At 71.6% G+C, this 920376-nt stretch carries 781 protein-coding genes, 22 tRNA genes, 3 rRNA genes, 1 other RNA gene, 22 pseudogenes and 2 riboswitches (1 of these 831 only partly in view); of the genes and pseudogenes, 421 read left to right on the top strand and 408 right to left on the bottom strand.

Going from position 1 to position 920376, the window contains the following annotated elements; genetic code table 11:
- Nucleotides 1–98: 98 nt before the first annotated feature.
- Entirely contained in the window at nt 99–1829 is a 1731-nt protein-coding gene (locus tag GSY65_RS19310; RefSeq protein WP_159770376.1) for a lysyl oxidase family protein, read from the bottom strand.
- A gap of 455 nt (nt 1830–2284) precedes the next feature.
- On the opposite strand from GSY65_RS19310, the gene GSY65_RS19305 reads away from it, so the two are divergent.
- Nucleotides 2285–3337 carry an SCO2400 family protein gene (locus GSY65_RS19305; protein WP_159770374.1) on the top strand — a complete coding sequence of 351 codons (1053 nt, stop codon included), beginning with the start codon at nt 2285–2287 and terminating at the stop codon, nt 3335–3337.
- A 36-nt stretch (nt 3338–3373) separates the two neighbouring features.
- On the opposite strand, the gene GSY65_RS19300 is transcribed toward GSY65_RS19305, so the two are convergent.
- The gene (locus GSY65_RS19300; protein WP_159770372.1) at nt 3374–3850 is read right to left on the bottom strand and encodes a MarR family winged helix-turn-helix transcriptional regulator; all 477 of its coding nucleotides are present in this window, start codon (nt 3848–3850) and stop codon (nt 3374–3376) included.
- Nucleotides 3851–4151: 301 nt separating this feature from the next.
- Between GSY65_RS19300 and GSY65_RS19295 the strand changes: the two genes are divergently transcribed.
- From GSY65_RS19295 to GSY65_RS19285, 3 genes and pseudogenes are all read left to right on the top strand, one after another.
- Nucleotides 4152–5351 carry a cytochrome P450 gene (locus tag GSY65_RS19295; protein ID WP_236580227.1) on the top strand — a complete coding sequence of 400 codons (1200 nt, stop codon included), beginning with the start codon at nt 4152–4154 and terminating at the stop codon, nt 5349–5351.
- Nucleotides 5352–5380: 29 nt separating this feature from the next.
- A pseudogene (locus tag GSY65_RS19290) lies at nt 5381–5572 on the top strand (ferredoxin); the annotation flags it as partial.
- Between the two features lie 252 nt (nt 5573–5824).
- Nucleotides 5825–6220 (top strand): hypothetical protein, encoded by a 396-nt coding sequence (locus GSY65_RS19285; protein ID WP_236579897.1) that lies wholly within the window; start codon nt 5825–5827, stop codon nt 6218–6220.
- Between the two features lie 59 nt (nt 6221–6279).
- On the opposite strand, the gene GSY65_RS19280 is transcribed toward GSY65_RS19285, so the two are convergent.
- Nucleotides 6280–6879, bottom strand: a complete 600-nt coding sequence (locus GSY65_RS19280) for a hypothetical protein (RefSeq protein WP_159770366.1) — start codon at nt 6877–6879, stop codon at nt 6280–6282.
- 101 nt (nt 6880–6980) lie between these two features.
- On the opposite strand from GSY65_RS19280, the gene GSY65_RS19275 reads away from it, so the two are divergent.
- Complete coding sequence (locus tag GSY65_RS19275) at nt 6981–7172, top strand: hypothetical protein (protein WP_159770364.1); 192 nt, start codon at nt 6981–6983, stop codon at nt 7170–7172.
- A 131-nt stretch (nt 7173–7303) separates the two neighbouring features.
- Here the strand turns inward: GSY65_RS19275 and GSY65_RS19270 are convergent, their stop codons facing one another.
- Together GSY65_RS19270 and GSY65_RS19265 are read right to left on the bottom strand one after the other, a co-directional pair.
- Nucleotides 7304–7630 carry a hypothetical protein gene (locus tag GSY65_RS19270; protein WP_159770362.1) on the bottom strand — a complete coding sequence of 109 codons (327 nt, stop codon included), beginning with the start codon at nt 7628–7630 and terminating at the stop codon, nt 7304–7306.
- 197 nt (nt 7631–7827) lie between these two features.
- Complete coding sequence (locus tag GSY65_RS19265; RefSeq protein WP_159770360.1) at nt 7828–9393, bottom strand: carbohydrate-binding protein; 1566 nt, start codon at nt 9391–9393, stop codon at nt 7828–7830.
- Nucleotides 9394–9874: 481 nt separating this feature from the next.
- Between GSY65_RS19265 and GSY65_RS19260 the strand changes: the two genes are divergently transcribed.
- Entirely contained in the window at nt 9875–10357 is a 483-nt protein-coding gene (locus GSY65_RS19260) for an HIT family protein (protein ID WP_159770358.1), read from the top strand.
- A gap of 53 nt (nt 10358–10410) precedes the next feature.
- Here the strand turns inward: GSY65_RS19260 and GSY65_RS19255 are convergent, their stop codons facing one another.
- The 4 genes from GSY65_RS19255 to GSY65_RS19240 form a co-directional block, all read right to left on the bottom strand.
- Nucleotides 10411–10758, bottom strand: coding sequence for a DUF1330 domain-containing protein (locus GSY65_RS19255; protein ID WP_159770355.1), 348 nt, complete (start codon nt 10756–10758; stop codon nt 10411–10413).
- Between the two features lie 250 nt (nt 10759–11008).
- Complete coding sequence (locus GSY65_RS19250; RefSeq protein ID WP_159770352.1) at nt 11009–11605, bottom strand: 3'-5' exonuclease; 597 nt, start codon at nt 11603–11605, stop codon at nt 11009–11011.
- 54 nt (nt 11606–11659) lie between these two features.
- On the bottom strand, nt 11660–13057 hold the full coding sequence (locus GSY65_RS19245; protein WP_159770349.1) for a serine hydrolase domain-containing protein: 1398 nt from the start codon (nt 13055–13057) through the stop codon (nt 11660–11662).
- Between the two features lie 198 nt (nt 13058–13255).
- Nucleotides 13256–14176: a hypothetical protein gene (locus tag GSY65_RS19240; protein WP_159770346.1), complete on the bottom strand. Its 921-nt coding sequence runs from the start codon at nt 14174–14176 to the stop codon at nt 13256–13258.
- Nucleotides 14177–14439: 263 nt separating this feature from the next.
- Between GSY65_RS19240 and GSY65_RS19235 the strand changes: the two genes are divergently transcribed.
- On the top strand, nt 14440–18399 hold the full coding sequence (locus GSY65_RS19235) for a glycoside hydrolase family 2 TIM barrel-domain containing protein (protein ID WP_159770343.1): 3960 nt from the start codon (nt 14440–14442) through the stop codon (nt 18397–18399).
- Nucleotides 18400–18615: 216 nt separating this feature from the next.
- Here the strand turns inward: GSY65_RS19235 and GSY65_RS19230 are convergent, their stop codons facing one another.
- On the bottom strand, nt 18616–19212 hold the full coding sequence (locus GSY65_RS19230) for a hypothetical protein (protein ID WP_159770340.1): 597 nt from the start codon (nt 19210–19212) through the stop codon (nt 18616–18618).
- 154 nt (nt 19213–19366) lie between these two features.
- A complete protein-coding gene (locus GSY65_RS19225; RefSeq protein WP_201452812.1) occupies nt 19367–20713 on the bottom strand; it encodes a glycoside hydrolase family 43 protein in 1347 nt (448 codons plus the stop codon).
- Between the two features lie 311 nt (nt 20714–21024).
- Between GSY65_RS19225 and GSY65_RS19220 the strand changes: the two genes are divergently transcribed.
- Nucleotides 21025–21501, top strand: a complete 477-nt coding sequence (locus GSY65_RS19220; RefSeq protein WP_159770334.1) for a DUF6174 domain-containing protein — start codon at nt 21025–21027, stop codon at nt 21499–21501.
- Nucleotides 21502–21507: 6 nt separating this feature from the next.
- Here GSY65_RS19220 and GSY65_RS19215 read toward each other — a convergent pair whose 3' ends face one another.
- Together GSY65_RS19215 and GSY65_RS19210 are read right to left on the bottom strand one after the other, a co-directional pair.
- Complete coding sequence (locus GSY65_RS19215; RefSeq protein ID WP_159770331.1) at nt 21508–21963, bottom strand: hypothetical protein; 456 nt, start codon at nt 21961–21963, stop codon at nt 21508–21510.
- Between the two features lie 251 nt (nt 21964–22214).
- Nucleotides 22215–23168, bottom strand: a complete 954-nt coding sequence (locus GSY65_RS19210; RefSeq protein ID WP_159770328.1) for a hypothetical protein — start codon at nt 23166–23168, stop codon at nt 22215–22217.
- Between the two features lie 474 nt (nt 23169–23642).
- Between GSY65_RS19210 and GSY65_RS19205 the strand changes: the two genes are divergently transcribed.
- From GSY65_RS19205 to GSY65_RS19185, 5 genes and pseudogenes are all read left to right on the top strand, one after another.
- A complete protein-coding gene (locus GSY65_RS19205; RefSeq protein WP_159770325.1) occupies nt 23643–24608 on the top strand; it encodes an ATP-binding protein in 966 nt (321 codons plus the stop codon).
- A gap of 67 nt (nt 24609–24675) precedes the next feature.
- Nucleotides 24676–25068 carry an SCO5389 family protein gene (locus tag GSY65_RS19200; protein ID WP_159770322.1) on the top strand — a complete coding sequence of 131 codons (393 nt, stop codon included), beginning with the start codon at nt 24676–24678 and terminating at the stop codon, nt 25066–25068.
- Between the two features lie 328 nt (nt 25069–25396).
- Nucleotides 25397–25678, top strand: a pseudogene (locus tag GSY65_RS19195) (PAS domain S-box protein); the annotation flags it as partial.
- Between the two features lie 1539 nt (nt 25679–27217).
- Nucleotides 27218–29320, top strand: a pseudogene (locus tag GSY65_RS19190) (SpoIIE family protein phosphatase); the annotation flags it as partial.
- Nucleotides 29321–29623: 303 nt separating this feature from the next.
- Entirely contained in the window at nt 29624–30895 is a 1272-nt protein-coding gene (locus tag GSY65_RS19185) for an SdrD B-like domain-containing protein (RefSeq protein WP_236579895.1), read from the top strand.
- Nucleotides 30896–30991: 96 nt separating this feature from the next.
- On the opposite strand, the gene GSY65_RS19180 is transcribed toward GSY65_RS19185, so the two are convergent.
- Entirely contained in the window at nt 30992–31720 is a 729-nt protein-coding gene (locus GSY65_RS19180) for a hypothetical protein (RefSeq protein ID WP_159770316.1), read from the bottom strand.
- A 239-nt stretch (nt 31721–31959) separates the two neighbouring features.
- Between GSY65_RS19180 and GSY65_RS19175 the strand changes: the two genes are divergently transcribed.
- Nucleotides 31960–32310, top strand: a complete 351-nt coding sequence (locus tag GSY65_RS19175) for a LuxR C-terminal-related transcriptional regulator (RefSeq protein ID WP_159770313.1) — start codon at nt 31960–31962, stop codon at nt 32308–32310.
- Between the two features lie 264 nt (nt 32311–32574).
- Here GSY65_RS19175 and GSY65_RS19170 read toward each other — a convergent pair whose 3' ends face one another.
- A complete protein-coding gene (locus GSY65_RS19170; protein WP_159770310.1) occupies nt 32575–33015 on the bottom strand; it encodes a hypothetical protein in 441 nt (146 codons plus the stop codon).
- A 240-nt stretch (nt 33016–33255) separates the two neighbouring features.
- Nucleotides 33256–33807, bottom strand: a complete 552-nt coding sequence (locus GSY65_RS19165; protein ID WP_236579893.1) for an RICIN domain-containing protein — start codon at nt 33805–33807, stop codon at nt 33256–33258.
- A 158-nt stretch (nt 33808–33965) separates the two neighbouring features.
- Here GSY65_RS19165 and GSY65_RS19160 point away from each other — a divergent pair, with 158 nt between their 5' ends.
- Both GSY65_RS19160 and GSY65_RS19155 read left to right on the top strand, forming a co-directional pair.
- Entirely contained in the window at nt 33966–34457 is a 492-nt protein-coding gene (locus GSY65_RS19160; RefSeq protein WP_159770307.1) for a DUF3515 family protein, read from the top strand.
- Nucleotides 34458–34615: 158 nt separating this feature from the next.
- The gene (locus GSY65_RS19155) at nt 34616–35209 is read left to right on the top strand and encodes a TlpA family protein disulfide reductase (RefSeq protein WP_159770304.1); all 594 of its coding nucleotides are present in this window, start codon (nt 34616–34618) and stop codon (nt 35207–35209) included.
- Here the strand turns inward: GSY65_RS19155 and GSY65_RS19150 are convergent.
- Nucleotides 35184–36311: a hypothetical protein gene (locus GSY65_RS19150; protein WP_201452595.1), complete on the bottom strand. Its 1128-nt coding sequence runs from the start codon at nt 36309–36311 to the stop codon at nt 35184–35186. The two genes, GSY65_RS19155 and GSY65_RS19150, sit on opposite strands and share 26 nt — an antisense overlap.
- A 285-nt stretch (nt 36312–36596) precedes the next feature.
- On the opposite strand from GSY65_RS19150, the gene GSY65_RS19145 reads away from it, so the two are divergent.
- Complete coding sequence (locus GSY65_RS19145; RefSeq protein WP_159770301.1) at nt 36597–37784, top strand: hypothetical protein; 1188 nt, start codon at nt 36597–36599, stop codon at nt 37782–37784.
- A gap of 117 nt (nt 37785–37901) precedes the next feature.
- On the opposite strand, the gene GSY65_RS19140 is transcribed toward GSY65_RS19145, so the two are convergent.
- A complete protein-coding gene (locus tag GSY65_RS19140; protein ID WP_159770298.1) occupies nt 37902–38639 on the bottom strand; it encodes a murein L,D-transpeptidase in 738 nt (245 codons plus the stop codon).
- Nucleotides 38629–39132, bottom strand: a complete 504-nt coding sequence (locus GSY65_RS19135) for a SigE family RNA polymerase sigma factor (protein ID WP_159770295.1) — start codon at nt 39130–39132, stop codon at nt 38629–38631. The genes GSY65_RS19140 and GSY65_RS19135 overlap by 11 nt, the downstream gene beginning before the upstream one ends.
- A 131-nt stretch (nt 39133–39263) precedes the next feature.
- Between GSY65_RS19135 and GSY65_RS19130 the strand changes: the two genes are divergently transcribed.
- Complete coding sequence (locus tag GSY65_RS19130) at nt 39264–39428, top strand: hypothetical protein (protein WP_159770292.1); 165 nt, start codon at nt 39264–39266, stop codon at nt 39426–39428.
- Between the two features lie 468 nt (nt 39429–39896).
- Here the strand turns inward: GSY65_RS19130 and GSY65_RS19125 are convergent, their stop codons facing one another.
- A complete protein-coding gene (locus GSY65_RS19125) occupies nt 39897–41249 on the bottom strand; it encodes a helix-turn-helix transcriptional regulator (RefSeq protein ID WP_159770289.1) in 1353 nt (450 codons plus the stop codon).
- A 935-nt stretch (nt 41250–42184) separates the two neighbouring features.
- On the opposite strand from GSY65_RS19125, the gene GSY65_RS19120 reads away from it, so the two are divergent.
- A complete protein-coding gene (locus GSY65_RS19120) occupies nt 42185–42532 on the top strand; it encodes a helix-turn-helix domain-containing protein (RefSeq protein WP_159770286.1) in 348 nt (115 codons plus the stop codon).
- Nucleotides 42533–42763: 231 nt separating this feature from the next.
- On the opposite strand, the gene GSY65_RS19115 is transcribed toward GSY65_RS19120, so the two are convergent.
- The 3 genes and pseudogenes from GSY65_RS19115 to GSY65_RS33830 form a co-directional block, all read right to left on the bottom strand.
- The gene (locus tag GSY65_RS19115; protein ID WP_443043239.1) at nt 42764–42961 is read right to left on the bottom strand and encodes a DUF397 domain-containing protein; all 198 of its coding nucleotides are present in this window, start codon (nt 42959–42961) and stop codon (nt 42764–42766) included.
- A 14-nt stretch (nt 42962–42975) separates the two neighbouring features.
- Nucleotides 42976–43041 (bottom strand): annotated as a pseudogene (locus tag GSY65_RS34730) (DUF397 domain-containing protein); the annotation flags it as partial.
- 50 nt (nt 43042–43091) lie between these two features.
- Nucleotides 43092–43211 (bottom strand): annotated as a pseudogene (locus tag GSY65_RS33830) (XRE family transcriptional regulator); the annotation flags it as partial.
- A gap of 191 nt (nt 43212–43402) precedes the next feature.
- Between GSY65_RS33830 and GSY65_RS19110 the strand changes: the two are divergent.
- From GSY65_RS19110 to GSY65_RS33825, 4 genes are all read left to right on the top strand, one after another.
- Complete coding sequence (locus GSY65_RS19110) at nt 43403–45376, top strand: Ig-like domain repeat protein (RefSeq protein WP_201452594.1); 1974 nt, start codon at nt 43403–43405, stop codon at nt 45374–45376.
- 592 nt (nt 45377–45968) lie between these two features.
- The gene (locus tag GSY65_RS19105) at nt 45969–47963 is read left to right on the top strand and encodes a YncE family protein (protein ID WP_159770280.1); all 1995 of its coding nucleotides are present in this window, start codon (nt 45969–45971) and stop codon (nt 47961–47963) included.
- Nucleotides 47964–48199: 236 nt separating this feature from the next.
- Nucleotides 48200–48916 (top strand): response regulator transcription factor, encoded by a 717-nt coding sequence (locus GSY65_RS19100; protein WP_236579891.1) that lies wholly within the window; start codon nt 48200–48202, stop codon nt 48914–48916.
- A gap of 85 nt (nt 48917–49001) precedes the next feature.
- On the top strand, nt 49002–50756 hold the full coding sequence (locus GSY65_RS33825; protein ID WP_236579889.1) for a sensor histidine kinase: 1755 nt from the start codon (nt 49002–49004) through the stop codon (nt 50754–50756).
- 247 nt (nt 50757–51003) lie between these two features.
- Here GSY65_RS33825 and GSY65_RS19090 read toward each other — a convergent pair whose 3' ends face one another.
- Both GSY65_RS19090 and GSY65_RS19085 read right to left on the bottom strand, forming a co-directional pair.
- On the bottom strand, nt 51004–52254 hold the full coding sequence (locus GSY65_RS19090; protein WP_159770277.1) for a hypothetical protein: 1251 nt from the start codon (nt 52252–52254) through the stop codon (nt 51004–51006).
- A gap of 104 nt (nt 52255–52358) precedes the next feature.
- A complete protein-coding gene (locus tag GSY65_RS19085) occupies nt 52359–53624 on the bottom strand; it encodes a PP2C family protein-serine/threonine phosphatase (protein ID WP_159770274.1) in 1266 nt (421 codons plus the stop codon).
- Between the two features lie 224 nt (nt 53625–53848).
- On the opposite strand from GSY65_RS19085, the gene GSY65_RS19080 reads away from it, so the two are divergent.
- Together GSY65_RS19080 and GSY65_RS19075 are read left to right on the top strand one after the other, a co-directional pair.
- Entirely contained in the window at nt 53849–54316 is a 468-nt protein-coding gene (locus GSY65_RS19080; RefSeq protein ID WP_201452593.1) for a hypothetical protein, read from the top strand.
- 267 nt (nt 54317–54583) lie between these two features.
- On the top strand, nt 54584–55513 hold the full coding sequence (locus GSY65_RS19075) for a hypothetical protein (RefSeq protein ID WP_201452592.1): 930 nt from the start codon (nt 54584–54586) through the stop codon (nt 55511–55513).
- On the opposite strand, the gene GSY65_RS19070 is transcribed toward GSY65_RS19075, so the two are convergent.
- Nucleotides 55419–56888, bottom strand: a complete 1470-nt coding sequence (locus GSY65_RS19070; protein ID WP_159776154.1) for an aminotransferase-like domain-containing protein — start codon at nt 56886–56888, stop codon at nt 55419–55421. The two genes, GSY65_RS19075 and GSY65_RS19070, sit on opposite strands and share 95 nt — an antisense overlap.
- Before the next feature lie 99 nt (nt 56889–56987).
- Between GSY65_RS19070 and GSY65_RS19065 the strand changes: the two genes are divergently transcribed.
- From GSY65_RS19065 to GSY65_RS19045, 5 genes are all read left to right on the top strand, one after another.
- A complete protein-coding gene (locus GSY65_RS19065) occupies nt 56988–57767 on the top strand; it encodes an alpha/beta fold hydrolase (RefSeq protein ID WP_159770268.1) in 780 nt (259 codons plus the stop codon).
- 99 nt (nt 57768–57866) lie between these two features.
- Nucleotides 57867–58337, top strand: coding sequence for a DUF7144 family membrane protein (locus tag GSY65_RS19060; RefSeq protein WP_159770265.1), 471 nt, complete (start codon nt 57867–57869; stop codon nt 58335–58337).
- Nucleotides 58338–58532: 195 nt separating this feature from the next.
- Nucleotides 58533–59546 carry an endonuclease/exonuclease/phosphatase family protein gene (locus GSY65_RS19055; RefSeq protein ID WP_236579887.1) on the top strand — a complete coding sequence of 338 codons (1014 nt, stop codon included), beginning with the start codon at nt 58533–58535 and terminating at the stop codon, nt 59544–59546.
- An 81-nt stretch (nt 59547–59627) separates the two neighbouring features.
- The gene (locus tag GSY65_RS19050; protein ID WP_159770259.1) at nt 59628–61598 is read left to right on the top strand and encodes an FUSC family protein; all 1971 of its coding nucleotides are present in this window, start codon (nt 59628–59630) and stop codon (nt 61596–61598) included.
- Between the two features lie 169 nt (nt 61599–61767).
- Complete coding sequence (locus GSY65_RS19045) at nt 61768–61983, top strand: hypothetical protein (protein WP_159770256.1); 216 nt, start codon at nt 61768–61770, stop codon at nt 61981–61983.
- Nucleotides 61984–62120: 137 nt separating this feature from the next.
- On the opposite strand, the gene GSY65_RS19040 is transcribed toward GSY65_RS19045, so the two are convergent.
- Nucleotides 62121–64196 (bottom strand): PhoX family protein, encoded by a 2076-nt coding sequence (locus GSY65_RS19040; RefSeq protein WP_159770253.1) that lies wholly within the window; start codon nt 64194–64196, stop codon nt 62121–62123.
- A gap of 244 nt (nt 64197–64440) precedes the next feature.
- Between GSY65_RS19040 and GSY65_RS19035 the strand changes: the two genes are divergently transcribed.
- The 4 genes from GSY65_RS19035 to GSY65_RS19020 all read left to right on the top strand — a co-directional run bounded on the left by GSY65_RS19035 (nt 64441) and on the right by GSY65_RS19020 (nt 69417).
- Nucleotides 64441–66666, top strand: a complete 2226-nt coding sequence (locus GSY65_RS19035; RefSeq protein ID WP_159770250.1) for a VWA domain-containing protein — start codon at nt 64441–64443, stop codon at nt 66664–66666.
- 141 nt (nt 66667–66807) lie between these two features.
- A complete protein-coding gene (gene metG, locus GSY65_RS19030) occupies nt 66808–68523 on the top strand; it encodes a methionine--tRNA ligase (protein WP_159770247.1) in 1716 nt (571 codons plus the stop codon).
- A 53-nt stretch (nt 68524–68576) separates the two neighbouring features.
- The gene (locus GSY65_RS19025; RefSeq protein ID WP_159770244.1) at nt 68577–68942 is read left to right on the top strand and encodes a PH domain-containing protein; all 366 of its coding nucleotides are present in this window, start codon (nt 68577–68579) and stop codon (nt 68940–68942) included.
- A 97-nt stretch (nt 68943–69039) separates the two neighbouring features.
- Nucleotides 69040–69417: a nuclear transport factor 2 family protein gene (locus GSY65_RS19020; protein WP_159770241.1), complete on the top strand. Its 378-nt coding sequence runs from the start codon at nt 69040–69042 to the stop codon at nt 69415–69417.
- 146 nt (nt 69418–69563) lie between these two features.
- Here GSY65_RS19020 and GSY65_RS19015 read toward each other — a convergent pair whose 3' ends face one another.
- Nucleotides 69564–70916 carry a pectate lyase family protein gene (locus GSY65_RS19015; RefSeq protein WP_236579885.1) on the bottom strand — a complete coding sequence of 451 codons (1353 nt, stop codon included), beginning with the start codon at nt 70914–70916 and terminating at the stop codon, nt 69564–69566.
- 383 nt (nt 70917–71299) lie between these two features.
- Between GSY65_RS19015 and GSY65_RS33340 the strand changes: the two genes are divergently transcribed.
- The 3 genes from GSY65_RS33340 (at nt 71300) to GSY65_RS19000 (ending at nt 72823) form a co-directional block, all read left to right on the top strand.
- The gene (locus GSY65_RS33340; RefSeq protein WP_201452871.1) at nt 71300–71497 is read left to right on the top strand and encodes a hypothetical protein; all 198 of its coding nucleotides are present in this window, start codon (nt 71300–71302) and stop codon (nt 71495–71497) included.
- A gap of 433 nt (nt 71498–71930) precedes the next feature.
- A complete protein-coding gene (locus GSY65_RS19005) occupies nt 71931–72638 on the top strand; it encodes a nucleotidyl transferase AbiEii/AbiGii toxin family protein (RefSeq protein ID WP_159776152.1) in 708 nt (235 codons plus the stop codon).
- Nucleotides 72635–72823 (top strand): hypothetical protein, encoded by a 189-nt coding sequence (locus tag GSY65_RS19000; RefSeq protein ID WP_159770235.1) that lies wholly within the window; start codon nt 72635–72637, stop codon nt 72821–72823. Before GSY65_RS19005 ends, GSY65_RS19000 begins: the two co-directional genes overlap by 4 nt.
- Nucleotides 72824–73003: 180 nt before the next feature.
- Here the strand turns inward: GSY65_RS19000 and GSY65_RS18995 are convergent, their stop codons facing one another.
- The 3 genes from GSY65_RS18995 to GSY65_RS18985 are packed head-to-tail and all read right to left on the bottom strand — an operon-like array spanning nt 73004 to nt 75481.
- Nucleotides 73004–73792 (bottom strand): ABC transporter permease, encoded by a 789-nt coding sequence (locus tag GSY65_RS18995; protein ID WP_159770232.1) that lies wholly within the window; start codon nt 73790–73792, stop codon nt 73004–73006.
- Entirely contained in the window at nt 73789–74781 is a 993-nt protein-coding gene (locus GSY65_RS18990) for an ATP-binding cassette domain-containing protein (protein ID WP_159770229.1), read from the bottom strand. Before GSY65_RS18990 ends, GSY65_RS18995 begins: the two co-directional genes overlap by 4 nt.
- Nucleotides 74782–74812: 31 nt before the next feature.
- Nucleotides 74813–75481, bottom strand: coding sequence for a DUF4097 family beta strand repeat-containing protein (locus tag GSY65_RS18985; RefSeq protein ID WP_159770226.1), 669 nt, complete (start codon nt 75479–75481; stop codon nt 74813–74815).
- Between the two features lie 222 nt (nt 75482–75703).
- On the opposite strand from GSY65_RS18985, the gene GSY65_RS18980 reads away from it, so the two are divergent.
- The gene (locus tag GSY65_RS18980) at nt 75704–76480 is read left to right on the top strand and encodes a GbsR/MarR family transcriptional regulator (protein WP_159770223.1); all 777 of its coding nucleotides are present in this window, start codon (nt 75704–75706) and stop codon (nt 76478–76480) included.
- Nucleotides 76481–76592: 112 nt separating this feature from the next.
- On the opposite strand, the gene GSY65_RS18975 is transcribed toward GSY65_RS18980, so the two are convergent.
- The 5 genes from GSY65_RS18975 to aspS form a co-directional block, all read right to left on the bottom strand.
- Entirely contained in the window at nt 76593–77216 is a 624-nt protein-coding gene (locus GSY65_RS18975; RefSeq protein ID WP_236579883.1) for a GOLPH3/VPS74 family protein, read from the bottom strand.
- A gap of 2 nt (nt 77217–77218) precedes the next feature.
- Nucleotides 77219–77740, bottom strand: a complete 522-nt coding sequence (locus GSY65_RS18970; RefSeq protein ID WP_201452591.1) for a hypothetical protein — start codon at nt 77738–77740, stop codon at nt 77219–77221.
- 442 nt (nt 77741–78182) lie between these two features.
- Nucleotides 78183–79142, bottom strand: coding sequence for an intradiol ring-cleavage dioxygenase (locus tag GSY65_RS18965; RefSeq protein ID WP_159770217.1), 960 nt, complete (start codon nt 79140–79142; stop codon nt 78183–78185).
- Nucleotides 79143–79251: 109 nt separating this feature from the next.
- Nucleotides 79252–80157, bottom strand: coding sequence for an intradiol ring-cleavage dioxygenase (locus GSY65_RS18960; protein ID WP_159770214.1), 906 nt, complete (start codon nt 80155–80157; stop codon nt 79252–79254).
- Between the two features lie 146 nt (nt 80158–80303).
- A complete protein-coding gene (aspS, locus tag GSY65_RS18955; protein WP_159770211.1) occupies nt 80304–82067 on the bottom strand; it encodes an aspartate--tRNA ligase in 1764 nt (587 codons plus the stop codon).
- Between the two features lie 362 nt (nt 82068–82429).
- Here aspS and GSY65_RS18950 point away from each other — a divergent pair, with 362 nt between their 5' ends.
- Nucleotides 82430–84925: a SpoIIE family protein phosphatase gene (locus GSY65_RS18950; protein WP_236579879.1), complete on the top strand. Its 2496-nt coding sequence runs from the start codon at nt 82430–82432 to the stop codon at nt 84923–84925.
- Nucleotides 84926–85010: 85 nt separating this feature from the next.
- Here the strand turns inward: GSY65_RS18950 and GSY65_RS18945 are convergent, their stop codons facing one another.
- From GSY65_RS18945 to GSY65_RS18935, 3 genes are all read right to left on the bottom strand, one after another.
- Entirely contained in the window at nt 85011–86066 is a 1056-nt protein-coding gene (locus GSY65_RS18945; RefSeq protein ID WP_159770208.1) for an AI-2E family transporter, read from the bottom strand.
- A gap of 219 nt (nt 86067–86285) precedes the next feature.
- Entirely contained in the window at nt 86286–87257 is a 972-nt protein-coding gene (locus GSY65_RS18940; RefSeq protein WP_159770205.1) for a pirin family protein, read from the bottom strand.
- Nucleotides 87258–87444: 187 nt separating this feature from the next.
- The gene (locus GSY65_RS18935; RefSeq protein WP_159770202.1) at nt 87445–87954 is read right to left on the bottom strand and encodes an SseB family protein; all 510 of its coding nucleotides are present in this window, start codon (nt 87952–87954) and stop codon (nt 87445–87447) included.
- A gap of 150 nt (nt 87955–88104) precedes the next feature.
- Between GSY65_RS18935 and GSY65_RS18930 the strand changes: the two genes are divergently transcribed.
- The 3 genes from GSY65_RS18930 to GSY65_RS18920 all read left to right on the top strand — a co-directional run bounded on the left by GSY65_RS18930 (nt 88105) and on the right by GSY65_RS18920 (nt 91775).
- The gene (locus tag GSY65_RS18930) at nt 88105–89931 is read left to right on the top strand and encodes an acyl-CoA dehydrogenase (RefSeq protein WP_159770199.1); all 1827 of its coding nucleotides are present in this window, start codon (nt 88105–88107) and stop codon (nt 89929–89931) included.
- A gap of 177 nt (nt 89932–90108) precedes the next feature.
- Nucleotides 90109–91407 (top strand): M18 family aminopeptidase, encoded by a 1299-nt coding sequence (locus GSY65_RS18925; protein WP_159770196.1) that lies wholly within the window; start codon nt 90109–90111, stop codon nt 91405–91407.
- Between the two features lie 131 nt (nt 91408–91538).
- On the top strand, nt 91539–91775 hold the full coding sequence (locus tag GSY65_RS18920) for a DUF6458 family protein (RefSeq protein ID WP_159770193.1): 237 nt from the start codon (nt 91539–91541) through the stop codon (nt 91773–91775).
- Between the two features lie 27 nt (nt 91776–91802).
- On the opposite strand, the gene GSY65_RS18915 is transcribed toward GSY65_RS18920, so the two are convergent.
- The 3 genes from GSY65_RS18915 to GSY65_RS34720 all read right to left on the bottom strand — a co-directional run bounded on the left by GSY65_RS18915 (nt 91803) and on the right by GSY65_RS34720 (nt 94913).
- A complete protein-coding gene (locus tag GSY65_RS18915) occupies nt 91803–93626 on the bottom strand; it encodes an NHL domain-containing thioredoxin family protein (RefSeq protein ID WP_159770190.1) in 1824 nt (607 codons plus the stop codon).
- A 165-nt stretch (nt 93627–93791) separates the two neighbouring features.
- Entirely contained in the window at nt 93792–94370 is a 579-nt protein-coding gene (locus GSY65_RS34725) for a recombinase family protein (RefSeq protein ID WP_159770187.1), read from the bottom strand.
- A 30-nt stretch (nt 94371–94400) separates the two neighbouring features.
- On the bottom strand, nt 94401–94913 hold the full coding sequence (locus tag GSY65_RS34720; protein WP_443043238.1) for a recombinase family protein: 513 nt from the start codon (nt 94911–94913) through the stop codon (nt 94401–94403).
- Between the two features lie 337 nt (nt 94914–95250).
- On the opposite strand from GSY65_RS34720, the gene GSY65_RS18900 reads away from it, so the two are divergent.
- From GSY65_RS18900 to GSY65_RS18880, 5 genes and pseudogenes are all read left to right on the top strand, one after another.
- A complete protein-coding gene (locus tag GSY65_RS18900) occupies nt 95251–97254 on the top strand; it encodes an APC family permease (protein ID WP_159770181.1) in 2004 nt (667 codons plus the stop codon).
- A 152-nt stretch (nt 97255–97406) separates the two neighbouring features.
- Nucleotides 97407–97553: a hypothetical protein gene (locus GSY65_RS18895; protein ID WP_159770178.1), complete on the top strand. Its 147-nt coding sequence runs from the start codon at nt 97407–97409 to the stop codon at nt 97551–97553.
- A gap of 199 nt (nt 97554–97752) precedes the next feature.
- Nucleotides 97753–97947 (top strand): hypothetical protein, encoded by a 195-nt coding sequence (locus GSY65_RS18890; RefSeq protein ID WP_159770175.1) that lies wholly within the window; start codon nt 97753–97755, stop codon nt 97945–97947.
- Nucleotides 97948–98019: 72 nt separating this feature from the next.
- Nucleotides 98020–98148 (top strand): annotated as a pseudogene (locus GSY65_RS18885) (transposase); the annotation flags it as partial.
- Between the two features lie 165 nt (nt 98149–98313).
- Nucleotides 98314–98808, top strand: a complete 495-nt coding sequence (locus GSY65_RS18880; protein ID WP_159770172.1) for an LURP-one-related/scramblase family protein — start codon at nt 98314–98316, stop codon at nt 98806–98808.
- 43 nt (nt 98809–98851) lie between these two features.
- On the opposite strand, the gene GSY65_RS18875 is transcribed toward GSY65_RS18880, so the two are convergent.
- Nucleotides 98852–99670 (bottom strand): carbon-nitrogen family hydrolase, encoded by an 819-nt coding sequence (locus GSY65_RS18875; protein ID WP_159770169.1) that lies wholly within the window; start codon nt 99668–99670, stop codon nt 98852–98854.
- A gap of 234 nt (nt 99671–99904) precedes the next feature.
- Between GSY65_RS18875 and GSY65_RS18870 the strand changes: the two genes are divergently transcribed.
- Nucleotides 99905–100729 carry a maleylpyruvate isomerase family mycothiol-dependent enzyme gene (locus GSY65_RS18870; RefSeq protein WP_159770166.1) on the top strand — a complete coding sequence of 275 codons (825 nt, stop codon included), beginning with the start codon at nt 99905–99907 and terminating at the stop codon, nt 100727–100729.
- Nucleotides 100730–100795: 66 nt separating this feature from the next.
- On the opposite strand, the gene GSY65_RS18865 is transcribed toward GSY65_RS18870, so the two are convergent.
- Together GSY65_RS18865 and GSY65_RS18860 are read right to left on the bottom strand one after the other, a co-directional pair.
- Nucleotides 100796–102109, bottom strand: coding sequence for an MFS transporter (locus GSY65_RS18865; RefSeq protein ID WP_159770163.1), 1314 nt, complete (start codon nt 102107–102109; stop codon nt 100796–100798).
- Nucleotides 102106–102792, bottom strand: a complete 687-nt coding sequence (locus tag GSY65_RS18860; protein WP_159770160.1) for a GntR family transcriptional regulator — start codon at nt 102790–102792, stop codon at nt 102106–102108. Before GSY65_RS18860 ends, GSY65_RS18865 begins: the two co-directional genes overlap by 4 nt.
- A 406-nt stretch (nt 102793–103198) precedes the next feature.
- On the opposite strand from GSY65_RS18860, the gene GSY65_RS18855 reads away from it, so the two are divergent.
- The gene (locus GSY65_RS18855) at nt 103199–104050 is read left to right on the top strand and encodes a D-alanyl-D-alanine carboxypeptidase family protein (protein WP_159770157.1); all 852 of its coding nucleotides are present in this window, start codon (nt 103199–103201) and stop codon (nt 104048–104050) included.
- A 175-nt stretch (nt 104051–104225) separates the two neighbouring features.
- Nucleotides 104226–105299, top strand: coding sequence for a BRO-N domain-containing protein (locus GSY65_RS18850; protein WP_159770154.1), 1074 nt, complete (start codon nt 104226–104228; stop codon nt 105297–105299).
- A gap of 115 nt (nt 105300–105414) precedes the next feature.
- Here GSY65_RS18850 and GSY65_RS18845 read toward each other — a convergent pair whose 3' ends face one another.
- The 4 genes from GSY65_RS18845 to GSY65_RS18830 all read right to left on the bottom strand — a co-directional run bounded on the left by GSY65_RS18845 (nt 105415) and on the right by GSY65_RS18830 (nt 111128).
- Nucleotides 105415–106866 carry a dihydrolipoamide acetyltransferase family protein gene (locus tag GSY65_RS18845; protein WP_159770151.1) on the bottom strand — a complete coding sequence of 484 codons (1452 nt, stop codon included), beginning with the start codon at nt 106864–106866 and terminating at the stop codon, nt 105415–105417.
- A gap of 11 nt (nt 106867–106877) precedes the next feature.
- Complete coding sequence (locus GSY65_RS18840; RefSeq protein ID WP_443043237.1) at nt 106878–107891, bottom strand: alpha-ketoacid dehydrogenase subunit beta; 1014 nt, start codon at nt 107889–107891, stop codon at nt 106878–106880.
- Nucleotides 107888–109117, bottom strand: a complete 1230-nt coding sequence (pdhA, locus tag GSY65_RS18835) for a pyruvate dehydrogenase (acetyl-transferring) E1 component subunit alpha (RefSeq protein WP_159770148.1) — start codon at nt 109115–109117, stop codon at nt 107888–107890. Before pdhA (GSY65_RS18835) ends, GSY65_RS18840 begins: the two co-directional genes overlap by 4 nt.
- A gap of 439 nt (nt 109118–109556) precedes the next feature.
- A complete protein-coding gene (locus tag GSY65_RS18830; protein WP_159770145.1) occupies nt 109557–111128 on the bottom strand; it encodes a protein kinase domain-containing protein in 1572 nt (523 codons plus the stop codon).
- Between the two features lie 391 nt (nt 111129–111519).
- Here GSY65_RS18830 and GSY65_RS18825 point away from each other — a divergent pair, with 391 nt between their 5' ends.
- Nucleotides 111520–113166, top strand: coding sequence for a protein kinase domain-containing protein (locus GSY65_RS18825; RefSeq protein WP_159770142.1), 1647 nt, complete (start codon nt 111520–111522; stop codon nt 113164–113166).
- A gap of 118 nt (nt 113167–113284) precedes the next feature.
- On the opposite strand, the gene GSY65_RS18820 is transcribed toward GSY65_RS18825, so the two are convergent.
- Nucleotides 113285–113827, bottom strand: coding sequence for a bacterial proteasome activator family protein (locus tag GSY65_RS18820; protein ID WP_159776144.1), 543 nt, complete (start codon nt 113825–113827; stop codon nt 113285–113287).
- Between the two features lie 184 nt (nt 113828–114011).
- Between GSY65_RS18820 and GSY65_RS18815 the strand changes: the two genes are divergently transcribed.
- Nucleotides 114012–114422: a hypothetical protein gene (locus tag GSY65_RS18815; RefSeq protein WP_236579878.1), complete on the top strand. Its 411-nt coding sequence runs from the start codon at nt 114012–114014 to the stop codon at nt 114420–114422.
- Nucleotides 114423–114604: 182 nt separating this feature from the next.
- On the opposite strand, the gene GSY65_RS18810 is transcribed toward GSY65_RS18815, so the two are convergent.
- A complete protein-coding gene (locus GSY65_RS18810; protein ID WP_159770136.1) occupies nt 114605–115585 on the bottom strand; it encodes an NAD(P)H-quinone oxidoreductase in 981 nt (326 codons plus the stop codon).
- A gap of 293 nt (nt 115586–115878) precedes the next feature.
- Here GSY65_RS18810 and GSY65_RS18805 point away from each other — a divergent pair, with 293 nt between their 5' ends.
- Nucleotides 115879–116901, top strand: a complete 1023-nt coding sequence (locus GSY65_RS18805; RefSeq protein WP_159770133.1) for an ATP-binding cassette domain-containing protein — start codon at nt 115879–115881, stop codon at nt 116899–116901.
- On the top strand, nt 116898–117746 hold the full coding sequence (locus tag GSY65_RS18800; RefSeq protein WP_159770130.1) for an ABC transporter permease: 849 nt from the start codon (nt 116898–116900) through the stop codon (nt 117744–117746). The genes GSY65_RS18805 and GSY65_RS18800 overlap by 4 nt, the downstream gene beginning before the upstream one ends.
- A 60-nt stretch (nt 117747–117806) precedes the next feature.
- Here the strand turns inward: GSY65_RS18800 and GSY65_RS18795 are convergent, their stop codons facing one another.
- The 6 genes from GSY65_RS18795 to pdhA (GSY65_RS18770) form a co-directional block, all read right to left on the bottom strand.
- A complete protein-coding gene (locus GSY65_RS18795) occupies nt 117807–118898 on the bottom strand; it encodes a potassium channel family protein (RefSeq protein WP_159770127.1) in 1092 nt (363 codons plus the stop codon).
- 111 nt (nt 118899–119009) lie between these two features.
- On the bottom strand, nt 119010–120371 hold the full coding sequence (locus tag GSY65_RS18790) for a molybdopterin molybdotransferase MoeA (RefSeq protein WP_159770124.1): 1362 nt from the start codon (nt 120369–120371) through the stop codon (nt 119010–119012).
- On the bottom strand, nt 120368–121393 hold the full coding sequence (locus GSY65_RS18785; RefSeq protein WP_159770121.1) for a DUF6457 domain-containing protein: 1026 nt from the start codon (nt 121391–121393) through the stop codon (nt 120368–120370). The genes GSY65_RS18790 and GSY65_RS18785 overlap by 4 nt, the downstream gene beginning before the upstream one ends.
- 237 nt (nt 121394–121630) lie before the next feature.
- The gene (locus tag GSY65_RS18780) at nt 121631–123109 is read right to left on the bottom strand and encodes a dihydrolipoamide acetyltransferase family protein (RefSeq protein ID WP_159770118.1); all 1479 of its coding nucleotides are present in this window, start codon (nt 123107–123109) and stop codon (nt 121631–121633) included.
- Nucleotides 123109–124113, bottom strand: a complete 1005-nt coding sequence (locus tag GSY65_RS18775) for an alpha-ketoacid dehydrogenase subunit beta (RefSeq protein ID WP_159770115.1) — start codon at nt 124111–124113, stop codon at nt 123109–123111. The genes GSY65_RS18780 and GSY65_RS18775 overlap by 1 nt, the downstream gene beginning before the upstream one ends.
- Entirely contained in the window at nt 124113–125246 is a 1134-nt protein-coding gene (gene pdhA, locus GSY65_RS18770) for a pyruvate dehydrogenase (acetyl-transferring) E1 component subunit alpha (protein ID WP_159770112.1), read from the bottom strand. The genes GSY65_RS18775 and pdhA (GSY65_RS18770) overlap by 1 nt, the downstream gene beginning before the upstream one ends.
- Nucleotides 125247–125435: 189 nt before the next feature.
- Between pdhA (GSY65_RS18770) and GSY65_RS18765 the strand changes: the two genes are divergently transcribed.
- Nucleotides 125436–125921 (top strand): Lrp/AsnC family transcriptional regulator, encoded by a 486-nt coding sequence (locus tag GSY65_RS18765; protein ID WP_159776142.1) that lies wholly within the window; start codon nt 125436–125438, stop codon nt 125919–125921.
- Nucleotides 125922–126081: 160 nt separating this feature from the next.
- Here GSY65_RS18765 and GSY65_RS18760 read toward each other — a convergent pair whose 3' ends face one another.
- On the bottom strand, nt 126082–126672 hold the full coding sequence (locus GSY65_RS18760; protein ID WP_159770109.1) for a TetR/AcrR family transcriptional regulator: 591 nt from the start codon (nt 126670–126672) through the stop codon (nt 126082–126084).
- Entirely contained in the window at nt 126669–128186 is a 1518-nt protein-coding gene (locus GSY65_RS18755; protein ID WP_159770106.1) for a 3-hydroxyacyl-CoA dehydrogenase, read from the bottom strand. The genes GSY65_RS18760 and GSY65_RS18755 overlap by 4 nt, the downstream gene beginning before the upstream one ends.
- A 147-nt stretch (nt 128187–128333) precedes the next feature.
- Here GSY65_RS18755 and paaN point away from each other — a divergent pair, with 147 nt between their 5' ends.
- Complete coding sequence (gene paaN, locus GSY65_RS18750; RefSeq protein ID WP_159770103.1) at nt 128334–130025, top strand: phenylacetic acid degradation protein PaaN; 1692 nt, start codon at nt 128334–128336, stop codon at nt 130023–130025.
- 67 nt (nt 130026–130092) lie between these two features.
- Here the strand turns inward: paaN and GSY65_RS18745 are convergent, their stop codons facing one another.
- The 3 genes from GSY65_RS18745 to GSY65_RS18735 are packed head-to-tail and all read right to left on the bottom strand — an operon-like array spanning nt 130093 to nt 133347.
- Complete coding sequence (locus GSY65_RS18745) at nt 130093–130866, bottom strand: TrmH family RNA methyltransferase (RefSeq protein WP_159770100.1); 774 nt, start codon at nt 130864–130866, stop codon at nt 130093–130095.
- A gap of 19 nt (nt 130867–130885) precedes the next feature.
- Entirely contained in the window at nt 130886–132286 is a 1401-nt protein-coding gene (locus GSY65_RS18740) for an HTTM domain-containing protein (RefSeq protein WP_236579875.1), read from the bottom strand.
- On the bottom strand, nt 132283–133347 hold the full coding sequence (locus tag GSY65_RS18735) for a DUF5819 family protein (RefSeq protein WP_159770097.1): 1065 nt from the start codon (nt 133345–133347) through the stop codon (nt 132283–132285). The genes GSY65_RS18740 and GSY65_RS18735 overlap by 4 nt, the downstream gene beginning before the upstream one ends.
- Nucleotides 133348–133657: 310 nt before the next feature.
- Here GSY65_RS18735 and GSY65_RS18730 point away from each other — a divergent pair, with 310 nt between their 5' ends.
- Nucleotides 133658–134848 carry an acyl-CoA dehydrogenase family protein gene (locus tag GSY65_RS18730; RefSeq protein WP_159770094.1) on the top strand — a complete coding sequence of 397 codons (1191 nt, stop codon included), beginning with the start codon at nt 133658–133660 and terminating at the stop codon, nt 134846–134848.
- A 185-nt stretch (nt 134849–135033) separates the two neighbouring features.
- On the opposite strand, the gene GSY65_RS18725 is transcribed toward GSY65_RS18730, so the two are convergent.
- The 4 genes from GSY65_RS18725 to GSY65_RS18710 form a co-directional block, all read right to left on the bottom strand.
- The gene (locus tag GSY65_RS18725) at nt 135034–135363 is read right to left on the bottom strand and encodes a rhodanese-like domain-containing protein (protein ID WP_159776138.1); all 330 of its coding nucleotides are present in this window, start codon (nt 135361–135363) and stop codon (nt 135034–135036) included.
- A 68-nt stretch (nt 135364–135431) separates the two neighbouring features.
- The gene (locus GSY65_RS18720; RefSeq protein ID WP_236579873.1) at nt 135432–136457 is read right to left on the bottom strand and encodes a hypothetical protein; all 1026 of its coding nucleotides are present in this window, start codon (nt 136455–136457) and stop codon (nt 135432–135434) included.
- Nucleotides 136458–136677: 220 nt separating this feature from the next.
- Entirely contained in the window at nt 136678–138138 is a 1461-nt protein-coding gene (locus GSY65_RS18715) for a DUF2252 domain-containing protein (protein WP_443043298.1), read from the bottom strand.
- 184 nt (nt 138139–138322) lie between these two features.
- Entirely contained in the window at nt 138323–138700 is a 378-nt protein-coding gene (locus GSY65_RS18710) for a winged helix-turn-helix transcriptional regulator (protein ID WP_159770088.1), read from the bottom strand.
- Between the two features lie 101 nt (nt 138701–138801).
- On the opposite strand from GSY65_RS18710, the gene GSY65_RS18705 reads away from it, so the two are divergent.
- Entirely contained in the window at nt 138802–139455 is a 654-nt protein-coding gene (locus GSY65_RS18705) for an FMN-dependent NADH-azoreductase (protein ID WP_159770085.1), read from the top strand.
- Between the two features lie 151 nt (nt 139456–139606).
- On the opposite strand, the gene GSY65_RS18700 is transcribed toward GSY65_RS18705, so the two are convergent.
- Nucleotides 139607–142417 carry a beta-L-arabinofuranosidase domain-containing protein gene (locus GSY65_RS18700; protein ID WP_159770082.1) on the bottom strand — a complete coding sequence of 937 codons (2811 nt, stop codon included), beginning with the start codon at nt 142415–142417 and terminating at the stop codon, nt 139607–139609.
- 344 nt (nt 142418–142761) lie between these two features.
- On the opposite strand from GSY65_RS18700, the gene GSY65_RS18695 reads away from it, so the two are divergent.
- Nucleotides 142762–142941, top strand: a complete 180-nt coding sequence (locus GSY65_RS18695) for a hypothetical protein (protein ID WP_159770079.1) — start codon at nt 142762–142764, stop codon at nt 142939–142941.
- 294 nt (nt 142942–143235) lie between these two features.
- Here the strand turns inward: GSY65_RS18695 and GSY65_RS18690 are convergent.
- Nucleotides 143236–143319 (bottom strand) — tRNA-Leu (locus tag GSY65_RS18690).
- A gap of 485 nt (nt 143320–143804) precedes the next feature.
- Between GSY65_RS18690 and GSY65_RS18685 the strand changes: the two genes are divergently transcribed.
- The 6 genes from GSY65_RS18685 to pknB all read left to right on the top strand — a co-directional run bounded on the left by GSY65_RS18685 (nt 143805) and on the right by pknB (nt 151946).
- Nucleotides 143805–144635 carry an FhaA domain-containing protein gene (locus tag GSY65_RS18685; protein ID WP_159770076.1) on the top strand — a complete coding sequence of 277 codons (831 nt, stop codon included), beginning with the start codon at nt 143805–143807 and terminating at the stop codon, nt 144633–144635.
- A gap of 10 nt (nt 144636–144645) precedes the next feature.
- Nucleotides 144646–145167, top strand: a complete 522-nt coding sequence (locus tag GSY65_RS18680; RefSeq protein ID WP_159770073.1) for an FHA domain-containing protein FhaB/FipA — start codon at nt 144646–144648, stop codon at nt 145165–145167.
- A 128-nt stretch (nt 145168–145295) separates the two neighbouring features.
- Complete coding sequence (locus tag GSY65_RS18675) at nt 145296–146828, top strand: Stp1/IreP family PP2C-type Ser/Thr phosphatase (RefSeq protein WP_201452589.1); 1533 nt, start codon at nt 145296–145298, stop codon at nt 146826–146828.
- Nucleotides 146829–146855: 27 nt separating this feature from the next.
- Nucleotides 146856–148292, top strand: coding sequence for an FtsW/RodA/SpoVE family cell cycle protein (locus GSY65_RS18670; RefSeq protein WP_159770067.1), 1437 nt, complete (start codon nt 146856–146858; stop codon nt 148290–148292).
- Nucleotides 148289–149761: a peptidoglycan D,D-transpeptidase FtsI family protein gene (locus tag GSY65_RS18665; RefSeq protein ID WP_159770064.1), complete on the top strand. Its 1473-nt coding sequence runs from the start codon at nt 148289–148291 to the stop codon at nt 149759–149761. The genes GSY65_RS18670 and GSY65_RS18665 overlap by 4 nt, the downstream gene beginning before the upstream one ends.
- Before the next feature lie 169 nt (nt 149762–149930).
- Nucleotides 149931–151946: a Stk1 family PASTA domain-containing Ser/Thr kinase gene (gene pknB, locus GSY65_RS18660; protein ID WP_159770061.1), complete on the top strand. Its 2016-nt coding sequence runs from the start codon at nt 149931–149933 to the stop codon at nt 151944–151946.
- A 152-nt stretch (nt 151947–152098) separates the two neighbouring features.
- On the opposite strand, the gene GSY65_RS18655 is transcribed toward pknB, so the two are convergent.
- Genes GSY65_RS18655 through GSY65_RS18630 form a run of 6 tightly spaced genes read right to left on the bottom strand, consistent with a single transcriptional unit; the run spans nt 152099 to nt 156605 of the window.
- Nucleotides 152099–152836, bottom strand: a complete 738-nt coding sequence (locus GSY65_RS18655; protein ID WP_159770058.1) for a class E sortase — start codon at nt 152834–152836, stop codon at nt 152099–152101.
- A 31-nt stretch (nt 152837–152867) separates the two neighbouring features.
- Nucleotides 152868–154160, bottom strand: a complete 1293-nt coding sequence (locus GSY65_RS18650; RefSeq protein ID WP_159770055.1) for a class E sortase — start codon at nt 154158–154160, stop codon at nt 152868–152870.
- Complete coding sequence (locus tag GSY65_RS18645) at nt 154157–154807, bottom strand: aminodeoxychorismate/anthranilate synthase component II (RefSeq protein WP_055538158.1); 651 nt, start codon at nt 154805–154807, stop codon at nt 154157–154159. Before GSY65_RS18645 ends, GSY65_RS18650 begins: the two co-directional genes overlap by 4 nt.
- On the bottom strand, nt 154804–154965 hold the full coding sequence (locus tag GSY65_RS18640; RefSeq protein WP_159770052.1) for a hypothetical protein: 162 nt from the start codon (nt 154963–154965) through the stop codon (nt 154804–154806). Before GSY65_RS18640 ends, GSY65_RS18645 begins: the two co-directional genes overlap by 4 nt.
- A 53-nt stretch (nt 154966–155018) precedes the next feature.
- Complete coding sequence (locus tag GSY65_RS18635; protein WP_159770049.1) at nt 155019–155711, bottom strand: class E sortase; 693 nt, start codon at nt 155709–155711, stop codon at nt 155019–155021.
- Nucleotides 155712–155738: 27 nt separating this feature from the next.
- On the bottom strand, nt 155739–156605 hold the full coding sequence (locus tag GSY65_RS18630; protein ID WP_201452587.1) for a DUF881 domain-containing protein: 867 nt from the start codon (nt 156603–156605) through the stop codon (nt 155739–155741).
- 141 nt (nt 156606–156746) lie between these two features.
- Between GSY65_RS18630 and crgA the strand changes: the two genes are divergently transcribed.
- Nucleotides 156747–157001 (top strand): cell division protein CrgA, encoded by a 255-nt coding sequence (gene crgA / locus GSY65_RS18625; protein ID WP_159770046.1) that lies wholly within the window; start codon nt 156747–156749, stop codon nt 156999–157001.
- A 301-nt stretch (nt 157002–157302) separates the two neighbouring features.
- Here the strand turns inward: crgA and GSY65_RS18620 are convergent, their stop codons facing one another.
- Nucleotides 157303–158196: a rhomboid family intramembrane serine protease gene (locus GSY65_RS18620; RefSeq protein ID WP_159776134.1), complete on the bottom strand. Its 894-nt coding sequence runs from the start codon at nt 158194–158196 to the stop codon at nt 157303–157305.
- Nucleotides 158197–158349: 153 nt separating this feature from the next.
- Nucleotides 158350–158883: a peptidylprolyl isomerase gene (locus tag GSY65_RS18615; protein WP_159770043.1), complete on the bottom strand. Its 534-nt coding sequence runs from the start codon at nt 158881–158883 to the stop codon at nt 158350–158352.
- A gap of 363 nt (nt 158884–159246) precedes the next feature.
- On the opposite strand from GSY65_RS18615, the gene GSY65_RS18610 reads away from it, so the two are divergent.
- On the top strand, nt 159247–159948 hold the full coding sequence (locus GSY65_RS18610) for a DUF5324 family protein (protein WP_159770040.1): 702 nt from the start codon (nt 159247–159249) through the stop codon (nt 159946–159948).
- Nucleotides 159949–160501: 553 nt separating this feature from the next.
- Here GSY65_RS18610 and GSY65_RS18605 read toward each other — a convergent pair.
- Nucleotides 160502–160574 (bottom strand) — tRNA-Ala (locus GSY65_RS18605).
- A 183-nt stretch (nt 160575–160757) separates the two neighbouring features.
- On the opposite strand from GSY65_RS18605, the gene GSY65_RS18600 reads away from it, so the two are divergent.
- Together GSY65_RS18600 and GSY65_RS18595 are read left to right on the top strand one after the other, a co-directional pair.
- A complete protein-coding gene (locus GSY65_RS18600; protein ID WP_033530590.1) occupies nt 160758–161306 on the top strand; it encodes a helix-turn-helix domain-containing protein in 549 nt (182 codons plus the stop codon).
- A gap of 440 nt (nt 161307–161746) precedes the next feature.
- Nucleotides 161747–163672, top strand: coding sequence for a serine/threonine-protein kinase (locus tag GSY65_RS18595; protein ID WP_159770037.1), 1926 nt, complete (start codon nt 161747–161749; stop codon nt 163670–163672).
- Between the two features lie 63 nt (nt 163673–163735).
- On the opposite strand, the gene GSY65_RS18590 is transcribed toward GSY65_RS18595, so the two are convergent.
- Nucleotides 163736–165322 (bottom strand): hypothetical protein, encoded by a 1587-nt coding sequence (locus tag GSY65_RS18590; RefSeq protein ID WP_236579871.1) that lies wholly within the window; start codon nt 165320–165322, stop codon nt 163736–163738.
- Between the two features lie 218 nt (nt 165323–165540).
- On the bottom strand, nt 165541–165669 hold the full coding sequence (locus tag GSY65_RS18585) for a DLW-39 family protein (protein WP_003999697.1): 129 nt from the start codon (nt 165667–165669) through the stop codon (nt 165541–165543).
- Nucleotides 165670–165996: 327 nt separating this feature from the next.
- Between GSY65_RS18585 and GSY65_RS18580 the strand changes: the two genes are divergently transcribed.
- Nucleotides 165997–166362, top strand: a complete 366-nt coding sequence (locus tag GSY65_RS18580) for a DUF6344 domain-containing protein (protein ID WP_159770034.1) — start codon at nt 165997–165999, stop codon at nt 166360–166362.
- 310 nt (nt 166363–166672) lie between these two features.
- Here the strand turns inward: GSY65_RS18580 and GSY65_RS18575 are convergent.
- From GSY65_RS18575 to dnaA, 9 genes are all read right to left on the bottom strand, one after another.
- Nucleotides 166673–166746 (bottom strand) — tRNA-Ile (locus tag GSY65_RS18575).
- A 154-nt stretch (nt 166747–166900) separates the two neighbouring features.
- Nucleotides 166901–167725, bottom strand: a complete 825-nt coding sequence (locus GSY65_RS18570) for a DUF3566 domain-containing protein (protein WP_159770031.1) — start codon at nt 167723–167725, stop codon at nt 166901–166903.
- Nucleotides 167726–167743: 18 nt separating this feature from the next.
- Entirely contained in the window at nt 167744–170341 is a 2598-nt protein-coding gene (gene gyrA / locus GSY65_RS18565) for a DNA gyrase subunit A (RefSeq protein ID WP_159770028.1), read from the bottom strand.
- Between the two features lie 42 nt (nt 170342–170383).
- Nucleotides 170384–172453: a DNA topoisomerase (ATP-hydrolyzing) subunit B gene (gene gyrB / locus GSY65_RS18560; RefSeq protein WP_159770025.1), complete on the bottom strand. Its 2070-nt coding sequence runs from the start codon at nt 172451–172453 to the stop codon at nt 170384–170386.
- 386 nt (nt 172454–172839) lie between these two features.
- On the bottom strand, nt 172840–173373 hold the full coding sequence (locus GSY65_RS18555; RefSeq protein WP_201452586.1) for a DUF721 domain-containing protein: 534 nt from the start codon (nt 173371–173373) through the stop codon (nt 172840–172842).
- Nucleotides 173370–174494 carry a DNA replication/repair protein RecF gene (recF, locus tag GSY65_RS18550; RefSeq protein WP_159770022.1) on the bottom strand — a complete coding sequence of 375 codons (1125 nt, stop codon included), beginning with the start codon at nt 174492–174494 and terminating at the stop codon, nt 173370–173372. Before recF ends, GSY65_RS18555 begins: the two co-directional genes overlap by 4 nt.
- Nucleotides 174495–174603: 109 nt before the next feature.
- Nucleotides 174604–175479, bottom strand: a complete 876-nt coding sequence (gene gnd / locus GSY65_RS18545) for a phosphogluconate dehydrogenase (NAD(+)-dependent, decarboxylating) (RefSeq protein WP_159770019.1) — start codon at nt 175477–175479, stop codon at nt 174604–174606.
- A 213-nt stretch (nt 175480–175692) separates the two neighbouring features.
- Entirely contained in the window at nt 175693–176823 is a 1131-nt protein-coding gene (gene dnaN / locus GSY65_RS18540; protein ID WP_055514473.1) for a DNA polymerase III subunit beta, read from the bottom strand.
- Between the two features lie 1279 nt (nt 176824–178102).
- Nucleotides 178103–180121, bottom strand: coding sequence for a chromosomal replication initiator protein DnaA (dnaA, locus tag GSY65_RS18535; RefSeq protein WP_159770016.1), 2019 nt, complete (start codon nt 180119–180121; stop codon nt 178103–178105).
- A gap of 416 nt (nt 180122–180537) precedes the next feature.
- On the opposite strand from dnaA, the gene rpmH reads away from it, so the two are divergent.
- From rpmH to GSY65_RS18490, 9 genes are all read left to right on the top strand, one after another.
- The gene (gene rpmH, locus GSY65_RS18530) at nt 180538–180675 is read left to right on the top strand and encodes a 50S ribosomal protein L34 (RefSeq protein WP_003956500.1); all 138 of its coding nucleotides are present in this window, start codon (nt 180538–180540) and stop codon (nt 180673–180675) included.
- Between the two features lie 21 nt (nt 180676–180696).
- Nucleotides 180697–181068 carry a ribonuclease P protein component gene (gene rnpA / locus GSY65_RS18525; RefSeq protein ID WP_159770013.1) on the top strand — a complete coding sequence of 124 codons (372 nt, stop codon included), beginning with the start codon at nt 180697–180699 and terminating at the stop codon, nt 181066–181068.
- Nucleotides 181065–181418, top strand: a complete 354-nt coding sequence (gene yidD / locus GSY65_RS18520; RefSeq protein ID WP_055514477.1) for a membrane protein insertion efficiency factor YidD — start codon at nt 181065–181067, stop codon at nt 181416–181418. The genes rnpA and yidD overlap by 4 nt, the downstream gene beginning before the upstream one ends.
- Before the next feature lie 3 nt (nt 181419–181421).
- Complete coding sequence (gene yidC, locus GSY65_RS18515; protein WP_159770010.1) at nt 181422–182696, top strand: membrane protein insertase YidC; 1275 nt, start codon at nt 181422–181424, stop codon at nt 182694–182696.
- Between the two features lie 15 nt (nt 182697–182711).
- The gene (locus GSY65_RS18510) at nt 182712–183224 is read left to right on the top strand and encodes a Jag family protein (protein WP_055514481.1); all 513 of its coding nucleotides are present in this window, start codon (nt 182712–182714) and stop codon (nt 183222–183224) included.
- A 115-nt stretch (nt 183225–183339) separates the two neighbouring features.
- Complete coding sequence (gene rsmG / locus GSY65_RS18505; RefSeq protein WP_159770007.1) at nt 183340–184056, top strand: 16S rRNA (guanine(527)-N(7))-methyltransferase RsmG; 717 nt, start codon at nt 183340–183342, stop codon at nt 184054–184056.
- A gap of 315 nt (nt 184057–184371) precedes the next feature.
- Nucleotides 184372–185445 (top strand): ParA family protein, encoded by a 1074-nt coding sequence (locus tag GSY65_RS18500; protein ID WP_159776128.1) that lies wholly within the window; start codon nt 184372–184374, stop codon nt 185443–185445.
- On the top strand, nt 185442–186542 hold the full coding sequence (locus GSY65_RS18495) for a ParB/RepB/Spo0J family partition protein (RefSeq protein WP_159770004.1): 1101 nt from the start codon (nt 185442–185444) through the stop codon (nt 186540–186542). Before GSY65_RS18500 ends, GSY65_RS18495 begins: the two co-directional genes overlap by 4 nt.
- A gap of 324 nt (nt 186543–186866) precedes the next feature.
- On the top strand, nt 186867–187484 hold the full coding sequence (locus GSY65_RS18490) for a GNAT family N-acetyltransferase (RefSeq protein ID WP_159770001.1): 618 nt from the start codon (nt 186867–186869) through the stop codon (nt 187482–187484).
- Nucleotides 187485–187588: 104 nt separating this feature from the next.
- Here the strand turns inward: GSY65_RS18490 and trxA are convergent, their stop codons facing one another.
- The 7 genes from trxA to GSY65_RS18455 all read right to left on the bottom strand — a co-directional run bounded on the left by trxA (nt 187589) and on the right by GSY65_RS18455 (nt 197305).
- The gene (trxA, locus tag GSY65_RS18485) at nt 187589–187921 is read right to left on the bottom strand and encodes a thioredoxin (protein WP_055537149.1); all 333 of its coding nucleotides are present in this window, start codon (nt 187919–187921) and stop codon (nt 187589–187591) included.
- A gap of 41 nt (nt 187922–187962) precedes the next feature.
- Nucleotides 187963–188934 (bottom strand): thioredoxin-disulfide reductase, encoded by a 972-nt coding sequence (trxB, locus tag GSY65_RS18480; RefSeq protein WP_159769999.1) that lies wholly within the window; start codon nt 188932–188934, stop codon nt 187963–187965.
- Between the two features lie 167 nt (nt 188935–189101).
- Nucleotides 189102–190034: an anti-sigma factor family protein gene (locus GSY65_RS18475; RefSeq protein WP_159769997.1), complete on the bottom strand. Its 933-nt coding sequence runs from the start codon at nt 190032–190034 to the stop codon at nt 189102–189104.
- Entirely contained in the window at nt 190031–190744 is a 714-nt protein-coding gene (sigM, locus tag GSY65_RS18470; RefSeq protein ID WP_159769995.1) for an RNA polymerase sigma factor SigM, read from the bottom strand. The genes GSY65_RS18475 and sigM overlap by 4 nt, the downstream gene beginning before the upstream one ends.
- A gap of 24 nt (nt 190745–190768) precedes the next feature.
- Nucleotides 190769–192493, bottom strand: coding sequence for a protein kinase family protein (locus GSY65_RS18465; RefSeq protein ID WP_159769993.1), 1725 nt, complete (start codon nt 192491–192493; stop codon nt 190769–190771).
- A gap of 118 nt (nt 192494–192611) precedes the next feature.
- The gene (gene murJ / locus GSY65_RS18460) at nt 192612–194831 is read right to left on the bottom strand and encodes a murein biosynthesis integral membrane protein MurJ (RefSeq protein WP_159769991.1); all 2220 of its coding nucleotides are present in this window, start codon (nt 194829–194831) and stop codon (nt 192612–192614) included.
- 47 nt (nt 194832–194878) lie between these two features.
- Nucleotides 194879–197305, bottom strand: a complete 2427-nt coding sequence (locus GSY65_RS18455) for a DUF6049 family protein (protein WP_159769989.1) — start codon at nt 197303–197305, stop codon at nt 194879–194881.
- Nucleotides 197306–197540: 235 nt separating this feature from the next.
- Here GSY65_RS18455 and GSY65_RS18450 point away from each other — a divergent pair, with 235 nt between their 5' ends.
- The gene (locus GSY65_RS18450) at nt 197541–198980 is read left to right on the top strand and encodes a CCA tRNA nucleotidyltransferase (RefSeq protein WP_159769987.1); all 1440 of its coding nucleotides are present in this window, start codon (nt 197541–197543) and stop codon (nt 198978–198980) included.
- Between the two features lie 128 nt (nt 198981–199108).
- On the opposite strand, the gene GSY65_RS18445 is transcribed toward GSY65_RS18450, so the two are convergent.
- From GSY65_RS18445 to GSY65_RS18435, 3 genes are all read right to left on the bottom strand, one after another.
- Nucleotides 199109–200425 (bottom strand): MFS transporter, encoded by a 1317-nt coding sequence (locus GSY65_RS18445; RefSeq protein ID WP_159769985.1) that lies wholly within the window; start codon nt 200423–200425, stop codon nt 199109–199111.
- A gap of 101 nt (nt 200426–200526) precedes the next feature.
- A complete protein-coding gene (locus tag GSY65_RS18440; RefSeq protein WP_159769983.1) occupies nt 200527–201609 on the bottom strand; it encodes an inositol-3-phosphate synthase in 1083 nt (360 codons plus the stop codon).
- Between the two features lie 44 nt (nt 201610–201653).
- Nucleotides 201654–202331 carry a PadR family transcriptional regulator gene (locus GSY65_RS18435; RefSeq protein ID WP_159769980.1) on the bottom strand — a complete coding sequence of 226 codons (678 nt, stop codon included), beginning with the start codon at nt 202329–202331 and terminating at the stop codon, nt 201654–201656.
- Between the two features lie 373 nt (nt 202332–202704).
- On the opposite strand from GSY65_RS18435, the gene GSY65_RS18430 reads away from it, so the two are divergent.
- Together GSY65_RS18430 and GSY65_RS18425 are read left to right on the top strand one after the other, a co-directional pair.
- The gene (locus tag GSY65_RS18430; protein WP_201452585.1) at nt 202705–205368 is read left to right on the top strand and encodes a transglycosylase domain-containing protein; all 2664 of its coding nucleotides are present in this window, start codon (nt 202705–202707) and stop codon (nt 205366–205368) included.
- A gap of 106 nt (nt 205369–205474) precedes the next feature.
- Nucleotides 205475–206974, top strand: a complete 1500-nt coding sequence (locus GSY65_RS18425) for a glycosyltransferase family 87 protein (protein WP_443043236.1) — start codon at nt 205475–205477, stop codon at nt 206972–206974.
- A gap of 121 nt (nt 206975–207095) precedes the next feature.
- Here GSY65_RS18425 and GSY65_RS18420 read toward each other — a convergent pair whose 3' ends face one another.
- The 3 genes from GSY65_RS18420 to GSY65_RS18410 all read right to left on the bottom strand — a co-directional run bounded on the left by GSY65_RS18420 (nt 207096) and on the right by GSY65_RS18410 (nt 209854).
- Complete coding sequence (locus GSY65_RS18420; RefSeq protein WP_159769971.1) at nt 207096–208127, bottom strand: alanine racemase; 1032 nt, start codon at nt 208125–208127, stop codon at nt 207096–207098.
- A 67-nt stretch (nt 208128–208194) separates the two neighbouring features.
- Entirely contained in the window at nt 208195–209316 is a 1122-nt protein-coding gene (femX, locus tag GSY65_RS18415) for a peptidoglycan bridge formation glycyltransferase FemX (RefSeq protein WP_055714666.1), read from the bottom strand.
- Nucleotides 209317–209539: 223 nt separating this feature from the next.
- A complete protein-coding gene (locus GSY65_RS18410) occupies nt 209540–209854 on the bottom strand; it encodes a hypothetical protein (RefSeq protein WP_159769968.1) in 315 nt (104 codons plus the stop codon).
- A 264-nt stretch (nt 209855–210118) separates the two neighbouring features.
- Between GSY65_RS18410 and rpsF the strand changes: the two genes are divergently transcribed.
- The 4 genes from rpsF (at nt 210119) to rplI (ending at nt 211850) form a co-directional block, all read left to right on the top strand.
- Nucleotides 210119–210409, top strand: a complete 291-nt coding sequence (gene rpsF / locus GSY65_RS18405; RefSeq protein WP_004950685.1) for a 30S ribosomal protein S6 — start codon at nt 210119–210121, stop codon at nt 210407–210409.
- 76 nt (nt 210410–210485) lie between these two features.
- Nucleotides 210486–211067: a single-stranded DNA-binding protein gene (locus GSY65_RS18400; RefSeq protein ID WP_159769965.1), complete on the top strand. Its 582-nt coding sequence runs from the start codon at nt 210486–210488 to the stop codon at nt 211065–211067.
- 81 nt (nt 211068–211148) lie between these two features.
- Nucleotides 211149–211385: a 30S ribosomal protein S18 gene (rpsR, locus tag GSY65_RS18395; protein WP_003949403.1), complete on the top strand. Its 237-nt coding sequence runs from the start codon at nt 211149–211151 to the stop codon at nt 211383–211385.
- An 18-nt stretch (nt 211386–211403) separates the two neighbouring features.
- The gene (rplI, locus tag GSY65_RS18390; protein WP_055537166.1) at nt 211404–211850 is read left to right on the top strand and encodes a 50S ribosomal protein L9; all 447 of its coding nucleotides are present in this window, start codon (nt 211404–211406) and stop codon (nt 211848–211850) included.
- Between the two features lie 222 nt (nt 211851–212072).
- On the opposite strand, the gene GSY65_RS18380 is transcribed toward rplI, so the two are convergent.
- The gene (locus tag GSY65_RS18380; protein ID WP_201452584.1) at nt 212073–213416 is read right to left on the bottom strand and encodes an MATE family efflux transporter; all 1344 of its coding nucleotides are present in this window, start codon (nt 213414–213416) and stop codon (nt 212073–212075) included.
- Nucleotides 213417–213869: 453 nt separating this feature from the next.
- On the opposite strand from GSY65_RS18380, the gene dnaB reads away from it, so the two are divergent.
- On the top strand, nt 213870–215342 hold the full coding sequence (dnaB, locus tag GSY65_RS18375) for a replicative DNA helicase (RefSeq protein WP_159769959.1): 1473 nt from the start codon (nt 213870–213872) through the stop codon (nt 215340–215342).
- Between the two features lie 86 nt (nt 215343–215428).
- Entirely contained in the window at nt 215429–216817 is a 1389-nt protein-coding gene (locus GSY65_RS18370; RefSeq protein WP_159769956.1) for a serine hydrolase domain-containing protein, read from the top strand.
- A gap of 77 nt (nt 216818–216894) precedes the next feature.
- On the opposite strand, the gene GSY65_RS18365 is transcribed toward GSY65_RS18370, so the two are convergent.
- The gene (locus tag GSY65_RS18365; RefSeq protein ID WP_159769953.1) at nt 216895–217347 is read right to left on the bottom strand and encodes a GNAT family N-acetyltransferase; all 453 of its coding nucleotides are present in this window, start codon (nt 217345–217347) and stop codon (nt 216895–216897) included.
- A gap of 9 nt (nt 217348–217356) precedes the next feature.
- Entirely contained in the window at nt 217357–217815 is a 459-nt protein-coding gene (locus GSY65_RS18360; RefSeq protein ID WP_159769950.1) for a MarR family winged helix-turn-helix transcriptional regulator, read from the bottom strand.
- A gap of 137 nt (nt 217816–217952) precedes the next feature.
- Here GSY65_RS18360 and GSY65_RS18355 point away from each other — a divergent pair, with 137 nt between their 5' ends.
- Nucleotides 217953–219161: an MFS transporter gene (locus GSY65_RS18355; protein WP_159769947.1), complete on the top strand. Its 1209-nt coding sequence runs from the start codon at nt 217953–217955 to the stop codon at nt 219159–219161.
- Nucleotides 219162–219198: 37 nt separating this feature from the next.
- Here the strand turns inward: GSY65_RS18355 and GSY65_RS18350 are convergent, their stop codons facing one another.
- The gene (locus GSY65_RS18350) at nt 219199–220065 is read right to left on the bottom strand and encodes a GNAT family N-acetyltransferase (protein ID WP_159769944.1); all 867 of its coding nucleotides are present in this window, start codon (nt 220063–220065) and stop codon (nt 219199–219201) included.
- A 177-nt stretch (nt 220066–220242) separates the two neighbouring features.
- Between GSY65_RS18350 and GSY65_RS18345 the strand changes: the two genes are divergently transcribed.
- Both GSY65_RS18345 and GSY65_RS18340 read left to right on the top strand, forming a co-directional pair.
- The gene (locus GSY65_RS18345) at nt 220243–220875 is read left to right on the top strand and encodes an HAD family hydrolase (protein WP_159769941.1); all 633 of its coding nucleotides are present in this window, start codon (nt 220243–220245) and stop codon (nt 220873–220875) included.
- Nucleotides 220876–221275: 400 nt separating this feature from the next.
- Nucleotides 221276–222751, top strand: a complete 1476-nt coding sequence (locus GSY65_RS18340) for a globin domain-containing protein (protein WP_159769938.1) — start codon at nt 221276–221278, stop codon at nt 222749–222751.
- 44 nt (nt 222752–222795) lie between these two features.
- Here GSY65_RS18340 and GSY65_RS18335 read toward each other — a convergent pair whose 3' ends face one another.
- The 5 genes from GSY65_RS18335 to GSY65_RS18315 form a co-directional block, all read right to left on the bottom strand.
- Entirely contained in the window at nt 222796–223278 is a 483-nt protein-coding gene (locus GSY65_RS18335) for an NUDIX domain-containing protein (RefSeq protein ID WP_055514539.1), read from the bottom strand.
- A gap of 155 nt (nt 223279–223433) precedes the next feature.
- Nucleotides 223434–224336 (bottom strand): LysR family transcriptional regulator, encoded by a 903-nt coding sequence (locus GSY65_RS18330; protein WP_159769935.1) that lies wholly within the window; start codon nt 224334–224336, stop codon nt 223434–223436.
- Between the two features lie 184 nt (nt 224337–224520).
- A complete protein-coding gene (locus GSY65_RS18325) occupies nt 224521–225666 on the bottom strand; it encodes a cystathionine gamma-lyase (protein WP_159769932.1) in 1146 nt (381 codons plus the stop codon).
- The gene (locus GSY65_RS18320; protein WP_159769929.1) at nt 225663–226154 is read right to left on the bottom strand and encodes a low molecular weight protein-tyrosine-phosphatase; all 492 of its coding nucleotides are present in this window, start codon (nt 226152–226154) and stop codon (nt 225663–225665) included. Before GSY65_RS18320 ends, GSY65_RS18325 begins: the two co-directional genes overlap by 4 nt.
- Nucleotides 226155–226163: 9 nt before the next feature.
- Nucleotides 226164–226541, bottom strand: coding sequence for a phage holin family protein (locus tag GSY65_RS18315; protein ID WP_159769926.1), 378 nt, complete (start codon nt 226539–226541; stop codon nt 226164–226166).
- 57 nt (nt 226542–226598) lie between these two features.
- On the opposite strand from GSY65_RS18315, the gene GSY65_RS18310 reads away from it, so the two are divergent.
- The 4 genes from GSY65_RS18310 (at nt 226599) to GSY65_RS18295 (ending at nt 229273) form a co-directional block, all read left to right on the top strand.
- Nucleotides 226599–226916, top strand: coding sequence for a cupin domain-containing protein (locus GSY65_RS18310; protein WP_159769923.1), 318 nt, complete (start codon nt 226599–226601; stop codon nt 226914–226916).
- A 160-nt stretch (nt 226917–227076) separates the two neighbouring features.
- Complete coding sequence (locus tag GSY65_RS18305; protein ID WP_159769920.1) at nt 227077–227289, top strand: DUF5326 family protein; 213 nt, start codon at nt 227077–227079, stop codon at nt 227287–227289.
- A 722-nt stretch (nt 227290–228011) separates the two neighbouring features.
- Nucleotides 228012–228737 (top strand): helix-turn-helix domain-containing protein, encoded by a 726-nt coding sequence (locus tag GSY65_RS18300; RefSeq protein WP_159769917.1) that lies wholly within the window; start codon nt 228012–228014, stop codon nt 228735–228737.
- 98 nt (nt 228738–228835) lie between these two features.
- Nucleotides 228836–229273 (top strand): SsgA family sporulation/cell division regulator, encoded by a 438-nt coding sequence (locus GSY65_RS18295; protein ID WP_159769914.1) that lies wholly within the window; start codon nt 228836–228838, stop codon nt 229271–229273.
- A gap of 29 nt (nt 229274–229302) precedes the next feature.
- Here the strand turns inward: GSY65_RS18295 and GSY65_RS18290 are convergent, their stop codons facing one another.
- Nucleotides 229303–230772 carry a YibE/F family protein gene (locus GSY65_RS18290; RefSeq protein ID WP_159769911.1) on the bottom strand — a complete coding sequence of 490 codons (1470 nt, stop codon included), beginning with the start codon at nt 230770–230772 and terminating at the stop codon, nt 229303–229305.
- 220 nt (nt 230773–230992) lie between these two features.
- On the opposite strand from GSY65_RS18290, the gene thiC reads away from it, so the two are divergent.
- Entirely contained in the window at nt 230993–232819 is a 1827-nt protein-coding gene (gene thiC, locus GSY65_RS18285; protein WP_159769908.1) for a phosphomethylpyrimidine synthase ThiC, read from the top strand.
- Between the two features lie 230 nt (nt 232820–233049).
- Here the strand turns inward: thiC and GSY65_RS18280 are convergent, their stop codons facing one another.
- The 3 genes from GSY65_RS18280 to GSY65_RS18270 form a co-directional block, all read right to left on the bottom strand.
- Nucleotides 233050–233937, bottom strand: coding sequence for a hypothetical protein (locus tag GSY65_RS18280; protein ID WP_159769905.1), 888 nt, complete (start codon nt 233935–233937; stop codon nt 233050–233052).
- A gap of 183 nt (nt 233938–234120) precedes the next feature.
- Complete coding sequence (locus GSY65_RS18275; protein WP_268978259.1) at nt 234121–235212, bottom strand: metallophosphoesterase; 1092 nt, start codon at nt 235210–235212, stop codon at nt 234121–234123.
- Between the two features lie 200 nt (nt 235213–235412).
- Nucleotides 235413–236525: a LacI family DNA-binding transcriptional regulator gene (locus GSY65_RS18270; protein WP_159769899.1), complete on the bottom strand. Its 1113-nt coding sequence runs from the start codon at nt 236523–236525 to the stop codon at nt 235413–235415.
- Between the two features lie 397 nt (nt 236526–236922).
- Here GSY65_RS18270 and hisC point away from each other — a divergent pair, with 397 nt between their 5' ends.
- The 5 genes from hisC to GSY65_RS18245 all read left to right on the top strand — a co-directional run bounded on the left by hisC (nt 236923) and on the right by GSY65_RS18245 (nt 245790).
- The gene (hisC, locus tag GSY65_RS18265) at nt 236923–237999 is read left to right on the top strand and encodes a histidinol-phosphate transaminase (protein ID WP_159769896.1); all 1077 of its coding nucleotides are present in this window, start codon (nt 236923–236925) and stop codon (nt 237997–237999) included.
- Nucleotides 238000–238280: 281 nt separating this feature from the next.
- Nucleotides 238281–239789, top strand: coding sequence for a cytochrome ubiquinol oxidase subunit I (locus GSY65_RS18260; RefSeq protein ID WP_159769893.1), 1509 nt, complete (start codon nt 238281–238283; stop codon nt 239787–239789).
- A gap of 20 nt (nt 239790–239809) precedes the next feature.
- On the top strand, nt 239810–240814 hold the full coding sequence (gene cydB, locus GSY65_RS18255; RefSeq protein ID WP_159769890.1) for a cytochrome d ubiquinol oxidase subunit II: 1005 nt from the start codon (nt 239810–239812) through the stop codon (nt 240812–240814).
- Nucleotides 240815–240914: 100 nt separating this feature from the next.
- Nucleotides 240915–244418: a thiol reductant ABC exporter subunit CydD gene (cydD, locus tag GSY65_RS18250; RefSeq protein ID WP_159769887.1), complete on the top strand. Its 3504-nt coding sequence runs from the start codon at nt 240915–240917 to the stop codon at nt 244416–244418.
- Between the two features lie 286 nt (nt 244419–244704).
- Nucleotides 244705–245790 carry a M23 family metallopeptidase gene (locus tag GSY65_RS18245; RefSeq protein ID WP_159769884.1) on the top strand — a complete coding sequence of 362 codons (1086 nt, stop codon included), beginning with the start codon at nt 244705–244707 and terminating at the stop codon, nt 245788–245790.
- 130 nt (nt 245791–245920) lie between these two features.
- Here the strand turns inward: GSY65_RS18245 and GSY65_RS18240 are convergent, their stop codons facing one another.
- The 7 genes from GSY65_RS18240 to GSY65_RS18210 form a co-directional block, all read right to left on the bottom strand.
- Entirely contained in the window at nt 245921–246790 is an 870-nt protein-coding gene (locus GSY65_RS18240; protein ID WP_159769881.1) for an HAD-IIB family hydrolase, read from the bottom strand.
- Between the two features lie 136 nt (nt 246791–246926).
- Complete coding sequence (locus GSY65_RS18235) at nt 246927–247829, bottom strand: LLM class flavin-dependent oxidoreductase (protein ID WP_159769878.1); 903 nt, start codon at nt 247827–247829, stop codon at nt 246927–246929.
- Nucleotides 247830–247901: 72 nt separating this feature from the next.
- Entirely contained in the window at nt 247902–248450 is a 549-nt protein-coding gene (locus GSY65_RS18230; RefSeq protein ID WP_159769875.1) for an RNA 2'-phosphotransferase, read from the bottom strand.
- Between the two features lie 121 nt (nt 248451–248571).
- The gene (locus GSY65_RS18225) at nt 248572–249657 is read right to left on the bottom strand and encodes a MerR family transcriptional regulator (RefSeq protein ID WP_159769872.1); all 1086 of its coding nucleotides are present in this window, start codon (nt 249655–249657) and stop codon (nt 248572–248574) included.
- A gap of 56 nt (nt 249658–249713) precedes the next feature.
- A complete protein-coding gene (locus GSY65_RS18220; RefSeq protein WP_159769869.1) occupies nt 249714–250643 on the bottom strand; it encodes a metal-dependent hydrolase in 930 nt (309 codons plus the stop codon).
- Nucleotides 250640–252427: an SDR family oxidoreductase gene (locus GSY65_RS18215; protein WP_159769866.1), complete on the bottom strand. Its 1788-nt coding sequence runs from the start codon at nt 252425–252427 to the stop codon at nt 250640–250642. The genes GSY65_RS18220 and GSY65_RS18215 overlap by 4 nt, the downstream gene beginning before the upstream one ends.
- Nucleotides 252424–253269, bottom strand: coding sequence for a M24 family metallopeptidase (locus GSY65_RS18210; RefSeq protein WP_159769863.1), 846 nt, complete (start codon nt 253267–253269; stop codon nt 252424–252426). Before GSY65_RS18210 ends, GSY65_RS18215 begins: the two co-directional genes overlap by 4 nt.
- 327 nt (nt 253270–253596) lie before the next feature.
- On the opposite strand from GSY65_RS18210, the gene GSY65_RS18205 reads away from it, so the two are divergent.
- The 6 genes from GSY65_RS18205 (at nt 253597) to GSY65_RS18180 (ending at nt 257986) form a co-directional block, all read left to right on the top strand.
- Complete coding sequence (locus GSY65_RS18205) at nt 253597–254586, top strand: ABC transporter ATP-binding protein (protein WP_159776126.1); 990 nt, start codon at nt 253597–253599, stop codon at nt 254584–254586.
- Nucleotides 254576–255514, top strand: coding sequence for an ABC transporter permease subunit (locus GSY65_RS18200; protein ID WP_201452583.1), 939 nt, complete (start codon nt 254576–254578; stop codon nt 255512–255514). The genes GSY65_RS18205 and GSY65_RS18200 overlap by 11 nt, the downstream gene beginning before the upstream one ends.
- Nucleotides 255511–256422 carry an ABC transporter ATP-binding protein gene (locus tag GSY65_RS18195; protein WP_159769860.1) on the top strand — a complete coding sequence of 304 codons (912 nt, stop codon included), beginning with the start codon at nt 255511–255513 and terminating at the stop codon, nt 256420–256422. Before GSY65_RS18200 ends, GSY65_RS18195 begins: the two co-directional genes overlap by 4 nt.
- A 10-nt stretch (nt 256423–256432) precedes the next feature.
- Nucleotides 256433–257152 (top strand): ABC transporter permease, encoded by a 720-nt coding sequence (locus tag GSY65_RS18190; protein ID WP_159769857.1) that lies wholly within the window; start codon nt 256433–256435, stop codon nt 257150–257152.
- A gap of 209 nt (nt 257153–257361) precedes the next feature.
- The gene (locus GSY65_RS18185; RefSeq protein ID WP_159776122.1) at nt 257362–257622 is read left to right on the top strand and encodes an SGM_3592 family protein; all 261 of its coding nucleotides are present in this window, start codon (nt 257362–257364) and stop codon (nt 257620–257622) included.
- Nucleotides 257623–257902: 280 nt separating this feature from the next.
- Nucleotides 257903–257986 (top strand) — tRNA-Ser (locus GSY65_RS18180).
- A 472-nt stretch (nt 257987–258458) separates the two neighbouring features.
- On the opposite strand, the gene GSY65_RS18175 is transcribed toward GSY65_RS18180, so the two are convergent.
- The 9 genes from GSY65_RS18175 to GSY65_RS18135 form a co-directional block, all read right to left on the bottom strand.
- Nucleotides 258459–259310 carry an HAD family hydrolase gene (locus GSY65_RS18175; RefSeq protein ID WP_159769854.1) on the bottom strand — a complete coding sequence of 284 codons (852 nt, stop codon included), beginning with the start codon at nt 259308–259310 and terminating at the stop codon, nt 258459–258461.
- The gene (gene serS / locus GSY65_RS18170; RefSeq protein ID WP_159769851.1) at nt 259307–260584 is read right to left on the bottom strand and encodes a serine--tRNA ligase; all 1278 of its coding nucleotides are present in this window, start codon (nt 260582–260584) and stop codon (nt 259307–259309) included. Before serS ends, GSY65_RS18175 begins: the two co-directional genes overlap by 4 nt.
- Nucleotides 260585–261137: 553 nt before the next feature.
- Complete coding sequence (gene pheA / locus GSY65_RS18165) at nt 261138–262073, bottom strand: prephenate dehydratase (RefSeq protein WP_159769848.1); 936 nt, start codon at nt 262071–262073, stop codon at nt 261138–261140.
- Nucleotides 262074–262375: 302 nt separating this feature from the next.
- Nucleotides 262376–263764, bottom strand: coding sequence for an iron uptake transporter deferrochelatase/peroxidase subunit (gene efeB, locus GSY65_RS18160; protein ID WP_159769845.1), 1389 nt, complete (start codon nt 263762–263764; stop codon nt 262376–262378).
- An 8-nt stretch (nt 263765–263772) separates the two neighbouring features.
- Entirely contained in the window at nt 263773–265869 is a 2097-nt protein-coding gene (locus GSY65_RS18155; RefSeq protein ID WP_236579867.1) for a copper resistance CopC/CopD family protein, read from the bottom strand.
- Nucleotides 265870–266093: 224 nt separating this feature from the next.
- On the bottom strand, nt 266094–266573 hold the full coding sequence (locus tag GSY65_RS18150; RefSeq protein WP_159769842.1) for a copper chaperone PCu(A)C: 480 nt from the start codon (nt 266571–266573) through the stop codon (nt 266094–266096).
- A complete protein-coding gene (locus tag GSY65_RS18145) occupies nt 266570–267304 on the bottom strand; it encodes an SCO family protein (RefSeq protein WP_159769839.1) in 735 nt (244 codons plus the stop codon). The genes GSY65_RS18150 and GSY65_RS18145 overlap by 4 nt, the downstream gene beginning before the upstream one ends.
- 121 nt (nt 267305–267425) lie before the next feature.
- Nucleotides 267426–268175 carry a YcnI family copper-binding membrane protein gene (locus GSY65_RS18140; RefSeq protein ID WP_159769836.1) on the bottom strand — a complete coding sequence of 250 codons (750 nt, stop codon included), beginning with the start codon at nt 268173–268175 and terminating at the stop codon, nt 267426–267428.
- Between the two features lie 314 nt (nt 268176–268489).
- A complete protein-coding gene (locus GSY65_RS18135; protein ID WP_201452582.1) occupies nt 268490–269269 on the bottom strand; it encodes a hypothetical protein in 780 nt (259 codons plus the stop codon).
- A gap of 282 nt (nt 269270–269551) precedes the next feature.
- Between GSY65_RS18135 and GSY65_RS18130 the strand changes: the two genes are divergently transcribed.
- The 3 genes from GSY65_RS18130 (at nt 269552) to GSY65_RS18120 (ending at nt 272339) form a co-directional block, all read left to right on the top strand.
- Entirely contained in the window at nt 269552–269998 is a 447-nt protein-coding gene (locus GSY65_RS18130; protein ID WP_159769833.1) for an ATP-binding protein, read from the top strand.
- Between the two features lie 553 nt (nt 269999–270551).
- On the top strand, nt 270552–271496 hold the full coding sequence (locus tag GSY65_RS18125) for an intradiol ring-cleavage dioxygenase (RefSeq protein ID WP_201452581.1): 945 nt from the start codon (nt 270552–270554) through the stop codon (nt 271494–271496).
- A gap of 9 nt (nt 271497–271505) precedes the next feature.
- The gene (locus GSY65_RS18120; protein WP_159769827.1) at nt 271506–272339 is read left to right on the top strand and encodes a triphosphoribosyl-dephospho-CoA synthase; all 834 of its coding nucleotides are present in this window, start codon (nt 271506–271508) and stop codon (nt 272337–272339) included.
- A 162-nt stretch (nt 272340–272501) separates the two neighbouring features.
- Here the strand turns inward: GSY65_RS18120 and GSY65_RS18115 are convergent, their stop codons facing one another.
- Nucleotides 272502–273989, bottom strand: coding sequence for an aminopeptidase P family protein (locus GSY65_RS18115; protein WP_159769824.1), 1488 nt, complete (start codon nt 273987–273989; stop codon nt 272502–272504).
- 126 nt (nt 273990–274115) lie between these two features.
- Entirely contained in the window at nt 274116–275639 is a 1524-nt protein-coding gene (locus tag GSY65_RS18110; protein WP_159769821.1) for a PP2C family protein-serine/threonine phosphatase, read from the bottom strand.
- Nucleotides 275640–276151: 512 nt separating this feature from the next.
- Here GSY65_RS18110 and GSY65_RS18105 point away from each other — a divergent pair.
- Together GSY65_RS18105 and GSY65_RS18100 are read left to right on the top strand one after the other, a co-directional pair.
- On the top strand, nt 276152–276817 hold the full coding sequence (locus GSY65_RS18105) for a bifunctional DNA primase/polymerase (RefSeq protein WP_159769818.1): 666 nt from the start codon (nt 276152–276154) through the stop codon (nt 276815–276817).
- A gap of 54 nt (nt 276818–276871) precedes the next feature.
- Complete coding sequence (locus tag GSY65_RS18100) at nt 276872–277675, top strand: hypothetical protein (protein ID WP_443043235.1); 804 nt, start codon at nt 276872–276874, stop codon at nt 277673–277675.
- 245 nt (nt 277676–277920) lie between these two features.
- Here GSY65_RS18100 and GSY65_RS18095 read toward each other — a convergent pair whose 3' ends face one another.
- From GSY65_RS18095 to GSY65_RS18085, 3 genes are all read right to left on the bottom strand, one after another.
- Nucleotides 277921–278910 (bottom strand): DUF5926 family protein, encoded by a 990-nt coding sequence (locus GSY65_RS18095; protein ID WP_159769815.1) that lies wholly within the window; start codon nt 278908–278910, stop codon nt 277921–277923.
- Nucleotides 278911–279198: 288 nt separating this feature from the next.
- Nucleotides 279199–279741, bottom strand: a complete 543-nt coding sequence (locus GSY65_RS18090; protein WP_443043234.1) for an ATP-binding protein — start codon at nt 279739–279741, stop codon at nt 279199–279201.
- A 409-nt stretch (nt 279742–280150) separates the two neighbouring features.
- Nucleotides 280151–280960, bottom strand: coding sequence for a glycerophosphodiester phosphodiesterase (locus GSY65_RS18085; RefSeq protein ID WP_159769809.1), 810 nt, complete (start codon nt 280958–280960; stop codon nt 280151–280153).
- 255 nt (nt 280961–281215) lie between these two features.
- On the opposite strand from GSY65_RS18085, the gene GSY65_RS18080 reads away from it, so the two are divergent.
- Complete coding sequence (locus GSY65_RS18080; RefSeq protein ID WP_159769806.1) at nt 281216–283096, top strand: S1C family serine protease; 1881 nt, start codon at nt 281216–281218, stop codon at nt 283094–283096.
- Between the two features lie 197 nt (nt 283097–283293).
- Nucleotides 283294–283381 (top strand) — tRNA-Ser (locus GSY65_RS18075).
- Nucleotides 283382–284001: 620 nt separating this feature from the next.
- Here GSY65_RS18075 and GSY65_RS18070 read toward each other — a convergent pair.
- Nucleotides 284002–284235: pseudogene (locus GSY65_RS18070) on the bottom strand (transposase); the annotation flags it as partial.
- A gap of 1135 nt (nt 284236–285370) precedes the next feature.
- Here GSY65_RS18070 and GSY65_RS18065 point away from each other — a divergent pair.
- Nucleotides 285371–285595: a hypothetical protein gene (locus tag GSY65_RS18065; RefSeq protein ID WP_159769803.1), complete on the top strand. Its 225-nt coding sequence runs from the start codon at nt 285371–285373 to the stop codon at nt 285593–285595.
- A 673-nt stretch (nt 285596–286268) separates the two neighbouring features.
- On the opposite strand, the gene GSY65_RS18060 is transcribed toward GSY65_RS18065, so the two are convergent.
- Nucleotides 286269–286490 carry a hypothetical protein gene (locus tag GSY65_RS18060; protein ID WP_159769801.1) on the bottom strand — a complete coding sequence of 74 codons (222 nt, stop codon included), beginning with the start codon at nt 286488–286490 and terminating at the stop codon, nt 286269–286271.
- Between the two features lie 301 nt (nt 286491–286791).
- On the opposite strand from GSY65_RS18060, the gene GSY65_RS18055 reads away from it, so the two are divergent.
- Both GSY65_RS18055 and GSY65_RS18050 read left to right on the top strand, forming a co-directional pair.
- Entirely contained in the window at nt 286792–287082 is a 291-nt protein-coding gene (locus GSY65_RS18055; RefSeq protein WP_236579866.1) for a hypothetical protein, read from the top strand.
- Nucleotides 287083–287240: 158 nt separating this feature from the next.
- Complete coding sequence (locus tag GSY65_RS18050) at nt 287241–287456, top strand: antitoxin (RefSeq protein WP_159769795.1); 216 nt, start codon at nt 287241–287243, stop codon at nt 287454–287456.
- A gap of 126 nt (nt 287457–287582) precedes the next feature.
- Here GSY65_RS18050 and GSY65_RS18045 read toward each other — a convergent pair whose 3' ends face one another.
- Nucleotides 287583–288572 carry a bifunctional DNA primase/polymerase gene (locus tag GSY65_RS18045; protein WP_159769792.1) on the bottom strand — a complete coding sequence of 330 codons (990 nt, stop codon included), beginning with the start codon at nt 288570–288572 and terminating at the stop codon, nt 287583–287585.
- 350 nt (nt 288573–288922) lie between these two features.
- Here GSY65_RS18045 and GSY65_RS18040 point away from each other — a divergent pair, with 350 nt between their 5' ends.
- The 6 genes from GSY65_RS18040 (at nt 288923) to GSY65_RS18015 (ending at nt 294662) form a co-directional block, all read left to right on the top strand.
- Nucleotides 288923–289228 carry a hypothetical protein gene (locus GSY65_RS18040; RefSeq protein WP_159769789.1) on the top strand — a complete coding sequence of 102 codons (306 nt, stop codon included), beginning with the start codon at nt 288923–288925 and terminating at the stop codon, nt 289226–289228.
- 202 nt (nt 289229–289430) lie between these two features.
- Nucleotides 289431–290345, top strand: coding sequence for a bifunctional MaoC family dehydratase N-terminal/OB-fold nucleic acid binding domain-containing protein (locus GSY65_RS18035; protein ID WP_443043233.1), 915 nt, complete (start codon nt 289431–289433; stop codon nt 290343–290345).
- Nucleotides 290342–290737 carry a MaoC family dehydratase gene (locus GSY65_RS18030; RefSeq protein WP_159769783.1) on the top strand — a complete coding sequence of 132 codons (396 nt, stop codon included), beginning with the start codon at nt 290342–290344 and terminating at the stop codon, nt 290735–290737. Before GSY65_RS18035 ends, GSY65_RS18030 begins: the two co-directional genes overlap by 4 nt.
- Nucleotides 290734–291900: a lipid-transfer protein gene (locus GSY65_RS18025; protein ID WP_159769780.1), complete on the top strand. Its 1167-nt coding sequence runs from the start codon at nt 290734–290736 to the stop codon at nt 291898–291900. Before GSY65_RS18030 ends, GSY65_RS18025 begins: the two co-directional genes overlap by 4 nt.
- A gap of 369 nt (nt 291901–292269) precedes the next feature.
- Nucleotides 292270–292848, top strand: a complete 579-nt coding sequence (locus GSY65_RS18020; protein WP_159769777.1) for a SigE family RNA polymerase sigma factor — start codon at nt 292270–292272, stop codon at nt 292846–292848.
- Nucleotides 292849–293003: 155 nt separating this feature from the next.
- Nucleotides 293004–294662 (top strand): long-chain fatty acid--CoA ligase, encoded by a 1659-nt coding sequence (locus GSY65_RS18015; RefSeq protein ID WP_201452580.1) that lies wholly within the window; start codon nt 293004–293006, stop codon nt 294660–294662.
- Between the two features lie 118 nt (nt 294663–294780).
- On the opposite strand, the gene GSY65_RS18010 is transcribed toward GSY65_RS18015, so the two are convergent.
- Nucleotides 294781–300033 (bottom strand): hybrid sensor histidine kinase/response regulator, encoded by a 5253-nt coding sequence (locus GSY65_RS18010; protein WP_159769774.1) that lies wholly within the window; start codon nt 300031–300033, stop codon nt 294781–294783.
- Nucleotides 300034–300412: 379 nt separating this feature from the next.
- Nucleotides 300413–301051: an SSI family serine proteinase inhibitor gene (locus GSY65_RS18005; protein WP_236580219.1), complete on the bottom strand. Its 639-nt coding sequence runs from the start codon at nt 301049–301051 to the stop codon at nt 300413–300415.
- Nucleotides 301052–301382: 331 nt separating this feature from the next.
- Between GSY65_RS18005 and GSY65_RS18000 the strand changes: the two genes are divergently transcribed.
- Together GSY65_RS18000 and GSY65_RS17995 are read left to right on the top strand one after the other, a co-directional pair.
- Nucleotides 301383–301473: transfer RNA gene (locus tag GSY65_RS18000), tRNA-Ser, on the top strand.
- A 187-nt stretch (nt 301474–301660) separates the two neighbouring features.
- Nucleotides 301661–301733 (top strand) — tRNA-Arg (locus GSY65_RS17995).
- Nucleotides 301734–302069: 336 nt separating this feature from the next.
- Here the strand turns inward: GSY65_RS17995 and GSY65_RS17990 are convergent.
- Nucleotides 302070–302363 carry a 2TM domain-containing protein gene (locus tag GSY65_RS17990; RefSeq protein WP_159769768.1) on the bottom strand — a complete coding sequence of 98 codons (294 nt, stop codon included), beginning with the start codon at nt 302361–302363 and terminating at the stop codon, nt 302070–302072.
- A 287-nt stretch (nt 302364–302650) separates the two neighbouring features.
- Here GSY65_RS17990 and GSY65_RS17985 point away from each other — a divergent pair, with 287 nt between their 5' ends.
- The 10 genes from GSY65_RS17985 to GSY65_RS17940 all read left to right on the top strand — a co-directional run bounded on the left by GSY65_RS17985 (nt 302651) and on the right by GSY65_RS17940 (nt 314617).
- Nucleotides 302651–303022 (top strand): hypothetical protein, encoded by a 372-nt coding sequence (locus GSY65_RS17985; RefSeq protein ID WP_159769765.1) that lies wholly within the window; start codon nt 302651–302653, stop codon nt 303020–303022.
- A 279-nt stretch (nt 303023–303301) separates the two neighbouring features.
- Nucleotides 303302–303748 carry a hypothetical protein gene (locus GSY65_RS17980; protein WP_159769762.1) on the top strand — a complete coding sequence of 149 codons (447 nt, stop codon included), beginning with the start codon at nt 303302–303304 and terminating at the stop codon, nt 303746–303748.
- Nucleotides 303749–303920: 172 nt separating this feature from the next.
- The gene (locus GSY65_RS17975) at nt 303921–304805 is read left to right on the top strand and encodes a DUF2797 domain-containing protein (protein WP_159769759.1); all 885 of its coding nucleotides are present in this window, start codon (nt 303921–303923) and stop codon (nt 304803–304805) included.
- Nucleotides 304806–304971: 166 nt separating this feature from the next.
- Entirely contained in the window at nt 304972–305337 is a 366-nt protein-coding gene (locus tag GSY65_RS17970) for an antibiotic biosynthesis monooxygenase family protein (RefSeq protein ID WP_159769756.1), read from the top strand.
- 382 nt (nt 305338–305719) lie between these two features.
- Nucleotides 305720–306460: a response regulator transcription factor gene (locus GSY65_RS17965; RefSeq protein ID WP_201452579.1), complete on the top strand. Its 741-nt coding sequence runs from the start codon at nt 305720–305722 to the stop codon at nt 306458–306460.
- Nucleotides 306457–308157, top strand: a complete 1701-nt coding sequence (locus GSY65_RS17960; protein WP_159769750.1) for a sensor histidine kinase — start codon at nt 306457–306459, stop codon at nt 308155–308157. Before GSY65_RS17965 ends, GSY65_RS17960 begins: the two co-directional genes overlap by 4 nt.
- Nucleotides 308158–308183: 26 nt before the next feature.
- Nucleotides 308184–309761, top strand: a complete 1578-nt coding sequence (locus GSY65_RS17955) for a bifunctional glycosyltransferase family 2/GtrA family protein (RefSeq protein WP_159769747.1) — start codon at nt 308184–308186, stop codon at nt 309759–309761.
- Complete coding sequence (locus GSY65_RS17950) at nt 309758–312025, top strand: ArnT family glycosyltransferase (RefSeq protein WP_159769744.1); 2268 nt, start codon at nt 309758–309760, stop codon at nt 312023–312025. The genes GSY65_RS17955 and GSY65_RS17950 overlap by 4 nt, the downstream gene beginning before the upstream one ends.
- 152 nt (nt 312026–312177) lie before the next feature.
- Complete coding sequence (locus GSY65_RS17945) at nt 312178–313674, top strand: MFS transporter (RefSeq protein WP_159769741.1); 1497 nt, start codon at nt 312178–312180, stop codon at nt 313672–313674.
- Nucleotides 313675–313855: 181 nt separating this feature from the next.
- The gene (locus GSY65_RS17940; protein ID WP_159769738.1) at nt 313856–314617 is read left to right on the top strand and encodes a TetR/AcrR family transcriptional regulator; all 762 of its coding nucleotides are present in this window, start codon (nt 313856–313858) and stop codon (nt 314615–314617) included.
- 118 nt (nt 314618–314735) lie between these two features.
- Here GSY65_RS17940 and GSY65_RS17935 read toward each other — a convergent pair whose 3' ends face one another.
- The 4 genes from GSY65_RS17935 to GSY65_RS17920 form a co-directional block, all read right to left on the bottom strand.
- Entirely contained in the window at nt 314736–315206 is a 471-nt protein-coding gene (locus GSY65_RS17935; RefSeq protein WP_159769735.1) for a PPOX class F420-dependent oxidoreductase, read from the bottom strand.
- A 24-nt stretch (nt 315207–315230) separates the two neighbouring features.
- Nucleotides 315231–316061, bottom strand: a complete 831-nt coding sequence (locus tag GSY65_RS17930) for a YceI family protein (RefSeq protein ID WP_159769732.1) — start codon at nt 316059–316061, stop codon at nt 315231–315233.
- Nucleotides 316062–316129: 68 nt separating this feature from the next.
- Nucleotides 316130–318631, bottom strand: a complete 2502-nt coding sequence (locus GSY65_RS17925) for an MFS transporter (RefSeq protein WP_201452578.1) — start codon at nt 318629–318631, stop codon at nt 316130–316132.
- A gap of 55 nt (nt 318632–318686) precedes the next feature.
- On the bottom strand, nt 318687–319136 hold the full coding sequence (locus GSY65_RS17920) for a MarR family winged helix-turn-helix transcriptional regulator (RefSeq protein WP_159769729.1): 450 nt from the start codon (nt 319134–319136) through the stop codon (nt 318687–318689).
- Between the two features lie 175 nt (nt 319137–319311).
- Here GSY65_RS17920 and GSY65_RS17915 point away from each other — a divergent pair, with 175 nt between their 5' ends.
- Nucleotides 319312–319506, top strand: coding sequence for a hypothetical protein (locus GSY65_RS17915; protein ID WP_159769726.1), 195 nt, complete (start codon nt 319312–319314; stop codon nt 319504–319506).
- Between the two features lie 497 nt (nt 319507–320003).
- On the opposite strand, the gene GSY65_RS17910 is transcribed toward GSY65_RS17915, so the two are convergent.
- The 9 genes from GSY65_RS17910 to GSY65_RS34715 all read right to left on the bottom strand — a co-directional run bounded on the left by GSY65_RS17910 (nt 320004) and on the right by GSY65_RS34715 (nt 326184).
- Nucleotides 320004–320924 (bottom strand): RNA polymerase sigma factor SigF, encoded by a 921-nt coding sequence (locus GSY65_RS17910; RefSeq protein WP_159769723.1) that lies wholly within the window; start codon nt 320922–320924, stop codon nt 320004–320006.
- Between the two features lie 565 nt (nt 320925–321489).
- Nucleotides 321490–322364 (bottom strand): IS5 family transposase gene (locus GSY65_RS17905; protein WP_443043178.1). Its coding sequence is split into 2 segments (ribosomal slippage): nt 321490–321972 and nt 321975–322364, totalling 873 coding nucleotides; the frame shifts between segments, so codons are not numbered across the junction.
- Between the two features lie 45 nt (nt 322365–322409).
- Nucleotides 322410–323243: an RNA polymerase sigma factor SigF gene (locus GSY65_RS17900; RefSeq protein ID WP_159776110.1), complete on the bottom strand. Its 834-nt coding sequence runs from the start codon at nt 323241–323243 to the stop codon at nt 322410–322412.
- Between the two features lie 243 nt (nt 323244–323486).
- Nucleotides 323487–323780 carry a Dabb family protein gene (locus GSY65_RS17895; RefSeq protein ID WP_159769720.1) on the bottom strand — a complete coding sequence of 98 codons (294 nt, stop codon included), beginning with the start codon at nt 323778–323780 and terminating at the stop codon, nt 323487–323489.
- A gap of 46 nt (nt 323781–323826) precedes the next feature.
- On the bottom strand, nt 323827–324003 hold the full coding sequence (locus tag GSY65_RS33335; RefSeq protein ID WP_201452577.1) for a hypothetical protein: 177 nt from the start codon (nt 324001–324003) through the stop codon (nt 323827–323829).
- A gap of 121 nt (nt 324004–324124) precedes the next feature.
- Nucleotides 324125–324209 (bottom strand) — tRNA-Ser (locus tag GSY65_RS17890).
- Nucleotides 324210–324287: 78 nt separating this feature from the next.
- A complete protein-coding gene (tadA, locus tag GSY65_RS17885; RefSeq protein WP_236580218.1) occupies nt 324288–324719 on the bottom strand; it encodes a tRNA adenosine(34) deaminase TadA in 432 nt (143 codons plus the stop codon).
- A gap of 196 nt (nt 324720–324915) precedes the next feature.
- Nucleotides 324916–325440 carry a tRNA adenosine deaminase-associated protein gene (locus tag GSY65_RS17880; protein WP_159776108.1) on the bottom strand — a complete coding sequence of 175 codons (525 nt, stop codon included), beginning with the start codon at nt 325438–325440 and terminating at the stop codon, nt 324916–324918.
- A gap of 372 nt (nt 325441–325812) precedes the next feature.
- Nucleotides 325813–326184, bottom strand: coding sequence for a hypothetical protein (locus tag GSY65_RS34715; RefSeq protein WP_443043232.1), 372 nt, complete (start codon nt 326182–326184; stop codon nt 325813–325815).
- A gap of 184 nt (nt 326185–326368) precedes the next feature.
- Here GSY65_RS34715 and upp point away from each other — a divergent pair, with 184 nt between their 5' ends.
- Nucleotides 326369–327004: a uracil phosphoribosyltransferase gene (gene upp / locus GSY65_RS17870; RefSeq protein ID WP_159769711.1), complete on the top strand. Its 636-nt coding sequence runs from the start codon at nt 326369–326371 to the stop codon at nt 327002–327004.
- Between the two features lie 25 nt (nt 327005–327029).
- Here upp and GSY65_RS17865 read toward each other — a convergent pair whose 3' ends face one another.
- The 6 genes from GSY65_RS17865 to GSY65_RS17845 all read right to left on the bottom strand — a co-directional run bounded on the left by GSY65_RS17865 (nt 327030) and on the right by GSY65_RS17845 (nt 331133).
- Nucleotides 327030–327674 (bottom strand): LytR C-terminal domain-containing protein, encoded by a 645-nt coding sequence (locus GSY65_RS17865; protein WP_159776106.1) that lies wholly within the window; start codon nt 327672–327674, stop codon nt 327030–327032.
- A 327-nt stretch (nt 327675–328001) separates the two neighbouring features.
- A complete protein-coding gene (locus GSY65_RS17860; protein WP_003999914.1) occupies nt 328002–328298 on the bottom strand; it encodes a type II toxin-antitoxin system VapB family antitoxin in 297 nt (98 codons plus the stop codon).
- A gap of 186 nt (nt 328299–328484) precedes the next feature.
- The gene (locus GSY65_RS33325) at nt 328485–328637 is read right to left on the bottom strand and encodes a hypothetical protein (RefSeq protein ID WP_201452576.1); all 153 of its coding nucleotides are present in this window, start codon (nt 328635–328637) and stop codon (nt 328485–328487) included.
- 83 nt (nt 328638–328720) lie between these two features.
- Entirely contained in the window at nt 328721–329059 is a 339-nt protein-coding gene (locus tag GSY65_RS17855; protein WP_159769708.1) for a hypothetical protein, read from the bottom strand.
- 398 nt (nt 329060–329457) lie between these two features.
- Complete coding sequence (locus GSY65_RS17850; RefSeq protein WP_159769705.1) at nt 329458–330051, bottom strand: HhH-GPD-type base excision DNA repair protein; 594 nt, start codon at nt 330049–330051, stop codon at nt 329458–329460.
- A gap of 323 nt (nt 330052–330374) precedes the next feature.
- On the bottom strand, nt 330375–331133 hold the full coding sequence (locus GSY65_RS17845) for a siderophore-interacting protein (protein ID WP_159769702.1): 759 nt from the start codon (nt 331131–331133) through the stop codon (nt 330375–330377).
- Between the two features lie 84 nt (nt 331134–331217).
- On the opposite strand from GSY65_RS17845, the gene GSY65_RS17840 reads away from it, so the two are divergent.
- From GSY65_RS17840 to GSY65_RS17825, 4 genes are all read left to right on the top strand, one after another.
- Nucleotides 331218–333647, top strand: coding sequence for a penicillin acylase family protein (locus GSY65_RS17840; RefSeq protein ID WP_159769699.1), 2430 nt, complete (start codon nt 331218–331220; stop codon nt 333645–333647).
- Complete coding sequence (locus GSY65_RS17835) at nt 333637–334281, top strand: GNAT family N-acetyltransferase (protein ID WP_159769696.1); 645 nt, start codon at nt 333637–333639, stop codon at nt 334279–334281. Before GSY65_RS17840 ends, GSY65_RS17835 begins: the two co-directional genes overlap by 11 nt.
- Nucleotides 334271–334753, top strand: a complete 483-nt coding sequence (locus GSY65_RS17830; protein ID WP_159769693.1) for a cupin domain-containing protein — start codon at nt 334271–334273, stop codon at nt 334751–334753. Before GSY65_RS17835 ends, GSY65_RS17830 begins: the two co-directional genes overlap by 11 nt.
- A gap of 198 nt (nt 334754–334951) precedes the next feature.
- A complete protein-coding gene (locus GSY65_RS17825) occupies nt 334952–336958 on the top strand; it encodes a copper resistance CopC/CopD family protein (RefSeq protein ID WP_201452806.1) in 2007 nt (668 codons plus the stop codon).
- A 106-nt stretch (nt 336959–337064) separates the two neighbouring features.
- On the opposite strand, the pseudogene GSY65_RS33815 reads toward GSY65_RS17825, so the two are convergent.
- Both GSY65_RS33815 and GSY65_RS17815 read right to left on the bottom strand, forming a co-directional pair.
- Nucleotides 337065–337199 (bottom strand): annotated as a pseudogene (locus GSY65_RS33815) (DUF72 domain-containing protein); the annotation flags it as partial.
- 132 nt (nt 337200–337331) lie between these two features.
- On the bottom strand, nt 337332–338300 hold the full coding sequence (locus GSY65_RS17815) for a TauD/TfdA dioxygenase family protein (RefSeq protein WP_159769687.1): 969 nt from the start codon (nt 338298–338300) through the stop codon (nt 337332–337334).
- Here GSY65_RS17815 and GSY65_RS17810 point away from each other — a divergent pair.
- Nucleotides 338239–339477: an NAD(P)-dependent oxidoreductase gene (locus GSY65_RS17810; RefSeq protein WP_268978207.1), complete on the top strand. Its 1239-nt coding sequence runs from the start codon at nt 338239–338241 to the stop codon at nt 339475–339477. The genes GSY65_RS17815 and GSY65_RS17810 overlap by 62 nt on opposite strands.
- Here the strand turns inward: GSY65_RS17810 and GSY65_RS17805 are convergent.
- The 3 genes from GSY65_RS17805 to GSY65_RS17795 are packed head-to-tail and all read right to left on the bottom strand — an operon-like array spanning nt 339441 to nt 341551.
- Nucleotides 339441–339590, bottom strand: coding sequence for a hypothetical protein (locus GSY65_RS17805; RefSeq protein WP_159769681.1), 150 nt, complete (start codon nt 339588–339590; stop codon nt 339441–339443). The two genes, GSY65_RS17810 and GSY65_RS17805, sit on opposite strands and share 37 nt — an antisense overlap.
- 54 nt (nt 339591–339644) lie before the next feature.
- On the bottom strand, nt 339645–341030 hold the full coding sequence (locus GSY65_RS17800; RefSeq protein ID WP_236579864.1) for a cation:proton antiporter: 1386 nt from the start codon (nt 341028–341030) through the stop codon (nt 339645–339647).
- A gap of 8 nt (nt 341031–341038) precedes the next feature.
- Nucleotides 341039–341551: a cation:proton antiporter regulatory subunit gene (locus tag GSY65_RS17795; protein ID WP_159769678.1), complete on the bottom strand. Its 513-nt coding sequence runs from the start codon at nt 341549–341551 to the stop codon at nt 341039–341041.
- A gap of 239 nt (nt 341552–341790) precedes the next feature.
- Here GSY65_RS17795 and GSY65_RS17790 point away from each other — a divergent pair, with 239 nt between their 5' ends.
- Complete coding sequence (locus GSY65_RS17790; RefSeq protein WP_159769675.1) at nt 341791–342234, top strand: hypothetical protein; 444 nt, start codon at nt 341791–341793, stop codon at nt 342232–342234.
- A 37-nt stretch (nt 342235–342271) separates the two neighbouring features.
- Here GSY65_RS17790 and GSY65_RS17785 read toward each other — a convergent pair whose 3' ends face one another.
- The gene (locus GSY65_RS17785) at nt 342272–343534 is read right to left on the bottom strand and encodes an MFS transporter (protein ID WP_159769672.1); all 1263 of its coding nucleotides are present in this window, start codon (nt 343532–343534) and stop codon (nt 342272–342274) included.
- A gap of 253 nt (nt 343535–343787) precedes the next feature.
- Between GSY65_RS17785 and GSY65_RS17780 the strand changes: the two genes are divergently transcribed.
- Entirely contained in the window at nt 343788–344168 is a 381-nt protein-coding gene (locus GSY65_RS17780; RefSeq protein WP_443043297.1) for a DNA-binding protein, read from the top strand.
- A 333-nt stretch (nt 344169–344501) separates the two neighbouring features.
- On the opposite strand, the gene GSY65_RS17775 is transcribed toward GSY65_RS17780, so the two are convergent.
- Nucleotides 344502–344586: transfer RNA gene (locus GSY65_RS17775), tRNA-Ser, on the bottom strand.
- A 118-nt stretch (nt 344587–344704) separates the two neighbouring features.
- Here GSY65_RS17775 and ffs point away from each other — a divergent pair.
- The 6 genes from ffs to GSY65_RS17745 all read left to right on the top strand — a co-directional run bounded on the left by ffs (nt 344705) and on the right by GSY65_RS17745 (nt 354285).
- Nucleotides 344705–344801, top strand: an RNA gene (gene ffs, locus GSY65_RS17770) — signal recognition particle sRNA small type.
- A gap of 148 nt (nt 344802–344949) precedes the next feature.
- Complete coding sequence (locus tag GSY65_RS17765) at nt 344950–347424, top strand: DNA polymerase III subunit gamma and tau (RefSeq protein WP_159769669.1); 2475 nt, start codon at nt 344950–344952, stop codon at nt 347422–347424.
- A gap of 99 nt (nt 347425–347523) precedes the next feature.
- Nucleotides 347524–348777 (top strand): phosphoribosylamine--glycine ligase, encoded by a 1254-nt coding sequence (purD, locus tag GSY65_RS17760; RefSeq protein ID WP_159769666.1) that lies wholly within the window; start codon nt 347524–347526, stop codon nt 348775–348777.
- 596 nt (nt 348778–349373) lie between these two features.
- Nucleotides 349374–351605: a hypothetical protein gene (locus tag GSY65_RS17755; RefSeq protein WP_159776102.1), complete on the top strand. Its 2232-nt coding sequence runs from the start codon at nt 349374–349376 to the stop codon at nt 351603–351605.
- A 168-nt stretch (nt 351606–351773) separates the two neighbouring features.
- The gene (locus GSY65_RS17750; RefSeq protein ID WP_159769663.1) at nt 351774–353276 is read left to right on the top strand and encodes a N,N-dimethylformamidase beta subunit family domain-containing protein; all 1503 of its coding nucleotides are present in this window, start codon (nt 351774–351776) and stop codon (nt 353274–353276) included.
- A gap of 109 nt (nt 353277–353385) precedes the next feature.
- A complete protein-coding gene (locus tag GSY65_RS17745) occupies nt 353386–354285 on the top strand; it encodes a phosphoribosylaminoimidazolesuccinocarboxamide synthase (protein ID WP_159769660.1) in 900 nt (299 codons plus the stop codon).
- A gap of 34 nt (nt 354286–354319) precedes the next feature.
- On the opposite strand, the gene GSY65_RS17740 is transcribed toward GSY65_RS17745, so the two are convergent.
- The 8 genes from GSY65_RS17740 to GSY65_RS17705 form a co-directional block, all read right to left on the bottom strand.
- Nucleotides 354320–354395 (bottom strand) — tRNA-Gly (locus tag GSY65_RS17740).
- Nucleotides 354396–354418: 23 nt separating this feature from the next.
- Nucleotides 354419–355021 (bottom strand): response regulator transcription factor, encoded by a 603-nt coding sequence (locus GSY65_RS17735; RefSeq protein WP_055514087.1) that lies wholly within the window; start codon nt 355019–355021, stop codon nt 354419–354421.
- Nucleotides 355022–355047: 26 nt separating this feature from the next.
- Complete coding sequence (locus tag GSY65_RS17730) at nt 355048–356415, bottom strand: sensor histidine kinase (RefSeq protein ID WP_159769657.1); 1368 nt, start codon at nt 356413–356415, stop codon at nt 355048–355050.
- 12 nt (nt 356416–356427) lie between these two features.
- A complete protein-coding gene (locus GSY65_RS17725) occupies nt 356428–357216 on the bottom strand; it encodes an ABC transporter permease (protein ID WP_159769654.1) in 789 nt (262 codons plus the stop codon).
- Nucleotides 357213–358244 (bottom strand): ABC transporter ATP-binding protein, encoded by a 1032-nt coding sequence (locus GSY65_RS17720; protein WP_236579862.1) that lies wholly within the window; start codon nt 358242–358244, stop codon nt 357213–357215. The genes GSY65_RS17725 and GSY65_RS17720 overlap by 4 nt, the downstream gene beginning before the upstream one ends.
- A 168-nt stretch (nt 358245–358412) precedes the next feature.
- Nucleotides 358413–358485 (bottom strand) — tRNA-Gly (locus tag GSY65_RS17715).
- Between the two features lie 78 nt (nt 358486–358563).
- Nucleotides 358564–358635 (bottom strand) — tRNA-Gly (locus GSY65_RS17710).
- Between the two features lie 314 nt (nt 358636–358949).
- Entirely contained in the window at nt 358950–359267 is a 318-nt protein-coding gene (locus tag GSY65_RS17705; RefSeq protein ID WP_159769651.1) for a histone-like nucleoid-structuring protein Lsr2, read from the bottom strand.
- A gap of 341 nt (nt 359268–359608) precedes the next feature.
- On the opposite strand from GSY65_RS17705, the gene purS reads away from it, so the two are divergent.
- The 7 genes from purS (at nt 359609) to purM (ending at nt 367655) form a co-directional block, all read left to right on the top strand.
- A complete protein-coding gene (gene purS / locus GSY65_RS17700) occupies nt 359609–359872 on the top strand; it encodes a phosphoribosylformylglycinamidine synthase subunit PurS (RefSeq protein ID WP_055514060.1) in 264 nt (87 codons plus the stop codon).
- A complete protein-coding gene (gene purQ, locus GSY65_RS17695) occupies nt 359869–360549 on the top strand; it encodes a phosphoribosylformylglycinamidine synthase subunit PurQ (RefSeq protein WP_055539135.1) in 681 nt (226 codons plus the stop codon). Before purS ends, purQ begins: the two co-directional genes overlap by 4 nt.
- The gene (gene purL / locus GSY65_RS17690; RefSeq protein ID WP_159769648.1) at nt 360546–362828 is read left to right on the top strand and encodes a phosphoribosylformylglycinamidine synthase subunit PurL; all 2283 of its coding nucleotides are present in this window, start codon (nt 360546–360548) and stop codon (nt 362826–362828) included. The genes purQ and purL overlap by 4 nt, the downstream gene beginning before the upstream one ends.
- A 404-nt stretch (nt 362829–363232) precedes the next feature.
- Nucleotides 363233–364030, top strand: a complete 798-nt coding sequence (locus GSY65_RS17685; RefSeq protein ID WP_159769645.1) for a maleylpyruvate isomerase family mycothiol-dependent enzyme — start codon at nt 363233–363235, stop codon at nt 364028–364030.
- A gap of 56 nt (nt 364031–364086) precedes the next feature.
- Complete coding sequence (locus GSY65_RS17680; protein WP_159769642.1) at nt 364087–364911, top strand: META domain-containing protein; 825 nt, start codon at nt 364087–364089, stop codon at nt 364909–364911.
- 84 nt (nt 364912–364995) lie between these two features.
- Entirely contained in the window at nt 364996–366522 is a 1527-nt protein-coding gene (gene purF / locus GSY65_RS17675) for an amidophosphoribosyltransferase (protein ID WP_159769639.1), read from the top strand.
- Between the two features lie 50 nt (nt 366523–366572).
- Complete coding sequence (purM, locus tag GSY65_RS17670; RefSeq protein WP_159769636.1) at nt 366573–367655, top strand: phosphoribosylformylglycinamidine cyclo-ligase; 1083 nt, start codon at nt 366573–366575, stop codon at nt 367653–367655.
- Between the two features lie 199 nt (nt 367656–367854).
- Here purM and GSY65_RS17665 read toward each other — a convergent pair whose 3' ends face one another.
- A complete protein-coding gene (locus tag GSY65_RS17665; protein ID WP_159769633.1) occupies nt 367855–368112 on the bottom strand; it encodes a DUF3073 domain-containing protein in 258 nt (85 codons plus the stop codon).
- A gap of 313 nt (nt 368113–368425) precedes the next feature.
- Entirely contained in the window at nt 368426–369520 is a 1095-nt protein-coding gene (locus GSY65_RS17660) for a Leu/Phe/Val dehydrogenase (protein WP_159769631.1), read from the bottom strand.
- 223 nt (nt 369521–369743) lie between these two features.
- On the opposite strand from GSY65_RS17660, the gene GSY65_RS17655 reads away from it, so the two are divergent.
- Together GSY65_RS17655 and bldC are read left to right on the top strand one after the other, a co-directional pair.
- Complete coding sequence (locus GSY65_RS17655; RefSeq protein ID WP_159769629.1) at nt 369744–370586, top strand: hypothetical protein; 843 nt, start codon at nt 369744–369746, stop codon at nt 370584–370586.
- Nucleotides 370587–371217: 631 nt separating this feature from the next.
- Nucleotides 371218–371424 carry a developmental transcriptional regulator BldC gene (bldC, locus tag GSY65_RS17650; RefSeq protein ID WP_003949541.1) on the top strand — a complete coding sequence of 69 codons (207 nt, stop codon included), beginning with the start codon at nt 371218–371220 and terminating at the stop codon, nt 371422–371424.
- Nucleotides 371425–372001: 577 nt separating this feature from the next.
- Here bldC and GSY65_RS17645 read toward each other — a convergent pair.
- The 7 genes from GSY65_RS17645 to GSY65_RS17615 all read right to left on the bottom strand — a co-directional run bounded on the left by GSY65_RS17645 (nt 372002) and on the right by GSY65_RS17615 (nt 378945).
- Nucleotides 372002–372223, bottom strand: coding sequence for a DUF6274 family protein (locus GSY65_RS17645; RefSeq protein WP_159769627.1), 222 nt, complete (start codon nt 372221–372223; stop codon nt 372002–372004).
- A 362-nt stretch (nt 372224–372585) separates the two neighbouring features.
- Nucleotides 372586–372660, bottom strand: a tRNA-Asp gene (locus GSY65_RS17640).
- 109 nt (nt 372661–372769) lie between these two features.
- Nucleotides 372770–376714 (bottom strand): ATP-dependent RNA helicase HrpA, encoded by a 3945-nt coding sequence (hrpA, locus tag GSY65_RS17635; RefSeq protein ID WP_159769625.1) that lies wholly within the window; start codon nt 376712–376714, stop codon nt 372770–372772.
- A 177-nt stretch (nt 376715–376891) separates the two neighbouring features.
- A tRNA-Phe gene (locus tag GSY65_RS17630) sits at nt 376892–376965 on the bottom strand.
- 25 nt (nt 376966–376990) lie between these two features.
- Nucleotides 376991–377065, bottom strand: a tRNA-Asp gene (locus GSY65_RS17625).
- Between the two features lie 36 nt (nt 377066–377101).
- Nucleotides 377102–377174 (bottom strand) — tRNA-Glu (locus GSY65_RS17620).
- 82 nt (nt 377175–377256) lie between these two features.
- Nucleotides 377257–378945 carry a metallophosphoesterase family protein gene (locus GSY65_RS17615; protein WP_159769623.1) on the bottom strand — a complete coding sequence of 563 codons (1689 nt, stop codon included), beginning with the start codon at nt 378943–378945 and terminating at the stop codon, nt 377257–377259.
- Nucleotides 378946–379226: 281 nt separating this feature from the next.
- On the opposite strand from GSY65_RS17615, the gene GSY65_RS17610 reads away from it, so the two are divergent.
- Entirely contained in the window at nt 379227–379577 is a 351-nt protein-coding gene (locus tag GSY65_RS17610) for a metallopeptidase family protein (RefSeq protein ID WP_030798051.1), read from the top strand.
- A gap of 249 nt (nt 379578–379826) precedes the next feature.
- On the opposite strand, the gene GSY65_RS34520 is transcribed toward GSY65_RS17610, so the two are convergent.
- Nucleotides 379827–380303, bottom strand: coding sequence for a hypothetical protein (locus tag GSY65_RS34520; protein WP_159769621.1), 477 nt, complete (start codon nt 380301–380303; stop codon nt 379827–379829).
- A 457-nt stretch (nt 380304–380760) separates the two neighbouring features.
- Between GSY65_RS34520 and GSY65_RS17600 the strand changes: the two genes are divergently transcribed.
- The 3 genes and pseudogenes from GSY65_RS17600 (at nt 380761) to GSY65_RS17590 (ending at nt 384072) form a co-directional block, all read left to right on the top strand.
- Nucleotides 380761–383052, top strand: coding sequence for a DEAD/DEAH box helicase (locus GSY65_RS17600; RefSeq protein ID WP_159769619.1), 2292 nt, complete (start codon nt 380761–380763; stop codon nt 383050–383052).
- Nucleotides 383053–383322: 270 nt separating this feature from the next.
- Nucleotides 383323–383679: pseudogene (locus GSY65_RS17595) on the top strand (amino acid permease); the annotation flags it as partial.
- Between the two features lie 320 nt (nt 383680–383999).
- A tRNA-Lys gene (locus GSY65_RS17590) sits at nt 384000–384072 on the top strand.
- Between the two features lie 177 nt (nt 384073–384249).
- Here the strand turns inward: GSY65_RS17590 and GSY65_RS17585 are convergent.
- From GSY65_RS17585 to GSY65_RS17560, 6 genes are all read right to left on the bottom strand, one after another.
- Nucleotides 384250–385329: a hypothetical protein gene (locus tag GSY65_RS17585; protein WP_159769617.1), complete on the bottom strand. Its 1080-nt coding sequence runs from the start codon at nt 385327–385329 to the stop codon at nt 384250–384252.
- 31 nt (nt 385330–385360) lie between these two features.
- The gene (locus tag GSY65_RS17580; protein ID WP_236579858.1) at nt 385361–386023 is read right to left on the bottom strand and encodes a hypothetical protein; all 663 of its coding nucleotides are present in this window, start codon (nt 386021–386023) and stop codon (nt 385361–385363) included.
- 289 nt (nt 386024–386312) lie between these two features.
- Nucleotides 386313–387152 (bottom strand): hypothetical protein, encoded by an 840-nt coding sequence (locus tag GSY65_RS17575; protein ID WP_159769615.1) that lies wholly within the window; start codon nt 387150–387152, stop codon nt 386313–386315.
- A gap of 1 nt (nt 387153) precedes the next feature.
- Nucleotides 387154–387732 (bottom strand): RNA polymerase sigma factor, encoded by a 579-nt coding sequence (locus GSY65_RS17570; protein WP_159769612.1) that lies wholly within the window; start codon nt 387730–387732, stop codon nt 387154–387156.
- A gap of 165 nt (nt 387733–387897) precedes the next feature.
- Nucleotides 387898–387971: transfer RNA gene (locus tag GSY65_RS17565), tRNA-Met, on the bottom strand.
- Nucleotides 387972–388165: 194 nt separating this feature from the next.
- Nucleotides 388166–389323, bottom strand: coding sequence for a dihydrofolate reductase family protein (locus GSY65_RS17560; RefSeq protein ID WP_159769609.1), 1158 nt, complete (start codon nt 389321–389323; stop codon nt 388166–388168).
- 64 nt (nt 389324–389387) lie between these two features.
- On the opposite strand from GSY65_RS17560, the gene GSY65_RS17555 reads away from it, so the two are divergent.
- The 5 genes from GSY65_RS17555 (at nt 389388) to GSY65_RS17535 (ending at nt 394490) form a co-directional block, all read left to right on the top strand.
- Complete coding sequence (locus GSY65_RS17555; protein ID WP_159769606.1) at nt 389388–389906, top strand: MarR family winged helix-turn-helix transcriptional regulator; 519 nt, start codon at nt 389388–389390, stop codon at nt 389904–389906.
- Between the two features lie 190 nt (nt 389907–390096).
- Nucleotides 390097–390729 (top strand): GTP cyclohydrolase II, encoded by a 633-nt coding sequence (locus tag GSY65_RS17550; RefSeq protein WP_159769603.1) that lies wholly within the window; start codon nt 390097–390099, stop codon nt 390727–390729.
- 148 nt (nt 390730–390877) lie between these two features.
- Nucleotides 390878–391981 carry a PP2C family protein-serine/threonine phosphatase gene (locus GSY65_RS17545; protein ID WP_159769600.1) on the top strand — a complete coding sequence of 368 codons (1104 nt, stop codon included), beginning with the start codon at nt 390878–390880 and terminating at the stop codon, nt 391979–391981.
- Between the two features lie 233 nt (nt 391982–392214).
- A riboswitch (cyclic di-AMP (ydaO/yuaA leader) is annotated at nt 392215–392370 on the top strand.
- A gap of 11 nt (nt 392371–392381) precedes the next feature.
- Entirely contained in the window at nt 392382–393434 is a 1053-nt protein-coding gene (locus GSY65_RS17540) for a M23 family metallopeptidase (RefSeq protein ID WP_159769597.1), read from the top strand.
- Nucleotides 393435–393545: 111 nt separating this feature from the next.
- A complete protein-coding gene (locus GSY65_RS17535) occupies nt 393546–394490 on the top strand; it encodes an aldo/keto reductase (RefSeq protein WP_159769594.1) in 945 nt (314 codons plus the stop codon).
- A 349-nt stretch (nt 394491–394839) separates the two neighbouring features.
- On the opposite strand, the gene GSY65_RS17530 is transcribed toward GSY65_RS17535, so the two are convergent.
- From GSY65_RS17530 to GSY65_RS17515, 4 genes are all read right to left on the bottom strand, one after another.
- Nucleotides 394840–396246, bottom strand: a complete 1407-nt coding sequence (locus GSY65_RS17530) for a PrsW family intramembrane metalloprotease (RefSeq protein WP_159769591.1) — start codon at nt 396244–396246, stop codon at nt 394840–394842.
- A gap of 112 nt (nt 396247–396358) precedes the next feature.
- Nucleotides 396359–397156, bottom strand: a complete 798-nt coding sequence (gene trmB / locus GSY65_RS17525) for a tRNA (guanosine(46)-N7)-methyltransferase TrmB (protein WP_159769588.1) — start codon at nt 397154–397156, stop codon at nt 396359–396361.
- Nucleotides 397157–397412: 256 nt separating this feature from the next.
- Complete coding sequence (gene lhgO, locus GSY65_RS17520; protein ID WP_159769585.1) at nt 397413–398624, bottom strand: L-2-hydroxyglutarate oxidase; 1212 nt, start codon at nt 398622–398624, stop codon at nt 397413–397415.
- Nucleotides 398625–398965: 341 nt separating this feature from the next.
- Nucleotides 398966–400390 carry an MFS transporter gene (locus GSY65_RS17515; RefSeq protein ID WP_159769582.1) on the bottom strand — a complete coding sequence of 475 codons (1425 nt, stop codon included), beginning with the start codon at nt 400388–400390 and terminating at the stop codon, nt 398966–398968.
- Between the two features lie 712 nt (nt 400391–401102).
- On the opposite strand from GSY65_RS17515, the gene GSY65_RS17510 reads away from it, so the two are divergent.
- A complete protein-coding gene (locus tag GSY65_RS17510) occupies nt 401103–403196 on the top strand; it encodes an asparagine synthase-related protein (RefSeq protein WP_159769578.1) in 2094 nt (697 codons plus the stop codon).
- A 107-nt stretch (nt 403197–403303) separates the two neighbouring features.
- On the opposite strand, the gene GSY65_RS17505 is transcribed toward GSY65_RS17510, so the two are convergent.
- Entirely contained in the window at nt 403304–405250 is a 1947-nt protein-coding gene (locus GSY65_RS17505; RefSeq protein ID WP_201452574.1) for a sigma-70 family RNA polymerase sigma factor, read from the bottom strand.
- A gap of 361 nt (nt 405251–405611) precedes the next feature.
- A complete protein-coding gene (locus GSY65_RS17500; protein WP_159769575.1) occupies nt 405612–406397 on the bottom strand; it encodes a TetR/AcrR family transcriptional regulator in 786 nt (261 codons plus the stop codon).
- A 391-nt stretch (nt 406398–406788) separates the two neighbouring features.
- On the opposite strand from GSY65_RS17500, the gene GSY65_RS17495 reads away from it, so the two are divergent.
- Nucleotides 406789–408156, top strand: a complete 1368-nt coding sequence (locus GSY65_RS17495) for an NAD(P)/FAD-dependent oxidoreductase (RefSeq protein ID WP_159769572.1) — start codon at nt 406789–406791, stop codon at nt 408154–408156.
- A 271-nt stretch (nt 408157–408427) separates the two neighbouring features.
- Nucleotides 408428–410101, top strand: coding sequence for an ATP-binding SpoIIE family protein phosphatase (locus GSY65_RS17490; RefSeq protein WP_159769569.1), 1674 nt, complete (start codon nt 408428–408430; stop codon nt 410099–410101).
- Between the two features lie 36 nt (nt 410102–410137).
- Here the strand turns inward: GSY65_RS17490 and GSY65_RS17485 are convergent, their stop codons facing one another.
- On the bottom strand, nt 410138–411421 hold the full coding sequence (locus GSY65_RS17485; RefSeq protein WP_201452804.1) for an MFS transporter: 1284 nt from the start codon (nt 411419–411421) through the stop codon (nt 410138–410140).
- A gap of 142 nt (nt 411422–411563) precedes the next feature.
- On the opposite strand from GSY65_RS17485, the gene GSY65_RS17480 reads away from it, so the two are divergent.
- The 5 genes from GSY65_RS17480 to GSY65_RS17460 all read left to right on the top strand — a co-directional run bounded on the left by GSY65_RS17480 (nt 411564) and on the right by GSY65_RS17460 (nt 418583).
- The gene (locus GSY65_RS17480; RefSeq protein WP_159769566.1) at nt 411564–412121 is read left to right on the top strand and encodes a MarR family winged helix-turn-helix transcriptional regulator; all 558 of its coding nucleotides are present in this window, start codon (nt 411564–411566) and stop codon (nt 412119–412121) included.
- Between the two features lie 674 nt (nt 412122–412795).
- A 16S ribosomal RNA gene (locus tag GSY65_RS17475) occupies nt 412796–414322 on the top strand.
- Nucleotides 414323–414628: 306 nt separating this feature from the next.
- Nucleotides 414629–417752: ribosomal RNA gene (locus GSY65_RS17470) — 23S ribosomal RNA — on the top strand.
- Nucleotides 417753–417841: 89 nt separating this feature from the next.
- Nucleotides 417842–417958, top strand: a 5S ribosomal RNA gene (rrf, locus tag GSY65_RS17465).
- The 16S, 23S and 5S rRNA genes sit together here, the layout of an rRNA operon.
- A gap of 61 nt (nt 417959–418019) precedes the next feature.
- Nucleotides 418020–418583 (top strand): GNAT family N-acetyltransferase, encoded by a 564-nt coding sequence (locus tag GSY65_RS17460; protein ID WP_159769562.1) that lies wholly within the window; start codon nt 418020–418022, stop codon nt 418581–418583.
- A 54-nt stretch (nt 418584–418637) separates the two neighbouring features.
- Here GSY65_RS17460 and GSY65_RS17455 read toward each other — a convergent pair whose 3' ends face one another.
- The 6 genes from GSY65_RS17455 to GSY65_RS17430 form a co-directional block, all read right to left on the bottom strand.
- A complete protein-coding gene (locus GSY65_RS17455; protein ID WP_159769559.1) occupies nt 418638–420296 on the bottom strand; it encodes a type IV secretory system conjugative DNA transfer family protein in 1659 nt (552 codons plus the stop codon).
- A gap of 100 nt (nt 420297–420396) precedes the next feature.
- Nucleotides 420397–421827 carry an ATP-binding protein gene (locus GSY65_RS17450; RefSeq protein ID WP_055524389.1) on the bottom strand — a complete coding sequence of 477 codons (1431 nt, stop codon included), beginning with the start codon at nt 421825–421827 and terminating at the stop codon, nt 420397–420399.
- 78 nt (nt 421828–421905) lie between these two features.
- A complete protein-coding gene (locus tag GSY65_RS17445) occupies nt 421906–423462 on the bottom strand; it encodes an SCO6880 family protein (RefSeq protein ID WP_159769556.1) in 1557 nt (518 codons plus the stop codon).
- Complete coding sequence (locus GSY65_RS17440; RefSeq protein ID WP_159769553.1) at nt 423459–424772, bottom strand: hypothetical protein; 1314 nt, start codon at nt 424770–424772, stop codon at nt 423459–423461. The genes GSY65_RS17445 and GSY65_RS17440 overlap by 4 nt, the downstream gene beginning before the upstream one ends.
- On the bottom strand, nt 424762–425625 hold the full coding sequence (locus GSY65_RS17435; RefSeq protein ID WP_159769550.1) for a hypothetical protein: 864 nt from the start codon (nt 425623–425625) through the stop codon (nt 424762–424764). The genes GSY65_RS17440 and GSY65_RS17435 overlap by 11 nt, the downstream gene beginning before the upstream one ends.
- Nucleotides 425626–425837: 212 nt before the next feature.
- On the bottom strand, nt 425838–426146 hold the full coding sequence (locus tag GSY65_RS17430; protein ID WP_159769547.1) for a hypothetical protein: 309 nt from the start codon (nt 426144–426146) through the stop codon (nt 425838–425840).
- A 507-nt stretch (nt 426147–426653) separates the two neighbouring features.
- Between GSY65_RS17430 and GSY65_RS17425 the strand changes: the two genes are divergently transcribed.
- On the top strand, nt 426654–427355 hold the full coding sequence (locus GSY65_RS17425) for a hypothetical protein (protein WP_159769544.1): 702 nt from the start codon (nt 426654–426656) through the stop codon (nt 427353–427355).
- A 62-nt stretch (nt 427356–427417) separates the two neighbouring features.
- On the opposite strand, the gene GSY65_RS17420 is transcribed toward GSY65_RS17425, so the two are convergent.
- Nucleotides 427418–429190: an immunity 49 family protein gene (locus GSY65_RS17420; protein ID WP_236579856.1), complete on the bottom strand. Its 1773-nt coding sequence runs from the start codon at nt 429188–429190 to the stop codon at nt 427418–427420.
- Nucleotides 429191–429363: 173 nt separating this feature from the next.
- On the opposite strand from GSY65_RS17420, the gene GSY65_RS17415 reads away from it, so the two are divergent.
- On the top strand, nt 429364–430245 hold the full coding sequence (locus tag GSY65_RS17415) for a S1 RNA-binding domain-containing protein (protein ID WP_236579854.1): 882 nt from the start codon (nt 429364–429366) through the stop codon (nt 430243–430245).
- 368 nt (nt 430246–430613) lie between these two features.
- Here GSY65_RS17415 and GSY65_RS17410 read toward each other — a convergent pair.
- Nucleotides 430614–430859 (bottom strand): annotated as a pseudogene (locus GSY65_RS17410) (DUF397 domain-containing protein); the annotation flags it as partial.
- Nucleotides 430860–431033: 174 nt separating this feature from the next.
- Between GSY65_RS17410 and GSY65_RS17405 the strand changes: the two are divergent.
- Both GSY65_RS17405 and GSY65_RS17400 read left to right on the top strand, forming a co-directional pair.
- Nucleotides 431034–431978 (top strand): C40 family peptidase, encoded by a 945-nt coding sequence (locus tag GSY65_RS17405; RefSeq protein WP_380969939.1) that lies wholly within the window; start codon nt 431034–431036, stop codon nt 431976–431978.
- A gap of 223 nt (nt 431979–432201) precedes the next feature.
- Nucleotides 432202–432924 carry a phosphatase PAP2 family protein gene (locus tag GSY65_RS17400; protein WP_159769535.1) on the top strand — a complete coding sequence of 241 codons (723 nt, stop codon included), beginning with the start codon at nt 432202–432204 and terminating at the stop codon, nt 432922–432924.
- Between the two features lie 119 nt (nt 432925–433043).
- Here GSY65_RS17400 and GSY65_RS17395 read toward each other — a convergent pair whose 3' ends face one another.
- On the bottom strand, nt 433044–434612 hold the full coding sequence (locus GSY65_RS17395; RefSeq protein ID WP_159769532.1) for an FAD-binding oxidoreductase: 1569 nt from the start codon (nt 434610–434612) through the stop codon (nt 433044–433046).
- A 770-nt stretch (nt 434613–435382) separates the two neighbouring features.
- Between GSY65_RS17395 and pstS the strand changes: the two genes are divergently transcribed.
- From pstS to pstB, 4 genes are all read left to right on the top strand, one after another.
- Nucleotides 435383–436510, top strand: coding sequence for a phosphate ABC transporter substrate-binding protein PstS (gene pstS / locus GSY65_RS17390; RefSeq protein WP_159769529.1), 1128 nt, complete (start codon nt 435383–435385; stop codon nt 436508–436510).
- A gap of 137 nt (nt 436511–436647) precedes the next feature.
- Nucleotides 436648–437655 carry a phosphate ABC transporter permease subunit PstC gene (pstC, locus tag GSY65_RS17385; protein ID WP_159769526.1) on the top strand — a complete coding sequence of 336 codons (1008 nt, stop codon included), beginning with the start codon at nt 436648–436650 and terminating at the stop codon, nt 437653–437655.
- A complete protein-coding gene (gene pstA / locus GSY65_RS17380; RefSeq protein ID WP_159769523.1) occupies nt 437652–438707 on the top strand; it encodes a phosphate ABC transporter permease PstA in 1056 nt (351 codons plus the stop codon). The genes pstC and pstA overlap by 4 nt, the downstream gene beginning before the upstream one ends.
- A gap of 104 nt (nt 438708–438811) precedes the next feature.
- Nucleotides 438812–439588: a phosphate ABC transporter ATP-binding protein PstB gene (gene pstB / locus GSY65_RS17375; protein WP_159769520.1), complete on the top strand. Its 777-nt coding sequence runs from the start codon at nt 438812–438814 to the stop codon at nt 439586–439588.
- A gap of 158 nt (nt 439589–439746) precedes the next feature.
- On the opposite strand, the gene GSY65_RS17370 is transcribed toward pstB, so the two are convergent.
- On the bottom strand, nt 439747–440745 hold the full coding sequence (locus GSY65_RS17370) for an inorganic phosphate transporter (protein ID WP_159769517.1): 999 nt from the start codon (nt 440743–440745) through the stop codon (nt 439747–439749).
- A gap of 7 nt (nt 440746–440752) precedes the next feature.
- Entirely contained in the window at nt 440753–441373 is a 621-nt protein-coding gene (locus GSY65_RS17365; RefSeq protein WP_159769514.1) for a DUF47 domain-containing protein, read from the bottom strand.
- A 188-nt stretch (nt 441374–441561) separates the two neighbouring features.
- On the opposite strand from GSY65_RS17365, the gene GSY65_RS17360 reads away from it, so the two are divergent.
- Nucleotides 441562–441927 (top strand): metal-sensitive transcriptional regulator, encoded by a 366-nt coding sequence (locus GSY65_RS17360; RefSeq protein WP_159769511.1) that lies wholly within the window; start codon nt 441562–441564, stop codon nt 441925–441927.
- Between the two features lie 121 nt (nt 441928–442048).
- Here GSY65_RS17360 and GSY65_RS33320 read toward each other — a convergent pair whose 3' ends face one another.
- Both GSY65_RS33320 and GSY65_RS17355 read right to left on the bottom strand, forming a co-directional pair.
- On the bottom strand, nt 442049–442219 hold the full coding sequence (locus GSY65_RS33320) for a hypothetical protein (protein ID WP_201452870.1): 171 nt from the start codon (nt 442217–442219) through the stop codon (nt 442049–442051).
- 154 nt (nt 442220–442373) lie between these two features.
- Nucleotides 442374–443198, bottom strand: a complete 825-nt coding sequence (locus tag GSY65_RS17355) for a hypothetical protein (protein WP_159769508.1) — start codon at nt 443196–443198, stop codon at nt 442374–442376.
- 145 nt (nt 443199–443343) lie between these two features.
- On the opposite strand from GSY65_RS17355, the gene GSY65_RS33315 reads away from it, so the two are divergent.
- Nucleotides 443344–443508 carry a hypothetical protein gene (locus GSY65_RS33315; protein ID WP_201452573.1) on the top strand — a complete coding sequence of 55 codons (165 nt, stop codon included), beginning with the start codon at nt 443344–443346 and terminating at the stop codon, nt 443506–443508.
- An 18-nt stretch (nt 443509–443526) separates the two neighbouring features.
- Here the strand turns inward: GSY65_RS33315 and GSY65_RS17350 are convergent, their stop codons facing one another.
- From GSY65_RS17350 to mshD, 8 genes are all read right to left on the bottom strand, one after another.
- Nucleotides 443527–443940, bottom strand: coding sequence for an NUDIX hydrolase (locus tag GSY65_RS17350; RefSeq protein WP_159769505.1), 414 nt, complete (start codon nt 443938–443940; stop codon nt 443527–443529).
- The gene (locus GSY65_RS17345; RefSeq protein ID WP_201452572.1) at nt 443937–445037 is read right to left on the bottom strand and encodes a CHAD domain-containing protein; all 1101 of its coding nucleotides are present in this window, start codon (nt 445035–445037) and stop codon (nt 443937–443939) included. The genes GSY65_RS17350 and GSY65_RS17345 overlap by 4 nt, the downstream gene beginning before the upstream one ends.
- On the bottom strand, nt 445018–447249 hold the full coding sequence (locus GSY65_RS17340) for an RNA degradosome polyphosphate kinase (RefSeq protein WP_159776090.1): 2232 nt from the start codon (nt 447247–447249) through the stop codon (nt 445018–445020). Before GSY65_RS17340 ends, GSY65_RS17345 begins: the two co-directional genes overlap by 20 nt.
- 435 nt (nt 447250–447684) lie before the next feature.
- Entirely contained in the window at nt 447685–448521 is an 837-nt protein-coding gene (locus tag GSY65_RS17335; RefSeq protein WP_159769501.1) for an ABC transporter permease, read from the bottom strand.
- Nucleotides 448518–449504, bottom strand: coding sequence for an ABC transporter permease subunit (locus tag GSY65_RS17330; protein ID WP_159769499.1), 987 nt, complete (start codon nt 449502–449504; stop codon nt 448518–448520). Before GSY65_RS17330 ends, GSY65_RS17335 begins: the two co-directional genes overlap by 4 nt.
- On the bottom strand, nt 449501–450511 hold the full coding sequence (locus GSY65_RS17325; protein WP_201452571.1) for an ABC transporter ATP-binding protein: 1011 nt from the start codon (nt 450509–450511) through the stop codon (nt 449501–449503). Before GSY65_RS17325 ends, GSY65_RS17330 begins: the two co-directional genes overlap by 4 nt.
- On the bottom strand, nt 450508–450903 hold the full coding sequence (locus GSY65_RS17320; RefSeq protein WP_159769497.1) for a GntR family transcriptional regulator: 396 nt from the start codon (nt 450901–450903) through the stop codon (nt 450508–450510). Before GSY65_RS17320 ends, GSY65_RS17325 begins: the two co-directional genes overlap by 4 nt.
- Before the next feature lie 136 nt (nt 450904–451039).
- Complete coding sequence (gene mshD, locus GSY65_RS17315) at nt 451040–451969, bottom strand: mycothiol synthase (RefSeq protein WP_159769495.1); 930 nt, start codon at nt 451967–451969, stop codon at nt 451040–451042.
- 661 nt (nt 451970–452630) lie between these two features.
- Here mshD and GSY65_RS17310 point away from each other — a divergent pair.
- Nucleotides 452631–454433 (top strand): bifunctional metallophosphatase/5'-nucleotidase, encoded by a 1803-nt coding sequence (locus GSY65_RS17310; RefSeq protein WP_159769493.1) that lies wholly within the window; start codon nt 452631–452633, stop codon nt 454431–454433.
- A 150-nt stretch (nt 454434–454583) separates the two neighbouring features.
- On the opposite strand, the gene GSY65_RS17305 is transcribed toward GSY65_RS17310, so the two are convergent.
- The 7 genes from GSY65_RS17305 to GSY65_RS17275 form a co-directional block, all read right to left on the bottom strand.
- Complete coding sequence (locus GSY65_RS17305; protein ID WP_159769491.1) at nt 454584–455474, bottom strand: AraC family transcriptional regulator; 891 nt, start codon at nt 455472–455474, stop codon at nt 454584–454586.
- Nucleotides 455475–455797: 323 nt separating this feature from the next.
- A complete protein-coding gene (locus GSY65_RS17300; protein ID WP_159769489.1) occupies nt 455798–457261 on the bottom strand; it encodes a sensor histidine kinase in 1464 nt (487 codons plus the stop codon).
- Complete coding sequence (locus GSY65_RS17295; RefSeq protein ID WP_159769487.1) at nt 457258–457992, bottom strand: response regulator transcription factor; 735 nt, start codon at nt 457990–457992, stop codon at nt 457258–457260. The genes GSY65_RS17300 and GSY65_RS17295 overlap by 4 nt, the downstream gene beginning before the upstream one ends.
- A gap of 139 nt (nt 457993–458131) precedes the next feature.
- The gene (locus GSY65_RS17290; RefSeq protein WP_443043231.1) at nt 458132–458422 is read right to left on the bottom strand and encodes a hypothetical protein; all 291 of its coding nucleotides are present in this window, start codon (nt 458420–458422) and stop codon (nt 458132–458134) included.
- Nucleotides 458423–458524: 102 nt separating this feature from the next.
- On the bottom strand, nt 458525–459724 hold the full coding sequence (locus GSY65_RS17285; protein ID WP_159769485.1) for a S1C family serine protease: 1200 nt from the start codon (nt 459722–459724) through the stop codon (nt 458525–458527).
- A 183-nt stretch (nt 459725–459907) separates the two neighbouring features.
- A complete protein-coding gene (locus tag GSY65_RS17280) occupies nt 459908–460930 on the bottom strand; it encodes a LacI family DNA-binding transcriptional regulator (protein WP_159769483.1) in 1023 nt (340 codons plus the stop codon).
- 106 nt (nt 460931–461036) lie between these two features.
- Entirely contained in the window at nt 461037–461816 is a 780-nt protein-coding gene (locus GSY65_RS17275) for a response regulator transcription factor (protein WP_159769480.1), read from the bottom strand.
- 296 nt (nt 461817–462112) lie between these two features.
- Between GSY65_RS17275 and GSY65_RS17270 the strand changes: the two genes are divergently transcribed.
- The 7 genes from GSY65_RS17270 to GSY65_RS17240 all read left to right on the top strand — a co-directional run bounded on the left by GSY65_RS17270 (nt 462113) and on the right by GSY65_RS17240 (nt 467716).
- Nucleotides 462113–463084 (top strand): alpha/beta hydrolase, encoded by a 972-nt coding sequence (locus GSY65_RS17270; protein WP_443043296.1) that lies wholly within the window; start codon nt 462113–462115, stop codon nt 463082–463084.
- A gap of 30 nt (nt 463085–463114) precedes the next feature.
- Entirely contained in the window at nt 463115–463369 is a 255-nt protein-coding gene (locus GSY65_RS17265; RefSeq protein WP_055513200.1) for a MoaD/ThiS family protein, read from the top strand.
- A 10-nt stretch (nt 463370–463379) separates the two neighbouring features.
- Complete coding sequence (locus GSY65_RS17260) at nt 463380–464639, top strand: hypothetical protein (protein ID WP_159769477.1); 1260 nt, start codon at nt 463380–463382, stop codon at nt 464637–464639.
- 343 nt (nt 464640–464982) lie between these two features.
- Nucleotides 464983–465711 (top strand): LmeA family phospholipid-binding protein, encoded by a 729-nt coding sequence (locus GSY65_RS17255; protein ID WP_159769474.1) that lies wholly within the window; start codon nt 464983–464985, stop codon nt 465709–465711.
- A gap of 430 nt (nt 465712–466141) precedes the next feature.
- The gene (locus GSY65_RS17250; RefSeq protein WP_159769471.1) at nt 466142–466981 is read left to right on the top strand and encodes a sulfurtransferase; all 840 of its coding nucleotides are present in this window, start codon (nt 466142–466144) and stop codon (nt 466979–466981) included.
- A 76-nt stretch (nt 466982–467057) separates the two neighbouring features.
- Nucleotides 467058–467348: a DUF1416 domain-containing protein gene (locus tag GSY65_RS17245; RefSeq protein WP_043502058.1), complete on the top strand. Its 291-nt coding sequence runs from the start codon at nt 467058–467060 to the stop codon at nt 467346–467348.
- Nucleotides 467349–467446: 98 nt separating this feature from the next.
- Complete coding sequence (locus tag GSY65_RS17240; RefSeq protein WP_159769468.1) at nt 467447–467716, top strand: DUF3099 domain-containing protein; 270 nt, start codon at nt 467447–467449, stop codon at nt 467714–467716.
- A 57-nt stretch (nt 467717–467773) separates the two neighbouring features.
- On the opposite strand, the gene GSY65_RS17235 is transcribed toward GSY65_RS17240, so the two are convergent.
- Nucleotides 467774–468136 (bottom strand): DsrE family protein, encoded by a 363-nt coding sequence (locus tag GSY65_RS17235; protein ID WP_159769465.1) that lies wholly within the window; start codon nt 468134–468136, stop codon nt 467774–467776.
- A gap of 302 nt (nt 468137–468438) precedes the next feature.
- Between GSY65_RS17235 and GSY65_RS17225 the strand changes: the two genes are divergently transcribed.
- The 3 genes from GSY65_RS17225 to ygfZ are packed head-to-tail and all read left to right on the top strand — an operon-like array spanning nt 468439 to nt 470534.
- A complete protein-coding gene (locus GSY65_RS17225) occupies nt 468439–469014 on the top strand; it encodes an FABP family protein (protein ID WP_159769462.1) in 576 nt (191 codons plus the stop codon).
- A gap of 16 nt (nt 469015–469030) precedes the next feature.
- Nucleotides 469031–469558, top strand: a complete 528-nt coding sequence (locus tag GSY65_RS17220) for a Fur family transcriptional regulator (protein ID WP_236579848.1) — start codon at nt 469031–469033, stop codon at nt 469556–469558.
- A gap of 10 nt (nt 469559–469568) precedes the next feature.
- Nucleotides 469569–470534: a CAF17-like 4Fe-4S cluster assembly/insertion protein YgfZ gene (gene ygfZ / locus GSY65_RS17215; RefSeq protein ID WP_159769459.1), complete on the top strand. Its 966-nt coding sequence runs from the start codon at nt 469569–469571 to the stop codon at nt 470532–470534.
- 88 nt (nt 470535–470622) lie between these two features.
- On the opposite strand, the gene dtd is transcribed toward ygfZ, so the two are convergent.
- Entirely contained in the window at nt 470623–471048 is a 426-nt protein-coding gene (dtd, locus tag GSY65_RS17210; RefSeq protein ID WP_159776084.1) for a D-aminoacyl-tRNA deacylase, read from the bottom strand.
- 217 nt (nt 471049–471265) lie between these two features.
- Between dtd and GSY65_RS17205 the strand changes: the two genes are divergently transcribed.
- Nucleotides 471266–471904, top strand: coding sequence for an RsiG family protein (locus tag GSY65_RS17205; protein WP_159769456.1), 639 nt, complete (start codon nt 471266–471268; stop codon nt 471902–471904).
- Between the two features lie 135 nt (nt 471905–472039).
- Here the strand turns inward: GSY65_RS17205 and GSY65_RS33800 are convergent.
- Nucleotides 472040–472234, bottom strand: a pseudogene (locus GSY65_RS33800) (hypothetical protein); the annotation flags it as partial.
- Between the two features lie 91 nt (nt 472235–472325).
- Between GSY65_RS33800 and GSY65_RS17200 the strand changes: the two are divergent.
- From GSY65_RS17200 to GSY65_RS17190, 3 genes are all read left to right on the top strand, one after another.
- The gene (locus tag GSY65_RS17200) at nt 472326–473318 is read left to right on the top strand and encodes an asparaginase (RefSeq protein ID WP_159769453.1); all 993 of its coding nucleotides are present in this window, start codon (nt 472326–472328) and stop codon (nt 473316–473318) included.
- A 272-nt stretch (nt 473319–473590) separates the two neighbouring features.
- Nucleotides 473591–474847: a GNAT family N-acetyltransferase gene (locus GSY65_RS17195; RefSeq protein WP_159769450.1), complete on the top strand. Its 1257-nt coding sequence runs from the start codon at nt 473591–473593 to the stop codon at nt 474845–474847.
- 334 nt (nt 474848–475181) lie between these two features.
- The gene (locus GSY65_RS17190; RefSeq protein ID WP_159769447.1) at nt 475182–476099 is read left to right on the top strand and encodes a winged helix-turn-helix domain-containing protein; all 918 of its coding nucleotides are present in this window, start codon (nt 475182–475184) and stop codon (nt 476097–476099) included.
- Between the two features lie 51 nt (nt 476100–476150).
- On the opposite strand, the gene GSY65_RS17185 is transcribed toward GSY65_RS17190, so the two are convergent.
- On the bottom strand, nt 476151–476339 hold the full coding sequence (locus GSY65_RS17185; protein WP_159769444.1) for a hypothetical protein: 189 nt from the start codon (nt 476337–476339) through the stop codon (nt 476151–476153).
- A gap of 165 nt (nt 476340–476504) precedes the next feature.
- On the opposite strand from GSY65_RS17185, the gene GSY65_RS17180 reads away from it, so the two are divergent.
- From GSY65_RS17180 to GSY65_RS17160, 5 genes are all read left to right on the top strand, one after another.
- Entirely contained in the window at nt 476505–477395 is an 891-nt protein-coding gene (locus GSY65_RS17180; RefSeq protein ID WP_236579846.1) for a GntR family transcriptional regulator, read from the top strand.
- Nucleotides 477396–477424: 29 nt separating this feature from the next.
- Entirely contained in the window at nt 477425–478132 is a 708-nt protein-coding gene (locus tag GSY65_RS17175) for an HAD family hydrolase (RefSeq protein ID WP_236579844.1), read from the top strand.
- Nucleotides 478133–478340: 208 nt separating this feature from the next.
- Nucleotides 478341–480572: an aminoglycoside phosphotransferase family protein gene (locus tag GSY65_RS17170; RefSeq protein WP_236579842.1), complete on the top strand. Its 2232-nt coding sequence runs from the start codon at nt 478341–478343 to the stop codon at nt 480570–480572.
- Nucleotides 480573–480581: 9 nt separating this feature from the next.
- The gene (locus GSY65_RS17165; RefSeq protein ID WP_159769435.1) at nt 480582–481196 is read left to right on the top strand and encodes a TetR/AcrR family transcriptional regulator; all 615 of its coding nucleotides are present in this window, start codon (nt 480582–480584) and stop codon (nt 481194–481196) included.
- Between the two features lie 80 nt (nt 481197–481276).
- Entirely contained in the window at nt 481277–483502 is a 2226-nt protein-coding gene (locus GSY65_RS17160) for a HelD family protein (protein WP_159769432.1), read from the top strand.
- Between the two features lie 330 nt (nt 483503–483832).
- Here GSY65_RS17160 and GSY65_RS17155 read toward each other — a convergent pair whose 3' ends face one another.
- The 3 genes from GSY65_RS17155 to GSY65_RS17145 all read right to left on the bottom strand — a co-directional run bounded on the left by GSY65_RS17155 (nt 483833) and on the right by GSY65_RS17145 (nt 487243).
- Complete coding sequence (locus GSY65_RS17155; RefSeq protein ID WP_159776080.1) at nt 483833–484693, bottom strand: nitroreductase/quinone reductase family protein; 861 nt, start codon at nt 484691–484693, stop codon at nt 483833–483835.
- Nucleotides 484694–485164: 471 nt separating this feature from the next.
- The gene (locus tag GSY65_RS17150; protein WP_159769429.1) at nt 485165–486526 is read right to left on the bottom strand and encodes an MFS transporter; all 1362 of its coding nucleotides are present in this window, start codon (nt 486524–486526) and stop codon (nt 485165–485167) included.
- A 384-nt stretch (nt 486527–486910) separates the two neighbouring features.
- Entirely contained in the window at nt 486911–487243 is a 333-nt protein-coding gene (locus GSY65_RS17145) for a Clp protease N-terminal domain-containing protein (RefSeq protein WP_236579841.1), read from the bottom strand.
- A gap of 52 nt (nt 487244–487295) precedes the next feature.
- Between GSY65_RS17145 and GSY65_RS17140 the strand changes: the two genes are divergently transcribed.
- The 3 genes from GSY65_RS17140 (at nt 487296) to GSY65_RS17130 (ending at nt 489274) form a co-directional block, all read left to right on the top strand.
- Complete coding sequence (locus GSY65_RS17140; RefSeq protein ID WP_159769426.1) at nt 487296–487811, top strand: helix-turn-helix domain-containing protein; 516 nt, start codon at nt 487296–487298, stop codon at nt 487809–487811.
- A gap of 277 nt (nt 487812–488088) precedes the next feature.
- Nucleotides 488089–488703 (top strand): hypothetical protein, encoded by a 615-nt coding sequence (locus tag GSY65_RS17135; RefSeq protein WP_159769423.1) that lies wholly within the window; start codon nt 488089–488091, stop codon nt 488701–488703.
- 226 nt (nt 488704–488929) lie between these two features.
- Nucleotides 488930–489274 (top strand): DUF2516 family protein, encoded by a 345-nt coding sequence (locus GSY65_RS17130; protein ID WP_159769420.1) that lies wholly within the window; start codon nt 488930–488932, stop codon nt 489272–489274.
- Nucleotides 489275–489424: 150 nt separating this feature from the next.
- Here GSY65_RS17130 and GSY65_RS17125 read toward each other — a convergent pair whose 3' ends face one another.
- From GSY65_RS17125 to GSY65_RS17115, 3 genes are all read right to left on the bottom strand, one after another.
- The gene (locus tag GSY65_RS17125) at nt 489425–490843 is read right to left on the bottom strand and encodes a PP2C family protein-serine/threonine phosphatase (RefSeq protein WP_159769417.1); all 1419 of its coding nucleotides are present in this window, start codon (nt 490841–490843) and stop codon (nt 489425–489427) included.
- Nucleotides 490844–491422: 579 nt separating this feature from the next.
- The gene (locus tag GSY65_RS17120) at nt 491423–492544 is read right to left on the bottom strand and encodes a C40 family peptidase (protein ID WP_159769414.1); all 1122 of its coding nucleotides are present in this window, start codon (nt 492542–492544) and stop codon (nt 491423–491425) included.
- Nucleotides 492545–492841: 297 nt separating this feature from the next.
- Nucleotides 492842–493702: a class I SAM-dependent methyltransferase gene (locus GSY65_RS17115; protein ID WP_159769411.1), complete on the bottom strand. Its 861-nt coding sequence runs from the start codon at nt 493700–493702 to the stop codon at nt 492842–492844.
- Nucleotides 493703–494161: 459 nt separating this feature from the next.
- On the opposite strand from GSY65_RS17115, the gene mshA reads away from it, so the two are divergent.
- Nucleotides 494162–495502 carry a D-inositol-3-phosphate glycosyltransferase gene (gene mshA, locus GSY65_RS17110; protein WP_159769408.1) on the top strand — a complete coding sequence of 447 codons (1341 nt, stop codon included), beginning with the start codon at nt 494162–494164 and terminating at the stop codon, nt 495500–495502.
- A gap of 61 nt (nt 495503–495563) precedes the next feature.
- Nucleotides 495564–496133 (top strand): YbjN domain-containing protein, encoded by a 570-nt coding sequence (locus GSY65_RS17105; RefSeq protein WP_236579840.1) that lies wholly within the window; start codon nt 495564–495566, stop codon nt 496131–496133.
- Here GSY65_RS17105 and GSY65_RS17100 read toward each other — a convergent pair.
- Nucleotides 496124–497572 carry an MDR family MFS transporter gene (locus GSY65_RS17100; RefSeq protein WP_236579838.1) on the bottom strand — a complete coding sequence of 483 codons (1449 nt, stop codon included), beginning with the start codon at nt 497570–497572 and terminating at the stop codon, nt 496124–496126. The genes GSY65_RS17105 and GSY65_RS17100 overlap by 10 nt on opposite strands.
- Nucleotides 497573–497835: 263 nt before the next feature.
- Here GSY65_RS17100 and GSY65_RS17095 point away from each other — a divergent pair, with 263 nt between their 5' ends.
- On the top strand, nt 497836–498597 hold the full coding sequence (locus tag GSY65_RS17095; protein ID WP_159769405.1) for a phosphoglyceromutase: 762 nt from the start codon (nt 497836–497838) through the stop codon (nt 498595–498597).
- 165 nt (nt 498598–498762) lie between these two features.
- Here GSY65_RS17095 and GSY65_RS17090 read toward each other — a convergent pair whose 3' ends face one another.
- From GSY65_RS17090 to phoU, 3 genes are all read right to left on the bottom strand, one after another.
- Nucleotides 498763–499632: a GNAT family N-acetyltransferase gene (locus tag GSY65_RS17090; protein ID WP_159769402.1), complete on the bottom strand. Its 870-nt coding sequence runs from the start codon at nt 499630–499632 to the stop codon at nt 498763–498765.
- 307 nt (nt 499633–499939) lie between these two features.
- Complete coding sequence (locus GSY65_RS33310; protein ID WP_201452570.1) at nt 499940–500101, bottom strand: hypothetical protein; 162 nt, start codon at nt 500099–500101, stop codon at nt 499940–499942.
- 308 nt (nt 500102–500409) lie between these two features.
- Nucleotides 500410–501099: a phosphate signaling complex protein PhoU gene (gene phoU, locus GSY65_RS17085; RefSeq protein ID WP_055517687.1), complete on the bottom strand. Its 690-nt coding sequence runs from the start codon at nt 501097–501099 to the stop codon at nt 500410–500412.
- Between the two features lie 527 nt (nt 501100–501626).
- Between phoU and GSY65_RS17080 the strand changes: the two genes are divergently transcribed.
- Together GSY65_RS17080 and GSY65_RS17075 are read left to right on the top strand one after the other, a co-directional pair.
- Nucleotides 501627–502883: a sensor histidine kinase gene (locus GSY65_RS17080; RefSeq protein WP_159769399.1), complete on the top strand. Its 1257-nt coding sequence runs from the start codon at nt 501627–501629 to the stop codon at nt 502881–502883.
- Nucleotides 502880–503560 carry a response regulator transcription factor gene (locus tag GSY65_RS17075; RefSeq protein ID WP_033322296.1) on the top strand — a complete coding sequence of 227 codons (681 nt, stop codon included), beginning with the start codon at nt 502880–502882 and terminating at the stop codon, nt 503558–503560. Before GSY65_RS17080 ends, GSY65_RS17075 begins: the two co-directional genes overlap by 4 nt.
- A 122-nt stretch (nt 503561–503682) precedes the next feature.
- Here the strand turns inward: GSY65_RS17075 and GSY65_RS17070 are convergent, their stop codons facing one another.
- Nucleotides 503683–504366 (bottom strand): copper chaperone PCu(A)C, encoded by a 684-nt coding sequence (locus tag GSY65_RS17070; RefSeq protein ID WP_159769396.1) that lies wholly within the window; start codon nt 504364–504366, stop codon nt 503683–503685.
- Between the two features lie 722 nt (nt 504367–505088).
- Between GSY65_RS17070 and GSY65_RS17060 the strand changes: the two genes are divergently transcribed.
- The 6 genes from GSY65_RS17060 to GSY65_RS17035 all read left to right on the top strand — a co-directional run bounded on the left by GSY65_RS17060 (nt 505089) and on the right by GSY65_RS17035 (nt 511734).
- Complete coding sequence (locus GSY65_RS17060; protein WP_003953493.1) at nt 505089–505571, top strand: CarD family transcriptional regulator; 483 nt, start codon at nt 505089–505091, stop codon at nt 505569–505571.
- Between the two features lie 280 nt (nt 505572–505851).
- On the top strand, nt 505852–506616 hold the full coding sequence (gene ispD / locus GSY65_RS17055; protein WP_159769393.1) for a 2-C-methyl-D-erythritol 4-phosphate cytidylyltransferase: 765 nt from the start codon (nt 505852–505854) through the stop codon (nt 506614–506616).
- A complete protein-coding gene (ispF, locus tag GSY65_RS17050; protein ID WP_159769390.1) occupies nt 506606–507112 on the top strand; it encodes a 2-C-methyl-D-erythritol 2,4-cyclodiphosphate synthase in 507 nt (168 codons plus the stop codon). Before ispD ends, ispF begins: the two co-directional genes overlap by 11 nt.
- Before the next feature lie 357 nt (nt 507113–507469).
- On the top strand, nt 507470–508888 hold the full coding sequence (gene cysS, locus GSY65_RS17045; protein WP_159769387.1) for a cysteine--tRNA ligase: 1419 nt from the start codon (nt 507470–507472) through the stop codon (nt 508886–508888).
- A 117-nt stretch (nt 508889–509005) separates the two neighbouring features.
- Nucleotides 509006–509947 carry a 23S rRNA (guanosine(2251)-2'-O)-methyltransferase RlmB gene (gene rlmB / locus GSY65_RS17040; protein ID WP_159769384.1) on the top strand — a complete coding sequence of 314 codons (942 nt, stop codon included), beginning with the start codon at nt 509006–509008 and terminating at the stop codon, nt 509945–509947.
- Nucleotides 509948–510051: 104 nt separating this feature from the next.
- Nucleotides 510052–511734, top strand: a complete 1683-nt coding sequence (locus GSY65_RS17035) for a DoxX family protein (RefSeq protein WP_159769381.1) — start codon at nt 510052–510054, stop codon at nt 511732–511734.
- 207 nt (nt 511735–511941) lie between these two features.
- Here GSY65_RS17035 and GSY65_RS17030 read toward each other — a convergent pair whose 3' ends face one another.
- The 3 genes from GSY65_RS17030 to GSY65_RS17020 all read right to left on the bottom strand — a co-directional run bounded on the left by GSY65_RS17030 (nt 511942) and on the right by GSY65_RS17020 (nt 514706).
- Nucleotides 511942–512673: a nucleotidyltransferase family protein gene (locus GSY65_RS17030; RefSeq protein WP_159769378.1), complete on the bottom strand. Its 732-nt coding sequence runs from the start codon at nt 512671–512673 to the stop codon at nt 511942–511944.
- 200 nt (nt 512674–512873) lie between these two features.
- Complete coding sequence (locus GSY65_RS17025) at nt 512874–513338, bottom strand: hypothetical protein (protein WP_159769375.1); 465 nt, start codon at nt 513336–513338, stop codon at nt 512874–512876.
- A 231-nt stretch (nt 513339–513569) separates the two neighbouring features.
- Complete coding sequence (locus tag GSY65_RS17020; protein WP_055537947.1) at nt 513570–514706, bottom strand: ABC transporter ATP-binding protein; 1137 nt, start codon at nt 514704–514706, stop codon at nt 513570–513572.
- Between the two features lie 232 nt (nt 514707–514938).
- On the opposite strand from GSY65_RS17020, the gene GSY65_RS17015 reads away from it, so the two are divergent.
- Nucleotides 514939–515012, top strand: a tRNA-Thr gene (locus GSY65_RS17015).
- A gap of 84 nt (nt 515013–515096) precedes the next feature.
- Here GSY65_RS17015 and GSY65_RS33795 read toward each other — a convergent pair.
- Nucleotides 515097–515537, bottom strand: a complete 441-nt coding sequence (locus GSY65_RS33795; protein ID WP_236579836.1) for a tyrosine-type recombinase/integrase — start codon at nt 515535–515537, stop codon at nt 515097–515099.
- A gap of 224 nt (nt 515538–515761) precedes the next feature.
- Between GSY65_RS33795 and GSY65_RS33305 the strand changes: the two genes are divergently transcribed.
- A complete protein-coding gene (locus GSY65_RS33305) occupies nt 515762–515974 on the top strand; it encodes a hypothetical protein (RefSeq protein ID WP_201452869.1) in 213 nt (70 codons plus the stop codon).
- Nucleotides 515975–515976: 2 nt separating this feature from the next.
- The gene (locus GSY65_RS17005; protein ID WP_159769372.1) at nt 515977–516663 is read left to right on the top strand and encodes a hypothetical protein; all 687 of its coding nucleotides are present in this window, start codon (nt 515977–515979) and stop codon (nt 516661–516663) included.
- A gap of 234 nt (nt 516664–516897) precedes the next feature.
- Here GSY65_RS17005 and GSY65_RS17000 read toward each other — a convergent pair whose 3' ends face one another.
- Complete coding sequence (locus GSY65_RS17000) at nt 516898–517470, bottom strand: hypothetical protein (RefSeq protein WP_159769369.1); 573 nt, start codon at nt 517468–517470, stop codon at nt 516898–516900.
- Nucleotides 517471–517697: 227 nt separating this feature from the next.
- On the opposite strand from GSY65_RS17000, the gene GSY65_RS16995 reads away from it, so the two are divergent.
- The 3 genes from GSY65_RS16995 (at nt 517698) to GSY65_RS16985 (ending at nt 519414) form a co-directional block, all read left to right on the top strand.
- The gene (locus GSY65_RS16995) at nt 517698–518900 is read left to right on the top strand and encodes a helix-turn-helix domain-containing protein (RefSeq protein ID WP_159769366.1); all 1203 of its coding nucleotides are present in this window, start codon (nt 517698–517700) and stop codon (nt 518898–518900) included.
- 113 nt (nt 518901–519013) lie between these two features.
- Entirely contained in the window at nt 519014–519223 is a 210-nt protein-coding gene (locus GSY65_RS16990) for a hypothetical protein (protein WP_159769363.1), read from the top strand.
- Entirely contained in the window at nt 519220–519414 is a 195-nt protein-coding gene (locus tag GSY65_RS16985) for a hypothetical protein (protein ID WP_159769360.1), read from the top strand. The genes GSY65_RS16990 and GSY65_RS16985 overlap by 4 nt, the downstream gene beginning before the upstream one ends.
- Before the next feature lie 696 nt (nt 519415–520110).
- On the opposite strand, the pseudogene GSY65_RS16980 reads toward GSY65_RS16985, so the two are convergent.
- Nucleotides 520111–520470, bottom strand: a pseudogene (locus tag GSY65_RS16980) (IS701 family transposase); the annotation flags it as partial.
- Between the two features lie 85 nt (nt 520471–520555).
- Here GSY65_RS16980 and GSY65_RS16975 point away from each other — a divergent pair.
- Nucleotides 520556–521209 carry a hypothetical protein gene (locus GSY65_RS16975; RefSeq protein WP_159769357.1) on the top strand — a complete coding sequence of 218 codons (654 nt, stop codon included), beginning with the start codon at nt 520556–520558 and terminating at the stop codon, nt 521207–521209.
- Entirely contained in the window at nt 521203–521862 is a 660-nt protein-coding gene (locus GSY65_RS16970; RefSeq protein WP_159769354.1) for a hypothetical protein, read from the top strand. Before GSY65_RS16975 ends, GSY65_RS16970 begins: the two co-directional genes overlap by 7 nt.
- A gap of 798 nt (nt 521863–522660) precedes the next feature.
- Here the strand turns inward: GSY65_RS16970 and GSY65_RS16965 are convergent.
- From GSY65_RS16965 to GSY65_RS16955, 3 genes are all read right to left on the bottom strand, one after another.
- Nucleotides 522661–523731: a glycoside hydrolase family 5 protein gene (locus GSY65_RS16965; RefSeq protein WP_159769351.1), complete on the bottom strand. Its 1071-nt coding sequence runs from the start codon at nt 523729–523731 to the stop codon at nt 522661–522663.
- Entirely contained in the window at nt 523728–523928 is a 201-nt protein-coding gene (locus GSY65_RS33300) for a hypothetical protein (protein WP_201452569.1), read from the bottom strand. Before GSY65_RS33300 ends, GSY65_RS16965 begins: the two co-directional genes overlap by 4 nt.
- Nucleotides 523929–524063: 135 nt before the next feature.
- Complete coding sequence (locus tag GSY65_RS16955) at nt 524064–524942, bottom strand: aminoglycoside phosphotransferase family protein (protein WP_159769348.1); 879 nt, start codon at nt 524940–524942, stop codon at nt 524064–524066.
- Between the two features lie 118 nt (nt 524943–525060).
- On the opposite strand from GSY65_RS16955, the gene GSY65_RS16950 reads away from it, so the two are divergent.
- A complete protein-coding gene (locus GSY65_RS16950; RefSeq protein ID WP_159769345.1) occupies nt 525061–526473 on the top strand; it encodes an NAD(P)/FAD-dependent oxidoreductase in 1413 nt (470 codons plus the stop codon).
- Between the two features lie 165 nt (nt 526474–526638).
- Nucleotides 526639–527307 (top strand): pentapeptide repeat-containing protein, encoded by a 669-nt coding sequence (locus GSY65_RS16945; protein WP_159769342.1) that lies wholly within the window; start codon nt 526639–526641, stop codon nt 527305–527307.
- 23 nt (nt 527308–527330) lie between these two features.
- Here GSY65_RS16945 and GSY65_RS16940 read toward each other — a convergent pair whose 3' ends face one another.
- Nucleotides 527331–527831, bottom strand: coding sequence for a hypothetical protein (locus tag GSY65_RS16940; protein WP_159769339.1), 501 nt, complete (start codon nt 527829–527831; stop codon nt 527331–527333).
- A gap of 7 nt (nt 527832–527838) precedes the next feature.
- Here GSY65_RS16940 and GSY65_RS16935 point away from each other — a divergent pair, with 7 nt between their 5' ends.
- Nucleotides 527839–529347, top strand: a complete 1509-nt coding sequence (locus GSY65_RS16935) for a M1 family metallopeptidase (protein ID WP_159769336.1) — start codon at nt 527839–527841, stop codon at nt 529345–529347.
- Nucleotides 529348–529577: 230 nt separating this feature from the next.
- On the opposite strand, the pseudogene GSY65_RS33790 reads toward GSY65_RS16935, so the two are convergent.
- Together GSY65_RS33790 and GSY65_RS16925 are read right to left on the bottom strand one after the other, a co-directional pair.
- Nucleotides 529578–529868, bottom strand: a pseudogene (locus GSY65_RS33790) (DNA mismatch repair protein MutT); the annotation flags it as partial.
- 315 nt (nt 529869–530183) lie between these two features.
- Nucleotides 530184–530759 carry a TerD family protein gene (locus GSY65_RS16925; RefSeq protein WP_159769333.1) on the bottom strand — a complete coding sequence of 192 codons (576 nt, stop codon included), beginning with the start codon at nt 530757–530759 and terminating at the stop codon, nt 530184–530186.
- A 262-nt stretch (nt 530760–531021) separates the two neighbouring features.
- Between GSY65_RS16925 and arfB the strand changes: the two genes are divergently transcribed.
- The gene (arfB, locus tag GSY65_RS16920; protein WP_159769330.1) at nt 531022–531483 is read left to right on the top strand and encodes an alternative ribosome rescue aminoacyl-tRNA hydrolase ArfB; all 462 of its coding nucleotides are present in this window, start codon (nt 531022–531024) and stop codon (nt 531481–531483) included.
- 784 nt (nt 531484–532267) lie between these two features.
- On the opposite strand, the gene GSY65_RS16915 is transcribed toward arfB, so the two are convergent.
- Nucleotides 532268–532777 (bottom strand): flavin reductase family protein, encoded by a 510-nt coding sequence (locus tag GSY65_RS16915; protein WP_236579833.1) that lies wholly within the window; start codon nt 532775–532777, stop codon nt 532268–532270.
- A 601-nt stretch (nt 532778–533378) separates the two neighbouring features.
- Here GSY65_RS16915 and cdgB point away from each other — a divergent pair.
- Both cdgB and GSY65_RS16905 read left to right on the top strand, forming a co-directional pair.
- Nucleotides 533379–535166 carry a diguanylate cyclase CdgB gene (cdgB, locus tag GSY65_RS16910; RefSeq protein WP_159769327.1) on the top strand — a complete coding sequence of 596 codons (1788 nt, stop codon included), beginning with the start codon at nt 533379–533381 and terminating at the stop codon, nt 535164–535166.
- A 207-nt stretch (nt 535167–535373) separates the two neighbouring features.
- Nucleotides 535374–536339, top strand: a complete 966-nt coding sequence (locus GSY65_RS16905) for a CBM35 domain-containing protein (protein ID WP_159769324.1) — start codon at nt 535374–535376, stop codon at nt 536337–536339.
- Between the two features lie 19 nt (nt 536340–536358).
- On the opposite strand, the gene GSY65_RS16900 is transcribed toward GSY65_RS16905, so the two are convergent.
- From GSY65_RS16900 to GSY65_RS16890, 3 genes are all read right to left on the bottom strand, one after another.
- Nucleotides 536359–537285: a 1-phosphofructokinase gene (locus tag GSY65_RS16900; protein ID WP_159769321.1), complete on the bottom strand. Its 927-nt coding sequence runs from the start codon at nt 537283–537285 to the stop codon at nt 536359–536361.
- Nucleotides 537286–537492: 207 nt separating this feature from the next.
- Nucleotides 537493–538755 (bottom strand): N-acetylglucosamine-6-phosphate deacetylase, encoded by a 1263-nt coding sequence (nagA, locus tag GSY65_RS16895; RefSeq protein ID WP_159769318.1) that lies wholly within the window; start codon nt 538753–538755, stop codon nt 537493–537495.
- On the bottom strand, nt 538755–539717 hold the full coding sequence (locus GSY65_RS16890; protein ID WP_159769315.1) for an ROK family protein: 963 nt from the start codon (nt 539715–539717) through the stop codon (nt 538755–538757). Before GSY65_RS16890 ends, nagA begins: the two co-directional genes overlap by 1 nt.
- A gap of 166 nt (nt 539718–539883) precedes the next feature.
- On the opposite strand from GSY65_RS16890, the gene GSY65_RS16885 reads away from it, so the two are divergent.
- The 3 genes from GSY65_RS16885 to otsB all read left to right on the top strand — a co-directional run bounded on the left by GSY65_RS16885 (nt 539884) and on the right by otsB (nt 542513).
- Nucleotides 539884–541182 carry an extracellular solute-binding protein gene (locus GSY65_RS16885; protein WP_443043230.1) on the top strand — a complete coding sequence of 433 codons (1299 nt, stop codon included), beginning with the start codon at nt 539884–539886 and terminating at the stop codon, nt 541180–541182.
- 204 nt (nt 541183–541386) lie between these two features.
- Complete coding sequence (locus tag GSY65_RS16880) at nt 541387–541614, top strand: DUF3263 domain-containing protein (RefSeq protein ID WP_159769312.1); 228 nt, start codon at nt 541387–541389, stop codon at nt 541612–541614.
- A 17-nt stretch (nt 541615–541631) separates the two neighbouring features.
- Nucleotides 541632–542513 (top strand): trehalose-phosphatase, encoded by an 882-nt coding sequence (gene otsB, locus GSY65_RS16875; RefSeq protein WP_159769309.1) that lies wholly within the window; start codon nt 541632–541634, stop codon nt 542511–542513.
- Nucleotides 542514–542649: 136 nt separating this feature from the next.
- On the opposite strand, the gene GSY65_RS16870 is transcribed toward otsB, so the two are convergent.
- Nucleotides 542650–544062 carry an alpha,alpha-trehalose-phosphate synthase (UDP-forming) gene (locus GSY65_RS16870; RefSeq protein ID WP_159769306.1) on the bottom strand — a complete coding sequence of 471 codons (1413 nt, stop codon included), beginning with the start codon at nt 544060–544062 and terminating at the stop codon, nt 542650–542652.
- Nucleotides 544063–544264: 202 nt separating this feature from the next.
- A complete protein-coding gene (locus tag GSY65_RS16865; RefSeq protein WP_159769303.1) occupies nt 544265–545209 on the bottom strand; it encodes a glucosyl-3-phosphoglycerate synthase in 945 nt (314 codons plus the stop codon).
- Nucleotides 545210–545340: 131 nt separating this feature from the next.
- Nucleotides 545341–545484: riboswitch (SAM riboswitch) on the top strand.
- Between the two features lie 18 nt (nt 545485–545502).
- Here GSY65_RS16865 and thrC point away from each other — a divergent pair.
- The 6 genes from thrC (at nt 545503) to GSY65_RS16835 (ending at nt 552083) form a co-directional block, all read left to right on the top strand.
- Nucleotides 545503–546804 carry a threonine synthase gene (gene thrC / locus GSY65_RS16860; protein ID WP_159769300.1) on the top strand — a complete coding sequence of 434 codons (1302 nt, stop codon included), beginning with the start codon at nt 545503–545505 and terminating at the stop codon, nt 546802–546804.
- 55 nt (nt 546805–546859) lie between these two features.
- On the top strand, nt 546860–547135 hold the full coding sequence (locus GSY65_RS16855; RefSeq protein WP_159769297.1) for a MoaD/ThiS family protein: 276 nt from the start codon (nt 546860–546862) through the stop codon (nt 547133–547135).
- A gap of 462 nt (nt 547136–547597) precedes the next feature.
- Nucleotides 547598–547801: a cold-shock protein gene (locus tag GSY65_RS16850; protein WP_009339379.1), complete on the top strand. Its 204-nt coding sequence runs from the start codon at nt 547598–547600 to the stop codon at nt 547799–547801.
- Between the two features lie 356 nt (nt 547802–548157).
- Entirely contained in the window at nt 548158–549780 is a 1623-nt protein-coding gene (gene groL / locus GSY65_RS16845; protein ID WP_159769294.1) for a chaperonin GroEL, read from the top strand.
- A gap of 277 nt (nt 549781–550057) precedes the next feature.
- Entirely contained in the window at nt 550058–551179 is a 1122-nt protein-coding gene (locus GSY65_RS16840; protein ID WP_159769291.1) for an NADH:flavin oxidoreductase, read from the top strand.
- 232 nt (nt 551180–551411) lie between these two features.
- A complete protein-coding gene (locus tag GSY65_RS16835) occupies nt 551412–552083 on the top strand; it encodes a superoxide dismutase family protein (RefSeq protein ID WP_159769288.1) in 672 nt (223 codons plus the stop codon).
- 98 nt (nt 552084–552181) lie between these two features.
- On the opposite strand, the gene GSY65_RS16830 is transcribed toward GSY65_RS16835, so the two are convergent.
- Nucleotides 552182–553027, bottom strand: a complete 846-nt coding sequence (locus tag GSY65_RS16830; protein WP_159769285.1) for a hypothetical protein — start codon at nt 553025–553027, stop codon at nt 552182–552184.
- 720 nt (nt 553028–553747) lie between these two features.
- Between GSY65_RS16830 and GSY65_RS16825 the strand changes: the two genes are divergently transcribed.
- On the top strand, nt 553748–554596 hold the full coding sequence (locus tag GSY65_RS16825) for a SecDF P1 head subdomain-containing protein (protein ID WP_236579831.1): 849 nt from the start codon (nt 553748–553750) through the stop codon (nt 554594–554596).
- A gap of 175 nt (nt 554597–554771) precedes the next feature.
- On the opposite strand, the gene GSY65_RS16820 is transcribed toward GSY65_RS16825, so the two are convergent.
- From GSY65_RS16820 to GSY65_RS16810, 3 genes are all read right to left on the bottom strand, one after another.
- Complete coding sequence (locus GSY65_RS16820; protein ID WP_236579828.1) at nt 554772–555629, bottom strand: nucleotidyl transferase AbiEii/AbiGii toxin family protein; 858 nt, start codon at nt 555627–555629, stop codon at nt 554772–554774.
- Nucleotides 555630–555773: 144 nt separating this feature from the next.
- Nucleotides 555774–556940 (bottom strand): type IV toxin-antitoxin system AbiEi family antitoxin domain-containing protein, encoded by a 1167-nt coding sequence (locus tag GSY65_RS16815; protein WP_159769279.1) that lies wholly within the window; start codon nt 556938–556940, stop codon nt 555774–555776.
- 296 nt (nt 556941–557236) lie between these two features.
- Nucleotides 557237–557815, bottom strand: coding sequence for a hypothetical protein (locus GSY65_RS16810; RefSeq protein WP_159769276.1), 579 nt, complete (start codon nt 557813–557815; stop codon nt 557237–557239).
- A 197-nt stretch (nt 557816–558012) separates the two neighbouring features.
- On the opposite strand from GSY65_RS16810, the gene GSY65_RS16805 reads away from it, so the two are divergent.
- Nucleotides 558013–558993, top strand: a complete 981-nt coding sequence (locus tag GSY65_RS16805) for a GlxA family transcriptional regulator (RefSeq protein ID WP_201452566.1) — start codon at nt 558013–558015, stop codon at nt 558991–558993.
- A gap of 223 nt (nt 558994–559216) precedes the next feature.
- Nucleotides 559217–560614, top strand: a complete 1398-nt coding sequence (locus tag GSY65_RS16800; RefSeq protein WP_159769273.1) for a DJ-1/PfpI family protein — start codon at nt 559217–559219, stop codon at nt 560612–560614.
- A 12-nt stretch (nt 560615–560626) separates the two neighbouring features.
- On the opposite strand, the gene murQ is transcribed toward GSY65_RS16800, so the two are convergent.
- Complete coding sequence (murQ, locus tag GSY65_RS16795) at nt 560627–561598, bottom strand: N-acetylmuramic acid 6-phosphate etherase (RefSeq protein WP_159769270.1); 972 nt, start codon at nt 561596–561598, stop codon at nt 560627–560629.
- Between the two features lie 86 nt (nt 561599–561684).
- A complete protein-coding gene (locus GSY65_RS16790; RefSeq protein ID WP_443043229.1) occupies nt 561685–562752 on the bottom strand; it encodes a MurR/RpiR family transcriptional regulator in 1068 nt (355 codons plus the stop codon).
- Nucleotides 562753–562808: 56 nt separating this feature from the next.
- On the opposite strand from GSY65_RS16790, the gene GSY65_RS16785 reads away from it, so the two are divergent.
- On the top strand, nt 562809–563204 hold the full coding sequence (locus GSY65_RS16785) for a hypothetical protein (RefSeq protein ID WP_159769267.1): 396 nt from the start codon (nt 562809–562811) through the stop codon (nt 563202–563204).
- Nucleotides 563201–563473 (top strand): DUF4031 domain-containing protein, encoded by a 273-nt coding sequence (locus GSY65_RS16780; RefSeq protein ID WP_159769264.1) that lies wholly within the window; start codon nt 563201–563203, stop codon nt 563471–563473. Before GSY65_RS16785 ends, GSY65_RS16780 begins: the two co-directional genes overlap by 4 nt.
- A 153-nt stretch (nt 563474–563626) precedes the next feature.
- On the opposite strand, the gene GSY65_RS16775 is transcribed toward GSY65_RS16780, so the two are convergent.
- The 4 genes from GSY65_RS16775 to GSY65_RS16760 all read right to left on the bottom strand — a co-directional run bounded on the left by GSY65_RS16775 (nt 563627) and on the right by GSY65_RS16760 (nt 567261).
- A complete protein-coding gene (locus GSY65_RS16775) occupies nt 563627–564724 on the bottom strand; it encodes a GNAT family N-acetyltransferase (protein WP_159776068.1) in 1098 nt (365 codons plus the stop codon).
- Between the two features lie 104 nt (nt 564725–564828).
- Nucleotides 564829–565224 (bottom strand): winged helix-turn-helix transcriptional regulator, encoded by a 396-nt coding sequence (locus GSY65_RS16770; protein ID WP_201452565.1) that lies wholly within the window; start codon nt 565222–565224, stop codon nt 564829–564831.
- Between the two features lie 9 nt (nt 565225–565233).
- Nucleotides 565234–566505 (bottom strand): Cmx/CmrA family chloramphenicol efflux MFS transporter, encoded by a 1272-nt coding sequence (locus GSY65_RS16765; protein WP_159769261.1) that lies wholly within the window; start codon nt 566503–566505, stop codon nt 565234–565236.
- Nucleotides 566506–566592: 87 nt separating this feature from the next.
- A complete protein-coding gene (locus GSY65_RS16760; protein WP_159769258.1) occupies nt 566593–567261 on the bottom strand; it encodes an HD domain-containing protein in 669 nt (222 codons plus the stop codon).
- A 59-nt stretch (nt 567262–567320) separates the two neighbouring features.
- Here GSY65_RS16760 and GSY65_RS16755 point away from each other — a divergent pair, with 59 nt between their 5' ends.
- Nucleotides 567321–567992 carry a maleylpyruvate isomerase family mycothiol-dependent enzyme gene (locus tag GSY65_RS16755; protein ID WP_159769255.1) on the top strand — a complete coding sequence of 224 codons (672 nt, stop codon included), beginning with the start codon at nt 567321–567323 and terminating at the stop codon, nt 567990–567992.
- Between the two features lie 10 nt (nt 567993–568002).
- Here the strand turns inward: GSY65_RS16755 and GSY65_RS16750 are convergent, their stop codons facing one another.
- Nucleotides 568003–568215, bottom strand: a complete 213-nt coding sequence (locus GSY65_RS16750) for a DUF397 domain-containing protein (RefSeq protein WP_328707531.1) — start codon at nt 568213–568215, stop codon at nt 568003–568005.
- A gap of 34 nt (nt 568216–568249) precedes the next feature.
- On the bottom strand, nt 568250–569113 hold the full coding sequence (locus GSY65_RS16745) for a helix-turn-helix domain-containing protein (RefSeq protein ID WP_201452564.1): 864 nt from the start codon (nt 569111–569113) through the stop codon (nt 568250–568252).
- 188 nt (nt 569114–569301) lie between these two features.
- Between GSY65_RS16745 and GSY65_RS16740 the strand changes: the two genes are divergently transcribed.
- Both GSY65_RS16740 and GSY65_RS16735 read left to right on the top strand, forming a co-directional pair.
- A complete protein-coding gene (locus tag GSY65_RS16740) occupies nt 569302–570015 on the top strand; it encodes a copper homeostasis protein CutC (protein WP_159769249.1) in 714 nt (237 codons plus the stop codon).
- Nucleotides 570016–570270: 255 nt separating this feature from the next.
- Nucleotides 570271–570777, top strand: a complete 507-nt coding sequence (locus tag GSY65_RS16735) for a hypothetical protein (RefSeq protein ID WP_159769246.1) — start codon at nt 570271–570273, stop codon at nt 570775–570777.
- 60 nt (nt 570778–570837) lie between these two features.
- Here the strand turns inward: GSY65_RS16735 and GSY65_RS16730 are convergent, their stop codons facing one another.
- A complete protein-coding gene (locus GSY65_RS16730; protein ID WP_159769243.1) occupies nt 570838–571623 on the bottom strand; it encodes an NPP1 family protein in 786 nt (261 codons plus the stop codon).
- 437 nt (nt 571624–572060) lie between these two features.
- On the opposite strand from GSY65_RS16730, the gene GSY65_RS16725 reads away from it, so the two are divergent.
- Nucleotides 572061–573305 carry a trypsin-like serine peptidase gene (locus GSY65_RS16725; protein ID WP_159769240.1) on the top strand — a complete coding sequence of 415 codons (1245 nt, stop codon included), beginning with the start codon at nt 572061–572063 and terminating at the stop codon, nt 573303–573305.
- A 69-nt stretch (nt 573306–573374) separates the two neighbouring features.
- Here GSY65_RS16725 and GSY65_RS16720 read toward each other — a convergent pair whose 3' ends face one another.
- Nucleotides 573375–575339 carry a HelD family protein gene (locus GSY65_RS16720; RefSeq protein ID WP_443043295.1) on the bottom strand — a complete coding sequence of 655 codons (1965 nt, stop codon included), beginning with the start codon at nt 575337–575339 and terminating at the stop codon, nt 573375–573377.
- A 448-nt stretch (nt 575340–575787) separates the two neighbouring features.
- Here GSY65_RS16720 and GSY65_RS16715 point away from each other — a divergent pair, with 448 nt between their 5' ends.
- The gene (locus tag GSY65_RS16715; protein ID WP_159769234.1) at nt 575788–575988 is read left to right on the top strand and encodes a hypothetical protein; all 201 of its coding nucleotides are present in this window, start codon (nt 575788–575790) and stop codon (nt 575986–575988) included.
- A gap of 346 nt (nt 575989–576334) precedes the next feature.
- Here the strand turns inward: GSY65_RS16715 and GSY65_RS16710 are convergent, their stop codons facing one another.
- Nucleotides 576335–577981 carry a DNA repair helicase XPB gene (locus tag GSY65_RS16710; RefSeq protein ID WP_159769231.1) on the bottom strand — a complete coding sequence of 549 codons (1647 nt, stop codon included), beginning with the start codon at nt 577979–577981 and terminating at the stop codon, nt 576335–576337.
- Nucleotides 577982–578150: 169 nt separating this feature from the next.
- Between GSY65_RS16710 and istB the strand changes: the two genes are divergently transcribed.
- Nucleotides 578151–579608, top strand: coding sequence for an IS21-like element helper ATPase IstB (istB, locus tag GSY65_RS16705; RefSeq protein WP_201452562.1), 1458 nt, complete (start codon nt 578151–578153; stop codon nt 579606–579608).
- A 1-nt stretch (nt 579609) separates the two neighbouring features.
- On the opposite strand, the gene GSY65_RS33295 is transcribed toward istB, so the two are convergent.
- Both GSY65_RS33295 and GSY65_RS16700 read right to left on the bottom strand, forming a co-directional pair.
- The gene (locus GSY65_RS33295; protein ID WP_201452561.1) at nt 579610–579786 is read right to left on the bottom strand and encodes a hypothetical protein; all 177 of its coding nucleotides are present in this window, start codon (nt 579784–579786) and stop codon (nt 579610–579612) included.
- A gap of 279 nt (nt 579787–580065) precedes the next feature.
- The gene (locus GSY65_RS16700) at nt 580066–582780 is read right to left on the bottom strand and encodes a helicase-associated domain-containing protein (protein WP_159769225.1); all 2715 of its coding nucleotides are present in this window, start codon (nt 582778–582780) and stop codon (nt 580066–580068) included.
- Nucleotides 582781–582958: 178 nt separating this feature from the next.
- Between GSY65_RS16700 and GSY65_RS16695 the strand changes: the two genes are divergently transcribed.
- Together GSY65_RS16695 and GSY65_RS16690 are read left to right on the top strand one after the other, a co-directional pair.
- Nucleotides 582959–584011 carry a hypothetical protein gene (locus GSY65_RS16695; protein ID WP_159769222.1) on the top strand — a complete coding sequence of 351 codons (1053 nt, stop codon included), beginning with the start codon at nt 582959–582961 and terminating at the stop codon, nt 584009–584011.
- A gap of 114 nt (nt 584012–584125) precedes the next feature.
- On the top strand, nt 584126–584737 hold the full coding sequence (locus tag GSY65_RS16690) for an HAD family hydrolase (RefSeq protein WP_159769219.1): 612 nt from the start codon (nt 584126–584128) through the stop codon (nt 584735–584737).
- 21 nt (nt 584738–584758) lie between these two features.
- Here the strand turns inward: GSY65_RS16690 and GSY65_RS16685 are convergent, their stop codons facing one another.
- Together GSY65_RS16685 and GSY65_RS16680 are read right to left on the bottom strand one after the other, a co-directional pair.
- The gene (locus tag GSY65_RS16685; protein ID WP_159769216.1) at nt 584759–585010 is read right to left on the bottom strand and encodes a hypothetical protein; all 252 of its coding nucleotides are present in this window, start codon (nt 585008–585010) and stop codon (nt 584759–584761) included.
- Between the two features lie 449 nt (nt 585011–585459).
- Nucleotides 585460–586113: a cutinase family protein gene (locus GSY65_RS16680; RefSeq protein WP_159769213.1), complete on the bottom strand. Its 654-nt coding sequence runs from the start codon at nt 586111–586113 to the stop codon at nt 585460–585462.
- Between the two features lie 298 nt (nt 586114–586411).
- Between GSY65_RS16680 and GSY65_RS16675 the strand changes: the two genes are divergently transcribed.
- On the top strand, nt 586412–587863 hold the full coding sequence (locus tag GSY65_RS16675; protein ID WP_236579826.1) for a helix-turn-helix domain-containing protein: 1452 nt from the start codon (nt 586412–586414) through the stop codon (nt 587861–587863).
- Between the two features lie 639 nt (nt 587864–588502).
- Entirely contained in the window at nt 588503–588886 is a 384-nt protein-coding gene (locus GSY65_RS34515) for a cold-shock protein (RefSeq protein WP_055521981.1), read from the top strand.
- 43 nt (nt 588887–588929) lie between these two features.
- Here the strand turns inward: GSY65_RS34515 and GSY65_RS16665 are convergent, their stop codons facing one another.
- From GSY65_RS16665 to GSY65_RS16650, 4 genes are all read right to left on the bottom strand, one after another.
- The gene (locus GSY65_RS16665; RefSeq protein ID WP_201452803.1) at nt 588930–589850 is read right to left on the bottom strand and encodes a 1,4-dihydroxy-6-naphthoate synthase; all 921 of its coding nucleotides are present in this window, start codon (nt 589848–589850) and stop codon (nt 588930–588932) included.
- Nucleotides 589813–590565, bottom strand: a complete 753-nt coding sequence (locus tag GSY65_RS16660) for a futalosine hydrolase (protein WP_159769210.1) — start codon at nt 590563–590565, stop codon at nt 589813–589815. Before GSY65_RS16660 ends, GSY65_RS16665 begins: the two co-directional genes overlap by 38 nt.
- Nucleotides 590566–590581: 16 nt before the next feature.
- Entirely contained in the window at nt 590582–591049 is a 468-nt protein-coding gene (locus tag GSY65_RS16655; RefSeq protein ID WP_159769207.1) for a hypothetical protein, read from the bottom strand.
- Between the two features lie 92 nt (nt 591050–591141).
- Nucleotides 591142–592533 carry an MFS transporter gene (locus GSY65_RS16650; RefSeq protein ID WP_159769204.1) on the bottom strand — a complete coding sequence of 464 codons (1392 nt, stop codon included), beginning with the start codon at nt 592531–592533 and terminating at the stop codon, nt 591142–591144.
- A 426-nt stretch (nt 592534–592959) separates the two neighbouring features.
- Between GSY65_RS16650 and GSY65_RS16645 the strand changes: the two genes are divergently transcribed.
- From GSY65_RS16645 to GSY65_RS16635, 3 genes are all read left to right on the top strand, one after another.
- Nucleotides 592960–593892, top strand: coding sequence for a DUF3027 domain-containing protein (locus tag GSY65_RS16645; protein ID WP_159769201.1), 933 nt, complete (start codon nt 592960–592962; stop codon nt 593890–593892).
- Between the two features lie 332 nt (nt 593893–594224).
- Nucleotides 594225–597350, top strand: a complete 3126-nt coding sequence (locus GSY65_RS16640; protein ID WP_159769198.1) for a sacsin N-terminal ATP-binding-like domain-containing protein — start codon at nt 594225–594227, stop codon at nt 597348–597350.
- A gap of 282 nt (nt 597351–597632) precedes the next feature.
- The gene (locus tag GSY65_RS16635) at nt 597633–598433 is read left to right on the top strand and encodes a DUF5707 domain-containing protein (protein WP_159769195.1); all 801 of its coding nucleotides are present in this window, start codon (nt 597633–597635) and stop codon (nt 598431–598433) included.
- Between the two features lie 241 nt (nt 598434–598674).
- Here GSY65_RS16635 and GSY65_RS16630 read toward each other — a convergent pair whose 3' ends face one another.
- On the bottom strand, nt 598675–598854 hold the full coding sequence (locus tag GSY65_RS16630) for a hypothetical protein (protein ID WP_159769192.1): 180 nt from the start codon (nt 598852–598854) through the stop codon (nt 598675–598677).
- A 15-nt stretch (nt 598855–598869) separates the two neighbouring features.
- The gene (locus GSY65_RS16625) at nt 598870–599670 is read right to left on the bottom strand and encodes a hypothetical protein (protein ID WP_159769189.1); all 801 of its coding nucleotides are present in this window, start codon (nt 599668–599670) and stop codon (nt 598870–598872) included.
- A 339-nt stretch (nt 599671–600009) separates the two neighbouring features.
- Between GSY65_RS16625 and GSY65_RS16620 the strand changes: the two genes are divergently transcribed.
- Entirely contained in the window at nt 600010–600210 is a 201-nt protein-coding gene (locus GSY65_RS16620) for a hypothetical protein (protein WP_159769186.1), read from the top strand.
- A gap of 4 nt (nt 600211–600214) precedes the next feature.
- Here the strand turns inward: GSY65_RS16620 and GSY65_RS16615 are convergent, their stop codons facing one another.
- Nucleotides 600215–602614: an HAD-IC family P-type ATPase gene (locus tag GSY65_RS16615; RefSeq protein ID WP_159769183.1), complete on the bottom strand. Its 2400-nt coding sequence runs from the start codon at nt 602612–602614 to the stop codon at nt 600215–600217.
- 124 nt (nt 602615–602738) lie between these two features.
- Nucleotides 602739–603068, bottom strand: a complete 330-nt coding sequence (locus GSY65_RS16610; RefSeq protein ID WP_159769180.1) for a DUF2530 domain-containing protein — start codon at nt 603066–603068, stop codon at nt 602739–602741.
- A gap of 179 nt (nt 603069–603247) precedes the next feature.
- On the opposite strand from GSY65_RS16610, the gene GSY65_RS16605 reads away from it, so the two are divergent.
- Nucleotides 603248–604654 (top strand): NCS2 family permease, encoded by a 1407-nt coding sequence (locus tag GSY65_RS16605; RefSeq protein ID WP_159769177.1) that lies wholly within the window; start codon nt 603248–603250, stop codon nt 604652–604654.
- Here GSY65_RS16605 and GSY65_RS16600 read toward each other — a convergent pair.
- Nucleotides 604647–604829: a ribbon-helix-helix protein, CopG family gene (locus GSY65_RS16600; protein ID WP_159769174.1), complete on the bottom strand. Its 183-nt coding sequence runs from the start codon at nt 604827–604829 to the stop codon at nt 604647–604649. The genes GSY65_RS16605 and GSY65_RS16600 overlap by 8 nt on opposite strands.
- Nucleotides 604830–604976: 147 nt before the next feature.
- Between GSY65_RS16600 and GSY65_RS16595 the strand changes: the two genes are divergently transcribed.
- The 3 genes from GSY65_RS16595 to thpR all read left to right on the top strand — a co-directional run bounded on the left by GSY65_RS16595 (nt 604977) and on the right by thpR (nt 607804).
- Nucleotides 604977–605414, top strand: a complete 438-nt coding sequence (locus GSY65_RS16595; protein ID WP_055711043.1) for a MarR family winged helix-turn-helix transcriptional regulator — start codon at nt 604977–604979, stop codon at nt 605412–605414.
- A 486-nt stretch (nt 605415–605900) separates the two neighbouring features.
- The gene (locus GSY65_RS16585; protein ID WP_159776060.1) at nt 605901–607178 is read left to right on the top strand and encodes an MFS transporter; all 1278 of its coding nucleotides are present in this window, start codon (nt 605901–605903) and stop codon (nt 607176–607178) included.
- A gap of 59 nt (nt 607179–607237) precedes the next feature.
- Nucleotides 607238–607804: an RNA 2',3'-cyclic phosphodiesterase gene (gene thpR / locus GSY65_RS16580; RefSeq protein WP_159776058.1), complete on the top strand. Its 567-nt coding sequence runs from the start codon at nt 607238–607240 to the stop codon at nt 607802–607804.
- 288 nt (nt 607805–608092) lie between these two features.
- Here thpR and GSY65_RS16575 read toward each other — a convergent pair.
- Nucleotides 608093–608448, bottom strand: a pseudogene (locus tag GSY65_RS16575) (aldo/keto reductase); the annotation flags it as partial.
- Nucleotides 608449–608457: 9 nt separating this feature from the next.
- Between GSY65_RS16575 and GSY65_RS34510 the strand changes: the two are divergent.
- A pseudogene (locus GSY65_RS34510) lies at nt 608458–608784 on the top strand (helix-turn-helix domain-containing protein); the annotation flags it as partial.
- A 56-nt stretch (nt 608785–608840) separates the two neighbouring features.
- Nucleotides 608841–609830, top strand: a complete 990-nt coding sequence (locus tag GSY65_RS16560; RefSeq protein ID WP_159769171.1) for an aldo/keto reductase — start codon at nt 608841–608843, stop codon at nt 609828–609830.
- Nucleotides 609831–610055: 225 nt separating this feature from the next.
- On the opposite strand, the gene GSY65_RS16555 is transcribed toward GSY65_RS16560, so the two are convergent.
- The 3 genes from GSY65_RS16555 to GSY65_RS16545 form a co-directional block, all read right to left on the bottom strand.
- Nucleotides 610056–611384 carry an MFS transporter gene (locus GSY65_RS16555; protein WP_236579823.1) on the bottom strand — a complete coding sequence of 443 codons (1329 nt, stop codon included), beginning with the start codon at nt 611382–611384 and terminating at the stop codon, nt 610056–610058.
- A 163-nt stretch (nt 611385–611547) separates the two neighbouring features.
- Nucleotides 611548–612135: a Uma2 family endonuclease gene (locus GSY65_RS16550; RefSeq protein ID WP_159769168.1), complete on the bottom strand. Its 588-nt coding sequence runs from the start codon at nt 612133–612135 to the stop codon at nt 611548–611550.
- Nucleotides 612136–612270: 135 nt separating this feature from the next.
- Nucleotides 612271–612954: a GDSL-type esterase/lipase family protein gene (locus GSY65_RS16545; protein WP_159769165.1), complete on the bottom strand. Its 684-nt coding sequence runs from the start codon at nt 612952–612954 to the stop codon at nt 612271–612273.
- A 142-nt stretch (nt 612955–613096) separates the two neighbouring features.
- On the opposite strand from GSY65_RS16545, the gene GSY65_RS16540 reads away from it, so the two are divergent.
- From GSY65_RS16540 to GSY65_RS16530, 3 genes are all read left to right on the top strand, one after another.
- Nucleotides 613097–614101 carry a WD40 repeat domain-containing protein gene (locus tag GSY65_RS16540; protein ID WP_159769162.1) on the top strand — a complete coding sequence of 335 codons (1005 nt, stop codon included), beginning with the start codon at nt 613097–613099 and terminating at the stop codon, nt 614099–614101.
- 224 nt (nt 614102–614325) lie between these two features.
- Nucleotides 614326–615864, top strand: coding sequence for a cellulase family glycosylhydrolase (locus tag GSY65_RS16535; protein ID WP_159769159.1), 1539 nt, complete (start codon nt 614326–614328; stop codon nt 615862–615864).
- A 297-nt stretch (nt 615865–616161) separates the two neighbouring features.
- Nucleotides 616162–617769 carry an alpha/beta hydrolase gene (locus GSY65_RS16530; RefSeq protein WP_159769156.1) on the top strand — a complete coding sequence of 536 codons (1608 nt, stop codon included), beginning with the start codon at nt 616162–616164 and terminating at the stop codon, nt 617767–617769.
- Between the two features lie 91 nt (nt 617770–617860).
- On the opposite strand, the gene serC is transcribed toward GSY65_RS16530, so the two are convergent.
- From serC to GSY65_RS34505, 5 genes and pseudogenes are all read right to left on the bottom strand, one after another.
- Nucleotides 617861–618979: a phosphoserine transaminase gene (gene serC, locus GSY65_RS16525; RefSeq protein WP_159769153.1), complete on the bottom strand. Its 1119-nt coding sequence runs from the start codon at nt 618977–618979 to the stop codon at nt 617861–617863.
- Between the two features lie 185 nt (nt 618980–619164).
- Nucleotides 619165–620373 (bottom strand): cytochrome P450, encoded by a 1209-nt coding sequence (locus GSY65_RS16520; protein WP_201452560.1) that lies wholly within the window; start codon nt 620371–620373, stop codon nt 619165–619167.
- A 49-nt stretch (nt 620374–620422) separates the two neighbouring features.
- On the bottom strand, nt 620423–620770 hold the full coding sequence (locus GSY65_RS16515) for a DUF742 domain-containing protein (protein ID WP_159769147.1): 348 nt from the start codon (nt 620768–620770) through the stop codon (nt 620423–620425).
- A gap of 230 nt (nt 620771–621000) precedes the next feature.
- Nucleotides 621001–621402 (bottom strand): annotated as a pseudogene (locus GSY65_RS33780) (roadblock/LC7 domain-containing protein); the annotation flags it as partial.
- Entirely contained in the window at nt 621399–624047 is a 2649-nt protein-coding gene (locus GSY65_RS34505) for a sensor histidine kinase (protein ID WP_159769141.1), read from the bottom strand. The pseudogene GSY65_RS33780 and the gene GSY65_RS34505, both read right to left, overlap by 4 nt.
- Before the next feature lie 236 nt (nt 624048–624283).
- On the opposite strand from GSY65_RS34505, the gene GSY65_RS16500 reads away from it, so the two are divergent.
- Nucleotides 624284–627412 carry an FAD-binding and (Fe-S)-binding domain-containing protein gene (locus tag GSY65_RS16500; RefSeq protein ID WP_159769138.1) on the top strand — a complete coding sequence of 1043 codons (3129 nt, stop codon included), beginning with the start codon at nt 624284–624286 and terminating at the stop codon, nt 627410–627412.
- 48 nt (nt 627413–627460) lie between these two features.
- On the opposite strand, the gene GSY65_RS16495 is transcribed toward GSY65_RS16500, so the two are convergent.
- Nucleotides 627461–628192: an ABC transporter ATP-binding protein gene (locus GSY65_RS16495; protein ID WP_159769135.1), complete on the bottom strand. Its 732-nt coding sequence runs from the start codon at nt 628190–628192 to the stop codon at nt 627461–627463.
- Nucleotides 628189–629277 carry an ABC transporter permease gene (locus GSY65_RS16490; protein WP_159769132.1) on the bottom strand — a complete coding sequence of 363 codons (1089 nt, stop codon included), beginning with the start codon at nt 629275–629277 and terminating at the stop codon, nt 628189–628191. The genes GSY65_RS16495 and GSY65_RS16490 overlap by 4 nt, the downstream gene beginning before the upstream one ends.
- A 172-nt stretch (nt 629278–629449) precedes the next feature.
- Here GSY65_RS16490 and GSY65_RS16485 point away from each other — a divergent pair, with 172 nt between their 5' ends.
- Both GSY65_RS16485 and GSY65_RS16480 read left to right on the top strand, forming a co-directional pair.
- Complete coding sequence (locus tag GSY65_RS16485) at nt 629450–630742, top strand: sensor histidine kinase (protein WP_159769129.1); 1293 nt, start codon at nt 629450–629452, stop codon at nt 630740–630742.
- Complete coding sequence (locus tag GSY65_RS16480; protein ID WP_159769126.1) at nt 630739–631377, top strand: response regulator; 639 nt, start codon at nt 630739–630741, stop codon at nt 631375–631377. The genes GSY65_RS16485 and GSY65_RS16480 overlap by 4 nt, the downstream gene beginning before the upstream one ends.
- A 69-nt stretch (nt 631378–631446) precedes the next feature.
- Here GSY65_RS16480 and GSY65_RS16475 read toward each other — a convergent pair whose 3' ends face one another.
- Entirely contained in the window at nt 631447–631806 is a 360-nt protein-coding gene (locus GSY65_RS16475; RefSeq protein WP_159769123.1) for a DUF952 domain-containing protein, read from the bottom strand.
- A 169-nt stretch (nt 631807–631975) separates the two neighbouring features.
- The gene (locus tag GSY65_RS16470; protein WP_236579821.1) at nt 631976–632998 is read right to left on the bottom strand and encodes an EamA family transporter; all 1023 of its coding nucleotides are present in this window, start codon (nt 632996–632998) and stop codon (nt 631976–631978) included.
- A 201-nt stretch (nt 632999–633199) separates the two neighbouring features.
- On the opposite strand from GSY65_RS16470, the gene GSY65_RS16465 reads away from it, so the two are divergent.
- The 8 genes from GSY65_RS16465 to GSY65_RS16430 all read left to right on the top strand — a co-directional run bounded on the left by GSY65_RS16465 (nt 633200) and on the right by GSY65_RS16430 (nt 643611).
- On the top strand, nt 633200–633994 hold the full coding sequence (locus GSY65_RS16465) for a TIGR03084 family metal-binding protein (protein ID WP_159769118.1): 795 nt from the start codon (nt 633200–633202) through the stop codon (nt 633992–633994).
- The gene (locus GSY65_RS16460; protein ID WP_159769115.1) at nt 633991–635670 is read left to right on the top strand and encodes an acyclic terpene utilization AtuA family protein; all 1680 of its coding nucleotides are present in this window, start codon (nt 633991–633993) and stop codon (nt 635668–635670) included. The genes GSY65_RS16465 and GSY65_RS16460 overlap by 4 nt, the downstream gene beginning before the upstream one ends.
- A gap of 73 nt (nt 635671–635743) precedes the next feature.
- Nucleotides 635744–637342: an acyl-CoA carboxylase subunit beta gene (locus GSY65_RS16455; RefSeq protein WP_159769112.1), complete on the top strand. Its 1599-nt coding sequence runs from the start codon at nt 635744–635746 to the stop codon at nt 637340–637342.
- An 8-nt stretch (nt 637343–637350) separates the two neighbouring features.
- Nucleotides 637351–639204, top strand: coding sequence for an acetyl/propionyl/methylcrotonyl-CoA carboxylase subunit alpha (locus GSY65_RS16450; protein WP_159769109.1), 1854 nt, complete (start codon nt 637351–637353; stop codon nt 639202–639204).
- Between the two features lie 107 nt (nt 639205–639311).
- Nucleotides 639312–640445, top strand: coding sequence for an acyl-CoA dehydrogenase family protein (locus GSY65_RS16445; protein ID WP_159769106.1), 1134 nt, complete (start codon nt 639312–639314; stop codon nt 640443–640445).
- 135 nt (nt 640446–640580) lie between these two features.
- Nucleotides 640581–642146, top strand: coding sequence for a 4-coumarate--CoA ligase family protein (locus tag GSY65_RS16440; RefSeq protein WP_159769103.1), 1566 nt, complete (start codon nt 640581–640583; stop codon nt 642144–642146).
- Nucleotides 642143–642892, top strand: a complete 750-nt coding sequence (locus GSY65_RS16435) for an enoyl-CoA hydratase family protein (protein WP_159769100.1) — start codon at nt 642143–642145, stop codon at nt 642890–642892. Before GSY65_RS16440 ends, GSY65_RS16435 begins: the two co-directional genes overlap by 4 nt.
- Nucleotides 642880–643611 carry a TetR/AcrR family transcriptional regulator gene (locus GSY65_RS16430; protein WP_268978206.1) on the top strand — a complete coding sequence of 244 codons (732 nt, stop codon included), beginning with the start codon at nt 642880–642882 and terminating at the stop codon, nt 643609–643611. The genes GSY65_RS16435 and GSY65_RS16430 overlap by 13 nt, the downstream gene beginning before the upstream one ends.
- Here the strand turns inward: GSY65_RS16430 and pdxH are convergent.
- Complete coding sequence (gene pdxH, locus GSY65_RS16425) at nt 643601–644230, bottom strand: pyridoxamine 5'-phosphate oxidase (protein ID WP_159776051.1); 630 nt, start codon at nt 644228–644230, stop codon at nt 643601–643603. The genes GSY65_RS16430 and pdxH overlap by 11 nt on opposite strands.
- A gap of 220 nt (nt 644231–644450) precedes the next feature.
- On the opposite strand from pdxH, the gene GSY65_RS16420 reads away from it, so the two are divergent.
- Entirely contained in the window at nt 644451–645551 is a 1101-nt protein-coding gene (locus GSY65_RS16420; RefSeq protein ID WP_159769097.1) for a citrate synthase 2, read from the top strand.
- A gap of 13 nt (nt 645552–645564) precedes the next feature.
- On the opposite strand, the gene GSY65_RS16415 is transcribed toward GSY65_RS16420, so the two are convergent.
- Nucleotides 645565–646572, bottom strand: a complete 1008-nt coding sequence (locus GSY65_RS16415) for an isopenicillin N synthase family dioxygenase (protein ID WP_159769094.1) — start codon at nt 646570–646572, stop codon at nt 645565–645567.
- Nucleotides 646573–647349: 777 nt separating this feature from the next.
- Here GSY65_RS16415 and GSY65_RS16410 point away from each other — a divergent pair.
- Nucleotides 647350–648393 carry a glycoside hydrolase family 5 protein gene (locus GSY65_RS16410; protein WP_159769091.1) on the top strand — a complete coding sequence of 348 codons (1044 nt, stop codon included), beginning with the start codon at nt 647350–647352 and terminating at the stop codon, nt 648391–648393.
- Nucleotides 648394–648461: 68 nt separating this feature from the next.
- Here GSY65_RS16410 and GSY65_RS16405 read toward each other — a convergent pair whose 3' ends face one another.
- The 3 genes from GSY65_RS16405 to GSY65_RS16395 form a co-directional block, all read right to left on the bottom strand.
- On the bottom strand, nt 648462–649124 hold the full coding sequence (locus GSY65_RS16405) for a maltokinase N-terminal cap-like domain-containing protein (RefSeq protein WP_159769088.1): 663 nt from the start codon (nt 649122–649124) through the stop codon (nt 648462–648464).
- Nucleotides 649125–649156: 32 nt separating this feature from the next.
- Entirely contained in the window at nt 649157–650695 is a 1539-nt protein-coding gene (locus GSY65_RS16400) for a PAS domain-containing protein (protein ID WP_159769085.1), read from the bottom strand.
- Nucleotides 650696–650928: 233 nt separating this feature from the next.
- Nucleotides 650929–651687: an SIS domain-containing protein gene (locus GSY65_RS16395; protein ID WP_159769082.1), complete on the bottom strand. Its 759-nt coding sequence runs from the start codon at nt 651685–651687 to the stop codon at nt 650929–650931.
- Nucleotides 651688–651958: 271 nt separating this feature from the next.
- Here GSY65_RS16395 and GSY65_RS16390 point away from each other — a divergent pair, with 271 nt between their 5' ends.
- The 3 genes from GSY65_RS16390 to GSY65_RS16380 all read left to right on the top strand — a co-directional run bounded on the left by GSY65_RS16390 (nt 651959) and on the right by GSY65_RS16380 (nt 654976).
- A complete protein-coding gene (locus tag GSY65_RS16390; RefSeq protein WP_159769079.1) occupies nt 651959–652651 on the top strand; it encodes a metal-dependent transcriptional regulator in 693 nt (230 codons plus the stop codon).
- A 709-nt stretch (nt 652652–653360) separates the two neighbouring features.
- Complete coding sequence (locus GSY65_RS16385) at nt 653361–654275, top strand: alpha/beta fold hydrolase (protein WP_159769076.1); 915 nt, start codon at nt 653361–653363, stop codon at nt 654273–654275.
- An 83-nt stretch (nt 654276–654358) separates the two neighbouring features.
- A complete protein-coding gene (locus GSY65_RS16380; RefSeq protein ID WP_159769073.1) occupies nt 654359–654976 on the top strand; it encodes a TOPRIM nucleotidyl transferase/hydrolase domain-containing protein in 618 nt (205 codons plus the stop codon).
- An 85-nt stretch (nt 654977–655061) separates the two neighbouring features.
- Here GSY65_RS16380 and GSY65_RS16375 read toward each other — a convergent pair whose 3' ends face one another.
- Nucleotides 655062–655745, bottom strand: a complete 684-nt coding sequence (locus GSY65_RS16375; protein ID WP_380965875.1) for a bifunctional DNA primase/polymerase — start codon at nt 655743–655745, stop codon at nt 655062–655064.
- Between the two features lie 425 nt (nt 655746–656170).
- Between GSY65_RS16375 and GSY65_RS16370 the strand changes: the two genes are divergently transcribed.
- Both GSY65_RS16370 and GSY65_RS16365 read left to right on the top strand, forming a co-directional pair.
- Entirely contained in the window at nt 656171–657553 is a 1383-nt protein-coding gene (locus GSY65_RS16370) for a transcriptional regulator (protein WP_159769070.1), read from the top strand.
- A 178-nt stretch (nt 657554–657731) separates the two neighbouring features.
- Nucleotides 657732–659525 carry a hypothetical protein gene (locus GSY65_RS16365; RefSeq protein WP_159769067.1) on the top strand — a complete coding sequence of 598 codons (1794 nt, stop codon included), beginning with the start codon at nt 657732–657734 and terminating at the stop codon, nt 659523–659525.
- 58 nt (nt 659526–659583) lie between these two features.
- Here GSY65_RS16365 and GSY65_RS16360 read toward each other — a convergent pair whose 3' ends face one another.
- The gene (locus GSY65_RS16360; protein WP_159769064.1) at nt 659584–660909 is read right to left on the bottom strand and encodes an ABC transporter substrate-binding protein; all 1326 of its coding nucleotides are present in this window, start codon (nt 660907–660909) and stop codon (nt 659584–659586) included.
- Nucleotides 660910–661037: 128 nt separating this feature from the next.
- On the opposite strand from GSY65_RS16360, the gene GSY65_RS16355 reads away from it, so the two are divergent.
- Nucleotides 661038–661538 (top strand): SCO4402 family protein, encoded by a 501-nt coding sequence (locus GSY65_RS16355; RefSeq protein WP_159769061.1) that lies wholly within the window; start codon nt 661038–661040, stop codon nt 661536–661538.
- Nucleotides 661539–661656: 118 nt separating this feature from the next.
- A complete protein-coding gene (purU, locus tag GSY65_RS16350) occupies nt 661657–662538 on the top strand; it encodes a formyltetrahydrofolate deformylase (protein ID WP_159769058.1) in 882 nt (293 codons plus the stop codon).
- 117 nt (nt 662539–662655) lie between these two features.
- Here purU and GSY65_RS16345 read toward each other — a convergent pair whose 3' ends face one another.
- Both GSY65_RS16345 and GSY65_RS16340 read right to left on the bottom strand, forming a co-directional pair.
- Entirely contained in the window at nt 662656–664185 is a 1530-nt protein-coding gene (locus GSY65_RS16345; RefSeq protein WP_443043294.1) for a zf-HC2 domain-containing protein, read from the bottom strand.
- A 329-nt stretch (nt 664186–664514) separates the two neighbouring features.
- Nucleotides 664515–665096 carry a sigma-70 family RNA polymerase sigma factor gene (locus GSY65_RS16340; protein WP_159769055.1) on the bottom strand — a complete coding sequence of 194 codons (582 nt, stop codon included), beginning with the start codon at nt 665094–665096 and terminating at the stop codon, nt 664515–664517.
- Between the two features lie 502 nt (nt 665097–665598).
- Here GSY65_RS16340 and GSY65_RS16335 point away from each other — a divergent pair.
- Together GSY65_RS16335 and GSY65_RS16330 are read left to right on the top strand one after the other, a co-directional pair.
- Complete coding sequence (locus GSY65_RS16335) at nt 665599–666003, top strand: STAS domain-containing protein (RefSeq protein ID WP_099963747.1); 405 nt, start codon at nt 665599–665601, stop codon at nt 666001–666003.
- A 238-nt stretch (nt 666004–666241) separates the two neighbouring features.
- On the top strand, nt 666242–666754 hold the full coding sequence (locus GSY65_RS16330) for an EF-hand domain-containing protein (RefSeq protein ID WP_159769052.1): 513 nt from the start codon (nt 666242–666244) through the stop codon (nt 666752–666754).
- A 129-nt stretch (nt 666755–666883) separates the two neighbouring features.
- On the opposite strand, the gene GSY65_RS16325 is transcribed toward GSY65_RS16330, so the two are convergent.
- Nucleotides 666884–668401, bottom strand: a complete 1518-nt coding sequence (locus GSY65_RS16325) for a class I adenylate-forming enzyme family protein (RefSeq protein WP_159769049.1) — start codon at nt 668399–668401, stop codon at nt 666884–666886.
- Nucleotides 668402–668555: 154 nt separating this feature from the next.
- Between GSY65_RS16325 and GSY65_RS16320 the strand changes: the two genes are divergently transcribed.
- From GSY65_RS16320 to GSY65_RS16305, 4 genes are all read left to right on the top strand, one after another.
- A complete protein-coding gene (locus GSY65_RS16320; RefSeq protein ID WP_159769046.1) occupies nt 668556–669749 on the top strand; it encodes an amidohydrolase family protein in 1194 nt (397 codons plus the stop codon).
- A 16-nt stretch (nt 669750–669765) separates the two neighbouring features.
- The gene (locus GSY65_RS16315) at nt 669766–670896 is read left to right on the top strand and encodes an acyl-CoA dehydrogenase family protein (RefSeq protein ID WP_159769043.1); all 1131 of its coding nucleotides are present in this window, start codon (nt 669766–669768) and stop codon (nt 670894–670896) included.
- 164 nt (nt 670897–671060) lie between these two features.
- A complete protein-coding gene (locus tag GSY65_RS16310; protein ID WP_159769040.1) occupies nt 671061–671945 on the top strand; it encodes an acyl-CoA dehydrogenase family protein in 885 nt (294 codons plus the stop codon).
- 504 nt (nt 671946–672449) lie between these two features.
- Nucleotides 672450–672977: an ATP-binding protein gene (locus GSY65_RS16305; RefSeq protein ID WP_201452559.1), complete on the top strand. Its 528-nt coding sequence runs from the start codon at nt 672450–672452 to the stop codon at nt 672975–672977.
- A 632-nt stretch (nt 672978–673609) separates the two neighbouring features.
- Here the strand turns inward: GSY65_RS16305 and GSY65_RS16300 are convergent.
- On the bottom strand, nt 673610–674542 hold the full coding sequence (locus GSY65_RS16300) for a cyclase family protein (RefSeq protein WP_159769037.1): 933 nt from the start codon (nt 674540–674542) through the stop codon (nt 673610–673612).
- 105 nt (nt 674543–674647) lie between these two features.
- Between GSY65_RS16300 and GSY65_RS16295 the strand changes: the two genes are divergently transcribed.
- The 4 genes from GSY65_RS16295 to GSY65_RS16280 all read left to right on the top strand — a co-directional run bounded on the left by GSY65_RS16295 (nt 674648) and on the right by GSY65_RS16280 (nt 679327).
- On the top strand, nt 674648–675568 hold the full coding sequence (locus GSY65_RS16295) for an SDR family NAD(P)-dependent oxidoreductase (RefSeq protein WP_159769034.1): 921 nt from the start codon (nt 674648–674650) through the stop codon (nt 675566–675568).
- A 150-nt stretch (nt 675569–675718) separates the two neighbouring features.
- Entirely contained in the window at nt 675719–676852 is a 1134-nt protein-coding gene (locus GSY65_RS16290) for an acyl-CoA dehydrogenase family protein (protein ID WP_159769031.1), read from the top strand.
- Nucleotides 676853–676916: 64 nt separating this feature from the next.
- On the top strand, nt 676917–677966 hold the full coding sequence (locus GSY65_RS16285) for a Zn-dependent alcohol dehydrogenase (protein ID WP_159769028.1): 1050 nt from the start codon (nt 676917–676919) through the stop codon (nt 677964–677966).
- 149 nt (nt 677967–678115) lie between these two features.
- Entirely contained in the window at nt 678116–679327 is a 1212-nt protein-coding gene (locus GSY65_RS16280) for a glycosyltransferase (RefSeq protein WP_159769025.1), read from the top strand.
- Between the two features lie 58 nt (nt 679328–679385).
- On the opposite strand, the gene GSY65_RS16275 is transcribed toward GSY65_RS16280, so the two are convergent.
- Nucleotides 679386–680423, bottom strand: a complete 1038-nt coding sequence (locus GSY65_RS16275) for a GlxA family transcriptional regulator (RefSeq protein ID WP_159769022.1) — start codon at nt 680421–680423, stop codon at nt 679386–679388.
- Nucleotides 680424–680494: 71 nt separating this feature from the next.
- Here GSY65_RS16275 and GSY65_RS16270 point away from each other — a divergent pair, with 71 nt between their 5' ends.
- Both GSY65_RS16270 and GSY65_RS16265 read left to right on the top strand, forming a co-directional pair.
- Nucleotides 680495–681850 (top strand): MFS transporter, encoded by a 1356-nt coding sequence (locus GSY65_RS16270; protein ID WP_159769019.1) that lies wholly within the window; start codon nt 680495–680497, stop codon nt 681848–681850.
- Between the two features lie 143 nt (nt 681851–681993).
- Nucleotides 681994–682530 carry a hypothetical protein gene (locus GSY65_RS16265; RefSeq protein ID WP_159769016.1) on the top strand — a complete coding sequence of 179 codons (537 nt, stop codon included), beginning with the start codon at nt 681994–681996 and terminating at the stop codon, nt 682528–682530.
- Nucleotides 682531–682541: 11 nt separating this feature from the next.
- Here GSY65_RS16265 and GSY65_RS16260 read toward each other — a convergent pair whose 3' ends face one another.
- The 4 genes from GSY65_RS16260 to GSY65_RS16245 all read right to left on the bottom strand — a co-directional run bounded on the left by GSY65_RS16260 (nt 682542) and on the right by GSY65_RS16245 (nt 688024).
- Nucleotides 682542–683222, bottom strand: coding sequence for a flavin reductase family protein (locus GSY65_RS16260; RefSeq protein WP_201452558.1), 681 nt, complete (start codon nt 683220–683222; stop codon nt 682542–682544).
- Nucleotides 683223–683380: 158 nt separating this feature from the next.
- The gene (locus GSY65_RS16255) at nt 683381–684208 is read right to left on the bottom strand and encodes an enoyl-CoA hydratase/isomerase family protein (RefSeq protein WP_159769013.1); all 828 of its coding nucleotides are present in this window, start codon (nt 684206–684208) and stop codon (nt 683381–683383) included.
- Between the two features lie 64 nt (nt 684209–684272).
- On the bottom strand, nt 684273–686525 hold the full coding sequence (locus GSY65_RS16250; RefSeq protein ID WP_159769010.1) for an acetate--CoA ligase family protein: 2253 nt from the start codon (nt 686523–686525) through the stop codon (nt 684273–684275).
- Nucleotides 686526–686815: 290 nt separating this feature from the next.
- A complete protein-coding gene (locus tag GSY65_RS16245; protein ID WP_159769007.1) occupies nt 686816–688024 on the bottom strand; it encodes a flavin-containing monooxygenase in 1209 nt (402 codons plus the stop codon).
- A gap of 405 nt (nt 688025–688429) precedes the next feature.
- Between GSY65_RS16245 and GSY65_RS16240 the strand changes: the two genes are divergently transcribed.
- The 4 genes from GSY65_RS16240 to GSY65_RS16220 all read left to right on the top strand — a co-directional run bounded on the left by GSY65_RS16240 (nt 688430) and on the right by GSY65_RS16220 (nt 691174).
- Nucleotides 688430–688876: a DoxX family membrane protein gene (locus GSY65_RS16240; protein WP_159769004.1), complete on the top strand. Its 447-nt coding sequence runs from the start codon at nt 688430–688432 to the stop codon at nt 688874–688876.
- A gap of 203 nt (nt 688877–689079) precedes the next feature.
- Complete coding sequence (locus GSY65_RS16230; RefSeq protein ID WP_159776044.1) at nt 689080–689472, top strand: Zn-ribbon domain-containing OB-fold protein; 393 nt, start codon at nt 689080–689082, stop codon at nt 689470–689472.
- A gap of 191 nt (nt 689473–689663) precedes the next feature.
- Nucleotides 689664–690224, top strand: a complete 561-nt coding sequence (locus GSY65_RS16225; protein WP_236579820.1) for a GNAT family N-acetyltransferase — start codon at nt 689664–689666, stop codon at nt 690222–690224.
- 80 nt (nt 690225–690304) lie between these two features.
- Nucleotides 690305–691174 carry a class I SAM-dependent DNA methyltransferase gene (locus GSY65_RS16220; protein WP_159768998.1) on the top strand — a complete coding sequence of 290 codons (870 nt, stop codon included), beginning with the start codon at nt 690305–690307 and terminating at the stop codon, nt 691172–691174.
- A gap of 208 nt (nt 691175–691382) precedes the next feature.
- Here GSY65_RS16220 and GSY65_RS16215 read toward each other — a convergent pair whose 3' ends face one another.
- Entirely contained in the window at nt 691383–692069 is a 687-nt protein-coding gene (locus GSY65_RS16215; protein ID WP_159768995.1) for a pyridoxine/pyridoxamine 5'-phosphate oxidase, read from the bottom strand.
- A 21-nt stretch (nt 692070–692090) separates the two neighbouring features.
- A complete protein-coding gene (locus GSY65_RS16210; RefSeq protein WP_201452557.1) occupies nt 692091–693296 on the bottom strand; it encodes a thiolase C-terminal domain-containing protein in 1206 nt (401 codons plus the stop codon).
- 113 nt (nt 693297–693409) lie between these two features.
- Between GSY65_RS16210 and GSY65_RS16205 the strand changes: the two genes are divergently transcribed.
- Both GSY65_RS16205 and GSY65_RS16200 read left to right on the top strand, forming a co-directional pair.
- Nucleotides 693410–694612, top strand: a complete 1203-nt coding sequence (locus GSY65_RS16205) for an acyl-CoA dehydrogenase family protein (RefSeq protein WP_159768992.1) — start codon at nt 693410–693412, stop codon at nt 694610–694612.
- Nucleotides 694612–695112: a nitroreductase family deazaflavin-dependent oxidoreductase gene (locus tag GSY65_RS16200; protein ID WP_159768989.1), complete on the top strand. Its 501-nt coding sequence runs from the start codon at nt 694612–694614 to the stop codon at nt 695110–695112. Before GSY65_RS16205 ends, GSY65_RS16200 begins: the two co-directional genes overlap by 1 nt.
- A 248-nt stretch (nt 695113–695360) precedes the next feature.
- Here GSY65_RS16200 and GSY65_RS16195 read toward each other — a convergent pair whose 3' ends face one another.
- Nucleotides 695361–696008, bottom strand: a complete 648-nt coding sequence (locus tag GSY65_RS16195; RefSeq protein WP_159768986.1) for a TetR family transcriptional regulator — start codon at nt 696006–696008, stop codon at nt 695361–695363.
- A 338-nt stretch (nt 696009–696346) separates the two neighbouring features.
- Here GSY65_RS16195 and GSY65_RS16190 point away from each other — a divergent pair, with 338 nt between their 5' ends.
- Entirely contained in the window at nt 696347–697264 is a 918-nt protein-coding gene (locus GSY65_RS16190) for a VOC family protein (RefSeq protein ID WP_159768983.1), read from the top strand.
- 302 nt (nt 697265–697566) lie between these two features.
- Nucleotides 697567–699909 carry an outer membrane protein assembly factor BamB family protein gene (locus GSY65_RS16185; protein ID WP_159768980.1) on the top strand — a complete coding sequence of 781 codons (2343 nt, stop codon included), beginning with the start codon at nt 697567–697569 and terminating at the stop codon, nt 699907–699909.
- Nucleotides 699910–700145: 236 nt separating this feature from the next.
- Here the strand turns inward: GSY65_RS16185 and GSY65_RS34320 are convergent, their stop codons facing one another.
- Together GSY65_RS34320 and GSY65_RS16180 are read right to left on the bottom strand one after the other, a co-directional pair.
- A complete protein-coding gene (locus tag GSY65_RS34320) occupies nt 700146–700271 on the bottom strand; it encodes a hypothetical protein (protein ID WP_268978205.1) in 126 nt (41 codons plus the stop codon).
- A gap of 223 nt (nt 700272–700494) precedes the next feature.
- Nucleotides 700495–700944 carry an ATP-binding protein gene (locus tag GSY65_RS16180; RefSeq protein WP_159768977.1) on the bottom strand — a complete coding sequence of 150 codons (450 nt, stop codon included), beginning with the start codon at nt 700942–700944 and terminating at the stop codon, nt 700495–700497.
- Between the two features lie 21 nt (nt 700945–700965).
- On the opposite strand from GSY65_RS16180, the gene GSY65_RS16175 reads away from it, so the two are divergent.
- The 3 genes and pseudogenes from GSY65_RS16175 to GSY65_RS16165 form a co-directional block, all read left to right on the top strand.
- Nucleotides 700966–701847: a helix-turn-helix domain-containing protein gene (locus GSY65_RS16175; protein ID WP_159768974.1), complete on the top strand. Its 882-nt coding sequence runs from the start codon at nt 700966–700968 to the stop codon at nt 701845–701847.
- Nucleotides 701832–702026 carry a DUF397 domain-containing protein gene (locus GSY65_RS16170; protein WP_159768971.1) on the top strand — a complete coding sequence of 65 codons (195 nt, stop codon included), beginning with the start codon at nt 701832–701834 and terminating at the stop codon, nt 702024–702026. Before GSY65_RS16175 ends, GSY65_RS16170 begins: the two co-directional genes overlap by 16 nt.
- 115 nt (nt 702027–702141) lie before the next feature.
- Nucleotides 702142–702306: pseudogene (locus GSY65_RS16165) on the top strand (DUF397 domain-containing protein); the annotation flags it as partial.
- A 48-nt stretch (nt 702307–702354) separates the two neighbouring features.
- On the opposite strand, the gene GSY65_RS16160 reads toward GSY65_RS16165, so the two are convergent.
- On the bottom strand, nt 702355–703035 hold the full coding sequence (locus GSY65_RS16160) for a DUF6304 family protein (RefSeq protein ID WP_159768968.1): 681 nt from the start codon (nt 703033–703035) through the stop codon (nt 702355–702357).
- Between the two features lie 174 nt (nt 703036–703209).
- Between GSY65_RS16160 and GSY65_RS16155 the strand changes: the two genes are divergently transcribed.
- Nucleotides 703210–703719 carry a hypothetical protein gene (locus GSY65_RS16155; RefSeq protein ID WP_159768963.1) on the top strand — a complete coding sequence of 170 codons (510 nt, stop codon included), beginning with the start codon at nt 703210–703212 and terminating at the stop codon, nt 703717–703719.
- Nucleotides 703720–703765: 46 nt separating this feature from the next.
- On the opposite strand, the gene GSY65_RS16150 is transcribed toward GSY65_RS16155, so the two are convergent.
- From GSY65_RS16150 to GSY65_RS16140, 3 genes are read right to left on the bottom strand one after another with little or no spacing between them, the layout of a single operon-like run.
- Nucleotides 703766–704545 (bottom strand): enoyl-CoA hydratase/isomerase family protein, encoded by a 780-nt coding sequence (locus tag GSY65_RS16150; RefSeq protein ID WP_159768960.1) that lies wholly within the window; start codon nt 704543–704545, stop codon nt 703766–703768.
- A complete protein-coding gene (locus GSY65_RS16145) occupies nt 704542–704958 on the bottom strand; it encodes a Zn-ribbon domain-containing OB-fold protein (protein ID WP_159768957.1) in 417 nt (138 codons plus the stop codon). Before GSY65_RS16145 ends, GSY65_RS16150 begins: the two co-directional genes overlap by 4 nt.
- A gap of 35 nt (nt 704959–704993) precedes the next feature.
- Nucleotides 704994–706142: a lipid-transfer protein gene (locus GSY65_RS16140; RefSeq protein WP_159776040.1), complete on the bottom strand. Its 1149-nt coding sequence runs from the start codon at nt 706140–706142 to the stop codon at nt 704994–704996.
- Nucleotides 706143–706373: 231 nt separating this feature from the next.
- Between GSY65_RS16140 and GSY65_RS16135 the strand changes: the two genes are divergently transcribed.
- The gene (locus tag GSY65_RS16135; protein ID WP_201452801.1) at nt 706374–708002 is read left to right on the top strand and encodes a FadD3 family acyl-CoA ligase; all 1629 of its coding nucleotides are present in this window, start codon (nt 706374–706376) and stop codon (nt 708000–708002) included.
- A 144-nt stretch (nt 708003–708146) separates the two neighbouring features.
- Here GSY65_RS16135 and GSY65_RS16130 read toward each other — a convergent pair whose 3' ends face one another.
- Nucleotides 708147–708380, bottom strand: a complete 234-nt coding sequence (locus tag GSY65_RS16130) for a hypothetical protein (protein WP_201452556.1) — start codon at nt 708378–708380, stop codon at nt 708147–708149.
- Nucleotides 708381–708588: 208 nt separating this feature from the next.
- Complete coding sequence (locus tag GSY65_RS16125; RefSeq protein ID WP_159768951.1) at nt 708589–711645, bottom strand: BTAD domain-containing putative transcriptional regulator; 3057 nt, start codon at nt 711643–711645, stop codon at nt 708589–708591.
- Between the two features lie 197 nt (nt 711646–711842).
- Here GSY65_RS16125 and GSY65_RS16120 point away from each other — a divergent pair, with 197 nt between their 5' ends.
- From GSY65_RS16120 to GSY65_RS16110, 3 genes are all read left to right on the top strand, one after another.
- Nucleotides 711843–713093, top strand: coding sequence for an amidohydrolase family protein (locus GSY65_RS16120; RefSeq protein WP_159768948.1), 1251 nt, complete (start codon nt 711843–711845; stop codon nt 713091–713093).
- A gap of 77 nt (nt 713094–713170) precedes the next feature.
- Entirely contained in the window at nt 713171–714073 is a 903-nt protein-coding gene (locus tag GSY65_RS16115) for an LLM class F420-dependent oxidoreductase (RefSeq protein WP_159776036.1), read from the top strand.
- A 115-nt stretch (nt 714074–714188) separates the two neighbouring features.
- On the top strand, nt 714189–714899 hold the full coding sequence (locus GSY65_RS16110; RefSeq protein WP_236579818.1) for a response regulator transcription factor: 711 nt from the start codon (nt 714189–714191) through the stop codon (nt 714897–714899).
- A gap of 145 nt (nt 714900–715044) precedes the next feature.
- Here the strand turns inward: GSY65_RS16110 and GSY65_RS16105 are convergent, their stop codons facing one another.
- The gene (locus GSY65_RS16105) at nt 715045–715836 is read right to left on the bottom strand and encodes a hypothetical protein (RefSeq protein ID WP_159768942.1); all 792 of its coding nucleotides are present in this window, start codon (nt 715834–715836) and stop codon (nt 715045–715047) included.
- Between the two features lie 133 nt (nt 715837–715969).
- The gene (locus GSY65_RS16100; protein ID WP_201452555.1) at nt 715970–716716 is read right to left on the bottom strand and encodes a hypothetical protein; all 747 of its coding nucleotides are present in this window, start codon (nt 716714–716716) and stop codon (nt 715970–715972) included.
- 192 nt (nt 716717–716908) lie between these two features.
- Here GSY65_RS16100 and GSY65_RS16095 point away from each other — a divergent pair, with 192 nt between their 5' ends.
- From GSY65_RS16095 to GSY65_RS16075, 5 genes are all read left to right on the top strand, one after another.
- Entirely contained in the window at nt 716909–717664 is a 756-nt protein-coding gene (locus tag GSY65_RS16095; protein WP_159768939.1) for an SDR family NAD(P)-dependent oxidoreductase, read from the top strand.
- 135 nt (nt 717665–717799) lie between these two features.
- Entirely contained in the window at nt 717800–718918 is a 1119-nt protein-coding gene (locus tag GSY65_RS16090) for an LLM class flavin-dependent oxidoreductase (RefSeq protein ID WP_159768936.1), read from the top strand.
- Between the two features lie 64 nt (nt 718919–718982).
- A complete protein-coding gene (locus tag GSY65_RS16085) occupies nt 718983–720713 on the top strand; it encodes an N-acyl-D-amino-acid deacylase family protein (protein ID WP_159768934.1) in 1731 nt (576 codons plus the stop codon).
- A complete protein-coding gene (locus GSY65_RS16080; RefSeq protein WP_159768931.1) occupies nt 720710–722179 on the top strand; it encodes an aldehyde dehydrogenase family protein in 1470 nt (489 codons plus the stop codon). Before GSY65_RS16085 ends, GSY65_RS16080 begins: the two co-directional genes overlap by 4 nt.
- 118 nt (nt 722180–722297) lie before the next feature.
- The gene (locus GSY65_RS16075; RefSeq protein WP_159768928.1) at nt 722298–722855 is read left to right on the top strand and encodes an HAD domain-containing protein; all 558 of its coding nucleotides are present in this window, start codon (nt 722298–722300) and stop codon (nt 722853–722855) included.
- Here the strand turns inward: GSY65_RS16075 and GSY65_RS33770 are convergent.
- Entirely contained in the window at nt 722845–723369 is a 525-nt protein-coding gene (locus GSY65_RS33770; protein ID WP_236579816.1) for a hypothetical protein, read from the bottom strand. The genes GSY65_RS16075 and GSY65_RS33770 overlap by 11 nt on opposite strands.
- Before the next feature lie 270 nt (nt 723370–723639).
- On the opposite strand from GSY65_RS33770, the gene GSY65_RS16065 reads away from it, so the two are divergent.
- Together GSY65_RS16065 and GSY65_RS16060 are read left to right on the top strand one after the other, a co-directional pair.
- Nucleotides 723640–724362: a class I SAM-dependent methyltransferase gene (locus GSY65_RS16065; RefSeq protein WP_159768925.1), complete on the top strand. Its 723-nt coding sequence runs from the start codon at nt 723640–723642 to the stop codon at nt 724360–724362.
- A gap of 62 nt (nt 724363–724424) precedes the next feature.
- Nucleotides 724425–724961 carry a 2'-5' RNA ligase family protein gene (locus GSY65_RS16060; protein ID WP_159768922.1) on the top strand — a complete coding sequence of 179 codons (537 nt, stop codon included), beginning with the start codon at nt 724425–724427 and terminating at the stop codon, nt 724959–724961.
- Between the two features lie 158 nt (nt 724962–725119).
- Here GSY65_RS16060 and GSY65_RS16055 read toward each other — a convergent pair whose 3' ends face one another.
- Nucleotides 725120–725935: an SAM-dependent methyltransferase gene (locus GSY65_RS16055; protein ID WP_159768919.1), complete on the bottom strand. Its 816-nt coding sequence runs from the start codon at nt 725933–725935 to the stop codon at nt 725120–725122.
- A 122-nt stretch (nt 725936–726057) separates the two neighbouring features.
- Nucleotides 726058–727701 (bottom strand): CehA/McbA family metallohydrolase, encoded by a 1644-nt coding sequence (locus GSY65_RS16050; protein ID WP_159768916.1) that lies wholly within the window; start codon nt 727699–727701, stop codon nt 726058–726060.
- Nucleotides 727702–727989: 288 nt separating this feature from the next.
- Here GSY65_RS16050 and GSY65_RS16045 point away from each other — a divergent pair, with 288 nt between their 5' ends.
- The gene (locus tag GSY65_RS16045) at nt 727990–728838 is read left to right on the top strand and encodes an LLM class F420-dependent oxidoreductase (protein WP_159768913.1); all 849 of its coding nucleotides are present in this window, start codon (nt 727990–727992) and stop codon (nt 728836–728838) included.
- Between the two features lie 96 nt (nt 728839–728934).
- Here the strand turns inward: GSY65_RS16045 and GSY65_RS16040 are convergent, their stop codons facing one another.
- Entirely contained in the window at nt 728935–731286 is a 2352-nt protein-coding gene (locus GSY65_RS16040; protein ID WP_159768910.1) for an immune inhibitor A domain-containing protein, read from the bottom strand.
- 549 nt (nt 731287–731835) lie between these two features.
- Between GSY65_RS16040 and GSY65_RS16035 the strand changes: the two genes are divergently transcribed.
- On the top strand, nt 731836–734430 hold the full coding sequence (locus GSY65_RS16035; RefSeq protein ID WP_159768907.1) for a bifunctional FO biosynthesis protein CofGH: 2595 nt from the start codon (nt 731836–731838) through the stop codon (nt 734428–734430).
- Between the two features lie 22 nt (nt 734431–734452).
- Here GSY65_RS16035 and GSY65_RS16030 read toward each other — a convergent pair whose 3' ends face one another.
- Nucleotides 734453–734974: a DUF2165 domain-containing protein gene (locus GSY65_RS16030; protein ID WP_159768904.1), complete on the bottom strand. Its 522-nt coding sequence runs from the start codon at nt 734972–734974 to the stop codon at nt 734453–734455.
- 172 nt (nt 734975–735146) lie between these two features.
- On the bottom strand, nt 735147–736595 hold the full coding sequence (locus tag GSY65_RS16025) for an FG-GAP-like repeat-containing protein (protein WP_159768901.1): 1449 nt from the start codon (nt 736593–736595) through the stop codon (nt 735147–735149).
- Nucleotides 736596–736814: 219 nt separating this feature from the next.
- On the opposite strand from GSY65_RS16025, the gene GSY65_RS16020 reads away from it, so the two are divergent.
- From GSY65_RS16020 to GSY65_RS16010, 4 genes and pseudogenes are all read left to right on the top strand, one after another.
- Complete coding sequence (locus GSY65_RS16020; RefSeq protein WP_159768898.1) at nt 736815–737930, top strand: ADP-ribosylglycohydrolase family protein; 1116 nt, start codon at nt 736815–736817, stop codon at nt 737928–737930.
- A 278-nt stretch (nt 737931–738208) separates the two neighbouring features.
- Nucleotides 738209–738381 (top strand): annotated as a pseudogene (locus GSY65_RS33290) (phosphotransferase-like protein); the annotation flags it as partial.
- A gap of 205 nt (nt 738382–738586) precedes the next feature.
- On the top strand, nt 738587–738970 hold the full coding sequence (locus GSY65_RS33285) for a DoxX family protein (protein WP_201452554.1): 384 nt from the start codon (nt 738587–738589) through the stop codon (nt 738968–738970).
- Between the two features lie 52 nt (nt 738971–739022).
- The gene (locus tag GSY65_RS16010) at nt 739023–739664 is read left to right on the top strand and encodes a class I SAM-dependent methyltransferase (protein ID WP_159768892.1); all 642 of its coding nucleotides are present in this window, start codon (nt 739023–739025) and stop codon (nt 739662–739664) included.
- 178 nt (nt 739665–739842) lie between these two features.
- Here GSY65_RS16010 and GSY65_RS16005 read toward each other — a convergent pair whose 3' ends face one another.
- Together GSY65_RS16005 and GSY65_RS16000 are read right to left on the bottom strand one after the other, a co-directional pair.
- The gene (locus GSY65_RS16005) at nt 739843–741420 is read right to left on the bottom strand and encodes a sodium:solute symporter family protein (protein ID WP_159768889.1); all 1578 of its coding nucleotides are present in this window, start codon (nt 741418–741420) and stop codon (nt 739843–739845) included.
- 286 nt (nt 741421–741706) lie between these two features.
- Nucleotides 741707–742495, bottom strand: coding sequence for an SDR family oxidoreductase (locus tag GSY65_RS16000; protein WP_159776030.1), 789 nt, complete (start codon nt 742493–742495; stop codon nt 741707–741709).
- A 380-nt stretch (nt 742496–742875) separates the two neighbouring features.
- Between GSY65_RS16000 and GSY65_RS15995 the strand changes: the two genes are divergently transcribed.
- The 4 genes and pseudogenes from GSY65_RS15995 to GSY65_RS15980 form a co-directional block, all read left to right on the top strand.
- Nucleotides 742876–743016 carry a hypothetical protein gene (locus GSY65_RS15995; protein WP_159768886.1) on the top strand — a complete coding sequence of 47 codons (141 nt, stop codon included), beginning with the start codon at nt 742876–742878 and terminating at the stop codon, nt 743014–743016.
- A 77-nt stretch (nt 743017–743093) separates the two neighbouring features.
- Nucleotides 743094–744194, top strand: coding sequence for a PASTA domain-containing protein (locus GSY65_RS15990; protein ID WP_236579814.1), 1101 nt, complete (start codon nt 743094–743096; stop codon nt 744192–744194).
- 183 nt (nt 744195–744377) lie between these two features.
- The gene (locus tag GSY65_RS15985; protein WP_159768883.1) at nt 744378–745505 is read left to right on the top strand and encodes a hypothetical protein; all 1128 of its coding nucleotides are present in this window, start codon (nt 744378–744380) and stop codon (nt 745503–745505) included.
- A 10-nt stretch (nt 745506–745515) separates the two neighbouring features.
- A pseudogene (locus tag GSY65_RS15980) lies at nt 745516–745802 on the top strand (SAM-dependent methyltransferase); the annotation flags it as partial.
- A gap of 80 nt (nt 745803–745882) precedes the next feature.
- On the opposite strand, the gene GSY65_RS15975 reads toward GSY65_RS15980, so the two are convergent.
- Nucleotides 745883–746155 (bottom strand): GntR family transcriptional regulator, encoded by a 273-nt coding sequence (locus GSY65_RS15975; RefSeq protein WP_159768880.1) that lies wholly within the window; start codon nt 746153–746155, stop codon nt 745883–745885.
- Nucleotides 746156–746313: 158 nt separating this feature from the next.
- Between GSY65_RS15975 and GSY65_RS15970 the strand changes: the two genes are divergently transcribed.
- From GSY65_RS15970 to GSY65_RS15950, 4 genes are all read left to right on the top strand, one after another.
- On the top strand, nt 746314–746673 hold the full coding sequence (locus GSY65_RS15970; protein ID WP_159768877.1) for a hypothetical protein: 360 nt from the start codon (nt 746314–746316) through the stop codon (nt 746671–746673).
- A 731-nt stretch (nt 746674–747404) separates the two neighbouring features.
- Nucleotides 747405–747746 carry an XRE family transcriptional regulator gene (locus GSY65_RS15960; protein ID WP_159768871.1) on the top strand — a complete coding sequence of 114 codons (342 nt, stop codon included), beginning with the start codon at nt 747405–747407 and terminating at the stop codon, nt 747744–747746.
- 130 nt (nt 747747–747876) lie between these two features.
- The gene (locus GSY65_RS15955; protein WP_159768868.1) at nt 747877–748029 is read left to right on the top strand and encodes a hypothetical protein; all 153 of its coding nucleotides are present in this window, start codon (nt 747877–747879) and stop codon (nt 748027–748029) included.
- A gap of 168 nt (nt 748030–748197) precedes the next feature.
- On the top strand, nt 748198–748524 hold the full coding sequence (locus tag GSY65_RS15950) for a nucleoside triphosphate pyrophosphohydrolase (protein ID WP_236579812.1): 327 nt from the start codon (nt 748198–748200) through the stop codon (nt 748522–748524).
- Nucleotides 748525–748894: 370 nt separating this feature from the next.
- On the opposite strand, the gene GSY65_RS15945 is transcribed toward GSY65_RS15950, so the two are convergent.
- Nucleotides 748895–749089 carry a hypothetical protein gene (locus GSY65_RS15945; RefSeq protein WP_236579810.1) on the bottom strand — a complete coding sequence of 65 codons (195 nt, stop codon included), beginning with the start codon at nt 749087–749089 and terminating at the stop codon, nt 748895–748897.
- A gap of 81 nt (nt 749090–749170) precedes the next feature.
- Here GSY65_RS15945 and GSY65_RS15940 point away from each other — a divergent pair, with 81 nt between their 5' ends.
- The 3 genes from GSY65_RS15940 to GSY65_RS15930 all read left to right on the top strand — a co-directional run bounded on the left by GSY65_RS15940 (nt 749171) and on the right by GSY65_RS15930 (nt 750678).
- Nucleotides 749171–749650, top strand: a complete 480-nt coding sequence (locus tag GSY65_RS15940) for a hypothetical protein (RefSeq protein WP_159768862.1) — start codon at nt 749171–749173, stop codon at nt 749648–749650.
- Nucleotides 749647–750006, top strand: coding sequence for a hypothetical protein (locus GSY65_RS15935; protein ID WP_159768859.1), 360 nt, complete (start codon nt 749647–749649; stop codon nt 750004–750006). The genes GSY65_RS15940 and GSY65_RS15935 overlap by 4 nt, the downstream gene beginning before the upstream one ends.
- A 519-nt stretch (nt 750007–750525) precedes the next feature.
- Nucleotides 750526–750678, top strand: a complete 153-nt coding sequence (locus GSY65_RS15930) for a hypothetical protein (RefSeq protein ID WP_159768856.1) — start codon at nt 750526–750528, stop codon at nt 750676–750678.
- Here the strand turns inward: GSY65_RS15930 and GSY65_RS15925 are convergent.
- The 5 genes from GSY65_RS15925 to GSY65_RS15905 all read right to left on the bottom strand — a co-directional run bounded on the left by GSY65_RS15925 (nt 750664) and on the right by GSY65_RS15905 (nt 756458).
- Complete coding sequence (locus tag GSY65_RS15925) at nt 750664–752325, bottom strand: N-6 DNA methylase (RefSeq protein WP_159768853.1); 1662 nt, start codon at nt 752323–752325, stop codon at nt 750664–750666. The genes GSY65_RS15930 and GSY65_RS15925 overlap by 15 nt on opposite strands.
- 229 nt (nt 752326–752554) lie before the next feature.
- Nucleotides 752555–753409, bottom strand: coding sequence for a hypothetical protein (locus tag GSY65_RS15920; RefSeq protein ID WP_159768850.1), 855 nt, complete (start codon nt 753407–753409; stop codon nt 752555–752557).
- A gap of 381 nt (nt 753410–753790) precedes the next feature.
- Complete coding sequence (locus GSY65_RS15915) at nt 753791–754000, bottom strand: DUF397 domain-containing protein (protein ID WP_055537993.1); 210 nt, start codon at nt 753998–754000, stop codon at nt 753791–753793.
- Nucleotides 754001–754261: 261 nt separating this feature from the next.
- Nucleotides 754262–755122 (bottom strand): helix-turn-helix domain-containing protein, encoded by an 861-nt coding sequence (locus GSY65_RS15910; RefSeq protein WP_159768847.1) that lies wholly within the window; start codon nt 755120–755122, stop codon nt 754262–754264.
- Between the two features lie 577 nt (nt 755123–755699).
- Nucleotides 755700–756458, bottom strand: a complete 759-nt coding sequence (locus GSY65_RS15905; protein WP_159768844.1) for a GOLPH3/VPS74 family protein — start codon at nt 756456–756458, stop codon at nt 755700–755702.
- A gap of 262 nt (nt 756459–756720) precedes the next feature.
- On the opposite strand from GSY65_RS15905, the gene GSY65_RS15900 reads away from it, so the two are divergent.
- On the top strand, nt 756721–759453 hold the full coding sequence (locus tag GSY65_RS15900; protein WP_159768841.1) for a D-alanyl-D-alanine carboxypeptidase: 2733 nt from the start codon (nt 756721–756723) through the stop codon (nt 759451–759453).
- 137 nt (nt 759454–759590) lie between these two features.
- Here the strand turns inward: GSY65_RS15900 and GSY65_RS15895 are convergent, their stop codons facing one another.
- From GSY65_RS15895 to GSY65_RS15880, 4 genes are all read right to left on the bottom strand, one after another.
- A complete protein-coding gene (locus tag GSY65_RS15895; protein WP_159768838.1) occupies nt 759591–761255 on the bottom strand; it encodes a hypothetical protein in 1665 nt (554 codons plus the stop codon).
- A gap of 243 nt (nt 761256–761498) precedes the next feature.
- A complete protein-coding gene (locus GSY65_RS15890; protein WP_159768835.1) occupies nt 761499–762467 on the bottom strand; it encodes a MerR family transcriptional regulator in 969 nt (322 codons plus the stop codon).
- 129 nt (nt 762468–762596) lie between these two features.
- A complete protein-coding gene (locus GSY65_RS15885; protein WP_159768832.1) occupies nt 762597–763103 on the bottom strand; it encodes a glutathione peroxidase in 507 nt (168 codons plus the stop codon).
- Nucleotides 763100–764128, bottom strand: a complete 1029-nt coding sequence (locus GSY65_RS15880) for a helix-turn-helix domain-containing protein (protein ID WP_159768829.1) — start codon at nt 764126–764128, stop codon at nt 763100–763102. Before GSY65_RS15880 ends, GSY65_RS15885 begins: the two co-directional genes overlap by 4 nt.
- 95 nt (nt 764129–764223) lie before the next feature.
- On the opposite strand from GSY65_RS15880, the gene GSY65_RS15875 reads away from it, so the two are divergent.
- The 4 genes from GSY65_RS15875 (at nt 764224) to GSY65_RS15860 (ending at nt 768002) form a co-directional block, all read left to right on the top strand.
- Nucleotides 764224–765465, top strand: coding sequence for an MFS transporter (locus GSY65_RS15875; RefSeq protein ID WP_236579809.1), 1242 nt, complete (start codon nt 764224–764226; stop codon nt 765463–765465).
- Nucleotides 765466–765742: 277 nt separating this feature from the next.
- Nucleotides 765743–766126 carry a hypothetical protein gene (locus GSY65_RS15870; protein WP_159768826.1) on the top strand — a complete coding sequence of 128 codons (384 nt, stop codon included), beginning with the start codon at nt 765743–765745 and terminating at the stop codon, nt 766124–766126.
- Complete coding sequence (locus GSY65_RS15865; protein ID WP_236579808.1) at nt 766123–767076, top strand: sigma-70 family RNA polymerase sigma factor; 954 nt, start codon at nt 766123–766125, stop codon at nt 767074–767076. The genes GSY65_RS15870 and GSY65_RS15865 overlap by 4 nt, the downstream gene beginning before the upstream one ends.
- Nucleotides 767073–768002 (top strand): hypothetical protein, encoded by a 930-nt coding sequence (locus GSY65_RS15860; protein ID WP_159768823.1) that lies wholly within the window; start codon nt 767073–767075, stop codon nt 768000–768002. Before GSY65_RS15865 ends, GSY65_RS15860 begins: the two co-directional genes overlap by 4 nt.
- Before the next feature lie 182 nt (nt 768003–768184).
- Here GSY65_RS15860 and GSY65_RS15855 read toward each other — a convergent pair whose 3' ends face one another.
- Complete coding sequence (locus tag GSY65_RS15855) at nt 768185–768481, bottom strand: zinc-ribbon domain-containing protein (RefSeq protein ID WP_201452552.1); 297 nt, start codon at nt 768479–768481, stop codon at nt 768185–768187.
- Between the two features lie 169 nt (nt 768482–768650).
- Nucleotides 768651–768974 carry a three-helix bundle dimerization domain-containing protein gene (locus GSY65_RS33280; protein WP_201452551.1) on the bottom strand — a complete coding sequence of 108 codons (324 nt, stop codon included), beginning with the start codon at nt 768972–768974 and terminating at the stop codon, nt 768651–768653.
- A gap of 694 nt (nt 768975–769668) precedes the next feature.
- On the opposite strand from GSY65_RS33280, the gene GSY65_RS15845 reads away from it, so the two are divergent.
- Nucleotides 769669–770292 carry a lamin tail domain-containing protein gene (locus GSY65_RS15845; RefSeq protein WP_159768820.1) on the top strand — a complete coding sequence of 208 codons (624 nt, stop codon included), beginning with the start codon at nt 769669–769671 and terminating at the stop codon, nt 770290–770292.
- Nucleotides 770293–770473: 181 nt separating this feature from the next.
- Here GSY65_RS15845 and GSY65_RS15840 read toward each other — a convergent pair.
- The 3 genes and pseudogenes from GSY65_RS15840 to GSY65_RS33275 form a co-directional block, all read right to left on the bottom strand.
- Nucleotides 770474–771313: pseudogene (locus GSY65_RS15840) on the bottom strand (serine/threonine protein kinase); the annotation flags it as partial.
- Between the two features lie 319 nt (nt 771314–771632).
- Nucleotides 771633–771896, bottom strand: a complete 264-nt coding sequence (locus GSY65_RS15835; protein WP_159768817.1) for a hypothetical protein — start codon at nt 771894–771896, stop codon at nt 771633–771635.
- On the bottom strand, nt 771893–772207 hold the full coding sequence (locus GSY65_RS33275; RefSeq protein ID WP_201452550.1) for a hypothetical protein: 315 nt from the start codon (nt 772205–772207) through the stop codon (nt 771893–771895). Before GSY65_RS33275 ends, GSY65_RS15835 begins: the two co-directional genes overlap by 4 nt.
- A 155-nt stretch (nt 772208–772362) precedes the next feature.
- On the opposite strand from GSY65_RS33275, the gene GSY65_RS15825 reads away from it, so the two are divergent.
- The gene (locus GSY65_RS15825; protein WP_005485930.1) at nt 772363–772635 is read left to right on the top strand and encodes a GntR family transcriptional regulator; all 273 of its coding nucleotides are present in this window, start codon (nt 772363–772365) and stop codon (nt 772633–772635) included.
- A gap of 208 nt (nt 772636–772843) precedes the next feature.
- Here the strand turns inward: GSY65_RS15825 and GSY65_RS15820 are convergent, their stop codons facing one another.
- The gene (locus tag GSY65_RS15820) at nt 772844–774058 is read right to left on the bottom strand and encodes an IS701 family transposase (protein ID WP_443043293.1); all 1215 of its coding nucleotides are present in this window, start codon (nt 774056–774058) and stop codon (nt 772844–772846) included.
- A 168-nt stretch (nt 774059–774226) separates the two neighbouring features.
- Between GSY65_RS15820 and GSY65_RS15815 the strand changes: the two genes are divergently transcribed.
- The 3 genes from GSY65_RS15815 (at nt 774227) to GSY65_RS15805 (ending at nt 776710) form a co-directional block, all read left to right on the top strand.
- Nucleotides 774227–775480: an IS256 family transposase gene (locus tag GSY65_RS15815; protein ID WP_159768811.1), complete on the top strand. Its 1254-nt coding sequence runs from the start codon at nt 774227–774229 to the stop codon at nt 775478–775480.
- Complete coding sequence (locus GSY65_RS15810) at nt 775477–775974, top strand: HAD domain-containing protein (protein WP_159768808.1); 498 nt, start codon at nt 775477–775479, stop codon at nt 775972–775974. The genes GSY65_RS15815 and GSY65_RS15810 overlap by 4 nt, the downstream gene beginning before the upstream one ends.
- Before the next feature lie 262 nt (nt 775975–776236).
- The gene (locus GSY65_RS15805; protein WP_159768805.1) at nt 776237–776710 is read left to right on the top strand and encodes a YxiG-like protein; all 474 of its coding nucleotides are present in this window, start codon (nt 776237–776239) and stop codon (nt 776708–776710) included.
- Between the two features lie 121 nt (nt 776711–776831).
- Here the strand turns inward: GSY65_RS15805 and GSY65_RS15800 are convergent.
- A tRNA-Arg gene (locus tag GSY65_RS15800) sits at nt 776832–776904 on the bottom strand.
- Nucleotides 776905–777147: 243 nt separating this feature from the next.
- On the opposite strand from GSY65_RS15800, the gene GSY65_RS15795 reads away from it, so the two are divergent.
- The 3 genes from GSY65_RS15795 (at nt 777148) to GSY65_RS15785 (ending at nt 780271) form a co-directional block, all read left to right on the top strand.
- A complete protein-coding gene (locus GSY65_RS15795; RefSeq protein WP_443043228.1) occupies nt 777148–778467 on the top strand; it encodes an ABC transporter ATP-binding protein in 1320 nt (439 codons plus the stop codon).
- A 161-nt stretch (nt 778468–778628) separates the two neighbouring features.
- A complete protein-coding gene (locus GSY65_RS15790) occupies nt 778629–779363 on the top strand; it encodes an ABC transporter permease (RefSeq protein ID WP_236580210.1) in 735 nt (244 codons plus the stop codon).
- Between the two features lie 98 nt (nt 779364–779461).
- The gene (locus GSY65_RS15785) at nt 779462–780271 is read left to right on the top strand and encodes an ABC transporter permease (protein WP_159776017.1); all 810 of its coding nucleotides are present in this window, start codon (nt 779462–779464) and stop codon (nt 780269–780271) included.
- Nucleotides 780272–780480: 209 nt separating this feature from the next.
- Here GSY65_RS15785 and GSY65_RS15780 read toward each other — a convergent pair whose 3' ends face one another.
- Both GSY65_RS15780 and GSY65_RS15775 read right to left on the bottom strand, forming a co-directional pair.
- Nucleotides 780481–782133 carry an IclR family transcriptional regulator domain-containing protein gene (locus GSY65_RS15780; RefSeq protein WP_159776015.1) on the bottom strand — a complete coding sequence of 551 codons (1653 nt, stop codon included), beginning with the start codon at nt 782131–782133 and terminating at the stop codon, nt 780481–780483.
- A gap of 535 nt (nt 782134–782668) precedes the next feature.
- Nucleotides 782669–783946 (bottom strand): M6 family metalloprotease domain-containing protein, encoded by a 1278-nt coding sequence (locus tag GSY65_RS15775; protein ID WP_159776013.1) that lies wholly within the window; start codon nt 783944–783946, stop codon nt 782669–782671.
- A gap of 414 nt (nt 783947–784360) precedes the next feature.
- Between GSY65_RS15775 and GSY65_RS15770 the strand changes: the two genes are divergently transcribed.
- Together GSY65_RS15770 and GSY65_RS15765 are read left to right on the top strand one after the other, a co-directional pair.
- Entirely contained in the window at nt 784361–785002 is a 642-nt protein-coding gene (locus tag GSY65_RS15770; protein ID WP_159768802.1) for a TetR/AcrR family transcriptional regulator, read from the top strand.
- A 130-nt stretch (nt 785003–785132) separates the two neighbouring features.
- A complete protein-coding gene (locus GSY65_RS15765; RefSeq protein ID WP_159768800.1) occupies nt 785133–786671 on the top strand; it encodes an MFS transporter in 1539 nt (512 codons plus the stop codon).
- A 181-nt stretch (nt 786672–786852) separates the two neighbouring features.
- Here GSY65_RS15765 and GSY65_RS15760 read toward each other — a convergent pair whose 3' ends face one another.
- Entirely contained in the window at nt 786853–787359 is a 507-nt protein-coding gene (locus tag GSY65_RS15760; protein ID WP_159768797.1) for a MarR family winged helix-turn-helix transcriptional regulator, read from the bottom strand.
- 236 nt (nt 787360–787595) lie between these two features.
- Between GSY65_RS15760 and GSY65_RS15755 the strand changes: the two genes are divergently transcribed.
- The gene (locus tag GSY65_RS15755) at nt 787596–788381 is read left to right on the top strand and encodes a dioxygenase family protein (protein ID WP_159768794.1); all 786 of its coding nucleotides are present in this window, start codon (nt 787596–787598) and stop codon (nt 788379–788381) included.
- Between the two features lie 68 nt (nt 788382–788449).
- Here GSY65_RS15755 and GSY65_RS15750 read toward each other — a convergent pair whose 3' ends face one another.
- Nucleotides 788450–788968 (bottom strand): GNAT family N-acetyltransferase, encoded by a 519-nt coding sequence (locus GSY65_RS15750; protein ID WP_159768791.1) that lies wholly within the window; start codon nt 788966–788968, stop codon nt 788450–788452.
- A 191-nt stretch (nt 788969–789159) separates the two neighbouring features.
- Here GSY65_RS15750 and GSY65_RS15745 point away from each other — a divergent pair, with 191 nt between their 5' ends.
- Nucleotides 789160–790158, top strand: a complete 999-nt coding sequence (locus GSY65_RS15745) for a sigma-70 family RNA polymerase sigma factor (RefSeq protein ID WP_159768788.1) — start codon at nt 789160–789162, stop codon at nt 790156–790158.
- Between the two features lie 811 nt (nt 790159–790969).
- Here GSY65_RS15745 and GSY65_RS15740 read toward each other — a convergent pair.
- Nucleotides 790970–791944: a helix-turn-helix transcriptional regulator gene (locus GSY65_RS15740; protein ID WP_159768785.1), complete on the bottom strand. Its 975-nt coding sequence runs from the start codon at nt 791942–791944 to the stop codon at nt 790970–790972.
- Between the two features lie 62 nt (nt 791945–792006).
- On the opposite strand from GSY65_RS15740, the gene GSY65_RS15735 reads away from it, so the two are divergent.
- From GSY65_RS15735 to GSY65_RS15715, 5 genes and pseudogenes are all read left to right on the top strand, one after another.
- Complete coding sequence (locus GSY65_RS15735; protein ID WP_443043227.1) at nt 792007–793635, top strand: MFS transporter; 1629 nt, start codon at nt 792007–792009, stop codon at nt 793633–793635.
- Nucleotides 793636–793918: 283 nt separating this feature from the next.
- Nucleotides 793919–794674 (top strand): annotated as a pseudogene (locus tag GSY65_RS15730) (DeoR/GlpR family DNA-binding transcription regulator); the annotation flags it as partial.
- Between the two features lie 143 nt (nt 794675–794817).
- Complete coding sequence (gene pfkB / locus GSY65_RS15725; protein WP_159768782.1) at nt 794818–795765, top strand: 1-phosphofructokinase; 948 nt, start codon at nt 794818–794820, stop codon at nt 795763–795765.
- Between the two features lie 508 nt (nt 795766–796273).
- Nucleotides 796274–798379 (top strand): fructose-specific PTS transporter subunit EIIC, encoded by a 2106-nt coding sequence (locus tag GSY65_RS15720; protein WP_159768779.1) that lies wholly within the window; start codon nt 796274–796276, stop codon nt 798377–798379.
- Nucleotides 798380–798560: 181 nt separating this feature from the next.
- Nucleotides 798561–798839, top strand: coding sequence for a hypothetical protein (locus GSY65_RS15715; RefSeq protein WP_159768776.1), 279 nt, complete (start codon nt 798561–798563; stop codon nt 798837–798839).
- 43 nt (nt 798840–798882) lie between these two features.
- Here GSY65_RS15715 and GSY65_RS15710 read toward each other — a convergent pair whose 3' ends face one another.
- The 4 genes from GSY65_RS15710 to GSY65_RS15695 all read right to left on the bottom strand — a co-directional run bounded on the left by GSY65_RS15710 (nt 798883) and on the right by GSY65_RS15695 (nt 803756).
- Nucleotides 798883–799641: a DUF6227 family protein gene (locus GSY65_RS15710; RefSeq protein ID WP_159768773.1), complete on the bottom strand. Its 759-nt coding sequence runs from the start codon at nt 799639–799641 to the stop codon at nt 798883–798885.
- Between the two features lie 169 nt (nt 799642–799810).
- The gene (locus GSY65_RS15705) at nt 799811–801031 is read right to left on the bottom strand and encodes a L,D-transpeptidase (protein WP_159768770.1); all 1221 of its coding nucleotides are present in this window, start codon (nt 801029–801031) and stop codon (nt 799811–799813) included.
- Nucleotides 801032–801312: 281 nt separating this feature from the next.
- Nucleotides 801313–802416 (bottom strand): P1 family peptidase, encoded by a 1104-nt coding sequence (locus GSY65_RS15700; protein WP_159768767.1) that lies wholly within the window; start codon nt 802414–802416, stop codon nt 801313–801315.
- Nucleotides 802417–802472: 56 nt separating this feature from the next.
- Entirely contained in the window at nt 802473–803756 is a 1284-nt protein-coding gene (locus tag GSY65_RS15695) for a low temperature requirement protein A (protein WP_159768764.1), read from the bottom strand.
- Nucleotides 803757–803958: 202 nt separating this feature from the next.
- Here GSY65_RS15695 and GSY65_RS15690 point away from each other — a divergent pair, with 202 nt between their 5' ends.
- Entirely contained in the window at nt 803959–804141 is a 183-nt protein-coding gene (locus tag GSY65_RS15690; protein WP_159768761.1) for a hypothetical protein, read from the top strand.
- Between the two features lie 28 nt (nt 804142–804169).
- On the opposite strand, the gene mscL is transcribed toward GSY65_RS15690, so the two are convergent.
- From mscL to GSY65_RS15660, 6 genes are all read right to left on the bottom strand, one after another.
- Nucleotides 804170–804649, bottom strand: a complete 480-nt coding sequence (gene mscL / locus GSY65_RS15685) for a large conductance mechanosensitive channel protein MscL (protein WP_159768758.1) — start codon at nt 804647–804649, stop codon at nt 804170–804172.
- 120 nt (nt 804650–804769) lie between these two features.
- Nucleotides 804770–805363 (bottom strand): hypothetical protein, encoded by a 594-nt coding sequence (locus tag GSY65_RS15680; protein WP_159768755.1) that lies wholly within the window; start codon nt 805361–805363, stop codon nt 804770–804772.
- Nucleotides 805364–805602: 239 nt separating this feature from the next.
- A complete protein-coding gene (locus GSY65_RS15675) occupies nt 805603–806493 on the bottom strand; it encodes an S-methyl-5'-thioadenosine phosphorylase (protein ID WP_236579805.1) in 891 nt (296 codons plus the stop codon).
- Between the two features lie 87 nt (nt 806494–806580).
- Nucleotides 806581–806904, bottom strand: a complete 324-nt coding sequence (locus GSY65_RS15670; protein WP_159768752.1) for an FmdB family zinc ribbon protein — start codon at nt 806902–806904, stop codon at nt 806581–806583.
- A 69-nt stretch (nt 806905–806973) separates the two neighbouring features.
- Nucleotides 806974–808245 carry an MFS transporter gene (locus GSY65_RS15665; protein WP_159768749.1) on the bottom strand — a complete coding sequence of 424 codons (1272 nt, stop codon included), beginning with the start codon at nt 808243–808245 and terminating at the stop codon, nt 806974–806976.
- Nucleotides 808246–808521: 276 nt separating this feature from the next.
- Entirely contained in the window at nt 808522–810135 is a 1614-nt protein-coding gene (locus GSY65_RS15660; protein ID WP_236579804.1) for a potassium/proton antiporter, read from the bottom strand.
- Nucleotides 810136–810367: 232 nt separating this feature from the next.
- Here GSY65_RS15660 and GSY65_RS15655 point away from each other — a divergent pair, with 232 nt between their 5' ends.
- Nucleotides 810368–813205: a penicillin acylase family protein gene (locus GSY65_RS15655; RefSeq protein WP_159768746.1), complete on the top strand. Its 2838-nt coding sequence runs from the start codon at nt 810368–810370 to the stop codon at nt 813203–813205.
- A 69-nt stretch (nt 813206–813274) separates the two neighbouring features.
- On the opposite strand, the gene GSY65_RS15650 is transcribed toward GSY65_RS15655, so the two are convergent.
- The gene (locus GSY65_RS15650; RefSeq protein ID WP_159768743.1) at nt 813275–813883 is read right to left on the bottom strand and encodes a 5-formyltetrahydrofolate cyclo-ligase; all 609 of its coding nucleotides are present in this window, start codon (nt 813881–813883) and stop codon (nt 813275–813277) included.
- Between the two features lie 102 nt (nt 813884–813985).
- Between GSY65_RS15650 and galU the strand changes: the two genes are divergently transcribed.
- The 7 genes from galU to GSY65_RS15615 all read left to right on the top strand — a co-directional run bounded on the left by galU (nt 813986) and on the right by GSY65_RS15615 (nt 819919).
- Nucleotides 813986–814888, top strand: a complete 903-nt coding sequence (galU, locus tag GSY65_RS15645; protein WP_159768740.1) for a UTP--glucose-1-phosphate uridylyltransferase GalU — start codon at nt 813986–813988, stop codon at nt 814886–814888.
- A gap of 5 nt (nt 814889–814893) precedes the next feature.
- Complete coding sequence (glp, locus tag GSY65_RS15640) at nt 814894–816216, top strand: molybdotransferase-like divisome protein Glp (RefSeq protein WP_159768737.1); 1323 nt, start codon at nt 814894–814896, stop codon at nt 816214–816216.
- A gap of 130 nt (nt 816217–816346) precedes the next feature.
- Nucleotides 816347–816829, top strand: a complete 483-nt coding sequence (gene moaC, locus GSY65_RS15635; RefSeq protein ID WP_159768734.1) for a cyclic pyranopterin monophosphate synthase MoaC — start codon at nt 816347–816349, stop codon at nt 816827–816829.
- Nucleotides 816826–817464 carry a MogA/MoaB family molybdenum cofactor biosynthesis protein gene (locus tag GSY65_RS15630; protein ID WP_236579802.1) on the top strand — a complete coding sequence of 213 codons (639 nt, stop codon included), beginning with the start codon at nt 816826–816828 and terminating at the stop codon, nt 817462–817464. The genes moaC and GSY65_RS15630 overlap by 4 nt, the downstream gene beginning before the upstream one ends.
- 26 nt (nt 817465–817490) lie before the next feature.
- Nucleotides 817491–818123, top strand: a complete 633-nt coding sequence (locus GSY65_RS15625; protein WP_159776006.1) for a GNAT family N-acetyltransferase — start codon at nt 817491–817493, stop codon at nt 818121–818123.
- A gap of 222 nt (nt 818124–818345) precedes the next feature.
- Entirely contained in the window at nt 818346–819710 is a 1365-nt protein-coding gene (gene sepX / locus GSY65_RS15620) for a divisome protein SepX/GlpR (protein ID WP_159768731.1), read from the top strand.
- Between the two features lie 135 nt (nt 819711–819845).
- A tRNA-Ala gene (locus GSY65_RS15615) sits at nt 819846–819919 on the top strand.
- Nucleotides 819920–819969: 50 nt separating this feature from the next.
- Here GSY65_RS15615 and GSY65_RS15610 read toward each other — a convergent pair.
- Both GSY65_RS15610 and GSY65_RS15605 read right to left on the bottom strand, forming a co-directional pair.
- Complete coding sequence (locus GSY65_RS15610; protein ID WP_159768728.1) at nt 819970–820404, bottom strand: hypothetical protein; 435 nt, start codon at nt 820402–820404, stop codon at nt 819970–819972.
- A gap of 73 nt (nt 820405–820477) precedes the next feature.
- Nucleotides 820478–820954, bottom strand: coding sequence for a GNAT family N-acetyltransferase (locus GSY65_RS15605; RefSeq protein WP_159768725.1), 477 nt, complete (start codon nt 820952–820954; stop codon nt 820478–820480).
- A gap of 65 nt (nt 820955–821019) precedes the next feature.
- Between GSY65_RS15605 and GSY65_RS15600 the strand changes: the two genes are divergently transcribed.
- Entirely contained in the window at nt 821020–821844 is an 825-nt protein-coding gene (locus tag GSY65_RS15600) for an exodeoxyribonuclease III (protein WP_159768722.1), read from the top strand.
- 24 nt (nt 821845–821868) lie between these two features.
- Here the strand turns inward: GSY65_RS15600 and GSY65_RS15595 are convergent, their stop codons facing one another.
- On the bottom strand, nt 821869–822513 hold the full coding sequence (locus GSY65_RS15595) for a MerR family transcriptional regulator (RefSeq protein ID WP_159776004.1): 645 nt from the start codon (nt 822511–822513) through the stop codon (nt 821869–821871).
- A 203-nt stretch (nt 822514–822716) separates the two neighbouring features.
- On the opposite strand from GSY65_RS15595, the gene GSY65_RS15590 reads away from it, so the two are divergent.
- The 4 genes from GSY65_RS15590 (at nt 822717) to GSY65_RS15575 (ending at nt 826461) form a co-directional block, all read left to right on the top strand.
- Nucleotides 822717–824309, top strand: a complete 1593-nt coding sequence (locus GSY65_RS15590; protein ID WP_159768719.1) for a flavin-containing monooxygenase — start codon at nt 822717–822719, stop codon at nt 824307–824309.
- Nucleotides 824306–825244: an alpha/beta fold hydrolase gene (locus GSY65_RS15585; RefSeq protein ID WP_159768716.1), complete on the top strand. Its 939-nt coding sequence runs from the start codon at nt 824306–824308 to the stop codon at nt 825242–825244. The genes GSY65_RS15590 and GSY65_RS15585 overlap by 4 nt, the downstream gene beginning before the upstream one ends.
- Nucleotides 825241–826146, top strand: a complete 906-nt coding sequence (locus tag GSY65_RS15580) for an SDR family oxidoreductase (RefSeq protein ID WP_159768713.1) — start codon at nt 825241–825243, stop codon at nt 826144–826146. Before GSY65_RS15585 ends, GSY65_RS15580 begins: the two co-directional genes overlap by 4 nt.
- Before the next feature lie 81 nt (nt 826147–826227).
- Nucleotides 826228–826461, top strand: a complete 234-nt coding sequence (locus GSY65_RS15575) for a hypothetical protein (protein WP_159768710.1) — start codon at nt 826228–826230, stop codon at nt 826459–826461.
- 63 nt (nt 826462–826524) lie between these two features.
- On the opposite strand, the gene GSY65_RS15570 is transcribed toward GSY65_RS15575, so the two are convergent.
- A complete protein-coding gene (locus GSY65_RS15570; RefSeq protein WP_159768707.1) occupies nt 826525–829812 on the bottom strand; it encodes a S41 family peptidase in 3288 nt (1095 codons plus the stop codon).
- Nucleotides 829813–830118: 306 nt separating this feature from the next.
- Here GSY65_RS15570 and GSY65_RS15565 point away from each other — a divergent pair, with 306 nt between their 5' ends.
- The 3 genes from GSY65_RS15565 (at nt 830119) to GSY65_RS15555 (ending at nt 833907) form a co-directional block, all read left to right on the top strand.
- The gene (locus GSY65_RS15565) at nt 830119–830718 is read left to right on the top strand and encodes a TetR/AcrR family transcriptional regulator (RefSeq protein ID WP_159768704.1); all 600 of its coding nucleotides are present in this window, start codon (nt 830119–830121) and stop codon (nt 830716–830718) included.
- Nucleotides 830719–830884: 166 nt separating this feature from the next.
- Nucleotides 830885–833185: an MMPL family transporter gene (locus tag GSY65_RS15560; RefSeq protein ID WP_159768701.1), complete on the top strand. Its 2301-nt coding sequence runs from the start codon at nt 830885–830887 to the stop codon at nt 833183–833185.
- 212 nt (nt 833186–833397) lie between these two features.
- Nucleotides 833398–833907 (top strand): DinB family protein, encoded by a 510-nt coding sequence (locus GSY65_RS15555; protein WP_159768698.1) that lies wholly within the window; start codon nt 833398–833400, stop codon nt 833905–833907.
- 82 nt (nt 833908–833989) lie between these two features.
- On the opposite strand, the gene GSY65_RS15550 is transcribed toward GSY65_RS15555, so the two are convergent.
- The 4 genes from GSY65_RS15550 to GSY65_RS15535 form a co-directional block, all read right to left on the bottom strand.
- Entirely contained in the window at nt 833990–835414 is a 1425-nt protein-coding gene (locus GSY65_RS15550; RefSeq protein WP_159768695.1) for a zeta toxin family protein, read from the bottom strand.
- 20 nt (nt 835415–835434) lie between these two features.
- Nucleotides 835435–835737: a hypothetical protein gene (locus tag GSY65_RS15545; protein ID WP_159768692.1), complete on the bottom strand. Its 303-nt coding sequence runs from the start codon at nt 835735–835737 to the stop codon at nt 835435–835437.
- A gap of 84 nt (nt 835738–835821) precedes the next feature.
- Nucleotides 835822–836535 (bottom strand): histidine phosphatase family protein, encoded by a 714-nt coding sequence (locus GSY65_RS15540; protein WP_159768689.1) that lies wholly within the window; start codon nt 836533–836535, stop codon nt 835822–835824.
- Nucleotides 836536–836568: 33 nt separating this feature from the next.
- On the bottom strand, nt 836569–836913 hold the full coding sequence (locus GSY65_RS15535) for an SsgA family sporulation/cell division regulator (RefSeq protein WP_159768686.1): 345 nt from the start codon (nt 836911–836913) through the stop codon (nt 836569–836571).
- Between the two features lie 254 nt (nt 836914–837167).
- On the opposite strand from GSY65_RS15535, the gene GSY65_RS15530 reads away from it, so the two are divergent.
- The 6 genes from GSY65_RS15530 (at nt 837168) to GSY65_RS15505 (ending at nt 842232) form a co-directional block, all read left to right on the top strand.
- A complete protein-coding gene (locus GSY65_RS15530) occupies nt 837168–838238 on the top strand; it encodes an energy-coupling factor ABC transporter permease (RefSeq protein WP_159768683.1) in 1071 nt (356 codons plus the stop codon).
- Between the two features lies 1 nt (nt 838239).
- Nucleotides 838240–839001, top strand: coding sequence for a cobalt ECF transporter T component CbiQ (gene cbiQ / locus GSY65_RS15525; RefSeq protein WP_159768680.1), 762 nt, complete (start codon nt 838240–838242; stop codon nt 838999–839001).
- Entirely contained in the window at nt 838989–839768 is a 780-nt protein-coding gene (locus tag GSY65_RS15520; RefSeq protein WP_159768677.1) for an energy-coupling factor ABC transporter ATP-binding protein, read from the top strand. The genes cbiQ and GSY65_RS15520 overlap by 13 nt, the downstream gene beginning before the upstream one ends.
- 5 nt (nt 839769–839773) lie before the next feature.
- Nucleotides 839774–840256 carry a MarR family transcriptional regulator gene (locus GSY65_RS15515; RefSeq protein WP_159768674.1) on the top strand — a complete coding sequence of 161 codons (483 nt, stop codon included), beginning with the start codon at nt 839774–839776 and terminating at the stop codon, nt 840254–840256.
- Nucleotides 840257–840415: 159 nt separating this feature from the next.
- A complete protein-coding gene (locus GSY65_RS15510; protein WP_159768671.1) occupies nt 840416–840898 on the top strand; it encodes an organic hydroperoxide resistance protein in 483 nt (160 codons plus the stop codon).
- A 167-nt stretch (nt 840899–841065) separates the two neighbouring features.
- On the top strand, nt 841066–842232 hold the full coding sequence (locus tag GSY65_RS15505) for a serine hydrolase domain-containing protein (RefSeq protein ID WP_159768668.1): 1167 nt from the start codon (nt 841066–841068) through the stop codon (nt 842230–842232).
- Between the two features lie 331 nt (nt 842233–842563).
- Here the strand turns inward: GSY65_RS15505 and GSY65_RS15500 are convergent, their stop codons facing one another.
- The 3 genes from GSY65_RS15500 to GSY65_RS15490 all read right to left on the bottom strand — a co-directional run bounded on the left by GSY65_RS15500 (nt 842564) and on the right by GSY65_RS15490 (nt 844271).
- A complete protein-coding gene (locus tag GSY65_RS15500; protein WP_201452548.1) occupies nt 842564–842839 on the bottom strand; it encodes a DUF1876 domain-containing protein in 276 nt (91 codons plus the stop codon).
- Between the two features lie 86 nt (nt 842840–842925).
- Nucleotides 842926–843771: a DMT family transporter gene (locus GSY65_RS15495; protein WP_159768662.1), complete on the bottom strand. Its 846-nt coding sequence runs from the start codon at nt 843769–843771 to the stop codon at nt 842926–842928.
- Nucleotides 843768–844271 (bottom strand): YbaK/EbsC family protein, encoded by a 504-nt coding sequence (locus tag GSY65_RS15490; RefSeq protein ID WP_159768659.1) that lies wholly within the window; start codon nt 844269–844271, stop codon nt 843768–843770. The genes GSY65_RS15495 and GSY65_RS15490 overlap by 4 nt, the downstream gene beginning before the upstream one ends.
- A gap of 144 nt (nt 844272–844415) precedes the next feature.
- On the opposite strand from GSY65_RS15490, the gene GSY65_RS15485 reads away from it, so the two are divergent.
- Nucleotides 844416–845081, top strand: a complete 666-nt coding sequence (locus tag GSY65_RS15485) for an RBBP9/YdeN family alpha/beta hydrolase (protein WP_159768656.1) — start codon at nt 844416–844418, stop codon at nt 845079–845081.
- Between the two features lie 10 nt (nt 845082–845091).
- Here GSY65_RS15485 and GSY65_RS15480 read toward each other — a convergent pair whose 3' ends face one another.
- The 3 genes from GSY65_RS15480 to GSY65_RS15470 form a co-directional block, all read right to left on the bottom strand.
- Complete coding sequence (locus tag GSY65_RS15480; RefSeq protein WP_159776002.1) at nt 845092–846714, bottom strand: penicillin-binding transpeptidase domain-containing protein; 1623 nt, start codon at nt 846712–846714, stop codon at nt 845092–845094.
- Between the two features lie 287 nt (nt 846715–847001).
- Nucleotides 847002–848639 carry a penicillin-binding transpeptidase domain-containing protein gene (locus GSY65_RS15475; RefSeq protein ID WP_159768653.1) on the bottom strand — a complete coding sequence of 546 codons (1638 nt, stop codon included), beginning with the start codon at nt 848637–848639 and terminating at the stop codon, nt 847002–847004.
- Nucleotides 848640–848911: 272 nt separating this feature from the next.
- Nucleotides 848912–850651 (bottom strand): dolichyl-phosphate-mannose--protein mannosyltransferase, encoded by a 1740-nt coding sequence (locus GSY65_RS15470; RefSeq protein ID WP_159768650.1) that lies wholly within the window; start codon nt 850649–850651, stop codon nt 848912–848914.
- A gap of 106 nt (nt 850652–850757) precedes the next feature.
- On the opposite strand from GSY65_RS15470, the gene rsmI reads away from it, so the two are divergent.
- From rsmI to GSY65_RS15415, 11 genes are all read left to right on the top strand, one after another.
- Nucleotides 850758–851606: a 16S rRNA (cytidine(1402)-2'-O)-methyltransferase gene (gene rsmI, locus GSY65_RS15465; protein WP_159768647.1), complete on the top strand. Its 849-nt coding sequence runs from the start codon at nt 850758–850760 to the stop codon at nt 851604–851606.
- Between the two features lie 376 nt (nt 851607–851982).
- Complete coding sequence (locus GSY65_RS15460) at nt 851983–852444, top strand: hypothetical protein (RefSeq protein ID WP_159768644.1); 462 nt, start codon at nt 851983–851985, stop codon at nt 852442–852444.
- A gap of 88 nt (nt 852445–852532) precedes the next feature.
- Entirely contained in the window at nt 852533–853435 is a 903-nt protein-coding gene (locus tag GSY65_RS15455) for a TatD family hydrolase (RefSeq protein ID WP_159768641.1), read from the top strand.
- Nucleotides 853436–853591: 156 nt separating this feature from the next.
- The gene (locus GSY65_RS15450) at nt 853592–854971 is read left to right on the top strand and encodes a ubiquitin-like domain-containing protein (RefSeq protein WP_328707496.1); all 1380 of its coding nucleotides are present in this window, start codon (nt 853592–853594) and stop codon (nt 854969–854971) included.
- A gap of 469 nt (nt 854972–855440) precedes the next feature.
- Entirely contained in the window at nt 855441–856370 is a 930-nt protein-coding gene (rsmA, locus tag GSY65_RS15445; RefSeq protein ID WP_236579800.1) for a 16S rRNA (adenine(1518)-N(6)/adenine(1519)-N(6))-dimethyltransferase RsmA, read from the top strand.
- The gene (locus GSY65_RS15440; protein WP_159768638.1) at nt 856367–857269 is read left to right on the top strand and encodes a 4-(cytidine 5'-diphospho)-2-C-methyl-D-erythritol kinase; all 903 of its coding nucleotides are present in this window, start codon (nt 856367–856369) and stop codon (nt 857267–857269) included. Before rsmA ends, GSY65_RS15440 begins: the two co-directional genes overlap by 4 nt.
- 96 nt (nt 857270–857365) lie before the next feature.
- Nucleotides 857366–858724: an acyltransferase family protein gene (locus tag GSY65_RS15435; RefSeq protein WP_159768635.1), complete on the top strand. Its 1359-nt coding sequence runs from the start codon at nt 857366–857368 to the stop codon at nt 858722–858724.
- A gap of 284 nt (nt 858725–859008) precedes the next feature.
- Entirely contained in the window at nt 859009–860832 is a 1824-nt protein-coding gene (locus GSY65_RS15430) for an ABC-F family ATP-binding cassette domain-containing protein (RefSeq protein WP_159768632.1), read from the top strand.
- Nucleotides 860833–861190: 358 nt separating this feature from the next.
- Nucleotides 861191–862942, top strand: a complete 1752-nt coding sequence (locus GSY65_RS15425; RefSeq protein WP_159768629.1) for an outer membrane protein assembly factor BamB family protein — start codon at nt 861191–861193, stop codon at nt 862940–862942.
- 79 nt (nt 862943–863021) lie between these two features.
- A complete protein-coding gene (locus GSY65_RS15420) occupies nt 863022–864956 on the top strand; it encodes an outer membrane protein assembly factor BamB family protein (protein ID WP_159768626.1) in 1935 nt (644 codons plus the stop codon).
- A gap of 270 nt (nt 864957–865226) precedes the next feature.
- On the top strand, nt 865227–865913 hold the full coding sequence (locus GSY65_RS15415) for a helix-turn-helix transcriptional regulator (protein WP_159768622.1): 687 nt from the start codon (nt 865227–865229) through the stop codon (nt 865911–865913).
- 44 nt (nt 865914–865957) lie between these two features.
- Here the strand turns inward: GSY65_RS15415 and GSY65_RS15410 are convergent, their stop codons facing one another.
- The 3 genes from GSY65_RS15410 to GSY65_RS15400 form a co-directional block, all read right to left on the bottom strand.
- Nucleotides 865958–867232: a serine hydrolase domain-containing protein gene (locus GSY65_RS15410; protein ID WP_159768619.1), complete on the bottom strand. Its 1275-nt coding sequence runs from the start codon at nt 867230–867232 to the stop codon at nt 865958–865960.
- A 70-nt stretch (nt 867233–867302) separates the two neighbouring features.
- Nucleotides 867303–867491 carry a DUF397 domain-containing protein gene (locus GSY65_RS15405; protein ID WP_159768616.1) on the bottom strand — a complete coding sequence of 63 codons (189 nt, stop codon included), beginning with the start codon at nt 867489–867491 and terminating at the stop codon, nt 867303–867305.
- A gap of 5 nt (nt 867492–867496) precedes the next feature.
- On the bottom strand, nt 867497–868132 hold the full coding sequence (locus GSY65_RS15400) for a DUF5753 domain-containing protein (protein WP_328707495.1): 636 nt from the start codon (nt 868130–868132) through the stop codon (nt 867497–867499).
- A gap of 227 nt (nt 868133–868359) precedes the next feature.
- Between GSY65_RS15400 and galT the strand changes: the two genes are divergently transcribed.
- The 8 genes from galT to GSY65_RS15360 all read left to right on the top strand — a co-directional run bounded on the left by galT (nt 868360) and on the right by GSY65_RS15360 (nt 879270).
- A complete protein-coding gene (galT, locus tag GSY65_RS15395) occupies nt 868360–869421 on the top strand; it encodes a galactose-1-phosphate uridylyltransferase (protein ID WP_159768613.1) in 1062 nt (353 codons plus the stop codon).
- Nucleotides 869418–870380 carry a UDP-glucose 4-epimerase GalE gene (galE, locus tag GSY65_RS15390; protein WP_159768610.1) on the top strand — a complete coding sequence of 321 codons (963 nt, stop codon included), beginning with the start codon at nt 869418–869420 and terminating at the stop codon, nt 870378–870380. Before galT ends, galE begins: the two co-directional genes overlap by 4 nt.
- A 241-nt stretch (nt 870381–870621) precedes the next feature.
- On the top strand, nt 870622–871827 hold the full coding sequence (gene galK / locus GSY65_RS15385; protein ID WP_236579799.1) for a galactokinase: 1206 nt from the start codon (nt 870622–870624) through the stop codon (nt 871825–871827).
- A 531-nt stretch (nt 871828–872358) separates the two neighbouring features.
- On the top strand, nt 872359–872844 hold the full coding sequence (locus GSY65_RS15380) for a hypothetical protein (RefSeq protein WP_159768607.1): 486 nt from the start codon (nt 872359–872361) through the stop codon (nt 872842–872844).
- A gap of 1534 nt (nt 872845–874378) precedes the next feature.
- Nucleotides 874379–875755, top strand: coding sequence for a type VII secretion-associated serine protease mycosin (gene mycP, locus GSY65_RS15375; RefSeq protein WP_159768604.1), 1377 nt, complete (start codon nt 874379–874381; stop codon nt 875753–875755).
- 122 nt (nt 875756–875877) lie between these two features.
- On the top strand, nt 875878–876396 hold the full coding sequence (locus tag GSY65_RS15370; protein WP_159768601.1) for a hypothetical protein: 519 nt from the start codon (nt 875878–875880) through the stop codon (nt 876394–876396).
- Nucleotides 876396–878711 (top strand): DUF6571 family protein, encoded by a 2316-nt coding sequence (locus tag GSY65_RS15365; RefSeq protein WP_159768598.1) that lies wholly within the window; start codon nt 876396–876398, stop codon nt 878709–878711. Before GSY65_RS15370 ends, GSY65_RS15365 begins: the two co-directional genes overlap by 1 nt.
- Nucleotides 878650–879270, top strand: a complete 621-nt coding sequence (locus GSY65_RS15360) for a hypothetical protein (RefSeq protein WP_159768595.1) — start codon at nt 878650–878652, stop codon at nt 879268–879270. Before GSY65_RS15365 ends, GSY65_RS15360 begins: the two co-directional genes overlap by 62 nt.
- A gap of 68 nt (nt 879271–879338) precedes the next feature.
- On the opposite strand, the gene GSY65_RS15355 is transcribed toward GSY65_RS15360, so the two are convergent.
- Nucleotides 879339–879794 carry a GNAT family N-acetyltransferase gene (locus GSY65_RS15355; protein WP_159775996.1) on the bottom strand — a complete coding sequence of 152 codons (456 nt, stop codon included), beginning with the start codon at nt 879792–879794 and terminating at the stop codon, nt 879339–879341.
- Between the two features lie 250 nt (nt 879795–880044).
- Here GSY65_RS15355 and GSY65_RS15350 point away from each other — a divergent pair, with 250 nt between their 5' ends.
- Nucleotides 880045–880911, top strand: a complete 867-nt coding sequence (locus GSY65_RS15350; protein WP_159768592.1) for a response regulator transcription factor — start codon at nt 880045–880047, stop codon at nt 880909–880911.
- On the opposite strand, the gene tamR is transcribed toward GSY65_RS15350, so the two are convergent.
- The gene (tamR, locus tag GSY65_RS15345; RefSeq protein ID WP_159768589.1) at nt 880870–881367 is read right to left on the bottom strand and encodes a MarR family transcriptional regulator TamR; all 498 of its coding nucleotides are present in this window, start codon (nt 881365–881367) and stop codon (nt 880870–880872) included. The two genes, GSY65_RS15350 and tamR, sit on opposite strands and share 42 nt — an antisense overlap.
- Before the next feature lie 139 nt (nt 881368–881506).
- Here tamR and GSY65_RS15340 point away from each other — a divergent pair, with 139 nt between their 5' ends.
- From GSY65_RS15340 to GSY65_RS15330, 3 genes are all read left to right on the top strand, one after another.
- Nucleotides 881507–882334 carry a trans-aconitate 2-methyltransferase gene (locus tag GSY65_RS15340; protein WP_159768586.1) on the top strand — a complete coding sequence of 276 codons (828 nt, stop codon included), beginning with the start codon at nt 881507–881509 and terminating at the stop codon, nt 882332–882334.
- Between the two features lie 167 nt (nt 882335–882501).
- Nucleotides 882502–883869 (top strand): MFS transporter, encoded by a 1368-nt coding sequence (locus GSY65_RS15335; protein WP_159768583.1) that lies wholly within the window; start codon nt 882502–882504, stop codon nt 883867–883869.
- A gap of 64 nt (nt 883870–883933) precedes the next feature.
- A complete protein-coding gene (locus GSY65_RS15330) occupies nt 883934–884797 on the top strand; it encodes a PaaX family transcriptional regulator (protein ID WP_159768580.1) in 864 nt (287 codons plus the stop codon).
- A 204-nt stretch (nt 884798–885001) separates the two neighbouring features.
- Here the strand turns inward: GSY65_RS15330 and GSY65_RS15325 are convergent, their stop codons facing one another.
- Both GSY65_RS15325 and GSY65_RS15320 read right to left on the bottom strand, forming a co-directional pair.
- A complete protein-coding gene (locus GSY65_RS15325) occupies nt 885002–885679 on the bottom strand; it encodes a TetR/AcrR family transcriptional regulator (protein WP_159768577.1) in 678 nt (225 codons plus the stop codon).
- Nucleotides 885676–886773: an acyl-CoA desaturase gene (locus GSY65_RS15320; protein ID WP_159768574.1), complete on the bottom strand. Its 1098-nt coding sequence runs from the start codon at nt 886771–886773 to the stop codon at nt 885676–885678. Before GSY65_RS15320 ends, GSY65_RS15325 begins: the two co-directional genes overlap by 4 nt.
- A 436-nt stretch (nt 886774–887209) precedes the next feature.
- Here GSY65_RS15320 and ppc point away from each other — a divergent pair, with 436 nt between their 5' ends.
- Complete coding sequence (gene ppc, locus GSY65_RS15315; protein ID WP_159768571.1) at nt 887210–889942, top strand: phosphoenolpyruvate carboxylase; 2733 nt, start codon at nt 887210–887212, stop codon at nt 889940–889942.
- Between the two features lie 102 nt (nt 889943–890044).
- On the opposite strand, the gene GSY65_RS15310 is transcribed toward ppc, so the two are convergent.
- The 7 genes from GSY65_RS15310 to GSY65_RS15280 all read right to left on the bottom strand — a co-directional run bounded on the left by GSY65_RS15310 (nt 890045) and on the right by GSY65_RS15280 (nt 895768).
- Complete coding sequence (locus GSY65_RS15310) at nt 890045–890581, bottom strand: hypothetical protein (RefSeq protein WP_159775994.1); 537 nt, start codon at nt 890579–890581, stop codon at nt 890045–890047.
- Nucleotides 890582–890682: 101 nt separating this feature from the next.
- Nucleotides 890683–891285, bottom strand: a complete 603-nt coding sequence (gene pth / locus GSY65_RS15305; RefSeq protein WP_159768569.1) for an aminoacyl-tRNA hydrolase — start codon at nt 891283–891285, stop codon at nt 890683–890685.
- 88 nt (nt 891286–891373) lie between these two features.
- Nucleotides 891374–891967, bottom strand: a complete 594-nt coding sequence (locus GSY65_RS15300) for a 50S ribosomal protein L25/general stress protein Ctc (protein ID WP_159768567.1) — start codon at nt 891965–891967, stop codon at nt 891374–891376.
- Between the two features lie 196 nt (nt 891968–892163).
- Complete coding sequence (locus tag GSY65_RS15295; protein ID WP_055522386.1) at nt 892164–893138, bottom strand: ribose-phosphate diphosphokinase; 975 nt, start codon at nt 893136–893138, stop codon at nt 892164–892166.
- 106 nt (nt 893139–893244) lie between these two features.
- On the bottom strand, nt 893245–894693 hold the full coding sequence (glmU, locus tag GSY65_RS15290) for a bifunctional UDP-N-acetylglucosamine diphosphorylase/glucosamine-1-phosphate N-acetyltransferase GlmU (protein ID WP_159775992.1): 1449 nt from the start codon (nt 894691–894693) through the stop codon (nt 893245–893247).
- Between the two features lie 125 nt (nt 894694–894818).
- A tRNA-Gln gene (locus tag GSY65_RS15285) sits at nt 894819–894889 on the bottom strand.
- A 6-nt stretch (nt 894890–894895) separates the two neighbouring features.
- Complete coding sequence (locus GSY65_RS15280; RefSeq protein ID WP_159768565.1) at nt 894896–895768, bottom strand: helix-turn-helix domain-containing protein; 873 nt, start codon at nt 895766–895768, stop codon at nt 894896–894898.
- A 167-nt stretch (nt 895769–895935) separates the two neighbouring features.
- Between GSY65_RS15280 and GSY65_RS15275 the strand changes: the two genes are divergently transcribed.
- A complete protein-coding gene (locus tag GSY65_RS15275; RefSeq protein ID WP_159768563.1) occupies nt 895936–897291 on the top strand; it encodes a sensor histidine kinase in 1356 nt (451 codons plus the stop codon).
- Between the two features lie 96 nt (nt 897292–897387).
- On the opposite strand, the gene GSY65_RS15270 is transcribed toward GSY65_RS15275, so the two are convergent.
- The gene (locus GSY65_RS15270) at nt 897388–897882 is read right to left on the bottom strand and encodes an SUKH-3 domain-containing protein (RefSeq protein WP_159768561.1); all 495 of its coding nucleotides are present in this window, start codon (nt 897880–897882) and stop codon (nt 897388–897390) included.
- A 298-nt stretch (nt 897883–898180) separates the two neighbouring features.
- The gene (locus GSY65_RS15265) at nt 898181–898681 is read right to left on the bottom strand and encodes a YwqJ-related putative deaminase (protein WP_159768559.1); all 501 of its coding nucleotides are present in this window, start codon (nt 898679–898681) and stop codon (nt 898181–898183) included.
- A 385-nt stretch (nt 898682–899066) separates the two neighbouring features.
- On the opposite strand from GSY65_RS15265, the gene GSY65_RS15260 reads away from it, so the two are divergent.
- The 3 genes from GSY65_RS15260 (at nt 899067) to GSY65_RS15250 (ending at nt 903981) form a co-directional block, all read left to right on the top strand.
- Entirely contained in the window at nt 899067–900068 is a 1002-nt protein-coding gene (locus GSY65_RS15260; RefSeq protein WP_159768557.1) for an SMI1/KNR4 family protein, read from the top strand.
- A 7-nt stretch (nt 900069–900075) separates the two neighbouring features.
- Nucleotides 900076–902886: an SUKH-4 family immunity protein gene (locus GSY65_RS15255; protein WP_159768555.1), complete on the top strand. Its 2811-nt coding sequence runs from the start codon at nt 900076–900078 to the stop codon at nt 902884–902886.
- Nucleotides 902887–903099: 213 nt separating this feature from the next.
- A complete protein-coding gene (locus GSY65_RS15250; RefSeq protein WP_159768553.1) occupies nt 903100–903981 on the top strand; it encodes a cellulose-binding protein in 882 nt (293 codons plus the stop codon).
- A 118-nt stretch (nt 903982–904099) separates the two neighbouring features.
- Here the strand turns inward: GSY65_RS15250 and GSY65_RS15245 are convergent, their stop codons facing one another.
- From GSY65_RS15245 to GSY65_RS15235, 3 genes and pseudogenes are all read right to left on the bottom strand, one after another.
- On the bottom strand, nt 904100–905764 hold the full coding sequence (locus GSY65_RS15245; RefSeq protein ID WP_159768551.1) for a sodium/solute symporter: 1665 nt from the start codon (nt 905762–905764) through the stop codon (nt 904100–904102).
- Nucleotides 905765–905840: 76 nt separating this feature from the next.
- A pseudogene (locus GSY65_RS15240) lies at nt 905841–906326 on the bottom strand (DUF485 domain-containing protein); the annotation flags it as partial.
- A 272-nt stretch (nt 906327–906598) separates the two neighbouring features.
- The gene (locus GSY65_RS15235) at nt 906599–908116 is read right to left on the bottom strand and encodes an MFS transporter (protein ID WP_201452547.1); all 1518 of its coding nucleotides are present in this window, start codon (nt 908114–908116) and stop codon (nt 906599–906601) included.
- A 464-nt stretch (nt 908117–908580) separates the two neighbouring features.
- Here GSY65_RS15235 and GSY65_RS15230 point away from each other — a divergent pair, with 464 nt between their 5' ends.
- Both GSY65_RS15230 and GSY65_RS15225 read left to right on the top strand, forming a co-directional pair.
- A complete protein-coding gene (locus GSY65_RS15230; protein WP_159768548.1) occupies nt 908581–909369 on the top strand; it encodes an ABC transporter ATP-binding protein in 789 nt (262 codons plus the stop codon).
- Nucleotides 909366–911978 (top strand): ABC transporter permease, encoded by a 2613-nt coding sequence (locus GSY65_RS15225; RefSeq protein ID WP_159768545.1) that lies wholly within the window; start codon nt 909366–909368, stop codon nt 911976–911978. Before GSY65_RS15230 ends, GSY65_RS15225 begins: the two co-directional genes overlap by 4 nt.
- Nucleotides 911979–912274: 296 nt before the next feature.
- Here GSY65_RS15225 and GSY65_RS15220 read toward each other — a convergent pair whose 3' ends face one another.
- Both GSY65_RS15220 and GSY65_RS15215 read right to left on the bottom strand, forming a co-directional pair.
- Nucleotides 912275–912832 (bottom strand): phospholipase A2, encoded by a 558-nt coding sequence (locus GSY65_RS15220; RefSeq protein WP_159768542.1) that lies wholly within the window; start codon nt 912830–912832, stop codon nt 912275–912277.
- Nucleotides 912833–912979: 147 nt separating this feature from the next.
- Nucleotides 912980–914512, bottom strand: a complete 1533-nt coding sequence (locus tag GSY65_RS15215) for a DUF2079 domain-containing protein (RefSeq protein ID WP_159768539.1) — start codon at nt 914510–914512, stop codon at nt 912980–912982.
- Nucleotides 914513–914840: 328 nt separating this feature from the next.
- Here GSY65_RS15215 and mfd point away from each other — a divergent pair, with 328 nt between their 5' ends.
- Nucleotides 914841–918398: a transcription-repair coupling factor gene (gene mfd, locus GSY65_RS15210; RefSeq protein ID WP_159768536.1), complete on the top strand. Its 3558-nt coding sequence runs from the start codon at nt 914841–914843 to the stop codon at nt 918396–918398.
- A gap of 301 nt (nt 918399–918699) precedes the next feature.
- On the top strand, nt 918700–919419 hold the full coding sequence (locus GSY65_RS15205; RefSeq protein WP_159768533.1) for an HNH endonuclease family protein: 720 nt from the start codon (nt 918700–918702) through the stop codon (nt 919417–919419).
- 68 nt (nt 919420–919487) lie between these two features.
- On the opposite strand, the gene GSY65_RS15200 is transcribed toward GSY65_RS15205, so the two are convergent.
- On the bottom strand, nt 919488–920222 hold the full coding sequence (locus GSY65_RS15200) for a hypothetical protein (RefSeq protein ID WP_159768530.1): 735 nt from the start codon (nt 920220–920222) through the stop codon (nt 919488–919490).
- Nucleotides 920223–920374: 152 nt separating this feature from the next.
- Nucleotides 920375–920376: a 2-nt sliver of a hypothetical protein gene (locus GSY65_RS15195; protein WP_159768527.1), read on the bottom strand. It continues 175 nt past the right edge of the window; a 2-nt sliver of its 177-nt coding sequence is all that appears in the window; the start codon falls outside the window, past its right edge — the gene reads right to left on this strand; the stop codon is cut by the window's right edge — 2 of its three bases fall inside, at nt 920375–920376.

The following is a 920376-nucleotide window of genomic DNA, read 5'->3' as shown; positions in this document are numbered from 1 at the left end:
TGCCACCGACGGACGTACGCCCTCCCCCCGTGCATGACGCACCCCCGGGTCCGGGGACCCGGGGGTGCGTCGCCGTGCGAGGACCGTGCGGTCGCGGGTTACGGGGCGTCGATCAGGTGGTGCGGGGGCACCTGCACCGTGCGGGCGCCGGGCTTGCCGCCGAGGACCACCTTGCGGAGGGCGACGTTGTTCTTGGTGTTGCTCTCCTTGAGACGGTTCTCCGGGTTGGCGATGACCTTGATGTAATAGGTGCCGTTCGGCAGGTCCGTGATGTCGAAGGACTGGCCGGGACGCTCCTGGGTGTAGGTGTCACCGGAACCGACGTCGAGGACCTCGCGGACCGAGATGGCCTCCTGCGAACCGCACGCGGTGGACAGGTCGGTGTTCTCCGGGTGCCAGTTGGCTCCCTTCACCGTGTAGTCGATGGCGTCGGTGTTGGCGAGGCAGAACGCCTCCTTGCCGGAGCGCACCTCCTTCGTCTTGTCCGCGCTGAGCAGGCGGTAGCTGGCGAAGTCGGTGAAGTGCCAGTGCATGTGGCCCTCGCGCGGGTCCCACTCCATGGTGCCGGCGGGGGAGTAGCCGACCTGCTTGCCCTTGGCGTCGTAGAAGTACTGGTACGAGTCCATCAGGTCGGCGCCCGGCTTACGGAAGCCGTCCACGACGAGGGGCGCGGGGCCCGCGTTCCACACGTTGGCGCTGAAGGCGAGGTAGTCCTTGCCGGGGACGTCGCCGTCCTCACCGTCGGTGATGGAGATGCCCCAGGCGGGCAGCGAACGCAGATCGGGCCTGGGCACGTCGGCGGGCGCGCCGGCCTTGCCGGTGGGCCGCTTGGCGGCGGGCTTCAACGCGGGCGCGATGCGGGAGCCGTCGGTGTGGCCGGGACCGTCGCCGAGGTGCTTCGCCTGGCCCCGGTCCGCCAGCGCGTGCGGGAACGCGGGCGGCATCGGGACGTCGTCGCCCCCCGGGCCGAAGCCGTGCGGGGGCCGCTGGGTCGGGTCGACGGGGGCGGCGTCGTGACCGCCGTGACCGCCGCTGTGACCTGCGGCGTGGTGCGCGGAGGACGTGGCGCCCGCGCCGACGCCGCCCTCGCCGTCCTCGTCGTACTGCTTCACCGTCAACTTGATCGTCGGGCGGTCGTTCGGGATGCCGAAGAGGTCGCGGTACTTCTTCGCGATGCCGACCTGTGCGGTGTACTCGCCCGCCGGGATGTCCATGGCGTCGTCGTAGCGGTACTGGGTGGTGTTGACCGCCCAGCCCTTCTCCACACCCCACACCGAGCCCAGCGTCCACGGGTTCCCGGAGCAGCTCTGCGGGTAGTGCGAGGTCGACGGGGCGTCCGGGCGGATACGGCCGGAGGCGTTGTTCGGGCAGAAGTTGCTCGCGGTCTTGAGCACCTGCTGACCGGCGGCGTTCCTGAGCGAGATCTCCAGGAAGCCGGGCAGCCCGGAGTGGTCGGTGACCAGCCCGGCGGGCAGCGTCCGCGTCCTGGTCTTCTTGCCGTCACGGAAGATCTGCTGGGCGACGACGGGGTCCTTGTAGGACTTCCGCGTCACCTTGAACTCCAGGGGAGCGCCGTCGACCGTGACGTACGTCCCCAGTTCGAGGAAGGTGCCGCCCTCCGGATACCGGTAGGCCGTCACCGACTTCGAGGCGGCGATCAGCTTGAGCTTCGGGGTCCCGGCCTTGGCCGCGGGGGCCGCGCCCGCGCCGGGGGCGGCCCCGGCCACGGTGGCGACGACGGCGAGCGCGGCGAGGGCGGCGAGCCCGGGACGCCTCAGGCGACTGCGGTGTTCTTGACTGGTCATCAGTTCCTCGTCTGCGAGTGCCATGGTCAGTGGCATCGGACTGGACAACCCACGGACGACCGGGCGCCGACGGTGCCGGCGCTCCCCCGAACGCCTTCGACGCCCACCGGTCTGTGAGCACCCTGTGAGACAGGTGAAAGCCGTGCGGGGGTTGCCTGTTGAGAGGAAATCAAAGGAGCCCGCAGCGAACCGAGGGAGACCGAAGGAGACCGAAGCCCCTCGGAGAAAGGACAGGCCGGAGGCATCCGAACGTGCGGACGGTGACGCCCGACCACCTGGTGGTGACGCCCAAACACCTGGTGGGCGACCGGTGCGAAGTCCCCGGAGAACCCACGCAGGAGCATCACACAGTGTGCACACAGCCCTGAGAATGCCTCGTTAGCGTTGCTGACCGCTCGATCCGCTCGATCCCACGTGCGAACGACGTGACCGGGCCGCGGCCCGGCGGGTCGACGGCATGCCGACACAGGAAGACCTCCATGGACTACTGCTCCTCATGTCGACGGCATCTCAACGGCGCCCTCGTCTGCCCCGGCTGCGGCGCCTACGCGCCGGACATAGCCCCCTCGGCACCCGGTACGACGGTCTCCACGGCCGTCGCCCCGACGGTGCCGGCGGCGACCTGGGAGTACGCGGCGGCAGGCGCGGAGGAGACCTGGCACGACGGCGGACGGCCGGAGCGGGCACCGTCGTCGGCGCCGAGGGCGACGACGGAGCTGGTCCCGGCCGGTGCCGCCGCGGCCGCCCAGGGCGCAGAGGACGCCGAGGGCGCAGAGGACGCCGAGGGCATCGACGGCGTCGAGGACGTGCGGGGCGTGCCGGTCGCGCCGCAGGGACGGGCGGCACGGCGGCGGCAGCTGGCCCGCTGGAAGAAGAACCAGCGCAGGGCCGTGGTCGCCACCGCGGTGGCGCTGGTCGGCGGCGGTCTGACCGTGATGGGCATGGACCGGCAGTCCACCGACCGGACGCAGGCGGCCACCGCCCCGGACGCCGAGAACCTGGGCGCCGTCGAGGAGCAGGGTTCGCAGAGCGGCCGGACCCCGGACACGCGCGCCGACGAGACCCGACGCTCCCCGGACACCTCGCGGGGCCACGCGCCCGGCGGCCGCACCTCGTACGACGGGTCCGGCGCGCATCGGGACACCGGCGGCGACACCGGCAACGCACCGCGCACGGCCACGACGCCCCCGTCCGATCGGCGGGCGCAGTCGGGCTCCTCGTCGCACGGCGGGTCGGGCGCGGACGGCTCCTCCGACGCCCTGTCGGGCGGATCGACGACGCCCCCGGCCACCGACGACTCCACGGGTTCCGGCGCCGGTCCGGGCTCGGACACCGGGACCGGCGCGGGGTCCGGGTCGGACACGGGCAGCGGCTCCGGGACCGGGACGGGGACCGGCTCGGACACGGGTACGGGCGCGGGGTCGGGTTCCGGGGCGGACACGGGCGACTCCGGCGGCTCGGGCTCCTCGGACTCGGACGCGACCTCACCGTCCGGGCTGTGCCTGCTCGGCGGAATCGTGTGCGTCAGCTGACGCGCCCCGTCCCTTCACGGACCGACGTCGAACGCGTCAGCGGTCGCCGGCCATCGGACGTGGCCAGGAACGTCCGCTGACGCGTTCGATGTCGGTGTTGAACTGCCGCAGGTCGGCGATGAAACGCTCGCGCCGCTCGGCGGGCCAGTCGGCGATGACACCGCTGATGCCGTCGACGAACACCTCACGCTGCTCGGCGAGGCGCGCCAGTCCCTCCGCCGTGATCCGGAACTTGCGGGCCACTCCCCCCTCGGGGTCGAGGGTCCGCTCCACCAGACCGTCGCGCAGCAGCGCCGAGGTCTGCCGCGTGAACGTCGACGGCGCGAAGCCGAACGCGTCCACGAAGTCCGGGATGGACATGGGCCCTTGGGCCTCCAGCCTGCTGAGCAGGACGTAGGCGCTGCGGTCCAGGGGACCGCCGCCGCGGACGCCGCGGGGCGTCGACGTCTCGCGGTTGCGCGTCAGGATCAGCAGTTCCCGCTCGATGCGCTCCCCCGCCTCACGGGCATCCACACCGGTCTCCTTCTGCCTGCCTGGCCTCCATGACCCCCTCACCCTACGTCGAAATTGCGCCATGCATGGCGAGTGCATGATGCACCATTGATGCATCATGCACGGCGCGGGTAGCGTGCCTATCGATCTCCACTCCGCCCCTCCTCCCCCCACGCAAGGAGATGTCGAGATGCGCAAGGTCGAGACAGGTCGGCGCACCCGCCGGAACGACGACCGCACACGGCACGACCCGCACGAGACGCCCGACCCGCACAAGCCGCACGACGCTCACGAGCCGCACGAGGAGGTCGTGCGGCTGCCGATGGCGAGCCCGGGTCCCCTGGCGCCGCCCGCCGCATGGGAGCGGCTGCGGGAACGGTGCCCGGTGGCGACGGTCGAACTGCCGAGCGGTGACCGGGCGACGTTCCTGAGCCGGTACGCCGATGTGCGGGCGCTGCTGACCGACCCCCGGTTCGCGCGGCCGACCGCCGGGGACGCCAGCGCGCGGCTCTCGGCCGACGGGGCGGGCGGTGCCGCCGCCGACCCCGACCCGGAGTACGAGCTGGCCATCCCGGAGCACGGCGAACCGCATCAGCGCTGGCGGCGCCAGGTGGGCCGGTACTTCACCGCGAAGCGGATGGCCGCGCTGCGCCCGGGGATGACGAGCATCGCGGAGTCCCTGGTGGACGCGATGGTGGAGCGGGGGCAGCCGGCCGACCTGAAGGCGGCACTGGGGTTCCCGCTGCCCGTGTACGTCATCTGCGAACTGCTCGGCGCGCCCGCCGAGGACCGGGACCGCTTCTCTCACTGGTCGGACGCGTTCCTGAACGTCAGCCGTTTCACCCGGGAGGAGACACGGACGGCGTTCGGCGAGTTCACCGCGTACATGCGTGACCTCGTCGCCGCCAAGCGGGCGGAGCCGGGCGAGGACCTGCTCAGCATGCTGGTCGTGGAGGGCGCGGCGCTGCCGGAGGGGGAACGGCTGACGGACGCCGAACTGCTCGCCACCGGCATGGGGTTGCTGGTCGCGGGCCACGAGACCACGGCCAACATGATCGGGAAGATGACGGCGCTGCTGCTGTCGGACCGCACCCGCTGGGAGCGGCTGCTGCGGGACCCGTCGCTGATCCGTACGGCGGTGGAGGAGGTGCTGCGCTTCGACGCGAACCTGGGCGGCTTCGGCATCCGGCGCCATCTGAGCGAGGACCTCGACCTCGACGGGGAGGTGGTGCCGCGCGGCACCACCGTGTTCTGCGGGATGTCCTCCGCCAACCGCGACGAACGGGTCTTCGCCGACGCCGACGAGATGGACCTCACCCGCAGCCCCAACCCGCACCTCACCTTCGGGGCGGGGCCGCACTCCTGCCTGGGCCAGGCCCTCGCCCGCACCGAGCTGCAGGTGGTCCTCGAAGTCCTGCTGCGCCGGCTCCCCACCCTCGAACTGGCGGTGCCTACGGAGGAGTTGCGCAAGGTGGAGGGCCTGCTGGTGGGCGGCCTCCGCGAGGTCCCGGTCCGCTGGTGAGCACCCACTCAGGCAAGGAGGCGCCCCCCATGAGAGTCCGCGTCGACGAAGCGCGGTGCTGCGGCGCCGGCCAGTGCGTCCTGCTCGCCCCCGAGGTCTTCGACCAGCGCGACGCCGACGGCGTCGTCGCCCTCCTCACCCCGGAACCGGCCCCGCCCCACCACCGGGCCGCCCGGGAGGCGGCGGCGGTCTGCCCGACCTCGGCGATCACGGTGGACGAGAGCGGGGACACGGGCGGGGACGGGGCCGGGGACGGGAACAGGGGCGGGAACAGGGACGACGGTCAAGACGGGTAGAGCGTCGGGCTCAGCCGGCGGCGGTCCGTTCCGCGGTCGGGGCCCGGCGCGCTCCGGCCGCCGCACCCGGTCACGAACGCGGCGCTGCTCGGCCTCCTCGTCGACGCCGGGTTCGGGTGGCCCAACGACATCAGCGTCCACTCCGGGCGGATCGCCGACCGGCCCGGCGGTGACGGCGTGCGCGGCTGGGTCGACGAGGGCGTCACCCCGATCGCGCGGGTCGCGGAGGCGTACGCGGGCCCGGTGCCGGCCGTCTGGGAGTGGTACTGGCCGTCCCGGCTGTCGGTGGACCTCGACGTGAGCGACGCGTACGCCGACACCGGCCTCGCCCGCTCCCTCGGGCTGCGGCTGCGGCACGCCGCCGGGCTCGACGTCCCGCTGTACGCGTTCCAGACCAGCGCCTACCGCGGCACCGTCCTCGACGCGGCCCGCAGGGTCGCCGCCGAGTCCCGCGTCCCGTACGCCGTCCACGCGTCCGACGAGGGCATGAACCACCTGGACCCGCTGTTCGCCGCGACCGCGCGCAACACGGCGACCCGCACCCTCGCGGAGTTCGTGCGCGGACTGCGTTGAGCGGCGGGAACGCCCGGCGGCCGGCGGTGTCCCGCCGAAGCCGACCGGGCGGCGGTGCCTCAGGTGTAGACGATCGGGCAGCCGCGGCGGAGCGCGTGCTGGGCGGCCCGCAGATACAGCGCCACGTAGAAGGCCGCGTCGAGGTCCTCGCTCCACGGCCCCGGCCGGGACGCGGCCAGCTCGTTCGCCGGTCCGTCCAAGAACCACGTGGTCAGGTCGAGGTTGTCGCACGTGGCCGGGGTCTCGGCCGGCAGGTCGACGGCCTCGGCCAGCCTCTCGGCGAGCGCGAGCATCTGGGGGGCACCGGCGACGAGGGTCTCGTCCGTGTACCTGGAGCCGACGGGCAGCAGGATCGGTTCGTCGAGCGACAACGGCACCAGCACCGACCAGCCGCAGAGGACCGCCGCCTCCTCGGCAGACAGACGCGCATCGCACAGCGCGACGAACCCGTCCATGGAGGGGGTCAGCTTCTCCTCGAAGCGCAGGCCCGACCCGCGGACGAACTCCGCCTCCGCCGGCACCGAGTCATAGGCCGGCAGCCCCCGCCGGGCCAGTTCCTCGTTCAGCGCCGAGGCGACGTGGGTCCACCCGTCCTCCTCCTCGTCCCCGTGCCCCTCGCACCAGTCCTCCGCGCACACACTCACCAGATACACGCCCATGGGCGGAACGTACCGCGCGCCACTGACACCCCGGCCCGACCGGCGGCGGCCGGCTGGGAGGATGAGCGGACGACCACTGGTGGAGCGAAGGGGGAACGAGCATGACCGTGCTCATACTGTCCGGGGTCCTCGTACTCGTCGGCGGCTGCGTCTGCGTCGTCCGGGCCGCGCGCGGCGGCCCACGCTGGGTCCGCGCCGTCGCCACCGCGACACTCGCCGTGGCCGAACTCCTGCGTGTCGCCGACCCGCTGCGCTCCTCGTCCAGCGGGAGAAGCGACGCGCAGGGGGACTGACACCCCGCCCGGCCGCGCGAAGAAGGACAGCCGCACGAGGAAGCGGACGGCCACGGGGAGAGGTCCCGTGGCCGTCCGCCCGTCCATCCGTCCGCCCGCGGGCCGGGTGGGCCCGGCCCCGCGTCGGGGGATCAGCGGGTCTGGTAGTCGACCAGCTTCACGAAGTACCGCTGGGCCGCGCCGCATGCCACCTTCGACGTCTTGTTGATGCCGACCCACGGGCCGTAGACGACGTGGGTGTTGCCCGTGGGGCCGTCCTCACACGTGACCTTCACCCTCACCTGGCCGGTGCCCCGGCGGCAGATCGCGGTCCCCGTGTTCTCGTCCGGCTTGCCCACCTGGCACCCCTGCGGCGCGGCGCTGGCGGTGGTCGCCCCGGCGATCGGCGCGGCCACGGCGATACCGGCCAGCACCAGCGGCGTCATGCCGAGAGACGTCAACTTCCTGATGTTCATCATGTGTTCCCCGTAATCTCTGCGCCTGCGCGGCAGGCAGCCCGGGCCACCTGAAGCGGGCCCGGGCTCTGGTCACCGGGAAGCCAAGCAAGATTCCTTGGACGTGTCCACGACTTTTCACAAGCCCTGGCGCTGTCCGGACCTCCGCCCGCTTCCGGGCTCGGCCGTCCCCGGGTGACCGGCGCCTCAGCCGCGGCGGATCAGCCGCCGAAGGTGACCACGAGGCGGCCGTCCGAGGCGAAGGACCACTTCATGGCGCCGGAGTACGACGCGCAGCGGGAGCCGTTCGTGCCGGACCAGAACTGGTTGGTGGTGTCGGCGTTGCCGATGATGCGGTCGTTGGTGCCGCTGGAGCTCCGGCAGGACGTGTTGTCGCGGAAGACCGACGTACCGCCGTCGAAGTTGAAGTTGCGCTCGGTGTTGTCGACGCTCACGTTGCCCGACACGGTCATCGCGCCCGGGTTGCTGTTCCACGTGAAACCGTGCTTGCCGTTGTCGTAGGCGATGCTGCGCCGCACGATGTGGTTGACGGCGATGTCGTCGCCGCCGAGCTTGTAGCCGTTGCGGTCGCCGTTGCCGGCCTGGGAGCCGTCGCTGAGCGTGCCGTTCTCGAAGGCGAGGGAGTCCTCGATGGTCACCGGGCCGATGGGGCCCGTGTCCGTCTTGGTGTAGAGGTCCCAGCCGTCGTCGATGTTGTTGTGGGCGACGGCGTAGCGGAAGACGTTGCCGGGCCCGGTGGTGAGCTTCGACGCGAAGCCGTCGGCGTCCTCACCGTCGGAGTCGGCGTTGTCGTGCGACTCCGCGCTCAGGATCAGGTTGTCGGACGGCCAGTCGGCGGTCGGCGTGGTGGAGGAGGCCCGGCCCAGCTGGAGCCCGGTGTCGCGGTTGTGGCGGGTCACCGTGCGCTCGATGACGTTGTGGCTGCCGCCGACGTAGATGCCGTTGTCACCGGCCCGCTCGACGACGATCCCCTTGACGTGCCAGTACGACCCGTTCAGCTGGAGCCCGCGGTTGGCGGAGTTCTCGGTCTGCGCGGAGAAGTTGAGGACCGGGGTCTCGCCGGGGTAGGCGGCCAGGGTCGTCCGGGCGGCGGCGGTGCCGTTCTTGCCGACCGGGATGGTGACGGTGGAGGAGTGGTGGTAGGTCCCGCCCCGCAGATAGATCGTGCCGCCGGCGCTGATACGGCTGATCGCGGAGGTGAGCGTGGTGGGAGCGGACTGGGTGCCGGCCGCGCCGTCGGTGCCGTTGGGGGCGACGTAGAGCGCGGAGGCCGCCGGGGGTGTGGTGGTGCCGTCGGGCACGGTCGCGTCGAGGCGGTCGACGTTGGGCAGGCCGTTCGCGGAGGTGGGGGTGAGCCGGACGGTGTTGCTGCCCGCCACCACCGGCACGGACAGGGTCTTGGTGGTCCAGCCGGACCAGGTGCCCGTGCCCTCGAAGGACACGGTCGCCACGGTGGAGCCGTTGACGACGACGTTCGCGGCCCGCGCGGTCGTGGTGCCGTTGGCGAACCGGACCCCGAGGGTCGCGGTGCCCGCGGCGCCGGACGCCACCGTGAACTGGACGTAGCCGCTGGTCGAGTTGGTCCCGTTGCAGAATCCGCTGCCCGAGTAGCCGGACCAGTCGGAGTCGATCGTGCCGACGCACACCGCCGGCGAGCTCTCCGCCTCGTACTGGGCGGTCGCCGCCCGTGCGGTGGTCGCGCCGGCCAGTGCGACGATCGTGCCGGACAACAGGCCGGCGCATGCCATGACGGCTCTCAGACGCATGGAGTTCTCCCTCTCCAGGACGGGTCGGTTCGTCTACCAGAGGTGCGGGTGGGGAAAGCGCTTTCTCGGCAAGGTAGGGAGATGACCTGAACGCGTCAAGAGAGTGAACCGCTCTTTCTGTTCACATGGGGGAACACGGGAGGTATAAATCAGCGAGATATTCGGAAGAAGGTTCATGCTCATGAACAACCACTACATTCATGCACGGGCTTGAGAAGAGCATGCCGCCAGGGCCACCGCCCGTCCCCGCTCACCGCGGGCGCCCGGTGGCTCACTCGCCGAAGCAGCCGAACTCCTCGTCGTCCCGGTCGTCGTACGCAGTCCGGGACTCGGCGTGCGCGCCGTCGCACACGACCTGCCCGGCCGGCTCCGCCGACGATCGCGCGGAGTCCAGGGAAGGGCATGGGCACCGACGGCCCCACGGGACGTATCGACACGGTGCCGGACAGGTCACGCGCGCGCCCGGCTAGGGTCACCGGGCATGACGGACGACTGGCGGCGCGACCGGATCGGAAGTGCCCTGCGCGGTGAGAACCCCACCGTGCTGCGGAGGCTGGACGCCGGGTTCGCGGTGATCGGCGACGTGCAGTTCCTGCCGGGGTACGCCGTCCTCCTCGTCGACGACCCCGCCGTGACACGACTCTCGGAGCTGCCGAGGCCGCGGCGGCTCGCGTTCCTGTCGGACATGGAGCGCCTCGGCGAGGCCGTCGAGCGGGCCTGCGTGCGGCTCGACCCCGCGTTCCGGCGGGTCAACCTGGAGATCCTCGGCAACACCGACCCGTTTCTGCACGCGCATGTGTGGCCCCGGTACGCGTGGGAGCCGGCCGAGTCGGTGGGGCGCCCGGTGTGGCTCTACCCGCCCGAGCGCTGGTCCGACCCGCGGTACGCCCTCGGACCGCGCCACGAGACCCTCCGTGCGGTCCTCGGGGAGGAACTGGACCGCCTCACGGGCTCGGCGGCGTGACATCGACGGGCAGCACCTCCAGCACCCCACGCATCTCCCGCTCCCCACGCACCTCACGCACCCCTACGCACCTCACGCATCGCCCTCGCCGTGGCCGCCGGGTCGTAGTCCGCGGGGACGCCCTCGACCATGACGATGTCGCCCTCGATGTGCCGGGAGCGCAGCGGCGCGATCTCCTGGTAGGCCGGTGAGTCCCACCAGGCGCGCGCCTCCGCGATCCCGGGGAAGCCGATCACCACGACGTGGCCCGGCCACGCGCCCTCCTTCACCTCGTGGGGCGTGGCGTGGACGAGGAACCGTCCGCCGTACGGCTCGAAGGTGCGGGGGATGCGCTCGATGTACTCGGCGATGTCCGGGTGCGGGGCGGCGTCACGCAGGTGGGCGATGGCGTAGGCGGGCATGGTGGCGTCCTCGTCCTCTCGGCGGGTGGGATCCGGGAAGGGGGAGGGACCTGGACGGGCCGTCGCCCCGTCGGGCGTTCCGCCGCCCCGGGTCTCCCCGTGAACGAGCCTGGCAGCCGGCCTCACCCCCGTCGATTACCCGACGGGTCATGTCCGGGAACCCGAGCGGTCGGTACCAGGCCGTCTCGCCCCACCCCGGCAGCCCGCCCCCGCCCCCCGCCCACACACAACGGCCCCTCTACGACGGCCCCTACAGCAGCCCCACCGGCAGGGCCGTCCCCGCCGCCGCCAGGTGTCGCAGCGCCGCCGCGATCGAGTGGCAGTCGAAGAGCGCCGAGTGCTCCGTGCCGTCGGAGACCGGGCGCGGCAGGCCCAACGCCTCCCACAGACGGCCCGAGTTGACGCCCTCCGTCGCCGGGGCGACCGTGTTGAGCCAAGGGCGGATGTTCAGGAAGCCGGGGGTGAGGGGCGTGTGCTTGATCTGCTCGCCCCGCGAGCGCGCCCAGCCGATGTTCTCGCCGAGGACCAGCATGTCGTTGCCGTACGACAGGACGGACCGGCCCTGGCAGAAGGCGAGGAAGCCGCTGAGGGCCTCGGCCGGGGGCAGGCCGTCCCGGTCGACCGACTCCTGGCCGATGCCGGTGAGTTCGGTGAAGAACGGGGACAGCCCGGGGTTCGCCACCGGCCGGACCAACGTCTCGTACTCCTCCACCACCGCGTACCGCTCGTCCAGCCGCAGCGCCCCGATCTGCACGATCTCGCGGAGCTGGCCGGGTGCCGACCAGTCCTCGGCTGCGGCCCCCGGCCAGGTCGTGAACTCCAGGTCGAAGATGACGAAGGTGGGCACGGCGGCTCTCTCCCGGTGAGGCGTGAGCGGATCAGCCTACCCACCCCGAAGGCGTCAGTTCGGGACCGGACCGGCCGGGCCCACCACCTGGCCCCCGGTGGACAGGTCCACACCGACCAGCCCCTCGGGAAGCACCCCCTGACTCCCGTCCGCCCCGCCCGACGGCCCCGACAGCTCCGGCAGCCCGGCCGAGGGCTTCGCCTGCGAGCCCGCCCCCTCGCCCGTCCCCGGCGCGCCGCACAACGCCGTCGCGACATGGACGTTGAGCGCGTCGTCGATCGGGCTCGGCTCCAGCTCCGTGCCCTCCTCGTTCACGCGCTGGTACTTCATCAGCGTGAAGCCCAGGCTGAGCTGGCGTTCGCCGTCCGCCCTGGTGAGGCTGAGGGTGCCGGCGCCGAAGACCGCGCCGTCGTGGCCCCAGAAGCGGCCGCAGCCGGGGATCTCCAGGGTGTAGACGCCGAGGCCGTAGTCGACGGCGACACCGGGACCGACCTGGACCGGCACCGTGCGCTGCATCTCGGCCAGGGAGGCCCGGCTGATCAGCTTCCCGGTAAGCAGTTGACGGTAGAAGCGGTTGAGGTCGTCCATCGTCGAGGTGAGGGCGCCCGCGGTGTAGCCCCAGGACATGTCGTAGACGCTGTAGTCGCGGGGCGGGTCGATGAGGCCGTGGAACGACTCGTACATCTTCGCGTGCGGGCCCTCGATGTACGGGGTGCGCGGGAACGCGGTGTGGTGCAGCCCGGCGCGGTCGATGACGTGGCGGGTGAGGTACGTGGCCGCGGGCCGGCCGGTGACCTTCTCCAGGATGAGGCCGGCGACGACGTAGTTGGTGTTGGAGTAGGAGCCGGGCTGCGCGCCGGGGCGGCCGGTGGCGGGTGCGGCGAGGCCCAGGGTTACGAGTTCCCGGGGCCGGATCGTGCGGAAGCGGTGCTCGTCGAGGCTCGCGGTGGAGTTGCGGGCGAGGGAGGGGAAGGCGCCGAGGACGTAGTCACCGAGGTGGCTGGTGTGGTTGAGCAGCATCCGTACGGTGATCGCGTCGCCGCGCTGCCGGTCGGCGCCGGGGAAGAGGTCGGGCACGTACCGGGTCACCGGGGCGTCGAGACTGATCCGCCCCCGCTCCACCTGCTGGAGGATCGCCACCGCGGTGAACGTCTTGCTGACGCTGCCGACGCGGTGCCGCATGTCCGGGGTGACCGCGCGGCCGGTGTCCACGTCGGCGAGTCCGGAGGCGCCCCTCCAGCGGTCGCGGTCCTCGCGCACGGCGGAGTACGCGCCGTACATGCCCGCCTCGTGGAGGGCGTCGAGCGTGCCGCGCAGGGCCGTGCGGTCCAGGGCGTCGCGCGCGGCGGGCCGGCCGGGGGCTCCGGAGGTGGTGGCGGACGCCGTGGGCACGGCGGTGAACATCAGCAGGGTGGTCCCCACGGCGGTGCCCACAAGTCGCTTGACGCGCATGGCTGTTCCTCCCGGTTCCGGCTGTCGACGTCCCGAGTCTCGCCGGGACCGGTGCGGGTGACATCCGTCCGTCGGACGATCACTTTCACAGCGGTGCCGTGACATCTGTCATGACGGTCCGTCAGCCTGCGGCCACAGCACCGCGAGCGGAGGTGACCGCCGTACCGGACCGCCCCCGCGCCCCGTCGCCGCGCCCCATCACGCCCCACCCGTCTCACCCGCCTCCACCGGCTCCCCGCCGCCGGTCCCGCTTCCGGCGGCCCCGTCTCCGCCCGCCTCCCCGAACCGGGCCAGTGCCACGCCGCCCGCCACGCACGCCGCGAAACCGGCCGCGGCCAGCCCCGTGTACCCGTGCCGGGTGGTGTCGCCCAGCCACAGGACCCCGAACACGCCGGGCCAGACGGTCTCGCAGATCACCATCGCGGCGGTGGCCGCCGTGACCGAGCCGGACTGCAGGGCCTGAACGAGGAGGAGGTAGCCGCCGAGCCCGGAGACGACCACGGCGTACGCCGCCGGCTGGGCCGGCAGGGCGAGCACGGACACCTCCGGCAGCAGCCGGACGGCGGTCGCGGTCAGCCCGAAGCTGAAGCCCGCCGCGGCCCCCAGCACGACGGCCCGGCCGCGCCGCAGCCGTCCGCCCACGAACCAGCCGACGGCCACCACCACCAGCGCAGCCACCGGCGCCGCCGCCCGCAGCGCCGCGTCGCCGTCGCCGTCCCCCTCGCGCCCGGCCGACACGGCCAGCGTCGCGAGGCCCAGGCACACCACCGCCACGGCCGTCCACTCGCCGCGTCTCAGCCGCAGCTTGAGCACGAACGTCCCGACGACCGCCGTGACCGCCAGGGACGCCGCGACCGCCGCCTCGACCAGGAACAACGGCACCAGCAGCAACGCCCCCACCTGCGCCCCGAACCCGGCCGTGTCCAGCCCGGCCCCCAGCAGGAACGGCCACCCCCGCAGCACCGCCACGACCGTCCCCCACCGCCCCCGCGCCCCACCGGCACGGTCCGTCGCCCCGGTGTCGGCGCGGGCCGTCCGCCGCGACCCCAGCGCCTGGAACACCGTCGCCGTCCCCATGCACACCGCAGCGCACAGCGCCAACGCCAGACCTGCCACCATCCGGGCACCGTAACGGCGCGACGGCCACCGCCACCGGACGACACCAGCCGCACGCACCCGCACGGGTGGCGCCCTGTCACCGTTCCCCGCGCCCTCCCCTTCCCCACCCCGTCACCCCCAGGACCACACAAAGTCCGACAGACTCATTGCTCGACTTCTGTTCGAAGTCCTAGTGTGAGCGCGGTTTTTCAACAACAACGGACAGCATCCGACGGTCCTCAGTACGCGCACTCCCCCAAGTCGTCACGAGGAAGGCCCCGGTCATGCACCACCCGCACCCAGACGCCCAGGCGGGCCCGCCCGCGCGCCCCGCAGTCAGCCGCCGCCGTCTCCTGGAGGGGGGCGCCGCACTCCTCGGCGCCCTGGCCCTGCCCGACGGCGTCGCCCGCGCAGCGGCCCGCACCGCGACGGCGGCGGCCACCGCGGCCGCGGTCACCATCGACGGCACCGAGTGGAACGGCGACATCGCCCTGTTCCAGGTCGGCGCCGAACCGCCCCACACGACCCTCATGCCGTACGCGGACGTCAGGCAGGCCCTCAAGGCCGACCGCACGGACTCCCCGTACCGGCTCAGCCTCGACGGCCGGTGGAAGTTCGCGTACGCGGACCGGCCGGACGACCGGGACGAGGACTTCTACCGCACCGACCTCGACGACAGCGGCTGGGACACCATCCCGGTGCCGTCGTGCTGGCAGAACCACGGCTACGACTTCCCGATCTACGTCAACATCACCTACCCGTGGTGGGGCCCGAACGGCCTCGGCGAGGAGGCGCAGCCGCCGGCCGCGCCGACCCGGTACAACCCGATCGGGCAGTACCGGCGCCGGTTCACGCTCCCGAAGAACTGGACGGCGGACGGCCGGCGGACCTTCCTCCACTTCGAGGGTGTCAAGTCCGCGCACTACGTGTGGATCAACGGCGAGCTGGTCGGCTACCACGAGGACTCGTTCGACCCGGCCGATTACGACATCACCGACCGGCTGAGGCCGGGCACCAACCAGATCGCCGTCGAGGTGTACCGCTACTCGGACGGCGACTGGCTGGAGGACCAGGACATGATCCGGCTGAGCGGCATCTTCCGCTCGGTCCACCTCTTCAACACCCCTGCCGTGCACCTGCGCGACTTCAAGCTGGAGACCCCGCTCAGCGACGGCTACCGGGCCGCCGAGCTGTCGGTCACGGCGAGCGTCCGCGCCTACGGCACGGGCGCCGTCACCGGCACGTACTCCGTGGAGACGCAGCTCTACGACGCGCGCGGGCACGCCGTCTGGTCCCGGCCACTGGTGCGGTCCGCCGACCTGTCCGCGTCCCCCGCCGGGGAGGACGTGACCGTCCGCGCGAGCCGGGCCGTGCCGGACCCGCAGCTCTGGTCGGCCGAGCGTCCGACCCTCTACACGGCGGTCCTGCGGCTGCGGGACGCGCGCGGCAAGGTCGTCGAGACACTGTCGCACCGGGTCGGTCTGCGTGAGTTCGCCCTCAAGGACGGGCTGATGCGGATCAACGGCAGACCGGTGTCCTTCCGGGGCACCAACCGGCACGAGATGCACCCGGACCGGGGCATGGCGCTGACCCGCGCCGACATGGTGCGGGACATGCGGCTCGCCAAGCGGCTGAACATCAACACGATCCGCACCTCGCACTACCCCAACAACCCGATCTGGCTGGAGCTGGCCGACGAGTGCGGGATGTACCTCGTCGACGAGACGAACCTGGAGACGCACGGCGTCCGCGACCGGTACCCCGGCAACGACGCGGACTGGACGAAGGCGTGCGTGGCGCGCGCCCAGGCGATGGTGCACCGCGACAAGAACCACGCCTCCGTCGTCATCTGGTCCCTCGGCAACGAGGCGGGCGGCGGCAGCACCTTCGTCGCCATGCACGACTGGATCCGCTCCTACGACCCGACGCGCGTCGTCCAGTACGAGGGCGACGACCGGCCGGCCATCAGCCAGATCAGGTCGGAGATGTACGACAGCCCGCAGCGGGTCGAGCAGCGGGCGAAGGACACCTCGGACACCCGCCCGTACGTGATGATCGAGTACGCCCACTCCATGGGGAACTCGACCGGCAACCTCAAGAAGTACTGGGACCTCGTACGCCGCCACGACGTCCTCCAGGGCGGCTGGATCTGGGACTTCATCGACCAGTCGCTGACGACGCCGGTGCCGGTGCGGAAGATCTTCACGGACTCCGGGCCGAACGGGCTGAAGGGCGAACTCCTGACCGCGGCGGCGCGGTTCGACCGCGACAAGGGCGTCTCCGGCGCGACCGGCTTCGCGCGCGACGCGTCCGTGGACCTGACGGGGTCGCTGACCCTGGAGGCGTGGTTCACCCCGCACGTCCCCTACGGACACCAGCCCATCCTCGCCAAGGGCGACACGCAGTACGCGCTGAAGCAGACGAACCGGAGCGTCGAGTTCTTCATCCACGGCGGCGGCCAGTGGGTCAGCGTCAACTGGAACGTGCCGGACGAGGGCTGGACCGGGCGCGAGCACCATGTGGCCGGTGTCTTCGACGCCGAGGCCGGTTCCCTCACCCTGTACGTCGACGGCGAGGCGAAGGCGACCCGGACCACCACGCGGCGCCCCGGCAGCACCACCGCACCGCTCTCCCTGGCCACCGACCTGGACAACCCGACACGACAGTTCAGCGGCACGATACGGCGGGCGCGGGTGTACGCGAAGGCGCTGAGCGCGGCAGAGCTGGCCTCCGACGGGCGGGGCCCGGGCGACGACGGGGTGCGTTTCTGGTTCGACGCGGCCACCGTGAAGGTGACGGAGAAGAAGCCGAAGGAGCGCACGTTCCTGGCGTACGGCGGAGACTGGGGCGACAACCCCAACGACGGCGCCTTCGTCGCGGACGGCATCCTCACCGCCGACCGCCGCCTCACCGGCAAGTCCGCCGAGGTCAAGCAGATCTACCAGACCGTCAACGCGGCCCCGGCGTCCGGCGACACCCTCACCCGGTCAGCGGCGGTCACCCTCACCAACGAGAACCTGTTCACCAACCTGCGGGCCTACGACGGCCACTGGTCGCTGGTGGCCGACGGCGAGGTGGTCCAGCGCGGCCGTCTGAGCCGGGCCCAGCTGGACGTCGCCCCGCTGTCCTCCAAGGACGTCAGGATCCCCTTCCGTCTGCCGTCGTCCCCGGCGCCCGGCACGGAGTACTTCCTCCAGCTGTCCTTCACCACCAGGGAACGCACCCCCTGGGCGAAGGCGGGCTTCGAGGTGGCCAAGCAGCAGCTGCCCGTCAGGGCCACGGTCCCCGCGGTGAAGCCCACCCGGCTGGCGAGCGTGCCGGCCCTGCGCCACGAGGAGACCGCGGGGAAGGTCACCGTCAAGGGCCGGAACTTCTCCGTGACCGTCGACAAGGCCGACGGCCTGCTCACCTCGTACGAGGCGCACGGCATCCGGCTCCTCGACTCCGGTGCCGTGCCGAACTTCTGGCGGGCGCCCACCGACAACGACCGGGGCAACGGCCACCACACCCGCAACCAGACCTGGCGGGACGCGGGCGCCCGGCGCACGGTGACCGACGTGACGGTACGGGTCCTCGGCACGGACCGGGCCGTCCAGGTGAAGGTCGCCGGCACCCTGCCGACGACCACCGAGTCGACGTACACCACCACGTACACGGTGTTCGGCAACGGCGAGATCAAGGTCGACAACACCCTGCACCCGGGAGCGTCGTCCCTGCCGTACATCCCGGAGGTCGGCACCCTGCTCCTGCTGCCCCGCCGGCTGGACCGGCTGCACTACTACGGCCGGGGTCCGGAGGAGAACCACTGGGACCGCAACGACGCCACCGACGTCGGGCGCTGGTCGGGGTCGGTCGCCGGGCAGTGGACGCCGTACATCCGCCCCCAGGAGAACGGCAACAAGACCGACGTGCGCTGGGCCGCGCTCACCGACCGCGCCGGTGCCGGCCTCCTCGTCTCCGCCGAGCCCGGCTCCCTGCTGGAGGTCAACGCCTCGCACTTCACCCCGGAGGACCTGTCCTCGGGCGTCCGCCACGACTACCAGCTGACGCCCCGTGACGCCGTCGTGCTGCGCGTCAACCACCGCCAGATGGGGGTGGGCGGCGACAACAGCTGGGGCGCCCACACGCACGACGAGTACAAGCTGTTCGCCGACCGCGACTACGCCTACACCTACCGGCTGCGGCCGCTGCGGGACGTGGACGCGGCGATGAGGGCCGCACGGACGTGGACGGCCACCGAGTAGCAGGGCCGTGAACGGCACGAACCCCGTCCCGCTGACCGCGGGACGGGGTTCGTAGTGGAGCGCCGGGCAGGCCTTGCACCTGCATTTCCCCACAGGAAGTGGGGCGTCTTTCCTTAGACGACCAACGCGTCGAGTGCTTTCCGGTGTTCCGGTGAGCGGCTCGTGCACAACCATAGCGGATCTTCGCCGGAGCCGCGAACCGGTGCCGACGCACCCTCAGAGCAGCTCCGCCTGGGGCGCGTACTCCACCCGGATGTACCGGGCGTTCCGCGCGCCGTAGGCCTCCCGGATGATCGGCCGGGCGGTATCGGGGTCGTCGACGCCGACGAGGACGTGGCCCCTGCCGTCCTGTCCGACCTCGCGGAGCTGGAAGGTGCCGTCCCAACGGGCCATGTCCTCGCTGATCCGGTCGGCCAGGGCGCTGAGGTCCGCCTCGTTGACGTCCGTGTCGTGCAGCCGGACGGTGACACCCTTCTCGGCGGCCTCGCAGACGGCGGCGTCGAAGGCCGCGGAGGGCATGCGGTGGATGCTCACGCCGGAGCCCTCCTCGTCGACCTCCAGACCGGTGAAGACATCGGCGTAGCGGTCCTGGACCAGCTTGTCCACGTGGTTCAGCGTCCGCTGCAGCGGTGTGTCCTCCGGGCTGCCGAGGCCCGCGAGACCGCCCTCCGGCCGGGTGCCCCGGCACTCCGTCGCCGGCGCCGACCCGTCCGCCGCGGTCTGCGCGCCCGCGCTCGACCCCTGCAGGGCCCCCAGCGCGAGCAGCGCGCAGGCCGCGGCCGTGCCCGCCCGCACCGTCGTCCGTGTGTCCATCCGTCCCCTCCGTCCCCCGGGCGGCCGTCCGCGCGGCCGCTGTCCCCCCTGCGACGCGGGAGGCGCCCGGAACGTTCGGCGCACGGGGAACGGAGCGGGTCCGGGGGAGGTCCGGGGGAGGTCCGGGCGGGCCGTCCCCGGGGGTGCGGGGGTCTCAGTAACCGACCCGGAACGTCGCGTCCGCGCGTTCCGCCGCCGTGGAGACCGGGTCGATCCGCAGGGCGTAGTCGATGTGCCGGAGGTAGCGGGTGGGGAAGTTGTACGACCGGAAGGACGACCAGGTGGAGTCGGCGAGACCGGCCGTGCGGACGAAGGTGGCGTCGGCGGCGAACGTGGAGGTGCCGTCGTTCGTGTCGAGCCGCAGGGCGTAGTCGTAGTGCCGCAGGTAGCGGGTGGGGAGGTTGACCGACTGGAAGGAGACGGCGGAGGGGTCGGCGAGGCCCGGGACCAGCTTCCACTGGGAGTCGGGGAACGGGTCGAAGGGGTACTCGTCGATCCGGGCCGCGTAGTTGCTGTGCCGGACGTAGCGGGACGGGTAGTTGTAGGACTTGAGCCGGTTCCAGGCGGGGGCGCCCCACTTGGCGAGCAGGTTGGTGTACTCGGTCGAGGTGATCGGGTGGATGCCGCAGTGCTTGGAGTTGAGCGGCTGGGTGTAGAGCTTCTGGTCGAGGGGTGTCCAGGTGCCGGACGCGAGGTCGGTGGACTGCCAGACGTAGAAGACGCCGTTGGGGGTGTAGGTGTCGCCCCAGAGGTACCAGGTGGTGGACGTCAGGGACTTCACCACGGTCGGCGCCTCGGTGCCGCCGTGGGCGACCGGGGTGCTGAACGGGGTGAAGCTGCCCGGGTTCAGGGACGTCGAGCGGGCGCCGACGAGCTGCTGGTTCCTCTTGTAGTAGAGGTAGTTGACGCCGCCCACGCCGACGGTGAGGTTGCCGTCGATGACGTCGTACCCGGGGTCGAAGAAGACCTGGGGGTCGGTGGTGGTGCGGAAGTCGGTGGTGTAGCTGACCATGATCACGTTGTGGCCGCTGCTGTTCACCGACGAGTAGAGGATGCCGTACCGGCCGCGCCCGGGGTCCCAGAACGCCTCCGGGGCCCAGCTGTGGGTGCCGGTCATGTCGTGCAGCTTCAGCAGCCGGTAGCCGGTGAAGGTGCGCAGGTCGGCGGAGTCCCATACGTGGATGTTGACGCTGTCGCGGTTCCAGTCGGTGCCCTTGAGGTCGGTCGCCAGGACGACGAAGGTGCCGTCCTGCTTGCGCATCACGAAGGGGTCGCGCAGACCGCCGGCGCCGAGGGTCGGGGTGACCACGGGGGCGTTCTGGTTGAGCGGCGTCCAGTTCAGGCCGTCCTGGCTGACGGCCAGGTGCAGGCCGTAGTCGGCCTCCAGCATGGTGGTGGACTCGGTGAAGTAGGCCATGACGTACGCCGAGTCGGCGGCGTGCGCGGTGCCCGCGCCGAGGGTCAGCGCGCCGGTCGCGGCGAGGGGGACGGTCGCCGCCATGCCGAGGAACGTCCGGCGGGACAGCCCGCCGCCGTGGTGCGTGTCGCTCACGTCAGACTCCACTTCTGGTCGGGGTTGCTCGATATATCGAACAAGGATCGACTCGCCGAACGTTCCGGCGGGGCGAAAGTAGAGCCGGGCGGAGCGCAAGTCAACGGCTGTGACAGAAAGGGACGTTGAGGCGTGGGGGACACACCCGGCGGACGCCTTCCGCCCCCGGCAGCGACGCCTACCGCCCGGACAGCGGCCCCGCGAACGTTTCCGGCCACCGCTCCGTCACAGGGGGGACCGACTCACCAAGGGGGCTCTCCATGTCGAGGACGCGTATCAGCAGGCCGGCCGTCGCCGTCCTGGCCGTGGCGGTGTCGGGGGTGGTGGCGGCGTGCGGGGGCGGGTCGTCCTCGCAGACGGCGTCCGCGCGGCCGTCGTGGCGGGAGCCCTCCTCCTACACGTACACGCTGACGTCGAGCGAGGGCGAGCGGTCCCTGCTGGGGACGTTCGAGGTGACCGTGCGGGACGGGAAGGTGACGAGGGTCGTCGGGGCCGACGAGGACTCACGGCGCGTGGCGCGGCAGCTGTCCGGCCGGGTGCCGACCATCGGGGACCTGCTGGCGGAGGCGGACGCGGCCCGCGACGAGGGCGCCGACCTGGTGGACGTCGACCGCGCGGCGGACGGCCGGCCGACGCGCGTCCTGCTGGACTGGGAGGAGGACGCCGTGGACGACGAGGCGGTCTACGGCATCAGCGACTACCGGCCGTCGGCCGCACCGGGCCGGGACGGCCGGTGAGCGGGGTCACGACGCGCTCGGGTCCGGGCCGCCCGTCCTGCCGTAGGTGCTCAGGTCCTGGACCGTGCCGCCGACCTTCTTCCGCAGCGGCTCCAGCACCTCCTCCTTCGCGGAGATGGCCCAGCGCGGGCCGACGAGCTTCTTGCCGCCGTAGATCGAGGCGGAGTCCAGCCAGACCTGGAGGAGTTCCTCCTTGGGGAACGTGGTGATGAGGTAGTCGCCGGCCGCGGTGTGGCAGACGCCCTCGCGGAGTTCCTCCGCCTCGGTGCGCATCTTGACCTCGCAGCCGGTGAGCGAGGCCAGCACCTCGACCTTGGCGGGCGCCACCACTTCGGCCACCCTGCTGGTGTCGTCCGCCTTCTTGGCGGATCCGTCCCCGTCCCCGCCGCCGCACCCCGTCAGCAGGGGCAGCACCGCCAGTCCGGCCGCCAGCGCGACTCCGCGCGTCAGCTTCCTCACCACGTGCCGTACTCCGTTCCGCGTACTCGGTCCCGGTCCGCCTTCTGCCGCGTGGGCTCCCCTTACCTACGTACGCGGTCGCCGGAACGCTCAACGCGGTCGGGTGCGGCGGCCGCGAGGAGTGCCGTCGCCGACGTGCGCCGGATCGCCGGACGCCCGGTCCCCCTCCCGGACGAGAGGGGAACCGGGCGCCGTCGTGCGTCACCGCGTACGGATCACCGCGGGCAGGGCCGTGGGTCGTACGGGGCCGGGGCTCAGGCGCCCGCGCGGCCCGCCGACTTACGACGCGTCACCACGAAGATGACGCCGCCCGCCGCGACCAGGCCGGCCGCGCCCAGCGCGAGCGGAATCGCGTTGCCGCCGCCGGTCTCGGCGAGGTCGCCGGAACCGCCGTTGGGGCTCGGGCTGGAGGCGGGGGTGTCCGTGTCCGCCGGGGTCTTCGGGGACTCGGAGGGCGACGGGTCGTCCTCCGCCGGGGGCTCCTCGTCGGCCGGCGGCTTCTCGTCCGTGGGCGGCTTCTCGTCCGTGGGCGGCTTCTCGTCTGTGGGCGGCTCTTCGTCGGCCGGGGGCGTCTCCTCCTCCGCCGGCGGCTGCTCCTCGGTGGGCACGCAGTTCTTCGTGCCACCGTTCCAGGCCGCGATCAGCTTGTCCTTGATGACCGGGCGGTCCGGGCCCTTGGGGACGTCGCCGTGCTCGAAGCCGTCGGCCGCGTCCAGCTTGCCGTCGAACTTCACCTTGCCGCGGTACAGGTCGATCTGGGCGTAGCAGCCCGCGTCCGGGACCGCGATGTCCAGCGTGTCCGTGCCGCCCCGCTTCACCGTGACGGTGTCGAAGTCGACGAAGACCTGCTCGCCGGAGGTGGCGAAGGTCGGGCCGTGGGCGAGGTAGGAGGCCAGGGAGACCGTGCAGGTCGTGGCGTCGGCGGCGGCACGGACCGTGACGTGGGCCTTGCCGTCCACGGTGGGCTTGAGGTTCTGGTCGTCGAGCTTGACCCAGTCGGCGAACTTCACGCCGTCCAGGGAGAACTCGCAGCGGTCGGTCTCGGTGGCCGTGCCCGCGCCCTGGCCGGGGACGTAGCTCTTCTCGCCCCAGCCGTCGCCGCCGGGGCCGGTGGCCCAGGCGGAGCCGGAGGCGGCGGCGGTCAGGGCGAGGGCGGCCGCGCCCGTCCCGAGCAGGCGGCGCATGGTGACACGTCTCGCTATGGACATGCAGATCCCATTCTGAGCTTGGCGGTGCGAGACCCCGGGCACGGCGGCGGGCACACGGCGGCACAGGGCAGCACCGGGATCACCGGGGCCGCGCCGGGGTGTGAGGTCGTCGAAGAGACACCGGGCCCACTGGTCGTATGGGCCGCAGAGTGAGCACATCGTTTACCACCGGGTAAGGGCTGTCAACCTCGGTAAAAGCCAGGTCACTTGGATGGGTGCGAAGACGCGCACACGACGGGCACACATTCGGGACACATAGGGAATCGCGCACTCCGGTGGCGCCTCCGGCTTCCCGCACCCCCGGCCGGACGGCCTCCGGCGCGCGGAGTCCTCACCCACGCCGCTCCGCCCGACGGGGAGCGGCGTGGCGGGATTTGACAACGTCCGGCGCGCTCCCGAATCTACGTTCATGACATCCATTTTCATTTACGGTGCCGTGTTCGTCGCGCGCGCCGCCGAACGGGGTGGCCGTCCGTGCGTGTCGCCTTCGTAGGGAAGGGCGGCAGCGGCAAGACGACGCTGTCCGCGCTCTTCGCCCGCCATCTCGCCCGCAGCGGCGCCCCGCTCCTGGCGATCGACGGGGACATCAACCAGCATCTGGCGCACGCGCTCGGCCTCGACGAGGACGAGACGTTCGGCGCCCCGCCGCTCAGCTCCCGCACCGGCGAGATCAAGGACCATCTGCGCGGCAGCAACCCGCGGATCGTCTCCCGCGAGGCCATGGTCAAGACGACGCCGCCCGGACGGGGTTCGCGTCTGCTGCGGCTGCTCGGCGACGACGAGGTCCACGGCACGCACGTGCGCGAGGTCGGCGGCGTCCCGCTGATGGTCACCGGCGCCTTCGACGAGAGCGATCTCGGTGTCGCCTGCTACCACTCCAAGCTGGGCGCGGTGGAGCTGTACCTCAACCACCTCGTCGACGGCCCCGGCGAGTACGTCGTCGTCGACATGACCGCCGGCGCCGACGCCTTCGCCTCCGGGCTGTTCACCCGGTTCGACATGACGTTCCTGGTCGTGGAGCCGACCCGGAAGAGCGTGTCGGTCTACCGCCAGTACCGGGAGCACGCCGCCGAGTTCGGCGTCCCGGTCGCCGTCGTCGGCAACAAGGTCACCGGCGAGGACGACCTCCTCTTCCTCAAGGAGCACGTCGGCGACGACCTGCTCGCGCACTGCGTCCAGTCCTCCTACGTACGCGCCCAGGAACAGGGCCGCGAACAGGGCGAGTTGGAGTCCCACAACCGGCGGACGCTGGACCTGCTGAAGGCCGCCGTCGACGCCCGCCCGAAGGACTGGGCCGCCTTCCAGCGCCACGCCGTGGAGTTCCACCTCCGCAACGCGGCGGCCTGGGCCGACGCGGCGACCGGCCACGACCTCTCCGCCCAGGTGGACCCGGAGTTCCGCCACGGCCCGCAGGCCCTGACGCCCACGGCGCTCTCCTGACCGGCTCGGCCCCTCCCCGCACCCCCCTTTCCCTCTCCCCCGGCACGTCCACAGAACAGGAACACCCATGTCGCTCGATGTCTCCCCGCAGTTGCTCGCCGACGCTGAGAACGGCGACGTGCGGGAGGAGGAGTTCGTGGAGACGGTGCGTACGTCGCTGCCGTACGCGTACGACCTGATCGCTTCCCTCGTCGGTGAACTGCGCGCGCTAGGCGCCGAGTTCGCCGACAACCAGACCCCGCCGCCGTCGGAGAGGGAGCGCGGGCAGCTGCTGCGGGCGCTGTCCAGCGACGCGATCCGGGGCAGCCTGGAGCGGCACTTCGGGGTGGCGCTCGCGTTCCAGAACTGCCACCGGGTGGCGGTGTTCCCGGCGGAGGCGCGCGGCGGGGCGACCCACACGAAGTTCACGTCCCCGCGGTCGCAGGTCCTCAACCAGTCGCCGGAGTTCCGCGACTGCTGACCCCCGGCGCTACACCCCTGAGCTGGACCGACCGCTCCCTGCGCCCCCCCCTCTCGCGGAGGGGGCGGTCGGTCCGACGCGCCGGAGCGCGGGGGGCGTACGGGGGCGCGCGACCGGCGTACGGCCGCACGGGCAGCAGGGCTGGGGACGGAGGCCCCCTCGGACCGGTGGGGTCCGCGCGTACGGCTTCGTCCCGTTCCCGCCCGATCCGGCGCCGCGCTGGTCGCGGACGGGTGCCCGCGCCGCACGGGTCCGCGCGCCGTGGTGCGACGTGGGGTGAAAACGGGCCGTCACAAGTTGGCCTGTTCGCGATCACACAAGGTGAATAATGGGTTCAGAGGGCGTCTCAGCGACAGAGAGGGTCGCCGTGAGGACCGACAGGGACAGTGCAGTCACCCGTCAGCGCTTCGACGTGGCCGACGCCGCGCCGCTGCTCATCGACGCGGACGGGATCGTGACGAGCTGGACCCGGGACGCCGAGCGGCTCTTCGGGTACCCGGCCGCCGAGATCCTGGGCCGCAGCGTCCGTACGCTCCTGAGGCCCGAGGACAGCGCCCGCATCGCCCGTCTGGCCGACACGCACCGCGCCCTCGGCGGCTGGTCCGGCATCCTCACCGCCCGCCACCGCGACGGCCACGACATCCGAGTGATGGTCCGCGTGGTCCCGGCCTGCGAGGCCCCGACGGGGGAGCCCGCCGGGGGGCGGGGCGCGAGCAGCGGGAGCGGGGACGTCGTCGGCGGGGCCGGAGACGTCAGTGGCGGTCCTCGGGGCCAGGCCGCCGGCCCCGAGGACCGAGCAGGCGGTGGCCCCGTTGCCGCAGACGCCGGGAGCGGAGCCACGAGCGTTGAGGGGCGGGCAACGAGCGCGGAAGACCGGGGCGCCGGCTCCGGGGGCGGGGCTCTCGGCGGCGGGGGGCGAGCCGCGGAGCGAGGTGAGGCCGGGGCGGCGGGGCCGGGTGTCGTCGGCGGGGGCGGACGGCGGGGCATTCCCGCCGAGACGAACAGGCCGCGCGTCACCGCGAGGACGGACACCGGGACGGGCCAGGCGGACCGGGCGGCACCGACCGCGCAGGACAGGTCAGCCGGGCAGCACACGCCCACCGGCGACCACAGGACCACCGGCCAGGACACACCTGCCCGCCAGGACACACCCACCGGCCAGCACAGGACCACCGGCCAGGACAGACTCGTCCGCTCGGAGCAGCCGACCGGGTACGGCCCTCGCACGCCCGCACCCGGCCCTTCCCAGCCCCTCGACGGCACCGACCGCAGCCGCCCGACCCACGACCGAGCCGAACCGCACCACCCGGCGACCGGCCACACCGCCCCGGCCGAACCAGCCGGCCCAGCCCCAGGTCACAGCACCCCCGTGGCCCCGGGCACCCCGGCCGCGGGCCCCACCGCCGCCCATGCCCGCCCGGCACCCGACCGGACCGCCACGACGTACCCCGCCCAGCCGGCAACCGCCCACACCACCCCGGCCGGACCAGCCGCCCCGCCCGCGGGTCACGCCGCCCCGGCCGAGCCAGTCGGCCCCGCACCCCGCCACACGACCCCCGCAGACCCAGCCGACCCCGCACCCCGCCACACGACCCCCGCCGATCCGGCCGGCCCCGCGACCGAGCGGGCGCGACAGGAGCAGGCGGGCCGGTCTGCGGCCCAGCAGGGCGCGCCGACTGATGCCGGGGCGGCGTCGTGGCGGTCGGCCGCGGTTCCCGTGCGGCCCGCGCCCTCGGGCCGGCCGCGCCCGACCGGTACGGCTGGAGGCCGGTTCGGTCCTCCGCCGTCGCCGTCGCCGTCGCGAGCCGAGGCCGGACCCTCGCGCGAGGCCACGCCCCCACCGGGGCCCCGGCCCGCCCGGGAAGCCACACCCCGCCCCACGGAAACACCCCGCGCCCCGACGAACCCGGCACCCGCCCACGGCACCGGACGCCCACCCGCGGGCCCCTCCCCCGAGCAACCGCGCCCGGCTGCCCGGCCTTCGCACGCCTCCCCCCACCCCACCGCGGGCCCCGCCCCCGAAGCCCCCCGCCCGGTCGCCCCGCACCCGCACCCGCCCACCGACCCCGGCCACGACACCGGCACGGGCGCGGCCACGGTCACGGGCACGGGCACGGGCACCCCCTCCCCTCCCCCCGCCCCCCGCCGGCCCGCTCACTGGATCGCTCTCGTGTCCGACGCCACCGAGGCGCCCGGGTGGGACATGAGCCGGACCGTGCTGGAGCGGATGACAGCGCGGTCGCCGATCGGGATCGCGATCGTGGACACGGACCTGCGGTTCGTGTGGTCCAACGCCGCGCTGGAGCGGTTCGGCGGCGGCCGGGCCCACGAGCGGGTGGGGTTGCGGCTCGCCGAGGTGCAGCCGGGGCTGGACGCGGACCGCATCGAGGCACAGATGCGCAAGGTCCTGGAGACCGGCACGCCCGTCCTCGACTACGAGCACGTCGGCCGGGTCAGGTCCGCCCCGCACCGCGAGACCGCGCACGCGATGTCGTTCACCCGGCTGGAGGACGACCACGGGCGCCCCATCGGCGTCTACTACACCGTGATGGACGTGTCGGAGCGCCACCGCGCCCGCACCCGCCTCGCCCTGCTGGACCGGGCCGGTGAGCAGATCGGCCGCACCCTCGACGTGCGCCGGACCACCCAGGAGCTGGCCGACGTCGTCGTCCCGGCGCTCGCCGACTTCGTCACCGTGGACCTCCTGGACTCCGTGCTGCGCGGCGCCGAGCCCGGCCCCCTCGGCGACGGCTCCGTCCCGCTGCGCCGCACCGGGCAGCAGTCCGTGCGCCCCGGAGTGCCGGAGGCCGTCGTGGAGATCGGCGCCGTCGCCTCGTACGCGGCCGGCTCGCCCCCCGTGCGCGCGCTGCTCAGCGGACGGTCGTGGTCGGAGCCGCGACTGGACCCGATGTCGGCGGAGTGGGCGAAGGCCGTCCCCGGCGGCCGGGAGCTGCCCGCCGACGCGCAGGGCCTGCACAGCGTGATGATCGTGCCGATCCGGGCCCGCGGCATCACCCTCGGCATCACCACGTTCTTCCGCCGCGACCGCCAGGACCCCTTCGACGCCGTCGACCTGGGCCTCGCCGAGGAGATCGTCGGCCGCGCCGCCGTCTGCGTCGACAACGCCCGCCGCTACACGCGGGAGCGGGACGCCGCGCTGGTCCTGCAGCGCAGCCTGCTGCCGCGCCGGCTGCCCGACCAGGACGCCGCCGAGGTCGCCGTCCGCTACCGGCCCGCCGACGAGCTGACCGGCGTCGGCGGCGACTGGTACGACGTCATCCCGCTCTCCGGCGCGCGTCTCGCCCTCGTCGTCGGCGAGGTCGCGGGCCACGGCATCGACGGCGCCGCCGCCATGGGCCGCCTCCGCACGGCCGTCCGCACCCTCGCCGACCTCGACCTGCCGCCGGACGAGGTCCTCGCCCACCTGGACGACATGGTCGCCAAGTCGGCGCGGCAGGAGGGCGAGGAGCCGGGCGGGGGCAGCGTCGAGACGATCGGGGCACGCTGCCTGTACGTCGTCCACGACCCGGTGTCCGGCACCTGCGCCATGGCCACCGCCGGGCACCCGGCCCCCACCCTGGTCGCCCCCGACGGCACGGTCACCCGCCCCGTACTGCCCGAGGGCCCGCCCCTCGGCGTCGACGGGCAGCCCTTCGAGGCCGTGGAGCTGGAACTTGCCGAGGGCACCGTCATCGCCCTGCACACCGACGGCCTGCTCGCCGAGGCGACCCCGGACGCGCTGTGCCGTGCCCTGGCCCGGCCCGAGCCGTCCCTGGACCGGCGCGCCCAGCGCGTCCTCGAAGCCCTCGCCCCGGCCCGCCCCACCGACGACGTGGCCCTCCTCCTCGCCCGCACCCGGCGGCTGCCCGGCGACCGGGTCGCGTCCTGGGAGATTCCTGCCGACCCGGCGCTCGTCGCGGAGGCCCGCAGGACCACGGCCCGGCAGCTCGGCGTGTGGGGCCTGGAGGAGCTGGCGTTCACCACCGAACTCGTCGTCAGCGAGCTGGTCACCAACGCCATCCGGCACGCCGCCGGACCCATCCGGCTCCGTCTCATCCTCGAACGCACCCTGATCTGCGAGGTGTTCGACGGCGGGGCGACCGCGCCGCACCTGCGCCATCCGCGCACCACCGACGAGGGCGGCCGAGGTCTGTTCCTCATCGCCCAGTTCACGCAGCGCTGGGGCACCCGTTTCCTCCCCGACGGCAAGGTCATCTGGGCGGAGCAGTCCCTGGCGGACCCGCTGGGGTGAGGGGCGCGCCCGTGCCGTACTCCGGGTGGGGGCGTCGCCGCCGGGGCGGACGGGTGAACCGGAGCGGAGGGGTGCTGCCCCGTCGTCCGTGCCCGTGCGGGTCCCGGGCCCCGGCCGCGTCCTGTGCCCCGTTCAGCCGGATTGGCGGTGCGCCGCGCTTCGTATGAATGCAGAGCCGACGTCGGGCACCTGGGCTCCGTCGCCTCGGCGCGGACCAGGACGGGCGGGCAGCGGCGGATGCGAGACACGGTGCGGCGAGGAACACGGGGAAGACGAGGAACACGGGAACGGAGTGCGGGCCTGGTGCTCGCCGTGGCGGCGGCCCTCCTGGCGGCCCCGGTCACCGGGACGGCGGCGGACGCGCGCGCGGCGGGCGCCCCGGCACGGGGCGACGGCACGGTGACCGTGCGGGTCGTCGAGGAGATCGACGCCGACGGGCTGTACGACCGTCCGCTGGAGAAGGGCATGCCGGGCGTGCGGGTCACGCTGACCGACGACCACGGCACCGTGCTGGCCAGGACGACGGACACCGACGGGACCGCCTCGTTCCGTCCCGAGGGGTCCCCGCTGCTCGGTGGCCGGTACCGCGTCCAGGCCCACAACCCCGACCTCGCCAACTTCCACCCGGCTCTCGCGGGCCACGGCGACGGCCCGGACGTCATCCGCAGCCCCATCGGCTTCGTCGACGTCTCCGACGCCCGCGACACCACGTACACCACGGGTTTCTGGGCGCCCGGCGTGCACCGCCGGGAGCACGCCGAGCCGGGGCCGGAGGGGCGCCGCGAGGCGCCGGTGCAGATCGGTGACCGCGTCTGGTTCGACACCGACGGCAACGGCGTCCAGGATCCGTCCGAACCCCCGGTGCCGGGGGTGCGGGTCACGTTCGACCCGACGTCGTCCGGGCCGAGCCTCACGACGACCACGGACGCCGACGGCGCGTACTACGTCGGTACGGCGCAAGGCCTGCGGCCCGACACCACCTACCGGGTCTCCTTCGACCACCGCGGCGCCGACCCGGGCGCGCTGCCGGGGCGGCCGGGCGCCGACGAGCTGACGTGGACGGCGCGGGAGGCCGGTTCCCACCGGCTCATCGACTCGGACGTCGACCCGTCCGGCGCGAGCACCGTCTACGTCGGTGACCCCGGCTATGTGAACCACACGGTCGACGCCGGTCTCACCAAGGCCCTGCGGCTGACCCTCGTGAAGGCCGACGCGGAGACCCGGCGTCCGCTGGCCGGCGCGGTGCTCGGCCTCTGGGAGGACAGCAACGGGACGCCCGGACTCCAGCGGAACGGACCCGGCGGGGACAGGCCCGTCGGTGACTGCGTCACGTCGGGCACCGGCCGCTGCTCGTTCGGACGGCTGCCCGCCGGCACGTACTACCTGGTGGAGACCGCTGTCCCCGAGGGCTACGTCCTGCCCGCCGAGCCGGTCAGCGGCCCGTACGCCCTCACCCCGAGGAACGCCTCCGACGGCACGGGCCTGCTCGTCCGCCTCGGCGCCGAGCGCGAGAAGGCGTGCGGCGGCGCGAAGGAGTGCGCGCGACACGGCACCCCCGGACGGGATCGGCCCTGACCAGGGGCCGGAGGGTGCCGTGCGCGCCCCGGCGGCCGGAGCTCCCGGGGGAAGGATGGGAGCCACTTCCCCCGGGAGAGTGAGGGAGACCGGACGTCAGCCGTGGATCAGCTGGGCGGTCCAGGTCTTGGTGTGACCGGTGACGGCCTGGTCCTTGGCGACGGCCTTGCCGACGGCCTGGACGCGCGGCGTGGCCTTCCACGTGACGTCGGCGCGGGCGATGCCCTTGACGGCGACCTTGACCGCGCCGCCCTTGATCGCGTACGCGGCGTTGACGTTGGTGACCTGGGCCTGGGCGCGGGCGTTGCGCTGGACCTTGCCCTTGACGACGTCGTAGCGGAGGGTCAGCTTCTCGGTGGTGACCGGGATGTTGAAGATCCTCTCGGTCGCGCTGTAGACCACCTGGTGACCGCCCTTGGAGCCGCCCTTCGAGGTCACGCTGTGGACGAACTTGACGTCCGCGTTGTACGAGGTGACGTTGGTGACCGGGCGGTTGAGGGTGCCCTTGAGCTGCTTGAAGAGCGATCCGTAGATCTTGCCGTTCTGGAGGTACCCCACGAACTTCGCCTGCTTGGCGGCCGGCAGCGCGGAGAAGCTCTTGAGGGTGCTCTTGGCCTCGGGCGTCTTCTGGGCCTTGAGGTAGGCGACGTAGCTGCCGACCGTCAGCTTCGCCGGCAGCTTCGCGGCGCTCTGGTCGGCGACCGTCCGTACGCCGTGGCGCGGGCCGGACTCGGCGGCGGACGCGGCCGGCGCCAGTACGGCGAGGGCGGCGGCCCCCGCGACGGCTGCGGCGGTGAGGCGGCGCGTGGTGAAGCGACTGTGCACAGTGATCTCCCCGTTGATGACGTGCCGTTGGTGGCGCGTGACAACGAGCCTAGGCTCCAGCGGAGTTGGTCGAAATTGTCCCTTCGGGCAGTGCCCCTGGGGGATCCCCCCACTGTGACGTGGCCGTGTCATTACAGGGTTCTTCTTGGCAGTAGCGGACGCTAAGTTGGGGGGAGATCGCCGCCGCACCCGGGGCACGGGGCTCTGTCGGGAAAAGCGGCATCGGGAAGGACAGACCCATGACCAAGAGGTCTGACACAGGAGACACCGCGTGCGCCTACCGGCGCACGGGCGCCGACCCGGTTCGGGACATCAGCAGGCTCACGACGCTGACGGACCGGGAGAAGGAAGTCCTGCTGCTGCTGGGGACGGGCCTGGGCAACCGGCAACTCGCCCGTGAACTCGGGATAGCCGAGCGGACGGTGAAAGCCCATGTCGCCCGCATAGTGGAGAAACTTCAGCAGGAGACCCGGCTCCAGGTCGCGGTGCTCTCCGTCCTCGCCCATGAGCTGCTGTGCGCCGACCCTCGGTGCGCGTGCGGCTCGACCGCGCCGCTGCCGTCCGGACTCGTCGGGGCGTCCGCGGTCTGAGCGTCGGCCGCGACCGGCCCAGCGCCCTCGACCACACCTCCCCAAGGGCGTTGCACGGCGCGGATTTGACGTTCACTTGTGGAAATTTTGACTTTCCACAGCGGGAGAGACCAACCAACTCAACAACAACGGAACCGACTTACGGGGTGAACATGAACATGCGTCGAAAGTCCGAAGCGAACTGTGCCGCGGCCGGACCCGGACCGGGGTCCGGCACGCGGAGCTGACCTGTGGGTGGGGGCTCGCCGAGAGGCGGGCCCCCACTCAGGTCCGGATCACCCGGCCCGAGGGCGCCGTCGGCACGAGGCGGTCGTAGCCCCAGGCGCTCAGACCCATCGCCATCACGAACTGAAGGTCCAGCAGGGCGACGGTCATCATCACGAAGGCCCAGTCGACCGACTCCGCGAGACCGCTCCCGCCCCACACCCCACCGAGCACCGCGCACACCAGCACCAGGAACGCGTAGACCGAGACGTCGATGGTCGCGGTGCGCCAGCGCGACAGCGCCGGGAGCATCTTCCGCACGACGGTCAGCACGGCGACGGCCAGCGGAGGGAAGGACAGCCCGCCCCCGGCGATCATGCCGAGCCCGGTCCCGGAGAGGGAGGAACCCGCGCCCACGTGCACCACGAGCGCGCCCCACAGCCAGGAGGGAAGGGTGACCAGGGCGGCGTATCCGGCCGCTCGGCTCCACGGTGTCAGCATGCGCGTGCTCCTCGGGTCCCCGTCGCCACCGGCGGTCGACCGGCGGCCCGTCCCCGCCGTGGTCGGCCGGCGGGGGACGACAGGAGTCTCTCAGCCGGCGCCCCGCCCGCTCGGGCCGGGTGCCCGCGGGCCGGTGTCGGGGCCCGGCACCACGGGTGCGGCGAACGGCCTGCCCGCCCCTCGGGCGAGCAGGCCGTTCGCCGTGTCACCCGCCGTCGGGGGCGGGATCGGCGGGTGGGGTCAGGACAGACCCCACTCCTGCTTCTTGCGCGCGGCGTCCGAGCTGCCGGACGGCGTGATCGTGATCTTCGTGCCGGAGGTGTCGCGGCCGGCGGTGATCACCTTGTTGGCGAGCCTGCTGTAGATCTTGCTGCCGCCGAGGGCCCACTGCTGCCCCTTGGACTTGTTGCAGCTCGACTGCTTGACCTGGGTGTTCGTCGCGGCGGACGACACGGACAGGCACTTCTTCGAGTGCTTGTTCCTGATCACGAACAGCCGGGTCTGGTTCGGCTTGTTCTTGTTGATCCACACGAGGTCCCACCGCTGGGTGGTCGCCGTCCTCGAACAGCCGCGCAGCTTCAGCACCGCCCCGTTGCCCTTGGCGTTGTCCATCGACAGGCACATGCCGCTCTTGCCCCACACCTTCTCCAGGCGTACGTTGCCGTAGCCCTTCGGAATGGTGTCCTGCGCCGCCGTGGAGGCCGCCGACGCCGGAACCGCCCCGCCCGCCAGCAGCGCACCCGCGACACCCGCGAGCACCAGGCCCTTCGCCCCGTTCTTCACCAGGACCACGTCTCCTTCGCAATCGCGTACTCGGATCACCAGGAGCCTAGGTTTCCCCTGGTCGGTGAGGTAGTGGCTCTTGGGGCACTGCCCCAAGGGGCAACGGACCGCCACGGCTGCCCCGGCCCGCCGGACAGGCCCGCGGCAGCCCGCCGTACGATCGCGTCATGCTCCGCCGTACCCGCATCGCCCTCCTGGCCACCGGCGCCGTGGCGCTCGTCACCGCCGCCACGGTCACGGTGCGGGTGCTCGGCGAGCCCACCTACAGCTTCGCCGCCGCGCCCCGAGCCGCTGACCCCGCCTGCGCCCGGGTCAGCGCGCAGTACCCGGACCGGCTGGCCGGGCTGGACCGGGCGGACACCGACACCCGGGGTGCCGCCGTGTGGGGCGACGGGTCGATCGTCGTGCGCTGCGGGTTCCCGAAGCCCGCGCCCACCGCCGACCCGTGCACCCAGGTGGACGGTGTGGACTGGGTGTGGCGCGCGGACGAGCGGCGCGAGGGCCGGCAACTGCTGGTCACCTACGGCCGGGAGCCCGCAGTCGAGGTCCAGGTCGCCCCCGACCGGGCCGCCACCGACGCGGTCCTGATCGGCCTGTCCGGCATCGTGAAGCCGATCGAACAGAGCGGCGAGTGCCTGTCTCTCGCGGACACCCCGTAGCGAACGTGCGGCCCCTGGCGAACGGACAGTTCCTGGCGAAGGGACAGCCCGTGCCGGTCGCTCCCCCGGCCCCTTCGCCGGGGCCGGCCGGGGCGGGTCCTAGGCTGGAGGGCGGATCCGGCCGGTCGGCGGGGCCGGGGCAGGGAGTAGGGACGCAGGTGGCGGTGAAGAGGATCTCGCGAGCGGTCGTGTGCGCGGTCGCGGCCGGTGTCGTGCTCGCCGGCTGCACGACGACGAAGACGCTGCGGACGGATGAGGCCGGGGCCGGGCAGTCCGACCGTTCGGAGGGGTCCGCGCTCAGGCGCGTCCCCGCGGCCCAGCGCGAGGACGCGCCCGACTTCTCCGGCACCACCGTCGACGGCCGCCCGGTCCGGCTCTCCGACTACCGGGGCGACGTCGTCGTGGTGAACGCCTGGGCCACCTGGTGCGGCCCCTGCCGCGCCGAGTCACCGGCGCTGGACAAGGTGCAGCGGGAGCTGAGGGAACAGGGCGTCCGCGTGCTGGGGGTCAGCACCGACGCGGGCCGGAAGAACGCCCTGGCCTTCCAGAAGGAGCTGGGGCTGTCCTACCCGAGTCTGCACGATCCGGGCGGCAAGCAGTTCCTGAAGCTGCCGCGCGGCCTGGTGAACCCGCAGATCCTGCCCTTCACCCTCTACATCGACCGCGAGGGCCGGATCGCCGGGGCCACCCAGACCCCCGTGACCACGGACGACGTGCGCAGCGCCGTCACGCCGATCCTGAAGGAGAAGTAGCCCGGGCCTCCTCCCGGTACCCGTCCGAGGAGTCGCCGGAGCCACCGGAGTCACCGGAGCCGTCCGGTTCGTCCGGGTCGCCGGCTTCGCCCGAGTCGCCGGAGCCGGTGCCGCCGTCGTTTCCGGTGGCCTCCTCCGCGGAGCCGTCGGTGTCGTCGCCCGGGGCGGTCCCGGTGGACTCGTCCGCGGACTCGCCGCGCCCGCCCGTGTCCTCCTCGCCCCGCTCCGTCGCCCGCTTCTCCCCCTTCTCCGTCCCGTCCTTCTCGGTGTCGCCCCTCTCGGTCCCGCCCTTCTTCGTCCTCGTCCCGGCGAGGACCTGCTGGAGCCGCTCGGCGCCGGCGCGGGCGGCCTCGCGGGTGGCGTCGCCGTCGATGCCGTAGAGGCCGCCGTGGGTGAGCAGGACCGCGGTGTCGCCGACGCGGACCGCGGCGAGGTCGAGGGTGAGGGCGCCCTCCTCGCCGCCGACGTCACCACGGACGACCAGCCGCAGCCCCTGCCGGGCGTCGCCGATGCCGGGGGGCAGGTCGACGGGGGTGATCTCGGCGGCGTACTCGCGTTCCCCGAACCCGGTGACGGTGAACTCGCGGCACTCCCCGGCGAGCCGGCCGAAGTGGTCGAGCCGTTCGTCGACCTGGGCCTTGTCGTAGGCACCGACCTGGTAGCGCAGCTGGGAGCCGTACGCGTCGTCGTCGAAGCCGGTGACGGCCCGGCCGCCGCGGGGCGTGCCGAGCAGGTCCTCGGCGTAGAAGGCGTCGAGGAGTTCCTGGCACTCGGCGGGGTCGGTGCGGCCCTTGAGGAGGCCGTCGCGCCAGGTCGCCGCGCCCCGGGTGCCGGACCAGGCGCCGCTGAGGTCGCCCCGGCGGAGCAGCGCGCTGCGGGCGCGGGCGTCGGTGAGGGCGGGCGCGGCGGGCCGGGCGCTCGGGGACGGGGGGAGCGTGGCCTCGTCGACGGCGGCCTCGGGGAAGCCGCGCGGGGGCGGGGTCCGGTCGGCCACACAGGCCGTCGCCGTGCCGAGGAGCAGCCCGGCGCCCAGGAGCGGGATGAGGACACGGCACGTACGGGGCGTACGACGAGACGTACGGGGACGCGTACGACGGCGCATGGCGGAGCCTTTCCAGAACACGGCGTTTGGCTCCACCGCAGCACCGTCCGGCCCGGCCCACCAGCGGAGGGGGGACGTACGGGTGAGGGGCGCGGGAACGGCGGTGTCGCGCGGCGCGGCGCCTTGTCCTTCGGGTCACTGCCCTCAAGGGCACTGCCCCAGGAGCCACTTACGCTCCGTCACCCCGCTTTCCTAGGGTCGTGACAGGCGCCTGACACGAGACACCCGAAGGCTGTCCCCTCCACGGGCGTCGGCGTCATCGCAGTGGACGAAGGAGAAGAACACATGCAGCTTTCCCGGTTGGCGAAGGCAACGGCCCTGTCCGTGGCTCCGCTCACTCTCGTCGCGGGCGCCTACCAGGCGAACGCGCTCGTCGGGCAGGACACGGCAGGCGCGCGGCCGGCCGCCGCGGCGTTCTCCGCGTCGGCGCTGTCCGCGAAGGCCGACGCCGGGCCGAAGGACGTCTCCGGCTTCGCCGCGGACTCCGCGCAGGGCCGGACGCTGAAGGCGCAGGGCTTCGGGGTGCTGAGGTCCGCGGCGGGCGAGACGGCGGTGGTCGACTCCTCGATGGCCCGTCAGGGCGTCACCGCGGCGGCCGGCAAGGGCTTCGTGGAGCTGTCCTGGAAGGGCTACGCGGACGGCGCCCGCTATGTCGTGGCCCGCGACGGCAGGGACATCGCGACCCTGGGCGCGGGTGTGACGTCCTTCCGCGACACGGCGGTCCGGGCGGGTGCCGAGTACGCGTACCAGATCATCCCGATCCTGCCGAAGGGCGGCGCGGAGGGCTCCCGGCTGTACGGCGTGAAGGTGGCCGTGCCGCGGTCCTCGTCGCTGACGGGGATGCGGGCGGCCGCGGTCGAGCGGGCCTCCGCCGCGGCGGCCGCGTCGACGACCACGCTGAGCTGGGTGGGCTTCATCCCGCAGAAGTACGTGGACGCGCCGCTGGCCGGCTGTGACTACGGCCGGAACTTCAAGTTCGGCGGCGACAACCACAGCGACTTCAACTGGAAGTCCAGCAAGTACCGCTTCGCGCTGCACGCCACCATCACGTGGAGCAACAAGAAGGTGGTGGCCAACAAGAACATCAACCCCACCACGGTCTACGTGAAGAAGACGAGCAAGTTCGTCGCGAAGAAGACCGCCAGCGCCAAGAACGTCTACGCGAAGAAGCTGGGCGGGAGCGGCAACTCCGTGGACATCCGGATGAACGTCCACGCCACCAACCCGTTCTGCAAGGGTCTCGGCGGGGTGAAGGGCGCGGCGTCCGGCGCGTTCACCATCAACATGACCAAGAGCGGCAACTGGACCATCCGGTCCGGCAAGCACCGCCTGTACCCGAACCACTTCATCTACATCTACGACGGTGGCAAGGTCACCAAGGTGTACACCCGTAAGCACGGCAGCACGGCGTGCCTGGTCGGCTCCGCGACCTGCCCCGAGGCGGACCTGACCGGCCGTTACGGCAAGTTCTGACCTGCTTCCTGCTCCCGCCGAGGGGTGTGCCGGGCGCCACGGGCGCCGGGCACACCCCTCTTCGGGTCCCCCGGCCGAAGGGGGACGGGGCGGGGTGACATGGTCGTGCTGCCGTCGTCACGGCGCCGTGGTCGGGGTCACCCTCGCGGTCGCCGGTTCCGTCGGGGCGACGATCTCGACCACCGCCCCTTCCGGCAGTTCCTGGTAGAGCCAGGCCGCGTCGGTGGGGCGCAGGGAGATCCAGTCCACGGTGGTGCCCCGGTCGCCGGGGGTGGGCTCCTCGTCGGTGAGGGCGGAGGCGATGTAGGCCCGGGTGCCGGTCTCCTCGCCGGGCGAGCTGCCCGTCCTGTCCAGCGGGGCCAGTTCGAGGACCCAGCGCAGGCGCACGGCGGAGACCGATTCGGGCGCCGCCGTCCGCGAGGAGAGCAGTCTGACGCTCTCCTTCCCGGTGACGGTCATCAGGCCCGCCGACGGCGGCAGCCTGGTGGTGCCGGCGGAGAGGGGGAGTTCACGCCCCTCGGCGGTGAGGACCCGGCGGGACAGGTCGACCGTCACATAGGGCACGTCCCGGCCGGGGGACCGGCCGGGGGACGGGTCGGCGGACCGGCCGGGGCCGGGGCTCGCCAGCGGGGAGGAGCGCTGTTCGGTTCCGTGACCGGCGCCCTCGCCGGTGACGTGCGCCGTGAGGACGGCGGCAAGGGTCGCGGCCGCGCAGCCCCCGGCGAGGAACGCGGCCGTCCGGCGCCGGTGCCGGCGGCGTCCGGCGGCGGCGCGGACCACGGCGCCGGGCAGGCGCGGCGGCGCCTCGGCTCCCTCGGCCAGCTCCCGCAGGCGGCGGGTGAGTTCATCGGACACGGCCGTGCTCCTTCTCGCCCTCGCCGGGGGCCAGTTCGCGTGCCAGTGCCGCCCGGCCGCGGGACAACCTGGCCTTGACGGTGCCCACGGGCGCACCGGTCTCGGAGGCTACCTGCTCGACACTCAGGTCGCACAGATGGTGCAGGACGACCGCCATGCGCTGCGCCTCGGGCAGTCTGCGCAACGCGTCCACCAGCACGGCCCGTTCCGGCTCGGGGCCGGGCGCGTGCTCGGGGGGCGGATCGCGGCGCATCAGCTCCAGCCAGCGGCGTGCCCGCCGCCACCGGCTCACCGCGAGCCGCATCGCCACCGTCCTGATCCACGCCTCGGGCGCGCCGTCCGCGAGGAACTCCCGCCGCCTGTCCCAGGCCCGGACGAACGCCTCCTGCACGACGTCCTGCGCCTCGCCGTGATCCCCGGTGAAGGCGAAGAGCTGGCCGGTCAGCCGGGGGAACGCGGCGGCGTAGAACGCGTCGAACTCTTCCTCGGTCATGTCCCCGCCGTCATCGACAAATCCGCGGGCCGCTGTGCAACCCGGTCGCCCCCCTCGTGCGTACAGGTCCCGGACGTACGCCACGTACGCCCGACATCGAAGCACACCCAGGACTCGTCACAGGGGGGCCAATGACCTCGGGAGCGTCACGGATCCGCCGACGTCTCGCCCGCTTGCTCGCCGCCTGCGCGCTGGGCGCGTCGTTGCTCGCGGGCTGTTCGAACAGCGGGGAGGGGGTGCGGGACGAGGGGCCGAGCCGGCTGCCCGCCGCCCTGAACGTCACCACGCATCACTGAACACCGCGGGAAACCCCGTGCGGAGACTTTTTCGCCCCGCGTGTCATCCGGCCCAGGGGGCACCGGGGTGTACGGGGTGTCAGAAGTACAGAGTCACAGGGCACATCTGTGGGGGTTGTCCGTTCATGTCCATGGCACAGATGCACACGTACGTCGCCGTCGCAGCGCTGACCACGCTGCCGGCGGGGGCGCCGACGCACCGTGCGCCGTCTCGCGGGGGAGACGGCGCACGGTGCGTCGGTCGCGGCCGAGGTGACCGCCACCGCGCGGAAGGCGCCGACACCGCAGAGCGTCAGGCCCGGTGAGCACGTCGTCGCCGCGCCCGGCTTCGAGCTGTGGCTCACCGCCAGGGCAAGCGTGCACGAGCGGCAGGCCGGTCACGCCGAGCGGTGGCCGGGCGGGCCGCGCTGGGCCAGGCGTTGGCGGCGCTGTCGGCACGGCAGCGGTCCGTGTGGGCGCCCCGGCCCGTCACAGAGGGGGCTGGGCGGGGGCGGGACCGAGGGTGGTGGTGCCCGGGGCGGTGCGGTGTCCGAGGCCGGTGCGGTAGGCGTCGAGGGCGGCCTCGACCCGGCCCGTCCGGCGGAAGAGGTCGCCGAGCATCCGGCAGAGGTCGGCGAGGTCGCCCGCCGCCCCGGCCCGCTCCAGCAGGCTCAGCGCACGGACGTAGTGCTCCTCGGCGGCCTCGGTGTCGCGGGCGTCCTCGGCGATGATGCCGAGGAGGCGGTGGGCGGCGGCGGAGTGCAGGGCGCCGCGTTCGGAGTGGAGGTCGGCGAGGACCTCCTGGAGGAGTTCGGCGGCCTCCTCGGACTTGCCGCGGCGGTGCAGGACGTCGGCGAGTTCGACGGCGACCTGGCTGGTGTAGAGGGTCGCGCGCTTGGCGGTGAGCATGCTGCGGGCCTCGCGCAGTTCGGCTTCGGCGCGGTCGTAGGCACCGTTCTGGGCGTGGAGGTAGCCGCGCATCCAGTGGCAGTTGGCCAGTTCGGTGCGGATCTGGAGCTGCCGGTACAGCTCGGAGGCCTTGGCGAGGGACGCGTCGGCCTCGGCGACGCGCCCCTCGGCGATCATCGTGCGGGCGACGGACCGGTGCATCCGGGCGACGAGGGCCGGGTCACCGGCCTGCGGGGCGAGGGCGAGGGCCAGCTCGGCGGCCTGGGCGGCGCGGGCGTGGGCGCCCATGTCCATGTAGGGGGCGATGACGCCGGTGTAGAGGAGGAGCAGGGCGTCGGGGTCGTGCAGGCCGTTGCGGTTCAGCTCGTCGAGGGTGGACTCGAAGAGGTAGCAGGAGTAGCGGAGTTCACCGGCGAGGTAGTGGGCGACGGCCCGGCCGCGCAGGGCGGGGACGCGCGCGGGCAGCGGGGCGTCGCCGAGCCGCTGCTCGGCCTGTTCGAAGCGGAGCCGGGCGGTCTCCAGGTCGCCGGTCTCCAGGGCGCATTCGCCGAGGCCCAGCAGGGAGTCGGCCTGTTCGGCGCGCAGGCCGTGCTCGTCGGCCTCGGCGAGCACGGCCGCGAAGTCCTCGGCGGCGGCCTCGGTGGCGCCGGTGGCGAGGGTGCGCTGCGCGCCGGTCAGCCGCAGCCGCAGCGCGGTGGCGAAGCCGGCGGGCCGTCCGGTGGCCAGTTCCTCGTATCCGACGCCGAGCCGCTCGGCGATGTGCCGCAGGGCGGGTTCCGAGGCGCGGACGCGTCCGGACTCCAGGGTGGAGATGTACGCGGGGGTGTACGCGGGCTCCGCCAACTGCCTTTGTGTGAGGCCGCGTTCCGTCCGCAGTCGCTGCACTCTGCGCCCTATGACCTCGGGGTCGTCACGCTCGGCCGTACCTGCCATGGCGCAAGCATGCCAGTAAGCCCGCCCGTACCGGCCGCTTTACCTCAACTGGCCACGGTCCTCTTGCTGTTGGGAGGCCGAAGTCCTACGTTGAGCGACGCGCTGTGCACGCTCGACCACGCGTGCAGCCCCTGCCGTCCGCGCTTGACCGCCGACTCCTCCGCCACTCAGTCACTGAGCAACTCAGCCAGCCACTCAGCCACTCACCACTCAGCCCATCGTCGGCGGCCGCCCCCGCTGCCGCCGCATCCGCTGCGAGGTCGCCGTGTTCCGAGAACTCCTCACCCGCCACATCCGTCCCCTGCTCGCCGCGCTGCTGGCGGTGGCGGCCCTGATGGCCCTGGCCGGCGCCGTCCCGCGCTGAGCCGGACGGGGTACGGCGGAGCGGACGTGCTCCCCGTTCGTGTTCTCAGCGTGGACCGGGAGCCCACCCGGGGGTCCGGACCCTTCACTCGAACGAGCGTGCCGTCACAGCCTCACCTCCGACACCCCCCTGCGGACACATGTGCGACAGAAATCCACGGCCGACCCCCGCGAGTAAATCTGTAGCCGCCGCAGTAGACATTGCCGTGTGGGCGAGCTACCGTTTTTCCTGTAACCCTGAAGTCGAAGAGGGCACGGCAGACACGAACTGCCGTGCACGCAGGTCCAGCAGTACCGCGTCATCCGGCAAGAACGACCGCACAACCGAAGGTGAGGAGCAGACGCCATCAGGATCGCCCGGGCGAGGACGACGTACGCCCGGGTCACCGCAGACCCAGGATGGGAAGGTGGTCCCCGGTCAGGCATCCGTGTTCCCCGCAGCCCCGCTCTCCCAGGCGGGCCCTGCGGATACAGAGATCCGGCGCAGCGCGCCGGTAGATGGTGTTAGAAGCTCGGGGCTCGGGTGCAGTAAGCACCCGAGCCCCCCGACGTGTCCGTGAAAGAAGAGGTCTGTGCCCGCTGCCCGTTCCCGTCTCACCGACAATCTCGACGACGACGACTACCCCGCCTACACCATGGGCCGGGCCGCCGAGATGCTCGGCACCACCCCCGCCTTCCTCCGCGCCCTCGGCGAACACCGCCTGATCACCCCGCTGCGCTCCGAAGGCGGTCACCGCCGCTACTCCCGCTACCAGCTGCGCATCGCCGCCCGGGCCCGTGAACTCGTCGACCAGGGCACCCCCATCGAGGCCGCCTGCCGGATCGTGATCCTGGAGGACCAGCTGGAGGAGGCCCTGCGCATCAACGAGGAGCTGCGTGCACAGGGCGGCGGCGCGTCCCGGCCGAGGTCCACGGCCTGACCGGGCGACGGTCCGGTCAGCCGGCCGGCGCCGCCGCCGTCGCCCGCACGAACGCCTCCGTCTCGCCGGAGCAGCTCTCGGAGGGCTCACCGCCGGTGTCGCCCGCGCCGGCCTCACGTGGCTGCTCGACCGGTTCACCGGCTGACCACGGCTCTCTCCCGGACGACCGGCGCCTGGGCTCGACGGCCGGACCGCGGAGACCGGGCGCTCTCCGTCCGACCCCAGCTGTGGCTACGGCTGTCGGCCGCCCGACACGTGGTACAGGAAGGCGGAGAAGGCCGCCACCGAGAGGGTGAGGATGCCGCCGTCGGGGTTCTTGGAGTCGCGGACGGCTATGTGGGGGGCCAGGGGGGCCACTTCGACGCATGCACCGCCGCTGCTGCCGCTGTGGGAGGACTTACGCCACTGGGCGGTGCCGAGGGGGCGCACTCGACACATTCGCCGCCGTTGGTGCTGCTGTACGAGGACTTACGCCACTGAGCAGGCGTCAGATCCGGGCTTCTCCTCATAGCGTTCCTCCATCACGCGGGCAATCAACGCCGCCGATTCCCTGGGGAAAGAAGATCGCTGAGCCCAGCTCCCCTTGTGTCAGGCCCGCTTCCCCTCTGCGGCGGCGCAGCTCCGAGCCGAAGTAGTCCAACGGTGAGGCACTGGGGTCCAGTCGGCGCACATTCGACATGGACCGAGCGTAGTCACGCGAACACGACGCGGTGGCCTGAATCGATCCGCTTCACCGGAAATCCCTTGAGTGATCAACGACCCCCTGTGAAGCTCCTGTCAGAGACATGACCTAGTCTTCGCTCATTCGCCCGCGAGTCGAACAGATATACGCGGCGCTCTCTTGCTTTTCGTTCCGGGGGGTTCGAAAACGTGCGTATCCGCACTCTTCCGGCTGCCACCGCGTTGGCAGTCCTCTTCAGCTCGGCCGCGCTCGCGGTCGGCACGGCCGCCCCGGCGGCGGCCGACAGCACCATGGTCCTTCCGGCCGCGTCGAGCGCGGACATCGTGGTGGACGGCGTCCACCAGCGGGTCTTCATCAGCGACCCGAGGGGCGGCAAGATCGTCGTCACCGACTTCCACGGCATCGTCGTCAAGCAGCTGACGAACCTGCCCGGCGTGCAGGGCCTGGAGCTGTCCGCGGACTCCGGCACGCTGTACGCGGCGGTGCGGGACGCGGACGCCGTCGTGGCCGTCGACACGGCGACGAGCACGGAGTCCGCCCGCTACACCGTGGGCGACGCCCCGGTGAGCCTCGCGGTGGCCGGCGGCAAGGTCTGGTTCGGTTACGGCGCGGCCGGCAGCGGCGACCTCGGTTCGCTGGACCTGTCCGGTGAGGAGCCCGTGGTCGCGCTCGACCAGGACACCACCCACCTCTGGTACTACGCGCCGGTCCTGGACGCGGCGCCCGGTGCCGGCGCCCTGGTCGCCGGGGAATCCAGCGGCAACAAGCTCGCCGTGTACGACGTCTCGTCGGGCACCGCGAGCCGCACGGCGGCCGTGGACACCGGCGGCTCCAACATGGGCGACCTCGCGGTCACCCCGGACGGGCAGCGCGTCATCGTGGCCAGCGGCGCCCCGTACCACCACCAGGTGTTCAGGACCTCCGACCTGACGGCGGACGGCACCTACGCCAGCGACAGCTACCCGAACTCGGTCGCCGTGGCGCCCGACGGGACGGTCGCGGCCGGTATCGACGGCATCTACGAGCCGGACATCTACATCTACAAGCCGGGCTCCACCAGCGCGGTCCGGGAGTACGACTTCCCGAACACCGGCAGCGGCAGCGGCGGCGACGAGCTGCCCGACTCGGGCCTCGCGTGGGCGCCGGACGCGTCCCGCCTGTTCGCGGTGACGTACAACGACGAGGGCGTGTACTCGCTGCGCGTGCTGGAGGCCCCCACCAGGGCCACCACCGCGGTCAGCGTGAACGCGCCCGCCACGGCCACCCGCGCCAAGAAGCTCACCGTCACGGGCAAGGTCACCTCGAAGGCGGCCCTCCCGGCCGGGGTGAAGCTGACGGTGACCCGCACCGACCTGGAGAACACCTCGGGCAAGGCGCTCGCGGCCGTGACGGTCGCGGCCGACGGCACGTACTCCTTCTCCGACACCCCGACCGTCGGCGGCAAGGTGAAGTACACCGTGCGCTACGCGGGCGACGCCGACCACGCGCCGGGCTCCGCCTCCGACACGGTCGAGGTGTCCCGCGCCACGGCCGCGCTGACCCTGGACAAGAACCGGCGGACGTACGCGTACGGCACCGACGTGAAGTTCACGGCGCACCTCGGCACCACGTACAAGAACCGCAAGCTGGAGATCTGGGCCGACCCCTACGGCTCCGACAAGCCCGACAAGCTGGTCAAGTCCGGCACGGTGAACTCCTCGGGGAACCTGTCGGCCACCCTCGACCTGAGGCGCGACACCAAGGTGTCCGTGAAGTTCGCGGGCGACGCCCGCTACAAGCCGAAGACGGTCACCAGCACCGTCTACACCAAGGTCCGGATCTCGTCGTCGATCAGCGGCCACTACAAGACGCAGACGGCGTGGGGCCAGAAGTACCACTACGTCCGCAAGTCCAAGGACCCCGTCCTGAAGACGACGATGACGTACCACCCGGGCCGCAAGCAGCGCCTCCAGCTCCAGGCGTACTACCAGGGCGCCTGGCGGGACGCTGGCTCGGAGTACTTCGAGCTGGGCACGTCCGGCAGGTCCGACGTCACCCTGACGGGCACCCCCACCACGAACATCCGCTTCCGCTTCCGTTCCGAGTACCACGACACGACCTCCGGCGACAACGTCAACACCACGACGTACGGCGCCTGGAAGTACTTCATCTTCACCAGCTGACACGCCACGCCCGGTCCGCGGGCCGAGCACGGCGCGGGGGCATGGACCGTCATCCGGTCCATGCCCCCGCGTCTTCCTTACGCGTGTCCTGCGAGGAGTCCACGACCGCCCCCCGTCGACCCAAGACCCGGCAGCGGCTCGCCGGCGGTGCCGGTCGCCTTCACGCCGTTGCCGGGGTGGTCGGACAGGAACCCACCGGTGCGGCGAACGCCGGGTGGCGGCATTCCGTCGCCGCCCGGTTGACGCCCCGCCACCGCGCGAGCGGCCCACGCGCAGGACAGCGGAGAGGCCGGCCACCGGCCGGTCGCGCACCACGGCCTGTGCGCCGCCGTCCTCGACCGGACCGTGTCCGGAAACAACCGCTCCAGGACAGTCGTGGAGGTGCGGCTCGGCGAGCGGGACGAGTCGGCAGCGCGGGCGGGAAACGGCAGTTCGTCCTGGGCGCGAGCACGAGGGCGGGTTGCGCCGCGTCTTCCGCGGGCCCTTCCGAATCCCCTGTCAGTGGCTTGATCTAGTCTTCGCTCACCGTGTCCGTGTACCGTCCAGGTACCCGGGACGCTCTGTCGCTTTCGTTCCGGGGGGTTCGACACACGTGCCGAAGCGCACACTTCCGACGGCCACCGCGCTGGCCGTCCTCTTCAGTTCGGCCGCGCTCGCGGTCACCGGGGCCACGCCCGCCGTCGCCGACACCAGCACCCCACTGCCGGTGCAGTCGGCGGGGGACATCGTCGTCGACGGGTCCCACCAGCGGGTCTTCGTCTCCGACCCGGTCGGCGGCAAGGTCGTCGCCACCGACTACGCGGGCACCGTCGTCGGCACCGTGACCTCGCTGCCCGGCGTCAAGGGCCTGGAGCTGTCCCCCGACGCGGGCACGCTGTACGCGGCGGTGCCGGGCGACGACTCCCTCGTGGCCGTCGACACCGCGACGGTCACCGAGGCGAAGCGGTACCCGACCGGCGAGGGCACCGACCCGCAGTACCCGGCGTGGGCCGGGGGCAAGCTGTGGTTCGGGTACGGCGCCGCCGCCCAGGGCAACATCGGCTCGCTCGACGTGTCGGGCCCCGACCCCGTGGTCACGCTCAAGCAGGCCGGCGGCTGGTACACGGCACCCCTCCTGGCGTCCACGCCCGGCGCCCCGGACACCCTGGCGGCCGGCGTCGAGGGCGTGAGCCCGATCACCGTGGCCGTCTACGACGTGTCGTCGGGGACGGCGGCGAAGACGGCGACCGGCCCGAACACCAGCGACTACGTGGCGAGCAACCTGCGCGACCTCGCCCTCACCCCGGACGGCTCCCACCTGGTGGTGGCCAGCGGCGCCCCGTACCGCCATCAGGTGTACCGGACGTCCGACCTGACGCCGGACGGCACGTACCCCACCGACGCGTACCCGAACGCCGTCGCCATCGCCCCCGACGGCACCGTCGCCGCGGGCATCGACGGCATGTACGAGCCGGACGTGTGGGTCTACGAGCCGGGCAGCAGCACCGCCGAGCACGTCTACGACTTCACGGACACCGCCGACGGCACCGGCGCGGGCACCCTCGTGCCCGGCGGCCTCGCCTTCACGCCCGACGAGTCGCACCTGTTCGCGGTGGTCGCCACCCGCTCCGGCGGCTACGCGCTGCGCGACCTCGACGACACCGTCCCCGCGCCCACGACCCTCTCGGTGAACGCGCCCGCGACGGCGGCCCGCGCCAAGGAACTGACGGTCACCGGCAGGCTGACCTCGGACACGGCCTTCGCACCCGGGACGGCCCTCGCCGTCACCCGCACCGACCCTGAGTCCCCGGCGGGCAAGGCGCTCGCCCCGGTCACGGTCGCCGCGGACGGCACTTACTCCTTCAAGGACACCCCGCTGGCCGGCGGCGCCGTGACGTACGCCGTCTCCTACGCGGGCGACACCCGGCACACCGCGGCGAGCGCCTCCGACACCGTCGACGTCTCCCGCGCCACGCCCACGCTGACGCTCGACAAGAACGGCAACGTCTACGCGTACGGCGCGGACGTCTCGTTCACCGCGCACCTCGGCACCACGTACAAGAACCGCGCGGTCGAGATCTGGGCCGACCCGTACGGCTCCGACAAGCCCGACAAGCTGGTGAAGTCGGGGACGGTGAACTCCTCGGGGAACCTGTCGGTCACCCTCGACCTGACCCGTGACACCAGGCTCACGGCGAAGTTCGCGGGCGACGCCCGCTACAAGCCGGTCACGGCGACGAGCCGCGTCCACACCAAGGTCAGCGTGTCGACGACGCCGAGCCGTCACTACAAGACCGCCTACGCCTGGAGCCACACCTACTACTACTTCCGCAAGTCCGTGGACCCGCTGTTCACGACGCGGATGACCTCCTACCCCGGCCGCAAGTACCGGGTCGAGACACAGGGGTACTACGCGGGTGCCTGGCACACCACGGGCAAGGAGTACTTCGCCCTGGAACCGGGCGGCGTGGGCGCGGTCGAACTGACCGGAACCCCCAGCACGGGCGTCCGGTTCCGGATCCGCTCCGCGTACATCGACACGTCGTCCGGCGACAACGTCAACGCGACGACGTACGGCAGCTGGAAGTACTTCGTCTTCACCAGCTGACGTCCCGTCGGCCCACCTCACCCTCCGAGCGCGTCCGGTCCAACTCCGGGCGCGCTCGCGCATGTTGGGGACGAGCGAGAGAGCGGCAGGGTTCCCGTCACCGCTGTGAGGAACGAGTCATTCCGATTCATCCCGAAGGCGCTGTCACTTACCTGCCGGTACGTGTGAGGATACGCGAACCCTGCCGAAAAACTTGAGATCTCAAATTTGAGGTCACGGTCGCAAAGGAACAGGACATGACCGCCCCTGTGCCCTCTGTTGTCTCCTCGGACACGGGCCGCCTTCTCGTCGTGGACGACGAGGAGGGGATCCGTTCCATGCTCACCATGGCCCTGGAATTCCTCGGCTACCAGGTGATCCCCGCGGCCACCGGGCGCCAGGCGCTCCAGGCCGTCACGCGCCATGACCCCGATCTGATCCTCCTCGACGTCAACCTGCCCGACCTCGGCGGCTTCGAGGTCTGCCGGACCCTGCGCGAGCGCGGCAACGCGGTACCGGTGCTCTTCCTCACCGGACTCGGCGGCGTCGACGACCGGGTGCGCGGCCTCGACATGGGCGGCGACGACTTCGTCACCAAACCCTTCGAACTGAAGGAGGTCGCGGCACGGGTGCGCGCGCTGCTGCGCCGCGCGGGCGGCGCCCCGCCCGCCCCCGACCGCAACCGGCTGCGCGCCGGGGAGGTCCAGCTCGACGCGGACGCCCACCAGGTGTGGGCCGCCGGCCGCCCCGTCGGCCTCACCACCACCGAGTTCGCCCTCCTGCGCTACCTCATGGAGAACCCGGGCCGCGTCCTGTCCCGCGGGCAGATCCAGGAACGCGTCTGGAACCACCGCGACGAGGGCTCCGGCGTCGTCGACACCTACATCTATTATTTGCGCCGCAAACTAGGCGAACCCGGCCAGTCACTGATACGCACGGTCCGGGGGGTGGGCTACCAGCTGTGTACCAACTGAGCGCGTACCGGAACGCCGTCCGGGGCAGTGGGTGCGGCGGAGCCGCCCGGAGCGGAGCGCGACGCCCCCGGCGAGGAGCGGACGGATGAGCGGCTTCACCGGACTGGGCGAGACGATCAGGGCCGCCGGGTTCCTCGCGACGGCCACGCCGGGCGAACAGCCCCACCACCGGGGGAACAGCGCCGCGTCAAAGTCCCCTCCGCGCCCGGCCCGCTCGGGCGGGCGTACCGTCGCCTTCTGGCTGCTCGCCACCCTGACCGTCCTCGGCACGCTCGGCGCCCTCTCCGCGCACACCCTCGCCCATCATCTGACCCTCCGCACCGACCGCGAGATAGCGCGGTTCAGCCGCCTCGCCTTCCCTGCGTCGGGAGCGCCCCGGCATGTGATGGCGGGCTGGACGACGGGCTCGACGGCGTCGAGGTCGGCGGCGGCATCGGCACCGGGGGCGACGGGGGAGACCGGGCAGGGAGCCGACTCCGGGGCGGAAACGAGGGCCGGGACGGGAGCGGAGTCCAAGGCGGGCGCCGCGTCCGGCGCCGGGAGCGCCTCCGGAGTCACGGCCTCCGGGGTCACGGCCTCCGGGGTCACGTCGGTGTCGTCGTCCGCTCCCGCGCCGTCGACGTCGGACCGGGGCGCGGCGGGGACGGCCACGGCGGACGGGACCGACGCGGGCTCTGGCTCGGACACGGGTTCGGACACGGGCTCGGACACGGGCTCGGGTTCGGGTTCGGGTTCGGGTTCGGCCCTCACGTCCTGGTCGGGCACGGCCGGTCCGGCGGCGGAGCAGCCCGGCTCCCCCGCACCGCCCCTCCTCGACAAGGACATCCTCGTCCTCGTCCTCGACGCGCGCGGCAGGGTCGTGGAGCGCTACCCCGGCTCGCCCGGCCTGCCCGCCTTCCCCTCCCTCACCGCCGACCGCCTGAAGGCGTATGCGACGCGGTCCGACCCGTCCGGGTTCGGGGAGTCCTACCGCGCCCAGGTGGTCCGCGTCCCCCTGGCCGGCCGCACCCACAAGGGCAGTTACGTGGTCATCGCCCGCTCGACGGCCGAGGACCGCCGAGCCGTCGCGCAGCTCGTCCAGGTGGAGACCACCGCCGCCGTCCCCCTGGTCGCCACCGTCCTGTTCGGCGCGCGCCGCCTCTGCCGCCGGGAGGTGCGTGAGCAGCGGGAGTCGGAACGCCGGCTGCTCGAGTTCATGGCCGCCGCGGGCCACGAGCTGCGCAACCCGCTGACCACGATCTCCGGGTACGCCGAACTCGCCCGCGTCGACGACCCCGCCTTCGCACCCATGCGGCAGGAGGCGCTGGGCCGGATCGCCACCGAGGTCGGCCGGATGAGCACCCTCATCGACGAACTCGTCCTGCTCACCCGTCTCGACCTGGGCCAGCCCCTGCACCTGACCAGCGTGGACCTCGCCCAGCTCTGCCGTGACGCCGCCTCCGCCGCGCGGGACTGCCACCCCGACCACCCCGTACGGCTGCTGCTCGCGCCCGGCGACCACACGGTCACCGGGGACCCCCTCCGTCTGCACCAGCTCGTCGCCAACCTGCTGAACAACGCCCGCGTCCACACCCCGCCCGGCACCACCACCACGCTGGGTCTCGGCACGGAGGACGGCTACCGCGTCATCGAGGTCATGGACGACGGCCCCGGCATCCCCCGTGAACTCCGTACCCGCCTCTTCGAGCCGTTCGTCCGCGGCGAGGCGACCAGGGCTCCGGGCAGCGGACTCGGCCTGAGCATCGTCGCCGCGATCGCGACGGCCCACGGCGGCACGGTCCTCCTCGAACCCTCCAGCGACGGCGCGTGGTTCAGGGTGCGGCTCCCGGCGCCCTTCTGATGCGGAGGCGGTGTGAACAGTTGGCCAGGAGAGGTGTTTTTTACTCAGGCTTGACCTGTTTCTGATCAGACTCCGATCAGACTCCGATCCGATCCGGATCCGCGCCCGCTTAAGTGATCCGCGTGCGGGGGCACATCACCGGTGTGACCTCGCACAACTCCCCCTCCGAGGTCGGCCCGGCGCGCACTCTGATCGACGGCTCATCGATCTACGACGAACGGAACGACGGCTCATCGGCCCGGCTCGGCTAACCGGGTACGTGCTGGGCCGACCTCAACTCGGCGAGGTGCCGCCGCACATGGCTCAGTGCCCCTTCGCGCCGCCCCGGCACCATGCTCCGCAACTCCGCCAGGCGCAGACCCAGTTCGGCGGCGCGGCGCGCGTCGCCGATCTGCCCCCACTGGTGGTGGGCCCGGTCGACGGCCGCCTCGACCGCCGGGTCCCGCACGTCCTGCCCCGCGGCCAGCCGCGCCTCGGCCACGCCCATCCAGGTCTCGCAGCTGCGCGCCGCGTCCCCGGCGAACATCGCCAGGTCGGCCCGCACCTCACGCCAGTGCAGTTCCTCCGCCGTCCCCGCCCCGAACTCCCGCCGGGCGGCCTCCTCCCACCCGGCGGCGAGGGCGTCGGCCTCGGCGTGCCGCCCGTCCTGCACGGCGGCCGTGATGGCGAGATGAGGATCGCCGCCCCCGGCGCCCCCGCCCCCGGACTCCTCGCTGCCGGCCTCCTCGGCCTCCGCGCCCCCGGCCTCCGCGCCCCCGGCCTCCGCGCGCGGCACACCGGCCGGCTCCGGCAGGACGGCGACCGGGTCGGGGAGGACGGCGACCGGGTCGGGCAGGGACGCGGCCGGGTCTCCCTGCGGTCCGGCGCCGGGGGCCGCCGCGTCCTGGGCCAGGAGGATGTCCCCGTACTCCGTCGTGCGCAGCAGCACCTGCTCGTGCAGGACCGCGGGGGGCAGGAGCTGTCCGCTGCGCAGTATCGTCGCGAGCGCCTTCATGTACTGCGGTACGGCCACGCCGCGCCGGGACGGCGGCGGCGCGATCCGCCCGTACACGTTCACCCCCGGGCCGAACGGCACCGGCCGCCCCGCCAGTTGCCGCCACACCTCGGCGTCGGCGTGCAGATCGAGGAACAGGGTCGTGGAGCCGGGGGCGCGGAGCCGGAGTTCCTCGACCATCCAGTGCCAGGGGAAGGCGGTGTAGCGCACGGTGGCCGGGGTCGTGCGGGCCAGCGCGAGGTGCACGAGCCGCTGCTTGCGGTCGAGTTGCAACTGCCCGATGAGGTACACGGTGAGCGGGCCGGGCGCGGTGGCCGCCGCCCGCAGCCGGGTGAGCACGGCCTGCGGCTCCAGCGGGTCGGCGAGTTCGACGACGTTCGCCGTCCCGGTGCCGGACAGCACCTCGGGCGGGACGGCCGCGAGCACGGGAAGCACGGAGGCCGCGTCCACCAGGCACCCCTTGCCCACGGGCGAGGCCGCGAGCAGCAGCACGGTTCCGGGCATCGGTTCCCTCCCCATCGATCACGTACGCCATCCAGCACCGTAACCGCTGCGCGTGCAAACGGGGAAAGGACCGGTCGGGAACGCCCCGTTGAGGGGGGTTCCGGTCAGGAGTCCGTGAGGGCGCCGGGGGCATGGCCGGTGCCGGTGCCGCGGCGGACCACGAAGATCGTCGTATCGTCGTCGAGGTGCCCGCCGGTGTGACCGAGGACGCCGTCGTGGACGAGGCGCACGAGGGCGGCCGGGTCGGTCGCGGCCCGCGGATCGGCGGCGACCGCCCGGTTCAGATAGGCGCTCAGCGGAAAGAACGCCCCGTCCCTGTCCCGTGCCTCCGTCACCCCGTCGGTGACCAGCAGCAGCGACTCGTCGGGAGCGAGCCGCACGGTGATGCCCGCCCGGCCCGGTCCGCGGGTGGTGGGCGAGGGGCCCGTCGGGTCGTCCACCGGTGCCAGCTCGCTCATGCCCAGCGGGAGTCCAGCGTCCAGCGTGAGGACGCGCACGCCGTGGGGGGAGACCAGCAGCAGCGGTTCGTGGCCGAAGTTGACGATGTCGACGGTCAGGGTGCCGAGGCCCGTCGTGTCGGGGCCCCAGTCGGTGCGCTCGCTGCGCAGCTCGGGGAAGTCGAGGAGGACGGCGGTCGCGAAGCGTTCCGCGTCGCCGCGGCCTACGTGGGCGCAGTAGCGGACGTGGCGGATCATCCGGGTCTCCAGCCGCTCGGCCACCGTGCCGGGTTCCGCCTCGTAGTAGGCCGCCTCGCGGAACGTGCCCAGCAGCACGGACGCCGCCTCCACCGCCCCGAGGCCCTTGCCCTGGACGTCGCCGACGAGGACGCGCGTGCCGTACGGGCTCGGCTGGATGTCGTAGAAGTCACCGCCGACGCGGGCCTCGCTGTCGGCGGCGAGATACAGCTCGGCGTGGTCGAGGCCGCCGACGTGCGGCGGCAGCTGGCGCAGCAGGATCTTGCGGGTCGTGTCGACGACGGCCCGCATGTGCAGCATCCGCTCCTGCCCGCGCAACCGGACCGCGCAGGCCAGTACGGCCATCAGCCCTCCGGCGGCGAGGAGGATGAAGTCGGGCAGTCCGGAGCGGTACTGGTGCGGCCAGGACGTGTCGCCCGCGAAGTACACGAGCATGGCGACCACCGCGAACAGCGCCGTCGTCCACACCCCGCAGACCGCGGCGGCGATCCCGGGCACCAGCACCAGCCACGACAGGACCCGGAAGTCACCGCCGGTCGACCAGTCGACCACGGGGACGGCACACAGCACCACCAGCGGCGGAAGCCAGGCGACGCTACGGCCGCGCACCCGCAGCGGCTGCTGCCGCTCTACGGGGTCCGGTGCACGGCGCGCACGCGGCCTCGGCATCCGCATGCCCCTCAGCGAAGCACGCCACCACGCCCCGCGCATCCCGGCCCCGCCCGCGTGGTCTCCCCTGTTCCGGCTGCTCCCCGCCCCGACCGCTCCTGCTCCGACCACTTCCCCTGCTCCGACCACTCCCCGTGCTCCGACTTGCCGACGGGGCGCCCCAGGGTGTGACCTGGAAAGCGGGGCGGGCAGTCGCGGGGGCGGGAAGGAAAAGGAAGGGGAGTGCTCCCATGGCTCAGACGGCACCCCGGCCGGGCACACCGCTGCAGGGTCCGGGCGCACCGGCCACGCGGACGGCACCGGCCACGCCCGACGTCTTCGGCCCGCGCGCCCACACCATCGCGCGCTGGACCCTCGCCGTGGTCCTCGGTCTCGTCTACGGCTACTGGGCGGCGGCCATCAACCGCGACGCGGGCCCGATCACCGGCTGGAACGTGCTGTTCGGCCTGGTGACCGCGTTCGTGTTCGCGGTGCTCCACCTCGCCGTGCAGACCGTCGCGCCCCGGCTGCGCCGGGAACTGCACTCCGCGCTGTGGGCGGCCTTCACGGGCTGCGCCTTCGGCTTCCTCTACAGCCAGGGGGGCGACAGCGTCGTGATGTCGACGATGCTCTCCCTCGTCATCGCCGCGGCCGTGCTCGTGGCGACGTTCTACCGCTACTACACGCACGAGGACGCGACGGGCCACCGCCTGGCGTGAGCCGGGGGCCGAAGCAGGGAGTCGGAACAGGGGGTCAGTCCTCCCCCCCCTCCCAGCCGGGGGTCGGTCCGCCCCCTCCCAGCCGCGGGTCGGTCCTCCCCCTCCCAGGTGCCGGAGGCGGGCCCGTGGTCTGCCGATGAGGGGCGGGCCGCAGGCCCAAACCTTCGGCGGGCGGCGGCAGCCGTTCGGCTTGTCCTGGGGGGCCATTCGCAGTCAGACGCGATGTCAGCGCTCGCGCGGGGGCCACGGGGGGACTTGCCTGAAGGGGTGTTCCCTCGTGTTCGCGGCCCCCTGTCGACCGCGCTGATCCTGCTCGCCTGCCTGCTCGCGCCGGTGGGCGCGCTGGCCGCGTGGGCGACGTACGAGCTGGGCGACCGGGCCCGCTACGAGGCCGTCACCGCGCCGCTCGCCGCCGACCCCGCCGTACGGGAGGCGCTCGCGGACGCGGTCGCCACCGGGATCATGCGCGAGGTGCGGGTCGGGCCGCCGCTGCGCGAGCCGGTACGGAACTTCACGCACGACGCGGCCCGCTCCTTCACCCGGACCGAGGCGTTCCGCACGGCATGGCACACGGCGAACCGGGCGGCCCACGACGCGGTGCTGCGGGCGGTCCGCGAGGAGGGCACCGGCGGCAGCGGGCACGGGGCGCAACCCGTGACCCTCGACCTGGCGCCGGTCGGCGAACGGGTCAAGCGTCAACTCGCCCGCGAACACGTGCCGTTCGCCCATCGCATCCCGGTCGCGCACACCGAGGTCACGGTGCTGTCGGCGGAGGAACTCGTCCAGCTGCGGAAGGGGTATCGCGTGCTCGAAGTCGCCGCGTTCTGGCTGCCGGTCGGTGCGCTCGTCCTGGCCACGGCGGGGATCCTGATCGCCACCCGGCGCCGCCGCGCGGTGTGCGCGACGGGGCTCGGCACGGCGCTCGGCGGCGCCCTGCTCGGCGTCGCCGTCGCCCTCGGCCGCCACCTCACCCTCGCCGACCTGCCCCCGGACGTCTCCCCGGCGGCCGCCGGCGCCGTCTACGACGCCCTCACCGCCACCCTGCGCACCGTCACCTGGGGCCTGCTCGCCCTCGGCGCCGCCGTGGCCGCCGCGGCCTGGATCACCGGCCTCCTCGGGCGACGTCCCCCAGCACCGCCAATGCCTCCGCCAGCTCCCGCGGACCCACCGACGCAAGTCCCAGCCGGACGCAGTTGAAGGCACTGACCTGGGCCCGCCCCGCCACCCGCACCGGCCGCCCTCCCCCTCGCGATGCCACCGGCGCCACCGATGCCGACGCCGACGCCGTCGCGGGCACGCTGAACGCCGGTCCCGGTGTCACCGCCACCCCGCGTTCCGCCGCCGCCGCGCAGAACGTGTCGGCGCGCCAGGGCTCGGGCAGTTCCCACCAGGCGTAGTAGGCGCGCGCGTCCCCCCGCACGGCGAACCCGGCGAGGCGTTCGCGCACGAGCCGCTGCCGGGCCGCCGCGTCCTCGCGCTTCGCGGCGACCAGCCGGGCCACCGTCCCGTCCGAGATCCACCGCACCGCCGCCTCCAGGGCGAACCTGCCCGCGGCCCACCCCCCGGACCGCAACGCGTCCCCGGCCTCCCCGACCCGCCCCTCGGGCACCACGAGGAACCCGACGGTCAGCCCAGGCGCCACCCGCTTGGACAGCCCGTCCACGACGTACACCCGCTCCGGCGCGTACGCCGCCAACGGCAACCCGCCCCCCACACACCCCTCTGCCCCCGCGCGTTCGCCTTCGCCCGCGCCCGCGCCCGCGCCCGCGCCCGCCAGGAACGCCCAGATCCGGTCCTCCACCACCGGCAGGTCCAGCTCCCGCACCACCGACGCCAGTGCGGCCCGGCGCGCGTGCGGCATCGTCGTGGACGTCGGGTTGTGGAGGGTCGGCTGCACGTACACCGCCGACAGGGGCGCCGCCCGGTGCGCGGCGGCCACCGCGTCGGGCCGGAGCCCCGCGCCGTCCGTCGCGAGCGGCACCAGCGTCACCCCCAGCCGCCCGGCGATCTCCTTGACCAGCGGATACGTGAGGGACTCGACGCCGACCCGGCCCCCGGGCCGGACCAGGTGCGCCAGGGCGGCGGCGATGGCCTGCCGGGCGTTCCCGGTGAAGAGGAACCGCTCCGGTTCCGGCAGCCAGCCGGGCACCGCGAGCAACCCGGCCGCCGCCTCGCGCGCCGCGCCCGTGCCGGTCGCCGGGACCAGGCCCAGCGCCTCCCCCAGCACGTCCGTCCGCAGCAGCGGCGCGAGCCCGGCCGCCAGCAGCTCCGCCTGACCGGGCACGGAGGGGTAGTTCAGCTCCAGGTTCACCGGTGCCGCGGAGACCGGCTCCGCCAGCGCCCGACCGGCGCCCGCCCCCGCCGGCGCCGCCCGGACGAACGTGCCGCGCCCGACCTCGCCCACCACCAGCCCGCGCCGCACCAGTTCCCCGTACACGCGCCCGGCCGTGGACCCGGCGATCCCGCGCCGCCGGGCGAACACCCGCTGCGGCGGCAGCCGGTCGCCGGGGCGCAGCCGTCCGGCGGCGATCTCCTCCGCGATGCGGTCGGCGATCCGCCGGTAGTCGCTCACCATGTCCGGGTCCACCCTCCCCCCGGCGCGCCCACCCTCATTGCACCGAGGGCAAAGATCCTATTGCACCGAGAAGTTGGGGCGACCTAGGGTCGACGCATGGCACCCTTCCTCGCATACGAGGACAAAGGGGAAGCGGGTTCGCCGGCGCTCCCTCTCGTCCTCGTCCACGGCCACCCCTTCGACCGCACGATGTGGCGGCCCCAGCTCGCCGCGTTCGCCCCGTCCCGCCGGGTCGTCGCCCCGGACCTGCGGGGCTACGGCGCCTCCCCGGTCGTCCCGGGCGTGACCCCGCTCTCCGTCTTCGCCGAGGACGTCGCGGCGCTCCTCGACGACCTCGGCGTCGCCGAGTTCGTCCTCGCGGGTCTGTCCATGGGCGGCCAGATCGCCATGGAGTGCTATCGACTGTTCCCGCACCGCGTCCGCGGTCTCGTCCTCGCCGACACCTTCCCGACCGCCGAGACCGAGGAGGGCAGGCGCGCCCGGAACGCGACGGCCGACCGGCTGCTGCGGGAGGGGATGGACGGATACGCCGACGAGGTGCTGTACCGGATGGTCGCCCCGTACGCGGACGCCGAGGTCGCGGCGCATGTGCGCCGCATGATGACGGGGACCGGTCCCGAGGGCGCGGCGGCGGCTCTGCGCGGGCGGGCCGAGCGGCCCGACTACCACGAGCTGCTGACCCGCGTCGCGGTGCCCGCGCTGGTCGTCGTCGGCGCCGACGACGAGTACACCCCGGTCGCCGACGCCGAGGCCATGCACGCCGCCCTGCCCGACTCCGTCCTCCGGGTGATCGACGGTGCGGCCCACCTGCCGAACCTGGAACGCCCCGACCTCTTCAACGAGGCGCTGGAGGACTTCCTGGCCCGGCTGGACTGAGGCCGGACACTTCACCCGTTCGGCCTACAGCGCATGCGGCGCGCCCTGCCCCGCGTGAGCATGCGGGTGAGCTGTCCGCCCTTCTGAGGAGGCCCTCCCATGGCCCAGCACAGCGCCGAACCGCGTTCGAACGCCCACAGCCACCAGACCATCTCGACGCCGACGCCCCCGCAGGGGCGGCACTCCGGTTCGTCCTGGGCGATCGGCGGCATGGTCTTCGCCGGTGTCCTCATGATGGTCGGCGGGGTGCTGGGCATCCTCAACGGCATCTCGGCGATCGCCACGGACAACGTCTACACGAACATCGGCGACTACGTGTTCGAGTTCAGCCTCACCACCTGGGGCTGGATCCACCTCGTCCTCGGAGTCGTCGTCGCCTTCACCGGCTTCGGCATCCTCCAGGGCCGGGACTGGGCGCGGGGCGTGGGTATCGCCCTGGCGTCCCTCTACGCCATCGCGTGGTTCATGTTCCTCCCGTACGCGCCCGTCTGGGCCGTCATCGTGATCGCCGTCTCGGTCTTCGTGGTGTGGTCCCTGGCGACGGCCCCGGAGCAGGAGACGTACACCTGACCCGGCTGCCGCGGCGGCGGCCCGCGCCCCCAGCGCGCGGCGGCACCGGTCGCCCCGGCCCGGTGCCGCCGCCGCGGTGGGCCGCCCGCACCCGGGCGGCAGGCCCGCCCTCCGTGCCGCGCGCAACCTTCGGCCCGTCCACCCCGTCCTTGGATGAGGAGCACAGAACCACCGCGGGTGATCGGAAGGCCGGCCTTGGAGAGCACCACCGTCGAACGGCCCGAGCCGGTCACCGCCCGCCGGGCCACCCACGGCGGCACGAAGGGTTTCGCCTTCCTGCTGCTGACCGGGGTGAGCGCGGTCGTCGCCTGCCGGCTGATCGGTGTCGACGCCTTCACCCCGGCCCCCCAGCTCCTCGCGTTCCTGCCCTGGCTGCTCGCCCCCACCGGCCTCGCCCTGCTCCTGTCCGCCCGCGCCCGCTCCTGGACCGGCCTGACCTGGGGTGTGGTGCTGCTCGGCGCGCTGGCCTGGTACATCGAGCCGTACGGGAAGACGAACGCGCCGGGCGGTCCGGCGCTCGCCCGGATCCGGGTCATGACCTCGAACGTGCACTTCGGCGACGGCACCGCCGCCCTCGTCCGGGCCGTGGAACGCGAGCGCCCCGACATCGTGTTCGTCGAGGAGTGCCAGGCCACCTGCACGGCCACCCTCCGCGACACCTTCGGCGACCTCAGCGGCGACAAGCCCGCCTACCCCTACCGCCGGGCCGTCGAGGGCTACGGCTCCGACGGTTCAGTCATCCTCAGCCGCCACCCCCTCAAGGGCACCGACCCGGTCCCCGGCACCATGGGCATGCCCGGCGCCGTCGCCGACGTCGAGGGCCACCCCGTACGGCTGCAACTGGCGCACCCCATGCCACCGCTGGCCGGACAGGTCGGCACCTGGCGGCGGGAACTCGGCGCGCTGCGCGCGTACGCGGCGGCCGACACCCGGACCCCGACCATCGTCGCCGGCGACTTCAACGCCACCCAGGACCACGCGGCCTTCCGGGACATCCTCGACACGGGGCTCGGCGACGCCGCCCGGCTCACCGGTGACGACCGCAGAGCGACCTGGCCCTCCCGGACCACCCCGCGGTTCGGCGCCCAGATCGACCACGTCCTCGTCTCCTCGAAGGACTTCTCCGCCCGCGAGACCCGCTTCCTGGAACTGGGCGGCACCGACCACGACGCGGTGGTCGCCGATCTGACCCTCCACCGGCGGAAGTGACGCCGCGGACGGGCCACCGTCGCCCCGGCCCACCGGAGAACGTCACACGATCGGGCGATCTCCGGTGGTGATAATGGCCGCATGCCCCGCCCGTTCGCCATCGGCCTGACCCCGCCCGACTGGCTGGTCCGCACCCTCCAACCCCAGCAGGCGCCGCCCGTCAACCGACCCGCCGTGGCGCGCGCGGCGGTCGCCCTGACCCTGCCGCTCGCCCTCGGACTCGCCGCCGGCCGCCCCGAGTACGGCGCCCTCGCCTCGATGGGTGCCCTGTCGGGCGTCATCAGCGACACGGCGGACGCCTACCGCATGCGCCTGCTGAACATCGCGGTCCCCCAGTTGTTCAGCGCGATCGGCATCACCCTCGGCTCCCTGGTCTACGGCCACGGCTGGGTCACCGTCGCCGCGCTCACCGGGGTCGCGCTGGTCTCCGGGATGATCTCGACGATCGGCGCCGTCGCCTCCGTGTCGGGGCTGCTGCTGCTCCTCAACTCCGTGGTCGGCGCGGGCCTGCCCATGCCGGGCGACTGGTGGCTGGCGCCGCTGCTGATGACCGGCGGCGGCCTCCTCGTCCTCGTCCAGGCCCTGCTCGCCTGGCCGCTGAGGGCCGGCGTACCGGAACGCGCATCCGTCGCCGACACCTACCGCAAGGTCGCCGACCTGCTCGCCGCGACCGCCTCCGACGCCGCCGACGCGTACGACACGGCCCGGCACGCGGTCACCCAGTCCCTCAACCAGTCCTACGACCTGATCCTCGCCCGCCGCGCCCGCCACCACGGCCGCAGCCCCGACCTGGTCCGGCTCCTCGCCCAGCTGAACGCGGTCACCCCCCTCGTGGAGGCCGCCCCCGCCCTCCGCCTCTCCGGGCGCCCGCTCCCCGACGAGATCCCCACCGCCGTCCGCCATGTCGCCGAGGCCGTCGACACCGGGTACTCCGGGCCGCTGGGGCTGCGGCTGCCCACGCCCGGGAGCGAGACCGGCAAGGCGGTCGACCAGGCGCTGCGGCACGCCGCCGAGGTCGTCACCGAGGGCTCGCCGGACGCGCTGTCCCGGGCCGACGACCACCTCGGCCGGACCGCGCCGCTCCGGGTGCGCGCCGCACGCGCCGCCCGTGACGTGGCCCTGTCCGCCGCGTCCTGGCGCTACGGCCTGCGCCTCGCCCTGTGCATCGGCATCGCCCAGGCGCTGGTCTCCCTCGTCGCCGTGCCGCGCTCCTACTGGGTGGCGCTGACCATCACCTTCGTGCTGAAACCCGACTTCGGCTCGGTGTTCTCCCGCGCGCTGCTGCGGGCCCTCGGCACGGTCGTCGGCCTGGTCGTCGCGGCGGCGATCCTCGCGGAGGTCCCGCGCGGCTGGTGGGACGTCCCGGTGATGCTGTGCCTCGCCCCCCTCATCCCCGTCTTCACCCCCCGCGGCTACGGCTACCAGACCGCCGCCATCACGCCCGTGATCCTGCTGCTGTCCGACATCCTCAACCACCAGGGCACCGGCCTGCTCGTGCCCCGCCTCGTCGACTCCCTGGTGGGCTGCGGAATCGCCCTCGTCGCGGGCTACCTGCTGTGGCCGGAGAGCTGGCACGCCCGCGTCGGGGCACGGCTCGCGGACGCCGTCGCCGACACCGCCGCGTACGTGGAACACGTCTTCGGGGCGGCCGGGGAGGACCCCGGCGGGCGGGCCCGCAAGCGCCGCGGCCTCTACCGGGACCTGTCCGCCATCCGTACGGAGTTCCAGCGGGCGCTGACCGAGCCGCCGCCCACGGGGCGGCGGGCCGCTGCCTGGTGGCCGCTGGTGGTGGCGGTCGAGCGGATCGTCGACGCGACGACGGCGGCGCGGGTGCGGGTGCGGCAGGGGGCCGAGCCGCCGTCGGCGGCCGAGGTCGCCCAGGTCGCCCTGCAACTGCGCGAGCTGGCGGACGGGCTGCGGAAGACCGACGTCCTCTACGCGGTCCGGTCGGATCTGAGCGGTCCGCCGGGGAGCGTCCTGGAGCCGCTGCGCCAGGAGGTCGCGGCGGCCCGCGCGATCACGTCGGCACCCGACCGGAACGCCGTCGGGTAGCGGCGGGAGTCGTCCGGCGGGGGCGGGGCGGTCAACCCGACGCAGGGCGCTGAATCGTTACGCCTGCCCCGCACGGGTGACGGGAGGAGGGTTCGCAGACGGAAAGCCGTAATGATCGGACCCGTCCAACCGGACGATTCACTTCCCATCTGACAAGGGGATGTTCGCCATGCGGCGCACCGCCACCGTCCTGCTCGGAACCCTCGCCCTGGCCGGCGCCCTGGCCCCGGCCGCCCACGCGGTCCCGGACCCGGCGGCCACGGTCACCTGCCTCACCGAGACCCCCGCCGCCGTCACCGAGCTGGCCGACCCGGCCGTCCTCCTCGACCCGGCCGGCCTGCTGGACCCGGCCGCCGCGCCGGGCGTGAGCTGTCTGGCCCCCTGAGCCCCACGGCGACGCACCGCGGGCCGTCCTCCCACCGGGAGAACGGCCCGCGTTCGCATCTGCACGGACAGGGGCGGGACAGCCCGTCCGGGCCCCCGCGCGCACCCGTGGCGTCGGCGCACGCGGGGGCGGCTCGCTCAGACGCCGATGTCGCAGCCGTCCGCGCGGTAGACCGCCACGACCGCCGGGCGGACGATCTTGCCGGGCCCGTCGGGCCAGGTGCTCCTGGGGTTCTCGACGGAGGCGCCGTCCAGCTCACCCGGGTGCTGCACCGCGACCAGGACACGGCGGTCGGTGATGATCGGACCGCAGGTCTCGGCGCCGCTCGGCACCGTCAGGAACTGCTTCAGCTCACCACGGCGCTCCCCCTTGGTCGCCACGCCGAAGAGACCGTCGTGCGAGCCGAGCTGGTTGCCGTCGGTGGAGATCCACAGGTTGCCGTACGGGTCGAAGGCGACGTTGTCCGGGCAGGAGATCGGGGAGACGTCGTCCTTCGGGAAGCCCGCGAAGTACGTCGCCGGGTCGTCGGGGTCGCCCGCGACGAGGAACAGCAGCCACGCGAACCGGGTGCTCTCGGGCCGGTTCCAGCGCTCGGTGAGCTCCAGGACCTGGCCGTGCTTGTTGGCGTTGCGGGGGTTGGCCTCGTCCGCCTTGGGGTTGGCGCCGACACCGCGGTTGGAGTTGTTGGTGAGGGCGACGTAGACCTTGCCGGTGACCGGGTTGGGCTCGATGTCCTCGGGGCGGTCCATCTTCGTCGCGCCGACCTTGTCACCGGCGAGCCGCGTGAAGACGAAGACCTCCTCGGCGGTCATGCCCTCGACGTGCGAGACGGCGCCCTTCGCGGTCGCGGTGGCCAGCGGGATCCACTCGCCGCTGCCGTCGAACTCACCGTCCGCCGGGAGCTTGCCCGTGCCGTCGATCTCGATGGCGGGGGAGTCACCGGTGAGCTTGGCGACGTAGAGGGTGCCCTCGTCGAGCAGCGAGAGGTTGTGCTCGCGCACGGCGCGGCCCGACCCCTTCCTCATCCGCTTGCTGCTGACGAACTTGTAGAAGTAGTCGAAGCGCTCGTCGTCACCGGAGTAGACGACGGGACGGCCGTCGGCGGTGAGCCGGATGGTCGCGGCCTCGTGCTTGAAGCGGCCGAGGGCGGTGTGCTTGCGCGGCGTGGACGACGGGTCGTACGGGTCGAACTCGACGACGTACCCGAACCGGTGCACCTCGTTCGGCTCCTGGGCCACGTCGAACCGCTTGTCGAAGCGCTCCCACTTGCGCTCGGTGGCGCCGGTGCCGATTCCGTACCGCTTGTCGGTGGGCCGGCTGCTGTTGGCGAAGTACTGGTTGAAGTTCTCCTCGCCGTGCAGCGTGGTGCCCCAGGGGGTGGTGCCGCCGGAGCAGTTGTTGAGCGTGCCGAGGACCTTGCGGCCGGTGGGGTCGGCGGAGGTCCTGAGGAGGTCGGAGCCGGCGGCGGGGCCGGTCAGCCGGAACGGGGTGGTGGCGGTGACCCGGCGGTTCAGATGGTGCCGGGGCACGGCGGTGAGCCTGCCGGTGCGCCGGTCCTCCTCCACCACGACGGCGGACAGGCCGTGCGCCGCCCAGGCGACCTCGACCTGGTCGCGGGTCGGGTTGGCGGCGTCGTAGCCGCGGAACATGAGCATCTCGTCGGTGTACTCATGGTTGGCCACGAGAAGCTTGCGGCCGCGCTCGCCGGGGAGCGGCAGCAGCGCGAGGAAGTCGTTGTTGTAGCCGAACTGCCCGGCCTGGGCGGCGGCCGTCTGGTTCTCCGGGTCGAACGCCGGGGCACCGCGCAGGATGGGCTCGCCCCAGCGGATGACGACGTTCTGCTTGTATCCCGCGGGGACGGTGACGGCGTCCGCCGTGTTGGGCGCGACGGCGTCGAACCGCAGGCCGCGGACCGCCTTGCGCTTCGGGGTGCTCTTGGTGGTGGCGGTGGCGGTGGTCCCGGTGGTGGCCGCGGCGGCCTGCGGGGCGGTGCCGAACGCCGTCGCCGTACCGGCCGCGGTGGCCACGGTGACGACGGCGGCGGCGCGCATCACGGACCGGCGGCTGAGCGCGGAGGCGATCACGTCGCCCACGTACTCGTTGGCGCTGGTGTTCGGCACCTCGTGGAAGCAGGCGTCACCACAGCGGAACCGACAGGTCATGGCGGAACGGCCGCCGGGGTGCGAGCCGATCATGGGCAGCAGCTTGCGCACGTTGCGCTCCCTCTTATGTGCCTTTGGTGTGAGCGCGACGTTAGGGGCGCGCGTGTTCGAGCACGGGGACGGAGGGTGAACGGCAGGTGAACCCACGACAGTTGAGGCGGTATTGACAGCTCCCGGTCGCGGGGTTAGAGAAACCTCCCGCCCCACCCCAAGATCGCCAGTCGCGGCGGCTAACCTTACGTGTCCGTCCTGGCCAGGGATTGACGGGCTACAACTCACGCGAAGGGTTGCGCACATGGGCATTCTCTCTCTCCTGCGGAACGCGTTCTCCCGCTCACGCAAGGGGCGCGACACGGTCCCTTCGCAGGAGGCGGAGCAGGTCTCCCCGAAAGAGCCGACGACCACGGGTCCTGAGGGGGGTGCCGAATCAGCCACCACCGCTTCCCCGCGGGAGGCCGAGCCGGGTTCCACGGGGGCTGAGGAGCGGGGTACCTCGCGGGAGACCGAGCCGAAGCTTCCGGCCCAGGGGTCCGAGCCCAAGCCGGCCCCGTCCGTCGCCGACGAGCTGGTCTCGGCGGCCTTCGACAACGTGACGGTGCCGAAGCCACGGACGGAGGAGCGGGAGCCTGCGGAGGCCGAGGCGGGTACGCCGGGGGCGGAGGCCGAGGCAGCCGCCGCGGCGGAGCCTGCGGAGGCCGGGGGCAAGGCCGAGGTGGCCGACGAGCGAGCTGCGGACGCCGAGGCCGAGGCCGGGGAACCGGAGGCGGAGCCCGCGGCGGAGGCCAAGGCCGAGCAGCCGGTCGCGGCGGCGAAGGCCGAGCGGGAGGAAGAGGAGCAGGTCGAGGCGGAGGCCCTCGCGGCAGCCGCTGAGCCCACGGCGGAGGCTGCGCCTGAAGCTGCCCCGGACGCCGTCGAGGCCGAGGGCGCGGCCGAGAAGGAGAGCGAGAAGGAGACCGCGCAGGAGACCGAGGCTGTCGCTGAGGCGGAGCCGGCGGTTGCGGAGCCCGCCCCGGCGGCCGGCCCGGAGCCTGTCGCGGAGGGTGAGCCGAAGGCCGAGGCGGACTCGGTCGCGGAGCCGGTCGCGAAGGGCGAGCCCGAGCCCCAGCCGGAGCCGGCGGCCGCACAGGAGGCCGACGCCGAGCCGCAGGCCGAGCAGGCGGAGAAGGCCGAGAAGGCCGAGGAGCCCGAGGTCGAGGCCGACGCCGAGCCCGAGGCTGCCACGGCCCCCGAGGCCACGAACCCGGCGGAACCGCAGGCCGAGTCCGCCCCCGAGCCTGAGGCTGCTACGGCCCCCGAACCGGAAGCTGCCACAGCGCCCGAGCCGCAGGCCGACGCCGCCGAGCCCTCCGCCCCGGAGGCCGCCCCCGAGGCGGAGCCGCAGGCGACCCCCACGGCGGAGGAGCCCGAGCCGCAGGCCGAGAAGGCCAAGGAGCCCGAGGTCGAGGCCGAGGCTCCCACGGCCCCCGAGGCCACGAACGGGGCGGAGCCGCAGGCCGAGTCCGCCCCCGAGCCTGAGGCTGCTACGGCCCCCGAACCGGAAGCTGCCACAGCGCCCGCGCCGCAGGCCGACGCCGCCGAGCCCTCCGACCCGGAGGCCGCCCCCGAGGCGGAGCCGCAGGCGACCCCCGCGGCGGAGGAGCCCGAGCAGGAGCCCGTCAAGGCGGCCGAGCCCGCCGAGGCGTCGGAGCCCGCAGCCGTGGCGGCACCCGAGCCGGAGGAAGTGAAGGCTCCCGAGCCCGACGCCGCCCCCGAGGCCGTGGCGGCGGCCGACGAACCCGCGCAGCCCACCGCCACCCCCGAACCCACGGACGCCGTCGAATCCACGGACGCCCCGGAGACCGCAGCCGTCTCCGCCACCCCCGCGACCCCCGCCGCCCGCGTCCGCTCCAGCGCCCCCGGTCTCTCCACCGCCTACAAGACTGCCGGCGCCGTCCTGAAGAAGCACGACCTCACCGGCGCCCGCGCCAAGGTGTACCTCGTCCTCGACCGCTCCGCGTCGATGCGCCCGTACTACAAGGACGGCTCCGCCCAGGCCCTCGGCGAGCAGGCCCTCGCCCTCGCGGCCCACCTCGACCCCGAGGCCACCGTCCCCGTCGTGTTCTTCTCCACCGAACTCGACGGCACCGGCGCGCTCACCCTCGCCGAGCACGAGAACAAGATCGACGAGCTGCACAACGGCCTCGGCCGCATGGGCCGCACCAGCTACCACGCGGCCGTCGAGGAGGTGCTCGCCCAGCACCAGAAGTCGGCGGACCCCACCGCCCCCGCCCTCGTCGTCTTCCAGACGGACGGCGCCCCGGACGCGAAGACCCCCGCCACCCAGGCGCTCACGGACGCCGCGAAGAACCACCCCGGCGTGCACTTCGCCTTCGTCGCCTTCGGTGACCCGGAGAACAAGGCGTTCGACTACCTCCGCAAGCTGAAGACGGGCAACGCCTCGCACTTCCTGGCCGGCGAGACCCCGCGCGAGCTGACGGACGCCGAGGTCTACGAGGGCATCCTGGCCGCCTGGCGCCCGTAACCCTGCCTCGCGTCCCGCACCGGGACGCACCGTGCCGTCCGCCTCCCACCCAGTAAAACGGGAGGCGGGCGGCACCCCCGTGTCGGCTAGGATTTCAAGACTCACGCCTTACGAAATCGACCGACCTGGGAGCATCCCCCGATGGCTCGACACCTCATCACCAGCGCCCTTCCCTACATCAACGGGATCAAGCACCTGGGCAACATGGTGGGGTCCATGCTCCCGGCGGACGTGTACTCCCGGTACCTCCGCCAGCGCGGCCACGACGTCCTGTACATCTGCGCGACGGACGAGCACGGCACCCCGGCGGAGCTGGCGGCGAAGGAGCTGGGCCTCCCCGTCGACGAGTTCTGCACGCAGGCGCACGACGCGCAGAAGGCCGTCTACGACGGCTTCTCCCTCGCGTTCGACTACTTCGGCCGCAGCTCGTCCGCGCAGAACGTGGAGATCACGCAGCACTTCGCCCGCAAGCTCAAGGAGAACGGGTTCATCGAGGAGCGGGCGATCCGCCAGGTGTACTCGCCCACCGACGGCCGCTTCCTCCCGGACCGCTACGTCGAGGGCACCTGTCCGCACTGCGGCTACGACAAGGCGCGCGGCGACCAGTGCGAGAACTGCACCCGCGTCCTGGACCCCACCGACCTGATCGACCCGCGCTCCGCCATCTCCGGCTCCACGGACCTGGAGGTCCGCGAGACCAAGCACCTCTTCCTGCTGCAGTCGAAGCTGCAGCGGGAGGTCGAGGAGTGGGTCGCGGCGCACGAGCACCAGTGGCCCCAGCTGGCGTCGTCCATCGCCCGCAAGTGGCTCACCGAGGGCCTGCACGACCGGGCGATCACCCGTGACCTGGACTGGGGCGTCCCGGTCCCCGCGGACACCTGGCCGGAGCTGGCCGCCGAGGGCAAGGTCTTCTACGTGTGGTTCGACGCGCCGATCGAGTACATCGGCGCGACGAAGGAGTGGTCGGACCAGGACCCGGAGAACCGCGACTGGAAGTCCTGGTGGTTCGACGTCGACACCGACGTCCGCTACACGCAGTTCATGGCGAAGGACAACGTCCCCTTCCACACGGTGATGTTCCCGGCCACCGAGCTGGGCGTCCGGGAGCCGTGGAAGAAGGTCGACGTCGTCAAGGCGTTCAACTGGCTGACGTACTACGGCGGGAAGTTCTCGACGTCGCAGAAGCGGGGCGTCTTCACCGACCAGGCCCTGGAGGTCCTCCCGGCGGACTACTGGCGCTACTTCCTGATCGCCAACGCCCCCGAGTCGGACGACTCGTCCTTCACGTGGGAGCACTTCACCGCCACGGTCAACAAGGACCTCGCCGACACGCTCGGCAACTTCGTCAACCGTGTGCTGTCCTTCTCCCGCAAGCGCTTCGGCGACGAGGTCCCGGCGGGTGCGGCGGCCGGTGAGGCCGAGGCGAAGCTGGGCGAGGAGATCGCGCGGCTCCTCGCGGAGTACGAGGAGCACATGGACGCGCTCCAGTTCCGCAAGGCGGCGGCCGCGCTGCGCGCGCTGTGGTCGGCGGGCAACTCCTACCTGGAGGAGAAGGCCCCCTGGCTGGAGATCAAGACCGACCAGGACGCCGCGGCCCTCACCCTGCGCACGGCGATGAACCTCATCCACCTCTACGCGGTGGTCTCCGAGCCGTTCATCCCGACCTCCTCCGCCGCCATGCGCGGCGCGTTCGCCCTGGAGAACGACACCGCCACCTGGGTCACCCCGGAGCAGGCCAGGTCCCTGACCGCGGTCCCCGCCGGCACGCCCTTCACCGTCCCGCCCGTCCTGTTCGCCAAGCTGACGGAGGACGACCTGCAGGCGTACAAGGAGCGCTTCGGCGGCCAGGCCGAGTAGCGCACCACAGCCGGGAGGCAACCCCCCAGAGCCGGGTGGGCGTCTCCCGGTACATGGCACTGTTCGGAAACGCGCATACCGTCAATCCCGCGAAGGCCCAGCAGGACTACGCACGTCTGCTGGGTCACGGTGAGCAGGTGCACGCCGCGTTCCTGCTCATCCGCGACACCATCCTGTTCACCGACCGGCGTCTCATCCTCATCGACAAACAGGGGATCACCGGCAAGAAGGTCGAGTACCACTCCGTCCCGTACCGCAGCATCACGCACTTCTCGGTCGAGACGGCCGGTCACTTCGACCTCGACGCCGAGCTGAAGATCTGGCTGTCCGGCACCCACGAACCGATCGAGAAGACCTTCACCAAGGGCGTCGACATCTACGAGGTCCAGGCGATCCTCACGCAGTTCGTCGCCGGGTAGCCCCACCGGCACGAGGTGCGGCATCGCCGAGGTCCACGGTGGTCGGCGGGCCGCTCGTGGGACGGGCGCGCGCGAAACGGCCTGATATTACTGGGACATGCAGGAAGAGACCGCACGTTCCGCGATCGACACGTTCATCTCCGCGTTCAACGCCTCGGACGACAGCTATGTGACCGCCCTGCTCTCCCAGGCCCTGACCTCGGACGTGGTCTTCTGGGGGCCGTTGGGGCGTAGCGAAGGGATCGGGGCGGTCGAGCGGTTCGTGCTGGACATCCGACGCCACCCGGCGGGGACCGGCACGATGGTGCGCTGCTCGGCGGTCGACATGCCTGACGAATGGGCCCGGTACCAGTGGGTGTTCACCACACCTGACGGAGGCCCCCACCTGGCGGGAACGGACGTCGTCCACCTGCGACGGAGCCTCATCGACCAGATCATCGTCTTCGCGGGAGAGATCGAACCGTTCGCCTCCTGAACGATCCTTCTGCCGCTGCCCTTCTCCGGAGGGCGTCCAGGCCCGGCGCCCGCTGCCGCGACCGCCGAACGGGCACGGGGGCGTGGTGACTCCGCCCGGCCACCGGAGAAGGACGGCCGGGCGGGTCACGTTCGGGTGGGGCGGGGTCAGGAGAGGGTGCCTGCGCCCGTGGTGGTGGCCAGGTCGGTCAGGAGGTTCTTCACCGACGTCTCCAGGCCGGCCGTCAGCGTCGGCGTCCAGTTCACCGTCGTCTTCAGCTTCTTCGAGTTCGCGGCGTTGTACGCGGCCACGAGGTCCGTCGCCGTGCCGTTGACGACGTTGCCTGTCCCGGCGAGGGAGCCCGTGCCGTCGCCGCTCAGCAGCTTCGCGGTCTTCGCGCCGGCCGGGATCCGCCACACGTTGTGCTCGGCCACGACCTGCGCCTTGGCGCGGGAGTCGATGCTGTACTTCGACTCGTAGCCGTTGAGGGGCGTCGTGTCGTAGACGTTGTTGTAGAGGTGGATCTGGCCGATGCGGGCCAGCGGCGCGCGCTGGACGATGCCCTTCCACACGTTGTGGTGGAGGGTGACGCGGAGCTTGCCCGTGGAGTCGGTGTCGCTGCTGCCGATCAGCATCGTCTTGTCGTGGTGGGAGAAGACGTTGCGTTCGACGGTCACCAGGTCGGAGCCGTTGGTGATGTCGAGGGCGCCGTCGTGGATCTGGTACTTGCGGCCGAAGTACGTCTTCAGCGACGTGTCGAAGGTCGGCTCGTCGGTGAACGTGTTGTGGTCGGCCCAGACGTTGGTCGCCCCGCGCAGGGTGACCGAGTCGTAGGCGGAGTTCCACTCGCCGGACGAGCCGTCCGTCGGGTCCCACTGCGGGAAGCAGTCCTCCGTCGCGGCGAACGTCAGGTTGCGGATGATCACGTTCTTGACGTTCTGGACCTGGAGGCTGCCGCCCGTGATCCCCGCCTTGGTGCCGGGGACACCGATGAGGGTGGTGTTCGACGGGACCCGGAAGACGATGTTCTTCTTCTGCTTGTCCGCCGCGGCCTTGCGGGCGGTCTCCTGGGCACCGGACGGTGCCTTCTTGCCGTACGTCGACGGGTCGAAGGCATTGAGGTACGCGGAGAGCGAGTAGCCGGTGCCGGAGGCGTAGTCCGCGCAGGTCAGCTTCTTGCCCGCGTCGTCGGTGTTGGCGTCGATCGTGCCCTTGATCTTGATGATGCGGGGGGTGGTGTCGGTCTGCGCGCCGAGCGCCTTCACCAGTTGGGCGCGGGTCGAGACCGTGAAGGTGTGCGCCGCGTCCGCCTTCGAGCCGCCGGTGGTGCCGGACCCGGAGGCCGCCCAGCCGTCCTTGGCGGGCAGCACCTGCCGGTAGAGGTCCGTGGGGGCGGCGCCCGCGTTCATCACCAGGACGCCGGCGCCGACACCCGCGGCCACGGCGGCGGCGGTGACCACGAGGACGCGGCGCTTGCGGAGGGACCGGCGGTGGGAGGGGCGCGAGGAGACAGAAGCCACGGATGAGTCCTTACGTAACGTACGTGATTCGGGTGAACACGTGGTTCGTGTGGAACCCCTGTGAAGGGAGTTCCGACTCATGGGTGGTCGCCGTTCGGGGAAAGGTTGCCCCCGAGTTCACTTTTCCCTGCTGCTCCCGCCGGGGCCGCCGAAGCCGCCGCCCTCCGGGGCCTCGCCCGCGGTGACCGTGGCGATCTTCTCGGCGGAGCCGAGCGTGCCCGACCCGGCCAGGCCGCCGGTGTCGGACCCGGAGGCCGAACCGCCTGCCTACACGCTGTACTCCTCGCCGTTCTCGACGCCCTCACCGGAGTGGACGACGTTCTGGATGGTCTTGGAGGTGACGTACGAGGCGACGATCCCGCCGTCGGAGTCGACGATGTGCAGTGCCCGCGCTACCGGAGGCGAGCAGCGTGCCGCCGCTGACGGTGAAGCTGCCGTTGACGTCGAGCGCGCCGTTGCCGCCCGACTCGGGGCCGTTGACGACGATCGTGCCGCCGGTGATCTCGGCGGTGCCGTTGGAGTCGAACCCGTCGCCCTGGGAGCGGAGGACCAGGGTGCCGCCGGTGACCTTGGCGGTGTAGTCGCCGACGCTCTCGCCGCCACCACCGCCGGGTCCGCCGCCCGGTCCGCCGCCGGCCGAACAGGCCCATGCCGAGCCCGACCCCGACCGAGGACGAGCTGAGCGTCATCGCCACCGCGAGCACACCGACGTTGACGCCGAGGAACGCGGCGATCAGGTCGCGGCGTTCGATGGCGGGGCAAGTAGACCGCGAAGGTCAGCACGGAGATGGCGGCCAGATCGGCGACCACGAGAAGGGTCTGGTCCAAGACCCGGGACGATGGCGGATCGCGCTGTGAGCCCGCTTTGGCTTCCCTCAACCGAACTTGAGAAGTGCGCGGGGCCAACGCCCGGTGCACCGGGGAGATGACGGGGAAAGCCCGTGAACCGTGATAATCCATGTCCATGTCCCTGGCCCCACCCCCCGCCCCGCCCGAGGCCCGCGCGTGAACGGCCTGCCCGAGCCCGGACCCCCCGACCCGGTCCTCCATCTCCTCACCGACATCGTGGCCGTCGGCGCCCCCTACGCCCTGGCCGTGACCGGCGACCACGCGGTACGGGCCCACGGACTGACGGAGAGCCGGCCGCCGGGCCGCCTGCTGGAGGTGGCGACGGAGCACCCGGCCCCGATGGACGAGATCGCCGGCGTCGTCCGCGCCGGGCTGGCGGGGCGCGGATGGCTCGTGGACGAGGCGGAGGGCACCCCGCTCTCCGCCCGCCTCCTCGTCACCGAACCGACGACGGCGGAGGTGCGCACCCTGGACATCCTCAAGGAGTCCCTGTGGCACCCCGCGGTCGAGACGTCGCTCGGGCCGACCCTCTCCCTGGAGGACGTCGTCGGTACGAAGGTGCGGGCCCTCGCCGACCGGAACACCGCCCGCGACCTGGTCACGGTCCACGCGGCCGGGGCCCACTGGACCGTCCCCGAACTGGAGGAACTGGCCCGCCGCCACACCTCCGCCACCGCCTCCACCTTCGATCTCGCCGACCTCCAGGCCCGGTTGGAGGCCACCGAGTGGCTCGACGACAGGGAATTCGCTCGCCAGGGCCTCGACGAGCAGGCCACCCTGTCACTCCGTCGGTGGGCCCAGTCCTGGGCCGCCGACATCGCCGAACGCCTGCTGGAGGAGGAGGCGTTGACACCCCCACCGGAGGCCGAGTGAGCAAACGCCGTTACGTCGCCCGAGGAGTCCCCGGCGGCAACCGCATCTACGACCACCGCCGCCGCGGCTGGTGGGGCGACCTCTACGAACTCTGTCCCGACGACCTCCTGAGGGAGCTGAACGGCGGCAAGGACCCGGCGAGGCTGTCGGCGCTGCTGAAGCGGTACCGGGCCCTGAAGCGGTAGCCCGCGCGGGGCGGGGCGCCGAGGGCACGCGAACGGGGCGGTGTACTCCGACGCCCTGTCGGTGTACACCGCCCCGGTGGGGTGAGGTGCGGGGTGGTACGAGGTGCGGGTGAATGGGGTGCGAGTGGAGCGGGGTGCGGAGGGGCGGGGTGCGGGTGGCTGCCCGCGCTGTCACGGGGGTTACTTCGGGTCGCCGTCGAACTTCGCGGTGGACCAGACGTAGCCGAGCACCGCGAGACCGACGCACCAGGCCACCGCGAGCCAGCCGTTGTGGCCGATCTCGGTGCCGAGGAGCAGACCGCGCAGGGTCTCGATGGCCGGGGTGAACGGCTGGTACTCGGCGATCGGCTGGAACCAGCCCGGCATGGAGTCCAGCGGCACGAAGGTGCTGGAGATCAGCGGGAGGAAGATCAGCGGCATCGCGTTGTTGCTGGCGGCCTCGGCGTTCGGGCTGACCAGGCCCATCCCGACGGCGATCCAGGTGAGCGCCAGGGCGAACAGCGTGACCAGTCCGAAGGCGGCCAGCCACTCCAGGACGGTGGCGTCGGTGGAGCGGAAGCCGACGGCCACGCCGACCGCGCCGACGAGGACCACGCTCATCAGGCACTGCGCCACACTGCCGATGACGTGCCCGACGAGCACCGACGCGCGGTGGATCGCCATCGTGCGGAAGCGGGCGATGATGCCCTCGGTCATGTCGTTCGAGACGGACACCGCGGTGCCGATGGTGGTGGATCCGACCGTCATCAGCAGCAGACCGGGCAGCAGGTAGGCGACGTAGTCGGAGCGGTCGGCGCCGCCGCCGAGGCCGGCGCTCATCGCGTCTCCGAAGATGTAGACGAACAGCAGCAACAGCATGACCGGTGTGAGCAGCAGGTTCAGCGTCATCGACGGGTAGCGCCTGGCGTGCAGCAGGTTGCGGCGCAGCATGGTCGTCGAGTCGCGGACGGCGAGGGAGAGGGAACTCATCGCAGGGCCTCCTTGGCCTGGGCGGGGATGTCGGTGCCGCCGGTGAGGGCGAAGAACACGTCGTCGAGGTCGGGGGTGTGCACGGTCAGTTCGTCGGCCTCGACGCCGGCGGCGTCCAGCCGGTCGAGGACGGCGCGCAGGTCGCGCTGCGAACCGTCGCTGGGGATCCGCAGGGTCAGGGCGTCGTCGTCGGCGGTGCCCCCGCGGGGGCGGGGGGCAGCGTCGGGAGGGGTGCCGTGGACGAGTGCGGCGGCGGCCGACCGGTAGAGCGCCGGGTCGGAGAAGCGGAGCCGGACGTGGCCGCCGGGGATCAGTCGCTTGAGTTCCTCGGCGGTGCCCTCGGCGGCGATCCGGCCGTCGTGGAGCACGGCGATCCGGTCGGCGAGTTCGTCGGCCTCCTCCAGGTACTGGGTGGTGAGGAAGACGGTGACGCCGCCCGTGACCAGTTCGCGGATGATCTGCCACATGGTGTGGCGGGAGCGGGGGTCGAGGCCGGTGGTCGGCTCGTCGAGGAAGATGACGCGTGGGCTGCCGACCAGCGTCATCGCGATGTCGAGGCGGCGCTTCATGCCGCCGGAGTAGGTGGAGGCGGGCTTGCGCGCGGCCTCGGTGAGGTCGAAGCGCTCCAGCAGTTCGGCGGTGACCCGTCGCCCCTCGCTCCTCGGCAGGTGGTGCAGGTCCGCCATGAGGAGCATGTTCTCCTCGCCGGTGATGAGCCCGTCGACGGCGGAGAACTGCCCGGTGACACCGATCGCGGCGCGGACGGCCTGCGGGTCGGTGGCCAGGTCGTGGCCCGCGACGCTGATCCGGCCGCCGTCGGCGCCGATGAGGGTGGAGAGGATCTTGACGGCGGTGGTCTTGCCGGCCCCGTTCGGGCCGAGCAGGGAGAAGATCGTCCCCTCGGGAACGGTGAGGTCGACGCCGTCGAGGACGACCTTGTCGCCGTAGGACTTGCGCAGCGCGGTCGCCGCGATGGCCGGGATGGTCATGGTGGGTGTGCTCCTTCGAGGGGCCGGGAGGTCAGAGGCTGCGGGCGGTGATGTCACCGCGGGAAGTGGTGGCGCGGATGTCGAGCGCGGTGGTGCCGTCGTTCTTGAGGGCGTTGCTGACGCGGCCGTAGGCGGTGCCGGCGTCGAGGGCGGCCGAGACACCGGGGGCGGCGCCGACCGAGATGTCACCGGACTGGGTGCGGAGCACGACCGTGCCGCTGACGGCCTCGTGGACACGGATGTCGCCCTGCTGGGTGCTGATCTCCGCGGGTCCGCCGAGGCGGCCGACCGAGATGTCGCCGGCCAGGACGGCCAGCCGGGCGCTGCCGGTCTCGTCGAGCTTGACCTGGCCGAGGGCACCGTCGACGGTGACGTCCCCGAGCCGTCCGACGCCCCGGAACTCGACGCCGGCCGAGGTGGCCTCGACGTGCGAGCCGGTGGGCAGCTGGACGGTCACCTCGACCGAGCCGGCGGGACCCACGAGGCGGTTCTTGACCGGTGCCTTCGCGGTGATCCGCAGGGTGCCGTCGGCGTACTCGACGGTGGTGCCCTCGGCGAGCTGCACGTCCCGGCCCGTGGCGGGGTCCATGGGCCGGACCTCGACGACGGTGTCCGCCCGGTCGGCGGCGATGACCTGCACCCGTCCGGCCTGGATGTCGAGGACGGCGGCGATCGGGGCGGGGGTGACGAACTTCTGCATCGTTCTCTCCTCTGGAGTGTTGTTTCCGACGAGAGAAACGCTACGTTGCATTCACAGAGGCAGCAACCATCTTGTTGCACAAGAGCAGCATCAATGCAGGTCAAAGAAGGGAAATCATTGCAATGGATGTGAAATTAACGCAACAACAGCCCCTCCGCACCGTTGCAATGGAATGGAGGTGAACGCTATGGTGGGTGCTCACGCGCACACGAAGGGGACCCCATGCCAGGAGGCAGGCTCACGCAGCCCGAACGTCAGCAGATCGCCCTGGGGCTGGCCGACGGTCTCGCCTACGCCGAGATCGCCCGACATCTCGACCGTCCCACCTCGACCGTCACGCGCGAGGTCATGCGCAACGGCGGCCCCACCGGCTACCGCGCCGACCTGGCCCACCGCGCCACCGAACGCCGCGCGCAGCGGCGCAGGCAGAGCGCGCCACGGGGACCGGCGGCGGCCGCGGCGGCGAACGGGCGGGACACCGAGGCGGTGCGCGAGTTCGAGGAGACGTTCGCCACCGTGATGATGGCCTCGGGCATGCCGAAGATGATGGCGCGGGTCATGGCCTGCCTCACCCTCAGCGACTCGGGCAGCCTCACCGCGTCCGACCTGGTCCAGCGCCTCCAGGTCAGCCCGGCGTCCGTCTCCAAGGCGATCACCTATCTGGAGGGCCAGGCGTTCGTCCGCAGGGAACGCGACGACCGCCGCCGCGAGCGCTACGTCGTCGACGACGACATCTGGTACCAGTCGATGCTGGCCAGCGCCCGCGCCCTCACCCAGGTCATCGAGACCGCCCGGCAGGGCGTCGGCGTCCTCGGCCACGAGTCCCCGGCCGGCGCCCGCCTGGAGAACATCGCACGCTTCCTCGACTTCGTCAGCGAGAGCACCATCCGCGCGGCGGAACAGGCCCGCGAGGTGCTCCACACGAAGCAGGGAAGCGGGCGGACCGAGGGCGACGAAGCGGCGGGCGGGCAGGACGGCGACGGGGACACCGGCGCGTAGCCACCCGTGTCCGCGACCAGGCGGCGGGCGTCGGCGGCGCCCACCCCCTGTCACCGGACAGAGGGCGGCTCCCCCGCGGGGACGGCGGCGGTGCCTGGTCCGCGCCCTCGGTTCAGGTCACCGCCGTGATGATCACGACCGTGGCCGCCGTCGTCACGGCGGTCAGCGCGGCCGAGGTCGCGGCGGCCGTCTCGGCCATGCGACGGAGGGCGGGGTCCGCCCAGTGGCGTTCGGCGATCTCCGTCATGCGCCGCTCGACCGCCGCCGACTGCTCCTCGTCCAGGTCGGGAAAGGCCAGTTCCCGCAGGTCGGCGTGGTGGAGCAGGGTGATCAGGGCGGCGGTGCGGTGATCGGGTTCGCTTCCCTCCAGGACGACCGCCGCGAGCCGCCCGCGCAGCGCGGCCTCCACCGTGCCGTCGACCTCCGGGTGGACGGTGGTGCGGAAGACGAGGAGGAGCCGGCGCTTCTCCTCCCGGACCAGGCCCTTGTCCAGCAGACCCCGCAGGGCCCTCTGGTACTCCCCGTCGCGCCGCTCGTTGATCCACTTCTCGGCGTCGTCCGGGAGCACCGCGCCGTCGGGACCGTCGGCGAGCGCCCGTTCCAGCAGGGCCGCGGCCGCGATCGCGTACGGCGTCCGCAGCGGCGACCTCGCCTCGCCCGTGGAGTCGTCGAGGGAGAGGAGGAGGACCTCCTCACCGAGGGTCGTGGGGACGGGGCCGGCGGCAGAGGACGACATGGTCATGATCGGTAGGACGTGTCGAGCCCGTACGACAGTTCCTTCCGCTCGACCCGGGCGGCCCTCCGATCGCCTCGTGCGGCCCTGCGCGCGTCTCGGGCGGCCCCGCGCGTGACGTGAGCCGTCGGCGGCTCGTCCTGCGCGGCGTTCCGCCCGTCCGCGGCGGGCGGGTCCAGCCCCAGCGCCCTGCGGGCCTCCCCCACGTGGTGCAGGCCCTCGGCCGCGGTGCGGACGACCACCGCGTACTGGTCGGGCGTCCGAGCGGAGGCCAGCCGTGCCCGTGCGGTACGGAGGCGTTCGGCGGCGTCGGACAGGGCTCGGGCCGCCTCGTCGTCCGCGGCGGCCTGCGCCCGCACGTCGATCCCGGCCAGGCCGCCGCCGAGCCGGACCACCCAGCGGTTGGCGTCGGCCTCCGCGTCCAGGTCGGACGTCGCCTCCCTCCGGTCACCGCGGCGCCACTGGGCGATGACCGCGACCACCGCCCCGAGGACCAGCAGCGGTGCGAGCAGCACGGCGCATTCCATGGCCTCCTCCACTCCCCGTGGTTCTCCGACGTTTCCGTCCCCTACGGGTTCCTCGCTCTCTGCGTCCATCACACCCGCGCCCGCTGTGCTCCTCCGGCGAGAAACCTGTGCGTCCGCTGATGACTTCCCCAGCACCCGGCCCACCAGGCGCCTGCAGGCACGCCGAAAGGCCCGGAACCCGAGGGGAGAGGATTCCGGGCCTCACGCCGGGCCGCCCGACACTCCGCCGGACGGCGAGCCGCAGACCGTCCCGCGCTCCGCCGGCCGGTCACCGTAGACGCGTCAGCCGCCGGCCGGTCACCATCGGCACGTCAGCCGTCGGCCGGTCACCATCGGCACGTCAGCCGTCGGTGCGTCGGCTGTCGGTGCGTCGGCTGTCGGTGCGTCAGCCGCCGACGCGCCGATCGCCGTGCGTCGGCCTTCGCGCGTCAGCCTTCCTGCGTCAGACGTCCGTGCCGGTGTTCGTCGCGTCCGGGTCGACGCCGACGGTGATCGTTCCGGTGACGCCCTTGGCGATGTCGTTCTTCTTGTACTTCAGCTTGAGCAGACCCCCCTGGGTGCCGCTGCCGTCGTAGATCGTGTCCTCGTCGAGGGTCGTGCGCTCGGTCGTCGAGGTGGAGTACGGCTCGACCTCGGCGGAGGCGAGCACGGCCTCCTCGTCGAAGAAGAACTGGCCGGTGTGGCAGGTGGTCCCGCCCTCGTAACCGCTGTCCGTCCACTCGCCGTTGACATGCACCTTGGTGTGGACGTGCACGCAGCGGCCCCGGTACCAGCCCGGGAAGACCGTCCTGAAAGTGACGAAGCCCTTCTTGTCGGTCTTCCAGGTGCCGCGCAGATAGCGGGTGTCGCTGGTCGGCTCCTCGTGACCGCCGCCTCCGCCGCCCCCGGACGGGGGCTCGCCGGTCGGGGCGCCGGACGGCGCGTCCGTGGGGGTGCCGGAGGGCGCGTCGGTGGGGGCGGTGCCGCCGCCCTCGGAGAAGCTCTCGTAGCCCGAGTACAGGCCCAGCGCGTCGCAGTGCCAGATGTCCACGGCCGCGTCCTTGAGGGGACGGCACGTCTCGGAGTCGATCACCTTGATCCGGAGGGTGAAGGGGATGCCCTCCTTGTCCTCGGTGATGTCCTGCCGGATCTTGTCGGCGTCGATGTAGTACGGGCCCTCGGTGGTCTCCGAGGTGAGCCGGTAGCACTCCTCGCCGGTGCTCGCGGTCGCGCTCCCGGCCGTGCCGCCCTTCGCGCTGCCGGACGTGTCCGCGCTCGCGGTCGCGACGACGGCGCCGCCCGCGGCCACCGCGGCCACGGCGCCGGCCCCCGCGACCACGACCCTGCGGCGCGTCATGTCCTTCTTGTGCTTCGGGCCCCGGGACTCGGGGTCCTGCTCATGTGCGTTCTGATTTCCCGTCATGGACGAGGAAATTAGGGACGGAAACTGTCAGCACCATGGGAAAGCACTGTGGCTTTCCTCCTGTTCCCCTTCCCGCACGAAGGGGAACAGGAGGAAAAGGGCACATCCCCTATCCGTTGTGGGTCGCCTCCGGATCGACGCCCACGATGATCGTTCCGGTGACTCCCTTCGCGATGTCGTTCTTCTTGTACTTGAGCTTGAGCAGACCCCCCTGGGTGCCGCTGCCGTCATAGATCGTGTCCTCGTCGAGGGTCGTGCGCTCCGCCGTGTTCGACGCGTACGGCTCCAGCGCCGCCGAGGCGATGACGGACTCCTCGTCGAAGAAGAACTGGCCGGTGTGGCAGGTGGTCCCGCCCTCGTAACCGCTGTCCGTCCACTCGCCGTCGACATGCACCTTGGTGTGGACGTGCACGCAGCGGCCCCGGTACCAGCCCGGGAAGACCGTCCTGAAGGTGACGAAGCCCTTTCCGTCCGTGCGCCACGTCCCGCGCAGATAGCGGGTGTCGTCCGTGGGTTCCTGGTGGCCACCGCCCGGGGGCGGGCCCGAGGGCTCACCGGTGGGCGGTTCACCGCTCGGCGGTTCTCCGGTGGGCGCGGGGCCACCACCGCCGTTGCCCGTGTCCTCGTAGCCGGAGTAGACGCCCACCGCGTCGCAGTGCCAGATGTCCACGGCCGCGTCCCGCAGCGGACGGCACGTCCCGGAGTCGATCACCTTGATCCGGAGGATGAGGGGGATGCCCTCCCGGTCCTCGGTGATGTCCTGCCGGACCTTGTCGGCGTCGATGTAGTACGGGCCCTCGACGGTCTCCGAGGTGAGCCGGTAGCACTCCTCGGACGCGGTGGAGGAGGCGCCCAAGGCCCCTCTCCGCTCGCCCGCGACGGCCACGGCACCGCCCAGGCCCACCGCCGCGACGGCACCCGCGGCCACCACGACGACCGTACGACGCGTCGGCTCCCCCTTGCCGCCCCGCGGCGCCTGTGAGGAATTCACCTGATTCTGTTGATTGGCTGTCATGCGCCGGGAAGTTAGGCAGGAACCCTGTCAAGGAGCTGAGAGAACAGCGCCTTTTCCCCGCCCACGGAAAAGGGTCCGGAAATCGACGGACGATTTCCGGACCCTTTTCGATTCAAGCCCTCAACAGGCTTGCCTCACGCGTTTCTCTACTTGGGCTGCGGCTTCCGCACCGAGATGTGCAGCTCGCGCAGCCGCGCCTCCTCCAGCTCCGTCGGCGCGCCCATCATCAGGTCCTGGGCGTTGCCGTTGAGCGGGAAGGCGATGGTCTCGCGGATGTTCGGCTCGTCGGCGAGGAGCATGACGATCCGGTCGACACCGGGGGCGATACCGCCGTGCGGCGGGGCGCCGAAGCGGAACGCGCGCAGCATGCCCGCGAACTGCTCCTCGACGGTGTCCCGGTCGTAGCCCGCGATCTCGAAAGCCTTCAGCATGATCTCGGGTTCGTGGTTCCGGATCGCGCCGGAGGACAGCTCGACACCGTTGCAGACGATGTCGTACTGCCAGCCGAGGATGTCCAGCGGGTCCTGGGTCTCCAGGGCTTCCAGACCACCCTGCGGCATCGAGAACGGGTTGTGCGAGAAGTCGATCTTCCCGGTGTCCTCGTCCTTCTCGTACATCGGGAAGTCGACGATCCAGCAGAACCGGAAGACGCCCTCCTCGAAGTGCCCGGCACGCTTGGCGGCTTCCACCCGCACCGCGCCCATGATCTTGGAGACCTCGTCGAACTCGCCGGCGCCGAAGAACACGGCGTGGCCGGCGGCCAGCGACAGGCGCTTGGTCAGCTCGGCGACGTTCTCCTCGGTCAGGAACTTCGCGATCGGGCCGGACAGCGCACCGTCCTCGCCGACGCGCACCCAGGCCAGGCCCTTCGCTCCCTGCTCCACCGCGTAGTCGCCGAGCTGGTCGAAGAACTTCCGCGGCTGGCCGGAGACGTCCGGCACCGGCAGCGCCCGCACGTGCTTGCCGGCGAACGCCTTGAACTCCGAGCTCTCGAAGATGTCGGTGATGTCGACCAGCTCCAGCTGGGCGCGCAGGTCCGGCTTGTCGGAGCCGTACTTCAGCATCGCCTCGCGGAACGGGATGCGCGGGAACGGGGAGGTGACGTGACGGCCGTTGCCGAACTCCTCGAACAGCTCGGTCATGAGCTGCTCGATGGGCTGGAAGACGTCCTCCTGCTCCACGAAGCTCATCTCGACGTCGAGCTGGTAGAACTCGCCCGGCGAACGGTCGGCGCGCGCGTCCTCGTCACGGAAGCAGGGCGCGATCTGGAAGTACCGGTCGAAGCCCGAGATCATCAGCAGCTGCTTGAACTGCTGCGGAGCCTGGGGGAGGGCGTAGAACTTGCCCGGGTTCAGGCGCGAGGGCACGACGAAGTCGCGGGCGCCCTCGGGGGAGGTGGCGGACAGGATCGGCGTGGCCATCTCGTTGAAGCCGAGGGCCGTCATCTTGTGACGGATGGCACTGATCACGGCCGTACGCAGCATGATGTTGCGGTGCATGCGCTCGCGGCGCAGGTCGAGGAAGCGGTACTCCAGGCGCCGCTCCTCGTTGACCCCGTCCTCCGCGTTGATGGTGAAGGGGAGCGGGGCGGCCGCGCCGAGCAGCTCGACCTCGCCGACCTCGACCTCGACCTCGCCGGTGGGCAGGTCGGGGTTCACGTTCTCGGCGCCACGGGAGACGACCTTGCCGTCGACACGGACGGTCGACTCCTTGGAGATCTTGTCCAGGGCCTCGTACGCCGGGGTGCCCGGACGGGCGACGAGCTGCGTGATGCCGTAGTGGTCGCGCAGATCGATGAAGAGGATGCCGCCCAGGTCGCGCCGATTGTGCAGCCAGCCGCTCAGCCGGACGTCGGTGCCGACGTCAGAGGCGCGGAGCTCGCCGCAGGTGTGGGACCTGTACCGATGCATCGTCGTTCATCCAGTCTTCGCTGATCGGGGATCTGGGACCGTGCCACACGGTTCACCGTCCGTGTTTCACGTGAAACACAGCCAAGCGTACCGGGCACCCCGAGATCGCCTCCCCACCGTTTACCGCCGCCCGCGGGGGCAACCGCGTCCTGCCGCCCCCTGGACACCGCTCTCCCTCCCGGACACCTTTCGCCGCGCAGATACTCACCGTCACAGCCATAGCCAGGACCGCAAGCGGTTTCTGTCGATAACGTCGACCGCTGTCACCGCCGTCGCCACCGATCGCGGTCGCCTCCGGTACCGCCCGGTGCCCGGCACAGCTTCGGTGGCACGGTCCGATCAGCTGTTCTTAGAGTGGGTCAATGCGCACTGGTGAGCCCCCGCCCACCGTGGAGGACGTCCTGTCCGCCCTGGCGACGGGACTGTGGACCTGGGACAGCGCTGCCGGAACCGTCACCGTCGACGCCGAAGCAGCTCGGCTCCTGGGGCTGCCCCCGGAACCGACCACCCTCACCCAGGCGGGCGCGCGCGCACGGCTCCACCCCGTCGACTGGAACGAGATCGTCTCCGTCGTCCAGCTCGCCGTCGCGGAGGACACCCTCGCCGAGGTCCGGATCAGGATCATGGACGATCAGGGCCGGGTCATCCGCACCGTGCGCAGCCGTTCCAAACCGACCCTTGACCCGGTACGCAGATCGGTCGAGCTGATCGGCACCATCCAGGAGGTCACCGAGCCGACGCCGCAGACCGCGGCCCGCGCCCCGGCCGCCGTCACCGGTGACTGGCGGCGCTCCCGCGAGGCGTTCCTGCTGGACGCGGGGCGGGCCCTGGCCGAGGCACGCTCGACGGAGGAGGTGCTGCGGGTCGCGGCGGGCCTGGCGATGCCGGGCTTCTCCCCCGACGGGCTCGCCGTGTTCGGAGTGGAGGGCGACCGCCTCACCGTCATCGGGCACCACGGGCACAACCGCGGCGACGAGGGCCCGTTCACCCATATGCCGCTGGAGACGGACTACCCGGCCGCCGAGGTCGTCCGCACCGGCCGCGCCGTGTATCTCTCCTCCCCCGAGGACTACAAGTCCCGCTACCCCACCGCCTGGCCGCTCGCGGAGCAGTTCGACCGCCGGTCCTGGGCCTTCCTGCCGCTGATCGTCGCCGGCCGCACCATGGGCGCGTGGATGGCCGGCTTCACCTACCCGGTCGCCTTCACCCCCGACGAGCGCTCCGTCCTGACCACCGTGGCCCGGATGCTGGCCCAGGCGCTGTCCCGCGCGGGCGCCGCCGAGACCGAACGCGCGCTGACCGACGGCCTCCAGCGCACCATGCTGCCCACGCTCGGCCCCGAGATACCCGGCATGAGCGTCGCGGCGCGCTACGTCCCCACCGGCGGCGGGCTCCAGGTCGGCGGCGACTGGTACGACATGATCGCCCTGCCCAACGGCCGCTTCGCCCTCGTCATCGGCGACGTCCAGGGCCACGACGTACGCGCCGCCGGGCTCATGGGCCAGCTCCGCATAGCCCTGCGCGCCTACGCCTCCGAGGGCCACCCGCCGGACGCGGTCCTCTCCCGCGCGTCCCGTTTCCTCCACGGCGTCACCGCGGACACCTCCGGCGACACCTACACCGACCTGCGCTTCGCGACCTGCCTGTACGTGGAGGTCGACCCGGTGAGCGGGGTGCTGGACATCGCCCGCGCCGGGCACCCCGACCCGGCGATCCGCATGGCCGACGGCACGGTCCTGGTCCGGCCGACCCCGGGCGGCCTGCCCCTCGGCATCGACCCCGACGCCGACTACCCCACCACCCGGCTCGTCCTCGAACCCGGCGAGACGATGCTGCTGTGCACCGACGGCCTCATCGAGACCGGCGGCCACGACCTCGACACGGGCTGGCGGCGCATCAGAACGATCCTGGAGTCCTTCGACAGGGACACGGACACGGAGATCGCCCCCGCCCCGGTCCCGGGTACGGCGGATGGCAACGCTGTCGAAGGCGCCGGTTACGTCGGCGGGGGGCCGGAGGCGCCGGGGGAGCCAGGGGAGAGCCTCGGGGGAGCGGGTTGGCCGGGGGTGAACGCGACCTTTGCCGCGACCGAACCGGCGGCCGCGGCGGTCGGCCCGGTGACCGTGGTGGCCGATCCGGCGGCCGTGGCGGCGGGCTCGGCCTCTCGTGTGGCCGACTCGGCGGCCCCCGCTGCCGACTCGGCCTCCTCCGCCGCGCCGGCCGACGACCTCCGCGTCGTGAACGGGCTCGCTCCCGGGCGGCTGGAGGCGCTGGCCGACGCGCTGGTCCAGGGGGTGCACGGGCCGTCGTCCCACCACACGCCCGGCCCGCTCGCCGACCGGCGCGAGGACGACATAGCGATGCTGCTGCTGTGCCGCCAGGCCAGGGGTTCCGGTCGCGGCGACACGATCGGCACACGGCCTCCGGTGCGCCGCATCGCCCTGACCGTCGCGCAGGCCGAACCGGAGCGCATCGCCGGGGCCCGCCAGCAGGTCCGCGACCTGCTCCACGACTGGACCTGCCCCGACCAGGTCGACTCGGCGGTCCTCCTGGTCTCCGAGATGCTCACCAACGTCCTCGTCCACACCGACGCCGACGCGCTCCTCGTCGCCGAGATGACCGGCGACGGCGGCAAGCGGCGGATGCGGATCGAGGTGACCGACGCCAGCGACGACCTCCCGCACAAGCGCCGCCCCGGCGAGCTGGCGTCCTCCGGACGCGGCCTCGTCCTCATGGACGTGCTCGCGGACGCCTGGGGCGTCGACCCGCGCGGCGACGGCAAGAGCATCTGGTTCGAACTCCACGAGCCCTCCGCACGGCCGGACCCGCCGGGCCCGCCGGACGAGACGGCGGGGTGACCGGAACAGCCAAGCCGCCCCGCGCGGGCACCCCCGGGCGGGCCACCGCCGAGGTCGCCGCCAAGGGCTGCCGTCAAGGGAGCCGTCAGGGGAGCCGGACGGCCGCCTCCTTCTCCTTCGCGTAGCGGTCCCGCAGTTCGTGGACGACTGCGAAGGCCGCGGCGGTCAGCGGCACCGCGAGGAGCATGCCGAGCACGCCGGCGACCGAGGCCCCCGCGGTGATGGCGATCATGACGACCGCCGGGTGCATCTGCACGGTCCGGCTCTGGATCATCGGCGTGAGCACATGCCCCTCCAGTTGCTGCACGGCGAGCACCATCCCGAGGACCCACAGCGCGACCACGGCCCCCCGGTCGGCGAGGGCGACGAGCACCGCCACCCCGCCCGACACGACGGCGCCGAGATACGGGATGTACGCGCCGACGAACACGAGCGCGGCGAGCCCCACCGCGCCCGGTACGTCGAGGATCAGCAACCCGATCCCGATGCAGGTGGCGTCGATGAGCGCCACGAGCGTCGTGCCGCGCATGAACCCCTCGACGGCCTCGAACGCCCGCCGGGCGACGGCCTCCACCGTGTCGGCGAGTCCGCACGGCGACAGCGACCGGATGGCGCCGGACACCCGGTCGGAGTCCCGCAGGAAGAAGAAGACGAGCAGCAGGGCGAGGACGGCCATGGCGATGACCTCGCCGACGACGCTCACCCCGCTGATCACGTTGGACGCCGCCGTCCCCCCGAGCCTGCGCAGCAACTCCTGGGCGTGGGAGGCGAGGTCGTCCAGCGAGGTGCCGGCCGCGCCGAAGTGCCGGGTGACGTCCTCGGCGGCGTCCCGGAGGGAGGCGATGATCTGGTCCCCGGTGTCGAGGAGCGCCGCGGCCACGACGTAGACGGCGCCGCCGACGACCGCGACCACGGCGACGCAGGTGAGGCCCGCGGCGAGCGACCGGTGCACGCGCGCCCTGACCAGCCGCCGGTGCAACGGCCCGAGCAGCGCGGCCCCCAGCAGGGCGAGCAGCACCGGGGTGACGGCCGTCCTGAACGCCACGCACAGCAGGATCCCGACGTACACGACCCCGGCGACGAGCAGTACGACGGCACACCAGGCGGCGAGACGCCGCACGGGTTCGGGGAGCAGCTGCACCCCTCCAGCGGACCACGCCACCGTCACCCTGTCGTGCGCGGACGCCCCGGCCGGGTGACACGGACGGGCCTGCCGAACCGGGACGCGTCGCCGGCGGCTCATACGCCGCTCATCCGCGGCTCATCCGGGGTGCCGCAGGGCCGACGAGGCCCCGCCCGGTCGGGCGGGGCCTCGTCGGCAACGACTCACCGGCAGGACCGGCGGTCAGGGGAGCGGCGGTCAGATGCCGCCCTCGGTCATCCCGTGGACAGCGGGGATCGTCCCCAGCCGGCCCTTCTGGAAGTCCTCGAAAGCCTGCTGCAGCTCCTCGCGGGTGTTCATGACGAACGGGCCGTAGTGGGCCATGGGCTCACGGATCGGCTGTCCGCCGAGCAGCACGACCTCCAGGTCGGGCGCGTTGGAGTCCTGCTTCTCGTCCGCCCGCACCGTGAGGGACGAGCCCGCGCCGAAGACTGCCGTCTGACCGAGGTGGATCGGACGGCGGTCCACACCGACGCTGCCGCGCCCGGCGAGCACGTACGCCAGCGCGTTGAAGTCCTCGCGCCACGGCAGCGTGATCTCCGCGCCCGGCGCCACGGTCGCGTGGAGCAGGGTGATCGGGGTGTGGGTGATGCCGGGGCCCTGGTGTCCGTCCAGCTCACCGGCGATGACGCGGAGCAGCGCGCCGCCGTCGGGGGTGGTGAGGAGCTGGACCTGGCCGCCGCGGATGTCCTGGTATCTCGGCGCCATCATCTTGTCCTTGGCCGGGAGGTTCACCCACAGCTGGATGCCGTGGAAGAGACCGCCGGACATGACGAGCGACTCCGGCGGGGCCTCGATGTGGAGGAGGCCGGAACCGGCCGTCATCCACTGGGTGTCACCGTTGGTGATGGTGCCGCCGCCGCCCTGGCTGTCCTGGTGGTCGAAGATCCCGTCGATGATGTAGGTGACGGTCTCGAAGCCACGGTGGGGGTGCCAGGGGGTGCCCTTCGGCTCTCCCGGCGCGTACTCCACCTCGCCCATCTGGTCCATCATGATGAACGGGTCGAGGTGGCGGTAGTTGATGCCGGCGAACGCACGGCGGACCGGGAAGCCCTCGCCCTCGAAACCGCTGGGCGCGGTCGTCACGGCGAGCACCGGACGGGACACCGCGTCGGTCGACGCGACGACACGGGGCAGGGTCAGCGGGTTCTCGACGGTCACTGCGGGCATGTCGGTACCTCCTTGTGCCTTCACTTTAGTTGATCGTTGAACTTTCTGCCAGCCCCAACGACGAACGCCCGGAGGGAATTCCCTCCGGGCGCTCACCTCGTCCCGCGACCGACCCCGGACACCGAGCCGGGACCGGGCACCACGCCCACCGCCGCCCGCCGGGACGCACGACCCGCCGGGCGCGGCGCTATCCGTACATGCGCCGCATCGCGAACTCCACCATCTGCTCCACCGCCTTCGCGTCGAAGACCATCCGGTGCTCCCCCTCCATGTCGAGGACGAAGCCGTACCCGGTGGGCAGCAGGTCGATGACCTCGGCACCGGTGATCACGAAGTACTTGGACTCCTTGCCGGCGTACCGGCGCAGCTCCTTGAGCGAGGTGAACATCGGGATCACCGGCTGCTGCGTGTTGTGCAGCGCCAGGAAGCCGGGGTTGTCACCGCGCGGACAGTAGACCTTGGACGTCGCGAAGACCTGCTGGAAGTCCTCGGCGGCCAGCTGACCCGTGGTGAAGGCACGCACCGCGTCCGCCAGGGACGGCGGCGACGGCTCCGGGTACAGGGGAGGCTGCTGCCCGTAGCCCCCGCCCATCGGGCCGCCGGGCATCTGCTGCCCCGGCATCTGCTGCCCGGACATGGGCTGCTGCGGCGGGGCGTACTGCTGCTGAGTGCCAGCGCTCTGGTCGTAGCCGTACATGCGGCAAAGCGTAACGAGTCACAGATGACCCGATCGGGGTTGCTTCTTATTACCGACGGGTAGCATCATCGGTGAAAAGCTACTTGTTGGTACGTGAACCAGCGCGAGGATCCAGTGCCTCGCCGATCCCTCTCTTACGGAGCCGTCGCCATGGGGCACTACAAGTCGAATCTCCGCGACATCGAGTTCAACCTCTTCGAGGTGCTCGGCCGCGACAAGCTGTACGGCACCGGCCCGTTCGCGGAGATGGACACGGACACCGCCAAGAGCATCCTGGAGGAGCTGACCCGCCTCGCCGAGAACGAGCTGGCGGAGTCCTTCACCGACGCCGACCGCAACCCGCCGGTCTTCGACCCCGAGACGAACACCGCCCCGGTCCCCGCCTCCTTCAAGAAGAGCTACAAGGCCTTCATGGAGTCGGAGTACTGGCGGCTCGGCCTGCCCGAGGGCATCGGCGGCACCACCGCCCCCGCCTCCCTGATCTGGGCCTACGCGGAGCTGGTCCTCGGCGCGAACCCGGCCGTGTGGATGTACTCCTCCGGCCCCGCGTTCGCCGGCATCCTCTACGACGAGGGCAACGACGTACAGAAGAAGATCGCCCAGATCGCGGTCGAGCGGACCTGGGGCTCCACCATGGTGCTCACCGAGCCGGACGCCGGTTCGGACGTCGGCGCGGGCCGCACCAAGGCGGTCCAGCAGGAGGACGGCTCCTGGCACATCGAGGGCGTGAAGCGCTTCATCACCTCCGGTGAGCACGACATGGAGGAGAACATCCTCCACTACGTCCTCGCCCGCCCCGAGGGCCACGGCCCCGGCACCAAGGGCCTGTCCCTCTTCCTGGTCCCCAAGTACCTGTTCGACTTCGAGACCGGCGAGCTGGGCGAGCGCAACGGCGTCTACGCCACCAACGTCGAGCACAAGATGGGCCTGAAGGCCTCCAACACCTGCGAGATGACCTTCGGCGACCGCCACCCCGCCAAGGGCTGGCTGATCGGCGACAAGCACGACGGCATCCGCCAGATGTTCCGCATCATCGAGTTCGCCCGCATGATGGTCGGCACGAAGGCGATCTCCACCCTCTCGACGGGCTACCTCAACGCCCTCGAGTACGCCAAGGAGCGCGTCCAGGGCCCCGACCTGGCGAACTTCATGGACAAGACCGCGCCCAAGGTCACCATCACGCACCACCCCGACGTCCGCCGCTCGCTGATGACGCAGAAGGCGTACGCCGAGGGCATGCGCGCGCTCGTCCTCTACACCGCCTCCGTCCAGGACGCGATCGCGGTGAAGGAGGCGGCCGGCGAGGACGCCTCCGCCGAGCACGCCCTCAACGACCTGCTCCTCCCCATCGTCAAGGGCTACGGCTCCGAGAAGGGCTACGAGCAGCTCGCCCAGTCCCTGCAGACCTTCGGCGGCTCCGGGTTCCTCCAGGAGTACCCGATCGAGCAGTACATCCGCGACGCCAAGATCGACACCCTGTACGAGGGCACCACCGCGATCCAGGGCCAGGACTTCTTCTTCCGGAAGATCGTCCGCAACCAGGGCGCCGCGCTGAACAGCCTCGCCGAGGAGATCAAGAAGTTCCTGGCGCTGGGCGAGGGCGGCGAGGAGCTGGCCGGTGCCCGCGAGCACCTCGCCAAGGCCGCGGTCGAGCTGGAAGCCATCGTCGGCCTCATGCTCACCGACCTCGCCGCGACCGAGCAGGACGTCAAGAACATCTACAAGGTGGGCCTCAACACCACCCGCCTGCTGCTCGCCTCCGGTGACGTCGTCGTCGGCTACCTCCTCCTCAGGGGCGCCGCCGTCGCCGCCGAGAAGCTCCCGAACGCGTCCGCCAAGGACAAGTCCTTCTACACCGGCAAGATCGCCGCGGCGAAGTTCTTCGCCGCGAACGTCCTGCCCGGCGTCACCCTGGCCCGCAAGGTCTCCGAGGGCGTCGACCTCGACCTGATGGAGCTGGACGAAGAGGCGTTCTGACCTCCCGGCCCCGGTCCCGGGCGGCGCCGCCACCGGGGCCGGGGCCGCCCGCCGACCGGGTCGGGTGGTGCACGGGCGCTACCCGTCCGTGTCCACCACCCCCGTCCCCCGTTCCTCGTACCAGGGCCCGCTCCCGACGCCGGGAGCGGGCCCTGGTACGTCGTTAAGGTGAACCCCATGCGCACACCCCCACGCTTCGATCGCGGCCACACCGACGACCTGATGACCTACCTCGCGGCAAGCCCGTCCCCGTACCACGCGGTGGCGAACGCCGCGGAGCGGCTGGAGAAGGCCGGCTTCCGCCAGGTGTCCGAGACGGACGCGTGGGACGGCTCCCTGGGTGGCAAGTACGTGCTGCGCGGCGGTGCGATCATCGCCTGGTACGTGCCGGAGGGGGCCGAACCCCACACGCCGTTCCGTATCGTCGGCGCCCACACCGACTCCCCCAACCTGCGGGTGAAGCCGCGCCCCGACAGCGGAGCCCACGGCTGGCGCCAGGTAGCCGTCGAGATCTACGGCGGCCCGCTGCTCAACTCCTGGCTGGACCGCGACCTCGGTCTCGCCGGCCGGGTCTCGCTGCGCGACGGCACCAACCGCCTGGTGAACATCGACCGCCCTCTTCTGCGGGTCCCCCAACTCGCCATCCACCTGGACCGTTCCGTCTCCTCCGAGGGGCTGAAGCTCGACAAGCAGCGCCACCTCCAGCCCGTCTGGGGCCTCGGCGACGACGTCCGCGACGGTGACCTGATCGCCTTCCTGGAGCAGGAACTGGGCCTGCCCGCCGGCGAGGTCACCGGCTGGGACCTGATGACCCACTCCGTCGAACCGCCCGCCTACCTGGGCCGCGACAAGGAACTGCTGGCCGGGCCCCGCATGGACAACCTGCTCTCCGTGCACGCCGCCACGGCGGCGCTCGCCGCGGTCGCCACCTCCGGTGACGGCCCGTCGTACATCCCCGTCGTCGCCGCCTTCGACCACGAGGAGAACGGCTCCCAGAGCGACACCGGCGCCGACGGGCCGCTCCTCGGCGGGGTGCTGGAGCGCTCGGTGTTCGCCCGCGGCGGCTCCTACGAGGACCGGGCCCGCGCCTTCGCCGGCACGATCTGCCTCTCCTCGGACACCGGTCACGCCGTCCACCCGAACTACGCGGAACGGCACGACCCCACGCACCACCCGCGCGCGGACGCCGGCCCGCTGCTCAAGGTGAACGTCAACAACCGCTACGCCACCGACGGTTCGGGCCGCGCGGTGTTCGCCGCCGCCTGCGAGAAGTCCGGCGTGCCGTTCCAGACGTTCGTCTCCAACAACTCCATGCCGTGCGGCACGACCATCGGGCCCATCACCGCGGCGCGGCACGGCATCCAGACCGTCGACATCGGCGTCGCCATCCTCTCCATGCACAGTGCCCGCGAGCTGTGCGGCGCCAAGGACCCCTACCTCCTGGCGAACGCCCTGGCCGCGTTCCTGGAGGACTGACCGGCCGCCCGCCCGGCACCCGACCGGCACCACCTGTTACGGGCACGCCAGTTCGGGTACCCGGAGTCCACCGGTAGGACCGAACGACCGGAACGACCGGCCGACCCGACCGGACTGGGAGGGAAACACTCATGGGTTTGGGCGGGTGCATCATTCTGATCGCCGTGGGCGCCATCCTCACGTTCGCCACCGACTGGGACATGCAGGGGGTCAACCTCGACCTGGTCGGCGTCATCTTCATGATCGTCGGACTGATCGGTGTCGCGACGTTCAGCAGCATCGCCAGGCGCAGGCGGGTCGTGGTGCCGTCCGCGGCACCCGTCATCGACGAGCAGCACCACCACCGGGACGGGTACGGCGGCGTGTGACCGCCGCGACGGGCGGCGCGGGCGGTCTCAGCCGGGCTCGGCCGTGCCCTCGTCCATTCCGGCGAGCACCAGCGGCAGCCGGTCCGCGCCACCGGCCGAGACCCGGACCGGCACACCCCAGTCCTGCTGGTGCACATGGCAGGCCGGGTACGCGTTGGCCGGGTCGTCGTCGCAGGACGCCGCCATCGCCGAGACGTGCAGGACGCCCTCCGATACGGAGGGGTTCAGCTCCAGCGCGCGGGACAGACCCGTGTCCGCGCCCTCACCCCCGAGCAGCAGCTCGGGCGGAGTGGAGGAGACGAGCAGACGGGTCGACGGGCCGTACCGTTCGTCGAGCTTCTGCCCGGCGGGCGCCTGGAAGACGACGTCGAGCCGGAGGCTGCCGGGGGCGACCTCGGTGGGCGCGCGCCGGGTGCGGTGGGCGACGGCCTCGACCTTCACCGTCTCCTCCGGCAGCCGCAGCCGGGTCAGCCGGTGGCGGGCGGACTCGACGACCACGATGTCGTCCCCGACGAGCACGGCGTCGCTCGGCTCCCGCAGGTCCGTCGCGAGGGTCGTCACCTCGCCCGTGGCCGGGTCGTAGCGGCGCAGCGCGTGGTTGTAGGTGTCGCTGACGGCGACCGAGCCGTCGGGCAGGACCGTGACACCCAGCGGATGCTGGAGCAGCGCCTGGGCGGCGGCGCCGTCGCGGTGCCCGAAGTCGAACAGGCCGGTGCCGACGGCCGTGTGGACCGTCCCGTCGAGGTCGACCCAGCGCAGCGCCGACGTCTCCGAGTCGGCGAGCCACAGCCGGTCCCCGGTGGCCGCGAGCCCCGACGGCTGCGCGAACCACGCCTCGGCGCCCGGGCCGTCCACCAGCCCCTCGTTCGCCGTGCCCGCCGCCACGGCGACGGTGCAGTCCTCCGGGTCGTACGTCCACAGCTGGTGGACGCCGGCCATCGCGATCCACACCTTGCCGCCGAAGACGGCCACGTCCCACGGAGAGGACAGGTCGACCTCCCAGGCCAGGCCGGAGGTGGGCGAGCCCCGCCACCACTGGCGGCCCGTGCCCGCGAGGGTGGAGACCTCGCCGGTGACCGGGTCGAGACGGCGCAGCGCGTGGTTCACGGTGTCGGCGACGGCCACCGCCCCGCCGTCCAGCAGCGCCAGGCCCTGCGGCTCGCTGAACCGGGCGTGCTCGGCGCCGCCGTCCACGAAGCCGCGCTCACCGGAGCCGTACCGGCGGACGACCGTCTCGGCGTCGGGGGCGAGCCGCACCAGCTGGTGACGGGTGGTGTCGCTGACGAGGAAGTCACCGCCGGGCAGGAGCAGCGCCTTGCCGGGGAAGCGCAGCGCCGTCGGCTCGGGGTCCGGCGCCACGTACGGTCCGTCGCCGCGCCGCAGGGTGCCCTTCGCCTCGTGCTCGGTCTCCAGCTCGGTGACGAGCCGCTCGATGGCGTGCACATGGCCCTCGCCCGCGTGCTGGGCGACCACGTACCCCTCCGGGTCGATCACCACCAGGGTCGGCCAGGCCCGTACCGCGTACTGCTTCCAGGTGGCCAGCTCAGGGTCGTCGAGGACCGGGTGCTCGACCTCGTATCTCTCGACGGCGTCGACCACCGCCGCGTGCTCCGCCTCGTGCGCGAACTTCGGTGAGTGCACCCCGATGACCACGACGGTGTCGCGGTGCTTCGCCTCCAGCTCGCGCAGCTCGTCGAGCACATGCAGACAGTTGATGCAGCAGAACGTCCAAAAATCAACAATTACGATGCGGCCTCGAAGCTCCGTAAGACCGAGTCCCTTGCCGCCTGTGTTGATCCAGCCGCCCTTGCCCGCCAACTCGGGGGCACGAACACGCGCACGTATTGCCATCTCTCCAGCCAATCACACGGATGCGGGTCAGCCCTGGGCGAGCCGTCCTGCACCCAGACGATGCGCAGGCGTTTCGCGGCGTCGAACGGGTACCCCCACCCCTCCGCTCTGGTGACCCAGATCCGATCGACTGCCGCCGTCAGGAGGGCTCGCCGTCGCAGAACGTCATTTCGCTGCCAGAGCGTGGCAACGCCAGGGTTCCGTGCCAGGAAGGCGTTCACCACGGCCTCCTCGACACGAACAGCCATGGCTCGCGCACCCCGGACAGGTGTGCCCCAACCGCACTCCCTGGCACACGTAAGAGTCGCCGTTCCTACATATGCGCGCACCGCACCCTTCCACCGCACAGCGCAGCAGCCCGGTAAGCAGGTGAGCAGGGCTCCGGACCGGACGCTTCACACCGTCCCCTCGACCTTGAGTCCTGGACTCGATCTCAGCGACGATGCGCTGCTGTTCCTCGATGGTCACGATGCCCTCACCGACAGCGACCGGACGTCCGGTCTCCGGATCCCTGTACGGCCGAACGACGCTGGTGTACTTGCGGCGGCCGAGCCGCGTGTCCCACACGCTCTCGGTTTCCGGGAGCAGACCCGCGAAGGCCGGCGCCCGGAGCAACTGGGACAGCGAACCGACCTGCCACAGTCCTCCTCGGGGCGAAGGAATCTCGTGTTCGTTGAGCATCCGGGCGATCCTCACCAGGGGCTTCCCCGCAAGTGCCTCGTCCGCGATCATGCGGGCGTACACGGAAGTCTCCTCGTCCGGGACGAGGCGTCCCTATCCGGAAGCGACACGAAGACCACAGGGCGGCCGCCCTCCGATCCACGTGCCCTGCCCGCGCAGGTACTGCTTGGCGTGACGGACGCGCTTGCCCTGGATTTCGGCCTCCTCCCGGGCCCACTCGGACAGGGACGCCATGGCAAGCCTGTCTGCCGGACGACTCGGGTCCAGCTCATCCATGACCGGGATCAAACGCCCACCGACCCGTTCGAAATCGCCCAGGAACGGACCGACCTCGGCCGTTCTCCTGCGACTGAGCCTGTCGATTCTCCAGACGATCAGTGTTCGAACCGCGCCTGACACCACCGCCGATCGGGCAGCTTCGAAGCCCTCCCGCACCACGCCCGTGCAACCCGAGCGACCTCGGTCGACATGAACCTCACGCACAGTCAAGCCATTACGTTCAGCCCAAGCCCGGCAGTCGCCTCCTGTCGCAGGATTGCGGTCCTGCCCTCTCGGTTCGACGACAGGCGAAGGCAGAGATCCGGCCTGGACATCATGCGGCTGCAAGTTCCCTCCCAGAGCTGCTCACCCTGGGAGCGAACAGCGGAGCCGAGAGTGATGAACTCCGGCCCGGATTCCCCGCGTGAGGCAGAACGAGGTGCGGAGACACACCGTTCCCGCGCCAGGTTCGGCAGGGCTCCCCTCGCCTCGCTCACTGAGCCTTCACCAACATGAAGTCGCAGTTCAAGGGGCTGGTGTGACCGATTCTCCGCATGCTCACGCTGATCGCGGGCGGGAGTCCGCGAAGGAGATCATCTGTCAGCGGAGACGGCACGCAAAGTGCTGACATGCGTAGGGGCGATGGTCCTTCTGATCAGCAGGCTGCCGCTCTACCTTCGCAACTGTGATCAGGATCTCTGAGGTAGCGAAGCGGCTCATTGTCGGCCGTGCCCTGCGCAGCAGCGAGATGAGGCAGACGTTGCTTCCCAAGCGTGTGGCCCTGCCGATCTTCGCCTCGGACCCCTTGTCATCGGTTGCTTACGCGACGCAGGAGATCCTGGTGGTGCTCACGCTGGGCGGTCTGGCATATGTGCATTTCACGCCGTGGATCGCGGCGGCGGTCGTCGCGCTGATGACTGTGGTGGTGCTGTCGTACCAGCAGGTCGTGCGTGCGTACCCGAGCGGTGGGGGCTCGTACGAGGTCGTGTCCGCCAACCTCGGCGACAACGCCGGTCTGGTGGTGGGGGCTGCCCTGCTGGTCGACTACGTGATGACGGTGGCGGTGTCGGTGGCTTCCGGCGTGGACAACATCATCTCCGCCGTCCCCCATCTGCACGCCCAGCGAGTGCCGATGGCACTGGCGTTCGTAGTGCTGCTCGCGGTGGTGAACCTGCGGGGAGTGCGCGAGTCCGGACGGGCCTTCGCCGCGCCGACCTACCTGTTCGTCAGCGGCGTCCTCATCATGATCGCCACCGGGCTCTTCCGGTACATGCTGGGGGACGCGCCGGTCGCCGAGAGCGCCTCGTACGGCATCCGGCCGCAAGAGGGCGACGCACAGCTGGCCGGTGTGGCGCTGGTGCTGCTGGTACTGCGTGCGTTTTCCAACGGCTGCACCGCGTTGACCGGCGTGGAGGCGATCTCCAACGGGGTTCCCGCCTTCCGCAGACCAAAGTCGCACAACGCGGCGATCACCTTGGCCGCGATGGGCCTCATCGCGGTCACCATGTTCGTCGGTGTCACCACTCTCGCGATCATGGCCAAGGTCCACATCGCCGATGACGCCTGCCGGCTCACCGGACTGGGGCAGGACTGTTCCGCCTACCAGCAGCGCACCGTCATCGCCCAGATCGCCGCCGCGGTCTTCGGCGGGGAGAGAAGCGGGGGCTTCTACTACATCCAGGCCGCCACCGCACTCGTCCTGGTCCTCGCCGCGAACACCGCGTTCAACGGTTTCCCGCTTCTCTCGTCGGTTCTCGCACAGCGCCGCTACCTGCCTCGCCAGCTGCACAGCCGCGGCGACAGGCTCGTCTTCTCCAACGGCGTCGTGGCGCTGGCCGTCACCGCCGGCCTGCTGCTGTGGGGGTTCAAAGCCAGCGTCACAGCCCTGATCCACCTGTACATCCTGGGCGTCTTCACCTCCTTCACGCTCTCACAGACCGGCATGGTCCGGCACTGGAACCAGGTCCTGACCACGGCGAGCGACCCTGCGCTGAGGCGCCGCCACCGCGTCAGCAGAGTCATCAACGCGGTCGGAGCGGTGTTCACCGGCCTGGTCCTGGTGGTGGTCCTGTTCACGAAGTTCCTCGACGGCGCCTGGCTGGCCGTAGTCGCCGCCGGCGTGCTGTGGCTGCTGATGCGCGCCATCCGCGGGCACTACGACCGCACCGCTGCCGAGTTGACCAGCACCGACCCTCACACCGACCTCACCTCCCCCTCCCATGTCCTGGCGATCGTGCTGGTCTCCAACGTCCACAGACCGACGCTGCGCGCCCTGGCCTATGCCCGCGCGTCTAAGCCTGACCGGCTGGAGGCGCTCACCGTCGCCGTCGACCACGACGAGACACGCGTGCTGGAAGACCAGTGGCAGCGGCTCGGCATCGACGTCCCCCTCAAGGTCTTGGACTCCCCCCACCGCGAGGTCACCAGACCCGTCGTCGACTACGTACGCTCCCTCAGCCGCGAAAATCCCCGCGACATCCTCGGCGTCTACATCCCCGAGTACGTCGTCGGCCGCTGGTGGGAGAACCTGTTGCACAACCAGTCCGCACTCCGGATCAAAGCACGCCTGCGCTTCACTCCGGGCGTCATGGTGATCAGCGTGCCCTGGCAGCTCATCTCCTCCGCACGGGCCGACCATCACGGTGCACGTGCTCCGGGTTCCGTCCGCCGCGGCGAACCGCCGCGCTGATCGGGAGCCATCCCGAGGCCCGGAAGGCGGCCCCACCATGCCGGTCCGGCGCGCTGGACGGCGGGTGGTGCTGTCGTCGCAGGCCAGCGGGGAGGAAGGTGGAGGGCACGGGCGATGATCGAGGCGATAAGGCGCGGCTGGACCGGCCGACGTTGCTGGCGGACGCCCAGGCGGCGCTGGCCAGCACGCTGGACCTGCTGGAGGGGCTGCGGCGGGCGTGCAGGGTGCTGACCGGGCGGCTGGGGGACAGGTGCACAGTTGACCTGCTGGACGAGGGCGGCTGGTGCCGCGGCAGGTGACGTCTGCCCGTCGAGGAGCGGCGTCCGGTGCGTGCTCTCGGCGTGCCCGGCGCACGTCCTCGTACGGGATGTACTCGGGCTTGTGCCCGGTGCGGCGAGAGTGCGTGCCGGGCGTCGCCACGGGGCGAACGTTGCCTGATGCGGCACTAGGGCGTGTGGATCACTTCCGCGGGCCGAGGTTGTCGTTGATGATGTCCATGTGTCCAACCGCATCAGCGCTCTGATCTCGGCCTTCGGCGTCCTTGCCGGCGTGGTACTGGTCGTTGCGGGCGTTCGTGAGTACCACTCTGGCGCGTCGGTCCTCTGGCTCGTGGCTGGAGCCGTGATCTTCCTCAGCGCTTTGTACGCGCTCGTGCGGGACGTGCGGCGGCTTCGGACTGGGCCAACCGCCTGACAGCGGCGCCGTTCCAACCAGCTCTGCCAGTCGTTGTTCGTGTGTGCCGTTGACTGACGCGCGCAGTGGGCGCGAATCGAACCGTTACTCCCGGATCGGACACCGCGGCAGGGTGGCCGGTGGCGGGATCACCGAGAAGTGATCGACGCGATCGCCTGGAAGTTCCGGACGGGATCGCATCTGGGAAACGCGCGCCCCTGATCCGGCGGCTCATCGAATGCGGCGGGGCACAGTTCGACACCGTCGCCGGACACAGCGGACTCGGGCCGCTGCGAGCCTCCGCGCACCACTGCACCAGGAGAGCGGACTGAGCCCTTGGGCCCATGGACGACGTTTCGGAGCGAGCCAGGGGGAACGCCTGAGGGCATGAGATTCCTCGTACGCGACCGGATCCTCGGCATCGGTGACGACTACTGGATCGAGGACGAGCACGGCAGGAAGGTCTTCCTCGCCGACGGCAAGGCCCTGCGGCTGCGGGACACCTTCGAACTGAAGGACTCGGCGGGCCGGGTCCTGATCGACATCCGGAAGAAGATGTTCGCGCTGCGCGACACCATGGTGATCGAACGGGAGGGCGAGCCGCTGGCCACGGTGCGCCGCAAGCGCCTGTCCCTGTTGCGCAACCACTACCGGGTGTCGTTGACGGACGGCACGGAACTCGACGTCAGCGGCAAGATCCTCGACCGCGAGTTCCTCGTCGAATACCAGGGCGAGGCCCTCGCCGTCGTCTCCCGCAGATGGCTGCACGTCAGGGAGACCTACGGCCTCGACGTCGTGCGCGACGACGCGGACGCGTCGCTGCTGATCGCCGTGACGGTGTGCGTGATCAACCTGGCGGAACGGGAGAGGGGCATCGGCTGAGGAAGCGAGGGAGGGCTGTGCCGCGGCCGACCGGGCCGGTGGGTCAGCGGCGCGGGGTCTCCAGGCCCAGCAGCCGGTCCTTGAGGGCCGGGAACTGCTCACGGGTCGCCGCCACCTTCGCCGGGTCGAGGTCCACGGTGAGGATCTCCTCCCCGGAGCCCGCCTCGGCCAGCACCTCTCCCCACGGGTCGACCACGATCGAGTGACCGGCCTGCGGAACTCCCGCGTGCGTGCCCGCCGTTCCACAGGCGAGGACGTACGCCTGGTTCTCGACGGCCCTGGCCCGGGCCAGCAGGGTCCAGTGGGCGCGGCGCCGCTCGGGCCAGCCGGCGGGGACGACGAAGGTCTCGGCGCCGGCGTCGACGAGGCCGCGGAACAGTTCGGGGAAGCGGAGGTCGTAGCAGGTGGCCATGCCGAGGGTGGTGCCGGGCAGCCGGACCGTGACCAGGTCCGCGCCCGCGCCCATCAGGACGGCCTCGCCCTTGTCGAAGCCGAAGCGGTGGATCTTCCGATAGGCGGCGGCGAGGTCACCGGAGGGGGAGAAGACGAGCGACGTGTTGTAGAGGGGGCCCTCGCCCGCGGCGGAGCCGCTGTCAGGTGCGGCCCGTTCGGGGATCGAGCCGGCGTGCAGCCAGACACCCGCGTCGGCCGCCGCCTCGGCCATCGCCTCACGGGTGGGCCCGTCGAGCGGCTCGGCCTCCGCGGTGAAGGATTCGTACGCGAATGCGCCGGTGGTCCACAACTCCGGAAGGACGACGAGATCGGCTCCGGCCTGCTCACGGACCAGCGAAGCGACCCGGCGCCTGCGCGAATCGACCGATTCACCCTCATCTACACCGATCTGAAGGAGCGAGGCGCGCACACTACCACCGTCCTGGCATTCGAGCCGTCAAACACGGGCCTACGATCGTCACACGAAAGCACTGCCGGGGTGCCGCACAGCAGCGTAACTTAACGTTCCACAGCACCCACTGACCGCCGCCGACGCCCACTCACCGCCACCAACGCCGACGCCCCCCACTGAAGACCACCCGCCACGTAGCCGACACGCACCGACCGTACTGACACGTACCGACCGCCCGAGGGGTCCCGTTCCGTGAGTCTGCATCCCACTCTTCAGCCCTACGCCGACGCCTGGACCCACGCAGTGGACGCGATAGCCGAGTTGGTGGCACCGCTCGTGGAGGGCGAGTGGAACAGGCGGACGCCGTGCCCCGGCTGGTCGGTGCGCGACGTGGTCTCCCACGTCATCGGCATGGACTGCGAGATGCTCGGCGACCCGCGGCCGATCCACACCCTGCCGCGCGACCTGTACCACGTGCGCACGGAGCACCAGCGGTACATGGAGATGCAGGTCGACGCCCGCCGCCACCACACGGCGCCGGAGATGACGTCCGAGCTGGAGTACACGATCATCCGCCGCAACCGCCAGCTGCGGAACGAGTCGCGGCAGCCGGACCACAAGGTGCGCGGCCCGCTCGGCACGGAACTGACCCTCGAACAGGCCATGCGCAACCGCGCGTTCGACACATGGGTCCACGAGCAGGATCTGCGGGCGGCGCTCGGCCGGCCGGGGAACCTGGACTCGCCGGGCGCGTACGTCGTCCGCGACGAGCTGCTCTCCGTGCTGCCGAAGGTCGTCGCGGAGGACGCGCAGGCGCCGCGCAGCTCGGCCGTCGTCCTCGACGTGCACGGCCCGCTGGAGTTCATCCGCACGGTCCGCGTCGACATCCAGGGCCGCGGCACCCTGGAGACCTCGCCCGCGCTCGGCCCGGCCGCCACGCTGACCCTGGACTGGGAGACCTACGTCCGCCTCGCCTGCGGCCGCGTCACCGCCGACGCGGTCGCCGACCGCATCAAGGCGGAGGGCGACCCCCACCTGATCGCGGCCATCCTCCACGCCTTCGCGGTGACGGTGTAGCGGACGGCGGGCGGAGCGATGCCCGCTCCGCCCTCCCCCCCTCGCACGACCCTCGGCGCCGGGCCGTCACACCGGCACGTGCACGGTCTCCACGCGGCTGGCGACCAGGCGTTCGCGTTCGCGGCGGGCCGCTCGGGCGCGCAGGCGGAGGATCTGGGTCAGGCCCAGGGCCTGCAGGACGAAGACGACCGAGAAGGCCGCGCGGTAGTTGTCGTTCGTGAGGTCGAGCAGGACGCCCACGGCCAGCAGGGTCGTCATGGAGGCGACGAAACCGCCCATGTTGGTGATCCCGGAGGCCGTGCCCTGACGTTCCGGCGGGTTCGCGGGGCGGGCGAAGTCGAAGCCGAGCATGGAGGCCGGCCCACACGCGCCGAGCACCGTGCACAGGACGATCAGCAGCCACATCGGCGCGTGGTCGCCGGGGTGGACCAGCGTGGCCGCCCAGACCGCCGCCGTGGCGAGCACCGTGCCGAGCGCCAGCGGCAGCCGCGCCGCATGGTGCCGGGCGACGATCTGCCCGTACACCAGTCCGACCACCATGTTGGACAGGACGACGAGGGTGAGCAGGTCACCGGCGGTGGCCCGGTTCAGCCCCTGCGCCTCCACCAGGAACGGCAGCCCCCACAGCAGCAGGAACACCATCGCCGGGAACTGCGTGGTGAAGTGCACCCACAGCCCGAGCCGGGTGCCCGGCTCCCGCCAGGACGCCGCGATCTGACGCCGCACGTACGCCGCTCCCTGGTGCGGGAACGGCGCCGGTTCGTGCCCGTCCGGGTGGTCCTTCAGGAACAGCAGGGTGAGGACGAGGACGACGAACCCGGCGACGGAGCTGCCCGCGAACGCCGCCGTCCAGCCCACCCCGTGCAGCAGCCGGGCCAGCACCAGCGTCGACACCAGGTTGCCCGCCATGCCGGCGAGCCCCGCGAACTGCGCGATCAGCGGCCCGCGCCGGGCCGGGAACCAGCGGGTGCCGAGCCGCAGCACACTGATGAACGTCATCGCGTCACCGCAGCCCAGCAGCGCCCGCGAGGCCAGCGCCATGCCGTACGACGGCGCGAGCGCGAAGCCGATCTGGCCGGCCGTGAACAGCACGACCCCGAGGGTCAGCACCTTCTTCGTGCCGAGCCGGTCCACCAGCAGGCCCACCGGTATCTGCATCCCCGCGTACACCAGCAGCTGGAGGATCGAGAACGTCGACAGGGCGGAGGCGCCCACATGGAAGCGGTCGGCGGCGTCGAGGCCGGCCACCCCCAGCGACGTACGGAAGATGACGGCGACGAAGTACACCGAGACGCCGATGCCCCAGACGGCGAGGGCACGGCGGCCCCCGGGCGGGTCTCCGGGCAGCGTGGCGGACGGGGACGGCGCGGGGCGACTCAACGGACCTCCCCCCGCGCCAGGTTGGAGAACCAGCTCACATGCCGGTGGACAAGGTCGACGGCCGCCTCCGCGTCACCCGCGCGCAGCGCCTGGAGGATCTCCTCGTGCTCGGTGAGCGTCTTGGTGATGCGGTCGGGGTGGGCGTGCATCACGGCCACTCCCATGCGCAGTTGCCGGTCGCGGAGCTGGTCGTAGAGGCGGGAAAGGATCTCGTTGCCGCCGCTGCGGACGATCTCGGCGTGGAAACAGCGGTCGGTGACCGCCGCCCCTGCCAGGTCCCCGGCGGCCGCCTGCGCCTTCTGCTGTTCGAGCAGCTCCTCCAGGCGGGCGATCAGCCGCGGTGAGGCCGGGACCGTCTTGCGGACCGCGTGCTCCTCGACGAGCTGCCGGGTCTCGACCACGTCCGCGATCTCCTGCGCGGAGACCGGCAGGACCAGCGCGCCCTTCTTCGGGTAGAGCTTGATCAGCCCTTCGACCTCCAGCCGCAGCAGCGCCTCCCGCACCGGCGTCCGGGACACGCCGACCGCGTCCGCCAGCTCGCCCTCGGTGAGCAGCGTCCCGCCCTCGTAGCGGCGCTCCAGAACACCCTGTTTGACGTGCGCGTACACACGGTCGGCGGCGGGGGGCTGCTTGACGGCCGAGGCTGCGGGCGGACGGGGTTTCGAGGGTGCTGCGGAGGCCATGCCCACAGCATAGATACAACACGTACGCATCGCTCGCCCCGTCCACGATCCGGAATGACGACGCGCCGACCCGGAATGACGATGCGCCGATCCTGAATGACGGCCCGCCGACCCGGGACGAAGCGCCGCCGACCCGGGAGGGACCTCCACCCCGCCCAGAGGAAAGCCTCCTCCCAAACCCACCCTGACCCTCCCGGAAGGCTGTGAGATGGACCTGAATTGACCCCCGCGCCACCCGCGGCACAACCTTTTGTGCTACTCACTTGTCACACGAGAAGCGGCCCTGCTGTGCCTGCCGACCCGGCTCCCAACCGGCCGCGCTCCTCAGACATTTGACACAATCGGGGTACTTGACTTGATTACCGCCATAAAGGGTGCACGTGCCCGCAGAGCCGCAGCCGTAGTCATGACCACCGGCGCGCTCGTCGCGACCGGCGTTCTGGGCTCCGCTCCCGCGCAGGCTGCTCCCGCGAAGCCGACGATCACCGCCATGGGCGGGTTCGTGATGAACAGCGGTACCGGCAAGAGCCTTTACACCAAGGCCGCCGACACGAAGCGCTCCACCGGCTCCACCACGAAGATCATGACCGCGCTGGTCGTGCTCAGCCAGTCGAACCTGAACCTCGACAGCAAGGTGACGGTCCAGAAGGCGTACAGCGACTACATCGTCGCCAACAACTACGCCTCCAACGCCAAGCTGATCGTCGGCGACAAGGTGACCGTCCGTCAGCTGCTGTACGGGCTGATGCTGCCGTCCGGCTGCGACGCCGCCTACGCCCTCGCCGACAAGTACGGCAGCGGCTCGACCCGTTCGGCCCGCGTGAAGTCGTTCATCTCCAAGATGAACAGCAAGGCCAAGAGCCTCGGCCTGACGAACACGCACTTCGACTCCTTCGACGGCATCGGCAACGGCGCCAACTACTCGACGCCGCGCGACCTGACGAAGCTCGCCAGGGCCGCGATGAAGAACTCCACGTTCAAGTCGGTCGTGAAGACGAAGTCGTACACGGCCAAGACGATCACGAAGTCGGGCGCGACCCGCACGATGGCGCCGTGGACCAACACCAACCCGCTGCTGGGCACCTACAGCGGCACCATCGGCGTGAAGACCGGCTCCGGTCCGGAGTCCAAGTACTGCCTGGTCTTCGCCGCCACCCGCAACGGCAAGACGATCATCGGCACGGTCCTCGCGTCCTCGACGATCGACAACCGCGCGGTGGACGCCAAGAAGCTGCTGAACTACGGCTTCGCGGTCTGATCCGGGACACACCCGCAGGACATACGAAGGGGGCCACCGCCCAACCGCGGTGGCCCCCTTCGTCGTTCCGGCCGCAAGCCCATCATGCGATCTTCGCTCGCGATAGTGAACATTATCCATTCGGCTGGCATATTCGATCTCCTCCGCCCTACGTTCCGCTGCGGAGGTGGTTCACATGATCGAACCGAGCAAGCACCAACCCGACCCCCGGACCCAGCACGACGCCATCGACGTCGGCGACTTCGTGTACGCGGCCACCGGAGCCCGAGTCCGCCGGCTGACCATGCCGGACGGGACGCATTGGTTTCCGGCGGTGGACGTGTGCAAGGAATTGGGGCACACCAACCCCCAGAAGGCACTCTCGGACCACGTCCCGGAGGACCACCGAGACAATCTCGAGACCCTAACTGGAGGTTACGGTCTCGGCATTCCCGCAGGTAGAGAGTGGCGCCGAGACTTGAACGTCATCTCTCTGCAAGGTCTCATCCTGCTCGTAGGAGCCTGCACCAAGCCAGAGTGCGCGCCCTTCAAGCAATGGGTCGCCGAAGTGATCGAGACCATTCAGCGCGAGGGCTCGTACACCCTGGAGGAGGCCGAGGTCCAGCCCGCCGGCCCCGGAGCGCCCATCGCCTACGCCATGCCCGAGCAGATCGCAGACGCCATCGTCCGGCTGGAGGAGCGCAACCTCCAGGCCGACGAGCAACTGGCGATCGCCCAGCAGAAGTCACTCGCGCTGCAAGAGCAAATGATGGCGACGCAACAGACGATGCTCGAGACCCAGCAACAGATGGTGGACACCCAGCAACAAATGCTGGACACCCAACAACAGATGCTGGGGACGCAGCAGCAGATGGTCGAGATGCAGCGCGCCGGCCTCGTCGCCCAGCAGGCCATGGCCCAGGCCATGGAGCGCATCGCCAACCGGCTCGACGCCCTCGCCGTCGAGCACCCGACCCCTTCCGCCACCGCCTTCGAGGCACACCCCACCACCGAGTCCGTGCTGGCCGACTGGCGGGAGCGGCTGTCGGTGACGGCGGACGTCTGGACCGTGGCCGTCGTGATCGCCCCCGTGCTCGTCGAAGAGGGTGCACTGCGTCAACCGCTGGAGGCGATCGCCGCCCGTACGGGGCTGTCCGTGCAGCGCGTCAACGACTGCCTGCGGCTGCTGCGCAAGCACGCCTGCATCCGCCCCATGGGCGCGACGGAGGACGGCGCCCCGGTGTACGTGCTCAATCAGGGCTGGCAGTGAGCGCTGATCAGCAGCGCTGACAGGGCCGGAGCGGGGACCACGGACGAAGGGGCCGGTCGCAAGACGAATTTGCGACCGGCCCCTTCACCATGAGCCTATCCGGCACAAGGCGGTGTCACGCCCAGGTGATCAGCCTCTTCGGCTGCTCCAGGATCGCGGCGACGTCCGCCAGGACCTTGGAACCGAGCTCCCCGTCCACCAGCCGGTGGTCGAAGCTGAGCGCCAGGGTCGTCACCTGACGCGGCTTCACCTTGCCCTTGTGGACCCACGGCTGCGGCTTGATCGCGCCGACGGCGAGGATCGCCGACTCACCCGGGTTCAGGATGGGCGTTCCGGTGTCGATGCCGAAGACACCGACGTTGGTGATGGTGACCGTGCCGCCCTGCATGGCGGCCGGGGAAGTGCGGCCCTCCTTCGCCGTCGCGACCAGTTCGCCCAGGGACTCGGCGAGCTGCGGCAGCGTCTTCGCGTGCGCGTCCTTGATGTTCGGCACGATCAGACCCCGCGGGGTGGCGGCGGCGATGCCCAGGTTCACGTAGTGCTTGACGACGATCTCCTGGGCCGCCTCGTCCCAGGATGCGTTGATGTCCGGGTTCCGCTTGATCGCGACGAGCAGGGCCTTGGCGATCAGCAGGAGCGGGTTCACCCGCAGGCCCTGCATGTCCCTGTCCTGCTTCAGCTCCTCGACCAGCCTCACCGTGCGCGTCACGTCGACGGTGACGAACTCCGTGACGTGCGGCGCTGTGAACGCCGAGCCGACCATCGCCGCGGCCGTCGCCCTGCGGACGCCCTTGATGGGGACGCGGGTCTCCCGGGCGCCGTCGTACGACACCGCCGGCGCCGGGGCGGCGGCGGGGGCCGCGGGCGCGGCGGGCGCCTCCACGACGGGCTCGGGCGCCTTCGGCCGGGCCACCGCCGCGTGGACGTCCTCACGGGTGATGATGCCGTCGGGGCCGGACGGGGTGACCGTCGTCAGGTCGACGCCGAGGTCCTTGGCCAGCTTGCGCACCGGCGGCTTCGCCAGCGGGCGGGGCGCGGTGGCGCCGTGCTGTCCGTGGCCGTTCAGCTCGCCCTGGACGGCCTGGAGGGCGGTGGCGCCGTACAGGGTGTCCTCGACGGGCGCCGCGACGGGCGGGACGCCCTTGCGGGGGCGCCGCTTCGTGGACGACTCGGCGACGCCGTAGCCGACGAGGACCGGCTTGCGGCCCTCGGGCTTGGCCGGGGCGGCCGCGGGCCGCGCCGGGGCGGCGGGCTCGGCGGCGGGCTGCGCGGGCGCCGCCTCCTCGGCCGGTGCGGGGGCGGCGCCTCCCGACACGTCCACCGCGATGATGGACGTGCCGACGTCGACGGTGGTGCCCTCGGGGAAGTGCAGGGCGCGTACGACGCCGTCGTACGGGATGGGCAGTTCGACGGCGGCCTTCGCCGTCTCGACCTCGCAGACGACCTGGCCGTCGGTGACGGTGTCACCGGGCTGGACGTACCACTTGAGGATCTCGGCCTCGGTGAGTCCCTCGCCCACGTCGGGCATCTTGAACTCACGCAGGGACGTGTCTGTCATCGTCGTCACGGACCTCTCCCTCAGTACGCCAGCGAGCGGTCGACGGCGTCGAGCACCCGGTCCAGACCCGGCAGGTACTCCTCCTCGAGACGCGCCGGCGGATACGGGGCGTGGTAGCCACCGACCCGGAGGACGGGGGCCTCCAGGTGGTAGAAGCACCGCTCGGTGATGCGGGCGGCGATCTCGGCGCCCGAGCCGAAGAAGACCGGGGCCTCGTGGACCACGATCAGCCGGCGGGTCCGCTCCACGGACGCCTGGATCGTGTCGAAGTCCAGGGGGGACACCGACCGCAGGTCGAGGACCTCCAGGGACCTGCCCTCCTCGGCGGCCGCGTCGGCGGCCTCCTGGCAGAGCTTCACCATGGGGCCGTAGGCGGCGAGGGTGAGGTCCGTGCCCTCACGGACCACGCGGGCCCTGTGCAGGGGGCCGGGGATGGCGTCCGGGTTGACCTCGGCCTTGTCCCAGTAGCGGCGCTTCGGCTCGAAGAAGATCACCGGGTCGTCGCTCTGGATGGCCTGCTGCATCATCCAGTAGGCGTCCGACGCGTTCGACGGCGAGACCACCTTCAGGCCCGCCACGTGCGCGAACAGCGACTCGGGGGACTCCGAGTGGTGCTCGACGGCGCCGATGCCGCCGCCGTAGGGGATGCGGACGACGACCGGCAGCTTGACCTTGCCCAGCGAGCGGGCGTGCATCTTGGCGAGCTGGGTGACGATCTGGTCGTACGCGGGGAAGACGAAGCCGTCGAACTGGATCTCGACGACCGGGCGGTAGCCCCGCAGGGCGAGGCCGATGGCGGTGCCGACGATGCCCGACTCGGCGAGCGGGGTGTCAATGACCCGGTCCTCGCCGAAGTCCTTCTGGAGGCCGTCCGTCACCCGGAACACGCCGCCGAGCTTGCCGACGTCCTCGCCCATGACGAGGACCTTCGGGTCGGCTTCGAGGGCCTTGCGCAGCGATTCGTTGATCGCCTTGGCCAGCGCCATGTTCTTCGGCACCGAGATCGACGCCGATGTCGCGGTCTGCGTGGTCATCGCTCCTCGCCCTCCTCTGCGTCCACGTCGGCGAACGACGCCTGGTACGCGGCGAACTGCGCGCGCTCCTCGTCCACCAGCGCGTGCCCGTCCGCGTACACGTTCTCGAAGATGGCGAAGTGGTCGGGGTCCGGCATGGCACGCACCACTTCGCGCACTCGCCTTCCCAACGCCTCGCTCTCCGCTTCGAGTTCCGCGAAGAATCCCTCGTTCGTGTCCGTTTCGGACTCCAGGTAGCTGCGCAGGCGCGCGATCGGGTCCTTCGCTTCCCAGGCCACCCGCTCGTCGTCGTGGCGGTAGCGGGTCGGGTCGTCGGAGGTGGTGTGGGCGCCCATGCGGTACGTGTACGCCTCGACGAGGGTGGGGCCCTCTCCCCGGCGGGCGCGCTCCAGCGCCCACTTGGTGACCGCGAGGCAGCCCAGGACGTCGTTGCCGTCGACGCGGACGCCCGGGAAACCGAAGCCCTGGGCGCGCTGGTACAGCGGGACCCGGGTCTGCTTCTCGGTGGGCTCGGAGATCGCCCACTGGTTGTTCTGGCAGAAGAACACCACGGGGGCGTTGTAGACCGCGGAGAAGGTGAACGCCTCGGCGACGTCGCCCTGGCTGGAGGCGCCGTCACCGAAGTAGGCGATGACCGCGGAGTCGGCGCCGTCCTTCGCGACGCCCATCGCGTAGCCCGTGGCGTGCAGCGTCTGGGAGCCGATGACGATCGTGTAGAGGTGGAAGTTGTTGCTGTTGGGGTCCCAGCCGCCGTTGTTCACACCGCGGAACATGCCGAGCAGGTTGGTCGGGTCGACGCCGCGGCACCAGGCGACGCCGTGCTCGCGGTAGGTCGGGAAGACGTAGTCGTCCTCACGGGTGGCGCGGCCGGAGCCGATCTGGGCGGCCTCCTGGCCGAGCAGCGACGCCCACAGGCCCAGCTCGCCCTGGCGCTGCAGGGACGTGGCCTCGGCGTCGAAGCGACGGGTCAGCACCATGTCGCGGTACAGGCCGCGCAGCTCGTCGTCGGTGATGTCGGCGACGAACGGGTCGTACTGCGCGTTCTTGACGCGCTTGCCCTCGGGCGTCAGCAGCTGGACGAGTTCGGGCTCGGAGCCTCCGGTCGTCTTCTTCGCAGTGGCGCGCCTGGTGCCGGTGGTGCCGGCCGCCTTGCTGCCGGTGCTGCCGGTCTTGCCTGCGGCGCTGCGTCGCGTCGTCTTGCGCGCGGCAGTGCTCTCCACGGTCACGTGTGCTCCTCCGTCGGTCCGGCCCCCGGGATTGCCGGTAGACCAGTGCGGCTCGCCTGATCCCGGAACCCGTGCACGGGGTGGGTGCCCTTGGCCGGGAACAGACGTGACAGGTGCCCCGGCGAGCGCCCTGCACGAGGCACGTTACCCAGTGCTCCACATTCCTGTGAAACCCCTACTGACCTGCGATTTTCCTTGGATTTCCAAGTATTTCGATACTAGGAGATCCAAGTAAGTCACGTCGGTGGGGAACACCTGCTGGTCACAGCACTGGTTACAGCCTGACAGGGGGCCGGAACACCGGCACGTTATCCCGGCCACCCCGGCCACGGGAAGACTTCACTTTCGAGGGCCGTTAGGGGTGGGTCGCGTCTCCCCGTACCGACCCCGTACGAAACACCCCGACGAAAGAGGCCCCCGAAAGGGGGCCTCGCATCCGTCACTCCTCGTTGCCGCCGGTGACAGCGCCCGTCAGACCGCCGGCGTCGGCGCCGCCGCTCTCCTCGTTCGGCGGCGGGCTGTCCGTGGGCTCCGGCTCCTGAGGAGTCGTCGGCTCCTCCTCCGGGGGCTCCTCGCTCGTCGGCTCCTCGGCGGGCTCGCTCTGCGTGGGCTTCTCGCTGAAGCTCGGCGTCTGCGGGACCGAGGGCGTGTAGTTCTGGTTGTTCCCGGAGTCGGTGCTGCCACCCGAGTCGTCCTGGCTCTCCTCGGCGCTCGGCGACTCCTCGTCCTTGTCGTCCTTGCTGGAGGAGGAGGCCGACGGCGACTTGGTGACCTCGTTGCCGTTGCCGGTCTTCTCGCCGCTGCCGTTCACCGCCAGGGCGACGCCCGCCGCGATCGCGATCACGGCGAGGACCGCGAGGATCCACAGCTTGCCGCGGCCGCTGCCCCGGTTGCCGTTGCCCTCGAAGCCGCCGTCGTCGCGGCCGCCGCCGTAGCCGGGCAGGATCGGCTGCGGGATCTGCGAGGTGCCCATCTCGCCGGGGTGGGGCATGACGGTCGTCCCGGCCATACCGCCCGGCGGGGTGTGCCGGCCCTCGTGCATGGTCACGGGCCCGGTGTTCCAGGTGCCGGTGTGGCTGCCCTGGTCGTACAGCATCTCCAGGCCGTACTGGACGAGGCCGCGCATCTCCTCGGCGGTCTGGAAACGGTCGTCGGGGTCCTTGGCGAGGGAGCGCATGACGAGGCCGTCCAGCTCCGGCGGGGCCGCCTGGGCGACCTCGGAGGGCGGGACCGGGATGTCCTGGACGTGCTGGTAGACCACCGACAGCGGGGTCTCGCCGACGAACGGCGGGCGCAGCGCCAGCAGTTCGTAGAGCAGACAGCCCGTGGCGTACAGGTCGGAGCGGTGGTCGACGGCCTTGCCGAGCGCCTGCTCCGGCGACAGGTACTGGGGCGTGCCCATGACCATGCCGGTCTGCGTCATCGTGGTGGACGCGCCGTGCAGGGCGCGCGCGATGCCGAAGTCCATCACCTTCACGGCGCCGTTGGTGGTGATGATGACGTTGGCCGGCTTGATGTCACGGTGCACGATGCCGTGCTGGTGGGAGTAGGCGAGCGCCTCGAGGACGCCCGAGACGATGATCAGCGCCTGCTCGGGGCCGGGTGCCTCCGCGTTGAGCAGCAGGTCGCGGATGGTACGGCCCTCGACCAGCTCCATGACGATGTACGGCACGGGGGTGCCGTTGACGACATCCTCGCCGGAGTCGTAGACCGCCACGATGGAGTGGTGGTTGAGGCCGGCTACGGACTGCGCCTCGCGGGTGAAGCGGGCCTTGGAGATGGGGTCCTCGGCGAGGTCCGAGCGCAGCAGTTTGACCGCGACCGTCCGGCCGAGGCGCACGTCCTCGGCCGCGAACACCTCGGCCATGCCGCCCCGGCCGAGTCTGTGCGTCAGCCGGTAACGACCGTCGCCGACAAGCCCGCCGCTGCCCCACTGCTCCGGCGCATCTGACATTCCGCCGCCAGTCGCCTCGGGGTCGGACGGGCCCTGAGAGCGCTGCTGCTGTGCCATCAGTCCTCGCCGTCGTTTCTGCCCGCGGTCCGCGCGGTTCTTGTTACGGTCTCCGTCGGCCACGCTACAGCCTTCCCGCAAGGGGACGGTCCGACTTGGACGCGCGACCGGCAACGAGGGGCTCGGGACGGATTCAAGGTGGATTCGGGGATTGACCGGCCATGAAACCCGCCCCGCGCGCACTCGTGCAAGTTCTGTGTACCGGGCGTACGCCCCCTGTAACGCTTCCGCGACGCTTCTTTCGCGTACGGTCACGGAACGGGCACCACGCTTGACGTGTCAGTGCCCTGGGGCAGACTTGGCCGGGAATAGCACAAAGGATCACCAGGATTCACCGATCGCGGACGCCTCGCCGAAAGGCTCCGCGCGCGCCGATGGGGGACGCAGGAAGATGAGCCAGGACGCCGCACAAGGCCGGTACGCGGGGCGTTCGCTCGCCGGCGGCCGCTATCAGCTGCGTGACCTGCTCGGTGAGGGCGGTATGGCATCCGTCCACCTCGCGTACGACTCTGTGCTGGACCGACAGGTCGCTATCAAGACACTTCACACCGAGCTCGGCCGTGAACAGGCCTTCCGTGAGCGCTTCCGCCGCGAGGCGCAGTCCGTGGCGAAGCTCACCCACACGAACATCGTGTCGGTCTTCGACACCGGCGAGGACGAGCTCGACGGCATGGCCACGCCGTACATCGTCATGGAGTACATCGAGGGCCGGCCGTTGGGCTCGGTCCTCGACGCGGACATCCAGCAGCAGGGCGCGATGCCCGCCGACAAGGCGCTGAAGATCACCGCGGACGTGCTGGCGGCACTGGAGATCAGCCACGAGATGGGCCTGGTCCACCGGGACATCAAGCCGGGCAACGTGATGATGACCAAGCGCAATGTCGTCAAGGTCATGGACTTCGGTATCGCCCGCGCCATGCAGTCCGGTGTCACGTCGATGACGCAGACCGGCATGGTCGTCGGCACCCCGCAGTACCTCTCGCCCGAGCAGGCCCTCGGCCGCGGCGTCGACGCCCGCTCCGACCTGTACTCGGTCGGCATCATGCTGTTCCAGCTGACGACCGGACGGCTGCCGTTCGAGGCGGACTCGCCGCTGGCCATCGCGTACGCCCACGTCCAGGAGGACCCGGTCGCCCCCTCCTCGATCAACCGTTCGCTGCCGCCGGCCGTGGACGCCCTCGTCGCCCGCGCGCTGAAGAAGAACCCGAACGAGCGGTTCCCGAGCGCCGAGGCCATGCGGGACGAGTGCCTGCGGGTCGCCGCCTCCCTCCAGCCGGTCGCACCGAGCATCGTGCCGGGCGCCCAGACGTCGAACGGCGCAGGGGTGTCGTCGGCGGTCTTCCCGCCCATCGACCAGACGGGCACGCCGCAGTCGGGCAGTGTCCAGACGCCGTACCAGCCGCCGTCCTCGGGCGGGTTCGGCCACCCGACGCCCACGCCGACCCCCGCCCCGTCGTACGGCTATCCGCAGCAGGGCGGGTACCAGTCGCCGCCGCAGACCTCCGCGTACGCGCCGCAGCACGGCGCGGCCACGCCGCCGCCGTACACCATCGCGCCGCAGCAGTCGTCCCTGTCGGCCGGGCACTCCGGGGGCGGCAAGAGCAACAAGGGTGTCGTCATCGGCGCGATCGTCGTCTCGCTCGTCGCGATCGGCGGTCTGATCACGGCCCTCTCGCTGAGCGGCGGGGACGGCGAGGGCGGGGACAACGGCGCGAAGGCTTCCTCCTCCCCGACCGTGGTGGAGGGGCACAAGGGCCCCGACACGTCGAAGGTCGTCGAGACCTCCGAGTGCACGGACCCGACCGAGTCCTACAACGACCCCGAGAAGGTCGAACTCCCGGACTTCACCTTCAAGAACATCGACTCCGTGAAGAAGTGCCTCCAGGCCGCGGGCTGGGAGTACGACACCAAGGACGTCGACGAGAACACGTACGGCGAGGACACCGTCATGGAGCAGTACCCCGCGGCCAACGAGGACGTCGACCCCAAGCAGATGCCGACGATCGTCCTCAAGGTCTCCACGGGCAACCCGGCCTGACACCGGCCGTCCGACTGTCACCGGCCGTCCATAGACGGAGAAGGGCCCGGCACTTCGTGTGCCGGGCCCTTCTCGTGCCAACGGTGGGGGTGTCGCGGGCCGCGTGGGCCGTGGAGATCTAGAGGTACGGACCGCCCGAGCGGCCGAGGGTGCGGGGGTCGTCGTCCCCCTCCGGGCCGCCGACACCGGGGGGCAGGGCGCGCCGCATCTGCTCCAACTGGGCCCGGGCCGCCATCTGCTGGGCGAACAGCGTGGTCTGGATCCCGTGGAAGAGGCCTTCGAGCCAGCCGACCAACTGGGCCTGCGCGATCCGCAGTTCCGCGTCGCTCGGGATCGCCTCGTCGGTGAAGGGCAGGGACAGCCGTTCGAGTTCCTCGACCAGCTCCGGTGCCAGCCCGTCCTCCAGTTCCTTGACCGAGCTGGCGTGGATCTCCTTCAGCCGGGCCCGGCTCGCCTCGTCGAGGGGTGCCACCCGCACCTCCTCGAGCAGCTGCTTGATCATGCTGCCGATGCGCATGACCTTCGCGGGCTGTTCCACCATCTCCGTCACCGGAACCTCGCGGGAGTCCTCTTCTCCTCCACCGCCCACCGCCATTCCGTCCTGGCCCACGACCAGGATCTGGGGCTGTTCGGGCGACCGTTCGTTCCTCGGCATCTCCATGCCGTCATTCTCTCGCACGCGTACACCTCACCACTGTGGCGCCCCCCGACGCAGGGTGATCCGCCGCTCACGCACGAGGGCCGGTCGCCGCCGGGCGCCGGCCGGGCGGGACCGAGATGCCGGGGTGCGGGGCGCGTGTGACGCTGAGGTCGTGGTTGCTCGACTCAGGCTCTGTTCGTCGCTCGTGACGGGACTGGTCCTCGTCACGGGCCTCCTCATGGTCCCGGTGGCGGGCAGCGCGCCGTCCGTCCACGCGGCCGTCGAACCCGACCCCGCCTCCTCCTGGGCCGGCAGCCGCGCGGGAGAGGGCCGGGAGCGCCCGGGACGCCCGGACGCGGGGCTCACGGAGCCGGAGGACCCCTATGGGGCCTCCGAGGAGCCGACCGGGGCTCCGCACGACCCGGCGGGCACCACGACCGCGACCCCCGAGCCGTCGCAGGACGCCGCGCTGCCCGTCGCCTCACCCGCCGACCGGGCGGACGCGGAAGCACGCGAGGGCCCCGTACTGGAGGCCCTGGCCCTGGGCGGCGGCCTCATGCTGATGGGCATCGGCCTGGGCCTCGCCTTCGTGGGGCTGCGGATCCGGAGGGGCTAGGGCGGGTCCGGGGCTCCCCATGACATCGCCGAGGCTGCCTCGGTACGGCTCCTCGTGCGGCGTTCGAGTGGCGCGTACGGTCACTCGTACGGAGCCGTCCGGCGGCCGGTGCCGCCGCACGGTGGGAGCCGCCGACGGCGGGGACCGCAGGTGTCACGGGCATCGCGGGGACTTTCCCTCGGCTACGGCGCCACCAGCACCACCTTGCCCACATGGCCGCCGTCCTCCAGGACACGGTGGGCCGTGGCCGCGTCGGGCATCGGGACCTCCCGGTCGACGACGGGGCGTACCCGGCCACCGGCGACCAGCGGCCACACGTGCTCGCGTACGGCGGCGACGATGGCCCTCTTCTCCTCCAGGGGCCGGGCCCGCAGCGAGGTCGCGCTGATGGCGGCCCGCTTGGCGAGGAGCGCCCCGATGTTCAGCTCGCCCTTCATGCCGCCCTGCATGCCGATGATGGCGAGACGGCCGTTGACGGCGAGGACCCGGACGTTGCGGTCCAGGTACTTCGCCCCCATGTTGTCGAGGATGACGTCGGCGCCCTTGCCGTCCGTGGCCTTGCGGACCTCCTCGACGAAGTCCTGCTCGCGGTAGTTGATCAGGATGTCCGCGCCGAGCTCGGCGCACTGGCGGAGCTTGTCGTGGGTGCCCGCGGTGACGGCGACCTTCGCGCCGACCGCCTTCGCCAGCTGGATGGCCATCGTGCCGATGCCGCTGGAGCCGCCGTGGACGAGGAGGGTCTCGCCCGGACGGAGGTGGGCGATCATGAAGACGTTCGACCAGACCGTGCAGACCACCTCGGGCAGCGCGGCCGCCCGGTTGAGGTCGAGGCCGGCGGGGACGGGCAGCACCTGGCCGGCCGGGACGGCGACCTTCTCCGCGTAGCCGCCGCCCGAGAGCAGCGCGCACACCTCGTCGCCGACGTTCCATCCGGACACGCCGGACCCGATCGCCGCGACGCGTCCGGAGCACTCCAGGCCGGGGTAGGGCGAGGCGCCCGGTGGCGGGTCGTAGAAGCCCTGCCGCTGGAGCAGGTCGGCGCGGTTCACCGCGCTCGCCGCCACCTGGATGAGCACTTCGCCCTCGCCGGGCTCGGGGTCGGGGACCTCGTCCCACACCAGGGCCTCGGGTCCACCGGGTTCGGGAATCGTGATCGCATGCATGAGGGGACGCTACCCCTCGCCCCGCCGCCTCTCCCAGCGTGCCCGTCGGGGGCCGGTACGCGACCACAGCGGTCCCGCCCCGACCACACCGGTCCCGCCCCGACCACGCCCGGCACGCCCTCGCCTCCACCGACGCCGCCACCTCGACGGGGGCGGAAACAGGGGTGCGGTCGATCTCCGTCGGAGGGACCGTGGAGAAATCACGCCCGCGCGGCCGATGAGTTCCGGTGGAACCGGCGGTCTCCCCCTGCACAGCCCCGGACATGGGCCCTGTACGCGGAAGGATCCCAGACATGAGCGCACAGACATCCGGCCTCGCGATCGAGACCGCGGGTCTGGTGAAGACGTTCGGCGAGACACGGGCCGTCGACGGCGTCGACCTCGCCGTGCCGGCCGGCACGGTCTACGGCGTCCTCGGCCCGAACGGCGCCGGCAAGACCACCACGGTGAAGATGCTCGCCACGCTGCTGCGACCCGACGGCGGCGAGGCCCATGTCTTCGGTCATGACGTCGTCCGCGAGGCCGACGAGGTACGCGGCAGGGTGAGCCTGACGGGTCAGTACGCCTCGGTGGACGAGGACCTGACCGGCACCGAGAACCTGGTGCTGCTGGGGCGTCTCCTCGGCCACGGCAAACGGGCGGCGCGGCTGCGCTCCGAGCAGCTGCTGGAGGCCTTCGGACTGAGCGAGGCCGCCGGGAAGCAGGTCAAGCACTACTCGGGCGGCATGCGGCGCCGCATCGACATCGCCGCGTCCATCCTGAACACCCCGGACCTGCTGTTCCTCGACGAGCCGACGACCGGCCTCGACCCGCGCAGCCGCAACCAGGTGTGGGACATCGTGCGCGCGGTGGTCACCCAGGGCACCACTGTGCTGCTGACCACGCAGTATCTGGACGAGGCGGACCAGTTGGCGTCGCGGATCGCCGTCATCGACCGCGGCAAGGTGATCGCGGAGGGCACGAAGGGTGAGCTGAAGGCCTCCGTGGGAGCCGGCTCTGTGCATCTGCGGCTGCGGGACGCGGCCCAGCGTGCACAGGCCGAGGAGATCCTGCGCCTCGCGCTCGACGCCGAGGTGCAGCGGGAGCCGGACCCGGTGGCGCTGACGGCGCGCGTGGGCGGCGGATCCGTCAACGGCCAGGGCGCCGCGGAGGCCGCGGCCCGCGCCCTCGCCGAGCTGGCCCGCGTCGGCGTCGTCGTCGACAACTTCGCGCTGGGGCAGCCCAGCCTGGACGAGGTGTTCCTCGCCCTCACCGGACATGACACGAAGGCACACGACTCCCGACACGTCGAGAAGAAGGACGAGGCGGCGGTATGAGCACCGCGACCAGCACCGACAGCAAGGAACTCGCCCCGGTCAGCGCCGAGTCGCTCGCCGCGCTGCTCATCGCCAAGGAGCGTCCGCCGCGGCCCAGCGCGCTGTCGGCGTCCCTCACCTTCGGCTGGCGGGCCATCCTCAAGATCAAGCACGTCCCGGAGCAACTGTTCGACGTCACCGCCTTCCCGATCATGATGGTGCTGATGTACACGTACCTCTTCGGCGGTGCCCTGGCCGGTTCCCCGGAGGAGTACATCCAGTTCCTGCTGCCGGGCATCCTCGTGATGTCGGTCGTGATGATCACGATGTACACCGGCGTCTCGGTCAACGCGGACATCGAGAAGGGTGTCTTCGACCGGTTCCGCTCGCTGCCGATCTGGCGGCCGGCGACCATGGTCGGCTATCTCCTGGGCGACGCCCTGCGGTACGCCATCGCGTCCGTGGTGATGCTCACCGTCGGCCTGATCCTCGGCTACCGCCCGGACGGCGGCGTCATGGGCGTGGTCGCCGGGATCGCCCTGCTCATCGTCTTCTCGTTCGCGTTCTCGTGGATCTGGACGATGTTCGGGCTGATGCTGCGCACCGAGAAGTCGGTGATGGGCGTCAGCATGATGGTGATCTTCCCGCTGACCTTCCTGTCCAACGTCTTCGTCGACCCGAGCACCATGCCGGGTTGGCTGCAGGCGTTCGTCAACAACAGCCCGATCACCCACCTCGCCTCGGCGGTGCGCGAGCTGATGGCGGGCGAGTGGCCCACGGCCGAGATCGCCTGGTCGCTCGGTTGGTCCGGCCTGTTCGTGCTCGTCTTCGGGCCGGTCACGATGCGGCTGTACAACCGCAAGTAGCGGTCGCGGCGTGGGGGCGCCCCCGGGAAGCACATCCCCGGGGGCGCCCCCATGCCGGGGCTACGGCAGGTGCTTGGTCTCGGGGGTGATCTTCGTGCTCGGTGTGGCACGGACGATCGTGATGAGGCGGTCCGTCAGCTGGAGTTCGCCGATGGACGGGTCGTCGTAGCCGAGCACCCGGTGGCCGCGCAGCACGCTGACGACCAGGTCCTCCGTCTCCCGTACCTTGCGCCCCACCTCGGCCTTTATGACGGGCCGCTCGACGATGTCGAGGCCGCTGCCCTGCTGGATGAGATCCTCCATGACCATGCCGGCGGCGGGACTGAGTACCGAGAGTCCGAGGAGCCGTCCGGCCGCGCTAGCACTGGTGATGACGACATCGGCCCCGGACTGCTTCAGCAGCGGCGCGTTCTCCTCCTCCCGTACGGCGGCCACGATCTTCGCGCCACGGTTCATCTGGCGCGCGGTCAGCGTGACCAGTACGGCGGTGTCGTCCCGAGCGGTGGAGATGATGATCTGCCGCGCCTTCTGCGCCTCGGCCCTCAGCAGCACATCGCTGCGGGTCGCATCCCCCACGATGCCCGCGTATCCGTCGGCCGTCGCCGCCTCGATCACCTTGGAGCTGGGGTCGACGACGATGACCTGTTCCTTCTTCAGCCCCGTCGCGCAGACGGTCTGGATCGCCGACCGCCCCTTGGTCCCGAAACCGACGACAACGGTGTGCTCCCTCAAGGCCGCCCTCCAGCGGTTCAGTCGCCATTCCTCGCGCGTGCGCTCCGTCAGGACCTCCAGCGTGGTGCCGACCAGAATGATCAGGAACAGCACGCGCAGCGGGGTGATCACGAAGATGTTGGTGAGCCGGGCAGCGTCACTGACCGGGGTGATGTCGCCGTATCCGGTGGTCGAGAGGGTGACGGTGGCGTAGTAGAACGCGTCCAGCAGGTCGACGCTGCCATCCGAGTTGTCGTTGTAGCCCTCGCGGTCGGCGTAGACGATGAACGCCGTCGCGACCAGGACGAGCAACGCCATCGCGAGTCGCTTGCCGACCTGGTGGCTGGGGCGCTCGACCTCCCGCTTCGGCAGCTTCACCGCATGCGTCACGTGACGCTCGTCCGCCGTGCGGGCGATCACGTCATGGCCCGGCAGTTTCACGTGAAACACTCCCCGCTTCCCCGTACATCCCCTGGCTCCACTACGCCTCCATGTGCCCCTTGTTTCACGTGAAACCCCCGTGCCCGCAGTTCAGTTGGGCGCGTGGATGTTTCACGTGAAACACACCTGGATTCCCGCGGTCGCCCAGGGCAGATCGAGCAGCTCCAGTTCCTGACCGGGACGGGCACCGCCGGGTGGAACGACGGCAAGGGCATCGGCGGTGGCGATGCCGCGGAGCATAGCGGGACCGTTGTAGTGCAGCGGTACGGCGTCGTCACCGCGCAGGGCGACAGGGATGAGCCGGGTGTCGTACGGGTGCCCGTGGACCGCCTCCCTCAGCGGCATTCCGTACCGCTCGGGCGCGGCTCGTCCGGCCAGGGTACGCAGAAAGGGCTCGGTAAGGGTGAACAGCCCCGAGACGGCGGCCAGGGGGTTGCCCGGCAGGCCCACAAGATGCTGGTTCTCCGTGGTGCGGGCCAGCAGCATGGGGTGGCCGGGGCGCACCTTGACGCCGTCGACGAGGAGTTCGGCACCGATGCGGCGCAACGTGGGGTGCACATGGTCCACGGGCCCGGCGGCGGTACCACCGGTGGTGACGATCAGGTCGGCTGAGGAGGACCGCACGGCCTCGTACAGGGCGGCGGCGGCATCGCCGAGTCGGTGTACGGCGGTGACCTCGGCCCCGAGCGCCCGAAGCCAGGACGGCAGCATCGGACCGAGGGCATCGCGGATCAGGCCCTCGCGCGGAAGTCCCTCGGTGAGCAATTCGTCACCCAGGACGAGCAGTTCGACACGGGGGCGCGGCAGCACGGTCAGGGTGTCGTACCCGGCGGCAGCGGCGAGTCCCAGGGCGGCGGGGGTGAGCAGTGTCCCGGGCGGCAGCAGTTGGTCGCCGATGCGGCACTCCTGGCCCCGGGGACGGATGTCCTGACCGTGCGCCATGTCCCTGGTCGCGTGCAGTCGGCCCTGCTCGCCGGTGCGGCCGTGTTCACTGCGCAGGACCGCGGTGGTGTCGAGCGGGATGCGTGCGCCGGTGGCGATCCGGACCGCCTCACCGTCGGTGAGCCGCTCGGGCTCGGCGTTCCCGGCCAGCACACCGTCCTCCCTGACGGCCCAGGGGCCGGGGCCCGCGACCGCCCAGCCGTCCATCGCGGACGTGTCGAAGGAGGGAAGGTCGGTGAGAGCGGTGAGAGGGGCGGCGAGCACCAGGCCGAGGGCGTCCTCGATGGGGACGGAGAGCGGGGAGCGGCGTGCGCAGGAGCGGGCGGCGCGCTCGGCGACGGCACGGGCCTCGGGCCAGGGTGTGGCCCGGTGGTGGGTGTCTTTCGGCGCCCGGTGCGCGGCGGGCAGGCCGTCGGCCGGGGTGTCGTCGGTGGGACGGGGGGCGCGTGGCCCTCGGACGGGCCTGTCGTTGGCCACGGCCAGCGCCTCCTCCACGTCCACGTCGAGTTCCTCGGCGTCCTGGGCGGTCATCCGGCGTCCGGAGTGGTGTCGGAGGCGCCGGACCCGGTGTCCGCGGAGCCGGGCCGGGTGTCCGGTGAGCCGGGCTTGGCGTCGGAGGCGTCGGTGCCCGCCTCGCCTGCCCAGCGGAGAGCCAGGGCCGTGGCCTTGCGGGCGGCCTCGGCGACCGCTTCCGGGCCTCCCCCGGCCTTCGCGGCCGCGTAGCCGACCAGGAAGGTGGTCAGCGGGGCCGCGGGCCTGGCCACGTTGTGGGCGGCGTCACGGGCGAGGTCGAGCAGTTCTCGGGTGTCGACGTCGAGGTCGATGCCCAGCTCGTCCTTGACTGCGGAAATCCATTCATCCAACACGTGGCCATGCTCCCTGATCCGTGCGCGGGCGGCGGCGATGTCGTCCCAGGTGTCGCAGTCGAACGACGCGACGGGGTCGGTGATACGGGTGAGGCGCAGCGCCCCGACCAGCCGCCGCAGGGGCAGCCCGGCCGTCCCCCCGTGCCCGGCACCGAGCCGCGCCAGCTCCCGGCGCAGTGCGTCGGCCCGGTACGCGGCCACGAGGGGCTGATCACGTCCGTCGGGATCGGTGACGAGGACGCCCTCGGCGGGGTCGGGGGCGGGCGTGGAGGCTCCGGCGGCGGACGGGGCGGCGGGGGAGTCCTCGGACGCCCTGGCGCTGCCTCGGAGGGTGTCGAGCAGCCGCCGCACCGTCTCCTCGGCGAGGAAGGGCAGGTCGGCGGAGAGCACGACGACGTACGGGGCGGTGGTGCGGCGGAGCCCGGCGTCCAGCGCGGCGACGGGGCCGCCACCGGGGGGCTCCTCACGGGCCCACAGCACGGGACGGGCGGTGGGCCGGGGGTCGGCGACGACGACGGTCGACCGGGCCCCCGCGCAGGCGGCCAGCACCCGGTCGAGCAGAGCACGTCCGCCGACACGCACCCCGGGCTTGTCCGCTCCGCCGAGCCGCCGGGCGGCACCCCCGGCGAGCACGACGGCGTCGTACGCCTCGGTACCGGGGCCGTCCGGCGGCTCATGCGCGGTCATCCCCCGAGTATGCGTGCCCCCGGCGACCACAGGGAACGCCGGGACGTCAGGTGATCCGGGGGACACCCGGCATGCCAAGAGGGCCGGCCGATGCCCGGGGGCCGGGCGATGCCGGGGGCGCAGGGCGATCGGGGTCGCGGGAGTGGGTGTTCGACACCGGGAGACCGTGGGACGACGGTCGAAGGCCGCCGACGCCGGGGGCGGGGTCGACGGCCGAAGACATGGCGGCGTGCGCGGTCAGAGCGTGCGCAGCAGCACCGCCGGCTGTTCGACGCAGTCCGCGACGTAGCGCAGGAAACCACCCGCCGTGCCGCCGTCGCACACCCGGTGGTCGAAGGTGAGCGAGAGCTGCACCACCTGCCGTACCGCCAGCTCGCCCTGGTGGACCCACGGCTTCGGGACGATACGGCCGACGCCGAGCATGGCCGCCTCGGGGTGGTTGATGATCGGCGTGGAGCCGTCGACGCCGAACACGCCGTAGTTGTTCAGCGTGAAGGTGCCACCGGTGAGCTGTGCGGGTGTGAGCGTCCCGGTCCGCGCGGCCTCGGTGAGCCGGGCGAACTCCGCGCTGAGCGACTCCGCGTCCCTCGCGTGGGCGTCCCGTACGACGGGCACGACGAGCCCTCGTTCGGTCTGCGCGGCGAACCCGAGGTGCACCTGGTCGAGGCGCACGATCTCGCGGGCCTCCAGGTCGACCGTCGAGTTCAGCTCCGGGAACCGGGCCAGCGCGGCGGTACAGATCCGGGCGAGCAGCGCGAGGAGCGAGATCTTCGGGCCCCCGGCCGCGTTGATGGCCGCGCGGGCGTTCATCAGTTCCGTCGCGTCGGCGTCCACCCAGCAGGTGGCGTCCGGGATCTCGCGCCGGCTCCGCGAGAGCTTGTCGGCGACGGCGCCGCGCACCCCCCGCAGCGGGACACGGGTGCCGGATACGCCCTCCGCACGCGCGGGCACCGCGGCGGGCACCCCCGCGCCCGCGGACAACGCGGCGGGCTGTGCGGCGGCCGTGGGGGCGGCCGGGGACGTCGCGGCACCGGCGGTGGCCGCCCGCAGGGCCTGCTCCACATCGGCCCGCAGGATCAGTCCGTCGGGGCCCGAGCCGTGCAGCTTCCTCAGGTCGAGGCCGTTCTCGCGGGCGAGGCGGCGGACGAGGGGGGAGATCACGGGCACGGGACCGTGGCCGCCCACCGGCTCGGCAGCGAGCGGAGTGGTGTCGGCGAACGCCCTCTCGGCGACCACGGCGCTCACCCCGCCGTTCACCGCCCCGCCGGTGGCCCCGGCCGGAACCGCCGGACGAGCCGGAGCCGCCGCCGCGGCCGGAGCCGTCGGAGCCGCAGGCCGGACCCTCCTGCGGCGCTTCGGTGCCTCCGAAGTGCCGTACCCCACGAGCACGTTCCCGGAGCCCTCGGCCTGCCCCGCGGGGTCCGGCCCCTGCGCGGCGCCCGAGGAGCCCTCGGGCCCGCCGGCGACAGGCGCTCCCACCGCGACCGTCAACAGCGGCGCCCCGACGGGCAGTTCCGTACCCTCCTCGCCGAAGCGGGCGGTGACGACACCGCCGTAGGGACACGGCACCTCGACCATCGCCTTGGCCGTCTCGACCTCGACGACGGGCTGGTCGACGGCGACGACGTCGCCGACCTGGACCAGCCAGCGGACGATCTCCGCCTCGGTGAGCCCCTCACCGAGGTCGGGCAGCTTGAACTCCAGGACCTGTGCCATCAGTTCTCCGCCTCCCACTGCAGACGCCCGACCGCGTCGAGGATCCGGTCGACGCCGGGCAGGTGGTGCCGCTCCAGCATCGGCGGCGGGTACGGGATGTCGAACCCGGCGACACGCAGCACGGGCGCCTCCAGGTGGTGGAAGCAGCGCTCGGTGACCCGGGCCGCGATCTCGCCGCCCGGCCCGCCGAAGCCGCCGGACTCGTGGACCACGACGGCCCGCCCGGTGCGCCGTACGGACGCGGCGACCTTCTCGTCGTCGAAGGGCACGAGCGAACGCAGGTCGACGACTTCGAGGTCCCAGCCCTCGGCCGTGGCCGCCTCGGCTGCCTCCATGCAGACGGGCACGGACGGGCCGTAGGTGATGAGCGTGGCGCTGCGGCCCGTGCGGCGCACGACCGCCCGGCCGATCGGCTCGACGGACTGCGGTTCCTCGGGGTTCCAGGAGTCCTTCGACCAGTACAGGCGCTTGGGCTCCAGGAAGACGACGGGGTCGTCGGAGGCGATGGCGGCGCGCAGCAGCCCGTAGGCGTCGGCGACGGTGGCGGGGGTGACGACGTGGAGTCCCGGCGTCGCGATGTAGTACGCCTCGGAGGAGTCGCTGTGGTGCTCGACGCCGCCGATGCCGCCGCCGTAGGGGACCCGGATGGTGATCGGCAGCGGCATGGCGCCGCGGGTGCGGTTGCGCATGCGGGCGACATGGCTGATGAGCTGCTCGAACGCCGGGTAGGCGAACGCGTCGAACTGCATCTCGACGACCGGCCGGAGCCCGTACATCGCCATGCCGACGGCCGTGCCGAGGATGCCCGCCTCGGCGAGCGGGGTGTCGGTGACCCGGTCCTCGCCGAACTCCTTGGCGAGTCCGTCGGTGACCCGGAAAACCCCGCCGAGGGTGCCGACGTCCTCGCCCATGACGTGCACCGTCGGGTCGGCGGTCATGGCGTCCCGGAGGGCCCGGGTGAGCGCCTGCGCCATGGTGGCGGGCTTGAGAGCGACGGTGGTCATCAGTGCGCCCCTTCTTCTTCCGCCGTCAGTTCGGCGCGCAGCAGGGCCTCCTGCTCGCGCAGTTGGGGGGTGGGCTCGGCATACACGTGGGCGAAGAGGTCCATGGGGTCGAGCACGGGGTCCTGGTTCATGCGCTCGCGCAGATCGGCGGCCATCGCCTCGGCGGCGTCGCGGGCGGCCTGGATGCCGGCCTCGTCGATGAGGCCGCGTTCGGTCAGCTCGCGCTCCAGGAGCGCGATCGGGTCGTGCGCGCGCCAGGTCTCCACCTCGGCGTCGACGCGGTAGCGGGTCGCGTCGTCGGCGTTGGTGTGGGCGTCGATGCGATACGTCACCGCCTCGACCAGGGTGGGGCCGCCGCCCGCACGGGCGTGGGCCACGGCCTCGGTGAGCACCTGGTGCACGGCGGCCGCGTCGTTGCCGTCGACCAGGCGGCCCGGCATGCCGTAGCCGACGGCCTTGTGGGCGAGGGAGGGGGCGGCGGTCTGCTTCTCCAGCGGCACGGAGATCGCGAAGCCGTTGTTCTGCACGAGGAAGACGACCGGGGCCTGCCAGACGGCCGCGAAGTTGAGCGCCTCGTGGAAGTCGCCCTCGCTGGTGCCGCCGTCGCCGACCAGGGCGAGCGCGACCACGTCGTCGCCCTTGAGGCGGGCGGCGTGCGCGAGGCCCACGGCGTGCGGGAGCTGGGTGGCGAGCGGGGTGCACAGGGGCGCGACACGGTGCTCGTGGGGGTCGTAGCCGGTGTGCCAGTCACCGCGCAGCAGCGTGAGCGCCTGCACGGGGTCGAGGCCGCGGGCGACGGCGGCGAGCGTGTCGCGGTAGCTCGGGAACAGCCAGTCACGTTCCTCGAGGACGAGCGCGGCGGCGACCTCGCAGGCCTCCTGGCCGGTGCTGGACGGGTACACCGCGAGCCTGCCCTGCTTGGTCAGGGCCGTGGCCTGCGTGTTGTACCGCCGGCCCCGCACCAGTTCCGCGTAGAGGCGGCGCAGCAGTGCGGGGTCGGCGTCGGCCGCGGAGTCGGTACCGAGCACGCGGTAAGGACGCTCGTCGGGCAGCAGGGGTGCGGGGTCGGTGCGGGGCTGCCAGGCGGGGGGCGGTGTCGGATGGTACGCACCCCGCTGCTCCATGACCGTCATACGGCACCTCCTCGTGGGAGTGGCTCCGGGACGCGCCACGGTTGTGACGCGCCTCACCTACCGATTGTTCGGTCGATGACGCATTTTGGCTACAGGCACCCCGAGGCTGTGGACAAACGGTTCTGCACAGCCTCGAATGAACGCAACACGTCCATGGCAGAGAGGTGGGGGCACATGGCGCCTGAACAAATGGCCGAGCCGCCGGAACAGGGCCCGGCGCTGCCACCCCCCAGACCGCTGGACGCCATAGACGAGGACATCCTGCGCATGCTCCAGGCCGACGGCCGCGCGTCGATACGGTCCGTCGCCGAGCGTGTCCACGTCTCCCGGGCCAACGCATACGCCCGGATCAACCGCCTCATCGAGGACGGCGTGATCCGCGGATTCGGGGCGCGCGTGAACCACGAACGTGCCGGAAAGGGCACGTCCGCCTACATCACGCTGAAGATCGTGCAGAACTCCTGGCGCACCGTCCGCGAACAGCTGCGCCAGCTCCCCGGCGCCGCCCACATCGCCCTGGTGGGCGGCGACTTCGACGTCCTGCTCCTGGTGCACACGGCGGACAACCGGGCCCTGCGCGAGGTCGTCCTCACCAAGATCCAGGCCATCCCGGAGGTGCTGAGCACCCGCACGCTGCTGGTGTTCGAGGAGGAGCACGTCGAACCGGAGGGATGACCGAGAGGAACACCCCGGAGGGGTGACACACCCTGAAAATCGGACACGAGAACCCCACCCGCGACCGATACAGGGTGGTGAAATCCGGTCGAATGACGAGCGAACGACGGACGGGCAACGGACGACGGACAGCGAACGACGGACAGCGGACGACGGACTTTCAGTGCTGGGCGCGCAGCCCAGAGAAGACCAGATGCGCCACCGCTTCGGACACCTCGCGCTCGCCCATCCCGCGTCCGTCCGGCCGGTACCACTCCACGATCGAGTTGATCATCCCGAAGACCAGCCGGGTCGCCAGCCGCACCTCCACGTCGCCGCGCACGTCCCCGTCGGCGGCCGCGGCCTTCAGCAGCTCGGCGACCCGGTGGTCGAAGTCGCGACGCCGCTCCAGCGCCCAGCGCTCGGTGTCGGTGTTGCCCCGCACCCGTAGCAGCAGCGTCACGTACGGCAGCTCGGCGATGAGGACCTCGACCATGCGCCGGACCACGTGCTCCAGCCGCTGGACGGCACGCCCCACGCGCGCGGGCTCCTCGTCGAGGATGCCGAAGAGCTGGTCCAGGGCCCGGCTCACGGCCCGCCGCAGCAGCTCCTCCTTGCCGCTGACGTGGTGGTATATCGACGACTTGGAGATCCCGGCCGCCCGGGAGAGATGCTCCATGGACGTGCCGTCGTAGCCCCGCTCGTTGAAGACCTGCACGGCGACGGAGAGGAGCGTCTCCGGGGTGTACGTGTCGCGCTTGGCGGTGGTCATGAGGAGGTGCCCTCCCGCTTGTCGGAGGCGTAGGCGTGCCGGTACAGCGCGAGGGACGGCGCGTAGCGCCCGGAGGGGTCGCGCAGATGCAGGTCGTCGAGGAGGGCGTACGCCCAGTTCCGGCCCAGCCTGCGGCCCCACTCGAACGGACCGAGCGGGTAGTTGACCCCGAGCCGCATCGCGGTGTCGATGTCCTCCTCCGTCGCCACTCCCTTGGCCACCGCGTCGTGCGCGAGGTCGACGATCCGGGCCACCGTGCGGGCGACGATCATGCCGGGGGCGTCCCCGATGACGCTGACGTCCTTGCCGAGCGCCTGGAACAGGCCGATGGCCTCGGTGAGCGTCTGCGACGAGGTGTCCTGGGAGGCCGACAGCGCGATCCGGGTGGCCCGCCGGTAGTCGAGCGCGAGGTCGAAGTAGACGACGTCACGGAACTCCACGGACGTCTGCCCGTCCGCGAGGGCCAGCTGGCCGCCGCTCGGCAGGACCAGCCTCGTGCCGTGGTCCTCGTCCTCCTCGCGCACGCCGACGCCGGCCTCCCGGATCAGCGCCAGCAGGTCGGAGGCGGGCCCCAGGTCGCCCTCGGCCACGACGTACGCGGGCGGCCGGGCGGGTTCGGCGGTGTGCGGCTCGGGGCGCTCGGCGCCGTCCGCGTAGTCGTACCAGCCCTGGCCCGTCTTGCGGCCGAGCCGGCCGGACTCGACGAGCCGCCGCTGTGCCAGCGAGGGCGTGAACCGGACGTCCTGGAAGAACGCCTGCCACACGGAGTGGGTGACGGACTCGTTGACGTCCTGCCCGATGAGGTCGGTCAGCTCGAAGGCGCCCATCCGGAAGCCACCGCACTCGCGCAGCACCGCGTCGATGGTCGCGGGGTCGGCGGCCTGCGACTCGTACACCGCGAAGGCCTCGGCGTAGAACGGCCGTGCGATGCGGTTGACGATGAACCCGGGGGTGTCGGCGCAGGCGACGGGCGTCTTGCCCCAGGCGCGCGCCGTCTCGTACGCGCGCGTGGCGGAGGTGACGTCCGTGGCGAACCCGGAGACGACCTCGACCAGCGGCAGCAGCGGCGCGGGGTTGAAGAAGTGCAGGCCGACGAAGCGTCCGGGGTTGCGCAGGGCCCCGCCGATGGCGGTGACGGACAGGGAGGAGGTGTTGGTGGCGAGCAGGCAGTCGTCGTCGACGACGTCCTCCAGCGCCCGGAACAGTTCCTGCTTGACGTCGAGCCGCTCCAGCACGGCCTCGACGACGAGGGAGCAGTCCGCGAGGTCGGTGAGGTCCCGCGCGGCGTGCAACCGGGCGCGGGCGGCGTCCCGGTCGCCGGCGGTCAGGCGGTCCTTCGCCACGAGGCGGTCGAGCCGGGCGCCGATCGCCTCGGCCGCCTCCTGGGCGCGGCCGGGCAGGGCGTCGTAGAGGTGTACCGGGTGGCCGGCGACCAGCGCGACCTGGGCGATGCCCTGGCCCATGGTGCCGGTCCCGACGACGGCCACGGGGCTGCTGAGGTCGAGTCCTGTCATGTGCGCGATCCTCCCGCACGGGATTGTCCACAGATGCGGCGGACCCCCTTGTCCCGACCGATCGTTCGGTTACTCTAACTCTGTCCTCCTGTCGCTGCCCAGGTCAGGTCTCGACGCAGAGTCCCTGACGTGAGGAGTTGGTCACGCATGGCCGCCGAACTGTCCGCGCACGACCTGATCGCCAAGCACCGGCCCACGCTCGACCAGGCCCTGGAGGCGATCCGCACACGCGCGTACTGGTCACCCCACCCCGAGCACCCCAAGGCGTACGGCGAGAACGGCAGCCTGGGCATGGCCGAGGGCAAGGCCGCCTTCGACGCGCTGCTCGGCACCCGCCTCGACCTCGGCCAGCCCGGCACCGACGACTGGGTGGGCGGCGAGACCTCCCCGTACGGCATCGACCTGGGCGTCACCTACCCGCACGCGGACGTCGACACGCTGCTGCCCGCCATGAAGGCCGGCCAACGCGCCTGGCGCGACGCGGGCGCTCAGGCGCGCGCGGTGGTGTGCCTGGAGATCCTCAAGCGGATCAGTGACCGCACCCACGAGTTCGCCCACGCCGTCATGCACACCAGCGGCCAGGCGTTCATGATGGCGTTCCAGGCCGGCGGCCCGCACGCGCAGGACCGGGGCCTGGAGGCGGTCGCCTACGCGTACGCCGAGCAGGTCCGCACCCCGGACGAGGCGGAGTGGACCAAGCCCCAGGGCAAGCGCGACCCGCTCAAGCTGGACAAGCGGTTCAAGGCGGTCCCGCGCGGCATCGCGCTGGTCATCGGCTGCAACACGTTCCCGACGTGGAACGGCTACCCGGGCCTGTTCGCCTCCCTCGCCACCGGCAACGCGGTCCTGGTGAAGCCCCACCCCCGCGCGGTCCTGCCCCTCGCGCTCACCGTGCAGGTGGCCCGCGAGGTGCTCGCCGAGACCGGCTTCGACCCGAACCTGGTCGCACTGGCCACCGAGCGCCCCGGCGAGGGCATCGCCAAGACCCTCGCCACGCGCCCCGAGATCCGGATCATCGACTACACGGGCTCGACGTCGTTCGGCGACTGGCTGGAGGCCAACGCCCGCCAGGCGCAGGTCTACACGGAGAAGGCCGGCGTCAACACGGTCCTCGTGGAGTCGACCGACAACTACAAGGGCATGCTCTCCAACCTGGCCTTCTCGCTGTCCCTGTACAGCGGCCAGATGTGCACCACCCCGCAGAACCTGCTGATCCCCCGCGACGGCATCACCACCGACGAGGGCGCGAAGTCCTACGACGAGGTCGTCGCCGACCTCGCCAGGTCGGTCGGCGGTCTGCTGGGCGACGACGCCCGCGCGAACGCCCTGCTCGGCGCGATCGTCAACCCCGACGTCAAGGACCGGCTGGAAGCCGCCGCCGGCCTCGGCGAGGTCGCCCTCGCCTCCCGCGAGATCGCCAACCCGGAGTTCCCGGACGCCGTCGTCCGTACGCCGGTGATCGTGAAGCTCGACGGAGCGAAGCCCGACGACGAGGCCGCGTACATGAGCGAGTGCTTCGGGCCGGTGTCCTTCGCGGTGGCCGTCGACTCGGCGGCGGACGGTGTCGAGCTGCTGCGGCGGACGATCCGCGACAAGGGCGCGATGACGGTCGGGGCGTACACCACGTCCGACGAGGTCGCGGGCGCCGTCGAGGAGGTCTGCCTGGACGAGTGCGCGCAGCTCTCGCTCAATCTCACGGGCGGGGTGTACGTGAACCAGACCGCGGCGTTCTCCGACTTCCACGGCTCCGGGGGCAACCCGGCCGCCAACGCGGCGCTGTGCGACGCGGCGTTCGTCGCAAACCGCTTCCGGATGGTCGAGATCCGCCGCGAGGCGTAGGGCTCCGCTGTCCGGCCGCGTGGCCCGGCGTCCCCCGCGCGGGGGACGCCGGGCCACGCGCGCGTTCTCAGCAGGCGCCCGCGCTCCAGTGGTAGAGCGTCATCGCCACGCTCGTCGCCAGGTTGTAGCTGGACACCTGGGGGCGCATCGGCAGGGACACCAGGTGGTCGGCGCGCTCCCGCAGTTCGGCGGAGAGCCCGCTGCGCTCGGAGCCGAAGGCGAGCAGCGCGTCGTCCGGCAGTTTCAGGGCCCGGATGTCGTCCCCCTCGGGGTCGAGGGCGAACAGCGGGCCCGACGGCAGGTCGGCCACCTCCAGCCGCTCCACGGCGGTCGCGAAGTGCAGCCCCGCCCCGCCGCGCACGACCGTGGAGTGCCAGGGGTCCAGGGTGCCCGTGGTGACCACCCCGGTCGCGCCGAAGCCGGCGGCCAGCCGGATCACGGCCCCCGCGTTGCCCAGGTTGCGGGGATGGTCGAGCACGACGACGGGCGCGGTGCGCGGGGTGTGCGCGAGCGCCGCCAGATGCCCCGCGCGCGGGGGGCGCACGGCCAGGGCGGCGACGGCCGTGGGGTGCGGACGCGGCACGAGCGTGCGGTACGTCTCCTCCGGCACCTCGGCGAGCAGCGCCGTCAGCGGCTCCCGTACGTCCGGTGCCAGGTCGTCGGCGAGGGCCAGCGCCGCCGCCCGGTCGGCGGTGACCGCCACCGGGACGTCGGCGCCGAAGCGCAGGGCGTGCTTGAGGGCGTGGAAGCCGTCGAGCAGGACGGAGGCGTCGGCGAGACGGCGCCACGTCCGGACCGGATCACCGTCCCCGCGCGCCGGTCCCGCCAGGGGCGCGCTCATACCGCGCTCACCGGATCGTTCATGCGGTGAAGCCTACGTGCGCCTGCTCGGCCGTCTCCTTCTCCGGGGGTGGCGCCCCCTGCCCGGAGCCCTCGGACCCGCCGCGGCCGCGCCCGAGCGGCACCCGGCGCACCACACCGTCACGCGCGCGTGCCGCCCAGCCGCCGAGGCGCTTCAGGAACGACGTCGGCAGGAACACGGCGTCGGCGGCGATCATCGCGAGCGAGAAGAACGGCAGCCCGAGGACGAGCGCGATCGCCGCGTGCTCGGTCATCATCACCGCGAGCAGGACGTTCTTGACGCGCCGGTTGAACAGCGTGAACGGGAAGGCGACCTGGGCGATGACCGTCCCGTACGTCACCAGCATCACCATGGTGCCGCTCGACGTCATCAGGTCGGAGAGCGCGGGCCACGGCGAGAAGTAGTCCAGGTGCAGCGGGTAGTAGACCGCCGTTCCGTCCTGCCAGCGTGAGCCCTGGATCTTGTACCAGCCGGCCGTCGCGTAGATCAGACACGCCTCGGCCATGATCACGACCAGGGCGGCGTTGTGGGCGAGGTTGGCGACGATGTCGAGCAGCACGCGGGGCCGGACGTCCGACTCGATCCGGTGCACGGCCCACCACGCGCCGTGGACCACCCACAGGCCCCAGAAGATGGTCAGCCAGCCGCCCGCGAAGCCGCCGGGGACCAGACCGCCGAACGTCGCCACGAGCAGCACGAAGCCGAGCGCACACCACAGGAGGGGGCCCACCCGGTCCGCGTGCGCCGCGTCCGGCCGCTCCGGGCCCGCTGCTGCCCCCAGCCCTTCCCGCGCCGGACGCTCGCGGGTGCGCCGTTCGCGCCGGGCGTCCAGGGACCAGACCTGACCGCAGCGGAGGAAGACCAGATAGATCGCCATGAGATGGATGACGTTGTCGCCGCCGTCCCCCATGAACACGCTGCGGTTCTGCAGCGACAGCACACCCACCATGAAGAGCACGCTCGCGGTGCGGGTGCGCCACCCGAGCAGCAGCATCAGGCTCGACAGCACGGCGACGGCGTAGACGATCTCGAACCACACCATGCCGTCCGACCACATCAGGGTCGTGAACGCGCCGTTGTTCGCGATCAGCTCCTGCGCGAGGTCCCAGCTCCACGGCCCGTCCGGCCCGTACAGCTCGCGCCGGTGCGGGAACTCGCGCAGCAGGAACAGCAGCCAGGTCCCGGCGAAGCCGATCCGGACGATCGCGCTCTGGTAGGGGCCCAGCGCGTTGTCGGTGACCCGCGCGATCCCGGAGCCGACCGCGGCGGTGAGTCGGGCCAGCGGCCCGCCCCCGCCCGCAGGAGGGTTCCCGGGAGCCAGGTCTGCGGGCTGGGTGAGGCTGGTGGTGCCAGCCGGGCCGGTGGGGCCGGTGGGGCCGACCGGAGTCGTGGGGCTCATTCGGCGCTCGCCTCCGTGCGGTCGCGGTCGGTCACCGACCACCAGGACAGCTCGCGGACGACGGGCTTGTCGGACACCTGTTCCTCGCTCCACTCGGGCGCCGGGACGTTGGTGGTGCGGGACCTGACCTGTATCCGCTCGACGACCCCACCGGAGCCGTCGGCCCGCTCACCGTCGAGCTCACGGTCGAGGCGCATCACCACGATGCGGCGCAGGTAGCGCTCGGACAGCTCACCGCGTGAGCTCGTCGCGCGGTTCTCGGTGTCGTGCGTGGAGACGTAGAAGTCCCAGGCCCGGCGCAGCTCGTTCTGCTCGGTGTGGCTGGGCATCAGGTTGCCGTCGATGGCGGCCCCGTCCAGCGCGGAGAGGTCGTACCAGCCGGTCTCCCGGAAACCACCGCCCGGCTTGCGGACTTCGGCCCTGACCTGCACGGCGATGTTCTGCTGCAACGGGTTCGGCGCGAACAGCTTCCAGTTCTGCTCGAACTCCGGGTACACCCAGTCGTCGACCGCCTGACCGTGCTGCTTCGTCATCGTGTTCGAGGGCGCCACGTGCAGAAACACCATCCCGACATGCACACAGGCCACCACGGCCACGACGGCCAGCGCGAGCGCCACGACGATCTGGTACGGCAGCGGGAGCGAGGCTATGCCGGATGCGGCCGGGGGCGGCGACTGCGCCGGGGCGAGGGTGCCGTCCGAAAGCGGCCGGGCGTGCGGAGGAGGCGAGGCGTTCGGCGGGGACGGGCTGTGCGGAGGAGGCGGGGTGTACGGCCCCTGCCGCGAAGCCCACGCCGGGGAACGGGCCGGAACCGGCGCGCGGCCGGTGTCGGCCCCCGCCACTGGTACGCCCGCGGGGTCGTCCGCCGATGAGGAGGAGGCGGGGGCGGGGATGGAGGTGTCGGTTTCCGCTACGGGTGGGGACGCCGGGGCAGGTGTGTCGGTGTCCGCGTCGGCGCTGTCGTTCTCGTCGGCGGCCGTGTCGCCGGGGCCTGGGGAAACGGGGCCCTCGGGCTCGTCCGGCCCGCGCCGGGCGTTCGAGACCTCGTCGTACGCGTCCATTCCGCCCCGCTCCCCGATTCCCACTCCCGGTCCGTTTCCCCACCGGAACTTACTCAGCCGCGCGCATCCGGCACAGTCCCGGTGGCCACAGCAGTCACATCGTCACACCGATCACACGGCACCCACGAGGTTATCCACAGCCTCGGACACCTTACGGCGCCGTGCTCCACCCTTGAGGTGGGCAGCGGAACCGCCCTCCCGGACCTTCGACGACCAGGGCCGCCGCCTCCGGCCCCGCCACGTCATTCCCTTCTTCTAGAACCTGTTCTATCTTGACGCCCCGTCATCGGCGACACGGAAGGGCGGAACCGTGGACTTCACCTTCACCGAGGAGCAGCAGGCGGCGGCCGAGGCGGCGAGGGCGGTGTTCGCCGGGGTCGCACCGGACGGGGTGCCGAGCCCGTCGCTCGTTCCGGGGGCCGTGGCCGACGACTTCGACCGGGCCCTGTGGACGCGGCTGGCCGACGCGGACCTGCTCAGCCTCCTGCTGGCCCCCTCCTACGGCGGCTCGGGGCTCGACGCCATCGCACTCTGCCTGGTGCTGCGCGAGTCGGCGAAGGTTCTGGCCCGGGTGCCGTTGCTGGAGAGCAGCGCGGCCGCGGTGACCGTCCAGACGTACGGCAGCGAGGAGGCGAGGACGGACCTGCTCACCCGGGTCGGCCGGGGCGAGGTCGTCCTGAGCGTCGCCGCGCACGGCCGCACAGGCCACGACCCCGCCGAACTGGCGGTCACCGCGCAGCGCGACGCCGACGGGACGTGGGTACTCGACGGCGTCCAGACGGCGGTGCCCTGGGCGTACGACGCCGACTACATCGTCGTACCGGCGACGGCCGTGGCCGCGGACGCCGGACTCACCGAGGCCCCGCAGGTCGGCACGGCACGCGCCGGCGCCGACCACGTCCTGCTCGCCCTCGTCCCCCGCGTCCACGAGGGCGTGGTCCTCGCCGAGCAGATCTCGACGGCGGGTGAGCGGCTCGCCGAACTGCGCCTGGACTCGGCCCGGATCGCCGCCCGGGACGTCATCGACGCGGACGGTGCCTGGGAAGGGCTCCGCGAACTGCTGACCACCGGCACCTGCGCGCTGGCCCTCGGGCTGGGGGAGGGTGCCCTCACCATGACCGGCGAATACACCGGCAAACGGGAGCAGTTCGGGCACCCGATCGCCTCGTTCCAGGCCGTCGCCATGCAGGCCGCCGACCGGTACATCGACCTCCGCGCCATGGAGGCCACCCTGTGGCAGGCCGCCTGGCGCATCAGCTCCGGAGCGACGGGCGCCCTGCCCTCGGCCGGGGACGTCGCCGTGGCGAAGATATGGGCCTCGGAGGGCGTACGGCGGGTGGTGCAGACCGCCCAACACCTGCACGGCGGCTTCGGCGCCGACGTCGACTACCCCCTGCACCGCTACCACGCCTGGGCCAAGCACCTCGAACTCTCCCTCGGCCCGGCCGCCGCACACGAGGAGTCCCTGGGCGATCTCCTGGCAGCGCACCCCCTCGGCTGAGCGCCACCACCAGTGGGCCGAACACCACGCACACCCATCGCGCCGACCGAAGATGTGCGCGAAACCACCGGCGCGCCCCTGAGCCTGGAAAGCTCTGCGGACCTGGGGAACCAGGTGGCTGGAGGGCCAGGAACCAGGGGGCTGAGAACCGGGGGGTTGAAAACAGGGAGGTTGAAAACAGGGAGCTAGAGAACGAACCCGCTCTCGCCCTTGCCGTCCACCACGGGCCGGCCGGCGGCCTCCCAGACCTGCATCCCGCCGTCCACGTTCACGGCGTCGATGCCCTGCTGGACGAGGTACATGGTGACCTGCGCCGAACGCCCGCCCGAACGGCAGATCACATGAACCCTCCCGTCCTGCGGCGCCGCCTCGGTCAACTCGCCGTACCGCGCCGCGAACTCGCTGATCGGGATGTGCAGTGCCCCTTCGGCATGACCCGCCTGCCACTCGTCGTCCTCCCGGACGTCGAGCAGGAAGTCGTCGTCCTTGAGGTCCCCGACCTCGACCGTGGGCACACCAGCTCCGAAATGCATGCGTACGACGCTACCCGACCGCACGCCCCGACATCGCCGTCGTGCCCCGCCTACTCGGCCCGCCCGGTCTCCCCGGCGAGGTCCCCCTGGCCGCCGAGTCCCTCCGGTCCGCCGGGTCCAGGTGCCTCCGGGCCGCCCTCGCCGAGCAGCCCCGCCAGTTCCGCCTCCCGCTGGGCGACCTCCGCCAGCAGTTGCTCGGCGATCTCGTCGAGGAGGCGGTCGGGGTCGTCCGGGGCGATGCGGAGCATGGAGCCGATGGCCCCCTCCTCCAGTTCGCGGGCGACGAGGGTGAGCAGTTCCTTGCGCTGGGCCAGCCATTCGAGGCGGGCGTACAGCTCCTCGCTGCGGCTGGGCCTGCGCTCCGCCGGCACGGGACCGGCGGCCCACTCCTGCGACAACTCCCGCAGCAGCGACTCGTCGCCCCGCCCGTACGCGGCGTTGACCCGCGATATGAACGCGTCGCGCCGCCCGCGCTCCTCGTCGTCCTGGGCCAGGTCGGGGTGGGCCTTGCGGACCAGCTCGCGGTAGAGCCGGCGGGCCTCGTCGCTCGGCCGCACCCGCTCCGGAGGCCGTACGGCCTGGTCGGTGAGCATGGCCGCGGCCTCCGGGAACAGGCCGTCGGAGTCCATCCAGCCGTGGAACAGCTCCTCCACGCCCGGCATGGGCATGACCCGGGCCCGTGCCTCGTGGGCCTTGCGCACGTCCTCGGGGTCGCCGGTCCGCGCGGCCCTGGCCTCGGCGATCCGGGCGTCGAGCTCGTCGAGCCGGGCGTACATCGGTCCGAGCTTCTGGTGGTGCAGCCGGGAGAAGTTGTCCACCTCGACCCGGAAGGTCTCCACCGCGATCTCGAACTCGATCAACGCCTGCTCGGCCGCCCGCACGGCCCGCTCCAGCCGTTCCTCGGGCCGCTCGCCCCCGCTGCCGTCCCCCGATGCCACGCCCTCGGTGGAACCGGACCCCTCCGCGGCCTCCGCAGCATCGGTGGACGTGCCCTCGGCCTGCCCCGGGCCCCCAGTGGGCTCCACAGGCTCGGCGGGGCGCTCGGACTGGGTCTGATCGGCTTCCGGGCTCGTCACCCGACCCAGCCTAGGCCACGACTCCGAGCGCCACCGCGCCCGCCCGAAGGCACCCGCCCCGACCGGGAACGACGAGCTCTGACGAGATCCGTGAACTCGCGCCCGCCGGGCCCGCCCCGAGAAACCACCCGGGCCGACCCCACTCGCCACCGCTCGCCGAGCCCCGTCGCCCGGCCCCGCCAACCGGCTCCGTCCCCCTGCTCTGTCGCCCCGGGTCCGGTCACACTCCGACCTCGGCCTCGATCCGCCCGGCCCGTATCGCCGCCACCAGGTCCGCGTGGTCCGCCTCCGTGCGGTCGGCGTAGGTGACGGCGAACATCGCGACGGCCTCGTCGAGTTCCTCGTTCTTCCCGCAGTAGCCGGCGATCAGCCGGGGGTCGGCGTCGTGGGCGTGGGCACGGGCCAGGAGGGCACCGGTCATCCGGCCGTAGTCGTCGATCTGGTCGGCCGCGAGGGCCGCGGGATCGACGCTGCCCTTGCGGTTGCGGAACTGGCGCACCTGGAAGGGGTGGTCGTCCACGGTCGTCCAGCCCAGCAGGCTGTCGCTGACCACCTGCATGCGCTTCTGTCCGAGGACCACACGGCGACCCTCGTGCTCCACCTCCGGAACGTCGAAACCGGCCGTCGCGAGATGCGGTTCGAGCGCCGAAGGGCGGGCCTCCTTCACCTGGAGCACCAGCGGCTCGCCCCGGTGGTCCAGGAGCAGCACGACGTACGAGCGGGTGCCGACGCTGCCGGTGCCGACGACCCGGAACGCCACGTCGTGCACGGCGTAGCGGGCGAGCAGCGGGTGGCGGTCCTCCGAGAGCGTGGTCAGGTACTGCTCCAGGGAGGCGGCGACCACCGCGGCCTCCGCGTCGTTCACCCGGCGCAGCACCGGCGGGGCGTCCACGAAGCGGCGCCCGCCGCCTTCCACCGCCTCGGTCGACCTGGCCGCGAAACGTCCGCTCGTATTGGCCCGCGCCTTCTCCGAGACCCGTTCCAGCGTGCCGAGCAGGTCGTGCGCGTCGGTGTGCGAGACGAGTTCCTCGTCGGCGATGGCGTTCCACGCGTCGAGGGCCGGGAGCTTGGCGAGGAGTCGCATCGTGCGCCGGTAGGCGCCGGTCGTGTCGAGCGCCGCCCTGCGGCAGGTGTCCTCGTCCGCACCCGCCTCGCGACCGGCGAGCACGAGCGAGGTGGCGAGGCGCTTGAGATCCCACTCCCAGGGGCCGTGCACGGTCTCGTCGAAGTCGTTGAGGTCGATCACGAGGCCGCCGCGGGCGTCCCCGTAGAGGCCGAAATTCGCCGCGTGGGCGTCGCCACAGATCTGGGTGCCGATACCGGTCATCGGCGTACGGGCGAGATCGTGGGCCATGAGGCCGGCCGAGCCGCGCAGGAACGCGAACGGGGTGGCGGCCATCCGGCCCACCCTTATCGGGGTGAGCGCGGCAATGCGGCCGCGGTTGGACTCCTCGACCGCCGTCACCGCGTCGGGCCGGTCGGTGGTGAGCGTCAGGTCCGCGTGCGTGCTGCGCGGCACCCGCTCACGCAGGGCCTTTCCCTCCTCCTTGGGCGAACCCTGCGAGGGCCACCGCGCGAACCCCGGCACCCACGGCACCCGCTCCTGCCCCGCCGCCTGGGCCCCGGACCCGGCCGCCGCCGTACCGGACTCGACCCCCGACGTCGTCCCACCGTCTTCGATCACAGCGATCGCCTCCCCCGCACATGCCCCCGCACGAACATCAACTCGTGACGACGGTACAGCCGGTGGCCGAAACGCGTCAGACCCTGTGGACAACTCCGCCTCGGCCGCTCACCCGCCTGTGGAAAACCCGGGGAACCGGACCCGACGCCCTCTGGTCCCACCCTGCTCCCGCCCCGAGGCGCTAGTCCCGCCCCGCCCCCGCACAAGGCCCGCTCCGGGGCAGATGGATCTTGGCCCAGGCGGCGAGTTCCCTCAGCGCCGGGTCCAGCGCGGCGCCCGCGTCCGTCAGGCGGTAGGTGACCCGCAGGGGCGGGCCCTCCTTGACCTCGCGCAGGACGAGGCCGGCCGCGGCGAGTTCCGTGAGGCGGTCGGAGAGCATGCGTTCGCTGATGCCGGGGATCGCCCGGCGCAGGTCGACGAAGTGCGCAGGATGCGGCATCAGCGCGGCCACGATCAGGCCCGTCCATCGCTTTCCGAGCAGAGCGAACACGCGCGTGATGCCGTCGCCGACCGGCTGGCACGGACCGGCGCCATGGAGGTCCTGCTGCTTCTCCGCCATACGGCCAGCGTACTGGGCCCCTAGTAGGTGATGAAAAAAAGTAAGTGACTGTGCTATTCATAGTCGAGTACGAAAACGAAGCGACTTCCTTGGAGTGCCCCATGGCCACCCTTCTCCACCTGGACTCGTCCGTCTTCCCGCTCGGCGCCTCGACGTCGCGCGCGGTGACGGAGACCTTCCGCAAGGCATGGGAGGAGCAGCATCCGGACGGGACAGTCATCTACCGCGACCTCCACAGCGATCCCGTGCCGCACATCAGTGCCGACGCGCACACCGCCGGTTACACCGATCCGGCCACGCGCACCCCGGAACAGGCCGCCGCCTTCGCCGAGCGCGAGAAACTCATCGCCGAACTGGAGGAGGCCGACGCGATCCTGATCGGCGCCCCGATGTACAACTTCTCGATCCCGTCGACCCTCAAGGCGTGGCTGGACAACGTGGTCCTCATGGGCCGTACCGCAATGACCGGGGACTCGAAGGCGAAGGGCACCCCCGTCACCGTCGTCGCCAGCCGCGGCGGCTCCTACGCGCCGGGCACGCCGCGCGAGCCGTTCGAGTACGTGCAGAACTACCTCGACGCGGTGCTCGCCGACGGCCTCGGCCTGGACGTCGACTTCATCGTCCCGGAGCTGACCATGGCCCCGCACAACCCGGCGATGAGCGGGCTGATCCCACTCTCCGAGGCCTCGCGCGCCCAGGCCCTCGACGACGCGGCCACCAAGGCCAAGGCCCTCGCGGAGCGTCTGGCCGCGTGACCCCACGGCCGGCCGGCGCACGGCGCCACACCGGCCGACCGCGCGCCGGCCGACCGGTCACGACGGGATCGGTACTCCTCCGCGCCCTTCCCTCCGGGCCAGCGGCCCCACTCTCCCCGCGGGCCGAGCCTCACCCACGGCCCGGCGAGCCTCAGGCCTCGTAGGACGCGTTCTCCGCGGTCGTGATCACCTTCTGCCCGTCGGCCCGGCCGAGCAGTCCGTCCGACACCCAGGAGCTCACGGTCGCCCGCACGCGCGCGACCAGCGCGCCCTTGTCGGCGAACGGCGCCCCCGCCCAGATCTCGTCGAGCAGGGTCGTCCCGTCGGGCCTGGCCGGGTTGGCCACGCCCGCGTCGGTGCCCCCGAGGACCACCTTCGGTTCGGAGCGCCTGAAGTACGCGTGCGTCGGATCCTCGGTGCCCTCGTAGAAGGGCGCGAACTCGGTGCCGTCCAGCGTGTGGTGCAGAGGCTCTCCGCTCACCGGCGTGAGGGAGGGCAGCAGGTCACCGGAGAGACCGGCGTTGCCGTACAGGCCGAACGACACGTAGCTCGTACTGGCGTTCCTGCCGACCAGGTTCACCGGCCCGTGGAACAGGGTCTGCAGGGTCGGATCGTCGAGGGCCTTCTCCACCCGCAGCCGGAACGGGATGGTCACGCGTACGGCGTCCCCGTCACGCCAGGTACGGGACGGGATCGTGAAGTAGCTCCCGGCGGTGGGCGTCCCGCTCACCGCGCTGCCGTTGACGGTCACCCGGAACCCGGCGGTCGCCCAGGACGGCACGCGCAGCTTCATCTCGAAGGTGCCGCCGCCCCCCTCGACGGTGATCGTGGAGCCCTGCTCGCGCGGGTAGTCGGTGGTCTGGGTGACCGTAACGCCCTGGGCGGTCCAGTGCAGCGTCGTGGCGCTGTACAGGTTGACGTACAGCGCGCTGCCGTCGGCCTTCGCGAAGTACACGGAGTCCTGGTACTTGGTCGCGCTCTCCAGACCCGTCCCCTCGCAGCAGGTCGTGCCCTGCTTCGGGGTGTAGTCGCGCACATGGCCGGGTTTGAGGCCGATGAAGTACGTGACCAGCGGCTTCTCCGCGTCGGCCGTGTCCTGCTTGGAACCGAGCACCTGGTTGAGGAGGGCCCGCTCGTAGTAGTCCATGTACTTCGGGTCCTGCTCGTGGAAGAACAGCATCCGGCTCAGCTTGAGCATGTTGTACGCGCAGCAGGTCTCGGCGTTGGTGTCGCTGATGGTGCCGGAGACGACCCCGGGGGCCCTCCAGAACTCCGCCGTGCTCGTCCCGCCGATGCCGTACATGCGCTGCGGGACGACCATGTCCCAGAAGTTCTTGGCGGCAGTGAGATAGCGGGTCTCGCCCGTCGCGTCGTACAGGCGGACGTACCCGGTGAAGATCGGGATGTGCTGGTTGGCGTGCAGGCCGTCGAGGATGTCGGTGTTCGCGGCGCAGGCGTCGATGAGCCGGTCGAGGTCGAAGAGCTTGGCCAGGGCGAGGTGATCGGGCTCCCCGGTGATCGTGTACAGGTCGACGATGGTCTCGACGATGCCGCCGAACTCACCGCTGGAGAAAATGCCCCACATCCGCTGCAGCGTGGCGTCCGGCAGCCTGGACAGCCGGGAGTACATCCAGTCGCACATGCCGGACGCCAGGTCAAGCGCGCGGGCGTCGTCGGTGGCCAGGTAGGCGTCGACGAGGCCCTTGAGGATCTTGTGCGCCGTGTAGTACGGCGCCCACACCTTGGTGTAGTCACCGCTGGTCATCGACTCCAGGGCGATGAACTGCGTCTCCGGGTACGCGGCGAGGAACCCGGGATGGCTCGGCCCGCCCCAGGTGCGGCGCAGGGTGGCGGTGAGGCCTCGTCCGGAGGCGTCGGCGAACGTGCCGCCGTCGGTGGCCGCGAACCAGTACGACGCGAGATCACCGAGCCCTGCGGCGGACTTCTTGGCCTCGTTCGTCTGCAGCGAGGTGATCTCGGCCGCCGTGAGGGCCCGTGACCAGACGTTGAACTCGTCGAAGGCGCCCGCGTACACCGGGTCGCCGGAGAAGTTGGAGCGGCCCAGCCAGTTGTTCGCCAGGGTGCCGAGGACGGACGGGTTGAGCGTCATCGAGGCGTTCCGCGCGACGGCTGAACCGTTGACGTAGAGGGTGCCCGTGGAGCCGGAAAGGGTCACCGCCAGATGACTCCACTGGTTCAGCGGCAGCGCGGCCGTGCCGTTGAGCCCCTGCTCCCCGCCCGGCCCTCCGGTGGTGACGGCGAACCGGGGCACCCCGTCGGCATTGCGGGTGGCCAGATACATGTACCGGGTGGTGTCGTCGCCGAAGTCGAACACCCGCTGCCAGTTGGCGGTGTGGGTGGGCATCACCCACACCGCCAGGGTGACCGCCGCGGCGCCGCCGAGCACGGCGGCCGGCAGGTCGATGTACTGGTACGAGCCCCGGACGTTCTCGTGGGCGCCGCCCCACTTGCCGGTGACGGCGAGCATCTTCGGGTCGCCGCGCAACGCCTCGCGCACCTCGCTCAGGGCGCCGACCATGCTGCGGATCCGGTCGGCGTAGGCGGTGTCCCCGGTGCCGGCGTAGGCCTGGGCCAGCATGGTCAGGAAGTGTCCGGTGTAGTGGCCCCGCAGGTTGCCGTTGGCCTCGCCGTCGAGGCCCTCCCAGCCACCGGGGGCGACCGCGCCCTTGGTGGAGAGGCCCGCGTTGGCACGGAACACCTGGAGCAGCCGGTCGACGTCATAGCCGCGGCCGTGGTCGAGCATCAGCTGCCGTTTGTCGGCGAACAGGCCCTGGCCGAGCGTCACGTCCGTGAGCGCGAAGGGCCGCACCGACCAGGTGGACGGTGCCGGGACGGTGGCGGCGGCCGCGCGACCACCGCCCGTCCCGAAGGAGACTCCGGGTACGGCCGCGGCGACGATCGCGGACTGGAGGAGAAAGCGTCTGGAGAGGGGCGGAGCCATGTGCGCCTCGTCTCTGGCAGGGGTGTGGGGGCGGGGAGGATCAGTCAACAGTCATTCGAAATGACGAACGTTGTGCGATTTGCCGACCAGAAGATAGGTATGAGGCGGGCGAGCGTCAACGGCGCTGACGGGAATTCACATGCCTCGCCCCCAGATGGAAGGCCCGGCGTCGCCCGCGCACGTTGCGCTGGACCCGCGCGAACCCGGAACCGCGCGCCCCTGGGAGCCACGGGGAATCCACCCGTGGGCGGCCCTGATAGGCGCTGGTCAGCCACCGCACCCACGCCCTCACCCCTGCGGCCGGTGGCCGAAGGGAAGGCAGACCGACTGATCCTGTCCGGACCATGGACAGCGCAATCGAATTCAGCACCCTGGAGTCCCGCACCTTCTCCGACGGCGAGCGCCAGGAGTTCCACGCGGTCATACGACACACCCGCATCGGCGTGATCGCCGGCGCCGACCGCGTCCCACCCCCGCTCACCCCGGAGCAGCAGCAGCCAGCCATCGCCGAGCACCCCATCTAGCAGGACCTGCTGGTCCGGGCGCGCCGCCTCACCAGCTCCACCTCACACTGCTTCACGTAGAAGATCACTGATGCACCGCTCTGCGATGTTTCACGTGAAACACGGGCCTGCCCGCGTGCGGGAGACTCGGCACGCCCCCTCCCTGTCCCGTGCCACCAGAGGATGAAAGCCCTTACCGAGTCCGCTGAGAGACTCCTCACACTTCACCCACGAGGCGGCTGAAGCCAGCCTTAAGAGCCTCGCGAACACAAAAAGATGCGGTCCCATCGTGTTCACGATGGGACCGCATCACTGTGCGCGAGGGGGGAGTTGAACCCCCACGCCCTTGCGGGCACTGGAACCTGAATCCAGCGCGTCTGCCTATTCCGCCACCCGCGCATTGGGTGTGTCCTCAGGGCCTGCCCTTTCGGTGCTGGCGCCTTCCGACATCCAGAAGATTAGCACGCTGGAGAGGGTGGGTTCACATCCCTTTACTGAGGCCACCCCGGCTCCCGCCGACCGGGCACAGAGGGACCAGCGGCGTCCGAACACCTGCCCTCTTCCGCCACGTATCAACGCGTGCTGGTTCACGTATCAACCTCGTACCGGTCCCGGCCATCTCTACTGGAGGAGGGCAGGGTCCACAGTCAGGTGCGGGACACTGGTCTCGTGCCGCCTCTACGATCCTTGGCAGAGTTCGGACGGGGGTAGTTCGAAGAGGAGCTCCGGTGGGAAGCCGGGAGAGGACCTCAGTGGGCGTCGGCGCCGGTGACACCGGCCGACGGGGCCGACAGGGGGAACCAGCCGATTTCCCGGCGCGTGGATACGATCAGTAAGCAGTACGGACGCAGTACGCAGAGCGGTGACTACGGAGGAGGTGCCCCATGGGAGTCCTGAAGAAGTTCGAGCAGCGTCTCGAAGGTCTGGTCAACGGCACCTTCGCCAAGGTGTTCAAGTCCGAGGTCCAGCCCGTGGAGATCGCGGGAGCGCTCCAGCGCGAGTGCGACAACAACGCGACCATCTGGAACCGCGACCGGACGGTCGTCCCCAATGACTTCATCGTGGAACTGAGCACGCCCGACTACGAGCGTCTCAGCCCCTACTCCGGCCAGCTCGGCGACGAGCTCGCCGGCATGGTGCGCGACTACGCCAAGCAACAGCGGTACACCTTCATGGGGCCCATCAAGGTGCACCTGGAGAAGGCGGACGACCTCGACACCGGCCTGTACCGGGTGCGCAGCCGTACGCTCGCCTCCTCCACCGACCAGCAGGCCCCCGGGGGCGCCCCGGCCAACGCCGGCGGCGGCCGCCCCGGCGGCTACGGCTACCCGCCCACCGGCGCCCCGCCCATGCCGGCCACGCCGCCCCCGGGTGGCCGTCCCGGCTCGGCCCCCTACCTCCAGCGCGCCGGGGCAGCCCCGGGTGCCGCTGGACGCACGCGCTACTGGATCGAGATCAACGGCACCCGCCATCAGATCTCCCGCCCGACGCTCGTGCTGGGCCGCAGCACCGAAGCCGACGTGCGGATCGACGACCCCGGCGTGTCCCGCCGGCACTGCGAGATCCGGACCGGAACGCCCTCGACGATCCAGGATCTCGGGTCCACCAACGGCATCGTGGTGGACGGGCAGCACACCACCCGCGCTACGCTCCGCGACGGCTCGCGGATCGTCGTGGGCAGCACCACCATCATTTACCGGCAAGCCGAAGGGTGAAGCGGGGGCAATGTCAGAGCTGACCCTCACGGTCATGCGGCTGGGGTTCCTGGCCGTACTGTGGCTGTTCGTGATCGTGGCCGTGCAGGTCATCCGCAGCGACCTGTTCGGTACGCGCGTCACCCAGCGGGGGTCGCGCCGGGAGAGCGCGCGGCCGCAGACCGCCGCCCGGCAGGCCGCGCCGCCGCAGCAGCGCGGCCAGCAGCCCGCCGCCACCGGCGGCCGCCGCGGGCGCAACGCCCCGACCAAGCTCGTCGTCAGCGAGGGCACGCTGACGGGGACGACCGTCGCGCTGCAGGGCCAGACCATCACGCTGGGCCGTGCGCACGACTCCACGATCGTGCTGGACGACGACTACGCCTCCAGCCGGCACGCCCGGATCTACCCGGACCGCGACGGTCAGTGGATCGTCGAGGACCTGGGGTCCACCAACGGCACGTATCTCGACCGGAACCGACTGACGACGCCCACGCCGATCCCGCTCGGCGCGCCGATCCGCATCGGCAAGACCGTCATCGAGCTGCGGAAGTAGTGCTACATCATGAATAGGCGCGAGCGGAGCGAGCACGCAGCGGCGGCCCCCACCCGGGGCCCCGGCGCGCTCCCGACCGGAGGGTGGGCACCGTGCGGATGTACCCGGAGCCGACGGGCGAGGTGCGCATGAGTCTGTCACTGCGCTTCGCCGCCGGATCGCACAAAGGCATGATCCGTGAGGGCAACGAGGACTCCGGCTACGCCGGCCCGCGGCTGCTCGCGATCGCCGACGGCATGGGCGGTCAGGCGGCCGGCGAGGTCGCCTCCTCCGAGGTGATCTCCACCCTGGTCACGCTCGACGACGACATCCCCGGCTCCGACATCCTGACCTCCCTCGGCACCGCCGTGCAGCGCGCCAACGAACAGCTGCGCGCCATGGTCGAGGAGGACCCCCAGCTGGAGGGCATGGGCACCACGCTCACCGCCCTGCTGTGGACCGGCCAGCGCCTCGGTCTCGTCCACGTCGGCGACTCCCGCGCCTACCTCCTGCGCGACGGCGTCCTCACCCAGATCACCCAGGACCACACCTGGGTGCAGCGGCTGGTCGACGAGGGCCGTATCACCGAGGAAGAGGCCACGACCCACCCGCAGCGCTCCCTGCTGATGCGCGCGCTGGGCAGCGGCGACCACGTCGAGCCCGACCTCTCCATCCGTGAGGTCCGCGCCGGCGACCGGTACCTGATCTGTTCCGACGGCCTGTCCGGCGTCGTGTCCCACCAGACCATGGAGGACACCCTCGCCAGCTACCAGGGTCCCGAGGAGACCGTCCAGCAGCTGATCGAGCTCGCGCTGCGTGGCGGGGGCCCCGACAACATCACGGTCATCGTCGCCGACGTCCTCGACCTCGACACCGGCGACACCCTCGCCGGGCAGCTCCACGACACCCCGGTCGTGGTGGGCGCCGTCGCCGAGAACCAGCTCCACCTCCAGGACAACGGCATCATGCAGACCCCCGCCGGCCGGGCCTCCGGGCTCGGCCGCCAGGGGCACCCGCAGGGCGGTGGCGGTGAGTTCGGCCCGCCCGGCTCCGGCGACACCACCGGTTACATGCCGGCGGCGGGCACCTTCGGGAACTACTCCGACACCGACTTCGTGAAGCCGCGCAAGAAGGGCCGGTGGCTCAAGAGATCCTTCTTCGGCATCCTCGGCCTCGCCGTGATCGGCGGGGGTCTCTACGGCGGGTACCGCTGGACGCAGACGCAGTACTACGTCGGCGCCAACGACGACCATGTCGCGCTGTACCGCGGCATCAGCCAGGACCTGGCGTGGATCTCGCTCTCGAAGGTGGAGAAGGACCACCCCGAGATCGAACTCAAGTACCTGCCGCCGTACCAGCAGAAGCTCGTCGAGGCCACGATCGCCGAGGGCGGTTTGAACAACGCCAAGAAGAAGATCGACGAACTGGCCACCCAGGCGTCGGCGTGCAAGAAGAACGCCGAGCGCCGCGAGGCGGCGGACAACAACGCCAAGACCGGTGCGGGCGAGGCCGGGGGCGTCACGGGAACCACGAAGACCTCCCTCACGTCCAAGGCCACACCGTCCCCGACGTCGACGCCAACGACGTCCCCGAGCCCGACCCAGTCCACACCCACACCGTCAGCCGGCCCCAGCCTCTCGGAGGAGGAGCAGAAGCTGGTCTCGCGGTGCGGTGAGCAGTAGGCAAGCCGCGAGGGGCCCACGCACACGATGAGCAGTACTACCAACACGTCGACGCAGCACACGTCCACGATCGGCGCGATCGGCGCGCCGAGCCGCCGCAACACCGAACTGGCGCTGCTGGCTTTCGCGGTCGCGATCCCGGTGTTCGCCTACGCCAACGCCGGGCTGGCCATCAGCGACCAGGTCCCCGCCGGGCTCCTCGCATACGGCCTCGGACTCGGCCTGGTCGCCGGTATCTGCCACCTCGCCGTCCGCAAGTTCGCACCGTACGCAGACCCGCTGATGCTGCCGCTGGCCACCTTGCTGAACGGGCTCGGGCTGGTGGTCATCTGGCGGCTCGACCAGTCGGAACGACTCCAGCTGCGTGACGAGTTCTTCGAAGCCTCCCCCAGGCAGCTGCTCTACTCGGCGTTGGGCATGGCGCTGTTCATCGCCGTGCTCGTCTTCCTGAAGGACCACCGCGTCCTGCAGCGCTATACGTACATCTCCATGGCGGCTGCCCTCGTCCTGCTGCTGCTGCCGCTCGTGCCCGGCCTCGGTCTGAACGTCTTCGGCGCACGCATCTGGATCTCCATCTTCGGATTCACCATCCAGCCAGGTGAGTTCGCCAAGATCGTGCTGGCCATCTTCTTCGCCGGTTATCTCATGGTGAAGAGGGACGCGCTGGCCCTGGCCAGTCGCCGCTTCATGGGCCTCTATCTGCCGCGCGGCCGCGACCTCGGGCCCATCCTGGTCGTCTGGGTCCTGTCCATCCTGATCCTGGTCTTCGAGACCGACCTCGGTACGTCGCTCCTTTTCTTCGGCATGTTCGTGATCATGCTGTACGTCGCCACCGAGCGGACCAGCTGGATCGTCTTCGGTCTGCTGATGTCCGCCGCCGGCGCCGTCGGCGTGGCCTCGTTCGAGATCCATGTGCAGCAGCGTGTCCAGGCCTGGCTCGACCCGATGCGTGAGTACGAGCTGAGCCAGCAGGGCATCGTCGGTCACTCCCAGCAGTCCATGGAGGCCCTGTGGGCCTTCGGCTCCGGCGGAACCCTCGGCACCGGTCTCGGTCAGGGGAACTCGGACCTCATCGGCTTCGCAGCCAACTCCGACTTCATCCTCGCCACCTTCGGCGAGGAACTGGGCCTGGCCGGTGTCATGGCGATCCTGCTGGTCTACGGCCTGATCGTGGAACGCGGCATTCGTACCTCACTGGCGGCTCGGGACCCGTTCGGCAAGCTGCTGGCCGTCGGCCTGTCCGGAGCCTTCGGACTCCAGGTCTTCGTCGTCGCCGGTGGTGTGATGGGCCTGATCCCGCTGACCGGTATGACGCTGCCCTTCGTGGCATACGGAGGTTCCTCCGTGATCGCCAACTGGGCGCTGATCGGCATTCTGATCCGCATCAGTGACACCGCGCGGCGCCCCGCGCCGGCCCCCGCCCCCAACCCCGACGCCGAGATGACCCAGGTGGTCCGACCGTGAACAAGCCGCTGCGCCGGATCGCGATCTTCTGCGGGCTCCTCATCCTTGCCCTGCTCATCCGCGACAACTGGATCCAGTACGTACAGGCCGACTCCCTGAAGAGCGACAACAAGAACCGCCGCGTCGCCATCGAGCGCTACGGCACCCCACGCGGCGACATCATCGTCGACGGCAAGGCCATCACCGGGTCCGTCGAGACCAGGGGCACCGACTACAAGTTCAAGCGCACCTGGAAGAACGGCGAGATGTGGGCCCCCGTCACCGGGTACTCCTCGCAGATCGTCGGCGCCACGCAGTTGGAGAACCTCGAGGACGGGATCCTCACCGGCAACGACGACCGGCTGTTCTTCCGGAACACGCTGGACATGATCACTGGCAAGAAGAAGGAGGGCGGCAGCGTCGTCACCACCCTCAACGCCGCCGCGCAGAAGGCGGCCTTCGAGGGCCTCGGCAACAAGAAGGGCGCCGTCGCCGCGATCGACCCGAAGACCGGCGCGATCCTCGCCCTGGCCTCCACGCCGTCGTACGACCCGTCCACCTTCGCCGGCATCAGCCAGAAGGACAGCGAGACCTTCTCGAAGCTGGAGAAGGACAAGGACAAGCCGATGCTGAATCGCGCACTGCGCGAGACCTACCCTCCGGGCTCCACGTTCAAGGTGGTCACGGCCGCCGCCGCGCTGGAGAACGGCATCGTCGACGGCATCGACAAGGCCACGGACACCCCGGACCCGTACCAGCTGCCCGGGACGAGGACCAACCTCACCAACCAGCACGGCAAGTGTGAGGACGCCACACTGCGCGAGGCCCTGAAGGTGTCCTGCAACACCGTCTTCGCCAAGCTCAGCGACAAGGTCACCAACGAGAAGATGATCGAGCAGGCGGAGAAGTTCGGCTTCAACGAGGCCGAGCTGGACATCCCGGTCCGCGCCGCGGAGAGCGTCTACCCCGTGGACAACGCGCCGCAGAACGCGCTCGACGGCATCGGCCAGGGCTCCAACCGCTCCACGCCGCTGCAGATGGCGATGGTCTCCGCGGCCATCGCCAACGACGGCAAGCTGATGAAGCCGTACATGGTCGACCAGCTGCGCGCCTCCAACCTCGACGTCATCGAGTCCCACGACCCCGAGGAGCTCTCCCAGGCCGTATCGCCGGAGACCGCCCAGAAGCTGCAGGAAATGATGGAGACCGTGGTCAACGACCCGGGCGGCACGGGTGGTGCGGCGAAGATCAACGCGGAGGGCGTCACCGTCGGGGGCAAGACCGGCACCGCTCAGCACGGCGTCGACAACAAGGAGCTTCCGTACGCCTGGTTCATCTCCTACGCCAAGCTCAGCGACGGCAGCTCGCCGGTGGCCGTGGCCGTGGTCGTGGAGGACGGCAGCGCCAACCGTGGTGAGATCTCCGGCGGTGGTCTCGCCGCCCCGATCGCGAAGAGCGTGATGCAGGCAGTGATCAACAGCAAGAAGTGACCCCGCTCACGTCACCTCCACATCGGTGCACGTTGCGATACCGGTCCTGTATCGGGTGACGCGGTTGGCCAGGTCATGAAAGGCGAGACGGGTACCGTATGCCCGGAGCACAGCCGCCGGACCACACAGAGGTGCGGTCGGGACCGACGGAGAGGGCTGGTAGGAAGCTATGGAAGAGCCGCGTCGCCTCGGCGGCCGGTACGAGCTGGGCCAGGTGCTCGGCCGTGGTGGCATGGCGGAGGTCTACCTCGCGATGGACACCCGCCTCGGCCGCACCGTGGCGGTGAAGACGCTGCGAGCGGACCTCGCGCGCGACCCCACCTTCCAGGCCCGGTTCCGCCGGGAGGCCCAGTCGGCCGCCTCGCTCAACCACCCCGCGATCGTCGCGGTCTACGACACGGGCGAGGACTACATCGACGGGGTCTCGATCCCCTACATCGTCATGGAGTACGTCGAGGGCTCCACTCTTCGTGAGCTTCTCCACAGCGGCCGCAAGCTGCTGCCGGAGCGGGCCATGGAGATGACCATCGGCATCCTCCAAGGGCTGGAGTACGCCCACCGCAACGGCATCGTCCACCGTGACATCAAGCCGGCCAACGTCATGCTGACGCGCAACGGCCAGGTCAAGGTCATGGACTTCGGTATCGCCCGCGCCATGGGCGACTCCGGCATGACGATGACGCAGACGTCCGCCGTCATCGGCACCGCCCAGTACCTCTCTCCCGAGCAGGCCAAGGGCGAGCAGGTGGACGCCCGGTCCGACCTGTACTCCACCGGCTGTCTCCTGTACGAACTACTGACGGTGCGTCCCCCGTTCATCGGCGACTCCCCCGTGGCGGTCGCCTACCAGCACGTACGGGAGGAGCCGCAGTCCCCGAGCGTCTTCGACCCGGAGATCACGCCGGAGATGGACTCCATCGTCCTGCGTGCCCTGGTCAAGGACCCGGACTACCGGTACCAGTCCGCCGACGAGATGCGTGCCGACATCGAGGCCTGCCTCGACGGCCAGCCCGTCGCGGCCACCGCGGCCATGGGCTCGGTCGGCTACGGCGGGTACCCGGACGACCAGGCCACCACGGCGATGCGCTCCCATGACGCCGGCGCCACCACGATGCTGCCCCCGATGAACGGGGACGACGGTTACGGTTATGACGACCGCCAGGGCCGTCGCCGTCAGCAGAAGAAGAACAACACCTCGACGATCCTGCTGGCCGTCGCGGGTGTGCTGGTGCTGGTGGGTGCGATCCTCATCGGACGGTGGATGTTCGCCGGTGGGGACACGGGCGGCGACACGCTCAAGGCCCCGAACTTCGTCGGTCAGACGGAGAAGGAGGCCAGACGGTCGGCGACCAACGTCGACCTCAAGGTGACCACCACCCAGGCCGCGTGCGAGAACCAGAAGACCGGCAACGTCTGCAAGCAGAATCCTGCCGCCGACGAGCCGGTGAAGAAGGGCGACACCATCGCCCTGGTGATCTCGACCGGCGCCCCGAAGGTCTCCGTCCCGGACGTCACCGGGCTCCAGTTCAACGAGGCCAAGGCCGAACTGGAGGAGAAGGGCTTCCAGGTCGAGCGGAAGAACGAGGAGTCCGACCGCAAGGCTGGTGTCGTGATCAGCCAGGACCCCGAGAGCGGGAAGCGGGAAAAGGGCTCCACGGTCACGCTGACGGTGGCCAAGGAGGCGGAGAAGTCCGTCGTGCCGACGGTCGCGGGCCGCAGCTGTGATGACGCCAAGGCGCAGATGGAGGCCAACGGCCTCGTCGGCACCTGCACCGATGTGGAGACCGACGACGACAACCTCGTCGGCAAGGTCATCGCGACCAGCCCGGAGGCGGGCACCGAGCTCAACCCGGGCGACACGGTGACCATCCAGATCGGCAAGAAGGCCGAGGAGAAGAAGGCCAAGGTCCCGAACGTGGTCGGCCAGACCGTGGGTCAGGCGAAGCAGATCCTGCAGCAGAACGGCTTCACCAACATCCAGTTCGCCCAGGGCAGCGACCAGAGCGACACCGCGCTGGTCACCGACCAGGACCCGGACGGCGGCAAGGACGCCGACCCGGCCCAGACGACGATCACCCTCGCCTCCGTGAGCTTCGGCGGGAACAACAACGGCGGCAATGACAACGGCGGCAACAACGGCGGGGGCTTCTTCGGAGGCCTCACCGGCACCCGCTTCGAGGACTGATCACCAGCTCGAACCGCACCAAGACCGATGCCCGGCCCTTCTTGAGAAGGACCGGGCATCGGTTTGAGAAGGACCGGGTATCGGTCTTTCCGGCGGGATCCGGGCATCGGCCGCCATACCGATGTTTCACGTGAAACAGTCGCGGCGGCCAGCTAGCGGAGTTCCTTCGGCAGAGTGCGTTCCGCGTTCACCCGTTCCACCCGTTCCAGCTCGCCCCACACGATGTAGCGGTGGCGGGAGGTGTAGACGGGGGTGCAGGTGGTGAGGGTGATGTACTTGCCGGCTTTCTTCTTGCCGGACTCCCTGGGGATGCTCGACAGCACCTTGACGTTGTACTTCGAGGTCTCGGAGAGAGTCTCGTAGACCTTGTAGACGTACCAGCTGTCCCGGGTCTCGAAGACGATCGGGTCGCCCTTCTCCAGCTTGTCGATGTTGTGGAACTTCGCTCCGTGACCGTCGCGGTGGGCCGCGAGGGTGAAGTTGCCGTCCTTGTCGGAGGTGGGGAGGGTCGCCTTGACGGGGCTCGTGTAGTAGCCGGCGACACCGCCGTCGAGGACATCGGCCGAGGTGCCCTTCTTGACCAGGACCTCGCCGTTCTCCATGGCCGGCACATGCAGGAAGCCGATGCCGTCCTTGGTGTCCAGGGCGCCCGGGCTGCTGTCGGCCGCCTCCCAGTTGTCGCGGACCTTGTCCGCTTCCTCGCCGGCCTCACGATCGGCCAGGACGTTCGTCCACCACAGCGAGTAGACGACGAACAGGCCCAGCACCACACCCGCGGTGATGAGCAGTTCACCGAAGACACTGACCGCCATCGCGATCCGTCCCATACGACGACGCTTCGGCGCGGTCTCGGACGTGTCCGTCTGCTCTTCGGTCCCGTCGGTGGTCACTGCCACAGTTCATCCGCCCTTGGTCGAGCCCTTACTGGACGAGCGCGTCGGGCTTCCCCTTGCTGCGCGGCCGTTCCTCCACCATCTTGCCCCAGACGATCATGCGGTACTTGCTGGTGAACTCCGGGGTGCACGTGGTGAGGGTGATGTAGCGGCCGGGCCCGGTGAATCCCGAGCCCGGAGGCACCGGATTGAGCACACTGACGTTCGACGGCGGCGTCACCGGCAGGATCGACGCCATGTCGTACACGTAGTACGTGTCCTGGGTCTCCACGACAATCGGGTCGCCCGGCTTCAGACGGTTGATGTACCGGAACGGCTCACCGTGGGTGTTCCGGTGACCCGCGATACCGAAGTTGCCCGTCTTGTCCTGGGGCATCGCCGTCTTGATGCTGTTCTCGTCGTAGTGCCCGACCATTCCGCGGTCCAGGACCTTCGACTTGCTGATGCCCTCGGCGATGGGCACGACCACGTCGAGCTTCGGGATGTGCAGGATGGCGAAGCCCTGGCCCGGCTCGAACGCGCCCGGTGCGCGCTTGCCGCTCTTCCACTCCTCCTGGAGGCTCGTCGCCTCCCGGCCCGCCTGCTGCTGGGCCCGGATGTTCGACCACCAGAGCTGGTAGGTCACGAACAGCAGCATCAGCACGCCGGTGGTGATGAACACCTCGCCGATCGCCCGGCTCGCGACCACACCCATGCTGGGTTTGCGCGCCCGCGCCGCCCGCCGTGCCTCGACACGGGAGAGAGGTGCCGGGGCCTCATCCGCCGCTTCTAAGGGCCTGTCGGGCCCGTGAGCGGCTCCGGAGCCCGTTCGGACTCCGGAGGACCCCCCGTGCTTCCCGTGCCGTCTGGCGGCCTTGCGTCGCGCCGCGCGGCCCCCGGGAGCGGGCGGCCGGTGTATCGCCTCGGCCTCGGCGGCCAGGCGCCGCGCCTCCTCCACCCGGAGGGACACCGTCTCCTCGTCGATCGGAGGGTGTTCCTGGGCGGTGTCGACCGAGGGGTGCTCGTGCACGGCCGGTTCATAGGCAGCGGGACGTGCCGCCGGATAGGCATTCGGTTCGAAGTTAGCGAAGGGCTCCCCGTAGGACACCCTGGAGCGCGGTTCGTACGACGGTTCCGCGTAGTGCCGCCCGCCGTACCAGTCGCCCCGGGGGTAGTCCGTCTCCTGGGGCTGCGGCTGCGGCTCCGGCGGGGCGTACCACTGCTGCGGCGGCTCGGCCGGGGGGCGGGGGCGGAAATCCTCCGCCTCGAACGACTCGGCGCCCCCGTACGCGGCCTCGCCGCCGTAGGGGGCACTCTCGCGCTCGGGGCGCAGGGCGGTCACGCCGTGGCCCTGCCCACCACCGGGGCGAGCCCCGCCGACCTCGCCACAGCGCCTTCGTCCCCGCATTCCACGAGCCAGTTGGCCAGCATGCGGTGACCGTGCTCGGTGAGCACGGACTCAGGGTGGAACTGCACGCCTTCGACGGGAAGTTCACGGTGCCTCAGGCCCATGATGATCCCGTCGTGCGTACGAGCCGTGACCTCCAGTTCGACCGGTACGGTCCCGGGCTCGGCGGCCAGCGAGTGGTAGCGGGTCGCGGTGAAGGGGGTCGGCAGACCTGCGAAGACGCCCCTGCCCTCGTGCTCCACCAGCGAAGTCTTGCCGTGCAGCAGCTCGGGGGCGCGGTTCACGACCCCGCCGTACGCCACCTGCATGGACTGCATGCCGAGGCACACTCCGAAGACGGGCACGCCGGTCTCGGCGCAGTGGCGGACCATGTCAACGCAGACGCCGGCCTCCTCGGGGGTGCCGGGGCCGGGGGACAGCAACACGCCGTCGAAGTCGTCCTGGGCGTGCGCGGTCGCCACCTCGTCGTTGCGCAGCACCTCGCACTCCGCGCCCAGCTGGTAGAGGTACTGGACCAGGTTGAAGACGAAGCTGTCGTAGTTGTCGACGACGAGGATGCGGGCGGGGCGGGCGGCACTCACTGGTCGTTCACCGTCACATCGTTGAAGGGCAGCAGGGGCTCCGCCCAGGGAAAGACGTACTGGAAGAGGACGTAGACGACGGCCACGGTGAGCACGACGGAAAGCAGCGCCTTCACCCATACATTGCCGGGCAGATGCCGCCAGATCCAGCCGTACATGCCGTCCCTTCCTTCACACCACGGCACCGGATTCACGCCGTACCGCCACCAGACTAACGGCGTAGTGCCTCTGGTTTCCCTGACTCCACAGGCTTCGTGGATTCGAGATGGCCCCACACGATGAGCCGGTGGCTGTGGCCCCACTCCGGGTCGCAGGTCGTCAGCGTCAGATAGCGCCCCGCGCGCGTGTAGCCCGATTTCTCCGGCACGGGGTCGATGACCTGGACGTCCGTGGGCAATGTCCGATAGGGCCCCTTGTCGATGACGTAGGTGTACCAGTGGGCGCCGTCGGTCAGGACCACCGCGTCACCGGCCCGCAGCCTGGGAAAATCTTTGAAGGGATCGCCGTAGGTGCGGCGGTGGCCGGCGACCGCGAAGTTTCCCTTCTGCCCCAGCTGAGCGGTGTTCGCGTAGTGCCCGAGCCCTTTCTTCAGGGTGCTGGTCCTCGTGCCCTCCAGGACGGGCTTGTTCCACGTGAGACCAAGACGCGGGACGTACATGAGAGCGAAGGGTTTCGCGTCCCTGTAAGGCGCGGGGGGCTTCGGACTCGTCGTGGCCCCCGGGGCCGCCGTGGGTCGTACCGGTTGCCTCGCCCACTGGTCCTGGAGCAGGCCGACCTGGCGGTCCATCTCGGTGTCGGCCTTCACACCGGTCCAGAAGAGCACGTAGACGACGAAGAGCACGATCAGGGTGCCGACGGTGATGCAGAGTTCGCTGACGGTCCTGACGATCACGCGCACCGACACAGGTCCCCCGGCTGCCGTTACGGGCTTCTACTCCACGGGCTTGGCGTACTGCAGATCCACTGTGCCCGAGTAGCCGGGCAGAGTCACCGGCCCGTCCTCGGTGACCTTCCACCCGAGTCCGTAGACGTTGACGTACACCATGTAGTTCTGGATCGCCTTGCTCTCGGCGAGCGCCTTCTGGAGCTTCTCGGGGTCACCGACCGCCTGGATCTTGTACGGGGGTGAGTAGACGCGGCCCTGAAGGATCAGGGTGTTGCCGACGCACCGCACGGCGCTGGTGGAGATGAGTCGCTGGTCCATGACCTTGATGCCCTTGGCTCCGCCCAGCCACAGGGCGTTCACCACGGCCTGCAGGTCCTGCTGGTGGATGACCAGGTAGTCGGGCTGCGGCTCGGGGTAGCCGGGAAGCTTCGCGGTGGCGTTCGGCGGAGCGTCGTCGAGGGTGACGGTGATGGCCTCGCCCTTGAGCCGCTGGGTGCCGGCGTTCTTCTCCAACGCCGTGAGCCGTGCGTCCTCGGCCTCCGTACTGCCGTCGTCCCGCTCGGCGAGCGCCTCGACGTCGTCCCGGAGCGCCCCGTTCGACTCGTCGAGCTGCCCGTTCTTGTGGCTGCGCTCCTGGATCAGGTCGGAGAGCTTGAGCAACGAGGTGTCCGTGCGGATGTTCGTGCCCTTGGCCGTGTCGAAGCTGGTGAAGAAGATGAGCCCGGCGAGGGCGAAGACCCCCACGGTGAGCACGCGCGCGGGCCGGAAGCCGCCCCGCGCGGAGACGTCACCGGTCGCGGGGGACGAGGGGCCGGTCGCGGGGGACGAGGAACCGTCGGATTCGACGGACCCGTTGCCCGTCCCGGAGGGGTCGCCGGAACCGGCCTCGGGGGAGTCGGCTGAATTGCTCAACGTACCCTTATCTCCTTAGGCGGCGCGGAAGCACTACGCTAACGGACGCCCGGGGGAGCATTCAGTGTCCCCTTGTACGCTGCCCCCGAGCCCGCCCCGTTCCCTGCGCGGCCACGCAGCGCATCGACAGGAGAGACCCTCGTGCCGAAGTCACGTATCCGCAAGAAGGCCGACTACACGCCGCCGCCGTCGAAGCAGGCCACAGCCATCAAGCTGAACAGCCGTGGCTGGGTGGCTCCCGTCATGCTGGCCATGTTCCTCATCGGCCTCGCCTGGATCGTCATCTTCTATGTGACCGACGGCTCGCTGCCTGTCGACTCCCTCGGCAACTGGAACATCGTGGTGGGCTTCGGCTTCATCGCCGCCGGCTTCGGCGTCTCGACCCAGTGGAAGTAGCACTTTCCGCACCGGCTGACCAGCCCTCCCCATAACTATCCACGGAGTTATCCACAGGCGTTTTCCACAGTGGGGAAAAAGAACGACGATCTGTGGATAACTCACCGGGCATTGACGCCGGTATGACTGACCCGCCACTCCCGCATGGATGTTCGCCCCCTGCCTGACCTGCGGAAACGCAGGTGAGCGACAGGGGGCACACCTGTTCCCGCACCCTATGCACAAGATCCGCCACGGTCTGTGGACAACTGTGCTGTAGCGGTACCGTCCGAGTGCTCGCTGAGCGGCGAGTCAGGGCTGATCAGGTGAGCTGAGCGGTCCTGGCCACGATCATGATCAGCCCGGCTGCCAGGACCAGGGCGCAAACCCCGAACTGGATCAGCGACCGTCGCTTCCGCGGAGCGTGCACCATCGCATAGCCGACCACGACACCGCCGACGAGGCCGCCCACATGGGCCTGCCACGAGATGTTGAAGTACGGGCTGAACGTGAAGATCAGGTTGATCACGAGCAGGATGACCAGCGGACGCATGTCGTATTTGAGATGCCGCATGAGGACGGCGGTCGCACCGAAGAGGCCGAAGATCGCGCCGGACGCACCGAGGGAGGGCTGGTTCGGCGCGGCCAGCAGGTAGGTAAGCGCGCTGCCTGCGAGGCCGGAGACGAAGTAGAGCGTCAGATAGCGGGCGCGGCCCAGGGCCGCCTCCAGGGGGCCGCCGATCCACCAGAGGCTGAGCATGTTGAACAGGATGTGCGTGACGCCGCTGTGCAGGAACATCGACGTCACCAGCCGGTACCACTGGCCCTCGGCGACGCCCTGGAGCGAAGTACCGAGGCCTGGGACCCAGGCCCGTCCGATGAGGTCGAGCCGGTCGGTGAAGCGGTCGCCCAGGGCCTTCTGCACCAGGTACAGCAGCAGGTTCGCGCCGATAAGGATCTTGGTGACGAGACGGGGATCGGCGCTGACGGTGCCGCCCGCGAGGGTGCGGGGCTGGGAGGCGGAGGGCGCGTGACCCGTGCCCGACCCGTTGCGGACGCAGTCCGGGCACTGGAAGCCCACGGAGGCACTGACCATGCACTCGGGGCAGATAGGGCGTTCACACCGGGTGCAGCGGATCCCCGTCTCCCGGTCCGGGTGCCGGTAGCAGGTGGGCAGGCTCTGCGCCTCCTGCGGGCTGCTCGGCACCTGGTCCATCGGTCCCTCCGTCTCGTGTGTGGAACACATCGGCCCCGCCCATCCTTACGGATGAGCGGGGCGAATGGTTCCCTCAGGGACCTTGCACACCTTTCGGTTCCGGCGCACGCAGGGCCCCGAGCCCTCGGCCCGTGTGGCGGGCCTTCAGAGGGCTCAGCCCTGGCGGGTCTCGATGACGACGGACTCGATGACGACGTCCTTCACCGGGCGGTCGGTGCGGGGGTTGGTCTGGGTGGTCGCGATGGAGTCGACGACCTTCTGGCTGGCCGCGTCGACGACCTCGCCGAAGATGGTGTGCTTGCGGTTCAGCCATGCCGTCGGGGAGACGGTGATGAAGAACTGCGAGCCGTTGGTGCCCGGACCGGCGTTGGCCATGGCCAGCAGGTAGGGCTTGTCGAATGCGAGGTCCGGGTGGAACTCGTCCCCGAACTGGTAGCCGGGGCCGCCGGTGCCGTTGCCCAGCGGGTCACCGCCCTGGATCATGAATCCGCTGATCACCCGGTGGAAGACCGTGCCGTCGTAGAGCTTGTCCGTGGACTTCTGGCCGGTCGCCGGGTGGGTCCACTCACGCTCGCCCTGGGCGAGCTCGACGAAGTTCTTGACCGTCTGGGGCGCGTGGTTCGGCAGCAGCCGCACCTCGATGTCGCCGTGGTTGGTCTTCAGGGTGGCGTACAGCTGCTCAGCCACGATCTGCCTTCCGTTGTCCTCTGTGACTCCCCCGATCCTCGCACGGACGGCGGCCGGAGTCGCCCGACGGCCACACCCTCGCCCGGTACGCGCACGGAAAACGGGTCGAACACCCAAGGTATCGGCGCGCTTGGCGACGATCCGTGGCATTGTCGGCACTGTCGTGGACAAGCTCCCATTGCCCCGTATTCATCCGCAATTGCACAGCACCGGCTCACGGACGGTTCCGACTTCCTGACCCCGCGAATGCCCGCCCGCATGACCCGGATGCCCGCCCACACATGCCTCAGAGCGTTCCGGGAGGCATGATCGCCAAAAGGGTGGAAAGTCGAAATACCGTACGCCACCGAGGAGGAGGATCCCGTGACCCGCATCGACAGCGTGCGCGCCGCGACCGGTTCGGCGAAGGACAGCGTGCTGCACGCCGCGGAAGTGGTGGCGCCCTACGCCGACACGGCCAAGGAAAAGGCCTCGCACTACGCATACGAGGCGCGCGTGAAGATCGCGCCGAAGGTGTCGCAGGCCGCGGAACAGGCACGCGTCCAGTACGGCGCCCTTGTCGTCCCGCGTCTGGAACAGGCACGCACGCATGTACCGCCGAAGATCGACAACGCGGCCCATGAGGCCGCAGTACGCACCCGTAAGGCTGCCCGCCAGGCCGCCGACTACTCCCGCCCGCGACTCGAGCAGGCAGTGGCCGCTGCCGGCCCCATGCGCGAGGAGGCCACGGCCCGGAGCGTGGCGGCGCTGGCCGCGCTGCGCGGTCAGGTGTCGCCCGAGCAGATCCAGAAGCTCGTCCGCAAGCAGCAGCGTCGCGCCAGGGCCGGCCGCGCCTTCAAGGGTGTGGCCGTGATCGGCATCCTCGCAGGCGGCGCCTTCGCCGCCTGGAAGTGGTGGGACAAGCAGGCCAACCCCGACTGGCTGGTCGAGCCCCCCGCCGCCACCGAGGTCTCCGAGCGCGGACGGCTGTCCTCCGTGGACGGCAGCGACGCATCTGGCCTCGACCCCGAGGTCGAGGCCAAGCAGGCCGAGGACGAGGCGGCGAACGGCGACGACCGCCGCTGAGACGAGCGCGCAGCGCCGACGACGCACGGGCGGTCCTGTGGCCGACGCACTGACGGCGTCGCGGTCGGGGTCTGCGGCCCCTCCGTGGACGGCGGCAGTGTCGCCCCGTGGAGGACGAAAACCGCGGACGTCGGTCTGCGGCTGACATAGGTGTTCCGCGGCTCGCCTGCGACGCGATGCCTTTCAACAGCCCTGTGGGCCGGAAGACTTGACGGTCGTCCGGCCCACAGGGCTGTTTCACGTGAAACACACCCGGAGACAGACCACCGAGGCAGGTCGCCGAGCACTCGAAGGGGAATGTGCCCATCCGATTGCGAAGAGTGAGAGCCGTCTCGGGCCCCGACTTGCTGTGACGTAGACCACGGTTTTCGCATATGCGCACACCAGCAGGCACCTCAACCCGTCTCGCGCCTCCAGAGGCAGTCCGCTCACCCACTGCACAGATCGCGATCGCGACGTGGACCCCCTGGCACACCACGTGACGGACGATCGTGGGACCACACAAAGAGACCGGGCCGGACGTCTCCTGACGTCCGGCCCGGTCCATCCGCTGTGGAGCCTAGGGGAGTCGAACCCCTGACATCTGCCATGCAAAGACAGCGCTCTACCAACTGAGCTAAGGCCCCGGAAGGGAAGCGTCTGCCCGGAAGTACCGACCACCGGGTGGCGCCGCAGACCAGAGTACCGGGTCACCCCCGGTATCTCGCAAAAAGATTGGGGGTCCCCGTGAACGACCACTCTCCGTAAGATGCTCGTCGTGGTTCGCTACAGCGAACCGCAGTTTTTTGGGGAAGCGATGGGGAGACGCAATGGACGCCGCACAGCAGGAAGCGACCGCAAGAGCCCGGGAGCTGCAGCGGAACTGGTACGGAGAGCCGCTGGGGGCGCTCTTCCGTAGGCTCATCGAGGACCTGGGTCTCAACCAGGCCCGTCTCGCGGGGGTACTGGGCCTTTCCGCACCGATGCTGTCGCAGCTGATGAGTGGTCAGCGAGCCAAGATCGGGAACCCGGCCGTGGTCCAGCGGGTGCAGCTGCTGCAGGACCTGGCGGGGCAGGTCGCGGACGGCAGCGTGAGCGCCGCCGAGGCGACCGAGCGCATGGACGAGATCAAGAAGTCGCAGGGGGGATCTGTGCTCAGCAACACCACGCAGTCGACGACGAGTTCCGGGGCGCCCACGGTCAAGCGGGTCGTCCGCGAGATCCAGTCGCTGCTGCGCTCTGTGGCGGCCGCGGGCGACATCATCGAGGCGGCGGACACCCTCGCCCCGACCCACCCCGAACTGGCAGAGTTCCTCCGGGTGTACGGCGCGGGCCGCACCTCGGACGCGGTGGCCCACTACCAGTCCCACCAGAACTGAGATCGAGGCCCGGTCACCGGGACGGGGTCGGCGACCGGGCCGCGGCCAGGAACGGGGGGCCAGTGGCGCGGGCTGGTGGCACAGCGCCGAAGAGGCACACGCGGGTCAGGAAGACGTGGACGTAGGCTCGACGAGAGCCGAGAGGGAACGGCCGGGCCGCCGGAAGGGCCGGCCGAGGCAGAGATCCGAAGAGACTGAGAGCCGAAGAAGCGGCGAACAGACGGAGCGGAGAGCCGGGGCGGCGGAGGGCCGGTCAGGCAGAGGCAGCGGAGAGGGCTGAGAGGACGGGCCACACAGAGCGACCGGGGGACAGAGGTACGGAAACGAGCTCCGTGGGAAACCGGGAGGCAGAAGCCGACGCCGCGGGGGGCGGCTCGGGAGCCGTGTCCTCCGCCGACGGGCAGCCAAGGGGGGAGCCGAAGGGGGAACGACGCACAGCCATGGGTGAGGTCTTCGCCGGCCGGTACGAACTGGTCGACCCGATCGGACGCGGGGGAGTCGGCGCGGTCTGGCGCACCTGGGACCACCGACGCCGCCGGTACGTGGCCGCCAAGGTCCTTCAGCAGCGCGACGCGCACGCTCTGCTCCGCTTCGTCCGCGAGCAGGCCGTGCGGATCGACCACCCTCATGTGCTCGCGCCCGCGAGCTGGGCCGCCGATGACGACAAGGTCCTGTTCACCATGGACCTGGTCGCCGGAGGTTCCCTGGTCAATCTCGTGAACGACTACGGCCCCCTTCCTCCTGTGTACGTCTGCCTCCTGCTCGACCAGTTGCTGTCCGGCCTCGCCGCCGTGCACGCGGAAGGCGTCATCCACCGCGACATCAAGCCCGCCAACGTGCTGCTGGAGGCCACCGGCACGGCACGGCCCCGCCTTCGCCTGTCCGACTTCGGCATCGCCATGCGCCTGGGCGAGCCCCGGCTCACCGAGACCAACTACGTGGTGGGCACGCCGGGTTACTTCGCCCCCGAACAGATGCTGGGCGCGGACCCCGACTTCCCCGCCGACCTCTTCGCGGTGGGCCTCGTCGCCCTGTACCTGCTGGAGGGCGCCAAGCCCGACTCCAAGGCACTCATCGAGCACTTCGCCGCCCATGGCACGCCGAAGGCTCCCAGGGGCATCCCGGAGCCCCTGTGGCAGGTCATCGCCACGCTGCTCCAGCCGGACCCCGATGCCCGCTTCCGTACGGCCACGGGTGCCCGCAAGGCCCTCGCCGCAGCCACCGAACTGCTCCCCGAGCCCGGCCCCGACGACGAGTTGGTGGAGGTGTTCGACCAACTCGGCCCTCTCCCCATGGGGTTCGGCCCGGAAGGACCCCTGCAGCGAGCGTCGGGGTTGGACCTGAGCAGGAAGAGCACGGGCGCCGCGTCCTCATCGAGGACCGGACGGGGGACGGACTCTTCTCGGGGCGACGCGAATGCCCCCGGTGCGGACAGCGCGCCGTCCAGCGTGGAGGTGACGCCTCCGCCTCCCCCCACGCCGCCTCCCTCCGCTCCGCCGCCTCCGGCACAGCTGCCTGAGGGCACACCGTCACGGGGCTCGTTCGCGCAGCCCGGCCCGGGCTCCGTACCTCTGGCTCCGCCCAACGGATCCGCCCCGCCTCAACCTGGCTACTCCGGTGCCGTGTTGCCGCCGCCGATGCCCACGTCAGCGCCGCCTCAGACCAACTCAGGCACGGGCCAAGGCCCAAGCACCGGCACCGCCTCCGGCACAGGCACAGGCACAGGCACAGGCACAGGCCAGTGGTATCAGGGTGCGGACACCCCCTCGGTGGAGCGCGCCGACCAAGCGGCCCCCGAGCCGCCCCCCGTCGCGGTACCGCCGCCGTCCGAGCCCATACCCTCGGGCACCGAGCCCGCCCCGCCGCGCCCCGAGCGCGACCCCGTACCACCCGGGCCGTCCACCATGTCGGACACCGGCAGCTTCCATCTGCCGCCGCCCCAGGTGCTGGCCATCCACGCCCCACCGCGCCACGCGGAGCCCCGGCGCGGGGAACCGCTGCACGCGGAGCCACGGCCCGCGGACCCGCAGCACCACGCCCCCGGCCACGCCCAGCACCACCTGAATCAGCAGGCCACTCCCACAGCCGGGACGCCTCTGCACACTCCCCCGCTGCACGAGCCGACGCATGTGCCCACCCCCCAGCCACAGCCGCCCCTGGCCCCCTCCCGGGTCCCGACTCCGGCGGTGCACCAGCCTGCGTACGCCGCTCCTGGTTCGTACGCCGCCCAGCCGCCGCAGGTCCCACGCCGGTCGAGGGCGAATGCGCGACGCCGTCCCGGGCCACCCGTGAAGGTGGTCGTCCCCGTCCTGCTGCTGGCCCTGGCCTGTTTCGCGGTGGGGTTCTGGGCACTGGGTCAGCTCTGAGCCTCGGCCAAGGCTCCGCCCGCGCCCTCAGCCCCTGCCATCCAGTCCCCTCGGCCTCTGGCCCTACCGCCCCCGGGACGGCCCGTGCCGCCCCCGCCGCGAGGCCCTGCCTCCGCCTGACGGTGCCGTGGGCCGATCCGCCGCGACCCGGCGGCGTGCCACGACCGTCCACAGGAGCAGCGTCAGCACCAGCAGGCTCCCCGTGCCGATCCCACCCGCGGCGACCACCGTCAGGGCGAGACGCCTGTCCCCGCTGATCGTGGAGCCGTCCGAGCCAGCGGCGCTCTCCTCGCCGCTGCCGGTGCCCCCCGCGTCCCCGGCCCCTCCCCGCGTGTCCCCGGTCTCCGTCCCCGCTCCGGTCCCCGTCTCCGCGGCCTCCCGGTCCTGGTCGGTGACCTCGAAGACGCCGCGCGGCTCGGCCTGCCCGAGGTACCCCGGTCCGGATCCGGCCCGACCGGACACCCGTACGCGCAGGGTCAGCCCGATCGGCTTCTCGCCGAAGCGGTCGGCCACCGCCGAGCCGAGGTGGACGGCCAGGTAGTACCAGCCGGCGAACCGCATTCCGCTGACCTCGTCGTCGAGGGAGTAGCGGTTGTCATACGCGACCGGGGGAAGCGGGTCGAGTGCGGCGGAGCGCTGGTCACCGCCGTAGCTGACGAGAGCGTCGTCCACGAGGGCCCGGGCCGGGTTGTACAGCGACATGACCAGCGCGTTGCCGACATATCCTTCGCCGCTGGTCGTGCTGCCCAGTTCGACCGTGGCGGAGAGCTGCTGCCCCCAGCCGACGGGGACCTTGTAGTAGCGGGTCTCACCGGCCGTGATCCCGGTCCGGTCCTGCCAGATCCCCTGGGCGAGAGGGCCGGCCGAGGCGAAGCCGCTCCCTCCGCGTCGGCGCTCGGGATCTCCTCGCAGGGGTTCGGGGGACGCCGAGTTCCAGATCTCGGGTGCGGCCGTCGAGCCCCCCTTCTTCACGGCGGGTTCCCACGCGTAGCCCAGTTCGAGCCCCCACTCCAGCCCGGAGCCGCGCCCGCCGGACACCGACGATCCACCCGACGACGCACCGGACGGCTCACCCGACGACCCGCCTGATGACAGACCCGACGAGGCCCCGTTCGAGCTCGGACCGACGCGTTCGACGACGAGGTAGTACGCCCCGGCCGCCTGGCACATGTACTCGTCGGCGCCGATCTCACGCGAGGCCCAGGCGGTGACGGGGTGGGCGCTGCGCGTGGGGCCGAAGCGGGCGTTCCCGTACGAGCAGCGGTGAGCGTCGACGTCCTCGATGGAGACCCTCAGCCCGTCGGAGGAGGCGACGCTCGCCCCTGGCGCGGGGACGGCGGTGCCCGAGACGTAGGCGTTGGCGCCGGCGTCGAGGTCGAGGCGGTAGTAGAGCTTCTCTCCGGGGCCGATGGCACTCCGGTACGTCCTGCCCGGCGACAGCCGTACCGCCTGCGAGGTACCCGTCGAGCCGTCGACCGCCGTGGCGTTCTCGGCGTAGGAGTACGGCGCCGGCCCGTCCGCCGCCAGGGCGGGACCGGGCTGTGCCGTGGTCATGGTCAGGGCCGCTCCCACGGCTGCCGCAGTGTGCCACCGGACCGTGCGCCGCCCCATCACGCGCCACCCCTCGTCGTAGCCCCCGAACGCGCCCATCCTGCCGTTCCCTCCCCGCAGATGCGCGCCTTCTCAGGGACGGGGGGCCGAAATCGTGCTCTTGACAGGGCACCTCTTTGCCACTGAAAGCGTGACATTCGCGACAGTGAAGAATCGAGGCCCTCGCGCCCCGCGCGATCCCGGAACGACGAGTCCCGGAGACACAGAACCCCGGCCGCGAGTACGGCCGGGGTCTGCTCTGAGACTGATGTCGATGTTCACGAACCCGTGGGCACGGAGTCAGTCGCCTCCGTCCACAGATCCTGCTCGGCGCGATCCGCCTGGATCTGGCGGTACACGAGGAGCCCGCCGATGGCGGCCAGTGCGACCAGGAGAAGCTTCTTCACCGCGCGACCTCGTCTTTCCTTGACGTAGGGGACCTCTGGCGCCCGACTATACACACCGACCGATATCGATCGGTGACCTGCGTCGGCCCCTCAACTCCCGGCCGGAAGAACCCAGTAGGAGCGTATGCAGTCGTTCCTATCGCAGGCTCATCGGACCGCTTTTTCGAGCGACTTCGCAGCTCCGGGGAACTGCCGCGACCTCTTGCGTCCGTCCGAGTGGTGTTGATCTGAAGATCGACGCGCCACGGGCGTCGGTCCCCCACTTCACGGTCCGCATACACATCATGAGGAAAGTACGCAAATCGCCCAACCCGAAAGTGAGGGGCCATGGCCCAGAACAAGGTCATGAAGCTGTGGACCACCGTCGTCACCGCCTTCCTCGCGCTGTGCACGGCGCTCGGACTCATCACGACCACGGCTGCCGCCGCGGTACCGCAGACCGAGACCGCCCGCAACTGCGCGGCCCGCACGACGACCGCGGACCTGCCCCTCCCCTCCCGCCCCCGCGACAAGGCTCTGCCACCGACGATGAAGCAGCGCATCCGCGCGGAGGCACACGGTTCCTCGCCCTCCTGCCGCCACCTCACGGCCCCCGACAGCCCTCTGGACGCGGCGTCGGCCCTCACCGTCCCGCCGGCCGCCCCTGAAGTCCCTCCGACGCCGGCCGAGCCCCTCACCCGCCTCCAGCGCTGATCCACGCGCCGCGGACACCGCGACCGTCCACGACCGCGAAGCCCGCGACCCGCCACGTCCACCCGTACACCACGGCGATCCTGCGTACGACGCCCCCGGACCAAGACGAGACCCCCGGTTACCGGCCGGGGGTCTCCGCCGTTCAGACCGATGAGCCGTTGTCCGGCCGGACCCGCGCCGGAGGAGCCGTAGGCGATTGCGGCGGCCGCACGCCACAGTCGGTGAGCTGGGGTGCGGCGCACCCGGCGCTGAAATCGGCCGGAAACGCCAAAGACCCCCAGCCGTTTCCGACTGGAGGTCTCTTCGCGTGTGGGGCTAACAGGATTTGAACCTGTGGCCTCATCCTTATCAGGGATGCGCTCTAACCAACTGAGCTATAGCCCCGCCGCGCTTTGCGGAGTGTGTCCCGCGCGCTGACTCCTGAAGATTAGCGCACGACGTGGGCAGTCCCAAAATCGATACCCGGGGAGGGCCCTGGGAGGGCCCGCGAAGCGTTGGGACACCTCGCAGAGCGTTCCGTTCCAGGGCGCCGTCGCCTCTACTCGTCCTCGGCCAGCGTCAGCTCGATGCCGCCGACGAAGCCCGCGGAGAGGTTGTAGATGAACGCGCCGAGCGTCGCGAGGGCGGTGGCGAGGACGACGTCGATGACCGCGATGATCGCCGTGAAGACCAGCACGTTGGGCAGCGACAGGAACGACTGCAGGTCGAAACCGTTGGACTCGTTCGAGCCGGTGGCCTCGGAGATGGTCGCGCCGACCGTGGAGAAGACGCCCATCGCGTTCATGACCATCCACAGCACCGCGGCCGCGACGATCGTGCAGATGCCGAGGGCGATGGAGAGCAGGAAGCTCACCTTCATCACCGACCACGGGTCGGCCTTGGCCACCCGGAGCCGCGCCTTGCGCGTACGCGGCACCGTGCCGGCACCCGTACGCGGCTTGCGCGAGGCGCTCTCGCCCGGCGCTGCCTGGTAGGCCTGCGGGGGGTGGTACGGCCCCGTCTGCTGCTGCGGGCCGCGTTCGCCGGGCAGCGCCGAGCCCACGGCCTGTGCCGACGGCTGGGCGTACGCCTGCGGCTGCGTCGGCGCCTGGCGCCCGCCCGGCGCCGTGGGCGGGGTCCCCGGCGCGGGCGACTTCGCCTGCGCCCCCCTGGTGTCCGTCACGCTTCCCCCCTGCGGTCCCTGCTTGTCGGACGAGGGTGAGGGCGAGGCCGAATCGGTCGGGTCCGGCTTGATCGCCTTCAGTTGTGTCGTGTGCGTGTCCATCGCACGCGCGGCGGAGCCACGGCCGCCGCCGTCCGTTTCCGCACCGGTCGAAGTGCCGGACGAACTACCGGACGATCCGGCGCCCGTGGCTCCGCTCACGCTGACTCACTCCTCGTGCTACTCGGCCGAGGGCGCCTCACCCTCGTCCGTGCCGATCGTCGCGACGCCCTCGGGGGTCTCGTCGACGGCGTCCTCGCCGTCGACCTCCTCCGCCTCACGTCCCGCCTCGGCGTTACGGGCGATGCCGACCACGGCATCGCGCTTGCCCAGGTTGATCAGTTGGACGCCCATGGTGTCACGGCCGGTTTCCCTGATCTCATTCACCCGCGTACGAATCACACCGCCCGACAGCGTGATGGCGAGGATCTCGTCGGTCTCCTCGACCACCAGCGCGCCGACGAGCGAACCGCGGTCCTCCACGATCTTCGCGGCCTTGATGCCGAGGCCGCCGCGACCCTGGACGCGGTACTCGTCGACGGCGGTCCGCTTCGCGTACCCGCCGTCTGTGGCAGTGAACACGAACGTACCGGGTCGAACAACATTCATCGAGAGCAGTTCGTCTCCCTCACGGAAACTCATGCCCTTGACACCCGAGGTCGCACGGCCCATGGGCCGCAGCGCGTCGTCGGTCGCCGTGAAGCGGATCGACTGTGCCTTCTTGCTGATCAGAAGGATGTCATCCTCTGCCGACACGAGTTCGGCGCCGATCAGTTCGTCATCGGAACCGTCCTCCTTCTCACGGAGGTTGATCGCGATGACGCCGCCGGAACGGGGCGAATCGTAATCCTTCAGAGGCGTCTTCTTCACAAGACCGCCCTTGGTCGCGAGGACCAGGTACGGCGCTGCCTCGTAGTCGCGGATCGCGAGGATCTCCGCGATCGCCTCGTCCGGCTGGAATGCCAGCAGGTTGGCGACGTGCTGTCCACGCGCGTCACGTCCGGCGTCCGGCAGCTCGTAGGCCTTGGCCCGGTAGACACGGCCCTTGTTGGTGAAGAACAGCAGCCAGTGGTGGGTCGTGGACACGAAGAAGTGGTCGACGATGTCGTCTTCCTTGAGCTTCGCGCCGCGCACGCCCTTGCCGCCGCGCTTCTGCGCCCGGTAGTCGTCGGTCTTGGTGCGCTTGACATAGCCGCCGCGGGTGACCGTGACGACGATGTCCTCCTCGGCGATGAGGTCCTCGATGGACATGTCGCCGTCGTAGGGGACCAGCATCGTCTTGCGGTCGTCGCCGTACTTCTCGACGATCGCGGCGAGTTCGGCGCTGACGATCCCGCGCTGGCGGACCGGCGAGGCGAGGATCTCGTTGTACTCGTTGATCTTCGCCTGGAGTTCGGCGTGCTCCTGGAGGATCTTCTGGCGTTCCAGGGCGGCCAGCCGGCGCAGCTGCATCTCGAGGATGGCGTTGGCCTGGATCTCGTCGATCTCCAGGAGCTCCATCAGGCCGGTGCGCGCGATGTCGACGGTGTCGCTGCGCCGGATCAGCGCGATGACCTCGTCGATGGCGTCCAGGGCCTTCAGCAGACCGCGCAGGATGTGCGCGCGCTCCTCGGCCTTGCGCAGCCGGAAGCGCGTACGGCGGACGATGACCTCGATCTGGTGCGTCACCCAGTGGCGGATGAACGCGTCCAGGGAGAGCGTGCGGGGCACTCCGTCGACGAGCGCCAGCATGTTGGCGCCGAAGTTCGTCTGCAGGTCGGTGTGCTTGTACAGATTGTTCAGCACGACCTTGGCGACCGCGTCCCGCTTCAGCACGATGACCAGGCGCTGGCCCGTGCGGGAGGACGTCTCGTCGCGGACGTCGGCGATGCCGCCGATCTTGCCGTCCTTGACGAGGTCGGCGATCTTCTGCGCGAGGTTGTCCGGGTTGACCTGGTACGGCAGTTCCGTGACCACCAGGCACTGGCGGTTCTGGATCTCCTCGACCTCGACGACCGCGCGCATCGTGATGGAGCCGCGGCCCGTGCGGTACGCCTCCTCGATGCCCTTGCGGCCGACGACGAGGGCGCCCGTCGGGAAGTCGGGGCCCTTGATGCGCTCGATCAGCGCGTCCAGGAGCTCCTCATGGGAGACCTCGGGGTTCTCCAGGTACCACTGGGCGCCGGCCGCGACCTCGCGGAGGTTGTGCGGCGGGATGTTCGTGGCCATGCCGACCGCGATACCGGCCGAGCCGTTGATCAGCAGGTTCGGGAAGCGGGCCGGCAGGACGGTCGGCTCCTGGGAGCGGCCGTCGTAGTTGTCCGTGAAGTCGACGGTCTCCTCGTCGATGTCGCGGACCATCTCCATCGACAGCGGCGCCATCTTGCACTCGGTGTAGCGCATGGCCGCCGCCGGGTCGTTGCCCGGGGAGCCGAAGTTGCCGTTGGAGTCCACCAGCGGCATGCGCATCGACCACGGCTGCGCGAGGCGGACCAGCGCGTCGTAGATCGAGGAGTCGCCGTGGGGGTGGTAGTTGCCCATGACGTCGCCGACGACGCGGGCGCACTTGTAGAAGCCCTTCTCGGGCCGGTAGCCGCCGTCGTACATGGCGTACAGGACACGGCGGTGGACGGGCTTGAGACCGTCGCGGACGTCGGGCAGCGCGCGGGACACGATGACGGACATCGCGTAGTCCAGGTACGAGCGCTGCATCTCCGTCTCGAGCCCGACGGGCTCGATGCGCAGGGTGGTCTCGCCTTCGTTGGGGTCAGGCGTGACGGGGGTGATCTCGTCGGCCATTGCTGGTGGGGATCCTTCCTGGTGCGGTCAGCTGAGACCGACTCAGATGTCGAGGAAGCGGACGTCCTTGGCGTTGCGCTGGATGAACTGGCGCCGGGCCTCGACGTCCTCGCCCATGAGCACCGAGAACAGCTCGTCGGCCTGGGCGGCGTCGTCGAGCGTGACCTGGCCGAGGACACGGTGGTCCTGGTCCATGGTCGTGATGCGCAGCTCCTCGGCGTTCATCTCGCCGAGACCCTTGAAGCGCTGGATCGAGTCTTCCTTGATGCGCTTGCCGTTCTGCCGGCCGAGCTCGATCAGGGCGTCGCGCTCACGGTCCGAGTAGGCGTACTCGAAGTCGTCCCGGCCCCACTTGATCTTGTAGAGCGGCGGACGCGACAGGAAGACGTGTCCGGCCTCGACCAGCGGGCGCATGAAGCGGAACAGGAAGGTCAGCAGCAGGGTGTTGATGTGCTGGCCGTCGACGTCGGCGTCCGCCATCAGGATGATCTTGTGATAACGGAGCTTCTCGATGTCGAAGTCCTCGTGGACACCGGTACCGAAGGCGGAGATCAGCGCCTGGATCTCCTGGTTCTGCAGGATCTTGTCGATCCGCGCCTTCTCGACGTTGAGGATCTTGCCGCGGATCGGGAGGATCGCCTGGTACTGCGGGTTGCGGCCGGACTTGGCCGAGCCGCCGGCGGAGTCGCCCTCGACGATGAAGATCTCGCACTTGGTGGGGTCGTTCGACTGGCAGTCGCTCAGCTTGCCCGGCAGGGACGCCGTCTCCAGCAGGCCCTTGCGACGGGTGAGGTCACGGGCCTTGCGGGCCGCCACGCGCGCGGTGGCCGCCTGGATCGACTTGCGGATGATGTCCGCGGCCTCGTTCGGGTTGCGGTCCAGCCAGTCGGTGAGGTGCTCGTGCACGACCTTCTGCACGAAGGTCTTCGCCTCCGTGTTGCCCAGCTTGGTCTTGGTCTGGCCCTCGAACTGCGGCTCGCTCAGCTTGATCGAGATGATCGCCGTCAGACCCTCGCGGATGTCGTCGCCCGTGAGGTTGTCGTCCTTCTCCCGCAGCAGCTTCTTGTCGCGCGCGTAGCGGTTGATCAGACCGGTGAGCGCCGCGCGGAAGCCCTCCTCGTGGGTGCCGCCCTCGTGCGTGTGGATGATGTTGGCGAAGGAGTACACACCCTCGCTGTAACCGCTGTTCCACTGCATCGCGATCTCGACGGAGAGGTGCTTCTCCTTGTCCTCCGCCTCGAAGTCGATGACGGAGGGGTGCACCACGTCCCCCTTGCGGGAGTTGAGGTGCTTCACGAAGTCGACGATGCCGCCCTCGTAGTGGTACGTGACCGTCTTGACCTCGTGCTTCTCGTCCTCGCCGGCCTCGTCCGCTCCCGCGGTGGCTTTCGCGGACTCGCGCTCGTCAGTGAGTTTGATCGTCAAACCCTTGTTGAGGAACGCCATCTCCTGGAAGCGCCGCGAGAGCGTCTCGAAGGAGTAGTCGGTGGTCTCGAAGATGTCCGGGTCGGCCCAGAAGGTCACCGAGGTGCCGTGCTCCTCCGTGGCCTCGTGCTTGGCCAGCGGGGCGGTCGGGACGCCGAGCTTGTAGTCCTGGGTCCAGCGGTGGCCGTCGGTCTTGACCTCGACGGCGACCTTGGTCGACAGGGCGTTCACGACGGAGACACCCACGCCGTGCAGACCGCCGGAGACCGCGTAGCCGCCGCCGCCGAACTTGCCGCCCGCGTGCAGGACGGTCAGCACGACCTCGACGGCCGGCTTGCCCTCCGACGGGACGATGCCCACGGGGATGCCTCGGCCGTTGTCCACGACGCGCACGCCGCCGTCGGGCAGGATCGTCACGTCGATCGTGTCGGCGTGTCCGGCCAGGGCCTCGTCGACGGAGTTGTCGACGACCTCCTGCACCAGGTGGTGCAGGCCACGCTCACCGGTCGAGCCGATGTACATGCCGGGCCGCTTGCGGACCGCGTCCAGCCCTTCGAGGACGGTGATGGCGCTGGCGTCGTACGCCGAGGATGAGGCCTCGGCCGTTCCGGCCAGGGCCTCGGTGGACGGGATGTTCTCGTTGGGGTTGCCGGAATCGGCCACGAAGCGCCCTTTCTGGCACAGCACAAGCCAGACTCCCGGCGGGTGTGCCGGAGCGGCTGCGGCATGTTGCGGTGGAAGCCTTTGTCAGCGTTGCACAGTGTTTCCGAAGCGGTCCCCACGAATGGGGCGGGTTTCGCTTCCAGTCTACCGGTAGCGCCGACAGTGATGGGGGTTTGCCGGTACCTGAGTCCGCATGTGCCGCCCTCAACCGGTCTCTCCCGACTCCCCATATGTGGAGCGGGGCTCCAAGAGGCTCACGGAGGCACTCAGCGCTTCCAGGTGTCAACCCTTTGCTACCCCCGGGTCAGGTAGGAGTTCGCATGCGCACGCGGCTGTGCGCGGGGGATCACAGGGGGGGGTACGCCCGGGCGTCCGGCGACTCCCGGGCGGGCGTCGAAATGTGACTACGGTCACCCGTAGGTATCGCCAGGACCGGTGCTTCCCGGGGCCCGCAGCGGGCCGTAGCGGTGGGCGGAACCACCGGGTCCGTGGACCTTGAGCAGCCGTACGGTGCCGTGGCCGAGGTCCTCGTTGAGCCGGGCGACGAGCTGGGGGGCGAGCAGACGCAGGTTCGTCGCCCAGGCCGTCGAGTCGCACCGCACGTGCAGGACCCGCTCGTCCTCGTCGTACCGCTCGGGAACGCAGCGCCGGGCCAGGTCCTCGCCGACGATCTGCGGCCAGCGGCCCATCACCCCGCCGACGGCGGCCGGCGTCTCCCAGCCCCGCTCGATGATCAGCCGGTTGATGGCCGAGCCGAGGGCCAGGGGGTCCCGGCCGTCCCGGCGGGCGCCGGAGCGCAGACCGCCACCGCGCCGCGCCTGGCTCTTCTGCTGCGCCGCGTCCCCACGCGCGCGTGCGGCCTCCTTGGCGGCGCGCAGCGCCACGCGCGCGAGGTCCACGCCGGATGGCTCGGGAGTCCTCGGGCTCCCCTCGGATCCGCTCATACGCGCTCCACCGTCCCGCCGGACACGGCGAACCGCGTCCCCGTCAGCACGCCCGGCACGTCGTCGTCGACCGCGGCGGTCACCAGGACCTGCTCGCCCGGGGCGACCAGCTCGGCCAGTCGCTCCCGTCGGCGCGCGTCCAGCTCTGCGAAGACGTCGTCGAGGATCAGCACCGGTTCGTTGCCCTCGGCTCGCAGCAGGTCGTAGGAGGCGAGACGCAGCGCCAGGGCGTACGACCAGGACTCCCCGTGGGAGGCGTATCCCTTGGCGGGCAGCTGACCGAGCTTGAGGACGAGATCGTCCCGATGAGGGCCGACGAGGGTGACGCCGCGCTCGATCTCCTGCTTCCGGGACTCGGCGAGGGCGGTCGTCAGTTGCTCGTACAGCTCCTCGCGTGCGTGGCCGACGATCCCCGGGGAGGAGGGCTTGTACTCCAGGCCGAGCGGACCGCCACCGGGGGCGAGCTGCTCGTACGCCTTGTCGGCCAGCGGCTGGATCGCGGCGACCAGGTCCTGTCGCTGGGCGAGCAGTTCGGCGCCCACGCGCGCGAGGTGCTGGTCCCAGACGTCGAGCGTGGACAGGTCCATGCTGCGGCCGCCGTGGCGGCGGGCCAGGGCGGCCGTCTTCAGGAGGGTGTTGCGCTGCTTGAGGACCCGCTCGTAGTCGGAGCGCACACCCGCCATGCGCGGTGCCCGTGCGGTGATCAGTTCGTCGAGGAAGCGCCGCCGCTCACCGGGGTCGCCCTTCACCAGGGCGAGGTCCTCCGGCGCGAACAGCACGGTCCGGACGATACCGAGCACGTCGCGCGGCCTGACCTGCGACGACCTGTTGATACGGGCGCGGTTGGCCTTGCCGGGGTTCAGTTCCAGCTCGACCAGCTGCTGCCGCTCGCCCTGGCGCACCTGCGCCCGGACGACCGCCCGGTCGGCGCCCATGCGGACCAGGGGCGCGTCGGAGGAGACACGGTGGCTGCCGAGGGTCGCCAGGTAGCCGACGGCCTCGACCAGGTTCGTCTTGCCCTGTCCGTTGGGGCCGACGAACGCGGTGACGCCCGGGTCGAGCGGGACCTCGACCCGGGCGTACGAGCGGAAGTCGGCCAGCGACAGATGCGTGACGTGCATGGTCGGGTGCCGACCTCCCCCGGGGGTTGTGGACCGCGGTGCGGTCCTGTGGATGGCTTCTCGTCGACCGTAGTGGTGCTCGTGCCCTCTGCGGCCCGTGGGACGCGGGTTACTTCTTCTCGACCGCGTGGCCGCCGAACTGGTTCCGCAGCGCCGCGACCATCTTCATCTGCGGGGAGTCCTCCTGACGCGACGCGAACCGCGCGAAGAGCGAGGCCGTGATCGCGGGCAGCGGCACGGCGTGGTCGATGGCGGCCTCCACGGTCCAGCGGCCCTCGCCCGAGTCCTGCGCGTACCCGCGGAGCCCGTCCAGGTGCTCGTCCTCGTCCAGGGCGTTCACCGCCAGGTCGAGCAGCCAGGAGCGGATGACCGTGCCCTCCTGCCAGGAACGGAAGACCTCACGGACGTCCGTGACGGAGTCGACCTTCTCCAGCAGCTCCCAGCCCTCGGCGTACGCCTGCATCATCGCGTACTCGATGCCGTTGTGGACCATCTTCGCGAAGTGCCCGGCGCCGACCTTGCCGGCGTGGACCGCGCCGGAGTCGCCCTCGGGCTTCAGCGCGTCGAAGACCGGCTGGACCTTGGCGACGTTCTCCGCGTCACCGCCGTACATCAGCGCGTAGCCGTTCTCCAGGCCCCAGACTCCGCCGGAGACACCGCAGTCGACGAAGCCTATGCCCTTGGCCGCCAGTTCCTCGGCGTGCTTCTCGTCGTCCGTCCAGCGGGAGTTGCCGCCGTCCACGACGACGTCGCCGGGCTCCAGCAGTTCGGCCAGCTCGTCGATGGTCGACTGGGTGGCCGCCCCGGCCGGGACCATCACCCACACGACGCGAGGGCCCTCGAGCTTGCCCACAAGCTCTTCGAGGCTGTGGACATCGGCGAGATCCGGGTTCCGGTCGTATCCGATGACGGTGTGGCCCGCGCGGCGGATCCGCTCGCGCATGTTGCCGCCCATCTTGCCGAGGCCGACGAGACCGAGCTCCATCAGTTGTTCCTTAGGTTGCGACGTGGCATGAGGGCACTGCGTACCCGTGTACGAGCCTAAACCCGGACGCTCACGCACACCTGTGGGCATACCCGCTCATACGTACGCCCCGACCTGCGCTTACGCACCGAGGGCCCGATGATCCACCGGGCCCTCCAGCGCTGTGGACGACCTCCGGCCACCCGACGGCGGCGACGGGGGTCGCTCGCCGGGTCAGCCGCTGAGCCGCACCGGCATGATCAGGTACTTGTAGGCCTCGTCCGCCTCCGCGTCCACCGCCGGCTTGCCGCTGAGCAGCGCGGGCTTCGTGGATGTCGTGAAGGACAGCTGGGCGACCGGGGAGTCGATGGCGCTCAGGCCGTCCAGCAGGAACGTCGGGTTGAAGGCGATCGAGATGTCGTCGCCCTCGAGCTGGGCGTCGACCCTTTCCACAGCCTGTGCGTCGTCGCTGGAGCCGGCTTCCAGGGTCAGCACGCCCTGCTCGAAGCTGAGCCGTACCGGGGTGTTGCGCTCGGCGACCAGGGCCACGCGCTTGACGGCCTCCACGAAGGGGGCGGTCTCGATCACGGCCACGCTGTTGAACTCGGTCGGGAACAGCGTGCGGTACTTCGGCAGGTCGCCCTCGAGGAGACGGGTGGTCGTCCGGCGCCCGGCGCCCTCGAAACCGATCAGGCCCTCGCCGGAGCCCGAGCCGGAGAGCGCCAGAATGACGCTGTCGCCGCTCGTGAGCGCCTTGGCGGTGTCGAGGAGCGTCTTGGCGGGCACCAGGGCGACCGCGGAGGCGTCCGGGTTCTCCGGCTTCCACAGGAACTCGCGGACCGCGAAGCGGTAGCGGTCGGTGGAGGCCAGGGTGACCGTGTCGCCCTCGATCTCGATGCGCACACCCGTGAGGACGGGCAGCGTGTCGTCACGCCCTGCGGCGATGGCCACCTGTGCGGCGGCGGAGGCGAAGACCTCGCCGGGGACGGTGCCCGTGGCGTTCGGCATCTGGGGCAGGGACGGGTACTCCTCCACAGGCAGTGTGTGGAGGGTGAACCGCGAGGAGCCGCAGACCACCGTGGCCCGCACACCGTCTGTGGAGATCTCCACCGGGCGGTTGGGAAGGGCGCGGCAGATGTCGGCGAGGAGACGGCCCGAGACGAGGACGGTGCCCTCCTCCTCGACCTCAGCCTCCACGGACACCCGCGCGGAGACCTCGTAGTCGAAGCTCGACAGGCTCAGCTGGCCTTCCTCGGCCTTCAGAAGGAGGCCGGCGAGGACAGGCGCCGGCGGACGGGCCGGGAGGCTGCGCGCCGCCCAGGCCACGGCCTCCGCGAGTACGTCGCGTTCCACCCGGATCTTCACTGTTGCCGCCTCCTGCTGTTGCCGGCGCTTCTCGCCCTGCCTGGCTTCGTCGTCTGTCGCGGTGTCGCTGGCTCCTGTGAAGGGAAGGACACCGGGGAACAGTCTGACGCACGCCACTGACACTCGGAGCCTTCCGGGGTCAAGTCGTGCAGAGGCGCGGTCGGGCAGCCCAGGGCGAGTTGTGCACAGGGCCCCCTTCGAAACGAATTCCCAGCTCTCTCTAGTTGGGAGTAGTAGTAGGGCCTGTGGAAACCGTGGATAACCGCGTTTGCGCAGCTCAGGCGGGAGATTTTGTCCACTGGTCCTGTGGGTGGAGGCGGTGGACAACCTCGCTCTTCTGTGGAGAACAGAAAGTTCTGCACACACCGTGCACAGCCGGACGGCACTTCTCCCCAACCGCGTCCCCAGGTTTACCCACCTTTCCCACAGCCCAACCAGGCAACGTCATGTGACGCCTTTCACTCGACGCGGTGAGACGGCCGGTTTCCTTGCCGAACAGTGGACAGGCATGTGGAGAAGCCTGGGATCGCTGGGGACAACAGGCCACAGGCTGTGGGTTGCCGGTGGACAACTCTGTCCACAGTCTGTGGATCCTTGTGTCGTCCACAGCCTGTGGAGATCGTTCGTCCACCAATCCACAGGCTGTTGACCTGGCCTGATGATCCCTTGCCGGGCCGCCCTGTGGACATGATCTGCATAACTTCCCGGTCCCCAGGGTGTGGACGGGAAAAAGTCCCTGAATCTGTGGAGGACGGCCGTAACGCGGCAGGTATTCGAACACCGGCTGACGACTCGATGACGCGGGACGCCCACGGCGGAGGCCCCGCGGATGCTCGGGGAAGGGGCGAGGAGGTGCTGGAGAGGGGCCCGGGGCGGGGCCGGGGGTCGCGTCCCGCGAGGTGGTGTAAGCGATCATGCGCTTCGCCCTCCGGTACCTGGCTCGCGCTGATCTCCCCGTTGGCCCGGCACGCGAAGTGGCCCGATCAGGCGCCGGGAGTGCCCCAGCCGGTCGAAGTACCCGGCGTGACCTGCGAGTTCCGGTCCGTTGATCGGCTACACCACCCGGCGGGACGCCATCGGGCCGGGAGGGGCACCGGCCAGGGCTGAGGAAGGGCGCCGGGGTTCCCCGCGGAAGCCTCCTGGGATCCCCGCGGACAGGCTCCTGGGACCGCCGAGAACGGCCTCGGGAACGCCGAAGGCGCCCTCGGGAACTCGTCCCGGGGCGCCCTCGGCGGTGTACGAAGGTGGCTCGTCGGCGGGTGGCGGGAGCCTGGGGGCCTCAGCCGTTCTTGATGCGGTTCGTGAGCTCGGTGACCTGGTTGTAGATGGAGCGCCGCTCCGCCATCAGCGCGCGGATCTTGCGGTCGGCGTGCATCACGGTCGTGTGGTCCCGGTTGCCGAACTGCGCGCCGATCTTCGGCAGCGACAGATCCGTCAGCTCACGGCACAGGTACATGGCGATCTGCCGGGCGGTCACCAGGGCACGGCCGCGGGACGTGCCGCACAGGTCCTCGACCGTGAGCCCGAAGTAGTCGGCCGTCGCCGCCATGATCGCCGTCGCGGTGATCTCGGGCGACGCGTTCTCCCCGCCGGGGATCAGGTCCTTGAGGACGATCTCCGTCAGACCGAGGTCCACCGGCTGCCGGTTGAGCGACGCGAACGCCGTCACCCGGATCAGGGCGCCCTCCAGCTCGCGGATGTTGCGCGAGATGCGGGAAGCGATGAACTCCAGCACCTCCGGCGGGGCGTTGAGCTGCTCCTGCACCGCCTTCTTGCGGAGGATCGCGATACGCGTCTCCAGCTCGGGGGGCTGGACGTCGGTGATCAGCCCCCACTCGAAGCGGTTGCGCAGCCGGTCCTCCAGCGTGACCAGCTGCTTCGGCGGCCGGTCGCTGGAGAGCACGATCTGCTTGTTCGCGTTGTGGAGCGTGTTGAACGTGTGGAAGAACTCCTCCTGCGTCGACTCCTTGTCCGCCAGGAACTGGATGTCGTCGACGAGCAGGATGTCCATCTCGCGGTAGCGCTTGCGAAAGCTGTCGCCCTTGCCGTCGCGGATGGAGTTGATGAACTCGTTGGTGAACTCCTCCGAGCTCACGTACCGCACCCGCGTACCCGGGTAGAGGCTGCGCGCGTAGTGCCCGATCGCGTGCAGCAGGTGCGTCTTGCCGAGGCCGGACTCCCCGTAGATGAACAAGGGGTTGTACGCCTTCGCCGGAGCCTCGGCGACGGCCACCGCTGCGGCGTGCGCGAAGCGGTTGGAGGCGCCGATGACGAACGTGTCGAACAGGTACTTGGGGTTCAGTCGGGCCGTGGGCTCGCCCGGACCGGTCGCGGGTGCCGGCTGCGCGGCCAGCGGACCCGGCGCGCCGCCGGCCGGACCACCCCGACGCCCACCGGGGCCCCCCGGCGACGGCTCGGCAAGGTCGCGTCGGTCCGGCCGCTGGTCGTAGTCGCCGCCCGGCCGGTCGTGGTCGGGGCGGGGCTGCTCGTAGTCGGCACGCGGCGAGTCGTACTCGGGGCGCTGGTCGTACGGCGACCGCTCCATCGACTGCGGACGGTAGTCCGACGACGGCGACGCGTACGGGTCCCGCTCCGGGAAGCCGAGCCGCTGCTGCTGCCAGCCGTAGTCGTCCTGCGACGGCCGGGGCCAGGCGCCCGGCTCGGGGCGCTGGTACTCCGACGGGTACGCGGGGCGCGCGGTCGGGAGCTGGTCCCCGCGGCCGGTGGGCGGCTGGTCCGCGCGCGGCGGCGGCAACTGGTCGCCCGCGCCACCCGCGCCCCGGTCGTCGGCGCGGTGGCGGCCGTAGCTCTCGTACGGGTCTCGGCCCTTGCTGTCGTACGCGGTCTGACCTTCGTACGCGTTCTGGCTGTCGTAGGAGCTCTGGCCGTCGTACGGACCGCGCGCGTCCCGCCCGCCGTCGTACGCGTCCCTGCTGTCGTAGGAGTCACGGCTCTGCCCCGGACCCGACGGGAGCTCGGGCTCCTCGAAGCGGGACTGGACCGGCGGCGCCGGCGTCTCGCCGACGGAACTGTCCACCGTGATCGCGATCCGGATCGGGCGGCCGCACTCCCGGCTCAGGGTCTCGCTGACGATCGGCGCGAGCCGGCCCTCGAGTACGCCCTTCGCGAACTCGTTCGGAACGGCGAGCAGAGCGGTGTCCGCGACCAGCGCGAGCGGCTGGCAGCGCCTGATCCAGCGCTCGTCCTTGACCTCGACCCCCTGGCCCCGGCCCTCACCCAGGAGCTGTTCCAGTACTCGTGGCCACACTGCGGCAAGATCGGCAGGTACGTCAGCCACAGGGCACGCTCTCTCACAGGTCCCACGAACGTGTGGTTCCGGGACGGGGTCGGGATGGAACTCGGGTGGTGCGCTCGGGACCGGTTCTGGTCGGTCGGTCACCCGGCAGCCGAGGAAGGGGGGAATGAACCGGAGTTCCGTCACGGTAGTCACGGCGGCCGGTAGGGTTCAAGTTGTTGTCCCCAGCCTGTGGATAGTGTCCCTCCGTGACCGCTGGTTTGACCGGATGGCGTAGCCGCGCGTACCGTAACCAGGTCGAGTTGTCGATGGCTGCTGCCGCCTGCCTCCGATGGGCACAGATCGCGTCAGGTGATCGAAAAGCGGTGCACTCGGGCGTTAATACGAGCTACTCGTGGGCGCACGGTGACAGCCAGGACGGCACCCCGCAACTACCGATTTATTTCTGGAGCCCCCGAGTGAGCAAGCGCACCTTCCAGCCGAACAACCGTCGTCGCGCGAAGACCCACGGCTTCCGGCTGCGTATGCGCACCCGTGCCGGCCGCGCGATTCTCGCGTCCCGCCGTAGCAAGGGTCGCGCCCGTCTGTCCGCCTGATCCCGGTCAGGTCATGCCGTCGTGCTGCCCACCGAGAACCGGCTGAGGCGGCGCGAGGACTTCGCGACCGCGGTACGGCGAGGGCGCCGGGCCGGACGCCCGCTCCTCGTCGTTCACCTACGTAGCGGTTCCACGGACCCGCACGCGCCTGGGGAGAGCGCTCCCCCGACGCGTGCGGGTTTCGTCGTGAGCAAGGCCGTCGGCGGCTCGGTCGTCCGCAACAAGGTGAAGCGCAGGCTTCGCCACCTCATGCGCGATCGAGTCGCCCAGTTTCCCCCCGGTAGCCTGGTAGTCGTACGAGCGCTGCCCGGTGCGGGCGACGCCGACCACGTACAACTGGCCCAAGACCTCGATGCCGCCATACGACGGCTGCTCGGAGGGGGCGCACGATGAAGTACCCGCTGCTGGCACTGATCAAGCTGTACCAGTGGACGATCAGTCCGCTGCTCGGGCCGGTGTGCAAGTACTACCCGTCGTGCTCCCACTACGGCTACACAGCCATCGACCGTCACGGTGCGATCAAGGGCACGGCCCTCACGGCCTGGCGCATCCTGCGGTGCAACCCGTGGTCGCTCGGCGGTGTGGACCATGTCCCGCCGCGCAAGCGGCCGCGGTGGCACGAGATGGTGCGTGGCGCGTGGCGCGCACGCAAGGGCGGGTCCTCCGCCGCCGAACCGGCCACCGAGGGGCACACCCCTTCGAGCCCGGCCGCCGAGAGCCCGTCCCATGCCCAAGGAGCATGATTAGTGGACACGATTGCCAGTCTCTTCAGCTTCATCACGACACCTGTTTCCTGGGTCATCGTCCAGTTCCACAAGGTGTACGGCGCCCTCTTCGGCGACGACACCGGGTGGGCGTGGGGCCTGTCCATCGTGTCCCTGGTGATCCTGATCCGGATCTGCCTGATCCCGCTCTTCGTGAAGCAGATCAAGGCGACCCGGGCCATGCAGACGCTCCAGCCCGAGATGAAGAAGATCCAGGAGCGCTACAAGAACGACAAGCAGCGTCAGTCCGAAGAGATGATGAAGCTGTACAAGGAGACGGGCACCAACCCGCTCTCCTCGTGCCTTCCCATCCTGGCGCAGTCGCCGTTCTTCTTCGCCCTGTACCACGTGCTCAACAGCATCGCGAACAACGACACCATCGGTGTCATCAACGAGAGCCTGCTGCAGAGCGCTCAGAAGGCGCACATCTTCGGCGCCCCGCTGGCCGCGACCTTCACGGACAGTGCGGCCGAGGCGGCAGCCCTCGACGCCTCCATCACCACGGTCCGCATCGTGACCGCGATCATGATCGTCCTGATGTCGCTGTCGCAGTTCTACACGCAGCGTCAGCTGATGACGAAGAACGTCGACACCACGGTGAAGACGCCCTTCATGCAGCAGCAGAAGATGCTGATGTACATCTTCCCGATCATGTTCGCCGTCTTCGGCATCAACTTCCCCGTCGGTGTCCTCGTCTACTGGCTGACCACCAACGTGTGGACCATGGGCCAGCAGATGTACGTCATCCACAACAACCCGACCCCGGGTTCCAAGGCCCAGGCCGCCTACCTGGAGCGCCTCCTCAAGCACGTCACGCGCCACGGCAAGACCCGCAACCGGCGTGAGCGCGCCATCGTCAAGGCGATCGTCGTCAAGGGCCGTGACCGCAACGAGTACGAGCGGAAGTTCATCAACGGCCTGAACAAGGAGGGCCTCGCGGCCCAGGCCGACGGAACCGTGATCAAGGGCGAGTCCTCGGCCGTGGCCACCGCCGAGGACGGTACGCCAACTCCCGCCAAGCGTCAGCAGCCCAAGCGCCAGACCAAGGCCCAGCGTCAGGCCGGTGCCACCAAGACCGACGCCGAGCAGCAGAGCGCGCCCACCTCGCTCACCAAGTCCGACGACGAGCCTGAGGACGCCAAGCCGGCGGCCGCAGCCAAGAAGGCCGCGCCCAAGCCCGGAACCGGCGGCCGCAGCAAGGCCCAGTCCGGTCAGCGCAAGGGCCAGCAGCGTCCCAAGTCCCCGTCCAAGAAGTAAGAAGGAGCCCATCCCGTGACGGAAGGCACCACCTCCGCCGCCTCCGAGGGTGGAGACACCCTCACCCGCCTGGAGCAGGAGGGTGAGATCGCGGCGGACTACCTGGAAGGTCTGCTGGACATCGCCGATCTCGACGGCGACATCGACATGGACGTCGAGGCCGACCGTGCCTCTGTCTCGATCATCAGCGACAGTGGTAGCCGCGACCTGCAGAAGCTTGTCGGCCGGGAAGGCGAGGTGCTCGAAGCGCTCCAGGAGCTCACGCGCCTGGCCGTGCACCGCGAGACCGGTGACCGCAGCCGTCTGATGCTCGACATCGCCGGCTACCGCGCCAAGAAGCGTGCCGAGCTCTCCGAGCTGGGCGCCAAGGCCGCCGCCGAGGCGAAGAGCACCGGTGAGCCCGTCAAGCTGAAGCCGATGACGCCCTTCGAGCGCAAGGTCGTGCACGACGCGGTCAAGACCGCGGGCCTGCGCAGCGAGTCCGAGGGCGAGGAGCCCCAGCGCTTCGTCGTCGTGCTGCCTGCCTGATTCGGTACGTACGTTCCTCCGGCCCCGTCTGCCCGCAGGCGGGGCCGTACTTTGTCAGCCTGTTGTTCTGGTGTCAGCGCACAGTGCGCTCTTGCGGTACGGAAGGACGGTCCCCGTGACGGAGGCAGCGGAGCTTCCCCCTGCGCCCGAGCAGGCGCGCGACGTATTCGGTGATCGCTACACGGACGCGGTCCGGTACGCCGAACTGCTGGCGGAAGCGGGAGTGCAGCGAGGGCTCATCGGCCCGCGGGAAGTACCTCGTCTGTGGGAGAGGCACCTGCTGAACTGCGCGGTGCTCTCCGAGGTCGTGCCCGAGGGAGTGACGGTCTGCGATGTCGGCTCCGGTGCCGGACTGCCCGGTATCCCGCTGGCTCTCGTCCGGGAGGACCTGAAGATCACGCTGCTGGAGCCGCTGCTGCGGCGCACGAATTTCCTGACGGAGGTCGTGGAGCTGCTGGGCCTCGACCACGTCACCGTGGTCCGAGGCCGTGCCGAAGAAGTCCTCGGCACACTTCAGCCGGTTCATGTGGTGACAGCTCGGGCCGTGGCCCCCCTGGACCGACTGGCCACCTGGGGCATCCCTCTCCTGCGTCCATACGGAGAGATGCTGGCGCTCAAGGGCGACACCGCCGAGGAGGAGCTGAAGAGCGCGGCCACGGCACTGAGTAAGCTCGGCGCGGTGGGGACGTCCATCCTCCATGTCGGTGAGGGCGTCGTGGATCCGCTCTCCACGGTCGTCCGTGTCGAGGTCGGTGAGAGTCCGGGCGGGGTCCGCTTCGCTGCGAAGCGCGCGAAGGCGGCCCGGACGGGGCGCGCCCGCCGACGTCGTTGAGAGCGGTGACTCGGCCGAAGGGCACCGGCGTCACTGGACACGCGAGCTGATCCGTCCTGACGGCGAGACATACTCCACATAAGCCTCCCAACCGATGCATGTCGGAGTGTCGCGCGGTGGCTGCCCGAGCGGCTATGCATCGTGTTTCACGTGAAACGTCGCTCACTGCTACACGGCATCATCGGCCGTGGCCGCGCCGCGGCCGAACCGCGCGACCGGAAGCCTCTCGGGTCACTCGGAGAGGCGAAGGAGATTTCCACAGAGGTGGATTTCTCCACAGAACCCCAGGCCTCACTGGTTCACGACCCCGAAGACATGGGAGGCTCTGTTCATTGCGAGCCTGAAGTCGAGGAGAGTGAATCCTTGCGGTCCGACGCCAACATCGCGGGACCGATGACCGATCCGGTCCCCGGTCCCCGTACCGAATCGATGGGGGAGGATGTTTCACGTGAAACACCGCCCCCGATGGACGACACTCCCATCGGCCGTGCTGCTCAACTGGCGGTAGAGGCGCTGGGTCGCGCCGGAGAAGGGCTGCCCCGGCCCGAGCAGACCCGCGTCATGGTGGTCGCCAACCAGAAGGGCGGCGTGGGCAAGACCACGACCACGGTCAACCTCGCTGCATCGCTGGCTCTGCATGGCGCCCGTGTCCTGGTGATCGACCTTGACCCCCAGGGCAATGCCTCCACCGCACTGGGTATCGACCACCACGCCGAGGTGCCGTCCATCTACGACGTGCTGGTCGAGAGCAGGCCTCTGGCGGAGATCGTCCAGCCCGTTCCCGATGTCGAGGGACTCTTCTGTGCTCCGGCCACGATCGATCTCGCCGGTGCGGAGATCGAGCTGGTGTCTCTGGTGGCCCGTGAGAGCCGGCTCCAGCGAGCGATTCAGGCGTATGAGCAGCCGCTGGACTACATCCTGATCGACTGCCCTCCCTCGCTCGGCTTGCTGACGGTCAACGCCCTGGTCGCCGGCCAGGAAGTCCTCATCCCGATCCAGTGCGAGTACTACGCGTTGGAGGGCCTCGGTCAGTTGCTCCGCAACGTCGACCTGGTGCGGGGGCACCTCAACCCCGCGCTCCATGTGTCGACCATCCTGCTCACCATGTACGACGGCCGGACGCGTCTTGCCTCCCAGGTCGCCGACGAGGTGCGCAACCACTTCGGCGACGAGGTACTGCGGACGAGTATTCCGCGCTCGGTCCGTATCTCCGAGGCGCCCAGCTACGGGCAGACCGTGCTGACTTACGATCCAGGATCGAGCGGTGCCCTCTCCTACCTTGAGGCGGCCCGAGAAATCGCACTGAAGGGCGTTGGCGTGGGCTATGACCCGACGCACGCCCACATCGGCGCACAGAACAACCCGAGCATGGTGGAGGGGATCCAGTGAGCGAGCGACGGAGGGGGTTGGGCCGTGGTCTCGGCGCACTGATCCCAGCAGCCCCGACGGGGGAGAAGGCGGCACCGCCGGCGATCGGAGGACCCGCGTCCCCCTCCCCGACAGCGGTACCGGTCTTCGCCCAGGAACGTGGGGTGGCGGCCGCGAGGGTGGCCACGCTGCCCAATGTTTCACGTGAAACAGAGGAGCTGCCGTCGAACGGCGGCATCGAGACGCCCGCAGCCCCTATTGGCGCCCACTTCGCCGAACTGCCCCTCGACTCCATCACCCCGAATCCGCGGCAGCCCCGTGAGGTGTTCGACGAGGACCTCCTCCAGGAGCTGGTCACCTCCATCAAGGAAGTCGGTCTCCTCCAGCCCGTCGTCGTGCGGCAACTGGGACCGGCCCGCTACGAGCTCATCATGGGTGAGCGGCGCTGGCGCGCCTGCCGTGAGGCCGGCCTGGAGGCGATCCCGGCGATCGTGCGGGCCACGGACGACGAGAAGCTCCTTCTGGACGCCCTCCTGGAGAACCTTCACCGGGCTCAGCTGAACCCGCTGGAAGAGGCTGCTGCCTACGACCAGTTGCTCAGGGACTTCAACTGCACGCACGATCAGCTGGCGGACCGCATCGGTCGGTCCCGTCCTCAGGTCTCCAACACCTTGCGCCTGCTGAAGCTTTCGCCTGCGGTGCAGCGTCGCGTGGCCGCCGGGGTGCTCTCGGCCGGACATGCGCGGGCTTTGCTGTCGGTCGAGGACTCGGAGGAGCAGGACAAGCTGGCGCACCGGATCGTGGCCGAAGGGCTATCGGTGCGAGCGGTCGAGGAGATCGTCACACTCATGGGCTCGCGGCCCAAGACGACCTCACGCTCCAAGGGCCCTCGCGCCGGCGCGCGCGTCTCCCCCGCGCTGAGCGATCTGGCGACCCGGCTTTCGGACCGCTTCGAGACCCGCGTGAAGGTCGACCTGGGTCAGAAGAAGGGCAAGATCACCGTCGAGTTCGCCTCGATGGAAGACTTGGAGCGCATTCTGTCGTCGCTCGCGCCCGGCGAGGGACCCGTTCTTCAGCGGAGCCTGCTGGACGACGACAGCGAAGAGAGCGAGGCCTGAGCCTTCGATCGGTGGGACGCCTTTCGGCTGGTCGACCGCATGAGCGGGCAGAGTCCGATGTATACCGGACACTGCCCGCTCTTTGCTTGCGGGCAGTGTCTAGGCCATCACATCGTCGATACGATGCGGTGGGGTAGGGCGCATCCACCTTGTGACACCTTCATGGGAGGCGGGGGAAATGCGAACCATGAGCCGTTCCGGTCTGGTGACCGCCGGCCTGGGACTGGGTGCGGTCGGCGGATTCGTCGGCAGTCTGCTCAGGGAGCGAAGCGCTCTGACAGCCGCTCGCGACGCTGCGGGCGAAGGAAGCGAGGAACAGCCTTCATGGGGCGTCGGCTCGTACCGCTCACGCTGGACAACCTTCAGGACCTTCCCCAACGCTGCCGCTCGTGTGTCTTCTGGGAGTTGGACCCCGTCAGCGGCGAGGCAGCGATAAAGGCTGGGACTCCCGCGCTGGAGAAGGAAGCTTGGATCTCCGCGGTTCTTCTGGACTGGGGATCCTGCGGGCGGGTCGTCTATGTGGACGACGTTCCGGCGGGCTTCGTGCTCTACGCACCACCGGCCTATGTGCCACGCTCGACGGCGTTCCCCACAAGCCCGGTCTCCTCGGACGCGGTTCAGTTGATGACCGGCTTCATCGTGCCCGGCTTTCAGGGGCAGGGCCTCGGCCGGGTGATGGTGCAGACCGTGGCCAAGGATCTTCTGAGGCGGGGCTTCAAGGCGATCGAAGCCTTTGGTGACGCACGTTGGAAGGAACCGGCTTGTGTACTGCCCGCGGACCATCTGACCGCCGTGGGCTTCAAGACGGTCCGCCCTCATCCCGCTTACCCTCGGCTGCGGTTGGAGCTGCGGACGACGCTCTCCTGGAAAGAGGACGTAGAGTTGGCGCTCGACAGGCTTCTGGGAGCGGTTCAGAAGGAACCCGCACTGCGGCCCCTCTGAGGGGGCCCGAGACGCAGCTGCATACGACGAAGGGGCCGTTCCTGAGGGGAACGGCCCCTTCATGTTTCACGTGAAACATCGTCGCCGGGCGACGGCGGTGCTGCCTACTGGGCGATGAAGTCCTCGAGGTCACGCACGATCGCGGCCTTCGGCTTGGCGCCGACGATGGTCTTGGCGACCTCGCCGCCCTGGTAGACGTTCAGGGTCGGGATGGACATGACGCCGTACTTGGCTGCCGTGGCCGGGTTCTCGTCGATGTTGAGCTTGACGATCTCGATCTTGTCGCCGTACTCCTGGGCGATCGCTTCGAGGGACGGAGCGATCTGGCGGCACGGACCGCACCAGGCGGCCCAGAAGTCCACCAGGACGGGCTTGTCGTTCTTCAGGACGTCCTGCTCGAAGGAGTCGTCGGTCACGTTCTTCAGGGTGCCGGCCACGGCGGGCTCCTAACTGGTTGGTGCGGTGGGGCGGACGGGGGTCAGACGGAGGTCTTCTCGGGCTCTGCGGTCTGCTCGCCGTCCGCGAGGGCGGCGAGGAAGCGCTCGGCGTCGAGGGCGGCGGAGCAGCCGGTACCGGCCGCGGTGATCGCCTGGCGGTAGGTGTGGTCGACGACATCGCCGGCGCCGAAGACACCGGTCAGGTTCGTCCGGGTCGACGGGGAGGCGACCTTCAGGTAACCCTCCTCGTCCAGGTCGAGCTGACCCTTGAAGAGTTCCGTGCGTGGGTCGTGGCCGATCGCGATGAACAGGCCGGTCACCGGAAGGTCGGTCGTCTCGCCCGTCTTGAGGTTGCGCAGCTTCAGGGCGGCCAGCTTCTGGTCGCCCTGGATCTCCGCGACCTCGCTGTCCCAGATGAAGGAGATCTTCGGGTCGGCGAACGCCCGCTCCTGCATCGCCTTGGAGGCCCGCAGTGTGTCCCGGCGGTGGACGACGGTCACGGACTTCGCGAAGCGGGAGAGGAAGGTAGCCTCCTCCATCGCGGTGTCACCGCCACCGATCACGGCGATGTCCTGGTCCTTGAAGAAGAACCCGTCACAGGTGGCGCACCACGAGACGCCGCGTCCGGAGAGTGCGTCCTCGTTGGGCAGCCCGAGCTTGCGGTGCTGCGAGCCCGTGGTGACGATGACGGCCTTGGCACGGTGCACGGTGCCCGCGGTGTCCGTGACCGTCTTGATCTCGCCGGTCAGGTCGACGGCGACGACGTCGTCCGGAACGAGCTCGGCACCGAAGCGCTCGGCCTGGGCCCTCATGTTGTCCATGAGGTCGGGGCCCATGATGCCGTCCCGGAAGCCGGGGAAGTTCTCCACGTCGGTGGTGTTCATGAGCGCGCCGCCTGCGGTGACAGCCCCCTCGAACACCAGCGGCTTCAACGATGCGCGCGCGGTGTAGAGCGCTGCCGTGTAGCCGGCGGGCCCGGAGCCGATGATGATCACGTTACGGACGTCGCTCACGGCTTGTTTCCTCGTCTCTGGAGACTGCTGCGTACTGCCGGTGGGAGCTGCTCTCGGAACTCTCACCCCACCCAACGGATCCTAAGGGGCGTGCATTCCCGGTGTGTCCGGGCACACGGAGCCATGCCAGCGCACAGGGATGCCAGGGGTGGTGCGGTGCACCGCCCTCAGGGGCGGACGTAGGTCTGCTTCAGCAGAACCTCTCCGGCGGGGGCCGAGGCTTTGCCGATACAAGAGGCATCCACGACGTAGGCCGTGACGTGCGAAGCGTCCTCCGGGACAGGCAACACGACGAGATAGGCGTCGGCCCCCTGGTAGGTCCCGGATTCCGAAGCGATCGCCCCGGTCACATCGCCGATGCCTTCGGCGATACACGGGGGCACGTCTCGTGTGAGCTTCGTCGTGGGGTTCGAGTCGAAGTGCTCCGGATCGCCGGGTGCCGTATGGGCGCCGACCGAGTCGCGGTCGGGCGCGTCCTTCGTCGTCTTGTCCCCGAGAAGATCGTCCACCCGCTTCTGTAGTTTGACGCCGGAGAACATGTCGGAAGCCGGGCTCTGGGCGCTCGGAGGGTTGTCCCCTGAGTCGCTGTCGCTCATCGACTGGACGAGCAGCGCACCGAACCCCAGAGTGGCGGTCGCGAAGACCGCGGCGAGGATGCTGACGCGGCGAGTGCGCCGCTTGGACGGGGATCGGCCCGGACCCGTGGGCCCCCGGCCATGACCGGCGGGACGGTCGGGCACCGTCGATGTTTCACGTGAAACATGACCACGGTCGTCCCCCTGCGGTGTCGTGGCCGCGCGGCCGGACACTTCGGAGGTCTCTGCGATCTCCGGGGCTGGCGCCGTGGCGTTCAGCAGGGCTTCGGCGGCCAGGGCGGCATCGATCCGTCCTGCCACGTCGTCGGGCATACGCGGAGGGCCCGGAAGAGTGCCGAGCATGCCGCGGATCTCCTCCAGCGACGCGTACACGTCGGCGCAGAGGGCGCATGCGTCCAGATGCCGTCGGACGTCCTCGGTACGGGACGGCGGCAGAAGACCTTCGGTCAGGTCCGAGATCTCTTCGACGTCCGGGTGTCCGGCTGTGTCGGTCGTGGATGTCACGCTCGCCCACCTCCGCCCTTCACAGCAGCTGCATCGCTTGGCCCTGCATCATGTGGTCCTGCTGCGGGTGGGACGGATGTCCCCTGCGTCCGGTTCCTTCCGCGCCCCGACTTTCCGTCGCCGTCACTCCCTCCGTCGCCACGGAGGTGGGTCAGCAGCGGCAGCAGTCTGGCTCTGCCACGGGCACAGCGGCTCTTGACCGTCCCTGTCGGGACATCGAGGATCCGTGCGGCCTCCGCCACCGGATAGCCCTGCATGTCCACCAGGACGAGGGCCGCCCGCTGGTCCTGGGGCAGTGTGCCCAGGGCTTCCAGGAGCTCGCGGTGCACGTCGTTGCGTTCGGCGGGAGCGGATGCCGACTCGTGTGGCTCCAAGAGCTGCTCCAGCCGCTCGGTGTCGTCGACCGGGGACGTCTTGCGCGAGGCGGCCTTGCGGGCGCGGTCCAGGCAGGCGTTCACCGTGATGCGGTGCAGCCACGTCGTGACGGCCGACTGGCCCCGGAAGGTGTGCGCCGCCCGATAGGCGGAAACCAGCGCGTCCTGGACAGCGTCAGCGGCCTCCTCGCGGTCCCCCAGGGTCCGCAGCGCCACCGCCCACAGTCGGTCCCGGTGGCGCCGTACGAGCTCCGCGAAGGCATCAGGGTCGCCCTCGACATGCTGGGCCAGGAGGTCCTGGTCGCTCGTTCCGCTGTGGTCAGCGACTGGCGCCATCAGGCCCCCTTCCTCGAAGAACTCTCAGCCCATGAACTTCACGTCGGTGATCGCCTGCTTGTAGCCGGCGCCGCTGAACTGGTCGGGCGCCGACTTGGGCACGGCGGTGAGCCAGACCAGAACGTACCGGGTCTTCACCGGCTTCTTGGCGGAGATCTTCAGGTCGGTCCCGCTGGTCGTGCTCGAAGCGATCTTCGTCATCGCAGTGAGGGGGGCGGACGACGAGAGGGAGTCGGCCGCGTAGAGGGTGGCCGATGTGTGGTCCCCGGCGTAGTACAGCCCTATGGAGGCTGCTGACACCTCCTGGGCGGAGCCCAGGTCGTAGACGATGCCGACGCCCTGCTTGTAGGGCGCGAGGGTGGGACCGTCGTTGAAGGAGTAGGTCCGCCAGTACGTGGAACCGCTCTTGTCGTAGGTCAGGTCCACGTCGTTCGCGTGCTGCGGCTTCCCGTCCGGGAAGTACTCGACGGCGCCGCTGATGCCGAGCTTCCTGAGCGGCTTGGCGGTGTTGTCGCCCTTCTCGTTGTCCGTCGTCTGGCCCGTGTCCGTGTCGTTGGACCGGTCACCGCGCTCCATCAGGGCGTCCGCGAGCTGCCAGCTGCCGAGGCCGAGCGCGGCGATCAGGAGCGCCGACACAGCCCACTTGAGGACCTTGCCGGTACGGCTCTGCAGCGGTGGCGGAGGGGTGGGAATGGGCTGCGTGGCGCCCGGATGGGTCGACGGACGGCCGTACGTGCCCTGCTGGTAGGACGTGCGTTGGTAGTCGGGCGGGGCGGTGAAGGCCGACTCCGGCGGGCGGATGCGAGGCATCTCGCCGATCGCCTTCACCAACTCCTCCGGAGTCGTGCACGGAGACTCGTGCCGTGAGGCGGTGGCGCCGTCGTTGGCGAGCGCACGCATGGAGAGCTCCGACAGACCACGGTGGACGCCTGCCCGTACCTGGTCCGGAGCGATGAGCCCGACCCCCTTCGGGAGCCCCGAGAGGCCGTGCGCGTCGTTCTCGTAGGGCCAGCGCTGGGTGAGCGACGCGTAGAGCAGCGCGCCGATCGCCTCCGTGTCCGTGCGCTGGGGCGTGTCGGAGCTGATGCCGCGCAGCGCCGCGTTCACCGCGAGGCCGCGGATGCGCCACTGCCCGGCGGCGGAGCGCAGGACTGCGCTGGGGTTGAGCCGAAGGTGTGACAGGCCCTCGCGGTGTGCGGCGGCCATGGCGTGCGAGACCTGGGTGACCATCTGGTACGCGTCGTGCGGTTCCAGTGGGCCGGAAGCGAGAAGCGTCGTCAGTTCCGTGGCGTCGGGAAGCCACTCGTGCACCACGTACACGAGGTCGTTCTCCTCCACGGCGTCCAGTACCTGGACGAAGCGGGGGTCACCCAGCAGCGCCGAGGAACGCGCCGCGGCCAACACGGCACGGGCGCGTGCGTGGTCGGCCGGAAGGACGTGAACTCCGACCGCACGTCGCAGTTTCTCGTCCACGGCACGCCAACTGCTGAAACCGTCCAGACGGGTGACGCACTCTTCGAGGCGGTAGCGCCTGGCGAGCTTGTGACCGCTGTGCAGTTCGGGCGGTGTCGTCCTGGAAGGGCTGTCGATGCCGCCGCTTCCCTGTGCCTCTTCGCTCGCCGAGCTTTCCGTGTCCCGCTCCCGGTTCTGGGCCTCCCCGTCGGCCGTGGACTGGTCCGCCTGCGCGGTCAGCGGCTCGTCGCCGCTGTTGTCTGCCACGTCGACGGCAGCCGTGCTCCGTTCCGCCACCGTCGTTCCTGCCTCCCCATCCGTTGCGCGCTCTGCGACGCCAAAGCCAATTGTGCCCACAGTCCGCCGCTATGAGCGACACGCGACGACGGACGATGGTTGTGCGTCTAACCCAGCCTCAGCGCCCCAGTCGTCCCCGGACCATACCGACCATCGAGTTGAGCTCTTCGATGCGCATGCGCCGTGCGGCGACGTAGAAGGCACCGAGCAGAACGATTCCTCCCCCGACGAGGGCGAGCATCGAGCCACCGACGCCCTGTCCCAGACTCCGGCTGATCCCGTAGCAGGCCGCGCCGCTGAGCAGCGCCGCGGGCAGCGACGCGATGGACAGCCGCGCGTACGTCCGCATCACCCTGGAGCCGTCCAGGTCACCGCCCAGCCGCTTCTTCAGCCGACGCCAGGCGACGCCCACACCGGTCATGTAGGCGAGGCCGTACGAGGCCGCCATGCCGACCACCGCCCAGCGGGCCGGGATCACGAAGAAGCAGATCGCGGAAGCGCCGGCGTTGACGGCGGCCACGATGACCGTGTTGTAGAACGGCGTCCGGGTGTCCTCGTACGCGTAGAAGGCGCGCAGGACGACGTACTGCACGGAGTAGGGGATCAGGCCGAGGCCGAAGGCCATCAGCATGAAGCCCATGTTGGTGGCCTCGACGGTCCCGGAAGAACCGAAGATCAGGGTGCACATCGGGATGCCCAGCGCGAGGAACCCGAAGGCGATCGGCACGATGGCGACCGCCGTCGTGCGCAGGCCCTGCGAGATGTCGTCCCGGACGGCTCCCGCGTCGTCCTCGGCCGCCGACCGCGAGATGCGAGGGAGGAGGGCCGCCATGAGGGACACGGTGATGATGGCCTGCGGCAGACCCCAGATCAGCTGGGCGTTGGCGTAGGACGCGAAACCGGTGCCCTTGACGTCCGAGTCGATGCCCGCGGAGGTCGCCAGCTGGGTGACCACCAGGGCGCCCGCCTGGTTGGCCAGGACGAAGAGGATCGTCCACTTGGCGAGCATCGCGGCTTTGCCGAGGCCGTGGCCCTTCCAGTCGAAGCGGAGCCGCAGTCGGAACCCGGTCTCCCGCAGGTAGGGAATCATCGCGAGGGCCTGCACGACGAGGCCGAGCAGGATGCCCACACCCAGCAGGCGCACGCCCTCGGGCGGGATGTTGTCGACGGTCATCCGGGAGTCGGCCGCGCTGCCGTAGACCCACAGGAACGCGCCGAGGGTGACGATGATGACGATGTTGTTGAGGACCGGCGTCCACATCATGGCGCCGAATCGGCCGCGGGCGTTCAGGATCTGCCCCATCACCACGTGGATGCCCATGAAGAAGATGGACGGCAGGAAGTAGCGGGTGAACGTCACGGCGGTCTCGTTGGCCGCGGGGTTGCCGGCGACTCCCACCGACAGAGCGCGCACCAGGAGCGGGGCCGCCAACATCGCGAGTGCCGTGAGAAGGCCCAGGACCACCATGACGAGGGTCAGCAGGCGGTTGGCGTACGCCTCGCCGCCGTCGTCGTCGTCCTTCATCGCCCGCACGAGCTGCGGGACGAAGACGGAGTTCAGGCCGCCGCCGACGGTCAGGATGTAGATCATGGTCGGCAGCTGGTAGGCCACCTGGAAGGCGTCGCCCAGCAGGGCGAGGCCCAGCGCCGAGACGATCATCGCCGAGCGGATGAAGCCGGTGAGGCGCGAGACCATGGTGCCCGCCGCCATCACGGCGCTCGACTTCAGCAGCCCCGAGGCCCGCCCGCCTTTCTTCGGGGCCGGTGCGGCCGCGGGGGCCTGCGCGGGCTCTTCGTGCTGCGTACGGACCGGACCCGGCGCCGGAGCGGTGGCCGGGCCGGGCACGGAGGGCTGCCCCACGGGGCCGCTGCCGCTCTGCTGCTGGTCCCGGAAGAGGTGAGCGAACGCGTCCGGCTCCCGGCGCTCCTCGCCGGCTTGCGTGACCAGGTCGTCCACTCCCACGAACTGGGTCGTACGGGCGTTGTCGCCGTACGGCAGATGTCGCGACGGACCGTCCGGCTCGGGCGCGGGGGTCTGGGCCCACACCCGCGGGTCGGGGGCGTACTGCGAGGGCGCGGGCTGCCCGTAGAGCGGCTGCTGCGGCTGGTGGGCACCTGGAGCGGGCGGAGGGTGCGCGGCGCGGTCGTAGAGCGCCTCGGCCACCGGGTCCTGGGCGGACAGGTCCCGCGCGCGGTAGGGGTCCTGGTCGTAGGCGTCCTGGAGGTACATGTCCGCGGGAGGCTGCGGCGGCACCTGGCCCGACCCGGGCAGCGAGCCGTCGGGGTACCCCGAGTCGGCCCCGCCCTGGCCGCGGTCACCGTCGTACGGCGCGTTCATGGTTACCCCACCTCATCGTCCCCGGGCCCACGGGCCACGACAATCGCTCAACGGTCCACTCTCTCACCCGTTCCGGACCGGTCGGTGTTTTCCGATGCGGTGTCCGTGGCCGGGTCACCCGGGTGCTCCGGCGCGTCTGCCATGGGCTCGGCCGAGGAATCCCCTTCGTCAGTGTGTACGACTCCGTCAGTGTGTACGACAGCGGCCGGCTCGGTGTTCGCTTCCTCGCCCGGAGAGGTGCGCTCTGCCGGGGACTTGTCCTGCGAGGCACCCTCCGCCGCTTGGCGGGCGGCGGCGCGCTTGCGCTGGGTGTACATCCGGAAGCCGGCGAGCACGAGGAGCAGGACCCCACCGGCGATGACCAGCATCACCGTGGGAGTGATCTCGGTGACGCTCACGGTGAAGACGACCGGGGCACCGTACTTCTGCCCGTCCTTGGTGTAGAGCTGGGCGACGACGTCGACCTTGCCGTTGGCCTCGGCGTTGGTGGTGAACTTCACGGACTCGCTGTGCCCGCCCGAGATGTCGATGGACTGCTCGTAGTAGTCGTCGTCACCGATCTTCAGGCGCTTCGGAAGCTGCGACGTGAGGCGCAGCGTCAGGTTGTCGACACCTTGCACGAGGTTGTTCTGCACGGTCACGGGGATCGTGGCGCTGCGGCCCGAGAGCTTCGTCTCGGACTTCTCGATCAGCCGGACCTGGCTGGTGAGTGTGTCGAGGTAGGACTGCACGCCGTCCCGGTAGGCCCTCGCGTCCGCGGCGTGACCCCGCCACGACGTCGACATCTCCCGGTCCATGGTCCGGCCGAAGGGCGTGACCACACGCGACTGGCGGTTGAGGATCACCTTGAAGCGGTCGAGGTCGCTCTGGGTGCTGTGGATCTGCTGGAACGCCGACTTCGGCAGTGCCTGCTTGCGCAGCGACCTGGGGTACGCGGAGGCGGACGGGATCCTGGTGCTGGCGTTCGGGTCGGGCTTCGCCTCGGCTGCCGCGGACAGGTCCTGGAACTGCGACCAGGTACCGCCCTGGAGCGTCGTCAGGGCCTGTGCCATCGTCCGGGCCTGGCTGGCCGAGGGCATGCGCTGCGGGGCGATCACGATGCTGCGCTGCTTGTCGGTCTGCAGGTTCGTCATCAGGCTCTGGGCGAGGAACCGCTGCACCGCCAGCGTGGAGCTCTCGGCTTTCGTCATGTCGCGCTGGAACGCCGTGGACAGCTGGGCGTCCGCGACGACCGCCGTGGTGCCGCCACCGATGGGGCGGGCGGCCGTGGGCGTGTAGGACAGGCCGCGGTTCTCCTGAAGGCTGTCACTGCGGGCGATCACCTTGTCGGCGCCCGCCGAGGTGGCGACCTTGATGATGGACGGGTCGACGGCGCCGTTCGCAGGCCAGGCGAACTCGGTGTTCGGCTGCACGTGCAGGATGCTCTCGACGGTGTCCGCGGCGACATCGGTGGCGTCCTTGAGCCGGCTGAGGGAGCCGGTGACGCCCTTGCCGTTCTGCGCCAGCGACGCCAGATCGGGATCCGCGAAGGGGAGCGCGACCACTTCCTTGCCTTGTACCGCGGTCTCGAGCTCGGCCAGCCACGCCTTGGCGACCGCCTGGCTCCTGCCCGGGACCGTCGTGCTTCCGCTCCGGACGCTGTAGCTCTCCGTCATCGCGACCACCGACGCCAGCAGGTCGGGGTCGATCACCCAGGTGACGTCGAGATCCTTGCCCAACGCCAGCATCTGCTCCAGGCGGCCGCCGGCGGAGATCTCCTTGGCCAACTCGTCGTCGAGGAACGTGGGCGTCTGGCGCTCCCCCGGCCCGGTCTCGGCAGTGAGATGGCTGGAGGAGATCAGGGGCCAGAGATACGTGGTCTTCGTCCTCGTGTCCGCCTCGTCGGGGTGCCACGGGAGGAACGTGCGCTGGATGCCGAGGATCTGGTCGTACCGGGCCGTGGAGGTCTGGCCCGAGAGGGAGACCGCGAGCTGGTAGACGCCGTCCGCACCGAGGTCCAGCTTGTTGACAGGCACCGAGATGGTGAAGGGCTGGGCCACGCCGGAGACGAGCTTGGAGAACGTCTCCACGTACTTCCCGCCGACCTCCGCCCCGTCGACGAACGGGTCGAAGCCGTTGCGCTTGGCCGCGCTGTCGATGGAGGAGCGGGTCGTCAGGGGAGCCGAGCCCACCCGCAGGCCCACGTGGGCGTCCGTGATCGCCTGCTTGCCCCGGTTGGTCACCGTACCGGAGACGGTGACCGTGTCGCCGTCCGTGGGCGCGCTGGGGCTGAGCGAGTCGAGCGAGACAGAGACGGTGTTCGTGCCGGTGGCATTGGTCGGCGCGGCCGTCGGCGCCGCCTGTGCCTGTGGAGCGGCGGAGAACTGGAGCAGGCCGGCCAGCAGCGGTGCCCCGGCGATCAGTGCCCCTGTGCGCACCAGCCAGCGGCGGGCAGGTGAGGGAGTGGTCCCCTGGAAGTCTGCCGCCTCGGCCACGCGCTCGCCCGTCCTCGTCGTCGTCAGTGGTCGTCGGAATGTGCGTCCACGCATGGTAACGATGCGCGCTGAGGTGAAGTGCCGCGGTCCGCACCACAAGATCGCGCGGCGAGACCGGCCTGTCCCTGTATGTACGCGTATCAAAGGGGTCGGGGATGGGGTCATCTACGCGAAACCGTTGTGCGCGTTCCATGGAGGCGACCACCGCCGCGGTGGCCACGTACCCTTTTCTGTTGTGCCGAACGCCAACGAACAGTCCAGTGCCCTGAGCCAGGTGCAGCGCCGCGCGGTGAGCGAACTGCTGCGCGTCGCCCCAGTGGCCGATGATCTTGCCCGCCGTTTCCAGGAGGCGGGGTTCTCGCTGGCCCTGGTCGGCGGGTCGGTCAGGGACGCGCTGCTCGGCCGGCTCGGCAACGACCTTGACTTCACGACTGACGCCCGCCCCGAGGACGTTCTGAAGATCGTGCGCCCCTGGGCCGACGCCGTCTGGGAGGTCGGGATCGCCTTCGGCACGGTGGGGGCCCAGAGGGACGGCTACCAGATCGAGGTCACGACGTACCGGTCGGAGGCCTACGATCGATCCTCCCGCAAGCCGGAGGTGTCGTACGGCGATTCCATCGAGGAAGACCTCGTGCGGCGTGACTTCACCGTGAACGCGATGGCGGTGGCGCTGCCGGAGAAGGAGTTCATCGACCCGCACGGTGGGCTCGAGGATCTCGCCGCGCGTGTCCTGCGCACCCCCGGTACACCGGAGGAGTCCTTCTCCGACGACCCGCTCCGCATGATGCGAGCGGCTCGATTCGCCGCGCAGCTCGACTTCGAGGTCGCGCCGGAGGTCGTCTCGGCGATGACCGACATGGCCGGCCGGATCGAGATCGTGTCCGCGGAGCGGGTGCGGGACGAGCTGAACAAGCTGGTCCTCTCCGCGCACCCGCGTACGGGCCTGACCCTGCTGGTGGACACCGGCCTCGCCCAGCATGTCCTGCCCGAACTCCCCGCGCTGCGGCTGGAGCGTGACGAGCACCACCGGCACAAGGACGTCTACGATCACACGCTGATCGTCCTGGAACAGGCGATCGCGCTCGAGGAGAACGGGCCCGACCTCACCCTCCGCCTCGCCGCGCTGCTGCACGACATCGGCAAGCCCCGTACCCGGCGTTTCGAGAAGGACGGCCGGGTCTCCTTCCATCACCACGAGGTGGTCGGGGCGAAGATGACCAAGAAGCGCATGACGGCCCTCAAGTACTCGAATGACCTCATCAAGGACGTTTCGCGTCTGGTCGAACTCCACCTGCGCTTCCACGGGTACGGCACCGGAGAGTGGACGGACTCCGCCGTCCGCCGCTATGTACGTGACGCGGGCTCGCTCCTCGATCGCCTCCACAAACTGACCCGCTCCGACTGCACCACCCGGAACAAGCGCAAGGCGAGTGCGCTGTCCCGTGCGTACGACGGTCTGGAGGAGCGCATCGCGCAGCTTCAGGAGCAGGAGGAGCTGGACGCCATCCGCCCGGACCTCGACGGCAACCAGATCATGGAGATCCTGGGGGTCGGCCCGGGCCCGGTCATCGGGCAGGCCTACAAGTTCCTGCTGGAGCTGCGACTAGAGAACGGGCCGATGGAGCATGACGAGGCGGTGGCGGCGCTCAAGGAGTGGTGGGCTCAGATGTCCTAGCTTGCGAGAGGTCTGCTTCACAAGCGGCGCGATGTTTCACGTGAAACATCGCGCCGCGCTGCTGTGCAGGAGGGCGCGTCCACTGGGGTTCTACCGGCCGGTCCAGGGTTTCACGTGAAACATCGGGCTTAGCCCGCGGGGCGCGAGCCGCTCTCATGCGGCTGCCCCGCCATCCCGAAGCGCGCCATGCCCACGGCGACGCCTCCGTAGATCACTGCCACCGTGATCACCAGGGCGACGGAGCGGCCGTCAGGAGGAAGCATCAGCGCGGCCACTGCTGCGGCGCCGACGAACGCCACGTTGAAGAGAACGTCGTAGAGCGAGAAGACACGACCGCGGTAGGCGTCGTCGACGGCGGACTGCACGATCGTGTCCGTCGAGATCTTCGCTCCCTGAGTGACGAGCCCCAGGACGAACGCGGCGATCAGCATGGGCTGCTCCGTGAAGGGCAGGCCGAGGGCGGGCTCCAGCACGGCGGCGGTCGCGGCGCACGTCACGATCCAACGGGCCGGCCCCAGGCATCCGGTCGCCCATGGCGTCAGTACGGCCGCGGTGAAGAACCCCGCCCCAGAGATCCCTACGGCAAGACCGAGCAGGGCGAGCCCGTGCTTCGAGTCGGCCGTACCGGACGGCGATGACGACCACGCGTACCGGCACAGCATCAGCACCGTCACCGTGAGAGCGCCGTAGCAGAACCGCATCATCGTCATTGAGGCGAGTGCCCACGCCGCCGCTCGTCGCCGCGGTTCGGTGAGATGTCGTACACCCGCGACCAGCCCTTGCGCGGTGCCGGTGATCGCGACACCCAGCCGCGTCTGCACCCACACGGGGTCCGGGCCGAGGAGATCGCGGGCGAGGCGCAGTGAAGCGAGTGCCGCGCACAGATACAGAGCGGAGCCGAGAAGGACCACCACGGCATCCGAGTCCGAGCCCAGCAGCCTCACCACGAAGGCGAGGCCACCGCCCGCTGTCGCGGCGACTGTGCCGGCTGTGGGTGAGAGCGAGTTGGCGACCACCAGTCGATCCGCGTCGACCACACGGGGCAGGGAGGCGGAGAGTCCGGCCAACACGAAACGGTTGACCGCCGTGACGCAGAGCGCGGAGATGTAGAAGAGCCAGTCGGGAACGTGGACCAGGATCAGGACGGCCGTCACGGACGCGAGCAGTGCGCGCAGCAGGTTGCCGTAGAGCAGCACCTGACGGCGCCGCCAGCGGTCCAGCAGGACGCCCGCGAAGGGCCCGACGAGGGAGTAGGGAAGGAGCAGGACGGCCATGGCCGAGGCGATGGCGGCGGCGGACGTCTGCTCCTCCGGAGAGAAGACGACGTAGGTGGCGAGCGCGACCTGGTAGACCCCGTCCGCTCCCTGGGAGAGCAGTCGTACGGCGAGCAGACGCCGGAAGTCCCGGAAGCGCAGGAGCACCCGCAGGTCTCGTACGACAGCCATGGGGCACAGCCTCACATACGGGGAGGGTCCCCGGGTGTGTGAACCGGGGACCCTCAACGACCCGAAGAACGAATGGACTTAGCGCACCGCGCTTCGTCCGGTCAGCGCTCGACCTCGCCCTTGATGAACTTCTCGACGTTCTCCCGCGCCTCGTCGTCGAAGTACTGCACCGGCGGGGACTTCATGAAGTACGACGACGCCGACAGGATCGGGCCGCCGATACCGCGGTCCTTGGCGATCTTCGCGGCGCGCAGGGCGTCGATGATGACGCCGGCGGAGTTCGGGGAATCCCAGACCTCGAGCTTGTACTCCAGGTTCAGCGGAACGTCACCGAAGGCACGGCCCTCGAGGCGGACGTAGGCCCACTTGCGGTCGTCGAGCCAGGCCACGTAGTCGGACGGGCCGATGTGGACGTTCTTCTCGCCGAGCTCCCGGTCGGGGATCTGCGAGGTGACGGCCTGGGTCTTGGAGATCTTCTTGGACTCGAGGCGGTCCCGCTCGAGCATGTTCTTGAAGTCCATGTTGCCGCCGACGTTCAGCTGCATGGTGCGGTCCAGGACGACGCCGCGGTCCTCGAACAGCTTCGCCATGACGCGGTGCGTGATGGTGGCACCGACCTGCGACTTGATGTCGTCACCGACGATCGGGACGCCCGCCGCGGTGAACTTGTCCGCCCACTCCTTGGTACCGGCGATGAAGACCGGCAGAGCGTTGACGAAGGCGACCTTGGCGTCGATGGCGCACTGGGCGTAGAACTTCGCCGCGTCCTCGGAGCCGACGGGCAGGTAGCAGACGAGGACGTCGACCTGCTTGTCCTTGAGGACCTGGACGACGTCCACCGGGGCCTCGGGGGACTCCTCGATGGTCTCACGGTAGTACTTGCCGAGACCGTCGAGGGTGTGGCCGCGCTGGACGGTGACGCCGGTGCTCGGCACGTCGCAGATCTTGATGGTGTTGTTCTCGGAGGCGCCGATGGCGTCCGCGAGGTCGAGGCCGACCTTCTTCGCGTCGACGTCGAAGGCCGCGACGAACTCCACGTCCCGGACGTGGTAGTCACCGAACTGCACGTGCATGAGGCCGGGGACCTTGGACGCCGGGTCGGCGTCCTTGTAGTACTCGACTCCCTGCACCAGCGACGCGGCGCAGTTGCCCACGCCGACGATGGCTACGCGAACCGAACCCATTCCGGTTGCTCCCTGTGTGTACGAGTGGGGTCCTGGCAGGGACCTCACGTGGCGGTGTCGCCGGGCGCATCCGGCCTGGGGGTGTCCCCGGGCCGGGGCAGGGCGCCCGGCGCTCCCTCTGTGGTGTCGCGAGCGGGGTCTCCATGGGCCGGACCCTTCAGATCACGGCCCGCCCGCTCGCTCTCGATGAGCTCGTTCAGCCAGCGCACTTCGCGCTCCACGGACTCCATCCCGTGGCGCTGGAGCTCGAGTGTGTAGTCGTCGAGGCGCTCGCGGGTGCGTGCCAAGGAGGCACGCATTTTCTCCAGCCGTTCCTCCAAACGGCTGCGACGGCCCTCCAGGACACGCATGCGCACGTCGCGGGAGGTCTGCCCGAAGAACGCGAAGCGAGCGGCGAAGTGCTCGTCCTCGTACGCGTCGGGACCCGTCTGCGAGAGCAGTTCCTCGAAGTGCTCCTTGCCTTCCGCCGTCAACCTGTAGACGATCTTGGCGCGGCGGCCCGTGAGGGCGGCGGGAGCGTCGTCCTGGGCACCCCCCGACTCCTCGATCAACCAGCCGTTCGCGACCAGCGTCTTGAGGCAGGGGTAGAGCGTTCCGTAGCTGAAGGCACGGAACACACCCAGTGAGGTGTTGAGTCGTTTACGCAGCTCATAGCCGTGCATGGGAGCTTCGCGCAGCAGGCCGAGCACGGCGAATTCGAGGATGCCGGAGCGCCGGCTCATCGTCGCCTCCCCTCTCCCGCTGGCCCTCCCGACACCCACTATGCCGAGCTGATGTATCGACTCGATACATCACGACGATAGAACGCCCCTACGTATGCGACAAGTGGGGGCACGGTGAACGGGGTCACATCACTGATTGGTACGAAGCAAGTTGCCGGATTTGGGGTGAAGTTCGGTGCTCAGTGGGTTTTGGCGGTGCGTAGTCTGTGCGGCATGCACACCACCGGGAAGCGAGTGACGTCAGAGCACGTCATGGTCCCGGGTGCGGTACGGATGAATGCCAACACGACCGCATCCGTACTTCGGGGGGACCGGAAACCAGCCGCCGTTTCCAGGCGCGCACGGGTGCGCCTGCCCGAGGAGTAGTCGTTCGATGAGCGAGCACCGTCGCAAACCGCCGCAGCCGCAGGGAGGCGGACGTGCCGCGGCCAGACGCGGCCAATCGGCGCCCTCCGGCCGCCGCGCTGCACCGCGGGGCACCACTGGGTCACTTTCCGAGACCTATGGGGCGGGAGGTGATGACACCACCTACGAGGGCCGTGCAGCGGCCCGAAGGGCAGCACAGAGAAGTACCGGCACCGGCGGTAGCCGCCGGAGAGCAGCCGAACCCGCGGGACGCGGACCGGGCAGGGGCCGGGGACGGCCCGCTCCTCCCGGCAAGAAGCGCTTCATCGACTACCCGCGGGCCGGCAAGTACGGGGCCATGCGGTGGGTGCCCTCCTGGCGCCAGGTGACGGCCATCTTCATCGGGTTCTTCGGTTGCCTCGTGGCGGCCGCCGGTATCGGGTACGCCCTCGTCGCGGTGCCCAACCCGGCCCAGGCCGCGACGGCGCAGAACAACGTCTACTACTGGTCCGACGGCACGCAGATGGTCGCGACGGGTGGTGAGGTCAACCGCCAGATCATCGCCTACGAGAAGATCCCCAAGGCGATGCGCTACGCGGTCATGTCGGCCGAGAACAAGACGTTCGAGACGGACAGCGGCGTCGACCCCATGGGCATCGCCCGCGCCGTCGTCAACATGGCCAAGGGCGGTCAGACGCAGGGTGGATCGACCATCACCCAGCAGTACGTCAAGAACGCCATGCTCGACGACCAGTCGCAGACCCTCTCCCGCAAGGTGAAGGAACTCTTCATCTCGGTGAAGGTGGGCGCCTCCGTCGAGAAGGAAGACATCATGCGCGGCTACCTGAACACGGCCTACTTCGGCCGTGGCGCCTATGGCCTTCAGGCGGCCGCCCGCACGTACTTCGGTCAGGACGCCGAGAAGCTCAACCCGAGTCAGTGCGCCTTCCTCGCCGGCATCCTCAAAGGTGCGACGTACTACGACCCGGCCGGAGCGACGTCGATCGACCCGGCAGCCACACCCGAGGCGAACACCAAGCGGGCCACGGAGCGGTGGGAGTGGATCCTCAACGAGATGGTGAAGGACAAGCGCCTCTCGCCGGGCACGCGGGCCAAGTACAAGAACTTCCCCAAGATCGAGCGGCCCAGGTCCAACGCCCAGTTGGGTGGACAGATCGGCTACCTCGTCGACACGGCCAAGGGCTACATCCTCAACAACACCGACATCACGCAGAAGCAGTTGGAGCAGGGCGGCTACGAGATCCACACGACCTTCGACAAGAACAAGGTCAAGGAACTCGAGGCAGCTGTGAAGAAGGTGCGCAAGGAGCACATCAAGCCCAAGCTGCGTCCGGAGACGGACACTCATGTGCAGTTCGGCGGGGCGTCGGTGAATCCGAAGTCGGGTGCCATCGAGGCGATCTACGGCGGTGAGGACGCCACCAAGCACTTCACCAACAACGCCGACGTGACCGGTGCGCAGGTCGGTTCGACGTTCAAGCCCTTCGTCCTGGCGGCAGCCATGACCTGGGGCAAGCGCAACCCCGATCTGGACCCGGACCAGGCTCAGGACGAGCGCACCATCGTCTCTCCGAAGAGCCTCTACAGCGGCAAGAACAACCTCAAGATCGAGGACTACGACGGCACCGTCTGGACCAATGAAGAGGGCAAGGAGTGGCTGCAGGCCAACGACGGCGACGAGTCGTACGGCAGCGCACCGAAGTACCAGATCGACCTGCGTGAGGCGATGCGGGTCTCGGCGAACTCCGCCTTCGTCCAGCTGGGCATGGATGTCGGTCTCGACCGGGTGAAGGAAGCGGCCATCGAGGCGGGCCTCAAGAAGGACAGCCTCACGGGCACCAGCTTCCCCTCGTTCTCGATCGGTATCTCCGACCCCAGCGCCATCCGCATGGCGGGTTCGTACGCGACCTTCGCCGCCAGCGGCAAGCAGAACGACCCGTTCTCCGTCAGCAAGGTCGAGTACGAGGGCCTGACGAAGTTCGATCACGAGGACATCGCCGCCCCGAAGGAAGCCTTCACCGCGGACGTCGCCGACAACGTCACCGACGTCCTCAAGACCGTCGTCGACAAGGGAACCGGTACCTCGGCCCAGCTGGCCGGACGCGAGGTGGCCGGCAAGACCGGTACCACGGACGGCAACAAGTCGGCCTGGTTCGTCGGATACACGCCGCAGTTGTCGACCGCCATCAGCATGTACCGCATGGACGACGACGAGTCCAACAAGAACCGCACGTTCCTGGAGATGTACGGCACGGGTGGCCAGGAGACGATCCACGGTGCCTCGTTCCCGGCGGAGATCTGGCACGACTACATGGAGGACGCGCTCAAGAACGTGCCGCCGAAGGCGTTCCCGGAGCCGCAGCCCATCGGTGTCATCGTCAACGACGACCCGGACCCGACGCCCACTCCCTCTGCGGAGGAGACCCCGGAGGAGAGCCCGGAGCCGTCCCCGTCGCCGTCCGAGAGTGAGCCGGCCGTTCCGTCGCCGACACCGAGTGACAAGCCCTGCAAGAACCCGTTCGACCCGACCTGCCAGGACACCGGAGGTACGGACACAGGCGGTACGGAGACTGGGGGCACGGACGGCGGGGTGACCCCAACCCCGACCGCACCGGAGGACGACACGAGAGGCAATCAGAACGGGGGACTCTTCGGAGGACCCGCCGGATAGTTCTTTCTCCCGGTACAGGGTGTTTCACGTGAAACAAGGGCCGCCGCACCACTGAGGTGCGGCGGCCCTCGGCGTACTCCTGGGCACGTACGGCAGGATGTGCGGCATGCCCAGTGCGGAGACGACGCGAATGAGTGTGGACGAGTCGGAGCCGGTGCGGCCGACCAAAGAGGACGAGGTCGCTGCGGCCGGCAGCGAGCTGATCGGCGGCCCCATCGGGCGACGTGCACTGTTCGGGACGTCGTGGTGGAGCCCGGTACGGGTCGTCGCCCTCGTCGCGATCGGCATGTTCGCGCTGGGCATGGTGCAGAAGCTGCCCTGCTACGACGGCGGCTGGTTCTTCGGGGCCAGCTCCCAGTACACCCACGCCTGCTACTCGGACATCCCCCACCTCTATCAGGGGCGCGGTTTCGCCGACGGGCTTGTGCCGTACTTCGACAAGATCCCCGGCGACATGGAGTACCTCGAGTACCCGGTGCTCACCGGTGTCTTCATGGAGGTCGCCGCGTGGCTCACCCCGGGCAGCGGCACCATCCAGGAACAAGAGCAGTGGTACTGGATGGTCAACGCGGGCATGTTGATGGTCTGTGCGGCCGTCATCGCCGTGTGCTCCGCGCGCATCCACCGCCGGCGCCCCTGGGACGGCCTCCTGGTGGCCCTGGCACCGGCGTTCGCTCTGACGGCCACCATCAACTGGGATCTCCTCGCCGTGGCCCTGCTGGCGGCCGCGATGCTGATGTGGTCGCGTCAGCGCCCCTTGGCCTTCGGCGTGCTGATCGGGCTCGCCACAGCTGCCAAGTTCTACCCGTTCCTGCTGCTGGGCCCGCTCTTCGTGCTGTGCTGGCGCGCGGGCAAGTGGCGCGAGTTCGGGACCGCGGTCCTCGGCGCGGTCGGTGCCTGGCTCGCGGTGAACCTCCCCGTGATGCTCCTGGCGCCGGACGGTTGGGCGAAGTTCTACCGCTTCAGCCAGGAACGAGGCGTCGACTTCGGCTCTGCCTTCCTCGTCGTCTCGCAGCGGATGAACATCCAGATCGCCCCCGAGACGGCGAACGCGTACGCGATGATCGCCATGCTCCTCGTCTGCGGGGGCATCACCGCACTGGCGCTGACCGCCCCACGACGTCCACGCTTCGCCCAACTGGCCTTCCTGATCGTGGCGGCCTTCATCCTCACCAACAAGGTCTACTCGCCGCAGTACGTGCTCTGGCTGGTTCCGCTGGCCGCGCTGGCCCGACCCCGCTGGCGTGACTTCCTCATCTGGCAGGCGTGCGAGGTCGTGTACTTCCTGGGGATCTGGCTGTACCTCGCGTACACGACCAGTGGAGAGGCACACAAGGGACTGCCCCCCGAGGGCTACCACGTGGCGATCATGGCGCATCTGCTGGGCACGCTGTACCTGTGCGTCATCGTCGTCCGCGACATCTTCATGCCGGAGCGGGACATGGTGCGCCGCGCCGGTGACGACGATCCGTCCGGCGGCGTGCTGGACGGCGCGGAGGACGTCCACGTGTACGGTGCCGCCGCCCGTCCCCCGCAGCGCGCGGTGGACTTCGAGGGCCCCCTGGTGGAGTGGGGCAGCCAGAACTCCGCGGACCGTTCGCCCTGAGCGAACAGAGCAGGTCAGGTACACCAAAGGCCGTACACGGGCTCTCCGCGTACGGCCTTTGCACTGGGTGCCGACCTGTGGTCCCGCCCGGTCACCGCGTGAAGGTCCGGGCGGGCGTGGATCAGCGGTCGACGATCCGGTCGAACTGGGTGGTGGTGTGCCGCAGGTGGGCCACCAGTTCCTCGCCGACCTGCGGTTCCGGGGCGTCCGAAGGCACGAAGAGGATCGACACCTGCATGTGCGGCGGCTCCGCGAACCAGCGCTGCTTGCCTGCCCAGACGAACGGAGAAAGGTTCCGGTTGACCGTTGCGAGCCCGGCTCGGGCGACGCCCTTGGCGCGCGGCATGACGCCGTGCATGGCCTTCGGGGCCTCCAGACCCACCCCGTGGGACGTACCGCCCGCCACGACCACAAGGAAGCCGTCGGAAGCCGCCTTCTGCTGCCGGTAGCCGAAGCGGTCGCCCTTGGCGACCCGGGTGACGTCAAGGACGGCACCGCGGTACTCGGTCGCCTCGTGGTCGCCGAGCCACAGCCGCGTGCCGATCCGGGCCCGGAAGCGGGTCTGCGGGAACTGCTGCTGGAGACGGGCGAGTTCCTCGGCCTTCAGATGGCTGACGAACATGGTGTGCAGCGGGAGACGGGCCGCGCGCAGCCGGTCCATCCAGCCGATGACCTCCTCGACGGCGTCCGAGCCGTCCGTGCGGTCCAGCGGCAGGTGGATGGCGAAGCCCTCCAGCCGCACGTTCTCTATGGCGGCGTGGAGCTGGGGCAGTTCCTGCTCGCTCACGCCGTGCCGCTTCATCGAGGACATGACCTCGATGACCACGCGAGCACCCACGAGGCCGTACACGCCGTCGACCGACGACACGGAACGGATCACCCGGTCGGGCAGGGGGACGGGCTCCTCGGCCCGTCGGTACGGCGTGAGCACCAGCAGGTCACCGCTGAACCAGTCCTTGATCCGGGCCGCCTCGTACGTCGTGCCGACGGCGAGGACGTCCGCGCCGAGGCGCGTGGCTTCTTCCGCCAGCTTCTCGTGCCCGAAGCCGTAGCCGTTGCCCTTGCAGACGGGGACGAGTCCCGGGAACTGCTCCTGAACGTGCTTGTGGTGTGCCCGCCAGCGCGCGGTGTCGACGTAGAGCGTGAGCGCCATGGCCGGTCCCGGAACCTTTCTCGTGGCTGCGGTGTATCAGAGATATGGAAGGAAAAACGGGGGGAGGTCAGCGGCGCGACATGTAGATGTCGAGAGCCTTGTGGAGCAGTTTGTTGAGCGGGAAGTCCCACTCACCGAGGTATTCGGCGGCCTGGCCGCCCGTGCCCACCTTGAACTGGATCAGGCCGAAGAGGTGGTCCGTCTCGTCCAGCGAGTCGGAGATGCCACGCAGGTCGTAGACGGTCGCGCCGAGGGCGTAGGCGTCGCGCAGCATGCGCCACTGCATCGCGTTCGAGGGCCGGACCTCACGGCCGATGTTGTCCGAAGCGCCGTACGAGTACCAGACGTGCCCCCCGACGACCAGCATCGTCGCGGCGGACAGGTTCACCCCGTTGTGCCGGGCGAAGTAGAGCCGCATGCGGTTGGGGTCCTCGGTGTTGAGGGCCGTCCACATGCGCTGGAAGTACGACAGCGGGCGGGGCCGGAAGCGGTCGCGGACAGCGGTGATCTCGTACAGCCGCTGCCACTCCTCCAGGTCGTGGTAGCCGCCCTGGACGACCTCGACGCCGGCCTTCTCGGCCTTCTTGATGTTGCGGCGCCACAGCTGGTTGAAGTTCTTGTGGACCTCTTCGAGCGAGCGGTTCGCCAGCGGCACCTGGTAGACGTAGCGGGGCTGTACGTCACCGAAGCCGGCCCCGCCGTCCTCCCCCTGCTGCCAGCCCATGCGGCGCAGCTTGTCGGCGACCTCGAAGGCACGGGGCTCGATGAAGTCGGCCTCGATGTCGCGCAGCCGCTTCACATCCGGGTCCTGGATGCCCTTCTTGATGGACGTGGCCTCCCAGCGCCGGATGATCACCGGCGGGCCCATCTTCACCGAGAAGGCACCCTGGTTCTTCAGGTGCGCGAGCATCGGTTCCAGCCAGTCGGTGAGGTTCGGCGCGAACCAGTTGATGACCGGGCCCTCGGGGAGGTAGGCGAGATAGCGCTTGATCTTGGGAAGCTGGCGGTACAGCACCAGGCCGGCACCGACCATCTCGCCGGTCTTGTCGTCGAACCACCCGAGGTTCTCGGAGCGCCACTCCGCCTTGACGTCGGCCCAGGCCGGGACCTGCATGTGGCTAGCCGAGGGCAGGCTCTGGATGTACGCCAGATGCTGCTCTCGGCTGATCGTCCTCAGGGTCAGGCTCATTCGGGGCGCTCCTCGGGCTGGTGTGTCCCCATGGGTACAGGGGCTCCGGCTCTCGCGCCGAAGCCTACTGCGCCCTGCGGGCACGCCGAATGGCCGCATGGAACCTGCGCCCCGGCCGATGCGCGGCCGGGCCGCAGGACGGTGCTATTCGGCCGCTTGGTCCGATTGGGGTGGCGGACAGTGCGAAGCACCGCCCGCCGACCGTGCGGCCGCGGAGAAGATGTCAGCCGATGAGCCCGCCGAACAGGCCGCCGTGGGCCATGCCGAGGAAGAAGCCGACGGCCGAGGCACCGAGACCCACGATCAGGCCGAAGCGCTCACGAGTCGTCTCCGAGATGAACTGCCCGTACGCGCCGGTCAGGATTCCCACCAGCCCCGTCCAGGAACTGATCAGATGAAGATGGTGGAACATCGCCGTGATGAAGGAGATCGCACCGAGGACGAGCGTCACGGCGAGCAGCGTGTCCTGCACGGGGTGGGGCTTGTCGTCGGTCGCGAACAGGGATCCGGCGATGTTGGGTCGCAATGTCTGTGCCATGGGGCACCTCCTGCGGAAGGCGGCGCATCGTAGCGCCATACACACCCGATGTGTACAGATTGACGGTCGCCACCGCCGAATTTCAACCGGAAGCGGGTGTGCGGGTAGTGTGTACCGTCTGCACCGGTGTCTGCCCAGGCCGTGACAGGGGATCCCCAGCGGAAACCCCGAATGTCAGTGGTGGCCGATACCGTTGCGTACGCATCACAACCCTCCTGCCACGGAACGACCGTGGCCGCTGAGTCCGAAGGAGGTGGGTTCCACATGCGTCACTACGAAGTGATGGTCATCCTCGACCCCGATCTCGAGGAGCGTGCTGTCTCCCCGCTGATCGAGAACTTCCTCTCCGTCGTCCGTGAGGGCAACGGAAAGGTCGAGAAGGTCGACACCTGGGGCCGTCGTCGTCTCGCGTACGAGATCAAGAAGAAGCCCGAGGGCATCTACTCGGTCATCGACCTGCAGGCCGAGCCTGCGGTCGTCAAGGAGCTCGACCGCCAGATGAACCTGAACGAGTCGGTCCTCCGGACCAAGGTCCTCCGTCCCGAGACTCACTGAGCATCCCGCTCAGCTGATCTCGGGTTTCGAGTAGCAGTACCAGCAGCCAGCAGCAAACCCGCCGAGAGGTTCCCCCATGGCAGGCGAGACCGTCATCACGGTCGTCGGCAATCTTGTCGACGACCCCGAGCTGCGCTTCACCCCTTCCGGTGCGGCGGTCGCGAAGTTCCGTGTCGCGTCCACCCCCCGCACCTTCGACCGTCAGACGAACGAGTGGAAGGACGGCGAAAGCCTGTTCCTGACCTGCTCGGTCTGGCGTCAGGCGGCGGAGAACGTCGCCGAGTCGCTCCAGCGAGGCATGCGCGTCATCGTGCAGGGCCGGCTGAAGCAGCGGTCCTACGAGGACCGTGAGGGCGTCAAGCGCACGGTCTACGAACTGGACGTGGAGGAAGTCGGCGCCAGCCTGCGCAACGCCACGGCCAAGGTCACCAAGACCGCGGGCCGAGGCGGCCAGGGTGGTTACGGCGGCGGTGGCGGCGGCCAGGGTGGCGGCGGCTGGGGCGGAGGCCCCGGTGGCGGCCAGCAGGGCGGCGGCGCTCCCGCTGACGATCCGTGGGCGACCAGCGCTCCCGCCGGTGGCAACCAGGGCGGCGGCGGTGGTGGCTGGGGCGGAGGCTCCGGCGGCGGTGGCGGCTACTCGGACGAGCCCCCCTTCTAGGACCGCTCGGGCCGGATCACCGGTCAGTCGGTCGAGGACGGGGCCGTATCCCACACTTCTTGATCACACAGGAGAATCACCATGGCGAAGCCGCCTGTGCGCAAGCCGAAGAAGAAGGTCTGCGCTTTCTGCAAGGACAAGGTCACGTACGTGGACTACAAGGACACGAACATGCTGCGGAAGTTCATTTCCGACCGCGGCAAGATCCGTGCCCGCCGCGTGACCGGCAACTGCACGCAGCACCAGCGTGACGTCGCCACGGCCGTCAAGAACAGCCGTGAGATGGCGCTGCTGCCCTACACGTCCACCGCGCGCTAAGGGAAGGGTGACAGACTCATGAAGATCATCCTCACCCATGAGGTCTCTGGCCTCGGTGCCGCCGGCGACGTCGTCGACGTCAAGGACGGCTACGCTCGCAACTACCTGATCCCGCGGAAGTTCGCTATCCGCTGGACCAAGGGCGGCGAGAAGGACGTCGAGCAGATCCGTCGTGCTCGCAAGATCCACGAGATCCAGACCATCGAGCAGGCCAACCAGGTCAAGGGCCAGCTCGAGGCCGTCAAGGTCCGTCTGGCTGTCCGCTCCGGCGACGCCGGTCGTCTCTTCGGTTCCGTCACCCCGGCCGACATCGCTTCCGCGATCAAGGCTTCCGGTGGCCCCGAGGTCGACAAGCGCCGTATCGAGCTGGCTGCTCCGATCAAGACGCTGGGCTCTCACGAGACGTCCGTGCGTCTGCACCCCGAGGTTGCCGCCAAGGTCAACATCGAGGTCATCGCGGCCTAAGTGCTGCGTGCGATAGAGCACTGTGGGGCCGCACCCTGTGAAGGGGTGCGGCCCCACTTGCGTGGTGCATCACTGTGCCCCCAGTCTTTGGGTGCTGGTGCTGGTGCTGGTGCTGGTGCTGGTGCTGGTGCTGGTGCTGGTGCTGGTGCTGGTGCTGGTGGCTGTTTCACGTGAAACAGCGTGAACCGGGTGATGTTTCACGTGAAACGCCGCTCGATACGCTCAGCGAGTGGCGCCGGTGACGATCCACCTGCCCGAGCGGGAACGAAGCCACAACGTCAGCATGCGGATCGCCATCATCAGCGTCATCGCGCCCCACAAGGCAGTCAGGCCGCCATCGAAGGCCGGAACGAGCAGGGCGGCAGGCGCGAAGACCGCCAGGGTCACCAGCATGGCCCGGGCCAGATAGGGCCCGTCTCCCGCGCCCATCAGCACGCCGTCGAGCACGAAGACGATCCCGGAGATCGGCTGGGCGAGTGCCACCACGATGAGTGCGGGTAGCGCGATCTGCTGAACGACAGGATCCCCTGTGAAGAGCGGGACGAACAGAGGACGGGCCGCGATCACCGCCAGCCCGAGCACGGCACCCGTGCCGATCCCCCACTGCACCATACGGCGGCAGGCCTCGCGGGCCCCCTGAGCATCGCCGGCTCCGAGATACCGGCCGATGATGGCTTGCCCGGCGATGGCTATCGCGTCCAGGGCGAAGGCGAGCAGGCTCCAGAGCGACAGGATGATCTGGTGGGCGGCGATGTCCTCGTCGCCGAGTCGAGCGGCGACTGCGGTGGCGATCATCAGAATGGCGCGCAGGGAGAGCGTACGGACCAGCAGTGGAGCCCCTGCCTGAGCCGAAGCGCGTATCCCTGCCGAGTCCGGTCGGAGTGAGGCGCCGTGTCTGCGTGCTCCGCGGACCACGACCCAGAGATATGCGGCGGCCATCCCGCACTGAGCGATGACCGTGCCCCAGGCGGATCCGGCTATGCCGAGGTCGGCGCCATAGACGAGTGCTGCGTTGAGGGCGCCGTTGGCAACGAAGCCGCCGACGGCGACATACAGAGGAGTCTTGGTGTCTTGGAGGCCGCGGAGGACGCCGGTGGCGGCGAGCACGATCAGCATGGCGGGAATGCCCAGTGCCGAGATCCGCAGATACGTCGTGGCGTAGGGAGCGGCCGTTTCGGACGAGCCGAAGAGTGTGACCATGGCAGGCGCTGTGGGCAGTACGACCGCGACGATCAGGGCACCGAGCAGCAGAGCGAGCCAGATGCCGTCCATTCCCTGGCGGATGGCGGCTCTGAGATCGCCGGCTCCGACCCGCCGTGCGACAGCTGCTGTGGTGGCGTAGGCGAGGAAGACGAACAAGCTCACCGCAGTGACGAGGAGAGCGGAGGCGACGCCGAGACCGGCGAGTTGCGCGGTGCCGAGATGGCCGACGATGGCGGTGTCGACCATGAGGAAGAGAGGCTCGGCGACGAGCGCACCGAAGGCCGGAACGGCGAGCGCCACGATCTCACGGTCGTGGCGTCGGCGATCGGCCTGGGAGGCTGCTGGAGCCTGTGTCATGAGCATCAATCTAATCTTCCACAGGTAAGAGATGCAAGGGTCTTGTGCCTGTTACATCGAGGTCGGTTGCGTGTGGCGTCGCGCACTCATCGTGATGATCTTGATCCTGTCGGGGAAGTTTTTCTTCTGCACAACCGGTGGACGGCAAAAGCCCAGCTCAGGACAGCTGCTGAGATTGAGGCGAGGGCTTGTTCACAGGGCTGTCCACCGAGTCGTGCACAGGTTTCGCGGAGTTCTCCACAGCATCTGGGGCGTCGTCCACATGGCCTGTGGATAACCAGATTGGCTGAAGGTGCCCGCGGGCCTACGGTGGTGCGGCGCCCACTCCCTCGGTAGATCGCGGAAACCCCGCAAAACCGACGTGCCGTAACCGGAGTTGGGCCTCTCATTTGTCAGTGTCGTGCCGTAGAACTGAGAAGCACGGCGAGGTCCGCGCGGCGGACGGGAGGAGGTCGCTCGGTGAGCATTTCCGAGCCCCTGGACGACCCGTGGGCCGACAGTGGACCCAGTGATCGTCTGCCTGCCTCCCGACGACGCCACGAGGGCGGCCGGGGACGGGACGATCAGCATGACCGAGGCCGTGACAACGGGGAGTGGGACAGCGGGGGTTCGGCCTTCGAACGTGTGCCGCCGCAGGACCTTGACGCGGAGCAGTCCGTCCTCGGCGGCATGCTGCTGTCCAAGGACGCCATCGCCGATGTCGTCGAGATCCTCAAGGGCGCCGACTTCTACAAGCCGGCCCACGAGACCATCTATCAGGCGATCCTCGATATCTACGCCAAGGGCGAGCCAGCCGACCCCATCACCATCGCCGCCGAGCTCACGAAGCGCGGTGAGATCACCAAGGTCGGTGGCGCCTCCTATCTGCACACCCTGGTGCAGACGGTGCCGACGGCGGCGAACGCCGAGTACTACGCGGAGATCGTCCACGAGCGCGCCGTCCTGCGCCGCCTGGTCGAGGCCGGCACCCGCATCACCCAGATGGGATACGCCGCCGACGACGACGTTGACGAGATCGTCAACAGAGCTCAGGCGGAGATCTTCGCGGTCACTGAGCAGCGCACCACCGAGGACTATCTGCCGCTCGGCGACATCATGGAGGGTGCGCTCGACGAGATCGAGGCGATCGGCTCACGGTCGGGAGAGATGACCGGCGTCCCGACCGGCTTCACCGACCTCGATCAGCTCACCAACGGACTCCATCCCGGTCAGATGATCATCATCGCGGCCCGTCCCGCCATGGGTAAGTCCACGCTGGCGCTGGACTTCGCCCGTGCCGCTTCCATCAAGAACAACCTGCCGAGCGTGATCTTCTCGCTCGAAATGGGCCGCAACGAGATCGCCATGCGCCTGCTCTCCGCCGAGGCGCGGGTCGCTCTGCACCACATGCGTTCCGGCACGATGACCGACGAGGACTGGACCCGGCTGGCCCGCAGGATGCCGGATGTCTCCGCCGCACCGCTCTACATCGACGACTCCCCGAACCTGTCGATGATGGAGATCCGAGCCAAGTGCCGACGTCTGAAGCAGCGCAACGACTTGAAGCTCGTCATCATCGACTACCTTCAGCTGATGCAGTCCGGCAAGCGGTCCGAGAGCCGTCAGCAGGAAGTCTCGGACATGTCGCGAAACCTGAAGCTGCTGGCCAAGGAACTGGAACTGCCGGTCATCGCGCTGTCGCAGCTCAACCGTGGTCCCGAGCAGCGAACGGACAAGAAGCCGATGGTCTCCGACCTGCGTGAGTCCGGGTCCATCGAGCAGGACGCCGACATGGTCATCCTGCTGCACCGCGAGGACGCCTACGAGAAGGAGTCCCCGCGCGCCGGCGAGGCGGACATCATCGTGGGCAAGCACCGTAACGGCCCGACGGCGACGATCACTGTCGCCTTCCAGGGGCACTACTCGCGGTTCGTGGACATGGCCCAGACCTGATCCGGCCGGTCGGCCGCATCCGACCGGCCAGCCGCCGAAACGAAATGCGCTCGACGTGGGTGGCCGACGCCGGGTGGACTGAGCCCATGACAGAACCTCTGGAAGAGCTGCTTCCTGCCACCCGCCGGGCTCTGCTGCACCGCATCGCCGTCGCTCAGACCGAAGGCCGCGCGCCGTCCCTGGTCGCTGCGGTCGTGCGAGGCGGCAGGACGGTGTGGCACGGGGCGCGGAGCGCCGTCGACGGCCATGCGCCGGACGTGGACGTGCAGTACCGGATCGGCTCGATCACCAAGACCTTCACGGCGGTGCTGGTCCTGCGGCTGAGGGACGAGGGCCTCTTGGACCTCGGTGACACGCTGGAGAAGCATCTGCCCGGCACCGGCGCGGGGGAGGCCACCATCGCCCAGTTGCTCGCCCACACGGGCGGCTTGGCGGCCGAGTCGCCCTCCCCCTGGTGGGAGCGGACCCCTGGCTCCCTGCGCCCGGAACTCGCCGACGTGCTCGGCGATGAGCCGCACCGCCATCCCGTCGGTCGCCGCTTCCACTACTCCAACCCCGGTTTCACGCTTCTCGGCGCGCTGGTCGAGCGAATGAGGGGCGCCTCCTGGGAAGAGGTCCTGCGACGCGAGATCCTCGAACCGCTGGGCCTCACCCGCACGACCTGGGACCCCGAGGCGCCTCACGCCGGTGGGTGGGCCGTCCACCCCTGGGCCGACGTCATGATGCCGGAGCGGGTCGAGGACCTGGGAAGGATGGGGCCCGCAGGGCAACTCTGGTCCACGGCGGGGGACCTGGCACGCTTCGCCGCGTTCTTGGCCAGGGGCGACGACCGGGTGCTGAGCCCGGCGTCGGTCCAGGAGATGCGGGCACCTGCCGCAGTCCCGGGTGACGCAGCCGATGTCTCGGCCGGCTCGGCGTACGGCCTCGGCATGCAGATCCAGGACCGGGACGGCCGGTTGCTCGTCGGTCACGGAGGTTCGGTACCCGGCTTCCTCGCACAGCTGACCATGAGCGTCGAGGACGATGTTGCGGCCGTGGTGCTGACCAACTGCACCTCCGGGCCAGTGGTGTCGGAGGTTGCCGCCGATCTGGTGTGCATCGTGGCGGAGGCCGAGCCTCGGATCCCCGAACCGTGGCGTCCGCTGCCCGAGGTGGACCAGTTGCTGCTGGAACTGGCGGGGCCCTGGTACTGGGGGACGTACAGCTTCGTGCTGCGACTCGTGGCAGACGGATGTATGTCGCTTGAGCCGCTGTCGAGCACAGGCCGCAGCGCTCGATTCCGGCGCGACGGCGATGGCAACTGGATCGGTCTCAACGGGTACTTCGCGGGAGAGCGCCTCCAGGTCGTACGAGGGCCGGACAGCCGCGTGAGCCACCTGGACGTCGGCTCCTTCGTGTTCACTCGTCAGCCGTACGAGGAAGGCGCTCCAGTGCCCGGTGGGGTGGATCCCGAGGGGTGGCGCGGGATCTCGTAGTCGCCGACAGTGCGGGACGGGTCCTGATGCGCGTGATGTTTCACGTGAAACAGGACCCTCTACGCGTCAGCGGAAGCTCAGAGCGGAAGCTTGAAGCCCACATGGGTGGCCTCGAAGCCGAGACGCTCGTAGAAGCGGTGGGCATCGGTGCGCGTGATGTCGGACGTCAGCTGTACCAGCTGGCATTCCTGACGCCGTGATTCAGCGATGGCCCACTCGATGAGGTGGGTCCCGAGGCCACTCCCTCGCTCGTCCGCGTGGACGCGCACACCCTCGATGATCGACCTGGTGGAGCCGCGCCGGGAGAGGCCGGGGATGACCGTCAACTGGAGTGTGCCGACGACGCGGCCATTGCGGACGGCGACCACCAGGTGCTGGTGGGGGTCGCTGCTCAGTCGTTCCAGGGCCGTGAGATACGGCGTCAGATCGTCCGGCGACTCGCGCTGGGCGCCCAATGGGTCATCGGCGAGCATGGCGACGATGTCGGCGATGTCGTCCTGCGCCGCCGGGCGAATCTCAAGATCTTTCATGTCCGCACCCTATGCAGGTGCGTTGAGTGATTCCACGGCGCGGACCAGGGGCGCCAGTTCGGGGTTCTTCACCGCCTCATCCAGCGCCTCGCGCAGTGCGGCGTCATTGGTGGGGCGTGCCTCTGCCAGGAGTGCGAGCCCGGCCTGGGAGACGTCGGTGTAGATGCCCCGGCGGTCAGTCGGGCACAGGTAGCGCGACAGCAGGCCGCGGTCCTCCAGCCGGGTGACCAGGCGGGTGGTGGCGCTCTGGCTGAGAACGACGGCGTCGGCCACCTGCTTCATCTGCAGATGCCCGCCCTCGCCGTCGTGCTGGCGGCTCAGGACGTCCAGCAGGGAGTACTCACGCACGCTCAGACCGTGCCCGGACTGCAGTGCGCGCTCGATGCGGGCCTCGATCCTCCCGTGCAGAAGGGAGAGAGCACACCAGCCCTGGGCGAGGGCGGTGAGCGCGGGGTCCGTAGCTGTCATCGATCTCCTCCGTCCCGGCACGTCTCCCTCAAGGATAGGCCACCGATGCAATAGCCAGTCTTAGCCCATATGGCGCGTCTGCAATTATTGAGTACGCTCGTAAGCTGCACAGGCAATCTTCTGGAAGGTGCGTCTTCATGCCTCTCGCGCTGCTGGCCCTGGCGATCGGGGCCTTCGGGATCGGCACGACAGAGTTCGTGATCATGGGGGTGCTGCAGGAGGTCGCGGGTGACTTCGGCGTCTCCATTCCGACCGCCGGCTTCCTCGTGACGGGCTACGCGCTCGGCGTGGTGCTCGGCGCACCGATCATGACTGCTCTGGGGACGAAGGCGTCCCGCAAGCGGATGCTCATGCTGCTGATGGGTCTCTTCGTCCTGGGGAACCTGCTCTCGGCCCTGGCGCCCGCCTACACCATCATGCTGCTCGGACGGGTGGTCGCCTCACTCGCCCACGGCGCATTCTTCGGTATCGGCTCGGTGGTCGCTGCCGACATGGTCGCCCCGGACCGGAAGGCCGGTGCCATAGCGATGATGTTCAGCGGCCTCACCGTCGCGAACGTGGTCGGAGTGCCCCTCGGGACGCTGATCGGACAGTCTCTTGGCTGGCGGATCACCTTCGCCGCAGTGGCGGCACTCGGTGTCGTCGGTCTGCTGGGCGTCGCACGGCTCGTCCCTGACATGCCGAGGCCGCAGGGTGTGCGCCTGCGCCATGAACTGGCGGCATTCAAGAACGTCCAGGTCCTGCTTGCGATGGCGATGACCGTGCTGGGGTTCGGCGGTGTCTTCGCGGCCATCACCTACATCGCGCCGATGATGACCCACGCCGCTGGCTTCGCTGATGCCTCCGTAACCTGGCTTCTCGTCCTCTTCGGCCTCGGCATGGTCGGTGGCAACCTGGTGGGCGGGAGGTACGCGGACCGTGCGCTCATGCCCATGCTGTACGTCTCGCTGGGCGCCCTGGCCGTCGTCCTCGCGCTGTTCACCCTTACCGCCCACGACAAGGTCGCCGCGGCCGTGACCATCGGGCTGGTCGGTGCCCTGGGCTTCGCCACCGTGCCGCCGCTGCAGAAGCGCGTCCTCGACCAGGCGCAGGGTGCGCCCACCCTGGCGTCGGCCGTCAACATCGGTGCCTTCAACCTCGGCAACGCACTGGCCGCCTGGCTCGGCGGCCTCGTCATCGACGCCGGCTTCGGCTACACGGCACCCAACTGGGTCGGAGCCGCCCTCGCGGTGAGCGCCCTGGTGCTGGCGTTCCTCTCGGCGGCTCTGGAGCACAGGGGAAGCATGCCGAGCACCGTCGTGGCCGGAGGGGGCACCGCCGACCGGCGCACGGCCGTGCGCCGCTGACCACCGTGCGTCGGACGCGCTCGCCTGGCTCGAATGCTCAGCCCGCCGCCACGGTCAGCGGGGCGTATCGCCGGGACCAGTCACCCGGCAGCTCGGGAATCCCGTAGGTCATGACCGCGTTGAAGGCGACCGACTTCAGGCCGTGTTGCTTCACCCAGGCCAGCAGTTCCTCGTGCCGTACGTCGATGTCCGTACGCAGGGGGAGGCCGGTGTGGGCGGCCAGGGAGGCGATGAGCGCCTTCGCCGTCCGCGTGTCCCGGGCGATCAGCGGACCGACGACATGGGTGTCCATGTTGGGCCAGGCGGCCGCGTAACCGATGATTCCGCCGTTCTCCTCGGCGACATGGATCTGATCTGCGAAGGCGGGAAGCCTGGTGAGGACGTGGGTGCGGTCCGTTCCGAAGATCTCCCCGTCGAGCCGGACGATCGTCGTGAGGTCCTCGGCGGTGGCCGGACGGGTGGCGACACTAGGATCGACTCCGTCGGCCGAGAAGTGTCCCCGGACCATCTCGGCCCACCCCGTGACCTTGAACCCCAGCTCTTCATAGAGCGGCTGTCCGTTGGGTGTCGCGTGCAGCGTCAGCGGAGTCGTCCCGGACTCGGAGATGACGTGGCGCATCAGACGGCGACCGATGCCCCGTCGGGCATGCCGCTCGGCCACCAGCACCATGCCGATCGCTCTCAGGTCCGGGCGGCCCGCCGCCCCGTACTCGGTCACCACGCAGGCCGCGACGAGGCCACCTTCCGGATCGTCGATGCCGTACCCGGTTCCGGCCGTCAGCAGCAGCCCCCACTTGCGCTCCTCGCGGGGCCAGCCCCGGTTCTCGGACAAGTCGGTGCAAGCGGTGAGATCCCGCGGGGTCAGACGACGGATGGGAAGAGCAGCGGGGGAAGATGTCGGCACGCGGGCCAGGCTGTCCGATACAGCACCCTGACGTCCACCGGATTGCCGGGGACACACGCCCTTTTGGCCATCCCGCCCACAACCGCGCAGCGCGCGGACAGATGTTTCACGTGAAACAGCAGCGCGCAGCCACACCCGAGCAGGTGTGGAGCGCAGCGCTGGCTAGCCTCGACCACTATGACGCGACTGCACCTGTTCGATCTGGACGGCACCCTGCTGCACCGAACGGCAGCGCCGGTGGAGATCTCCCGGCAGCTCGGGCTGGAACTGGAGATCGCCGAGCTGGAACGGGACTTCGTAACCCGGCATGTCGATTCGCGGACCTACGCGCAGCGTGTCCATGAACTGTGGGCCGGGCTCACCGAGATGCATGTCGCCGCGGCCTTCAAGGGGGCGCCCTGGCTCCTTCGCATCCAGGACACCTGGGCCGAGATCCGGGACCGAGGAGAGTACTGCGCCGTCATCTCCCTCTCGCCCTCGTTCTTCGTCGAGCGGCTGACGTCATGGGGTGCGCATGCGGCGTACGGTTCACTCTTTCCCGCCGTGCCCTTCACCGAGCCGGTGAACCCAGCAGGGATTCTCACCCCCGCGGCCAAGGTCGAGATCGCGGATCGCCTCTGCGCGCGCTTCGGGCTGACCCGCGCGGATTGCGTCGCGTACGGTGACTCGCTGTCCGATGCGGACCTTTTCGGCTCGGTGCCGATCTCGGTCGCCGTGAATGCGGACCAGCACCTCGCCGCGCTGGCCACGCACTCCTACACGGGGCAGGATCTGTGGGATGCCTATGAATTGGTGCGCAGCGCCCGGTAATTGAAGGAATCGCTGATTCGCCCCCTGCGGAATTCCCGCCGGGACATGGGGGGACTTGTATGTGACGCGCGTGCCGGTAGGGTCGAGTCCGGTTCGTGTCCGAAGCGAGATGTAGTCGTCTCATCCTGCGGGTGCGAACACGGTCAATGCGCCCTAACCGGACAGAGAGATCGAAGACCCGCGTTCACTGTTGGGGAACGTGGGCGTTGGTGTGCTGTGGAACGCTGCCACGTATTGCTGCGGCCCACGTCACACTCTCGCCTACTTGTCCGTACGGTACGGGACGCCCGGTTGAATGTGGCCGCATTGGTCGACGGGGGAACACAACGGGGAAAGCAAGGCCGTCCGCGGGGGAAACATGCGACCTTCCAGCTGAGGAAGTACGCAGATCGACCGAAAGATGCTTGAGGCGAGGCACACCATGGACGCTCCGACCACCACCACGTCGGCCGGCAACGGCGCTGCGGGGGACAGTGACGGAGGCGGCTGGTTCACACCGCGCACCCAGCCGTCCCCCGGCGGGGAACAGGAGATCGAGGGAAACCGTCTCGCCGGGCTGCGCCCCGTGCGGCGCCCCCAGGAGCCGTCGGCCGGGCCGCAGCGCACCCCGCACGAGGCCGCCCGGGAGCGAATACCCCCGTTCCAGGATCCGCCGTCCAGCCCTCCGCCCCCACCGGCTGCCCTCGGTGAGGAGTACGGCTCCGAACAGTCCGTCTTCGAAGCCGCGGTACCCGCTCCCCGAGCGGGTCGTGCCCGCCAGGCATCACCCGACGCCGTTCTGATCCGGCAGACCATGGCCGAGATCGGCCCCGTTGCCGACAAGGTCACCTCGTACTTCTACGCGCTGCTCTTCGTCCAGCACCCGGACCTGAGGCCCCTCTTCCCGCCGGCGATGGACGCCCAACGGGACCGTCTGCTCAAGGCGCTGCTGACCGCGGCCGAGCACATCGACAACACCCCCGTCCTCGTCGACTACCTCCAGAACCTCGGCCGAGGTCACCGCAAGTACGGCACACTGCCCGAGCACTACCCGGCGGTCGGCGAGTGCCTGATCGGCTCCCTGAGCCGTTACGCCCCCGCGACCTGGAACGACGAGACCGAGGCCGCCTGGGTCCGGACGTACACCACGATCTCCCAGGTGATGATCGACGCGGCCGCCGCGGACGAGCTGCGTTCCCCGCCCTGGTGGCTCGCCGAGGTGGTCTCTCACGAGCTGAGGACCGCGGACATCGCGGTCATCACCGTCCGCCCGAACCAGCCGTATCCGTTCCTCGCCGGTCAGTACGCCAGTGTGGAGACTCCCTGGTGGCCGCGGATCTGGCGGCACTACTCCTTCGCCTCGGCGCCCCGCTCGGACGGACTGCTGTCGTTCCATGTGAAAGCGGTCCCGGCGGGCTGGGTGTCCAACGCGCTCGTGCACCGTGCCCGTCCCGGCGACGTCGTACGGCTCGGCCCGCCGGCCGGTGCGATGACTGTCGACCACAGCACCGACAGCGGACTGCTCTGCCTGGGCGGCGGAACAGGCATCGCCCCCATCAAGGCCATGATCGAGGACGTGGCCGAACGAGGACGGCATCGCCCGACCGAGGTCTTCTACGGGGCCCGCAGCGACCAGGACCTCTACGACATCGACACCCTTCTGCGACTGCAGCAGAGCAACTCCTGGCTGAAGGTCCGCCCGGTCGTCGACCGGCACGGGCTGCTCCAGCTGCCCGACGCGATACGCGAGTACGGACCGTGGACCGAGTACGACGTGTACCTCTCCGGCCCACCTGGGATGATCCGCAGCGGTGTGGACGCGCTCAGGGGCGTGGGTGTCCCGTCGGACCGCATACGCCATGACTCGGTGGAGGAACTGGTCGCCGCCGGCGACTGAGCCGGCCGCCCGACCGGCCCGCGGCGGGCAGTGTCAGCTGTCCGTCAGCCCAGGTCAGGCGCGTGCATCGCGCGGACGCCCTCGATGTTGCCGTCGAGGTAGTGCCGCAGGGAGAGCGGGACGAGGTGGACGGAGGCGATCCCGACCCGGGTGAAGGGCACACGCACGATCTCGTACTCACCCAAGGGCTCGTCCACCTCGGGTCCGTGCCGCTTCGACGTGTCCATCGACTCCAGACGGCAGACGAAGAAGTGCTGGACCTTGACCCCCGTGGCGCCGCCGTCCTCACCGATGTGCTCGACGGTATCCACGAAGCAGGGCACGACGTCAGTGATCTTGGCGCCCAGTTCCTCGTGCACTTCGCGATGGAGCGCGTCGACGACGGTCGTGTCCTCAGGCTCGACCCCGCCACCCGGTGTCAGCCAGTACGGATCGACACCCGGCTTGGTCCGCTTGATAAGGATCAGGTCGTCGCCGTCGAGCAGGATGGCGCGGGCGGTGCGTTTGACCACGGGTCGGACGGTCATGGGAGAAATGTGGCCCGTCATGTTCCACGTGAAACATCGCCCGACCACGGAAGTCACCCATGACCGAGCTCGGCTCTCTCCACTGGGACTCGCCGACAGGTGCTCCCTCGGACAACCACGGAAGGCGTTGGCCGAGGGGCACGGCACCCGCTGCCTCAGGACCAGCCCACCGCAGTACACAGCAGCCACTCGTGGGCCCGCGCGATGTGCGGGATGGCCAGGGTGCCGGTACGGACCACCAGGAAGTACGTCCGCAGCGGCGGAACCGCCGGTTCGAGGAGCGGCATGATGTCGCCGCGCTCCAGTGCGTCGACGCAGAGATAGCGGGGCAGTACAGCCAGCCCTCCCCCGGAGATCGCGCAGGCCAGCACCGCGCGCAGGTCCGGGACGACCACGGTGCCGGAGGCGACGGGCCGGGAGTCGAAGACCGAGGCCCAGTAGCGCGTGACGAACGGCAGCGACTCGTGCACCTCGACGACCGGAAGTCCTTCCAGCAGGTGCGCATCCTTGGGGTGCAGCTTGCCGGGGCCGATGCGCTCGACCCACCGCGGAGCGGCGACCAGCACGTGCTCCTCGTCGCAGAGAGGGGTCGCCGTCAGCAGGGGGCCGCGGGGCTGCGCTGTGGTGATGGCCAGGTCGTGGTGGCCGGCGGCGAGGCCCTCGAGTGTCTCGTCGGCGTTCCCGAAGGACACCCTCAGCGCGAAGCCCTGGCCGTCGTCGACGAGTTCCGTGAGGGCGGGCAGAACGCGCTCCGCGGTGAACTCCGGCGGACCGGCGAGATGAAGTGTCCCCAAGGCGGAATCGCCGTCGAGGCCCGTCTCGGCGATCTCCATCAGCGCGTCGAGATGAGGGGCCGCCTTGTGGGCCAGCTCGTCGCCGATGGTCGTCGGCGTCACGCCCCGGGCCTGGCGCAGGAACAGTGGGCGGCCCAGTTGCCGCTCCAAGGTGCGGATCTGCGAGGTGACGGCCGGCTGCGAGAGACCGAGCAGGGCCGCGGCGCGCGTGAACGAACCGGCCCGGTGCACGGTCACGAACGTACGCAGTAAGGCCAGATCCATGGTCGCCCCTTCGCCGCCCCGGAGCGCCCAACTATAAATAAGTCGATAGGTCTCTGTCGCTCCTGTGATTGGACACTGACACAGAGTCAACTAGCCTTGGTCGCGCGGTTCTTCGCGCGCGGAACCGGGACGGTCCGAGCCACGAGGGGGGAGGCTCGGACCGTCCGTCGTGCGTAGTCGAGTACTAGCCGGTGGCCACGTCGAGTGCCCGCAGCACATCCGCCACCAGGTCGTCGGTGTCCTCCGCGCCGGCCGAGAAGCGGATGAAGCCTTCCGGCACCGCGTCCCCGCCCCACCGCCCGCGCCGCTCGGCCGTGGACCGCACCCCGCCGAAGCTCGTGGCGTCGTCCACCAGGCGCAGCGCGTCGAGGAAGCGATCGGCACGTGCGCGCGTGGGCAGCGAGAACGACACGACGCATCCGAAGCGCCGCATCTGCTGTGAGGCGATCTTGTGGGACGGATCGTCCCGCAGCCCGGGATACCGCAGCCCGGTCACCTCGGGGCGCCCCTTCAGCGCCTCGGCGACGGCCAGGGCGTTGGTGCTCTGGCGGTCGGCCCGCAGTTGCAGCGTGGCCAGGGAACGGTGCGCGAGCCAGGCCTCCATCGGGCCGGGGATCGCTCCGACGATCTTGCGCCAGCGCCGCACGGCGGCCATCAGCCCGGCATCGCGACCGACCACGTACCCGAGCAGCACGTCACCGTGTCCCGTCAGCTGCTTGGTGCCGCTGGCCACCGCAAAGTCCGCGCCGAGCTCCAGCGGCCGCTGCCCGAGTGGTGTCGCCAGGGTGTTGTCGACGGCGACCAGGCAGTCCCGCTCGTGTGCCGCCTCGCAGAGCCGGCGGATGTCGCACACGTCGAGCCCTGGATTGGACGGGGTCTCCAGCCACAGCAGCGTGGCACCGTCCAGGGCGTCGAGCTGGGCGTCGCCGCCGGTCGGGGCATTGCGCACCTCGACGCCGTACGACCGCAGCTGCTCACCGGCCAGGGGCAGCACGTTGTAGCCGTCGCTCGGCAGCACGAGGACGTCGCCGGAGCGCAGCTGCGAGAAGAGGACAGCCGAGATCGCGGCCATGCCCGAGGCGAAGGCGAGCGTCTCGACCTGCTCCCCGCCGGGCGCCTCCAGTTCCCCGATGGCGCGCTCCAGAAGGGTCCAGGTGGGGTTCTGGTCACGTCCGTAGGCGTACGGGCCGGTGGGGTCGCCCGGCAGGTGGTAGTGGGCGGCGAAGACCGGGCCCGGAAGGGTCGGCTCGTGCTTGACGGGTTCGGGCAGCCCGACGCGGACGGCTCGTGTGCCCTCGCCCAGCTCCGGGACGATGTTCTCGTCACTCATGCGGCATGTCCTTCCACCTGCTCGCGTACGGCGGTCAGAAGGCCCTCGCTCGCGGCCTCCACCAGCTCAAGGCATTCCTCGAAGCCGTCCATGCCACCGTAGTAGGGGTCGGGAACGTCGAGGTCGTGGCCCGCGGCGGGATCGTAGGAGCGCAGAAGGCGGACCTTGTCCGCGTCCGCAGGGGTGGGTGCGAGGTGGCGCAGCGCCCTCATGTGACCTGCGTCCAGGGCGATGACGAGGTCGAGCCGGGAGAACCACGAGGCGTGGAACTGGCGGGCGGTGTGGTCGCTGCCGTAACCATGCGCCTCCAGGACGCTGACGGTACGCGGATCGGCCGGCTCTCCCTCGTGCCAGCCGCCGGTGCCCGCACTGTCGACCTCGACCAGGCCGTCGAGCCCGGCCTCCTGCGTACGGGCGCGGAAGACGGACTCGGCCATCGGCGAGCGGCAGATGTTGCCGGTGCAGACAAAACAGACGCGGTAGGTCATCGCAGAGCCTCAGTCGGCGTCGGGCAGGACGAGGTGAAGGGCCCAGGAGACTATCGAGATGATCAGGCCGCCCAGGACGGCGGTCCAGAAGCCCTCCACGTGGAAGCTGAGGTCGAGCTTGTCTGCCAGCCAGGAGGTGAGCATCAGCATCAGGGCGTTCACCACCAGGGTGAACAGGCCCAGGGTGACTATGAAGAGAGGCAGTGTGAGGAGCTGGACGAGCGGCTTCACCACGGCGTTCACTAGGCCGAAGACGAGCGCCACCAGTAGCAGCGTGCCGACCTTCTTGCCCGTGCTGTCCCCGGTGAGCGTGATCTTGTCGAGCAGCCAGACAGCGACGGCCAGTGCGCCCGCGTTGGCGATCGTCTTGACTAGGAAATTCATCATGTGTCTGATCGTGGCAGAACGGATCAACACGAGCACCGGGCAGGGGCGACAAAGTCGATGAAGGCATTCCGGTTGGATGAACTGGAGACGGAGCGCGCCGCCAACGACGGCGCCTATCTGCAGTTTCTGCGCGAACGGAACATGTCGGTCGGTCTGTACGCGCTCGACGCGGGCGAGCTTGACCTGCAGCGGCCGCACAGTCAGGACGAGGTGTACCTCGTGGTAAGCGGTCGGGCATCGCTCACGGTCGGCCTGGAGACCACGCAGGTGGCGCGGGGCAGCGTGGTGTACGTGCCCGCCGGAGTCGCCCACAAGTTCCATCACATCACCGAGGATCTCCGCGTCGTGGTGGTCTTCTCTCCGCCGGAGGGCTGAGCTCCCCTTCCGGGTTCCCTAGGGGAACGATCAGGGACGGACAAGGGGCGCGAAGCGCCCGGACGGGCCCTGCGCGCGCCTAGCATCGATGGCAGGACATGAAGGGACCCGGAACAGGTGCCCGGTACGAGGGCCACGGGCGGAGACAAGGAGCAGGACGATGCGGGAGATCTTCGCGGGGATGCCGTGGTGGGTGAAGTGGATCGCGGTGCCGGTCATCGCCCTGGTCGTGTTCGGCGGACTGATAACCAGCATCCTCCAGGTCGTGTTCGGCCTGCTGTTCAAGGTGCTGGTCTTCGTGGCCCTGGTCGGCGGACTCATCTATGTCGTAAGGAAGTTCACGGCGAGCTCGTCGTCACGCGGTGACTGGTGACGCGTCAGCACGGGGGAACGGCTGAGGCGTGAGTGAGTGAGGGCTGGTCAGGGCGCGGCGGTAACAGGAACACGAGGTTCCCTCGGCCGGGGGAAGTTTCCTGCGGGGGCCGTCTGAGGGCGGTGGCGGGCGGCTAGAGTCCGGGAACTCGTCGCGGGGTCCGCCCCGCGGGCGGCGCATCCCCTCCCGTGTCCCCCGCACGGGCAGCCCTCCTCGCGCTTCGGGAGTGACCCTTGGCCACGGCTGACACCGCACCCGCAGACCCCCTCTTCCCGCCGGCCCGGCCGCGCTCCCTGTCCACACCGGGCGCCGGTCCACCCGCGCAACCGGGCCCCCGGTCGACCCCGCCGGCCGACACTCGCGGACATCCGCGCACCCGCTCCGTCGACGTGGCCACCCCGCCGCAGCAGCCGCGTACGGCCCGGTCCCAGCCCCGCGCTGCCCCTTCTCAGCCCGCGGCGCCCCCGGCTCAGCCGCGCACCTCACCAGGCGAGGACACCGTCCGTCCCGCAGAACGCCCTCTGGCGGCCCGGACCGCGCTCCTGCCGACATCGTCGGCACCGGCGCCACCGACAGGGCCCGCACCCACGCCCGAGTCCGGGCAGGCCACCGCGCCCGCCCGACCCGCAGCAGCGCGTCAGTCATATGGGTCGGGGCGAGGAACGCAGCGCCCGCCGGCCCCGGCGGCCCCCGACCTCCAGCCGGGGACCCTGATCGGCTCCGTGCAGCGGGCTATGCGGCTGCTGGAGGCCGTCGCCCAGCGAGAACACGGGGCACCGGCCAAACAGTTGGCACGGGACGCCGGGCTCGCCCTGCCCACGGCGTACCACCTCCTGCGCACCCTGGTGCACGAGGGCTATCTGCGCCGGGAGAAGGGACTGTTCTTCCTCGGCGAGGCCACAGAACGGCTGAGCAACAGCGGAGCGCAGCAGAAACGTCGCAGCACGGTCGACGAGGCCCTGGCCCACTGGCGGGACACCATCGGCGCCCCCGTGTACTTCGCGATCTACCGGGCGGGCGAGATCGAGGTCAAGTGCGTCGCAGACAGCGCGAGCGCCCCCGCGGTCGAGGAGTGGGCCGACTTCCGGGAGACGGGCCACGCACACGCCATCGGACAGTGTCTGCTCTCCCAACTCGGCGGCGAGGCCCGCCGCGACCACCTGGAGCGCTACCCCGTACAGTCGATCACGCCGTACACAGTGCGTGACAACAAGACGCTGCTGCGGCGCCTGGACCGGATCGGACGGATGGAACCCGTCGTCGAGCGCCAGGAGTACGCCTTGGGGACGGTCTGCGCCGCCATTCCCATCACCGCGGGGACGACCGCAGCGACCCTCGCCATCTCGCTGCCCGTGCACCAGGCCGACCGACTGCTGCCCGCGGCACATCAACTGCAGACCGAGATCGGAATGCTGCTAGGGACACGCGCGATCTCTATCAGCATCTGAAAAATCACTCCTTGTGATCTCTCGTGTACGTTCAGCAAACTTCCAGAAGTGTCAGGCAGATGTTTCCTGGCCAGTCGACCAACATGGCGGGGTAGGCGATGCGCGAGTCGGTACAGGCAGAAGTCATGATGAGCTTCCTCGTGTCGGAGGAGCTCTCCTTCCGCATCCCGGTGGAGTTGCGCTATGAGACGTGTGATCCCTATGCCGTGCGGCTCACCTTCCATCTGCCTGGCGACGCCCCGGTGACCTGGGCCTTCGGCAGGGAGCTGCTCATCGACGGCGTCGGCCGGCCCTGCGGTGACGGGGACGTGCACATCGCGCCCGCCGATCCGGACACCTTCGGCGAGGTCCTGATCCGGCTTCAGGTGGGCAGCGACCATGCGCTGTTCCGGGTCGGTACGGCGCCCCTGGTGGCCTTCCTGGATCGCACGGACAAGCTTGTGCCGCTCGGGCAGGAGCGTTCCCTCGCCGACTTCGACACCCTGCTTGACGAGGCGCTGGACCGCATCCTGGCGGAGGAGCAGAGCGCGGGCTGAACTTCACGTCACCCACGCGCCGTAACGCTTCACCGCTTGCGGCGGCGCCCCCTCCCTCCACGAGCCGGAGCGGCTGCTGCTGCCGCCGTTGCCTTCGCGGGCGTGCCCGAGCGATCGGCCGAGACGACCAGCGCGGCGAGCGCGGTGGTTACCGGGACGGAGGCGACCAGACCGATCGACCCGACGAGAGTGCGCACGATTTCTTCGGCGACCAGCTCGCTGTTGGCGACCGTACCGACGCTGCTCTGCGCGATCGAGAAGAGCAACAGCAGCGGCAGGGCTGCGCCGGCGTACGCGAGGACGAGCGTGTTGACCACGGAGGCGATGTGGTCGCGGCCGATGCGGATGCCCGCGCGGTACAGCCCGCGCCAGCCCATCGCCGGATTGGCCTCGTGCAGTTCCCAGACCGCCGAGGTCTGGGTCACCGTCACGTCGTCGAGCACACCGAGGGAACCGATGATGATGCCCGCGAGCAGCAGGCCGCTCATGTCGATCTCGGGGTACAGGCCGTGGATCAGTCCGGTGTTGTCATCCGTGTTCCCGGTCAGTGCCGCCCAGTCGATGAATACCGAACCCAGCAGACCGATCAGCAGCAGCGAGATCAGGGTGCCGATCACCGCGACCGACGTGCGGGCCGAGAGGCCATGACACATGTAGAGCGCGATCAGCATGATGGCGCTCGCCCCGACCACCGCCACCACGAGGGGGTTCGAGCCCTGAAGGATGGCCGGGAGGATGAAGAAGGTCAGTACCAGGAAGCTGACGGCCAGGGCCACCAGGGCCATGACACCGCGCATACGGCCCACCACCACGACGGCGAGCGCGAAGATCCCGGCGAGCAACGCCATGGGGAACTCACGGTTCACATCGGTGACCGAGTACTGCAGGTCCTTGGGCGCGGCGGGCTCGTAGGCGACCACGACCCCCTGGCCCTGCTTCAACTGTCGTGACTGGTCGGGCTGAATGATCTCCGTGAACGTACGCCCCTTGTCCTTGCCCGTGTCGACGCGCACCGTCGCCTTCTTGCAGGTGCCCTTCGCCTGCTGCTGGGCGGACGATCCCTCGGCGGTGGAGGTGTCACCGGTGGGCGGCACACCCGAGGCGTTGACGGAGGCGCAGTCGACCTCCTCGACCTTGGTGACGGTGGCCGACTGCGTTTGCCGGTCGAAGCCCACACCGGTGCGCTCGTGCGACGGCGCGCCACCGGGCCACAGGACGACGAGGCCCACGAGAACCGCGGTGGCGAAGGGGATCAGTACCGCCGCGATCACCTTGCGCAGATGCTGTGACACGGGCGCGGCCGGGCCATGATTGTGACTGTGGGAGTGGCCGTGGCCACCCCCGGAGAACGGCCCCTGGCCGCGCCCGTCACCGGGGCCGTGTCCGCCTCCGGAGCCGTATCCCTGACCCCCGCGGGAGCCATGACCGTGCTCGTTCCCAGGGCCATGGCCGTGGGGCGGCTCGGAGGGCGGAGGCGGAGGCTGCTGCATTGTCGTCACCGACCGATCATCGCAAGAACGAGCGAGGCCCACTGTTCACCGCGCCACATCGGACGCTAGCGTGGAGGCACCTTTGCACACGCGGGAGCTCGGAGCACCGGGCTGAGAGGGCGCTGACCTCCGCAGACGCGATGTTTCACGTGGAACATCGGCGGGCGGACATCGCTGCGTCGACCGCTGAACCTGTTACCGGGTAATGCCGGCGTAGGGAGTAGGTCTCATGACCATCGAGGACACACGCACGTCTGCCTCTGGCCAGACAGACGGGGCATATGCCTCACCGCAGGACAGCCATCCTCAGAGCGAGAAGCCCAGGGAGACCGGCAGGTCCATCGGCTGGCACAAGGCGTACATCGAGGGCTCGCGCCCCGATCTGCGGGTGCCGGTCCGTCAGGTGCATCTGACCAACGGCCAGTCAGTCACCCTGTACGACACCTCGGGCCCGTACACCGATCCGACTGTCGAGACCGATGTCAGGAGGGGCCTCACCCCTCTCCGGGAGAACTGGATCATCGCCCGCGGCGACACCGAGGAGTACGCGGGCCGCCCCGTCCGGCCCGAGGACGACGGGATCAAGCACACCTCACCGCGCGGTGGGCTGCGCAATCTCGACGCGGTGTTCCCGGGGCGGCCGCGCCAGCCGCGGCGCAGCCGTGACGGCCGGGCCGTGACCCAGCTCGCGTATGCGCGGCGTGGGGAGATCACCCCCGAGATGGAGTACGTGGCGGTACGCGAGAACGTGTCGCCCGAGGTCGTCCGTGAGGAGATCGCGGCGGGCCGGGCGGTGCTGCCGGCGAGCGTGAACCACCCGGAGATCGAGCCGATGATCATCGGCAAGCGGTTCCTGGTGAAGGTCAACGCCAACATCGGCAACTCGGCGGTCACCTCCTCCATCGAGGAGGAGGTGGAGAAGATGACCTGGGCGACCCGTTGGGGCGCCGACACGGTCATGGACCTGTCGACCGGACGGAACATCCACACGACGCGTGAGTGGGTGCTCCGCAACTCCCCGGTGCCGATCGGCACGGTGCCGCTGTACCAGGCCCTGGAGAAGGTCGACGGCAAGGCCGAGGAACTGACCTGGGAGATCTACAAGGACACGGTCATCGAGCAGGCCGAGCAGGGCGTGGACTACATGACCGTCCACGCGGGCGTGCGCCTGGCGTACGTACCGCTCACCGCCAACCGCAAGACCGGCATCGTCTCGCGCGGCGGCTCGATCATGGCCGCCTGGTGCCTGGCGCACCACAAGGAATCGTTCCTCTACGAGCACTTCGAGGAACTGTGCGAGATCCTCGCCGCGTATGACGTGACGTACTCGCTCGGCGACGGTCTGCGGCCCGGCTCGATCGCTGACGCCAACGACGCCGCGCAGTTCGCGGAGTTGCGCACGCTCGGGGAACTCAACCGGGTCGCCAAGCGTTTCCACGTACAGACGATGATCGAGGGCCCGGGGCATGTCCCGATGCACAAGATCAAGGAGAACATCGACCTTCAGCAGGAGATCTGCGATGAAGCTCCGTTCTATACGCTCGGCCCGCTGACCACGGACGTCGCGCCGGCGTACGACCACATCACCTCAGGCATCGGCGCCGCGATGATCGCGTGGTGGGGCACCGCGATGCTCTGCTACGTCACGCCCAAGGAACACCTGGGTCTGCCGAACCGTGACGACGTCAAGACCGGCGTGATCACCTACAAGATCGCGGCTCATGCGGCGGACCTCGCCAAGGGACACCCGGGCGCACAGGAGTGGGACGACGCGTTGTCGGACGCCCGCTTCGAGTTCCGCTGGGAGGACCAGTTCAACCTGGCTCTGGACCCCGACACGGCCCGCGAATTCCACGACGAGACGCTCCCGGCGGAGCCGGCCAAGACGGCTCACTTCTGCTCCATGTGCGGTCCGAAGTTCTGTTCGATGAAGATTTCCCAGGACATCCGCCGCGAGCACGGAACCTCACGTGCCGAGATCGAGGAGGGCATGGCTCAGAAGTCCAAGGAGTTCGCGCAGGCGGGGAACCGGGTCTACCTGCCGCTCGCGGACTGAGGGGCGCCGGAAGAGGCCGGGCGGTAACCCGGTCCGGCGGTGTGCACGGACAGGGGCCGTCCACCGGCACCCGGCCGCCGTGATCGTCGGTCGTAGGCGCGCCGCCGGGTCAGTGACCAGCGGTGGTCGGCCGACTGAGGCGTACGGCTGTCTGCCCTCGTGCCGGGGACACGTCGGGCGTCGGGCGGCCGCCCCCGGTAGGTACCGGGCGGCGGCTCGGTCCCGACGTGTCACTCCGGCTGGTGCTCCGGGCCGCCGAAGTCCGGGCCGCCGAAGTCCGGGCTGCTGAAGTCCGGGCTCGAGAAGCTGGGGCGGGAACCGGAGGAGCCGCTGGCGGGGCTGGTGAAGTTGGGGCGGTTGTAGCCGAGGTGCGGCATGCGGCTGGGCGGGGCCGGCCGGTCCGGGTCGCCCAGCACCGCGGGATCCGGGTTGGCCAGGGCGTCCCGGAGGAACGGCAGAATGCCGCGCTGCAGGAGGGCGTCACGCCACGCCTCCTTGGCGCGGTTGACCTCTTCGGTCAGTTCGTCGCGTGCTCCGCGGTCCGCCAGGGCGGTGGAGCCGTTGCGCAGGGCGGTGAGCAGTAGGCCGACCGCGGCCACGAGGATCGCCGCAGCCGTGACCGCGCCGAAGACCCATCCGGTCGTGAGGAGGGTCTCGGCGATCGCCCGCTCGGGGTCGAGCACCTTCATGATGTAGCCGACGAGCAGGAAGATCACCGCGGCGGTGCCGGCGAGCACGGGGGCGAGCACGGCGGCCACGGCACCCGCGCCGGCTCCGGCGGCCTCGCCGACCTCTCCCACGGAGGCCACGAGTCCCACCGCCGTCCCGTCGGGCTCGGTCGAGCCGGACGCCGCGCTGCCTGAAGTGGTGCGGTTCGGTGGCGGGTTGCGCAGTTCGTCGCGGACCTTGACGTAGTACTCGTACTCGGTCGCCGCGGCCGCCGTGATGATGGCCGTGGCGTTGAGTGCCATGGTGCGCAGTTGTTCGGGGTTGAGCCGCTGCAGGCCGGCGACGAATTCCGGGCGGTACGGTGCGGAGCGCAGCGCCTCGCCGAGGATCCGCTCGTACTCTTGGCGGTCCTCACTGAGGAGGTGCTGCGGAACGCTGTTCATGTGCATCCCCCGATGCTCCGTAGGGCTTGTGGCTCGGCATGCTGACGAGCCGTCGGGCAGAAACGGAGGGGAGCCTGCTACGGATAAGCCGATGGTAGAGCGGTGACGGCGGGCGGTGACAGGGGGTTTGAAGAAATTGAACCCCGGCCGACGAACTCTTTCGACGGAGCGAGCCGACCCGCGGTGGGATCAGCTGTTCAGCGGGAGTTGCTGGACCAGCAGCTTTCCGGCCATCGTCACGCCGCCATCCATGGCGACCGCCAGACCGTCCGCGTAGATGTACGGCCCCTCGACCGAGGGGCCCGCCCCGTCCTCGCCGTCCTCCGAGCCGACCTCCCCCAGGAGGTACGGGATGGGGCTGTGGCCGTGGACGATGCGCGTGCCGCCGTAGGTGTCGAGCAGGGAGCGCACGGCGTCGGCGCCGCCTTCGTCGCGGAAGGAGAAGCGCCGGGTGAACTTGCGGAAGAGGTCCCAGACTTCGTCCGGGTCGTTGCGGGTGATCGTCTCGCGGATGGTGTCGTTCACGGCCTCGATGGAGTCGCCGTAGTCGCGGTAGGCGGTGGTGTCGGAGTGCACCAGGAGGTGGCCGTCGACCTCCTCGATGGCGTCGAGGCGGGCCATCCACTGCAGGTGGTGGTCCTGGAGGCGGTCCATGTCGGTCTTCTGGCCGCCGTTGAGGAGCCATGCCGCCTGGAAGGTGGCGGTGCCCGCGCCCGAGTTGACGGGTGTGTCGCCGAAGCGCTTGGCGCCGAGCAGCAGCAGTTCGTGGTTGCCCATGAGGGCCTTGCAGTAGCCGCCGGCCGCAGCGGCCTCGGCGGACAGGCGCATGACGAGATCGATGACGCCGATGCCGTCCGGGCCGCGGTCGGTGAAGTCGCCGAGGAACCAGAGCCGGGCGGTGCCCGCCGACCAGCTGCCCGCGGCGTCGACGAGGCCCTTCTCGCGCAGGGCGGCGATCAGCTCGTCCAGGTAGCCGTGCACGTCGCCGACGACGAACAGCGGGCCCGGCCTGCCGGTGGGCTGTTCGGCGACCGCGGCCCCCGGGTCGATGGTCACCTGCAGCGTGTCACCGCGGTTGATCACCGGGAGGTCCCGCTGGGTGGGGGTGTACCCCTCGGGGTACTCCATGGTGTCGGCGGGGTCGCCCGTCTGGCCGGGCGGCGTGGTGTGTCCGTACGGACCGGCCTCGTGGACGTACGCGGGCACGCGGAAATCACGCACCGTCGGCGTCCGCACCTCGGGTCCCTGACCGGCCCCCTGAGTCATCGACCCCTCCACCACCATCGCGCCGCATCTGCACCGCATCGGACTGCCTGGTCGCAGCGGCCCGCGGTGTCGTCCGCCCATCATAGGAATGCGGATCGCGCCATGTGATGACCCAGGGGTGGTGAAATGGCGCGGGGCCCCGGTTCACCGCGGTTTTCTCCCGAATTGGGCGGGCTCTCCCCGCCCGATCCGTGTTCGGGCCCTCAGTTCGGGCGTCAACCCTCTTCGGGTGATCGTGGCGGACTGACCGTCCTGCGCGGCGAACGCCGCTCGGACGAGGTCCGCACGATCAGTTCCGTCGGTATCACCTGCTCGACAGGTTGGTCCGATTCCACCCCTTCGATGGCGTCGATGAGGAGTTGGACCACCGCCGTGCCGATCCGGCGCGGCTTCAGCGAGAGCGTGGTGATCGGCGGCTCCGTGGTGGCGTACACGGCGGACTCGCTGCAGCACACCAGGAGCAGGTCGTCCGGGACACGCAGGCCGTACCGCCGGGCCGCGGCGAGGAGATCGGTGCCGTTGGGGTCGAAGAGCCCGTAGACCGCGTCCGGGCGGTCGGGCCGGGCCAGCAGCCGGTCGGCCGCGACGGCTCCGGCGCACGGATCGTGCGCCGGATAGGCCTCGTACACCGGATCCTGGCCCACGCGCTCGCACCAACGCAGATATGCCGTCGTCGAGAGATGGGTGTACGTGTCCGTCGTCGTGCCCGTGAGGAGGCCGATCCGGCGGGCGCCGGCGTCGGCGAGATGGTCGAGGATGCCGAGGACCGCGGCCTCGTGGTCGTTGTCCACCCACGCGGTGACCGGTAGCGCCCCGGCCGGGCGGCCGTCCGAGACCACCGGTAATCCCTGGCGGACCAGTTCGCTGACCACCGGGTCCTGGTCGGACGGGTCGATGACCACGGTGCCGTCCAGGGCCACGTTGGACCACACGTCGTGACGCGAGGTTGCGGGCAGGATGACGAGGGCGTAGCCCCGGGCCAGCGCGGCCGAGGTGGCCGCTCGCGCCATCTCCGCGAAGTACGCGAACTCGGTGAAGGTGAAAGGTTCATCCCCGTACGTGGTCACGGTCAGGCCGATGAGGCCGGACTTGCCCGTTCTCAGGGTTCGGGCCGCCGCCGAAGGGCGGTAGCCAAGTCGGTCGGCGACCTCACGTACATGGCGTCGGGTGGCGTCCGGTAGCCGGCCCTTGCCGTTGAGGGCGTCGGAAACGGTCGTGATGGAGACCCCGGCGGCGGCGGCCACGTCTCGGATGCCCGCCCGGCCCGACCGGCTGCCTCGGCGGGGAGTTTCCGCCCGGCTCACCTGGTGCTTCCCTGCTGCTGTCATGGCGAGCCGATAGTAGGGCTCATGCGGTGGGGTAGTGCGGACGCATATGCATCCGTTGACAGGTACGTTTCTGCAAGGTCAAAGATAGCTAATCGCCTTGCAATGTAAGGGAGTTGAACGACCCAATGTCAGGACGCTACTTGTCGGCACGCATGAGCCTGCCAAGTAGCTCATGTCTCGAAGAGGTCTCAACTCACCTGCACGGGTGATGCGCGCTACGGCGCGAGCCACCGGCGCGTGCGTTTGTGAGCAGCGCGCCCCCGATTTGTTGCTCTTCGTGTGCTGATGCCCGTGATGCTGGTGATACGACAGTGACGGACCTCGTTGTCCCAGCCCATTCGCAGGCGGGCCGAATCCTCATAAGGTGAGAAGCATTACGTCGACGAGGAGGACTGCGGTGAGCGAGACGAGCCCCAAGCTGCGAGCCGAGCTGGAGGGTATCCCCACCTACAAGCCCGGCAAGCCGGCCGCAGGTGGTCCGGTGGCGTACAAGCTGTCCTCCAACGAGAACCCCTATCCGCCGCTGCCCGGTGTGCTGGAGAGCATGACCGGGGCGGCTTCGTCGTTCAACCGGTACCCCGACATGGCGTGCACCGGGCTGATGAACGAGTTGTCGGAGCGCTTCGGTGTGCCGCTCACGCACCTGGCCACCGGTACGGGCTCGGTCGGTGTCGCCCAGCAGCTGATCCAGTCGACCGCGGGGCCCGGCGACGAGGTGATCTACGCCTGGCGGTCGTTCGAGGCGTACCCGATCATCACGCAGATCAGCGGGGCGACGTCCGTGCAGGTGCCGCTGACGTCGGGCGAGGTGCACGACTTGGACGCGATGGCTGCCGCGATCACCGACCGGACCCGGCTGATTTTCGTCTGCAACCCCAACAACCCGACGGGAACGGCTGTCCGGCGGGCCGAGCTGGAGCGATTCCTCGACCGGGTTCCCAGCGAAGTGCTGGTGGTGCTGGACGAGGCGTACCGCGAGTTCGTGCGGGACGTAGAGGTGCCGGACGGCGTCGAGTTCTACCGTGAGCGGCCTAACGTCTGTGTGCTGCGGACCTTCTCCAAGGCATACGGCCTCGCGGGTCTCCGCGTGGGCTTCGCGATCGCTCACGAGCCGGTGGCAGCAGCCCTGCGCAAGACGGCCGTGCCCTTCGGGGTGAGCCAGCTCGCCCAGGACGCGGCGGTCGCCTCGCTGCGCGCCGAGGACGAGCTTCTCGGGCGGGTGGGCACGCTGGTCTGCGAGCGCAACCGGGTCGTCGAGGCGCTGCGCGGTCAGGGTTGGACGGTGCCCGACACCCAGGCGAACTTCGTGTGGCTGCGGCTGGGGGAGCGGACGGTCGACTTCGCCGGCGCGTGCGAGCGGGCCGGCGTCGTCGTGCGCCCCTTCCCTGGTGAGGGTGTCCGCGTGACGATCGGCGAGGGCGAGGCGAACGACATCTTCCTCAAGGTCACGGAGGAGTTCCGCAAGGAGCTCTGAGCCATCGCGCGCGCCTGGCATCGGCTCGGCCGCTGTCAAGGTGTGGGCCCGAGGTTTCCCCTCGGGCCCTTTTGCGTCCGGTCGCTGATCTGACCTGCGGCTTTTATGGCTGGGGACCATCGGCACGGGAAGAGGGACCCCCCGCCCATCGATGCCCGAACGGGTATGCGGCATAATTGCTTGTGAATGTGAACGCTTTCACAAGCGCGCCCCGGTTGCCCCGTGATGTACGGAACAGGCGGGGCAAACTGCCGCAGTGCCACGGCATGTAAGGAGAAGACGTGGACCTCGCTCTGGCGCCGGAGACACTGGCGCGATGGCAGTTCGGCATCACGACCGTCTACCACTTCCTCTTCGTCCCGCTCACGATCTCGCTCGCCGCGCTCACGGCCGGCCTGCAGACCGCGTGGGTGCGCTCGGGGAAGGAGAAGTACCTCAAGGCCACCAAGTTCTGGGGCAAGCTCTTCCTGATCAACATCGCGATGGGTGTCGTCACCGGCATCGTGCAGGAGTTCCAGTTCGGTATGAACTGGTCCGACTACTCGCGCTTCGTCGGCGATGTCTTCGGTGCCCCGCTCGCCTTCGAGGCGCTGATCGCCTTCTTCTTCGAGTCGACCTTCATCGGGTTGTGGATCTTCGGCTGGGACAAGCTGCCCCAGAAGATCCACCTGGCCTGCATATGGATGGTCTCCATCGGCACGATCCTGTCGGCCTACTTCATCCTCGCGGCCAACTCGTGGATGCAGCACCCCGTCGGCTATCGCATCAACGAGGCCAAGGGCCGTGCCGAGCTGACCGACTTCTGGCTCGTGCTGACCCAGAACACGGCGCTCACCCAGGTCTTCCACACCCTCTCGGCCGCCTTCCTCACCGGCGGCGCCTTCATGGTCGGCATCGCCGCGTTCCACCTGGCCCGCAAGAGGCACATCCCCGTGATGAAGACCTCGCTGCGCCTCGGCCTCGTCACCGTGGTTGTCGGCGGCATGCTCACCGCGATCAGCGGTGACCTGCTGGGCAAGGTCATGTACGAGCAGCAGCCCATGAAGATGGCCGCCGCCGAGGCCCTCTGGGACGGCGAGGCGCCCGCGCCCTTCTCGGTCTTCGCCGTGGGTGACGTCGACGAGGGCCACAACAAGGTCGCCATCGAGATCCCGGGTCTGCTCTCCTTCCTGGCCAAGGACGACTTCAGCTCGTACGTCCCCGGTATCAACGACATCAACAAGGCCGAGCAGGAGAAGTACGGGCCCGGCGACTACCGGCCCAACATCCCCGTCGCCTACTGGGGCTTCCGCTGGATGATCGGCTTCGGTATGGCGTCGTTCGCTCTCGGTGTCTTCGGGCTCTGGCTGACCCGTAAGAAGTTCCTGCTCCCACAGCACCTCAGGGTCGGCGACGACGAGGTTCCCCACCTCTCGCTCCTGCCGGGGCGTGCCCTCGGCCCCACCCTCACCAAGTGGTACTGGCGGATCGCCATCCTCACCCTGGGCTTCCCGCTGATCGCCAACTCGTGGGGCTGGATCTTCACCGAGATGGGCCGCCAGCCGTGGGTCGTCTACGGCGTGCTGCGGACCCGTGACGCGGTCTCCCCCGGTGTCTCGCAGGCCGAGGTCCTCACCTCGATGATCGTCTTCACGGCGCTGTACGCGATCCTCGCCGTCGTCGAGGTCAAGCTGCTCGCGAAGTACGTCAAGGCGGGGCCGCCCGAGCTGACGGAGGCCGACCTCAACCCGCCCACGCAGATCGGCGGCGACTCCCGTGACGCCGACAAGCCGATGGCCTTCTCGTACTAGGCCGAGGGAGCTGCACAGTCATGGAACTTCACGACGTCTGGTTCGTGGTCATCGCGGTCCTGTGGATCGGCTACTTCTTCCTGGAGGGCTTCGACTTCGGGGTCGGTGTCCTCACCCGGCTGCTCGCCCGTAACCGGCCGGAGAAGCGGGTTCTCATCAACACCATCGGGCCCGTCTGGGACGGGAACGAGGTGTGGCTTCTCTCTGCGGGCGGAGCGACCTTCGCCGCATTCCCCGAGTGGTACGCCACTCTCTTCTCCGGGTTCTATCTGCCGCTGCTGCTCATCCTGGTGTGCCTGATCGTCCGTGGTGTCGCCTTCGAGTACCGGGCCAAGCGGCCAGAGGAGAAGTGGCAGCGCAACTGGGAGACCGCGATCTTCTGGACCTCGCTGCTGCCCGCTTTCCTGTGGGGAGTGGCTTTCGCCAACATCGTGCGCGGGGTCAAGATCGATCGTGACTTCGAGTATGTGGGCAGTGTCGTCGATCTGCTGAACCCGTACGCCCTGCTGGGCGGCCTCGTCACGCTGACGCTGTTCACCTTCCACGGGACGGTGTTCGTCGGGCTCAAGACCGTCGGGGACATCCGGGAACGGGCGCGGAAGCTGGCGCTGAGGGTCGGAGCCGTTACAGCGGCGCTGGCGCTGCTGTTCCTCCTCTGGACGCAGACCGAGAAGGGTGACGGCACCTCGCTGGTCGCGGTGACCGTCGCGGTCGCCGCCCTCGTGGCAGCGCTGGTCGCCGTTCGGGCGGGCTGTGAGGGCTGGGCGTTCGCTCTGTCCGGTCTCACCATCGTGGCGGCCGTCGCCATGCTCTTCCTGACGCTCTTCCCGAACGTCATGCCTTCCTCCCTGAACGAGGACTGGAGCCTGACGGTCACCAACGCCTCGTCGAGCCCGTACACCCTGAAGATCATGACCTGGTGTGCGGCCATCGCCACGCCGATCGTGATGCTCTACCAGGGGTGGACGTACTGGGTCTTCCGCAAGCGGATCGGCACACAGCACATCGCCGAGCCGGCGCACTGAGTATGGGCTCAGGGGGTGTGTTTCACAGTGTTTCACGTGAAACACACCCCCTGTGATCGAAGGGGCACGTTTCACGTGAAACATGCCCGCCGAGAAGAGGGTGTTTCACGTGAAACCGATCGACCCGCGGCTGCTGCGGTATGCCCGAGCCACCCGCGTCTTCCTGGCGGCGGTCATCGGCCTGGGGGCCGTCGGGGCCGGGCTCGTCATCGCGCAGGCGATGCTGATCGCCGAGGTGGTGGTCGGTGCCTTCCAGCACGGGCTCACCGTCGGTGAACTTGGCACTCCCCTACTGCTGTTGGCTGCCGTCGCGATGGGGCGGGCCGTCGTCTCGTGGCTCACCGAGCTGGCTGCCCATCGCGCGAGTGCGGCCGTGAAGTCGGAGCTCCGAGGCCGACTTCTGGAACGCGCCGTCGCGCTCGGGCCCGGCTGGCTCAGCGGCCAACGCACGGGCTCATTGGTCGCCCTCGCCACTCGCGGCGTCGACGCGCTCGACGACTACTTCTCGCGCTACCTGCCGCAGTTGGGCCTCGCCGTCGTCGTTCCCGTGGCGGTGCTCGCACGGATCGTCACCGAGGACTGGGTGTCGGCAGCGATCGTCGTCGGTACTCTGCCCCTGATCCCGATCTTCATGGTGCTCATCGGGTGGGCCACTCGCTCCCAAATGGATCGCCAGTGGCAACTGCTGTCCCGGCTCTCGGGACACTTCCTCGACGTCGTGGCCGGGCTGCCGACGCTCAAGGTGTTCGGCCGTGCCAAGGCACAGGCCGAGTCCATCAAACGGATCACCGGCGAGTACCGGCAGGCGACCATGCGGACGCTGCGGATCGCGTTCCTGTCGTCCTTCGCCCTGGAGCTGCTGGCGACGATCTCGGTGGCCTTGGTCGCGGTCACCATCGGCATGCGGCTGGTGCACGGCGAGATGGATCTGTACATCGGACTCGTCATCCTCATCCTGGCGCCCGAGGCCTACCTGCCCCTCCGTCAGGTGGGCGCCCAATTCCACGCGGCAGCCGAGGGGCTGGCGGCGGCCGAGGAGATCTTCGAGGTCCTGGAGACACCGGTCCCGGCGTCTGGCACGGAGACGGTTCCGCCGTCCAGCGACATCCGCTTCGAGGGCGTGACGGTCCGGTACCCCGGGCGGTCGTCCGACGCGGTCTCCGACGTGTCCTTCGACGTGGCGCCCGGTGAGACGGTGGCGATCGTCGGGCCGAGTGGCGTGGGCAAGTCCACGCTCCTGAACGTCTTGCTGGGATTCACCAGGACCACCGCGGGCACCGTGTCGGTCGGCGGAGCCGATCTCGCGGTCCTCGACCGGGAGCAGTGGCGCTCACGTGTCGCCTGGGTGCCGCAGCGCCCCCACCTCTACGCCGGGTCGATCGCCGACAACGTACGGCTCGCCCGGCCGGACGCGGACGACGCAGCGGTGCGGCGAGCGCTGGCCGACGCCGGAGCGCTGGAGTTCGTGGACGAGCTGCCCGCCGGGGCCGACACGGCGCTCGGCGAGGAGGGCGCCGGTCTCTCCGCCGGCCAGCGGCAACGGCTCGCGCTCGCCCGGGCCTTCCTCGCAGACCGGCCCGTTCTGCTGCTGGACGAGCCGACGGCCTCGCTGGACGGGCAGACCGAGGCGGAGGTCGTGGAAGCGGTACGGCGGCTGGCCGTGGGCCGCACCGTCCTGCTGGTGGTGCACCGGCCGGCGCTGCTCGACGTCGCGGACCGGGTTGTCCGGCTGGAGGGGGCCACGGTGCCCACCTCTGCACCCACCGCCGACCGTATGGCAACGGCTACGCCCCCACGACCCGACGAGCCGGAGACTGTCGTTGCGGTGCCGTCGGTGTCCCTCCCGGTCGAGCGACAGGGGGGCGTGCTGACCCGAGTCCGTCATATGGCCGGACCCCGCCGGGGCCGCCTCGCTCTCGCCCTGCTGCTCGGCAGCCTCGCCCTCGGAAGCGCCGTCGGACTGATGGCGACGTCAGGGTGGCTGATCTCCCGGGCCTCCCAGCAGCCTCCGGTGCTGTATCTGATGGTCGCGGTGACGGCCACGCGGGCGTTCGGTATCGGGCGGGCGGTGTTCCGGTACGCGGAGCGGCTGGTGTCGCACGACGCCGTGCTGCGGATGCTCGCCGACACCAGGGTGGCCGTCTACCGGCGACTGGAGCGGCTGGCGCCCGCTGGGCTGCGCACGACACGGCGGGGCGACCTGCTCTCCCGGCTCGTCGACGATGTGGACGCTCTGCAGGACTACTGGGTGCGCTGGTTGCTGCCCGCCGGTGCGGCCGTGGCGGTGTCCGCCGCCTCTGTCGGATTCACCGCCTGGCTGCTGCCCGAGGCCGGTGCGGCCCTCGCCGTAGGGCTGCTGGGGGCCGGGGCCGGGGTGCCCCTCGTGACAGGAGCGGTGGCCCGGCGGGCCGAGTTGCGGCTGGCGCCCGCTCGTGGCGTGCTCGCCACCCGTGTGACCGACCTGCTGAGTGGCACCGCCGAGTTGGCGGTCGCCGGCGCCCTGCCCGCTCGTACCGCCGAGGCCAGGCGAGCCGATCAGGTTCTCACCCGGATCACCTCACGCGCCGCCACCGCCACCGCGATCGGGGACGGACTGACGGCGCTCGTCTCGGGGCTCACCGTGACCGCCACCGCACTGCTGGGGGCACGGGCGGTCGTCGAGGGACGGCTGAGCGGTGTGACCATGGCCGTCGTCGTGCTCACCCCGCTCGCCGCGTTCGAGGCGGTGCTCGGCATGCCGCTCGCGGCCCAGTTCCGCCAGCGGGTCCGCAGGAGCGCGGAGCGGGTGTACGAGGTGCTCGACGCACCCGACCCCGTTCACGAACCGGAGCGGCCCGCGAAGCCGCCGGTGTCACCGTTCCCGCTGCGACTCGAAGGACTCGGCGCCCGGTACCCGGGCCAGGAGCGAGACGCGCTCACCGGGCTGGACCTCACCCTCGAACAGGGGCGGCGGGTCGCGGTCGTCGGCGTCTCGGGTGCGGGTAAGACGACGCTCGCCCAGGTGCTGCTGCGCTTCCTGGACGCGCGCGAGGGGACGTACACGCTGGGTGGCGCGGACGCCTACGCGCTCGACGGGGACGACGTACGGCGGTTCGTCGGGCTGTGCGCGCAGGACGCGCACCTCTTCGACAGCTCCGTGCGCGAGAACCTGCTGCTGGCCCGCAAGGGCGCCGACGAGGAGGACCTGCGGGACGCGCTCGCGCGGGCGCGGCTGCTGGATTGGGTCGAGGAACTGCCCGACGGACTCGACACGTTGATCGGCGAGCACGGGGCGCGGTTGTCCGGCGGTCAGCGTCAGCGGCTCGCCCTCGCCCGAGCGTTGCTCGCCGATTTCCCCGTCCTCGTCCTGGACGAGCCGGCGGAACACCTCGACCTGCCGACGGCCGACGCGCTCACCGCCGACCTGCTGGCCGCAACCGAGGGCCGGACGACTCTGCTGATCACGCACCGGCTGGCCGGGCTGGACGCCGTGGACGAGGTCGTCGTCCTGGCGGAGGGGCGGGTCGCGCAGCGCGGGACCTACGCCGAACTGGTCACTGTTGACGGACCCTTGCGGGCGATGGTCGAGCGGGAGGCGGCGGGGGAGCTGCTGGTCAGGGCGTAAGTCCTCGGCCGGGCCTGCGTAGCTGGTCAGGGCATCAGCCGCTGGTCACGGCTTGCGTCGCCGGGCAGCGGTGGAGCGCCGCCGTTCGCATGTGGTCTCGGGCACTGTCGGCCTGGTGCCGCGTCAGTTGCCCTACCGAAGTGGGGTTCGCGCAAGAATCCTCGTCGCATGCGATCGTGGCGGGGCCCTGTTCGGAGCAGGCATCTTGGCCCATCCAGGGCAGGGCGTCCCCCGGCCGGACCCCCCGGACATGCCCACGGTCTCCGGGGCGGGCCACGATCGCGGCATGCGTTCACTTCGCCGACACAGGGTTCTCGTCGCCGCGCTGCTGTGTGCCGCCGCGGTTCTCGCGGCGCGGCCGACCGTCGCCGAGAGCGGTGGTGACGGCAGCGGCGACAGCGCGGTCAGTTCGGCCTTCGTTCCCGCTGACGTGGGGCTCAGCGCCCAGGTGGCGCGGCTGTTCGATGAGGCGGCCGTGGCGACGCAGCAGTACGAGGCCGGGCGGAGGGCGGCGGATCGGCAAAGGACGCAGGCCCGGCGGATGGAGAAGCTGCTCGGGCGGGAGCGGCGGCAGCTCGCCGCGCTCAACGCCGACCTCGGCCGGATCGCCCGAGCCCAGTACCGCGAGGGCAGCGGGATGCCCTACGCCGCGCAGATGCTGCTCGCGGACGATCCCGGCACACTCATGCGTGGGCAGTGGGCCGGACGACAGGTTGATCTGGCCCTCGGCAAGGCCGTCACCCGGAGCCGGCATGCGGAAGCACGGTTCGCGGCGGGCAAGGCCAAGGCGGCGGCGGCTTGGCGGCGGCTGGAGAAGCGGAACGCCGAACTCGGCGAGATCAAGCAGGACATCCAGCGGAAGCTCGAACAAGCTCAGTGGACGCTGCAAGGGCAGGCCGACGCCGCCGTCGCGGCCGGCTCCTGCCGGGGCGCCGTCCGCCTGCAACAGCCGGACCCGGGCCGCACACGGCCGTGGGTCGCGCCGGTGAAGGAGTACGAACTCTCCGCGGGTTTCGGCAGTGGTGGTGAGCGCTGGTCCAGTCGGCACACCGGGCAGGACTTCGCGGTTCCCATCGGTGCGCCGGTGCGGGCGGTGGGAGCGGGGCGGGTGGTGAAGGTGTCGTGCGGTGGCGCCTTCGGCATCGAGGTCGTGCTCCGCCACCCGGACGGCTACTACACCCAGTACGCGCACCTCGCCGCCGTCACCATCGACCAGGGCGAACGGGTGGCGCCCGGTCAGTGGATCGGCCAGTCGGGCACCACCGGGAACTCCACCGGCCCGCATCTGCACTTCGAGGTACGGGTCACGCCGGAGCTGGGGTCGGGCGTGGATCCTGTGTCGTGGCTGTTGAAGCACGGAGTGCGGCTGTAGCCGAGGGGAGCCGAGCTGCGAACCTCGCACGCCGCCGACGACGGCCGGGCCGGTGTGCGAGGGCCGCCGCTTCGGCCGGGGCGCGGCCACTGCCGTGGCGGGGCGTCCGGGCTGCGGCGCGCCGCCGTGGTTACAGCCGCTCTGCCAGTAGGCGCTCGATGACGACCGCGACGCCGTCCTCGTTGTTGGCGACGGTTCGGCCGGAGGCGGCCGTGAGAACGTCCGGGTGCGCGTTGCCCATGGCGTACGACTGGCCGGCCCAAGTGAGCATCTCCACGTCGTTCGGCATGTCACCGAAGGCGACGACCTCCTCGTGGGAGATGCCGCGCTCGGCGCAGCACAGGGCGAGGGTGCTGGCCTTGGAGACGCCGGGGCCGCTGATCTCCAGCAGGGCGCTGGGACTGGACCGGGTGATGGTGGCGCGGTCGCCGACAGCCAGGCGGGCGGTGGCGAGGAAGTCGTCGGGGTCGAGCGCGGGGTGGTACGCGAGGATCTTCAGCACCGGCTCGTGGTCGGCCACACCGCCCGGGGCCAGCAGTTCCTCGGCCGACGCGAGGATGTCGGGGATCTCCATGTGGAGCTTCGGGTACGCGGGCTCCTGGTTGAAGCCGTACGTCTGCTCGACGGCGTAGACCGTGCCCGGTGCGGCGTCACGCACCAGACTGACGGCGTCGAGCGCGTTCTCCCGCGCCAGTTCGCGGACCTTGACGAAACGGTGGGCGCCGGGGCCGCCGTGCAGGTCGACGACGGCCGCTCCGTTGCCGCAGATCGCGAGGCCGTGGCCGTGGACATGCTCACTCACGACGTCCATCCAGCGGGCCGGGCGCCCAGTGACGAAGAAGACCTCGATGCCGGCCTCCTCGGCGGCCGCCAGGGCGGCGACCGTGCGTGGCGAGACGGACTTGTCGTCTCGGAGCAGGGTGCCGTCGAGGTCCGTGGCTATCAGCCGAGGCGGGACGGTCGGGGCCGGGGTCTCGGGCTGTCTCGTCGCTGAGGTCACGGACACCATTGTCGCGCATATGCGCGCACGACCGTGCGGGTGCCCGCACAGGTGAGTGATACCTGTCCTGTGCACGGGTCTCGACCTGCGCCGATACGGCCGGAGTCGCCCCGGCCGTACCCGCGGACAGGCCGGTTCAGGACAGCTGGGCGAGGGCCTCCATGGCGATGCGTTCGAAGACCTTCTCGTCCGCCGCGAAGTCGGAGTCCGGGATCGGCCAGTGGATCACGATCTCGGTGAAGCCCAGCTCGGCGTGGCGGCCGGCGAAGTCCACGAACGCGCCGAGCGACTCCAGCGGACGGCCGCGGTCCGGGGTGAAGCCGGTGAGCAGGACCTTGTCGATGCCAGCGGCATCCCGACCGATCTGGGCGGCGGCGTCGGCCAGCTTCTCGATCTGCCCGCGTACGGCCTGCACGGACTGCTCCGGGGTTCCCGTCTCGAAAAGCTTGGGGTCCCCGGTGGTCACCCACGCCTGCCCGTGGCGTGCCGCCAGCTTCATGCCGCGCGGGCCGGTGGCGGCCACCGCGAACGGCAGCCTGGGGCGCTGGACGCAGCCGGGGATGTTGCGTGCCTCGTGGGCCGAGTAGTAGTCGCCCTCGAAGGAGACGGAGTTCTCCCTGAGGAGCCGGTCGAGCAGGGGGACGAACTCGGCGAACCGGTCGGCGCGCTCGCGCGGTGTCCACGGCTCCTGGCCGAGCACGGTGGCGTCGAAACCGGTGCCGCCCGCCCCGACACCGAGGGTGACCCGGCCGCCGGAGATGTCGTCGAGGGAGATCAGCTCCTTGGCGAGCGTCACCGGGTGGCGGAAGTTCGGCGAGGTCACAAGGGTGCCGAGACGCAGTTGCTCGGTGACCGCGGCCGCGGCGGTCAGGGTCGGTACGGCGCCGTACCACGGGCCGTCCCGGAAGGTCCGCCACGACAGGTGGTCATAGGTGTACGCGGTGTGGAACCCGAGCTGCTCGGCCCGCTGCCAGGTGGTGCGGCCGCCCTCGTGCCAGCGGAGGTACGGCAGGATCACGGTGCTCAGACGCAGACTCATGCATCGAGCGTAAGCGCACACGCGCGATGGTCCGAGCCTGGCCGGGGGCTGTCGGTCGGGTCCGGGGCGTGGTCAGCGGGTCTGCGGGAAGCGCAGGTACTGGGGTGGGACCGTCTCGGTCAGCCACACGCCGTTGGCGCTGACCCGGAACACATGGCCGTCGATATGCATCGCCCCGGCGTCCACGGAGAGCACGACCGGGCGGCCGCGCCGGGCACCGACCCGGGAGGCCGTCTCCCGGTCGGGCGACAGGTGCACGTCGTGCCGGGTCATCGGCCGCAGCCCCTCCGCGCGGATCGCGGTCAGGTGGGCAGCGACCGTCCCGTGGTAGAGGTACGGCGGCGGGGTCGCCGCGGGCAGGCCGAGGTCCACTTCGACGGTGTGGCCCTGGCTGGCGCGGATACGGTCGCCCTGCACGGCGAAGCGCCGCTTGTCGTTGGCTTCGACCACGTGGTCGAGTTCCGCCCTGGTGAGGCGGAAGCCGTGTGCGGCGGCCGCCTTGATGAGGGCGTCGATCTCGACCCAGCCGGCTTCGTCCAGAGTGAGCCCGATCCGCTCGGGCTGGTGCCGCAGGTGCTTCGAGAGGTACTTCGACACCTTCACGGTGCGTCTTTCGTCCATGCCGCCAGCGTGCCCGCGAGACAAGCGTCACGCACGCGATTTTGGACCGGATGTTTGATCCACAACCAAGTGGAGTTATCCACAGCGGAATTGATTGTTCTGTGGACAACAGCTCTTTGGTTTAGGGTGATTGGTCAAGTTCTTTTATCTTTCGTGCACTTGCTGTCAGGTCATCCAAGGTGCGTGTCTGCACCTCCCGTTCCGTGGCCGCCGTGATGAACGCCTGGAGATGCTCGGGGCCGACGAGCCTCTCCACCGCCTGAATTGTGGAGGCGGGGATCAGGACGGGGAGCGATTCGCTCGTCCGCTGGACGGGGGTGTCCGCATGGAGGTGCTGTCGTAGGTGCCGGGTCGCCAACGCGCGCATGGCGCGGGCGAGTTCCGCGTCGACCGATTGCTGAGCGAGAGGGCGCAGTCGTCGTACCAGCGCGGCGGCCTCGGCCGTTTCCGCCTCGCTCGGAGGCTGGTGTCCCCCGAGGTAGCGAGCGAAGACGTGCTCGGTGGTGAAGTCCAGGAAACGGGCGGCGACGTGCTCGATCTGTCCCCTCAACTCCCTGAGGTGGCCCGTGATCGCCGACAACGGAACCCCCGCAGCGTGCAACTCGACTGCGACAGACAGCTCTTGAGGGCTCGGCACGAGGAAGAGATGCTCCTCGCCGGGGACCGGCTCCAGTACGCCCAACGCGACCGCGTCCGTCACCGCGGCCTCGTCCGGGACCCCGCCGAACCGCTCGATCAACTCGGACCGGGTGATCCGGACGGCCTCCTCGTCGGTCCATGGTCCTTCGACCTCGGCGACCAGGCCGAGCACTCCTCCAAGGCCGCGGCCTGTGTCCCAGGCGTCGAGGAGTTCCTTGATGGAGGCCAAGGTGTACCCGCGGTCGAGGAGGTCCGCGATCTGGTGCAACCGGTGGAGATGGGAGTCCGCGTAGACGTTCGCCCGGCCGCGCCGCTCGGGGCGGGGGAGCAGCCCCTTGTCCTGGTAGGCGCGGATGGTGCGGACGGTCGTGCCGCTGCGGTGCGCCAGTTCCTCGATGCGGTAGACGGGGGCCGGGTTGGCGGAGGAGGCGGGCACGGGCGGTTGGGCGGCGGCAGGCGGGGGCGTGGCGGTGGCGGTGCCTGCTGTGGTGGCCCGATGGGTGGCCGGGGCGGAGGTGCGCGCGGCGGCCGCGGGCGCGCCGGTCGTCTCGGCCGGTTCGTCGTTCATGGTCCTCATACCTTCCCCGCCCCCTTCTCCCTGTGCCGGCCTGGCGAGCACGCCGTCTACGTCCCCGCCCGTACGATCGCGGCTGCCGCCGTACGCGCCGCGGGCGACTGCGCAAGATACTCGACAGCCCTGCGCAGCGAACCCTCCTGAGAGGGATGGTAGGAGCGCCGCAGATAGCGGGGCACGGCCGCGCCGAGCTCCTTCCAGGTGGGCAGCAGCCCTTTACGGACAGCTCTGTTGTGCGCGGCGAGGGAGTAGCGCAGGCGTCCGGCGAGCTGCGGGTCGTGCCGTATCAGATACGCGGTGCCCCACACCCACATGTAGAGCATCATCGGCGCCGTGACCGCCATCCCGGCGACACGGCGGGCGTAGCGGGGCCGGCCCCGGCCGCCGCAGTGCTGGTACATGTCGAAGGCAACCGCACGGTGTTCGACCTCTTCCGCGCCGTGCCAGCGCAGCAGGTCGAGCATGACCTCGTCGGCTCCGGCCCGGTCGAGCCCCTCCGCAGCCAGGACCCAGTCGCCCAGCACCGCCGTGAACTGCTCGATCGCCGCGATCAACGACAGTCGGAAGCGCAGCCACTCCCGGGCCGGGATCGGCGCTCCCAGGGGAGGCCTCTCGCCGAGAAGCTTCTCGAAGAGGAAGTCGACGTATCTGGTGAAGTCCGCGGTGTCGAGCCGCTGTTCCGCGAGATGGTTCAGCACATGCGCGTGCTGCACGCTGTGTGTGGCTTCCTGCCCCATGAACCCCTTCACGTCCTTGCGGAGTTCGCGGTCCGTGACCAGCGGCAGGGCCTCCTTGAAGACCTTCACGAACCACCGTTCCCCCGCCGGCAGCAGCAGATGCAGCACGTTGATCACGTGGGTGGCGGTCGGCTCGTCGGGGATCCAGTGCAGCGGAGTCCTCTCCCAGTCGAAGGACACCCTTCGTGGCGCGATCGCGTGCCGCTCCGCCCCGTCCTCGGGTTGCTCTGCGTACGGGCTCACAGCCGCGGCTCCAGTCGGGCGAGCGCGCGCAGCGCCTTCGGAGTGAAGCGTGACAAGAGGCGTCCCCCGCGGGCCTCCGGGGTGACGGGCACCACGGCCTGGTTGCGCACCACCGCCCGCAGAACGGCGTCCGCGACCTTCTCCGGAGGGTAGTTCCGCAGACCGTACAGCCGGGCGGCGTTCCGCTGCCGGCGCTTCTCCTCCTCGGCGTCGACGCCGACGAAGCGAGCGGTCGAGGTGATGGTCGTGTTGATGATGCCGGGACAGATCGCCGAGACCCCGATGCCCTGGCCGGAAAGCTCCGCGCGGAGGCATTCGCTGAGCATGAGGACGGCCGCCTTGGAGGTGCTGTAGGCGGGCAGGGTCCGTGAGGGCAGATAGGCCGCGGCCGAGGCGGTGTTGACGATGTGGCCGCCCTGCCCGCGCTCGGCCATCTGTCTGCCGAAGAGGCGGCAGCCGTGGATCACGCCCCACAGGTTGACGTCGAGGACCTTCCGCCAGTCCTCGGGCGTGGTGTCGAGGAAGGAACCCGAGAGCCCGATCCCCGCGTTGTTCACGAGGACGTCCACCACGCCGTACTCGGTGGCGACCTTCTCGGCGAGTTTCTCCATGGCCTGCTCGTCGGAGACGTCGACTGTCTCGGCCCATGCCTCGGGCGCGCCGATCAGCCGGGACAGTTCCGCGGTGCGGGCCGCGCCCTCCGTGTCCCGGTCGACGGCGATGACGCGCGCACCGGCTTCGGCGAACGCGAAGGCGGTGGCCCGGCCGATCCCGCCCGCCGCGCCAGTGACCAGCACCAACTGCCCCCCGAACCGGTCGGCGTACTTGCCGGTGGCGGTCGGCGCCGGGCGTCCGCCCTCGGTGGCCGTGACGAACTCGGTGATCCAGGAGGCCAGTTGGTGAGGGCGTGTGCGCGGGATCCAGTGCTTGGCGGGCAGAGTGCGGCGGACCAGTCGTGGAGCCCACTGCTCCAGTTCGTCGTAGAGCCGCTCGGACAGGAACGCGTCTTCGAGGGGGGTGATGAGCTGCACGGGCGCGTGCGCGTACGCGTCGTCCCGCGGCGCGGCGAGACGGGGGCGTACGTTGTCCCGGTACAGCCATACGCCGTGCGCGGCGTCCTCGGGCAGCGACCTGGACGGATAGCCTCCGCCCGGCGACAGTTTCTCGGCCCGCTGGATCATGCGGGGCCACCGCTTGCCGAGCGGGCCGCGCCAGGCGAACTCGGGCAGTCCGGGGGTGTGGAGGGCGTAGATGTACCAGGACCTGACGCCCTGGTCGAGAAGCTGGCCGAGCCGGCGCGGAGTGGGGAACTTCGTGCGCCGCTTGATCCAGTGGCCGAGGTGGTCGAGCGACGGTCCGGACATCGACGTGAAGGACGCGATACGGCCCTCGGTGCGCTTGACCGTCACGAACTCCCAGCCCTGCACCGAGCCCCAGTCGTGTCCCACGAGATGAACGGGCCGCTCGGGGCTGACGGCGTTCACGACCGCCAGGAAGTCGTCCGTCAGTTTCTCCAGGGTGAACCCGCCGCGCAACGGTCGCGGCGCCGTCGACCCGCCGTGGCCGCGCACGTCGTACAACACCACATGGAAACGCTCGGCGAGGCGCGCCGCGACCTCGGACCAGACCTCCTTGGAGTCTGGATAGCCGTGCACGAGCAGCACCGTCGGCTGCTCGGGGTCACCCAGTTCGGCAACGCACAGCTCGACCCCGTCGGCGCGCACCCTGCGCTCTCGCGCACCCGTCTGCCCCACCGGAGCCTCCACCTCTTCCCCCTCGCTCATCGGCACTTCTCCTCCGCCCACCGCCGTACGTGCGGCAGGTCGTCGTCCAGCCAGAACGCGCTCTCCTCCGGGTCCCGGGAGTCGGTGACGACCAGGATCTCCTCGAACTTGGCGCCCGTCCCGCGGAAGCCGAGGTGCGGCTCGACGGCCCACAGACCGGGCTGCGGCGGATGGTCCGAGAACCGGTACGGGGACCACAAGGGCGACCAGCCGTCACGGTGCCCGTGCAACGCGTCTGCCGCCAGGCCCTTCAGCGCCTGTGTGCCGAACCCGAGGACATGGGGTGACCAGCGACGTTCCTTGACCCGGTCGACCTTGTGCGCGATGACGCCGAAGGGGTACGCGCGATGGCGGTTGGCGTACCCCTGGCGGACCATGAGCCGGTCCACGTTCTCGTAGATCTCCCGCAGCGAACGCCGCTCGCGCACCTCGCGCAGGATCAGCTCCCGGTGCGCTTCGAGGTCCGCCATCAGCCTGTCGTGCAGGGGACTGGGACCGAGGCAGCCCGAGTAGCCGATGTCCGCGGTGCGGCCCTTGTAGACGGGGGCCATGTCGAGGATGAACGGCATGCCCGGCTCGAGGCGGCGGTCGGTGGGGAAGAACTGCAGAGGTATGCGGAAGTTCACGAACGCCGTGCGGTCACCGAACCAGGCGAAGGGCAGGTGGAACCAGTCCCGCACCCCGCGCTCCCGCAGCCAGCGGCGCTGCATCCGCGCCGCCTCGCGCTCGGTCACGCCCGGTCTGAGCTGTGCCGAGACCGCTTCCGCGCACTCGTATGCGAGGGCCTGCACCTCACGGAACCCTCGTAGGTCCGCCGTGCGTTCCCCTGTCACCGAGGTCATGTCACCGCCCCACCTGTCTCCGTTGACTACGGTCCGTGTCCGCAATGTGACATTGATGAATGTGACAGTGACAGGAGGCTGCGTCAAGAGCGGTGGCCCAGGCTGTGGAGAACCGCGGGCACCAGATGGAGGCGCCGGTCGTTCTCCCATCGCGGCGACCACTCCCGCCGCGCCCCGGTCTGCCGATTGTTCGACCTCAGGGTGACCCCTAGGGGGACTGGCGGCTGACGCCCCCTACGGGCCCGTACGACTCGAGGGTGACGTCGAGACAGCTCTGCGGGGTGACGACCACCAAGGCCTCCCGGCCCTAGTGTCGAGAACGTGACTGTGATCGCGACCGAAAGCCTGAGCAAGCGGTTCCCGAGGGTGACCGCCCTTGACCGGCTCTCCGTGGACATCGGACCCGGTGTGACGGGACTCGTCGGCGCCAATGGCGCCGGCAAGTCCACGCTGATCAAGATCCTCCTGGGTCTGTCCCCCGCCACGGAAGGCCGTGCCGAGGTGCTCGGACTGAACGTCGCCAGCGAGGGCGGCGCCATCCGCGAGCGCGTCGGTTACATGCCGGAGCACGACTGCCTTCCGCCCGACGTGTCGGCCACCGAGTTCGTCGTGCACATGGCCCGGATGTCAGGGCTCCCGCCGACCGCCGCGCGCGAGCGGACCGCCGACACCCTGCGCCACGTCGGCCTCTACGAGGAGCGGTACCGCCCGATGGGCGGCTACTCCACCGGCATGAAGCAGCGTGTGAAGCTGGCCCAGGCCCTGGTGCACGACCCGCAGCTGGTCTTTCTGGACGAGCCGACGAACGGCCTCGACCCGGTCGGCCGGGACGAGATGCTCGGCCTGATCCGCCGCATCCACACCGACTTCGGTATCTCGGTCCTGGTCACGTCGCACCTGCTGGGCGAGCTGGAGCGCACCTGCGACCACGTCGTGGTGATCGACGGTGGCAAGCTTCTGCGGTCCAGTTCCACGCGGGACTTCACGCAGAGCACGGCCACCCTCGCGATCGAGGTCACGGACACCGACGAGCACCCCGACGGCACCCGCGCGCTGCGCGAGGCACTCCACGCGCGTGGTGTGACCGTCTCCGACGGCAGCGGCCTCCCCGGCGCCGGCCACATCCTGCTGCTCACCGCGCAGGGCGAGGAGACCTACGACCTGATCCGTGACGTGGTCGCCGACCTGGGTCTCGGTCTGGTCCGCATGGAGCAGCGCAGGCACCACATCGCCGAGGTGTTCCAGGACGGCGACGAGCAGGCGATTTCCCAGCGGACGCAGGATGCCTGGAAGGAGACGGTCGGCCATGGCGGTTGAGCAGACCCGGGCCCAGGCCCCGGCCCACGCCGGTGCACAGCCCACACGCACCGGCGAACAGAGCCGGATCCACAACATCGGCTACCGCAGCTACGACGGCCCCCGTCTGGGCCGCGCCTACGCCCGCCGCTCGCTGTACTCGCAGTCTCTGCGCGGCGCGTACGGGCTCGGCCGTTCGGCCAAGTCCAAGGTGCTGCCGATGATGCTCTTCGCGGTGATGTGCGTGCCGGCGGCCATCATGGTGGCGGTCGCGGTCGCCACCAAGGCAAACGACCTGCCCATCAAGTACACCGACTACGCGATCATCATGCAGGCCGTCATCGGCCTGTACGGCGCCTCCCAGGCGCCCCAGGCCGTCTCCCTCGATCTGCGCTTCAAAACAGTGCCGTTGTACTTCTCGCGCCCGATCGAGACCTCGGACTACGTGCGCTCCAAGTACGCCGCGCTGGCCTCGGCGCTCTTCATCATCACCGCCGTCCCTCTCGTCGTGCTCTACGTGGGCGCCCTTCTGGCCAAGCTGGACTTCACCGACCAGACCAAGGGCTTCGCACAAGGACTGGTGTCCGTGGCACTCCTGTCACTCCTCTTCGCCGGCATCGGCCTGGTCATCTCGGCGGTCACGCCCCGCCGAGGGTTCGGCATCGCCGCCGTCATCGCGGTCTTCACCATCTCCTACGGGGCCGTGTCCGTCGTACAGGCCATCGCCGACGTGCAGTCCAGCAGTGACGTGATCCCCTGGCTCGGACTCTTCTCGCCGATCACGCTGATAGACGGTGTGCAGACCGCCTTCCTGGGCGCCACCTCCGCCTTCCCCGGTGGGCATGGGCCGTCCGGCGGACAGGGAGTCGTCTACCTCCTCGTCGTCCTGGGTCTCATCGCGGGCTCCTACGGCCTGCTGATGCGCCGCTACCGAAAGGCCGGGCTGTGACCACGCTCAACATCGACCACGTCTCACGCTGGTTCGGCAACGTGGTGGCGGTCAACGACATCACGATGACCATCGGCCCCGGCGTCACCGGCCTCCTCGGCCCGAACGGCGCCGGGAAGTCCACCCTCATCAACATGATGGGCGGCTTCCTCGCCCCCTCCACGGGCGCGGTCACCCTCGACGGCCGGCCGGTGTGGCGCAACGAGCAGATCTACAAGGACATCGGCATCGTCCCGGAACGGGAGGCGATGTACGACTTCCTCACGGGCCGCGAATTCGTCCTCGCCAACGCCGAGTTGCAGGGTCTGGGCGCGACTGCGGCCCAACGGGCGCTCGCCACGGTGGAGATGGAGTACGCGCAGGACCGCAAGATCTCGACGTACTCCAAGGGCATGCGGCAGCGCGTGAAGATGGCGTCCGCGCTGGTCCACGACCCGTCCCTGCTGCTGCTCGACGAGCCGTTCAACGGGATGGACCCGCGCCAGCGCATGCAGCTCATGGACCTGCTGCGGCGCATGGGCGACGAGGGCCGATCGGTGCTGTTCTCCTCGCACATCCTCGAAGAGGTGGAGCAGTTGGCCTCCCACATCGAGGTGATAGTCGCCGGGCGGCACGCGGCGAGCGGCGACTTCCGGCGCATCCGGCGCCTGATGACCGACCGGCCGCACGTCTATCTGGTGCGTTCCAGCGACGACCGGGCACTGGCAGCCGCACTGATCGCCGACCCGTCCACCGCCGGCATCGAAGTGGACGTGACCGAGGGCGCGCTGCGCATCCAGGCCGTCGACTTCGGACGGTTCACCGCTCTGTTGCCGAAGGTCGCCCGGGACCAGGGCATCCGTCTGCTCACGGTCTCGCCGTCGGACGAGTCCCTGGAGTCCGTGTTCTCGTATCTGGTCGCGGCGTAGGAGGCCGAAGATGTACGACCCCACAGTCGCCCGGCTCACCTACCGGGCTCTGCTCGGCCGCCGTCGGGCCCTCATTCTCGGCGCGCTGCCGGTGCTGCTGCTCGTGATCTCCGCGGCCGTACGCGGTCTCAGCGGAGCCGACGACCAGGTGGCGGCCGACCTGCTCGGCGGGTTCGCGCTCGCCACCATGGTGCCGATCATCGGCGTCATCGCGGGGACGGGTGCGATCGGGCCCGAGATCGATGACGGCTCGGTGGTGTATCTGCTGGCGAAGCCGGTGAAGCGGTCGACGATCATCTCCACGAAGCTGATCGTGGCGATCGCCGTGACCATGGCCTTCTCGGCGATACCGACGTTCGTCGCGGGCCTCATCCTGAACGGCAACGGGCAGCAGATCGCGGTCGCCTACACGGTGGCGGCGCTGGTCGCCTCCATCGCGTACGCGGCGATGTTCCTGCTGCTGGGCACGGTCACCCGGCACGCGGTCGTCTTCGGGCTGGTCTACGCGCTCGTCTGGGAGGCCCTGTTCGGGTCGCTGGTGCAGGGGGCGCGCACGCTCAGCGTCCAGCAGTGGTCCCTCGCGGTGGCCCAGAAGGTCACCGACGGAGACCTCGTGACCTCCGAGGTCGGACTGCCCACGGCGGTGATCCTGCTGACGGTCGTGACGGCCGGGGCCACGTGGTACGCGGGGCAGAAGCTGCGGACGCTGAAGCTGGCCGGCGAGGAGTGAGCAACCTCCGGGGAGGCGGCCGCGGCGCCCTTGCGGGCACGTGGCCGCTCCGGAGGGCCCCCGCGGGCTTGACGGTGGCTTCACACACGTCCGGGCACACTGGGCAGGGGGAGCGAAGCGGTAGGAGACGGCCAGGAAGGGCGGCCAGGAGGCAGGAGGACACGGGGATGACAGCTGAGGTCACACCCGACGGGGGCGAGCAGCCGGACATGGCGTCCGGAGGCCGTTCCCGGGCGGCGCCAGGGGGCGGAGGCAAGAGTCGCGACGAGTCCGGGGGCGTCTGGGACGACGTCGAACTGGACGAGGACTTCATCCGGTCCGCGGAGACCGCCGAGCCATCGGCGAGGGCTCGGATGCTCGCGGCGCGTTGGCGGGAGCAGGCGCCCGACCCCCAGCCGTGGCGTTCGGACGAACCGCCCGCGGGTTGGTTCTTCAGCAAGGCGCGCCGACGCAAGCGGCGTCGCCGCTGACCGTTCTACGGGGCGGGACGGACGCCGCCGATATTCGGTGGCGGACAAGTCGGCTGCCAGGCAGAGTGGTTGGAGTCCAGGCTGCCGGATCGAGGCGGCACCACGTTCTGGGAGAGGAGCCCGGCGATGCTGTTCATCAGACGCAGTCCGTCGAGTTCCCGACAGGGCAGTCCGCGGCGGAATCCGGAGTAGTTACCCCTCCGTCGAGTTCGCGCCGCAAGGGAACTGCCCGGGGCGGCCGCTTCGAGCACGCGAATCGCTTCGCGTGGGCCGCCCACCCGGAGGATTGGCCGAGTGGTAAGGCACCGGCTTGCTAAGCCGTGGTCGGGTTCTGCCCGCGCACGTTCGAATCGTGCATCCTCCGCCGGATCGCTGTCGCTGTGACTCGGCCGAGTGCCGGGGTTCGGGGGCGCGTGTGAGGGCTCTCGGTGTTGATGCCGAGGTACCGAACCCGGGTCGGCCGTCGTTCCCCGCGGACAGGCCCTCGAACCGTAGTAGCAGCACCAACAGGCCCTGTACACAATGACCCCGGCCATCGTCCCCCAAGCCGCAGCCAAGGTCACCGCGACAGCCACAGCCTGACTGACCCCGGACCACAGGCCGCGCCCGCCGAGACCGGCCAACACCCCCTCACCCGCGGTCCTCAGGCCCGCCGCAAGCCCAAGACCCCAAGACCCCCGGACCCCAGCCCACTGGCCCCGGGCCTACCGCCCTCGAAGCCCACCGGCCCTGCGCCACAGATCCCGAAGCCCATCGGCCCTGCCCTCCGGCCTCGAAACCCCCGGCCCTGAAGCCGGGGTGACCTGACGGTGGTGGACGGCGCGACGTGAAGGGTCTCAGTCGGGCAGGAGGCGTTCCAGGATCTCGGCGATGCCGTCGGCGTCGTTGGAGGAGGTCACTTCGTTGGCGACGGCTTTGAGGGTGGGATGGGCGTTGGCCATGGCGACGCCGTGGGCGGCCCAGTTGAGGAGCGGGATGTCGTTGGGCATGTCGCCGAAGGCGATCGTGTCGGCGGCCTTGGCACCGAGGCGGCGCGCGGCGAGGGAGAGCCCGGTGGCCTTGGTGAGGCCGAGGGGGAGGAGTTCGACGATGCCCTCGCCGGCCATGGCCACCGTGACGAAGCCGCCGGCTGCCCGCTGGGCGGCTTCGGTGAGTTCGTCGGTGCTCAGGGTGGGGTGCTGGATGTAGATCTTGTTGAGCGGCGCCGACCAGAGGTCGGACACCTCCGTGAACGGGACCGTGGGCAGGGTGCCCCGGAAGACGTAACCCGGGCCGGACAGCAGCTCGCCGTCCAGGCCCGCGCGGCTGGCGGCCAGGTGGAGCGGGCCGACTTCCGCCTCGATCTTGGCGAGGGCCACCGCGGCGAGCCTCCGGTCCAGGGTGACCGCCGTGAGGAGGCGGTGCTCCCCGGCGTGGTACACCTGGGCGCCCTGGCCGCAGACGGCCAGGCCGCGGTAGCCGAGGTCGTCGAGGATGTGGCGGGTCGAGGGGACGGCCCGGCCGGTGACGACGATGTGGGCGGCGCCCGCCGCGGTGGCCGCGGCGAGCGCCTCACGGGTGCGCTCCGAGACCGAGTCGTCGGAGCGCAGGAGCGTTCCGTCGAGGTCGGTCGCGATCAGCTTGTACGGGAAGCCCGAGGGGGCCGAGAGGACCCCTCGGGCTTCCCCGGTGGCAGCCGCGTCGCTCACTTGGTGACCGGCTCCAGGACCTCGCGGCCGCCCAGGTACGGGCGCAGGACCTCGGGGACCCGGACGGAGCCGTCGGCCTGCTGGTGGTTCTCCAGGATCGCGACGATCGTGCGCGGGACGGCGCAGAGCGTGCCGTTGAGTGTGGCCAGCGGGCGGACCTGCTTGCCGTCGCGGACGCGGATCGACAGCCGGCGGGACTGGAACTCGGTGCAGTCCGAGGTCGAGGTCAGCTCGCGGTACTTCCCCTGGGTGGGGATCCACGCCTCGCAGTCGAACTTGCGCGAGGCCGAGGAACCGAGGTCGGCGGAGGCGACGTCGATGACGCGGAACGGGAGTTCCAGCGACGTCAGCCACTGCTTCTCCCAGTCCAGCAGGCGCTGGTGCTCGGCCTGGGAGTCCTCCGGGGTGACGTACGAGAACATCTCCACCTTGTCGAACTGGTGGACGCGGAAGATGCCGCGGGTGTCCTTGCCGTGTGAACCGGCCTCGCGGCGGAAGCACGGCGAGAAGCCGGCGTAGCGCAGCGGGAGGCGGTCGGCGTCGATGATCTCGTCCATGTGGTACGCGGCGAGTGCCACCTCGGAGGTGCCGACCAGGTAGAGGTCGTCCTTGTCCAGGTGGTAGACGTCCTGGGCGGCCTGGCCGAGGAAGCCGGTGCCGGCCATCGACTGCGGGCGGACCAGCGCCGGGGTCAGCATCGGGGTGAAGCCGGCCGCGGTGGCCTGGGACATCGCGGCGTTGACGAGGGCGAGCTCCAGGAGGGCGCCGACGCCCGTCAGGAAGTAGAAGCGCGAGCCCGAGACCTTGGCGCCGCGCTCGGTGTCGATGGCGCCGAGCAGCGTGCCCAGCTCCAGGTGGTCCTTGGGCGCGAACCCCTCGGCCGTGAAGTCGCGGATCTCGCCGTGCGTCTCCAGCGTGACGAAGTCCTCCTCGCCGCCGACGGGGACGTCGGGGTGGACGAGGTTGCCGAGCTGGAGGAGGAGCTCCTGGGTCTCGGTGTCGGCCGCGTCGCGTTCGGCGTCGGCGGCCTTCACGTCGGCCTTGAGCTGCTCCGCGCGCTTCAGCAGCTCGGCCTTCTCCTCGGCGGTGGCCTTGGGGATCAGCTTGCCGAGCGACTTCTGTTCGGCGCGCAGCTCGTCGAAGCGGACGCCGGAGGACCTGCGCCGCTCGTCGGCAGACAGGAGAGCGTCGACGAGCGCGACGTCCTCTCCACGGGCGCGCTGGGAGGCGCGCACACGGTCGGGGTCCTCACGGAGCAGGCGAAGGTCAATCACCCCTCAAGGCTACCGGGGAGTGCTTCCGCCCCACGACCCGGAATTGCGGTACGCCGCCACCGTTGCGATTTGCGAGAAATGTTCCCGCGGCCATGGGGTTGAGGGGCGTCAATGAATGGGGGGCGACCCCCTGAAGGAAGGCGTGAAGACGGCCTTTGGTTGACTCGATTCCCTTGTGCTGCACGGGACTTGGTGCTCGCCCGTCCACAGGAATCCACAGTGCCGGAAAGTTATCCACAGGCTGTGTGAAAGATCTGTGGACGGTTGGAAAGATCGTTTCGAAGAGTGGGGGCCGACTTCAGGATTCCCGGCCCAAACCGCCCTCACGTCCACGTTCGAGTGGATTCATGCGGGAATGGGGCGCCCTAAAGGGTTGACTCGGGGAAACGCATGGACGAAGGGTGATCTACGGGGGTGTGGACAGAGCGGGGTTCGGTAAGGGGATTTGTCGACTGCACGGCTCTGCTGTGTCGACTTGTCCCCAGATCGAGAAGCCAGCCTGTGGATAACTTCTGTGGACAAAGAAAATAAGCAGGTAGGACCGCCGTGTGGCCTAGAACCGACCGTCCTGGCAGCGCGCCACCCAGTCCGCAGCGGCGACGAACTCGGCGTCCGAGGTCCCGGGCAGAGCGGGCCGCATCTTCGCCACGGCGGCGTCCGCACGCGGGTACGAACCGAGGAAGCGCACCTGGAGGCAGACCCGCTTGAGGCCCATCAGTGCCTCGGCGACCCGGCGGTCGGAGATGTGGCCCTCTGCGTCGATGGCGAAGCAGTAGTTGCCGATGCCCTCACCGGTCGGGCGGGACTGGAGCAGCATGAGGTTGACGCCGCGGACGGCGAACTCGCCGAGCAGATCGCGCAGACCACCGGGGTGGTCGTCGCGTTGCCAGATGACGACGGAGGTCTTGTCGGCGCCGGTCGGGGCGGCGGGCCGGGCTGGACGGCCGACCAGGACGAACCGGGTCTGGGCGTTCTCCGCGTCGTGGATCTCCGTCTCCAGGGCCTCCAGCCCGTACCGCGAGGCCGCGAACTCGCCGGCGAAGGCGGCGTCGTAACGGCCCTCCTGGACGAGCCGGGCGCCGTCGGCGTTCGAGGCGGCGGACTCCCAGACGACGTCCGGGGGGAGGTTGGCCTTCATCCAGTTGCGGACCTGCGGCTGGGCGGCCGGGTGCGCGGTGACGGTCTTGATCTCGGAGAGCTTCGTGCCCGGGCGGACCAGCAGCGCGAAGGTGATCGAGAGGAGCACCTCGCGGTAGATCATCAGCGGGGCGCCGGCGACCAGCTCGTCGAGGGTCGTGGTGATACCGCCCTCGACGGAGTTCTCGATCGGGACGAAGGCGGCCTCGGCCTCGCCGTTACGGACGGCGTCGAGGGCGGCGGGGACGGACACCATCGGGACGAGCTCGCGGGTCGCGGACTCCGGCAGCGTGCGCAGGGCGACCTCGGTGAAGGTGCCCTCGGGGCCGAGGTACACGTAGCTGGCTGGCATGACCTCACCCTAATGGGCCTACACGGGGACGGCGCACGACCACCGTCCCCACCACCCCTGCGGGCGACCCCGGCCCCGCAGCGTCCCCACCGCGGGCCCGGGACACCACGCGCCGGATCCGGACCTCAGCAGGGCCCCGGGAGCACCTCGACACCAACCTCAGCAGGGCCCCGGCCGGACGTCGACACCGACTGACCTCAGGAGGGCCCCTGTCGGACATCGACACCGACTGACCTCACCAGGCCCTCCGGCCGGACGTCGGCCACGGCCCCGGCGCACTCCGGCTCACTCCGCCGTACCCGCTACCCCTCCAGCAGCCGCTGGCCCACGTACTCGCCCTTCGCCGCGCCGCCCGGCACCGCGAAAAGGCCGCTGGACTCGTGGCGGATGAACCGGGAGAGGGCGTCACCGCGGTCGAGTTTGCGCTGGACGGTGACGAAGCCGCGGAGGGGGTCGGCCTGCCAGCAGACGAAGAGGAGGCCCGCGTCGGGGACGCCCTTCGCGTCGATGCCGTCGTGGAAGGAGAACGGCCGGCGCAGCATGGCCGCGCCACCGTTCTGGTCGGGACGGCTGATCCGGGCGTGTGCGTTGATCGGGACGAGCAGGTTGCCCTGGGAGTCGGTCTTCTCCAGGTCCATCTCGGTCGTCTCCGTCGCCTTCGCGCCCCCGCTCAAGGGAGCGCCGTCCGACTTCCGCCGCCCGATGACGTCCTCCTGCTCCTTCTGGGAGAGCTGCTCCCAGTCGTCGAGGAGCATGCGGATACGGCGTACGACGGCGTACGAACCGTTCGCCATCCATGCCGGGTCGCCGGACGCCCCCGACGCGGGGACGAAGATCCGCTCGTCGAAGTCGGGCTCGGCCGGCTTCGGATTGCGCGTGCCGTCGATCTGCCCCATCAGATTGCGGGCCGTCATGGGGTGCGCCGTGGCTCCAGGCGAACGGTTGAAGCCGTTCATCTGCCAGCGCACCCGGGCCGCGCCCCCCGCGTCCTTCTGGATCGCGCGCAGGGCGTGGAAGGCGACGAGGGCGTCGTCGGCGCCGATCTGCACCCACAGATCGCCGTTGCTGCGTGCCTTGTCCAACTGGTCGGAGGAGAAGTCCGGCAACGGGTCCAGTGAGTCGGGGCGCTGCTTCTCCAGCCCCGTACGGGCGAAGAAGCTGTGCCCGAAGCCGAAGGTGACCGTCAGCGACGAGGGGCCGGCGTCACGTGCCACCCCCGTGTCGTCCTGGGCCGCGGCCTCGCCCGCCATCAGCCGCCGGGCCGTCTCCGACCAGCGGCGCAGCAGCGCGGCCGCCTCCCTGCGGCCCGCCCCGGCGACCAGGTCGAACGCGACGAGGTGGCCGCGGGCCTGGAGCGGCGTCGTGATCCCCGGCTGATGTTTCCCGTGAAACATCACCTCACCCGCCCCGAGGGAGGAGAGCGGGGTGACCTCCTTCCCGGCGTCGGACGAGGAGGACGCGTCGGAGGAGGCGGAGGATCCGGCCGCGTATCCGGCCGCTCCCCCGGCCGCGCCCAGGGCGAGCCCCGTGGCACCGGCGGTGCCGAGCAGACGGCGTCGCGAGATCGCCTTCTGGGAAGGGGCGCCCTCGGAAGAGGTGTTCTTGGAGGGCCCGTCCACGGACGAGGCGCCCTTGGCGGGGACGCCTTCGGACGGGGCGCCGGACGGGACGGTGGTGGACTGGTCGGTCATGGTGCGGTTCAGCCGATCTTCGCGTTCTTGCTCACGGTCACCTGGTCGATGTCTGACGTGCGCACGGTGACCTCGATGTTCCAGTCGCCCGCCATGGGGATCTGCACGCCGTCGGCCGTCCAGTGCCCGCCGGCGATGTGGTCGGGCACCACGGGCAGGGGGCCGATGTCCTTGGCCTCCAGGGTGAAGGCGACCTTCACCTCGGGGATGTCGTAGGCCGTGCCGTCGGGGCGCTGGACGTAGACGTGCATCTCGTTGGCGCCGACGCGCGCCGGGTCGATCTCCAGCCGGACGACGCCCTTGCCGTTCTTGCCCCCGGTGTCGAACGACATGTCGAGCGCCAGCGCCCCCGACTGGGTGTCCGGTGCGACGGCCGCGTTGGCCGCCTTGGCCTCCTCCACGGTGCGGCCCGGCTCGGTGGAGGTCAGGGCGGTGGTGACGGCGAGGAGGACGACGGCGACGCCCGCCTCCGCGAGCACCGACCGGCGCAGGCCCCGCCGGCCCGGATCGGCGTCCCGCAGCCGCTTCTGGCGCGCGGTGGCCATCGCGGCCCGCTGCCGGGCCAGCTGCGCGGCGCGCTCGGGGTCGCCGCCGTCATGGCCGGTGCCGCCGGCGCCATCGCCGGCGCCACCAGCGGCATCCCCGGCGCCGCCGGTGTCTTCGCCCGCGTCACCCGCGCCCCCGGTGGCGGACACGGCGACCGCGGCCTTCTCCCGGTCCGCCTCCACCGGCGCCGGTGCCTCCGCCAGCTGGGCGGTCCAGCGGCGGGAGATCCACGCGATCCCGACCAGCACGGCGACCAGGCCGACCTTCACGAGCAGCAGCTGCCCGTAGGACGTGCCGGTCAGCGCCGACCAGGTGCCGACCTGCCGCCAGGAGGCGTAGACCCCGGTGGCCGCCAGCACCAGGACGCTGCCGAACGCGACCCGCGAGAACCGGCGTACGGCCGCGGTCTCGATCTGCGCGTCGGCGGGTGCCCGGAACAACGCCACGAGCAGCGTCGCCAGACCGCCCAGCCACGCGGCGACCGCCAGCAGGTGCAGGATGTCGAGGGGCATGGCGAGGCCGGCCTGGAGACCGGTCGAGGCGTGCTCGGCCATCGCCCAGCTCGCGGCGAGCCCGGCGGCGACCACGCCGCCACCGATGGCCAGTCCGAAGGTGAGGTCTCGCTGGTAGGAGCCGTCGTCGGCGTCGGAGGGTTCGCCGTCGTCCTCGGAACCCGCCCCCTCCGCGCGGCCGGCCTCCCGGGCGCCTTCTTCCTGCTCGACGCCCTCGCCCGCGCTCTCGCCACCGACGTCGTCCTCCTCGTCGTCGTTCTCGTCCTCGTCCTCGTCCCGCCGTGCGTACGCGCCGAGGAGGACCGCGATGAAGAGGGCCGCCGCGGCGAGCAGCAGCAGGCGGGAGACGAGTGCGGCACCCGTCTTCGTCTGGAGGACGTCGCTGAGCAGAACCAGGTCGAAGACGTCGCCGAGCTTGCCGGATCCGGTGTACGAGCCGCGCAGCAGCAGCATGGCCAGGGTGGCCACGGCGAGCGTGAGCCACCCGGAGACCACGAGCCGCTGCACGGGGCGTACCCCGGCACCGCGCTGCCAGCAGGCCAGGACGAACGCGGCGCCGCCGACCAGCAGGATGAAACCGGCGTACGACAGATAGCGGGCGAACCCGTAGAGCGTGCCGACCACCCCGCCGCCGGCCTCCTGGCCCGGCACGGGGACCGTCGTCTTCGAGGGGGCGCCCACGGAGAAGGTGAAGGCGCCGGAGACGGGGTGGCTGTCCGCCGAGACCACCTGGTAGGTGACGGTGAAGGTGCCATCGGGCTGTCCGGCCCGGAGTGTCACCCCGTAGCTGTTGCCGCCCAGGTCGGCGACATCGCCGGTGTCGACCTGCTTGCCCTTGGGGTCGTACACGCGCACCGAGCCGTCGGACGCCGCGACCTTCTCGGAGAAGGTGAGCGAGATCTGGGACGGCGCCTCCTGGACCACCGACCCCTGCTGCGGGTCGCTGCCGGTGAGCGCGGCGTGCGCGGAGACCGGTACGGCGCCGGCGAGCACCGCCGCGACCGTGGCGAGCAGCAGCAGAAGCGACGCCCGCAGCCGGTTCGACAACGGCGCACCGCCACCAGCCGCCCACCTCGCCACACCGGACCGTCGCGGGCCCTCGAACCGGCTCGCCGCATGGGGCCGTCGCGGGCCCTCGGACCGGCCCGCCGTGTGGGACCGCCGGGGGCCCTCCGAGCGCCTGGCCGTGCTGAACCGCCGTGCCTCGCCGGACGGTCTCGGCCGGCTCCACGGCCGCAACCCGTTCAAGGGCCTCAACGGAGTTCCCTCCCTCAGTGACCGGTCGTCGGCTGGTACGTCGCCGACTTCACGGGCATCTCGACCGTGATGGCCTTGGACTTGGTGAAGTTCAACCGCAGGGACACCGTCTCGCCTTCCTTCGGCTTGCGCTTCAGGTTCTCGAACATCAGGTGGTTTCCGCCGGTCTTGAGGACGAGTTCACCACCGGCGGGGACCTTCAGGGCCGAGACCTGCTGCATCGCCTGCCCGGCCGTCTCGTGGACGGTGACGTCCTGAGCGAGATCGCTGGTCACGGAGGTGAGCTCGTCCGCCGCGCCGCCCTTGTTCTCGATGACGAGGTATCCGGCCGCCATGGAGTCGGTGACCGGCTGCGGCATGTAGGCGGCCTTCACGGACAGCTCGGCCGCAGCGGAGCCGGAGGAGTCCGACGAGCCGCATCCGGTCAGCGCGAGCCCGCCGGCCACGAGTCCACCGGTCACGAGCAGGGCGACCCTCGCCGCACGCACCCTCACGGCTTCGCGCCCTTGAGCAGCTTCGGCAGGTCCTTCTCGTAGTCCTGCACGGTCGCGCTCTTGTCGTACAGCACATAGCCCGCGTCCGTCTTCGGCGAGAACGCGATGACCTGGGTGCCGTGCTCCGAGACGGTCTTGCCGTTCTTGTCCTTGTGCGGCGGGGCGATGGAGATGCCCAGCTTGAGCGCGCCGGCCTGGATCGTGTCGAAGTCGCCGGTCAGGCCGACGATCTCGGGATCGATGCCCTTGAGCCACTTGCCGAGCTCGGCCGGGGTGTCGCGCTCGGGGTCGGTGGTGACGAAGACGATCCGGAGGTCCGCCAGCTCCGACTTCGGCAGCTTCTTCGCGACCTCCTTCTTCGCGACCGCGATGTTGTTCATGGTCAGCGGGCACACGTCGGGGCAGTTGGTGTAGCCGAAGTAGATCAGCGTCGGCTTGCCCTTGGTCTCCTCGCGGAGGTCGTACGACTTGCCCCGGGTGTCGGTGAGCACCAGGTCCGGCTTGGCGAACGGCTGGTCGAGAACCGTGGACGCCTTCGCCGGTCCGGTCTCGGAGACCTCGGCGACGGCTGTCGTGGACGCGTCGTCACTGCCGCAGGCGGAGAGGCCGAGGACCGCCGCGACGATCAGGGCACCGACCGCGTACGTCCTCTTTGCGTTCTTGGCGCTCTTGGCGTTCTTCGAGGTCCTGGGGTTCTTCGAGGACTTCGTGTTCTTCGTATTCGTGCGCATGTGGAGATGTCCCAGGTGGTTCGAGCCCCGGCGCGCACGGGGCGTGCGCCGCGACGGCGGACGCATACGTCGTACGACGAGCGCGTACGCGCCGGGGAGGGGGGAGTCGGGGGTCCGGGTGTCAGCCGTCGGTGCGCCGACGGCCGGCGAGGACGCCGTACGCCACGCCCGCGGCGCCGACGACGATGCCGACGACGGCGAGCACACGGGCCGTGGTGTCGCTGCTGTCGGCGGGCTCGGCCGCGGTCTCCTTCGAGGCGGCCTTGGTGTCCTTCGCGTTCTTCGCGTCCTCCGACTCGTCCGAGGCGGCGGTGGACGAGCCGTGGTGGTCGCCGGACGCGGCGGACAGCGCGAGCACCGGCGCCGGGTACTCGGGCTCCTCCTGCCCCTTCTGCGGGACCTCGATCCAGCGGACGACCTCCTTGTTGGAGTACGTCTGCAGCGCCTTGAAGACCATCTCGTCGGTGTCCTCGGGGAGCTGGCCCACGGAGAGCGGGAACTTCTGGAAGTAGCCCGGCTCGATGCCCTTGCCGGTGGCGGTCCAGGTGACCTTGGAGACGGCCTCGTCGATCTGCTCGCCGTGCAGTTCGATCGGCTTGTCGAGCTTGGCCCGGGTGACCTTGACCTTCCAGCCGGGGACGGCCTCCGGCTGGGCCGAGGCGAGCGGGTGGTCGGTCGGGAAGCTCACCTCGACCTTGGTGGTGGAGGCGTCGTCGCGCTCGTTCGGGACCTTGAAGTTGACGGTCGCGTACCCGCCCTTCGCCGCCGTGCCCTCCGCCGCGACGCTGACGTGCGCGAACGCGGGACCGGACAGGACGAGGACGGCGGAACCTGCGAGGGCGCCGACGGCGGCGATACGAGAAGCCTTCATGACTGGTGACACTCCACGGTGAGTGAGTAGAGGAAGGGACGGAAAGAGACGGACATCGTGCAGGGGAGCGACGCGTGCCATGACCAGGTGAGGGGAGGCGCGAGGAGCGCCGATCGAGCCACGCTCGCACCCGCATCCGCACCCGCACCACACCGGCATCCGCAGCCGCATCCGTACCCGCGCGTGCGCCGCACGCCGACGTCCCCTCCCCTCCCGTGCGGCGCGAAGCGAGGCGACGCAGGGCGGTGAAGCCCCGCGCTGCCAGGCCGTGCGGGCAGTACGTGGAGTGTGAGTGTGAGCGGGCCGTCGTCGTGTCAGGCGGCGAGGGTGAGCACGGCGGTCGGAGGGCCGCGTCGGATCACCGTGTGCTGGAGCGCGGTCGTTCGCGGGGCCGGCGGCGTCGCGTACGCCGGCCGAGGGGCGCGCGAGACGGCGTCCGGCACGCCCGGGAGCCCGGACCGCAGTGCCCGCGCCAGCGCGAGCGCCCCCCGTAGCGACCGGACGAGCGGTTCGTGGGCCGACAGCCGCGCGAGACGGAGCAGCGCGAGGTCGCCGTGGCGGAGCAGCCACCCGGCGGCGACAGCCGCGAGAACGTGGCCGATCAGCATGGGCAGCGACGGCAGGACGGCCGCCGAGGACTCCGGCGCGGTCGTCATGGCGTCCGCCGGGTGGTGCGTGGCGTACGACCCTCCGAGCCCCGCGGTGACGAGGATCCGTCGGGCCTCGGCGGGGCTCATGGCCGCCGCGGTGGCCCCGCAGACGAGACGTGCGGCGCGTTCGACGAGCGCCGCGTCCATGGCGGCGGTGGCCTTCGACGTGGCGCCGGCGCCGTGCTGGCCGAGCCCGAAGAGGGTGTGCAGCACGGTCTGGCCCACGGCGAGCAGGGCCGCGATCCCGGGCAGCGAGCGCTCCCTGTCGGCCAGGGCGGCGGCGACGGCGAAGACGCCGGCGAATCCCACCCCGAGGCTCCACAGCGGAACCGTCGCGCACGAGGCGAGCGCGTGGCCCGCGCCGGCCAGCACGACGCAGACCGCGGCGAACACCGCGGCCCGTAGAACCCGGAGATCACCTCCGGTGCGTGTGCGGGCTTTCATGGCGGGGTCATCATCCCATCGCGGTCCGTTCGGGGGAGCGCCGGGTTCCCGCGCTGAGGTACGGACCGGGAGGGGCCGGTGTTCAGGGGGCGCCCGCTGGCCGTTCTCCCGTGCCCGGAGGTGGAGAAGTGGTGGGGGATTCGGAAGGGTTTCGTCCGCATACACCGAATGTGACGAGGACGCATCCGCCGTACGGGCGGCAGGGCCGGTTCCGGGCGATTGCGCGCCCTTCCCGGTGGCAATACGTAACGGTATGTCGAGCCGTGGCCGGGAGGCTGGAGCATGAGCATGTGGTGGTCACTCCATTTGCGGCGTGATGCTGCGAGCGTGCCGCTCGCCCGGCGGCTGCTGCTCGGCACGATGGAGACGGCGGGCGTCGACCCGGACGTCTCGTACGACCTCTCCGTCGCGCTCAGCGAAGCCTGTGCCAACGCCGTCGAGCACGGCGGCGCCGTCCCGTCGGGCAGCGCGTCCGAGGCGTACCGGGTCACCGCGTACCTCGACGGCGAGAAGTGCCGTATCGAGGTCGCCGACTCGGGCCCCGGCTTCTCGCACCGCCAGCCGCCCCGTCAGGCCCACGCCGACGACGAGAACGGCCGCGGCCTCTGCCTGATCCGCGAACTCGCCGACCACGTCCACATCGGCAACACACCGGGCCGCGGCGGCGCCGTCGTGAGCTTCGACAAGATCCTCAAGTGGCGGGAGGGCGCACCGCTCGTGGCGGTGTAGCGAACCACTGCCCCCTCGATGCAGGGCGTCGAAGAGCGGGCTGCCCCCTAGGGGAACGTCCGGTCGAGGTCGAGCGGGTGCGGCCGGACCCGGGCGGGCCGGCCGTCAGCCACGGCCGAGCGGATCCCGCCGGTGCGCGTCGGCAGCCCGCCGTGCCTCCGACGCCGCCGCCGCGCTCACCTCGTCCCTCGCCAACGCCTCGCGCATCCCCGCCACGAACCGCTCCCCCGCGGCGGTGAGCCCTCCGCATCCCGCCAGTGTCTCCAGCGCCTCCGCCGTCTGGTCACCGCCTCCGGTGCCTCCTGGTCCAGTTCCGTCAGGACGTCCCACGCGGCCGTGCCCGGATAGCCGACCCCGTGGGGTGCTTTCAGTCGGCACCACAAGCCTCGTCCGTATACAGGTCGGCAAACGTGAGAACCGTCTCATTCGCCGGTGGACGCGCGATGATCGAACGTATGTGCGATCGTCGTTCGCTTCAGCCGCCCCCTCACTCTCAGCGCCCTCACAGTCACCCCTCAGCCCTCTGACGGACTACGTCCCTAGTTTCTGCGGCATGACAGGACATCACGCAAACACATCGATCACCCGGCGTCGGGCTCTCGCCGTGACCGGTGCGACGGTCGCGGCCGGTGGGTTGGCGGTCGCCGGTTACCAGTCGGCGTTCGCGGACGAGACGACCGGCGCGGCGGGGACGGCGGCCACGGCGTCGGCGACGAGTGCGAGCGGCAGCACGTGCATGACGCTGATGACGAGCGTCACCGAGGGCCCGTACTACCTGGACGGCGCCCTGGTGCGGAAGGACATCACCGAGGGCAAGAGCGGTGTCCCGCTCACCCTGCGGCTGACGGTCGTCGACGCCACCGACGGCTGCACCCCGGTCCCGGGCGCGGCCGTGGAGATCTGGCACTGCGACGCCTGGGGCTACTACTCCGGCTACACCACCGCCAACCCCGGCGGTTCGGCCCCCGCCGAGAGCGAGGACGGGTCCACCGCCGACGACGCCACCTATCTGCGCGGCTACCAGATCGCCAACGCCAACGGGGTCGTCAAGTTCGAGACGATCTTCCCCGGTTGGTACACCCCGCGGACCTGCCACATCCACGTCAAGGTGCACACCGGCGGTGAGAAGGAGGACGGCACCTACGAGGGCGGCAAGGTCAACTACACCGGCCAGTTCTTCTTCGACGACGAGATCGCCCAGGAGGTCTTCGCCCTGGAGCCGTACTCCCGGCACACCGGCAGCTACACCACCCTCGACGACGACATGGTCTACGACGGCGGCGGCGCCGCCAGCGGCCTGCTCACCCTCAAGGCCGTCAAGAAGGGCAACCCCGCCCGCGGTTACAAGGGCTTCCTCACCCTCGGCATCGACCCCGACGCCGAGAACACCGGCGCCGGAAGCGGCAACGGCGGTGGCGGTGGCGGCGAGGGTGGCACACCGCCGTCGGGCGAGCCCCCGACGGACTCCCCCTCCGACGTCTCCGCGTCCGGTTCGTAAGGCACGGCCATGAGCAGCCGCGAGGACGAGACGCTGGCGCACGCCGCCGTGACCGCGCTCACCCGGCAGTTGGAGCTGACTCCCAAACCCGGGCTGCCCGACCCGCGCGACCTCCGCGCCCGGGTCACCCGCCAGGACCACCGCGCCCTGCGCTGGTCGGCGAAGGCACTGCTGCCCGGCCTCGCGGCGATGGCGGCCTGCGCCCGCCGCAACGGCGCCCCGACACCCGAACTCCGCGCGGAACTGGGGGCGATAGGACGCTCCACCGAACACTCGCTGACCCTCGCCGGGGGCGGCCACCGGGGCGCCACCTGGGTCCTCGGCCTGCTGGTCGCCGCGGCGGTCCTGGAACCGGGCGCCCGGGGCCGCGAACTCGTCGCCACCGCGAAGCAGATCGCCGCCCACCCCGACCGACGGGCACCCCGGCGGCCGTCCCGCGGGTCCTCGGTCTCCGCCAAGTACGGCGCGGCCGGCGCCCGGGGCGAGGCCCGCGCCGGATTCCCCCATGTGCGCCGGGCCCTGGACGTCCTGGCCGCGTCACGCACCGCCGGCACGGCGGAGGAGGACGCCCGACTCGACGCCCTGCTGACGGTCATGTCGACCCTCCAGGACACCGAACTGCTCCACACCGCCGGCCCGCACGGCCTCCGGCACGTCCAGGCGGGCGCCCGCGGTGTCCTCGACGAGGGGGGTACGGCCACGGCGGCCGGCCGCCGCGCCCTGGCCGCGTTCGACGCGGACCTCCAGGAGCGCGGCTGGAGCCCGAGGGGCAGCGGATCGCTGCTCGCGGGCGCGCTGTTCGCCGACGCGCTGCCGGTGGCGGCGGGCCGGGGCGCCTGGTAGCTCGGGGGTGCGTGTTCGTCGGCGGGTGCGGGTGGTGTGTGGTTCCTCGCGCGGGGCGGTGACCCACGCGGCTCCGCCGCGTGGGCGGGAACGACCCCCACCCGCCCGCAGACAAGGACGACGGCCGGCCCCCCGGAGGGCACCCCGGCCGCCGCCCCCCTCTCAGCTCTGTACGGCACCCTTCAAGGAGGCCATCCACAGCTCGACCTCATCGCTTCGGCGAGGCAGCGCGGCGCTGAGGTTCCGGTTGCCGTCCTCCGTCACGAGGATGTCGTCCTCGATCCGGACGCCGATCCCCCGGTACTCCTCCGGAACGGTCAGGTCGTCCGCCTGGAAGTACAGCCCGGGCTCGACGGTCAGCACCATGCCCGGCTCCAGCGTGCCGTCGACGTACGTCTCCACCCGCGCCGCCGCGCAGTCGTGGACGTCCATGCCGAGCATGTGCCCGGTGCCGTGCAGGGTCCACCGGCGCTGCAGGCCCAGCTCCAGGACGCGCTCCACGGGGCCCTCGACGAGCCCCCACGCCACCAGCCGCTCGGCGAGCACCCGCTGCGCGGCGTCGTGGAAGTCGCGGTACTTGCCGCCCGGCTGCACCGCCGCGATACCGGCCTCCTGGGCGTCGTACACGGCGTCGTAGATCTTCCGCTGGATCTCGCTGAAGCGGCCGTTGATCGGCAGCGTGCGCGTGACGTCGGCGGTGTAGTACGTGTGGGTCTCCACGCCGGCGTCGAGCAGCAGCAGGTCGCCGGAGCGCACGGGGCCGTCGTTGCGGACCCAGTGCAGGGTGGTGGCGTGCGGGCCCGCGGCGCAGATGGAGCCGTAGCCGACGTCGTTGCCCTCGACCCGGGCGCGCAGGAAGAACGTCCCCTCGATGTAGCGCTCCGAGGTGGCCTCGGCCTTGTCGAGCACGCGGACGACGTCCTCGAAGCCGCGCACGGTCGAGTCGACCGCCTTCTGCAGCTCGCCGATCTCGAACGCGTCCTTGACCAGCCGCGCCTCGGAGAGGAAGACGCGCAGTTCCTCGTCGCGTTCGGCGGTGACCTTGTCGGTGAGCGCCGCCTCGATGCCGGCGTCGTGACCGCGGACGACCCGCACCGGGCCGGTGGCCTCGCGCAGCTTGTCGGCGAGTTCGCGCACGTCGGAGACGGGGATGCCGTACAGCTTCTCCGCCTCGGTCAGCGAGTGGCGGCGGCCGACCCACAGCTCGCCCTGGCCGGAGAGCCAGAACTCGCCGTTCTCGCGGTCGGACCGCGGCAGCAGGTAGAGCGTCGCCTCGTGGCCCTCGCCCCGCGGCTCCAGGACGAGGACGCCGTCCTCGGTCTGGTTGCCGGTGAGGTACGCGTACTCGACCGACGCCCGGAAGGGGTACTCGGTGTCGTTCGAGCGGGTCTTCAGGTTGCCCGAGGGGATCACCAGCCGGTCGCCGGGGAAGCGCGCGGAGAGCGCGGCGCGGCGGGCGGCGGTCTCGGCGGCCTGGGCGATGGGCCGCAGGTCGTGCAGCTCGGTGTCGGCCCAGCCGGACTTCATGTTCTCGGCCAGTTCGTCGGACACGCCCGGGTACAGGCCGTTCTTGCGCTGCTTGATGGGCTCCTCGGCTTCGGTCGCCTCGTTCTCCGGGGTCGCCGGCTCGAGCTCGTCCGCCACGGTCATCCTCCTAGGTACGGCACTGGACCCCGCCCATCGTACGGTCGCGACGGGCGGGGCCCAGGGGCCCGCAGGACCTCTCACGCGCGGTCACCGGGGGCTCACGGGAAGCAGCCGTGGAGGCCGGGCCGGCTACTCGAAGCGGGCCGCCAGCAGCACCACGTCCTCGGTGCCGTCCGTGGTGTCCAGCTCGTCCGGCAGGACGGTCCGCAGGACGTGGTCGGCGAGGGCGCCGGGGTCGGCGCGGACCGCGCGGGGGACGCCGGCGGCGGCCGCGTGGAGCCGGGCGAAGGCACGGTCGACGGGCTCGCCGGTGCGCTGGAGGAGGCCGTCGGTGTACAGCAGGACGGTTTCTCCTGGTTGGGCGGTCAGCTCGACGCTGGGCGCCTCCCAGCAGGCGAGCATGCCGAGCGGCGCCGACAGGGACGTCTCCACGAACTCGGTGCGCCGCTCGCCGATCACCAGCGGCGGGCTGTGCCCGGCCCCGGCCAGCGTCAGCTTGCGCAGCGCGGGCTCCACGTAGGCGAAGAGGGCCGTCGCGGAGCGGGCGGGCTCGGTGAGACGGAGCAGCAGTTCGAGGTCGGAGAGGACGGCGACCGGGTCCTCGCCCTCCATGACGGCGTACGCGCGCAGGGAGGCCCGCAGTCGGCCCATCGCGGCGACCGCGCTGGGCCCGGCCCCCGTCACCGAGCCGACCGCGAGGCCGAGCGCGGCGTCGGGCAGCGGCAGGGCGTCGTACCAGTCGCCGCCGCCGCGCGGTCCGGTGCGGTGCCGGGCGGCGAGCTGGACGCCGGCGACCCGGGGCAGCCGGGAGGGCAGCAGTTCCTCGGCGATCGTCGCCATGGACACGCGGGTCCGCTCGACCTCGACGAGCCGCGCCAGGTGCTCGGCGGCGTACCGCGCGTACAGCCCGACGAGGTGCCGCCGGCGCTCGGCCGGTTCGGCGGGCTCGTCGTACAGCCAGACGACGGCGCCGAGGCGGCCCGCGGTGTCGGTGGACAGGGGGAGCGCGTAGCTCGCGGCGTATCCGAGCCGGGCGGCGACCTCGCGGTGACGGGGGTCGAGCCCGTCCTCGGCGAACAGGTCGGGTTGCGCGATCTCGCCGTCACCGCCGGGCAGTCCGTCGAGGATGCGGCCGTACGGCAGGGAGCTGCGCGGCACGGTCTCCATGTGGCCGAGGTCGGCGCGGCCGAGGCCGAGGCCGATGGTCGTGTCGGGCCCGAGTCCGTCGCGCGGTTCCAGGACGAGGAGGCCGCGCTGGGCGCCGACCAGGGCGGCTCCGGCGCTCAGGGCCTCCTGGAGGGCGCTGTCGAGCGTGTCCGTGCGGGCCAGGCGTTCGGTGAGTTCGTGCAGGGTCGTGAGGTCCGAGACCCAGCCGGCGAGCCGGTCCTGGAGGACGGCACCGGGGGGCGTGACCGCTCCTGTGGCGGGATTGGCTGCCGGGGCGCCCGGGGCGGCAGGCGCGGGTGCGACAGTGTGTGCGGGAGAGGGAACCGTTGAATCGATTCCGGCCACTTTCGGAGGGTGAGGGGCGTTCATGGTGTCCGGCCTTCCGGCCGGTGCGTATTGCTCAAAAGCATCGCAAACCCCCATGTCATTCTGCACCGCTAGCAGTGTCTCCACATGTACACGCACTCGTGAGGGGATGTCCAGCATTGTCCTGCTGGGATATGTGGTGTCCGTGTGGCCCTGTTGGACTTGGGCCGGGTTACTGTCCAGTCCTTTGAAAAACGAAAAGTTGGCTTAAAAGTGTTGTGGTGAACGGTGTATTGAGGTCGACTGGCCTTGTTCAACAGAGCGTCACAGCGGTCGTGATGGGTACGTACTCGGTGAAGGCCAGGGGTGGCGTGAGTCATCCGGAACCTGGCGACGGAACCGGGCGTCCTATCCACCGACGACCGAGCCCCATCCTCCCGTGGCGGAGGTGGCGAGCACACGCCGGACGGCAAAACGCCAGGCGTCGCCACCCCCACGCCACGCCATGCTTTGGACAGACGCAAGTCAGCGCAAGCGTTGGACGCGGACGTAGCCGAGCCAGGCCCCCAGGGGTTCCCCTTGTCCGCGACAGGGGTGTGACGCGCCAGCAGGTACGCACAGTGAAGTGAACGACACATGTTGTGAGTGACCCCACGGTGTTGCCATGCGTGCAACGGAAAGGACGAGCGCTCATGCGCGAGATCCCCGGAAGGCGACGCAGGCTCCTGTCCAAGCGCAACGGCGGGAGGCCCGAGCTGCTCGAGCAGGCCCTGACGTTCGCGAGGGAATGGCAGTGGCCCGTACTCCCGGGCGTGGCGCCGGACCCGCAGGGGCGCGCCCGGTGCGCCTGCCCGGACCCGGAGTGCGTGGTGCCCGGCGCTCACCCGTTCGATCCCGGTCTGCTCGCCGCCACCACCGACGAGCGCATGGTCCGCTGGTGGTGGACCAACCGGCCCACGGCACCCATCGTCCTGGCCACCGGGGGCAGGGCGCCGTGCGCGGTCAGCCTGCCGGCCCTCGCCGCCGCACGGGCCCTCGCCGCGCTGGACCGCGGCGGCATGCGCCTCGGCCCGGTCGTCGCCGCCCCGCACCGCTGGTCGATCCTGGTCGCCCCGTACTCGATGGAGCAGCTCGGCGAACTGCTCTACGCCAAGGACTTCGTCCCCGGCTCGCTCCGCTTCCACGGCGAGGGCGGCTACATCGCGCTGCCGCCGTCCGAGACGGGCCACGGCGGGATCCGCTGGGAGCGTGCGCCGCTGCCCGGCTCCGCCGCCCCCTGGGTGCCCGACGTCGAGGCCGTCGTGGACGCGGTGGTCGACGCCCTCACTCGTACGGGTGTGAGCGCCCCCGACTTCTGAGCCCGCCCGGCGCGCGCTCGGCAGGGCGCCCGGGTGGGTCGTTATCTTCCGCTCATGCAGCGTCTTCCCGGGGGCCACGGCGCCCCGTCGCCGCGCGGCCGGCACAGTGCCGCGCCCGCATCCCGGACCCACCGAGCGACCGCAGCGGCGCGCGGCGGTCCGGACGCGCGCGGGCTCCGGCTCCTCGGGCTGACGGTCGCCGTGGCGTGCACCCTCGCCCTGCCGCTGGTCGCGTCGGCGGGGACCCTGGTCGACGCCGGCGGCACCGCCCGGCGGGCGACCGGACAGCTCGACGGCACGGGTGCGGAGCGGCTCTCCGCCGAGGCCGCCGGAAGGGCCGATACCGACACCGCCGCCGAGGCCGCCGGACGTGCGGGGGGCGGGGACTCCGAGGGCGCGGACTCCGGGAGGCCGGCGGCCGGGCCCGGTGGCGGATCCGACGCCAAGGCGCCCGACGGCCGCGGGGACGCGGAGTCGTCGCGTTCGCACCCCCTGCTCGGCCTCGGGCTCGCCACCGCCGCCCGCTGCGGCCCCGAACTCACCTCACCCGACGGCATCGAGGCCCAGACCTGCGTCCTCACCCAGGGGGCGGAGACCTGGGCGCGAACGTACTACCGCAACGCGACCGGACGTGAGCTGAGTTCCGTCCTCAGCATGATGGGGCCCGGCGGACGCAGTGTGCGCATGCACTGCGCCGTGGGCGCGCAGGACGAACCAGGGGTGTGTGAGACACCGAGGGAGCGCACTCAGGGCGAGCCGGGCGCGTACACGGCCGTGACGGAGTTCGCCGCATCCGACGGCAGCGGGCCGCTGATGCTGCGTTCCGGAAGCAACTCCGGCCGCGCTCAGAGGCGTTGACGGCGGCGACGCATCCGTAAGGTGCGGCCGCCCGCGGGCCCGGACATGAAAGGACCCGGTTGCTGGCGACGGGGGATGCACCAGCAACCGGGCTGATGGAACCGTAACAAGAGATCGGCGCTTCGCAAATTCCATCTCGGCTATTCGGACACGAATTTGCTTGTCACGTAGGGGAGTTGTGACAGGAGTCACCACGAACGCAGGGTCAGCGCCGACCGGTGGACGACCGGCCGGCGCTTCCCGCGTCAGCTGAGCGTGACCTGCCGGTTGGTGAGTCCGCCGCGGGCCCGGCGCTCGTCCGGGGTGAGCGGGGACTCCTCCGCCAGGGCCGCGGCGAGCCGCTCGGCGAACTCCGCGGCCGGCTTCTCGATGTCGTCCGCGCCGACCCCGCTGGGGAGGTCCCACACGGGCACCGTGAGCCCGTGAGCACGGAAGGAGCCCACCAGACGGGTGCCCTCACCGAGGCTGGAGGCGCCCGCCGCGTGCAACCGCGCCAGAGCGTCCAGAAGACGCTCCTCCGGGTGCGGCATGACCCAGCGCAGATGGTTCTTGTCGGGGGTCTCGCACCAGTAGGCCGCGTCGACGCCGGAGAGCTTCACGGTCGGGATCGCCGCGGAGTTGGCCCGCTCCAGGGAGGCGGTGACCTCCGGGGTGGCGTTGTCCGTGTCGGGGACCCAGAACTCGAAGCCCGTGTGCACAACTGGCTCGAACTCACCTTCGAGGTCGAGCAGGTCCTGCAGCCGCGGCCCGTCGGCCGGGGCACGCCGGCCCTGGACGGGGGTGCCCGGCTCGGCGACCAGGGCGCGCTGGAGGGTGTCGGCGAGGTCGCGGCTGATGTCGCCCGACGCCGTGTCGTTCTGCAGGCCGATCAGCACCGAGCCGTCGTCGCGACGCAGCGCGGGCCACGCCATCGGCAGGACGGTGGCGAGCGTGACCGACGGGACGCCCTCGGGGAGCGCCTCGCGCAGCTTCAGCTCGACGGTCGCGGCGGGGACCAGCTCGCGCAGCGCCACCCAGTCGCACTCGCCGGGCAGGCCCTCGAACGGGCGCTGCACCAGCTCGGTCACGGCCTGCGCGGCGGCCCGGCCGTGACAGGCCTTGTAGCGGCGGCCGCTGCCGCAGGGGCAGGGCTCGCGGGCACCGACGACGGGGACCTGCCCATCGGCGCCTGCGGTGCCGACTGCGCCGGTGCCCTGCGGGCGCTTGGCCTTCGTGTGAGGTCGCTTCTTGGCCATCGTGGGTGTCTCCCGATCACGGCTCGTCTCGTACTGGCGCGAGCCTAGCCGCTCGTACGGCGGCCGACGGGACCCTGTGGACAACGCACCGAGACGTCCCTGAACCGGTGATTCAGGCCAGGTTGTTCGCTGGTGGCCCGCCCTACTGCCGCGAGAAGGGGCGTCCGCGGGAAGGACGGACCACTGCGGGAGGTGACGGCCGGAGGAAGGGGGTGAGGGGCGGAGGACGGACGGGACGGGCGGGGCGGGTGGGACGGGCGGGGCGGATGGGGTCGAGTCCGGGAAGTGTCAGTCGATGTCCTCGAACGGGTCCGCGAAGTCCAGGTCGGGGAGGGACGAGACCGACGGGGCCGTGACGCGCGTGGCGAAGTCGTCCCGGCGGTGGGTGTGCCGCACGTCGTCCTGGACGACGACCCACACCGTGACCTCGCCCCGGGCGTCGTCCCGTACGCCCCAGTCGTCGGCCAGTGCCGTCACGATGTTCAGCCCGCGGCCGCCGTGTGCGGTGACCGAGGGCGTGGACGGAACCGGGCGGGTCGGACCACCGCCGTCCGTGACCTCCAGGGTGAGCCGCCCCGAGGGGTCCATGCGCCATGCGCAGCGCACGTCGCCGTCGCCGGCCAGCGCGTCGTTGAGGGGCCTGCCGTGTTTGCAGGCATTGCTCAGTAGTTCGGAAAGGATCAGCAGGGCGTCGTCGATGACCGATTCCGCCACACCGCCCTCGCGCAACTGATCACGCAACCGGTGCCTCGCCTGCCCCACGCCCGCAGGGCCATGGGGTACGGCCATGCTCGACGACGTGGGCACCTCCTGTGCCACCACCAACGCCACCCCCGAGACCTCCTTCGCCCCACGCCACGGTGTGAATGCCCCATGGGACTGGACTGGAAACCGGCCAACACCTGTGCTCTGACGCACTCACAACGATCGAATACTTTCCGAACGCGCCGGTGCACTCCCTGTGAGGAGCTGGCTGAATTTCGGCCTCAATGTACGGACTTGTCCGCGCACACAGATACGCCGTTCTGGCGGAATTCTTACCTCCGCGAAACCGCCTGCGGGGCTGCGGAGGGGGCCAGTGGCATGGCCAAGAGTGAACATGCGCGTATTCGGACCGGAGGCGGAGCGGCGCGTGGAGGGAGGCGGCGGAGCGTGTGTGCCGAGGGATCGGCGAAGTGCGTGCGTCGAGGGATCGGCGGCGTGTGCGCGGTGAGGGGTCGGGGCCGGTGGTGGGTGAGGGTCAGCGGTGGAGCTGGTCGAGGACCGCGCGGGGGCGGTTGGTGATGATCGCGTCGACGCCGAGGCCGACGCAGAGGTCGACGTCCTCGGGTTCGTTCACCGTCCATACGTGGACCTGGTGGCCGGCCTTCTTCAGGCGCTCGATGTACGCGGGGTGGTTGCGCACGATCCGGATGGAGGGGCCCGCGATCCGGACACCGGCCGGCAGGCGTCCGTCGCGCAGCCGGGGCGAGACGAACTGCATCAGGTAGACCGCCGGCAGCGTCGGGGAGGCTGCCCGCACACGGTGCAGCGAGCGCGCCGAGAAGCTCATGATCCGTACCGGCGACTCGGCCGCCGACACCGGCGTGTCCAGCCCGAACCGCTTCAGCAGCACCAGCAGCCGCTCCTCGACCTGCCCCGCCCAGCGCGTGGGGTGCTTGGTCTCGATGGCCAGTTCCACGCGGCGCCCCGCGTCGGCCACGAGTTCGAGCAGCCGTTCCAGGGTGAGGACGGAGGTGTCGGCCCGTTCCTCGGGGGCGATCTCCCAGTCGGGTGCCTCGTCGCCGTTCTTCCAGGAGCCGAAGTCCAGGGCGGCCAGATCGGCGAGCTCCAGGGCGGACACCGCGCCGCGGCCGTTCGACGTACGGTTGACGCGTCGGTCGTGGACACAGACCAGATGGCCGTCCGCGGTCAGCCGGACATCGCACTCGAGGGCGTCCGCACCGTCCTCGATCGCTTTCTTGTACGCGGCCAGGGTGTGCTCGGGGGCCTCCTCGGAGGCTCCTCGGTGGGCGACGACCTGGATCGGGAGCTGTCGTGCGTGGGTCACCGCGTCATGGTGCCACCGTGAAGGGGGTACGCGTCGTGACGGTGGCGTCGTACGGCTACCGCATCAAGGGTGATACGCGCCGTAAGCCCGATAGATCCTATATAAAGGTTGCTCCCGGACCCACAGGCACCACTTATGGTGCCCTGACGGCTCGTGGGAAAAGCTGACCGCATACAAACTCGCGCGCGACCCCGCCGTGCGACCAAGACGAGCCGACCGCTGACAGGTGACAGCCGTGGATCGAGGAGAGAAGCTGTGAGCACCGAGAACGAGGGCACCGCGGTACCCCCGGCCCCGTCCGCACCTCCCGTGCCGGTGGACACTCCCGCTGCCTCCGCGCCGGCCCCCGCCCCCGAGCCGAGCGCGGCCCCCGCGGGAAACACCTCCGAGCCGGCACCGACCGCCCCCGCGGCGCACCCGGCCGCCCCTGGCGCCACCACCGCCGGGAACGCCCCGACGACCCAGCTCCCGCCGGTCCCCCCGGCCGCGCCGGACCAGACGGCGGTTCAGCCGCACCACCCGCGCTCGCAGCCGCAGCCGCACGAGCAGCCGGTGGCCCACGCCCAGCAGCAGCCGCACGGACAGCACCCGCAAGGGCAGCAGGCGTACGGGCAGCAGGCGCAGCCGGAACTGGTGACCACGGGTGCGCCCGGGTACGCGGCCGCGTCGGCCCCCGGCCATGGAGGCGGCCACGGCTACGGGCAGGCTCCCGGCGGTGGCGGTGGCGGTGGCGGTGGCGGTGGCGGTGGCTACGGCCAGGCCCCCGGTGGTCCTGGCGGTCCCGGTGTGCCGGGAGGCCCCGGTGGCGGCTCCGCTCCCGACGCGGCGTGGCCGCCCCCGCCTCCGCCGGCCGTCCCGTCGTACGCGGACGGCGGGCACACGTACGCCGAGGGCAGCGGTGGCGCGGGACCGGGCGGTCCCGGTGACCAGGGCGGCGCCGGCGGGCACGGCGGTGGCGCCGGCGGCTGGGGCTCCTCGTGGCAGCAGACGCAGCAGCCGTCCCCCAAGCCGGGCGGCAGCAAGCGCGGCGGTCTGATCGCGGCGGTCCTGGTGGCCGCGCTGGTGGCGGGCGGCGTCGGCGGTGGCATCGGCTACACGCTGGCCGACCGCAGCGACAACTCGACGGGCTCCACGACGGTTTCGGCCTCCCAGAACGGCGGTGACGTCAAGCGCGCGGCCGGTACGGTCGCCGCGGTGGCCGCGGCGGCGCTGCCGAGCACGGTCACGATCGAGGCTTCGGGCAGCGACGGCGAGGGCGGCACGGGCACGGGCTTCGTGTTCGACAAGCAAGGGCACATCGTCACCAACAACCACGTGGTGGCGGACGCGGTCGACGGCGGCAAGGTGACGGCGACCTTCCCGAACGGCAAGAAGTACAACGCCGAGGTCGTCGGCCACGCGCAGGGCTACGACGTGGCGGTCATCAAGCTGAAGAACGCCCCGTCGGACCTCAACCCGCTGACGCTCGGCGACTCCGACAAGGTGGCGGTGGGCGACTCGACGATCGCGATCGGCGCCCCCTTCGGCCTGTCGAACACGGTGACGACCGGCATCATCAGCGCGAAGAACCGCCCGGTCGCCTCCAGCGACGGTTCCTCGGGCAGCAAGGCCTCGTACATGAGTGCCCTGCAGACCGACGCGTCGATCAACCCCGGCAACTCCGGTGGCCCACTGCTCGACGCCCGGGGCAACGTCATCGGCATCAACTCGGCGATCCAGTCCGCGAGCAACGGCGGCTTCGGCTCCGGCCAGGCGGGTTCGATCGGCCTGGGCTTCGCGATCCCGATCAACCAGGCGAAGAACGTGGCCCAGCAACTGATCAAGACGGGCAAGCCGGTGTACCCGGTGATCGGCGCGTCGGTCTCGCTCAGCGAGGGCACCGGCGGGGCGGAGATCACGGACTCCGGCGAGAACGGCACGCCCTCGGTCACGCCCAACGGCCCCGCCGACAAGGCCGGTCTGAAGTCCGGCGACGTGATCACCAAGCTCGACGACCACGTCATCGACAGCGGCCCCACCCTCATCGGCGAGATCTGGACCCACCAGCCCGGTGACAAGGTCACGCTCACGTACACCCGCGACGGCAAGACCCGCACCGCCGAGGTCACCCTCGGCGAACGCGAGGGCGACAGCTGACGGGGCGCGCGCCGGCCGGCTGACACGCACGTGCTCCAGCCGTCCGACGGACACGCCGGGCTCCACGCACCGGCCCACCCCCGGGCTGGTGCGTGACCCGTCCCCCGCCGAAGGGCCCGTGGCACGGCCCACGGCCCCCGCGCACCGCGCAGGGCCGGTACGCTGTACCCGCTCCGCCCCTGGTGGGCCGGGGCGCGGGTGGGTTGCCCGAGCGGCCTAAGGGAACGGTCTTGAAAACCGTCGTGGCGCAAGTCACCGTGGGTTCAAATCCCACACCCACCGCCAGGTGAAACGGCCCCTGACCAGGTAATTGGTCAGGGGCCGTCGTCGTGCGCGGTTTCCGCTCGGCATCGTGGTTCCCCGTGGCTTCCCACTGGATCGGGTGCGGATGGGGCACGTGCACCTTCTGATCGTTAGCTCTCTGGGGACCGGTCGCGAACGGTCGTACCGGCTGCCCTACGGCCCTGAAGGGACGTTATTGGGTGAGGTCGGTTCCTGTGGTTGCTGTACTTCGCTGCTGTACGTCAGAGGAGCTGCGCTCAGCTCGACACTGCCCCGCCCGCGAAGCCGACTGCAAGGTCTCCCAGTACGTCACAAAGGGCGCTCGCCCACTGCTTCATCCTGCTTGACTTCGGTTCATCAGCCATACGGTTCTCCTCGTCGTTCGTCTCCATGGTCTGGTCGTCGTTGTTCAACTTCGATGCCAGGACCTTGCAGATGACGGCCGCGGAGAGGGACAGTGCGAGACTCGGCAGCGCCGAGCTGAGCGCAGCTCCAAGGAGATTTTACGGCCTGACGCAGCGTTCGGCGCCCAGAGCTGACTTCTGTCGTGCGGAGGAACGGGGATGAGCCCAACCAAGAACGTTTACGGTCGGGCCTCATCTCTATCAGGTCGATCACGTGCTCCTGTGCTCGCCCGTCTCGCCATCGACCCGCTTGTCTTTCACCCGCGGTGCCTTCACCGCAATCGGCCCGGCGGCGGTGGTCACCGTCCGCTCCCGGTGGTGGCCGTTGCGGACCACCGGACGACGACCGACCTCGTCCCGCTCGCCCACCAACTCGACTATGTACTGGTTGACTTCGGCTTCTTGGGCCGCGGCGAGCATCCGACGGGCGGCCTCACGGACGATGTCGTCCATCAGGGAGCCGCCCTCGGTGGTCCCGTCCTTGTTGACGCGCTCAGCACGGGCGTGCCTCCCCGACCCGCGCTGCAACGCGGGCCTACTCGATGACCAGAAATCGAGCACTCGGGAAGCTACGCCCTCCGCGTTCCGCGAGGCACCCCGCCCGAGTCCGATCCACAGGTCACGAGCATTGCTCTCTGAAACGGCGCAGCGCCGATCAATCTGTGAGACGACGCTTCCACCACGGGTCCCAGCCGGCAGCGTAGGGGTCGGGGAGTGTTCGTGAGACGTAGCGGTCGTCCAGGGGATCGATCGCCGCTAGAAGGTCACGTCTGTTCTTGCGCCGCATCGATGCCGCCACATCCTCCAACAGCGTTCGGGCGTGCATGTCCCTCCAGCAGGTTGTCCCGTAGCCGTGGTTCGCTCCCTGGCCCGGCCACTCGTGCAGGGCCAGAGCCCAGGCCCGGAAGGCACGGGCAACATGTCCTGCCGGCAGTTGATGACGAACCTCGAACCGAGAGATCTCGTGAGTCGTCGCGGCGCACAGCCCGTCAATGACCAGGAGCCGGCCAGCCGGCACGCGCCGAGGCCGTTCGGCCCTGATCTCGCCCGGGGAACGGCGAGCCATGAGAACTTCCCGCACGACAAGGAACGGAACACCTCACGGTACCGCGCGACGGCAGTCGGCAGTCACCACACTGTGACGGCAACGAGCAGACGACTCCCAGCGCCGCCACGTGCGCGGGTAGGTGTCCAACTGCGTGACAACGCCGACGAACACCGGCGTTCGACCGCGAACGTCCGCGGACCAACAGTGCAGGTGAACGCCGCACCAGCCCATGGCACCACCCTCGCCCAAGTGGCTTCGGGACGAAGAGGTCTCGGGCCCGACAAGGAGTCGGTGGGACATACGTGGGCCAACGTTCCGGGCCGTTCCGGTGCTTGACGCATCGGTCCAGGTCAGAGCGTCGCGTTCCCTGAAATCGGGACGCTCTTGAGAACCGTCGTGGCGCAAGTCACCGTGGGTTCGAATCCCACTCCCACCGCGTGGTGAGCGGCCCCTGACCGAATGAGACGGTCGGGGGCCGTTTCGCGCTCTTCCTGGGCCGGTCGGTGGTGGGGGCCGGGAGGAGTGGGAGATCACGTACTCATGAGTATTGCGTTACGTCGAACGGCCGGGATCGCGGGTGTGGTGGGCGGTATCGGCCTTGCGGCCTGGCTTGTCTTCGGGGCTCTTCGTGATGGGGAAGGCGGCGTGAGGTTGCTGCGGCATGGTTCGGCGCTGGTGTCACTCGGTGCGATCTACGGGGGCGCCTGGCTGACGTTCTCCGGTGGGGAGGACGAGGAAACGTCGGACACGGTGGCTGCTGGCTGACGTCGTACCGGGGCTGTTCAGTCCCGTCCTGTGCTTGCCCCACCTGCGCTGCGACTGGCTTCACTCTGTGGCCGTGGCCGTGGCCGTGGCCGTGGCCGTGGCCGTGGTCGTGGTCGTGGCCGTGGTCGTCCAGCTGTACTGCTCCGGAGCGTGGCGGCATGGTGGCCGCTCGTGCGCTCACACCGCCGGACTTCTTCCGCCTTGACGGCTGTGAACGGCGGTCCGGTGGTCCGGCGGGACGGAGGACGAGGCGCTGTGACGGGACGGGGAAGTGGCCGGGCGGCGGGCGACCGGCGTCATGTGCCACGTCAGGGACGTCGGGGACGTCGGGGACGTCGTGAAGGGCCCCTGGAAGGGCCCCTGGCCACGGTGGGTGGTCAGGGGCCCTGCTTCCGCGCGGTGGGCGTCAGGCGGCCTTCGGGGGCCGCGCTGACCGGGTCGGCCGGGCGACGGGGCTCGGGGCCGGGTCCTGGGCGTCCTCGGGCCAGTAGGGCTCGTCCTCTCCGAAGTCCGGGGCCCGGAACGGGTCGGTGGTCGGAGGCGGCGATACCGCGGCGGGACGGCTGGGCTGCCCTTCCATGGCGGAGAACAGCGAGGTCGGGTCGATGAGAGGTCTGCCTTTCGTTACAGGTCCCTGCGGGGACCTGGCGTGCCGTGACCGGGCACAGCGGTTCTACAGCTTGGTCATCTTGGCGTACGGGCTGGAGATCCGCACCTGTGACGAGCCGAAATCGACGAGCGCCGCGATCCCGTCCTCGATGCCGACGACCCGGCCGAGTCCGTACACGTCGTGCGTGACCTGGTCGCCGAGGGCGAAGTGCTTGGGAGCCGGTGCGACCGGGGCCTTGAACGGGCTGGTGGGCAAATGACGCTTCGGTGCCGCGGGCTTTGTCATGGCTCAGTATGAGCCTACGCGTCTCCGGCCCGCTGTGGCCGTCGGCACATCCCTCGGGAAAACCCCGTCACGCCGGGAACCTCGGGACCACGGGGACCACCGGAGGCCGGCCGGCACCGACGTATCGCACAAGTCCGTGGGCTCACGCAGCGCCGTGCCGGGCGGGCGTACGGGGGCTTGGCCGCTCGCCGGTGTGCGTCCGCACGCTCTGCCGGGTGGAACCCGGTGGCTGGAACGATCCCCGTGCCGGTTTCGGCGAGGGAACAGCTGAAGAGGGCCTGGCACGGCCGTGGTGTTGTCGATGCACTGGGCGGGGGTCACACCGGAGCAGTACGACGCGGTGCGGGACGCGGCCGGTTGGGAGGAGGCGCCGACGGCCGGTGGGCAGCCGCATGTGGCCTGGTTCGACGACCAAGGGCTCCATGTGACCGATGTGTGGGACTCCCGGGAGGCGTTCGAGGCGTTCGAGGCGTTCTTCGGCGAGCGGCTCGCGCCCGTGATCCAGAAGGCCGGGCCGGCCGAGGCGCACGAGATCGTCTTCAGCCCTCTGCACCGGCGGTTCGTCGCCTCCGGCGTCAGCCGCACGGGGTGAGTGGTACGGGGCGAGCGGTGGGTGAGCGCGCGTGTTCCGGTGAACCCGCCGGCGGAGGGGCGTCCCGGTTCGCGGGGCGCCCGTTCCGTGCCTCCGGATGCGGGGTGGGGGACGGGCACTGATTCTGGAGGGGATGACGAACGGCGGAAGGAGCCGCGATGTCGATGATGGACAAGCTGAAGCACATGCTCAAGGGCCATGAGGAGCAGGCCGGCAAGGGTGTCGATCGGGCCGGGGACTTCGTCGACGAGAGGACCCGGGGCAAGCACAGGCGTCACGTCGACACCGCTCAGGACCGGCTCAAGCAGCAGCTGGGCACGGATCAGCCAGGCCAGACCGACCCGGGCGGCCGGGAAGAGCCGCCCCCGCGGTAGGTGGCACGCGGGTGAGGAGCCGCCCCCGCGCGGTGGGTGGCACGCGCGGAAGGGCCCGTACCCGCGACGCGGGTGGCACGCGGTAGCGCGGACGAGGTCAGTTGCTACGAGGCCCTCCTCACCCCCTCAGCCCTCTCCTAACCCGCTCACCCCCTCCGCCCCCCACCCCCTCCGCCCCGACATCCGTGCCGCCGAAGCCACCGTCGAGCGGGCCTCGCGTTCCGTGAGCCCCGTGTGGATCGCGGCGTCTGTGAGCGCGTCGGCGAGGTCGGGGCCGAGCCCGTTCTCGTAGGCGCGGCAGGCGGCCCAGAACAGGCGGGTGTTGCGTTGCCCTTCGCGGGCGGTGAGGACGAAGTGGATCAATCCGTGGCCGTGGGTTACGCGCCCATGGCCGCGTCCGAGGCCGCGGTCACCGCCCCGGTCGACGCCGGGGTCACGGCCCAGGCCCGGACCCCGGCCCCGTCCGCCGTCGGTGCCTGTGCGCTCTCGCGGAGCCCTTCGCGGCGGCACGAGCAGGCGCAGCAGCGCCGAGGGGCAGGGGGCCGGCGGGAGGTGGGCCGTTCCCGGGGCCGTGCCGTATACGCCGTGGTCCGTGCGGGAGCCGGGGCCGACCAGGTAGCCGCCGGCGCCCCGGATGTCGATGCCGGGGGCGAGACGGCTCGCCGAGTTCGGCACCACCACGTCGGGTGGGCCGGTGAGCCACAGGTGGCGGCCTCCGCTGGGAGTCGTGACCACGACCGTGTCCGGGATCGTGAAGAGGTGGCGCAGGGCCAGTTCGCGGAGGGCCGCGGAGGAGTCCGTGCCGGATTTCGTGTCGAGGTCGACGCCGATCAGATGGTGGGGGTGGAGTCCGCACGCGATGCCGTAGCCGGTGGCCCAGGGAGCGGCGGCGAACAGCGCGCGGACGCGGCGGGGGTCGGTCGAGGCGTCGTACACGCCGTGGCCGAGGCGGCCGCATTCGCCGTGGCAGGGGGCGGGGGTCGGGTCGTTGCGGTGGGGGGAGCGCAGGGCCGGGAGTTTCGAGCGGGACAGGGGGATCACCGCCAGTCCGCGTTCGGCGGCGGAGAGGGCGTGTGCCAGGGCCAGGGTGGTGGCCTGCCGGTCCAGGGTGGCCATGCCTCTATGTTCGTACGTACGTTCGATAAAGGGAAGGGGGTTCGGGCGGGGTTTCGGGTGCGGCCGGCGTCACCTCGCGGGGTGCCGGGGGTCTGCCGCCGCGCTTCGGTCCTTGTCCCGCTTGATCTAGCGGAGGCCGGGCGGTCGTTCCCGTGCTGAGCCTGCGGTTCCTTTGATTCAAGGGGGTTTATCGACAAGTCCTCACGCTTGAGGGGGAATCGGGGCTCCCGGGGTGGTTCGCCGGGTTTCGGTGGGCAACTCTGATGGCGCGACGTCGATGACCAGCACCGGAACGGTCGGCCAACCGCCCGCGTGCGCCTCGTGCTTGGGAAACGTCCAGGAGGACATACATGGCAAGCATCCGTACTGCCCGCGTTCTGGCCGCCGTCTCGGCCCTGCCGCTCGCCGTCGCCCTCTTCGGCGGTGCCGCGGCGGCGGCCAGTGATGTCGGCGCGGACAACGGATCGAACGCGGCCAACGCCGGAATCCTCGGCAGCGGAGTCGGTGGGAACAACAGCGGCAACTCGTCCACCTCGCAGCAGCAGGCCGTCGGCTCCGGCGCCTCGAACCAGAACAACACGGCTCAGGTCAACGGCTCCGGCCTCACGGCCATCGACCAGGGCAACGCCGTCGTCGGCTTCACCGCCATCTGGTGAGGGAACGGGGGCGGCGGGTCCGGGTCTTGTGGCCCAGGGGCCGTCACCCCGGGTGTGGGACACGCTCGTGGGGTGCAGTGCGCCTGTGCGGCGGTACTTCGGTGCCGCCGCGCAGGCGTATTGACAGTTCCCCCGCCTCTTCCTTCAATCTGACGGGTAGTCAGAAATGCGGAGTCAGCATCCCTCCGGAGGGGGCCGTGGCGTGGTGGTCGAGGATCTGTCCGTACGACTCAAGGTCTACGAGGGGCGCCCGGCCGTACGCGGCGGTCTCGGCAAGGACCCCGTCAACTCGCCCATGATCCGGCACTGGTGCGAGGCCATGGGCGACACCAACCCCGCGTACACCGGCCCCGACGCGATCGCGCCGCCCACCATGCTCCAGGTGTGGACGATGGGCGGGCTGAGCGGGCACGAGACGCGTGCGCCGGCGTACGACGAACTCCTCGCGCTCCTCGACGGTGCCGGGTACACCTCCGTCGTCGCCACCGACTGCGAGCAGGAGTACCTGCGGGTGCTGCGTCCCGGGGACGAGGTCAGCTTCGACTCCGTCATCGAGTCGGTGTCGGACCGCAAGACCACCAGGCTCGGCACCGGGTACTTCGTCACCACCCGCACGGACGTCCGCGTCGGCGGCGAACTCGCCGGCACCCATCGCTTCCGGATCCTGAAGTACGCGCCGCGCGCCGCGGCCCCGCCACCGGATCCGGCCCCGCGCCGCCCCCGCCCCGTCGTCAACCGCGACAACGCGGGCTTCTGGGAAGGCGTCGCACGCCACCGCCTCCTCATCCAGCGCTGCACCGGATGCGGCACACTGCGTTTCCCCTGGCTGCCGGGGTGCAACGCCTGCGGCTCGCCCGAGTGGGACACCGTCGAGGCGAGCGGCGCGGGCACCGTCCACTCGTACGTCGTCATGCACCACCCGCCCTTCCCGGCCTTCGATCCCCCCTACGCCGTCGGTCTGATCGAACTCGCCGAGGGCGTACGGATGATCAGCAACGTCATCGGGGTGCCGTACGACAAGGTGCGGATCGGCATGCCCGTACGACTCGCCTTCGTGCGCTACGACGAGGAGCTCGAGCTGCCCGTCTTCCGCGCGGAGGAAGGGGCGCCGGCATGAGGGCCGGGGACGCGCTGCCTCCGCTGCGGATCCCGGTCACGCGGACCCTCGTGGTCGCCGGAGCCATCGCCTCGCGCGACTACCAGGACGTGCACCACGACCCGGAGCTGGCGCGGCGGCGCGGATCACCCGACGTCTTCATGAACATCCTGACGACGAACGGGCTGGTCGGACGGTACGTCACCGACTGCTTCGGCCCGCGGGCCGTCCTGCGCGGGGTCGCCATCCGGCTCGGCGCGCCCAACTACCCCGGCGACACGATGGTGCTGTCGGGCACGGTCGAGGAGATCGACGGGGACACGGCCACCGTGAAGGTCGTCGGGGACAACGGCATCGGCCGTCATGTCACGGGCACGGTCACGGTCACGGTCCCGGCGGAGGGCGTCGTATGAGCGTGCGGGCGAAGGACCGGCTCGGCGGGCGGGCCGCCGTCGTCGGGATCGGGGCGACCGACTTCTCCAAGGACTCGGCCCGCAGTGAGCTGCGGCTGGCCGTGGAGGCGGTGCGGGCCGCGCTGGACGACGCGGGGCTGTCGCCCGGGGACGTGGACGGGATGGTGACGTTCACGATGGACACCAGCCCGGAGATCACCGTCGCGCAGGCCGCCGGCATCGGGGAGCTGTCCTTCTTCTCCCGCGTCCACTACGGCGGTGGCGCGGCGTGCGCGACGGTGCAGCAGGCGGCGCTGGCCGTGGCGGCGGGCGTCGCGGACGTCGTGGTCTGCTACCGCGCGTTCAACGAGCGGTCGGGGCGGCGGTTCGGGGCCGGGGTGCGGCACCGCGAGCCGTCGGCGGAGGGGGCGGCCCTCGGCTGGACCCTGCCGTTCGGGCTGCTCACCCCCGCGTCCTGGGTGGCGATGGCGGCGCAGCGGTACCTCCACACCCACGGGCTGACCCCGGAGGCGTTCGGGCACGTGGCGGTGGTGGACCGCAAGTACGCGGCGACCAACCCGGCGGCGTACTTCCACGGGCGCCCCATCACGCTCGCCGAGCACGCGGCCTCCCGGTGGATCGTCGAGCCGCTGCGGCTGCTGGACTGCTGCCAGGAGACGGACGGTGGCCAGGCCCTCGTCGTGACGTCGGCGGAGCGGGCGCGGGACCTGCCGAACCCGCCCGCGGTGATCGTCGCCGCGGCGCAGGGCGCCGGCCGGGCCCAGGAGCAGATGACCGGCTTCTACGGCGGCGATCTGACCGGACTGCCCGAGATGGGGGTGGTCGCCCGCCAGCTGTGGCGGACCTCCGGGCTCGGGCCGGGCGACATCGACGTGGGCATCCTGTACGACCACTTCACGCCGTTCGTCCTGATGCAGCTGGAGGAGTTCGGGTTCTGCGCGGCCGGGGAGGCGGCCGGTTTCGTCGCGGAGGAACGGCTTCCGCTGAACACGCACGGCGGCCAGCTCGGCGAGGCGTACCTGCACGGTATGAACGGCATCGCGGAGGCGGTACGACAGCTCCGCGGCACCGCGGTCAACCAGATCGCCGGCACGGAACACGTCCTGGTCACCGCGGGCACCGGGGTACCGACCTCGGGCCTGGTGCTGGGCACGGACGGCTGAGGGCCACGGCCTGGGGCCCGGCGCTCGGAACAAGGGGCTCAAGGCTCCGGGCCCGGGGATCCGGGACCGGGCTCGGGGCAAGAGCGCGGGGACCAGCGATCGGGGCTCGGGTCACGGACGGGGTAAGTCGGCGCCCCCGTACCCGTACCCCTCGTTCGGGTGCTCCCCGAACGCCGTTCCGTACACCCCGCCCAGGTGGAGGCCCGTACGTCCCGGGCAGGTGTTCCTCAGGGGTACACCCTCAGTGGATGGGGGCCGTTCATCCACCTCCAGTAGGTGGGGTCCGCCCCACTCCTACAACCTGAGGGGGATTCGTCTTCGGGACCTGCGGCCGATCCGCCGGGGCGGGCCCGCTCCTAGCGTGGAGTCATGACCACACTCGTCTGCACCAGCGCTTCGAACGCCGCTGTACCGGCGACGCGGACCCTGCCGACCCCGCCCCTGGTGACCCTGTCGTACCCGTCGTTCTCGGCGTACGTGAAGGCCCGCCAGCCGCTGCTGCTGCGGGCCGCCCGGTCACTGACGGCGAACCCGAGCGACGCCGAGGACCTGCTGCAGACCGCGCTGGCCAAGACGTACGTCGCCTGGGAGCGGATCGAGGACCACCGGGCGCTCGACGGGTACGTGCGGCGGGCACTGCTGAACACGCGGACGTCGCAGTGGCGCAAGCGCAAGGTGGACGAGTTCGCGTGCGACGAGCTTCCGGAGCCGGACGGCGTCCATGCGGCCGACCCGGCCGAACAGCAGGCGCTGCACGACGCGATGTGGCGGGCGATCATGAAGCTGCCGGCGCGCCAGCGGGCGATGGTGGTCCTCAGGTACTACGAGGATCTGAGCGAGGTGCAGACGGCCGAGGTCCTCGGGGTCTCGGTGGGCACGGTGAAGTCGGCGGTGTCCCGGGCGCTCGGCAAGCTGCGGGAGGACCCGGAGCTGGAACCCGTGCGCTAGCCCGATCGTTGGCCCGGCATGCGGCGGCGAGCGAGCTGCCCAGGTAACTCTGTCTGATCGATCATCTCGGCACCTAGTGACATACCGCGCGGTATGTGAGCAGAATCAGCGCAACCGTTACCACCGCGTAGGCAGAGCCGCCCCGGGAGGACGCCGTGCTGAGCACCATGCAGGACGTACCGCTGTTGATCTCCAGGATCCTGACCCACGGGCAGGTCATCCACGGGACGTCGCAGGTGATCACATGGACCGGCGAGGGGGAACCCGACCGCCGCTCCTACGCCGAGATCGGCGCCCGCACCGCCCAGCTGGCCCACGCGCTGCGCGAGGACCTCGGAATCGAGAGCGACGAGCGGGTCGCGACCCTCATGTGGAACAACGCGGAGCATGTCGAGGCGTACTTCGCCATCCCGTCCATGGGAGCCGTCCTCCACACACTGAACCTGCGTCTGCCTCCCGAGCAGCTGGCCTGGATCGTCAACCACGCCGCCGACCGGGTGATCATCGCCAATGGCTCGCTGCTCCCCCTCCTGGCGCCGCTCCTCCCGCACCTCAAGCCGGTGGAGCACGTCGTGGTGTCCGGCCCCGGCGACCGGTCGCTGCTCGCCGGAGCGAGCGTCCAGGTGCACGAGTACGAGGACCTGATCGCCGGCAAGCCGACCACGTACGACTGGCCCGAGCTGGACGAACGCTCCGCCGCGGCCATGTGCTACACCTCCGGCACCACCGGCGACCCCAAGGGCGTCGTCTACTCCCACCGCTCGATCTACCTGCACTCCATGCAGGTCAACATGGCCCAGTCCATGGGTCTGACGGACGCGGACCTCTCCCTCGTCGTCGTGCCGCAGTTCCATGTGAACGCCTGGGGCCTGCCCCACGCCACGTTCATGACCGGCGTCAACATGCTGATGCCGGACCGGTTCCTGCAGCCCGGCCCCCTCGCCGAGATGATCGAGACGCAGAAGCCGACCCACGCCGCCGCCGTCCCCACCATCTGGCAGGGCCTGCTCGCCGAGCTGAACGCCCGCCCGCGGGAGGTCGCCTCCCTCACCCAGGTCACCATCGGCGGCTCCGCCTGCCCGCCCTCCCTCATGGAGGCGTTCGACAAGCTCGGGATGCGGGTCTGCCACGCCTGGGGCATGACGGAGACGTCTCCGCTGGGCACCATTGCCCGCCCGCCGGCCCATGTCGAGGCGGGCTCGGAGGAGGAGTTCGCGTACCGCCTCACCCAGGGCCGCTTCCCCGCCTCCGTGGAGGCCCGCCTCACCGGCCCCGGCGGCGAGCGGCTCCCCTGGGACGGCGAGTCCGCCGGTGAGCTGGAGGTCCGCGGCCCCTGGATCGCGGGCGCCTACTACGGCGGTCAGGGCGCCGAGCACCTCCGGCCCGAGGACAAGTTCAGCGAGGACGGCTGGCTCAAGACGGGCGACGTCGGCACGATCAGCCCGGACGGCTTCCTCACCCTCACCGACCGCGCCAAGGACGTCATCAAGTCCGGCGGCGAGTGGATCTCCTCGGTGGAGCTGGAGAACGCGCTCATGGCCCACCCGGACGTCGCCGAGGCCGCCGTCGTCGCCGTGCCGGACGAGAAGTGGGGCGAGCGCCCGCTGGCCACCGTCGTCCTGAAGGAAGGCGCCAGCACGGACTTCGCGGCGCTGCGGTCCTTCCTCGCGGAGGACGGCCACATCGCCAAGTGGCAGCTGCCGGAGCGCTGGACGATCATCGAGTCCGTGCCGAAGACGAGCGTCGGCAAGTTCGACAAGAAGGTGCTGCGCAGGCAGTACGCGGACGGTCAGTTGGACGTGACGCAGATCTGAGGCACGTGACGCAGATCTGAGGGGCGCGCCGCCGGATCTGAGGATCTGGCGTTCGGCCAACAGCACTTGGGGCAGTGTTTCACGTGAAACACTGCCCCAAGTGCTGTTGGCGACCGGCTCAGTTCGTGCCGATGCGCGCCAGGAGGTCCACGATGCGGGTCTGGACGTCCGGGCTCGTCGAGCGTTCGGCGAGGAACAGTACGGTCTCCCCCGAGGCCAGGCGCGGGAGTTCGCTCTGGTCGACGGCGGCGGTGTAGACGACGAGCGGGGTGCGGTTCAACTGCCCGTTCGTCCGCAGCCAGTCGATGATCCCGGCCTGGTGACGGTGGACCTGGAGCAGATCCATCACCACGAGGTTGGGCCGCATCTGCGCGGCGAGCGTGACGGCGTCCGCGTCAGACGCGGCCCGCGCGACCTGCATGCCCCGCCGTTCCAGCGTGGCGGTCATGGCGAGTGCGATCTCCGCGTGCTCCTCGATCAGCAGGACGCGCGGCGGATGCTGCTCGGAGTCACGCGGCGCGAGCGCCTTCAGCAGGACGGCCGGGTCGGCTCCGTACGCCGCGTCACGCGTCGCCTGGCCGAGCCCCGCGGTGACGAGCACGGGCACCTCGGCGGCCACCGCGGCCTGGCGCAGCGACTGAAGGGCCGTACGCGTGATGGGACCGGTGAGCGGATCGACGAAGAGGGCAGCCGGATACGCGGCGATCTGCGCGTCGACGTCCTCACGCGAGTTCACGATGACGGGCCGGTAGCCGCGCTCGCTGAGCGCCTGGTGGGTGGGCCCGTCGGGAGCCGGCCACACAAGCAGACGGCGCGGGTTGTCCAACGGCTCCGGCGGCAACTCGTCGTCCATCGGCTGCGGCTGGGGCCGGTCGGGGACCTCCACCGCCCCGCCGGGCCCGTCCAGCGGCTCGGGCCCTTCGTCCGCGTTCTCGTCCGGGGCCCCTATGGCGTACGAGCGCCCGGCCCCGTCGGTGTTGCCCACCAGCCGGGACTGCCCGGCGAGCGAGGGCTGCGGCGGCAGCGGCACCTGCCCGGCGAGCGAGGCGTGCGGCGGCGACGGGACCTGCCCGGCCGGTGAAGGCTGGCCCGGCTGAGCGGGCAGCGGGGTCTGACCGCTGCCGTTGCCCTTGGCCTGCCCCGGCTGCGGATGGGGGCGTGCGGCAGCATCGGTGCGGTCACCCGCGGGCTCGGGCGGCGTACCGAGCTTGCGGCGCCGACCGGAACCGCCGGGCTGGTTCGGGGCCGGCGTGGACCCCGGCTGGGGCTGGCCCTGCGTCTGGGGGACACCCTGGCGGGCGAACGGGACCCCTTGGCCCAGCGTCCGCACGCTGATCGCCCGTCCTTGTGTCGAGTTGGGGTCGAGCGGGGCGACGGGTCCGGCGGCAGGCGCGGCCTCGGCGGGCAGCGGCTGCGCAGCCCGCGGCTGCTGCACGGCACGCTCCGGCGGCAGCGGCGTCCCCGACGACGGTGTCGACTGCGGCGGCAGCGGGGCCTGCGCGCCGGCCACGGGGACGCCCACGCCGGAGGTGTCGTGACCGGGGTCGGGCCAGGACTGCGGTTGCGTCTGCGCCTGCGGCGTGGTCTGCGGCTGTGGCGCGGCCTGGGCGGGCACGGGCTGACCGGCGCCGGGCACGCCCTGGGCGGGCACCGGCTGCGGGGCACCCTGAACACCCGCCACGGCACCCTGCGCGGGCCCGGGCCGGCCGGGCGCGGCCTGCTGGGGGACACCCTGGCCAGGCACGGGCTGGACGCCCGCACCGGGAACACCGACGGGCTGACCGGGGGCGGGGACCGCGGCACCACCGGACAGGCCGGGGGCGGCGGCCTGGGCGGGCACGGGCTGAGCCGGACCGGTGGCACCCTGCGGCGGTACGGCGGCGGTCTGCGGCGTGGCCACGGGAACACCCTGGGCGGGCACGGGCTGCGGAGCGCCCGGCAGACCCTGTGCGGGGATGTGCTGACCGGGAGCCGCCGCCTGCGCGGGGACGGGCTGCGGCGCCGGGACGCCCTGTGCGGGCACCGGCTGGGGCGCGGCGGCGCCCTGCGCGGGCACCGGCTGGCCGGGCACCATCTGCGGAGGGATGCTCTGACCGGGAGGAACGTGGCCGGATACCGGCTGCTGCCGCGCGGCGACCTGGGCCCCGGCGTCACCCTGCTGCCCGCCGGGGCGGACGGCTCGGCGGCGACCGGTCGGCGTAGGGAGGGGGTGCGGCTGGGGCGGGGTGTGGTCGTCCGCCGGGTTGTGCAGCGCGGCGTCATGGCGCCCGTGGTCCGCACCGCCGGCGGGAGCACCCGGTACCTGACCGACCCCGGGGGCCTGCGCGGCATCGGCCACCGGTACGGCACCCTGCGCGGCGGCGGCATCGGGCACCCCGACGCCCTGGACCTGCGGCGGAGCCTGTACCTGACCTTGGACCTGCGGCTGCGCCGCCTCACCCGCCGCCTGCGCCTGAGCGATGGGCTGGGCGAGCCCGGCGGCGGGAACCGCACCGGCGGCAGGTACGGGACCCGCTGCGGGAACGGGGCCGCCGGCAGGAACCGGCCCCCCGGCGGGCACCATGCCCCCGGGCGGCACGGGCCCCGGCATCGGCTGCGCGGACGGGGACGGCACAGGACCCGCTCCCGGCATCGGCTGCCCGGCGGGCAGGGGCCCTGCGGCAGGGAGCGGCCCCCCGCCGGGTACCGCCCCGGTCATCGGCACAGGGCCACCGGCGGGTACGGCTCCACCGTGCGGTACGACGCCTCCCGCGGGCAACGGGACCCCACCCGCGGGTACCGTCCCCCCGGCCACAGCGCCTCCCGGGCCCTCCGCACCCTCGTACGCCTCTGCTCCCGGGCTTCCCGGCACGCCTTGTGCGCCCTGCGCAGGCACCGAAGGCACGGCCACAGCCCCGGCAGGCACACCCGGCACGCCCTGTACACCCGGCGCGCCCGGCGCACCCGGTGCCGCGGGCACCGGCACCGGACCGAGCGCGGGGTTCTGCGCGTACTCGGGTCCGCGGTCGGCCTCGGCCGGCGGCAGCGCGAAGACGGCCCGCCCGGCGGGCTCGGCGGCGGCCCGCTCCTCCGCCTTGGCCAGCGCACGGCGACGGCGCCCGGTGGGCTGGCCCTCGCTGTCACCGGTCGCCGCGTCGGGCGAGGGGGTGGTGGCCGGGCCCGCGGGCAGCGCGGGCGGCAGCGCGTTCTGCGCGGCGGGCTCGTGGCGCGCCCGCCGCCCGTCGGGCACGGGGACGCCCTGCGGCGGCACGGTCCCGCCGAGTCCGGTGGCGGCGGCAGCGGTCCCGGCGGCGTGTTCGGCCGCCATGACGACCGCGCCCTCGGCGGCGACGGCCTCCCCCGCCCCGTCGGCCGCGGCTGCCCGGCCGCGTCGCCGCCCGGTGCCCTCGGCCTCGTCGGCGCCGCCCTGCGCGGGCACGGGCGCCTCGCCGGCGGGGAGCCCGCCCGCGGCGTCGTCGGCGCGGCGTCGTCGGCGCCCGGTGGGAGGCACGGCGGACGCGGCCTCCGCCTCGGGGGTCTCGTCGCTCTCCAGGAACGCGTCCACGGACGACCGCCGCGCCCGACGCCGCCCACCACCGGCTCCACCGGCGGCCTGCTCAGGCAACGACACCTCGGTACCGGCGGCCATGGCACCGGCGTCGGCCGGTGACTCCGCGGGGGGCACGGACCCGTCGAGGGCCACGACCGGCGGCTGCGCGGGAACCGTGCCCGCGCCGCCCCCGAGCGGCACCTCCAGCACGTATGCGCTGCCGCTCATCCCCGGCACCTCGTGCGTCTGCAGCACACCCCCGTGCGCGCGCACGATCCCCTGGACGATCGGCTGGTGCACCGGGTCTCCCCCGGCGTAGGGGCCGCGGACCTCGATCCGTACGACCTCGCCGCGCTGCGCCGCCGCCACGACGACGGTGTTGTCCATGTAGCCGCCGGCCGACATGGGCGCGTTGCCGGTGGCGTCGACGCCGGCGACGTCCGCGATGAGGTGCGCGAGCGCGGTCGCGAGGCGGGCCTGGTCGACCTCGGCCTCGATGGGCGGCGCGTGCACGGCGAACTGCACCCGCCCCGGCCCGACGAGTTCCACGGCGCCGTCGACTCCGGCGGCGACGACCGCGTCGAGCATCACGGTCGTCCGGACGAGGTCGTCCTCTCCGGCGTCGATGCGCTGGTACCCGAGCACGTTGTCGATCAGGGTCGTGATCCGCGAGTACCCGGCGGTGAGGTAGTGGAGGACCTGGTTGGCCTCGGGCCACAGCTGCCCGGCGTCGTCGGCGGCGAGGGTGCCCAGTTCGCTGCGGAGCTGGTCGAGCGGGCCGCGCAGGGAGGTGCCGAGCACGGCGAGCAACTGCTCGTGCCGTGCGGCCAGCGCCTCGTAGCGGTCCTTCTCCCGCTCGCCGAGTGCGGCGTACCGCTCGTCGCCGGCGGCGAGCTCCTCGGCGTGCTTCTCACGCAGCTCGGAGAGTTCGGCGGTGTGCTTCTCGCGCACGCCCTCCAGTTCCTCGGCGTGCTCCTCGGTGAGCTGCTTCAGTTCCTTCGCGTGCCGCTCGGCCTCGGCACTCTTCTCCTCGGCGAGCTGGTCGTAGGGCCGCCGGTCGGTGAACGTCATCACGGCGCCGACGAGCTGGTCCCCGTCGCGCACCGGCGCGGTCGTCAGGTCGACGGACACCTTGTCGCCGCTCTTGGACCACAGGACCTGCCCGCGCACCCGGTGCTTGCGCCCGGACCGCAGAGTGTCGGCGAGCGGGGACTCGCCGTACGGGAAGGGGGAGCCGTCCTCCCGGGAGTGGAGGATGAGCGTGTGCAGCTCGCGCCCGCCGAGATCGCTGGCCCGGTACCCCAGTATCTGGGCGGCGGCCGGGTTCACGAGGACGATCCGCCCGTCGGTGTCCGTCCCCACGACGCCCTCGGCCACGGCCCGCAGGATCATCTCGGTCTGCCGTTGCGAACGCGCGAGTTCGGCCTCGGTGTCGACGGTGCCGGAGAGGTCGCGTACGACCAGCATGAGCAGCTCGTCATTGGCGTATCCGTAACCGTCGTACGCCTGCTGCCCGTTCTCCAGATTCGCGCTTGTGACCTCGACCGGGAACTCGCTGCCGTCGGTCCGGCGGGCGGTCATGCGGGTCGGCTTGGTCCGCCCGGTCGGGTCCATGGTGTCGGGCCGGCGCATCGACCCCGGAATGAGGCGGGAGTCGAACTCGGGGAGGAGGTCCAGCAGCCCGCGCCCCACGAGGGCGGTACCCGGGGTCTCGAAGGCCTCCAGGGCGATGGTGTTCGCGTTGACGACGGTTCCGTTGGCGTTGACCAGCACCAACGCGTCGGGCAGCGCGTCCAGTATGGCTGCGAGGCGAGCAGCGCCTCGGGATGGCCTGCTGCTCACGAGACGCTTCCTCCCTGTTACCGCACCTTGCCGACCGCCTGAGCCATCTTGCCAACCGGCCCGCAACGTGTCACGCGAGGGAGTCTACGGGCAGAGGTTGCGCTCGCGACGCCGGATGAGAGGGAGGTCGCACACCGAACATACGGAGATGCCGTGACCGTGTGTTTTGCCGAGCAACACGCCTTGCGGCACATATGTACGGCGCCCCGCGGCCCCGCTCGCGCTTATGGGCATATGCCGTCGGAGTTATCGGGGAGGGGTCGGGGGTGCGGGGCCGGGCCGGGATCGGGCCGGGATCACGTCGCGAGGAGCGCCGCGACGTGATCGTGAGTGGCGGAGGAAGGCGCGGAGCCGCTGCCCTCGGTCGGAGACGTGGCCGCTACTGACGGAGATCGGGGAGTACGGGAACGAGCGAGTCCCAGCGGGAGATCTCGCAACCGTTGCCGCGGTCGAATCGGGCGTCGACCGGGCGGCCGGCCCAGATCCCGGTGACATGGGCGGTGGCGGGCCCGCCGTAGAGCATCGTGCACTGGGTGCCCGGCGCGACCGGTGCGAAGGGGTCCTTGCCCCAGACGGTCCGCTGGTCCAGCTGCCCGCAGGCGTCCCGGACGTGCGGATGACTGCCCCCGTCGGGATGGCAGCGCAGTTCGAACCGCCCGTCGACCCCGTCGCCCGCACCCCGGACGGTGACGACCAGCCGGTCCTCCGGGCCCACGGGCAGGGGCAACGCCGTACGGGGGAGCGCGTCGCCGATACGGGGCGCCGCGTCGGCGGCGTACGCGACCGGAGCGACCGCGGGCGAGAACGCCCCGGCGGCGACCGCGGCTAGGGAGGCCGCGGCACCGAACAGAAGCCGGCGAGCGGAACGGCCGGGAGCGGCGGTACGAGAGGCACCGGCGGCGAACGGCCGGGCGGGGCGACCGGAGGCCGCGCCACGGGACGCGGCGAAGGCGGAGGCAGTGGGGGCGGCGGCGGTCGCGGTGGACGCCTGCGGCGGTGTGGGGGGAGTGCTCTGCAACATGACCTGACTAACGCCACGCGGGTCCCACGGTTGCGGCGGACGGAGCAGAGGAGGAGGCGAGGGGAGGAGAAGGGGACGGGGAAGAAAGGGGGAGGGAGGAGCGGGGAAGGACCGGGGACGGTGCGCGCGCCACGTCGCCGGACCCGCCCTGCGGATCCCGGACGTCCCTGACGAACCGTTCCCGAACGCTCTCCGACCCGCCACGACGTGCCATACGGCTTTGCCCTGCGGGCTCTCCGCCTAGTACCGTGGGGGGCGATTGGTGACAGCCCACTCGGCTGTGTCATCATCTGCACGCACCACTCGCGCTCGCGCGGGCGGTTGTGCGGGAGGCGTCGCCTAGTCCGGTCTATGGCGCCGCACTGCTAATGCGGTTTGGGTCTTAAAGCCCATCGAGGGTTCAAATCCCTCCGCCTCCGCGCTTGATCACCGAAGCCCCGGTCCACACGACCGGGGCTTCGTCGTTCCCGGAGTGCCCGCCGAGTCGTTTCCGCAGGTCACAAGGGGTGCGGCAAACGGATTTCACATGGCGACGGCAGTCATGTAATGTTCTTCCTGTCGCCGGGAGCGGGCCGAAAGGGCCGGGACCGACGAAAAACAGAACAAGCACTCGTAGCTTAACGGATAGAGCATCTGACTACGGATCAGAAGGTTGCAGGTTCGAATCCTGCCGAGTGCACACAGGTCAAAGCCCCCTCGGGATCATCCCCGAGGGGGCTTTGTCGTCGGCCGTTGACATCGACGCGGCTGGAACGGCTTGTCACCCTCAGGGGATCCCCGACACGATCGGAGGCTGAGCGTTCCGGTGGGGTCAGGGCGTCGGCCCGATCGGGGGTTCCGTGCTCGTGGTGAAGACCAGGTCGTGCGCGTACTGCGAGAGGTCACCGGTAGCCTGCCGATCCCGGGTCGGCCGGGTGCGACGGCGCTTCTGCGGTGAGCCGCAGTGATGTGAGGCGGAACCAGGGCGAGGCAAGGAGCCGTCGGATCGATCTCGTCTCCCTTCCAAGCTCGGCCCTCAACGCATGTTCCGCAGCTCTCGATCGATGTCCTCCTCGGTGATGGGCCGCCGGAAGTAGGCCTGCCACGCGTCGAGAAGCAGGAACACACCCCATCCGCCGAGGACCCAGCCCGGCCAGAAGTACCCGGCTCCGGTCAGTGCCCACACCACGATCAAGAAGGTGTTGATCACGACGTAGGCCACGAAGTCGGCTCTGAGTTTGCGCTTCCTCTCAAGCCGTTTGTGGGCCCATTCCCTTTCCGGCGTCGCCTGCGGGCTGGGGGATTCTTCAGGACCGAAGGGACCCACCATGAGCGCCACCTCCTCGGTCGCGGTGGGCTGGCGTCCTCCCATGATCCCCCGGACCGGCTGGGTGCGCCGCTCGATGCGGCGCCGTTCGCCGTTCAGGCGAGGGCGAACGACGGGCCAGGTCCACGGTCAGGCGCCCGTGAACGCACACGGACGACCCCGGACGAGAGCAACAGCCAGGATCCGTGAACCGGTGTGACGAGCGGCCCGAGTCCCGTCCGCCGCCCTGCCGCCCCGTCGCTCCGGCCGGCTGGGTGGCGCGGGTCAGGCGTCGAACGGACCCGGGGAACATGGAAGACGTACTGGCCTACGTCGCCGCGGGCCTGGTCGGGCTGTGGGGTGTGTCGCACGCGGTACCGACACGGGCCGTCGTCGCCGGATTCGGTGAGATCTCCGCGGACAGCCGTCGGGTGCTGGTCCAGGAGTGGCTGGCCGAGGCGGTGACCATGTGGTCCTTCGCTGCGCTGGCGATCGTTGTCACCGCGGTCGGCGGCGGAACGTCCATCGCTGCTGCGGCCTACCGTGTCACCGCTGGAGCGCTGCTCGCCCTCGCGGTGCTGACGACTCTCACCGGCGCTCGCACGAGCGTCGTCTGGTTCAAGCTCTGTCCGGTACTGCTGACCGGCTCGGCCGTGCTGTTGCTGGTTGCCGGCCCCGCCTGAACCGAGGTTCCGCAGGAGACCGGAACGACCGCGGCAGACCATGGCCGGGGCATGCTGCGGGAGCCGTTCCCGCAAACTCGCCTGCCTTTCGACAACCGGCTCCCGTGGCGGACCGGCGTTCCGGGGCGGAACGACAGGAGATCGGCCACGAGAGGGCTACGCGGGTGCCGCGCAGCTGTCGTGGCCCTGTTCGGGCTACACCGCGCAGACGTCCAGGCCGTAGCGGACGAGGGCTTGTGCGGCCGAATGCTTGGGGCGAAAACGGGCATTCCGGAATGCATGGATGCTCACGACGACACCCCCGACCGTGCCCACCAGCGGCCCGAGGGCCTCAGCGACACGACGGTGGAGGCGCTCGGGGCGCTCTCCAAGGCCCTGGAGATGACCGAGCGGGCACGCGGTCGCCTCTACGACTTCCATCAGCTGACCGGTGGTGCTGATCTCGAACTGGACCGGGCCGTGCGCCTCTTGCGGGAGGCCGGGCACCCGGAGTGGGCGGAGAAGGTGCGGACCGAGATCCTCGGGCGCAACGTCATCCCCGGGCACTGGACGTTCCAGATCGTCGAGGCATACAACGACACCTACTACGAGCCGTTCAAGGTCCTGGAGAAGAGCGCCGTCGGCGAGCTGGCCGAAGGGCGGGACCACCTCTACGAGGCGGAGATGAAAGAGGCACGCCGTACGGCCGGGCACCCTGCCCATACCGCCAGGCCCGACAGTCTGTGAGTGGAGTGGAGTGGAGTGGGTTCCGGGTGGAGGGGCGGGTGGACCCGTTGTCCTCGCGGCCTCGCGGCCTCGCGGCCCGACCGCCCCGCCGCCCGGCGCCCGGCGCCCCGGCGTCCGCACCGTCTCCCCAGGTCAGTCGTGTTGTCAGTGGTGCCCTCTACTCTCGTGAGGGATGGTGCACACGTGGAGATGTACCGGGCTGCGGTGGGGCGGTGCCGAGCCCTGTCTGGTGTGGGAAGGCGGGCGGAGGAGTCCTCTGCCCCGGGGGAAGGCGGTGGCGTTCGAGGTCGTCGACGGGGGTGGGCGGACCTGTGTCGGCGCCCGGGGGCACCCGTGTCCGGTGCGGGCGGGCGTCCCGGGGCGGAGTAGCGGCGCGCGGTGCGAGGAGTGCGCGCGGCTGGACCGGGCACACTCCGTCGCGGCCGACACCTTCGCCGATGACCCGCGGCCGTACCACGTGTACCTCGCGTGGTTCGGGCCCGGCCTGGTGAAGGTCGGGATCACGGTCGTCGAGCGGGGGTCGGCGCGGCTGCTGGAGCAGGGGGCGGTGTGCTTCGCGTGGCTCGGGCGGGGGCCGCTGATGGCCGCGCGGCGGGCCGAGGAGGTGCTGCGGGCCGCGCTGAAGGTGCCGGACCGGATTCCTTACGCCGAGAAGAGGCTCCTACGGTCCGCCCTGCCGGAACGGGCGGAGCGCACGGGGGAGTTGGCGGTGGTTCACGGGCGGGCCCTCGCGCTGCCGGGGTGGCCGGAGTCCCTGGAACCGGTGGCGTTCCAGGCGGTCGATCACTTCGGCGTGTTCGGGCTGGACGGGCTGCCGGCCGCCGACGGGGTGGTGAGTGAGCTGGCCGCGGGCGGTGTGGTGGGCGGGGAGGTGCTCGCCGTCGCCGGGCCCGATCTGCATCTCGCCACCGGGCGGGGAGTCGTCGTCCTGGACACACGGCTCATGACCGGGTGGGAGCTGACCGCTCTCTTGGGTGAGGGCGCGCGTGATGCGGTCACGGTGCCGGTCAGGGAGGTGGCGGAGCGAGGGGGAGGGGTGCAGGACGGTTTGTTCTGAGGCGGGAGAGAGACGACCGGGTGCATGGGTGCATGGGGGCCGGGGGCGAGGAGGGGGACTTCCTCTCGGTGGCGGTCGTCCCGCCCGGGTGAAGACTGCGATCCCTTTCGGATCCCGTGCGGAAAGGCACTGGACGGTGGCCGATGGCCGACGGGACAGTGACGACATGAGCGATCAGCGGACAGCACCTGTCCCCGCCTTCGAACCGCCTTACTACGCCGTGGTGTTCACCTCCACGCGGACCGAGGACCAGAGCGGGTACGGGGAGACGGCCGAGCGGATGGAGGAACTGGTGAAGGGAGTGCCGGGGTACCTCGGCATGGACCACGCACAGACACCCGGCGGCCTCGCCATCACCGTGGGGTACTTCCGGGACGCTGACGCCCTGGAGCGGTGGCGGAGCGACACGGAACACCGGTCGGCCCAGAAGCGCGGGCGCGCCGAGTGGTACCGGAGCTACTCCCTGCACGTCGCCAAGGTCGAACGCAGCCACGGGTTCGTGCGCGAGGAGGAGGGGACACTCCCGACATGAGCGATCCGGCCGGCGGATGGTCCGGCCGGCGGACGGTCCGGCAGCCGCGTGCCCCGGCAGCCGCGTGCCCCGCCGACTGCGTGCCCCGGCGACTGCGCGCCCCGGTGAACGAGCGGCGGGCAAGCATGACCGCGCTTTCATAAGGACGGGGTCAAAGCGGGGGCGCGCGCCCCGTTCCCTGCGCGGCCGGACGCTGTGCCTCCTCGGTGAGGCGCCCAGGAGAACACCGTGCGGTGGCATGGGAAACCCCTGGTCGGCGAGGGGTCCGTCCCGGATGTCGGGGATCTTCCCAGGCATTCCCTGAGAGGCTCCTGTGTGTTTCTCAGAAAAATCACAGGTTCCGGAAAGGGTGTTCTCAGAGGACCCCGACAAGGTGTCCGGCATGACCACGACCTCGCCCCAGGGGCGCACCGAACTGCTGAGGCCGGACGGGAGCCCCGTCCGAGTGCTTGTGGTGGACGACGAGCTGTCGATCACCGAACTGCTGTCCATGGCCCTCCGCTACGAGGGATGGCAGATCCGGAGCGCGGGGGACGGCACCGGTGCCCTCCAGACCGCGCGCGACTTCCGGCCCGACGCCGTCGTCCTGGACATGATGCTCCCCGACATGGACGGGCTGACCGTCCTCGGGCGGCTGCGGCGTGAGCTGCCGGACGTGCCGGTGCTCTTCCTCACCGCGAAGGACGCGGTCGAGGACCGGATCGCCGGGCTGACCGCGGGCGGCGACGACTACGTCACCAAGCCGTTCAGCCTGGAGGAGGTCGTCGCCCGGCTGCGGGGCCTCATCCGGCGTTCCGGCGCCGCCGACCGGCGCTCCGACTCGGTACTCGTCGTCGGCGACCTCATGCTCGACGAGGACAGCCACGAGGTGTCGCGCGGCGGGGACAACATCCACCTCACCGCCACCGAGTTCGAGCTGCTGCGGTTCCTGATGCGCAACCCGCGGCGGGTGCTCAGCAAGGCGCAGATCCTCGACCGCGTGTGGTCGTACGACTTCGGTGGCCAGGCGAACGTGGTCGAGCTGTACATCTCGTACCTGCGGCGCAAGATCGACGCCGGGCGCGAGCCGATGATCCACACCCGGCGAGGAGCCGGTTACCTGATCAAGCCCGCCGCGTCATGAGCGGACGACGACGGACGCGTGCGCAGAGGCGGCCGCAGCCGGAGCCGGGGCGGGGTAAGCGGCAGCCGCGCACTCTGCGGACGCGGCTCGTCGTCTCCGCGGTGGCGCTGATCGCGGTGGTGTGCGCGGTGATCGGCACGGTCACCACGATCGCGCTCGGCCAGCACCTGGACAAGCAGCTGAACGACCAGGTCAAGGAGGTCGGTCAGCGGGCCGCCGGCGGGCCGGTGAGGCCGGGGGGCGACGGCATGGGCGGCGGGCCACCGCCGGACGAGCCGTTCGGGTTCGTCACCAAGGGCGGCACCGAGGCGAACACCGTCGTCGCGGAGGTCAGCGACACCGGCGGCCGGATCACCGCCGCGGTCGTCGCCAAGGTGAAGAACTCCGACAGCGAGGTCTTCGAGGGCATGACCACCGAGTCCCTCGACGACGCGCAGACCGCCGTTCTCAGCAAGGTGCCGAAGACCGGAACCCACGACGTCGACATCCCCGGCCTCGGGGAGTACCGGGTGCGGTACGTCGAGGGGGGCCGGGGCAACTTCTACGTCGCCCTGCCGACCGCCGAGGTCACCGGCACCCTCAACACCCTGATCATCGTGGAGCTCAGCGTCACCGGCGCCGGGCTCGTCGCCGCCGGTATCGCCGGGTCCGCGCTGGTCGGGGTGGCCCTCAGGCCGCTGCGCAAGGTGGCGGCCACCGCCACCCGCGTCTCCGAACTGCCCCTGCACACCGGCGAGGTCACCCTCAACGAACGCGTGCCCGAGTCCGAGACCGACCCGCACACCGAGGTCGGGCAGGTCGGGGCCGCGCTCAACCGGATGCTCGACCACATCCACGGCGCGCTGCACTCGCGGCAGGAGAGCGAGACGCGCGTCCGGCAGTTCGTGGCGGACGCCAGCCACGAGCTGCGGACCCCGCTCGCGTCCATCCGCGGCTACGCCGAACTCACCCGGCGGGGCCGGGAGGAGATCGGGCCCGACACCCGGCACGCGCTCGGCCGCATCGAGTCCGAGTCCGGGCGGATGACGCTGCTCGTCGAGGATCTGCTGCTGCTGGCGCGGCTCGACGCCGGACGGCCGTTGCAGTTCGAGCGGACCGATCTGATCCCGCTGGTCGTCGACACCGTCAGCGACGCACGGGCGGCCGGACGCAGCCACAACTGGCGGCTCGACCTGCCGGACGCGCCGGCGCTGGTGTCGGCGGACGCGGCACGGCTCCAACAGGTCCTCGTCAATCTGCTGGCGAACGCCCGTACGCACACACCGCCCGGGACCACGGTCACCGCGCGCGTGCAGCGGCGCGGGCCGTGGATGTGCGTGGACGTCGAGGACGACGGTCAGGGCATCCCCGAGGAGTTGCTGCCGCACGTCTTCGAACGGTTCGCGCGCGGGGACTCCTCGCGGTCCAGGGCGTCCGGCTCGACCGGGCTCGGGCTCGCCATCGTGCAGGCCGTGGCCGACGCGCACGGCGGTGCCGTGACCGTCGACAGCGTGCCCGGCAGGACCGTGTTCACCGTGCACCTGCCCGTCCTCGGCGGGCCCGCGCCCCTGCTCGACGACGCCGCGAACTGGCAGCTCGACGACCTGGACCACGACGCCGACCCGGACGCCGGAGACGACGCCGGCCAGGACTTCGCCGACGCCGCCCACCGGCACCCGGACTCACAGGCACAGCACAGCGTCAGCACACGGGCGTAACAGAGCGGGTCGCGAATGTACGTGTCATGCGAACCGACTCTTCTCCCGGCACCCTGCCGGCGCGGGAGCACCTCCCGGCCGGAGACGCCGGTACGCCTGTCCTGGACGTAGTGATCCCCGTCTACAACGAGGAGAAGGACCTCCAGCCGTGCGTCCGCAGACTGCACGAGCACCTCGCGCGGACCTTCCCGTACGCGTTCCGCATCACGATCGCGGACAACGCGTCCACGGACACCACCCCCCAGGTGGCCGCGCGGCTGGAGGCGGAGCTGGCCCAGGTCAGGTCGTTCCGGCTGGAGCAGAAGGGGCGCGGGCGGGCCCTGCGGACCGTCTGGTCCGCCTCCGACGCCCCGGTCCTCGCCTACATGGACGTGGACCTGTCGACCGACCTGAACGCCCTGCTGCCGCTGGTGGCCCCGCTGATCTCCGGACACTCGGACCTCGCGATCGGCTCCCGGCTCGCCCGTTCCTCGCGGGTGGTGCGCGGCCCCAAGCGGGAGTTCATCAGCCGCGCGTACAACCTGATCCTGCGCGGCTCGCTCCAGGCCCGCTTCTCGGACGCGCAGTGCGGGTTCAAGGCGATACGGCGGGACGTCGCGCAGGTGCTGCTGCCGCTCGTCGAGGACACCGGATGGTTCTTCGACACCGAGATGCTGGTGCTCGCCGAGCGCGCCGGACTGCGGATCCACGAGGTGCCGGTCGACTGGGTCGACGATCCCGACTCGACCGTCCACATCGTCAGGACGGCCACCGACGACCTCAAGGGCGTGTGGCGGGTCGGCAAGGCCCTCGCCACCGGGTCGATCGCCCTGGACCGGCTTGCCCGCCCCTTCGGGGACGACCCCCGCGACCGCGACATCGAGGACCTGCCGCGCGGCCTCGCCCGCCAACTCCTCGGCTTCTGCGTCGTCGGCGGCCTCTCCACCCTCTTCTACCTGCTTCTCTACAGCGGCTTCCGCACGGTCGCCGGCTCGCAGACCGCCAACGCGCTCGCCCTGCTCGTCTCGGCCGTCGCCAACACGGCGGCCAACCGGCGCCTCACCTTCGGCGTCCGCGGCCGGGCCGGAGTCGTCCGGCACCAGGCGCAGGGCCTGGTGGTGTTCGGTATCGGCCTCGCCCTCACCAGCGGCTCCCTCGCCGCCCTGAACGCGGCGACCAGCGACCCCGCGCACTCCACGGAACTGGCCGTCCTCGTCGCCGCGAACCTCGCGGCGACGGTGCTGCGGTTCCTGCTCTTCCGGGCCTGGGTCTTCCCCGACCGGCGTGACGGCGGCACACCGGCCGCCCCGTCCGCCCACGGCGGAGCCCCCACGGCCGGGTACGCGGGCACGGCCGCGGTCCGACCGGGGCGGCCCGGCCCGTACGGCCACCAGGACCGCTTCCAGCCGGCGGCCCACCGCCCGACCGCGGCGCACCCTCCGACCACGGCTCACACCGCGCCGCGCGCCGAGTACGCGGCGGCGCCGACAGCTCCGTACGGGACCGGCCCGTACCCCACGACCCCGGTCCGCGCCGGTGACGCCGCGGACCGCACCTGGGGCGACGCGACCATGCGGATGCGGCCGGTGCGCCCGCACGACCAGGATTCGAGGAACACACGATGACCACGCACTTCGACACGGCGCACCAGGGGGGCACGAGCCCCGCCGACCCCGGCTGGGGGCCGCCCACGACGAGAACAGCCGTCCAGGAGGCGGCCGCCGCGGACAGCGCCGGGGCGCCCACGGAACCCGGCTCGGGTGAGCCCCGCCAGCCCCTCCGCCGGCGGATGTGGCGGGGGCGCCCGGAGGACAACCGCTGGGTGCGCCCCGGCTTCCTCCTCGCCCTGCTCCTGATCGGCGGCCTCTACACCTGGAACCTCACGGCCTCCGGGTACGCCAACTCCTTCTACTCGGCGGCCGTGCAGGCGGGCAGCCAGTCCTGGAAGGCCCTGTTCTTCGGGTCGCTGGACTCGGCCAACGCCATCACCGTCGACAAGCCCCCGGCGTCGCTGTGGCCGATGGCCCTGTCGGTGCGGCTCCTCGGCCTGAACTCCTTCGCGATCCTGTTCCCGCAGGTGCTGATGGCCGTCGCCACCGCCGGTGTGCTGTGGGCGGCCGTACGCCGCCGCTTCGGCGCGACGGCCGGGTTCCTCACCCTGGCGGTGTTCGCGCTCACGCCCGTCGCCGCGCTGATGTTCCGCTTCAACAACCCGGACGCGGCCCTCGCGCTGCTGATGGCCACCGCGGTGTACTGCACCCTCCGCGCGATGGAGAAGGCGCAGACGAAGTGGCTGGTCTGGGCGGGCACCGCCATCGGCCTCGCCTTCCTGGTGAAGACCCTCCAGGCGTTCCTGATCCTGCCGGTGCTCGCGCTCGTGTACGTCGCGTTCGCCCCCGGCACCTGGAAGAAGCGCGTCGGGCAGGTGCTGCTCGCCGGGCTCGCGATGGTCGTCTCCGGCGGCTGGTGGGTCGCGATCGTCGAGCTGTGGCCGGCTTCGTCCCGCCCGTACATCGGCGGCTCGCAGAACAACTCCTTCCTGGAGCTGACCTTCGGCTACAACGGCCTCGGCCGCATCAACGGCGAGGAGACCGGCAGCGTCGGCGGCGGGGGCGGCGGCAACGGTGGCGGCAACTGGGGCGAGACCGGCTGGGACCGGATGTTCAGCTCCACCATCGGCGGCCAGATCTCCTGGCTGATCCCCGCCGCGCTGATCCTGCTCGGCGCCGCGATCTGGGCGGCCCGCAAGCTGCGGCGCACCGACGGCACCCGCGCCGCGTTCCTCCTCTGGGGCGGCTCGCTGCTCATCACCATGGTGGTGTTCAGCTTCATGCAGGGCATCTTCCACGAGTACTACACGGTGGCCCTCGCCCCCTACGTGGCCCCGCTGATCGGCATGGGCGCGGCCCTGCTGTGGGAGCGGCGCGCCGAGGTGTGGGCGTCGCTCACCCTGGCCGCCGCGATGACGGCCACCGCGGTCTGGGGATACGTCCTGCTCACCCGCTCCTCCGACTACCTCCCCTGGCTGAAGTGGGTCGTGCTGGTCGGCGGTCTGGTCGCCGCGCTCGGTCTGGTCTTCGTGGCCAGGCTGGGGCGCCGGCTGGCCCTCGCGGTCGTGGGCCTGGGCCTCGTCACCGCGCTGGCCGGTCCGACGGCGTACACCCTGACCACGCTCGGCGAGGGCCACACCGGTTCGATCGTCACGGCCGGACCGTCCGTCCAGGGCGGCCGGGGCGGCGGCCCCGGTGGTGGCATGGGCGGGGGCCCCGGCGGAGGGATGCCGGGCCAGCAGGGCCAGAACAACCAGCAGGGCGGCCAGAACGGCACCGGTCAGAACGGGAACGGCCCGATGGGCCAGCCCCCGACCGGCGGCTTCGGCGGCCAGAACGGCCAGAACGGCCAGCAGGGCCAGCAGGGCCAGAACGGCAACGGGTCCACGCAGACGCAGCCGCAGGGCCAGGGCAACGGCCAGACCCAGAACGGTGACGGCGGCCGGACGGGCGGCGGCGGTGGCGGCATGGGCGGCCTGCTCAACGGCGCGAGCGTCAGCGACGAGGTCAAGGAACTGCTGGAGAAGAACGCCGGAGACTACACCTGGGCGGCCGCCGCGATCGGCGCCCAGAACGCGGCCAGCTACCAGCTCTCCACGGGCGAACCCGTCATGGCCATCGGCGGCTTCAACGGCACCGACCCGTCCCCCACGCTGGCGGAGTTCAAGAAGTACGTGGCGGAAGGGAAGATCCACTACTTCATCTCCAGCGGCTCCGGCGGCGGCATGGGCGGCGGGAGCAACGGCACCTCCGCGCAGATCAGTTCCTGGGTCCAGGAGAACTTCGAGACGGTGACCGTCGACGGCGCGACGTTCTACGACCTGACGCAGGCGAAGTAGCGCCGGAGAGGGAGACACCGGAGGAGAAGACGCCGGAGTGCGCGGCGGGCGGTGGCCCGGGGTGAGGACGTAACCCCGGGCCACCGCTCTGCCGTGCACCGCCGGAAACCGCTCGTTGTACGGCGTACAAGAACTGTTCTACGGTGTAGAACATGTCGACCCGCACCCTCCCGGCGCTCCCCTCCGTCCAAGAACATCCCCAGCGCTGGCTGATCCTCGGCGTCATCTGTCTCGCGCAGCTCACCGTGCTGCTGGACAACACCGTGCTGAACGTCGCGATCCCCTCGCTCACCGAGGAGTTGGGCGCGGCCACGTCCGACATCCAGTGGATGATCAACGCGTACTCGCTCGTGCAGTCGGGCCTGCTGCTCACCGCCGGCAGCGCGGCCGACCGCTACGGCCGGAAGAAGATGCTGCTCGCGGGGCTGGCGCTGTTCGGCATCGGCTCGCTGGCGGCCGGACTCGCCCAGTCGACGCAGCAGTTGATCGCGGCGCGGGCCGGAATGGGCGTCGGCGGGGCGCTCCTGGTCACCACGACCCTCGCCGTCGCCATGCAGATCTTCCCGCCCGATGAGCAGCCGAAGGCGATCGGTGTCTGGAGCGCGGTCAACGCGCTCGGGTTCGCGACCGGACCGCTCCTCGGCGGCTTCCTGCTGGGCCACTTCTGGTGGGGCGCGATCTTCCTGGTCAACCTGCCGGTCGTCGCGCTGGGGCTGGTGGCCGTCGTCGCCCTCGTCCCCGAGTCGAAGAACCCCCGCGGTGACCGGCCCGACCTGCCGGGCGCGCTGCTGTCGACGGTCGGGATGACCTCGCTCGTCTACGCGATCATCTCGGGCCCCGAGCACGGCTGGACCTCCGGGCGGGTCCTGGCCGCGGCCGCCGTCGCCGTCGTCGCGCTCGCGGCCTTCGCCTCCTGGGAGAGCCGGATCCCGTACCCGATGCTCGACCTGCACTTCTTCCGCGACCGCCGGTTCACGGGGGCCGTGGCCGGGGCGGTCCTCATCACGTTCGGGATGGGCGGGGCGCTGTTCCTTCTCACCCAGCACCTGCAGTTCGTCCTCGGGTACGGCGCGCTGGAGGCCGGACTCAGGACCGCGCCCCTCGCCCTCGTCGTCGTCGCGCTCAACTTCTCGGGGCTGTCGGCCCGGTGGACGGCCCGGCTCGGTGTCCCGGTGTCGATCGCGCTGGGCATGGTGCTGATGTCGGGCGGTCTGGTCTCCGTCGCGACCGGCCCCCGCGGGTACGGGGCGACGCTCGCCGGGCTGGTGCTGATCGGGGCCGGGGCGGCGATCGCGAACCCGGCCATGGCCCACGCGATCATGAGCGCGATCCCGCCGGCCAAGGCGGGGGTGGGAGCCGGGGTCAACGGCACGCTCGCGGAGTTCGGCACGGGGCTGGGGGTCGCCGTGCTGGGGGCGGTGCTCAACTCCCGGTTCGCGGCGCTGATCCCGGTGGCGGCGGCGTCACTGCCCGCGGCGCTGGGGGCGGCGGGATCGGGGGAGGAGCAGCGGCAGATCGTGGCGGCCTTCTCCTCCGGGCTGCGGACGAGCCTGCTGGTGGGGGCGGTGGCCGTGCTGCTCGGGGGGTTGCTGGCGGCAGGGCTGCTGCGCAGGGCGGAGAAGGGGGCGGGAGCGGTGCGGGGGGCCTGAGGGCCCGGGGAGCGGGTCGGGGGCGGCCGGGCGCGCGGGCGCGGGTTCGCGGGTGGCCGGGAGAGCGGGCGCGGGCCGAGGTCGGGCGGGTGGCTCCCCGCGCCGCTGAAGGCGCTCGCCTCGCTCGCCCCTAGCATCGTCACCAAGAACGAACCGTGGTCGTCGTGTCGGGAAGGTGCTCATGGTGAAGGTTGCCGGTCGGACCGGAGGCCGTGCTCGGGCCAGCGTGTGGCTGGAGGGCGAGGCACGGGCGCGGCGGGGCGGCCAGCCGTCGGGGCTGGACCGGGAGCGGATCACCGAGACGGCCGTACGGCTGCTGGACGCGGAGGGACTGGCCAGGTTCTCCATGCGGCGCCTGGCCGCCGAGCTGAACGTGACGGCCATGTCCGTGTACTGGTACGTCGAGACCAAGGACGACCTGCTGGAGCTGGCCCTCGACCGTGCCTTCGGCGGGATGCGGCTCCCGGCGGCGGACTCCGACGAGGACTGGCGGGACCAGCTCCGTACACTGGCGGGGCAGTACCGGGCGCTGCTGGTCCGGCACCCCTGGGTGTCGCCGCTCGCCGGTACCTTCCTCAACATCGGCCCGCACGCGATGGGCTTCTCCCGTGCCGTGCAGGGCGTGATCCGGCGGACGGGGCTGCCGGCGCACGGCCAGGCCGGGGCGATCGCGGCGGTCTTCCAGTTCGTGTACGGGTTCGGCACCATCGAGGGCCACTACATCCAGCGCTGTGCGAGTGCCGGCCTGACCCAGGAGGAGTACTTCCGGCACGCCATGACCGCCGTGACCGTCAGCCCCGAACTCCACGACGTGGTCCGGCACTCCGCGGACCTCATGGAGGCCCGCGGCGGCGACACCGTGGAGGAGATGCGGGAACGGGACTTCGCCTACGCGCTGGAGACGCTCATCGCCGGCATCGAGGCCATGGTCGAACGCGGCTGACCAGGACGGGAGCCCCGGGCCTTCGGGCTCCCCCGAACCCCGAGCCCCGAGCCCCGAGCCCCGAGCCCCGAGTCCCGGGTCCCGAGTCCCGAGCCCCGGCCTCTCCCCCCGGGGGTCCTCAGCCCTCCTCGGCCAGCCGAGCCGGGAAGCCGCCCGTCGCGACCGGGCCCCAGCGCTCCGGGGTGACGCGGATGATCGACTTGCCCTGCGCGACCATGGCCTCGCGGTACTCGTCCCAGTTCGGGTGCTCGCCCGCGATGTTGCGGAAGTACTCCACCAGCGGCTCCACCGACTCCGGGGAGTCGATGACCTCGGCGGTCCCGTCGATCTGCACCCAGGGGCCGTCCCAGTCGTCGCTGAGGACGACGACGCTGACCCGCTCGTCCCGCTTGGCGTTGCGGGTCTTGGCGCGCTCGGGGTACGTGGAGATGACGATGCGGCCCGAGTCGTCGACGCCGCAGGTCAGCGGCGAGGCCTGCGGCCCGCCGTCGGCCCGCCGGGTCAGCAGCAGCGCCCGGTGCCGGGGGCGTACGAAGTCGAGGAGCTCGTCGAGGGAGACCTTGGTGTTGGTCGCGATGTTCCGTGCCATGCGCACAGCGTAGGGCCGCTCCGGCTACCGGCCGCCGGGCAGGCTCTCCCCTTGCACCGCCTGGACGTCCAGTTCCACCTTCAGGGTCGTGCCGATGGCCGCGACGCCCGCCTGCAGGACCTGGTTGTAGCGCATCGCGAAGTCCTCGCGGCGCAGTTCCGTCGTCGCCCGGAACGCGGCGCGGGTGCCGCCCCACGGGTCGGGGCCGGTGCCGAGGTACGCGAGGTCGAGGTCGACCGGACGGACGACGCCGTGCAGGGTCAGCTCGCCGTGCACCGTCCAGCGGTCCGGGGCGACGGGGGTGAGGCCCGTCGACACATAGGTGATCTCCGGGTGGCGGTCCACGTCCAGGAAGTCCGGGGAGCGCAGGTGGTCGTCGCGCATGCGGTTGCCCGTGTCGATCGAGGCGGCCCGGATCACCGCCGTCACACGGGACTTGGTGCCCTCGTCCGGGGTCGGGGCGATGTCGATCGAGCCGGAGAAGTCGGTGAACCGCCCGCGGACGCTGGAGATGCCCAGGTGCTGGACGACCGCCGCGACGGACGAGTGGGCCGGGTCGACGGTCCAGGGGCCGGGCGGCGGGAGTTCGGTGCCGCCGAGCCGGGCGAGGGTGACCGTGCCGACCTCCGCCCGGCCGCTCGCGGTGACCAGGGCGCTCGACGCGACCGGCCCGTAGCCGACGGCCGTGACGATCACCGTGTACGCGCCGGGCGCGAGCGCCGTGGGCTCGTGGACCACTCCCTCCGCGTCGGCCTCGGCCCGCAGCACCTGCGTACCGGCCATGTCGGTCACCGTGACGACCGCGTGCGACACGGCCCAGCCGTCCCTCGTGCGGATCCTCGCGGTCAGTCCCATGTGCGCGTCACTCCTCGGGTACGACCGGTCGGCGGGGCGGAGGCACCGCCCCGCCGACCGGGTGTGAACTACTCGCCGGGGTGGGCGAGTTCGATGTCGTGGCCGTCGGCTCCGGTGCCGGAGACCGTCAGGGCCGTGGCCACGGGCGGGTACCCGGTGGCGATGAGCGTGTAGTCGCCGCCGTCCAGGTCGGCGAAGGCGTACGCCCCGTCCGGGCCGGTGGTGGCGGTGGCGACGACGTTGCCCGCCGCGTCGACGAGCGTCACGCGGGCGTCGGCCAGCGGTCCGCCCGGCGCCCGGACGACGCCCCGCAGCCGGGCCCCGGGCTCCAGGTCGATCTCGACGCGGGTGACGCCGGTGCCGCCGACCTCGACGGGCAGGGCGCGCGGGCGGAACCCGGCGGCGTTCACCGCGACGGTGACGGGACCGGGCACCAGCTCCCCGAAGCCGAACTCGCCCTGCTCACCGGTGGTTCCGGTGGCCAGCACGTCCCCGCGCACATCGGTCACCACGACCATCGCGTCCGGCACGGGCACCGCTGCCCCGGCGGCCCGCACGACACCGCTCAGCCCGCTCGTGCCGCTCAGCAGGACGTCGTACGCGACCGGCTCGCCGTGGACGACGATCGTGGACGCCTGCGGCTGGAACCCGTCGGCGGCGGCGATCAGCACGTACGACCCGGCGCCGGGCGCGTCCACCGCGTAGACCCCGTCGGCCCCCGCGACCGAACGGCCGAGCTGCCGGCCCCCGAGCGAGATCAGTGTGACCGCGGCCCCCGGCACGGGAGCCTCCTCGGCCCCGCGCACCCGGCCCCGCACGGGCACCTGGCCGCCCTCCGAGGCCGGGGCGGCGGCCGGAGCGGTTGCCGGGACGGTCGTCACCCCGGCCGAGGCAGCCTCGGCGGCACCCGCACCCGCACCCGCGGCGGTCACGGCCGCGGCCGGCGAGGGTGCCGTACCGGCGGTCTCCTGCTCCGCCGCCTGGGCGAGCGCCCCGTGGGTCCGCAGCGGGACCTCCTTGATGAAGACGGAGAAGACGAGCGCGAGGACGGCGAAGGGAGCGGCGTACAGGAAGACGTCGCCGATGCCGTGGCCGTAGGAGCTCTCGATGACCGTGCGGATCGGCGCGGGCAGCGCGTCCAGGTCGGGGATCTCGCCGTGGCCCATGGAGGAGCCCGACACCCCCAGCTTGGCGAGGCCCTCCTCCGCGTAGTGGGTGATCCGGTGGCTGAGGACCGCGCCCAGCGCCGAGACGCCGATCGCGCCGCCGAGGGAGCGGAAGAACGTGACGACGGAGCTGGCGGCACCCAGGTCGCCCGGCGCCACCTGGTTCTGCGTGCACAGCACCAGGTTCTGCATCATCATGCCGACGCCGAGACCGAGCAGCGCCATGAAGACCGCCACGTGCCAGTACGGGGTGTCGTACCGCAGCGTGCCCAGCAGACCGAGGCCGGCGGTCACCAGCACACCGCCGGCGAGCAGCCATGCCTTCCAGCGCCCGGTGCGGGTGATGACCTGGCCGGAGACGGTCGACGAGACGAACAGGCCGGCGATCATCGGGATGGTCAGGACGCCGGACATGGTCGGCGACTTGTCGCGGGCCAGCTGGAAGTACTGGCTGAAGAAGATGGTGCCCGCGAACATCGCGACACCGACGAAGAGCGAGGCCAGAGAGGCCAGGGCGATCGTCCGGTTGCGGAACAGCCGCAGCGGGATGATCGGCTCGCTCGCCCTCGCCTCGACGAGGACGAACAGCGCGAGCAGCGCCAGCGTGCCGCCGACCATCGCGTACGTCTGCCAGGACACCCAGTCGTACTTGTCACCGGCGAAGGTCACCCAGATCAGCAGCAGGCAGACCGCGGCGGTGATCAGGAAGGCGCCCGTCCAGTCGACCTTGACCTTGCGCCGGACGACGGGCAGGTGGAGGGTCCGCTGGAGCACGATCAGGGCGATCACCGCGAAGGGGACGCCGACGTAGAAGCACCAGCGCCAGCCGAGCCAGTCGGTGTCGGTGATGACACCGCCGACCAGCGGGCCGCCGACCATGGCGGTCGCGAAGGTGGCGCCGAGGTAGCCGTTGTACCGGCCGCGCTCCCGGGGGGAGATCATCGCGGCGAGGATGATCTGCGCCAGCGACGACAGTCCGCCCATGCCGACGCCCTGCACCGCGCGGAACCCGATGAGCATCCCGGCGTTCTGGGACAGTCCGGCCGCGGCCGAGCCGAGCACGAAGACGACGAGCGCCAGCTGGATCAGCAGCTTCTTGGAGAACAGGTCGGCGAGCTTGCCCCACAGCGGGGTGGACGCGGTCATCGCCAGCAGCGACGCGGTCACCACCCAGGTGTACGCGCTCTGGCCGCCGCCCAGGTCCTTGATGATGTCGGGCAGGGCGTTCGAGACGATCGTCGACGACAGGATCGCCACGAACATGCCGAGCAGCAGTCCGGTCAGCGCTTCCATGATCTGCCGGTGCGTCATCGGAGCGCCGTCGCCGCCGTGCGCGGCCCCCTTGGCGGGGCCGTGGCCGTGCTTGGCGTGAGCCCGCACACCGGCTGGTGTGGTCGTTGCCATGGGCTTCCTTCTCTTACGTGGTCTTCGCGGGTGTACGGGTTGTGGTGGGTGTCTTTCAGGGGGCCGGACGGGAGGCGGCGGCCGTGTCGAAGCTGTGGCGCAGCCGGCCGAGGAGCCGGACCAGCTCGCCGACCTCGTCGTCGGACCAGTCGCTCAGCCGATGCGCCATCACCCCGCTGGTGCGCCGGTGGAGTTCGGCGACCAGGGCGCGGCCCTCGGGGGTCAGGCGCAGGATGCGCGAGCGTCTGTCCGCCGGGTCGGGGAGCCGTTCGATCCAGCCCCGCTCGGCGACGTGCGCGACATGGCGGCTGGTCACCGACATGTCCACCGAGAGCAGCTCGGCGAGCCTGCTCATCCGCATCTCGCCGTTCCGGTCGAGCAGCATGAGGACTCCCGCCGATCCGCCGGGGCAGTCGTACGGCAGCATCCGTGCGATCTCCCGCTTCACGACCCCGATGGCGCTGAGCTGACGGGCCAGCTCCTCGTACTGCGCTCGCTCGGCCATGGGAGCCCCTCCCCTGTTTGTTGCTTAGGGCAACCATAGAACTGGATGGTTGCCGCAGGCAAACGAATCCGGGGGTTCGCGGCCCAAGTCTTGGTAAAGGAGGACGGTGGGGCGGGGCCCGCTCCGCCGTACCCCACTTGGGTGCCGCCTCGCCGATTCGCTAAGGTCTCGGGCCATGGCTGACAACCAGGGCCCCCAGGGCAACTACGACCCCGCCGGGAGCACGCAGATGTTCCGCGCGTTCGTTGACGAGACCCCGCGGGGTGGCCGTGCGGAGGTGGCCCCCTCGGGGCCCCGCGTCGGTCTGATCGTCGGGATCGTCGCGGCGGTGGCGGTGGTCGCGGCGGTGGTGTGGCTGGCGCTCGGCTAGGGCGTGTTTCGAAAGTGGCGTCGTCTGCCCGAAGGGCAGGCCCGGCGGCGTCCGGTGCGTGCGATCGCACGGCGGAGGGTCGCCCCGATACCGGTGGTATCGGGGCGACCCGGACAACGCGGCGAGCGTGCGTGCCGGACGCCGCCGGGCAGACGGGACTTTCGAACACGCCCTAGCCGTCCGGCGGGGCGGCGGGCGCCCGCATGTCCGTCTGCCGGGTGTCTGTGGTCCTGCGGCTGCGGGTGGGGCCGTTGCCGGTCGTGCGGTTCCCCGCGCCTCTTGCCGGTGTGAGTGACGCCCGGAGCCCTCAGGGGGTGCGGGGAACCGTACGAGCGACCCCGAGCCGGCCGCCCGTACCGATCCGGTCACCGATCCGTTTGCTCCGCCGCCCCCGCACACCCGTCCGCGCGCACGACGACCGCCGGGATGTCCTGAACGAACGGACATCCCGGCGGTCGTCTCTCTGTCCGGGCGCTGCTCCGCCTCCTGACGAGGGCTCAGTCGGAGATGAGCCCCTCACGCAGCTGGGCCAGGGTGCGGGTGAGGAGGCGGGAGACGTGCATCTGGGAGATGCCGACCTCCTCGCCGATCTGCGACTGGGTCATGTTCGCGAAGAAGCGGAGCATGATGATCCGGCGCTCACGGGGCGGGAGCTTGGCGAGCAGCGGCTTGAGCGACTCGCGGTACTCGACCCCTTCGAGAGCGGTGTCCTCGTAGCCGAGGCGGTCCGCGAGCGAGCCCTCGCCGCCGTCGTCCTCGGGGGCGGGTGAGTCGAGCGACGACGCCGTGTACGCGTTGCCGACCGCGAGGCCGTCGACGACGTCCTCCTCCGACACGCCGAGGACGGCGGCGAGTTCGGTGACCGTCGGGGAGCGGTCGAGCTTCTGCGACAGCTCGTCGCTGGCCTTGGTGAGGGCCAGGCGCAGCTCCTGGAGGCGGCGCGGGACCCGGACCGACCACGAGGTGTCGCGGAAGAACCGTTTGATCTCGCCCACGACCGTCGGCATCGCGAAGGTCGGGAACTCCACGCCCCGTTCGCAGTCGAAGCGGTCGATCGCCTTGATCAGGCCGATGGTGCCGACCTGGACGATGTCCTCCATCGGCTCGTTGCGCGACCGGAAACGGGCGGCCGCGTAGCGCACCAGCGGGAGGTTGAGCTCGATGAGGGTGTCCCGGACGTAGGCGCGCTCGGGGCTGTTCTCGTCGAGGGCGGCGAGCCGCAGGAACAGGGAGCGGGACAGGGTGCGGGTGTCGATGTTCGCCGAGGCCGGCAAGGCCGGGAGCTCAGGCGCCGGCGGAGCCTGGGTGCCGGGAAGGTCCTCGAGCTCCTGAAGGTCCTGAGGGGCCTGGATAGCGTCGGGCGCGGTCTCGCTCTTGGCGAGCGTGAGCACCTTCGAGCTGCCCTGGTCTGCGGACATGCCACCCCCTTTGGGTCGCGGACGGTCGCGGCGGACGCTCCGTCGTAAGGAACGCAGCCTCCACCTGAATACCGGCGGCGAGGCCACGGCAAACGCGCTGGGGGAAGAATGTCACACGTCGGCAACGCGATGTAGTGACATGTCGACATGGAGCGGGGTAATTCGCCCTGGAAACAGATGGTCTGACGGTGTTTCGGCCCATAACTGACTGAAAGGGCCTCGGTGTGTGATTCGCTCTCCGAGGTGATGCGTCGACAGCGCATTCGGTTGGACCAGATGGCCTGGGCACGTGTGCTCGTGGCCCATTCTGTGCGCCCCGCCTGCCTTCGTGCGCCCCGCGTGCCCCACGGTCCCTCCGGGCCGGAACGAGGATCGCCGGTTACCGACGGTCACGCCGACGCCCCCGCTTGCGGTACCCGGAAGGGCCGGCCTCGTTCCGGGCGCCCGCTACCGCCGGGGACGGGTGCCGCGCCTGCCCCGAAGCCGCATGGAGCTCGATGCGGCCTGGAGCTCCATGCGGCCCGGGACTCGATGAGCCTTCTAGGGCGTGTATCGAATGTGCTGGTCACAGCCATTCATTGATGGCCGCTACGAGGACGGTCGCCTCGTAGCGGACCGCGAGCTTGTCGTACCTCGTGGCCACGGCCCGGTGCCTTTTGAGGCGGTTGATGCCGCACTCGACCGCGTGCCGAGCCTTGTAGTCCTGCGGGTCGAACTTCGGCGGTCGGCCGCCGCGCGAGCCGCGTTTCTTGCGGTTGCGGGCCTGGTCGGCCTTGTCCGGGATGGTGCAGCGGATCCTGCGCTGCCGCAGGTAAGCGCGGTTCTTCCGGGAGGCGTACGCCTTGTCGGCGCGCACACGATCGGGCCGGGTGCGCGGCCTGCCTGGGCCAAGACGCGGGACGCGGATCTTGTTCAGGACAGGCTCGAACTGCGGGGAGTCGCCCCGCTGGCCGGCCGTGATCACGATGGACATGGGCTTCTGGCCTTGTTCGACGGCCAGGTGCAGCTTGGTGGTCAGGCCACCGCGCGAGCGGCCGAGGCCGTGGTCGTCGGGCTCGACGCCGACGCCGCCGGGCGGCTCCTTCTGCAGCTCCCCTTTTTCCTTGCCCCGGCGGCGTGCTGGTGGGCCCGACACACCGTGGAGTCGACGTTGATGTCCCAGGTGATCAGCTCTTTCGCGTCGGCCCGGGCCTGGAGCGCGGTGAAGATCCGATGCCAGGTGCCGTCCCGCTGCCACCGCCGGAACAAGTCGTACGCCCGGCCCCACGGCCCGTACTCGGCGGGCAGGTCCCGCCACGGAACGCCAGTACGGACCCGGAACCGTATGCCGTCGATCAGCTGCCGCCTGGCCCACGTCGGCGGCCGTCCGGGCTTCTTGCCCTTCGGCAACAGCGGTTCCAGCACCGCCCATTGCGCGTCCGTCAGATCTCCACGTGCCACGAAGCAAGATCATCTCACGTTCAAGATCCACTTTCGACACACACCCTAGGACTCGATGCGGTTCGCCGACCGCAGGCGCGCGAAGCTCCGGGCCAGCAGCCGGGACACGTGCATCTGGGAGACGCCCAGCTCCGCGCTGATCTGCGACTGCGTCAGGTTGCTGTAGTAGCGGAGCAACAGGATGCGCTGTTCGCGTTCGGGGAGCTGGACGAGGAGGTGCCGTACGAGATCGCGGTGTTCGACGCCGTCGAGTTCGGGGTCCTCGTAGCCGAGCCGGTCGAGGAGCCCCGGCATTCCGTCGCCCTCCTGGGCGGCCTCCAGCGAGGTCGCGTGGTAGGAACGGCCGGCCTCGATGCAGGACAGGACCTCGTCCTCGCCGATCCGGAGCCGCTCGGCGATCTCGGCGGTCGTGGGGGTCCGGCCGAAGGCGGTCGTGAGGTCCTCGGTGGCGCCGTTCACCTGGACCCAGAGCTCGTGGAGCCGGCGGGGGACGTGGACCGTGCGGACGTTGTCGCGGAAGTAGCGCTTGATCTCGCCGACCACGGTCGGCATCGCGAACGTCGGGAACTGCACGCCCCGGTCGGGGTCGAAGCGGTCGATGGCGTTGATCAGGCCGATGGTGCCGACCTGGACGACGTCCTCCATGGGCTCGTTGCGGGAGCGGAAGCGGGCGGCCGCGTACCGCACGAGCGGGAGGTTCGCCTCGATGAGCGCCCCGCGTACGCGGTTGTGCTCCGGGGTGCCCGGTTCCAGGTGCTTGAGCTGGCCGAAGAGCACCTGGGTCAGGGCGCGGGTGTCGGCGCCGCGACGTTTCTCCTGAACGGGGGCTTGGGTCTCTTCCTGGGGTGGCGCAGTACTGGCCGACACGGTCAACGCCACCTCTTCATCGATCAACTCATCAATTCAACCGTCAAAAGCGGTCATAGCATCACAAGACATGTGCACTGTGATCAAGCACCTCATATAGCCGTGTTGAGGGAGAGTGAGGACCGTGCCGGGCAATCGGGGGAACCGGCGAGCCGGGCACGACGAAGCCCCGCACCTTCGAGTGGTGCGGGGCGGGGTGGTGCGGACGTGCCGCACGGACCTGCCGTACGGACCTGTGGGCGGGGGCCCGGCGGGTCAGTACTCGTAGTCCGCGATCACCCAGGTGGCGAACTCCCGCCACAGGGCGACGCCGGCCTGGTGGTCGGGGTGCTCGACGTACCGGCGCAGGGCGTCCGCGTCGTCGAACGCCGAGTTGATCGCGAAGTCGTACGCGATGGGCCGGTCGCTGATGTTCCAGCCCAGCTCCCAGTGGCGCAGCTCCGCGATGGTGCCGTCGAGCGCCCGGAAGGCCTTCTCGCCCTCGACGACGCGCGGGTCGTCCCGCTCGACGCCCTCGTTGAGCTTGAACAGGACCAGGTGGCGGATCATGAGGGTGCTCCTGGGGAGTCGTGCGAGGCGGGGGTGCGGCTGGGCCCTATGCGGCCCCGTCGGCGATCCACGTGAAGAAGTCGCCGATGGACTGGGCGGCGGTAGAGATGCCCTCGAACCCTATCTGGACGTAGTCGGCGGCCTTCTCCGGGTCGGTGATGATCACGTACAGCACGAAGACCACGAGCACGTACACCGCGATCTTCTTCCCCTGCACCGCCACAGCGGCCTCCCCCGCCTCATGTGTCCCTGTCCACCGGCGGCGAGTGTAACCCGATCATGCGTTCGCAGGAGGTCCCCGGAACGCAGGAAGGACCCCACCTGACGGCGGGGCCCTTCTTCAGCGGTAGCGGAGGGATTTGAACCCTCGGTGACTTGCGCCACACTCGCTTTCGAGGCGAGCTCCTTCGGCCGCTCGGACACGCTACCGAGGGAGACCTTACAGCAAGGTGGGGCGTGCTTTGAAATCGATAGACGGGGACGCCCGGGTGCGCAGCGGCGGGCGGTTCAGCGGAGGCGGAAGAAGTCCGTGAGGAGCCGGGCGCAGTCGTCGGCCAGGACGCCCTCGACGACCTCGGGGCGGTGGTTGAGGCGGCGGTCGCGTACGACGTCCCAGAGGGAACCGGCCGCGCCGGCCTTCTCGTCGCGGGCGCCGTAGACGACCCGGTCGACCCGGGACTGCACGATCGCGCCGGCGCACATCGTGCAGGGTTCGAGGGTGACGACCAGGGTGCAGCCGGTCAGCCGCCACGCGCCGAGCGCCGCGGCGGCCCGGCGGACGGCCAGTACCTCGGCGTGGGCCGTCGGGTCGCCGGTCGCCTCGCGCTCGTTGTGCCCGGTGGCCAGGACGGTCGTACCGTCCGGGCCCAGGACGACGGCGCCGACCGGGACGTCGCCGCCCGCGGCGGCCCGACCGGCCTCGTCCAGGGCGAGCCGCATCGCGGGCCGCCAGCGGTCGCGTACCGGATCGGGGCCCGGTGCCTCTGCGTCGGTTGCTTCGGTCACCCGGGGAACCTAGCGGATCGGCCGCCGACGGGCCGTCGCCGAGCCGCCGCCGAGGTGCTGGGAGTCACGGGGAAGCCGCCTCGTCGCCGGGCCGTCGTGACGAGACGGGCCCGGCGACGACCAGGCACTCCTAGCGGACCGTCTCCAGGACCTCCGAGGCGCCCAGGGCCTCGGCGATGGAGTTGAGGGCGTCGTCGGCGTCGAGGGCGCGCAGTTCCTTCTCACTCACTCCCAGGTCGTCGAGGATCCCGGTGTCGCCGACCGGGCTGTGCGGTACGGCGTCGGCGGCCGCGTCGTCGTCATCGCTGTCGGGCTCACCGTCCTCCGTACCGTCGAGGTCTAGGGAGTCCAGGTCGGGTACGTCGTCTCCGGGCTCCCTTCCGAGCAGTTCGGCGGTGAGCAGGATCTCGCCGTAGCTGCTGCGGGCAGCGGCGGCGGCGTCGGAGACGTAGATACGAGGGTCGTCCTCACCATCGATGCGGACGACGCCGAACCAGGCGTCCTCCTGCTCGATGAGCACCAGCACCGTGTCGTCGTCGGGCGAGGCTTCACGGGCCAGGTCGGCCAGATCCGACAGGGTCTCCACATCGTCGAGCTCTGTGTCGCTCGCTTCCCACCCGTCTTCGGTGCGCGCGAGCAGTGCGGCGAAGTACACCGTGACTCTCCCACTGGTCATAGGCGTGCCGGTTGGGGGTCCCCCCGGCGGAGGTCGATGGGCGGGGAGTGCTGTCCTCCGAGCCCCACCCACTCGGAATCGTGGCAGAAACAGAGCGCCCAGGGGACGTCTTCGGCTCCCTGTGTCCGGCAGTTTTGATCGCCGGCCGGGCACGGCGTTCACCTGCGCACCTGTTGCCGCCACGTGCGGATCGTACGCGCAGTTCCCCGCTGCATATGCACGGCCACCCCGTGAGCGTCCCGCGCATGCCCCGTGAGCGGCCCCCGTACGGCCCGAGCGGGGGCCGTGCGGGTGTGTCGGACGGGGGTGTTCGGGGGTTTACAGGGGGTGCTCGTGGTGCTGCCGGGCGGGCTACCAGCGGAAGGTGCGCATGCGCATCGCGTGCCGCAGCCGGGCCGCCTTGGCCCGGCGCGGCTGCACCCGGTCGCGCAGTTCCCGTGCCTCCGTCAGTTCCCGCAGGAACTGGGCCCGGCGCCGTCTCCGCGCGGCGTCGCCCCGCTCGTCGGGGTCTGCGGCGCCCGCTTCGGGGTTGGCCTCCGCCGGTCCCCGCAGGTCCGGCTCCCGCAGGTCGGTGCCCGGAGGTTCCGTGCCTCGCGGGCGTTCGCCGTCCGCCGTGTGCCGCGGGTCTCCGTCCGCTGCTCGCTGTCCTTCCCCGTTCGTCCCCCGTGACCGCGTCCCGGCCGTCCTTCGTGAACGCCGGGACTCGTCGTCCACTCCCGCCATGGGCTCACCACCGTCCGGCATCGGCTCACCACCCCGCCATGTCCCTCCCACTTTCCCTCCGACGGCGGGTTTGATGCCATCAGAAGGGTGAACCGCGCCGGTCGGGGTTGCTGCGCGGCGGGCGGACGGTTCCGCGCCCGGGGACGGGGAGCTCGGTGCCGCCGCCCCCGTTACTGTTGTGGTCATGCGTCTCCACGTCGTCGACCACCCCCTGGTCGCCCACAAGCTCACCACGCTGCGCGACCAGCGCACCGACTCCCCGACCTTCCGCCGTCTCGCCGACGAGCTGGTCACCCTGCTCGCCTACGAGGCCACCCGTGACGTGCGCACGGAGCAGGTCGACATCGAGACGCCGGTCGCCCGGACCACGGGCGTCAAGCTCTCGCACCCGCGCCCCCTGGTGGTGCCGATCCTGCGCGCCGGCCTCGGCATGCTCGACGGCATGGTCCGGCTGCTGCCGACCGCCGAGGTGGGCTTCCTGGGCATGATCCGCAACGAGGAGACGCTGGAGGCGTCCACGTACGCCACGCGGATGCCCGAGGACCTCTCGGGGCGTCAGGTGTACGTCCTCGACCCGATGCTCGCCACCGGCGGCACCCTGGTCGCCGCGATCCGTGAGCTGATCGCCCGGGGCGCCGACGACGTGACCGCCGTGGTGCTCCTCGCCGCGCCCGAGGGCGTGGAGGTCATGGAGCGCGAGCTGGCGGGCACCCCGGTGACGGTCGTGACCGCCGCGGTCGACCAGCACCTGAACGAGCACGGCTACATCGTGCCCGGCCTGGGCGACGCGGGGGACCGGCTGTACGGGGCGGCCGAGTAGGGACCGCCCGGTCCCCTCGCGGGGCTCAGCAGGTCTTCGTCGGAGTGGGCGTCGGCTTGGGCCTGGTCAGTTCGGCCAGGGCCGCGTCGGCGTCCTTCTGCTTGCTGAGGGCCTTGAACCCGGTGCCGATGACGAGGTCGACCTCGGTGGCCTTCTTCCGGTCGTCGGTCTTCAGCCGGGCGCCGGTGAGCTGGGTGTTGAGGACGGGCAGCGCCGTGTCCTCGGCCGCCTTCGCGCCGAGCAGCAGGGCGGCGCCCTTGACCTTCTTGTCGTACTCCTCGGTCGCGTTGCCCACCTCCCCGATGCGGAAGCCGCGCTTCTTGAGTTCCTCGGCGGTGTCCTTGGCGAGGCCCGAGCGGGGTGTCGCGTTGAGGACGTTGACGGTGATCTTCCCGGGCGCCGGGTACGACTCCGGTGTGCCGGACGGCTTGCGGCCCGCCTCGCCCGCCGTCGGGGAAGGGCTCACGCGGGCCGAGCAGTCGGCCTTGGGGCCGGCCGCGGCGGCCTGGTCGTCGCCGCCGGTGAAGACGTCGATGAGCTGCAGGGTTCCCCAGCCCGCGAGGCCCAGCGCGGTCGTGGACGCGGCGACCGCGAGCACGAGCCTGCGGCGCCTCTTCGGTCGGCGCAGCCGCGGGTACTTGTCCCCCGTGATCCGGTACTGGCCGCCCATGCCGGGAGGAGTCAGCATGCTCATGGGCGCAGCGTAGTGCCGTTGGGCGGCGATGCCTACTAGATGATCATTGACCGGGCGGCAGTCCAACCCGAAAGGGCCAACCGGTGCCTCGGGGAGGGAGCGGAGCGCTGCGGGCGGCGTACGGCGTACGGCATCCAGGGACCGGGAGCGCGGCGCACCGGAACGCGAGGGCGCGGTCGGAGTGGGCCGGTGGCCCGGTGGTGTGGCCGGCCCCCGACGGCCGTCCGGTCGGTGACCCGGCGGGTCCGATGGATCGGTGGTCCGGTGGTCGGTCCGGCGGGTGGGGCCGGCGGGTGGGGCCCCTCAGTCCAGTTCGAGGACGCGGGCGTGCAGGACCTGGCGCTGCTGGAGGGCCGCGCGGACGGCGCGGTGGAGGCCGTCCTCCAGATAGAGGTCGCCCTGCCACTTCACCACGTGCGCGAAGAGGTCGCCGTAGAACGTGGAGTCCTCGGCGAGGAGGGTTTCCAGGTCCAGTTGCCCCTTGGTCGTCACGAGCTGATCGAGGCGGACCGGGCGCGGCGCGACGTCCGCCCACTGCCGGGTGCTTTCCCGGCCGTGGTCGGGGTACGGCCGGCCGTTTCCGATGCGCTTGAAGATCACACGGAAAGCCTACCGGTCGAGACGTTCCGGGCGCAGCCATGGCGACGGAGTGCGACCCGGCAAAAGGTTCCGTGAATCGGTCAAACGGTGCATTCCCTGTGGCCCGGTGGGGTGCCGCCCCTGCCGTCCCGGCGGTCCGGGCGCCCGGGAACGTACGGCTCCCGGGCGCCCGGACGGCGCCCGGTCTCAGTCGGCCTCGGGGGCCTTCGGGCGGTGTCGTTCCCCGCCCTCGGGGTCCCGGCCGCGTTCCGGGTGCTGCTCGGGGCGTGCCTTGGGCGCGCTGCGCACGGCCTCCGCGCGGAGGAGGGCGCGCAGGACCGTGTACGGGTCGCTGGGCATGGCTGTGTTCCTGTCCTGTGCTGGGTTCTGAGCGGTTTCCGTGCCGCGGTCTCTCGCGGCGGTGAGCTGCGGGAACGGCTCGCTCAGCAGCGCAGGACCACGGAGCGCAGGACGTACGGGGTGCACGCGGACCGGGGCGGGGCCGGTGCGGGACGGGGGCGTTCCGCCCTGGCCGGGACCGGTGAACCGGCGGCGGGGGCCGCCGGGCGGGCCGCGGCGGCGGGCCGCTGGTGGTGCCGGGACGGCGGCCGGGGGGCGGTTTCCACGAGGTCGTACTCGACGAGGGCCGACTCGCTGGACACGGGCGACACGGCACTCGCGTGAGCGGTGCCGTGGGCGGCCGGGAGGGCCAGGGCGAGGGCCAGCACGAGCACACGCAGCCACAGTCGTACGGCGACGGGGGCGTGTGGGGTCGTGCTCACGGGGACTGTCTGCCCGCCGAGCGCCCTTCTCGCATCGAGCCGCCCGAAGAACCCCCTATTCGGCGTACGGCAACGGGCCCTGAGGATGAGCAAGCGGCTGCGGGGTAGGGGCGAAGCCCCCTCCAGGGGCACGGGGAACCGCGCGACCGGCCCCGAAGGTCCGGTGGCCGTCGGACTGCCCCGGCCGCCCCATTTCTAGGGCGGGTCGACAACACCCCCGCGCCGAAACACCGACGGCCGGGCCGACCGCCGGGCCGACGAGCGGGGCGATGGGCCGGGCCGACGGCCGGGGCGATGGGCCGGGCCGAGGGTCGTAGGGCCCCGCCCCCGCCCCCGCCCTCAACGGCGACGGAAGGCCCGCTCGCCTGGCGCGGCCCCCTCAACCGGCGAGACCCGTCTCACCCGGCGCTCTGCTTCTTCGCCTTCGCCGCCGCCTTCATCTCCTGCTTGTGCGCCCGGACCTTGGCGAGCGACTCGGGGCCCCGGATGTCGGCCACGGAACGGAAGGAGTCCGGTTCGCCGTAGGCCCCCGCCGCCTCCCGCCACCCCTCAGGCCGGACTCCGAGCTGCTTGCCGAGGAGCGCGAGGAAGATCTGCGCCTTCTGGCGGCCGAAGCCGGGCAGGGCCTCCAGCCGGGCCAGCAGTTCCCGGCCCGTCCCCGCGTCCGTCCAGACCCCGCTCGCGTCACCGTCGTAGTGCTCCACGAGGTACTGGCAGAGCTGCTGGATCCGCTTGGCCATGGAGCCGGGGTAGCGGTGGACCGCCGGCTTGGCGGAGAGGATCCCGGCGAACGACTCCGGGGACATCGCGGCGATCTCGTGCGCGTCGAGGTCGTCCGAGCCGAGCCGCCCTGCGATGGTCGAGGGGCCCTTGAACGCCCACTCCATCGGCACCTGCTGGTCCAGCAGCATGCCGACCAGCGCGGCGAGCGGACTGCGCCCGAGGAGTGCGTCGGCCTCGGGATCCTGGGCGAGGTGAAGGGTGACGTTCATGCCCCTGATGATGGCCCGGCCACCGTCCCCTCGCAGCCCGGCCACCGCCCCGCCGCAGCCCTGTGCCCGCCAGCCTCGGTCCCTGGGCGTGCCGACCCGCCGCAGCGCGGGTCTCCTCACGGGAGGGCCGGTGCCGCGTGGCCCCGTGCGCCTTCCAGTGCCGCGGCAGGTGACGTTTGCCCGTCGAGGAGCGGCGTCCGGTGCGTGCTCTCGGCGTGCCGGGCGCACGTCCTCGTGCTGGATGTACTCGGGCTTGTGCCGGGTGCGGCGAGAGTGCGTGCCGGGCGTCGCGACGGGGCGCGTTGCCTGACGGGTCAATACAACTAGGGCCGCCAGTACCCCAGCGCCTGTATCCGCTGCTTCGGCAGGCCCAGCTCCTTGCGGAAGTACGCGGTGAGGGAGCGGGTCGTGGCGGTGTCGCAGGCGATCCAGACGTACGGGTCGGGGGTGTCCTCCAGCAGCGCCGGGGCGTCCGACCTGACCCGGGTGACGAGGTGCCGGCCTGCGTCCCTGCGGGGGACCGGGCGGAGGTCGTGGCGGTCGGGGTCGTGGCGCAGCGGGAGGCCGCCCACGCCGTCGGAGCCGTTCTCGGCCGGGGTCTCGAACCAGATCGTCGTGGGGGTCGAGGGCAGCGCGCCCAGCAGCGAGTTGATGGCCGGGAGCGAGGCCGGGTCGCCGATGGCGAGGATGCGGGAGGGGACCGGGTCCGGGTCGGTGAAGCCGGTGCCGTGGACGGTCGCCTCGATCGTGTCGCCCGGCTTGGCGGAGCGCGCCCAGTCGCTGGCCCGCCCCTCGTGGAGGGCGAACTCCAGGCTGAAGGTCCCGGCGGCCGGGTCGGGGTCGACGAGGGTGTACGCGCGCTGGTGCGGGCGGGCCGCGGCCCCCGTCGCCCCGGTGGGCGCGAACCAGAGCCGTACCCACATCGTGGGGTGGACCCCCGTCGCCGCGAGCATGCCGCCGTCGGTGAGGTGGATCCGCCGGTAGTCGTCGGTGACCTGTTCGGCACCCGTGACGGTGAAGACGAAGTCCTTCGCGCGCAGCATTCTGAGGACCGCGCCCTCCCAGCCGTGACCCTGCCCCATGACGCCTGCACCCTTCGCGTACGCTTCCCTCATCATTGATTAGGTGAGGCTAACCTAAACCACAGTGTCACTTCAGGGACAGACATGAGCACCGAGACCTACCGGGACGCCTGGGGCATCCCCCACCTCCGCGCCGCCGACGCCCGTGCGCTCGCCCGCGCCCAGGGGCGGGTCACCGCACACGACCGGGCCTGGCAGTTGGAGGTCGAGCGCCACCGGTCCCAGGGCACGTCGGCGGCCTTCCTCGGTGCGGACGCGCTCGGCTGGGACCTGTTCGCGAGACGGGCGAGACTCGACGACACCGCCAGACGCTGCTTCGCCCGCCTGGAGAGACAGGACCCCGGCACCGCCGACTGGGTCCGCGCGTATGTCGACGGGGTCAACGAGGGGCTCGCCGAAGGGGCCGGGCGCGCACCCGAGTTCGAGCGGACCGGGCTCGCCCCCGGGCGCTGGGAGGACTGGCACCCGCTCGGGGTGTGGCTGGCCACGCACATCCTCTTCGCCGGGTTCCCCGCGAAGCTCTGGCGCGAGGAGGTCGTGCGCCACCTGGGCGCCGACGCCGTGGGCCTGTTCGCCACCGACGGGCCCGGCACCGCGGGGAGCAACGGCTGGCTGGTCGACGGAACTCGTACGGCCACGGGGCGGGCCGTCATCGCCGGTGACCCGCACCGGTTCATCGAGGACCCCGGGGTCTACCAGCAGATCCGCCTCTCCTGCCCCGAGTTCGACGTCGTGGGGTTCGCCGTCCCGGGCCTGCCCGGCATCGCCCACTTCGGCCACACCGGGCACGTGGCCTGGGCGATCACCAACGCCATGGCCGACTACCAGGACCTCTACCGGGAGCGGCTGCGGCGCACCGCGACCGGGGGCGTGGAGGCGCTCGACCCGGACGGGCGGTGGCGGGCCGCGCACCGGCACGTCGAGACCGTCGAGGTCGCCGGCGGGAACCCCGTCGAGGTGGAGGTCGTCGAGACCGCCCGGGGGCCGGTCGTCATCGGGGGCTGCGACCCGCGGGCCGACGCCGAAGCCGGTGCCGGTGCGGATACGGCCACCGACGCGGACGCGGGCAAGGCCGCCGGCGCCGGCGTCGTCGCCGCGGTCGGCACGGGCACCACCGCCGCTTCCGGCGTCGCCTCCGTCGGCCCCGTCAGCCTGCGCTACCCGCCGCGGGTCACCGAGGACCTCGGGATGAGCGCGCTGCTCCCCCTCCTGCGGGCGCGTGAGGTCGCCGACGTGGACCGGGCGCTGGACCTGTGGGCCGAGCCGGTGAACGTCGTGCAGGCCGCGGACACCGAGGGCGGGGTGCTGCACAGGGTGGCGGGGCGGGTGCCGGTCCGCGGCGCGGACAACCGCCGGAGGATCGTTCCCGCGTGGGAGCCGGGCCATGCCTGGGAGGGCTGGCACGAGACGCCGTACGGCACGGTCGAGGACGGCGTCGCCGTCATGGCGAACCAGCGGGGCCCGGCGACCCCGCTCGGCGTGGAGTTCGCGCCGCCCCACCGGGCCGACCGCATCCGGGAGTTGCTGGCCGAGCGGCCGGTCTGGTCGGCGCCGGACATGCCGGCCATCCACATGGACACCCATCTCGCCTCCGCCGGGCCGCTGCTGGACCACCTGGCCGCCCTCCCCGACGGACCCGACGGCTCGGACGGCTCGGACGGCTCGGATGTGCCGGGCGGTTCAGGCGGCTCCGACCGTCTTACGCCGGCCGCGGCCGGTCTGCGTGCACGGCTGCTGGGCTGGGACCGGCGGATGGCGGCCGACAGCGTCGAGGCCGCGGCGTTCGCGGCGGTGCGCGGCGCGGTCGTCCGACGGCTCGCCGCCCAGCCCGCCTTCGCGGCGCTGGCCGCGCCGCCCGCGTACCCGGACGTCTTCCGGCCCTGGCTCTCGCTCACCGTGCGGATCGGGTTCGCGCTCGAACACCTGCTGCGGGCCGAGGAACTGTACGGGATCGACCGCGCAGGGCTCGTGCGGGAGGCGCTGGAGGAGGTGGCGGGCGGCGCGTTCGGGCCGTGGGGCGACAGCCACCGGCTCGCGCCGTGGCGGGCGCTCGACCCCGCCGACCCGTCCGCCGCGGACCCGGAGCCGGGGCTCGCGGGCGACCACGACTGCGTGTTGTGCACCTCCGCCGTCCCCGGGATCACCGACCTCAGCGCGCGTGGACCCGCCGCCCGTTACGTGTGGGACCTGGCCCGGCGCGAGGACAGCCTCTGGGTGGTGCCGTTCGGGGCGTCCGGCGTGACCGGCTCCGCCCACCACCGCGACCAGCTCCCCCTCTGGCTCCGCGGGGAGCTGGTACCGGTCGTGACCGACTGGGACCGGCTCACCCGGGACACCGGGCACGACGAGGACGGCCCGGGCAGCAAGCCCGGTCCGCACGGCAAGCCCAGCAGTGACGGCAGCGACAACAGCGACTGCAACGACATCGGCGGCATCGGCGACAGCAACGACAGCAGCGACCGCAACGACAGCAGCGACAGCAAGGACAGCGAGGAGAACGACGATGAGCGTTGACGCGTACGGCGGTCGCGCGGCCGTCCACGAGCAGGTGATCGACGGCTTCGGCACCGTCCGCGTCCTGCCGCTGGACCCGAAGGCCGACGCGGGTGTCGTCCACGGCTGGGTGAGCGAACCCCGGGCCACGTTCTGGGGCATGAACGGGCTCACCGAGGAGCAGGTCCGGGACGTCTACGCCCACCTCGACACCCTCGACACCCACCACGCCTTCCTCGCGCTGCACGACGGCGCACCCGTCGGACTCCTCCAGACGTACGAGCCGGACGCCGACCGGGTCGGCGAGTGCTACGCCGTCGAGCCCGGCGACATCGGCGTGCACGTCCTGCTGGCGCCCGCCGGACGGGACGGGGCGCGGTCCGGCTGGTCGGCCTCGGTGCTGGCGGCCTTCACGGCGTTCGTGCTGGTCGGCCTGGACCGGCGGCGGGTGGTCGTCGACCCGGACGTGCGGAACGAGAAGGCGATCGCGCGGTTCCTGCGGCAGGGCTTCGAACGGGGGCCGGTGGTCGTGCTGCCGGAGATCGACCTGCCCGACGTGTACCTGCCGGAGAAGCGGGCGCAGCTGGCGTTCCTGCGCCGGGAGACGGTGTTCGGGCGGCAGCCGTCCGGCGTAGCGTGGGCGGGTGACTCCTGAGGACCTGATCGCGCACTACGCGCTGGAGCCCATCCCCTGGGAGGGCGGACGCTTCCGCCAGACGTGGGCGGGGCCCGCGCGGGCCGACGGGCGGCCGGAGGGGACCGCGATCGTCGCCCTGCTCACCACCGAGCCGGGCGACTGCTCGGCGCTGCACCGGCTGCCGGCCGACGAGATCTGGCACTTCCACCTCGGCGACCCCCTCCAGCTGCTCCTCCTGCGCCCCGACGGCTCCTCCGACGCCGTCGTGCTCGGGCCGGACGTGCTCGGCGGGCAGCACGTGCAGTACGTCGTGCCCGCCGGGACCTGGATGGGCGCGCGGGTGCTGGGCGGCGACGGCGCGTGGACGCTGTTCGGCTGCACGATGGCGCCGGGGTTCACGTATGAGGGGTACGAGCACGGCGACGCGGGGGAGTTGGCGCGGCGGTATCCCGAGCGGGCCGCGCTCATCGCGGAGCTGGGGAGGGAATGACGGCGGACGTCCGGGATCCGTGGTGAACACACGCTTCCCGGCGCCCGTACCTACTCGGAGGAATCCGAGCCGGCGACAGTGGATCCGGAGCGCGACGTGGGCCGACGCAGTGACAGGGACGTGAGTCGACAGGACGGAACCGGTGGGGGCCGGACCGGTGGGAGGAGCGTGCGGGGCCTTCCCCGTGTCGGGCGTCTGGTGCTGCTCGGCACCGTGCTGGTGCTGTTCCTGCTCGGCGGCGCCGGGACCGCGTCGGCGCACGCGGCGCTCAAGGGCGCCGACCCCGCCGACGGAAGCGTCCTCGACTCCGCGCCGAAGGACGTCACCCTCACCTTCACGGAACCGGTGAGCCTCCTCCAGGACTCCATCCGCGTCATCGACCCCGAGAACCGCGCGGTCGACACGGGGAAGCCGGGGCGGTCCGGCGACCGGTCCGACACGGCCCGCGTCACCCTGCCCGCCGGTCTGGCCGACGGCACGTACACCGTCGCCTGGCGGGTGATCTCCGCCGACAGCCACCCCATCTCCGGCGCCCTGCTCTTCTCCGTCGGCGAACCCTCCGCCACCTCCGCGACCCTCCCCACCGACCTCACCGAGGACCCCCTCACCGCCTCCCTCTACGACATCACCCGCTACTTCGCGTACGGCGCCCTCGCCCTGCTCATCGGCGTCACCGTCTTCGTGACCGGCGTCCTCGGCCGGGCCAACGGCACGCTCCGCAGGCTGCTCCTGTCCGGCTGGCTGGCCCTGGCGCTGGCCTCGGTGGTCCTGCTGCTCCTGCGCGGACCGTACGAACGGGGCAACGGCGTCGGCGCCGTCCTCGACCCGTCCGTCCTCGCCGGCACGGTCGGCACCCGTCCGGGGCTCGCGCTGCTGGCGCGGCTCGCACTCCTCGCGGGAGTCCTCTTCCTCCTCGTCCGGGTCCGCCGTCAGGAGGACTGGGGGCGGGGCGCGGCCGGTGCCGGGGTGCTGCTCTCGGCCGGGCTCGCCGGGACCTGGGCCGCCGCCGAGCACGCCTCCGCGGGCATCCAGGTGCCGGTGGCGATGACCTCCTCCGTGCTCCACCTGCTCGCCATGGCCGTCTGGCTGGGCGGTATGACCGCGCTGCTGACCGTGCTGTACCGGGCCCCGGAGACGCTGTCGGCCGCCGTCGTCGCCCGCTTCTCCCGCCTGGCCTTCGCCTCCGTGGTCGTCCTGGTCGTCACCGGCGTCTACCAGTCCTGGCGCGGCCTCGGCTCCTGGTCCGCCCTCACCACCACGGCGTACGGCCAGGTCCTCCTCGCCAAGCTGGCCGCGGTCGCCCTGCTGCTGGCCGCGGCCGCGATCTCCCGACGGTGGACGGCGCGGCTGGGAGCGGCGTCGGCCGGGGACGCCGGGCGCGAGCGGGAGGCCGGGGCCTCTCAGGGGGCGGAGGCCGAGGACGGTGCGGAGAACGCCGGGGCCGACGAGGCCGACGAGGCCGACGAGATCGGCAGGACCGTCGGGGCTGCGGTGCACGCCGGGAGCGCGGGAAGGGCCAGGAAGACGTCGGTCGTGGCGGAGACCCGGGTGCCGCAACCGGTGGGGGCGGTGGCCCGTGTGGACGGGGGGACGGGGGCCGACGCGTCCCCGGTCTCCACCACCGATGCCGATGCCGGCTCCGGCTCCGGCTCCGATGCCGGCTCCGGCTACGGCTCCGCCAAGGGCACCGACGCCCCCACCGAACCCGCAGACCCCCACCGTCTCGCCCTGCGCCGCAGCGTGCTCGCCGAGTTCACCGTGGCGGTGATTGTGCTGGTGATCACGACCGTGCTGACGGGCACCCTGCCCGGCCGGGCGGTGGCGGAGAGCGCGCGGGGGACCGGGGCCGCGGCGGAGGACGAGATCACGGCCTCCTCGACCGTCGTACCGTTCGACATGGGCACCCCGAACGGGCACGGCAAGGTCCAGATCGACCTCGGACCGGGCAAGGTCGGCAAGAACTCCATCCAGGCCGTGGTGTTCGGCCCCGACGACGGCATCGCGACCGTTCCCGAACTGCGGCTCACCTTCACGCTGAAGGCGCAGAAGGTCGGCCCGATCGACGCCAAGCTGACCGACCGGGGCGGCTACTGGGCCACCGACACCCTCCAGATCCCCCTGCCGGGCACCTGGACGATGAAGCTGACGGTCCGTACGACGGACATCGACCAGGTCACGGTGGAGAAGAAGGTCAAGGTCGGCTAGGGACTACAGCCCCTGAGGCCCGGCAGCGCCCCCGCCCGCTTCCCCGGCCAGCAGGCGCCGCATCGTCCCCGCCGCGCGGACGGCCGCGTCGGCGCAGCAGTTGTTGAACCTCGACGACCGGGAGCCGCTCGGCGTAGTACCGCAGTCGGGACTCGGCGTCGCGCCGCCCGCGTGGATACCAGCCGCCGTCCAGGAGCGCGCGGTCCGTCCAGGAGCAGGTTCCGACCAGCAGCTCACCCATGCGGTGCCGGTTACCCGGATTCGCACCGACGACTACTCGGCCACCCGGCCCGGAACGGCCCTGCCTGGCCCGGAGCGGCCCGGCCCGGCCCGGCACAGCGCGCCGCGTACGGGCGATCGGACGGCCGGTCGGCTACCCGTCGTGGGGTTCGTGCAGCGGCGCGCCCACGAGTGACTTCGACGCGGTGCCGTCCACCCCGACGGGCGGCTCCCCGGCCAGCATCACCCGGTGCATGATGCGCGGGAACCCCAGGTGCGCGGTGTCGTTGGGGGCCAGATGGACGGTGGCCCGGTTGTCCCAGAGGGCCACGGAGCCCGGCTCCCAGCGGAAGCGGACGGTGTACTCGGGGCGCGTGATCTGCTCGACGAACATCTCCAGCAGCAGTCGGCTCTCCGCCCTGGTCACGTCGACGATGTTCTCGACGTAGTACGGGTTGACGAAGAGGACGCGTTCGCCGGTCTCGGGGTGCACGCGGACGACGGGGTGCACCGAGGCCACCTGATGGTCCTGGAGGTGGCGCAGATACGGGTCGGGGCCGGAACGCGCGAGGTAGCCGACGCCGAGACGGTGCTCGGCGCGCAGCCCGTCGGCGAACCGGCGTACGGGCTCGGACAGTCCGGCGTAGGCGGTGGCCAGGTTGGCCCAGGTGGTGTCGCCGCCGTACGGGGGCACCTCTTCGGCGCGCAGGAGGGTGAGGGCGGGCGGGTCGACGCGGGCGGTGTGGTCGCCGTGCCAGCCGCGCAGCGTGGAGTGACGGCGGCGCTCCAGCCATTCGGCCTGGTCCATGCCGTGCTTGCGGCCCAGCTCCTGGCGGTCGGCGGTCGTCTCGATCTCGGGGTGCTCCGCCGGCGACACCGAGCCGCGCGAGCGGAGCCGGATCGGCTCCCCGAAGCGCCGCGCGAACGCGATCTGCCCGGCGTGGTCCAGCCGCTGCCCCCGGAAGAACACCACCTTCCAGCGCAGCAGCACCGAGCGGATGCCGTCGACGGTGCGGTCGTCCAGGGGCCCGGAGAGGTCCACGCCGTGGATCTCGGCGCCGATGTACCCCGAGGCGGGTCGTACGTCGAGCCCGTCGACGGCTCCTGTGCTGTCGCTGTTCATCGCTCGCCCCTCATCGCTCGCCGTTCACCGGTCACTGATCACCGAGTGCCGTTCACCGCGCTCCGTTCACCCCGTGGCGTTCCCCGCCCGGTGTGACGGTCGTACACGCCCCTACCCGTCCTACCCGCCCGGCGGCCCCTTTCAGCCAGCCAGAGCCGGGCACGAGCCGGGCACGAGCGGTACGGGCCGCGCCGTACGGAGAGACGCCGGTCGGCGCGGTCGGGGAAGTAGGCTCCGGGGGCGAGAAGGAGAGTGGTGGTCCGGGAAGTCGATGGGAGATCACGTGATGGGCGACAAGCCGACCGTCGGCGTCCTGGGCACCGGCATCATGGGGGCCGCGATGGCCCGCAACCTCGTCCGGGCCGGGCACCCCGTGCGCGCGTGGAACCGTACCCGCGAGAAGGCCGAACCGCTGACCGCCGACGGCGTCCGCGTCGTCGACACCCCCGCCGAGGCCGTACGGGACGCCGACGTCGTCCTCACGATGCTGTACGACGGGGCGACCGTGCGGGACGTGATGCGCGAGGCGGCACCGGCCCTGCGCGCGGGCGCCGCCTGGGTGCAGTCCACCACCGCCGGGCTCGATGACGTCGCCGCGCTGGCGGCCCTGGCCGGCGAACACGGCCTGGCCTACTACGACGCCCCGGTCCTCGGCACCCGGCAGCCCGCCGAGGCGGGGCAACTGACGGTCCTCGCGGCCGGCCCGGCGGTGGGGCGGGACACGGTGACGCCCGTCCTCGACGCCGTGGGCGCCCGCACGGTGTGGACCGGTGAGGACGGAGCGGCGGGCACCGCCACCCGGCTCAAGCTCGTCGCCAACAGCTGGGTGCTCGCCGCCACCAACGCGGCCGGGGAGACACTCGCCCTGGCCAAGGCCCTCGGCGTCGACCCGCGGTCCTTCTTCGAGATCATCGACGGCGGCCCCCTCGACATGGGCTACCTGCGCGCCAAGTCCGCGCTGATCCTCGACGACAGGCTCTCCCCGGCGTCCTTCGCCGTGGCCACCGCCGCCAAGGACGCCCGGCTGATCGTCGAGGCGGGACAGCGCCACGGGGTCCGCCTCGACGTGGCCGAGGCCGGCGCCGAACGCCTCGCCCGCGCCGCCGCCCGGGGCCACGCCGACGAGGACATGGCCGCCGCCTACTTCGCCAGCTTCGACGAGGCCGAGCAGGAGTAAGCGGCCGGGCCGAGCAGGACGAAGCCCGCGGGGCCGAGCAGGAGTGAGGGGCCCCGGTCGACGGGGCCGAGCACGAGCGAGGGGCCCCGGCCGGCGCCGAGGCCCCTGCTCACGGGGGCGCGAGGCGGTCGGCAGTGCGAGCCGCCGGCGCCGGACCGCACCGGTCCTCAGGGCCGCTCGGCGGTGTCCCGCTCCTCCGCCGGCAGGACCTCGTGCGCCGCCCCGGTCAGGGCTGCGGAGTCCGACGGCGCGCTGCTGTCCGCCGCGGCGACGGCGGTGTCCGGCTGCCCGTCCGCCGGCTTCCGCAGCCGGCCCGTCACCCACAGGGCGACCGGCTCGGTGAAGCGGGCGGTGAGCGGGCCCGCGATGACCAGGATCAGGACGTACGCGGTGGCCAGCGGCCCCAGCGACGGCTCGATGCCGGCGGTGACGGCGAGCCCGGCGATGACGATGGAGAACTCGCCGCGCGCGACCAGCGTGCCGCCCGCCCGCCAGCGGCCCTTCGCGGAGATCCCGGCCCGGCGGGCGGCCCAGTACCCGGTGGCGATCTTCGTCAGCGCGGTGAGGACGGCCAGTACGAGCGCGGGCAACAGCACCGGCGGGATGCTCGCCGGATCGGTGTGCAGGCCGAAGAAGACGAAGAACACGGCGGCGAACAGATCCCGCAGGGGCGCCAGCAGACTGTGCGCCCCCTCGGCGACCTCCCCGGACAGCGCGATGCCCACGAGGAACGCGCCGACCGCCGCGGACACCTGGAGCTGCTGGGCGAGCCCGGCGACGACGAGCGTCAGCCCCAGCACGACCAGCAGCAGCTTCTCGGGATCGTCGTTGGAGACGAAGCGGGAGATGTGGCGCCCGTACCGCACCGCGACCAGCAGGACGAGCCCGGCCGTGCCCAGGGCGATGGCGAGGGTCGCGCTGCCCGCCGCGAGCCCCACCCCGGCCAGCAGGGCGGTGACGATCGGCAGGTAGACGGCCATGGAGAGGTCCTCCAGGACCAGGATGCTCAGGATGACCGGCGTCTCGCGGTTGCCGAGCCGCCCCAGGTCGCCGAGGACCTTCGCGATGACACCGGAGGAGGAGATCCAGGTGACACCGGCGAGCACCACGGCGGCGACCGGCCCCCAGCCCAGCAGCAACGCCATGGCCGCCCCGGGCAGCGCGTTCAGCGCGGCGTCCACGAGCCCCGCCGGGTACTGGGTCTTGAGGTTGGAGACGAGATCGCTGGCGGTGTACTCCAGACCCAGCATGAGCAGCAGAAGGATCACGCCTATCTCGGCGCCGATCGCCACGAACTCCTCGCTCGTGCCGAGCGGCAGCAGCCCGCCCTCCCCGAACGCGAGCCCGGCCAGCAGGTACAGGGGGATGGGGGAGAGGCGGAACCGGGCGGCGAACCGCCCGAGCAGCCCGAGCCCGAGGATGATCGCGCCGAACTCGATGAGGAAGACGGCGGAGGAGTGCCCGGAGGACTCGGACGCCAGCCCCACGGACGAGGCGAACTGCGGCGGCGCCTGGGCCGCGAGGGGCGCGGAGAACTGTGCGGAGACGTGCATGGGGCCGCTCACTCCCGGCCGAGTATCGAGGCGGCCGCCTCCACACCCTCACGGGTGCCGATCACGATGAGCGTGTCCCCGCCGGCCAGCCGGAAGTCCGGCGCCGGTGACGGAATCGCCTCCGCCCGCCGCAGTACGGCCACGATCGACGCGCCCGTCTCGGTCCGCATCCGGGTGTCCCCGAGGAGCCGTCCGTTCCAGTACGACGTCGAGGCCAGCTCGATCCGCTCCGCGACCAGACCCAGTTCGGTCGTGGACAGCAGGTTGGGGCTGTGGTGGTCCGGCATCAACGCGTCCACGAGTGCGGTCGCCTCGCTCCCCGTCAGCCGTACCGACAACGCGCACGCGTCGGGATCGTCCTCCCGGTACGCGCTGAACGTCCGTGACCCGTCCCGGTGCGCCACGACGGAAAGCCGCCTGTGCTCACGGGTGTTGAGGTCGTACCGGACACCGATCCCCGGCAACGGTGTACTGCTGAGGCGCGGAGCACCCACGGCCTGCCCCCTGTCTGGTTCGGACATGTCTTCGGAAACCCGATGGGTGCCACCCTAACGAGACCCGGGAACGGCCTGGCCGAGGCGAGGACGACGCCCCGGTGGGAGAATCCCCGTCCGGCTCCTCCGGCGTCGACGCCGGTGACCTGCCCAGTACCCTCCCGCCGGCGGTCGTGCGGACCGAGGCCGACGACACCGCCGCCGCGCCCGCTCCGGCCGCGGCCCCGCCCGGGCGGCGGGGGCAAGGACCGAAAGGAAGCGCAGGCATGATCCAGTGGGTGTCCCTGGGCACCGGCCCCCGCCCCGTACCCCAGCCCGTCTCCACACCGCTGGTGTGGGCCGCGGCGTTCGCCGGCGCGATGGCGCTGGTCGCCGTCCTCAACGCCCTGGTCGGCACGGACCGCCCCGGCCTCGCCCTGACCGGGCTCTCCCTGCTGTCCGCCCTGCTCGGCGTGTACGCCCGCTTCACCGCCGCCCCCGGCACGGCCGCCCTGTGCTGGCTCTTCCTCAACGGCTTCGCGATACCCCCGGCCGGCGTCCTCACCTGGGCCAACCCCCGCGACACGTTCTGGCTGGTCTGCCTCCTCACGGCGGCCCTCGCCGGCACCGCCCTGGCACGTCTCCTCCAGGCCCGGGCGGCCTACCGCCGCCTCACCACCAGCGTCCTGCCCCGCACCCCGGAGCCGGGGGACTGGCCGTGGGACGGCTGACCCCCGGCCGGGAGTGGCACCGTGGGACCGCCGGGGTTCAGCGGCGGTGGGCGGTGGCCGCGACAGCGGGCAGGACCGCGAGAGCGAGTACCCCGCCGGTGAGGGCAAGGACGGGGTAGCCGGCGGCGGCGACGACCATGCCCGAACCGATGCCGCCGGTGGTACCGGCGACGGCGATGGAGACGTCGACCACGCCCTGGGTCCTGGCGCGTGTGGCGAGCGGCACGGCGTCGGTGATGATCGCGGTGCCCGATACGAGGCCGAAGTTCCAGCCGAGGCCCAGCAGCGCCAGGGCCAGCGTGAGGAGCGCGACGGAGTCGCCCGGCGCGGCGGCGGCGAGCACCCCGGAGGCGAGCAGGGTGATGCCGGAGGCGGCGGCGATCCGCAGCCGGCCGAAGCGGTCGACGAGCCGGCCCGTCAGCGGCGAGGGCAGATACATGGCGGCGATGTGGACGGCGATCACGAGCCCGGAGGCGGCGGTGCCGTGGCCGTGGTCGTGCAGGTGCACCGGTGTCATCGTCATGACCGCGACCATGACGAGCTGGGTCAGGATCATGATCAGCGCGCCGAGCACCACGCCACCGCGGCCCTCGGGCACGGCGGCGGCCGCGGTGGTCCTGTCGGGGGAGGCGGGCTCCGGCCCGGCTGCGGCGAGGGCGCGGGCCGTGAGCAGCGGATCGGGCCGCAGCCGGAGGGCCAGGACGAGCGCCGCGAGCGCGTAGGCGGCACCGGACAGCAGGAAGGGGCCGGCCAGCCCGGGGATGCCGAGCTTCTCGGCGAAGGCGCCGGTGGGGGCGGCGAGGTTGGGTCCGGCGACGCCGCCGAGGGTGGTGGCGACCAGCACGGTGGACACGGCACGGGCGCGGTGGTCGGGTGGGGCGAGGTCGGCTCCGGCGTAACGGGCCTGGAGGTTGGTGGCGGTCCCGGCACCGTAGACGAACAGGGCGACGAACAGCAGGACGGGGTTGTCCAGGACGGCGGCGGTGATGACACCGAGGCTGCCGACGGCTCCCGTGAGATAGCCGGCGGCCAGTCCGGGCCGGCGTCCGTGGCGCTGGGAGATCCGGCCCACGGCGACGGCGGTCAGCGCGGACCCCGCGGTGAACAGCGCACTGGGCAGCCCGGCCAGGCTGGTGGCGCCGAGCATGTCCTGGGCGAGCAGTGCCCCCACGGTGACACCGGCGGCGAGACCGGCGCCGGAGAGGACCTGGGAGGCCACCAGCACCCGCAGCACACGCCGCTGCGCCACGACGGCGTCGGGCAGAGCACCGGTCGTGCCGGTAGGTGCGGTCCTGTGCATGCCTCTTCCTGCCTCTTCCGACTGCCTCCGTCACACGCCGGCCCCCGCCACGCCGGAAGCCGCCGCACGACGGTGTCCGCCCGGCCGGGACGAGCGCGGGCCGGTGCCGTTCCCGGGGCCGGGACCGGCCGGCCCGGGAACGGCACCGGCGGCACACCCCCGAAGCCGCTCACCACAGCTTCCCCGCAAGCACCCGCGCGGACAATGCCACGGAACAAGCCGCCCCGACCCGCTCACAGAATCCACCAGCCCGATCAACGGGACGGAACACGCCGAAGACCCCGGCCGCTCACACGATCCGGGGGTTCTGGCGATGTTCCAGGTGTTCCACGACCTGGGAGCGGACCTCGTCGTCAGCGCCAACACCATCGTGGAGGTGAGCCACGCCAGGGTGAACCTGCCGCGGCTGCAACGGGCGCTCTCCCGGGTCAAGGTGGAGCCGATCACGGAGGCAGCGGCCAAGGCGGCGGCCCAACTGCTCAGGGCCGCCGGTCTGCACGGACACAAGTACGCGATCGACGCCACCGTCGCGGAAGCGGCCCTGCGTCAGCCTGGCCCGGTCGCCACCCTCACGTCGGATGTCGATGACATGACCCGGCTGTGCGGCAGCAAGGTCCGGATGATCGGGCTGTGACCGCGTCCTCGTCCCGGGACCATGGACGGATCCGCGTGGATCGGCCTGGCGGCTCAGGGTGGCGACTGCCTCTGCCTCGACGCCGCTGAGGACGGCCAACTCATCGTGTGGGGTCTTGGCGACCGGTAACCGTCGCGACGCATGCCGTCAGACGGTGTGGCTCCCCGCAGTCTGTGCCGGTCGCCCCATAGGACGTGAGCGTGCGCCTTTCCCAGCCTGACGCAACGTTCCGAACGTCGCCTACGAACGCAACCGAAACCGCAACCAAGGCATGCGGAAGGGCCGGACCGCACTGAGCGGTCCAGCCCTTCGTTTCGCCTGTTCAGGCGGCTGCGGAGGATACGAGATTCGAACTCGTGAGGGGTTGCCCCCAACACGCTTTCCAAGCGTGCGCCCTAGGCCTCTAGGCGAATCCTCCGCCGGAAACATTACATGACGGCGGAGGGTGCTTGCGAACTCGTTCGAGGTCGGTGACGAGCGGGAGGCTTCGAGGTGGGGAGGCGGGCGGGTGGGGTCGGGGGATCGGGTAGGCTGGGCGCAGCCCCTCACGCGGCGCTATCTGACTGAACTCCCCCAGGGCCGGAAGGCAGCAAGGGTAGGTCGGCTCTGGCGGGTGCGTGGGGGGTCTTGCGTTGCCCCGCTGAGTCGGCCCGGCGCAAGGGGGCCCGGCAGAGGGGGCTGGGGAGCGAGCCGGGGCGTGGTCCCGGGAACGTTCCGCTCGGCGGCCGGTCCCGCTTCGGCGGCGTCCGGGTTGTCAGTGGGCGCCTATAACCTCGTAGGCGTGTCGTCTCTCGCGCTGTACCGCCGCTATCGCCCGGAGTCGTTCGCCGAGGTCATCGGGCAGGAGCATGTCACCGACCCGCTGCAGCAGGCGCTGCGGAACAACCGGGTCAATCACGCGTACCTGTTCAGCGGGCCGCGCGGCTGCGGCAAGACGACCAGCGCGCGCATCCTCGCGCGCTGCCTGAACTGCGAGAACGGGCCCACGCCCACCCCGTGCGGCACATGCCAGTCGTGCCAGGACCTGGCGCGCAACGGTCCGGGCTCCATCGACGTCATCGAGATCGACGCCGCGTCGCACGGTGGTGTCGACGACGCCCGTGAGCTGCGCGAGAAGGCGTTCTTCGGACCGGCCGCCAGCCGCTACAAGATCTACATCATCGACGAGGCCCACATGGTCACGTCGGCCGGTTTCAACGCGCTGCTGAAGGTGGTCGAGGAGCCACCGGAGCACCTCAAGTTCATCTTCGCCACGACCGAGCCCGAGAAGGTCATCGGGACGATCCGTTCGCGTACGCACCACTACCCGTTCCGGCTCGTCCCGCCGGGCACGCTCCGCGACTACCTCGCCGAGGTCTGCGGCAAGGAGAAGATCGCCATCGAGGAGGGCGTCCTCCCGCTGGTGGTGCGCGCGGGCGCCGGATCCGTGCGTGACTCGATGTCCGTCATGGACCAGCTGCTGGCCGGCGCGACGGACGAGGGTGTGACCTACGCCATGGCCACGTCCCTGCTGGGCTACACGGACGGGTCGCTGCTCGACTCGGTCGTCGAAGCCTTCGCCTCGGGCGACGGGGCCGCGGCCTTCGAGGTCGTCGACCGCGTCATCGAGGGCGGCAACGACCCGCGGAGGTTCGTCGCCGACCTGCTGGAGCGACTGCGCGACCTGGTGATCCTGGCCGCCGTGCCCGACGCCGTCGAGAAGGGGCTCATCGACGCCCCCGCCGACGTCCTGGAGCGGATGCAGGCCCAGGCCGGCGTCTTCGGCGCCGCCGAGCTGAGCCGCGCCGCCGACCTCGTCAACGAGGGCCTCACGGAGATGCGGGGCGCCAACTCCCCCCGCCTCCAGCTCGAACTGATCTGCGCTCGCGTCCTCCTCCCCGCCACCTACGGCGACGAACGCTCCGTCATGGCCCGCCTGGACCGGCTGGAGCGCGGCGTGAACCTCTCCGCGTCCGGCCCCGGCCCGGCCATGGGGTACGTCCCCGGCCCCGACGCGCACGGCGCGGCGGGCGCGCCCATGGGCATGGCCCCGCCGGTCGCCCCCGGCCCGCCGGTACCGCCGGGGGGCGGGCCGGCCGCGGCTCGGGCCGCGGTCCGCGGTGCCGGGGGCCCGGGGGCGACCGGCGGCCCGGCGATGCCGGGTGCCCAGGGAGCACCGGCGGCCGCAGGTGCCGGTCCTGCCGGTGGACCGGGTGCGGACGCGTACGGTGCCGGAGGCGCCGGTGGTCTCGGAGCGCCCGGTGCGGGCGGTCCGGCGGCCGGGGCCGCCGCTGCCCCCGCCGCCGCACAGGAGGCCCCGCCGGGCACTCCGCCCGCCGCCTGGCCGGGGCAGTCGGGGCAGTCGGGGGCGCCCGCGGGCCCGCCGCACGCCCACACCGGCGCGCCCGCCGCCGCGGTGCCGGGGGCCGCGCCCGCCGCCGGTCCCGGAGCCTGGCCCACACCGGCCGCCGCCGGCAGCGGGCGGCGCCCCGGTGGCTGGCCGACGGCCGCGCCCGCCGGTGGTGGAGCGGCGCCCGCGGGCCCGTCCGGCTCCGCGCCGGGCCAGGGCGCCCCGCCCCCGTCCGCCGCACACGGCCGGCCGACTCCGCCCCCGGTGGACCGGTCCGACCCGGCCCACGCCGCGTACAACCCGGCCCCCGGCGGGCTCGACCCCCGCATGCTCTGGCCGAACATCCTGGAGGCGGTGAAGAACCGCCGCCGGTTCACCTGGATCCTGCTGAGCCAGAACGCGCACGTCGCCGGCTTCGACGGCACGACGCTCCAGATCGGCTTCGTCAACGCGGGCGCACGGGACAACTTCGCGAGCAGCGGCAGCGAGGACGTCCTGCGCGCGGCGCTGGGCGAGCAGTTCAACGTCCACTGGAAGATCGAGGCGCTCGTCGACACGTCGGGCGGCGGTTCGGCACCGGCCGGTGGTCACGCGCCCCCGGCCCCCGGTGGATACGGCGGCTACGGCGGAGGCGCGGGCGGCGGCCACGGCGGCTCCCCCGCCCCGGCGTCCCGCCCCGCACCGCCCCAGGCGTCGCCCACGGCACCCCACCCGTCCACCCCGGCCCCGCCGCCCCAGCAGCCGGGCCCGGCCGCACCCACCGCCGCTTCCGCACCACCCCCGGCCCCGGAACCCCCGCCGGTATCCCCCGAGGACGACACCCCCGAGGACGACGACCCCGACCTCGACGAATCCGCCCTCTCCGGTCACGAACTGATCGTCCGCGAACTGGGCGCGACGGTCGTGGAGGAGATCGCGAACGAGTAGGACGAACACGTCGCCTTCGTCTGATCCCACAAACTCCTGCCGTCCCACTCTTCGGAAGCCCCCACAAACCCACCCCGCCCCGCCGGTTAGGCTGACTCCGTGAAGGTCCTCGTCATCGGTAGCGGTGCCCGCGAGCACGCGCTGTGCCGTTCTCTGTCCCTCGACTCCGACGTCACCGCGCTCCACTGCGCCCCCGGCAACGCCGGCATCGCGGAGGTCGCCGAGCTGCACGCGGTGGACGCGCTGGACGGCGCAGCCGTGACCGCGCTGGCCACCCGCCTGGAGGCCGACCTGGTGGTCGTGGGCCCGGAGGCGCCCCTGGTCGCGGGTGTCGCCGACGCCCTCCGTGAGGCGGGCGTCCCGGTGTTCGGCCCCTCCGGGGAGGCCGCGCAACTGGAGGGCTCCAAGGCCTTCGCCAAGGAGGTCATGGCCGGCGCGGGTGTGCCCACCGCGCGGTCGTACGTGTGCACCACCCCCGAGGAGATCGACGAGGCGCTCGACGCCTTCGGGGCCCCCTACGTCGTGAAGGACGACGGCCTCGCCGCCGGCAAGGGCGTCGTCGTGACCCCGGACCTCGGCACCGCGCGTGAGCACGCGCTCGCCTGCGGCCGGGTCGTCATCGAGGAGTTCCTGGACGGTCCCGAGGTATCCCTCTTCGCGATCACCGACGGCACGACCGTGCTCCCGCTCCAGCCCGCCCAGGACTTCAAGCGCGCGCTGGACGGCGACGAGGGCCCCAACACCGGTGGCATGGGCGCGTACTCCCCCCTCCCCTGGGCCGACCCGAAGCTGGTCGACGAGGTCCTCCAGACCGTGCTCCAGCCGACCGTCGACGAGATGCGCCGCCGCGGCACCCCGTTCTCCGGGCTGCTCTACGCGGGCCTGGCGATCACCAGCCGGGGCGTACGGGTCATCGAGTTCAACGCCCGCTTCGGCGACCCGGAGACCCAGGTCGTCCTGGCCCGTCTGAAGACCCCGCTGGCCGGTGTCCTGCTCGCCGCCGCCAACGGCACCCTCGGCGACCTCGAACCGCTCCGCTGGAGCGACGACGCGGCCGTCACGGTGGTCGTGGCCTCGCACAACTACCCCGCCACCCCGCGCACCGGTGACCCCATCACCGGGCTCGACGAGGTGGCCGCCGTGGACGCCCCGCACGCGTACGTGCTGCACGCCGGGACCAGGCGCGACGGCGACGCCGTGGTCAGCGCGGGCGGACGCGTCCTGTCCGTCACGGCCACCGGCAAGGACCTCACCCAGGCCCGCGACCGCGCGTACACCGCCGTCGCCCGCATCGGCCTGGACGGTTCACAGCACCGTTCCGACATCGCGGCGAAGGCGGCAGCCGAGGCCTGACCGGCCGCCGGATCGCCGGACCCGTGCCCCTGTACCCGGGTGCCGGACGGCCGGACCCGTGCCTCTGTACCCGGGCGCGGGTCCGCCGTACTCGGGTGCCGGACCGTCGTACCCCGCCGCCGCGCGGGTCACCTGACGCCTGACGTGTCGGACGGCCCGCGCGGCCCCCGGGCGCCGTGCGCCCGGCGCATCCGCCTCCGTACCGCCGCCTTGCCGTATCCGGTTGCGGACCGCCCCGACGCGTACGAGCCTCCAGCCTCCCCGGCGTCGTCCGAGCCCTCTCCGCGCCCCTCACCCAAGCCCCCACCAAGGGCTTCGGCTCGCAGGACCCGAACCCTCCCCGCGTCGATCACCTCTCCCCAAAGCCATTCCATCGAGTGACCGATGGGCCAACCGGCTGACGGGCGCCCAGGCCCCAACTATGGTGCGGCGCAAGTGTTCCGGCACTTGGCCCACCGGCATTGCGATGTCAGTCGTGGGTGCCACAGTGGGGGAGTGAGCAACGTCAGGGCATTCGGCGGCCACGACGCCGACGGGAAGCCGTCGCGGCGCACGCCGCGCGGGACAGCAGGGGGTGACGTCGGGTCGTGAGCGGTATGGCGGGTGGTGAGGAGGCGGGTGCGCGGGCCGCGCGCTCGCGGGCCCTCGCCGTGCTGCGCGTCCGCAGCCGCGCGTTGGCCGTGGCTCTGCTGCCGGCCGCCGTCGCGGTCGTCCTGATGGCCGGCGTCGCCACCGGCCATCTCACCGGCCAGTTCTGGTCCACGGCACGTTGGGTGGTCTCCGGCCTCGCCGCCCTCGTCCTGCTGGCCGCCACCGGTATCGCGCTCGTCGTGGCCCGGGCCCGGCCCGCCGTGAGCCCCACCGTGTCGATCGCCGAGGACGCCGCGCCCGACCTCTACCGCCTGGTCCGCGACCTGGCGGACCGCCTCGATGTCCCCGCCCCCTCCGCGATAGCGCTCACCCCCGACTGCGACAGCTGGCTGGAGGACCGCACCCACACCTCCCACGCCGCAGCCGACAGCCACTCCGCCACCCCGTCGGCCGCCACCTCGACCGGGGCGTCATCGTCCGCCGCGGCACCGTCCGGCGGTACGTCGGGCGACGGGACGGCCGCCGCCCGAGGAGTCTCCTCAGGCCCCATGGCGGAGACGGGCCCCACGGCGGAGACGGGCCCCACGGCGGAGACGGGCCCCACGGCGGGGACGGGCCCCGCGACGGGAGCGGGCGGCACGACCGGAACCGGCGTCACACCCGGCATCCCGCCCCGCCTGCCGCCCCGCGTCCCGTCCGGCGTCCCGTCCGGACTGTCCTCGCACCGCCGCCACCGCCCGCCCACCGCGCCCGTACTGGTCATCGGCTCACCGTTCCTGTGGTGGATGCGGGTGGGAGAGCTGCGGGCGGTGCTGGCACCGGTCGTCGCGGGTACGGGCCCGTCGGCGCACCCGGACATAGCCGCGGCCCGGCGTTTCGTCCGCGGTCTGGACGCCGCCGTCGCCGTCAGCTCCGCCCCGACGCACGGCCCCCTGGTCCGTACGGTGCTGGCGGGCGTCGGCTGGGTGACCAGGCTGCTCCTGCGCGGCTGCCGGGCCCACGCCGCGGAGATGGAGCGGGGGGTGGCGGCCGCCGCGGCCGAGCGTGCACAGGCCGTGGACTACGGCCTGCGGATCGTCGCCCAGGAGCAGGTCGGTCTCGCCTACGCCGGCTGGGACCGGCTCCTCACCCGTGTCGCGCTGCCCGCCTGGCGGATGGGCCGCTGGCCGTCCCGTCTCGACGCGGGCGTCGTCGCCGCCCTCACGGAACTCTCCCGCCGCGACCGCCTCGCCGAGGGCTTCGCCTCCCGGCTCGGCGAGCGCCCCGCCTGCGACCTCCTCGAAGAACCCGGCACGGTCGACGAGGCCGCGTCGCTGCTCGCCGCACGCCTCTTCCACGGCGGCCCCGCCGAGGCCGGCCGCGACTGGGCCCCCGTCGACTGGAACGCGTACCCGGACGAGGTCGTCGACCGCAAATGGCGCACGGAGGCGGCCCGGCTCCACCGCGTCCTCGACGCGCTGGGTGTCCACCGCGCCACCGACCGCACCGGCCCGGACCCGACCGGCGGCCCCACCCTCGCCCGTGTCCTGGACCACCTGACGGCGCCCACGGAGGACCCCGACGCCCGTCCCGACGGACGGCGGACCGGACCCACGGACACCGGCACCCCGCACGACGCCACCCCGTCCCCCGGCACGGACCTTGCCCCCGGTACGGATCCGGCCCCAGGAACGGACCCCGCCCCCGAGCCACAGCACCGACGCATATCGACCCCCGGCGCCACAGCCGGACCCCCGCCCCACCCCTCCACCCCGGAAACCACCCCCGCCCCCACGGCCCCCCTCACCCCCTCCCAAGAGGACGACGAGGACGACGAGCACGGGCCGGCCACCGTGCAGGCCGCCGCGTTGGCCGCCGGGCTGACCGCGGAGCTGGCGAGGGAGGAGGCGGCGGCGCCCCTCGCGGCGCAGCAGCCCGGCGCCGGGGCGCAGGGCCCGGACCGGGCGCTGTGGGAGGACGGCCTGCTCCCGCTGTTCCCGATGCAGCCGCCTCGCACGGGTCGCGACCTGCTCGCCGAACACGTCGCCGCGATGGTCTGCTGCGCGGCGATGGACACGGCCGGCGCCGTCCCCGGCCTCGACTGGCTCGACGGCCCCTCCCTCCTCGTCAACGGCGAACGGGCAGCCGACCTCGCCCCCCGCGTCCTCACCCTCGTCGAGGACGGCGATCCTGCCCCCCTGCGCGACTGGCTCCGCCGCCTCGGCGTCCGCCCGGAGAAGCCGGTCCGCCTGGTCTGACCCCCACCCGGGCCGGCCCTGCGCCCTCCGTATCCGGAGCCCTGGTTCCCACTCTCACCAATTCGCGACGAACGGTGACGGAGTGCGTGCTCAATGTGATGTGCTGGGACGGTTCGCGTACACGGCACGGCTTGTGACGGCTCACGGGGGCGAGGGAGGGGAGAACTCATGGGCACGGAGCACCGCGTCCGCCGCTGGGAATCGGGCGCACTCGCGCACGCCGTGACCGACCCCTTCGGCCAGGGCCCCGTCCCCTGGCTCCGGGGCAGCGTGACGTACTTCGACGACACGGGCCAGGTCGTCCCCTGGTACGTGGACCAGGCGACGCTGCCCCCCGGCGCCAGGGCCGCCGACGCCCGCATCCCCGCCCCGCGGTCGACGTCCGGTCCCCGCTCCGCCGACGACGTACGACGCCAGATCAAGGGGTTCACCGCGACCGGCGCCGCCGCGCCCGGCGAGTCCATCGACTTCCACATCACCGTGGACCCGCCCCAGGAATTCGCCGTCGACATCTACCGCGTCGGCCACTACGGCGGCGACGGCGCCGCGAAGATCACCACCAGCCCTCGCCTGTCCGGCATCGTCCAGCCCCCGCCCCTGACCGCCGACCGTACGGTCTCCTGCCACCACTGGTGGCTGTCCTGGCGGCTGCAGATCCCGAGCTACTGGAACATCGGCGCGTACGTGGCGGTCCTGACCACCGCCGACGGCTACCGCTCCCACGTGCCGTTCACCGTCCGCGACGACCAGCCCGCCGACCTGCTGCTCCTGATGCCCGACATCACCTGGCAGGCGTACAACCTGTATCCGGAGGACGGCCGCACCGGCGCCAGCTTCTACCACGCCTGGGACGAGGACGGCCGGCTGCTCGGCGAGTCCCACGCCGCGACCACCGTCTCCTTCGACCGCCCCTACGCCGGCGCGGGCCTGCCCCTCCACGTGGGCCACGCCTACGACTTCATCCGCTGGGCCGAGCGCTACGGCTACGACCTCGCCTACGCCGACGCCCGCGACCTGCACTCCGGCCGCGTCGACCCCACCCGCTACCGGGGGCTGGTCTTCCCCGGCCATGACGAGTACTGGTCGCCGCAGATGCGCCGCAGCGCCGAGACCGCCCGCGACAGCGGGATCTCCCTGGTGTTCCTGTCCTCCAACACCATGTACTGGCAGGTGGAGTTGGGCCCGTCCCCGTCCGGTGTCCCCGACCGGCTGCTCACCTGCCGAAAACGCCGGGGCCCCGGAAAACCCGCGTTGTGGCGCGAAATCGACCGCCCCGAGCAGCAGTTGATGGGCATCCAGTACGAGGGCCGGGTCCCCGAACCCCACCCCCTGGTCGTGCGCAACGCCGACCACTGGCTCTGGGACGCGACCGGCGCCCACGAGGGCGACGAGCTGGACGGCATGGTCGCCGGCGAGGCCGACCGCTACTTCCCCCGTACCGTCCTCCCCGAGCACCACGGCCGCATCCTCCTCGCCCACTCCCCGTACCGGGACCCCGAAGGCATCGTCCGCCACCAGGAGACCTCCCTCTACCGAGCCCCCTCCGGCGCCTGGGTCTTCGCATCCGGAACGTTCGCCTGGTCCCCCGCCCTGGACCGCCCCGGCCACGTCGACACCCGTATCCAACGGGCGACGGCCAACCTCCTGGACCGCATCTGCAAACGGGACTGACACCGTCGGCCGTCACCTGCCCCGACACCCTCACCCGCACCCCTGGCCCAGACCGGTCGCCCCTATACGGGACAATCGAGCCACTTGGACATCACCACGGGGAGGAACCGTGTCCGGATTCGTAGAAAAGCCCGAGCCGATCCAGGTTCCGGGCCTGGTGCACCTGCACACCGGCAAGGTGCGCGAGCTGTACCAGAACGAGGCGGGCGACCTCGTGATGGTCGCCAGCGACCGAACGTCCGCGTTCGACTGGGTACTGCCGACGGAGATCCCCGACAAGGGGCGCGTCCTCACCCAGCTGTCCCTCTGGTGGTTCGACCAGCTCTCCGACCTGGTCCCGAACCATGTCCTGAGCACCGACCTGCCCGAGGGCGCCCCCGCCGACTGGGCGGGCCGCACCCTCGTCTGCAAGTCCCTGCGGATGGTCCCGGTGGAGGCGGTGGCCCGCGGCTACCTCACCGGCTCGGGCCTCGCCGAGTACCGGGAGAGCCGCACGGTCTGCGGCCTCGCCCTGCCCGAGGGCCTGGTCGACGGCTCGGAGCTGCCCGCTCCGATCTTCACCCCGGCCACCAAGGCCGCCGTCGGCGAGCACGACGAGAACGTCAGTTACGAGGAGGTCGCCCGCCAGGTCGGCGCGGAGACCGCCGCCCAGCTGCGGCAGACCACCCTCGCCGTGTACAGCCGCGCCCGGGACATCGCCCGCGACCGGGGCATCATCCTCGCCGACACCAAGTTCGAGTTCGGCTACGAGGGCAACACCCTCGTCCTCGCCGACGAGGTCCTCACCCCCGACTCCTCCCGCTTCTGGCCCGCCGACCAGTGGGAGCCCGGCCACGCCCAGCCGTCCTTCGACAAGCAGTTCGTCCGGGACTGGCTGACGTCCGCCGAGTCCGGCTGGGACCGGGCGAGCGAGCAGCCCCCGCCGCCGCTCCCGGAGGAGATCGTCGCCGCCACCCGAGCCAAGTACGTGGAGGCGTACGAGCGCCTGACGGGCACCCGCTGGGCGTGACGGAGAAGGCCCCCGGTCTCCCGGGGGCCTTCTGTGGAGCGGACGACGAGGCTCGAACTCGCGACCTCAACCTTGGCAAGGTTGCGCTCTACCAACTGAGCTACGTCCGCAGTGCGCCGTGGCGCGAGAGCAACTATACCCAACCTCGCTCCCGTGCGAGCCGCACCGCCGCATGCCGGTTCTCCACCCCCAGCTTGGACACGGCCGACGACAGATAGTTCCGGACGGTCCCCTGGGACAGCGCGGCCCGCTCGGCGATCTCCACGACGGGCGCCCCGTCGGCGGCCAGCTCCAGCACCTCCGCTTCCCGCGCGGTCAGCGGCGAGTCCCCGGAGGAGATCGCGTCGGCGGCCAACTCGGGGTCGACGTAACGGTTTCCCGCGTGCACGGTACGGATGATCTCCGCGAGCCGCTGGGCACTGACCGTCTTCGGTACGAACCCGCGCACACCGGCCTCAAGCGCCCGCTTCAGGTGCCCCGGCCGGCCGTGACCGGTGACGATCAGTACCCGGCAGCCGGGCAGCTCCGCCCGCAGCGATGTGGCCACCCTCACACCGTCCGCTCCCGGCATCTGCAGATCGAGGACGGCCACGTCCGGCTCGTGCGCCCGGGCCATCGCCAGCGCCTCCGGTCCGCTCGCCGCCTCGGCGACCACGAGCAGGTCGTCCTCCAGGGCGAGTAGCGCGGCCAGCGCCCCCCGGATCAGATGCTCGTCGTCGGCGAGCAGCAGCCGCACCGGCCGCACCGGCTCCGCTGCGGCCGTCACGAGGCGACCTCCCGTACGGCGCCCGCCCCGGAGGTGACCGCCATGCGCCCGACGGCCGTGCCCGCAGCGGCCTCCGGTGCCAGCGGCACCCGGGCCACCAGGCGGAACGCCTCCCCGTCCACCGGACCCGCCTCCAGCGTCCCGTCCACGATCGCGAGCCGCTCCCGCAGCCCGGCGAGCCCGGACCCGGCACCGGCACCGGCACCTGCACCGGCGGAACGCTCCGCGACGGCACCCGCCGTACGCTCCCTGTCCCTGTCCCTGTCCCCGTCGCCGTCCCCCTCCGCGTCGACGTCGGCCCGAATCCCGTCGTTCTCCACGGTCAGCACCACCTGCCCCTCCGTCACCGACAGCTTCACCGTGCACCGCCCGGCGTTCCCGTGCCGCAGCACGTTCGTCGTCCCCTCACGCACCACCCAGGCGAGCGCGGACTGCACCTCGCCGGGGAGTCCGGCGGTGTCCGTCCCGTCGACCGAGCACACGATGCCGGCGGCCTCCAGGACGCCCTGCGCACCGGCGAGTTCGACGCCGAGGTCCGCCTCGCGATAGCCCCGTACGACGTCGCGGACCTCGCGCTGCGACTCCTGCGCGATCCGCTGGACCTCGATCATCTGGTCGACGGCCGCGGGCCGTTCGCGGCGGGCCAGTTGGACGGCCAGCTCGCTCTTGAGCGCGATGACCGCGAGGTTGCGTCCGATCACGTCGTGCAGATCCCGCCCGAAGCGGAGACGTTCCTCGGCGACGGCGAGCCGGGCGCGGGTCTCGCGGGCCGCGTCGAGTTCATAGACGGCCTTGAGGAGCCAGACGGAGAAGACGGAGGTGAAGGCGAAGAACGTGGTCCCGACCAGTACGGCGACCGACGCGGCCAGCGCCTCGTACACACCGACCCCCATCGCCGCACTCACGACGCCGGAGCCCACCGCGCAGCCCGCGCTCAGGTACAGCGCGCTCCGCCGCCTGCGCACGCCGAGCGTGATCATGCCGACGCCGAAGACCAGGACGCCGGCGAGCATCCCGCCCAGCGCGGTGTCCGAGTCCTCGTCGCCCACCCGGCCGACCGTCGCGCACACGGCGACGCCGATGATCCCGCTCACCACCGCGAACGCCCACATCAGCCGGAGCGGCTGGTCACGGACGTCACACACCCAGTCGAGGGCCCGTGCCCCGGTCAGGGCCGCCAGCGCTCCGTGTCCGGCGAGCAGCGCGAACAGCCAGCCCGCCTGCGGCATCGGAACCTGCCCCAGCACCGGCAGCCCGAACGTGGCGACCTCGATCAGCGGGAACGAGTAGAACGACCACCGGGTGTACGTCTCCACCTTCGCCGGTGTGCTCTTGCGCTGCCACCAGACCCTGGGCCCCCGCATCGCCAACTCCCCTCATCGGCGCGGTTCCCACCGGAACCACCGCCGTACAGCAAACACCGCGAGCACGGTCCAGGCCAGCGCGGTGACGACGGCCCCCAGCGCCTCGTACGCGGTGAGGTCGCCGGTCCAGCCGCCGCGCACCAGCGTGATGACCGGGGAGAGCGGCAGCAGTTCGCAGACGGACGCCACGCGGTCGGGCAGCACTTCGAGCGGGACGGTGACGCCGGAGCCGAGCAGCGAGACGAACATCACCGGCAGGCTGGTCACCTGCGCACTCTCGGCGGTACGGCTGAAGCTCGCCGTCACCGCGGCCAGCGCCACGCACAGCACGATCCCCAACAGCACGCCCAGCACGGCGAGATGCGGCGCGGGCGGCGCCCCGAGGTCCAGCAGGACCGTGCAGCCGACGGCGAGGAGCACGCACTGTGTGAACCCGATGCCGACCGCCGGCAGCGCGGCGCCGACGAGGATCTCCGGGTCCCGCAGCTCCCCGGTCCGCAGCCTCTTGAGCACCAGCTCCTCGCGGCGGACGACGTAGATGTTGGTGAGGGCGGCGTACACCGCGAACAGCAGGGAGAAGCCGACGGCGGCGGGCAGCATGACCGTGCCGACGCTGAGGCCCGCCCCCTCCAGGTCCATCTGGTCGGTCGCCGACCGCACGCTGAGCGGCAGCAGGAGCGGCACCAGCACCGCGGTGACCAGTGTGGCCCGGCTGCGGCCGAGCAGGGTCAGCTCGGCGCGGGCGAGCGCGGTCATCCGGCCCTTCAGCGTCGTCCGGCCGGTTTCCGTCATCGTGCTCATGCGCTCACCCCGTCCTTGCGGCCCCGCGTGCCCGCCGGCGCCTCGACGTCCGTCCCTGCTCTTGTTCCGGCCCCCGTCCCTGCCTTCGTGCCGGCACGGGCCGCCGTCTCCCGCGCGATCCGCAGGAACGCCTCCTCCAGGGAGGCCGACCGCACTTCGAGCCGGCGGAGTTCGACCCGGGCCCGTTCCGCCCACTGCAGCACCGCGGTGGCGGCCCGCTGGAGTTCGTCGGTGCGCAGCACCACCGTGCGTCCTTCGACGTCGTGCCCGGTGACGCCCAGCTCGCCGAGGGGCGGCAGGTCGCCGAGGAAGTACCCGTCGGGCAGTTCGAAGGAGATCCGGGACGGCTGGGAGGCGGTCACCTCGGCCGGGGTGCCGGTGGTGGCGACCCTTCCCTCGTGGAGGATGGCGAGCCGGTCGGCGAGCCCTTCCGCCTCCTCCAGGTAGTGCGTGGTGAGGAGCACGGTCGTGCCCTGGTCGCGCAGGCCGCGGACGAGCGCCCAGGTGTCCTGGCGGCCTTCGGCGTCGAGGCCGGTGGTCGGCTCGTCGAGGAAGAGCACCTCGGGACGTCCGAGCAGCGCGAGGGCGAGGTCCAGGCGCCGCTTCTCGCCGCCGGACAGCTGCTTGACCCGTACGCCGGACCGGCGCCCGAGCCCGACGATCTCCAGGGCCTCCCCGACGGGCCGGGCGCCGCTGGTGCAGCCCGCCCACATCCTGACCGTCTCCGCGACGGTCAGCTCGGCGGGGAAGCCGCCCTCCTGGAGCATGACGCCGATACGGGGCCGGACGGCCGCGCGCTCGGTGTACGGGTCGTGGCCGAGGATCCGTACGCGTCCGCCGGACGCCGGGGCGAGGCCCTCCAGCAGTTCGACCGTGGAGGTCTTGCCCGCGCCGTTGGTGCCCAGCAGCGCGAAGAGTTCGCCCTGGCGCACGGAGAAGGTGATTCCCCGTACGGCTTCGAAGCCGCCCCCGTACACGCGCCGCAGGTCGGTGACCTCGATCACGTCCTCGTGCCCGTTCCTGTTCATGCTTCCAGCGTCCCGGCGGCGAGGGCCGCGGAGCAGTGCGGGCTGTCATCGGTCGGCATGACAAATGTCAGGGGAGGATCCACGGTCGCGGAGGTCGCGCGGACGTGTAAGCCGAGGAACGGGGAACGCAGAAGACCCCGGTCCAGTGGACCGGGGTCTTGATTCAAGAGCGGACGACGAGGCTCGAACTCGCGACCTCAACCTTGGCAAGGTTGCGCTCTACCAACTGAGCTACGTCCGCATTGCCTCCGACCGGCTCCCACCGATCGGCGCGGAGACCACATTACCTGATCCATGAGGATGGTTGGTAAGTGATCAGAGCGGGTGACAGGAATTGCACACTGCGCCTTCCCCCTGGAAGGAGGATGTTCTGCTACTGAACTACACCCGCGTGACTCCGGTGAGCCGGGCCTTTCGGCCTTGCCCCTCGGCGTGCTCCAGACTCTAGCTGATCCGCAGGGGTGCAACGCAAGTCGGTTCCCGCCGGGGACCAAGTCCGCCGCCCCCGGGGCCCGCTGACGGACCCTGAGGACCGGCGCCGGCGGGCTGTCCTACCCGGCACACCCACGTGCGACCCGGCGCACCTCAGTGCGACCCGGCACACCCGACCCGGCACACCCACGTGCGATCCGGCACACCCACGTGCGACAGGCGCGCCCGCGTGCCTGTCGCACGGGCACCCCGCCGGGCCTCACCCGCCCCGGCTCACTGGGCGTCGGCGAACGCCTCGTAGACCTTCTTGGGGATCCGGCCGCGGGCCGGGACGTCCAGCTTGTTGGCCATGGCCCAGGCGCGCACGGCCGCGGGGTCGGGGGCCACCTGGGTCTGCTTGTAGGCCTTGCCCGACCTGGACCGCTTCCGTCCGGCCTCCACGTAGGGCGCGAGCGCCTCACGCAGTTTCTCGGCGTTGGCCTCGTTGAGGTCGATCTCGTACGACTTGCCGTCGAGTCCGAAGGCGATCGTCTCCGCCGCTTCCGAGCCGTCGATGTCGTCGGAGAGAGTGACCACGACACGCTGCGCCACGAATATCGGTCCCTTCGTGTGACATCTCTCCGTTGACGTGCCCTTACGTCCCGGTGATGTCGTCTGTCCGGCTGTTATTTGGGCAAAGTATCGGCTATTGCCAATTCATTTGTACAGGGCCCCGCATTGCATTGCGAAGACAGACTTAATCCGCTGGCGTGTCCCCCGCGCAATAGGATCCGGGGATCTTTCCCGGAAGTTTTCACGAAGAGGATCACCCGATACCGGATCGTGACCGCCCTCACCTGGAATGTCTGTAGATTCCTACGAATCTACCCGCGTAGAAATTTTGTACGGGTAGTCTGAAGGGACCTGCTCAGCACCACACACCGGGAGTGCCAGTGGCACGCGTCGTAGTCGACGTCATGCTCAAGCCGGAGATCCTCGACCCCCAGGGCCAGGCGGTGCAGCGCGCGCTGCCGCGTCTCGGTTTCGAGGGCGTCTCCGACGTACGTCAGGGAAAGCGATTCGAACTGGAAGTGGACGGACCGGTGGACGACGCCGCGCTCGCCCGCATCCATGAACTGGCGGAATCCTTCCTCGCCAACACCGTGATCGAGGACTTCACCGTGAAGGTGGAGGAAGTCGTGGAGGCGGGAAAGTGACCGCACGTATTGGCGTCGTCACTTTTCCCGGCAGCCTCGACGACCGGGACACCCAGCGCGCGATCCGGCTCGCGGGCGCCGAGCCCGTCGCCCTGTGGCACAAGGACAAGGACCTCCACCAGGTCGACGCCGTGGTGCTGTGCGGCGGTTTCTCCTACGGCGACTACCTGCGCGCCGGAGCCATCGCCCGCTTCTCGCCGGTGATGGAGACGCTCATCGAGCAGGCGAAGGCCGGACTGCCGGTCCTCGGCATCTGCAACGGCTTCCAGATCCTCACCGAGGCGCACCTCCTGCCGGGCACGATGCTGCGCAACGACCACCTGCACTTCATCTGCCGCGACCAGAAGCTGCGGGTGGAGAACGCGGAGACCTCCTGGACCACCGACTACACGGCCGGCCAGGAGATCCACATCCCGCTGAAGAACAACGACGGGCAGTACGTCGCCGACGAGTACACCCTCGACAAGCTGGAGGCCGAGGGCCGGGTCGCGTTCCGCTACCTCGACTTCAACCCCAACGGCTCCCAGCGGGACATCGCCGGCGTCACCAACGAGGCCGGCAACGTCGTGGGCCTGATGCCGCACCCGGAGCACGCCGTGGAGCCGCTCATCGGCACCGGCCGCACCGACGGCCTCCCCTTCTTCACCTCGATCCTCAAGAAGCTGGTCAACGCATGAGCCGGACGCCTCTGGACACGGTCGAGCACGCGGCCGCGACCCCCGACGTCGAGCTGCCCTGGGCCGAACTGGGCCTGAAGAAGGACGAGTACGAGAGGGTCGTCGAGATCCTCGGCCGCCGCCCCACCGGCGCGGAGCTGGCCATGTACTCCGTCATGTGGTCCGAGCACTGCTCGTACAAGTCGTCGAAGGTGCACCTGCGCCAGTTCGGCGAGAAGGCGCCCCAGTCGGACGCGCTGCTCGTCGGCATCGGTGAGAACGCCGGCGTCGTCGACGTCGGCCAGGGCTACGCGGTCACCTTCAAGGTCGAGTCGCACAACCACCCCTCCTACGTCGAGCCCTACCAGGGCGCGGCCACGGGCGTCGGCGGCATCGTGCGCGACATCATCGCGATGGGCGCCCGCCCGGTCGCCGTCGTGGACCCGCTGCGCTTCGGTGCCGCGGACCACCCGGACACCAAGCGCGTCCTGCCCGGCGTCGTCGCCGGCATCGGCGGCTACGGCAACTGCCTGGGCCTGCCCAACATCGGCGGCGAGGTCGTCTTCGACGCCTGCTACCAGGGCAACCCACTGGTCAACGCCGGTGCCATCGGCGTCATGCGGCACGAGGACATCCACCTCGCGAAGGCGTCCGGCGCCGGCAACAAGGTCATCCTCTACGGGGCCCGCACCGGCGGCGACGGCATCGGCGGCGCCTCCATCCTGGCCTCCGAGACCTTCGACGCTGCATCTGACAGTGCCTCCGGCACGGGCAAGCCCGCCAAGCGCCCGGCCGTCCAGGTCGGCGACCCCTTCCAGGAGAAGCTCCTCATCGAGTGCACCCTGGAGGCGTTCAAGGAGAAGCTGGTCGTCGGCATCCAGGACCTCGGCGCGGCGGGCCTGTCCTGCGCGACGAGCGAGCTGGCCTCGAACGGCTCCGGCGGCATGCGCGTCACCCTCGACGACGTCCCCCTGCGCGACTCGACGCTCTCCCCCGAGGAGATCCTGATGAGCGAGTCCCAGGAAAGGATGTGCGCGGTCGTCGAGCCCGACAAGGTCGACCGCTTCCTGGAGATCTGCGACAAGTGGGACGTCATCGCCACCGTCATCGGTGAGGTGACCGACGGCGACCGCCTGGAGATCTTCTGGCACGGCGGCAAGATCGTCGACGTCGACCCGCGCACGGTCGCGCACGACGGCCCGGTCTACGAGCGCCCCTACGCCCGCCCCGACTGGCAGGACGCGCTCCAGGCGGACGACGCGAACAAGCTGCCGCGCCCGGAGACGTCCGAGGAGCTGAAGGACCAGGTCCTGAAGCTGGTGGCGTCCCCCAACCAGGCCTCGAAGTCCTGGATCACCTCGCAGTACGACCGCTTCGTGCAGGGCAACACGGTCCTCGCCCAGCCCGAGGACTCCGGCATGATCCGGGTCGACGAGGAGAGCGGCCTGGGTGTCGCCATCGCCACCGACGGCAACGGCCGCTACGCCAAGCTGGACCCGTACCACGGCGCCCAGCTGGCCCTGGCGGAGGCGTACCGCAACGTGGCGACCACCGGCGCCAAGCCGCTCGCCGTCTCCGACTGCCTGAACTTCGGCTCGCCCGAGGACCCGGCGGTCATGTGGCAGTTCGCGGAGGCCGTCCGCGGTCTGGCGGACGCCTGCCAGCAACTGGGCACCCCGGTGACCGGCGGCAACGTCTCGCTCTACAACCAGACGGGCGAGGTGGCCATCCACCCCACCCCGGTCGTGGCCGTCCTCGGCGTCATCGACGACGTGGCCCGGCGCACGCCGGTCGCCTTCCAGGAGGAGGGGCAGCTGCTCTACCTCCTCGGCGACACCCGTGAGGAGTTCGGCGGCTCGGCCTGGTCCCAGGTCGTCCACGACCACCTCGGCGGTCTGCCCCCGCAGGTCGACCTGGAGCGTGAGCGCCTGCTGGCCGAGATCCTGATCTCCGCCTCCCGCGACGGCATGATCGACTCCGCGCACGACCTGTCCGACGGCGGCCTGATCCAGGCGGTCGTCGAGTCGGCCCTGCTCGGCGGCAAGGGCGCCCGCCTGATCGTCCCCGACGGTCTGGACGCCTTCACCTTCCTGCTGTCGGAGTCCGCCGGCCGCGCCGTCGTGGCCGTCCCCCGCTCGGAGGAGGTCCGCTTCAACGACATGTGCGGCGCCCGGGGTCTGCCGGTCACCCGCATCGGCGTCGTCGACGGCGACACCATCGACGTCCAGGGCGAGTTCACCCTCACCCTGGAGGAGCTGCGCACCGCACACGAGGGCACGATCCCGGCACTCCTGGCATAACTCCTCTCCGCCGTACGTCACTCAGGCCCCGCCCGGTTCTCCGGGCGGGGCCTGAGCGCGGGGGGAGTGAGGTTCCCCGTCCGGGCGGCCGTCCGTGCGACGCCGTCAGCCGCTGCGTCGCCCTCACCGCACCGGGTGCCAGGGCTCCACGGCGCCGCGACGCCATCGAGCGGTTCACGGGGGACACGGCTCCGGCCGCAGTGTGATCCACCGGCCGGGGGAGCCGACGGCGGCTTATCGGCACTTCCCTGCGCCGACGAGCCTGGCCGTCGGGTGCGGGCACGGCCCGCCCCTCGCCCCCGCGCCCTCTTCCGACCCGCGTCGACCGCGTGACCGCCGTCCGGGACCGCGAGGACGTCACGTTCCCCGCCCCTCCGACCCTCCCCTCCGCATAGGCTCCCCCCATGCCCCCGGCCAGGAAACGCCCCCGCGCCTACGACCCCGCCAAGACCCGCAAGGCCGTGCTGGCCCAGTTCGCGACCGTACGGGAGGGCGTGACCGGGCTCGGCGCGGAGCGCCTCGCGCTGCCCACCCGGCTCGGGGAGTGGACCGTACGGGACCTCGCCGCTCACCTCAGCCTGGCCGTGGAGAGCGTGAGCAGGGCCCTGGACCGGCCCGCTCCGGCGAAGGCCGAGTTCGGGCCCCTCGACTACGGCGCCGCCACCGCTCCGTTCGCCGACGCCATCGCCGAGGGCAGCCACGCACTGGCCGAGGCCACCGCGGACCTCGGCGCCCTCTACGCCGAGACGGAGCACCGGATCACCGAGCGGCTCGCCGCCGCCCCGCACGACCGGATCATCGACACCCGCGCCGGCGCCATGTCGCTCGCCGACTACCTGGTCACCCGCACCGTCGAACTCGTCGTCCACACCGACGACCTGAACGCCGCCGTCCCCGGCCTCGACCTCCCCCTCGACCGCCACGCCCTCGCCACCTGCGTCCGGCTGCTCGCCGACACCCTCGCCGCGCGGGCCCCCGGCGGCTCCACGGAGGTGCGGATCCCGCCGTACGCCGTCGTGCAGTGCGTGGAGGGGCCGAGGCACACCCGCGGCACCCCGCCGAACGTCGTCGAGACCGACCCGCTGACCTGGGTCCGCCTGGCCACCGGCCGCCTGGAGTGGGCCACCGCCCTCGACGAGGCGAAGGTCAGCGCCAGCGGCGAACGGGCCGACCTGAGCGCGCTGCTCCCCCTGCTGACCTGACCCCGCCCGCCAGGACCCGGGTGGAACCGCCCACGCACCCCACCCGTCCCACCCGCATGGACAAGCAGCGACTGACCCGCACCGCCCTGCCCCTCGCGGCCCTGACCCTGTTCCCGTTCCTCGCGGCCTGCGGCACCGAGTCCGGTACCGGCGCCGGCAGCGACTCCGTGGGACCGGGCGCCAAGGAGTCGGTCACCGGGGTCCACTGGACGGTCGACAGCCTCACCGTGGACGGGAAGACCACCAAGGCCCCCGACGGCGCCTATCTGAAGATCGACGACAACGGCGAGGTCAACGGCAACTACGGCTGCAACACCTTCGGCTCGACCGCCGACTTCACGGACGACTCCATCGACTTCGAGAGCGCCCGGTCCACCGAGATGGCCTGCGGTGACGCCCCCATGAAGTTCGAGGAGAGCTTCTCCCGCACCCTCGACACGGGGACGTTCACGGCCCGGAGCACCGACGGCGGCCTCGCCCTCACCACGGCCGACGGCGACACCGTCGAGCTCAGCGAGGAGAAGCCCGCCGAGCTGTCCGGCACCAGGTGGCGCGTCGACTCGCTCATGGACCGCGACGTCGCCCAGTCCCTCCCCGAGGAGGCCGCCGGCAAGGCCTGGTTCACCTTCGACGAGAAGAAGGGCACCCTCAGCGGCAGCCTCGGCTGCAACGAGGTCTCCGCCGAGGCGACGGTGAGCAAGGGCGAGATCACCCTCGGCCACGCGCGTACCACCCGCAAGATGTGCTCCGACTCACTCATGGCCGTCGAGCGGTCCCTCCTCGGCCTCTTCAAGGGCACGGTGGAGTATCGGATCGATCACCGCAGCATCACGCTGACCAGCGAAAACGGCCCAGAAGTCGGTGCGGTCGCCGACAAGTGACGGGCGGCGCCGCGCAGTCGGGACCGGCGGTGGGCGAGATCAGAGGATTCGGACCGGTGCGCGATCTCGCCTACACTCGGTGGCGTGCCACGTGGTGACGGACGACTCAACCACGACCTTCTCCCCGGCGAGAAAGGCCCCCAGGACGCGTGTGGCGTCTTCGGTGTCTGGGCCCCGGGCGAAGAGGTCGCCAAGCTCACGTACTTCGGGCTCTACGCCCTCCAGCATCGGGGCCAGGAATCCGCGGGTATCGCGGTCAGCAACGGCTCCCAGATCCTCGTCTTCAAGGACATGGGCCTCGTGTCCCAGGTCTTCGACGAGACCTCGCTCGGTTCCCTCCAGGGTCACATCGCGGTCGGTCACGCCCGCTACTCGACCACCGGCGCCTCCGTCTGGGAGAACGCCCAGCCCACGTTCCGTGCCACCGCGCACGGCTCCATCGCCCTCGGCCACAACGGCAACCTGGTCAACACGGCCCAGCTCGCCGAGATGGTCGCCGACCTGCCCAAGCAGGAGGGCCGTACGCCGCGTGTCGCGGCCACCAACGACACCGATCTGCTCACCGCGCTCCTCGCGGCCCAGGTCGACGAGGACGGCAAGCCGCTGACCATCGAGGAGGCCGCCCACACGGTCCTCCCGCAGGTCCGTGGCGCGTTCTCCCTCGTCTTCATGGACGAGCACACCCTCTACGCCGCGCGTGACCCGCAGGGCATCCGCCCGCTGGTCCTCGGCCGCCTGGAGCGCGGCTGGGTCGTCGCCTCCGAGTCCGCCGCCCTCGACATCACGGGCGCCAGCTTCGTCCGCGAGATCGAGCCGGGCGAGTTCGTCGCCATCGACGAGAACGGCCTGCGCACCTCCCGCTTCGCGGAAGCGAAGCCCAAGGGCTGTGTCTTCGAGTACGTGTACCTGGCCCGCCCGGACACCGACATCGCCGGCCGGAACGTGTACCTCTCCCGCGTGGAGATGGGGCGAAAGCTGGCCAAGGAAGCCCCCGTCGAGGCGGATCTGGTCATAGCGACCCCGGAATCCGGTACCCCGGCCGCCATCGGCTACGCGGAGGCCTCGGGCATCCCGTTCGGTGCGGGTCTGGTGAAGAACGCGTACGTCGGACGTACGTTCATCCAGCCCTCCCAGACGATCCGCCAGCTCGGCATCAGGCTGAAGCTGAACCCGCTGAAGGAAGTCATCAAGGGCAAGCGCCTGGTGGTCGTCGACGACTCGATCGTCCGCGGCAACACCCAGCGCGCGCTGGTCCGGATGCTCCGCGAGGCCGGGGCGGCCGAGGTCCACATCCGGATCTCCTCCCCGCCCGTGAAGTGGCCCTGCTTCTTCGGCATCGACTTCGCCACCCGCGCCGAGCTCATCGCCAACGGCATGACCATCGACGAGATCGGCACGTCCCTGGGCGCCGACTCCCTGGCGTACATCTCCATCGACGGCATGATCGAGGCGACCACGATCGCCAAGCCGAACCTCTGCCGTGCCTGCTTCGACGGGGAGTACCCGATGGAGCTGCCGGACCCCGAACTCCTCGGCAAGCAGCTCCTGGAGACCGAGCTGGCCGCCGGGCCCGCCGCCACGGCCGCGGCCGACGCGATCCGTCGCCCGTAGTCCGCCGCCCCCTGCTCACCCGCAGTACGACACGAAGGTTCTCATCAGCCATGTCTGAGACCCCCATCACCGAGGGCGGCGCCAGCTACGCCGCCGCGGGCGTCGACATCGAGGCGGGCGACCGCGCCGTCGAGCTCATGAAGGAATGGGTCAAGAAGACGCAGCGCCCCGAGGTCCTCGGCGGCCTCGGCGGCTTCGCCGGCCTCTTCGACGCCTCCGCCCTCAAGCGCTACGAGCGCCCCCTGCTGGCCTCCGCCACGGACGGCGTCGGCACCAAGGTGGACATCGCCCGCCAGCTGGGCGTCTACGACACCATCGGCCACGACCTGGTCGCCATGGTCATGGACGACATCGTGGTGTGCGGCGCCGAACCGCTGTTCATGACCGACTACATCTGCGTCGGCAAGGTCCACCCCGAGCGGGTCGCCGCCATCGTCAAGGGCATCGCCGAGGGCTGTGTCCTCGCCGGATGCGCCCTCGTCGGCGGCGAGACGGCCGAGCACCCGGGCCTCCTCGGCCCGGACGACTTCGACGTCGCGGGCGCCGGTACGGGCGTGGTGGAGGCGGAGCACCTGCTCGGCCCGGACCGCATCCGCAAGGGTGACGCGGTGATCGCCATGGCGTCCTCCGGCCTTCACTCGAACGGGTACTCGCTCGTCCGGCATGTCCTGCTGAACCAGGCAGGGCTCTCCCTGGACGCCCAGATCGCCGAGTTCGACCGGACCCTCGGCGAGGAGCTCCTGGAACCCACCAAGATCTACTCGCTGGACTGCCTGGCGCTGACCCGCACCACCGAGGTCCACGCCTTCAGCCATGTCACGGGCGGCGGGCTCGCGGCCAACCTGGCCCGCGTCATCCCCGACCACCTGCACGCCACGGTCGACCGCTCCACATGGACCCCGGCTCCGGTCTTCGACCTTGTCGGCAGGACCGGCCAGGTCGAGCGGCTGGAGCTGGAGAAGACCCTGAACATGGGCGTGGGCATGATCGCCATCGTCCCCCAGGAGTCGGCGAACGTGGCCCTGACGACCTTGGCGGACCGAGGCGTCGAGGCCTGGCTGGCAGGCGAGATCACCGACCGAGCCGCTCACACGACAGGCGCGGAACTGATCAACGACTACGCACGGAGCTAGAGGAACCCGAGGCGCCCCTGACGGCGGCGAAGCCGCCGAAGGGGCGTGGGGAACTCCGCGACCAGCCACAACCAGCCCGCAGTCGCCGACGAACAGTGACTCCCGAGTCCGTAGGCGCCCGGCCCCTCAAGCGGAGCGCAACCGCACAAAACCCGGTCCGGCGTTATCCGCTCGGACCGGGTGAAGCGCAGCTGGACGGTCAAGCCCCGCGGCGATGGGACGCAGGACCGGAATCGTCGTCCTCGTCCTCGTCGTCGTCGGAGTTGTACAACTCCGCGTACCGCGCGTACGGGTCGTCGTCGTCCTCGTCCTCCTCGAACGGTTTGCCGTTCGGAGGCTGGCTCGAAGTCGATGCGCCCAGCTCGCTGGCCAGACGCGACAGGTCAGTCCCACCGCTGTTGTACTTCAGCTGGCGGGCGACCTTCGTCTGCTTGGCCTTGGCCCGGCCGCGCCCCATGGCTCGACCCCCTCGGTGACGGGGCTCGACGGCCCCAGAGTCTTGACACGCGTTCATGATCTGGAACGGGCTCTCTGTGGAGAGACCGGTCCGTAGGGCTTCCACGGTACCTGAGCCCGCGCCCATACGGTACGTCGCCCGCAGGACGTGCCCGTGCCCAGAACCTGCGAGGAGCCCTTTCCCCGCTGGTCAACCGCGATTTTAACCGTTTCTTGGCGGACGACCCGCCGACGGAAGTGAGAGTTCTCTCTAAAGCCGTCGGCGGGTACCGGGCCCGGTCGTGCGACGCTTCCGCGGCCGGGCCCGCGGAACGTCAGCGTCCGCGTGCGGCGGCCGCCTCCTGCATCCGCTGCTCGGCGATCCGGTCGGCCGCGGCGGCCGGCGGAATACCGTCCGTCTTCGCACGTGCGAATATTGCCAGCGTGGTGTCGAAGATCTTCGCGGCCTTCGCCCTGCACCGCTCGAAGTCGAACCCGTGGAGTTCGTCGGCGACCTGGATGACGCCGCCGGCGTTCACCACGTAGTCCGGCGCGTACAGGATCCCGCGGTCCGCGATGTCCTTCTCGACACCGGGGTGGGCGAGCTGGTTGTTGGCAGCGCCGCACACCACCTTGGCGGTGAGCACGGGCACGGAGTCGTCGTCCAGCGCTCCGCCGAGCGCGCACGGGGCGTAGATGTCGAGCCCTTCCATGCGGATCAGCGTCTCGGTGTCGGCGACGGCGGTCACGCCCTCGGGATGGCGGTCGAGGATCCGGCGGACGGCGTCCTCGCGCACATCGGTGACGACGACCTCGGCGCCCTCGGCCCGCAGGTGCTCGACGAGGTGGTGGCCGACCTTGCCGACGCCGGCGACGCCGATCTTGCGGCCGCGCAGCGTGGGGTCGCCCCACAGGTGCTGGGCGGAGGCCCGCATGCCCTGGTACACCCCGAAGGCGGTGAGCACGGAGGAGTCGCCGGCGCCGCCGTTCTCGGGGGAGCGGCCCGTGGTCCAGCGGCACTCGCGGGCCACGACGTCCATGTCGGCGACATAGGTGCCGACGTCGCACGCGGTGACGTACCGGCCGCCGAGGGAGGCCACGAACCGCCCGTAGGCGAGCAGCAGTTCCTCGCTCTTGATCCGGTCGGGGTCGCCGATGATCACGGCCTTGCCGCCGCCGTGGTCGAGCCCGGCCAGGGCGTTCTTGTAGGACATGCCGCGCGCGAGGTTCAGGGCGTCGGCGACGGCCTCGGCCTCGGTGGCGTACGGGTGGAAGCGGGTGCCGCCGAGGGCGGGGCCCAGCGCTGTGGAGTGGAGGGCGATGACGGCCTTGAGGCCGCTGGCCCGGTCCTGGCAGAGCACGACTTGCTCGTGACCGCCCTGGTCCGAGTGGAACAGGGTGTGCAGGACGCCGTCAGATACGTCGGTCACTGTGGTGACTCCTGGGTAAGAAGCGGCGGTGGGTGACAGTTCCCCGTACGGGTGGCGGGGTCTGTGAGCATGAGGTTAGAGCCTCATGGCCGCTCGGGAGCGGCGGAGCTTCAGGATCACCCACTCCCGGCGTACGGCCGTGGTGCGATCCGCACAGTTTTCCGGCCCGCCGATGAGCGGGTTCCGCAGGTTTCCCCGGTGGTCGGCGGGGGAGGGAGCAGGCGTGCCCAAGGTGTCCTCGGTGATCGTCCCGTACGCGTCGTACCTCCGCGTGTACGAGCCGCTGGCCGCCTTCCCGGAGCCCGAGCGCAGCCACTGGGCCCGGTACGCCGGCCGCGCGGACCGCCCCTCCTACCAGGACGAGCTGCGGCGGTCGCTGGCCGACCTGCTGCCCACCCCGCCGATCCCGGTGCCGGTGCACGAGAGCGGCGACGCCTTCGTGCTGGAGGTGGACGGGGTGGTCTGCGTCTGCCCCTGGCGCACCCGGCTGCGTGGCTGGCAGGCGCTGGGTGATCTCGCCGAGGAGCTGCCCGCCCCGCTGCTGGACGCGGTGCTGCCGCCGCTGGTGCGCCGGCAGGCCGGCCAGGACTACGAGCGCTGGAGGGCCCGCAACCCCGACGCCCGTCCGTGGATCCGCACCTCGACCTGGCACGTGCCGCTGAACTGGTTCGTCCTCGTCTCGGACGAGGAGCGCACCTATGAGAAGGGTTCGGCCGAGAATTCACCCGTGCTTCGCTATCGCACGCCCATGGTGCAGGCCCGGCGGCGGGTGGCGCGAGGGCTCAGGGCGCTGCGGGAGACCCTCGACGAGGGGCCGCTGATCGACGGGCTGATCGACGTGGGCCGCTGGCTGGAGGAGTTCCACCCGCGCTCGCTCGTGGAGCTGGACTACGGCGGGCTCGTGCACGTCCTGCCGGCCGAGGAGCTGGACGGCGACCACTCCGCGGCGGACGTCGCCGAGGGCATCGAGGCCCTGCGCAACGGGGACGGTCTGGCCGCCGGTGAGGCGTACGGGCGGCTGGTGGAGCGGTGGCGGGCGGTACGGGACCGGCGCTCCGCCAACTGAACCGCCGTTCGGTGAGGCGTACCGGGCGGAACCGGTTGAACCCGCTGACGGCGCGGCCGTACTTGTGGCGTGCGGGGCGGATGGGAAAAGGCTTTCCATGGAGGCCGAAGCATGGTGAACTGTCCACCCTTGGCCCAGGCTTGACGCACCGGAGTTCCCTTCGGGCGGCATCATGGGACGTAGGTCCCCGATCCGGGCGTTTGCGTCAAGCAGGCGCCAAGCGTGACGGATTGCACTTACGCGGGCCTTGCCTCGTACGCACCTCCTCATGCCAAAATAGGACAAGGAGTCCGGGGGAGGCTCCTTCTGCCCTTCTTTGGGCGGAATCTCAGCATTGCACGCTCTTGGGGGGTCTCGTGACTCCTGCACGCCACTGTGACTGATCGTCACAGTGGCGTGACTGTCCGCTATGGCATGGTCCATCGGCATCCGTCGCTGATGAACACCTGGGAGGGCAATTCCATCGGTTTGGCCGACGCGGCTGGACAGATGGTGTAGTTGTAGTGCCGAGGACAAGCCGTTCGTCCTATAACCGACTCGACTCGCGTCCGCCATTTCGGGCAACGCGGGTCAAGGTGCAGAATTTAGAGGAAAGAACCGAGAAGGTTCGGTTCTCCCGAGGAGGCCGCTCATGACCGCTCGCACCCCTGATGCCGAGCCGCTGCTGACCCCGGCTGAGGTCGCCACCATGTTCCGTGTCGACCCCAAGACGGTCACGCGGTGGGCGAAGGCCGGCAAGCTCACGTCCATCCGCACGCTCGGTGGACACCGTCGTTACCGCGAGGCCGAGGTCCGCGCACTGCTCGCGGGCATTCCGCAGCAGCGCAGCGAGGCCTGATTCACCGCAGAACAGGGCATTTCGGCTGGTCCCCCAATTGGCCGAGCCGCCTGAAAGCACAGCTCAACCGCTCACTCAGCGCCAAGCGACGCGGGTTCTGCCCCAACAGATCCCTCGCCCGAGCCACACAGAGCTTTCCAGAGCTTCCGTCTGTTCTGGGTTTCGCCAGGCAAGCAACAAGGGTGCGTCGTCAGATCGCGCTGGACTCCGCCGGGTCCAGCGCGATCTTTTTTGTGCGCTCGGGCGGCCGACCGGGCCTCCGGGCCCGGTCTTCTTCCGTTCCGGCGCGCCGAGTTGTGCGTGAGTCTGGCTGTCCGTGCGCGGGCCTGTCGGACTCTGGGGAGGGCTGTCGGGTCTCCCGTGGGGGCCTCGGAGGACTGGTGCAATTGCACATATTAAATTGACTAGTTGTAGGAGACCTGTAAGAACCCGCGTTCCGAAAACTTATACAGTGACACCCGTCACATGCCGAGCGCCTTGTTACTCGCGAGTCATGTGCGGTAGGAGAGGCGGGAGTTGGGGCGCGCCCGCCGTCCTGCCGTGTGTGGTCCCCACCCTTCGGCGCCTGCGTCGCCGTTCACGCGGGTGAGGGGCTCTCGTCCTCCGTGGGGCCCTCCGCCCGGTCCTCGCCGGCCCTGGGGGCCTCCGTCGTCAGGATGCCCGTCGTCGCGGTGTCCGTCGCCAGGCGCAGCAGCCGGTGGCAGATCGGGCAGTGGCGGGTGAAGTGGCGGTAGGAGGAGGCGGCCGACAGGTGGGCGCGGAGCAGAGCGCGGGTCTCGTGCCGAGCGGACGCCGCCATACGCCACCTCCGGGGTCGTGGTGCCCTGTTTCCGAAGTACCTGCGGAATGTGACTCCGTCAAGCCCTGACGCGTCCGCTGAGGGCCGGGTGCCCAGCGGGTTGGGGGCGCGGGCTCGTTGGCGGCGGCGGGTGGTTCGTGATGTCTCGCGCAGCTCCCCGCGCCCCTGAAGGTGTGGACCTGCGGCCCGGCCTTCATTCCGAAAAGCATGGGGCGCAGCCCTGTACCGCTTTTCAGGGGCGCGGGGAGCTGCGCGAACGGCCCCACCCCTCCGTTGCCGCCGGCGAGCCCCAGGGCGCCCCCTGGTCGGGGCGCAGCAAAAAGACCCGCATCCTCGACGGGTGCGGGTCTCTCTGATTCGTGCGGTCCTGACGGGATTTGAACCCGCGGCCTCCACCTTGACAGGGTGGCGAGCACTCCAAACTGCTCCACAGGACCAGGTTTCGCAGTCAGCGTCTGTGCGCTGGCCTGCGAGAAGAGACTGTACAGGAGGGGGAGCCCCCTGGTCGAACTCACCCAGCGTGCGCCCGTCGTCACAGGGTGACGCCTACGGCACCGCCGCGTCGATCGCCTTCACGATGCGCTTGTCGGAGACGGGATACGCCGTGCCCAGGGCGTGCGCGAAGTAGCTGACGCGGAGTTCCTCGATCATCCAGCGGATGTCCAGGACCGAGGACGGTACGGGCCGTCCCTGGGGGAGTTGTTCCAGCAGCCAGGCGTACTCGTCCTGCATCTCGTGGACCTTCGCCATGCGGGAGGTGTCCCGCTGGACGCCCGTCGGCATCTGCTGGAGCCGACGGTCCGCGGCCACCAGATAGCGCATCAGGTCCGGGAGCCGGCGCAGCCCCGTCTCCGTGACGAAGCCCGGCTTCACGAGGGCGTCCAGCTGCTTGCGTACGTCCGCGAGGTTGGGCAGGAGGGCGGGGCTCCTCGTGGCCTTCAGGCGGCGCTCACACGCCTGCCAGGCGGCGAGCACCTGCTGGACCTGGCCGACGGTGCGGACGGTGGTGTCGACGATCTCCGCGCGGACCCTGTCGTAGAGCTTGCGGTACGACTCCTCGTCCCAGGCCGGCCCGCCGAAGTCGGCGACGAGCCGGTCGGCGGCGGCCATCGCGCAGTCGTCGAACAGGGCCTGTATCGAACCGTGCGGATTCGCCGACAGAGCGAGCTTCTGCGCGTTGGTCAGCTTTTCGCTCGCGAACTTCGCAGGGTTGACCGGAATGTTTCGCAGGATGAGTCTTCGGGTGCCCTTCCACATCGCTTCCGACTGTTCGGCTTCGGTGTCGAAGAGGCGTACGGAGACGGTGTCGCCGTCGTCCACGAGGGCCGGGTATGCCTTCACGGGCTGGCCGGCGCGGCGGGTCTCGAAGACGCGGGTGAGGGAGCCGATCGTCCAGTCCGTCAGGCCCGTGCGTTCGAGGGACTCGCCGCCCTGGCGTTCGGCGGTCGCCGCGGCGGCCTGGGAGAGCGCCTTGCGTGCCTTCGGCCTCAGCCGCAGCCGCAGGGTCTCCAGATCCTTGTCCTCGGCCAGCTTCCGGCGCCGCTCGTCGACGATACGGAAGGTGATCTTCAAGTGGTCGGGGACGCGGGCCCAGTCGAAGTCCTCGGCGGTCACGGGAACGCCCACCATGCGCTTGAGTTCGCGGGCGAGCGTGACGGTCAGCGGCTCCTGGAGGGGCACCGCCTGGTCGAGGAAGCGCTTGGCGTAGTTGGGGGCCGGGACGTAGTTGCGGCGGATGGGCTTGGGCAGGGAGCGGATCAGTTCCGTCACCACGTCCTCGCGCAGGCCCGGGATCTGCCAGTCGAAGCCCTCGTCGGTGACCTGGTTGAGGACCTGGAGGGGGATGTGGACGGTGACGCCGTCGGCGTCCGCGCCCGGCTCGAACTGGTAGGTGACGCGGAACTTGAGCTGTCCCTGGCGCCAGGAGTCCGGGTAGTCCGCCTTGGTGACCGCTTCCGCCGACTCACGGATGAGCATCTCGCGCTCGAAGTCCAGGAAGTCGGGCTGTTCGTGGCGCTTGTGCTTCCACCAGGAGTCGAAGTGGGCGCCCGACACGACGTGTTCGGGGACCCGCTGGTCGTAGAAGTCGAACAGGGTGTCGTCGTCGACCACGATGTCCCGGCGCCGGGCGCGGTGCTCCAGCTCCTCGACCTCGCTGAGGAGCTTGCGGTTGTCGGCGAAGAACTTGTGGTGCGTACGCCAGTCGCCCTCGACGAGCGCGTTGCGGATGAACAGCTCGCGGCTCGCCTCGGGGTCGATGCGGCCGTAGTTCACCTTCCGCTGGGCGACGATCGGGACGCCGTAGAGCGTGACCTTCTCGTACGCCATCACGGCCGCCTGGTCCTTCTCCCAGTGCGGTTCGCTGTAGGTGCGCTTCAGCAGGTGCTCGGCGAGCGGTTCGACCCACTCGGGTTCGATCTTCGCGTTGACGCGGGCCCAGAGACGGGAGGTCTCCACCAGCTCGGCGGACATCACGAAGCGCGGGGGCTTCTTGAAGAGGGCCGAGCCGGGGAAGATCGCGAACTTGGCGCTGCGGGCGCCCAGGTACTCGTTCTTCGCGCCGTCCTTGATGTCCTTCATACCGATGTGGGACAGCAGGCCTGCGAGGAGCGAGACGTGGACCCGCTGCTCGGGGGCGTCCTCCTCGTTGAGGTGGATGCCCATCTGCTTGGCGACCGTGCGGAGCTGGCTGTAGATGTCCTGCCACTCGCGGATGCGCAGGAAGTTGAGGTACTCCTGCTTGCACATCCGGCGGAAGGACGACGAGCCGCGTTCCTTCTGCTGCTCGCGGACGTACCGCCAGAGGTTGAGGAAGGCGAGGAAGTCGGAGGACTCGTCCTTGAAGCGGGCGTGCTGCTGGTCGGCCTGGGTCTGCTTGTCGGCGGGGCGTTCGCGCGGGTCCTGGATGGACAGCGCGGCGGCGATGACCATGACCTCGCGGGCACAGCCGTTCTTGTCGGCCTCGACGACCATCCGGGCCAGCCGCGGGTCGACGGGCAGCTGGGAGAGCTTGCGGCCCATCGGGGTCAGCCGCTTGCGGGTGTCCTTCTGCGTCGGGTCGAGCGCGCCGAGCTCCTGGAGGAGCTGGACGCCGTCGCGGATGTTGCGGTGGTCCGGCGGGTCGATGAAGGGGAACTTCTCGATGTCGCCGAGGCCGGCAGCGGTCATCTGCAGGATGACGGAGGCGAGGTTCGTCCGCAGGATCTCGGCGTCCGTGAACTCCGGGCGGGCGTTGAAGTCGTCCTCGGTGTAGAGGCGGATGCAGATGCCGTCGGACGTGCGGCCGCAGCGGCCCTTGCGCTGGTTGGCGCTGGCCTGGGAGATCGGCTCGATCGGCAGTCGCTGGACCTTGGTGCGGTGGCTGTAGCGGCTGATGCGGGCGAAGCCCGGGTCGATGACGTACTTGATGCCGGGGACGGTCAGCGAGGTCTCGGCGACGTTGGTGGCCAGCACGATCCGGCGGCCGGTGTGCGGCTGGAAGACGCGGTGCTGCTCGGCGTGCGAGAGCCGGGCATAGAGGGGGAGCACCTCGGTGAAGCGGTAGTTCTTCTTGATCAGCGCGTCGGCCGTGTCACGGATCTCGCGCTCACCGGAGAGGAAGACGAGGATGTCGCCCTTGCCCTCGGCCATCAACTCCTCGACGGCGTCCGTGATCGCGGTGATCTGGTCGCGGTCGGCGTCCTCGGAGTCCTCTTCGAGGAGCGGGCGGTACCGCACCTCGACGGGGTAGGTACGGCCGCTGACCTCGACGATCGGCGCGTCCCCGAAGTGGCGGGAGAACCGCTCGGGGTCGATGGTCGCGGAGGTGATGACGACCTTGAGGTCCGGGCGCTTCGGGAGCAGCTGGGCGAGGTAGCCCAGCAGGAAGTCGATGTTGAGGGACCGCTCGTGGGCCTCGTCGATGATGATCGTGTCGTAGGCGCGCAGCTCGCGGTCCGTCTGGATCTCGGCGAGCAGGATGCCGTCCGTCATCAGCTTGATGAAGGTGGAGTCCTGGTTGACCTGGTCGGTGAAGCGGACCTTCCAGCCGACGGCCTCGCCGAGGGGGGTGTCCAGCTCCTCCGCAACGCGCTCGGCGACGGTGCGGGCGGCGATCCGGCGGGGCTGGGTGTGCCCGATCATCCCGCGGACACCGCGCCCCAGCTCCATGCAGATCTTCGGGATCTGCGTGGTCTTCCCTGACCCGGTCTCACCGGCCACGATGACCACCTGGTGGTCGCGGATGGCGGCCGCGATCTCGTCCTTCTTCTGGCTGACGGGCAGCTGTTCGGGGTACGAGACGACCGGCACGCGGGCGGCGCGCTCGGCCATGCGGGCCTCGCCCTTGGCGACCTCGGCCTCGATCTCGGCGAGGACGGCGGCCCGGGCCTCGGGCTTACGGATCTTGCGCGCACCTTCGAGCCTGCGCCCGAGCCGGTGCGCGTCGCGCAGGGACAGCTCGGCCAGGCGGGGGGCGAGGGCGCCGAGGGCGGGGGCAGGTGGCGTAGACATACGCGTTCCAGGATCTCATCCCGGCGAAATTCATGGCGAACGCTTTTACCCGGCCCTCCCCGGGTCGGCCTCCGGCCGCCCCGAAGGCTGTCGCGGACGGTCTTCGCCGGATCGGTGAGCCGTACGCCCAGACGACGAATCCCCCTCCGGGGGACCCGGAGGGGGATTCGATCACTGTGGCTGGGGCCGGGGTCGAACCGGCGACCTTCCGCTTTTCAGGCGGACGCTCGTACCAACTGAGCTACCCAGCCACGGTGTTTCACGTGAAACACCGAGCGGTCCTGACGGGATTTGAACCCGCGGCCTCCACCTTGACAGGGTGGCGAGCACTCCAAACTGCTCCACAGGACCAAGGTTGCGTACGACAGTGTCGCACACGTTCTTGCGTGCCCCCAACGGGATTCGAACCCGTGCTACCGCCTTGAAAGGGCGGCGTCCTAGGCCGCTAGACGATGAGGGCTATCGGCCCGCCGTGGGCGCTTCGTCAGCGCGTCGGGGACGTGAGAAGCATATGGGATGGCGGGAGGTATCGCCAAAACGGTTTACGGGCGGCCCGGGGAGCGGCTGGTCGCCCCGCCGGGTGACGAGCCCGCAGGCGTGCCGGACGAGGTGCTGGAGGGGGTGCCGGACGGGGTGCCGGGGGAGGGGGTGCCGGAGGGGGACGGGGACTGGAGGGCTCCGGGCTGGTTCTCCTTCGGCAGGTGGCGGCTGACCTCGGCCGTTGTCAGTCCCAGGCCCCCGAGTTTTATCTCGTCCCATGCCTGGAGGCGGTGGGTGTCGCGGTCGAAGTACAGGACCGAGGTCTCGATCGGGTCCGGGTAGTCGCCCTCCAGGGCGCGCAGTCCGCTGCCGCCGGTCGAGCCCTCGATGCGCAGGCGGGTGCCCTTGTCGAGGACCTCCATCGCCGGGCGGTGGAGGTGTCCGGCGAGGACGAGCGGTACCTCCCCGTCCGTCTCGCGCGCGGCGTCCGGGTTGTGGGCGATCGCGATGTCCACGGGTGTGCCGGCCGCCTTCTGCGCGCGCAGCGCCCCCGCCAGCCGCGCTCCGGCCGCTTCCTCCGAGGGCAGGCCCGCCTTGTCCGTGGAGCGGTCCGGGGTGAACTGCGGGTCGCCGATCCCGGCGAAGCGCAGTCCGCCCACGGTCACCGCCCTCCCCTCGTCGAGGACGTGTGTGTTCTCGACCCCCTGCAGATACCGCTGGGTCTCCCGGGAGTCGTGGTTGCCGCGCACCCAGACGTACGGCGCCCCGAGGTCGGCGATCGGGTCCAGGAAGGCGTTCTCGGCGGCGCTGCCGTGGTCCATGGTGTCGCCGGAGTCCACGATGACGTTGATCTCGTACTGCTCCACCAGCGAGGCGATGATCTTCCAGCTCGCGGGGTTGAGGTGGATGTCGGAGACGTGCAGGACGCGGATGGTGGTCGGGTCCGGCTGGTACGCGGGGAGCGTGGACGTGACGTCGTACAGCTTGGTCACGTTCGTCACCAGGCGGGCCAGTTCCTTCTGGTAGACGTCGAACTCCGTGACGATGCTGCGCGCGTTGCCGACGAGGGAGGGCGCGGAGGAGAGCAGGCCCGAGAACCTGGGTTCCAGAACCGAGTTCGGGTTCCAGGTGGCGGCGGCGGTGCCCCCGGAGGCGGCGAGGAGCCCCAGGGCCAGTCCGCCGGCGGCCAGGGCGCGGCGGGGGCGGCGGTACACGGCGAGCCCCAGCGTGGTCGCACCGGTGACGACGGCGACGCCGGAGCGCAGGGCCAGGTCCAGCGTGCCGCGCCGGACGTCCGACGCGATCTCGTCCTGGAGGCCCGAGATCCGCTCGGGGTGGTCGACCAGGGCCTGGGCGCGGTCGGGGTCCAGTTGGTCCACGTTGACGTCGAGGCGCACGGGGGCGTGGTGGCTGCTCAGCTCCAGGGCGCCCAGCGGCGAGACGTTGATCTTCGTGCCGCCGGTGAGCGACGGGCGCAAGGTCATCGTGGTGTTCATCGGGCCGACGGGGGTCCGTACGTTGCCCACTACCAGCAGGCCGAGCCAGGCGCCGACCACGACGACGGTGACCAGGCCGAGCGCGCGGGCCCACGGGTGGGCGCGGCGCGCCGGTCCGACCGCCGGCCGTGGTTCGCGCGGGGGGCGCCGACGGGTCGTGGCCCCGGAGGTCCGGGACAGCGCCCGGCGGACGCGGCGCAGGGTCGTACGGAGGGCGTTCACGGTGGTGGCTGTTGCGGCGGGAACGCGTGCCATTGGGCCCGTATGCCCAGGGGCGTGAGGGGATATGCGGGGTATGGGGGACCGGGCCCCGTTGCCGGGCCCCGTTGTTCCGTGACGGAACCCCCACGGTCGTCCGGGCCCCGTGCCCCGTGCCCGAGCCCTCGCGGTCGGTCCGGGACCCGTGCCCGAGGGGCGCGGACGGTCCGGGACCCGTGGGCGGGCCGTCGTGCCGGTCCCTGGCCCGTGTCCGAGCCCTGCGGCCGATCTGTGACCCGCGTCTCTCGTCCGCGGCGGTCGTGCCCGACAATGGGCCTGTGCTGGAGATGACGCGCGAGGAGTTCGAGGAACTGGTCGCCGAGGCGTTGGACCGGATCCCGCCGGAGCTGACGCGGCTGATGGACAACGTGGCGGTGTTCGTCGAGGACGAGCCGCCCGCCGACGACCCCGAGCTGCTCGGGCTGTACGAGGGGACTCCGCTCACGGATCGCGGGGAGTGGTACGCGGGGGTGCTGCCGGACCGGATCACGATCTACCGGGGGCCGACGCTGCGGATGTGCGAGACGCGGGAGGAAGTCGTCGCGGAGACCGAGGTGACCGTGGTGCACGAGATCGCCCACCACTTCGGCATCGACGACGCCCGGTTGCACGCCCTGGGCTACGGGTAGGGGCGGCCGGGCGGACCGCTCCGGCGCCCGGTGGCGGTGGCTCCGGCGGTCGGCGGGGCGCGTGTCCTCTTGCGCGCGGCGGGAGTTGAACAGGGGGACTCCTCATCCGCCCCCCACGGAGGTGGCCGCCGTGCGCGCCTTGTACGTACCCGTTCGCCTGGCCGCCACGGCGGTGGCCGTCGCCGCGGCCGCCGGCTGTATGAGCGTGGGGGACGGTGGGCAGCACCCCGCTCCCTCGCCCTCCGCCGGTCAGCGGGGCGGGGAGCGGCCGGACGGGGGCACCGCCGTCGCGGGCGGGGGGACGGGGTACCAGGTCGGGCGTGGCAGGCCGCACCCCTCGGGCTCGCCCGATCCCTCCGCGTCCCGGTCGGCCTCCGCCTCGGCGGCCGCCTCCGAGGGCGCCGGGCCGACCGGGAAGGCGAAGCCGCCGAAGGACGGGAAGGGCAAGGGGGGCGGCGAGCGGCCGCCCGGGCCGGAGCCGACGAAGGGCGAGCCGACGCCCGCGCCCTCCACCGCCCCGCCGGAACCGCCCGAGCCGTCGGTTCCCGTGGAGTCCCCGGCGCCGGAGCCCTCGGCCGAGCCGTCGTCGTCCGCGCACGAGCAGGGGGCGCAGCTGATGGAACGGGAGCCCGCGCCGGAGGCGTGGGACGCGGCGTAGGGGCGGGGCGGGACGGCCGTGTGCCGCTGTGGAGCGGGTGGGGGCGCCGTCGGGGTGATCGTGGCCACGTCCTGCGGGATGGTGGCAGTCTGCGCGGTGGCCGTCGCGGTCTGCGCGGTGGCCGTGGCCTTCCGTCGCCCGCGGGAATGTGGCGGACGACACGGCTGCGAGTGCGGCACGGCGGCTGCTCCGGTCCAGGCCGGGAACGCGGCGCCGTCAGCCCCGCCGCGGGGCCCCTGGCCTGCCTCTTCCGCTCTCCTCTGCGAAGTCGGCCACGAGTCTGGCTTTCCCGGCCGGGCTCCGCTGATCGCCTTCTGACCTGCGGGTATCGGCTCGGTTTGCCTTCAGGGGTGGAGGGTGCGTATGGTGGTAGATCGTTTGATCCCATTTGCCCGGCGCCAACGCAGAGCGCGCCGTGTGGCGCGTACTCTCCTTTGCCGTGTCGGACCGCATAGAGGCGGTCGTGTGCGAATCACGGAGTTGACGGGCGCGTGCCGATGAGACTCCGGAAGGTTTCGCATACGCATGTCCATTTCCAGTGCTGATCACGTCGTCGTGCCCGAGAACGGCGAGAACGAGGTCGTCGAGGAGACCCCCACGGTCACCTTCGCGGACCTGGGTCTCCCCGAGGGCGTCGTGCGCAAGCTCGCGCAGAACGGCGTGACCACCCCCTTCCCGATCCAGGCCGCGACCATCCCGGACGCCCTGGTCGGCAAGGACATCCTCGGCCGCGGCCGCACCGGCTCCGGCAAGACCCTCTCCTTCGGTCTGCCGACGCTGGCCACGCTGGCCGGCGGGCACACCCAGAAGCACAAGCCGCGCGCCGTCATCCTCACGCCGACGCGTGAGCTGGCCATGCAGGTCGCCGACGCGCTGCAGCCCTACGGCGACGTCCTCGGCCTGAAGATGAAGGTCGTCTGCGGCGGCACGTCGATGGGCAACCAGATCTACGCCCTGGAGCGCGGCGTCGACATCCTCGTCGCCACCCCGGGCCGCCTGCGCGACATCATCAACCGCGGTGCCTGCTCCCTGGAGGACGTGCAGATCTCCGTCCTCGACGAGGCCGACCAGATGTCCGACCTGGGCTTCCTGCCCGAGGTCACCGAACTGCTCGACCAGGTCCCGGCCGGCGGTCAGCGGATGCTCTTCTCCGCGACCATGGAGAACGAGATCAAGACCCTCGTCGACCGGTACCTCAACAACCCGGTCAGCCACGAGGTGGACGCGGCGCAGGGCGCGGTGACGACCATGTCGCACCACATCCTCGTCGTGAAGCCGAAGGACAAGGCGCCGGTCACCGCCGCGATCGCCTCCCGCAAGGGCCGCACGATCATCTTCGTCCGCACCCAGCTGGGCGCCGACCGCGTCGCCGAGCAGCTCCGCGACGCCGGGGTGAAGGCCGACGCGCTCCACGGCGGCATGACGCAGGGCGCGCGGACGCGGACCCTCGCCGACTTCAAGGACGGGTACGTCAACGTCCTCGTGGCGACGGACGTCGCGGCGCGCGGCATCCACGTCGACGGCATCGACCTGGTGCTGAACGTGGACCCGGCGGGCGACCACAAGGACTACCTGCACCGCGCCGGCCGTACGGCGCGTGCCGGGCGCACGGGCACCGTGGTGTCCCTCTCGCTCCCGCACCAGCGGCGGCAGATCTTCCGGCTGATGGAGGACGCGGGCGTCGACGCCTCGCGCCACATCATCCAGGGCGGTGCCGCCTTCGACCCGGAGGTCGCCGAGATCACCGGCGCCCGGTCGATGACCGAGGTCCAGGCCGAGTCCGCCGGCAACGCCGCGCAGCAGGCCGAGCGGGAAGTCGCCCACCTCACCAAGCAGTTGGAGCGGGCCACGCGCCGCGCCGCCGAACTGCGCGAGGAGGCCGACCGGCTGACCGCGCGTGCCGCGCGGGAGCGGGGCGAGGACCCGGAGGCGGCGATCGCCCAGGCGCGCGCCGAGGAGCCGGGCGAGGGTGCCGCCGTGGTCGAGGCGGCCGCCGCCGCCGTCGACGCCGCGGTGGCGTCCGAGGTGTCGGTGCCGGAGCAGCCGGCCGCCCAGGACGTCGAGCGCGTCGACAAGGCCGAGCGGTTCGAGCGGACCGACCGGGCCGAGCGCGGCGGACGGTTCGAGCGCGAGGAGCGGTCCGGGGGCGCGGGTTCGTCGTACGGGCGTTCCTCGTCGTACGAGCGTCGTGACGACCGGGGCGGTTTCCGCCGGGACGACCGTGACAACCGCGGTGAGCGCCGCGAGGACCGGGGCGGTTTCCGTCGGGACGGCGAGCGTGGCTTCGACCGTGGTGGGCGTTCGTTCGAGCATCGTGACGACCGGGGCGGTTTCCGCCGGGACGACCGTGACAACCGCGGTGAGCGCCGCGAGGACCGGGGCGGTTTCCGTCGGGACGGCGAGCGTGGCTTCGACCGTGGTGGGCGTTCGTTCGAGCGTCGTGACGACCGGGGCGGCTTCAACCGCGACAACCGTGACAACCGCGGCGAGCGCCGGGACGACCGCGGCGGCTTCAACCGTGACAACCGCCGTGACGACCGGGGCGGCCGTTCGTTCGAGCGTCGTGACGACCGCGGTGGCTTCAGCCGCGACAACCGTGACCGTGGGTTCGACCGGGGTGGCCGTTCCTTCGAGCGCCGGGACGACCGCGGTGGTCACCGGGGCAGCGACCGTCCGTTCAACCGGGACCGCCAGGGCGACCGTCCGGGCTTCCGCTCCGGCGGCCACGAGCGTCCGTACGGCCGCCGTGACGACCACCGCGGCTCCGGCTCCTTCGGCCGCCGCGAGGACAAGCCGCGCTGGAAGCGCAACGGCTGACCGAGGCCGTGCGCCCCGTCCGTGAACGCCGTGGCCCCCACCTTCCGGGTAGGGGCCACGGCGTTTTTCGCGGGGCGCTCCGGGGCGGCGGCGGTGGCGCGTGCGCACCGGGGCCCGGCGGCTGCCCGCTGGGCCGGCTTCCAGCCATCGTGTGACGCATGTCACGTCCTCCGGGAGGGAATTGCTGGGGGCAGGACAGATGACGACACAGCCCGTGGGGCGCCCGGGGCCCCGTCCCCGGACTCGGCCCCGATCCCGGTGCCGGTCCCGGTGCCGGTCCCGGCGTCGGATGAGGAACGACTGGCCCAACTGGGCTCCACACAGGTCCTCGCCCGCCGTATGTCCGCGTTCTCGAACTACGCGGTCTCCTTCACGATCATCTCCGTCCTGTCCGGCTGCATGACCCTGTACCTGTTCGGCATGAACACCGGCGGCTCGGCGGTGATCACCTGGGGCTGGGTCGGGGTCGGCCTGATGACGCTGTTCGTCGGCCTCGCGATGGCCGAGATCTGCTCGGCGTACCCGACCTCCGCGGGCCTGTACTTCTGGTCGCACCGGCTGGCGCCGCCCCGGACGGCGGCGGCGTGGGCGTGGTTCACGGGCTGGTTCCTCGGATTCGCCGCGATCTGGTGGACCGCCTCGGCCCCCCACCGGTTCCTCAACCCCGGGCACGCACGGAACGTGGCGCGGGCGAAGGGGCGGGAGGGGGCGCCGGAGCCACCCGTAGGGCGGCGGGAGGGGGGCATCGGAGCCGGTGGATCCGTAGGGCGGCGGGGAACGGGCCCGTCCGCCGGGCCCGGACCCCTCATCTGGCTCTGCCTCCGCCGATCTTCCGCCCGTTCTGTTCTGCGGCGGACCTTTTTGCGGCGCCCCGACGCGGCCGGGTCACCGATACCCGATCGGAGTCCCGGCCTCGTCCGGCTATGCTCGGGGAGGCAACATCGCCTGGGCCCTTAGCTCAATTGGCAGAGCAGTGGACTTTTAATCCATTGGTTGTGGGTTCGAGTCCCACAGGGCCTACGGTTCGCGGGTGAGGCACTGCCTCTCTGACCTGCGGTGCGGCGCTCGGGTCGGCTTCGGTCGGCTCGGGCGCCGACGTGTTTCCGGGGTCGGGTGCGCGGATGTCCGCGGAGGAGCCCGCCCGTTGGGCCGGGCGGGCGCCCCCGCGGCGCGGTGGATCGGCTGGGACCGGCCGGGTCACTCGCAGTCGGTGGCCGCTCCGGACCGGGCGGCGGCACCCTTCTTCGCGGCGGACGACGCGCTGGACGACGAGGCGCTGGACGACGAGGCGGTGGACGGGGTGGTCCCGGTCGGCTCGGCGTTCTGGAGGGCACGGGCCAGGTCCGCGGCGCCCTTGCCGGTGAGTTGGTCCTCAAGGGAGTGGTTCGGGTCCTCCGGGTCGTCCTCGGCCCTCGCCGCGGCCAGGGCGCGGGCCGCCGACTTCACCGATCCCTCGGACTCGCCCTGGCCGAGGACCTGGCCGTCGAAGGGGATGTTCGAGTCGCTGCCGAGGCCCCGCCACCGGCCGGGTATCTCGTCGTCGCCCTCGCCGCACACCGGGGGTTGCCATTCGATGGCCATGACGTAGCTGTGCCCCCGTTCGATCCGGGGCTGGTCCTCGCCGGTCATCTCCTCGCGGTGGGCGGTGTCACCGCCGGTGAACTGCCAGCCGTGCGCCACCCACGCGAACGACGCCGGAGCCGGCTTGCCCGGGGTGTCGCTGGACCAGAGGACGTCGTCGACCCGGAGGGTCACGTCGCGCAGGATCAGGCCCTCCCCGTTCGCGAGTTCCTCGGCCGTCGGGCTGATCTCCCGCTCGGCGACCGGGGTCACGGCGACCACGTGGTCGGCGTGGGTCACCCAGTCCGCCGCCGTCTGGCTCGGGTGCCGGTCACTGCCGTGCGCGACGATCACACCGCCGGACGCCGCGGTCCCGCCGGCCGCCTCGGCGCGCGACGGGTCCCGCGCGACGAGAGCCGTCACACAGACCGCCGCGGCGGTCACGGCGGCGACCGTACCGACGAGTGCCGCGAGGCCCGTGACGCGGCGCAGCCGCCGCACGCGGCGGTCGTCGTCACCGTCGTCCGCCGCGATTCCGGCCCCGCCCGTGGTCGCGGTCCCGGTCGCGGTCGTGTTTGCGGTCTCGGTCGCGGTCAAGGTCGCGGTCGCGGTCAAGGTCCCGGTCGCGGACCCGTCCGACGGCTCCGCTCGCTGCCTGGTCTCACCGTTCTCCACGGCGCTCCCCGCGACCGCCGTGACGCTCTGCGCGTTCTCCATGCTGCTGTCCCCCGTGTTCCCCGCGGCCCCGTCAGTAGTTGGCATCGATGTTGTCCCGGTTGTTCGTGCCGAGGCCGTCGGCGAAGCCGGGGGTCTTCTTCATGCAGCCGAGCCGGGAGTCCTGGTTGGGCAGCCTGGGGGAGGCGTCGGCGCCGTGGAGCAGGCCGACGGCGTGACCGGTCTCGTGGCAGGACAGACCGGGGCTGTAGTGGCCGCCGCCCTCGATGCGGACGTACTGCTGGTCGCACTTGAAGGAGCCGGGGCTGTTGTCGTTGCACCAGGTGAGGCCCTCGTCGCTGCCCGGGACGGTGGCCTCGGCGTAGTAGATGTCCGTCTCCGAGTCCCCGGACCAGGAGGGTGAGGAGTCGTAGCTGACCTTCAGGTCGGTCTTGTCGTGGAACTCCTGGATGGCCACCCGGACGTTCGCCTTGTCGATGTCCTCCAGCTTGTCGCTGCCGCCGCTGTCCATGTAGTAGGTGACGTCGGCGTTGTCGGTGCGGCAGACGGTGCCGCCGGACATGCCGGTGAGGCAGCCGACGGTGTAGTTGTTCGTGGGGACGAGGTTGTCGGTCGCCGCGGCCCAGGTGACGGCCGCGGCGGCGACGACGGTGATGCCGGACAGGGCGACGGCGATGCCGGCCCTCCGACGATGTGCCTGTACGGATCCCGGTGGTTTCGCGGAGGCTGGTGACACGGTTCCCCTCGTTTCACTCGCGGTCGGACTCGATCGAGCAGCCCGAGGGGACGCGTGCCGCCGCTCCGGCGGGCACACGGGCGCACAGCCCACGGCGGTCACCGGACAGCGGACGAGCGGAATCCCGGCGGGACGTGGTCGGTCGGCCCGCACGAGAGGTGGTCAGTCGCGTGTTTCCCCCGGGCAACTGAAGCCCCGATTAGCGCACTTGTGTTCGTACGCGGTCAAGGGTTAATCGTTTCAGGGCGGTTGTAACCAGCCACCCGGTTTCCCGCCGGTCGGCCGTCGGCTACCCCTGCCCCGGCGTATCCCTCCACTCGGGAGGGCATGTGGTGCCCGCCGCGTCGGGCAGGCCCTGCTCGATCTTGGCTCGATACCACTGGAGTTGGTCGCCCTGGAAGGCGTCCGTTTCCTGGTCGCGCCGTTCCGGGACGACGACCAGGAGGTGCTGCCCCTCCTTCCATGGCTCACGGACGCGTGCCTCGGTGGGGTCCACCACGTCGAGGATGATGCGTTCCGCGCCCCGGGCCGGCTTGATCCAGTCCTGGACGTCGAAGGTCACGAGGACTCGGCCCGCCTCCGAGGACGGCTTCACAGCCACGACGTCCCCCTCCGCGATGGTCCGCCCGCAGGCGATCCATTCGAGGAGCGTCTGCCCCTTGCCGGACGCGTTCGCGCCGCCACCCGAACGATCGGAGTCGGCGTTCGTCGTCCCGTCGCCGATCAGGCTGGACCCGAGGACGCCCGCGCAGAGCGCGGCGGCGGAGACGAGCCCCGCCAGGACGACCCCGCGTCGACGCCACCACACCGCTCCCGTGCGGGAGTCCGGGCCGTGGTCCGACACCGTCCTGCCGCCGCGGGCTCCGGCTCCGCTGCCGGCTCCGGCTCCGCGCGAGGGCGACCCGTCGGCGCCGCCCGCCGCCGTACCGCCGGCGGTTCCGTGCGCCGCCGTACCGCCGCCGGTTCCGTCCGACGCCCTACCGCCGCCGCCCCGTGGGGGGTCGGCGGCGCTCACCCGCCGTTCGGTCGCGGGTGTCGAGGAGACCGGGTCGGGGCGTCCCGCCTCCTGGCCGATCAGGGCGAAGGCCCGGCGCAGCAGGTCCTCGTCCGACTCGGGCTGGTGCGTCACCTCAGATCACCTCCATCTCTCGCAGCCGCGCCCCGATGGCAGCGACCGCCGTGTGCAGTCGGCTCTTGACCGTGCCCTCGGGTATGCCGAGGAGCCGGGCGATCTCACGTACCGGCAGATCCGTGTAGAAGCGGAGGGCGAGGACCTGCCGCTGTACGGCGGGCAGCCCCTCCAGTCCGTCCGCGACCGCCAGGGCCAGCAACCTGTCCTCCTCCGAGTGCTCCACCGGAGGGCGCCGCTGCCAGCGGGCGGCCAGCCGTTCGTGCAGACCGGCGTCGCGCGCGCGGGCCCGGTGCCAGTCGACGGCGACGCGGGACGCCACGACCGACAGCCACGCCTGCCGCTTGCGGATCACCTCTCCGGTCTGCCGGGCCTGGGTCTCCAGCAGCTTCAACCGGACCTGCTGCACGCCGTCGTCGAGTTCGTCCCAGGGGACTCCGCCGAGGAGCAGTACGGCACGCACCAACTCGACGTCCGCGGCCTCCGACAGCGCCGCGGCCGTCTCCGGCAGCGCTTCCGCCGCCTCCGTGCCACCCCCCTCGGTGCGCTCCGCCGGTCCTGTTCTGTCCTTACGGGCCATCCCCGCCTTCCCTCCTTTCTCATTCGACGGAGGACACAGGGGAAACGTTCGTGAACGGAGGAGAGGCGGGGGCAAGCGCCCAGGTACGGGACGTCGGAGACATCCGCACGCACACAACGACCAGGGGCCGGAATCGTGATCGGATTCCGGCCCCTGGTCATTCAGTAGCGGGGACAGGATTTGAACCTGCGACCTCTGGGTTATGAGCCCAGCGAGCTACCGAGCTGCTCCACCCCGCGTCGGTGAAACCAGTGTACGCCATGCGCGGGACGCGAAGCACACGGGTTTGTCGAGACCCCGGACACAGCCGTTTCCCCGACACCCGGCTCCCCTCCCCCGCGTCTCCTGCTCCTCCTGTTGCGCCCGGTCCCCGGCCCGCTCTCCCGGCGCCGGCCCCCCACTCCCCGGCCCCCGAATCCCCGGCCCCGGTTCCTCAGCCCACCAGATGCCGGTTCGGCTCCTTCGCCCGGTCCTCGTAATCCGGTACGACGACGACCACCGCCCCCTCCTCGGCCAGGGCCGCGTTCCGCGCCGTCGCGTCCGGCACGAACGTGTCCGGCTCGCGCCAGGCGGTGACGACGCGTCGTACCCCGGCGTCGAGGATGAGCCGGGCGCAGGGGGCCGGGCGGGAGGCACGGCGGGCGCAGGGTTCCAGGCTGCTGTAGACCGTGGCGGAGGCCAGGCGCGGGTCGGTGGGGTCGATCTTGGCGAGGGCGGCCTCCTCGGCGTGGGCGACGGGGTCGCCGGCCTCGCGGGAGTGGCCGCGGGCCAGTTCCGTACCGTCCGCGGCGACGACGACCGCGCCCACGCTGAACGCCGTATCGGAGGGCGGGCACTCGGCGGCCAGGGCGCAGGCCAGGGTCAGCCAGTGGCGGTCGGCGGCGGAGACGGCCGGGCCGGTGCCGGGGACGGTGGGGACGTAGCGGATGAGGACGACGTCGCCGACCGGCCGCGTCTCCACCAGCCGCAGCCGGCTCGTGGGGCCGCCGGGGTAGGCGCCCGTCCCGAACATCCGCGGCGCCTCGGCCTCGCCCACGAACACCGGTGCGACGGCCAGCTGCAGCTCGTCCGCGAGGCCCTGCTGGAGCAGCTGGGTGTGGACGCGTCCGCCGCCCTCGACCATCAGCCGCCTCACGCCGCGTACGTCACCGAGGTGGTCGAGGACGGCGGGCCACTCCAGCTCGACGCCGACGGACACCACGTCCACACCGGTCGGCCCGGTCGGCAGGCCCAGCGTGCGCAGGTGCTCCGCGCCCCTGTCCGTCGTGTACACCACCTTCGCGCCGCCGGTGTGCCAGAACTGGGCCTCCGGGTCCAGGTCGCCGGTCGCGCTGACCGTGACCTTGAGCGGGTACTCGGGCAGCCCGGCGGCGACGCGGGCGGCGCGGCGCTCGGGGGAGTTGACCAGCAGCCGGGGGTTGTCGGTGCGCAGGGTGCCGGCCCCGATCAGGATGGCGTCGCTGGCCGCGCGGACCTCGTCGACCCGGTCGAAGTCGGCCGGGCCCGAGAGGAGCAGCCGCTCGGGCCCGGTGTCGTCCAGGTAGCCGTCGAGGGAGACGGCGGCGGACAACAGGACATGGGGCTGGGGCATGGAGACGCTCCCTGGTCTGACCACTGGCATGGTTCAAGTTTTAAACAATAACTACACTGTACGTATGACGACCCGCTGGCTCACCCCCGAGGAACAGCGTGCCTGGCGCGCCTACCTCGCCGCGAGCACGCTCCTGGAGGACGCGCTCGACCGGCAGCTCCAGCAGGAGGCCGGCCTGCCGCACCTCTATTACGCGGTGCTGGCCGTGCTCTCCGACGCGCCGGACCGGCGCATGCGGATGACCGATCTGGCCGAGCACGCGAAGATCACGCGCAGCAGGCTGACGTACGTCGTGACCCGGCTGGAGAAGGACGGTGTGATCCGGCGCGAGAACTGCCGGTGGGACAAGCGCGGAAGCCTCGCCGTCCTGACCGACGAGGGCCTCGCCCTGCTGGAGCGGCTGGCGCCCGGGCATGTGGAGGCGGTCCGCAAGGCGGTCTTCGACCATCTCACGCCCGATCAGATCGGCCAGTTCGAGGAGATCTGCTCGGCCATCGCGGCGGCGATCGAGGGCGCGGAGGCCCAGCAGAACGGGCCCGACGACCTGCCGTGGCGCCGCCGCTCCTGCCCCTCGGGCCAGTGACCTCGCAGGTCGCCCGTAGCCCGTCGGCCGGTCGAGGGGTGGGCGATGGCGTCCTTTGTTCCCGCGTCCCCCGGATGTGACGTATCCCCAAACCAGTTGCTTGAAATTTGAAACAGGGGATAGAGTCGCGGCGAGCGCTGTGATTCAAAACTGAAGCACAGCGGCAGTCGCACAGGACCGGAGAACCCGCATGCCCGACTTCCCCGCTGCCACCCCGCGTGCCCGCGTCCGGGTACCGCTGCGCTTCCAGGACGGCTACGGCGTCGACGCCGAGATGGTCACCTTCCACGGTCTCGTCGACGGTCGCGAGCACCTGGCGATCGTGCTCGGCGATCCCGCGCCCGGCGCCGCCCCGCTGGTCCGGATGCACTCCGAGTGCCTGACCGGCGACGTCTTCGGCTCGGCCCGCTGCGACTGCGGTCCGCAACTGCGGGAGGCGGTGGAGCGGATCGCCGACCAGGGCGGGGTGCTCCTCTACCTCCGCCAGGAGGGCCGGGGCATCGGCCTCTACAACAAGCTCGACGCGTACGCCCTCCAGGACCAGGGTCTCGACACCTACGAGGCGAACACGGCCCTCGGGCTGCCGGAGGACGCCCGCGACTACACGGCCGCGGCCCAGATGCTGGGCGCCCTCGGCGTCGGCGAGCTGGACCTGCTCTCCAACAACCCCGACAAGGCGCAGCAACTGCGCGACCTCGGCATCGCCGTCCGGCACCGCGTCCCCACCGGCGTCTTCACCACCGCCCACAACGTCCGATACCTCCGCGCGAAGGTCCTCACCACCCAGCACACCCTGCCCCTGGCGGATCTGACGGCGGGCTGAGTGCCCGGCGGATCCGACGGCGGGCGGTGGCGGGGGCCCCGGCGGGCGACGGCCCCCAGCCCACTCGATCCCTAGCCCACTCGGCCCCTCCGACTAGCCCTCTCGGGGCCGTCCCGCGAGGCTGGGACAGGTGGGGCAGTCGGAGCGGATGAAGAGGCCGGACGGCCGGCGGTACCTCCGTGCCCGCACCCTGGCGCGGTTCCTGCCCGCCCTGCTCGTCCTGGGGGGCTTCTGCTACGACCACTTCATGCCGCGGGAGTTCACGGCCGTCCCCTTCTTCACCGCCGCGCCCCTGGTGGCCGCGCCGCTGCTCTCGCTGGCGGGCACGGTGGTGACCGGTGTCGCCTCGCTCATCGGCATCATCGCCGTACGCCTGCGGCACGCGGGCCCTGGGCAGGTGGACGCGCTCACGGAGACGGTGACCGTGGCCGTCGTGGCCGTGCTCGCGGTGGTCATCAACCGGCTCGTCCGGCGCAGTGACGCCCGCCTCGCCACCGCCCGCGAGATCGCGGAGGCGGCGCAGCGGGCCGTCCTGCCGAGGCCCCAGGAGCGGCTCGGGGGACTGGAGATCGCGGCGCGGTACGAGGCCGCGCAGGCCGGGGCCTCGATCGGCGGCGATCTGTACGCGGTGCAGGACACGCCCCACGGTGTACGGCTGGTCGTGGGGGACGTACGCGGAAAGGGGCTCGGTGCGGTTGCGGCGGTGGCCGTGCTGATCGGCGCGTTCCGTGAGGCGGCCGAACAGGAGTCGACGCTGGAGGCCGTGGCCCAGCGGCTGGAGAGGGCGCTCGCGCGGGACGTCACCCGGCGGGACGCCGCACGGCTGGACCCCACCGTGCCCCACGAGGGGTTCGTGACGGCCGTGCTCGCGGAGTTCCCGCACGGCGCCGGGCCGGCCCGTATCGTCAACCGGGGCCATCCGCCCCCGCTGCTGCTCCTCGCCGGCGGAGCGCTGCGCACCCTGGAGGCCCCGTGGACGGCGCTGCCGCTCGGCCTGGGGGAACTGGGCACCTGGCCGGACCGCGCGGAGGAGGTCGACTTCCCGGCCGGCGCGACCCTGCTCTTCTACACGGACGGCCTGTCCGAGGCGCGCGACGCGGACGGTGTCTTCTACGACCCGGCCGCACGGCTCCGCGGCAGCAGCTTCCCCGCCCCGCGCGCCCTGTTGACCACACTCGCCGAAGAGGTCCGCGAGCACACCGGCGGCTCCACGACGGACGACATGGCCCTGCTCGCCGTGCGCCGCCCCTGAGGAATGTCACCGAGCGTGCCCATCCGAACCCCCTCCGCATGACAACTGACGCTCAGTCAGGACGGCCGAGGCGTCCGAGGTGAGGCCAACTCGCCCGATTTCCACCCCTCATGACCCGTAAGTCCAGCGCAAAAAGCCGAACGATCATTCAGAACCGCTTGGAATGCCGCCCCCGTGTCTATTAACGTTCGATAACGCAGCGCGGTCGTCCCAGCCGTCACAAGAGGCGGCTCCGTGCTCACGCGCCGAATCCCATAGGGAACCGGGGAACCACCACCCTGGGGTGAATCACGCGGAAACCACCGTGGAAGCATGGTCGGTTTACGCGCGTAGGAGACCTTCCGCTCCGAACCCGTCAGCTAACCCGGTAGGCGACAAGGAAGGAAAGGAGTACGCCCACGTGGCGTCCAACCGGTCCGCGACCGAGGCCCCGTTCGTGCCGAGTCAACGCAGCGGTGAGCCCGAGACCTTCGGCTTCGGCAGCTACGACAGCGACAGCGAGGGCCCCTTCCAGGAGTGGAACCCCACCGCGGAGTCCCTCCGTCCCGTCCGCGGCCGGCACCGTGTGGCCAAGACCAAGCAGCGTGGCGGGTTCGCCCGCAGCTCCACGGTTCTCGGCGTCGGCGTCATAGCCGCCGTCAGCGGCGCGGGCATGGCGAGCGCCCAGAGCGGCAAGGCCCCGGTGGCCATCTCGCTGCCGGACATCCCGAACGTGGGCTCGGTCTTCGAGGACGACGAGGCCGCCGACGAGCCCGAGGGCTCGACCGCCCCGCTCAGCCAGGCCGGCCTCATCGCCGCCGACACCCAGCAGGGCACCACCGACGCCGGTGAGGCGCTGCGCGCGCGCATCATCCAGCAGGCCGAGTCCCAGCAGGACGCGTTCGACCTGAAGGCCGCCGAGGCCGCCCAGACCGCCGCCGCGAAGAAGGCCGCGGACCAGGCCGCCGAGGAGAAGAAGGAAGCCGAGGCCAAGGAGGCCGCCGCCAAGAAGAAGGCGGAGGAGGAGGCCGCGAAGAAGAAGGAAGCCGAGCGCCTGGCCGCCCTGGCCAAGCAGTTCACGCTGCCGACCTCCGCGTACACGATCACCTCCACCTTCGGTCAGGCCGGCCCCTACTGGTCGTCCGGCTACCACACCGGCCTCGACTTCGCCGCCCCCACGGGCACCCTCATCAAGGCCGTCCACAGCGGCACGATCACGCAGGCGGGCTGGGACGGCTCGTACGGCTACAAGACCGTGCTCACCCTCGACGACGGCACCGAGATCTGGTACGCCCACCAGTCCTCCATCGGCGTCAGCGTCGGCCAGAAGGTCGGTACCGGCGACGTCATCGGCCGCGTCGGCGCCACGGGCAACGTCACCGGCGCCCACCTCCACATGGAGGTCCACACGGCCGGCTCGGGCAACGGCATCGACCCGGCGGCGTGGCTGCGCAGCAAGGGCCTGAGCATCTGACGCCCCGGACCATCCGGAACGGACATGACGCCGCGTGAGGCCAAGGGCCTGACGCGGCGTTCTCCGTGCCGCCCGGAATGCGATCGTCCGGTCCGGTGGTTGGAACAGCACATGACTTCACTTCGCAAGCTGGGCACGTCCGACCTGCAGGTCTTCCCGCTCTCCCTCGGCGGCAACGTCTTCGGCTGGACGGCGGACGAGGCACAGTCCTTCGCCGTCCTCGACGCCTACGCCGACGCCGGCGGCAACTTCATCGACACCGCCGACTCCTACTCCGCATGGGCCGACGGCAACAAGGGCGGCGAGTCCGAGACGATCATCGGTACGTGGCTGAAGGCCCGCGGCAACCGCGCCGACATGGTGATCGCGACGAAGGTGAGCCAGCACCCCGAGTACCAGGGCCTGTCCGCCGCCACCATCAAGGCCGCCGCGGACGCCTCGCTGGCCCGTCTGGGCACCGACCACATCGACCTCTACTACACGCACTTCGACAAGCCCGAGGTGCCCGTGGAGGAGATCATCACCGCCCTCGACGACCTGGTGAAGGCGGGCAAGGTCCGCGCGATCGCCGCGTCCAACATCACCCCCGAGCGCCTCCAGGAGTCCCTGGACTTCTCGGCCCGTGAGGGCCTGGCCCGCTATGTGGCGATCCAGCCCCACTACAACCTGGTCTCCCGCGACACCTACGAGGGCGCCCTCCAGTCGGTGGCCGCCGACGCGGGCCTCTCCGCCGTCCCCTACTACGCCCTCGCCAAGGGGTTCCTCACCGGCAAGTACCGCCCCGGCACGACCGTGGACAGCCCCCGCGCCGCGGGCGCCGGCGCCTACCTCGACACCCCGAGGGGCCTTCGCGTCCTCGCCGCCCTCGACGAGATCGCCCGGTCCAGGAACGCCGAGATCGCCACGATCGCCCTGGCCTGGCTCACGGCCCAGCCGACGGTCACCGCCCCCATCGCCTCGGCCCGCACCAGCACCCAACTCCCCCCACTCCTGGCAGTGGCCGACCTCACCCTCACCCCCGAGGAACTGAAGACCCTGACAGAGGCATCGGAGTAACCCACACCGCCCCGCCGCGGCGACGCAAGCCCCCACGGCGAGTCAGCCGCGTATGAACAATCCGGCGCACGTCACTGTGGCGGCGCGAGCCCTCGCGGCGGGTGTGCCGCACGTGGACGAGCCGAGGCACGCCACTGTGGCGGCGCGAGCCCCTGCGGCGGATGTGCCGCGTAAGGACGTAAGGGGTGCCGAGGGGTGTCCGCCCGCAGCGGTTGGCGCGTCACCTGGTTCAGCTTCTCGGGCGACCGATTCCGCTCCGTTCCGAGGACGGGCACCCCCCGGCGCGCCCCCGACCCACCCACCCCCGAAGGCGCCCAGCCCTCACAAGCCGCAAGTCGCCCGCCGACCGCTAAGACCAGTACGGCCGATACGGCGCCGCCCGAGCCGCCGGACTCCCCCCGTACGGCGCCACCGCCCCAGCCCCGTACCCAAGTCCCTGCCCCTGCCCCTGGCCGTACCCGTACCCCACGCCGTGCCCGTGCCCGTATCCGTACCCCGGCCAAGGCAACGGCACCGGCGGCAGCGGCGCAGCCACCGGCACCACCCCACGCCCCGCATAGGCCAACGCCGGCCGAGCCACCTCCCGCCGCCGCCACAGCTCGAACAGCAACTGCCGCTCGCGGAGCACGAAGTCACCCCCGCCCCGCCCCAACCGCCCCCGCCGCCGCAGAAACGCCAGCGACGTCGCGTACACCTCGTACTCCGCGACGACGCGGGCGCCCCCCTTGCCGAAGTGGTACGACGCGTAGTCCCGCGCCACCCGCCGCGCCCGCATCGAGCCAAGCACGAACGGCTCGGGCGGCGTCAGCCACCCCGCCGCCGCGTACACCGGCAGTTCCTCCCGCACGGCCCGCAGCTCCCGCTGCCGCAGCCAGATCGACAGCCACGTCAGCAGCCCGAACATGGGCACCATGAACACCGCGTAGACCGCGAAGAACCCGTACTCCCCGAACGACGCCGACCCGTTCCAGACCGCGTGCACGCCCATCGCGAGCGCGAGCCCGCCGACCGGCACCAGCACCCGCCGCACGGGCTGCCGCTCCCCGGCCCTGGCCGCGATCCCGAACCCGATGCCGGTGAGCACGGTGAACAGGGGGTGCGCGAACGGCGACATGATCACCCGGACGAAGAACGTCGCCGCGGTGACCGACGCCAGCCCGCTCCCCCCGCTGAGCCGGTCCGTTCCGAACGCGGTCCCGAGGTACAGGATGTTCTCGGTGAACGCGAACCCGGTCGCGGTGACGCCCGCGATCACCACCCCGTCCACGATGCCGGTGAAGTTCCGCCGCCGGAACAGGAAGATCAGCAGCACGGCCGCTGCCTTGGCGGTCTCCTCGACGACGGGCGCTATGACGGTGGCGCCGAGGGTGTCGGCGTGCGACGGATCGGCCGTGGCCGTGGCGATCCACTGGGTGGCGAAGCTGTTCGCCACGATCGCGATGAGCGCCGCCGCGCACGCCCCCCAGGCGAACGCGAAGAGCATGTTCTTCCAGGGCCCCGGTTCCACCTGGTCCAGCCACCGGAACGCGGCCACGAGCAGCGGTACGGGCAGCACCGCGAGCCCCAGCCCGACGAGGAACCCCTCCGTGCCGGTCTGCTCGCGGACGAGCGCCAGGATGACGAGCCCGGACAGCGCGAGCAGCGCGATGAGAGAGCCGTATCTGACGCTCTTCCGCTGCCACCAGCGCACGGGCCTGAACGCACCTCCGCCGGCGGTGCCGCTGGGATGCGTCGGGTGGAGGGGACCGGTGGCCATTGCGTGGACCCTAACGAGCGAGGGGCGCTGCCCGCGACGTCGTACCGCGCTCGTCGACCGGTCGCGGGGTGTGGGGACTGTTCGGGCGCCTTTGGGGGGTTGGAAGCGGTTCCTACTGATCTACGCGGCGGAAGAGCAGATCGTTCACCACATGACCCTTGTCCAGTCCCTGGGCCTCGAAACGGGTCAGCGGCCGGAAGCCGGGCCGTGGCGCGAACCCCCCGTCGGGCCGGGTGTTCTCGAAGCCGGGGTGGGCGGTCAGCACGTCCAGCATCTGCTCGGCGTACGGCTCCCAGTCCGTCGCGCAGTGCACGATCGCGCCGGGGCGGAGCCGTGACGCGACGAGGGTGAGGAACTCCGGCTGGATGAGCCGCCGCTTGTGGTGGCGCTTCTTCGGCCAGGGGTCGGGGAAGTAGACGCGCAGCCCGTTCAGTGTGGCGGGGGCGAGCATCTCCCGCAGCAGGATGATCGCGTCGCCGTTCGCGACCCGGATGTTGGACAGCCCGTTGCGGTCGGCGAGATTGAGGAGGTTGCCCTGGCCGGGGGTGTGGACGTCGACGGCGAGGACGTTGGTGCCGGGGTCCGCGGCGGCCATCTCGGCGGTCGCCTCGCCCATCCCGAAGCCGATCTCCAGGACGACGGGGTTGTCGTTGCCGAACAGTTCGTCGAGGTCGAGTGTCCGGCCGTCGATGTCGAGCCCCCACGTGGGCCACAGCCGCTGGAGGGCGTCCGCCTGCCCGGCCGTCACCCTGCTCCGCCGGGGCTGGAAGCTTCTGATCCGCCGCTCGAAATGCGCCCCGGCGGGATCGGCCTGGGGCCCGTCCGGAAAGCGGGGCTCACCCTTGGCACGGGCGCGCCGAAGGGAGGCACCGGAGGTGCGGGACTCGGGGGCGTTGGCAGACTCAGACACAGTGCCCCCGAGTTTACGACCGCACCGAGGACTCCCCTCCCGAGCCGTACCTGTCCTGGAGCGGGACCCGCCCCGAAGCGGCTCCGAGTCGTACTTGTCCTGGAGCGGGACCCGCCCCGAAGCGGCTCCGAGTCGTACTTGTCCTGGAGCGGGACCCGCCCCGAAGCGGCCCCGAGCCCCAGCCGCCCCGAAGCCCGCTCCGTAGCCCGACCCGCGGCGTCCCCCGAGCCGCCGTCGGCGCGCGCGGCGGCTCCGGTCACACCGTCGCCAGCGCGGCCAGCGCTCTCCTCCCGACCTCGCGCCCGATCGGCAGCGACGCGGTCGCCGCGGGCGACGGCGCGTTCAGTACGTGGACCGCCCGCGCGCCCTCGCGGATCAGGAAGTCGTCCACCAGCGTCCCGTCCCGCAGCACGGCCTGCGCCCGCACTCCCGCAGCGGCCGGCACGAGGTCCCCCTCGGAGATCCCGGGCAGCAGTCGCTGTACGGCTCCCGTGAACGCCCGCTTGGACACCGACCGCCGAAGCTCCCCGGCGCCGTACCGCCAGTGCCGCCGCGCTATCCGCCAGGCGCCGGGCCACGCCAGGGTCGCGCCCAGCTCCCGGACCCGTACGGTCCCCCAGCCGTATCCCTCGCGGGCGAGCGCCGGCACCGCGTTGGGCCCGAGGTGGACGCCTCCGTCGATGCCCCGGGTCAGATGCACCCCGAGGAACGGGAACGCCGGATCGGGCACCGGGTACACCAGGCCCCGCACCAGCTCGGGCCGGGCCAGTTCGTAGTACTCCCCCCGGAACGGCACGATCCGCATGCCGGGGTCGTCGCCGGTCAGCCGGGCCACCTCGTCGCAGTGCAGCCCGGCGCAGTTCACGAGGACCCGCCCCCGGACGATGTCGCCGCCGCGGATCCGTACGGCCACGCCGAGCGAGGCGCGCCGGTCGATGTGCTCGACCTCGGCCCCGTACCGGATGTCGGCGCCCGAGGCCGCGGCGAGCTGCCGGGCGACCCCCACGAAGTCGCAGATCCCGGTGGTCCCGACGTGTATGGCGGCGAGTCCGCGCACCTCCGGCTCGTACTCGGTGATCTGGGCGGGGCCCAGTTCCCGGACCGGTATGCCGTTCTCCCGGCCGCGCTGCACCAGGGCGTGCAGCCGGGGCAGCTCCGAGCGCTCCGTGGCGACGATCAGCTTCCCGGTGACCTTGTGGGGGATGCCGTACTCGGCGCAGAACTTCACCATCTCGGCGGCGCCCTCGACCGCGTACCGGGCCTTCAGCGATCCGGGGCGGTAGTAGATGCCGCTGTGGATGACCCCGCTGTTGCGCCCTGTCTGGTGCCGGGCGGGGCCCGGCTCCTTCTCCAGGACGGTCACCCGTGTCCCCGGCGCGGCACGCGTGATCGCGTACGCCGTCGACAGCCCGACGATCCCGCCGCCGACGACGAGCACATCACAGTCGTAAGCGCCCAGCCTCCGCACGCGCCCCACCTCCCGACTCTGATAGTGCACTGCACCACTGACAATGCCCTCAAACCCGGAGGCCGTCTCCATGGCCTCGGTCACGTCCCGACCACAGGCCACCGGCGCAGGACCGCGGAGAACTGCGCGAGCCCCCCACGCACACGCACACGCACCCGCACCCGCACCAGCACCAGCACTCGCGAGATCAGCGAATCCCGGCACACGAGCAGGCCGACCTCACCGCCACCCACAGGACCACCCCGAGTCCGGCACACGAGCAGACGGGCCCCCACCGCACCCGCACCCGCAAGATGCCGCGCCCCGCCACACGAGCAGCCGCCCGGCCCCGGGCGGAGCGCCTACGCCGGGGTCATCAGCAGCGGCCGTGCCCTCTCGCGCAGCTCGATCACCCGCGGCTCGTCGCCGTACGGCTCCAGCCGGTGCAGGAGATCCTTCACGTACTCGGTCGTGCGGGCCGAGGAGATGCGCCCGGCGACCTCCACCGCCCGTACGCCCTGCTCGCACGCCGCGTCGAGGTTGCCCGACTCCAGTTCCGCGACCGCCGACACGACGAGCCGCAGCCCGTGCGAGCGGACGAACTCCTCCGTCGGCCGTGACAGCGCCTGCTCCGTGAAGCGGCGCACCTGACGCGGCGCCTTGAGGTCGCGGTAGCACTCCGCGGCGTCCGCGGCGAACCGGTCGTAGCCGTAGAAGCCGAGCCAGGACGGGTCGTTGTCGCCGTCGCGGGCCCGCTCCAGCCAGCCCTCGGCGGCCTTGAGCGCGGCCCCGGCGGCCACCGCGTCGCCCGCACGCGCGTGTGCCCGCGCCTCGACGAGCCGGAAGAAGCTCATCGTGCGGGCCGTGGCGAGCCCCCGGTTGCGCTCCAGGGCGGCCTGCGCGAGGTCGACGCCCTCGTCGCCGAACCCGCGGTAGGTCGCCTGCAACGACATCGTGGCCAGCACGTACCCGCCGAGCGGCACGTCGGCCGCGGCGCGCGCGAGCCGCAACGCCTGGATGTAGTACCGCTGCGCGGCCTCCTGTTGACCCGTGTCAAAAGCCATCCAGCCGGCGAGGCGGGTGAGTTCGGCGGAGGCTCCGAAGAGCGCGCGTCCCACTTCGTCGGAGTACGAGCCGAGCAGCAGCGGCGCGGCCTCGACCCGCAGGCATTCCGGGACCATCGACGAACGCCAGTCGCCGCCGCCGTACTTGGAGTCCCAGCGGCGGGCGTCCTCGGCGGCCTCGCGCAGCTTCTGTACATCGCTGTGGCCGACCTTCAGCGGCGACCCCGAGCCCTCCGCGGAACCCGCCTCGCGCGCCACCGAGCTGTCGGCCGGGGTTATGAGCCAGCGGGAGGCGGGCGTGGCGTACGCGCTGACGGCGAACGATCCGGCGAGGGACTGCCAGATGCCGCCGGAGCCGGCGCGGCGGCCCGCGAGGTCGAGGCGGTACAGCTCGGTCGCCGACCGCACGGCCTGTCCGACGTCACGGGGGAAGGCGAGGCCCACCTCGGGTGCGGGATCCGCGTCCGCCAGGCCGATCTCGTGCAGCGGCACGGGCCGGCCGAGCTTCTGGCCGATGGCTGCCGCGATGAGGTGCGGCGCGGCGCCCTGGGGGACCATGCCCTTGGAGACCCACCGCGCCACCGACGTCTTGTCGTAGCGAAGCGTCAACCCGCGTTGGGCGCCAAGATCGTTGACGCGACGCGCGAGTCCCGCGTTGCTGATTCCCGCGAGGGCGAGAACGGCGCCGAGCTTTTCGTTCGGCCCGCGTTGCTCCCTGGACATGCGCCACCCCTCGAACAGACGGCTGCCGCGGCGGCATAGGCACGCGGCATTCGTAAACCCAGCGTAGTTCGCCGCATCCCAAGCGTTAAGGGGCCTAAATCCGGATGGCGGGAATGTGGTCCGTACGAAAGTACGGCCAGAGTACGGACTGTTGCCGCGTGCCCCCGCCGTGTGGCCGTGCGCCCGTCCGTGCGCTCTCCTCCGGTCGGTGGGGGAGCGCTTCCATGGTCGTGCGTGGGTCGGCCCGCTGTACTGGATCCAGTGGGCTGGGGGACACCGTCGCCTTCATCCCCGCGGGCGGCGGACCGGTCCGGGAGGTGAACTCCGCCTCCCGGACTGATCGTTGACACTGAGTCGCCATCGGGTCGGTACGGAGGGTGTGTGAGTTCTGTCCCACGAACCCGATTTGGCCGAAAATCGACGGTGGGTGCGAGGGGTCAATACCCCTCCGACCACGTCTCTTGAGGGCGCGTTAGGAGTTCTGGGGGAGCGTATCGGGGGCGCATTCGCGTCGTAGACCCGGGGTCCGCCTTTGTCGACCGCCCCGCTCCCGGGGCCGTCCACCGGTGGCGCGGGGGAGCGCTCACGTCTCCCCGGGGGCGCACTTGCCGGTGTGCAAGGCGCCCCGCACGCCCTCCATCGAGCCTCCTTCGTGGCAGCATGGGTGCCGTTCGTACGGTGCACTGGTTGTCCACAGCCTGTGGAGGCGTCGATGCGGTGGTTGGTGGGCTGGAGCAGTGCCGCCGCTGGCTCCCACGCCCTCGGCTCCGCCGGGGCCGTCGGCCCCGACGGCGAGGCGGTGCAACCGGTCGGTTCCCACCTGCTGTGGGGCGGCCCCGATCCGCTGTGGGCCGTCGGCGACTGGCGCCCCGACGAGGTGCGCGTGGTCCAGGCCGACGCCGACACCAGGATCGCCGTCCTCGGCATCTGCGGGGCCACCGACGAGCAGCTGCGCGTGGCCCTGTTCGCGGCCCGCGGCGGTGCCCTGCGCCATCTCACCGCCTGGCCCGGCAGTTACACCGCCGTCGTCCAGGTCGGCCGCCGGGTCACCGTCTGCGGTGACCTCGCGGGCGCGCGCCCCGTCTTCCACACGCCCTGGGCCGGCGGCACCGCGTACGCGACGGCCGCCCTGCCGCTGGCCGACCTCGTCGAGGCCGACCTGGACTTCGGGCACCTCGCGGCCCTGCTCGCCGCCCCCGACGTACCGGACGCCCTCCACGACTCCACCCCGTACGACGGCGTGCGCCGCGTTCCCCCGGGGCATGCGCTCATCCTGCGCGCCGGGGCGCGTGAGATCGCCGGCTACGAGCCCGTCGCGTCCCTCGCCGTCGCCGCACCCGCCGCCGACCCGCACAGCGCGGTGGACGCGGTGAGGGACGCTCTCGTAGAAGCAGTACGCACGCGTCTGTCCGCTCCGCGCCACGTGCCCGACATCGATCCGGGCCCCGTGCCCGGAATGGGACCCGCGGAGCGCCGCGCCGCCCGCGGCATGCCGGTCCCCGGCATCGGCGCCGACCTCTCCGGCGGTCCCGCCTCGGGCACGCTGGCCCTCCTCGCCGCCGGCCTGCCGGGCGCCCCCGGCACGGTCCTGGGCCACGGCACGGGCTCCGGCGAACGGCTCCTCGCCGTCACCTTCAACGACCTGGCGACCTCGGGCCGCGAGGCCGAAGTGGAACGCGCGGGCACCCTGGCCGCCAACCCCCGCCTCCACCACGTCGTCGTGACCGGCGGCGAGGACGTCCTCCCGTACGCGGACCTCGACGTCCCGCTGACCGACGAACCGGGACCCTCGCTCGTCCTGGCGGCCCGTCACCGCGCCCGGCTCGCCGCCGGCAGCGCCGACCACTTCACCGGCTACGGCGCCCGCCAGGTCCTGGACGCCCACCCCGCCCGCCTGGCCGACCTGCTGATGGACCGCAAGCGCCGCCACCTCGTCCGCCCGGTCGCCGCCCTCGCCAGGGCGGACGGCTCGGTGATGGTCCCCGCGCGCGTGTACGGCGCCGCCCGGAAGCTGGCCCGCACCCCCTACCGCGCTGGCGTCGAGGTCCTGGCCGACCGTCTGATGCGGCGCCGCTTCGACGAACCCGGCGGCGCCGTCGGAGCCTCGCTCGCCGCGCTCGCCTGGGCGAGACCCGGGCCCGCCGCCCGCTGGCTGACGGGCGAGGCCCTGGCAGAAGTATCGATTCGCCTGAGTGCCGTGTCGGGCCGCCCGAGCGTCGGTCCGGGACAGCGCCCCGGCGACTTCCGGGCCCGCGCGGCCCTGGCCCGCCACGCCGCCGACCTGCGCGTTCTCGAACAGGCCGCCGAGATCCGCTCGCAGCGCCTGCACACCCCGTTCCTCGACAACCAGGTCGTCCGCGCCTGCCGGGCCCTCCCCGAGGCCCTGCGCGTCCAGCCGGGCGCCCGCGCCGCCATCCTCCGTACGGTCCTGGAGGGCGCCGGCGTCACCGACCTCCCGCCCGGCTGGGGCGCCCCCTCCCACGCCTCGTCCGCCGCCGCGGCCCGCACCGGTCTGCGCGTCGCCGCCGACACGCTGATCGGCCTGTTCGACACACCGCTCCTCGCGCAGGCCGGCCTGGTGGAGGCCCGCGTCGTCCGCAAGGCGCTCCGCGCGGCCGCCGCGGGCGAGCCCCTGCCGCTGGACGGCCTCGCCGACCTCGTCTCCCTGGAACTCTGGCTGCGCCGCCTCCTCTCCCGTCGCGGCACCTGCTGGACGGGCACCCCGGCCAGACAACGCGCCGTACCCGCCGGGATCACCCCCCAACACGGCGCCCTGGGCGCGGGGGCGACGGCCCGGCGGGCGTAGCGAGCACCGGCCCCCACGACAAGCCGAGCCGCCGGAGCCCCGTAGGCCCTCGCAGCGGAGCTCTGAGCGCCGAAGGGCCGCGCCGCCCGCCCGCCCGTTCCCCGTCCCTACGCGCAGCTGAACCGCGACTCCGCCCAGTCCGCCATGGTCGTCCCGTCGAAGGGGCTGCGCGGTTCGACGACGAGTCGTACCGTCCGGCGTCCGGAGATGTTCACCCGGACCGGTACGGCCGCGTCCCCGCCCTCGACCAGCCCCGACCTCCACAGCCGCACCCCGTCGCCGTAGACGGAGAAGTACACCTTGCCGTGGCCGAGTGTCATGTCGTCGATGCCGACCAGCGCCTCGTACGAGGCACACCGGCGGTTGAGGTCGATGGTGACGGAGGAGCTGCCGTGGACGGTCACCCCGTGCCCGTACCGCTTCTGCGCGATCGACACCCCGTAGCGCTGCCAGACCCAGCTGCTCTCGCCGAGCCGCATCTCGGGCTCGGTGCCGTCGCCGAGGAGCCCGTACCGCAGCTCGCTCCACGGGTAGACGGCCGGGGGAGCGGGCGCGGGGGTGGGCGGCGGAGGCGGTGTGGGCGACGGCCTCGGCCGGGACGGGGTCGGCGTGGGTGTCGGGGTGGGGGACGCCTTCGCGGGCGGCGCGGGCGCCCTGGACGGCTTCGGGGTCGGGGCGGATGCCGGGGACGCCTTGGCCAGCGGCGCCCTGGCCGGGGGCGCTCCGGGCGCGGGCTCCTGCGCCGGCGGCTCCGGGCGCGGCGGTCCGGGCGAGGACACGGCGGCCCTGCTGGGGGGCGGTTCGGCCAGCGGAGCCTTGTCGTGGGCCTCGTGGCCCGCCAGGGCGAGCGCCACCGCCGCAGCCACCATCCCGGCGACGCTCACCGCGATACCGGCCTTCGCGGGCGCGCCGAGCCCTTCCGCGGCGGCACCGCCGGCCCCGGCTCCGGCGGAGGCCCCGCCCGTCGCCGACGCCGCGCCCGCGACCCCGGCCGCACCGGCGCCCGCGCCCCCGGCGACGATCGCGGCGGCCTTGGCGTACCCGGCGGCCCCGAACCACCCGATGACGGCGACCGGTACGACCGCCGGGATCCCGCCGGCGACCTCCTTGATCTGCCCGGCGGCCACCCGGCACGCGGCGCACTCCTCCAGGTGCTTGCGCAGGCCCCGCTCGGCTCGGGTCCGCAGGGTGCCGCGGGCGTACGCGCCGAGCCGGTCGGCGTAGCGGGCGCACTCGGCGGAGTTGCCGGCCAGGGAGGCGCTCACATGGGCCTGGAGATACGCCTGCTTGAGCCCTTCCCGGGCCCGGCTGGCGAGCACCCGGGTCCCGTTGGCGTCCAGTCCGAAGAGCACCGCCACCTCGCTCGGCGACTCGTCCTCGACCTCGGTGTGCCACAGCACGGCCTGCCAGCGCTCCGGCAGCGACCGGAACGCCCGCATCGCCATCGACTGCTCGGCCTCGTGCATGGCCCGGACGTCCGCGCCGAGGTCGAGCGTGTCGCTGTCCGACACCTTCGCGCCGCGTGCCGCCTGCGCCGCGAACACCGCGAAGTCGTCGACCAGGTGCTCGCGTCGGGCGGAGGTCGTCCAGTCCGCGGCGACCCGCCGCACCGAGGTGAGCAGATAGGCCCGTACGGCGTGCTCGGGACCGGCACCGCCGCGTACGGCCTGGAGCATGCGGGCGAAGACCTCGGCGGTCAGGTCGTCCGCGGTGTGGGCGTCCCGGCAGCAGGTGCGCGCGTAGCGCCGCACGGCTTCGGCATGGCGCCGGTACAGCTCCTCGTACGCCGAGTCCCGGCCCGCCCGCATCTGTTCGATGAGATCGGCGTCGGACGGTTCCCGGACGGTGTGCCACTCCCGGGGCGGCAGCACCCCCGGGTCCGACCGTTCCCACTGGGCCGGCACCTCACCGCGCCCGCCCTGCTCGGGCACCTGGGCCGGCACCTCGCCATGCCCGCCCTGTCCGGGTACCTGGGCAGGGCCACGCCGACCCGCCCCCGTCTCCGGAGAACCCCCGCCGGCACCCAGCGACTCGTCCCGCCCGTCCACACCCATCGCGGAAGCCCCCGCCGCCCTGCCGACACCGTCCCGAACACCGAGTCACCCTGCCATATTGGCTTTTGTTCAGCCCCCGGCCCCAAGCGCTTATCACTCGTCCGAGCGTCACCCCAGCCCTCCGTGTACGACTTCACCCGTACGAGTGGCCGACCGCTGAGGTCAGGGAACGGAAAGGGACCCGGCGCCCGATCGGGGCCCGGGTGCCTGATGGGCCCGGGAGCGGGAGCCGGGAGGGGGAGCGGGAGCCGGAGGGGGAGGGCGGCAGCGGGTGGTGGGCGGGAACGGGAAGGGGCGGCGGGAGCCAGAGCCCCACACCGCCCCACACGGTGACGCCCCGTTCTACGGCGCGTCACTCCCCTCACGCCGGACGGGACCGAAGCCCCTCCAGCAGGATGTCCAACAGCCGTGCCGACGCCGCGGCCTGCTGCGCCGCGTCCGGCAGGGACGGCGCCGCCGTGGCGATCACGAGCAGCACGTCGGCCACGGTCACGTCCTCCCGCAGCTCACCCGCCGCCCGGGCCCGCTCCACCAGCTGCCCCACGACCTCCAGCAGCGCCGAGGCCCCGGCGTCGTCGGCCGGCCCGGCGTCCACCGGTGCAGCCGACCCGTCCGACGGCACCAGCCGCAGCTCGGTCGTCGGCTGGACCCGCTGCTGCGGCACCCGGTGCTCGTCGGCGATCCCGTCGGCACCGACCTCGGTCCCGTCCTCCGTCACCCCGACCCGCAGCACCTGCGGCGGCAGCAGCCGCCCGGCACCCGAGGCCACCGACGTCCGCAGGAAGCGCGACAGCGCCGACCACGGGTCCTCCTCCTGCCCGAGCGCCACCCGTGCCTGGTCGGTGAGCCGGGACGTCTCCTCCTCGGCTATGCGCCGGACCAGGACGTCCTTGCTCGGGAAGCGCCGGTACACCGTGCCGACGCCGACCCGCGCACGGCGTGCGACGTCCTCCATCGGCGCGCCGTACCCCAGCTCGCCGAAGACCTCGCGCGCCGCGCGCAGCACGTGCTCGAGGTTGCGCTGTGCGTCCACGCGGAGCGGGGCCGACCTCGCCCCGTCCCCGCGCCCGTTGCCGCCCGCCGTGCCGATCGCGCCGCTGGGTGCGAGAGCCGAGGCGGACGACCAATGAGAGTCCTGAATATGCATATGTGTTCCCCCGGTAATGACGTCTCCCCCCGGAGACTCTCCCCGTCATCGGAAGCCGGAGCTGCGGAACGAGCGTTCGGGGTCCTCCTCGGTGCGGGGCCTGAACCCGAACCGCATCCCTTGAACGCATCCCCCCTGTACCCCGTCGACACATGAACATAGTTGAGAGGGAGTCAATTCAGAAGGGGCACGTTCCGCACGGAGCCCCCCTCGATCGGAGTACGGGCGGGTTAGGTGTCGTTTGCGCCCCCCACCGCCACCCGGCTCACACCATCTGACCTGCGCACCTGCCGCTCACTCCGGTGAATCGGCCAACCCCGCGCCCCCACGCCGACCGGTCACACAAATTGCCGGGGCTGTGGACAAACCAGCGAGAGAGGTGCGTCATGGGATGGTGAAGGAACGGATGCGCATCCTCATCGTCGGCGGCGGCTACGTCGGGCTGTACACCGCGCTGCGTCTGCAGCGTCAGCTGAAGCGGGAACTGAGTAGCGGCGACATCGAGATCGTCGTAGTGTCCCCCGACCCTTATATGACGTATCAACCCTTCCTTCCGGAGGCCGCCGCGGGCTCCATCTCGCCCCGCCACGTCGTCGTCCCACTGCGCCGCGTCCTGGACCAGTGCAAGGTCGTCATCGGCGAGGCCACGGAGATCAACCACGCCAAGCGCGTCGCGACCCTCACCACCCTCGCCACCGAGGAGGAGGGATCGAGCGCCGAACAGTTGTCGTACGACGAGCTCGTCCTCGCGCCCGGCTCGATCTCGCGCACCCTGCCCGTCCCCGGTCTCGCCGACTACGGCATCGGCTTCAAGACCGTCGAGGAGGCCATCGGCCTGCGCAACCACGTCATCGAGCAGATGGACATCGCCTCCTCCACCCGCGATCCCGCGATCCGCGACGCCGCCCTGACCTTCGTCTTCGTGGGCGGCGGCTACGCCGGCGTGGAGGCGCTCGGCGAGCTGGAGGACATGGCCCGCTACACCGCGCGGTACTACCACAACGTCAAGCCCGAGGACATGAAGTGGATCCTCGTGGAGGCATCCGACCGCATCCTCCCCGAGGTCGGCGAGGAAATGGGCCGCTACACGGTCACCGAGCTGCGCCGCCGCAACATCGACGTACGCCTCCACACCCGCCTCGAGTCCTGCGCCGACCGCATCGCCGTCCTCAGCGACGGCGCCCGCTTCCCCACCCGCACGGTCGTCTGGACCGCGGGCGTGAAACCGCACCCGATCCTCGCCGCCACCGACCTCCCGCTGAACGAGCGCGGACGTCTGAAGTGCACCCCCGAACTGTCCGTGGAGGGCGTCGCGCACGCGTGGGCCGCCGGCGACGCGGCCGCCGTCCCCGACATCACCGCGAGCGAACCGGGCAAGGAGACCGCCCCCAACGCCCAGCACGCCGTCCGCCAGGCCAAGACGCTCGGCGACAACATCGTCCGCTCGCTGCGCGGCCAGCCACTGGAGGCGTACGCCCACAAGTACGTGGGCTCCGTGGCCTCCCTGGGCCTGCACAAGGGCGTGGCGCACGTCTACGGGCGGAAGCTGAAGGGCTACCCCGCCTGGTTCATGCACCGCGTCTACCACCTCAGCCGGGTGCCCACCTTCAACCGCAAGGCCCGCGTCCTCGCCGAATGGACCCTCGCCGGCCTCTTCAAGCGGGAGATCGTCTCCCTCGGATCACTCGAACATCCCCGTGCGGAGTTCGAACTGGCTGCCGGTGGAAAGGCTCCTGAAGACCCGAAGGGGTCGTCCTGACCGGATCCAGGGAACTCCACCGTTCAGGCCGACGTCTGACGGATGTCGGCCCGGTCGGACAGACTGGTCGCCGACATGATCCATGATCTCGGGCGGGGTCACCGTCCTGCCCGGGCAGGACCCGACGAAGCCCGCACGAAGCACCCCGAAGTACCCACTCGCCCGCACGACCAGGCGTCCCCACCGCTGCACACCGGGGCCACTCCCCGGACCCCCGGCCGGAACCGGAGCCGGCCACAGACAACATCACGAGGCACGAGGCAAGGATTCGGTGAACTTCACGCGCTGGAGCGCCCGGCTCCCCGGTACGCAGCGCCGCGCCGCAGCGCGGACCGAACACACGGTCACCACGGACCGGCGGGGGGAGGGCGCCGTGCCCGCGGCCCGCGTCGAACGGCAGAGCGACGACCCACCGGACGACAGCTCGCCCGTGCCCGCCGTCGACGACCTCCCCACCCGCGAGATCCTCGACCGCATCCCGGCCCTCGTCGCCCTCGTCCACGGCCACGACCACCGCACCGCCTACGTCAACGACGCCTACGTCGCCGCCTTCGGCGTACGCCCGCTCGGCGCACCGGCCCGCGAGGCCCTCCCCGAACTGGACGCCCTCGGCCTGCTGCCCCTCCTCGACCAGGTCCTGCGCAGCTCAAGGCCCCGCACGGTCAAGTCCCGCAAGGCCCCCTCCGGCCGCTCGTACACGATCACCTGCACCCCCGTCGACGTCCCCGCGGGCGACGAGCCCGGCGAGGGCGGCGTCCTCATCTTCGCCGCCGACGTCACCGACCACGCCGAGGCCGCCGAACGCCTCCGCGCCAGCGAACGCCGCCAGCGCGAGACCGCCGTCACCCTCCAGCGCTCCCTGCTCCCGCAGGAACTGGAGGAGCCCGACGACCTGCGCATCGCCGCCGTCTACCACCCCGGCGGCACGGAGACCGCCGTCGGCGGCGACTGGTACGACGTCATCACCCTCGGCGGCGGCCGCACGGCCCTGGTCATCGGCGACGTCATGGGCCGGGGCGTCCGCGCCGCGGCCGTCATGGGCCAACTCCGCACGGCCGTCCGCGCCTACGCCCGCCTCGACCTCCCCCCGCACGAGGTGCTCCAACTCCTGGACGGCCTCGCCACGGAGATCGATGCCAACCAGATCGCCACCTGCGCCTACGCCGTCCACGACCCCAACGAGGGCCGTCTGGTCTACGCCTCCGCCGGCCACCTGCCGATCCTCGTCCGCGACGAGAACGGCACGGTCCAGCGCGCCGACGAGCCGATCGGCCCCCCGCTCGGCACCGGCGGCTGGATGCACGCCTCCGGCTCGATCCCCCTGTGCCCCGGCTCCACTGCCGTCCTCTACACGGACGGCCTGGTGGAACGCCGCAACGAGGACCTGGACGAGGGCATCGCCGCCCTGGAAAGAGCTCTGGCCGGCGCCACGGGCACACCCCAGGTGATCTGTGACCGCCTGGTCCGCTCGACCGGTGTCACCGCGGACCATGACGACGATGTCGCCGTCCTCGTCCTCCAGCACCCGTCCCGCACCGGCCCCGACGGCGACCTCTTCCGCAACGCCGCCCTGGAACTCCTCGGCGGTGTCGAAGCGGCCCCCCGGGCCAGAGCCTTCGCCTCCGGCGTCCTGACCAGCTGGCGCTTCCCGACCGACCTCCACGACCTGGGCGTCCTCGCCGCCAGCGAACTGGTCGCCAACTCCCTCCAGCACGGCACTCCGCCCATGCGGCTGCGGCTGCGCCGCACCGACCGCCGCCTGATCGTCGAGGTCACCGACGGCAACGACCACCTCCCGCGCCGTCGCCGGGCCGAGCCCGGCGACGAGTCCGGCCGAGGCATCTCCATCATCGCCACGATCGCCTCCAACTGGGGCAGCCGCCGTACACCGGGCGGCGGCAAGGCGGTGTGGTGCGAGTTCGCCCTGCCGCGGTCCACGCCGTAGGGGGTGGCGCCGGGTGTGCGTGGGCGGCGAGGAACCTCAGGCCCGAGCCACCGCGGACTCGACCGCCGTCCCACCCCGAGCAACCACCCGACTCCTCGCGGACCCCGGCAGATCCTGTGCCCCGGTCAGCACGCGCCCCAACCGAACCGCAAGCACCACGATCCCCAGCGAGAACAGCAGGAACACCACCACATACGTCGCATGCCACGACGCCCCCATGGGCCCGCCCACCGCCGGCCCCACGGCCAGCGCCAACTGCTTGACCAGCGCGAACGCGGAGTTGTACTGCCCGGCCATCCCCTCCGGTGCCAGATCCGCCACCAGCGGAGCCACCGTCGGCGACAGCATCGCCTCACCCAGCCCGAACAACGCGTACGTGGACACGAACGCCGCGGTGGCCATCGTCTGGCTCACCTGCCCGAGCCCCGCGACCCCGGCCACAGCCCACGCCACGGCCCAGATCAGCCCGACAGCCGCGATCACCCGAGACCGCCGGCGCCGCTCCACGAACCGCAGCACGACGAACTGCGCCACCACGATCACCGCGGTGTTCGCCGCCAGCGCCGTACCGAGCGCGGAGGTCGATATCCCGGCCGCCTCGACCCCGTAGGCACTGAGCCCCGACTCGAACTGCCCGTAGCAGGCGAAGAACAACACGAATCCCAGCACACTCAGCTGCACCATGGCCCGATTACCGAGCAGCTGCTTCCAGCTCTCCTTGGCAGAACCCGTCGACCCCGTCGGCATGTCCGTGACCTTCGCCGCCCGCGGTATCCGCACTGTCGCCATCACTGCGACGAGCAGCAGGAACATCGCCGCCTGTATGGAGAACAGAAGGGTGAAGGACCCCGCACGCGACGGGTCCACAAGATGTCCGCCGATGAGTCCGCCGACACCGAGCCCCAGGTTCTGGAGGAAGAACTGCGTCGCGAAGGCCCGTGACCGGGTCTCCGCCCCGGAGCAGTCGACGATCATCGTCGCCAGCGCCGGCTGCGTCACGGCCTGCCCGGCCCCGAGGGCGGCCGCGGACAGCAGCACGGTCGTCGCACCGGTGGCCAGCCCGAGGCTCATCGACCCGACGGCAGCGGTGACCAGGGCGGTGAGCAGCACCGGAAGCGGACCGCGCCCGACTATGGCCCGCCCGGCGAACGGCAGCACCACGAGCGCGGCCACAGCGAAGATCGCGAGCACGAGCCCCGCCGTCGTCGCACCGAGATCCCGCACCTGCGCCACATAGACGTACAGATACGGAACGGTGAAGCCGAGTCCGAACGCGCCGAGCGCGTTGCCCACATGAATCCGGCGCATCGCTGCGCCCATCCCCCTGGTCACGTTCACCTGCCTAGGTAGAGGAAGCCTCCACCAAGCGTTAGAGGTGAAGACTTCGAAGCTAAAACTTAGAAGCTAAACGCTACACCTCGAAGGACTTCGATGCCAAGCGGCGGCGTGCCATACTGCGGCCATGGGTGACACCCCCGGCAGCAACGGCACCGCCGAGCCGACACTCGAAGAGCAGATCGCCGCGTACCAGCGCGAGTTCCAGGGCCTCGACCCCCAGGTCGAGAAGATCGTCTCGGCGCTCTCCCGCCTCAACCGCCGGATGAACGTCGCCTACGGCCGCCAGACCGCCGCCCTCGGTATCAGCAACGCGGAGTGGGAGGTCCTGAAGGCCCTCGTCCTCTCCGGCGCTCCGTACCGCATGGGCCCCAGCGACCTGGCCAAGCGGCTCGGTCTCACGCCGGCCGCCATGACCCACCGGATCGACCGCATGGTCACCGAGGGCCTGGTGACCAGGGAGCGTGATGAGACCAACCGCGTCCGCGTCATCGTGGAGCTGACCCCTGACGGCAGGGAGAAGTGGCTGGAGGCCATGCGTCTCGCCTCGGTCTTCGAGGAGGACCTCCTCCAGGACCTCTCCCCTCTGGAGCGCACTGTCCTGGGCGAGGTCCTGACCCGACTCCTGCGCCGCGTCGAGGACGCCCAGCCGGACGCCGGCGGCCGGCTCACGGACCTCGACTGAGGCCGTACGCTGGAGGGGCGCCTGAGGTTTGACCACAGGCCACCCAGGGGATGCTTGACAGTCCACCCGCAGATCCGTAGAGTTCTTCGGGTTGCCGCGGAGCCGTAACGGTTCTTCGACAGCTCCTCGGCCGCTTGAGCGGCACCCCAACCAACCAGTGTGATCTCCCAGCCGGGATGAATTCGGCGTGCTCGAATTCAATTCGATCTGGGTTCGACAGACCCGATTGGGAACTGCCGAGCAGATCCGCTAAGGTTTGGGACGTCGGAACGGCCCAACAGCCGTGAAGGCGAAACCCGCTGACTGGGAATCAGGCCCGAAAGGATCTGGTAGAGTCGGAACCGCCGGAAAGGGAAACGCGAAAGCGGGAACCTGGAAAGCACCGAGGAAATCGGATCGGAAAAGGATCTGATAGAGTCGGAAACGCAAGACCGAAGGGAAGCGCCCGGAGGAAAGCCCGAGAAGTTGCTCGGGTGAGTACAAAGGAAGCGTCCGTTCCTTGAGAACTCAACAGCGTGCCAAAAATCAACGCCAGATATGTTGATACCCCGTCTCCGGCCGGTTGGTCGGGGCGAGGTTCCTTTGAAATAAACACAGCGAGGACGCTGTGAACCATCGGATCATTCCTCCGGTGGTTCCGCTCTCGTGTGTGTGCACCGGATGACCGGTAAACATTCACGGAGAGTTTGATCCTGGCTCAGGACGAACGCTGGCGGCGTGCTTAACACATGCAAGTCGAACGATGAAGCCCTTCGGGGTGGATTAGTGGCGAACGGGTGAGTAACACGTGGGCAATCTGCCCTTCACTCTGGGACAAGCCCTGGAAACGGGGTCTAATACCGGATACGACGCGCTCGGGCATCCGATGTGCGTGGAAAGCTCCGGCGGTGAAGGATGAGCCCGCGGCCTATCAGCTTGTTGGTGAGGTAACGGCTCACCAAGGCGACGACGGGTAGCCGGCCTGAGAGGGCGACCGGCCACACTGGGACTGAGACACGGCCCAGACTCCTACGGGAGGCAGCAGTGGGGAATATTGCACAATGGGCGAAAGCCTGATGCAGCGACGCCGCGTGAGGGATGACGGCCTTCGGGTTGTAAACCTCTTTCAGCAGGGAAGAAGCGAGAGTGACGGTACCTGCAGAAGAAGCGCCGGCTAACTACGTGCCAGCAGCCGCGGTAATACGTAGGGCGCGAGCGTTGTCCGGAATTATTGGGCGTAAAGAGCTCGTAGGCGGTCTGTCGCGTCGGATGTGAAAGCCCGGGGCTTAACCCCGGGTCTGCATTCGATACGGGCAGACTAGAGTGTGGTAGGGGAGATCGGAATTCCTGGTGTAGCGGTGAAATGCGCAGATATCAGGAGGAACACCGGTGGCGAAGGCGGATCTCTGGGCCATTACTGACGCTGAGGAGCGAAAGCGTGGGGAGCGAACAGGATTAGATACCCTGGTAGTCCACGCCGTAAACGGTGGGAACTAGGTGTTGGCGACATTCCACGTCGTCGGTGCCGCAGCTAACGCATTAAGTTCCCCGCCTGGGGAGTACGGCCGCAAGGCTAAAACTCAAAGGAATTGACGGGGGCCCGCACAAGCAGCGGAGCATGTGGCTTAATTCGACGCAACGCGAAGAACCTTACCAAGGCTTGACATACACCGGAAACATCCAGAGATGGGTGCCCCCTTGTGGTCGGTGTACAGGTGGTGCATGGCTGTCGTCAGCTCGTGTCGTGAGATGTTGGGTTAAGTCCCGCAACGAGCGCAACCCTTGTTCTGTGTTGCCAGCATGCCTTTCGGGGTGATGGGGACTCACAGGAGACTGCCGGGGTCAACTCGGAGGAAGGTGGGGACGACGTCAAGTCATCATGCCCCTTATGTCTTGGGCTGCACACGTGCTACAATGGCAGGTACAATGAGCTGCGAAGCCGTGAGGCGGAGCGAATCTCAAAAAGCCTGTCTCAGTTCGGATTGGGGTCTGCAACTCGACCCCATGAAGTCGGAGTTGCTAGTAATCGCAGATCAGCAGTGCTGCGGTGAATACGTTCCCGGGCCTTGTACACACCGCCCGTCACGTCACGAAAGTCGGTAACACCCGAAGCCGGTGGCCCAACCCCTTGTGGGAGGGAGCTGTCGAAGGTGGGACTGGCGATTGGGACGAAGTCGTAACAAGGTAGCCGTACCGGAAGGTGCGGCTGGATCACCTCCTTTCTAAGGAGCACCTGGCCTCTTTCGGGGGTCCAGACGCCAGAACATCAGCGAATGTCTGATGCTGGTCGCTCATGGGTGGAACGTTGATTATTCGGCACGGTCGGGATGGATGAGAGCGCTAGTACTGCTTCGGCGTGGAACGCGAAGCTCATCGACTGATCGTGTCGGGCACGCTGTTGGGTGTCTGAGGGTGCGGCCGTGATGGTCGCCCTTCGGTGCCGGCCCCAGTGAACTCGAACCGGGTGGTTCGGGGTGGTGGGTGGTTGGTCGTTGTTTGAGAACTGCACAGTGGACGCGAGCATCTGTGGCCAAGTTTTTAAGGGCGCACGGTGGATGCCTTGGCACCAGGAACCGATGAAGGACGTGGGAGGCCACGATAGGCCCCGGGGAGTCGTCAACCAGGCTTTGATCCGGGGGTGTCCGAATGGGGAAACCCGGCAGTCGTCATGGGCTGTCACCCTTGCCTGAACACATAGGGCAAGTGGAGGGAACGCGGGGAAGTGAAACATCTCAGTACCCGCAGGAAGAGAAAACAACCGTGATTCCGGGAGTAGTGGCGAGCGAAACTGGATGAGGCCAAACCGTATGCGTGTGAGACCCGGCAGGGGTTGCGTATACGGGGTTGTGGGATCTCTCTTTCACAGTCTGCCGGCTGTGAGGCGAGTCAGAAACCGTTGATGTAGGCGAAGGACATGCGAAAGGTCCGGCGTAGAGGGTAAGACCCCCGTAGCTGAAACATCAGCGGCTCGTTTGAGAGACACCCAAGTAGCACGGGGCCCGAGAAATCCCGTGTGAATCTGGCGGGACCACCCGCTAAGCCTAAATATTCCCTGGTGACCGATAGCGGATAGTACCGTGAGGGAATGGTGAAAAGTACCCCGGGAGGGGAGTGAAATAGTACCTGAAACCGTGTGCCTACAAGCCGTGGGAGCGTCGCGTTGAGTGCTTGCACTCAACGTCGTGACTGCGTGCCTTTTGAAGAATGAGCCTGCGAGTTTGCGGTGTGTTGCGAGGTTAACCCGGGTGGGGTAGCCGTAGCGAAAGCGAGTCCGAACAGGGCGTTTGAGTAGCACGCTCAAGACCCGAAGCGGAGTGATCTAGCCATGGGCAGGTTGAAGCGGAGGTAAGACTTCGTGGAGGACCGAACCCACCAGGGTTGAAAACCTGGGGGATGACCTGTGGTTAGGGGTGAAAGGCCAATCAAACTCCGTGATAGCTGGTTCTCCCCGAAATGCATTTAGGTGCAGCGTCGTGTGTTTCTTGCCGGAGGTAGAGCACTGGATAGGCGATGGGCCCTACCGGGTTACTGACCTTAGCCAAACTCCGAATGCCGGTAAGTGAGAGCGCGGCAGTGAGACTGTGGGGGATAAGCTCCATGGTCGAGAGGGAAACAGCCCAGAGCATCGACTAAGGCCCCTAAGCGTACGCTAAGTGGGAAAGGATGTGGAGTCGCAGAGACAACCAGGAGGTTGGCTTAGAAGCAGCCACCCTTGAAAGAGTGCGTAATAGCTCACTGGTCTAGTGATTCCGCGCCGACAATGTAGCGGGGCTCAAGCGTACCGCCGAAGTCGTGTCATTGCGATATGTACCCCCAACGGGGATCGTGATGGGTAGGGGAGCGTCGTCTGCCGGGTGAAGCAGCCGTGTAAGCGAGTTGTGGACGGTTGACGAGTGAGAATGCAGGCATGAGTAGCGATACAAACGTGAGAAACGTTTGCGCCGATTGACCAAGGGTTCCTGGGTCAAGCTGATCTGCCCAGGGTAAGTCGGGACCTAAGGCGAGGCCGACAGGCGTAGTCGATGGATAACCGGTTGATATTCCGGTACCCGCTGTGAAGCGTCAAACATCGAACCAGGCGATGCTAAGTCCGTGAAGCCGCCCTGGAGCCTTCGGGTGAAGGGGAGTGGTGGAGCCGACGAACCAGACTTGTAGTAGGTGAGTGATGGGGTGACGCAGGAAGGTAGTCCATCCCGGGCGGTGGTTGTCCCGGGGTAAGGGTGTAGGACGTCGGGTAGGTAAATCCGCCTGGCATGTAGTCTGAGACCTGATGCCGAGCCGATTGTGGTGAAGTGGATGATCCTATGCTGTCGAGAAAAGCCTCTAGCGAGTTTCATGGCGGCCCGTACCCTAAACCGACTCAGGTGGTCTGGTAGAGAATACCGAGGCGTTCGGGTGAACTATGGTTAAGGAACTCGGCAAAATGCCCCCGTAACTTCGGGAGAAGGGGGGCCACGCCTGGTGAGAGCACGTGCTGCTTGAGCTGGGGGTGGCCGCAGAGACCAGCGAGAAGCGACTGTTTACTAAAAACACAGGTCCGTGCGAAGCCGTAAGGCGATGTATACGGACTGACGCCTGCCCGGTGCTGGAACGTTAAGGGGACCGGTTAGCTCACTTTCGGGTGGGCGAAGCTGAGAACTTAAGCGCCAGTAAACGGCGGTGGTAACTATAACCATCCTAAGGTAGCGAAATTCCTTGTCGGGTAAGTTCCGACCTGCACGAATGGCGTAACGACTTCTCGACTGTCTCAACCATAGGCCCGGTGAAATTGCACTACGAGTAAAGATGCTCGTTTCGCGCAGCAGGACGGAAAGACCCCGGGACCTTTACTACAGTTTGATATTGGTGTTCGGTTCGGCTTGTGTAGGATAGCTGGGAGACTGTGAAATCTGGACGCCAGTTCAGGGGGAGTCGTCGTTGAAATACCAGTCTGGTCGTGCTGGATGTCTAACCCGGGTCCGTGATCCGGATCGGGGACAGTGTCTGATGGGTAGTTTAACTGGGGCGGTTGCCTCCTAAAGGGTAACGGAGGCGCCCAAAGGTTCCCTCAGCCTGGTTGGCAATCAGGTGGTGAGTGTAAGTGCACAAGGGAGCTTGACTGTGAGACCGACGGGTCGAGCAGGGACGAAAGTCGGGACTAGTGATCCGGCGGTGGCTTGTGGAAGCGCCGTCGCTCAACGGATAAAAGGTACCCCGGGGATAACAGGCTGATCTTCCCCAAGAGTCCATATCGACGGGATGGTTTGGCACCTCGATGTCGGCTCGTCGCATCCTGGGGCTGGAGTCGGTCCCAAGGGTTGGGCTGTTCGCCCATTAAAGCGGTACGCGAGCTGGGTTTAGAACGTCGTGAGACAGTTCGGTCCCTATCCGCTGTGCGCGTAGGAGTCTTGAGAAGGGCTGTCCCTAGTACGAGAGGACCGGGACGGACGAACCTCTGGTGTGCCAGTTGTTCTGCCAAGGGCATGGCTGGTTGGCTACGTTCGGGAGGGATAACCGCTGAAAGCATCTAAGCGGGAAGCCTGCTTCGAGATGAGGACTCCCACCCACTTGATGGGGTAAGGCTCCCAGTAGACGACTGGGTTGATAGGCCGGATCTGGAAGCACGGTAACGTGTGGAGGTGACCGGTACTAATAGGCCGAGGGCTTGTCCTCAGTTGCTCGCGTCCACTGTGTTGGTTCTGAAACCACGAACAACCCCGCGTTTGTCACAGAGCGTGGTGCGGTTGATTGTTTCATAGTGTTTCGGTGGTCATAGCGTGAGGGAAACGCCCGGTTACATTCCGAACCCGGAAGCTAAGCCTCACAGCGCCGATGGTACTGCAGGGGGGACCCTGTGGGAGAGTAGGACGCCGCCGAACAATTGTTGAGAAAGCCCCTGCCGGGAAACCGGCGGGGGCTTTCTGCGTTTAGGCTCGATGCATGAGTGCCACGAGTGCGGAGAAGTACACAATTCGCTTCATACACGCGGAGGAGTGGCCCGCGGTGAAGGAACTGCGGCTTGCCTCGTTGCAGGATCCCCTGGCTCACGTCGCCTTTCTGGAGACGTACGAGCAGGCCGTCAGCAGGCCCGACTCCTTCTGGCAGGAGCGGGCCGCCGGCGGTGCCGAGGGTTCTCTCGGCGTGCGGCAGGTCATCGCAGAGGGAGCAGACGGGACCTGGGTCGGGTCCGTCACCGTACTGATCGAGGAAGCAGGGTCCGAGGACTGGGCCGGGATGACGGTGGAGCGTCTGCAGGGCCATCTCGTCGGGGTGTATGTGCGGCCTGAGGTGCGGGGCAGTGGGCTTGCCGAGCGGCTCTTCGGCGTCGCTGTGGAATGGGCCTGGAGCCGAGACGTGGAACGCGTTCGGCTCATAGTCCACGAGGAGAATCCGCGGGCTCAGGCGTTCTACCGCAAGGTGGGGTTCGTGCCGAGTGGGCGGACCGTGCCGGTCGCCGGGCAGGGCGGGCAGTCCGAGTTGGAGTTCGTACTCGACCGTCCGTGAGTCCGCCGACCCTCGTGGGCCGTGGCCCACGGGCCATCTCCGCTGTGCACGGCACTAGACGGGCAGTTCGGCGTGGGGCCAGCGGGCTCGGGCCTGTTCGCGGGAGCGGAGCAGAGCCAGTGTCGGCAGGCCCCGGTCCGTGCCGGTGGCCAGGAGGTCAGGGAGCTGGGGCAGCGGAGCGACGGCGGCCACGTCGTCGAGGACCAGGGTGAGTGGTGGGTCGAGGCGGCCGGAGGATGACCGTTCGGCCACGCGCCGGCCGCGCTCGACCACGCTGGAGGCGAGGGCCGTCAACAACGGCATGGCGGAAGGGTTCGCCTTCGGATCCTCGATGGGGTCGCCGACCACATAGAGCGTTCCCCCCTCGTGCACGAAGGAATCCAGCACCAGCGAGTCCGCTCGGTTCGGTGTGCAGGACTCACGGACGTTGACCGTGGAGAGCGCCGAGAGCGCGCGCGCCGTCAGGGCCTGCGCCATGTCCCGGCGTTCGGGATGCGAGGTGAGGGCCGACTCCAGTTCGCCCGCCGAGCCGGCCGCCGCCTTCGCGTTCGTACGGAGAATCCGTACCGCTTCCTGGACGTTGGTGCCCTGGGCCCAGCGGTGGAGGTGGCGGACGGTGCGGGAATCTATCGCCGCCGCGTGCAGATAGCTGCGCAGGAGGGTCTCCGCCGTGTCCGCCACCGCCTGGTCGATCTTGGCCGTGGGGCGGATCGGGGCGAGGAGAGCTCCGGCGCGGGCCACCGCCGTGGGCTTGTCCTCGCAGCCGGAGACGGGGGACCAGTGCAGGCGGGCCGGGGTGTCGCAGCGGTGTGCGGGGTCGTAGAGGAGAACCGGGCCCAGCTTCGCCCTGGCGTCCTTCGTGTCCGACCAGAGGACGGGGTCGGAGGTGACGACCAGGACCGGGCCGTCCGCGTCCCGTACCGCCTGGGTGGCCGCGGGGCGACGGGTCTCCGCGCCGCCGAGAAGCAGGGTGGGGCCGGGCCGCGCGACCGCCTGCTTCCCCTCGGGCGGGAAGAGGGCCGCTGGGACTCCTGCCGCCGTGGGCACGGAGGGGGCGGGCTGGACCTGCAGGGGCATCGTGGCCGGGGCGGCGGGTGTGGCAGTGGTGGTCGGGACGGTCGGGGCGGCTCCCGGGGTGGGGATCGTTTCGTAGGCGCTGTCCGTCGTCCCCGCGGTCACCGTCTCCCGTTCTGTGGCCGTGCCCGTGAGGGGGGCCGGGATGTGGTCGGGGCCGGTGGGGGGAGTGGTGCCGTTCCTCGGTTCCGGGAGCGGGGGTGAGGGGATCCGGGTCCTGGGCGGGAGGGGCGCGGGCTCGGCCGCCGCCTGTGCTCGTGCCGCTTTCTCCCTGGCGCGGACAGCTCTCCAGCGGGCCAGGGTGCCCGTGATGAAGACCGTGAGGACGATCAGGATCATCAGCTGGCCGATGAGGAGGCCCCAGAAGAGGCCGTAGCCGGAGAGTTGGGCGGCCGGGGTGTCGGGCCAGGCAGCGGGGAGGTCCTGCGGGGCCGACACCAGGCTGCGGACGGCCAGCGGAGTACGGGTGAAGGACACCCGGTCGGGCCAGGCGCCGTGCGCGAACAGGCCCGCCAGACCCGTCGCCGACCAGACGAGCAGGGTGACGCCGACCAGGAAACCGAGAACGGCGATCAGCAGCCCGTCGGGGACACCGCCTCCGCCCTGCTGAGGGTGCCGGTGTCGGTCGTCTGGTCTCATCGCACGCCGCCGTTCACGCCGTCTCCTCTGCGCCGTTCACGTCCGTCCCTCGCCGGTACCGGCTCGCTCGCCCGCCCGTACCGGCTCGTCCCTCGCTCGCTCAGGCCACCGTGGACTCGGAGGAGCCGTAGCCGTCGACGTCGCTCAGGTGCTCCACGAACGCGGCGGCCCGTTCCTCGGCCTCCAGTTCGGCGGCGCGCAGGGCGTCGTCGTCCAGGAGGTGGTCGTCTGAGGACTCGGTCATGGCGCGGTCGGTGAAGACGAGGGGGCGTTCCGTCTCGGTGATCAGGTGTTTGACGACCTGGACGTTGCCGTTGACGTCCCAGACCGCGATGCCCGGGGTGAGGGTCGGGATGATCTCCACCGCCCAGCGGGGGAGGCCCAGGACGCGGCCCGTGGCGCGTGCCTCGTCCGCCTTCTGGGCGTAGATCGTCCTCGTCGACGCCATCTTGAGGATGGCCGCTGCCTCCTTCGCCGCCGCTCCGTCGATGACGTCGGAGAGATGGTGGACGACCGCGACGAACGACAGACCGAGACGTCGGCCGAACTTCAGCAGGCGCTGGAAGAGCTGGGCCACGAACGGGCTGTTGATGATGTGCCAGGCCTCCTCGACCAGGAAGATGCGCTTCTTCCGGTCGGGGCGGATCCAGGTGTGCTCCAGCCAGACGCCGACGATCGCCATGAGGATCGGCATGGCGATGGAGTTGCGGTCGATGTGGGACAGGTCGAAGACGATGAGCGGGGCGTCGAGGTCGATGCCCACCGTCGTCGGGCCGTCGAACATGCCCCGCAGGTCGCCGTCGACCAGGCGGTCCAGGACCAGGGCCACGTCCAGGCCCCAGGCGCGCACGTCGTCTATGGCGACGTTCATCGCCTCCGCGGACTCCGGCTCGGGGTGGCGGAGCTGCTCGACGATGTCGGTGAGGACCGGCTGGCGTTCCACGATGGTCTCGTTGACGTAGGCGTGCGCGACCTTCAGGGCGAAGCCGGAACGCTCGTCCAGGCCGTGGCCCATCGCCACCTCGATGATCGTCCGGAGCAGCGCGAGCTGGCCCGTGGTGGTGATCGACGGGTCGAGAGGGTTGAGGCGGATCCCGTGGTCGAGGGCGGCCGTCGGGTCCAGGCGGATGGGAGTTATCCCCAGCTCCTGCGCGATGAGGTTCCACTCGCCGACGCCGTCCTCGCCCTGGGCGTCGAGGACGACGACCTGGCGGTCGCGGAAGCGCAGCTGGCGCAGGACGTACGTCTTCTCCAGGGCCGACTTGCCGTTGCCGGACTCGCCGAGGACGAGCCAGTGCGGGGCGGGCAGCTGCTGGCCGTACAGCTGGAAGGGGTCGTAGATGTAGCCCTTGCCGGAGTAGACCTCGCGGCCGATGATCACGCCCGAGTCGCCGAGGCCCGGTGCGGCGGTCGGGAGGTAGACCGCCTGGGCCTGGCCGGTGGACGTGCGCACGGGGAGGCGGGTCGTCTCGACCTTGCCGAAGAGGAAGGACGTGAAGGCGTCGGTGAGGACGGACAGCGGGTCCCGCATCAGTGACGTACCTCCTGTTCCGGTCCTCGCCCGGGTGGTGACCCCTGCTGGTCCGAGTGATCCCGCATCGCGGTGGCCCTACCTTCGGATTCCGGTGGCGAACGGGAGGGTGTTGACGAAGGCCCGGTGGTGCTCGCGGTCGCACCACTCCAGCTTCAGGTACGACTTTCCGGCGGAGGCCCTGATGGTCCGCTTGTCGCGGGCGAGGGACTCCGGTGAGCGGGACGAGACGGTGATGTAGCCGACGAGGTTGACGCCGGCGGCGCCGCTGGCCAGGTCCTCGCCGCGCTGGTCGAGGCGGGAGTGGGAGGCCACGTCGCGCGGGTCGACCGTGCGGTTCATCTTGGCGGCGCGGGAGGCCTCCGCCTCGTCGTTGGTCTTCTCCGTGAGCATGCGCTCGATGGCGACCTCGGTCGGCTCCAGGTCCATGGTGACGGCGACCGTGCGGATGACGTCGGGCGTGTGGACGAGGAGCGGCGCGAGGAAGTTCACGCCGACCGGGGTCATCGGCCACTCCTTCACCCAGGCCGTGGCGTGGCACCAGGGGGCGCGGGTGGAGGACTCGCGGGTCTTGGCCTGGAGGAAGTCCGGTTCCGTCGCGTCCAGTTCGGCCGGCCAGGCGTTGCGCTTGGTCATGGCCTGGATGTGGTCGATCGGGTGGTCCGGGTCGTACATGGAGTGGATGAGGGAGGAGAGGCGGCCCTGGCCGAGCGGCTGCCGGACGCGGATGTCGGCCTCCTGCAGGCGCGAGCAGATGTCCGTCAGCTCACGGGCCATGACGACGGCGAGGCCGGCGTCCTTGTCGAGCTTCCTGCCCTGGGGGCGGGCGGCACGGGCCATGGCGTGCGCCTCGGCGGCCAGCTCGCGGGTGTAGTGCATGCAGGCGACCAGGTACGCGCGGTGCTGCTCGCTGCTCGTGGACACCATGGACTGGAGCTGGTCGTACGACTGTCGCAGCCAGCCCGGGGAGCGTTCGTCGCCGCGCTGGGAGACGTCCTTGGCGTGGGCGTCCGGGTCGGCGGGCAGGGTGCGCGCGAGCATCTGGAGCCGGGTGACGAAGCCGTCGCCGTTGGCCACGTGCTTGAGGAGGGTGCCGAAGCGGTCGACGAGGGCTTCCTGGTCCTCGGAGTCGCGCAGGCCGACGCCCGGTCCCTCGATCTCGATGGCGGCGGTGACGGTCCTGCGGTCCGCGTGGAGCAGGACGGCGATCTCGTCGGGGCCGAACGGGGCGGCCAGCCAGGTGATGCGGCCGATGCCCGGCGGCGGGCCGACCTCGACCTCACGGCCGTCGAGGCTGGTGCCTGCCTCCATGGCGGCGGAGCGGTAGGTGGCGCCGCGGCGGACCGTCCGCTTGTAGCTGCGGTTGATCTCGAACCACTTGTAGAACGTGCGCCGCTTGTACGGCACGTAGACCGCGGCGAGCGCCAGCAGCGGGAAGCCCGTCAGCAGGGCGATGCGCGGCACGAGCACCGGGACGAGGAGACCGCACATCATGCCGAGGAACGCGCCCGCGATGATGAGCGCGATCTCGCCGGACTCGCGGTTCCGGCCGATGATCGCGTTCGGCCGGGCGCGGCCGATCAGATATGTACGGCGGGGCGTGACCGGATGGGACAGGTGGGACTCGGTCGTCAACGCCCTTCACCTCCCGTGCGGTTGCTGTTGCGGGTGTTACTGGCGTGGGGGGTGTTGGCGGGGCTCGTGCGGGGCGGGGGTGCGGCGGAGGGAACAGATCCGCCGCCGCCCGCGCGTGAGCTGTGGGCGGCCACGCCGCCGGAGACGGGGTTGGCGGGCCGGGGTCCGCCTCCGCCTCCGCTGTTGTTGTCGGCCCGGGAGCTGTGGGTCTTGATGCCCTGGGCGACGAGGGTGGCGGGGGAGCTGATGACGGCGGCGGCCTTGCCTTCGGCGCCGCTCATCAGGCGGTTGTTGCGGGAGTTGGCGATCTCGTCGCCGAAGCCGGGGACGAAGCGGTAGATCATCGCCGAGGCGAAGATGGCCAGGAGGATGATCGCGAGGCCGGAGACGACGGCGGAGAAGGCGTCGGGGCCGTCGTCGGAGGAGAGGGCGCCGGCGAGGCCGAGGACGATCACGATGACGGGCTTGATGAGGATGACCGCGATCATGATGCCGGCCCAGCGGCGGACGTGGCCCCACAGGTTCTTGTCGACCAGGCCGGCGTAGACGACGGTGCCGAGGAGGGCGCCGACGTAGAGCAGGGCGGCGCGGATGACCAGCTCCAGCCAGAGGACGCCCGCGGCGAGGATCGAGACGAGGGAGACGACGATGAGCATGATGGGCCCGCCGCCGATGTCCTCGCCCTTCTTGAGGGCTCCGGAGAACGTGCCGAAGAAGGTGTCCGTCTGGTCGCCGGTGGCCTTGGCGAGGACCTCGGTCACGCCGTCGGTCGCCGAGACGATCGTGTAGAGGATCAGGGGGGTGAAGGCGGAGGCCAGGACGGTGAGCCAGAGGAAGCCGACGGCTTCCGACAGGGCCGTGGTGAGGGGGACGCCGCGTACGGCCCGCTTGGCGACCGCGAGCAGCCACAGGACGAGCGTGAGGATCGTCGACGCGGCGAAGACGACGGCGTACTGCTGGAGGAACTTCGGGTTCGTGAAGTCGACGTTCGCGGTCTCGTTGACGGCGGCGGAGAGCTTGTCGACGGTCCAGGAGGCGGCGTCGGCGCAGCCTTGGGCGAGGGAGGAGAGGGGGTCGAGGGTGGAGGTGATCTTGTCGGGGACGGTGCTGGTGTCGCCCTTGTCGCCGGATTCTCGTTCGCAGTAGTCCTTGGCGGGGCCGGAGATCAGAGAGCAGGGGTCATTGCTCGACGAGGGGGAGGGCGAAGGGTCGGGGGCGGCGAAGGCGCGGGTCGCTAGAAGAATTGCGCTGACCTGGATGGCCGCCACAGCAGCGGTGAGCGTGACTGCGCGACGCGGGCTAGCGGGCATACGTGAACCCTCCGAACTCCTCGACCGCCTTGCCGATCTCGTCGGCTCCGGAGACGGGATCGTCTGCGTTGACGGGGGTCGGGCCGGTCTTCTGGCTGGTCTCCATGACCTTCCAGTCACCATCGGCCCACTTCAGTTTCAGGGTCACGGTGAACCAGCCGTTGGTCACCGGATTGGTGGTGTTCTCGCCGGTGAGCCCGAACAGGCTGTTGCACCAGACCTCGACTGTCGCGGCATCGGGGTTGTACGACGTTGCCTTGGCGCCCACCGGGAGGGTGCGGTTGACGAAGGTGCTCCCCGAGGGGGCGCTGCCGTCGTCGTTGAGGCCAAGTGTCTTCAAGAACGCGGCGGAGTAGTCGTCGTCGAATCCAGTCCGCAGGCGCTCCAAAGCATCCGGGGCAGCGATGGTTTCGATGATCTGGTGCCGTTTTGCACTGTTGAACATGCCGTCGGAGCCCAGCGCGGCAGTGTAGTTGGTCGCCGCGCTCTGCGCTCCCTGCGTGCTCTGCGCGTATCCCGTGGGGATTCCTGCGGTCTTCGACTTCACCGGTCGCTCGCCCGACGCCGCCGTAGGCGCGGCCTCCGCCTTGTCCCCGCCCGGTGTCCCGTCCGTCTGGTCGTCGTCTCCTCGGTTCGCGAAGGCGATGGCGGCGATGAGGAGGACGATGACGCCGACGATGGTGACGAGGCTTCTGGAGGAGGAGCGGGGGCGGCGGGGTGCGCCGCCGTAGGGGTCGGTGCCGCGGTCGGGGAGGCGGGTGCGGGTCTGGCCGGTGCCGGCGTACCCCCCGTACGTCCCGTCGTCGGTGCCGCGCGAGGACTCGCCGTAGCCGTGGTCGTCGCCCAGACTCATGCCGCGTTCGCCCCTTCAACTTCGACGCCGTACATGGACGCGTACGAAAACGCGTGGCCATACGACGGTAGCCGCGCTGGTTCCCGCGCGGGCGCGGTGTGGTGACTCGACATCAGGGAGACGCAACCTCAGCCGGTGGGCACGACGGACGGGTGGGGTAGTGGGGAACCGGGAAGCGGCGTGCCCGGCCGGGACGTGGCCGGGCCGCGGCGCTACACGGCCATGCCGTACACGATGGTGAAGAGCGTGCCCAGTGAACCGATGATGAAGACGCCGGTGAGACCGGCGATGATGAGGCCCTTGCCCTGTTCGGCGCTGAACGTGTCGCGCAGGGCGGTCGCGCCGATGCGCTGTTTGGCCGCGCCCCAGATGGCGATGCCCAGGCAGAGGAGGATGGCGATCGCCATCACCACCTCGATCATCACGCGTGCCTCGTTGCCCAGGCTGCCGAAAGGCCCCCAGTCCGGGGCGATTCCGCCGATGATGGTGGTGATGTCGCCCTTGTCGGCCGCAATGAACATGTAAGTCACCGCCCCTAGTGGGTAGTTCCGCTGGCTCTGCATCGCGTCCGGTCGGCGTCCGCGCTGCACCCCTGGCGCGGGTGCGCAGAGGTCGGGCCCATTCTCGCCGACAATGACGCTGTCGTATGTCGACTTGGCGTCATTGATTGGCGGGTTTCGTACGTATCCCTTGCTTCCGGCCCGCGCGGGACCCTAACGGGGGACGCGGAACGGTACACGAAGGGTCGTATGGTCACTCTGTGTATCACGGCATGTTACGCCGGGCAACGAGGTTAAATCGGAACCTGTGGTGTGGTCCCGTCGTTAGTCCCCTTTTTGCGGGTGGTTCGGCCTGGTGGGGCCGGTGGTGGTGAAGCGACACGTCCGGCCCCGCTTCTGACGGGGTGTCGGTTCGATGTTCGCCGGGTTTCGAGTGTGCCTGATGTGGACGTAAAGGGTGCGTCCGGGGCGCTGCCGGGACGCCCCAACGACACCTCGATCGCCGAGGCCCTCGGGGAACAGGCGGCCATGCGGCACGTCATCCCGCAGCGGTTCCCGGACGCCCAGTGGATCGACCTGCCGAAGACGTCCTACGGCGCGAACACGTTCGACCAGTTGTACCGGCTCGACGACGGCACGCTCGTGATAGCGGAGGCGAAGGCTCCGCAGGCGAGACCGATATGGCGCAAGGGGGCCGGTGAGGCCGACGGCTGGATGGTCCAGCAGGGCACCCGGCCGTACGTCGAGACGATCCTTTTCGAGATGGAGAAGAACTTCAAGCTCCCGGCGACGGACAGCGCGGGCAACCCGGTGCGGGACGCCTCAGGGAAGCCGGTGACCATCGGCGACATCGCGGACCTGATCGCCGAGGCCCTGGAGAGCGGCAAGCTGCGGTACGTGATGGTGAAGGCGGCGGAGAACCCGGGCACCTACGCTGGGGCGAAGCTGGAGCACTTCCAGATTGACCAAGAGGAGAGAACCAGTGGCCACGCGCATTCCCCGCCACGACGATCCTCCGGGTCTGGCCGGTCGGATCGACGCGGCGGCGGGTCTGGAGGCGCTGGCGGGTTCCGTGGCGAGGGCGTTGGGGCGTTGGGGCGTCTGGAGCAGTCGGACATGTCGCGTCGGCGCGCCCTGGACACGACACTGACCTTCGCGAAGGCGCGGTGCGAGGTGGATTCGAACGCCCCATCGAGGTCGAGTCGGAGTGCCTGCCGAAGGCCCTGCTGACCTTCGCGTGGCGGGGCGAGATCGTCACCTGACCTCCTCGTGCCGAAGAAGGCCCCCGGGTCTCAGAAAGGGCGGGCCGCCTTCAGGAGGCGGGGTGGGAGGTAGGGGGTGGTGATTCGGGTTGTCCAGCCTCGGCGGTGGGCGTGGCAGGTCAGGGCCAGGATGTCGAGGTTGAGGGCGGCGTCGGTGGTGTGGGCGCGGTCGGCGACGCGGTGGTGGTCGCGGTGGGCCTCCAGGGCGTCCAGCAGGGCCAGGTTGAAGCTCTCCTCGTCGCCCTCGACGAGCTGGGAGAAGAGGATCGCGGGTGGTGGGAAGAAGCCCCACTCCTTGGCCTTGTCGTGGTCGTGCAGGGCCCGTTCCGTGATGGGCTCGGGGTCCTCGCCCCGCAGGTAGGTGAGCAGGGCCTCGCGATAGGAGGCGAAGGCGGAGTCGTCCTGGGCGAGGCGGGCGGGACCGGCGAGGACGAGCGGGGCTAGGTGCTCGCGGACGCCGGTGATCAGGGCCAGGTCGACGGCGGTGTGCCAGGCGCCCGGTCCGGCCTGGTCCCCGTGGTAGGCCGGGTAGACCAGGCGCCGGCCGTCGATCGTCACCTCCACGCCCGTGCCGGGGGCGGCGAGTGTGGTGCGGAAGAGGGCGGCACCCATCTCGGCGGCGAGGTGCAGACGGGCGAGCTGTCCGTCGGTGACGTCGGCGGAGTGCGAGGCGCCGGCCCTGAAGAGGATCTCCTGGTAGCCGATGGCCCACGCCAGTTTCGCCGGTGACAGGGGCCTGCCGGCCACCGGGGTGAGGGCCTCGCGCGTGTACTGCTCGTAGTCGGCCTCGCTGGCGGGGTGGATCGGCTGCGGGTTCCCCGGCCGGTCGAACACGACCGGTCCTGCGGCCAGTTCGGCGACCGCGTCCCGGCGCCTGTCGCGGCCGAACCCCCGCACCCGCGGCCCGGGGGCCGCGAAGCCCGTGACCAGGGCGTGCGGCAGGTAGTCCGTGTCGAGGGGCGGCGGCCAGCCCTCCCGGCGGTGGGCGAGGGCCGCCAGGGCGAGGGGGAGGAGGGGCAGCAGGGTGGCGGGGCTGGTCACCGGGCCGGAGAGCGCGCTGTACGGCCGCAGCAGTTCGGTCAGATGGGTGCCGAAGGCGGAACGGTCGCCGCTGGTCAGGGCGTGCAGGGCGTGCAGGGCCGTGGTGTGGGGGTGCCGTAGGAGGCCCTGGGCGCCGCCGGTCATGTGGTCCAGGGAGTGGATCCGGGCGTACGCGGCGTCGAGCGCGGCGAGGACGTCCGCCCGGGAGGGCGGGTGGGCGGCGGAGTCGTCGCCGGTGTCGCCGATGACGTACGCCATGAAGCCGCTGATCAGTTCGACCGAGGGGAGGCCCGCGCCGCCTTCCTGTGCGGCCTCGCGGGCGAAGTGGAAGGCCTCGCCGTGCCATTCGGCCTTGTCGGAGAGGACGGCCAGGCAGAAGGAGTCGAGCCAGCGGTGCGGGGTGGTCGGGACCGGCGCCTCGGGGTGGCCCGGTTCGGGCTCGTAGTCCTGGCCGAAGTTCACGTAGGTGAGGAACACCTGGAAGCGGTGGTGCGGGTGGTACACGGTGTACGCGATCGCGCCGGCCGCCGCCTCGGTGGCGTCGTCGAGGACCGCCTTGGCCTCCGGGACGTCGAGGTCCGGGTTCTGCAGGGACAGGGCGGCCAGGTACTCCACCAGCCGGTCCGAGATCCACCACCACTCGTGGGCCGTCATGGCGCCGGCCCTCGACATCGACCAGACCTCTCCGACGATCCGGTTGTGGAAGTCCTCGCGAACCGCGGATATCGCCGCCGCGTCGACCTGGTGGCGTTCTCTGCGCACTGCTGTCCCGCTCCCCATGGAAGTGATCTTGCTCGCCAGCCTAGGCCGTACCGCGGCGCTTGAGGGAGGCTCGGCGGGTGGGGCGGGGCCCGGAGGGGCGCCCGAGGGAGCGGTTTCGGCCACCGGGCCGGGGCCGAGGGGAGAGAGGGCTGCGGACAGTGGGAGGGGCGCGGGTGGAGGACGGCGAGCGGGACGCGGTGCGGGCGTTCCTGGCGGGGGTGCGGGTCGGTGAGGTGCGCGGCGGGGTCGTCGCGGAGGTGACGTCGCGCGGCGCGGCCGTGGTCCTGGACGGTTTTCCGTCGCGTCCGGTGGGGGCGGTGGGGACGCTGGATCTGACGTGGGGGCCGCGGGCGGAGGTGGGCTTGGTGGTGGGGCAGCGGGTCATGGGGGAGGTGATCGGGGTCGATGCGGGCCGGGGCGAGGTGCGGATGTCGACGGCGGCCACCCGGCATCCCCTGCTGTGGCGGTTTCTGAGAGGGCTTCGGGCCGGGCGGGTGCTGAACGGCACGGTCGCCTCGATCGAGAGCTTCGGCGTGTTCGTGGCGCTGGACGAGGGGCCGGCGCACCCGATCCACCCCGGCGTCGGGTTCGTCACCTTCCCGGAGCTCTCCTGGCGGTACTTCGAGGACCCCTCGGACGTCGTACGGGTCGGGGAGCGGGTGTCCGGCGTGTTCCTGCAGTTCGACACCACCAACGGCGAGGCGCGGCTGTCCCTGCGGGCGTTGCTGCCGGACCCGTTCCAGGAGTTCGCCGACGTGGCCGTGGTGGGGCGGGTGCTGCGCGGGCGGGTCACCAAGGCGGTCCCGTTCGGGGTGTTCGTGGAGGTCGCCGACGGGGTCGAAGGGCTCGTCCGGTCGACCGGGACCGCGGTGGAGGGCCCGGCGGCTCCCGGGGACGCTGTGGCGCCGGGGGAAGGGCTGACGGTGGGGGAGGAGGTGGCGGTGGCCGTCGTCGGGGTCGACCGGGCGCGGCGGACGCTCCTGCTGTCCCTCGTGCGGGCACCGGGCGAGCCGGGTGAGGCACCCGGTACCGGGCGCCCGCCTGCTCGGTGGTGACGAGGCGTTCGCCCCCGGCGGTCACCAGCCGCTCCGGCTCGGCCTCCGAGAGGACGTCGGGGAGGGCGAGCTGTTCGACGACCAGCCAGTTCGGCCTGACCAAGCGGAGTTTGACCGCCGTCGCCCCGACGAGGGCGGCGCGGCGGCCGTCGTTCCGTCCCACCCTTCACACCACTTCATGAGTGGTGCTACGCGCGCGGCGCCTCGGGCAGGTGCTGCGGGAGGGGTGAGCCGCGTCCCCGGCCACGCGGAGCGCCTGGCGGCACCTAGCCGACCGTGTCCGGTGCCCCGACCGTGTCCGGTGCCCCGACCGTGTCCGGTGCCCCGGCCGTCCCCGGTGCCCCGGCCGTCCCCGGGGTCGGCTCGAAACCCTCCACGCCCGCCACGAAAGGGTCGAACTCCCCTGCCTGGAAGCCCAGGACGAACGCGTCCCACTTGCGGCGGTTGGTGGTGACGACGACGTCGGGGGCGCTGGTCTCGCGGATGTAGACCGGGGCCTCCGGGCCGTCCTCGCCGTCCCCTTCGCCGAACGCCAGCTCGAACCAGGGGCCGGGGCCGGTGGCGTCCTCGGGCGCCGCGCGGATCCAGTCGAGATCCGGTGGGATGTCGGACATGACGGGTTCTCCTTGTGGACGAAGGGGACGGAGTGCCGTGAGTGATCATTCCTAAGAAGGAGGGCCGCCTCTACACTTACCGTCGGCGGACTCGCGTGCGGTGAGGGGCGGTTGACGGTGCGTAAGGCATGGATCGTGGCGATCTCCGCTGTCGGCGCCGGACTCGCCTTCGTCATGCTGCTGGTCGTCGGTGTCTATCTGGTCGCCGGGAACCTCGCCAACGGGGTCGGCGGGAAGGCCGTCGGGCTGGCCAAGGGCGCCGTCCCCGCGGCGTACCAGGCGCTGGTGCAGAAATGGGGCAATCTGTGCGACGCCATCAATCCGGCGTTGCTGGCGGCCCAGCTGTACCAGGAGAGCGGGTTCAACCCGAAGGCGCAGAGCCCCGCAGCGGCCCAGGGGATCGCGCAGTTCATTCCGGGGACGTGGGCGACGCACGGGCTGGACGGTGACGGCGACGGCGACCGTGACGTCTGGGACCCGAATGACGCGATTCCATCGGCCGCCTCGTACGACTGCAAGCTCGCCTCGTACGTGAAGGACGTACCCGGTGACCCGACCGCGAACATGCTCGCTTCCTACAACGCGGGTGCGTACGCCGTCATCAAGTACGGCGGCGTCCCGCCGTACAAGGAGACCCAGAACTACGTCAAGACGATCACCACGCTGTCGGAGAGCTTCGCCGCGCCCACGAGCCGCGTCGACCCGAGCGAGCAGGCGGCGGGCGCCATCGCCTACGCCCAGAAGAAGCTCGGCACGCTCTACCTCTGGGGCGGCAACGGCACCGCTGACCAGGGCGGACGCTTCGACTGCTCGGGGCTGACGAAGGCGGCGTACGCGAGTGTGGGGATCACGCTGCCCCGCGTCGCGAACGATCAGTACAACGCCGGGCCGCACCCCTCGCGGGGCGAGCTGCTGCCCGGCGATCTCGTCTTCTTCTCCGACGACCTCACCAACTCCCGCGCCATTCGGCACGTCGGGATCTATGTGGGGGGTGGATATATGATCAACGCCCCGCGGCCGGGCGCGGTCATCCGGTTCGACCCGATTGACACCCCCGACTACTTCGGGGCCACCCGGGTCACCGAAGATGGCGCGAAAGCGCTGCCCAAGACCGTCTGACGGGTGCGTAATTCTCTGTGAACCCCCGCCCTGAGCTGCGGCGACGCGTCTCTCTTCGATAACGTCTGCGTGATCATTCAGTGGAGGGGGGAACGCAGGGGAGAGATGTGTGCGTTCCTATGTGACGTAGCGCGTTGACGCCTACGTACACCACGGGGGTGGCAACAGCGCGGCGCACGTACGGGTGCGGTCGCGAGAACGATGACGAAAGGGCCGCAGCACGATGGCTGGACTCGCCGCGCATGCCGCACTTGCCGCTGATTCCGGATCCAATCCCGACGTCGAGCTGCTCTACGACATCAACGGCCTGGCCAAGGCCGCCCCGACGTGGCTCGACCGGGTCATGGAGTTCGTCGGCGAGTACGGCCTGCTGTTCGCCATGGTGCTGCTGATCCTGTGGTGCTGGTGGGGCGTGCGCAAGCGCGGCGGCGAGGACGCGGCCTCGTCCGTGGCCGCGCTGGTGTGGGCACCGCTGGCCGCCGGTGTCGCCGTACTGATCAACGTGCCGATCCGCGGCTTCGTCGAGCGGCCCCGGCCCTTCCTCGACCATGAAGGGCTGGAGGTGCTCGTCTCCGGCAAGACCGACTACTCCTTCGTGAGCGATCACGCGACCCTGATCATGGCGATGGCGGTCGGACTCTTCGTCGCCAACCGGAAGTTCGGCCTGATCGGCCTCGTCATCGGCATCCTCGGCGGCTTCATCCGGGTCTACATGGGAGTGCACTACCCGACCGACGTGATCGGCGGCTTCGCGCTCGGCACCGCCGTCGCCCTGCTGCTCTCGCCGCTCGCCATGGCGCTGCTGACGCCGGTGATGAAGGCGATCGAACGGTCGCCCCGCGTGGGGTGGCTCGTCCGGGCGCGCGGGCGTGACGGACGGCGCGCGGTGATCCCCGGTGCGCGGGTCGAGGCGTCCTCCGCCGAGGAGCGGGACCTGGCGGCGTAGCCGCGACGGCCCGGCAGGACATGTGAACGGCCCCCTCACCGAGTGCTGGTGAGGGGGCCGTCGTCATGACCGGGTGTCCCGCCGCGGCGTGAGCGTCTCGCCGCAGCCGTGGGAGGGCGCTACAGCGCCTGCGGGAAGGTGAAGAAGCGCTTCGGGTCGTACTTCTTCTTCAGCGTGGTCAGCCGGCCGGCCGCGTCCCCGTAGTACGCCTTCCTCCAGTCCGTGAGCGTGGGGTCGGTGTAGTTCTGGTAGGCGGCGCCGGAGGCGTGGCGGGACATCGACCTGTGGGCGCCGTCGAGCCAGGACTGGGCGGCCGTGCCGGAGGTGCCGGGCTTCCAGGAGGCGAGGTACTGGGCCAGCATCCGCGAGCGGCGGTGGACGAAGGCGGTCGCCGTCGGCGAGACGCGGTTCACCTGGCCGCCGAGTGCCGTGAGGGCGATGCTGCCGGCGCCGCCCTGCACACCGGTGATCCGGGTCAGCAGGGTCTGGATGCCGGCCGGGGAGATCGAGCGGTCGAAGAAGTCCGAGCGTGCTGCGTACGTCTCGCGGCCCAGCCTGCCGCTGGGCGAGCGGCCGGGCGTCGTGCCGGGCAGATGGCACTGGGCGTCCTCGGCGAAGGACCCGCAGCCCGCGTAGCCCTCCATGGCGTCCTCGTACGTACGGCGCTTGAGGGAGACGCTGCGGGCCGGGGCGCCCACCCGGTCGGCGAGCCGGTCCACGGCGTTCTGGAGCTCGCCGTAGGTGCCGAGGGAGAAGGCGGCGACGGAGACGGTCGGGGTGCCGTCGGCCGACTTCGCGAGGTGGCAGGACGACCAGATCTCGTCGGCCTGGGTGGGCCCCCACTCCTGCCACGCCTTCAGGACCGCGGCCGCCCTGGACCACGGCCAGGTCAGGTACGCGGTGACGCCGGGAGGGGCCGCGTGGGTCCTGAACCGGAGTTCGGTGACCACGCCGAAGTTGCCGTTGCCCGCGCCGCGCAGCGCCCAGAAGAGGTCCTGGTGGCTGCTGGCGCTCGCCACCAGCTGCTTGCCGTCCGCGGTGATGAGCGTGGCCTGGGTGAGGCTGTCGCAGGTCAGGCCGTAGGCGCGGGACGTCACGCCGTGGCCGCCGCCGAGGGTGAGGCCGGAGACGCCGACGGTGGGGCAGGAGCCGGCGGGGATGGTGACGCGCTTGGCGGCGAGCGCGCGGTAGACGTCGATGAGCTTCGCACCGGCGCCGATCACGGCCTCGCCGCCGGAGGCCCGGACCTTGTTGAGCTTGGAGACGTCGACGATCAGCCGGCCGTTGCCGGAGGACCAGCCGGCGTAGGAGTGCCCGCCGTTGCGTATCGCGACCTTGAGGTCGTGGGCGCGGGCGTAGGCGAGGGTCGTGCGGATGTCGTCGGGGTGGGCGACATAGGCGACGGCGGTGGGCTTCAGGGTGTCGAAGCGGGTGTTGTAGAGCTGGCGGGCCGTCGTCCACGCCTTGTCACCGGGGCGGACGAGCGGCCCGTCGAGGTCGCGGGCGAGGGCGGCCCAGTTGGCCGCGCCGGGCTTCCGGCCCGCGCCGTGGGCCGTCGTGGTGGTCGTGCGGAGGGAGGCGTCCGTGGCCGTGGCCGAGGCGTCGGGTCCGCCGCCGGAGTCGCAGGCCGAGGTGGCCAGTGCGGTGAGTGCGGCCGCACCGCCGCCGATGAACGTACGCCGTTCCATGTGCGCCTCCCGGTGCGCCGCGATCTGGGGTCGTGAGACGAGACGGCAGTCGGTGGGGGTGGGGTTCCCCTCCGCCGCCCGTGTCGTCGGGTGCCCGCGGCTTCGGGGCGCCCGCCGGCTCGGGTACCCACCGGCGCGGGGGTGATCGGGCCCGCTCTCGGGCTCGGCTGCCCGACGCCGTCGCGCGCGCACGGGTCCGTGCGGGTCCTACATTCGCCGTCGTCGTCGCGTTCGCCGCCGGATACGGTCCACGCGGGTCCACAGCGGTTCCTCACGCGGGGTCGCACCGGCTTTCGCGCGGGTCCGCACTGACTCTTCGCGCGGGCCCGCGCCGGCCCCTCGCACGCGCCTCCGCGCCTCCGCGCCCCGTGTCCGGGCCAGGTGGACGTGTCGGGTATGAGTGGAGTTTCCTTTTCTTGGGGATTAGTGACCCCGGTAACTGCAGATGTGCTGGTCGGTTCTGGAGTGGAGGGTTGCGGTGCGAGGGGCTGTTGGGTCCAGAGGGAGGCGGGCGCCGTAAGCATTCCGTTACCTCACCGCACTGTCGGCAGGGGTTCACTCGCCGTTCACTTCCGTCCATCGGCGGCTTCACCTGATCTGCCTAATTTCGGCCTTACCCGGTGCGGGATGTGGGCCGAGAACGCGGCCCCGCCTCCCGTGACGACAGCAGCCTGAGGGACGACGGTGCCCTGCAAGAGCACTCCTGAGGCTGATACGACGACTTCGCACGCCGCCATGTGGACGGCGGCTCCTGGAAGGAACCCCCGAAAGTGAAGCTTCAGCGCAAGAACCGGCTGCGCGCCCTTTCTCTCGGTGCTGTCGCCGTCACCGGCGCCCTGACCCTGACGGCTTGTGGGTCGGACGACACGGGCGGCAGCACCACGGGCGACAGCACGGCGTCGGCCAACAGCAAGATCGACTGCGGCGACGCCAAGGGCCAGCTGCTGGCTGACGGCTCCTCCGCGCAGAAGAACGCCATCGACGCCTGGGTCAAGCAGTACACGGCCTCCTGCAAGAGCGTCCAGATCAACTACAAGGGAGGCGGCTCGGGCGCGGGTATCACCGCGTTCACCCAGGGCCAGGTCGCCTTCGCCGGTTCCGACTCCGCGCTGAAGCCGGAAGAGGTCGCCGCCTCCAAGGAGGTCTGCAAGGGCGGTCAGGGCATCGACCTGCCGATGGTCGGCGGCCCGATCGCGGTCGGCTACAACGTTCCGGGCGTCGACAGCCTGGTCCTGGACGCCAAGACCCTCGCCCTGATCTTCGACAGCAAGATCACCAACTGGAACGACAAGGCCATCAAGGCGCTGAACCCCGACGCCAAGCTGCCCGACCTCAAGATCCAGCCGTACCACCGCTCGGACGAGTCCGGCACCACCGACAACTTCACCAAGTACCTGATCGCCGCCGCTCCCGACCAGTGGAAGTACGAGGGCGGCAAGGCCTGGCAGGCCAAGGGCGGCCAGTCCGCGCAGGGCTCCTCCGGTGTCGCGCAGGGCGTGAAGAGCACCGAGGGCGCGATCTCCTACATGGAGCTGTCCTACGCCAAGGACGGCATGACCACGGTCGACATCAAGACCGGCGCTCCGGACCCGGTCAAGGCGACCGTCGAGAACGCCACCAAGGCCATCTCCGAGGCCCAGGTCGTGGGCACCGGCAAGGACCTCGCGCTGAAGCTGAACTACACGCCGACCGCCGAGGGCGCCTACCCGCTCACCCTCGTCACCTACGAGATCGTCTGTGACAAGGGCAACAAGGCGGACACCCTGCCCGCCACCAAGTCCTTCCTCACCTACATCGCCTCCGAGGACGGTCAGGGCCTGCTCGCCGACGCCGGCTACGCCCCGATGCCCGAGGAGATCATCACCAAGGTCCGCAGCACCATCTCGGGCCTGAGCTGACCTGAGTGCGGCCCAGCCCCGACCGGGTCTGGGCCGCACCGTCCGGTGCACCGCCGCCAGGAGCCGCCCGCCACCGCGGACGGCTCCGCCCCGAGCCGCCGTCCGCACGACGACGGCTCCGCAGACCGGAGAACCTGATGGACATATCCACGACCAAAGACACTCCACTCCCCTCCACACCGCCGCCCCCCGCCGCGGAGGAGAAGCGCGCCGCCCGCGGCGCCACCCGCCCCGGCGACCGGATCTTCCTCGGCCTCTCCCGCGGCTCCGGCATCTTCCTGCTGGTGATCATGGCGGCCATCGCCGTGTTCCTCAGCTACCGCGCCGTGCTCGCGATCAGCCAGGACGAGGGCAACTTCTTCACCACCTTCGAGTGGAACCCCACCGGCAACCCCCCGGTCTTCGGCATCGCCGTGCTGGCCTTCGGCACCATCGTGTCGTCGGTCATCGCGATGGCCATCGCGGTCCCGGTCGCCGTCGGCATCGCGCTGTTCATCACGCACTACGCCCCCCGCAAGCTGGGCGGCCCCATCGCGTACGTGGTCGACCTGCTCGCCGCCGTGCCGTCCATCGTGTACGGCCTCTGGGGCGCCCTCGTGCTCGTCCCGCAGCTCGACGGCCTCTACGGCTGGCTGAACGACTACCTCGGCTGGACCGGTGTCTTCGAGTGGCAGGGCGGCGCCCCCCGTTCGATGCTCACCGTCGGCATCCTGCTCGCGATCATGATCCTGCCGATCATCACCAACGTGAGCCGTGAGGTCTTCCGCCAGGTCCCGCGGATGCACGAGGAGGCCGCGCTCGCCCTCGGCGCCACCCGCTGGGAGGTCATCCGCATGGCCGTCCTGCCCTTCGGGCGCTCCGGTGTGATCTCCGCCTCGATGCTCGGCCTCGGCCGCGCCCTCGGCGAGACGATGGCCGTCGCGATGGTCCTGTCCTCCAGCTTCGAGATCAACCTCAGTCTGCTCGACCCGGGCGGCGGCACCTTCGCCCAGAACATCGCCAGCAAGTTCAGCGAGGCCACCGAGATGGGCCGGGACGCGCTCATCGCCTCCGGTCTGGTCCTGTTCGTCATCACCCTGCTGGTCAACGGCGCGGCCCGGCTGATCATCGCCCGCCGCAAGGAGTTCTCGGGGGCCAACGCATGAGCAACGCAACTCTCTCCGACCGGCGCCCCAGCTCCCTGCGCGCCGCGTCCCTGCCCAAGTGGTTCTCCTGGGCGGTCGCCGCCGCCTCCGTCGCCCTCGGTCTCGGTGTTTCCGCCGCGCTGGGCCTGGAGAGCTCCATCCAGTGGGCCCTGATCGCCGGGGTCCTCTTCGTCGCCGGGACGTTCGGCATCGCCGCCCGCGTCGAGGGCAAGCGGCAGGCCAAGGACCGGGTCGCGACCAGCGTCGTCTGGGTCGCCTTCCTCCTCGCCGTCACGCCGCTGGCCTCCCTCGTCTGGGAGACCGTCCGCCGCGGTGTGAAGGTCCTCGACACCTACTTCCTCACGCACTCGATGGGCGTGGTCTCCGACACCGAGCCGGGCGGCGGCATCTACCACGCCATCCTCGGCACCCTGGAGCAGGTCGGCCTCGCCACCCTGATCTCCGTGCCGATCGGTGTGCTGACCGCGATCTACCTGGTCGAGTACGGCCGCGGCAGGCTCGCCAAGGCCGTCACCTTCTTCGTCGACGTCATGACGGGTGTCCCGTCGATCGTCGCGGGCCTGTTCATCCTCAGTACCTGGATCCTGATCCTGGACATGGGCCCCTCCGGCTTCGCCGGCGCGATGGCGCTGACCATCCTGATGCTGCCGGTCGTCGTCCGCTCCACCGAGGAGATGCTCAAGCTCGTCCCGAACGAGCTGCGCGAGGCCTCGCTGGCGCTGGGCGTGCCGAAGTGGCGCACGATCCTCAAGGTGGTGCTCCCGACCGCGATCGGCGGCATCACCACCGGTGTGATGCTGGCGGTCGCCCGTATCGCCGGTGAGACCGCCCCGGTCCTGCTGCTGGTGTGGGGTTCGAACTTCATCAACGCGAACCCGTTCTCCGACCCGCAGGCGTCGCTGCCGATGTACATCTACCTCCAGTACGCCAACAGCGGCGGCTCCGGAGCGGCGTACGACCGGGCGTGGGCGGCGGCCCTGACGCTCATCGCCTTCATCATGATCCTGAACCTGGCGGCCCGCGGCATCGCCCGCTGGAAGGCCCCCCGATGACGAGCGCGCGGCTCCGCCGCGTCGACGGTCGCTGACGCGGCCACCCAGCGACCAGATCCCAGCGAATTCCCCGCGAATTCCCCGCGAAAGAAGCAGTGATTCACATGGCCAAGCGAATCGACGTCAGCGGCCTCAACGCCTATTACGGCTCCTTCCGGGCCATCGAGGACATCTCGATGACCGTCGAGCCGCGCACCGTGACGGCCTTCATCGGCCCCTCCGGCTGCGGCAAGTCCACCTTCCTGCGCACCCTGAACCGGATGCACGAGGTCACGCCGGGTGGCCGTGTCGAGGGCAAGGTCATGCTCGACGACGAGGACCTGTACGGCGCCGGGGTCGACCCGGTGTCGGTGCGGCGTGAGGTCGGCATGGTCTTCCAGCGCCCCAATCCGTTCCCGACGATGTCGATCTACGACAACGTGGCGGCCGGCCTGAAGCTCGTCGGCACCAAGAAGAAGTCCGAGATGGACGACGTCGTCGAGAAGTCCCTCAGGGGCGCCAACCTCTGGAACGAGGTCAAGGACCGCCTGGGCAAGCCGGGCTCCGGCCTCTCCGGCGGTCAGCAGCAGCGGCTCTGCATCGCCCGCGCGATCGCGGTCGAGCCGAAGGTGCTGCTCATGGACGAGCCCTGCTCGGCCCTGGACCCGATCTCCACGCTCGCCATCGAGGACCTCATCGGTGAGCTGAAGGAACGGTTCACGATCGTCATCGTGACGCACAACATGCAGCAGGCGGCGCGGGTCTCGGACCGCACGGCGTTCTTCAACCTGGCGGCCGTCGGGCAGCCGGGCAAGCTGATCGAGGTCGACGACACCGAGCGGATCTTCTCCAACCCGTCGGTGCAGGCCACGGAGGACTACATCTCCGGCCGCTTCGGCTAGGCCGGCGTCCGGGCCGGGCCGGGCCGGAGCCGCCGTCCCGGCCCGGCCCCCAGGACCCCTCGTGGCGCTGCATGGCGGTGCCGCCACGAGGTAGGTAAAGGGCCCGTCCCCCGGCTCCCGGGGGACGGGCCCGCGCCCTTTGTCCGACGGTGTTCCCGTCAGAGGAAGGCCAGGTTCACCAACCAGAAACTGGTCGCGGCGACGATGGCCGCCGCCGGCATGGTGATGAACCAGCCGAGGATGATGTTCTTGGCGACGCCCCAGCGGACCGCGTTGACCCGCTTCGTGGCGCCGACACCCATGATCGCCGAGGTGATGATGTGGGTCGTCGAGATGGGGGCCTTGAAGATGAAGGCCGTGATGAACATGATCGACGCGCCGGTGGTCTCGGCGGCGAAGCCCTGCGGCGGGTCGAGTTCGATGATCTTCCGGCCCAGGGTGCGCATGATGCGCCAGCCGCCCGCGTACGTGCCGAGGGACAGCATGACGGCGCAGACGATCTTCACCCAGATCGGGATCGGGTCGCCGTAGTCCTCGACGTCGGCGATGACCAGGGCCATCACGACGATGCCCATCGTCTTCTGGGCGTCCTGCAGACCGTGACCGAGGGCCATGCCGGCCGCCGACACGGTCTGCGCTATGCGGAAACCGTGCTTGGCCTTGTGCGGGTTGGCGCGGCGGAAGATCCACATGATCGCCGCCATCACCAGGTAGCCGACGACCAGGCCGACCACCGGGGAGACGAACATCGGGATGACGACCTTCTCCAGGACGCCGGACCAGTAGACCGTCGTACCGCCCGCGAGGGCCGCGCCCACCATGCCGCCGAACAGCGCGTGGCTGGAGGAGGACGGCAGGCCGAAGTACCAGGTGACGAGGTTCCAGGTGATCGCGCCGACGAGGGCGGCGAACAGGATGCCCATCCCCTTCGAGCCCTCGGGCGTGGAGATCAGCCCCTCGCTGACCGTCTTGGCGACCCCGCTGCCCAGGAAGGCGCCCACGAGGTTCATGACCGCGGCCATGGCGAGGGCCGCGCGCGGGGTGAGCGCCCGGGTCGAGACCGAGGTCGCGATCGCGTTCGCGGAGTCGTGGAAGCCGTTGGTGTACGTGAAGAAGAGCGCGACCCCGATGGTCACGATCAGAGCGAAGGTGTCCATGAAGGGTTCAGGACTCCTTGACCGCGATGGTCTCCACCGTGTTCGCCACGTGCTCGAAGGCGTCCGCCGCCTCCTCCAGCACATCCACGATCTGCTTGAGCTTCAGGACCTCGATGGCGTCGTACTTGCCGCTGAAGAGATGGGCGAGCAGCCTGCGGTGGATCTGGTCCGCCTGGTTCTCCAGGCGGTTCACCTCGATCCAGTACTCGGTCAGGTTGTCCATGGTGCGGAGGTTGGGCATCGCCTCGGCCGTCAGTTCGGCCGCGCGCGCCAGGACCTCGATCTGCTGCTCGACGCCCTTCGGGAGGTCCTCGATGCTGTAGAGGACGACCAGGTCGACGGCCTCCTCCATGAAGTCCATGATGTCGTCGAGGGACGACGCGAGGGAGTAGATGTCCTCGCGGTCGAAGGGCGTGATGAACGAGGAGTTCAGCTGGTGGAAGATCGCATGGGTGGCGTCGTCACCGGCGTGCTCGGCTGCCCGCATGCGCTCCGCGATCTCGGCCCGGGCAGACGTGTCCGCCCCGAGCAGTTCCATGAGGAGCTTCGAGCCCGTGACGATGTTGTCCGCGGAGGCGGCGAACATGTCGTAGAAGCTCGTCTCCCTGGGGGTCAGACGAAAGCGCACAAGGGTTCCTCGGGGTGCATCGGTTTCGGTCAGGGTGATGCTAGGTGCATCATCCGGCCACGGCTAAGGGGCCGTCCCCCAGTGTCGCCCATCGGGCAACGCCGTCGACAGGGGGGCCGCCCGCAGGCCCCATACCCGCCAAAGTTCGATACCATATACCCAGTAGGGGTATACGTCTGGAGGACGCGATGACGACCACCGGGGCCGGCGCGGAAGCGCCCTCCGTCGCGGACACCGTGGAGCCGACGGTCGTGACCGACCACGATCATGGAATCCATGGGTATCACCAGCAGAAGGACGAGCATCTCAAGCGACTGAGGCGCATCGAGGGCCAGATCCGTGGGCTCCAGCGGATGGTCGACGAGGACGTCTACTGCATCGACATACTCACGCAGGTCTCCGCCTCCACCAAGGCCCTGCAGTCCTTCGCGCTGCAGCTGCTGGAGGAGCACCTGCGGCACTGCGTCGCCGACGCGGCCCTCAAGGGGGGCACCGAGGTCGACGCGAAGGTGGAGGAGGCCACCAAGGCGATCGGCCGGCTGCTGCGGACCTGAGCGTCGGCCCGCCCGTCCCGGTGATCGAATTCCGGCCACCGCCCGCGTGCTCGACGGCCCCCGTGCCGTGCCGGGCGGTGGCCGCCCGCAGGTCCGGGGGCGGTGCGCCGGGGGCGGTGGGTCAGGGGGCGTCCTGGGCGCGTTCCTCCCCGACGCGGAGGACCTCGTCGATGCGGTCGGGGCTGAGGCGGTCCCCTTCGGTGGCCGAGGCGGCGATGATGAGTTCACCGCAGAGCTCGATCTCGGCGAGGGCCACGTGGTCATGGACCGCGGTACCACCTGCCGGAGCCACGCGCATCACCTCTTCTCCGCCGTCACCGACTTCCTAGGGTAGGCAGCGGCCCACGGCCGCGCATGGCACCAACGGACCATTTCCGGCCCCCGCGCCGCCCCCCGGGGACTCCCGCGGACCGCGCCGCGGGGCCAGCCGACAGCCCATGAGCCCTCTAGTCCTCGGCGATCTTCCCGGCGTAGATGTCCTCCGGCCGCGGCAGCCGTACGGCGACGTGGACGCCGAAGTCGTACAGCAGGGTCGTGGAGGCGACGTCCACCGTGTCCTGCTGCCGGCCGTTGACGAAGCTGAACCGGTGGCGGACCTTGCGGATCCGGCCCGCGTCGTCGAGGTACGCGTCGAAGGGGACCGTGGCGGTGGCGAACCCGCGGGCCGCGGCGCGCAGCGCGGCCCGGTTGCCCTCGGAGGCGGCGCGGGAGGCGGCGGTGAGGTCGGCGGTGCCGCGGTAGTGGCGCACGGGGGTGCCGTCGACCTCGCTCCGCCCGACGTAGGTCGCGGAGCGGGTGCCGCGCAGCACCTCGGCGGCGGCGAACGGGTCGGTGGCGCCGCCGGTGACCAGGTTGCCGTCGGAGAGGGTGCCGGTGTCGACGCGGACCCATTTGTCGGCGGGGACGCCCGCGCCCCGGTTCTTCATGAACAGCGCGCCGGGGGCGAGGAGTTCGGTGATGGGGCGGTGCTCGCTGAGCCCGGCCGGGTCCTGCGGCAGCAGCACCTTCAGCCGGCCGAGCCGGCGCCCGTAGTCGTAGACGCCCTCGCCGTGGATGGTGACGCGGGTGCCGCCGGTGGCCATCTCCATCTCGGTGCGGGCCTTGGAGCTGCCCGCGCGGACGAGGGTGGGGGCGGCGCGGTGCAGGAGGTCGACGGGGTCGGCGGGGGCGGCGTCGTCGCCGGGGGTGCCGGGGCCGCAGCCCAGGGGGGACACCAGGAGTCCCGCCGCGACGACCACCGAGCCCGCCGTGCTGTGCCGCCGCGTCACCATCGCCCGCAAACCCCCTGGCCGGTCCGTACCGGGTCCTGCTGTCGTCCGGTTAACGACGGGTAGGGGCGGTCGTCACGCGGATGCCTCCGGCACGTGCGGGACGGGAGCCGGTGAGACGTTCACCTTGCTTGGGTAACGTCACCGTGTGGCACAGCACGACGAGGCGGTATTACCGCAGGAGCACCGCACGACGACCGTCGAACAGGGCCGTTTCTGCGTGGCCCGCTGCACCTGCGGATGGCGCGGCCCGGCGCGCCGGGCCCGCAGCCTGGCCCGCACCGATGCCGAGGGGCACACCGGCGAGGGGTGAGGGGCGGCCGGGCCGGGGTCAGGCCAGGCGCAGGGTGGCCAGGAACTCGTCGACCAGTTCCCGGTCGCGGGGCTGGGTGAGGCGGGCGCGGGCTGCGGCCGGGTCCAGCCAGAGCAGGCGGTCCACCTCGCGGCCGGGGGTGAAGGAGCCGGAGGTCGCCTCGGCGGCCCAGTAGCTGACCCGCTTGGCGCGTCCGCCCACGAAGTAGTGGGTCGAGGGCAGGCGTGGTCCGGGCTCGCAGCGGTAACCGGTCTCCTCCTCGACCTCGCGCAGCGCGCCGTCGAGCGGGGTCTCGTCGCGCTTCAACTTGCCTTTGGGGTGCGACCAGTCGTCGTACTTGGGCCGGTGGACCAGACAGATCTCCAGTGCCCCGGCGGCCGGGGAGCGGCGCCACAGGACGCAGCCCGCCGCGTGGATGACGTCGTCGCTCATGACGTGCTCACCTTCTCCTTCTGCCAGGACTGCTGGAACGCGAAGCGGGCCGCCTCGACCTCGTGCCGCTGGTCGGCGTGCAGGACACCGAGGGCGTAGGCGGTGGCGGGGGCGATCCGGGGGGTGCGGGCGGCGGCGGCCGCGGCGGCTGCCGCCTCGGAGGCGTCGCGGTGGCGGTTGAGGGCCTCACCGGCGGCGAGGAGTCGTACGTCCACGGGGACCGCCCGGGGGTGGAGGACCTCCAGGGCGTAGCGGTGGAGGCGCAGCAGGAGCCGCACCTGGTGCCAGGGGGCGTCCTGGGGGTGGGGGGCGGTGTCGGGGGACAGGCCGTGGACGAGGGCCTCGGCGTTGTAGGGGTGGCCGGCGGTCAGCAGGGGGAGACCGGCGACGGCGTCGCGGAGGCGGTCGTGGGCGGCCGCGGCCAGGGGGCGCAGGTCCAGGGCGGACGCGGTGGGGGTGAGGGGGACCTCGCTGGCGAGGACGGCGACGCTGTCGGCGACGGCGTGGAAGCGGGAGGAGCCGAGCGCCTGGAGGGCCGCCGAGTGGGCCCGGGTGCGGGCGAGGGTGAGCTGGCGGTCGAGGAGGGCGCCCGCCTTCGCGGCGCCGATGGTGAGGTTGCCGCGGTCGGGGGTGGCGGGTCCCGCCCGTTCCGCCCCGGCGGTGCGGCCCGCCACGGTGGCGCCGGTCTGGGCGGGCAGTCCGGCGGCGGCTCCGGAGAGCCGGTTGAGGGCCAGCACCAGGCGGTCCAGCCGGGCGGCGTAGGCGTGCTCGCGGCCCAGGGTGCCCGACAGCCAGGCCAGTTCGGGGCGGAGGGACTCCGACCAGTCGGCGTCGAGCAGGGGGCGGAAGGTGTGGAGGGTGCCACTGATGCGGCGGGCCGAGCGGCGCAGGGCGAGCGCCGCGTCGGCCGACTCCTCGGCTCCGGACTCCCCCGTTCTCGGCTGCGCTCGCGCGGGGGCGCCCCCGCCGCCCCCACCGGTCTCCCGGTGGGTGCGCAGCGCGCGGAGGAACTCGGTGGCCTGGCTCCGCAGATAGCCGGCGAGGGCCTCGGCGGTGACGGCCGTGGAGTTCCTGGGGTCAAGGTGTTGCTGTGCCACGCCGGCGCCTCCGGGCGTCAATGAGCATCTCCTGGACGTTGCGCAGGGGCTGGCCGTCCGTGTCGGTCGAGTGCCGGGTCCACTCGCCGTCGGGGCCCAGGTGCCAGGAGGAGGTCGTGTCGGACATACCGGTCTCCAGCAGGCGGTTGAGGGCCGCCCGGTGCGCCGGGTCGGTGACTCGTACGAGGGCCTCGATCCGGCGGTCGAGGTTGCGGTGCATCATGTCGGCGCTGCCGATCCACACCTCGGGCTCGCCGCCGTTGCCGAAGGCGAAGATCCGGGAGTGCTCCAGGAAGCGGCCGAGGACGGAGCGGACGCGGACGTTCTCCGAGAGGCCGGGGACGCCGGGCCGTACCGCGCAGATGCCGCGCACCCAGATGTCGACGGGCACCCCGGCCTGCGAGGCCCGGTAGCAGGCGTCGATCAGGGCCTCGTCGACCATCGAGTTGACCTTGATGCGGACGTAGGCGGGACGTCCGGCGCGGTGGTGCTGGACCTCCTTGTTGACGCGGGCGATCAGGCCGTCGCGCAGGGACTTGGGGGCGACCAGGAGCCTGCGGTACGTCTCGCGGCGGGAGTAGCCGGAGAGGCGGTTGAACAGGTCGGAGAGGTCCGCGCCGACCTGCTGGTCGGCGGTGAGCAGGCCGAGGTCCTCGTAGAGGCGGGCCGTCTTCGGGTGGTAGTTGCCCGTGCCGACGTGGCTGTAGCGGCGCAGGGTCTCGCCCTCCTGGCGGACCACCAGGGACAGCTTGCAGTGGGTCTTGAGGCCGACCAGGCCGTACACGACGTGGCAGCCCGCCTCCTCCAGCTTGCGGGCCCACTTGATGTTGGCCTGCTCGTCGAAGCGGGCCTTGATCTCGACCAGGACGAGGACCTGCTTGCCGGACTCGGCCGCGTCGATCAGGGCGTCCACGATCGGGGAGTCGCCGGAGGTCCGGTACAGGGTCTGCTTGATCGCGAGGACGTCCGGGTCGGCGGCCGCCTGCTCCAGGAACGCCTGCACGGAGGTGGAGAAGCTGTCGTACGGGTGGTGCAGCAGGACGTCCCGCTCGCGCAGGGCGGCGAAGATGTCGGGCGGCGACGCGGACTCGACCTCGGCGAGGTCGCGGTGGGTGCCGGCGATGAACTTCGGGTACTTCAGCTCGGGCCGGTCGAGGGCGCCGATGCCGAAGAGGCCGGTGAGGTCCAGGGGGCCCGGCAGCGGGTACACCTCGGCCTCGGAGATCTTCAGCTCGCGGACCAGCAGGTCGAGGACGTACCGGTCGATGGACTCCTCGACCTCCAGGCGCACCGGCGGCCCGAAGCGGCGCCGCATGAGTTCCTTCTCCAGGGCCTGCAGGAGGTTCTCCGCGTCGTCCTCCTCGACCTCCAGGTCCTCGTTGCGGGTGAGGCGGAAGGCGTGGTGCTCCAGCACCTCCATGCCCGGGAACAGCTCCTCCAGGTGGGCCGCGATCACGTCCTCGATGGGGACGTAGCGGCTGGGGGACGCCTCCAGGAAGCGGGAGAGCAGCGGCGGGACCTTCACACGGGCGAAGTGCCGGTGGCCGGAGACCGGGTTGCGGACGACCACGGCCAGGTTCAGCGACAGGCCCGAGATGTACGGGAAGGGGTGCGCCGGGTCCACGGCGAGGGGGGTGAGGACGGGGAAGATCTGGTGCCGGAAGAGCGTGAACAGGCGGGCCTGCTCCTTCTCGGTCAGCTCCCCCCAGCGGACCACGTGGATGCCCTCCTCGGCGAGTGCCGGGGCGATGTCCTCGTGGAAGCAGGCGGCGTGCCGCGCCATCAGCTCACGCGAGCGGGCCCAGATCATCTCCAGCACCTCGCGGGGCTGGAGACCGGAGGCGGACCTGGTGGCGACGCCGGTGGCGATACGGCGCTTCAGACCGGCCACCCGGACCATGAAGAACTCGTCCAGGTTGCTGGCGAAGATCGCGAGGAACTTGGCCCGCTCCAGCAGGGGCGTGTTCGGGTCCTCGGCGAGTTCCAGAACGCGCTCGTTGAAGGCGAGCCAGCTGCGCTCCCGGTCGAGGAAGCGGTTCTGCGGCAGGCGGTCGCCGTCGTACGGCGCCTCCTCGTAGGCGTCGAGGTCGGCGTCCATGTCGGGTTCGAGATCGGAGACGACCGCGGCCACCGTGTGGGGGCGGTGCGCGGCTATGGAGCCGACGGACGGCTGCGCGTGCTGGACCTGTGCCTGGGCGTTGGACTGGCTCATGGCACCATTCTTCCGCGCCGCGAGCATCACAGGCGCGTCGGAGAGGGCCGGAGGGAGCGCGACGGCGTTCTGGGCGATGTCCGCGTCGATCCGCGCGACGACGTCGTCGGTGCCGCCGGGGTGGGCCGCGGTGGCCGTGGGACGGCCGTTCCCCGCGCTCTTCCCGTTGCTTGGGCCGTTGCGTGGGGGAGGCGAGGGCTCGGGCGGGACGGGGTTCATTGCGGAAGCGTCGCAAGGCCGTCTGAATCGCCGGTTACGGAGAGCTTACGTGCGGGATAGCGCAGGGAGGCTCGCCGGTTCCCCGGGCGTGCGCCTTCCCGCCCCCGAAGCGCCGCACCTGCGCGCCCCGCGCCTGTTCACGCCTTCGGTACGCCTTCGGTACGCCTCCGGCACGCCCCTCCCCCGTAGGAAGGGCGTGCCGGGTCCGGGGCGCGGTCAGCGCGTACGGCGGCGCAGCAGCCAGTAGGCGGCGCCGGTGGCCAGGGCGGCGACGGTGAGGACGACGCCGGTGGTCATCAGGTGCAGGGGCCAGAAGTGGGCGGCCGGATACCCCTCCGGGAGCCTGCTCCCGCCGGTGCCGGTGCCGGTGGGCCACAGCTCGTACCAGTGGTCGTCGAGGTACAGGTGGAACCAGAGGACGAAGCCGAGGGCGACGGCCAGGGCGGGCAGGGCGCGCCGCAGGGCGATGCCCGCGAGCGCGCCGACGGCCAGGGCGCACAGGGCGTACGCCAGGACGGCCGGGCCGCGGTTCACGAAGGGGTCGGTGTAGTACCACTCGTCGCCCCGCAGGTCCCGGCTCGCCGACCAGAACCAGCGGTAGACCAGGACCAGCACGGTGGTCCCGGCGGCCAGGGCGACGGCCGGCACCGCGAGCCTGGCGGTGAGCCAGCGGGCGGGGCTGACGGACTGGGCCCAGGCCAGCTGGGCGGTGCCCCGCTCCAGCTCGCGTCCGACGAGGGAGGCACCGGCCCAGGCCGCGACACCGCAGGAGGAGTACGCGACGAAGGTGCCGATCCAGCTCCGGGTGAGGGAGTGGCTGAACGTCATCACGTCGACGCACCCGCCCTCCAGCTCGCGGCAGGCGGCGAGTTCGGCGCGCAGCCGCGCACCCGGGACGTGGTGCACCCAGAGCATCCAGCCGACCATCAGCAGGACGTACCCGCACCACACCAGCGACGCCGGCCGGTGCACGCGCAGCACGGTCCAGGCCAGACCGCGCGGGCGGACCCTCCGGCGGGCGGCGGGCACGGCGGTACCGGAGGCGCTCGTCATGACATGCCTCCCGTGCGGCGGCGCAGCAGGTGGAAGGAGGCCAGGACCAGCAGGGCGGTGACGGCGAGGACGATGCCGGTCTCGACGAGCTGGAGGGGCCAGAAGTGGGAGGAGGGGTGGTACTCGGTCCAGTAACCGACGACGTCGCCGCGGCCGCAGTCGTCCTGCTCGCAGAGCATGTTCGAGAGGCGGTCGCCGGAGGCGGTGACGACGCCCTGGTCGATGAGCGCGCCGGTCCAGCGCGGCTCCGGGGTGGCCGAGTGGGCTTCCACCACCGGCCACAGCCGCTCGCGGTACCCCTGGAGGGCGATCATGAGGGCGAGCGTGCCCGCGAACCCGGCGGCGAGCGCGGGCAGCGAGCGGCGCACCAGCAGTCCGGCCACCACGCCGACGGCCAGGGCGAGGAGGGCGTAGGCGGTGGCGAGGGTGCCGTTGCCGGTGAAGGTCGTGTGGTCGAACCAGTCCCGGGTGCCCACCGCGTGCCGCAGCGCTTCCTCCCGCCACCACACCAGGCGGTTCAGCAGGGTCAGCAGGACCGTCCCCGACACGAGCAGGGCGGCGGGGACCGCCAGCTTGGCGGCGAGCCAGTGGGCCGGGGCGACGGACTGGGTCCAGGCCAGCCTTGCCGTGCCGCTCTCCAGCTCGCGGCCGATCAGCGAGGCGCCCGCCCAGGCCCCGATCAGGGTGGGGGCGACGGTCAGGACGGCGCGGCCCAGGGTGACGGCCAGGTCGTAGCGCTGGTACGCGGGGCCCATGTCGCAGTAGACGGCCTCGACGCAGGAGCTCCTCAGATAGGCGTCCCGGACGGCGTCGAACCCCGGTCCGGCGGCCCACAGCAGTCCGCCGCCGAACATGGCCACCAGCAGCCCCCAGAACCACAGCGCCGACTGGTGCGGGCGCAGCACGGCGCGGGCCAGGCCGCGGGAGGGGTGCGGGGGACGGCGGTCCGGTGCCCCGGCGGACACCGCGGTCACGGCGCTCATACGGAGGCTCCCCGGGAGTGCGTCTCGTTGTTCTCGCTGTCGCTGTCGCTGTCGCTGTCGCTGTCGCTGTCGCTGTCGCTGTCGCTGTCGCTGTCGCTGTCGCTGTCGCTGTCGCTGTCGGCGTAGTGGGTGTCGCCGTCGTCCGTGAGGGTGAGCGCCGGGGCGCCGGGGGCCCGCAGGTGGGCGAGGACCAGCTCCTCCAGGGTCGGCTCGGCGGTCTGCCGACGGGGACCGATCGGTCCCCGGGGCCGTACGAGCGCGGTCATCTGACGGCCGGTCGTCCGGGACTCGACGACGGTGTGCGGGGCGAGGTCGCCGATCGGGCCGGTGACCAGCGTGTGGGCGGCGAGGAGGCCGTCCATCGGGCCGGCGAGGCGGACGCGGCCGCCGCCGAGGAGGAACAGGTGGTCGCAGGAGCCCTCCAGTTCGGCCACGACGTGCGAGGACATGACAACCGTGGTGCCGTGTTCGGCGGAGTCCGCGAGCAGGGTGCCCATCAGCTGGTGCCGGGCCAGCGGGTCGAGGTCGGCCATCGGCTCGTCCAGCAGCAGCAGTTCGGGCCGCTTGCCGAGGGCGAGGGCGAGCGCGACCCTGGTGCGCTGGCCGCCGGACAGGGAGCGGACCCGGGAACCGAGGTCCAGCCCGCCCTCCTCCACGATCCGCCCGGCCACGGCCGCGTCCCAGCGGCGGGGGTTCAGCTCGGCGCCCATGCGCAGGGTCTCGCCGACGGTGAGCTGCGGGTACAGGGGCTTGTCCTGGGCGACGTACGCCATGCGTTCCCGGGCGGCCGCCGGGGTCGTGCCCAGTACGGCGATGCTGCCCTCGGTGGGCACGAGCAGACCGGCCGCGTGGGCCAGCAGGGTCGACTTGCCCGCGCCGTTCGGTCCGACGACCGCGCAGACGCGCCCCACGGGGAGCCGCAGCGTGCAGTCGCGCAGCGCCCAGCCCTTCTGCCGCCACCCGAACCTCTTGCCGAGTGCGGCCGCCTCGATGGCCGTTTCGGTCATGCCCCGTCCCCCTGATCTGCCGTGAAGTGTTCGTCCAGTGCGGCGGTGAAGAGCGCCTCGACGTCGCCCCGTTCGAGCCCGGTCTCCTTGGCCCGGAGGGTCCATGCGGCCAGCTCCGCGCGCAGCGGGGAGTCGACCGGACGGGCGCCCAACGACTTCCGTACGAAGGTGCCGAGGCCGCGGCGGGCCTCGACCAGGCCTTCGCGCTCCAGCTCGCGGTAGGCCTTCAGCACCGTGTTCGGGTTGATGGCGGTGGCCTCCACGACCTCGCGGGCCGTGGGCAGCTTGTCGCCGGGTTCCAACAGACCGAGGCGCAGGGCCTGTTTGGTCTGCTGGACGATCTGCACGTAGGTGGCGACACCGCTGCGCCGGTCGATGCGGTACTCGACCACTCGAACAACCACCCTTTCACTAATTGAGTAGTGAAAGGGTGGTGCAAGAGAGGGGGCGGTGTCAACACACCGCCCCCTGCCTGTGGACGACTTCGCCGGGGCGGCCTCGGCTCCCGCCGGGGCTCCCGCTCGTGCGTCAGGTCTCGCTGCGGTACATCAGGTCCGTCTCGTACGTCACGAAACCGAGGCGTTCGTACACCGTCACCGCCGCCTTGTTGTCCGCGTCGACGTAGAGCATCGCGGTCGGCAGGCCCTGTGCGGCCAGGTGGCGCAGGCCGATCGTGGTGAGCGCCTTGCCGAGACCGCCGCCCTGGGCGCCGGGGCGGACGCCGACGACGTAGACCTCGCCGAGCTGTTCGGCGGCGTGCACCTTCGTCCAGTGGAAGCCGACGAGTTCGTCGCCGCGGAACGCCAGAAAGAAGCCGGCCGGGTCGAACCAGGGCTCTGCCTCGCGGTCGTCGAGGTCGCGCTGGGTGAGGGAGCCCTGTTCGGGGTGGTGGGCGAAAGCCTCCGCGTTCGCGGCGAGCCAGGCCGCGTCGTCCTCGCCGGGCACGAAAGCGCGAACGGTGACGCCCTCGGGGAGGACCGGCTCCGGGGGGTCGAAATCGGCCAGCGACCGGCGCATCTGGCGCAGTTCGCGGAACAGGGTGAGGCCGAGGACCTGGGCGAGGTGGCGGGCGGCTGAGTGGCCGCCGTGCGCCCAGACGCGCAGCCGTTTGCCGGACTCGGCGAGCAGGGCCGAACCGAGGGCCCGCCCGTGGCCGTGGCCCCGGTGCGAGGGGTGCACGACGAGTTCGGCGGCGGGTGCCTCGACGGGGTCGGTGTCCTCCAGTTGGGCGTAGCCGACCAGGGTGTCGCCGACGGTGAGGAGGAGGTGGCGGACTCCCTCGCGGGGTTCGCCGCGGAGTTGGAGCCGGCCCTGCTCGGACACCGCGGGCTGGCCGTCGACCTGGGCGGCCTCGTCGAGGAGGTCGAGGACGGCCGCCCTCTGGTCGGGGGTGAGTTCCAGGCGGGTCTCGATACTGCGGGCGGCTGTGTGGGGCCGGGCGGTGTCGTCGCTGGTCATGGGTTCGAGGTTAACCGGGGCCCGCCGCGAGGGGGTGCCTCGGAACGAGGTCGGTTCCCCGAGGTGGCGTGCACGGCCGCGGATGGCCTGATCCCGCCTGTGTGGGGGAGCGGCGAGTGCCGCGTCCCGTCCCCGTGGAGCAGCGGCGGGTGACGCGCTTGCGCACGCGCGTGGAGCGGTACGAAGTCCACGGCGAAGAAGTCCGCGACGGCGACGCGCTTGCGCACGCGCGTGGAGCCGTGCGTGAGGGGGCTCCGTCCCTGTGGGGGAGTGGTGCGTGAGGAGATCCCGCCCCTTGGGGGGCGCCGTACGTGAGGGGATCCCGCCCCGTGGCGGCGCCGTACGTGCGGAGATCCCGCCCGATGGCGGCGCCGTACCTGACGCGATCCGTCCTGCGGTGGCGCCGTAGGTGACGTCTAGATCCCGCCACCGCGGTCGAGTTGTGCCGGGGGCGTCCGCCCTCGCGGCGGAGTGGCGCACGGGGGACTTCCGTGCCCCTTTCGGGTGGGCCGTACGCCCCGTTTTGTCAATCATCCTCCTCGATGGCAACCAGGTCGTAACCATGAACCCCCTGTCGCGCTACGCGCGTTGAATCTACGCTTCGGGCCGACGGGGCCTGTTCTCACGTTTTCCTCACGTCTCTTACGAACCAGGGGGGCACATGTCAGCCACACCCCACGCGCAACGCCGTGGCAGCCGCCGCAACCGGATCGTCGCGGTCGCGGCCGGCCTCGCGACCGTCGGTGCGCTGGCCGCCGCCGTCCCGGCGAGCGCCGGTGAGGCCAAGCCGGGCAAGACCAAACCGAGCCGGTACCAGGACGTGCAGCTGCTGTCGTTCAACGACCTGCACGGCAACCTGGAGCCGCCGGCCGGTTCCTCGGGCCGGGTGACCGAGCTGCACGAGGACGGTACGACCACGACGATCAACGCCGGTGGTGTGGAGTACCTGGCCACGCATCTGCGCGACGCCCGCGGGGACAACCCGTACTCGATCACGGCGGCCGCCGGTGACATGGTCGGCGCCTCGCCGCTGCTGTCGGGCCTGTTCCACGACGAGCCCACCATCGAGGCGCTGAACAACCTCGACCTGGACGTCACGAGCGTCGGCAACCACGAGTTCGACGAGGGCGCCAAGGAACTGGCCCGCCTGCAGAAGGGCGGCTGCCACCCCACCGACGGCTGCTACGTCAAGGGCAAGAAGTTCAAGGGCGCGGACTTCCCGTACCTCGCGGCGAACGTCATCGAGAACAAGACCAAGAAGCCCCTCCTGAAGCCCTACTGGGTGTGGAAGAAGAACGGCGTCAAGATCGGCTTCATCGGGGTGACCCTGGAGGACACGCCGGGCGTCGTCTCCGCCGAGGGCGTCAAGGGCCTCACCTTCAAGGACGAGGTCAAGACGATCAACAAGTACGCCAAGGAGCTGGAGCGCCAGGGCGTGAAGTCCGTCGTCGCGCTCATCCACGAGGGCGGTGCCCCCGCCTCCACGTCGTACAACTACGACTGCGACTCGCCCGGCGCCGGTGACGGCATCTCCGGCCCGATCGTCGACATCGCCAAGAACGTCACCTCGAAGGTCGACGCCCTCGTCACCGGCCACACGCACGCCGCGTACGCCTGCACGATCAAGGACCCGTCGGGCAAGCCGCGCATGGTCACCTCGGCCGCGTCCTTCGGCCGCCTCTACACCGACACGACGCTGACGTACGACCGCCGGACCGGCGACATCGCCCGTACGGCCGTCAAGTCCGCGAACCACGTGGTGACCCGTGACGTGGCCAAGGCCGCCGACATGACGGACCTGATCAACCGGTGGAACACGCTGGCCGCGCCCATCGGCAACCGGCCCATCGGCTACATCTCCGCCGACATCCCGAACACCGGCACCGAGTCCCCCATGGGTGACCTCATCGCCGACGCGCAGCTCGCCGCCGGCAAGAAGCTGGACCCGGAGACCGACCTCGCGCTGATGAACCCCGGCGGTGTCCGCGCGCCCCTCACCTACGCGGCCAAGGGCAGCGAGGGCGACGGCGTCGTCACCTACGCGGAGGGCTTCACCGTCCAGCCGTTCTCCAACACGGTGAACCTGCAGAGCTTCACGGGCGCCCAGCTGGTGCAGATCCTCAAGGAGCAGGTCAGCGGCTCCAACGCGGCCTCGCCGAAGATCCTGCTGCCGTCGACCGGGTTCACGTACACGCTGGACCTGACGAAGACCGGCGCCGACCGGATCGTCGTCGACTCCATCAAGCTCAACGGCGCGCCCCTCGACCCGTCCGCCACGTACCGCGTCGCGACGAACAGCTTCCTCGCGGGCGGCGGCGACGGCATCACCACCCTCGGCCAGGGCACCAACGACCTGGTCGGCGGCGACGACCTCGCCGCGCTGGAGGAGTACCTGCTCGCCAACTCCTCGGCCGGCAACCCGATCGCCCCGCCGGCGGCCAACCGCATCACCATCGTCAGCTGACTCCGGCTCTGACCCAAGCCCTGGCTTGTAGCTCTGGCTTGTAGCTCTGGCCGTCCGGCTCGTCGGCCTACCGTCGGCCGTATCGTCGGATCCCCGCGTCCCGGTGTCTCCGGGGCGCGGGGATCCGCGTTTCCGGCGCGCCGTGCCCGCTCAGCCGCCGGCGGTGGTCCGCTCCACGGGGATCCACAGCTCCGCGTCCGCCTCGGTGCCGTCCTCGGAGAGACGGGTGCGCAGGAGCTCCGGGCCCGGCCTGCTCTGGTACGGGTTGGACGGGAACCACTGGGTGAACACGTCCCGCCAGAGGTGCTGGAGCGCCTGGGGGAACGGGCCGGAACTCTCGAAGACGGCCCAGGTGCCCGCCGGGACGGCGAGCGAGTCCAGGTCGTCCGGGACGTCCGGTTCGGCACCCGACATCACCACGGCGTGGTAGTAGTCGAGTTCGGTGCCCTCCGCCCGGCTCGGGTCGAGGTTGTCGCTCACTCCGACGATGCCGGCCGGTTCCCCGTCCGACAGCGCGGCGATCCGCTCGATCGTCTCCCGCCCGAGCCCCCGGACGAACGCGACGATCCCGGGGTTCATCCCCTCATGGACCAGCGGCACCCTGACCTTCCTCCCCACCACACGGAACTCCTCCTTCTCCGCGACCCTGTATCGCATACTGCTCCTCCCTTCCACGACGAGACGGAAGGACATCCGAGGCTGCGACCGCAGCGCCGCGCGGTCCCGCCGGGCCTCGCCCGGCCCCACCCCGTGCATCGCCTTGAACGCCCGTGCGAACGCCTCGCCCGAGCCGTAGCCATGGCGCACCGCGATCTCCAGCAGCGTCCGCTCCCCGGCGAGCACCTCGGCGCCCGCGACGGTGAGCCGCCGGCGCCGCACGTACTCCGAGAGCGAGATCCCCGCGAGCGCGGAGAACAGCCGCCGGAAGTGGTACTCCGACGTGGCCGCGATCCGGGCCAGCTCGGTCACCTCGACCGGCTCGCCGGGCTCGGCGATCCGCGCCTCGATGCGATCCAGGGCCTCGTTCAGCCGCTCCAGCACCTCGGTCTCCTTCCCGTACGCCGTCCACGCTAGGAAGGGGACACCGCACCGCACCCGACATCCTGTGCCCGGTCCGATCGGGTCAGTTCATGTGCGGGTGGGAGGCGAGGGTCTCATCGAGGAGCCGCCCCGGCTGACGACGATCCGTACGACGCCCTCCAACCGCTCCACGGCCCGGGTGAGCGCGAACCACCGATCCGAAGGGGCGTCGCATCTTCTTCTTCGACCACGGACACGGCCGGCTGATCTACGATTTCGCGCCTCGTACGGAGGATCCGCAGATCGTCGTGGATGAGGTTTTCTGGCAATGACCGGAGCCCTTTCTACGAGGGCTCCGGCGCGTCCGGCGGAGGGGTGGCCGCGCCCGGCAGCCGAACCGTTGCCAGTGTGCCGCCGCCCTCCGCTCGGGTCAGGGTGACCTGGCCGCCCGCCTGTTGGACCGTGCGGGCCACGATGGACAGGCCCAGGCCGGACCCCGGGAGGGCTCTCGCGCTGGGGGAGCGCCAGAAGCGGTCGAAGACGTGGGGGAGTTCGTCGGCGGGGATGCCGGGGCCGTGGTCCCGGACCGTGAGGACGCCCGACTCCAGCGCCACCTCGATCGTGCCGCCCTCGGGGCTGAACTTCACCGCGTTGTCCAGGATGTTGACGATCGCCCGCTCCAGCGCCGACGGCTCGGAACGTACGTACCAGGGCCGGAGGTCCGACGTGATCGTCAGCTCGGGGCCCCGCAGCCGGGCCCGGCGCAGCGCGGCCTCGACCGTCTCCTGGAAGTCGACGATCTGCAGTCGGCCGCCGTTCTGGCCGGAGTCGGAGCGGGACAGCTCCTGCAGGTCGCCGATGAGTGAGGCCAGTTCCGTCATCTGCGCCTTCACCGAGGCGAGCAGGGCCTTGCGGTCGTCGGGCGGGATGGGGCGTCCCGTCTCCTCGCTGCGGCTGAGCAGCTCTATGTTCGTCCGCAGGGACGTCAGCGGGGTGCGGAGTTCGTGGCCCGCGTCGGCGATCAGCTGCTGCTGCAGGTCACGGGAGCTGGCGAGCGCGCTCGTCATCGAGTTGAAGGAACGGGACAGCCTGGCGACCTCGTCCTCGCTCTCCTCCTCCACCGGGATACGGATGCCCAGGTCCTCCGTGCGCGCCACGTGCTCGACGGCGTCCGTGAGCTTGTCGACGGGGCGCAGCCCCGCACGGGCCACGGCCAGCCCGGCCGCTCCGGCGCCGACGACTCCGATACCGGAGACGAGGAGGAGGATCAGGGCCAGGTCGTTGAGGGTGGCCTGGGTGCCGTGCAGGGGGAGCGCGGCGATCAGCGCCGCGTTGGACAGCTGGCCGGTGTCCGGATCGGCGATGCTCACCGGCTGGGTCTTGACGCGTACGTCGTTCCCCTTGGTGTCGGTGCCGTTGTGGTAGACGGCCTCGGTGCGCTCGGTGCCGTTCACGACCTCCATGTCGGTGTGGGTCACCTTGACCAGGCCGGAGGAGAAGTCCAGGACACAGGATGTCCCGTCGTCCAGCACCACCTGGACGTAGGTGTTGCGGGGGCCGAAGCGGGGGTTCTGCTCGCCGACGGTCTGTGTGCAGTTGTTGACCGCGTACCTGGCCTGGTCCTGGATCGCCCCCATGCTCATGGCCTTGTCGAGTTCGTCGTCGACCAGGTCGTACAGCTTCCCCCGCACGATGAACCAGCACGTCACCGACACCGCCGCCACCGCGAACGCCACCGCCGCCGCGACCAGCAGGGACAGGCGGGTGCGGATCGGGAGGGTGCGGTAGCGGCGCAGGACCTTCTTCACTCCGCGCCGCCTTGTCGCAGGACGTACCCCACGCCCCGCACCGTGTGGACGAGGCGCGGCTCGCCGGCCGCCTCCGTCTTGCGGCGCAGGTACATGACGTACACGTCGAGGGAGTTGGAGCTGGGTTCGAAGTCGAAGCCCCAGACGGCCTTCAGGATCTGCTCGCGGGTGAGGACCTGGCGCGGGTGCGCCATGAACATCTCCAGCAGCGTGAACTCCGTGCGGGTCAGCTCCACGGGCCGGTCACCCCGCCGCACCTCACGGGTCGTCAGGTCCATCCGCAGGTCGGCGAAGGTGAGCGCCTCGTCCTCCTGGGCCGACTCGGCGACCGCCGCCGCGTACGAGCTGCGGCGCAGCAGCGCGCGGACGCGGGCGAAGAGTTCGTCCAGCTCGAAGGGCTTGACCAGGTAGTCGTCGGCGCCCGCGTCGAGGCCGGTGACACGGTCGCCGACCGTGTCGCGGGCCGTCAGCATCAGGATGGGGGTGGTGTCGCCCGCGCCGCGGATCCGGCGGGCGGCGGTCAGGCCGTCCATGCGGGGCATCTGGATGTCGAGGATCACCAGGTCAGGCCGGTACGCGGTCGCCTTCTCCAGCGCGTCCGCGCCGTCGACCGCGACCTTCGTGTCGTACCCCTCGAAGGCGAGGCTGCGCTGGAGTGCTTCGCGCACCGCCGGCTCGTCGTCGACGATGAGGATGCGCTGGGGTTCACGGTCGCCTTCGGCGGGGCTCATGGTCGTGTCGGTCCTCGGGTGCGGTGGGACGGGGGACGTGCGGGGGTGCGGGAGCGAGGAGTGGTCGATCCGGACTCAGCCTCGCACGTTCCAGGGCCTCGGGTCGGGCAGGGCTGTGGATAAGTCGGACCTAAGCCGATCATCCGACAGTCGTACGGCGGGTGCGGGCGGTGCGGGCCGCCGCTGCCTTCGACTTCCGTCGGGGAACCATGGTCCGGCCGGCGGCGGGCGCGACCTCGGGGGCCCGCGTCACCGGCGCGTGCAGCTCGGCCGCCACCGCGAGCGCGAGTCCCAGCCCGGAGGGTCCGGCGAACCCCGGTCCGGCGAGCCCCGGTCCGATGAGGCCCGGTCCGATGAGGGCCGGCCCGGCGGAGCCCGGTCCGGCGGGGCCGTCCGCGGCCGGGACGTCGTGCGCAACCTGCTTGATCATGTCGACCTCCAGGTCGAAGGAGTGTCAGTCGGTGGCCGGGGGAGCGGGAGGGGAGGGGACGGCGGGGGTGGTCGCGGGGGCCGCGGACGGCGGCCGTGGACCTCAGTCCGAGCCGCCCGCCCGCAGCGTGCTCAGGTCGGACTTGACCGTGTTGATCGGGATGGCGAAGCCGAGGCCCGCGCTGCCGGCGTCGCCCGAGGAGGACGCGGAGTACATCGCGGAGTTGATGCCGATGATGTTGCCGTTCATGTCGATGAGGGCGCCGCCGGAGTTGCCCGGGTTGAGGGACGCGTCGGTCTGGATCGCCTTGTACGTGGTCGTCGAGGAACCGGTGTCGCCGTTGAACTCCTGGCCGCCGAACTCGAACGGCCACCCGCCGCCACCGCCGCCCTGCTGCTGTTGCTGCTGCTGGCCCTCGTTCGTCGAGACCGTCACGTCACGGTCGAGAGCGGAGACGATGCCGCTGGTCACCGTGCCGGTGAGCCCTTCGGGGGAGCCGATCGCCACGACCTGGTCGCCGACCTTGACCCCGTTGCTGTTGCCGAGGGTCGCCGCCTTCAGCCCGGAGGCGTCCCGCAGCTTGATCAGGGCGAGGTCCTTCTTGCTGTCGGTGCCGACGACCTCGGCGGTGTACGTCTTGCCGCTGTGGGTCGTCACCTTGATCTGGGAGGCGCCGGAGACCACGTGGTTGTTGGTGATGATCTCGCCGCCGCTGGTGATGATCACACCGGAGCCGGTGGACTCGCCAGCGTTCGAGCTGGCCTTGATCTCCACGATGCTGGGGCTGACCGCCGAGGCGACACCGGCGACGGTGCCCTTCTCGCTGGTCGGCACGACACTCGTGCTGGTCGCGCTGGAGGCGACGGTGTCGTTGCCCGTCAGCTCCTGGATCCCGTACGCCGTACCGCCGCCGATCGCCGCCGCGACGATCGCCACGGCCGCCACCAGCGCGAACGGTCCCTTGGCGCGCCTCCTCGACGCGGACGCGGGAGCGGCACCGGAGGACACCGGCTCGGAGAGGAGAGCGGTCGGCGCGGAGCCGTACCCCGCGGACCCGTACCCCGCGGAGCCGTATGCCGCGGACCCGTCGTGCCCCCCGGACCCGTGCCCCGTGGAGCCGTGCTCGGCCGATGCGGGCGCGGAGCCGTGGTCGGGCATGGACGCGGAGACCGGCGGGGTCTGCGGGGCCGGCTCGTAGGCCGGCGGGGGCGGCCACTCCGGGTTCACCGGAGAGGTGCCGTGCTGCTGGTCGCCCTGGTAGGGGTTCTCGTATTCGCCGCTGCGGCGGAAGCTCTCGGTCATGACTCCGAGCCTGACGCGCGACCATGAGAGCTTCCTGAGTGCTCCCTGAGAAGCCCGGCAGAACCTCGTATGCCCCATATAAAGGCACTCGCGGTCGGTCACATGGGAAAGGAAGGCCGACGGCCATGCTGAGGCCGGATAACGCAGTGGGCGAGGGTGCCGCAGAGGAAACCCTCGCTCGCGCTACGCGCAGCCGCAGGACCGCCGGGTGACCAGCTTCGACGGGAACAGTTTCACCCGTTCCCGCTGGGAGCCCGCCACGCGGAGGCCGTCGTCGAGGACGAGGTCGACCGCGGCGCGGGCCATCCCCGTGCGGTCCGTCGCGACCGTGGTCAGCGGCGGGTCGGTCAGCGCCGCTTCCTTGACGTCGTCGAAGCCGGCGACCGCCAGCTCGCCGGGCACCTCGATGCGCAGCTCGCGCGCGGCGCGCAGCACACCGATGGCCTGGTCGTCGGTGGAGCAGAAGATCGCCGGGGGTCGGTCCGGCCCGGAGAGCAGGTCGAGGGCCACGTTGTACGCGTCGTAGCGGTTGTACGGGGCCTCGAAGAGGCGCCCCTCCGTGGAGATGCCGGCCTCGTCCATCGCGCGGCGCCAGCCCTCGACGTGGTCGGAGACGGGGTCGCCGACCAGCGGGGTCTCTGCGATGCCGCCCAGACAGGCGACGTACTCGTGTCCGTGGGAGAGGAGGTGCTCCACGGCGAGCTGGGCGCCGCCGAGGTCGTCGGTCACCACGGCGACGTCGTCGATCGCCTCGGGCCGCTCGTGCAGCAGCACCACGCGCGCGTCCCACGCCTCTATCTCGGCGGCAGCGTTGTCATTGAGCGCGTGGCTGACCAGGATCAGCCCGGAGACCCGCATCCCGAGGAACGCCCGAAGATAGTGGACCTCGCGCTCGGCGATGTAGTCGGAGTTCCCGACGAGGACCATCTTGCCGCGCTCGGCGGCCGCCTGTTCGACCGCGTGCGCCATCTCGCCGAAGAAGGGCTGCCGGGCGTCCGGGACGATCAGGCCTATCAGCTCGGTGCGCCGCGAAGCCATGGCCTGGGCGACCCGGTCGGGCCGGTACCCCAGTTCCTTGATCGCGGCGAGGACACGCTCGCGCGTGGCCGGGGCGACCGGCCGGGGTCCGTTGTTGATGACGTAGCTGACGACGGCGGTGGAAGTTCCCGCCAGTCGCGCCACGTCATCCCGAGTCACCTTGGCCACGCGCGGAGTCTACGCGGATGGACCGCCCCTGGGCAGGGCGTACGGGGGCTCGTCTGGACGAGATCCGCGCGTCCGCCGTGCGCCGCGTGCGGGGTGGGGCGGCGCACTACGCCTCGGCCGCGACCTCGGCGGCCTCCAGGGGTGTCGTCTCGTCCGCATCCTCCGCCTTTGAGCGTCCGGCCTTGGCCTTCACCTCGTCGCTCGCGCGCTCGCCCTTCTCGGGTGTAACGAATCGATAACCGACGTTGCGGACGGTGCCGATCAGCGACTCGTGCTCGGGGCCGAGCTTGGCGCGCAGGCGCCGTACGTGGACGTCCACGGTGCGGGTGCCGCCGAAGTAGTCGTAGCCCCAGACCTCCTGCAGCAGCTGGGCGCGGGTGAAGACGCGGCCGGGGTGCTGGGCGAGGTACTTGAGGAGCTCGAACTCCTTGAAGGTGAGGTCGAGCACGCGGCCCTTGAGCTTGGCGGAGTACGTCGCCTCGTCGACCGACAGGTCGCCGTTGCGGATCTCCATCGGGGAGTCGTCGTTGACGATCTGCTGCCTGCCCATGGCCAGCCGCAGCCGTGCCTCCACCTCGGCGGGGCCGGCGGTGTCGAGGAGCACGTCGTCGATGCCCCAGTCGGCGGTGACGGCGGCGAGGCCGCCCTCCGTGACGACGAGGATGAGCGGGCAGCCCGGCCCGGTGGAGCGCAGCAGCTGGCACAGACTGCGGACCTGCGGGAGGTCCCGGCGCCCGTCGATGAGGATCACGTCGGCACCGGGGGTGTCGACGAGGGCGGGGCCTTCCGCCGGGGCCACCCGCACGTTGTGCAGCAGCAGGCCGAGAGCCGGGAGCACCTCCGTCGACGGCTGGAGGGCATTGGTCAGGAGCAGCAGAGAACTCATACGTCTGGTTCCTCCTCGGTCCCTGCGAGGACGTTTACGGCACTGCGAACTGCACTGCGGAACTTCACAGCGATCTGCTCTGCGTTCCCGGGGCCCGTACACCTGCGGTCACCTGGTGTTTCCCGCTTCGTATACAACGCTTCCGAAAGCACAAAAGGACCCGGGGGCTACGTTGCCCGAGTCCTCTGTCCAGCAGAATAGCCCACATGAGCGCTGGTCCGGCAGGTGATGTGACGCGATCTTTCGATATCCCGGACTCTGAGACGGGTGATCGAACCGCTTCCCGACCGCCGACGATCCCCGTGCGCAGGTTTCTGAGCACGGAAGACGGGGTGAATATCGAGGCCGTATACGACCCGGGCGGTGTCGTATACAACGCCTCTCACCTTCTCTCCGAGGACAGGGGAAAGCCACTCGAAAGCCGTTCGGAGACTGCCACCGGTCGTGCGGAGACGGCTGCCGGTCGTGCGGAGACCGTCGCCGGTCGTCCTGCGACTGCCGCCGGTCGTCCGGAGGCAGTCTCCGGACGTTCCGCGACGACCGCCGGTCGTCCGGCGATCGTCGTCGCGCACGGGTTCACGGGCGGTGTGGACCGGCCGCATGTTCGCAGGGTGGTCGCGGCTCTCGGCCGGTACGGCTCCGTCGTGACCTTCTCCTTCCGTGGCCACGGACGCTCCGGGGGCCGTTCCACGGTGGGCGACCGCGAGGTCCTCGATCTGGCGGCCGCCGTCCGCTGGGCCCGTGACCTCGGGCACGAGCGCGTCGCCACGGTCGGCTTCTCCATGGGCGGTTCGGTCGTCCTGCGCCACGCGGCCCTGCCGGACGCCGGCACCGACGCGGTCGTCTCGGTCAGCGCGCCCGCCCGCTGGTACTACCGGGGCACGGCCCCCATGCGCCGCCTCCACTGGCTGGTCACCCGCCCCGCCGGCCGTCTCGTGGGCCGCTACGGCTTCGGCACCCGCATCCACCACCGGGAGTGGGACCCCGTGCCGTCCTCGCCGGTGGAGTCGGTGCCCCTGATCGCCCCCACGCCGTTGCTGATCGTCCACGGCGACCGGGACGGCTACTTCCCGGTCGACCACCCCCGCATGCTCGCTCAGGCCGCGGGCGGGCACGCGGAGCTGTGGCTGGAGGAGGGGATGGGCCACGCGGAGCACGCGGCCACCGGGGAACTGCTGGACCGGATGGGGGAGTGGCTGGTGGAGCGAGGGCTGGGCGGCCCGGTCCGCCCGCGGTTTCTCCACGGCACGGACTCCCCCGTAGCCTGACCCCGTCACGACTAACCAAGAGGAACGCAGATGCCAAAGGGCACTGTCCGCTACTGGGCCGCGGCCAAAGCCGCCGCCGGCATCTCCGAGGAGCCCTACGACGCGGACACCCTCGCCGAGGCCCTCGGCGAGATCCGTGAGCGACACCCCGGCGAACTCGTCCGCGTGCTGCGGCGATGCTCGTTCCTCGTCGACGGGAACCCCGTGGGCACCCGTGAGCATGAGACGGTACGTCTGGCCGAGGGCGGCACGGTCGAGGTGCTCCCGCCGTTCGCAGGAGGGTGACCCCCACATCATGAGCAACCAGCCGTACGGGTACGAGGGCCACCAGGGGCACCCCGGCTACGACGCCCACCAGCAGCCTGAGCAGCGGCAGTACCGGGCCGAGCAGCACCAGGCGCACCAGCAGCCGCAGCACTCGCAGCAGCCGTACGCGGCGCAGCCGCAGTGGCAGGGGAACGAGGACGAGCGGGCCGCCCACGCGCAGCAGTACACGCAGCAGTGGGAGGGCCAGACCTGGGAGACGCAGGTGCAGCCGCAGGCCGCCCCCTTCGCGGCGAACCTGACGGAGACGGCGTACCTGCCCGCGCAGACGGCCGGCCGCCCCGCGCAGTGCGCCCCGGAGTACCAGCCGGGAGGGCAGGCGTACCCCCAGGGACAAGCGGCTCCCCAGGGACCAGGGTTTTCTCAGGGGCCGGCGCCGGTGGCCGCGCACGACCATGCCCAGGGGGGCGACCCGGCCGGCTCCGGCGAGGCCGGGCCCTCGTACGGGCCGCCGACGCTCACCGGGAACGCGCGGATCACCGACGCGCAGCGGGCGCGGGCCGAGGGACGGTCGCCGATCATCGAGCCCGGCATGCAGCCGGCGCTGATCACGGCCGTACTGGGGCTGCTGCTGGCGGGTGCTGCGGCGCTCGGGGAGTACGCCCTCGCCGTACCGCTGGTGATCCTCCAGGCCGTGACGGCGGCGGGCTGGTTCCGGCTGAACGGCATGTGGCCGGCCCGGCAGGGCATCGTCCTGGCGTTCGCGGGCGCGCTCGCGGCGGACGCGGCGCTGTTCGCGGCCGGGCGTGAGCACGCGCCCGCGGCGATCCTCGGCACGCTCGGGGTGTGGGTGCTGCTCGGGATCGTGCTCGGGCTGCGGAGCCACGCGGACCCGGAAGAGCGGATGTACGGGCTGATGGCGACGGTCGCGTCGGCGGCCCTGGCGATCATCGCGACCGGATATCTGGCGGCGGACGCGGACGCGGTCACCGTCGGCGCGGTCGCGGCCGCGGTGGCCGTGGTCGCGCGGGCGCTGCCGTTGCCGACGGCGGCGTCGGCGGTGGTGGCGCTGCTGGCGGCGGCCGGCGCGGGGGTCGCCGTCGGCGGGATGACCGATCTCGGCAGCTCCGGCGCGCTGTTGGGAGCGGGGGCCGGGGTGTGCGCCCTGGTCGGACACCGGGTCGCCAGCTACGACTACCCGTCCCGCTTCGTGCACTTCACGGCGGGCGTTGCGCTGCCCCTCGCCGCGGCGGCACCGGCGGTGTACCTGCTGGGCCGGGCGCTGGCCTGACGCGGGGGCGCCTTGCCGCTCGGCGCCCCGCTGTCCGTTCCGTTCTGCGGGGGCATGCGCGGGCGCTGCGGCGGGTGCGTCGCGGCCGTTCGCGGAGTTGCCCGCGCCGCTGAGAAGCGCGGGGCGGTGACACATGCGGCTCCGCCGCGTGGGCGCGATCAGTCCCCGCTCACCCGCACGCGAACCCCGGTCCATACCGGCCCGCGTCCTGTCACAGGTGATCAACAACGTTCAGGAGTTCGCCCCGGCTTCGCTTCCGCGCGATTACCCTCGCCCGGAGCGGCCACTCTGGTCGTTGAGGACGGGCGGGCCGCCGAGCGGACAACGGGGGGAACACGAAGACATGCGCGCACTGCGGGTACTTGTGATCGTCGCCGTGATTCTGGGCGGCCTCTTCGTGGTCGCGGACCGCGTGGCCGTCGGGTTCGCCGAGGACGAGGTAGCCCGGAAGCTCAGGAGCAGCGAGGGCCTGACCGCCACCCCGGACGTGTCCATCAACGGCTTCCCCTTCCTCACCCAGGTCGCGGGCGGCGAGCTGGACGACGTCGAGGTCGGCATCTCCGACTACGAGGCCGCCACCGGCAACTCCGACGACAGCATCCGCATCTCCGACCTGACGGCGCGCATGCGGGGCGTGACGTTCTCCGGCGACTACAGCTCCGCCACGGCCGCCTCCGCCACCGGCACCGCGAACATCTCGTACGACGAACTCCTCAAGGCGGCGAAGTCCGAGCCGACGCGGATCCTTCCCGGAGTGACCGCGCAGGTCACCGGTCTCTCCGACGGCGGCAACGGCAAGATCAAGGTCAGCATCAAGGTCTCGGCCCTGGGCTCCGCCACCACGTACCCGGTGCTCAGCACCGTCACCGTCGACGGCGACATCGTGAAGGTCCACGCCGACAACCTGCCGAACCTCGTGGTCCAGGCGGCGGAGGGCCAGGTCCGTTCGATCACCGACTTCCAGCAGAAGATCGACGGTCTGCCCGGCGGCATCAAGCTCGACAAGGTGGAGGCCGCGCCGGACGGCGTGGAGATCTCGGTGCGGGGTTCGAACGTCCGGCTGGCCGGGTAGTCCGGTAGCCGGGGCCGGAGGGCCGTCGGCCCGTCGGCCTGTCCGGCCTGTCCGAAGGGCGAGACGGCGGCGTCCGTACCGTAGATGTGACGACGGCCGCACCGACCCCTCCGTCCCTTCCGTGCCGGCGTTCCCTCGATCTGATCTCACAATCCGGACGATCGTGTCTCAGAATACGACATGCCGGTGACACGCCCGCCTGTCCGTCCCTACGATCGACCACCATGAAGCGACAGGCGGATCTCACGAAGCGGCGGGCAGTAGACCTGTGCCGCGTCGCCGCCATGCTCTGTCGCACTTTCTGAGCGGCAGCCCAGGCCTGCCGCGTTCCCCCGCCCTGCCCAGCCAGGGCACACATCCGTGCGCGCCCGGCCGAACCGCCGGAGGCGCTTCGCACGTCCCGCCGCAACTGCCCCGGAGGAGAAGAAGCATGAGCCGCAGCGACGTCCTCGTCGACGCCGACTGGGTCGAGGCCAACCTCGACAACCCGAACATCGCCATCGTCGAGGTCGACGAGGACACGACCGCGTACGAGAAGAACCACATCAGGAACGCGATCCGGATCGACTGGACGAAGGACCTCCAGGACCCGGTCCGCCGTGACTTCGTCGACCAGGAGGGCTTCGAGAAGCTCCTGTCGGAGAAGGGCATCGCCAACGACACCACGGTGGTCCTCTACGGCGGCAACAACAACTGGTTCGCGTCGTACGCCTACTGGTACTTCAAGCTGTACGGCCACGAGGACGTCAAGCTGCTCGACGGCGGCCGCAAGAAGTGGGAGCTGGACGCCCGCGAGCTGGTCGACGAGGTGCCGGTGCGCCCCGCCACCGAGTACAAGGCCAAGCCGCAGAACACCGCGATCCGGGCCTTCCGTGACGACGTCGTCGCCGCGATCGGCTCGCAGAACCTGGTCGACGTGCGCTCGCCCGACGAGTTCTCCGGCAAGCTGCTCGCCCCGGCCCACCTGCCGCAGGAGCAGTCGCAGCGTCCGGGCCACGTCCCGTCCGCCCGCAACATCCCGTGGTCGAAGAACGCCAACGACGACGGCACCTTCAAGTCGGACGAGGAGCTCAAGGAGCTCTACACCGAGGAGCAGGTGGACCTCGCCAAGGACACCATCGCCTACTGCCGCATCGGTGAGCGCTCCGCGCTGACCTGGTTCGTCCTGCACGAGCTGCTCGGCGTCGAGAACGTCAAGAACTACGACGGCTCCTGGACCGAGTACGGCAGCCTCGTCGGCGTCCCGATCGAGCTCGGCGCCAACAAGTAAGCACCCAGCGGTACCCGCACACCCCCGTTCGTCCCGACCGGCCTTCCTTCCGGTCAGACCCCTGATGGAGAAAGACATGTGTGGAGCGAAGGCCGGCGGCCCGGACGCCTCGACGATCAAGCCCGGTGAGACCACGATCCAGGGTCAGGTGACCCGCGACGGCGAGCCGGTGACGGGCTACGTCCGTCTGCTGGACTCGACCGGCGAGTTCACGGCGGAGGTCCCCACCTCCGCGACGGGCCAGTTCCGCTTCTACGCGGCCGAGGGCACCTGGACCGTCCGCGCGCTGGTCCCCGGCGGCACCGCCGACCGCACGGTCGTCGTCGCCGAGAAGGGCGCGCTCGCCGAGGTCGCGATCGCCGTCTGAGGCACCCCGTGAACGGCTGAAGGGCCGCGCCCCCCTGGGTTGGACGCCTGGGGCGCGGCCCTTCGGCATGCCCGCCGTGCCGGGCCTACCCTGGAGACATGTACGCGCGGCGGCGCCATCGCTACTTCATCATGATGGGGACGTGCCTGACGCTCTTCGTCCTCGCCTGGGCCGTCGTACGTCTCTGGTCCGTCCCCGTGGCGGTCGGCATGTGTCTGGTCGCCATGGTCATCCCGCCGCTGGCCGCCGTCGTCGCGAACCGGCGGGGACCCGACGACCGCTGGTGGGACGACCCGTCCGGCGACCCCCAGTCCGACGAGTGGTGGGACGAGCTGGACGGCAAGAAGCGGCACGGCCGCAGGCCCTGAGCCGCCCGCCCGGCCCACCGCCCCGGCGCCGCAGGACCGTTCCTCCCGGAGCACGCGTCAGTAGACGAGCGCCTGGGTGTCGTCCGCGAGCGACTCCTGCACGAAGACCTGCGCCCCCGCGATCCGTACGCCCTTGATGACGTCCTGCTCGGTGATGTCGCGCCGCGCGGCGCACTGGGTGCACAGGGTGAGACGGCCGCCGGCCAGGATCGAGTCGATCAGATCCGGCAGCGGCGCCGCGTGCGGCAGCTCGAACTCGGCGGCCCGCCCCGGCAGCGCGAACCACGCCGACTCACCGGTCAGCCACAGGGAGACCTCCACCCCGCTGGCCACGGCCACCGCGGCCACCGTGAACGCCTGGGAGCAGCGCTCGGGGGCGTCCGCCCCCGCCGTCACCTTGATCACGAGCTTCTTCGCCATGCCCGCAGCGTAGTCCGCCGCTCTCCCGGTGCTCCGCCGACCGCACGGGGCGACCGCGCGGGTGCGACCGCGCCGGTGCGGCCGCGCGGACCTCACGGACCGTCCCCGGACCGGGCCGCGTAAGCTGGGGGCCGGCCCTGTGTAGTACCGAACCTTCGCTCATCTCGAGGAGCACCCCGTGGAACTCTTCTTCGAACTCCTGCTGGTCGCGGTCTGCGTCGGCGTTCTCGCCTTCACCGGACTGGCTGTGAAGAAGCTGTACCAGGGCCAGCGCTGACCGACCACCCCAGGAACCGCCACTCATGATCGAGATCCCGTCCGACCTGCACAAGGACCTCGTCCCCCTCGCCTTCCTGCTCGGGAACTGGTCCGGTGCGGGCGTCCACGACTTCCCCGGCGCCGAGAAGTGCAACTTCGGCCAGGAGGTCTCCTTCAGCCACGACGGCCGGGACTTCCTCGCCTACCACTCCCACACATGGGTGCTGGACAACGAGGGCAACAAGGTCCGGCCGCTGGAGTCCGAGTCCGGTTTCTGGCGGATCGACGCCGACCGCAAGGTCGAGGTCACCATGGTCCGCAACGACGGTGTCGTCGAGGTCTGGTACGGCGAGCTCGCCGACAAGAAGCCCCAGATCGACCTGGTCACCGACGCCGTGGCCCGGACCGCCGCCTCCGGCCCCTACACCGGCGGCAAGCGGCTGTACGGCTACGTCAACAGTGACCTCATGTGGGTCGGCGAGAAGCAGACCCCCGAGGTCGAGCTGCGCCCCTACATGTCCGCCCACCTGAAGAAGGTCGTCACCCCGGAGGACGTCGAGCGCTGGGCCAAGGCCCTCCCCGACGACATGCCGGACGACGGCATCGCCTTCTTCAAGTAGTCATTACACTTCCAGTGTGGTGAGCACCGACTGGAAGACTGATCTGCGGCAGCGCGGTTACCGTCTGACTCCGCAGCGGCAGCTCGTGCTCGAAGCCGTGGACACCCTGGAGCACGCGACCCCCGACGACATCCTCGCGGAAGTGAGGAAGACGGCGTCGGGGGTCAACATTTCCACCGTCTACCGGACCCTGGAGCTCCTGGAGGAGCTGGGACTGGTCAGCCACGCCCATCTGGGGCACGGGGCGCCGACGTACCACCTGGCGGACCGGCACCACCACATCCACCTCGTGTGCCGGGACTGCACCACGGTCATCGAGGCCGATGTCTCCGTGGCGGCCGAGTTCACGGACAAGCTGCGCGAGACGTTCGGCTTCGACACCGACATGAAGCACTTCGCGATCTTCGGCCGCTGCGAGGACTGCTCGGCGAAGGCCGCGAAGGCGGCGCGCACCGGCACGACCACGCGGAGCGGGGACGACGGGGACGACGGGGCGGGCCGGAGCACCCGGGACGACCTGAAAGATTCAAATACCGGGTCGTAGGCTTGGTCGTATGAAAAGCCCTCTGCTGTCCCTGCCCGGCGCCGTCCCCGCGGAGGGCGTGGACGAAGGTGTCGCCGCCCACTACGGCGATCTGTTCCGCGAACAGCGCGCCCTCGCCGACGGCACCGGATTCGTCGACCTCTCCCACCGCGGCGTCATCACCGTCACCGGCCAGGACCGTCTCGGCTGGCTGCATCTGCTGCTCACCCAGCACGTCAGCGAACTCCCGACCGGCCAGGCCACCGAGGCCCTCATCCTCTCCGCCAACGGGCACATCGAGCACGCCCTGTACCTCGTCGACGACGGCGAGACGGTGTGGGCCCACATCGAGCCCGGCACCCAGGAGACCCTGCTCGCCTACCTGGAGTCGATGAAGTTCTTCTACCGGGTCGAGGTCGCCGACCGCACGGACGACTTCGCGGTCGTCCACCTCCCCGCCGGGTCGATCACCGAGGTCCCCGACGGCGTCGTCGTCCGCGAGACGCCGTACGGCCGCGATCTCTTCCTCCCCCGGGCCGACCTGGAGACGTACGCCGAGAAGGCCGGCCCGGCGGCGGGCCTGCTCGCGTACGAGGCACTGCGGGTCGAACAGCACCGGCCCCGCCTCGGCTTCGAGACCGACCACCGCACCATCCCGCACGAGCTGGGCTGGATCGGCTCGGCGGTGCACCTCCAGAAGGGCTGCTACCGCGGCCAGGAGACGGTCGCCCGCGTGCAGAACCTGGGCAAGCCGCCGCGGCGGCTGGTCTTCCTCCACCTCGACGGCAGCGAGGTCCATCTGCCGCCTCCCGGCACGGACATCCGGCTCGCCGACGACGGCCCCGAGGGCCGCAAGCTCGGCTTCATCACCACGTCCGTACGCCACCACGAGCTGGGCCCGGTCGCGCTGGCGCTGGTGAAGCGGAACGTCCCCGTGGACGCGCCGCTCCTGGCCGACACGACCGCGGCGGCCCAGGAGGTGATCGTCGAGCCGTAGGGGCCGTCCGGCCCGGTGCGGGCGCCCCGGACGGGGGTTCGGGCGCCCGCACAGCCATCAGGACCGTGCCGCGTCTCCGGCAGGCGTGCTACATCTCCAGCAGGACCGTGAAGGGGCCGTCGTTCGTCAGCGACACCCGCATCTTCGCGCCGAACCGCCCCGTCGCCACCGTCGCCCCGAGCGCCCGCAACCGGGCCACCACCTCATCCACGAGCGGCTCCGCGACATCGCCCGGCGCCGCCGCGTTCCACGTGGGCCGGCGGCCCTTGCGGGCGTCTCCGTACAGCGTGAACTGGCTGATCACGAGCAGCGGCGCGTCGATGTCGCTGCACGACTTCTCGTCGCTCAGCATCCGCAGGGACCACAGCTTCCGCGCCAGCTGCGCGGCCTTCTCCTTCGTGTCCTCGTGGGTCACCCCGACCAGGACGCACAGGCCCTCGCCCTCGATCGCCCCGACCGTCTCACCGTCCACGACGACGCTCGCGCCGTCGACCCTCTGCACCACCGCACGCATGCCGACCATCATGCCGACGCCGTCCATCAGCCGTGCGTGAGGGGGTCCTCCTTACGGGGGGTTTGTGCTCAGGGACGTTTGAAGAGTGCTTTGCCCGGTCTTTCTTATTCATCCATTACCGACCGTCTGGGGGTGGATCGGGGGGACTCGGTCACAAAGCGGCCACCGACAGTGGCACCATGCTCACACACGCCGGTCGAGGGGACGGTTGAGGCGCATGAGCACATCGAGTACCGGGCAGCCCCCGGGCACTGCCACCTTTGTCCGGACGGGGCCGGGGCCCGCACCCGGGATCCGCCGGCCGCCGGTCCAGCGTACGGACAGCGAACCACTGCTGCCACCGGACCCACCGGAGCACGACCTGGCCCGGCTGCGGCTGCCCGAGCTGCGCATGCTGCGCCGGGACGCCCAGCAGGACGAGGCCGACCTCAGCTATGTGCGGCGGCTGCTCCAGGGCCGGATCGACATCCTGCGCGCCGAGCTGGCGCGCCGCGAGGGTACGGCGCAGCCGTCCGGTTCCGACGGGCGTACCCCGGCGCTGGTCGACCGGCTCTCCGAGATCCTCACCGACGCCCCGGCCCGGCACCGTTCGTCGGCCCGGCACGTCACCGTGGGGACGCCGCACGGCGAGGAGTACCGGCTGCTGGCGGCCGAGATGCTCGCCGAGGTCGAACTGTCCGACCTCGCGGCCCGCACCGACGAGGAACTCACCGCCGGGCTCGGCCGCCTCGTCCGCTACGAGCAGCAGGTGTCCGGCCGCCGCCAGCGGCTCCAGCACACGGCGGACGAGTGCAGCGCCGAGATCGCGCGGCGGTACCGCGAGGGTGAGGCACAGGTCGACGACCTGCTCCTCTGAGCCGCCCGGGGGCGCGATCGCCACGGCCACGACCAGGGCTGTGACTCCGGCGGCCCGCCGCCCCAACTCCGGTGACCGCGGAGCCGGGGCGACGGGCTCGGCGGGGCGGGCATGGTGTGGCGGGCATGGATTGCAGAGCACGACCTGCCGGGCTTCGCGTTCGACGATCTTCGCGGACTCCAGGTAGTCGGTGCCGACCTGGGGCCGCCCGGCGCCGTCGAGGCGGTACATCGACGGCAGGACGGCGTCGGCGACGCGCGCGCTGGTGGGGTCGGCGTCCGCCTGGAACGTGTTGAACGTGTCCGGGACGGCGTCCACGGCCCAGCGGTGGCGGGTGGCCGGTGTGGCGGGCATGGTGTGGCGGGTGGCCGGTGTCGGGTACCGGAGTGGGACCCGCCGCCGTACCGGAAGGTGATCGCCGATGCCCGTGGAACCCGCAGAGCCGCAGATACCCGCCGGGTCCGGTGAGGTGCCCGTCCCGCCCGTTCTCGCGGAGGTCGTGCGCTCGGGGTTCGTCGAGGGCCGGCATCGGGGAAGCCTCGTGCTGCTGGGTGCGGACGGGGCCGTGGAGCGGGCCTGGGGGGACGTGACGGCGCCCGTCTTCCCGAGGTCCGCGAACAAGCCGATGCAGGCCGCCGGTGTGCTGCGGGCGGGGCTCGACCTCGCGGGCGAGCGGCTGGCGCTGGCCGCCGCGAGCCACTCGGGGGAGCCCTTCCACCGGGACCTCGTCCGGAAGATGCTCGCGGAGTCGGGGCTGGACCCGCGGGCGCTGGGGTGCCCGGAGGACCTGCCGTTGGACCGGGTGGAGGCGGAGGAGTACCTGGCCGCCGGCGGGGTCCGCGACCGGGTCGTCATGAACTGCTCCGGCAAGCACGCGGCGATGCTCGCGGCGTCGGCGTTGCGCGGGTGGCCCCTCACGTCGTACCTGGACGCCGCTCATCCCCTGCAGCGGCTGATCCGCACCGTCGTGGAGGAGACGGCGGGGGAGCCGGTGGCGGCGGTGGGCGTGGACGGCTGCGGTGCCCCGTTGATGGCGATCAGCCTCACCGGGCTGGCCCGCGCCTTCCGCTTCCTCGTGCTCGCGCCGGACGGGTCCGCGGAGCGCCGGGTCGCCGACGCGATGCGCGCCCATCCCGAGTACGTCGCCGGTACGCGCCGCCACGACACCTGGCTGATGCGGGAGGTGCCGGGGGCGCTGTCCAAGATGGGCGCGGAGGCGGTGCAGGCGGTGGCGCTGCCCGACGGCCGCGCCCTCGCGTTCAAGGCCGACGACGGGGGGAGCCGGGTCCTGGGGCCGGTGCTCGGGCGGGCGCTGACGCTGATGGGGGTGGAAGGGCCGGTGGTCTCGCGGATCAGCCGACTGCCGTTGCAGGGGGGCGGGCGGATGGTGGGGGAGGTACGGGCGGCGTTCTGAGGGAGCGCCCGGTGGCGCGCTGTTCGTACGGCGGGTGCGGGACGGTGACACCTGCGGCTCCGCCGCGCGGGCGCGCCCAGCCCTCACGCACCCGCACCCGGCGACGCATCCCCGCACCCTCGCACCCGGCGACGCATCCCCGCACCCTCGCATCCCCGCACCCGGCGAGGCGCCCCGCATCCCCGCGCCGGCGACGCCCGCCCGCACCCCCGCAGGCCGGCGCACGGGAAAACCCCGCGACAGTCGCTCCGCGCACCGCCTAGCGTGAGCTCATGAGCCCCTCCCAGGACATCGTCGTGCGTACCCTCACCGAGGACGACAAGGCCGATTGGATCCGCGCGCTGAACACCGGGTTCCTGCGGCCGCCGGAGACCTGGTCCGGGCAGGAGCTCAAGGACCGCACCGCGCACATCGACCCGGCCCGTACGCTCGGCGCGTTCGACGGGGACCGCTGCGTCGCCACCTTCCGGTCGTTCCCGCAGCGGCTGACGGTGGTGGGCGGCGCCGATGTCCCCGCCGACGCCATCTCGAACGTCACGGTCAGCCCCACGCATCGCCGCCGGGGCCTGCTGACCCGGATGATGGCCGAGGACCTCGCCGCCGCGAGGGACCGCGGAGACGCCGTCGCCACGCTCATCGCCGCCGAGTACCCGATCTACGGCCGCTACGGCTTCGGCCCCGCCACCTGGACCACCGCGTGGACGATCGACGTGCCCCGCACCGGACTCGACTCCCGCTGGTCCGGCCCGGCGGACGGCGCCCGCATCGACCTCGTCGACGGCTCCGACGTACGCGAGCTGGGCCCCGAGCTGCACGAGCGGCTGCGTCGCGTCCAGCCGGGTGCCGTGGACCGCGACGAGCGCTGGTGGCGGCTCAACACCGGTGAGCGGAGCCTCGTCTCGTCCTGGACCGAGCCGTTCTACGCCGTGTACCGCTCGGCGGCCGGCGAGGTCGAGGGCCTCGTGTCGTACGAGTCGGACGACAACTGGCACGACAAGCAGCCGCACAACACGGCCGACGTCAACTGGCTGATAGCGACGACCCCGGCCGCCGAGCGCGCCCTGTGGCACTACCTGTGCTCCATCGACTGGATCACCAGGGTCAAGACGGGCTGGCGGGCCCCCGACGACCTCCTCCCGCACTACTTCCCCGACCCGCGCGCCGCGCGCGTCACCGCCCAGGCCGACTGGCTCTGGGTGCGGATCCTCGACGTCGTACGGGCGCTGGAGGCCCGGACGTACGCGGGCACCGGGACGCTGGTGCTGGAGATCGCCGACCGGTGGGGAGGGTTCGCGGCCGGGCGCTACCGGCTGGACGCCGGTCCGGACGGTGCGAGCTGCGTGCCGACGGGCGAGGACGGCGACCTGGTGCTGGACGTCGCGGACCTCGCCGCGCTGTGGCTGGGCGACGAGTCGGCGGTGCGGCTCGTCGCGCTCGGCCGTGTCGTGGAACAGCGGAAGGGCGCCGCCGCTGTCGCCGACGCCCTGCTGCGGACGTCCAGGCGCCCGTGGTGCCCGGACCTCTTCTGATGCCGGGTCCGCCGCCGGGACCCGGGAGTTGTCGTTCGACCTTTCCTCGGTGTGCGGGTGTTCTGCGTCCGTAGCTATTCGGTTGTGGTTGTGGCTGCGCATTCAGTTGTGGCTGTGCCATTCAGTTGTGGCTGTGCGGACCGGTCGAACTCCCGGCTCCCCTCCGGAAGGGAGGTCGAACGGTCGGTCATGTGTGAGCCAGGTCACCAACAGGCCGGAAGTTTGACCATGTCGGCGAAGTTGGCGACCAACTCTTCCTTACTTATCTCCGCTTGGAGTCGTCTCATAACCACCTTCCCATGAACTGCCGCAAGATGGCGCGAAGTTGTAATGTTTGTTCGTGGAGCGGGAACGCGCGGCCGTCGATCGACGGAAGTCGTCACAGCGGCCCCGGAGGTCACATCACGAGGTGGCCGACGTGTTGCGCCGCCGGATCAGGTCCGGCGAGCTGCGACCGGGGCAGCGCATGCCCACCCAGGCCAAGCTCGCCGACGAGTTCGGCGTGGAGCGCGGTGCCGTCCGCCAGGCACTGCGCATCCTCCAGTCGGAGCGGCTGCTCACCAACGTTTCCAAGGGGAGCCCCGCGACGGTGGCTGCGGACCTGGCGACGACGGTCACCGGCGGCCCCGGAGCGCCACCGCGCCCCACCATGGTGGAACTGGCCCCGCGCATATCCGCCGCCTTCGCCGCCCCGCACGTGGCGATCGACGCGCTGTGCCTGACGGCGGTGTCCCTCACGCTCGCCGTGGGTGAGCCGTTGCGCGAGATTCACGCGGGACGCATCAAACCGGCCAGGGTCGACGTGCGGGTGCTGCTGCCCAGCCGGGACATCCCGCTCGCCTTTCCCGTGCCGGTCGACGCCTCGGTCGACGGCCGGCTGCAACGCCGCTGGCTCGCCCAGCGCAACGCCCAGGGCCAGGTGCTGCGGCACAACCTCCTGGCGCTGCGCTCCACGCACGGCGTCGACGTCCATGTCACGTTCCGGGCGCTGCCGTTCACCCCGCCGGTGAAGCTGTACCTCCTCAACGGCACGGAGGCGCTGTTCGCGTACTACACCGTGCGGCGGACGGAGGCGGAAGTGGACAGCGAACAACTGGAGATGTACGACGCCGAGGGCACCCAGTCCATGCTGTTCGCCTTCGAGCGGGGCACCGCCTCGGCTCCGCCGGACGCGCGCTTCGTCGAGCAGTCCCGGCTGTGGTTCGACGCGCTGTGGGGGACGATCAGCTCGGAGCTGGTGCTCACGAGCTGACGGCGGCCGGGCCGGGGTCCAGGGGGTCGGGCCCGCGACGCCTCGGCCGGGTCAGAAGGCGGGGCCGGCGAAGAGCAGCGCGAGGATGACGGCGCCGATGGAGCTGCACGTGTGGTTGTGTGCCTTCAGGCCGACGGTGAGGAACAGCAGGCCGACGATTCCCATCGTGCCGTAGCGCCACTCGACGGTCTGCTCGAAGGCGACGACGGCGATGGCGGAGAGAAGGGCGAGGGCGGGCATGGTGGTACCTCCTTCGAGGCGCTGAGGCGGGCCGGACAAGAGGAGGCAGAAAGTCCGCCAACTTCACCAAGTTGGTTGCCAACTCTGCTTAGATGGTGCCCGCTTGGTCGATACTCATAACCACCTTGCAGTGAACTCCCCAAAGATGGATCAAAGTTGTAGCGTTTGGTCGTGACCCAGGAGAACGTCGCAGTGAACGGCAGCAGAAGGCTCTCGTCCCAGGAGATCGCCGACACCCTGCGGGAACGCATCCGCAGCGGCGCGCTGAGGCCGGGCGAACGGCTGCCCACCCAGGCCGAACTGGCCGACGAGTTCGGTGTCGAGCGCGGCACCGTGCGACAGGCCCTGCGCTCCCTGCACGAGGACGGGTTGCTGAGCAACGTGAGCAAGGGCAGCCCGCCCCGCGTCGCCGAGGCCACCCGCCCCGTCGGTACCGAGCCCCAGCCCACCATGGTCGGACTCGCCTCCCGGCTCGCCGAGGCGTTCTCGGCTCCGCACGTCCGCGTCGACGCCGCCTGCCTCACCGCCGAGACCCTGATGCTGGCGCTCGGTGAACCGGTCCGCCTCATCCACGAGGGAACGATCCGCCCGGAGTCGATCGACGTCCGGATCCTCCTGCCGTCCCGGAAGATCAACCTGGCCTTCCCGGTGCCGGTCGAGGGCCGCGGCGAGGACGCCGAGGAGGACCCCGTCCACCGGCGCTGGCTGGACCAGCGCGACGCCCAGGTCCGCGTGCTGCGCCACAACCTCCGGGCGCTGCGCACCTCCCACGGCATCGACGTCCGCGTGACGTTCCGGGCGCTGCCGTTCACCCCGCCGGTGAAGCTGTACCTCCTCAACGGCACCGAGGCCCTCATCGCGTACTACACGCTCATGAGGCGCGAGGAGCAGGTGGAGGGCGGCCGGCTGGAGATGTACGACGCCTTCGGCACCCAGTCGCTGCTGTTCTCGTTCGCGCGGGAGACCAGCCGGCGGGACGAGGCGTTCGTGGAGCAGTCCCAGCAGTGGTTCGACGCCCTCTGGGAAACCATCACCACGGACCTGACACTCTCCTAGTGACGCCTGATACGACGCAGACTGATGCGGTGACGGTTGAGACAGAGATCCTGCGTGAGCTGATCGCCCCTGTTCGTTACGTGGTGTTCGACTTCGACGGCCCGATCTGCCGGCTGTTCGCGGGCCACTCCGCGGAACGGGTCGCGAAGGACCTGGTCGCCTGGCTGGAGGGGCAGGGGCTGCACGGCCTGCTCACCGACGAGGAACGGGTCCACCCGGATCCGATGGTCGTGCTGTACGCCATCAACCGAAGGCGTCCGCGCAGCGATCTGATCGCCGAGCTGGAGGAGAGGTTCACCCGGCTGGAGCTGAAGGCGGTCGCCTCCGCCATGCCCACCGCGTACGCCGATCCGCTCATCCGCACCTGGTCGGCGCTCGGCAGCCGGCTCGCCGTGGCCACCAACAACTCCCCGCGCACCGTGGCCGGTTATCTCGCCGGGCGGGGCCTGGCCGACTGCTTTAGCCGGCACATATACGGCCGGACGAGCGACCTCCACCTGCTGAAACCGGACCCCCACTGCCTGAACCGGGCCCTCGGCGCCCTCGGCGCCACACCGTCCGCCGCCCTGATGATCGGCGACACCCCGACCGACCTGACCGCCGCCGAACGGGCCGGGGTGCCGTTCCTCGGCTACGCCCGTGACGAGGCCAAGGGAAGACAGCTGCGGGACGCGGGCGCCCCGGTCGTCGTCCGCTCGCTGGAAACCGTCCTGAAAGTGCTGTGGTCCCGGACGTAGGGGACGTCCGCGGGAGCACCGCCACGGCCCCCACCAGTGCCGCGGAACGGGGCGGCCCGGACGGGGGAGCCGAGCGCAAGTCCGGAACGAGCCATTGGCCGGGTGGCACGGGGCTCAGCCCATTACAGTGTCCCCACTCTCACTTTCGTCGCAGGAACATCAGAGGCGACGCACGGCTGTTCAGGAGTGCCCCTTGGATGGTCCACCCGTGCCTGGTGCCCCGAGGACGGCGTACGACGACTTCGTACGCCGTGCCGAAGCCCTGGGGCCGGCCGGCCGGGACCGGCGCCACGTGCTCCACACGGTGCGGACGCCCACCGAGGCCGACCGGCGCCTCCTGGGCTGCGAGGCCGGGCAGTCCGTCACCGTGCGCCGGCGTGTCCGGTCCGCGCTGCCCCTGGTCGTGCGGACCTGGCAGGACGAGGCGGAGATCCTGCGCGCGGTCCACCGGTGCCTGCCGTACGCGCCGCGGTGCCTCGTCCGGCACCGGGACCTGACCGTCCTGGCCCACGTGCCGGGCGTACCCCTGTCCGCCGTCCGCCCCGACGGGACACCGCTGGACGCCCGGCTGATCCGAGGGCTCGCCGGGCTGATGGCGGACCTGACCCGGGTGCGCAGGAAGGAGCTGCCCCCGCTGCCGCAGTCGTGGCCCCGGTCGAGCAGGGACAGCCGGGCCTTCCTGCGGGCGCTGGCCCTCGCGGCGGAGGAGCAGGTCCGACGCCGCAGCGCGGGCACGTTCGGCGGCCTGTTCGCGACCCTGGGCATCCCCGACGACGCCCTGGTGCGGTTCGCCGAGCGGGTGCCGGCGATGACCGGCCGCCCCTTCAGCCTCCTCCACACCGATCTGCGCCGCGGCAACCTGATCGTGCCGGACGACGGCGACGCCCCGCTGGTCTGCGTCGACTGGGAGCCGGCGACCTACGGCGACCCGCTGCACGACCTCGCCACCCACCTCGTGCGCACCCGCTACCCGAGCGCGCAGTGGGGGGCGGTGACGGACGCGTGGGCCGAGGCCGTGGGCCGGCGGCGGAGCGGGGCCGCCGACGGACTCGACCGGGACCTCGGGCACTACCTCGCCTTCGAACGGGCCCGCTCCCTCCACCCCGACGTCATGCGCGCGGCGACCTCGCTCGGCGACTCCTTCGACGAGCGCGCCCTGGACGAGGCGACCCGCGCGGTGCACCGGGCCCTGCTGGCGGCGGAGGAACCCCTGCGGCTGCGGCGCGTGCCCGACGAGCGCGCGATCGAGCGCGTCCTGTTCCGCTGGAGCCTCGCCCACAGGGGGCGGCACGGCCGCGAGCGGGCGGTCTCCGCCGTCCTCTGGGAGCGCGACCCGAGGGTGCCCGAGCACCGGCGGTTCCCGGCGTCGGCGGTGCGGGAGGCACTGTTCGAGGAGGGCGCGGCCTCCGCGGACCGGGTGTTCCGGGGAACGGCCCATCTCAGTACGGCCGTCCGCGTGTCAGGCTTCCCACGTCCCGTGATGGTGCGGCGCAAGGTCGGCACGGCCGCTCCCCGGGAGCGCCGCTTCCTCAACGAGCACGCCGTCCTGCGGGCCGTCGAACGGTCCTGCCCGCGGGTGCGTGCCCCGCGGGTGCTGGCGCTGGGCACCAGCGCCCTCGGCGACCGGTTCACCATCCACTCCTACGAGGGACCGGCGGGAACGATCCGGCACCCCGACCACCCGGTGCACGGCCTGCTGCCGCACGAGGCGGACGACCTCGTGGACCAGCTCGCCGAGCTGACCCGCGCGGAGTGCGGGGAGCTGGACCCGGACGCGTCCCTCGACGACTTCTACCCCCGCCTGTGCGACGAGCTGATCCGGATGGTCGCCGAACTCCCCGGGGAGACCATCGACCTGGCCCGCGAGCTGGGCCTGCCCGGCAGCGGCCGGCTCGGTGAACTCCTCCGGCGCCATCTGCCGGTCCCACGCCGCCAGGCCCTCCTGCACGGCGACCTCAACCCGTGGAACCTCGTACGGCGCGAGGACGGTGCCGGGCTCACCCTCATCGACTGGGAGATGGCGATGGTGGGCGACCCGCTCTACGACCTGGTCCGCCACATGCACCTGACCCCGACCCTGGCGGACATCCGCGAGCGGATGTTCAGCCGCTGGTCCCGGCTGCTGCCGGAGGAGTGCACCAAGGGGTGGAAGGACGACTGGCGGGTCTACCGCTGGATCGAGACGGTCCGCTCGGCCTACGTCGACCTCGACCGTCTCGTGACCGGCGACGGCCTGGAGGCGCCCAACGTGCGCCGGGCGGTCGACGGGTACGCGATGACCCTGACCGCCGCGACCGCGGGCCTGGGACTCCACGCGCGGGCGCACGCCTTCCACGGCGGCCCGGCCGCCCTCGGCGCCCGCGCCTTCCTCGGCGCGCGGCCCTCGGCCGGTTCGCGGCCTTTCCCCGGCGCCGGTTCCGGTGCCCGCGTGCCTGCGTAGGCTCGACCCATGAGTGAGACCGGCCTGCGGGAGCGCAAGAAGCGGCGGATGTACGAGACGGTGTCCGAGACCGCGATCGAGCTGTTCCTGGAGAAGGGCTTCGACGCGGTCTCCGTGGCCGAGATCGCCGCGGCCGCCGAGATCTCGAAGCCGACCCTCTTCCGCTACTTCCCGGCGAAGGAGGACCTCGTGCTGCACCGGATCGCCGACCACGAGACCGAGTCGGCGCGGGTCGTGGCGGGCCGGGCCGAGGGCGAGTCGGCGGTGGGGGCGCTGCGGGCCCACTTCCTGGCCGGGCTGGCCCGGCGCGACCCGGTCACCGGGCTCAACGACCACCCGCGTGTCCTCGCCTTCCACCGGCTCCTGTACGGCACGCCGTCGCTGGTCGCCCGCATGTACGGCCATCTGGAGCGGTCCGAGGAGGCGCTCGCGGAGGTCCTGGGCGGCGGACTCGACGCGCGGGTCGCCGCCGCCCAGCTCGTCGCCGTACGGCGGGTGCTGGCGATGGAGAACTGGCGGCGGATCGAGCGGGGGGAGCGGGTGGAGGAGATCGAGCGGGACGCCGTCGCGGCGGCAGAGCGCGCGTTCGGGCGGCTGGAGCGGACGCCGGCGGCACTTCACTGAGACCCGTACGGGCTCCCGATCGCTACTGATTGCCGGTAATAAATTTAACTCGGTTGCTTTATTTGGGTACGCTCGGCGGAATGACGTCCCCTCGTGCGCCCGAGCACCCCGCCGACCCCTCTCCCAGCCTGCGGCACGCCCTCGCCCGGGAGCGCGCCCATCACGACGCCTGCCGCGCCGCCCTCGCCGCCATGGTGGAGGGGGCGGCGCGCCAGGTGGTGACCGGCGAGGACGTCTCCGCCTCGGGTGCCGACGCGGAGGTCCTCGGCCACCGGCTCCGCAGCCAGGCCAAGGAACTCCGCGAGCTGCCGGAGGGCCCGCTGTTCTTCGGGCGCCTCGACTTCGGGGACGACGGCCGCGGCGGCGAGCACGCCGGGCAGCGCTACCACCTCGGACGGCTGCGGATCACCGAGCACCCGGGATCGCCGCCGCTGGTCGTGGACTGGCGTGCGCCGGTGGCCCGCGCCTTCTACCAGGCGAGCGTCAACGACCCGAGGGGCGTGGCCGTGCGGCGCCGCTTCGGCTGGGCCCCCGGCAGCCGGGGCGACTCGGCCGACCTGACCGGCTTCGAGGACGAACACCTGGGCGGCGAGGCACGCGGCACCGGGGGCGCGGGTGGTGAGGGCGTGGGCACCGGGGGTGCGGGTGATGAGGGTGTGGGCGGTGAGGGCCCGGTGCCCGGCCGTTTCCTCGCCGCCGAGATCGAACGGCCGAGGACCGGGCCCATGCGGGACATCGCCGCCACCATCCAGCCCGAGCAGGACGACCTGGTACGCGCCGGTCTCGCGACCTCCGTCTGTGTGCAGGGCGCCCCCGGCACCGGCAAGACGGCGGTCGGCCTGCACCGGGCCGCGTACCTCCTCTACACCCACCCCCAGCGCATCCGCCGCGGCGGCATGCTGATCCTCGGCCCCAACCGGACCTTCCTGTCGTACATCGCGGAGGTCCTCCCGGCGCTCGGCGAGGTGGGCGTGCGCCAGTCGACCGTCACGGACGAGATCGCCCGGCAGCCGGTCACCGCCGAGGACGACGAGCGCGCCGCCACGCTCAAGCACGATGTCCGGATGGCGAAGGTGCTGCGCCGCGCCCTCCACTCCCGTATCGCCACCGTGCCGCCCGACGCGCTGGTCGTGCCCGACGGCACGTACCGCTGGCGGGTCCCCGGCGACCGGCTCGAACGGATCGTGGCGGACGTACGGCAGGAGGTGCCGGAACCGCCGTACGACACCGGGCGGGAGCGGGTCCGGGCGCGGATCGCGGGGCTGCTGCGGGAGCAGGCGGAGCGGCGGGCCGGTCCGCAGTCGAACGCCTGGGCGTGGCGGGTGTCCCGGTCGCGGCCGGTGGGCGCGTTCCTGGACGCCGTGTGGCCGCGGGTCCGCCCGGAGGAGGTCGTGGCACGGCTGCTGACCGACCCGGGGGCGCTCGCCGCCGCGGCGGACGGGCTGCTCGGCGCGCAGGAGCAACAGGCCCTGCTGTGGCCGAAGCCGCCGCGCTCGTGGCGGTCGGCGCGCTGGTCGGCCGCCGATCTCGTCCTGCTCGACGAGGTGGCGGGACTCCTCGAACACCCCGAGGGGTACGGACACATCGTCGTCGACGAGGCGCAGGACCTCTCGCCGATGGAGTGCCGCGCGATCGGGCGCCGGGCCGCCTTCGGCTCGGTGACGGTCCTCGGCGACCTGGCTCAGGGGACCACGCCCTGGGCGGCCCGCGACTGGCCCCGCCTCCTCGCCCACCTCGGCAAGCCGGACGCGACCGTCGTCCCCCTGACGACCGGCTTCCGGGTGCCGCGGGCCGTGGTCGAGGTGGCCAACCGGCTGGTGGGACGGCTCGGCGTGGACGTGCCGGAGGCCCGCTCCCTGCGGGGGGACGGGGAGGGGCGGACGCGGAAGGTGGGGGAGGCGGGGGCCGCCGGGGACGCCGGGGATGCCGGGGATGCCGGGGACGCCGGGAACACCGGGGACGCCGGGCTGCCGGACGCCGTGGTCGAGGAGACCGTCACCGCCGTGCGGGACGCGCTCGCCCACGAGGGTTCCCTCGGGGTGATCGCCCCCGACGCCGAGACCGTACGGCTGCGGGAGGCGCTAGCCGGCGCCGGCATCGCGGCAGGGGGCGCGGACGACCTGCGGGCGCGGGTCGCGGTGCTGGGCGCGCGGGTGGCGAAGGGCCTGGAGTACGACCATGTCGTGCTCGTCGAGCCGGCCGCGATCGTGGCGGCGGAGCCGAGAGGGCTGCACCGGCTGTACGTCGCGCTCACGCGCGCGGTGTCGCGGCTGGACGTGGTGCATGCGCGGGGGGTGCCGTGGTGAGGGGGGCGGGAGCGGGGGAGGGGCGTGGAGAGGAGGAGCGGCTGACGGGCCCGGTGCCGGATGGTGCCGGGTCGCGGACGGTCGGTGCCGGATGGTGTCGGATGGTCCCGGATGACGCCGGCGTCAGATGGCGCTGGAGTTACGGGTGTTACCGGATGGCCGCGTAGTCATGACCTGGCGCGGACCTCCGCGCCGGGGCGGGTGACTACGGTCGGAGGTGCCGGTGAGCTGCGGAACGCACGAGCCCGTTCTCCCTCCCCCCAGGGGGCTCGTCCGCCGCTCGCCGGCTTGTCCGTGTCCGGGGCGGTCCACTGCCGACCGCCCGCAGGGTCAGCCCGCGGCCGAGGCGGCGTCCAGGACCGGGATCAACTGCTGCTCCTCGTAGTCGAGATGGGCTTCGAGTTCGGCTGTCAGCCGCTCCACTTCGGCGAGTACGGCCCCGGTTCCGGCGTTCTCCGGGGACGTCACGGCCTGGCGCAGTTGCCCGACCAGGTCGGCGATCCGCTCGTGCTCCTCACCGAGGCGGGCGAGGGTCGGGGCCAGCTCCGGATGCCGGTCGGCGAGGAACGGGAACAACATGGTGTCCTCGCCGGTGTGGTGGTTGTGCAGCCCCTGGCAGAGGGCGAGGCAGTTGACGCGGAGCTGCGCGCCGAGGGTGACGGTGCCGTTGCCGGCCAGCAACTCCTTCTTGATGACGGCGAGTTCACGGCGAAAGACGTCGTGGACGACCTTGATGGCCTCGCCCATCGAGCCGGCGTTGATGTTCGGCGGCCCGGCCGCGGGCACCTCCCGGAGGGCGACGACCGGGATCGTGCGGTCGGTCTTCGCCTGGTACTCGGCCCAGCCCGGGTCGGACTCGACGGCCCGGGCGAACGCCCGGTCGCGTTCCTCGCCGTCGAGGACGACGGCATCCGCCTCGTAGGTGAACGCCCCGCTCTCGACGGTCACGCGGGGGTTGGCGAGGACGTTCCGGTACCAGTCGGGGTGCCGGGGCGAACCCCCGGCCGAGGCGATGACGAGGATCGTGCCATCGCCGTCGGGGAGGTACCCGAGGGGGGTGGTGTGCGGGGTGCCCGTACGGGAACCGGTGGTGGTCAGGAGGATCAGGCGGGCGCCTTCGAACATGCCGCCGACCTGGCCGTGGTGGGCGCGGAACTCTTCGATGACCTGCTGGTTGAAGGGGTTGGGCATTCTCGGCTTTCTGTCGATGACGACACCGACGACACCGACGACACCGAGAACGGTCACGAGGCGGACGCGGGGCGACGCGACGCGGCGCGGCGTCGCGGGTGTCGCTGACGTCGCGGTGGCGTGTCGTGGAGTCGAGGGTGTGGTGGTGTGCGGGCAGGTGATGTCACAGGGTGCGCTGTATGCGCTGTATGCGGCGCTGGTGGTGCACGTGGTGCACGCGCTGTGTACGGTGCACGCGGTGTGCTGCGGCGCGGTGTTCGCACGCGCCACGAAAGGCGGCCCCCTGGCCCGCCCCGACCTCACTCAGAGGCCGGGCAACCCGTCCGCTCACGGCCCATGGCCGACCCGGCAGTCATGGGGGCAACGGTAGTGGGCGCGGGCGGACAAGGGCAACGCGTTATTCGGGGACGGGCGCGAGGGGTACGGGCCGGTGGCGTTGCCGGGCACGATGCCGCGAGCCGCCCCGGCTCATTACTTCCGCCCATCCCCCAGGCGTTCCTCCAGACCGTCCCCCAAGTCGTCCCCGAGACCTTCCCCCAGGTCGTCCCCCAAGTCGTCCGCCGCTTCCTCCTTCGGGTCGCCGCCGATGACCCCGCGCCGGTTGCCCCACGCCCACAGCACTGTGGCCACGGCGGCCAGGGCGATGGTCGCGAGGCCGGAGGCGGCGAGGACGGGGCGGGGGCCCAGCGCGGCGGTGAGGGGACCGCCGAGTGCCGTGCCCACGGGGGCGGCGGTGAGGAGGGCGGCGCCTCGGGCGGCCAGGACCGTGGTGAGCCAGGCCGGGGGCGTACGGTCCTGGAAGAGCGTGTAGGACAGGGCGGTGAAGGGGCCGTAGATCACGCCGCCGAGTGCGAAGCAGGCGAGGGTGACGGCGGCCGGGGCGCCCAGCCCGAACGGCACCAGCACGCAGCCCCATCCGGCGACGATCGTCAGCGTGACGGGCCACAGCGGGAGTCTGCTCAGCGTGCCCACGGTGAGGCCGCCCACGACGGCACCCACCCCGAAGAACGTCCAGTACAGCCCGAGCAGACTGGACTCGGCGTGCAGGTCGGCGGTGACGTGCAGCGGGAGCGCGACCTCGACGGGCCCGTAGAGGAAGTTGAAGAACCAGGTCAGAGCGAGGACACCGAGCAGTTCGGGCTGCCTGCGCAACAGGTGCAGTCCGGCGGCCGACTGGCCGGTGTCGACGGGCGCGGCCGTCTCCGCCGTCGTCGCCGCGCCGCCGAGCCGACCGACCTGGAAGGCGAGGACGGCGAACGAGAGGGCGTCGATGCCGATGATCCAGGCCGGGCTCAGGACGGTCGCCAGGAACCCGGCGATCGCGGGACCGATGATGATGGAGGCCGAACTGCTCGAACTGACCAGGGCGTTCGCGGCCAGCCGCTGTTCCGGCGGCAGGATGCGGGCGAGGAGGGAGTACTTGCCGGCGCCGCCCCAGGCGTGCAGCACCGACGAACCGGCGAGCAGGACGACGTACAGGACCGGGTGCAGGACCCCCAGCAGCCAGGCGAGCGGCACGCAGCCGAGGAGTGTGGCGCGGATCCAGCTGTCCGCCGCCAGCAGCCGCTGGGCGGGCAGCCGCCGCAGCCACCGGCCGAAGACCAGCGCGCCCACGGCCCCGGGCAGCGCGTACGCGGCGATCGCGGCGCCGACCAGCAGACCGGACCGGTCGGGCGGCGCGATCTCCACGGCGAGCCACGCCACGGCCACCACGCTCATCCCGTCCCCGAGATCCGAGGCCGCGAGGGCCGGCAGCAGCCGCCGGAACTCGACATGGCCGAACAGGGGTCGGTACGCGTACGGCAGGAGACGGGTAGCCCAGGACGAAGTCACCGGCAAAGCCTCGCCGATCAAGCACAGTTGAGGTCAAGCCTTTACACGTATGTGCCGCACGCGGTCGGCCGACGGCGCGATCACCCCCACACGTGAGGCACCTGGACGTGGCTTGTACCCCGGAACGAGCCGGGTAACTGCTCAGCCGTGACGTGCCCGGTCTTCGCGGAGTGCCCGGCGGAGCGCCTCCGACGGATACGGCGTCTGTCTGTTCTCGTCCTGGACCTTGACGTCGAAGTCCGTCACCACCGCGAAGTCCGTCATCACCGCGGCGAGCGGTGCAAGGCGCGAGAGGATCGCCCTGGCCCCCTGCGGCCCGTCCGGCGGTGGGCAGGAGGCGTGCTCTCGCCGGGGCGGACAGTGGTCGCCGTGGTGGTGGCGGGCTCAGGCGTCGGCAGGTGCGGCGTCGAGGGCAGTCGGGTCGAAACCGGCTTCGGCCAGGACGTCGGCAGCGACTCCGCTGCCGACCTGGGCAAGCCCGATCAACAGGTCGTCGCAGTCGATGCGCTCGGAGCCGCTCTGCTCGGATCGCGCCTCCGCGATGGCGATGGCCTTGCGGGAGTAGGGCGTCCAGGCGATGCGCTCGGCTGCCTGGGAGGCGCCCATGTTCAGCCTGGTGCCGACGGACCGGTGGACCGTATCCGGCGCTACCCCGGCGGCTTGCAGGAGCCCGACGGCCGACGGCCGACGGCCGACGGTCGACGTGGCGTGGCACACTTTTGCAAGCGGGTGCTTGCAATAGTTAGCGAGGGTGGGGCATGGTGGAGGCATGGCAACGCTCAACGTCGGCAATCTCGGTGAGTACCTGCGTGAACAGCGGCGGAACGCGCAGCTGTCGCTCAGGCAGCTCGCCGACGCCGCGGGGGTGTCCAATCCGTATCTGAGCCAGATCGAGCGCGGGCTGCGCAAGCCGAGCGCGGAGGTGCTCCAGCAGGTCGCCAAGGCGCTGCGGATCTCCGCCGAGACGCTGTACGTGCGGGCCGGGATCCTCGACGCCGAGCGGGACCTGGACGAGGTGGAGACGCGCGCCGTCATACTCGCCGATCCCACGCTGAACGAGCGGCAGAAGCAGGTGCTGCTCCAGATCTACGAGTCCTTCCGCAAGGAGAACGGGTTCGAGGTCCTCATAGGTGACGGCGAGGACGGAGCCCCGGGCACCGTCCGGGACGCGGACCGTGCCGAGGCGGAGGCCGACGACGGCGACGCCGCCGGTGCGGCGGCCCACCCCGGTTCTCCCCCGCCCGGCGGCGGTGGCGGTGCCGGACCCCGCCTGACGGCGAGATGACGGAGCCCGGCCCCGTCCGACCGAACCCCCGCACGACCGCTCGACCGCACCACCCCGTACGCGCGGACACCCGCACCGACGCGGATCCGCACCAGCACAGACCGGAGATCCGGCTCCGTCGATGACGTCGATGACATCGATTGCCTCGATCACGTCGATTACGCCGAGCACGTCTGACGCGTTGACCGACTCGGACGCGGAAGCCGTGGACGACGTCGACCGCGGGCCGGACCCACACAAACCCTCAGCTGAACGCCAGACCCGGAGGACCATCACCATGGCCATCACCGACGACATCCGCAAGGCCGTCACCGACCCGACGCCGTTCTACTTCGCCGCCGGCACCGCCGACCTCGCCCTCCAGCAGGCCAAGAAGGTGCCCGGCCTCGTCGAGCAGTTGCGCGCCGAGGCGCCGGCCAAGATCGACGCCGTGCGCAACACCGACCCGAAGTCGGTCCAGGAGAAGGCGACCGCCCGGGTCAAGGAGACGCAGGAGACCCTCCAGACCAAGGTCACCGAGCTGATCGGCACCCTGGACACCGACCTCAAGAAGCTCGGCGAGAGCGCCCAGGACCTGGCGCTGCGCAGCGTCGGCGTCGCCGCCGAGTACGCCGTGAAGGCCCGCGAGACCTACGAGCGCGTCGCCGAGCACGGCGAGCAGGCCGTGCGCACCTGGCGCGGCGAGGCCGCGGAGGAGATCGAGGAGCTCGCGATCGCCGTCGAGCCGAACACCGCGCCCAAGACCGAGCCGGTCGCGGTCAAGGACGAGCCGGCCAAGCCCGCCGAGGCCAAGGTCGCGCCCGCCCCGGCCGCCGCCAAGCAGCCGGTCGCGAAGAAGGTTCCGGCCCGCAAGACGACGACCGCGAAGAAGCCCACGTCGCCCGCCAAGTAGGCGGCACGCGCCCACCGGACGGACGCGAAAGCCACGGCGCCCGCCGGTGAGCGTCGCGGCGCCCGCCGGAGGTCGGTGCGGCGCCGGAGGACACGGTACGGGGACGGGCCGGGCACCTTTGGGGTGTCCGGCCCGTTCTACGGGTACGGTGGCCCCGTAGGAGTGTTCGCAAAGACCGTGACCGTGAGAACCGCGACAGCGAAGAGAACGGGTGGTGGTGGGCAGCATGCTGATGAACGGCTTCGCTGGGTTCATGGGACTGCTGCAGCTCGCAGTGATCGCCCTCGCCGCGTTCGCGCTGGTCGACGCCGTTTTCCGGCGTGAGGACGCGTTCCGGGCGACCGACAAGCAGACCAAGGTGTTCTGGCTGATCATCCTCGGGATCGCGCTCGTCGTGAGCCTGCTGTTCCCGCTGCTGTCGTTCCTGCCGATCATCGGCCTCATCGCCAGCATCGTCTACATCGTCGACGTGCGCCCCGCCGTGCGCCAGATCTCCGGCGGCGGTGGCCGGGGCGGCAGCCGCGGCTCCAGCAGCGACGGACCGTACGGGCCGTACAACGGCGGTCGCTGACCGACCTCACCCCGCCGTACGGGCCCGATCGTGGACGGGTCGTACGGGCTGACCTAGTGCCGGGCGCGTCGCGAGCCGGTGAACCTTTCCGGGCACGGCACCTGGCCGCAGGCGGCCCGGGTCGCGCGGGCCGGACCAGTGCAGGGGGGGTCAGCCCTCGCGGTCCAGCAGCAGTACGGCCACGTCGTCGGTCAGCTCGCCGCCGTTGAGGTCGCGCACCTCGTTCACCGCGGCGCGCAGCAGCTCCTCGCCGCGCAGCCCCTGCGCGAGCTGGCGGCGGACCATCGCCACCATGCCGTCCTGGCCGAGGCGCTCCTTGCCCTCGCCGATCCGGCCCTCTATCAGCCCGTCCGTGTAGAGCATCAGGCTCCAGGCGGCGCCCAGCTCGATCTGCGTGCGCGGCCAGCGCGCGTTCGGCAGCAGGCCGAGGGCGGGGCCGTTGTTGTCGTACGGCAGAAGCTCGGCCGACGGCACGGCGCCGTCCCGCCCGTGGCGGGCGATCAGCGGCGACGGGTGGCCGGCCAGGCACAGGCCCGCGCGGCGCCCGTCGGGCGCGATGTCGACCGTGCAGAGCGTCGCGAAGATCTCGTCGTTCTCCCGCTCGTGCTCCAGGACGCGCTGGAGCGTCGAGAGCAGCTCGTCGCCGCACAGCCCCGCGAAGGTCAGCGCCCGCCAGGCGATGCGCAGCTCCACGCCGAGCGCCGCCTCGTCCGGGCCGTGCCCGCAGACGTCGCCGATCATGACGTGGACCGTGCCGTCGGGGGTGCGGACGGTGTCGTAGAAGTCGCCGCCGAGCAGCGCCCGGGAACGGCCCGGCCGGTAGCGCGCCGCGAACCGCAGCGACGAGCCCTCCAGCAACGGCGTCGGCAGCAGGCCCCGCTCCAGGCGCGCGTTCTCCTGGGCGCGCAGCCGGGACTCCGTGAGCCGGCGCTCGGCCGTGTCCGACCGCTTGCGCTCCACCGCGTAGCGGATCGCCCGGCTCAGCAGCCGGCCGTCCAGCTCGTCGCGGAAGAGATAGTCCTGCGCGCCCACCCGCACGGCCTCCGCGCCGCGCTCTGCGTCACCGGAGTCGGTGAGGGCGAGGACGGCGTGGCGGGGGGCCAGCTCCAGGACGTGCTTGAGGACGGAGAGTTCGTCGATGTCGGTGACGGTCTCCGTGGCGGTGCCGCCGCCGGCGGCGGCCGGGGCGTCGGCGACGCGGCCCGGGGCCGGCAGCGCCAGGTCCAGGAGGATGCAGTTGACGTCGTCGGTCAGCAGCCGCTGGGCCTCGGTGAGGTTGCGCGCGGTGCGGACACGGATCGGCTTGCCCGCGGAGTCGAGCAGTTCGGGCACGTTGAGCGAACCGGCCGGGTCGTCCTCGATCAGCAGCACCGTGAGGTTGGTGGTGCCGGTAGGGGCGACCACGCCGGTGGTCGGACCGGCCGGGTGTGTGGACTTGTCGGCAGGGGCCAGGGCCGAGGCGTTCAGGGCCGCCCCCTCTCCGGACGGGCCGCTGGGTGCGGACACGGCGTGCGCCTGACCACTCTCCACGGCCGGGATGGCTCTCTGCCGCGGTACGGGTACGGGCATCGTCTTGGGTTCCTTCCCTCCCCCCGAGGGCACGGGCGGGGCGAGGGACCTCGACCCACCGACGGGGACCTTAGCGCCAGGCGCCGCCGCAACGGAATGCTTGGCGGGGCGCCGTAAGGCAATCGGCCAGCGTCATATGCCGCATCCTGTAGCGCATTTGGACATGACAGGGCTTTCCCCAGGGATGACGAATGTCACGCGACGGGGGTTGAGCCGGTGGCCGAAGGTGGTGGGAGTCACGTGGGGTGGGTCACCTGGCCGGGGTGCGGCATACGGGTCGTCAGATTTCGGTGCATTGCGGGCGTGGTGGGGTGGGGTCGAGGGGCGACCGGGGGGCGGATCCAGCACCGAGCGGGAGCGCGGCGGACGGAACGCGGGCGGGTCAGGGGGTGGGTCACGGCCGCCGGCGCGGGACCGGGCGGCGCATCCGGCCCAGGGTCGCCTGTCGGTGTGGGTGCCCACCGGTGGCGGCGCCGCCCGCCGCGCGCGTCGTCGGCCACTGGTGTCGCCGCCGGTCGCGGCGCCCGCCGGTCACGCGTCGGGGCGTGCGACTCCGCGGATCGGCATGGCGCCCGCCGGTCACGCGTCGGGGCGTACGACTCCCAGGATCGGCATGGAGCCCGCTCCCGCGATCGTCACCGTCCGTCCCGGGCGCGGGGCGTGGACGATCGCGCCGTCGCCTATGTACATCGCGACATGGCTCGCGTCGGCGTTGTAGATGATCAGGTCGCCGGGGCGCATGTTCTCGACGGGGATGCGCGTGAGCTGCCGCCACTGCTCCTGCGAGGTGCGGGGGATGCCCCGGCCCGCCGCGATCCACGCCTGACTGGTGAGGCCGGAGCAGTCGTACGTCCGCGGGCCCTCGGCGCCCCATTCGTACGGTTTGCCGATCTGGTCCGTCGCGAACTTCACGGCCTTCTTGCCCTGCTCGGAGGCCTTGCCGTCGATCTCGTCGAGGATGCCGGAGTCCAGCCAGGCGGCCTGTGACTGCCGTGCGGCGTCCTCCTCCAGCTCGGCCAGCCGCTCCCGCTCGTCGTCCTCCAGCTCGGACTCGAGCTTCTCGGCGGCGGCGATCTGCTTCTTGATCTTCTTCTTGGCCTTCTCCTTGGCCTTGCGGTTCGCCTCGAGCTTCTCCCAGCGCGCCGATGCGTCCTTGGAGTACTGCTCCAGGTCGTCCTGCGTGCGCTTCATCTCGGCGAGCAGGCCCTTGGTCGCCAACTGCCCCTGGCGCAGCCGGTCCGCGCCCTCCAGGAACTCCTGGGGGTTCTCGCTCAGCCACAGCTGCACCTCGGGCGGCAGGCTGCCGCCCCGGTACTGGGCGCGGGCCGCGGCACCGATCAGGTCCTGCAACTTGTCCAGCTTCTCCTGGCCCTTGACGATCTCGTTCGCCAGGTCGACGATCTCGGCGGACTGCTTGTCCGCCTTCTCCTCCGCCGCGTTGTACGCGCCCGTGGCCACCGCCGCGTCGTGGTAGAGACCCTCCAGCTTCGCGCGTACGGCTTCCAACTCCTCGTTGGTGACCGGCGCGGAGCCCGCGTCAGGGGTGCCCGTGCCCGAAGGGGAAGGGGCCGGTGTCGTGGTGGGGGTCGGGTCGGTCGGCTGCTTCTGGCTCGCGTACGCGGTGACCGGTGCGCCCAGCACGGTCAACGCGCAGACCACGGCCACGGCCGACATGGTCAGGCTCCGCTTGCCGGCTCCCATAGCCCTTGCCCCCAAACCCGTCTCGGCGCCGACGACATGCGCCAGGAGAATTGATTAACCGTCAGTAACTTCTGGCGCCTGGGTGATCGTGCCATGGAGTCGCGCCATGCGACAGAGGCGGGCAGGAACTCCCTTCCCCCTGCTCCCTCCCGCATGACCGCGCCCCGACCTGTGTGACGAACGACTCACCGCGTTCGTTCCCTCCCGTCACGAGACGGCTGCGGCGTGTCACCGGGTCGGGATGGTTCAGGTGGGGTGTGGGCCAGGTGGGGCGTGAGTCAGGTGGCGGGGTGTGGCTCAGGTCCGTGGGGCCAACGCCTCCCACGCCACGGTCACTTCGCCCTGGCGCCAGCGAGTGACGCCGTCCCGCACCGGCCAGTCCGCACGCAGATCGCGGATCGTGCGGATCCAGCGCTGGCGGGCACCGTACGAGGCGTACGGCGCGGCGGCGGCCCAGGCGCGGTCGAAGTCGCGGAGGAAGGCGTGGACGGGTTCGCCCGGCACGTTGCGGTGGATCAGCGCCTTGGGGAGGCGCTCGGCGAGGTCCGAGGGGCGCTCCAGCGAGCCCAGCCGGGTCGCGAACGTGACCGTGCGGGGGCCCTCCGGGCCGAGGGCGACCCAGACGTGCCGACGGCCGATCTCGTCGCAGGTGCCCTCGACGAGCAGCCCGCCCGTGGAGGCTGACAGCCCGCCCGTGGAGGCCGATGGGCCGCCCGTGGAGCCCGGTAGGCCACCGGGTGGCGGCGGGGTGCCCGGCGCGAGGCGGGCGCACAGCCGCTCCCACACGGCGGCGACCTCCTCCTCGTCGTACTGCCGCAGGACGTTCGCCGCCCGGATGAGGGTCGGGCGGCCCGGTACGGGCACCTCGAAGCCGCCGTGCCGGAAGGTCAGTCCGTCGCACGCGTACGGTTGCGCCGCCGCCACCCTGGCCGGGTCGATCTCGACGCCGACGACCTCGGTACGGGGCGCTGCCGCGCGCAGGCGCCGCAGCAGCTCCAGCGCGGTCCAGGGGGCGGCGCCGTAGCCGAGGTCCACGGCGAGGGGGGTGGCGGCGCGGCGGAGTTCGGCGCCATGGGTCGCCGCGATCCAGCGGTCCATGCGGCGCAGACGGTTGGGGTTGGTGGTGCCGCGGGTCACCGTGCCGACGGGTCGTGCCATGGGTTGAGCGTATGGGGGGCGGGGCGGGCCATGGGGCTCCACCCCTGGCACCCCTGGCACCCCTGGCCGTGGCAGCCCCGGTCCCGGCCCCCCGGTTCCGGTCCCCCGGTTCCGGTCCCGGTCCTGGCCCCGGTCCCGGTCCTGGCCCCGGTCCCGGTCCTGGCCCCGGTCCCGGTCCTGGCCCCGGTTCCGGTTCCGGTCCCGGTCTCGGTTCCGGTCCTGGGGCACGCCCGGCCCGGCTGCCTGCCCGCCCCCTGTCTGTCGGTCCCTCCGCCTGCCCGCCGGACAGCCGGGGCCGCGCGAACCCCGTACCCGTACTCCGCCCACGGTCGAACGGTTGAGCGAGGGTCGGTAATTCTTTTGCAAAGAGGAAATGGAACCGCCAGGTCCGGTGTTCCACCTGCGGAGAGGGTCCGCACACCCTCCGAACGGCATGCCCGCAGCGAGGAGGAACGCCACGTGAGCCACTACGTCAGCAGGCTCGGGCGACGCTCTCCGACTGCCGCTTCACGGTTGAGGCTGCACAGGAAACCCCGCCGCGTGGCGATGCTGTCCGTGCACACCTCGCCGCTCCACCAGCCGGGCACGGGCGACGCCGGCGGCATGAACGTCTACATCGTGGAGCTGGCGCAGCGCCTCGCCGCGCTCAACATCGAGGTGGAGATCTTCACGCGGGCCACGACGGCCGCCCTCCGGCCGAAGGTCGAGCTGGCGCCCGGCGTCCTCGTCCGGCACGTCGACGCGGGCCCGTACGAGGGCCTGGCGAAGGAGGACCTGCCCGCCCAGCTGTGTGCCTTCACGCACGGGGTGATGCAGGCGTGGGCCGGGCACCGCCCCGGCTACTACGACCTCGTCCACTCGCACTACTGGCTCTCCGGCCACGTCGGCTGGCTCGCCGCCGAACGGTGGGGCGTCCCCCTGGTGCACGCCATGCACACCATGGCCAAGGTCAAGAACGCCGCGCTCGCCGCAGGCGACACCCCCGAGCCCGCCGCCCGCGTCATCGGCGAGACCCAGGTCGTACGCGCCGCCGACCGCCTCATAGCCAACACCGCTGAGGAGGCCGACGACCTCGTCCGCCACTACGACGCCGACCCCGCCAAGGTGGCCGTCGTGCACCCCGGGGTGAACCTCGACCGCTTCCGCCCCGCCGACGGCCGCGCCGCGGCCCGCGCCCGGCTCGGCCTCCCGCAGGACGCGCTGATCCCCCTCTTCGCCGGCCGTATCCAGCCCCTCAAGGCGCCCGACGTGCTGCTGCGCGCCGTGGCCGTCCTGCTGGGCGAGCGGCCCGAACTGCGCTCGAAGATCGTCGTGCCGGTCGTCGGCGGACCGAGCGGCAGCGGGCTCGCCAAGCCGGAAGGGCTGCAGAAGCTGGCCGCGCGCCTCGGCATCGCCGACGTCGTGCGCTTCAGGCCGCCGGTCGGCCAGGAACAGCTCGCGGACTGGTTCCGGGCGGCGTCCGTGCTGGTCATGCCGTCGTACAGCGAGTCCTTCGGGCTCGTCGCCATCGAGGCGCAGGCGGCCGGTACGCCGGTGCTGGCGGCCGCGGTCGGCGGCCTCCCGGTCGCGGTGCGCGACGGACACACCGGCTTCCTCGTCCAGGGGCACGACCCGGCGGCGTACGCGCGCGTGCTGCGCGATTTCGCCGACACCCCCGACCTCTCCGCCCGCATGGGCGAGGCCGCCGCCCGCCACGCCGAGTCCTTCGGCTGGGACACGGCCGCGCAGGCCACGGCCGACGTGTACACGGCGGCGACCCATGACCACCGGCGGCAGGGACCACGGGCCCACCACGGGTAGCACCTCGCCCCGGGAGATGCCGCACCGCACCCCGCCCCCTACTGGCGGGTACGCTCGCCCCATGGCTGACGCAGCGGCGATCATCGAGCAGGTCCTCACCGAGGCCGAGCTGGAGTGGGAGAGTCCGGGCACCGGCAACTACGTCGTGAAACTCCCCGGGACGCGCAAGCTCTCCACCACGGTCTCGCTGCTCGTCGGCAGGCACTCCCTCTCCCTGAACGCCTTCGTGATCCGCCACCCCGACGAGAACGAGGCCGGCGTCCACCGCTGGCTCCTGGAGCGCAACCTCAAGCTGTACGGGGTGAGTTACGCCGTCGACCAGCTCGGCGACGTGTACGTCACCGCCAGGCTGCCGCTCGCCGCCATCACCCCCGAGAGCATCGACGGCCTCCTCGGCCAGGTCCTGGAAGCGGCGGACGGCGCCTTCAACACCCTCCTGGAACTGGGTTTCGCCTCCGCGATCCGCAAGGAGTACGCGTGGCGGGTGTCGCGCGGGGAGTCCACCCGCAACCTGGACGCGTTCGGTCATCTGACGCGGGACGCGGAGGTGCGGGGGGCAGATGAAGCCGACGGGAGCGAGGGAGCCGACGGGGCCGAGGAAGTCGACAAGGACGCCGACCGTCAGAGCTGATCTCCGGAGGCGGTGACCTGGGAGGCGACGGAGGTGGCTGAGTCGGCGGAGACCACCGAAGCCCCGTTCGCCGCGGCTGCCGTAGCTCCAGTGACTGCCGTAGTTCCCGTCACTGCCGTCGCCTTCGTCGTTGCTGTGGCTGCTGTAGTTGCTGTCACCGTCGCCGCTGCTGTCACGGTCGCCACTGCTGTCACAGCCTGCTCGTCGGGCCGCTCCTCCACCGCCGTGCCCACGCCCTCCTCCGGCATCCGCCGCATGAGCAGCCAGTACCCGGCACCCGCCACGGTCCCCACCACCGCGCACAGCCCCCACAGCCACTCCGCGCCCCACCGGTCGATGACGACACCGGACATCACCGGCGCGACGAGGGCGGCGACGGACCAGGACATGGTGTACATGCCCTGGTAGCGGCCCCGGCCGTGGACGGGGGAGAGCCGGACGACGAGGCTCGTCTGCGTGGGGGCGTTGACTATCTCGGCGAGGGTCCACACGCAGACGGTGAGGGCGAAAGCGCCGATCGAGCCGGCGAAGGCGGTGAGGCCGAAGCCGTACCCCGCGAGCACGGACGAGATGACGAGGAGCCGCCCGGCGTCGCGGTGCTCGATGAAACGCGTGACCGGGATCTGGAGCGCGACGATCAGCACGCCGTTGACGGCGATCGCGAGGCCGTAGTCGGCGGGGGTGAAGCCCGCCGCGCCCATGGCGACGGGCAGCCCGACCGCGCCCTGCTGGAAGATCACGGCGACGAGGAAGGACAGCCCGACGACGCTCATGAACCGCCGGTCGCGCAGCACGGTCCCCAGGCCGACCTCGTCGGCGGCGGCCTTCTCCGCGGTCGTACGTTCCGGCCGGGACTCCGGCAGCTTGAGGAAGACGACGATCGCGCAGACGAGGGTCATGCCCGCCTCGATGAGGAAACCGGCGAGATAGCTGACTTCGGCGATGAAGCCGGCGGCCATGGAGGAGACGGCGAAGCCCAGGTTGATGGCCCAGTAGTTCAAGGAGAACGCGCGGACGCGGTCCTCGGGGCGCACGATGTCCGCCATCATCGCCTGCACCGCCGGACGGGAGGCGTTGCTGGTCGCGCCGACGAGGAAGGCGACGGCGGCGATGGCGACGGGGTGCTGCACGAAGCCGAGGAGAGCGACGGAGAAGGCCGTGGAGGACTGGGCGATCAGCAGCGTGGGCCGCCGCCCGAGCCGGTCCGCCATGACGCCGGCACCGAGGGAGGAGACCACGCCGCCGAGCCCGTGGAGGGAGGCCACGAGACCGGCGTACGAGGCGGAGTAGCCGCGGTCGAGCGTGAGGTAGAGCGCCATGAAGGTGGCGACGAACGCGCCGAGCCGGTTGACGAGGGTGCTGGTCCACAGCCACCAGAACTCGCGGGGCAGCCCCGAGACGGACTCCCGGACAGCGCGTCTGGCAGCGGCGAGTGGCATGACGGTCCCCCATGACGTAAGCGGCTGAAGCGGCGAACACAACTTACGAACGCGGAGGAGCCCCCGACCACCCAATTAACAGACACCGTCAACCGACGGGGTCGCGGACCCCGACGGCGGCGCCGGCGATGCCGTCCACCGGAACCGTCCGCGGGGCTGCCCGCCGTGACCTCCGCACGCCCCTCCGCGGGGCTGCCCGCCGGAACTGTCCGCCTGTCGGCCATATGGGCGACGTCTGTCGGCCGTCGATTACGCTCGGGGCCATGGCCGACGCACCGTACAAGCTGATCCTCCTCCGCCACGGCGAGAGTGAGTGGAACGAGAAGAACCTGTTCACCGGCTGGGTGGACGTCAACCTCACGGCGAAGGGCGAGAAGGAGGCGACGCGCGGCGGCGAGCTGCTGAAGGACGCCGGCCTGCTGCCCGACGTGCTGCACACCTCCCTCCAGAAGCGCGCGATCCGCACCGCCCAGCTGGCCCTCGAGGCCGCGGACCGCCACTGGATCCCCGTCCACCGTTCCTGGCGCCTCAACGAGCGCCACTACGGCGCCCTCCAGGGCAAGGACAAGGCACAGACGCTCGCCGAGTTCGGCGAGGACCAGTTCATGCTGTGGCGCCGCTCGTACGACACTCCGCCGCCCCCGCTGGAGGACGGCACGGAGTACTCCCAGTCGGGCGACGCCCGCTACGCGTCGATCCCGCCGGAGCTGCGCCCCCGCACGGAGTGCCTGAAGGACGTCGTCGTCCGCATGCTCCCGTACTGGTACGACGGCATCGTCCCGGACCTCCTCGCTGGCCGCACGGTCCTCGTCGCCGCCCACGGCAACAGCCTCCGCGCCCTCGTCAAGCACCTCGACGGCATCTCCGACGCCGACATCGCGGGCCTGAACATCCCCACGGGCATCCCTCTCTACTACGAACTGGACGCCTCCTTCACCCCGGTGACCCCCGGCGGCACGTACCTCGACCCCGAGGCGGCCGCGGCAGCGATCGAAGCGGTCAAGAACCAGGGCAAGAAGAAGTAGTTCGGCTGATCATGCCCCCGGCCTGCGTGAATGGCGCAGGGCGGGGGCATGTTCGCGGTCTGGGCCCGCCGTGGTCCCCAAGTGCAGGCCGACCTGCACGATTCCGATCCAAGCCCACACCGTGAGGGCTCGGGAGTCCCAGCTCGGGTACGGGAACTCCCTGTTCTACCGGGTGCCGTACGTGAAGTCGTGTACCGCGATGTCGGTCAGGCGGACGTAGCCGAGGCGTTGGTAGAGGGAGTTGCTCGTGGGATTGGCCGCGTTGGTGTAGAGGACCACGTCCGTGGCGCCCGCGTTCAGGGCAGCTCGGCTCACTTCCGTCGTCACCGCTGCCGCGTAGCCGCTGCCGCGCAGGTGGGCCGGGGTGTAGACCGGGTCCACCCGGGCCATGCCGGCGACCATCGGGTTCACGCCCGCCATGGAGACGGCGGTGCCGTCCGGGGTCTCCCAGTACGTGTAGTTCTTCTCGGCGAAGCGGGTGTTCGCCCACGACGCCGCGTCGATCGTGACGTCCTCCTCGACGTCCGCCGCGAACTCACGGCACCACTGCATCAGGTGGTCCTGGTCCCCCTCGCCCACGCGTCGGCCCCTGCCCTCCGGGTGGGGGTCCGGCGGGGTGAGCGTGCCCAGGCGGTACAGGTGTAGCCGAACCCGCGGGGCCGACGTCGCTCCCGTGTGGCGGTGCCACGCCTCCGTGAACGCCGCGACCGTGTCCTCGTCAGCCGTGATGGAGGGCAAGTCCCAGCCCAGTGCCACCAGGCGGGCCGCGAGGGTGTCCGCCTGCTCCGGGGTGAGCGAGGTGACGTTCATGCCCCGGGACGGGAAGCGGAAGAACGTGGCCTCGACCTCGCCCCCTCGCTCCAGCAGGCCGAACGCAGGGAACCTGCCCTCGTACGCGGCCGCCCCGAGCGTGCGGAGCTTCTCCGTCACCGAGAGCTGTGTGGTGTGCAGGGCGGGGCGCGAGCACAGGAACTCCCCGGCGCGCACGAGGAATTCGTCGACGTCTTCAGTGAACTGCCAGTCATCCGGACGCATGCCTCATGATCCCGGACGGTCCCGGCTGCCTGGAAGGCGGATGCGTGGAGATCGGCCGACGATGTCATCCGCGGCTTCGGCCGCGACAGATGGCCCGTCAGCGGCGCCGCGAGCCGGGAGGGCTGGCGGGAAGAGGAGAAGGGGCCCGTCCCTCGGGCAGGCCCCTCGTCCTCACACCGCACTCGTGCCTGTGCGACCACTCCTCACCCGTGCCCGCGACCACTCCTCACCCGTGCCCGCGACCACTCCTCACCCGTGCCCGCGCCACCGTGTACCGCTCAGCCGCGTCGGCGCGACCGACTGCCGCTCAGCCGCACTGGCACGGGTTGCCGGACTGGCATCCGCACGCGCAGCCGGATCCGCAGCCGCAGGCGCCGAACAGGGGCAGGGCCTTGATGTCGGCTGGCTGCTGGGTGTCCCGTGGCTGTGTCGGGTCGGGCGTGCTGGGGCTGGCGGGGGATTCGGCCATGGTCCCTCCTCGAAGGCTGGTGCCTGTGCCCATTGGATGCCCCATTGCATGCCGGTTCAGCCGGGCGCATCAACGGCGCACGGAGGCGTCCGTACGCCAGGCGGAGGCGCCGCGCGCCCAGCCGCGGTCAGGCCCGCACGCCCCTCCTACCAGGCGCGTACGCCCTCAGGAGCACCCACGCGCCGCGCCCACGAAAGCACCGGGCGCCCCCGCCCCTGCCACCTGGCTCACCCATGACCCCCATGCCCCCCTGGCCCGCACCCGGCGGCCCACAACCCCCCGGCTCGCACCCACACGGTGCCCAGGGCCTACGCCCCCTCCACCCCCGTCACCGGCTGGATGTCGGCCTGGAGCTCGTCCGCGTGTTCGCCGGTCACCAGGTACACCACCCGCTTGGCGACGGAGACCGCGTGGTCGGCGAAGCGCTCGTAGTAGCGGCCGAGGAGGGTGACGTCGACGGCGGTCTCGATGCCGTGCTTCCAGCGGTCGTCCATCAGGTGCTGGAAGAGCGTGCGGTGGAGGAGGTCCATCGCGTCGTCGTCCTGCTCCAGCTGGAGCGCCAGGTCGACGTCCTTGGTGATGATGACCTCGGCGGCCTTGGCCATGAGCCGCTGCGCGAGCTGGCCCATCTCCAGGATCGTGGCGTGCAGGTCGCGCGGGACCGCCCGCTCGGGGAAGCGCAGCCGCGTGAGCTTGGCCACGTGCTGGGCCAGGTCGCCGGAGCGCTCCAGGTCGGCGGACATGCGCAGCGAGGTCACGACGATACGGAGGTCCGTGGCGACCGGCTGCTGTCGGGCCAGCAGCGCTATCGCGCGGGCCTCCAGGTCGTGCTGGAGGTCGTCGACCTTCTGGTCGGCCTCGATCACGCTCTCCGCCAGCTTCAGGTCGGCGTCGAGGATCGCCGTCGTGGCACGTCCGATCGCCGACCCCACCAGTCGGGCCATCTCGACCAGGCCCTCGCCGATCGAGTCAAGTTCCTCGTGGTACGCGTCCCGCATCAGGGTGTCCCTCTCTTACGTGCGTCTGCTCGTGGGTTTCCGAAAAGGCCGTGCCCGAAAGCCGTGCCGCCACACCGACGGTCGTGCTCCCATTCTCCGGAAGCCGTGCCGCTCCTGGGCGATGGCCGTCCTCCGCGCGTGGAAGCCGTATCGCTCCTGGGCGATGGCCGTCCTCCGCGCGTGGAAGCCGTACCGCCCTCGGCGATGGCCGTCCTCCGCCTGCGGAAGCCGTACCGCCCTGTCGGCGACGGACCGGTTCCGCTTCCGCGGGGAAGCCGTGCCGTGCCGTCGCATCGCCGGCCGCCGTGCCCGTGTGCAGGCGCGGCCGCCGTTCCGCCGGGCCGGAGCGGATGCCGGCCCGGGGGGCCCGGATGAACCCCACGCTCCCACGTTCCGATCCGTACGCGTCCGTTTCCGCCATCCCAAATGAACCATCCCTGGCTCCAAGGTGAACTCTGGGCGACGAGTGTTCGAGGTCGCCCTTCGAGTGCTGTGGGGATGTCCGACCTCGTGCCTAACCTGGATGCATGGACGTGAACGCGGCGGTCGCCGCAGCGGCAGCGATCGCCGGTGTACTCACCGGTGTCATCGCCATGCTGGCGTTCCGCTTCAGCGAGCGCGAGCAGAAGCGTCCGACCAGGACCTCCCTGCACACCGACCCGGTGCTGCCGCCCGGTGTGGACACCGTGCTCTCCGTGCTCCGCTCCTCCGCCGTGGTGCTCGACGAGGGCGACGGCGTCGTCAAGGCGAGCTCCGCCGCCTACTCCCTGGGGCTGGTCCGCGGCGGGAAGCTCGCCATCGAGCCGATGCTCCAGATGGCGCGCGACACCCGCCGTGACGGGGAGATACGCCAGGTCGAGCTGGACCTGCCCCGGCGCGGCACCGGGCGCGGCGAGGCCCTCGCGGTCTCCGCGCGCGTCGCCCCGCTGGGCTCCCGGCTCGTGCTGCTCCTCGTCGAGGACCTCACCGAGGCCCGTCGCATAGAGGCGGTACGGCGCGACTTCGTCGCGAACGTCAGTCATGAGCTGAAGACGCCGGTCGGCGCCCTGTCCCTGCTCTCCGAGGCCGTCATGGGCGCCAGCGACGACCCGGAGGCGGTGGAACGCTTCGCGGGGCGGATGCAGATCGAGGCCACCCGGCTCACCAACCTGGTGCAGGAGCTCATCGACCTCTCCCGCGTGCAGAACGACGACCCGCTGGAGGACGCCGAGCCCGTCCGGGTGGACGAGCTGGTCGCCGAGGCCGTCGACCGCTGCCGCCACCAGGCCGGCGCCAAGCAGATCACCATCGCGGCCGGTGGCACCGCCGCGCTGAGGGTCTGGGGCCACCGCGGCCAGCTCGCCGCGGCCCTCGGCAACCTCGTCGAGAACGCCGTCAACTACTCCCCGGCCCGCACCCGCGTCGGCATCGCCGCGCGCAGGGTGTCCGCACCCGGTGGGGACCTCATCGAGATCTCCGTGACCGACCAGGGCATCGGCATCTCCGACAAGGACAAGGAGCGCATCTTCGAGCGCTTCTACCGCGTGGACCCGGCCCGCTCCCGCCAGACCGGCGGCACGGGTCTCGGACTCGCGATCGTCAAGCACGTGGCGGCCTCGCACGGCGGGCAGGTCACGGTGTGGAGCTCCGAAGGCCAGGGCTCCACGTTCACCCTCAGGCTGCCGGAGGCGGGCGCGTCCCGCGACCGCGCCACGCACCACCCGGACCTCGACGACGAGGACGGACAACCGCACACCGAGTCATCCCCGTACGAACCGCATCCCGCCCCGGAGGTCCTTCCGTGACCCGAGTGCTCGTCGTCGAGGACGAGGAGTCCTTCTCCGACGCCCTGTCCTACATGCTCCGCAAGGAGGGCTTCGAGGTCGCCATCGCGACCACCGGGCCCGACGGACTCGACGAGTTCGAGCGCAACGGCGCCGACCTCGTCCTCCTCGACCTGATGCTGCCCGGTCTGCCCGGCACCGAGGTCTGCCGTCAGCTGCGGAGCCGCTCCAACGTCCCGGTGATCATGGTCACGGCCAAGGACAGCGAGATCGACAAGGTCGTGGGCCTGGAAATAGGAGCCGACGACTATGTCACCAAGCCTTTCTCCTCGCGCGAGCTCGTCGCCCGTATCCGGGCCGTACTGCGCCGCCGCGGCGAGCCCGAGGAGGTCACCCCGGCCGCGCTGGAGGCCGGTCCGGTCCGCATGGACGTCGACCGTCACGTGGTCACGGTCTCCGGCTCCAAGGTCGACCTCCCCCTCAAGGAGTTCGACCTGCTCGAAATGCTGCTGCGCAACGCGGGCCGCGTGCTGACCCGCATGCAGCTCATCGACCGCGTCTGGGGCGCCGACTACGTGGGTGACACCAAGACCCTCGACGTCCACGTCAAGCGCCTCCGCGCCAAGATCGAACCGGACCCGGGCGCCCCCAGATACCTGGTCACGGTCCGCGGCCTCGGCTACAAGTTCGAGCCGTGAGCCGAGCCAGAAGGCGCAAGCCGAGCCGTAGGCGTAAACCGTAGCCGCGAGCCGAAAGTGCCGAAGGGCGGCACCCCCGCGTGGGGTGCCGCCCTTCGGCGTGCGCGTCGTGCGTACGGCGCTCAGTCGCCGGCGGTCGCCTCGGACTCGGAGGCGGACGGCGAGCCGGACGAACCGGCGGCGGCGCCCTCCTCCGCGGCGGTGCCCTCGCCCGGCGAACCGGAGGCGGACGGCGAGCCGGAGGCCTCGTCCGACGGGCTCGGGCTGGAGGCCGGCGCCTCGGGGATGTCGCTCGGGCCCCACTTCTCGAAGTAGGCCTCGGCGGGGACGACGAAGGCGCGCAGGCTCACGTCACCGGTCTCGCTGAAGGTGAAGGTGACCTGCTGGGCGTTGCCGTTCTGCACGGCGGAGCCGATCTCCGGCAGGACGGCGGAGGCGTTGCCCTCGCCGCCGAGGATCACGGAGCCGCCGGCCGGGACGACGACCTTGCCGCCCTTGCCCTCACCCTTGACGGGGGTGACCTCGGCGGTGCCGGCGCCGTCCACGGTGACGGAGTCCAGCGTCTGGTCGGTGGTCGAGCTGTTGAACAGGGTCGCGGAGACGACCGCCGGGCCCTTGGCCGCGGCGTCCGGCTGGGTGACCACGATCGCGTTCTGGACCTTGATGTCCCCGACGGTCGTCGCCGCGTTGTCCGGCTTGATCTGGAGCGTCTGGGCGTTGCTGCCGGCGCTGCACGCGGCGAGCGAGGCGATCGAGAACGCGAGGGCGGCGGCGGCGAGTGCGCCGCGTCGAAGGCTGCTGCTCACGGCGGCGGCAACTCCTTGAACGTGGGCGATACGTGATCGGTAGCGCGCTTAGGTTACCGAGCCGCCCCATCACGACCGCACCCGACCCTCCCCAAGTGCCCCGCGAGTCACCGGAAGCAATTGACCGACGGGCCGTCCGTCCGCTCGTCCGGCATTCACATAACCCCCACCGATCCCTTCCTCGCCGCCCCTCGATTTCCGGCGGGGAATGCGCACGGCCACGGAAAATCGATCAGCCGCCGGAAGCCCGCCGGGAAGACGTCCGGAAGCACGTCGAGAACCACGCCGGAAGCCGGGCGGAAGCACGTAGGAACCGCAGGGGAACCCGCGCCGGAACCGGAGAGGAACCGGAGCCTGAACCCCTCCGGAACACGATCAGGTAACGGCGGAACATCTCCGGGAGATCGAACTCCTTGATCAATTCCGGATTCGTCTCGTACCCGACTCCACCCACCGAACGGAGTAACGGAAGTCGTACACTTGGAGGCGGACAAAGTGGGACGTTCGGACAGTCGATGAGCCCTTCGGGTGCGTGTGGCGTGTGTGTTTCGCTCCGCCCGGAGAGCCGCTCCGACCTGCGAATACCCGCTCCCGTTCGCCCCTCGCAGCACGTTCCTGTCGCTGTTGTCAAGCCCCGAGATATGCCCTGACCTGCGAAAACGCCATTCAGAACACGCCGTATCCGTGTTACCCTGGATAGCCACGGAAGGGGTACCTGTCACATGACGTTCAAGGTTGGCGACACCGTGGTCTATCCCCATCACGGGGCCGCGCTGATCGAGGCCATCGAAACTCGCCAGATCAAAGGCGTGGACAAGACCTACTTGGTGCTCAAGGTCGCCCAGGGTGACCTGACGGTGCGCGTACCGGCGGACAATGCGGAGTTCGTGGGTGTGCGTGACGTGGTCGGTCAGGACGGCCTGGACCGGGTCTTCGAGGTGCTGCGCGCGCCGTACGCCGAAGAGCCCACGAACTGGTCGCGCCGCTACAAGGCAAACCTGGAGAAGCTCGCCTCCGGTGACGTCATCAAGGTCGCGGAAGTGGTCCGTGACCTGTGGCGTCGTGAGCGGGAGCGCGGACTGTCCGCCGGTGAGAAGCGCATGCTCGCCAAGGCCCGCCAGATCCTGGTGAGCGAGCTCGCCCTCGCGGAGAACACCAACGAGGACAAGGCCGAGGCCCTGCTGGACGAGGTCCTCGCGTCCTGAACTGACTGAGGCAGGCAGCCAGCCCGCTCAGCCGCTCGACGCAGCACAGCAAATGCCGCGGTGCCCGATGACGTACGTATTGTCGCCGGGCGCTGCGGCATGTTCGTACCAGGCCACGGACGCCGGACGACCTACGAGGGGACGGGTCCCCGATACTTGGCGTGCCGGGCCCGGGCAGATGGCTCGACCAGATGTCACGGAAGGGTCCGGTCAAGATGTCGCGCCCGGCACGCTGTGGCCATACCCACGTAGGCCGAGCACACAAACCTGACAGGAACCGATGTCTGACGATTCGCGTCCTTCGCCTTCCGGGACCGGCGCGGGAGCCCGTACGGCAGCCGTGATCCCGGCCGCCGGCCGGGGTGTACGCCTCGGTCCGGGCGCCCCCAAAGCACTCCGTGCGCTGAACGGAACCCCCATGCTCATCCACGCGGTACGGGCCATGGCCGCGTCCCGCGCCGTCTCCCTGGTCGTCGTCGTGGCGCCGCCCGACGGGGCCGCCGAGGTCAAGTCCCTGCTCGACGCGCACGCGCTGCCCGAGCGGACCGACTTCCTGGTCGTGCCCGGCGGCGAGTCACGGCAGGAGTCCGTGCGTCTCGGCCTCGACGCGCTGCCCCCCGGCCACGACATCGTGCTGGTGCACGACGCGGCGCGTCCGCTGGTCCCGGTCGACACGGTCGACGCCGTCATCGAGGCCGTACGGGACGGGGCGCCGGCCGTGGTGCCCGCGCTGCCCCTCGCCGACACGGTCAAGGAGGTCGAGCCCACGGCCGAGCCGGGCACGCCCGAGCGCGTCGTCGCCACCCCGCAGCGGGCCCGGCTCAGGGCGGTGCAGACCCCGCAGGGCTTCGACCGGGCGATCCTCGTGCGGGCGCACGAGACGGTCACCGGTGAGGTCACCGACGACGCGAGCATGGTGGAACGGCTCGGAGCGCCGGTCGTGGTCGTGCCCGGACACGAGGAGGCGTTCAAGGTGACCCGCCCGCTCGACCTGGTCCTCGCCGAGGCGGTCCTGGCTCGCAGGAGGCTCAACGATGGGTTCTGAGACGCACGCGACACCCGCGGTGGTGCTGCCGCAGGTCGGCATCGGCACCGACATCCACGCCTTCGAGGAGGGCCGGGAGCTGTGGTGCGCCGGGCTGAAGTGGGAGGGGGAGGGACCGGGCCTCGCCGGGCACTCCGACGCGGACGTCGTGGCGCACGCCGCGTGCAACGCGCTGTTCTCCGCGGCGGGCCTCGGTGACCTGGGCCTGCACTTCGGCACGGGCCGGCCCGAGTGGTCCGGTGCGTCCGGGGTGACGCTCCTCGCGGAGGCCGCGCGCATCGTCCGCGACGCCGGGTTCGTGATCGGCAACGTGGCGGTGCAGGTCGTCGGGCCGCGACCGAAGATCGGCAAGCGGAGGGACGAGGCGCAGAAGGTGCTGTCGGAGGTCGTGGGAGCACCGGTCTCCGTCTCCGGCGCGACGACGGACGGGCTGGGCTTCCCCGGCCGCGGCGAGGGCCTGATGGCGGTGGCCACGGCGTTGGTCGCGAGGGTCTGAGGCGCGGCCGGGTTCGGGGGTGCCGGCCGGGTTCGGGGGTGCGGGTGCATGGGCGGGTGCGGGTGCGGGGGCGCTGGTCGCGCCCACGTGGCGGAGCCGCAGGTGTCACCGCCCCGTGCCCCTGAGGGGCGGCCGGGGCTGTGCCCCGTGCGCTTCGGGGAGCGTGGGCCGCAGGCCCCGTCGCTCCAGGGCGCGGGGAACTGCGCGAGACATCACGAACCACCCGCACCCGCCGACGGAACACGCGCCCCCGAGCCACCAGGCGCCCGGACCGGCGGCGCGGCCCCGTGTCACGAATTCGTGGCCCTTCGACGGGATCGGCGCAGCGCACCGGCGGTCGCCCACTACCCTGGAGGCGTGACTATTCGCCTGTACGACACCAGCGCCCGGCAGATTCGTGACTTCGACCCCATCACGCCGGGTTGCGTCTCGATCTACCTGTGCGGTGCCACCGTGCAGGCGGCCCCGCACATCGGCCACATCCGCTCCGGGCTCAACTTCGACATCATGCGTCGGTGGTTCGAGTACCGCGGGTACGCCGTGACGTTCATCCGGAACGTCACGGACATCGACGACAAGATCATCGCCAAGTCGGCCGACCAGGGCCGCCCCTGGTGGTCGATCGGCTACGAGAACGAGCGCGCCTTCAACGACGGCTACCACGCGCTCGGTTGCCTGCCGCCGACCTACGAGCCGCGTGCCACCGGGCACGTGACCGAGATGGTCGAGATGATGCGCGGGCTGATCGAGCGCGGCCACGCCTACGAGGCCGACGGCAACGTGTACTTCGACGTGCGGTCGTTCCCGGAGTACCTGCGGCTGTCCAACCAGGAGCTGGACAACCTGCTCCAGCCGTCCGGCGAGGGCGAGACCGGCAAGCGGGACCCGCGTGACTTCGCCATGTGGAAGTCGGCGAAGCCGGGTGAGCCCACCTGGGAGACGCCCTGGGGCCGGGGCCGGCCGGGCTGGCACCTGGAGTGCTCCGCGATGGCGCACAAGTACCTGGGCAGCGAGTTCGACATCCACGGCGGCGGGCTGGACCTGATCTTCCCGCACCACGAGAACGAGATCGCGCAGGCCAAGGCGTTCGGTGACGCGTTCGCCCGGTACTGGGTGCACAACGCCTGGGTCACCATGAGCGGCGAGAAGATGTCCAAGTCGCTCGGCAACTCGGTCCTCGTGAGCGAGATGGTCAAGCACTGGCGGCCCATCGTCCTCCGCTACTACCTGGGCACCCCGCACTACCGGTCGATGATCGAGTACAGCGAGGAGGCCCTGCGCGAGGCCGAGTCGGCGTTCGCCCGGATCGAGGGCTTCGTGCAGCGGGTCGTCGAGAAGGCGGGCGGGGTCGTCGAGCCGGCGGCCGAGGTGCCGCCGGCGTTCGCCGACGCCATGGACGACGACCTGGGCGTGCCGCAGGCGCTCGCCGTCGTGCACACCACGGTCCGCCAGGGCAACAGCGCGCTGGCCGCCGACGACAAGGAGGCCGCCGTGGCGCGCCTCGCCGAGGTGCGGGCCATGCTCGGCGTCCTCGGGCTCGACCCGCTCGACGCCCACTGGTCCGGCGAGGGCGGCGACCGGGGCGAGACCGTGCTCACCCAGAGCGTGCACGGTGTCGTCGACAGCCTGGTCGGTCTGGTCCTCCAGCAGCGCGAGTCCGCCCGCGCCCGCAAGGACTGGGCCACCGCGGACGCCATCCGCGACCAGCTCAACCAGTCGGGCCTGGTCATCGAGGACGGCCCGGACGGTCCGCGCTGGACGCTCGGCACCCGCTGACCCGCGATCACCTTGATCGATTGTGCCGCTCGGGCCTCCGGGCGGCACACTGCATGGACGAGACTTCAACGACGTACACGCGCACGTGTACGAAAGCTTCCAGGAGACAGGTAGGTCATGGCCGCTCACAACCGCCGCATGTCCGGCAAGAAGGGCGCGCAGGTCGGCAGTGGCGGCCAGCGACGCAAGGGTCTGGAAGGCAGGGGCCCGACGCCGCCCGCCGAGATGCGCAAGGGGCACAAGAAGAACCGCATCGCCAACGCCAAGGCCAAGCAGACGGCGCGCCGTCCCGTGGCGCGTGGCCGCGGTGGCAGGGGCACCTCGGAGATGGTCGTCGGCCGCAACCCGGTCGTCGAGGCGCTGCGTGAGGGCGTGCCCGCCACCACGCTCTACGTCCAGCAGTTCATCGACAACGACGAGCGGGTGCGCGAGGCGCTCCAGCTCGCCGGTGAGCGCGGCGGCATCCACCTCATGGAGGCGCCCCGCCCCGAGCTGGACCGGATGACCAACGGGCTCAACCACCAGGGCCTCGTCCTGCAGGTCCCGCCGTACGAGTACGCGCACCCCGAGGACCTGGTCGCCGCCGCGTTCGACGAGGGCGAGGACCCGCTGATCGTCGCACTCGACGGGGTGACCGACCCGCGCAACCTCGGTGCCGTGGTCCGCTCGGTCTCCGCGTTCGGCGGCCACGGCGTCGTCGTACCGGAGCGGCGCGCGGCCGGGATGACCGCCGGCGCGTGGAAGACATCCGCCGGTACGGCCGCCCGTACGCCCGTCGCCCGCGCCACCAACCTGACGCGTGCGCTGGAGGCGTACAAGAAGGCCGGTGTCGTCGTGGTCGGTCTGGCCGCGGACGGCGAGGTCGAGGTCGGTGCGCTGGAGGCGCTGGAAGGGCCCGTCGTCATCGTCGTCGGCAGCGAGGGCAAGGGCCTGTCGCGGCTGGTCGGGGAGACCTGCGACTTCCGGGTGCGGATTCCGATGCCGGGTGGCGCGGAGTCCCTGAACGCCGGTGTCGCGGCGGGAGTTGTGCTGTACGAGGCGGCTCGGCGCCGCGGCTGACCGGGCCTCCGACCGGGGGCTCGGGGTGTTCACGATCGCCTTGACGCGGTCCGGACAGATCGGCGCGGTCAAAGCAGTGTCCTAACGACACGTCACTCGGTTAGATGAGTGTGGACACCAGAACACCCCGCACACCCACGGGGGACCGCTCGTCGGGATTCGACGACGCTCCCGCGCTGAGCATGGTGAAGGTGCCGAGCGATCCGGCGCAGGTCATCGTCAACCACGCGAGTTTCCGCGTGCAGTTGGGCGCCTCCACGCGGGCGTCCCCGCGGATCGCACGGCACCTGAGCGCCACCGAGGACACCGCGCGGATGCCCGCCGTGGGCACGGCGGTGCGCGCCGGCGCGCCTGCCGCCGGGCGTCGGCGCCCGGTCGTCTGGAGCGGGAAGTCCGCGCCGGACGACACCGGGGCCCACCGTCTCCTCCAGGCCGCCAGGGAAGCCGGCGCCACCCAGGTCATCCCGCGCCTCGGTGTCACGGAGACCGACACCGGCGGTTTCGACGTCGAAAGCGGCCGCTACGACGCCGACTTGACGGTGGAGACGATCGAGACGCCCGTCGTCGGCAGCCAGCGCACCCACGGCGGCCACGCCGCCCCCGACGGCACCCGGCTGCTGCCCGCCATGCGCCAGGTCGGCAGCGCGTACGACGAGCCGGGATACGCGGGCCGGGACGACTACGCCGACGACCGTTTCACCGACGGGTACGACGACGGCGACCCGGACGGCGGGAGGGCGCGGCGCCGCACCGGCAACGAGCCCGTCCGGCAGGGCTATTACCCCGGCCGGCGGATGAACCTGGGCGTGGTGCTGCTGCCGCTGCGCGTCTTCCTCGGCTTCATCTCCATCTACGCCGGCATGGGCAAGCTCTGCGACCCGCACTACTTCGACGGCGGCAAGCGCGGCTCCATGGTGAAGTGGCTGAACACGCTCCACCCGTGGGAGGTCGCCGAGCCGCTGCGGCAGTTCGCGCTGGAACACCCGGTCGGCTCCGGCCTGGTCATCGCGTTCGCCCAGGTCATCGTCGGCGTTCTCACGATCTTCGGCCTGTGGCAGCGGGTCGCCGCCGGGTTCGGGGTGCTGCTGTCGGCCGCGCTGCTGGTGACCGTCAGCTGGAAGACCGTCCCCGTCTACGAGACGCCCGACATCATCTACCTCGCCGCCTGGTCCCCGCTGGTCATCGCGGGTGCCCCGGTGTACTCGGTCGACGGGCGGCTCGCGGGCGGTGCCTGGCGCACGCTCGGTCCGCGCGCCGACATCTGGGAGCTGCGGCGCTACGTGCTGCGCCGGGGCGCCCTCGTCGCCGCGATCGTCGTCGGTCTCACGCTGCTGGTCGGGTCGATGCTCGGCGGAGCGGTGCGGGACGCCGACCGGATCGTCGTTCCCGGTCCCGGGGAGGCGCCGCGCAACGAACTGCCCGGATCGCCGCTTCCCGGCGAGCCCGACCAGGGCCGCAAGGAGCGGCGCACCCCCTCCGCGTCCACCTCGCCGAGCGCCGGGGCGACGTCGGCGAGCCCCACGCAGGGGGCCACCACGACGCCGGAAGCCACGCAGGAAGCGGGCGCGGCCACCGGGCAGCCCAGCCAGACGCAGGGCACGGCGGGTCAGGCTCCGCCGCAGCAGTCCGCCCCGGTCGAGCAGGCGCCGACGACCGCGGGCCCGACCTCCAGCGGTGGTGCGGGTGCCTCCGGCGGGACGACCGGAGGGTCGGGTGGCACCACCGGCGGTTCCGGCGGCAGCTCCTCCGGTGGGCAGCCGGGGCTGGTCGGAGGGCTGCTCGGGTAGGTTCCACCGCCTTTCGAGGCGGTGAAGGGCGGGCCCCGCAGGGATCGGATTCCCTGCGGGGCCCGTTCCGTGTGCTCGCGCACCCGACGGACTCGGGGGTGCCGGTGCGGGTGCGGGTGCCGGGTGCGTCGGCGAGTACGGTCCGCAGTGACCGGTCGCGCGGTTCCCCGCGCCTCCCGGGCGTGAGAGCTGGGCTTCGATGGTGTCCTAGCGGCCCAGGGTCGCCAGTTCCCTCGCCGCTTCCGTCAGGTCCTTCGCGGTGTCGATCGCCCGCCAGTAGGCGCCCTGGGGGATCGGGAAGCCGGCCAGGCGGCGTTCCCGGGCGAGGCGGGGGAAGGTGGTGCGTTCGTGGTCGCCGCGCTCCGGGAGGAGACCCGCGAACTCGGGGGAGAAGACGTAGACGCCGGCGTTGATCTCGTACGTCGTCGGCGGAGCCTCGATGAAGTCGGTGACGCGGCCGAAGCCGTCGGTCTTGACGGCGCCCCAGGGGATGCGGGGGCGGGCGAGGGCGAGCGTGGCGACGGCGTCGCGCTCGGCGTGGAAGTCCGCCATGTCGCGCAGCGAGAAGCGGGTCCAGATGTCGCCGTTGGTGGCGTACCAGGGCCGGTCGGGGTGCGGCAGGTGCGCGGCCGCGTACTTGAGGCCCCCGCCGCGGCCCAGGGGTTCTGTCTCGACGACCGTGGTGACGCGGACGGGCAGGTCGGCCGAGTCCAGCCAGTTCTGCAGGACGTCGGCGAGATGCCCGCAGGAGACGACGACGTCGGTGACGCCCTCCTCGGCGAGCCAGGTCAGTTGATGGCCGATGATCGGGGTGCCCGTGCCCGGAATCTCGACCATGGGCTTCGGCCGGTCATCGGTGTACGGGCGCAGCCGGGAGCCCTGGCCACCTGCCAGGACCACGGCTTGAACGGGGCGCGACGCGGCGTTCGGATCGGTCATGCCCGAACTGTACGTGGCGCCCCGTTCGCGGGAGCACGGCCCTGGGTGATCGGTATCGGGGGGCGGACTGGGGGTGCGAGCGCCCTGGGCGTCCTGCGAGGCCCTCCGTGTGTGCTGCGGCCCGTCGCGGGGCCCCAGTGGTGTCGTGGGGCTCTCAGTGTTGCTGTGAGCCCTGTTCCTGTGAGCCCTTGGGCGGGACGTCAGCCGTGCAGTGCCGCGACTCCGGTGGCGAAGGAGGTGTCGCAGACGGGGCGGGCGTACGACTGGGCCCGGGTGGGGCCGTACGCGCGGACCGCGGCGCGGCCCAGGGCGCGGGCGATGGACGTGCAGTGCTTCGCCAGCGACGGGCGGCCGTTCACGGCCTGCTGGAGGTGGGTGAGGGCGACGCCGGGGTTCTGCTCCTGGAGCTCCATGAGGAGCTTGTCGCGCAGCAGCTCGTGCGGGGCGCGGGCCTTGGCGCGGGGGGAGGTCCGCTGGGCGGAGACGTCCGACGCGGCGAGGATCGACTCGGAGGGGTCGGTCCCGGACCAGTTGACGCTGGTGACCGCGAGGGTGCCGGAGAGCACCAGGACGACGGGCAGGACGAGGGCGAGGGAGCGGCCGATCCGGCGGGCGGGGCCGCGGCCGCGGCGCGTCCGTTGGGTGTAGGTGTGGGTGTGCTTCACGCGAGTGAGGGTAGCGCGGGGTAGTGATATGGCGACATTAGGTCACCGATACGGGGGACGCCGCAGCGCCGCCGTCCTGGCGCCGTGTTGACGCACAAGAGTCGAAATTAGCTGTTTTGCCAGGGTGGTTGGAGGCAGGGAAAAGGGCCCCGCAGGCTGGCTGCGGGGCCCTTTTCGTCAACCTGGGTGATTTATCCCGGGCCGGATGTTTCGCGGACGGTCGTGTCCGGGTCAGTCGGTGAGGCGCTCGCCCGTGGAGGTCGAGAACACGTGGGTCTCGCCCGGACGCGGCACGACGTGCAGCTGGGCGCCCTTCTCGGGGACCTGGCGGCCGTTGACGCGGACCACGAGGTCCTTGGTCTCGCCGCCGACCTCGGCGGTGCCGTAGACGTAGCCGTCGGCGCCGAGCTCCTCCACGACGTTGACGGAGACGGCGAGGCCGGCCGGAGCGTCCTCGGAGTCCTTCGACAGGGCGGAGGCGGCGGCCCCGTTGTGCTCGACCACGTCGAAGTGCTCGGGGCGGACACCGACGGTGACCGTGCGGTCGCCCCGGTCGGCGGCGGCCTTCAGGGCGTCACGGTTGACCGGGACGACGCTGTTGCCGAACTTCACACCGCCGTCGGTGATCGGGACCTCGACCAGGTTCATGGCCGGGGAGCCGATGAAGCCGGCGACGAAGAGGTTGGCGGGGCGGTCGTACATGTTGCGCGGGGTGTCGACCTGCTGGAGCAGGCCGTCCTTGAGGACCGCCACGCGGTCACCCATCGTCATGGCCTCGACCTGGTCGTGGGTGACGTAGACGGTGGTGATGCCGAGACGGCGCTGGAGCGACGCGATCTGCGTACGGGTGGAGACACGGAGCTTGGCGTCGAGGTTCGACAGCGGCTCGTCCATGAGGAACACCTGGGGCTCACGCACGATGGCGCGGCCCATGGCGACACGCTGGCGCTGACCACCGGAGAGGGCCTTCGGCTTGCGGTCCAGGTACTCGGTGAGGTCGAGGATCTTCGCGGCCTCCTCGACCTTCTGCCGGATCTCCGCCTTGTTGACGCCGGCGATCTTGAGCGCGAAGCCCATGTTGTCGGCGACGGTCATGTGCGGGTAGAGCGCGTAGTTCTGGAACACCATGGCGATGTCCCGGTCCTTCGGCGGCAGGTGCGTGACGTCGCGGTCACCGATGCGGATGGCGCCGCCGTTGACGTCCTCCAGGCCCGCGAGCATGCGGAGCGAGGTGGACTTGCCGCAACCGGACGGTCCGACGAGGACGAGGAACTCGCCGTCCTCGATCGCGATGTCGAGCTGGTCGACGGCGGGCTTGGTGGAACCCGGGTAGATCCGGGTCGCCTTGTCGAACGTGACAGTGGCCATGGGTCGTAGACCCCCTTCACCGGCAGGAACGTGCCGGACGATCCGAGTAAAGGTGGTGAGCCACCGGGGACGGTTCCACGGTGGTGTAGTCCATGCGAGGGACTGGCTCAGGACGGTACCTGGCGTTCACCTGGTCTGTCAGTACCCCGACCCCTGTGAACTTCGCGGAAATTTTCGACGGGACCACCCCATGACGTGGGTACACTGCACGGGCGCCCCCGCGCGGGGCCACGCCTCCTTAGCTCAGCTGGCCAGAGCAACGCACTTGTAATGCGTAGGTCGTCGGTTCGAATCCGACAGGGGGCTCAGTGTCTGACCAGCGGTTTCCTCCGGGGAGCCGCTGTTCTGTTCCTCGCCTAGTTGCAGTGCTAGTTGCGATAGAACGTTTGTTCACTCCCCAAGCGCGTCCCCCATCCGCCTCGCCGCATCGTTCGCGAGGACGGACGCGACGTGGGTGTACCGCGTCATCATCCGCATCGAGCTGTGGCCGAGGATCTCCATCACGACCCGGGGCGAGACACCCGACTCGATCAGCAGCGTGCCCGCGGTGTGCCGGTTGTCGTGCACCCGGGCGTCACGCAGGCTCGCGGTGGCGAGGATGTCCTTGAACTCCTGCCAGTCCATGCGGGGATCGATCGGCCGGCCGTTCTCCTGGCAGAACACGAGGTCGTGTTCCTCCCACAGTTCCCCGGCCGCCAGGCGCTCGCGCAGGTGGTCCTTGCGGTGCGCCCTCAGCAGCGGAATCAGCGGGAGAGGGATGGGCGCGAGCCGCTTGTTCTTCCCCTTCGGCTCCCGGAAGACCAGGCCCCCGCCCGTAGGCTCCGGGTACACCTTGGCGTGCGCCGTGCAGTCCTTCGGACACGGCTTGGGGCACCCGTTCTTCAGCTACGAGTGCCGCTCGCAGGTGGCCTTGCACGCCTTCCGGTGGTGCTTCTCCCCGCAGGCATGCGGGTCCTCGCAGCCGTGCTGCCACGTCAGCCTCTGGAGCTGCCACCAGACCTTCATGACGCCGTTGTCCAGGTCGACGTACTTCCAGCGCAGGCTGGCGCCTCACCTTGGCGCAGGCCCTCGGCGAGGGCAACGGACCAGCGGGCGCCGTTGCGCCGCTCGGCAGCCGCCGCGAGCAGCGCGCGGGCCTGCTGACCTGCGGCTCCCACACGATCACGCACGACGACGACCCGTACGGCCCGAAGCGCATGGGCGAATGCATGGTCAGCGCCCCCACGACCGATCTCGACCTGCACGACCTGATCCGGAAGGACGCCTGACCATGGCCATCCCCGCCCCGCTGCCGCACCCCAACGAGGACGCCGACCATCTCGCCGCCCGTACCTCCAGGCAGACGTTCATGGACAAGGCTGGCCCGATCCGTGGCAACGCCGACGCGTCCGCCCGCTGGAAGGCGCAGCAGGTCACCGCCCTGTACGACACGCACGTGAGGGAAGTCACCGAGGCGTACGAGCGGCTGACCGAACGCCGCCGCGCCCGCCTGGCCTACCTCGAAAGCCTGGTGCCCGTCGGGGCCGGGATCGCCGAGACCGCCACCCCCGCCGACAAGGCCGTGCTGATGAACGCCTTCCGTGCCGCGTGGAAGGAGGCACAGGGCACCGACCAGGGGGGCCGGGCCCGGCTCCTCGCCGAGGCCGAGCGGTTCGGGGACGACGCGATGCGCCGCGCCGTCCTCACCTTCGCCGTGGACCACAGCGAGGAGACGATCCTGCGCGACTGGACCGAGCGGCACCTCGACCAGGAGGGCTACCTCGGCGAGGTGCGCCAGCTGCGCGAGACCCTCGCCGGCCGGGGCCCGGAACGGGGCTTCGAGCGGCAGGACTTCACGCCGTTGCCGAAGCCTCAGGAGGCCTACGACTGGCCGCTGATCCAGGACGCCCCGGACGCGCAGCCCGGTGACCGCGGGCGGATGGTGCGGCCGGGCGTCATCGAGTACGGCCGCCGCTGACCCCTCGCCCGGCCCCTCGCGGGTCGGGCTTCTCCTCGGCTCACTGCGGTACGGCGCTCAACCTCGATGAGTCCTGGCGGCGCTCCTCGCCCCGCTGAACGGCCCTGCGGGACCGGTCAAACGCTGAAGCCCCCGGCCCGGTCTGTCACGGCCGCGCTCGGGGGCTTCGTCCTCTCCGTCCTCGACGCCCCGGACACCCCGGAGCGGAGCTGCTTTACGTACGGCGTGCGCCGCTCATCCCTGCATCACCACATCTGTGATCTTCACGGACACCTTCTTGCTCGACGACACCGTGCTGATCGAAGTCGGCGTGTAGCTCAGACTCGTCTCGTCCGACAGCTCAGCCGTCTCGATGACCGGCCCCGACTTGTCGCCACGAATCTCGTAGGTGATCGAGTAGACCGCGTCAGGATCGACCCCGTTCCATTCGCCCACGTAGGACAGAACCGGCTCGACCGTCACGTTGCAGCCCGCCGAACCGAAGCACTGTCGCTCCGTGGTGCGTAGCTCCATCGTGAAGTCGGAGGGGGTAAGTGCGGCGTACGTCGGCTCCGACTCCTCCGCGGCGGGCTCGGCTACGTCCTCGTCTGGGGCGCTCGATGCCGAGGAGGCGGCGGCTGGCTTGCTGTCGTCGTTTGTGGCCTGCACGACGACGATGCCGGTGGTGATGATCGTGGCGATGATCGCGGCGGCGGCCCCGATGATGATCGCGTTGGTGTGGTTCTTCGGCTTCGGCTCCGGCTCCAGTGTCTGAGGCGGGGTCGGCGGCGGGGAGTCGGGCGCGGCTGGTGGCGTGGTGTTGCTCATGGTCCCCCCAAGGACGTACGTGGTGAGACCCGCATCATCTGGCGTACGAGGGGCCGCGCGGAATGCATGTGTCCGGCTTGTGACCCTGACGTGTGACGGCCGAGCCGCGGTCACGGCCGGGCGTCAACAGCACGACGGCCCCCGCAGGTTGCAGGGGCCGCACACGCCTACGCCCGGAGCCGACCGGGCGTACCGTTCTGAGTGTCGAGGTCAGAACGGAGCCCAGCATGCCACACCCAACACGCCGGGACACCGGCGGAATCGGGGCGCGTATCGAAGAGGTGAGCGCCCTCCGCGGCTTCTCCCTCCGGGAACTCGGACGCCGCGCCAACGTCTCCCCGTCGATGCTCTCCCGCATCATCACCGGCCAGCGCCAGGCCAGCCCCGCCATCGTCTCCGCGGTCGCCCGCGCCCTGTCCGTCAGCATCTCCGTGCTGCACGGCCAGCCCTACATCCACCAGCTCCAGGCCGACCAGCTCGACCAGCTGATAACGCCCATCAGCGTCGCCCTGGACGACTGGGACATCCCCCTCGGCGACGACGACCCGCCGCCCCGCACGCTCCCCGTCCTCGAAGCCGTCGTGGCCGGCCTGGAGCAGCAGCGGGCCCGCGCCGAGTACATCGACATCGCCCACGAACTCCCCTCGCTGCTCGCCGAGGTCAACGCTCACGTCCTCACCCAACGTTCAGGGCATACGCTGGAGCGGGCCGCGTGGTTGCAGGCAGAGCTATGCCGCACCGTGTACGTGGTCGGCCGTCAGATCGGCTTCGGTGACCTCGCCCGCCTCGCCCTGTCCCGGATGGCGGTCGCCGCCCCGCAGTCCGGCGACCCGAGGCAGGTCGCTATCGAGCGGTGGGACCGCGCGCAGCTGCTCGCGGACGCCGCCCGCCACGACCGCGGAGTCCTCCTCGTCAAGCAGGCGCTGAAGGACCTCGACGACGACGGCGATCAGGCCACCAAGGCAGTGCGCGGCGCCCTGCACCTGAAGGGCGCGATCCTCTCCAGCCGCCAGGGCGACACCGCCGGCGCGGACGACTGGCTCGCGGCGGCCGGGGAGATCGCCGAGGAGACCGGCGAGACCCGCGACTACGGGCTCGTGTTCGGCCCGGTCAACGTCGTAATTCACGGCATGTCGGCGTCGAGCGACCGAGACAGGCACGCGCGTGCGCTGGAAAAAGCCCGCAAGATCCGGTTGCCGGACGACTACCCGGAGGCTCGGGCCGGGCACTACTGGGTGGATCGGGCGCGCGCGGAGACGTGGACGGCGCGCCACGAGGACGCGTTCCAGTCCCTGGCGAACGCGCGCCAGGTGGCGCCGCAGCAGACCCGGTATCACCCCGGTGTGCACGAGACGGTGGCGACGCTGCTGCGGGCGCGGGCGAAGGCGCCGGGTGATCTGCTGGAGTTCGCTGGCTGGTGCGGCGTGTAGCCACCCGGTCAACGGGGTTCAAGACTCCGGGTGTTGCCAGTCCGTCAACGCCGGGGCCTTGCCTGGTGGGGACGATGTGACGGTACCCACGTCCACCTGCCATGGAGCCGACCATGACCAGCTGCCACACCACGATGGATCTGCCCGTCACGCTGGGGCTTCCGCCTGATGAGCCGGTACCGCCGGACGGCTGCAGGGTGTGCGCTGCACTGGCCAAGGAACGTGCCGAAGCCCGTGGGCGGGGCGACATGTCGAGGGTGTCAGACCTCAACGTCGAGATCCGCAACCACCACCAGCCGCGCAGGAAGCGGAGGAAGGCGTGAGCGGGCGCGTACCCCGCGGCATGCAGCCGCTGAGGTTGCCGGACCGGCTCCCCGGTGAGGACGAGTACGGGGTGTTCATCAACCACCTGACCGGGTGCGCGGACTGCGGGTACGGGCAGACCCACTGCCCGACGGCGACCGAGATGTGGCAGGCGTACAAGGCCAAAAGGCGCGTGCAGAGACGCTCATGACCCCCCCGCCCGACGGCTGGTTACCCCCGAGCACGGCAGTCGGGCCTCCCCCCTGCGCGCGTACGCGTCTCCGCCGCAGGGCAGCAGAACGGCCCCCGGACGGTTCGCGTGTCCCGTCCGAGACGCCGAGCCTGGTTCCGATCTCGGTTCCGGTGAGTTCCGGCTCGGTCACCAGCCACCCGCGTACGAGCGCCACGCGGGCCTCGAACGTCGTGTTCTGGGAGTCCTCGGTCTCGATGTCGACGGCGCCGGTTCCGGTCGGCGGAACTACGGGCGGAACTGGTTCCGGTGCCGGTTCCGCCTCGGTTCCGTCGAGCGGCCCGGCGGCCCGGTACCCGTCGGGTAGCCGCAGGTCGAGGCCGGTTCCGCCGGTTCCGCCCGCCAGTTCCGCCACGGGCGTCCAGGGGCCGAGGACGGGCCCGACGGGGGTCGCGTCGACCGGCTCGGGGGCCCGCTCGACGAGGATCGGTTCCGCCGGAACCAGCGGAACCGGAGGCGGAACTCGTCGCCCAGGCGTAGGCGGTGGTTGTCACGGTGCCAGCCCTCCGCCGGGTCGATGTCAACGGTCAGCGCATCGCCGATATGTCTATTCGTCCTCGACGACCGCCACGGACTCGGCATACGGGGACTTCGCCGGGCAGGTCAGCAAGGTACATAGGGTCTTGCACGGGTCTGACTCCTTGATCGGAAGGGGTTCCCGACCTGGGAGTTCTCGATGCGTCCCGCGGTGCCGGTGTACTGGCGTTGCACTCCCGCCGAGGCGTGGCCCTTCTTCACGAAACCGGTCTCGTCCACGATCAGGACGCCGCCGTCGGTGCCGAGGTGTTCGACGGCATAGGCGCGGATGTCGTCACGGACGGCGTCGGCGTCCCAGCGGGCGTAGCGGAGCAGCCGCTGCATCGGCCCCGGCCGGGCCAGGCCGGCCTGTTCGGCCAGCTGCCAGCAGTTCTTCCGCTCTGCCTTCGACAGCAGCCCGAGCAGATAAGCGCGGGCACTCGCTCTCGGTTCAACTCGGCCGAACCGGCCAGCGATCCGGGCCATGGCCTGGTCGAACATCGCCCGCCAGCGGGCAGGGTCTACGCTATGGCCCGCGGCCACCGCACGATCTTCGTTTGTCCACACACCAACCGATGATCACGCGGTGGCTGTACCCGTTCCCGGCCGGGTACAGCCGCAAGATCGCGAAACCAGACTGGTTAAGAGACCGCTGAAAAGCACCGCGAGGAGAACACCGCTGGCTTTTGCCCTCGCGCTCATGGGGTCGGTGTTCCTCGTGCCGGGGCAGACCGCCCATGCAGACGTACGCCATGGGAATTGCCCGGACTACCGGATCATGGACTACGTCACCAAGTCCTGGAAGCTCACGCACTTGGACGTCATCGGCAACCACACTGGCGTCAAAAGGAAGTACTCCGTCACCGAGGAGGTGCAGACTCATCTGGAGGCCGAGGTCACACTCACGGCCACCACCTCGGTAAAGGCACAGTTGAAGTTTCTCGCCGATGCGAGGATCGACACCGGGATCGAACTCCGGGGCCTCGGATCGAAGACGAAGAAGAAGTCGTACACCTGGAGCATCAACCTCCCATCCGGGCACAAGTGGGTCTTCTACCACGGCAGGCGCTACGTCCGAGGGGTGGAATACGGCTACCACTGCCAGAGTCTGACGAGCCACGTCAAGTCGTATACGGCGAAGGGACGCTCCTTCTCGTCGGTCAACTACGACGATGGCTACCGCTGTGACCAGAAGCCGCGGGACGGGCTGGCCAAGATAGCGATCAACAAGGGGTGCTGAACGTGAACAGACCATTGCGCGGCGCAGCCGCGCTCGTTGCCATCCTGGTGACAGCTTCCTGCACGGCGGACGCAGCACCGCAGGCCGGACCGTCCGCGAGCAAGACATCCGCGGCGAGCCGCGCGGTACCGAAGAACTGGACCTGTCAGAAGGCGACGTTCCACTGGGGCAAGGTGACGAAGCGGGAGAAGCTGGCCGCTGTGTCCGACGCGCAGGAAGTGCACGTTCCGGCTGGACAAACCGTCGAGTCGACGTTCGACCTCGTTCCGCTCCGCACACTGAAGGCGACCATCTCGCCGCCGCTTCCGGACGGCACGCTGGACCCGCAGGCCGCCGTCGACTCTCTTGCGGAGCAGACCGGGCTCGATTTGATGAAGGTGGGCACGACGTTCACCTTGAGCAAGGGTGACAAGACCCTCAAAACGTCGTCCGGGAAGTTCGACGGTGTGCTGGTGGCTGTAGTGGGGGTCGACACGGTCGAGGCATCCTTTGTCTACGGCTGTGGCAGCAAGGGGCAGGAAGCTGTGCGGGGTACCTTGACCACGTGGTCGCCAGCCACATACTCCGCGCTGTTCACATGTGGCATCCGCGAGGATCTCTCGGCTGTCGAAATCGAGGCCGAGGCCCTGCTGTGCGGAGAGCAGAGCAGCTGAGCAGCTGAGCGGCATCTGAGCTCATGTCGGTCCTCGTGTGTGCGATACCCGGCCGGGCATCGCACACACGAGGACGGGCCGGTACGTCCGCACGGCCGCTTGGGAGAACGGGCAGCGTGTGGCGATACTCGCCGTGGGGAACGCCGGTGTTGCAGCCGGGGCGCCATAGGCGCTGGGCGCGAAGGACCGGCTACACCCGCCTGGAAGCCGAGCAGGTCGGGACGCGGGCCGACGTACTTCGGCGGCACCGCCTCCAGAGAGGCGCTGGAGCTGAAGCTGGGGCCGTCTCGTGATCCAGGACCGCTTCGCGTCGGATCCAGCGCCGCGCGGTCAAAGCGGTCAACACCACCTCAGGCCCCGTGGCGTCCGTCCGGGCAGGTTTCTGGCGAGGATTCTCGGCTGCACGCACCCTCCGGGCTCATGTACGGCAGGGAGTGGCGGAACGTCGGTTCTCGGCCGTATCGCGCTGTGCTGTGTCGCGGCATTGTCTTGTACCACTGAGGGGCCATGACGCCCGGACAGCTGCAGGTTCTCGGGAGAGTGCTGGTCACATCGCTTGAGATGCGTGAGCGGACGGCGCGGCAACATATGGATGCAGCGGCAGGTTCGGAGCCTCCTGCGAGCCGCTGATCAGGGAAAACGGAATTTGGTGTGATCATGCGACACCCGCCATCACAACCCCACCAGCCCTTGTAATGCGTAGGTCGTCGGTTCGAATCCGACAGGGGGCTCCGGGAGAGAGACCCCGGGTCAGGTGATCGCCGACCCGGGGTTTCGTGTCCTTGTCGGGGGTGGTGGTCAGAAGTCGTCCGGGGTCCTGATGCGGTCGCGGATCCAGGTGCCTGCCGGCTTGAGGGGGGCCGTGCCGGTCCAGGGGCCGTTGGCGTTGCAGGTGCCCGGTTTGAAGACGGCGCCGGTGCGGTGGTCGTCGGAGAAGTTCCAGTTGACCCAGCTGATCTTCTTGGCCGCGAGGAGGTCGAGGTAGCGCTGCGACATGGCGAAGTCGTTCGCGCCCTCACCGGCGTAGTTCTGGGTGCCGAACTCGGTGACGAAGACGGGGATGCGGTCGGCCGCGCGGGAGAGGGTCTGGAGGTACTCGTCCCGGTGCGAGTACGCGTAGAAGTGGAACGTGTACATGATGTTGGACGCGTTCACCGGGTTGGCGATCACCTCGGACTCGTTCGCGCCCTCCGAGACGCCGAGTGAGGACCAGGCGCGGGTGCCGACGAGGACCGGGGTGTCGGGGTCCTCGGCCCGGATGACGGGGATCAGCTGCTCGGCGTAGCTCTTGATGCGGGACCAGCTCACGCCGCTGGGCTCGTTGGCAATCTCGTACAGCAGGTTGTTCTTGTCGCGGTGGCGCCGGGCGATCTCGGAGAAGAACGTCCTGGCGCGGGCGAGGTTCTCGTGGGGGTCGCCGGGGTCGAGCATGTGCCAGTCGACGATGGCGTACATGCCGCGCGCCGTGGCCTGCTCTATGGCCGAGTGGACCAGGTCGGTGAAGCGGCGCGGGTCGGTCTCGTAGCCGCCCTCCTGGATGTACATCGAGATGCGCAGGACGTCGGCCTTCCAGTCCGTGGCGAGCGCGTTCAGGGAACCGCTCGTGACGCACTGGCTGTACCACTGGAGGCCGTGGGTGCTCATACCGCGCAGCTGGATCGTTTTTCCTCGTGCGTTGCAGAGCTTGGTGCCGCAGACCTTCAACTGGCCGTTCGCGGCCACGGGGGTGACGGCGGTCGGCGCGGCCTGGGCGCGGTCGGGGCGGGGGGAGTCGGACGGGGGGTGCGTGGCCTGTGCCGAGGTGGGGGTGAGGGCGAGGCCGAGCAGGAGGAGCGCGGCGCTGAGCAGGACGGATCGTGCCGGTCTCATGGGGGCTCCTGGCGGTCGAGGGGCGAGGGGTGAGCCGTGAGGGGGAGGGGGACGGTTGAGGGGGAGGGTTCCGGGTCGAGCGTCGAGCAGCCGACGGATGCGGTGGTGCCGGTGGTGCCACTGCGGTCGGTGGTGCCACTGCGATCGGTGGTGCCGGTGGGGTCGGTGGTACCGGTGGTGCTGATCGTGCCGGGCAACTAGAAGGAAACCTTCCTGACAGATAGGAGTAGCGGTTGGTCCGGACCTTCGCAAGAGGTGTGACGGGACCGACGGGAGCGGCCTGTTCCGCCCCCGGGCCGGTCTGTGCACACGCGCGCGCTCCGGTGGGGCGGTCAGCGCAGACGACGGGCGATCTCCAGGTCGTCCGGCTGGAGGGAGCGGCCCTCCTCGATGTCCCACAGGGCGTTCTGGAGGACGCGGGCGAGCGTCCAGGCGCCCGCCCGCGCGCGGTCCAGGCCCAGGACGTCGGTCATCGCGTCGAAGCGCCAGCGGACCTCGGCGGCCTCGAAGCGGTTGTCGAGGGCGGGCCAGAGGTCGAAGCCGGGGTCGCCGGCGAGGGGCTTGGGGTCGATGGCGAGCCAGGGAGCACGGTCGGCGCCCAGCACGTTGTCGAAGTGGAGGTCCCAGTGCAGGAGCCGGTCGCCCGGCTCGTCGAGCACCTCGCGCAGCGCGGCGGCGCAGTCGGCGATCAGCCGGCGGTCCCCCGGGTCCGCGATCCGGTCCAGCACCGCCGGGGTCCGCTCCAGCATGCGGGCGCCGATGTCGGCGAGACGCCGAAGGCCCTCGGGGGCGGGCGTCGCCGTCAGGTGGGCCAGCAGACGGGCGATGACCAGGACGGCCTTGCGGGAGTCCGGCTCGTGGGACAGCATCCGGGCCGGGTCGAGGCGTTCGAGGAGCATGGTGCCCGTCCCGTCGTCGTACCGCAGGAGCCGTACGGCCCCGTCGCCGTCCCAGACGCGCAGGGCGACCGGCTCGCCCTCGCTCTCCTCGTCGAGGATCTGCAGCTTCAGGACGGCCGGGGTGCCGTCGGCCGTGCCGACCACGGGGACGACCAGGGCGCACATGCCGTGCATGGGGGTCCCGTCGAGGCGCAGCCCCCAGCGGTCGAGGAACGCGGCGGTCAGCCGGGGCAGCCCGGCGACGAACCGGCGGCCCGCCGCTCCGTTGATCTCTTCCTGAGTCTCGGCCAGTTCCTCCGGAACATCGATCACGTGGGCGACCCTACGTGCGCGGCGTCGCGGAGTCCCTTGATTTTCCGGCCCTCCGGGGTGTCGGGAACGACGGAATCCGTAGGAGACAAGGCCCGTCGGCAGGGGTTAGCGTCCGGCCATGAGCAGCTCGGACGCGACCGCCTCCACCGTCAACGGCGGGGTCTCCTTCTGGTACGCCCAGGCCGGCATCCCCGCGCCCAGGGAGCCGCTCACCGGGGACGCGACCGCCGACGTCGTGATCGTCGGCGGCGGGTACACCGGGCTGTGGACGGCGTACTACCTGAAGAAGGCCGACCCGTCGCTGCGGATCGTCGTCCTGGAGCAGCGCTTCTGCGGGTACGGGGCCTCGGGTCGGAACGGCGGCTGGCTCTACAACGGAATCGCCGGGCGCGACCGGTACGCCCGGCTGCACGGGCGGGACGCCGCCGTGCGCCTGCAGCGGGCCATGAACGACACGGTCGCCGAAGTGGTGCGGGTCGCGGCGGACGAGGGTGTCGACGCCGGGATCCACCGGGGCGGCGTCCTCGAAGTGGCCCGCACCCCGGCCCAGTTGGCGCGGCTCAAGGCGTTCCACGCGCACGAGGTGGCGTTCGGGGAGGACGACCGGGAGCTGTACGGGGCCCGGGAGACCGCCGAGCGGATCCGCGTCGCCGGTGCCGTCGGGTCGGCGTGGACGCCGCACGGGGCGCGACTGAACCCGGTGCGGCTGGTGACGGGGCTGGCGGACGTCGTCGAGGGGCTCGGCGTGACCGTGCACGAGCTGACGCCGGTCACCGAGATCCGGCCCCGGCACGCGGTCACCCCGTACGGCACCGTCCGGGCGTCCCATGTGCTGCGCTGCACGGAGGGCTTCACGGCCAACCTCAAGGGCCAGAAGCGGACCTGGCTGCCCATGAACTCGTCGATGATCGCCACTGAGCCGCTGACCGCCGAGCAGTGGGCGTCGATCGGCTGGGACGGTCGGGAGACGCTCGGGGACATGGCCCACGCGTACATGTACGCCCAGCGCACCGACGACGGGCGGATCGCGCTCGGCGGGCGCGGGGTGCCGTACCGCTTCGGGTCCCGGACCGACAACGACGGGCGTACGCAGCCGGAGACGATCGAGGCGCTGCACGAGATCCTCGTCGGCTTCTTCCCGTCGCTGGCCGGGGTGCGGGTCGCCCACGCCTGGTCCGGTGTCCTCGGGGTGCCGCGCGACTGGTGCGCCACGGTCACCCTCGACCGGTCGACGGGGCTCGGCTGGGCCGGCGGCTACGTCGGTTCCGGCGTGGCCACCGCCAACCTCGCCGCCCGCACCCTGCGCGACCTCGTCCGGCGGGACTCGGGGCAGGGCGGGGAGACGGAGCTGACCTCGCTGCCGTGGGTGAACCACCGGGTACGCAAGTGGGAGCCGGAGCCGTTCCGTTGGGCGGGTGTGCAGGGGATGTACGCCACGTACCGCACCGCCGACCGGCGGGAGACGGCCTCGCTGCGCGCGGAGTCGTCACGGCTGGCGCGCTGGGCGGACCGGGTGGCGGGGCGGCACTGACGGGGCTGCGCTGACGCGGGGCGGCACTGACGCGGGCGGTACTGACGCGGGGCTGCGCTGACAGGGGCGGTACTGACGCGGGTCGCAGTGTGGGTGGGCGAGCTGTGGGGGGTGGCGTCTTCGCAGGTCAGGGCTTTTGTCAGTGGTGGGGTGCAGGATGAGGGCATGGTGCGGGCGAAGTCGGTGGTGAAGGGGGCGCGGCGACCGGAGGTGCGGTTGCCCGCGCTGGAGGCGTACGACGGCGGAGGGCTGGAGCCGGACGGGGACTACGACGGGCTGGAGTTCCGCGAGCGGGACCTGGCCGGGCAGGACGGCGGGGGCGCCCGCTTCCTGGACTGCGCGCTCACGGGCTGTGCGCTGGACGAGACGCGGCTGCACCGGGCCCGGCTGCTGGACTCCGTCCTCACCGGCATACGGGGGGTCGGTACGGACCTCGCCGAGGCCACCCTCCGTGACGTGGAGCTGGTGGACGCGCGGCTCGGCGGCGTGCAGTTGCACGGGGCGGTGCTGGAGCGGGTGCTGGTGCGCGGCGGCAAGATCGACTACCTGAATCTGCGGGACGCGCGGCTCAAGGACGTCGTCTTCGAGGACTGCGTCCTCGTCGAACCGGACTTCGGCGGTGCGCGGCTGGAGCGGGTCGAGTTCGCCGGGTGCGCGGTGAAGGGCGCCGACCTGAGCGGGGCGACCCTGAAGGACGTCGACCTGCGCGGCGCCGCCTCGGTGGAGATCGCCCGCGGGGTGGAGCGGCTGTCGGGAGCGGTGATCAGCGCGGCGCAGCTGATGGATCTGGCGCCGGTCCTGGCGGGGGAGATGGGGATCAGAGTGGAGGGGTGAGGGGTCCCGCCCCAGGGTGGGGGTCAGCCGAGCCGGGGGAAGCGGGCCTGGAGGGTCCAGATCGCCGGGTTGTCCGCGAGGTCCTCGTGCAGGTCGCACAGGTCGGCGACGAGGTCGTGCAGGAAGTCCCGTGCCTCTCTGCGGAGTTCGCTGTGGGAGAAGGTGAGCGGGGGTTCCTCGGCCGGCATCCAGTCGGACTCGATGTCCACCCAGCCGAAGCGGCGCTCGAAGAGCATGCGGTCGGTCGACTCGGTGAAGTCCAGCTCCGCGTGCTGCGGCCGGGAGGCGCGGGAGCCCGCGGGGTCCCGGTCCAGCTGCTCGACGATGTCGCAGAGCGCCCATGCGAAGTCCAGCACCGGCACCCATCCCCAGGCGGTGGACAGTTCCCGGTCCTCCTTGGTGTCGGCGAGGTAGACGTCACCGCAGAAGAGGTCGTGCCGCAGCGCGTAGACGTCGGCGCGGCGGTAGTCCGTCTGCGGCGGGTCCGGGAAGCGGTTGGAGAGGGCGTAGCCGATGTCGAGCACGTAGGCGATGGTGTCATGTCCGCCTAGGATCCTGGATGTGTCCCGATCCTCACCGGTTGTCCCCGCCGCGCTGCTTGCCGCGGCCCTGACGTTCACCCTCACCTCCTGCACCGACGACGGCGGGGGAACCGGGGCGGGCGGCACGCGCGGCGCGGCCGGCCTGGGGGACCCGTACTTCCCGAAACTCGGCAACGGCGGCTACGACGTCACGCACTACGCCCTCACCCTCGACGTCGACATCGATCCCGACGCCGAGCGGGGCGAGGACCGCGAGGACCGCGAGGACCACATCGACGGGAGGGCCGTCGTCACCGCGCGGGCGGAGCAGGACCTCAGTTCGTTCGACCTGGACCTGAAGGGCATGGACGTCGCGTCCGTCACCGTCGACGGCACCGGCGCCCGGTTCGAGCGGGCGGGCCAGGAGCTGATCGTGCGGCCGGCGCACACCCTCAGGAAGGGGAGCACGTTCCGTACGACGGTGCGCTACTCGGGCGAACCGCGGACGATCACCGACCCGGACGGCTCTCTGGAGGGCTGGCTGCCGACGGCCGACGGGGCGCTCGCGCTCGGTGAACCGGCGGGCTCGATGGCCTGGTTCCCCGGCAACCACCACCCCTCCGACAAGGCGGCGTACGACATCACCGTCACCGTCCCGCGCCGCCTCCAGGCCGTCTCCAACGGGGAGTTGCGCGGCGAGTCGACGAAGGACGGCCGCACCACGTTCGCGTGGCGCTCCGCGGAACCGATGGCGAGCTACCTCGCCACGCTCGCGATCGGCACGTACGAGATCCGGCGCCTCCCGGCCGGCGGGGAGACACCGCCTGTGTACACGGCCGTCGACCCCGAGGAGGCCAAGGGCAGCCGCGAGGTCCTCGACGGCATCCCGGACGTCATCGAGTGGGCGGAGACCGACTTCGGCCCGTACCCCTTCTCCTCCACCGGCGCGATCGTCGAGCGGGACGCGGACGTGGAGTACGCGCTGGAGACCCAGAACCGCCCGGTCTTCCCCGGCGCCCCCGACACCGCCCTGCTCGTCCACGAGCTGGCCCACCAGTGGTACGGCAACTCCGTCACACCCAAGAGCTGGCGCGACATGTGGCTCAACGAGGGCTTCGCCACGTACGCGGAATGGCTGTGGCAGGAGGACCACGGCGGCGACACCGCCCAGGAGAGCTTCGACGCGCTCTACGAGGGTGACTACTTCGACAGCGCCGAGGCCGGCAAGGAGGTCTGGGCGTTCCCGCCCGCGGAACCGCCGGGCGCCGAGCACATCTCCGACAGCCCCGTCTACGAGCGCGCCGCCATGGTCCTCCACAAGATCCGCCAGGCCGTCGGCGACGAGGCCTTCTTCGACCTTCTCAAGGGCTGGGCCACGGCCCGCCGCCACGGCAACGCGAGCACGGCGGACTTCACCGCGTACGCCGAGAAGCACGCGCGGAAGACGGCACCGGACGCCGACCTCAAGCCGGTCTGGGAGGAGTGGCTGTACGGCGAGGGCAAGCCGGAGAAGGCGTGAGGGCCGGGGAACGAGCGCTGGAGCAGGGCGGAGGGGTTGGCTGAGTGCTGGAGCGGGGGCGGGCGGAAGGCCGACGGCAGCGCCTGACCCCGATGCGTGCGGCTCTGGGGGGTGAGCGGTGTGCGGAGGATCGTGCAGGGACGGCCTCGTTCGCGGTCGGGGCGGTGGCCGATGATCTCGTAGCCGAGGGAGGTCCAGAAGGCGAGGGCGCCGGGGTTGTCGTCGAGTACGGCGAGGCGTACGGCGGTGCGGCCGGCCTGGCGGAGCCGGGTCTCGACCAGCGCCGCCAACCGCCTTCCGTGGCCCTGCCGCTGCGCCGCCGCGTCGACCGGCAGGAGCCCGATCCACGGGTCGGGGTCGGCGGGGTCGGGGTGGTGAGCGAGGGTGATCGCGATGCCGACGAGGGGCGGCGCGCCGTCGCGTCGGCCCGCGCCGTCGGGGACCTCGCGGGCGAGGAGGATCTCCACAGCCGGGTCGGCCAGCTCCAGGGACAGCGCCGCGTCCACCTGCTCCGGGCGCATGTCGTCGGGGTCGGGGAAGTCGCCGCTGAGGGTGTGCAACGCCCGGTTGGAGGCGTGCGGGACGGTGAGCTCGGCGAGGAGGGGACCGGGGACGGTCCCGTCCACGGCGGTGCGGAGGGGTTCGAGCAGCGGCATGCCCCCGCACGCTACCGACGGGGTCGGACGTCGCCCCGCGAGGCGGAGCCGCCGGGTACCGACGAGGTCAGCGGCACGTCCCGTACGCGGGGGAGCGGCGGGTGGGACGCCGAAGGCCCCGCACGACGGCTTGGGTGCTTGGGGTCGGGCGGGGCCTTCTGGGGTGTCTGTCGGCGTGGGTCAGACGTTGACGCCGAAGTCCTGGGCGATGCCGACGAGGCCGGAGGCGTAGCCCTGGCCGACGGCGCGGAACTTCCACTCGGCGCCGTTGCGGTAGAGCTCGCCGAAGACCATGGCGGTCTCGGTGGCGGCGTCCTCGGAGAGGTCGTAGCGGGCGATCTCGCTGCCGCCGGCCTGGTTGATGATGCGGATGTAGGCGTTGCGGACCTGGCCGAAGTTCTGCGAGCGGTTCTCCGCGTCGTAGATCGAGACCGGGAAGACGATCTTGTCGATGTCGGCGGGGAGGCCCGCCAGGTTGACGTTGATCGCCTCGTCGTCGCCCGCGCCCTCGCCCGTGCGGTTGTCGCCGGTGTGGACGATGGTCTGGTCCGGGGTCTGCTTGTTGTTGAAGAAGACGAAGTGGGCGTCCGAGTACACCCTGCCCTGGGTGTTGACCGCGATGGCGGAGGCGTCCAGGTCGAAGTCGGTGCCCGTGGTGGTGCGGACGTCCCAGCCGAGGCCCACGGTGACGGCGGTCAGGCCCGGAGCCTCCTTGGTGAGCGAGACGTTGCCACCCTTGGACAGGCTTACAGCCATGGTTGGGAGTCCTTCCCTCGTTTTGCGTACGTGCCTTACGGGCTTCGTGCCGGGGACGAAGCTACCTGTACCCCTATGAACGCAGCGAGGGGCTCCAGAGGTTCCTGGCGTTTTTGCTTTCTTTACCCGGACGGCCGGGAGGCTGCGGGTGGCCGGCGGCGGCCGGGCGGTGGAGCGGGCGGGGCGGGCCGGTGGAGAAAGGGCCGGGGCGGGGCCGGAAAAGCGGGTGACGGCGGGCGGTGGGCTCGGTGACCATATGGGTATGTCCGCTCCTTCCCGGGGGCCGGGGAGCGCGCCCTCCCGAGGTCTCGTCGTCCGCGGCTCCGTCTCCGTTCCCGAGGCCGAGCTGATGTGGCGTTTCTCCAGGTCCTCCGGCCCCGGCGGACAGCACGTCAACACCAGTGACTCGCAGGTCGAGCTGCGATTCGACCTCGCCGGCACCGAGGCGCTGCCCGAGGTGTGGAAGCAGCGCGCCCTGGAGCGGCTCGCCGGGCGGCTCGTCGACGGGGTCGTCAGCGTTCGGTCCTCCGAGCACCGTTCACAGTGGCGAAACCGGGAGACCGCCGCGGTGCGCCTGGCGGCGCTCCTCGCGGAGGCCACGGCCCCGCCCCCCAAGCCGCGTCGGCCCACCCGCATCCCGAAGGGGATCAACGAGCGGCGGCTGCGGGAGAAGAAGCAGCGGTCCGATACCAAGCGGGGGCGGTCCGGGCGGGATTGGGGCTAGAAGGCTCATGAAGATCTTGGGTTCTGGCCCTGCCGCTGACACGGCAGGGCCAGAACCCAAGATCTTCATGAGCCTTCTAGTGCCGCGACGGGCAACGTCTGCCCCGTCGCGGCGTCCGGCACGCACTCTCGCCGCACCGGGCACAGGTCCGAGTGCATCCCGTACGAGGACGTGCGCCCGGCACGCCGAGGGCACGCATCGGACGCAGCTCCTCGACGGGCGAACGTCATCTGCCGCGGCACTAGAGCCCACCGCCCAGCCGCCGCTCGGCCCCCCGTGCCGACTTCGGGGTGCGGCACCCAGGCGCTTCCGGTGAGCGGGGGCGGGGCGGGGTGTGGTCTGAGCCGCCTTTAAGCGTGCCGTCCTGGCCGGTGTTTTCCGCGTTGTGATGCGTGATTCCGCGTTGTCTGCGGGGCCGAATCGTGATCCGTTATGGCCGGGGCGGGAATGGCGGTGATCTAGGCGGCGGGGTGCTGCCGAGGGACTCCGGTGAATTTCCCGTTCATGAGTCGCGTCGCGCCAGGAACATTTCCGGTCGCGGCCTACCGAATGCTCGGTTTGTTCGTGGGCGCGGGGGTGGCCGGGGTGGGGGGCGTGACGGCCGCTTGGCCGAAACCGTGCGGTGTGGCGGAGGTCCGGCGGGGCGGGGCCCTGAAGGGGGGTGGGGCGGTGGTGATTGGTCGGCCGCGGGCTCGTCGTGGTCGGTCGCGCAGTTCCCCGCGCCCCCCTCGCCCCCGCGTTCACCCCGTAGATCTTTGCTGTCTGCGGTGGGGAACGACGCCCCTCACCCCAACTGGCGGTACCTGCCGCGGAAGTAGGCCAGCGGGCCGCCCTCCTTGCCGCCGACCGCGGCGTCCAGGACCCGGCCGATCACCAGCGTGTGGTCGCCCGCGGACACGCGCTGCTCGGTGCGGCATTCGAGCGTGGCCAGCGCGTCCGTGATCAGCGGCGCGGCGGTCAGGGCGCCGCGGGTGTGGGGGACGGTCTCGAAGAGCAGGCGGTCGCTCACGCGGCCCTTCATGGCGAAGCGGCCCGCGACGGCGCGCTGGTGCTCCGCGAGCAGGGAGACGGCCCAGAGCGGCTGCTCGGCGAGCAGGTCGTCCATCCGGGAGCCCTCGCGGAGGCTGACCAAAACGAGGGGCGGGTCGAGGGACACGGACATGAAGGACGTGGCCGTCATGCCGACGTCCTCGCCGCGCGGCCCCTCGGGGTCCGGCTGTGCCTCGTGCGCCGTCACCAGGACCACACCCGCCGCCAGCCGGGACATCACGGCACGGAACTCGTCTTCGCTCACCCCCTCAGCATGCCCGCCGGGACGGGAAGGGCGATTCCCAGGGGGCGTGTGGGCAGGCCGCGCCGCCGTGGGTGCGGGCGGACGCGGTGCGGGAGCGGCCGCGGGGGACGCTGGGGAGATCGAGGGCTTCGGCACGATCGCACGCTAGTCCGCGCCCGCGGCCGCCACATCCGGCCGGAGATCCACCTCCTGCCGGTCCTGCGACCTAGGTCGCCCCCATGGGGTACGGTCGGGCGCGCCCGTCACGCCCGTCGCGGCAGGTCGCCCCACGAACGCGGCGCTGGCTCAAAAATGGCCTTCTGTCTCGTCACCGCACTCGGCCATCACCGCTCACAGGGTCTACACAGAGTCCTGAATTCTGTTCAGGAAGCGCATGCGGGAAACGCATAAGCTCCACTCAATTGCTCAGGTTTTGTTGTGACTTGAGTCACAGGAGCCATATTTTGTTGACCCTGTGTACCGAGTGGGCTTCGCGCTGTGATTCAGTGGCGGGGACGCTGCAAGCTGTAAGCGGGAACTGTAAGCGGTAGTAAGCCCATGAGTTACGCCGGATAGCAACCCTGGAGCCTGGAGCTGCCACAAGATCTCGGGGGGAGGGCGAATGGAAACCGAGTCGGAGCCTTACGTCCGTCTGACGACGCTGCGGCAGCTGCACCAGGTGATGGCGGACATGAACACCGCGCGCAGCCTGGCCGACACGCTGCAGACCGTCGCGGACGGTGTGGTCAACGGCCTGGGGTACGAGCTGGCGTGCGTCAACCTCGTCCGCCCCGACGGAGACCTCGTCGTCGCCGCCCTCTCCGGGAACTCCGCCGCCGAGGCCCTGATCACCGGCCGCGTCGGCTCCCGCGCCTCCTGGGACCGCCGGCTCACCATGGGCGAGGCCTGGGGCGACCTGCGGTTCATACCCCACACCGAGGGCTGGGTCCTCGACGAGGACGACGTACCGCAGTGGTACACCGACGGACCCGCGCCCCGCTTCGAGGACGAGTGGCACCCCTCCGACCGCCTCTTCGCGCCGATGTACACACCCGGCGCCGGCGGCGCCTCCTGCGGTGAACTGCTCGGGGTCATATCCGTCGACCGGCCGCGCAACGGCCGGCGGCCCGGTGCCTGGGGCCGTGAGGCGCTCCAGATGTACGCCTTCCAGGCCGCCATCGCGATCAGCAACGCGCGTCTCCGTGCGAACATGCAGCGCGCACTGGTCAGGCTCGAACGGGAGCAGCAGGCGCTGCGGGCCAGCGAGGAGTCCTTCCGCCAGGCATTCGAGTACGCCCCGAGCGGCATGGCCATCGCCGAGCTCGGCGGCGACCAGCACGGCCGGATCCTGCGGACCAACGACGCGCTGTGCCGGCTGCTCGGCCGGCCCGCGTCCGCCATGCGCCGGTACTCCTTCTCCGACCTCGTCCACCCCGAGGACATCGGCACGCTCCTGCGCACCTCCGCCGAGGGCGGCCGCGCCGAGCTGCGCCTCGGCCGCCGCGACGGCACCTACGTCTGGGTCAGCCTGCGCAACTCCGTCGTGGCCGACGCCGCCGACGGGCCCCGCTTCCTGCTCACCCACGTCGAGGACATAGAGGAGCGCAAGCGCCGCGAGCTCCAGCTCGCCCACCGCGCCTCCCACGACGCGCTGACCGGCCTGCCCAACTCCGCCGAGCTGCGCGCCCGGCTCTCCGCCCGCCTCTGCCAGCGCCCTCAGGCGCTCCCGGCCGGCGCGGCCGCCGACTCCATGGACGCCACGTTCGGCGAGAACTTCAGCGACAACTTCGGTGAGAACCTCGGGGAGAACCTCGGAGACGGATTCGGGCAGTACGGCGACTTCGGGGTCGCCCAGCACCCGGCCGTCCCCCACCCGTCCTTCGACGCGTACGAGGCCGCCGGCAACGGCGCGCACGCCTTCGACTTCCACGCGGCCGCCGCCGGGCTGCCGTACGACGCCTTCGACCACCATGTGCACACCGTCGCCCCCGAGAACGAGCGGGACGACGGCACCAAGGGGCTCGCGGTGCTCTTCTGCGACCTCGACGGGTTCAAGTCGATCAATGACCGGTTCGGGCACAACGCGGGCGACGCCGTCCTCATCGAGGTCGCCCGCAGGCTCAGCCGGGGCGTCCGCGACGGCGACACCGTCGCCCGGCTCGGCGGTGACGAGTTCGTCGTCCTCGCCGACGGGCTCGGCCGCGCCGACGCCCAGGACCTCGCCGTACGCCTGCGCAACGAGATCATCCAGCCGATCCGGGTCGACGGCCGCGCGATGCGCGTCGGGGCCAGCTTCGGCATCGGATGGGCACACTGCGGGATGACGGCGGACGAGGTGTTGAAATCGGCTGACGAGCGGATGTACGTCGAGAAACGATCTCGTCCCAAACAGCATCGGCGGGCCGGATGACCAGAGCCGGGCAGTAGCCCGACGGCCCGGGAAATGCGCTGGTGAGGCCCCCACCGAGGGGCCGGCCGGCGCGATGGTGACTCAGGCCACGAGGTCTGAGTCACCCGTTTGGCTCAGCGTGAGCGGGTAGGCTCGCTCTCCTACACCCCTGTGGAAAGAACCGCCACCCGTACGCCGCATGTACCGCACCGCTGAGGAGACCTAGGGATGACGCCCGGCAACAACGGCGCGAGCACGCCCGAGGACGACGACCCGTTCGGCTACCTCTACGCCGACGGCCAGGCCCGTGGCGCCCAGCCGCCCACCGGGAGCTACGGCTACCCCAACGCCGTCAACCGGGTGCGGCCGGTCGGTGAACGCCAGTACGGGCAGCAGACCCAGCAGTCGTCCTCGATCCACCAGGCGCCCACGGCGGCGTACAGCCAGGTCCCCCAGCAGAACGGCTACGGCCAGCCCAACGCGCAGTACCAGGCGCCGGAGGCCTTCCCGGGCGGCGCGCCCACGACCCGTCAGCAGACGCACGGCGGTGGCGGCGGACGCGGACGCGGCCCCAACACCAAGGGCCTGCTGATCGGCGCGATCGCCGTCCTGGCCGCCGTGGTGGTCGGCATCGGCGTCGCCATGATCGGCGGCGACGACAGCGGCGACGACAACGCCGGCGGCGGCGCCTCGACCGCGCCGACGGCCGACCAGAGCACCGAGCCCAGCCCGTCCACGACCAAGAAGACCGAGCAGCAGCCCGGCGAACTCCCCAAGGCGGAGGCCAAGACCCTGCAACTGGGCGGCAACGCCACGGTCTCCTCCGACATCCCGGGCGCCAAGTCCGAGGGCGGCTTCTACGTCACCAACTTCAACTCCGTCGGCTCGTCGGTGACGTGGAAGATGGAGGACGTGCCGGAGGCCGGCAAGTACACGCTGTACGTCCTCTACGGCGTCCCGGGCAAGGACCAGAACGCCACCCTCTCGGTGAACGGCACGGCCCAGACGCGCCCCCTCAATCTGTCCAACTTCTCGCGTGGCCCCGAGGGCGACTACGAGAAGGGCTGGACGAACACCTTCGCCCTCGTCCAGCTCAACAAGGGCACCAACGAGGTCAAGATCTCCTGCGAGCAGGGCAATTCCTGCGACGTGAACTTCGACCAGATGTACCTGGAAAAGGGCTGGAAGAGCTGAGGTTCTGAAGCGGGGCCCCTCAGGCCGCGCTGACCTCCCCCGTCACCGCCACCTGCGTCCGCAGTTCGTCGTACGCCCGCTGGTCGAACTCTCCTGCCGTCGGGGCCAGTACGGTCGCCGCCGACAGGGCCGTCGCCCGGGTGAGGCGGTCGGGCCAGGGGAGGTGTTCGACCAGGCCCGACAGCAGGCCCGCGACCACCGCGTCGCCGGCGCCCGTCGGGTTGCCGCGGAAGCGGCGGGGCGGGGTGGCCCGCCAGCGGCCCTCGGGGGTGTGGGCGAGGAGACCGTCGGGGCCGAGCGAGGCGACGACCGCCTGGGCGCCGCGGCGGCGCGCGTCACGTGTCGCGCGGGACGGCTCGTGGGAGCCGGTGAGTTCGGCGAGTTCCTCGGCGTTCGGCTTCACCACGTCGGGCCGTGCCGCCACCCCGCGCCGCAGCGGCTCACCGCTGGTGTCCAGCAGGACGGGGACGGCCAGGGTGCGCGCCGTGCGGATCAGGCCCGCGTACGCGCCCACCGGCACCCCCGGCGGCAGGCTGCCGCACAGGGCCACCGCCGAGGCGGAGCGCAGCAGGATCTCGTACGCCTCCTGGAACGCCGACCACTCGGCCGGGGTGACGAGCGGGCCGGGCTCGTTGAGCTGAGTCGTGTCACCGGTGGCGTCGACCACGGCGATCGTCCGGCGGGTGGCGCCCTGCACCGGCACCAGCGCGTCCACGATGCCCGGCGTCCGGGCGAGTCCGTCCTGGACGGCGCGTCCGGTGCCGCCGCCCACGAAGCCGGTGACCGTCACCGGATGGCCGAGGGCCGCGAGCACCCGGGCCACGTTCAGGCCCTTGCCGCCGGGGCGTTGGAGTACCTCGGTCACCCGGTGCGTGGCATGGGGCCTGAGGGCCCGAACGCGGTGGGTGATGTCGAGAGCGGTGTTCAGCGTGACCGTGAGGATCACCCGGGGCTACCCCCTCGAATTCGACGGCGCGACGCGTCCGGTCTTCGTTGACATCAGAATGCGCTCGGCGACAGCTGTTGCGGAGGCTCGATCATGCCAAAAAGAGCGGCGGTCGGCCCAGCCCTCGGAGCCAACGCCCGCACTCCGTGCCATCAGTCAACAAAGGTGCGGAACCTTCCTGTTGGGGATCAATTGATCCACCTTCCGTCATCTGCCGTCGGCTCGGCCCGCGAAGGGGTCCACCACCCATGTGCCCTTGCGCAGGACGCCCCGCACCGTGAAGTCGGCGTCGAGGAGGACGACGTCGGCGTCCTTGCCCGGTTCCAGGGAGCCGATGCGGTCGTACAGGCCGAGGAGCCTGGCCGGGGTGGCCGAGAGCGCGGCGACGACGGACTCGACGGGGAGGCGGTCGACGGTGACCGCCCGTTCGAAGGCGCGGTCCTGGGTGAGGGTCGAGCCCGCGATGGAGCCGCCCTCCACCAGGCGGGCCACGCCGTCGGCGACCTCCACCTCCAGCGGGCCGAGCATGTAGCGGCCGTCGCCGAAGCCGGCCGCGTCCATCGCGTCGGTGATGAACGCCACCCGCTCGGCGCCCGCGTGACGGAACGCCAACTGGAGGGCGGCCGGGTGCAGATGCGTGCCGTCGTTGATCAGCTCGACGGTGATCCGCTCGTCCTCCAGGAGTGCCGCGATCGGACCGGGGTCGCGGTGGCCCAGCGGGGGCATCGCGTTGAACAGGTGCGTGGCCACGGTCGCGCCCGCCTCGATGGCCCGTACGGTCTGCTCGTACGTGGCGTCCGTGTGCCCGATCGCCGCGATGACGCCGTGCTCGGCGAGGAGCCGTACGGAGTCCAGGCCGCCGGGGAGTTCGGTGGCCAGGGTGACCATGCTCGCGCGGCCGCGTGCCGCGTCGATCAGTTTGCGGACCTCCGCCGGGTCTGGGTCGCGCAGCAGTTCCTCGGAGTGGGCGCCCTTGCGGCAGGGGGAGATGAACGGGCCCTCGAAGTGGATGCCCGCGATGTCGCCCTGCTCGGCGAGTTCGGAGAGGAGGCCGGCGCGGTGGGCGAGGCCGTCCATGTCGCCGGTGACGGTGGACGCGACGAGGGTGGTGGTGCCGTGCAGCCGGTGGGTGTGGATGCCCCTCAGGACGTCCTCGACGGCGCCGGAGGTGAAGGAGGCGCCGCCGCCGCCGTGGTTGTGGAGGTCGACGAAACCGGGGACGGCCCACAGCCCGTGGGCCGCGAGGACGGGCGCGCCGGCGGGGGCGTGCTCGGCGATCCGGGTGCCGTCGACCACGAGCCGGCCGTTGTCGACGACGCCCGTGGGCAGGACGACGCGGACGCCTTCCAGGACGTAGGGCCGCGCTGCCGACGGGGGTCGCGGGTGGGTCGGAGCCGGTCGCGCGCTTCCCCGCGCCCCTTCCGGCAGGCTGCCCGGAGCGGAAGCGGAAGTGTCCTGCTGGGCTGGCATCAGGGGGTTGCCTCCGAAGCGTCCGTCGGGGTCGTGGGGGTGGTGTCCGTGAGGAGGTCCCAGGCCAGGAGGCCGGCGCCGAGGCAGCCCGCCGTGTCGCCGAGGGTGGCCGGGACGAGTGCGGGGACCTTCTGGAAGGTCACCCGGTGTTCGATGGCGGCCCGCAGCGGGGTGAACAGGGCCTCCCCGGCCTCGGCGAGGCCGCCGCCGATGATCAGGGTGCGGGGGTCCAGCAGGGTGATGGCGGTGACGAGACCGTCGGCGAGGGCGTCGACCGCGTCCTGCCAGACGCCCCGGGCCCGCGGGTCGCCGTACTCCACGGCCCGCGCGCAGTCCGCCGCGTCCGCACCGGGGTCGCCGGTGGCTCCGGCCCATGCCTGGGTGACCGCGGCCGCGGAGGCGTAGCGCTCCAGGCAGCCGCGCTGACCGCAGGGGCACGGGTTTCCCCCGGGCCGGACGACGATGTGGCCGATCTCGCCGGCGAAGCCGTGCGCGCCCGCCTCCACCCGGCCGTCCACGCCGATCGCGCCCGCGATGCCGGTGCCGAGCGCCACGAAGAGGAAGTGGTCGGTGCCCCGGCCCGCGCCGACCCGGCCCTCGGCGAGACCGCCGGTACGCACGTCGTGGCCGAGGGCGACCGGAGTGCCGCCGAGGCGCTCGGCGAGGAGCGCGCGCAGTGGTACGTCGCGCCAGCCCAGGTTGGCCGCGTAGACGGCGACGCCCCGCTCGGCGTCGACGATGCCGGGCACGGCGACACCCGCGGCGGACGCGGGCTCGCCGAAGTGCCGTTCGCCGTGGGCGCGCAGCTCGGCGGCGAAGTCGAGGACGGACGCGACGACGGCGTCCGGCCCGCGGTCGCGGCCGGTGGCGAGGCGCGCCTGGTGCAGCAGCTCGCCGCCCGCACCGACCAGCGCGGCCTTCATCCCGGTGCCGCCCACGTCGAGGGCGATGACATGTCTCACGAGGGACAGTGTGGCGCGTGTACCCTCAAGAGGTCTAGTCCACTCGCGTGGTGTAGACCTTATGAAGAAGTTCGAGAAGTTGAAGAATTAACGGGCTTGGATGCGAGCCTGTGGTCCAGGCTGGTTTGTTCGAAGCCCGTTCGATAATGGCGACAGGTTTGGGGCAGTGCGAGTGCGACAGCGGCGGACGAAGACCCGTATCAGGACCACCTCGGCACTCGCGGCGCTGTCCGCGCTGGGGCTGATGTCCACACTGGCGGGCTGCGGCGCCGGGGAGACCGACGGGCAGAAGGTCGCCCTCACGCTGGTGGCCGCCGACTACGGCGACTCGAAGGCCAACAGCTCGCAGAAGTACTGGGACGATGTCGTCGAGGCGTACGAGAAGGACCACCCCGACGTCGAGATCGACGTCACGGTGCACTCCTGGAACGACATCGACCGCGAGGTCAAGGAGATGGTCGACGCCGGCGAGGCCCCCGACATGGCGCAGATCGGCACGTTCGCCGACTACGCCGCCGCCGGGAAGCTCTACGAGGTCGACGACCTGCTCTCCATACCCGTGCAGGGCAACTTCCTCGGCCAGCTCGCCAACGCGGGCAAGGTGCGGCGGGTCGCGTACGGGATGCCCTTCGCCGCGTCCACCCGCGTGCTCTTCTACAACAAGAAGCTGTTCGCCAAGGCCGGGATCGACGACGCCCCGCGCACCTGGGACGAACTGGCCACCGACGCGGAGGCGCTGCGCGCGGCCGGCGCCAAGACCCCGTACGCGCTGCCGCTCGGGCCGGAGGAGGCCCAGGCCGAGACGATGCAGTGGCTGCTCGGTGGCGGCGCCGGATACGTGGACAACGTCGGCACGTACCGGCTCGACTCCGACGACAACGTGCGGACCTTCACCTGGCTGAAGCAGGAACTGGTCGACAAGGGCCTCACCGGGCCGACCGCCCCGGCCAGGCTGAACCGGGCCGACGCGTTCGAGGCGTTCGCGCGCGGCGAGGTCGGGATGCTCAACGGGCACCCCAGCCTGATGAGGATGGCCGAGGACAAGGGCGTCGAGTTCGGCACCGCCGCGCTGCCGGGGCGTGAGGGGCGGTCGCGGGCGGCCCTCGGCGTCACCGACTGGATGATGGCGTTCAAGCAGAACGGGCACCAGGAGGAGATCGGCGACTTCCTCGACTTCGTCTACGCCGACAAGAACGTCCTCGCGTTCTCCCGCGCGTACGACCTGCTGCCGGTGACGTCGTCGGCGTCGCAGGCGATGGCGGGGGACGAGGACGCCGCCGACCTCGCGCCGTTCCTGACGGAACTGCCCTCGGCCGAGCTGTATCCCGCCGGGAAGACGTCGTGGGCGGAGGTCAGCGCGGCGGTGAAGCGGGAGATCGGGACGGCGGTGTCGTCGAACGCGAAGCCGCGGGCCGTGCTGGAGCGGCTGCAGGAGACGGCGACGGTGGCGGAGAGGGAGGACTGAGGGCGCCTGGTGGGGTGGGGCGCGCCGGCTGTCCGGCGGGTGCGGGACCGTCGTGGGTTCTCGCGCAGTCCCCGCGCCCCTGAAAGCTCGGGCCCGCGCCCCTGAAGGCTCGGGCCCGCGGCCGGCCTTAGAGGAAGCGCGCCCGCACCCGGCTGCGCGCAGGACCCGACCCCCAGTGTCCGACCCGTCCGTTACCGTCGGGGCATGGACAGCCTCGACACGCGTGAGCAGGCCATCCTCGCGCTGGAGCGGCAGGGGTGGGGGAGCCCGGGAGCCAAGGAGCGGGCCATACGGGAGCGGCTGGGGATCGCCCCCGTGCGGTACTACCAGCTCCTGAACGCGCTGCTGGACGACGAACGCGCCCTGGCCCACGACCCGGTCACCGTCAACCGGCTGCGCAGGGTGCGGGAGGCCCGCCGGGCCGAGCGGTGACGGATAGGGTCTCAGGCATGGGCAGCCACAAGGATTCCGAGAACCCCAAGGCCACCTTGCCGACCCCCGTGACCCCGGCCGGCCGGGACGCGCTCGACGCGATCCTCGCCGACCCCGGTCGTACGGTGGTCGCACTCGACTTCGACGGCACGCTCGCGCCGATCGTCCCCGACCCCGAACAGGCCCGCGCCCACCCGGACGCGGTCACCGCCCTCGCCGCACTCGCCCCGAGGGTCCTCTCCGTCGCCGTGGTGACCGGCCGCCCCGCCGACGTCGCCGTCCGCCACGGGGGCTTCGCCGGCGTCCCCGGTCTGGAACACCTCACCGTGCTCGGCCACTACGGCGCCGAACGCTGGGACGCCGCGACCGACACGGTCACCGCGCCGCCCCCGCACCCCGGGGTCGCCGCCGTCCGCGCGGAACTCCCCGCGGTGCTGGAGCGGGCGGGAGCGGGGGAGGGCACCTGGATCGAGGAGAAGGGGCGCGCCGTCGCCGTCCACACCCGGCGCGCGGCCGATCCCCAGGCCACGTTCGAGGCGCTGCGCGCGCCTCTGACCGACCTCGCCACCCGTCACGGCCTCATCGTCGAACCGGGCCGGATGGTCCTCGAACTCCGGCCCCCGGGCATGGACAAGGGGGTCGCGCTGCGCCGGCACGTCGTCGACTCCGCCGCGACCGCCGTCCTCTACGCCGGCGACGACCTCGGCGACCTGCCCGCGTTCGCCGCCGTGGAGAAGCTGCGGGGGGAGGGCGTGCCGGGGCTGCTGGTGTGCAGCGGCAGCACGGAGGTGACGGAGCTGTCGGAGCGGGCGGACCTGGTGGTGGACGGGCCGGAGGGGGTGGTGCGGTTGCTGGCGCGGATCGCCGAGGTCGCGCGAGCGGGAGCGGGGGGCGCCTAGGAGATCGGGGGCACTGTTGTCGGGCGGGTGCGCGTGGTGTGTGGTTTCCCGCGCAGCTCCCCGCGCCCCTGGAGGGACGGGCCTGCGCCCCTGGAGGGACGGGCCTGCGCCCCGCCGACGTACCCCCGGCCCCGGGCTACGTCGCCCTCAGCTCTCCCAGCTGGTCCAGGAACCACCGGGCCGGCGGCAGCGCCGTCGCCGCCGCCGTCAGGCGCTTCGCGCGTTCCGCGCGTTCCTCCGCGCCCATCGACAGCGCCTCGTGCAGCGCCCCGGCCGTCCCCCCGATGTCGTACGGGTTGACGACGACCGCGTCCTCACCCAGCTCCTCGTACGCCCCCGCCTCCCGCGACAGCACCAGCGCGCAGGCCCGGTCGGAGATGAGCGGGACCTCCTTGGCGACCAGGTTCATGCCGTCGCGGATGGGGTTCACGAGGGCGACGTCGGCGAGGCGGTACGCGGCCAGGGAGCGCGCGAAGTCGTCCTTGACGTGGAGGACGACCGGGGTCCAGCCTGGCGTCCCGTACCGCTCGTTGATCTCGGCCGCCACCCGCTGGACCTCGGCGGTGTACTCCCGGTACACGGCGAGGTCCTGCCGTGACGGGTACGCGAAGGCCACGTGCACCACGCGCTCGCGCCACTCCGGGCGGTCGTCGAGGAGCTGCCGGTAGGCCAGCAGGCCCCGCACGATGTTCTTCGACAGTTCCGTGCGGTCGACGCGGACGATCGTGCGGCGCGGGGTGCCGTCGGGCGCCGTGCCGATCTGCTCCCGCAGCGCGACGATCCGGTCCTCCACGTCCGCCTCGTGCGCGCGGGCCCGCAGGAAGTCCGCGTCGGTGCCGAGCCCGTGCACGCCGATCCGGGTGCCGGCGGTGGCGTCGGGGCCCAGGACGGCGTGGCAGCACGCGGTGAACGCGTCCGCCCACCGCCGGGTGAGGAAGGCGGCCCGGTCGGCGCCGAGGATGCCGTCCAGCACCGCCGCGGCGATGTCGTCGGGCAGCAGCCGGAAGTAGTCCACGGGCGCCCACGGCGTGTGCGAGAAGTGGCCGATCCTGAGGTCGGGGCGCAGTTCGCGCAGCATCCTCGGCACGAGCGTCAGGTGGTAGTCCTGCACGAGCACGGCCGCGCCGTCCGCCGCCTCCTGCGCCAGCGCCTCGGCGAAGGAGCGGTTGTACGTCTCGTACGCGGCCCACTGGGCCCGGAACTCCGCGTCGAAGACGGGCTCCAGAGGGGTCTGGTACAGCATGTGGTGCACGAACCACAGGGTGGAGTTGGCGACGCCGTTGTACGCGGCGTGGTGGACGTCGGCGGGGATGTCCAGCATGCGTACGCCGGGCTCGCCGACCCCGCGGCGCACGGCCTCGCGGTCGCCCTCGCCGAGCGCGGAGCACACCCAGAGGGCACCGGCGTCCGGACCGATCGCGGACAGGCCGGACACGAGTCCGCCGCCGCCGCGTTTCGCGGTGAGACCGCCGGAGTCGTCCTGGGTGTACGAGACGGGGCCGCGGTTGGAGGCGACCAGCACCTGGGCTGCAGCGTGCGTTGATGCCATACGGCTCAACCTAGCCCGTGGCCGAACCGCTCAAACGTGCGGTTCGGCCGTATACAGGAGTGTCCAGGGGGTGGGGGGTGACGCGTGCGCCGGCGGGTGCGGGTGGTTCGTGGTTTCTCGCGCAGTTCCCCGCGACCCTTCAGGGGCGCGGGGAACTGCGCGAACGGCCACGGCGAATCCGCACCCGGTACCTCTCCGGCCCCTACGCCGCCTTCCGCTCCACGTACTCCGCGATCTCCGCCATCGGTGGCCGTTCCTCCACGTCCACCGAGTACGTCCGCGGCTCGAAACCCTCCGCGCCGCGTTCGAACTGGGTCAGGACGGGACGGATCAGGTGGCCGCGGGCCAGGCGGAGCTGGGCCGTGCGGTAGATCGCCGCGGACATACGGCCCAGGGCCTGCCCGTCCTGGTGGCGGTGCTTGCGGACGCCCACGTCGACCTGGGCGAGCGCGTCGAGGCCGACGAGGTGGAGCGCGTCGACGAGCATGCCCAGTTCGATGCCGTAGCCGACGGGGAACGGGAGCCGTTCCAGCAGCGAGCGGCGGGCCGCGTACTCGCCGCCCAGCGGCTGGACGAAGCCCGCCAGCTGGGGCCAGTGCATGTTGAGCAGGGGGCGGGCCATGAGTTCCGTCACCCGGCCGCCCTGGCCGGCGGCCGCGCCGAGGGGCCGGTCGTACATCGCCTTGACCAGGTCGACACCGGGTTCGGTGAGCAGCGGGCCGACGATCCCGGAGACGAAGTCGGAGGAGAACTCCTTCAGGTCCGCGTCGACGAAGCAGACGATGTCGCCGGTCGTGACCAGCAGTGACCGCCACAGCACCTCGCCCTTGCCGGGCACGGCGGGCAGGCGCGGCAGGATGTCGTCACGGTGGACGACCCGAGCCCCGGCCGCCGCCGCGACCTCGGAGGTGCGGTCGGTCGATCCGGAGTCCACGACGACTATCTCGTCGACGAGCGGGACCTGTTCCACGAGGTCATGGCGGATGACGGCGACGATGTCACCGACCGTCCCCTCCTCGTTCAGCGCGGGCAGCACGACACTGACGGTCTGGCCCGAGGCCCGTTTCGCGGCAAGGAGCCCGTGGAGCGGGCGATCGGTCACGGACCAGGAGCGGCTGCTCAGCCAGCGCTCGACTTCCTTCAGCACAGTGCGCGGCTCCTCTGCGTTCATCTCGCGGTTCGGACGGCTCTCTCAACTGTCCTGGCCTTCGGTTACAGTCTTGAACAACGCTGATGACCATCGCATGTCGGTGCTCGTGTGCGTATACAACCAAATACCGCTCATCCAGAGGGGCAGAGGGATACGGCCCGATGAAGCCCCGGCAACCCTCCAGCTGTCTTGTCACGACGCCGTGGCGAGGTCCGGCTAGGGAAGGTGCCAAATCCGTCTCACGGCGAGATGCGTCGTGAGGAAGATGAGGAGAAAGGGCCTCGCCTCACATGGCTGCGCAGACTGTTGCTACCGGAACCCCGACCGCCGACGGTGCCGCGAAGAGCGTCGACCTCGGCCCCGCCACCGCCCTGAGCTGTCGCGAGTGCGGCCACCGCGTCCCCCTCGGACCGGTCTTCGCCTGCGCGGAGTGTTTCGGCCCGCTGGAGATCGCGTACGACTACTCCGCCTACGACACGGAGGAGCTGCGCAAGCGGATCGAGGCCGGGCCCGCGAACATCTGGCGGTACGCGCCCCTGCTGCCCGTCCCCGCCGACGTGGCGGCCAAGCCGAACCTGAACCCCGGCTGGACCCACCTCGTCAAGGCCGACAACCTCGCCCGTGAGCTGGGAGTCACCGGGGGCCTCTATGTCAAGGACGACTCCGGCAACCCCACGCACTCCTTCAAGGACCGCGTCGTCGCCCAGGCCCTGGAGGCCGCGCGCGCCTTCGGCTTCACCACCCTGTCCTGCTCCTCCACCGGCAACCTCGCCGGTGCCGTCGGCGCCGCCGCCGCCCGCGCCGGCTTCCGCTCCTGTGTGTTCATCCCGCACGACCTGGAGCAGGGCAAGGTCGTCATGGCCGCCGTCTACGGCGGTGAGCTGGTCGGCATCGAGGGCAACTACGACGACGTGAACCGCTTCTGCTCCGAGCTGATCGGCGACCCGGCCGGCGAGGGCTGGGGCTTCGTGAACGTCAACCTCCGGCCCTACTACGCCGAGGGCTCCAAGACCCTCGCGTACGAGATCTGCGAGCAGCTCGGCTGGCGGCTGCCGGACCAGCTGGTCGTGCCGATCGCCTCCGGCTCGCAGCTCACGAAGATCGACAAGGGGCTCCAGGAGCTGATCAGGCTCGGGCTGGTCGAGGACAAGCCGTACAAGATCTTCGGCGCGCAGGCCGAGGGCTGCTCGCCGGTGTCCGTCGCCTACAAGGCGGGCCACGACGTCGTCCGGCCGCAGAAGCCCGACACGATCGCCAAGTCGCTGGCCATCGGCAACCCGGCGGACGGGCCGTACGTCCTCGACATCGCCCGGCGGACCGGCGGGGCCGTGGAGGACGTGACCGACGAGCAGATCGTCGACGCGATCAAGCTGCTCGCCCGGACCGAGGGGATCTTCGCGGAGACCGCGGGCGGGGTGACCGTCGGCGTCACGAAGAAGCTGATCGAGAACGGGCTGCTGGACCCCACGCTGACGACCGTCGTGCTCAACACCGGTGACGGTCTCAAGACGCTGGACGCGGTGGCCGGGACGGGCCTCACCGCGACCATCCGCCCCAACCTCGACTCGTTCCGCGACGCCGGGCTCGCGTAACCACCCCGCCCCGCTCCCCCCCAGCTCTGCCGCACACACCCGGAGGTCACCAGTCATGAGCGTCAGCGTTCGCATCCCCACCATCCTTCGCACCTACACCGGCGGTCAGGCCGAGGTCCGGGCCGAAGGCGCCACCCTCGCCGAGGTCATCGCGGACCTGGAGAAGAACCACACCGGGATCGCCGCGCGCGTCCTCGACGACCAGGGGAAGCTGCGGCGGTTCGTGAACGTGTACGTGAACGACGACGACGTGCGGTTCGAGCAGGGCCTGGAGACGGCCACCCCGGACGGGGCGGGCGTGTCGATCATCCCGGCCGTCGCCGGCGGCTGACCCCCGTCCGTACCCGCCGGTAGTAACCGTCGGTAACTTTGATTACGGACTGTTCATCGAATTGCCCCCTCCGTGAGAGAAGCGGAGGGGGCAATTCTCTATGATTGAGCGCGGTACAGTTGGGGAACCCGGCCCGATCGTCGCAGTGATTTCATGCCGGACGCATATCCAACCGCGCCGCACGCCCTATATGAAGTAGCCAAAGTCTGTAGGGCTTCTGCGTATTTCGCGCCTTTTGTGGGGCCCGACTTGCCCTGAATTCAGCGGAATTGTTCGTACATTCCCGACCGGGCCTGTCCAGATTTTCTCGTCCGATTGCCCTGTTGCAGACGGCAGTTGGGCAGATACATTCAGCCGCGGTCGACGCGTTCCGGCGCACACCCCCAACCGTTGGGGGGTGAGGTCTGACCCGGGTCCGCGAAGTGTGGATCTGTGCAAGGGCCAGTAATAGGGGAGTTAGGCATGGCTCAGGGCACCGTCAAGTGGTTCAACGCGGAGAAGGGGTACGGCTTCATCGCGGTCGACGGTGGTGCGGATGTATTCGTCCACTACAGCGCGATCCAGATGGACGGTTACCGCACCCTGGAAGAGGGCCAGCGGGTCGAGTTCGAGATCTCGCAGGGTCAGAAGGGTCCGCAGGCGGACATGGTCCGTCTCGCAGGCTGAAGCAACGCGCCGGTTAGCAGCGACGTTCTTCGTTCTTCTCGGAGGGTCCGCGCCCCGTATTCGGGGTGCGGACCCTTCCGCGTGCCCGGGCTCCGCCGGCGGTCGTGGGGGAGGTGCGCCGACCGGGCGCGCAGGGGTGCGTTCACCTGCGGATCATCCGGAGGCGCTTGCACTCGACCATGCCGAGTGCTAATCATTGGCGTTAGCACTCTGAAGGTGAGAGTGACAACGAAGGACCGGGTCGGTGAGGCCCGCAGGCCGTGTGGGGCAAGGAACCACGAGGCAGGCGAGCCGTCCGTCGCGGGCGCGGGCGCGGTCCGAAGGAATCACCCCCAGTCCTGGAGGGACCACTTCACATGGCCAAGATCATCGCGTTCGACGAGGAGGCGCGGCGCGGCCTCGAGCGCGGCATGAACCAGCTCGCGGACGCCGTCAAGGTGACGCTCGGCCCCAAGGGTCGCAACGTCGTCCTCGAGAAGAAGTGGGGCGCCCCCACGATCACCAACGATGGTGTGTCCATCGCCAAGGAGATCGAGCTCGAGGACCCGTACGAGAAGATCGGCGCCGAGCTGGTCAAGGAAGTCGCCAAGAAGACGGACGACGTCGCCGGTGACGGTACGACCACCGCGACCGTCCTCGCCCAGGCGCTCGTACGCGAGGGCCTGCGCAACGTGGCCGCCGGTGCCAACCCGATGGCCCTGAAGCGCGGTATCGAGAAGGCCGTCGAGGCCGTCTCCGGCGCGCTGCTCGACCAGGCCAAGGAGGTCGAGACCAAGGAGCAGATCGCCTCCACGGCCTCCATCTCCGCCGCCGACACCCAGATCGGCGAGCTGATCGCCGAGGCCATGGACAAGGTCGGCAAGGAAGGCGTCATCACCGTCGAGGAGTCGCAGACCTTCGGTCTGGAGCTCGAACTCACCGAGGGCATGCGCTTCGACAAGGGCTACATCTCGGCGTACTTCGCCACCGACATGGAGCGCATGGAGGCGGTGCTCGAGGACCCCTACATCCTCATCGCCAACTCCAAGGTCTCCAACGTCAAGGACCTGCTCCCGCTCCTGGAGAAGGTCATGCAGTCGGGCAAGCCGCTGCTGATCATCGCCGAGGACGTCGAGGGCGAGGCCCTGTCGACCCTGGTCGTCAACAAGATCCGCGGCACCTTCAAGTCCGTCGCCGTCAAGGCCCCGGGCTTCGGTGACCGCCGCAAGGCCATGCTCGGCGACATCGCCATCCTCACGGGCGGCGAGGTCATCTCCGAGGAGGTCGGCCTCAAGCTGGAGAACGCGACCCTGGACCTCCTGGGCCGCGCCCGCAAGGTCGTCATCACCAAGGACGAGACCACGATCGTCGACGGCTCCGGCTCCGCCGACCAGGTCGCCGGCCGCGTGAACCAGATCCGCGCCGAGATCGAGAACAGCGACTCCGACTACGACCGCGAGAAGCTCCAGGAGCGCCTGGCGAAGCTCGCGGGCGGCGTGGCCGTCATCAAGGCCGGTGCCGCGACCGAGGTCGAGCTCAAGGAGCGCAAGCACCGCATCGAGGACGCCGTCCGCAACGCGAAGGCGGCCGTCGAGGAGGGCATCGTCGCCGGTGGTGGCGTGGCCCTGCTCCAGGCCTCCCAGGTCTTCGAGAAGCTGGAGCTCGAGGGTGACGAGGCGACCGGCGCCAACGCCGTGAAGCTCGCCCTGGAGGCCCCGCTCAAGCAGATCGCCGTCAATGGTGGTCTCGAGGGTGGCGTCGTCGTGGAGAAGGTCCGCAACCTCCAGGTCGGCCACGGCCTGAACGCCGCGACCGGTGAGTACGTCGACATGATCGCCTCCGGCATCATCGACCCGGCGAAGGTGACGCGTTCCGCCCTGCAGAACGCCGCGTCCATCGCCGCGCTGTTCCTCACCACCGAGGCCGTCATCGCCGACAAGCCGGAGAAGGTCGCCGCGCCCGCCGGTGGCGGCATGCCGGGCGGTGACATGGACTTCTGAGCCTCCTCCCAGCGAGAAGGTTCGGACCCGGTCCGTCAGTACCGAGGGCGGCACTCCCTGTTCCGGCAGGGGGTGCCGCCCTCGGGCGTGTCCGGGGTCACACAGGACGTCGGGTGCCGGTGGAATGCCGTGGCGGGCGCGGAGGTTGACGAGGAGAGCGATCTATGCACGTGCATGTATCGCGGGCGGGGTGTCGCCGTACGACCGGCCGCGCCGCGCACCGTTCCGGCGCGCCGCACCGCCCGATGTGCCACCGACCTCTTCGAGGAGTCCCCACGTGACCACCACGTCCACCTCCCGCGCCGCCGACGTTCTCTCCCGGCCCGTCCGGATCAACGGTCTGACCGTTCCGAACCGGATCGCCATGGCTCCCATGACGCGGGTCTTCTCGCCCGGTGGTGTGCCGGGGGCGGACGTCGCCTCGTACTACGGCCGGCGGGCCGCCGCGGGTGTCGGCCTGATCGTGACCGAGGGCACCTACGTCGGGCACGAGACCGCCGGTGACCTGGACGGCGTGCCGCGTTTCGCCGGTGAGGAGCAGCTCGCCGGGTGGGCGAAGGTCGCCGAGGCCGTGCACGCCGGCGGCGGCACGATCGTGCCGCAGCTGTGGCACATCGGCACCGTCCGCCAGCAGGGCAAGCTCTTCCCGCAGGCCCCGGTGCTCGGCCCCTCCGGGCTGCGGGTCGACGGCACCCCCGCCGAGGGCGGCCGGGCGATGACGCAGGCCGACATCGACGAGGTCGTGGCCGCGTTCGCGCGGTCCGCCGCCGACGCCGAGCGCGTCGGCATGGACGGCGTCGAGATCCACGGCGCCCACGGCTACCTCGTCGACCAGTTCCTCTGGGAGCACACCAACCGCCGCACCGACGCCTACGGCGGCGACCTCGTCGCCCGCACGAAGTTCGCGGCCGAGGTCGTGGCGGCCGTACGGGCCTCCGTGTCCCCCGACTTCCCCGTCATCTTCCGCTACTCGCAGTGGAAGCAGGAGGCGTACGACGCCCGCCTCGCCCGGACGCCGCAAGAGCTGGAGGCGCTGCTGAGCCCGCTCGTCGCGGCCGGTGTCGACGCCTTCCACGCCTCCACGCGCCGCTACTGGCAGGCGGAGTTCGAGGGCTCCGAGCTGAACCTCGCGGGCTGGACGAAGAAGCTCACCGGCAAGCCCACCATCACCGTCGGCTCCGTCGGCCTCGACGGCGAGTTCATCGCCGCGTTCGCCGGTGAGGGGTCCTCGACCAAGGCCATCGACGACCTGCTCGACGGTCTGGAGGCCGAGGAGTTCGACCTCGTCGCCGTGGGCCGCGCGCTGCTCCAGGACCCGGAGTGGGCGGCGAAGGTGCTCGACGGCCGCTTCGACGAGCTGAAGGCGTTCGAGCCGGCCGCCCTGGGCTCGCTGAGCTGAGCATGCCGCTGGGGCCGAGCGTCCCCCACCGGGTAGGGCGGGCCCGGACTTTTCGCCAAGTCTCCCCAGTACCCGGCGGTAGTGATTCAATTCCGTCGAATCCGCCGCTGTAGTGTCGTGAGCGCAGCGTCGCCCGGGCACCTCAACTGTCATCTGATGAGCGGCAGTTGAGGTGACCTTTCGGTTGTGCGACCGCTCCCCTTCACCCCCCACGAACGGGACGAGAAAGCTCATGGCACGACACAAGCTCACCCTCAGGCACAAGCGGATCGTCGCGGTTGTCGCCGCCGTCGGGGCGGTCGCCGGCGGTCTCGGCGTCGCGGCCGGCGCGAACGCCAGCGAGACCGCCAGGGCGACCACCCCCGCGCCCACTCCCGCGGCGGCGGCCCATGCGCCGTCGGCGAAGCGGCCCGTGGTCAAGGTCGTCGTGAAGTCGGTCCTCGCCCCGGCGGCCACCGCGGACGTGGCGCCGGCGGTCACCTACGACACCGCGCTCGCGCCGCTCGGCGCCCGCGTCCAGGTCAAGGAGGAACTGCGGCGCGACGGCGGTACGCGGATCGAGCTGCGGCTGCGGGACCTGGTCGCGAACCGCGCGTACGGCGCCCACGTGCACACCGAGCCGTGCGGCAGGCTGCCCGCCGACGCCGGGCCCCACTACCAGGACCAGGCCGACCCGGCGCAGCCGTCCGTCGACCCGAAGTTCGCCAACCCCGCCAACGAGGTCTGGCTGGACGTGAACACCGACGAAGACGGTTCGGCGCGCTCCATCGCCACGGTGGACTGGCGGTTCCGCGAGGGCGGGGCGCGTTCGGTCGTCCTGCACGAGAAGAGCACGTCCACGCACGCGGGGCACGCGGGGACGGCCGGGCTGCGGCTGGCCTGCGTGAACGTGCCGTTCAAGTAGGCGGCGATATGGCTGAGCGGCCGGGCTGCCCGGTCGGTCGGGTCGGTCGGTCGGGCCCGTCGGGTGAGACCGCCTTCGGGATCGGGCCGCAGGAGCGGTCATACGGGGGTCCTCCCCCGTGGCTTCAGGGACATCGCCGCACGGATCTCCGCCGCGCGGGCGTGGACCGAGGTGGCCGGGAGGGGCGCCTTGTGGCGGGTGGGGGCGCGTTCGCCCCGGCAGGCGCCGCAGGTGCCGCCCGGCAGGGCCTCGGGGCGGCCCGGGGTGCGGCAGGTGGCGCACTCCAGCATGCGGAGCGGCGGCCGTACCGGCACCGGTTCCGGTTCCGGTTCCGGTTCCGGCGGGAGTTTCCTGGTGAGGCGGGTGCGGAGGAGGGCGGCAGGGCTGTGGACCGGGGTGGGGAGACCCGTGGTGAGGGCCTGGCGGATCGTCTCGTCCGTGGCGCCGCGTTCGAACCAGGGGAGGAGGAGCGGGGCCAGGGCCGCGCAGTCCGCCTGGGAGAGGGACAGGGACGGGGTGGTACGGCCGAGGGCCGCGAGGAGGATATGGGCCCGGGACCGGGTCGGGCGGCCCCGCTCGGGGTCCTCCCGCTCCGCCTCCGGTACGCCGCCCCGGGTGAACCTCGCCCACCAGTCGTCGTCCCGCGCGGTCCGGGAGAACCACGATCGGGTGATCCACCGGGCACTGCCCGACTCGGCGGTCAGATGTTCGCGCCCCCGGCGCAAGTGGCCGGCCTGCTGCAGCCTGTTGAGGGCCGTACGCAGCGCGCACTGACCGTACGGGAGCGTCTTGGCCAGCGTCTTCACGGAGATGTCGGCGCCGTCGGGCAGCCGGTCGATGTATGCGGCGATCGCCGCCTCGCGGGGCGGGAGGTGAGCGAAGTCGTGCGGGGAGCGCGGGTGTTGGCCGGGGGCGGTGCGTTTGCCGTAGCCCGGGTTGGCCATCGGGTGGGGCGACCCGAGCGGGGACGCGTGCGAGGACGCGTGCGCGGGCAGGGGGGCGCTACTAAGCTTGGCGTCAGCCATGGGATCGAACTTCCTCTTCGATCTTGTAGGTCAGGCCCCCGCAGGTGTTGGCGCACCTGACGGGGGCTGTTTCGTCTGCGCGCACGCTATCAGCACGATCACCGTGCGTGGCAACTCGAACGCGGGACGTCAACACGCCGGGTGGGAGGGTGGGTTGAGGCCCACCTCCCCTTCCCTGCAAAGAGGGCTCGGAGCTGAGGGCTTGAGCTTCGGGGCGGTGTGGCGGGCCGGTCGTGCGCTCGCCGGGTGGGGCGGCTCCCGCGTACGGTGGGCGCACTCTGACGAACACGCTCTCCAGAAGTACGCCGCAGAACGGGAGCGGCCGCGCGAGACGGCGCGGCCATGGAGGGGCGGCCGTGGCTCTGCCCTGCACTGCCCTTCTGCCGCTCAGGAGTGTTCCGCCATGAGCCGCCCCGTTTCCGTACCCGTCCCCGTGTCCGCCGTCCCCGTGTCGGCGTCCGCCGCGTCCGCGTCCGCCGTGTCCGCGTGACGGGCCTGGAGCGGTGGCCGTGTTCCGTGCTGGAGGACATGCCTGTTGCCGAGGGCTGGTGGCAGTTTGCGCAAGCGTGCCCCGTTGCGGAGTGTTCGTGCCACGATGGTCGGTCATGGAACGTCGGGGGACGGGGGACGGGGGACGGGATGACGGTGCGCGGGGTGCTCGGGATGGCGTGTCTGCTCGCGCTGGTGTGCGGGTGCGGTGGGTCGGGTGGCTCCGGTGACGCGGACGGGCGTCCGTCGGAGAAGCCGGGGACGAGGGCCTCCGCGTCCGCCTCCGCCTCCGCGTCCGGGGAACCGGGCGGCGAGCGGGCCTTCGTGACGTTCACACCGCAGGAGCCCGTGAGTCCGCGGACGCTGGAGCGGACCGCCGAGCTGATGCGGGACCGGGCGGACAAGGCCGGGCTGGGGACCGTGGAGGTGACCGTCGAGGACAAGGCCGGGATCACGGTGTCCGGCCCGGCCGCCCGGCGGGAGTCGCTGGAGGCGCTCGGGCAGCCGGCGGAGCTGGCGTTCCGTCCGGTGCTGAGCATGGTCGCGGAGACGGGTGTGGAACGGTGCCCCGACGCGGTGGAGGGCTCCCCGTCGGAGCCGCTCACCGCGTGCGGGGAGAACGCGGGCGCCATCTCCACCTACCAGCTCGAACCGGCCGCCGTGGTCGGCACGGACGTGTCCGAGGCGGAGGCGGCGTACGACGAGCAGATGGGCGGCTGGCGCGTGACCCTGGACTTCACCTCGGCGGGCGGGAAGAAGTTCGCCGATGTCACCGGCCGACTGTCCATCCAGGTCTCGCCCCGCAACCAGTTCGCCATCGTGCTCGACGGAGTCGTGCTGTCCGCGCCCCAGGTGAACGGCCCGATCACCGGCGGCACGGCCGAGATCTCCGGCAGCTTCACCGAACGGGAGGCCCGGCAGCTCGCCGCCCAGGTGAACACGGGCGCCCTGCCGGTCCAGCTGTCTGTGTCGAGCGTGACGAAGGTGCGGGCGGATTAGGTCTGTGGGGAGAATTCCGTACGGCGTTGTCGCGCTCAGCTCATGACTGCGGTGCCGTGAGGTGCGCCGCGCGTGGCGGCCCATGTCTCGAAACCCGCGGGGTCGCGGACGCCGTCCCGGAGGACCGCGGATCGCGGGGTACACGTCGATGCTCCTGACGCCGTCCCCGCGTCAGTTACGCCCAGGTGCGGTCGGCTGGATGCCAGGTTCCCCGGGCAGTCCGATCGAGCAGGGGGTTGATGAAGGCGGCTGCGGCTTGTGCGGCTTCGGCGTAGGTGCCGCAGCCGTGCAGGCCGACGACCAGTGCTGCTTGCTTGGGATATCCGTCGTGCCAGTCAGGTCCTGGCGCTTCGAAGGCTGTGGGGAGTTCGAGAGTGGTGCCGTTCTGCCGCCGGCGTGCGGCCTCCCGGTGCAGCGCCTGGGTGGCAGGACTGCCGGGAACGGTCTCCTGCTGGCTGATCAGGAGGAGGTCGGCCAGGTCGCGGTAACGGCTGGAGCCGAACTGGGCGTTGTCGCCGTGGCGCTCGTACATGGCGCAGATCTTGTCGGCGACGTGGTCGATGACGGGGTAGAGGCGGACGTCTGGCCAGTCGACGGGCCACTCGATGTCAACGGCGGACTTCAAGGTGCGGGTTTCCGGAGCGCCGGAGAGGGATCGGCCCACGACGAGGTCGACCTTGATGTCGGCCACCTGGGCTGTGCCGCAGAAGACCTTGAAGTGCTGCGCGCCACCGCGGCCTTCGTCACTGTGGTTCTCGAACCTGCTCGGGGTGTAGCGCAGGAAGTCGCCCAGATCCAGCGAGGCGGCCTCGATGATCAGCTGCCGTGCTTCGTCGGCAGTTCGATCGGGGTGCGCGCTTTGCAGGTCGATGTCCTGACTGAGGCGTGCGGCGCCGCGGTAGCGGATCAACAAGGCCTGCCCGCCTTTGATGAGCCAGGCGTCAGGCTCCTTGGTGAAAGCACGAGCGGCGAGCCGGTTGAAGTAGAAGATCTTCATGAGGTCGGAGACGCTCATGCCGGTCTTCTTGGACATGTTCAGAGCGGCTTGTTTCAGGGCTGCCCGGAACGCCGTCGGGCTCGCGTAGGTCCTGCCCATGGTTCGTTCGCCCCCCGGCGTGCTGGTTCAAGTCAGCCAAATCTACGCCGGATTGATCACCCTTCCCTCTTTTTCGCGGGGTCAGTCGGTGTCCTCTCCGCCGGGGTGGTCGTCGCCGTGATCGTCGTCCTGCGTACTCATCGAGGCGCCGGGCGGGGGCAGTTGCCGGCTGCTGGTCGTGGTTGCCGCTTGTTCCAGGGCCTTGTGCATGGCGGGCGACAGGACGCCGGCCTGCTGGAGGGAACGCAGCACGGCGGGGTCGAGATGTCTCAGTGTGCGCAGTGCTTCGGCCAGGTCCGGGTTGGGCTGCCGCAGCAGCTCGGTCGGAGCCGGGCCGGATGTCCCCGGTTGCTGGTCGATGTCCCGGAGGGCTTTGAGCGCTGCGGCCCTTCCCGTGGTGATGGGGTGGGCGCGTGGGAGCCGGTCCGGGGCGGACAGTCGCATGCCGAGGAGTGCGGCGGTTTCGCCGCTCGCTCCTCTGGCGGTGCGGGGCCTGCTGTGGGCAAGGGCGGTGGCGAGATCCGGGTGTTCGGCCAGGAGGTGGACGGCTGCGTTGAACCCTTCCTGGCTGGCCCGGTCGACCTCCTGGCGGCGCAGGCTCTCGCCGGCCTGAGTGACGAGGTGGTCGATGAGGTCGCTTCCGGTGGCTGTGGCTCCGAGACCGTACCTGCGGGCGTAGGGCTGCACGTGTTCGGCGAGATCGTCCACGGTGATCATGCCTCGGCGTTCGGCTTCGGCGATGACGCCGCCGACGTGGCCGCCGTCTGCCTTGGCTCTCAGCAGGTCGGTGATGGTGCGGCCGGCGGTGGTGACGGGCAGCCCGTCGACCACTGTGATCTCCTCGGGGTCCAGCGGTGCGGTGCGCAGGTGGACGAAAGGCTCGTTCGTCGTGCGCCGGCGAGGCACGGTGATCTCCACATCAGGGGCGGGGATGTCGCCCAGTTCATGGAGCCGGCACGCGGAGGCGTGGGAGACGACGCCGGACATGGGATGCCCGGGAGGACGATTCCAGGCGAACTCGCCTGGATGCAGGCGCAGCCAGGCCGCCTTGATGTCCAGGTGCTGGGGCATGCCACTGGCCGACAGGAGGTACACGCCCCGGCTGACGTTCTCCAGCAGGCCGGCCTCGGTCAGGCGCAGCAGCTGGACCGCGTTCAGGCCGAGCTCCTTGGCCTGCGCGGTAGTGACCAGGCCCCACTGATCGGCCGCGGCCGACGAGAGCACGGCAAGCTGTTCAGTGCGGTTCATGCAGAGATGGTTACATAGATTGGCAGAGATGGTTACGTCTAAGCGTAACTATCTCTGCATAAAATGAGCCAGGGTGTGTAATTAACTCTGCGACTCTGTGGCTCTGCGTCTTCACCGTGCTGTCCTGCTGGAGGAGGTTGGGGCGCACGGCGGAGGGCGGTTGCCGGGCCGACCGTGCCGGGATCGTGTGGTGCATGCGCCCCCAGGTCGCAGTCATCGCCGCCGCGGTCCCTCGACGCGCCTGGATGAGAACAAAATCGCACTGGAGTGCGAGGGGTAATCCGGGTGGCGTGGCGTCACAGGTTCCCCATCGGCTCGATGTCCCGCCGGACCGGCTCGCCCCAGATGCGCAGGACGTCGTAGTCGGTGAACTCGTGGACCAGGCGGTACGCGATCGCGGGGCGTGGGCCCCGGCGTTGGGCGGCGAGATACAGCTCCGCCTCGCGGCGGTCGCGGCGCGGCGTGCCGCACAGCTGCCACACCTGGCCGTTCCACGCCTCCGGGAGCCAGCGCTGCTGGGGCTGGGGGCGGTCGTCCCGGACGCCGTAGCGGGAGGGGGACGGGGTGGTGGGGGCCGTGGGGCGGGGCGGGCCGTAGCTGTCGTTCAGCTCCGTGCGGCGGGCCGTGCGGCGGCGGGTCTCGCACAGCAGGCAGCGGTCGGGGGCCTCCTCGTCCACCGGGCCGTTCGGGTGCTCGGGGCAGCGGGTGGTGGGGGCGGCCGTCGTGACCGTCTCGTCCAGCAGCTCCAGGGCGCGCCTGAGGTCGGCCTTCACCTCGTGCAGGCGGGCGTCCGGGGTGTCGGCGGTGAGGGTGTCGCCGTGCTCCCCGAGGAGGCGCAGGGCTCGGCCGAGGGCGGTGAGCTGGGCATGGTTCACAGGGCTCGGGCCTTTCCTGCGGGGCGGCTGCGGGGTGACCTCACCACGGTGCCACACCGCACCGACAACGGGGGTCCCGGCCGGCGGCGGGCCGGTCGGCGACCATTCGGTGCGTCAGCACGTGAGTGCCGGATCTGTCCGCCCTTCGTCCACGGGGGACCTCGTGCGGGCGGCGCGCCGCGGCTTACTGTGGCGCGGTGAACGAGGAGACGGACGGGCGTACCGGGCGGGTGCTGGTCCTGGTGCTGCCCGAGGTGAACCTGCTGGACCTCGGCGGTCCCGTGCAGGTCTTCGACGCTGCCGCGCAGCTCGGGGGCGGCTACCGGTTGGAGTACGTGGCCGAGACGGACGGACTGCGGTCCGCCCAGGGACTGCGCCTGGCGGGGCTGGCGCCGCTCGCGACGAGCCGGGCGACAGCCGGTGATCTGGTGCTCGTGCCCGGTCCCCGGCTGACCGCATCCGACCGACTGGTGGCACCTGCCGTGGTGCGCTGGGTGCGCGACGCCCATGACGCGGGCGCTCGGCTGGCGTCCGTGTGCACCGGCGCGGTCGTCCTCGGGGAGGCGGGGCTGCTGGACGGCAGGGCGTGCACGACGCATTGGTCGCTCACCTCCGCGATGCGCGACCGGTACCCGCGGGCTCGGGTGCGTGAGGCCGCGCTCTACGTGCACGACGGCCGGATCAGCACCAGCGCGGGCATCTCCGCGGGCATCGATCTCGCGCTGTCCCTGGTCGAGCGGGAGCGCGGCCCGGAACTGGCCGCGGCAGTCGCGCGTGAACTGGTGCTGTACCTGCGGCGCGACGGCGACGCGACCCAGATCAGTCCGTTCCTGCGGCACCGCGACCATGTACAGCCCGCGGTGCACCGGGTGCAGGACCATCTGGCACAACATCTGGACACGGCCTTCACCCTGCCTGAACTCGCCGGTGTCGCCGGGCTGTCCCCGCGCGGTCTCACCCGGGCCTTCACCGCGGCAACCGGCGTCACCCCGTTCGCCTACCAGCGGCAGCTGCGGCTTGAGCGGGCCCGCACCCTGCTGTCCGGGACCGACCTGACGGTGGAGGCGATCGCGTTCCGCTGCGGGTTCCGTGACGCCCGCCAACTGCGCCGGGTGGTCGCCGACGCCTTCGGTGTCCCGCCCTCGCTGCTGCGCGGATCGTCGCGGCCCACTGCCTGACGGAGCCGGGCTCCCGGCCGACGGCCCTCTTCAGGGGCCGCTTCTCCTGCGCCTGCTCCTGCGCCTGCTCCCGCGTCTGCTTCTGCTCCTGCTCCTCCGCCTCCTCCCCTCTCCCTTCCCTCTTTCTCCTGTTCCTGCTCTCTCCCCTTCGTTTTCGTCTCCGTTTCCGCGAGGGCCGGCGGCACCGCACTGCTGCCGTACGCCCGGATTGTCGAGGTTTGTCATGGCCGAGTTGAGTTCTGGTGGGCGCCGGGTACTGCGCCGTATCGGTTGGGCACTGCTGGGTACCGTTCTGGCGGCCGTCACCCTGGCGGGGATCGTCCTCGCGGGGGTGAGCGCGTCGATGGCAGGCAGTTTCGCCGCCGCCCCCCGCGGAACCGACCCCCGGGCGTGGCCCGCCGCCCGGCCGGTGCCGGACGACCGCATCACGGTGGCGGTCGCCGTCAGCAACGAGGGTTCCGTGGCCACTGATGTGCTCGCGCCCTACCAGGTGTTCGCCGAGTCGCGGCACATGTTCGTCTACACGGTGGCCGCCGAACGCCGGGTCTCCCCGCTGTCCGGGGGTGCCCACGTGCTGCCCGACCACACGCTGGCCGAGGTGGCGGACGGTTCGCTGCCGGAACCCGATGTGGTGGTCGTGCCGGCCGTGACCGACCCCACCGGGGCGGGCGAGGAACGCCTGCGCCGGTGGATCGTCGAGCGGTACCGCGAGGGCGCCCGGATCCTCGGGGTGTGCGCGGGCTCCGAACTGCTGGCCGCCTCCGGTCTGCTCGACGGTCGCGACGCCACCTCGTTCTGGTCCAACATCGACTCCCTCGAACGCGATTACCCCCAGGTCGGCTGGGAGCGCGGGCGGCGCTACGTCGAGGACGGGCGGGTGACCACCACCGCCGGCGTCACCTCAGGCACCGTCGGCGCGCTGCGGCTGGTCGAGGAACTAGCGGGTGAGGCGGAGGCCACCCGTATCGGCACCGGACTGTCCTACCCCGGGTGGACCCCGGACGGACCGACCTCGATACCGGCCAACCATCTCGCTCCCGGAGACCTCCCGTACGCCCTGAACGCGGCGTTTCCGTGGCTGCGCCCCACCACGGCCATCGGTCTGGTCGACGGCGTCGAGGAGATCGACGCGGCCGCCGCGTTCGAGGGATACGGCGGAGTCTCCTTCGCCGCCAGGACGGTGGTGGTCGGTGCGGGTGACACCGTCACCACGCGCCACGGCCTGGTTCTCGTCACCCGGCCGGCAGAGGGTGGCGCCCACGGCGCGGACCGTTTCGTGGTGCCCGGCGTCAAGAACGCCTCCGGCGCCGGCCGTGCGCTGGGCGGCTGGGCCCGCCGCAACGGGCTCACCGTCGAACTGCCCGGCGGGGGACGGCGGTCCGGGGAGTTCGGCTTCGATCCGGTGCTGCGGGACCTCGCCGAGCACAGCGACCGTGGTACGGCGCTGGCCACCGCGAAGTTCTGCGAATATCCCTCGGCCCATCTGGAGCTGACCGGCGCGCCCTGGCCCTGGCGGCCGACCCTGCTGGCCGCGGCGGCGTTCCTGGCCAGCGCGGGGGTGGGGCTGGCGCCGACGGCCGTCCGGCACATGGTGCGGCGGCGGCGTCCGACGACGCCGTAGCGTCCCGTCCCCTCAGCTCGCCGGTGTGGTCGTCGCTTCCGCCAGGGCCGCTCGTAGGTGGCCGTGGTTCTGTTGGAGCAGGCGGGTCGCCGTGGGGGCGTCGGTGTCGCTGAGGAGGGTGAGGATGGCGGTCTTGACCTCGCCGTTCGCCGCTGTCAGGGCCGTGTCGATCTCGTCGTCGGTCGCGCCGGTGGCGAGCGCCACGATGCGGTGGGAGCGGGCCCGGAGTTTGTCGTTGGTGGCGCGGACGTCGACCATCAGGTTCCCGTAGGTCTTGCCCAGGCGGATCATCGTGATCGTCGAGAGCATGTTGAGGACCAGCTTCTGGGCGGTGCCGGCCTTCAGGCGGGTGGAGCCCGTGACCAGTTCGGGGCCCACGACGATCTCGATGCCGTGGTCGGCGGCCGCGGCGAGCGCGCTGGACGCGTTGCAGGCGAGGCCCACCGTCAGGGCGCCCCGGCTGCGGGCGTACTGGACGGCGCCGATCGCGTACGGCGTGCGTCCGGAGGCGGAGACGCCCACCACCGTGTCGTCGGGGGTCAGCGCCAGCGCGCCGAGGTCCGCGTGGGCCAGGTCCGCCGAGTCCTCCGCACCCTCGATCGACGTGATCACCGCCTCCCGGCCGCCGGCGATCAGGCCCAGTACCTGCGAGGGGGCCGTGTTGAAGGTCGGCGGGCACTCGGACGCGTCGAGGACGCCGAGCCGCCCGGCCGTGCCCGCGCCCGCGTAGATCAGACGGCCACCGCGCGCCATCCGCTCCGCGATCGCGTCGATCGCCGCCGCGATCAGCGGCAGCCGCGCGGACACCGCCGTCGGCACGGTCGCGTCCTCGCCGTTCATCAGCTTCGCGATGTCCAGGGTCGGCAGCTGGTCGATGTCCGCCAGGTCGGGGCGGAACGCCTCGGTCGTCAGCGACTCCAGCTCCGCGCGCACGGCCAGGTCGTTCGGGGTGGAGCCGTAGGGCAGGGAAGGCAGGGGAGGCATGCGGTGACTCATCTCCGTACGGTGCGATCGGCGTCCCCGGAGGGCGGGGGCGGTGGGAGGCGACGGCTGCGGTGTCCCGTCCTCGCCTACCGCGAAGGCCCTCCGCTCCGGTGGCGGTGCGCCAGCGCCTCGTACGACGCCGACAGCGCGGGCGCCGCGGACTCGTACGTCCGCTGGGCGACCCCGATGAACAGGCAGTCCACCACCAGCAGTTGGCTCGTCCGGGACGACATCGCCGCCGGGCGCAGCTCGCTCTCCCGTGCCGTCGACGTCGTCAGCACGAGGTCGGCGTACTGGGAGACCGGCCCGTCGGGCCGTCCGGTGATCGCTATCGTCGTCGCGCCGTGGTCGAAGGCCACCCGCAGCGGTTCGATGACGTCGCCCGTCGAACCGGAGTGGGTGATCGCGACGGCCACGTCCTTCGCGCGGAGCTGCACCGCGTTGGTGACGGCGAGGTGCGGGTCGCTGTGCGCCTGGGCTATCAGCCCTATGCGCAGCAGCTTCTGCGTGAGGTCCTGCGCGACCAGCCCCGACGCCCCGACTCCGTACACGTCTGTCCGGCGGGCCCCGGCCAGCGCCCCGACCGCCGCGCTGAGCTGCACCATGTCCAGGCCGGCCGCCGTGTCCGCGAGGGTCTGCTGCTCGTCGTAGGCGAGCTTGGCGACGACGTCGGGGAGCGGGTCGTCCACCGCGATGTCGGCGGTGACGGCGGGCGCGCGGCCCGACTGCTGGTGGGCGGCGAGACCGGCGAGGGCGAGGCGCAGGTCGCGGTAGCCGGGGTAGCCGAGGAGCCGGGCCGTGCGGACGACGGTCGCCTCGCTGGTGCCGGTCAGTTCGGCCAGGCCGGTGACCGTGAGCGCCGCGCACGCGGCGGGGTCGCTCGCGACCGCCTCGGCGACGCGCTGCATGGACCGGGTCATGGACGGCGCGAGCGTCCGCACCTTCGCGGCGAGCGCGGCGGGAGCGGGCGGAGCGGCACCGCCGCCTCCACCTCCGCCGCGGCCTCCGGCCGCACCCGCACGTCCGCCCTCGGCGGCAGCCCCGGCGGCACGTCCGCTCCCGGCGGCGGCCTGCTTGCGGCCCTCGGCCGTGGACGCCTCCGGTGGTCTCCGTCCTTTCCTTCGCGCGAAAATTTCCTTCACCTCATCACTCACACCATGAAAGATATTTTCCGTCCGGGTGTGCGGTCAAGGGTGCGCACAATGGAGGCATGAGTCCCGCCAGTGATCCCGTGAGCCCCCTTGAGCAGGCGTTGCACGCGGCCCGTGCGCTCGTGCTCGCCGATCTGGTCGCCCTGGAGGTCGCCGAGGCCGACGTCGTCTCGATGGTCGAGGACTCCGTGGCGCGGCGCCGCTGGTGGGTGGAGCAGTGGCCGGACGGCGCGCAGTACGTCGCCGGGCTGATCGCGCAGGACGTCCAGGACGCCCTGCTGGAGCGGTACGGGCGCTGGCCGCTCTGCCCGGTCTGCGGCACCGGCGACCCGCACGCCCTCGACGTCGAGCCGGAGCTGGGCCCCGATCCGCGGTGGGTGTGCCACAAGGCGGGGGTCCGGGTCGCGCCGGTCGGCGCGCTGGGGGCCGCCATCGGGGGGCCGTCGCCCTCGTGACCGTCTACATCGATCCGCCCATCTGGCCGGGGCACGGGCGTCTGTGGTCGCACCTGGTCAGCGACGTCTCCTTCGACGAGCTGCACGACTTCGCCCGCCGGGTCGGCGTACCCGAACGCGCCTTCGAACGCGACCACTACGACATCCCGTCCCACCGCTACCAGGATGCCGTCGCCGCGGGCGCGGTGGAGGTGGGCTCCAAGGAACTGCTGCGCCGGCTCACGGCGGCGGGGCTGCGGCGCCCCAAGGGACGGCCCGTCGGCCGGTGACGGGCCGGTGATGTGCCGGTGATGTGCCGGTCCCAGCGGTGACCTGCGGGACCGGCCGGTGACGTGCGGGTGCGGCCGGTGACGTGCGGGACCGTGCGGCGGGCCGGGCGGGGGAAAGCGGGAGGAGACCGGAACGCTCGGGCCCGGCGTACGTCAGGCGCGCAGACGGAGTTCGTACGCGAACTGCTCGCCGTCCTCCCCGTCGCCCCAGTCGTCGCTCACCCGCACGAACCCGGCGCGGGTGACCACGCCCTGGGACGGGGTGTTGACCTTGTCGACGACGGCGAACAGGGACCGTACGTCGCCCTGTTCACGCTCCCGCTCGCGCGCCCAGTCGGCCAGCGCGCGCAGCGCCTCCGTGGCGTAGCCGTGCCCGCGCGCGCCCTCGACCAGGTCGTACCCGATCTCGACGCGGCCCTCCTCGTCGGGGGCGCCGTGGTAGCCGAGCGCGCCGACGGCGAGCCCGTCCTCCTTGCGGACGAGGACGTACATGCCCCACTCGGGGCGGTGCACGCCGGCCTCGTACGCCTGGAACACCATGCCGGCGCCGACGCGGGTGCCGTCGACGGGGCCGCCCGCGATCCAGTCGAAGCCGCCGGTGCCGCCCTCGGCGAGGTCCGCGGCGGCGGCCGGGTGGACGCCCTTGAGGACGATGCGGTCGGCGTCGATGTGCAGCGGGTTGCTCCACTTCCACGAGGTGACCGGGGCCCGGCCCGGCAGATCGGCGCGGCCGGTGGCCCACAGCAGCGTCGCCCAGGGGTCGTCACCGGGCCTGACGTGCGGGAACAGCCGGGCGAGCAGCGACTCGCACAGGTCCCTCGGGGCCTCGTACGGGGTGAGGCCGAGCCCTTCGGCGATGTCGTGGGTGTGGAGGAGCACCTCGGTGACGCCCATCGCCGCGAAGCCCTCGCGGTCGGCGAAGCGGAAGGGGTAGGGGTGGAAGGCGCGCGCGTCGGCGGGGGTGGTGGTCACGGTGGCGGCGAGGAGCGTGCCCGTCGTCTCGATGACGTGCAGCAGGTCGGCGTTGTCCGCGCACTCCGCGGTGTCGATGCGGAACGGTACGTACGCGCTCCGGGCCCGCCCGGCGAGCTGGCCCGCGTAGGCGATCAGGTCCGAGGCGATGTGGTCGGCGGTCTCACGGCAGTTCCAGTCCAGCCGCCCCGCCTTGGTGCCCACCCAGTCCCGGTCGACGGCCCCCCGCAGCACGGCCACGCTGTGCCCGACGGCTTCCCGTACCTGTTCCCCACCCATAGGTCGCATGGGCGCGAGGATAGGCGGGGGAGACGCGGGAGGACGAACGGATTTACGGCCCAGGGGGCGCGTCGGGGCCGGTGGCACGGAAGTACGGCGGCCGCTCAGCCCTTCGCGGCGTCGTACTCCTCGCGGGCCCTCTCGATCGCGGTCATGCGGTCGGCGGTCCAGGTGGCGAGGGCGCGGACCTGTTCGGCGGCCTCGCGGCCGAGGGGGGTGAGGGAGTAGTCGACGTGGGGCGGGATGACGGGCTTGGCGTCGCGGTGGACGATGCCGTCGCGCTCCAGCGTCTGGAGGGTCTGCGTGAGCATCTTCTCGCTGACCCTGCCGATCTCCCGGCGCAGTTCCCCGAAGCGGTAGGAGCGGTCGAGCAGGGCGATCAGGACGAGGGTGCCCCAGCGGCTGGTGATGTGCTCCAGGGCCCCGCGCTGCGGGCACATCGTGCCGCCGTCGGCCGCCGTGCGGGCCCGTTCGACGAAGCTGACCTCACTCACTGCCATGCCCGTACCCTACGCCGAGGCCGGCACTTTCGCAGGGTTAGTGCCCGTTTCCGCGATCCGTGACGGGCCCGTACGCCGGTGCATCCGCAGCGACACCGCCGTGATGCCGATGGCGGTCGCGGTGAGGGCGCCGCCCGCCCAGGCGGTCGACGTGAACCCGAACCCCGCGTCGATGACCGTGCCGCCCAGCCAGGGCCCGCCGGTGTTGCCGAGGTTGAACGCGGCGGTCGTCGTGGCACCGGCGAGGGTGGGGGCCGCCCCGGCGACGTCGAACATGCGGGCGTTGAGCGCGGGCGCCGTGTAGAAGGCGGAGACGCCGAGGAGGAAGGAGAGCAGGACGGCGGCGACCGCGTACGAGGCGAGGAGCGCCAGCGCGACCAGGAGGACGGTGGAGGCGGCGATGCCGGTGAGCAGCACCCCGAAGAGGTGCGCGTCGGCGATCCGCCCGCCGACGGCCGTACCGGTCAGCGCCCCGACCCCGAACAGCGCGAGGACCGTCGGCACCCAGCCGTCGTCGAGCCCGGCGACATCCGAGAGCAGCGGCGCGAGATAGCTGAACGCGCAGAACACACCGCCGGCGGCGAGCGCCACGACGGCGATGGAGAGCCAGACCTGCGGCTCGCGGTAGATGCGGGCCTCGGCGCCGAGCCGGGGCCGCTCGGCGGGCAGCGGAATGGCCGGGACGAGCGCGGCGACCCCGGCCAGGGCGGTCGCCGACGCCACGGCGACCGCCCAGAACGCCGACCGCCACCCGAAGTGCTCCCCGAGGAACGCGCCCGCCGGAACGCCCAGCACGTTGGCGATCGACAACCCGCCGATCATGATCGCGAGGGCGCGGGCCCGCGCGGTGACGGGCACCATGGCGACGGCGACGGCCGCCCCCACCGCCCAGAACCCGGCGCACGCCAGCGCGCTCACGACGCGTGAGGCGAACAGCACGGCGTAGTTCGGGGCGAGCGCGCCCGCGACCTGGCCCACGCCGAAGACGCTGATCAGCGTGATGAGCGTCGTCCTGCGCGGCAGTCGCAGCGTCGCCACGGCCAGCAGCGGCGCCCCGACGACCATGCCGATCGCGAACGCGGAGATGAGGAGCCCGGCCCGCGGGATCGACACGTCCATGTCCTCGGCGATCGGCGGCAGCAGCCCCGACAGCATGAACTCACTGGTACCGAGCGCGAAGACGGCGAGCCCGAGGACGTAGACGGAGAGGGGGACGCGGGCACCGCCGGGCTGGGGAGCGGGACGGTGAGGGGAGCGGTCTGCGGCGGCGTCGGAGGACATATAGAGGGCAAACCGGGGGCGTGGCGGCGGCATTCCCGGGGCGAACCCCGCCGCCCGTCGTGTTCCCCGGTACCGACGGCCGATACCTCACTCGGGGGACAGGGATTCCAGCTCTGCCCGCAGGTTGGCGCGGGCCCGTTCCTCCCACTCCCGCTGCCCGTACGGCGTCCGGAAGAGGCGGGGCAGGGCGAGGAGGTGGCGCAGGACGGCCGCCCGGCCCTCGCGGAAGGCGTCGTCGGGCACGAAGCCGTACTCCTCGCGGACGGCGGCGGCGTACGCGGCGTACGCGTCCGGGGGCGAGGCGAGGACCGCGAGGTCGGCGTCGCACAGGACCTGGCCGTTGGCGTCGTCGTCCGCCGGGTCGTGGGAGACGGTGAGCCGGACCAGCCGGGCCACCTCCGCGACCTTCTCCGCCGGCACCCCGGCCTCGGGCAGCGCCCGCTCGGCGAGCCGCGCGGACCGCTCCTCGTTCGTCGACCGCTCCGGCAGGTAGACCGCGTCGTGGAACCACGCGGCCAGCCGCACGAGGGCCGGGTCCGCCGCGTACTCCTCCAGCAGGTCGACGCGGTCCAGCACCGCCGTGAGGTGATCGAGGGTGTGGTACTTCCGCTGGGGCTCGGACCACCGCTTGATCAGGTTCGCCGCGTACGGGAGCGGGCTCGGGTGACCCGCCTCGCCAGGGACCTCGGCACGGGCGTCGTCACGGGCCGGGAGCAGGGCCTGGAGCCAGCGGGATTCCAGCGGGTCGTGGGACATGGGGGCATTGTGCCGTGGGAGGGGGACATCGGGGCGCCCCGCCTCCTAGCGTGGGGGCCATGACTGTCGCTGATGTGCACGAGGTGCGGGATCCCGGGCTGCCGGGGCGGTTGCTGGCGGCCGAGCGGGATGTGCTGGTGCCGTTGTTGCGGGGCCGGGCGGAGAACGACTTCGGGGCGGAGACCTGCTGCCCCGGGTGGACGGTGCGGGATGTGCTCGCGCACTGTTCGGCCGCCCTGTCGCGGGTGGTGGAAAGGCGCTTCGAGAAGGGCGTGTTCAGCCCCGAGTCGAACGACCGGGACATCGCCGAGCGGGCGGACTGGTCCGTCGGGCAGATCGTGGACGAGCTGGAGCGCGGGATGACCGACGCCGGTCCCGTCATCGCCGACGCCGGCGGCGTCCTGGACGGCGTCGCCCTCGGGGAGTGGGTGCACGCCGGGGACGTGCGGGACGCCTGGGGGCTCCCCGGCGCGTACGGCGGCTCCCAACTCGGTCTGGCCGTGGACCTGTTGTCCCACCTCACCCGTACGCGCGGCACGCGTCCCCTCCACGCCGACCTCGACGACGCGGACGAGCCCCTCCTGCTGGGCGCCCCCAGCGGCGACGCCCCGCCCGCGCGCTACATCGGCGACGCCCCGACGCTCGTACGGCTCTACTCCGGCCGCCCGCTCACCACCGCGACGTACGAGCTGGCCGGGGCGACGCCCGCCGAACTGAACCTCTTCGACTGACCGATCGCTCTCAGGGAAGCTCCCGGCCCGCCGCCGCGACGAAGGCCGACCAGGCGGTGGCGCCGAGGAGCAGCACACCGCCGGCGGGGTTCTTGCTGTCGCGGACGGGGACGACGCCGGGGAGGTCGTCGGAGACTTCGAGGCATTCGTCGGGCTCGCCGCCGCTGTGGCTCGACTTCCGCCAGGAGAGGGCGGCGCCGGTGAAGTCGCCGGCGACCTCCACGCATTCGTCCGACGTGCCTGCGCTGTAGCTGCTCTTACACCAGGTCGCGGTCCTCAGATCGGGAGCGGTACGCATCCTCGTACTCCTTGGCCGCCTGCTCGATCAGGTCGAGGGACGCGGCAGGCGACAGCGCCGCACCCCCGAGCAGATCGTAGGTCAGTGTGGAGCGGGTCACCACAGTCGGATCGTCGAAGAGGCGTCCCGTTTCGGCCCCTTGGGAGTACATCACCGGTGGCGCATCCTCGAAGGTCATCAGCTTGAAGACGCCTCCCACCCCGGCGTTCGCCCCCTCCGCCAGCGGTAGCACCTGCACGATGATGCGGTTGCGTCGGACCATCGCGGCGATGTGCCGGAGTTGCTCCGCCATCACCACCGGGCCGCCCACAGGGCGTCGTAGCACCATCTCGTCCAGGACCGCCCAGTACCGCGGCCTCCTCGGGTCGTCGAAGATGTGCGCGCGGGCCTTGCGGGCGGAGACCCGCTCCTCCACCACGTCCTCCGTCAGGACGGGGTCGTACGCTCGCACGACCGCCCGCGTATACCCGGCCGTCTGGAGCAGTCCCGGTACCAGGATCGGCGCCCAGTCCTTGATCGTGCGGGCCAGGCCCTCGAACTCCACCACGTCCGCGAAGTGATGCTCGTACGGGGAGTTCCGTGCCGCTTCCACGTTCCGCGTGAAGAACCCGTCCGTCTGGAGCAGTTCGTCCGCCATCCTCGCGAACTCCGGCCGCATCCGCCGTACCCCCGCCTCCAGCATCCCCACGTACGCCCCGCTGATGAACAGCGCCGCCCCCAGCTCCTCCTGGGTCATGCCCGCACGCTCGCGGCGGTGGCGGAGTTCCGCGCCGTACAGGGCGCGGGTGGACTGCGACGGGTCGAGGGTCTTCGTGTTGCTCATGGGACGACGTCCTCCTCTGACAGCCGGTTCTGTTGGGCCTGCGCCGGTCCCGAGGGTAGATGCGGAGCGTGGTCGGCCGTACGCGAATCGTGAGAGGGCGGTCCAACGGGCGGGTTTGTTGGTAAATTGGACTAGACCTATTGCTGCCCGCTGTCGTCTTACGCCGTACCCGAATCGGAAGGGGCCCCATGGCCACGCCCGTCCTCCTTGAGGTCATCGCCCTGGACGCCAGGGACGCCGTCGCCGCGCAGACCGGCGGAGCCGACCGGCTGGAGCTGGTCGCCGACATGCGGGCCGACGGGCTGTCGCCGACCGTGCGGACGTTCGTCGAGGTGCGGGCCGCCGTGGACATCCCGGCGCGGGTGATGCTGCGGCTCACCGACGGGTTCGCGGCGGGGGACCTGGACGCGCTCGTCCGGGTCGCCTGCGACATGCGCGCCGCCGGGGCGGAGGAGTTCGTGCTGGGGTTCCTCGACCCGCGTGGCGACCCCGATCTGCCTGTCCTGGAACGCCTGGTCGCCGAGCTGGACGGCTGCCGCTGGACCTTCCACCGCGCCATCGACCGCGCCGCCGACCGCGACGCCCTGCGCAGGCGGCTCGCGGACCTGCCGGGGCTGGACACGTATCTCACGGCCGGCTCGGGGGACGGTGTCGACGCCGGACTGCCGACCCTGCTCGCGGAGGCCGCCCGGCGCGGCGAGCCCGGCTACGCACCGCGGCTCATGGTCGGCGGTGGTCTGCGCCTGGACCACCTGCCCCGCCTCGGCGCCGCCGGGCTGGACGCCTTCCACATCGGCGGCGCCGCCCGCCCCGGCGGCTGGGACACGCCCGTCGACGCGGACGCCGTACGGGAGTGGCGGGCCGCGCTCGACGCGGGCGTCGGCAGCGCCGTGGCGTACTGAGGGCGCGATCCTCCTCGCGGGTCCGCCGCCAACGCGGCTGTCCGGCCCGGCCGCCGGGCGCCTCGCGCGTCCGCTCCATGTCGCCTGCGCGGTGGGTTCCTTGCTCTGGCGCCGTGGCCGACCGGCACTACCGGTCGGCGGGTCCGCGGCATACGATCCGCGGACTCCTTCTAGCCGAGTGGGTGGAGCAGTGGGCGGGGAAAGGCAGCCGGGGCAGGCACCACGGCCACGGCGGGTCCGGCGGGCGGGGGTCTCTTGATCGCCATCGCCGTGACCGGGCACAGGGACCTCACCGAGGCGAGCGTTCCCCTCGTGCGGCGGGTCCTGCGGGAGTTCCTCGGGCCGTACGCGGCGGAGGGGATCACCGGGCTCTCGTGTCTCGCCGACGGCGCCGACTCCCTGTTCGCTGAGGCGGTCCTCGCGCTCGGCGGCCGGCTGGTCGCGGTGATCCCGGCGCGGGACTACCGGGAGCGCCAGGTCGGCGACGTGCAGGGCGCGACGTTCGACCGGCTGATCGCGGCCGCGGCCGAGGTGCTCGTCCTCGGCCACGACAGCGCGGGCGGGCAGGCGTACGAGGACGCCAACCGCGAACTGGTCCGGCGGGCGCACCGGTTGGTCGCCGTCTGGGACGGCGAGACGTCCACGGCGCAGGGAGGCACCGCCACGGCCGTGGCCGCCGCCCGCCGCGCGGGCCTGCCCCTGCACGTCGTCTGGCCGGCCGGCGCGAGCCGCGCGACCGGGGGCCGCGCCCGGCGGACGTGAGCCGGGCGCGGCCCTGACACCACCGGCTCCGCTACGCGTACGGGGATACCACCGGCTCCGCTACGCGTACGGGTCGAAGGCGATGCCCGCCGGCTTCGCCTTCTCCAGGTTCGACTCGAAACTGCCGTCCTTCAGGCCGAAGTTGGCGCTGCCGAAGTCGTGGGCGACGAGCTTCTCGCGGACGCCCGCCGGGTAGCCGTTCCAGCCGACGAGCGGCGGGTACTGCCAGGTGCCCTTGTGGTTCTCCGGCGGTTCGTCGCCCGAGCCCGCGAGGCGGAAGCAGTGCGTGCGGATGCCGTCCTTGTGGTAGACGATCTTGGCGTGGGTGCCGTCCCAGCGGACCGCCGACGCCGGGTGCACGCTGAAACCACCGTGCGCGGACGTCGACACGTACTGGGCGGTGCCGTTCTGCACCCAGACGGCCACGTGCTCCCAGTCGTGGCGGTGGCCACCGATGCTGCTGCCGGCCACCGCCTGGTCCTTCTCGAAGTAGAGGTCGTACAGGATCGCGCACCAGCCGTTGTTGCACTTGGAGCGCGCGTAGCCGTTGGTGTTGTCCAGGTCGGACGCGTCCCGGCAGCTGCCGTTGAGCGCGCCGGTGGGCTTGAGGCCGCCGTTGACCGTGCCGTCCGGGCCGATCGCCGGGGTCGAGTAGCAGCCGTCGGTGTCGTAGTCGTAGGCGGGCTGCCAGGTCCTCTCCAGGGCCTCCGCGTTGGCGGGCAGGGCTCCGGGCGGGGCCGCGTACGCGCTGCCGGCCACGCCGACGACCAGGGCGAGGGCGCCGCCGACGGTGAGCACGGATCTCTTCAGACGACGGGACCTGCCGGAGCGGGGGGTTGTCTTCACTGCGACCTCCTGATGGACCGCGGCGCGGGGCACGCCCGGGGGCCGGGGTGGGGCACGCCGAGCGGGGGATGGCATGCGCAGGTCAGATTGGCGCTACTGGCCGGTAGTGCACAAGGGGCCGGAGGTGTCGGAGTGATGAAGAATCAAAGGCTGTGAAGACCCTGTGAGTTGTCCGGGCCGTGCGGGTCGGGCGGACGAAGTGGGCGGACGAGATGGGTGGGGTGGGCGAGGCGGGCCAGGCGGACGGGGTGGGTGAGGGGCGGCGCCGGGCGGCGTGATGTCACATCACGGATCGATATCCGCCACGTAGTTGTTGTGTGCGAAGTCGCCGCGGGAGCCGTCCCGGCGATCACCCCGGCCCTGTCCCGCATGCATAGTGGGGTCCGTCCCGGCCAAGCCGGGGCATGACAAGTTTCAGTCACAGGGGGAACGGCTCCATGCCATTCATACGTCGCCGCGGTCTCACGGCCGCCGCCGCCGTGATCGCCGCGGTCATGGTCACCACCACCGCGTGCAGCAAGTCCGACGAGGCCGGGGCGAAGTCCTCGGGCGGGTCGACCGCCCGGGCGGACGTCGACACCGGCGAAGACGAGGGCGGGGGCGACACGACCATCGGCGGCTTCAAGCTGCCCGAGGGCGTGCCCACCGAACTCTCCGGTGACGCGCTGCAGAAGTGGAAGAGCGGCGGCTGGCAGGACTTCGACGACTGGGCCTCCAAGGCGGAGGACTTCGCCAACCCCTACATCGAGAACTTCTGGACCCCCGAGCGCATCGCCGAGGCCAGGGCCCAGATGCCGACGCGGCTGCCGGAGATCGCCGACGCCGGCAACGTCTCCAAGGGGTCGGGCAAGACCACCAAGGTCTGGCTGCCCGACGGCTCGGTGAAGCGGCAGAACGCCTCCAAGGTCAAGGCGACCTACCACAAGAACGCCGCCCCCGTCGGCAAGCTCTTCTTCACCACCCCCCAGGGGTCCAGCGTCTGTTCGGCGGCCGTGGTGAAGGACCCGGCCCACCCCGGCAAGTCCAACCTCGTGTGGACCGCCGGGCACTGCGTCCACGCGGGCAAGGGCGGCGGCTGGTACCGCAACATCGCCTTCGTCCCGTCCTTCAACAACACCGCCAAGCTGAACATCAGCCAGGCCTCCGCCAACTACCGAGCGAGCAACGTCTCCCCGTACGGCCTGTTCTGGGCCGACTGGGCCACCACCTCCGGCTCCTGGATCAAGGGCGGCAGTGCCAGCCAGGGCACCGTGGCCGCCGCGTACGACTACGCCGTGCTGCACGTGAAGCCGGAGAAGGGCGCCAAGTCGCTGGAAGAGCGCGTCGGTTCGGCGCTCCCGGTGTGGTTCGACGCCCCGGCCGCCAACAAGGTCAAGAACATGAAGGTGCGCGGCTACCCGGCCGAGGCCCCGTACGACGGCTCGAAGATGTACCACTGCCAGGGCGCGACCAAGCGTTTCGTCCTCGGCCACAGCTACCCGAGCGACTACCCGGCCCAGTACATGGTCGGCTGCACCATGAACGGCGGCGCCTCCGGCGGCCCCTGGTTCATGATCCACAACGGCCGTACCTACCTGGTCTCCAACAACTCGCTGAGCGACCGCTCCTCGTTCATCACCGGCCCGCGGCTGGGGAAGAACGCCAAGGAGGTCTACCTGGCCACCAGCAACAAGTTCAAGTAGGCCGGCGCGCGTGGAGCGGCCCCCGGTGACCTCGGTCGCCGGGGACCGCCCCATGTCCCGGGGCGGGGATCAGGCCAGCTGCGGCGGCAGCGGGGCCGCGTGCGTCACGATCAGACCCGACACCGCGCGGGTGAGCGCCACGTACAGGCGCCGCAGCCCGGTCCGCTCGTCGGGCTCGCCGTCGACCACCGCCCGCGGCTCGTCCAGCACCACGTAGTCGTACTCCAGGCCCTTCGCGAGCGACGCCGGCACGAGGGTGAGGCGCGTCTCGTACGTCGTCTCCTCACCCGGTGCGAGATAGCCGATCCCCGCCGCGGTGAGCGCCTCGGCCAGCGCGGGGACGCGCGCGTCGGCGGCGATCAGACCGACCGACCCCTCGTTGCGCAGCAGTTCCTCGCAGGCGGCGACCACCCGTGCGTCGTCCCCGACGGGCCGCACGTCGAAGAAGCCGGGGTTCTCCCGGACGGAGGCCACCGGCGTCAGACCGGGCGCGATGTGGGGCAGCAGCCGGGAGGCGTAGGTGATGACGTCGGTCGGCACCCGGAAACCGGCGGTCAGCTCCTCGATGTGCGCCTCGGCCTTGCCCAGGTGGGCCAGGGCCTCCTGCCAGCTCCGGGTCGCCCACGGGGTGGTGCCCTGCGCGAGGTCGCCGAGGACGGTCGCCGAGCCGGTGGTGCAGCGGCGGCCGACCGCCCGGTACTGCATGGGGGACAGGTCCTGCGCCTCGTCGAGGACGACATGGCCGAGGGAGTGCGTGCGCTGCACCAGGTCGGTGGCCTCGTCGATCAGCACGGCGTCGGCGGCGGACCACTTGGCGGACTTCACGCTCCGCGCCGGCTTCGCCCACAGGATCGTCTTCTGCTCGTCGTCGGTGAGGACGCCCTCGGCGTGCTCGGCGAGGAAGTCGGCGTCGGTGAGCAGCCGCAGGACCAGCCTGGCCGGGTCGACGGGCGGCCAGATCGCCTTCACGGCCGCCTTCACGGCGGTGTTGCGGGCCACCGCGTCCTGCACCCGGTCGTCGGGCGCCTCACCGGACCGTTCCATCTGCACCAGCACCGCGTGCGCGATCCGCTGCGGCAGGGCGTCGCGGGCGGCGCCGTAGCGGATGTCCCGGTCCAGCAACTCCTTGACGATGGCCTCCAGTTCGTACGCCGGGACACGCCAGCGGCGCGACCCCCGTACGACCACGACGGGCTCCGTGGGCAGGGTGACGTGCGAGCGGACGGCACGGCGGAGCACCTCGGCCATCCGGGCGTCGCCCTTGACGACGGCGGCGGCCGCCTCGTCCGTCCCCCGCACCTCCACGTGGGCCACCAGGTCGTCGACGGTGGCCTGCTTGACCTCCAGCTCGCCCAGCGCCGGGAGCACCTGCTCGATGTAGTGCAGGAAGGAGCGGTTCGGTCCGATGACGAGGGTGCCGGTGCGGGAGAGACGCTCACGGTGGGCGTACAGGAGGTAGGCGACCCGGTGCAGGCCGACGGCGGTCTTTCCGGTGCCGGGGCCGCCCTGGACGCAGAGGCTGCCGGACAGGTCCGAGCGGACGATCTCGTCCTGTTCGGGCTGGATCGTGGCGACGATGTCCCGCATCGGGCCCACGCGGGGGCGCTCGATCTCCTGCTGGAGCAGCCTGCTGGTGGCGGCCGCCTCGGCGGGGTCGGAGAGGTGCTCGTCCTCGTACGCGGTGAGGTCGCCGCCGGTGTAGCCGAAGCGGCGGCGCAGCCCGACGTCCATCGGGTCCTTCTTGGACGCCCGGTAGAACGGCTGCGACACGGGGGCGCGCCAGTCGATCACCATCGGGTCGCCGTCCGCGTCGTGCACGTGCCGGCGCCCGATGTAGAACCTCTCCCCCTCGGCACCCTCCGCCCGGTCGGCGCCGGGGGCGTGCAGGTAGTCGAGGCGGCCGAAGAAGAGCGGGGTGTCGCTCAGGTCGGCGAGGGCCTTGATCCGGTCGTCGATCTGGCGCGCGAGCACCTCCGCGTTCACCCAGTTCGCGGTCACGTCCCGGATGTCCAGCGACTCCACGTCCTCCCGCATGGCGCGCAGCGCGGAGCGGGAGGCGGCCAGATGGTCGCGTTCGCGGGTGAGGGGGTTGACGTCTCCGTCGGCGGGCGCGGACAAGGAAGTGCCTCCGAGGGCCTACGGGATCCACGGGATCCGGTGGTGGGGTGGGGTGAGCCGACCGGTTTCCGTCCGGGCGGCGGCGCTCCACGAGCGGGAGGCGGGCAAGGGCGGAGAGTGTAGGCGAGACGAGGGGGAGAGGGCCAACGGATTTCGGTCCGCCCGCCCGTACCTCCCCAAGAGCGGGTGTCCGGCCGCGGTACTTCACGACCTCACGGGGCGCCGGGGTCCTGTCGCCGTACCCCTAGGGGGTGGGTACGCCGCGGGTACCAGGGGGCGGCACGACCTGAGGGTGAGGGGAATGCTCAGCCGGTTCAATCCACAGACCGACGCCATCCACAGGCGGACGTTCCACCATGGATACATGAGTGCAGCGACCTTCCACCCAGCCTCGGCAGCCGGCCGGCCCGGTCCGCCTCACGGTGCGACCGGCCTCGACGACCGTCACCCCCGCCACCGCTTCGCGGACGCCCTCCGGGCCGTCAAGGTCTTCGTGGGCGCCGCCTTCGGCGTGATCGTGCTCGGGGAGTACGCGGAAGAAGCGGGCATACGCCGCCCCACCTGACGCGCCCCCGACGCCCACGGGACAGGCCCCGACCCCACGCGTCGGAGCCAGGGCCCGCCTGCCCCGCTCCGACTCCGAGAGCCCGCTTCGAGCCCGCCCTCTGCGCCCTCCCGGTCCCTCCCGCCCTCTGCGTCCTCTCCGTCCTCTTGCTCCACTCCGGCCCGGCGCGCCCGGCGTCCGCTGTCCGTCCCCGCACTCCGGGCAGCACCCCGCGGCGTCGGCCACCACGGCGCTCCACGCGCCCCGGAACCATCCCTCCCCCCGGCGTGGCCGGAGCCGGCCCCCCCGGGCTCCGGGCACGCCTCACCCCCGAGGGGCGGGCGGCCTCGGCTCAGGTGGCCGCAGCTCAGGCGTCGTCCGCCAGGATCTCGTCCGCGTCCATGATCCGGTAGGCGTAGCCCTGTTCGGCGAGGAAGCGCTGCCGGTGGGCGGCGAAGTCCTGGTCGATGGTGTCGCGGGCGACGACGGAGTAGAAGTGCGCCTGGTGGCCGTCGGCCTTGGGCCGCAGGACCCGGCCCAGCCGCTGGGCCTCCTCCTGGCGGGAGCCGAAGGTGCCGGACACCTGGATGGCGACGGTCGCCTCCGGCAGGTCGATGGAGAAGTTGGCGACCTTGGAGACGACCAGGACGTTGATCTCGCCCTCACGGAACGCGTCGAACAGCTTCTCGCGCTGCGCGTTCGACGTCTCGCCCTTGATCACCGGAGCGTCCAGGTGGGCGCCCAACTCGTCGAGCTGGTCGATGTACTGGCCGATGACGAGGATCTGCTGCCCCGCGAACCGGCGGACGATCGCCTCGGTCACCCGGCGCTTGGTCGCGGTCGTGGAGCAGAAGCGGTACTTCTCCTCCTGCTCGGCGGTGGCGTAGGCGAGCCGCTCGGCGTCGGTGAGGTTCACCCGGACCTCGACACAGTCGGCGGGCGCGATGTAGCCCTGCGCCTCGATCTCCTTCCAGGGCGCGTCGAACCGCTTCGGCCCGATCAGGGAGAACACGTCCGACTCCCGGCCGTCCTCACGCACGAGCGTCGCCGTCAGCCCGAGCCGCCGCCGCGCCTGGAGGTCCGCGGTGAACTTGAAGACGGGCGCGGGCAGCAGATGCACCTCGTCGTAGACGATGAGGCCCCAGTCACGGGAGTCGAACAGCTCCAGGTGCGGGTAGACACCCTTCCGCCGCGTCGTCAGCACCTGGTACGTCGCGATGGTGACGGGACGGATCTCCTTGCGGGTCCCGCTGTACTCGCCGATCTCGTCCTCGGTCAGCGAGGTCCGCTTCACCAGCTCGTGCTTCCACTGCCGGGCGGAGACGGTGTTGGTGACGAGGATCAGCGTGGTCGACTTCGCCTGGGCCATCGAACCGGCCCCCACCAGCGTCTTCCCGGCGCCGCAGGGGAGGACGACGACACCGCTGCCGCCGTGCCAGAAGTTCTCCACGGCCTGCTTCTGGTAGGGCCGCAGCGCCCAGCCGTCCTCGTGCAGCTCGATCGGGTGGGCCTCGCCGTCGACGTACCCGGCGAGGTCCTCGGCCGGCCAGCCCAGCTTCAGCAGCGTCTGCTTGATCTGCCCCCGCTCCGAGGGGTGCACGACCACGGTGTCCGGGTCGATCCGGGCGCCGACGAGCGGGGCGATCCGCTTCGACCGGAGGATCTCCTCCAGGACGGGGCGGTCGGTGGTGGTGAGGACGAGGCCGTGGGCGGGGTGCTTGCTCAGGGTGAGACGGCCGTAGCGGTCCATCGTCTCGGCGATGTCGACGAGCAGCGCGTGCGGCACCGGGTACCTGCTGAACTCGACCAGCGCGTCCACGACCTGCTCCGCGTCGTGGCCGGCGGCCCGCGCGTTCCACAGTCCCAGCGGCGTCACCCGGTAGGTGTGGATGTGCTCCGGAGCCCGCTCCAGTTCGGCGAACGGCGCGATGGCCCGACGACAGTCGTCCGCCCGCTCGTGGTCGACCTCCAGGAGCAGGGTCTTGTCGGACTGGACGATGAGTGGACCATTCACGCGCGGCACCCTTTCGTTTCGGCCAAACGTCCAGTGTGCCTGATCGTTCCGCCCTTTCGCCGGGGTCGTTCCCCTCGGCCCCTCCTCTCAGTCTTATTGGATGTCTATTCATTCCGATGAGTGGAGGGAATTCAGATATGAGGCAATGGCTCCCCAAGAATGTTGGACCGTGCAGCCATCCACGTCCGCCGACCCGGTCACCCCGTCCGTCTCCCCGCAGGGCACCACGCTCGGCTATGCCCTGTTCGCCACGCGCTGGCTCCAGGCGCCGCTGTACTTCGGTCTCGTCGCCGCACAGGGGGTGTACGTCTACAAGTTCTTCAACGAGTTGTGGACGTTAATCGTCAAGTGCGTCGGCGGCAGCGCCACCGAGAACTACGTCATGCTCGCGGTGCTCAAGCTGGTCGACGTCGTCATGATCGCCAACCTGCTGATCATGACCATCGTGGGCGGCTATGAGACCTTCGTCTCGCGCATCGGTCTGCAGGGCCACCGCGACCAGCCCGAATGGCTCTCCCACGTCAACTCCAACGTCCTGAAGGTCAAGCTCGCCACCGCCATCGTCGGCATCTCCTCCGTCCATCTGCTCCAGATGTTCGTGGACGTCCACCACACCCCCCAGCACGCGCTGCTGTGGGGCACGGTGATCCACATGGCGTTCATCGTCTCGGCGGTGCTCCTGGCGTACATGTCGGGGCCGATGCTCCGCGAGGAGAAGGGCCACGGCGCGCACCGCGTCCCGCACGGCGACCCGCGCGGTCCCGCCGACCCGGTCCCGCCCGCACCCGGGGGACCCGCCGACCCCGGTGGCGCCCACGGCCCGGCCGGCCCGGCGTGGGACCAGGAGCACGGGGCCACCGGGCCGTCCCTCCCCGCCGTCGCGGTCCTGCGCCCCGCCCCGCTGCCGATCCCGGCGCAGGCCACGGCGGACGACAAGCGCGCGGCGCGCGAGCGGGAGGCCCGCCGGCACGGGACGGCGTTCGCACGGGGCCGCGCCCGCGTCGTGCCGCCCGAGGAGGCGGGCGACATGGCGGGCGGTACGGCGAGCGAGCCGGCGGGGGAGAGCCGGGTGCGGGACGCCGGGTTCCCCGCGCGCAAGCTGCTGGAGGACTTCGACCCGGACCACCCGCGCACCTTCGACCGGCAGTTGCTGGCCCGCCTCGGGACACTGGACTTCCTCGCGGACCGGCGCAACGTCGTCTTCGTCGGCGCCCCCGGCACCGGCAAGACGCACCTCGCGATCGGGCTCGGCGTCCGGGCCTGCCGGGCGGGGAACCAGGTGCGGTTCGCCACCGCCGCGGAGTGGGCCGCGCGGCTGGCCGGGGCACGGGCCGAGGGCCGGCTCGCCGGGGAACTGTCCGCGCTGGACGACTGCCCCCTGCTGATCGTCGACGAGGTCGGCTACCTGCCCTTCGACCCCGACACCGCCCGGCTCCTGTTCCAGCTGGTCGCCCACCGCTACGAGCGGGCCTCCCTGATCGTCACCAGCGACCGCCCCCTCGGCCGCTGGGACGAGATCTTCGGCGGGGCCGCCCCGGCCATGGTGGACCGGCTCGCGCACCACGCCGACATCGTCCGCATCGAGGGGGACAGCTACCGGCTGCGCCGGGTCCCCTCGGCGGGCTGAGTCACTTCAGCAGGCTGACGTTCTGGACGAGCGGTCCCTCCACCGTGAGCCCCTCCCCGACCATCGTGCCGAGTCCGGGCAGGGGCAGGGGCAGCGGGTTGGCCGCGGCGGGCGAGGCGAGCACACCGACCAGGGCGGCTGCGGCGAGGACGCGGAGCAGTACGGGGAGGGGACCCATGCGGACCTGTGCACCTTTCGAGCGGGGACGTCGATCGCGATCGGACCCCAGGTGGCTGCCCGGCGGCCCCCGCCCCGATGCGCGCGCTCCCTCACGATCCCTCGTCGGAGGGAAAGCCGCGGACGGCCTGCATGAACGTCCGCGTACGCCAGAACGGGTGACACCGAGGCGGCGATTTGATCATGCATCGGAGGGCGGGCGCCCCAGGCCCGCTCAGGGTCATCCGGGGCCACCCGGGAGCATCCGCGGCCACCCGGGGTCATCCGGGCCCGACGCGGGTCAGATCGCGTCGTCCGCCAGCTCCGCGACACCCGTGATGCGGTGCAGCGGGAACGTCCGGACCTCGTCCGCCGTGTGGTCGTACGCCGTGACGAAGCCGCCCTCGACGCGCACCGGGGCGATGACGCGCTGGCTGGCGGAGCCCTCGGCGTTGACGTAGCCGATCCACAGGGCCTCGCCGGTGAGGACGGCGGCCTGCATCGTGGCGAGGGTCTCGGCGGAACTGGTGCGCGGCAGCGTCCCGGACGGGACCGGGGTGCCGCTCGTCCGCCGGGGCGCCGTCGACGCCAGGTCACCGGCGCGGATGGCGCGGATCGCGGCGGCCAGCAGGGTGTCGTCGGGGGTCGGCGGACCGTCCGGGACGGGCTCCGGGGCCGTGCGCGCCGGGGTGCGGTGGGCCAGGGCGCGGGTGATCAGGACGTCGCCCTCCGCGGACTCGGCGGCCGGCGCGTACCCCATCGCGCGCAGTCCCTCCAGCAGCGCCGCCGGGTCCGCCTGCGCGGCGAGCACCGTCGGCGCGAGGCGGCGCAGCCCGAGCCCCTGCGACCGCTTGTCGGCGAGGATCTCGCTGAGCATCGCGTCGTCGTCGCACCGCACGTACGCCGAGGCCGCGCCGATCCGCAGGTGCCCGTGGCGCCGTGCCACGTCGTCGATCAGGTACGCGAGCGGCTGCGGCACCGGCGTACGGGAGTGGGCCGTCAGGAAGTCATGGAGGTCGGAGGCGGTGCTACCGGCGTCCAGCGCCCGGCGCACCGACCCCGGCGTGAACCTGTAGACCGTCGCGCCACCCTTCGACTCCACGTCCGCCAGCACCCCCAGCATGTCGGCGAGCGGACGCCGCAGCGGGCCCGGCGCGACCGCCGTCAGATCCGCCTGGAGCAGCACGTGGTCGAGCGGCTCGGGCAGCAGCGGCGCGAGGAGCCGGGCGGCACGGGCCGCCGCCGCGGTCCGTTCGGCCACCGTGTCCGGGGAGGGGACGGGGGCGGCCTGGGTGGGGACGTGATGGGCGGGAAGCTTGTCGCCCGGCGTCTCCGGCAGGTCGGCGGTCGCGGCGGCCTCCGGCGGCAGGCCGAGGAGGGCCCGCCCGTGGGACGACAGCGCGCCCCGCCCGGTGATCCCGAGGGACTCGGCCTCGGAGAGCGTCCAGCGCGCCAGCCGGGAGCGCAGGTCGTCCGGCTGCCCGCCCGGCGCCTGCGGCGCCCGGCCCTGCTTCGCCGCCTGCGCCGTCTGCTCGGCCCGGACCGGCGGGTGCGCCGTCTGCGCCGTCTGCGCGGGCTGCGCGGCTCTGGTGGGGCGCTCCCAGCGCAGGCGCGCCAGAACTGAGTCGGGGGTGGCCGAGGTGCCCTCGGGGAGCCCGGCGAGCAGGGCGAGCACCCGGTGCCGGACCTCGGGCGCGGCCGAACGGTCCAGCCCTGGTCCCAGCGCCGACAGCGTGCGCTCCTTGGCGTCCCGCTCGCCGACCACGCCCGGCGTGCGGGTCGCCGCCAGCCAGGCCGACGCGAGCCGCGCCCAGCGCTCCGCCGGCGGCAGCTCCAGCCACTCGTCGTACGCGGGGGTCGCCGCGTACCGCTCGTCGGCCTCGCCGTCCGAGGCCAGCAGGCCCGCGGCGTACGCCAGTTCCACCCAGAACGCGGCGACCGGTTCCGGTACGTCGAGGGCGACGGCCGTCCGCTTCAGGTCGCGGACGCTCAGGCCGCCGGCCCGCAGCACCGCCGGGCCGCCCTCGTCCCAGTCCTTCAGCAGCTCCTCCACCGTCGCGAGCGCCGTGTACGCCTGCCCGGCCGCCGTCGCGTCCACCACCTGGGGACGGTGCGTGCCCGCCGCCTCCACGGCCGGCGGCAGCGGCTCGACCGTCCGGTGCGCCCGCCCCGACCGCAGGTGCAGGGCGACCTCGCGGGGGATGACGACCGTGCCGGGGGCGGTGGGCAGCAGCAGGCCGCGGTCGAGGAGCCAGCGCAGGTGCGGCGCCGGGTTCGCGGTGACCTGGCCGTACGGAGGCCCCCACACCAGCAGGGTCAGGACGTCCAGCGCCTCGGCGGGCGCGGTGCCGAGGAGCGCGGCCATGCGGGGCCGGTCGGTGAACAGTCCGGTGAGGGAGGCGACGGCGGACACCGAGTCGTGCGTGCGGGGCAGGCCCACGGCCGTGACGATCTCCTGCACCCGGCCCGGCGACATGCCCGCGGTCGCCTCGCCGACGGTCGGGCCCAGACCGGTGGGGGACGGGTGCTGCGGCGACGGCGCGAGCAGCTCACGTGCCGTGCGGACGAGACGGAGCCGGCTGTCGGGGCCCCACACCAGGGCCTGGTCGCGCAGCGCGCGGACCGCGTGGGGGAGGGCGGCCGTGACCGCCGGGTCGGGTTCGTCGTCCGTGCCCGCCATGAGACCGAGCAGTTCGTCGTACGGGGCCGGGTCCGAGGCCACGGCCAGGGCCTGGGCGGTCTGGAGGGCGAACCGGTCCAGGCGTTCCAGGGCGCGGACCACCGAGGCGCGGGTGCCGGCGCGGGTCGCCAGCTGCGTCAGGTCCGTCGGTACGGGGGTGATGAGGTCCGGGCGGGCCCGGAGCAGCGCGGCGAGCGAACGGTCGTCACGGCCGCGGAGCGCTTCCGCGAGCGAGCGGGGGGCTCCGCCGGGCTCGGCGGGTTCGGGTTGGCCGGGGGCCGTGCCAGCTCCGCCGGGGGGCGCCGGCTGCGTGGGGCTGTGCTCCTCGGTGCTCATCCGGCCAACGGTAGCGGAGGGGGGTGGCGGAACGGGGGGCCTGACGGCGGAGCGGGACGGGCGGTTCGGCTGGGGGGTGGGGGCGTCCGCTCAGGGGCCGGACGCCCTGGCCTGGGCGCGGCGCCGCCTCCCTCGGAAGCGATACCGTCTTCGGAGGCGTCGACCCCGGAGGGGCTTCGTGGGGATTGAGAGCGACAAGGTCGTCTACGAGTATCTGAGCCGGGTCGGTGACCTGGCCCAGCAACGACAGTTGCCGTCCGCGACCCGGATGCGTCTGGTGTCGGAGCTGCGGGACGAGATCGACCGGCGCCGGGCCAAGGCGCCGGTGGACAGCCCGGCCGCCGTCCGCCGCATCATCGCCCGCCTCGGCACCCCCGACGACATCGTCACCGCGGCGGGCGGCCCCGGCGACACGCCGCAGGAGCGGGCCGCCGTGCCCGTGCAGCGGTTGACCGGCGACGGTACGGACGAGCGCGCCAAGGGGCTCACCGGCGGTTTCCGCAGGGCCGTGCCCCGGCCGCGTCCCGCCGAACCGGCACCCCGGACCTCCCCGGACGGCGCCGCCCCGCCGCACCTCGCCCCGCTGCACGAACTCGGCGGCGGCGACGCGCAGCCCGACTGGTGGCGCGTGGGCGGCGGCGGAGGCCCCGGCGGTGTGGACATCGGGTTCGGGATCGGGGACGCGGTGCCGGGGTTCGTCGGCGGCGTGGAGATCCCCGAGCTGCTGAAGCCGCCGCCCGCGATGGACGACGGGAAGCCGGCGGACGCCGCCGCGAAGCCCGCGGTGGAGAAGGCGGCGGGCGGCGCGGGCGCGGACCCGGCGGCCGGGGACGCCCCGGCGGGCCGGTGGCGGCCCCGACTGCCCCGGCTGCGGCCGGCCGGCGGCGGATGGAGCAACCCGCTGCTGCTGCTGGCCGCCGCGCTGCTGGTCGCGGGAGCGGTCATGGGGAGCCTGGTGCCGCTGGGCCTCGGCTGGCTGATCGCCTACCTGTCACGGAAGTTGACGCCCGCGGAGTCCAAGTGGGCGGTGCTGGGCGTGCCGGGCGTGGTGGCCGCCGGGGGCATCGTGTGGCTGTGGGGGCGCAGCGACGGCAGGTGGGGGGACCCCATCGCCCGCGGCGAGATGAACGTGGCGCTCGCGGACACCTGGCCGTGGGTGCTGCGCATCGCGGCGGTCTCCTCGGCGCTGTACCTCCTCTGGCGCTCGCAACGGCCCCGCGGCGCCCGGTAGCCCGGGGGCGCGCCGCCGGTGCGGGTGGTGTGCGGTTCCGGCGCGGGGACCCGTGCGGTCAGCCCCTCCTCACCCGGGCCCGACGACGCACCCCCACCCCTTCACAATGGGCACATGGCTTCCCTCACCGTCGGCTTCGACCTCGACATGACCCTGATCGACTCGCGCCCCGGCATCCACGCCTGCTACCAGGCCCTCGCGGCGCGGACCGGGACGTACATCGACGCCGACCTGGCGATCACGCGGCTGGGGCCGCCGCTCGTGGAGGAGCTGGCCAACTGGTTCCCCGCGGAGGAAGTTCCCGCCGTCGCGGCGCTCTACCGGGAGATGTACGCGGCCATCGGGATCGAGGCGACGCCCGCGATGCCGGGCGCGCGGGAGGCGATCGCCGCGGTGCGGGCGGCCGGCGGGCGGGCCGTCGTCGTCACCGCGAAGTACGAGCCGAACGCCGAGCTGCACATCGCGCACCTCGGCATGGAACCCGACGCCGTCATCGGCGACCTGTGGGCGGAGGCCAAGGCGGGGGCGCTGCGCGAGCACGGCGCGGGCGTCTATGTCGGCGACCACGTCGGGGACGTCCGCGGCGCCCGCGCCGCCGGCGCGTACTCCGTCGCCGTGACCACCGGCCCGTGCGACGAGCGGGAGCTGCGCGAGGCGGGCGCGGACGTCGTCCTCGCGGACCTGACGGCCTTCCCCGAGTGGCTGGCCGCCCACACCCGCCGCTGACCGTCGGCCCGCCGCCGACTGTCAGCCCGCCTGCGACCGTGCCTTCCGGCGGCCCGCCGCGACGGACTGCAGGACACCCGCGCCGGCGATGAGGAAACCGACACCCATGAGCATGCTCAAACCGAACATGTAGGTGGGAAACGGAGTCGTGCCGAGGAACAGCGGGGCGACGGTGACCAGGGTGGCCACGGCGCCGGCGAAGAACACGACGGCACCGACACGGATCAGCCGGTCACCGGGTTCGGCGGAGTTCGTTTGGGTTCTGTCACGCACCGGACCAGGGTAGTTCCCCGCGCGAGGGAACGGTCCGGCGACGGGTTGTCCCCCGCTCGTCGCCGGCGACTCCACCATCGTCCACGGCGCGGTCGCCCGTCGCCCGGGGGAGGTGCCGGGGGTGCGGACGATCTCCCGGCCCGGCTCGGCGTCCGGGTCGGGACCGGCCCGTCCACCACCGTCGCCGCCACCGCCTCCGCACAGATCGCGTCGCCCGGCGGCTTTTTGGCCGTTTCGACCCCGACCATGCCGCCCGGTGGCCGGCTGACCGGCCCGTCGAGGCGCTTCACTGCATCGGCTCGCGCCGGGCGCAGGCCGTGCCCGGTCACGGCGTGCACGGCGTCGGCCTGCTCGCCGCGCTCGCGCCCGCCACCGTCCCGCGCCTCTCGGCGGCCGGGCCGGACGCACGGCCGCCGAGCAGGCCGTGCGTCCGACCCGGCCGGTCGTCGTCAGGCCCTGTTGATCCGGTCCGCCGCGAACTGTCCGCCCTGCTGCACGCTGCCGTTGCGGGTGTAGGCGAGGTGGGCGGCGAAGTTGAACCCGTTGGCGCACACCGGGTCGCCCGTGTTGCAGAACTCCTTGGCCTTCGGTCCGTAGAGGCTGCTCGCGCTGTTGATGGTCTGGCGCCCCAGGCGCAACGGGTTGCCGTAGACGACGACGGCCTTGATCCGGGGTGCCAGGGCGGTGGGGATGGTCCGGCCCCTGCCCAGGTTCGTGGGGATGCCGATGGCGATGTCGGTGACGCTGGCGCCCTGCGAGTAGCCGCCGAGCACGAAGACGGTGTCGGCGCAGTTGGCGGCGACGGACGTCACGTGGTTCGTCATGGCCGTCGCGCCCGGTCCGGCGCTGGTCTGCGAGGCGTTGGCGGCGTAGTCGACCGCGTGGGACCCGACCGTCTTCCCGGGAAGCCTGCGCTTGATGTCCTCGACCAGCGGTGCTCCCACGATGCCGAGGCCGGGGCGTTCGCCCGTCCCCCGGGCGAAGACCACCTCGACATCCGAACAGGGGGCGGCGGAGGCGTCGGACGGCAGTACCAGAGCGGCGGCGCCGGCGGTCACGGCGGCGGCGATCGACGTACGGCGCCAGAACTTGGAGACGGGCATGCGGTACCTCTTCCACGTGCGTCGGTTCGGGTGCCCCGCGTCCGCGGTCGGGAGCCGTGGGGAGGGACACAGCACGAAGGTAGGAAGCCCTTGCTCTCCGAGCATCCGTGAAATCACCAGTCCCACGAGCCTCTTGGCGGAGAGAGCGGCGGCGAGAACCGCCGGGTGCATTCCGAACACCTTTGTGGTCACTTCCGTAGTAAAAGGTGACTCCTCCACGGAGGCATCACAGAGAGTGACGGTGCGCATGGTTGTTGCGGGTGATGGGACAGAATCACCGTCCAGGGACGGCCGGGCGGTGCAGCGAGCCCGGGAGGAGTTCGAGCGGGGCCGGCGGCTCCTCCGTGACGGGCCGGTCATGGACGCCTACCACTCCCTTCTGCTGTCGGCGGACGGCTTGGAGCGGCAGGACCCCGAACTCGCCGTCGCGGCCCGGTTGAGCGCGGCCTCCGCCGCCTGGTCGGCGGGTGAACACGAGCTGTACCTGCGTGCCCTGGACGGTGCCGGCGGCTCCGGCGCGGATGCCGGGGAGTCCGCTCCCGGGTCGCGGGAGTCCGTGACGTCTCCCTGGGGCGCCTACTGCGCGGGTCTGCGCTGTGTCATGACAGGTGACTTCAGACGCGCGAACGCCTTGCTCGGTCCGGCGCTGGAGCTGTTCTCGGCACGTCACGCCACCGAGGACCTGCTCAACGCCGGGAGCGCCGCGCTGCTCCTCGGCGACATTCCCAGGGCCCGCCATGTCCTCGGCCTCGCCCTGGCGGCGGCGCGATCGGCCGGAGAAGGGGCTCTCACGACGAGCGCACTGGAACACCTTGCCTACGCTGAGCTGCGGGCGGGGCGCCACCACCAGGCCCGCGCCCACGCCGAGACCGGACTCGCGGCGGGGGCCGCGCCCGGCATGCGCAACCTCACCGCGAACCTCTCGGCCATCCTCGCCATGGTCTCCTCCATCTCCGGCGACCTCGCCACGGTGGCCGCGCACGCGCGAGCCGCGCTCGACATCGCGCACGCGCACGGCCTGTCCCAGGTCCGTACGCTCGCCGAGTGGGCGCAGGCCCGGGCCGACCTCGTCCACGGTCACCCCGAGCTCGCGGCCGCCCGGCTCTCGCTCCTCGTGCGGCCCGGCCCCCGCCGGGGCCACTTCGGCCTGTGGGTGCTGGCGGTGCCCTGCCACGTCGAGGCGACCGTGCTCGCTGAACGCAACGGTTGCGTGGACGATCTGGTCGACTTGTACGGTGCGTGGGCCGCCATGGGCGCGGATCCTCAGGCGCCCGCGGTGCTCCGCCGCTGCCGGGCACTGGTCGGGCGTGAGGACCGGAGCGAGGCGCTCTTCCTGGAGGCCCTCGACCTGCACCAGACGGCGGACGGTCCCTTCGAGCATGCCCGCACCCTGCTCGCCTTCGGTATGTGGCTGCGCCGCCGGCGGCGGCACGTGGAAGCCAGATCGCCCTTGCGGGACGCGGCCGTGGGATTCGAGGGGTGCGGTGCCTCCGCCTGGGCGAAACGCGCCCGCGACGAACTCCGCGCGGCAGGAGAGGCGACGGGCGACACCCCGCAGCCCGGCCTGATCGGCCTCCTCACGCCACAGCAGTTGCGCATCGCCCGGAAGGTCGCGCAGGGAGCGACCAACCGCGAGATCGCTTGCGAACTGGCGATCAGCACCCGCACGGTCGAATACCACCTGCGGAACGTGTTCACGCAGTTGCGAGCCCGCTCCCGCGTCGACCTCGCCCGTCTGCTGAACGACTGACGTCGGCTCAGCTCCAGCAGGACCGACGAGATCGCCTGCGACCTCGCCCACGCGCACCTTCAGGTCGCCGTCAGGGAGCCGGTGCGGGTCGCTGGTGCCGGATCACACGATCGAGGGGCGGTCTCCGTGAGACCGCCCGCGCACGACCGCGGTCCCGCCACCCTTCCGCCACCCGGCGAGAAGACCAGGTCAGACAGCGAAATCAGCACATCTTCAGAATGACGCTCCGACTGCGGCCGGTTGCTCGAAGATCTCTGAGGGAGACCCCCTCTCGCACGCGCGTGGAATCGCGCTCCGCATCGTCACCGGCACTCTCGCCGGTGACTACTCCCCGAAGGGAGAGGGGAAATTCTTCTTCACTCGATGGTTGCCTTTGCTGAGCTTGAGTGAGACACGATCGTGGAGCGCACCCGCGCTGGTCCGGACGCTGCCAGGGCTTTTGGAGTCCTCCGCGCCACGCTCCACCGGCACATTGGGTATCCCCTCACGCTTCCTGCACCACTTTCGGCCTCTGCCTTCACTGGTAGGAGCGCAGTCTCGTTTTAAGGCGTGTCCGGCTGGAGAAACCCCCGGTAGGCTGTCGCAACGGCAGATCAACGGTGTCCGGCCAGTCCGGGAGCGATCGAGGGAGTGTGTGCTTTGCCGACTGGCAAGGTCAAATGGTTCAACAGCGAGAAGGGCTTCGGCTTTCTCTCCCGTGACGACGGCGGTGACGTCTTCGTCCACTCCTCCGTACTGCCGACCGGTGTGGACAGCCTGAAGCCGGGCCAGCGCGTCGAGTTCGGCGTCGTCGCCGGTCAGCGCGGCGACCAGGCGCTCTCCGTGACGATCCTGGAGCCGGCCCCCTCGGTCGCCGCCGCCCAGCGCAAGAAGCCGGACGAACTGGCCTCGATCGTGCAGGACCTGACGACGCTTCTGGAGAACATCACGCCGATGCTGGAGCGGGGCCGCTACCCCGAGCGCACGGCCGGCAAGAAGATCGCCGGCCTGCTGCGGGCGGTGGCCGACCAGTTGGACGTGTAGCCCCCGGCCGTGGCCCCCGCCCGCGGTCTCGGGCGCGGGGCGGTCAGGGGAAGTCGAGCGCGTGCGGGCCGAGGGGCGGTACCAGTCCCTCGGCCGCCGCGCGGGTGAGCAGACCGCGGATCGCCGCGTAGCCGGCCTCGCCCAGGTCCGCCGTGAACTCGTTGACGTACAGACCGATGTGCTGGTCGGCGACGGCGGGGTCCATCTCCTGCGCGTGCGCGAGGACGTACGGGCGGGACGCCTCGGGGTCGTCCCAGGCGGCGCGGACGGACGCCCGGATGGTGTCCGCGAGTCCGCGCAGCGTCTCCTCGCCCAGCGAGCGCTTCGCGATGATCGCGCCGAGGGGAATCGGCAGACCCGTCGTCGACTCCCAGTGCTCGCCCATGTCGGCGAGCTGGTGCAGCCCGTAGTTCCGGTACGTGAACCGGGCCTCGTGGATGACGAGTCCCGCGTCGACCTCCCCGTCCCGCACGGCGGGCATGATCTCGTGGAACGGCATCACGACGATCTCGCCGACCCCGCCGGGCAGCGTGTCCGCCGCCCAGAGACGGAACAGCAGGTACGCCGTCGACCGCTCGCTCGGCACGGCCACCGTGCGCCCCGTCAGTCCCCCACTGCCGAAAGCGTGGGAGGTGCCCCCGGTGCCCGGCTCCCGCGTCAGCACCAGCGGCCCGCAGCCCCGGCCCAGCGCGCCGCCGCACGGCAGCAGCACGTAGTCGTCGAGGACGTACGGCAGGACCGCGTACGACACCTTCATGACGTCCAGGTCGCCGCCGCGCTCGGCCATGCCGTTGGTGATGTCGATGTCCGCGAACGTCACGTCCAGCGCGGGGGCGCCGGGGATCCGGCCGTGCGCCCACGCGTCGAAGACGAACGTGTCGTTGGGGCAGGGGGAGTAGGCGATCCGCACGGTGTCGGCCGCCCGCTCAGCGCTCGTGCCGCCCGTGCTGTTGCTGTGGCTCATCCGGCTCATGTGGGTTCCAACTCTCCAGTGCGGGCGTCAGCTTCCCGAAGGCCCCGGTGAGGGCGGTCAGCGCGTCGCCGATCCGCCAGGCCGCACGGTCTCGGGGGCCGACGGGGTTGGACACGGCACGCAGTTCCAGTACGGGGGTGGTGTGCGCGGCGGCCGCCTCGGCGACCCCGAAGCCCTCCATCGCCTCCGCCAGCGCGTCCGGGTGCCGGGTGCGCAGCTCCGCGGCGCGCTCGGCGCTGCCGGTGACCGTGGAGACGGTCAGCACCGTGCCGGTGCGGGCCCCGGTCGCCGCGGCGACCAGGTCCACCAGCGCCCTCGGCGGGTGATGGGTGACGGTGCCGAACCCGAGGTCGGTGACCGGGACGAAACCGGCCGGGGTCTCGGCGCCCAGGTCCGCCGCCGTGATCGCCTCGGCCAGCACCAGCGACCCGAGCGGGGCCCCCGGCTGGAAACCGCCCGCGATCCCCGCCGACACCACCAGGTCGTACGGCGCCCCGCCCAGCACCCCGGCGGTCAGCGCGGCGGAGGTGGAGGCGGCGGCGAGCGCGGGCCCCACACCGGCGGCGAGGAGGTCGTACACGGACCCGGCGGCGACATGGCGGTACAGGGACCCCGCCGGGAGGCACACCTCGGTGGACGGGCCAGGAAACGCGCGTGCCACCGCGTCCCGCTCTGCGGGGACGGCGGTGGCTACGAGGATGCGCATGGACGGCGTACGCGGATCAGGCGTCCGGGTTCTTGAACGTGAAGTTCCAGACGCCCTTGTACTCCGTGGAGCCCTTCTTCTGCTCGACGACGCTGACCGTCAGCGACTTCTGCGCGGTCTGGCCGGGCTGCGTGGCGAACAGGTCGGCGTTCTGGAAGGCCCAGTACGTCTTCTTGAACGTGTCGGTGGCGGGCTCCCCGTTGATCCACAGGGCCCAGCCGGTCTCCGCGATCTCCGGGTCGACACCGATGCGCAGGGTCTCGCCCTGGGGCACGTCGATCGACTTCGACGGCTTCTCCCTGGCGCACTTCGCGGCCTGCTCGGCGCTGAGGGTCTCGTAGCACTCGGCCTCGGTGCTGACCGACTCGGTGCCGAACGTGACGGTGGCCATCGGCGTCGGCTTGTCGCAGGCAGACAGCACGAGGAGTCCGGCGGAAACAGCGCCGAGAGTGGCTGCGGCGCGACGGGAACGCTGGGAGGTCATGGGCGAAGGCTATCTGGCATGTCCAGGGGTGCCCCTACGTGGGGTACGGCGTGCCGGGGCGGACGGCGTCGCGGGGCCCGCGTTCCGCCCGCTCACGCCACCTTCGTCCGGGACGTGCCACCGTGCCGGGCGCAGGAGAGCAGGCCGCGGACCGTGGTCAGCCAGCCCACGGCGACGATCCCGGCGGCCACGGCCATGCCGAGCGTGCCGACCAGGGGCAGGGCGATACCGATGCCGCCCCCCACCACCCACGACATCTGCAGCAGCGTCTCGGAGCGGGCGAACGCGGAGGTCCGGACGGCCTCGGGGACGTCCCGCTGGATCAGCGCGTCCAGGGCCAGCTTCGACAGGGCCTGCGACAGACCGGCGAACGCGGCCAGGCAGGCGATGAAGAACGCGCCGAAGAACACCACCGCCAGCACCGCGACGACCAGTTCCACCGCCACCACGGTCACGATGATCAGCTCCGGCGCCCGTGACCTCAGCCAGGCGCCCACGGCGGTGCCGAGCGCGTTGCCCGTACCCGCCGCGACGGCCACCATGCCGAGGGAGACGGCCGCGCTCTGCCCGGGGAGCGGGTGCACCCGCAGCAGGAACGCCAGGAAGAAGATCAGGAAGCCGGACAGGCAGCGCAGCGACGCGTTCGCGGCGAGGGCGTGCGTGACGGCCGGGCCCACCGTCCGCAGGTTCGGGCGCTTCAGCGTCTTCGCGCGGTGCGGTCCGTGCAGATGCTCCGGGTCCGCGGCGAGCAGCGCGATGTCCTCGCCCTTCGCGGAGTCGACCTTGGGCGGCAGCGTGAACGACAGGAACGTCCCCGCGATGAAGATCACGCACGCCCCGTACAGCGGGAAGCGCGGGCCCAGCGCCTGGAGCCCGGCCCCGATCGGCGCGGCGACACCGGTGGCGAGGAGACCGGAGAGGGTGACCCGAGAGTTCGCCTTGACCAGCGAGAACGAGGGTGGGAGGAGGCGGGGGACGACCGCGCTCCGGACCACGCCGTACGCCTTCGACGCGACGAGGACGCCGAGCGCGGCCGGGTACAGCTCGATGCCGCCCGTCTCCACGGCGCCGACCAGGACGAGCGCGAGGAACGCCCGCGCCAGCATCGCGCCCGCCATCGCGGCGCGCCGGCCGTGCGGGAGACGGTCCAGGAGGGGGCCGATCACGGGGGCGAGGAGGGCGAAGGGGGCGAGGGTGACGGCGAGGTAGAGGGCGACCCGGCCGCGGGCCTCGTCGGTGGGGACGGAGAAGAAGACGGTGGAGGCGAGGGAGACGGTGATCATCACGTCGCCCGCGCCGTTCACCCCGTGCAGTTCGATGAGTTTGCCGAGGCCGGACTCGCCGGCGCCGTGCGCGTGGGTGGCCTTGCGGATGCCGCGGGCCGGAGCCGTCACCGGGCGCTGCAGGGCGCGGGTCAGCGAGCGGACGGCTCCGGTCAGTCGACCTGAACCGCCGCGGGTTCCGCTCCGCTCGGCGCCGGTCACCTCGTCATAGTGCCCCGAGAAGGGGGGCCGTAGTGCGGTTACCGCTCGGATGGCGGCGAACGCGGTGGCGGACGCCCGGTGGCCCGGGGAACCGCGCGACCCGCCCTCACCTGCCCGCGCGTGCTCGGTTCACGCCAACGCCGGGCCACCTGATCCGCCCCCGGAAACCGGTCCCGGTCCAAGCCCGGCGCGGCGGAACCGTAACGTCGGTGTGGGCGCCGGGCGCTGGAGAAGGTAGCGTGCATAGCGCGCCCGCGGCGGTTGTTCTCGGCCGCGCGCCTGACGTTCATCCCGCAGAATGGGTGACATAGGTGCGCCCGAGTGCGATCGGGCGCGGACGTCGACGCGGCCCCCTGGTCCGCTCCGTCCGCACCCCCCGCCGAGGGAGGCGCACTCGTGAGACGGCGTAGGAGAGAAGCGATACCTGTGAGCGCAGCGACAACGCGAAGCCGCACCCCCGACCGCTTGTGCGCCGAGGCCGTCGACCTCGCCCGCGCCGCCGCCGAGGAGGCGGCCGCGCCCGGTGTGGTGGGGGAGCACGCGGGGCTCGTGTCCGAGGGCGACCGTGTTGTCACGCACTTCTTCGAGTGCAAGGAGATGGGCTACCGCGGCTGGCGCTGGGCCGTCACCGTCGCCCGCGCCTCCCGCGCGAAGATCGTCACCCTGGACGAGGTCGTCCTGCTGCCCGGCCCCGACGCGCTGCTCGCGCCGGAGTGGGTGCCGTGGAGCGAGCGGCTCCGGCCCGGCGACATGGGTCCCGGTGATCTGCTGCCCACCGACGCGGAGGACCTGCGGCTGGAGCCCGGCTTCACCGGCGAGGACGAGCCGCCGCCGAACTCCCCGGTCTCCGAGGACATGGCCGAGCTGGTGGAGGCGGAGGACGCGGAGGTCGCGGGCGGTGTCCCGGCGAACCTGCCGATCGCGCCGAGCCGCGGATCCATCGCCGCGGTCGCCGAGGAACTGGGCCTGCGGCGGGCCCGCGTGCTCTCCCGGTACGGACTGCACACGGCCGCGGACCGCTGGGAGGAAGGGTTCGGGGCGAAGACCGCGATGGCCCAGGCCGCGCCCGCGTCCTGCGTCAGCTGCGGGTTCCTCGTACCGATCGGAGGGTCGCTCGGGCAGGCCTTCGGGGTGTGCGCGAACGAGTTCGCGCCGGCGGACGGACGGGTCGTGTCGCTGACGTACGGGTGCGGGGGGCACTCCGAGGCGGCGATCATGCCGAAGCCGCCGCAGCCGGCTCCGCCGCGGCTCGACGAGACCAGGGTCGACCCCTTCCCGCTGCGGCCGTCGCCGGACTCCGGGTCGGTGCCGGTGGGCGCGGAGGACACCGAGGCCGAGGCGGATCTCGGTCACTCCTGATCAGGGCTGTGGTGCGAGGGCCGTCTGATGGCTCGGGGGTGCGTGGTTCGTCGGCGGGTGCGGGTGCGGGTGCGGGTGCGTCGTGGTCGCTCGCGCAGTTCCCCGCGTCCCTGAAGGTGCGGGCCTGCGCCCCGTCCTTCAGCAGGCGTCGCCGTTGAAAAGCACGGGGCGCAGCCCCGGTCGCTTCTCAGGGGCGCGGGGAACTGCGCGAACGGCCCCCGCGCACCCGCACCCGCCGACGAACCGCGCACCCCCTCCCCCGAGGCGCCCCGGCGCGAGCGAGCGCAGCGACGCGGTACGTTCGTGCTCACCGGCGACATGGAAGGTGAACCGTGAGCAAGTTCGTGCGGCCGGCGGCCGAGGGCGCGGATCCGTTCGGGACGGCGCGGCTGCGGCGCGGAGTGCTGGACGCCTGGGCGACCAGCCCGGCGAGGTTCCGTGAGGACGCCAACGCCGAGGAGGACCTCGCCCTCGGCGGGTACCGGGACCGGCTCGTCGTGGAGCTGGCGCAGAACGCCGCCGACGCGGCGGCCAGGGCCAAGGTGCCGGGCCGGCTGCGGCTCACCCTCCGCGATGGCGTCCTCGTCGCCGCCAACACCGGCGCCCCCCTCGACGCGGCCGGCGTCGAGTCGCTGTCCACGCTGCGCGCGTCCGCGAAGCGGGAGGGCCACGACCAGGCGGTCGGCCGGTTCGGCGTCGGGTTCGCCGCCGTCCTCGCCGTCACCGACGAGCCCGCCGTCGTCGGCCGGCACGGCGGCATCCGCTGGTCGCTGGCCGAGGCCCGGCTGCTCGCCGCCGAGACGGCCCGGCACAGCCCCGGGCTCGGCGACGAGATCCGCCGCCGGGAAGGGCACGTACCGCTGCTGCGGCTGCCGTTCGCGGCCGAGGGGTCCGCGCCGGAGACGTACGACACCGTCGTCATCCTGCCGCTGCGCGACGCCGCCGCCGGGGATCTCGCCGAGCGGCTGCTGAACGCCGTCGACGACGCCCTGCTCCTCGCCCTGCCCGGCCTGGAGGAGGTCGTCATCGAGAACGGTGACGCTCCCGCGCGCACCGTGCGACGGCGCGAGGAGGGGGCGTACGTCGTCATCGAGGACTCGCGGGACGGGGTCACGCGCTGGCGCACGGTGGCCGAGCACGGCGCGGTCGAGGCGGCGCTGCTCGCCGACCGGCCCGTGGAGGAGCGGCTGCGGCCCCACTGGTCCGTCACGTGGGCGGTCCCGACGGGGCCCGACGGCGCGCCGGTCCGCCCCCGCACCAGCCCTGTGGTGCACGCCCCGACGCCCAGCGACGAGGCCCTCGGTGTGCCCGCGTTGCTCATCGCGTCGTTCCCGCTGGACACGACCCGGCGGCACGCCGCGCCCGGCCCGCTGACCGACTTCCTCGTCCGGCGCGCGGCCGACGCGTACGCCGAACTCCTCGCCGCCTGGCAGCCGGTGACGCAGCAGATCATCGATCTCGTGCCCGGCCCGCTCGGCAAGGGCGAGCTGGACGGGGCGCTGCGCCAGGCGATCCTGGAGCGGCTGCCGCGCACGGCGTTCCTGCCGCGCGCGCTGCCGCCCGCGGACGACGACGACCTGCCCGAGGCGCTCCGGCCGCGGGACGCCGAGGTCGTCGAGGGCGCCGGCGCGAAGACCGTGCGGGTCCTCGCCGAGGTCCTGCCCTGTCTGCTGCCCGCGGGGCTCGAACGGCGCGCGGAGCTGCGCACGCTCGGTGTCGCCCGCCTGCCACTGGGCGACACCATCGACCGGCTCGCCGGCCTGGAGAAGGCGCCCGACTGGTGGCGGCGGCTCTACGACAGCCTCGCCGGCGTCGACCCGGACCGGCTCTCGGGGCTCCCCGTGCCGCTCGCGGACGGCCGTACGACGATCGGGCCGCGCCAGGTGCTGCTGCCCACCCCGGACGGCGCGCAGACGGCCCCGGAGACCCTCGCCCGGCTCGGTCTGAAGGTCGCCCACCCGGACGCCGCGCACCCGCTCCTGGAGAAGCTGGGCGCCCTGCCCGCGACCCCGCGCGCCGTGCTCACCACCCCGCAGGTGCGGGCCGCCGTGGCCGCCTCGCTGGACGACGAGGGCCTGGCGTGGGACGACGAGGACGGCCGCCCGGACGCCGACGAGCTCGCGGAGCTGGTCCTCACCCTCGTCCGCGACGCGGCCCTCGACCCGGGCGACGAGCCCTGGCTGGGCGCCCTCGCCCTGCCCGACGAGGACGGCGAGCTGTCGCCCGCCGGTGAACTCGTCCTGCCCGGAAGCCCGTTCGCCCGGATCATGCGCGAGGACGAACTGGCCTTCGTGGACGCCGAACTGGCCGAGCGCTGGGGCGAGCAGCCGCTGGCCGCGTGCGGAGTCCTCGCCGACTTCGCCCTCGTCCGCGCCACCGACGTCGTCCTCGACCCCGACGAACTGGAGCCCCGCGACGGGGACTTCGCCGAACCCGACGACGCCGGGCTGCTCGACGCCGTCGACGTGTGGTGCGAGGACGTCCTCGACCGGTTCCCGGACAGCCCCGTCCCGCCGGTCGCCACCGAGATCGTCGCCGTGCGCGACCTGGACCTCGTCGACGAGGACCACTGGCCCGAGGCGCTCGCCCTGCTCGCCCGGCCCCCGCTGCGGGACGCACTGGTGCAGCCGGTGCGGATCCTGCTGCCCGACGGCACCCACGAGGTCGTCCGCCCCTACACGGCCTGGTGGCTGCGCGGCCACCCCGTCCTCGACGGCCGCCGCCCCGCCGGTCTCCTCGCGTCCGGCGGCGACCCGCTGCTGCGGGGCCTGTACGACGAGGCCGACGCCACCGGCTTCGACGACGAGCAGGTCCTGCGGGCGCTGGGCGTGCGCACGTCGGTCGCCGCGCTCCTCGACGAGCCGGGCGGCGCCGCCGAACTGCTGGACCGCCTGGCCGATCCGGAGCGGCAGGTGACGGCGACGCAACTCCACGGCCTGTACGGCGCCTTGGCCGACCTGGACCCCGAACAGGTCACCCTGCCCGACGAGTTGCGGGCCGTGGTGGACGGCGAGGTCAGGGTCGTGGACGCCGCCGACGCGGTCGTGGTCGACTCGCCCGACCTGCTGCCCTTCACCTCCGGCGTGCCCCTGCTGCCCGTACGGCCGTCCCGCGCCGCCGAGTTGGCCGAACTGTTCCAGGTGCGGCGGCTCAGCGAGTCGGTGACGGGCGAGGTGGACTCCGAGGGCACGGAGCACGACGTGCCCGACTCGGTGCGCGTCCTGCTCGGGCCGGCCACCCCCGCGACCTATGTCGAGCACGAGGAACTCGTCGTCGACGGGGTCGAACTCGACTGGCGCCGGACCAGGGACGGTGTCCTGCATGCCGCGACCCTGGAGGGCGTCGCGGCCGGGCTGGCCTGGGCGGCGGGTCAGTGGCCGCGCCGCTTCGAGGTCGCGGCGCTGCTGGAGGACCCGTCCAGGACGGAGGAGCTGGCCCGCGACCGCTGGTTCGACTGACCGGGCCGGGTCAGCCGGACGGGCCCGTTCCGGTCCGTCCCGGTGCTCATGCCGTGATGCCCCTGGGGCTGGGGGGATGGATGTGACGTGCGCGACATCTCCAAAACTCGTTCGCGTATCGCACAACCATTCGCCACACTCGTGGATCTGATCATCCGAGCCGACCGGCTTCTCGTGAGCCCCGGGGGTCCCCTGAACCCCCGGAGCCACCCGAAGCCCTCGGGCTCTCGGACCAACAGACGGATCTCGCGCGATGACGACCTGCCGCGAGGTCCCTTCCACGTGGGGAATACATTGCACAAGCGTGCCACTCTGGGCGTCGTCACCGGCGCCCTGGCCCTGACCGCCTTCGTCGCCCCGGCCGCACAGGCCGTTCCGACCGCCGGCGACACGAAGATCTCCAACGTCGTCGTCAACGGCGGCAAGGCCGTCGTCGTGGGCTCCGGCAAGAAGACCGTCCCGGTCACCTTCACCGCCACGGACGACTCGGGCATCAACCTCAAGCAGGTCACCGTCGTCCTGTACCACGGGGCGACGCTCGACTCCGCCGACAGCGGCGCCGTGGCCAACGGCAACGACGACAGCCTGGCAACCTGCACCAAGGTCAACGCCACGACGGCGAGCTGCAAGGCGAACTTCACCGTCGAGACCCAGAAGAACCTGATCAACTCCGTGGCCGGCACCTGGAAGGTCTGGGCGCTCGCCGTCGCGAAGGACTCCGACTTCGCCAAGGCGGACCCCGCCAAGACCTTCAAGATCCAGCGTCAGACGAAGCTCCAGGGGGCGAACGCCTCCCCCGAGCCCGTCAAGAAGGGCGCGACGATCACGGTCACCAGCAAGCTGACCCGCGCCAACTGGAACGCCGAGACGTTCCCGGGCTACGGCGGCCAGCCGGTGAAGCTCCAGTTCAAGAAGCAGGGCGCCTCCGCGTACACGGACGTCAAGACGGTGAAGTCGTCCTCCACGGGTGCGCTCAAGACCACGGTCAAGGCGACCGCCGACGGCGCGTACCGCTTCGTGTTCGCGGGCAGCTCCGGCACTGCGGCCGCGACCTCCGCTGGTGACGGCATCGACGTGAAGTAGGAACTGTCACCGCTGCAGTCTCAGCGGTGGAGGCCCCCCGGAGCGGAGACCGCGACGCTGCCGGCACTTTCGCCGGGTACGTCGACCATGGCAATGGTCGACAGTGTCGTGAGTCCTCCTCCGGGGGCCTTGTCGCGAGCTCACCACGTGATGTTCTGGGCCATTCCGTAGATGATCAAAAAGATCGTCGAGGCCAGAAAGCCGACGATTGCCTTCTCGCGCGTCGACATGCCTGTCATCCTCATGAACCCGTCTCTTCCCAGGTCGCGGTCACAGAGTGCGCGCTACCGACGCGACGATCACTGCCACTTGATTCACCGTCGCTCGAGGCGTAGAAGGCGAACCCCGCAATGGCGAGAGCGACGAGAGCGGCGAGGATCGCTGACAGGACGATGATGACCGTCTTTCCGGTCGAGGTCATGCGGTCCCCTTCGGGTCAGATGTTCTTCAGGTATCCGCCGCGGAAGCCGTACTCGTTGGCGTAGACCTTCTGGCGCTTGTCGATGGTGATGCCGAAGTCCTTGAAGACAATGCTTCCCTCCCACCCGACTGAGCCGTTGGCGTAGGAGCCGGACTTCCAAGCCTTCGGCAGACTCTTGGTGATGGCCACGGCTGCGTTGAAGTTTCGTTTGCCTCCGTCGGCGTGATTCACCCTCGTAATCTTGTTCCCGTTGGTGTAGTAGTTCACCCAGACGGACAGTCGGGTGACGGGTACGCCGAAGATTCGCTGAGTGACCCGGTAGGTCGACTCCCACGTCCCCCTGCGCAGTTTCCCTGAAGGCTGCGTCGGACCGGGAATGTCGTCGGGATCCGGCGTGAAGGTGGCCTCCTGCGTTGTCTCAATGACGATGTCCCCATCAGCCAGCGTCTTCGACGCAGTGGTGGTGGCCACGGTCTTGGTCTCGCCAACTGCAGCGGTGGCGGAGACGGGGGCAGAAGCGGTCTCAGGGTCTGGATCTGGCTCTGCTTCGCCTACTGCCTGCAGCAACGCTTCGAGCGCCGCTGGGTTGTTGAGGTGGTCGAGGTAGGTTTCCTTGGCGGCGGACGACAGGCCGCGGAAGGCTTGCAACGCCTCCCCTGCGCCCGCTGCGCCGTTGGCGCTCTGATGGGCGAGATAGGCGATGTAGTCGACCGGGGTGGCTGTTTCGGGGGTGCGGGTCGGCTTGGTGTCGGCGCTGGCCGCGTTCGCGGTCTGTGTCAGTCCAGCGATGATCACAGCCGAGCCGAGAGCGGCCACAGCTCTGGAAAGGCTACGTCGATTCATATGTATCCCCTGTCCCCAATGGTCGCGTTTGTGGGCTGTTGGAGGTGCCCCACCCACAGGTGAGATCCTTCGGTGTTGTCCGTGAACCGACAAGACACTTGAGGTGATTCTGAGGTTCTGGTGGAGGAGACGTTCGGAATGGGACTTTTTCGTGGCCAGTTCACGATGGTGGGTCAAGCAGAAGGAGCGCGCGCGAGCCATACCGCCCGAGTTTCCTAGGGGGCAATTAAGGTTCCGTATCCAAGGTCATGAGCGTCGTATGCCGGGGCCACATTCGGCGGGGAGCAGGGCCGACCCGACCCATAAGGTCGGTTGAACGCTGACGCACGGGTCCGACGTGAACGTCACCGCCCGGAGGCGGGCACCTGGAAGGCCAGCGCCGACGCCATCGCGTTCCACGGACAGGACCCCACCGGCACCGCCACCTACGACGGCTACTGGCGCATCGCCTTCGCGGGGACGACCATCACCGTCCCGGTCAACGCGACCGGGGACCACGTCGACGTGAAGTAGCCCCCTACGCGGGGAAGCGGCGGTCCACCCAGCGCCACAGGTACTCCAGGGCCGCCGCCGAACCCGCCGCGATCGCGACCGCCGTCCACGGCATCGTCGTCCCCACCAGGCGCAGTGCGAAGAAGTGCTGGAGCCAGGGCACGACGAGGACCAGGAGGAAGGCGCCGCCCATCGCCGCCACCAGGCCCAGGCGCCACCAGGTGTACGGGCGGGCGATGATCGCCAGCACCCACAGGGAGATCAGGAAGAGGGTCAGCGTCGCCGCGCTGGTCTCCGCCTCCAGCGCGCCCTCGCCCGTGTAGGAGTGGCGGGCGATGAGGTACGTGGCGAAGGTGGCCAGCGCCGCCAGCACGCCGCCGGGGATGGCGTAGCGCATGACGCGGCGGACGAAGTGGGGTTTCGCGCGCTCCTTGTTGGGGGCGAGGGCCAGGAAGAAGGCCGGGACACCGATCGTCAGGGTGGACAGCAGGGTGAGGTGGCGGGGCAGGAAGGGGTACTCCACCTGCCAGCACACCACCAGGACGGCCAGCAGCACCGAGTACACCGTCTTCACCAGGAACAGCGTCGCGACCCGCGTGATGTTGCCGATCACCCGGCGGCCCTCCGCCACCACCGACGGCAGCGTGGCGAAGCTGTTGTCGAGCAGCACGATCTGGGCCACCGCCCGCGTCGCCTCCGAGCCGGACCCCATCGACACCCCGATGTCGGCGTCCTTGAGGGCCAGCACGTCGTTCACCCCGTCGCCGGTCATCGCGACCGTGTGGCCGCGGGACTGGAGGGCGCCCACCATGTCGCGCTTCTGCTGAGGGGTGACCCGGCCGAAGACGGTGGCCCCGTCCAGCGCCTCGCCCATCGCGTCCCGCTCGGCGGGCAGGTGGCGCGCGTCGACGACCTCGCCGGTCAGGCCCAGCTTCCCGGCCACCGCGCCGACCGACACCGCGTTGTCCCCGGAGATGACCTTCGCCCGGACGTTCTGCTCGTCGAAGTAGCGCAGGGTGTCGGCGGCGTCGGGGCGCAGCCGCTGTTCGAGGACGACGAGGGCGGTGGGGCAGGCGTCCCGCGCCACCTCCGGGTCGTCGAGGTCACGGGTCACCCGCGCCAGCAGCAGGACCCGCAGCCCTTCCTCGTTCAGCCGTTCGGTCTCGGTGAGTGCCGGGTCGTCGTCGGGGAGGAGGACGTCGGGCGCGCCGAGCAGCCAGGCGCTGGACTGGCCGTCGCCCTCGCTGAAGCGCGCGCCGCTGTACTTGCGGGCGGAGGAGAAGGGCAGTGCCTCGGTGCAGCGCCAGTCCTCGCCGGCGGGGTAGGCGTCGATGACGGCCTTCAGGGACGCGTTCGGGCGGGGGTCCGACTCGCCGAGCGCGCCGAGCACCTTCCGGACGTACGCCTCGTCGCTGCCGTTCAGCGGGTGGAGCCCGGCGACGTCCATGCCGCCCTCGGTGAGGGTGCCCGTCTTGTCCAGGCACACGGTGTCGACGCGGGCCAGGCCCTCGATGGCCGGCAGCTCCTGCACCAGGCACTGCTTGCGGCCGAGGCGGATCACCCCGATCGCGAAGGCGACGGAGGTGAGGAGGACCAGTCCCTCGGGGACCATCGGGATGATGCCGCCGACCGTGCGGGCGACGGAGTCCTTGAAGGCGTTCTCCTTCACGACCAGCTGGCTGATCACCAGGCCGATCGCGGTCGGGATCATCATCCACGTCACGTACTTGAGGATCGTGGAGATACCGGAGCGCAGCTCCGAGTGGACGAGGGTGAAGCGGCTCGCCTCCTCCGCCAGCTGCGCCGCGTACGCCTCCCGGCCCACCTTCGTCGCGGTGAACGCCCCGCCGCCCGCGACCACGAAGCTGCCGGACATGACGGGGTCGCCGGGGTGTTTGACGACGGGGTCGGCCTCGCCGGTGAGCAGCGACTCGTCGATCTCCAGGCCGTCGGTCTCGACGCAGGCGCCGTCCACGACGATCTTGTCGCCGGGGCCGATCTCGATCAGGTCCCCGAGGACGATCTCGGAGGTGCCGACCACCGTCGCGACCCCGTCCCGGCGCACCGTCGGCCTCGCCTCGCCGATCACCGCGAGCGAGTCCAGCGTCTTCTTCGCCCGCCACTCCTGGACGATGCCGATGCCGGTGTTGGCGAGGATCACGAAGCCGAACAGGCTGTCCTGGATCGGCGCGACGAACAGCATGATCAGCCAGAGGACGCCGATGATGGCGTTGAACCGGGTGAAGACGTTCGCGCGGACGATCTCCACCAGGGAGCGGCTGCTCCGCACGGGGACGTCGTTCACCTCGCCGCGGGCCACTCGCCCGGCCACCTCGGCGGCGGTCAGACCGCGCGCCCGCCCCGCGGCGGGGGTGGCGGTGGGGTGCACAGGATCGAGGTCGGCGCCCGCGTCGATGTGCGTCATGCCTCCGACGGTACGTGCGGACCGGGGAGTTCACCCGCCGAGTGCGCCGAAGTCCGACCAGCGGAGGAGAGACGGGGCGGGGCTGTATCCGAGTTCGTACCGGCCCGTGAGACCTCAGGGGGGCCTACGACTCCACCGGCTTCGAGGGCTCGACCGTCGTGCCCTCCGCGGCGGCACCGGCGGAGGCCCGCGCGTCCGCCTCGGCCTGGAGGGCCGCGTCCCTCTTGATCGCGGTGTCCCGCCTCCTGACGTACCAGATGCCGATCAGACCGAGGCCGGCGCCCGCGAGGCAGGTCCACACCCACCAGGTGTGGCCGTGCTCCTCGTACCAGCCGTAGAACGGGAGCTGGGCGACGAAGAGGACGAACCACAGGAGGGTGCCGCCGATGATGGTCGGCACCACGGGGCCCTCCAGGGGCTCCGGCGCCTCGTGCTTGGGGGTCCACTTCGCCATGGGCACAGCTTACGAGCACACCGGGAGCGTGCTCTCCGGGCCCGGACGCCACAAGGGTCTACGCGCGGAGATGGAGTTTGGCGCATCATATGTTCATACTGAAACGGTTTCTGATTGGCCACTTCTGTTCGTAGAAAACTCCAACAGACGGGGGAACCTGTTGGGGATTGAGGTTCCGTATGTCCCCGCAGGGCACTCTCGACCGCTACTTCAGGATCTCGGAGCGCGGCAGCACGCTGTCGCGTGAGGTCCGCGGTGGTTTCGCCACGTTCTTCGCGATGGCGTACATCATCGTGCTGAACCCGATCATCCTGAGCAGCGCGAAGGACATGTACGGGCACCAGCTGGACTACGGCCAGCTGGTCACCGCGACCGCGATCACCGCCGCGTTCGCCACGCTGCTGATGGGCGTCATCGGCAACGTGCCGATCGCGCTGGCGGCGGGCCTCGGCGTGAACACCGTCGTCGCGCTCCAGCTCGCGCCGCGCATGTCGTGGCCGGACGCGATGGGCATGGTCGTCCTGGCCGGTTTCGTGGTCATGCTGCTGGTGGCGACGGGGCTGCGGGAGCGGGTCATGAACGCCGTGCCGCTCGGGCTGCGCAAGGGCATCTCCATCGGTATCGGCCTGTTCATCATGCTGATCGGGCTCGTGGACTCCGGCTTCGTCACCCGCATCCCGGACGTCGCCAGGACCACCGTGCCGCTCCAGCTGGGCGCGACCGGTCACCTCGACGGGTGGCCCGTCCTCGTCTTCGTGCTCGGCGCGCTGCTGACGCTGGCGCTCATCGTGCGGAAGGTGCCGGGCGCGATCCTGATCTCGATCGTCGCCATGACCCTGCTCGCCGTGATCATCGAGGCGGTCGCCAAGCTGCCCGCCGGCTCCTGGGGCCTCACCACCCCGAAGTGGCCGGGCAACCCCGTCGCCAGCCCCGACTTCGGGCTGCTCGGTCAGGTCAGCCTCTTCGGCGGCTTCGGCAAGGTCGGGATGCTGACCGGCGTCCTCTTCGTCTTCACCGTGCTGCTCTCGTGCTTCTTCGACGCCATGGGCACGATCATGGGCGTCGGCGACGAGGCCAAGCTGACCGACGCGGACGGACAGATGCCCGGCATCAACAAGGTCCTGTTCGTCGACGGCATCGCGGTCGCCGCCGGCGGCGCCAGCTCCTCCTCGGCCACCACCTGCTTCGTGGAGTCCACGGCCGGTGTGGGGGAGGGCGCGCGCACCGGCTTCGCCAACGTGGTCACCGGAGCCCTCTTCGGTCTCGCGCTGTTCCTGACGCCGGTCGCCACGATGGTGCCCTCCCAGGCGGCGACCCCCGCGCTGCTCGCGGTCGGCTTCCTGATCCTGGCCAACTCGGTCCGCGAGATCGACTGGGCCGACTACACGATCGCTGTCCCGGCCTTCGTGACGATGGTGATGATGCCGTTCACCTACTCGATCACCAACGGCATCGGCATGGGCTTCATCACCTTCGTCGTCCTGCGCCTCGCCGTGGGGCGCGGACGGGACGTCCCGGTCCCGATGTACGTGGTGGCGGCGGTCTTCGGCTTCTACTACCTGATGCCGGCGCTGGGCCTCACGTGACCCCGTAGAACTTCTCGGTCTCCTCGACGGCGGTCTGGAACCGCTGGTCGAAGTCGTCCCTCATGAGCGTCCCGATGACGTAGTCCTGGACGCTCATTCCCCTTTTCGCCGCGTGGTCCCGGAGCCGGTCGAGCAGTTGCCCGTCTATCCGCAGGCTGAGCACAGTGGTCCCCATGCGTACGAGGGTCATGCGCATTCCGGGCCGCCGCGCGGCGTTCTGCGGATGTCTCACTCGTACGAGTGAGATGAGTGGTGGGACTCACGGCTGTGGTGGTGGCATTCCAGTGGTCTTTAGCGAGAGTAATGAGTTAAGCTAAAGAACATGCCTGACCTGACCCATGGCGACGACGAGGCCGCCGTGAACGCGCTGCGGTCCGCCGTGATGCGCCTGTCCCGCCGGTTGAAGCACCAGCGGGTCGACGAGTCGCTGAGCCCGACGGAGATGTCCGTGCTCGGCACGCTCGCCCGCTGCGGCACCGCCACCCCCGGAGAGCTGGCCCGCAAGGAGCATGTGCAGCCGCCGTCGATGACCCGCATCGTCGCGCTGCTGGAGAGCAAGGGCCTGGTGAAACTGGAGCCGCACCCCGAGGACCGGCGGCAGAAGGTGGTCACCCAGACCGAGCGGGCCGAGGCGATGCTCGAGGAGAGCCGCCGCAAGCGCAACGCGTTCCTCGCGTCCCTCGTGGAAGGGCTCGACGAGGACGAGTGGGAGGCGCTCCGCGCGGCCGCGCCGGTGCTGGAGAAGCTCGCCCACCTCTGAGCGCGCGACCGCCGCCCGCCGGCCGGACCGTCGGCGCGCCCCGCCCGACGGCCCGCGCGCCCGTGAGGGACCCGGCACGGGCGGGCCCCGGAACCAGCAGACGGAACAGGAGCAGTGAGGCTCACGCAACCGCAGGACGTACACGTGTTCAGCGCAAGGAGGCGAACCCCTGTGAGTACGGGACCCGGAGCAGCTTCCGCCCCCGCACCGACGACCGCCCACGAGTCCCCGCCGGCCCACGGCGTCCCCGAGGCCCCGCCGGACACCACCGGCCCCCGGACCCCCGGCGCGACCGCCGCCCCGGCCCCCCTCGTGCTCCCCGGCTCGCCGACGACGACCCCCCACCCCCGGCCCGCCGCCCCGCCCCCCGCCGCCCCGGCGGAGACCCCGACGGCCCCCGCGCCCGAGGCCACGGCCGCCCCTGCGGCTCCCGCGCCCGAGGCCTCTGCGGCCCCGGCGGCCCCCGCGCCCCGTGAGCGCGTGTCCATGTTCCGGTCCCTGCGGGTGCGGAACTACCGGCTGTTCTTCCTCGGGCAGGTGGTGTCGAACATCGGCACCTGGATGCAGCGGATCGCGCAGGACTGGCTGGTGCTCAGCCTGACCGGCTCCTCGACCGCGGTCGGCGTGACCATGGCCCTGCAGTTCCTGCCGATGCTGCTGTTCGGGCTGTACGGCGGCGTCCTGGTCGACCGGTTCCCGAAGCGGCGGCTGCTGTTCCTGACCCAGACCGCGATGGCCGTGACGGGCCTCGCGCTCGCCGCGCTGACCCTCTCCCACCAGGTCGAGGTCTGGCACGTGTACGTGGCCGCCCTCGCCGTCGGCATGGCGACCGTCGTCGACAACCCGGCCCGGCAGTCGTTCGTGTCCGAGATGGTCGGCCCCGGCCAGCTGCAGAACGCGGTCAGCCTGAACTCCGCGAACTTCCAGTCGGCCCGGCTCGTCGGCCCCGCCGTCGCGGGCGTCCTGATCACCACCGTCGGCACCGGCTGGGCGTTCCTCTACAACGGCCTGTCGTTCATCGCCCCCATCGTCGGCCTGCTGCTGATGCGGACCCGTGAACTGCACCCCACCCGCCGCGCGCCCCGCAAGAAGGGCCAGCTCCGCGAGGGGCTGCGCCATGTCGCCGGGCGCCCGGAACTGCTGTGGCCGATCGTGCTGGTCGGCTTCATCGGGACCTTCGGCTTCAACTTCCCGGTCTGGCTGTCGGCGTACGCGGACGACGTGTTCCACACCGGCGCCGGCTCGTACAGCCTCTTCAACACCCTCATGGCGGTCGGCTCCGTCGCGGGCGCCCTCCTCGCGGCCCGGCGCGGCACCGCCCGGATGCGGGTGCTGATCGCGGGCGCCCTCGCCTTCGGGCTGCTGGAGATCGTGGCCGCGCTGGCCCCGACGTACTGGATCTTCGCGCTGTTCATGGTCCCGCTGGGGATGTTCGGCCTCACGGTGAACGTCACCACCAACACGGCCATCCAGATGGCCACCGACCCCGTCATGCGCGGCCGGGTCATGGCCCTCTACATGATGGTCTTCCTCGGCGGCACACCGCTGGGCGCGCCGATCGCCGGCTGGGTCACCGACGCGTACGGTCCCCGGATCGGTTTCCTCGCCGGCGGTGTCGTCTCCACGGTCGCCGCCGTCACGGTGGGCCTGGTGCTCATCAGGTCCGGCGGGATGCGGCTGACGGTGGGCTGGCAGGGCCGGCAGCCGAGGCTGCGGTTCGTGCCGACGCGGCAGGCGACGAAGAAGGAACTGGTCGAGGCGTAGCGGTCCGGGGGCGCTCGCCAGGCGGTCGTGTCCCTGGAAGGGTGACGGGCATGAGTGCCCTGAGACTGTTCGCGGCGGTGCTGCCGCCGGCCGACGTGGTGGACGAACTCGGTCTGGCCGTGGCCCGGTTGAAGGGCCTGGCCGGCGCCGACCGGCTGCGGTGGACCGAGCCGCCCGGCTGGCACTTCACGCTCGCCTTCTACGGGGAGGTCGACGAGGCGATCGTCCCGGATCTGACGGAACGGCTCGCGCGGGCCGCGCACCGGAGCGAGCCGTTCCCGCTGGCCGTGGCGGGCGGCGGACACTTCGGTCACGGTCGGACGCTGTGGGCCGGCGCCGAGGGCGATCTGCGGACCCTGCGGCTGCTGGCCGACCGGGCGGAGGCGGCGGGGCGCAGGGCCGGCCTCGACCTGGGGCAGCACCGCCGCTACACACCGCATCTGACGGTGGCCCGCAGCCGGGAGGCGTTCGCCGTGCGGCCGTACGTCGAGACGCTGGCGGGGTTCGTCGGGCGCACCTGGACCGTCGCCGACATGGCGCTGGTCCGCAGCCGTCCGCCGACGTCGGGGGTGCCGGGGGAGCAGCCCCGGTACGAGGCCGTGCGGCGGTGGCCGCTGGGCCACTGACCCGCGGGCGGCACGGCGACGGCCGGGGCCGGACCGCGGGGGCCGTCTCGGGCGGGGCCCAACCGGCCGGTTAGGCTCGGTGACGTGGACCCGAAGACCCGTAACCGGATCATGGCCGGTGTGCTTGTGCTGATGTTCGCGGTGGTCGCCGTCGCGGCGGCGCTGGGCAGGTGACCGCGACGGCGGCCGGGCGAGCGCCGGGGAACCGCGGAACCGAACGGTTCCCCGGTCGGTTCCCCGGTCCCGGTCGGTTCCCCGGTCCCCTCAGGACCGGGAGGGGCCCTGCGGCTACCAGGCGAACGCCTCCGGGGACGGGCCCGGGCCCGGGAAGATCTCGTCCAGAGAGGCCAGCAGCTCCTTGTCCGGCTCCAGCTCGGCCGCCCGGATCGCGGACTCCAGCTGGGCGGCCGTCCGCGGCCCCACGATCGGGCCGGTGACCCCGGGACGGGTCAGCAGCCAGGCCAGGGCGCCTCGCCCGGCTCGACGCCGTGCTGGTCGAGGAGGTCCTCGTACGCCTGGATCCGGGCGCGCGCGGCCGGGCCGGCGAGGGTGTCGGCTGCGCGGCCCGAGGCGCGCCGGCCGCCCTCGGCCTCCTTCTTGAGGACACCGCCGAGCAGACCGCCGTGCAGCGGCGACCACGGGATCGCATCGGCGTTCACCACTTCTTCCTCAAGGTCCCCCGAGAGGTTCTGGAGAAGAGGATCGACGGCCGGAGCTTCACTGCGGACAACCCCGAGCAGGACGAACGGGTACGGCGTTGGGGCAAGGACAGAATCAGGCTCATCAAGGAGCGCACCCGCGCCGGACTCGACGCGGCCAAGGCGCAGGGGCGTACCGGCGGACGGCCGTCCGCCGTGAACGAGGACGCGCCGGCCGTGGCCCGCGCGAGGAAGGCGAGGGGAGAGAGCGTCAGTGCCATCGCCAAGGCTCTGGGCGTCTCCCGGGCCACGCTGTACCGGCACCTCGGAGACGACTCCTGACGGCGGAACCTGATGCCCTTGCCTGGAGCGGACTCGAAGCAGTTGGCTTGTGGCCCATGAAGTACACCCAGCTCGGACGCACCGGACTCAAGGTCAGCCGACTCGTTCTCGGCACGATGAACTTCGGTCCGCAGACAGACGAATCAACCAGTCACGGCATCATGGACGCCGCTCTCGACGCGGGGCTGAACTTTCTGGACACGGCCAACGTCTATGGGTGGGGTGAGAACAAGGGCCGCACCGAGGAGATCATCGGTACTTGGTTCGCCCAGGGCGGCGGGCGGCGCGACAAGGTCGTCCTCGCCACCAAGGTGTACGGGAACATGGCGGGCGACGGGGACGTCTGGCCCAACCACGACAAGCTCTCCGCGGTGAACATCCGCCGGGCCGTCGACGCCTCCCTCAAGCGGCTTCAGACGGACTACATCGACATCTACCAGTTCCATCACATCGACCGGGCGACGCCGTTCGAGGAGATCTGGCAGGCGATGGACGTCCTGGTCCAGCAGGGCAAGATCCTCTACGCGGGGTCGTCCAACTTCCCCGGCTACAAGATCGCCCAGGCCAACGAGGCCGCCGCCCGGCACGGCCGCATGGGCCTGGTCAGCGAGCAGTGCCTCTACAACCTCGCCGAGCGCCGCGCCGAGATGGAGGTCATCCCGGCCGCGCAGGACTACGGCCTCGGTGTCATCCCCTGGTCTCCGCTGCACGGAGGACTGCTCGGCGGAGTCCTCAAGAAGGAGGCCACACAGGGGCGCCGGGCGAGCGGCCGCGCTGCCGACGCGCTCAAGGACACCAAGACACGCGAGCAGATCCAGGCGTACGAGAACCTCCTCGACAAGCACGGCCTGGAGCCCGGTGAAGCGGCGCTCGCCTGGCTGCTGACCCGCCCCGGCGTCACCGGCCCGATCGTCGGCCCTCGCACGCAGGAGCAGCTGGACTCGGCGCTGCGCGCCCTGCATCTGGAGCTGAGCGAGGAACTGCTGACGTCTCTGGACGAGATCTTCCCCGGTCCCGGACCGTCTCCCGAAGCCTTCGCATGGTGAGGTAGCGGGTCCGTGCCGGAGCCGTCGCCTTCTGCTTGCGTTCGAGGCGAGTGGGAGGCGGCGGCTTCGTCGTTTCCCACGCGGGGTCCGCAGGAGCGGTGAGTGTCAGCGCTGCGCTGCTGTGGAGCTTGGTGTCGAGATTGCCGGTTGGCGCTGTCGAACAAGTTGATGCCCGCGTCCAGCCCTTAGGCCGCCCTTGGGCAAGGGGGCCCCGCGACTGGCGGGTCAGCCAGTCAGTTCGGCCGTGTCGTCCTTCGGGGCGGGGCATGCGGGCAGATGGCGGGGGAGGAGCAGCGGGGTGGCGAGCATCAGGGCGCCGGCCGCGGCGACCGCCGTGCGCGTGTCGGTGACGGCGGCCAGCAGACCCCACAGGGCGGTCAGCGCGGCGATCGTCAGCTTGCTGGTCACCGACCAGGCGGACAGGGTGCGGGCGACCCGGTCCGGCGGGGTCGCGTCGAGGCGGTACGTGGCCATCACCGGGTTGAAGACGCCCATGCAGGTGATCAGGCCCAGCTCCACCGTCATCACCAGGGCGAGGCCGCCGGCGCCGGGGTGGACGAACGCCAGCCCCACCGGCCAGCAGGCCCGCAGCGCGCCCGTCGCCAGCAGCACCCGGCGCTGTCCGTGGCGGGCGACCAGCCGCCGGGCGAGCCGCGAACCGATCAGACCGCCCACGCAGGGCAGGGCGAAGGCCAGCCCGTACTGCCAGGGGGCGAAGCCCAGCTCGCCGACCATCAGGACCAGCAGCAGCGGGGCGGTGGCCATGATCAGGCCGTTGACCAGGATCGTGTTGAGGAACAGGGGGCGCAGCGCCGGGCTGGTGAGGATGTACCGCCAGCCGTCGAGCAGGTCACGGGCGCGCAGGCGCGGCGCGGCCGGGGCGGGGGGTGTTCCGCCGGAGGGTGCCTCCCCGTCGTGCGCGGGGCGCTTCACCGGGCGCCCGCCGGGTCGCTCCGCGTAGCGCTCGGTGTCGCCGATCGCCCGGAGCGCCGTCGCGGAGAGGAGGTAGCTGACCGCGTCGGTGACGAGGGTGACCACCGGGCCGAGGAGGCTGATGGCGGCGCCGCCGAGGGGCGGACCGAGCATGGTCGCCGTCCAGTTGGTGGCCTCGAAGCGGCCGTTCGCGGAGAGGAGCCGCTCCGGGGGGAGCAGGGACTTCAGGAACGCGCCGCTCGCCGCGCCGAAGGTGATGTCGGCCGCGGCGACGACGACCGCGACCAGCAGCAGCTGCGGGAAGGACAGCAGGTCGAGGGCGTAGGCGGCGGGGACGGTCAGGAGGGCCCCGGCGCGGAGCAGATCCGTCCCGATCATCACCGGGCGCTTGCGGCGGAACTCCATCCAGAGGCCGAGCGGCACCGCCACCACCGCGCCCACCGCCAGACCGGTGGCCGCCAGCGCCGAGACCTCCGCCGGGCCGGCGTCCAGGACCAGGACCGCGATCAGGGGGAGCGCGTCGAACGCGAGCCGGGTGCCGCAGACGCTGACCGCGTACGCCGTCCACAGCCACCGGAACTCCCGGCCGAGCCCCCGACCGGCCGCCGCCCCCGCCACCACCTCGGGCCCCTCCCGTCGCCGTGCGCGACGCAACCCGTGCTCACGCCGACCGCGCCATCCAAGCGAGCGGCGCCGCCCCGGGCAAGCCCGCGCCCGGCCCGTGAACGGGTCCCGGCCACACCTCGACGGCCCCTTGGCGAGGCCGACGAGGCCGGGCCGAGGCTCAGTCGCGGGGGAACTCGTCGGTCTTGAGGGTGAGGCCGACGACGGTGTCGGTGAGGTCCAGTTCGTAGCCGAACGGGACGGTCGTCTCGATGACGTACTCACCCTGCTTGGGATTCCGGTACAGGTGGCACTTGCCCTGGTACGGGTCCGCGATCAGGTAGACGGGGACCTCGGCGGTCGCGTACGCGGTCTTCTTGGGGCCGTAGTCGTTGGCCGCGGTTCCTTTGGAGATGACCTCGGCGACGAATTCGACGTCCTCGCAGCTCCACAGGCCCTTGGAGTCCTGGACGGCGTCGTGGGACACCAGGGTCACGTCGGTCGAGAACCCGTTGAGGTGGCCCGGATAGTCGACACGGACGTCGGACTTCAGACGCTTGCGCGGGTATGCGGTGCGCAACTGTTCGATGATGTCCAGGATGATCTCCCAGTGCGTGTCCCGCTGCGGCGACATGAAGATGGCCCCCTCGACGATCTCGACCTTGAATCCCTCGGGGACGGGCATCTGCTCCAACCACTCGAACATGGTGTCGAGCGTGAGTTCGCCGTCGTGCTCGGCCATCTCGATCCTGTCGTCAAGGACGGTCATCGTGGCGCTCCTCCCCGGCTGCCGCTTGGTCGCGAACAGCCGCGCAGTACAACGATACGCACGGTGACCAGGTCACGTGCGGTGCCGCGGAACTCGTACCGCGGCCGGCGCCTGAGTGGGCCTCGGGGCGCGGGCTTACGGCAGCTCGTACGGGTCGCCGAGGCCCCACGCCTCGTGCATCGCGTTGGCGAAGGCCGCCGCGATGCGGTGCTCGCCGGAGGCGTTGGGGTGGGTGCCGTCGTAGGTGTCGAGGTGGATGTCGTACCCCGGGGGCGGGGACGCCAGGAGCAGTGCGGAGCGGGGTTCGTCGAGGTCGGCGGCCGTCTTGGCGAGGAGTTCGTTGAAGCGGGCGACCTGGGCGGCGAAGGCGGTGTCGCCCTCGGCGCGGACGTTCGGTATGACCGGCAGGAGCACCATGCGGATGTGCGGGTCGGCCTCGCGGGCGGCGGCGACGAAACGCCGGGTGTTCTCGATGGTCTGTTCGGCGTCGGTGTAGAAGCCCAGGTCGATGAGGCCGAGGGAGACCAGGAGGACGTTCGCGCGGTGGGCGCGGACCGTGTCGGCGATCAGGGGGGCCATGTGCAGCCAGCCCTCGCCCCAGCCGGCGAGGTGGGCGCGGGGGAAACGGGGGTCGCCGTCGGCGTACTCGTACGACGTGGGCGCGCCGGTCGCCTGGTCGTGGAGCGTCTCGCGCGGGCCGACGATCCGGAAGGGGCCGTCGTGCGACGCGCACAGGTGCCGCCAGAGCCGGTAGCGCCACGTGTGTTCGCCCGCGCTCCCGATCGTCATGGAGTCGCCTACGGGCATGAACCTGAGCATGGGCTCATCATGAACGATCGCTACCGGGCGGTAGGAGGGACTGGGTCACACACCTCTGTGAGCATCACCACGTGGTGCCGGACCACGGCCCCGTGGCGCTCCCCCACCCCGCCCCGCGTGGCGGCATGGCAGGGTGGGAGGCATGCGCCGACCATCCCGCCGCCCCCTCCTCGCCGGTCTCGCCGTGCTCGCCGGCGCTCTGTTCGCCGCCGTGCCGGCCGTGCCCGCGGCCGCCGACGACGGCACCTTCACGGTGGAGGACCCGAGGATCACCGAGTCCAGCGGTCTCGCGGCCTCGCGTCAGCACCCCGGCGTGTACTGGACGCACAACGACAGCGACGACGGGGCGTTCCTGTACGCCGTGGACAGCAGGACGGGGAAGACGGTCGCCACGGTGACGATGACGGGGGTCGGCACACCACGGGACGTCGAGGCGGTCTCCATCGGCCCGGACGGCCATCTCTACGTCGGCGACATCGGCGACAACCTCGGTGGGACCTGGCAGTACGTGTGGATCTACGAGCTGCCGGAGCCCGAGCAGCTCAAGGACCAGACGGTCAGGGCCACGCAGTACGTCGTGAAGTACGAGGACGGGGCGCGGGACGCGGAGGCGCTGATGGTGCACCCGAAGACCGGGCGCGTCTACATCGCCGACAAGAACGACGCGGGGGGCTCGCTGTACGAGGGCCCGGCCGAACTCTCCGCCTCCGGCACGAACACCTTCAGGAAGATCGCCTCCGTGCCCGATCTGGAGGTCACCGACGGGGCGTTCTCGCCCGACGGGAAGCACCTCGCCCTGCGGTCGTACTTCGGCGCGATCCTCTACGACTGGAACGGCGGGAAGATCAAGAAGGCCGGCCGGCTGAGCGTGCCCCTGCAGCGGCAGGGCGAGTCCCTCACGTACACCACCGACGGTTCGAAGATCATGTACGGCAGTGAGGGCGGCGGCAGCACGGTCGTCGCCCGCGACGTCCCCGGCGGCTCCGGCGACGGCGGCTCCGGCTCGTCCTCCGCCGACGGGGGCGGCTCGTCCGCCGGGCAGGACGCCGACGGCACCGGCCCGGGGTTCAAGGCCGGCGCGATCGCCGTCGCCGTCGCCGTCGTCGTCATCTGGGGCTTCAGGCGCGTGCTGCGCCGCCCGTCCTGACGGGGCGTTCCCCCACGGCCCGTCAGCCGGCCCTCCGGCGGGCCGTGGACCGCCGCACGCTGGTCCCCGCCCCGGCTTCGGGGCCGCGCCCGGAGGCGTCCGGCGCACAACGGGGCGTCGGATGCCTTGACGTGTCCATGTGACCTGTCTTCCATGGGGGGTGCGGGTGGTGGGAGCGCTCCCATCTGTTCCGGGCCCGCGCCTCCCGAGGAGGAAGCAGCGTCATGTTCCGCAGCTTACGGAGAACTCTGGGCGCCCTGTGCGCGGCCGCCGCCGTGCTGGTGCTGCCACTGGCCGGCGGTGCCCCGTCCGCCGCGGCGGCCGAGGCCGCCGCCGGTGCCGGCTACTGGCACACCAACGGGCGCCAGATCCTCGACGCGAACAACCAGTCGGTGCGCATCGCCGGCATCAACTGGTTCGGCTTCGAGACCGCCAACCACGTGCCGCACGGCCTGTGGTCCCGCGACTACAAGAGCATGATCGACCAGATCCGGTCGCTGGGCTACAACACCCTGCGCATCCCCTACAGCGACGACATCCTCAAGCCGGGCACCATGCCCGACAGCCTCAACTTCGACGGCAAGAACACCGATCTGCGCGGTCTGACCTCGCTCCAGGTCCTGGACAAGATCGTCGCGCACGCCGGGCAGAGCGGTCTGAAGGTCATCCTCGACCGGCACCGCCCGGACGCGGCGGGACAGTCGGCGCTCTGGTACACCTCGGCGGTCCCGGAGACGACGTGGATCACCAACCTCAAGGCCCTCGCGACCCGTTACAAGGGCGACTCCACCGTCGTCGGCATCGACCTCCACAACGAGCCCCACGACCCGGCCTGCTGGGGCTGCGGCGACACCGCCAGGGACTGGCGCCTCGCCGCCGAACGCGCCGGCAACGCGGTGCTCTCGGCCAACCCCGACCTGCTGGTCCTCGTCGAGGGCGTCCAGTCGTACAACGGGGTCTCGGGCTGGTGGGGCGGCAACCTGATGGGTGTCGCCGACCACCCCGTACGGCTCGACGTGCCGAACCGGCTCGTCTACTCCGCCCACGACTACGCCACCAGCGTGGCCCAGCAGAGCTGGTTCAGCGACCCGAACTTCCCCGACAACATGCCGGGCGTCTGGGACCGGTACTGGGGCTACATCTTCAAGCAGAACATCGCCCCCGTCTGGGTCGGCGAGTTCGGTACGACCCTGCAGTCCACGGTCGACCAGCGCTGGCTGGCCGCCCTGGTGACCTACCTCCGCTCCACCTCGACCCACGGCAACGACTCCTTCCACTGGACCTTCTGGTCCTGGAACCCCAACTCCGGTGACACCGGCGGCATCCTGAAGGACGACTGGCAGACCGTCGACACCGTCAAGGACGGCTATCTGGCGAGCATCAAGGCGCCGGGCTTCCCGCCGGGCGGCGGCTCCGGCGATCCGGGCGACCCCGGTGACCCGGGCGATCCGGGCGGCGGGACGCCCGCCTGCACCGCCGTCTACACCGTCAGCAGCGACTGGGGCGGCGGCTTCAACGCCGAGGTGAAGGTGACCAACAGCGGGTCGACCGCGCTCAAGTCCTGGAAGGTCAGCTGGACCTGGAGCGGCTCCCAGAAGGTCACCACCATGTGGAACGCCTCGTACACCCAGAGCGGTGCGACGGTGACCGCGACGAACGCCGCCCACAACGGCGCCCTCGCCGCGGGCGCTTCGGCGACCCTCGGCTTCGGCGGCGCGCCCGGGGGCGGGGGTGTGCCGAGCGTGAGCTGCACGGCGACCTGAACCGACGGGCGCCCGGTGACGGCCGGGCGCCCGTCGGCAGGCCGGTCGGCCGATCGGCAGGCTTGCTGGCCGATCGGCAGGTCGGTCTGTGGGTCGGTCGGTCGGTCGGTCGGCGCGATGATGTACCACATGCGGTCAACTGACCTTTTCTGTGGGTAATTTGAGTGTTTCCAATGACTCAATTCAGTCAAGTCTTGGTCGAACCTGTTCATGCGCGGCGCGCTCTTCGGGAACCATGCGGCACGGGCCGCGAACCTCGCGGACCTGGAACCCCCCTCATCGTTCAGAGAGAACTCCATGAAGAGAAGCGCAGCCGTGTTCAGCGGCGCCACCGTCGTACTGGCCGGGACGCTCGCAGCCGCCCCCGCCAGCGCCAGCGCGCCGCACTCCGTGAACACCGTGCAGGCCGCCGCCGCGAAGGTCTCCTGGAAGAAGTGCGCCACGGACAACGCCCCGACGATGCAGTGCGCGTCGGTCAAGGTGCCGCTGGACTACGCCAAGCCGGGCGGGAAGAAGATCACGCTGGCCCTGTCCCGCGTGCCGCACACCGCGAAGAAGTACCAGGGCCCGCTGCTGGTCAACCCCGGCGGCCCCGGCGGCAGCGGCCTGTCCCTGGCCGGATTCGTCGCCGGCTCGCTGCCCAAGGCCGTCGCCGCGCAGTACGACGTCATCGGCTTCGACCCGCGCGGCGTGGGGGCGAGCAAGCCCGCCCTGAACTGCAAGCCGGGCCACTTCAACCCGGCGCGCCCGGACTCCGTGCCGAGCACGCCCGCCCTGATGAAGGCCAACCTCGACCGCGCCACGTCCTTCGCCGCGGCCTGCGGGGCCAAGTACAAGGACGTCCTGCCGCACATCAACACGGCCAACGCCGTGAAGGACATGGACGCGATCCGCAAGGCGCTCGGCGCCAAGAAGATCAACTACTTCGGCTACTCGTACGGCACCTACCTCGGCGCCGTCTACGCCAAGCAGTACCCGGAGCGCGTGCGCCGCCTGGTGCTCGACTCCATAGTCGACCCGACGGGCGTCTGGTACGAGGACAACCTCGACCAGGACTACGCCTTCGACAAGCGCCACAAGGCGCTGATGAAGTGGATCGCCAAGAACAACGCCACCTACAAGCTCGGCACCGACCCGGTCAAGATCGAGGCCAAGTGGTACGCCATGCGGGCCGCGCTCGCCAAGAAGCCGGTGGGCGGCAGTGTGAAGGTGGGAGCCTCCGAGCTGGAGGACACCTTCATCCCCGGCGGCTACTACAACGGCTACTGGCCCTTCCTCGCCGAGGCGTTCGCCGCCTACGTCGGCGACAAGAACGCCGAGCCGCTGGTCGAGGCGTACCAGAACTTCGCCGCCGTCGACGCCTCCGGCGACAACGGCTACAGCGTCTACACCGCCGTGCAGTGCCGTGACGCGGCCTGGCCGCGCAAGTGGAGCACGTGGGAGAAGGACAACTGGGCCGTCTACAAGAAGGCGCCCTTCATGGCCTGGAACAACGCCTGGTACAACGCGCCGTGCGCGTTCTGGCCGACCAAGACCCTCAAGCCGGTGAACATCGCCAACTCCAAGCTCCCGCCGGCGCTGCTGTTCCAGGCGACCGACGACGCGGCCACCCCGTACCAGGGCGGGCTCACCGTCCACAAGCTGCTCAAGAACTCCAGCCTGGTCGTCGAGCAGGGCGGCGGCAACCACGGCATCTCGCTGAGCGGCAACTCCTGCCTCGACACGTACCTGGCGACCTACCTGAGCAACGGCAAGGTGCCGCGCGGCAAGGGCAAGGCCGACGCCGTCTGCAAGAAGCTGCCGGACCCGAAGCCGCAGGCCGCGCAGAAGATGTCGGCGCAGTCGGGCGCGTCCACCGCGACGGGCGGTGCCGCCCTGCACGGCATCCTCGGCTTCCGCGGCTGATTCCGCACGACCCCGGCGACACCCCGTAGGACGACACGAAGGGCGCCCGGTGACCCCACCGGGCGCCCTTCGGCGTCGTACCGCTGAACGGCTAGAGCTTCTCGATCACGTAGTCGACGCACTTCGTCAGGGCCTCGACGTCCGCCGGGTCGATCGCCGGGAACATCGCGACGCGCAGCTGGTTGCGGCCGAGCTTGCGGTACGGCTCGGTGTCCACGATGCCGTTGGCGCGCAGGGCCTTGGCGACGGCCGCGGCGTCGATCTCGTCGGCGAAGTCGATCGTGCCGATGACCTGGGAGCGCTTGGCCGGGTCCGAGACGAACGGCGTCGCGTACTTGGACTCCTCCGCCCAGCCGTACAGGCGGGTCGAGGAGTCCTTCGTGCGCGCCGTGGACCAGGCGAGACCGCCCTGGCCGTTGATCCACTCCAGCTGCTGGTTCAGCAGGAACAGCGTGACCAGCGCCGGGGTGTTGTACGTCTGGTTCTTGCGGGAGTTGTCGATCGCCGTCGGCAGCGAGAAGAACTCCGGGACGTGCCGCCCGCTCGCGTGGATCCGCTCGGCGCGCTCGATCGCGGCCGGGGAGAACACACCGATCCACAGGCCGCCGTCGGAGGCGAAGGACTTCTGCGGGGCGAAGTAGTAGACGTCCGTCTCGGCGATGTCCACGGGCAGACCGCCCGCGCCGGACGTGGCGTCGACCAGGACGAGGGCGCCCTCGTCGGCACCGGCCACCCGCCTGATCGGGGCGGCGACACCGGTGGAGGTCTCGTTGTGGGTGAAGGCGTAGACGTCGACGCCCGCCTCGGCGACCGGCTCCGGGTGCGTGCCGGGGTCGGAGGAGACGACGGTCGGCTCGCCCAGCCACGGGGCCAGCTTGGCGGCCTTGGCGAACTTCGAGCTGAACTCGCCGAACGTCAGGTGCTGGCTCTTGTTCTCGATCAGGCCGTGCGTCGCGACGTCCCAGAACGCGGTGGAGCCGCCGTTGCCGAGGATCACCTCGTAGCCCTCGGGCAGGGAGAACAGTTCGCTGATGCCCTCACGCACCTGGCCGACCAGGTTCTTCACCGGGGCCTGGCGGTGGGAGGTGCCGAGCAGGGAGGTGCCGGTCGCGGCCAGCGCGTCCAGCGCCTCCGTCCGCACCTTGGAGGGGCCAGCGCCGAAACGTCCGTCGGCGGGCTTGATGTCAGCGGGGATCTGGATATCAGCCACGACCGCGAGCCTATCGGCTCCGCGAAACCTGGGCGAAACGTCGTCCGTCCGGTGAGACGGGGCCCGTGGCGCCGCACGCGGCGGCGTAGCCCTGCCTGCTCGCACAGTCCTCTCCTGCACAGTCCCTGCGGCCGGGTTGCCCGGGTGCGGTCGGGGCCGGACCCCGCCGCGTGGCGCGGCACGGGTCACCGGCCGCCCACCGCGGGCGACGGCGAGAACCGCACCGGCAGCTCCACCAGGCCCCGCAGCCAGGGCGAGGGCCGCCGGACCAGGGTCCGCGCCGGGACGGCGAGGTCCAGGTCCGGCAGCCGGTCCAGCACCACCTCGACACCGGTACGGGCGATGACCTCGGCGATCTCCCGCGCCGGGAACGGGCAGCGGTGCTCGCCGTGTCCGAAGGAGAAGTGCGCGTTGTTGCCGCCGGTGAGGGCGGAGCCGTGGGTGCGCACGCGGGGGTCGGAGTTGGCGCCCTGGAGACCCAGGAGGACGAGGTCGCCGGCGCGCAGCGAGCGGCCGCCGAGCCGGGTGTCGCGGGACAGCCAGCGGCCGGCCGCGTTCTGGACGGGCGCGTCCTCCCACAGCACCTCGTTCATGGCCTCCGCCACGCTGCTGCGCCCGCCGAACAGGGAGGCCGCGAACCGCTCGTCGGTGAGCATCAGCCGCAGGGAGTTGCCGATCCAGTCGGTGGTCGGCTGGTGTCCCGCGGCCAGCATGACCATCACGTCGTGCGTGACCTCCTCGACGGAGACGCCGTGGGCGGGGGCGTTCGCCAGCAGCCGGGACACCACGTCGTCCGCGGGACGCTCCCGGCGCTCCGCCACCAGCCGGGTCATCGCCTCCGTCACCCGCGCCTCGGCGGCCTGCGCCCTGCCCTGCCCGTCGAGGATGTCGGTCAACGCGGCGACCAGGCCCGGCCCCTGCTCCTCCGGGAAGCCGAACAGGTACGCCAGCACGCGGACGGGCAGCAGCGCCGCGTACTGCGCCACGAGGTCGGCCGTGCCCGCCCCGCACACCGCGTCGAGCAGTTCGTCCGCGAACCGCTCGGCGTGGCCGCGCAGCGTGAACGGGTCGACCGTCTCCAGCGCCTCGCCGAGCAGTGCCGCCCGGCGCCGGTGCCGTTCGCCGACCGCGCCGAGGATCGACGGCTGCTCCCGGCTGATCACCGGCAACAGGGGCCAGTCGGCGGGGATGTTCGGCCACTGGCTCCACAACCCGGAGTCCCTGCTGAACAGTTCCGGGTCGCTCGTGACCTGGTGCAGCTCGCGGTAGCCCAGCACCAGCCACGCCGGCACGTCCCCGTCGAGCAGGACGGGGACGACCTCGCCGTGCTCGTGCCGCAGTTCGCGGTAGAGGGCGGCGGGGTCGCCGTGGAAGCGGGCCCCGGTGAGCGTCACGGGGGCGGAGCCGGGGCCGGGTCCGGGCGGCCGGCCGTCCCCGCCGTGCTCAGAGGTTGCGAAGTCCAACGAGTACCTGCTCCAGGATGTCCAGATCGATCAGCGTGGCCTTGTGCGGGTGCCGGGCGCTGACCCGGCCCGCGGCGAGGAGGTCGGACAGCAGCACCTTCGTGATGCTCACCGGCAGCCCGAGCCCGGCGGCGATCTCGACCACCGCCGTGGGCCGCTCCGTCAGCCGCAGGATCGCCGTGTGCTCGGACTGCATCCCCGGCACCGGCTGTGACTCGGCGGTGACCAGGGTTACCAGGTCGAAGGGGGTGCCGGGCGCGGACCGGCTGCGTCCCTGGGTCAGGGTGTACAGCCGGTCGGGCAGGTCGTCCCTGCCGGGCCGGCTCATGACGTGCGGGGCGCCAGAGCCGTAGCGGAAGCAGCCGAGGTGGTCGCCGTCGTCGCGGGGCCGGCGGGGCCGGCGGGGGGCGTGGTCGCGGGGGTGGCCGGGTGCGCCGCATGGGAAGCGGTGCCGGTGGTGGGGGAGGTGCCGGTGGCGGAGCCGTCGGCCGGTGCCGGGGAGGCCGACGCGGCCTGCCGGGTGGCGGCGGCCGGGTCGGCGGGGGGCGTCGGCCGGTGGCGCGGGCGGGCGCTGAGGTGCTCGCCGAGCTGCTCCACCAGTTCGCTCATGGTGTGTCCGACGAGCCCCGCGTCGGCGTCCTCGTCCGTGACGACGGCCAGATGCGCGCCCTCGCCCGCCTCGACGATGAACAGGACCCCGCCGTGGAACTCCGCCATCGCCGACCGTACGCCGCCGCTGCCGTCACCGAACTCCACGGAGGCGCCGTGCGAGAGCGACTGCATGCCGGCGGCGATCGCGGCGAGCTGGTCCGCCTGGTCCACGGAAAGCTCGGGGGTGCGGCACAGCTTCAGCCCGTCCCGTGAGAGCACGAGCGCGTGCCGGGCGCCCGGAGTGCGTTCCAGCAAACCCTCCATGAGCCAGGTGAGCCTGTCGTCGGCGGTGGTGCCGGTGCCGGTCATGGGGTGGGGTCGCCTTCCAGGTCGGGATGCGGGTGGGGGTCCGGACGGGGATCGGGGCCGACGCTGCTGCTGCCGCTGCTGCCGCTGCTGCCGGGGCCCGGGTACGGGGCCGTCCGGGGCGCGGAGTCGTGGGACGTCGGGGCGGCGGCGGAGGGCGCGTCGGGGTCGGCCGGCTCGGGGCGGGCGTCCCGCAGGGGATCCCGGGCCGGCTCCCGCAACGCGTCCAGCCGCCACTGGACGTCCCGCGCCGCCTCGGGTTCCGGCACGGGCTCGGCCTGCCAGGGGGTCTCCCGGACCGGCTCGGTCTCGTGGGGCGGGGTCCGGGCGGGCTCGGGCCGCCATGCGGTCTCGCGGACCGGCTCGGATTCCTGCGGCGGGGTCCGGTCGGGCTCGGCCTGCCAGGGGGTCTCCCGGACCGGCTCGGAGTCCTGGGGCGGGGTCCGGTCGGGCTCGGCCTGCCAGGGGGTCTCGCGGACCGGCTCGGAGTCCCGGAGGGGGATCCGGGCGAGGCCCGGCTGCCACGGTGTGTCGCTGACCGGCTCCCACGGCTCGTCCCGTACCGGTTCGAACTCCCACCGCGCGCCGCGCACGGGCTCCGGCTCCCAGCCGGGGTCCGGTACGGGAGCGGTCGGCTCCCACGCGGGCTCCGCCGCCGGGGCCGCCTCCCAGGTCGCCCCCCGGGCGACACCCCACTCGGGTTCCCGCGCCGCCTCCAGCGCCCGCGGCGGTACGGCCGTGCCGGGCGGCGCCGTCGGGACGTCCGGGGCTGCGCCGGGCACCGGCCCAACCGGGGACTCCGCGCCGGGGTCGCGTACCGGCTCCCGCAGGGGTTCCGGCAGCAGTTCCCGCACGTACTCCGACCGGGCCTCCCGTACGGGGCCGGGCTGACCCTCCCGCACGGGTTCCGGCAGGTTCTCCCCTCCGGGGTCCGGGAGGAAGCCCTCCTGTGCCGCCGGTTCCGGGAGGTGCGTGCCCGGCGTGACCGGCACCCCCGGTGTTCCCGGCGGCGCCGGCGACTCCGTGCCGGCCGGCTGCCCGGTGGTCTCCGTGTGCCGCGCCCGCTCCGCGGGCAGGCGGAGCCCGGTGGACGGTTCGTCGCCCGTGGCCGTGCCCTGGACGAAGGCCTGGTCGAGGCCGCTCGTGCCGCGGACGGCGCGGCGGAAGCTGCTGAAGCGGACGGCGCCGCTGCCGGCGTCGTCGGCGGGCCGGGCGTCGCGGGCCGGGCGGGCGTCGTCGGCCTGGGCGCGGGTGCGGGCCTCGGCCTCGGCCAGGGACCGGCCGCGGCGGCGCCGGGGGAGGCCGCCGGGGCCCGTCGGGGCCTCCTCGGGGCCGGGGGCCGCGCCGTACGGGGACTCGTGGGTCGGCGTCGGCTCGCCGTCCAGGTCGTGCGGTGCGGGCACGGCGGCGTACGGCGCCGACCGCTCGTCCGCGGCGGCCGGGGGTGTCGCGGGCACTCCCGCCGACGGCACCGCACCGGCCAGCACGTCCTGCGGGACCAGCATCAGGACGCCCGTGCCGCCGCGGGCGGAAGGGCGGAAGGAGACCTTGAGGCCGTGCTTGCGGGCGAGGCGGCCGACGACGGCGAGCCCGAGGCGGGTGCCGATGAGGCCGGTGAGGCCGGAGTCCTCGCCGGAGACGGCGCGTTCGGCGCGGCGCAGCTGGACGTCGCTCATCACGAGGCCCGCGTCCTCGACGGAGATGATGACGCCGGCCGGGACCTCCTCGACGTAGACGTGGACCTCGGCGGTCGGCGGCGAGAAGTTCGCCGCGTTGTCGAGGAGTTCGGCGAGCGCGTGCATCACGCCCTCGGCGGCGTGCCCGGCGACGGCCGACTCGCTGGAGGAGTGCAGCCGGACCCGGCGGTAGGCGCCGATGCGGCCCATCGCGCCCCGCAGGATCGACTCCATGGGGATGGGCTTCGCCCAGCGCCGTCCGGAGCGGGCGCCCGCGAGGACGGCGACGGAGTCGGCGAGACGGCCCGCCTGCGCGGTGCGGTGGTCGAGGTGGAGCAGGTCGGCGAGGACGTCCTCGTCGGCGTGGCGCTCCTCCATGGCGCGCAGGTCGGCGAGGGTGCCGGTGGCCAGGGCCTGCATCCGGCCGGCCACGTCGGCGGTGACGGCGAGGGCGGCGGTGCGCTCGGCCTCGGCCTGCCGGGCGCGGTCGAGGAGACGGGACCGCTCCTCCTCGGCCTTGGTCTCCGACTGGGCGCGCTCGTCGGCGAGCCGGCCGCGCTCGTGGTCCAGTTCGGCGGTGAGGCGGGTCCGTTCGCGGGCGTAGTCGGCGGCGATGCGGGCGCGGTCCTGGAGGAACTCCTCGGCGATCCGCGCCCGTTCCTGCCCGAACTCGGCCGTCATCCGGGCCCGTTCCTGGAGGAGCAGCCCGGTGTCACGGGACACGGCGTCGAGACGGTGCCGCAGCGAACGGACCGACTGCCGGGCGTGGACGGCGACCGCCACGGCCAGTGTCAGCAGCAGGGCGGCGGCGCCCGCGCCACCCGCCAACGGGACCCGTAAGGACGCGGGCGCCAGCGCGACCGAGGCGCCGGCCGCGGCGGCGGCGAACACGGCGGTGACCAGGGGCAGGGGCAGGACTGAGCGGAGCGCTGGGCGGTCGCCCGGGGGGCGTGGGGGGCTGGGCGCGGTCATGGTCTGCTGTCCTCGGTCGGTTCTGGACTCGGTACTCAGTCGGTTCCTGGCCTCGGTAACACGGTCGGTCCCTGCGCGAGAAGCGACACCTGGTGCTCAATTGGGCGTCACTATATGGGAGTTCGTGACCGGGGTCGGGCTGTTTCCGGTTAGCTCCGCAGAATCCGGCCATCGCCCCGGTACCGGCCCGCCGTCACCGCGTGGTCACTGTCGGTGGCGGGATGCATGCTGGGGGGATGGACGGTCCAGGGCAGACGCGAGCAGAGGCACGGTCCGGGCGGCACGCGTCGGCGTCGGGGTCGACGTCGGGGTCGGCGGCCGGGCTGCGGGCGGCGCTGACGGCGGCCGTGCGGGGCGAGGTCGCGTTCGACGCGACCGCGCGGGCGCTCATGACCATGGACGCCTCCAACTACCGTCGCGTGCCGCTCGGCGTGGTCGCGCCCCGCGACGCCGACGACGCGGCGGCCGTCCTCGCGGTGTGCCGGGAGCACGGCGTGCCGGTGGTGGCGCGCGGGGGCGGCACCTCGATCGCCGGCCAGGCCACGGGCACGGGCGTCGTCCTGGACTTCACCCGCCACATGAACCGGCTGCTCGCCCTGGACCCCGAGGCGCGCACCGCCGTCGTCCAGCCGGGCCTCGTCCTGGACCGCCTCCAGGACGCCGCCGCCCCGCACGGCCTCCGCTTCGGCCCGGACCCCTCCACCCACAGCCGCTGCACCCTCGGCGGCATGATCGGCAACAACTCCTGCGGCTCCCACTCGGTGGCCTGGGGCACCACCGCCGACAGCGTGCGCGAGCTGTCGGTCCTCGACGGCAGGGGCGGGGCCCGCCGTCTCGGGCAGGGCTGGTCGGGCGCCCCGGACGGCCTGCGGGCCCTGGTGGAGGGCGAGTTGGCGCTGCTGCGCACCGGCTTCCCCGACCTGCCCCGCCGGATCTCCGGCTACGCCCTCGACACCCTGCTGCCCGAGCGGGGCGCCGACGTGGCCCGCGCCTTCTGCGGCTCCGAGGGCACCCTCGGCGTCCTCACGGAGGCGGTCGTACGCCTCGTGGAGGCTCCCCGCGCGCGTGCCCTCGCCGTCCTCGCGTACGCCGACGAGAGCGCGGCGGCCGAGGCTGCCCCCGCGCTGCTGCCGCACGGCCCGCTGACCGTGGAGGGCATGGCGGCCGACCTCGTCCCGCCGGGCACGTCCGGGCTGCCGCCGGGTGGGGCGTGGCTGTTCGTGGAGACCGGCGGCGGCACGGCCGCCGAGGCGCGGGCGCACGCCGACGCGATCGTGCGCGCGGCGGACGCGGCCGACGCGCTGGTGGTCACCGACCCCGCCGCCCAGCGCGCCCTGTGGCGGGTCCGCGAGGACGCCAGCGGGACGGCGACGAGGATGCCCGACGGCAGCGAGGCATGGCCCGGCTGGGAGGACTGCGCGGTCCCGCCCGCCCGGCTCGGCGCGTACCTCCGCGACTTCCGCGGCCTCCTCCGCGCCCACGGCCTGCGCGGCACCCCCTACGGCCACTTCGGCGACGGCTGCATCCACGTCCGGATCGACTTCGACCTCCTCACCGGGCCCGGCGTCGCCCGCTTCCGCCGCTTCTCGGAGGACCTCGCCGACCTGGTCGTCTCCCACGGCGGCTCCCTCTCCGGGGAGCACGGCGACGGCCAGGCGCGGGCCGAACTGCTGCCGAGGATGTACGGCCCCGACCTGATCGCGCTGTTCGAGCGCGCCAAGGCCCTCTGGGACCCCGACGACCTGCTGAACCCCGGCATGCTCGTCCGCCCGGCCCCCCTGGACAGCAACCTGCGCTTCGCGCCGCTGCCCCGCGGACCGGTCCCGGTGGTGTTCGGATACCCGGAGGACGGCGGTGACTTCCCGGCGGCCGTACGACGCTGCGTGGGCGTCGCCAAGTGCCGTACGACGGAGGTGGTTCCGGGCTCCGGTGCGGTCATGTGCCCCTCCTTCCGCGCGACCGGCGAGGAGCAGCACTCGACGCGGGGCCGGGCGCGCCTCCTGCACGAGATGCTCGCCGGTGAGGTGGTCACCGACGGCTGGCGCTCGCCCGAGGTACGGGACGCGCTGGATCTCTGCCTGTCCTGCAAGGGCTGCCGCTCGGACTGCCCCGTCGGCGTCGACATGGCCACGTACAAGGCGGAGTTCCTCCACCACCACTACGCGGGCCGCCGCCGCCCGGCCGCCCACTACAGCATGGGCCGCCTGCCGGTGTGGCTCCGCCTGGTCGCCCGCACCCGCACGGCCGCCCTCGTCAACGCCCTGGCGGGCATCCGCCCCCTGGCCGACCTGGCGAAACGGCTGGGCGGGATCGCGGGGGAGCGGGACCTGCCGAGGCCGGCGACGGTGCCGTTCTCCCGGTGGTACCGGGGGTGGGCCGGGGAGCGGGACGAGGGGGAGGCCCGGAGCGCGCCGCCGGCCACGGTGCTGCTGTGGACCGACACGTTCACGGAGTACCTCTCCCCGTCCGTGGGGCGGGCAGCGCTCCGGGTGCTGGAGGCGGCCGGACTCCGGGTGATCGTGCCGGCGACGCCCCGGACGCGGTGGAAACCGTCCTGGCCGAAACGGACGGAGGCGGGCGAGGAGGCCGCCCTCACCCGGTCCGCCCTCACCCGGTCCCCCCTCACCCGGTGGAATCCGGCCCGGCCCCTGTTCACGATGCGCCGGGGCAGGCTCTGCTGCGGCCTGACGTACATCTCGACGGGCCAGCTCGACCAGGCCCGCGCGGTGCTGCGCCGCACGCTGGACCTGCTGGACCCGTTCCTCGCCCCCGCCCCCGGAGGGCCGCCGGACCCGCCCCTCGTCGTCCTCGAACCGAGCTGCGCGGCGACGCTCCGCTCGGACCTGCCCGAGCTGCTCCCCGACGACCCCCGGGCCGCCCGGGTGGCCGCCTCCGTCGTGACGTTCGCCGAGGCCCTGGAGCGGTACGCCCCCGGCTGGACCCCGCCCGTCCTCGACCGCCCGGTGGTCGGCCAGACCCACTGCCACCAGCACGCGGTACTGGGCGACGCCCCCGACCGCCGCCTCCGCGCCGCCGCCGGTCTCACCGGCGACCTCAGCGGCGGCTGCTGCGGACTCGCCGGCAACTTCGGCTTCGAGCGGGGCCACTACGACGTGTCCGTCGCCTGCGCCGAGGAGCAGCTCCTCCCGGCGGTGAGGGGGGCGGCCGACGACGCGGTGGTCCTGGCGGACGGGTTCTCCTGCCGGACACAGCTGGCCCAACTGGCCGGGAGACGGGGATCGCATCTGGCGGAGGTCCTGGCGGAAGCACTGACCCGGAACCCGGAACCCGCAGCGGCCCACGACAGCCCAGGAGGGCACGGACACGGGCACGGACAAGGGCATGGCGGAGGCGCTGAGCACTGAGCAGGCGCCGCGGCCCGGCCGAGTCCCGCCAGGGAGCGGACGCGCGGCTCACGGTGCGGCCGGGGCGCCGCCGCCGGTACGCGCGGGTGGTGCCGAGTCACGGGTGCGGGCCGGAAGGCGCAGGCGCCCGTCGTGGACTTCGGCGATCCGGTCGACGGCGGTCAGGTGGGTGCGGTCGTGGGTGACCAGGACGGTGGCGGTGGCCTGCTGGTGGGTGAGGCGGGCGATGAGGTCGACGACGGCGGCGCCGCGTTCGTGGTCGAGGGCGCTGGTGGGTTCGTCGACCAGGAGGACCGTGGGGTCGTTCATCAGGGCGCGGGCGATGTTGACGCGCTGGCGCTGGCCGCCGGAGAGCTGGTGGGGGCGACGGCCGGACTGGTCGGCCAGGCCGACGGCGTCGAGGAGTTCCATCGCCCGGTTCCGGGCGGTGCGCGTTCTGCGGCCGTCGATCCGGGCCATGACCTGGAGCTGTTCCACGGCGGTGAGGGAGGGCACCAGGTTGGGCTGCTGGAAGACGATGCCGATCGTGTGGCGGCGCAGTGCGGTGAGTTCTCCGCGGGTCATGCCGGTGGTGGCGGTGCCGTCGACGGTGACGGTGCCGGCGTCGGGCGTGACGAGGGTGGCGGCGACGGCCAGCAGGCTGGACTTGCCGGAGCCGGAGGGGCCGACGACGGCGGTCAGGCTGCCTCCGGGAACCTCCAGGCTGACCTGGTCGAGGGCGGTCAGACGGGTGTCGCCGTCGGGGTAGGTGAGGGTGATGTCGGTCAGGCGCAGGCTCATCGGGCGCTCCCCAGGGCGGTCAGCGGGTCGACGGAGGTGATGCGGCGGATGGAGAGGGCCGCCCCGAGGGCACCGAGGAGGATCATCACGGCCGCCGGGAGCAGGAGGGTGGACGGAGTGAGCAGGAACGGCACGGCGGAGCCGGAGATCAGGGCGCCCAGGGCGGCGGCGATGCCGGTGCCGAGCAGGGTGCCGCCGGCGAGCAGGACGACGGCCTGGCCGAGGGCGTCCCGGAGAAGGCCGGCGGTGGAGGCGCCCAGGGCCTTCAGCACGGCGACGTCGCCGCCGCGCTGGATGGTCCAGACGGTGAAGAAGGCCCCGACGACGAGGGCGGACATGGCGAACAGGAAGCCGCGCATCAGCTGCAGGGAGCCGTTCTCGGAGGTGTAGGAACCGATCGCGGACAGCGAGTCCTCGGTGGACACCGTCCTGGTGCCGGCCCGGAGGTCGGTGGCCCGCACATCGGTCCCGGAGGTGGTGTTCAGGGCGATGACGGTGGCCCTCGTACCGTGGCCGCCGCCGGTGGGCGGCGCGGTCCGCTGCCAGACGTCCAGGCTGGTCCACACGACGGGGGTGTGGCTGAAGGAGGCGTCGCCCTTCACGGCGGCCACCTTGAGCTGCTGTCCCGCCAGGGTGAGGGAGTCGCCGGCCCGCACGCCGAGGTCGTCGGCGGCCGGGGTGGACAGCACCACGGCGCTGTCGCTGATCTTGTCGCCGTCGGGGGCGAGGGGGGAGCCGGGCTCGACACCGAAGGCCGAGACGGCGGCGTTCCTGTCCCCGGCGGTGGCGTCGGCCGTGCTGATCCCCAGGGGTTCGGCGCTCTCGACGCCGGGCGCGCCGGACCACCGCTGCCACTGCTGCCGGGTGACGGTGGAGTGGGAGTAGGACAGGTCCTGACCGCCGCCGGGGGCCTGGAAGGCGATCTTGTCGGCGGGCAGTCCCGTGATCGCGGAGATGTTCTGCCGGCCCAGTCCGGCCGTCAGCCCGGACAGCAGCCCGACCAGCAGGGTGATCAGCACGATCACGGTCCCCATCAGGGCGAAGCGCCCCTTGGCGAACTTCAGGTCTCTCCAGGCGACGAACACGGCCGGGGCCCGTCCTTTCCGACGGCGGAAGCGGTACGACCCCACCGTGGCGGCCGGCCCCCCGGGTGCGCGTCTGGCGTGCGACGGCACCTCGCGGGCCGAAGGACGGCGCGGGAGTTGTACCTTTCGATGGAGGCCCCGGGGCGCCTGCCTCCGTACCCTGGGACGCACTGTGAACGCCGCCGCCCCCGCCCTGACCCCGACCCCGCGCGCCCTGGCCTGGTGCCTGCACCTGCTGGTCATCGGCCTGCTCGCCCTGGCCGCCGGCCGGGCCGTGACCGGCGACCGGCCCCACGCCGGGTCGATCGTCGCGGCGGCAGCGGCGTGCGGTGCGGTGTACGCGGTCGGGCCCGTGCTGCCGGGCGTGCGCCGCTCGCGGCGGGCCGCCGCGCTGTGGCTGGCCGCCGTGGGCGCCTGCTGGCTGGTGCTGCTGGCCCTGACCCCCGACGCCGTGTGGGTGGCCTTCCCGCTGTACTTCCTCCAGCTGCACCTGCTGCCCCGCCGCGCCGGAGGGGCGGCGGTGACCGCCACCGCGGCGGCGGCCGTCGCGGGCTTCGCCGCCCACCAGCACTCCTTCAGCCCCGCCATGGCCATCGGTCCGGCGCTCGGCGCCGCCGTGGCCGTCGCGGTGGTGTGGGGGTACCAGGCGCTGTACCGGGAGAGCGAACGCCGCCGCCGCCTGATCGAGGAACTCACGGCCACCCGCGCCGACCTGGCCGCCGCCCAGCACACCGCCGGTGTCCTGGCCGAGCGCGACCGCCTGGCCCGCGAGATCCACGACACCCTCGCCCAGGGGCTGTCCAGCATCCAACTGCTGCTGCGCGCCGCCGAACGGGCCCTGCCCCACGCGCCGCAGAACGCCGCCCGCCACGTCGAGCAGGCACGTCAGGCCGCCGTCGACAACCTCGCCGAGGCCCGCCGCTTCGTCGCCGCTCTCACCCCGCCCACACTGGAAGGCACCACCCTGGCCGGCGCCCTGGAACGGCTGTGCGCCACCACCTCCGCCCGGCACCGGCTCACCGCACGCCTGCACCTCACCGGCGCCCCCACCCCGCTGGCGACCGCGCACGAGGTCGCCCTGCTGCGCATCGCCCAGTCCGCCCTGGCGAACACCGTCCACCACGCCGAGGCCACCACCGCCGACGTCACCCTCGGCTACCGCGGTGACCACGTCGCCCTCGACGTCGTCGACGACGGACGCGGCTTCGACCCCGCCGGCCTGCCCGTTCCCGACCCCGAGGCCGGCGGGTTCGGGCTGGCCGCCATGCGGGCCCGCGCCCACGCCCTCGGCGGCACCCTCACCGTCGTGTCCGCCCCCGGCCACGGCACCGCGCTGACCGCCCGGCTGCCCCTGACTCCGCCGCCCGAGACCGAGCCGGAGCCGGAGCCGGGGCCGGAGTCCGTGCCAGAGCCGGAGCCCGAGCCGGAGCCCGCGCCCGCGCCCCAGCCCGAGGCCCGCCCATGACCGACGACACCCCCATCCGCCTGCTCCTCGCCGACGACCACCCCGTCGTACGGGCCGGACTGCGCGCCGTGCTGGAAACCGAGCCGGGCGTCGTCGTCATGGCCGAGGCCGCCACCGCCGAGGATGCCGTCACCCGCGCCGCCGAGGGCGACATCGACGTCGTCCTGATGGACCTGCAGTTCGGCAGGGGCATGGGCGGCGCCGAGGCCACCGCGCGGATCACCGCCCGGCCGGGAGCCCCCCGCGTGCTGATCGTCACCACCTACGACTCCGACGCGGACACCCTGCCCGCCATCGAGGCCGGCGCCACCGGCTACCTCCTCAAGGACGCCCCTCCCGAGGACCTGGCCGCCGCCGTACGCACCGCGGCCGCCGGCCGCACCACACTGGCGCCCACGGTCGCCCACCGGCTGATGAACCGGCTGCGCGCCCCCGGCACCACCCTGACCCGGCGCGAGACCGAGGTCCTCGCCCTGGTCGCCGAGGGCCTGTCCAACCAGGCCGTCGCCGCCCGGCTCCATCTGACCGAGGGCACCGTCAAGTCCCACCTGGCCCGCGTCTACGCCAAGCTCGACGTCGACTCACGCACCGCCGCCGTCGCCACCGCCACCGGCCTCGGCCTCATCCGCCGCTGACCGGGCGCGCGGCGCCCCCAGGGGCGAGGCGCTCGCCGGGAAGCCGGCCGACTCGGTCCCGGCGCCGCCCTACACGTCCCTGAGGCCCGTCGCCCGCCCCTCCGCGTCCCACACCACTTCCCGGACGCCCACCACGGCGTCCCGGTTGAGCGGCCCGAACACATGCGGGAACAGGACGTCGTCCCCGACCCCCGGCGGCGGGGCGGGCGCCGCGGCCTCGAATTCCACCCGGGCGTCGAGCCGCCCCTCGTCGATCATGAGCACGTGCAGCGGCTTCGGCGCGTCCCGGTAGAACGCGTTGACGACGGCGACGGTCGTCGCCTCGTCGGGCGAACAGTGCACGAACCCGTCCTCGGCGAGCGAGCCGGGAGCGTAGGGCTGACCGGGCCGGGAATTCCAGGCTTCGAGCGACACGACGTGGTGGATCATGGCCCGGTTATACAACAACCGACTCGACCGCCCCCGCCCGTCACCCCGGTGACCGGTGACCGGGGACCGGGGCCGCCCTCGCGCCCGACCCCGGCCGCGCGTTCGTCGGTCAGCCGAGCTGTCTCAGCCGCTGCCCGCGACTCTCGGCCACCCGCAGCGCGCCCGGCCCTCACCCCGCCACCTCCGCCTTCCCCCGCCCCACCTGCGTCCGTACCGCCCCCATGCTCGCGCCGATGACCAGCGCGATCGCGAGGGACTCCGCCGCGGACAGGGTCTGGTGGAGGACGAGGAAGCCGGCGGCCGCCGCGAGCGCCGGTTCCAGGCTCATGAGGACGGCGAACGTGGAGGAGGGCAGGCGGCGCAGCGCGAGGAGTTCCAGGGTGTAGGGGAGGACGGAGGACAGCACGGCGACGGCGGCGCCCAGCGCCAGGGTCGTCGGGTCCAGGAGCCGGGTCCCGGACTCGACCACGCCGAGCGGCAGGAACAGCACCGCCGCGACCACCATGGCCAGCGCCAGCCCGTCGGCCTGCGGGAACCGTCGGCCCGTACGGGCGCTGAAGACGATGTACGCCGCCCACATCGCCCCGGCGGACAGCGCGAACGCCACACCGACCGGGTCGAGACCGCCGAAGCCGCCGCTCCCGCCGCCGCCGAGGAGGAAGACCCCGCACAGGGCGAGTCCGGCCCACACGAGGTTCACCGCGCGGCGGGACGCGACGACGGACAGGACGAGAGGGCCCAGCACCTCCAGGGTGACGGCGGGGCCGAGGGGGATACGGGCGAGGGACTGGTAGAAGAGGCCGTTCATCGCGGCCATGGTGATGCCGAAGGCCACGACGGTGCCCCAGTCCGCGCGCGAGTGGCCGCGCAGCCGGGGCCGGCACACCACGAGCAGGACGAGCGCGGCCACCGCCAGCCGCAGAGCCACCACCCCGAGTGCCCCGGCCCGAGGCATCAGCGTCACCGCCAGCGCCCCGCCGAACTGCACCGACACCCCGCCGGCCAGCACGAGACCCACGGGCCCGAGCGAACCGAACCTGCGAGGGCCCGCCGAGGGCGCGGCCGGGGCCGGCGCCGCCGCCGTCGGGGGAACGGACGCGGACGTGAACGCGGACGTGGAGGTGGGCGCAGACGTGGAGGCGGGCGCGGACGTGGACGCGGATCCGGGCCGGTCGGCGCTGGGGAGTGTCACGGGAGCCGTCCAGGGAGCGGGGAGGGAAGGAGCTGTGTTCAGTATGGATGACTGTGCGGTCCAGGCTAGTGGACCAAGACAGGGGTGTAAATCAATTTCGGGGCTTACTCATCGTCAGTTTCCCCGGCCCACGGCGGCAACCCGGCATTAAAAATGCAAGCATGCTTGCTTGTTTAGGGCCGCCCTGCCATCCTCCCCTCCATGGCCGACCCGACGCCCGTCATCGACGACCTCCACGCCGAGAGTGATGAACTCGACGCCCTCGTCGCCGAGTTGCCCGTGGAACGGTGGGCGCTCGCCACCCCCGCGCCACGCTGGACGATCGCCCACCAGATCGCCCATCTCACCTGGACCGACCGTGCCGCCCTGCTCGCCGTCACCGATCAGCGGGCCTTCGCCCACGAGGTGGAGAACGCGCTGACGCAACCCGGCGACTTCGTGGACAACGGAGCCGAGGAGGGCGCGGGCAAACCACCGGACCGGATCCTCGCGGACTGGCGGGCGGCCCGCACGGCCCTGGAGGACGCGCTGCGGGCCGCCCCCGACGGTGCGCGGTACCCCTGGTTCGGGCCGCCCATGGCCACCGCGTCGATGGCGAGCGCGCGGCTGATGGAGACCTGGGCCCACGGCCAGGACGTCGCCGACGCCCTGGGCGTGACCCGTGTCCCCACCGACCGGCTCCGCCATGTCGCCCGGCTCGGCGTCCGCACCCGCGACTTCTCCTTCGGGATGAACTCCCTGACCCCGCCGTTCGAGGAGTTCCGCGTCGAACTCACCGCCCCCTCGGGCGCGTTGTGGGCGTACGGTCCCGAGGACGCCGCCGAGCGCGTCACCGGCCCCGCCGTCGACTTCTGCCTCCTGGTCACCCAGCGCGCCCACCGCGCCGACCTCGCGCTGCGTGCCGAGGGCGCCGACGCCGACCGCTGGCTCGACATCGCCCAGGCCTTCGCCGGCCTGCCGGGGCGGGGGCGCGAGCCGAGGGGGGCGGCGCGATGACCGTCCTGCGCATCGGCAACGCCTCCGGGTTCTACGGCGACCGCTTCGACGCCCTGCGCGAGATGCTCACCGGCGGCGACCTCGACGTCCTCACCGGCGACTACCTCGCCGAGCTGACCATGCTCATCCTCGGCCGCGACCGTCTGAAGGACCCCGCCGCCGGGTACGCGCGGACGTTCCTGCGCCAGCTGGAGGAGTGCCTGGGCCTCGCCCACGAGCGCGGCGTGCGGATCGTCACCAACGCCGGCGGCCTCAACCCCGCCGGACTCGCCGACGCCGTACGGGCGCTCGCCGACCGGCTCGGCCTCCCCGTGCGGGTCGCGCACGTCGAGGGCGACGACCTCACCGCCCGGCACCCCGGCAGCCTCGCCGCCCACGCCTACCTCGGCGGCTTCGGCATCGCGGCCTGTCTGCGGGAGGGCGCCGACGTCGTCGTCACCGGCCGCGTCACCGACGCGGCCCTGGTCACCGGGCCAGCCGCCGCCCACTTCGGCTGGGGGCCGGGGGAGTACGACCGTCTCGCGGGCGCCGTCGTCGCCGGGCACGTGCTGGAGTGCGGCACCCAGGCCACCGGCGGCAACTACGCCTTCTTCGCCGACGGCGACATCCGCCGCCCCGGCTTCCCGCTCGCCGAACTCCACGAGGACGGCAGCTGTGTCATCACCAAGCACCCCGGCACCGGCGGCTTCGTCGACACCGGCACCGTCACCGCCCAACTGCTGTACGAGACGGCCGGTGCCCGCTACGCGGGACCCGACGTCACCGCCCGCCTCGACACCGTACGGCTCATCCAGGACGGCCCCGACCGGGTCCGTGTCGAGGGGGTGCGCGGCGAGGCCCCGCCGCCCACCCTCAAGGTCGGGCTCAACCGGCTCGGCGGCTTCCGCAACGAGGTCGTCTTCGTGCTGACCGGCCTCGACATCGAGGCGAAGGCCGCCGTCGTCCAGGCCCAGATGGCGGACGCCCTCGCCAAGTCGCCGCCGCGGGAGGTGCGGTGGGAGCTGGCGCGGACCGACCACCCCGACGCCCCCACCGAGGAGACCGCCAGCGCGCTGCTCCGCCTCGTCGTCCGGGACCCGAACCCCGAGACCGTGGGCCGCGCGCTCAGCGGGGCCGCCATCGAACTGGCCCTCGCCAGCTATCCCGGCTTCCACGTCCTGCAACCGCCGGGGAAGGGCGCTCCCTACGGGGTCTTCGAGGACGTGTACGTCGACCAGGGGGCCGTGGAGCACACCTCCGTCCTGCACGACGGCCGCCGGATCCCCGTACCCCCGCCGCACGACACCCTCGTACCGCTCCCCGTCGACGAACCGCCCCTGCCCGAGCCGCTGCCGGCCGGGCTGCCCACCCGCCGCGCGCCCCTCGGGCTTGTCGCCGGGGCCCGCAGCGGCGACAAGGGCGGCACCGCCAACATCGGCCTGTGGGCCCGCACCGACGACGCCTGGCGGTGGCTCGCCCACACCCTCACCACCGACCGGCTGCGCGCCCTCCTCCCGGAGACCGCCGACCTGCCCGTCACCCGTCACCCGCTGCCGGAACTGCGCGCCCTGAACTTCGTCGTCGAGGGCATCCTCGGCGCGGGCGTCGCCTCCCAGCACCGGTTCGACCCGCAGGCCAAGGCCCTCGGCGAATGGCTCCGCTCCCGCCACCTGGACATCCCGGAGGTACTCCTGTGACCGCCCGCCGACCCGCCCCGCCGGAGCCCGCCGCCCCGCCGGAGGTCCGCCCCGCCCCGTCGGAGGTGCGCCGGTGACCGTCCTCGCCTCCGCCCTCGACCCGAACGGCCCCGACCACACCGCGAACCGCGAGGCGATGCTCGCCAAGCTCGCCGAACTCGACGCCGAGCACGCCAAGGCCCTCGCGGGCGGCGGCGAGAAGTACGTCACCCGGCACCGGGGGCGCGGCAAGCTCCTCGCCCGCGAACGCATCGAACTGCTCCTCGACCCGGACACGCCCTTCCTGGAACTGTCGCCGCTGGCCGCCTGGGGCAGCGACTACACGGTGGGCGCCTCCCTCGTCACCGGCATCGGTGTCGTCGAGGGCGTGGAGTGCCTGATCACCGCCAACGACCCGACCGTGCGCGGCGGCGCCTCCAACCCCTGGTCCCTGAAGAAGGCCCTGCGCGCCAACGACATCGCCCTCGCCAACCGGCTGCCGTGCATCAGCCTCGTCGAGTCCGGCGGCGCCGACCTGCCCTCCCAGAAGGAGATCTTCATCCCGGGCGGCGCCATCTTCCGCGACCTCACCCGCCTGTCCGCCGCCGGCATCCCCACCGTCGCCGTCGTCTTCGGCAACTCCACCGCGGGCGGCGCCTACGTGCCCGGCATGTCCGACCACGTGATCATGGTCAAGGAGCGGGCGAAGGTGTTCCTCGGCGGCCCGCCGCTGGTGAAGATGGCCACCGGCGAGGAGAGCGACGACGAGTCCCTCGGCGGCGCCGAGATGCACGCGCGCGTGTCGGGCCTCGCCGACCAGTTCGCCGTCGACGAGCACGACGCCCTGCGCCAGGCCCGCCGCGTCGTCGCCCGCCTCAACCACCGCAAGGCCCACCCCGACCCCGGACCCGCGGCACCCCCGAAGTACGACGCGGAGGACCTGCTGGGGATCGTCCCGGCCGACCCGAAGGTGCCCTTCGACCCCCGCGAGGTCATCGCCCGCATCGTCGACGCCTCCGACTTCGACGAGTTCAAGCCCCTGTACGGCACCAGCCTCACCACCGGCTGGGCCACCCTCCACGGCTATCCCGTCGGCATCCTCGCCAACGCCCAGGGGGTCCTGTTCAGCGCGGAGTCCCAGAAGGCCGCCCAGTTCATCCAGCTCGCCAACCAGCGCGACATCCCGCTGCTGTTCCTCCACAACACCACCGGCTACATGGTCGGCAAGGAGTACGAGCAGGGCGGCATCATCAAGCACGGCGCGATGATGATCAACGCGGTCAGCAACTCGAAGGTCCCGCACCTGTCGGTCCTGCTGGGCGCCTCCTACGGCGCCGGCCACTACGGCATGTGCGGCCGCGCCTACGATCCCCGCTTCCTGTTCGCCTGGCCCAGCGCCAAGTCCGCCGTCATGGGCCCGCAGCAGCTCGCGGGCGTCCTGTCGATCGTCGCCCGCCAGTCGGCCGCCGCCAAGGGACACCCCTACGACGACGACGCCGACGCCGCGCTGCGCGCCATGGTGGAGCAGCAGATCGAGTCCGAGTCGCTGCCCCTGTTCCTGTCCGGGCGGCTCTACGACGACGGCGTCATCGACCCGCGCGACACCCGCACCGTTCTCGGCCTGTGCCTGTCGGCCATCCACACCGCCCCCTACGAGGGCGCCCGCGGCGGCTTCGGCGTCTTCCGGATGTGAGGGACCACGTGATCACTTCAGTGCTCGTCGCCAACCGGGGCGAGATCGCCTGCCGCATCTTCCGCACCTGCCGCGGGATGGGCATCCGCACCGTCGCCGTCCACTCCGACGCCGACTCGACCGCCCTCCACACACGAGTCGCCGACGAGGCCGTACGCCTGCCGGGCGCGGCCCCCGCCGACACGTACCTGCGCGGCGACCTCGTCGTGAAGGCCGCCCTCGCCGCCGGTGCCGACGCCGTCCACCCCGGCTACGGCTTCCTCTCCGAGAACGCCGACTTCGCCCGCGCCGTCCTCGACGCCGGCCTCACCTGGATCGGCCCGCCCCCCGAGGCGATCGAGGCGATGGCGTCGAAGACCCGCGCCAAACAGCTCATGGGCCTCGCCCCCCTCACCGAGGTCACCGAGGCCGACCTCCCGGTCCTGGTGAAGGCCGCCGCGGGCGGCGGCGGCCGCGGCATGCGCGTCGTCCGCCGCCTCGACGACCTCGACGCCGCCCTGGAGGCCGCCCGCGCCGAGGCCACGAGCGCCTTCGGTGACGGCGAGGTGTTCACCGAGCCGTACGTCGAGGACGGCCGCCACGTCGAGGTGCAGATCCTCGCCGACACCCACGGCACCGTGTGGGCCCTCGGCACCCGCGACTGCACCCTGCAACGCCGCCACCAGAAGGTCGTCGAGGAGGCCCCCGCCCCCGGTCTCCCGGAGCACCTCGAAGCCGAACTGCGCACCCTCGCCGTGCGCGCCGCGCACGCCGTCTCCTACGTCGGCGCCGGCACCGTCGAGTTCCTCGTCGCCGACGGCCGCGCCCACTTCCTGGAGATGAACACCCGACTCCAGGTCGAACACCCGGTGACGGAGGCCGTGTTCGGCCTCGACCTGGTCGCCGAACAGCTCCGCGTCGCCGAGGGCGCCGCCCTCGCCGCCGACCCCCCGGCCCCGCACGGCCACGCCGTCGAGGCCCGCCTCTACGCCGAGGACCCCGCCACCGGCTGGACCCCGCAGACCGGCACCCTGCACCGGCTGACCGTCCCCGACGACGTCCGCGTCGACACCGGCTACACCGACGGCGACGAGATCGGCGTCCACTACGACCCGATGATCGCCAAGGTCGTCGCCCACGCCCCCACCCGCGCCGAGGCCCTCCGCAAGCTCGCCGGCGCCCTGGAGCGCACCACGATCCACGGCCCCACCACCAACCGGGCCCTGCTGGTCCACTCCCTGCGCCACGACGAGTTCACCACGGCCCGCATGACCACGGCGTTCTACGACCGCCACCTGCCCCGTCTCACCGACCCCGCCCCCGATCCGCACGCCCCCCTGGCCGCCGCCCTCGCCGACGCGCGCGCCCACGGCGACCCCCGCTTCGGCGGCTGGCGCAACCTCCCCTCCGGCCCCCACACCCGGCGCTACGAACGGGCCGGTGAGGAACACGAGGTGACGTACCGTCACACCAGGAACGGCCTGGAGGCCGACGGCGTGACCGTCGTCCACACCGACGCCGACCGGGTGGTCCTCGAAGCCGACGGCGTCCGCAGGACGTACGAGGTGACCCGCTACGGCGACACCCGTTACGTCAACACCACCGAGCTGAGGGCCCTGCCCCGCTTCCCCGACCCCACCACCGTCCAGGCCGCCGGTTCCCTCCTGGCCCCCATGCCCGGCACGGTCGTCCGCCTCGCGGAAGGCCTGACCCAGGGCGCCACCGTGGAGGCGGGCCAACCCCTCCTCTGGCTGGAGGCGATGAAGATGGAACACCGGATCACCGCACCGGCGACGGGCACCCTGACCAGCCTGAACGTGGCCGTGGGCGACCAGGTGGAACCGGGCGCGCTCCTCGCCGTGGTCGAAGGCGACCACCGCTAGGGGCGCGGGGACGTACCGACATGCGGCTGCGCCGCGTGAGCGCCACCACCCCCCCACGCACCCGCACACTCCACCCGACCGATGCACCCTCCCCTTCAGGAGCCCTCATGTCCTCCGTGATCGAATCCGAAGAACACCAGGCCCTACGGGCCGCGGTCGCCGCCCTCGGCAAACGCCACGGCCGCGACTACGCCCCCGAGGCCCTCTGGTCCGAGGCCGCCAAGCTCGGCTACCTCGGCGTCAACCTGCCGGAGGCGTACGGCGGGGGCGGCGGCGGCATCTACGAACTCTCCATCGTCCTGGAGGAACTCGCCGCCGCCGGCTGCCCCCTGCTCATGATGGTGGTGTCCCCGGCCATCTGCGCCACGGTCATCGCCCGCTTCGGCACCGACGACCAGAAGGCCGCGTGGCTGCCCGCCCTGGCGGACGGCACCCGCACCATGGCCTTCGGCATCACCGAACCCGACGCCGGCTCCAACAGCCACCGCATCACCACCACCGCCCGCCGCGACGGCGCCGACTGGCTGCTCACCGGCCGCAAGGTCTTCATCTCCGGCGTCGACAAGGCCGACGCCACCCTCATAGTCGGCCGCACCGAGGACGCCCGCACCGGCAGCCTGAAGCCCTGCCTGTTCATCGTCCCCCGGGACACCCCCGGCTTCGCGTACCGGCCCATCGACATGGAAATCCGGGCCTCCGAGTGGCAGTTCGAGCTGGCCTTCGACGACATGAGGCTCCCCGCCGACGCGCTCGTCGGCGACGAGAACGCCGGCCTGCTCCAGTTGTTCGCCGGCCTCAACCCCGAACGCATCATGACGGCCGCGTTCGCCCTCGGCATGGCCCGCTACGCCCTCGGCCGCGCCGTCGAGTACGCCCGCGAACGCACCGTGTGGCGTCAGCCCATCGGTGCCCACCAGGCCATCGCCCACCCCCTCGCCCAGTCCCACATCGAGGTCGAACTGGCCCGCCTGATGATGCAGAAGGCGGCCCACCTCTACGACAGCGGGGACGACGCGGCCGCCGGCGAGGCCGCCAACATGGCGAAGTACGCCGCCGGCGAGGCCTGTGTGAAGGCCGTCGACCAGTCCGTGCACACCCTCGGCGGCAACGGCCTCACCCGCGAGTTCGGTCTCGCCTCACTGATCACCGCCTCCCGGGTGTCCCGGATCGCCCCCGTCAGCCGGGAGATGATCCTCAACTACGTCTCCCACCAGACCCTCGGCCTGCCCAAGTCCTACTGACGTCCCGTGACGTCCCCCTGAGCCGCGCCCCACCCGCACCCAGTCACCGACGCCCCCACAGGTGGTGAACGGCGGCCGCCGGGCCCCCAGCCGCGCACGCCGCAGCCGACTCCAGCCGTACTGCCAGGAGGAACCATGTTCCGCAGCGAGTACGCAGACATCCAGCCCGTCGACCTGCCCATCCACGACGCCGTCCTCGGCCACGCCGCCGACCACGGCGACACCCCGGCGCTGATCGACGGCGTCGAAGGCACCACCCTCACCTACGCGCAGCTCGACCTCTTCCACCGGCGGCTCGCCGCCGCCCTCACCGAGGCCGGCCTCCGCAAGGGAGACGTCCTCGCCCTGCACAGCCCCAACACCATCGCCTACCCGACCGCGTTCTACGCCGCCACCCGCGCCGGGGCCACCGTCACCACCGCGCACCCCCTCGCCACCGCCGCGGAGTTCGCCAAGCAGCTCACCGACTCGGGCGCCCGCTGGATCATCACGGTCTCCCCGCTCCTCGACACCGCACGCGCCGCCGCCGAACGCGCCGGCGGCGTGCGGGAGATCCTCGTCTGCGACAGCGCCCCCGGCCACCGCTCCCTCATCGACCTGCTCGGCACGACCGCCCCCGAGCCGGTCGTCGACATCGACCCGGCGACCGACCTCGCGGTCCTGCCCTACTCCTCCGGCACGACCGGCGTCCCCAAGGGCGTCATGCTCACCCACCGGTCGATCGCCACCAACCTCGCCCAGCTCGAACCCGTGATGCCCGCCGCCCCCGGCGACCGCGTCCTCGCCGTCCTGCCGTTCTTCCACATCTACGGCCTCACCGCCCTGATGAACGCCCCGCTGCGCCGCGGCGCCACCGTCGTCGTCCTGCCCCGCTTCGACCTGGAGGTCTATCTGGCCGCCATCGAGAAGCACCGCATCACCCACCTCTACGTGGCGCCGCCCATCGTCCTCGCGCTGGCCAAGCACCCCGCCGCCGAGCGGTACGACCTGTCCTCGGTCCGGCACGTGCTGTCCGCCGCCGCGCCCCTCGACGCCCGGCTCGCCGCCGCGTGCTCCGCCCGCCTCGGCCTGCCGCCCGTCGTCCAGGGCTACGGCATGACCGAACTCTCGCCCTGCTCCCACCTGGTCCCCCTCGACCAGGCCGCCGCCGCGCCCCCCGGCACCGTCGGCAAACTCATCGCCGGCACCGAGATGCGGATCGTCTCCCTCGACGACCCCGCCGAGGACGTCCCCGTCGGCGAACCCGGCGAGGTCCTCATCCGGGGCCCCCAGGTCATGAAGGGCTACCTCGGCCGCCCCGACGCCACCGCCGCCATGATCGACGCCGACGGCTGGCTCGCCACCGGCGACATCGCCCGCTGCGACGCCGACGGCTGGCTCCACGTCGTCGACCGCGTCAAGGAACTCATCAAGTACAAGGGCTTCCAGGTCGCCCCCGCCGAACTCGAAGCCCTTCTCGTCACCCACCCCGGCATCGCCGACGCCGCCGTCATCGGCCGCTACAACGACGACGGCAACGAGGTCCCGCACGCCTTCGTCGTCCCCCACCCCACCACCGCCCTCACCGAGGCCGACGTCATGACGTACGTCGCCGAACGCGTCGCCCCCTACAAACGCGTCCGCCACGTCACCTTCGTCGACGGCGTCCCCCGCGCGGCCTCCGGGAAGATCCTCCGCCGAGAACTCAGGGAGCGCCTGTGACGGACACCCCCGCACCCCTCGTACGCACCGCCCACCACCGCGGCATCACCACCCTCACCCTCGACTCCCCGGCCAACCGCAACGCCCTCTCCGCGGACCTCGTGCGGGAACTGTCCGAGGCCCTCGCCCACTGCGGCAAGGACGACGCCACCCGTGCCGTCCTCCTCACCCACACCGGCACCACCTTCTGCGCCGGCGCCGACCTGCGCCGGCCGCCCCGCCCCGAGGCCCTCGTCGGGCTGCTCCGCGACATCCTCGACCTCCCCAAGCCGGTCGTCGCCCGCGTCACCGGCCACGTCCGCGCCGGTGGCCTCGGCCTGCTCGGCGCCTGCGACATCACCGCCGCCGGACCCGACGCCACCTTCGCCTTCACCGAGGTCCGTATCGGTGTCGCCCCCGCCGTCATCTCCCTCACCCTGCGCCCCCGCACCGACCCCCGCGCCCTCGCCCGCCACTACCTCACCGGTGAGCGGTTCGGCCCCGACGAAGCCGCCCGCATCGGCCTGCTCACCGCCGCCGGCCCCGACGTCGACGCCGTCCTCGAACCCGTCCTCGACGGACTGCGCCGGGCCGCGCCGGGGGCCCTGAGGGAAACGAAACGCCTGCTCACGGCTAAGGTGCTGGAGAACTTCGACCAGGACGCGGACGAACTGACCCGGCTCTCGTCCCGGCTGTTCGAATCCGACGACGCCCGCGAGGGCATGACGGCCTTCCTCGAAAGACGGGAACCGGGATGGGTGCTGTGAGCACGGCGGACACATCGGCGGGCAGGCACAGGAAGACGACGGACGCGACGGGCACCGCGGGGCCGACGGCGGACGGGGGCACCCCTGCGCCGGCCGGCCCGCCCGCGGGCACCGCCGCCGTCGCCGAACGCGGCCCCAAGCAGGACCGCAGCCGCGTCACCCGCAAACGGCTCCTCGAAGCCGCCGTGTCCTGTCTCGCCGAACACGGCTGGGCCGGCTCCACCGTCACCGTCGTCGCCGAACGCGCCGGCGTCTCACGGGGAGCCGCCCAGCACCACTTCCGCACCCGCGAGGACCTGTTCACCGCCGCCGTCGAGTACGTCGCCGAGGAACGCTCCCGCGCCCTGCGCGCCCTCTTCCCCGAGGGCCCCGCCGACCGCCGCGCCGTCGTCGCCGCCCTCGTCGACCTCTACACCGGCCCCCTCTTCCGGGCCGCCCTCCACCTCTGGGTCGCCGCCTCCAACGAGGAACAGCTCCGCCCCCGCGTCACCGAACTGGAAGCCCGCGTCGGCCGCGAGACCCACCGCATCGCCGTCGAACTGCTGCGCGCCGACGAGTTGGTCCCCGGGGTGCGTGAAACCGTCCAGGGCGTCCTCGACATGGCCCGCGGCCTCGGCCTCGCCAACCTCCTCACCGACGACACCGGCCGCCGCGACAAGGTCGTCACCCAGTGGGCCGCGCTCCTCGACGAGGTCCTGGACCGCCCCGCTAAGGGCTGAGCCGCTCCACCCGCCACGACCCGTCCGGCAGCGCCACGTACCGCAGCCGGTCGTGCAGCCGGTCGTACCGGCCCTGCCAGAACTCCACGCTCCGCGGCACCACCCGGAAGCCGCCCCAGTGCGGCGGCACCGGCACCTGCTCGCCCTCCGGGTACCGGGCGGCCAGCTCCGCGTACGCCGCGTCCAGCTCCGCCCGCGACGCGATCACCGAGGACTGCGCGCTCGCCCACGCCCCGAGCTGCGACCCGTGCGGCCGCACCCGGAAGTACGCCGCCGTCTCGTCCCGGCCCGTCCGCCGCGCCGTCCCCGTCACGATCACCTGCCGGGCGATCGCGTGCCACGGGAAGAGCAGCGACACCTGGGGGTTCTCCGCCAGGTCGCGCGCCTTGCGGGAGCCGTAGTTCGTGTAGAAGACGAAGCCCCGCTCGTCGTACGCCTTCATCAGCACCGTACGAGAACTCGGGCGCCCCTCGGCGTCGGCCGTCGACACCACCATCGCGTTCGGCTCGAACACCCCGCCCTCCCGCGCGGCCTCCAGGAACCACCGCCCGAACTGCTCCATCGGGGCGGCGGCCAGCTCGCTCTCGTCGAGCCCGTCGGCGCGGTACTGCTTGCGCATCGCGGCGGGATCGGGCACGGGCTCCAGACCGGGATCGTTCACATGGTCATCCTGCCGTATCACCCGCGGCCCCCGCCGACCGACGGCCCTCCCGCCCTGTTGTGGCACTGAGTGCCGCAGACTCTCCCCAAACGTGGCACTCAGGCGTATCGTGCAGGAACATTCTGGAAGGACCCCGAACAGCCGATCCCCTGTCGCACACATCACGAGGAGCCGCCTGATGTCCGACTTCGTACCCGGTCTCGAAGGAGTCGTCGCGTTCGAGACGGAGATCGCCGAACCGGACAAGGAAGGCGGCGCGCTCCGCTACCGCGGCGTCGACATCGAGGACCTCGTCGGCCACGTCTCCTTCGGCAACGTCTGGGGCCTGCTCGTCGACGGCGCCTTCCGCCCCGGCCTGCCGCCCGCCGAGCCCTTCCCCATCCCCGTCCACTCCGGCGACATCCGCGTCGACGTCCAGTCCGCCCTCGCCATGCTCGCCCCCGTCTGGGGCCTCAAACCCCTGCTCGACATCGACGAGGAGCAGGCCCGTGCGGACCTCGCCCGCGCCGCCGTCATGGCCCTGTCCTACGTCGCCCAGTCCGCCCGCGGCCAGGGCCTGCCCATGGTCCCGCAGCGCGAGATCGACAAGGCCCACTCCGTCGTCGAACGCTTCATGATCCGCTGGCGCGGCGAACCCGACCCCAGGCACGTCGCCGCCGTCGACGCGTACTGGACGAGCGCCGCCGAGCACGGCATGAACGCCTCCACCTTCACGGCCCGCGTCATCGCCTCCACCGGCGCGGACGTCGCGGCGGCCCTCTCCGGCGCGGTGGGAGCCATGTCCGGCCCCCTCCACGGCGGCGCCCCCTCCCGCGTCCTCGGCATGATCGAGGAGATCGAGCGCACCGGCGACGCCGACGCCTACGTCAAGCAGGCCCTCGACAGGGGCGAACGCCTGATGGGCTTCGGCCACCGCGTCTACCGCGCCGAGGACCCCCGCGCCCGCGTCCTGCGCCGCACCGCCCGCGATCTCGGCGCGCCCCGCTTCGAGGTGGCCGAGGCCCTGGAGAAGGCCGCCCTCGCCGAGCTCCACGCCCGCCGGCCGGACCGCGTCCTCGCCACCAACGTCGAGTTCTGGGCCGCCATCGTCCTCGACTTCGCCGAGGTCCCGGCGCACATGTTCACCTCGATGTTCACCTGCGCCCGCACGGCCGGCTGGTCCGCCCACATCCTCGAACAGAAGCGCACCGGCCGCCTCGTGCGCCCCTCCGCCCGCTACACCGGCCCCGGCCCCCGCAGCCCTCGTGAGATCGAGGGCTACGAGGACATCGCCCACTGACGCGGGCGACGGGTCACGCGGGGCTCAGCAGCCCCGCGTGATGCCGCTCCGCCACCAGCGGATGCGCCCGCAGCTTCCCCTTCAGCTCGTTGTACCCGTACTCCGCGAACAGCGGGTTCGCCGGATCGTCGGTCACGCCCGGCGCGGCCGACGCGTACGGGAAGACCAGCGGCTCTATCCGCGCGTCCAGCCGGGGGTTGTAGAAGAACGGCACGGAGAACCGTTCGGTCGCCCCGGGCGGGCTCACCACGCGGTGCTTGGTCGCCACCAGATACCCCTGGGTGGCCACCTCCAGCAGCTCCCCGAGGTTCACCACGAAGGCCCCGGGGACGGGCGGCACGTCGTGGAACTGCCCGTCCTCCCGCTCCACCTGCAATCCGCCCACCTGGTCCTGCAGCAGCAGGGTCAGGAACCCGTAGTCCTTGTGGGCCCCCACCCCCTGGTCGGCGCCGTCCCCGGCGCTGCCGGGATAGCGCACCAGCTTCAGATGCGGGTGCGCCGCCTCCCCGAAGATCGGCGCGTAGAAGTCCGCGGGGGCGCCGATCGACACCAGCAGCTCCCGCAGCAGCCGGTCGGCGACCCCGCTGAGCCGGTCGATCCACCCCAGTGCGACCTCGCGCAGCTCGGGCAGCGACTCGGGCCACTGGTTGGGGCCCTGGAGCCACCAGTACGCGGGCTCCCCGTCGGCCGGCACCCGGGCCGGCCGTTCGGCGCCCACGTCCAGCTGGTCCCGCCAGTCCTGCCGGCCGGCGGTCCGCTCGTCCCCGGTGCGCGTGTAGCCCCGGAAGTGCGGCGACCGCACGTTGTCGAGGGCGAGCCGCTCACGCTCGGGCAGGGCGAAGAACCGTCGCATGACGCGGGTGAGCCGGTCGATCTCGGTCTGCTCCACCCCGTGCCCGACGAGCTGGAAGAACCCGACGTCGTGGGCCGCGCTGTGCAACTGCGCGCGCAGCAGGGCGCGCGCCTCGGGGCCGCGCCCGGCCGCCGAGAGATCGATGAGGGGAAGCTGCTGGTACATCATGAGACACGTCCGCAGGGTGTACGGGAGCCCGCGCCGACGCCGGGGGTGGGGCGGGGCCGCGGGTGCCAGGTGGAAGGGCAGGACAGCAGAGACGGGGAGGACCGAAGAGGCCGGTCTCAGGCGGAACGCCGACAGCCCATGCTCGTGACGCGCACGAAATCCACGTGCCGGCGTCGAACAAGCATCAGAACCATGCCCCCAGAGTACTCCGCCCCCTAGAAACGGAGACGACCCGCAGGCTCAGGTCTCTCTTCCGAAGGAAGGGAGAGCCGGCCGGACGTACCGGCGAGCCCGCGGGTCGGGTGACTGCGTTGGATTGGCCGGCTGCACGCCCTGGGGCGTACGGGTCCGGCGCCGAACCGAGTACGACGGCGGACGACTAGCCCGCAGTCACCTCTTCCGTCCGGTATTCATACATCTGCCGAACCACCTCCTCTCCGAAGTGGGCACCACATTAGGCAGCCGGATGGAGCCGCTCAAGCGGTTTTTCCGAGAGATTTTCCCGTCTCCCTCCAGGGCCCTGATCGCGACGGTGAACCCCGTTCGCCCGCCGACGGGTGGGCACGGCGAGGCCCGGCGCCGGATCGGTCATGTCTCGCGCCGTGGTCCCGCGCTCCGTGCCGACCGGTCAAGAGGTACACGAGGCTCGTTTCTTGATGAGATTTGGTGTGCTGATGTGTTGACCTCTGTTTGAGATCTCTTCTACGTTGCGGAAGCCACAGAGCCGCCGACCTGTTGTCGAGGTTTCGCGGACGCAACTGCCCAGAAAGGGATGTCGTGCCACGAAAGAACCATCGCGGGACCGCGTGTCTGGGGGCGCTGCTGGCCTGCGCCACGGTGTCCGGCGGGGCCCTCGCCGCCCCGGCGTCCGCCGCCTCCGCGTCCGACTCCGCCACCGGCAGGGCAGTCCTCCCGGTGAGCGCCTTCAAGGGCGTCAACTGGGCGGACCCGCGCGACAACTACGCCGACGACGCCGTGGTCCCCTCGGGCCTGTCCACGTCCGACAGCTACGCCACCACCTACGCCAAGTCCAGCGCGATCATCGGCGGGTTCGCGAAGCTCGGCGCCAACACCGTCCGCCTGCCGGTCAACCCGACCTCCGTGAACGGCCCGTTCTGGAAGTCGTACCGGGGGGCGATCGACGCCGCCACCGCCAAGGGCTTCAAGGTCATCCTGGGATACTGGGAGGCCGACAACGCCAAGGACGGCAAGGTCGACGACCGGGCCGCATGGGACCGTATGTGGGCGCGGATCACGTCGTCGTACGCGGGCAACTCCCAGGTGTACTTCGAGCCGATGAACGAGCCGTTCGGCTACACCTCGCAGGAATGGCGTGATGTCGCCGCCCGCTGGGTCAGGACGCACCGCTTCGTGCCGCGTGACCGGATCCTCGTCGGCGGCATCAAGTACAGCGAGGACGTCAAGCCGGTGTGCGCGGACAGCCGGTTGGACGGCACCCGGATCGCACTGCACAACTACGGCTTCTGGCACACCGACTGGACGAGCGTCGAGCAGTGGAAGGCCGACTTCAAGGAGCGCATCGGCACCTGCGCCTCGCGCACCGTCCTCGACGAGTTCGGCGCCTCCATGACGACCGGCCTCGACTACAACGGCCCGGTGGGCGGCTCCAACGAGGTCGCGTACATCCAGGCCGCGACCGACATCATCCGTGAGCTGGGCCTCGGTTCGGTCTACTGGCCGGGACTGCGCAACGGCGACACGTACTCCCTGACCACCCTCCAGGGCACCGGCACCCGCCTCAGCCTGAAGGTGAACAACCAGAGCGGACTGGACCGACTGCACTGGGCGTGGAAGCGGTGACCTCCGGCCGGGCGACCGCGCCGCGCGGCCGACACTGACTCCCCGCCGGACCCGGCGACCGCCCCGCGTCAGCCGTGCAGGACGGCGAAGACGGCGCGGGCGCGGCTGCCGTCCGGCAGGTCCCAGTGGCCCGAGACATGGCCCGCGGCGCCCTCGGGGCGGTCGGCCGCGGTGTCCGGGGCGGCCCGCAGGACCCGGTGCAGACGCAGCGTGAGACCCGGCGCGACCGCGACGGCGGTGGCGTCCCCGTCGTCCTCGGCGCAGGGCGCGTCCCCGGCGGGCGCCGGGCACAGCGGCGCGGAGACCGCGCAGGAGCGGACGATCTCGTGGTCCGGGGTGTCGGTGAGGCTCTGGGCCTGGGCCTGCGCGCGGCCCTCGAACAGGGCGAGCAACTCCGCGACGAGGACCGGGTCGTGGCAGCCGTCGTAGACCCAGCGCGTGCCGAGCACGCCGTGCTCGGTGGTGCCGACGAGGGCGTGCTCGCCGCCGCCGAGAGGGGCGCCGCGGTAGGTGAGGGGCGCCAGGTAGTGGACGGGCTCGGGGCCGGCGGTGTCGGTGGCCACCATGAACTCGATACCGACCTCCCCCGCCGGGTCGTCGAGCCGGAACCCGCCGGCCCTGGCCAACCGCGGCTCACCCGCGCCGCCCCGGTACCACGGGCGGCCCGGCAGCCAGGCGGTGAGCAGTTCGAGCTTGGTGGGCGTGAGGGTGGTGCGGTGAATGATCGCCATCCCCCGATTCTCCCGGCCCCGGCCCCCGGCGCCTACCGCGCCGCTTTCCCCAGGGCCTCCAGGTCCAGGGCCGCCGCGATGCGTACGGCGACGTCCTCCGCGTAGAGGGAGTCGGTGCGTTCGAACGGGGTGCGGCCGGCGCCCCGGAGGAAGGTGACGACGCCGAGGGTGCGGCCCCGGCTGCGCAGCACGGCGCACAGGGCGTGCACCGTACCCGGCGGCCACTGGCGGGCGGCGGCCCAGTCGCGGGCGGCCTCCGGGCCGGCGGACCCGGCGCTCGCGCGTACCGATCCGGCCCGTTCCACGCACTGCAGGGCGGGATGGCCCCGGCCGTAGCGGACGGGGATGCCGGCGTGCCCGGCGAGGTGGCTGGGGCCGGGCGCGCCGGCGGGCGTCGCGGCGACCCGTACGAGCCGTACGGGCCCGTCGTCGGCCGGCGCGGTGCCCGCGACCCGGTCGATGAGCGCGTGGTCGGCGAACCCGGCGAGGGCGAAGTCGAGGTGCACCGTGGCGGCCTCGCCGGGGTCCTCGCACTCGGCGGCGGCGCGCGCCGCCCGGTGCAGCTGGTTGACGCGGAAACGGAGGAGCGCGGCCTCCTGCTCGGTCTGCTTGGTCTCGGTGATGTCCTGGAAGAGCCAGCCGACGCCGAGGGGGACGGGTTCCTCGGCCAGCGGGGAGGCGAGGCGGAGGAAGCCGCTGCGCCAGCAGCGACGTTTCTCCCCGTCAGGGGTCCGGACGCCGACCCAGATCTCGGCGGGCGCGGGCGGGGCGCCCTCGGCGAGGACATGGGTGAGGGCGCTCTCGACTTCCTCGACGCCCTGGGTGAGGAGTTCGCCGAGCGGGCGTCCGAGGACGGCGGTGCGCCCCATGCCGAGGGAGCGGGCGGCGTGCGCGTTCACGACGGCGGGCCGCAGGTCGGCGTCGACGAGGACGACTCCCCACGAGGCGTCCTCGAAGAGCGCCTCGCTGAGCGCGATGGACCGTTCGAGGTCGATCTGGGCGTGGACCTCGCTGAAGGCGCAGTACAGGCCGGCGGGTTTGCCGTCGGGGCCGCGCACGGCGGCGGACTGGGTGCGCACGAGGACGCGTCCGCCGTCCTTGGTGACGAGGGCGAACTCGTGGACCTGCCGTCCGGAGGCGTGCATGGCGGCCATCAGCCGCGTCTCGATCTCCTCCGCGTCGGCGGTCCGTACGGCCCAGCCGGCGAAGCCGCGCCGTCCGACGGCGTCCTCGGCGCTCCAGCCGAGGATGCGTTCCGCCTCACGGTTCCAGTGCGTGACGACCCCGTCGGCGTCGAAGGCGCACAGGGCCGCGTCCATGCCGTCGAGGAGGGCGGCGAGGAGGTCCGCGTCGCCGGGATCCACGGAGTCCATGGCGTCCTCCGTGTCGATGTCGTCCGTGTGGTCTATGTCGTCCATGTGGTCTGTGCCGTCTGTGCCGTCTGTGCCGTCGGTGTGGCCGGGGCCCGCGCCGTCGTCGCTCCGCGCGCTCCGGCCCGTGGCCGGACCGTTCTTCTCGGGCTCCTCGGGCCCCAGTGCGTCGGCGGCCCCTTTACGCCGGGAAGCACTCACCTGAACCCCCTGCAGGCTGCGTTGCGTCCGCGCGTACGGCGCGTCGGTTCGCTCACTTGTCATCATTCAACTCGAACGTGACCCAGCCCACATCTGGTTCACGCAAGATTCGGACGAAATCGTTGTACCCCGGATTTCCCTGTCATCGTTCCCCCGCACCCCCGCCCCGCACACCCGGGAGGCGGGTCCGTCCCGCCCGGCCGGGTCGGTGTCGGCGCAGGTGGCGGGCGGTGTCAGTACAGGTAGAAGATCCGGTCGCCGTACTCCCGGAAGACGTGGTCGTTCCAGTCGAGGCCGCCGTCGACGTTGCCGGACCGCAGCAACGGGGGCTGTACGCCCCGGTCGGCGAGGTCGGTGGCGGCGGTGGCCATGACCGCCTGGAGGAGCGCGGAGGTGACGACGGTGGAGGCCGGGGCGAAGGGGGCCGGCACGGCGTCGTGGGTGAGTTCGGCGTCGCCGACACCGATCTTGGAGTCGAGGACGAGGTCGCAGTGGTCCTTGAGGAAGGTGCCCGAGGAGTGGCGCGAAGTCGTCGCGGTGGCGTACGCGACGGAGGTGACGCCGACGACCTTCACGCCGAGCGTGCGGGCGTGCCGCGCCATCTCGACGGGCAGGGCGTTGCGCCCGGACAGCGAGATGACGATCAGGAGGTCGCCGGCGCGCAGAGGGCTGCTGTCGAGTACGGCGGTCGCCAGTCCGTCGACCCGCTCCAGCGCGGAGCCCAGCGTCGCGGGCAGCACGTCGACGCCGACGGCGCCGGGGACGGCCAGCAGGTTCATCAGGGCGAGACCACCGGCCCGGTAGACGAGGTCCTGGGCGGCGAGCGAGGAGTGGCCCGCGCCGAACGCGAAGAGACGGCCGCCGTCGACGACCGTGTCCGCGACGAGTTTCCCGGCGGCGGCGACGGTGTCGGCCTCCTCGTCCCGTACGCGCTCCACCAGCCCGATCGCCGCGTCCAGGAAACGCCGTGCCGCCGCAGTGCCGTCCGCCATGCCCGCACCCCTCCGTCCGTCCGACCTGCGATCACGTTAGAGGTCTGGACCAGTGGGGTGTCAATACGGCGGCCGGGCAGAGAGGCAGGGGAGAGGCGGGGGAGAGGCGGGGAGGGCGCGGGAGGGCGGTGCCCACCCCGGTGTCCCCGAAGGGCATGCGGGGAGGGCACCCTGGGAATACGGCAGCGACGGCCCGGTTGTCAGTGGGATGCGTCAGAATTGAGTCCAGGGCCAGCGCAGCGAAGCCGCTGAATCTCATCGAGGGGCACGTATGTCCGGACTGATCGACACGACGGAGATGTATCTCCGCACCATCCTCGAACTCGAAGAGGAAGGTGTGGTCCCCATGCGTGCCCGGATCGCCGAGCGCCTCGACCAGAGCGGCCCGACGGTCAGCCAGACGGTCGCGCGCATGGAGCGCGACGGCCTCGTCTCGGTCGCGGCCGACCGGCATCTGGAGCTGACCGACGAGGGCCGCCGCCTCGCGACGCGCGTGATGCGCAAGCACCGCCTCGCGGAGTGCCTGCTCGTCGACGTGATCGGCCTGGAGTGGGAGCAGGTCCACGCGGAGGCATGCCGCTGGGAGCACGTGATGAGCGAGGCCGTCGAGCGTCGTGTGCTCGAACTGCTCCGCCACCCCACGGAGTCGCCGTACGGCAACCCGATCCCGGGCCTGGAGGAGCTGGGCGAGAAGGACGGCGCGGACCCGTTCCTCGACGAGGGCATGGTCTCGCTCGCGGACCTCGACCCGGGCAACGAGGGCAAGACCGTCGTCGTGCGCCGGATCGGCGAGCCCATCCAGACGGACGCGCAGCTGATGTACACGCTGCGGCGCGCGGGAGTGCAGCCCGGTTCCGTGGTGAGTGTGACGGAGGCGGCCGGCGGGGTGCTCGTGGGCAGCGGCGGCGAGGCCGCGGAGCTGGCGGCGGAGGTTGCCTCGCACGTGTTCGTCGCCAAGCGCTGACACCGCCGCCGGGTCCCGCAGGCGCTTTCCGGTCACAGCACCAGCCGTGTTCTCGGGCGGTCACGCCCGCCACCTCGACCGTCCGGCGAAGTCCGAGATTCACTGCGCCGAATCGCAGCGCGCGGACCGTTCGCGTGCGAGGCTTGCCCGTGAGGCATATGACCTGAGGGGCTCTTGGCCACCGGAGACGGCGATCTCGCGGTGGCGGAGGAGGGGGCGGGGCGGATGTGCCGTGGACGTGAGGAGGGCCCCGGCGCCATGCGGCGCCGGGGCCTGTCCTCCCCCGTGCTGACCCGGAGCCCCGAGCTCCCAGGGTCATCCCCCCTCGGGCCGTTGTCCCCGAGCGGCCCGCCTCCCGTTGAAGATCTCCCCGCGGCCGCGGCGGGCAATCCTTGAGGGGGGTCACTCGAATGAGGGGTGTAGTCGCCGGGAACGGCATCTTCGAATGTGTATTCGATAACGTGGGCGGCGTGGCGTCGCGTCGAGCGGCCCGTCCCCGACCGACCCACGCATCCCATACGTAACGTGCCGATCGATACGCGCGCTGTAACAGCATGTGCGCGTCGTTCGAACGGCGCGCACCACGGCGCGAACAGCAAGGGCAGCACGACAGCGGTACGACAGCGGTCAGGACGGATGGACCACCGGGTCCGGAGCGCGGCGAGGGCTTCGGGAGCGAGCGGTCCGAGCGGGAGTGTGGGGGGTGCCAATGACGCGGCGCATCGACGTGACCGGAACGGGCGGCGTGAGCCTCGCTGCCTGGGAGTTCGGGGACCCGCCCAAGACCGGGGAGCTGCCCGGCGCCCCGACCGGCCGACGGACCGGGCCGGACCCGGGGGAGGAGCCCGCCGACGCGCCGGGGCACGGCGTGCTGTTATTGCACGGCCTCATGGGTCGCGCCTCGCACTGGGCGCCCACCGCCCGCTGGCTCTCCGAGCGGCACCGCGCCGTCGCCCTGGACCAGCGGGGCCACGGCCGGAGCGAGAAGCCGGAGCAGGCCGCCTACACCCGTGAGGCCTACGTGGAGGACGCCGAGGCGGCGATCGAGCAGCTCGGTCTCGCCCCCGTCGTCCTCATCGGCCACGCCATGGGCGCGCTCACCGGCTGGCAACTGGCCGCCAAGCGCCCGGACCTGGTGCGCGGGCTGATCATCTGCGACATGCGGGCCTCGGCGCTGGGCGCCGCCTCCCAGCGGGAGTGGGAGAGCTGGTTCAAGGCGTGGCCGCTGCCCTTCGCGACCCTCGCCGACGTCCGCAAGTGGTTCGGCGAGGACGACCCCTGGGTGGAGCGCCCCAACCCCTCGCGCGGCGAGTTCTACGCCGAGGTCATGCACGAGGGCCCCGACGGCTGGCGGCCCGTCTTCGACCCCGAGCAGATGCTGAAGACCCGCGAGACCTGGGTGTACGACGCGCACTGGGAGGAGCTGACGCAGGTCCGGTGCCCCACCCTCGTCGTCCGCGGTCTCGACGGCGAACTGGGCCGCGCCGAGGCCCAGGAGATGGTCCGTGTGCTGCCCCGCGGCCAGTACGCCGAGGTCGCCGACGCCGGCCATCTCGTCCACTACGACCAGCCGGACGCGTGGCGCGCCGCGATAGAGCCGTTCCTGGACGGCTTCACCGACTGAGCTGCCGCCCCTTGCCGGCCGCGGTGATCGTCGCGCTGTGAAAATCCCTGTCCCGGCGGACGGAAACGGCGCAGACTCGTGGCATGGCCGACATGGGGGCGTTCCGGCAGGCGGTCACCGCGTGGGCGGCGGGTGGGCCCGGTGTCCCGGCGCGGGACCTGGTCGCTACGGCCGGTGTCCGGGCGGTGGTGCTGCTCGAAGGGCCGAGCGACGCCGCGGCGGTCGACGCGCTCGCCGCGCGACGTGGGCGGGACCTCGGCGCCGAGGGGGTCTGCGTCCTGCAGATGGGCGGCGCGATGAACGTCGGCCGCTTCGCCGGCCTCCTCGGTCCGTCGGGCCTCGGCCTGCGCCTCACCGGGCTGTGCGATGAGCGGGAGCGCGGCTACTACGCCCGCGCCTGGGAGCGCGCCGGCGCGGCATCCGAGGGGTACTTCGTGTGCACGGCCGACCTGGAGGACGAACTGATCCGCGCGCTCGGCGCGGGCCGCGTGCGGGAACTCGTCGACGCGGAGGGCGATCTGCGCCCCCTGCGGACCTTCCTCCGCCAGCCCGCGCAGCAGGGCCGCCCCGCCCAGCAGCAGCTCCGCCGGTTCCTCGGCACGAAGAAGGGCCGCAAGATCCAGTACGGGCGGGTCCTCGTCGAGGCCCTCGGCCCCGACCGCGTACCCGCCCCTCTGGACGACCTGTTCGCCGCGCTCTGACCACCCACGCGTCCGACGACGCATGCAAGTCCCGTCGTTCAACAGCCGGTTGGGTGGGCAACCGCTCGTCGAGTCGCCCTGGGCGCTATCGTCGGCCGTCCCTGCCGCACGCGTACGCGAGCGGGGAGATCAGCTCCTCCGCGTCCGGCAGCCACCGGTTCGCCGACGTGGGACGACGCGCCCACTGCACGGCCCCCCGTGACCCGTACCGGGTCGGCGGCGCCGCCACGTACTCGCCCTCGCCCAGCGCCCTGAGGTCGAGCGACAGCGGCGACCAGCCCAACTTGCGCACCAGATCGGGCACCTTGACCGACGCGCCCGGCAGCACGAAGAAGTGCATCCGGCGGTCCGGTGTCCACGTCACCGGACCGAGCGTCAGGTCCATGCGCTCCATCCGGGCCAGCGCCAGCAGACCGGCCGTCTCGGGAACGTCGATCGTGTCGAACGTCCGCCCTGTCGGCAGCAGGATCGACGCGGTCGGCTGCGTGGACCACAGACGGCGTGCGACGGTCGCACTGCCTGTCGCCTGGGTCGCCCAGTCCTCACGCGCCGGGTGCGCGCCGGGGGTCGCGCACGCGGTGTTGCCGCAAGAGCAGTGCTGCACCCCGTCGACAGCTTCCAGCCACGTACCGGGAAACACGTCCCAGTGACGTTCTTCGGCGTATCGAACGGCGGTGTCCAGCAGCGATTCGCCACGCTGCTTCGGGATTTGGGCAGCTTCAGGGCCCGCGATGGTCTCTTCCACGATGAACACAACTCTAGCGCTCATCGGTGGTTACGGATGTCACATGCGCGGGGGGAGAGCACCGCCGACCGGGCCGGGGCGCATGGGTGCATGTCCGGGGGCGCGCGAGCGGGATCGCCGAGTGAGCCGGGTAGCCACGTGTGGGGTACAGCATCCGTGTTTACCCCGGCAATCGAGGAATGTCTCGCATCTTCGGTATGTCGACGGGGCATTGATCGTCGAGGCCGGATCCCTCCGACAGATGGGTATGCGCTTTCGGTACGCGTGCTCGGCGCGCGCACCGAGTCGTGTGACTGTGTGTCCGAAGGGATCGGCCGCTGAGGACACGTCAACTCGAAGCGTGAGCTGGTGCTGTGACCGGAAAGGTTTGACAGGAGGCTGCCGGGCTTCGCGAGCCGGCGAACCTTTCCGGTCACAGCACTGGGCACCACAGCCACAGGGGGTACGCCATGGCCGCAAGGCCGCTCGTCGCCAGGCAGCCGAACGAACGGCTGCAGGCGCTCATCCAGGAAGCGGGCTGTTCCAACGCCGGGCTGGCCCGGCGGGTCAACATGTGCGGCGCGGAGCACGGACTCGACCTCCGTTACGACAAGACGTCCGTCGCGCGCTGGCTGCGCGGACAGCAGCCGCGGGGCCGGGCTCCCGCGATCATCGCCGAGGCGCTGGGGCGCAAGCTGGGCCGTACGGTCACGATCGACGAGATCGGCATGGCCAACGGCAAGAACCTCGCGTCCGGCGTGGGGCTCCAGTTCTCGCCGACGGTCCTCGGGGCCATCGAGCAGGTCTGCGAGCTGTGGCGCAGCGACGTCGGCCGGCGGGACTTCCTGTCCGGGTCGTCCGTCGCCGCCTCCGCGCTCGTCGAGCCCAGCCGTGACTGGCTGATCTCGGCGCCGGACTCCCAGGTGGCCCGCTCCGCGGGACCGAGGGTCGGGATGGCCGACGTGGCGGCCGTGACCGCGATGACCCAGGCCCTCGTCGACCTCGACCACCAGTACGGCAGCGGGCACGTCCGGCCCGTCGTCGTGCACTACCTCAACAGCGTCGTCTCGGGGCTGCTGGCCGGCTCCTACCGGGAGGCGGTGGGCCGCGAGCTGTTCGCGGCGGTGTCCCGGCTGACCGAACTCGCCGGGTACATGGCCGTGGACACCGGGCAGCCCGGTCTCGCCCAGCGGTACTACATCCAGGCGCTGCGGCTCGCCCAGGCCGCGGGCGACCGCGCGTACGGCGGCTATGTGCTCGCCGCGTCCATGAGCCATCTCGCCGCGCAGCTCGGGAACCCGCGCGAGATCGCGCAGTTGGCGCGCGCGGCGCAGGAAGGAGCGCGTGGGCGCGCCACTCCGCGCGCGGAGTGCATGTTCCACGCGGCGGAGGCGCGCGGGCACGCGCTGATGGGCGACGCGCGCGCCGCGCAGGCGGCGGCCGGGCGGGCCGTGGAGGCGCTGGAGGCGGCGGACTCGTCGTCCGGGGACGACCCGACGTGGATCAGACACTTCGACGAGGCGTATCTCGCCGACGAGTTGGCGCACTGCCACCGGGACCTCGGGCAGGCGGAGGCGGCGGCGCGGCGGGCCGAGGAGTCGCTGGCCGGGCATCCCGAGTCGCGGGCCCGGCGGCGGGCGATCGGCTATGTGCTGCTCGCCACGGCGCAGGTGCAGCAGCGCGAGGTCGAGCAGGCGTGCCACACGGGCCTGAAGGCCGTGGAACTGCTCGGGTCGCTGCGGTCGAACCGGGGGGCGGAGTATCTGGAGGACCTCCAGCAGAGGCTGGAGCCGTTCCGGGAGGAGGCGGTGGTCAGGGAGTTCGGGGCGCGGATGGAGCTCCAGGCGGCGTAACTCCCGCCGGAGGGGCCCCGGTCGCGCCGCCGGTCGGGCGGCGCGGCCGGGGTTCGGCGGGGCCGGGGGCGCGCGGGGGCCGGGGCGCCCTGTGGGGTGCGGGTGGTGCTGAGGCGGTCGCCGGGAACCGGTAGCGTGAGGCGACGATTCCGCAAGTCCCCCGTTCGTAGGAGTCCCGGTGACGCAGAGTGGACAGGGCGAGGAGCCCTCGGCGCGGCCCGCGCGCGAAGGCATCGTGCTGCCCTCCGACGGTGGGGCGCCGCTGCACCCGAGCGAGTTGCCCCCGGCTCCCCTGCCCCCCGCCGCGTCGGCCCCGACGTGGCGCCAGGGCGGTCACGACGCGCGGGACCAGCCGGCCGCCGGCTCCTGGGGCGGCGCCCCCGAGTGGGGCGACCAGGGCGCCCGGCCCGGCGGACTGCCACTGCCCCCCGAGGGGCCGGCACCGGGCGGGTACGGGTCCGAGGGGGCCCGGGGCGCGTACGGGTCCGAGGGGCCGCAGGCCGGGTACGGAACCGGCGGGCCGTCGCAGGCCGGGTACGGCAGCGACGCGTCCCGCTCCGGGTACGGAACGCAAGGGGCGTCCCCGTCCGGATACGGGGCCGAGGGGGCGCCACAGGCCGCGTACGGCCCCCACGGCGCGTCTCAGGGCGCGTACGGGGCGCCAGGGGCGCCCGGGGCGGCGCAGGGCCCGTACGGGGGCGACGGGTACGCGGGGGGCAGTTCCGGGATGCCTCTGCCGCCGGTCGCGGGAGAGGTGTCGCGCGCGTCGGGCGGGGCGCCCGTGCCGCCGGTGGACGAGGGGGCCACCCAGTACCTTCCGCCGGTGCCGTCGGCCGGTCCCCTGCCGGGGGACGAGGCGGCGACGCAGTACATACCGCCGGTGCCCGCGGCCCCGGAGGCCGCCACCCAGTTCCTGCCGCCCGTGGGGCCGGGCGCGCTGCCGCCGGAGGCGTCGGCGGACGCGACGGCGTACCTGCCTCCCACCGCGGCTGCCGGCCACGGGGCAGCCGGGGCGAACCCGGACGCCGAGCCCACCCAGTTCATCCCGCCGGTGGCCGCGCAGCCGCAGGCTCCGGGGCAGTCCCGGCCCCAGGCGCAGGGGTACGGCGCGCCGCCGCAGGAGCCGGACGTCTTCGACAGCCTCTTCCGCAGTGAGCCCGGGGGCTCGGGCGCGTCCGGGACGACACAGCAGATGCCCAGGGTCGAGCAGCCGCGCACCGTGGGGTCGTCGCAGGGCCGGGTCGGCCAGGCGGGCGACGCAGGTCAAGGCGGCCACGGCGGTCACGGGGGGCGGGCCTCCGCGCGACGCGACGCCGGCGGCGCCCCGGGGGGCGGCCGTACGCGCTCCAAGGTGCCGCTGATCGCCGCCGTCGGCATCGGGATCGCCGTCCTCGGCATCGGGGCGGGCGCCCTGATGGGGGGCGGCGGCAAGGACGACCAGGGGCAGGGCGACGACAAGGCCGTGACGGCGTCCGAGCCGTCGGCCGAGGAGTCGTCGGCCGAGGCGGCCGACCCGGCGAAGGAGCAGGCGGTCGCGCTGGACAAGCTGCTCGCGGACAGCGGCGACAGCCGCAACAGCGTGATCAAGGCGGTCGGGAACATCCGGTCCTGCACCAACCTGGGGCAGGCCGCCACCGATCTGCGCGACGCGGCCAAGCAGCGCAACGACCTCGTCTCCAAGCTCGGCGAGCTGTCCGTCGACAAGCTGCCCGACAACGCCGCCCTGACCACCGCGCTCACCAAGGCCTGGCAGGCCTCCGCGTCCGCCGACAACCACTACGCCGCGTGGGCCGACCAGGTCGCCGGCAAGAAGAAGCTCTGCAAGCGGGGCCAGGCCCGCTCCACCGGCGAGACCCAGGCGGGCAACCAGGCCAGCAGCACGGCGAGCGCCGAGAAGGCCAAGGCCGCGCAGCTGTGGAACGGCATCGCCGGAAAGTACGGCCTGACCCAGCGGCAGGCGGGCCAGCTGTAGGGGCCTTCTGAGGATCCCCGCGGTCGCGCCGCGTCCGTCGGGGGCAGGCCCCGGCGCGTCACAGCTCCGCGTCGACGAGGGTCTTCTCGACGTTCACGAAGCCCTCGCGGGCGGCGACCAGGCGGCCCCTGCGGACCACCTGGAAGGTGACCTCCGGGTTGATCAGGCGGGGGAAGCCCGCGGCGGCGATCAGGTCCTCGAAGCGCCAGGTCAGCGGCGGCGTCAGCCCGCCCGTGGTGACCCGCATGCCGTTGTCCAGGGTGTGGCGGATCGCCTGGGCGGTGACCTCGCCGTCGCCGATCCGCTCGATGACGGACGTCAGCACGGTGTACGCGATCCAGGTCGTCTGCACACCCGGGTCCGCCGGGTCGATCCGGTTGTCGTCGAAGGCGTGGTCGCGGATCACCTTCTTCATCCGGTCCCAGCGCTTGTCGGTCTCCACCGGGTACCAGCCGGTGACGTACGTCCCCTCGTACGGCCCCGACCTGCCGCCGGTCGAGTCGACGAGGGACTGGTCGACACTGCCGAGCACGGAGGCGGTGCGCACGTCGGGGTAGTCCTTGCGGTCCCGGCGGAACGAGTCCATGAACGTGGAGGTGCGGTCGCCGAGCGCGGGCACCACGCACCCCCGCCTGCCCGGGTCGCCGGAGGCCCGCCGCAGCGCCTGCCGGGCGTGGTCCGCGTACTCCGTCGCGTCCTCGGCGGCCAGCTGGTCCTCGGCCCCCCGGTGGCCCCCGGAGCGCAGCCCCGAGTTCAGCAGCAGCGGAAGCTGGTCCCCCGCGATGGAGTCGGGGCGCACCAGGGCCACGGGGCCGCAGGCGCGCGCCAGTTGCTCACCGAGGCCGGCCATGAGCGCGGCCTGGCCGCCGTTGACCGGGTAGGACAGGGCGCTGGAGAACTCGTCGTCGGTCACGCCGTAGCCGCCGATGTAGGGGATGCCGGCGGACTCCAGCGGGGCGAGGAAGGAGCGGCCGTGCTGGCTGTAGGAGCCGACGACGGCGACGGCGTCCTCCTTCGCGGCGCGGCGGGCGCACCGCGCGGCGCCCACGGTGTCGTTGTGGTCGTTGCAGGTGAGGACGCGCAGCTCACGGCCGTTGAGCCCGCCGCCCGCGTTGATCCAGCGGGCGTACGCCTTGGCCATGGCGGGCATGCCGGGCTTGTTGGTGGCGGCGGTCTTCTCCGGCGCCCAGGTCATGACGGTGATGGGGTCGTCCCCGGAGCCCCCCGTGACGCCGGAGACGACCCCGCACCCGGCGGCGAGCGACGCGCACAGCGCCAGTGCGACGCCTCTCGCGATACCGGTCCGTTTCGTCCCGCCGCGACGGAAACCGCCGGGACGGGTGGGCCTGGGACGGTCTTCTGAGGTGCGTCGCCTGCCGGTCATGACTCCGCACGATTCCGTCACACGGCCAACCCGGGCGTGACGACCGGGCAACGGAAGGTGACCGGGAGGTGAATTACGGGAAGCTACGATCGTATTTTCCAGGGATCGCAGAGAGGAACGCGGGAACGATGACCGTCCAAGGTTCGGAGACCTCTTCCCGTCGTGGGCGTCGCTCATCCACCATGGGCGGCATGCCCCTGAACGACGTGCCTTGGTGGCGCTGGCGCAGCAATGTGCGCTCCGCGCTGCACATGCTCTCCGATCCGGTGTTCCAGCGGGACGTCTGGCTGGCCGGGGTCGACGGCTACGGTGACGTCACCGACGCCGTGTACCGCCTGGTCGAGGACACCTGGCTGGACAACTGGTCCGCGGAGAAGTACGTGGGCGCGATCTTCCGCGACGCCCAGGAGGCGGCGCTCGTCGACACGGCCGTGCTGCGCGTGCTGCGGATCATGCACCAGGTGGGGCCGGACGCCCCGGTCTCCGCCTACCTCGACCACCCCGCCTGGTCCGATGCGGTCCGCGCGGCCCGCGAGGCCCATGTGCGCCTGTCGGTGAGCGACGGCGAGGACCCGGACACACCGCCGCGCACGCTGGAGGTCCTGCGGATCATGACGAGGGCGGCGTAGGGCGGCGTAGGGCGGCAGGGGGCCGGTGCGGGGCGCCGGTCCGGACGGGGCCGTTCCGCTCGGTCCGGTCCGCGGGACGATTGCCGCCCCGGGGACGCCGTGTGCGACCCTGTCGGGCATGAACGCGCAGCCCACTCGCACCGCGGCGCCCGCCGACCAGTACGTCCTCACCCTCTCCTGCCCCGACAAGCAGGGCATCGTGCACGCCGTGTCGAGCTACCTCTTCATGACCGGCTGCAACATCGAGGACAGCCAGCAGTTCGGCGACCACGACACGGGTCTGTTCTTCATGCGCGTCCACTTCTCGGCGGAGGCTCCGGTGAGCCTGGACAAGCTCCGGGCGAGCTTCGCGGCGATCGGCGACTCCTTCCACATGGACTGGCAGATCAGCCGCGCCGAGGAGAGGATGCGCGTCGTCCTCATGGTCAGCAAGTTCGGGCACTGCCTGAACGACCTGCTGTTCCGGGCGCGGATCGGGGCACTGCCGGTCGACATCGCGGCGGTCGTGTCCAACCACACCGACTTCGCCGAGCTGGTGGCCTCCTACGACATCCCCTTCCACCACATCCCGGTCACCAGGGACACCAAGGCCGAGGCCGAGGCGCGGCTGCTGGAGATCGTCCGGCAGGAGAAGGTCGAGCTGGTGGTGCTCGCCCGGTACATGCAGGTGCTGTCGGACGACCTCTGCAAGCAGCTCAGCGGGCGGATCATCAACATCCACCACTCGTTCCTGCCGAGCTTCAAGGGCGCCAAGCCGTACCACCAGGCGCACGCGCGGGGCGTGAAGCTGATCGGGGCGACGGCGCACTACGTCACCGCCGACCTCGACGAAGGGCCGATCATCGAGCAGGAGGTCGAGCGGGTCGGCCACGGGGTGACCCCCGAGGAACTCGTCGCGATCGGCCGGGACGTGGAGTGCCAGGCCCTGGCCCGCGCGGTCAAGTGGCACGCCGAACGCCGCATCCTGATGAACGGCCGCCGGACGGTCGTGTTCGCGTAGCCGCACGGGCGCTGGGGGCGCGGGCGGCCGGGCGGCACGCGTGATGCGTTCGCGCCGCTCCCCGCGCCCTTCTTCCCGCCCCGCGCCCTGCTCCCCGCTCCTGAACGGCCCGTCCGGTCACATACGGCTCAGGGACGCCGCCGCGAAGAGCACGTCCCGGATGGCGTCCCGGTCGCCCACCTGCCCGGCCGCGGCCTCCTCGGGCGGCACGTGGCCCGCGGCGAGCCGGCAGAACTCGACGCCGTCCAGGGCGACGTGCGCGACCTCGTGCTCGGCGGAGCCGACCGCGCCGGGGGAGTCCAGGGGGATCAGCCACTCACCGCCGCCGGAGCCCTCGATCTCCAGACGGAGAGTGCGTCCGGGCGCGCCGGCCGGCACGAGCGGGCGGCCCGCGGCGGGCGACCGTGACCCGAGGCCCGCACGCCGCCGCTCGGCCAGCACCTGGGGCAGCATCCGGGCCGCGAGGTCGATCATCCCGTGCAGATGGCGTCCCGAGGGCGCCGTGTACGGGTAGTCCACCGCCTCCGCGATGTCCTCCGCGTGGATCCAGCACTCGAACGCCCGGTCGAGCATCGCGTCGCGCAGCGGCAGCTCGAAGCCGCCGTACGAGACGACGAGCCGCCCGGAGCCCGCGCCGTCCTCGTGGCTTCCGGCGTCCTCGGGGCCGCCGCCCCGGAACGCCGTCGTACGGACGATGTCATGGCTCTGCTCCCGCCAGGGCCCGCGGATCGCGCGGCCGGGCGGAAGGTGCGCGGCCCTCCAGTACGCCTCGGTGCGCGCGTCGGGCGCAGGGCTGTCCGGGGCCGCGGCCAGGTGCTTCAGCGGGTCCTCCAGCCCCAGCGCGGTCGCCACGAGACCGTCGACGGTCAGCAGGTGCGCGATGACCCCGGCGACGGTCGTCCGCCGGGTCACCGGGCCCTCGCCCTCGAACCACCGCAGCCGCACGGGCGCCTGCCAGTCGGCGTCGTCGATGTCCTGCAGCAGCGCGTCCAGCCGGGCCGCCTCCGCGTCGTACGGCGCCGCCCACGCCGGTACGGGGATGCGGGGCGCCCGGCGGTCCAGACAACTCCGCAGGACCCGGGTGCGCAGCGACGGGTCGAGGTCGAGGCTCTCCGGCGGGTGCAGCAGGCCCACGGCCTCCCGCAGCCGCCGCGCCTCGTCCGCGCACCCGCCGCACACCCCGAGGTGCTCCTCCACGGCCGCCGCCTCGTCCGCCGAGCACACGGCCAGCGCCCACGCCCCGAGCAACGCCTTCAACACCCGGTGCTCCAGGACGAGGGGGGAGGGGGCGGGCGCGGGGACCGGCGGGGTGCCGGGCGCGTCCGGGGAGGCCGGCGGGGTGCCGGGCGCGTCCGGGGAGGCCGGCGGGGTGCCGGGCGCGGCCGGCGGGGCCAACGGGGTGCCGGGCGCGGCCGGGGGCGATCCGGCGGACTCGTCCCGGTCGTCGTACGGTGGCGCGGGGTGCTCCTGGGGGAACACCGGCGGGGACGTCCGCCGCGGGGCGGGGTCGGGCAGGGGCAGGCCCGTGTCCTCGACCGAGGAGCGCGGAAGCGGTATCCGGGGCGGCCCCGAGGGCGCGTCCCCCGCCCCGCTCCCCGACCCACGGCCCCCACCGGCCGCGCCCGAGCCGTCGGCGACACCGTCCAGCGGACCGACACCACGGCTCTCGGCCCCGGTTACACCACTCTCGGGCCCGGTTACACCACTCTCGGGCCCGTCGGTGTCGCCTCGCGTGCCGTCGGCCGTGACGCCCCCGGCGTTCGCCGGGTCCGGGTCCGACGGCGCGTCCCTGGCGCCCTCCGGCCGCTCCGGTCCCGCCCAGGTCTCGCGGTCGGTCTCGCGGGTCTCGCCGTCGGTCAGGCGGGCCTGCCCGCCGTCCCGGCCCTCTCCGCTCGCCCCCTGTTCCGCCTGTCCCGGCACCGTCGTCTCCGTGTCCTCCGGCTCGTCCCCGTGCGCGCCGGAGGCGTTCGTGTCGTTCACGCCGTGCCTCCGGGTTCGGGCGGGGTGCCGGAGGGGCGGGTGTCGTGGGCGGTGGCGAGGAGCTGGAGGCCCAGGCGGAGGCGGCGGCGCGCCTCGTCCTCGGTGACGCCCAGCTCGGCCGCGGTCCGCCGGTAGTCACGGCGCTGGAAGTACGCCAGTTCGAGTGCGGCCCGCAGCGGCGAGGGCATGGCCTGCACTATGTAGTCCGCGCGGGCGGCGACCGACGCCTGGTGGACCTTGCGCTCCAGTTCCTCCGTGCTGCCCTCGCCGCCCCGCGCGAGCGCGGCGGTCTCGGTGGCCCGCAGCCGCTGCACGGCCAGCCGGTGGGTGAGCGCGGCGACCCAGGAACGCAGGGGGCCCTGCTTGGGGTCGTACGCCTCGGGGTCCTCCCAGATCCGGACGAACACCTCGCGGGTGATGCCGTCGGCGGCCCGCTCGTCGCCCAGGACGCGGTGGGCGAGGCCGTGCACGAGCGACGCGAACCGGTCGTACAGCTCACCGAGCGCGGCCGCTTCGCCGCGCGTCAGCCGCTGCCGCATCCTGAGGTCCCACCGGGGCGGTGCGTCCTGCGTCGCCATACGGCCCCCTCACTTGCTCTGGCCTGCGCCGTTCCTGTCGCGGGCCGTTCGGGCCGGCCCGTGGCCGAGCCGTCGTCCCGCGCTGAGTCCCACCTGTGTCCAGCCTCTGTGCACCGGGTTCTCGAATGTAGTCGGCACCGCTGACCACGCACGTCCCTTTATGGCAATGTGCGCCCCTCGCGACGCCGAAGGTGGTAGGGCCTCCTCCGCTGCGCTGTTCAGGCCGCCCACATGGGCGTCCGCCGGTCCGCCGGGGTCCCGCGCGCCGTTTCCCTGGCGCGAAAACGGCTGCTCCGGACCGTACTTGCATCGACCTCAATCACTTGTTGATCGGTTTTCGATCACTAGTGACCGTACTCGATGTAAATCTCACCGAAAAGGCCCCTGAAATGGCTCGGTTGCCACGCGCCGTCGACGGAGTACCGGTGTTTCATGGAACGAGGGCGGGGCAGCCGCGCAGCAGGAAGCGGTGTGTTGGCTTCCGGTTCGGCGACTGGGAGGCATCGCGGTGGAGTTCAAGGTGACCGACGGCGAGCAGGGTGAGTGGGCCGTGCTGCGGGTGTCGGGAGAGATGGATCTGGTGACTTCGCCCGTGCTCCGTCAACGGGTGCACGAGGCGGTGGCCGACGGTCGCCGCAGTCTCGTCCTCGACCTCTCGGGTGTCGTCTTCTGCGACTCCAGCGGGGTGGGCGTCCTCATCGCCACCCGCCGCCTCATGCGGTCCTGCCGGGGACGGCTGCGGCTGATCCTGCCGCCCGACGGCAGGGCGGGCGGCCCGACGGAGGGCGCGCACGTCAACCGCGTCATGGCCGCCCTCGGTGTGCGCCGTCTCTTCGACGTCCACCCGGACGTCATGTCGGCGGTGGCCCCGGAGCCCGAGGGCGAGGCCGACGCCCTCTCGGCCTGACCGCGGGCCCGCTCACCGACCCGGTCACCTCCCCCCGGTCACCGGCCTGTCCGCCGGTCCTACCGCACCCACCCCCCGTGTCCCGGGGGCCACACAGTTGTCCCGGAATTCCCGCAGTCTTGGTACAAGCGTCCCTTTCGCGCTCCGTACCGCCCTCGGACGTCGTACGCTCCGTCCGAGGAACACCGACAGGCATGGATCAAGCAGTCCACTCGACGTAAGGCGGGCCCGAAAGAACATGGTCAGCAGCGAGTACGAGCGCCGGATCGCCGCCCGGTTCGCCACCTTCGACCAGGACGGCAACGGCTGGATCGACCGCGAGGACTTCAGCGCGGCGAGCAAGGCGGTGCTCAACGAGTTCGGCACTCCCGCCCGTTCGGACAAGGGCCAGGCCCTGTACGGCGGCGCGGAGGCCTTCTGGCAGGGCATGGCGGGGATAGCGGACCGGGACGGCGACCAGCGCATCACCCGCGACGAGTTCGTGAACGGCGCGGTCAAGCGACTGCGTGACAACCCCGAGCGGTTCGCCGAGATCGCCCGCCCCTTCCTGTACGCGGCCCTCGCCGTCGCGGACGCCGACGGGGACGGCTCGGCCACGGTCGACGAGACCGCCCGCATCCTCAAGGCCCTCGGTGTGCCCGAGCACATGGCCACCGCCACGGCCGCCACCCTCGACACCAACGCCGACGGCAAGGTCGACGAGGTGGAGGTCGTGACCGCGTTCGCCCGCTACTTCACCGTGCCGGAGTGATCGGCGAAGGGGTCGGACCCGATCCTGCCCGGTTCATGACCCCTTCACGCCCCTTTCGCGCCATTTCACGCCCCTTCGTGGCCCTTCATGACCCTTCATGGCCCCTTATGGGTCATGACCCCGTCCGGTTCATGACCCCTTGCCGCCGGTACCCGCAAAGCGCTCCCGCAGCTTGTACTTGAGAACCTTCCGCAGGGTCTCGTTGCGCGGCAGTGCCTCCACGATCTCCACCTGCTCCGGCAGTTTGTGCACGGAGAGCCCCTCCGCGCGCAGGTACGACGTCACCGCCGCCAGGGTCAGCGCCTCGGCCTCGGGCGGCTGTTCCACGACCGCGCAGACGCGTTCCCCGCGTTCGGCGTCCGGCAGCCCGACCACCGCCACGTCCCGCACGGCCGGGTGGCGGTGCAGCAGGTCCTCGATCTCCTTGGCGGAGATGTTCTCGCCCTTGCGGATGATCACGTCCTTCGACCGCCCGGTCAGCACCAGGTGCCCGCTGTCCGTCAGCCGCCCCAGGTCGCCCGTGACGAAGAACCCGTCCTCGTCGAACGCCGCCGCCGACTGCGCCGGATCCAGGTACCCCCGGCAGACGGCCTCCCCCCTCAGCCGCACCTCGCCGTCGACGATCCGGATCTCCATGCCCTCCGGCGGCCGCCCCTCCGTGGTCGCGAGGTTCTCCGCGGAGTCGTCCGGCGCCCCCATCGTGATCATCGGTACCTCCGTCATGCCGTACCCGTGGGTCAGCTGCACGCCCATCTCCCGGACGACGGCGTGGTACAGCTCGGGCGGCTTCGGCGCGCCGCCGCCCGCGAGCAGCCGCAGCGAGGGGACGACCGGGACGCCCGGCTGCTTGCGCTGCTCGGCGAGGAACATCGAGTAGAACGCCGTCGACCCGCCCGCGACCGTCACCCCGTGCTTGCGGTAGCCGTCCAGCGCGGCCGGCAGCGCGAAGTGCTCGAACAGCACGGCCGGGAACCCGTACAGCAGGAGCATCACCATGTAGTCGGGGCCGCCTATGTGCGCGTACGGGAAGGCGATCGAGCCCACGTCGTCGCGGGTCAGGCGAAGGGCGTGGGCGAGGCAGGAGCCGCCCGCGAGGAGCGAGCGGTCCGTGTGGAGGACGCCCTTCGGGTCGGAGGTGGTGCCGGAGGTCCAGTAGATCCAGCGCACGGAGGTGCCGTCGGCCGGCGGCGCGGGCAGGACCGCCGGATCGCCGTCCGGGAGACCGTCGTACGCCTCGAAGACCCCGCGGGCGCCCAGCCGCCGGGCCATCGCGGTGTGGTCGAACCCGCGCCACTCGCCGGGGACCGCGAAGAACTCCGCCTTCGACTCCCGGAGCGCGAAGCCGACCTCCCGGTCGCGGTAGAAGGGGATGACCGGGGACTGCACGGCGCCGAGGCGGGCGATGGCGAAGGACAGCAGGGCCGTCTCGATGCGGGTGGGCAGCTGCCAGGCGACGACCGTGCCGGGGCGTACGCCCATGTCGTACAGGCCCGCCGCCACCCGCTCGGCGCGGGAGCGCAGCTCGCCGAAGGTCAGCGTGCGGTCGTCCTGGAGGAGGACGGGCCGGTCGGGGGTGAGCGCGGCGCGGCGGTCGAGGAGTTCCCAGAGGGTGCGGGACGTGCCGAGCGCGTGGGCGGTTTCGTTCACAGCGGCCCCCTGCCTGGAGGACTCGTCCCAAAAACTGACGAGCTGTCAGATGGTGGGCAGAGCGTAGGCCGGGGCGCCTTGTCGGTCCAGGGGTGTGCCACTAACCTGCTCGACAAGGATCTGACGGTCCATCAGATAACTGAGTGGGGGATCCATGACCGAACTGCCCCGCATCATCAGCGTCGACGACCATGTGATCGAGCCCGCGCACCTCTTCGAGACCTGGCTGCCGCGGAAGTACCGGGAGCGCGGTCCCCGGCCGCTGACCGCCGGCATCGGCGAGCTCGCCTATGTCGCCGGGAAGTACCAGATCACGATGGACCCCGAGGGCCAGCCGACCGACTGGTGGATCTACGAGGACCTGAAGTTCCCGTACAAGCGCAACATCGCGGCCGTCGGCTTCGACCGCGACGAGATGACCCTGGAGGGCATCACCCGCGAGGAGATGCGGCGCGGCTGCTGGGACCCCAAGGCCCGCCTGGAGGACATGGACCTCAACCACGTCGAGGCGTCCCTGTGCTTCCCCTCCTTCCCCCGCTTCTGCGGGCAGACCTTCGCCGAGGCGCACGACAAGGAGGTCGCCCTGGCCTGCGTGCGCGCCTACAACGACTGGATGGTCGAGGAGTGGTGCGGCGACAGCGGCGGCCGGCTGATCCCGCTGTGCCTGATCCCGCTGTGGGACATCGACCTGGCCGTCGCCGAGATCCGGCGCAACGCCGCCCGTGGCGTCCGGGCGGTCACCTTCTCCGAGATCCCCACCCACCTGGGGCTGCCGTCCATCCACTCCGGCCACTGGGACCCGTTCTTCGCGGTCTGCCAGGACACCGGCACCGTCGTCAACATGCACATCGGGTCCAGCTCCCAGATGCCGGCCGCCTCCCCCGACGCCCCGCCCGCCGTCCAGGCGTCGCTGTCCTTCAACAACGCGATGGCCTCGATGATGGACTTCCTCTTCAGCGGCGTCCTGGTCCGCTTCCCCCGCCTCAGACTCGCCTACAGCGAGGGCCAGATGGGCTGGATCCCGTACGCCCTGGAACGCGCCGACGACGTGTGGGAGGAGCACCGCGCCTGGGGCGGCGTCCGCGACCTGATCCCCGAACCGCCGTCGACGTACTACTACCGGCAGATGTTCTGCTGCTTCTTCCGCGACAAGCACGGCGTCGCCTCGCTGGACGTCGTGGGACGGGACAACGCGACCTTCGAGACCGACTACCCGCACGTCGACTCGACCTTCCCGCACACCAAGGAGGTCGCCCTCGACCATGTGAAGGGCCTCGACCACGAGACGGTCTACAAGCTCATGCGCGGCAACGCGATCCGCATGCTCGACCTCGACCTCGACCGGTGACGGGCGGCCCCCGGTCATGGATCTCGCGTACAGCCCCGAGGAGGAGGAGTTCCGGGCCGGACTGCGGGAGTGGCTGGCGAAGGTCCTGCCCACCCTGCCGCCGAAGCCGTCCCCCGACGACTGGCCCGCACGGCGCGCCTACGACCTCGGCTGGCAGCGGACGCTGTACGACGCCGGGTACGCCCACGTCCACTGGGACGCCTCCCCGACCGTCCGGCTGATCTTCCTGGAGGAGACCGAGAAGGCCGGCGCCCCCTACGTCGGCGCCAACTTCGTCGGACTGCTGCACGCCGGGCCCACCATCGCCGCCGAGGGCACCGCCGAGCAGCGGGCGCGCTGGCTGCCGCCGGTGCTGCGCGGCGAGGAGGTGTGGTGCCAGGGCTTCAGCGAACCCGGAGCCGGGTCCGACCTCGCGGCGCTGCGCACGCGCGCGTACCGCGACGGCGACGACTACGTGGTCACCGGCTCCAAGATCTGGACCTCCCACGCGGAGGTCGCCGACTGGTGCGAGCTGCTGGTGCGGACCGATCCCGCCGCTCCGAAGCACCGGGGCATCTCCTGGCTCGCCATGCCCATGGACGCGCCCGGTGTGACCGTACGGCCGCTGCGCACGCTCGCCGGGTCCACCGAGTTCGCCGAGGTGTTCCTCGACGAGGTCCGCGTCCCCGTGACCCATCGGGTCGGCGAGGAGAACGACGGCTGGCGCGTGACCATGGTCACCCTGTCGTTCGAGCGCGGCACGGCTTTCGTGGGCGAAGTCGTCGCCTGCCGAAAGGTGTTGGGGGAGGTCGTGGCGCAGGCGCGGGCGAACGGGCGGTGGGACGACCCAGGTGTCAGGCGGCGGCTCGGACGGCTGAACGCCGAGTTCCGGACGCTGTGGCGGCTCACCCAGTGGAACGTCAGCGAGGCCGAGTCCTCCGGAGGGGTGCCGGGGGTGGGGGGTTCGGTGTTCAAGCTGAGGTACTCGCGTGCCCGGCAGGAGCTGTACGACGCGGCGGCGGAGGTGCTGGGGCCGGAGGGGGTCGATCTCGGGCGGCCGTGGGTGCTCGATCGGCTCAGTTCGCTGTCGTACACGATCGCGGCGGGGACGTCGGAGATCCAGCGGAACATCGTGGGCGAGCGGATCCTCGGGTTGCCGAAAGGGTGAGGGGTGAGGGGTGGGCGGGGGCGCCCAGGGGGCGGGAGTGCGCGGGGGGTTGGCGGGTGCGGGTGGGAGGTGGCTGGTCGCGCGGTTCCCCGCGCACCTGAGGGGCGTGGCCGCGCCCCGCCCTCGACGCAGGCGTAGGTGCTCGGCGTGGACTGGGGACTTGGATGCGGTTTCAACTTGATGAGCAGCAGGTCGACTTGCAGCGTGGGGTGCGGGGGCTGCTCGCCCGGCGGTTCGGGCGGGACGCGTTGCGGGAGGGCGTCGACGCGCCACGGGTCGACCGGGGGCTCTGGCGGGCGCTGGGGGACGCCGGGTTCTTCTCGCTGCGGCTGCCGGAGGCCGAGGGCGGGGTCGGGCTGGGGCTGCCCGAGGCCGTGTTGGTGTTCGAGGAGGCGGGGCGCGCACTGCTGCCCGGACCGCTGGCGGCCACGCATCTCGCGGCCGGCGTGGTGCCGGGCGCCGCGACCGGGGAGACCGTCGTGACCACCGTCGCGGGCGGGGGCCTGGTGGAGTGGCTGGACGAGGCCGACGTGGTGACGGGGGACGCGACCGGTGCGGTCCCGGTGCGGTCGGTCGACCCGTTGACGCCGTTGCACCGTGTCCCGGAGGGCTCCCGCAGCGCCGGTCCGGACGGACTCCTCGTCCTGCTCACCGCCGCCGAGCAGCTCGGCACGGCGGTGCGGACCTGTGAGGCGGCCGTGCAACACGCACGGACCCGTGAGCAGTTCGGGCGGCCCATCGGGGCGTTCCAGGCCGTCAAGCACCTCTGCGCCGAACTGCTGGTCCGGGTGGAGGTCGCCAGGGCGGCCGTCTACGCGGCGGCGGTCACCGCCGACCCCGTGGACATCGCGGCGGCCCGGCTGCTGGCCGACGAGGCGGCGGTGCGCGGCGCCCGCGACTGTCTCCAGGTCCACGGCGGTATGGGGTTCACCTGGGAGGCCGACGTACATCTGTGTCTGAAGCGGGCGTGGGTCCGGGCGGAACGTGGCGGATCAGTGACGGACAGTGAGGAAACCTTGGCGGGTGAACTGTTGACCGAGGTGCACTGATTGTGCTGACCAGCACCACGGCGGAGTCCGTGGCGGCATCATGGGGGAATGTCGCGGAACGTGGCACGCCGGAATTACCGAGCGTTGATACCGGGTTGTGTCCTGGGTGTGACTTGTCACGGCCTGGAGTCGGGGTCGTCCTCCGGTACCTTCTGGGGGATGCGAGTGGTTCCGAGGCCCGGCCGATCCGGTGTTGCCCCAGTGGCGGCCCCGGACGCGGCGGTGCCCGTCGCTCGTGAAGTGGGCCCACGACGCGTCGCTCCGGTCTGTTCGACTCCCCGCGATGAGCGTCGCACAGTATGGCGTAGGCGTACTCCTTCGCGCTGGAATATGCCCGAAGCGCTTGTTGGGGTGACTGTACGTCAACCATGCTGTCCAGCAGGGGGATCACGTTCCGTGATTCCTGCGCCGACGGCAGTGGGGTCGGCCGAGCAGAAGATGACCACGATCGTGGCCCCGGAGGGGCGTGCGGAGATGTGTCCGCCGGTTCGGATGGTGTGAGCGGTGCAGGTGCTTCAAGTGCAGCTGGAGATCCGGCCCGACCCCGCAGAGGTCGGTCGCGCCCGGAGATGGGCCCGTTCACGGCTCGCCGGGTCCGGGATAGGGGACGACGAGCCGCTGGGCGAGACGCTGATCCTGCTCGTCTCCGAGCTGGTCACCAACGCGGTCGTCCACACCGGGCGGCCGGCCGTGCTGCGGCTGCTGCTGTCCGGGCTCCGTGACGGCTCCGCCGGCATGGTCCGCCTGGAGGTCGCCGACGCCAGCGCCTGCCCGCCCGCGCTCCGCTGTGCCGACGGCGACGAGACCGGCGGGCGCGGCCTCGCGCTCGTCGAAGGGCTCGCCGACCGGTGGGGCTGGAGCCACGAGGGCATCGGCAAGCGCATCTGGTGCGAACTGGACCGCGCCACCGCCGGCCCGTCCGGGGCGACCGGCGCGGGCGGGGTCGCGACCCCCACCGAGTGCCCGTCGGGCCGCGCCGTCACGGGCCTGGCGGCGGTGTCCCGTGCCGGACTGGCGTACGGGGCGGTCTAGAAGGCTCATGAAGATCTTGGGTTCTGGCCCTTGAGGTTGGGGTCGGGGCGGCTCGTGTCACGCCATGCGTATCCCCGGGTGCGCACGCTTCCTGCCCCCGCGTGCGCACGCACTCCTGCCTTCCGTGTGTGCGCCCGCCTGGCGCTCCCGTGTGCGAGTGGGTCCTTCCCCCTCGTGCGCACGCGCCCTCCCTCCGTGGGGTTCTTGCCACTCTTCCCCGTGCGTGTGCGTGCCGGATGCGGCGCGCCTTCGCGGACCGGTAGCCGCCCGGCGTGCGCCTCGCTGTCGCATGCGCCTGCGCGCCGAAGCACGGCACCGGCCCCTTCCGCTCGCGGTGGCGGGGAAGTGCGCCGGGGGTGCTTCCGTACGCGGCGCCGGGACCCGGGTCCCGAGGGGCAAAACCCCGAATGGGTGTTGACGCGCTGTGTCCGTTTGATCACGCTTGTGGTCATCGATTCGCCGCGAGGGGACGACGAGGGCTTCGAGGACGCGGGCCCTCGACGAGTGTGGGTCGTGTCGCGGCGTCGGCTCCCGGCCGGGTCCGGGGAGCGGGGCGGGTACGCCGAGGCCGGACGGCGGCGCGCGGTGCCGAGCTCGGGGCGGGCAGCGGCGCGCCGCCTGCCGCCCCTGTCTCACAGCACGGCCACCGGTGCCACCGGCGTGCCCGTGCCGCCGACGAACGGCTCCGGCATCGCCGACAGCAGGAAGTCGTACCGGCCCGTTTCTCCACAGGCTGTGGACAACTCCTCCAGGTTCCAGTTCTGGCCCTGCGGCATGCCCATCTCGACCAGGTGCAGCGCGTGCACCGGCAGCCACAGGCCCTCGATCTCCGGCGGGAAGATCTCGAAGGTCATCGTGTCGTTGGCGACGGCGGCGACGTCCCGCGCGTGGAACCACTCCGGTGTACGGATCGACAGCCCCGGTGACGGGAACGCGTACCCGTGCTTGTCGCCCGCGAGGTACGCCCGGACCTGACCGGTGCGGACGAGGACGATGTCGCCCGCGCGGACCCGTACCCCCGCCGACTCCTCCGCCGCGTCCAGGTCCTCGGGGGTGACCGCGTGGCCGCCGGGCAGACGGCCGGTGTCGGTGCCCAGGGCGCGCGGGATGTCGAGGAGCACCCCGCGCGAGACGATGTGGCGGGCCTTGTCGATGCCGGCGAACGCGGCCCCGGCGTGCGGGGTGATCGTGTGCGCCGGGCGGCCGTTGTAGAGGCGGCCCGAGTGCGAGACATGGGTGAGGGCGTCCCAGTGGGTGCCCGCCTGGAGGCCCATCGTCACGGCGTCGTCGCTGCACGCCACCGTGCCGGGACCGAAGATCTCCTGGTTGACCTGCACCATGACGTGCAGCGGGTTGACCCGGCCCGGGATCATCCCCGTCTGCACGCCGTCCTGCTGGAGGGGCAGCGCGAGCGGGACACGGCGCCCGGAACGCACCGAGCCGGCCGCCGCGCGGACCACCTCGTCGCTGATCAGGTTGAGCGTGCCGATCTCGTCGTCCGCCCCCCAACGGCCCCAGTTGTTCACGCGCTTGGCGATGTCGTGGAACTCCGTGGGCAGTGACATCGGCCCTCCCCGGGGCTTGTGCCGGTGTATCTGACGGGTCGTAGAATCGGCGTGCGAGCAGATCTAACGGTCCGTCAGAAACCGCGATGAGGGGAAGGGGCCGGGGTGGGAAACTTTCTGGCAGGCAAGGTCGTCGCCGTCACGGGCGCGGGACGGGGGATCGGCCGCGCGGTCGCCCTCGCCGCGGCGGCGGAGGGCGCGCGGGTCGTCGTCAACGACTACGGCGTGTCCGTCGACGGCTCCGAACCGACCAGCTCCGTCGCCGAGACCGTCGTCAAGGAGATCGAGGCGGCCGGTGGCGAGGCCCTCGCCGTCGCCGACGACATCTCCACGATGGCGGGCGGACAGCGGGTGGTGGACGCGGCGGTCGCCGCGTACGGGCGGATCGACGGGGCGGTGTGCGTCGCCGGGATCCTGCGCGAGCGGATGCTGTTCAACATGTCCGAGGAGGAGTGGGACCCCGTGGTCGCCACGCACCTGAAGGGCACGTTCACGGTGTTCCGGGCGGCGTCGGCGGTGATGCGCAAGCAGCGGGCCGGGACGTTGATCGGGTTCACCAGCGGCAACCACCAGGGGTCCGTGTCGCAGGCCAACTACAGCGCGGCCAAGGGCGGGATCATCTCGCTGGTGCGCAGCGCGGCGCTCGGGCTGCACCGGTACGGGGTGACCGCGAACGCGGTCGCGCCGGTCGCGCGGACACGGATGTCCGCGGGGGTGCCGACGCAGCTGACCGACATCGGTGAGCCGGAGGACGTGGCGGCGTTCGTGGTGTACCTGCTGTCCGAACGGGCCCGGGAGGAGGGGATCACCGGGCAGGTGTACACCGTGGCGGGGCCGAGGATCGCCGTGTGGGCCCAGCCGAGGGAACTGCGTTCGGCGTGGGCGGAGGGCGGCTGGACGCCGGAGCGGATCGCCGAGGTGCTGCCGGGGGTGGTGGGGGTCGATCCCCTGCCGATGCTGGCGCGGGTGGAGGAGATGGCGCGGGCCGCTGCCGCGGGGGAGCGGCCGAATCAGGGCCCCTCGTAGCCCGGGGCCGGGGGTTGCCGGGCGGCTGCGGACGGGGTGCGGCTGGTCGCGCGGTTCCTCGCGCCCCTGAGGGGCGCGGCGCGGGTTCGACGTCAGAGGTTCTGCCTGTGTGACGAAGGTGCGTGCGGTCGACCGGAGGCGGTGTGGGGCGTGGAGTTCGGGGTGGAGGACGCGGCGTTTCGGCGGGAGGCCCGGGGCTGGCTGGCCGCTCATGCCGGGGGCGCCGGGGAGCGGCGGGCCTGGGAGCGGACGCTCGGGGCCGACGGGTGGATCGGGCTCGGGTGGCCGGAGGGCGGGTACGGCAACCGGACGGCCACGCTCGTGCAGCAGGTCGTGTGGGCCGAGGAGTACGCGCGCGCCGGTGTGCCGCCCAGGTCGGGGCACATCGGGGAGAAGCTGCTCGCCCCCACCCTGATCGCCTTCGGGACCCGGGAGCAGAAGGAGCGGTTCCTGCCGCCGGTCGCCCGCGGCGAGGAGCTGTGGTGCCAGGGCTACAGCGAGCCCGGTGCCGGCTCGGACCTCGCGGCCGTCCGGACCCGGGCCGAGCGCCGCCCGGACGGGACGTACACCGTCACCGGGCAGAAGATCTGGACCTCGCTCGCCCACGAGGCGGACTGGTGCTTCGTGCTGGCGCGCACCGAGCCCGGATCACGGCGCCACCACGGGCTGTCGTTCCTCCTCGTGCCCATGGCCCAGCCCGGCCGTGTCGAGGTGCGGCCCATCCGGCAGCTGACCGGCACGAGCGAGTTCAACGAGGTGTTCTTCGACGGGGCGCGCGCGACCCACGTCGTCGGCGGCGAGGGCGACGGCTGGCGGGTCGCCATGGGTTTGCTCGGCTTCGAGCGCGGCGTGTCGACGTTCGCCCAGCAGATCGGGTTCGCGGAGGAACTGCGGGACGTCGTACGGGCCGCCGAGGCGAGCGGCGCCGCCGACGACCCCGTCGTACGGGAGCGGCTCGTGCGGCAGTGGGCCGAGCTGCGGGTGATGCGGTGGAACGCGCTGCGGACGCTGGGCGGTTCGGAGGAGCCGGGCGCGCCGAGCGTGGCCAAGCTGCTGTGGGGGCGGTGGCACCAGCGGCTCGGGGAACTGGCGATGGAGGTGCGCGGCGCGGACGCGGCCGTGGGGCCCGCGCCGTGGTCGCCGCGCACGCCCTACGCCCTCGATCCGCTCCAGCACCTGTTCCTGTTCAGCCGGGCCGACACCATCTACGGCGGTTCGGACGAGGTGCAGCGCACGATCATCGCCGAGCGGGTGCTCGGTCTGCCGAGGGAGCCGAGGGGATGAGGGGCGTGACGACGGTGCGGAGGGTGAGGGCGGGCCTGTCGGCGGCGGGGCGGGGGGTACCGGCGTGAGAGGCGTCGTGTTCGACGGGAAGCGGGTCGAGGTCGTCGACGACCTCGACGTCCGGGAGCCGGGGCCCGGCGAGGTGCGGGTCGCGGTCGCGGCGGCCGGGCTCTGCCACAGCGATCTGTCGGTGGTGGACGGGACGATCCCGTTCCCGGCGCCGGTGGTGCTCGGGCACGAGGGCGCGGGCGTCGTGGACGCGGTGGGCGCCGGCGTCACCCATGTCCGGCCCGGTGACCATGTGGCGCTGTCCACCCTCGCCAACTGCGGGACCTGCGCCGACTGCGACCGGGGGCGGCCCACCATGTGCCGTCGCGCGATCGGGCGCCCGGAGCGGCCGTTCACGCGCGGCGCGGAGCCGCTGTTCCAGTTCGCCGCCAACTCCGCCTTCGCCGAGCGGACGGTCGTCAAGTCCGTGCAGGCCGTGCGGATACCGGACGACATCCCGCTGACGTCGGCCGCGTTGATCGGATGCGGTGTGCTGACCGGGGTCGGCGCCGTCCTCAACCGGGCGCGCGTCGACCGGGGCGAGAGCGTGCTCGTCATCGGGGCCGGGGGCATCGGGCTCAACGTCATCCAGGGCGCGCGCCTCGCGGGCGCGACCCGGATCGTCGCGGTCGACGCCAACCCGGAGAAGGAGGCCGTCGCCCGGCAGTTCGGCGCCACGCACTTCCTCACCTCCGTGGACGACGCGCGGCAGGTCGTGCCGACCGGCGTCGACCACGCCTTCGAGTGCGTCGGCCGCGTCGAACTCGTCCGCCAGGCGATCGACCTGCTGGACCGGCGGGGACAGGCCGTGCTGCTGGGCGTGCCGGCGGCCACGGCCGAGGCGTCCTTCCGGGTCTCGTCCCTCTACCTGGACAAGGCGATCCTGGGCTGCCGCTACGGATCGTCACGGCCCCAGCGGGACATCGCGCTCTACGCCGAGCTGTACCGCGAAGGGCGGCTGCTGCTCGACGAGTTGGTGACCGCCACGTACCCGGTGGAGGACTTCGCGAAGGCGGCCCAGGACGCGGCCGAGGGGAGGGTCGCGCGGGCGGTGCTCACGTTCTGAGCGCCGGGGCGCAAACGAAATGGCAAGGAGTCACCGAACTCCTTGCCGTGCTCAACTTATAGCGCACGGGGGGTCTTGCGGCAAGGCCCCGGTCGTACCGCAGAATCACCGGCCTGAGCGGGAGTTCGGCGGAGATCGGGAGTGGTGGAGTGCGCGTTGTGCTGTCGACCTACGGGTCGCGGGGGGACATCCAGCCGATGGCGGGACTGGCCGCGAGTCTGCGGGAGTCGGGCGCCGAGGTACGGGTGTGCGGCCCGTCGGACGAGGAGTTCGGGAAGCTGCTCGCCGGGATCGGCGGGGAGATGGTGCCGTACGGGCCGTCGGCGCGGTCGCTGACGAAGGCGGCGCCGCCCGCGTCGACGATCCCCGAACGCGCCGCCCAGGTGATCGCCAGCCAGTTCGAGGTCATCACCGCGGCGGCCGAGGGCTGGGACGTCCTCGTGGCGACCGGCATGATCCCGGCCGCGGCAGGTGCGCGCTCGGTGGCGGAGAGACTCGGCATCCCCTCGGTGTCCGTGACCTTCCAGCAGCTCACGCTGCCGTCGCCGCAGCGCCCGCCGCTGGCGTACCCGGGGCGTCCGCTGCCGCCGGACGTGACCGACAACCGGGCGCTGTGGGACCTCGACGCCGAGGCCGTCGACGCGCTGTTCGGGGAGGCGCTGAACACCCAACGGGCCGCGGTCGGGCTGCCCCCGGTGGACGGTGTCCGTGACCATGTCGTCGGCGACCGGCCCTGGCTGGCGACGGACCCCGTCCTCGACCCGCCGACGGAGATGCCGGACTTCGACGTCGTCCAGACCGGCGCGTGGTTCCTGCCCGACGAACGGCCCCTGCCGGACGAGCTGTCGGCGTTCCTGGACGCCGGCGATCCCCCGGTCTACGTGGGCTTCGGCAGCATGCCCATGCACGCCTCGCGGGACGTCGCCCGCGTCGCCGTCGACGCGGTGCGGGCGCGGGGCCGCCGGGTGCTCGTCGGGCGCGGCTGGGCCGATCTCGCCCTGATCGACGAGCGGGACGACTGCCTCGCCGTCGGCGAGGTCAACCACCAGGCGCTGTTCGGGCGGGTGGCCGCCGTCGTCCACCACGGGGGCGCCGGCACCACGACCACGGCCGCCCGGTGCGGCGCCCCCCAGGTCGTGGTACCGCAGGCGGCGGACCAGCCGTACTGGGCGGGCAGGGTGGCGGCCCTCGGCATCGGCGCGGCGCACGACGGCCCCGTCCCGACCTACGCGTCCCTGTCGGCCGCGCTGGAGGTGGCGCTCGCCCCGGAGACGGGGGAGCGGGCGGGGGCGGTCGCCGCCACGGTCCGCACCGACGGGTCGGCGGTGGCCGCGAAGCTGCTGCTCGACGGGGCCGTGTGACGGCGGACGGGAGCGGCTGCCGGGGCCGCGGTCAGGGCTGTGGCTGAGAGGGCCGCGGTCAGGGGTGTCGCTGAGGGGCCGCCGGTGTCGCTCCGCCCGAGCGGAACGTGCGCCGGTACGCCGTCGGGGTCACCCCCAGGGCGCCCTGGAGGTGCTGGCGCATCGACTGGGCGGTGCCGAACCCCGCGTCGTGGGCGATCTGGTCGATGGACAGGTCGGTGGACTCCAGGAGGTGGCGGGCCCGTTCGACACGCTGCCGGGTCAGCCACTGGCCGGGGCTGACCCCGACCTCCTCACGGAAGCGGCGCGTGAACGTACGCACCGACATGGCCTCCTGCCGGGCCATGTCCCGCAGCTGGATCGGCTCGTGGAGACGGGCGAGGGCCCAGGCGCGGGCGGCGGTCGTCCCGGCGGCCTGCTGCTCCGGCACCGGCCGCTGGATGTACTGGGCCTGACCGCCGTCCCGGTGCGGCGGCACCACCGTGCGGCGGGCCACGTCGTTGGCGACGGCGGTGCCGTGGTCGCGCCGCACGAGATGCAGGCACAGGTCGATGCCGGCGGCGACGCCCGCCGAGGTGAGGACGTCGCCGTCGTCGACGAACAGCACGTCGGCGTCCACCCGCACCTTGGGGAACAGCCGCTGGAAGTGCTCGGCGTGGTACCAGTGCGTGGTCGCCGGGCGGCCGTCGAGGAAACCGGCGGCGGCCAGGACGTAGCCGCCGGTGCAGATGGAGACGAGCCGGGTGCCGGGGCGGATGAGGGCGAGGGCGGCGGCCAGTTCCGGGGTGAGGACGCCGTCCTCGTAGACCGGGCCCAGTTCGTGCGAGGCGGGCACCACCACGGTGTCCGCGGTCGCCAGGGCCTCCGGTCCGTTCCCGATGAGGACGGCGAAGTCGGCGTCCGTCTCCACCGGTCCCGGCGGCCGGATCGAGCAGGTGACGATGTCGTACAGACGCCGGCCGTCCGCGCCCCTCGCCTTGCCGAAGATGCGCTGCGGGATCCCCAGCTCGAACGGCAGCAACCCGTCCATGGCGAGGACGACGACTCGGTGCCGGGCACCGGGCCCGGCGGGCTTGCGGGACGGCTCCGGGGTCATGGCCCGATCCTAACGAATGCTGTCCTTCGGGCCACTCGTTCCGGAAGATCGCAGGTCCGAAGCTTGTCCGCATGACGCAGAGAGCCGACGACGCACCCGCGCTCGCCCGCACCACCACTGATCGGCAGCCCCACGAGTCCCGCCCCGCGAAGTCCTCCCGGGTGCACCGCGCCTGGTTCGTCGCGGCCGTCACCTTCGTGACGATCATCGGCGCGGCGGCCTTCCGTTCCCTGCCGGGTCTGCTGATCGACCCGTTGAACGACGAGTTCCACTGGTCGCGCGGCACGATCGCGTCCGCCGTGTCGGTCAACCTCGCGCTGTACGGGCTGACGGCGCCGTTCGCCGCCGCGCTGATGGACCGCTTCGGCATCCGCCGGGTGGTCGCGGTGGCCCTCACGGTGATCGCGGTCGGCGCCGGTTCGACGGTGTGGATGACCTCGGCCTGGCAGTTGATGCTCTGCTGGGGCCTGCTCGTGGGGCTCGGCTCCGGCTCGATGGCGCTGGCGTTCGCGGCGACGGTCACCAACCGCTGGTTCACCGAGCGGCGCGGCCTGGTCTCGGGCATCCTGACCGCCGCGTCGGCGTCCGGGCAGCTGATCTTCCTGCCGCTGCTGTCCTGGATCGTCTCGGAGCACGACTGGCGGCCCGCCGCCGTCACCGTGGCCCTCGCCGCCCTGGCAGTCGTCCCGTTCGTCTGGCTGCTGCTGCGCGACCATCCGGCGGACGTGGGGCTGAAGCCGTACGGGGCGACGGAGTTCGTGCCCAGGCCGGTGCCCGTGCCGGGGGCCGCGCGCAGGACGGTCCGGGTCCTCCTGTCGGCGGTGCGGACCGGGCCGTTCTGGCTGCTCGCCGGTACCTTCGCGATCTGCGGTGCCTCCACGAACGGCCTCATCCAGACCCACTTCGTGCCCGCCGCCCACGACCACGGCATGCCCATCACCGCGGCGGCCTCCCTGCTGGCCGTCATCGGCGTCTTCGACGTCGTCGGCACGATCGCCTCGGGCTGGCTCACGGACCGCTACGAACCGCGGCGGCTGCTGGCCGTGTACTACGCGTTCCGCGGCCTCTCGCTCCTCTTCCTGCCGTATCTGCTGGCCCCCACCGTGCACCTCCCGATGATCTTCTTCATCGTCTTCTACGGCCTCGACTGGGTCGCCACCGTGCCGCCCACCATGGCCCTGTGCCGTGAGCACTACGGCGACGACAGCGCCATCGTCTTCGGCTGGGTCCTCGCCTCCCACCAGGTCGGCGCCGCCCTCGTCGCCTTCCTCGGCGGCCTCGCCCGCGACACCTTCGGCGCGTACGACGTCGTCTGGTACGCCTCCGGGGCGCTGTGCGCGGTGGCGGCGCTGATGGCGCTGGTCATCCGGCGCCGGCGGCCGAACGCGCCCACGGGCGGCCCGAACGTCGCGGTGGCCGGCGCCTGACGCACGGCGGTTCCGGGGCGGCATCTGCCCCGCGACGGTTCCGGGGGCGGCACCTGTCCCGCGGCGATTCCGCGGCGGGGCGGGCGCAACCGTTTCCGCGTGGGCACACTCCCTACCAGACGGGGAGGGGCCCGGTGACGTCCATGGCGAAGACAGAGGCGACGGGCGAGGGTGTGGCCCGTGGGAGCGCCGAGCCGTCGGCGGTGGCCATGGCCGTGCTCGGGGTCGAGGGCGCGCTGGTGTGCGCCGTACTGGTCGTGGCCGCGCTCGGCGCCCAGGCGGGGCCCGGTGGCGGGGAACCCGTCGCGGCCCTCGCGGTCGTGCCGCTGATGCTCGTGCTGATCCTGTTCGCGGGGGGCGTCGTCACCGCCGCGTACGTCGTCCCGGCCGTGTGCCTCGCCCACTGGACCGCGCGGCAGCTGACCGGCCGCACCGCCTGGTGGTGGATCCCGCCCGCCTGCACCCTGTGGGTGCTCCCGGCCCTGGCCGTCCCCGCCTGGCACCTGGCGGGACTCGGGCTCTACGCCGTGGCCCTGCCCCCGGCCCTGGCGGTGCACGCCACCGTCGTACGGGCCCGTGCGGGCCGGCCGGTCCAGCCCTGCGCGGCGATCCTCTCGTGGGGCGCGCTGGCCGTCGGCTGCGTGGTGATCGGCGGCGGGGCGGTCGTGGCGGTGGGGTGATGCAGAGGGCCTCAGCCGGCCGTGAAGCCGCCGAAGCGGCCCCGGTGGAACAGCAGTGGCGCGCTCGACGCCCCGTCCGTGCCGACGGTGCCCAGCGCCTCCACCCGGCCCACCACGATCAGATGGTCACCTCCGGGGTGCACGGCGTGGATCGCGCAGTCGATCCAGGCGGCGGCCCCGGCGAGGCGGGGCGAGCCGGTGACAGGGGCCGGGTCGTGGTCGACACCGGCGAACTTGTCCGAGCCGCTCACCGCGAACCGCCGGCACAACTCGCCCTGGTCCGCGGCGAGTACGTTCACACAGAAGACGCCCGCGCGGGCGATCCGGGGCCAGGTCGACGACGTACGGCCCACCATGAAGACCACGAGGGGCGGGTCGAGGGAGAGCGAGGAGAAGGACTGACAGGCGAATCCGGCGGGGCGCGGCGCCGGGCCCGGTCCAGGTCCCGGTCCAGTGATCGCTCCCGGGGTGGTGTCGGGTGCCGGTGGGGCGGTGATGACCGTCACGCCCGTCGCGAAGCTGCCCAGGACGCGGCGGAACTCCCCCTGGTCGACCGGCATCCGCTCGCCCTCACGGACACAGCGCAGCTCGGGGCGGGGCAGTGCTTCGACCGGGCGCGGCGGCGCGGCCGTCCGCGTCCGGTCGGACCGTAGATATCGGACGGCGGCCGCCGCCATTCCCGCATGTCCCATCACCGTTCCATTGAAACTGACGGACCGTCAGAAATGAAGGGTGTGGAGCCGGTCCGCCCCCGGTCCGTCGCGGGTCCGCCCCCGGTCCGTCGCCGGTCCGCCCCCGGTCCGTCGCCGGTCCGCCCCCCGGTCCGTCGCCGGTTCCCGCAGCGGGACGCTCAGCGGCCCTCGAAGCGGGGCGCGCGGCGTTCGACGAAGCTCGCCACGCCCTCCTGGGCGTCCGCCGTCGTCATGTTGATCTCCTGGGCGGCGGCCTCGGCCGCGAAGGCCGTGGCGCGGTCGGCGTCCAGGGAGGCGTTGACCAGGTGCTTGGTCAGCGCCAGGGCGCGGGTCGGGCCGGCGGCGAGGCGCTCGGCCCACGCGCGGGCCGTCTTCTCCAGGTCGGCGGCGGGGACGACCCGGTTGACCAGGCCGAGCCGTTCCGCGTCGGCGGCGGACAGCGCGTCGCCGAAGAACATCAGCTCCTTCGTGTGTCGCGGCCCGATCAGCCGGGGCAGGAGGTAGGCGCCGCCGCCGTCGGGGACGAGGCCGCGGCGCACGAACACCTCGATGAAGCGGGCCTCCTCGGCCGCCAGGACCAGGTCGCAGGCGAGGGCGAGGTGCGCGCCGAGGCCGGCCGCCGTGCCGTTCACCGCCGCCAGCACCGGCTTCTCGCAGTCGAGGACGGCCGCGACGAGCCGCTGGGCGCCGAGGCGGAGGGTGCGGGCCACGTCGCCGGCGACCCGTTCGGCGGGGCGGGCCGCCCCGCCGCGCAGGTCGGCGCCCGCGCAGAACCCGCGGCCCGTCGCGGTGATCACGACCGCCCGCACGGCGGGATCGGCGGAGGCGTCCGAGAGCAGCTGGACGAGACGGTCGCGCTGGTCGGGGGTGAGGGCGTTCATCGCCTCGGGACGGTTGAGGGTGATCCACGAGACGGCGTTGTCAGTGGCGTGCAGTATCAATGAGTCACGGGACTTTTCCTGATGTTCATGGAGGGAAGCGGACATGTGGGTGCTCCAGCTGTTACGGGGTGTGATGACCTTGATCGGTGCGCGATGGTGGCGCCGGTGCTCAGCGGCACACCGCCAGCGCGTCCAGGGCCACGGCGCCCTGCCCCCTCGGCAGCACCATCAGCGGGTTGATGTCCAGCTCCGCGATCTCGTCCCCCAGCTCCAGCGCCATCCGCTGCACCCGCAGCACGACCTCCACGAGCGCGTCGACATCGCCTGGCGGCGCCCCGCGGACCCCGTCCAGCAGGGCCCGGCCGCGCAGTTCGGCGAGCATGGCGCGCGCCTGGTCCTCCCCGAAGGGCGGCACGCGTACGGCCGCGTCGCGGAGCACCTCGACGAGGACCCCGCCGAGCCCGACCGTCACCGTCGGACCGAAGAGGTCGTCGTGCGTGACCCCCACGACCATCTCCACGCCCCGCTCGACCATCTGACAGACGAGCACCCCGTCGAGCGGCACGTCCTCGTAGCGGGCGATGTCGGTGAGTTCGCGATAGGCGTCGCGGATCTGGCTGGCGGAGGTCAGTCCGATCTTCACCAGGCCGAGTTCCGTCTTGTGGGCGATCCGCGCCCCGGACGCCTTCATCACCACCGGGTAGCCCACGAGGCTCGCCGCGCGCACGGCCGCCGCCGCGCTCGTCACCAACTGCTCGCGCGGCACCCGTATCCCGTAGGCGCGCAGCAGCTGCTTGGCCGCGTGCTCGCTCAGCTGCTGCCCCGGCCGCATCAGCTCCCGCGCCTTGCGGAAGGAGGGCGACGGGCTGCGCGGCGCCTCGTCGAAGGGGGAGCGGTAGGCGGTGGTGAAGCGGGCGTGGTCGAGGTGGGCGCGGACGGCGGTGATGCAGTTGGCGAAGGTGCGGAAGGTCGCCACCTTCGACGACCCGAGCAGCGTCTCGCGGTAGGCGTCCTCGGTGCCCACCGGCGACCCCCACACCACGCACACCAGCTTGTCGGTGCGTTCGGCGGCGTCCACCAGGTCCTGGGCGAGCTTGTCGCTCATCGGTGGGAAGGGACCGGTGATGGGGCAGATCAGGACCCCGACCGCCGGGTCGTCGAGGATCGCGTCGAGGATGCGCGGGCCGCGCCAGTCACCCACCGGGTGCCCGCCGTTGTCGACCGGGTTGGCCACGTTCAGATAGCCGGGGATCCACTGGTGCAGTTCTGCCTGCTTGGCCTCCGACAGCGTCGGCAGGCGCAGCCCGGCCTCCGTCGCCAGATCAGCGAAGTGCGCGCCCGTGCCGCCCGAGATCGAGTAGACGACGACCCCGTCGGCGACCGGGCGTGCGGGGGCCCCGGAGCGCGGGCGCCGGGCCCGTGCCAGCAGGGTCGCCGTGTCCTGGAGTTCGTCCAGGCCGTCCACGCGGATCACGCCGTACTGCCGCATCGCCGCGTCGACCACCGCGTCCGCGCCGGTCAGCTTGCCGGTGTGGGTGGCTGCGGTGCGGGCGCCGGCCTCGGTGCGGCCGACCTTCACGGCCACGACGGGCACCCCGCGGCGGGCGGCCCGGTCGGCGGCGAGGAGGAAGGAGCGGCCGTCCTTGAGGCCCTCGATGTAGCAGGCGATGGCGCCCACCTCGGGGCGTTCGGCGAAGTAGGAGATGAAGTCGGCGGTCTCCAGGTCGGCCTCGTTGCCGGTGGGGGCCCAGTGGGAGAGGCGGATGCCGAGTTCCTGGAGGGAGAAGACCGGGCGGCCCTGGTGGCCGGACTGGGTGATCAGTGCGATGGCGGGTCCGTCCAGGTCGTCGCGGAAACGCTCGAAGGCGTTGAGGTTGGTGTTCGGGCCGAGCAGCCGCAGACCTGCCGAGCGGGCGACGGCGGCGGCCAGCCGCTGCTGCGCGAGGGCCCCCTCCTCGCCGGTCTCCGCGAAGCCGGACGCGAACGCCACCGCGAACTTCACCTTGGCCGCCGCGAGCTCGTCGATCAGCGGGAGCGGATCGGAGACGAGCAGCACGGCGAGATCGACCTGTTCGGGCAGGTCGGCGACGGAGGGGGAGCAGGGGACGCCGAAGACGGACGGGCGGGTGGGGTGCACCGGGTGCAGCCGGGCACCGACCCGTTCCGCCCAGGCGAGCAACTGCCGGGTGATCCCGGTGTTGGGCCGGCCCTCCGTGTCCGAGGCGCCCACCACGGCCACGGACTCGGGCCGGAAGAACCGGTCCAGATCGGGGACGTCGGCGTACAGCGGGCGCCCGCTGACGTCCAGGTCGCCGGCCTCGGCGGGTCTGCCGTGCACGATCTGCTGGGGGGTCTCGCCGCAGGCGATGGCCCGGGCCCGGCGGGAGTCGGTGGTGAGGGTGCCGTGGGTTGATCCAAGCATCGGTCCGCCCGCTCCTGTGTGACAGCCAATTCACTGGGGTGACGCGGTCACGTGAACCACTCACATCCAACTGACGCAGCGTCAGATTTCAGACTACTAAACTGACGCTGTGTCAGGAATGGCTGTGCGCGCAAAGTTACGCGGCGGTACGGCGGTAGGCGGTGCGGCGGTGCGGTGGTGTGCCATAGGACGGCACGGCGGCACGGCGGTACGGGAGTTGTACCCGCCGGGCGCGGGCGTCAGACGTGCACGACGTCGGCCGGGGTTCCGCTGGGCCGGCCTCCGTGCGGTCAGCGCCCGGCGCGCGCCTGCACGGTGACCGCGTCGCGTGTGGCGACGCCTCCGGCGCGGGCGACGGCCTTGGCTATCTTCTCGGCGTCGAGGGCGAGTTCGCGGAACATGCCGCTGATGGGGTTGGTGAAGCCGGTGAAGTACAGGCCGGGCGCGTTGCGCGGGGAGCGCGCGCCGTGCACGACCGGCTTGCCGCGTCCGTCCAGGACGTCGAGGTGGCCGACGAGCCCCTCCAGGGCCCGGCGGTAACCGGTGGCGGCGATCACGGCGTCGGGCTGGACGCGCGAGCCGTCGGCGAGGACGACCTTGCCGTCCTCGAACTTCTCCACCGCGGCGACGATCTCCACTTTCCCCTTGCGGACGGCGTCGATGATGCCGACGTCCTGGACGGGGATGGAGCCCTCGTTGACCCGTGAGTAGAGGCCGGAGGTCGGGCGGGGCAGCCCGTGCGCGGACAGGTCGGGGACGCTGAGCCTGGCCATCGGCCTGGCGATCCGGTCCACCAGGGCGACCGGGAGCCGCCGCACGAGGACGGCGCTGTACTGGGCGGCCCAGCCGGCCGTGGAGCGGCGCACGATGTGCGGGGCCGTCCGCACCGCGAGCCGTACCCGCTCCGCCCCGCCCTCGACGAGGTCGACGGCGATCTCGGCGCCGGTGTTGCCGATGCCGACGACGAGGACGTCACGGCCGGTGTAGGGCTCGGGGTTGCGGTAGGCGGAGGCGTGCGACAGGTCGCCGGTGAAGGTGTCGCGGCCGGGCCAGTCCGGGATGTTCGGCGTGTGGTTGTAGCCGGTGGCGACGACGACCGCGCCTGCGGTGAGTTCCCGGCCGCCGGTGGCGCGCAGCAGCCAGGTGCCGTCGGGGTTCCGCTCCACGCGCGTGACCTCGACGCCGGTCACGATCTCCAGCGCGTGGACCTCGGCGTACTTCTCCAGGTAGCGCACCACGTCGTCCCGTGCCACCCACCGGCCGAAACGGCGCGGCATCGGCAGGCCGGGCAGCGCCGACAGCCGCCGGGTGGTGTGCAGGCGCAGCCGGTCGTAGTGGCGCCGCCAGGACGCGCCCACCGCGTCCGACTTCTCCAGCACGACGGCCCGTACGCCCCGGGCGTGCAGCGCGTGGGCGGCGGCCAGCCCGCCGGGTCCGCCACCGATCACATAGACCGGGTGGTCGGAGACGGGGGTCGCGGATGCTTTGGAGTCGGCCATGTGCCCGAGCGTATTCACGTCCCCCATTGATGGGTCTCGGTCAAGACCGGAATTGGTTGCGGATTGATCACGGCTGAGGAGGAGTGCGTGAGGTCTGTGGCGTAGGTCTCCCGGAATGTGTCGGGTGCGTGGCGCGGATGGGGGTGGTGGGAAGCCTCGTTGCGCGCCCTGCGCCTTGCGCCTTGCGTCTTGCGCCCCGGTGTCCCGCGCTCCGTGCCCCGTGCCCCATCTCCTGTGCCCCTGCCCCTCTCCGTGTCCCGCGCCCTGCGCCCCGGTCTCCCGTGCCCCTGCCCCGTGTCCAGCGCTCCGTGCCCGGTGGTCCGGACGTCTTGCGCTTCCCCCGTCCGTCCGCTGAACTGACGTACCGTCAGATACTGCGCGCGGACGTGTCGAAGGGCGGCAGCGATGGACTCGGTCTGGCTCTCCGGTGGTGAATGGCTGGCCGTACTGCGGATCGGGCTCGGGCTGTGGTGGCTGGAGAGCTGGCGGCACAAGGACAAGAAGACCTGGTTCCAGGGGGCCGGGATCACCTGGGCGGCCGGGGTGGCCGGGAAGCACCGCTGGCAGGCGGTGCGCAGCGGCTTCGACGTGGTGGTGAAGCCCCGGCCCCGGACGATGGCGTACGTCGTCGCCTACGCCGAACTCGCCCTCGGGCTCGGTCTGGTCCTCGGCTTCCTCACGCCGGTGGCGCTGGTCGGAGGGCTGCTGCTGAACCTCCTCTACTTCGTGCTGATGATCCACGACTGGGCCGAGCAGGGGCAGAACTCGATGATGGCGCTGATCTCGGTCGTGGCGCTGTTCGGGATGTCGTGGCAGAGCTGGTCGCTCGACAGCGCGCTGGGACTGTTCTGATGGGCGCCGCCGGGGCCGCCGGGGCCGCCGGGGCCGCCGGGGCCGCGAGGGCTGTTGGGGCTGCCGGGGCTGCCGGGGCCGCGAGGGCTGTTGGGGCTGCCGGGGCTGCCGGGGCCGCGAGGGCTGTTGGGGCTGCCGGGGCTGCCGGGGCCGCGAGGGCTGTTGGGGCTGCCGGGGCTGCCGGGGCCGCCGGGCGGTTCGACCTGCCGGAGGCCGACGTCTTCAGCCGTACGTACTGGGACGCGGCGGCCGAGGGGCGGCTGCTCGTACGGCGGTGCGGGGCGTGCGGACGGGCCCACCACTACCCCCGCGAGTTCTGCCCGCACTGCTGGAGCGAGGACGTGCGCTGGGAGCGGGCGAGCGGCCGGGCCACGCTGTACACGTGGTCCGTGGTCCACCGCAACGACCTGCCGCCCTTCGGGGAGCGGACCCCGTACGTCGCCGCCGTCGTCGACCTCGCCGAGGGGCCGCGCCTGATGACCGAGATCGTGGAGTGCCCGGCGGCGGACCTGCGGGTGGGGATGGCGGTCGAGGTGGTGTTCCGGGAGGCCGGGGAGTTCCGGGTGCCCGTGTTCCGGGTGTGCGCGACCCTCTAGGAGCGGGGCGGGGCAGGGGCGGGGCATCGGAGGGGCAGGGAGGCCGAAGGGTCTCGGGTTCACTCGGGTTCAATGGCGGGGTGAGCCGTACTTCCGAGTCGTGGGCCGATGAACCGCCCGCCGGGTCTCCCGGGGCCGCCGGGTCTCCCGGGTCCGCCGGGTCCCCCGGCCCTGCTGGGGCTCGTGCCGAGGTGCATGGGTACGGGCTCGTGCTGTGCGCCTGGGACGCCGAGTCCGACGCCGATGTGGACGCCTGGTTCCGGGGGCGTTCCGACCCGGAGTTCCGGCGGTGGAACACGCCCCTGATGCTGGACGACGGGCCCGAGGGGGCGCGTGAGTCGTTGCGGCAGCGCGCGGAGACCGACGCGGCCGGGAGCACCGCGGCGTTCCGGGTCGTCGACGCGGAGAGCGGGGCCACGCTCGGGCAGGTCGGGTTCAGCGGGATCGACCGGCTCATGCGCCGGGCCATGATCGGGTACTGGGTGCTGCCGGAGGCCCGCGGCCGGCGGGTCGCCCGCCGCTCGGTCGACCTCGCCACGCGCTGGGCCTTCACCGAACTCGGCCTCCACCGCATCGAACTCGACCACGCCCTCGGCCACGACGTGTCCTGCCGGATCGCCGAGCGGTGCGGGTACGCCTACGAGGGGACCCTGCGCGGGGCGATGTGGGAGGCGGGACGGCACGACGCCTTCCGCGACGCCCACCTCCACGCCCGCCTGGCCACCGACCCGGAACCGAGCGGGGACGCGTGACGCGGGGCGGGCGGGAGGCCCGGCCGGCGGGCGTGAAAACCGCGTGCGGGTGGCGGCGCCCCGTCGGTACGGTCATGAGAATGCGTGCAGAGGGACGTGCCCACGGAAACGTACAGACACCCGGCCACGACGTGACGACACGGGCACCCGACGACGGGTACGCCACGGTCGACGACCCGGACGGCTACTTCGGTGAAGCCATCGCCGCCCGCTACGACGAGACGTCCGCCGCGATGTTCGCCCCGGAGAGGGTCGATCCGGCCGTGGCGTTGATCGCGGAACTCGCCGAACAGTCAACACAGTCCGAGGGGTCCGGAGGGCCCGGACGGTCCGGGCGCGAGGCCCGTGCGCTGGAGTTCGGCGTCGGCACCGGGCGGATCGCCCTGCCGCTCGCCCGCCGGGGCGTTCCCGTGCACGGCATCGACATGTCGCGCGCCATGGTGGAGCGGATGCGGGCCAAGCCGGGCGGGGACGCGATCGGCGTGACCATCGGGGACTTCGCCACCGCCCGCGCCGACGGCGAGTTCACCGTCGCCTATCTCGTCTTCAACACGATCAACAACCTGCTCACACAGGACGCCCAGGTGGACTGCTTCCGCAACGCCGCCGCGCACCTCGTGCCCGGCGGGCACTTCGTCGTCGAGGTCGGGGTGCCGGCGCTGCGCAGTATGCCGCCGGGGCAGGACGCGGTGCCGTTCCACGTGGGCCCGGACCGGCTGGGGTTCGACACGTACGACGTGGCCACGCAGGGGATGCGGTCACACCACGTGCGGGTCGTCGACGGGCGGGCGACGCACTTCTCGATCCCGTTCCGGTACGTGTGGCCGGCCGAGCTGGACCTGATGGCCCGGCTCGCCGGGATGCGGCTGCGCGACCGCTGGGAGGACTGGGACCGGCGCCCGTTCACCAGCGACAGCACCCGCCACGTGTCGGTGTGGGAGAAGGCCTGAACCGGTAGGACCGGGGCCCGAGCCGGTAGGACCGGGGCCCGAGCCGGTAGGTCTGGGGCCCGAGCCGGTAGGCCGGGCCCCGGCATCAAGGGCCGGGCCCTCGGGACCGAGGGCAGGCCGGGCCTCGGCACCACGGGCCGGGCCTCGGCACCACGGGCCGGCCGGGGCCTCAGAACCGCGGCAGGCCGGGCCCCGGCACCACGACCCCTCACGGCCACAGGAGTTCCTTGGCCCAGCCCTCTCCCGCCCGGCGGTAGACGAGCCGGACGTGGCGTCGGCGGGCGTCGCCCTGGAAGAACTCCACCTCGTCCGGCTCGACCGTGTACGCCGTCCAGGACGGGACGGGCGCGTCCGGCTCCCGTTCGGCCCGCGCCCACGCGTCCTCGGAGGCCCGTTCCAGCTCCGCCAGCGAGGGCAGGACCGCGCTCTGCCTCCCCACGAGGGCCGCGGCGAGCGCGCCCGTCGAGCGGGCGTGCAGATCGGCCTGGGCGAAGGCGGCGGAGGCCACCGTGACCCGGCCGCGCACCCGCACCTGCCGTCCCTGCGCGGCCCAGTAGAACCCGAGGGCCGCGTACGGGCGGGCCGCCAGGTGCCGTCCCTTGCGGCTGCCGGCGTGCGTCGCGAAGTGCCAGCCGTGGTCGTCCACGTCGTGCAGCACCACCGTACGGACGTCCGGGTCGCCCTCCTCGTCCGCCGTGGCCAGCGACATCGTGTGCGGCTCCGGCTGCCCCGCCGCGGCCGCCTCGGCGAACCAGGCGGTGAACAGGGGGACCGGCGCGGCGGGCGTCGCGGCCGGGTCGAAGCCGGGCAGTTCGGTGACCTCGGGGTCCCAGACCCGCAGGGTCCGCAGCAGCTGCACGAAGTCGGAGGGGGCGTGGGCGCCGGGAGTGCTCATGCGCCGATTCTGCCGGGGGCGTCATCCCCGCCCGAGCACCACCGTCCCCGAGGAGCAGAACCAGCCCCCCGTGCCGGAGGCGACGGCGAGGCGGGGGAGGTCGCCGCCGGGGGAGCGGAGCTGCCGCTCGCCGGCTTCGCCGCGCAGCTGGCGGACGGCCTCGACGAGGAGGAAGAGGCCGCGCATACCGGGGTGCTGGGCGGACAGACCGCCGCCGTCGGTATTGACGGGGAGGTCCCCGGCGAGGGTCAGACGGTTCTTCTCCACGAAGGGGCCGCCCTCGCCCTTCGCACAGAAACCCAGGTCCTCCAGTGTCAGCAGCGTCATGTAGGTGAACGCGTCGTAGATCTCCGCGAAGTCGATCTCGGACGGGCGGATCCCGGCCCGTTCGAAGGCGAGGCGGCCGCTGACCGCCGCCGGGGAGACGGTGAAGTCGGGCCATTCGGACATGCTGGTGTGGGAGACGTGCTCCCCGGTGCCGAGCACCCGGACCGGTGTCGCCGGCCGGCAGTCGCGCGCGTACTCCTCGGCGGCCAGCACGACCGCCGCGCCGCCGTCGGAGCGGACGCAGCAGTGCAGCTGGGTGAACGGGTCCGCGACCGGCGGGGAGGACAGCACGTCGTCGACGGTGATCGGCGTGCGGAACATCGCTTCCGGGTTCGCCGCCGCGTTCGCCCGCGCCTGCACGGCCACCGAGGCGAGCTGCTCCAGGGTCGTCCCGTACTGGTGCATATGGCGGCGGGCGGCCATCGCGTACTTGGCGATCAGGGTGTGCCCGTAGGGGGCCTCGTACTGGAGGGGGCCGCGCGCGCCGAAGGAGAAGGTGCCGGTGCGGCGGCCCGCCCTGATGTCGGCGCGGGCCGTGGAGCCGTACACGAGCAGCACGACGTTCGCGTGCCCGGCGGCGATCGCGTCCGCCGCGTGCGCCGCCATGACCTCCCAGGTGGCGCCGCCGACCGACGTGGAGTCCACCCACGTCGGCCGCAGCCCGAGGTACTCGCCCACCTCCACCGGCGCCAGCGTCCCGAGGCCCGCCGATGCCAGCCCGTCCACGGCGGTGTGCTCCAGGCCCGCGTCCGCCAGGGCCCGGCGCGCTGCCTGCGCGTGCAGCGCGTACGGCGTCGCGTCGTCCACCCGGCCGCAGTCGGCGAGCGCGACCCCGACGACGGCCACCTCGCGGCGGCCGGCCCTTCCCCTGCGGAACCCCGGTACGGCGGCAGTGGTCATGTATCTGACGGTACATCAGATTCTTGCGTGGGGGACCTGTGCTTCGGCCGCTCGCCGCTCTAACATGACGCACCGTCAGATGCAGTGCAGGGGGGAGCAGAGGGGGACCGCCCATGGACGCCCGCTTCACCGCCGAGCAGCAGGAGATCCGCCGCACGGTACGGGAGTTGCTGCTCAAGCGCAGCGGCCCGGAGGACGTCCGGGCGGCCGTACGGACCGGCGAGGGCTACGACACCGCGCTGTGGACGGCGCTCGCCGAACAGCTCGGGCTGCCGGGGCTCGCGCTCCCCGAGGAGTACGGCGGGGTCGGCTGCACGGTCACCGAACTGGCCCTCGCCTGCGAGGAACTGGGGCGCGGACTCACCCCCTCGCCCCTGCCCGCCACCGCGCTCCTCGCGGCCCCCCTCGTCCTCGCCCTCGGCACCGACCGCCAGCGCCGCCTGCTCCTCCCCCGCCTCGCCACGGGCCGGCTCACCGCCACGCTCGCCGTCCCCGGCGCCGCCCTCGCCACCGCGCTCGCCCTGACCGGCGACAACCACGGCCCGTGGTCCGGCGGCGGTCGCGCCGGGGGAGTGCAGGCGCGGCGGGACGGCGACGGCACCGGCTGGCGGCTGTACGGGGAGGTCGCGCAGGTGCTCGACGGCCACAGCGCGGGCCTGCTCCTCGTGGCCGCCCACACCGGCGGATTCGCCCGGTCGCGCACACTGCTGTTCCTGGTCCGGGCCGAGGCGACGGGACTCGTACGGGCCCGGCAGACCGCCCTCGACGAGACCCGGCCGGTGGGCCGTGTGCAACTCCGCCACACTCCGGCCGAGTTGCTGGGTGAGGACGACGAGGCGGACGTACCGGCCGCGCTCGCCGAGGTGGGTGACGCGGCCGCCGCCGTCCTCGCCGCCGAGGCCGTGGGCGCGGCCGACCGGGTCCTGGAGCGGACCGTCGCCCATGTGCGGCAGCGGGAGCAGTTCGGGCGGCCGATCGGATCGTTCCAGGCGGTCAAGCACCGGCTGGCCGACGTGTACGTGGGGGTGCAGGCCGCCCGGTCGGCGGCGTACTACGCGGCGTGGAGCGCGGGCGTGCGCGGCGAACGGGTCGGCGGGCAGGCTCTCGCCCAGGCGCTTCAGGCGCTGCGGACCGCCGCCGCGGAGGGCGTCCAGTTCCACGGCGGTCTGGGTTTCACCTGGGAACACGAGGCGCATCTGTACGTCAAGCGCGCCACGGCGGAGGCGCTGCTCCTCGGCCCCGCGCACCGGTTGCGGGGGCGGGCGGCGGAGCTGGCGGGCATGTTCGGCGGCGACGACGAGGAGGTGCGGGGCTGATGGCCTCGAAGAGCGCGAGTGGCCTGAAGGGCGCGGGCGTGCGATGGGTGCAGAAGGTGTCGTCCGCTCCGGCGTTCGCGCGGGTGGCGCCCCATGTCATCCCCGCCCTGGACCGGGCCGTGCACCGGGCGACGCGGGGCAGGGTGCTCCTCAGTGCGCAGCTGCTGCCGGGCGTCGTCCTGACCGCGACCGGGGCGCGGAGCGGGGTGCCGCGCCGCACGCCGCTGGCCTGCATGCCCGAGGAGGGCGGCCGGAGCTGGCTGCTCATCGGCTCCAACTTCGGACGGACCGACCACCCCGCGTGGACCGCGAACCTGCTGGCCCACCCCGACGCCGTGATCAGCTGGAAGGGCGAGGACGTCCCGGTCACCGCGCGGCTGCTCCAGGGCGAGGAGCGGGCGGCGGCATGGAAGGAACTGCTGCGCTTCTGGCCGCCGTACGCGACGTACCAGGCGCGGGTGGAGCGGGAGATCCGGGTCTTCCGGATCGTCCGGCGGTGAGGGCGCGGGTGCAGTGACCGTGCGGCGGTGACGGCACGGGGCCGGGGACTGTCCGATGGTGAGGCGCGGGGCTTGGGGACTGTCCGGTGGTGAGGAGACGGGTGCGCGTGACCGGCCGGTGGGCCTGGTGGCGCCCGGGGCCCGGATCGTCCGGCGGCGGCGGTGAGGACGCGGCGGGCGGCCCCCCGGCTGGGGGCGCCGCCCGCGTGACAGGATGCGCGTCCGGGACCGCCCGGGGCTGCTCCTGGCTACTTCGTGGGCTTCTTGCCGGTGATGCCCAAGTGCACCAACAGGGCCAGGTTCGGCTTCAGTTCGGCCTGCTTCACACCCCAGGACTGGAAGCCCTTCTGGTGCGAGGAGACCGAGGCGAGCATCGCGACGAGGGAACCGGCGAGCGCGCCGGGGCTCACGTCCTTGTCGACCCGGCCCTTGGCCTGCAGCTCCTTCACCGCCTCCGACAGGGAGTTGGTGACCGAGTTCAGGATCTTCATGCGGATCTTGTAGAAGCGTTTGTCGCCCTCGGCGGCGCCCAGGTCCACGACCCGGAGGATCGCGTCGTTCTTGCGCCAGAACTCCAGGAAGCCGTCGACGAGATCCTGGGCGGTCTGCCAGCCGGCCTTGCCCACCCAGGAGCGTCCTTCGAGGAGGGAGGTCAACGTGGCGCCCTCGGCGGCCATTTGCTCCGCGATCTCCAGAACCGCGCCCTCGACGTCCGGGAAGTACTGGTAGAAGGTCGCGGGCGAAGTCCCCGCCCGCCGCGCGACATCGATGACCTTGACGTCCCGGTAGGGGGAGGAGCTGAGCATCTCGCTGAGGCAGTCGAGCAGCTTCTGCCGGGTCGCCTGCCCACGTCGGCCGGCCACGCGGCCGTCGACGGTACGCACTTGTCCTGTCATGCCGTCAGCTTACCGAGGGGGGATCGGAGCGCGATTCGGCCGACTGCAAATGGGGAGTGCGGGCTTCACCAAGGGCTTCTCGGGACGCGACGGGCAGTGCGGTGGCGGGATTCTTTCGGTGCGGAGGAGAAACGGAGCGGACGGAAAAGGGCAGGCACGGAGGGGAACAGGCGGGCACTGAGGGGAACAGGCGGGCACGGAGGGGAACAGGCGGGCACTGAGGGGAACAGGCGGGCACGCCGCGGTGCGGCCCCGCACGGCCGGACACCCGCACGGCCGGACACCCGCACGCACCCGCTCCGCGCGCGGGCGGCGGGGAGCGCCGTTAGCTTGGCGGTATGTACCCCGAGGGCGTTCCGTGCTGGATCGATGTGCAGCTTCCCGACGTGGAGGCCGGGAAGCGTTTCTACGGCGGGCTCTTCGGGTGGACGTTCAAGGTCGCCCCCGGCGACGGGGCGCACGAGGTGTGGGCGTACCTCCCCGCCGCGTCCGGCACCCCCGCCGGAGCAGCCCCGGACGTTCCCTCCGGCGCTTCCCCCGGGACCCCCTCCGAAGCCCCCTCCGGCGCTTCCCCGGACGTCCCCCTCGCCCCCGTCGCCGCCCTCGTGCCCAAGCCGGACGGGCGGATGCCGACCGTGTGGACGCCGCACTTCGCGACGCCGGACGCGGTGGCGCTCGCCGCGCGGATCACGGCGGCCGGCGGGCAGATGATCACGACGCCGACCCCGGTCGGGGACCTGGGGACCGCGGCGCTGGCCACGGACCCGGAGGGGGCCGTGTTCGCGCTGTGGCAGGCGGGCACGCACCCGGGGTTCGGGCGGCGGCACGACCCGGGGACCTTCGCCTGGGCGGAGTTGTACACGCGGGACACCAAGGCGGCCAACGCCTTCTACGCGCACCTCTTCCACGAGGCGCTGTTCGGGCCCGACGCCGACCCCGACTTCGGGCGGGCCGCCGTCACCGAGGTGTTCCCCGCCGAGATGCCGCCGCACTTCCTCGTCCACTTCGGCACGGAGGACTGCGCGGCGGCCCTGGGCGCGGTCACCCGGCTCGGGGGGCGGGTCCAGGTGCCGCCGTTCGACACCTCGTACGGAAATGTGGCGGTCGTCACGGACAATCAAGGCGCGTCGTTCGCGCTGCTCCAGCGGAGGGCCCCGGAGGGCCGGCGGGAGGCGCCGCAGGAGGCCGGCCAGGAGCGGCAGCTCCCTGACGATCTGCTGCTGCAGGGGGACGAAGGGCGCGAAGACGAAGGCTGAACGGCTCTTGCGCCAGCGTCGTACGGGTAGACATTCCGAAGTGCCCTGGAGGCCGGCGAGGGGGGGTGCGCCGGTGGTACGCGGTCGGTCGCGGTGTTCCGTCATGCGGGCTCCCGCTTCCCGCAGGGCGGACGGCATGGTTTTGTCCTGAGACACCCCGTTCCGCCCCCGGGTTCGCAACCTGCCCCCGGTACAGGAAGAATCGGGGTGCGTGCCGCCATGGCGGTGCGGTGGTGAGACGCTGCACGGGGTCGCGCACACAACGTGGGTGACGCGGGCCGTACGGGGAGGTGGCAGGGCAAGTGGATCAGCTGACGCAGCACGATCCGCGGCGGATCGGGCCGTTCGAGGTGCTGGGACGGCTGGGTGCCGGCGGCATGGGGCTGGTCTATCTGGCGCGCTCGGCGTCGGGTCGGCGCGTGGCGATCAAGACCGTGCGGACGGAACTCGCGGAGGACCAGCTCTTCCGGGTGCGGTTCACGCGCGAGGTCGAGGCCGCCCGCGCGGTGTCCGGCTTCTACACGGCCGCCGTGGTCGACGCCGACCCGCGGGCCGCCGTGCCGTGGCTGGCGACCGCCTACGTCCCCGCGCCCTCGCTGGAAGAGATAGTGAACGACTGCGGGCCGCTGCCGGTCCAGGCCGTCCGCTGGCTCGCAGCGGGTGTCGCCGAGGCCCTCCAGTCGATCCACGGCGCCGGTCTCGTCCACCGCGACCTCAAGCCGTCGAACGTCCTCGTCGTCGAGGACGGGCCCCGCGTGATCGACTTCGGTATCGCCTCCGGTGTCTCGAACACCCGTTTGACGATGACGAACGTGGCGGTCGGTACGCCCGCGTACATGTCCCCCGAGCAGGCGAAGGACTCGCGCAGCGTCACCGGCGCCAGCGACGTCTTCTCGCTCGGGTCGATGCTCGTCTTCGCGGCCACCGGGCACGCGCCCTTCCACGGCGCGAACCCCGTCGAGACCGTCTTCATGCTGCTGCGCGAGGGCCCCGACCTGTCCGGGCTCCCGGACGAACTGCGGCCCCTCATCGAGTCCTGCATGCAGATGGACCCGACCGCCCGGCCCAACCCGGCCGACCTCCAGGCGCAGCTCGCCCCCCATCTCTTCGGCTCCGGGTCCGACGACAGCGGTACGGCGTCGGCGTGGCTGCCCGAGAAGGCCGTCGGCCTCATCGAATCCCGTCGCGGCGGGCGCCCGGCCCCCAAGCAGGGCCAGCCCGCCGGCGGCCCCCGCAGCGGCCGGACCACCGCCCCGGCCCCCGTGCCGCCCCCGCCCTCGTACGACCCCGCGCCCGTCCCGGTCGGCGCCCCCGACACCGGGCCGGTACGGCTCGCCGGCGGACAGGTGCCCATCGGGCCCGGTCCGCGGGTCGCCGACGCCCGCGCGGCCGCCGTGAAGGCGCCCCCGCCCGAGGCGGGCCTCGCCGCGTCCTGGTCACGCCCCCGCGCCGGGGTGAACGGCGCCGATCCGGCGCCCGCCGCGGCCGCCCACCCCGTGCCCGAGCAGGCCGCCTCCGGCTGGCGCCCCTGGCGTTTCCGCATGTCGAACGACGTGTGGGGCACCCCGTCCGTCGCCGGTGACCTGGTCTACGTCACCTCCTTCGAGGTGCACGCCCTGGACGTGGCCACCGGACGGCGCCGCTTCAAGACCCGTGACGTCGCCTGGTCGATGGCGGTCGCGGACGGCCGTATCCACGCCTCCGACGGCCCCACGCTCTTCGCGCTCGACGCACGGGAGGGCGCCGACCTGTGGCGGCTGTCCACCGACGCCTGGGTGTACTCGCTGAAGGCCGACCGGGGCACCGTCGTCACCGCCACCCGCGGCGGCGGCGTGCAGGGCTGGGAGGCGTCCAACGGGCACAAGCTCTGGGAGATCACCGGCGCCCAGACCGACTTCGAGTCCCCCGAGGCCGGACCGCTCGTCCACGACGGCACGGTGTACGTCTGGAAGGACGCCCGGCTGCGCGCCCTGGAGGCCCGCACGGGTGAGGAGCGCTGGTCGTACCCCATCGGTGACGCGGCGTCCTGCGGCGGCGTCCCCGTCCGGCTGACCCCGGCGGCGGACGGCTACGTGTACGTCTCCGCGGGCAGCCGGGTCCTCGCCATCGACGTGGCCGGCGGTCACGTCCGCTGGCACTTCGAGGCGCCGGCGGTGTTCCTGTCCGCGCCCACGTTCGCGCCGGGCCCGGCGGTCACGGGCGGCGGCGTCTACCTCGCCGACTACCTCGGCACGGTCTACGCCCTCGACGCCACCGACGGCCGCGACCGCTGGCGCATCGCGACGGAGTCCCGTTCCTCGCTGGAGCCGGTCCTCGTCGCCGCCGGGCACGTCCACGTCGGCAGCGGCAAGGGGCTCTACACCCTCGACGCGGTCACGGGCACCCCGAAGTGGCGCTTCCAGGCGGGCGGCGAGATCGTCGGCGCCCCGTCGGTGGCGGAGGGCCGCATCCACTTCGGCTCCACCGACCACCTCCTCTACACGCTGAAGGCCGACGACGGCCGCCTGCGCTGGAAGCTCGCGACGGGCGGGGAGATCACCGGTTCGCCGGTGGTCAAGGACGGCGTCGTGTACGCGTGCAGCAAGGACCGCTGCGTGTACGCGCTGGACGCGGAGAAGGGGACGGGGACGGCCCGCACGAGCTGAGTGCGGGGCGCCGGGCGCCGGGCGCCTGGTGGGTCGGGGTGCGGGTGGTCCGGCGGCTGCGGGTGCGTGGTGGTTGTGCGCGCCCACGCGGCGACAGCCGCATGTGTCACTGCCCCGCGCCCCTCACAAGCAGGGGCCGCGCCCCTTGCTTCCCGGACCGCGCCCCCGTCTCACCGCCAGGGGCGCGCGGCCTTCACGGCCTCGCGGTGCCGGTCGCCCAACAGCTCCGAGCGGTATCAGTGACGTGCCGGGACGCGGCAGCCGTCGTCGCAGACGAGGACGTGGTCCAGCCACGCGTGGAACGCCGCCCTGACCGGGTCCTGCTGCCCGGGTCCCGCCCCCTGCCCCTCGTTCATGCCCATCTCGGCCGCTCCTCCCTCAAGTAGGCCGCGACGTACGGCCGTACGATGTCCCGCTCGGCGTGCACCGGATACTCGTCGTTCGTCCTCATGTACGGACGTGACAGCTCCCAGCACGGTTCGCGCGGCAGCGGCGGCAACCACCGGCCGTGCGCGGCGCGATGCCGTTCACAGCGCGCGGCCCAGCGGCGCCACCGGGCGCGTTCCGGGCTGAGCGGTGGCACGGTCACGTGTCGCACCCGGACTCCCTCGGCACGAGGAAGTAGGCCCACACCGACTTCGTGAACGGCCGGGCCTCGCATCCCCACCGCTCCGCGAGCGCGGCCACGAGCACGAGACCGAGTCCGCCGCCGTCGTCGTCCGGACCGCGTTCGCCTTCCGCGCGCGGCGCCGGAAGCCGAGCCCGGTCCGGGTCGGCCACCTCAACGAGCAGGCCGCAGCCCCGGATCGAGAGGGTCACCTCGATCTCGGCGAGGGGCACCTGGCAGTGCCGGACGGCGTTGGCGACGAGTTCCGTGGCCACGGTGGCGATGTCGTCGGCGAGTTCACCGCCGACCGCCCAGTCCTTGAGGATCCGCCGCACCTCGGCACGGGCCTCGGGAACGTGCCGTCTGCGCTTGGGGGTACGGAAGGAGTCACGGCGCGGGTGGGCGGGACGTGGCGCGAGTGCGGGCATGACGAAGAGATAGGGGAAGCAATGCCCGCAGGGGGACGGCCGACCGTGCGCAGTAGGCGACTTGGTGCCGCGCTCAAGAGGTACCGGCAGGCCGCCAAGCTCGATCAGCCGCAGGCGGCGGACCTGCTCGGGGTGCACCAGACGCGGATCAGCCGTATCGAGAGCGGCCATGTGAACGCGCGCATCGTCGAGATCAGGGTGCTGCTGAGTGCGTACGGCGTCGACGACCCCGAAGTCTTCGCCAAGCTGGAGGACTTGGCGAAGAGGTCCAAGCATCGTGGCTGGTGGCTCGAACATGCGGAGCACTTGCGGCCGGACTATCTCGACTACATCGCCCTGGAGGACGACGCGACGTACATCCGGGAGTGGCAGCCCATTGTGGTGCCGGGGCTTCTGCAGACTCCCGCTTATGTTCGAGCCGTTATCGCAGCGACGCCTCACTACGTCGCTCCCGAACGTATCGCTCAGTTGGTGAAGGTGAGGGAGGCGCGGCAGGCGAAGATCGAGGAGGGTGGGGCGATGTATACCGCCATCCTCTGGGAGGCGGTCGTCAGGCACCCGCTGATCAGCGCCGAGGTCCACCGTGAGCAGTTGGCCGCGATCCTTGAGGTCGGTAAGCGGCGGAACGTCACCGTGCAGATCCTGCCGTTCAGCGCGGGGCCGGTGGTGGGCGTGACCTCCGCCTTCCAGTCCTTCAGCTTCGAATCCGAGCCGACTGTCGAAGCGGTCGCTCTGGAGAACTTGCGGGGCATGTCGGTCCTTGAGGCCCCCGAAGACCTCGCGGCTTACGCCAACGCATACGACGAACTACGATCGGCAGCACTGGCGCCGGACGTCAGTGCGCGGCTTATCCGGAGCGCAGTCCGAAGTAGCGAGGAAGACGCATCGTGCCCGAGGTCATAGGCTCGTTCTGGAAGTCGTCGTACTCGGTCAATGAAACCCAGTGCGTCGAAGTCGCTCCACTCTCCACCGGCGGCCGAGCCGTTCGCGACAGCAAGGATCCCAGCGGCCCCCTCCTTCACCTCACCCCTGACGGCTGGCGTGCTTTCCTCGACTGGGCCAAGGGCGGCGCGTTCGGGTAGTGGAAACGTCCGGTGGGCACGCCGGACGCCAGGGCGGGACTCATCCGAGCGCCCGCCGAAGCATCAAGGGAGACGCATCGTGACCTAGGTCGTAAGCCCCTTCTGGAAGTCGTCGTACAGCGCAGGCGAGGGCAACTGCGTCGAGGTTGCCTTCACCTCAACCGGCGGCCGAGCCGTCCGCGACAGCAAGACCCCCCGCGGCCCCCTCCTCCACCTCACCCCTGACGGCTGGCGTGCCTTCCTCGACGGGGCCAAGAGCGGAGCGTTCGGCCGGCGCTGAGGCGCGCGGGCGCAAGGGCTCCGTCGCTGTGCGCAGCGCCCCGGTCGGCTAGCCCCGGTATCCGGTGCCGGGTCGGCGTTGCTCGAAGTCAGGGCAGTGGTACGTCTCCTGCACGAAGCCGCTGTTCTTGTCCCAGAGGGCGAACAGGTCCTGCTTGCCGGCGACAGCCCGGTACGCGTCCTTGTTGTCGCGGAAGCAGGCCAACGAGCCGATGAACCCGGAACCTGCGGGGTGGTAGTCGGAGTAGGCGCACGAGACGCAGGCCAAGAGGCGTGTGCCGTCCGGCAGTCGGCGTCGGAGGTCCGCCAGCGCGTCCTCCATCGTGCCCCGGGGAGCGGTGGTGTCCACGACCCCGGACGGCAGGTGCAGGCGCAGCGTCACACCGACGGAGTCGATCGCGTTGTTCGGCGCGGGGTCCCCGAGGGTCAGCCGTGCGGTCAACGGGGCGCTCGTGCGTCCGGTGCCGGCCAGGGAGACCTCGACCGGCATGCGCCACTCGATGGCGCAGGAGCACAGAGCGCCCTCGTGCAGCGCGGGAGGCTCGTTGCTCTCCGCGGGCTCCCCGACCAGTTCGAGACCGTCGACCGACGTGCCCTCGAAGCGGTTGCCCCGCAGGGTCATCGTGAACATCCCGCCGCTGTTGACCAGCGTCGTCTCGAACCGGCCCCAACGATCGGTGACAGCCGCCGGGTAGTGCTGCGGACTCGCGTATATCAGCGCCTCACTCATGCGGGTCAGTATCACGCACCAGCTGCGGCCTCCCGTCCGCAACCGTTCGCCCCCCACCACGCGTCCCCAACCCGTGACCGGATCGCTGCTATCGTGGCGTGCGCATGCCAGCAATGTGCCGGCGTTTCGCCATATCGGCGCTCATTTCGTTACGTTTCAACGGGGGTTGAACACGTGAAGTCCCGTCATGTCCGTGCCATAGCCGTCTTCGGTATCGCCGTCATCGCCCTCACCGGAGCCCGCGGCTCCCACGGCGGCGGCTGCTCGGGCGGCTCGTCCTCGTCCAGCTCCTCCAGCTCCAGCGGCGGCTCCGGCGGTTCCGACAGCAGCTCCTCGACCTCCTCGGGCGGCAGCAGCACCGTGGGCACGGGCGGCTCGTCGGGCTCCCGCAACGGTGCCGCGCGGGACCTGAAGATCGAGACCTGCACCTACGACAACGGCCTCGTCTCCCGCGTCCGCGCCACCAACAGCAGCTCCACCGCCACGTACTCCTACACGTTCGACCTGGAGTTCACGGACGCGAGCGGCAGCGTGCTGCACACCGCCGAGCACAACCTCATCCCCTCGGTGCCGCCGGGCGAGTCCGCCACCGTCGACGTGAAGGCGCCCGCCGGCGCGGTCAAGGACGGTGGCGCGAGCGGCGGCAGCTGCAAGCTGGCCGACCTGGAGCGCTCCTCCTTCTGAGCCGCCGGCCGGGGCTCACCCCGATCCGGCCTCACCCCGCCGGGGCTCACCGCACCCGGAACCCGCCCGGCCGGCGTCCCGCGAACAGCCCGGACTGCCGGTCGGCCGGGAGGTTGCCCAGGGAGATCAGGTGCGGCGCGTACGCGAGGGCGTGCGTCCGGGCCGCCTCCCGGGCCGCCCAGCAGGCCCGCACCGTCCCCTGCACGGCCTCCGTCGGATACCCGGCGACGACCTGCGCGCACCGCACGGCCGCCGCCACCGCCCCGCCCGGTTCCGTCACCTCCGACACCAGCCCCACCTCGTACGCCCGGCGCGCCGACATCCGCTCGGCGGTGCCCATCAGCGCCATGCGGGTCGCCTCCCCGAACGGCATCCGCTGCGCCATGAGGATCGACTCGAAGGCGCTGACCATGCCGTACGTGGTGTGCGGGTCGAAGAACGCGGCCGTGGAGTCCGCGATCACGAAGTCCGCCTCGCCCAGCAGGTAGAACGCGCCCCCGCAGGCCATGCCCGCGACGGCCGCGATCACCGGTTTCCACAGGTCGTTCGCCTTCGGGCCGACGGCGATCAGCGGATCGTCGATCGAGTAGGGGGAGGTGGGCTGGGGCACGCCGGCCGCCGTGTCACGGTCGAGGCCCGTGCAGAAGGCCCGCCCGCCCGCGCCGGTGACGACGACGGCGCGCACGGTGTCGTCGAACCTCATCTCCCGCCACACAGCGCCCAGTCGCTGCGCCATGTCCGCGTCGATCGCGTTGAGCTTCTCCGGCCGGTCCAGGGTCAGCAGCGCGACCCCCGTGTCCTCGTCGGTGGTCAGGCGCACGGTCACGGGCGCTCCAGAACCCACTGGGGCAGGCCCTCCGGGGTGAACACGGCCTGCACGAGCGCCCCGATGCGGATGCGGTCGGGGGGCACGGAGTCCAGACGGGCCCCCGCCTCGCTCACCAGGTTGCCGACGAGCCGGATGCGCGGGGCGTCCGCCGGCTCGACGAGGATCACGTTGTACGGGGCCTGCTCGGCGTAGTCCGGGAGCAGCGGCGGGTGCGGCACCACGTACGACCAGATGCGGCCCCGCCCGCTCAGGGGCCGCCACAGGCTGTCGAAGGACCGGCAGTGCGGGCAGCAGGGGCGGGGCGGGAAGCGCGGCTCGCCGCAGTCGGCGCAGGCCTGGACCCGCAGTTCGCCCCGGGCGGCGTACTCCCAGAAAGGGGCGCCGTCGACGTCCACGACCGGTGTCAGCATGCCCTCGACTCCCTCGTCCGTCCTTCTCCGCACGCTCAGTTCCGCAGCAGCAGCGCCGAGGTCGGTACGCCCTCGCCCGCCGTCACCAGGCAGGTCGCGGCGCCGGGCACCTGGGCGGTGCTCGTGCCGCGCAACTGCCGTACGCCCTCGGTGATCAGGTTGAAACCGTGCACGTACGCCTCGCTGAGGCCGCCCCCGGAGGTGTTGAGGGGCAGCCGGCCGCCGGTCTCCAGGGCGCCGCCCTCCGTGAAGGCGCCGCCCTCGCCGCGGGCGCAGAAGCCGTAGCCCTCCAGGGAGAGCGGGATGAGGGCGGTGAACGCGTCGTAGATCTGCGCGACGTCGATGTCGTCCGGGGTGAGGTCCGCGTGCTTCCACAGATGCCGGGCGGCGGTCCAGGCGGGGCCGGTCAGCGGGTCGTCGTTCCAGTAGTTGACCATGCCGTGGTGCTGGGCCGGCAGGCCCTGGGCGGCGGAGTGCACGTAGACGGGGGTCCGGCGGCAGTCCCGCGCGCGCTCGGCCGAGACGACGACGCAGGCCAGCGCGCCGTCCGTCTCCAGGCAGTTGTCGAACAGGCACAGGGGCTCGCTGATCCACCGTGAGGTCATGTACATCTCGCGGGTGAGCGGGCGGTCGTGCATGATCGCGGCCGGGTTCTGGTTGGCCCGGTTCCGGCAGGCCAGGGCGACGTTGAAGAGATGGTCGCGGGTGGTGCCGTACTCGTGCATGTGGCGGCGGGCCAGCATGGCGATCTCGTCGGCGGGCCGCAGCAGCCCGAAGGGCCTCGTCCACTGGGCGGGGGTGGGCAGTTGGACCGTGGTGTTCTTCCACGGGCGGGGGCCGGAGCCACGTTTGCGGGACCGCCAGGCGACGCCGACCGTGGCCTGGCCGGAGACGATCGCGGCGGCCAGGTGCGCGACCGTGGCGCACGAACCGCCGCCGCCGTAGCCGACCTTGCTGAAGAAGGTGAGGTCCCCGAGGCCGAGCGCCTTGGCCACCTCCACCTCGTCCGTCTCCTCCATCGTGTACGAGGCGAGCGCGTCGACCTCGTCCGGCGCGATCCCGGCGTCGTCGAGCGCCGCGAGGATCGCCCGGCACGCCAACGTCCGCTCTGTCTCCGGGAGTTGTCTGGCGAAGGAGGTCTGGCCGATGCCGACGATCGCTGTCGCGTCCTTGAGCACGGCCATGGGAGCCATGGGCACACCTCCGCACCGGGGCGTCGCTCGCTGCTGACAGTCCGTCAGCGTACAGCTAATCTGACGGTCAGTCAGCTAGTGGTTTTCCAGGACGTCGGTCCGTGGGGTTCGGGGACGTCGACTCGTGGGTTTCGGGGACGGAGGCCGACTGTGCGCGGTGACGGGGATGGACGCGGCGACGCGGAGGTACACGGTGACCCGGACGCGGAGGCACGCGGTGACCTGGAGTGGGGGACCGTTCCGGGGCTGGTCCGTGCCGCCGCCGAGCGGTACGGCGCGACCGAGGCGGTCGTCGAGGGGCGGACACGCGTGTCGTACGCCGAACTCGGCGCACGCGTCGAACGGGCGGCGGCCGCGTGCGTCGCGGCCGGTGTACGGGCCGGTGACCGGGTCGGCGTCTGGGCGCCCAACTCGCTGGACTGGATCACCGCCGCGCTCGGCGCCGTCAGCGCGGGGGCGGTGCTCGTCCCGCTCAACACCCGCTTCAAGGGCGCCGAGGCCGCGGACGTGCTCGCCCGCAGCCGGACCAGGCTCCTCTTCGTCACCGGCACCTTCCTCGGCACCTCCTACGTGGCGTCGCTGCGGCGGGCGGCCGGGCAGGGCGTGCTGCGGCGGACGGCGGGCCCGGCGGTGGTGGGCGGCGGGCCGCTGCCCGGTCTCCCGCACCTGGAACAGGTCGTCGTCCTCGCCGACGACGCCCCCGCCGACTTCCGCACCTGGAAGGACTTCCTCGCGGGCGGCGACGGCGTCCCGGCGGCGACGGTACGGGCGCGGGCGGCGGCACTGGACGGCGACTCACCGTCCGACATCGTCTTCACCTCCGGCACGACCGGCCGCCCCAAGGGCGCCGTCATCACCCACGCCCAGAGCCTGCGCGCCTACGAGGTGTGGTGCCGGCTCGCCGGGCTCCGCCGGGGCGACCGCTACCTGATCGTCAACCCGTTCTTCCACACCTTCGGCTACAAGGCCGGTGTGCTCGCCTGCCTGATGCGGGGCGCGACGATGATCCCGCAGCCCGTGTTCAACGTGAGGACGGCCATGGCCAACGTGGCCGCCGAACGCGTCTCGGTCCTGCCGGGCCCGCCGACCCTGCACCAGTCGCTCCTGGACCACCCCGACCGCGGCGACTACGACCTGTCCGCCCTGCGCCTGGTCGTCACCGGCGCGGCGGTGGTGCCGCTGCGGCTCGTCGAACGACTGCGCACGGAGCTGCGCGTGGAGACCGTCCTCACCGCGTACGGGCTGTCCGAGGCCAGCGGCATCGTCACCATGTGCCGCCGCGGCGACGAGCCCTCGGTGATCGCCTCGACGTCCGGGCGGGCCGTCCCCGGCACCGAGGTACGGGTCGCGGACCCCGCGGGCGCCCCGCTGCCGCCCGGCATCCCCGGCGAGGTCCTGGTCCGCGGGTTCAACGTCATGCGCGGCTACTTCGAGGACCCCGGCGAGACCGCCCGCGCCGTCACGGCCGACGGCTGGCTGCGCACCGGCGACGTCGGCGTCCTCGACGACGCGGGCAACCTCCGCATCACCGACCGGATCAAGGACATGTTCATCGTGGGCGGCTTCAACGCCTACCCCGCCGAGATCGAGCAGCTCCTCGGCCTCCACCCGGACGTCGCCGACGTCGCCGTCGTCGGCGTCCCCGACGCCCGCCTCGGCGAGGTCGGCAAGGCGTTCGTGGTCCGGCGCCCCGGCTCCCTCGTCACCGCCGACGACCTCATCGCCTGGGCCCGCCGCGAGATGGCCAACTACAAGGTCCCGAGGACGGTCGACTTCGTCGGCGAACTGCCGCGCAACGCGGGCGGCAAGGTGGTCAAGGGCGAACTCCGGGCACGGAGCCGGACCCGGTGATCCCCCTGTCCGCCCGGCCCCCGGCCCCGGGCGGACAGCGGCCCCCCGACCGCCGCCCGCCCCGGACGTCCGCCCCCGCACACGACTCGGCCGCGGTGGCTCCCCCTCCGCGCCACCGCGGCCGATCCCCGTCGGGATGGAGGTCTACTTGCCGCCGCCCAGGTTCAGGGCGGGCGGGGCCGGCGCGTGGTTGTCGAGCGTGGTGATCGTGTCGTCGACCGGCGGCGCGGGCGCGTGGTTGTCCTGCGGGACGACCGGGCCGTCCTTCGGCGGGGCCGGCGCGTGGTTGTCGAGCGTGGTGATCGTGTCGTCGGCGGGCGGGACCGGCGCGTGGTTGTCCAGCGCGGCGTTCTCCGGGTTTCTCTTCTTGTCGCTCATGCTGACGAACTCTCCCCTGGTTCGAGTGACGGCTGTACGGGCCCCGGTCCGGCGACTCCCCCGAAGGGTCGCCGGACCGGCGCCCAGCGGCCCTCACTCGGGATCGTGAGGACCGAGACCCGCCTGCCCCCCGACGCGACGGATCACTGCGCTGAGCATGTCAGGCGCGCATAAACAATCGATGAACGCCCCCCGCCCGCGCGGGACCTCAGGCCGCGGGTGCCGGCGAGAGCAGCGCCCTCACCTCGGCCGCCTCCGGGGCGCCTACCTGCTCGTACAGGGCCAGGGCCTCCCGCCAGCAGGCGCGGGCGCGGTCCGCCTGGCCGAGGGCGTCGAGCGACAGCCCCAGCGCCGTCAGGACGTTGGCCCGCATCCGGTCGCCGCCGATGCAGCCGATCGCCAGGGCCTGTTCGGCGTGCTGGGCCGCCCTCGCCGGGCGGCTCCCCGCCAGATGGGCCCGGGCGATACGGAAGTGCGTCGTCCCCTCCCACAGGCGCTGCCGGTTCGCCCGGAACATCTGCAGGGCCTCGCCGAGTTCGTCCAGCGCCTCGGCGGTGCGCTCCGCCTCCGTGAGCGCGAGCCCCAGGGCGTAGCGCGCGTTCGCCAGCCGCAGCGTCAGGCCCACGCGGTCGTACAGGTGGATGCCCTGCTGGGCGAGGGTGATGGCGCGGCCGGTGCGGCCCATGGCCAGGTGGACCCGGGAGAGGTTGCACAGCGCGCTCGCCTCCAGCGGCTGGTTGCCCGCCGCCCGCGACCCCTCGATGGCCGCGAGGAGGTAGTCCTCGGCGTCGGCGTTGCGGCCCTGGATGAGCGCGATGATCCCCCGGTCGTTGCTCGCCCAGTACAGGGCGGTGGGGTCCCCGACCTGCTCGGCCAGGTGCACGGCCCGGCGCGCCTCGTCCTCCGCGTCGTCGTAGCGCCCCGCCACCAGGTGCACGTTGATCAGCGTCGTCCGGGCCCGGCCCTCCGTACGGGGGTCGCCGGCGGCCCGGGAGGCGTCCCTGGCGGCCAGCGCGGCCGACTCGTACTGCTTGGAGTTGGCGCCCGACTCCCCGAGGTCCTTCGCGGCCCACAGCAGATCCACGCCCCGGCGCAGCCGGTCGGTGGCGAAGGACTGGCGGGCGCAGGCCAGCAGGCAGTTGGCCTCCGAGTACAGCCAGTCGAGGGCCTCCTGCCGGCCGCTGAAGCGCAGCCCCGGGTACTCGGTCGGCTCCAGGTCGTCCGCCAGCCGGTCCCCGGGCCGCTCGATCGCGTACACCTCCGCCGCCGTCGCCAGGTAGAAGTCCAGCAGCCGGGACATGGCCGCGTCCCGCTCACCGGGCGGCTGCTCGTCCCGCTCGGCGCACGCACGCGCGTAGAGCCGGACCAGGTCGTGGAAGCGGTAGCGGCCCGGAGCGGCGGACTCCAGCAGGGAGGTGTCGACGAGGACCTCCAGCAGGTCCTCGGTGTCCTCCGGGGAGAGGTCGAGGACGGCTGCCGCGGCGGCGAGCGAGATGTCCGGGCCGTCGGCCAGGCCCAGCAGCCGGAAGGCGCGGGCCTGCGCCGTCTCCAGCTGGCCGTAGCCCAGTTCGAAGGTGGCCTTCACGGCCAGGTCGCCGGCCTGGAGCTCGTCCAGCCGCCGCCGTTCGTCGGCGAGCTTCGCCGCGAGGACGGACACCGTCCAGGTGCGGCGGGCGGCGAGACGGGACGCGGCGATGCGGAGGGCGAGCGGCAGGAAACCGCAGGCGGCGACCACGTCGAGGGCGGCCTTCCGCTCGGCGGCGACCCGCTCCTCGCCGACGATCCGGGTGAACAGCTGCAGCGCCTCGTCCGGCGACATGACGTCGAGGTCGACGAGGTGCGCCCCGGCCAGGTCGACCATGCGGACCCGGGCGGTCACCAGGGCCGCGCAGCCCGCCGTGCCGGGCAGCAGGGGCCGCACCTGGGCGGCGTCACGGGCGTTGTCGAGGAGGACCAGGACCCGGCGGCCGTCCAGCACGGACCGGTAGAGCGCGGACCGCTCCTCCAGCGAGTCGGGGATCGCCGCGTCGGCGGTGCCGAGGGCCCGCAGGAAGGAGCCGAGGACGGTCTCCGGGTCGGCGGGCCGGGCGCCGGCGCCCTGGAGGTCGACGTACAGCTGACCGTCCGGGAAGGCCGGGCGTGCCTGGTGGGCGACGTGCACGGCGAGGGTGGTCTTGCCGACGCCGCCGATGCCCGCGAGCGCGGAGACCGCCATGACCTGGCCCTCGGCGGCGGACGCCGCGGACAGCACCGCGCTCAGCTCCGACACGAAGGAGGACCGGCCCGTGAAGTCCGGCACGGTCGCCGGGAGTTGGGCGGGGCGCACCACGCCGGCGGCCGCTTCGGCGGCGAGCGGGGCGGAGGGCTCGGCGAGGGTCGGGTCGGCCCGCAGGATCCGCTGCTGGAGTTCGCGCAGGCCGGGGCGCGGGTCCACGCCGAGCTCGTCGGCGAGCAGGCGGCGGGTGTCGGCGTACACGGCGAGCGCCTCGGCCTGCCGGCCGCTGCGGTACAGGGCCAGCATCAGCAGTTCCCGCAGCCGCTCCCGCAGGGGGTGCGCGGCGGTCAGGGCGGTCAGCTCGGACACGGCCTCGGCGTGGCAGCCCTGCTCCAGGTCCATGTCGAGCCGGGACTCGACGAGTTGGAGCCGCCACTCGTCGAGACGGGCCCGCTGGGTCTCCGCGTACGGGCCGGGCACGCTGGCCAGGACCTCGCCGTCCCACAGGCCGAGCGCCTTGTTCAGCAGCTGACGGGCCTGCAGCAGGTCCCCGGAGCTCTTGGCCTTCTCCGCGTCGGCGGCGAGGTCCTGGGCGACGGCGAGGTCGAGCGCGCCGCCCGCCAGGGAGCGGATCGCGTAGCCGCCGGACTCGCTGACCAGGACATCGGGGGAGAGGGCCTTGCGCAGCCGGGACGCGTAGGTCCGTACGGCGGCCAGCGCCTGGGAGGGCGGGTCGTCGCCCCACAGCGCGTCGATCAGTTCGCTCGCGGTGGCGGTGCGGCCCTCACGGAGCAGCAGCGCCGCCAGCAGGGCGCGCTGCTGCGGCGAGCCGGTGGCCAGGGGCTCGGTGCCGCGCCAGGCGCGGACGGGTCCGAGCACGCTGAACCGGAGCCCCGCGGCGGTCCCGGCCCCCGGCGCCGGGGCGGCGGCACCCTCCGCGTCCGGATCCGCCGGTCCGGGCGCCGGCAGCGGAATCCGCACGTCCCCGGAACCCCGCTGTTCCGGCACCCGCGGCTCACCAGCCTCCGGCACTCGCGACTCACCGCCCATCGACGCCCCCCAAGGCCCTCTGATATCCAGGCCAGTTTGCCTTGTTCACGGCAGATACGTCAGCCGTGCGAGACCCCGATCACAGGGAGCCGTGCGGGATGTCACCAGGTCCACACAACCTCTCCTCGACTCCCCGGGGGCGCGGATGACCGACACGAGAGCTGACGATCCGTCAGATCAGCGCTACCGTGACGCACATGGAGACCATGGAGAGCGAGACGGTATTCCCGAAGATCATCTCCGTCGACGACCACACGGTGGAGCCCCCCAACGTCTGGCAGGACCGGCTCCCGAAGAAGTACCGGGACATCGGCCCCCGCGTCGTGCGCGCGCCGCTGAAGGAGATGACCTTCCTCGGCGGCCGCTTCCGGCCCGTCATGGGCGCCCCCGGGGACGACGGCCCGCTCGGCGACTGGTGGGTGTACGAGGACCTGCACCGCCCCCTGACCCGCCTCGACACCGCCGTCGGCTGCTCCAGGGACGAGATCAAGCTGGAGATCATCACCTTCGAGCAGATGCGCCCCGGCTCGTACGACGTGGAGCAGCGCCTCGCCGACATGGACGTCAACCACGTCCAGTCCGCCGTCTGCTTCCCGACCTTCCCGCGCTTCTGCGGCCAGACCTTCACCGAGGCCGCCGACCACGAGCTGGGACTGCTGGGCGTGAAGGCGTACAACGACTGGATGGTGGAGGAGTGGTGCGGGCCGAAGGCACGGGGCCGGCTCGTCCCGCTCACCCTCATCCCCCTGTGGGACGCCGAACTCGCCGCCGCCGAGGTCCGCCGCAACGCCGCGCGCGGGGTGCGGGCCGTCGCGTTCTCCGAGATACCGCCCTATCTGGGCCTGCCCTCCGTGCACACCGACGACTGGGACCCCTTCCTCGCCGCCTGCGACGAGACGGGCACGGTCATCGCGATGCACATCGGCTCCAGCAGCCGGATGCCGTCCACCTCCGCCGACGCGCCGCCCGCCGTCGGCTCCACCATCACCTTCGCCAACTGCTGCTTCTCGATGGTCGACTGGCTGATGAGCGGCAAGTTCGAGCAGTTCCCGAACCTCAGGGTCATGTACGCCGAGGGCCAGATCGGGTGGATCCCATACATCCTGGAGCGCGCGGACGTGGTGTGGGAGGAGAACCGCGGCTGGGGCGGGGTGGCCGACAAGGTCCACCGGCCGCCGTCCGAGCTGTTCGCCGAGCATGTCTTCGGCTGCTTCTTCGACGACGCGTTCGGACTGCGCAACCTCGACGCCATCGGGGTGGGCAACGTCCTGTACGAGACGGACTACCCGCACTCCGACTCCACCTGGCCCAAGTCGCGCGAGGTCGGCGAGGCCCAGATGGGACACCTCGCCCCCGACGTCGTCGAGCGGATCGTCCGCCGCAACGCCATCGAACTGCTGGGCCTGACCGACGACGGGCTCTGGCCGGGGCCGGGAAGCACGACGTGACCGGGGAGCACGACGTGACCGGGGAGCACGACGTGACCGGCATCGGCACCGGCGCGTCCGCGTCCCTCCGCTTCGGGATGCAGCTCCCGGTCCAGTCGCAGAGCACTCTCTACGCCGAGCCCTGGGAGGCGGACGCCGGGGCCGAGGACCTGGTCGACATCGCGCGGGCCGCCGACCGGGCCGGGTTCGCCTACCTCGCGGTCTGCGACCACGTGGCCGTCCCGCGCCGCCTCGCGCCCGCGATGAGCACGGTCTGGTACGACCCGGTCGCCACGCTCGCCTTCCTCGCCGCCGTCACCGAACGGGTCCGGCTGCTCAGCCATGTCGCGGTGGTCGGACTGCGGCACCCGCTCGTCACGGCCAAGCAGTACGCCACCCTCGACCACCTCTCCGGGGGCCGGCTGGTGCTCGGCGTGGGCGCCGGGCACGTGCGGGAGGAGTTCGAGGCCCTGGGGGTGGACTTCGAGCGGCGGGGTGCCGTCCTGGACGAGTGCGTGGACGCGCTGCGGGCCGCGCTCGGCCCCGACGAGTTCCCCTCCCACCACGGCAAGCTGTACGACTTCGAGGACCTGGGCCAGCGCCCCCGTCCGGCGCAGGTCCGCGTCCCGCTGTGGGTCGGCGGTTCCTCCCCGGCCGCCGTCCGCCGGGCCGCCGTCCGCGGTGACGGCTGGCTGCCGCAGGGCGACCCGCGCGACCGGCTGCCGGGGCAGATCGCCCGGCTGCGGCGGCTGCGGGAGGAGGCGGGGCTCGCCGGCCCGTTCACGGTCGGCGCGATCACCGAGCCGCTGTACGTCGGGGAGCCGGCGTGGGACGTCGGCCGCCGGACCCTCAGCGGCTCCCCCGAGGCGCTCGCGGAGTCGCTGCGTGCGTACGCGGCGATGGGCGTGGACCAGGTCCAGGTGCGGTTCCGCAGCCGCGGCCGGGCTGAACTGGTCGACCAGATGGGCGAGTTCGGGGAGCGGGTGGCGCCGCTGCTGTGACCGGCCGCCGGGGGGAACCTGTCTGACAGCCAGACCATCTCTAATTGAAACTTCGAACAACTGCCGCCCGCGTCACGTATGTACGTACGTCATGGCTTCGGCGGAAGGACACGAAGTGCGATCCCCCCGGCGCGTCCTCACTCCCCAGCACGTCGGCACCACTGTTTCCGTCTCCCCGGCCCGATCGCGTGGGCTGACCGTCGCGCTCGCCTGCGCCGAGGGCGAGTGGCCGCACACCGACTGGCCCGCGCCCGGCGATCCCCACATCGCGCGCGCGATGCCGATGGCCCCGCCCTACCGGGGCCTGCGCGCGTCCGGCGCGGACGCCGTGGTCCTGCGCTGCGCGGACCCGCCCGACGCGTTCGCCGAGCTGCTGAAGGCCATGGGCGGCATGAGCGCTCCGGTGATCGTCATGACACCCCGCAGGGACACTGCGTCGGTCGTCGAGGTGTTCCGGGGCGGGACCGGCTACCTGATCGAGGGCGACTACTGCCCCTGCATGCTCTCCTCCGCCGTCCTGGCCGCGACGGTCGGCCACACCTACCTCTCGCCCCTGGCGTGCGCCGCCCTCCGGGACGCCGTCCAGCAGATGCCGGACGGCGGGGAGGCGGTGGAGCGGCTGCGGTCGCTGCTCTCGCGCCGCGAGCGGCAGATCATGGAACTCCTCTGCACCGGCCTCGGCGCCCAGGAGATCGGCTTGCGGCTGCGACTGAGCGAGAAGACCGTCCGCAACAACCTCAGCAACATCTACGCCAAGCTCGATGTCCGAGGCGGCACAGAGGCGGTCCTCAGATGGCTGGGAGCCACCCCCTCGGTCCGCGCGTGACCGCCCCCCTTCGCACATGAGAACGAGCCTCCGGTGTTGTCACGGAGGCTCGTCGGCACGAAGCCGACCGGTGGCCGCTTTCACGCCGGCCGGCTTTCCATCATCCTTCTTTTCGGATTCCGACGCGGCTCTCGTCCCTCACCCGCTACTGAAAGGACACTTCTGACAGCGGGATCTCGACATCGGTCACGTTCTCGCCGCCCTCACCGAATCCGGGTTCGGCGCGGGCACTGTTCTCACTGCTGAGGATTCCGTTGGCCTGAGGAGATTCGCATTTCACGTTGCGCAGCCACAGCCGGCCGTCCGGAGTCCCGCTCGGCAGCAGCTGCGGGTAGAAGACGTGCACCGTGGCCGCGCCCTCGCCGGGGGAGAAGAAGACCTTCTGGCCGTTCTGCTCCTCCTTGTACGTGGCTTTCAGGAAGCCGCTCACGTCGGTGCGCTTGTGGGACCACATGAAGAAGGCGATGTGGTCCGGCTGCACGGTGTCGCTCCGGGTGAAGGAGAACGAGGACGTGGTGTCGTCACGCTTGATGTTGATCTCCTGCGTGGCGAACTTCACCCCGATCTCGAAGAACGAACTCCCGAGCTTCGTGCTCCCGTCCACGCTGAAGCCGTCCTCCAACTGGACGACGCGGGTCACGGAGGCCGTTCCGCTGAAGGACTTGGTCGCCGCGGTGGTGCTCCCGCAGTTGTCGCTCACGCTGGTGACCCGTTCGTTGGGGCCGAGGCTGTCCCTCTTGAACTGGACGTCGACGAACTCGCAGTTCTCCAGCTTGTCCGAGTCCGTACGGCAGTCCGTGGCCACCTCGTCCGGGGTGGCCGCACCGGCGCTGTACATCAGCGGGACGGCCATGCCGAGAGCGGCGACCGGAGCCAGCGCGAGGGTGATGCGCTTCTTCTTGCCGCGGTGGCTGCCGCGGCGTCCGGTGTTCGTCATACGTGTCTCCTGCAAGGGTGATCGAGGGGAACGGGCTGGTGGGGAGGTGCTGCGGGGAGAGCGGGGGCACCGTCCGGTGAGGTGGATCCCATGGGGGGAGTCCTCGGGGCGGTGGTGGGCCGGCCGGCGTCGGTCAGCAGTCCTCCAGGACGACCTTGGAGGTGCCGTCCACGAGTCCGGGCGTGCCCGCCGCACTCGCCAGGATCACCGGGCCCTCGACCACTTCCGGCGCTACGAGGTTCTGCTCGGGTGTGGGGTTCGTGGCGAAGCCGCCCGGGGTGGCGTCGACGCGCACCCGCCATTCGCCGGTCATGCGCTGCATCTTCGGCGTGAAGGTGATGTGCATGACCTTTCCGACGGGCACCTCCCGCGCCTCGGACTCGCTGGCGGTGGCCGATTCGATGGTCATGTCGAGCGTGCCCCGGTGCTTCACCCAGGAGCCGCTGAGAGCGCCGAAGAGACCACCGAGGGCGCCCTGCTGGGTGACGGTGTACTTGCCCTGGCCCTGGCCGACGCTCTTCGAGAACTCGGTCGTCACCTTCGCCGGAGCGGTCGCGTTCGGCTCGCAGTTCGGGAAGTCGACCGTCACCTTCTCCGTGGGGCCGTCGAAGACCTCGAAGCCCGTCTCGACGAAGTCGCAGTTGTCGGAGGCGAAGCCGGGGCCGGCCACCGGGTGGCCGCCGAAGTCGAAGATGTCCTGTTGCTTGCCGTTGAGCACCTTGGCCCGCTCACACATCGTCATGATCTGCTCGGGCGTCTTCTCCTCGGCCGCGTTGGCCGACGGCAGAAGAACCGTGACGGCGGCGGCACCGGTCACGAGTGAGGCACCGACGGCCAGATACCGAACTTTCTTGTTCCTGAAGTGCCTCTTGGCTGCCATTGCCTGTCCTCCTTGGGGCTGGCTTTACCTTCCGATGGAGGATTATTGGGCTCCGCAAAGACTCCCGACAGAGTCAAATATCCCTACTGGCCGGTCACTTGGGTCGCATATGCAATCGGTCTGTGCTTACCTGACGAACCGTCAGTTCAGCGGTACGCTGACCGCGGCCAACGCCGCGCGAAGGGAGTCCACATGGGCAAGCTCGACGGACGTGTCGTCCTCGTCACAGGAGCCGCACGGGGGCAGGGGGAGCAGGAGGCCCGGCTGTTCCGGGCGGAGGGGGCCCGGGTCGTCGTCGCCGACGTCCTCGACGACCGGGGCGAGGCCCTCGCCAAGGAGATCGGCGCCCTCTACGTCCACCTCGACGTGGGCCGCGAGGAGGACTGGACGGCAGCCGTGGCCGCCGCCAAGGACGCGTACGGCCGGGTCGACGGACTCGTCAACAATGCCGGAGTCCTGCGCTTCAACGCCCTCGTCGACACCTCCCTCGACGAGTTCATGCAGGTCGTACGGGTCAACCAGGTCGGCGTCTTTCTCGGGATCAAGGCCCTCGCCCCCGAGATCGAGGCGGCCGGGGGTGGCACCGTCGTCAACACCGCGTCCTACACGGGTCTGACCGGCATGGAGTACGTGGGCGCCTACGCCGCGACCAAGCACGCCATCGTCGGCCTGACCCGGGTCGCCGCGCTGGAACTGGCCCGCAAGGGCATCCGGGTCAACGCGGTCTGCCCCGGCGCCGTCGACACCGCGATGACCGATCCGGGCGAGGGGGTGTCCGCCGAGACCGTCGACAAGCTCTACCGCAAGCGGGTACCGCTCGGGCGGATCGGGAAGCCCGAGGAGGTGGCCCGCCTGGCGCTGTTCCTGTCCTGCGACGACTCGTCGTACATCACCGGCCAGCCCTTCGTGGTCGACGGCGGCTGGCTCGCGGGGGTCAGCCTCCTGTGAACCGTTTCTGACGGCCCATCAGCTATTGACGCTCCACGGGGCCGGTGGAACAGTCGGCCGTATCAAAATCTGACGATGCGTCAGACAGGGCTGGGCCGCCGGCGCGGCCACGGGCTGTGGGGACGGTGAACCTCCGTGGAATTCGGGCTCTTTGTACAGGGGTACGTGGGCAAGCGGGCCGAGACCGACCCGCTCGCGGAGCACAAGGCACTGATGGAGGAGACCGAGTACGTCATCCAGGCGGACCAGTCCGGCTTCAAGTACGCCTGGGCCTCCGAGCACCACTTCCTGGAGGAGTACTCGCACCTCTCCGCCAACGACGTCTTCCTCGGCTACCTCGCGCACGCCACCGAGCGCATCCACCTCGGCTCCGGGATCTTCAACCCGCTCGCCCAGGTCAACCACCCGGTGAAGGTGGCCGAGAAGGTCGCCATGCTCGACCACCTCTCCGAGGGCCGCTTCGAGTTCGGCAGCGGCCGCGGCGCCGGATCCCACGAGATCCTCGGGTTCATCCCCGGTGTCACCGACATGAACTTCACCAAGGAGATCTGGGAAGAGACCATCGCCGAGTTCCCCAAGATGTGGCTCCAGGACGAGTACGCCGGCTTCCAGGGGAAACACTGGTCGCTGCCGCCGCGCAAGGTCCTGCCCAAGCCGTACGGGAAGTCCCACCCCGCGATGTGGTACGCCGCCGGGTCGCCGCAGTCGTACGCCATGGCCGCGCGCAAGGGACTCGGTGTGCTCGGCTTCAGCGTGCAGAAGGTCTCCGACATGGAGTGGGTGCTGGAGCAGTACAAGACCGCCGTCGTCGACGCCGAGCCCGTCGGTGACTTCGTCAACGACAACGTCATGGTGACCACCACGGCGATCTGCGCGCCGACCCACGAGGAGGCCGTACGGATCGCCGTCGAGGGCGGCCTGCACTACCTGCCGTCGCTGGTGTTCCGCTACCACGACACGTTCCCCCGCCCCGAGGGATTCCCGGTGTGGCCCGAGACGCTGCCGCCGTACGACGAGGAGTTCATCGAGCTGCTCATCGCCGAGGAACTGCTGATCTGCGGCGACCCGGACGAGGTGCTCACCCAGTGCAAGCGGTGGGAGCAGGCCGGCGCCGACCAGCTGAGCTTCGGACTGCCGGTGGGCGTGCCCAAGGAGGAGACCCTCCAGACCATCCGGCTCGTCGGCGAGCACGTCATCCCGAAGATCGACACGGACCCGGTGCACCGGACGTCACGGTTCCGGGCGGCCGGGTGAGGCCGCCCCCGGCACCACGGGCGGCACCCACCCCCTGTCACCAGGCACCCGGAAGGAGCGCGGCATGCTCGACCATGTCATCAGGGGCGCGACCGTCGTCGACGGGACCGGCGCGCCCGCCCACACCGCCGACGTGGGCCTGCGCGACGGCCGCATCGCCGTCATCGGGAACGTCACCGAGGAGGCCCGCACCTGCGAGGACGCGGCCGGGCTCGTCCTCGCCCCCGGCTTCGTCGACCCGCACACCCACTACGACGCCCAGCTGTTCTGGGACCCGTACGCGACGCCCTCCCTCAACCACGGGGTGACCACGGTCGCCGGCGGGAACTGCGGCTTCACGCTGGCGCCGCTCCACCCCGACCGGCCCGAGGACGCCGACTACACGCGGCGCATGATGTCCAAGGTCGAGGGGATGTCGCTGGTCGCGCTGGAGGAGGGCGCGCCCTGGAACTGGCACGGGTTCGGCGAGTACCTGGACGCCCTCGACGGGCGGATCGCGGTGAACGCCGGGTTCATGGTGGGGCACTGCGCGCTGCGGCGGTACGTGATGGGGCCGGACGCGATCGGCGGGCAGCCCACCGAGGCGCACCTGGCCGAGATGGTCCGGCTGCTGCACGAGTCGATGGAGGCGGGCGCCTGGGGCCTGTCGACCACCCAGTCGTCCTCCCACAGCGACGGCGACGGCAAACCGGTCGCGTCCCGGCACGCCCGGCCGGCCGAGCTGATCGCCCTGTCGAAGGCCGTCGGCGAGCACGAGGGCACCCAGATCGAGGCGATCGTCGCCGGCTGCCTCGACCAGTTCAGCGACGACGAGATCGACCTCTTCGTGGAGATGAGTTCGGTCGCGGGACGCCCCCTGAACTGGAACGTCCTCACGATCGACGCGGCCGTCCCCGAGCGGGTGCCGCGGCAGCTGGAGGCCGGCGAGCGGGCCCGCAAGGCCGGCGGCCGGGTGGTCGCCCTGACCATGCCGATCCTCACCCCCATGAACATGTCGCTCGGCACGTTCTGCGCGCTCAACCTGATCCCCGGCTGGGGCCCGGTCCTCGGCCTGCCCGTGCCCGAGCGGATCGAACGGCTGCGCGACCCGGAGGTCCGCGCGGAGCTGCTGCGGCGCGCCGACAGCAAGGAGGCGGGCGTCTTCCGGCGGCTAGCGAACTTCGGCCGGTACGTCATCGGCGACACCTACAGCGCCGCGAACGAGGGCCTCACCGGACGGGTCGTGAAGGACATCGCCGCCGAACGCGGCCAGGACCCGTTCCACTGCCTGGTGGAGATCTGCGCCGCCGACGACCTCCGTACGGTGCTGTGGCCCATGCCCACCGACAACGACCCCGCGTCCTGGGCGCTGCGCGCCGAGACCTGGCGGCACGAGGATGTCCTCCTCGGCGGCTCCGACGCCGGCGCCCACCTGGACCGCATGTGCGGCGCCCCCTACACCACCCGGTTCCTCGGGGACTGTCTGCGCGGCCGGAAGCTCGTGGGCCTCGAACAGGCGGTGAAGATGCTGACCGACGACCCCGCGCGGCTCTTCGGTCTCCGCGAACGCGGGCGGATCGCGGAGGGCTGGCACGCCGACCTCGTCCTCTTCGACCCGGAGCGGATCGACGCCGGCAAGGCCACCCTGGTGCACGACCTGCCGGGTGACAGCCCGCGCCTGGACTCCAAGGCCCTCGGTGTACGGGCGGTCTGGGTCAACGGCGTCGAGACCATCCGCGACGACGTGGTGACCGGGGCGGTACCCGGCAAGGTGCTGCGGTCCGGGCGCGACACCCGCACGGTGAGCACCAGATGAGCGGCGGGGCGGGCGCCCCGGAGCGGCAGCGGCTGTTCATCGGCGGCACCTGGGTGGAGCCCGACGGCGGGCACTACGAGGTGATCGACCCGGCGACCGAGGGGGTCGTCGGGCTGGCGCCGGAAGCCTCACGGGGCCAGGTCCACGCGGCCGCCGCCGCGGCCCGCGAGGCCCTCGGGGCATGGTCGCGCACCTCCCCCGACGAACGGGCCGCCGTCCTCGCCCGCACGGCGGAGCTGATCCGCGCCCGGCTCGTCCCCTACGCCGACCTCGCCGGGGCCGAGTCCGGGGCGACGACCGGCACCGCGCGGGGCATGCAGGTCGGGGTGGCCGCCGCCCGCTTCCAGCGGTACGCCAGGCCGGAACCGGCGGAGGTACCGATCGCCCCGCAGGTCAACGAGGCGGGCCCGTTCGGCCGGGCGGCGGTGATGGGCGCGCTCGCCGTACGGCAGCCGGTGGGCGTCGTCACCTGCGTCACCTCGTACAACAACCCGTGGGCCAACCCGGCGGGCAAGATCGCGCCCGCCCTCGCCATGGGCAACACGGTCGTCGTGAAGCCGGCGCCGCAGGACCCCCTGTCCGTGTACCGCATGGCGCAGGCCCTGGAGGAGGCCGGGGTCCCGCCCGGCGTGGTGAACGTGGTGAGCGGCAGCGGCCCGCGGGCCGGTGAGGCGGCCGTGGACTCGCCCGACGTCGACATGGTGAGCTTCACCGGCTCCACGGCGGTCGGCCGGCGCATCGCGGAGGTCTGCGGGCGCGACATGAAACGCCAGCTGATGGAGTTGGGCGGCAAGGGCGCGGCGATCGTCTTCGACGACGCGGACGTGCCGGCGGCGGTGGCCGGCATCGGCACGACCTTCTCCTTCTACAGCGGACAGATCTGCACCGCGCCCACCAGGGTCCTCGCCCAGCGGGGCGTCTACGACCAGGTGGTGACCCAACTCGCCTCCTACGCGGCCCGGTTGCCGGTAGGAGACCCGCGCGAGCGCGGCACGGTCGTCGGCCCCGTCATCTCGGCGGCCCACCGCGACCGCGTCGAGGCGTACGTCGAACTGGGCCGCAAGGAGGGCGCCCGCGTGGTCACCGGCGGCGAACGCCCGCCGCTCGACCGGGGCTTCTACGTCGCCCCCACGCTCCTCGCCGACTGCACCGCCGACATGCGGGTCGTCCGCGAGGAGATCTTCGGCCCGGTCGTGGTCGTCCTCCCCTTCGACGACGAGGAGGACGCCGTGCGGCTCGCCGACGCCACCGACTACGGCCTCATCGACTACGTCTGGTCCGGCGACGTGGCCCGCGCCTTCCGCGTGGCCCGCCGCCTGCGCGCGGGCGGCGTCGGCGTGAACACCGTCGGCCGCAACATGGAGGCACCGTTCGGCGGCTTCAAGAAGAGCGGGGTGGGCCGCGACGTGGGCGCGTACGCCCTGCACGCGTACAGCGAACTGCAGGCGATCGTCTGGGCGGGGTGAGGGGGGCGGCCCGGACGGCGGTGCCTGACGCGTAGCATCCCTGTGCGTACGTCGGTGGGGCGCGGGGGCTGTGACGACGCCCGGCCATCCCCGTGCGAAGCAGGTAGGAGGCGAGGGCATGACGACGACCCGGCCGCTCCTCTACCTCGACGTGGACGGGCCGTTGAACCCGTACGCGGCGAAGCCGGAGCGGCGGCCCGCCGGTTACACCACCCATCGGATGAAGCCGGACGGCTGGATCGCCCGGCATCCCGGTCAGCCCCCGGCGGCGGTCAAGCCGCTGCGGGTCTGGCTCAACGAGGCCCACGGCCCCGAACTCCGCGCCCTGGCCGCACGGTTCGACCTGATCTGGGCGACGACCTGGGTCGGCGAGGCCAACACGTACATCGCTCCCGTCCTCGGCCTGCCGCCCCTGCCCGTCGTGGAGTGGCCGGACGGGGCGTCGACGCCCGGCACCGACGGTTCGGGTCTCTTCTGGAAGACCCGCCACCTCGTCGCCCATGCCGCCGGCCGCCCCTTCGCCTGGGTCGACGACGAACTCGGCAGCCGGGACCGCGCTCACGTGACCGTCCACCACAAGTCCCCCGCCCTGCTGCTGCGGATCGACCCCCGGCTCGGTCTGCGCGCCGCCGACTTCACCGCGCTCGCGGAGTTCGCCGACGGGGTCACGGAGTGAGGGCGGCGGCCGTGGGGGCACCCCGGCCGACCGTCAGGGACCAGCGCAGGGAGCCGGGGGCGACGGCAGTGGCGGTGATCGCGACGGTGCCCGCGTCCCGCGCACGGGAGACGGCGAACTCGTTCTGGACGGTGTCGACGTCACCGGCTCGGCACTCCACGGGGAAGCCGACACCGAGGGGCCGCAGACGGACGGCGAGCCGCCCCTCGCCATGACACCGCACGGCGACGACCAGCGCGCCACCGTCACCCGTCCCCGCCCCCGGGAACTCCAGGACCCGGCTGCCGCGCGTCCCGTCCTGACGGACGAGCACGTCGCCACCGCCCAGATCCGGCGCCGCGAGCACCACCGGCCGCGTCACCTTCGCCTGGCGCTGCGCCGACGGCCGTACGGGCGGCTGCGACACTGTGGCCTCGGACGTGGGGGTGACGGCCGACGGGCCGGCGGTGGCAGCCGCGGCGAGCAGGACGGCTGCCACCGGGAGGGTGCGGGCGGAGCGGGTGCGGTGCGACATGAAAACCCCCGTGAGTCCGGTCGGTCCGTGGACGACGCCGTGCGGCGCGTGGCGTGTGACGCGTAGCGCGTGGTCCCTGCGGTGGACGAGATCCTGATCGTGATCGTGGCACCGGGGGAGGAACCGGGCCATGCGCGGGCGCGGGTTCAGAGGATGATCTGAGGTTGGCGCCCGGGTCGGGGAGCCGGGCCGCGGCCCCGGACCGGCAGAAGGGGGCTTCCATGGCCCCGTCGCGTGATCTCGACGCGTCGCGTGGGCAGTTGTGACCGCATGCCTGACGAGATCTTCCACGACCGGCGGCTGGCCAGTATCTATGACTCGCTCGACCCCGACCGCAGTGACCTGGACGCCTATCTGCGGCTCGCGGAGCAACTGGGCGCACGGCGGGTGCTGGACATCGGCTGCGGGACGGGCGTGTTCGCGTTGCTGTTGGCGGAGCGGGGAACGGAGGTGGTGGGGGTCGACCCGGCGCTCGCCTCCCTGGAGGTGGCGCGGGCGAAGCCCGGCGGTGACCGGGTCCGCTGGATCCACGGTGACGCGACCGCGCTGCCGCCGCTCCAGGTCGACCTCGCCACGATGACGGCCAACGCGGCCCAGCAGATCGTGGACGCGGACGCCTGGCGGGGGACGCTCCGGGGCGTCTACGAGGCGCTGCGGCCGGGCGCGGCGTTCGTCTTCGAGACGCGCGACCCGGCCGCGCGGGCGTGGGAGAAGTGGAACCGGGCGGACTCATACGGGGTGACGGACGTCCCGGGGGTCGGCGAGGTGGAGAGCTGGGTGGAGCTGACCGACGTGGACGGGCCCCTGGTGTCGTTCCGCTGGCACTACGTCTTCCGTGCGGACGGCCAGGAGCTGACCTCCGACTCCACGCTGCGGTTCCGCGAACGGGAGGAGGTGGAGACGGACCTGACGGCGCAGGGCTACACGCTCAGAGAGGTACGGGACGCCCCGGACCGCCCCGGCAGGGAGCTCGTGTTCGTAGCCCACCGCTGACCACACCGCCTCACGCCGCCCCGTCCTTGCCGGTTCGGGGCGGGGACGGGTACCCATGGGGCATGGCAGACGACGATTCCGGGGAGTTCCGGGCGGGTCGGACGGGACTCATCGTGCGGATACCCGAGGCGGAGCCGGCTGTTCGGGCGTGGCGGGACCGGCTGGACCCCTCGGCTCGTGCGGGTGTCCCGGCGCATGTCACCGTGCTCTTCCCGTTCCTCGACGCGTCCCGCATCGACAGCGGTACCTGCGCCGCCGTCGCCGAGGTGATCGGACGCCACACGTCCTTCGAGACTCAGTTCGCGCACTGCGGGCGGTTCCCGGGGATCCTGTATCTCACCCCGCGGCCCGACGGGCCGTTTCGGCGGCTCACGGAGGCGGTGGCCGAACGGTGGCCCGAGACACCGCCGTTCGGCGGGCGTTTCACGGAAGTGGTGCCTCATCTGACCGTCGCCCAAGGGCAGGACGACGCCGTGCTGGAGGAGGCCGGGGCCGATCTCCGGGGACGGCTTCCCGTCAGCGCCCACGTGTCGTCGGTCGACCTCATGGTCCACGACGGGACGCGCTGGCAGCGGCGGGCCTCCTTCGGGCTTCGCTGACGCCGGGGTCTGCGTCCCGAGTGCCGTGGCTCGGCCCTCCGTCCGGCTCCGGCGTCCGCATCGGCTGCATCCACGGCGCCCCGCCCGCCCGCGCCGCCGTCGTGGCCCGCTCGGGAACCCTCGGGGCGGGGCCCCGGCTCACCCGCCCGGGCCTCGCCCTACCGCTTGCGGCCCAAGCCCCCGTGCTGGCCGATCGGCTTCGGGGCGGGTGTGTCCGCGTCCGGGTGCCACAGCGGTACCGACACGATGCCGGGCTCGATCAGGTCCAGGCCCTCGAAGTAGCCCGTGATCTGCTCGACGGGGCGCAGGAAGTACGGGACGGCGCCCGTCTCGTTGTAGGCGTCCTGGGCCCGCTCGTAGTCGGGGTCGGTGCCGCGGGAGCCGTCGTTGATGTTGAGGAAGCTGCCGGAGGGGAGCCCGGCGAGGAGGCGGCGGACGATGTCGCGGGCCTGCTCGTAGTCGCCGACGTGGCCCAGGATGCCGCTGAGGATCAGGGCGGTGGGCCGGGACAGGTCCAGGGTCCGCGCAGCCGCCTGAAGGATCCTCTCCGGCTCGTAGAGGCTGGCGTCGACGTACGCCGTGGCCCCCTCCGGCGCGGAGTACAGCAGCGCGCGGGCGTGCGCGAGGACCATCGGGTCGTTGTCGACGTAGACGATCCGCGACTCCGGGGCGCTGCGCTGGGCGACCTGGTGGGTGTTGTCGGCGGTGGGCAGCCCCGTGCCGACGTCCAGGAACTGCCGGACCCCCTCCACCTCCACCAGGTACCGGATGCTGCGCCGCAGATACGCCCGGCTGCTGCGGGCGATCGTCACGATGCCGGGGAACGCGCCCGCGTACGCGTCGCCCGCCTCCTCGTCCACCGGGTAGTTGTCCTTGCCGCCCAGCCAGTAGTTCCAGATCCGGGCGGAGGCGGGCACCGAAGTGTCGACCTTCTCCTTCGCCGCGGGTTCGGGCGTGGCCGCGTGATCGGTCATGGGCGCCGTTCTCCTCCACCGAGCAGGTGCGTCACGCCTGCGGACGCACGGGTTGTCTCGACCCCAACCTAATCCCCAACACGGCTGTTCCGTACGAGGGTTCCCCCGCCTCGCCGCCTCCGCTACCGCCGCCCGAGGAAGATCGGGTTCGTGAACGCCGCCATCGGGCCCGGGAGGCCGGGGACCACCGGGGGGTGACGGACCTCCGCGCGGACGTACGCCGCGTACGAGGCGGTCGTCCGCCACTGTGCCGAGCCCGTCCCGGAGTCCGGCAGCGCGGGGGAGGTGAACAGGACGCCCTGGTCGGTGACGAAGCGGATGAGGCAGCCGGGGGCGCCCGTCGCCTCCAGACGGACGGTGACCGGGGCGTCGCGGTCCACCTCCAGCCGCTCCCCGATCCCGGCGTGCTCCCCGCGCGCGCCCGACGCCGTGAACGCCACCGACACGTCCTTCGACTCGGCGACGTACGACCGCCCGGCCCGCAGCCCGTCCTGGATGGCGTCCCTCGTCAGGTCGTCGGCGAGGACGACCGTCTGGGGGCGGCCCACCGGGTCGGGGTCGCGGTGGGCGTCGCTGTTGCCCATCGCCGGGATCCAGCCACGGCCCTCCCGCACCGACGCCACGAGCATGCCGTCCCAGTCGGCGAGGGCGACCTCGTCCTCCGGCGAGTAGCCGCCGTTCCACACCTCCACGGCGTCCGCCTCGCCGAAGCCGAACTTCCAGTTGCAGCCGACGCAGGTGGCGTGCGGGTGCGCCGGGACGACCAGGCCCCCGGCGCGGCGGATCTGCCGGGCGAACGCGCCGAAGCGGTTGTCGCGGGCCCGGTAGCGCCAGTCGACGAACGTGCCGGGGTCCATGCCGAGCGCGACCACGTGACCGTTGCGCGTGGTGACCTCCTCGCCCAGCAGGATCAGCAGGTCGTCACCCGCGTGCTCGGCCCAATGGGCGTGCGCCGACTGCGTGTTGTGCTCGGAGCTGTTGATGAAGTCGAGCCCGGCGGCCCGCGCCAGCGCCGCGATCTCGGCGGGTGTGCGGCGGCCGTCGGAGTACCAGGAGTGCAGATGGCAGTCGCCCCGGTACCAGGCCCGGCCCCGGCCCCTGGCCCGCTCCGGCGGGTACAGCGGCTTCACCCGCTCGCCGGGCGGTCCGTACGTCAGGGTGATCGTGATCTCGTACGGCAGTCCCTGCGGCGCCACCGTGTACGGGCCCAGCGCGATGTGCCAGGTGCCGGGCCGGACCGGGCCCGGGACGTAGCCGGGGGTCGCCTCGTCCGCGCGGACGAAGAACTCGGTGCGGGCACCGCCCGACCAGCCGCGGAAGCCCTTGCCGCCGAGGTCGGTTCCGCGTTCGTCGAAGACACCGATGTCGAGCGCGTTGCCGGCCGTGCCCGCCGGGACGGCGGGTCTGTCGTAGCGGTAGGCGACCTTCAACTCGCGCACCCCGGGCGGTACTTCCACCGGCACATACACGAAGTCGGGAGAGCCGGTGGGGAGGGTGCCCCGGATCGTCCGGGTCTCCTGGTCGCCGTCCGCGGCCGCCGCGCCGCCGGTGCCGAAGGTCACGCCTCCCAACGTAAGCGAGGCCGCCGCCGACGTCACGAACAGCGCGCGCCGTCCGACCTCCTTTCCGCCGCCGCCCCTCCAGCCCGCGCCGGTCCCGTCGCCCCTCCCGCCCGCGCCGCTCCCGCAGTCCCTGCCGGTTCCGTCGCTCCCGGCGCTGCTGCCGTTCCCGTCGCCGTGGGCGCCGCCGTGGTGGTCGTCGCACATCTGCTGCTCCCCGGGTGGTCGTGGGTGAGGTGGCGTGGAGGGTGCGGTGGTGGTGCGGGACACCTTCGTATGCGGTGGTGAACCGCGGGACAAGGGAGGGGGATCGGTGGCTTTCGAGTTGGCCGAGTCGCGGTGGCCGCGCTGCGGTGACCGGGGCGGGCGGGGCCAGCGGGGGCCCTGCCCCGGCGTACCCGGGCCGGGGGAGGTGCGCGTCCGCGTTCGACGGCCGGACGATTATGCCGACCAGTCGGTATGGACAAGTGGGTCGCGCACCGGTAGAGATGACCCATGCGCATCGCCGTGACGATCTTCCTCACCGACGAGACGATCACTCCGACCAGGCTCGCCCGTGAGCTGGAGCACCGCGGTTTCGCGGGGCTCTACCTCCCCGAGCACACCCACATCCCCGTCGAGCGGACCACCCCGTACCCGGCGGGCGGTGAGCTGCCGCGCGAGTACGGTCGCACGCTGGACCCGTTCGTCGCGCTCGGCCAGGCCGCCGCCGTCACCGAGCGGCTCGGGCTCGGCACCGGCATCACGCTCGTCGCCCAGCACGACCCGATCGACCTCGCGAAGCAGATCGCGACCGTCGACCACCTCTCCGGCGGCCGTCTCACCCTCGGGCTGGGCTACGGCTGGAACGTGGAGGAAGCCGCCGACCACGGCGTCGAGTGGCGCACCCGGCGCGACCTCGTCCGCGACCGCATGGCGCTGATGCGGGCCCTGTGGGCGGAGGAACCGACGGCTTACGAGGGGGAGTTCGGGAGCGTCCGGGCGAGCCACGCGTACCCGAAGCCGGTGCAGAAGCCGCGCGGGCCGGTGGTGGGGCCGCGCACGCTCATCGGCGGCGCGGCCGGGCCCAAGCTGTTCGCGCACATCAGCGCGTACGCGGACGGCTGGCTGCCGATCGGCGGGCGGGGGCTGGGCGAGTCCCTGCCGGTTCTGCGGGCGGCGTGGGCCGACGCGGGCCGGGACCCGGCGGCGCTGCAGGTCGTGCCGTACGCGGTGCAGCCGAGCGCGGGAAAGCTGGCGTACTACGCCGAGCTGGGCATCGAGGAGGCGGTGGTGCAACTGCCTCCGGCGGGGGAGGCGGAGGTGCTGGCGCTGCTCGACCGGTACGCGGAGTTCGTGGGCTAGGGGCCCGTCCCTCCGGAGTGTCCCGGCTGGTGGGCCGGGCCGTCGGCCCGGCACACCAGTGGTGCGGGGAAACCCGCGATCAGTGTGGGGTCGTGGTCACTTCCCGGCCGGCTCCACCCGGATCATGACCGTCGAGCCGTCCTTGGCCTCCTTGACGATCCGGATCCTGGTGTTGGTGTTGGTGATCTTGACGCTGCCCGTGGGGTTGTTGCTCTTGTCGTAGTAGGTGTGGGTCCGGTCGTTGAACTCCGGCACCCCCTTCCTGGACGTGACCTTCAGCGTGACCTTCTTCCCCCGGTGCAGCGTGAAGGCGTCCGTGCGGCCCAGGGTGAACGTCGAGTCGTGGGTCTGGAGGCTGTTGCCGGCCCGTTCGCCGTCGGACCACTTCAGGCCCTTCGGGCGGGCGTCGACCGGCAGCAGCAGACCGGTACCGGGGTGCTGGCTGGTGTTGTTGTCCTGCTGCGAGGTGTCCCACTTCCAGATCAGCAGCCCGTTCTGGTACGGGTAGCGCTCCACCCAGTCGGAGCGGGTGAAGCTGTACGCGGACCTGAGCGACTGGTCGTACGACACGTACTGGCGGTTCTCGGCGATGTAGTACTGCTCGTGCTCCGTGGTGTACGAGCCGCCGAAGCGGGAGAAGCCGGCCGCGGTCCAGGCGGGGTCGGCGGTCTCGGCGTCGTCCGAGAAGAGGGGCGAGCCGTCGGCCGTCACGGTGATCCGGTCGGCCACGAAGCCCTTCTGGGCCACGTACTTGTCGGTCTGGTAGCGGAAACGCAGGTCGATCTTCTTGCCCGCGTAGGCGTCCAGGGAGTACGACAGCTTCCTGAAGCCGTCCGTCGTGCCGTCCAGGGCGGGCGTGCCGCCGCCGTCCCGGCTGATCGGCCCGCCGTCGGCCGTACCGTCGACGGCCGTCCAGGTGGCGCCGCCGTCGGTGGAGACCTCGGTGTAGAGGAAGTCGTACTCCTTCTCGATGTCCCACCAGCCGTCGAGCGTCAGCGCCGCGGAGGTCTTTCCGGTGAGGTCCACGGAACGGGTCAGCGTGCTGGACAGGCTGTCGGCGCTGCCGCTCCACCACTGCCGGGTGCCGTCCACGGGCTTGACGACCTCGACCTTCACCCGCTTCCTGGGCAGCTCGACCACGAGGGCCTGCTTGTCCCGGGTGTTGTACTCGGCGACGCCCAGTGTGTGCGCGGACTTCTTCCCGGCCCTGGCCCGGTCGTAGTTCAGCCAGCCGAGCTGCAGCTTGTCCCAGGCGGTCATGTCGCCGGGCAGTTCACCTATCTCGGTGCTGCTGCGGCCCAGCCAGGAGCCGCCCGACATCAACGTCCAGAAGCCGGTGGAGTTGTCGCCGTTGCCGGTGGTGTCGTAGTGGTCCGGCAGACCGAGGTCGTGGCCGTACTCGTGGGCGAAGACGCCGAGGCCGCCGTTCTCCGGCATGATCGTGTAGTCGCCGACCCAGATGCCGGTGTCGCCGACCGGGGCGCCGCCGCGCTTGTTGCCCTCGGGGCCGGTCTTGTCCCAGCCGTCGCTGAACGCGTACCAGCGGTGCGACCAGATGGCGTCCTCGCCCTGCGGTCCCCCGCCGGCCTCCTCGCCCTCACCGGCGTGCACCAGCTGGAAGTGGTCGATGTAGCCGTCGGGTTCGTTGAAGTCGCCGTCGCCGTCGAAGTCGCCGCGGTCCCAGGTGTCGAAACTCGCCAGCTCCGCCTTGATCTCGGCGTCCGTGCGTCCGGCCGCCTTGCGCTGCTCGGCCCAGGCGGTGACGCCGTCCGCGACGACCTGCCAGGCGCAGGTGTCCGGCCGGCACTTGTTGGAGCCGTAACGGGCCTCGTTGTAGGGGACCTTGACCCAGTCCGAGACCGTGCCCTCGATCGAGTAGCGGCCCGAGGACTGCTTCTCGTAGTACTTCTTCATCGACTCGGTCTTCTTGCCCGTGCCGAAGAGCAGCCGCTCGTAGTGCTCGCGGTCGTAGTCGGCCCGCCAGGCCGTCGTGTTGTTCTTCTTGCGGTCCGGCTTGGCGATCTTGTTGTGCAGGGGGCCGGGGGTGCCGCCGTAGCGGTCGTCGGTCCGGTCGCCGAACTCGACGAGGACCGTGAAGATCCGGTCGGTCTTCTCGCGGCCCAGCTCGACGTACTTGGGGTCGCCCTTCCTGCTCTTGAGCTGCACGACCTGGGAGCCGTCGCGGTTCTTCACCGTGGCGTCGCCGGATATGAGCTGTGTGAGGGCCTCCTCGCGCTGGGCGGCCCGCGTCCTGCTCAGCGGGGTTTCGAGGTCGTGTTCGTGCGCGGCGCGCGCGTCGGCCGGGTGGTCGTGATCCGTGGCCGCGGGGGGTGTGTGGGCCGCGGCGGTCCGCGGGGTGACGACGGTGAACGTCGTGAACGTCGCCGCGGCGGTGGCGAGGACCACGCTGGTCGCCGCCGCCCTGAACGTCCAGGGTTTGCTGCTCACTTGTGGGGGGTTCCTTCCTGAACGCGGTCAGCCGTGGGGCGCGCGACGGACAGTCCTCGCCCGTGACGCGCGTGGCTCGTGACACGCGTGATGGTTCAAGTGAACTCATTTGACAGCTGGTTGAGGAAAAATGAAAGTTCAAGTTCGCGCTTGGCACGAGTAACTCCGCTTTTTGGCGGCCGTTGTCGGAATTCCGCACGCGGCGTTCACCGATTCCTCAGCGGAAGCGCACGGATGACAGGTAACCGACAGCAGGAGAAAGGGGAGATGAAGGGCTGCTCGCAGGTCACACCGACCGGTAGTACCGGCCGGTACATTACCGATTGGTAATTACCGACAGGTCATCACCGGTGCATCGCCGGGCCGCACCGGTGCATCGCCGGGCCGCACCGGGGCATTGCCGGGTCTTGATCACCGGGCCGTAATCGGCTGGGCCACCCGAAAAGCGGCGCGCCCGCTCACCGCCTTTTCCTCGCCCGCCCGCGATCCCGTACCCCCGAATCACGAGCCGCCCGAGGCCGTCCAGGCCATCGCTCGTATGCTCGACGAATGACGACTTCCGCCAGCCAGGCCAGCCAGGGAACCGGCCCCACCCAGAACTCCATGCGGCGCGCCCTGAAACGGGCCCGCGACGGCGTGGCGCTGGACGTGGCCGAGGCGGCCGTGCTGCTGCAGGCACGCGGCGCGGACCTGGAGGACCTCGCCGCGTCGGCGGCCCGGGTGCGGGACGCCGGGCTCGCCGAGGCCGGACGGCCCGGCGTCATCACGTACTCCCGGAGCGTGTTCATCCCGCTCACCCGGCTCTGCCGGGACAAGTGCCACTACTGCACCTTCGTCACCGTGCCCGGCAAGCTGCGCCGGGCCGGCCACGGGATGTTCATGTCGCCCGACGAGGTCCTCGACGTGGCCCGCAAGGGCGCCGCCCTCGGCTGCAAGGAAGCCCTGATCACCCTCGGCGACAAGCCGGAGGACCGCTGGCCGGAGGCGCGCGAGTGGCTCGACGCGCACGGCTACGACGACACCATCGCCTACGTCCGCGCCATCTCCATCCGCATCCTGGAGGAGACCGGGCTGCTGCCCCACCTCAACCCCGGCGTCATGAGCTGGACCGACCTCCAGCGGCTCAAGCCGGTCGCCCCCTCGATGGGCATGATGCTGGAGACGACCGCCACCCGCCTGTGGTCCGAGCCGGGCGGCCCCCACCACGGCTCCCCCGACAAGGAACCCGCCGTACGGCTGCGGGTGCTGGAGGACGCCGGACGGTCGTCCGTCCCGTTCACCTCCGGCATCCTCCTCGGCATCGGCGAGACGTACGAGGAGCGGGCCGAGTCCCTCTTCGCGCTGCGCAAGATCGCCCGCGCCTACCACGGCATCCAGGAACTGATCATCCAGAACTTCCGCGCCAAGCCCGACACCGCGATGCGCGGCATGCCGGACGCGGAACTCGACGAGCTGGTCGCCGCCGTCGCCGTGGCCCGGCTCGTCATGGGCCCCTCCGGCTGCATCCAGGCCCCGCCGAACCTCGTCGACAGCGAGTACGAGCGCCTCATCGCCGCCGGCATCGACGACTGGGGCGGTGTGTCGCCGCTCACCATCGACCACGTGAACCCCGAGCGCCCCTGGCCGCAGATCGAGGAACTCACCGCACGGTCCCGCGCCGCCGGGTTCGAACTGCGGGAACGGCTCTGCGTGTACCCGGAGTTCGTGACCCGCGGCGAGCCCTGGCTCGACCCGCGGCTCCTCCCGCACGTCCGCGCGCTCGCCGACCCGGAGACCGGCCTCGCCCTCCCGGACGCGGTCGTCGAGGGACACCCGTGGCAGGAGCCCGAGGAGGTCTTCGTCGCCGCCGGACGCACCGATCTGCACACCGCCGTCGACACCGAGGGCCGCACCGGCGACCGCCGCGAAGACTTCGACTCCGTCTACGGCGACTGGGGCGCCCTGCGCGAGGCCGCCGCCCCCGGCATGGCACCCGAGCGCATCGACACCGACGTACGGGCCGCGCTGCGCACGGCCGCCGACGACCCGACCCGGCTCGGCGACGACGAGGCCCTCGCCCTGCTGCACGCGGACGGCCCCGCCCTGGACGCGCTGTGCCGTGTCGCGGACGACGTCCGCCGGTCGGCGGTCGGCGACGACGTCACCTACATCGTCACCCGGAACATCAACTTCACCAACGTCTGCTACACCGGCTGCCGGTTCTGCGCCTTCGCGCAGCGCCGCACCGACGCCGACGCGTACACCCTGTCGCTGGAGCAGGTCGCCGACCGGGCGCAGCAGGCGTGGGACGTGGGCGCCGTCGAGGTCTGCATGCAGGGCGGCATCCACCCCGACCTGCCGGGCACGGCGTACTTCGACATCGCGAGGGCGGTCAAGGAGCGGGTGCCGGGGATGCACGTCCACGCCTTCTCGCCCATGGAGGTCGTCAACGGCGCCACCCGCACCGGGATGTCGATCCGGGAGTGGCTGACGGCCGCGAAGGAGGCCGGGCTGGACTCCATCCCCGGCACGGCCGCCGAGATCCTCGACGACGAGGTCCGCTGGGTCCTCACCAAGGGCAAGCTGCCCACGGCCACCTGGATCGAGGTGGTGACGACCGCCCACGAGCTGGGCATCCGCTCCACCTCCACGATGATGTACGGCCATGTCGACCAGCCCCGGCACTGGCTGGGTCATCTGCGGACCCTGGCCGGCATCCAGCAGCGCACCGGCGGCTTCACCGAGTTCGTCACGCTGCCCTTCATCCACACCAACGCGCCGGTCTACCTCGCCGGCATCGCCCGCCCCGGCCCGACCCTGCGGGACAACCGCGCCGTCACCGCCATGGCCCGCCTCCTCCTCCACCCGTGGATCCCCCACATCCAGACCAGCTGGGTGAAGCTCGGCACCGAGGGCGCCGCCGAGATGCTCCGCTCCGGCGCCAACGACCTCGGCGGCACCCTCATGGAGGAGACGATCTCCCGTATGGCGGGTTCCTCGTACGGCTCGTACAAGTCCGTGAAGGACCTGATCGCCGTCGCGGAGGCGGCGGGCCGCCCGGCACGGCCGCGCACCACCCTGTACGGCCCGGTACCGCAGGAGCGGCAGCGCGCGGCCGCCGCCTCCGACGGGCACCTGCCGGAGCTGCTGCCCGTCCTGGAGTGACGCCCTGGGCGCCGTGGCCCCGTCAGTCGTCCGCCGGGTCGTTCTGCGGCAGGCACGTGACCAGCAGGACCACGGCGCTCAGCAGGAACACGCGCAGGGCCGCGTCGAGGCCGTTCCAGGTCTTGGACTGCCACATCACGAACCACTCGCCGCCTATGGCCATGAAGCCGGCGCCGAAGAGGAGGAGGACCATGAGCAGGCCGAGGGTGCTGTAGCGGCGGGCGGTGCGGAAGGCGCGGGAACGCAGGGCGGCGGCCCAGAAGTACCCGGCCGCGACGAGGAGCAGCGCGGCGACCGTCTCCCAGGCGATGATGGCGATGTACGCCGCGTCCTGCAGGCCCGTCGACGTGATCGCCCGCCACATGAGGTCCTCGTCCTTGAACGTGGTGTCCATGGCGAGAACATGCCGTACGAACTGCTGGTTGGTGCCGAAGTCGGTGATGTTGCTGAAGGCGACGAGCGCCATGTAGAGCGCGACGGTGCCGACGAGGAGCGTCGAGGCGAGAGGGAGAAGGGACGAACGAGGTCTCGGATCAGCGGACATGGATCAACTATGTCCCGAGGGATCCGGGCAACCCCAGGTGGTTTTCGGCGCGTTGGGCCGGAACCAGCGGCCACGGAATGGCCGGAAACGTATGCCCCACCCCCGGCCTGTCTCCTGGCCGGTGCCCCGGCCTGTGACCAGGCTGGTGCCCCGGCCGGGGCTGGGGCAGGGCCTACCGGGCGAACGCGCTGCCGAGGAGCGCGCCCTTCTGCGGTGCCTTCAGGGCCGAGGGCCCGAACGACGTGATGTTGTTCGTGGTCAGGCCCGCCTTCGAGCCGCGGAACAGCCACACCGCGCCGGAGTCCGCGTACGTGCCGTCCTCCGTGGGCGCGCCCACGGCGAGGTCGGCGCGGTCGTCGGCGTTGACGTCGAGCAGGGCGACGGTCCCGCCGAACCGGTCACCGGCCTCGGAGACACCGGGCACCCCGGAGCCGGACTGGTCGAAGGCCTGGGCGCCGCTGCCGGTGAGCCCGGAGGGGCCGCCCTTCAGCAGCACGACCGACCCGGCGTCGCGCACGGCCCCGATGTCCTCGCCGGGCACGCCGACCGCGACGTCCGGGTAGCCGTCGCCCGTCACGTCACCGGCGGCGAGCGCGGCGCCGAACCGGTCGCCGTAGTCGCTGTCGTCACCGTCGCGGTACCCGGCCTCGGACACGCCGGGCACGCCCGCCGTGTCCTGCGTGATGCTCGTGGTCCGGGGGCTCGGTCCGTCGGGGCCGCCGTAGACGACCCGGACGTTGCCCGCCTCGTACATCCGCATCTCGGAGACGGCGTCGACGCGCTGTCCGACGTAGTCGCCGTAGCCGTCCCCGTTCACGTCGGCGACGACGCCGCCGACGGAGGGGGAGCCGGTGGTCCGGGGGTGCTCGGTGTCGATCCCGGTCGCGGTGCCCGGCCACCAGAGGGTCGGGTACGACCGCTCCTCGAAGCCGTGGGTGGTGACGAGGTCGTCCCTGCCGTCGCCGTTCATGTCACCGGCGACGACGTCCCAGGTCTCCTTCTTCTCGTCCTCCGGGAAGACCTGCGTGTCCGCCGGTGCCCCGTCGCGGGTGAACGGGCCCAGGCGGACCTGGAGGCGGCCGTCGTGGGCGAGGGCGAGGTCGTCCCTGCCGTCGCCGTCGAAGTCACCGCCGGCCAGATCGCCGACGGTGCCGTCGAGCTCGGTGGCGGAGGACAGACCGCTCGCGGAGCCCCACAGCACGGCGGCGCCCTCGTAGGCGCCGACGACGAGGTCGGTGTAGCCGTCCCCGTCGAGGTCACGGGCGGCCGTGGACATGCCGAAGCGGTGCGGCGAGGGCTCGCCGGGCACCCAAGGCAGGGCCCGCGAGACGATCAGCGGGTGAGCGGTGTCGGCGCCGGCCGAGGACCCGTACACGACGGCCACGTAGCCCGCGGACCGCACACCGGAGACGGTGCCCTCGGGCGCGGCGGTCGCGAGGTCCGCGTAACCGTCGCCGTCGAAGTCGACGACCGGCGCCCTCGGGGCGGCGGCGGCCGGGACGGCCGTGACGAGCGGAGCGGCCAGCAGCACGGCGGCGACGGCCGCGCGGCCCGCGACCGCGCGGCTGCGCGCCCGGCGGGCGGTGGCAGGACGCGTGCGACGGCTGGTGCGAAGAGGCACGGATTCTCCAGGAGTTGGATCAGTCGATACCGATGGTTCACATCTGACCGTCTGACCACCGAGGGTGCGCGACGGTTGCCCTCCGCGTGCCGGAACGTGCTCGTCGAGACCCCTGAACCGACTGTTCCTGTTCGATTACAGTGCTGGACTGTCGGGCCGTACGGGCGTACGGATGTACTTACGTACTGACGTACGGGGTGGGGCCGTGAGGAGGCCGGGGTGGGTGCGACAGCCGGGGCCGTCTGGGGGCGTGCCGAACAGCAGGACTTCCGCAGCCGGGTGCGCGGAACGCTGCTCGGCGCGGCCGTCGGCGACGCCCTCGGCGCGCCCGTCGAGTCGCTGACCCTGCCCCGGATCCGCGAGGCGTACGGCCCGGAGGGCCTGCCCGACCTGGCGCCCGCCTACGGCAGACGCGGCGCCATCACCGACCTCACCCAGTTGACCCTCTTCACCGTCGACGGCCTGATCCGCGCCCAGGTCCGCCGCGACACCGGCGCCTGGCACCCGCCGACCGACCTGCACCGGGCCTACCTCCGCTGGGCGGCGACCCAGCGGGACTGGGGCCCCGACGAGCGCCGCAAGGACGACGGCTGGCTCGCCCGCGAGGAGTGGCTGTACGCCCGGCGCGACCCGTCCCGCGTCTGCCTGCTCGGCTTCGCCGACGGCACCATGGGCACGCTCGACGCCCCCAAGAACCCCGGCGCGCCCGGCGCGGAGGCCGCCGCCCGCTCGGCCCCCTTCGGTCTCCTCGTCGGCTGGGAGCCCCAGCTCGTCTTCCAGCTCGCCGTCGAGTGCGCGGCCCAGACCCACGGTCACCCCACCGCCTACCTCACGGCCGGCTCGTACGCCGTCGTCGTGCACGCCCTGGCCCGGGGCGAGAGCATGGACGCCGCCGTGCAGAAGGCCCTGGTGCTGCTCGCCGCCCGCCCCGGCCACCAGCCCGTCGCCGAGGCCCTCCAGCAGGCCCTCGCCGCGGTGCGTACCGGCCCGCCCTCCCCGGCGCTCGTGGAGGAGCTGGCCGACCCCGGCACGGCCGACCGGCTGCTCGCCGTCGCCGTCTACTGTGCGCTCGTCGGCGAGGACGTACGCCAGGGCCTGTGCCTCTCGGTCAACCACAGCGGCCCGTCGAAGGCGGCGGGCGCCCTGACCGGCGGCCTCCTCGGCGCCCTGCACGGCGAGACGGCGCTGCCCCCGGCCTGGCTGGCCGAACTGGAGGGCCGCCCCACCCTCCTGGTCCTGGCCGACGACTTCGCCCTGGAGATGACCCAGGGACCCGCCCTGCACAGCCCCAACGGCGCGGTACCGGGCTGGCTGGCGCGATACCCGCGCGGCTGAGCGGTCACGGCCGACGGGCGTGAGGGACACCGGTGAGACGGGCGTGAGGGACACCGGTGAGAGGGGCCCCGCGGTGCGCCGCGGTGGCCCGCGGTGTGTCACGGGGGAGCGGAAGACGGGGGCGCGGCGCGGAAGGCGTCGGCGCCGTCGCGGCTGTCGAGAGAGGAAAGCATGGCGGACTGGACCCTGCGGGGGCCTCGGTGGCGGACGCGGAGCCGCTGGCCGAGTTGCGCGCCGTGGTGATGCGGCCGGACCTGGAGCGGCTCGACCGCTAGGACTGCGACAGCGCGGTGGCCGCGGCCCGCGAGGCAGCCCGGGGCGACCGCCCCCACGGCATGGCCGCCCTTCAGGTCACCCTGGTCCACGAGGGCGTCACCTACGACCTGGAGATCGACACCACCCGCACCGCCCCCTCGCCTGCGCCCGCACCGTCGCGGCCCACCTCGACTGAAGGCCCCCGTCGCCCGCCTGTCCCTGTCCCTGTCCCTGTCTCTGTCCCCGTCGCTGTCCCTGCCGCTGTCTTCCTCTTCCTCTTCCTCTTCCTCTTCCTCTTCCTCTGTCTCTGCCCATGTCACGAACGGCCGCCCCGTGCCGTCTCGTTGTCGAACCCCGCCGCGGCGGCGGGGCGGACCACGAACGACGGGAGTGTGGCTGTCATGAACCTCGCCCTCTGGATCGGTGCGGGACTGCTGGCCGCGGTGGCGCTGACCGGTGGTGTGACGAAGACGTTCGTGCCGGGGGAGAAGCTGGCCGCGGCGCCGGGCGGGGAATGGACCGCCGCAGTCGAGCCGGGTCTCGTCAAGGCCCTCGGCGTACTGGAACTCCTGGCCGCCCTGGGTCTGGTCCTGCCCGCCGCGCTCGGGATCGCGCCGGTCCTGGTGCCGGTGACGGCCGTGTGCTGGGTGCTGCTGATGATCGGCGCGATGATCACCCACGGCCGGCTCGGCGAGTTCCGGTTCGTGGCGCTGAACGTCGTCTATCTCGCGCTCGCGGCCTTCGTCGCGTGGGGCCGCTTCGGTCCGCAGCCGTTCACCACCTGACCCGGCGGAAAACGGTGGTCCGCGCGGGGGCGGGGCCCTAGGGTCCTCGCTTGTGACTGGACTCCCCTCGCATCTCAGTACGACAGCGGCCGCGTACGACGACATCGCCGTCCTCTACGCCCAACTCGTCAGGGACGAGTTCGACTCCCTTCCGCTGGACCGGGCGATGCTCGCCGCGTTCGCCGACTCCGTGCGGGCCGTCGACGGCGGGCCGGTCGCCGAGCTGGGGTGCGGCCCCGGCCGGGTGACGGCGTATCTGCGGGACCTCGGGCTCGACGTCCTCGGCATCGACCTGTCGCCGGTGATGATCCGGCTGGCCCGGGAGTCCTACCCCGACCTGCGGTTCGAGGTCGGCTCCATGCACGCGCTCGACCTCGCCGACGACGAGCTGGACGGCATCGTCTCCTGGTACTCGGTGATCCACGCCCCGCCGCGCGAGGTGTCCGCGTACGTCGCGGAGTTCCGCCGGGTCCTCGCGCCCGGCGGGCATCTGCTGCTCGGCTTCTTCGAGTCGGAGGGCGGGCCGGTCACCGAGTTCGACCACAAGGTGACGACGGCCTACCGCTGGCCGATCGACGAACTCGCGTCACTGACAGACGAGTTCGGGTTCACCGAGATCGGCCGCATGCTGCGCGAGCCCCGTGAGGGGGAGCGGTTCCGGCGGGGGCACCTGCTGATGCGGCTGGACAAGTAGCGGGCGCGTCACGCGGTACGGCGTGGGCCGTACCACGCGACGCACCGCCGTGCGGCGGGGGCCGTGGGCTGCCGGTCCGCCGTGGGCCGTGGGTGGCCGTACGCCGACGGGGCCGCCGCCCGGATCCCCACCGGACAGCGGTCCCCTCGGTCCCCGGGCCACAGGCCCTCGGAGCGGGCTAGACCCCCGTGGGGCTGGCCGCGTCCTTCCCCGTTCCCGGAGCCGGTACCGCCGCTCCCGCGCTGCCGCGGCCGTCGCCGTCGCCGTCCGTGTTGATCTTCTCGATGATGGCGAGCCGTTCCGGGGTGTCCTCCGGCTTGATGAAGCCGATGACGATGTACAGCACCAGCGACACCGCCAGCGGGATGGACACCTGGTACTGGAGCGGGACGCCGCCCTCGACGTTCCAGTTGATCGGGTAGTTCACCAGCCAGAAGGCGAACAGCCCGCACGCCCAGCTGGTGAGCGCGGCCGTCGGCCCGGAGCGGCGGAACGGCCGCAGCAGACCCAGCATCATCGGGATGGCCATCGGCCCCATCAGACCGGCGACCCACTTGATGACGACGGTGATGATGTCCTTGAAGGCGGGGGAGTTGACCTGTGTGGCCGCCGCCATGGACAGACCGAGGAACACGACGGTCGCGATCCGGGCGACCCGCAGCCCCTGCCCCTCGCTCCAGGCCCGCGCCCGGCGCCACATGACCGGCGCGCAGTCACGGGTGAAGACGGCGGCGATGGCGTTCGCGTCGGAGGAGCACATCGCCATGGTGTGGGAGAAGAAGCCGACGATGACGAGGCCCAACAGCCCGTGCGGCAGCAGCTGTTCGGTCATCAGCGCGTAGGTGTCGGAGCCGTCGCCCTTCTCGGAGGTCACCAGGAGCGGCGACATCCACATGGGGAAGAACAGCACCAGCGGCCAGACCAGCCACAGGATCGCCGACAGCCGGGCGGAGCGCTCGGCCTCGTAGGGGGTGGCGGTGGCCATGTAGCGCTGGGCCTGGTTGAGCATGCCGCCGTTGTACTCGAACAGCTTGATGAAGAGGAACGCGAGGAGGAAGACGGTCCCGTACGGGCCGACGAGGGGCTCGCCGTGACCCTCCAGCTCCGGGCGGTCCCAGACGCCGAAGAAGCCGCCGTAGTCGTCCAGCCTGACGAAGACGGCCACGAACATCGCGATACCGGCCAGGAACTGGATGATGAACTGGCCCAGTTCGGTCAGCGCGTCCGCCCACAGTCCACCGATGGTGCAGTAGACGGCGGTGATGCTGCCGGTGATGAGGATGCCCTGGTTCAGGGAGACCCCGGTGAAGACGGACAGCAGGGTCGCGATCGCGGCCCACTTCGCGCCGACGTCCACGATCTTCAGCAGCATCCCGGACCAGGCCAGCGCCTGCTGGGTCTGCAGGTTGTAGCGGTTCTTCAGGTACTCGAGCGGGGACGCCACATGCAGGCGCGACCGCAGCCGGTTGATGCGCGGCGCGAACAGCTTGGAGCCGATGGCGATACCGAGCGCGATGGGGAAGGACCACGTCACGAACGAGGTCACGCCCCACGTGTAGGCGATTCCGGCGTACCCGGTGAACATGACGGCGCTGTAGCCCGACATGTGGTGCGAGATGCCGGACAACCACCACGGCATCTTGCCGCCGGCGGTGAAGAAGTCACTGACGTTGTCCACTCGCTTGTGCGACCAGACGCCGATCGCGACCATCACACCGAAGTAGCCGATGAGCACGGCCCAGTCGAGACTGTTCATGGGCCCCCTTCCAGGGTCCGCCGCCAGGGTCAGGCAGGTGAACGATCAGGCATGTGAACTCTGGGTGGGGTGGCATGCCCGCGGCAAGGAAGGGGTAAGTCAAGAGGGGGTAAAAATGTTCTGAGCGATGACCCTGGTTCATGTACATGAACATCGAAGTGGCTGAAAACGATCAGCCCGACGGGCCGGTGCGGCGCGTCGACTCGGCAGATCCACCCGGCCCCTCAGGCCACCTCGGCCCACCGGCCTGGCACCCCGGCCTGGCCCACCGGCTCGGCGCATCCGCTCAGCGCATCAGCTCCCCGGCGTTGACCAGCAGGGACTGGCCGGTGATCGCCCGTGCCCGGTCGGAGGCCAGGAACACGGCCGCGTCGGCGACGTCCCCGTCCGTGGCCAGGTCGGGCAGCGCCATCCGCTCGGTGAGCCGCGCCAGCACCTGCTCCTCGGGAACCCCCTCGCCGTGCGCCGTGAACCGGACGTACGCCTCCACCGGCGGCCCCCACATCCACCCCGGCAGCACGGTGTTGACCCGTATCCGATACGGGCCCAACTCCCGGGCCAGCGAGTACATCGCGCTCGTCAGCGCACCCTTGGACGCGGCGTACGCCGCCTGCCGCACCTGCGAGGGCGCGGCGACCGACGACTGCGTCCCGATGATGACGACGGAGCCGCCGCCCGCCTCCTTCAGGGCCGGCAGGCAGGCCCGTGTCATCCGCAGGGTGCCCAGCAGGTTCACGTCGAGGACCGCCTGCCAGGTGGCGAAGTCGGCGTCCTCCAGGCCGCCGAAGCAGCTGTCCCAGGCGGCCACGTGCACCACCGCGTCCACGCCCCCGAACCGCTCCCGCGCCAGCGCCGCGAGCGCCTCGCACTGCGCCTCGTCGGTGATGTCCGTGGCCCGGTACGCCGTATGCGCGCCGCCTGGGTCCACCTCGGCCGCGGCCTTGGCGAGGTTCGCCTCCGTACGCGCCCCCAGCACGGCGTTCCCGCCGTCCCGTACGACCGCCGCGGCCACCCGGTGCCCGAGTCCCGCCCCGACACCCGACACGACGACGGTCTTGCCGCCCAGCAGTGGCAGGGACATCGCTACCTCCAGGGTCCGACGCTCTATCTGACGGGGCGTCAGAGTAGGTGGGACCGGCGGAGGAAGGAAGGGAACCACCCATGCCGGACGACACCCGCAGCCCCACGGACGCCGAACCGACCGCCGTCGGCCCGCGCGGCGTCCGTAGTCGCGTGTGCTCGGGGTGGGTTGTCACGCCGCTACGTCGGCGGCGGTTGGTGCCGGGCATGTTGATGATGTCAACGCGCAATGACTCCACTCAATGTGGACCTCTTTGCGTACAGTCGCGGCTGCCTCACTGTCCGTTCTGACACCATGGTCCGTGCGGCAGCACATCAGGGGGCGCGTTCCGTTCCGGAACCGGGAGGGTGCGGGCAGTGGGCAGAGGAGCGGCAGTGGACCAGGGGCTCGTCGACGGCGGATTCCGTATGGGGCGCGTCATCGGCCAGGGCGATATGGCGGAGGTCCACCGGGCCCAGGATCTGCACGCTCCCATCACCCCGCCGCCGGGCCACGGCCCCGGACACTCCACCTGACAGCCCGATCCTGGTCCGCGCGAGGGCCTGCGCGAGCCCACCGTGCCTGGGCGTGCGCCTGAGGAGTTGAGCACCACGTGAACCCGTACAACACCCCAGCCCTGTCCCGCCCCTGGTGGAAAAGCACACAGGCCGTGCTCGGCATCCTTGCCCTGGTCGCCCTGCTTGGTGCATTCAGCTTCCCCCTGGGTTTCCTAGTGATGATCGCCGCCATGGTGGCCGTATGGGTGCTGCCACCGTGGCGCTGGTTCGCCAGGCTCGGCGCGACGTTCGGAGCCCTGGTGCTCCTGACGGTCGGCGCGGGCCTGGGTGGACAGCTCGACGACAACGAGGCAGGCAAGGCCGATGCCAAGTCAGGGGGCCAGGGCGGCGCGAGCGCCGAAACCGTCTCCGCATCGCCGACCGCGTCCCAGTCCACCAAGGCCGCCGACTACACCGGTCGCCCGCTCGACGAGGCGGAGAAGCAGGCACGCTCCGCCGGCTACACCACCGGCCACCACGACGCGGCCGACGAGGACCGGGTGATCATCCTGCGGTCCGGCTGGACAGTGTGCTTCCAGAAAGCCGACACGACAGCGCAGACCATCGATTTCGCAGCCGTCAAGAGCACCGAGCCATGCCCCGAGAAGGACGGCGGCCCGCTGCCGTGGCCCAAGATGCCGGACGTCGTCGGCGCCACGTTCAACTCGGCCGCCGAGGATCTGAAGCAGGCCGGTATCGCCCTCGACCGTGTCACGCTCGACGACGTCTACCTCGACATCGACACTCCGACCGCCGAGGAGGCAGCGGAGGACGGCGACGAATGGCGCGTGTGCTTCCAGTCTCCGGACGAGGGAACCAAGGTCACGTCCACTACCAAGATCCGCCTCGACCTGGGCCAGTGGACCGACCTCGACCTCGTCCAGCGCTGCCCCTCGGCGAAGAACACGACGTACAAGATCCCGGCCAACGACCCCGACTACGGCAACGACAATGACAACAGCACCACCGGAGGCGGCGGTGCGACCGACGGCGGCTCCTCGTCCTCCTCCGGCGGTTCCACCGGTGGCGGCAGCGTCGGTACCGTCCACCCCGGTTCGTTCTGCTCCCCAGCTGGCGCAACTGGCGTCTCCAAGGCAGGTACCCCCATGGTCTGCGGCCCCGGATCCGACGGCCGCAACCGGTGGCGTAGCGCCTGAGCCGAACCGCTGGCTGCCCAGCCATCCCCGTTGCCAGGAGCCCCAATGCAGTAGGCGGAGCGCAAGGACGCAGACACCGCGTCAGCACTCCGTCCCACGGCGACGCCTCTGCCGCAGCCGCCACAGGGCAGTCGCCCGCACAGAGACCACCGCTCCGATGGAAGCAACCTGGGAGGACCCGCCATGGCCGAAGCCCCGACTGGCGCCGCCAATGCCGACACAGAGGCCGTTCCCGACGCAGAAAGGGAAACTGTCGAGCAAGAGCGTTCGGAAATACGCGAGTTCGTCAAAGGACTGAGCGCGGACGACATCAAGTCAGGTGGCTGGTTCACCAAGCTCTGTGCCCAGGCCATGAGTTCCTATACCGCGAAGGTCGACTGGCAATACTTTCAGGAGCGGTACGAGGGCGTACCGCCGGATGGCATAGTCGATCAGCGGATCAAGATGGCGGCCCGGTATGCCGCGATCGAAGGCGGGCTCTCCGCCGGGGCCTACACGGCGGCCGTCGTCTCCACCCTCGGGAGCCTTGGCGGGGCCTCGCCGGCGACTGTCCCGGCCGCCGTCGCGACGATGATGGTCGACGTCGCGTACACCACTCGGCTCCAGCTCCGCCTGGCCTATGACATCGCAGTCCTCTACCAGGTACCGCTCAACCTGTCCGACCCTGATGATCTGTGGAAGCTCATCCGAGTGGCCTTCACGATCAAGAGTGGGGAAGCGGTCCGGGAGGGGGTGACCAAGGCGGTCCCGGCCATCGTGCGTCCGCTGATCAAGCGCTTCTACTCCGGCGAGGTACTCACCGCCGCGAAGGCGCTTCCGGTCGTTGGCAAGCACCTCCTGCAGAAGAACGTCATCAAGATCGGTATCCCCCTGGTCGGCGTTCCCCTTGCGGTGATGTTGAACCGCTACACGACGCTGGTCGCGGGGCGGCACGCGCAAGCCGTCTTCCGGAACGAGGCTCGGGTGATCGAGGTCGCCGAAGGGCTGAGCAAGCGGAGTCGGCACCCGCAGTCGATGCTGTGGGTCGCGTGGCTCGTCATCAGGGCGAACCGCAAGATCGCGGACGATGAGGCGCTGTTGATGCGCCATCTGGTGAGGCTGGTCCGGGAACAGCATCAGGTCGTCGACGACGACCTCGCTCGCCTTGTCGACATCGACCCCGCCGAGGTGTGGCGACGCCTGGACGCCGAGCCAGGCGATCTGAGCGACCTCATCGAGGCGGCCAACCAGGTGGCCGCCGTGGACGGTGACGTCAACGCACGCGAGAGAGCCGTCATCTCCGAGCTTCGGGATCGCTGCCATCAAGGCTGACAGAGAGGGGTTCACCGACCCGTCCCGCCTCTTCCCCCTCGTCCGCGAGCACCTCGTACCGGGTGGCGTCTTCGTGTGTTCTCCCAGCCGCCGGCCATCCCGGGCGCCTACGGGGCGCAGGGCAGGTACAAGGGCGGGTTCGCCGGGAAGGCCATGTTCACTCACCGGTACAGCTACAGGCCCGCAGTGGGGGAGGGGCACCTGCTCCGAGCTGGTTTCACGTCCGCTGAGGCCACGGTGGTGGAGGCCTCGAAAGCCGGGCACATCGGCACGCTCATCGTCCAGGCCCGCGCCTGACCATCGCGTCACGGCCCCGGCCGACGTACTTCCCAACCGGCCGGGGCCGCGCGGTGGACCACCAGGCCGACCACCATTGGTCAGTTGGCGGACTGGCTGCTCTCAGGCGCGCTGGCGGGCGGCCGCTCAACAACGAACGTGCCTCGCTGGGGAAGGGTGATCACCCATCCTTCAGAGCGCAGTAGCGCAACGGCCTGGCGCGCGGTGTCCCTGGCGACGCCGTAGTCGGCGACCAGCTTCGACTCGGACGGGATCGGGTCCTTCGGCCGGAGCTCGCCGGACTCGATCTTGGCGCGGATCACTCGCGCCACCTGTTTGTAGATGGGTGTCGGATCGAAGCGATCAATTTCCATGACCAGGACGTTAGATATGTTCCGTACGCTGCGCATATTGGCAACGTTCTAGACGTCCTAGACGAGGTAGACAAGATGGAGGTACGGTCCTCATGACGTAAGTACCCCCGCGACGCGGCGAACGTCCGGGGGCATGGCCACCAGCCTCTGAGGAGCTGATGACAGTGAGCATTATCCACGCCTTCGCGCGGTGGATCCTGGGTGTGCTTGTCCCCGGTACCGGCAGGCGCAGGGCGGGCACACGCACCGCCACGCAGACCCTCGCGTGTATGCCGGAGGCGCCCGGCGCTGCTGCGCCGTGGCCTCCGGTGCGGCGGTCGCCGTACGGTCTCGAAGAGCCGTTGCCCGGTGAGGCGACGGCCGTGGTCCGGCCGTATGTCGTTCTCGCCGAGCGGGAGCGGGCGTTGGAGTGGGAGCGGGCGCGGCAGCGGCGGCGCCGTGTCGCGATGGTTCTCGCGGCGGACTTCGGAATCGACCTCGACCTGCATGTGGTGGGCGCCGGGGCGGTGGCCGGATGAGTGGGACGGCTGAGCGGGGCGAGCACCCCGAGGTCGTCCCGGGTGGGACGCGGGTGCCGGTACGTATGTGTGTCCGCTGCTGTGCGATCACCGACGCGCCGGTCGTCGTCTCAGCGGTGCACCAGGGTTCCGGTCCCGGCTTCACGGTGTACGCGTGCCGGGACTGCGCCCCGCACTTCCCGCGCGTGCCGGAAGTGCTGTCACTGCCGCCGCAGGCCGGCCGTGGCGAGGGCGAGAGGTGAGCGGCGGGCCCAGGGTCGGGGTGCCGACCCTCGACCGCGCTCCAGCGCACGACCCGGTGCGGGAGCTGTGCCGTCGGACCCGCGAGGTGTCGTTGCCCGGGACGGTCGGTCTCCCGTCGCTGCGGCGCTGCCCTTGCCCTCCCCGTACGCACACGCCCGGGGATGACCGGTGAACGCCGGAACGCCCCCCGAGCCTGGCGCTTCCCGCCTGACGCTCAGCGTCTACCGCCTCGACGGAGACGGACGCCGAGTCGGCGTGGCGGAGCCGACCGCATACGCACCCGGCGCGGCCACGCTCCCGCCGGTTTCCCTCGGGTGGCCCCCGTGCCGCTGCCCGCGCTGCCGCACCGGCCACGGCCCACGTGACCGGTAGCGGAAGCGGAACGCCGTGATCCTGGTCGACGCGGACAAGGCAGGCAACTGGTCCGGGTGGTATCGAACGGCGATCAAGGAAGCGGAAGAAGCGTACGCGGCGTACAGGGAGGAGTCATGAGCGTGAAGAAGCAGAGCACTGCGAACGCTGTCGACTGGGACGACCTCAAGGAAGAGTTCCACTTCTCCCCGCAGGAGCAGGAGGAGATCCAACAGGGCACCGCCGCGCTCCTGTCCGAAGTGCGCGCCTACCGCCTCGCAGAAGTCCGCAAGCGCCAGCACATGACGCAGACAGCGGTGGCCAAGATCCTCTGCGTCACCCAGGGGCGTGCCTCGGCCATCGAGAAGGGTGCGCTCAGCCGCTCCGAGGTCGACACGCTTGCCGCCTACGTCGAAGCCCTCGGTGGAAAGCTCAAGCTCGTGGCCGACTTCGGCGACGAATCGCTTGTGCTGGGGTAGGGCTGTGCACTTGAGGGTGGTCGTCGGGCCTGGGCGCGAGGGAGACCTCGCACCCAGGCCCGTAAAGGTGGCGCCGAGGATGCGGCCGGGGGTGTCCACCAGCGCATAGTCACCCGCCCGGAAGCGCTCGATGCCGCCCTCTTCCCGGGCGACGACCACGAACAGCCCACCCATCGTGCCGATGTCGGTCCTGGTCGTCCTGACCGTGCGCCACTGCTCGGCTCAGACGATCGGCTACGACTGCGCGCACACGTCCCTGCTTCCCCGGCCACAGTTGCGGTGACGCGGAGTCAACATGCGGTGAAGGCAGGACGATCCCGACCTTGGACCCGAGCGGGTGGGATTCGCGGTTCGCATGGCGAGTGGTGAGGCGATTTCCCTAGGCTGCCTCGGCATGAGGAGGCAGCCTGTCGGGGCCTGCCTCGCGGTGACGGGTGCGGGAGAACAACCGGTGAACCGCTGGAGTGCGTACGGCAAGTTGGTGCGGGACCGGATTCCGCAGATCATCCGCGAGGACGGGTCCGAGCCCGTCACTTACACGGCGAGCCCGGAGGAGTACCGCAACCGCCTGCGGGACAAGCTCGGTGAGGAGATCGCCGAGTTCCTGGAGGCCGACGACGCCAAGGCGCCGGAGGAACTCGCCGACGTGCTGGAGGTCGTGCACGCGCTCGCCGCGGACCTGGGGATCGACAGGGACCAGCTGGAGAAGATCCGCGAGGCCAAGGCGAACGAGCGCGGCGGGTTCGCGGACCGCGTCGTCTGGACCGGCAACCGCTGAGCACCTCGGCGAGAGGTCGGTACAGCGCTTCGTGCTCGACTGGGTACGTTCCCTGGAGCGCGGCTTCGTGCGCCAGGCCGCAGGGGGCTGGGGGCGTTCGCCAGTACGTCTTACGCCGTCGGTTTGGTCAGGACGGCATGGCAGACCCCGGGCAGCGGCAGCACCGGGGCGTCCTCGGTCGGCTGGAGCCCGGCCCGGCGGGAAGGTCGTCGCGGAGGTACGCCCCGAGTTCGGAGACGGTATCTCCCCGCGCCGGCGGGTGTGCGGCGAGTGGCTGACCAGCCACCCGTCGGCCATCGCCCACATCAAGACGAACGGCTTCCAGGCGCCCGTCATCCCTTGACGGGGAGCGCCGAACCTCGAGGGAGGACTACGCCAGTCGATACACCGCCTGGCCGGGGTCCGGTCTCACGATGAGGCCCTCATCGGCCAGCTCCCGTAGGACGCGGCGAGCCTCCTTGGCGGCAGCTTCGCCGCTCGTCGGCTCGTACCCGGCGACGCGCAGGGCCAGGACAGCGCGTTCGGTGTCCCACGTGCCGGCCAGCGCCTGGATCCGACCGTTCACGAGGCGGGTAGCCGGTCCATCACTCCGCGTCCCTCTCCTGGGTGATGGTGCCGGGTCTAGTTTCGAAGTAGTTTCAAAGTTGTGAGTGCCGAAAACGCAGCCGTGAACTTCTCCGAGCTGGTGAACAAGAACAGGCAGACCCTTGCCCGGCTCCATGAATCGCCGAGACTGATCCTGCGCCGCAGAGACGGTGAGGATCTGATCCTCACCACCGCGACGCGGGCCGAGCAGGACCAGACCGTGGTGTCAGCAGCCACCCGGATGCTGGTCGCGATGGCGCGCCGCGAGCCCGGCAGCATGGAACTGCTGCTCGACATACTGCCGGACGCGTTCCCGTGGATCCGGTTCCTGCCCGAGGCCGATCTCCACGCCTTCGCCGTCGAACTGGTCGACACCATGCGCGCCGCCGACTCGATCGGCAACAGCGCGTCCGTCGCCCAGTTGCTCATCGCCTGGCAGCACACCGCCGAGGTCTACTCCGACCCCGAACTGCTGGCCGCACTGACCAGGGATCACGGCGAGGACTACGGCCCGGCACCAGATCCGCGGGACGCGGCATGACCGCGGGGCGTGGCGACCGCGCCGCACCGCCGGCGCCAGAGGGCCACTGGGAGGTCCGGTTCGCCGACGCGGCCTCGGCCAAGGGTTGGGAGAGCCTCGCCCAGCAGGCCCGCGAGAACACCTACCGAGCCTGGATCACCATGCGCACCGCTCCCAGACCGGTCACCGAGACTCCCCGGCATCACCGCCTCAAGGGCGGTCTGGCGCACGGGACCCACCGCGGGCGGACCTGTGAGCAGTGGCAGATCGAGGTGACCGGCGGCGGACGCATCTGGTACCTCCTCGACACCGTCCGGGAGACCTGCTGGATCACCTTCGCCGGTACGGGGCACCCGCGAGCCACAGACCGGGGCTGATCTCAGGTAGCCGTTGGGGATGGAACGGGAGGGCGAGAATCGACCTCCCGTTCCGCGTGACCCCTTCGGCCCGCCCTGCCGCTCGACGTGGCCGCCCGGAGCCGGTACGCCGATTCGCAGCCCCTCGTTCCCCGGATCCGGTTCGTCGTCCGGTGCGGCGGTCGGGCGTCGTATGTCTACGGCCCACTCCGTTGGTGTAGAGGAACACCTCGTCGCCCTGCCTCAGCGTGCGCGCCGTCCTGGCCCGGCCCGGCGGGAAAGCCATCCGCTGCTCGGTGATCACCCAGCTCAGCGCGGTGCGGTCTCCGATGATCAGGAGGTGCGCGGAGGACATGCGGTCACCTTAGCGGGCCCACTCCACAGGACTGACGCTCCCCATGTGTACACAAGTTCGAATAAGTGATATCTCGTAAGCGTGTTGACATCGTTAACGTGCTCTCATCATGCTCGTAGTGCAAACAAGGCGTATCAACAGCCCGCGTGGCCCCATTCGCCGCGCCCGCACAACGGGAACCGACCATGACCGAGCAGCCCTCCGCGTCCCTGCGCGACCTCCTCCTCGACCGCCTCCACCGCTCCGACCTCGCACCCCAGGTGCGGGACCTGCTGCGCGAGCAAGGCAGGCGTGCGCAGGCGATGCGGAAGTCTCGCCGAACGTCACTCCTCGGGTGAGAGCGCCCCGTTGCCGAGGCCGTCCCTGGCCAGCGCGGCCGCCTGCTTGCTGAGTTCGGTGACTCTGCGCGCCAGCTCCTCGAACTCCTGCAGTGCGCGGAACGCCGCCCCATACCGTCGCTGCTCGGCGATGTCCATCTGCGGGATGCGGGCGCCCTTGCTGTCGAGACGGTAGGTGCCGCTGGCGCTCGTGGACCGCCGGGCGTTCGCCGCGTTGCGCAGGAAACCCCGGAGGTAGTCGGTGTCCAGCTGATCGCTCACCGAGACCGGCTCCGGGTCGCCGTACTCGACCAGCCCGGCACGCGCGAGGTCGGCTACGCTGACGGACGGCCCCTCCAGCGCACTCGGACCGGTGCCCGCCGCCAGAGCAGGCAGCAGATCTGCCAGGAGCCGCGTCTGTTCCACCAGCTCCCTGCGCAGTGCCTGGTACTCCGTCGTGTAGTCGCGGTGGGACTCCTCGACATGACGGCCGGGAGTGAGATCCACGGCGTCGTCGAGGAGTTCGATCAGGGGGACGTCCGCCGTCTGGCCGGGCACCGGCTCCATGGGGCCGTCCGGGTCGTTCGCCGTGAGGTCGACCATGCGCACCGCCGCGGCGGCGTCGTCCGGGGACAGGGGGCGACGCAGATGCCAGAGGTGTACGGGGAGCGCGTGCGAGGCAGCGCTGCCGGGAGGGAGGGCGATGACGTCCGTGAGGATGCCGCGGCGCACGAGCTCGGCCCGGATTCGGCGGCCGGCCTTGCGGTAGGCGACCGAGGCGGGCATGACCATGAGGACGCGGCCGCCCGGTGCGGTGTGCGCGTAAGCGTGTTGCAGCCAGGCGAGCTCACTTTCGGCACGTGAGGGTGTGCCGAGCTCCCACCGGGGATCGAGGAGCAGTTTCTCGCGCCCCCAGTCGGGGGAGCCCACGGGTGGGTCGCAGACGACCAGATCGGCCCTGAGGTCCGGCCAGTGGTCGTCACGCAGTGAATCCCCGATGAGGATGTCGACGTCGGTACGCCCCGTGAGGTCGGCTCTCAGCTGTGCGAATCGAGCACTGCGGGTGTCGATCTCCTGACCGCACCGTCTCGGACCCCGCTCGGGCCCGACGGTCAGCAGGAGCGTCCCGATACCGCACGCCGGGTCGAAGAGGGTCGCGTCGTCCGGCACCTGACCTGCGAAGTGCCGCACGGCCCGGACGATGCGCGGTGAGGTGACCTGGTCGCAGCCGGCCCGGCGCACTGAGTCGGTGAACCGTTCCGTCAGCGCGCTCACCACGTCGCCGGGTGATCCACTGTCGCCGAGCTGCCGCGCCAGTCGCACGGCATCGGCCGGAAGGGCTTCGCGGACCTCGCCCTCGTGACCGGCGAGGAGCCGGGCGACGTCGACGAGCCCGCCGATCATGTCGTCGCCGTAGGCCCCCCGCAGGGCCTGCCACAACTGCACCTCCTCCGACACGTCCTGGCCCTTGCGCTGCCTGTCCAGCCACGCCTGCACCGAGGCCAGGTCGAACAGCGGGCTGTTCACACCGCCGCCCGCGGGTGCCGGGAAGTCCTCGTACCTCCGCCGCCAGTTGGAGACGGCGGCACGCGTGACACCGGCGAGCCTGGCGATCTCGGAGCCGGTGACAAGCGGTCCACCGGCAGATGGGGCGGGATGGTCTGCCATGCGCGTCACCGTACACGGATCCCCTACACCCATCAATCGCGGGAGTGTGTTGACGTTGTACACATCTCAGCCTTGGCGCTCCTGAGGAGAGCGAGTCCCGCCGTAACCACGACGCCGTTGCGCTCGCGGTGACAACGCGCCGCATGCGTTCCGCCGCTGCTCCTGGTCCTGGGTGGGGCGTGTGCCGGTCCGCGGTGTTCGGCGGCTCACGTCCGCGGTGTTCGGTGGCTCACCGCAACTCGTCCACGTACCGGTCCGTCCCGGGCAGCGTCGGGATGAACGGGGCGACGAACTGCACCTCCCCCAGCCCCGAGGCCGCCACCGACGTGTCCAGGTCCGTGAAGTGCTCGTGCCAGGTGTCGCGGGGGTCCTGCCGGAGGAACCACAGCAGGGTCAGCCGGGTCCCGACCCCCTCGACCTGTTTGACGTAGGACATGCGGTCCAGGGGCAGGGGGGTCGGCGTGAAGACGGTCACCATGGCCGCGGGTGAGCCCGCCAGGCGTCGTGGGAGGTGCTCGTCGCGCAGCCAGGTGATCAGTTCCGCGCGACCGGCGGGGGAGTCGCTGTCGATGACCTCGACGACGAGTCCGGCGTAGGGGTGGTCGAGGGCGTGGATGTCGCGCGGGCCCTCGGCGTCGCGGTAGACGGTCACCGCGTGGTCCTGGAAGGCCGTGAAGACGTGGGTGCGGTCCTGGAAGACCCGATGGTCGCGGTTGAGGCGCCGGTTGATGCCGACGGTCCAGCGCATGTGGTCGGCGTAGCGGCCGGCGGTCATCCAGTAGACGGACATGTAGCACCCGGCCGTCACCGGCTGTGCGACGGCGGACTTCTCCGGGTAGCGCAGGAGTTGCAGGTCCCGTGTGGCCACCCAGCGGCGCCCGGCGTACATCCAGGGCATGGCCATCGCGCCTGCGATGAAGTGGTCGTCTTCGTACCAGCGGTTGTACTCGCGTTCCCGGCCGGGGTGCGGCTCGACCATGGTGATGAGCGCGTGCCCGAGGTCGGCTCCGTAGGGGCCGACGGCGGCCAGTTCGCCGTACAGATGGCTGCGGGTCTCGTCCGCCTTCGTGTGGTCGGCTGTCATGGGTCCGGTTTAGCTGACAACGCGTCAGATCTGAAGGCGGGTGTCCGCCCGACTTCGCCCGGGTTCAGCGATCCCGCACGTCGGCCCGACGGACGGATCTGTGACCGCGTCCGGAGGAGGACCGGTACGCGGACCGACTGCGGTAACCGGACGGGGAGGCGGTTGGGCGTCGAGTCGGTCAGGAGGGGAAGCGGCTGGGCGGGAGTGGGAGCGGGCGCGGGAGCGGTGGGGTCGGTGGTGTCGGTAGTGGTGTCGGTGGCGCGGTGGTTGGTGTGGTGGGCGGGCAAGGCCGAGCCCCCTCGGCCAGGACGGCGGGCCGGTCGAGAGGGCTCTGTCAGTTGGTGTGTGTGAAGTTGTGCTTCTTGTGGGGGTGAGCCATGGTCACGCGAGGTCGAAGGCTCCCCGGTTGACCCCGGTGACGAACGCGTTCCACGAGTCGGCGGGGAACGCCAGGGTCGGACCGTCGGAAACCTTGGAGTCACGCACGGAGAGCGCCGCGACGACGGGGGACTTGACCTCGACGCACGCGCCGTTGCCCGTGGAGTACGAGGACTTGACCCACGTGTCCGTGGCGCCTTGCTGAATTGCCATTTCTGCTCCGCTAGCCGGTTGGTCATTGAGTGCTGTCGCCGAACTGCGGGAACACGTCCGTCCCCGGACCCCACAGTTCGGTTTCCGCCAAGGTCGTTGATTTTCCTTGACGTGATCGACGCTACTCGCCAACATCGGCTGACGAAGCGACTATTCACTCGCACGAGTGGCATATTCCCCTTGGGTCTTCCCCTCGGGGATGCCGGGGTGTATATTACGCCCCTTTCGATCTCGCGGCGCCATGATCAAGCCGCTCAGGGCCTACAACCGCGCATACTCCTTCGCGATGTCGGCGATGAACTGGCGGGATTGATCCACATTCAGGGCCTGTGCCCTCAAGTGCTCATACATCACGCTGTACTTCTGGACGTCGCCCGGCTTCTCCAGATACAGGTCGCTCGTGACGCCCTCGATGTAGACGACGCTGGAGTCCGAGGCGTCCGGGAACTCCAGAATCGCGTACTGGCCGTTGAGGCCGGGATGCGCACCCAGGTCGAAGGGGATCACCTGCACGGTGACGTGCGGGAGTTGGGACTGCTCGACCAGGTACTCCAACTGCTCCCGCATCAGGGAGCGGTTGCCGACCACCCGGCGCAGTGCGGCCTCGTCGAGGACCGTCCACAGCCGCAGGGGGCTCTCCGGTGCGGAGATACGTTCCTGTCGCCTCATGCGTACCTGGACCCGCTTCTCGATGTCGCCGGGCATCGTCTCGGGCAGCGCGCCCGCGATGAGGGCCTCGGCGTACGGGCGGGTCTGGAGCAGCCCGGGGACGACCTGCGGGTCGTACACGCGCAGACTGGCCGCGTCGGTCTCCAGGCCGATGTAGACGCTGTACGGGACGTCGCCGAACGCGTGCCACCAGCCCTGCTGGCGTGAGTCCTTGGCCATCTGCATCAGCGAGTCGACGACCCGCTGGTCCTCGACCTCGTAGACCCCGCAGAGGTCGCGGACGTCACGCTGGCTGATGCTGCGGCGGCCGTTCTCCAGTCGGCTGATCTTCGACTGGGACACCAGCAGCCGTTCGGCCACTTCCTCGGCGGTCATGCCCTTGAGCTCACGGAGCCGGCGCAGCTCCTGGCCCAACCGGCGTCGCCTGACGGTGGGATTGACATTGGACGCCACGGGACGTGCACCTCCGGCTGCGGGCCTCTACTTTGCGTATCTGCTGCTGAGCAGATTGCCACCAATGTGCCCAGTGCCGCTGGAAAACAGCGGACACGCGCTGTGTGCGCGCCGTTCACGCCGTAGTTTTTCCGCCTTGGGGGGTTCTCCGCCGAATATACGGTCAGCATCGGAACATGCGACCGCGCGGGGCGGCGAGGCCCTGTCGTACGGACCGGCCCGGACGGTCGACGGATCGACCGGCCGAGCGTGTCCCTACGGCCTCGCGCGCCCCGCGCGATCCGGCGGCTCCCGAACCGGGTTCTGGGGTCCCGTGAGGCGGTTCGGGTCGGCGCCGACGCCGACGGTGCGAGCGGTGCGCACCGGTGTGCGTCGTGCTGTGGGTCGTTCGGTGCTGCGGGTCGTTCGGTGGTGCGGGTGGTGCGGGTGGTGCGGGTGGTGCGGCGATGAACCTACGGTGACGTGATGGACCGACGGTTCGGTTCGGTGCTGCGACGGCGACGGCGACGGGTCGCGCCGCCCAACAGCGCCGGTACGCCGGGGGGTTGGCGTGTCGACGCTCGGGTGCTCAGGCTGCTCAGTGCGCCACGACGCGTGCCATCGAGCCGCGCCGCGGCTGCATCGGAACACCGCGGGCGGGTTCCGGTGCGGGTGGCCGGGCGCCGGGGGCGGCCTGCCGGCCGGCCGGTGCCGGGCTGCGGCGTGGCTGTGCGGCCACGCCGTTCTGCACGTCCATGACAGCGTGGGCCACCAGACCGCCCATGGGGTCGTGCCGGATGAGGTCCCTGAGCCGGGAGCGGGACGAGCGTCCCTCGTTCCCCGGGTACAGGTGCTTGCCGAGGCCCACGGCGTGGGCCAGTGCGGCGAGCGCGGCCGTCCGCGGGTCCGGCGGTACGCCGGTGCGGATCGCGGAGTCCAGCCGGGCCTTGATCTCCCGGCTGATGGCCGTGTCCGTCGCCTGGTAGCGCGTCGTCGGCAGCACCCCGCACATCTGGCCCGCGACGGCGTGCACCATGCCGCAGCGCTCCAGGTGTGACAGGTAGGTCTGGCGCAGCCCCAGCCGGGGCCCGCCGATCCAGTGCACCGCACGGACCGGAGCGCCACGCCTTCGCAGCAACTCCAACGCGCAGTCCAGTGTTGGATCTCCAGTCGGCCGTGGGGACACCACGGCGATACGATCCCCGTCTGGGGCTATCCGCCCGGCCAGCGCCAGCTCCACTAGCTGCGCTCCGGCCAGACCAAGGTCGAGCGACTGCGGCTGTGCGGTGGTACCCGTGGCCGGGTCCAACGCCAGCAACAGAAGCTCCTCCGGAAGTGTTCTGCGGCTCCTGCCCATCCATGCCTCCCCGCGTGGATGAATGACAGGGTGACCCCTCTCACATTGGTCTGTCGAGGGTGCGTGACCGGAATGTAGTGGAACCGGTAGGTATGTCGTTCTCGTCTATCGCAGGGGTCAAGCCCGCACACAGGACACTGGTACATGGTTCGGACAGTGGCGCGGCGCGGTGGTGCGTGGGTGGCTAGTGTCCGGGCGGCGGGTTTCACAGATCGGTAGGGCGCGTGTCCCGAGGACGGGCGGCGCGCGGGAGGAGGCATCGGTGGCGGGCACGTCCCCCGACAGGTCGAAGCGGTACGAGTCGTCGACATCGTCGGCGTCGGGGAGCGAACCGCCCATCCCGGAGGCCTCGGGGTCCTCCTCCCCGGACCCACGCCTGTCCCTCTCCCGGCCGACATCGCCGTCCCCCGCACAGAAGCCGGACCAGGCGACGGCGGTCTTCTCGCGGCGCGACCTGCTGGAGACGACCGAGGGCGCGGAGCGGGAGGCCGACGCGGAGGGTGCGACGGCTGACGCCGGGCCGGGTGCCGGGGGCGCCGCAGGGACGGCGGGCGGTGCCGGGTCGGACGACCCCGGGCGGGACGAGACGACTGCCGCCGATGCCGATGCCGATGCCGATGCCGATGCGGAGCGCGAGGGCGAGGGCGAGGGCGGTGACGACGGCGCCGAGGCCGAGGTGAGCCTGGAGGAGCCGGCGGAAGCCGTGCCCGCCGCGGAGACCGAAGCCGGGACCGGCGACGCGGCCGACGCCGGGTCCGAGTCCGAGTCCGGTGCTGCGTCCCGGCGCTCGCCGGGGACCGCCACGCCGACCCTCGCCCTCGCCACGCGGCTGCCCGCGGCGCGGGAGGCGGAGGGCGCGGGTGACGAGACCGGCGCGGACGTGCCGCGCGACGCGGAGCCCGATGAGGCCGTGGCCGGGGCCGACCAGGTGACCGGTGGCCGCGAGGACGCCGACGCAGAGACCGAGGGCGCCGCGTCGCGTGACGGCGGGAGCGGTGCCGCGGACGGCGAGCGTGGCGGCTCCGGGCCCGTCGGGGACGCGGAACCCGAGGCCGGGTACGAGGGCGCGGGCGACGCCCGCACCGGGGAGGAGAACGGCGAGGGTTCCGAAGGCAGCGCGAAGGCCGGTTCCGGCACCCCCGCCCCCAAGGGCGGCTCCGGGGTCTTCTTCGCCAAGTCCCGCCCCAGCGCGGCCGAAGCCAAGCCCGAAGCCGGGGCCGAGCCCGAAACGAAGGCCGAAGCCGGGGCCGAGCCCGAAACGAAGCCCGAAGCCGAACCCAAGGCCGAAACGAAGGCCGAAGCCGAGCCCCCCGTCGACCAGGCGACCGCCGTCTTCCGCGCCCCCCGGGTCCCCGCGGTGGACCAGCCCACCACCATGCTCAAGCTGGGCGCGGCGGCCCCCAGGCCGGCCGGCGACGGGACCGACGACACCGACGCGCCCTCCCGCGACGCCGAACGCGATGCCACGGCCACCCCCGGCCGTGAAGGTGCCGCCAGGGACGAGGACGCCAAGGCCACCCCGGAGGACGCCAAGTCCGCCCCCGACGACGCCAGGGCCGCCCCCAGCGAGCGGACCAGCAAGTTCGTGGCGCTCAAGTCGTTGGACGACCCCGCCCCGTCCCGGTCCGCGCAGCCCTCCGTCGCGCCCGCCGAGGCCACCCGGACGGTTCCCCAGGTGGGCCCCGAGCGGACCACGCAGCAGCCGCTGCCGCCGAAGCCCCCGCTGGATCTGCTGGCGGAGCTGACGAACACGCCGCCGCCCCCGCAGACCCCGCTCAGGACGGCCGTCCGGCGGATCAAGATCTGGACCCCGCTGGTCATCCTGCTGGTGATCGTCTTTGCGGTCGTACAGAACTTCCGTTCGCTCCCCGCCCCGACGCTCGCGCTGACCGCGAAGGACTCGTACGCCTTCGACGGCGACAAGGTGACCCTGCCGTGGCCCGAGGAGGGCCAGGGCTGGATGGACGTCAACGGCATCGGCACCCTGGACCGCTTCGGCGAGCAGAAGCCCGTCGCCATCGGCTCCGTCGCCAAGGCGATGACCGCGTACGTCATCCTCAAGGAACACCCGATGAAGCCGGGCGCCAAGGGCGCGACCATCCCGGTCGACGCGAAGGCGGAGACCGAGGGCGGCTACGACAAGGACGGCGAGTCCACGCTCAACACCGTCAAGGAGGGCGACAAGCTCTCCCAGTACGACGCCATCGCGGCCATCATGATTCCGTCCGCGAACAACATCGCCCGGCTGCTCGCCCGCTGGGACAGCAACGGCTCCGAGGCCGAGTTCGTCAAGAAGATGAACGCCGCCGCCAAGGACCTCGGGATGAAGAACACCACGTACACCGACCCGTCCGGGCTGAAGGAGACGACCGTCTCCACCGCCGAGGACCAGGTCAAGCTCGGCAACGAGCTGGTGCGGATGAAGGCCCTCACCGACATCACCAAGCTGCCCTACTGGCACGACCCGACGGGCAAGCGCTGGGACAACTACAACCGTCTCGTCCCCTACAACAACGCCATCGGCATCAAGACCGGCTCCACCTCGGCCGCCGGCGGCAACCTGCTCTTCGCCGCCACCCAGGAGGTCGGCGGCGAGACGGCCGTCGTCGTCGGCGCGATCCTCGGCCAGCACACCCCGCCGATCATCGACACCGTGAACGCGGTCAGCAAGACGGCCATGCTCGCCGCCCAGGACGCCCTCACCTCCGACACGGTCCTGAAGAAGGGCGACGTCGTCGGCTACGTGGACGACCGACTCGGCGGACAGACGCCCGTCGTCGTCACCGAGGACGTCTCGGCGGTCGGCTGGGCCGGCAAGACCGTCAAGCTGGGGCTGGAGCCCGCGGAGACCATCCCGCACCAGGCGAAGGCCGGCACGAAGGTCGGCTCGCTGACCGTGGGCGACGGCACCGGCTACGGCGTCGAGGTCCCGGTGGCCCTGCAGAAGGACCTCACCGAACCCGGCTTCGTCCCCAAGCTCACCCGCGTGAGCTGACCGGCACGGCCGCCACCCGCACCGCACACGAAGAGGCGCCCCTCCCGACCACCGGCCGGGAGGGGCGCCTCGTACGTGGGCGCCGAGCGGGGCCCGTCCGTGGCCCCCATCCGTGGGGCCCGTCCGTGGGGCCCGTCCTACTCCTCGCCCTCCTCCTCCGCCTCCTTCTCGCACTCCAGCGCCGTCTTCCGGGACGGCCCGCCGTACTGCGAGCTGATGCGGACGTCACCGGCCTCGTGGACGGTGAGGCGGGTGAACTCGGTGAGGTCGCCGTTCGACCCGCGGTCGGCGGTGAGACAGCCGTTGTCCGCCCACAGCCACGGCGAGTAGGCGACACGGACGGTGACCTCACCGGGGCCGGGCATGCGGACGACGAGGTTGGCGCCGTCGGCGCTGACCACCGACGCCGGCCGGTCGACCAGCGGCGTCGCGTTCTTCACCTTGTAGATCTTCCAGTTCGCGTCCTCCCAGACACGCTCCAGATAGTCGGGCTCGCTCGTCACCAGGGCGTGTTCGAGTTCGGCGGGCCCGTCCGGCTCGCCGTTGACGAGGACGACGAAACCGACCGCCCACTGCGACAGCCACGCCTTGTAGGCCGCCGGGGTGAAGGCGCCCTCGGGCACCTCCGTGCCGCCGTGGCCCTCGTAGAACAGGCGGCCCCGCTCGACGTCGGCCTGCCGGTTCCAGCCGCGCGCCATGTTGATGTACGGGGCGAGGATCGCGGCCTCGCGGTGGTCGCGGGCCGGGACCACCTCGACGCGGGTCTTCCAGGCGCCCAGCCGCTTCAGCTCGTTCACGACGCCGTCGGTCTTGACGGCCCACTCCGGCACCTTGGTGTTGGTGACGATGTCGGCGGTGGTCTTGGCGGTCAGCCACGTCAGGGAGAGGACGAGGGCGACCCCGCCGGCCACCACCCGCCTCGGGGGCGTGAACCACGGCAGCGGCAGCCGGGCCCCGCCCTCGCGGGCCTCGCCGCGGTACAGGGCGATGGCCAGGGCCGCCGCCGGGCCCGCCAGCTCCAGGAGCCGTTCGACGTTCGTACCGATGGGGGTGGGGATCAGATAGCAGAGCACCACACCGAGGGCGTACACCGCGGAGCCGAGGCGGAGCACCCGCCAGGCGCTAGGCGCGGTCACCACGACCACCGCGCAGATCACCACCGGAGGCCATATCCGGCCGAACGCCATGGGCTGCTCGCCCTCGAAGGGGAACAGCAGGGTGGTCACGGCGACCACCGTCACCGGCGGCACGATCAGCGACGCCGCCCGGCCCCACTCGCGGCACAGCAGGTACGCGGCACCGACCACGAGGAGGAACAGCCCGGAGACGGGGCTCCCCATCGTGGACAGCGTCGCGCACACCGCCGTCACCGCCAGCCGCCGGCCGCCGCGCCCGCCCACCACCGCCAGCAACGCCCCCAGGGCGAAGGCCGTGCCCAGCATGAACGTGGAGCGGCCCGACACCACCTGGCACCACAGGGAGAAGGTCGCCACGAGGGCGACCGGGACCGGCGCCCGCACCCCCGTCCGGGCGACGACCGCGCCGACGAGCCAGGACGCGGCGAGCCCGGACGCCAGCGTCACGGCGACCACGCCGCACACCGCCATCAGATACGGCGAGAGGACGCTGTAGTTCGCCGCGTGCAGGCCCCCGTACCAGAACAGGTTGACCGCGGAGTCCGGGTACATCTTCGCGAACTCCGCCCACGCCACCTGGGCCGCCAGATCCCCGCCGCCGGTCGCGAAGACCGCCCACCACACGGTGTACAGCGGCAGGGCGCACAGAGCGGTCGTGAGGGGCACCCGGTGGCGTTCCCGCCACGGCTCACGCGTCGGCGACGGTTCGTCAGCGCGCGAGACCGGACGTCGTGGGGTCAGCTCGGCAAAGGCCACTGCGGCTCGTCCGTTCCGTTCGACTCGTGCGGGCGGTTGTTCGTGGTGTGTTGGGGTAGACGCTAACCACCCGCTGACAGTTGGCCGACAGGACCTGTTCCCTCCGGTGCGGCCGTAGGGAAAACCCCCACAGCCCCACCGGTACTACACGGGTCAGGATGCGACCGGGAACGCCACGTCGCACACCGGATCCTCCGGCCCCGCGGCGTCCCAGTCCGCGAAGTACACCTCACGGCAGGGGCCTGCGACCTCCAGGCCACGCGCGGCGATCCACCGCTCGACCGCCTCGAAGGCCGCCGCGATCTGCGGATGGGCCACCTGCGCCTTGGTGATCCGCGTGTACGCGAGCCGGCGCGCCGGCTCCACCCGCACCCCGGCGCCCCGGGCCCGCCCCTGCTCCGCGGCCCAGCGCCGCGCCGCGTCCGGGTCGGCCACCGGGACGCACGACTCGGCGGGGCCGTCGCTCTCCAGGGACACCTCGGAGTGGTACACCACGAACGGCGCCCCCGTCGTCCCGCCGCAGGCCGCCGCCCCCTCCTCCAGCCGCCCCAGCGACGCCCCGATCCACGCCGGCAGCTCGTCGACGAGGAGGCGCCGCCGCTGGGTGAGCACCACCTGCGCGGCCGTGTCGACCGTCTCGACCACGAAGCTGCCGTACGCCCCGGCGGCGCCGGCACCGGTCGTGGCGCTGATGCCGCCGGTACCGTTCACGCTGTTCGTGCCGTTCATACCGTTTGTGCCGTCCATCGTCGGGTCCCTTCCCGTGAGCCGTCCACGGAGGTAGCCGACCAGGGCCCGCTGCGACGCGAACCGCTCCTCGGCCCCGGCCCAGTACGCGGCGAGCCGCTCGGCGGCCAGGGCGCCGTCCGTCCCGACGGCCTCCACGATCTCCGCGACGCGGGCGAGAGGCATGTCGAGCTGCCGCAGCAGGGCGACGAGACGGGCGCGTTCGACCTGCTCGGACCGGTAGTAGCGGTAGCCGGTCAGCTCGTCGACGTACGCCGGGGCGAGCAGCCCCAGCCGGTCGTAGAGCCGCAGCGCCTTCGCCGACAGCCGTGCGCGGGCGGCGAAGGCACCGATGGTGAGCAGGTCGTCCGTGGCCACTGGGTCATCCTCCGTCACCGGGCGTCCGCGCCCGGCGGGAGGGACGCTGGTCCTTGCCCCAGGGGGAAGGTCAAACGGGTGACGCGCGACGGGTGACGCGCGACGGGTGACCGGTGACGCGCGACGGGCGGCCGTTGGCGGACGGCGTCAGCCGACGGCCTTCTCCACGGCGGCCACCAGCTCCGGGGCCTCCGGCTCGGTCTGCGGGGAGAAGCGGGCCACCACCGAGCCGTCCCGGCCGATGAGGAACTTCTCGAAGTTCCAGCGGATGTCGCCGCTGTGGCCCTCCGCGTCCGCGTGACCGACCAGCCGCTCGTACAGGGCGTGCCGGCCCTCGCCGTTCACCTCGACCTTCTCCGTCATCGGGAAGGTCACGCCGTACGTCGCCGAGCAGAACTCCGCGATCTCCTCGGCGGAGCCCGGCTCCTGCCCCAGGAACTGGTTGCAGGGCACGCCCAGCACGGTGAAGCCCTGCTCCGCGTAGCGTGCCTGGAGGGCTTCGAGGCCCGTGTACTGGGGGGTGAGACCGCACTTGGAGGCCACGTTCACGACGAGCACGGCCTTCCCGGTGTACTGCGCGAGGTCCGCCGGGCCGCCCGTGAGGGCACCGATCTCGACGTCGAGGGGAGAGGTGCGGGGGGTGTCAGTAGTCATAAACGGATGCTATCTCCGGAAACTTTCCCGTCACCGCCGCCCCGGACGGAACACGCCTCCCGCTGTTCCGCGGCCCGGACCAGGACCTCGCCGGCCGCCGTCCGCGTGTAGAGCACCGAGCGGCCCGCCCGTCCGCGCCGGACCAGGCCCGCGTCCAGCAGCACCTTCAGATGGCGGCCCACCGAGCCGAGGGGCCGGCCGGTGACCGCGCACAGCTGGGTCGTGCTCATGGGGGAGTCGAGGAGGGCGAGGACGTGGGCGCGGACGGTGCCGAGGAGCGGTCCGAGGGCGGCGGGCGCCGCCGCCGGTCCGCCGCCGGCGAGGACGCCCGAGCACGGGTACACGACGGCGTACCGCGCGCCTTCCTCCCACGCCACCCAGCCGACCCGCTGCGGGGTGACCGGCACGAACACCAGCCGTGCGCCGGAGATCTCACGCGGCGGGTACTCGTGGAGGTTGACCTGGAGCCGGTTCCCGCCGAGCCAGCGCATCCCGGGCCGCAACGCGTCCAGCACCGCCGCCCAGCCGCTCTGCCCCAGCTGCGCGGTCCGGGCGAGGACGTCCGCCTCCAGCACCCGCCGGCGCCGCTCCCAGTCCGGCCGTACGGTCTCCTCCCACACGTACGTCAGGAGGTCGGCCGCGCGGTCCGGCAGGTCGTCGCGGTCGAGGGCGGCCGGGAGCGGGCCGCGCAGGGACAGCACGAGGTGGGCGCGGGCGGCGGCCGGATCCACGGCCCGGACCCGGGCGACCTCCTCCGCGAAGGACTCGCCCGCGCGCGGGGCCGGGGTGAGGAAGTCGGCGATCCACTCCTCGCCGAGGCCCGCCCGGACCAGCGGGGCGGTGACCGGGTCGCGGGCCAACTCCGCCCGGTAGGCGGGCAGACGGTCCGCCAGCCAGGCCCGTTCGCCGGGATGGGTGCCGGTGCCGGCGTGCAGCAGCTTCAGGCTCGCGAACGTCTCCGCGAGCGGCGACACCACGAACCTGCTGCCGGCGAGGGTGTCGGCGTTGACCTGCCACCAGCCCACCGCATGACCTCCGGGACGTCGCGGAAGCCGTCCGGGCTTTCGCGTGTGCGCGAAACATTAGTGGCGGCGGGGGCCGCGCGCCGATCGTCTTGACCATGCGCAGTTACCAAGCCCTGTTCCGCACCCGGGAGTTCACCCCGCTCTTCGTGTCCTCGGCCCTCCAGGTCGCCGGGTCCACGATCGGCGGGCTGGCCCTCGGGACGTCCGTCTACGAGGCCACCGGCTCCCCGCTGCTGTCGGCGCTCAGCATGTTCGGCCCGTCCCTGGCCCAGGTCGTCGGCGCGACGACGCTGCTGTCCGCCGCCGACCGGCTGCCGCCGAGGGCGACGCTCACCGGCCTCGCCGCGTCGTTCGCGGTGAGCACGGCGCTGCTGGCGCTGCCCGGCCTGCCGCTGTGGTCGGTGTTCGCGGTGATCGCCGCCCAGGGGCTGGTCGCGTCACTGGGCGGGGGAGTGCGCTGGGGCCTGCTGACCGAGATCCTGCCGAAGGACGGCTACCTGCTGGGCCGCTCGGTGTTCAACATGCTGCACGGGCTCACGCAGATCACGGGCTACGCCACCGGCGGCGCCCTGGTGGCGCTGCTGTCCCCGCGGCTGACGCTGCTGGTGTCGGCGGCCCTGTCCGCGCTGGCCGCCCTCTGCCTGCTCACGGGCCTGAGCCGGCGCGCCCCGCGCGCCGCCGGCCGCCCGTCGGTCGCGGCGACCTGGCGGACCAACGCGCGCCTGTGGGCGTCCGTCCCGCGCCGCCGCCTCTATCTGGGCCTGTGGATCCCCAACGGCCTGGTCGTCGGCTGCGAGTCCCTGTTCGTGGCGTACGACCCCGACCGCGCGGGCCTGCTGTTCGCCTGCGCGGCGCTCGGCATGTTCACCGGCGACGTGACCGTCGGCAGACTCCTCCCGCCCCGGATCCGCGACCGCCTCGCCACGCCCCTGCTGCTGCTCCTGGCCGCCCCGTACCTCCTTCTCGCCCTCCACCCGCCGACGCCCCTGGCCGCCGCCTGCGCGACGCTCGCCTCGGTCGGCTTCGGCGCGAGCCTCGTCCAGCAGCAGCACCTGCTGGCCCTCACCCCGCCGGACCTCACGGGTCACGCCCTCGGCCTGCACTCGGCCGGCATGCTCACCCTCCAGGGCGCCAGCGCGGCGCTCGCGGGCGCAGTCGCCCAACTGACCTCGCCGGGCACGGCGATGGCGGTGATGGCCGCGGCGTCCGTGGCGGTGACGCTGGCGCTGGCGGTCGACCGCCCCCGCCCGCCCGTGCCGGACGAGGCGGGAGCGGTCCGCCCCTCCTCGATCGGCACGAGGGGCGGGACCCCCCGGACGGGGAGGTTCCGGCGCTGAACGCGGCGCCTCGGCGTTCATGATGTGCGCGCGCCGGGCACGGCCGGCCGGGATGCGGGAACTTCGCCCCGAAAGCCTGTACCGCCACACGTTTCCCCGTGTACGGGCGTCGGCGGCCGGTACCGTGCGCGCTGCCGCGCGGCGGCCGTATTGTTCCGCGATTCCCCGAGGGCGTGGCGGGACGGGGAGTGCGCCCCCCATGCTGACGTCCGGCTCCCCGATGACGCGCCGGCACCGCGGAGGGAGCTTCTCGGACGTACATGTGGGGAAGGTTTCGATGTCCAGAAGGCAAGTCTTATCCGTCGCCGTCCTGGTGACGGTCCTCGGCTGGAGCGTCGTGCTGGTCGCCGTCGACCAGCCGGCCGCGGCGGCCGCCGTCGTCCCCACGCTCGTGCTGAGCGCGGAACAGGTCGTCACCGCGATGACGACCGGGTCCGGTGCGGTGTCGGCCGGGTCTGGGGCGGTGTCGGCCGGGTCTGGGGCGGTGGCGGCCGGCTGCGGCGCGGTGGCGGCTGGGGTTGGTCCGGTGTCGGGTGGGTCCGGTCCGGTGTCGGGCGGGTCCGGTGCGGTGTCGGCCGGCTCCGGTGCGGTGTCGGGCGGGCCCGGTCCGGTGGCGGCAGGCCGGGGTCCCGTCGCGGCCGACGAGGAGCGCCTCGGGTGACCCCGTCCCTGTCGCGGCGGCCCGGAGGGGGACCGCCGGCGGGCAAGCCCGGCCGCAAGCTCGGGCCGATAGCCGACGGAGTGGGCGCCGCCCACCGCGCCTGGCTGGAGCCCCTGCGCCACCGGTTCCTGGCCAGCGGACTGACGATCAGTGAGCTGAGCTGCCGGTCCGGCTGGGCCAAGTCGAAGATCTCCGAACTTCTGCGCGGCACGGGCCGCTACCCGCGCTGGGAGATCACCTACGGCCTGCTGGACGTCCTCGACGTACCGAGCTGGCCGATGCGCCGGCTCTGGATGGCCGCCGCGCTGGAGGCCGAGAAGAAACCCGACTGGATAGACGGCTGCATCCAGAACCGCACGCACCCGCCCGGACGGGCGACCGTGTCGACCGGGCCGACCGTACCCCCGTTGGAGCACCAGGCGTTCACCGAACTCAACCGCTCCGCCTACCTCGCCTACGCCCGGCTGTTCCTCGGCGAGGACGAGGCGCGGGAGGTCGTCGCGGAGACGTTCGACGTGCTGTGGTTCCGCTGGGACGAGGCGCTGGCCAGCTCCGACGTCGTGCCGTTCGCCTGGTCCGTGCTGCGCCGGAGCGTCATGGCCCGCGCCCGCCACGTCGACGGCTGCCCGGAGCTGGCCCGCACCGCGTTCGACACGGTCGCCCTGAGCGTGCTCGCCACCCCGGAGGCGCGGTTCGCGCAGATCGAGGAGTCGATGGCCCTCTTCAAGGCGATCAGCCGCCTGCCCGCCCACCAGCTGGACGTCATGGTGCTCACGTACCTGCGCGGCATGGACCACGCCGCCGTCGCCGACGTCCTGGGCGTGCCCATCGCCTCCGTCCACACGGCCGACCGGTACGCCCGCAAGACCCTCACCGCGGCGCTCCGCCTCCAGCAGCGGCACGGCCACGCCCCGGAACCCCAGAACCACCCGGGAGAGATCCCCGAATGACGCCCACGCCGATGACCCCCATGCCCCCGCCTGCCCCGCTGGACGACCTCCTCGCCCGGGCCCGCCTCCTCGAAACCCCGGTGATACCGCACGACATAGTGCCGGGCGCGCTCGGTCACGACCCGCTCGTCGGCGGCGCCCGCCAGCACGACCGCACCCGCACGATGGCCGCCCGCGACCTGCGCACCCTGTGCGAGACGGTCCTGGCCCACACCACCTCCGACTCCCTCCAGGCGTTCGTCACCGAGCACCTGCCCGAACCGCCGGGCGCCCGCGTCCTCGGCTGCGTCCTCCAGCTCGCCGACGCCGCGGACAGCGCCCGCTCCTGGTGGCAGTACGCGGCGGGCGCCGGCGACGACCTCGCCTCGTACTGTCTCTACCTCCAGCATTTGGTCCTCGGCGACGCGGACGCGGCGGCGTGGTGGCGCGAACAGACCAGCATCGGCACGCGCCCGTCACCGGAACCCCTCACCGCGTCCCACGAGGCAGGCGGAGCCCCCACGGCGTACGACACCGGCGTCCCCGCCGCGTACGACGCCTGCGTCCCCGTCGCCTACGACGCCAGCTTCCCGACGGTGCTCCGCGCCCTCACCCACCTCGACCGGACGGCCCTGCCCCGCACGGAACTCGCCGACGCGGTCATGCACTACGTCCCCGGAGCGGTGACGCTCGGCTACGTCGACAACCCCGACTTCGAACTCCCCTTGCCACGCCCCGACTTCGCCGAACACATGACGATGCTCCTGGCGGCGACCACGGCGAGGAACGCGGCGGCGACCACGGCGGCGAACACGGCGACGAACACCTGGCCAAGGCCCCCGGCGCCCCACGCGCAGCCACGACCACCACGGCTGCCCCGGCGAGGGGCGGGAGGGGAAAGGCCCCGGAGGGGAAACGCCGACCCCGCCCCGGGCACGCGGCACTGACCTGGTCACGCGGCACCGACCTGGAACACGGGATGCCCGCCCGGTCCGGCGAGGGCGGGTGGTCGGGGCCGGGGGTGAGGCGGTTCGAGGGGGATTGGAGGGGAACTGGAGGGGGATTGGAAGGGGATTGGAAGGGGAGTCGTACGGCGGACGCTACGTCGCCCGCCCCCCTGACAACCGGGTCAGGACTGGTAGGGCTGCTGGCTCTGGTCCCGGCCCTGGAAGTGACCGCTCGGACCGCCCGCGCCCTGCGCCTGGAGCTGCTCGGCCTGCTCGGCGGTCACCTTCTGCTCGGCGCCGCAGAACGTGCACTGCGTCTGGTACTTCGTCGACACCGGGAACAACGGCACGAAGAACAACGTGAACTTCGTGACCCGCTTGCGCAGCGTGTGCGCGGAGGGGTTCCCGCACTGCCCGCACACCAGCGTGAGTATCGCGAGCTGGTACAGGTAGCCCTTGGTGCCAAAGATGATCAACATGTCGATCCTTCCCGGTGGTGCCTACCGGCACTCTGCCCCCAGTGTGCACGCACCGGCCCGATCGTCCTAGAGATTCCCGCGGCCACCTCCACGTCCCCCTTCACCTGGGCGGGGACGGTTCCCGGCGGTTCCCGGCGGCGCGCCCGCCAGGCCGCGGTGTCACGCGACGCTAGGGGGCCGGGGCCGGGGCCGGGGTCGGAGCCGGAGCCGGGGTCGGAGCCGGCTCCGGGGCGGGGGTGGAGGGAGGGGCGGAGGTGGGCGCGGGGGCGGCGAGGCAGTGGGCCCTGAGCGCCTTCCGGGACCGGCGTTCGACCAGGATGGGAACGTAGGCCCGCACCCGGGCCTGACGGAAGACGTCGTAGGCGGCCCTGACCGCCGCCTCGACGGTCGCGACGCCGACCGAGGGATAGTCGGCGGTCAGCCGTGCCACCAGATCCCGGACGAGGAGAAGTTCGTCGTGCGAGCCGGCGACGGGGACGCCCGACGGCACCACCGGACCAGCGTTCCCCGCCTCCTCGGCCCGCTCGGGCAGGCGGCCCCCACCCTCGACGATCCGACCCGCGTCGTCCGACGGGCCCAGCCACTCGACCGCAGAGGCCGCACCGCTTTCCCGACGAGAACCAGCACCAGCACCAGAACCAGATCCCGATCCCACGACCGACCTCCGACCGCAGAGCAAGCCACCCACCCGCCACAGCCGCGACAGGATCCCTGGTGCTCATTCTCGACGGACCTGCACAAGATCGCCCTCCGAGGACGCACCGACCGCCCGCCCGGTGTCCCGCCGCACGGCTCCGGCCGGCCCCGGCACCCCTCGCGGAACCGACGGCGGCGACGCGTGCCGGGCGAAGCCCGGACCCCGGGTGCTTACGACCTGTTACTCACTTTCGGGTGATGCCCGCCCCGCTCCCGAGCGTCACAGGGAGATGAGGACACCGCCGCACCCCAACCCCCGCAGGACAATCCGACCCCCCGGCGACGCGATGCCGGTCGTTGAACGCATTGATGGACGTTGCAGGCGAGAGTCATAGAAATGTGGACACCAGGTAACAGAGAGGGATGTTGCACCACGATTTCTCCATGACGTGGACAGAGTGTGCGTGCGGCCAACCGGCCGCCACCGCACCACTTCCCCGCGGCCCGCATCGGCGACCCGGGGAAGGTGTCCGCACCACGAGGGAGCCCTTTTGTCCGCCACCGCTTCTGCCGGCGCCCGCCGTCTCGCCGCTGCCACGCTCGCCGCCGGCGCGCTGATCTCGCTGGTCGCCCTGCCGGCGTCCGCCGCCGACCACGACCGTCACCCCCGGCTGAGGGTGACGATCTCCGAGGTCCAGTACGACGCCCCGGGCCGCGACGACCGCTCGAACCGCTCCCTGAACCGGGAGTGGGTGGAGATCACCAACACCACCCGGCACGGCGTCAACCTCGACGGCTGGACCCTCAGGAACGAGGACGGCCGCACCTACACCTTCGACGACTACCGCCTCCGGGGCCGTACGACGGTCCGCATCCACACCGGCTTCGGTCGCGACACGGCCAGCGACCTGTACCAGCGCAGCCGCCACCACATCTGGGGCAACCGCTCCGACACCGCCACCCTCCGCAACGACCGCGGCCGCTTCATCGACAGCGAATCCTGGGGCCACCACCGCCACCACGACATGGACGACCGCGGCCACCACCGCCACCACGACATGAACGACCACGGCGACCACCGCCACCACGACATGGACGACCACGGCGACAACCGCCACGGCGACAACCGTCACGGCGACCACCGCCACACCGACAACGGCCGCCACCACCGCTGACCCACCACCAGGCGCGTGACCTGAACCCCTTCAGCCACGCCCGCCAGTCCAGGCGCGCCCGGCACCCCACGGCCGGGCGCGCCTCCCGCACGACCGGCACCCGGACACGCCTCGACGCCCGCGCACAGCCCGATCACCTGGACCGCATGGTTGTGGCGATGCTGCTTCTGGAGGTGGCGGGTCAGGAAGCCGAACCGTCGAGGTCGAGGCGGATCACGGCGAGCGCCTCGGCGATCTCGACGGTCATCTCGTCCTCCGGGCCGAACACCATGCACATGTCCTGGTGGAGCGGTTCGAGGACCTGCCGCGCCTCGACGGTCCGGCCCTGGGCGAGCAGCAGCATCCCGATGTTGTGCCGCAGCTCCACGGCTTCCTCGCTCACGTCGCTGTCGACGGCCCGCACGACGTTCAGCACGCCCTGGAGCGCGGCGAGCGCGTCGGTGACCTGGCCGAGTTCGGCGCGGCAGCGGGCCGCCTGGGCGCGGCAGGCGCGCGCCTGCTCGCCGGTGGGCCCGGCGATACGGGCGTAGGCGTCGGCGAGGACGTCGAACTCGGGCAGGGCGGCCCGGTAGTCGCCGCCGAGGAGGCGGATCGCCGCCCGCTGGCGGCGCAGCGCCAGGACCTGCCTGCTCTCGGAGCCGAGGGCGAGGGCGGCCGGTTCGATGACCTCGCCGAGCACCTCGGCGGCCTGCGCGAACCGCTCCTCCTCCAGCAGGGCGTCGGAATGCGCGTACGCCTCCTTGATGTCTTCACGCAGCCGGGCGGGGACGGGCACCGGCTGGGCCCCCGGGAGGACGGCCGTCGGCGCCGGACCACCGGGCGCCGGGGCCTGGGCGCGGGCGCGGGGCGCGAACGGGCGACGGAACACGCCCGTGGGGTCGGGCGCGCCGCCCGGCCCGGCGTCCGCCGTGCCGGGCTCCTGGCCCGGCGGCGGGAGGAACGGCAGCAGCCGCGCGTACACCTCCTGCGTGTCGGCGGGCCGCGCCTCGGGCGCCTTGCGCAGCAGGTGCAGGCACACGTCGCCCATGCCGCCGTGGCTCAGCTACTCCAGGAGTTCGTAACGGTCGTGATCGCCTCCTGCGGCACCTTGCCCCCGGTGTGCGTGATGAACAGTCACGGTCAGGGGTCAAGTGTGACCGCTGCGTCAGGACACCGTCCAGCGTTCGCGGCGCGACCTGGACATGGGCCCGGCGGTGGGGCAGCGGGCAGGAGGGTGCGGCGGCCGGCCTCCCGCCGCAGGAACAGCCCCGTGCCGCGGTCGGTGGAGGGTGGGTGCCCAGGAGGATCTCCGGGCACCCACGGCACCACCGGCCCTGCGGCCGAATCGCCTCTACGCCGCGTCACTCCCTGTCCGCCGCCATGATGCCGACGCATTCTTCGAGCGCGGCGTGCAACGGCGTGACGAAGGCGGCGAGCTCGGCGTCCGACGCCTTCCCCACCTCCAGTACGGCACCGACGACCGTCACCAGGACGGCGGCGGCCTTCAGGGCGTGCACGTCGGCCAGCTCCTCAAGACGGCCGCCGGGGTCCGTGACCGCCAGGGCCTCCTTGCCGGTGTCCGGGTCGAGGCCGAGACTGCGCAGACGCGGCGTACTCGTGCTCATACGGCGGCCTCCCACGGAACCGGAACGTAGTCCTGCCCCAGCGTCGCCAGGACCGCCGCCCGGCGCCGCTCGCGCTGAAGACGCCGCCGGTCACGTTCGTCCCGCTCGCGTTCCCATTCGACGACGTACGGCCGGACCAGGGGCATGCCGTCGGCGGTGATGACGTCCGCCGGATGCGGACACGTGATCACGGGCGCGGGTTCCGGAGCGGGCGGACAGGAGATGGGGGGCAGCGGCGGCGGCGCTGCGGCGCGATGGGCACCCCGGGCGGGCAGGAACAGGGCCAGAATCGCGGCCAGTAGGCTGCGCATAGGTCGACTCCCAATCAGTCGGCTCAGCCCCGGCATGGAAGCTCTCACCCTTCCGGCCGGGGCGTTTCTTTGGGCCATCGTATCGCCTTGTATCGATTCGTCGCGAGACGTATCTCAAAGAGCGTGCATCAGTCGGCTTGCCTAGCGTCAAGTCCATGAACCCTGATGCTGAGATCGACCATGGCGCGCCGCTGACCCCGTACCGGCAACTGGCCGAGATCCTGCGTGGGCAGATTCAGCGCGGTGACTGGCAGCCCGGGCGGATGCTGCCGAGTGAGGCTCAGCTTGTGCAGCGTTACGGGATCGCGCGTACGACCGTGCGGCGGGGGCTCGGTCTGCTGGCCGACGAAGGCTGGGTGTACGCCGTGCCCCAGCGGGGGTGGTTTGTCACCGACCCCCTGCCGCCCTCCCCTGAGACCCCGGCCTAGTACTCCAGCAGCGTTTCGTTTCGCTATTCCTGCTGGTCAGGGGTCTGGTTCTGAGTGTAGGGGCCTGATGTTCCGTCAGGGGCGGGTTCGGTGGATCCGAAATGCGTGCAGGCTCGGCGGCGGTAATGGCAGTGCCGGGCGACTGCCTGATGGCGCCGTCGCCACCTCGACCAGCTCAGCGCCTGAACTCGCTTATTTGGGTGGGGTGTTAGGTGGAAATGGCAAGCTGCCAGGAGCCTTCGGACTTCTGCCACGGAGAGGGGCGTGAGGAGACCGGAACCGTTTCTTCGGCCCCCCTTTCGATCGCCGCGGCGGCCATCGCGGCGAGGAAGGCGTGCGCGAGCATGGCCAGGGTGATGCGCCGATACCAGCCCGGATAGCGGCGGACTTCGTACTCGTCAAGGCCGCACTCGTTCTTCGCGGCCTGGAAGCACTCTTCGATCGCCCAGCGGGACCCGGCGATGCGGACCAGCTCCGCGACCGTGGCGCCGGCCGGCGCGTAGCACAGGTAGTAGGCGATCTCGTCGGGACGTTTGAGGCTGCGGCGGGCCAGTACCCACCGGCGATGGGTGGGCTCCGCGCCGTCGAAGAAGTCGATGACGGGTAGTTGGGCGGCGGCCCAGTCGTAGACGCGCGGGCCCTTGGCGCCGTCGCCGGCCGACAGACGCTGCCAGGCGTCATCGGGTGCCTCGCCGATCAGCTGATCGATACGCCAGATCCCGACCAGTGACTTGACCTGCTGTGATTTCGGGACGGCGAGCACATAGCCGACGCCGGATTCCTCCAGGAAGCGACGGAATCCCCACTCCTGGCCGTAGGCGGAATCGGCGGTGACCCAGGCGATGGGCAGATCCGAGGCGAGGGCCCGCAGTACCAGGCGCCGGGCGAGCTCTCCCTTGGTCACGAACGCGCGGTCCGCGGGGATCTTGGCCGCGCGGCAACGGTCCGGATCGCCTGTCCAGGACTTGGGCAGGTACAGCTCCCGGTCCACCAGCGCGCGGCCCTTGGCTGAGGCGTAGGCGGCGAACACGCCCATCTGGCGGTTCTCGGTGCGGCCGGCCGTGCCGGAGTACTGGCGTTGCACCCCGGCCGAGGTGGTGCCCTTCTTGAGGAACCCGGTGTCGTCGATGATCAGTACGCCGTCCGGTCGGCCGAGCTTCTCCGCGACATAGCCTTGCAGGTCATCGCGGATCTCCTCGGGGTCCCATCGAGGACCGGCGAGCAGTCGCCGCAGTCCGTCCGGTGTGGCGTGGCCGGCGAATTCCGCAAGCTGCCGGCCGTTCTTGCGGCCCACCGGCCCCAGCAGGCCGCGCACGTAGTCCCGCATCCGCCGCCTCGGCTCGACGCGCGAGAACCGGCCGCCCACCCGCAGGAAGAGCTCTTCAAGTTCCGCAGCCCACCGACCCGTTCCAAGATCCTCGATCACGCTCGGACCCTGCCCGCCCAAGACGGTCGACGAGCAATGCTCAAGACCTGTGGATCGGACTCGGGAGGGGTGCCTCGCGGAACGAGGAGGGCATACCTTCCCGAGTGATCGACTTCTGGTCATCGAGTAGGCCCGCGTTGTAGCGCGGGTCGGGAAGGCACGCCCGTGCTGAGCGTGGTCAACGAGGACGGCACCACCCAGAGCGGCTCCCTGATGGACGACATCGTCCGTGAGGGTGCCCGTCGGATGCTCGCCGCGGCCCTGGAAGCCGAGGTCGACCAGTACATAGCTGAGTTGGCGGGCGAGCGGGACGAGGCCGGTCGCAGGCTGGTGGTCCGCAACGGCCACCACCGCGAGCGGACGGTGGCCACCGCCGCCGGGCCGATTGCGGTGAAGGCACCGCGGGTGAACGACAAGCGGGTCGACGGCGAGACGGGCGAGCGCAAGCGGTTCTCGTCCAAGATCCTCGCCCCCTGGTCCCGGAAGTCCCCGAAGATCAGCGAGGTTCTTCCCCTGCTCTACCTGCACGGTCTGTCCTCGGGCGACTTCGTGCCCGCGATGGAGCAGTTCCTCGGCTCGGCCGCTGGGCTCTCGCCGGCCACGGTGACCCGGCTGACCACGCAGTGGAGCGACGACCACGTCGGCTTCCAGGACCGAGACCTGTCCGGGGCCGACCATGTGTACGTGTGGGCCGACGGCGTCCACCCCAAGGTCCGCCTCGGCCAGGCCCACTCCTGCGTCCTGGTCCTCATGGGCGTGCGCACCGACGGCAGCAAGGCGCTGATCGCGCTCGCTGAGGGCCTGCGCGAGTCGGCCGAGTCCTGGGCCGACCTCCTGCGGGACTGCCGCCGGCGCGGCATGCGCGATCCCGAGCTCGTCGTCGGCGACGGAGCCATGGGTCTGTGGCGGGCCCTGGCCGAAGTGTTTCCGCAGGCCAGACATCAAAGGTGCTGGGTTCACAAAACCCGGAACGTGGTCAACGCCCTGCCGAGATCGGCCCAGCCCGGTGCGAAGAAGGCGCTGCAGGAGATCTACAACGCCGAGGACCGCGATCACGCCGAGAAGGCGGTGAAGGACTTCGGGCGCGCCTACGGCGCGAAGTGGCCCAAGGCCGTCAAGAAGATCACCGACGACGTCGATGAACTCCTGGCGTTCTACGACTTCCCGGCCGAGCACTGGGTCCACCTGCGCACGACGAATCCGATCGAGTCGACCTTCAGCACGGTGAAGCTGCGGACCAAGGTCACCCGCGGCGCCGGCAGCCCGGCCGCGGCCCTGGCGATGGTGTTCAGGCTCGCTGAGTCCGCCCGGGCCCGCTGGCGCGCGATCACCGCATCCCACCTCGTCGCCCTCGTCCGCAACGGTGCCCGCTTCGAACGCGGCGTCCTGGTCGAGCGTGAGCAGGAGGCTGCGGCATGAGTGAGCGCAAGGAACGCCCGCTGCTGTTCCTGGATATCGACGGACCTCTCCTGCCGTTCGGCGACGGCCCGCAGCGCGAGCCGTCAGGCACCGCGACAGATTCGCACCTGACGCGGCTCGACCCGCACCTCGGGCCTCGCCTTGCGGCACTGCCGTGCGAGCTGGTCTGGGCAACCACCTGGGAAGGGGCGGCGAACACCGACATCGCACCGCGGCTCGGCCTGCCGCCCCTGCCGGTCGTGCACTGGCCGGAACCCTCCGACGCGCAGGAACGCGAGGACAAGTGGTTCGGGCTCCACTGGAAGACCCGAACCCTAGCGGCATGGGCGGACGGACGCCCGTTCATCTGGGTCGACGACGAGATCACCGACGCCGATCAGGACTGGGTGTCCACCCACCACCCCGGCCCGGCCCTCCTCCACCGCATCGCGTCGTCCCGCGGCCTCACCAACGAAGACTTCGCAGTCCTCGATCAATGGCTGCGGGCTGCTTGAGGCTCCCGCGGTGATCCACAGGAATTGACAATTACTCAAGGTCGACCAGCACAAACCCACCCTTCGGATGAGAGATCATCGAACCCGCCCCTGACGGAACATCAGGCCCCTACACCCAGAACCAGACCCCTGACCAGCAGGAACAGCGAAACGCTGCTTGAGTACTAAGAATCAGCCCAGCGCCCCTCGTGGAGTCCTCAGCCCTCGGCGCCGGTGGATATCAGGCTGTCAGGGGCTGATCGTGTGGGATAGAAACGGTCGCATGGACGCCGCAGTGCTTGAACAGATGCTGGACGAGATCTTCGATCACGCCGTCGTCCACCACGGATACACCAGCTACATGCGCGACTACGAGGTCATCGTCTACGTGACGGCGGATCCCCGCACAGACGTCGCGCCGGGGTGTCTGCGGTACCTCTTCCGGTGCTGCGTTGAGGCCCGGTGCGAATCGTCCGTCCTGCCAGAGACCTGGCGTGTCTCTTTGAACGATCGCCTCATCGATCATGAGACGGGCGTCGACCTTGATGGATACGTCTGGGGCCTGAAGTGGCACTCCCTGTACCCAGGTGCGAAGGTCCTCCCGGAGTCGGAAGCGACCCGTCGTTGGGCGCAAGCCTTGGGGATCGACTTCCATGAAGTTCGCATTGAGACCAACGCGCACCGCATCACCCTGCTCTTCTCGGACCTGCAGGTCAGCGAGGTGCCGGACGGCTACGCCTCCTTTCCCACGGAGTAGCGGGTATCCCTTTCACCCCGACGAGCTGCTGAGTGGGCGTAGTGGCACCCGTGTGGCACGGCCTCGAACACGACGAAGGGCCAGCCTGGGAGGAAACCCTCCTGAGCTGGCCCTTTTGCTGTGCCCCCGGCAGGATTCGAACCTGCGACACCCGCTTTAGGAGAGCGGTGCTCTATCCCCTGAGCTACGAAGGCGGGGTGGCGTGGTGTGGTGCTGCGCCGCGGCCAGTGTAGCGGGTGGTGGTGGGGCGGTCGGATCTGTTTGACGTTGGTAATTCGGTTCGCTCTGTCGGGGGGAGGGGCCTAGCACCGGCGCCGTTGTGTCGGACAGTGTTCGGGATTTCGGACGGGGTTTCGGGCGGGTGTCCGGGTGGTTGGTCGGAGCGCGGGTCCTGGCCGCGGGTGCGCCCGTGTGGCGGGGCGCCCTGCAGAACGGAGGTGACGCCGTTGAACGCGGTGATCGAGGCGCGCGGGCTGTCCAAGGTGTTCCATACGACCGTGCGCCGGCCCGGGCTCGGCGGGGCGCTCCGGTCGCTCGTCAGCCCGGAGCGCGTGGCCAAGGTCGCGGTGCGGGACGTCGACTTCCGGGTGGGGAAAGGGGAGTTGCTCGCGCTTCTCGGGCCCAACGGCGCCGGCAAGTCCACCACGATCAAGATGCTCACCGGCATCCTCACCCCCACCTCCGGTGAGGCTCTCGTCGCCGGTGTCGTGCCGCACCGGGACCGGGAGCGCAACGCCCACAACATCGGCGCCGTCTTCGGGCAGCGGACCCAGTTGTGGTGGGACCTGCCCGCCCGGGAGTCGTTCGCGATCCTCCGTGACATCTACGGCGTTCCCGAGGACCGGTACCGGGAGCGCATCGCGGAGTTCGACGGGCTGCTCGAACTCTCCGAGTTCTGGGACACCCGCGTCCGGCATCTGTCCCTCGGGCAGCGCGTCCGGTGCGATCTGGCCGCCTCCCTGCTGCACGACCCTCCCGTCGTCTTCCTCGACGAACCCACCATCGGCATGGACGTGGTCGTGAAGGAGCAGGTCCGGCGGTTCCTGCGGCACCAGGTCGAGGAGCGGGAGCGGACCGTACTGCTCACCACGCACGACATGACCGAGGTCGCCCGGCTCGCCGAGCGGGTCGTCCTCATCAACCACGGCCGCATCGTCCTCGACGGGCCGCTCCAGGAGATCCGGCGGCGCTTCGGCGGCACCTGGCAGATACGCGCGACCCTCGCCGACGCCGCCGACCTCCAGGAGATCGAGCGCCAGGAGCGGTTCGCCGTCGGTGACGGTTCCTGCGGCAGCGACGGTTCCGGTCAAGGCCGCGGTTCCGTCCGCGGCGACCGTCCCGACGGCTCCGCCGGTCCGGGCGGCTCCGCCGGTCCGGGCGGTCCCTTCGGTGGTCAGCGCGACCTCTCCTCCCTGCCCGGCTTCGCCGGGATCGGCGTCCTGCGCCGGGAAGGGCCCCGCGTCGTGTTCGGGCCCGTCGGGGACGGCGCCCCCTCCGTGCACGAGGCCCTGAAGGTCGTCATCGGACGTTTCCAGGTCACCGATCTCGCCCTGGAGGAGAACGACCTCGAGGACGTCATGCGCTCCGCCTATCTCAGCGACGTGCCGGGGCAGGGCGCCCTCGCGCCCGAGGGCTCGTCCTCCTCCCCTTCCTCGTTTTCCTCTCCGTCCTCGGACCCCTCCGCTCCCTCGGACCCCTCCGCCTCCTCGGACTCCTCTTCCTCGGCCGCCGTCACCTCCACCTCCCAGGGCGGCTGACCATGGTGCCTACCCCGACCCCGACCCCGCCCCCCACCCGGGCCCCTTCCTCGGTTCCCGCACCTGCCCCCACCCCCACCCCGGCCGTCCGCCTCACCCTCTCCCGCCTCCGGCGCATCGCCTCGGTCACGCCTCGGGGGGAGTTCCTCGCCCCGCCGCGGATGACCGCCACCGCCGTACGGCTGCTCGTGCAGGTGTGTCTGGTCGTCTACCTCTGGCGGGGCCTGTACGCGAACACCGAGTCCAGCGCCGGGCTCGACGAGACCCAGGCCGTCGGATACGCCGTACTCGCCGTGCTGGCGGGCCGGATCCGAGGGCTGGACCGGCGGGCCGGGCGCGACACCGTCATCCAGCATCTCCACTTCGGCACGATCGTCTACTGGTACCTGCGGCCCATGCGGCCCCAGCGCTACTACGCGCTGCGCGCCCTCGGCGACCAGGTGTACGGCTTCGGCTGGGTGCTCGGCGGTTACGTGCTCTGCCTCGCCGCCGGGGTCGTCGCCCCGCCCGCCTCCGCCGAGGTCGCCGCGGTCTTCGCCGTGAGCATGCTGCTCGGCCAACTCGTCCTGTACTACGTGATGATGCTCGTCGACCTGCTGTGCTTCTGGACGCTGCGCAACGAGGCGGCACTCCTCATCCTCGTCTTCGCCCAGAACCTGCTCTCCGGTGTGTACGCGCCCCTGTGGTACTTCCCGGACTGGTTCATCACCCTCAGCGCGTTCCTGCCGTTCCAGGCGACGCTCGGCGTGCCGCTCTCCATCTACGTCGGCCGCATCGGGGTCGGTGACGCGTTCGGGCAGATGGCGGTCCAAGGGGTGTGGATCGTGCTGCTCGCCCTGCTCACCCGCCGGCTGTGGGACATGGCCGGCTGTCGTGTCGTGGCCCAGGGAGGATGACCGTGACCACTCCGTCCAGCAGTCCGTCCACGCCCACTCCGTCCACGCCCACGCCGTCCACGACCACTCCGTCCACCAGCGCGGGCCCCACCGCGTCCGTGAGGGGGGTTCGTGCCGCCCGTGTCGTCTGGCGGATCACCAAGCTCAACTTCAAGGCGCGGCTGGAGTACCGGGGCGAGTTCCTGATGGGGGTCGCCATCGGGGCGATCTGGCAGGTCTCGATCATCGTCTTCGCCACGGTGCTGCTCACCCGGTTCCCCGGGCTCGGCGGCTGGTCCAGCTCCGACGTGCTGCTGATCGCGAGCATGCGGATGCTCGCCCACGGGCTGTACGTGCTGTTCCTCGGCCGGATCCAGTACATGAACGTCCTCGTCCAGGAAGGGATCGTCGACCCCTGTCTGATCCGGCCCATGCCGGTGTACCGGCAGGTCCAGCTCGCCTTCTTCCCCGTCAACGCCATCGGTGACCTGGTCGTCGCGGTGGGGCTGTTCGCCGCCGCGCTCCAGCGGAGTTCGCTGGACTGGACGGCGGGGCGGATCGTGTACGTCGTGGCGGGCGTCCTCGGCGGGATGCTCGTCGAGGCGGCGCTGTTCACGGCGCTGGCCGCCGCGGCGTTCCACTTCCCGGCCACGTCGTACTGGGCCCAGTGGCTGGAGGAGCTGATGGGCACCTTCGGCAGCTATCCGCTGAGCATCCTGCCGAAGGCCGCCTCCGCCGCGTTCACGTTCGTCGTGCCGCTCGCCTTCATCGCCTACTTCCCCGCCGGGGTGCTGACCGGGCACGGGGACGACATGGGCGTACCGCGGGCGCTCGCGGTGGCCGCGCCGTTCGTCGGCCTGGTCGCCTTCGTCCTGTCGCGGCTGCTGTGGAACTGGAGCCTGAGCCGGTACACGGGCGTCAACGGGTGAGACGTTCGTCAGGAGGACGTCCGTCAGGAGGACGTCCGTCAGCAGGATCTTCGTCAGGAGGACGTCCGTCAGCAGGACCTTCGTCGGCAGGACGCCCGTCAGGAGGTGGGCGGCGCGGTGACGGCAGGCGCGTCGCCCTCCTGTCCAGCGCGCGCTCCACCCCGTACCGGAAGCCCTGCTGCTAGGCCGGCATCGCCGGTTCCCGTACGTCAGACGCCGGCCACCCGGCGGAACCTCCCCGCCACGCGCAGCTCGCCCTCGATCCGGTGCACCGTCGCGCGCAGTTCCGGCAGGACCTCCTCCACGCACTGCTCCACCGTCCGTCGGCTGCTGTGCATCGCGACGTTGACGGCGGCCGTGACGCGGCCGTCGCGGTCGTGGACGGGGACGGCGATGGAGCGGAGGCCCTCCTCCAGTTCGCCGTCGACGAGGGCGTAGCCGTCGGAGCGGACGCGTTCGAGGACGGCGAGGAGTTCCCGGGGGGCGGTGACGGACCGCGGGGTCAGCGGGACGAGGCGTTCGGGGAGGGAGACCTCCGGGAGGAGCCCGGCGAGCATCACGCGGCCCAGCGACGTGGCGTACGCGGGGAACCGGGTGCCGAGGGTGATGTTGACGCTCATGATCCGGCTGGTGGCGACCCGCGCCGTGTACTGCACCTCGTCCCCGCCCGCGGTGAGGACCGCGAGGGACGCCGACTCGTGGACCCGCGCGGAGAGTTCCGCCAGGTGCGGGGCGGCGATCCGGGAGAGCGGCAGCATCGACAGGGGCGGGAAACCGAGGCCGAGGACGCGCGGGGTGAGGCGGAAGACACGGTCGTACGACTCGACGTACCCGAGGTGTTCGAGCGTGATCAGCGCCCGGCGGGCCGTCGCGCGGGCGAGGCCGGTGGTTCGGGCGACGTCGGTGAGGGTGAGGTCGGCGCGGCCCTCGCCGAACGAGGTGATGACCGTCAGGCCACGCGCCAGCGACTCGATGAACTCCCGGCCCAGTTCCTGCTTGGACGCGCCCGTCCACGCGGCGAGACCGGACGGAGGTGGAGAGGGAGAGGTGGAGCGAGAGGCGGAGCGAGAGGGGGACAGGGCGTCGCTGTCCGGGGTGGCGGGCTCGCGCGAGGCCGCCGCCAGTTCCTCCTCCATGCGCGTCACGGTCGCCCGCAGCCGTGGCAGCAGCGTCGAGCGCAGTGAGTCGGTGGTGTGGCGGCTGGTGTGGCTGACGACGCTCGCCACGCACGCGACCCGGCTTGTACGGGGGTCCCGTACGGGGACGGACACCGCGACCAGGCCCGGCTCGATCAACTGGTCGTCCAGCGCCCACCCCTGGGCGCCCGCCGACGCCGTACGGGCCTCGAAGTCGTCGTACGCACCTGCCCGCGGCGGCACGGCCGGGAAGCCGCGGCCCTCGGGATCGGCCTCGCGGCGGGCACGCCACCGGGCCCAGTCGGCGGGCTCCCACTCGGTGGCGAACAGGGGCCCGGGGGCGGTGCGTTCGGCGGGGAGGAGGTCGCCGATGCGGAAACTGAGGGACATCGCGCGGCGGCGGGTCGCCTGGTGGATGAAGCGGACGCCGTCCCGGTCGGCGACGGCGAGTGACACGGATTCGTCCAACTCGTCGGCGAGGGCGTCCGCGTGGGCGTCGAGGAGACGGGGGAGGCGGATCGAGGCGAGGTAGGCGTTGCCCAGTTCCATCAGCCGGGGGGCGAGGACCGCGTCGCGGCCGTCCAGGCGTACGTAGCCCATGCGGGCCAGGGTCGCGGTGATGCGGTCGACGGTGGAGCGCGCGAGTCCGGTCGCCTTCTCCAGGGCGCTGAGACTCAGCACGCCGTCCGCCTCGGTGAGCCGCCGCAGCACGCTGATGCCCCGCATGAGGGGGGCCACGGCCTCGGGGGGTGCGGGGGGTGTGGGGCCGACGGGGGAGACGGTTCCGGGTCCGTCTTCGGGGAGGGGGCCGACTCCGTCTCGGGTGACGGGGCCGGGGCCGGAGTCGAAGCCGGGGCCGGGGCCGGGACCTGGGGGGAGGCCGGGGCCGGAGTCGGCGTCACGCGGGACGTTCGGGCGCATGGGGCCACGGTAATGCGGGCCGGCCGCGTGGCTCGGCACGGTACCCGGTCGTCGGGGGCCGGGCGCCCACCAGCACGGGAGCGTACGCGTGCCCGGGAGAGCGCGGGTGGTGCGGTGGCCGGTCGCGAGGTTCCCCGCGCCCCTGAAAGCCACGGGCCACGCCCGGCCTTCCCCGCCTCCGCCCTCCGCCTCAGCGCTGACTGATCACCACCCGGTGGTTCCCCGCCTCCGCCCTCCGCCTCAGCGCTGACTGATCACCACCCGGTGGTTCCCCGCCTCCGCCCTCCGCCTCACCGCTGACTGATCACCACCCGGTGGTTTCCCGCTGCGTCCGTTCCCGTCACCGCCGGCTGATAACCACCCGGTGGTTTCCCGCCGCGTCCGTTCCCGTCACCGTGATGCTCACGCCCGCCTTCGTGTCCGTGAACGTCTCGCCGGGCACGAGCGGCGCGTCCGAGAGTTCCGCGTGGACGTTGGGGCTGCGGGTGCACCCCCCGCTGTCGCGGCGGGAGTCGTGGACCTTGATGGGGCCGTTGCCGGTGTCGACGTCCGCGTCGACCCGGTAGACGAGGACACCGGGACGGCAGACGGCGACGTCGTTGCCCGCCCGGGTCCGCAGTTCGACGGCGTACGCCGTGCGGGGTGTCAGGGGCACCACCACCAGCTTCGGTCCGCCGGGCTCGGCGAGCGGTGTGAGCGTGTACTCCGCCGCCCCCGGCTCCGCCACGCAGCCGACCTGCGTCGCGTCGAGCCAGCCGAGCTTCCACTTGTGCCAGCCCAGCATGTCGTTGTCGACGCCCCAGTCCTCGCTCATGATGTCCCAGTGCCCGACCGCGCCCCCGCCCTCGTGGGTGTAGAGGTCGGGCAGGCCGAAGACGTGGCCGTTCTCGTGGGGGAGGACGCGGTAGCCGGTCTCGTGGTACGTGCCGGAGCCGTCGTCCTGGCGGCTGTAGACGAACGACGTGTTGGCGACGGGGATGCCGTCCGCGACCGGCGCATCCCGGTTCCCGGCGAACGTCACGGACAGCACCGTGTCGAGGGCGGAGGGCCCCGCGTTCGGGGTGACGAGCACGTTGACCAGGTCGTACGTGCGGAAGTCGACGAGGGGATCGGCGACCCGCACCATGTCCTGGACCAGCCGCCGGTAGCCGGGCTCGAAGGGGACGCCGCGTTCTATCCCGTACGAGCGGAACGTCCCCGGCATCCGCAGCCACTCGGTGACCGGGGTCTCGGGCCGGTAGTCGATACGGCCGTAGCTGCTGGTCCGGAACCATTTCTGGGTCTGCGGGGCGAACTCGGCGAAGCGGTCCATCGCGCCGCCCTCGCCGGGCGCGTCGGAGAAGTCGATCATCAGGTTGAGGGCGCGGACCGTGCCGGTGGAGCGGGAGTAGCCGGGCGGGGTGGGGATGCCCTCGGACATCTGGACGCCTGGCCGGCCGCGGATCATGCAGGGGTCGAGTCCGGAGCCGGGGGCCACGGCGACCGCTCCCGCGACCGTGCTCGTCTCCTTCGCCACGAGGTGCCCGGTGCCGGCGGAGGTGCTGACCGCGAGGGTGAGGGCGGTGACGGAGGCGAGGGCGACGGACCGGCGGGGGCGTATGCCGCCCGTGCCGCCCATCCCGCTGGTCGCGTGGGTGCCGTGCGTGCGGCGTGCCCGCCACGCGCGCCGGAGCCGCGGCCGGCCGGGCACGGTCGGCCGACGCTCGGGTATCCAGCTTCGGCGGAACGGCTGCTGCATGCACGCGCCCTTCGCTCCACGGCAGCCGCCCGGGCCACGGCCGCACCCTTTCGATCACCCTGGGACGGGGGGAGCGGGGGCGCGCGCTGGATGGGCCGAACGAGGGGTTCCCGCTGATGGCGGCGTGACCTGGGTCACTCCGGCGTGAGGCCCGCCGCAATGTGACCCAGGTCACCGGAAATCTCCTCGGCGGCGGGAAATAACCGGGGACGGTATCCCCGTTTAGCCATGTGTCCGAGCGAAACGGGGAAACCCTCCCCGGATCCCGCTCCCCAGAACGTCAGGAGGCACGCCGTGCAGACCGCCACCCCCGTGCGCAAGGTTTCCCGCCCCCGGGCGGACGCGCTGCGCAACCGGGAGCGGATCGTCACCGCCGCCCGGGAGATGTTCGTCGAGTTCGGTCCCGACGTGCCGCTCGACGAGATCGCCCGCCGGGCCGGCGTCGGCAACGCCACGGTGTACCGCAACTTCCCGGACCGCGACGCACTGGTCCGCGAGGTCGTGTGCTCGGTCATGGACCGCATGGCGCTGGTGGCGCAGGGCGTGCTCGAGGAGAACGGCGACGCGTTCGAGGCGCTGTCCCGCTTCGTGCACTCCGCCGCCGACGAGCGGATCAGCGCCCTCTGTCCGATGATCCAGAGCGCCTTCGACAAGAACCACCCCGACCTGGAGGCGGCGCGCGAACGGCTGGAGGACCAGACGGCCGCCATCATGGAGCGGGCCCAGCGGGCCGGACAGCTCCGTGACGACGTCGGCGTCGGCGACCTGATGCTCGCCGTCGGCCAGCTCAGCCGCCCCCCGGCCGGCACCCAGTGCGTGGGCGTCGACCGTTTCGTCCACCGTCATCTGCAGCTGCTGCTCGACGGTCTGCGGGCCCCGGCCCGCTCCGAACTGCCCGGCACCTCCGTCACGATGGAGGGCCTGCGCCGAGCCTGATCCGATCCGACCTCTTCTCTCGCCGGTTCCGCCAGCAGCGCATCGTCGCGCTCCGACGCTTTCACCTGACGTTCTCCGTCACCGATTCACCTGACTTTTTCCGTCACGAAGTCCCGAAGTGGGTATCCCCATGTCTGCAACAGCCCGGAACGTCCCCGAAACGGTGGACGACGCGCACTCCAACCGCTGGAAAGCGCTCGTGTTCATCGCGCTCGCCCAGCTGATGGTCGTCCTCGACGCGACCATCGTGAACATCGCCCTGCCGTCCGCACAGCAGGACCTCGGGATATCCGACGGCAACCGCCAGTGGGTCATCACGGCGTACGCCCTGGCCTTCGGCGGTCTGCTGCTCTTCGGCGGCCGCATCTCCGACCTGTGGGGGCGCAAGCGCACCTTCGTCACCGGTCTGATCGGTTTCGCCGGCGCCTCCGCGCTGGGCGGCGCGGCCACCGGTGAGGCCATGATGCTGGGTGCCCGGGCCCTTCAGGGTGCCTTCGGCGCGCTGCTCGCGCCCGCCGCGCTCTCCCTGCTCGCCGTGATGTTCACGGACGCCAAGGAGCGCGCCAAGGCGTTCGGCATCTACGGCGCGATCGCCGGTGGCGGCGGCGCCGTGGGCCTGATCCTCGGCGGCTTCCTCACCGAGTACCTGGACTGGCGCTGGACGTTCTTCGTCAACATCCCGTTCGCGGTGATCGCCGCGGCCGGCGCGTACTTCGTCATCCGTGAGCCGGAGGGCGGCCGCAACCGTTCACCGCTGGACATCCCCGGTGTGGTGCTGTCCACCCTGGGTCTGGTCTCGCTGGTCTACGGCTTCACGCGCGCCGAGTCCGACGGCTGGAGCGACGGTGTGACCATCGGCCTGTTCGTCGCCTCCGCGGTGCTCCTCGCCGCGTTCGCCCTGGTCGAGTCGAAGGTCAAGGCCCCGCTGCTGCCGCTGCGCGTGATCACCGAGCGCAACCGGGGCGGTGTCTACCTCTCCCTGGGCCTCGCGGTCATCGCGATGTTCGGCCTGTTCCTCTTCCTGACCTACTACCTGCAGATCGTGAAGGGGTACTCCCCGGTCAAGACCGGCTTCGCCTTCCTGCCCATGATCACGGGCATGATCGTCGGCTCCACGCAGATCGGCACCCGCCTCATGACCCGGGTCGCGCCGCGCCTGCTGATGGCGCCGGGCTTCCTGCTCGCGGGCGTCGGCATGCTGCTGCTGACCCGGATGGAGATCGACTCCTCGTACGCGACCCTGCTCCTGCCGGCCCAGCTGCTGCTCGGCCTCGGCATGGGTACGGCGTTCATGCCGGCGATGTCCCTCGCGACCCACGGTGTCGAACCGCGTGACGCGGGTGTCGCCTCCGCGATGGTGAACACCTCCCAGCAGGTCGGCGGCGCCATCGGTACGGCCCTGCTGAACACGATCGCCGCGTCCGCGACCACGTCGTACATCCAGGACCACATCGCCACGGCGACCTCCCGCCCCCAGCAGCAGCTCGTCCAGCTCCAGGGCATGGTCGACGGCTACACCAGCGCCATCTGGTTCGCCGTCGGCATCCTGGTCCTGTCGGCCGCCATCGCCTTCACCTTCGTCACCACCGGCAAGCCGGACATGACGGCCACCGCCGGTGCGGGAGAGGGCGCGGCGGACGAGGTCAAGGTCCCGGTGATCGCCCACTGACCGGACGAACCCCACTGACCGGGCGAACCCCACTGACCGGAGGAACCCCACTGACCGGACGAACCCCGCGGACGGGTTCGACCTGAGGGGTGTGGGGCCCACGCGGCCGGCCGTGTACGGCTCACGGCGGCGGAGGGTCCCCACGCCCCCGGCGCCCCACCCCCCCGGTGCGGCGGAGCGGCTAACGCAGCCACGGCAGGTCGGCCCCCGCCTCCTTCGGCTGAAGCCCCTCGGCGATGATCTCCATGATCTCGCCGAGGGCTTTCTGCTGTTCCGGCGACAACCGGTCGAACAGCGCCTGCCGCACCGCGGCCACATGACCCGGCGCGCTCTTCTCCAGGGTCTCGAACCCGCCGTCCGTGAGCACGGCGAACTGTCCCCTCTTGTCCGAAGGGCAGTCCTCGCGTCGCACCCATCCGTTCTTCTCCAGGCGGGCGACGGCGTGCGAGAGGCGCGAGCGCGTGATCTTCGTGTGCATGGCCAGTTCGGTCATCCGCAGCCGCCGGTACGGGGCGCCGGACAGCACCACGAGCAGGTGGTAGTAGAGGTGCGGCATCCCCGCGTCCCGCTGCAGCTGGCGATCGAGGTGGTCGTCGAGCAGGGTCGTGCCATGGATGTAAGAGAGCCAGATGCGCTGTTCTTCTTCGGTGAGCCAGCGGGGTTCTTCGGCGGCGGGCGGTGTCTTCATACCTCCACTCTACGAGGACCCTTCTTGAATTTTGAACTATAGAGATGTAAGGTGAAACTAGAAATATTGAGACTTCAACTACTGGGGAGCCGGGCGAGGTCTCAACCAACCGATGAGCCTGGAGCGACCCGCCGCGGCCCGCTTGAGGACGGCGTGCTCGACGTGCTCCGCGAGCCGTACGTGCCGAGGCGGAGCCCCGCACCTCGCGGGTCGCGTGTGCCGAGGGAGTCACCCCTATGTCCGCCGCCACCGCCGAACGCATGCCGACCCTCTATCTGAGCCACGGCGCGCCCCCGCTCGCCGACGACCCGATCTGGCCCGGCGAACTGGCCGCCTGGGCGGGCACCCTGGCCCGCCCCAAGGCGATCCTCATGGTCTCCGCCCACTGGGAGGAGGCCCCGCTCGCCCTCGGCGCGGTGGAGACCGTCCCGCTGGTCTACGACTTCTGGGGCTTCCCCGAGCACTACTACACCGTCCGGTACCCGGCGCCCGGCGCCCCCGAGCTGGCCGCGTCCGTACGCAAGCTGCTCCGGGCCCCCGGCACCCCGGTCCAGGACATCCCCGACCGGGGTCTCGACCACGGGGCGTACGTCCCGCTCGTCGAGATGTTCCCGGAGGCCGACATCCCGGTCCTGCAGATCTCCATGCCGACCCTGGACCCGGTGAAGCTGATGGACATCGGCCGCAGGCTGGCCCCCCTCCGGGACGAGGGCGTCCTGATCGTCGGCTCCGGCTTCTTCACCCACAACCTCGCCGCGCTCCGCCAGGGCGGCATCCCCGCCTGGTCCGCCGAGTTCGACGACTGGGGCAACCGGGCCCTGGAGTCCCGCGACTGGGACTCCCTCCTCGACTTCCTCCACAAGTCCCCGGCGGGCCGGTTCGCCCACCCGCGCACCGAGCACTTCGCGCCCCTGTTCGTGACCATGGGTGCGGCCGAGGCCGCCGGCGAACTGGACGCCCAGCGCTCGGTGATCGACGGCTTCTGGATGGGCCTGGCGAAGCGCTCGGTCCAGTTCGGCTGACGGGCCTGCCGCGGGGCGGGGCGCGGGAACGGCAGCGCGCCCCGCGTGGGCCTTCCCCGCGACGGGGCTTACAGGTCCTTCTCGTACCAGGCCACGTCCCAGTAGCGGCCGAACTTCCGCCCGACCTCCCGGTACGTGCCCGCGTGACGGAAGTCGAAGCGTTCGTGGAGGCGGGTGGAGGGCTCGTTCGGCTGGGCGATGCCGGCGTAGGCGCGGTGGACGTCCTCGGTCGCGAGCGCCTCGAACAGCGCCTTGTACAGCAGCGTGCCGACGCCCCGGCCGCCCGCGTCCGGGGCGAGGTACACGGAGACCTCCACGGACGTGTCGTACGCCGCCTTCGCACGGAACGCGCTGCTCGTGGCGTACCCGAGGATTCGCTGTGAATCCTCCGCGGTGGCAACTATCAGGCGATGCCGACCGTCTACAAGGTGGGAGAGCAGCCACGGACGGCGCTCCTCCGGAGTGAAGGCGGACGTGTCGAACGTGATGGCCGTCTCGCGGACGTAGTGGTTGTAGATGTCGGTGAGGGCGTCGAGGTCGGCCTCGACTCCTGGTCTGACCTGCACCTCTGTGGACCCGGCGGACATCACGCCCCCTCCTGTGGCCGCACAGGGTACTGCAAGATCAGAAAAATAGTGGACTTGGTTGGGAATTCTGTCCTGATTCCAGTCGTTGTTTCCTTCGGAAGCCGGGCACTCGGGAGAGTGTCCGAGCGGCCTTGTCACGTCACGTAGGACCAGACACGACCCTGCCAGCCCACCATCGCAAGGGAGCACGCATGGCAACCCGTGCCGTCGCCGCTCGTCGTTCGTCCGCCGCCGGCGGGAGCGACGCGGCAAGCAGCGTTCGCGCCTCTGGCGGCGAGATCGCCGACCGCGACCTGGTCGGCATGTACCTCGACGAGATCGCGCGTACACCGCTGCTCGACGCCGCCAAGGAAGTCGAGCTGTCCCAGATCATCGAGGCGGGTGTCTTCGCCCAGCAGATCCTCGACGGCGAGGAGGAGGCGAAGGCGGACGCGACCCGTGAGGAGCTGGAGGCCCTCGTCGCCGACAGCGACCGGGCCAAGGACATCTTCATACGGTCGAACCTCCGCCTGGTCGTGGCCGTCGCCCGGCGGTACCCGCGCAGCGGTCTGCCCCTGCTCGACCTCATCCAGGAGGGCAACGCGGGCCTGGTCCGCGCGGTGGAGAAGTTCGACTACCGCAAGGGCTTCAAGTTCTCGACGTACGCCACCTGGTGGATCCGTCAGGCGATCACCCGCTCCATAGCCGACCAGTCGCGCACCATCCGGCTGCCCGTCCACCTGGTCGAGGAACTGGGCCGCATCCGGCGGGTGCAGCGCGAGTTCAACCGGGAGCACGGCCGCGACCCCGAGCCCCAGGAGATCGCCACCGAGCTGGGCTCCACCCCGGAGCGCGTCAGCGACGTCCTCGACTGGGCCCGCGACCCGGTCTCGCTGAACATGTCGGTGGACGACGAGGGCGAGACCCAGTTCGGCGACCTGCTGGAGGACACCTCCGCCGTCTCGCCCGAGCAGTCCGTGCTGACCCTGCTGCGCAGCGAGGAGCTGGACAGCCTCATCGGGCGGCTCGACCAACGCACGGCCTCCATCATCAAGATGCGGTACGGCATCGAGGACGGCCGCGAGCGCACGCTCACCGAGGTCGGCAAGGAACACGGGCTCACCCGTGAGCGGATCCGCCAGATCGAGAAGCACGCGCTGCTCGAACTGAAGAAGCTCGCCCGCGACACGGGCTTCGACGCGGCGGCCTGACCCGCCCGGCCGGGCCACGACGCGGCGGCCCCACCGGCCGCCGCGCCCGGCCCCGCCGTCCCCGCCCGTCCCGTCGCCCCGCCGCGCGCGGCCCGCTGCCGCCGGGACTGGTCCGGTGGGTGGTCGTCGGGCATGAACCCTTCCCTGCCGGCTCGCCCTGCCCCGGTTGTCGACCGCCGGTTCGACCAGCCGGTTCGACCAGCCGGTTCGACAAGCCGGTTCGACAAGCCGGATCGGCCCATCGCTGCCAGCCGGATCGGCCCATCGCGACCGCCGCTTCGGCAGCTGGTTCCGCGGTCGGTTCGGCCGCTGGATCCGCCCTCGGTTCGGCCGCTCGGAGTCCGTCCGGCCCGCCGTGCGGAGCACGCCACGGCGTACGGTCGTACGTCGGCCATCGGCCACACGTTGGCCGTAGTCCATCGCTTCAACGCCCCGATCCCGGGGCACAAGACTTGCGGGCCCACCACTCCACCGGGCCCGGAGCCGAACGGCCCGGGACCTGGAGCCAGACGTTCCGGAGGAGCCGGGGGCACCGCACCGCAGCCAGTGCCGCCATCCGAACGCCACCGACCGCCGTCCTGCCCGCGCACCGAGCCGGCCCGCAGACCGACACGACCCGCCCCGGTGAAGTCGCCTCACCATCGAGGTCGCTTCACCACCGAAGCCAACTGAAACCGAGTCCCGACGCTCTCCCCCCAGTGCCGGGACTCCCCAGAGCCGGGCTTCGGCGCCTCCCCCCCCGGCGCCGGAGCCCGGCTCCTCTCTGCCGTCACCCGTCACCCGTCACCCGTCATTCGTCAGTCGTCAGTCGTCAGCCGTCGGTGCCACCCGTCGCCCGAGTCAGTCGGGCGCCCAACTGGCGCAGGTGATCGACCAGTTCCGGTGGCTCGTGCACCGTGAACTCGTGGCCCAGCAGGGCGATCCGTACCGCGAGCCACTCCACCGCTTCGCCGGTCGAGGCCCGGACGCGGCAGCTGTGCTCGTCGACGGGTTCGGGCGGGGCGAACCAGGCCGGCAGCCGGGCCGCGACGACCTCCTTGGGCGCGGCGAACGTGACCTCGAACGTGTACGTCTCCTGGCGGCGCCGCATCGACTGCTTCAGGTACTCCGCCGCGTCCCCCGTGGGCAGTTCACGCGGTGCGAACCGGGCGCCGGTCGCGAAGGGCTCCTGGACGCGGTCGACGCGGAAGGTGCGCCAGTCGGCGCGGTCGAGGTCGTAGGCGACCAGGTACCAGCGGCGGCCGGTCGACACCAGCCGGTACGGCTCGCAGTGGCGCCGCGAGTCCGTGCCGTCGCCGGCCCGGTAGGCGAAGCGGAGGCGCTCGTTGCCCGCCACCGCCGACGCCATCACGGTCAGCGTCTCGGGTGCCACGGTCGCCCCGTCGCCGCTGGTCAGCGGGGTGGTGGCGGCCTGGAGCGTGGACACCCGGTGCCGCAGCCGCGAGGGCAGTACCTGCTCCAGTTTGGCCAGCGCCCGTACGGAGGCCTCGTCCACGCCCTCCACGGCGTGCCCGGCGCCGGCCCGCAGCCCGACCGCGATCGCCACGGCCTCCTCGTCGTCCAGCACCAGGGGCGGCATGGCCTTGCCGGCCACCAGCCGGTACCCGCCGTCCGCCCCCATGCTCGCCTGCACCGGATAGCCCAGCTCCCGCAGCCGGTCGACGTCCCGGCGCACCGTACGCCGCGACACCCCCAGCCGGTCGGCCAGCTCACCGCCGGGCCACTCACGGGGCGTCTGGAGCAGGGACAGGAGCTGAAGGAGCCGCGCCGGGGTGTCCGTAGTCATGGGGTCGAGGATGCCGCAGAAGTAGGACACGATCTGACCTACTAGGGCCCTACCTTCGACGCATGACCTCACCCACGAACGCCCTGAAGGGGCGCGACCCCCGTACGGCGCCCGACGCCTCTCCCGACGGCGGCACCGACCGCAGGCGGTGGATCGCCCTCGCCATCGTCATGACCGCCGCCTTCATGGACCTCGTGGACGTCACGATCGTCAACATCGCGATTCCGTCCATCCAGCGGGGCGAGGCCGCCACGGTCAGCCAGATCCAGTGGATCACCGCCGGTTACGCCCTCGCCTTCGCCGCCGGGCTCGTCACCGGCGGCAGGCTCGGCGACATCCACGGCCGCCGGCGGATCTTCCTGCTCGGCATCGGCGGCTTCACCGTCGCCTCCGCGCTGTGCGGCCTCGCCGCGAACCCGGAGATGCTCGTCGCCGCACGGATCGCGCAGGGCGCCACGGCCGCGCTGATGGTGCCGCAGGTGCTGTCGATCGTCCACGCCACCTTCCCCGCGCACGAACGCGGCAAGGTGTTCGGGCTGTTCGGCGCGATCGTCGGCCTCGGCGCCGTCTCCGGGCCGCTCCTCGGGGCCCTGCTCATCGAGTGGAACCCGCTCGGCCTCGAATGGCGGGCCATCTTCCTGATCAATCTCCCGGTCGGCGTCGCCGGGCTGCTCCTGGGCCGCCGTTTCATCGCCGAGTCCAAGGCCCCGCACGCCCTCAAGCTGGACCTCGTCGGTGTCGCCCTCGTCACCGGCGGCCTGCTGATGCTGCTCTACCCGCTCACCCGCGGCCACGAGCTCGACTGGCCGCTGTGGGGACACGCCCTGATGGCGGGCTCGCTGGTGGTGTTCGCGGCCCTCGTGGCGTACGAGCGGCGCAAGACCGCGCGCGACGGTTCCCCGCTGATCGAACTCTCGTTGTTCAGGGTGAAGAGTTTCGCGGCCGGCATCGCCGTGCAGACGGTGTTCGGTGTCGCCCTCGGCGTGTTCTTCCTCGTCTGGACCCTCTACCTCCAGACCGGCCTCGGCTGGAGCGTCCTGAAGGCCGGCCTGACAGGCGTGCCGTTCTCCGTCTCGGTCTCGATCGCGGCCGGGATGTCGGTGCAGAAGCTCGTCCCGCGCTTCGGCCGCAAGGTCCTCCAGGCGGGCGCGCTGCTGATGGCGACCGGCGTGCTGCTCTACCTGTGGGAGTCCGAGCGGTACGGCCTCGCCATCACCCCCTGGCAGATGGCGCTTCCGCTGGTCGTGATGGGTGCGGGCATGGGGCTCATCGTGGCCCCGCTGACCGACGCGATCCTCTCCGGGGTGCCGCGTGAGCACGCGGGTTCCGCGTCCGGGCTGATCAGCACGGTGCAGCAGATGGGCAACGCGCTCGGACTCGGCCTGGTGGCCGTGGTCTTCTTCGGCGCGATGGACGAGCCCCTCGTCCCCGCCGGGATCGGCCCCGCCTTCGTCGACGCCTTCGAACACGCCCTCGGCTGGGTGGCCGCGGTGCTCGTCGTGATCTTCCTGCTGATGTTCGCCCTCCCCGGACACCCCGTGGCGGCCGGGCACGACGCCCACGAGGCCGAGGGCGACGGTCAGGCCGCGGGTGCCGGTGAGGCCGAGGCCGACGGCGCGGTGACCGACGGCGCGGTGACCGACGGGAGCGGCACGGGAGAGGCGGAGCGCGAGCCGCAGCTGGCCCACTGACCGATGTCGCCGCGACGCGTCGGTCGCGGCGACGGCCCACAGGCCGACGGCCGACAGGTCGACGGCGACGCGGCGCCCGCGAGGCGGCGACGGCGCCGCCGACGCGCAATGCGGCGACGGCGACGCGGCGACCGGCACGGAGACGGGCCCGGCACCCGAGACCAAGGGTGCCGGGCCTCCGCTTGTGCCCGAGTGATGCCCGAACCTGTTTACTTTCTGGAAATCCAGGCGTAGCCTCCCGAACGAAACCACAAATTCGGGCATCAGTCGGAGGCGAACGGACATGTACGCACCGGAACGGCAGCAGGAGATCCTCCGGCTCGCCCGTGACGGCGGCCGGGTGGACGTGGTGTCGCTGGCGGAGGAGTTCCAGGTCACGGCCGAGACCATCCGGCGCGACCTGAAGGCCCTCGACCGCGCCGGCCTCGTCCAGCGGGTCCACGGCGGCGCCATCCCCGCGGGACGCCTGGACTTCGAACCCGACCTCGCCGAACGCGAGAGCACGGCCGCCGACGAGAAGGACCGCATCGCGCAGGCCGCACTCGCCGAACTGCCCATCGACGGCACCGTCGTCCTCGACGCCGGTACGACCGTCGCCCGCCTCGCCGCCGCCATCCCGCTGGAGGCCACGCTCACCGCGGTCACCCACAGCCTGCCCATCGCGGCCCGCCTCGCCGACCACCCGGGCATCCAGCTCCACCTGGTCGGCGGCCGCGTCCGCCACCGCACCCGCGCCGCGGTCGACGCGTGGGCGCTCCGCGCCTACGGCGAGATCCGCGCCGACGTGCTCTTCGTGGCGGCCAACGGTTTCTCCCCCGCTCGCGGTCTGACCACCCCCGACCTCGCCGAGGCCGCGGTCAAGCGGGCCGCGATGGCCGCCGCCCGCCGCGTGGTGCTGCTCGCCGACTCCTCCAAGTGCGGCCAGGAGCACTTCGCCCGCTTCGGCGCCCTCAGCGACGTCGACCTGCTGATCACCGACAGCGGCCTGAGCCCCGAGGACGCCCTCGCCATCGAACGCGACGGCACCGAAGTACTCCGCGTCCCGGGTGCGGGTGCGGGTGCGGGTGCGGGTGCGGGTGCAGGTGCGGGTGTCTCCGTGGGAAGGGCCGTGGGCAACGCCACGGGCAAGGGTGCCGTCAACGGTTCGGTCGCGGACCGCCCCGCCGGCCGGAAGGCCCGCGCATGATCCTCACCGTCACCCCCAACCCGTCCCTCGACCGCACCTACGAGGTCCCCTCCCTCGACCGCGGCGAGGTCATCCGGGCCACCGGCGAACGCATGGACCCGGGCGGCAAGGGCGTCAACGTCTCCCGCGCGGTGGCCGCCGCCGGACAGCGCACGGTGGCCGTCCTGCCGCTGGGCGGCGCGCCCGGCGCCCTCGTCGCGGACCTCCTCGACGCCCAGGGCATCCAGGTCGCACGGGTCCCCGTGGCCGGTGCGACCCGCTCCAACATCGCCCTCGCCGAGGCGGACGGTGTCCTCACGAAGATCAACGCGCCGGGCCCGGAACTCTCCGCCGCCGAGCAGGAACTCCTCCTGGAGACCGTCCGCACCCAGTCCGTCCACGCCTCCTGGATCGCCTGCTGCGGGAGCCTCCCACGCGGCCTCGCCCCCTCCTGGTACGCCGAACTCGTCGCCCGTGCCCACGCCGCGGGCGCCCGGATCGCCCTGGACACCTCCGGCCCGGCCCTGCTGGCCGCGCTCCGCGAACGCCCCGACGTGGTCAAGCCCAACGCCGAGGAACTCGCCGAGGCCGTCGGCCGCCCCCTCGCGACCGTCGGCGACGCCGTCAAGGCCGCGGAGGAACTGCGGGAGATGGGCGCGGGCGCGGTCCTGGCCAGCCTCGGCGCCGACGGACAGGTCCTGGTGAACGCCTCCGGCACCTGGTTCGGCAGCGCCCGCGTCGACGCCGTCCGCAGCAACGTCGGCGCCGGAGACTCCTCCCTCGCCGGTTTCCTCATCGCCGGCGGCAACGGCCCCGACGCCCTGGCCTCCGCCGTGGCCCACGGCGCCGCCGCCGTCCAACTCCCCGGCAGCGTCATGCCGACCCCCTCCGACCTCGACCCGTCCGCGGTGACGGTGACGACGGAGGTACCGGTGGACCGCGACCTGAAGGAGCCGGTGTCATGAACGGGCTGGGGCGAGGCGCAGGAGCGGGCCGCGGGGGAGCGAACGTTCGTTTTGGCGACGGACGGGCGGCTGCCGGGGCCGGGGCCGGAGCCTGGGCGGCGGAGGAACCGCGAACGAACCTTCGTTTTGGCGGCGCCTCGGCAGCGCTCTACCCCGCTTCCCGCGCGCCCCGCATCCGAGGTCCGCGAACGAACCTTCGTTTTGGGGCCACCGCAGCCGCAGCCCACACCGCCTCCCACGCCCTCCGCGCCCGACTTCCGCGAACGAACCTTCGTTTTTCATTACCTCCCCGCCTCCCGGGAAGACGTAGCACCCCCGGCCCCGTCGGCCCTCTCAGCCCCCTCGGCCCCACGGGCCCCGTCGGTCCCCTCGATCCTGTCGGCCCCGCTGACCCCGTCAGCCCCGGCCCGTCCTGCCTCTCGGCCCCCGTGGCCGGCGCCCCCCACACTTCCGTCCCCACCCCCGCCCACCTCACCCCCCGGGCGATACGCGTGCGAAGGAGCCCGCGATGAGCGAGATGATCACCGCGGACCTGGTCGATCTCGACCTGTCCGCCGAGACGAAGGAAGCGGCGGCGCGTGCCCTCGCCGAGCGCATGGTGGCGAAGGGCCGGGTCACCGACCTGGACGGCTTCCTCGCCGACGTGGCCGCCCGCGAGGCGCAGATGCCGACCGGTCTCGACGGCGGTATCGGCATCCCCCACTGCCGTAGTGAGCATGTCACCGAGCCGACGCTGGCCTTCGGGCGCAGTGCCGCCGGCATCGACTTCGGTGCCGCCGACGGCCCCGCCGACCTGATCTTCCTGATCGCCGCCCCCGCGGGCGCGGACGACGCCCACCTCACGATCCTCTCCTCCCTCGCCCGTCAGCTGATGAACGCCGAGTTCACCGACGCCCTCCGCGCGGTGGACGACGCGGGCCGCGCCGCCGCTCTCATCCGGGGCGACGCGACGGACGAGAGCACCGAAGACTCCGCGGCGGCGCCGGGTGGAACGGCCTCCCTCGACGCCGCCGCGGGCAGCACACCGGCGCGGGAGCCCGCCCCTACGGCGGACACCGCGCCCGCGCCCGAGGCCACGCCTGCGGTGCCCGAGACGCAGGACGGGCCCGCCCCCGCCGACCGTCCCTTCCGGATCGTCGCCGTCACCTCGTGCCCCACCGGCATCGCGCACACCTACATGGCCGCCGAGTCGCTGGAGAACGCGGGCCGGGACACCGACGGCGTCGAGATCGTCGTCGAGACGCAGGGTTCGGCCGGTTTCACCCGGCTCGACCCGGCGGTCATCGCCGCCGCCGACGGCGTGATCTTCGCCCACGACGTCCCCGTACGGGAGAAGGACCGGTTCGCCGGGAAGCCCACCGTGGACACCGGTGTGAAGGCCGCCATCAACCGCCCCGCCGAACTGATCGCCGAGGTCCGGGGCAAGGCCGAGCGCGGCGAGGTCACGGCCGCCGCCCGCCCCGGCACCCCCGTGGAGCGCGCGGGCGAGCCCGGTGAGGGCTACGGCACGAAGCTGCGCAAGTGGCTGATGACGGGCGTGAGCTACATGGTTCCGTTCGTCGCGGCGGGCGGTCTGCTGATCGCCCTCGGCTTCGCGATCGGCGGCTACCAGATCAACGAGGCGAAGTCGGTCACCGAGCACTTCGACTGGGGTCAGGTCGACAGCTGGGGCGCCCTGCTGTTCCAGATCGGCGCCGCCGCCTTCGGCTTCCTCGTCCCGGTCCTCGCCGGTTACATCGCCTACGGCATGGCCGACCGGCCCGGTCTCGTCCCCGGTTTCGTCGGCGGCGCGATCTCCGTGACGATCGGCGCGGGCTTCCTCGGCGGTCTCGTCGCCGGTCTGATCGCCGGTGGTGTGGTCCTCGCGATCCAGCGGATCGAGATCCCGCCGGTGCTGCGCGGCATCATGCCGGTGGTGGTGATCCCGCTGGTGTCGACGGCGGTGGTCGGGTTCCTGATGTTCGTGGTGATCGGCAAGCCGATCTCCGAGGCACAGAAGGGGCTGACCGACTGGCTGAACGGTCTGTCCGGCACCAACGCCATCCTCCTCGGCGTCCTGCTCGGCCTGATGATGTGCTTCGACCTCGGCGGCCCGGTCAACAAGGTGGCCTACACCTTCGCGACGGCCGGTATCTCGGTCGCGGCGCCCAGCGACTCCGCGATGAAGATCATGGCCGCCGTCATGGCCGCCGGTATGGTCCCGCCGCTGGGCATGGCCCTGGCCACCACGCTGCGCAAGAAGCTGTTCACCACCACCGAGCGCGAGAACGGCAAGGCGGCCTGGGTGCTGGGCGCGTCCTTCATCTCCGAGGGCGCCATCCCGTTCGCTGCGGCCGACCCGCTGCGGGTGATCCCTGCCTCCATGGCGGGCGGCGCGGTCACCGGCGCGCTGGCCATGGCGTTCGGCTCGACCCTGCGGGCCCCGCACGGCGGCATCTGGGTCACCTTCCTGATCGGCAAGCCGTTCCTGTACCTGCTGGCCATCGCGATCGGTACGGCGGTCACGGCCGGTCTGGTCATCGTCCTGAAGGGCATGCGCAAGACCCAGCCGGGCAGGGCCGCCGAGGCCGCTCCCGCCGTCGAGGCGCAGACGAAGGAGCCGGTCGCGGCCTGAACCCCGCGACCAGATGCCGGCCGCAGTCCCCTCGTGTGGGGGCTGCGGCCGGCCGCGTTCCGCCGCGAGCCCCATGTGCCCCTTTGGGCGCCTTTACGACCTCTGTGACTTGTAAGCGTTACCTGCGAGATACGTCACCATCCGGGCCCAAAGTCCCGTCTGGTGGTGTCTACTGGATGGCATGCCTGAGCACGTGTCGATCCTCCAGTTGGTGGGCGTGGCCACCCTCGCCGTCGCGGCGGTCATCTGGGTCGCCGTGCTGGTCCGCGTTCTGCGCCGGGACGGCGAGGCGCATCGCGCCCGCTTCATGGAGTTGGCCCGGCGCCGTGGTGGGCGCCTTCGGGGCCTGCCCCACCAGCGCCGCAAGGGCCCGCACGTCGAGCATGTGGAACTGACCCCGGCCGAGCAGGACGCCTTCGCCTTCCTCGCCCGTCAGTTCACCGATGACCGTCTGGCCTGAGCGGCCGGCTCCGGGCCTTCCTGGCCCGGTTCCCCCTCACGCCCTACCCGAGTAACCCCGCCCGGCGCTCCATCGCGTCCCGGGCCGCGTCCTCCGTCGTGTAGACCTCGCACATGTGGCGACCGTCCGGGGTGGCCGTGTGCTCCACCTCCCACAGCGAGATCTCCTGCCCGTCGGTGAGCAGGAACGCGTGCTCGTAGAGCGAGAAGCTCAATCCGGGCCGACTGCCCCGGCGGGGCCGGTTCGGGCGGCCGAACGCCTGGGTGATCTCGTGCGCGAACGCGGTCCGCAGCAGCAGCGTGGCGATCTCGTCGCCGGGATGGTCCGGGTTCTCCGCCCGCCGCAGCAGCCGCCGGGCGTGGTCCGCGGAGTCGTCCGGTGTGTACGCGTGGCGCGGCTCGGGGAAAGCCGTCAGCTCCACCACCGTGGGCAGTTCGAAGTCCGGTGCGTCCGGAGGCAGTGGCAACCGCGCGGTGGCGGCCCGCAACTCCTCCTCGTCGATGTACACCTCGTGCTGGGTGTCGTTGCCCGGCACCGTGTTGTGCACCAGCTCCCACAGGGTGACCGCCGAGCCGTCGACGAGCAGCCATGTGTGTCGGTACGTCGCCCGGTGCAGGCCCGAGCTGTAGTGCGCGGAGTGCAACGAGCTGTCGTGGGCGAGGGCGCAGTCGAGCTGCCGTATGGTCTCGTCGGGCAGCTCGAAGGAGTTCAGGGCGCGACCGAGGAGTCGCGCGAGGTGCTCCTCCGGAGACTCGGGCGACTCGGCTGGTTCGTACGCTGCCGTCTCGTACGGAACGCTCAAGGTTTCTCCCGGCGTTGCTGCATGTCACCTTGTGGGTGCATACCGTAGCCCCTCGGTCGGACATCATGTCCGGGAACCGAGAAAACGTGCGTCCGTGAAACGGCCGGGCCGCGCGGTCGGTTCCCGCGCGGCCCGGCGAACTCCCTGACGGAAGCCCGGAAACCCTGGGTCAGACGACGCTTCCGGCCTTCCAGGCGCTCCAGGACATGTTCCAGCCGTTGAGGCCGTTGTCCGGCGCGACCGTGTCGTCGGGGGAGTTCTTGACGATCACCACGTCGCCGGTGAGGGAGTTGTCGAAGAACCACTTGGCGATCGTGTCGCCGTTCGCGCCGCGGACGTCCGCCAGGCCGACGCAGCCGTGGCTGGTGCCCTGTCGGCCGAAGGGCGGGTTGCCGCGGTTGTACCAGTAGTTGCCGTGGAGGAAGGTGCCCGACGAGGTCAGACGCATCGCGTGCGGCACGTCCGGGATGTCGTACTCCCCGCCGAAGCCGACCGTCGAGCCGTTCATCCGCGTCTGCTTGAACTTCTCCGAGATCACCATCTGCCCGTTGTACGTCGGGTTGTCGGCGCTGCCCGCGGAGATCGGCACCGTCTTGATCGTCTTGCCGTCCCGTACGACCTTCATCGTCTGGGTGTCGACGTCGACCGTGGAGACCTGCGAGCGCCCGACGGTGAAGGTCACCGTCTTGTCCTGCACCCCGTACAGCCCGTTCGCGCCCTCGACGCCGTCCAGGTCGATCTTCATCGTGACCTTGGAGCCGGCCTTCCAGTACTCCTCGGGCCGGAAGTCGAGCCGCTGCGCCCCGAACCAGTGCCCGACGACCTCCTGCCCACTGCTCGACGTCACCTCGATGTGCGACTGCACGGCCTTCTTGTCCGTGATCGCCTTGTCGAACGTGAACGACACCGGCATGCCCACGCCGACCGTGGTGCCGTTGTCCGGCGTGTACGTGCCTATGAAGCTGTTGGCGGTGGAGACCGTCGTGAAGATGGAGTTGGCGGCCGACGTCCTGCCCGCCGCGTTCTTCGCCGTCGCGGAGATCTGGTACTTCGTCCCTCGCTCCAGTTGCCCCTTGGGCCGCCAGGAACGCCCGTCCGCCGCGATCTCGCCCGGAACCTCGGTGCCTGCCTCCGTCGCGGTCATCTTCACCTCGGTCAGCTTGCCGCCGCTGACCTTCACGCCGGTGGAGTTGATCGACGCGCCCGTCGAACCGTCCTTCGCCGAGATCGTGATCCGTGCCGCCGAGTCCTTCACCGACGTCTTCTTGTCGCCCCCGCCCTTGTTGTCCGCCTGGGCGTCCCCACCGCAGCCGGTCAGGGTCAGCGCGCCGGCCACCAGCACGGCACAGGCCCCCATCACACGCCGCACAGCAATCTTCGGCCTCGTCACGATCTGCTCCACCTTCTACACGTCCACGTGATCTACGTCATCCGCTCCGGTCCGTGGAGAAAGAGCGACCGGGGGCCCGGAGGGTTCCCGACTTCCGCCCCACACGGCATCACGTGACAGAACCGGGACAATCGCCTCCCGCGCGAACCTCTACGACCCCCTCGACACCCCGCCCCGACACGCCGTTTCGGCACCCCGCCCCGGCACGCGTGCCGGGCCCCGGACGACGACCGCCCCGACTCGCGCGGTGAGGAACGGGCCGCCCGCCGCGACCGTACGGCTCACGCCCCCTCGCGGGCGCCCCCGTGCGACCGGCCCCCGTACAACTCCCCGTACGACGGCCACGTCCCGCCCGGTCCGTCCACCGACTCGGCCGCCCGCACCGCCCGGACGATCGCCCGCGTCACCAGGTCCGCGCTCGCCGCGAGGAGTTCGTTCAGGGCGAGCGGACCGGACTCCGGGACGAGCGGGCGGGCTCCGGTGGCCAGGGTGAACACCGTGTCGCCGTCGTTCAGCAGATGCACGGGCCGCACGGCGCGGGCGATGCCGTCGTGGGCCGTGCCGGCGAGCTTCTGGGCCTGCGCGCGGGTCAGTTCGGCGTCGGTTGCGACGACCGCCAGCGTCGTGTTCAGCGGGGGAGGCGGGCTCTTCGCAGCGGCCTCGGCGATCCTGCGGCGCGCGGCCTCGTGCACCTCGGCCGCCGGGTACTGCGCCCGCCCCTGGAACAACTCCCCGTACAGCACCCCCGTCTCCGGATCCATCACCGACCCCGCGGCGTTCGCCACCACCAGCGCGGCCACCGTGATCCCCGAGCCGAGCACGGTGCTCGCGGTGCCGACACCGCCCTTCAGCAGCCCGACCGTCGCCCCCGTCCCGGCGCCCACACATCCCTCCGCGACCGGGGCACCGAGGCCGCTCGCGGCAGCCGCCTCCACCGCGGCCCGGCCGGTCGCCGCGTCCGGTCTGGCCCGGAAGTCCCCGCCCCGGCCCAGGTCGAAGACGCAGGCCGCCGGCACCACCGGCACGACGTGCGCCGGATCGGGGCCGACCCGTACCCCGCGCCGCCGCTCCTCCAGCCAGGCCATCACACCCGACGCCGAGTCCAGCCCGTAGGCGCTGCCACCGGTCAGCACCACCGCCTCGACCTTCTGCACCAGGTTCCGCGGGTCGAGCGCGTCCGTCTCCTTGGTGCCGGGCCCCCCGCCGCGCACGTCCACGGCGGCCACCGCGCCGCCCTCCGGGGCGAGAACCACGGTGGTACCGGTCAGCCGGCCGCCGCCGGTCCGGGTGGCGTGCCCGACGCGCAGCCCGAGCACGTCGGTCAGGGCGTCCACGGGGCGGGGACGGTCGGCGGGCCCGGGGGCGCCGGGGGTCTCGGGTGTCATGGGTGTCCTTGTCTGCGGCCGGGACGCGAGCGTGTCGGACTGCGGCTGGGGATCCCTCAACCCCGGCCGGACGCGGCGGCCCCGGCCCCCTCCGCACCGGCCGTACGTGCCGTGAACGCCACGCCGATCGCCACCGTTCCCGCCGCCACGAAGCCCGCCGCCAGGACCGCCCAGTGCCCCAGGAACGTGCACAGCACCACCGCCAGCGCGGCCAGCGGCAGCACGGCCTGCTGAGCTGTTCCCGCCTTGTAGTGGCGGGCGTGCAGCGCCCACACCGAGAGCAGGTAGAGCGCGGTCGGCAGTGTCACGGCGGCCGACGCGGCCGGAGTCGACAGGTGCGCCTTGCTTACCGCCTCCTCCACCGCGACCTCCAGCCCGGCGCCGATCGCGGCCGCCGACGCGAAGATCAGGTAGTGGCCGTAACCCCACAGGAAGCTCTCCTTGTTGGAGCGCAGATGCCCGTGGATCGGCACCGTGAAGTAGATCCACCACGCGGAGAACACGATCAGCAGTCCGCCCAGCGCGATCGGCAGCAACTCGCCCAGCGCGTCGTTCTCGTCCGCGGCCGACTTCACGGCGACGGTGGCCGCCAGGATCGTCTCGCCGAGGACGATGATGGTGAACAGGCCGTACCGTTCGGCGATGTGACGAGGGTGCCAGGACGTGGCGAAGTCCTTCTCCGCGTACACCGGGACGCACAGCTCCAGGATCGCCATCCCCAGGAACAGCCACGGTCTGGCCGGCTCCGGCAGGATCAGCAGGCCCAGCCAGCCGACCTGGCACAGTGCCACACCGCCCGCGTAGCGCAGCGCCATGACGCGTTCGGCGCCCTCGGTCGACCGGGCCACCCGCAGCCAGTGCGCGGTCATCGCCAGCCGCATGATCACGTAGCCGAGCCAGACCAGCAGGAAGTCGTGGTCCTCGAAGGCACGGGCGATCCCGGCGGCGAGCACCAGCACACCGAAGATCTGGACGAGGGTGACGACCCGGTAGAGCACGTCGTCGTTGTCGTACGCCGAGGCGAACCAGGTGAAGTTCATCCAGGCCCACCAGATCGCGAAGAAGATCATCGCGTAGTTGACGATGCCCTCGGCCACATGGTTCTCGGCGACGGCGTGCACCAGTTGGACGCCCGCCTGCGCGACGGCGACGACGAAGCACAGGTCGAAGAAGAGTTCGAGGGGTGACGCGGCCCGGTGTGCCTCCCCGCGCCCACGGGCGACGAGCCGACGCAGCGGAGGCAGGCCGGCACCGGTGGGAGAGGCGGGAGCCGTGGCCGGGGCGGAGCCCGGCTCGGGGTCCCGCGCCGGGGGCGTCGAGGGTGTGGAACTGGACGTCATGGCGCCAAGCAGACCAGAAAACCCGGGGGAATTCTCGCTCAGGTGTTCAGGAGTGCGCGCGCGGGCCGGGGGAGTGCGCGGACGGGTCCGGTGACGGGCTCGGGCGGTGCGCGGGAGCAACCGGTGACTGGCTCGGGCAGGGGGTGGGGGTGGCCGGTGGCCGGGCTGGGGGCGTTCGCGCGGAGGCCCGTACTCTGGAGGCATGAGTAGCGCTCCCGCCCCCGAGCCGCGTGACCCCGAGGCCGCGCTGGTTTTCGACGACCCGCTCAGTCGGCCCTCGTCCGACGACTCGGACCACGGCTGGGGCGAGCGGCCCGGCGACGGCGGCGACAGCGCGGCCGACCTCAGGCGCTTCCTCGACGAGAAGCCGCCGCACCACCTCTGATCCCGCCGGGTGTGCGCCGCGCGGGCGGTTACTCGCGGTCGTGGCCCGAGCCGCGCTGGGCCACCAGGGCGTCGCGGATCTCCTTCAGGACCTCCAGCTCCGTCACCTCGATGAGCTCGTGGGTGCCCTCCTTCGCCTTCCTGCGGGCCTCCACACGCGCCAGGTACTTGGCCATCGGCAGGACCATCAGGAAGTAGACGACGGCCGCGGTGATGACGAAGCTGAGTGTCGCACCGAGCACCGAACCCCAGGCGATCTGGATGCCTTCCGTCACGGTGCCGTCCTCGGCGACGACACAGGGGCCCTTCAGGCAGCTGGTGTAGCTGTCGAGGTTCTTGGTGCCGAACGCCCCCACCAGGGGGTTGATGACGCCCTTCACCACGGAGTTGACGATGTTCGTGAAAGCCGCGCCGATGACCACGGCGACGGCCAGGTCGACGACGTTCCCCCGCATCAGGAAGGCCTTGAAGCCCTCCCAGACACTCGGCTTCTTCTTCTCGCTCACCACGAGGCCCCTCTGTGCTGGTTGTTGAACAAACGACTCCGCAACCTACGTCAAGGTCCGCTCCCACTGTCCAATTGGGTCCCACCAATGAGGGACTTGACGTGCGGCCCGTGGCCGGGCAACTCACCACAGTGTCACCGCCAGACGGGCGGTCGCGGCCGCGCCGGCCAGGCGCGCGGCCGTGGAGCGGGGCACCGACAGGACGATCAGGGCGCCGCTCTCGGTGGCGCTCGCCGCCGGCACCCGCGTCACGCGGGCGCCCCGCGCGACCACCCGCGCGGCGCCGCCCGCGGCGGACTGCTCCGCCGCGATCACGTCGACGCGGTCGCCGGGGCGCAGCAGCCGTACCGTCGCGCCGTCGGCGATGCGCACCGGAGCGGTGACCGTCCCGGTGGTGGCCCGGCGTTCGGGGACGGGGTCGGCCACGGGGTGTCCCCTGACCCGTTCCCCCTCCCCCTCTCGTCCCCCGGAGTCTGCCCCCGTCGCCAGCAGGGCGGCGGCGGTCACCGCCAGACCGGCCGCCACGGCACGCCTGCGGCAGCGGGCGAGGCGCCGCAACCGCTGGGCGCCGCCCCGCACCCGCAGCGGAGCGAAGTGCGGGACCTCGCAGGTGGGCGGCGCGTCGGCACCGGGCGGCCCGGCGGCCCAGGAAGGCCGGCGGGCCGCCACGGAGCCGGAAGGGTGCGAGGACGAGAGCGTGGGCGAAGGACGGGACATGGGTCACCACCTGCTGCGTGAGATCGACTTGCCGTCGCTCCCACCATGAGGCTTCGCGGCGAAGCCCGCCGGGACCTGTGGATCGTCCACCGGTTGTGGAAAACCCCTCCACCCGAACGAGGCGTTCCGGCCCGGCGGGCCACCCCCGCCGGGCCGGTCCTGGCCGGCTACGGCCGTCGGGCACCACCCGGTCAGCCAGTCACCCGGTCACTTCTCCACCGGTGCCCACGCCACCCCCGTCACGGCAGCTCGAACCCCGGGTCCATGCCCCCCAGCGCCTTCGTGCACAGGCAGTCGCGGGTGCCGGCCGGCGGCAGTGCGGTGATCGTGTCGAAGAGGACGCCGCGGAGGCGGTCGATGTTCGCGGCGAAGACCTCCAGGACCTCTTCGTGCGAGACGCCCTCGCCGGTCTCGGCGCCCGCGTCGAGGTCGGTGACGAGGGTGAGGGAGGTGTAGCAGAGCTCCAGCTCGCGGGCGAGGATCGCCTCGGGGTGGCCGGTCATGCCCACGACGGACCAGCCCTGCGCCTGGTGCCAGAGGGACTCGGCGCGGGTGGAGAAGCGGGGGCCCTCCACGACGACGAGGGTGCCGCCGTCCACCGGTTCCCAGTCACGGCCGCGGGCCGCTTCCAGGGCGGCCTTGCGGCCGGCGGGGCAGTAAGGGTCGGCGAGCGACACGTGGACGACGTTGGGGATCGTGCCGTCGGGCCGGGGCAGGCCGTCGAAGTAGGTCTGCTCACGGGACTTCGTGCGGTCCACCAGTTGGTCCGGCACCAGGAGCGTGCCGGGGCCGTACTCGGGGCGCAGCCCGCCCACCGCGCACGGGCCGAGCACCTGGCGCGCCCCGACGGACCGCAGCGCCCACAGGTTGGCGCGGTAGTTGATGCGGTGCGGCGGCAGATGGTGGCCGCGGCCGTGGCGCGGCAGGAAGGCGACCCGGCGGCCGGCGATCTCTCCCAGGAAGAGCGAGTCGCTCGGCGGCCCGTAGGGAGTGTCCACCTGTATCTCGGTCACGTCGTCGAGGAAGGAGTAGAACCCCGAACCCCCGATGACACCGATCTCCGCCCGGTTGCCCGCCGACGTTCCCGTCGACGTGGCCACCGTGTTGCCCGACTGCTCCGTGTTCGCCATGCCCGCACCCTAACCGGGCGGGGGGACGCCGAAGACCCTGCCGTCGGTGAAGGACGGCAGGGCCCGGAAGGAAGCGCCGCGCGGGTACTACGCCGCGGAGGTGCTGCTGGAGCTGGAGCTGGTCGAGGACGAGCCCGAGGACGACTTCGCGTCGGACGACGACGTCGAGGACGTGGCCTTCGCGTCCGAGGAGGACGACGACTTCGACGACGCGGGGCTGCTGCTCGACGACGAGCCGCGGCTGTCGTTGCGGTAGAAGCCGGAGCCCTTGAAGACGATGCCGACCGCGGAGAACACCTTCTTGAGGCGGCCGTTGCAGCTGGGGCACTCGGTCAGGGCGTCGTCGGTGAACTTCTGCACCGCTTCGAGGCCCTCACCGCATTCGGTGCACTGGTACTGGTACGTCGGCACTGGTCTTCCTCCTGGCACTCTCACTCGATGAGTGCTAACGACGATCCATAGTGACCTATTCCAAGGCCATCAGTCCACTGTCACCGGCACTCGGTGACCGACGACACGCGCGACGGTACGGCTCCGGGGCCGTGCCACCAGCCGTGAACGCAGCGCCAGCAGGGTCACCAGCGCCAGTGCCGTACCGGCCATCGGCACCAGGAACCCGGCGCCGCCCCACAGCCGGTCCTCCAGCTGTCCGGCGGCCGTGACGGCGGCCGCCTGGCCGAGCGCGACCGCGCCGGTCAGCCAGGTGAACGCCTCCGTGCGGGCGCCCGCCGCAACGAGGCTCTCGACCAGGGTGTAACCGGTGATCAGCGCGGGCGCGATGCACGTGCCGACCAGGAACCCCAGGGCGGCGAGCACGGCCACGGAGTCGGCGGTCCACAGGGCGGAGGCCACGAGCGCGAGGGCCGTGTACCCGGCGATCAGACGGCGTCGCGGAGTCGCCCGCCAGGCGATCGCGCCGCAGACGACGCCGGAGAGCATGTTGCCGGCGGCGAAGACGCCGTACAGGACGCCGTTCATGCCGGGCTCGCCGATCGACTCGCTGAAGGCGGCGAGCGACACCTGCATGCCGCCGAAGACGGAACCGATGCCCAGGAAGGCGACGATCAGGACGCGCACCCCCGGCACCGACAGGGCGGAGACGTGCTCCACGCGCGCGTGGGACGCCGGTACGACCGCAGGCTGCGTGCCCCGCTGCGCGGCGAAGAGCAGTCCGCCGACCAGTGTGAGCGCGGCCTCGGTGAGCAGGCCCGCGGCGGGGTGCACGGCCGTGCAGAGCGCGGTCGCCAGCAGCGGGCCGAGCACGAAGGTCAGCTCGTCCGTGACGGACTCGAAGGCCGCCGCGGTGGACATCAGGGGCGAGTCCTTGAGCTTGACGCCCCAGCGGGCCCGCACCATCGGCCCGATCTGCGGCAGCGACGCACCGGTCGGCACGGCGGCGGCGAACAGCGCCCACAGGGGGGCGTGGGCGAGTGCCAGCGCCATCAGGGTGAGGGCCGCCGCGGCGTGGACGAGGACGCCCGGAAGGAGGACCGCGCGCTGCCCGTGGCGGTCGGCGAGCCGGCCGCTGTACGGGGCGAACAGCGCCATGGAGACACCGGTGACGGCGGCGACGGCGCCCGCCGCCCCGTACGAGCCGGTGGTGTGCTGCACCAGCAGCACGAGGGAGAGCGTCAGCATCGCGAACGGCTGGCGTGCCGCGAAGCCGGGGAGGAGGAACGTCCAGGCGCCGCGGGTGCGCAGCAGCTGCCCGTATCCCGGGCGGGACGCCTTCGAGGTGACCGTGGATGCCACGGCCCGTGCCTTTCCGCCGCCTGGTAGCGCGGTCCCCAGGTCGCGGGGTCCGGGCGCCGAGAGCTGTCCTCTTGCGCTACTGCGGTAGATGCCGACGCCCACGGAAGGGGGCGATCCGGCCGCCATACGGTCGCGCCAGCTCTGCGTCAGGCAGAGTTGGTCCGATCAAGTGCGCCTTCATCGTACAGGGGCACGAGTGGTTCACCCTGTGAAAATGAGCACTACCGGCGGCCGGGCCTCCGAATCGTAACGGTGTGAACGGTTCGAAATCTGTTGTCAACGCCCCGCTGGGCGGCCGGACCCGCCGTTGCCGTTCCCCGTGCCCAGCCATCCCGCGAGCTTGCCGCCCTGGCCGACGGCCCGCAGGCGGCGCTCCGCGCTGTCGCGGACGGGGTCGGTGGCGACGACGAGGAGTTCGTCCCCGCGGCGCAGCACGGTGGTCGGCAGGGGCACGAAGGACGTGCCGTCGCGGACGACGAGGGTGACGGCCGAGCCCGCGGGCAGCCGCAGCTCGTTGACCTCGACGCCGTGCATACGGGACCTCTCCGGGATGGCCACCGACAGCAGGTGTCCGCGCAGCCGCTCCAGGGGCGCCGACTCGATGCCGAGGTCGGCGGCCTCGTCGCCGCTGCCGCCCAGCCGCAGCTTGCGGGCCAGCCAGGGCAGGGTGGGCCCCTGGACCAGGGTGTAGACCACCACCAGCACGAAGACGATGTTGAAGATCCTGCGGCTGTCCTCGACGCCGTTCACCATGGGGATGGTCGCCAGGATGATCGGCACCGCGCCGCGCAGGCCGGCCCACGACAGCAGGGCCTGCTCGCGCCACGGGATCCGGAACGGCACCAGGCCCACGACGACGCTCAGCGGTCGCGCCACCATGGTCAGCACCAGGCCGATGACGAGCGCGGGCCAGATGTCGTCGGCCATCTCGTGCGGGGTGACGAGCAGGCCGAGCAGCACGAACATGCCGATCTGGGCGATCCAGCCGACGCCCTCGGCGAAGCCCCGGGTGGCCGGCCAGTGCGGCAGCTTGGAGTTGCCGAGCACCATGGCGGCCAGGTAGACGGCGAGGAAGCCGCTGCCGTGGGCGAGCGCGCCGGCCGCGTAGGCGGCGACGGCGATGGCCATGACGGCGATCGGGTAGAGGCCGGAGGCGGGCAGGGCCACGTGCCGCAGGGCCCATGAACCGAGCCAGCCCACCGCGAGGCCGATGGCGGCGCCGATCGCCAGTTCGAGGGCTATCACGCCGACCAGGGTGTACCAGTGCTCGACCGGTCCGGCCGTGGAGAGCGCGGCGACCAGGATGACCACCGGGGCGTCGTTGAAGCCGGACTCGGCCTCCAGGGTGCCCGTCACGCGCGCGGGGAGGGGGATCTTGCGCAGGACGGAGAACACGGCCGCCGCGTCCGTGGAGGACACCACCGCGCCGACGATGAGCGCCTGCCGCCACTCCAGTCCGATCAGGTAGTGCGCGCCCGACGCCGTCACCCCGACGCTCACCGCGACCCCGACCAGCGCCAGCGAGCTGGCGGCCGGCAGGGCCGGCTTGATCTCCTTCCACTTCGTGCCGAGGCCGCCCTCCGCCAGGATGACGACGAGGGCCGCGTAGCCGATGACCTGCGTCAGTTCGGCGTTGTCGAAGTGGATGTCCCCGATGCCGTCCTGGCCCATGGCGATGCCGATGCCGAGGTAGACGAGCAGGCTGGGGAGCCCGCTGCGCGACGAGATCCGGACCGCGGCCACCGCGACCAGGAGGACGAGCGAGCAGACGAGCAGGAGCTGGTTGAGGTCATGGACAGTCAGAGGGTCGTACCTTTCTCGCCGAACCGCACGTGGCCCCCGGTGGTGGGCTGCCGAGCCCCGGAAGCGGACAGGTGCGCGTGAGGGCATACGAAGCCGATCACGGGAACCGTGCTGTGGGGTTACTTCAGTGCAAGTACTTCGTTACCTTACCTAACTCTTGACGATTTCTTGACGCTTGCGCGTGCATGATCGAACGTCCGTCTGCGCCAGTTCCCGACTCCGCGTCAAGTCGTGTCGGGCCCTGCGCCTATGGTTGCTCCAGCGTTCAGTACAAAGCACAGCCCGACCTGCCGCTCGTGTTAGGACAGCAAGGACAGCGATGCCCCCCAACACCACCGCCTCCTCCGGCCAGCAGTCCGGCAAGTCCGGCAGGAAGAAGGGGCGCAAAGTACGCCTTCTCCTGATCGTCCTGGTTCTGGCCCTCATCGGCGGCGTCGGCTTCGGGGCGTTCTGGTCGATCAGCACGGTCCGCGCCTCGTTCCCGCAGACCAAGGGCTCCATAACCCTGGAGGGCCTGTCCGGCCCGGTCGACGTCAAGCGCGACGGCTACGGGATCCCGCAGATCTACGCCTCCTCCGACGCGGACCTGTTCATGGCGCAGGGCTACGTCCAGGCGCAGGACCGGTTCTACGAGATGGACGTGCGCCGCCACATGACGGCCGGGCGCCTCTCGGAGATGTTCGGCGAGGGCCAGATCGACAACGACGAGTTCCTGCGCACCCTGGGCTGGCACCGCGTCGCCGAGGAGGAGTACAAGTCCACGATCTCGGCCGAGACGAAGAAGTACCTCGACGCGTACGCCAAGGGGGTCAACGCCTACCTCGCCGGCAAGGACGGCGAGGAGATCTCCCTGGAGTACGCGGCCCTCGGCTTCGCCAACGACTACCGGCCCGAGGAGTGGACCCCGATCGACTCCCTGGCCTGGCTGAAGGCCATGGCCTGGGACCTGCGCGGCAACATGCAGGACGAGATCGACCGGGCCCTGATGACCAGCCGCCTCGGCCCCAAGCAGATCGCCGACCTGTACCCGCAGTACCCGTACGACCGCAACAAGGCGATCGTCCAGGAGGGCGCGTACGACGAGCTGACCCAGACCTGGACCGACGGCTCGGGCACCTCGCAGTCCGCCGGCGGCTCCACGCAGGGCACGGGCGGCACCGGCACGGGCGGCGCGGGCACGAACACCGGCGGCACCGGGACCGGCACGGGCACCGGCGGCACCGGGACCGGCACGGGCACCGCGGGCGCCTCCTCCGACTCCTCGGCCGTCCAGACCCAGCTGGGGGGCCTCTACGAGGTCCTGGAGGACCTGCCCGAGGCCGTCGGCGTGAACGGCAACGGCATCGGCTCCAACTCCTGGGTCGTCTCCGGCAGCCACACCATCACCGGCAAGCCGCTGCTCGCCAACGACCCCCACCTGTCGGCCTCGCTGCCCTCCGTCTGGTACCAGATGGGCCTGCACTGCAAGTCGGTCTCCCAGAAGTGCCAGTACGACGTCGCCGGCTACACCTTCGCCGGGATGCCGGGCGTGGTCATCGGCCACAACCAGGACATCTCCTGGGGCATGACCAACTCCGGTGTCGACGTCACCGACCTGTACCTGGAGAAGCTCACCGGCGACGGCTACCAGTACGGCAGCAAGGTGCTGCCGTTCGAGTCCCGCGAGGAGACCATCCAGGTCGCCGGCGGCTCCGACAAGAAGATCGTCGTCCGCACCACCAACAACGGCCCCCTGCTGTCCGACCGCAGCAGCGAACTCGTCCAGGTCGGCAAGAAGGCCGGCGTCGACCGCGACGCCCCCGACCGCGGCGACGGCTACGGCATCTCCCTGCGCTGGACCGCGCTGGAGCCCGGCACCACCATGGACGCCGTCTTCGCGATGAACAAGGCCGCCGACTGGAACGGCTTCCGCAAGGCCGCCGCCCTGTTCGACGTGCCGTCGCAGAACCTGATCTACGCCGACACCAAGGGCCACATCGGGTACCAGCTGCCCGGCAAGATCCCCACCCGCGGCAAGGGTGACGGCTCGGTCCCCGCACCGGGCTGGGACACCCGGTACCGCTGGAACGGCTGGATCGACCAGGACGAACTGCCCTACGAGTACGACCCGGACCGCGGCTACATCGTCACCGCCAACCAGGCCGTCGTCGACGAGAAGTACCCGTACACGCTCACCACCGACTGGGGCTACGGCACGCGCGCGCAGCGCATCACCAGCCTGATCGAGTCGAAGATCAAGGGCGGCGGGAAGATCTCCACCGAGGACATGCGCCAGATGCAGATGGACAACAGCAGCGAGATCGCCAAGCTGCTCGTCCCGCTGCTGCTGAAGATCGACGTCAAGGACAAGCACATCCGGGAGGCGCAGAAGCTCCTGGAGGGCTGGGACTACACCCAGGACGCCGACTCGGCGGCCGCCGCGTACTTCAACTCGGTCTGGCGCAACATCCTCAAGCTCGCCTTCGGCAACAAGCTGCCCAAGGAGCTGCGGGTCAAGGGACAGTGCCTGTCCGTCGAGCCGGTCGACAGCACCGGTCCCGCCGACGAGGACCGCCGGGTGCGCGAGTGCGGCAAGCGCGACGCCGACCAGGCGCAGCCGGACGGCGGCGACCGCTGGTTCGAGGTGGTCCGCCGGATCATCGACGACCAGGACAACGCCTGGTGGTCCACCCCGGCGCTGCGCAACCAGGACGCCGCCGACACCCGCGACGAGCTGTTCGCGCGGGCCATGCGCGACGCCCGCTGGGAGCTGACCGCCAAGCTCGGCAAGGACATCGACACCTGGAGCTGGGGCCGCCTGCACCGGCTGTTCCTGAAGAACCAGACGCTCGGCACCGAGGGGCCCGGCCTCGTGAAGTACCTGCTCAACCGCGGTCCGTGGAAGCTCGGCGGCGGCGAGGGCACCGTCAACGCCACCGGCTGGAACGCGGCGGGCGGCTACGAGGTGGTGTGGGTGCCGTCGATGCGGATGATCGTGAACCTCGGGGACCTCGACAAGTCCAAGTGGATCAACGTGACCGGGGCGTCGGGCCACGCGTACAACGCGCACTACACGGACCAGACCGGCAAGTGGGCCAAGGGCGAGCTGCTCACCTGGTCCTTCAGCGACAAGGCGGTCCAGGAGAGCACGAGTGACACGCTGCTGCTGAAGCCGTGACCGGCTGACCGCGCGGAACACACGGAAGCGGCCCCCGCACACGCGTGGGGGCCGCTTCCGCGTGTGCGGTCACCGGAAGCGGCGCACCCCCGACGGCGTCACCGCCGCGTGCACCGGGCGGTCGTGCGGCTCCTCCGGGACCCGGTCCACGACCTCCGTGTCGTACAGCAGCACCACCAGCGCCGGGTCGGCGCCCGCGCGCTCCAGTCGCGCGAGGACACGGTCGTACGAGCCGCCGCCCCTGCCCAGCCGCATCCCGCGCGCGTCCACGGCGAGCCCGGGCAGGAGGACGACGTCGGCGGTGGTCACCGCGTCGGGGCCGAGGCGCTCGCCGGCGGGTTCCAGGAGCTCCATGCGGCCGCCGCCGTGCCGCACGGGCGCGAGGGAGCCCGCTCCCTCGTACACGCCCCAGTCGAGGTCGTTGTCCGGCAGGAGGGCCGGCAGCAGGACGCGCACCCCCCGCGCGCGGAGCATGTCGAGGAGCGCGAGGGTTCCCGGTTCGCGCCCCACGGAGACGTACGCCGCGACCGTGCGCGCCTGCGCCAGTTCGGGCAGACCGAGGGCCCGGCCGGCCAGGGCGTCCGCCGATATCCGCACGTCATCGTCCGTCAACCCGTTCCTCACCGCGAGGAACTCTGTGCGCAACGTTCTCTTGGGAGGCTTTGCTTCACGACCCATCTGGCTCACAGGTTGCTCCAGTACCCTTCTAATCTGCTCATATGAGAGCGAATTAACCGGAGCCACAGAATCTTCCTAAAGGCACCGGATATGGTTGCGGACATGACTGAGGCGAACCCCAGGATCAGTAAGGCTGTCATTCCCGCCGCGGGTCTCGGCACTCGCTTTCTCCCGGCCACCAAAGCCACTCCGAAGGAGATGCTGCCGGTCGTGGACAAGCCGGCGATCCAGTACGTGGTGGAAGAGGCCGCGGCGGCGGGGCTCGACGACGTCCTGATGATCACCGGACGCAACAAGCGTCCCCTTGAGGACCACTTCGACCGCAACCACGAGCTGGAGTCGGCCCTGGAGCGGAAGGGCGACGGCAGCAAGCTCGCCAAGGTCCAGGAGTCCAGCGACCTCGCGACCATCCACTACGTCCGCCAGGGCGACCCCAGGGGCCTCGGTCACGCCGTCCTGTGCGCCGCACCCCACGTGGGCAACGAGCCCTTCGCGGTCCTCCTCGGCGACGACCTGATCGACCCCCGCGACCCGCTCCTCCAGCGCATGGTCGAGATCCAGGAGCTGCACGGCGGCAGCGTCATCGCCCTCATGGAGGTCGCCCCCGAGCAGATCCACCTCTACGGCTGCGCCGCCGTCGAGCGCACCGAGGACGGCGACGTCGTCAAGGTCACGGGCCTGGTCGAGAAGCCCGACCCGGCCGACGCCCCGTCGAACTACGCGATCATCGGCCGCTATGTCCTCGCCCCGCAGATCTTCGACGTCCTGCGCAAGACCGAGCCGGGCCGCGGCGGCGAGATCCAGCTCACCGACGCCCTCCAGCAGCTCGCCGCGGACGAGAAGGTCGGCGGCCCCGTGCACGGCGTGGTCTTCAAGGGCCGCCGCTATGACACCGGGGACCGTGGCGACTATCTGCGTGCCATTGTCAGACTCGCGTGCGAACGTGAAGACCTGGGCCCGGACTTCCGGACCTGGCTTCGTAGTTTCGTAGCCGAGGAGATGTAGCCACTTTGAGCAGCGCCGCGACCCGCGCCACCGACCGTGACCACCTGTGGTCGGTGACCGAGCACCTGGAGGACGTCCTCGCCACCGTCCGCCCCCTGGAACCCATCGAGCTGCAGCTCCTCGACGCCCAGGGCTGCGTCCTGGTCGAGGACGTCACGGTGCCGGTGTCGCTGCCGCCGTTCGACAACAGCTCCATGGACGGGTACGCGGTGCGGGTCGCCGATGTCGCGGGCGCGAGCGAGGAGTTCCCGGCCGTGCTCACGGTCGTCGGGGACGTGGCGGCGGGCGCGGCCGAACAGCCCCACGTGGGGCCCGGCGAGGCCGCCCGCATCATGACCGGTGCCCCCCTGCCGCCCGGCGCCGAGACCGTCATCCCCGTGGAGTGGACCGACGGCGGCCTCGGCGAGGGCCCCGTCTTCGGGATGCGCGCCCGCAGCGCGAGCCCCGACGACGCCACCGGCCAGGTCGCCGTGCACCGCGGTGCCGAGGCACGCGCGCACGTCCGCGCGAAGGGCAGCGACGTGCGGGCCGGGGAGCGCGCCCTCGCCGCGGGCACCGTCCTCGGCCCGCCGCAGCTCGGCCTGCTCGCCGCCATCGGCCGCGCGTCGGTACGCGTACGCCCGCGCCCGCGCGTGGTGGTGCTCTCCACCGGCAGCGAACTGATCCCGCCGGGCGAGCAGTTGGCCGCCGGCCAGATCTACGACTCCAACAGCTTCGCCCTCACCGCCGCCGCCCGCGACGCCGGCGCGATCGCCTACCGTGTCGGCGCCGTCGCCGACGACGCCGAGACCCTCCGCGCCACCATCGACGACCAGCTCGTCCGTGCCGACCTCGTGGTCACCACCGGCGGCGTCAGCGTCGGGGCGTACGACGTCGTCAAGGAGGCCCTGGAGTCCGTCGCCGACGAGGACGAGGAGGGCGCCGGCATCGACTTCCGCAAGCTCGCCATGCAGCCCGGCAAACCCCAGGGCTTCGGCACCATCGGCCCCGACCACACCCCGCTGCTTGCCCTTCCGGGCAACCCGGTGTCGTCGTACGTCTCCTTCGAACTGTTCGTCCGGCCCGCCATCCGCACCCTGATGGGCCTGGAGGACGTCCACCGTCCGACGACCACGGCGACCCTGCGGGCACCCAAGGCGCTGGCCTCGCCCGCCGGGCGCCGGCAGTTCCTGCGCGGCACGTACGCCGACGGACAGGTCACGCCCGTGGGGGGCGCAGGATCGCACCTGGTCGCGGCCCTGGCGCAGGCCGACGCGCTGATCGTGATCCCCGAGGACACCGAGTCCGTCGAGCCCGGCACGGAGGTCGAGGTCGTCCTGCTGGGCTGAGGGTCCGCGGAGGCGATCTGCGCCCGCAGCGGTCCTGCTCGGCCGAACCGCCGAGGGTGGCGTACCGTGTCGCGCACAACAGGCCGCGCGCCGCGCCGCGACGGGCCCCGACCGGGAGCGCCACACCACCATGAGTACGCCGCAGGACCGACTGACCCACATCGACGAGGCGGGCGCCGCGCGCATGGTCGACGTCTCAGGGAAGGACGTGACCGCGCGCACCGCCCGCGCCAGCGGCCGGGTCCTGGTCTCACCCAGGGTGGTCGAGCTGCTGCGCGGCGAGGGCGTCCCCAAGGGCGACGCCCTCGCCACCGCGCGTATCGCCGGGATCATGGGCGCCAAGCGCACCCCCGATCTCATCCCGCTCTGCCACCCGCTGTCGGTGTCGGGCGTCAGGCTCGATCTGTCCGTCGCGGACGACGCCGTCGAGATCCTGGCGACCGTGAAGACCACGGACCGCACGGGCGTCGAGATGGAGGCCCTCACCGCCGTGTCCGTCGCCGCGCTCACCGTGATCGACATGGTCAAGGCCGTCGACAAGGCCGCGGTCATCACGGACGTGCGCGTCGAGGAGAAGACGGGCGGCAAGTCGGGCGACTGGAGCCGCTCATGACCGCCGCCCCGCACCCGTCCCCCGACCCCGCCCCGCACGGATCGGCCTCCGCCGTCGCCCCCACCTCCGCCGAGGGTGCTCGCGCCCCCTACCGCGCGCTCGTCGTGACCGCCTCCAACCGGGCGTCCGCCGGGGTCTACGAGGACAAGGGCGGGCCGCTGATCGCCGAAGGGCTGACGCGGTTCGGGTTCGCCGTGGAGGGCCCGCAGGTGGTGCCCGACGGGGACCCCGTGGAGGCGGCGCTGCGCGCGGGCGTGGCCGCCGGGTACGACGTGATCGTGACGACCGGCGGTACGGGCCTGTCGCCCACCGACCGCACCCCCGAGGCGACCCGCGCGCTCCTCGACCACGAGGTGCCCGGCATCCCCGAGGCGATCCGGGCGTACGGCCGGGACAAGGTGCCCACGGCGGCGCTCTCCCGGGGCCTCGCGGGAGTCGCCGGCCGCACCCTGATCGTCAACCTGCCGGGCTCCACCGGCGGTGTACGGGACGGTCTGGCCGTCCTGGAAACCCTGCTCACCCATGCCGTCGACCAGATCTGCGGCGGGGACCACCCGAGGTCGGCCGACGGCGCGGGCGCCCCGGCCGCCGAGCGGCACGAGCGGTCCTCCGGACCTCACGGGGGTGCGAGCTGAACAGCCCATCCTGGCCCGTGGTCCTGGTGGACGGCGATGTGGTCCTTCGGCCCATAAAGATGCGCGACCAGCGGGCCTGGCGCGAGGTCAACCGGCGCAACCGGGACTGGCTGCGGCCCTGGGAGGCCACCATCCCGCCGCCCACACCGAGCGGGCCCATCGCGCACCGGCCGACGTACCGTCAGATGGTCCGCCATCTGCGGGCGGAGGCGAACGCGGGCCGGATGCTGCCGTTCGTCATCGAGTACCAGGGGCGGCTGGTCGGGCAGTTGACGGTCGCGGGGATCACCTGGGGCTCGATGTGCTCCGGGCACGTCGGCTACTGGATCGACGAGTCGGTGGCCGGGCGCGGGGTGATGCCGACATCGGTGGCGCTCGTCGTCGACCACTGCTTCAGAACCGTCGGACTGCACCGCATCGAGGTCTGCATTCGCCCCGAGAACCGGCCCAGTCGGCGGGTCGTGGAGAAACTCGGATTCCGCGAGGAAGGGCTTCGCCCACGGTATCTCCACATTGACGGCGCCTGGCGTGATCATCTGGTCTTCGCCCTCACCGCCGAAGAGGTCCCCGAGGGGCTGCTGGCCCGTTGGCGGCGCGAACGGGCGCGGGACGCGCGCAACGCCGGATCCGACGCGGGCAAGCCGGGACCGACGTCATAAATAAAATACGTGTTCGAATTAAGGTGATCGCCCGGCGATCGAGTTGAACGACTCGAAGCGTTCTCGGTGCGTACTCGATTCGCTCTCGATGCGTGAAATTCCCGCTCTCAGCGGCCAGCTGATCGGATCGGTCACAAAAAAAGCTCGAAATATCAGCCAGATCGTGCGACACACCGGCCCAATTGGCGGATGGCCCCAAGCAAACCCCTCTACGGTGTGACCGTGAGCAGCAGCGGCCTCATCTACGCAGTCATCGTCGGGGCCTGGGCCGCCTACTTGGTGCCGATGTGGCTCCGTAGGCAGGACGAGCTGAACGAAGCCCGTCCGACGGAACGCTTCAGCACCGCCATCCGGCTGCTGTCCGGACGGGCGGGCATGGAGCGCCGGTACGCCAAGGACCTGCGGGCGCGCTCCACCGACGAGGGGGAGCCCGACGCCGACCCGGACGCCGTCACCGACTCGGTGGACGTCCGGGCCTTCGCCATGCCCCCGCACCGGGCGCACACGAAGGCCCAACTCCCCGTGGAGCGGGGTGAGTCACCGCAGCCTCCCCCACAGGCGCAGCAGCCGGGGAAACCAGCGCCACAGGGCAAGGCCGGCCCGCAGGGCAAGCCGGTGCCCCAGCAGCCCGGCGGTACGGGCAGGCCGATGGCCGCGCAGGCGGCCGCCGGGACGTCTGCCGGGGCCGGGGCGCACGGCGCCGCCCGCGCGAAGCCCCCGGCCGCCGCCTCGCCCTCGGTCTCCGCCGCCTCGCCCTCGGGCAAGCGGAAGGCGGCCGCACGCAAGGCCGGCTCGGCGGAGGCCATGGCACGCGCCCGGCGCTCGAAGGTGCTCGCGCGCCGGCGGCGCACCACCGTGATGCTCTTCCTCGCCTTCACCCTCGGCGCGGTGGTCGCCGCGGTCGGCGGACTCGCCTTCCTGTGGGCGCCCGCCGTCCCCGCGGTGCTGCTGAGCGCGTACATCGCGCACCTGCGCCGCCAGGAGCGGAAGCGGTTCGCGTACGTCATGGACCGCAGGCGGGCCGAGGCGGCGGCACAGCAACTCCGGGAGCGGCAGCCCAGGCGGCGGCCCGTGACCGAGGCGGTCGACGCCGACGAGCCGGAGGACGGGCCAGAGAGCGAGGAGACCAGGCCGGACCTGAACGCCCTCGCGGCCGACCGCCGGGCCCTCGTCGAGCAGACCGACCACGCCGAGTGGATCGACCAGCAGCGCGAGCGCCAGCGCAAGCCCGGCCAGGGCGAGAGCTGGGACCCGGTCCCCGTGCCGCTCCCCACCTATGTGACCGCGCCGGTCGCGCCGCGGGCCACCTCCGGGGTCGACCTCTGCGCACCGGACGCCTGGAGCTCCGCGCGCTCCAGCGCGGCCGACCCGCACGCCGGCGCGCGGGAGGCGGAGTCGGAGCCCGCCGCCGAGGAGGACCCTGCCGACGCCGGGTCGCCCGAGGCGGCCGACACCGCCGACACCCCCGACGGCGGTCGCTCCGACGCCCGCCGCGCGGCGTCCGCGCGCCGCTCCCGCGAGCGGGGCCGCACACCGCTCTTCGACCAGTACGAGGACGGCGACCGGCCCCGCGCGGCCAACGAGTGACTCCCGGTCCTCCTGTCCGTCCGCTCTCCGTCCGCTCCCTGACCAGCCACGAGCCGCCCGGAAGCGGATCGGCGGCCCACCCGGAACGGATTTCCAAGCAGCCGGATGGGGATGCTAGAGTTTCACTCGTTGCAAGGGCCTGTGGCGCAGTCCGGTAGCGCACCTCGTTCGCATCGAGGGGGCCAGGGGTTCAAATCCCCTCAGGTCCACGCAGCTCAGAGCCCCCAGTGGTAACCCCACTGTGGGCTCTGACGTGTTGTCAGGCCGTTACCGTGGGATCGCCTGCCATGGGATCACCTGTCGTGAGATCCCCTGTCGTGGGGTCGGCGGGCGGCGGGGCGGTGATCGTGTCGAAGTAGGGCCAGCCGTCCAGTTCGACCGTGTGGGCGGACGGGGAGCGGTCCAGTGCGGGGGACGCGGCGTCCAGGAGGCGGCGGACCGTGGCGGGTTCGTAGAGGTTGAGCCAGGTGCGGTCCGGGAGGCGGACCAGGTCGCCGGCCGCGAAGTAGCAGCTGGAGACGACCCGGTTCTCGGCCGGCGCGAAGACCAGGACCAGGCGGCGGCGGGGCCCCTCCGGGTAGAGGGTGAGCTTCAGCAGGCAGTGACCGTGGGTGCGGTGGGAGCGCCGGCGGACCGTCCAGTGCCAGGTGCTGTTCCCCACGACCATGCGGCGCAGGCGGCGGTTCTCCTTCACCCGGGTCACGCTAGGGGGCGCGGGGTGGCGGCGGCACGGGGATTGTTCGCGCCGCCGCGCCGCCCGCGTCCGTTCAGAGCGGCTTCGCGAAGCACAGGCTCAGTTCGTGGAAGCGGTAGTAGCCGAACTTGGCGCAGGGCTCGTAGCCGCTGGAGGTGTAGAGAGCGACGGCCTCGGGCTGCTTCGAGCCCGTTTCGAGGACCATGCGCGTACGGCCGGCCGTGCGGGCGTCGGACTCCAGCTCGGTCAGGATGCGGCGGGCCAGGCCCAGGCCGCGGGCCGCCGGGGTGACGTACATGCGCTTGATCTCGGCGTCCCCGTCCAGGTAGCCCTCGTCGTTCGCGTCCTGGGAGCGCCAGCCGCCCGTCGCGACCGGTCGGTCCTGGCCGTCGTAGGCGATCAGATACAGCCCGGCCGGCGGCATGAAGTGCGCCGGGTCGACATGGGTGGCGTCACCGCCGTCGCCGTAGCGGACGTGGTACTCGGCCTGGACCTCGTCGTTCAGTTTGACGGCGTCGGGGTGATCGAAGGGCACGGGACGGATAATCATGTTGCGGATCGTATAGCCATGCGTAGGGGAGGTTGGGTGGGTCCGTCGGATCTGGACCGGTTCCAATGTACGGGTATCGTGCAGCGGTGCTCACTGTGACCTCTGTGAACGTGAACGGGCTGCGGGCCGCCGCGAAGAAGGGCTTCGTGGAGTGGCTCGGCGAGACCTCCGCGGACGTGCTGTGCCTCCAGGAGGTGCGCGCCGAGCCCGGGCAGCTGCCCGAGGCGGTGCGGCAGCCCGAGGGGTGGCATGTCGTGCACGCGCCGGCCGCCGCCAAGGGGCGCGCGGGGGTGTCGCTGTACAGCCGGCGTGAACCCGACCGGGTGCGGGTGGGGTTCGGGTCGGCCGAGTTCGACGGCACCGGACGCTATGTCGAGGCCGATCTGCCCGGCGTCACCGTGGCCAGCCTCTACCTGCCCTCCGGTGAGGTCGGGACCGAGCGGCAGGACGAGAAGGTCCGGTTCATGGGGGAGTTCCTCCCCTACCTCAAGGATCTGCGCGAGCGGGCCGCCGCCGACGGCCGTGAGGTCGTCGTGTGCGGCGACTGGAACATCGCCCACCGCGAGGCCGACCTCAAGAACTGGCGCGGCAACGTCAAGAACTCCGGGTTCCTGCCGGAGGAGCGCGCCTGGCTCGGCCGCGTCTTCGACGAGGCCGACGGCGGCTACGTCGACGTCGTGCGCGCCCTGCACCCGGACGTCGAGGGGCCGTACACCTGGTGGTCGTACCGGGGCAGGGCCTTCGACAACGACAGCGGATGGCGCATCGACTACCACGCGGCCACCGCCCGGCTCGCCGGGAAGGCGGTCAAGGGGCTCGTGGAGCGTGCCGCCACCCACGCGGAGCGGTGGTCGGACCACGCGCCGGTGACCGTCGTCTACGACCTCTGATCAGCTCCGGGGGATCACGTCCGGCTACGTCTGCTCTTCCTCCAGGCCGGCCCGCCGCAGGCTGCGGTCCAGTGCCATCGACAGTTCGGCCTCCGCCACGCTCTTCGCCAGCGGGCGGAGGCGCACGAGGTCCTCGGGGGTGTGGCCGGGGTGGTGGAGTATCAGGTCGGTGAAGAGGGCGGCCAGGGCCTCGGCGTGGGCGCGGACCCGGCGGCCGGTGGCGAGGACGTCGGCCAGGGGGATGCCCTCGCGGACCAGGGCGGCGGAGACGTCGAGGAGGCGGCGGCTGATGTGGACGATCTCGCCGCCGTCGGTGGCGAGATAGCCGAGGTCGAGGGCCGCGGAGAGGTTCTCGGGGGTCGCCTGGTCGCCGAAGTGGTCGGCGAGGGCCTCGGGGGTGAGGCGGACCGGGGTCTCCTCGGTGGGCGCGCCGAGGCCCAGCAGTTCGCCCACGTCGCGGCCCTGGTCGAAGGCCTCGGCGAGTTCCGCGATGCCGTTCAGGGTGTGGCCGCGCTCCAGCAGCGCCGAGATCGTGCGCAGCCGGGCCAGGTGGGTGTCGTCGTACCAGGCGATGCGGCCCTCGCGGCGGGGCGGCGGGATCAGTCTGCGCTCCCGGTAGAAGCGCAGGGTGCGTACGGTGATGCCGGCCTCCCTGGCCAGCTCCTCCATGCGGTACTCGCGTCGCTCGCCGTCTGCTGCCACGCGGGAAGCCTATGTTGTACCGGCGGTAACTCGGCAGCGCTCCACCCCTACCCATCGGTACGGTCCTGCCCTACTCTCGCCATTGCGCCAGTGATTACTGGCGTGGACGTGAGGTGCGGACGCAGGGTGCGGACGCGGTGTGCGCACGCGATGAGGCGTGGAGGTACCGGATGGCCGGGCAGGGGCAGGGGCAGGGACACGCGGACGGGGACGGCGGGGGCAGGTTCTCGTACCCGCACGTCCGGGTGGCGGTGATCGGGGCCGGGTTCGGCGGGCTGGGCGCCGCCGTACGGCTGCGGCGGGAAGGGATCACCGACTTCGTCGTGCTGGAGCGGGGCGGCTCGGTGGGCGGCACCTGGCGGGACAACGACTACCCGGGGTGTGCCTGTGACGTGCCGTCGCATCTGTACTCCTTCTCCTTCGCGCCCAACCCGGACTGGCCGCGCACCTTCTCCGGGCAGCGGCACATCCGGGCGTACCTGGAGCACGTCGCCGACGTCTTCCGGCTGCGGCCGCACATCCGGCTGCGCTGCGAGGTCGAGCGGATGAGCTGGGACGCGCGGCGGCTGCGCTGGGAGATCGAGACCAGTGGCGGGCGGTTCTCCGCCGACGTCGTCGTCTCCGCCACCGGGCCGCTCTCCGATCCCAGGGTCCCCGACGTGCCCGGCATCGACTCCTTCCCCGGCGAGGTGTTCCACTCCGCCCGCTGGAACCACGACTACGACCTGCGCGGCAAGCGGGTCGCGATGGTCGGCACGGGGGCCTCGGCGATCCAGATCGTGCCCGCGATCCAGCCCGAGGTCGGCCGGCTGACCCTGTTCCAGCGGACCCCGCCGTGGGTGCTGCCCCGCGTCGACCGCGACATCAGCCGGGCCGAGCGGTGGCTGCACCGGCAGCTGCCCTTCACCACGAAGGCCCGGCGCGGGCTGCTGTGGGGCATCCGGGAGCTCCAGGTGCAGGCCTTCACCAAGCGCCCCGAACAACTGGGCCTGGTCGAGCGGATGGCCCGGCGGAACATGGCACGGGCGGTCGAGGACCCCGCCCTGCGCGCCAAGCTCACCCCCGACTACCGCATCGGCTGCAAGCGGATCCTGCTGTCGAACACCTACTATCCGGCGCTCACCCGGCCCAACGTCGACGTGGTCGCCTCCGGGCTCGCCCGCGTCGAGGGCTCCACGCTCGTCGCGGCCGACGGGACCACCGCCGAGGCCGACGCGATCGTCTTCGGCACCGGGTTCCACGTCACCGACATGCCCATCGCCGACCGGGTCGTCGGCGCCGACGGCCGCACCCTCGCCGAGTCCTGGGCCGACGGCGGGATGCGGGCGCTGCGCGGGGCTTCGGCCGCCGGGTTCCCGAACTGGATGACGATCATCGGGCCCAACACGGGCCTCGGGAACTCCAGCATGATCCTGATGATCGAGTCGCAGCTGAACTACATGGCGGACTTCCTGCGGCAGTTGGACGTGCTGGGCGGCCGGGTCGCCCTCGACGCGCGGGCCGACGCCGTGGACGCCTGGAACCGGCGCGTGCAGAAGCGGATGGAGCGCACCGTCTGGAACACCGGCGGCTGCACCAGCTGGTACCTCGACGCGCACGGCCGCAACACCACCATCTGGCCCGGAACCACCACCGAGTTCCGCGGCGCCACCCGGCGGGTGGACCTCGCCGAGTACGAGGTGCTGCGGGTGCCGCGCACCGGTACGGGGACGACGCGGGGGACGACCGCGACCGAGGCGACGAAGGTGGAGGCCGGAGCGTGACCCGACTGACCCAGGGGAAGCACGGGCCCTACGCCCCGCCCGTCGCCGTAAGGGAGCTGACGGCCGTGTCCGCCGACGGCGCGCGGCTGCACGTGGAGACCCACGGGCCGGACGACGCGCCCGCGGTGGTGCTCGTGCACGGCTGGACCTGCTCGACCGCGTTCTGGGCGGCGCAGATCCGGGACCTCGCCGTCGACCACCGGGTGATCGCCTACGACCAGCGCGGCCACGGCCGCAGCCCCGCCTCCGCCCGGTGCGGCACGGACGCCCTCGCGGACGACCTGGAGGCGGTGCTCGCGGCGACGCTCGCTCCCGGCGAGCGGGCCGTCCTCGTCGGGCACTCCATGGGCGGGATGACGCTGATGGCGGCATCGGCGCGGGCCGGTGTGCGGGAGCACGCGGCGGCGGTGCTGCTGTGCAGCACCGGCAGTTCCAGGCTGGTGTCCGAGGCGCTCGTCGTGCCCGGCCGTCCCGGACGCGTGCGCACCTGGCTCACCGCAAGGGTCCTCGGGTCGCGGGCGCCGCTCGGGCCGGTCACACCGGTGGCCCGGCGGATCCTGAAGTACGCCACCATGGGCCCCGGCGCGTCGCCGGTGATGGTCGAGGCGTGCGCGCGGATCGTGCACGCGTGCCCGGCGCGGGTGCGGCACGCCTGGTCGCGGGTCCTCGACACGCTCGACCTCGACCACGGCGTACGGGCGTTGACGATGCCGGCGGCCGTGCTCGTGGGCACGGCGGACCGGATGACCCCGCCGGTGCACGCGCGGACGCTCGCCGCCGCGCTGCCGGACTGCGTGGGGGTGACCGAGCTGACCGGTGTCGGGCACATGTCGCCGGTGGAGGCGCCGGAGGCGGTCACCGCCCGGATACGCGCCCTGGTGACGGCGTACGGACCACGGACCGAGCGGGACGAGTTGGAGGAGGCGGACGCATGAGCAGGGGCGGCAGCAGGGGCAACGTCCTGGAGGGGCGGGTGGCCGTGGTCACCGGGGCCGCGCGGGGCGTGGGGGAACTCCTCGCCCGCAAGCTCTCGGTGCGCGGGGCGAAGGTCGCGCTCGTCGGACTGGAGCCGGACGAGCTGAAGGGGGTCGGTGAACGCCTCTACGGCGAGAGCGGGTTCTGGCACGCCGACGTCACCGACCACGAGGCCATGGCGCGGGTCGCCACCGAGGTGAAGGAACGCTTCGGCCGGGTCGACGTGGTCGTCGCCAACGCGGGCGTCGCCAACGGCGGGCCCTTCGCCGACTCCGACCCCGACGCCTGGCGGCGGGTCATCGAGGTCAACCTCGTCGGATCGGCCGTGACCGGGCGGGTGTTCCTGCCCGCGCTCCTGGAGAGCCGGGGCTATCTGCTGCAGATAGCCTCCCTCGCCGCGATCACCCCGGCACCGATGATGACGGCGTACTGCGCGTCCAAGGCGGGCGTCGAGGCGTACGCGCACAGTCTGCGGGCCGAGGTCGGGCACAAGGGCGTGGGGGTCGGGGTCGCGTACCTGTCGTGGACCGACACGGACATGGTGCGCGGGGCCGATCAGGAGCACGCCATGCGGGAGTTGCGGCAGCGGCTGCCGTGGCCGGCCGGCAAGACGTATCCGCTGGGCCCGGCCGTGGACCGGATCGTGACCGGGATCGAACGGCGGTCCGGGCATGTCTACGGACAGTGGTGGCTGCGGGGCATGCAGGGCGTACGGGGGTATCTGCCGGGCCTCATCGGGACGTTCGCGCCGCGCGAGGTGCGGCGGTTCGAGGGGCGGCTGCGGGGGATGCCGACCGGGCTCGTCGGCGCGGGGGGCGCCGCCGACGAGCGGGAGCGCCAGGTGGCCGGTGACCGTGAGTGAGTGATCGAAATGCGTGGGATGTCCGCCCGTGTTTGTCTGGTCGAGGCCCGATCCCCTCACCCACAACGGGAGTGAAACCACATGGGCATGAAGGACCAGTTCCAGGAGAAGACCGAGCAGCTCAAGCACCAGGCGCGGCAGAAGGCCGGGCGGGCTCCGCAGGAGACGCAGCGGCCGTCGCCGGAGGAGCGCGCGCGTCAGGAGCGTGAGCGGGCTCAGCAGCAGCCTGGGCAGCGCGGCCGGCAGCCTCAGGGCGAGCGCGAGCGCGACCTGCGTGACGCCGAGGACCGGTTCCAGCAGGACCACGACTTCTGAGTCGAGCGTCCGCCGCGGTCCCGAGCGGGGCGCCCTCCTCACCGGGGGCGCCCCGTTCGCGTGTCAGCCGCCGTTCCTCGGCGGCAGTTTCGGGCGGGACCTGTCCGGGACGGCGCCGTAGTCCGGAGGGCTCGCCGCGGGCCGGGTCCTGAGGAGTTCCAGGGCGAGGTCCACGGCGGCACCGAGCTGGGAGTGGCGGCCCTCGGCCCAGTCGAGGGGGGTGCGCAGGGCCTCGACGTCGGGCAGGACGCCCCGGTTCTCGACGGACCAGCCGTACGCGTCGAACCAGGCCGCGTTCATGGGGACCGTGATGACGGTGCCGTCGCCGAGCTGGTGGCGGCCGGTCATGCCGACGACGCCGCCCCAGGTGCGCTGGCCCACCACCGGGCCGAGCCCCAGCAGTTTGAAGGCCGCCGTGATCATGTCGCCGTCGGACGAGGTCGCCTCGTCGGCCAGCGCCACCACCGGCCCGCGCGGCGCGTTGGAGGCGTACGACACCGGCTGCGCGCCCCGGGTGAGGTCCCAGCCGAGGATCCTGCGGGTGAGCTTCGCCACCACCAGTTCGCTGATGTGGCCGCCCGCGTTGCCGCGCACGTCCACGATCAGGGCCGGCCGGGAGACCTCCATGCGCAGGTCGCGGTTGAACTGGGCCCAGCCGGAGCCGCCCATGTCGGGGATGTGGAGGTAGCCGCAGTGGCCGCCGCTGAGTTCGTGGACTACCTCCCGGCGCTTGGCGACCCAGTCCTGGTAGCGCAGGGGGCGCTCGTCGAGCAGGGGGACCACGGCCACGCGGCGCGCCCGGCCCTCCCCCTCGGCCGGGGTGAACGTCAGCTCCACCGTCGTGCCGCCCGCGCCCGCCAGCAGGGGGAACGGGCCCGCCGTCGGGTCCACTTGGCGGCCGTCGACATGGGTCAGGACGGCGCCCTCACGGATGCCCGTACCGGCCAGCGGGGAACGGGCCTTGGAGTCCGAGGAGTCGCCGGGCAGGACCCGGCGGACCTGCCAGCAGCCGTCCCGGCGCACGAAGTTGGCGCCGAGGAGCCCCTGGCGGCGCTGGTAGTGGGGCGGGCCCTCGTTGCGGCGGGCGGCGGACACGTACGCGTGGGACGTGCCCAGTTCGCCGAGGACCTCGCGCAGCAGGTCGGCGAACTCGTCCGGGGAGGCGACCCGTTCGACGAGGGGCCGGTACTGGTCGAGGACCCCGGCCCAGTCGATACCGCTCATGCCCGGGTCCCAGAAGTAGGCGCGGATCAGCCGGCCCGCCTCGGCGTAGGACTGGCGCCACTCGGCGGCCGGGTCGACCTCGTGCAGGATGCGCCGCAGGTCGATCCAGACGGTGCTGTCGCTGTCGCCGGACTCGGTGGAGGGCACGGCCCGCAGGTCGCCCTCGTCGACGACCACCAGGCGGGTGCCGTCGCCGCTGACCGCGAACCAGTCGAGGTGGGAGACGAGTTCGGACCTTTTCGCCCGGCTGATGTTGAAGTACTCGAGGGTCGGGCGCCCGGTCGTGTCGTCGGGGTTGGCGAAGGTCTCGCCGAGGGCGCCTGAGATCGGCCAGCGCAGCCAGACCAGACCGCCGCCGCTCACCGGGCACAGCGCCGAGTACTTGGAGGCGGTGACGGGGAACGGCGTGACCCGGTTCTCCAGACCCTCGACCTCGACGGTGACGGTGCCGCCGGCCTCCTCGTCCGCGCCGGGTTCCATGCCCCCGGCGACGGGGCGGCCGTCGGGGTTCAGGGCGAACGGGGAGGGCGTGGCGGAGGAGAGCGGGACCAGGTAGGGGCGGCAGCCGAGAGGGAAGGACAGGTCGCCGGTGTGGACGTCGTAGACCGGGTCGAAGCCCCGCCAGGACAGGAAGGCCAGATAGCGGGCGTCGCTCGTGAACACCGGGTTCTCGTCCTCGAAGCGGCCGTCGGTGACGTCGACGATCAGCCGGTCCTTCAGACGGGCCATCTTGATCTGGCGCAGGCTCCGGCCGATGCCCGGATGGGACCAGGCCAGCCAGCCGCCGTCGGGGGAGAACGCGAGGTCGCGGACGGGGCCGTTGAGCGACGCGATGATCTCGGTGACCTCGCCGTCGGCGTCCTCCGCGGTGTCGAGCAGCAGCAGCCGGCCGTCGTGCGCGGCGAGGGCGAGGCGCTCGCCCGCCGGGTCGGCGACCATCTCCAGGACCCGGCCCAGCGCGCCGGAGGCGAGACGGCGGGGCGCGCGGTCGCCGGTGGCGCGGGGGAGGTAGGCGATCTCGACGGCGTCCTCGCCGTCGGCGTCCGTCACGTACGCGACCTGGCCGCCGGAGCCGAGCATCTCCGGCAGCCGGACGCGGACGCCGGGGGTGTCGGTGATGGTCCGGGCGGGCCCGTCGCGATGGGTCAGCCAGTACAGGCTGCCCCGCACGACGACGGCACTCGCCCGGCCCGTCTCGTCCACGGAGAGGCCGTCGACGTGCTGCGCGGCCGGCACCTGGTACGGCCGCCGCCCGGTGAGCGATCCGCCGAGACGGATGTCGAGACGGCGGGGCACGGCGTCGGGGGAGAGGTCGTCGACGATCCACAGGTCGCCCGCGCACTGGTACACCACCCGGCTGCCGTCGCTCGCCGCGTGCCGGGCGTAGAAGGCGTCGTGGTCGGTGTGGCGGCGCAGGTCGGAGCCGTCGTACGCGCAGGAGTAGAGGTTGCCGACGCCCTCGTGGTCGGAGAGGAAGGCGATGCGGCCGCCGACGAACATGGGGGAGTGCAGATGCCCTTCGAGATCGGGCAGCAGCCGCTCGCCGTGCAGCCAGAGGCGGCCCGTGGCGCCGCCGCGGTAGCGCTTCCACGAGGCCGGTTCGTGCGGGGGCGTGCCGGTGAGCAGCAGTGTGCGGCGCTCGCCGTCGATCTCGGCGACCTGGAGGGCGCAGACGGGCCCCCAGGGCAGTTTGCGGCCGGGGTCGCCGTCGGTGCGGACCTTGTACGCCCAGGTGTAGGAGGAGAAGGGCTCGCCGTGCGACGCGACGGCGAGGATGTCCGCGCGGCCCTCGTCGTCGGGGGGTGTCCAGCCGCAGACCGCGGTGTCGGGGCTGCCCCAGTGGGTGAGGCGGCGCGCGGGGCCGCCGCCGTCCACCGGCGCCAGATGGATCTCCGGGACGATGCTGCGCCAGCTCGTGTACGCGATGTGGCGGCCGTCGGGCGAGAAGCGCGGGGTGGCGGCCTTCGTACGGTCGACGGTGAGCCGCCAGGCGCGGTCGGAGCCGTCGACCGGGGCGAGCCACAGATCGTCCTCGGCGACGAAGCAGACGCGGTCGCCGTCGATGTGGGGAAAGCGCAGGTAGCCGGGGGTGCCCCGGCCGGTTCCGGTCTCGTATGAGTCGCTCACCTCCCCATGTTTTTCCGGCTCGGGGGACGCGGCAACTCGTGCGCGGGGTGATGCGCGGGGCTGGTCGGGGGCGGGGCCGGGGCTGATCGGGCGCGGGTTCGGGGCTGGTCGGGGCGGTCCGGGGGCAAAACCGCGGGGCGCGTGACCCAGGGCACGAACGAAACGGTTTCGTTTCTGCCGGGTCCGGGGTATCGTCCTTGGTGTACGAAACCGTTTCGTTCGAGAGGCGGGTCGTCCGGCCCGTGCCCCGGCACGCGACCGGTAGCCTTGTCGTCTCGAACGTCCAGGGGGAGCAGGGAGAGTGGGATGACTGAGACCGCGACGGCGCGCCGCAGTCGACTCACGCCCGAGCGCGAGGCCGAGCTGTACGCGGCCGTGCTCGACCTCCTTCGGGAGGTCGGCTACGACGCCCTCACCATGGACGCCGTGGCCGCCCGCACCAGGTCCAGCAAGGCCACCCTCTACCGCCAGTGGGGCGGCAAGGCCGAGCTGGTCGCGAAGGCGATCGGCAGGGAGAAGTCGATGAGCGCGTCCGGCATCGACACCGGTTCCCTGCGCGGCGACCTGCACGCCCTGGCGCGGCTCGAGGACGACTGCGTCATGGAACAGAACTCCGCGCTCATGCGGGGCCTGGCCATGGCGGTGCACACGAACCCCGAGATGCTCGCGGTGTTCCGGGAGTTCCTCGTCGAACCGCAGATCGCCGAGGTCCGGCGGCTGCTGGGACGCGCGGTCGAACGCGGTGAGGTCCGGCCGGACAACCCGGCGTTCGACTTCGTGATGCACATGATGCTCGGTGCCTTCGTGACCCGGACGCTGCTCGAAGAGCTGCCTCCGACCCAGGCCTTCCTCGTTTCGTACATCGACGCCGTGGTCCTCCCCGCCCTCGGTGTACCGACCGACTGACACACCCCGAGCCATCGCCGCGTGACACGCGGCTGAGCCCCACCTGACGCCACCGCTCACGTCGTCGGGCCGATCGACCCTGTCCACGTACTCCCCGGTACGGCAGCACACGGGCCGATCACCCCTGCCCTCCTGCACGTCCACGACCTGAACGGGAGTACCGCCCGTGGCCACCTTCCTCTACGAACTGGGCCGACTCGCCTTCCGGCGACGGCATGTCGTCGCCCTGATCTGGGTCGCGATGCTGACCCTCGCGGGTGTCGGCGCCGCCTCCGCGCCCACCGCCGGCGCGTCGTCCTTCTCCATCCCCGGCACCGAGGCGCAGAAGGCCTTCGACCTGCTGGACCAGCGCTTCCCCGGCATGAACGCCGACGGCGCCACCGCACGGGTCGTCTTCAAGGCGCCGGCCGGGGAGAAGATGGCCGACGCCGCGAACAAGGCCGCCGTCGAGCGGACCGTCAAGGAACTGGGCACCGGCTCCGAGGTCACCTCGGTCACCGACCCGTTCACGACCAGGTCGGTCTCGAAGGACGGCACGATCGCCTACGCGCAGGTCCGCTACGAGGTCTCCGGCATGGAACTGCAGGACGCCTCCAAGGAGGCCCTGGAGGACGCCGCGCAGAGGGCCCGGGACGGCGGGCTGACCGTGGAGATCGGCGGTGACGCCCTCCAGACCGTGCCGCACACCGGGACCACGGAGATCATCGGCATCGCGGTCGCCGCGGTCGTCCTCGTCATCACGTTCGGCTCGCTGGTCTCGGCCGGGCTGCCGCTGCTGACCGCCCTCGTCGGCGTGGGCATCGGTGTCGCCTCGATCACCGCCCTGGCGAGCGCCCTCGACCTCGGCACGACCACGTCGACGCTCGCGATGATGATCGGCCTCGCGGTGGGCATCGACTACGCCCTCTTCATCGTCTCCCGCTACCGCGCGGAACTCGCCGAGGGCCGTGACCGCGAGGACGCCGCGGGCCGGGCCACCGGCACGGCCGGCTCCGCCGTGGTCTTCGCCGGACTGACCGTCGTCATCGCCCTCGTCGGCCTCGCGGTCGTCAACATCCCGATGCTCACCAAGATGGGTGTCGCTGCGGCGGGCACGGTCGCCGTCGCCGTCCTCATCGCCCTCACCATGGTCCCGGCGCTCCTCGGCTACGCGGGCGCCAAGGTCCGGCCGACGGGGCACAGGGCCCGCTGGATGGGCGGCGGTCGCGCGGCGAGGAAGGCCGGGGCCGCGCACGGTGCCTCGGCGAACAACGGTGGCGGCCGGGGCGCGTCGGCCACGACCCCTTCCCACGGGGGCGCGACGGCGGAGAAGCCCAACATGGGGACGCGGTGGGCCCGTTTCGTGGTCCGCAGGCCGGTGATGGTGCTGCTCGTGGCCGTGATCGGCCTCGGCGCCGCCGCGATCCCGGCGGCCTCCCTCGAACTCGGTCTGCCCGACGACGGCTCCCAGCCGACGTCCACCACCCAGCGCCGCGCCTACGACCTCCTCTCGGAGGGCTTCGGCCCCGGCTCCAACGGCCCGCTGATGGTCGTGGTCGACGCCAAGTCCGCCGGCGACCCGAAGGCCGCCGTCAAGGACGTGTCCGACGAGGTCAAGGACATGAAGGGCGTCGTCACGGTCACCCCGGCGACGTACAACAAGGCCGGTGACACGGCGCTGATCACCGTGGTCACCGACTCCAAGCCGTCGTCCGTGGCGACCGAGGACGTGGTCCACGAGATCCGCGGCGCCGGGGCGCGGATCAAGGCCGACTCCGACGCGGACGTCCTGGTCACCGGCACGACGGCGATGAACATCGACGTCTCCCAGAAGCTCGACGACGCGCTGGTGCCGTATCTGGTCCTGGTGGTCGGCCTCGCCTTCCTGCTGCTGATCGTGGTCTTCCGTTCCGTCCTCGTCCCGCTGAAGGCGGCCCTCGGCTTCCTGCTCAGCGTGATGGCGGCGCTCGGCGCGGTGGTCGCGGTCTTCCAGTGGGGCTGGCTCGCCGACGTCGTGGGGGTGGAGGAGACCGGCCCGGTCATGTCGATGATGCCGATCTTCATGGTGGGTGTCGTCTTCGGTCTCGCCATGGACTACGAGGTCTTCCTGGTGACCCGGATGCGTGAGGCGTACGTCCACGGCGAGCGCCCCGGACAGGCCGTGGTCACCGGCTTCCGGCACGGGGCGCGGGTGGTGACGGCCGCGGCGGTCATCATGATGGCGGTCTTCGCGGGCTTCATCGGCTCCAGCGAGTCGATGGTCAAGATGATCGGCTTCGGCCTCGCCGTCGCGGTCCTCTTCGACGCCTTCGTGGTCCGGATGGCCATCGTCCCGGCCGTCCTCGCGCTGCTCGGCGACAAGGCCTGGTGGCTGCCGAAGTGGCTGGACCGGGCGCTGCCCGACGTCGACGTCGAGGGCGAGGGCCTGCGCACCCGCGACGGCGACGCGAAGACCACGCAGCAGGACGAGGAACTCGTGCGCGCCTGACACGACGGCGTCCACGCAGAACCGGCCGGTGAGGGCCCCGTGGGGACGGGGAGCCCTCACCGGCCCCGGGCACGGGCGGGCACCGCGGACCCCGGTCGCCGTCCTGCGCACCTCCTTCGACAAGATTCTCCGCACACAGCGGACGCCCAGGGCTGCCGACGGTCGCGGACGGTCGCGGAGAACCGGAGAACCGGAGAACGAGGAGGACGGCCATGGCCGAGGACAAGCGAGTGGGGCCGCCGCAGGCCGGATCCGAGCGGGAGACACTGCGGGCCTTCCTCGACTACCAGCGCGCGACCCTCGCCATGAAGTGCGAGGGCCTCACCGACGACCAGCTGCGCCGGCGCTCGATGCCGCCGTCCACGCTGTCGCTGCTCACGCTGGTCCGCCACCTGGCCGAGGTGGAACGGGCCTGGTTCCGCCGGGTGTTCGAGGACAACGACGCGCCCATGGTCTGGTCGGACGAGATCGACTTCCAGGCCGCGTACGACGACAGCGCCTCGACGCGGGCGGAGGCGTTCGCCGCGTGGGAGGCGGAGGCCGAGCACTCCCGCCGTATCGAACGCGCAGCCCCCTCCCTCGACCTGATCGGCCGTCAGCCGCGCTGGGACGAGGAGGTCTCGCTGCGGATGGTCATGGTCCACGTCCTCCTGGAGTACGCCCGCCACAACGGCCACGCGGACCTCCTGCGGGAGGGCGTGGACGGGACGGTCGGGGCGTGACGGCCCTGCCTTGCGCCGCCGCCCCTCGTGCCGCCGAGTGACGCCGACGGGGCGAGGGCCGCCGGTCAGCGGCCGCGTCCGGTCAGCGGCCGCGTCCGGGCGGCGGTCCGGCGGGGCGGGCGGCCGGGAGGGCACGGGGAGGAGCGGCGGGCGCACGCGCACCGCTCGTCGGCGCCTGGGGAGCGGCCCCCGACCGGCTGCGCGCCGCCGCGGCCCCCGCGACCGCGCCGACGCCCGTTCCCGGTCCCGGGCCCTGCCGGGCGGGCGGCTGTGCGACCTGGGGCGTGAGATCCGTCCGGTCCGCCCGCAGGGCGCGGCGGTGGGCCTCCTCGGCGCCGCGGGCCTGCGGTGACAGGGCGGAGCGGCGGCACAGTTCGCCGAGCAGGCGGTCGGTGGTGTGCTCGTGGCGGGCGGCGGTCACCGGGTTGCTGTGTCCCCGGGAGACGGCGGTGTGCCGTTCGGCCAGGTTGTGGGCGAGGAGGTCGATGACCTCGTGGTCGGCGCGGGCCAGCAGCGTGGGCTCCGGCCGGTGCGGCGGCTCCGCCGTGCGCAGGGCGGCCGCGCGATCGGCCACGGCCTGCCACGGCGCCCCGGGCGCCGGCAGGATCGGCGCGGCGGAGCGGGCGATGCGGTCCAGTTCCGGCAGGACGTGGTCGGGGGCCGTGACGACCGCCGCCGCGTGCCGTGCGACGAACTGCGCCGCCTCGGCCGTCGTCTGCACGCGCGCGTGCTCCCGCTCGACGGCGGCGAGCAGCGACCCCCCGGTCGTAGTCCCGGCGCCGGCGGAGGCGGGACCACGCGGGGTGATGTGCTGCATGTGCACGGTCTCCCCGCCCCGGCGCAGCACCGCGGCGAAGTCGCCCAGCCCCTCGCGTTCCAGGGCGGCGGCACCCCGCACCACCCCGCGCAGCGCCGCGTCGTGGATGTCGGGGTCGACGAGGCGGCCGTGGCCGTGCCGCTGGAGTTCGTCGAGGTAGCGGGTCATGACGCCGAGCCGGCTCACGGGGCCGGGGACGGCCACGAACGCGGTCTCGATGCGGTACGGGGCGACCCCCTCGGGAAGCCGCGCCGAACGGATGCGGCGGCAGATGTCCTCGTATTCGGCCGGGGTGACCATCGCGGATTCGAGCAGGATGTGGTAGCCGCGGGAGAGGGCGAGGTCCTGGGCCTGCTCCCACCAGCGGTCGCCGTCCGGACGGACCAGCGCGTCCGCCTCCCGGGGGCGCTCGGCCTGCCAGCGGGCGTACTCGGGATGGTGCGGGTTGTAGAAGTCCATGTTGATCCAGGCCGCGGGACCGTCCCGGTCCAGCGCGTCCTTGACCATACGGGTCACGGCGGTCTTCCCGGCGCCGGTCTGCCCGGCCACGATGACGGCGACCGGGGCCCGTTGCGGTGCGCAGCCGTCGAGGAAGACGGGGGCGATCTGCTCGCGGAAGATCCGCTGGTTCTCGGCGAGGGGCAGCCGCCCGTCGAGGACCGGCCCCTTCGGCGTCCCAGGCTGGGCCATGGGCTCGTGCGGCGACGGGCTCACGCGTCGCCGCCCGGCAGCCGGGCCAGTTCCGCGCGGACCCGGTGGCACAGGTCCCGCGCGTCGGCGAGGGCGTCCGTGTCGTCGGGGCGCAGGTCCAGTTGGAGCCGGTTCAGTTCCCGCTGGCGTGCGAGCAGGTGCTCGCGGGTGGCTCCGCCGGCGTCGCGCAGGGCGGCCGAGACCGCGCCGACGGTCCCGCGCAGGTCACCGAGGGCGGCCTCGTAGGGCTGGTCGGCGTACAGGCCGCCGTCGAGCGGCTCCACCCGCGAGAGCACGGGCTCGGGATCGGGCTGCTCCGTCATGGGTCGTCCCTCCGTCGTCATCGGGTCGTGGGCGTCGTCGAGTGGGCGGTCGTCTGCACAGACGTGTGCCGGGGGCCCGGTGGTTCAGGCGAGGTGCGCGGTGTCGCCCCACACGACCGGGCGCAGCCGTCCGCCCGTGCCGTGCCACGACGAGACCGAGGCGTTGGGGACCGGAGGCAGGGTGTCGGGGGAGGGCGCGCCCAGGCCGGCCAGGACGAAGCGGAGGGTGATGACGATCGCGTCGTGCGCCACGACCAGCACCCGCCGTCCGGGCGCGGTCCGGTCCAGCTCCGTCACGAAGTCCCGTACGCGCAGCGCGACATCGGCCATCGCCTCACCGCCCGGTGGCCGGTACGCCCACTCGCCGAGCAGGGCCCGCCGCGCGGCCTCCTCGGGGGCGCGGGCCCGCAGCGCGCCCGGCGGGTGCAGTTCGAAGACGCCCATCTCCCGGTCCCTCAGCCGCTCGTCGAGGAGCAGCGGGGGCGGTGTCACCCGTGGGTGCGCGGCCATGACCTGCCAGGTCTCCCGGGCTCGCGCGTACGGCGAGCAGACCACGAGGTCCGGGCCCGTCCCCTCCTCCAGTCCGGCGAGCCAGTCGCCCAGTGATCCGGCCTGCGCACGTCCCAGCGGGGACAGCGGGACGTCCGTGTCCCGTCCGGGGACCGGCAGTTCGGTCGAGCCGGTGCGCTCGGCCTCGGCGAAGGCGACGTTCGCGGTGCTCTGCCCGTGCCGTACCGCCCACAGTCCGCGCAGTGAACTGGGCGCGGGGAGCCCGCTCTTGTGCATCTCATCGGCCATCCGGTCATTCTGCTGGACCGGGGCGGCCGGCGGTCAGTGCGCGACCGGTGTGGCCGTGTACGTGCGGCGGAGGAAGCGGATCAGGGCCTTCGTGTCGAACTGCATCACCGCGACCCCGTGGGCCGAGTGGAACTCCATGACGGCCTGGACCCGGCCGCAGGGCCAGATGCTGACGGGGCCGGCGGTGGCGGGGGCGCGCAGGCCGCGTTCGAGGAGCTCACGGGGGAAGGTCCACTCGTGCGGACCGGGCAGCCCCACGTGGACGGCGGTGGGGCCGCCGTCGGGGTCGTAGCGGAGGATCACGGGGACCGTGGCCCGGTCCTCGGGGGAGTCCGTGACGACATGAGCCCGTGCGTACTGTTCGACGGTGACAGACATCGGGCGGCTCCTCACGCTGAGTGACCCAAGCAGAAGCTGTTGATCCGCTCTCCGTGCCCCTCCAATGTCGCACATTTTCCGCCGTCCGCCCGTGGAAGAGGGTCCCGGCCCGATCCGGTGAAGGCGATCCGTTCGCTATTCGATGACAAGGCGCTCTTGCAAGACCCTCGCAATAAGGCCCTATCATCGTAAGGTTCCAGCCACGCGCAGCCGGATGCGATCGCCGCCGGGCGATCCGGAGAGCGAGTCCTCGCATGCATGTCCCCGACGGATTCATCAACGCCCCCGTCTCGGCGGTCGCCGGCGTCGTCGCCGCCGGTGCCGTCGCCGTGAGCCTGCGCGGGGCGCGCCGTGAACTGGACGAGCGGACGGCGCCGCTCGCCGGACTGGTCGCCGCGTTCATCTTCGCCGTGCAGATGCTCAACTTCCCGGTCGCGGCCGGCACCAGCGGACACCTGCTGGGAGGCGCGCTCGCCGCGATACTCGTGGGTCCCTACACCGGGGTCCTGTGCGTGTCCGTGGTGCTCCTCATGCAGGGCATCCTCTTCGCCGACGGCGGCCTCACCGCGCTCGGCGTGAACATCACCGTCATGGCCGTCGTCACCACCGTCGTGGCGTACGCCGTCTTCCGCGGACTGGTCAAGGTCCTGCCGAGGAAGCGACGCTCCGTGACCGTCTCCGCCTTCGTCGCCGCGCTCCTCTCGGTGCCCGCCGCGGCCGCCGCGTTCACCCTCGTCTACGCGGTCGGCGGCACCACGGACGTGCCGCTCGGCTCCGTCCTGACCGCCATGGTCGGCGTGCACACCCTCATCGGCATCGGCGAGGCCGCGATCACCGCCGCCACGGTCGGCGCCGTCATCGCCGTCCGCCCGGACCTCGTGCACGGCGCCCGCGGACTGACCGCCCCGCTGAAGCTCCGCGTGAACGGCGAACTCGTCGAAGCCCCCGCCGCCCCCGCCCCCGCGCCGGTGGCCGCCCGGTCGCCCCGCAGGCTGGTCCTCGCCGGGCTCGGTGTCTCGCTCCTGCTCGCCGGTGTCGTCAGCTTCTACGCCTCCGCGAACCCGGACGGGCTGGAGAAGGTCGCCGCCGACAAGGGCATCGACGCCAAGGTCGAGGACCACGCCGCCGCCGACTCCCCGCTCGCCGACTACGGCGTCCAGGGCATCGGCGACACCCGGCTCTCCGGCGGTCTCGCGGGCGTGATCGGCGTCGGCGTCACCGTCGTCGCCGGCACCGGGATCTTCTGGGCCGTGCGCAGGCGCCGCACCGGCGACGCCGAGACGGTCCCCGCGTCCTCCTCGTCCTCCGTGCCCGAGAGCGCCTGACATGGGCGCCGGCCACGCCCACAAGCTCTACCGGCACGCGCACTCGCCGGTGCACGCGCTGCCGCCGCACACCAAACTCGCGGCCGTCCTCGCCTTCGTGGTCGTCGTCGTGTCGACCCCGCGCGAGGCGATGTGGGCGTTCGCGCTGTACGCCGTGCTGCTCGCGACGGTCGCGTACCTGGCGCGGGTGCCCGCCGGGTTCCTGCTGCGGCGCCTGCTGATCGAGGTGCCGTTCGTCGCCTTCGCGCTGCTCATGCCGTTCGTGGCGCAGGGCGAACGGGTCGAGGTGCTCGGCATGTCGCTGAGCGTCGGCGGACTGTGGGGCGCCTGGAACGTCCTCGCCAAGGGCACCCTCGGCGTCGCCGCCTCCGTCCTCCTCGCCGCCACCACCGAGCTGCGCGAACTCCTCCTCGGACTGCAGCGCCTCAGGCTGCCGCCGCTGCTCGTCCAGATCGCGACCTTCATGATCCGCTACGGCGACGTCATCACCGACGAGATGCGCCGGATGCGGATCGCCCGCGAGTCACGCGGCTTCGAGGCGAGCGGCGTACGGCACTGGGGCGTGCTCGCCAAGTCCGCCGGGGCGCTGTTCATCCGCTCCTACGAGCGCGGGGAGCGGGTCCACCTCGCCATGATCAGCCGGGGGTACGCCGGCGCCATGCCCGTGATCGACGAGGTGACCGCCTCACGGGCGCAGTGGTCGTACGCCTTCGCCCTCCCGTTCGCCGCGCTCGTCGTCTGTCTGCTGGGATGGACCCTGTGACCGTGTCCAAGGAACCCCTCCCCCCGTCCCTCGAAGTCGCCGGGCTCGCCTTCGCCTACCCCGACGGCCACCAGGCCCTCTTCGGCGTCGACTTCACCATCGGCCGGGGTGAACGGGTCGCGCTGCTCGGCCCGAACGGCGCCGGCAAGACCACGCTCGTGCTGCACCTCAACGGCATCCTCACCGCGGGCGCCGGCACGGTCGCCGTCGCCGGACTGCCGGTCGGCAAGCGGCACATGGCGGAGATCCGGCGGAAGGTCGGCATCGTCTTCCAGGACCCCGACGACCAGCTGTTCATGCCGACCGTGCGCGAGGACGTCGCCTTCGGCCCGGCCGCCGCCGGGATGAAGGGCCCCGAACTGGAGGCCCGCGTCGACCGCGCGCTCGAACAGGTCGGCATGGCGGAGTTCAAGGACCGGCCCCCGCACCACCTCTCCTTCGGCCAGCGCCGCCGGGTCGCCGTCGCCACCGTGCTGGCCATGGAGCCGGAGATCCTCGTCCTCGACGAGCCGTCGTCCAACCTCGACCCCGCCTCCCGCCGTGAACTCGCCGAGATCCTGCGCTCCTTGGACGTCACCGTCCTCATGGTCACCCACGACCTGCCGTACGCCCTGGAGCTGTGCCCGCGTTCGCTGGTGCTCAGCGAGGGCGTCATCGCGGCCGACGGACCCACCGGCGACCTCCTCGCGGACGACGACCTGATGCGGGCCCACCGCCTGGAGTTGCCGTTCGGCTTCGACCCGAGGTCGGTCGCCACGGGGAGCTGAGGACAATGGGGCGCGTGACGAATCAAGAGGACGCCGCGGGGCCCGGGTCGCTGCTCCTCGACGAGCAGTTGTGCTTCGCGCTGTACGCGGCCCAGCGCGCGGTCACCGCCGCCTACCGCCCGCTGCTCGACGAACTCGGCCTCACCTACCCGCAGTACCTGGTCATGCTCTGCCTGTGGGAGCGGCGTGAGGCCACGGTCAAGGAGCTGGCGGGCGCCCTGCGGCTGGACTACGGCACGGTCTCGCCGCTGCTGAAGCGACTGGAGGCGGCGGGCCTGCTGAGCCGGCGCCGCTCCGCCCGCGACGAGCGCTCGGTCCGGATCGCGCTCACCGGGCGCGGCGAACAGCTCCGGGACCGGGCGCAGGCCGTCCCCGAGACGCTGGCCGCCGCCACGGGCCTGCGGGGCGGCGACGTGGCCCGCCTGCGGGCGGAACTCTGGGAGCTGGCGGCACGGGCGGAGCGGTCGAGGCCGACCACCGCCACCTGAGGGGGCGGACGGGCCGCCCGCGGCACCCGCCGTGAGGCCGCCGACCACGGCCACGCGTCGTTACCGCCGGTTACTACCCCCTGGTAACCGCTGTCACCTACCAGCCGGTACCTTGTGCACGATGTACTTGTGCGCGCTTTTCCTGGGGGAGGCTCATTCATGACTGACGGCGCCGCTGTCGAGACCCGCTCCGACACTCCTGCGGAGGCCCGTCCGGACACCCGCCCGGCGAAGATCATGTATGTGGCCGAGGCCACCGCGCACGGCGGCCGGGACGGCTACATCACCAGCCAGGACGGCCACATCGACCTGAAGGTCGCGATGCCCCCCGAGCTGGGCGGCGACGGCGCCGGCACCAATCCCGAGCAGCTGTTCGCGGCCGGCTACAGCTCCTGCTTCCACAACGCGCTGGTCCTCGTCGGCCGCCGCGAGGGCTACGACCTCACCGGCTCCACGGTCGCCGCGAAGGTCGGCATCGGCCCCAACAAGCAGCGCGGCTACGGCCTCGCCGTCGCCCTCAGCGTCTCCCTGCCCGTCCTCGACCAGGACATCGCGGCCAAGCTCGTGGACGCCGCCCACCAGGTCTGCCCCTACTCCAACGCCACCCGCGGCAACATCGACGTGTCGATCGTGCTCGGCTGAGCACCCGCGGCCCGCTGCCCACGCGCAGGACCCACGCACAAGACCCAAGCCCCATGGCCCAAGCCCCATGGCCCACGGCCCCCGAGCCCCGGCCGGAGGAATCACCGGCCGTGCGGGTACGTTGCACCCGTCGTCGTCGTGGTGAGTGAACGGAACGGAGCGCCGGCGTGGATGTGAACGGCACGGTCGCCGAGGGCTTCGAGCCGGTGCGGGAGGCGTTCCTGCGCAACTTCGAGACGCTCGGCGAGAAGGGCGCCGCCGTCGTCGTCTACCGGAACGGCCGCAAGGTCGTCGACCTGTGGGCCGGCACCCGCGACGTGGACGGCGACGCACCCTGGCAGCGGGGCACCGCCCAGATCATGCGCTCGGCCACGAAGGGCGTCGCCGCCGCCGCGCCGCTGATGCTGGCCGAGCGCGGCGAGCTGGACCTGGACGCCCCGGTGGGCCGCTACTGGCCCGAGTTCAAGGCGCACGGCAAGGACGGCGTCCTCGTGCGGCACGTCCTCAACCACCGGGCGGGCCTGCCCGTCCTCGACCGGCCCCTCACCCCCGCCGAGGCGCTGGACCCCCGCCGCGGCCCCGAGGCCCTCATCGCGCAGACCCCCGCCTGGGAGCCCGGCACCGCCCACGGCTACCACCCGCTGACGTACGGCTGGCTCCTCGACGAACTGGTCCGGCGCGTGACGGGCCGGGGCGCCGGTGAGTGGATCGCGGCGGAGATCGCGGCGCCCCTCGGCCTCGACCTCTGGCTCGGGCTGCCCCCGTCGGTGGCGGCCGAGGGCCGGGTGGGCCGCGCCGGACGGCTGCCGGCGGCGCCCGAACCCACCGGGGGACTGCGGGTGCGCGCGAAACGGTCCGTCACCGCCGCCTACGACGACCCCGACTCCCTCACCCGGCGCGCCTTCGCCGCGATCACCCCGTTCCCCGACCAGAACGACCCCGCGTACCGAGCGACGCCGCTGCCCGCCACCAACGGCATCGCCACGGCGGACGCCCTGGCCCGCTTCTACGCCGCGCTGATCGGCGAGGTGGACGGCGTACGGCTGCTCAACCCGGCCACGATGGAGGCGGCCCGCGCGGAGGAGTCGGCCGGCCCCGACCGCACCCTCGTCATCAACACCCGCTTCGGCCTCGGCTACATGCTGCACGGCACCGCGTCGCCGCTGCTCGGCCCCGGCTCCTTCGGCCATCCCGGCCGTGGCGGCCCCCTCGGCTTCGCCGACCCGGAGTCGGCCACCGCGTTCGCCTACGTCACCAACGGCTACCGCAAGACGGTCACCGCGGACCCGAGGGCCCAGGCCCTGGTGAAGGCGCTTCGCGCCCTGCCGGAGTGAGCCCTGCGGCAGTGAGCCCTGCCGGAGGGAGCCCTTCATGAGTGGAGGGCGGCCGCCCGGACACCGAGACCGTCCCAGAGCTCCCCCGCAGAATGCCCTGGCGCGATCCGATGAACCGGACGACCGCCCTCCGTGAGCGGCGATCCCAGCATGCGCGACTTCTCCCGCGCTGTCGTTCGCACCCAGTCCACAGTCGCTTGGCACCCCGTCCACGGACCGCCCGGCGCCCCGCCGGCACACCGGACGACCGCCCCCGGCCGCACGGGACCGCGGACGGCCGCCCGGTCACACGGACACGTCACACGGACCCGGCGCGCCCTGCCGTCTCACCTCAGAGGGCTATCGGGTGGGACGTCCTGCCCGACGCCTCGTCGATCTCGTCGTGCGCCTTGGTGAGCAGTTTCATGGCCAGCTCGTTGAGGGCCCGTGCGCCCGCTATCTCCTCGCCGACCCGTGGCTGATTGGAGTCGGTGTGGTGGCGGCTCGCGTACCCGTGCGCCCGGACCTCCTTGCCGTCGGGCAGCCGTACGAGCGCCGCCGCCCGTGTCCTGTGGTCGTCCTCCTGGAACTCCAGCTCGATGTGCCATCCCACAGCGGTGTGCGTCATGACGATCACCTCCGGAAACCGCTGCTTCCAGAGTGCGCCTCCGGGCCCGCCGACGCACGGTCTGGCCCCAGGGGGTGCTTCACCCCCTATCCCGCCCGCAGCATCAACCCGATCCCGGCCACCAGCAACCCGGCCGCCACGACGCGGGGAGCACCGAACCGCTCCTTGAAGAACACCGCGCCGATCGCCGCCCCCACGATGATCGACGACTCCCGCAGCGCCGCGATCGGAGCCAGCTCCGCCTTCGTCTGGGCCCACAGCACCAGCCCGTACGCCGCCACCGACAGCGCCGCGCCCAGCAGGCCCACGGCGGCGACCGGGCGCAGCAGCGCCACCGTCTCGCCGCGCCAGCGGTACACCGCGTACACCGGGACGGCCAGCCCCTCCAGCGCCATCAGCCAGGCGATGTAGCTCATGGGGGACCCGGCGGCCCGTACGCCGAGGCCGTCGACGACCGTGTACGCCGCGATCGACAGGCCGGTGGCGAGCGCCGCGCCGATCGCGGCCCAGTGCGGCCGGGCCCCGCGCAGCCCCCACACCGCGACCCCCGTCAGCCCGGCGCAGCTCAGCAGGATGCCGGCCGCGGCCCAGCCGTCCGGCACCTCGTGGGCGAAGACGGCGGCGAGGACGGTGACGACGAGGGGCGCGGAGCCGCGGGCGAGCGGGTACGCCTGGCCGAAGTCGCCCAGCCGGAAGGACGTCATCAGCAGCACGTAGTAGACGAGGTGGAGGACCGTCGAGGTGATCAGGTACGGCCAGGCGGCGGGCTCCGGCAGCGCCACGAACGGCACGGCCGCGAAGCCGATGAGCGCGCCGCCGCCGGATATCAGCGTGAAGCCGACGAGCTTGTCGGTGATGTGGTGGGCTATCGCGTTCCAGCTGGCGTGGGTGACCGCGGCGAGCAGCACCGCCGCGGCGACCAGCGGCGTCACGCGTTCCGCTCGCGCACGTCCACCGGGGTGGCGCCCGCGTGGGCGATCAGCGCCTCGGGCGCCATCGGGAAGACGGTGTACGGGGTGCCGGCCGCCGCCCACACGACGGCGTGGTCCAGCAGCGAACGGTCCGCGAGGACCCGGGTCCTGGTGCGGTGCCCGAACGGGGGGACGCCGCCGATCGCGTAGCCCGTCGTCTCCCGGACGACGTCCGCCTGGGCGCGGGTGACCTTCCCGGCGCCGAGTTCGCGCCGTACGAGCTCCACGTCGACCCGCGACGCGCCGTCCATCAGGACGACCACGGGGACGCCGTCGGCGGCGAAGACGAGGGACTTGCAGATCTCGCTCAACTCGCACCCGATCGCGGCGGCGGCCTCGGCGGCGGTCCGGGTCGCGTCCGGGAACCGCCGGACGCGGGTGCGCAGTTCGGACAGGCCGAGGGCGTCGAGCGCCTCGGCGAAACGGGGGTGGGCGCCGGTGTCCTGTGAGTCGGTGGTCATGGCGGGCACGGTAGCGGTGCGTGCAGCCGGCACGCGACCGGGTTGCGGGCCGTGCGGGGTTCCCCGCGTCCCGGCCCGGGAAACCGGTCCGGACAAAGAGACGGCACTGGACCGGAGTGATCCGGTTCCCCGACGATTCGGGGTATGACAGAGACTCCGCCGACTTCTACCCGCGCCCCCCGCGCCTTCCTCGTGCTGCACGGCTGGCAGAACCACCGGCCGGTCGGGCACTGGCAGTACTGGCTGGCCGACCGGCTCGCCGACCTGGGGCACGAGGTGGTGTACCCGCAGCTCCCGGAGGCGGACGACCCGGATCTGGAGCGGTGGCTGGCGGAGCTGGACGCGCTGCTGGGGGAGTTGGCGGGCCGACGGGTCACCGTGGTCTGCCACAGCCTCGCCTGTCTGCTGTGGCTGCACGCCGTCGCCCGCGACGACGTCCTGGCCGGGCCCGTCGATCGGGTCCTCCTCGTCGCGCCGCCGTCCCCGGAAGTCGCCCTGCAGCACCCGGAGATCGCCGAGTTCGCCCCGCCGCCGCTGACCCCGGAGCGGGTCGCGGCAGCCGCCGCGACCACCCGGGTGGTCGGCACCGACAACGACCCGTACTGCCCGCAGGGCGCCGCCGCCGCGTACGCCGTACCGCTGGGCCTGCCCGTCGACGTCCTGCCGGGCGAGGCCCACCTCAACCCCGACTCGGGCTACGGCCCCTGGCCGTCGATGCTCGACTGGTGCCTGGCGGTCTCCCCCGGCGGGTACGGGGAGCGGGCGGTCGAGGCGCGCTCCGCGCAGCGGGCGGACGCGTCCGGGACCTGAACCGCCGGGCTCAGCCGCTGCCCGCCCTGAGGAGGGCCGCCACGATCGGGCCCGCGGACTCGCTGCCGTGGCCGCCCTCCTGGACGACGCCGGCGGAGGCCAGGTCGCCCTTCCACGCGGTGAACCAGCCGTTGGGTTCCTCCTGGCCGTCGACCTCCGCGGAGCCCGTCTTGGCGCCGTAGTCGGGGCCGAGGCCCGCCATCGCCTCGGCCGCCGTACCCGCCGCCGCGGTGTACTGCAGGAGTTCGCGCAGCTGGGAGCGGACGGTCTCCGACATGGGCCGGGAGGCGGTCGCGAGGGTGCGGCCGTCGACGGACGGGGCGACCAGGTAGGGCTGCTTGAAGACGCCCGTCTTTGCCGTCGCCACCACGGACGCCATGTTCAGCGGGTTCATCCGCACCCCGCCCTGCCCGATCAGCGAGGCGGCCATCGGCGCGGCGCTCTGCACCGGCACCGAGCCGTCGAAGGTCGGCACGCCGACCGCCCAGTTGTTCATGCCGAGGCCGAAGACCTGCTGGGCCTCCAGGGTCAGCGAGTCGTCGTCGAGCTTCTTCGCCTGAGAGATGAAGGCGGTGTTGCAGGAGCGGGCGAAGCTCGCCTTGAACGTACCGCCGTTGATCTTGAACTTGTCGTCGTTCTGGAACTTCCAGCCGCCGTACGACGAGTACTTCGGGCACGGGTGGACCTTGTTCGCCGAGGCCAGGCCCTTGTCGATGAGCAGCGCCGACGACACGATCTTCATGGTGGAGCCGGGGGCGAGGGAGCCCTGGAAGGCGACGTTGAAGCCGTGCCCCGAGTTGGCCACGGCCAGGATCTCACCGGTCGACGGGCGCATCACGACCACCGACGCCCGCTTCCTGGTGTTCACCTGCTGCTCGGCGGCGGCCTGGAGGGACGGGCTGAGCGTCGTCCTCACCTCGCCGGGTGTGCCCTCGCTCAGCTCCAGCAGCGTCTTGTCGGCGTTCTTCTTCCTGCCCTTCTCGGCCTTCGCGCGCACCACGCGCAGTTCGACGCCCGCCGTGCCGCCGGCCTTCTTGCCGTACTTCTCCCGCAGCCCGTCCAGGACCGTGCCCAGCGACGGGTACTTCTTCGCCGTCAGTTCGCCGCCGTCCCGGTCCAGGGCCTTCACCGGAGGCGTGCCCGCCTCACCGGTGACCAGCCGGTCGCCCTCGCCGAGGTCCGGGTGGAGGACGGACGGCCGCCAGGCGACGACGGGTTCACCGTCCTTCTCGGCCCGTACGACGGTCAGGGACGACGTGTACGACAGCGGCTTGTCCGTGCCCTTGTACGACACCGTGCCCTTCACCGAGAAGGCGACCTCGGCGCCCGCGCGCTTGCCGCGGGTGAGGGTGACGTCCTTGACTCGGGCGTCCTCGGCGAAGCCGGTCAGCGCGGCGCGCGCCGCCGCGGAGTCGTCCGTGGCGGCGGCGGCCTTGGCGACGGAGCCCTTCTGCCAGGCGGTGAGGAAGGCGGTCGTGGCGGTCCGGACCTCGGCGGCGGACAGCGGGCCGGTCTTCACGGGCTTCGCGTCGCCCGCCCTGGACGAACGGTCCTCGGCGAACGCGCCGCCGCCGAACACCGAGTACACGGCGAAGGCGCCGCCGCCGAGCGCGACGGCCGCCGCGCCGGCCAGGACGGCGGGCCGCCGTGACCTCGCCGGTGACTTCGCCCCGTCCGACCGCGCCGGCGCGGAGGGCGCCGTCCCGTGCGCCGAGTCCGGCCGTGCCGGCTTCGCCGACTTGCGACCGTCGACACGCCTTCTCTTTCCCACGCTCCCGACCTTCCGCTGCGGTTGCCTCTCGTTGCGCACAACGAGGACCCCCACCCTAGAGCTTCGGGGCCCGGTGCCTCAGGGGTTGGGGGTGAGTGTGAGGCGGCAGGTGCGGGTGGTGCGCGGTTTCCCGCGCGGGCAACCGCGCGTCAGCCGCCGGCCCTCAGCACCTCCACCACGATCGGGCCCGCCGCCTCGCCCCCGCGGCCCCCGGCCTGCGCCATCGCCGCCGCGGCGACACCGTCGCGGAAGCCGGTGAACCAACTGTCCGCCACGTCCTGACCGTCGACCTCCGCGGAGCCGGTCTTCGCGCCGATGTCGCCGGTCAGCCCGGACATCACGCGGGCGGCGGTGCCCTGCGGCGATGTCGCGGTCAGCTTCATCATCTGCTTGAGCTGCGAGGCGGTGGCGGGGTCCAGGCCCCGTGCCGTGGCCAGTTCGCGGTCGTCCAGGTCGGGCGGGACCAGGTACGGCTGGCGGAACTCGCCGGTGATCGCGGTGGCCGTGACCGACGCCATGTTCAGCGGGTTCATCGTGACCTCGCCCTGCCCGATGGCGTTGGCCGCGCGGTCCGGTCCCGAGGACGCCGGCACCGTGCCGTCGGTGGAGGTGATGCCGGTCTTCCAGTTGTTCCTGCCCAGCCCGAACCGTTCCTGCGCCTCCTCGGTCAGCGAGGCGTCGTTCATCGGGTCCTCGTCGATCAGTTTGATGAAGGCCGTGTTGCAGGACCGCATGAACGCTGTGGCGAGCGTCGCGCCGGACGACTCGTCGGCCCGCATCCCCGGCAGGTTCTTGAAGGTCTGGCTCTGCCAGGTCGCGGTGTCGGGGCAGGGCGCGGGGCCGTTCATCGTGGCCACGCCGTTGTCGATGAGCGTGGCGGCGGTGAGGATCTTCATGGTGGAGCCGGGCGGGACCTCCCCCTCGAACGCCGCGTTGAAGGCGTCGTCGCGGTGGTTGGCGACGGCCAGCACCTCACCGGTGCCGGTCTTGACCGCGACCACGGACGACTCGGCGTACTTCGCGACGGCCTTCTCGGCGGCGGCCTGCGTCTTCGCGCTGATCGTCGTCTCCAACTCGCCCGCCCGGCCCTCGGCGAGGGTCAGCAAGGGGGTGTCGGCGGCGTTCGTGGCGGTGTGCCGGATCGCCAGCTCGATCCCGGGGGTGCCGCCCGCCTTGTCGCCGTAGCGTTCGCGCAGGGTGTCCAGGATCGGCCCGAGGGAGGGGTACTTCTCCTTCGTCAGGACGACGCCGTCACGGTCCACGGCCTTGACGGGCGGCGCCTCGGCCTCCCCGGTGTACAGCTCGTCGCCCTTCTTGAGGTCCGGGTGCACGACGGACGGCGCCCAGTCGACCAGGGCGCGCCCGGTGGTCTTGCCGCGCACCACGGTCAGCCGGCTCCGGTACGCGAGTTTCTCGGTCTTCCCCTGGTAGGACACCGTCGCCCGCACCGAGAACGGAACGGTGCGGCCGCCCGCCCCGGTCGGCTCGCCCGGGGTGATCCGCACCTCGCCGATCCGCGCGGCACCGACGTACTGCCCGAACAACGTGCCCGCGCCCGCCGCGTCGTTGGTGTGCGACGCCGCCGCCGTCGCGTCGCCCTTCTCCCACGCGGCGAAGAACTTCTCCGTGGTCCGCGCGACCTCGTCGGAACTCGGCGGCCCCGTCCGCCGCTCCGTGCCCGTCCCGTCGTTCAGCGCGTCGAGGAAGGTGTACGCCCCGTACCCGGCGCCCCCCACCATCACCACGAGCACTCCGCCGACCACGGCGACCTTGGCCCCCTTGCGCATGATCTCTCCCCGTTCGTTCCCCGTGAGCGGTCCCGGCGCCTGACCGGGGCCCGCTTTGAACATGTTCAGAAATCGCGTGTCGCGCCTCACTGTAGGCGCGAGGGGAGGCGGGCGGGGCGGGTGTTCCCCGAATCGTTAGCCGGGACGGCCATCCGCGTACGCGAACACCGATCACGATGCGGACCAAGGCGGGACGTGGGTGGGGTGGAGGCGGGGCGCGGCGGGGCGCGGCGCGGCGCGCCCAGCGAGACGCCCCGCTCATCCCCGGGTCGCTAGACCCAGGTGTCCAGCCACATCCGTGAACGCCAGCCGTCGATCGGGATCGGCTGTCCGGTGTACAGGGGCCAGAAGTAGATGAAGTTCCAGGTGATGAGGAGCACGAGCACGCCCGCCGCGGCGGCGCCCGCCACGCGCCGGCGTTCGGGGGCCGCCGCGGGGCCGAGGACGGCGCCGACCAGCATCGCCACCGCCAGGCACAGGAAGGGCAGGAAGACGACGGCGTAGAAGTAGAAGATCGTCCGCTCCTGGTACAGGAACCAGGGGAGGTACCCGGCGGCGATCCCGCAGGCGATGGCGCCGGCCCGCCAGTCGCGGCGGAAGAACCAGCGCCACAGGACGTAGAGGGTCGCGAACGCGGCGGCCCACCACAGCAGCGGCGTGCCGATGGCGAGGACCTCGCGGGCGCACTTGTCGACGGTGTCGGCCGGGCAGCCGTCGGTGCCGGGCGGGGGCGACTCGTAGAAGTACGACACGGGCCGGCCGGCGATGATCCAGCTCCACGGGTTCGACTGGTACGTGTGCGGCGACGACAGGCCCACATGGAACTCGTAGACCGCGTGCTCGTAGTGCCACAGGCTGCGCAGCCAGTCCGGCAGCCAGGCGAACCAGCCGCCCTTGCCCTCGGTCGCCGCCCAGTTGCGGTAGTAGCCGCCGGTGCCGTCGTCCGGGGAGACGATCCAGCCGGTCCACGAGACCAGGTAGGTGACGATCACCACGGGGACCGTCGACAGGAAGGCCCAGCCCAGGTCGCGCTGGAGCGTCGCGATCAGCGGCTGACGGGCACCGGCGACCTTGCGCGCCGAGTAGTCCCACAGCACCGTCATGATCCCGAAGAACACCAGGAAGTACAGGGCGTTCCACTTGGTGCCGAAGGCCAGGCCGAGGCAGAGCCCCGCCAGCAGCCGGTACGGTCGCCAGCCGAGCCGGGTCGTCTCCGCGACGAGCGGGTGCGGCCGCACCACCCCGTCGCCGTCCCGTGGCAGGGCCGCCGCCAGCCGTGCGCGTGCCCTGTCCCGGTCGACGACCAGACAGCCGAAGGCCGCCAGCACGAAGAACATCAGCACCTGGTCGAGCAGCGCCGTGCGGCTCATCACGAAGTGCAGCCCGTCCACCGCCATCAGGGCGCCCGCCAGGCAGCCCAGGAACGTCGAGCGGAAGATCCGGCGGCCGATCCGGCACAGCATCAGCACCGACAGCGTGCCGAGCACGGCCGTCATGAAGCGCCAGCCGAACGGGTTGAACCCGAACATCAGCTCGCCCAGGCCGATGACGTACTTGCCGACCGGCGGGTGCACCACGTACGCCGGATCCGTGGGGATCGGCACGTTCCCGTTGTTCTGGAGGATCAGCTCGTTGGCGTTCTTGGCCCAGTTCACCTCGTACCCGCGGTGGACGATCGCCCACGCGTCCTTGGCGTAGTACGTCTCGTCGAATATCACCGCCTTGGGGCTGCCCAGGTGCCAGAACCGCAGCAGCCCCGCGACCAGCGTCACCAGCAGCGGACCGCCCCACGCCGACCAGCGCACCAGGCGCTCGGCGAGTCCCTTGCCCACCCCGATCGAGGCCCAGAAACGCGGGCCGGGCCTGGTGTACGGGGGCACGAGCCGGGCGCTCACGTCGATGCTCCGCGGCGCCGAGTAGCCGAAACGGCGCAGCCGCTGCTGCCACGACGGCCGCTGGTCTTCGGTGGCCTGGTCCTGCCGGGTGTCCGTGGAGGACGCGGTACTGGTCACCGCGCCATCGTAGGGAACACCGCTGTGGGAGTCCCATGCGTCGCGGATGTGGCCCCGTCGCTCCCGCGCTTCGTCCGCCCCGGAAGGCGGCTGGGAGGATGGGGGTGTGACAGGAATCCTTGTGTTGGCAGGTACTCCCATCGGCGACATCGCGGACGCCCCGCCCCGGCTGGCCGAGGAACTGAGCGGCGCGGACGTGATCGCCGCCGAGGACACCCGGCGGCTGCGCCGCCTCACGCAGGCGCTGGGCGTGCAGCCGGGCGGCCGGATCGTGTCGTACTTCGAGGGCAACGAGGCGGCACGCACCCCGGAGCTGGTCGAGGCGCTGGCCGGGGGCGCGCGGGTGCTGCTCGTCACGGACGCGGGGATGCCGTCGGTCTCCGACCCCGGGTACCGGCTGGTCGCGGCGGCCGTCGAGAAGGACATCCGGGTCACCGCCGTACCCGGCCCGTCCGCCGTGCTCACCGCGCTGGCCCTGTCCGGTCTGCCCGTCGACCGCTTCTGCTTCGAGGGCTTCCTGCCGCGCAAGGCGGGCGAACGGCTCGGCCGGCTCCGCGAGGTCGCCGACGAGCGCCGCACCCTCGTCTACTTCGAGGCCCCCCACCGGCTCGACGCGACGCTCACCGCGATGGCCGAGGTCTTCGGCACGGCGCGCCGCGCCGCGGTCTGCCGCGAGCTGACCAAGACGTACGAGGAGATCAAGCGGGGCCCCCTCGGCGAGCTGGCCGCGTGGGCGGCTCAGGGGGTGCGCGGCGAGATCACCGTCGTGGTCGAGGGCGCGCTCGAGAAGGGACCCGAGGAACTCGACGCGGCCGAACTGGTCCGGCGGGTGCGGGTGCGGGAGGAGGCGGGGGAGCGGCGCAAGGAGGCGATCGCCGCGGTGGCGGTGGAGGCCGGCGTGCCGAAGCGGGAGGTCTTCGACGCGGTCGTCGCGGCGAAGCGGGAGGCACCGTAGCGGGGGCGCCGCAGAGGGTGCGGGTTCGTTGCCGGGTGCGGGTGGCGGGTGGTTTCTCGCGCAGTTCCCCGCGCCCCTGAGGGCTTCGGGCCTGCGGCCCTGCCTTCAATGACGGGCCGTCGAAAAGCACGGGGCGCTGCCCCGGTCGCTTCTCAGGGCCGCGATCTGCCCCCATTCCGCCGCACTCCGAGGGGCCGCTCCCATGTCCCGGTAAAGCCACGCAAAGCGCGGGTCTCGGACGGACGGCCTTCCCACAAGGGGAGGCCAAATCGGCTTCAACAGACGGCAGGTCGGGTGCGTTCGGCCCCGTTCCGGGCGTCCACTGGTCGAGAGGACGGACACGGTCCTCACGGTCCAGCGGACAAGAGGAGCCGGCATGACCGAGATCGCAGAGCGGGCCGTACTGCGGAGCACCGCCACCGCTGTCGTTCACGAGTCGTACTCGTTCGCCTGCATGCGCTGCGGGCACGGCTGGGAGCAGTCGTACGAGATAGAGCACCACGACGACGCCCAGGGGCACGACTTCGTGATGTACGTGGCCGACGGTCATGTGGTGCCGTCGCCGCTGTCACGGCCCACCTGCCAGAACTGCGACGGCCATGTCGTGCGGATCATGCGCGCCGGCCAGGTCTCCTCGGTGCGGGACGCCGAGCGGCGCCGGACCGTGCCGAAGCCCCGCCCGGCCGAGACCGCCTCCGACGAGACGGAGACCGGCGGCACCCAGGCGGCCCCGTCGGACCGGTCGGCGACGTCGGGCGAGGCGGCCGAGCGGGCCGCCGGGCACCACCACTGGCACCTCTCCGACCTCCTGCACCCCTTCCACCGCAAGGCGAGCTGACCGGCGGCGGTCCGGTGTGAGGCGAGCCGCCCCTCCCCCGGCGAGCCTGGAGGGCATGCCCCGATCCCGCGATTCGTAGGATCGGGGCATGCCTTCGAACGACTCCGGCACCGCCTCCGCCCCGCAGGACAAGAACGCCGCGCCCCCGCTGCCCGAACCGCTCCGGGTGCCCGTCGCGGACTCGCACACCCATCTGGACATGCAGTCCGGCACCGTCGAGGAGGGCCTCGCGAAGGCCGCCTCCGTGGGGGTGACGACGGTCGTGCAGGTCGGCTGCGACGTCAAGGGCTCACGGTGGGCCGCCGAGACGGCCGCCCGCCACGACGCGGTCCACGCCACCGTCGCGCTGCACCCCAACGAGGCCCCGCGCATCGTGCACGGCGACCCCGACGGCTGGTCCCGGCAGGGCGCACGCGCCGCCGGCGGTGACGCCGCCCTGGACGAGGCGCTCGCCGAGATCGACCGGCTGGCCGCGCTGCCGCAGGTCAAGGGCGTCGGCGAGACGGGACTCGACTACTTCCGGACCGGCCCGGAAGGCAAGGCCGCCCAGGAGCGGTCGTTCCGCGCGCACATCGAGATCGCCAAGCGGCACGGCAAGGCCCTGGTCATCCACGACCGCGACGCCCACGAGGACGTGCTGCGCGTCCTGAAGGAGGAGGGCGCGCCCGAGCGGACCGTCTTCCACTGCTACTCCGGCGACGCCGACATGGCCGCGATCTGCGCCGAGCACGGCTACTTCATGTCCTTCGCCGGGAACATGACCTTCAAGAACGCGCAGCCGCTGCGCGACGCCCTCGCCGTCGCCCCCCTCGAACTCGTCCTCGTGGAGACCGACGCGCCGTTCCTGACGCCCGCGCCGTACCGCGGACGGCCCAACGCCCCGTATCTCATTCCGGTCACGGTCCGGGCCATGGCCGCGGTGCGCGGCATCGACGAGGACGCCCTGGCGACGGCGATCGCGGCGAACACGGCGAGGGCGTTCGATTACTGACGGATCACGCTCCGTCATCCGTCCGGGGGACGCGAAAAGATGATGAGCGGCCACGTGTCGCGACACTGCGTGACCGCGTTGCTTGGGAGGGTGACCGCCGTCCGCTAGGTTCACGTCGCCCGACCCGGACCCGGATCGCCGCTGGAGCGTGTCGTCGTGAGCAACGTGAAGTCCTCACCGCCGTCGCCGTACGAGACCTGCGACACCCCGCGGACGTACGAAACCCCCGAGCCGCCGCGCCCGCAGCCGCACGAGGCGGAGACCCTGCCGTACGGCGTCCACGGGGCCCACGGCGTCCCCGGTGACACGTACCGCCCCGCCTACGAGGCCGGACCGGACTCCGGACCGGACTCCGGACCGGACGCCGGGGCGGGCCTCCCGGCGGCGCCCGGCAGCCGTGACGGCTCCCGGCGGGCGGTGCGCCGCAGACGGGCCGCCGACCGGCCGGGCTCGCTGCGGCGGCTGGTGCCGCAGGCCCTGGTGGTGGCGTTCCTCGCCGGCGGGACCTCCGCGTTCGTGGCGAAGGACAAGGCGATCGAGCTGACCGTCGACGGCGAGCCGCGCACCCTGCACACCTTCGCCGACGACGTCACCGAACTCCTCGCCGACGAGGGCGTGACCTTCGGCACCCACGACGTCGTCGCCCCCGCCCCCGGAACTGCCCTGACCAGCGGCGACGAGGTCACCGTGCACTACGGGCGGCCCGTCCGCCTCACCCTCGACGGCCAACGGCGCGAGGTGTGGACGACCGCCCGCACGGTCGACGGGGCGCTCCGGCAGCTCGGGGTGCGCGCGGAGGGCGCGTACGTCTCCACCTCGCGCTCCCAGCGGATCGGGCGCGCGGGCCTGGAACTGGACGTCCGCACCGAGCGGACCGTGACCGTCCTGGCGGACGCGCGGACGCGCACGATCCGCACGAACGCGGCGACGGTCGGGGAGGCCGTGGCGGAGGCCGGGGTCACCCTGCGCGGACAGGACACCACCTCCGTCCCGCCGACGAGCTTCCCCCGCGACGGGCAGACCGTGACCGTGCTGCGGGTGACCGGCTCGACGGAGGTCCGGGAGGAGCCGATCCCGTTCCGGGTGCACCGCACCGACGACCCCTCGCTGTTCCAGGGCACCGAGGTCGTCGAGCGCCCCGGCCGGCCGGGGACCCGGCGGGTCACGTACGCGCTCCGCACGGTCAACGGGGTCGCCCAGCGGCCCCGCTTGATGCGGACCGAGGTGGTGCGGGAGCCGCAGGACCGGATCGTGAAGGTGGGGACGAGGCGGCTGCCGGCGTCCGTGGCCGGGGCGGACGGGCTGAACTGGGCGGCCCTGGCGGCGTGCGAGTCGGGCGGCCGGCCCGACGCGGTGGACCCGTCCGGCACGTACGGGGGGCTCTACCAGTTCGACACGCACACCTGGCAGAGCCTCGGGGGCCAGGGCCGCCCCCAGGACGCGTCGGCGGCCGAACAGACCCTCCGCGCGAAGAAGCTGTACGTGCAGCGGGGGGCGAGCCCGTGGCCCCATTGCGGGGCGCGGCTCCGGGGGTGAGGGTGCGCCTGGTGCCGCGGCAGGCAACGTTCGCCCGTCGAGGAGCGGCGTTTGGGTGCGTGCTCTCGGCGTGCCGGGCGCACGTCCTCGTGCTGGATGTACGTGGGCTTGTGTCCGGTGCGGCGAGAGTGCGTGCCGGGCGTCACGACGGGGCGAACGTTGCCTGATGCGGCACTAGTGACTCGGGGGTGCGGGTTCGTCGGCGGGTGCGGGTGCGGGTGCGGGTGCGGGTGCGGGTGCGGGTGCGTCGTGGTTTCTCGCGCAGTTCCCCGCGCCCCTGAAGGGAACGGGCCTGCGGCCCGCCCTTCATGAGAAGCGCGGGGCGCAGCCCCGGTCGCTCTTCAGGGGCGCGGGGCGCTGACACATGCGGCTCCGCCGCGTGGGCGCGACCAGCCCCCACCCACCCGCACCCGCCGACGAACCCGCACCCCCGACCTGTGAGGCGCCCGGCCCCCGTACCCTGGTGCACGTGAGCAGCCCCACCCCCGACGCCCTCCTGGGCCCCGCCGACGTCCGCGAACTCGCGGCAGCGCTCGGTGTGCGGCCCACCAAGCAGCGCGGCCAGAACTTCGTGATCGACGCGAACACGGTGCGCCGGATCGTGCGCACCGCGGACGTCCGCCCGGACGACGTCGTCGTGGAGGTGGGACCGGGCCTCGGCTCCCTGACACTCGCGCTGCTGGAGGTCGCCGACCGGGTGACCGCCGTCGAGATCGACGACGTCCTCGCCGCCGCGCTGCCCGCGACGATCGCCGCCCGGATGCCGGCCCGCGCCGACCGTTTCGCCCTGGTCCACTCGGACGCGATGCACGTCGCCGAGCTGCCCGGCCCGGCGCCCACCGCTCTCGTCGCGAACCTCCCGTACAACGTCGCGGTCCCCGTGCTGCTGCACATGCTGGACACGTTCCCCACCATCGAGCGCACCCTGGTGATGGTGCAGGCGGAGGTCGCGGACCGGCTCGCCGCCGGGCCCGGCTCGAAGGTGTACGGCGTCCCCTCGGTGAAGGCCAACTGGTACGCGGAGGTCAAGCGGGCCGGAGCGATCGGACGGAACGTCTTCTGGCCGGCGCCGAACGTCGACAGCGGCCTCGTCTCGCTCGTCCGCCGCACCGAACCGGTCAGGACGACCGCGCCCAAGGCCGAGGTCTTCGCCGTCGTCGACGCGGCGTTCGCCCAGCGGCGCAAGACGCTGCGCGCCGCCCTCGCCGGATGGGCGGGCTCCGCCGCCGCCGCCGAGGCCGCGCTCGTCGCCGCCGGTGTCTCCCCGCAGGCCCGTGGCGAGTCCCTGACCGTCGAGGAGTTCGCCGCGATCGCCGAGAACCGCGCCGGCCCCGACGCCCCCGACACCGCCCGGCTCGCCCCGCACGCCCTGTCCACCGAGGAGTCCCGTCCGTCGTGAGCGTCACCGTCCGCGTGCCCGCCAAGGTCAACGTCCAGCTCGCGGTCGGCGGCGCCCGCCCCGACGGGTTCCACGACCTGGCCAACGTCTTCCTCGCCGTCGGCCTGTACGACGAGGTCACCGCCACCCCCGCCGACGAACTGACCGTCACCTGCGAGGGTCCCGGCGCCGACCAGGTCCCGCTGGACCGCACCAACCTCGCCGCGCGGGCCGCGCTCGCCCTCGCCGCGCGCCACGGCATCGACCCGGCCGTACGGCTGCACATCGCCAAGGACATCCCCGTCGCGGGCGGCATGGCCGGCGGCAGCGCGGACGCCGCGGGCGCGCTGGTCGCCTGCGACGCCCTGTGGGGGACCGGCGCGTCCCGCGCGGAACTCCTCGACATCTGCGCCGAGTTGGGCAGCGACGTGCCGTTCAGCCTGGTGGGCGGGGCGGCGCTCGGCACCGGGCGCGGCGAGCGGCTGAGGCCGCTGGAGGTGGGCGGCGCCTTCCACTGGGTGTTCGCCGTCGCGGACGGCGGACTCTCCACCCCGGCCGTGTACCGGGAGTTCGACCGGCTCCACGAGAACGACGAGGTGCCCGAGCCCGTCGCGTCCCAGACGCTGCTCGACGCGCTCGACAAGGGCGACGCCGACGCCCTCGCGGCGTTCCTGCCCGGCTCCAACGACCTCCAGCCCGCCGCCCTGTCCCTGTTCCCGAAACTCGCCGACACCCTCGAAGCGGGCCGGGCGGCCGGGGCGCTCGCCGCCCTCGTCTCCGGCTCGGGGCCGACCACGGCCTTCCTCGTCCGCGACGCCGCCTCGGCGCACTCCGTGGCCGAGGGTCTCCTCGCCGCCGGCGTGTGCGAGGCGGCCCGCGTGGCTGCCTCCCCGGCGCCGGGCGCGACGATCCTGCGCTGAGTCCCGGCTCCCGCGGGGCCCAACCGCACGTACTCAGAGCGGACTTGAGTACCTGAGCGCTGCCCGCGCACCGGGCGCCCGCGCGACGGTACTCCCATGACTGCCAGCGTCAGCGCGAGCGCACTCGCCGCCGCCACCCCGTCCAGCCGTGACCGGTACGTCGACCTGCTGCGGGTCGCCTCGCTCGGCACGGTCGTCCTCGGCCACTGGCTGATGGCGGCCGTGACGACCGGTGGCGACGGCCGGGTGGAGGTGGGCAACCTCCTCGCCGTGGAGCCGCGGCTGCAGATCCTCACCTGGGCGTTGCAGATCATGCCGGTGTTCTTCTTCGTCGGCGGCTTCTCGCACGCCCTCTCCTACCGTTCCCTCAGCCGCAAGGCCCCGCGGGCCGCGTCCGTCTACCCGGCCTTCCTCCGCGCCCGCCTCCAGCGGCTGCTGCGGCCCACCATGGTGTTCATCGGGGTGTGGGGCGCCGCCGCCGTCCTCCTGCACCTCGCGGGACAGGGCGGCGGACTGCTCGACGTGGCGCTGCGGCTCGTGGCGCAGCCGCTGTGGTTCATCGGGATCTACCTCGCGATGGTGGCGTTCACGCCGCCGCTGCTCAGGCTGCACGAGCGAGGCGGGTGGGGCGTGTTCGGCGGGCTGGTCGCGGCGGCCGCCGCCGTGGACGTGCTGCGCTTCGCGCTCGGTGTGCCGTACGTCGAGTTCCTGAACTTCGCCTTCGTCTGGCTCGCCGTCCACCAGCTCGGGTTCCTGCGCGCCGACGGCATGCTGACGCGGCCGTACCTGCTCGCCGGGGCGGGCCTCGCGGGGGCCGCGCTGCTGGTGGCGTACGGGCCGTACCCGCTGTCGATGGTGGGGATGCCCGGCGAGAAGGTGTCGAACATGGCGCCGCCGACCTTCGCGCTGCTCTGCCACGGGGTGTGGCTGGTCGGCGCGGTGGAACGGGTGCGCGGGCCGGTCACGCGATGGCTGGAGCGGCCGAAGGTGTGGCGGGCGGTCGTGGCGGCCAACGGCATCTCGATGACGGCGTTCCTGTGGCACCTGACCGCGATGCTCGGCGTGTACGGCGTGCTGCTCGCCCTCGACACGGACCTGCCCGCCCCCGCGTCGGGTGCCTGGTGGGCCCAGCTGCCCCTGCGGCTCGCCGCGGCGGCCGTCCTGACGGCCGTGCTGGTGGCCGCGTTCCGGGGCTTCGAACGGCCCGCCGCGCGCCGCGAGCGGAGGCATCCCGCCGGTCCGGCGCCGCACGCCGGATACGGGGGACCGGCCGCGGCCCTCGGCGTGACCCTCTGCCTGTTCGGGGTCCTCGGGCTGTCGATGGTCGGCTTCGGCGGACTCTTCGAGGGACGGACGGCCCTGCTGATCGCCGTCCAGGTGACGGCACCGGTGGCGGTGGGGATGACCCTCGCGGGGTGGCTGCTCGTGGAGCGCGTCGGCAGGGGCACGTCCTAGTGCCGCGGCAGGCAACGTTTGCCCGTCGAGGAGCGGCGTCCGGTGCGGCGAGAGTGCGTGCCGGGCGTCGCGACAGCGCGAACGTTGCCTGACGCGGCACTAGCTCGGGGCCGAGGGGTCCGTCGGCGGGGGCGGGTGGCCGGGGGGCTGGCCGCGCCCACGCGGCGGAGCCGCAGGGGTCACCGGCCCGCGCCCCCGGAAAGCGGCCGGGGCAAGCGTCCCGTCACGGCCGCGACGGCCGCCGACTACCCTGGAGGGTCGATCGTCCCCGTGGCAGGAGAGTAATGGCCGTCAACCTGGTCAATGTCGAGAACGTCAGCAAGGTGTACGGCACCCGCGCCCTGCTCGACGGGGTCTCGCTCGGCGTCTCCGAAGGGGACCGGATCGGAGTCGTGGGCCGGAACGGGGACGGCAAGACCACCCTCATCCGGATGCTCGCCAAGCTGGAGGAGGCCGACACCGGGCGGATCACCCACTCCGGCGGCCTCCACCTCGGCGTGCTCACCCAGCACGACAGCCTGGACCCGGCCGCCACCGTCCGGCACGAGGTCATCCGCGACATGGCGGACCACGAGTGGGCGGGCAACGCCAAGATCAGGGACGTCCTCACCGGCCTGTTCGGCGGGCTCGACCTGCCCGGCTTCCCGCAGGGCCTCGACACCGTCATCGGCCCGCTCTCCGGAGGTGAGCGGCGCCGTATCGCGCTGGCCAAGCTGCTCATCGAGGACCAGGACCTGATCGTCCTCGACGAGCCGACGAACCACCTGGACGTCGAAGGCATCTCCTGGCTGGCCAGGCACCTGCGGGAGCGGCGCTCCGCGCTCGTCTGCGTCACCCACGACCGCTGGTTCCTCGACCAGGTGTGCACCCGCATGTGGGACGTGCAGAAGGGCTCGGTCTACGAGTACGAGGGCGGCTACTCCGACTACGTCTTCGCGCGGGCCGAGCGGGAGCGGATCGCCGCGACCGAGGAGGCCAAGCGGCAGAACCTCGTCCGCAAGGAGCTGGCCTGGCTGCGGCGCGGGGCGCCCGCCCGGACGTCGAAGCCCCGCTTCCGCGTCGAGGCCGCCAACGAGCTGATCGCGGACGTGCCGCCGCCGCGCGACAGCAGCGAGCTGATGAAGTTCGCGTCGACCCGCCTGGGCAAGACCGTCTTCGACCTGGAGAACGTCACGGTGCAGGCCGGGCCGAAGGTGCTGCTGAAGCACCTGACCTGGCAGCTCGGCCCCGGTGACCGCATCGGTCTCGTCGGCGTCAACGGCGCCGGCAAGACCTCCCTGCTGCGGGCCATGGCCGACGCCGCCCGCAGCGACGGGGAGAAGCAGCCGGTCGCCGGACGCGTCGTCACCGGCAAGACCGTGAGGCTCGCCTACCTCTCCCAGGAGGTCGCCGAACTCGACCCAGAGTGGCGGGTGCTGCAGGCCGTGCAGCAGGTCCGCGACCGCGTCGACCTCGGCAAGGGGCGCGAGATGACGGCGGGGCAGCTGTGCGAGACCTTCGGGTTCAACAAGGAGAAGCAGTGGACGCCGGTCGGCGACCTCAGCGGTGGTGAGCGTCGGCGGCTGCAGCTGCTGCGGCTGCTGATGGACGAGCCGAACGTCCTGTTCCTGGACGAGCCCACCAACGACCTCGACATCGAGACCCTCACCCAGCTGGAGGACCTCCTCGACGGCTGGCCCGGCTCGATGATCGTCATTTCGCACGACCGGTTCTTCATCGAGCGGACCACGGACCGGGTGTTCGCTCTGTTGGGTGACGGCACGCTGCGGATGCTGCCGCGCGGGATCGACGAGTACCTGGAGCGGCGGCACGCCATGGAGGAGGCCGCGGCGGCGTCCTCACCGGTCGCCGCCAAGGCCGCCGCCTCGTCCTCCGCCTCGGAGAAGACCGTGTCGGCGGCCGACGCCCGCGCCGCGAAGAAGGAACTCCAGAAGATCGAACGGCAGTTGGACAAGCTCTCCGAGCGGGAGGCGAAGCTCCACGCGCAGATCGCCGACCACGCCACGGACTTCGCCAAGGTCGCCGAACTCGACGCCGAACTTCGGGCGTTGGCGGGGGAGAAGGACGAGCTGGAGATGCGCTGGCTGGAACTCGCGGAGGACGCGTAGCGGTTGTCGGGTGCGGGCTCTCGCCGTGGGGGCCGCTGTTCGATACCGGGTGCCGATGTGGGTGGCTGGTCGCGCAGTTCCCCGCGCTCCTTCAGTGCGCCGGCCGCGTCCGGGGTCCGTCAGTCCTCCGAGTACCTCTGAAGCCTTGTGGGGCAAGGGGCGCGCGTCGCGTGAAGGGGGCGTGAAGGAGCGTAACGGAGGCATCACGGGGCGGTTCGCCCTTGGGAACAGGGGAGCGACCGGCCCCGTCCACCGTCGTGTCGCAGTGATAGAAAGAGCCGACGGGCAACAGTCTGAGAAGCGACACCACGCGTGACGACGGGTGGCTCGAAAGCAGCGAACAGGGGGAGACGCGCTGATGACTCAGCCACCCAACCAGCCGCCTCAGGGCGGCTTCGGAGCTCCGCAGAACCCCGGCCCACAGCAGCCGTACGGCTACCCGCAGACCCCTCCGCCACAGGGTCCGCCCGCGCCGGGCCCCGGCTACGGCTACCCGCAGCAACCGCCCGCCGCGTCGGGCCCCTACGCCCAGCAGCCCGGCCCCTACGCCCCGCAGCCGGGGCCCTACACCCCGCCGCCGCAGCCCGGTTACGGCTACCCGCAGGGACCGTACCCGGGCGGGCCCACCGCGCCGTCGGGCGGCGGCTCCAAGAACCCCTTCAAGGGCAGGCCGGCGCTGGCCGTCGGCGCGGCGGTGGCCGCGCTGCTGGTGATCGGCGGCACCGTGTTCGCGGTCACGAACCTCGGTGACGGCGGCGGCACGAAGGAGCCGGTCGCCAAGGAGAGCGCGAGCAAGGGCACCGACGACCCCAAGGCGTCCTCCTCCCCGTCCGCGCCCGTCAACCCGGGCGACGGCAGCGGGGGCGGCGGCGAGGACCTCGACATCTCCGACCTCAACGAGGGCCGCAAGGCGGGCGAGGCGAAGGTGCTCTGGTACAAGAGCGCGCCCGACGCGCCCGGTTCGGGCGCTGACGCCCCCGGCCTGTGGGTCACCGACAAGGTCGCCGTGAAGGCCGCGTACAAGCAGCTGTTCGCGTTCGACGTCGAGAGCGGCGACCCCGCCTGGGACCCCGTCGAGTTCGAGGGCAAGATCTGCGCGGTCACCCCGCGGGCCACCGCCGACGGCCGCATCGTGGTCGCCGCCAAGCAGGGCGGCGGCTCCGACGCCGAGTGCGACCAGCTCCAGCAGATCGACCTGAACACCGGCAAGAAGGGCTGGTCCGCCGAGCTGGAGGAGGGCGCCCTCTTCGACAGCAACATCAGCGTCGGCCTGTCCGTCACCGGTGACACCCTCATGGTGGGCCGCTCGCAGTCCGGCACCGCGTACGACGTCGACACCGGCAAGAAGCTCTGGGACAAGAAGGAGTACGGCCAGGCCTGCTACCCGGGCGGCTTCGCGGGCGGCGCGCGGCTGGTCGCCGTCTCCTCCTGCGCGGTCACCACCGACAAGGAGCACGACGAGGTCCAGGAGCTCGACCCGAAGACCGGCAAGGCCAAGTGGACACGGAAGATCCCCAAGGGCTGGCGGGTCGACCACGTGTACGCACTGAACCCGCTCGTCCTCTACCTCACCAACGAGGACGAGAAGAAGTGGAACATCTCCGCCTTCGAGGCCGACGGGTCCACCCGCTCCCAGCTCGACATCAAGGGCTCCTTCAAGCCCGACTGCGACACCGGCATCCTCTCCCGCAACCTCCAGGGCTGCTCCGGTGTCGCGGCCGACGCCGACACCCTCTACCTGCCGACCGAGGCGAAGGACGACGCGAACGAGATCGTCGCGGTCGACCTGCCCACCGGCAAGGAGAAGTGGCGGGTCACGTCCCCCGCCGACGCGGCCATGTCGGCCGTGCGGGTCGAGAACTCCCGGGTGATCGCGTACGTCGAGTCGACGTACGGGGGCGAGGGCGGCCAGATCGTGTCGTTCCCCACCACGGGCTCCAAGCCCAAGGTGACGAAGCTTCTGCAGATGCCGGACAGCGCCGCGAAGATCGAGAGCTCCTTCTACTCGAAGGCCATCGACTACGTGGACGGGCGCTTCTACATCTCCACCACCCTGCTGACAGGCGTGGACGACGCGAAGGAGAAGTTGATGCTGGCCTACGGCAAGTGAGCCGGGGACCGGTGTCCCGGCCGACCTCCCCTCCCGTCCCCCACCCGCCCTCCGATCTCCGCTCCGAGGTACTCACGTCATGACGCAGCCGCCGCCCCCGCCGAACCAGCCGCCGAACCAGCCGCCGGGCCCGCCCCCGAACCAGCCCCCGCAGCCCCCGGCCCAGCCCCCGCAGGACACCCCGCCGCAGGGCGGTTTCGGCGCGCCGACGCCCCCGCCGGCCGGCGGTTTCGGCGCCCCGACGCCCCCGCCCCCGGCCCAGGGTGCCGGTTACGGCTACCCGCAGCAGACCCCGCCCGCGGGCCCGCCGCAGACGCCCCCGCCCGCGCAGGGCCCCGGCTACGGCTACCCGCAGACGCCCCCGCCGCAGCCCGGCTACGGCTACCCGGGCCAGCCCGGTCAGCCCGGCCCCTACGGGCAGCCGCAGCCCGGCCCGTACGGTCAGCAGCCCTACGGCCAGCCCGGCCAGCCGTACGGCTACCAGCCGCCGACCATGGCGATGCACCCGCACGCCCCCGGCGGCAAGAAGAAGGTCAACTCCACGGCGATCATCATCACCGCGGCGGTCGCGGCGATCGCCCTCATCGTCGGCGGTGGCGTCTGGTACGCCTCGTCCAAGGGCGGCGACGACGACAAGAAGAACACCGCCAGCTCCGAGGGGACGACCGGCGGCAAGGACGACCCGAAGGGCACCGACGGCGGCACCTCGTCGTCCGGCGGCTCGTCGTCCGGCGGGGTGGAGATCCCGGCCGAGGCGCAGGAGAAGGTGCCCTCCAGCACCAGCGCCAAGGTCCTCTTCCAGGTGCCGGCGCACGAGATCAAGGACAAGGGCCAGATCGACAGCGTCAAGGGGTCCTGGCTCACCGCCAAGACGTACGCCAAGGCCGGTCTGAACAAGATCGTCGGCTATGAGCCGGACAGCGGCAAGGCCAGGTGGACGCTGGACCTGCCCGGCCAGACCTGCGCGAGCTCCCGTGAGATCACCACCGAGGGGATCTCCGTCGTGGTGACCGAGGAGGCCAAGCGCAGCAAGGCCGACGAGCGCCCGGCCTGCACCCAGGTCGTCGCGTTCAACGTGGACACCGGCAAGGAGATCTGGACCAAGAGCACCGACGTCAGCGGCAGCAAGGTGCCGTTCGGCGAGGTCACCATCTCCGGTACGACGGTCGCCGCGGCCGGCGGCTACTCCGGTGGCGCGGCCTTCGACGTCAACTCCGGCAAGGTGCTGTGGTCGCCGAAGGTCGGCGAGTGCACGGACGAGGGCTACGCGGGCGGCGCCCAGCTGGTCGCGGTCCGCAAGTGCGGCGACTACGGCGACGAGACCTTCGAGGTCCAGCTGCTCGACCCCAAGTCGGGCAGCGTCAAGTGGACGTACAAGCTGCCCGCGGGCATCGACCGCGCCAAGATCATCTCCACCAAGCCGGTGGTGTTCGGCGTGGTGACCGGCAGCGACGTGCCGCTGACCGGCACCAGCGACATCTTCTCGCTGGACGACAAGGGCAAGCTCCGCGCCAAGATCTCCATCCCGGACAAGAAGTACAACTACGACTGCCCGGTCCGCGGCGTGTGGGCCTGCAAGGGCATCTACGTCGGCAACGACAAGGTGTACATGCCGACCGAGACCCACGACGGCACCGGCTCCTACAGCAGGACCAACGAGATCGTCTCCTTCTCGCTGGCCACGGGGAAGTCCACCGGTGACCGCGTCGACGCGGGCGACGACTACGAGCTGTTCCCGATCCGCATGGACGGCCCGAACATCATCGCCTTCAAGGACGGCCCGTACGACAAGGGCGCCCAGGTCGTCTCCATCGACGGCAAGACGCTGAAGCAGACCACCCTCATCGAGACCCCGTCGTCCGAGAAGGTGCTCCGCGCGATCAGCGCGATGGTGCCGACGCTGAGCGAGATGCTCTACACCGACGGACGGTTCTTCATCGGCAAGGACCTGGTCAGCAAGCCGTACGACGAGGACGAGAAGGAGTACACGGCGCTCGGTTTCGGGGCGAAGTAACCCCACGCGCCCCCTGGGTCCCGCGCTACGGCCCCGTCCCTGCTCAGGGGCGGGGCCGTGCACGTATCCCGCATCCCTCCCGAAGGGGAGGGATATCGGTAATCCGGGGCACTTCTCCCCGGTAGGGGGAGCGCAACGTCGAACAAGCGTGTAGCTTCCGGGGGCATGAGGGCGGGGGAGCAGACGGCGGAGTCGGGGGGCTTCTGTCCGTGAGGCCCGGTGGGCGGCCATAGTGGGCCACCATTGGGGGACTGGGGGGTGGCTGGCTCGATGGGAGTGCGGCTCATGGTGGTCGACGACCACCGACTGCTCGCCGAGGCGCTGGCCTCGGCGCTGAAGCTGCGGGGGCACCGGGTGCTCGCCGCGGCGGCACCCGCCGCGGGCGCGGCGGAACTGGTGATCACCAGGGCACCCGAGGTGTGCCTGCTCGGCACGGCGACACCCGCCGAGCCCGGCATCTTCGACCCGGTGGTGAAGATCAAGCGGGAGCGCCCGCAGGTGGCGGTGCTGGTCCTCGGCCCGGTGCCCAACCCGCGCGGCATCGCCGCCGCGTTCGCCGCGGGCGCCTCCGGCTACGTACGGCACGACGAACGCATAGAGGGTGTCGAGCGGGCCATCATGAAGGCCCGCGCGGGGGAGGCGGCGGTGGCGCCGCAACTGCTCCAGAGCGCGTTCGGTGAACTGCTGAACCCGGCGGCCCAGCCGGACGACGAGGGCCAGCGGCTGCTCCAGATGCTGACCCCGCGCGAGGCGGAGGTCCTGGTCCGCGTCGCGGACGGCGAGGACACGAGACTCATCGCGGCGGGCATGGGCATCGCCCCGTCCACGGCCCGCACCCACGTCCAGCGGGTCCTGATGAAACTGGGCGTGGGTTCACGACTGGAGGCGGCGGCCCTGGCGGCCCGGACGGGCCTGCTGGACCGGGCGGGGCCGGTGCCGCAGGCGCTGGAGGAGTAGGCGGCCGGGCGGACCGTTCCGGCGGGGCCCGGACCGGCCGAGGGCTACGTGCGGTCCCCGGGGCCGTCGCTCCCGCGCGGCCGGGGCCGGGGCTGGGGCTCGGCACCGCAGAGCGTGTGGTCCACCAGGGCCGTGATGGCGTCGATCTGACGGGTGGCGGTCTTCTCGTCGGCGGGCCGGCTGTGCGCGGCCACGGTCACCGCGAGGCGGCCGTCGCCGGTGGTCGCGGGCCACGCCAGGAAACCGAAGCCGCTGCCGCTGTGCCCCCAGTAGCCGTCGCCGCAGCTCAGCGGCGTCCAGGCCAGCCCCAGCCCGTACCGGGAGCCCGGTGCCTCGCCGGGGGTGTCGGGCACGGCGACCGTGCGCCGCATCTCGGCGAGCTGGGCGGGGGCGAGGAGGCGGCCACCGAGGAGCGCCGAGAAGAAGCGGTCGGTGTCGGCGGCCGTACTGATGAGCGACCCGTCGGCGTCCCCGTCGAAGGGGAGGTAGGCGAGGGTGGTGTCGGTGAAGGAACCCGGTGCGGAGGCGGACGACGACCCGCTGCCCGTTTCCGCCGCCTCGAACTGCTGGTAGTTCCGCGCGTGGGGGCGGGGGAGGCGGGGGTCGTCGCCCGGCGCGTACGTCCGGGTGAGCCGCAGGGGACGCAGGATCCGCGCCTCGACCTCCCGGTCCCAGCTCCGCCCGGTGACCGCCTCGATCACCATCCCGGCGAGGATGTAGTTGGTGTTGGAGTACTCCCAGCGGGTGCCCGGCGCGAAGACGGGCGGGTGCGTCATGGCGAAGGCGACGCGCTGGCGGGAGCTGTAGGTGGTGGAGCGGTGCTTGAGGTACCCGGCGGCGCTCATGTCCGGGACGACGTCCGCGATGTAGTCCGGCAGCCCGCTGGTGTGCTGGAGCAGCTGGCGGACGCTGACGCGCCGCCCGTCGTTGCCGCTGCCGCGCACGACGCCCGGCAGCCACCGGTCCACGGAGTCCTCCAGGGACAGCCGCCCCTCCCCGACGAGCTGGAGGAGGACGGTCGCGACGTACGTCTTGGTGGTGCTGCCGATCCGGATGTACTCACCGGGCGGTACGGGCGCCCCGGTCCTGAGATCCCCCACGCCGCTCCGCGCGGTGCGGACACCACGGGGCGAGTCCACCCGCACGAACACCCCGGTGACACCGCTGTCGCGCACGGCGTCGGCGTCGCGCTGCAGGGGGTCCGCCGTGGCGTGGGCGGGGGAGAGGGTGCCCAGGAGGGCGAGGGCGAGGAGGGCGGTCACGGCGGCACGGGTGCGGAGTGCTCCGGGGCGGACGGTGAGGGGTGTGGGGGTAGGCATGGCCCCACCGTAGGAAGCAGCACGTCAGCCGACCATCAAGCGAGCCCCCGCGTGTCACCGGGGGTTTCCCTCAGCGGCCCGCCTTGAGGTGGAGGAGAAGGCCGGCGAGGGGGGTGGGGGTGGTGCGGAGGTGGGTGGAGGGGGAGTCGGACTCGCGGAGGCGTATGCATCCGGGGGCGGCGGCCAGTTCGACACAGGTGTCCCCTTCACCGCCGCCGGAGTACGTGGACTTCTGCCAGAGCGGGGCCTGATCGGGCACGCTTCTCACAGCTCCTTCGCCAAACGGTGGATGAAGTCCCGCGACGCTGTGGGTTCCAGCGACGCTTCCCTCACCTTACGAAAGAGCATTCGGAGTTGCTTCAACTGTGTTTGAACATCGATGAACAGGACACCGGTGGGGGCGTCACGCAGTCCATTGTCCAGCTGGGGCACCGGACCACCCAGGTACATCATCGAGGCAGCGGCGCCCCCGAAGCCGTCCTGGTCGATGGGGATGACGCGCACCGTCACGTGGCCCTGCTCGATCTCGTCCAGAATGCAACGGAGTTGAGTGAGCGAAGTCTGTCGGTCGGCTACGCGGACGCGTAGGGCGAACTCGTGGACGATCGACTCGTACGCGAGGGGGTCCTCGCTCGCGATGACCGCGCGCCGCCGCATCCGGTACTCCACCCGAGGGGCCAGCTCGCTGTCGGGTAGCTCCGGGCGGTTGTGGCTGAACACCGCTCGGGAGTAGTCGGGGGTCTGGAGCAGTCCGGGTACGTAGCCGATGGACACCTCGTGGAGGCAACTCGCATGGTGCTCCGCTTCGGCGACGTCCAGATTCACCTGGGGCAGGACTCCCCGGCAGTCGTCCCACCAGCCACGCGTGTTCTCCGTCGCGATCGCGACCAAAGCCTCCACGAGTTCTTCGTCGGTGCAGAGGCAGTGAGCCGCGAGCCTTCGCAGCCGTTCCTCTCAGCGGGCAAGATCGGTTGGCGTTCTGGTGATCTTTGTTTAATTGTGATGGTGACGAGCGTGGGGACTTGTGCTTTGATGTGTTCGGTTCTGTTTGGTGAGCTCGATGTCGTGACGGCTTGATCGCTTGATGGCTTGATCGCTCGATTGCGGGTACGGATGGGGAGTCCGGCGTGAAGAAGACCTCGACCCGGCTGGCCGACGGTCGTGAGCTGATCTACTACGACCTGCACGACGACACCGTGCGCGACGCGGTGGACAAGCGCCCCCTGGAGCGCACCGTCACCACTTCGGAGGTGCGCAGGGACCCGCTGCTCGGCGACTCCGTCGCGATCGCCTCGCACCGCCAGGGCCGCACCTACCACCCGCCGGCCGACGAGTGCCCCCTGTGCCCCTCCCAGGACGGCCGGCTCAGCGAGATCCCCGACTCCTCGTACGACGTCGTCGTGTTCGAGAACCGCTTCCCGTCACTGGCCGGCGACTCCGGCCGCTGCGAGGTCGTCTGCTTCACCTCGGACCACAACGCGTCCTTCGCCGACCTCACCGAGGAGCAGGCCCGCCTCGTCCTGGACGCGTGGACCGACCGCACCGCCGAACTGTCGCACCTGCCCTCCGTCGAGCAGGTCTTCTGCTTCGAGAACCGGGGCGCCGAGATCGGCGTGACCCTCGGCCACCCCCACGGGCAGATCTACGCCTACCCCTTCACCACCCCCCGCACCGCCCTGATGCTGCGCTCGCTCGCGGCCCACAAGGACGCCACCGGCGGCGAGAACCTCTTCGACTCCGTGGTGGAGAGCGAACTCGCCGGCGACCGGATCGTGCTCCTGACCGAGCACTGGGTGGCCTTCGTGCCGTACGCCGCGCACTGGCCGTACGAGGTCCACCTCTACCCCCGCCGCCGCGTGCCGGACCTGCTCGCGCTCGACGAGGACGCGCGTACAGAGTTCTCCCAGGTTTATCTGGAACTCTTGAGGCGCTTCGACCGGATCTTCGGCGAAGGTGAACCGCCCACGCCGTACATCGCGGCCTGGCACCAGGCACCGTTCGGCGCGCTGGAGGAGTTCGAGGGCGTCAACCGCGACGACTTCGCACTCCACCTCGAGCTTTTCACCATCCGCCGCACCTCCGGCAAGCTGAAGTTTCTCGCGGGTTCCGAATCCGGCATGAACGTGTTCATCAACGACGTGCCGCCGGAGCGCGCGGCCGAGCGACTGCGAGAGGTAGCGAGTTCATGAGCGGCAAGTACCTGGTCACGGGCGGTGCGGGATACGTCGGCAGTGTGGTCGCCCAGCATCTGCTGGAGGCGGGCCACGAGGTCGTCGTCCTCGACAACCTCTCCACGGGCTTCCGCGAGGGCGTCCCGGCGGGCGCGTCCTTCATCGAGGGCGACATCCGCGACGCCGCGAAGTGGCTGGACGACTCCTTCGACGCCGTCCTCCACTTCGCCGCGTTCTCGCAGGTCGGCGAGTCCGCCGTGAAGCCCGAGAAGTACTGGGACAACAACGTCGGCGGCACCATGGCGCTGCTCGGCGCGATGCGCGAGGCGGGCGTGCGCACCCTCGTCTTCTCGTCGACGGCCGCCACCTACGGCGAGCCGGAGACCACCCCGATCGAGGAGTCCGCGCCGACCCGCCCCACCAGCCCCTACGGCGCCTCCAAGCTCGCCGTCGACCACATGATCACCGGTGAGGCGGCGGCCCACGGCCTGGGCGCGGTGTCGCTGCGCTACTTCAACGTCGCCGGCGCCTACGGCTCCTGCGGCGAGCGCCACGACCCCGAGTCCCACCTGATCCCGCTGGTCCTCCAGGTCGCGCAGGGCCGCCGCGAGGCGATCTCCGTCTTCGGCGACGACTACCCCACGCCCGACGGCACCTGCGTCCGCGACTACATCCACGTCGCGGACCTCGCCGAGGCCCACCTGCTGGCGCTGGACGCCGCCGTGGCGGGCGAGCACCTCATCTGCAACCTGGGCAACGGCAACGGCTTCTCCGTCCGCGAGGTCATCGAGACGGTCCGCGAGGTCACGGGCCACCCCATCCCCGAGGTCGTCGCCCCCCGCCGCGCCGGCGACCCGGCGATCCTGGTCGCCTCCGCGGCCACGGCCCGCGACCGCCTCGGCTGGAACCCGTCCCGGGCGGACCTGGCGGGCATCGTGGCGGACGCGTGGGAGTTCGCGCAGCGACAGGCCGGGTGACGTACGGCCTTCCGACGGCCGGGTGACATACGGCCTTCGGACGGCCGGGCCCGCAGCTGTACGAGCGAGGGCGTGAGCCGGGAGAGCCGGGAGAGCCGGGCCGTCGTACGGATCGTGGAACCGGTCGTCGGGTCGGTGATGGTGTGGGCCGGGATCCCGGTCGGTAGGTTCGGCCGGTGTCGCGGTCGGTAGGTTCGGCCGGATCGTCGGCCGGTGGTCAAGGAAGGGTCAGGGACAGGTCATGAGCGAGGCCGTAGAGGGCGGGGCCGTGGAGGGCGGGGCCGTGGAGTCCGGGGCCGAGGTCGCTGTCGCCGAGCGGTTCGAGGAGCTGTACGGGACGGCGCCGGAGGGGGTGTGGGCGGCGCCGGGCCGGGTCAACCTGATCGGCGAGCACACCGACTACAACGACGGCTTCGTCATGCCCTTCGCCCTCCCGCACACCACCGTCGCCGCGGTCTCCCGCCGCACCGACGGCGTGCTGCGCCTGCACTCCTCCGACGTGGACGGCGGTGTCGTCGAGCTGGCCCTGGACGCACTCGCCCCCGAGTCGGACCGCGGCTGGACGGCGTACCCGGCGGGCGTCGTCTGGGCGCTGCGCGAGGCCGGCCACGCGGTGACCGGCGCGGACGTGCACCTGACGTCGACGGTCCCGGCGGGCGCGGGCCTGTCCTCGTCGGCCGCGCTGGAGGTCGTGGTGGCCCTGGCCCTCAACGACCTCTTCGGCCTCGGCCTGAAGGGCTGGCAGCTGGCCCGTCTGTGCCAGCGCGCGGAGAACGTCTACGTGGGCGCCCCGACCGGCATCATGGACCAGACCGCGTCGGCGTGCTGCGAGCGGGGCCACGCCCTGTTCCTCGACACCCGCGACCTCTCCCAGAAGCAGATCCCCTTCGACCTGGCGGCCGAGGGCATGCAGCTGCTGGTCGTCGACACCCAGGTCAAGCACTCCCACAGCGAGGGCGAGTACGGCAAGCGCCGCGCCGGCTGCGAGAAGGGCTCGGCCCTGCTGGGCGTGGACGCCCTGCGCGATGTGGCGTACGACGACCTGGACGCGGCCCTGGAACGCCTCGGTGACGAGGAGGAGGTCCGCCGCCTGGTCCGCCACGTCGTGACGGAGAACCACCGGGTGGAGCAGGTGATCGCACTGCTGGAGGCGGGCGAGACGCGGGCGATCGGCCCCGTCCTGGTCGAGGGCCACGCGTCGCTGCGCGACGACTTCCGTATCTCCTGCCCCGAACTGGACCTGGTCGTCGACACGGCGATCGCGTCGGGCGCGCTGGGCGCCCGGATGACGGGCGGCGGTTTCGGCGGCTCGGCGATCGTCCTGGTCGAGTCGGCGGACGCGGACACGGTCACGAAGGCGGTCGAGGAGGCGTTCGCCGCGGCGGAATTCACGCCCCCGAGGGTGTTCGTGGCGGTGCCGTCGGCGGGCGCACGACGGGCGGTCTGAGGCCCTGGGGCCCTGGGGATCTCGGGACCTGGGGACCTGGGGACCTGGGGACCTGGAAGTGAGTCAACGGTTCGGGAGGATGAACCCGACCGTTTGAAATTCTGCACGCAGTGGGCGGCGCCGGGACGACGGACCCGGCGCCGCCCACTGCGTGGCGGGCCGCTGCCCACGCCGTGGCGGGCCGCCCCCTGCATCGTCTGCACCGTGTGCCGCACTCAGGTGGTGACGGGCGGCCGTCCGAGCACTGCGAACCGTGACGCGCATGTTCCGGCCAGGCTCTCGCCCCGAGCCGCGAACCGATGCCGCACATTTCATCCGCGAACGCGCAACATTCCGCCGGGATCACGCCGTTGACGCGCAACTCCACGCCCCACACCGGAGTACGAAGACCCCTGCACCCCGCTCGCCCCACACGACACTGTCACAGCAAATAGCTAAAGTGGTCGACGAGGTGCCGGCTTCACGGGGGAGGGCATGATGCGGGACGGCGGTTCGACGGGTGGTGCGACGGGCCCCTCGTGGGTGTCGGGCATGTTCGACGCGGCGCGCGACGCTGCGGCGGACGTGGCGACGGAACTGTCGTCGTTCACGGCGTTCCAGAAGCGCGTGGACCAGTTGATCACCGATCTCAAGGACTCGGACGCCGGCCCCGGCAAGGTGGGCCAGGAGCCGCTGGCGAGGGCCCAGTTCGGTGGCGGGAACGGCGAATGGGCGCAGGCGGCGGGCCTGTTCACCGCCTACGAGACGGTCATCACGGAGCTGGAGAACCTCTCGAAGCTGCTCTCCCACTCGATGGAGGGCATGGGGATCGCCGTCATGGCGTCCCACAAGGGCTACCAGAACATCGACCTCGACATCCGCGACCGCATGGCCGCGATCAGCGCGGAGACGACGGAACACTACGGCGGCGCGTACGACCCCGGCCGGCCGACGCCCCCCGAGGCCACGCCTCGAGACACGTCTGACACCACGCCGCGGACTCCGACGGACGGCGGCGACGCGGGAGGCACGATCTGATGCCGGGCGGGAACCCCTTCGAGGACATGAGCCACGAGCGCATGCTGCAGTGGCTGGACCAGGCGAACAGCGCGACGGTCCAGGCAGCAGCGGACCGCCTGGCCAAGGCGGCCGAGGAGATCCACAAGATCGCCGAGGAGCTGAGGATCCGCCCGCAGTGGGTGGAGTGGAAGGGCGAGGGCGCGAACGCGTTCCGCACGTGGACCGCGGACCTCGCCAACTCCACACTCCGCCTGGGCGACTTCAGCGAAAGCTCAGCGAAGTGGCTGGCCCAGGCGTCATCGGCGATCGCCAGGGCCCAGGCGGCGATCCCCCGCGACACGAAGACCGCCGAGTCCAACCGAGCCGCAGCAGCATCGACCCCCAACGACCCGGACGCGGACGCCGTCACCACGAAGTCGACCGCCGAACTGGCGGCCCTGGCGGAAAACAAGGAGAAGGTCCGCAGGGAAGCAGCCGCCGAGATGATCAAACTCGGCCAGGCCTACGAGTTCTCAGCGGTACAACTGAACGCACTGGAGAGACCTAAGTTTCCGCCGCCGCCGGTGGCTATTGCGCCGCCGGAGAGTGGCTCACGCATCGGCAGTACTGCCGTGGATCGTTCTGGCGCATCCGCTAATAGCGGTTCTGCGTCTGATGGCTTCGCACCCCTGGATATCGGGAACCGCAGCCTTACATCCGATTTCACAGATGTGAGACGAGTACCGAATCATGCTCAAGATGGCATGGTGCCGACGAAGGACGCGCCCCCGATCCGTATGGGGATCGACTCGGTAGAGACCCCACTGCCGGACAAGCAGACAACGTCGCCCCCGGCGAGTAGCCAACCCACAGGAAGGTCGGAGGTGCCCACAGCCGCATTGCCGACCGGGGTGCTGCCTTCGACGCCTAGGGGCGCCAGCGGCGCGCCGACCAGTAGCGGGCTGCCCCAGGCGCGGACGACTGCAACAGGCCGTGTGCCCCCGTCACCCGGTCCGATCGTCCCTCCTTCGTCCCCGCCGCGGGCACCCAGCAGTACCGGCATCATCGGCGGCAGGCCGGTTTCTCCGACCGTGGGTGGTGCCACAGGAGCAGTTCACAGGGGAACGGTTGTCGGAGGGCCGGGCGCTAACGGTCGCATGCCAGCGAGCCCACTCCCTGGTATGACAACTCCAGGAGGGCGGACGACAGGTCAGCAGCGGTATGTGTCCGGTGGTCGGGTCCCGACATCCAACGGCGGTGTTATCGGGGAGAACCCGCAGCGAACGGGCCGCGCAGTCCCTGCTGCGGCCAGCAGCGCAATTGCATCCGGCTCTGCCGGAGGACGCCTGGCGCGAGATGGGGTGGTGGGCGGCGCTGTTCCCGGCGCGGCGCGCACCGGGAACGCTGGAACGGGCACTCCGCGTGTGGCACGTCCAACATCCGCCGGGAGTCCGGAAGACAACAAGAAGCGAACCCGCTCGGCCAGCGACCAGAAGACCGGGCGCCAGGACAACGGCCGTCCGGTATCGCCGGTCATCGACTGAGATGCCCGAGGAACGGAGATAGGGAACTCATGCGCACGACCAGCACCCCACACGGGTGTCACCGTGTTGCGGCAGCGGCGGTACTCGGGCTGCTGCTGGTGGGCGCGGAGGGATCACCCGCTTACGCCGAGTCGACTCGTGAGCAGCAATGGTTCCTCGACGCCATGCAGGCCGAGCAGATGTGGCGGACGAGCACCGGTAAAGGGATCACAGTTGCCGTCATTGATACCGGAGTGGACCCGACGAACCCAGATCTGAAGGGGCGAATCCTGGCGGGTAAGGACTATGCCGAGGGCCAGCCCGGCGATGAGCACACCGACTATGAGGGCCACGGCACGGGAATGGCCGGCCTGATCGCCGGTACCGGTGGGTACAGAGGCGGAAAGGGAGCTTTCGGCCTGGCTCCGGGAGCGAAGATTCTCCCGATCCGCATGCCTAAGGTCGATACGGCGGAGAACAAAGCCCAGGGGAACAGATGGTTCAACGAAGCCGCTCCGAAGGCCATCCGCTACGCGGTGGACTCGGGCGCGCAGGTCATCAACCTCTCGCTGGGACATACGCAAGGCTCCCCGCAGCTGACGGAAGCAGTGAAGTACGCCCTTGAAGAAGGGGCGCTGATCTTCGCGGCAGTGGGAAACAGTGGAGACAAGGGCAACCTGGTTGAGTACCCAGCAGCGACTCCTGGAGTGGTTGGGGTAGGCGCGATTGGCAAGGACCTCCACAAGACTGCTGAGTCCCAGTACGGGCCCCAGGTCGACATGGCCGCCCCCGGCGACGACCTCATCCACGCATGCGGTAGTGCAACGGGCCTGTGTGACAGCCATGGCACCAGCGGTGCCAGCGCCCTGGCCTCCGCCAGCGCCGCCCTCATCTGGTCCAAACACCCCACCTGGACCAACAACCAGGTCCTCCGCGTCATGCTCAACACCATCGGCGCCCCCACCGACGGCGCCAAGCGCAACGACTCCATCGGCTACGGCATCGTCCGCCCCCGCGTCGCCCTGACGAACCCCGGTGACCCCGGCCCCGCAGACGAGTACCCGCTGCCGGACCTCGCCGCCGCCGCGTCCGCGTCGCCGTCCCCCGAACCGTCATCGGTGACGGACGCCACCGACCCACCGGCCAAGGACAAGAGCGCCGAGGAGACGTCCTCGGACGCAGACACGACCCCTCTCGTATGGATCCTCCTCGGAGCCGCCGCCCTCGCCGTCGCGCTTCTCGGCGTGATCGCGACAGTCCTCGTCCGTAAACGGCGAGCCGCGAACCCCGTCGCACCCTTCCCACCGGTCGCGTATTCCCCGGGGCAACCCGAGAATCCGTCCGCTAGCTTCCCGAATGCGCCGCACTATCCTCCCCCCACCTCTGGAGGCAACGTCCCTCCCGGCCGAGGACCGGACGCCGTGTGAGTGCGGCCGGGCGCACAGGTAATACGCGCCCGGCGACACGGAACGGCCACGAGGCACATCACACAGTCGGCAGCGCCGTGAACCTGGACGGGGAACGGGCGAGGAACGGGAGAGAACCGCGCATGGCGTGGGACGAGTGGGAGCAGTTGAAGTCGCAGGCGGCGGAGCGGCAGCCCGACGGAATGCGGCTGAACCAGGTGGAGACGAGCAGTGGATCGTCCAGCGGTCCTGGCTCGGGCAAGTACGGGGACCTGACCGCCAGCCAGGGTGACCTCGCAAAGATCGGTGAGCACGCCTTCGACCTCCACGGGAAACTGTGGGACAAGGGCCGTACCGCTGTGTCCAGCAGCGACAAGGCCGCAGGTGACCTGTCGAAACAGGGTTTCGCGCTGGGCGGCGCGCTTCAGCATGTGTCGACCCGCTGGGAGGAGCAGCTGACCTCCCTCCGTGACGCCTGCGCCCACATCTCGAACCACATGACGGTCTCGAAGAGACTGCACATCGACGGCGATCACTACATCGGTCGTAAGTTGAGCAGCATCGACACCCTCGACGCCGGCTTCGACGAACGAGTCGGTGCACCCGGTCGCAAGAACCCGCTGTACGGCGAGGCGGGCGACAAGGGCAAGAAGGACGACTGATGGATCTCGACGCGCTCCGCTTCGCCAGCTTCAAGCTTCTCGACGACGCCATCGAGGACTGGTCGACCACGGTCCGCAACCTGGCTGAGTTGAAGGAGGCTGCCGACAAGGGACTCAGAGGTGCCGCGAACAAAGCCAACTGGACCGGTGAGAACGCCACGGTCTCCAAGGAGTTCATCGGCAAGACAGCCGGCGAGTTCGAGGACGCGCACGCACAGGCCGAGTCCATTCGGAACATCCTCAGGGACACACGCGGGGAGCTGAAGGGCTACCAGGACAAGCTCCAGGCCGCCATCAGCCGAGGGCTCAAGAAGAACCTGACGGTCACCTCCACGCAGGGCGGAGGTTTCACCGTGACGATGAACATCCACCCCGACCGCGCCGCGAAGGGGACGACGGTTCCCGAGCACGACGCCAAGGACGTGACCGCCCTGCGCGACGAGGTCCAGAAGATCCTCGACGGCGCGACGGAGAGCGACGACTCGGCCAGCAGGGTGCTCAAGGCACTCGTGAACCAGACCGAGCTGGGCTTTTCGGACGTCGGCTACAAGGACCGCGACTCCGCGGCAGACGCGCTCAAGCGGGCCGACGACCTCGCCGCACTGGCGAAGAAGAACCCGGAAGACCTCACGGAGCGGGAGTTCGACAGGCTCAACGACGGGCTGAAGAAGTACGCGAACGACGACCTCTTCGCCGCTGAGTTCGCGACGAGTCTCGGAGCCCGAGGAACGCTGGACTTCTGGGCCGGTATCAATGACCCGGGCGGGCCACGGGAATTGCGCGTTGGACGGTTGGACCAGTTCGACGAACTGCAGAAGAACCTCAGCCTCACCCTTGCCAACGCGAGCCAGAGCGACACGGCAGGGATGACCGAGTGGAAGAACACCATGGTCGGCCTGGTGGACAAACCGGTGAGCCGCGAAGGCGGGTACGCGCTCGGTGGCCAGGTCATGAGCAACCTCATGCGGTGGGGCGATTTCGACGACAAGTTCCTCCACCGGTACGGCGACAAGCTCATCGAGACCGAGAAGAAGTTCACGGGCAACGGTCGCCACGGGGCCTGGCAACGCATGGGGATGGACCCGCTGCTCAACCACACCGGGACCGACTCCGGCTGGGACCCGATGACCGGATACCTGAAAGCCCTGTCGAACAACCCGGACGCAGCCACTCAGTTCCTCAACGACACGTTCGTCACGAAGAACGAGGACCACGAGTTCACCGAGGAGAAGGGCGGCAAGGAGGTCAAGAGGTCCCTCACCAACTTCGACTACCTCTTCGAGGAGCGCGACTGGCCCCAGGAATTGGACTCCAAGGGCGAGGACAGCGTTGCCGGCCGCAACAACCTGGCCATGGCGATCGAAGCCGCCACGACCGGACATCCGGCGGGAGAGATGCCGACGGTGGACACGCCGCCGCACAATGCGGCGCAGACGAAGTTGATGGAAAGCCTGGTGGCGTCGATCGCAGACGACCCGGGACGCCTTACCGATCGCGGATACATGTCCGACAGCGTCGGACAGATCACGTCAGAGTACTTGCCTGACATCAATCGGGCACTGAGTGATGTCGAAAGGGGCGAGAAATCGCCTGACTGGCTGGATGTTCAACGAATTTATCCGGTTCACGGCTCCGAAGCCGAGCTCGCCCACGCGGACGTGAGCAAGCTTCTTTTCGCGCTCGGTCAGAATGAAGAGGGATATGCCGCTGTCGAGGTGGGCCAGAAGGCCTACATGGCTCAGCTGATGGACCACCATCTGAACCCCGACCTTCCCGAAGACCAGCGTGTTTCCCGGGATCCAGAAATCGTCGTGCGGCAGATCGCGGGGAGTTCGGGAGAAATCTCAGGGACGCTCGGCATCGGTCGGCAGGAAGCTATCGGCCAGGAGGCTTCGGACAAGGACAAGGGGTACGCCCATTCCATGGCCCAGTACAAGAACTGGATCTCCGGCGGAGTGGGTACGGCCGTCGGCGTCGGCACTTCGCTCATTGCCACACCCTGGGTCGGCGCGGCCGTGGGTGGCGGTGCGGGAACGGTCACGAGCGTGGTGCTGGAGTCCGTTTTCAAGGATGCCGAGGGCTCGGCCCTGGCAGACTCCCAGACAACAGCAGGGGCTGTCTGGCAGAAAGGCCTCAAGTCCAACGGCGAGATCGCGGGTACTGCAGCGCGGCTAGCAGCCGAGACCCATGGATCAGTGGACGCGGGGGACGCGAGTCTGTGGGCGCGGGGATCCGCCCGGCAAGGGTATATCAATGCACACGCAATTCTTGAGGGACAGGCCCCGGGAAGTATTACAGGATACGCTGGATCTTGAAAGGGTAGTTCTTGTGAGAAGAGTGGAGGACGGTCTTCTTCGGGGATCCGCCGCTGTCGTGGCAATGGTATGTGTGCCGCTTCTTTCAGGGTGCGGTGGAGGGGAGTCGAAACGTGAATACACGGTGCCTCGGGCTCTGTGCGGAGTCGCAGTCGAGCGCGGCGATCTGACTGCCTTTCTGCCAGCCGGGAAGAACATCTCTGTCACATCGGAATCTGGAACCGACTGGCGGACCTGCAACGTCGTCGTCGACGATACGTCTGTAGTGAATCTGACGCAATTCTGGCTGGAGAAGGGAAGGACGACCGCTTACTTTGCGCGCGGGCAGACGCTGGACGACCCGACGGAATCGGAGCAGGGAGGGAGGTTTCTCTATTCGGGCTACGAGGCGTTTGGAAAGACCAAGACCTGTGTCGACAAGAAATACGGGCAAGAACTGTATACGGCAGTGCAGGCGCAGGGCTCCAGGCACAGGGACACCGATGCCATGAAGCGCCTCATCGTTGCCTACACCAAGGAGGTCGAGAAGTCTGCCGCCTGCACCACGCCACCGAAGTGATCCCGACATGCGGGGTGAATGATCCCCATATGCGTCGGAGTGCCCCGCGTGCCACGCCGAGTGCCCCCTCACCCCAACCGCTTAGTCAACGTGTACTCCGTAACCCCCGGTGGATAGTCCGGGATCACGCACACCACCTCGTAGCCCTGCTTCTTGTAGAAGTCCGGGGCCTGGAAGTCCCAGGTTTCCAGGCGGGCGGCGTGGCAGCCGCGGTCGGTGTGGGCCGTGTGTTCCGCTTCGCTCAGGAGGCGGGAACCCAGGCCCGAGCCGCGGGCGTTCGCGTCGACCCACAGGTACGTGACGTGGAGCCAGGTCGCCCAGGTGTGGCCCACGAGGCCGCCCGCGAGGGTGCCCGTGGCGTCGAGGGCCCAGATGTGCAGGGGCGTCTCCCGTTCGTCAGGGGTGCCGCGCAGCTCGCGCAGGACCGGTGAGGCCGCCGTGTTGGTGGCCCGCAGCCGGGAACGCAGCAATTGGGCTCGTTCTCTGTCGACTTCTGTCTCGATCCGAAACATGCGGCACACCATAAACGCGTTGGCCGGCCAGTTCTGCAAATTGCCTTCCCCTCCTGGCCCCCGGCCTTACCCTGATGAACAGTGCCGGTGGGGGCCGGTGCTGATCAGGGGGCGAGACAAGTCGGGTACGACGCCCGGAGTGGGGGTAGCGGTTCAGCACGGCGGCGGCCGTGCGGCTGCGGCGCCCCGTCCCAGGTGTAAACCGGGGAACATTCCGGGCGCCGTACCCGCGCCGGACGTCCCCCGACCAGTGGGGGTTTCAGTGGTTCGCATCCGAGTCCTGGTCGTCGACGACCACCGCATCTTCGCCGAGTCGCTCGCCGCGGCCCTCGCCGCCGAGCCCGACGTCGACGTGTCCGCGGCCGGCAGTGGCCCCGCCGCGCTGCGCTGTCTGGAGCGCGCGGCGGCGGAAGGGCGGAAGTTCGACGTACTGCTCGTCGACGCCGATCTCGGCGGGCACGGTCAGCAGCCCGCCCTGCGCTCCGGCCGCCTCCCCGCAGGGACGGGGGCCGGCGCCGCGTACGGTTCCGGGATACCCGCGGGTGCCGGGCGCGGACCCGTCGCCGCCGTCTCCGGGCCGGTGCCCGTGCAGGACACCGGTGAGTACGGCCTCGTCGACGGGATATCCCTTGTCGCCGGGGTGCGGACGGGGCAGCCGACCGTACGGACCGTCGTGCTCGCCGAGAAGGACGACCCGCGCCGCGCCGCGCTCGCCCTCCAGGCGGGAGCCTCCGGCTGGGTCGCCAAGGACTGCTCGCTCTCCCGGCTGCTCACCGTCATCCGCGGAGTGCTGCGCGACGAGACGCATCTGCCGCCCGCCCTGCTCACCGGCGTGCTCCGCGAACTGACCGCCGCCCGCAAGCACCGCACGGAGAGCGAGCGGCTCGTCGAGTCCCTCACACCGCGTGAGCGCGAGGTGCTTCGGTGCATGGTGGCGGGCCTGGGGCGCAAAGCCGTAGCCGAGCGCCTGTTCCTGTCGCCCCACACCGTCCGCACCCACATGCAGAACGTCCTCGGCAAGCTCGGTGTCCACAGCACCCTCGCCGCCGTCGCGCTCGCCCGCCGGGCCGGCGTCGGACCCGTCGACCTAGCCGGGGATGTTGTCGAACGGGGCGGTCAACTGGCGTAGCAGGCCGGCCAGTTCACCTCGCTGGGCGCGTGTCAGCTCGGCCAGGATCGCCCGTTCCTGGTCGAGGAGTCCGGCGAGCGCCTGGTCCGCCCGGTCCCGGCCCTCGTCCGTCAGCCGCACGAGCACGCCCCGGCGGTCACTGGGATCCGGCAGCCGCTCGACCAGCCCCTTCTTCGCGAGGCGGTCGATGCGGTTGGTCATCGTTCCCGAGGTCACCAGTGTCTGCGTCAGCAGTTGACCGGGGGAGAGCTGGTACGGCGTCCCCGCGCGCCGCAGCGCCGTCAGCACGTCGAACTCCCACGGCTCCAACTGGTGCTCGGCGAACGCCAGCCTGCGCGCACGGTCCAGATGCCGGGCCAGTCTGCTCACCCGGCTCAGTACTTCAAGCGGCTCCACGTCGAGGTCGGGGCGCTCCCGGCGCCACGCTGCGACCAGCCGATCGACCTCGTCCTCCATGGCGATCAGTGTAGTGGTTGTGTCGACGTGAAGTCTCTTGGCGTCAAGAGGATTGAGATTGATTATCTTGACGTCGAGATATTGCGCGTACGAGAGTGGAGTCAGCCCCCGAGGACCGTACGAGGAGGTAACTCGAACCATGCCCCCCACCCGTCCCACCTGGGACCCCCGGCAGTACCTGCGCCACGCCGGCCACCGCGCCCGCGCCTTCGTCGACCTGCTCGCCCACGTGCCCGAGCCGCCCGGCGGTGACCGGCCCCGCATCGCCGACCTCGGCTGCGGCCCCGGCAACGTCACACGGCTGCTCGCCGACCGCTGGCCCGGAGCCCGCGTGACCGGCTACGACAACTCGCCCGAGATGCTCGACGCGGCGCACGTCGACCACGAGGGGCCCACAACCGGCGGCGGCCGCATCGACTTCGCCGCGGCCGACCTCCGCACCTGGACCCCGTCCGAGCCGTACGACCTGATCGTCAGCAACGCGACCTTCCAGTGGGTGCCCGGTCACCTCGACCGCTTCCCCCGCTGGGTGGACGCCCTCGTGCCGGGCGGCACCTTCGCCTTCCAGGTCCCCGGCAGCTTCGACCTGCCCAGCCACCGCCTCATGCGGGAGCTCGCCGGGTCCGACCGGTGGCGGGACCGGATCGGCGACACCCTCCGCCACCACGACGCCGTCCACACGCCCGCCGCGTATCTGGCCGCGCTCGCCGACCTCGGCTGCGAGGTCGACGCCTGGGAGACGACGTACGTCCACCTCCTCCAAGGCGAGGACCCCGTGCTCGACTGGGTCACCGGGACGGGGCTGCGGCCGATCCTCGCGGAACTCGGCGACGACGCCGGCCCCTTCGTCGCCGAGTACCGCACGGCCCTCCGCGCGGCCTACCCGGCCACCCCCCACGGCACGGCCTTCCCCTTCCGCCGCATATTCGTCGTCGCCCGCAAGCCGGCCCCCGAAGGGCGGCGGTGAGGCGTCGGCGTCCCCGGTGCCCCGCACTCGCCGGACCTGTGTCACCGGTCCCGCCGGCGGCGCCAATGTTGTGCAGAATATTGACGGCCGGTAGATACACGCCTACCTTCGCGGTGTTCCCTCCCTAGCTCCCCCCTCGTCCCACCCCCTCGCTCCAGGGAGACCGCATGCCCTCGTCCCCTCCCCCCGTCCCTGTCCCCGTCCCCGTCGACCCGGCCGAGCGGGCCCGGCAGCTGCGGCGCGTCGCGTTGTCCGGGCTGCTCGGGACCGCCGTCGAGTTCTACGACTTCCTCGTGTACGGCACGGTCGCCGCGCTCGTCTTCGGTGAACTGTTCTTCCCGGGCGCCGACCCCGCCGTCGGCACCATCGCGGCGTTCGGCACCTTCGCCGCCGGATACGTCGCCCGACCGCTCGGCGGCATCGTGTTCGGGCACTTCGGCGACCGGCTCGGCCGCAAGTCGATGCTGCTGCTGACCATGGGCCTCATGGGCGGCGCCAGCTTCCTCATCGGACTGCTGCCCACCTACGACACCATCGGCGTCTGGGCCCCCGTCCTCCTCATCACCCTGCGCGTCCTGCAGGGCATCGCCATCGGCGGCGAGTGGGGCGGCGCCACCCTCATGGTCGTCGAGCACGCCGGCGAGAAGCGGCGCGGCCTGTGGTCGAGCTTCACCCAGATGGGAGCACCGCTCGGCTCCCTGCTGTCCTCGCTCGTCGTCACCCTCGTCGTCGCCATGCCCCGCGACCAGTTCGCTGCCTGGGGCTGGCGCGTGCCGTTCCTGCTCAGCGTCCTCCTGCTCGGCGTCGGCCTGTTCGTCCGGCTGAAGGTCGTCGAGAGTCCGCTCTTCGCGGCGGTCAAGAAGGACGGGGCCGAGTCGCGGATGCCCCTGCTCGACGTGGTGCGCAGGCCCCGCGCCCTCGTCCTCGCCGCCTGCGTCGGCATCGGCGCGTTCACCGCGCAGTCCCTGCTCACCAGCTACCTCATCGCCTACGCCACCGGCATCGGCTACGCCCGGCCGCAGGTCCTCACCGCCCTCACCGTCTCGGCGTCCGTCGCGCTGGTCGTGCTGCCCGCCGCGTCCGCGCTCTCCGACCGTGTCGGCCGCCGCCCGGTCGTCCTCGCCGGGGCCGTCGCCTCCGCCGCGCTCGCCTTCCCCGTCCTCGCACTGGTCGACTCCGGGTCGCCGGGGCTGCTGATCCTCGCGGTCGTCCTGGGCCACGGCGTCGCACAGTCCACGATGTACGGGCCGCTGGGCGCTCTCCTCACCGAGATGTTCGGCACGAAGGTCCGCTATACGGGCGCGTCCCTGGGCTACCAGCTCGCCACCCTCATCGGCGCCGGTTTCTCGCCGATGATCGCCGGGAGCCTGGTGGCGGCGAACGGCGGATCCAGTACACCGATCGCGCTCCTCGTCTGCGGGGGCGCGGCGGTCACCGCGGTGACCGTGTGGTTCGTACGGGAGACGCACCGGGATCCGCTCGGCGGCGACGAGCCGGCCCGGCCGGCCGCCGTGAAGCAGGAGGTGGCCCCGTAGGAGGGCGGGGGCGGGGGGCCGGCCCGGTCCCGTACCCGCCCCCGCCGTACGTACCCTTGGCGCTGTGGAGGACGAGACCCTGGACGTCGATGTCGTCGACGCGCCGCAGCCGCGGCCGCAGTCGCTGGTGCTGGCCTTCTTCGGCAACCACGTGCTGGACCGCGGCGAGGGCGACCTCGCGGTGTACTCGGGGAGCATCATCGACGTCCTCGGACGCGTCGGCACCGGCGAGCAGGCGGTCCGGTCGACGCTGACGCGCATGGTGAACCGGGGGCTGCTGTGCCGGCAGCGTGAGGGACGGAAGATGTTCTTCGGCCTCACCCCGCACGCGAACGGCATCCTGCGCGACGGCGGACAGCGCATCTGGCGCGACGGCGCCGTCAACGAGGACTGGGACGGCACCTGGACCCTCCTCGGCTTCTCCCTCCCCGAGTCCTGGCAACGGCAACGCCACGACCTGCGCTCCCGGCTCACCTGGTCCGGGTTCGGGGCGCTCTACAGCGGCCTGTGGATCGCTCCGGGACGCGTCGACGTACGGGAGATCGTCTCGGAGCTGGGGCTCGACGCGCACGTGAAGGTGTTCCACGCCCGCGCCGACGAGTTCACCGACATCGGGCTGATGATCCGCGAGAGCTGGGACCTGGAGTCCCTCGCCGCGCGGTACGTCGCCTTCGACAAACTCTGGACCACCGCGGACCTCGCCGCCGACCCCGTCGCCACCCGGCTGCGGCTGGTCGCCGAGTGGCTGCGGATCATCCGGACCGACCCCCGGCTGCCCGTCCGGCACCTGCCGGAGGAGTGGCCGGCACGGCAGGCCCAGGACACGTTCCGGCGCATCGCGGAACAGACGGAGGGACCCGCCGCGCGGATGGCGGCGGAGGTGCTGGAGACGACGCCGCTGCGGGCGCGTCCGACCGACGGGGCGTGAGGCGAAGGGGCGTGAGGCGCGACGGGGCCCCGGGGGCGTGGACGGTGGTGCGGTCCCGTACGTGCCGCCGTCACCCAAGGGGCGCGGTCCCTCGCGGGCGCGGGTCCGTCGCGGGCGCGGGTCCGTCGTGGCCGGTCCGCGCAGGTCCCCGCGCCCCTGCAGGGCGGCCCGGCCGCCCGGCGCCCCGCTCCCCGGGGCCGGACGTCAGCTCTTGCGGTGGCCGATCAGGCGGGGCCTCTGCTCCAGCCCGTCCAGACCGTGCCACGACAGGTTCACCAGGTGCGCGGCCACCTCCGCCTTCTTCGGGCGGCGCACGTCCAGCCACCACTGGCCGGTCAGCGCGACCATGCCGACCAGCGCCTGGGCGTACAGCGGGGCGAGCTTGGAATCGAAGCCGCGGCTCTTGAACTCCCGGCCCAGGATGTCCTCCACCTGCGTGGCGATGTCCGAGATCAGCGAGGCGAAGGAACCCGTCGACTGCGGGATCGGCGAGTCACGCACCAGGATGCGGAAACCGTCCGTGTACTCCTCGATGTAGTCCAGGAGCGCGAAGGCCGCCTGCTCCAGCAGCTCCCGCGGATGGCCGGCCGTCAGCGAACTGGTCACCATGTCCAGCAGCCGCCGCATCTCCCGGTCCACGACCACGGCGTACAGGCCCTCCTTGCCGCCGAAGTGCTCGTACACCACCGGCTTGGAGACCCCCGCCTTCGCGGCGATCTCCTCCACCGACGTGCCCTCGAAGCCCTTCGCGGCGAAGAGGGTCCGGCCGATCTCCAGCAGTTGCTGACGGCGCTCGGCTCCCGTCATCCGGGTGCGGCGCGCACGCCGCGGCTTCTCATTGCTCGGGGTGCTGCTGGAGTCGGTCGCCACGGCGTCCATCATGCCGCCTCGGCCGTGGCCTTCCGGTGCTCGGATGCGTCCTCACCCGTGATACGCCGGGAATCGATACGCGAGCGTGACGGCCAGCGCACGTCGTGGGCCCACCCCAGCTGTTCGAACCACCGGATCAGCCGGGCGGAGGAGTCCAGCTGGCCCCGCTCGACGCCGTGCCGGGCCGCGGTCGGGTCGGCGTGGTGCAGGTTGTGCCAGGACTCGCCGCAGGACAGGACCGCCAGCCACCACACGTTGCCCGAGCGGTCGCGCGACTTGAAGGGGCGCTTGCCGACCGCGTGGCAGATCGAGTTGATCGACCACGTCACGTGGTGCAGCAGCGCCACCCGGACGAGGGAACCCCAGAAGAACGCGGTGAACGCGCCCCACCAGGACATCGTCACCAGGCCGCCGATCAGGGCGGGCAGCGCGAGGGAGACCACCGTCCACAGGATGAACTGCCGCGAGATCGTCCGGAGCGCCCTGTCCTTGATCAGGTCCGGGGCGTACGTGTCCTGCGGGGTCTGCTCCTCGTCGAACATCCACCCGATGTGGGCCCACCACAGGCCCTTCATCAGCGCCGGGACCGTCTCGCCGTAGCGCCACGGTGAGTGCGGGTCGCCCTCGGCGTCGGAGAACCTGTGGTGCTTGCGGTGGTCCGCCACCCAGCGCACCAGCGGGCCCTCCACGGCCATCGACCCGGCGATCGCCAGCGCGATCCTCAGCGGACGTCTGGCCTTGAACGAGCCGTGCGTGAAGTGCCGGTGGAAGCCGACCGTGATGCCGTGGCAGCCCAGGTAGTAGAAGAACACCAGCAGACCGAGGTCCAGCCAGCTCACGCCCCAGCCCCAGGCCAGCGGCACCGCCGCGAGCACCGCCAGGAAGGGCACGGTGATGAAGAGGAGCAGCGTGATCTGTTCGATCGACCGCTTCTGCTCGCCGCCCAGCGTCGCCGAGACGGCGGCCGAGGCAGCGGCCGAGGCCGCGGAGGCGTCGGACGAGACGGCGGCGGAGGCCTTGGATGAGTCGGAGGCCGCGGACGAGGCGGAGTCCGGGGAGTCGTGCGCCTTCGGGGCGTCATCGATCACATCGGAACTTCTGGTCATGGGGGCGTCCCCTAGGGGGTCGAGGGTGGAGAGAGGGGGGAGGGCCTGTCGACGACAGGCTCGACAGGCTGCGCGGGCCGCCTGACGGCACTCCCTACGGTTCCGTAACCTACGGCATCGTAAGTATGTCAGCGCGTCGCCCGGCGGCAAGAGCCCCTCCGCCCCGCGTCCCGGCACCGAAGGGACATCTGCCGCACCGGAGCCCGAACCAGAGGCTTCCGACCCCCACATCTGGCACTCAGTGCCGCCAACCGGACACCTGGCGGCCCGCGCGTGACACCGGCCACCTATCCTGGTGTCGGTCGGACAGCGCGGTCCGCTCTGAATCCCGCCCGGAAGCCCAGCCCACCAAGCGGCGCCTGCACCTCCTCCAGCCGCCGGGCCGCCCTCCGGGCCCCCTCCCAGACGAGCTTCAACACTGCAAGGAGCCGCACCTGTGAGCAGTGCCGACGACCAGACCACGACGGTCAGCACCGAACTGCGCGCCGACATCCGGCGCCTGGGCGATCTGCTCGGCGAAGCCCTCGTACGCCAAGAGGGCCCCGAACTCCTGGAGCTGGTCGAGCGCGTCCGCCGCCTGACCCGCGAAGACGGCGAAGCCGCCGCCGAACTGCTGCGCGGCACGGAACTGGAGACCGCCGCCAAGCTCGTACGGGCGTTCTCCACCTACTTCCATCTGGCCAACGTCACCGAACAGGTCCACCGCGGCCGCGAACTGAGGGCACGCCGTGCCGCCGAGGGCGGCCTCCTCGCCCGGACGGCCGACCGCCTCAAGGACGCCGACCCCGACCACCTGCGCGCCACGGTCCGCAACCTCAACGTCCGCCCCGTCTTCACCGCACACCCCACCGAAGCCGCACGCCGGTCGGTACTCAACAAGCTCCGGCGCATCGCCGCGCTCCTGGAAACCCCGGTCATCGAATCCGACCGCCGCCGCCACGACACCCGACTGGCCGAGAACATCGACCTCGTCTGGCAGACCGACGAACTGCGCGTCGTCCGCCCCGAACCCGCCGACGAGGCCCGCAACGCCATCTACTACCTCGACGAACTGCACGCCAACGCCGTCGGCGACGTCCTGGAGGACCTCACCGCCGAACTGGAACGCGTCGGCGTCCGGCTCCCCGACCACACCCGCCCCCTCACCTTCGGCACCTGGATCGGCGGCGACCGCGACGGCAACCCCAACGTCACCCCCCAGGTGACCTGGGACGTCCTCATCCTCCAGCACGAACACGGCATCAACGACGCCCTCGAACTCATCGACGAGCTGCGCGGCTTCCTCTCCAACTCCATCCGCTACACCGGCGCCACCGACGACCTCCTCACCTCCCTCCAGGCCGACCTCGAAGCCCTCCCCGAGATCAGCCCCCGCTACAAGCGCCTCAACGCCGAGGAGCCCTACCGGCTCAAGGCCACCTGCATCCGGCAGAAGCTGGAGAACACCAAGCAGCGCCTCGCCAAGGGCACCCCGCACCAGCCCGGCCGCGACTACCTCGGCACCAGCGAACTCCTCCAGGACCTCACCCTCATCCAGACCTCGCTGCGCGAGCACCGCGGCGGCCTCTTCGCCGACGGCCGCATGAACCGCACCATCCGCACCCTCGCCGCGTTCGGCCTCCAACTCGCCACCATGGACGTCCGCGAACACGCCGACGCCCACCACCACGCCCTCGGCCAGCTCTTCGACCGCCTCGGCGAGGAATCCTGGCGCTACGAGGACATGCCCCGCGAGTACCGGCACAAGCTCCTCGCCAAGGAACTCCGCTCCCGCCGCCCCCTCGCCCCCACCCCGGCACCCCTCGACGCCGACGGCACCAAGACCCTCGGCGTCTTCGAGACCGTCAAGAAGGCCCTGGACGTCTTCGGCCCCGAGGTCATCGAGTCGTACATCATCTCCATGTGCCAGGGCGCCGACGACGTCTTCGCCGCCACCGTCCTCGCCCGCGAGGCCGGCCTCCTCGACCTCCACGCCGGCTGGGCCAAGATCGGCATCGTCCCCCTCCTGGAGACCACCGACGAACTCAAGGCCGCCGACACCATCCTGGAGGACATGCTCGCCGACCCCTCCTACCGGCGGCTCGTCGCCCTGCGCGGCGACGTCCAGGAGGTCATGCTCGGCTACTCCGACTCCTCCAAGTTCGGCGGCATCACCACCAGCCAGTGGGAGATCCACCGCGCCCAGCGCCGCCTGCGCGACGTCGCCCACCGCCACGGCGTCCGCCTGCGCCTCTTCCACGGCCGCGGCGGCACCGTCGGCCGCGGCGGCGGCCCCTCCCACGACGCGATCCTCGCCCAGCCCTGGGGCACCCTCGAAGGCGAGATCAAGGTCACCGAACAGGGCGAGGTCATCTCCGACAAGTACCTCGTGCCGTCCCTCGCCCGGGAGAACCTCGAACTCACCGTCGCCGCGACCCTCCAGGCGTCCGCCCTCCACACAGCGCCCCGCCAGTCCGTCGAGGCCCTCGCCCGCTGGGACGCCGCCATGGACGTCGTCTCCGACGCCGCCCACGCCGCCTACCGCGCCCTCGTCGAGGACCCCGACCTGCCGACGTACTTCCTGGCGTCGACCCCCGTGGACCAGCTCGCCGACCTGCACCTGGGCTCCCGGCCCTCCCGCCGCCCCGGCTCCGGCGTCTCCCTCGACGGCCTGCGCGCCATCCCCTGGGTCTTCGGCTGGACCCAGTCCCGCCAGATCGTCCCCGGCTGGTTCGGCGTCGGCTCCGGCCTCAAGGCCCTGCGCGAAGCCGGCCTCGACACCGTCCTGGAAGAGATGCACGAACAGTGGCACTTCTTCCGCAACTTCCTCTCCAACGTCGAGATGACGCTGGCCAAGACCGACCTGCGGATCGCCCAGCACTACGTCGACACCCTCGTCCCCGACGAGCTCAAGCACGTCTTCGACACCATCAAGGCCGAACACGAACTCACCGTCCGCGAGGTCCTGCGCATCACCGGGGAGGACAAGCTGCTCGACGCCAACCCCGTCCTCCAGCAGACCTTCTCCATCCGCGACGCCTACCTCGACCCCATCTCCTACCTCCAGGTCGCCCTCCTCAAGCGGCAGCGCGACGCGGCCGCCGCCGGAGAGACCCCCGACCCGCTCCTCGCCCGCGCCCTCCTCCTCACCGTCAACGGCGTGGCCGCGGGCCTGCGCAACACCGGCTGACCCGCACACAGCACGGTGCCCCCGTGGTCGTACGACCACGGGGGCACCGTGCTGTGTGCGCTCAGAGGGACGGCTGCTCCCGGCACACCCGGGCGGACAGCCTCACAGAGCCACCCACGCCGCCGTGACCAGCGCGAGCCCCGCACCGCCCAGCACCCACGCCGAACGACGCATCCGCAACCCGCCCGCCACGACCACCGACGCCAGCAGCAACGCGCCACCGAGCGGCACCCACGCGTGCAGCAGACCCGCCGGGCCCGTCCGCACCACATCACTGCTGCCCGGCTTCACGACGACCGAGTACGTCCCACCCGACTCCACCGCCACCGACTGCTCGATCGTCACCCGCTGCCGGGCCGTCGACCCCGCCGACACCGGCTCGTACGGTCCCCAGCACACCGAACCGTCACACCGGGACACCGTCATCGTCCCGTGCTCGCGCCCCTTGCCCAGCATCACGTGCTGGGCACAGCCCCAGGAACCCCACACCCCGGCCACCAGGATCACCAGCGCGACGACCCCCATCGCCGCCAGCCGCACGTACCGCAACGCGCTCGACGCACCACCCTTGCGCGGCACCGCACGAGCGTGCCGCGAACGGGAAGCAGAGGCATGGCCGGCAGGCATGGCCGGGATCATTGGCCATCGCACCGCGATAGGTCAACTCCCGCAGGCCAACCCGGACGAGGAAGCCATCACGACTTGTCCCCATCCCTCCGCAAACCTCCCCAGCCCACCCCTCAGGAGTTGTACGTCCCCTGCGCCCGCTCCAGACCCTCGATCACCAGACACTCCACCGCGTCCGCCGCCCGGTCCACGAAGTAGTCCAACTCCTTGCGCTCCGCCGACGCGAAGTCCTTCAACACGAAGTCCGCCACCGGCATCCGCCCCGGCGGACGCCCGATCCCGAACCGCGCCCGGTGATAGTCCGACCCCATCGCCTTCGTCATCGACTTCAGCCCGTTGTGACCGTTGTCACCACCGCCCAGCTTCAGCCGCAGCGTCCCGTAGTCGATGTCCAGCTCGTCATGGACGGCCACGATGTTGCCCACCGGCACCTTGTGGAAGTCCCGCAACGCATTCACCGGACCACCCGACAGATTCATGAACGACATCGGCTTCACCAGGACCACCCGCCGGCCCATCGGCCCCGGCGGCCCGATCCGCCCCTCCACGACCTGCGCCTGAGCCTTCCCGGCCCGCTTGAACCTCCCCCCCATCCGCTCGGCCAGCAGATCCACCACCATGAACCCGACATTGTGCCGATTCATCGCGTACTCGGGCCCAGGATTCCCCAACCCGGCGATCAACCACGGGGCAGCGGGATCGGTCGTCACGTCCATGTCTCCATTCCTACGCGAACCAGCCGCCGCTCCCGCAAGGGAGACGGCGGCTGGAACAAGACTCGCTGTACCGCTGGCGCAGTACGGCTCAGGCCTCGGCGACCTCTTCGCCCTCGGCGGCCTCCTCCGACGGCTCCTCCGCCTGCGCCGCCAGAACCTGGAGAACCACCGCGTCCTCCTCGACCGCCAGGGAAACACCCTTCGGCAGCGCGATGTCCTTCGCCAGGACGGACGCACCCGCCTCAAGACCCTCGACCGAGACGCTGACCGACTCGGGGATGTGCGTGGCCTCCGCCTCGACCGGCAGCGCGTTCAGCACGTGCTCCAGCAGGTTGCCACCCGGCGCCAGCTCACCCTCGGCCTGCACGGGAATCTCGACCGTGACCTTCTCGCCCTTCTTCACGAGCAGCAGGTCGACGTGCTCCAGGAAACCCTTGATCGGGTCACGCTGCACCGACTTCGGGATCGCCAGCTCGGACGTCTTGCCGTCGATGTCCAGCGAGATCAGGACGTTCGGCGTACGCAGCGCCAGCAGCAGGTCGTGACCCGGCAGCGTCAGGTGCAGCGGGTCCGAACCGTGACCGTACAGAACACCCGGAACCTTGGCGTCACGACGGATACGACGGGCCGCACCCTTGCCGAACTCGGTACGCGTCGACGCGGTGAGCTTCACCTCGGACATGATCACTCCTCGTAGAGATAGCAACGGACGTGGTCACCCGGCCACGAACGGCCTGCTACGAAGAGCGCGTCGATAACGGACCACCGAACCCGCACACAGAACGCGGACGGCCTCCCTCGCCGAGCAACTGCAGCAGTCTACTCGGCGAGGGAGGCCGCACCCAAAACGATCTCTACGCGACCGCTCTCCGCGATCCCTACTGCTCGTCGAACAGGCTCGTCACCGAACCGTCCTCGAACACCTCACGCACCGCGTTCGCGATCGTCGGCGCGATCGACAGCACCGTGATCTTGTCCAGCTCCAGCTCACTCGGCGTCGGCAGCGAATTGGTGAACACGAACTCGCTCACCTTCGAGTTCTTCAACCGATCCGCGGCCGGACCCGACAGCACACCGTGCGTCGCCGTCACGATGACATCCTCCGCACCGTGCGCGAACAACGCGTCCGCCGCCGCACAGATCGTCCCACCCGTGTCGATCATGTCGTCCACCAGGACACAGATACGGCCCTTGACCTCACCCACGACCTCATGCACCGTGACCTGGTTCGCCACGTCCTTGTCACGCCGCTTGTGCACGATCGCCAGCGGCGCGCCCAGCCGGTCGCACCAACGGTCCGCCACCCGCACCCGACCCGCGTCCGGGGACACCACCGTCAGCTTGCTCCGGTCCACCTTCGCGCCCACGTAGTCCGCCAACAGCGGCAGCGCGAACAGATGATCCACCGGACCGTCGAAGAAGCCCTGGATCTGGTCCGTGTGCAGATCGACCGCCAGGATCCGGTCCGCACCCGCCGTCTTCATCAGATCCGCGATCAGACGCGCCGAGATCGGTTCACGACCACGGTGCTTCTTGTCCTGCCGCGCGTAACCGTAGAACGGCACGATCACCGTGATCGAGCGGGCCGACGCACGCTTCAACGCGTCGATCATGATCAACTGCTCCATGATCCACTTGTTGATCGGAGCCGTATGGCTCTGGATCAGAAAGCAGTCCGCACCACGCGCCGACTCCTGATACCGCACATAGATCTCGCCATTCGCGAAGTCGAAGGCCTTCGTCGGGACGACCCCGACACCCAACTGCTGGGCGACCTCCTCGGCAAGCTCGGGGTGGGCGCGGCCGGAGAAGAACATCATCTTCTTCTCGCCGGTCGTCTTGATCCCGGTCACAGCACTGTCTCCTCAGAGGTGTCACAGCTGGGCATCGATGACCGCTCAGCTGGGGTGCGGGTGTGCACTTATCACGGTACGCCGTCCCCGACGCACCCGTTTCCGGTCAGCTTTCGCTTTCCGCCTCCCGAGCAGCCGCCTCGGCCGCCCTCGCCGCCGCGCTCCCCGGACGCTTCCGAGCCACCCAACCCTCGATATTCCGCTGCTGGCCACGGGCCACAGCCAGCGAACCGGGCGGCACATCCTTCGTGATCACGGACCCGGCAGCGGTGTACGCACCGTCCCCGACCGTGACAGGAGCCACAAACATGTTGTCCGAACCCGTCTTGCAATGCGAGCCGACAGTCGTGTGATGCTTCTGCTCACCGTCGTAGTTCACAAAGACACTCGCCGCACCGATGTTCGAGTAATCACCGATCGTCGCGTCCCCCACGTACGACAGATGCGGAACCTTCGTCCCCTCACCGATCGACGCGTTCTTCGTCTCGACGTACGTACCGATCTTCGCCTTCAACCCCAGACGCGTCCCCGGACGCAAGTACGCATACGGCCCCACCGTCGCCTGCGGCCCCACCTCGGCACCGTCCGCCACCGTGTTGTCCACCCGCGCACCGGCCCCGACCACCGTGTCCTTCAACCGCGCATTCGGACCGACCTCCGCACCCTCACCCACACGCGTCGCACCGAGCAACTGCGTACCGGGATGGACCAGCGCGTCCTGCTCGAACGTCACCGTCACATCCACCCAGGTCGTCGCCGGATCCACCACCGTCACACCCGCCAGCATGGCCTCCGTGAGCAGCCGGTCGTTCAGGATCCGGCGCGCCTCGGCGAGCTGCACACGGTTGTTGATCCCCGCGATCTCCCGATGATCCGCCGCGACCGACGCACCCACCCGGTGCCCGGCCTCCCGCAGGATCCCCAGCACGTCCGTCAGGTACTCCTCACCCTGACTGTTGTCCGTCCGCACCTTCCCCAACGCGTCCGCGAGCAACTGACCGTCGAACGCGAACACACCCGAGTTGATCTCCCGGATCGCCCGCTGCGACTCCGTCGCGTCCTTGTGCTCCACGATCGCCGTCACCGCACCCGAGGCGCCGTCCCGCACGATGCGGCCATAACCGGTCGCGTCCGGCACCTCCGCCGTCAGCACGGTCACCGCGTTGCCGTCGGCCCCGTGGGCCTCGGCGAGCCGGCGCAGCGTCCCGCCCGTCAGCAGCGGCGTGTCGCCGCACACCACCACGACCGTGCCGTCGACACCACCGCCCAGCTCCTCCAGAGCCATCCGTACGGCGTGCCCCGTCCCGTTCTGCTCCGCCTGCACCGCGGTGCGCACGCCCGGGTCGACCTCGGCCAGGTGCGCGGCGACCTGCTCGCGGGCGTGCCCCACGACGACCACCAGGTTCTCCGGGTCCAGCTCGCGCGCGGCGGCGAGGACGTGGCCGACCAGCGAGCGGCCACAGATGCTGTGCAGGACCTTGGGTGTGGCCGACTTCATACGGGTGCCCTCACCCGCTGCGAGGACGACGACGGCTGCCGGGCGGGTTGCGCTCACGGGGATGCCCTTCGGCTGTGGATGAGTGGGGTGTGGACATCCGCAGGATACCGGGGGGCAGTGAGGGGGAAATGGGAGCGGGTCCTGACCCATTCACCTGGGTGAGGACCCGAACTGAGCATGTGCTCCCGGGAGAGGATTCGAACCCCTATAAGCGGCACCAAAAACCGCCGTCTTGCCCTTAGACGACCCGGGATTACCGCTATGTCCGATTTGATGGATCGGTCGCGGTGACAGCCTCCACTATGCCGTACCACCAGCCCTCGATGCGACGGTATAGCTCTGTGCTCTGGCGAACCTTGATGCCCAGGCAACCGCGGTATGCGTCCCCGACGTTCTTGCGGATCGTTGCCGGGTTGTGTTTCTTGAGGACGGTCTTGCCGAGTTCTGTCCGGTCGATGCCGACGATGTCGCCCCAGTACTGCTCGGCCGCCTCGACGTCCGCGGATTCGTGGATCATGACGCGGCAGTGCAGACGGTCGCGTCCCACCTCAAGGAGAGCTAGCCAAGCGAGAAAGAGGGCGATCATCCCGGGGTCGCTGTTCACGAACTCCACGGCCTCGCGGCGGGCGTGCGGCTTGTCCTTGGTCCCTTCGGCCCAATACAGGCCGACGCCCGCGAGGAACAGCTCGCGGTCCGACAGTTCGCCGATCGAAGCTGCTGCTGCTTCCTTCGTGTGCCGGCGTTCGCGGTCTCGTTCGGCTCGCAAGCGGGCGAGTCCTGCGTTCATGCGTGCTCGCTGCTCCTCCGGTGTGTGCCTGGGTTCTGGGTGCGGCATGTCGCGCACCCAGAGCGACACCGAACTCTTCGAGCAGCCCAGTTCGGCCTGGATCTGGTTGTACGTCCATCCCTGCTGTCGTAGTTCTCGCGCCTTCTTGCGAAGGTCGTCCTTCGCTCTGGGGCGCTTGGTCCACTCGGGCGGGGGTTCGCCTTCGACGAGGCGCTGAAGGGTCCCGCTGCTGTGGACGCCGAGTTCCTCTTTGATCTGCCGGAGGCTGTGGCCCTGGCGGCGCAAGGTGATCGCCTGAGCCCGCAGGCTCTCGAAATCGGGGTACTTGCCATGCGGATGTGCCATGGGCATACCGTCTGGGCGGAATGGTGGGTTCCGGGGTCGAACGGTGTGCGATTCAGCAGTTCGAGGGATACCGGGTGGTTTCGCTTCTGTTCGATTGGGCGGTGTGGTGTAGGCCAGTACGGGAAACTCGCCGGAAAAGCGGGGGCGCTCGAACGTAGGCTGGGGGTATGACCGCGACGGGGGAAGACCGCACCGGGGCCAGGATGGAGGGCCGCCCGGTCGGCCCGTGGTGGTGGGAGCGGCGGCGGGGGGCCGTGCTGGACGGCGTGCTGGCGTTCGTGTCGGCGCTGGAGTGTTCGGTGGAGGGCGTGGAGTTCGCCCGGGACGCCGGGTTGCCCTCGTCCGTGGGGGTGGTGTTCGGTGCGCTCGCCGGTTCCGTGCTGCTGGTGCGGCGGATGTGGCCCGTCGCCGTCGTCCTGGTGTTCATCGCTGTCGCGCCCGCTCAGATGGGGTATCTGATGGGGCTGGTCGGCCTGTACACCCTGGCCGCGTCGGAGGCGCCGAGACGGATCATCGGGGCGCTGTCCGGGATGGCGTTCACCGGGGTGTTCATCGTGTGGTTCGTGCAGGCCACGCAGATCACCGCGGGTGACGACAGCGGGGTGAGCGGGGACGCCGTGGTCGGTGGTGGGGAGTGGTTCGCGCTGTTCCTCGGTCTGACCGTGGCGATCGGGTTGACGGCGCCGCCGGTGCTGCTGGGGCTGTACGTGGGGGCGCGGCGGCGGTTGATGGAGAGTCTGCGGGAGCGGGCGGACTCGTTGGAGCGGGAGCTTCAGTTGCTCGCGGAGCGGGCGGAGGAGCGGGCGGAGTGGGCCCGGGGTGAGGAGCGGACGCGGATCGCGCGGGAGATGCACGACGTGGTCGCGCACCGGGTGTCGTTGATGGTGGTGCACGCGGCGGCGTTGCAGGCGGTGGCGCGGAAGGACCCTGAGAAGGCTGTGAAGAACGCGGCGCTGGTGGGGGACATGGGTCGGCAGGCGTTGACCGAGCTGCGGGAGATGCTCGGGGTGCTGCGGTCGGGGGAGGGGTTGTCCACGGTGCGGTCCGCCGAGCCGGCGTCGGTGCCGTTGGCGGCGGTGGGGGTGGCGGCTGCGGCTGCGGCGTCGCGGGCGGAGGACGAGGTGGGGGAGGGGCCCCGGCTTGCGGAGCTGGAGGCGCTGGTGGGGCAGTCGGCGGCTGCGGGGATGGTCGTGGAGCTGTCGGTGGAGGGGGAGGTGCGGGTGTATGCGGCTGAGGTGGAGCAGACGGCGTACCGGGTGGTGCAGGAGGCGTTGACGAACGTCCACAAGCACGCGGCGGGGGCGAAGACGCATGTGCGGCTTGCGCATCGTTCGGCGGAGATCGCGATGCAGGTGGAGAACGGGCCGCCGCCGGAGCCGGGTGCGGCGGGGGCTGCGCGGCTGCCCAGTGGGGGGAACGGGTTGCTGGGGATGAAGGAGCGGGTGGCCGAGCTGGGGGGTGTGTTCGTGTCGGGGCCGACGGACGCGGGCGGGTTCCGGGTGTCGGCGGTCATTCCGGCGTAGCTTCGCGCGCGCCGTCGCGTGGGCGTGTGCCTGCGGTGGTCGCGGTGGTCGCGGTGGGGCCGTGTGTGGCTTCGGGGGTGGGGCGGTCGTGGTCGTTCAGCCGGTGGTCAGGCGGGTCGGGGTCGTGCCTGTCAGGAGGGTGGCGAGGGCCGCGTCGATGTGGGGGCCCAGGTACCAGTCGCCGGTGTGGTCGAGGGCGTAGGTGCGGCCTTCGGTGTCGATGGCGAGGAGTGCGCGGGTGGCGGTCTCGTGGCCGAGGGGGCAGACCTCGGTGTCGAGGGCGCGGCCGAGGTCGCCGAGGGTGCGGGCCATGTGGAGGCCGTGCAGGGGGTCGAGGTGGAGGTCGACGGGGGCGAGTTGGCGGCCGGGGCCCTGTGAGCTGAGGCGGAGGCCGCCGAACTCGGCCCAGGCCTCGACCGCGGCGGGGAAGACCGCGTGGCGGTGTCCTGCGGGCGAGGTGTGTTCGCGCAGGGTGTCGGCCCAGTACTCGGCCTGCTTTATGTCCCAGCGTCCGGGCTGCCAGCCGGCGGCGCGCAGGGCGGCGTCGACGGGTACGGAGAAGCGCGTGGTGGAGGTGCGGTCGGTGTGCATCTGCCCTTTGTTCGTCGGTGGTTCGGCCCGGTGTGTCGGCGCGGGTCGGTTTGGTGGCCGGTGGCCGGTGGGGGTCGGTGTGGGCCGGACGGGTGGTCCTGGGTGGTCGTGGGGTGGTGAGTGGTGGGGGCTTCGGGTGTCCTGGGGTCTTCGGGGTGGGTGGGGGTCGGGTGTCTGTCCGCGTACCAGGTGACGTGTCGTGCGGGGTGGTGGTTCCGGGGGTTTCCGGTGTGTCGGTCCCGCTCGGGTGGTTCTCCTGCGGGAGTCCTCCTCGGTACTCCTGGTTCCGGGGTCTTGTTCAGTTGCCCTCGGTCGGGTCGACGATGCGGACGCCGAAGTGGGCGCTGAGGGCGGTGCAGGAGCGGCAGGGGGTGGCGAAGCCGCCGTGGAGGGGGTCGCCGTCCTCGCGGATGTGGCGGGTGGTGAGTTTGGCCTGCTTGAGGGCCTTGCGGGCCTCGCCGTTGGTCATGGGTCTGCGGGCGGCGCGCTTGCTGCGGGCCGCGTCGGCGGTGGTGATGAGCCGGGAGATGAGGATGGCCTCGGCGCAGCGGCCGGTGAAGCGGTCGCGTTGCGCGGTGGCGAGGGAGTCGAGGAACTCCTGGACGAGGGGGTGCAGGGGCGGGGCGTGGTCGCCGCGCGCCGCGGTGCCGGTGAGGGTCTCTCCGCGTACGGAGAGGGCGGCGGCGACGGTGGGCAGGATGCCGTCGCGGCGGTGGAGGAGGGTGGGTGCGTGCGGCTGTTCGGTGCTGCTCCAGCCGATGCGTGGATCGCCCGAGGGTCCTGCCTGCGTCGTGCTCATGATCGTCGTCCCCTCCTGTCGCATCCCCCGTCAGCGGACACAGAGTGCCAAACGGTGTGGCCGGTGTGGAAGCTGGGGCGCTGCGACACGCCCGGGCTTCGGCACACGGTGAGGGTGGTGTGACGGCTGGTCACGGAAGCGGAGGGCCGGTGACCGGTGTCGCCGTACCGCATAGGCTGTCGACAACCGCGATCCGTGCGGGTCCTGCTTTCGGGTGTGGGTCCGGGGTGGGTCGGGGAGTGGGAAGGGGCCTTCGACGGGCCTTTTTCACTGCCGGTGGTCGGCCCGTGCGGATGCCGGTGACCGGTCGGCCGGCACGGTCAGCACAGCCAGCACAGTCAGCCAGTACCAGAACAGGTCGAGAACGCCGCAGGGGGCTACCGCCATGACGACAGGTCGGCTCGGGCAGCAAGCCGCGCCGCCGAACGCGGCCTATGCCGGGCAGGTCGTGCAGTTTCCGGACCCGGTCCGGGCCGCGCGTCATCCGAGGGGTGTTCGTGTGGACGCGCACGGCTATCCGGACTTCTCGCCCTACGCGCGTGCCGCGGCGGAGATCGCCGATCCCCCGGAGGGGTTCGGTGTGGATGAGCTGCGGTTGACGGACTACGTGTCCGCGAACGCGGCGCTGGCGGCGTCGGGGCACGAGTTGTGGGACACGATCCCGCCGGTGGCGACGCCGCACGGCTGGACGTGGCACCACGTGGTGGGCGGTCGGCGGCTGGAGCTGGTGCCGGTCGAGGTGAAGGCGCTGCTGCGGCACCACGGGGGTATCGCGACGGCGCGGGTCGACCAGGGCAAGCGGGGCACGCGGCCGTTGCAGGAGACGCGGCCGGCGCATTTCGGGTTGCCGAAGTCGTCGGCGGTTGCGGTGACGGAGTCGCAGGTGCAGGGGGTCGAGGAGGACCTCGGGTACCGGTTGCCGGGGGCGTACCGGTCGTTCCTGAAGGCGGCGGGCGGTTGTGCTCCGGTGGGGGCGGCGCTGGACGCGGAGTTGGGGCTGCTGGTGGACCAGCCGTTCTTCACGGTGCGGGACGAGGCGGCGATCAATGACCTGGTGTATGTCAACAAGTGTCTGCGGGACCATCTGACGAAGGACTACCTGGCGGTGGCGTTCGCGCAGGGTGGGCTGGTCGCGGTGAAGGTGAAGGGCGACCGGATCGGGTCGGTGTGGTTCTGCGCGTACGACGACGCCCGTGACGTGGATCCGTCGTTGCCGCCGGCCGAGCGGGTGGAGCGGTTGTTGCTCCCCGCCGGTGAGGACTTCGACGTGTTCCTGTCCCGGTTGGCGGGCAATCCGCCGGAGTTGGAGACGGTGGCGAATCTGATGGTGGACGGTGGGTTCGCCCGCGCCGTGCCGGTGGGCGCCGCGTCCTCGGTGGGGGAGTGAGTTCTCGATGGTGACGTTCGCTCAGGCGCAGGAGCGCGCCGAGGAGTGGATCAACGGTGATCTGCCCGCGTACCAGCACCGTGAGGTGCGGGTGCGGGAGTTCGACCTGGGGTTCGTGGTGTGGGCGGAGGACCGGGCGGACGGTCCGCGGTCCGACGGTGGTGCGCAGCGGCTGGTGATCGCCCGGGACAGCGGGGAGGCCACGTTGTGGCCGTCGCTGCCGGTGGGTGAGGTGATCCGCCGTTATGAGGAGGAGTACGGCCGGACGGAGGCGCCTCCGGGCGAGGCGCCGGCTCCTGCGGCGCGGGTGGATCTGAACCAGACGTCGTTCCTGTTGACTCCGCCGGAGTGGTTGCAGGACGCGGCGGACCGGATGGGGATCCCGGATCGCCGTTCGGGCGCGGGTACCGGCTCAGGCGCTGGTGCTGGTGTCGGCTCCGGTGCTGGTGCGTCGGACGGTGCCGGGGCGCGTCCGGCGGGCTCGGTGGCCGGTGGTGCGATGTCGGAGACGCTGGCCGGGCCGTCGGGACCGGCTTCCCCGTCCTCGCCGGCCTCCCCGCCTTCCGTGGGTGGGGCTCCGGTGCTGGCGGACGCCACGCCGTGGCCGGCCGCCGCGTCGGCGGAGGACGAGGTGCGCGACGCGGTGCCGCCGCCGAGGGACGCCGAGCCGCGGGACGCGGTGCCGGGTGTGCCGGACGGGGCGACGCCGTGGGCCGGTACGGACACCAACGCCGAGATCGAGGACGACCGTTCGGTGCCGCTGCCGGACACGGTGTTCGCGCCGCAGCTGACCGAGGTGAGCGACGAGGACGACGCGCCGCCGCCCAGTGCCCTGCCCGAAGCCAAGACGGCGCTGATCTCCGGCGGCAGCCGGCTTCCGCGTACGGCCGTGGCTCCCGCCCTGGACCCGTCGGGGCAGCCGCAGTCGCCGCCGCCGGCCGGTCCGGCGACGCCGCCGCCGCCGGGTACGCCGTCGTACGGGTACCCGCAGGGCGGTCCGCAGGGTCCGGGGACCCCGCCGCCCGGCGCCCCGTCGTACGGGTACCCGCAGGGACCCGGTACTCCGCCGCCGGGGCGTCCGCCGGCGCCGAACGCGGGGGACATCGCCGACGCCGCGACGAGCAAGGCGGCGCCGCCCCCGCGCAGGCGCGGTGGGCCGGCCACGCCGCCGCCCCCGCCGGGGGTGCCCGGTGCGCCGGGTGCCCGTCCGGGTGCGACGCCCCCGCCGTCCGCTCCGGGTGCGCCGGCCGGCGCGTACGTGCCGACGCAGATGGTCTCCGCCCTCGGCCCGGACGGGCCCGAGGGCGTGCCCGGCGCTCCGGGCCAGCCGGGTGCGCCGGGTGCGCCGCATCCGCCGGGGGGTACGCCCGCCGGTGGGGTGCATCACGCGGCGACGATGCTGGCCGGGCCGTCGCTCGGCGGTCCGGGCGCGCCGCAGCCGCCGGGTGTGCCCGGTGCGCCTGGGGCTCCCGGTGCGCCTGGTGCGCCGAATCCGCCGGGGGGTACGCCCGCCGGTGGGGTGCACCATGCGGCGACGATGCTGGCCGGGCCCGCCGTGGGTGGTCCGGGGGCACCGCAGCCGCCGGGTGCTCCCGGTGCTCCGGGGCAGCCCGGTCCCCCGCCCGGTGGCCCCGCTCCGGTGCATCACGCCGAGACGATGCTGGCCGGGCCCGCGGTGGGCGGTCCCGGCGCGCCCGGCATGCCGCAGCCGCCCGGCGCGCCCGGTGTGCCGCCGGGGCCGCAGGGCATGCCCGGTCACCCCGGTCACCCGGGCCATCCGGGGCACCCCGGGCAGCCGATGGGTGGTCCGCCGGCGTACGGGTATCCGCCGCAGCCGATGGGGCAGCCGACCGTGGGCCCCGGCTACCAGGCCGTGCTGCGGTACCGCGCGCCCGACGGCTCCGAGCAGCAGGTGATCCGGCGTTCCGCCCCGGGCACCCCGCACCCGGAGTGGCAGATCTTCCACGAGCTGCGTGCCCTGAACATTCCGCCGGAGGCGGTGCTGGAGCTGCACACGGAGCTGGAGTCGTGCGAGCTGCCGGGCGCCTACTGCGCGCGGATGATCCGGGAGCAGTGGCCGAACGCGCGCATCACGTCCATCGCCCCGTACGGCAAGGACCACGCGAGCCGGCAGCAGGGCATGGCGCAGCTGCTGGCGCACCAGGGCGAGTTGCACCAGGTGGCGGACGGTCCGGCGCGGCCCGCGCCGGTGCGTGCGCCGTTGCCGCCGGTGCAGCCGGCGCCGCCGATTCCGCCGGAGGCGATCGGGCAGGAGCTGGCGGCGGCGTTCGGGCCGGGGGTGTTCCGGTTCGACCAGCAGGCGGTGTCGCGGCAGGGTGTGCCGCCGATCGTGGCGCACACGCTGGTGGTGGCCGGACTGCCGGTGGACATGGGGCCGTTCTTCTGGGCGCAGGCCCAGCCGGGCCGTCCGGTGCCGACGCTGGCGGAGCTGGCGCAGGAGCGGGGTGTGCAGCCGGCGGCGGACGCGGGCTCGTACCTGGTGATGGGCAGCGACTTCGGCAAGGCGCTGTGCGTGCAGTACGGCACGGCGAACATCGTGGCGGTGCCGGTGGAGGCGGGGCCGGGCGGTGCGCCCGTACCGCCGCAGTTCGTGAACACCGGGCTGCCGGAGTTCACGCGCTGCCTGGCGCTGCTGGGCCGGATGTGGCGGCTGCGGTTCGGGCTGAACCAGGAGCAGGCGGGCCGTTGGACCGTCGACTTCCAGGCGCAGTTGGCCGCGCTGGACCCGGCGGCGCTCGGTTCGCCGGAGAGCTGGTGGTCGGTGCTGCTGGAGCAGATGTGGGACGGCTTGCTGTGACCCGCGGTCGCTGACGCAGGCGGTGTGCACGCGAGGGGCCGGGCCCGGTCGTACGACCGGGCCCGGCCCCTCGGTGTTGTCCGCCGTCCCGCGTGACGTGCTTGCGCCGCCCGGACCCGCGCCCGGAGTGTCGTGTTATGAACACGTCTGCCGGATCCATCAAGATATGCGCCACATCGGCATTTCGTGTGCGTCCGGCGAGAGGTTCCCAGCATGAGCAGCGCACCGACGGCGCCCCACGGGTGCGACTTCGAGTTCGACGTCGTGCGGCGTGGCTACCGCCCCGACCAGGTCGACGCCTGCGCGGCGGCCCTCTCGCGGGACCGTGACGCGGCGTGGGAGCGGGCGGCCCGGCTGACCGTGCTCGCCAAGGAGATGGGCGCGGAGCTGGCCCGGCTCCGGGAGACCGTCGCCGGGCTTCCCCAGCAGACGTACGAGGCGCTCGGTGGGCGGGCGCGGCAGTTGTTCGATCTCTGCGTCGAGGAGGCGGCGGCGCTGCGGGAGGGCGGTCGCGCCGATGCCCGGCGGTTCGTCGAGGAGGCCGAGGAGGCCGCGCGGCGGTTGCGGGAGGAGTCGCGGTCGTACGCCGACCAGGTGCGTGGCGAGGCGGAGGAGAGGGCCCGGCAGCGGGTGCTGGCGGCGCGGGCGGAGGCGGACGATCTGCGGATCGCCGCGCGGCTGTCCGTGAAGGAGGGGCGGGCCGAGGCGCTGGCCGCGCTGCGGGAGGTGCGGGAGCGCACCGAGGGGATGCTCACGGAGATCGACAAGGAGTTCGCCGAGCGGGTGGCCGACATCGAGCGGGCGGTCGCCGAGCGGGAGGCCGTGTTCGACGCCCGTGACGCGGAGCGGGTCGCCCGCGCGGAGGCCGCCGTCGTCGAGGCGGAGCGGGCTCTCGCCGAGGCGGAGCGGCACGCGGCGCAGACGCAGGCGGAGGCGGAGGCCCGTGCCGCCGAGGTGATCGCGCAGGCACGGGTCCGGGAGGAGCGCGTCGCGCGGGACACCGAGCGGGTCCTGCGCGAGCACGCCGAGCGCGGAGAGGGACTGAAGGTGCAGATGGACTACGTCCGCGACAGCCTGTCGGCGCTCACGGACTGAGAGAGCCGGGGCCGAGGGCCGGTGACTCTGAGAGGCGGTGACCGAGGGCCGGTGACCGAGGGCCGGTGACCGAGGGTCGGCCGGGTACCGGTCCCGGTTTGCCGGCCGCTCGTCGGCCTCAGTCTCCGGTGCTCCTCCTCGCCGCTCCGGCGAGGATCCGGGCCTGCACCGCCTCGTACTGCCTGCGCTGTTCCTCCGCCCTGCCGCGGCCGGACCACACCGTGCCCAGCCAGCCGCACGCGAAGCCCAGCGGGATGGAGACCAGGCCGGTGGTGGTGAAGGGGAACCAGTTGAAGTCGGCGCGCGGGAACGCCGCGTACGGGGAACCGGACACGAGGTTGGTGCCGGTCATGAGGACCAGGACGGCGAGGGTGCCGCCGATGAGCGTGCACATCAGGCCCGTACGGGTGTAGCGGCGCCAGAAGAGGCTGTACACCAGGGCGGGGGCGATCGCCGAGGCGCCCAGGCAGAACGAGAGCGTGACCAGCGGTTGCAGGCTGCGGTTCTGGACCAGGGTGGCGAGGACGATCGCGGTGACACCGACCGCGCCCGCGGAGAGCCGGGCGATGGTCATCTCACGGCGGGGTGTGAGGGGTGCGGAGGCGACGGCGGCGAAGACGTCGTGCGCGAGGGAGTTGGCGCAGGCGAGGATCATGCCGGCCACCGACGCGAGCAGCGTCAGGAAGACCGCGGTGGCGACCGTGGTGAACAGCAGGGTCTCCGCCGTGGACACCTGGGTGCCGAACGCCGCCATCGAACCCAGCAGATAGGCCGTGTTGCCCTGCGGGTCGGCCGCCGCGATGACCTCGCGGCCGATCAGGGCCGTCGCGCCGAAGCCGACGACCGAGATGACCAGCACGAACAGCGCGACCGACGGCACCGCCCAGGACAGCGAGCGGCGGATCTGGCGGGCGCTGCGCGCGGTGTACGTGCGCATGGTGACGTGGGGCAGGCAGGCGCCGCCGAGGACGACGGTCAACTCGGCGCTGATCATGTCGATTTCCGGGTACGGGCCGCCCGAGAACTGGAGCCCGGAGTGGAGGAAGCCGCTGCCGACCCCGCTGTTCGCCGCGGCGGCGCCCAGCAGCAGGCCCAGGTCCCAGTCGAACCGGTCGAGGATCAGGACGGCGATGATCCCGCCGGAACCGAGCAGCATCACGATCTTGATGATCTGGATGAGGGCGGTGCCCTTCATCCCGCCGATCGCCGCGTAGCCGATCATCAGCGCGCCGACGATCACCACCACGCCGGTCTTCAGGCTGTCGTTGGAGAAGCCGAGGATGAACGCCAGCAGGTCGCCGGTGCCGGCCAGCTGCACCAGCATCATCGGCATCAGCGCCGCGATCGTCACGACGCAGGCCGTGATGCGTACGGTCCGGCCGGGCATCCGCCGGGCCAGCGCGTCGCCCATCGTGAACCGGCCCGCGTTGCGCAGGGGTTCGGCCAGCAGGAACATCAGCAGCATCAGCGACAGGGCCGTGCTGAGGGCGAGGACGACACCGTCGTAGCCGAACAGGGCGATGACCCCGCCGGTGCCGAGGACCGTCGCCGCGGAGATGTAGTCGCCCGCGATCGCCAGGCCGTTGCGCAGGGGGGAGAGCGAGCTGTAGCCGGTGTAGAACTCGTCGAGGTCGTCGCGGTCCGGGCCGGTCATCACGCACAGCAGCAGCGTGACCGTCGCGACCGCGGTGAACCCCACGAGCGACATGGCCTGCGCCGACCCGCTGAACTCGGTGAGGACGCCGGCGGCGGTGGGCAGGGAGGGGGCGGCGGTGGTGATCATCGGGTGGGCCCCCACGAGGAGTTGTGGGTGCCCCGTCGGGGGCGCGGTCCGTGCTGCGGCGGGTGCGGTCCGCCTCGCGCCTGGCGTCCCGGCGTGCCTCGGCCTCCGCGAGCCGGCGGATCCGGTCCGCGAGCGGGTCCACGCGGCGGCGCGCGGTGCGTTCGTACAGCCAGATCGCCAGACAGGTCACCGGCACCTGGAGCAGCCCGAGCAGCAGTCCCGTCGACAGTCCGCCGCTGACCGTGCCCGTCATGTACGACGGGGCGAACGCCGACAGGAGCAGGAAGCACAGGAAGTAGCCCAGCGCGGTCAGTGTCGCCACCCGCCGCTGGCGGCGGTAGGCGCTCCGCAGCAGACGCAGGTCGCCGTGGTGGTGCGGCGGGGGGTCGTCGGGCTCGTCGGGGAGCGGTGGCGCGGACGGCGGTCCGAACGCGGACGGGTACGACGGCTCGGACGCGGACGGGTACGGCCTCGGGTACGTGGGTGGTGGGGACTGCGGGGCGTACGGGGTTGAGGGATCGTAGGGGGAACGGTGTGGGGGTGACGGGAACGGGTCGGTCATCCCTTGTCTCCTTGCGCGGCTCTGGTCCGGTGCCTGCGGACCGCAGGGAGCGGGGGGCGGGCGTGAACGCTACCCGTGGGTTCGGTGCCGCGCGACGTTTTCCGCAAACTGAGCGGTCGGTATGCGCTTTCTTCTGGGAACCCGCCCTGACCTGGGGTGTTACCCGGATTAACTCAGGCTTTTCCGCGGCCCTCCGCCGCGCCGCCGCGCCGCCGCGCCGCCGACCCGCCGCGGCAGGTCGTCGTTGCCCAGGCCCTCAGGCCCTCAGGCCCTCAGTCCGTCAGTCCGTCGGGCCGGCCGTCCTTCAGCACCGGGAACCTGCGCGGCGCCACCACCAGCAGCACCAGCAGCGCGACCGTCGCCGCGCACGCCGCTCCCAGGTACACCGCGTGGACCGCCTCCGCGACCGCGCGGCGGACCGGCTCCGCCGTCGTGCCCGCGTCCAGGCCGTGGGTCACCGCGTCGAGGTCGCCCGCGCCGCCCAGACGGGAGGCCAGGACACCGTTCGCGACCGCGCCGAAGAGCGCCGCGCCCAGGGTCTGGCCCGTCTGGCGGCAGAAGAGGATCGACGCCGTCGCCGTGCCCCGTTCCTCCCAGCCCACCGTCGACTGGACGCCCACGATCAGCGGGAGCTGGAACAGGCCCAGCGCGGCGCCCAGCAGGAGCATCAGCAGCGTCGGCTGCCAGGCCTCCCCCGGGTAGGGGAGGAACGGAAACGCGAACAGCAGCAGCGCCGCCGCCGTGATGCCCAGGATCGCCGTGTCCCGGAAGCCGATGCGGCGGTAGACGTGCTGGCTCAGGGCCGCCGACACCGGCCAGCTCAGGGTCCAGACGGAGACGACGAAGCCGGCGGCCACCGGGGCCAGCCCCAGCACCGACTGGGCGTAGGTCGCCAGGAACACCGTCGGCGCCACCATCAGCAGGCCCAGCGCGGCCAGCGCCAGGTTCACGGCGGCGATCGCGCGGCGGCGCCACACCCAGCCGGGGATGATCGGTTCCGCGGCGCGGCGTTCGATGAGGACCAGCGCCACCACGAGGGCGGCTCCCGTGCCCAGCAGGGTCAGGGAGGGCCAGGACAGCCACGCCCAGGCCACTCCGCCCTGCACCAGCGCGGTCAGCAGGGCGCCCCCGCAGGCGAAGATCGTCAGGGCGCCGGCCCAGTCCGCCCGGGGCCGCGCGGTCCGCTCCCGGACCGGCTCGTGCAGGTGCTTCACCAGGAGCCACAGGGCCGCCGCGCCGAGCGGGAGGTTGATCAGGAAGATCCAGCGCCAGTCCGCGTACGCGGCGAGGACCCCGCCCACCCCGGGGCCGGTCACCGCCGACACCGCCCACACCGTGGACAGCCTGGCCTGGATCCTGGGGCGCTCCTCCAGCGGGTAGAGGTCGGCCGCCAGTGTCTGCACGGTGCCCTGCAGCGCCCCGCCGCCCAGGCCCTGGACGACCCGGAAGGCGATCAGCGCGCCCATGTTCCAGGCCAGCGCGCACAGCAGCGACCCCAGCAGGAACAGGGCGGCGCCCGCGATCAGCACCGGCTTGCGGCCGAAGGTGTCGGAGAGCTTGCCGTAGACGGGGAGGGTGACGGTGACGGCGAGCAGATAGCCCGAGAACAGCCAGGAGAAGACGGAGAAGCCGCCCAGGTCGGCGACGATCTGCGGGACGGCGGTCGAGACGATCGTGGAGTCCAGCGCGGCCAGGCCCATCGCCAGCATGAGCGCGGCGGTGACCGCCCCTCGTCTGCCGGATGCGGTCTGCTCCGCCGCGTCGCGCAGCGCGGGTCGTGTCTCGCCCACCGGGTTCCTTCCCCCTGCATCCATCTGCCGGGGACCACCATGCCACTTGCCCCTCACGTCACGGCAGGGTGCAGCCTGGCTGCGCCGGAAGGCGGAGCCGAACCCTGAGACCGTCTCCACCCCTCGGTGGAGATCCCTTAGGGGTATCTCCGTACAACGGCCAGGGGCGGGTTCGTACCGGCGGAGGAAGAGACGGGGGCGGCGGCGTCCTTAACCTGGCTTTACGCCGCTGGGGGGCGGCGCACCGGACCGGCCGGGGTGGGGACCCGCCCCGCGGGGGTGGGGTTTTCCCCAGCAGAAGACTGCGCCGAGCACCAGCGCGCAGGCACCCACCGGGCGGCCAGACTCGACGCATCACCTCGTACGGCAGGTACCGCGGGTCGCACGGACCGGCACCTCACGTCGTACCGCCGCTCATCCGCTGAGCAACTGCACCATCTGCTGACCGACTTAGGAGACATACCGTGACATCGGCTGTGACCATCACCAGGCACGAGGGCACTGGAGGGCGTACGGCCGTTGCCGCGCGGGCGCGGCAGGTCGTGAAGGCGTACGGGTCCGGCGAGACCCGTGTCGTCGCCCTCGACCATGTGGACGTGGACATCGCTCGCGGACGGTTCACCGCGATCATGGGCCCCTCGGGGTCCGGCAAGTCCACCCTCATGCACTGCCTCGCCGGGCTCGACACCGTGACGAGCGGCAAGATCTACCTCGACGAGACCGAGATCACCGGGCTGAAGGACAAGAAGCTCACGCAGCTGCGCCGGGACCGGATCGGGTTCATCTTCCAGGCGTTCAACCTGCTGCCCACGCTGAACGCCCTCGAGAACATCACGCTCCCCATGGACATCGCCGGGCGCAAGCCCGACAAGGAGTGGCTCGGCCGGGTCGTGGAGACCGTCGGGCTCGCCCAGCGGCTGAAGCACCGGCCGACGCAGCTCTCCGGCGGTCAGCAGCAGCGCGTCGCCGTGGCGCGGGCCCTGGCCGCGCGCCCCGAGATCATCTTCGGGGACGAGCCGACCGGCAACCTCGACTCGCGGGCCGGCGCCGAGGTGCTGGGCTTCCTGCGGCGCTCCGTCGACGAGCTGGGCCAGACCATCGTGATGGTCACCCACGACCCGGTGGCCGCCTCCTACGCCGACCGTGTGCTGTACCTGGCGGACGGGCGCATCGTCGACGAGATGCACCAGCCGACGGCCGACCAGGTCCTGGACCGCATGAAGGACTTCGACGCCCGGGGGCGCACGTCATGAGCGTGATGAAGACATCGATGCGCAACTTCTTCGCGCACAAGGGTCGGATGGCGCTGTCGGCCATCGCGGTCATGCTGTCGGTGGCGTTCGTGACGGGCACCCTCGTCTTCACCGACACCATGGGCACCACCTTCGACAAGCTGTTCGCGGCCACCTCCTCCGACGTCACGGTCTCCGCCGCCGGCGACGAGCCCGACGAGATGTCGCGGACCGGCCGCCCCGACTCCCTGCCCGCCTCCCTGGTGAAGGACGTGGCCGCGGTCGAGGGCGCCGAGTCGGCCGAGGGCGCCGTCTCCTCGATGGACGTGACCGTCGTCGACCGCGACAACGAGAACATGGGGTCCTCCACCGGCGCCCCCACCATCGCGGGCAACTGGACGAGGAACGACCTCCGTTCCATGGAGATCACCTCCGGGCACGCCCCGCGTGGTCCGGCCCAGGTGATGGTCGACGCCGACACCGCCGACAAGCACGGCCTGAAGCTCGGTGACGAGCTGCGCACCATCACCGTCGGCGGGGACATCACCGCCCGGATCGTCGGCATCGCCTCGTTCAAGGTGACCAACCCCGGTGCCGCCGTCGTCTTCTTCGACACGGCAACCGCCCAGCGCGGACTCCTCGGCGCCACCGGCCGCTACACCCAGGTCAACGTCACCGCCGAGGCGGGCGTCAGCGACGCGCGGCTGAAGCGGAACGTCACCTCGGCCCTGGCGGCCCTCAAGGCGGAGCAGGGCGCGAAGGGCGCCCGGGAGACGGCGTACAAGGTCCGCACGCAGCAGGAGACCGCGGACGCCAACCGCAGCGACGTCGACGAGTTCATGAACGTCATCAAGTACGGGATGCTCGGCTTCGCCGGGATCGCGTTCCTCGTCGGCGTCTTCCTGATCATCAACACGTTCTCGATGCTGGTCGCCCAGCGCACCCGCGAGATCGGGCTCATGCGGGCCGTCGGATCCTCCCGCGGACAGGTCAACCGGTCGGTCCTCGTCGAGGCGACGCTGCTCGGCGTCCTCGGCTCGCTGGTCGGTGTCGGCGCGGGCGTCGGCCTCGCGGTCGGACTGATGAAGCTCATGTCGGCCGTCGGCATGGAACTGTCCACCCGCGACCTGACGGTGCGGTGGACGACCCCGGCCATCGGCATGCTGCTGGGCATCGTCGTCACCGTCCTCGCGTCCTACCTGCCCGCCCGCCGCGCGGGCAAGGTCTCCCCGATGGCCGCGCTGCGCGACGCCGGCACCCCGGCCGACGGCAGGGCCGGACTCCTGCGGGGCCTGGTCGGCCTGGTGCTCACCGGCGCCGGTGCCTTCGCGCTCTACCTGGCGGCCACCGCCGACCAGGCGAAGCAGGGCTCGCTGGTCCTCGGCGTGGGCATCGTCCTCAGCCTCATCGGCTTCGTCGTGATCGGCCCGCTCCTCGCGGGCGGTGTCGTGCGGGTGCTCAGCGCCGTGCTGCTGCGGGCCTTCGGCCCCGTCGGCCGGATGGCCGAGCGCAACGCGCTGCGCAACCCCCGCCGCACCGGCGCCACCGGCGCGGCCCTCATGATCGGCCTGGCCCTGGTCGCCTGCCTGTCCGTGGTCGGCTCCTCCATGGTGACCTCCGCCACCGCCGAGCTGGACAAGTCGGTCGGCGCCGACTTCATCGTCACCGCGGGCAACGGGGGCAAGCCCCTCAACCCCGCCACGGTCGAGGCGATCGAAGGCGTCGACGGTCTCGCCCACGTCACCCGGATGAAGGAGACCCCGGCGAAGGTGACCGCGCCCGACGGCACCTCCGAGTCGGAGTCGCTGCTCGCCGCCGAGCCCACCTACGCCGAGGACCTGCGCCGCGAGACCGTCTCCGGTGACCTGGCCGCCGCGTACGGCGCCGACGCGATGTCAGTCGGCTCCGAGTTCGCCGGGAAGGCGGGCCTGAAGGTCGGCGACACCCTGACCGTGGCCTTCGACGGGGGCCGCACCGCGAAGCTGCGGCTCGCGGCGATCACCTCCGACGACACGGGCCTCGACCAGGGCGCGATGTACACCAACCTCACGACCGTCGAGCGCTATGTGCCGGCCGAGCGGCTGCCGCTGGACACGGCCCTGCTCGCCAAGGCCGACGAGGGCGGCAAGGACGAGGCGTACGCCGCGCTCAAGACGGCCGTCGCCAAGGACCCCACGGTCCAGGTCATGGACCAGACCGACTACAAGGAGGCGCTGCAGGACCAGGTCGGCCAGCTGCTCAACATGGTGTACGGCCTCCTCGCCCTGGCGATCGTCGTCGCGATCCTCGGCGTCGTGAACACCCTCGCCCTGTCGGTGGTCGAACGCACCCGGGAGATCGGCCTCATGCGGGCCATCGGCCTCTCCCGCCGCCAGCTGCGCCGCATGATCCGCCTGGAGTCCGTGGTGATCGCCCTGTTCGGCGCGCTGCTGGGCCTGGGGCTGGGGATGGGCTGGGGTGCCACCGCCCAGCGGCTCCTCGCTCTGGAGGGCCTGGAGGTCCTGGACATCCCGTGGCCGACCATCACCGGGGTCTTCGTCGGCTCGGCGTTCGTGGGACTGCTCGCCGCCCTCGTGCCGGCGTTCCGGGCGGGACGGATGAACGTCCTCAACGCGATCGCGACGGACTGACGCCGGAGCGGGAGGAAGCGGGGGCGGACCGGGCGGACCGGCTGGTCCGGTCGGCCGACCGCCCGGACCAGCCGCTCGGACCGGTACGGGGGGCCGGTCCGGGGGTGTTCCGGGGGACGCTGCCGTACGGGGCCGCGGACAACGGGACCGCGGAGAACCGGGGGCCGCGGGGCAAGGAGTCCAGCGAACGGGGGAACGGGGGAACGGGGGACGGCGGGGCGTGGGGAAGGATCCCCACGCCCCGCCGTGCTCGTCCTCCGTGCCGCCCGGCCCCGCGGCGGCCGGGCCGGGCGGCGTCAGCCGGCGGCGCGGACGGCCTGGTAGTACTTCTTCGCCGTCTTCAGGCACGCGGCCTTGGCCTTCTTGCGGCCGGCCGGGGTCAGCGGGTCGGCCCAGAACTTCTGTCCGCAGGCACGGTTCATGTCGCCCAGGAACGCCTGGTCGATCCGGAGTTTGTGGGACCGCTTGAATGTGGCCTGGCCCGCGATCGTCTTGTAGTTGCGGTATCCGAAGTCGTGCCGGTAGCAGGGGAACGAGAAGTCGTATCCGCCCGGGATCTTCTCCGGTGATGAATTGCAGTAGTTGGTGCTCCAGTTGAACTTGTACTTCGTGATCGCCGACTTGTGCTGCCGGTGCTGCCCGAGCGCCGTGAACCACTTGGTCTGGGAACCGGACGAGTTCTGCGTCAGGGTGCTCAGCTTCGAGAGCTTCTGCGCCTTGGTGACAGCGGCGACCGCCTGCGTGGAGGCCCCGCCGTCCTGCGCGGCGGGACCGGCGAGGGCGGGTGCGGCGCCGGTCAGCAGAAGAACCGCCGAAAGCGTGGCGCCGGGAATCGTTCTGCGTAACGTGGTCATGACTTTCCCCGTTTCTGGTCGGTGCTCCTCGGGAAGCGGTCGCCACGGTGTCATGTTCACGGAGGGGCGCCAATTGTCCCTTGGTGCAGTGCGCGGAATCGAACGAGGCGTTCCGTGTCGCCGGGGAAAGGGCTGTGGCGCGAGGGCTCAGACGCGGCGCAGCAGGACGTATCCCTGGACGAGGCCCTGGAGTTCGTAGTGGTCCCGGGGGTGCAGCTGACGGGCGTAGCGGGGTACGTCCTTCACCCACCGTGAGGAGTTGTCGAAGACGATGTAGTCCGGGGCGAGGCCCTCGGTCCGGCCGATCCAGAAGACGCGGCAGCGTGACGTCAGACGGCTGATCGGGCCGACGTTCGACTCGACGGTGGCCCCGTCCGGGATCGTGGCCAGCAGCTTCTCCACGGCCACCACGCGCTCCGGCACCCGGTAGGCGTCGGCCTCGGTGAGCGCCGACAGCGGCAGCGAGGTCGTCAGCGCCAGCGCCGCCGCGGCGACCCCGGCGGGCAGGTGGGACGCGTACGAGCGCAGCCACCGCCGGGGGCTGCGCCGCGCGGCGGGCAGCGCGTCGACGAGGGCGAGGAAGACGATGGGCATCAGCACGGCGCTGTAGTGCCAGGACGTGCCCCAGTAGTGGTCGTCCGACGACAGGAAGCGCCAGCCCACGGTGGGCAGGGCGGCGATCAGGAGCGGTGACCGCAGGGCGAGCAGTCCGGTGGTGGGGACCAGCAGCCACAGCAGGGTGCGGCCCTTGGTGTCGAGGCCGTCGAAGGGGCCGGCCTCGCCGACCTTGCTCCAGTAGTCGTACCCGCCGGAGGTGTTGAACGCCGGGATGATCATGGTGAAGGTGACCAGCGCCGCGACCGCCCCGAACGACGCGACGGCGACGCCGAGGGCGACGTCGCGCGGCGCACCGCGCCGCCCCGCCCGGACCACGACGAGCAGGGCGAGCGCCGCCACCGTGACCCCGAGGTCCTCCTTGACCAGCACCAGCGGCAGGGCCCACAGCAGCGCCGCCCGCCACCGGTGGGCGAGCAGGGCCTCCAGGGAGAACCCGATCAGCGGTACGGCGAAGCAGATCTCGTGGAAGTCGAAGTCCACCGCCCGCTGGAGTCCCCACGACAACCCGTAGGCCACACCGATCGCCAGCCCGCGCGGACGCCCCAGCCGCCGGGTCGCGGCCCGCGTCACCGGCACCGCCGACAGGGCGAACAGCGCGGCCTGCGCGACGAGCAGCGTCACGGGCGAGGGGAAGACCCGGTAGAAGGGCGCGAGCAGCGCCGTGACGGGGCTGAAGTGATCGCCGAGCACATGGAGCCCCGGCCCCTTGAGGTCGACGACCGGCGTCCGCAGGTGCGCGTACGCGCGGATCGCCTGCTCGAATATCCCCAGGTCCCACGAGCGTGTCCCCATGTACCGGTACCGGCACACGGACTCCGTCGCGTACGCCGCGAACAGGCCCAGCGCCAGCAGGTGCGGGGCGTGCCGGGCGAGGGACGAGCGCCGGTCGGTCGGCCGCGACTGCGTCACCGTGACCGGCTCGGACACGACGACCGGCTCGGACACGACGACCGGCTCGGACACGGCGACCGGCTCGGACACGGCGGCCGGCTCGGAGACGACGACCGGCTCTGACACGGCGACCGGTGCGGTCGACGCCGGTGGTGACACGGTCGGGGACATCGGGACTCACGTTCATCGCGGGACGGCTGCACCGGGCGCCCTACAGGGTAGGCGGACGCCCCGGGACGACGGGGTGCGGGGCGGGCCGCCGGGCCGAGGGCCGACCGCGGCCACCGGGAGGGGCAGGGCGGCGGGGGCGGTGAGGGGGGCGTCGGAGGGGCGGGGGCGAGGCATCGGCGAGGCCCGCCACGGTTGTCCACAGGCTCCGCACCACCCCCGCCGCCCGTCGTACCCTGGACACCCCCGGCCCCTCCCCTGAGGCCGGGCGCTCGTGTTGCCCCCGCTGTACCCCAGCCGCAGCCTGACCCCAGGACGGGAAACGCCCTTCATGAGCCTCCACGGTCTGCTCGACGCCGTAGTCAAGGACGCCTCCCTCGCGGAAGCGATCAGGGCCGCGGCCGACGGCCACCGCACCCATGTCGACATGGTCGGCCCCCCGGCGGCCCGGCCCTTCGCCGTCGCCGCCCTCGCGCGGGAGGCCGGGCGGCCGGTGCTCGCCGTGACGGCCACCGGCCGCGAGGCCGAGGACCTCACGGCCGCCCTGCGCTCCCTCCTGCCCCCGGCGGGCGTGGTCGAGTACCCGGCCTGGGAGACCCTCCCGCACGAGCGCCTCAGCCCTCGCAGCGACACCGTCGGCCGCCGTCTCGCCGTCCTGCGCCGGCTGACCCACCCGAGCCCCGACGACCCGGAGACCGGCCCGGTCCAGGTCGTCGTCGCCCCCGTGCGTTCCGTCCTCCAGCCCCAGGTCAAGGGCCTCGGCGACCTGGAGCCCGTGTCCCTGCGCAGCGGTGCGAGCGCCGACCTGAACCGCACGGTCGAGGCGCTCGCGGCGGCGGCGTACTCCCGTGTGGAGCTGGTGGAGAAGCGCGGCGAGTTCGCCGTGCGCGGCGGCATCCTCGACGTCTTCCCGCCGACCGAGGAGCACCCCCTGCGGGTGGAGTTCTGGGGCGACGACATCGAGGAGATCCGGTACTTCAAGGTCGCCGACCAGCGGTCCCTGGAAGTCGCCGAGCACGGGCTGTGGGCCCCGCCCTGCCGGGAGCTCCTCCTCACCGACGACGTGCGCGAGCGCGCCCGTGTCCTCGCCGAACGCCACCCGGAGCTGGGCGAACTCCTCGGCAAGATCGCCGAGGGCATCGCCGTCGAGGGCATGGAGTCCCTCGCCCCGGTCCTCGTCGACGACATGGAGCTGCTGATCGACGTCCTGCCGAAGGGCGCGATGGCGGTGGTCTGCGACCCGGAGCGGGTGCGTACGCGCGCCGCGGACCTGGTGGCCACCTCGCAGGAGTTCCTCCAGGCGTCGTGGGCGGCCACGGCGGGCGGCGGCGAGGCTCCCATCGACGTCGGCGCGGCCTCCCTGTGGTCCATCGCGGACGTCCGCGACCGCGCCCGCGAGCTGGACATGATGTGGTGGTCGGTGTCGCCGTTCGCCGCCGACGAGACGTGGACATCGGCCGCTGACGCGGCGGGCGACGCAGACACCCTCAAGCTCGGCATGCAGGCCCCCGAGACCTACCGCGGCGACACCGCGAAGGCGCTCGCCGACACCAAGGGCTGGCTCGCCGACGGCTGGCGCACGGTCTTCGTGACCGAGGGCCACGGCCCCGCCTCCCGCACCGTCGAGGTCCTCGGCGGCGAGGGCATCGCCGCCCGCCTGGAGGCCGGCCTCGGGACGATCGCCCCGTCGGTGGTGCACGTGGCGTGCGGCTCGATCGACTACGGCTTCATCGCCCCGTCGCTGAAGCTCGCCGTCCTCACCGAGACCGACCTCTCGGGGCAGAAGGCGGCCGGCAAGGACGGCGCCCGCATGCCCGCCCGCCGCCGCAAGACCATCGACCCGCTCACCCTCGAAGCGGGCGACTACATCGTCCACGAGCAGCACGGCGTCGGCCGCTACATCGAGATGGTCCAGCGGACCGTGCAGGGCGCGACCCGCGAGTACCTTGTCGTCGAGTACGCCCCCGCCAAGCGCGGCCAGCCCGGCGACCGCCTCTACATCCCCACCGACCAGTTGGAGCAGATCACCAAGTACGTCGGCGGCGAGGCACCCACGCTGCACCGCCTGGGCGGCGCCGACTGGACGAAGACCAAGGCGCGCGCGAAGAAGGCGGTCAAGGAGATCGCCGCCGACCTGATCAAGCTGTACAGCGCCCGGATGGCCGCCCCCGGCCACTCCTTCGGCCCGGACACGCCCTGGCAGCGGGAGCTGGAGGACGCCTTCCCGTACGCGGAGACCCCCGACCAGCTGACGACGATCGCCGAGGTCAAGCAGGACATGGAGAAGACGGTCCCGATGGACCGCCTGATCTGCGGCGACGTGGGCTACGGCAAGACGGAGATCGCGGTCCGCGCCGCGTTCAAGGCCGTCCAGGACGGCAAGCAGGTCGCGGTGCTCGTCCCCACGACGCTGCTGGTGCAGCAGCACTTCGGCACGTTCAGCGAGCGGTACTCGCAGTTCCCGGTCAGTGTCCGGGCGCTGTCCCGCTTCCAGACGGACACCGAGGCGAAGGCCACCCTGGAGGGCCTGCGGGAGGGCTCCGTCGACATCGTCATCGGCACGCACCGCCTGTTCTCCTCGGAGACCAAGTTCAAGGACCTCGGTCTCGTCATCGTCGACGAGGAGCAGCGCTTCGGCGTCGAGCACAAGGAACAGCTGAAGAAGCTCCGCGCCAACGTCGACGTGCTGACGATGTCCGCGACGCCGATCCCGCGCACCCTGGAGATGGCGGTCACCGGCATCCGGGAGATGTCGACGATCACGACGCCCCCGGAGGAGCGCCACCCCGTCCTCACCTTCGTCGGCCCGTACGAGGAGAAGCAGATCGGCGCGGCCATCCGGCGTGAACTCCTGCGCGAGGGCCAGGTCTTCTACATCCACAACCGGGTGGAGTCCATCGACCGCGCCGCCGCCCGGCTGCGCGACATCGTCCCCGAGGCGCGCATCGCGACCGCCCACGGCCAGATGTCGGAACAGGCCCTGGAGCAGGTGGTCGTCGACTTCTGGGAGAAGAAGTTCGACGTGCTCGTGTCGACGACGATCGTGGAGTCCGGCATCGACATCTCCAACGCGAACACCCTGATCGTGGAGCGCGGAGACACCTTCGGCCTGTCCCAGCTCCACCAGTTGCGCGGCCGCGTCGGCCGGGGCCGCGAGCGGGGCTACGCGTACTTCCTGTACCCGCCGGAGAAGCCGCTGACGGAGACCGCCCACGAGCGCCTGGCGACGATCGCCCAGCACACGGAGATGGGCGCGGGCATGTACGTGGCGATGAAGGACCTGGAGATCCGCGGCGCGGGCAACCTCCTCGGCGGCGAGCAGTCCGGCCACATCGCGGGCGTCGGCTTCGACCTGTACGTCCGCATGGTCGGCGAGGCGGTCGCGGACTACCGGCGCCAGCTGGAGTCCGGGGGGATCGAGGAGGAGCCGCCGCTGGAGGTCAAGATCGAGCTGCCGGTCGACGCGCACGTCCCGCACGACTACGCGCCCGGCGAGCGGCTCCGCCTCCAGGCGTACCGGGCCATCGCCTCCGTCACCACCGAGGCCGACATCGCCGCGGTGCGCGAGGAACTCGTCGACCGCTACGGCAAGCTGCCCGAGCCGGTGGAGAACCTGCTGCTGGTGGCCGGGCTGCGGATGCTGGCGCGGGCCTGCGGCGTCGGCGAGATCGTGCTCCAGGGCAACAACATCCGGTTCGCGCCGGTGGAGTTGCGGGAGTCGCAGGAGCTGCGCCTCAAGCGGCTCTACCCCGGCACGGTCATCAAGCCGGCCGCCCACCAGGTGCTGGTGCCCCGCCCGAAGACGGCGAAGGTCGGCGGCAAGCCGCTGCTCGGGCGGGAGTTGCTGGGGTGGACGGGGGAGTTCCTGGCTTCGATCCTGGGGTCCTAGTGCCCCGTCAGGCGACGTTCGCCCCGTCGCGGCGTCCGGCGCGCACTCTCGGCGCACCGGGCACAAGCCCGAGTACATCCCGTACGAGGACGTGCGCCCGGCACGCCGAGAGCACGCATCGGACGCCGCTCCTCGACGGGCAAACGTCACCTGCCGCGGCACTGGCACCGCGCGGTCCCGCGTCCGTGCCGCTCCGCCCGGCCCGTTCCCCGTGCGGGCCACGGTGTCGGCCGACGTGGGCGGGGAATACGGGCGGGGTGACCGGACCGAGGCAACCGGCCAGGACAGTGAGGAGGAGCGCGTGGTGCGTCCGAGGGGTGGGGTGGCCGTCGCCGCCCTGGTACTGGTCGCCGCCGTCAGCGGCTGCGAACCGGGCATCGAGGGCTCCGCGGGGCCGGCGGACGAACCCGGCGGGGGAGGCCCGGCCCTCGCCGCGGTCGAGTCCCTGACGGTCAAGGGCCGTGCGCCCAGGACCGGTTACGACCGGGAGGAGTTCGGCACACCCTGGGCCGACACCGACTCCAACGACTGCGACACCCGCGACGACATACTCCGGCGCGACCTCAAGGACGTGACGTTCCGGGACGGGGACTGCCGGGTGGCCTCCGGTGTGCTCGACCCGGACCCATACACCGGCGAGGACGTGTCGTTCGTGCGGGGGCGCAGCCAGGTCGACATCGACCACATCGTGGCGCTGTCCGACGCCTGGCAGAAGGGCGCCCAGAAGTGGGACGACAGCAAGCGCATAGCCCTGGCCAACGACCCGCTCAACCTCCTCGCCGTCGACGCCGGAACCAACCGGGGCAAGGGCGACGGTGACGCGGCCACCTGGCTCCCGCCCAACAAGGCGTACCGGTGCACCTATGTGGCCGCCCAGGTCGCCGTGAAGAAGAAGTACGAGCTGTGGGTCACCTCGGCCGAACGGTCCGCGATGAAGCGGGTGCTGAGCGGTTGCCCCGGCCAGAAGCTCCCCGGCGGCGGCAACCCGACCAGGGCCCCGGCCCGCTTCCACGCGGGCTGAGGCCCTCGGGGCCCGCCGTACCGGGGCGAGGGGGGACCGCGACCGCGGCGCGCCCCCGTGGTGTCAGGTCAGCTCCAGTCCTTGTCGAGGTCGATGACCTTGCCCTTGGGGGCGTCGGCCGGGACCGGCTCGTCGTAGTCGGTGAAGCTCATGTCGCCCGGCTCCTTGGCGGACTTGCTCACGACCCGCAGGAGGTACGGCTTGCCCTTGGTGGCGACGGACAGGGTGTAGCGGTCCTTGCCGTCCTTCTCGTGGAGGAGGATCGCGGGGGTGCCGTCGACCGTGGTGGTCTTGCCGCGCTCGGCGTCGGAGTTGGTGTCCTCGAAGTCGGCGAGCACGGTGTCCAGGTCGCAGAAGGCGGCCATCTCCTTGGAGTCCGCGGCGGTCGCGGACGTCTTGGTCCACTTGCCGGCCAGCATGTCCACGATCATGTCGGTCTCCTCCTTGGAGGAGCCGCCGGCCTGGGCGCGCAGGAACGCCTCGTCGTACTTCATGTAGATCGTGTCGCCGGTCTTGATGAGGTCGGCCTTGCCGTCCTTCATGCCGATGGTGCCGGCGCAGTCGCCCTTCTTGTTCAGGGCCATGTCGAGGTTGATCGTCCCGCCGGCGCTGTCGTCCTTGATCTCGCCCTTCATCCGCAGTGAGTCCGCGTCGGACGTGGCCTTGACGGCCTTGTCGGCGATCTCGCCGCCGCTCAGGCCGGAGAACGGCTCGTTCGACTTGTCGTCGCCGGGCAGGCAGCCGGTGAGCGAGAAGGTGGCCGCGGCGGCGATGCAGAGAGCGGCGAGTGCGGTGCGACGCATGGGAGGTCCCCCCTGGGATGTGATGAGTGAGCGGTGCCGCCGCCGCGCGCGGGCACGGGTGTGCGTGCGGCGGCGGACGTGAGGGTTGAGCGGTGAGCGGTTGTCCCGGAGCGGCGGGCGGTTGCGGCCGGCCCGGTGGACGGCGGTGTCGGTC

The organism is Streptomyces sp. HM190 (assembly GCF_009857135.1).
In the GTDB taxonomy this organism is placed as follows: Bacteria; Actinomycetota; Actinomycetes; order Streptomycetales; family Streptomycetaceae; genus Streptomyces; species Streptomyces heilongjiangensis.
Note: the sequence above shows the minus strand (reverse complement) of the source record. Positions and strands in the feature narration are given on the sequence as shown.

Bases quoted from the DNA above. Each gene is read 5' to 3' on its own strand.
- purL (WP_159769648.1), top strand. From the start codon at position 360,546: ATGAGCCGGACGCCTCTGGACACGGTCGAGCACGCGGCCGCGACCCCC.
- GSY65_RS16880 (WP_159769312.1), top strand. From the start codon at position 541,387: ATGGACAGCCTCGACACGCGTGAGCAGGCCATCCTCGCGCTGGAGCGG.
- GSY65_RS17030 (WP_159769378.1), bottom strand. From the start codon at position 512,673: ATGACCGATCCGAACGCCGCGTCGCGCCCCGTTCAAGCCGTGGTCCTG.
- GSY65_RS18915 (WP_159770190.1), bottom strand. From the start codon at position 93,626: ATGGCAATACGTGCGCGTGTTCGTGCCCCCGAGTTGGCGGGCAAGGGC.
- GSY65_RS16460 (WP_159769115.1), top strand. From the start codon at position 633,991: ATGACCGTCCTGCGCATCGGCAACGCCTCCGGGTTCTACGGCGACCGC.
- GSY65_RS17510 (WP_159769578.1), top strand. From the start codon at position 401,103: ATGCGGTGGTTGGTGGGCTGGAGCAGTGCCGCCGCTGGCTCCCACGCC.
- GSY65_RS16005 (WP_159768889.1), bottom strand. From the start codon at position 741,420: ATGAACAGTCTCGACTGGGCCGTGCTCATCGGCTACTTCGGTGTGATG.
- GSY65_RS16245 (WP_159769007.1), bottom strand. From the start codon at position 688,024: ATGGCCGACTCCAAAGCATCCGCGACCCCCGTCTCCGACCACCCGGTC.
- GSY65_RS19125 (WP_159770289.1), bottom strand. From the start codon at position 41,249: ATGGCAGGTACGGCCGAGCGTGACGACCCCGAGGTCATAGGGCGCAGA.
- GSY65_RS17120 (WP_159769414.1), bottom strand. From the start codon at position 492,544: ATGGGAGCCGGCAAGCGGAGCCTGACCATGTCGGCCGTGGCCGTGGTC.
- pknB (WP_159770061.1), top strand. From the start codon at position 149,931: ATGGAAGAGCCGCGTCGCCTCGGCGGCCGGTACGAGCTGGGCCAGGTG.
- GSY65_RS16720 (WP_443043295.1), bottom strand. From the start codon at position 575,339: ATGCGGGAGGACGTGGAGTCGCTGGACATCCGGGACGTGACCGCGAAC.
- GSY65_RS18105 (WP_159769818.1), top strand. From the start codon at position 276,152: ATGCGCGAGATCCCCGGAAGGCGACGCAGGCTCCTGTCCAAGCGCAAC.
- GSY65_RS15810 (WP_159768808.1), top strand. From the start codon at position 775,477: ATGAGTGAGCGCAAGGAACGCCCGCTGCTGTTCCTGGATATCGACGGA.
- pth (WP_159768569.1), bottom strand. From the start codon at position 891,285: ATGGACGTGACGACCGATCCCGCTGCCCCGTGGTTGATCGCCGGGTTG.
- GSY65_RS17430 (WP_159769547.1), bottom strand. From the start codon at position 426,146: ATGTTCATTGCGGCCGACAAGGGCGACATCACCACCATCATCGGCGGA.
- GSY65_RS15745 (WP_159768788.1), top strand. From the start codon at position 789,160: ATGGCAACCCGTGCCGTCGCCGCTCGTCGTTCGTCCGCCGCCGGCGGG.
- GSY65_RS16205 (WP_159768992.1), top strand. From the start codon at position 693,410: ATGGACGCCCGCTTCACCGCCGAGCAGCAGGAGATCCGCCGCACGGTA.
- GSY65_RS15740 (WP_159768785.1), bottom strand. From the start codon at position 791,944: ATGACTACGGACACCCCGGCGCGGCTCCTTCAGCTCCTGTCCCTGCTC.
- GSY65_RS17945 (WP_159769741.1), top strand. From the start codon at position 312,178: ATGTCGACCCGCACCCTCCCGGCGCTCCCCTCCGTCCAAGAACATCCC.
- GSY65_RS16190 (WP_159768983.1), top strand. From the start codon at position 696,347: ATGTACCCCGAGGGCGTTCCGTGCTGGATCGATGTGCAGCTTCCCGAC.
- GSY65_RS16065 (WP_159768925.1), top strand. From the start codon at position 723,640: ATGCCTGACGAGATCTTCCACGACCGGCGGCTGGCCAGTATCTATGAC.
- GSY65_RS17080 (WP_159769399.1), top strand. From the start codon at position 501,627: ATGGACGTGAACGCGGCGGTCGCCGCAGCGGCAGCGATCGCCGGTGTA.
- GSY65_RS16945 (WP_159769342.1), top strand. From the start codon at position 526,639: ATGGTGCGGGCGAAGTCGGTGGTGAAGGGGGCGCGGCGACCGGAGGTG.
- GSY65_RS18055 (WP_236579866.1), top strand. From the start codon at position 286,792: ATGCACTGGGCGGGGGTCACACCGGAGCAGTACGACGCGGTGCGGGAC.
- GSY65_RS33275 (WP_201452550.1), bottom strand. From the start codon at position 772,207: ATGCGCAGCCTACTGGCCGCGATTCTGGCCCTGTTCCTGCCCGCCCGG.
- arfB (WP_159769330.1), top strand. From the start codon at position 531,022: ATGTCCGCTCCTTCCCGGGGGCCGGGGAGCGCGCCCTCCCGAGGTCTC.
- GSY65_RS19050 (WP_159770259.1), top strand. From the start codon at position 59,628: ATGCCCCGCCCGTTCGCCATCGGCCTGACCCCGCCCGACTGGCTGGTC.
- GSY65_RS15650 (WP_159768743.1), bottom strand. From the start codon at position 813,883: ATGGGTCGTGAAGCAAAGCCTCCCAAGAGAACGTTGCGCACAGAGTTC.
- GSY65_RS18740 (WP_236579875.1), bottom strand. From the start codon at position 132,286: ATGAGCCCCACGACTCCGGTCGGCCCCACCGGCCCCACCGGCCCGGCT.
- GSY65_RS15510 (WP_159768671.1), top strand. From the start codon at position 840,416: ATGACTGACGGCGCCGCTGTCGAGACCCGCTCCGACACTCCTGCGGAG.
- GSY65_RS19060 (WP_159770265.1), top strand. From the start codon at position 57,867: ATGGCCCAGCACAGCGCCGAACCGCGTTCGAACGCCCACAGCCACCAG.
- GSY65_RS17460 (WP_159769562.1), top strand. From the start codon at position 418,020: ATGAGTGCCACGAGTGCGGAGAAGTACACAATTCGCTTCATACACGCG.
- mshD (WP_159769495.1), bottom strand. From the start codon at position 451,969: ATGACCAGCGACGACACCGCCCGGCCCCACACAGCCGCCCGCAGTATC.
- recF (WP_159770022.1), bottom strand. From the start codon at position 174,494: ATGCACGTCACGCATCTGTCGCTGGCCGACTTCCGCTCGTACGCCCGG.
- GSY65_RS15860 (WP_159768823.1), top strand. From the start codon at position 767,073: ATGACGCCCACGCCGATGACCCCCATGCCCCCGCCTGCCCCGCTGGAC.
- GSY65_RS18020 (WP_159769777.1), top strand. From the start codon at position 292,270: ATGACCACACTCGTCTGCACCAGCGCTTCGAACGCCGCTGTACCGGCG.
- GSY65_RS18030 (WP_159769783.1), top strand. From the start codon at position 290,342: ATGAGGGCCGGGGACGCGCTGCCTCCGCTGCGGATCCCGGTCACGCGG.
- GSY65_RS17975 (WP_159769759.1), top strand. From the start codon at position 303,921: ATGGTGCACACGTGGAGATGTACCGGGCTGCGGTGGGGCGGTGCCGAG.
- GSY65_RS18800 (WP_159770130.1), top strand. From the start codon at position 116,898: ATGAGCACCGCGACCAGCACCGACAGCAAGGAACTCGCCCCGGTCAGC.
- GSY65_RS18825 (WP_159770142.1), top strand. From the start codon at position 111,520: ATGAGCCAGGACGCCGCACAAGGCCGGTACGCGGGGCGTTCGCTCGCC.
- GSY65_RS18355 (WP_159769947.1), top strand. From the start codon at position 217,953: ATGCCTCTCGCGCTGCTGGCCCTGGCGATCGGGGCCTTCGGGATCGGC.
- GSY65_RS15970 (WP_159768877.1), top strand. From the start codon at position 746,314: ATGACAGTGAGCATTATCCACGCCTTCGCGCGGTGGATCCTGGGTGTG.
- pdhA (WP_159770112.1), bottom strand. From the start codon at position 125,246: ATGACGGTCATGGAGCAGCGGGGTGCGTACCATCCGACACCGCCCCCC.
- GSY65_RS17235 (WP_159769465.1), bottom strand. From the start codon at position 468,136: ATGGCGAAGAAGCTCGTGATCAAGGTGACGGCGGGGGCGGACGCCCCC.
- GSY65_RS33825 (WP_236579889.1), top strand. From the start codon at position 49,002: ATGAGCGGCTTCACCGGACTGGGCGAGACGATCAGGGCCGCCGGGTTC.
- GSY65_RS16740 (WP_159769249.1), top strand. From the start codon at position 569,302: ATGGCCACGCCCGTCCTCCTTGAGGTCATCGCCCTGGACGCCAGGGAC.
- GSY65_RS18600 (WP_033530590.1), top strand. From the start codon at position 160,758: ATGGACGCCGCACAGCAGGAAGCGACCGCAAGAGCCCGGGAGCTGCAG.
- GSY65_RS16210 (WP_201452557.1), bottom strand. From the start codon at position 693,296: ATGACCACTGCCGCCGTACCGGGGTTCCGCAGGGGAAGGGCCGGCCGC.
- GSY65_RS15780 (WP_159776015.1), bottom strand. From the start codon at position 782,133: ATGCGGGGCATCAGCGTGCTGCGGCGGCTCACCGAGGCGGACGGCGTG.
- GSY65_RS18860 (WP_159770160.1), bottom strand. From the start codon at position 102,792: ATGGCCTCCGCAGCACCCTCGAAACCCCGTCCGCCCGCAGCCTCGGCC.
- GSY65_RS33295 (WP_201452561.1), bottom strand. From the start codon at position 579,786: ATGGGTCCCCTCCCCGTACTGCTCCGCGTCCTCGCCGCAGCCGCCCTG.
- GSY65_RS18785 (WP_159770121.1), bottom strand. From the start codon at position 121,393: ATGACCGCGCATGAGCCGCCGGACGGCCCCGGTACCGAGGCGTACGAC.
- GSY65_RS19150 (WP_201452595.1), bottom strand. From the start codon at position 36,311: ATGCGCCGTCGTACGCGTCCCCGTACGTCTCGTCGTACGCCCCGTACG.
- GSY65_RS16310 (WP_159769040.1), top strand. From the start codon at position 671,061: ATGCGGTTTCAACTTGATGAGCAGCAGGTCGACTTGCAGCGTGGGGTG.
- GSY65_RS18365 (WP_159769953.1), bottom strand. From the start codon at position 217,347: ATGAAAGATCTTGAGATTCGCCCGGCGGCGCAGGACGACATCGCCGAC.
- GSY65_RS18340 (WP_159769938.1), top strand. From the start codon at position 221,276: ATGCTTGAGGCGAGGCACACCATGGACGCTCCGACCACCACCACGTCG.
- GSY65_RS16600 (WP_159769174.1), bottom strand. From the start codon at position 604,829: ATGGGGACCACTGTGCTCAGCCTGCGGATAGACGGGCAACTGCTCGAC.
- GSY65_RS18345 (WP_159769941.1), top strand. From the start codon at position 220,243: ATGACGCGACTGCACCTGTTCGATCTGGACGGCACCCTGCTGCACCGA.
- GSY65_RS16990 (WP_159769363.1), top strand. From the start codon at position 519,014: ATGACCAGCTGCCACACCACGATGGATCTGCCCGTCACGCTGGGGCTT.
- GSY65_RS15750 (WP_159768791.1), bottom strand. From the start codon at position 788,968: ATGTCCGCCGGGTCCACAGAGGTGCAGGTCAGACCAGGAGTCGAGGCC.
- GSY65_RS19035 (WP_159770250.1), top strand. From the start codon at position 64,441: ATGGGCATTCTCTCTCTCCTGCGGAACGCGTTCTCCCGCTCACGCAAG.
- GSY65_RS18580 (WP_159770034.1), top strand. From the start codon at position 165,997: ATGGCCCAGAACAAGGTCATGAAGCTGTGGACCACCGTCGTCACCGCC.
- GSY65_RS17005 (WP_159769372.1), top strand. From the start codon at position 515,977: ATGGCCATCCCCGCCCCGCTGCCGCACCCCAACGAGGACGCCGACCAT.
- GSY65_RS17785 (WP_159769672.1), bottom strand. From the start codon at position 343,534: ATGCACAGGACCGCACCTACCGGCACGACCGGTGCTCTGCCCGACGCC.
- GSY65_RS15500 (WP_201452548.1), bottom strand. From the start codon at position 842,839: ATGACGCACACCGCTGTGGGATGGCACATCGAGCTGGAGTTCCAGGAG.
- GSY65_RS17955 (WP_159769747.1), top strand. From the start codon at position 308,184: ATGCGAACCGACTCTTCTCCCGGCACCCTGCCGGCGCGGGAGCACCTC.
- tamR (WP_159768589.1), bottom strand. From the start codon at position 881,367: ATGGAGGACGAGGTCGATCGGCTGGTCGCAGCGTGGCGCCGGGAGCGC.
- GSY65_RS15715 (WP_159768776.1), top strand. From the start codon at position 798,561: ATGCCTGAGCACGTGTCGATCCTCCAGTTGGTGGGCGTGGCCACCCTC.
- GSY65_RS15755 (WP_159768794.1), top strand. From the start codon at position 787,596: ATGTCCGCCGCCACCGCCGAACGCATGCCGACCCTCTATCTGAGCCAC.
- GSY65_RS16815 (WP_159769279.1), bottom strand. From the start codon at position 556,940: ATGAACCGCACTGAACAGCTTGCCGTGCTCTCGTCGGCCGCGGCCGAT.
- cbiQ (WP_159768680.1), top strand. From the start codon at position 838,240: ATGGGCGCCGGCCACGCCCACAAGCTCTACCGGCACGCGCACTCGCCG.
- GSY65_RS15675 (WP_236579805.1), bottom strand. From the start codon at position 806,493: ATGGCGAACACGGAGCAGTCGGGCAACACGGTGGCCACGTCGACGGGA.
- GSY65_RS17685 (WP_159769645.1), top strand. From the start codon at position 363,233: ATGCCCCCGGCCAGGAAACGCCCCCGCGCCTACGACCCCGCCAAGACC.
- GSY65_RS18695 (WP_159770079.1), top strand. From the start codon at position 142,762: ATGGACAGCGCAATCGAATTCAGCACCCTGGAGTCCCGCACCTTCTCC.
- GSY65_RS17865 (WP_159776106.1), bottom strand. From the start codon at position 327,674: ATGGGCGGCCAGTACCGGATCACGGGGGACAAGTACCCGCGGCTGCGC.
- GSY65_RS15935 (WP_159768859.1), top strand. From the start codon at position 749,647: ATGACCGCGGGGCGTGGCGACCGCGCCGCACCGCCGGCGCCAGAGGGC.
- GSY65_RS16745 (WP_201452564.1), bottom strand. From the start codon at position 569,113: ATGAGCAACACGAAGACCCTCGACCCGTCGCAGTCCACCCGCGCCCTG.
- GSY65_RS17185 (WP_159769444.1), bottom strand. From the start codon at position 476,339: ATGCCCGCCCTCGCCCTTCTCTCCGCCATCGCCGTCGTCGCCTTCGAG.
- GSY65_RS18830 (WP_159770145.1), bottom strand. From the start codon at position 111,128: ATGGCACAGCAGCAGCGCTCTCAGGGCCCGTCCGACCCCGAGGCGACT.
- GSY65_RS17255 (WP_159769474.1), top strand. From the start codon at position 464,983: ATGCGCGCACTGCGGGTACTTGTGATCGTCGCCGTGATTCTGGGCGGC.
- GSY65_RS18230 (WP_159769875.1), bottom strand. From the start codon at position 248,450: ATGGACGAAAGACGCACCGTGAAGGTGTCGAAGTACCTCTCGAAGCAC.
- GSY65_RS16515 (WP_159769147.1), bottom strand. From the start codon at position 620,770: ATGAGCCGGCCCGGCAGGGACGACCTGCCCGACCGGCTGTACACCCTG.
- GSY65_RS17795 (WP_159769678.1), bottom strand. From the start codon at position 341,551: ATGTCCGAACCAGACAGGGGGCAGGCCGTGGGTGCTCCGCGCCTCAGC.
- GSY65_RS16075 (WP_159768928.1), top strand. From the start codon at position 722,298: ATGACGACGACCCGGCCGCTCCTCTACCTCGACGTGGACGGGCCGTTG.
- GSY65_RS17545 (WP_159769600.1), top strand. From the start codon at position 390,878: ATGAAGAGGCCGGACGGCCGGCGGTACCTCCGTGCCCGCACCCTGGCG.
- GSY65_RS17290 (WP_443043231.1), bottom strand. From the start codon at position 458,422: ATGATCAAGCAGGTTGCGCACGACGTCCCGGCCGCGGACGGCCCCGCC.
- GSY65_RS17725 (WP_159769654.1), bottom strand. From the start codon at position 357,216: ATGAGCACGATGACGGAAACCGGCCGGACGACGCTGAAGGGCCGGATG.
- GSY65_RS17405 (WP_380969939.1), top strand. From the start codon at position 431,034: ATGCTGCTGGTCGTCGGTGTCTATCTGGTCGCCGGGAACCTCGCCAAC.
- GSY65_RS15885 (WP_159768832.1), bottom strand. From the start codon at position 763,103: ATGACTACTGACACCCCCCGCACCTCTCCCCTCGACGTCGAGATCGGT.
- GSY65_RS19045 (WP_159770256.1), top strand. From the start codon at position 61,768: ATGCGGCGCACCGCCACCGTCCTGCTCGGAACCCTCGCCCTGGCCGGC.
- GSY65_RS19220 (WP_159770334.1), top strand. From the start codon at position 21,025: ATGTCGAGGACGCGTATCAGCAGGCCGGCCGTCGCCGTCCTGGCCGTG.
- GSY65_RS16360 (WP_159769064.1), bottom strand. From the start codon at position 660,909: ATGACCGGCAGGCGACGCACCTCAGAAGACCGTCCCAGGCCCACCCGT.
- GSY65_RS18995 (WP_159770232.1), bottom strand. From the start codon at position 73,792: ATGAGTTCCCTCTCCCTCGCCGTCCGCGACTCGACGACCATGCTGCGC.
- GSY65_RS15355 (WP_159775996.1), bottom strand. From the start codon at position 879,794: ATGGTGTGCCGCATGTTTCGGATCGAGACAGAAGTCGACAGAGAACGA.
- GSY65_RS15335 (WP_159768583.1), top strand. From the start codon at position 882,502: ATGCCCTCGTCCCCTCCCCCCGTCCCTGTCCCCGTCCCCGTCGACCCG.
- GSY65_RS16760 (WP_159769258.1), bottom strand. From the start codon at position 567,261: ATGTCCCACGACCCGCTGGAATCCCGCTGGCTCCAGGCCCTGCTCCCG.
- GSY65_RS18335 (WP_055514539.1), bottom strand. From the start codon at position 223,278: ATGACCGTCCGACCCGTGGTCAAACGCACCGCCCGCGCCATCCTGCTC.
- GSY65_RS18135 (WP_201452582.1), bottom strand. From the start codon at position 269,269: ATGAAAGCCCGCACACGCACCGGAGGTGATCTCCGGGTTCTACGGGCC.
- GSY65_RS18420 (WP_159769971.1), bottom strand. From the start codon at position 208,127: ATGGCGCTCACGCTCTACGTCGACACCGCGCGCTGGCGGGCACACCAC.
- GSY65_RS16095 (WP_159768939.1), top strand. From the start codon at position 716,909: ATGGGCAAGCTCGACGGACGTGTCGTCCTCGTCACAGGAGCCGCACGG.
- ygfZ (WP_159769459.1), top strand. From the start codon at position 469,569: ATGAAAAGCCCTCTGCTGTCCCTGCCCGGCGCCGTCCCCGCGGAGGGC.
- rpsF (WP_004950685.1), top strand. From the start codon at position 210,119: ATGCGTCACTACGAAGTGATGGTCATCCTCGACCCCGATCTCGAGGAG.
- GSY65_RS18360 (WP_159769950.1), bottom strand. From the start codon at position 217,815: ATGACAGCTACGGACCCCGCGCTCACCGCCCTCGCCCAGGGCTGGTGT.
- GSY65_RS16830 (WP_159769285.1), bottom strand. From the start codon at position 553,027: ATGGCCAACCCGGGCTACGGCAAACGCACCGCCCCCGGCCAACACCCG.
- GSY65_RS17455 (WP_159769559.1), bottom strand. From the start codon at position 420,296: ATGAGACCAGACGACCGACACCGGCACCCTCAGCAGGGCGGAGGCGGT.
- GSY65_RS18950 (WP_236579879.1), top strand. From the start codon at position 82,430: ATGCGCACTGGTGAGCCCCCGCCCACCGTGGAGGACGTCCTGTCCGCC.
- cydB (WP_159769890.1), top strand. From the start codon at position 239,810: ATGGAACTTCACGACGTCTGGTTCGTGGTCATCGCGGTCCTGTGGATC.
- GSY65_RS18050 (WP_159769795.1), top strand. From the start codon at position 287,241: ATGTCGATGATGGACAAGCTGAAGCACATGCTCAAGGGCCATGAGGAG.
- rplI (WP_055537166.1), top strand. From the start codon at position 211,404: ATGAAGATCATCCTCACCCATGAGGTCTCTGGCCTCGGTGCCGCCGGC.
- GSY65_RS17095 (WP_159769405.1), top strand. From the start codon at position 497,836: ATGGCCGACGCACCGTACAAGCTGATCCTCCTCCGCCACGGCGAGAGT.
- GSY65_RS19080 (WP_201452593.1), top strand. From the start codon at position 53,849: ATGGCTCAGACGGCACCCCGGCCGGGCACACCGCTGCAGGGTCCGGGC.
- GSY65_RS17840 (WP_159769699.1), top strand. From the start codon at position 331,218: ATGAGCACCGAGACCTACCGGGACGCCTGGGGCATCCCCCACCTCCGC.
- GSY65_RS17435 (WP_159769550.1), bottom strand. From the start codon at position 425,625: ATGAGTCTGGGCGACGACCACGGCTACGGCGAGTCCTCGCGCGGCACC.
- GSY65_RS18500 (WP_159776128.1), top strand. From the start codon at position 184,372: ATGGGAGGCTCTGTTCATTGCGAGCCTGAAGTCGAGGAGAGTGAATCC.
- GSY65_RS17155 (WP_159776080.1), bottom strand. From the start codon at position 484,693: ATGCCCAACCCCTTCAACCAGCAGGTCATCGAAGAGTTCCGCGCCCAC.
- GSY65_RS15370 (WP_159768601.1), top strand. From the start codon at position 875,878: ATGGCGTGGGACGAGTGGGAGCAGTTGAAGTCGCAGGCGGCGGAGCGG.
- GSY65_RS19245 (WP_159770349.1), bottom strand. From the start codon at position 13,057: ATGCGCGTCAAGCGACTTGTGGGCACCGCCGTGGGGACCACCCTGCTG.
- GSY65_RS16395 (WP_159769082.1), bottom strand. From the start codon at position 651,687: ATGGCGGACGGCACTGCGGCGGCACGGCGTTTCCTGGACGCGGCGATC.
- GSY65_RS17895 (WP_159769720.1), bottom strand. From the start codon at position 323,780: ATGATCCGCCACCTGGTCCTGTTCAAGCTCAACGAGGGCGTCGAGCGG.
- GSY65_RS16480 (WP_159769126.1), top strand. From the start codon at position 630,739: ATGACCGACGACACCCCCATCCGCCTGCTCCTCGCCGACGACCACCCC.
- GSY65_RS18810 (WP_159770136.1), bottom strand. From the start codon at position 115,585: ATGCATGCGATCACGATTCCCGAACCCGGTGGACCCGAGGCCCTGGTG.
- GSY65_RS17195 (WP_159769450.1), top strand. From the start codon at position 473,591: ATGAGCCCCTCCCAGGACATCGTCGTGCGTACCCTCACCGAGGACGAC.
- GSY65_RS15545 (WP_159768692.1), bottom strand. From the start codon at position 835,737: ATGACGGAGCAGCCCGATCCCGAGCCCGTGCTCTCGCGGGTGGAGCCG.
- GSY65_RS19280 (WP_159770366.1), bottom strand. From the start codon at position 6,879: ATGGGCGTGTATCTGGTGAGTGTGTGCGCGGAGGACTGGTGCGAGGGG.
- GSY65_RS18325 (WP_159769932.1), bottom strand. From the start codon at position 225,666: ATGAGTGACGAGAACATCGTCCCGGAGCTGGGCGAGGGCACACGAGCC.
- GSY65_RS15265 (WP_159768559.1), bottom strand. From the start codon at position 898,681: ATGAGCACGACGCAGGCAGGACCCTCGGGCGATCCACGCATCGGCTGG.
- GSY65_RS19235 (WP_159770343.1), top strand. From the start codon at position 14,440: ATGCACCACCCGCACCCAGACGCCCAGGCGGGCCCGCCCGCGCGCCCC.
- GSY65_RS18700 (WP_159770082.1), bottom strand. From the start codon at position 142,417: ATGGCTCCGCCCCTCTCCAGACGCTTTCTCCTCCAGTCCGCGATCGTC.
- GSY65_RS18245 (WP_159769884.1), top strand. From the start codon at position 244,705: ATGCGTTCACTTCGCCGACACAGGGTTCTCGTCGCCGCGCTGCTGTGT.
- GSY65_RS16330 (WP_159769052.1), top strand. From the start codon at position 666,242: ATGGTCAGCAGCGAGTACGAGCGCCGGATCGCCGCCCGGTTCGCCACC.
- efeB (WP_159769845.1), bottom strand. From the start codon at position 263,764: ATGACCGACCAGTCCACCACCGTCCCGTCCGGCGCCCCGTCCGAAGGC.
- GSY65_RS17225 (WP_159769462.1), top strand. From the start codon at position 468,439: ATGATCGAGATCCCGTCCGACCTGCACAAGGACCTCGTCCCCCTCGCC.
- GSY65_RS16500 (WP_159769138.1), top strand. From the start codon at position 624,284: ATGGACGGTCCAGGGCAGACGCGAGCAGAGGCACGGTCCGGGCGGCAC.
- GSY65_RS16240 (WP_159769004.1), top strand. From the start codon at position 688,430: ATGGACTCGGTCTGGCTCTCCGGTGGTGAATGGCTGGCCGTACTGCGG.
- GSY65_RS15550 (WP_159768695.1), bottom strand. From the start codon at position 835,414: ATGGCCCAGCCTGGGACGCCGAAGGGGCCGGTCCTCGACGGGCGGCTG.
- GSY65_RS15960 (WP_159768871.1), top strand. From the start codon at position 747,405: ATGAGCGTGAAGAAGCAGAGCACTGCGAACGCTGTCGACTGGGACGAC.
- GSY65_RS17275 (WP_159769480.1), bottom strand. From the start codon at position 461,816: ATGAGTTCTCTGCTGCTCCTGACCAATGCCCTCCAGCCGTCGACGGAG.
- bldC (WP_003949541.1), top strand. From the start codon at position 371,218: ATGACCGCTCGCACCCCTGATGCCGAGCCGCTGCTGACCCCGGCTGAG.
- GSY65_RS16540 (WP_159769162.1), top strand. From the start codon at position 613,097: ATGCGCCGACCATCCCGCCGCCCCCTCCTCGCCGGTCTCGCCGTGCTC.
- GSY65_RS17915 (WP_159769726.1), top strand. From the start codon at position 319,312: ATGGCTGACAACCAGGGCCCCCAGGGCAACTACGACCCCGCCGGGAGC.
- GSY65_RS16820 (WP_236579828.1), bottom strand. From the start codon at position 555,629: ATGTCCAAGAAGACCGGCATGAGCGTCTCCGACCTCATGAAGATCTTC.
- GSY65_RS17160 (WP_159769432.1), top strand. From the start codon at position 481,277: ATGACGTCCCCTCGTGCGCCCGAGCACCCCGCCGACCCCTCTCCCAGC.
- GSY65_RS18805 (WP_159770133.1), top strand. From the start codon at position 115,879: ATGAGCGCACAGACATCCGGCCTCGCGATCGAGACCGCGGGTCTGGTG.
- GSY65_RS17440 (WP_159769553.1), bottom strand. From the start codon at position 424,772: ATGCCCGCTAGCCCGCGTCGCGCAGTCACGCTCACCGCTGCTGTGGCG.
- GSY65_RS17245 (WP_043502058.1), top strand. From the start codon at position 467,058: ATGTGTGGAGCGAAGGCCGGCGGCCCGGACGCCTCGACGATCAAGCCC.
- GSY65_RS19225 (WP_201452812.1), bottom strand. From the start codon at position 20,713: ATGGCGGCGACCGTCCCCCTCGCCGCGACCGGCGCGCTGACCCTCGGC.
- GSY65_RS18235 (WP_159769878.1), bottom strand. From the start codon at position 247,829: ATGAGTCTGCGTCTGAGCACCGTGATCCTGCCGTACCTCCGCTGGCAC.
- GSY65_RS18490 (WP_159770001.1), top strand. From the start codon at position 186,867: ATGGGGCGTCGGCTCGTACCGCTCACGCTGGACAACCTTCAGGACCTT.
- GSY65_RS18990 (WP_159770229.1), bottom strand. From the start codon at position 74,781: ATGACCATCCCGGCCATCGCGGCGACCGCGCTGCGCAAGTCCTACGGC.
- GSY65_RS18790 (WP_159770124.1), bottom strand. From the start codon at position 120,371: ATGACCGCCCAGGACGCCGAGGAACTCGACGTGGACGTGGAGGAGGCG.
- GSY65_RS17250 (WP_159769471.1), top strand. From the start codon at position 466,142: ATGAGCCGCAGCGACGTCCTCGTCGACGCCGACTGGGTCGAGGCCAAC.
- GSY65_RS15925 (WP_159768853.1), bottom strand. From the start codon at position 752,325: ATGGCAGACCATCCCGCCCCATCTGCCGGTGGACCGCTTGTCACCGGC.
- GSY65_RS19100 (WP_236579891.1), top strand. From the start codon at position 48,200: ATGACCGCCCCTGTGCCCTCTGTTGTCTCCTCGGACACGGGCCGCCTT.
- ispF (WP_159769390.1), top strand. From the start codon at position 506,606: ATGGGTTCTGAGACGCACGCGACACCCGCGGTGGTGCTGCCGCAGGTC.
- GSY65_RS18065 (WP_159769803.1), top strand. From the start codon at position 285,371: ATGAGTATTGCGTTACGTCGAACGGCCGGGATCGCGGGTGTGGTGGGC.
- GSY65_RS15485 (WP_159768656.1), top strand. From the start codon at position 844,416: ATGACAGAGACTCCGCCGACTTCTACCCGCGCCCCCCGCGCCTTCCTC.
- GSY65_RS16680 (WP_159769213.1), bottom strand. From the start codon at position 586,113: ATGCCCGTCTCCAAGTTCTGGCGCCGTACGTCGATCGCCGCCGCCGTG.
- GSY65_RS16605 (WP_159769177.1), top strand. From the start codon at position 603,248: ATGTCCCCGCAGGGCACTCTCGACCGCTACTTCAGGATCTCGGAGCGC.
- moaC (WP_159768734.1), top strand. From the start codon at position 816,347: ATGAGTACGCCGCAGGACCGACTGACCCACATCGACGAGGCGGGCGCC.
- pheA (WP_159769848.1), bottom strand. From the start codon at position 262,073: ATGCCAGCCAGCTACGTGTACCTCGGCCCCGAGGGCACCTTCACCGAG.
- GSY65_RS17815 (WP_159769687.1), bottom strand. From the start codon at position 338,300: ATGAACAGCGACAGCACAGGAGCCGTCGACGGGCTCGACGTACGACCC.
- GSY65_RS17790 (WP_159769675.1), top strand. From the start codon at position 341,791: ATGATCCAGTGGGTGTCCCTGGGCACCGGCCCCCGCCCCGTACCCCAG.
- GSY65_RS16270 (WP_159769019.1), top strand. From the start codon at position 680,495: ATGACGCAGAGAGCCGACGACGCACCCGCGCTCGCCCGCACCACCACT.
- GSY65_RS17730 (WP_159769657.1), bottom strand. From the start codon at position 356,415: ATGCGGGGGCCCAGGGTCTGGTGGCAGCGCAAGAGCACACCGGCGAAG.
- GSY65_RS17285 (WP_159769485.1), bottom strand. From the start codon at position 459,724: ATGACCGAGAGCTTCCGCCGCAGCGGCGAATACGAGAACCCCTACCAG.
- GSY65_RS16385 (WP_159769076.1), top strand. From the start codon at position 653,361: ATGACGCGGCGCATCGACGTGACCGGAACGGGCGGCGTGAGCCTCGCT.
- GSY65_RS19310 (WP_159770376.1), bottom strand. From the start codon at position 1,829: ATGGCACTCGCAGACGAGGAACTGATGACCAGTCAAGAACACCGCAGT.
- GSY65_RS17680 (WP_159769642.1), top strand. From the start codon at position 364,087: ATGGACAAGCAGCGACTGACCCGCACCGCCCTGCCCCTCGCGGCCCTG.
- GSY65_RS17600 (WP_159769619.1), top strand. From the start codon at position 380,761: ATGTCCATTTCCAGTGCTGATCACGTCGTCGTGCCCGAGAACGGCGAG.
- GSY65_RS17335 (WP_159769501.1), bottom strand. From the start codon at position 448,521: ATGACGAGCGCCTCCGGTACCGCCGTGCCCGCCGCCCGCCGGAGGGTC.
- GSY65_RS19230 (WP_159770340.1), bottom strand. From the start codon at position 19,212: ATGGACACACGGACGACGGTGCGGGCGGGCACGGCCGCGGCCTGCGCG.
- GSY65_RS17090 (WP_159769402.1), bottom strand. From the start codon at position 499,632: ATGCGTCCGGATGACTGGCAGTTCACTGAAGACGTCGACGAATTCCTC.
- GSY65_RS15225 (WP_159768545.1), top strand. From the start codon at position 909,366: ATGAGCGTGATGAAGACATCGATGCGCAACTTCTTCGCGCACAAGGGT.
- GSY65_RS17940 (WP_159769738.1), top strand. From the start codon at position 313,856: ATGGTGAAGGTTGCCGGTCGGACCGGAGGCCGTGCTCGGGCCAGCGTG.
- GSY65_RS16465 (WP_159769118.1), top strand. From the start codon at position 633,200: ATGGCCGACCCGACGCCCGTCATCGACGACCTCCACGCCGAGAGTGAT.
- femX (WP_055714666.1), bottom strand. From the start codon at position 209,316: ATGAGCCTGACCCTGAGGACGATCAGCCGAGAGCAGCATCTGGCGTAC.
- GSY65_RS17060 (WP_003953493.1), top strand. From the start codon at position 505,089: ATGACGTTCAAGGTTGGCGACACCGTGGTCTATCCCCATCACGGGGCC.
- GSY65_RS15270 (WP_159768561.1), bottom strand. From the start codon at position 897,882: ATGCACACCGACCGCACCTCCACCACGCGCTTCTCCGTACCCGTCGAC.
- GSY65_RS15855 (WP_201452552.1), bottom strand. From the start codon at position 768,481: ATGTTGATCATCTTTGGCACCAAGGGCTACCTGTACCAGCTCGCGATA.
- GSY65_RS17810 (WP_268978207.1), top strand. From the start codon at position 338,239: ATGTACCCCGAGGCGGGTCGTACGTCGAGCCCGTCGACGGCTCCTGTG.
- GSY65_RS15975 (WP_159768880.1), bottom strand. From the start codon at position 746,155: ATGGAAATTGATCGCTTCGATCCGACACCCATCTACAAACAGGTGGCG.
- GSY65_RS18680 (WP_159770073.1), top strand. From the start codon at position 144,646: ATGTCAGAGCTGACCCTCACGGTCATGCGGCTGGGGTTCCTGGCCGTA.
- GSY65_RS15200 (WP_159768530.1), bottom strand. From the start codon at position 920,222: ATGCGTCGCACCGCACTCGCCGCTCTCTGCATCGCCGCCGCGGCCACC.
- GSY65_RS15420 (WP_159768626.1), top strand. From the start codon at position 863,022: ATGACGCAGCCGCCGCCCCCGCCGAACCAGCCGCCGAACCAGCCGCCG.
- GSY65_RS19170 (WP_159770310.1), bottom strand. From the start codon at position 33,015: ATGCTGACACCGTGGAGCCGAGCGGCCGGATACGCCGCCCTGGTCACC.
- GSY65_RS15765 (WP_159768800.1), top strand. From the start codon at position 785,133: ATGTCTGCAACAGCCCGGAACGTCCCCGAAACGGTGGACGACGCGCAC.
- GSY65_RS18435 (WP_159769980.1), bottom strand. From the start codon at position 202,331: ATGAGCCGGCGCTCCGGCATCCTCGAATTCGCCGTGCTCGGCCTGCTG.
- GSY65_RS17750 (WP_159769663.1), top strand. From the start codon at position 351,774: ATGGGCACGGAGCACCGCGTCCGCCGCTGGGAATCGGGCGCACTCGCG.
- GSY65_RS18060 (WP_159769801.1), bottom strand. From the start codon at position 286,490: ATGACAAAGCCCGCGGCACCGAAGCGTCATTTGCCCACCAGCCCGTTC.
- GSY65_RS16905 (WP_159769324.1), top strand. From the start codon at position 535,374: ATGACGCCCGGCAACAACGGCGCGAGCACGCCCGAGGACGACGACCCG.
- pdxH (WP_159776051.1), bottom strand. From the start codon at position 644,230: ATGCGCAAGCAGTACCGCGCCGACGGGCTCGACGAGAGCGAGCTGGCC.
- GSY65_RS16935 (WP_159769336.1), top strand. From the start codon at position 527,839: ATGGTGTCATGTCCGCCTAGGATCCTGGATGTGTCCCGATCCTCACCG.
- GSY65_RS15380 (WP_159768607.1), top strand. From the start codon at position 872,359: ATGTTCGACGCGGCGCGCGACGCTGCGGCGGACGTGGCGACGGAACTG.
- GSY65_RS17910 (WP_159769723.1), bottom strand. From the start codon at position 320,924: ATGTCCGCAGACCAGGGCAGCTCGAAGGTGCTCACGCTCGCCAAGAGC.
- mycP (WP_159768604.1), top strand. From the start codon at position 874,379: ATGCGCACGACCAGCACCCCACACGGGTGTCACCGTGTTGCGGCAGCG.
- GSY65_RS18400 (WP_159769965.1), top strand. From the start codon at position 210,486: ATGGCAGGCGAGACCGTCATCACGGTCGTCGGCAATCTTGTCGACGAC.
- GSY65_RS17450 (WP_055524389.1), bottom strand. From the start codon at position 421,827: ATGCGGGACCCGCTGTCCGTCCTCACCGACGCCTTCACGTCCTTCCTC.
- GSY65_RS15260 (WP_159768557.1), top strand. From the start codon at position 899,067: ATGACGACAGGTCGGCTCGGGCAGCAAGCCGCGCCGCCGAACGCGGCC.
- GSY65_RS18840 (WP_443043237.1), bottom strand. From the start codon at position 107,891: ATGACCACGCAGACCGCGACATCGGCGTCGATCTCGGTGCCGAAGAAC.
- GSY65_RS15985 (WP_159768883.1), top strand. From the start codon at position 744,378: ATGGCCGAAGCCCCGACTGGCGCCGCCAATGCCGACACAGAGGCCGTT.
- GSY65_RS15300 (WP_159768567.1), bottom strand. From the start codon at position 891,967: ATGTCCGAGGTGAAGCTCACCGCGTCGACGCGTACCGAGTTCGGCAAG.
- GSY65_RS18115 (WP_159769824.1), bottom strand. From the start codon at position 273,989: ATGACCGTGGCGGACGAGCTCGAGCCGGCGACCCCGGAGAACGAGGCG.
- GSY65_RS18975 (WP_236579883.1), bottom strand. From the start codon at position 77,216: ATGTCGTCCTCTGCCGCCGGCCCCGTCCCCACGACCCTCGGTGAGGAG.
- GSY65_RS15460 (WP_159768644.1), top strand. From the start codon at position 851,983: ATGACCGAGATCGCAGAGCGGGCCGTACTGCGGAGCACCGCCACCGCT.
- GSY65_RS16375 (WP_380965875.1), bottom strand. From the start codon at position 655,745: ATGAGCGCTAGAGTTGTGTTCATCGTGGAAGAGACCATCGCGGGCCCT.
- GSY65_RS17935 (WP_159769735.1), bottom strand. From the start codon at position 315,206: ATGGCACGGAACATCGCGACCAACACCAAGGTCTCCCTCGACGAGCTC.
- GSY65_RS18765 (WP_159776142.1), top strand. From the start codon at position 125,436: ATGGCCGAGCCGCCGGAACAGGGCCCGGCGCTGCCACCCCCCAGACCG.
- thiC (WP_159769908.1), top strand. From the start codon at position 230,993: ATGACCATCGAGGACACACGCACGTCTGCCTCTGGCCAGACAGACGGG.
- GSY65_RS15825 (WP_005485930.1), top strand. From the start codon at position 772,363: ATGAACCCTGATGCTGAGATCGACCATGGCGCGCCGCTGACCCCGTAC.
- GSY65_RS18985 (WP_159770226.1), bottom strand. From the start codon at position 75,481: ATGCAGAAGTTCGTCACCCCCGCCCCGATCGCCGCCGTCCTCGACATC.
- GSY65_RS16715 (WP_159769234.1), top strand. From the start codon at position 575,788: ATGAGTGCAGCGACCTTCCACCCAGCCTCGGCAGCCGGCCGGCCCGGT.
- GSY65_RS19130 (WP_159770292.1), top strand. From the start codon at position 39,264: ATGACCTCGGGAGCGTCACGGATCCGCCGACGTCTCGCCCGCTTGCTC.
- GSY65_RS17645 (WP_159769627.1), bottom strand. From the start codon at position 372,223: ATGGCGGCGTCCGCTCGGCACGAGACCCGCGCTCTGCTCCGCGCCCAC.
- GSY65_RS18225 (WP_159769872.1), bottom strand. From the start codon at position 249,657: ATGAACGACGAACCGGCCGAGACGACCGGCGCGCCCGCGGCCGCCGCG.
- GSY65_RS18555 (WP_201452586.1), bottom strand. From the start codon at position 173,373: ATGAGCGGATCCGAGGGGAGCCCGAGGACTCCCGAGCCATCCGGCGTG.
- GSY65_RS16200 (WP_159768989.1), top strand. From the start codon at position 694,612: ATGGCCTCGAAGAGCGCGAGTGGCCTGAAGGGCGCGGGCGTGCGATGG.
- murJ (WP_159769991.1), bottom strand. From the start codon at position 194,831: ATGAACGCGCCGTACGACGGTGACCGCGGCCAGGGCGGGGCCGACTCG.
- thrC (WP_159769300.1), top strand. From the start codon at position 545,503: ATGGCTGCGCAGACTGTTGCTACCGGAACCCCGACCGCCGACGGTGCC.
- GSY65_RS16660 (WP_159769210.1), bottom strand. From the start codon at position 590,565: ATGCGCATCCTCGTAGCCACCGCCGTCCCCGCAGAGCGGGACGCGGTG.
- GSY65_RS17500 (WP_159769575.1), bottom strand. From the start codon at position 406,397: ATGCATATTCAGGACTCTCATTGGTCGTCCGCCTCGGCTCTCGCACCC.
- GSY65_RS16055 (WP_159768919.1), bottom strand. From the start codon at position 725,935: ATGACCGATCACGCGGCCACGCCCGAACCCGCGGCGAAGGAGAAGGTC.
- GSY65_RS16100 (WP_201452555.1), bottom strand. From the start codon at position 716,716: ATGGCAGCCAAGAGGCACTTCAGGAACAAGAAAGTTCGGTATCTGGCC.
- GSY65_RS16475 (WP_159769123.1), bottom strand. From the start codon at position 631,806: ATGATCCACCACGTCGTGTCGCTCGAAGCCTGGAATTCCCGGCCCGGT.
- GSY65_RS15530 (WP_159768683.1), top strand. From the start codon at position 837,168: ATGCATGTCCCCGACGGATTCATCAACGCCCCCGTCTCGGCGGTCGCC.
- GSY65_RS18045 (WP_159769792.1), bottom strand. From the start codon at position 288,572: ATGGCCACCCTGGACCGGCAGGCCACCACCCTGGCCCTGGCACACGCC.
- GSY65_RS18760 (WP_159770109.1), bottom strand. From the start codon at position 126,672: ATGACCACCGCCAAGCGCGACACGTACACCCCGGAGACGCTCCTCTCC.
- GSY65_RS18705 (WP_159770085.1), top strand. From the start codon at position 138,802: ATGGCCACCCTTCTCCACCTGGACTCGTCCGTCTTCCCGCTCGGCGCC.
- GSY65_RS15875 (WP_236579809.1), top strand. From the start codon at position 764,224: ATGCGCAGTTACCAAGCCCTGTTCCGCACCCGGGAGTTCACCCCGCTC.
- aspS (WP_159770211.1), bottom strand. From the start codon at position 82,067: ATGCATCGGTACAGGTCCCACACCTGCGGCGAGCTCCGCGCCTCTGAC.
- GSY65_RS17425 (WP_159769544.1), top strand. From the start codon at position 426,654: ATGCGGCACGTCATCCCGCAGCGGTTCCCGGACGCCCAGTGGATCGAC.
- GSY65_RS16105 (WP_159768942.1), bottom strand. From the start codon at position 715,836: ATGACGAACACCGGACGCCGCGGCAGCCACCGCGGCAAGAAGAAGCGC.
- GSY65_RS15245 (WP_159768551.1), bottom strand. From the start codon at position 905,764: ATGATCACCACCGCCGCCCCCTCCCTGCCCACCGCCGCCGGCGTCCTC.
- GSY65_RS19175 (WP_159770313.1), top strand. From the start codon at position 31,960: ATGACCAAGAGGTCTGACACAGGAGACACCGCGTGCGCCTACCGGCGC.
- GSY65_RS19240 (WP_159770346.1), bottom strand. From the start codon at position 14,176: ATGGTGGCAGGTCTGGCGTTGGCGCTGTGCGCTGCGGTGTGCATGGGG.
- GSY65_RS16085 (WP_159768934.1), top strand. From the start codon at position 718,983: ATGCTCGACCATGTCATCAGGGGCGCGACCGTCGTCGACGGGACCGGC.
- GSY65_RS17115 (WP_159769411.1), bottom strand. From the start codon at position 493,702: ATGGCACGACCCGTCGGCACGGTGACCCGCGGCACCACCAACCCCAAC.
- GSY65_RS17340 (WP_159776090.1), bottom strand. From the start codon at position 447,249: ATGAGCCAGTCCAACGCCCAGGCACAGGTCCAGCACGCGCAGCCGTCC.
- GSY65_RS16770 (WP_201452565.1), bottom strand. From the start codon at position 565,224: ATGGCAGTGAGTGAGGTCAGCTTCGTCGAACGGGCCCGCACGGCGGCC.
- GSY65_RS16125 (WP_159768951.1), bottom strand. From the start codon at position 711,645: ATGGGCGGTGAGTCGCGAGTGCCGGAGGCTGGTGAGCCGCGGGTGCCG.
- GSY65_RS16045 (WP_159768913.1), top strand. From the start codon at position 727,990: ATGCGCATCGCCGTGACGATCTTCCTCACCGACGAGACGATCACTCCG.
- GSY65_RS15360 (WP_159768595.1), top strand. From the start codon at position 878,650: ATGCACACGCAATTCTTGAGGGACAGGCCCCGGGAAGTATTACAGGAT.
- gnd (WP_159770019.1), bottom strand. From the start codon at position 175,479: ATGGAGCTCGGTCTCGTCGGCCTCGGCAAGATGGGCGGCAACATGCGC.
- GSY65_RS15915 (WP_055537993.1), bottom strand. From the start codon at position 754,000: ATGGCAATTCAGCAAGGCGCCACGGACACGTGGGTCAAGTCCTCGTAC.
- GSY65_RS16445 (WP_159769106.1), top strand. From the start codon at position 639,312: ATGTCCTCCGTGATCGAATCCGAAGAACACCAGGCCCTACGGGCCGCG.
- ispD (WP_159769393.1), top strand. From the start codon at position 505,852: ATGTCTGACGATTCGCGTCCTTCGCCTTCCGGGACCGGCGCGGGAGCC.
- GSY65_RS33770 (WP_236579816.1), bottom strand. From the start codon at position 723,369: ATGTCGCACCGCACCCGCTCCGCCCGCACCCTCCCGGTGGCAGCCGTC.
- GSY65_RS16560 (WP_159769171.1), top strand. From the start codon at position 608,841: ATGAAGTACACCCAGCTCGGACGCACCGGACTCAAGGTCAGCCGACTC.
- GSY65_RS16950 (WP_159769345.1), top strand. From the start codon at position 525,061: ATGAGCAGCTCGGACGCGACCGCCTCCACCGTCAACGGCGGGGTCTCC.
- GSY65_RS15435 (WP_159768635.1), top strand. From the start codon at position 857,366: ATGACTGCCAGCGTCAGCGCGAGCGCACTCGCCGCCGCCACCCCGTCC.
- GSY65_RS15720 (WP_159768779.1), top strand. From the start codon at position 796,274: ATGAGCGAGATGATCACCGCGGACCTGGTCGATCTCGACCTGTCCGCC.
- GSY65_RS15660 (WP_236579804.1), bottom strand. From the start codon at position 810,135: ATGCCCTCACGCGCACCTGTCCGCTTCCGGGGCTCGGCAGCCCACCAC.
- GSY65_RS18675 (WP_201452589.1), top strand. From the start codon at position 145,296: ATGAGTCTGTCACTGCGCTTCGCCGCCGGATCGCACAAAGGCATGATC.
- GSY65_RS18120 (WP_159769827.1), top strand. From the start codon at position 271,506: ATGAGCAGCCGCGAGGACGAGACGCTGGCGCACGCCGCCGTGACCGCG.
- GSY65_RS18095 (WP_159769815.1), bottom strand. From the start codon at position 278,910: ATGGCCAAGAAGCGACCTCACACGAAGGCCAAGCGCCCGCAGGGCACC.
- GSY65_RS17200 (WP_159769453.1), top strand. From the start codon at position 472,326: ATGCCCGTGGAACCCGCAGAGCCGCAGATACCCGCCGGGTCCGGTGAG.
- GSY65_RS16870 (WP_159769306.1), bottom strand. From the start codon at position 544,062: ATGGCATCAACGCACGCTGCAGCCCAGGTGCTGGTCGCCTCCAACCGC.
- GSY65_RS18935 (WP_159770202.1), bottom strand. From the start codon at position 87,954: ATGTACGGCTACGACCAGAGCGCTGGCACTCAGCAGCAGTACGCCCCG.
- GSY65_RS16260 (WP_201452558.1), bottom strand. From the start codon at position 683,222: ATGGGACATGCGGGAATGGCGGCGGCCGCCGTCCGATATCTACGGTCC.
- GSY65_RS15595 (WP_159776004.1), bottom strand. From the start codon at position 822,513: ATGGAGGAGCTGGCCAGGGAGGCCGGCATCACCGTACGCACCCTGCGC.
- GSY65_RS17530 (WP_159769591.1), bottom strand. From the start codon at position 396,246: ATGGCCACCGGTCCCCTCCACCCGACGCATCCCAGCGGCACCGCCGGC.
- GSY65_RS16925 (WP_159769333.1), bottom strand. From the start codon at position 530,759: ATGGCTGTAAGCCTGTCCAAGGGTGGCAACGTCTCGCTCACCAAGGAG.
- GSY65_RS15490 (WP_159768659.1), bottom strand. From the start codon at position 844,271: ATGACCACCGACTCACAGGACACCGGCGCCCACCCCCGTTTCGCCGAG.
- galE (WP_159768610.1), top strand. From the start codon at position 869,418: ATGAGCGGCAAGTACCTGGTCACGGGCGGTGCGGGATACGTCGGCAGT.
- GSY65_RS15280 (WP_159768565.1), bottom strand. From the start codon at position 895,768: ATGGCACATCCGCATGGCAAGTACCCCGATTTCGAGAGCCTGCGGGCT.
- GSY65_RS17240 (WP_159769468.1), top strand. From the start codon at position 467,447: ATGTACGCGCGGCGGCGCCATCGCTACTTCATCATGATGGGGACGTGC.
- GSY65_RS15215 (WP_159768539.1), bottom strand. From the start codon at position 914,512: ATGTCCCCGACCGTGTCACCACCGGCGTCGACCGCACCGGTCGCCGTG.
- GSY65_RS16180 (WP_159768977.1), bottom strand. From the start codon at position 700,944: ATGCCCGCACTCGCGCCACGTCCCGCCCACCCGCGCCGTGACTCCTTC.
- GSY65_RS19085 (WP_159770274.1), bottom strand. From the start codon at position 53,624: ATGCGGATGCCGAGGCCGCGTGCGCGCCGTGCACCGGACCCCGTAGAG.
- GSY65_RS16615 (WP_159769183.1), bottom strand. From the start codon at position 602,614: ATGACGCACATCGACGCGGGCGCCGACCTCGATCCTGTGCACCCCACC.
- GSY65_RS17720 (WP_236579862.1), bottom strand. From the start codon at position 358,244: ATGAACAGGAACGGGCACGAGGACGTGATCGAGGTCACCGACCTGCGG.
- rpsR (WP_003949403.1), top strand. From the start codon at position 211,149: ATGGCGAAGCCGCCTGTGCGCAAGCCGAAGAAGAAGGTCTGCGCTTTC.
- GSY65_RS17485 (WP_201452804.1), bottom strand. From the start codon at position 411,421: ATGGGCGCAGCGATGCGCCGGATTCATGTGGGCAACGCGCTCGGCGCG.
- GSY65_RS19210 (WP_159770328.1), bottom strand. From the start codon at position 23,168: ATGTCCATAGCGAGACGTGTCACCATGCGCCGCCTGCTCGGGACGGGC.
- GSY65_RS17400 (WP_159769535.1), top strand. From the start codon at position 432,202: ATGGCTGGACTCGCCGCGCATGCCGCACTTGCCGCTGATTCCGGATCC.
- GSY65_RS17550 (WP_159769603.1), top strand. From the start codon at position 390,097: ATGCCCGACTTCCCCGCTGCCACCCCGCGTGCCCGCGTCCGGGTACCG.
- GSY65_RS17755 (WP_159776102.1), top strand. From the start codon at position 349,374: ATGGCGGGTGGTGAGGAGGCGGGTGCGCGGGCCGCGCGCTCGCGGGCC.
- GSY65_RS17165 (WP_159769435.1), top strand. From the start codon at position 480,582: ATGAGTGAGACCGGCCTGCGGGAGCGCAAGAAGCGGCGGATGTACGAG.
- GSY65_RS18745 (WP_159770100.1), bottom strand. From the start codon at position 130,866: ATGAGCGCGCCCCTGGCGGGACCGGCGCGCGGGGACGGTGATCCGGTC.
- GSY65_RS18685 (WP_159770076.1), top strand. From the start codon at position 143,805: ATGGGAGTCCTGAAGAAGTTCGAGCAGCGTCTCGAAGGTCTGGTCAAC.
- pstA (WP_159769523.1), top strand. From the start codon at position 437,652: ATGAGCAACGCAACTCTCTCCGACCGGCGCCCCAGCTCCCTGCGCGCC.
- GSY65_RS15630 (WP_236579802.1), top strand. From the start codon at position 816,826: ATGACCGCCGCCCCGCACCCGTCCCCCGACCCCGCCCCGCACGGATCG.
- pfkB (WP_159768782.1), top strand. From the start codon at position 794,818: ATGATCCTCACCGTCACCCCCAACCCGTCCCTCGACCGCACCTACGAG.
- GSY65_RS18410 (WP_159769968.1), bottom strand. From the start codon at position 209,854: ATGGCACAGACATTGCGACCCAACATCGCCGGATCCCTGTTCGCGACC.
- GSY65_RS15255 (WP_159768555.1), top strand. From the start codon at position 900,076: ATGGTGACGTTCGCTCAGGCGCAGGAGCGCGCCGAGGAGTGGATCAAC.
- pstC (WP_159769526.1), top strand. From the start codon at position 436,648: ATGGACATATCCACGACCAAAGACACTCCACTCCCCTCCACACCGCCG.
- groL (WP_159769294.1), top strand. From the start codon at position 548,158: ATGGCCAAGATCATCGCGTTCGACGAGGAGGCGCGGCGCGGCCTCGAG.
- GSY65_RS18620 (WP_159776134.1), bottom strand. From the start codon at position 158,196: ATGGACCAGGTGCCGAGCAGCCCGCAGGAGGCGCAGAGCCTGCCCACC.
- GSY65_RS18110 (WP_159769821.1), bottom strand. From the start codon at position 275,639: ATGCTGGACATCCCCTCACGAGTGCGTGTACATGTGGAGACACTGCTA.
- GSY65_RS33310 (WP_201452570.1), bottom strand. From the start codon at position 500,101: ATGGCCGAATCCCCCGCCAGCCCCAGCACGCCCGACCCGACACAGCCA.
- GSY65_RS16775 (WP_159776068.1), bottom strand. From the start codon at position 564,724: ATGGGTGGGGAACAGGTACGGGAAGCCGTCGGGCACAGCGTGGCCGTG.
- GSY65_RS17350 (WP_159769505.1), bottom strand. From the start codon at position 443,940: ATGAGCGACGACGTCATCCACGCGGCGGGCTGCGTCCTGTGGCGCCGC.
- GSY65_RS16545 (WP_159769165.1), bottom strand. From the start codon at position 612,954: ATGCTCAGGTTCATGCCCGTAGGCGACTCCATGACGATCGGGAGCGCG.
- GSY65_RS18330 (WP_159769935.1), bottom strand. From the start codon at position 224,336: ATGGATCTGGCCTTACTGCGTACGTTCGTGACCGTGCACCGGGCCGGT.
- GSY65_RS16195 (WP_159768986.1), bottom strand. From the start codon at position 696,008: ATGACAGGACAAGTGCGTACCGTCGACGGCCGCGTGGCCGGCCGACGT.
- GSY65_RS17360 (WP_159769511.1), top strand. From the start codon at position 441,562: ATGACGACCACCGGGGCCGGCGCGGAAGCGCCCTCCGTCGCGGACACC.
- GSY65_RS16255 (WP_159769013.1), bottom strand. From the start codon at position 684,208: ATGTCCGCTTCCCTCCATGAACATCAGGAAAAGTCCCGTGACTCATTG.
- GSY65_RS15955 (WP_159768868.1), top strand. From the start codon at position 747,877: ATGCCGCCCTCTTCCCGGGCGACGACCACGAACAGCCCACCCATCGTG.
- GSY65_RS15250 (WP_159768553.1), top strand. From the start codon at position 903,100: ATGAGCAGCGCACCGACGGCGCCCCACGGGTGCGACTTCGAGTTCGAC.
- GSY65_RS18780 (WP_159770118.1), bottom strand. From the start codon at position 123,109: ATGGCACAGGTCCTGGAGTTCAAGCTGCCCGACCTCGGTGAGGGGCTC.
- GSY65_RS16755 (WP_159769255.1), top strand. From the start codon at position 567,321: ATGACTGTCGCTGATGTGCACGAGGTGCGGGATCCCGGGCTGCCGGGG.
- GSY65_RS19270 (WP_159770362.1), bottom strand. From the start codon at position 7,630: ATGATGAACATCAGGAAGTTGACGTCTCTCGGCATGACGCCGCTGGTG.
- GSY65_RS17950 (WP_159769744.1), top strand. From the start codon at position 309,758: ATGACCACGCACTTCGACACGGCGCACCAGGGGGGCACGAGCCCCGCC.
- GSY65_RS17035 (WP_159769381.1), top strand. From the start codon at position 510,052: ATGAGTGTGGACACCAGAACACCCCGCACACCCACGGGGGACCGCTCG.
- otsB (WP_159769309.1), top strand. From the start codon at position 541,632: ATGGGCAGCCACAAGGATTCCGAGAACCCCAAGGCCACCTTGCCGACC.
- GSY65_RS15605 (WP_159768725.1), bottom strand. From the start codon at position 820,954: ATGATTATCCGTCCCGTGCCCTTCGATCACCCCGACGCCGTCAAACTG.
- GSY65_RS18925 (WP_159770196.1), top strand. From the start codon at position 90,109: ATGCGCACACCCCCACGCTTCGATCGCGGCCACACCGACGACCTGATG.
- GSY65_RS19200 (WP_159770322.1), top strand. From the start codon at position 24,676: ATGTCGCTCGATGTCTCCCCGCAGTTGCTCGCCGACGCTGAGAACGGC.
- GSY65_RS17135 (WP_159769423.1), top strand. From the start codon at position 488,089: ATGGCCATCACCGACGACATCCGCAAGGCCGTCACCGACCCGACGCCG.
- GSY65_RS15275 (WP_159768563.1), top strand. From the start codon at position 895,936: ATGACCGCGACGGGGGAAGACCGCACCGGGGCCAGGATGGAGGGCCGC.
- GSY65_RS16115 (WP_159776036.1), top strand. From the start codon at position 713,171: ATGCAGCTCCCGGTCCAGTCGCAGAGCACTCTCTACGCCGAGCCCTGG.
- GSY65_RS16415 (WP_159769094.1), bottom strand. From the start codon at position 646,572: ATGATGTACCAGCAGCTTCCCCTCATCGATCTCTCGGCGGCCGGGCGC.
- rlmB (WP_159769384.1), top strand. From the start codon at position 509,006: ATGGCCGCTCACAACCGCCGCATGTCCGGCAAGAAGGGCGCGCAGGTC.
- GSY65_RS15700 (WP_159768767.1), bottom strand. From the start codon at position 802,416: ATGACACCCGAGACCCCCGGCGCCCCCGGGCCCGCCGACCGTCCCCGC.
- GSY65_RS16035 (WP_159768907.1), top strand. From the start codon at position 731,836: ATGACGACTTCCGCCAGCCAGGCCAGCCAGGGAACCGGCCCCACCCAG.
- GSY65_RS18315 (WP_159769926.1), bottom strand. From the start codon at position 226,541: ATGATGAATTTCCTAGTCAAGACGATCGCCAACGCGGGCGCACTGGCC.
- GSY65_RS16120 (WP_159768948.1), top strand. From the start codon at position 711,843: ATGGAGACCATGGAGAGCGAGACGGTATTCCCGAAGATCATCTCCGTC.
- GSY65_RS18430 (WP_201452585.1), top strand. From the start codon at position 202,705: ATGAGCGAGCACCGTCGCAAACCGCCGCAGCCGCAGGGAGGCGGACGT.
- GSY65_RS17130 (WP_159769420.1), top strand. From the start codon at position 488,930: ATGCTGATGAACGGCTTCGCTGGGTTCATGGGACTGCTGCAGCTCGCA.
- GSY65_RS15805 (WP_159768805.1), top strand. From the start codon at position 776,237: ATGGACGCCGCAGTGCTTGAACAGATGCTGGACGAGATCTTCGATCAC.
- GSY65_RS17970 (WP_159769756.1), top strand. From the start codon at position 304,972: ATGAGCGATCAGCGGACAGCACCTGTCCCCGCCTTCGAACCGCCTTAC.
- GSY65_RS18855 (WP_159770157.1), top strand. From the start codon at position 103,199: ATGACCACCGGCGCGCTCGTCGCGACCGGCGTTCTGGGCTCCGCTCCC.
- GSY65_RS17850 (WP_159769705.1), bottom strand. From the start codon at position 330,051: ATGAACGTCACCCTTCACCTCGCCCAGGATCCCGAGGCCGACGCACTC.
- GSY65_RS15695 (WP_159768764.1), bottom strand. From the start codon at position 803,756: ATGACGTCCAGTTCCACACCCTCGACGCCCCCGGCGCGGGACCCCGAG.
- GSY65_RS18125 (WP_201452581.1), top strand. From the start codon at position 270,552: ATGACAGGACATCACGCAAACACATCGATCACCCGGCGTCGGGCTCTC.
- GSY65_RS16250 (WP_159769010.1), bottom strand. From the start codon at position 686,525: ATGCTTGGATCAACCCACGGCACCCTCACCACCGACTCCCGCCGGGCC.
- GSY65_RS18710 (WP_159770088.1), bottom strand. From the start codon at position 138,700: ATGGCGGAGAAGCAGCAGGACCTCCATGGCGCCGGTCCGTGCCAGCCG.
- GSY65_RS15775 (WP_159776013.1), bottom strand. From the start codon at position 783,946: ATGGGCGGCACGGGCGGCATACGCCCCCGCCGGTCCGTCGCCCTCGCC.
- paaN (WP_159770103.1), top strand. From the start codon at position 128,334: ATGGCCGCCGAACTGTCCGCGCACGACCTGATCGCCAAGCACCGGCCC.
- GSY65_RS18445 (WP_159769985.1), bottom strand. From the start codon at position 200,425: ATGGCTGTCGTACGAGACCTGCGGGTGCTCCTGCGCTTCCGGGACTTC.
- cdgB (WP_159769327.1), top strand. From the start codon at position 533,379: ATGGAAACCGAGTCGGAGCCTTACGTCCGTCTGACGACGCTGCGGCAG.
- GSY65_RS16965 (WP_159769351.1), bottom strand. From the start codon at position 523,731: ATGAGACCGGCACGATCCGTCCTGCTCAGCGCCGCGCTCCTCCTGCTC.
- GSY65_RS15515 (WP_159768674.1), top strand. From the start codon at position 839,774: ATGGGGCGCGTGACGAATCAAGAGGACGCCGCGGGGCCCGGGTCGCTG.
- GSY65_RS18145 (WP_159769839.1), bottom strand. From the start codon at position 267,304: ATGCGCACGAATACGAAGAACACGAAGTCCTCGAAGAACCCCAGGACC.
- GSY65_RS18590 (WP_236579871.1), bottom strand. From the start codon at position 165,322: ATGGGCGCGTTCGGGGGCTACGACGAGGGGTGGCGCGTGATGGGGCGG.
- GSY65_RS16440 (WP_159769103.1), top strand. From the start codon at position 640,581: ATGTTCCGCAGCGAGTACGCAGACATCCAGCCCGTCGACCTGCCCATC.
- GSY65_RS15565 (WP_159768704.1), top strand. From the start codon at position 830,119: ATGACTGAGACCGCGACGGCGCGCCGCAGTCGACTCACGCCCGAGCGC.
- GSY65_RS17925 (WP_201452578.1), bottom strand. From the start codon at position 318,631: ATGGCAACGACCACACCAGCCGGTGTGCGGGCTCACGCCAAGCACGGC.
- GSY65_RS18310 (WP_159769923.1), top strand. From the start codon at position 226,599: ATGAAGGCATTCCGGTTGGATGAACTGGAGACGGAGCGCGCCGCCAAC.
- GSY65_RS16630 (WP_159769192.1), bottom strand. From the start codon at position 598,854: ATGACCTCGACCGGAAAGACGGTCATCATCGTCCTGTCAGCGATCCTC.
- GSY65_RS15455 (WP_159768641.1), top strand. From the start codon at position 852,533: ATGCCTTCGAACGACTCCGGCACCGCCTCCGCCCCGCAGGACAAGAAC.
- GSY65_RS16855 (WP_159769297.1), top strand. From the start codon at position 546,860: ATGAGCGTCAGCGTTCGCATCCCCACCATCCTTCGCACCTACACCGGC.
- GSY65_RS17310 (WP_159769493.1), top strand. From the start codon at position 452,631: ATGTCAGCCACACCCCACGCGCAACGCCGTGGCAGCCGCCGCAACCGG.
- GSY65_RS15575 (WP_159768710.1), top strand. From the start codon at position 826,228: ATGGGCATGAAGGACCAGTTCCAGGAGAAGACCGAGCAGCTCAAGCAC.
- GSY65_RS16430 (WP_268978206.1), top strand. From the start codon at position 642,880: ATGGGTGCTGTGAGCACGGCGGACACATCGGCGGGCAGGCACAGGAAG.
- purU (WP_159769058.1), top strand. From the start codon at position 661,657: ATGAACGCGCAGCCCACTCGCACCGCGGCGCCCGCCGACCAGTACGTC.
- sigM (WP_159769995.1), bottom strand. From the start codon at position 190,744: ATGGCGCCAGTCGCTGACCACAGCGGAACGAGCGACCAGGACCTCCTG.
- GSY65_RS17295 (WP_159769487.1), bottom strand. From the start codon at position 457,992: ATGAGCCCCGCCGAAGGCGACCGTGAACCCCAGCGCATCCTCATCGTC.
- pstB (WP_159769520.1), top strand. From the start codon at position 438,812: ATGGCCAAGCGAATCGACGTCAGCGGCCTCAACGCCTATTACGGCTCC.
- GSY65_RS18185 (WP_159776122.1), top strand. From the start codon at position 257,362: ATGGCGTCCGGAGGCCGTTCCCGGGCGGCGCCAGGGGGCGGAGGCAAG.
- GSY65_RS16390 (WP_159769079.1), top strand. From the start codon at position 651,959: ATGTCCGGACTGATCGACACGACGGAGATGTATCTCCGCACCATCCTC.
- GSY65_RS18270 (WP_159769899.1), bottom strand. From the start codon at position 236,525: ATGACAGCAGCAGGGAAGCACCAGGTGAGCCGGGCGGAAACTCCCCGC.
- GSY65_RS16405 (WP_159769088.1), bottom strand. From the start codon at position 649,124: ATGGCGATCATTCACCGCACCACCCTCACGCCCACCAAGCTCGAACTG.
- GSY65_RS18190 (WP_159769857.1), top strand. From the start codon at position 256,433: ATGTACGACCCCACAGTCGCCCGGCTCACCTACCGGGCTCTGCTCGGC.
- GSY65_RS18130 (WP_159769833.1), top strand. From the start codon at position 269,552: ATGAGCATGTGGTGGTCACTCCATTTGCGGCGTGATGCTGCGAGCGTG.
- GSY65_RS17125 (WP_159769417.1), bottom strand. From the start codon at position 490,843: ATGCCCGTACCCGTACCGCGGCAGAGAGCCATCCCGGCCGTGGAGAGT.
- GSY65_RS16215 (WP_159768995.1), bottom strand. From the start codon at position 692,069: ATGAGCACTCCCGGCGCCCACGCCCCCTCCGACTTCGTGCAGCTGCTG.
- GSY65_RS18940 (WP_159770205.1), bottom strand. From the start codon at position 87,257: ATGCCCGCAGTGACCGTCGAGAACCCGCTGACCCTGCCCCGTGTCGTC.
- GSY65_RS19090 (WP_159770277.1), bottom strand. From the start codon at position 52,254: ATGCCCGGAACCGTGCTGCTGCTCGCGGCCTCGCCCGTGGGCAAGGGG.
- GSY65_RS16610 (WP_159769180.1), bottom strand. From the start codon at position 603,068: ATGGCGAAGTGGACCCCCAAGCACGAGGCGCCGGAGCCCCTGGAGGGC.
- GSY65_RS15655 (WP_159768746.1), top strand. From the start codon at position 810,368: ATGCCCCCCAACACCACCGCCTCCTCCGGCCAGCAGTCCGGCAAGTCC.
- GSY65_RS16825 (WP_236579831.1), top strand. From the start codon at position 553,748: ATGACGGTGCGCGGGGTGCTCGGGATGGCGTGTCTGCTCGCGCTGGTG.
- GSY65_RS15790 (WP_236580210.1), top strand. From the start codon at position 778,629: ATGACCGCCACCGCCGTACGGCTGCTCGTGCAGGTGTGTCTGGTCGTC.
- GSY65_RS17395 (WP_159769532.1), bottom strand. From the start codon at position 434,612: ATGGAACGGCGTACGTTCATCGGCGGCGGTGCGGCCGCACTCACCGCA.
- GSY65_RS17965 (WP_201452579.1), top strand. From the start codon at position 305,720: ATGACCACGACCTCGCCCCAGGGGCGCACCGAACTGCTGAGGCCGGAC.
- GSY65_RS17020 (WP_055537947.1), bottom strand. From the start codon at position 514,706: ATGGCCACTGTCACGTTCGACAAGGCGACCCGGATCTACCCGGGTTCC.
- GSY65_RS16420 (WP_159769097.1), top strand. From the start codon at position 644,451: ATGTCCGACTTCGTACCCGGTCTCGAAGGAGTCGTCGCGTTCGAGACG.
- GSY65_RS18820 (WP_159776144.1), bottom strand. From the start codon at position 113,827: ATGGAGATGCCGAGGAACGAACGGTCGCCCGAACAGCCCCAGATCCTG.
- GSY65_RS18965 (WP_159770217.1), bottom strand. From the start codon at position 79,142: ATGACGGGAAATCAGAACGCACATGAGCAGGACCCCGAGTCCCGGGGC.
- GSY65_RS16665 (WP_201452803.1), bottom strand. From the start codon at position 589,850: ATGAGCCACAGCAACAGCACGGGCGGCACGAGCGCTGAGCGGGCGGCC.
- yidD (WP_055514477.1), top strand. From the start codon at position 181,065: ATGAAGTACCCGCTGCTGGCACTGATCAAGCTGTACCAGTGGACGATC.
- GSY65_RS17985 (WP_159769765.1), top strand. From the start codon at position 302,651: ATGGAAGACGTACTGGCCTACGTCGCCGCGGGCCTGGTCGGGCTGTGG.
- GSY65_RS17100 (WP_236579838.1), bottom strand. From the start codon at position 497,572: ATGCCACTCGCCGCTGCCAGACGCGCTGTCCGGGAGTCCGTCTCGGGG.
- GSY65_RS18140 (WP_159769836.1), bottom strand. From the start codon at position 268,175: ATGAAGGCTTCTCGTATCGCCGCCGTCGGCGCCCTCGCAGGTTCCGCC.
- GSY65_RS18380 (WP_201452584.1), bottom strand. From the start codon at position 213,416: ATGCTCATGACACAGGCTCCAGCAGCCTCCCAGGCCGATCGCCGACGC.
- GSY65_RS15835 (WP_159768817.1), bottom strand. From the start codon at position 771,896: ATGAGCACGAGTACGCCGCGTCTGCGCAGTCTCGGCCTCGACCCGGAC.
- GSY65_RS18970 (WP_201452591.1), bottom strand. From the start codon at position 77,740: ATGGAATGCGCCGTGCTGCTCGCACCGCTGCTGGTCCTCGGGGCGGTG.
- GSY65_RS16535 (WP_159769159.1), top strand. From the start codon at position 614,326: ATGTTCCGCAGCTTACGGAGAACTCTGGGCGCCCTGTGCGCGGCCGCC.
- GSY65_RS18440 (WP_159769983.1), bottom strand. From the start codon at position 201,609: ATGGGTTCGGTTCGCGTAGCCATCGTCGGCGTGGGCAACTGCGCCGCG.
- GSY65_RS17990 (WP_159769768.1), bottom strand. From the start codon at position 302,363: ATGGTGGGTCCCTTCGGTCCTGAAGAATCCCCCAGCCCGCAGGCGACG.
- GSY65_RS15905 (WP_159768844.1), bottom strand. From the start codon at position 756,458: ATGGGCAGGAGCCGCAGAACACTTCCGGAGGAGCTTCTGTTGCTGGCG.
- GSY65_RS34505 (WP_159769141.1), bottom strand. From the start codon at position 624,047: ATGACCGCGCCCAGCCCCCCACGCCCCCCGGGCGACCGCCCAGCGCTC.
- GSY65_RS33285 (WP_201452554.1), top strand. From the start codon at position 738,587: ATGAACCTCGCCCTCTGGATCGGTGCGGGACTGCTGGCCGCGGTGGCG.
- GSY65_RS15520 (WP_159768677.1), top strand. From the start codon at position 838,989: ATGGACCCTGTGACCGTGTCCAAGGAACCCCTCCCCCCGTCCCTCGAA.
- GSY65_RS18295 (WP_159769914.1), top strand. From the start codon at position 228,836: ATGCGCGAGTCGGTACAGGCAGAAGTCATGATGAGCTTCCTCGTGTCG.
- GSY65_RS18025 (WP_159769780.1), top strand. From the start codon at position 290,734: ATGAGCGTGCGGGCGAAGGACCGGCTCGGCGGGCGGGCCGCCGTCGTC.
- dtd (WP_159776084.1), bottom strand. From the start codon at position 471,048: ATGCGTGCGGTGGTGCAGAGGGTCGACGGCGCGAGCGTCGTCGTGGAC.
- GSY65_RS16700 (WP_159769225.1), bottom strand. From the start codon at position 582,780: ATGAGCACCGAGGAGCACAGCCCCACGCAGCCGGCGCCCCCCGGCGGA.
- GSY65_RS34320 (WP_268978205.1), bottom strand. From the start codon at position 700,271: ATGGGCATGAACGAGGGGCAGGGGGCGGGACCCGGGCAGCAGGACCCG.
- GSY65_RS15320 (WP_159768574.1), bottom strand. From the start codon at position 886,773: ATGACCAGAAGTTCCGATGTGATCGATGACGCCCCGAAGGCGCACGAC.
- GSY65_RS16160 (WP_159768968.1), bottom strand. From the start codon at position 703,035: ATGAGTGAGGCGCTGATATACGCGAGTCCGCAGCACTACCCGGCGGCT.
- GSY65_RS16265 (WP_159769016.1), top strand. From the start codon at position 681,994: ATGGCGAAGACAGAGGCGACGGGCGAGGGTGTGGCCCGTGGGAGCGCC.
- GSY65_RS17205 (WP_159769456.1), top strand. From the start codon at position 471,266: ATGAGCACATCGAGTACCGGGCAGCCCCCGGGCACTGCCACCTTTGTC.
- metG (WP_159770247.1), top strand. From the start codon at position 66,808: ATGGCTCGACACCTCATCACCAGCGCCCTTCCCTACATCAACGGGATC.
- GSY65_RS18210 (WP_159769863.1), bottom strand. From the start codon at position 253,269: ATGACCTCGGTGACAGGGGAACGCACGGCGGACCTACGAGGGTTCCGT.
- GSY65_RS18200 (WP_201452583.1), top strand. From the start codon at position 254,576: ATGGCGGTTGAGCAGACCCGGGCCCAGGCCCCGGCCCACGCCGGTGCA.
- GSY65_RS15535 (WP_159768686.1), bottom strand. From the start codon at position 836,913: ATGTCTGTCACCGTCGAACAGTACGCACGGGCTCATGTCGTCACGGAC.
- GSY65_RS16320 (WP_159769046.1), top strand. From the start codon at position 668,556: ATGACCGAACTGCCCCGCATCATCAGCGTCGACGACCATGTGATCGAG.
- GSY65_RS16725 (WP_159769240.1), top strand. From the start codon at position 572,061: ATGCCATTCATACGTCGCCGCGGTCTCACGGCCGCCGCCGCCGTGATC.
- GSY65_RS17930 (WP_159769732.1), bottom strand. From the start codon at position 316,061: ATGGGACTGACCGCGAGGATCCGCACGAGGGACGGCTGGGCCGTGTCG.
- GSY65_RS19065 (WP_159770268.1), top strand. From the start codon at position 56,988: ATGGCACCCTTCCTCGCATACGAGGACAAAGGGGAAGCGGGTTCGCCG.
- GSY65_RS18320 (WP_159769929.1), bottom strand. From the start codon at position 226,154: ATGACCTACCGCGTCTGTTTTGTCTGCACCGGCAACATCTGCCGCTCG.
- GSY65_RS34715 (WP_443043232.1), bottom strand. From the start codon at position 326,184: ATGGCGGGAGTGGACGACGAGTCCCGGCGTTCACGAAGGACGGCCGGG.
- GSY65_RS17585 (WP_159769617.1), bottom strand. From the start codon at position 385,329: ATGGAGAACGCGCAGAGCGTCACGGCGGTCGCGGGGAGCGCCGTGGAG.
- GSY65_RS16690 (WP_159769219.1), top strand. From the start codon at position 584,126: ATGGCTTCCCTCACCGTCGGCTTCGACCTCGACATGACCCTGATCGAC.
- hrpA (WP_159769625.1), bottom strand. From the start codon at position 376,714: ATGTCTACGCCACCTGCCCCCGCCCTCGGCGCCCTCGCCCCCCGCCTG.
- GSY65_RS16060 (WP_159768922.1), top strand. From the start codon at position 724,425: ATGGCAGACGACGATTCCGGGGAGTTCCGGGCGGGTCGGACGGGACTC.
- GSY65_RS16220 (WP_159768998.1), top strand. From the start codon at position 690,305: ATGCGTGCAGAGGGACGTGCCCACGGAAACGTACAGACACCCGGCCAC.
- GSY65_RS17800 (WP_236579864.1), bottom strand. From the start codon at position 341,030: ATGCACGTCTCCGCACAGTTCTCCGCGCCCCTCGCGGCCCAGGCGCCG.
- GSY65_RS15365 (WP_159768598.1), top strand. From the start codon at position 876,396: ATGGATCTCGACGCGCTCCGCTTCGCCAGCTTCAAGCTTCTCGACGAC.
- GSY65_RS17570 (WP_159769612.1), bottom strand. From the start codon at position 387,732: ATGGCCCGTAAGGACAGAACAGGACCGGCGGAGCGCACCGAGGGGGGT.
- GSY65_RS18850 (WP_159770154.1), top strand. From the start codon at position 104,226: ATGATCGAACCGAGCAAGCACCAACCCGACCCCCGGACCCAGCACGAC.
- GSY65_RS16275 (WP_159769022.1), bottom strand. From the start codon at position 680,423: ATGACCCCGGAGCCGTCCCGCAAGCCCGCCGGGCCCGGTGCCCGGCAC.
- GSY65_RS17355 (WP_159769508.1), bottom strand. From the start codon at position 443,198: ATGGTGACGCGGCGGCACAGCACGGCGGGCTCGGTGGTCGTCGCGGCG.
- GSY65_RS15475 (WP_159768653.1), bottom strand. From the start codon at position 848,639: ATGCGCAAGGGGGCCAAGGTCGCCGTGGTCGGCGGAGTGCTCGTGGTG.
- GSY65_RS16175 (WP_159768974.1), top strand. From the start codon at position 700,966: ATGCCCGCAGGGGGACGGCCGACCGTGCGCAGTAGGCGACTTGGTGCC.
- GSY65_RS15870 (WP_159768826.1), top strand. From the start codon at position 765,743: ATGTCCAGAAGGCAAGTCTTATCCGTCGCCGTCCTGGTGACGGTCCTC.
- GSY65_RS16995 (WP_159769366.1), top strand. From the start codon at position 517,698: ATGCCACACCCAACACGCCGGGACACCGGCGGAATCGGGGCGCGTATC.
- GSY65_RS16380 (WP_159769073.1), top strand. From the start codon at position 654,359: ATGGCCGACATGGGGGCGTTCCGGCAGGCGGTCACCGCGTGGGCGGCG.
- GSY65_RS16340 (WP_159769055.1), bottom strand. From the start codon at position 665,096: ATGGCGACGCAGGACGCACCGCCCCGGTGGGACCTCAGGATGCGGCAG.
- murQ (WP_159769270.1), bottom strand. From the start codon at position 561,598: ATGCCTCCCCTGCCTTCCCTGCCCTACGGCTCCACCCCGAACGACCTG.
- GSY65_RS17140 (WP_159769426.1), top strand. From the start codon at position 487,296: ATGGCAACGCTCAACGTCGGCAATCTCGGTGAGTACCTGCGTGAACAG.
- phoU (WP_055517687.1), bottom strand. From the start codon at position 501,099: ATGCGGGACGCGTACCACGAGGAACTTGACTCGATCGGCGAGGGCCTG.
- GSY65_RS18735 (WP_159770097.1), bottom strand. From the start codon at position 133,347: ATGGACGCGTACGACGAGGTCTCGAACGCCCGGCGCGGGCCGGACGAG.
- GSY65_RS16585 (WP_159776060.1), top strand. From the start codon at position 605,901: ATGTTCCGGTCCCTGCGGGTGCGGAACTACCGGCTGTTCTTCCTCGGG.
- GSY65_RS18775 (WP_159770115.1), bottom strand. From the start codon at position 124,113: ATGACCACCGTCGCTCTCAAGCCCGCCACCATGGCGCAGGCGCTCACC.
- GSY65_RS19160 (WP_159770307.1), top strand. From the start codon at position 33,966: ATGCTCCGCCGTACCCGCATCGCCCTCCTGGCCACCGGCGCCGTGGCG.
- GSY65_RS17535 (WP_159769594.1), top strand. From the start codon at position 393,546: ATGACTTCACTTCGCAAGCTGGGCACGTCCGACCTGCAGGTCTTCCCG.
- GSY65_RS17560 (WP_159769609.1), bottom strand. From the start codon at position 389,323: ATGCCCCAGCCCCATGTCCTGTTGTCCGCCGCCGTCTCCCTCGACGGC.
- GSY65_RS15590 (WP_159768719.1), top strand. From the start codon at position 822,717: ATGGCCGGGCAGGGGCAGGGGCAGGGACACGCGGACGGGGACGGCGGG.
- GSY65_RS18305 (WP_159769920.1), top strand. From the start codon at position 227,077: ATGCGGGAGATCTTCGCGGGGATGCCGTGGTGGGTGAAGTGGATCGCG.
- mfd (WP_159768536.1), top strand. From the start codon at position 914,841: ATGAGCCTCCACGGTCTGCTCGACGCCGTAGTCAAGGACGCCTCCCTC.
- GSY65_RS18670 (WP_159770067.1), top strand. From the start codon at position 146,856: ATGAGCAGTACTACCAACACGTCGACGCAGCACACGTCCACGATCGGC.
- GSY65_RS16130 (WP_201452556.1), bottom strand. From the start codon at position 708,380: ATGAGCGACAAGAAGAGAAACCCGGAGAACGCCGCGCTGGACAACCAC.
- GSY65_RS15340 (WP_159768586.1), top strand. From the start codon at position 881,507: ATGCCCCCCACCCGTCCCACCTGGGACCCCCGGCAGTACCTGCGCCAC.
- GSY65_RS19145 (WP_159770301.1), top strand. From the start codon at position 36,597: ATGCAGCTTTCCCGGTTGGCGAAGGCAACGGCCCTGTCCGTGGCTCCG.
- GSY65_RS18040 (WP_159769789.1), top strand. From the start codon at position 288,923: ATGGCAAGCATCCGTACTGCCCGCGTTCTGGCCGCCGTCTCGGCCCTG.
- GSY65_RS18880 (WP_159770172.1), top strand. From the start codon at position 98,314: ATGAGATTCCTCGTACGCGACCGGATCCTCGGCATCGGTGACGACTAC.
- GSY65_RS18425 (WP_443043236.1), top strand. From the start codon at position 205,475: ATGCCCAGTGCGGAGACGACGCGAATGAGTGTGGACGAGTCGGAGCCG.
- GSY65_RS15920 (WP_159768850.1), bottom strand. From the start codon at position 753,409: ATGACAGCCGACCACACGAAGGCGGACGAGACCCGCAGCCATCTGTAC.
- GSY65_RS18370 (WP_159769956.1), top strand. From the start codon at position 215,429: ATGACAGAACCTCTGGAAGAGCTGCTTCCTGCCACCCGCCGGGCTCTG.
- GSY65_RS18280 (WP_159769905.1), bottom strand. From the start codon at position 233,937: ATGCACATGAACAGCGTTCCGCAGCACCTCCTCAGTGAGGACCGCCAA.
- GSY65_RS15580 (WP_159768713.1), top strand. From the start codon at position 825,241: ATGAGCAGGGGCGGCAGCAGGGGCAACGTCCTGGAGGGGCGGGTGGCC.
- GSY65_RS18215 (WP_159769866.1), bottom strand. From the start codon at position 252,427: ATGAGCGAGGGGGAAGAGGTGGAGGCTCCGGTGGGGCAGACGGGTGCG.
- GSY65_RS17105 (WP_236579840.1), top strand. From the start codon at position 495,564: ATGGCTGACGCAGCGGCGATCATCGAGCAGGTCCTCACCGAGGCCGAG.
- GSY65_RS15415 (WP_159768622.1), top strand. From the start codon at position 865,227: ATGGGAGTGCGGCTCATGGTGGTCGACGACCACCGACTGCTCGCCGAG.
- GSY65_RS18755 (WP_159770106.1), bottom strand. From the start codon at position 128,186: ATGACAGGACTCGACCTCAGCAGCCCCGTGGCCGTCGTCGGGACCGGC.
- GSY65_RS17555 (WP_159769606.1), top strand. From the start codon at position 389,388: ATGACGACCCGCTGGCTCACCCCCGAGGAACAGCGTGCCTGGCGCGCC.
- GSY65_RS16655 (WP_159769207.1), bottom strand. From the start codon at position 591,049: ATGACCTCCCAGCGTTCCCGTCGCGCCGCAGCCACTCTCGGCGCTGTT.
- GSY65_RS17000 (WP_159769369.1), bottom strand. From the start codon at position 517,470: ATGAGCAACACCACGCCACCAGCCGCGCCCGACTCCCCGCCGCCGACC.
- GSY65_RS19135 (WP_159770295.1), bottom strand. From the start codon at position 39,132: ATGACCGAGGAAGAGTTCGACGCGTTCTACGCCGCCGCGTTCCCCCGG.
- GSY65_RS33325 (WP_201452576.1), bottom strand. From the start codon at position 328,637: ATGCCCAGCGACCCGTACACGGTCCTGCGCGCCCTCCTCCGCGCGGAG.
- GSY65_RS16530 (WP_159769156.1), top strand. From the start codon at position 616,162: ATGAAGAGAAGCGCAGCCGTGTTCAGCGGCGCCACCGTCGTACTGGCC.
- GSY65_RS17370 (WP_159769517.1), bottom strand. From the start codon at position 440,745: ATGGACACCTTCGCTCTGATCGTGACCATCGGGGTCGCGCTCTTCTTC.
- GSY65_RS15760 (WP_159768797.1), bottom strand. From the start codon at position 787,359: ATGAAGACACCGCCCGCCGCCGAAGAACCCCGCTGGCTCACCGAAGAA.
- GSY65_RS16785 (WP_159769267.1), top strand. From the start codon at position 562,809: ATGAGTCCCGCCAGTGATCCCGTGAGCCCCCTTGAGCAGGCGTTGCAC.
- GSY65_RS17980 (WP_159769762.1), top strand. From the start codon at position 303,302: ATGGATGCTCACGACGACACCCCCGACCGTGCCCACCAGCGGCCCGAG.
- GSY65_RS16765 (WP_159769261.1), bottom strand. From the start codon at position 566,505: ATGTCCTCCGACGCCGCCGCAGACCGCTCCCCTCACCGTCCCGCTCCC.
- GSY65_RS15540 (WP_159768689.1), bottom strand. From the start codon at position 836,535: ATGGCCGATGAGATGCACAAGAGCGGGCTCCCCGCGCCCAGTTCACTG.
- GSY65_RS15735 (WP_443043227.1), top strand. From the start codon at position 792,007: ATGACCTCACCCACGAACGCCCTGAAGGGGCGCGACCCCCGTACGGCG.
- purM (WP_159769636.1), top strand. From the start codon at position 366,573: ATGTCTGAGACCCCCATCACCGAGGGCGGCGCCAGCTACGCCGCCGCG.
- GSY65_RS16300 (WP_159769037.1), bottom strand. From the start codon at position 674,542: ATGTCACTGCCCACGGAGTTCCACGACATCGCCAAGCGCGTGAACAAC.
- galK (WP_236579799.1), top strand. From the start codon at position 870,622: ATGAGCGAGGCCGTAGAGGGCGGGGCCGTGGAGGGCGGGGCCGTGGAG.
- galU (WP_159768740.1), top strand. From the start codon at position 813,986: ATGACTGAGGCGAACCCCAGGATCAGTAAGGCTGTCATTCCCGCCGCG.
- GSY65_RS18960 (WP_159770214.1), bottom strand. From the start codon at position 80,157: ATGACAGCCAATCAACAGAATCAGGTGAATTCCTCACAGGCGCCGCGG.
- GSY65_RS19305 (WP_159770374.1), top strand. From the start codon at position 2,285: ATGGACTACTGCTCCTCATGTCGACGGCATCTCAACGGCGCCCTCGTC.
- GSY65_RS16050 (WP_159768916.1), bottom strand. From the start codon at position 727,701: ATGTGCGACGACCACCACGGCGGCGCCCACGGCGACGGGAACGGCAGC.
- GSY65_RS18640 (WP_159770052.1), bottom strand. From the start codon at position 154,965: ATGTACGGCTGGATCTGGCGGCATCTGCCCGGCAATGTATGGGTGAAG.
- GSY65_RS19020 (WP_159770241.1), top strand. From the start codon at position 69,040: ATGCAGGAAGAGACCGCACGTTCCGCGATCGACACGTTCATCTCCGCG.
- GSY65_RS17845 (WP_159769702.1), bottom strand. From the start codon at position 331,133: ATGGGGCAGGGTCACGGCTGGGAGGGCGCGGTCCTCAGAATGCTGCGC.
- nagA (WP_159769318.1), bottom strand. From the start codon at position 538,755: ATGCCAGCCCAGCAGGACACTTCCGCTTCCGCTCCGGGCAGCCTGCCG.
- GSY65_RS18595 (WP_159770037.1), top strand. From the start codon at position 161,747: ATGGGTGAGGTCTTCGCCGGCCGGTACGAACTGGTCGACCCGATCGGA.
- GSY65_RS17920 (WP_159769729.1), bottom strand. From the start codon at position 319,136: ATGGCCGAGCGAGCGCAGTACGAGGAGCTGGCCCGTCAGCTCAGCGCC.
- GSY65_RS16355 (WP_159769061.1), top strand. From the start codon at position 661,038: ATGACCGTCCAAGGTTCGGAGACCTCTTCCCGTCGTGGGCGTCGCTCA.
- GSY65_RS15220 (WP_159768542.1), bottom strand. From the start codon at position 912,832: ATGACCACGTTACGCAGAACGATTCCCGGCGCCACGCTTTCGGCGGTT.
- GSY65_RS15930 (WP_159768856.1), top strand. From the start codon at position 750,526: ATGACCGAGCAGCCCTCCGCGTCCCTGCGCGACCTCCTCCTCGACCGC.
- GSY65_RS18100 (WP_443043235.1), top strand. From the start codon at position 276,872: ATGCAGCGTCTTCCCGGGGGCCACGGCGCCCCGTCGCCGCGCGGCCGG.
- GSY65_RS19255 (WP_159770355.1), bottom strand. From the start codon at position 10,758: ATGCCCGCCTACGCCATCGCCCACCTGCGTGACGCCGCCCCGCACCCG.
- gyrA (WP_159770028.1), bottom strand. From the start codon at position 170,341: ATGGCCGACGAGATCACCCCCGTCACGCCTGACCCCAACGAAGGCGAG.
- GSY65_RS16030 (WP_159768904.1), bottom strand. From the start codon at position 734,974: ATGTCCGCTGATCCGAGACCTCGTTCGTCCCTTCTCCCTCTCGCCTCG.
- GSY65_RS19295 (WP_236580227.1), top strand. From the start codon at position 4,152: ATGGCGAGCCCGGGTCCCCTGGCGCCGCCCGCCGCATGGGAGCGGCTG.
- GSY65_RS16140 (WP_159776040.1), bottom strand. From the start codon at position 706,142: ATGGCCGTGCTCAAGGACGCGACAGCGATCGTCGGCATCGGCCAGACC.
- GSY65_RS19025 (WP_159770244.1), top strand. From the start codon at position 68,577: ATGGCACTGTTCGGAAACGCGCATACCGTCAATCCCGCGAAGGCCCAG.
- GSY65_RS16595 (WP_055711043.1), top strand. From the start codon at position 604,977: ATGCCTGACCTGACCCATGGCGACGACGAGGCCGCCGTGAACGCGCTG.
- GSY65_RS17960 (WP_159769750.1), top strand. From the start codon at position 306,457: ATGAGCGGACGACGACGGACGCGTGCGCAGAGGCGGCCGCAGCCGGAG.
- GSY65_RS15430 (WP_159768632.1), top strand. From the start codon at position 859,009: ATGGCCGTCAACCTGGTCAATGTCGAGAACGTCAGCAAGGTGTACGGC.
- GSY65_RS17505 (WP_201452574.1), bottom strand. From the start codon at position 405,250: ATGGGTGTGGACGGGCGGGACGAGTCGCTGGGTGCCGGCGGGGGTTCT.
- GSY65_RS19265 (WP_159770360.1), bottom strand. From the start codon at position 9,393: ATGCGTCTGAGAGCCGTCATGGCATGCGCCGGCCTGTTGTCCGGCACG.
- GSY65_RS18980 (WP_159770223.1), top strand. From the start codon at position 75,704: ATGCCAGGAGGCAGGCTCACGCAGCCCGAACGTCAGCAGATCGCCCTG.
- GSY65_RS17495 (WP_159769572.1), top strand. From the start codon at position 406,789: ATGGTGAAGGAACGGATGCGCATCCTCATCGTCGGCGGCGGCTACGTC.
- GSY65_RS18920 (WP_159770193.1), top strand. From the start codon at position 91,539: ATGGGTTTGGGCGGGTGCATCATTCTGATCGCCGTGGGCGCCATCCTC.
- GSY65_RS17330 (WP_159769499.1), bottom strand. From the start codon at position 449,504: ATGAGCGCCGTGACCGCGGTGTCCGCCGGGGCACCGGACCGCCGTCCC.
- GSY65_RS16495 (WP_159769135.1), bottom strand. From the start codon at position 628,192: ATGAGCCTGCGCCTGACCGACATCACCCTCACCTACCCCGACGGCGAC.
- GSY65_RS17835 (WP_159769696.1), top strand. From the start codon at position 333,637: ATGAGCGTTGACGCGTACGGCGGTCGCGCGGCCGTCCACGAGCAGGTG.
- tadA (WP_236580218.1), bottom strand. From the start codon at position 324,719: ATGCGGCTCGCCCTGGACGAGGCCGGTCGGGCCGCCGCGGGCGGCGAC.
- GSY65_RS15555 (WP_159768698.1), top strand. From the start codon at position 833,398: ATGGCCGAGGACAAGCGAGTGGGGCCGCCGCAGGCCGGATCCGAGCGG.
- GSY65_RS16800 (WP_159769273.1), top strand. From the start codon at position 559,217: ATGGCCGAGTTGAGTTCTGGTGGGCGCCGGGTACTGCGCCGTATCGGT.
- GSY65_RS15310 (WP_159775994.1), bottom strand. From the start codon at position 890,581: ATGATCCCGGCCATGCCTGCCGGCCATGCCTCTGCTTCCCGTTCGCGG.
- GSY65_RS15690 (WP_159768761.1), top strand. From the start codon at position 803,959: ATGAGTAGCGCTCCCGCCCCCGAGCCGCGTGACCCCGAGGCCGCGCTG.
- GSY65_RS17480 (WP_159769566.1), top strand. From the start codon at position 411,564: ATGGGTGACACCCCCGGCAGCAACGGCACCGCCGAGCCGACACTCGAA.
- upp (WP_159769711.1), top strand. From the start codon at position 326,369: ATGCGTCTCCACGTCGTCGACCACCCCCTGGTCGCCCACAAGCTCACC.
- GSY65_RS16370 (WP_159769070.1), top strand. From the start codon at position 656,171: ATGGCCGCAAGGCCGCTCGTCGCCAGGCAGCCGAACGAACGGCTGCAG.
- GSY65_RS16315 (WP_159769043.1), top strand. From the start codon at position 669,766: ATGGATCTCGCGTACAGCCCCGAGGAGGAGGAGTTCCGGGCCGGACTG.
- GSY65_RS17325 (WP_201452571.1), bottom strand. From the start codon at position 450,511: ATGACCGAAACGGCCATCGAGGCGGCCGCACTCGGCAAGAGGTTCGGG.
- GSY65_RS15410 (WP_159768619.1), bottom strand. From the start codon at position 867,232: ATGCCTACCCCCACACCCCTCACCGTCCGCCCCGGAGCACTCCGCACC.
- GSY65_RS17665 (WP_159769633.1), bottom strand. From the start codon at position 368,112: ATGGGGCGCGGCCGGGCCAAGGCCAAGCAGACGAAGGTCGCCCGCCAG.
- GSY65_RS17615 (WP_159769623.1), bottom strand. From the start codon at position 378,945: ATGGCACGCGTTCCCGCCGCAACAGCCACCACCGTGAACGCCCTCCGT.
- GSY65_RS17515 (WP_159769582.1), bottom strand. From the start codon at position 400,390: ATGTCCAGGGAGCAACGCGGGCCGAACGAAAAGCTCGGCGCCGTTCTC.
- GSY65_RS16080 (WP_159768931.1), top strand. From the start codon at position 720,710: ATGAGCGGCGGGGCGGGCGCCCCGGAGCGGCAGCGGCTGTTCATCGGC.
- GSY65_RS15680 (WP_159768755.1), bottom strand. From the start codon at position 805,363: ATGTCCCGTCCTTCGCCCACGCTCTCGTCCTCGCACCCTTCCGGCTCC.
- GSY65_RS19275 (WP_159770364.1), top strand. From the start codon at position 6,981: ATGACCGTGCTCATACTGTCCGGGGTCCTCGTACTCGTCGGCGGCTGC.
- GSY65_RS16850 (WP_009339379.1), top strand. From the start codon at position 547,598: ATGGCTCAGGGCACCGTCAAGTGGTTCAACGCGGAGAAGGGGTACGGC.
- GSY65_RS17260 (WP_159769477.1), top strand. From the start codon at position 463,380: ATGAGCAACCAGCCGTACGGGTACGAGGGCCACCAGGGGCACCCCGGC.
- GSY65_RS15425 (WP_159768629.1), top strand. From the start codon at position 861,191: ATGACTCAGCCACCCAACCAGCCGCCTCAGGGCGGCTTCGGAGCTCCG.
- GSY65_RS17265 (WP_055513200.1), top strand. From the start codon at position 463,115: ATGCCAAAGGGCACTGTCCGCTACTGGGCCGCGGCCAAAGCCGCCGCC.
- GSY65_RS15600 (WP_159768722.1), top strand. From the start codon at position 821,020: ATGTACGGGTATCGTGCAGCGGTGCTCACTGTGACCTCTGTGAACGTG.
- GSY65_RS19260 (WP_159770358.1), top strand. From the start codon at position 9,875: ATGACGGACGACTGGCGGCGCGACCGGATCGGAAGTGCCCTGCGCGGT.
- GSY65_RS18930 (WP_159770199.1), top strand. From the start codon at position 88,105: ATGGGGCACTACAAGTCGAATCTCCGCGACATCGAGTTCAACCTCTTC.
- GSY65_RS16145 (WP_159768957.1), bottom strand. From the start codon at position 704,958: ATGCTGACACCGGTCGTGGACGTCGACGGCGCCCCTTTCTGGGAGTAC.
- GSY65_RS15325 (WP_159768577.1), bottom strand. From the start codon at position 885,679: ATGATGGACGCCGTGGCGACCGACTCCAGCAGCACCCCGAGCAATGAG.
- GSY65_RS16550 (WP_159769168.1), bottom strand. From the start codon at position 612,135: ATGACCGTCCTTGACGACAGGATCGAGATGGCCGAGCACGACGGCGAA.
- GSY65_RS16835 (WP_159769288.1), top strand. From the start codon at position 551,412: ATGGCACGACACAAGCTCACCCTCAGGCACAAGCGGATCGTCGCGGTT.